Below are 916827 nucleotides of genomic sequence, written 5' to 3'. Positions count from 1 at the left end.
TCACACGCCAGCCCGCCTCGCCTTTTGAACAACAGCAAAGCACAAGTTTCGACCCCGCCTTGGTCAGCCGCGGTGAATACGTCGCCCGCGTAAGTGACTGCGTGGCCTGCCACAGCCTGCCAGGCAAGACGCCCTTCGCCGGCGGCCTGGAAATGGCCACGCCGCTGGGAGCGATCCACGCCACCAACATCACCCCCGACCGCGAGCATGGCATCGGCACCTATAGCCTGGCCGACTTCGACCGCGCGGTACGCCACGGCGTGGCGCCGGGTGGGCGACGGCTCTACCCGGCCATGCCCTACCCGTCTTACGTCAAACTCAGCGATGACGACATCCAGGCGCTGTACGCATTTTTCATGAAAGGCGTGCAACCGGCCAATGAGCCCAACCTGCCCAGCGGCATTCCCTGGCCGCTCAACCTGCGTTGGCCCATCGCCCTGTGGAACGGTGTGTTTGCACCCACCGCGACCTACGCCGCCAAGCCCGGCCAGGACGCGCTGTGGAACCGTGGCGCGTATATCGTGCAAGGCCCTGGCCACTGCGGCAGTTGCCACACGCCACGCGGGCTAGCGTTCAACGAGAAAGCCCTGGACGAATCCGGCGCGCCATTCCTGGCCGGTGCCCTGCTCGACGGCTGGTACGCCCCCAGCCTGCGCCAGGACCACAACACCGGCCTGGGCCGCTGGAGTGAGGAACAGATCGTGCAGTTCCTCAAGACCGGTCGCAACCAGCATGCCGTGGTCTATGGCTCCATGACCGAGGCCTTCAACAACTCCACGCAGTTCATGCAGGATGATGACCTGGCCGCGATCGCTCGCTATCTGAAGTCACTGCCCGGCGACCCACAGCGTGACGGCAGCCCCTGGCAGTATCAGGCAGTCACGGCGCGCTCGGATGTCCCTGGCGCCCACACCTACGCCACCCGCTGTGCCTCCTGCCATGGCCTCGACGGCAAAGGCCAACCCGACTGGATGCCACCCCTGGCAGGCGCCACCTCGGCCCTGGCCACGGAAAATGCTTCGGCGATCAACATCACCCTCAACGGCTCGCAACGTGTGGTCACCGCCGGGATGCCGGACGCCTACCGCATGCCAGCATTTCGTGAGCAATTGTCCGACCAGGAAATCGCCGACGTGTTGAGCTACGTGCGTGGTACCTGGGGCAACCACGGCGGCGCGGTCGATGCGAAGGCCGTTAGCAAGTTGCGCGGGCATACGGACCCTGCGAGCAGTAGCCCGATTATTTTGCATATGCGCTGAGGACCAGGCGGTGCAGCGCTTGTGGCCGTTGATAGGCCCAAGGGGTGCACTGCCTCTGAGCACAGGCAGCGAAACGACTGGTATTTCCGAAATGGAGCATATAGCCAAATAGTTTTCTGCCCCACTGGCGAGCAATCGGTACCGCGACTAACCTCCCCTCAGTATCAGAAAGGAATCACCCAGCAGCCACGGAGGCTACCCCCCGCTAAATATGATCCAACTGCCCACGTTATCGAACGTTATAAATGGATTATCCAAGCTACTCGTTGTTGTAGGTCAGTGCGCGAAAACAGGCTCACTCACTTGACAGTAATCAGTAAATAGGGAGCGAGGCGACCTATTTGATTTCTGCGTCTCCCATTGCCTCTAAGCAGTGCAATTCACGCCCTTAATAAACACGTCTTATCGCCACGCAAAAGGGCGCAGGCGTGCTCATATAAAATTATTGCTTCAGCAGGAGATAACCATGAGACAAGTTCAAAAAATCACCGTCAATAACAAAGGCGGTTACGTGTTTAACTTCAAGGTCCAATGGCTCAATAGCGACGGCAAGTGGTACACGTCCCAATGGAGTAGCGGTGACTATCCGGTGGCGCAGTCTCGGACCACACCGAATCTGGAAACCATCGGCGTGCCTTCAGACGCGCTGGCCGTCACGGTGTATGGGCATGCACTGGCCGGGTCATCAGGCCAAGGCACGCCGTTTGTAGGGTTTGCCGCAAACGGCCAGATCGCGACCTACGATGCGGTAGGAACAACCCTCATCGGCTTTGCGATTAACTTGATCGAATAAATCAAGTTCTTTACCACGGGGTACCCGGCCCCCACTTTTCGTGACTTGCCGTTGGAAGTTGGCGCCGGCTTTCTTTTTTACTCTCAACTCACCTGACGTTAAAAACCACGTAACAGGACACCAACATGAAACAAGTCGAACGCATTGGTTGCCTTAACAACGGCATTTTTGTCATGAACTTTTCGATTCAGTGGCTTGACCCGGCCGGCCAATGGCATACCTGCGATTGGAACAGTGGCAACTTCGAAAATGGTGTGTACAGGGTCAGTCCTTCACTTGCATTGCTCGGCATTCCCGCGGATGCAATTGGCGTCACGCCTTATGTGTCCGCCGTCGCAGGCATCCAAAATCAAGGAGAACCTTTAGTTCAGTCGGCCAATAACGGCAGGCTGGCCGCCTATGAAGTCACGGGAACAACCTTGAATTTCAAGGTTCAGCCGCTACCGTGGAAAAACTGGGCTCAGAACATCGTCGACACCCTGGAAATCGATGGTCAATACTACTTCTCCCCATCCCATCTGGCAGCGCTTCAAGACATCGTGCGCCAGGCCGGCGCGGCAGGCGCGACAGTACGCGTATCGGGCCAACGGCACGCGCAACCGGCCTTGGTTGCCGAAGACAATCGCATCGCCCCAGCCCCCCACCGCTGGCTCATCGACCTCGCCTGTTACGCAGACTTGGGCCCGAACGGGGATGAGTCTATTGTGCTGGGCACCGCCCCACATACCATCACCGTGAACACGGGTGTGCGCGAGGATGAGTTGGATGCCTTCCTGACCGCCCATGACCTGATGCTCAAGACCGCGACCGCCGGCGGCTTCTTCAGCCTGGGGGGCATGACCGCTGTCGATGTCCACGGCGCAACCATCCGCGCACCGATTTTTGCCGAAACCGCTTCGGCGTTCACCCTCATGGGGCCGGACGGCCAGGTGCGGACCATTGACGCACAGACGCCAGCAGTCGACGGATGGTCGCCCTTGCAATTTGCACGCGTCTCCCTCGGTGCGTTGGGCGTTGTCACTTCAGTGACTCTGGATGTATTACCCCGCCCATGGGCCACCACGTTGAATGCAGGCAAAGACACCAACGTTGTCTGTGCTGACGAGCCAACCTTCATCGCCCGGTTCAAGGCGCTGCTTACGGACCATGACCGCGTCGAATCCTTTCTCAATCCCTACACCGACAATTTCCTGATCTTGTGGTGGGATGTGGTTGCTTCCCCTGCGACCCAGGTTCCCAACCTGAAGACAAGCGTACCGAATGCCTGTGCCCTGGCGGGAGAAAATGTATTCGGAGCACCCTACCTGATACCGTTTGAGCCCATCATCGAGCCGCCCCTCATCGCCGCCCAGTATGGCAATAACACGACAACGGCGAGTGCAATCATCGACGCTGGGTTCCTTACGATCGAAACGCTTTTTGATCAAGCCGCGGCGGTCTACTCAGACTTGTGGCTAACCAAGGCCTCACGCGTTATTTTCATGTCGTACTTTATCGAGCTCCCGGCTCTGGATGACGAAGGCCTCAGTAAAGCCTGGCAAGGACTCGACGCCGTAAAGGCACGGATCAAGAGTACCAGCGACTTCCTGGTGGTTGCCCCGCTGGAGTTCCGCTTCGTCCGTGGTGGGGACACAGCGTTGGCCGGGACGTACACGCAAACCCCAGACGCTACCTTCGTGAACCTGGATCTTATCGGTTACGTACCCGCTGTGGCGGCATCTGACTACCCGGATCGCCTCCTGCACTTTTTTGCGGATATTGAACGAGACTGGGTTGCCCTGGGTGGCATGCCGCACACCGGCAAAATGTTCGGTTTTTACAACCCGGCTCAACCCTCGGGAACTTACTCTGAGCCGTTCAACCCGGAATTCCTGAAGGACCTTGCACTGCGCCGCAGCGAGAGAACTGCGGCCTTCAACGCCTTTCGCAAGGCCTGTGATCCAGCGGGTCGATTCCACAACCACTTTGTCGCGACGCTGCTGGGAGACATGCCGTAGCAGGGGTGTTGTGCGCTTGCCTGTGAATTCATCGACTCGGTTTGTCTGATGTACCGAGGTGTTTGCATCGCAGGCAAGCCAGCCCCCACATTCGGGCGATGAGTAGCCTTGAGTTAAGCGTCGGCTGTTTGGAGGCTTATTTGCTCTCGTCCGCCTTGCCTTCCTGCATCTGCACTGACGACTGGGTGCCACTGTTGTTGTCTTTGGTGGCGTTATCGGCGTTTTCAAAACAGCCGTGTAGCATGAACGCGCTGCATAGACCCAGGCACATATAGAGTTTCTTCATGAGGGTTCACCTGTTGATGAGTGAGTGATGTACGCGTGACGAAAGTACGATTCGTCCGCCCATGATCTATCTGTCTGGAATAGAGGCGCTGGCGTTCAAAAAAAAGCCCCTTGGCTGACGAATGGGGGCCGCGTGTTATTCAAACGGGATCACCGAGATCTTGCCGTTGCGCTCAAGAATCGCGAAGCGGATCTGCTTGAGCTCGACAAGCCCTTGGGTGGACCGGGCCGCCTCAAGGATGTCGCCCTCGTCCAGGCGCGCATGCTTGAGGCGTTTATGCAGCACCTGGCCTTGCTCGACCAGCACGGTCGGCCCGCCATCAAGCACCCGTGCGAACCAGGCGGAACGCTGCTTGGCCAGCGAGAAACCAATGTCGATGGCAATCAGGGTGGCGATGACCAGCACGGCGTTGGTCATCGAGAAATCCTCGCCCAGCAACGCCTGTTGGGTGGCTTCGCCGATGACCATCAACAGCACCAGGTCAAAGGTGGTGAGTTCGGCCAGCGTGCGCCGGCCGGCAACCTTGAACAGCACCAGCAGCACCAGGTAAATCGCCACAGCCCGCAGTACAGAGTCCATGGTTGACCCTCGCAACAGTGAATGGGAACGACCGATTCATACGGATTAGGTGACTACCGCGCTGCTCAGGTTCATTCTTTCGACTCGCCCCGGCCACCATCTAAAAAGATGATGGTTCCAGCGCAACTGAAGCGTTGAAGTGATCGAAATTTCGGCGGAAACCCAATTGATATAGGGGCGCTTGAAGCGGGTCACACGTCTATATCGACCACGTTGAAGAAGGAAACCCCTGTCATGAACGACTCACAACGCGCCTGGGAATTGGCCATGGTGCTGATTGCCAATGGCCGGATCCCCTTTGACCCCGCCAACCCGAGCGGGTCGGTGAAGATCCTGTCCAAGCATTTGCAAGCACTGGAAGAAGCACTGCATGAACAGGCCACAGCCGTCGCCACGCATGAGCGCCTGGGCAAGAACAGCAGCCGCAGGCCCTCATTGGTGTGTGCCGACTAGGCGTCAGGCTTTGGTGCGGTTACAGCCGATCCGACTCGGCAACTGCCCCTGCCTGGTTTTCAGCGTGGCCTGCAGCGCTTGCGGCAAGGTGCTCCAGAACGTCAGCCCGGAGCGCTCTTCGATGTGATCCACGGTGACTTGGTAATCACAGAAGTCTGCGCCCTTGGGAGTTTCCTGGTTCATCACGAACGAGGCGTACAGGCCCGTTTCCGGCGAACTGCCGACCACGATGATTTTCCAGTAGCCGCTGGGGATGGTGTGCACTTTATTCGTGCCCGGCAACGAGCCGACAAAATGCTCATACAACGGGCCGGTAGCCACATACACCTGATCGACGCCTGGCTCCTTGCTGAGGTTGCGCTCCTGGTCTTCCAGGCGCGCCCACGGCCCCTGGTTGAGCTCGGCCTTTTGCGGGGTGATGTTCGACAAGTAGTTGAGCGTTTGCCAATCGGCCACCCCGGCCATCGAAGCCAGGTTGGCCTGATGCCCCCGGTCGATTTTGAGCGCGACGTTGGCGCCGTTGTAATCCACCGGGTCCAGGGTTTCCCCGGCTGGAATATCCGGGTCGGTGCGCCAGTCACGGGAGCGCCCGCTGGCCGCCGTGGCTTTGGTGATTTTGTAGGAGACCCAATTGGCAAACTTGGTCGAGCCGTTGTTGTTCAACGTGTAGGCCTGGCGGTTCAACGTCACTGGGCTGCCACCGGTGGGGCAACCAACCGCGCAGTTATCGAACGGCAAGGCTGGCGCAGGGAGGACGGCGGACTGGCGCGAGGGTGTGGTACAGGCGGCCATCAACGGGATCAACGAAAACGCCAGGTACTTGAACGATGTGCTTCCTTGCATGGTGTTACTCCTTGGAATGAATCTCTTGAAAGATCAAAATGGCCTCGGCCGGTGCGCTTCCTGCGCAAGCCGAGATGACCATTGAATCACATAAACATTTCTAAACAACGACCGCAACCAGGCCGACAAACGTACCCCCTTCGCGCCTAGCCTGCGGTGCGCTGCTGGGCATTCTGACCACTCCTCTCTGCCGCACCGCGCAACAGTGGGGTGCGAAGCAGGCAGATCAGTACATCGATATTTAAACCGGTGAGTGAACGGAGATTAAAATGCCTGACACAAAGCTGCCCCCTGCGGCCCCACACTGGCTGATCCGCCAAGCCACCCCCGACGATGTGCATGCATTGGTCGCACTGGATGCGTACGCAACCGAGCATGCCAGCCGTCGTGTGTTTATCTATGACGCCGTGGTTCGCCAGCAATGCCTGGTAGCCGCCGACGCTAACGTGTGCGCCGGCTACCTGGTGCTCACCCACGATTTTTTCAACCATGGGTTTATTGCGCTGGTGGTGGTTTCACCGCTGTACCAGCGCCAGGGCGTCGGCCTTCGTCTGCTGGCAGCGGCCGAAGCGGCCTGCAAAACGCCCAAGCTGTTCGCGTCGACCAATGCCTCCAACGGCGCGTCCCAGGCCCTGCTGACGAAAGCCGGCTTCATCCCCAGCGGGCAGATCGAAAATCTGGACGATAACGACCCTGAACGTGTGTACATCAAGTTCATTCGCTGACCTTCAGGCAATGCCTTTTGTAGGAGCGAGCTTGCTCGCGAAAAACGCCCAGGCGCCGCACTTCTTCAGGGAGCACGCGTTATCGTTGAGGTTCTTCGCGAGCAAGCTCGCTCCTACAGGAAGCAGAAAGCAGAAAGCCTTCTGCGCGGGCAGGAACCTTTTCTTGAATGGGCAATCTGTGGTTCACCCTTTTGAACCGATCGAGACCCTGCGCATGCTTGTGAAAAAAGCCGTCCTCTGCCTTGCACTGCTAAGTGCGGGCTTTATCGCAGGCTATGCGGCAAAACCCACGCCGCAGTTGCAAGTCACCGCTGGCCAATTAATGGAGTGCGGGGAACTTATGATCCCGACGCTGGGGATGTGAGTCGGTCCGCGGGATGCACGTTGAACCCATTGCGCCCCGCCGCCTTCGCGCCGTAAAGCGCTGTATCCGCAGCCTCCACCAGACCCAACACCGGCTCCAGCCGAGAGCCCATGCCCGTCGCGATACCGATACTCACACTCACGTGCCCGAAGGGGCTGCCTGGGTGTGTGATGTTCTCCTGCTGCAGACGCGAAAGAATGCGTTGCGCGACCACCGCAGCCCCTGCGCTGTCAGTCGCGGGCAGGATGATCGCCATTTCTTCTCCGCCATAGCGCGCCACTAGGTCCGACGGGCGCCGCACGCACGTTTCCAATAACGTGCTGACCGCCTGCAAGCACGCATCTCCCGCGACGTGACCAAAGGCGTCGTTAAAGCGTTTGAAATGGTCGATATCGATCATCAGCAATGCCAGCGACGTCCCTTCGCGCTGCGCCCGGCGCGCTTCCACGGCCAGCGTTTCATCAAAACAGCGGCGGTTGGCCAGGCCGGTCAGCGCGTCCTTCTTCGCCAAGAGTGCCAACTGTCGATTGGAGTCGAGCAACTGTTGCTGGGCGACACGCAACGCCTCTTCCGCCGCCGTACGCCTGCGGATATCCAGGATCAGAAACCAGCCGATCAGCCCCGTCAGCCCCAACAGCCCCGCCACCACGACCGCTGACAGCGCCGCCTCGATGCGCCACGCCGCGAGGGCTTCGTGCTTGCCCAACGCGACGGTGGTGATCAGCGGCAGGGTTTCGCTTTTGCGAAAGGCATAGAGCCGCTCTACCCCGTCCAGGCTGGAGGTATAGGCCGCAGTGCCCACCGGTTGGTCGACCAGGTACTTGGAATAAATAGGCGAGGAGGAAAAGTTGCGGCCCATGTCCTGCTCGCGAAAGGGGTAGCGCACCAGCAACGTGCCGTCGGCGTAGGACAGGCCGATGGCGCCCTCCTGGCCTACATCGAGTTTGCCGAATACCCGCAGAAAGTTTTCCACCCCCAGGGTCACAGCGACCACGCCGGCGAAGTTGCCCGCCGCGTCGTTGAAACGGCGGCTGATGGTCACCACCCATTCATGGTTGGCACGGCTCTGAATCGGCGGGCCAATAAAAGGTTCAGCGCTCGGATCGTCGCGATGGTGGATGAAATAGGCCCGATCACTGCTATTGGCGCCCTCCGGGATCGCGCGATTGGAAGACAGCAACCACCGGCCCTGATGATCATAAATGGTGATGCCGCTGAGCTGCGGCATCAGCGGCTGCTGGCGGTTGATCAGCGTACTGATTCGCTGGATTTGCACCGGGCCACTGCCTTCGGTTTCCAGGCGCTCAACCAGCCCCAGCAACAGCAACGAGCTTTGCCGCACGATGCCTTCGGTATAGGTGTTAAGGGCCTGGGTCAGGTTCAAGCCATGCACGTCCACTTCCGCCAGCGCGCGGTCACGGGAAGACAGGACTTTCCAAATCGTCAACGAAGTCAGGGAACAGCCGATCACCAACAGCAACAGCATCACAAGACGGGTATCACGCTTCACGTCAGCACCTTAAGGAAGTCCGGTTTCCATTCCAGCCATCATTCGAACGTCGGTACTCACAGGGGCAACCGGTTCCAGAGTGCCAGCATACAAGCAGTCCGTGCAGGCTGCAGCAACAGAGTGTGCGGCTGAGCGCCGGCCAGAGGAGCAAGCGGCTTTAATGACCACTATCAAGCAGCGTATTGAATGCTAAACGAACCGTTAAGAACGCCACTAATTCAATATCAATCGAGGCAGCAAAACTTATACGAAGCGGCACTATGGGGGCCTACTTGTACAAGTTTCGCCTGCCCCTATACCGTTCATCGCCCTTTTAAAAAAATTTCAAAACATCTGCGCACCTGCCCTTATCAGAAAAGATGTCCGTTGCATAAATGGGCAACTAGCGAAACGACATTTCAAAACTGGGAGTATTGTTATGACGACGAGCAATAAAAACCCTGGAGACTTTGCCAATGATCGCGAAAAAGCATCGCAGGCGGGTAAGAAAGGTGGGCAGGCCTCTGGCGGCAACTTCGCCAACGACCGCGAAAAAGCCTCGGAAGCCGGGCGTAAAGGCGGCCAGAACAGCCATGGTGGTGGACGTAAGTCCTGACGAAGCGGCCAGTACCGCTGTTCCGTTTATTAACAAAGGGCATTCATCATGCGTGCGTCAATTGATAATCAGCGCGGCGAGTTATCTCGCAGGCCGATTGTAGAAGTGCAAACTAAAGCAAGGACCGGCCTACGTTCTAATACGTCCGCGTGTTACGAACATCAGCAACTTTCTGAACAAGCCGAAGCGACGATAAGTGCATCTAAAACGCCACCCTTGTGTGAGAGGCACTTGTAACCGTGCAGCTTAACGCACGCCCTGAGTGCAAGTTTCCAGCACAATCGAAGTGAACGTTACATTCCCGACATAACGACGAGGTAACTGAACATGACTACTCAAGACAAGCAAGGCCAAATGAGCGTCAGCGAAGCCGGTAAAAAAGGCGGCGAAGCCACTTCTGCGTCCCATGACAAAGAGTTCTACCAGGAGATCGGCAGCAAAGGTGGCCAAAACAGTGGCGGGAACTTCAAGAACGATCCCGAACGCGCCGCTGAAGCCGGCAGCAAAGGCGGCCAGAACAGCGGCGGCAATTTCAAGAATGACCCCGAACGCGCCGCCGAAGCGGGCAGCAAAGGTGGCCAGAACAGTGGCGGCAATTTCGCCAACGACCGCGAAAAAGCTTCCGAAGCCGGGCGTAAAGGTGGCGAACACAGCCACGGCGGCGGGCGCAAAAGCTGATGTGCTTGATGCAGGGGAGCAATGCTCCCCTGCTTTCATTGATGAGGGACACCATGCCTTTACACATTATCAACTTCACCGCACCGGTCACCGCCTCCACGTGCAGCCAACTGATCGAAAAAGCCTCATTGGCCGTACAGCAAGGTGCCCAAGGCCTGGTACTGAATATCGCCACCATGGGCGGCGAATGCAGCTACGGCTTTACGATGTACAACTTTTTATTGTCCCTGCCGATTCCGGTGCATACCCATAACCTCGGCACCGTGGAATCCATGGGCAATATCATCTTCCTGGCCGGTGAGCGCAGGACCGCCTGCAAACACAGCAAATTCCTGTTCCACCCCTTTCATTGGCATGTGCAAGGCGCGGTTGACCACTCGCGCATGTCTGAATACGCGATGAGCCTCGACTATGACTTGCAGTTGTACGCACGCATCGTGGCCGAGCGCACAGCCGATGCCGTCGAAAAACTGGAGACCGAAAAATACCTGATCGCCGCGCCACGCATTCTCGACCCACAACAAGCGCTGACCGCCGGCTTGATCCATGGGATCGAACTTCCCGTGGTCAAGGCGGAATTCGTGAGCAGCTTCATTCATTCCTAGGGCGTATCAGGCAAAAACTGCACAAAAAGTACGCAGCAGAACGGCGAAAACCTCAACCCACGAACCGAGCGGGCGCACGCGCCCGCAACTACCCAGCTATCACCACAAGATAATGGCGATAAAACATCAACTAAGCGCTTGTTTGAATTCTTCCTTTTTAGCAGTTGAAAACGCCCACTTCTTAATTGAGAGTGGCCGTTTCATTCAGGGAGGAATCGATGTGACGCATCTACAAGCGAACCGACGTTGCCTGCATTGCAAACAACCTTACGAATCAACCTTGGATGACCCGGACTACCTGATGTCGCCAGCGTCAGACATGCTGTGCCCGGCGTGCAAGCAACAGTATGCAGCCGACATCATGAAAGAGGCGCTGCAACGCAGCGTGCAAAAATTGTGCATGTTGCAGGAGCGACGCAAAAACCAGTAGGTACTTGCCTCGCCCCCACACCCACCCGAATAAACACCCTCTAGTAAAACGTAAATTCATTCGGGTGGTGGCGGTACATAGGGTTTTGCAATAAAGGGGACACTGCCAGACGGACGCCACCTTACATTCTCAAGACCGTAGCGTTCAGCCAGCGGCTTACTGATACGCTTGATCTTTTCATTACGCGATCTAGGAATAATGCCTATACCTGCATCGCAACAGGCCCAATGCCAGGCCTCTGCATTATTCATTACCTCCGCTCTTATAATGAAAGACTTAGGCTCGTGGTGGTATTCGTATTCGATGACATATAAAGAATTTTTCATAACCTCTCCTTCTGATTTTTTGTTATTTGCTCAGAACGAAGGTTCAGAATTTTTAATGTTTGAGTGACGACAAACATGCACTTGCTGTTGCACTACCGTTCGTCGGCCTCGCATTAAAAAAATAAAACGGTTCATGCTTCTTTTGTTTCTTAATAGTGAGTCTGCTCACTCCAGGCTCTTGGTAAAAACTCCTGTCTTGCCCGCACTCCGTGCGGGCTTTTTTTGCCGCGGCGCTACACCCTGTGGCGAGGGAGCTTGCTCCCGCGAAGTAGCGACCGACAGTAACCACGATGCGAAGCGAGCCGCTCTTGATCTTGATCTGCTTTTGATCTGAAGCGCCCCGTTAAACCACGCTGGCCGAACGCAGGCTTGAATTCGTGGGTAACCCGGCAGGACGCCGGGTTAGCCGCCCCGCGCCAGGGATGGCGCGTGGCGGCGGCCCACGGATTCAAGCCTGTGTTCGGGCACACCGAGCCCAAGCGAGGTGCCGAGTGGTGGGGCAAGAGCCCTTTGGTTACTTTGGGGCTCTTTTCCAAAGTGACCCGCCGTCAGGCGGAACCCTAAGTAGCCGTAACCGCAGCAATGGATATGTACACAATCCAACTGTGTTGACTGTTAGGCCGTCATCGCAAGCAAGCCAGCTCCCACCTATGGATTGCGGGCGCCAGGTAGATAGGCGTCGGCTGTAAGGCCGCCTTCGCGAGCAAGCCCGCTCCCACATTAGAATCGCGGGGCGCCAGGTGCAGAGGCGTCGGCTGGCCGGCCGTCATCGCAGGCAAGCCAGCTCCCACCTATAGATTGCGGGCGTCAGGTAGATAGGCGTCGGCTGTAAGGCCGCCTTCGCGAGCAAGCCCGCTCCCACATTAGAATCGCGGGGCGCCAGGTGCAGGGGCGTCGGCTGGCCGGCCGTCATCGCAGGCAAGCCAGCTCCCACCTTTATATTGCGGGCGGCAAGTAGATAGGCGTCGGCTGTTAGGCCGCCTTCGCGAGCAAGCCCGCTCCCACATTTGGATCGCGGGGCGCCAGGTGCAAAGGCGTCGGCTGGCAAGCCAGCTCCCACATTTGCAGCGCGGGGCCTCAGGTAGGTCTCGACCGTCGACCGCACCCTTCAATCGTCGTCGTGCAAGTGCGCATCAGCACAGGGCAGTCGACCGGACTCCCCCCCGGCAATCCGTTCCGCCTGATCAATGCCGCGTTTGAGCGCGTCGCGCACCGTCCATTCGGAACCCGGCAATTGCTTGGTACGTTCAACCACGCATTGCCCCGTCGCGGTGTAGACGCACAGCAGCACTTCAATATCGCCATCTTCCCGCTCCCGGGCCCTGACTTCGATATGGCAGCCGTTTTCAACCTCCTGGGTAAAACATTCTTCGCCCAGTGCCTTTTCAGTCCAGGCTTCATAGGTTTTGCCACGCATGAACATAGCTCTTCTCCAAAACCGTTAGTGGGGTTGGCCATCAACTAACGACTGAACTTGTTCACCAGAATTCAGACTTTTTCCAAGGCCACCTCCATCATGCACCGATAAAAACCCTTTACCGCTTCGCCTGTTAAACCGTTCGTCAGGCGAGGAAACAAATTGTTAAACCAACCCACGGGGCTCTATTCAAAATGTTCGGGAGCGCGGCGAAATGCGCCCTGCAGAGCGGCAGCAAAGCCAATAGAACCGGACAGTAGAAGCACTTTATCTACTGACGGCAGCTTATTGCCGAATGTTTATTACCTGACGGCCCTTGGTGTTAATAAGCGCTTCGCTTAGTTAACACTTGAGCACTGATTCGGCACAGCAAAACGCAAGTTTCCAACACAGGAGCAAGGCATGAAACGAGCGATGGGTTATTGCCTAGTCACTATCACCAGCCTCTTCTTACTCACCAGTTGCAACCTGGTGGTCTTCAACCCCAAGGGGCAAGTAGCAACCGATGAGCGCGACCTGATTATTCTCGCTACGGGCCTGATGCTGCTGGTGGTCGTTCCGGTGATTGTGATGATGTTTGTCTTCGCCTACCGCTACCGCGCCACCAATAAAAAAGCCCGCTACTCCCCCCGCTGGGCCAGTTCACACAAAATCGAAGCGGTGGTATGGGGCGTTCCCCTGCTGATCATCATCGTCCTGGGGTGGGTGACCTGGGAGACCACCCACGCACTCGATCCCTATCGCCCGCTGGAATCAGACACCCCGCCGATCAATGTGCAGGTGGTCGCCACCGACTGGAAATGGCTGTTTATCTACCCTGACCTGGGCATCGCCAGCGTCAACGAGCTGGCCTTGCCGGTGCACACACCGGTGAGTTTCACCGTCACCTCCGACGCGGCCATGACCTCGTTCTTTATTCCGGCACTCGGCGGGCAGATCTACGCCATGGCCGGCATGCAGACCAAGTTGCACCTGATCGCCAACGAAACCGGTGAGTTCAGAGGGATTGCCGCCAACTACAACGGCCCCGGTTTTTCCGACATGCATTTCACCACGCTGTCCCTGAGCACTGCCGACTTTCAGACCTGGGTGACAAAGGTCAAGGGCGCGGCCACGCCTCTGGACCACAGCACTTACGCGCAATTGGCCAAGCCCACCCTCAAGCACCCCGTGACCTATTACTCGGCGGTACAGGAGCGCCTGTTCCTGGACATCGTCGACAAATACGAAGGCATGAACAAGGCCAATAAACCCCAGCGCTCGCCATTGAGCGACGCTGCACAACGCACCGATCAACACCCAAGTCTGCTGGCTGAGGAGCGGTAACCATGTTCGGAAAACTGTCGTGGGACGCGATCCCAACCACTGAACCCATTGTGATGTACACCCTGGCCGTCGTCGGCCTGATCGGGGTGGCGCTGGTGGGCGCGATCACCTGGAAACGCAAGTGGGGCTATTTGTGGCGCGAGTGGTTCACCTCGGTAGACCACAAGAAGATCGGTTGCATGTACATCATCGTCGCGCTGGTGATGCTGCTGCGCGGGTTCTCCGATGCGATCATGATGCGCACCCAGCAAGCCATGGCCGCCAGCGGCGGGCCGGGTTACCTGCCGCCGGAACATTACGACCAGATCTTCACCGCCCACGGTGTGATCATGATCTTCTTCATGGCCATGCCCTTCGTGGTCGGCTTGATGAACATCGTCGTGCCGTTGCAGATCGGCGCTCGCGATGTGGCCTATCCGTTTCTCAACGCCCTGAGTTTCTGGCTGTTCGTGGTGGGTGCGGCGCTGGTGAACATTTCGCTGGGGGTGGGTGAGTTCGCGCGCACCGGTTGGGTGGCTTATCCGCCGTTATCCGAGCTGGGGTACAGCCCCGGCGTCGGCGTGGATTACTACATCTGGTCATTGCAGATATCCGGCATCGGCACGCTGCTCACGGGGGTGAATTTCTTCGTCACCATCCTGAAGATGCGCACCGAAGGCATGACGCTGTTCAAGATGCCGGTGTTCACCTGGAACGCGCTGTGCACCTCGGTGCTGATTCTGGCGGCCTTCCCGATCCTCACCGCCACCCTGCTGATGCTGACCCTGGACCGTTACCTGGGCATGCATTTCTTCACCAACGAGGCCGGCGGCAACCCAATGATGTATGTGAACCTCATCTGGGCCTGGGGGCATCCGGAGGTGTACATCTTGATCCTGCCGGCGTTCGGGGTGTTTTCCGAGATTGCCGCCACGTTCAGCAGCAAACGGTTGTTCGGCTACGTGTCGCTGGTGTGGGCGACGATCGCGATCACCGTGTTGTCGTTCATCGTGTGGCTGCATCACTTTTTCACCATGGGCGCGGGGGGCAACGTCAACGCGTTTTTCGGCATCATGACCATGATCATCGCGGTGCCGACCGGGGTGAAAATCTTCACCTGGCTGTTCACCATGTACCGCGGCCGAGTGCGTTTTGAAACGCCCATGCTGTGGACCCTGGGCTTTATCGTGACCTTCAGCATCGGCGGCATGACCGGGGTGCTGCTGGCGGTGCCGGGGGCCGACTTCCTTTTGCACAACAGCCTGTTCCTGATCGCGCACTTTCACAACGTGATCATCGGCGGCGCGGTGTTCGGCTATATGGCCGGCCTGACGTATTGGTTCCCCAAGGCGTTCGGTTTCCGCTTGAACGACAAGCTGGGGCGCATCGCCTTCTGGTGCTGGCTGGTGGGCTTTTACTTCGCGTTCATGCCCTCCTACGTGCTGGGTTTCATGGGCATGACGCGCCGCCTCAATCATTTCGACAACCCGGAGTGGCGGCCCTGGCTGCTGCTGGAGTTGGTGGGGGTGGCAATCATCCTCTGCGGCGTGGCGGCGCAGGCGCTGCAACTGTTGGTGAGCATCCGCAACCGTCATCAATACCGCGACCTTACCGGCGACCCGTGGGACGGGCGCACCCTGGAGTGGGCCACCGCGTCTCCACCGCCGCTGTACAACTTCGCCGAGCAGCCCAAGGTCAATGACCTGGACGCGTACTGGGGCATGAAGGAGCGCGGCGTCAGCACCCTCAGCCACACCGACTATCGCAGCATCCACATGCCGCGCAATACCGCGTCGGGCCTGGTGATCAGCCTGTTTGCGCTGGTCTGCAGCTTTGCGTTGGTGTGGCACATCTGGTGGATGGCGGCGTTCGGCCTGGTGGCCTCGGTGGTGGCGTTCGTGGTGCGCAGCTACGACGAAGACACCGATTACTTCGTGCCCGCGCAGGAAGTCGCGCGCATCGAAACGGCACGTCTCAAAGACCTGGCAGAGGCTTGACCCATGTCCAATATCGTTATGGAAAAAGACATCGCTCACACCCACGAACAAGGGCATGAAGACGCCGGTTCCCTGAGCCTGTTCGGGTTCTGGATCTACCTGATGACCGACTGCATCCTGTTCGCGACCTTGTTTGCCGGCTACGCCGTGTTGCGCGACAGCGTGGCGGGCGGGCCGTCGAGCATGGATATTTTCGAACTGCCCTATGTGCTGGCCGAAACCATGCTGCTGCTGTTGAGCAGTATCACCTACGGCTACGCCATGCTCGCCATGAACCACGGCAAGCAACGCGATGTGTTGCGCTGGCTGGGGCTCACGTTCGTACTGGGCGCGGGCTTCATCGCCATGGAGATCAACGAATTTCACCACTTGATCGCAGAAGGCTACGGGCCGGACCGCAGTGCCTTCCTGACCGCCTTCTTCACCCTTGTCGGCACCCACGGCGCGCACGTGTTGACTGGGCTGATCTGGATGGCGGTGCTGATGGTCCAGGTCAAGCAACGCGGCCTGACCAGCACCAACGCCACTCGGCTCAGTTGCCTGAGCCTGTTCTGGCACTTTTTGGACGTGGTGTGGATCTGCGTCTTTACCGTGGTCTATCTGTTGGGGGTGGTGTGACATGTACAAGCAAAGCTCGCTTCACAGCAGTGCCGGTACCAGCCATGGCAGCAGTCGCTCCTACCTGGTGGGGTTCCTGGTGTCGGTCCTGCTCACCCTGGTCCCGTTCGGCCTGGTGATGTTCCCCTCACTGCCGCGCACCTTCACCGCCTGGCTGGTGGTGGCGCTGGGCGCGATACAAATCGTGGTCCACCTCAAGTTCTTCCTGCACCTGGACACGGCTGAAGAACAACGCTGGAACCTGATTGCGCTGATTTTCTCGGCGGTCATCATTCTTCTGTTGGTGGGGCTTTCGTTATGGATCATGGACAGTATTCATCACAACATGCTGGCGCACTGAAGCACACTGTGTGGGAGGGCGCTCGGGGAATGTACGATTATGATCGGGGGCAAGCCCTAATGCCACTCGGCTAAGCGAACGCAATGCTCAAAGCGACGAAGATCCAATGTGGGAGCTGGCTTGCCTGCGAAAGCGGTCGTGCTGTAACAGATGCATTGACTGACACACCGCCTTCGCGGGCAAGCCCGCTCCCACACTTGGGGCGCATTGGCCTGCTCGATCAGGCATCGAGCACTGCACGGATTTTTCGGGGCAGGTCAGCGGGTTGATACGGCTTGGGAATCAACTCGAACTCCTGTACCTGTATATCCGCGCGGGCCAGCGCGTCTTTCGCATAGCCGGTGGTCAGCAAGATCCTGATGTGCGGATACAAGCGCGACACCTCCCGCGCCAGTGCCGCGCCATTCATCACGCCGGGCATGATCAAGTCACTGAACACCAAGTCATACGTCGCCTGCTTGAGCATGCCCAATGCCTCGGCGGCATTGTGGGCGATGGCCGTGTGGTAACCGTAGTCAGACAAAATCACCTGCGCCAACTCGGCCACCTCGGGCCGATCTTCCACGATCAGGATGCGCTCGCTACCTTGCGGTGAGGTGGCCGTGGGTGTCTGCTCAACCCACAGCTGGCTGTCATCGGCCGGAAAGTACAAGCGTATCGTCGTACCGATACCCGGGTCGGAATGAATCCGCGCCGTGCCGCCCGATTGCTTGACGAAGCCATACACCATCGACAACCCCAGGCCCGAGCCCTGGCCTTCTTCCTTGGTGGTGAAGAACGGCTGCATGACTTTGTCCTGAATACCTGCGTCGATACCGTTGCCGTTATCCGAGACCGAAATGCTCACGTAACAGCCCTCGGCCAACCCCTCACGCTCGGCATCGACATCGCCCGGCACCTGGACGTTGCAGGTCTTGACGGTGACAGTCGGATCAGCACGCCCGAGCAAAGCGTCCTGGGCATTCGACAATAAATGCTGCACCGCCAGCTCCGCCTGGACCGGGTCGATGCGGCAATTCCACAGCTCGTCGGCAAGCTCCACGTGCAACTCGACGCCTTGCAGCGCACGCGCCATAAAATCCGGACGACCGAGCAAACTGTTCAGGTTGATCACCCGGCTGTCGAGCCGTTGCTTGCGCGAAAACGCCAGCAACTGCTGAGTCAGGGTTTGCGCTTTTTCCGCCGCCGCCCGCGCACGGCTGGCACTGTTGACGATGCGCTGCGGATCGCTGCCGGGGCGCTTGGCGCTCTGCTGGATCAAGTCGAGATAACCCATCATCACTTGCAGCAGGTTATTGAAGTCATGAGCGATGCCACCGGTCAGTTGCCCCAGCGCTTCCAAGTCTTGTGCGCGACGCACGCGCTGCTCAGCGTCGTGGCGCCGGCTCACGTCCAGCTGCGAGGCGAAAAAATACACCAGTTGCCCACGTTCGTTGAACAACGGCGAAATGAACAGCTCGTTCCAGAAGGTCGAGCCGTCCTTGCGGTAATTGAGCACCTCGACACAGGCCTCATGATGCCGCTCAACTGCGCGTTGCACCTGGTGCAGCGCGTTTTTGTCGGTTTGGGGCCCCTGCAGGAACCGGCAATTGCGTCCGATCACTTCGTCCAGTTCAAAGCCTGTCAGGGTCAGGAACGCCTGGTTGGCAAAGATGATCGGGTTATCCGGCTCGGCGGGGTCGGTCACGATCATTGCGCTGTGGCTGGCTTGCATGGCCGCAAAGAACAGGTCTTTGCGGCTGGCAGACAGCATCGCCAATTCCATACCCTCGACCACAGGCTTCTTCTTTGTCGCCAAGGTTCACCTCCAGATACGTGGTATGTGTTCCATGGACCGTGAAAATGCTGCGCAGTGCCATCAAAGGGCGCGGCGCCCGTGATTGGGCGCCGCGCGACCGTACAGCCTGGGTCATGGCTCAGGTTTTGGCTGCAACCCCCTGCCCAGGTCAGCGCCGGTGGTGGGGTCGCTGGTGGGGTCCGAGAGCGTGCGGATTTTCATCGCGCTCAGCACCGCTTCCTCGTCGGCGTCCAACTGCACGCTGGCGGTGCCGTCACCGCCATCGACCGCCGGTTGTGGGTTTTCCACGAACTCCCAACCATCACCCTGGTTCCAGGGCCCGCGCAGGTTTTCCGCACCTTGGGACATGTTGAAGTACACCTGCGTGAACTCCGGCTTGCCCGGCAACTTGCCTTGGGGGAAATTCGGTTGAATGGCATGCAGGGCTTTTTCGAAGGATATCTGGTGAGCAATTTCCCGCGTCATCAAAAACCCCAGCGCATCTTTTACTCCCGGGTCATCGGTGACGTTCATCAGCCGCTCATAGACGATTTTGGCCCGGGCTTCAGCGGCGATGTTCGAGCGCATGTCTGCGGTGGGTTCACCAATGGTGTCGATGTAGGCGGCAGTCCACGGCACGCCGGCAGAGTTGGTCAGCGGCGAGCCCGCCCCGTACAGCAGGCTGGTGATATGCGAGTCATTACCGGCGCCATTGAGCGCCCGGTACAACTCGCCCTCCTCTTCCACGCCTTCGGCCATTCGCCCCTTGGCGCCCTTGTTGAGCATCACGATGATGGAGCCGACGATCTCTAGATGGCTAAGTTCTTCGGTGGCGATGTCCATCAGCAAGTCTTTGCGCCCCGGGTCGTCTTCCGCCAAGGCTTGGGTGAAGTAACGGGACGCGGCGGCCAACTCACCTTGGGCACCGCCAAACTGCTCGAGCAAAAGGTTGGCCAGGCCCGGATTGGGCTCGGCGACGCGGACGGTGTATTGAAGTCGCTTGTTATGTAGAAACATGAACAAATCTCCTCAGGCTTACGGAAAAAGGCGCCCTGCTGGAATGCGCGCCTACCTTGCATGGGAAGTGGCCTGCGCTTTGAAAATTTCAAAATAAACCGGCGCCTCACGACCAGCGGTAATACGCTGCAGGCCAAGCGAAACGGCGTTTGCCGCGCAGTTTTCTCAGTCGGCACCGTGGTTTTCCGACTCGGGCACGACGTCGATGCCGGGCGTACCGCTGGCGGGTTTGATGCTGGCGTCAGCGGGTGTCGCGGCGCTGTCGGGATGGTCCCAATCGGTGGTCGCGTTGGGGTCTTCGTCGCGCCCGGCAGTGCCAATCACGCAACCGTCTTCATTGGGTGCGTCTGGTTGCTCAAGCGGCCGGTACTGTGGGTTGGATGGGTTGGGCTTCATGGCTGAAATGCTCCCGTTCACAGGTTAGGAACTCGTTGGAACGACGCCTTTTTTTGGAGTGCGACGAAAAAGACGAATGGCAGGACCCTAAACTAAGCCGGCAGTTTCGATCTTATTAATACCGAAGCGCTGACCGGCAATAAAAGTTATACGAAGCGGCGTATCAACCAAGTTCCTGTATAACTTTTTCAGCGAAATTACCGTTCGTCGCCGGTTAGAAAAATCGGTAAAACATTTCCCAAACAGCCAATATCGGAATAAGTGTCCGTTGCGAAACGGCCAACTAACGAAACGCTAACTTAGCGATTGGAGAACTATCATGACTACAGGTAATAAAAACCCGGGCAACTTTGCCAATGATCGCGAAAAAGCCTCCGAAGCGGGTAAAAAAGGCGGCCAAGCGTCAGGCGGCAACTTCGCCAACGACCGTGAAAAAGCCTCGGAAGCCGGCCGTAAAGGTGGGCAGCACAGCCATGGCGGCGGTCGGAAGTCGGGTTCTTGAGTAACGGTGGGAGGGGCAGCCTGGCTGCCCCTTCAAACCAAACGCACAGAACATAAGTGACATATTCATCACTGATAAATAATCGTAAACGTCGCCGACGCATTGGCCGGGCCTGGCGTGACTCGGTTGGCGGTTTGCAGATAACGGGCACGCAAGCGGATGTTGTAGCTGGACTCGAAGGACAGTGGGTTAATACCGCTGGCCCGATTCATCCCCAGGGGTACCGGGGTACTGTCTAGTGTCGCTACTTGGATGCCGACTCCGCTTGCGGCAGGCGAATTACCTGTGCCTGTGGGATCAATGCTCAGCACGCCCGTACTGGCATTGATCGCCGGGCGCGAGGAGTCGATGCGAAATTGCAGGGTGTTACCCGCTAGGGTTCCGCCGGAGCCAACGCCGGTGGGTGAATTACCACTTTGCGAAAGCCAGCCAGGTCCGGTGGTGGAATAGGTGCCATGGAACGCCGGGCAATCATTCAAGTTGATGGAAAAATCTGTCCACCCTGTGGCGCTGTTAAGCCCGGTGAACTTATTGGTCAAGTGCGTCCCCATCGGCACTGAAACATCCGGCGTACTGCAGGTGCGCGAGACAATCTGGATACTGCCGGAGATGCCCATCCTGAAACCCTGCATCCTGGCATCGCCGAAGTTGCCAAACAGGCTCACGACCGGCAATGAGCTGCCCGCCAATACACCTGGCGTTACTTCCCCTAGTTTGATCAGTATCAATTCGAAGTTCGAAGGTCCATCAAACGGAATCAGGCAGCGAGAGCCCGATGTGCAGGCAGTCCAGGATTTGTTGGTTTGCCTGGGCAGCACGCCGCCGAGACTATTGATAACCACCCCCAGCCCTGGAATTCGGGTTCTGTAGACCTTGTTGGCATAGGGGCCGCTGGACCAATTGGCTAAGCCAGAAGTCGCCTCGACCGTCAACTCGGTCCACTGTTGAAACGGAGCAAACCGGCAGTCCAGCTCGGGTGCCTGGCCCAAGGCCATGCTGAAGCGCTGTCGATAGACTTCGGCGCCCACCGGCACATCACGTCCGACGGTAATCGCCGAGACCTGCAATGGCATGTTGCCCACTGCGGCCTGGATACCGTTGTTATATGTACAGGTCACTGCCATGGCCGTATCGGCCATCGCCCAAAGTGCCGCCAGCGCTAGGCTGGGTTTGATCAAAGCGCCCATGTTCATAACGGTACCTTTTGCATGTTGTTGGGCGGCGTGCTGCCCGCGACCTGTTTGCCGGCGGCGCAAATAGCGTCCACCTGCTGCAATTGCTGGCCCTCGCCGGGGCCGGGAGGAATCATCAGGGCACACTGTTGATGGGTCTTGCTGCCCCAGTTGATCAACAACTGGCGAGTTTCTGGCTTGATCCGGGCATAGAGCAGACCGCCCTGCCCGACCATCCCCACCGAGGCGCCTTCGCCGTCGGTCACGCCTGCGCCAAATGGCAAGCTGCTGCCATCGTCCAGGCGCACATTGAGCAGCACCGCACGGCCCTGATTAGTGGTGTATTTAAGATGCACCACGGCACCGGCGCGTGGGGCGACTTGTTGGCTGGTCTCGTTGAGTTCGACATCCAGCGAACTGCCAATCGGGTCGATGGCCACCTCGTTCAGCTCATAAGGCCGTAGGTACGGCACCACGGCATTGCCGCGACTGTCGAGCGTGAGGCCGGGGTATCCCGAAACCTTGGCGCCCGCGGCACCCGGCGCACTGACCACCGCCATGGTTTCGCCGCGGTACGGCGTCATGGTCACACCCTCGGCGTGGGCCACCACGGTGCCGCTGGCGCCCATCGAGGCGCTGGTATAGCCATCGCCACGCCCCAGTGCCGCACTGAGCATGGCTCGCCCACCCGTGTACTGACCGTTAAGCGCGGCGCTCTTGCTGTGGTTGGCGCCGTCATGGCCGAAATTGGCGCTATAGCCATATTGACGGTCTTGGCCGGCGGTGCCGCTGATACCGGCCTGCTCACTGTAATTGCCTTGGGTATCGCGGCCCACCTGCGCGGTTATTTGCGGAGTGTTACCCGACGCACCGAAATCCAGGGGCATGCTCATGGTCAGCAAAAAGCTGTTCTCCATATCGCCCAGCCCCATGCGGCTGCGGTTGGCATTCACACTGAAGCTGACGCGGTTGAACTGCTTGCTGTAGCTGAACTGGTACTGCACATCACTGCCCGGCTGATTCCAGTAGTTTTGCGCGTAACCGCTGATAGAGACTTGCCCCCAAGCCCCAAGGTTCTGGTCGGCGGTCACCGAAAAACGACTGCGCGGGCGACCGAACATGCTCGAATCCCAGCCATTTTTCTCGGCATCCAGCAGTTGGATGGCGTTGCTGAAATCCAGGTAGTCCTGAGTGGAAAACCGATAGGCCGCCAGCGAGAAGTTACTGCCGGTACTGAGCACATTCTTGCTGTACGACACCCGCATGCTCTGGCCCTTGGCAGCGCCGCCGGCCAGGTCGGTCTGGGCGTGCGTGATGTCCACGGCCATCGCACCGATGGGTGTGCCGAACGCCAGGCCGGTGAGCACCGCCGTGTAGTCATCGCTCGATTGCAGGCCGGCAAAACCGGTGAAGGTATTGTTCAAGCCGTACTGCACAGTCCCTTGCAGCAGGCGCGCCTGATCGTCGACGAAGTTGTTGCGGGTTTCACCCGCGGTGAGGCTGAACCGCGAGGTGCCGGGGCGCAGCAACTGGCTGACCGAGGCGTAGGGCACGATAAAGTTCTGCTCAGTGCCGTCGGCTTCGGCCACGCTCACGCTGAGGTCGCCACCATAGCCGGTGGAGTACAGGTCATCGATCACAAACGCGCCGGGCGCCACGGTGGTTTCCAGCAAGATATTGCCGGCCTGGCGAATGGTTACCCTCGCATTGGTGCGGGCAATACCCCGGATGACCGGCGCATACCCGCGCATCGAATCGGGCAGCATGCGGTCGTCAGTGGACAGTTGCACACCACGGTAGGACAAGGTGTCGAAGATCTCACCGGTGGTGTTGGACTCGCCCACTGTCAGCTGGCTTTTCAGCGCGGTGATATCACGCTGGGCGTACGTGTCCAGAGCCTGATACCGGCTGCCCAAACGTGACTGCCAGCTCATGGACGCGTTGTGGCGCAGGCGCCAGTCCCCCAGATTCAGGCCCGCGTTGAGGCCCATGAACGCCGAATCGGAGTTGCCACTGCGGGTGCGGTTACGATTGGCGTTGAAGTTGTAGCTGAGCATGGCGGCCGTCACGCCACGGTCCCACAACTGCGGGCTGACGTAACCCCGCGCATTACGCTTGAGCGCCACCTGGGGAATGCTCAGGTCCAGCGCCTGGTTCTCTGGGGAGAAGTTCGCGGTAGCGCCAGGGATTACCTGCCACACTGCCGGGCACGCCTGACTGTCGAGCATCGTGCTGGCCTCGGGCGTAAGGCTGGCCATTTGCACACCCTGGCGCTCAAGCAAGCCACGGTTCATACACACCACCGGCTTGCTGCCGTCGGCCTGGGCGTCAATGCGAATATCCTGCCGGTTGTTCAGTTGCCCGTTGAGGATGATGTCGGCTCGGTATTGACCGGGCATCACCGGGTTGCCGGCCTGGTAGGCACTCAGGTCAAGATTGCGCGAGTCTTCGGGCAGGAAGGCGTCATTGAACTGCACTTCTTGCGCCAACGCGCCTTGCATGCTCCACACGCCTGGAGCAATGGTCAATGCCTTGAGGATCAGGGCAGTGAGCGGATTCAAGGCGAAGCGAGGCCGCGCCCGCAGAAAAAGCCTGGAGCAAGAAAAGGTCGACATAGATGACTCGCGGGTAAAAACGTCAGGAATGGATCAGGGCTGCAGCGTGTTGCGGGTCGGGACCAGCGCGCCGTAATCGTTGATGGCGCTGAATTCCACATGGGCCTGGCTCGACGGCCTGGCCTTGAGCGTGGGCAGCGCGAACTGCCGGGTTTCTCCAGGGCCGACCATGCCGTCCTCACTGCGATAGCGTTGGTTACCCGCCACCAGGTCCAACTCGATCAGCGAGACGTGGAACGCCGACGGGTTGTACGCCTTCAGCGCCAGGCCTTGGCCATCGCGTGCCGTAACCAATTGCCACTGCACCTGCTCAACCGCCTCATTGGGATTTCCAGGCAAGCCGACCGGGCGATAGAACAGCTTGATGCGCGAACGGAAAGCCATTTGCAGCGTATTAAGGTCTGCACCCGCCTCGGGTTTGGGCGGGATTTCGAGAACGTTGAGCCAGAACACCGACTCTTTGTCCTGCGCCAAAGGCGCGCCGGTAAAGAGCACTCGCAAGCTTTGGCCCTTGGTCGGGTCAATGCGCGCCACCGGGGGCGACAATAGGAACGGCGCCTTGGAGCTGGTGGGTGTCGATTCGACGCTGCCGGTGTCGATCCATGATTGGACCAGTGCGGGCAACGTGCCGTTATTGTTCAGTTTTACGGTGATTTCTTTCTGGTCCGCCGGATAGACCAGGCGCGTACCGGTAATCACCACTGCAGCGAATGCATGGGAACACATCAGTGTGGCCAGGCCGATCAGCAGCAGTGGTTTGAATGCACGTGTGCACGACATAGAGCAATCCCTTTACCGTCTGGATGCACGCCCTTCAATACCGAGCAGGGCGTGTGTCCAAAGCCTGCGACTTACTGATAATTGATGGAGTAAGTCACGGAGCCCACAACGGTGCCCGGCGTGGTAGCCGACTGGGCGTAGTACTGAACGGCGTACGGCAGCACAGCGGTCAGGGCAGTTGGGTCAACAGTTACGCGGCTGGTGGAGGTAACCTGAGACGTGTTGCCGGCCTTGATCGCGTTGCCATTGGTGGCATCCACCAACTGCAGTTGGACCTTGGTGGCTGAACCGCTGATGTTCTTCACATTACCGCTGGCCGGATCCACGCCACCGCCCGACTCAAAGAACGCCGCCGCGGTTTTGATCGCAGCAGAGCACTTGCTCAGTTCGATGTTGAAACCGGTCTGGCCAGCTACTTGCCCGGCGGAAGCCAAGGAAGCGGTGGAGATGGTTGGCAAGGTGACGGTGGTCGCGCCGGAAGCTGCTGCACCATTGACGGCCACTTGGCAGGTTTCGGCTTTCAGCTCACCGTTGAAATCAATTTTGCCGTCCGAAGCCATGGCAGCAGAAGAGACGGTGGCAGCGACCAGTACAGCGAGGGCGCGAGCTTTGTAATTCATGAGTAACTCCGAGAGCACGATAGACTTGATTAAGTTGTGAAGTTCCCTGGACGGGAAATACTTCTGCGTTGTTGCGAAATGAAGTGTAAGCAGCGCACTTAATTTTCAAAATAGGAGTGCTCTGAAAAACAAATAACCCGGGCAAATCACCTTATAAACAGGCGATTAAAATCAACAAACAAAGTCCCCCACCATAGTGGGCTGGCTTTAATAAGCCAACAGACAAAGCGTCTATAGGAGTGGTCCTAAAAGCGCGCCTGAACGGTATATTTAAATCCAGCTTATATAATGGGTCATCGTTATTCTGATCATCAGATGTTGACTGACCCACCGTTATCGCAGCCTAAGCATCTACACAACTTCGAGGTTAGGCTGGACCCGTGGCGGCCTGACAGCCGACGCTTATTTACCTGGCGCCCCGCGATCCAACTGTGGGAGCGGGCTTGCTCGCGAAGGCGACCTGACAGTCAACACAGTTGGATTGGGTACATATCCGTTCCTGCGGTAACGGCCACCTAGGGTTCCGCCCTGACGGCGGCTCACTTTTGAAAAGCGCAAAAGTAAGCAAAACGCTCTTGCCCCACCACTCGGCACCTCGCTTAGGCTCGGTGTGCCCGTAATCCGCCAGTGATTTGGGGGGCGCTTGAGATCAAGATCAAGGGCAGATCAAGAGCAAGAGCTACTCGCTTCGCATCGTGGTTACCGTCGATCGCTACAGAGTTGTGTAGATAGCTATGGCTATCGCAGGCAAGCCCCACCTGTGAAGCGGTGTTCAAACTGAACGACCGGGTACAACAGCGAGGCTATGCTAGCGCAGGCCTTTGCCCAGCAGCACGCTAAGGCGTTCGGCAATCTGCTGCGCGGGCCAGTCACGCTCATCGCGCAATAACCGTTCCAGGCTGTCGACAGTGCCCACCAAGTCGTCGCGCTCCAGCCCCAGCACCGCCCCGTGCAGACGCTGAACTGCCTGCAACGCTTGGCTTCGCTCGCGCAAGGCCAGTGCCTCGATCAAGTCGTTGAAGGCCGTGCGCAGGATATGCGACTCCTCCTCTGGCTCTTCCTTGGGCATTGCCGGCAGCGGACCTTGCGGCATGTCACACCAAAGCTCGATCATCTGCTGCAACTTGGCTGGTGTAACCGGCTTGACCAGCACCCCGTCGAGCCCCGCATCAAAACAACGCTCAAGGTGCTCGTTATCGCTGAAGCCCGCGACAGCTACAAGCGGACAATGGGCACGCTGCAACACCTGCTCCAACTCACGAAAGGCGCCCGCCAGCGGCTCGATTTCACTGTTTGGCAAGTCGCAATCGATCAATACCATATCGACCCGTCGCACATTGAATAGCGTCAACCCTTGGGCGCCATCAACCGCCAGCAACACCCTACAACCCAGCGCTTGCAGGTGTGCAGGCAGTGTCTGTTGGCCGGTCACAGGCGCCTGCACCACCAACACGTGTACACCGTTACCCTCCACTTGGGCCTGCGCCGCTTCAGCCTGGGGTATATCCAGGGTCTTGGCCCACTCGACAGACAGTTTGACTTCAACCTCAGTACCCACGCCTTGGGTGCTGTTGAGGGTCAGCTCACCCGACATCAGCCTCACGAGGCGACGGCAAATCACCAGGCCAAGCCCGCTACCACCGGTACGTTTGTAAGAGTGCTTGGCCCGTGCATAGGGCCGAAACAGGCTGGCCTGCGCCTGCTGTGACAAGCCAATGCCGCTGTCGATGATGCGGATCAGCACGTGCGGCACAGGAACCTCTGGCCATTCAACCACCTTGAGCTGCACCTCCACCCCGCCTACCTCAGTGAACTTGACCGCATTGGAGATCAGGTTGCGCAGCACCTGACTCAAGCGCATGCCCTCCAGCATCAAGGGGCCGCTGGGGCGTTCACCACTCAATGTCAGCAACAGGCCTTTTTCTTCGGCGCCGGCGCGATACTCCTCCACCACCTGCTGGACTAAGGCCCAGAGGTCCACAGGCTCCAGGGTCAGGGTCAGTTGCCCGGCCTCCATCCTGGAAATGTCCAGCACGTCATCCACCAGCCGCAGCAAGGTATTGGCGCCGCTGTTGGCCAATTGAGTGAAGTGGCGCTGCTGTTCGTCCAGCGGTGTGTGCTCCAACAACTCGATAGCCGCCAGCACCGCGTTCATCGGCGAACGCACTTCATGGCTGACCACCGCCAAAAACATCGCCTTTTCCCGCTCGCTCTGCACGGCCTGGCGGCGCTGACGACGGCTTTGCCAGGCGAACGCGATCAACAGCAGCACCACCGACAGCAACAGCCACAACTCACCCTGGAAATGCTCGGCGATGTCCTTGATCGTCGGAATGTCCAGGTTCATGTCATCGAACCAGGCGTCATAGATCGCTTTGCGCTCATCGTTGCTGATGGACCCCAGCACTTTTTCCAGGATCGACAACAGGATCGCGTCGCTGTCACGCACCGCCATGCTCACGCCGGTGTGCAATTGCGGCACCACCCCGGATACTTGCAACACCCCCTGATACTGCCGGGAAAGATAGGGGATCAGTAACCATTCAGAGGCGATGGCGGCATCCGCCCGACCGTCCTTGACCATCGCCATGATGTCGACAGCGTTCTGGCCGGAGATCACCGTTATGCCGGGGACTTTCTGCTGCAAAAACGCCTGATACCCCTCGCGCCCCAACATCACCAGGCGTTTGCCGGCAAGTTGTTCCAGGTCCACGAATGGCTGTTGGCCAAAGCGGCTGACGAGGATGGTGGAACTGGTGTTGTAGGGCGTCGTATAGCGCATGCCCAGGTCCTTGACCGGATCGTCGTCGCGGCGCCGGGTTGGCAAGATATCCACCTCGCCGCTGATCAGCATGTCCTTGCGGGCGCTACGATTGCCGGTGACCACCGACTGAAAATGCAGGCCGGTACGCGCCGCAATCAAACCCAGGTACTTGGCCGATAGCCCACGCAACTGGCCGTCGCTGATGTACTCGAAGGGCAGCAGGTTGTCGAACACACCGACACGCAGCACGGGGTTGGCGGCGATCCAGTCACGCTCTTGCTGGGTCAAGGTCATCGACGGCGGGTCGGCCTGCGCATCGGCCAGGCCCGCGCTTGCCAGCAGCAACCACCCCAGCAGCAGGCGCAACCGTGCAACCCTCATGGTTGCGTCATCGGCGGCGGCGCGACCATGGCCAGCATGTCCAGCGGGGTCTCCTCGCTCACGGCACGCCAGTGCTGAACCAACGCCTGAAGCGTGTGCACGTAAACCGGGTTGCGCCAGCCCTCCTCTGCCCGCAACAGGTTCTCCAGGTGCGCGGCCGCCTGGGCCAGGGCCGGCCATTCGATGATCAGTGCCGCGCCGTGTAACCGATGGGCAACATGGATGGCCGAAGGGCGATCACAGAGCGCCATCGCCCTGAGCAGGCTGCCCAGGTCGGCCGCCATCTCACGGTTGATCGCGGCCTGATCAAGTCTCGGGGCCATTAAGCTGGCGCGCGGTGCCGCCAACGTGACGCCGCACCACTGCTCAATCACGTCACTCAACTGCCCCAAGCGTATGGGCTTGCTCAACGCCCCATCCATGCCCGCCGCCAGGCAGCGTTGAAGGTGCTGCTCACCGGTCAAGGCGGAAATGGCAATGATCGGGCAGCGCGCTCGCCCCCATTGCTGTTCGAGCGCCCGCAGTTCGCAGACCAGGCTGTAGCCGTCCTGATCCGGCAAGTCGCAGTCCATCAATACCAACGCGTAAGCGCGCTCAGCGAACCGCACGCGGGCCTGGGCCGCATCGGCGGCAATCACTGGCACACAACCAAACCCGCTGATTTGCGCCCGCAGCACTTCCTGGTTGGCCAGGGTGTCTTCCACCACCAGCAGCTGCAAACCACCGGTGACATGCAAAGGCATTGGGGCTGGGGCTCGCGTCGGTTCAGCGGCCTCAGGGGCAAGGGTTGCGGGCAAGTACAGGTTGATACACGTTCCCACTCCCGGCTCGCTGCGCAGGGTCAGCGAGCCTTGCATCAAATCGACCAATTGCCGACATATCATCAGCCCCAGGCCGCTGCCTCCCGCACGCTTATAGGACTGACTCGCCTGGGCATAAGGCCGGAACAAAGAGGCCTGCACCGCTTCGCCCATACCGATGCCGGTGTCGCGGACTTCAACCTGCAACTGATGCTTACCGTCCAGCAAGTCTTCCAGGCGCAGGGTGATGTCCACAGCGCCGGTATCGGTGAACTTGATGGCGTTGGACAACAGGTTATGAAACACCTGCGTCAGCCGCGAACGATCAAGCCACAACGACGGCAGGGCTGTCTGCACGCTCACATTCAGACTCAAGTGTTTTTCCCCCGCACGCAGGCGATGCAAGCCCACTACGCCATGCACCAGCGCGATGACATCCGTCGCCTCAAGTGTCAGGCGTAACGCCTTGGCCCCTGAATCCGGCCGGTGCAGCACATCATCGAGCAAGCGCACCAGCATATTGGCGCCGCTGTTGGCCAAGTGCGCGAAGTGGCGCTGCTGGTCATTGAGCCGGGTGTGCCACAGCAGCTCCATGGCCGCCAGCACGGCGTTCATTGGCGAGCGTATTTCGTGACCCATCACCGCCAGGAACATGGTTTTTTCCTGCTCGTTCCGCTCGGCCTGCCGCTGCTGGCGGTAACCGCGATAGACCAGCACACACAAGCCAATCAACGCCAACATGCCCAGGATCAAAAGATGCAAGTAATGGCTGGCGATGTCCCACAGGGTCGGCGCATCTACCTCCAGGTCCCGGTACCAATGCTCGTACATCGCATTCTGTTGTGAGGGGCTGATCGAGCCTAGGGCTTTGCCAATGATCGAGGCCAGCATGGCGTTATCGGTGCGCACCGCCATGTTCACATCCAACATGCTGCTGCCCACCACGCCAGAAATTTCCAGCACGCCCTGAAACTGTCGATACAAATAGGGCATCAAGAAGGCTTCGGAGGCCACGACTGCATCGGCACCACCGTCCCGGAGGGTGTTCAGCATGGCCAAGGCCTGGGGGCTTTTGATCAGAGTGGCTCGGGGTGCCCTTTTTCTGAGCAACTGCTCGTAATACTCCACATCGGGGATCACGACCGTTTTATCTTGTAGCTGGTCAAGGTCAAAAATATCGGCGTCGTCGACACGGGTCACGATGATCGGCACGGTAGTGTCGTAGACCAGCGCGGTAAGATCCTCGATAGGCGGCTCGTCACGAAAGCGAAAGTGCGAAGACAGCAGGTCTACCTGGCCATCCAACAGCATGCGCTCACGTGCAGCCCGGGTCTTGACCGGCACATAGGTGAATTCAAGCCCCGTGGCATCGCGCACATATTGCAGGTACTGCACCGGCCGCCCCTGCAGCACGCCATTACTCATGTACTCGAAGGGGACCAGGTTTTCCATCACCCCCACTCGAAGGACCGGATGCTGCGCTATCCACAGCCGCTCCTGCTCCGTCAGCTCAACCGGCGCCGCACAGGCAAGCGCGGCATCCAGCATCAGCAACATGAATAAGAGGGCACCCGGTCGCCATCGCCTCATGGTGAGCCGATGATTTTATTGAGCTTGAACAGTTCATTGTTCGAGGTGACCCCCAATTTGCGAAACGCTGAGGTTTTCTGGGTGCTGATGGTCTTGATGCTGCGATTGAATTTTTCTGCGATTTCACTCACGGTCATGCCCGCCAGATAGCAGCGGATCACCTCCTGCTCACGGCTGGTCAGCTCGGCCTGGACCAGGGCATCCGAGGCTTCGCTGGGGTCTTTGCGCGTCTCGCTGGTGACGGTTTCCGCCAGGCGATACGTCATGTCTGTGCTCAGGTACACCGCGCCGGAGACCACCTTGCGAATGGCCTTGACCACTTGCGTCATGTCCTCGCCCTTGCCAACAAAGCCACGGGCACCGACCCGCATGGCCAGGGCCACGGTAGCCGGGTCATGATGGGCGGACAACACCAAGATCTGGCAACTGGGAAACTTGACCCGCAAGGCGCGGATCAGCGATACGCCATCCATCTCGTCGGGGCTCAGGGAGAAATCCAGCAGCAGCAGGTCAGCCGGAGCGCTGACCAGGCCGGCGAGCAAGTCGCGGCTTTTTTCATAAATGCCAACCACGTCAAAGTTGGCCTCGGCCGCCAAGGTGTTGGCGAGCCCATGCCGAACAACAGCGTGGTCGTCCAATAGAGCAATGCGTACAGGTTTCATCGTATTCGAACCCACTTGGCCCCGCTTAGGTGGCGCGGTCAAACAACAGGGACAGCTATTACGGCACTTCAAGGAGTATATGCAACAACCGCCAAAGGGCACGCCCGCCTACCGCTGTTTTTGCGCGCGTCGGCGTGGCCTGGGTTTAGCGCTAAACACTCTCGATGATGTGCTTGATCCGAAACAGCTCGTTGTTGGACATCACGCCCAACTTGCGAAAAGCCGAGGCCTTTTGCGAACTGATGGTCTTGATACTGCGGCTGAATTTTTCAGCAATTTCGGTGATGGTCATGCCCGACAGGTAACAGCGGATCACCTCTTGCTCCCGCGCAGACAAGCTGACAAAACGCATCGCGTCATCGCGTGATTGCTCCTCACCGTCATAGTTGACCGCCGTGGCTTCGGCCACCCGATAGGCCATGTCAGCACTCAGGTAGACAGCGCCCGAGGCCACCAGCCGCACTGCGCTGATCAATTGGCTCATGTCTTCACCCTTGCCGATAAACCCACGGGCACCGACGCGCAGGGCAAGAATCACCGTGGCCGCGTCATGGTGAGTGGAAAACACCAGGATTCGGCAGCCCGGGTACTTTACCCGCAGAGCACGGATCAGCAGGATGCCATCCAGCTCATGAGGGCCGAGCACAAAATCGAGCAACAACACCTCGGCCGGGTGTGTCAGCAGGCCGGCCATCAACTCACGACTGCGAGCGTAGACCCCCACCACTTCAAAATCAGGTTCCTGTACCAACCGATTGACCAAACCATGCCGCACGATTGCATGATCATCCAGCAAAGCAATTTGTAGGCGTTTCATAAATGACGGAACACTCTGTATAGCGTGCAAAAAAATGGACAACAGCGCTGCCTCACTCTGAATAAGTTAAGGTCCTCTCAGACTCATCCATTTCATCAATTACATCCGTGCAACTGAACATCACACGCCACACGCTCACTCCCTATAACTTAACGCGCACAGGCTCACCATCGCAGTTAAAAAATGCGCCAATTCTTCACAATAACAACAGTATAAAACTTAATAGATCTGCGAAAAACTTAATATAAGAAAACTCCTAAAAACCAAGAGCTGACCTACACACATCAAGTTCCAATACTTACTTGCCCGCCAAACTTTACAGCCTCAGCCGTTCTTTTCCCGCTCAATCACAAAGTTCAAGAAGGCGTCTATTTCCATCGGGCGCGCCAGCGCATAGCCCTGCCCTACCCGGCAACCCAGGCGGTGCAGCAGGGGGATCGTGGACTCGTCCTCGATCCCCTCCGCCACCAGGCTCAGGTTGAGCAGGCCCGCCCAGTTGACGATGCCGGCGATCACCTTGCGTGACGAGGCGTGTTGCTCGACACCGCGCACAAACGAGCCGTCGATTTTCATTTCATCAAACGACAGGTTCGCCAACAGCTTGAAAGTGGCTGCGCCGCTGCCGAAGTCATCCAGCGAAACCTGAAAACCCTTGGCGCGAATAGTCGTCAATGACGCCGAAAGATGCAGCTCATCCGGCTCCTGCACATCTTCGGTCAGTTCGACTTTCAGCAAGCGGCTCGGCAGATCTGCCTGGCGCATGCGCAAGGCCAGGCGCTCGGCAAAATTGGGGGTGCACAGGGTCTTGGCCGACGCATTCACCGCGATAGGGATCGTAATGTTTTCGCGCTTTAACGCCAGCATCACGCGCAGAGTCCACATCTCCACCAGGCTGAACAGCAACAGGTCCAGGCCGAGACGGTTGACCAGCGGCATCAACACCGCAGGCGGAATTTCACCAAAGCGCGGATGCTTCCAGCGCACCAACGCCTCAGCGCCGACAATGCGCCGGCTCAGCAACTCGAACTGTGGCTGAAAGACAAAGCGCAATCCCTCGCCGGTGGTCAGGGCGTTGATGACTTCATCCTCAGCCAGCGACTCAAACGTCATGGCCTGCAGCTTGGGGTCCGGTTGAGCGAGGGTCAGCAGCACCGTGCGCAAGGCATCGCCCAGCTCCAGCGGGCCACCGTCACGCAAGATCTGCACGCTGATTCCCGCCGACTGCGCCAGGCGCGAATGGGATTCCAGTGCGCTGACGGCTACGCCGCCCATGTGCTTGACCCACAATTGCTTAGCGGGCGCTTCGCACGCCGGTGTAACTGTTGCTTCGATCAAATTTTCCTGCACATTCAGGGTGGTTTCGCCGGTCCAGAAAATACTCGGAAACTGCATTAACGTACCCGCGTCATGCAGTGCTTTGAGCACACTTGGCAACATCAGGCCATCGCCACACTCGGAGCGGATTTCGCACACGATGATGTCCACGCGGTGCGCGCTTAACCACGCCTGCAGCGCCTCCAGCGAGGCGACCGTGGCCAGCGGCGTGACCCCCATGCCACCCAACGCAGAGGCGAGGCGCAAGACACACGCAGGGTCGGTTGCCAACGTGATCACGCGCAGGGCGCTGAACTCGTTAGGCACGGCGGCATTTAAGATCATGACAAAGAATTTCCCGAGATTGTTTCAGCGAAAAAGCTTATCAGTGCCTAAAAGGAAGCAAATAGGAATGGGACTAAAAGCATAAAACTGAGGCGGTGGCGGGTCCCGCGAAAAGCGTGCAATAGCTCATATCAGGATTAATTGGATTCCAGCAACGGTCTGCCCGAGCGCTGTTTTATTTGCACATCCACCCGGTTCATGACGCGCGCCAGAATCGATCGGTCCGGAACACCGGAGGCAATAAAGCCGCAGCGTTGCGCCGTGACTGGATTATCGGGAAACGCTTGCAGGGTCACGCCCTGATAAATCAATGAATGCCTGACACACGCGTACTCCTCAAGCATTTGCTTAAACTGTGCGCCCGCCGCGTGCACGGTTTCTTCATTGATCACCAACAGATCGAATACATCTCTTGCGTTATCCAATAGCGTAATCAACACCTTCAGGGAATCGACAGGCACAACGCGGTGGTATCCCAAATGTCCAAGGTCCTTTTCAATACTCATTCGCCGGGTGGCATCGCTATCTACCAACGCGATCCGCAAACGTGGATTGGACATAAAAGCCCTCCTGATTGACATCAAATATTGCTGCGCGAGTTCAACTGGGTCGCCAGCCAGGCCAACGCGCGCGCAGCGTTCATGGGACGAGCACAGAGATAGCCCTGGGCCTCGTTGCATCCCAGCTTCAGTAATCCCTGGCGCTGGTTTTCGTTCTCGACGCCCTCCACCACCACTCGCATGCCCAGTGCCTCGCCCAGTGCCAATGTGCTACTGACCACGGCACGGTTGCGCGCACTGCTTTGAAGGTCGCGGGTAAATGCGGCGTCCAGTTTGATTTCGGTAAACGGCAACTGGCACAGGCGCTCCAGCGAGGAATAGCCGGTGCCGAAGTCATCAATCGACAGGCCGGCACCCATCATGCGCAGTCGTATCAGGGTGTCGAGCACGGCGGGAGAAACTTCCAGCAGGCCGCATTCAGTGATTTCAAACGTCAGACGACACGCAGCAATGGCGTGGGATTGGAGTGAGTCGCAAAGACGCGGCAGTAATAAGCCATGACCGAGCTGGTCGGACTCCAGGTTAAACGCCAGCGATAGGAACTGCTCCTGCTCTGCCGACTGCTGCAAGAACTCAAGGCCTTGTTGCAACAGCGCGAAGAACAGTTCATCCAGCGCGCCCACTTGAGCGAGCAGCGGCAAAAAATCTGCCGGATACAACAGGCCGTACTGTGGATGTTGCCAACGCGCCAGCACTTCAAAACCGCGCACCTGCCCCGTGCTCAAATTGAACTTGGGCTGGAAAAACGCCTTGAACTCATGCCTTGAAAAACCCCCAGCCACGCAAGCCTTGCTCAAGAACCCAGACCGGCTGCTTCGGCGCGCCTGCTTTGTCGGCGCGCCAATCCTTTCCAGGTAGCGGCTGAGCATAGGCGCAATGGCGCTTGCTGGCACCGGGAAGTCCACATAACCCAATACACTGATGCCCAACAGGCCTGCCATGCGATCAATTGCATCGTGCAGGTCCGTGCCATGGGCGCTGAACATAATGAGCGCTTTAGCCAAGTGGCCACGGCCGAGCACTTCGATGGCCCTCAAGCCGTGTGCACCCTCGTCCTTCAAGTTGCACAAGGCGATATCGACAGGCCCGGTACGCTCGAGCAACTCAACGGCCGCCGCGACATCGGCAACGGCGGCCACCTCTTCACACCCGACCTCTCGGAACACCTGGGTGGCAACAAGCCGCTTGAACGGGTGCTCTTCGATGACCAGAACACGAATAGGTAGGAAGGACATGGCAGAGCACACATAAATGGGGATGTGCGAATTATCGGCAGACCTTCAGCCGGCGTATTTAGGAACGCTCCTAGAAAGGGCCAGAAATCTGTACGGCATTATCGAAAGCTAAAGCAATGCGAGCTCATCGGGACAAGGTAAAACACCGGCCTCCAAGCAGCCATTACCTTGCCAGTATTTACGCCAACTGATTCTGAGCTAGCCTTAACGCGCTGAGTCCTTTATGCGGTGAACTCATGGATACGTTAACGAAAGCCGAAATCGAAATGGCCCTGTCCGCTCGTCTTCCCAAGTGCGCGGTCAAGTGCGCGCTCAACCCGGACGGCAGCCTTTCAGTCACTGTAACGGCGCACGGTATGGACCAATTCACCATCGCCAACATCAACCGCGCCCACTACCACGGTGTTTCGGGGATCAACCGGCTTGTGCGGGAAATACGTGAAGAAATGGTCATCGCCAGGCAGTCTTTCTGGCTGTCATCGGTGGGGTAACAGATATGCCAGACGCTACTGACGCAACGCTGCAACCGGTCAACATTGAATACCTGCAAGACACGCTGTTCGGTGTGAACACGCTCGCCAGCGAGTGCATGGCGCAGCTTGTGCGCGCTGCGCCCGGTGTGCAATTGCAACTTGCGCCACCATGGCCCGCGCAATTGCTGAAGGCCCACAGGATTAGCTTTGAATGGAACGGTCAGGCCTATCGTGGCGTGGTGCAGGCGGCTGAATCCTTGACCAACGGCGACTTGCTGCTGGACATCGAACCGCAGCCGTAAACGCGCGCACTTGGCAGCATTAGGCGCGTTCACCCGCCAACGCCCGCTGGTGAAAATGCGGCAGCCATTTCAACGCGTGAAGAGACGCGGCCAACTGCACCTGCTCACGAGAGCCCATAAAGCGTTCCTTGCGACTGAACACACTCAGAGCCCCGCCGTTTCGATAAGCCCAGGCAAAACAGACAGTGCCTGGGGGAATGCCGTCCATCCCATCCGGCCCCAGCAGGCCAGTGGTGGCGACCGCCACATCGGCGGGGCTGTCGCGCAGCGCGCCGTGAGCCATTTCCTGGGCGACCTCACAACTGGTGAGGTTGAACGTTTCGATGGTGTAAGGGCGTACGTTTAACAGCCGCTGTTTCGCTTCTGGCGAATACACCACGTACCCGCTTTCGATCCACGAACCGCTGCCGTCGACCTGCGAAAGCAAGGTGACGATCTTACCTGCGGTACACGACTCCGCCGTCGTGATGACCAACTGATGGTGCTTGAGGTATTCAACGATAGAAGCAGCGACCGACATGCTGAACGCTCCTGTGCAGAGGGGTGTTGCTGATTGATTTTTGTCAAAAAAAATCGATTTGTAAAAAAGAATTTCGAAAATCTGCTGGGGTCTACAGAGGAACATCCCCCAGGAGACAGCACCATGAAGTTCGCGAAATTCTGCCAAAAACTCTCCAACCAGGCGGGCAGCTCAAAAACCTTTCTGACGGCCGTCAGCTTGATTGCTGTTTGGGCGCTCACCGGGCCTTATTTTCAATACAACGACACCTGGCAGTTAATCATCAACACCTCCACCACCATCATCACCTTCCTGATGGTGTTCCTGATCCAGAATACCCAGAATCGCGACAACGATATTCTTCATCTGAAACTGGACGAGCTGATTCGTGCCACCAAAGAAGCCCACAATGCGGCGTTAAGCTTGGATAAGCTCGGGTCGCGAGAGCTGCAGAAATTGCGCGAACAATACAGCAAGTTGGGGCAGCCTAACGCGGTTGATGACAACGAGCGGGAGGCAGATTCTTCCGGTTCTTCTAGCGGCCCAATCTGAGCTCTACGCGGGGCTGCGTGCCTTGCCCCCTGGCACAACGCTGTAGCGATCAACGGTAACCACGATGCGAAGCGAGCCGCTCTTGATCTTGATCTGCTTGTGATCTTGATCTCAGGCGCCCCGTTAAACCACGCTGGCCGAACGCAGGCTTGAATTCGTGGGTAACCCGGCAGGACGCCGGGTTAGCCGCCCCGCGCCATGGATGGCGCGTGGCGGCGGCCCACGGATTCAAGCCTGTGTTCGGGCACACCGAGCCTAGGCGAGGTGCCGAGTGGTGGGGCAAGAGCGTTTTGCTTACTTTTGCGCTTCTCAAAAGTGAGCCGCCGTCAGGGCGGAACCCTAAGTGGCCGTTGCCGCAGAAACGGATATGTACCCAATCCAACTGTGTGGCCTGCCAGGCCGCCTTCGCGAGCAAGCCCGCTCCCACAATTTGATCGTGGGGCATCAGGTAGATAGGGGCCGGCTGGGAGGCCGTCATCGCAGGCAAGCCAGCTCCCACAGTTTGATCGCGGGGCATCAGATAGATAGGGGCCGGCTGGGAGGCCGTCATCGCAGGCAAGCCAGCTCCCACAGTTTGATCGTGGGGCATCAGGTAGATAGGGGCCGGCTGGGAGGCCGTCATCGCAGGCAAGCCAGCTCCCACAGTTTGATCGCGGGGCATCAGATAGATAGGGGCCGGCTGGGAGGCCGTCATCGCAGGCAAGCCAGCACACAGTTTGATCGCGGGGCATCAGGTAGATAGGGGCCGGCTGGGAGGCCGTCATCGCAGGCAAGCCAGCACACAGTTTGATCGCGGGGCATCAGGTAGATAGGGGCCGGCTGGGAGGCCGTCATCGCAGGCAAGCCAGCTCCCACAGATTGATCGCGGGGCGTCAGATAGATAGGGGCCGGCTGTGAGGCCGTCATCGCAGGCAAGCCAGCTCCCACATGCGTGAGTGTTCAACTCAAAGCATTTTGAACGCCCCGTACGCTCATCTTTCCAACGAGAACAGGATCAACCCTGACGCAGATCCTCGAACGTGACCACACCGGCAACAGGAGGCAGCCGACCATGACTGACACCCCAACCCACCGAGTGACAAAATCCCTATCCGCCGCAGTGACACTGGCCCTGCTCAGCGCCTGCGCTGGCAACAACTCACCCTCGAATGTCGAGGCCCCCGGAAAACCCACAACACCCTCGACCCGAACACTGGAAGCCGGCGCCGCCCTGCTTCAATCTCGCCCACCGATTGACGCACTGAACGCTTACCTGGACGGCTTTCACTTCTACAACGGCCATCCCGATGTACAAATGGAAGCCCATCACTACTGTGCAATCCTCAACGAGGAGGTCATCCAGTGCGTGATCTACGACGGCAACCGCAAGGATGCCAAGTTGATGGGCGTGGAGTACATCATCAGCGAGGCGCAATTCAACACGCTGCCCGCGCCTGAACAGGCGCTGTGGCATAGCCATGTGCATGAAGTGAAGTCAGGGCAACTGGTGGCTCCGGGAATCCCCGAGGTGGCGGAGCATGCACTGATGGAGAAGCTGGTGCACACCTACGGCAAGACCTGGCACACCTGGCATACCGATCTGGATAAACGCCTGCCCTTGGGCGTCCCGCAATTGATGATGGGGTTCACCGCTGACGGCCAGGCCGACCCGCGTATGGTCGCCGAGCGAGATAAACGCCTGGGCATCGACAGTACCGAAAAGAAAAAGTCTCGCGCCGATATCCCCGCGCCGCCCATCGCACCCGGTGCAGACGCGTGGCGCCAGGGCACGGTTATCCAGATCGCCGACCCAACCCAAAAGGCCCACCGGCACTGACGCCGCCATTCAGTCATTTGGATTGAACGATCATTTGCGGGCCCTTCTCTACCCAAGACCAGCCAAAGGAGGATGTCATGATGATTGATACCGCAACCGGAATGAGGCCTGGCGAGCGATACGCCGTGGAAAACCTGGAGCGCACCCCGAACTTCAGCGGGTTTTTCCTAGACGGAAAGTACTACCTGGGCCCTGAACTGATGACGGCAGTCGGATGGCTTGAGGGCCAGACGTTTATCTATGATGAGCTCGACGCCACAGGCGAACCGGTGTTTCCCGACCGTGTCGCCGGCACTATCGAAAACCTGACCCTGATACTGACTGACGGTACCCATCTGCAACTGCACCCGGTGCCCGTCCACGTGCCCGAGGATTCGCCTGGCGTCGTGCAGGCCAAAGGGAAACTGCACGGCAAAACCGTGGTGATCACCGGCGCCTCCAGTGGCATTGGCCGCGCGGCGGCTCACGCCTTTGCCGAGCAAAGTACCCGCTTGGTATTGGCGGCCCGGGATGAAAAAGCCCTGGAAGAGGTGGTCGAGGAATGCGCTGCGCGCGGCGCCGAGGCCGTCGCCGTTAAAACCGATGTGACCCAGGGCGACCAGATGCGCGCATTGGCCGAACAGGCAGCGGCCTTCGGCAATGGCCGCATCGATATCTGGATCAATAACGCTGGTGTTGGCGCGGTCGGCAGTTTCGAGAACACGCCCCTGGAAGCCCACGAACAAGTGCTGCAAACCGACCTGCTCGGGTACCTGCGCGGCGCCCACGTGGTGTGGCCCTATTTCAAAGCCCAGCACCGCGGCATTCTGATCAACACCTTGTCGCTGGGCAGTTGGGTAGCCCAGCCCTATGCCGTCGCCTACTCGGCCAGTAAATACGGCCTGCGCGGCCTGACTGAAGCCCTGCGTGGCGAGCTGACTGATTACCCGGATATTCATGTGTGCGACATCTACCCCGCCGTGATGGACACACCGGGCTTTCGCGATGGCGGCAATTTTACCGGCCACGAGTTGACGCCACCGCCACCGGTGTATGACCCACATAAAGTCGCGCAAGCGATGGTGGCCTGTGCCCTGCAACCCAGGGACAGCACCACGGTAGGCAGCGCTGCCACCGTGGCCCGCGTCGCGCATTTTTTGCTGCCTGGCTTTGCCCGGTTATCCGGCTGGCTCACCCGCCTCGGCCTCGAGCGCAGCCAGCGCACCGCGACGTCGGCAGGCAATCTCTACACCCCGGCAAGTGGCGAACGTCGTGTCGAAGGCGGCTGGCGGCAAACCCGCCGTACGCCTTATGGGATGGTTGCAATAGGCGCAGCGCTGCTAGTGGGCGGTGTTGTCGTTGCGCGCAAATATTCGGCTCGTCACAAATGAACACGGGGGCGACTGCCCCCTTTACATGAGGTAACCCAGCATGTCTTACGATTACAAAGGTACTGCTAGTGTCATCACTGCCTCGCGCCATCTTGGAACACCCTCAGATGAACGCCTTAACGAATCAAAAAGCATCCAAATGACCAGCAGCGGTAAACCGACCATCGCGCGCTTGGACTTTGACACGCCATTGGATTGGCCCGGCAATCCCAACTTTATTACCGTGAATTTGCCTGACGGTTCCTCTGTCAGCGGGGTTATCGCCGAGCTCAAACGCCCGGCAGATGGGCCTGGATGGGTCACCTTTACGGTAGATGACTAGGCCTCATCCACGCCCTGCCCCCAGTCATCGAATTGTCGGACAACTTATTTGAATTATTTTTGACGTCAAATATCTGTACTTCATGAGTATCAAGGAGGCCTCATGAAACACAACGACCTATTCACTATCGAGTACCAACTGCACGGCGAGCCCAAGTCTTTCATCGTGCGCGCGCCGCGCATGGACAATGCCGAGGCTTGGCATTGGGCCAGTTGTGACGCTGGTGTGGCGGTGATCCCCAAATTTGGGCAACACACCTTCAAGCGTGTGTCCAAACCGATGGCGGAGAAATACGGCATTACCCAGGTGCGCTGGAGTGGCGCGGCACAGATTCAATGGGCGGAGGGCCTCAGAGGATGAACAGCCAGACTCTTGGTTACACAACGACAAACAGGCGGGACGATGAGGTCGCGCGAAACGCCGAGATGTTTTTTGAAGCGGATCGATTGGATGCCTTGGCATACGAGATTATCGAGTCCTACAGCGGCGATGCGCAGACGTGGGCGCGCTTTACCGAGGCGAAGAAACGTGCGGATGCGCAGCGTACGGTGGCTTATCGGGAGTGGATGCGGATTCATCGTTCCAAGCGAAAATAACGTCAGTGGGCACGCATGACCTGACACTCCACGATCCAAATGTGGGAGCTGGCTTGCCTGCGATGGCGGCCTAACAGTCAACACAGTTGGATTGTGTGCTTATCCATTGCTGCGGTAACGGCTACTTAGGGTTCCGCCCTGACGGCGGGTCACTTTCGAAAAGCGCGAAAGTAACCAAAGCGCTCTTGCCCCACCACTCGGCACCTCGCTTAGGCTCGGTGTGCCCGTAATCCGCCAGTGATTTGGGGGGCCGCCGCCACGCGCCATCCATGGCGCGGGGCGGCTAAACCGGCATCCCTGCCGGTTTACCCCCCAAATCCCTGTCGAATTCCGGCCAGCGTGGTTTGATGGGGCGCCTAAGATCAAGAGCAGATCAAGAGCAAGAGCGGCTCGCTTCGCATCGTGGTTACCGTTGGGTGCTGCTACAAGCTAAAAAATTGTGTCGATACCTATGCTGCGATAGCGGCCTGACAGCCGCTCAGGATGTCAGGCCCGGCGAATACCCCTCGCGTTCACGCCCCTGACTCGGGATCTTTCGATGGCCCTCCAGGGGCGACACCGCCTTGCTCATTCCCGTGTTGTCCGCCTGCGGGAGCCTGGGATTTATCGTTTCGCTTCGCTGCCGGCGGGCGCACCTTGCGCTCAGAATGGTTCGGTTCGTGGTGCTTCGAGGCTTCGCTCATATCCCCCTCCTTCCTCACTGATCAAAGTATCGGCTTACCACCCGTCACACCGTAGCGTTCGCCGGAGATATAGCTGCCTTCATCCGACGCCAGCAGCACATAGATCGGCGCCACTTCCACCGGCTGGCCGGGGCGTCCCAGTGGGGTGTTGCCGCCAAAGTTTTTCACCATGTCCGGCGTCATCGTCGAGACGATCAACGGTGTCCAGATGGGCCCCGGTGCCACGCTGTTGACGCGAATCCCGCGCTCGCCGAGCATCTGCGCCAGGCCGGCGGTGAAGTTGGCAATCGCGCCTTTGGTGGCCGCATAGGGCAACAGGCTAGGGTTGGGCATGTCGGAGTTGACCGAGCTGGTATTGATGATCGAACTGCCCTCGCCCATGTGCGGCAGCGCGGCCTTGCAGATGCGGAACATCGCGGTGATGTTGACGTTAAAGGTTTTCACCCAGTCCTCGTCGGGGATGTCTTCCAGCGATTGATAGGTCATCTGGAACGCTGCGTTGTTGACCAGCACATCGATGCGGCCGAACTTCTCCACGGTGTCGTTGACGATTGCCGTGCAGTGATCCGCATTGCCCAGGTCGCCGGGCAGTAACAGGCATTGACGGCCCGCCGCCTCGACCCAGCGTGCGGTTTCCTTGGCGTCTTCATGTTCATCCAGATACGACACCGCCACGTCTGCGCCTTCACGTGCGAAGGCAATGGCCACGGCCCGCCCGATGCCGCTGTCGGCGCCGGTGATCAAGGCGATTTTATTCGCGAGCCGGCCCGAGCCTTGGTACGACTGCTCACCGCAATCGGGCATCGGGTCCATCTTGCGCTGCTCACCGGGTACGGACTGTTGCTGGGGTTGAAACGGTGGTTTTGGGTAGCTGTTCATCCGAACGTCTCCTGGGTTGGTTTCTCTTTGCGAGGGTTCGCCAGGAAGCGAAGTTCAGACGGTTTTTCAGAAAATCGGATAACCGTGCACCGACGTTGGCCATTCGTCAGTTTAATTAAACCTTCCGACGGTTACGCGTCTCAACCGGGTCGTAGTGGTCCGTCGAATGACCGGGTGGCCTCAAGGCATTTTTGTTGGCAGCAGGTTTTCAGCTATATTTCATCGTCGGTTCAGCCCTCGCCCTCGTTGTTCAAGTTCTTCCCTCTACACCCCGTCTTCCTGTGCGCCGTTAACCAAGGTTGGTATTTATGAAGTCTGCCCCCCCGCGGTCCCCCAACGTACCGCAACGCAAAGATCTGACCCCCAGTAACCTGAGTTTCCCGGTGGTGGGTATCGGTGCGTCAGCGGGCGGGTTGCAAGCCGTGAAAGCGTTTTTTGAGCACATGCCCAAAGACTGCGGCATGGCCTTCGTGGTGATCCTGCATCTTTCGCCCGACCATCAAAGTGTGGCGGGCAAGATCATTCAGGAAACGAACCGCATGCCGGTGTCGCAGGTCAATGACGCCACGCCCATCGAAAAGAACCACGTGTACGTCATCTCACCGGCGCAGTTGTTGAAGATGAACGATGGCTACCTCGCGGTCTCGCCTGCCGTGCGCGATGGTGGATCGCACATTGCTATCGACCTGTTTTTTCGCGACCTGGCAGACACCCATAAAGAACGCGCGTTTTGCCTGATCCTGTCCGGTACCGGCTCAGATGGTGCGGTGGGGCTGTCACGGATCAAAGAGCAAGGCGGCATCACGCTGGTGCAAGCGCCGGAAGACGCCGAGTACGACGGCATGCCGCTGGCGGCCATCGAAACGCAGATGGTCGACCTGGTGTTGCCTGTGGTGGAAATGCCGCAGAAGCTGCTGGAACTGTGGCGCAATGCCCAGTCGATTGTCCTGCCCACCGCCAACGACCCGGAGATCAAGACCACCCCACCCAGCTCCGAACGCGATGCCGCCGTGGCCGAGCAGCTGTTGCTGGATATTTTGATCCAGCTGCGCGCCAGTACCGGGCATGACTTCAAGCATTACAAACGCGCCACGGTGTTACGGCGTATCGAGCGGCGCTTGCAAGTCACCGCTCAACCCGACCTGGCCACCTATTACAACTTCCTCCAGGCCAACCCAGACGAAACCAAAGCGTTGCTGGGCGATATGCTGATTGGCGTGACCAACTTCTTCCGCGACCGCGAGGCCTTCGAAGCGCTTGAGCGGGATGTGATCCCCAACCTGGTGAAGTCACTGGAAGACAGCGTGCCGCACCGTGAGGAGGTGCGTATCTGGTCGGCGGGTTGCTCAACCGGCGAGGAGGCCTACAGCCTGGCGATGCTGGTGGCCGAGCAACTGGCGCTGGATGCCAGCGGCGCAAAGATGCAGGTGTTTGCCACCGATATTGATGAGCGGGCCATTACCCATGGCCGCAATGGTGTGTACCCCGAAGCGATCATCACCGACGTACCGCCTCAACGGTTGCGCCAGTACTTTGCCAAGGAGAAGAATCAGCACTACCGGGTGCGCAAGGAAATTCGCGAGAAGGTGCTGTTCGCCAAACACAGCCTGTTGGCCGACCCACCGTTCTCGCAGATCGACCTGATCGTGTGCCGCAACCTGTTGATCTACCTGGACCGCGAAGTGCAGCGCGACATCCTGCAAATGTTCCACTTCGCGTTGCGCCCCGGTGGCTACTTGTTCCTCGGTTCCTCGGAGTCGGCCGACGGCTGCCTGGACCTGTTCGTACCGGTGGACAAGCGCAACCGCATTTTCAGGGTGCGTGCCGGCTCATCCGCCGTACGCCGCGCCCCGACCATGCCACGTGGCGGCTACCTGCGCCCCAGCACCACGACGCTGACGATTGAAACCAAGGCGCCCAACAAGGTCTCGTTCGCGGATATCCACCTGCGCGCCCTGGAAAAAGCCGCGCCGCCCAGCGTCATCGTGAATATGCAGGCCGATATCCTGCACATGAGCGAAGGCGCCGGGCGATTCCTGCGCTACGTGGCCGGCGAGGTGACGCACAACCTGCTGACGCTGGTGCACCCCGATTTGCGCCTGGATATTCGCACCACGCTGTTCCAGGTCCAGCAATCGAATAACCCGGTGTCTTCGCGCAAGATCCGCATCCAACGCGAGCAAGGCCCCTTCCTGGTGGACATCAGCGCCCGCCCCTACCGCGATGAAGCGACCGAAAACGACTACGTGCTGGTGATCTTCCAGGAAACCGCCGTCGACCCGTTGCTGCCCGACATCGACGCCGTCAGCCAGGCCGAAAACGCGATCATGAGCAACCTGGAGCGCGAGCTGCAACGCACCAAGTTGCACCTGCAGGACACCATCGAACAGGCGGAAGTCTCCAGCGAGGAACTCAAGGCCTCCAACGAAGAAATGCAGGCCGTCAACGAAGAACTGCGCTCTGCCACCGAGGAGCTGGAAACCAGCAAGGAAGAGTTGCAGTCGATCAACGAAGAATTGCTGACCGTCAATTTCGAGCTCAAGACCAAGGTGGAAGAGACGGACAAGGTCAACGACTACCTGACCAACCTGATCGCGTCCACCGACATCGCCACGGTCTTCGTCGACCGCAACATGCGCATCCGTTGGTTCACGCCACGGGCCACGGATATTTTCAGTATGTTGCCGGTAGACACCGGCCGCTCGTTGCTGGACATCACCCACCGCCTCAATTACCCGCAAATGAGCGAAGACGCCGCCACCGTGTTTGAGTCCCTGAGCATGATCGAGCGGGAAATCAGCAGCAACGACGACCGCTGGTACATTGCGCGGTTGCTGCCTTACCGCTCCAGCGAAGATCACATTGACGGCACCGTGCTGACCTTCATTGATATCACCAAGCGGCGCCAGGCCGAAGAGGAACTGCGCCTGGGTGAAGAGCGCATGCGCCTGGTCGCCGAGAGCACCCATGACTTTGCCATCATCATCCTCGATGACCACGGCGCCATCACCGACTGGAACACCGGTGCCGAACTGATCTTCGGCTACACCAAGGACGAGGTGCTGGGCGCTTACTACGACCTGATTTTCTCCCCGGAAGACCGCTCCGCTGGCGTGCCGGAGAGCGAACTGCGCACCGCCCGCGAACATGGGCGGGGCGAAGATGAACGCTGGCATGTGCGCAAGGACGGCAGCCGTTTCTATTGCAGTGGCGAGGTGACGCAGCTCAAGAGCGACAGCTTGCGCGGCTACGTCAAGATTGCCCGCGACCTTACCGGCCACAAACGCACCCAGGACGAACAGAATCAGCGTTTGAAGGAAACCCAGACCAACAGCCATCTCAAGGATGAGTTCTTCGCGGTGATGTCCCACGAACTCAAGCATCCGTTGAACCTGATCCAGCTGAACGCCGAACTGTTGCGGCGCCTGCCCGCCACCAAGGTTGCGGGCCCGGCCATCAAGGCGGTCAATACCATCTGCGAAGCAGTGTCCAGCCAGGCGCGGATTATTGACGACCTACTGGATGTCGCCCGGGTTCGCACGGGCAAGCTGAAGCTGAAAAAGCAACCGATCGACCTGATTCGTACCCTCAAGGACATTCACAGCGTGGTGCTTGCCGACGGTCATCGTCGCCAGGTCAGCCTTCAAACCCCTTCGGTGCCGGGCCCTTTGATCGTTGACGTAGACCCCACGCGCATCGAGCAAGTGATCTGGAACCTGGTCAACAACGCCCTGAAATTCACCCCCGAGGACGGCCAGGTGCAGTTGGTGGTCAGCCGCTCGGACGGGCGCGCGCAACTGGACGTCATCGACAGCGGCGCAGGCCTGGCCGCAGACAGCCTGGAAAAAATCTTCGACCTGTTCGGGCAAGCGGAAAACCAGCACCAGACCCACCAGCGCGAAGGCCTGGGGATTGGCTTGTCGTTGGTGCGGCAGTTGGTGGAGGCCCACGGCGGTTCGGTGAGCGTGCATTCGCGAGGGTTGGGCTTCGGTTGCACCTTTTCGATCTGGTTGCCGCTGTGCGAACAGCAGGATCATCTGCTGGATAGCGGCGCTACCCAGCACGAAGATCAGCGCCTCAATGGCCTCAAGGTGTTACTGGTCGACGATTCAGCCGAAGTGCTTGAAGTACTGAATATGCTGCTGGAAATGGAAGGCGCCCAAGTGAGCGCCTTCAGCGACCCGTTAAGCGCACTTGAAACAGCCCGGGATGCCCAGTACGACGTGATTATTTCGGACATCGGGATGCCTAAAATGAATGGCCATGAGCTGATGCAGAAGCTGCGCAAAATAAGCCACCTTCGACAGGCTTCCGCCATCGCCTTAACCGGCTACGGCGCTGGCAATGACCAGAAAAAGGCGACTGAATCGGGCTTTAATGCGCATGTCAGCAAACCCGTGGGCCATGACTCGTTGATCTCCTTGATCGAAAAGCTGTGCCGCTCACGCCGCTAGGGGGCGGGCAGACGTTCAAGGGTAAATGAACTGAGAAAAGCGTACGGACGCCCCCGTTGGTCGCGACACCTGGGTAGCCACGCTGCCCACCGTGTCGCTGCGCAAGGTCAGGTACAACACGGCCTGGCCGGCGCTGTCACTCAGCATCCAGACGCTCACGCCCTCCCCGGCCGCCCTGGCCTTGAGCGGCTGAGGCTGCAGCATCTCGATATTGAAACCGCGCAGCAGCTCACCGCTCAACTCGACCTCCAGGGGTTCTTGCGCCTTACCTTGCACATGAATCACCAGCCCATCAGAGGCTCCATTGCGTAAAAAACGCTGGTACTCCACGCGCAACTGCCCATCGGCACTGCGCACCTCGCGGCTGCTCAGCGGCCCGCTGGAAAACAAGCCTGCCAAGCTCAAGCTGATCAGCGCCAGCAGCGCGTACCAACCCACCCGCTCAAAGCGCCAGACCTTGCGCTGCAAGGCCATGTTCTCCTGCACCGGATAATTGCGGCTGTGTAAGTCGTCAGGGTCGGGGTTGTTCATAGCGGGACCCGGACTCAACCCTTGCTGTGCTCGGGAGAAGACGGCCCCTTGGTGACACCCCGTGGGCCGGCAATCGCCCATATCGCAGCGCCCAGAAACGGCAGCACCACGACTACCGCGCTCCAGCCTGCCTTGCTGGCCGAGGCATTATCGCTGCGCCAGATGCTGTTGATGATCCACGCGTCGAGCAGTACGAGGATCACTGCCAGGCCTATCCAGAAGTAAGTGGTTTGCATGATGCACCTCCAGGTTATGTAACTTTTGGTGCGCGGGTGTGGGCAGGGTTCATTATTTTTAGGTTCTCTGCCTGGAACCTGCTTTGTCGCCATCATGCAGGCAATTTCGCTGATCTGTTAATGAACAAACATCTGTGAATAAGACAAGCTGAAACGTCTCAGCTCAAAGAAAAAGCTAAATAATGCATAAATGCATTTTTTGTCTTGACCTCGGGAATCGAGTCTTCTAAAGTCAAATAACTGTATATAAATACAGTATTTTGATTCCCTTCATGGACGAGGCTTACTATGAAAAGCACCACTGGAAAATTTGGCAAAACACCCCATCAACCCAGCCTGTGGACCCGCGCCGATGCGCTCAAAGTGCACGCAGACGACCCCACCACCACCCAGCCACTGGTCAGTGCGAACTTCCCGGTATTGAGTGACGAGGTGTTTATCTGGGACACCATGCCGCTGCGTGATATCGACGGCAACATCACCTCCGTCGACGGCTGGTCGGTGATCTTCACCCTCACCGCGGATCGCCACCCGAACGACCCGCAATACCTCGATCAGAATGGCAACTACGACGTCATCCGCGACTGGAACGATCGCCATGGCCGGGCAAAGATGTACTACTGGTTCTCCCGCACCGGCAAAGACTGGAAGCTCGGCGGCCGAGTGATGGCTGAAGGGGTTTCGCCCACCGTGCGCGAATGGGCCGGCACGCCGATCCTGTTGAACGAGCAAGGCGAAGTAGACCTGTACTACACCGCCGTCACGCCCGGCGCGACCATCGTCAAGGTGCGTGGCCGCGTGGTGACCACCGAGCATGGCGTCAGCCTGGTGGGCTTTGAGAAGGTCAAGCCGCTGTTCGAGGCGGACGGCAAGATGTACCAGACCGAAGCGCAAAACGCCTTCTGGGGCTTTCGCGATCCATGGCCATTCCGCGACCCGAAAGACGGCAAGCTGTACATGCTGTTCGAAGGCAACGTGGCCGGCGAACGCGGCTCGCACAGGGTCGGTAAAGCCGAAATCGGCGACGTGCCGCCAGGCTATGAAGACGTCGGCAACTCACGCTTCCAGACCGCCTGCGTCGGGATCGCCGTGGCCCGTGACGAAGACGGCGACGACTGGGAAATGCTGCCACCGCTGCTGACCGCGGTCGGTGTCAACGACCAGACCGAACGCCCGCACTTCGTGTTCCAGGACGGCAAGTACTACCTGTTCACCATCAGCCACACCTTCACCTACGCCGACGGCGTGACCGGCCCGGACGGCGTGTACGGCTTCGTCGCCGACTCGCTGTTCGGCCCGTATGTACCCTTGAACGGCTCCGGCCTGGTACTGGGCAACCCGTCCTCCCAACCATTCCAGACCTACTCGCACTGCGTCATGCCCAACGGCCTGGTGACCTCCTTCATCGACAGCGTACCGACCGACGACACCGGTACGCAGATCCGTATCGGTGGCACCGAAGCACCGACGGTGGGCATCAAGATCAAAGGGCAGCAAACGTTCGTGGTCGCCGAGTATGACTACGGCTACATCCCGCCGATGCTCGACGTCACGCTCAAGTAAACGGAGGCTATGAGGCAGCGGGTTTGAATACATGGCAAACCCGCACCTGTGGCGGCCTGACAGTCGAGCGAATGCACATAGGCACTCACCCCACTGTGCAGTTCCCCACAACCACCGGTAACCACGATGCGAAGCGAGTCGCTCTTGATCTTGATCTGCTTGTGATCTTGATCTCAGGCGCCCCGTTAAACCACGCTGGCCGAACGCAGGCTTGAATTCGTGGGTAACCCGGCAGGACGCCGGGTTAGCCGCCCCGCGCCATGGATGGCGCGTGGCGGCGGCCCACGGATTCAAGCCTGCGTTCGGGCACACCGAGCCCAAGCGAGGTGCCGAGTGGTGGGGCAAGAGCGCTTTGCTTACTTTCGCGCTTTTCGAAAGTGAGCCGCCGTCAGGCGGAACCCTAAGTGGCCGTTACCGCAGGAATGGATATTTACTCGGTATAACAGTGTCGCCTGTCAGGCCGCCTTCGCGAGCAAGCCCGCTCCCACAGTTGGACCGTGGGGCGTCAGGTGGATAGCTGTCGGCTGGTAGGCCGTCATCGCAGGCAAGCCAGCTCCCACATTTTGGACCGTGGACCGTCAGATAAGTAGTTATCCTGCGCATCACCGTCGGCTGAGGGCACGTAATGCATCAAAGCTGTACCGGCCAGGTACTCAGTCCCCCACCAACAACCCCAGAAACAGCTTTTGATCCAATGGCGGTGTCACGTCGGCATAGATCACCTTCAACACTGCCCTGTCGTTGGCGCCGGCGTCTCGCACCAGATCCTTCTGCCGCAGGAAGCGCTGCTGGGCCAACTTGAGATGGGCAACACGGTAGGCACTGTCCGCCACCTCAGTGTCGGCATAATGAAAGTGGGCATACCAGAGCACCGTGGAGGCATTTTTTTCACGCACCGCGAACTCCGCCACATAGTCACCGCTGGCGGTGAGTTGGCGCCCATGCACCAAGTTGATATCGACCTGGCGATGGGTCCACAGGTAATCGACGTTTTCCTGGGAGGGGCGTTGCGCCTTGTAGCCGGTGCTGCGGTAGTCGCGCCCCTCTACGAGCAGGCTGGCAACCTCGGCCCGGTAGTGATCGAGCAACGTCGGCACACCGGGCTTGTCCGCATGGTCCGCCTCAATTTCCCGGATGATGTCGCTGAGCTTATTGGCGTGCTGCGTGAGCATGACCTCCCAATCCCTTGGGTCGACCTGTTCGCGGCGCGTCTGGTCCTGCAGCTTTTTCATCTGGAACTGGATAGAGCGCCGGATACCCTGCTTTTGCGCCGTCAGTTGATCGGCAGCGCGTTTCAACGTTGCCAAAGAGCGTTGAGGGGGCACAGGCGTCGGCTTTTCAGGGCGGGCGATCACCAAGTCCTTCCATACCCCTTCGCTGGGATGCTCGACAAAACGGCCAACCGCTTGTTGATTGAACGGGTCGCGAATTTCCATGATCGCCACCTGCTCGGCCGATTGCGCCGCCCGCACATCGCCGATCAACGTGCCGCGTCGCTGGGTTTTAAAGGCTCGATGGTTGGAACGCCTGGGGGCTCGAAGTGCAGGTGCGCGGCTTGGCATGGCAATGCCCTCCTCCTCTCGTACCAGCGCCGCCAGCTCGGCCTCGGCGCTCTGGCGCGCTTGATCCAGCCGCTCCAGGAAGCGGGCTTGATACAGCGGGCGGCTCAACGCTGGGTCAAGCTCGTGCAGCGCTTCGGATGCACTCGCCAGGCGCGCGTACTGGTTGATCAAGGTCGCCAGCACCGCCTTGCGCTCGCTCACCGAAAAATGTGCATAGGTCCTCAGGGCGATGTGGGAGGACGTCGCCAGTCGCAGGCCCTGCTCGTTGAGCAAATGGTAAAAATGCTGGACCGCGGGTGCGTCGGTCAGCGCGAGGTTGTCGATGCTCAAGGTTCTGAGCAAGTTGAGATTGTTCAGCGCCACGTTGAAGGGGTCGGCCATCTCCTGGGTAGGCAGCGACTGGATGAATGCCCGACTCTCCCCCAGCCCTCGGGTGGAGTCCTGCGCGTGCTCATTCAGGGTGGCCTCCAGGGCGTAGGTGTCTTCCAGCAATTGCTGCTCGTGGTCGTTCATCGCCACCATACGCGCGATGAGGTCTTGATAAGCCTCAGGTGTTCGCGCCGGTGTATTCACGTCGATACGCTGGGCGATCGCCCCTACCGACTCGCCTCGTGGTGAAAAACTGCTGTCCATGGCCAGCGCCAAGTGCAGGTTATGGATGAGCAATTGCGTGGCGCTGATGGCGCCATACTCAGTGGAACGAGCCTTCTCGAAGTCGCTGGTTTCCAACGCCGCTGTTGCGGGTTTGATCGCCTTGATCAGCGTGCGGCGTGCCTCGATCAAACGTCCCGCCTGCACGACGAACGCTTCCAGGGCCTGGTTGAAGGATTGCAGCAGTGCCTGACAGTTGGCCTGTTCGTCTTCGTGCTGTTTTTTCAGGAAGGCAACTTTTCGCTCATCGGTATTTTGCTCAAGCAGTGCCCACCAGTTCCTGAGTTTGTTTCTGGCTGAGAGGTACAAATCGCGCTGCGCTTTCACGCTGTCGAAACGGGTGGTCATTACATCCGCCTCACGCTCCGTTTGCAGATCAAGCCGGGCTTGTTCGGCTTTCATGTGCTTTTTCGCAGCGCGATTTTTTTGTTGTTGCGCCTTGATCTGGTCACCCGGCGCACCCGCCCGCAGCTTCGGCGCGAGGTCCAGGCTCCATCGGCCGTTACCATCGTTTTTCAACCACGGGCCGCTGCGTGAGGTGTCGAGCGCATCCACGATAAATACGCGATTCGACTCGCGGCTGACGCGGTACACGTCATTGCCGATCAAGGCGTGCAGCCCGTTGTCCAGGCGGTAAAGACCCTGCAGACGCCCGGTCATCACCGGCATCGGCAGTTTTGCGGGACGCGGCACTTTAAAACGCTGGATATAGGCACGCTGGCTGGTGCTCAGGCCGTTCAGCGCATTGGAGAACGAGAAGTCAAAGGCGGTGCGACCTTCAGCAATCGGCACGGCAGGCAACATAACCGGGCCGGCCAGCTGTTTGGCTGCGCTGGACAGCATTCCAGCGGGACGCCGCAAGTGCGCCAGGGCCACGGCCGTACTGCTCAGGTCTGCGGCGATCAAGGGTTGTTCAGGGATGGCGCGCGCAGAGATGTGCAACAGCGCCAGGCTGAGGCTACTCAGCAGGTCTACCCAGGCCAGCTCGCGAGTGGTCGGATCATTACTCTGCAGGGCGGGAATGTCCTGATGCAGGCTTTGAGTCAGCAGCAGCAACCATGCGATCGACATCGTCGAGCCTTGCAACAAGGGCAACAACAAGGTGTTGAGCAACAGCCCGCCACCTTCAAGCAACAGCGCCCAGCGACTTTCGGCATTGGACACCGACTCGCGCTCAGCCAAGTCCACCAGTGCGCGCACATGCTCGCCAAACAGGTACGGCAATAACTGGTCATTGCGTTGGTGTTGCAGCAATTGTTCACTGCCCTCATCGGCGGCCAAGGTCGCGGGGCTGGGCGTTTCCAGCCGGTCAAACTCAGCCCCCAGGCCGAAACGCAGGATATGCGGCTCAGTGAACCCACCGTTGGCATACACCGGCCGCGCGGGTTCGCCAAGCCACATCAGCACGCTGTCCTGCAGGGCTCCAGGCTGAGCAATCGCCGCCAGCAACGCCTCGCGGCTGGCGTACTGCGTCAACGCTTGAGCATACAGCGGGCGATAAAGAATCACCGGGCCCGACTCAAGGTCCTGGGCTTGGATCACAAACAGGTTGTCGACCTTGTCCGGTTCGGCCCCCGGTTTGCGCAGCAGGGCCAGCGCACGGATGACGACCTTGCGCCCCTCGACCGCCCGCTCAGCATCACTGCGTTGCATCAGCGCAGCGACATAGCGATAGCCCAGCACCGTAAACCCCTGTTGCCCCTGGATCGCCAGCGTCAACGCCTGCAACGGTAACTGCGCCCGCAGTTGCTCGCCAAATAGCCGCTGGCGTTGCAAGGTGTCGTCGCTATCGGCCAGCAGCAGGCGCTTGAGGTAGTCAGGGTAGGCCTTGCCGATGTCCACGCGCTGGACCAGATCCGTGAGGTAATCGGGGGTGGTCCAGTCCTGGATCAATTGACCGCCCGTATGCCGAATGGTCATCGGGCCTTTGGGCTTGCCCACCAGGTTGCACAGGGCGAGGTCGGTCAATGACAGGGTTTGGCGCTGGATAATCCCCGCGCCGCCTGGGTACCCGGCCGCCACGGCAAAGGTCAGCTCCAATTCGTCAGGGTTGTAGCCGGGGGCTATCGGTTGATCGACCAGCATCTGCGCATGCAGGGCCTTCGCTGCAAACGTACGCAGGTCGCTCACGCCGTCGAGAAAGGACTGCCCGCCAGCTCGGGCCTTGGCACTGGCGAGTTCCAGCACATGGGTGCGATAAGCCAGGCGTTGAGTCTGCGCAGCGTCCTTCAGCCAGTCGGGCAGCCGGTCTTCCATCAGGCCGGTCGGCCCCGCTGAGTGCGGCGCCGGGTTCACAAACAAGGGGGATGGATCGCTCACGGCGTCATACTGCTGCTCCAGCGCATGCAGCCCCCGCCCAGAAGGTAACGCGATGGCCGCCAGGTCCTGCAGCTGCTGATTGAGCACCGCCGCGGCCTGAACCTGAAACACATTGCCGTTGGGCTCAAAACGCTTCCACGTCATCGCATCCGCGACAAAAGCAGCGTCGAGTTTCGCTGCCCAATACTGATCGAACGCATCATGGGAAGTGAATGACTCAACCGCCCCCGAAAGCGGGCACAGCAGGATCAGCGAGGCGTTGACCACCAGCAGGTCTGGCGATAACAGGGTAAACGAGGCCCCCGCTCGGGTCAGCGTGGTTTCCATGACATAGACGTGCACGGCCTTGGTTTTCATCGCAGCCACACGGTCGAGCCGATCCGGGTAGTCGGTGACCTGCTGAATGACGGCACGGGCGGGCTCGGCAAATGCCGTCGTGATGGCCGTATGGATCAAGTTACTGCGCAGCAGCTCGCTGAGCCCGTGCCAACGGTTTGGCTCATCCCCTGCCCCTTGGTCCCAATAGGCAATCAACGCCTGCTGAAACGCCGTCGGGACCACGTCAGCAAGCTCGCGAATGACCTGCTCGATCACGCGCATATCCACGGCCGGCGCCGCCTCGTCCGCCAGGGCCAGCGGTGTGGGCGCCTGGTTGGTCAGGAAGTGATCCCGGTTGTAGCGCGTCGAGAAATCCAGCGAAGTACCGTTGCCCAGGTAGTCGAGCGCGACATTGAGCAAAACCCGCAGGTCCCACCCGCCCAATGCATTGGGGGTGGCCAGTTTGGTGGTCACCAGGTTGAAGTCCAGGTTGGGATAGGCCTCCTTGATGCCCTTTTCCAACCATTGGCCGGTGACGGAGATCAAGGTGGGGTGATGCATGAACTGCGTGCCGACGGCTCTGGCGATCAGTGTGTCGGGGGGTGGCAGCGGTAGGTTGCGAGGCATGGAAAACGTCCTTTTTGTCCGTTGGGGCTCCAAAACCCGAGGTGGGGGAGCCTGGCAAAAAGAAGTACCACGCAGGCGTATTCGAACGCGGTAACGGTGTAGTGCACCGTGATACTTCGGTATGACGCCGAACCTGTGGCGAGGGAGCTTGCTCCCGCGACGGCCTGACAGCCGATGCTTATCTACCTGACACCCCACAATCCAAATGTGGAAGCTGGCTTGCCTGCGATGGCGGCCAGTCAGGCGACGCCTATCTACCTGACACCTCACGCTCCAATTGTGGGAGCTGGCTTGCCTGCGAAGACGGCCTCACAGTCGACACAGCTGGATTGTGTACATATCCATTCCTGCGGTAACGGCCACTTAGGGTTCCGCCCTGACGGCGGCTCACTTTGCAAAAGCGGCAAAGTAAGCAAAACGCTCTTGCCCCACCACTCGGCACCTCGCCTAGGCTCGGTGTGCCCGTAATCCGCCAGTGATTTGGGGGGCCGCCGCCACGCGCCATCCATGGCGCGGGGCGGCTAAACCGGCATCCCTGCCGGTTTACCCCCCAAATCCCTGTCGAATTCCGGCCAGCGTGGTTTAACGGGGCGCTTAAGATCAAAAGCAAAAGCAAAAGCAGATCAACGGCGTTTTTCAAGGTAGTTGTCGCGTCCACCGTCGCGCTACGCGATTTTTATTACCACGGTCAGTTCCCTTTCAGGGTTCAGATACACCGTTCCGATAGGGTTCCAGTTGCGTGTCTCTCCTGACCATCGTTCCGGTCTTTTCTCTCTGGCCTGCCGGTATATCGCATCTCGACGAGCCAAGATTTCTCGGTCTTTTCCTTCATGACGTTGAGCCGGTGTTACGAAGCGGATCCGGCTATGACGGTGCACGGTGTTGTACCAGGTCATAAAATTCCTCACCCAGATACGCGCATCATCCAGGCTGGTAAACCCCGCCTGTGGCCACTGCGGGCAGTATTTCAGTGTCCTGAACAGTGATTCCGAGTACGGGTTGTCGTTGCTAACCCGTGGTCGACCGCGAGACGGCGTGATGCCCAGGTCATACATCTTGGTCAGTAACGTCACCGATTTCATCGGTGCACCGTTGTCCGAGTGAAGCACCAGCGGCTGGCGCCAACACTTCTCCTGAGTCACGCTTCGTTGCAGCAACGCTGCCGCCTTTTCCCCGCTCTCGGCTTCATAAACTTCCCAGCCCACGGCTTTTCGGCTGTAGATGTCTTCGATCAGATAGAGGTAGTAAAATTTCCCGCGAACCGGGGACGGCAAGTAGGTGATGTCCCATGACCACACCTGATTAGCTGAAGTCGCTGCGTAAGTGGTCGGTGCCTCATGGCGATGCGGTCGCTTGGCTCTAGATCGGTGATGCTGCTGACCTGCCGCATGCAGCACACGATAAAAAGTCGCCTCCGAGGCTACATATCTTCCTTCATCGGCCAATTGCGGCACGATCTGGCTTGGCGGGAGATGCGCATAGGCTTTGCTGTTGCACAGCGTCACGATGCCTTGCCGTTCAAGCTCACTGAGCGCGTTGTTCGGTATCGGCCTAAGCGTCGTCGTGCGTCCATCTGCCAAGAGTTCTTGCGGCAAGCTCCAGCGTTGCAGTGTCCTCAGTGAAATGCCTACCTCCTGACAAGCAGGCGCCCTGCGGGCGCCCGCCAGAATGGCTTCATTAAGCCAATCAACGAGTAAATACCGTTCTGGCAACAAGGTCAGGTGGCCTCGTCGTCGCTCCCCCAGTAGGCATTGAGCTTTTTTCGTAGTACCAGTAAGGCCGCTGTTTCAGCCAGGGCTGCATCTTTGCGGCGCAACTCACGTTCAAGTTCACGGATACGATTTTTATCATCCCGTGACTGTCCGGAGCTTGCAGTTTTCGCGGTTGACTGTTTCGTGCTGCCGGCGATAAAAGCGTTGCGCCAATCGGTTATTTGCTCGGGAAAAATACCTTTTCGTCGGCAGTACTCACCGATTTCCAGTTCCGATAGCGAACCTGTTTCTATGATGATCGCCAGCTTAGATTCGGCTGACCAATTTTCGGCCGGTTGCTTGGCATCGGACAATTGCGTTCCTCTGGCGGCAGCTTGTTTGCGCCAATAATGGAGAGACATATCGCTACAACCTTCGCGCCGAGCGACCTCCGCCGCCGAGAGGCTCAGGGGCGGAAGCATCATTTTCAGCAGCGCAGCTTTACGTTCTTCTGAATAGAAAGGCATGACCATACTCTTGCCGCCCCCGGAATGCTTTTCAAAAAGCGGGGGACACGACAACTACCCTGACACCGGGGGACTAATCAAGCTGGCTATGACGTCCCGCTGCGACAGCCCGCTTTTGACTTTGTGCGCATGCCACAAAGGATGACCCCGTACGACACAGTTCGTCAGATTCAAATCCAAAACTATGTGCACCCAGAAAAAATGGCATAATATGCCAAAGTATCGAAAGATACTGTTTGTCGAAAGCTGGAGCTTATTTATGGCTACGCGAAACGTTGTGCTCCCCCTCATCAGGAGCATGTTATCCATGACCTGGTGCAGTCTGGCCGCTATCAGAATGCTAGCGAAGTGATGCGGGCAGGTTTGCGGCTATTGGAACAGCGTCTCGCCGAAGACACTGCCAAAATTGAGGCCCTGCGTCAGGCGACCTCAATCGGCATCATGGATCTTGAGCACGGGCGCTTTACTCAGGTGAACGAAGGGGATCTGGAGCACTACCTCGAGGGCTTGAACCTGGAGGCAACCCTCTCCGCGCGCGAGAAACACTGAGCATGCCGCAATATCGGATTCCAACGCAGCGCGCGCCGACATAGTCGACATCCTCAGGCGCTCCCAGACGCAGTTCGGCGATCAAGCACGCCGCGCTACCAGGCGCTGATCCTCACGTCTCTTCAAGCTCTTGCCAGCACGCCTTATCGGATCGGCAGCCACGACCGCGGTGAGGTTGCACCAGGCCTTCGCAGTTATCATCTCTCCTATTCACGCCAGCAGGCCAAACATCCCCATGGGACGGTCAAAAGCCCACGCCATATCCTCTTCTATCGTATGGTAAACGACGATCTGATCGAGGTCGTCCGACTTCTTCATGACGCCATGGAAGTGCAGTTGCACTTGCCTGATGACTGATCAGCGATTCAGGACACAGACATGATTGGCCAGGAACAACGAAGGTGAGACGCTCCCTCTAGCCCCCCACTCTGCCAGCCAACTTATTTCAGGACAGGTGCTGAAAGATAGCCCGGGTAACTTCGAATAAGAATATCGACTCATCGAACCACCAAGGATTTGCCGGATTCGGATTGGTCATCCGGTATACGGGGGCGCACTGAATGCCAGCCATGGCCACCAAGGTCCGCGTCAGAAATCGCAAATCGCGATCGCTCGCACGCTCGGTGCGAATGGGGGCAAAATTGGGGGCATAAATCATTATTTCAGGCTAGAACTACTGCTCTAGAGCCCAGTCAAAATGTTCTTTGGAGAGAACGACCTTGACTGTATATACAGACTTCGGGCTTACCAGGCTTTGCGGCGCGACTCTGCATCAACAGCAACCGCTCTCAAAATCGGCAACCCTTTAACAAGCGTCTTCGCGCCTTCAGGCTCTTGCAGTGATACGACCTGCCCGGGGAAACGAGAGTCGAACGCCTCTCAAGTGGCATATCTACCGAGACCCAAGATATTGTGAGTAAATGTGGGAGTATTTTTTTAGACATGAAAAAGCCCAACCTTTTCAGATTGGGCTAAGTCATTGAAAAATATGGTCGGGACGGAGTGATTCGAACACTCGCCCCCTAGCACCCCATACGAGGGGTAGCTGAATTCCATGTTTATCCGCCAGCCGTATCTGCCGAACGCATAAAAACCCGGCACGAGACCGGGTGATTACCCGCCCCTCAAAAACACAGCCCCCAAATGAGAGGGATGGAGGGCTGACAAGAGAGTGCGGGAGCGGGATATTGCCAAATGGCGTCTTCCTGTGCAATAGAATCCTCTAGCCGACCAGCTCCGAAACGTCAGGCGACTTGCGTAGTCCACACATTCAGGAGTAGCTCTAGATGGGCCCAAGAAAGCAGCGACATTCGTTATCACCGCACGAGACAGCACTTCAGCTTGAGCCAAGGGCGCTACAAACGATTCGTACAGCCACGTCGAAATTCTCCAGAGTGAGCGCATCGATCGGCGAACGGCCCTTAAATCGCTCATGAGGCTCACAGACCGTCCGATAAAGCCTCCATGCATCGACATCCGGAAACAGCGCTAACGCAGCAAGCACCAACTTGTGCCGCAATGGATCAAGCTGCCAATCCGGAATGCGCTGACCGCGATTCCCCAGGCTAAGGGACAGCAGACGCCGAGCCTTAATGTCACGGTTGATCTGATCTCGGGATTTGCCAGCCAATTTAGCAAAAACCAATAATGGCAAATTACTTGCGCCCTCATAGATGGCAAGCATCTCGGCGCGTTCGCGCTGGATGTCAGACACATGAGATTGATGCAGTTTTTCACTCGGCACCAAAAGCGGTACGACAGGCGACTGGTGCGACGCGATAAGAGCTGGTTCGTTGCTAACTGAAGCCTTGGGCACCGAGACAATTGTCGTTGGAAAGGTGCCGCTGAACTGAACGGAATTAGCGCTCGCGTTTTCGAGCGATGGCAACGAAGCGGCGCCCTCCAATCGGATGGTAAGCGGAGAGCTTGCTGCCTTTAAATGGCCCTGCCCCCAAAGGTCCAGACGGTTCGCCCAATCCTGCATCATGGTCCGACGCTGCTCGACATATTCAGCATTATTGTAGGCCGCACTAACCTTATCCGGATCAGCATGAGAAAGCTGAGCGTCCACCCATACCTTTGGATATCCAATCTCGTTCAGCGCCGTCGAGATCGCTGCCCTCATCCCGTGACCAGTAAGTTGATCGGCATACCCCATCCGACGTAACGCGCCATTCAGCGTATTCTCGCTGATGCGTTTGCTTAGATCGCTTCGATGCGCAAATAGGTAGCGCTGTGCGGGGACAACTTTGTCCAGCATGTGGCGCACGATCTCCAGCGCCTGAACCGACAGCGGCACGATATAAGGCGGTACATTTTGGGTCTGCTTACCTGGCTTCCGCATCGCTAGCTGGAGTTGTTTCACCACTTCCGCCGGTATGACCCACAAGCGCTTCTCCAGATCGAACTGGTCGGGTGTTGCCAAGCGCAATTCGCCCGTGCGGACACCGGCCAGCAGCAACAACCGAAGGCCAAGCCGAGTTTGGTCGGCACCGCCGTAGTTTCGAAGCGCAGCCATCAACCCCGGGAGCTCGTCCATACGAAGAAATGGAATGTGCGTAACAGGCGGTTTGGGGAGCGCGACCACATCGAGGTCCGAAGCCGGGTTGCGTTCCAGCCCTCGATCTTCACCAGCGCATAGCGGAACAATTGGTTGAACCAGGTCCGGCATTTTTCGGCGGTCGTTAAGGCCTTGCGCTGTTCGATCCTGCTTAATAAATCCAGCAGATCGTGACGATTGATATCGGAGACGGACCGCCCGCCCAGAGTGGGCAGGACGTCTTTATTGAAGATTCGCAAGATTTGCGAGGGGTTGATGCCTTGGGCGACCAAGGCGCGCGCCCCATAACGTCGCGCACGGGCTTCTTTGAGGCTGATTTGCGGATAACTACCCAGAGACATGCGCTTCTGCACGCCCGCCCAGTAGTATCTGAAACGCCAGATTTTTCCGCCGCGGGCGGTCACGTTGAGCGCCAGCCCATCCGTATCGCCTATCGTATAGTCATTGCCGGTGATTCGGGCTTGCCGAACGGTCGTATCCGAGAGTGCCATAGCGAGCTCCTGAACAGAGTCAGGGCCAGATGCTCATCTCGCTATCCAAGCTGCTCCAGCAAAAAACCGATTCAGTGTACATCCAAATTCAAGATCCTCATTCGGGACTTAAATCGGGACTTAAAAGCACTGGATGGAGCTGGACTTCAGTGGTTCCCGCTGGAACGAAAAAAGGGCCTAAAGGCCCTGATTTCAATCACTTACAGAATTCAGTGGAACTCTGTAGCGCAATATTTGGAGCGGGAAACGAGACTCGAACTCGCGACCCCGACCTTGGCAAGGTCGTGCTCTACCAACTGAGCTATTCCCGCTTGGTGATGCGCATTCTATAGAATCCTCAGCACCCGTCAACCCCTTGATTCAAAAAAGTTTTATTTCTTTTCAACCGTGGTTCGCAGATGAGGCCAGGCGGCGCGCAAGTATTGCAGCATGGACCACAGGGTCAGGCCGGCGGCGATGAGCAGCAAGGCGTAGCCGGTGAGTACCCAGAATGTGAAGTCCGACGGGTTGGCCAGCAGGATGACCAGCGCGAGCATTTGCGCGGCGGTTTTCCATTTGCCCATGTTCGATACGGCGACGTGGGCGCGAGCGCCGATTTCGGCCATCCATTCGCGCAGGGCCGAGACGACGATCTCGCGGCCGATGATGACGGCGGCCGGCAGGGTCAGCCACAGGTTGCCGTGTTCTTGCACCAGCAGCACCAGGGCAACGGCGACCATGAGTTTGTCGGCCACGGGATCAAGGAACGCGCCGAAGGGCGTGCTCTGTTCCAGACGGCGTGCCAGGTAGCCGTCGAGCCAGTCGGTGGCGGCTGCGAAGGCGAATACCGAGCTGGAGGCGACGTAGCTCCATTCATACGGCAAATAGAACAACAGAATGAAAATCGGGATGAGCAGGACGCGTAGAACGGTAATCAGATTAGGGATATTCATCGGCACAACTGGCTACGAGGTGAGAAGGCATTCTATTCGCTGTGCAGGTTTGCATAAATCAGCTCAGCGAGCTTTTTACTGATACCGGGTGCTTTGGCTATCTCGTCAATGCTGGCACGGGAGAGCTCCTGCAAGCCACCAAAATGTTTAAGCAAGTCGCGACGTCGCGTCGGGCCGACCCCCGCAACCCCTTCCAGGGTTGAGGTTCGCCGGGTTTTGCCACGGCGGGCGCGGTGGCCGGTAATGGCGAAACGGTGCGCTTCGTCGCGGATCTGTTGAATCAAGTGCAGTGCGGGTGAGTCGCCCTTCAAAGTGAACTCATGGGCGGCATCATTCAAGTACAACGTTTCAAAACCGGCCTTGCGCGTGGTGCCCTTGGCGACGCCGAGCAGGATCAGGTCGGGCACCGCCAGTTCGTTGAGCACGTCACGGGCCATGGACAACTGGCCCTTGCCGCCGTCTACCAGCAGGATATCGGGCAACTTGCCCTCCCCGTCCTTCAACTTGCTGAAACGCCGCGTGAGTGCCTGGTGCATGGCGGCGTAGTCATCGCCGGCGGTAACGCCTTCGATGTTGTAGCGCCGGTAGTCGGCTTTGATCGGCCCTTCCGGCCCGAATACCACGCACGAGGCCACTGTGGCCTCGCCGCTGGAGTGGCTGATGTCGTAGCACTCCAGGCGCTGGGGCGGCTCGTCCAGGTTGAGCACCTCGGCCAGGGCGTCGAAGCGTGCAGCGACGTGCTGTCGGTTCGCCAGCCGCGCGCCCAGGGCCTGTTCGGCGTTGGTCACGGCCAGTTGCTGCCAGCGGGCACGGGTGCCGCGTACGCGGTGGCTGATGTCCAGCTCGCGGCCGCGCAGCTCGTGGATCGCTTCGATCAAGGTGGGAAAGTCTTCGTGCACCACATTGACGATCAGCTCCGACGGCAGGTCGCGCTCAGGGCTGCTGACGTAATAGTGGCCAAGGAACGCAGCCATGACTTCTGCCACGTCTTCGTCGATACCGGTCTGCGGGAAAAAGTTCTTGCTCCCCAACACTCGCCCGCCACGCACGCTGATCAGGTGCACACAAGCGCCGCCCGGGTTGACGAACGCGGCAATCACGTCGACGTCACCGGTGCCGCCTTCCATGCTTTGCTGGTCCTGGACGCGGCGCAGCAGGGAGATCTGGTCACGAAGCTCGGCAGCCTTTTCGAAATCCAGGGTGCTGGCGGCCTGCTCCATGGCTCCAGAGAGCTCATCGGTGAGCGCATTGCTGCGCCCTTCCAGGAACATCACCGAGTGCCGCACATCCTCGGCGTACTCCGCAGGTTCCACCAGGCCCACACAGGGCGCCTTGCAGCGCTTGATCTGGTATTGCAGGCACGGCCGTGTGCGGTTCTTGTAGAAGCTGTCTTCGCACTGGCGCACAAAAAAGGTTTTTTGCAGCAGGCTCAGGCTTTCACGAATCGCCCCGGCGCTGGGGTAAGGCCCGAAGTACTTGCCCTTCTGCTTTTTTGCCCCGCGGTGAATGCTCAGGCGCGGAAAGTTGCCGTCCGATAAAAATACGTAAGGGTAGGATTTATCGTCACGCAGCAGGATGTTGTAAGGCGGCCGCCATTCCTTGATCAGCGTCTGCTCAAGCAGCAGCGCCTCGGTTTCATTGGCGGTGATCGTGGTTTCGACCTGAGCGATACGCGCCACCAGGGCGGCGGTTTTCGGCGCAAGGCCGGTCTTGCGAAAGTAGCTCGCCAGACGGCTCTTCAGGTTCTTGGCTTTGCCCACGTAAAGCAGGCGCGCCTCGCTGTCGAACATGCGGTACACGCCGGGGCGGCCACTGCAGGTGGAGAGAAAGGCACTGGGATCAAACGGTGTGGTCATGTCAGGCGCTGGCGTCCACCATGCCGTGGCGCACCGCGAGCAGGGTCAATTCAACATCACTGCTGATGGCGAGCTTCTCGAAGATACGATAACGGTAGGTATTGACGGTCTTGGGCGACAGGCACAGCTTGTCAGAGATGGTCTGCACCTTCTGGCAACCGACGATCATCAGGGCGATCTGGATTTCCCGCTCCGACAGCGCATCAAACGGCGAATCGCTGGTGGGCTGGAACGATTTGATGGCCAATTGCTGGGCAATTTGCGGGCTGATGTAACGCTGGCCGGCAAAAACCAGGCGAATGGCTTGCACCATCTCGGCCAGGCCTGCGCCCTTGGTGAGGTAGCCGGCGGCACCGGCTTGCAGCAAACGGGTTGGGAACGGGTCTTCCTCACACACCGTTACGACCACGACCTTGATGTCCGGGTGGCTGCGCAATAGCTTGGTCGTGGCACCAAGACCGCCAATCCCAGGCATCTTGACGTCCATCAGCACCACATCGGGCTTCAACTCTCGGGCCTTGATCAGGGATTCCTCCCCCGACTCCGCCTGGCCGACTACTTGCAGGCCGTCGATGTCAGCCAGCATTCGTGTAATACCTGTACGAACGAGATCATGGTCATCGACTACTAGCACCCTAATCAAGCAGACACCTCGCGATATGGTCTTATAGGTTGCTGAACACCTTAGCAAAAAACCAAGGCGCAGACCTAGTTGCAAGTGTCATATATATAGAGATTCAACGCGTTGGGGCTGTTCGCCGGGTGACGAACAGCCCTGTTTCCTGGGTTAAAGGTCAGGATTCCTGGGGGTGCGGCTTGGCTTTTCCGTTCACCACGCCGGAATGCTCGGCCAAGGTGCTGGTCAAGCGACGGATTGCATCCTGGTCTTCCTTGAACATCGCTCGGTAATTGCCCAGCACTTTTTCTTCGATCTCGCTCAGGTTATCCAACTGGATCGGCGTTGGGCTGCCGGTCAACACGTACAGGATATCCACACCTTTTTCGGCGACGCGAGACAAATAGTCGGCCTTGGGTGCACGACCACCGCTTTCATATTTGCCTTGGGCGTTCGCTTCAACGCCTCCAATTTCTCCAAAAACTTTCTGCGACAGGCCAAGTCGCTCTCTTTCTTGCCTTAAGCGCGAACCGATTCCACTCATTTGGATGTATGATCCTAAATTGGCACACCCCAAGAGGTGTCACACCATCACTTCGTTAAACAAACTTGAACGGTTTTGAACTATGCCCGGAATCCGTACTGCCGCACAAGCCAAGGCCTGGCTGGAACATCAAGGAAAGTCAGTTCAAGCGTTCGCCCGGGAGCATGGCGTAGACCCGGCAACCACCTATCAAGTGCTCGCCGGGCGAAAAAAGGGGAGGCGTGGAGAAGCCCATAAAGTGGCGGTACTTCTGGGCATGAAAGAGGGCGTTATCGTGGATGAGCCTGAAGCTCAATCCCACGATGAACAAAGCACTAGCTGACAGCAGTATGCGCTTATTTGTAGGACGTGCCCGTTTTAGTCCGATGTGAGTGCGCGACACTCACGCTCCATCCGCCAGAAGCCATCCTCTTCACCGACAATACTCAACCCCAGGCGCTGATACAGCCTTCTTGCCGGGTTGGTCTTGAACACCGTCAACCGTAGAAAGCCCAGGCCCTCGACGCGTGCCTTAAGCACCATTTGCTCGAGCACCCAACTGCCCGCACCCTGCTTGCGGCAGCATTCCAGCAGGTGCAGTTCGCGGATATACAGGGCCTTGCCGTCGCGGCTCAGGCTGATAAAGCCCATCACGCCGTCATCGTTGCAGATCAGCCAGTTCTCGCGGCCCGCCCAGGCCACGTCGAAGCCGTCGTTGGACCACAACAAGCCGTTCTGACGGTAATAATGGCTCATGGCTTCATGGGTCAAGGTGCGGGCAAACGGCAGGTCTTGCTCAGTGGCCCGGCGCAAATGAAACCTCATTCAGAGAGCTACCACCTGGCCGGTCCACTGCCCGTTCTCGCGACGGGCGATCACCAGCGCGTCGCCGACACCGGGGGCGGCAACAAGCAAGTTGCCATCGGCGGTCCAAATTGCACTGCGGCCCGCACAAGCCCAGCCTCCGGACGGGCCACCATGGTTAGCCATCAGCACCAACAGGCCATGCTCGGCCGCATAGCCTTCAAGCAAAGCACTGTCTGCCGCGTAGCCACCCTCGCTGATCAGTACGCCGGCGGCATACACCGTGGCGCCCGCTGCCGCCGCTTGACGTGGATGGCTGGCCTGGGAAAAGTCCGCGCACACCGCCAATGCTATGCGGTCATCTCCGAATGCCAAGACCTCACCGCCCTGCCCCGCAGCAAATGCCAGCTCCTCACCGGGGTGCAAGTGCTGCTTGGTGTAGACGCCGACTGAGCCGTCCGCCCCCAGCACCAACGCGCCGATCAGCACGCCTGCTTGTGGCGCCAACCGCACCGGCATGCCCACCACGGCCGTCAACCGCAGCTCCCGCGCCAGCTCACGCAACGGCGCCAATACGGCGTCTTGCGGGGCGATGGCCAAGTCGGCCGCCAGGAACGGCTCGTAGCCGGTCAGTGACAGTTCTGGAAACACCAGGCATTGCACGCCCTGTTCAGCCGCGACCCGCATCAACGCCAGGTGCCGCTGGATATTGGCAGCGACATCGCCCGGGATGGAAACGGTTTGCGCCGCAGCAAGGGTCAAGGCAGTCATGGTCGCGTCCTGGCAATCATTGTTGGAGAGCCGTCAGCATATCCACACTTGCCCATAACGGCATAGGTATCTACACAACTGAGTGGACTGTAGCAGCGGACGGTAACCACGATGCGAAGCGAGTCGCTCTTGATCTGCTTTTGATCTTGATCTTAAGCGCCCCGTCAAACCACGCTGGCCGGAATTCGACAGGGATTTGGGGGCTAAACCGGCAGGGATGCCGGTTTAGCCGCCCCGCGCCATGGATGGCGCGTGGCGGCGGCCCCCCAAATCACTGGCGGATTACGGGCACACCGAGCCCAAGCGAGGTGCCGAGTGGTGGGGCAAGAGCCCTTTGGTTACTTTGGGGCTCTTTTCCAAAGTGACCCGCCGTCAGGGCGGAACCCTAAGTAGCCGTTACCGCAGCAATGGATATGCACACAATCCAACTGTGTCGACTGCCAGGCCGCCTTCGCGAGCAAGCCCGCTCCCACAGTGGAATCGTTGGGGTGTCAGGTAGATAGGCGTCGGCTGCCAGGCCGCTATCGCAGGCAAGCCAGCTCCCACATTTGGATCGCGGTGCGTCAGCTAGATCAGCGTCGGCTGTCAGTCCGTCACGGGAGCAAGCTCCCTCGCCACAGGTCCAGCGTTGCCCATAGCGGTAAGGACTGCCACACAATAGAAATTACTGATTGAATCCACCTGCACGCCTCTAGTAAGCTCCCCCCATCATTTGGAGAGCCCCATGTTGCCACTCACCCACACTCAGGTTTGCCCTGCTGCCAGCGCCTTGCGCTCGGTGTCGGCTACCCGTGTGAACGGTTCGAGCGCACTGGCCGGCTTTTATTTTGGGTATTGGTTTAGCCACTGGCGCGCCTGATACCTGAAATCGGCGCCCACTACTCAAGGGGTCGCCTACCAGAGAAATCTAAACCCCCGGTCGGCTCCCCGACCGGGGGTTTTGTTTTTTCAGCGCCTAACAACCTGTTTGCTCACGATCACTTAAAGGAATCACGCCATGAACTTCACCACCTATTACCGCTACGACACTTGCACTGCATGGCGATTTAGCCAGCTCCGTTCGGGACAGCCTGCCGCCTCCGACCGGTCACCCCGTGGTGGCAAGCCAACACACGTAGCCGATACGGCCAATTGTCGAACACCCCAGTAGGCCAAGCGTGCGGGAATCGCCCGCCGCTTGCCCAGGAAGCCTTGAATATGAACTCCTCCGTCGCCGCTTTGCCCGTCTCTCCCCTCAACAGTGCCAATGAAGCCCTGACCCAGCGTTTGCCCAGCTCCCTTGAGCTCAAGCATCAACTCCCGCTCAGCCCGTTTCTCAATGAACAAGTCCACGCCCATCGCCAAGCCGTGCGCGCCATCCTCAATGGCGAAGATTCACGCCTGCTGGTGATTGTGGGGCCGTGTTCGATCCACGACCCGGAATCGGCCATGGAATACGCGCGCAATCTGAAGAAGCTCGCGCTTGAAGTCAGCGACCAGATGCTGTTGGTGATCCGTGCCTACGTCGAGAAACCGCGCACCACGGTGGGTTGGAAAGGCCTGGCCTACGATCCGCACCTGGACGGCAGCGATGACATGGCCGCCGGCCTGACCCTGTCCCGCGAACTGATGCGTGAAATGCTGCGCCTGGGCCTGCCGGTGGCCACCGAGTTGCTGCAGCCCATGGCCGCCGGCTACTTCGATGACTTGCTCACTTGGGTCGCCATTGGCGCACGCACTACCGAATCGCAGATTCACCGCGAAATGGCCAGCGGCCTGGGCATGCCCGTGGGCTTCAAGAACGGCACCGACGGTGGCGTCGCCATTGCCTGCGATGCGATGCGCTCAGCGTCCTACCCGCATCGCCATTTCGGCGTCGACAGCCAGGGCCACCCGGCGATCATCCAGACGCCCGGCAACCCCGACACGCACCTGGTGCTGCGCGGCGGCCACCGTGGGCCGAACTACGATGCGCAAAGCGTGGCCGACGTAAAGCATGACCTGGCCAAGTCCAAGGTGGCGGCGCGGATCATGGTCGACTGCAGCCATGCCAACAGCGGCAAGAACCCGCTGCGCCAACCGGCGGTATTCAATGACGTGCTGGAGCAGCGCCTGCAAGGTGATACCTCCCTGGTGGGCATGATGCTTGAGAGTCACCTGTTCGAAGGCTGCCAGCCGCTGAGCGCGTCGATGAAATACGGCGTTTCGGTGACCGATGGTTGCCTGGGTTGGGACGGGACCGAGCAGTTGTTGCGCAGTGCCGCTGAGCGGTTGCGGGAACACGGCAAAGCCGACTGATCGGTGGGAATCAACATCTGGGAGGGAGCTTGCTCCCTCGCCACAGGCCCAGTGAGGTTATGCCCGGGCCACCGGCATGCGGGACAGCTCCCGCAACCACGGCAACACCCGCAGGCCGTGGGCAGTCTCGCAGGGGTCGACGATGTCCATGAAGTGTTCGAGGTTGACGTGGTCCGGCACGCCCGGCAGGCGCACCCGCACGGCCGGCGTTACACCGCACGGGGCGCCCAGGTCCAGATGTTCGTAGACCAGCACATGACGCACCTGGGGCTGAGGTTCATAGCCTTGGGCCATGAGCCCGGCATGGATTATCAGCACATCGAAGGGTTCGGCAGGAATGGCGGTAAGAATCCGCACCTCTTCGAACGTTTGCACCGGCACGATCCGGTAATAACCCAACCGGTTGAGCATTTTCTCGATGTACAGGCGTTGCAGATGCTGTTCATCGGCAATCAGGATGGTCAGTGCTTTGTTCGGCATGGCAAACCCCTGGCAGGCAGTGCTCGGCAGTGAGCGCTGCCCATTTTCCAGACATATGCCGACGACAAAATCAGGCATGTTCCCGGTTCGCGTAAGAGTTTTCCCAAATTTCCCGAATGGCGATCAACCGCAGTCAAGGCTGATTGCAATAAGCGCTCAAGCCATGACGCAAAACATCGATCGCTTCAGCCACGCCCTCAACCGCTGGCCCCAATGCCTGACGGTCGCGCTGTTCACACACTGCCTCCAATGCTTCACACCCACTGATCAATAGGTTTGCCTTGACCATCCGCGCGCCGCCCTTGGCACGGTGAGCCAGGTCGTGCAGCTTGGCAAAATCTGCCTGGCTGGACAGGCGCGGCAGTAAGGCACGGTCTGCCTCCAGGCTTTCGAGTAACGGCGCCAGCAATTCGACAAGCGCAGCGTGATCATCGCCGGTCAGCGCGACCAATGTGCTCAAGTCGAATGTCGCCACGGGCTGCGGGCCCGCGTCGGCCACACGCGAGGCCAGCGCCGACCGCAAGTCGTCAAGCCCGGTTGGCTTGAACAGGCAGCCATCCATGCCCGCCTGCCGGCAGCGCTCGGCTTCCTCCGGTTGTGCGTTGGCGGTGAACCCCAGCAACAGGCAGGGTTCCAGACCCTGTTCACGCTCTTGCGCGCGAATCTCCTGTGCCAGCTGATAGCCGTTCTTGAACGGCATGTTGCAATCGGTAATGACGCCGTCGAACTGCCCCGCTCGCCACTGTTCAAGCCCTTGAACACCGTCTTCGGCCGTGACGATATCGTGGCCCAGAAAGCTCAACTGTCGAGCCAGCAGCAAGCGGTTGGCCGGGTAGTCGTCCACCACCAGAATCTTCAGCGCACGGCCCTCAGGCACCGCCTCTTGTGCAGGCTCAACCGGGGCCGGCAGCGTGGCGGTCATGGCCAGGGTCAGCGTCACGTCCACCCGAGTCCCGTGCCCCAACACGCTACTCAAGTGCAATTGGCCGCCCATCATTTCACACAAGCTGCGACTGATCACCAACCCCAGCCCAGACCCGCTACGTGCCGACTGCTGGTTATTGCTGCCCTGGATAAACACACTGAACAACCGCTGCTGATCGGCGATGCTGATTCCGATGCCGGTGTCTTGCACCCATAACTGGACGGCCAAGCGATCATCCTCGACCTTAGCCCGCGCAACCAGGCTGACCTGCCCATGAGAAGTGAACTTGATGGCATTGCTCAAAAGGTTCGATACCACCTGCTTGAATCGCAGCGGGTCGACCAGCACCGCCCGGTCAATCAACGGGTCCAGCTCAACCTGCAGCGCCAGCCCCTTGGCGCGGGCCAGCCCCTCGAACACGCGCGCGACCGACGCCAACAGCTCATGCAGGTTGGCGGGTTCCAGGGTCAACGACAAGTGCCCCGACTCGATGCGCGCGATATCGAGAATATCGCCGATCAACTCCAGCATGCCCCGTGAAGCCACCGAGGCCACCTCCAGGGCATCGCGGTCGACCCGCCCCTGCTCGGCATTTTTCAACGCCAGCTCGATCATGCCGATCACGGCGTTCATGGGCGTGCGGATCTCGTGGCTCATGGTCGCCAGGAAGGTAGTCTTGGCGCGATTGGCCGCGTCGGCATCGTCCTTGGCTTCCTGTAGCTGGCCGAGCAACCGGTGCCGCTCGCTCACGTCGACCCAACCGGCAATCATGCCCACCACCTTGTCGTCGCCGTCGCGGTACGGCAGCATCCACTGGTAGATGGTCAGCACATCGCCATTGGGCACCTTGAGTATTCGATCATGAATCTGCGGCTCGCCCCCCGCCATCAAGCGCAGGTAATCCTCATGAAACGACTGGGCCTGTGGCGGGTTGTCGACGTCGGTTTCCACCACCGTCCTGCCGATCACGTCTTCAAGCTTGTAGCCAAACACGTCGAGGTAGGCGTTATTGCACGCCATCAACCGCCCTTGGCGGTCACGCACGTAAATCGGGTGCGGCGTGCCGTCGATCAATACGCTCATAAACCGCATCTGATCGCTCAGCGCCCGCTCGGCCTGCAGGCGCTTACGAATCAGGCTGCGCAGGTAAATGGCCCAGCCCAGCGTGACGGCCAACAATAACGCCGCCAACCCGAAGCCCTGAAGAATCACGTTGCGATAACGCAACCAGTAACTGTCCTCGATGATGACCTCGCTGCGCCACTGACCAATCAATTCGTCCATTTCCTGCGGGGTGATACTCAGCAGCGCCTTGTCGAGGATCGAATACAACTCCAATTGACTGCGGTTGACCCCAAAGGTCACGCGTGCAGGCTCAGTGCCGACCGTACTGGTAACACGCAAGCGGTCGCGGTAATACCGGCTGATCAAATAACGCGCGCTGATCAACGAGTTGACCGCGCCGTCGGCGTCACCATTGGCCACCAGCGCCATGGCTTGCTGAGGGTTCTCCACATCGACAAACATCACGCCTGGAAAATTCTGCGCTATCTCATCGTGCAGGCCATTGCCGACCACCATGGCCAAGCGTTTGCCTACCATCTCTTCCAACGTGAGCGGGCTGTGTGGACTGTCACGGGTTACCAGCACAAAGGGATTGGTCAAATAGGGCCGGGTAAAGCGTACTTTTTCGGCCCGCTCCACACTGGGGGTGATAACCGCCAGCATGTCAGCCGTCCCCGCACTGACGATGTTGATCTGGCGCGGCAACGAACTGCCTGGCACCACATCGAACTTCAAGCCGGTGCGCAAGCTGATGCGCGATAACACCTCGGCACTCAAGCCTTCGAATTGACCCCGACCACCAATAAAAGATAACGGTAGGAAGTCATTGAGCACCGCAACCCTGACCCGTGGATTTTTCTGCACCCAGCGTTGTTCACTGGCGCTCAAGTGCAGCCGGTCAACGCCGATTATGCCCAGGTTACCTCCGCTCCAGCGGCGCAGGATTTCCATCTGCTCGCTGGCGGGAATCGCCTCCAGCGCGGCATTGAGGATGGGCAGTAAGCGCGCATTTTCGCGGGTGACGGCAAACGCAAACGGATTGACTTCCAGGCCGGAAAAATCCGCCATGCGTACATTATTGAGGTGGTTGCGATTGATCAGGTAATTGCTGCTGATGGCATCCCCCAGGTAGACGTCGGCACGACCAAACGCCACGGCGCCAATGGCTTCGAACGTCGAGGCAAACAATTCCAGTTGAGCCTGGGGGTAAAACGCGCGTACGGCGTCGGGCTGCATGTAGTGATAGAGCATTGCCACGCGCTTGCCGGCCAGGTCGTCATTCAATACCTGGCTGTCACCGCTGCGGGTCACCAGGGTCGGTTGGTCGTTGGCATAAGAGCGAGACAGCAGCAGTTGCGGGTCGGCCGCTTCATAGCCATTGGCGGAGCCGAGGAAATCCACCGCCCCCTGCTTCAGCGCCTCGACCACCTCATCGCGGGTGTCATAACGCCGAACCTCGATGGAGATATGCAGGGCCTGGCCGACCAATGCGGCAAAATCGGCCGTGATACCTTCGAGTTCGTCGTTGTTATTGGTCAAGTCAAAAGGTGCGTAATCGGGCGCCGAAACGCCCATCAGCAATGTGCGCCGCTCACGCAGCCAACGCCAACCGGCCTCGTCCAGCGCCACTTGCGGGATCTCAATATGAGAGTGCCCCAACAGCCGCAAAGCGTGAGGCTCTTCAAGGGCCACCGCGATCAGAGGTAACAAGCTCATCCAAAGGATCGTGACGAACCTGATAAACGCGGCGGTGATCATTTCAGTTCAGATCAGATGGTTGCGCTGAGCAAACGTGGATAAGTGCACTACCGAGGACATTCGCAACTTCTCCTTGAGTCGAGTCTTATAGGTACTGATGGTCTTGTGGCTCAGCAGCATTTGCTCGGCGATTTCCTTGTTGCCCAGCCCTAGGGCGAGCATCTGCAGTACGGTAAGTTCGCGGTCAGACAAACATTCGATCATCTGCCGTTCTGTTTCTTGCAAATCGTCGCGCCGCACCGAACTGGTCGGCAAACTGGGGAAGCAGCTGTAGCCCGACATGATCGCCTTGATAGCCTTTTGCAGCTCATCCAGTTCGCCGGTCTTGGCGACGAACCCCATGGCGCCGGCGCGCATGCAGCGGGTGGAAAAAAACACCGCCAGGTAGGACGTCAGCACCAGAATCTTGCACGGCAAGCCCAACGCCTTGATCCGGCTGATGACCTCCAACCCGCCCAATTTGGGCATCGCCAGGTCGAGGATAATCAGCTCGGGACGTTGCTCCCGCGCCAACTGCATCGCATCTGCGCCATCCCCAGCCTGAAAAATCTCAACAAAACCCTCCAACTGCAGGAGGTGTTTGACCGTCGCCCGGATAAATGGATGGTCATCCACAATTAATGCTTTGTTCATACAACTTCCCTATGTGGACAAAATACCCTTACACATCACACCGGGCCTGGGTACCTGTGAGAAATGACAGTTCCGACGAACGGCGCTGCCTTATCGGTACGGTAACCAGGCCGTGTCTGGCCCCTTCAATTAACTCAGCATAACCACGGACGCCGGACCTCAACGACCCAACAGCCGCAAGTGCCCAACCTTAGCAACGCAATGATGTTTTAACTGAAGGGATAATCCGGACTAGATGTAGGATTTTTCCACAAGCAAGCTTAGCCAATCCTGGCTCGCCCATAGGGGTCAGTCGGTGGTACTTGGGCTCCAGAAAGCCTGTACCACCAGAGTTGATGTAGAGAGGCGCGCTACCAGAGCATCCAGTTCGTCGCCATCCACCGACGTGGCGGCCAGGATGGCCTCGATCTCCACTTCGTCGCTGCCGAACGGCCGCACATCGACATCACTGGCTGGGTAGTTGCAGCGTGCCAACTCGGCTTCCAGCAACACCATCACGGCCTGTTGCTGACTGCGTCGCGCAATCACGTAAAGAATGTTGGTGACCTCTGCCGACACCACGTCCAAGGGTTGGCGATTGATGTTATTGACGATCGGCCGCAGCAAGGTGTTGGCCGCCAGCACAAACAGCGTACCCAGCAAGGCCTCGAGGATCAGGTCGGCGCCAGCGCAGGCGCCCACCGCCGCTGAAGCCCAGAGGGTCGCGGCAGTGTTAAGCCCGCGTACATTGCCCTCTTCCCGCATGATCACACCCGCCCCCAAAAAGCCGATGCCCGACACCACGTAAGCGACCACGCGCACCGCGCCTTCCGCACCACCGAGCCGGTTGGCCATGTCGACAAAGATCGCCGCGCCTACCGCCACCAGCACATTGGTGCGCAGCCCCGCGGTGCGCTGGCGATATTGGCGCTCGAAACCGATCAAGCCACCGAGGATAAATGCCGCGCTGAGGCTGACGACGGTGTCGACCAGGGAGTTGAGGTTGATGTTGTTGATTGCCTGCATAAAAAATCTCCATGAATGCAGCGACAAATTGGAAAACACCGTGGGTTCCTGTGGGAGCTGGCTTGCCTGCGATAGCGGTACACCGGCCAATGAATCTGGCGACTGATACACCGCCATCGCGGGCAAGCCCGGCTCCCACAGGGTTTGCGGTGTTGCATGGCACTCACTACTGCCAGCCAAACCTGCGGATGTAGTAGCCTTTCACCGCTTGGGTCAGCGCCATGTACGCCAGCAAAATCACCGGCAGGAACACAAAGTACAGCGACGGCAGCGCCTGCAATTTGAAGTAATCCGCCAATGGCCCCATCGGCAGGAAAATCCCCACGGCCATGATCACGCCGGTCATCAGCATCAACGGCAGCGCCGCACGGCTTTGCAGAAACGGGATTTTCGGGGTGCGGATCATGTGCACGATCAGGGTCTGGGTCAGCAGCCCCACCACAAACCAGCCGGACTGGAACAGCGTCTGGTGGTCTGGCGTGTTGGCATCAAACACATACCACATGAGTGCGAACGTGGTGATGTCGAAGATCGAACTGATTGGCCCGAAAAACAGCATGAAGCGCCCCACCTCGCCTGGCTGCCAGCGTTGCGGCGTGGCAAGCATCTCGTCGTCGACGTTGTCGAACGGGATCGCGATCTGCGAGATGTCATACAGCAGGTTTTGCACCAGCAGGTGCATCGGCAGCATCGGTAAAAACGGGATAAAGGCACTGGCCACCAACACCGAGAACACGTTGCCGAAGTTGGAACTGGCGGTCATCTTGATGTACTTGAGCATGTTGGCGAAGGTGCGCCGGCCTTCCAGCACGCCCTCCTCCAGGATCATCAGGCTCTTCTCCAGCAGGATGATGTCGGCCGCTTCCTTGGCGATGTCCACCGCGCTGTCCACCGAAATACCGATATCCGCCGTGCGCAACGCCGGAGCATCGTTGATACCATCGCCCATAAAGCCCACCACATGTCCGTTGGACTTGAGCAGACGCACGATGCGTTCCTTGTGGCTGGGGGTGAGCTTGGCGAACACATTGGTAGTTTCCACGGCCACGGCCAGTTCGGCGTCGCTCATCGCCTCGATGTCGTTACCCATCAGCAAGCCTTGTTGTTCCAGGCCCACTTCGCGGCAGATCTTCGCCGTGACCAGTTCGTTGTCGCCGGTCAGTACTTTCACCGCCACGCCGTGAGCTTTCAGGGCCTTGAGGGCGGGCGCGGTGCTTTCCTTGGGCGGGTCGAGAAACGCCACGTAGCCAATCAGCGTCAGGTTGTTCTCATCGGCCAGGGTGTAGGTGTCACGCCCCGCCGGCATCGGCTGCGCCGCGACCGCCACCACCCGCAGCCCTTCTTCGTTAAAGGCTGCGGTCACCTGGCGAATGCGCGCCAGCAGCTCGTCGGTCAGTGCTTCATCGACATCGCCATGGCGCACGCGGTTGCACACCGACAAAATCTCCTCCACCGCTCCTTTGCAGATCAACAGGTGCGGTTGGTGTTGCTCGGCCACCACCACCGACATGCGGCGGCGGTTGAAGTCGAAGGGGATCTCGTCGACCTTGTGAAACGCGGTACCCACTTTCAGCTCGCGATGGATGTCCACATGCTCGAGCACGGCCACATCCAACAGGTTCTTCAAGCCGGTCTGGTAGTAGCTGTTGAGGTAGGCCATTTCCAGCACGTCGTCCGACTCCTGGCCCCACACGTCCACATGGCGCGCCAGGAAAATCTTGTCCTGGGTGAGCGTGCCGGTCTTGTCGGTGCACAGCACGTCCATGGCGCCGAAGTTCTGGATCGCGTCCAGGCGCTTGACAATCACCTTCTTGCGCGACAGAAACACCGCGCCCTTGGCCAGGGTCGAGGTGACGATCATGGGCAGCATTTCCGGGGTCAGACCCACCGCAATCGAAAGCGCGAACAGCAACGCCTCGGTCCAGTCGCCCTTGGTAAAGCCGTTGATGAACAGCACCAGCGGCGCCATCACGAACATAAAGCGAATCAGCAACCAACTGACCTTGTTGACCCCCTGCTGGAACGAGGTGGTCGCACGGTCTGTCGCCGTGACGCGTTGCGCCAAGGCACCAAAATACGTGCTGTTGCCGGTGGCCAGGACCACCGCCGTGGCGGCGCCGGACACCACGTTGGTGCCCATGAACAGAATATTCTCCAGCTCCAGCGGGTTGCGCGTGTGGGCGTCCTGCTGGTGGGCGAACTTCTCCACCGGCATGGATTCACCGGTCATCGCCGCCTGGCTGACGAACAAGTCCTTGGCGCTGAGCACGCGGCAGTCCGCAGGGATCATGTCGCCGGCCGACAACACAATCAGATCGCCTGGCACCAATTGCTTGATCGGCAGTTCAATGCGCTTGGCGGCATCGCGGCGCAGCACCGTCGCGGTATTGCTCACCATGGCTTTCAAGGCGTCGGCGGCCTTGTTCGACTTGGCCTCCTGCCAGAAGCGCAACAGGGTCGAGAGCACCACCATGGAAAAAATCACCGTGGCGGCCTTCATGTCTTCAGTCAGCCAGGAGATCACCGCCAACAGGGTCAGCAGCAGGTTGAAGGGGTTCTTGTAGCAATGCCACAGGTGCACCCACCACGGCAGCGGCTGCTCGTGCTCGACTTCATTGAGGCCGTATTGCACGCGCAGGGCATCGGCCTCCTGAGTGTTCAGGCCCTCGGTGTGGCTGCCCAGTACACCCAGCAATTGCACGGTGCTGCGGTTGGCAGCAGCCACTAGCGTCTGCGCCAGGCTAGGCGGTACTTCGCGGCTGACGCTGGCGTCGGTCACGGTCTCCAGCATTGCCAGGCGGCGAAAATGCCGGGCGATATGCCGGGTCCGCAGGAAACCGGCGAAGAACTCTTTGAGCAAAGTGAGGTTCATGGTGTAACTCCTGCGCGAGGAAAAACCGTCGTGCAGGTACTGCCCGTCCACACCGCGCCCGTCACACAGGCACAGCCGAACCTGGCCCGCCCGCCGTAACAGGCAGGCGCGTCCGTAGCATCCAGGCGTTACCCAGGTGCTGGTCAGCGTCGATGAGAGGGAATCAGGCAGGTGCCAGGATTGGCCACCGCCGGGATGCCGCTTCTCGCTTTGTGAGGCGAGACAACGGCATCTGGAAAATGCGCGTTACCTTGCCAAGAGGCCGGTTACCGAAACCGGCCGACGACTGTCACTCGAACAAGTACCCACTGAGGGTCTCCGCTATTGATGAAAACGCGCGAAGCTTACGCCCCGATGTTGGCAGAGTAAACCGTAGGAAAGTGTCAGCCTGGTGAATAAGAAGATTCTTCAGGATGGGTTCAGGAACGCCTTTCTCAACCCCACGTTGGGCGATCCCGTTCGACCAGCGCCAGGTAGTTTTCAATGCTCGCGCTAGCCACAACCTTTACTTGGATAGACACCCTATTCACCTGCCGGCCCATCGTGATGCCCTCGCGGGTGCGCACCTGTACATAGCCAAGTCTGGGCCAAAAACGCTCGGCCCTGGTATTGCCCACCACTACCGTCAGCCGCAGCCACTGGGCGCCCTTCGCCACCGCCCAGGCCTCAAGGTCGGTGTGCAAGCGCTGCGCCAGCCCGCTGCCGTGCCAGCGCGTATGCACCAGTAGCAACCCAATGTGCCACACCCCGGCGGCGAGCAAATCCGCGGCGATATTCACCACGGCGACCAAGTGGCCCTGCGCATCGCGGTAACCCAGCCAGTACAGGCGGCTGCAATGCCAGCCAGCGGGCAATTGACCGCTTAACTCTTCCCGTGCTTCGGTCGGGGTAGCCGATTCGCCATTCACCGCGATGAAGTAATCGGGTGCCTGTTCAAAAAACTGCTGCAGCTCAGCCTCATCACAGCCAAGCAGCTCAACCACCCGAATGCCTTCCAAGGAGCTGCCAGGCAACAGATGTAGATCAACGTCCATGTTCAACCTCTTCAATCATCCCGCGTCAGCACTTCCAGCAATTCAATCTCGAAGCGCAGGTTACTGTTGGGTTTGATATGCGCGCCCATCGAGCGCTCGCCATAAGCCAGGTGCGCGGGTACATACAACGTGCGCACGCCGCCAACCTGCATGCCCATCAAGCCCTGGTCCCAGCCCTTGATCACGCGGCCAGTGCCGATCACGCACTGAAACGGTTTGCCCCGTTCCCAGGAGGAATCGAACACCGTGCCATCTTCCAGGGTGCCGGTGTATTGGGTGGTGATCAGCGCGCCCTTGACCACGGCTTTGCCGTCGCCCAGGCGGATGTCGGTGACCTGCAGTTCGTCGTTGCTCATGGGGTTCTCATTGAAGGGGTGAAGGGCTGGGGTTTTCCCAGAATTGGGTGGGTTTGGCAAGTGCAGGGGAATGGCCCACATGGTGGACCGCTCGCTGGAATGCATACAGATCCAATGTGGGAGCGGGCTTGCCCGCGAAGGCGGTGTGTCTGTCACTACATCTTTGTCTGCACTACCGCTTTCGCAGGCAAGCCAGCGCCCACAATTGGATCTGCGCGTATTCAAAAGCCTTTTACAACCAATGCCAGAACCGGCTCCAGAACCCGCGCCCCAACTCATCCTTGCACCCGGCATATTGGCGCGCATACATCTGCGAACGCGCCTGCACCTTGCTCGCCACCGGCGGCAGCCAGGCTTTGCTGGCGTAGGTGCGCTGGCGGTAGCCGCCCCAGCCTTCGTGGTAGTTCAGGTACTGGCCGTAGGCGTCGTACTTGTAGACGCCGTTGATGGTGTAGGTCTTGTCCATGTACCAGCCGATAAAGTCGATGGCGTCGTCGAAGTCTTCACGATCAGCGCCGCTGCGGCCAGTGGCTTTGCGGTAGTCGTTCCATACTTCATCCTTGGCCTGGGCGTAGCCGGAAGCGGTGGAAACGCGACCCCAGGGGATGATCCACAGCAGGTATTTTCGCGGGGTCTTGGCGTCGTGGCGAAAGCCCGACTCCTGATACATGATGGCGAACGGCACCTGGATCGGTACGCCCCAACGCTTTTGCGTAACCTTGGCGGCGTCGTACCAGTCGTCTTTTTCGCGCAAAATACCGCAGAGATCGTTGGGCGTGCGTGGCGGCGAGGTGCCGCACGCCGCCAACAGGGAAGTGAGTAATAACAGTCCGACGGCTTTGCCTGCGCTCAAGGGGCACCTTTGTGGGATAAGGGTAAAATGCCAGCATTTTACCCCTTCACACAGGCGGCGTCCTTGCCGCAGACAGTTTTAAGCCAAGGGCACGCGACGGGTAGTCAGCGCGATACGACCGATAAAGAAGCTCAAGGCCGCGCCCAACAGCAGCATGGCCAAGGTGCTCCAGGCTGCGCGGGACAGTTGCTTGGCAGCGACTTCACCGGCTTCACGGGCTTTTTGTTCAGCCTGTTTTTTCAGCTCATCGACCTTTTGCATGGCTTGCTGATAAGCCTGGGCATAGTTGTCGACGATCTGGGTGGCTTCTTCTTTGCTCTTGCCAGTGCGGGCCGCGACGATGTTGACCAGCGCCTCTTTATCCGCTGCATTCAGGGCTGGCTCGCCGGACGCTTTCACACGTTCGAACCACTGCTTGAGCTCATCACCGGCCTGGGCAGGGTTGGTCGCTGCATCGGTGGCCGACTGCTTGCCATCGGCTGCTGCCTGATCGGCTTTTTGCTCAACATTGGCTGGGTCCAGCTCAGCCTTGCCGCTCTGCTTGAGCAAGGTATCCAGTTGGCCTTGCAGGCTGTTCCAGTCCAGCTCGATGCCCTGCTCGTTCAACTGCTGCTTGATGCTATTGCCAATCCCCGGCGCGGCGGCAGCAATGCCACTACCCGCAGCGGACAGGCCTTTGCCCACCACGTTGCCGGCAGTGCCGACGACGCTGGACGCCAGGCCCGCCAGCAGCCAAGTGGTGAGCAAGGTGGTCAGGGTCCAGGTCAGCACCCCGTGCAGGCCGCCACGATCCGGTGCCGTGCGGCCGGCCACGAAGGCGCCCAACGCGATGGCGACCAGTGTCGATACAAACAGCCAGATACCCGCACCCGTGCCAAAACCGCTCAACGGGTTGCCCGCTTCCATCGGGTCAACGGCACTGGCGCCAATGGCGGTGCCCAACACACTCAAGACCAGGTAGGTGACCAGTGCGATTGCACTACCGGCCAATACCGAGCTCCACGACACTCGAAACAGCGATCGATTGGTTTCATAGACAGTGGTCATACAAAGGTCCTTTTCAAATTGAGGAGCAAGGCAATGCGCCTTGATGGGTGTGAGTGTGGCGAAACGACATACGTTCAGTCCTGGCCCATATGCACCAGGCGCTCTGGTGCATTCGCACTGCCTCGCGGGCAATAACTCTGCACTATCCTGAAGCCGGGATGTCGTAACCCAATGTGCCTTGCCCTGCCCTAATCGGAGACGTTATGACCCAGGATGTTCTCGCCAAAGAAACCAACCGCCGCCAACTGCAGACCATCATCTCGGGACTGTCCGACGGTGTGATTCTGGCCGAGGTCGACCAGACCATTCTGTGGGCCAATGAAGCGGCGTTGACCATGCATGGGGTCAGCGAGGTCAAGGAACTGGGCGCCAATACCGAGGCGTACGCCAAGCGCTTTGCCCTGCGCTATCGCAACAACCATCCGTTGCCACTGGACAGCTACCCCCTCAGCCGCGTGGCTGCCGGCGAAGAGTTCAGCGATGTGGTGGTGGAAGTCACACCCGCCGATGACGAACACCGCTGCTGGGTGCACCGCCTGCGCAGCCTGGTGCTGACCGATGCCCAGGGTGAGCCGGAGTTGCTGGTGCTGATCCTCAGCGACGCCACCGAATGGGCCAGCGCCGAGCAACGCTTTGAGAAAACCTTCAACGCCAACCCGGCGCCCGCGGTGATCTGCCGCCTCAGCGACTTGCGCTATATCAAGGTCAACCAGGGTTTTCTGGAGATGACCGGCTACAACCGCGACCAGGTCATCGGCAAATCCGTGTATGAACTGGATGTGCTGGAACAGGCCGAGCGCAAGGACCTGGCGATCCAGCGCCTGGGCGAAGGCGCGACCATCCCGCAGATGCAGGCCGAACTGAGACTGCCCGAAGGTGGCAGCAAACTGGTGATCGTCGCCGGCCAACCGTTGGACATGAACGAGGAAGACTGCATGCTGTTTTCCTTCACCGACCTGGAGCCACGGCGCAAAGCCGAAATCGCCCTGCGCCAGAGCGAAGAGCGCTTCGCCAAGTCCTTCCGCCTGACGCCCGTGCCGACCCTGGTGTGCAGTGCCGACAACCGCCAGGTGGTGGACATCAACGAAGCCTTTATGAGCATCACCGGCTACATCAGCGAAGAATTGATCGGCAAATCCATCGAAGACATCAACTTCATCGACAGCCCCCAGGCCGGCGCTCAGCTGTTCGCCACCCTGGAAAAAGCCGGCAACCTTGAAGGCCAGGACCTCAAGGTGCGCAAGAAAGGCAGCGAGGTGATCGACTGCGTGGTGTCTGCCGACACCGTGATTATCCAGGACGTGCCCTGCTACCTGATGGTGCTGATGAACATCACCGAACGCAAACGCTCGGAGCTGGAGCTGGTGGCGGCCATCGAGGAAGTCATGCAGGACGCGTCCTGGTTCAGCCAGACCCTGATCGAGAAGCTGGCCAACGCCAAGAGCGTCAACAGCCCCAACCTGCCGAATGTTTCCTTCACCGACCTCACCGCCCGCGAGCGCGATGTATTGGGCCTGATCTGCGAGGGCCTGGCGGACAAAGAGATCGCCTCGCGCCTGAAACTGGCGCCCAACACCGTGCGTAACCATGTGGCCACGGTGTATTCCAAGCTGGGGGTGCACAGCCGTAGTGCAGCGATCGTCTGGGCCCGTGAACGCGGGCTGTTTGCCGGTGATTTGCGCCTGAAAAACAAACCCTGACCCTGCAAATGCACTAGTGCGTCTAGTGCGAATTCGCCTTATTGCGCGGCGGTGCAAGCAATAACCTTCAAGGGATCGTATTTATGCCTAGAAGGAACCCGCATGTTTACCCTCTCTCAACTGCGCAACTGCATCGAAGAAGGCCTGTCACCGCTGACGTGCGAATTCACCCTGTGCCGGGACGCGTCCTTGACCCTCAAGGTCTACGACGCCGAGACCGGCCGTGTCGACCTGGTGGTGACCGGCATCAGCACCAACCGCCTGCAAACCCCGCAGGAAGTGGCGAAGATGGTGGATGAGTTGCGCTACGAGCTGCAAAGCAACAACGTCGGCAAGCTCACGCTGGATGATCTGCCTTTATCGCCGCTCCCATGAAATAAAACACCCCGCCGGCGACGATAAACGCCCCCAGCATGTAGAACATGTAATGGGCCGGCAGGCTGGCCAACACCAGCCCACACAGCACCGGCCCCAGCGCGGCGCCGAGGTTGGACAGGTTTTGCGCCCCGTAATACATGCCCCGCAGGTGGTCCGGGGCAATTCGGTCGATAAACATGTACTCGGCCGGGAACACGATGATTTCCCCGACGGTGAATACCGCCATCGCCAGTACCCACCCCACCACGCTGGTGGACAGCCCGAAGCCGATCAACCCCAACATGAACATGCTCAAGCCGGCGATCAGCCATTGGCTCAGGTAACGGTGCGAGATGCGCCGGCCAATCAGGTACTGCAAGGCGATCACCAGCACCGCGTTGGTGGTCAGCACCGCGCTGATTACCGTGTAGGTGTATTCGGCGGTCGTGGTGGTCACCAAGTACTGCGACAGGTAGGCCGTGAACTGGCCGAACACCACCGCGCTGAGTAAACCACCGAGGGTGAAGCACACCAGGCGACGGTCCTGCAGCAAAACGCGGGCGACGGCGAGGAACGGCACCGGCTTTTGCGTGGCGTCCACCGTGGCCAGGTTACGGTCACCCCAGCGCCCGTACAGCAGAAAAAACCCCAGCCCCAACAGCGCCGACAGAATAAACGGCAGGCTGATATCCAGCTTGGCCACCATCGCGCCAAAGAACGGCCCCACGGCATAGCCGATATTGGTAAGGGTGTACTTGATGGAAAACACCTCGCTGCGCGCGTCTTCGGGCAGCAGGCTGGCGAAGCCGGCTTTCACTGCAATATCGATGACGGCGTAGGCCAGGTTGATCAGGATCAGGCAGCCATAGAACGCCCAGATATTCTGCGCCAGCACCGTACCGATAAACCCCAGCACAAACACCAGGCTCAAACCGAGCAACAGGCGATAGCTATTGATGCGGTCGACCAGGAAACCGCCGTAGACACTGAGTAGTGAACCGACGATCAGCGAACTGCCGATTACCAGGCCGACCTGGGTAATGTCCAAGGCGAAGTGGCTGGTGAGGTAGATCACGAGATAAGGAAAGGTGATGGCCTTGGCCAGCGTCAGCAGCAACGTGGCGCACAGCAACAGGTTCACAGTGCGGGGGTAGTTTCTTATTGTGGCAAGCATCCTGCTCTCGTTCTTCAAAGGTAATGCGACCATTGCGGTCGGTTACCTTAACGCAAGAAACATGAAACGAGCAGGTGCCCCGGCGGGATTATTTCTTGACTGGCGTAATCTCGAGGATGGTGCCGTTGGTGGTCTTGAGCAGGACGTACTTGTCACCTACACGCGTCCATTGGCTTTCTTCTTCGGGCTGTTTGAGCCCGCGTTTTTTCCAGTCTTTAATCGCTGACTCCTCGCGCATCAAGATGTCCGGGGCGCGATCACCCTCTTTCAAGTCACGGGAGTTGATGTTTGAAGGTTGCACGGTTTCCTGAGGGGTATCGCCGGCCTGCACGACAGCGCTGACGGAGGAAAAGCTGGCAGCGACCAGCAGGCAAGCGGCTAAGGTTTTCGACTTCATGGGTGCTCCTTCAATTAATGGTGCGTACCCAAGTTCCGACCGCGACGGCGCGCAATCATTCAGCCGGGTTTCCCTGTAGCCAGAGATTGCCTTCGTGAAATTTATCGTGTAATTTTTCATGAAATTATTCGATATAAATTTCATGACCCCACAAGAAGAACTCGCCACGCTCGCGGCGCTGATCCACGACCTGCGCAAGCACAAGAAACTCACCCTGGCGCAACTTGCGCAAAAAATCGAGCGGTCGGTGGGGTTTCTGTCCCAGGTCGAACGTGGCCTGTCGCGCCCGACCGTGGCCGACCTGACCGCCATCAGCCACGCCCTCGACGTGCCCACCACCTACTTCTACAGCCTTCCCAAACCCAAGGCGGTGGACTGGGTCACCCGCCCCAACGAGCGGCGCACGGTGTATTACGCCAATGGCATCACCGACATCCTGGTGTCGCCGAGCATGAACGGCGCGTTTTCGATGCTCGACAGCTTGTTGGCCCCCGGCGCCAACAGCGGCGAGCAAAGCATGAGCGACCGTGCCGAACAGGCCGGTTTTGTGCTCGAAGGCGAGCTGACCCTGTGGGTGGATAGCGAAGCCGAGCCGGTCACCCTCGGCCCCGGCGACAGTTTCCACCTCGCCAGTTTCGCCCACTGCCGTTATGCCAACCTCACCGACCTGCCCGCCCGCGTCTTGTGGGTTTACAACTAGGAGCTGCACCCGTGAAAAGCCAATCCTCCACGTTGCTGGCCGAAGTACGCAGCTTTCGCCAGAACCACCCCGACGTGCGTTATGTCGACCTGATCGCCCTGGACATTCCCGGGCATTTCTACGGCAAGCGCTACCCGGTGGAGATGCTTGAAAAGGTCGCAGCCGGCAGCCCGCTGAAGCTGCCGCAGAATGCGGTATTGCTGGGGGCTCAGGGTGGGCTGTTCAAGATTGGCGACTACTGCTTCAACGATGGCGACCCGGACGCCAACCGCCGATTGGTGCCGGGCACGCTCAAACCGGTGAACTGGGAGTCCCAGCCATTGGGGCAAATGCTCATCACCTCGGACGGCACCGAAGCGCCCATCGAATTCGAACCCCGCGAAGTCCTGGCCAAAGTGCTGGAACGCTTGCAGCACCAGGGCATTCACCCCGTGGTGGCGTTTGAGCTGGAGTTCTACCTGTTCGATAAACAGCTGGAAAACGGCCTGCCGCAATTTGCCCGCGACCCGCTCAGCGGAGATGCCGACGACCAGCCCAACCTGCATATCGAACGGCTGTCGCGCTTTAGCGACGTGCTCGAGGACATGGCGCAAACCGCCAAGGACCAAGGCATCGACATCACGGTGATCACCGCCGAAATCGGCCCCGGCCAGTTCGAGATCAACTTCGGCCACTGCGACGACGGCCTGCGCGCCGCCGACTGGGCCGCCCTGTTCTGCCGCAGCACCCGTGGCGTGGCGCTCAAGCAGGGTTACCGCGCCAGCTTCATGGCCAAGCCCTACCTGCAATTTCCCGGCAGCGGCATGCATGTGCATGTCAGCCTTTACGATGCGGCGGGCAATAACCTGCTCGCGGCCCATCAGCAGCAGCCGCTGCGCCACGCCGTGGCCGGTTGCCTGGAATTGCTTCCCCACTGCATGCCGATTTTCTCGCCCAACCACAACGCCTTCCGCCGCCTGGGCGGCACGGTCAACGCTGCGACGCGGGCGAGCTGGGGCTTTGAGGACCGCGATGCTTGTGTGCGCATCCCCGAGTCCGACCCGCGCAACCTGCGGATCGAGCACCGCCTGGCCAGCGCCGATGCCAACCCTTATCTGGTACTGGCGGCAATCCTGGTGGGCCTGGAGCACGGGCTTGAGGCCAAGCGCGACCCCATCGCGCCACTGAACGAAGACCGCAACAGCGGCACCGATTTCCCGGTGGAAATGCTCGACGCCGTACGTGCCATGCAGCAGCAACCGGTACTGCGCGACAAGCTGGGCGCGGAATTTGTCGACGTGTATTGCGAGAACAAACGCCAGGATCACTTGGCTTTCCAGCAAGAAATTCATGCGCGCGAATATCGCTGGTTTCTCTAAGCACGCGCCGCGCTGGCGGCATACAAACCTTGACCCAAATCAACGAAAGGCTCTAGCACGGGCCTTTCAGGCTTAAAAATTGTCGAACAATCCTGGCCTTTGCCGTTGAGATCCATTATCATCCGGCGCCTTCTCGCTACCCGCCGGGTAGCTGTTTCAATGTGTCACCCGAGGCGCCCATGTACCGTTTTTCGTTTCACCGCCCTTTGATTGCTATCAGTCTGGGGCTGGTTTCCCATTCCGTCAGCGCTGCACTGCAACCCCTGGCCGAAGCCCCACTGGCCAACGACACCGAATTGCACTGCCACTTCAACCGCGACGCCAGCACCGACTGCACCACCACCTACCGCTACACGATCCTCAAACCCAACGGCCGCGAAATGCTCTCGCGCATCGATTTCGATTACTCCGAAGGCGATACCTTTGAAGTGATCAGCGCCCAGTCCACCCAGCCTGGCGCCAAGCCGGTCGCCCTCGCCGACACGCAAATCGATACCCGCAGCGCGCCCAACCCAGACCAGGGTTTCAGCCGCGATAAGCAAACCTCCCTGGCCTTCCCCAACCTGCGCGTGGGCACCAAGATCCGCTACACCGTACGCCACCACTATCCGGCAAAACCGCTGATGAGCCAGTTCCATTACGTGCTCAAGTTCGGCCCCGGCGCGGCCCGCCGTGATCGTTTCAAGGCGCGCTTTACCGCCGAACGCCCGCTCCAGTGGCGTAGTGAAATGTTCGACGCCTTCAACGTGACCCCTTCGAGCAACGGCAAAACCCTGGACGTGGCGCTTAAAGCGCCGATCTACCTCAACTACATCAATGAATCCTCCGCCGCCGCGTTGCTGCGCGTTCCACGCCTGGAAGTGGGCAGCGCCGTGGACCGCCAGGCGTACTTCGGTGATTTTGCCCAGCGTTACAACCAGATCCTCGGCGCCAACCTGCCGGCGCAAGCCGCCGCCGCCGTGGCCGCCGCACGCAGCCTGGCGCCGGCTGAGCAAGTAGCCGCAATGATGCAGCACATCAATGATCACTACCGCTACCTGGGTGACTGGCGCGCAACCGAACGCGGCTACGTGCCGTTCAGCCTCGCGGAAATCGAGCAGCACGGCTACGGCGACTGCAAGGACCTGGCGACGCTGCTGACGGCCATGCTCAAGGCCAGCGGCATCAAGGCGGAGACCGCGTGGGTCAGCCGTGGCGACGTGGTCGATGCCCTGCTGATTCCGGGCACCCAGGCGCCCAACCACGCCATCGTGCGTGCCGAAGTGAATGGCCAGGTGTGGTGGCTTGACCCGACCAACCCGGTCTTCGCCCCAGGCCAGACCATGCCCGATATTCAGGACCGCTGGGTGTTGGTCAACGACGCCCAGAGCCAGGTGCGCGAAGAACACATCCCACTGGAGCGCCCCGAAGTCTCGATACGCCTGGACAAACAGGTGCAATACGGCAAAGAGGGAGATGGCGCGGTCAAGGCGACGATTACCTTCAGCCGCCTGCCGCTGATGCAACTGAGCGTCGCCGACCGCCAGCAAGGCACCACCGCCACCGACCAGAACATCTGCGCCAACTTCGGCAACGACATCAGCGACTGCCAGATCACCCGCGAACCCACCCGCTTTGTGGTGCATGACGGCTACAGCGTCAGCGCCCGCATGAACGATCAGCGCGCCCTGGAAAAACTGGCCAATGACTATGTCTACACCGACCCGTCCTTGAAAGACCGCTGGGAAGGTTACGTCAACTATCGTCGCCAGGGGCAACAGGCCGACCTCTACCTGGGCAACCCCGAGACCTATGACTACACCTACAGCCTGGCAGGCGGGAAGATGGAAAAAGCCATCCCCGGCTGCAAGGTGCGCTCGCCCTGGTACGACCTCGACCTGGACGGAAAACTGGAAGACGGCTCGCTGCGCTATCACTATCGCCTGAGCCAGAAAAAACGTTGGCTGACCCATGCCGAAGTCACCAGCGATGCGTTCGGCAAGATGATTGAAGAAGCTCGGGCCTGTGCCGAGCAGGTGCATCAGGTGGTGAAGCTCTAAGCTACCCCTGACCCACCCCGATCCAAATGTGGGGCTTGCCTGCGATGACGGCGGGTCAGCCTGCACATGAGTGGCTGATACATCGCCATCGCAGCATAGGTATCTACACAACTTCGCTACAACGCTGGACCTGTGGCGAGGGAGCTTGCTCCCGTGACGGCCTGACAGCCGACGCTGATCTAGCTGACGCACCGCGATCCAAATGTGGGAGCTGGCTTGCCTGCGAAGACGGCGGGTCAGCCTGCACATGAGTGGCTGATACATCGCCATCGCAGCATAGGTATCTACACAACTTTGCGGGCTGTAGCAGCACAAGGTAACCACGATGCGAAGCGAGCCGCTCTTGATCTTGCTCTTGATCTGCTTTTGATCTTAGGCGCCCCGTTAAACCACGCTGGCCGGAATTCGACAGGGATTTGGGGGGTAAACCGGCAGGGATGCCGGTTTAGCCGCCCCGCGCCATGGATGGCGCGTGGCGGCGGCCCCCCAAATCACTGGCGGATTACGGGCACACCGAGCCTAAGCGAGGTGCCGAGTGGTGGGGCAAGAGCGTTTTGCTTACTTTTGCGCTTTTCAAAAGTAAGACGCCGTCAGGGCGGAACCCTAAGTGGCCGTTACCTAAATAACGGATATGTACCCGGTCCAACTGTGTTGACTGTTAGGCCGCCTTCGCGAGCAAGCCCGCTCCCACAGTTGGAATGTGGGGTGTCAGATAGAGAAGTGTCGGCTGGGGGGCCGCCATCGCAGGCAAGCCAGCTCCCACAGAGAGATCGCGGGGTGTCAGGTAGATATGCATCGGCTGTCGGGCCGTCATCGCGAGCAAGCCAGCTCCCACTTTTTAATCCGTGTGTGTGTGTCAGCGGGATTCGCCGAGCAACAAGCCCTGCTCCCGCGCGCACAACTCCACCACATAATCCCACAACACCCGCAACCGCACCGACTTGTGCAGCTCCCGACGCGAGCTGATCCAATAGCTGCGCTGAATGCCCTCTGCCGGCAACAACGGCACCAACTCCCCATCCCCAGCCGCCATAAAACACGGTAACACTGCAATGCCCAACCCCGAACGCGCCGCCTGGTGCTGGGCGATCACGCTGGTGCTGTGGAACACCACCTTAGGGTTACGGCAGAAGCTGTTGAGTAACTTCAGCTCCTGGCTGAACAGCAGGTCATCGACGTAATCGATCCAGGCATGGGCAGCAAGGTCTTCACGCTTCTCGATAGGCGGGTTGCGCGCCAGATAGGCACGGCTGGCGTACAGCGCCAGGCGATAATCAGTGAGTTTGCGCGTCACCAATTGATCGGCGCTGGGGCGCTCCAGGTGAATGCTGATCTCCGCCTCGCGGTTGAGGATACTGACAAAACGCGGCACCGCGACCAGCTCCACCTCCAATCCTGGATAGCGTTCAAACAACCCGCCCATGCGCGCGGCCAAAAACATCACGCCCAGCCCTTCGGCCACGCCGAGGCGAATCTTGCCCAGGGGCGCAGCAGAATGGGTGAGCTCGTCTTCGGCCAACAGTGCCACGTTCTCCATGGCCTCCGCATGTTTGAGCAGCGCTTCGCCGGCAGGCGTCAATTCATAGCCCTGGGCATGTTGCACGAACAACGCCGTGCCGAGGCTTTTCTCGATGGCGTCGATATGCCGGGCCACGGTGGCATGCGTGGTTTTCAGGCGTTGGGCGGCGGTGAGCAGGCGGCCACTGCGCTGCAACTCGAGAAAAAACCGCAGGTCATTCCAGTCGAACATATCGCCTCCAGTGCCCGGGCCAGCCGCCGTTGTTTAAAAACGCACAGCGGGTGGGTAAAAACTAACATTTTTAAGACGAAAACTAACAACTAGGATGGGGCCAATAAGAAAAACAAGCGAGACCCCAGATGCCCAATGCAACTGCTGAATACGATTACATCGTCGTCGGCGCCGGCCCCGCCGGATGCCTGCTGGCCAATCGTCTGTCCGCCAACCCGGCTCACCGTGTGCTGCTGCTGGAAGCCGGTGGCCGCGACAACTACCCCTGGATCCATATCCCCGTCGGCTACCTGTTCTGCATCGGCAACCCACGCACCGACTGGTGCTTCAAGACCCAATCCCAAGCTGGCCTGCAAGGGCGCGCCTTGAGCTATCCGCGGGGCAAAGTGCTGGGTGGCTGCTCGTCCATCAACGGCATGATCTATATGCGCGGCCAGGCCCAGGACTACGATGGCTGGGCGGCGGCAGGCAACGCGGGCTGGGCCTGGAAAGACGTACTGCCGCTGTTCAAACAGAGCGAAAACCATTTTGCCGGCGGCTCTGAATTCCACAACGAGGGCGGCGAGTGGCGCGTCGAGCAACAGCGCCTGTCGTGGCCGATCCTCGATGCGTTTCGTGAGGCGGCTGCCCAAAGCGGCATCGCCAATATCAATGATTTCAACCAGGGCGATAACGAGGGTTGCGGTTACTTCCAGGTCAACCAGAAAGCCGGTGTGCGCTGGAATGCGGCCAAGGCGTTTCTCAAGCCGATCCGCCACCGCCCCAACCTCACCGTGCTGACTGAGGTGGAAGTTGAGCGTGTGCTGCTGGAAAACGGTCGTGCCTCGCAGGTACTGGGGCGTCAACACGGCCAGTCGATGGGCTGGAAGGCGCGCAAGGAGATCGTACTGTGCGCCGGCTCGGTGGGTTCGCCGGGGATTCTGCAACGCTCAGGGATCGGCCCTTCCCAGGTGCTCAAGCCGCTGGGTATCGACGTGGTGCACGAGCTGCCAGGCGTTGGTGGCAACCTGCAAGATCACCTGCAACTGCGCCTGATCTACAAACTGGAAAATGCCCGCACCCTGAACCAGATCGCCGGCACATTGTGGGGCAAGATGGGCATGGGCCTGCGCTACCTGTACGACCGCAGCGGCCCGCTGTCGATGGCGCCCAGCCAGCTTGGCGCGTTTGCCCGCTCCGGGCCGGAGCAGACCTCGGCCAACCTGCAATACCACGTGCAGCCACTGTCCCTGGAGCGCTTTGGCGAACCGTTGCACGGCTTCCCGGCATTTACCGCGTCGGTTTGCGACCTGCGCCCGCAAAGTCGCGGCCGGGTGGATATTCGTTCGGCCAACCCGGCGGATGCGCCGCTGATACAACCCAATTACCTCAGCCACCCCGAAGACTTGCGCATCGCCGCCGACGCCATTCGCCTGACCCGGCGCATCGTCGCCGCTCCGGCCCTGAGCCAGTTCAAACCGGTGGAATACCTGCCTGGCCAAGCCCTGCAAACTGAAGAACAACTGCACGAGGCCGCCGCTCGGATCGGCACCACGATTTTCCATCCGGTGGGCACCTGCCGCATGGGCGATGACAAGGACGCGGTGGTCGACAGCCAACTGCGCGTACACGGCATCCCCGGCCTGCGCATTGCCGATGCGTCGATCATGCCGCGCATCACCTCCGGCAATACCTGCTCACCCACGCTGATGATCGCGGAGAAAGCCGCGCAGCTCATCCTGTCACCCAACACTGTAGGCGCGAGCTTACTCGCGAAAAACCCACCAGCACCGCGCACTACAGGGCACCCCGCGTAATCGTTGACGTTGAAAAAATAGCGGCGCTGAGGTTGGCGCCGACAGTGGAACAACAATAAATAATCACTGTGAGGGACACCCGATGTCAGAACATGCTCAACCCCTGGGCTCGGCGGCCAGTGCAAGTACCGCCAACGAATCAAGAAAGGTCATCTTCGCCTCCTCCCTGGGGACGGTGTTCGAGTGGTATGACTTTTTCCTCTACGGTGCCCTGGCGGCGGTGATCAGCAAGCAGTTCTTTGCCGGGGTCAATGACACCACGGCGTTTATCTTTGCCTTGATGGCCTTTGCCGCAGGCTTTGTGGTGCGGCCATTCGGTGCGCTGGTGTTCGGCCGCCTGGGCGATATGATCGGGCGCAAGTACACCTTCCTCGTGACCATCATCCTGATGGGCGTGGCAACCTTCTGCGTCGGGTTGCTGCCGACCTACGCCAGCATCGGCATTGCCGCGCCGATCATCCTCATTGTGCTGCGCATGCTGCAGGGCCTGGCACTGGGCGGCGAGTACGGAGGCGCCGCCACCTACGTGGCCGAGCATGCGCCACCGGGCAAGCGCGGGCTGCATACCAGCTGGATTCAATCCACCGCCACCCTCGGCCTGCTGCTGTCACTGCTGGTGGTGCTGGCCTGCCGTTACTTCACCGGCGATCAGTTCGAAGTGTGGGGCTGGCGCATTCCGTTCCTGTTTTCCATCGTGCTGCTGGGCATCTCGACCTGGATCCGCATGAGCCTGCACGAGTCGCCCGCCTTCTTGAAAATGAAAGAAGAAGGCAAGGCGTGCAAGGCGCCGATTCGCGAGTCGTTCGGCAAGTGGGAAAACCTCAAGGTGGTGCTGATCGCCCTGTTCAGCATCAACGGCGGGCAGGCCGTGACCTTCTACGCGGCGCAGTTTTATGTGCTGTTCTTCCTCACCCAGTTCCTGCGCATGGACCCGGCCCTGGCCAATATGCTGTTGATCATCAGCGTGGTGATTGGCGCGCCGTTCTTTATCCTGTTTGGCTGGCTGTCGGACAAGGTCGGGCGCAAGCCGGTGCTGATGCTCGGCCTGCTGTTGGCGACCGCGCTGTACTTCCCGATCTTCAAGGGCCTGGCGCACTACACCAACCCGGCGATGGACCAGGCTAGCCAACAAGCGCCGATCACCGTACTGGCCGACCCGGCCACCTGCACCTTCCAGTTCGACCCGGTGGGCAAGGCCCGTTTTGACAGCCCGTGCGACAAGGTCAAGACCTTCCTGGTCAAACAGGGCCTGCCCTACAGCAGCGCCGCCGCCCCTGCGGGCAGCCCGGTGCAAGTGAGCGTGGGCGATGTGCGTATCGACGGTTTTGACGAAGCGGCCCTGCGTGGCGCCGTGGCCCTGGCCGGCTACCCGTCATCGGCGGATGTGGCCCAGGTCAACAAGCTGATGGTGGTGGTGCTGATCGTGGTGCTGATCTTCATCGCCGCCATGTGCTACGGGCCGTTGGCAGCGCTGATGGTGGAGCTGTTTCCGACGCGCATCCGCTACACCTCGATGTCCCTGCCCTACCACATCGGTAACGGCTGGTTTGGCGGGTTCCTGCCGACGGTGTCGTTCGCCCTGGTGGTGTACACCGGCGATATCTTCTACGGGTTGTGGTACCCGGTGGTGGTGACGGGCGTGAGCCTGATCGTCGGGCTGTTCTGCCTCAAAGAAACCCGGCATGTGGATATCGAAAACAACTGATACCTCCCCCCTGTAGGAGCGAGCTTGCTCGCGAAGAACCTGAGCGCAACGCGGGGCACCAGGCGCCCCGCGTCATCCTAACGACCTTCGCGAGCAAGCTCGCTCCTACAGCGGTGTGCGGCGCTCACACAAATTGCTGTACATCCATACAGATAATGGTTGCTCAAATCCCTTCAAATAAGCATCCTGCAAGGCATCAACCTGATCTGATGTGATGACCATGCGGCTGTACCTCTGTGAAAAACCCTCCCAGGCCAAGGATATCGCGGCCGTGCTCGGCGCCAGCCGCCGCGGCGATGGGTGCTGGCTGGGTCATGGAGTCACGGTCACCTGGTGCATCGGCCACTTGTTGGAAACCGCTCCGCCCGACGCTTACGACGCCAAGTACAAACGCTGGGTGCTGGCCGACCTGCCGATCGTTCCGGAAAAATGGAAGATGCTGGTCAAGCCCAAGACCGCCAGCCAATACAAGGCCGTCAAACGCTTGCTGGGGGAAGCCCAGGAACTGGTGATCGCCACCGACGCCGACCGTGAAGGCGAGATGATCGCCCGTGAACTGGTGGAGCATTGCCGCTACCGCGGGCCGATCCAGCGGCTGTGGCTGTCGGCACTCGACGACGCCTCCATTCGCAAGGCCCTGGCGGCGCTCAAACCCGGTGCAGAAACCTTCAGCCTGTATCACTCGGCCCTGGGGCGCTCGCGTGCCGACTGGCTGATCGGCATGAACATGAGCCGCCTGTTTACCCTGCTGGGGCGCCAATCCGGTTACCAAGGCGTGCTGCCGGTTGGCCGGGTGCAAACCCCGACCTTGCGCCTGGTGGTGGACCGTGATCGCAGCATCGCCGATTTCGTGCCGGTGGCCTATTGGGCCATCGATGTCGACCTGCGCCACGAGCACATGACCTTCACCGCCCAATGGCGCGCCCATGAGGATGCCTGTGACGACCAGGGCCGTTGCCTCAACCCGCAACTGGCGCGGGACGCCGCCGACGCCATGCTCAACGCCGCCACGGCGCGGCTGGTGAAACTGCGTACCGAACGCATGCGCGAGGTGGCGCCCCTGCCCTTCGACCTTGGCACCTTGCAGGAGATCTGTTCGAAGAAGCTTGGCCTGGGCGCCCAGGAAACCCTGGATATCGCCCAATCCCTGTACGAAACCCACAAGGCCATCACCTACCCGCGCAGCGATTGCGGTTACCTGCCGCTGAGCCAGCACAGTGAAGCGCCGAAGATCCTGGCGGCGCTGGGCCGTGCGGACACCGCGGTCAACGCGCTGATGCCGCACATCGACCCACAGCGCCGTTCGCGGGCTTGGAACGACGCGAAAGTCAGCGCCCACCACGGCATCATCCCCACCGGAGCCGGCAAGGAGGTCAGCCAACTGACCGGCAAGCACCGTGCGGTCTATACGCTGATTCGTGCGCGCTACCTGGCGCAGTTCCTGCCCAACCATGAATACGACCGCACCCAGGCCGATTTCGACTGTGCCGGCCAGGCGTTGCGCGCGGTGGGCAAAGTCATTATCGAACCGGGCTGGAAACGCGCCTTGCCCGAAGCGCTGGCCCCCGCCAAAGGTCGCGAAGCCCCCGCGCCCCAAGCATTGCCGACGCTGGTGCAGGGCCACGACTACGCCGTGGCCAAGGTCAACCTCAAGGACCTATGGACCCAGCCACCCAAGCCCTTTACCGAAGGCGACCTGATCAAGGCAATGAAAAACGTCGCCAAGCTGGTGGAGGACCCCTTGCTCAAGCAAAAACTCAAGGACACCACGGGCATCGGCACCGAGGCCACCCGCGCCGGGATTATCCAGGGCCTGCTGGACCGCGGCTACCTGGTGAAAAACGGCAAGGCCCTGTCGGCAACCCCTGCCGCGTTCAGCCTGATCGACGCGGTGCCCCGCGCCATCGCCGACCCCGGCACCACCGCCATCTGGGAACAGGCACTGGACATGGTGCAAAGCGGCGAAATGAGCCTGGAGGAATTCGTCGCCAAGCAAGCGGCGTGGATGAGCAAGCAAGTGGCGCGCTGCAACGGCATGCGCATGACCATCACTGGCCCCGCCAGCCCCGCAGGCCGAGGTGCTGCGCCGTGGAAAAAGAAACGCAAGGCCGCCCCGCGTAAGGCTGCTGCCAGCCCCAAGCGCGGGAAAAAACCGGCAAATGCCGGATAAATACCGAAAAAAACCGGCCCATGACGTTTTTCGACAGGTTTAACGCCGCATTGGCCCTTGCTCCGGCGGGTTCGGTCTAGGATTCTGTAGGGGATCTGGACTACCAACAACAACACCGGAGTGGCCGCCATGAAGACCGTTGCACAACTGCTCAAAGCCAAGGACCAGAAGAACCAGGACGTCCACACGATCAAATGGGACCACACCGTGTTTGAAGCGCTGGTGCGAATGTCCGAGAAAAACGTCGGTGCCTTGCCCGTGGTCAAGGATGGCGTAGTGGTCGGCATCATCAGTGAACGGGATTACGCGCGCAAAATCATGCTCAAGGGCCTCTCGTCGGTCACTACCAAGGTCCATGAGGTGATGAGCTCGCCGGTGATCACGGTGGATACTCACAAGAGTGTCGAGGAATGCATGAACATCATGACCGACAGTCACCTGCGCCACCTGCCCGTGGTCGAAGACGGCAAACTGCTGGGCCTGCTGTCCATCGGAGACCTGGTCAAGGAAGCCATTGCCGAACAAGCGGCCTTGATCCAGCAGCTGGAACAGTACATCCGCGGCGAATAGGGGGAACCCATGCTCGACACGCTGGACCATCAGGAAGACCACCTCGACACCCTGCACCGGGCCATGACCGGCCGGCATTTTCTGGTACTGACCGGCGCAGGGATCAGTACATCTTCGGGCATCCCGGATTACCGGGACGGTGAAGGTGTACGCCGGGGCAAGCCACCGATGATGTACCAGGAATTCCTCGCCACTCCAGAGGCGCGGCGCCGCTACTGGGCGCGGGCGATGCTGGGGTGGCCGCGGGTGCGCATTGCCCAGCCGAACAAGGCCCACCTTGCGCTCGCGACGCTGCAACACCGTGGCCATATCAGCGGGCTGATTACGCAGAACGTCGACACCCTGCATGACCAGGCCGGCAGCCGGGATGTGATCGAGCTGCATGGCAGCTTGCATCGGGTGCTGTGCCTGGATTGCCAACTGCGCAGCGAGCGCGATGTGATCCAGCGGCAGATGGAAGTCGATAACCCGCACATGGCACAGGTTCATGCGGTGCAAGCGCCGGATGGCGACACCTTGCTTGATCCCGCGTTTGAACAGCGCTTCCAGGTGCCCCGCTGCCCGCACTGCAATGGCGAACGGCTGAAACCGGATGTGGTGTTCTTTGGCGAAAACGTCGCACCGGCGACGGCGCTCAAGGCGATGACGGCGGTAGAGCATGCCGAAGGACTGTTGGTGGTGGGGTCGTCGCTGATGGCCTATTCGGCGTTTCGCCTATGCAAAGCGATGGTTGAACAGGGTAAGCCGGTGATTGCTATCAACCTGGGCAAGACGCGGGGGGATGAGCTGTTGCAGGTGAAAATCCAGGCGTCCTGTGAGCGGCTATTACCCTTACTGTCCGAGAAATTGAGATAGCGACGCATCGACCTGTGGGAGCTGGCTTGCCTGCGATAGCAGTGTGTCAGGCGAACATGTACCTACTGACGCATCGCCATCGCAGGCAAGCCAGCTCCCACAGGGGATCTGCGTAAATTCGTCACCAAAATCCCGCGACCCACCGCACAGAAAATGACGCCCAAGTCACATTTTCTCGCATTCCCCCGTCCCCACGGCAATTTATGTAGTGAGCAAAAATAATCACTACATAACCGTTGACGTAACCTTTTTGTCCTTGCATGATCTAGACGTCTCTCGGATCGAGAGCGTTGGTAACAAGCGTTTTGAACAGGCTCGTCTGACCGCCGAGCTGTTTTTCTGGATGTGCACTGCCCACAAGGCAGATTGATGAAGCTGACCGGCCCCGAGAGGGACAGGTACAAGGCGCTCAAACGCGGCTTGTCTTCGCAATCAGAGCATTGCGTAGCAGTCCATCAGCAAGACTACATGCATCAGCTTCAAGACCCTGCCCATATTCGGCAGCCCGTCGCTGACGCCCGGTTTTAGTAACCGGAGACAACTTAACTGGTATTAACGAATCAACTGATAGATCGCCAACTGGTCAAGGGGCTTACACATGAATCTGAACAACCAACCAACTATCGATGAATTGGCTGAGATGTTCGCAGCGCAGAAAGACACACTCGACGACCATATCCTGTGGATTGGCAAATCGGGCGAAGTGCAAATTGACTGCCTGGCGCCCCATACCGAAGAAGCCGAGTTTGACCGCAATAACCGTGAGCTGGCGGCGCGCCTGAAGATGTACCGCCGTGGCCAGGGTTATGTCGGCAAGAAAGCCGCGGCTGACCGCAACTTTATCGAACAGGTGTTTGACACACTTAACAATGCCTGGGCGTCTTTCAAAGACAGCTCGCAAGTTAAAGTGATCGACCGTTACTACTAAGTAGTACTTAATTAATGTGGGAGCTGGCTTGCCAGCTCCCACATTTGTATTTACTAGTTTAGAACGTTGGAAACCTGCCCTTCGCCGCTTCATCTCGAAAGATATCAAACAACACCTGCGCCGCTGCCGACAGTTCATGCCCCGGCTTGGTCAGCACCCCAATCGGCCGCTCGATCACCGGGCCGGTCAAGGTAATGCAACGGGCTCCCGCCTCCTCCATCTGCCTGGCGCATAACGCAGGCACCGCGCTAACTCCCAAACCGCTGGCAACCATCTTGCCCACCGTCGCCAATTGATGGCTCTCCAAGGCCACGGGCAATTTCATCTGCAAGGCCCCCAGGTGCTCTTCCAACATTACTCGCACGGTGGAAGGCCGTTGCAGGGTGATGAACGGCTGTTCCAATAGAGCTTTCCAGTCGATTTCAGCGCGCTGTGCCAAGGCTGAATCTCCCGGCACCACAGCCACAAAGCGGTCCAGGTACAGCGGCGTGAACGCCAATGACGAGCCATCTGATGGCTCGAACGCCACCCCCAACTCCACCTGACGGTCGCGCACCATCTCCAGCACTTGCTCATTGATCAGGTCATGCACCGTCACGTTCACCTGAGGGTAACGGGCGCGGAATATCTTCAGGATCGGCGGCAACAGGTTCCCCGCGAACGACGGCATGGCCGCCACCGTGACGCGGCCGCGTTGCAGGGTAAAACGCTGGCGCAGTTCGTCTTCGGCGTTGTCCCAATCGGCAATCAACCGGCGGGCCAGGGGCAACAGGGATTCACCTTCAGGGGTCAGCGCGACGTTACGGGTATTGCGGCTGAACAGGCGCCCGCCTAAACCTTCTTCCAGGCCCTTGATGGTCAAGCTCAACGCCGATTGGGAGAGGTGCAAACGCTCGCAGGCAGCGGCAAAACTCAGGCTTTGCGCGACAGCGAGAAAGGCACGCATCTGTTTGACGGTCATGGGCTGCTCCGGACGATGACTGGACTATGCTGTTTTCTAAATCAATCAACCTTAAAAAACAACTTAACAAATCAATCCGCTAGCGCAACACTCAACTCACTGGCTGGACCACAAACAATAAAAGAGGTGCATATGGCAGGTTTCGATAAACGCGTGGCGTCCTATGAAGAAGCACTGGCAGGCCTGGAAGACGGCATGACCGTACTCTCCGGTGGTTTTGGCCTGTGTGGTATTCCGGAAAACCTCATTGGCGAAATCAAGCGCAAAGGCACCCGCGACCTGACGGTGGTCTCCAACAACTGTGGCGTCGATGGCTTTGGCCTGGGCGTGCTGCTGGAACAGAAGCAGATCAGCAAAGTGATCGCTTCCTACGTGGGTGAAAACGCCCTGTTCGAGAAGCAGCTGCTCAGCGGCGAGATTGAGGTGGTGCTCACGCCCCAAGGCACCCTGGCAGAGAAAATGCGCGCAGGCGGCGCCGGCATTCCGGCCTTCTTCACCGCCACCGGCGTCGGCACCCCCGTGGCCGAAGGCAAGGAAACCCGCGAGTTCAACGGTCGCCCATATCTGATGGAAGAGTCCATCACCGGCGACTTTGCCATCGTCAAAGGCTGGAAAGCCGACCACTTCGGCAACGTCATCTACCGTCACACCGCCCAGAACTTCAACCCGCTGGCCGCCACCGCCGGCAAGATCACCGTGGTCGAAGTCGAGGAAATCGTCGAACCGGGCGAGCTGGACCCGGCGCAGATCCACACCCCTGGCATCTACGTCGACCGGATCATCTGCGGCACCTTCGAAAAGCGCATTGAACAGCGCACCGTCCGCAAATAATCCCCGTCCAGAACAATAAGAGGAAACAATCATGGCGCTTACCCGCGAACAAATGGCTCAACGCGTTGCCCGCGAGATGCAGGACGGTTACTACGTGAACCTCGGTATCGGCATTCCGACCCTGGTGGCTAACTACATCCCCGACGGCATGGAAGTGATGCTGCAATCGGAAAACGGCCTACTGGGCATGGGCCCGTTCCCGACCGAAGACACCATCGATGCCGACATGATCAACGCCGGCAAGCAGACCGTCACCGCACGCATCGGCGCCTCGATCTTCTCTTCCGCCGAGTCCTTCGCGATGATTCGCGGTGGGCATGTCGACCTCACCGTACTCGGCGCATTCGAAGTAGACGTACAGGGCAACATCGCTTCGTGGATGATCCCCGGCAAGCTGGTCAAGGGCATGGGCGGTGCCATGGACCTGGTGGCTGGCGCAGAAAACATCATCGTGATCATGACTCACGCCTCCAAAGACGGTGAGTCCAAGTTGCTCAGCCAGTGCAGCCTGCCGCTGACCGGTGCCAACTGCATCAAGCGTGTGCTCACGGACCTGGCGTACCTGGAAATCGAAAATGGCGCTTTTGTCCTCAAGGAACGCGCACCTGGCGTCAGCGTTGAAGAGATTGTGAGCAAGACCGCCGGTAAACTGATCGTCCCGGACCACGTTCCAGAAATGCACTTCCAGTGAGGACAGATTCCATGCAAGACGTCGTGATTGTTGCTGCCACCCGCACCGCCGTGGGCAGCTTCCAAGGTTCGCTGGCGAACATTCCGGCCCCGGAACTGGGCGCCGCCGTGATCCGTCGCCTGCTGGAGCAGACCGGCCTGGACCCGGCGCAAGTGGATGAAGTGATCCTCGGCCAGGTGCTTACCGCAGGCAGCGGCCAGAACCCGGCGCGCCAGGCTTCGATCCTCGCCGGCCTGCCCCACGCCGTGCCGAGCCTGACCCTGAACAAGGTCTGCGGTTCGGGCCTCAAGGCCCTGCACCTGGGCGCCCAGGCCATTCGTTGCGGCGACGCCGAGGTGATCATTGCCGGTGGCATGGAGAACATGAGCCTGGCGCCGTATGTATTGCCTGCCGCGCGCACCGGTTTGCGCATGGGCCATGCGAAGATGATCGACAGCATGATCACCGACGGCCTGTGGGATGCGTTCAACGACTACCACATGGGCATCACCGCCGAGAACCTGGTGGACAAATACGGCATCAGCCGCGAAGCCCAGGACGCCTTTGCCGCCGCCTCCCAGCAAAAAGCCGCTGCTGCTATCGAAGCCGGGCGCTTTGCCGATGAGATCACACCGATCCTGATTCCCCAGCGCAAAGGCGACCCGGTGGCCTTCGCGGTGGACGAACAACCCCGCGCCGGCACCACCGCCGAATCCCTGGCCAAGCTCAAGCCTGCGTTCAAGAAAGACGGCAGCGTCACCGCCGGCAACGCCTCCAGCCTCAACGACGGCGCCGCCGCGGTGCTGCTGATGAGCGCCGCCAAAGCCAAGGCCCTCGGCCTGCCCGTACTGGCGCGTATCGCCAGCTACGCCAACGCGGGCGTCGACCCGGCCATCATGGGCATCGGCCCGGTCTCGGCCACCCGCCGCTGCCTGGACAAGGCCGGCTGGCAGTTGGCGGACCTGGACCTGATCGAAGCCAACGAAGCCTTCGCCGCACAATCCCTCGCGGTGGGCAAAGAGCTGGAATGGGACGCGCAGAAGGTCAACGTCAACGGCGGCGCCATCGCCATCGGTCACCCCATCGGGGCTTCAGGCTGCCGCGTGCTAGTGACCCTGCTGCATGAAATGATCAAGCGCGACGCCAAGAAAGGCTTGGCAACGCTGTGCATCGGCGGCGGCCAAGGCGTAGCCCTGGCGCTCGAGCGCAACTGACCTGTAGGAGCGAGCTTGCTCACGAAAAACGTCAAGGATAACGCAGCGTTCCTGATAGAACCTGTTGCCTATGAGTGCTTCGCGAGCAAGCTCGCTCCTACAGGTGAGACATAACGAGCAACACAGAAAAGGCCCGGCTCCACGAAAAGCCAGGCCTTTTCTTTTTCTCGCTCCCCCTGAAACAACTCGGTCAAAAGGTGGGGCTTGCCTGCGATGGCCATAGGTATCTACACAACTTTGTGGGCTGCCGCTCAACGGTAACCACGATGCGAAGCGAGCCGCTCTTGATCTGCTCTTGATCTTGATCTCAAGCGCCCCGTTAAACCACGCTGGCCGGAATTCGACAGGGATTTGGGGGGTAAACCGGCAGGGATGCCGGTTTAGCCGCCCCGCGCCATGGATGGCGCGTGGCGGCGGCCCCCCAAATCACTGGCGGATTACGGGCACACCGAGCCCAAGCGAGGTGCCGAGTGGTGGGGCAAGAGCGTTTTGCTTACTTTTGCGCTGTTCAAAAGTGAGCCGCCGTCAGGGCGGAACCCTAGGTGGCCGTTACCTAAATAACGGATATGTACCCGGTCCAACTGTGTTGACTGTTAGGCCGCCTTCGCGAGCAAGCCCGCTCCCACAGTTGGATTGTGGGGTGTCAGGTAGAAAAGTGTCGGCTGGCAGGCCGCCATCGCAGGCAAGCCAGCTCCCACATTTGCTCTCATTGCCTGTCAGCATGCGGCACCGCGAACACCGCACTCGCCCGCAGCACCACCCTCTCCTCCACCTGCAAACTCAACGTGGCAAACGCCATCTGCCGTCCGCGCTTGTGGCTTTCCAAACGCACCACCATCCACTCCCCTACCTGCACGGCGCCCAGGTAATCCACGGTCATGCTAGCGGTAATCAACGGCAACGGCGGCTCACTGGAAAACGCCATGGCGTACCCCATGCCGATATCGGCCAGCGTCGCCAGCACCCCGCCGTGCACCGTACCGCGCCCGTTGGCGTGACGATGATCGGCGCGCAGGCCGACTTCCAATTGCAAACCTTCGCCACGGCAGTACGCCGGGCCGAGCAGTTCCAGCAACGGGCTGCTGCGCGGCAATGGGACAAAACCTTGGGGGACGGTCTGAGCGTTCATGGCGGTTGCTTCCCTGGTATGAGGCTTGAGGTCTACGCCAGCCTCGACCCGGCAGCCACCACCATCAGCGGGGTAAATCCCGGGCAATGCTTTGCGTTAATGGGCCAGACCCGCTTTAATCTCGGCCAATTTCTCCTGCACATATCAAGGAAACGCCATGCGCCACCTGGACGGCAACTCCCACCCGCTTCGCGCGCCGCTGTTGCTCTTGCTAGCCGGCCTGGCCTTGGCCGGTTGTTCCCCCAAGGACCACTCTCGCACCACCGTCATCAATGGCGAACAGGGCAAGGCCGGGGCGCAACTGGCCTATGAGCATGAATTGACCCTGGCCCTGCCCGGTGCCCTGCTTTCGCCGCGCATGCAGGCCACTCGCGAGGCGTGTGAAACGGCGCGCTTTGGCGCCTGCAATATCCTGGGTATTACTGAAGACATCCAGGGTGGCCAGATCATCCTGCGGATCGCGCCCACGGGTGTGGAGCCGATGGTCGCCCTGGCGGCCGAAGGCGGTAAGCTCGGCCAGCGCATCACCACTGCCGAAGACCTGGCCGATGCCGTGGCGGATGTGCGCCGCCGCCAGGACCGCCTGCAAGCCCAGCAGCAACGCCTCGATGAGCTGGCCAAGCGCAAGGACATCACCGTCAGCGACCTGATCGTCCTGAGCAAAGAGCAAGCCGGTATTGAAAACGAGCTGCAGGAACTGGCTCAGGTTGCCGCCGGCCAGCAACGCCGCCTCGACACCAACCGTGTGACCTTGAACTTCCGTTCCGCGGACGGCGCCAACCAGGTGTCAAGGTTCACCCGGATGTTCAGCAACCTGGGAGACAACCTGGTGAACGGCACCGCAGACGCCCTGGAACGCGCCAGCTATGTGCTGCCCTTCGTGATCCTGGCGTTCCCGGTGGTGTGGTTGTGGGTGGGCTTGTGGCGCCGGTTCGTCAAGCGCCGCGGTTGATCAGCGCTTCAGGCAGCGCTGGTAGCGCTCATCCACGCGCTTGGCAAACCAGGCCGTGGTCAAGTTGCGGGTGATCTTCGGGCTTTTGAGCACAATACCCGGCAGGATCGCCCGTGGCAGCGGCTTGCCGGCCGCCTGGTCGGCCAAGGCGAAGACGCGCTTGTACAAGGTGGTGTCCTCGAAATCCAACTGCTCGCCCTGCTCCAGTTGGCTGCGAATGCTCGGGTTGCGCATGTCCAGTTTCGCCCCCAGTGAACGCACCGCCAGCTCGGTGGTGCCGGGCAGCAAGGAGCCATAGCGGATCAAATCCCCATCCAGTGCAAGCTCTTTGCCTGAAACACGGCTGACCGCGGCCTGGAACGCGGCATTGCGGCTGGCGTACCAACCGGCATTGAAATCGGCAAAGCGGTACAGCGGCTGGTCGTAGCTCACCGGGTAGCCGAGCAAATGGGCGATGCCGAAGTACATACCGCCGCGACGGGTGAACACTTCACGGCGAATCGTACCGTCCACCGTGTAGGGATAACCCCGCGCCTGTTTCTGCGCAAAGTCGATACTGACCTGCATGGGGCCTGCGGTGTGTACCGGGTTGAACCCGCCAAACAGCGTATTGCCCAGGGGCACCATGCTGATGAAGTCATCGAAAATGCCGCTCAAATCCCTCTCCGTACGGGCGGCATTCAAACGGTCGGCGTAGGTTTTGCCGGTGGGCGAGCGCAACTGCAAGGCGCTGCGCACCACGAAGGCGGGCACATGCACCTTGCCGGCGCGGCGCAGGATCTCATCCTGGGCGATCTTGCCCATACCAGGCACCGGCGGGTCGACCTGATAGGTGGACTCTTGCTCGGTCACCGCCAGTACCGCACAGATGTTTTCGGTGCTGGGGTAGATTTTCTGGGTGTCGAAGGCGGTATAGATGTCCTGGGCCCAACCGTTGCGGTCCGCGACCTTGGCCGGCAGCAGGCGCACGATCTGCGCCTTCACCTCGGCTTCACTGCGCTCGGGCTGCTGAGGGCCACGGGAGGTGGAGCAACCGGCCAGTACCAGTAAAGGAATGAGGCAGAGCAGCAGACGCGTTGAATACATGGGGCTTCCTTGGTTAACGACAGGCCGGGCAGTGCTGATATCGACAGGTAAGTCTAACCGGGGTTCGTCGGCATGCCGAACCCCGTGCCTGGCAGTAACTGAAACATCCCACACAACTGCCGGATAAGCTCTACTCCTCGCCTGCGCAAACCTCTGCAAAGTCCCTCGCCTGATCAAACAGTGCGAGGGAGTGCAGATGGTTTTTTTCGTGACGCGTGCGGTTGACGGGGCCGGCACTTGAACCCGGCCATTGGCAGGCTGGCGCTGACGCCAATGAACGCGGAAAAGGTCGACGTTGAAGGCGTCTTCCGTGACTTTCGCGATTGCTTGAACACCTTTGACGAGTGGGCCGAAAGCTTTTGGAGCTTCTCGGCGCTGGAAGTCGAGCAGGTGTTCAAGGTTGGGGAGGACGTCGCGCTGGTCGCGCCGATCAATCGTTCCCTCTTGCCCAGCAGCACCGTCGCCACGTGCCAGGCCACAGGTACCTTGACCCTGGTGCATATGTTCCAGAGCACCAGGTTCGTGCCCATCGGCAACACGCCGGTGGTGGTGCAACGCGTTGATCCAAACGGCGGCCCGCTGGGCGAGCCCCTCCATAAGACCATCGGCCCCAGTGGCATCCTCGAAATCACCGAATGTGATCGCAACCAGCAATACCGGGTGAGTTTTTACCCCAACGTTTCCCAGGATAACGTCCAGGCGCTGTATGCGTCCTACCAGTCGGTGATCGCTGCACTGGAAACCCGGCTGCGCAAAGAGTGGACCGACACCTTCCAGGCCCAGTGGAAAAACTACACAGACGCCCGCCCGCTTGAGCGGCGGCGCCTGCTGGAGGCAGCCTTTGCCAGTGGGTTGGGCAAGGCACTTTATAGCCTGTGGGACAACATTGGCGAGCTGTCTGCGCTGCTGGCGGACCTTAAGCCCAATAGCGAAAAACTGCTGCACTACCTTTCGCAAGCTGAGCTCGATGAACTGCTGACCCTGGGTAGTGACTCGATCGCCCAGGGCTTGTTGGTGCTCAGTGATGAGCCGCTGCTGTTTATCTATCTATCGGCGCTGGTCAGCTGGATACGCATGCTCCCGCCTACGGAGATGGCTGAACTGTGGGGTGAAATCACCGGTGAGGTGCTGATCAATCTGCTGCTGATTCGCGTGTTGGGTGCGATGGGCGTGGTGGTGCGATTGGGGGCTCGTGTGCTCAGTCACGTCAAATCCGGGCGGGCGCGGGCGTTGTTGGAATTGCTGGCCAAGCAGGTGGAGGGGCCTCGGCTGGAACCCCATGTGGAGGTCGCCAAGCCGGTGTTGCTGAGCAGTGCGGCGACGCCGGTTAAGACAGTGCCGGTGGTGCCGTTGAAGGCGGGTGACACGATGGTTTCGAATCCGGTGCCGATGGTGCGCGGCAAGACCCAGCGCACAACGTTGGTCCGTCAGGAGCCTGTCGATGATGTGCCGGCTGTGGCTTCGAATCCCAAAGGAGATGCGGCGGCTTCTGCGGATAAAACGGTCACTCACGGTTGCCCGGTGTCGATGGTTACCGGCGAGGAGTTGCTGACCCTTACCGACGGCGCGCTGGATGGGATCTTGCCGTTTGAATGGACGCGGCTGTACCGCACCAGTGCGGTGGAAGTCGATTGTGGGTTGGGGTTTGGTTGGAGCCATGCGCTGGCCCATCGGCTGGTGGTGTCGGGCGATTCAGTGGTGTGGACTGACCATGAGAACCGCTCGACTGCCCTGCCCTTGCCCACCGACTCTCGGCCCGCGATCACCAATAGCCTGGCGGAAGCGGCGATCTATTTGGGTTCGGCGCCTGACGAGTTGGTGCTGGCCCAGGCGTCGCGTTTCTATCACTTTCGCGATGGCGTACTGGTCTCGATCAGCGATGCGTATGACAACCGGCTGCGCCTTTGCCGGGATCGTTCAGGGCGGATTGAGCGGCTGGATAACGGTGCGGGTCGTTCGTTGCTGTTGCGTTATGAGTTGGGTCGCATCGTCGCGGTGGACTACCAGGTGCATCGCGCCAAAGGGCGAGAGCCCTACGTGTGGGAGACCGAGCAGAACATTGTTTCCTACGCCTATGACGAACACGGACGACTGGTCTGCGCGACCAATGCTGTCGGGGAAAGCGAGCGTTATCGGTATGACGATCAGCACGTCATTCTTGAACGCCAACTGGCCGGTGGGGCGAGTTTCTTTTGGGAATGGGAACGTGCTGGCAAGGCAGCACGCTGTGTTCGGCATTGGGCGAACTTTTCGCAGATGGACACGCGTTATGCCTGGGGGGATGACGGGCGGGTCACCGTGCATAACGCCGATAGTAGCCAGGAGGTGTATGTCCATGATCCGCGGGCGCGGCTGGTGCAGCGCATTGATCCTGATGGCGCCACGCATTTCAAATCCTACGACGACCAGGGCCGGCTGACCGTCGAGCAAGACCCGATGGGCGCGGTAACGGCCTATCAGTATGACGACGCTGGACGCTTGGTGGCGCTGTTTCCGGGGGATGATGAGCCGACGTCCTACGAGCATGACAATGGCTTCGTACGGGTTGTGCGCCGTGGGGAGGCGGTCTGGAAATATGAGCGTAATGACCAGGGCGATGTCATTCGCAAGACTGACCCCGATGGCCATTCGACTGACTACAGCTACAACAAACAGGGGCAACTGACCGGGGTTTGGTACCCGGACAGCAGTTGTCATCGGCTGGTGTGGAACGAGCGTGGGCAGTTGCTGGAGGAGCAATTGCCCCATGGTGGGATCAAGCGTTATCGCTATGACGACTTGGGGCGACAGGTTGCCCGTGAGGATGAGCATGGCGCACTAATCCAGTATCAGTGGGACGCCGCAGGACGCTTGCTGAAACTGATCCAACCCAGTGGTGCTTGCAGGGAATTCAGCTACAACCCCTACGGCAAAATCATCGCCGAACGCGACGAACTCGGCCACGTCACCCGCTACGAATACGCAGACGGCCTGCACCTGATCAGCCGCCGCCTTAACGCCGATGGCACCCAGGTCAAGTACCGCTACGACAACGCCCGGCTGCTGCTCACCGAAATCGAAAACGAAGTCGGCGAAACCTACCAGCTCGACTACCACCCCAATGGCCTGATCCAACAGGAAACCGGCTTCGACGGCCAACGCACCGCCTACGTCTACGACCTCAACGGCAACCTGCTGGAGAAAACCGAATACGGCGACGATGACAGTCAGCTAATCACCCGTTACGAGCGCGACCACGCCGGACGCCTCGTAAGAAAAACCCTGCCCGATAACAGCATTATCGATTATGCCTACGACCGCCAAGGCAACCTCCTCAGCGTCGAAGACGGCCACTGGGCGTTGGCCTACGAATACGACCGCCAAAACCGCCTCACCGCCGAGCACCAAGGCTGGGGCACCCTGCGCTACGGCTACGACGCCTGCGGCCAGCTGAAAAACCTGTGCCTGCCAGACAACAACCGCGTCACCTTCAACCACGACAAAGGCGGCCACCTCGCCACCGTCGAACTCAACGGAGAAGTGCTCACCTCCCATCTATTCAAAAGCGGCCGCGAACACCAGCGCCAGCAAGGCCAACTGCTCAGCCACTACCACTACGATGACCAACACCGCCTGCACGCCCATGCGGTGACCCAGCAACAGAACCACCTCTACCAACGCCAATACGACTACGACAAAGCCGGCAACCTCACTCGCCTGCTCGACACCCGCAAAGGCGAACACCGCTACCACTACGACCCCCTCGCCCGCCTGACCCGCGCCGACCACTCCCAAGACGTACAGGAACGCTTCGGCCACAACCCCGCCGGCAACCTGCTGATGCAAGACCGCCCCGGCCCGGACATCGTCGCGGCCAACCGCCTGATAATCCAAGGCGACCGCCACTACGACTACGACGCCTTCGGCAACTTGATTCGTGAGCGGCGCGGCAAAGGCCAGCAACTCATCACCGAATACCACTACGACTGCCAGCATCGGCTGATCGGCATCACCCAACCCAACGGCCAAACCACCCGCTATCGCTACGACCCTTTTGGACGGCGCATCAGCAAAACCGTGGACGGCAAGACCACCGAGTTTTTCTGGCAAGGCGACAAGCTGATTGCCGAACACCATGCAGAACGCCATCGCAGCTACCTCTACGAACCCGAAAGCTTCCGACCACTGGCCCTGCTGGAAGGCTTCGGCCCACAGGCCACAACGCCCTACCACTACCAACTCGACCACCTCGGCACCCCGCAGGAACTCACCAGCCCCGAGGGCGAAATCGTCTGGTCCGCCCACTACCGCGCCTACGGCCAGATCGCCCGGCTCGACGCGGGAAAAATCGACAACCCGCTGCGCTTTCAGGGTCAGTATTTCGATCCGGAAAGCGGCCTACACTACAACCGCCATCGCTACTACAATCCGGATATTGGTCGCTACCTGACACCGGACCCGGTGAAGTTGGCGGGTGGGATCAATGGGTATCGGTATGTGCCCAATCCGACAGGTTGGGTAGACCCGCTGGGACTGAGCTGTAAAAAAACAAGCTGCCCTGAAGGGCCGTATAGCGTAATCGTTCCAGGAGGAGGTTTAGCCGCACATGAGGCGGCAGGAGGACATCTTATGCAAAAGCATGTCGGTAGAACTGATCAACAGCTGCTTGACCGCTTGAGACAGGAACCACATATCCCGGCAGCCTCTACGTTTCATGATCGCGCAACAGCTGAACTCGCCGTTTCAAAGGTATTGGATAACAATCAAGACAAAATCAAAGACTTCCTAGAAGGAAACAACCAGCAGATAGTCATCACTCAACTATCCCCAGAGCCAATCGGCACAAGTTTCAAAAAGAACACTACGACACCTGTACCCGGAAAAGAAATTTACTTAATTATTCGCAGAGACCAAAAAATGCATACTGGATATCGAATTCACACAGGGTTTCCAAACCCATGAATAAAGACTACCCCGAGCTGCAGCAATTTCTTGCTGGATACTTCAATCAAGATTGGGTTGATGATCACAAAAGCGCAAACGACGTAATTGATTTTTTTATTTCGGAGTCGCCTGAAGAGACGATAAAAATAGTGCTATCAGAGCTAGAAAAACTAATATCAGCCAAAAAAACAGAGCAAGATCTTCAAGACTTTTTACTCTCTGATATCGGCTGTTATTACTATTACCCTAATGAATGGAATGATGGGCAAACGTGGTTAAACCATGTTGCCTTAACATTAAAAAACGCCATTAAATAATTTCCTGGCCGAGATACGGGGCTGCTAGGCAGCCCCGCGCGAGCAAGCTAGCTCGCCACAGGTGTACTAGGTTCCTTTAGATCCCCGCCAACGCCAAATCCATCGCAAAATACGTAAATATCAAATCCGCCCCCGCCCGCTTGATCGACCCCAACGTCTCGCGCACCACCCGGTCCTCATCAATCGCCCCAGCCTGTGCGCCGAACTTGATCATCGCGTACTCACCGCTCACCTGGTACGCCGCCACCGGCAGGCGCGAGGCTTCGCGGATGTCGCGGATGATGTCGAGGTAGGCCCCGGCTGGCTTGACCATCAGCGCGTCGGCGCCTTCCTGTTCGTCCAGCAGCGATTCGCGCACGGCTTCGCGGCGGTTCATCGGGTTCATCTGGTAGCTTTTGCGGTCGCCCTTGAGCGCGCTGCCGCCGGCTTCGCGGAAGGGGCCGTAGAGGGCCGAGGCGAATTTGGTGGAGTAGGCCATGATCGGGATGTGGGTGAAGCCGGCGTCATCCAGGGCGCGGCGGATGGCCTGGACCTGGCCGTCCATCGCGGCTGACGGGGCGATCACGTCGGCGCCAGCGCGGGCGGCGGCCACGGCTTGTTTGCCGAGGTTGACCAGGGTCGCGTCGTTGTCGACATGGGCGCCGTGCATCACGCCGCAGTGGCCGTGGTCGGTGTATTCGCAGAAACAGGTGTCGGACATCACGATCATTTCCGGCACGGCGTCCTTGATGATCGAGGACATGCGCGAAACCAGGCCGCGTTCTTTCCAGGTGTCGCTGCCGCTGGCGTCAAGGTGGTGGGACACGCCGAAGGTCATCACCGACTTGATGCCGGCGCGAGCGTAACGCTCGATCTCACCGGCGAGTTTTTTCTCGGGAATGCGCAACACACCCGGCATGCTGGTGATGGGCACGAAATCGTCGATTTCTTCTTCGACAAAAATCGGCAGTACCAGGTCGTTGAGGGTGAATTCGCTTTCCTGGAACAGGCCACGCAGCTCCGGGGAGCGGCGCAGGCGACGTGGGCGGGCTTGGGGAAACTGGCTGGTCATGGCAATCCTGAAAAATGGCTGAACACTTTGGGGCGAAAGCTTATGCCCCCAAGTCCTGGCAACACAAACGCCGAGGGGCCAATAGTGTATTGCCAGGCGCGTAACAATTCATTGATCTACAGCTGTAGACGCCCCTCGATACACAACGCCACCGCGCCGCCCACCCAGATTTCATCGCCCTGGCGCTCGATATAAATACGCCCTGCTCGCCCTATCGCCGTGCCTTGGCTGACCACGTAACGGTTGGGCGCCAGGCCTTCAGCGAGGAGCCATTGGGCCACGCCGGCATTCAAGCTGCCGGTGGCCGGGTCTTCGGCGGCGCCATCGCCAGCGACAAAAGCGCGCACTTCAAATTGCGCGTCCACCGCGTCACGCGTGGGGTCGCAGGGGGCGATCACCCCTACGGCCAGACCCTGGATTTGCGAATAGTCCGGTTGCAACGCAAGCACCGCCTCACGATCAGCCAACATCACCGCCAGCCAACCCGCACCATTGTCGACCCATTGGCTGCGCAAGATAGCCTCGGGCGCCAGGCCTAATGCCAGGCGCACGCGCTCCAGCAACGGCGCCTCCACCGGGCCGGCACGCAGCAATGGCGGCGCGATAAACGCCAGTTCATCGCCCTGACGGCGAATACGCACCAAGCCGATTTCGCACTCCTGGATAATCTCCTCCCCGCGTGGCACGCCGCCAGCCTGCAACCAGGCGTGGCAACTGCCCAAGGTCGGGTGCCCAGCGAACGGCAGCTCCTTGAGGGTGGTGAAGATTCTTACCCGATAGTCAGCACGAGGGTCGCGCGGCGTCAGTAAAAACGTGGTTTCGCTGAGGTTGGTCCAATTGGCGAAGTCCGCCATCTGTTGGTCGGTGAAGCTATCGGCGCCCAACACAACGGCCAAGGGGTTGCCTTTGAGCGGTACGCTGCTGAAGACATCCAGTTGTTGAAAATCGAAAGTCGGCATGCTTCAGCTCGGAATGTTCAGGCCACGGATCACCGCCGGACGTGCGACAAAACCGTCCAACGCGCGCAGTACGTTAGGGAAATCGGTAATGCCCACCAGGTCACCGGACTCGTAGAACCCAATCAGGTTGCGAACCCACGGAAAGATCGCAATGTCGGCGATGCTGTACTCGTCGCCCATGATCCAGGTGCGGCCCAACAGGCGCTTTTCCAGCACGCTCAGCAAGCGCCGCGATTCGGCGGCGTATCGATCACGCGGACGCTTGTCTTCATACGCCTTGCCGGCGAATTTGTTGAAGAACCCCAGTTGGCCAAACATCGGGCCGATGCCGCCCATCTGGAACATCAACCATTGCAGGGTTTCATAGCGGGTGGCCGGGTCTTCGGAGAGCAACTGGCTGGTTTTTTCCGCCAGGTAAACAAGGATCGCGCCGGATTCGAACAGCGCCAACGGCTGCCCGCTCGGGCCGTTGGGGTCGATGATCGCGGGGATCTTGTTGTTGGGGTTCAGGGACAGGAACTCGGGTGACAACTGGTCCTGGGTGTCGAAGCTGACCTTGTGCGCCTCATAAGGCAGGCCCAGCTCTTCGAGCATGATCGACACCTTGACGCCGTTGGGCGTGGGCAACGAATACAGCTGCAGGCGTTCCGGGTGCTGGGCGGGCCATTTGCTGTTGATCGGGAAAGCGGCGAGTGCGTTCATCGAGAACCCCCTGGACGGAAAGTCCCCATGATAGTCATCTGCCTGCCGTCGTGCATGGGTCATCGTTGCGCAACATTTGCCGGCTAGAATCCCGCGTGGGCGAACCAAAGCGCCCGAATGCACTCTTAAAGAGCGCCCGAAGAATGAAAGGAGGCGCTTTGCTTTATCGACAGGGAACACCGCAGGACGCTGATGCGTCACTGGGGCCGGGCTTGTCCGCCTTAACCCGACGCACGAAGACTCGAACCTATCATGAAGATCAAGCCTCTGCGCCTTGTGCCACAACTCAAACGTTATTCCTATATGGTATTGCCGCTGCTGCTGGTCAGCGCCGCCATCGTCACCGCCCTGGACGCCCGTGAAAGCCGCGCGCAACCGGTCGATGGCGTGCAAACCCTGGTATTCCTGCGCCATGGCGAAAAACCGGCCGGTGGCCTGGGCCAACTCAATTGCCAGGGCCTGAACCGCGCCATGAACCTGGCGACCCTGTTGCCGGAAAAGTTTGGCAAAGCCAACTATGTGTTCGCTGCCAACCCGACGCGCAATGTCGAGGAAGGCGAACTGGATAACTCCTACAGCTACATTCGCCCCTTGATCACCATCAGCCCCAGCGCGATCAAGCTTGGCCTGCCGGTGAACATCGAATTTTCAGCCAATGACACCAGCGCCCTGGCCGAAGAACTGGTCGAGGACAAGTACCGCAACGCGACGATCTATACGGCCTGGTCCCATGGTTACTTGCCGGAACTGATCAACAAAGTCGCCAGCGAAGCAGCCGGCGAAAAACACACCATTACCGATGATTGGTCGGGCAATGACTATGACTCCCTGTACGTGCTGACACTGACCTGGCACAACGGCAAGGCTTCGCTGCTCAGCCGCAACTATAAGCAAGGGCTGAATAACGGTGGGGAAAACTGCCCGGACCCGACCCAGGTCAGCGCAGATATCTGAAGCTTGGGCCGCAGGGGCGTATGATGCCAGGCTATCGACTCACCTGCGGATCCTCTCCATGCCCAACCTCGCTTCCACCCAGCCCAGCCGCGGCTGGGCGTTCTGGTGCAAACCTGCCCTATTTCTGTTGGTGGCCTGCATCGGCCTCTATTATGTGAAGTGGTCGCCCTACTACCTCAAGGCGTTTGTAGCGGCCGATAACCACAGCATTGGCGCCTCGATTCTCAATGACCAGCAAAGCTCGCCCCTGGCGGCGGCGCTGGCTTATGCCCAGGTGTATTTCCTGGCCATCTGGAAAGCCGCCGTACTGGCGGTGATCCTCGGCTCGTTACTGCAAGTGTTGATCCCCCGCGACTGGCTGCTGCGCCTGTTTGGCCGCGCCGGGCTGGGCTCGACCCTGCGCGGTGGGCTGTTCGCCCTGCCGGGGATGATGTGCAGCTGCTGCGCGGCCCCGGTGGCGGCGGGCATGCGCCGCCAGCAGGTGTCGGTCGGCGCGGCGCTGGCATTCTGGATTGCCAACCCGGTATTGAACCCGGCCACCCTGGTGTTCATGGGCTTTGTGCTGGGCTGGGGTTTCACCGCGTTGCGGCTGGTGGCGGGGATTGTGCTGGTGGTGGGCGTGTCTTTGGTGGCACAGCGCATTGCGCGCCCGGACCAAGTGCCGGAAGCCGCACTGGAAGCCGTTGCCGACGTCAGTACGGCGGAATCGCAACCGTTCCTGAGCCGCTGGTTACGCACCCTGTGGCAGCTATTCTGGAGCACTATCCCGGTGTATATCCTGGCGGTGCTGATCCTCGGCGCGGCGCGGGTATGGCTGTTCCCCCACGTGGACGGGGCGATGGCCGACAGCCTGGTGTGGCTGGTGCCGCTGGCGATTGTGGGCACGCTGTTTGTGATTCCGACAGCGGCAGAGATTCCCATCGTACAAACCATGATGGCCCTGGGCATGGGCACCGGCCCGGCCGTGGCCTTGCTGATGACCCTGCCGAGCGTGAGCCTGCCGTCGCTGTTGATGCTGCGCAAGGATTTCGATGCGCGGGTGCTGGTGACGGTGGCCGGGTTGACCATGCTGGTGGGGGTGGTGTGTGGGTTGATTGGGGCGGTGATTCTTTAGTGATGCGCCAAGGCTGACGGCCTCTTCGCGAGCAAGCCCGCTCCACATTTTGATTTGTGAACAGGATCAAAATGTGGAGCGGGCTTGCTCGCGAAGGGGCCCTAGCAATTAACCGATCAACCCCGCCGTACACTACGCTCACGCAAATACTCCACCACCTCACCCTGCGCCCCGGCAAACTCGATACGCGCGCCCTTGCTCTCGCGCTGGAAGGCATACATCGGGTCGTAATACTCACGCAGCAAGCCTTCAATCCATACCCGGTGCAGGTCCACTGCGCCGCTGCGTGCCTGTTCGGCCAGGGCATCCTGTAACACCGCCTGCAGCCGTTGGAAACGCTCACCTCCCAGGCGCTTGTGAATATTGGTCATGCTCAGGGTCAAACGTTCAGCAAACAATGCCTGGCCAACGTCACCAAAAACGCCAATAAACTCAGCGCACAAGTCAACGACGTAATCCTTGAGGATGCGCTCTACACGGCCTTCAACACTGTCTTCCAGCCACACCATGGGAAAGGTCTGCATGCCCTTGTGCAGTGGCAATGGCAGCGCACAACTGCCGATCATGCGGCTCTCGTCCTCGACCACAAACTGCTCGATACCGCCTGCGCGCTTCTTCAGCACATCCACGGCCAGGCGGTTTTCGAAGTCGATATTGGAGGGTTGCGCCGTGGCGCGCTTGCCGAAGCTGGAGCCACGGTGGTTGGCGTGGCCTTCCAGGTCCAGAGCATTACGCAGTTGGCCGAGCACTTCGGTCTTGCCGGTGCCGGTCATGCCGCCCAGCAGTACGAAGTCACACTGGGCGGTCGCCTGCTCCAGGGTTTCCAGCAGGAAGGTGCGCATGGCCTTGTAGCCACCGCCGACGCGGGGGTACTCAATGCCCGCTTCGGTTTTCAACCATTGCTGCACGATCTGCGAACGCAGGCCGCCCCGAAAGCAGTACAGGTAACCCTCGGGATGGGCCTGGGCAAACTGCGCCCACTGTTCGATGCGCTCGGTCTTGATTGCCCCGGACACCAGTTCATGCCCCAGCACGATCGCCGCTTGCTGGCCTTGCTGCTTGTAACAGGTGCCGACCCGCTGGCGCTCATCGTCGGTCATCAGCGGCAGGTTGATCACCCCGGGGAACGCGCCCTTGGTGAATTCGACCGGCGCGCGGGTATCCATCATCGGGCGGTCATTGAGGAAAATGTCGCGGTAATCGGTGATGTCCGTCGCCATCAAATCACCTCAACCGCGTTGGTCTGTCGCTCCAGCAGTTCACCGATAGGCTCAAGGGCCAGGCCCAGCTCGGCGGCCACGGCGTGGAACTCGGCATCACCTTCGGGGGTAACGGCGATCAGCAGGCCACCGCTGGTTTGCGGGTCGCACAGCACGCGCTTGTGCAGCTCCTGCACGCGCCCCAGCTTGCTGGCGTAGCTCTCGAAGTTGCGCAAGGTGCCACCGGGCACACAGCCCTGGTCCAGGTAATACTCAACCCCCGGCAAGCGTGGGACTTTTGCATAGTCGATGCGGGCGGTCAGGCCACTGCCCTCGGCCATTTCCACCAGGTGGCCGAGCAGGCCGAAACCGGTGACATCGGTCATGGCCGTCACACCGGCCAACTTGCCGAAACGGCTGCCCGGCTTGTTGAGGGTGCACATCCAGTCACGCGCCAGGCCGATATCCGCCTCGCGCAGCTTGCCCTTCTTCTCGGCGGTGGTGAGGATGCCGATGCCCAGGGGCTTGGTCAGGTACAGGCGGCAACCGGCAGTGGCCGTGTCGTTACGCTTCATATGGCGCTTTTGCACGATGCCGGTCACGGCCAGGCCGAAGATCGGCTCCGGCGCATCGATGGAATGCCCGCCCGCAAGCGGAATGCCAGCCGCGTCGCACACCGCCCGACCGCCGCGAATTACTTCGCGGGCAATCTCCGGCGCCAGCACGTTGACCGGCCAACCGAGAATGGCGATGGCCATCAGAGGGTCGCCGCCCATGGCGTAGATGTCGCTGATGGCATTGGTGGCGGCAATGCGGCCGAAGTCGAACGGGTCGTCGACAATCGGCATGAAAAAGTCCGTGGTGGACACCACGCCGCGCTCGTCGTCGATGGCGTACACCGCCGCATCGTCGCGGGAGGCATTGCCCACCCACAGGTTGGGGTCGAGGTTCTGTGCACCGCTGCCCGCAAGGATCACTTCCAGCACCTGGGGCGAAATCTTGCAACCGCAACCCGCACCGTGGCTGTACTGGGTAAGGCGAATCGGCTCGTTCATGGGGGACCTCAAGCTATCAAGTGGGCCGATTCTAGCAGACAGCAAAAGGCCGGCTGGGCTCTTGTGAGCACAGCCGGCCTGTTTGTTCAGCGATTACTGGCGCGCAGCGAGCAAACGTGCGTGCCGGTTACGCCGGGCGATGTTCAAGCATTCGATCGCCGCCGAGAACGCCATGGCCGCATACACGTAGCCTTTTGGCACGTGGGCGCCGAAGCCTTCGGCGATCAGCGTCATGCCGATCATGATCAAGAAGCCCAGGGCCAGCATCACCACGGTCGGGTTGTCGTTGATGAACTTGGCCAACGGTTCAGCGGCCACCAACATCACGATCACCGAGACCACCACGGCAATGATCATGATCGGCAAGTGCTCGGTCATGCCCACGGCGGTGATGATGCTGTCGATGGAGAACACCAGGTCGAGCATCAGGATCTGGCCGATGGCAGCGGCAAAGCCGATGGTCACGGTGTTGCTGACGGTGGCCTTCTCTTCAGGCTCCGGGTCCATGCTGTGATGGATCTCGGTGGTTGCCTTCCACACCAGGAACAGGCCACCGGCGATCAGGATCATGTCCTTCCACGAGAACGCTTGGCCGAACACTTCGAACACCGGTGTCGTCAATTGCACGATGAACGCGATGGTGCTCAGCAAGCCCAGACGCAAGATCAACGCCATGCTGATACCAATGCGCCGCGCCTTGGCCCGGTGCTTCTCTGGCAATTTGTTGGTGAGGATCGAGATAAAGATCAGGTTATCGATGCCCAGCACGATTTCCATGACGATCAAGGTCGCCAGTGCGACCCAGGCGGTGGGGCTGGCGGCCAGTTGTAAAAGGTAATCCATAGGTCAGTCCTGACGTTTTAGTGCTGGGGAATTAGGTTTCTTTGGTGTCGGATTCAGCGTCGTTTTCGGCGTCGTTTTCCTGCTTCTCAGGGCTGATCAAGCCCTGGGTTGCTTCACTCAATGCCTGCTCGGCGGCCTTGTGGGTGTCGTCGATGGCCTGCTTGGCCGACTCGGTGGCTTTGCCCAACACCTGTTGCGCGCTTTTCTCGACTTGATCACAGCCGCTGACCACTATCAATGAAAGCGCAAGCAACGACGCCGCGCCCAGGGAATTGAGTTTCATGATGTATTCCTCGTTAGAACCATTGGGCCCAAATAGTGGCCCCTCGATAGCGAGGCATTCTATGCAGGCGAACAGTTCAGGAAAATTCGTATTTTTCTCGCGTATACTTCGATTTTTACGAAGTGTAGGTCGCGATGCTCAATTATCGACAACTGCATTACTTCTGGGTGGTGGCCAAGACCGGCAGCATCGTGCGCGCCTGCGAGCAGTTGAACCTCACGCCGCAGACCATCAGCGGGCAGATCAGCCTGTTGGAGCAGACCTACGGTGTTGCCCTGTTTCAGCGGGTCGGGCGCCAGCTTGAACTGACCGAAGCCGGGCGCCAGGCGCTGCCCTACGCCGAGCAGATGTTCCAGACCGGCAATGAACTGGAGGCGATGCTGCGCGCCCAGCCTGACGAGCAGCAGATTCCGTTCCGGGTCGGGGTGGCGGATGTGGTGCCCAAGTCCATCGTGTACCGGTTGATCGCGCCGACCATGGAGTTGAGCGAACCGATCCGCATCACCTGCCGTGAAGACAAACTCGAACGTCTACTGGCCGACCTGGCGATCCAGCGCCTGGACCTAGTGATTTCCGACAGCCCCATGCCCACGCACTTGGACATCAAGGGCTACAGCCAGAAGCTGGGAGAATGCGGCATCAGTTTTTTCGCCACCCAGGCATTGGCTGACCAGCATGGCGGTGATTTCCCACAGTGCTTGCAGGGTGCGCCGCTGTTGATTCCAGGGGCAGAGACAGTGGTACGCAGCCGTTTGCAGCGCTGGTTTGCCGAACAGCAGATTCAACCCCGCATCATTGGCGAATTCGACGACAGCGCCTTGATGCAGGCGTTTGGGCAATCCGGCAGCGGGATCTTTATCGCGCCCAGCGTGATCGCCGACGAGGTGGTGCGCCAATACGGCGTAGCGCTGATCGGCCAGACCGATGCAGTGACCGAGTCGTTTTATGCGATCTCGGTGGAGCGCAAGGTCAAGCACCCCGGCATTGTGGCGATTACCGAAGGTGCCCGGCGGGAGTTGTTTACCGCCCTGCCCTGATCATTCAGGCGTTGAGCGCCGTGGGTTTGGCGGTCATCAGCCACAGTGCCAGCAGGATCGACAGCAGGATAAACCCCGAAGCGGCAAACCCCAGGCTGCCCAGGCCCAGGGTGTCGATGACATGCCCGCCCACCATGGCGCCCAGGCCAATGCCGAGGTTGGCCCCGGCAATGTTCAGCGACGCCGCAAACGCTGGAGCATGGGGCGCAGCCTTCATCAAGCGCACATGGCTGACCAGGAACATCGCCGCCTGGGTCACGCCCCACACCGCCATCGCCGCGGCCAGGCCGATGGTCGAGTGAATCGCAGGCACCACCGCCACCATGCCCGCGATCATAAACCCGCAGAACACCATGGACGCGATCAATGGGTGACGATCCACGGCACGTCCGCCCAAGGAGTTGCCGATCAGCCCGACTGCGCCAAAGCCCATCAGACACCAGCCCACCAACGTGCCGTCGAAGCCGGCCAAACGCTCAAGGATATCTGCCAGGTAGGTATAGGCGGTGAACATGCCACTGAATACCAGGATCGACAGCAGGATATGCCCCTGCATCACCGGGCTGCGCAGGATCTTGAATTGTGAGCGCAAGCTAGCCTGCTGGTGCTTGGCCTGGGTGACCGGCAGGTAGATATACAGCAGCAACGCCTTGGCCAGGGCGATCACCGCGAGCACGGCAAACGCGGTGCGCCAGCCGAACATATCGGAAATCAGCGTGCCCACCGGAATACCAAATACGGTGGCGCAAACAATGCCAAAGCCGATTTTTTCAATCGCACGCCCGGCGAACTCAGGGCCGACAATGTCTACCGCCGTTTCGCTGGCCAGGGCCCAGAACACTGGCAAGCCCAGAGCAGGGATCAAACGGGCCACGGCCATCACCCAGATATTCGGTGCCAATGCCGCCACGGTATTGGCCGCCGCGAACATGATCAGGATACTGATAAACAGCCGCTTGCGCGGGAACCGCGCGCAGTAGGCGGTGAGGAACGGGCCGAACGCGGCCACGGTGAACGCGAACAGTGTCACCAGCAGCCCGGCCTGGGACACGCTGACGTTCAGGTCCCGAGCAATCGACGGCAACAGGCCGACGATGACGAATTCTGTGGTCAGCACGGTAAAACCGGCGGCTGACAGCAGCAGGATAGGAAACAACATGAAAACTCCAGAAACGACGACATCAACGACAGCCCTAAGGGCCCGCTGACGGAGAGGAAAGATGAGAGGGGTGAATCTTAACAGAACATGTCTGGATTTGACCAAGTCCGACTGAAACGGGTGACGGAATGCCGCAGCAAACAAGACGCTTCCCACAGCATGCTAGACTTCGCGCCTACTTCCTACAGTGCTTTCTGCCTGCAATGCTGTGCCCTACTAAAAAAACTAGAGACAACTCTTTATGACTGCTGCCCCCTCCCTGTTGCAACGTTTAATGCGCGTCAGCCTGGTCACCCAAATTGTCATCGGCCTGATCGCCGGGATCGTGCTGGCCCTGCTGTTACCCGAGGCCGCGCGCGCCACTGGCTTTATCGGCAAGGTGTTTGTTACGGCGCTGAAGGCTGTCGCGCCGATCCTGGTGTTTGTGCTGGTCATGGCTTCGATTGCCAACCATAAGCATGGCCAGGAAACCCATATCCGCCCGATCCTGTTCCTGTACCTGCTCGGCACCTTTGCCGCCGCCGTGGTTGCGGTGGTCGCCAGCATGATGTTTCCGTCGTTCCTGGTATTGGCGACCCATGACGCCACGGTGAGCGCTCCTGGAGGCATTGGCGAAGTGTTGCAAAGCCTGGCGCTCAGTGTGGTGGATAACCCCGTCAGCGCGCTGATGAACGCTAACTTTATCGGCATCCTGGCCTGGGCCATTGGCATGGGCATCGCTATCCGCCATGCCGGTCAAACCACCCGTACGGTATTGGACGACTTGTCCAACGGCGTCACCCTGATCGTGCGCGTGGTGATCCGCTTCGCCCCGCTGGGCATCTTTGGCCTGGTGGCCTCCACCCTGGCCACCTCGGGTTTCGGCGCCCTGCTCGGTTATGCCCACCTGCTGGTCGTGCTGATCGGCTGCATGTTGTTCGTGGCGCTGGTGATCAACCCGGCCATCGTGTTCTGGAAACTGCGCCGCAACCCGTATCCGCTGGTGCTGATGTGCCTGCGCGAAAGCGGCATCACCGCGTTCTTCACCCGCAGCTCGGCGGCGAACATTCCGGTCAACCTGGCGTTGAGCAAACGCCTGGGCCTGCATGAAGACACCTACTCGGTGTCGATCCCCCTCGGCGCCACCATCAACATGGCCGGCGCCGCCATCACCATTACCGTGCTGACCCTGGCTGCCGTGCACACCCTGGGCATCGCCGTGGACATGCCGACCGCCGTGCTGCTCAGCGTGGTCGCTGCGGTATGTGCCTGTGGTGCATCGGGGGTGGCGGGTGGTTCGCTGCTGCTGATTCCGCTGGCGTGCAGCCTGTTCGGCATCCCCAGTGAAATCGCCATGCAGGTAGTGGCTGTCGGTTTCATCATCGGCGTGCTGCAGGACTCGGCGGAAACCGCACTCAACTCGTCAACCGATGTGCTGTTTACGGCGGCGGCGTGTTTGGGCAAGGAAGAACAGGCCGCTTAACACAGCCCCATAAAAAAGCCCGGTGCCGTTCGCAGAGAACGGCACCGGGCTTTTTTGTATCTGCGGGTTTAGAACGCGCCCATATAGTCGCGCTTGCCCACTTCCACGCCGTTATGACGCAGCAGTGCGTAAGTGGTGGTGACGTGGAAGAAGAACTGCGGCAGGCCGTAGGTCAGCAGGTAGGACTGGCCGCTGAAGCGCTTCTCTTTCGGGGTGCCGGGGCGAGTGACGATCTCGATGCCTTCCTTGCCGTCGATCTGCTCGGGCTTGATGGTGTCGACAAAGGCCAGGACCTTGGCAATCAGCGCTTGCAGGTCGGCAAAGGTGACTTCGCTGTCTTCGTACTTGGGTACTTCGATCTCGGCCAGGCGTGCCGACACACCTTTGGCGAAGTCCACGGCGATCTGCACCTGGCGCACCAACGGGAACATGTCCGGGAACAGCCGCGCTTGCAGCAACGCATTGGGCTCGATGTTCTTGGCGCTGGCGTGGGCTTCGGCTTTGTTCAGCACATCGCTGAGGGCGTTGAGCATTTGCTTGAAGACCGGGATGGAAGCGGCGTACAGGGAAATAGTCATGACAGTCTCACGGTAATGGCGGGGTTGGAACCAGCCGCGATTATAGCCATGCCTGGCGCTTGTCTTTTATTTTTTCAAGCTTAGGCTAAGGGGCTTCACTGCATAGGGAAAGCGCGATGACCGCCGAGCACGACACCGACACCCCTGAGCCGCGCCTGAACAGCACGGAAATCCGCGTCCTGGGCTGCCTGATCGAAAAACAGGCGACCAACCCGGAAACCTACCCCCTCACCCTCAACGCCCTGGTGCTGGCCTGTAACCAGAAGACCAGCCGCGAGCCGGTGATGAACCTCAGCCAAGGCCAGGTCGGGCAGAGCCTGCGCGTGCTGGAGGGCCAAGGCTTCACGCGCCTGGTAATGGGCAGCCGCGCCGACCGCTGGGAACACCGTGTGGACAAGGCCCTGGAACTGGTGCCGGCCCAGGTGATCCTGACCGGGCTGCTGTTTTTGCGGGGGCCGCAGACCGTCAACGAGTTGCTCACCCGCAGTGGGCGCATGCATGATTTCGAGGATGCCGAACAGGTTGTGCATCAACTCGAACGCCTGATTGCACGAGGACTGGCACTGCTGGTGCCGCGTCAGGCGGGCCAGCGGGAAGACCGATATACCCATGCCCTTGGGGACCCGGCAGATATTGAAGCGATTATGTCCGCGCGGGGGAACCCAGTGGAGCGTAGCGCGGGCGCTGTTTCGGTGGAGCGGATAGAAGAGCTGGAAGCGCGGATTGCCGCACTGGAAGAGCGGCTAGCGCAACTGGAACAGGCATAACGCAGATAAAGATGTGGGAGCTGGCTTGCCTGCGATAGCCATAGGTATCGACACAATTCTGAAGTGATCAACAGTAACCACGATGCGAAGCGAGCCGCTCTTGATCTGCTTTTGATCTGCTTTTGATCTTGATCTTAGGCGCCCCGTCAAACCACGCTGGCCGAACGCAGGCTTGAATTCGTGGGTAACCCGGCAGGACGCCGGGTTAGCCGCCCCGCGCCATGGATGGCGCGTGGCGGCGGCCCACGGATTCAAGCCTGTGTTCGGGCACACCGAGCCTAGGCGAGGTGCCGAGTGGTGGGGCAAGAGCGTTTTGCTTACTTTTGCGCTGTTCAAAAGTGAGCCGCCGTCAGGGCGGAACCCTAAGTGGCCGTTACCGCAGGAATGGATATGTACTCGGTATTACGGTGTCGACTGTGAGGCCGTCTTCGCGAGCAAGCCCGCTCCCACAGTTGGATCGTGGGGTGTCAGGTAGATGGGCGTCGCCTGACTGGCCGCCATCGCAGGCAAGCCAGCTCCCACAGTTGGATCGTGGGGTGTCAGGTAGATGGGCGTCGGCTGGCAGGCCGCCATCGCAGGCAAGCCAACTCCCACATTGGATTTGGCGCAAGGCTTTAGCTGCGGGCGAAGGCCACCGCTGCCTCGAACTGCTCCTGCGTAGGCCGCACGCCGGTATAAAGCACAAACTGCTCCAACGCCTGAATAGCGATCACTTCCAGCCCGGTAATCACCCGCTTGCCCTGCGCACGCCCCCGCACGATCAACGGCGTTTGCGCCGGGATCGCCACCACATCGAAGACAGTCTCCGCCTGATCGATTGCCTCAGGCTCAAACGCCAACGCATCCGCCTCCGCCCCGCCAGTCATACCGATGGGCGTCACGTTGATCAGCATCTGTGGCCGCAGGCTACCCAGATCCCCCTGCCACTGATACCCCAGGTTCCTGGCCAATGCCTGGCCCGCCCCCTCGTTGCGCGCCACGATCACACCATTGGCGTACCCCCCGTCACGCAAGGCGCTGGCGACCGCCTTGGCCATGCCGCCGCTGCCGCGCAGGGCGAAGCTGGAGTCTTTGGGCACCGCGTGTTTTTTAAGCAATTGCTCGATGGCGATGTAGTCGGTGTTGTAAGCCTTGAGATGGCCGTTGGTGTTGACGATGGTGTTCAGGGAGTCAATGGCTTGAACCGAATCGTCGAGTTCGTCCACCAAGGCAATGGCGGCCTCCTTGAACGGCATGGACACCCCGCAACCGCGCACACCCAGGGCGCGGATACCGCCGATCGCGCCGGGCAAGTCCTGGCTGCTGAAGGCTTTATAGTAAAAATTCAGACCCAGCTGTTCATACAGGTGGTTATGAAACCGCAGGCCAAAGTTCCCAGGACGCGCCGACAGCGACATGCACAGTTGGGTGTCCTTGTTGGGGTGCATCTGCATGGATAACTCCTTGAAGTAAGCAAATCGGTACAGACCTTACACAACCTTTACTCACTGGCCGTGCTGTTTTCTCGAAATACGTTGTCTTAAAAGTATCCCCGCGACAATCCTTGAGTCTATTGATTGCAGACCACAAGCGCAGGGGCTAATTGAGGAATGACCATCATGCGTAAACTTCCCAGGATCGCCTTGCTTATCGGCGCACTCGCGATGGCCGGCCAAGCTTCCGCCCACGGTGGTGGTTGGGGTGGCCCGGCCGTGTTCGGTGCGCTTGTCGGCGCAGCGGTAGTCGGCTCTGTGGTTGCCAGCCAGCCGCGTGAGGTGTACGTGCAACAGCCGGTGTATGTTCAGCCGCAGCCGGTGTATGCCGCGCCGCCGCCGGTCTATTACGCGCCACCGCCACCGGTGTATGTGCAACAGCAGGTTTACTACCGCCCGGCGCCCGTCTATTACGGCCCACCGCGTGGTTATTATGGGCCGCCTCGGGGCTACTACGGCCCGCCCCACGGTTACTACCGCCATGGTTGGTAAGGTTTAACCCCGTTGACAGCCACAGGCCTCGCCCACACGCGGGGTCTTTTTTTGCCTGAAAAGTCCGGATTTATCCTGCCGATGTCGCTGTGAGAACAACGCACGAGCAGCAATCCCACATCATTAGCGTCGAATATCCTCTTGATCGATTGTGGGCTGCACTGTCATGTTTGCGTCACAAAACAGTCGCACTATCGACTCAGTCCAGCCAATAACAATTAAGGACGATTGACCATGCCCACACAAAACCCGCACCGCACCGCCGGCCTTTGCACCTCCAGCAAGGTCTACAGCGCCTTGACTGAACTCAAGCACCTGGAAGGCCATCGCAGCGCCAAGTTCCTGGCATTGCTGGCCGAAAACCTGGTGCGCAAGGGCCTGCTCAGTGAACACGAAGTGGTGAACATGCTCGACCAGGTGGTGGATTAACGCCTGGCGTTGATGTCGACTATCGAGCCAGGTGATTTTTCCCAGGCGCCAGCAAACCGTAAGGTGACCTCCATAACGTTTGGAGGTACTTATGCCCACTGTTCAAATCATGTCTGTCATCGGTAGCGCCGTCCCCGCCCCTCTGCGCAAACTGGGCTTGCTCGCCTGCTGGTATGTGGTGCGCGATGGCGAGCCGATCAGCGGCCCGCTCACCTCGTTATCGGATGCCGAAACACAACGCCGGATGGCAACCGACTTCAGGCTAGAAGCCTGAGCGTTACGGCAGCGGCAGCTTGACCCGCGGCTTGGTTTCGACGAACAACGCCCAGCACGACATGAACAACGCTGCCACCAGCGGCCCGATGACAAAGCCGTTAAGGCCGAACACCGACAGGCCACCCAAGGTCGAGATCAGGATCAGATAGTCCGGCATCTTGGTGTCCTTGCCTACCAGGATCGGGCGCAGCACGTTGTCCACCAGGCCGATCACGAACACGCCAAAAAGCCCCAGTACCACGCCCTGCCAGATCGAACCGCTCAACAGGAAATAAACTGCCACCGGCCCCCAGACCAGCCCGGCGCCCACCGCAGGCAGCAGGGACAGGAACGCCATCAGCACGGCCCAGAGCAAGGCACTGGGGATGTCCAGGAACCAGAAGATCAAGCCACCCAGCGCACCCTGGGTCACGGCCACCAGCACGTTGCCCTTGACCGTGGCGCGCACCACGCGGTTGAACTTGAGTTGCAGGCGACGCTTTTGCGGCTCGGCCAAGGGCACGGCTGTGCGCACTTTGCGTACCAGCTCCGGGCCGTCGCGCAGCAGGAAAAACAGCAGGTACAGCATGATGAAAAAGCTCACCAGAAAATCAAACGTCCCCTGGCCGAAGCTGAACGCCTGGGAGGCAAAGAACTGACTGCCCTGCATCGCGCCCTTGACGACCTTTTCCCGCAGCCCTTCGAGGTTACCCATGCCGAAGCGGTCGAGCAATTGCTGAAAATACGGCGGTAGGACGTTCTTGAATTGCTCGATATAACCCGCCACGTCGAGCTTGCCGCTCTCGATGTTTTTGTAGAGCGTGGCCCCCTCTTGCACCAGCAACGCACTGGTGATGATCACCGGCAGAATCGCGATCACCAGGCACACCATCAAGGTGGTCAGGGAGGTCAGGTTGCGGTTCCAGCTAAAACGCTGCTGCAGGCGGCGCTGCATCGGCGCAAAGATAATGCCCAGGATCACGGCCCAGAACACCGCGCCGTAGAACGGCAGCAATATCCAGATAAAGGCCACGGTGACCAGGGCCAGTAGCAGCAACAGAGTTTTGAATTGCAGGTTGGTTTGATTCATGTCCGGTCCATGTCAGAAAAACAGGGCCGATCGCGGCCCTGTTGCTTAGTCCGCAGCCAAACCTGGGAGTGCCCTTGTTTTTCGAACAAGCATAGATCGCCCTGTTTAGACGTGGATCAATGCACGGCGCCCGGCCCTGCACTACCCTCGCGCCTTTTGCGACCTACAGCCATGCCCTCCATGATTGCCCCCGAACTGCTCGCCCCTGCCGGCACCCTGAAAAACATGCGCTACGCCTTTGCCTACGGTGCCGATGCGGTTTATGCCGGCCAGCCGCGCTACAGCCTGCGGGTGCGCAACAACGAGTTCGACCACGCCAACCTGGCCCTCGGCATCCAGGAAGCCCATGACCAGGGCAAGCGTTTCTACGTGGTGGTGAACATTGCGCCCCACAACGCCAAGCTCAAGACCTTCCTCAAGGACCTGGCGCCCGTGATCGCCATGGGCCCGGATGCGCTGATCATGTCTGATCCGGGGTTGATCATGCTGGTGCGCGAGCACTTCCCAAAGATGCCGATCCACCTGTCGGTACAGGCCAATACGGTGAACTGGGCCAGCGTGGCGTTCTGGCAGCAACAAGGCATTTGCAGGGTGATTCTGTCGCGGGAGCTGTCTCTGGAAGAGATCGGCGAAATCCGCCAGCAGGTGCCGACGATGGAGTTGGAGGTGTTTGTGCATGGCGCCTTGTGCATGGCCTATTCCGGGCGGTGCCTGCTGTCGGGCTATATGAACAAGCGCGATGCCAACCAGGGCAGTTGCACCAATGCCTGCCGCTGGAAATACCAGGCCACGCCGGCAGTGGAGAATGCCACTGGCGATATCGTCCATGAATATCAACCCACATTGGGCATCGGCACGCCCACCGATCAGGTGTTCCTGCTACAGGAAGCCAATCGCCCCGATGAACCCATGCCCGCCTTCGAAGACGAACACGGCACCTACATCATGAACGCCAAGGACCTGCGGGCCGTGCAGCATGTGGAGCGCCTGGCACAGATGGGCGTGCATTCGTTGAAGATCGAAGGCCGCACCAAGTCCCACTTTTACTGCGCGCGCACCACCCAGGTGTACCGCCAGGCCATCGACGACGCGGTGGCTGGCCGGGCGTTTGACCGCGGCTTGATGACCAACCTCGAGTCCCTGGCCCAGCGTGGCTATACCGAAGGTTTTCTGCGCCGCCATGTGCACGACGAATACCAGAACTACCAGAACGGCAGCTCGGTTTCCGAACGCCAGCAGTTTGTCGGGGAACTGACCGGCGAGCGTCGTGGCGCGTTGGCCGAGGTGAAGGTGAAGAATCGCTTTGTGCTGGGCGATCATCTGGAGTTGATGACGCCCGCCGGCAATTTTCACTTTGACTTGCCGAGCCTGCATAACGCCAAGGGCGAAGGCATCGAGGTGGCGCCGGGGGACGGGCATACGGTGTATGTGCCGATTCCGGCGCAGATGGACCTGCGCTTTGGCCTGCTGATGCGCAACGTTTAATCCCTGCCATGGGCATCGGTATCTACACAACTTTGTGGGCTATAGCAGCGGACGGTAACCACGATGCGAAGCGAGTCGCTCTTGATCTGCTTTTGATCTTGATCTCAAGCGCCCCGTTAAACCACGCTGGCCGGAATTCGACAGGGATTTGGGGGGTAAACCGGCAGGGATGCCGGTTTAGCCGCCCCGCGCCATGGATGGCGCGTGGCGGCGGCCCCCCAAATCACTGGCGGATTACGGGCACACCGAGCCTAGGCGAGGTGCCGAGTGGTGGGCAAGAGCGTTTTGCTTACTTTTGCGCTTTTCAAAAGTGAGCCGCTGTCAGAGCGGAACCCTAGGTGGCCGTTACCTAAATAACGGATATGTACACGGTCCAACTGTGTTGACTGTCAGGCCGTCTTCGCAGGCAAGCCAGCTCCCACATTTGGATTGCGGTGCCTCAGGGAGATAGGCGCCAGCTGTCAGGCCGTCACGGGAGCAAGCTCCCTCGCCACAGGTTCAGCGTCGCACCAAAATTGTGTAGATACCTATGCTGCCATGGGTTGAAAGGATCAGATCCTGAACTGGCCCACCAACTGCCCCAGGCGCTGGCCCAGGTCGGCCAGGCTGCGAGACGTCTGAGCGCCCAACTGGGTTTCGTCCGCCACGCTGTCTACCGCTACGGCAATCTGATGCACGCTGCGGTTGATCTCTTCTGCCACGGCGGTCTGCTCTTCGGCGGCGCTGGCGATCTGGGCGTTCATTGAGTTGATGGTGCCAATCAGCTGCGCCATGGTGTCCAAGGACGCGCCGGCTTGGTTGGCCTGGGCCGAGGTGCCGTCGCCGGCATCGCTGGAGCGGCGCATTGCGTCCACGGCCGCCTCGGTGCCCTTTTGCAGGCGGTCGATCATGCCCTGGATTTCCTGGGTGCTGGTTTGGGTGCGACTGGCCAGGGCACGCACTTCGTCGGCGACCACGGCAAAGCCACGCCCGGCCTCCCCGGCCCGTGCGGCTTCGATGGCAGCGTTGAGCGCCAACAGGTTGGTTTGTTCGGCGATGGAGCGGATCACGCCGAGCACGCTGACGATAGACGACACATCCTGCTGCAGACTGTCCAAGGACACGCCGCTGCTGCGGATGTCGTTCACCAGCGCATGGATCTGCGCGATGCTGCCGTCCACTACACGCTTGGCTGCCTGGCCTTCGGCGTCGGTCTGCTGCGCAGCAACGGCGGCGCCCTGGGCACTGCGCGCCACTTCGTGGGCGGCCGAGGACATCTGGTTGATCGCGGTGGCCACCTGGTCGGTCTCGTGGCGCTGGCGTTCCATGGCCTGCTCGGAGCGCTGGGCCTGGTCGGACACCTGGCTCACCAATCCGGTGAGCTGAGCGGTCATGTCAGTGATCTGGCGCACCAGGCCGTGGATTTTATCGACAAAGCGGTTGAACGCACCGGCCAGGTCGCCGAGTTCATCCTGGCTGGTGATGGCCAGGCGGCGGGTCAGGTCGCCTTCACCCGCCGCGATGTCATCGAGGTTGGCTTTCATCAGGTGCAGCGGACGCAAGATGGTATTGGCTAGCAACATGCCCACGGCGGCGATCACCAGCAACACCACCACGGCCACACCGAGGATGCTCAGCAGCACGCCTTGCATGCGTGTCTCGACTTTAGCCTGCACCACTGCCACTTGGGCGTCGATGCCATCGAGGTTCACCGAGGTGCCGATCACCATGTCCCACTTGGGCAGGTACTCGGTATAGCCGAGCTTGGGCACCAGCTCGGTCTGGCCGGGCTGGGTCGAGCTGTATTGCAGGTAGTGGGTGCCGTCCTTGCCGACCTTGACCAGGTCGCGGTTGACGTAGACGCCGTTAGGGTCGCGGTTGTCCTTGAAGCTTTTGCCTACGCCGTCCGGGCTGTTGCCCTTGAACAGGCGGATGGTCTCGGAGTCGTAGCCGAAGAAATAGCCGTCTTTGCCGTAGCTGGTATTGGACAACAATTTGACCACCTGCGCCCGCGCCGCACTGTCGCCGGGGGCTGCCGCGTCGTAGAGCGGCTTGATGGTGGTCATGGCCACCTCGACATAACCTTGGAGGGTGGCCTTGGCGTCGTTGAGCAGGCGCTGGCGGGTTTCATCCACTTCGTTGCGGGCCTGGCCCTGCAGAATCCACACGGTGGTCAGGCTGATGACCACGGCAAACACCAACACCGGCACGACAGCAAGGGCCAGGACTTTGGCCTTCAAACTCAGACGCATGGCTTTTCTCTCTTGTTAGTGGCGACTTGAGAGGTTAACGGCTATGTGAGCGATTTCTGTAGGAGCGAGCTTGCTCGCGAAGAACCTGAGAGCACTGCGGGGTGCCAGGTTGCCCGCGTTATCGTTGACGCTTTCCGCGAGCAAGCTCGCTCCTACAGGAACCTCGTCAGAGCGTCATCGCGGCCAGCCAGCCGAACGCCAGCAGCGGCAGGTTGTAGTGCAGGAAGGTCGGCACCACGGTGTCCCAGATGTGGTGGTGCTGGCCGTCGATATTCAGGCCGGAGGTGGGCCCGAGGGTAGAGTCCGAGGCGGGCGAACCGGCGTCGCCCAAGGCACCGGCGGTACCGACGATGCACACGATGGCCAACGGGCTGAAGCCCAACTGCACACACAGCGGCACGAAAATCGCCGCGAGGATCGGCACCGTGGAAAACGACGAGCCGATGCCCATGGTCACCAACAACCCCACCAGCAGCATCAACAACGCCCCGACGCCCCGGCTATGGCCGATGAACGCTGCCGAGGCTTGCACCAGCGAGTTCACGTCACCGGTGGCCTTGAGCACTTCGGCAAAGCCTGAGGACGCGATCATGATGAAGCCGATCATCGCCATCATCTTCATGCCTTCGGTGAACAGGTCATCGGTGTCGCGCCAGCGCACGATGCCCGACACCGAGAAGATCAGGAACCCGGCCAGGGCGCCGATGATCATCGAGTCCAACCACAGCTGGATGATGAACGCCGAGGCAATTGCCAGGCCGGCCACCAGCAGGGTCAGCGGGTTGTACTGCACCGCCACTTGCTCGACACGTTCGATTTTCTTCAGGTCGTACACACGCTTTTTGCGGTAGCTGATCAGCACCGCCACCAGCAGGCCGACCACCATGCCCAGCGCCGGCAGGCCCATGGCGTGGGTGACGTTGACCCCACTGATATCCACCCCGCTCTTGGCGACGTTGGCCAGCAGGATTTGATTGAGGAATATATTGCCAAAGCCTACCGGCAGAAACATGTACGGGGTGATCAGGCCGAAGGTCATCACGCAGGCGATCAGGCGACGGTCCAGTTGTAGCTTGGTCAGTACGTACAGCAGCGGCGGTACCAGCAGCGGAATAAACGCAATGTGGATCGGCAAGATGTTCTGCGAGGCAATCGCCACCACCCACAACAGGCCGATCAGCAGCCATTTGACGTGGTTGCCACCGCTGGCGTCCTGGCGGTCCACCAGCAGCAAGGCTTTGTCCGCCAGGGCATGGGCCAGCCCGGACTTGGCAATCGCCACGGCGAAAGCCCCGAGCAATGCGTAGGACAACGCCACGGTTGCGCCGCCGCCCAGCCCGCCGTTGAAGGCCTTGAGCGTGGCCTCGATACCCAGGCCACCGGTCAAGCCGCCCACCAGGGCGCCGACGATAATGGCGATGACCACATGCACGCGGGACAGGCTGAGTACCAGCATGGTGCCGACCGCGGCGATGACTGCGTTAATCATGGTTACCTCAAGCAGAAACAAAAAAGACAGGCATGCCCGCGCGCGGCCCATGGGAACAGCTGCCGGCGTGCAGGCTTGAAAGAGGTCTTATTAGAGGGCGCGCACTTTGCAGGAGCTGGGCTGCCATGTCAAAAACTGTGGTGAGTGAACGCTCTCTCAACAGATAAAGAATTGCAGGCGCCCGCCGATAAGCTGTCTCTAACGTGCTTTCAGGTAAGGATGTCCCGATGTCGCTCAGGCAGCTCTCCATTCAATGGAAAATCACCCTGCTGGCGGGCCTGTGCCTGCTGGGGATCGTGACCCTGCTGGTGGGTCTGTCGCTGTATCGCATGGCGCAGAGCTCGCAGCAGGTCAAGGCGTCCAGCATGCAGATGCTCGACGAAGCCGCCCAGTCGCGCATCGAAGCCCAAGGCGAAGTGCAGGCGCTGGGCATTCGCCAGCAGTTCATGGATGCCTACCAATACGGCCACGGTTTTTCCCGCCAGGTGCTGTTTTTGCGCGAGCAGGCCGAAAAGCGCTTTCTCGATGCCTTCGACACCCGTGAAGACCTGACCCGCCAGGTCAAGGCCGCCCTGCAGGCCAACCCTGACCTGCTCGGCCTGTCCCTGGTGTTCGAAGCCAATGCGCTGGACGGCAAGGACGAACTGTTCGCCAACCAGGCGGAACTGGGCAGCAATGACAAAGGCCGTTTCGCCCTGTACTGGTCGCAACCGACGCCGGGGAAAATCACCTCGATGGCGCTGCCCGAGAGCGACATGGCCGACACCTCCATCGGCCCCAGCGGCGAAAAGGCCAACGCCTGGTTCACTTGCCCACGCACGACCCTCAAACCCTGCGTGATCGAACCTTACTTTTATGTGATCGACGGCCAGAACGTGCTGATGACCAGCATCGTGTTTCCGCTGATGGTCAACGGCAAAGTCATCGCCTCGCTGTCGGTGGACATCAACCTCAACAGCTTGCAGGCGGTCAGCCAGCAGGCCAGCGGGAAACTGTACGACGGCCAGACCCAGGTCAGCATCCTCAGCGCCACTGGCTTATTGGCCGGCTACAGCCCCGACGCCAGCAAACTCAGCCAACGCCTGGAGCAGGTCGACCCGGCCAACGGCGCGCAGTTGATCAGCGCCCTGGCGAGCAGTACCCAGACCCGCAGCCTGCGCACCGACCATCAACTCAAGGTACTGGCGCCTTTTGCACCGATTCCCGGCGGTAAGGCCTGGGGCGTATTGCTGGATGTACCGGAACAAGTCCTGGTCGCCCCCGCCGAAGCGCTGAAAAACCAGCTGGACGCCGACAACGCCAAAGGCACCTTGCTGGAACTGGGCCTGGGCCTGCTAGCCGCCGTGGTCGGCTTGATCCTGGTGTGGCTGATGGCGCGCAGCGTGACCCGACCAATCCTTGGCGTGGCGCACATGCTTGAAGATATCGCCAGCGGCGAAGGCGACCTGACCCGGCGCCTGGCCTATGCCAAACAGGATGAACTGGGCCAATTGGCCGGCTGGTTCAACCGTTTTCTCGACAAGCTGCAGCCGATCATTGCCGAGGTCAAACGCTCGGTGCAGGATGCCCGCGGCACCGCCGACCAGTCCGCAGCCATTGCCACGCAAACCAGCGCCGGCATGGAGCAGCAGTACCGCCAGGTGGATCAGGTGGCCACCGCGTCCCACGAAATGAGCGCCACCGCCCAGGACGTGGCCCGCAGCGCCGCCCAAGCGGCCCAAGCCGCACGGGATGCCGACCAGGCGACTCGCCAAGGCTTGACCGTTATCGACCGCACCACCGTCAACATTGGCGAGCTCGCCGCCGACATGAGCACTGCCATGGCCCAGGTAGAAGGCTTGGCCGCCAACAGCGAACAGATCGGCTCGGTGCTTGAAGTGATTCGCGGCATCGCCGAGCAGACCAACCTGTTGGCGCTCAACGCCGCCATCGAAGCCGCTCGCGCCGGTGAGGCCGGCCGCGGTTTTGCCGTGGTCGCCGACGAAGTGCGCAACCTGGCACGGCGCACCCAGGAATCGGTGGAAGAAACCCGCCTGGTGATCGAACAATTGCAAACCGGTACCAGCGACGTGGTCGGTTCCATGGGCAACAGCTATCGCCAGGCCCAGGGCAGCGTCGAGCAGGTCGGCCAGGCCGTCACCGCCTTGCGCCAGATTGGCGATGCGGTCACGGTGATCAGCGACATGAACCTGCAAATCGCCAGCGCCGCCGAAGAGCAAAGCGCGGTGGCCGAAGAGATCAACAGCAACGTGGCGACCATTCGCGATGTGACCGAGTCGTTGTCGGAGCAGGCCAATGAATCGGCGCGGGTCAGCCAGGCGTTGAACAGCCTGGCGAATCAGCAGCAGGGGTTGATGGATCAGTTCAGGGTCTGAATGTAGCAAGGCTTTTCTGTGGGAGCCGGGCTTGCCCGCGATGCAGACACCTCGGTATGTCAGGCAAACCGAGTCGATGCTATCGCAGGCAAGCCAGCTCCCACATTTTGAACTTTGGGGTGTGAATGTCAGCGGCGTGGCAACTCGATCAATACCTTGAGCCCACCCAGCTCACTCTCCTGCAGTTGCAACACCCCGCCCCACACCTCAACGATGTCGCGCACGATCCCCAAACCCAGGCCATGGCCAACCCTCTGTTCATCCAGGCGTGCGCCACGGCTGAACACTTGGTCGCGCTGGGCCTCGGGAATGCCGGGGCCGTCATCTTCCACCGCCAGTTGGTAACCGTGGGGCGTCTCGCTGACGCTCAGGCGTACCTCGGCGTCTGCCCATTTACAGGCGTTGTCCAACAGATTGCCCAGCAGTTCCAGCAGGTCTTCACGGTCCCAGGGCAATTGCAGGCCCGGCGCCACCTGGTAGCTGAGGTCCAGGTGTTCGCCGTGGATCATGCGCAGAGTGGCCAGTAAACCGGGCAGCTCTTGTTCACAGTCAAACAACGCGCCCGGCAAGGCATCGCCGGCCAGGCGTGCACGGTTGAGTTCACGGTTGAGGCGTTGCTGCACTTGCTCCAGTTGTTCGCGCAGCAACTGGCTCAACTGCGGATGATCCTTGAGGGCTTCACTGGAAGCGGCGCTCAACAACACCGCCAGCGGGGTTTTAAGCGCATGGCCCAGGTTGCCGAGGGCGTTGCGGGAGCGCTTGAGGCTGTCTTCGGTGTGCGCCAGCAGGTGGTTGATCTGCGCCACCAGGGGCTCCAGTTCAAGCGGCACCTGGGTGTCGAGTTGCGAACGCTGGCCTTGTTGCAATTGGGCGATCTGGTTACGCGCGGTCTCCAGCGGGCGCAAGGCACGGCGCACGGTGACCCGTTGCAGGATCAGCACCAAAAGCAGCGCCGCCAGCCCCATCACCAGGCCGACCTGACGCATCAGGCGAAAGCTCTCGCGCACGGGCGTGTAGTCCTGAGCCACGCTGATGGAAATCGACTGGCCAAAGCGCTTGTAGTCCGAGCGCAGCACCAACAGTTGCTGGCCTTCGGGCCCCAGTTGCAGGTTCCCTTTCAGCCCCGCCGTGGGGAGCCGGGGCAATTCCTGGTCCCACAGTGAACGGGAGCGCCAATGCACATCGGCAAAGTCGATACGAAAGTAATGCCCGGAAAATGGCCGTTGGTACGCCGGCGACAGGCGTTGCTCATCCAACTGCACGCCGTTGGGCCCACGCACCAGCGCCACCAGCAGATTTTCGCTGTCGTTGCGCAAGCCCGCTTCAAGGTAGCGTTGCAAACCCGCCTCGAACAACCACAGGCTGGTTTGCGCCAGCACCACGCCGACAATCACCATCACGCTGATCAACCCCAGGCTCAGGCGCCGCTGGATTGACCTCATGCCGGGGTGGCGCCGAAACGGTAGCCCTGGCCGCGCCGGGTCTCGATCACGCTGCGGCCCAATTTGCGCCGCAGGTGGTTGACGTGTACCTCAAGTACATTGGAGTCGCGCTCGGTCTCACCGTCATACAAGTGTTCGGCCAGGTGGCTTTTGGACAGGATTTGTTCGGGATGCAGCATGAAATAGCGCAACAAGCGAAACTCGGCAGCCGTCAGTTGGATCTCGGCGCCGTCGCGTAGCACGCACTGGCGCCCTTCATCCAAATGCAGGCCGGCGGCTTGCAGGGTGGGCTGGTTCGTCTGGCCGTGGGAGCGGCGCAGCAGCGACTGGATGCGCAGGTACAGCTCTTCGGGGTGAAAGGGTTTGCTCAGGTAATCATCGGCGCCGGCCTTGAGCCCTTCGATACGCTCGGCCCAGGAATCGCGGGCGGTGAGAATCAGCACCGGGATGGCCAACGCGGCGGCGCGCCATTGGGCCAGCACTTCAAGCCCGGGCAAACCGGGCAGGCCAAGGTCGAGGATGATCAGGTCATAGGGTTCGCTGCGCCCTTGATACACGGCGTCGCGGCCATCGGCCAGCCAGTCGACCGCATAACCCTGGCGCTGCAGGCCGGCCATCAGTTCGTCGGCCAGGGGGACGTTGTCTTCCACCAGGAGCAGGCGCATCAATCTTCCTCATCTTTGATCAGGTTACCGTTGGTGGCGTCCAGCTTGATCTCGCGCACCACGCCCTCGGTGGTCACCAGTTCCACTTCATAGGCATATTGCCCGTGTTTCTTTTCCAGTTCGGCTTCCAGCAGCCGCGAGCCGGGGTATCGCGCCATGGCCTGCTGCAACAGCTGTTCCAATGGCAGGATCACGCCTTGCTGGCGCAGGGCCAGGGCTTCGTCCTGGTTGAGGTCGCGGGCCGCCAGGCTGGAACAAAACACCATGAGCACCAGCGCCACGCGACTGCCGACGCGTAAATTTACCTTCATTACGTATCCTGATGATTCTTGAGAACCTGCCCGGTGAGCGCGTTCAATTCAACATCCCATTCAATGCCGTTGGTATCTCGTAGCTCGACTTCATAGACGTACTTGCCGTATTCCTCATCCAGGTCGGTGTCCAGCAGCGTCGAACCAGGGTGAAGGGCCAGGGCCGTGGCGTCCAATTGATCGAAAGCGACAATAGTAACAGTGGCCGGCACGATCAGTGGCTTGTCGGGGTCCACGGCGGCGGCCGGGGTCGCCGTAACGAGGATGATAGCGGCGGCGCCCAGGGCAGTGAGGCGCTTCATGATAAGTCTCCGTTACATGATGTTTTCCTACGCCGGCCACGGTACGCGCTGCAACTTAACTGAAACTGAATTGCCACCATGGCAATTCCGGTTAAGCCTTTTTCCCACGGCCTGCGAGATTTCCTATACTGCCCCGCTCGCCTCAACAGAGACCGGTATGACCGCCATCCATATCAAGTTCCCGGCCTTGACCCTCAAGGCCGGCAAACGCGCCTTCACCCGCATCCGCGAGCAGGGCCTTGCGCCTGCCGACGTCGGCATCCTTCCCGGTGCGGCGGGCGGCCCCAAGGCTCTGGGTATCCAAGGGCTCGACCTGGCGCTGTTCGGTGACTGGTTACGCCGTGCGCCGCGCGAGCGTGCGCTGATCGGCGCGTCCATCGGCTCCTGGCGGTTCGCCAGCGCCTGCCTGCCCGACCCGGTGCAAGGCTTGCTCGACCTGGGCCGCCTGTACAACGAGCAGCGCTTTGCCAAAGGCGTGACCATGGCGCAAGTCAGCCAGAGCTGCCAGCGCATGCTCGACGACCTGCTGGCCGGGCGCGATGCGCGGGTGCTGGACAACCCCGACTATCGGTTGAACATCATGGTGGTCAAGAGCCACGGCTTGCTCGCCAATGACCACCGTGGGCGGCTGGGGCTGGGCCTGTCGTCGGTGATTGCCGATAACCTGCGGGGCCGCGCACGGCTGTCGCGGCATTTTGAGCGGCTGATCATCCACGACCCGCGCCAGGCGCCCCCGGTACACCCCCTGAAGGATTTCCCCTCGCGCTTCCTCACCCTGGACGTGGGTAACCTGCGCCAGGCGTTGCTCGCGTCCGGCTCGATCCCCATGGTGATGCAAGGCGTGCGCGACCTGCCCGGGGCCGGAGCCGGCACCTACCGCGACGGCGGCCTGCTGGATTACCACCTCGACCTGCCTTACCACGGCGATGACATCGTGCTGTACCCGCACTTTACCGACCGGGTCATCCCCGGCTGGTTCGACAAGGGCCTGCCCTGGCGACGCAGCAACCAGCAAGGCTTGCAGGATGTGTTACTGCTGGCGCCGTCCAGGGATTACCTGGCCCGCCTGCCCCATGGCAAGCTGCCAGACCGCAGCGACTTCAAGCGCTTTATGGGCGATGATCCAGGCCGCAACAAATATTGGCAAACCGCCATGAGCGAGAGCCAGCGGCTGGGGGATGAGTTTTTGGCATTGGCGGACAACGGCAAGCTCGGCGACCGTTTGCTGGCCCTTTGACCGCATGGGCGGTATGCGCAGAGGTTGATCAAACTGTTAAACTCGCCGCCTGCCAGACACCTGACCGAGCTGAAAACACTGTGGAAATCTTCAAAGAGTTTACCTTCGAATCCGCCCACCGCCTGCCCCACGTACCGGAAGGCCACAAATGTGGGCGCCTGCATGGGCATTCGTTCAAGGTGGCCATCCACCTGAGCGGCGACCTGGATCCCCATACTGGCTGGATTCGCGACTTCTCGGAGATCAAAGCGATTTTCAAGCCACTGTATGAACGCCTCGACCACAACTACCTCAACGACATTCCCGGCCTGGAAAACCCTACCAGCGAAGTGCTGGCCAAGTGGATCTGGACGGAGTTGAAACCTCTGCTGCCGGAACTCAGTGCGATCCGTATCCACGAGACGTGCACCAGTGGCTGCATTTATCGCGGTGAGTAAGAACCACCTGCGGGTGGTTTTTTTCGAAACGCCGGCGGGCTGATCCATTTGGGAAACCCACACAGACGCTGTTCGACTGAGCCGGTTTGGCTCACCGCTGCACTGCTTTTGCGCTGATTGGGAGGGGGCGGCCTTATAAAGGGCTTACTCCGTCAGCGCATACCTGCCTACACCTGCGTTGGCACGCGGGATGCAAGCGACCTGGGTCACCACTCAGGGAGCAGCCCCCATGACGCAGCAAGACCCCGGCAACGACTACCCTCTCAGCGAAGTCCCCTTGCATGCGCGCAAGGGTCTGGCCTCTACGGCCATGGTGTTGCTGGGGTTCACCTTTTTTACCGCGACCATGTTTGCCGGCGGCAAGCTGGGGGTGGCGTTCAGCTTCATCGACATGCTTGGCGTCGTGGCCCTGGGTAACCTGTTGTTGGGTATCTACGCCGCAGGTTTGGGTTACATCGCGTTCAAGAGCGGCTTGAACTCGGTGCTGATGGGGCGTTTCTGCTTTGGCGAAGTGGGCAGCAAGCTCAGTGACTTGATCCTCGGTTTTACCCAGATCGGCTGGTATGCCTGGGGCACGGCCACCGCGGCCGTAGTATTGGGCAAGTATTTCCAGTTGAGCCCGGGCAGTGTGCTGGGGCTGATGCTGGTGTTTGGCTTATTGTTCTGCGCCACCGCCTACGTGGGGTATCGCGGGTTGGAAATTTTGTCCTACATCGCCGTGCCGGCCATGGGCATCCTGTTGCTGCTGTCGATGTGGGTCGCCACCGTGAAAGTCGGCGGGCTGGAGGGGCTGCTGGCAGTGGTGCCCAGCGCTGAACTGGACTTGTCCACCGCCATCACCCTGGTATTCGGGACCTTTGTCAGCGGTGCAACCCAGGCCACCAATTGGACACGGTTTTCGCGCTCGGCCAAGGTTGCGGTGCTGGCCAGCCTGATCGGCTTTTTTGTCGGCAACGGCTTGATGGTGTTGATCGGGGCCTATGGCGCAATCGTCTATCAGCAACCGGATGTGGTGGAGGTCTTGCTGCTGCAAGGTTTCGCCACGGCGGCGATGGCGATGTTGCTGCTCAATATCTGGAGCACCCAGGACAACACCATCTACAACTTCGCCGTCGCCGGTTGTAACCTGCTGCGCACCCAACGGCGCAAGAGCGTGACCCTGGCCGGCGCGGTGATCGGTACCCTGCTCGCCTTGTTCGGCATGTACGACCTGCTGGTGCCGTACCTGATCCTGCTGGGCACGGTCATCCCGCCGATTGGGGGCGTGATCATGGCGGACTTCTTCTATCGTTATCGCGGCCAATACCCACGCTTGGCGCAGGCTCGCCTACCGGCGTTCAATTGGCCCGGCCTGATTGCGTATGGAGTCGGCACCGTGCTGGCGTTCAACTCGCCGTGGGTCGCGCCGTTGGTGGGAATTTTTGCCGCGTCGCTGACCTATGTGCTGCTCAGCGCCATACTACGCGCCATGACCGCCTGGACATCGGTATCGCCCTGAGGATCTGGCGGCTGTCTGCCTGATTGTTTTTAGCCAAGAGGAACTTGAGCATGCACATCATTAATGCCCGCCTGCGCAACTGTGAAGGCCTGCATGATCTGCACCTGGAACACGGCCTGATCGCCAGCATCACTGCGCAAACCGGGGTGCCGGCGCTGATGGCCGGCGACTTGGACGCCGCCGGCAACCTGGTGATACCGCCCTTCGTCGAACCCCACATCCATCTTGACGCCACGCTCACCGCCGGCGAACCGCGCTGGAACATGAGCGGTACGCTGTTTGAAGGCATCGAATGCTGGGGCGAACGCAAGGCCACCATTACCCAGAAAGACACCAAGGCCCGGGCCAAAAAAACCATACAGGCCCTCGCCGCCCATGGCATCCAGCATGTGCGCACCCATGTCGACGTCACCGACCCAGACCTCACCGCACTCAAGGCCATGCTGGAGGTACGTGAAGAGAGCACCCACCTGATCGACCTGCAAATCGTCGCCTTCCCCCAGGAGGGCATCGAGTCATTCCGCAACGGGCGCGAGTTGATGGAAGAAGCCATTCGCCTGGGTGCCGATGTGATCGGTGGCATCCCCCACTTCGAATACACCCGCGACCAAGGCGTGAGTTCGGTGAAGTTCCTCATGGACCTGGCCGAACGCACCGGCTGCCTGGTGGACGTGCACTGTGACGAAACCGACGACCCCCACTCACGCTTTCTCGAAGTCCTCGCCGAAGAAGCCCGCAGCCGCGACATGGGTGCCCGCGTGACCGCCAGCCATACGACCGCCATGGGCTCCTACGACAATGCTTACTGCGCCAAGCTGTTTCGCCTGCTGGGGCATTCCGGTATCAGCTTTGTCTCGTGCCCCACCGAAAGCATCCACCTGCAAGGCCGCTTCGACAACTTCCCGAAACGCCGCGGCGTCACCCGCGTCAACGAACTGCTTGAGGCCGGGATGAACGTGTGTTTCGGCCAGGACTCCATCGTCGATCCTTGGTACCCGCTGGGTAACGGCAACATTTTGCGAGTGCTGGAGGCTGGCCTGCACATCTGCCATATGCTCGGTTATCGCAATTTGCAAAACGCCCTGGACCTGGTCACCGACAACAGCGCCAAGGCCATGGGCCTGGGCAACCGCTATGGGCTGCAAGCAGGCCGCCCGGCCAACCTGTTGATCCTGTCGGCCGACAGCGACTATGAAGTCATACGTAGCCAGGGCCTGCCGTTGTACTCGATCCGCAACGGCAAGGTACTGATGAAACGGCAACCGGCCCAGGTGGAGTTTTTAGACGACTGAGTCGATGTCCAGCGTTTGAGCCCGTGCCCGTTCGTCGTGGGACGGCGGCGGGATGCTGGCGAACTGGGCTGGCTCACGATTCTCGCGGTGGCTGAACCAACGTTTGAGGCTCGATTGCAGATGTGCGGAAGGGGCATGGCTGCCGTAGACATCGTGGGCTTGCAGGCGACGCCAGCGCAGGCTTGCCAAGCGCTCGCGGCTGGTGTGCAAACGGTCGATCTCTGCGTTCAAGGCATCGGTGGGTTCATGGCTACGATCATTGGCCGGGCGCCGCAGAGCCAGTTCACGCCGCTTGGCCCGCAGTTGCTCGCGCATGTCTTCAAAGGCCCGGTCGAGCAGCTCGAACTCCCGCTGGGTCACCAGCGGGCCCTCACTCTCCAGGGTGTGTTGCCAGCGGCGCAACGTCGCCCAGGCCGCGGGGATATAGCTGGTGGTCATGAAGTGCTGGTCGGCTTGGAACAGCTGCCTCAGCAGATTATCGCGGTCGGGCATATCGCCCTGCAGTTGCAATGCGCGATTGCAACCCGCCTCTTGGAGCGATTCGCAGCCCGGCTTCCATAACACCGAGGAATGGCTGCCATCGGCGAGTGTGATCGGCATGAAGTGATATTGCTCACCATGATGTCGATAGGGGTTGCCACCCACGCGCACCAACCCAGCGGCGAACAGCAGGCCACCAGGTGCGGGGTTGCTGAATAGCGTGATGGCTCCGGGAATCCAGAGTTTAGCAGTGGTGTTCATCCAGGGCGCCGGGACACTGGGGACGGGGTCGTTGTGGTTGACGATGCGGTGGTGGACCAGGGTTGAGGCACCGGCGGTGAATTCGGCGTCGGCGGCGCGGGGGGCGCCGTAGGTGTAGAGGAGTGGGTCGTAATCTCGATCTGGGGTGCGGCGTAGGGCCTCTGCCAATAAGAGTGCTATAGCCCCCCCAAGACTATGGCCACAAATGATAATTCGTTGGCCGCTGTGATATCGAAAAAGGTAACCTGATACAAAATTATGCATGGCCTGAAATGCCTGATAAAAACCTTGATGGGCTTTTCCAACGCCCTCGATGAATGGGACTTGATGGGCGTTTGCATCGCGTAGAACATCGGCACCACTAGCGGTGCCGCGTACAGCAATAAGCACCACTTCATCGTGATGACAAATGAATGCTTGAGTATCTGTTCCAAACTCCACATCGTTAAAAAAGTGTATCCGCTCCGGATACTCGAGATCATGCGAAGTGGCATTCTGCCCGTACAACTCTGGATCAAAAGGCAAAATCTCGAAACGACGGGAATAAGCTACGTCTTCATACAATGGATAAAATCGTTGCACTTGCTCTGAGTCAAACCTCCACGCCTCCCGGTAACATGACAAGCGTTCGGCAAACAAATTCCCGATACTTGGATGCCAAGGAAAGCTGACTTTATCCTTAGGTTCTGCTGAAGGATCTTGGCCAAACTCGCAATAGCTTAATGTTGCCATTAACGCCAGTTGGTACAGGTTCAATGCGCAAAATTGATCCTGTGTAGAAAGAATTGGCCGTAATGCTCTTAGAGGTCGCACCTGCAACATCGTGAATTTTTTCGGAAAGAGCACCAGCCCCTTGAAGGAAGACTCGGGAGGTCCAAAACCAAGGTCTGCCATCATCTTGAGTGCATGCCGCATTGGACGGTGAGCCTGTGACGACAGGGGCGGCAAGTGAGCGCTATGTCGAACCAGGTCACTCACTTCAACCTGATAAAAATGATCTGCATTTGGGCGTGCGGGATTTTTTTCGACAATCTGATCGTGGTTATCAAAAAAATGGGTTTGCTCGGCACGCACTTGCAACTCAGTGATAGGCAATGCATAGAATGAACGTGTCATGAGCGACTGATAGAGCGTTTCCCGACCTGAATAGCGCTCCTCCATCATCAGAATTACAGGTCCACAGAAAAAGCCCTCCACTCGGGCAAAACCCTCCCCGTTCAACCGACCGTTGTATTGCTGACCAGCAACGTCACGCAGGGTGTAAGGCAGTCCCCCATAACTTTTTCCATTTCCCGTTTCATCGACTAAGCAGAAGGTCAACCAACCCCCATTCAATGAGCAAGCAGGCATCCTGTCGTTGAAAAACTGTTGCTTCCATGCAGCTTCTTCCATGAGGTTTCTCCTGATTAATCACAGGTCGGATAAATATTGCATAGACGCCCATCTGGCATTTTGAAAGCCTTGAAGTCAGAGACATTGCCGCGACAAAACGCAAATATGTCTTCCTGGCTTTCTCCCCTGCAACGCTTCCAGCCACCGACAACCTTTACCCAGTTGTCTCGCACTGCTGGTTGTTCTTCTTCCGTTAACGCCAGCACCATTCTCAGCGTCTTCCCACGCAACCCAGCACGGGACACATAACCGCCAGCACGAGCTTTCGTAAGCTGTCCGCTGGTGTTCAGCGAATTGCATTTAAGCCCCTTAATAAGGGCATGCTGGGGGCCAACAGTACGAAACAACCATTGACATTGCCCTGGGAGCTCTCGGACATAACTTTCTGACATCAAAGACATTTCCGTCTCCCAACTATCTCGGATATAAACAGCGGCGTAATCCCGTCCGACGTCCGACCAACGCTCCCCCCACTTTGCGTTAATCGCAAACACAAGTTTACGTAACATCAGCGAGCAGCCTTCCACTCGCTCTGTCAGTGGCACCTCGAAACTCACTCTATTCGCTACGGGCTTGCTGGCAGCCTTGAATATTTTGAGATCCGGTCGCTTGCCATGTCTTCGAGGCAACTTGCACGTTTCACCCGGCGCGGGGGTGTAGGAAGCATCGCCCACAAGGCCGAAATGCGCCGGCAAATCCACCTCCAACGTAAAACGCTCCACCGCCCTTCCCGTACATCCCGAAAGCCCCGCACCCGCCACAACCAGCAACACCCACCCCATCCATCTATTCACCACTCCCTACCTCCCTGTGCCACTGTGCCACCACTCGAAAAAAATGCTCCCCAGGCGCCTCGCCTGCCCTCGGTTGCCAGTGAGTAACACTGCTACCGGTCGCCTCTGCCAAACGACGTACCACCAGAAATTCGAGCTGCTCCGGCTCACGCCATTGCCAGGTGCGCGCTTGTTCCAGTACCTGAGCCAGCCAAATCCTCGGGTCTTGGAATTCGACCAATGCCGCCAGGTCTTCGCTGTACTCCGCCAGCAGGTAGCGCAGGATATTGGCGTGCAGGATGGCGTCGGCCTGTGGGTTGGGTGTGTCGAGCCACGGCGGGTGTTCAGGCGCCGGGTAGTCGCCCGGTGCAGGGTTTTCGTGATGGCACCAACGGCCTTCATGCCAATAGCACACGCTGATCAGTGGCCCGAGGTAGACCGGCCAGTGTTCCTCGGCCAGATGGGCCAAGGCACGGGCCAGGGTGCGGTTGTCGTGAAAGCGATAAAGCGCCTGCTGGCCTTCTGGCCCCAGGAGTAATCGCTCACGCCAATGACGCGCCATACCCGCCAGGTCGCTAGCAGCCAGGCTGGCGAGCCAACCCCAGTTCGACTCGGGGTGTAGCAGCAAGTCGGCCAATGCAGGCTCATTCAGTTGCTCCAGTAGCAGTACAACCGGGCCTGAATTCGCCAACTGCGCCGCAGCGGTCTCGCTGTAGAGGCTGCAATAGTGCGATGGGGCACGATCTGCCAGCAGGGATTGGCGAGCCTCGTGATTACCCTCCAGCATCAGGCACAGTTGGCGTCCACTCTGCTGTTGTTGGGCCATCCAGCAATGGGGCAAGCTGTCCATCAGGCCGCCCTCCCCGCGATATTGCACAAGCCTTCGCGGCAGCGTTCGCACAGGGGACAAAAGTCCGCGCCCAGTTGCTTGGCCAAATCCATGATGACGCCTTGCGCTGCAGAGATTTGCGCGCCAGCAACCGATGGTGGGCTCACCGAACGGCCTGCAGACGGCGAACCGCCCAAGGTGATGGGCCGGCTGCTGGAAATACTGCCGGCTTGCATCACCAGGTGTTCGCCGCCCGCCTTCAAGCTCAATTGTGCACCAGCCTCAATCACCAGGCTGCCACCGGCCTTGAGATGAACCTGCTGCCCGGCTTCGATCACCAGGCTTTGGCCAACGCGAGTCAGGCTATCACCCTCTACCTCCAGGCGACTGTCATGCCCCACCCGTTGCTCCAGGTCACGCTGGGCGCGCAGGTAAATGAGCTCTTCGCCGCATCGGTCTTCAAGGTACAACTCATTGGCGCCCCCGCCGCCCGGCGAACTGCGGCTGCGCAGAACGCAGCGTGTCTTGTGCTGCGGCAAAGGGTACGTCGGCAGGTGCGATGCATTGGGCAGGCAACCGGTGACAAGGGGTTGGTCCGGGTCGCCCTCCAGAAAGCTCACCAGCACTTCCATGCCGACCCGTGGAATGACCATGGCGCCAAACCCATCACCCGCCCAACCGGACGCCACGCGCAGCCAACAACTGCTGGTCTCACCGCCCTTTTCCGCGCGATCCCAGTGAAAGCACACCTTTACACGACCATAGGCATCGCAGTGCACGTCCTCGCCGGCAGGCCCGGTTACCGTCGCGGTCTGGCTGCCACTGATCGTTGGCTTGGGGTGCTTGAGGGCAGGTCGATGCACCGCGCGCCAGGGAGTTGCGGTGAACCGGTTGCGATAGCCTTGGAACCCATTGGCATCAACGATCGACTCCTCCAACACCTGCGGCTGGTAACCCTCATGACGCACCGAAGTCAGCAGCCATAAGTCGTTGCAGGCTGGGTCCGGGTGATCACACAGCTCAAGAAAGTGACCACTGCACAACGCCGGTTGATCGCTCTTGCCCAGTACCCGATGGCGATCACGCTGGTGACGTTCCAGGCTACGTCGCGCCAGTTGTGCACCGCGTGCATGGCCATTAAAACCGGCAGGATAGCCATAGTCCTCCAAAAGATCCGCCGGCCCGCTACCGGCCTGGGCATGCAGGCGAAACGAAGGGTGCTCAAAGTCATAATCACGACGTACTGTGCGCCGGCTGCGCGTTATTAGGCGCCGGTCGAAACGCTGGACAACCGGGGCCCCAAGCGATGGATCAGCCGAGGAACAATAACGCTGCACCGGCAACCGGCGAAATACCGTCTGGTCATCGCCAAACACCAGCAGATGACTCTCCGCGCTGTGGCGAAAGTGGTAGTGAATACCCTCCTCTTCACACAGCCGCTGGATGAAATGCAGGTCGGACTCCCTGTACTGCACGCAAAACGTGCGCGGCGGATACACCACCGGCCCCAACTCAAACGCGTAGGCGTCGGCAAAGATACCGTTGTGTTCGAGGACCGCGGCAATGATCTGCGGTACGCTGCGCTGCTGAAAAACCCGCTGGTCGCAACGATGGGCAAGGGATGCCAGGCGTGGTGCGAGCGTCAGGTGATAAAGGGTGAGCCGCGTACCGGGATCATCCCGACCGATGGCGTAGATTTGCCCGTGCAGGCCCTGATCCGCTTCATCGAAGTCCAGATAGGCGGGTAGATGGAGCAACGCCTCCAGGTCAAGGGAAGGATCTTCGCTGACTAACTGCACCTGTATAAAGTAAGGCTGATCGAGGGCTTCGCTGCCTTTGAACGCCACTACCTGAAATTCTGTATTTATGCTTGAAAGGACTAATTTGAAACGCGACGAAACAAACCCGTTAACCATCCTTTGTTACCCGCCATCAACTTTCTCTTGAACGACTCTCTCTCGCCCTAATACCCATTCGGATTGCGAAAAAAAGCACCTGAACACGCCTAAGCTTAGCGACCCCAGGCACTTTTCGGTCCTTTTTGAATAAAACAGAAGTTTCGTACAGCGAAGATGGAAGTGTCTTTTTACAGAATATATACAGCCAAAAAAGTATTCTGACAGCATGGAGAAAATTCTGACTACAGCTTGTCTCTGTGTAACTAAACTTTAAGGAAACGGCTGACACTTATTTAATGCGGAAGTCGTTTCCGCTTTTTAGTCGCCCTGTCCCGCTACAAGTGTCGGCTCCTGACCATGGCTAACCACGATGCGAAGCGAGCCGCTCGTGATCTTGATCTGCTTTTGATCTTAGGCGCCCCGTTAAACCACGCTGGCCGGAATTCGACAGTGATTTGGGGGGTAAACCGGCAGGGATGCCGGTTTAGCCGCCCCGCGCCATGGATGGCGCGTGGCGGCGGCCCCCCAAATCACTGGCGGATTACGGGCACACCGAGCCTAGGCGAGGTGCCGAGTGGTGGGGCAAGAGCGTTTTGCTTACTTTTGCGCTGTTCAAAAGTGAGCCGCCGTCAGGGCGGAACCCCAGGTGGCCGTTACCGCAGAAATGGATATATACACAATCCAACTGTGTTGACTGCCAGGCCGCCTTCGCGAGCAAGCCCGCTCCCACAGTTTGATCGTGGGGTATCAGGTAGATATGCATCGGCTGGCAGGCCGTCTTCGCAGGCAAGCCAGCTCCCACATTTGGATCGCGGGGCGTCAGGCCTCCCCCACAGCAATGCCCCCTCTTACCCCGGGAACATGGCAATCCCCCACTGATATCGCCCCCGCGTCTCTACCTAGCGGGACTGCGGCGTATTACAACGCCAAGTCTGTGGAAAGTGAGCTGGAAGGTGGTAATCCGCCGCAAGAAACCTGGGGTTCAGCCACTCCCACAGGGATTACACACCTTCCAGCTCACCTCCTACAGGCTCGATCATTTCTACGTGGTCATCGGTGACCAAAGCGTTCCGTGTTTGTAAAAAAATTGCCTCGCCCCCCGTAACACCAAGGGAACCCGGCTCGCTCGAGAGGGCCTGATGTGCAAGGATGTCGCGCCGGACATCGTTCGTTGAACGCCAAACCAAGGATTTTTCATGACTGCCATTTCCACCCCTGCCCCCGTGGTTCCTGGGCGGCTGGAACAGATGTCGACCCGCATCGCTTTTTTTATCGCAGGTTTTGGTATCGCGGCCTGGGCGCCGTTGGTGCCGTACGCCAAGGCGCGTGCGGACCTGAATGAAGGCACCCTTGGGCTGCTGTTATTGTGCCTGGGTGTGGGGTCGATCATCGCAATGCCGGCGGCGGGCGCGCTGGCCTCGCGCTATGGCTGCCGACGGGTGCTGACCGCAGGGACGCTGATGATCTGCATGGCCCTGCCGATGCTGGCCACCGTCAGTTCGATCCCGTTGTTGATTGCTGGGTTATTCCTGTTTGGCGCGGGCTTGGGCACTGTGGACTCCACCGTCAACTTGCAAGCGGTGATCGTTGAGCGCGCCAGTGGCAAAACCATGATGTCGGGCTTCCATGGCTTGTTCAGCCTGGGGGGCATTGTCGGCGCCGCGGGCGTTGCCGGGTTGCTGGGCCTGGGGCTGTCGCCATTGCAGGCAACCCTGGTGGTAGTGGTTATCACGCTGGCAGCGCTGTTCAAGGCTGCACCGCACTTGTTGCCTTATGGCAGTGAAAGCTCAGGGCCGGCATTTGCAGTGCCCCATGGGGTGGTGTTGTTTATCGGTTGCCTGTGTTTCATCGTCTTTTTGGCTGAAGGCGCCGTACTGGATTGGAGTGCTGTGTTTTTGAGCGCCGAGCGCGGCCTGGATGAGGCTTACGCCGGCCTGGGCTACGCGGCATTTGCCTTGACCATGACCGCTGGACGCCTGACCGGCGATGCCATTGTTCGACGCCTAGGGCCCACACGGGTGATTGTGATCGGTGGCGCGCTGGCCTGTGCCGGCTTGCTCCTCGCAACCCTATTGCCAGCGTGGGAAACGGCGCTGCTCGGGTATGCGCTGGTGGGTGCCGGGTGTTCGAATATCGTGCCGGTGCTGTATAGCGCCGTGGGTAAGCAAACAGTGATGCCGGAACATATTGCGGTGCCAGCCATCACCACACTGGGTTATGCCGGCATTCTCGCCGGCCCCGCCATGATTGGCTTTATCGCCCATGGCAGCAGCTTGAGTACTGCCTTCATCCTGATCGCGGTATTGCTGGCGGCAGTGGCCATCAGTGGCAAAATCCTCAAGGTATAGCTCGCTTTTCAGCGTGCCTTGCGAGCGGCGTCCTGCTCATGCCACCGTTCAAGGCTTTTGTTGCTCAGCCACCCCTCTTTGTGAGGTGGGCCAAATAGTCGAGTGACATTTGCACGCTCCAATGAGGGCAACAAGCCTGGGCGTTCAATAATGTTCTTGGCGGTGTAGACGCAGAGTTCGCTGTATTTGGGCTGGGGCATGCCCGTGGACGTATCCAGCACGGGCGCGCCCTGTTGATCAACCTCGTACGGGTCCTGCATGACCTCCCTGAGCCTGGCGATTTCAACGTACTGATGCTGTTCAAACAGGTAGGTTCGATCCATGGCCTCGTCTCTCAACAGCGCAAACTGGCTTTGCAGTGCCTCCACCACCTGCGCATTGCCTTGCGCATGAAACGGGTCTTGACTGAACACATTCGCCGAGCTGTTCCCCGGCAAAGCCTGGGCAGCCGTATTGAGGCTATCGCGCGTGATATCGCCGTCACGGCTGAAGATCGCGTCACTCAAGCGCGGGCGCTTGAGCATTTCCCCCACGACCTGAATCACGTCATCCAGCGCCTCGCTTTCCCCCATAGGATGAGCGGCGATCCGCTGCAAAGACAGCCAGGTCAGGCGCCCATCATTCAGGAACGAGTGCAGCGAGGCGAAGGATTTTTCCAGCGCTTTAGCCAACTGGCTATCCGTTGACGTTGCACTCGGCAGGGCACCACTGGACCGCTCAATGGATAAGTTCTGCAAGTCTCGATGACGCAGAGCAGACAAGGGTGCACGAAAAAGACGCGGTTTGAGCGGGCCTTCCAGCGGGGACGTGGAAGAGCTTTCATGCCAGGTTTCAGCGGTGGCCGGTGGTGGCTTGGTTGGTTGTAAGGCCGGCCTGTCGGGGGGGAGAGGCCGGGAAGGTAGTACACCCTCGATTGTCATGGGTTTTCTCCAACTCTGTTCAGATGCATATCCGCTGGGTTGACGTTACCTTGATGGGCAAAATCAACGACTGGACTCCACTCAGGCAGGCACCTCATGTGTGGTTGGATGAACTCGACAGTTCCGAGTGGACGATAAATACCCATGACAATATGTAAACCGTGCTCAGCCACGGTTAACCCAGTTTGCGCCTGCGCCACCAACTGGTCAGGCAGTTGATCAAGCCGGTGTCGTTCAACAAATCAGTACCCTGCCCCTTAACCTGTGGGTCTGCCAGCATGCCTCGGGAAAAATCGTCCGACACAGGCGCTTGGAATTTAAGCTGGCCGGCATAAGCTTTCATGCGCCGCGCCTGTGCCTCATATTCCGTCGACGCAAAAGGGAAACTGCACGAGGGTGCGCGGTCCTGGGAGACTGGCAGACTTTCAGGTTGGGTATTACGCAGAAGTTCGATGGGCCCGGTTGGGCGAGAATTAAACGAAGTTGAAGGCATATTTTTCCCTCATTCAGAATCTGAAAAGCGACGGCGCGAGTCGCAACCGCAGGTACCACTTATGTGGCAAATGGGCGTGATTCGTTCCTTGAAACATATAGGACTGGCGCCGCCTCCGAGAGGCGACGCCTGAAGAAGGCTCAGCGGGACAACAGGTACAGGCCTGTACGGCTGATCTTCCCATCGTCATCTTTACTGGCGCGGTTATCCATCCGCTCAAGCACGTCACTGCGCTTGAGCATTTCCTGGGCCAACTGGATCAGGTGGTCCTTGGCCGCGTCGCCGGTGAGCGGCTTGCATGCCCACTTTTTCAAGTCGCAGATTTTAAGGCTTGAGCCCCCGCTACCGTCCTTCAACTCGTCAAAATGCTCAAGCAGTTCACCGGCCAGCTCTTTGTCAGTCTTGTACTTGAAGTGGTTTTCCCCTTGGATCACCGCATTCAGGCTGTGCCGGTCGACCAGGCCATCCAAAGCGCCCGTGGAACCGTGCCGATCCAGCGCGGCCATCAGTTCCGGACGTCGTAGCAACTCATTGGCCAGGCGAATGTTCTCGTTCATGACCGGGTTGGGCGACCACCCTCTTTTTGCCATCGCAAGAATGCTGTCAACGCTGATAGAGCCAGGGCTCTTCGGGTCTCTGAAGGCATTGAAGCTGTCACGCAACTGCTGCGCCAACTCTTCTCGACTCTTGAGAGAATACGGCGCGTCTGGCCTGCCGGGGGCGGGCGGATACGGCCGACATGCGGTGGGATCCGGTCGTGGTGGTGGGTTGCACTCACTAGGGTTCGGCCTGGGTGGCGGGTTGCTGCAACCTGGGTTCGGCCGTGGCGGCGGATGCCCACAACCAGGGTGCATGGGTGGCCGATGCCCAGAGAACCAGTGACTGATCCAGTGCTTGAGTTGGCTCAGGAAGTTCTGCATGTCCGGGGGGCTGTGGTGATGCCCGAGCACATCTGCCGCGGTGGTTGGCGCCTGGTGATGACTGAATACAGGCCCGGCCTTGTTGTCCCCGGTTTGAAAATTCACATGGGCAGCCTGCTGACCATTGAAGGAAGGCGTTGCGGGCGCCTGGCGGGTGTTTTTGATCTCGGCCTTGGTATTGGCCGGTGAGAGGTCAGGCGTTGATGACGCAGAGACGGGTGCATCCGACATCGATACCGACATACGTTTCTCCATGACAGTGGGCGATTTTCAGCTTGTCGCTCCAACGTAATGTCGAAGCCCATTAGCTTTCCCATGTGTGGTTTTGCGTCGGAATCAGTTCCTGAGCCAGCAATAATCTGTGCGGGGGCGACGTAGGAAACTGAGGGTGGCCTGCCGGTTATGAGTGAGCAGAGCGCCTGACCCAGGCAAAAAAAATCGCAACCCTGGGATTGCGACCTTTCCTACCGACAACAGATCAGAACCCCACGCTCGCCTGTACGAAAAACGTGCGAGGCTCACCCAGGTACAACCCGGCATTGTTGTCGCTGGAGCGCGTGTAATGCTGCTGGTCGAAGACATTTTTCACACCCACCCCCAGCTTCAGGTTCGACAGTTGCGCGCCAAAGTCATAGCCACTGCGCACGTTGACCGAGACATATCCTGGGATATCACCGTATTGGCCATCCGCAGTGCCTTGGGTGATATAGGTGGTGCCGGTGCCTGGCGCACGTTGGCCGGACTGAGCATAGACGTCCAGATTGTGGGTCCAGTGGTTGACGTCGTAACGCAGGCCCAGGGTCGCCACTTGGCGGGAATACAGTGGCAGGTCACGGCCCTTGAACGGCACATCACCTTCGGAGGTGGCCTTGGTGTAGGTAAAGCCCGCGTTGGCGGTGAGGCCGTCGAGGCGCGGGTCGAGGTTGGACAGGTCGTAATGGGCCGATGCTTCAATACCGCTGTGCTTGGTGGCGCCGAGGTTGGTCCAGCCCACGTCATTACTGACGTATTGCAGTTCATCCGAGAAGTCGATGTAGAACAGCGTCACTTCGCCGCCCCAGACGCTGTCGTTGTAGCGCGTACCGACCTCGTAGGTCTTGGCCTTTTCCGGGTTCAGGCCGTTGGCCGTCTGGTCGCCGGTACCGCCCTGGCCCAATTGGAAATACTGCAGGCTGCCGAAGGAGGTTTCGTAGTTGGCGAACAATTTCCAAGCGTCAGACACGTGGTACATCACGCTCAGCGCCGGCAGCGGTTCGTTATTGTGGACCTCGCGGCGTTTTTCCTCGGTACGCTTGCCATTCAGGGCCACGACCGGGCGGTCATGCCATTCGGTGCGGATGTCTTCGAAGCGAATGCCGGGGGTGATGGTCCATTTGCCGATATCGATTTTGTTATCGATATAGAAGGCGTTGGCTTCGGTCCCCCCCGTGCGGTCCTGGTATACGTGGCCGTCGCTCTGCCCGCCCGGCGTCGGCACGTTGTTGACCAGGTTCAGGCTGCTGGCCTCCTCGTGCATGCCTTCTTTGAGGTAGCGATAACCCACGCTGACTTCCTGGGTGCTGGGCCCCAGGTCGAACACATGGGACACACGCGGCTCGATGCCGAAGGTGTAGTAGGTGCGCGGGTAGGAGCTGAGGGTCTTGAGGTCGCGGTTGGCAATGGTGCTGCCACGGAAGCTGTCGGAATAGTAAGTCAGCACTTCGGCCTGGGTACGGTCGTCGATCTGGCGGATGTACTTGAAGGACACGTCCTTGCGGCGCCCGCTGAAGTTGTCCCAGTCACGCACCGACTGGTACGGGTTGGCGTCGAACTGCTGCTGGGTCAGGCCGCCGGGCATATCGGCGCTGGCATCGTAATAGTGGAAGTTCAGCGAGAAATCGTCTTGATCAGTCGGCGCCCAGTGGGTCTTGAAAATCACGTCATCGATGTCGTTGCCGTTGTTGCTATTGCGGTAACCATTGCCGTTGACCCCAGAGTACAGCAGCGCGGCGCCGATGCCGTTGTCGGCAGTGCCGCCGATAAAGGCGTTCTCCACATGCTTCCAGCCACCGTGGGCAGACGTTTGCAGGGTGGTGCCGACTTCCCCGGAGAAGTCTTGCGGGATCGCGCGAGTCACGAAGTTGATCACGCCGCCAACGTTCTGTGGCCCATAACGCACCGAACCCGCGCCACGGACAACGTCGATACTTTCCAGGTTACCGGCGGAAATTGGCGCCATCGACAGTTGTGGCTGGCCGTAGGGAGCGAACGCCGCCGGTACGCCGTCAATCAGCACGGTGGAGCGCGGCGACAGGCGCGACGTCAGCCCGCGTACACCGACGTTGAGGGAAATATCACTGCCGCCGGTGCCGTTGGATTCCTGCACTTGTACGCCAGGCACACGGCGCAGCACATCACCCACGTTCATCGCGCCCTGCTCTACCATGGCTTCGCGGCGAATAACCGTGCGCGCACCGGGGTGGTTCTGCACCACTTCGGCATCGGCATCGGCGAGCCAGTCGCCCACCACTTTGATGTCGGTCACACCCAACACCAGCGGCGAGCCGGCTTCACCGGTGCCGTTGCTCACCGGGCGCAAGGTCACGGAGCCGGCGTCAATCTGGTAATCCAGGCCACTGCCTTGCAGCAATTGGCGCAGGGCTTGTTCGGGCGAGAGGTTGCCATCCACCGCAGGGGCTTGCTTGCCGGCAACCATATCGGGGCTGAAGAACACTTGCAGCGAGGTCTGCTGACCCAACTGGCTCAAAGCTGCGCCCAGGGGTTGGGCACGAATGTGGATGCCCTCGGCAGCCTGTGCAGTACTGATGGCAACGGCCAGGGCCAAGGGCGCCCAGCGGGAAATTTTATTGTTGTGGGGGGCGAGTTTTTTCACGTCGAACCTAGTCCTGTGATCGCAAGCATGCGCGGCCGTTAATGCAAACCAGTTGCAGTTGCAGGAGAAGACGAAGAACTCGAAAAAAACCTGAATGTCAGCGTGAAATAATTTCCTGGCTACCGTCCGACAAGGTGCGTAAGGCGACCGGCAGGATGTGGGGCAAGGCCTTGAGCAAGGCGTCGGTGTCGTTGGATTTGAAGACGCTGGTCAGGCGCAGGTTACCCACCGCTGCCGTACTGACGCGCAGCGGTTGTTCGCGGTAGCGCGACACTTCCCGCGCCACCTCACTCAGGGTGGCGTTGTTGAACACCAGTTTACCGCTGCGCCACGCGGTCAGTTCTTCAGGGTTCACCGCGTAGGCCGCTGCCACTTCGCCTTGGGGGTCGACATGGGTGCCACGCCCGGCGGTGAGCGTGAGGATGTGATCGGACGCCTGGCCCTGCACCTTGACCGTGCCGGCTTCGACCGCCACGCGGGTCTGGTCCGCATCCAGGCGCACATCAAAGCGCGTGCCGGTAACGGTCACCTGCCCTGCCCCGGCGGCGACTACAAACGGGCGGCCGGCGTCATGCTGAACGCTGAACATCGCCTCGCCCTGCTTGAGCTCCACGCCCCGCTGGCCCTTTGCGTAGTGAACCGCGACCACGCTGCGGCTGTTGAGGTCCATCACTGAGCCGTCGGGCAAAGTCACCTGGCGATGCTCGCCCACTTGCGTACTGAATTCGGCATTGTAGGGCTTTGGCTCAAACACGCTGAATACACTCAAACCCACGGCAACGGCGACCACACTGGCGGCCACGGCATAACGCATCAGCGCACGCCGACCGGGGCGCTCGACCGGCGCGTCGCCCAGCGCCTGCAAGCGGGCCTTGGGCAGTAAATCCGTAGCGCTCCATAGCCCTTGCAGCACATCGATTTCGTACTGATGCGCGGGATGCGCCCCACGCCAGGCATCGAAACGTTGACGTTCCTGGGCGCTCAATGGGCCGTCTTGCAGGCGCACAAACCACTGCGCGGCCTCATCACGGACACGGTTATCCATCGTGGAAGATCCTGTTTCAAAGCCGGTCATGGCGCGCTCGCATCCAGACGATCACGCAGATGCCGCAGGGTGCGGATCATATACTTTTCCACCATGTTTTTAGACAGCCCCAGGCGTGTGGCGATTTCCTGCTGGGTGAGCCCTTCGATCTTCTGCCAGATGAAAATTCTGCGACAGTTGAGCGGCAACTCGGCCAGCGCCCGCTCGATGGCGTCGGCCAACTGGATCGCGTGCATGTAATGCTCCGGATCGCCGCTGTGGGGCGTGCTGTGATCAAGCGCCTGCAGCGTCAACGCCTCGCGACGGTCTTCGCGGCGGTACGCGTCCACTGCAATATTGCGCGCAGTTTGATGCAGGTAGGCGCGCGGCTGCGCAACCTCGCAGGCAGCGGACTCAAGCACCCTCACGAAGGTGTCGTGCGCCAGGTCTTCGGCCTGCTGACGGTTTCTCAGGCGACGTGTCCAGGTGCCGATCAACTCTTCGTAGTGCTCGAAAAAGCCTGTTCTGCGGGGCGGCTGAGGAGTCATCACGGGAGCACTGGGAAGGCGGAGCGTGAATAGTAATGCTTCCTATTAAGCGGGGCAATTGCTGCTCATCGCCCCCCGCTATTTGTTTGAAATGACCTCAGTCATGTATTGATGCAAATCGCGAAAGTCTTTAACGCTCCAGGCATGCGGCGCGATCTTTACGCCATTGTCCTGCAGCGTCTTGGGGATCAGGTTGCCATTGGGGCGAAGGATGACCGAGGAGACGATAACGCCCGGATAATCATGGAGTCGTTTCTTGAAGGCGGCGGTTGTCAGGTCGGGGGTTGGCGGATTACTTTTTTTAGCCAATGGCCCCGTGCCTTTGATATCGGGCCCATGGCACACAGCACAGCGCTGTAGATACAGCGTTTTACCATTGCTGTTATCGGCGAGGCATAGGGCTGTTTGAGTCAGTGATAAAACGGCCAAGACGCCGCTGACTAACAGTTTGATCAATCTGGTATCGGCCCACGCATGCATTCCATCGCTTCCTGTATTGCCCTTTTTTTTCAGCATCATACGATAAAGTCGCGCGTTTACCCGCGCTGGGCGTAAACGCCTGGGGGTGAACTTCCGCTCCCCGCCGCCAGTCAGCAAGAAGGACTCTCATAAAACGGTGGGTGGGCGATGCAGATTTCCTTGCAGCAACAAGTGGCCCTGGTCACCGGGGCCAGTTCCGGCATTGGCGCGGGTGCGGCCAAAGCCCTCGCCGCAGCAGGCGCGGCGGTGGTGCTCAACTACAACTCTCAGGCGGCACCGGCTGAGGCCCTCGCCGCGCAGATCAATGCCAACGGCGGCCAGGCGCTGGCGATTGGCGGCGATGTGTCCAAGGAGGCCGATGTCGAACGCCTGTTCGCGCAAACCCTCGACGCCTTCGGCCATCTGGATATTCTGGTGGCCAACTCCGGCCTGCAAAAAGACGCCAACCTGGTGGATATGAGCCTTGAGGATTGGAACACGGTGATTGGCGTCAACCTCACCGGGCAATTCCTGTGCGCGCGGGCGGCGGTGCGTATCTTCAATCGCCAGGGTATTCGCGAAGGTGTGTCACGGGCCGCCGGCAAAATCATCCATATGAGTTCGGTGCATCAAGTCATCCCCTGGGCCGGGCATGTGAATTACGCCGCGTCCAAGGGCGGCGTGGAAATGCTGATGCGCACCCTCGCCCAGGAAGTCAGCGAGCAACGTATTCGCATCAACGGCATCGCACCGGGGGCCATTCGTACGGCGATCAACCGTGCGGCCACCGAAGGCGCGGCAGAACAAGAGCTGCTTAAATTGATCCCCTATGGTCGTGTCGGTGACGTCGAAGACGTGGCTAATGCCGTGGTGTGGCTGGCCAGCGATGCCTCTGATTATGTGGTTGGCAGCACCTTGTTCATCGATGGCGGTATGAGCCTCTACCCGGAGTTCCGTGGCAATGGTTGATTTCAAGAACGAACCTCAAAGCGCCATTGATGCCCACGGGATCATCGGCGACATGCGCAGCGCGGCACTGGTGAATGACCGCGGCAGCATCGACTTCTTCTGCTGGCCGGAATTCGACAGCCCCTCGGTGTTCTGCGCATTGCTCGACACGCCCGAGGCCGGCACGTTCCAGCTCACCCCGGACTTGCCCAACGCCCGCCGCGAGCAGATCTACCTGCCCGACACCAACGTGCTGCAAACCCGCTGGTTGAGCGATGAAGCGGTGGTGGAGATCACCGACCTGCTGACCGTCAGCGAAAACGTCGATGAGCTGCCTTTGCTGATCAGGCGGGTACGGGTGGTCAGTGGCAAGGCGACGATCCATCTGAGCTGCGCCGTGCGCCACGACTATGCCCGGGCCGTCACCGAAGCGAAGGCAGACGCTGCCAGTGTAGTGTTCACCGCCAGCGGCCAGCCTGGCCTGCGCCTGATTGGCAGCCAGCCGCTGACCCTGCAAGACAACACCGCCCTCGCCACGTTTACCCTCGCCCAGGATGAAGGCGCTGAGTTTGTCCTCGGCGGCCAGGAGGATGCGCGCGTCACCAACGACTGTACCGACCTCTACCTGGAGCGCACCTTGAAGTTCTGGCGCGGCTGGATCAGCCAGTCCAACTACCGCGGGCGCTGGCGCGAGATGGTCAACCGCTCGGCCCTGGCGCTGAAACTGCTGACCTCGCGCAAACACGGCGCCATCATCGCCGCGGCCACGTTCGGGCTGCCGGAAACACCCGGCGGCGAACGCAACTGGGACTACCGCTACACCTGGATCCGCGATGCCTCGTTCACCGTCTATGCGTTCATGCGCCTGGGTTTCGTCGAGGAAGCCAACGCCTACATGCGCTGGCTCAGAGGCCGGGTCAGCGACTGCTGCGGCCAGCCGACCAAGATCAACATCCTGTACGGCATCGACGGCCGCCAGGAACTGCCGGAAACCACCCTCGACCACTTGAGCGGCCACGGCGGCGCCCAACCGGTTCGGGTGGGCAATGAGGCGTTCGATCAGATCCAGCTGGATATCTATGGCGAACTGATGGACGCGGTTTACTTGGTGAACAAATACGGCGAAGCCATCTCCCACCAAGGCTGGAAACACACGGTGGAAGTGGTCGACCAAGTGTGTGAGATCTGGAACCACAAAGACGTAGGCATCTGGGAAATGCGCGGTGAGCAGCATCACTTCCTGCACTCACGCCTGATGTGCTGGGTGGCCCTGGACCGCGCCATTCGCCTGGCCTCCAAACGTTCACTACCAGCGCCGTTCGCACGCTGGGACCAGACACGCCAGGCGATCTATGCCGACATCTGGACGAACTTCTGGAACGAAGAACGCGGGCATTTTGTGCAGCATATCGGCAGCACCGCTCTCGACGGTTCCATGCTGTTGATGCCACTGGTGCGCTTCGTCGCCGCCACGGACCCGCGCTGGCTGTCGACACTGGAAGCGATCCAGAAAAGCCTGGTGCGCGACGGCATGGTCTACCGCTACCGCAATGACGACAGCCAGATCGATGGGCTGCAAGGCGTCGAAGGCGCGTTTGCCGCCTGCTCGTTCTGGTACGTCGAATGCCTGGCGCGCGCCGGGCAAGTGGAAAAAGCCCATCTGGAATTCGAACAGTTGCTGCGTTACGCCAACCCGCTGGGGTTGTACGCCGAAGAGTTCGACAGCCAGGCCCGGCACCTGGGCAACACACCCCAGGCCTTGAGCCATTTGGCGTTGATCAGCGCAGCAACGTTCCTGGACCGCAAGCTCAGCGGGGAGAAGACCGTATGGCAACCGTGACCACCCCACCCGCACTGCTGTATGTGCGCACCACCCTGCTTGATGTGGCTTACGAAACCCACGGCCCCGTCGATGGCGAACCGGTGATCCTGTTGCATGGCTTCCCTTACGACCCACGGGGCTACGACGACATCGCACCGGTGCTGGCTGAACGCGGTTATCGGGTATTGGTCCCGTATTTACGCGGGTATGGCCCGACGCGGTTTATCAACACGCAGGTAATGCGCTCCGGCCAACAGGCGGCGCTGGCCAAGGACTTGCTCGACTTCATGGATGCCTTGGCCATCCCGCAAGCCACCCTCGCCGGCTTTGACTGGGGTGGGCGCGCCGCCTGTATTGTGGCGGCACTGTGGCCGCAGCGTGTACGCGGCCTGGTGACCGGCGATGGCTACAACATTCAGGCCATCAGCCAGTCGCTCAAGCCCCGGTCACCTGAGACAGAGCGCCGGCTCTGGTATCAGTATTACTTTCACACCCAGCGCGGGGTCGATGGCTTGACGGCCAACCGGCGTGAACTCTGCCAATTGCTCTGGTCGCTGTGGTCACCGTCCTGGGCCGAAGGGCCAAGCCGCTACGCGCTGACTGCGCCGTCGTTTGATAATCCGGATTTTGTCGAGGTGGTGATTCACTCCTATCGCCATCGCTTCATGTATGCGCCAGGTGATCCCGCGCTGGAATACATCGAGCAGGCGCTGGTGCCACAACCGGCGATATCGGTACCGAGTATTTCGTTGTGTGGGGCCGACGACGGTGTGGGCCCGCCGCCGCTTGTGGATGACGATGTGGAGCACTTCAGCGGTTTTTATCGCCGCCAGGTGTTGCCCGGTGTTGGCCACAATGTTTTCCAGGAAGCGCCCCAGGTCACACTTGAAGCACTGCTGGAACTACTGGAGCGGTGAAAAACGCTCCCGATACGCCTGAGGCGTCACTGACAAGGCCCGCAGAAAGCTGCGGCGCAAAGTCTCTTCACAGCCAAAACCGCATTGCATGGCGATACGTTTGATGGAGGTGGTGCTGTCTGCCAGTTGCCGGCGTGCGTTTTCGACGCGGATCAGTTCCACGGCGCGTGCCGGGGTTTGGCCGGTCTCGGTGCGGTAGTGGCGCACAAAGCTGCGCTCGCTCATGCCAGCCTGGGCCGCCAGGGTGGCGATGCTAAGATCCAGCGTCAGGTTATCGGCGATCCAGGCATGCAGCTCGGCAAAGCGGCTGTCGCTCTTTTGCAGGGATAACGTCACGCTGAATTGCGACTGACCGCCAGGGCGCTTGAGAAACACCACCAAGTGGCGCGCCACTTCCAGAGCAATCGCGCGCCCCAGGTCATCCTCTACCAGGGCCAGGCACAGGTCGATCCCGGCGGTCACGCCAGCAGACGTCCACACCGCGCCCTGCTGGATGAAAATCGGATTGGCCTCCACCGTGAGCGCAGGAAACTTGCGCGCCAGCTCTTCACAACGCGTCCAGTGCGTGGCCACGCGGCAACCATCGAGCAACCCACTGGCGGCCAGCAGAAAAGCTCCGGTGCACACTGAAGCCATGCGCCGGGTGTGCCGGGATTTATCACGCACCCATTGCACCAGCGTCGGGTCCTCGGCAACACCGTACACACCCCAGCCACCGGCGATCACCAGCGTGTCGCAGGGCTGGTCAATGGCGGGCAGCGGCTCGGCCAGCAGCGCCAGGCCGGCCGACGTCATTACCGGCCCAGCCTGAGTAGCAATGACGTTGACCGCATAGGGCAATGGCAAACCACGTTGGCGCGCCAGATCGTTAGCCGATGCGAACACTTGTAGAGGCCCGGTGACATCGAGCACCTGGACATTCTCAAACGCGAGTACATGAATAATTTTTGGCATGATTGGCGAGATTAGTGGGCTCAATGGCGTATTCGCCAAAGCCTAGGCTTCTACAGTAAGGACGTCCATCCCTTTCGGAACTTGAATCATGACCTTGCAGATCGGCTTTCTATTGTTCCCCGGCATCCAGCAACTGGACCTTACCGGCCCCTATGATGTCCTCGGTTCGCTGCCAGACGTGAAACTGCATCTGGTGTGGAAAGACCTCGCGCCGATCACCTCCAGCACTGGCCTGGTGTTCACGCCGACCATGACCTACGCCGACTGCCCGAACCTGGATGTGCTCTGCGTACCCGGCGGCGCCGGTGTGGGCCCTTTGATGGAAGACCCGCAAACCCTGGACTTCCTCAAGGCCCAGGCACAGACCGCACGCTACATGACCTCGGTGTGCACCGGCTCACTGGTACTGGGCGCGGCAGGGTTACTGCGGGGTCGCAAGGCCACCACCCACTGGGCCTACCACGACCTGCTCGCCCCACTCGGTGCCATCCCCGTGCAGGAGCGTGTAGTGCGTGACGGCAACCTGTTTACCGGCGGCGGGATCACCGCCGGCATCGACTTTGCCCTGACCCTGGCCGCAGAGCTGTACAGCGAAGCGGCAGCGCAACTGGTGCAACTGCAAATCGAATACGCGCCGGCCCCACCGTTTGACTCCGGCCGCCCGGAGACGGCGCCCCGGCATGTGCTGGAGGAAGCCAACAAGCGCACGGCGGAGTCACGCAGAGTACGCGGGGAGATTGTTGCGCGGGCAGCTGCGCGGTTGGGGTGAATGTTCCTAGCAGCAACCTTAAAGGGTCGTGGGAAAAAACCGGCTTCAGCGCCTGGACACAAGTTGAGTCCTAGGCTGCTGTACAAAACTTCTTGTGATTCTTTCGGTGCTAAACGGCCTGTCCGGTTGTAGCCGACAGTAACCACGATGCGAAGCGAGCCGCTCTTGCTCTTGATCTGCTTTTGATCTTGATCTCAGGCGCCCCGTCAAACCACGCTGGCCGGAATTCGACAGGGATTTGGGGGGTAAACCGGCAGGGATGCCGGTTTAGCCGCCCCGCGCCATGGATGGCGCGTGGCGGCGGCCCCCCAAATCACTGGCGGATTACGGGCACACCGAGCCCAAGCGAGGTGCCGAGTGGTGGGGCAAGAGCCCTTTTGGTTACTTTTGGCTGGGCCGGCATTCCGGGCTCTTTTCCAAAAGTGACCCGCTGTCAGAGCGGAACCCTAAGCGGCCGTTACCGCAGTAATGGATATGTACACAATCCAACTGTGTCGCCTGCCAGGCCGCCTTCGCGAGCAAGCCCGCTCCCACAGTTGGATCGTTGGGTGTCAGGTAGATAGGCGTCGGCTGGCAGGGCGTCATCGCAGGCAAGCCAGCTCCCACAGTTGGATCATGGGTGTCAGGTAGATAAGTGTCGGCTGGTAGGCCGTCATCGCAGGCAAGCCAGCACACAGTTGGATGGTGGGGTGTCTGGTAGATGAGCATCGGCTGTCGGGCCGTCACGGGAGCAAGCTCCCTCGCCACAAAGAAACTTGCGTGGCTTCAGGCAGGACGCGACATCACCGCCAAACGCACAGCCAACGCCATCAACACCGCCGCCAAGCCCCACTTCTGCAGCCAGGCGCTTTTTGTGCGCTTGGCGAAAAAGCGACTGAGCGCCCCGCCAAACAGGCCCAACAGCACATGAAACACGCTCGCGATCAGCGTCAGCACGCCGCCCAGCACCATCAGTTGCAAAGCGATGGGCCCCGCCTCGGGCCGCACAAACTGTGGCAGGAACACCATGAAAAACAACAACGCCTTGGGGTTGAGCAAACTGTTGAACATGGCCTGCAAAAACACCCGGCCCAACGCCACCCGGCCGACGTGAGGGGTGTCCAGGCTGGGGCGCTTCTGCAGGGTTTTGAAGACCAGCCACAGCAGGTAGATCACGCCCGCATAACGGATCAGGTCGAATGCCGGCGGCCAACTGGCGACCACCGCCGTCACCCCCATGGCGGTCAATGCCGTCAGCAACAGGTCGGCCACGCCGATCCCCAGGGCCGAAGCAACGCCGCCGCGCCAGCCATGGGTGACACCCTGGCTGATGACAAACGCCATGTTCGGCCCCGGTGACAGCAACAACAGCAACACAGCGCCGGAAAAAACACCGAGTGTGACGAGGCTGATCATGGTTGAACCGTCCGCTGGGAAAAACCCAGATTAATCGGCGCTGGCAGGCCCTACAAAAAATTGTGCTGGATACATTGCTCACGCAGCGAACCCAGTGATTGCTGAATGCCACGACCAACGTCTAGAATGCGAAACATTATCAATTAAGCCTGCTGCGCCAGGATGACCATGTCGAGCGATCACCCACTGGACCCTGCTGCCATCGGCCAGCTTTACCAAGCCCACCATTCCTGGTTGCGAGGCTGGTTGAGCCGGCGCACGGGCTGCCAGGAGCGCGCCGCTGACCTCGCGCAGGACACCTTCGTGCGCCTGCTCAACGCGCGTCAGCAACAGACCTTGCAGCAGCCGCGCGCGTATCTGAGCAGCATCGCGCGCAGCTTGATGATCGACCAATACCGGCGCCGCGAACTGGAACGCGCCTACCTGGAAAGCCTGGCACACTTCCCGCAAGTAGAGGTGCCGAGCGAAGAAACAAAGCGGCTGATCCTCGACAGCCTGGAGCGCATTGACCGTCTGCTCGACCAGCTCAAGCCGAGGGTGCGCGAGGCGTTCCTGTTGGCCCAATTGGACGGCCTGACCTGCCCGCAGATCGCCTTGCGCCTGGGCGTGTCCAAGGCAACGGTGGAGCGCGACCTGTCCAAGGCGCTGCACGCCTGTTACCGGTTGCGCTATGCCGACTCCTGACTCGCGCCTGGTCGACCAGGCCATCCAGTGGATGATCAAGCTGCGCTACAACACCGCCGACGACGCGAGCACCGCGGCCTTTGAACAGTGGCTGCACACCAGCGACGCGCATCAACAGGCCTGGCATCGGGTCGCCACCCTGAATGACGATTTCAACCACTTGCCAGCGCATGTCAGTCGCCATGCACTCGACGGCGCACGCCAGCACATCAGCCGTCGTGAAGGCTTGAAAATGCTCGGGCTGTTTGCCGGCGCCGCAGGTTTGGCCTGGCTGGGCCGCGACTACACACCCCTGCCCGCTTTGATGGCGGACTACCGCACCGCCACTGGCGAGCGGCGCTGGGTAGCATTGGAGGATGGCAGCAAAGTCCAGCTCAACAGCGCCAGCGCCGTCGACATTACCCCTGGCGCCGAACAACGGTTGGTGAACCTGCGCCAGGGTGAAATTTTGATCAATACCGGGGCCGACCACCGTCCGCTATGGGTGCATACCCGCGACGGTTACCTGCGCGCCCTCGGCACGCGCTTGCTGGTGCGCGAAGAACCCCAAGGCACCCTGCTGGCCGTGCAAAAGGGTGCGGTGGCGGTGTTTGCCAATCGCCATGACGGCGCCGCACGCCAGGTGATCAAGCCTGGGGAACAGGTGGTGTTCAACCGTAGCGGCATTCGCCCGTCCCCCAACAACGGCCTGGACCCCTGGGCCTGGAGTGACGGCGTGATCAGCGCCCACAACATGCGCCTGGACGACTTCCTGGCCGAACTGGGCCGCTATCGCAATGGGTTGCTGCGGTGCAGCGAAGCCGTGGCGGGGCTACGCGTTTCTGGCACTTACCAACTGGATGACACCGACCAGGTGCTCAAGTTAGTGGCGCAATCGCTGGCAATCGATGTGACCTACCGCAGCCGCTACTGGGTGACCGTCTCCGCTCGCGCGTGACAGGCCAAAAATAAATGAGGTGAATTCTCATTGCCATTCGACCTGTAAGGAAAGGCCGATCAACAGGCCGGTGTTGTCCACTTCCTTCAGGAGCATCCCGCGGTCATGCAAGCGTTCCCCTCCAAACGTTCACCCCTCAGACACGCCCTCAATGCCACCCTCCTTGGCGCGTGCGTGGCGGCCAGCGCCTTGCCGTATACCGCAAGTGCCCAGGAGCCCGGCAGCGAGCGCCAGGCCCGCGCCTGGAATATTGCGCCTGGGCCTCTGGCGGGCGCCCTTGATCAGTTTGCGCGGCAGGCCGGTATCAGCCTGTCGTATGACGCTGGCAGCGTGGCAGGCAAAAGCAGCCCGGGGCTGAGCGGCACCCTGGCCCCACAACAGGCCCTGAACCGGTTACTTCAAGGCCAGGGTTTGCAGGCTCAGAGCCAGGGCCAGAACGCTTGGTTACTGCTACCTCAGCAGCAAGCCGGCTCGGCGCTGAACCTGGGCGCCACCACCATCACCGGTGATCGTTTGGGCGCCACCACCGAAGGCAGCGGCTCCTACACCACCGGCGCGGTGACCATCGGCAAGGGCGAACACAGCCTGCGACGCACGCCGCAATCGGTGAGTGTGATGACACGCAAGCTGATGGATGACCAGAACATCACCACCATCGACCAATTGCTGGAGCGCACCCCAGGGATCACCAGCTACGAATCGCCCATGGGCGGCAAGTATTTTTACTCCCGGGGCTTCAAGATGCTCGGCCAGTACCAATTCGATGGCGTACCGCTGGACATCGGCAAGGACTACATACAAGCCGACAGTTTCAGCGCGAACATGGCGATTTATGACCGTGTGGAAGTGCTTAAAGGCGCTGCAGGAATGCTCAAGGGCGCCGGCACCGCCAGTGGCGCAGTAAATTTCGTGCGCAAGCGGCCCCAGGCCAAGCCCACTACCAGCCTCGGGTTGTCGGCGGGTACCTGGGATAACTACCACGCCGAACTCGACACCGGCGGCCCGCTGAACGACAGCGGCACGGTGCGTGGTCGAGCATCGGTCAGCCAACAGAATCGCGGCTCCTACATGGACCTTGCCAAGCGCCAGGACCAGGCGTTTTACGCGGCCCTGGACATGGATGTCAGCCCTGACACCACCCTGGGCTTCGGGGCCAGCTATGAGGATGTCGACTCCACGCCGTGCTGGAGCGGCCTGCCGCGTTATCGTGACGGCAAAAGCCTCGGCCTGAGCCGCTCCACCTGCCTTGGCCAGGCCTGGAACGATTGGCAAAGCCAGCGCACCACGCTGTTCGCCGATATGACCCATCACTTCAATGACAACTGGAAGCTAAAAGTCAGCGCTGTACACAGCCGCAACCTGCAAGACATCAAATACGCGGCCAGCGAGAGCACCGTGGACTATGGCAACCCGGCCCCCACGCTTACCAGCTACGCAGCCTTGCTGGACTACGATCACAAAGACTACGGCCTGGACGCCTATATCGACGGTCAATTTGAAGCCTTTGGCCTGCAACATGAGTTGATCCTCGGCGCCAATGGCAGCCGTGGCACTCAGGACGATGTCTATGCGATCCGCAACCTGCCCCAGCGCCAAAGCGTCTTCAACCCCAACCACCACTTCCCGGAACCTGCCGACGATACCTTCTGGCCCAACATGTACCGTGGCGGCACGGTCAAGGAAACCGCCACTCAATACGGTGCCTACGCCACCTTGCGCCTGCGTCTGGCCGAACCTTTGATGCTGGTTCTCGGCAGTCGCGTCAGTTGGTATGAAAACCGCCGTGAGTCCCTGAACCTGGCCTGGGGCGAGTGGACCGACCAGGATGCACGCACCAAGGAAACCGGGGTGGTCACGCCGTTCGCCGCGCTGATCTACGACCTCAATGACAACCTTTCGGTGTACGCCAGCTACGCCGATATCTTCCAGCCCCAAAGCTCCTACGCTACGGTCAGCGGTTCGGCCCTCAAGCCGAAAATGGGTGAGAACTATGAGTTTGGCATCAAGGGCGAATGGTTTGACGGGCGCCTGAACAGCTCCCTGGCGCTGTTTCGCGCCATCGAAAAAAACGCCGCCCAAACCGACTTCATCACCCGCTGCGGCAGTTCCTCGGACGGCTACTGCTATACCGACACGGGCAAAGTGCGCGCCCAAGGCGTGGAAGCCGAACTGAGCGGCGAATTGCTTGAACGCCTGCAAGTGTTTGGCGGCTACACCTACACGCAAACCAAGAACCTGAAGAACATCGACAGCGCAGCCGAAGGCGCGGTGTCCAACACCTACGTACCCCGGCATATGCTGCGTTTGTGGGGCGACTATCAGTTGGACGGTGCGCTGTCGAAATGGACCGTCGGCGCAGGCGTCAACGCCCAAAGCAGCAACTACCGATTGCAAAACATCAAACTGGAACAGGCCGGCTATGCCTTGTGGAATGCGCGCCTGGCGTATCAGGTGGACGACACCTGGACGGTGGCGCTCAACGGTAACAACCTGTTCGATAAAAACTACTACCAGACCGTGGGTACCTCAGGCTGGGGTAATCTTTATGGAGAGCCGCGCAACCTCACGCTGAGCCTCAAAGGCAAATTCTAAGCCCTGCATATCCCCCCTGTAGGAGCGAGCTTGCTCGCGAAAAACTCACAGACGCCGCGTGTACCCAGGAAGCACGCGTTATCGTTGACGTTTTTCGCGAGCAAGCTCGCTCCTACCATAAGGCCTTGCGCCATCGTCAAAAGCTTTTCGTGGCTGGCAGGCAAATCCCCAGTTTGTTCCTACACTCCAAAAAGCCATCATCGATTCTCGATTATTCTGAAATACCCACCATGCACGTCAACAAACCGTCATATCATGGAGGCCTTGAGAGGACTATCGAAGAAAACGGACAAAAAGCCAAATCATTGACACAAATCCTCAAAGGAGCCACTATTTAGCCATCACCCAGTAAATGCCTGCGTCTAGACAGCCATTACGGATTACCCAGCAACAGAGGTCGTTCGATTTGCACCACTTGTAATGCATACCTGCCTTATGGATGAGCAAACGAATAGGAACGTTCTGGTGGTGTATTGAGGATCTGATGTATGCGCGGTAAATCGTCCGTTGATAGCCTGTTTTTGACTCGCACCGGTTTCGTTGAGTTTTTTGTCGTTTTCGTAAAACTGCTTCACGGGCTGACCGCAATCTCGCCGGCGATCATCCTGTTGTTCTACCCGGACCCGGTCGCAGAACACATGCGCACTCACTACCTGGGCCTGCTGGCGTTCTTTGCGATTCTGACCATTATTTTGTTCCAGGCCCTGGGGGTTTACTCCGATGACCTGTTCAGCAATCGCCTGCGTTTTCGCGTGATGCTGGTGGCCTGGGTCTCGGCGTTTTGCATCCTGTTGTTCATGTACCAGATCCTGCTCCTGTTCCCGCAGTTGAGCCCACGCAACCTGGTGTTCTGGTTTTCCGCGAGCCTGCTGCTGTTTGGCGTGGAGCGCATACTGATGCTGCGCCTGTACCGCCATTTGATGGACAACGGCAAATTCCTCCAGCGCACCGTGATCCTGGGCTTTACCGACACGGCCGTGCATGTGGCTGAACACCTGTCGCGCAACAGTGACATCCGTTCCGGCCTGATCGGTTTTATCGACGACCGTACCGAGCGCATTCCCAAGGAGTTGAGCCGCTTGCCGTTGCTGGGCAATACCCGCGACCTGGAAAAGCTGATCCGCTCCGAACAGGTCAACCAGGTGATGATCACCCTGCCCTGGGCCGCCGAGCAGCGCATCAATGGGTTGGTCAAGCGCCTGCGGCAGATGTCGGTGAACGTCATGCTGGTGCCGGACATGGCCGCCCTGCGCTACGGCCATAACCGCATCACCGATGTGGGCGGCATCCTGATGTTCAACACCTCGCAGTTGCCGCTGCGAGGCTGGTCGCCCTTTATCAAGCGTTGCGAAGACCTGCTGCTGGCCAGCATCGGCCTGTTGCTGCTGTCGCCGGTGATGCTGGTGACGGCTATCGCGATCAAACTCGATTCCAAGGGCCCGGTGCTGTTTCGCCAGAAGCGGTATGGCTACAACGACAACCTGATCCGCGTGTTCAAGTTCCGCTCAATGTACGTCGAGCAGACCGACCTCAACGCCGAGAACCAGACCACGCGCCAGGACCCGCGCATCACTCGGGTCGGCAGGATCATCCGCAAGACCAGCATTGATGAGCTGCCCCAACTGTTCAACGTGCTGCTGGGCAATATGTCGATGGTCGGCCCGCGCCCCCACGCCACGGCCACCAAGGCTGCGGGTATTCCTTTCGAGGAAGCGGTCAGCGAATACAGCTCGCGCCATCGGGTCAAGCCCGGCATTACCGGTTGGGCGCAGATCAATGGTTACCGCGGCGAGACCGATACGCTGTTCAAGATTCAGAAACGGGTCGAATACGACCTGGAATACATCGCCAAATGGTCCGTATGGCTGGACCTCTACATCGTTTTCATGACGGTCCCGGCCGTTCTTTCCACCAAGGAAGTCTATTGATGAACCCACTTAACGGATTGATTCCCTGCATCATCTCCGGTGGTTCGGGTACGCGGCTGTGGCCGGTTTCGCGGCAGAACATGCCCAAGCCTTTCATGCGCATGCGCGACGACCAGAGCCTGTTGCAGAAAACCTTCCTGCGGGCCAGTCACTTGCCGGGCGTCGACAGCATCCTGACCGTGACCAACCGCGACCTGCTGTTTCGCACCCTGGACGACTACCGCGCGGTGAACACCCAGCGCCTGGGCCTCGACCTGCTGCTGGAGCCGTTTGGCCGCAACACCGCCGCCGCCATCGCCGTGGCTGCGTTGCATGTGCAGGAGCATTTTGGCGCGGACGCGCAGTTGCTGGTGATGCCGGCCGATCACTTGGTGCTGGATGAAAGCGCCTTTGCCCAGGCGGTGGAAAAAGCCCGCGCCTTGGCCGAAGCCGGTTACCTGGTGACCTTTGGCATCCAGCCTGACCGTGCCGAAACCGGCTTTGGCTATATCGAACAAGGGCCGGCACTGGGCGCAGGCTTCAGGGTGCAGCGCTTTGTCGAAAAGCCCGACCAGGCCACCGCCCAAGGCTACCTGGACGGCGGCAAGCACCTGTGGAATGCCGGCATGTTCTGCTTCAAGGCCGCCACCCTGCTGGAAGAATTGGCCAGCCACGCACCGGCAGTTTTAGAGGCGGCCAAGGCTGCGCTGGAGCACAGCCAGAGCCTGCAAAACAGCAGCAGTCGCCAGCGCGAGCTGAGCCCGGAAGGTTTCGGCACCGCGCCGGATATCTCCATCGATGTGGCACTGATGGAAAAATCCGCCCAGGTCGCGGTCGTGCCCTGCGACATCGGCTGGAGCGATATCGGCTCCTGGGAAGCCCTGCGCCAACTCACGCCCAGTGACGACAATGGCAACCAGATCAACGGCGAGGCGATCCTGCACGACGTGCATAACTGCTACATCGACTCGCCCAAGCGGGTACTCGGTGCGGTGGGCGTGCGTGACCTGATCATCGTCGACACCCCCGACGCCCTGCTGATCGCCGACGCCCATCGCAGCCAGGACGTGCGGCATATCGTTGCCGAACTCAAGCGCCAGAATCACCCGGCGTTCAGCCTGCATCGCACCGTCACCCGGCCGTGGGGCACCTACACGGTGCTGGAAGAAAGCACGCGGTTCAAAATCAAGCGCATCGTGGTCAAGCCCAAAGGCTCGCTGTCCCTGCAAATGCACCATCACCGAAGCGAGCATTGGGTGGTGGTCAGCGGCGCGGCGATGATCACCAATGGTGAGCGCGAGATCCTGCTCAACATGAACGAATCCACCTACATTCCCGCCGGGCACAAGCACCGCCTGACCAACCCCGGCATCATCGACCTGGTGATGATCGAGGTGCAGAGCGGTGAGTACCTGGGTGAAGACGACATCGTGCGCTATGACGACATCTACGGCCGCGCGCCGGTTGAAGTGAAGCCCTGATGCGTACGTCATTGATCATCCCCACCCGCAACGCGGCCAGCCACCTGGACCGCCTGTTGCCAGCCCTGCGCATGCAGACGTTGCAGCCAGATGAAATGCTGGTGGTCGACAGCGCATCGAGCGATGACACCGTGGCGCGCTTTCGCGAATTCGGCGCGCGCGTGGAGGTGATTGACGCCCGTGACTTCAACCACGGCGGTACCCGGCGCTGGGCCAGCGAGCAGGTGGGCGGCGACGCCTTGATCGTGATGACCCAGGACGCGATCCCCGCCACCGCCGAGACCTTCGCCAACCTGATCAGCGAGCTGCAACTGGACCCGCTCAACGGCGTGGCCTATGGACGGCAGCTGCCGCACCCCGGCGCCGGCGTGCTCGGCGCGCAGTCGCGGCACTTCAATTACCCGGCGGCCAGCCGCACCAAGCGCCTGGACGATGCAGCGCAACTGGGCATCAAGACCTGCTTCAGCTCCGACTCGTTTTCGGTGTACCGACGCAGCGCCCTGAGCGCGGTCGGCGGTTTCCCCCAGGACGTGATTGGCAGTGAAGACGCCTATGTGGCCGCGCGCATGCTGCTGGCCGGTTACCAGGTGCGCTATGCCGCGAGTGCGCAGGTTTATCACTCCCATGATTACCGCTTGCTGGAAGAGTTTCGCCGCTACTTCGATATCGGTGTGTTCTACGGCCGCGAGCCGTGGATTCGCCAGGCGTTTGGCGACGCCGGCGGCGAAGGCAAACGTTATGTGCTGGCCGAACTGCACGCATTGCGCGAGGCCAACGCGCTGTACCGCGCCCCCGAAGTGGTGGTGCGCAGTGCCTTTAAATTGCTGGGCTATCGCCTCGGCCACCTTGAACGCCACCTGCCCAACGCGCTTAAACGGCGCCTGGGCATGTTTTCCACCTACTGGACTTGAGCCGTCATGAAGACTATCAACCGACGTTTCCGTCTTACCCTGCTCGGCCTCTTGAGTGCCTCAATCTGGCTGGCTGGTTGTTCGACCCCCGCGCGGGTGCCGCTTCCTGATAACGACACGCTCAAGGCCGGCCATCAAGCGGCGCTGACCCTGGCCGACCTGCCGCCCCCGCAGGTGTTGATCCAGAGCGGCGACTCACTGCGGATCGTGCGTGATGCCCAGGAGCCGGCGGCGGCCGATGACATGACGATATTCGTGGTGCGCCCTGACGGCGTGATCTCGGTGCCCAACATTGGCCGGGTCAAGGCGGCCTTGCGCACGCCCGAAGACCTGGGCAAGGAAATCACCGAGAAGTACAAGCGCATCTACCGCGAACCGGCGGTGACGGTGAACATCGCCAGCGCACCGAGCAACAAGGTGTTTATCGGCGGTGCGGTGTCCAACCCGGCCTTTTTCGACCTGGCCGGCAACGTCAGCGTCGAGCAGGCGCTGCTCAGCTCCGGTGGTGTATTGCCCTCGGCGGATGCCTCCAACGTAGCCTTGCTGCGCACCGGTCCCGACGGCAAGTACAGGACGTACTTCATCAGCCTGGAAAGCATGCTGACCAACCCCAATCACCCGCGGGTGGCGTTGCAGCGTGGCGATTTGATCTTTGTGCCGCAGTCGGGCATCGGCGCGACGGTGGAGGCTGTGGATATGTACTTCACCAAGCTGTTTCCGATCAACAAAGGGATTGGTATTGGCTTGAATTACGACCTGAACAAGAGCGACGTGAAAAATAGCGGCAACACCATCTACAACAACCCAACCATCAACGCAGGCCAAGGATTATGAAGCGGGCTTCGTATCACTCGAACCAAGTGTTCCCGCCTTTCGTAAACCCCATATGCAATGGAGTGATCCTGTGATCGAAATCCGCTCTCTTCGCGACCTGCTGCGGCTGTTTTTCATCTACCGCCGCGAATTCAAACTGGCCGTGCTCACCACGATCGTCATCGCCGTGCTCGGTGCCTTCCTGCTGCCGGCTCGCTACGAGTCGGACGCGCGCTTGCTGGTCAAGCCGGGGCGGGACAACACCACCTTGCCGATCGAGGCCGCCAACCGCCAGACACTGATTGCCCCGAGCACCCAGCACGACCCGATTGTCGACGAAGAAAAAATGCTCACGGGCCGGCCCATCGTGCATATCGTTGCCGAACGCTATATGGCGATGACCGCCGAGCCGCCGCAAGGCTTCTGGAAGGTCACCAAGTTCTACATCAAAAAGGGCGTTGGCGAAGTCATCAATGGCATTCGTAGCGTGCTGCAGTTCGTCGGCCTTGCCGAGAAACAAAGCCCGCTGGAACGCCTGGCGACCTCACTGGAGAAGAACTTCACCGCCGGCCACGAGCCGGGTTCTTCGGTGATCGAGATTTCCTTCACCTGGGACGACCCGGCGGTGGCGCAAAAAATCGTCGAGACCTGGGTCAACGCCTACCTTGAAGAACGCGCGCGAATTCTCGGGCGCAAGAGCCTGCACACCTTCTATGAAACCGAACGCGCCAAGGTGGCGGAGAATATCCAGAGCCTGAAGGACCAGTTGCAAGGCCGCTTGAAGCAGATCGACTCGATCAGTGTCGATGCGCGCCTGAAGAACCTGACCAACCAGATCGACCGCGTCACCGACGCCAAGGTCAGCGCACAGAACCAGATCTCGGGGATTCGCAGCCTGCTGGCCAACGCCAGCCAGCAGATCAAGAGCCAGCCGGCAGACGTGGTCACGATGCGCGAAACCAGCCTCAACCCCACCCAACTCGACCTCAAGCGCCAGCTCAACGCGCTGCAAGTGGAGCGGGCTCGGCTGTTGCGCACTTACCTGCCAGGCACCCCGCAGGTCAATCAGATCGAGCAGAACATCCGCGACATGGAAGCCCTAAGCGCCCAGGAAGCTACGCGCCTGGAACGCTCGCAGAACACCGCGCCTAACAGCCTGGTGATCAACGTCAAACAGCAAATGATCGACGCCCAGTTGCAAGAGCGCAAACTGGCCGGGGAAATCGAGAACTACGACAAGACCCTTGCCGAACTGCGCACCCAGCGTGACCAGGCGATGACCGATGAACCGCAACTCAACACCCTGAGCCAACAACTGCGCACCGCCGAAAAAAGCTATGCCTTGTACTCGGACAATCTTGAACAGGCGCGAATCGACCACGAACTGGACAACAGCCAGATCAGCAACATCGCCCTGATCGAACACGCCACCCTCAACCCGGCACGCGTGTTTCCCAAGAGCCTGCTGATGCTGTTGTTCGCTATTCCCGCTGGCGTTGCCGTGGGCTTGCTGACCATCTATGTGCTGTACCTGCTGGACCAGCGCATCCACGATGGCACACGCTTGCAGGAGATGTTCCATGTGCCGCTGTGGAGCAGCATTCCCGATGTACAGGACGCAACGCCGGCAGCCGTCACCGCCAGCCTTTATCGCTTGTACAGCCTGTTGCCCCTGGATCGCATTGCCACCCAAGGTTTTGCCCTCGGCCTGACCTCGGCGCGCCATGGCGAGGGTGTCACCTTTATCGCCGAGCAACTCAAGCGCCTGCTGGAGGAGCGTGGTCACCGCGTTTCGGTCGATGGGGCGAACGCGCCAACGCCGGGTGAAGTGTTGCTGCTGGACGCCTCGGCGCTGTCCTCCAACCCGCAGGCGTTCCTGACGCTGCGCCGCGCCGACCAGATTGTGTTGGTGATCGAAGCCCGCACCAGCACCGTACCAACTATTGAAAATGCCGTGTCGTTGCTGACCACCGCGTTCGGCAAAGTCGACGGCATGATCCTCAACCGCCGTCGCTTCGAAGTGCCGGCCAAGGTGCTGGCGCGACTCAACAGCTGGCGTGGGGCGGCCTGATGCGTATCGCATTGCTGGCGCCGCTGCCACCGGAGCAGACCGGGATCGCCGATTACGCCGCGCACTTGCGCAACGCGTTGATCGAACAAGGCCTGGAGGTGGTGACCCCACTCGCCGGCTGCCTGGAGCTGCCTGAACAGTTGAAGCGCCTGCAGGCCTTTGACTGGCGCAGCGTGGACCTGGTGCATGCTGAACTGGGGGGTGGACGCTTTGGTGAGTTCCAGGCGCTGGAGTACCTGCGCCGGGCGCAACCGCACCTGCCGTTGACCGCCACGGTGCATGACCCGGAGCGCCTGATCTGGCGCCGGGCCAAGCTGTTTTTCCCTTTGACCCTGCTTGAACGCCTGCCCCATCCGCTGCCCCAAGCGGCGGCGCTGCTGGCCGACCCGTTGACCTTGCACGAAGAACGGCGCCTGGCCAAAGGCATGCGCCGCCTGATCACCCTCACTCGCCTGGGCGGCGACTGCCTGCGCCAGCGCATGGGCCTGCGCCCGCAACAGGTGGCGGTGATTGCCCATGGCAACCTGCCCATCGCGCCCCAGGCGTTGCCGCCACTGGCGCCGTTGCGCCTGCTGTATTTCGGCTTTATCTACCGCGGCAAGGGCATTGAGGACCTGCTCCAGGCCCTGGCCCAATCACTGGCCGCCCACCCGCAATGCCGAGGCCAGGTACGCCTGACCCTGGCCGGTGGCACCGCGCCGGAAATGACCTTTGACCCCGCCGGCAACTACCTCGACGGCCTACGCGAGCAGATCAGCGCTCTGCATCTTGAAGATGTGGTGGACTGGCAACTGGACCTGCCCTCGGCGCAGATCCCTTCTACGATCCAGGCGCACCATGTGATGGTGCTGCCCTATCGCGAATCGAAAAAACTCAGCTTCCTGGGGCAGATGCGTGGCACCAGTGGCGCGCTGTCGTGGGCCAATGCATGCGGGCGCGGGGTGATCACCTCCAACGCCCGCGCCTTTGCCGAAGAGGTGGCCGGCGGTAATGGCATCACCTATCAGCAGGGCGATACAGCGTCCTTGAGCAACGCCTTGAGCCGCTTGATCCTCGACCCGCAACAGGCGCAGCAATGGGCCGCCCGGGCGGGAGAAATCGGCCACCAACGCCAGTGGGCCAACACGGCCCAGCGGTTTGCTGAATTATTTCGGGATGCTTGTGAGGAGCCGTTGCGATGAACCTGCCATCCGTTCGCCCACTGTGGCGCTACCTGCCGCTGGCGCTGTCAATCGCCGTGGGTAGCGCCCTGCTGTTGAGTGAAAAAGTCGATGCACAACCGGTGAACCTGGCCCCGGAGCGCACCGTAGTCTGGAAGGACTTTCTCGGCGTAAACGCACACTTTCTGTGGTTCACACCCGAGCAGTACCACAAGCAGATCAAGCAGTATAAAAAGCTTGGATTGCAATGGGTGAGGGTCGACCTGCATTGGGATCGCCTGGAACCCAAGGAAGACGATTATCAGCTCAGCACCTTCGATGAACTGGACCGCACCCTGACCGCTGAAAAACTGCGCTCGGTGTTTTACCTGGTGGGCTCGGCGCCCTTTATCACCACCGCACCCAAGGGCGTGCCGTTCCAGGACCAGTATCAACCGCGGGACGCCAACATCTATGCCATGCGCCTGGCCGTCCTGGCCAAGCGTTACCCGAATATCGATGCCTGGCAGGTGTGGAATGAACAGAACCTACCGAACAACTGGCGCCCCAAAGTCAACGCCAAGGAATACGCGCAGTTGTTGTTGGCCAGTCACAAGGCCTTGAACATTGCAGCGCCGGACAAACTGCAGGTCATGGGTGGCATGGCGTATTACAGCCAGATGCCGCCGCGTGGCAAAACCCTGATGTTTGAAGCGCTCGGCGCGCTGGGGGTGCAAAGCCTGGGCATGGTCGCGGCTTATCACCCTTATTCGATGACTCCGGAAACCGATGAGCCGGGCAAGAACGAAGTGCTGCTGCGCGGCGATCAACTCAATTCAATGCTGCACGGTGCCGGGATCAAGCAGGTCTGGGCCACTGAATGGGGCTGGTCCAGCTATGCCGGCCCCAAGGAGATGCAAGACCTGATCGGTATCGACGGGCAAGCCGATTACACCTTGCGCCGCCTGGCGTTGATGGCGTCCCAGGACTACCAGAAGATCTTCCTGTTCGCGTTGTCCGACCTCGACCAACGCGCCTCGCCACGCGACCAGCATTACGGCCTGTTGAACCTTGATGGCGAACCCAAGCCCGTGTACACCGCCCTCGCCCGCTTCCTGGAGATCACCGGCCCCACGCTTAAACCCGGCAACACGCCGCAGTTGCAGGATGTACCGGACAGCTTCTACAGCGTGGCCTGGACCCGCCCTGACGGAAAAAACCTGCTGATGTATTGGAGCGCCAAAGGCAGCAGCATCAGCCTGCCCGGCATCAAACGCGCAGAACTGCTGGACCCGCTGACCGGCGCCCGGCAAACCCTGAGCGACGACAACGGTATTCGCCCAGCGGTGAAGCCAAGTTTGCAGATACTGGTGTGGTAGCCCCGGGCATGGAGAGCTGTACATGAGAATCCTCTGGATTGTGCCCTACCTGCCGTGGCCGACCACCAGCGGCGGCAAGACGCGGCAGTACCATTTGCTGCGCACCTTGAGTGAGCGCGGGCATCGCATCACGCTGCTGGCGCAATCGAAAACGCCGGCCGATGACGCGGTGCACGCGGCCTTGGAGCCGTTGCTTGAACGCCTGATCGTGGTACCACGTCGGCCACTGAAACACCCGCTGACCCTGCTCGGCGGCCTGTTCGCGCCCTGGCCGCTGCTGACCACGGTCAACGGCCTGTCGGCACCGTTGCAGGCCCAGTTTGCGCAACTGTTGAATGAGCGCTGGGACGTGATTCAGGTAGAACACAGCTACAGCCTGCAACCGTTTCTGCGCACCTTGCGGCAGCAACGGCGCGAGTTTGTGCTGACCGAGCACAACCTGGAATCGAGCCTTGGCGGCGCCACTTATGACCGCTTCCCCAAGTGGGCCGCACCGTTTGTGCAGTACGACCAGTGGCGCTGCCGGCAATGGGAACGCAAGGCGTTCGATGCCGCCGCTCATGTGGTCGCGGTGACCGAGGCGGACGCTCAGGCCATGCGGCCATTGTCGTCGACGCCGGTGAGCGTGGTGGTCAATGGGGTCGACAGCCGCGCCTTCGCCGAGGTCAACGCCGATGCGCAGAGCCAGCGCCTGTTGTTCGTCGGCAATTACGAGTACGCACCGAACCTGGACGCTGTGCAGTGGCTGCTTGAAGAGATCTTCCCCAGGCTCTGGTTGCAGTGCCCGAACGCACGCCTGGCGGTGGTCGGCTATGGCTTACCCGAGCACTGGCGCGAGCGTTGGCCCGATGAACGTATCGAGTGGCTGGGGTTTGTTCCCGACCTGTGCGCCTTGCAACGCCGCTGCGCCGGTTTTGTCGCCCCGTTGCGCCATGGCGGCGGCTCCAAGCTCAAGGTATTGGAAGCGATGGCCGCCGGCTTGCCGCTGGTGAGCACGACCCAGGGTGTTTCCGGGTTGGCGGTACAGCCGCAGGTGCATTACCTGGCCGGCGAAAACGCCGAGGCCCTGGCCGACGCCGTTGTGCGCCTGCTGGATGAACCGGCGCTGGCCGGGCGACTGGCCGATGCCGCACGCGACTATGCGCGGCAATACCACGACTGGGCGGTGGCGGGTAATGAACTGGAACACCTCTACCGCAGCTTGCTTACCGCCAAGGAGTCTCAGCCATGCGTGTAGCCCTGGACTATCGCCCCGCCACGGTTGCGCCGTCTTCGGGCATCGCCCGCCAGGTCGCGGCCCTGGAAGACGCGCTGCGCGCGCGGGGCAACACCGAGGTGGTGCTGTTCACTGAGGCGCCTCTGGAGCATCCGCAACGTCAGACTGCCGTTTGCCCGGCCTGGGCCAGCCCGCTGGACGGCCTGCAACGCCCACAGGTGCGCCTGCGGTTCGAGCGCGGCTTCTTGCCCAAGGCGCTGCACGAGCAGCAGATCGACCTGTACATCGCCACGGCCAATATGGGCTTGCCGCTGTGTCGCAAACCCGCCGGCACCCGCTATGTGCTGGTGCTGCATGACCTGTTTCAGCTCACCCACCGCAACTTCCATCGCTCCAAGCTCAAGGCCCTGGCCTACCGCCTGATCGACGGGGCTTCGATTGCCTGGTCAGTGTGGCAGGCTGACCGGGTGTGGTGCCCTTCGCAGTTTTCCTGCAATGAGGCCGCGCGCCTGTTCCCCTGGGCACGGGCCAAGTTCCGCGTGCTGAACAACCTGGTGTCCGAACTGAATGCAGCGCCAGAGCCGCTGCCCGCCAACCTGCCGGCGCGTTACTGGCTGGTGGTGGGCACGCGGGAGCCGCGCAAGAACATGGCGTTCTTCTTGCGCCAATGGCAGGCCTGCCGTGCGCTGAACCCTGATGTGCCGGACATGGTACTGGTGGGCCACCCCAGCGATGTACCAGCGGCACTTGGTGACCTGCCGGGCCTGCATTGGTGCAGCGGTTTATCGGACGGCCAACTGCAAGCGCTCTACCGTCATGCCGCGTGCTTGTGGCAGCCGTCCTATGCCGAGGGCTTTGGCTTGCCGGTGGTGGAAGCCTTGAGTGTCGGCACGCCGGTAGCAGTGGCACGCGGCAGCGCCCTGGATGAAATCGCGCCGCCCGACGCCCCGCGCTTCGCCCCCCATGACGCCGAGCAACTGCACAAGGTCATGCAACAACTGGCCGGCGCCGAGGCCACGCAAGACGGCGAAACACACCGCGCCTGGGCTCGGCAATTTGCCGAACCGGCTTATCGCGCGCGCCTGGACACTTTGCTCAAGGAATTGGACCGCTAATGCTGCCAGGAAAATTCGTCAGTCTGCTGCTGGGCCTGGTGTTCGGCGGGTTGCTGTTGGCCCTGTCGCCGATCAAGGTCATGCTGGTGGTGGCCGGTGTGGCCGTGGCCTTGACGCTGATCCGCTTTCCCCTGTGGGGCTTGCTGATTTTCGCGGTACTGGCCACCAGTATTCCCTACACCACCTTGCAACTGGGCATCCGCACCACCGTCAGCGAGGCGGTGCTGGGGCTGACCTGGGTCGGGGTGTTCTGGCAATCGTTCATCGGCAAGACCCGTGGTTTCATGCTGTGGCGGCCGACCGAGCGGGCGTTGATGTGGCTGATGCTGTTCAGCACCATTCCGTTTATCTGGGGCATGCTGATCATCCATGCCGAAGGCAACGGGCCGGTGAACTGGGTGCGCTGGCTGATGAACCTGTCGATGTTGTTTATCGTGCCGCTGCTGCTGCGCACCGACGCCGACCGCGACAAGGTGGTGGTCGCCTTGTTGCTGGGTAACCTGGCGATGCTGTTGCTGTCGATCTTCATGTTCCTGAAGACGCGCAATGCGATGTCGATGATCGATATTCTCACCGACCTCAAATACGCCCACCCGGAAGCGGTGAAGGATATTTTCTCTGCCAACTACACGCGCATGGCCTCGCCCTGGGTGCACCCCAACCTGACCGGTGGCGTGCTGGTGCTGTTTATTCCGCTGGCACTGTTTTATGGCTGGACCCGCAGCGGCTGGCGTCGGGCGCTGGGCCTGGCGGTGGCGGTGCTGGGGTGTGCCGGCCTGCTGCTGAGTATTTCCCGTGGCGCCATCGTGGCCCTGGCGCTGGTGTTGATCTGGCTGGCCTACAAGCGCGTGCCGAACAGCGGGCGCATCATCGGTATCGGGGCGGCGTTCGCCGTTGCGCTGGTGATGTTCTATCCGCCGTTGCAGGACCGCTTGATGACCATCTTCTCGACCACCAACGCCAGTACCGAAATCCGCTTTGACGAGTACGCCAGGTTCCCCACCGCCATGGCGACCTTCCCCCTGGGGATCGGCTTCAAGATCGACCCGCCCGTGCCCGGTTCCAATCTGTTGGGGATCTCCAACCTGTGGCTGAACTTCATCTACAAGGTGGGCCTACCCGGGATGCTGCTATTTATCACCGTCACCCTGTTGTGGTGGCGCGAAGTGCGGCCCCTGGGCCAGGTGCGCAAAGTCACCGCCGACAATGCGCTGTGGCTGGGGTGCATCTGCGGCGTGCTGGCGGCGCTGCTGACGGGGATTTTCGACCACTATTTCAGCTTCACCTTTGTACTGATCGCGCTGTTCTGGCTGTTGATGGGCATGAGCCTGCAACAGGTGCGCCTGCGCCCCTCCATTACCGCCCCTGTTGCTGCTATTGCGCCAAAGGATAACCAACCATGAAGCACCGGATGATTCACTCCACCGACTTGCGCGACCGCCTCCCCACGCTGGCCGCTGAAATGGGCGTGAGCCTGCCGGACCTGGAAGAGGCGCTGGACTGGTGCCTGGCCAACGACGTGGTATTTGAAGAAGGCGAAGGCGACAACAAGCGCTTCTGGATCAGCTCCATCGACCTGGAAACCGCGATTGAGCAACCGGTGGCGCGCCGCCTGTTCCGACGGATGAAACAGGATCTGCCGGCCCAGCTACTGCCGCGTTACGGCAAAAACTGGGCAACCGTCAAAGACCGGTGGCGCAGTGTCTGGGACATGGCCTACAACATCTTGATCAACAAGATCCCCAGCCACCATGTGCGCATCGCCTGGCTGCGCCTGGGTGGCGCGAAGATCGGCAAGGGCTCCAGCTTGTGGCGTAACACCGAAGTGCTGGGCATGCACAATCTGGTGGTCGGCGACGATTCGGTCATCGGTTGGCATTGCCAGGTAGACGCTCGCGCCGGGCTGGTGATCGGCAACCATGTGGCGATTGCTTCCCACGTTTTGCTCATCGCCGGCAGCCATGATCTGCAAGCGCCGGAGTTCTGGTCGATTTCCGGGCCGACTTACATCGACGACTACGTCTGGATCGGCAGCCGTGCGTTGATCGGCTTCGGCACGCACCTGGGCTATGGTTCGGTGATAAGCGCCAATACCGTGGTGGCCAAAGCCGTGGCGCCCTACAAAATCATTGGCGGCAGCGGCGCCAAAATCATGGGCGAACGTTGCCATGATCTGAACTACAAGGTGGGTGGCAAAGGCCTGTTCACCCTGTTCCACTGATGTTCGGCAGCACGCTCTGGCTGACCCTGGCGACGCTCGCCGGGCTGGTGGCCGGTTTTGCCCGCGAATGGCTGCTGGTGGCGGCCTGGGGTGCGGGCAGTCGCAGCGACGGGTTTCTGGTGGCGGTGTTTTTGCCCGAAGCATTGCGCATGACCCTGGCCGCCGGCTTGCTCGCAGCGGCTGCCCTGCCCCTCTATCAGCAACGCGACCCACAGCGCCAGCAAGCCTGGCTGGCCAGCCTGTCCCCCCGCATGCTGGGCGTGGGCCTGGCCCTGTTTGCCCTACTGGCGCTGGGCGCGCCGCTGTGGGTGCGCCTGATCGGCCCCGGCCTGGACGCCGCGGCCCAGGCCCAGGCCGCCGCCAACCTGCGCTGGCTGGCGGCCTGTGCGCCAGGCCTGGTGATGCATGGGCTGTTCAGTATTCCCTTGCAGGCACGCCAACGTTTTGTCCTGCCGGGCCTGGGCTCTCTGCTGTTCAATCTGCCACCGGTGCTGTACCTGTTTATCCGTGGCAGCTCCAGCGACAGTGCCGAGCTGGCCATGAGCTTTTTTGCTGGCAGTGTGTTGATGTGCCTGCCGTTGCTGGCGCCGGTCTGGTCCTTCGGCTGGCGGCCGTGGCAGGTCAGCGGCGACCCGCTGGCAGGCCGCGAATTGCTGGGGCGCATCGGCCCGTTGTTGGCCAGCAACGCGGCCAGCCAGGGCCTGGCGCTACTGGAGCGCTTGATCGCCAGTTTCCTGGGGGAAGGCGCTGTGACGTGGGTTAACCTCGCGCGCAAGCTGATCAACCTGCCACTGATTGCCTTGATGAGCCTTAACCAAGTGCTGCTGGGCATGATGAGCGGCGAGCAAGGCCAACAGCGCCTGGCCCTGCTGCGCCGCGGCCTGGATGCAGCGACCCTGCTGAGCCTGCCTGCGGCCTTCGGCCTGATTGGCGCCAGCCCCACACTGATTCATCTGCTGATGCCCGCCCAGAGCGTCGACGGCCCACTGCCGGCGCTGCTGGCCTGGTTCGCCACGCCCCTGGTGTTTGGCGCCTGGAACGCCATGCTCGCCCGCTATGCCTATGCCAGCGGTGACACGCGCCTGCCGCTCAATTGCGAACTGCTGGGCAGCCTGGTCAATGCCGCGTTACTGGTGGTGCTGCCCTATTGTTTCGGCCTGCCGGGGATCGCCTTGGCGGCGTTGGGTGGCGTGGTGGTGACCAACCTGTTGCTGATGCACCGCCAGCAACTGCTCGGCCAACTGGGCTGGCCGTTGCAGTGGGGCTTGAGCGGGGTGCTGTTGGGTGTGGCGGCGCTGGCCCTGCACCCCTTGCACAACGATGGCTGGCAGTTGGGGTTGAGCAGCCTGGCCGGCGCGCTGGTGTTGCTGGGGCTGGGGCTTTGGCTCAAGCCATGGAAGGCCTGAGGCCGGACCCCACCAGAGCGGCGGGATGGGGACCGGTTCAATCCTCCAGTGGCTTGGGGGCTTTGCTGCCGGGTTTGGCGGGTTTGCTGCCCTTGGCCGGAGCCGCTGGCGCGACTGGAACAGGCTCTGGCTCCGCAGGTGCGGCAAGCTCCTTTTCCGCCTGAGGCATCTGGTCGATGGCGCTGAAGAATTCCTTCAGGTCGAGGCTGTCCGGCGGCACGGTTTTCTCGAGTTTCTTCTCGCCGTCCTTGCCGATCAGAATCACCTTGGTACCGCTGCCGACCCCGAGCTTGAGGGCGCGGATCAGCGCGTTGGTTTCAGGCGGTGTGAGCTTTTTACTGTCCTTGGGGTCCTTGGCGAACTTCTCCCCTTCGGCGCCAATGCTGCCGAATTTGACGGTGTAGAACACCATGCTGCGCTCTTCGAAGGACTGCTTGGTGGCAGCCTCTTCCAGTTGTTTCTTCAGCGTTGCCAGTGTCGGGTTTCCAGCATCAAGCTCCACGACCACCAGAGGGCGCGTCTTGCCCAATTCCTGCTTGAGCGGATTATCATCAGCGGCCAACAACGGCCCCGTAAAAGCCATCAAGGTAGCCAGGGTCAGCGACCGGATGAGCATGCGCACCTCCTTTGAATTCCATGCAGGGTTCTTGAGTTTCATGTCTGCGACAGCCAAATTCAAGGATGATTCCTACATCACTTTGAGAAGCGTAGGTCAGGAAGCCCGCTACGCAAGGGCTTGGACAGTGGCCTGGTCATTGTTTCTTCCGGTTACGAGACTTTCCACTGCGGCCAATGCCGGGCAAAAACGGGGGCCACGACAGGGTCAGCGTCTACCCGCTCCAGGCTCTGCGCAAAGCCCGGCGCCAGGTTGCCGAGCACCGCGCGCGCGTCGTCCCAACGCGACACCGCCGCCGCCATGATGCCCAGTGCATTCGGCACGTTGCTCGGGGTCAACAGCTGGCCGGCAAACTGATCGGCAAACACGACCCAGGCCTGATGCAGGTAGCGCCGTGTGCCGCTGACCAGTTGCGCTTGCTGCGCCTCATCGGCATTGCCCAACCAGCGTTGCGGGTAGTCGATGATGCCGATCGCCGAATAACAGTTGGCGGCGATGTAGAGCAAGCCGCGCAGGATCTGCGTACGATCGCCGGCCAGCAACTGGGCCTTGGGATACTCCAGGCCCAGGTGGATCAAGATCGCGGCGCTTTCGGTCAGTACCTGGCCATTTGGAGTAACCAGCGTGGGGATCTGCTTGAGTGGATTGATACGTGCAAGGGCGTCACTGCCCTCGCCGTCCTGCCAGGAACTGGCCTCCACGCGATGCCACGGCACTGCGCAGCGTTGCAGGGCAATTTCGATCATGCAGGAGCCGGATTCGTCGGTGCCATAGAGGGTGTACATGGGCGTTTCCTCCTGAGCTATGGGCAATATGGAGAGTGTCGATTAGCTAGAATAGCCCCATCTGCCCGCCCACCAAGGTGCTGAAATCATCATTCACGAACGGCAGGATTGCGTCGGCCACGGGCTGCAATTGGCGCGTGACGTAGTGGTCGTAGTCGATGGGCGCCTGACGCACTTCCAGCGGTTCCGGGCCGTTGACGCTGATGACGTAGCTGATCCAGCCACCGCGCTGGTACTGGCGCGGGCGGCCCAGGCGGTCGTTGTACTCGTCCGCCAGGCGCGCGGCGCGTACGTGGGGCGGGACGTTGCGTTCGTAGTCGTGCAAGGGCCGGCGCAGGCGTTTGCGGTAGATCAGCAACTCATCGAATTCGCCGCTCAAGGTACGCCGCACGTAGTCGCGTATGTAGTCCTGATGGGGTTGGCGATGGAAGATGCGTTGGTAGAGTTCCTGCTGGAATTGCCGGGCCAGGGGCGACCAGTCGCTGCGCACGGTTTCCAGGCCCTTGTAGACCATGTCTTCACTGCCATCTTCGCGTACGACCAGGCCGGCATAACGCTTTTTGCTGCCCTCCTCGGCGCCACGGATAGTCGGCATCAGGAAGCGGCTGAAGTGAGTTTCGTATTGCAGCTCCAGGGCGCTTTGCAGGCCATATTCGTTGCTCAGGTGCGCCCGCCACCAGTCGTTGACGTGTTGCACCAGCGCCAGGCCGATGCGATTGGCATCCTGCACAGAATGCGCACTGCCCAGCCAGACGAAGGTGGAGTCGGTGTCACCGTAAATCACCTCGTACCCTTGGGCCTCAACCAGCGCGCGGGTCTGGCGCATGATCTGGTGTCCCCGCAGGGTGATCGAGGACGCCAGCCGAGTGTCGAAGAACCGACAGCCGCTGGAGCCGAGCACACCGTAAAAGGCGTTCATGATGATCTTCAGTGCCTGGGAGAGCGGCGCATTGCGCTCGCGCTTGGCCTCTTCGCGGCCTTCGGACACGCGGGTGACGATGGACGGCAGGCAATGCCGGGTACGGGAGAAGCGCGCCCCGCGAAAGCCTTCCACCGAGTCGCTGTCGTCGGGATGCTTGAGGCCTTCGATCAAGCCCACCGGGTCGATGAGGAAACTGCGGATGATCGACGGGTAAAGGCTTTTGTAGTCCAGCACCAGCACCGACTCATAAAGGCCCGGGCGTGAGTCCATGACAAACCCGCCGGGGCTGGCTTGGGGCGGTTTGTCGCCCAGGTTCGGCGCAACAAACCCCTGGCGGTGCATCAACGGCATGTACAGGTGGGTGAAGGCGGCCACGGAACCGCCGTTACGGTCGGCCGGCAAGCCGGTGACGCTGGCGCGTTCGAGCAGGAACTTGAGCAGCTCGGTCTTCTCGAAAATCCGCGTGACCAGTTCGCAGTCCTTGAGGTTGTAGCGCGCCAGGGCGGGCTTGTCCTCAGCGAACATGCGGTTGATTTCATCCATGCGCTGGTACGGCGTGGAGATGTCCTTGCCTTCGCCGAGCAGGGTTTGCGCGACGTTTTCCAGGCTGAAGGATTCAAAACTCCAAGTCGCCGAACGCAGGGCTTCAATACCGTCGATGATCAACCGCCCCGCCGCCGCAGCGAAGTAGTGATTGCGGCTGCCGTGCTCACGCCAGGCCATGGCTTCACCACCACGTCCCAGCAACAGCGGCACGTTCAGGCGTTGGGCGTGTTCGTGGAGGACGCGCAGGTCGAACTGCACCACGTTCCAGCCGATGATCGCGTCGGGGTCAAATGTGGCCAGCCATTGGTTGAGGCGTTCGAGCAGTTGCGCGCGGGTGTCGCAATAGTCGAGCTTGAAATCCACCGCGTCGGTTTTGTTCGGCGGGCCGAGCATGTAGACCTGGCGCTCGCCGCAGCCTTCAAGGGCGATGGAGTAGAGATCGCCCTGGGCGGTGGTCTCGATGTCCAGGGACACCAGCTTCAAGGGCGGACGGTAGTCAGCGGCGGGCTTCATCTGCGCTTCGAGCAAGGTGCCGCTCGCATCCGGAGTGCCGCCGAACCACACCGGAGCGGTGATAAAACGCTCCATCATGTAGCGCTCGGGCGGGCGCACATCACCTTCGTAGACATCGACCCCGGCAGCGCGCAGGCGCTTTTCGATGTCCATCAACTGGCGGTGCTGGCGGGCATACAGGCCCAGGACCGGGCGGTGATGAAAGTCGCACAGCTGCAACGGGCGCAACTCAAGATCACGCTCGCCCTTGAGCAACCAATCGAGCGGCTTGCGGTAAGCCTCAGGGATGAACACCACCGAGGTTTGCACGGGTAGGCGAATGCACCGTGGCCCTTGGTCGGTGGCCAGCCAGAAGCTGACCTCCGTGCCCGCCGGGGTATCACGCCAATGCCGGGTCAGGACAAAACCCTGCTGTAAATCCACCGTACCGCACCTCAAGAATCGCATTCAGGGCGTGATTCTACTCGGCATCCGGTCCAAGGCGGCGGGTAAACGCATACCTAGCGCGCAATATCATAAAAAGGATGTCATCGTTTTTTAGGATAAGAATGCGCTGGCAATATCAAATGGCTATATAGGAAGATAGCGAGATTCAAGAAAAGGATTTCGCGCATGTCGTTCGTCCCCCGCCGTCTGGCCCTGACCATTTCGTTGATTGTTTCCGGCGCCTCGCTTTCTCCTGCCAGCCTTGCTCAAGCATTCATCGATACCCCAACCAATACCCCGCTCACCGTGGGCAGTGGCTATTTTTACAACCCCAGTTTGTGGGTGACCAAGACCGGCAGCATCACCACCCATACGACCGCCGTCAGCGTTCGCCAAAACCTGCCTGATTGGCAGCGCAATGTCTTCATTCAAAATGACGGCTCGATTACTGCCGATAGATTAGACGGGATCAGCCTGGGCGCTGCGACCGATGTGCGTATCGAAAATACCGGGGTAATCTCCGGCGCCCAGCATGCAATCTCAGGCGAACAACTCAATTTGCTGAGCAACGATGGCACGCTTGCCGGACGTGACGGCGCAGGGGTTTCGATAACGGGTGATGCCACGGTTTACAACGACGGCACGATCACTGGCGCACGAGAAGGACGCCTGGAGAATATCGACGGCGATGGCCTACGCATAGGAGGCATTGCCCACATCGAAAACTCTGGCGTTATCCGGGCATTGGGCGCCAGTGGAGCGGACAAAAATGGACGAGCCAACACCAGCGATGGAGTATCGATTGGCGGTGGCTACCTGTTCAACGGCGGCCGGTTTGATCCTTCCACAGGCATTCCACGTACCGGCTCAATCACAGGTACCGACAATGGCCTCTTAGTCAGTGATGGCCATGATGGGGCGGCAACCGGCGCAACGGAGCTGAGAAATTTCGTCGACCTGCGTGGGCTTGATGGCTATGGCGCGCGTTTTATCGGTAATTTCGACGACCGGGTATTCAACGGTGCCCTGATCAGCGGGGGTAATGGTGTAGCCCTGGACATGGGGGGCGGCAACGACACCTTGACGCTGTACCCCGGCGCCCGTTTTGAGGGGTTAGTTGACGGCGGCGCAGGGCATAACACCATGATTCTGGAGGGCTACCAATATTATCCTTCAGATACGCGTGAACCCGACGGGACGGTCGAGACGACGCGCAATTTTGACGTACTACAAGTGCGTCGCGGCTACTGGGTACTCAATGGTCGCGGCGATTTCAGCGAAGGCGCACGCCTCTCTGCCAATGGTCACTTAAACAACCAGGGCAACATCGCCGGTGACGTGATCGTCGACCAAGGCGCGACTTACCGGGGCCGAGGCTCAGTCAACAATCTTACCGTCAGCGGGAGATTGATCACGGATACCGTTGTCGGCGCTCCTCAGGTCAACGGCAACCTGATCATGAAGCCAGGCTCTGCATTCGAGTTCGCTACTTATCCCGACGGCAGTGCTGCGACAACCCATGTGGTCGGCAATGCCAGCCTCAACGGTGCCTATTTGTGGCCGCAGCCGGGTTACTCGATGGACTATCCCTGGCACAGCACGTACACGGTCCTGCAAGCAGGCAGCATCACGGGGACCTTTGATGACTCCAACCTGCGCAGCTACTACGCCTTCCTGACGCCAACACTCAGCTACGACAATAACCGGGTGAACCTGAGCTACACACGCAACGATGTCGAGTTCATCGATTACGCCCGTACCCGTAACGCCGCCCGCGCAGTCAACAGCATCGAGTCCATCACGTGGCGCCACTGGAGCAACTGGGATGGCAGTTTCCCCCCGCCCTCCATGATGCGAAACCCCAACCCGCTCTACGACGCGCTGCTGGCCACCTCGGAGACCACGGCCAGCGCCGCGCTTGAGGCCCTGGCAGGCAGCAGCAACGCCAACCTCGCCAGTGCCACACTGGCGGCCAGCAGCCAAGTGGGCACGTCCATGCTGTCGGCCATGCGCCAGATGAGCAGCAGTTCAAGCTTGCTCGTCGGGCTTGAGTCGGCGCAAACACCTGAGCTTGCCGTAACTGGCATCCCCAGCAGTGCGCGCAACTTGAATGATCCAAACGCACAAGGCCGTGTGTGGCTGCAAGGTCTCGGCAGCTACGGCAAGCTTGAGGGCCAGCACGGCAACGAGTCTTCACAGCAGCGTACACAAGGCAGCCTGCTGGGTATTGACTGGTCCTTATCGCCTCTCTGGCGCCTGGGTGTACTGGGCGGCTATTCGAAGACCGATATGGACAGCCACAACGTCGATAATTCATTACGCAGCTGGCACGCGGGGGCATATGCCGTACGCCAGGATGGCCCATTGGCGTTGCGCCTGGGGGCTGCGTACAGCCAACACAGGGGTAACAACAAGCGCACCGTAGAGTTCGCAGGTTTCAGCGAGCGACCCAAGGGTGATTACGACGCCGATAGCCAGCAAGCCTTTGCCGAACTGGGTTACATGCTGGGTAACGGCCGATTGAATATCGAACCCTTCGCCAACCTCGGCTATCAGCGCTATCACCGCGACAACTACCGCGAGAAAGGCGGCGATGCTTCACTCAAGGTGGATGCACAAACCCAGGACAATGTCAGCAGTACCTTCGGTGTGCGCCTGGCTCACCTGAGCCAACTGGACAATGGCATCAGCCTGACCCCGCAAGCCAGCTTCGGCTGGCGGCATCTGTATGGCAATGTCGACAGCAAGACTCGGCAGGCTTTTTTGATTGGCGGCGACGCCTTCGATATTGAAGGCAGCGCACTGGACCGCGACAGCTTGATGGTTGAAGTGGGATTGGCGGTGGGATTGTCTGCCCAGCAGAACCTGAGTATCGGCTACAACGGTGAGTTGGGCAGTAATAGCCGCAATCATGCGGTGGTTGGACAGTGGCAGATGAGTTTCTAAAGCAATCAAATGCACGCTGGCGTGAAGACGGGCATCAGCCATGATGCCCGTTCGGGTCAGGCTAGGCTCAGGTAGTTTTCGATATTGCCCATTTGCTCGTCCCAGCCACGGGAGTTCATCTTGAAAGCTTTCTGACGGCGCGCTTCGGGGACTTGGTCAAAACCGGATTCGACGACCCGCAAGAGGATGCCAGGAGCGCGATCTTCAATCGTGAACTCCACCAGCGTCGGTGTCTCCTTGTCGTAGTCGATGCCCTCTTCCACTGCGAAAGGATGCCACCAGAAAGAAAACAGCGTTTGGGGCAGGATGCGTTCGATCCTGGCCTTCCACACGACATGTTCGTAACCTTTGTAGGTAATGGGTGCTTCGATGGTTTCTCCGGCCACAAAGGTTTTACCTTCAAGTGCGATACCGAACCACTGACCAAATTGATCGGCCTGCGTGAGTGCCTCCCAGACCTGTTTACGTGATGCGTTGAGCAGGACTTCGCGTTCGATGCGATCTAATACGTGCATAAGTCACCTCCTTCATTGAACAGTAGGCGACATCAACCAATGCGCAACCTTGCGTTGTGCGCGATGATGATGACCCCCTCCTTGCCTGGCCATAGGTTATGACTGACCCACTGAATGGAAGTTGCTTGTGCAAAGGCGTGCGCTACCAAGTGGACAGCCTGGACATGCCCATCAGCCACTGCCACTGCGAAAGCTGCCGCAAGGCACACGCGGCCGCGTTTGTTGCCACGGCCGGGGTGATGCGTGAGCATTTTCGCTGGACGCAGGGTGAGGAACTGCTGTCGTCCTTTGAATCTTCGCCGGGCAAATTCAGACATTTCTGCTCGCGCTGCGGCTCACATCTGATCGCTGAACGTGGGCATCAGCCCCACGTGATTGTGCGGGTGGCGACGCTGGATGAGGATCCGGGCGTCAGGCCCACCTCGCATATCTGGACGGCCCATGAAGTGCCCTGGCTTGCCTATGACGGCGTAGCGCGCTGGGACGAGTGGAGGGTTTGAGTCAAACCCGTGGATCACCCGGTGCCTTGGCCGGCGCCGCATATTGCGGCTTGAGGTGGCCTTCCTGGTCGAGCAGCCAGGCATCCATGATCTGTCGCACCACAGGCCCGGCTACACGGCCGCCAGCCTCACCGTTTTCGATCATGACTGAAATCACGATTTTCGGATGTTCGGCCGGGGCAAAGCCGACGAACAAAGCGTTATCGCGATGCCGCTCCAAGGTCTTGTTGCGGTTGTAGCGCTCACCCTGTTTGATCGCCACCACCTGGGCGGTACCACTCTTGCCGGCGATACGGTATTGGGCGCCTTGCGCTGCCGCTCGGGCGATACCGCGGGGATCGTGCATCACCAATTGCATGCCGTGGTTGACCTGCTCCCAGTCACGTGGGTCTTTGAGCACAACGTTGGGCATCGGGTGTTCATCTACCGGAGCCACACCGTTGATGGTCTTGGCCAGGTGCGGCCGGTTCCATACACCTTTGTTGGCGATCAATGCTGTGGCCTGGGCCAATTGCAGCGGTGTCACTTGCATATAACCTTGGCCAATGCCGAGGATCACGGTTTCGCCGGGGAACCACGGCTGGCGACGGGTCGCACGCTTCCAGGCTTGGGATGGCATCAGGCCGGCAGATTCTTCGAACATATCCAGGGACACTTTCTGGCCCAGGCCGAATTCGGCCAGATAGTCGTGCAGGCGGTCGATCCCGAGCTTATGGGCCAGGTCGTAGAAGTAAGTGTCGTTGGAACGCATGATGGCCGCGTCCATGTCCACCCAGCCGTCACCGCTGTGGTTCCAGTTGCGGTATTTGTGGTCAAAGTCTGGCAACTGATAATAACCTGGGTCGAAGACTCGGGTTTGTGGGGTAACAACCCCACTGTCGAGACCGGCGATGGCCACTTCCGGCTTGATGGTTGAGCCTGGCGCATAGAGACCGCGTAGCACGCGGTTGAACAGCGGCCGGTCAATGGAGTCGTGCAGCGCGGCGTACTCCTTGAAGCTGATGCCGGTGACGAACAGGTTCGGATCGAAACTCGGTTTGCTGACCATCGCCAGTACTTCACCGGTTTGCGGGTCCAGGGCGACTACCGAACCACGACGGTCGCCCAAGGCCTCTTCGGCGGCTTCCTGTAGCTTGACGTCGAGGCTCAGTACGATGTTTTTGCCAGGGATCGGATCGGTGTGCTTGAGCACGCGCAGCACACGACCCTGTGCGTTGGTCTCCACCTCTTCATAACCGACATGGCCATGCAGTTCTGACTCGTAAAAGCGCTCGATTCCGGTTTTGCCGATGGATTGGGTACCGCGGTACTCCACCGAATCAAGGGTCTTGGACTCTTTTTCGTTGATGCGACCGACGTAGCCGATAGAGTGGGCAAAGTGCGCGCCCAGAGGGTAATGGCGAACAAATTGTGGCTCGACGTCCACCCCAGGTAGGCGGAACTCGTTGACGGCCAAAACGGCGATCTGCTCTTCGGTCAACTCGTAGAACAACGTGACGGGAACAAACGGGTGACGGGCCTGCTTGAGCGCCTTATCAAACACCGCCCGGTCTTCGGCAGGCAGGTGCAACAGATTGACGATTTCGTCCAGTTCACCCTTGAGGTCGGCTGTGCGCTCACGGGTGATGGTCAGGTTGTAACTCGGCCGGTTGTCGGCCAGGACTACGCCATTGCGGTCATAGATCAAGCCCCGAGTCGGTGTGATGGGCAAGACGTGGACCCGGTTGTTTTCGGAAATTGTGGAGTGGTAGTCGTACTGCACCACCTGCAGGAAATACATGCGCCCTACCAGCGCGCACGTGATCCCAATCACCAACAACGCGCAGGCGAGCAAGCGCTTGTTGACCAGGCGGTTTTCTTTCTCGTGATCTTTGATAGGTATCGGTTCAGGCATTTCTACAGCATCTCGTTGGAAAAGGTCGACGCCGCATCCTGCGGATAAAGATCAATCCTTGTGAAAATGTGCTGCACCATAGCAAAAATGCAGAAACACTTTGTATCGAATTCCCTCAACGGCAGCTTATTTAATGTTGCCAGAAGCGCTGGAATTTTCGAGCGCCCAAAACAAAACCCCAACTGCTTTCGCAATTGGGGTTTCGGAATTTAATCTTGACGATGACCTACTCTCACATGGGGAAACCCCACACTACCATCGGCGATGCATCGTTTCACTGCTGAGTTCGGGATGGGATCAGGTGGTTCCAATGCTCTATGGTCGTCAAGAAATTCGGGTACTGAGTCGTGACCAGCTGGTCTCGCTTCAGCAAATTGGGTATGTGACAGCTTTCGGTGTTTTGTGAGCGTCGAACTTTCGGTTCATCTTCGTCTTCACACACCGCAATCTGATGCTCGTTAGAGTAGTCAAATTGCTTGGGTGTTATATGGTCAAGCCTCACGGGCAATTAGTATTGGTTAGCTCAACGCCTCACAGCGCTTACACACCCAACCTATCAACGTCGTAGTCTTCGACGGCCCTTCAGGGAACTCAAGGTTCCAGTGAGATCTCATCTTGAGGCTAGTTTCCCGCTTAGATGCTTTCAGCGGTTATCTATTCCGAACATAGCTACCCGGCAATGCCACTGGCGTGACAACCGGAACACCAGAGGTTCGTCCACTCCGGTCCTCTCGTACTAGGAGCAGCCCCTCTCAAATCTCAAACGTCCACGGCAGATAGGGACCGAACTGTCTCACGACGTTCTAAACCCAGCTCGCGTACCACTTTAAATGGCGAACAGCCATACCCTTGGGACCGGCTTCAGCCCCAGGATGTGATGAGCCGACATCGAGGTGCCAAACACCGCCGTCGATATGAACTCTTGGGCGGTATCAGCCTGTTATCCCCGGAGTACCTTTTATCCGTTGAGCGATGGCCCTTCCATACAGAACCACCGGATCACTAAGACCTACTTTCGTACCTGCTCGACGTGTCTGTCTCGCAGTCAAGCGCGCTTTTGCCTTTATACTCTACGACCGATTTCCGACCGGTCTGAGCGCACCTTCGTACTCCTCCGTTACTCTTTAGGAGGAGACCGCCCCAGTCAAACTACCCACCATACACTGTCCTCGATCCGGATAACGGACCTGAGTTAGAACCTCAAAGTTGCCAGGGTGGTATTTCAAGGATGGCTCCACGCAGACTGGCGTCCACGCTTCAAAGCCTCCCACCTATCCTACACAAGCAAATTCAAAGTCCAGTGCAAAGCTATAGTAAAGGTTCACGGGGTCTTTCCGTCTAGCCGCGGATACACTGCATCTTCACAGCGATTTCAATTTCACTGAGTTTCGGGTGGAGACAGCGCCGCCATCGTTACGCCATTCGTGCAGGTCGGAACTTACCCGACAAGGAATTTCGCTACCTTAGGACCGTTATAGTTACGGCCGCCGTTTACCGGGGCTTCGATCAAGAGCTTCGCGTTAGCTAACCCCATCAATTAACCTTCCGGCACCGGGCAGGCGTCACACCCTATACGTCCACTTTCGTGTTTGCAGAGTGCTGTGTTTTTAATAAACAGTCGCAGCGGCCTGGTATCTTCGACCGGCATGAGCTTACGGAGCAAGTCCTTCACCCTCACCGGCGCACCTTCTCCCGAAGTTACGGTGCCATTTTGCCTAGTTCCTTCACCCGAGTTCTCTCAAGCGCCTTGGTATTCTCTACCCAACCACCTGTGTCGGTTTGGGGTACGGTTCCTGGTTACCTGAAGCTTAGAAGCTTTTCTTGGAAGCATGGCATCAACCACTTCGTTATCTAAAAGATAACTCGTCATCAGCTCTCGGCCTTAGAATCCCGGATTTACCTAAGATTCCAGCCTACCACCTTAAACTTGGACAACCAACGCCAAGCTGGCCTAGCCTTCTCCGTCCCTCCATCGCAATAACCAGAAGTACAGGAATATTAACCTGTTTTCCATCGACTACGCTTTTCAGCCTCGCCTTAGGGACCGACTAACCCTGCGTCGATTAACGTTGCGCAGGAAACCTTGGTCTTTCGGCGTGGGTGTTTTTCACACCCATTATCGTTACTCATGTCAGCATTCGCACTTCTGATACCTCCAGCAAGCTTCTCAACTCACCTTCACAGGCTTACAGAACGCTCCTCTACCGCATCACTTACGTGATACCCGTAGCTTCGGTGTATGGTTTGAGCCCCGTTACATCTTCCGCGCAGGCCGACTCGACTAGTGAGCTATTACGCTTTCTTTAAAGGGTGGCTGCTTCTAAGCCAACCTCCTAGCTGTCTAAGCCTTCCCACATCGTTTCCCACTTAACCATAACTTTGGGACCTTAGCTGACGGTCTGGGTTGTTTCCCTTTTCACGACGGACGTTAGCACCCGCCGTGTGTCTCCCATGCTCGGCACTTGTAGGTATTCGGAGTTTGCATCGGTTTGGTAAGTCGGGATGACCCCCTAGCCGAAACAGTGCTCTACCCCCTACAGTGATACATGAGGCGCTACCTAAATAGCTTTCGAGGAGAACCAGCTATCTCCGAGCTTGATTAGCCTTTCACTCCGATCCACAGGTCATCCGCTAACTTTTCAACGGTAGTCGGTTCGGTCCTCCAGTTAGTGTTACCCAACCTTCAACCTGCCCATGGATAGATCGCCCGGTTTCGGGTCTATTCCCAGCGACTAGACGCCCTATTAAGACTCGCTTTCGCTACGCCTCCCCTATTCGGTTAAGCTCGCCACTGAAAATAAGTCGCTGACCCATTATACAAAAGGTACGCAGTCACCCAACAAAGTGGGCTCCCACTGCTTGTACGCATACGGTTTCAGGATCTATTTCACTCCCCTCTCCGGGGTTCTTTTCGCCTTTCCCTCACGGTACTAGTTCACTATCGGTCAGTCAGTAGTATTTAGCCTTGGAGGATGGTCCCCCCATATTCAGACAAAGTTTCTCGTGCTCCGTCCTACTCGATTTCATGACTAAGAGATTTTCGCGTACAGGGCTATCACCCACTATGGCCGCACTTTCCAGAGCGTTCCGCTAATCTCAAAGCCACTTAAGGGCTAGTCCCCGTTCGCTCGCCACTACTAAGGGAATCTCGGTTGATTTCTTTTCCTCAGGGTACTTAGATGTTTCAGTTCCCCTGGTTCGCCTCTTGCACCTATGTATTCAGTACAAGATAACCATCTTATGATGGCTGGGTTCCCCCATTCAGACATCTCCGGATCAAAGTCTGTTTGCCGACTCCCCGAAGCTTTTCGCAGGCTACCACGTCTTTCATCGCCTCTGACTGCCAAGGCATCCACCGTATGCGCTTCTTCACTTGACCATATAACCCCAAGCAATCTGGTTATACTGTGAAGACGACATTCGCCGAAAATTCGAATTTCTCAGTTAAGAGAACTCACAAATTTTACCTTAGCCTGATCCGTTACCAGTGAAAGTAACGTTCAGTCTATCTTTCTATCACATACCCAAATTTTTAAAGAACGAACTAGTCAAAGACTAGAAATCAACATTCACCATCACCACGATGGAATGCTCATTTCTAAGCTTTATACAAACAGAAGCAGTAGTGGTGGAGCCAAACGGGATCGAACCGTTGACCTCCTGCGTGCAAGGCAGGCGCTCTCCCAGCTGAGCTATGGCCCCGTATTTCTACAGGCGTTTCCCACACAAAATTGGTGGGTCTGGGCAGATTCGAACTGCCGACCTCACCCTTATCAGGGGTGCGCTCTAACCAACTGAGCTACAGACCCAATTTCGGGCTGCTTCTTTCGTCTTCTTCAATGAATCAAGCAATTCGTGTGGGAACTTATGGAGCAGCTGATGTCGTCGATTAAGGAGGTGATCCAGCCGCAGGTTCCCCTACGGCTACCTTGTTACGACTTCACCCCAGTCATGAATCACACCGTGGTAACCGTCCTCCCGAAGGTTAGACTAGCTACTTCTGGTGCAACCCACTCCCATGGTGTGACGGGCGGTGTGTACAAGGCCCGGGAACGTATTCACCGCGACATTCTGATTCGCGATTACTAGCGATTCCGACTTCACGCAGTCGAGTTGCAGACTGCGATCCGGACTACGATCGGTTTTATGGGATTAGCTCCACCTCGCGGCTTGGCAACCCTCTGTACCGACCATTGTAGCACGTGTGTAGCCCAGGCCGTAAGGGCCATGATGACTTGACGTCATCCCCACCTTCCTCCGGTTTGTCACCGGCAGTCTCCTTAGAGTGCCCACCATGACGTGCTGGTAACTAAGGACAAGGGTTGCGCTCGTTACGGGACTTAACCCAACATCTCACGACACGAGCTGACGACAGCCATGCAGCACCTGTCTCAATGTTCCCGAAGGCACCAATCTATCTCTAGAAAGTTCATTGGATGTCAAGGCCTGGTAAGGTTCTTCGCGTTGCTTCGAATTAAACCACATGCTCCACCGCTTGTGCGGGCCCCCGTCAATTCATTTGAGTTTTAACCTTGCGGCCGTACTCCCCAGGCGGTCAACTTAATGCGTTAGCTGCGCCACTAAAAGCTCAAGGCTTCCAACGGCTAGTTGACATCGTTTACGGCGTGGACTACCAGGGTATCTAATCCTGTTTGCTCCCCACGCTTTCGCACCTCAGTGTCAGTATTAGTCCAGGTGGTCGCCTTCGCCACTGGTGTTCCTTCCTATATCTACGCATTTCACCGCTACACAGGAAATTCCACCACCCTCTACCATACTCTAGTCAGTCAGTTTTGAATGCAGTTCCCAGGTTGAGCCCGGGGATTTCACATCCAACTTAACAAACCACCTACGCGCGCTTTACGCCCAGTAATTCCGATTAACGCTTGCACCCTCTGTATTACCGCGGCTGCTGGCACAGAGTTAGCCGGTGCTTATTCTGTCGGTAACGTCAAAATTGCAGAGTATTAATCTACAACCCTTCCTCCCAACTTAAAGTGCTTTACAATCCGAAGACCTTCTTCACACACGCGGCATGGCTGGATCAGGCTTTCGCCCATTGTCCAATATTCCCCACTGCTGCCTCCCGTAGGAGTCTGGACCGTGTCTCAGTTCCAGTGTGACTGATCATCCTCTCAGACCAGTTACGGATCGTCGCCTTGGTGAGCCATTACCTCACCAACTAGCTAATCCGACCTAGGCTCATCTGATAGCGCAAGGCCCGAAGGTCCCCTGCTTTCTCCCGTAGGACGTATGCGGTATTAGCGTCCGTTTCCGAACGTTATCCCCCACTACCAGGCAGATTCCTAGGCATTACTCACCCGTCCGCCGCTCTCAAGAGAAGCAAGCTTCTCTCTACCGCTCGACTTGCATGTGTTAGGCCTGCCGCCAGCGTTCAATCTGAGCCATGATCAAACTCTTCAGTTCAAACATCTTTGGGTTTTTAAGAAACCCTAAACTTGGCTCAGCAATCGTTGGTTACATCTTTGATTTCTCGCGGAGTAACTTGTGATGCTGATAATCTTGTTGACTATCAGTCTGACTCCACAAGCACCCACACGAATTGCTTGATTCAGTTGTTAAAGAGCGGTTGGTTAAGATCTTTCGTCTTAACCGAGGCGCGCATTCTACAGCAGCCTCATTTGCTGTCAAGTGGTTATTTTCAGAAGTTTTCGAAGAATTCTTCAACAACTTCAACCACTTGCGCTTGCGATCTCTCGTAAGCGGGAGGCGAATTCTACAGCGTTACACGCTGCTGTCAACACCTCTTTTTCAACTTCCTTTTGGCTTCGATGAACTGAAGCAACTTGCTGTCGATAACTGCGTAACTCATTGTTTACCAAGGAGTTTTCCGTTTCGACTGCGCCGGAAGTGGGGCGAATTATAGGCTTCCAGAATCTGCCGTCAACCCCATTATTCGGTTTTTCTATCAAAAACCTCAAAAAACCGATGCTTCCACTATATAGATAGCTACGAGTCAGTTTTTGCGCAATATATTGCTCATTCGCTAACAGTTAAGCATCATAGCGCCACGTATTTATCGACCATGACTTCGGAAGAACTCCCGCAATGACCCCCCCTCCTCGCAGCCTGGCATCCGCATTGTTTCCGATCGGCCTGCTATTAATCGCCATGGCGTCCATCCAATCCGGTGCGTCATTGGCCAAAAGCATGTTCCCTATTGTTGGCGCACAAGGCACCACCGCTCTGCGTTTGATTTTCGCCAGTGTGATCATGCTGGTGCTATTACGCCCATGGCGCGCCACGCTGACGGCCAAGTCCCTGCGCACGGTGATCATTTACGGGATGGCGCTGGGCGGCATGAACTTCCTCTTCTATATGTCCCTTCGCACCGTACCGCTGGGGATCGCAGTAGCACTCGAATTCACAGGCCCGCTTGCCGTCGCTATCTATGCCTCACGCCGGGCTGTCGACTTCCTGTGGATTGCCCTGGCGATCATCGGCCTACTGCTGTTGATTCCAATGGGCGAGGCCAGTAGCGGTATCGACTGGGTCGGCGCGGCTTACGCGCTGGGCGCAGGCGGATGCTGGGCCCTCTATATCTTGTTTGGCCAAAAGGCTGGGAACGACAATGGTGTTCAGACCGCCGCACTCGGCGTGATGATTGCCGCCCTGTTCGTCGCACCGATCGGCATCGTGCATGCTGGCGCCGCGCTGCTGACGCCCGCCCTGATCCCTATCGCCATCGGCGTCGCGATTCTGTCCACGGCCTTGCCGTACACGTTGGAGATGGTTGCACTCACGCGCCTTCCCGCCCGTACGTTCGGCACGTTGATGAGTATCGAACCGGCGTTCGGCGCCCTATCCGGCCTGTTCTTTCTGCATGAGCATTTATCTCTGGCCCAATGGCTGGCCATCACCTGCATTATCCTCGCGTCCGTAGGCGCTACGTTGACGATGCGCAACGAATCCAAACCGCTAGTACCCGCCGACTGATCATCTTTAAAGTCCGCTCTGGTATTTGCCGCTCATTTAGGCCATGTTTAGGCCGTAACCGAATGTCATTCATGGAGAATTTCGACACGGACAGCATGAACGCTTCGCTCGAGAGCGAGTAAAGCGGCTCTGTTCTTTTGCAGGGCGGCTATTAAGGATGGGAATGAAACGAATTTTGATACTGTTGCTGGTTGTGGGCATCGCTGGCTGTGCTGCAACCACAAAAACAGAAGTGAAACGGGGTAAGAAAGGGCTGCATATCAACTGTTCGGGCCTGTCCTCCTCCTGGGACCAGTGCTACACCAGTGCTGCCAACTCATGCGGCGCCAAGGGCTACCGGGTGATCGCCAAATCCGGCGATAACTCCGAGGAGCCTGGGGACTATCCCTTCGGTCTCAACCCTGCCGGCTATACCAGCCGCAGCATGATCGTCATCTGCAAATAGTTGCCCGAGCAGTCTGTCCTGACTGCTCATCTTAAATCCCGGCCATTTGCGGCATGAAGGCTAAACTCCTGCTCGACCATCGAGCCAATGGAGTTCCCATGCCGCACAACAAGAAAATCGTATTAGTCGTGGGTGCCGGTGACGCAACCGGCGGCGCCATAGCCAAACGCTTTGCCCGCGAAGGTTACATCGCCTGCGTCACCCGTCGCAGCGCCGACAAACTGCAGCCCCTGGTAGACAGCATTCAATCAGCCGGCGGTGAAGCCCATGGCTTTGCCTGTGATGCGCGTAAAGAAGAAGACGTGATCGCACTGGTCGAGCAAATCGAAACCGAGCTGGGGCCTATTGAAGCGTTCGTCTTCAACATCGGCGCCAATGTACCTTGCAGCATTCTGGAAGAAACCGCGCGCAAGTACTTCAAGATCTGGGAGATGGCGTGCTTTTCTGGCTTCTTGAACGCACGGGAAGTCGCCAAGCGCATGGTCACGCGTAACCGCGGCACTATCCTGTTCACCGGCGCCACCGCCGGCTTACGTGGAAGCGCCGGGTTTGCCGCCTTCGCCGGCGCCAAACACGGAATACGCGCCCTGGCACAAAGCATGGCGCGGGAGCTGGGCCCGATGAACATCCATGTCGCCCATGTGGTGGTCGACGGTGCCATCGATACCGACTTCATTCGCGAGAATTTCCCGCAAAAATACGCCCTCAAGGATCAGGACGCCCTCCTCAACCCGGACCATATTGCCGACAACTACTGGTTCCTGCACACCCAGCCACGGGACGCCTGGACGTTCGAACTGGACCTGCGCCCCTGGAACGAAACCTGGTGACTCCCTCTATAACAATAAGCAGTGAGTACAGACCATGAGTAAAACCCTGGAGTTCTTCTTTGATCTCGGCAGCCCCGCCACTTACCTGGCCTATACCCAGTTGCCAGCGCTGTGCGCCCAAACCGGCGCACAGGTGGTGTATCAACCGATGCTGTTGGGTGGTGTATTCAAGGCCACGGGCAATGCCTCACCGATCACGGTGCCTGCCAAGGGGCGATACATGCTCGATGACCTGGCGCGTTACGCCAAACGCTACAACGTGCCGCTCAGGTTCAACCCACACTTTCCCATCAATACCTTGTTGCTGATGCGCGCTGTCACCGGCATTCAAATCCACCAGCCTGAGCGCTTCCTCGACTTCATCGACTGTCTGTTCCGAGCACTCTGGGTGGAAGGCCATCACCTGGGCGACCCAGAGGTCGTGGCCACTGTGCTCACCGAACAGGGGTTCGATCCCGAGCAGGTACTGGCCCTGTCAAACGATGCAGCCGTCAAGGACGCTCTCAAGGACAAAACCGAACAAGCCATTAAGCGCGGCGTGTTCGGCGCTCCCAGTTTCTTTGTAGGAAACCAGCTGTTCTTCGGCCAGGACCGTCTGGACTTTGTGCGTGAAGCCCTCAGCTAGATGTCGATTGCAGCCGGCAATGCCCCGGCTGCAACCGATCAAATCGCCGCAGTGCGCACCTGCAACCATTCAAGCGCTGCACCATCGAGCAGCGGGCTCAAACGCTCACGCACCTGGGCGTGATACGCGTTGAACCATTCACGCTCATCCGCCGTCAGCAACGACGGCTCCAGGCACCGGGTATCAATCGGGCACAGGGTCAGGGTTTCGAACTTGAGGAATTCGCCAAACTCGGTCTTGCCCGCTTCACGGTTCAACACCAGGTTCTCAATGCGCACGCCCCAACGGCCAGGGCGATAAGTACCCGGCTCAATTGACGTAATCATCCCTGGCTGCATCGCCGTTTGTGGCGCCGCAGCGGCTTGATAGGCAATCACCTGCGGGCCCTCATGCACGTTGAGGAAATAACCTACGCCGTGGCCTGTACCGTGACCGTAGTCCACGCCTTCTGCCCAGATCGGTGCCCGGGCAATGGCATCCAGCAACGGTGAAAGAATGCCTTTGGGGAACTGCGCACGGGACAGGGCAATCACGCCCTTGAGTACCCGCGTGCAATCGCGCTTCTGTTCTTCACTCGGTGTACCGATGGGCACCATCCGCGTGATGTCCGTGGTTCCGCCCAGGTACTGGCCGCCCGAGTCGATCAACAACAAGCCATCACCTTCGATCAGCGCATGCTCTTCTTCGGTGGCGTGGTAATGCGGCATCGCGCCGTTGGCATTGAAGGCGGCAATGGTGTTGAAGCTCAGCGATACATAGCCTGGGCGGCGGGTACGCGCAGCGGTCAGGTGTTCGTCAATCGTCAGTTCGGTAATGCGCTCGCGGCCCAGGGCACTGTCGAGCCAGGCAAAGAATTCGCACAGCGCCGCACCATCCTGTTCCATGGCTTGGCGGATATGTTCCGCGTCTGCCAGGCTCTTGCGGGATTTGGCCAGTGTGGTGGGGTTGAGGCTTTCAACCAGCTTGACGCTCGCGTCGAGGTTTTCCAGCAAGCCGGCAGTGACGCGGGCGGGGTCTACTTGCAAGCTTGCGCCCGCCGGTACCGCTCGCAGCGCTTGCGCCACCTCGCTGTAATCACGCAGGGTCACGCCATCCTGCTCAAGCACCGCCCGCAGTTGCGCATTGACCTTGCCCAACGCCACAAACAAAGTCGCCTGCTGTTGATTGATCAAGGCAAAGGACACAAACACCGGATTGAACGACACATCAGCGCCGCGCAGGTTGAATAGCCAGGCGATGTCATCCAGCGTCGCGATAAAATGCCAGTCGGCGCCCTTGTCTTTCAAACTGGCGCGCAAAGCGGCCAGTTTCTCGCCACGACTGACCGTGGCCTGGGGCGGCAGATGCTGATAGATCGGCTGGTTCGGCAATGCCGGGCGGTCTTGCCAGACTTCATTGAGCACATCGATATCGGTACGCAGACGCGCGCCGCGCTCGGCCAACTTGCCACCCAGGGTACGTGCCGAGGCCACGGCCATGACCGCACCGTCCACCGCCACCACGCCACCCTCAGGGGTTTGCTCGGCCAGCCACTCCAGCGGCCCAGGCTGACCCGGTTGCAGCTTCACCAACTCGATACCGCTGCCCTTGAGTTCCTTGGTCGCCTGTTCCCAGTAACGGCTGTCCGCCCAGACCCCGGCAAACTCCGCCGTGACGATCAGGGTGCCCACCGAACCATGAAAGCCGGACAACCACTGACGCCCTTGCCAGTAACCCGGCAAATATTCGGACAGGTGCGGGTCCGCCGATGGCACCAGCAGGGCATGAATGCCTTCGCGGCGCATCAGTTCACGGGTGTGCGCCAGGCGCTGGGGAACCGTTCCATGGGTCAAAGGCTGCGTACTCATTGTGTCTCCTGCTAACCACTAATAATTGTTATGTGTTGCGAATGATAAATCAGACCGCCCAGAATGCCGGCGCGCTCGCCAACGCCGCCTTGATCAACTGCGCGGCCTGGTCGATATCCTGTTCGGTGGTGAACCGGCCCAGGCTCAAGCGAATAGTGCGAGCGGCACTGCGCGCGTCATGCCCCAAGGCCAGGAGCACATGGGACGGCGCATTGCTGGCCGAATTGCACGCTGAAGTCGCGGAAAAGGCAATGCCTGCACTCAATGCGGCTGAATTGAATTCGCCTTCGCTGAACGTAAGGCTCAAGGTGTGCGCAATACGCTGGGTCGGGCTGCCATTAAGACGCAACCCGGCTACCGACGCCAGTTGATCCAGCAGGCGCTGGCGAAGTGCGACAATCGTGGCCTTCTCATCGGCGAAAGACGCCGCCGCCAAGGCAAACGCCGCGCCCATGCCGGCAATCTGATGAGTCGCCAAGGTGCCGGAGCGCAAACCGCCTTCGTGGCCACCCCCATGAATCTGCGCCAATACCTTCTGCTGCGCCCGCGGCCCGACATATAACGCGCCGATACCCTTGGGCCCATACAGCTTGTGAGCAGAGAACGACATCAAGTCCACCGGCCACTGGGCCAGGTCGATAGCCACCTTGCCCGCCCCTTGCGCCGCGTCCACATGGAACAACGCGCCCTGCTCACGCACCCGCGCGCCAATGGCCGGGATATCGTTGAGGGTTCCCAGTTCGTTGTTGACCAGCATCAGCGAGACCAGAAAGGTGTCCTCGCGCAAGGCTTCGCTGACCGCCTCGACGCTGATCAAGCCGTCTGCATCCGGTACCAGGTAAGTCACTGCCACACCGGCTTCCTGCAATTGCCTCGCGGTGTCCAGCGTGGCCTTGTGTTCGATCTGGCTGGTGATGACATGCCCACCCGCCACACCTCGCGCCTGGGCCACGCCCTTGAGCGCAAGGTTGTTGGATTCTGTGGCACCGGAGGTCCAGACGATCTGCTCGGCCTCGGCCCCCACCAACTCAGCCACTTGGCGACGCGCCTGTTCAACCTTCTGCCTAGCCGCTTGGCCGAATGCATGGGAACTGGACGCAGGGTTGCCGAAATGGGCGTTGAAACCCAGACACTCGACCATCACCTGGATAACTCGCTCATCCACCGGCGTGGTGGCGGCGTAGTCGAAATACAACGGACGTTTATTCATGAGGTTAAAACTCGCAGAGCGTATTCCCAAGAGCAGCGTCTCGGGGGCATCGACCAGAACAGAGGTCGTCAGGTTTAACCGATCGAATGCCATTAAAGAAGGTAACTTTATTTAAATGTGCGTAGGAACGCTCCTGGAATTGAGCTTAACAGGCTGAAGTAGCCCCATGGCAAACAAAAAGCCCGAGGTTCCTTGTGGAAAGCCTCGGGCTTTTTGCTGCAAGAAGCGCGCTCAACTGGGGCGGCCATGCAGGACCACGCTGCGCTCGGCGTTCATTTCACCTTGGCGATCAAAACCGAAAGGCTTTTGTGGCTGGGCAAGCAACGCGGCGCGCTGGCGTTGATAGTCGTCAAACGACAAGCCGCGACGGCCCAGGGCCTCCAGGGCCAACTGCTTGGTTTCCTCGGCCGTATAGGGACGCAACTCCGGGGAAGGCTGGGTCGCACAACCCGCAAGGACAGAGGTGACAAGTAAAAAGGAAACAGCGAGGAAACGGTTCATGGCGTTGGCCCTGCGAAGGTGGTTTCGAGTCAATGAACACAGGCTACTCCCGGCCTCTCTCGCTGAAAAATCATCGTCCGTGATAGTCGCTATCACGCGTATTGGCGCCTAAGGCGGGAACACCTCCATATTCATTTAAGTTCTATAAATATAGAAACACCTTCATTTACGAATTAAGACGCTACCTCTATAAAGACTTTGCGTGCAGCCCGCTGCCCATCAGGCAACAGCCCTTCAACAAAGCCCGAACTCCCATGAGAGGTCACCATGCAGCTGTTCACCCTGCCGCCCTCGCCTGCCCTAGCCACCTCGATCCGCGCCACAGCCCAGGTTTTCGAAGACCCAAAGTCCCAGGCCCTGCTCGACCATATCCAGCAAGTGGCCCCCAGCGAAGCCAGCGTGCTGATCATTGGCGAAACCGGCACCGGCAAAGAACTTGTTGCGCGGCATATCCACCACCTTAGTGCGCGGCGAAACCGGCCCTTCGTGGCGGTGAACTGCGGGGCCTTTTCGCAATCCCTGGTGGAAGCCGAGTTGTTCGGCCATGAGAAAGGCGCCTTTACCGGTGCCCTCAGCGCCAAGGCCGGCTGGTTCGAAGAGGCTCACGGCGGCACCTTGTTTCTAGATGAGATCGGCGATTTGCCAATGGCCATCCAGGTCAAGCTGCTGCGGGTGCTACAGGAGCGCGAAGTGGTGCGCCTGGGTTCGCGCAAGAGCATTGCTATCAATGTGCGAGTCCTGGCCGCCACCAATGTACAACTGGAGAAAGCCATCAACGCCGGGCATTTCCGTGAAGACCTCTACTACCGCCTCAATGTAGTCAGCCTGGCATTGCGCCCGCTGCGCGAACGTACCGGCGATATCCTGCCGCTGACCCGGCACTTCATCCAAACCTACAGCCAGCGCCTGGGCTACGGCCCGATCAGCGTGAGCCACGAGGCCGAGCACAAGCTAAAGCGCTACAGCTGGCCGGGCAATATCCGTGAGCTGGAAAACGTGATTCATCACACCCTGCTGATCTGCCGCAATGCCGTGATCGAACCCGACGACCTGCGCCTGTCGAGCCTGCGCATCGAACGCCAGAACGACAGCGACACCGATCCTGGTGCAGAAGCCCTGCTGGCGCGGGCGTTTCAAAAGCTCTTCGAGGAACAGGCCGGCGCCCTGCATGAAAAGGTCGAGGACGCTTTATTGCGCGCTGCCTATCGCTTCAGCCACTCCAACCAGGTGCACACCGCCAATCTGCTGGGCCTGAGCCGCAACGTCGCACGCGCTCGCCTGATCAAGATCGGCGAACTGGCGGTAAACAAGCGCAGCCCTGGGGGAAATAGGCAGGGCGAACGGATGCTGCATCTATCCATTTAGCCGGCAGTGCAGGGCATCGTCCTGACTGCGCTCAAAACTGCGCAGTACCTGGAATGTGCCAAAGGTCACGGCCGTGGCCCGGTGAGCACGGATCAGCGTCCAGAAATCTTCGCCGCCTTGCTCAAAACATTTGAAGGCGGCTTCACCCTCCTCGCGCGATTGCCATTGCAAATAATTGAGCACCCGCCGCCCGTCATCGCTGACCTGTACGCTGGCACCCAAGAAGCCGTCATGGCGCATGGCCAGACGCTCGCTCTGGGTGGTCAAGGCGGCCACCAGGGCGGATTGCTGACGGGGTTCGATGTGAAATTCGATCAGTTGAGTGAAGCTGCGATTCTTCTCTGATACCTGCATGAAAACTCCCCTCTCTCTGTAGGCAGAATCTTGCGATTCGATGCGACGCAGGGTAAAACCTCTAGTTAAGTCGAGGTCAAGCACTGTTTGGGAGAGGTTTATGCTCACTAAGGAACTCAGCGTCGGTCAGCTCGCTGCCCGCAGCGGCGTGGCGGTGACCGCCCTGCACTTCTACGAGGCGAAAGGGTTGATCAAGAGCAATCGCAATGCCGGTAACCAGCGGCGTTACCCACGGGATGTGCTGCGCCGGGTGGTGCTGATCAAGATCGCCCAGCGCTTGGGTATTCCGCTGGCCTCCATTGGCGAGGCATTGCAGGCGTTGCCCGATGGGCGCACACCCAATGCTCAAGACTGGGAGCGCCTGTCGGCGTTGTGGCGTGAAGACCTGGATGAGCGCATCAACAAGCTGATGCTGCTGCGCGACAAGCTCAATGGTTGCATCGGGTGCGGGTGCCTGTCGATGGAAGCGTGCCCGTTGCGCAATCAGGACGATAAGCTCGCCGAGTATGGGCCAGGCGCCCAGTTGCTGGAGCCCACCACACAGCCTTGATAAAAGCACCTCGTCGGTTGCCCGCAGGCCACGCATTACCTGGCCTATAGTGAAATGCTCGTACCTCGACTCAAGGAGAACGTTATGAGCGTTAAAGCTATTCCCGAGGGTTATCACGGCATTACCCCCTATCTGGGCATCAACGAGGCCGCAAAGGCGATCGAGTTCTACAAGAAGGCCTTTGGCGCCTCAGTGTTCATGCGCCTGGACATGCCTGACGGCCGGGTCGGCCATGCGGAGCTGCGCATTGGCGAAGCGGTGATCATGCTGGGCACGCCCTGCGACGAAACGGCCCTGCGCAATCCGGACGCACATCCCAGTGTCGGCCTGCACCTGTATGTGAATGACGTGGACAAACAATTCAAACAGGCGGTTGATGCCGGCGCCAGCGTGGTGTCCAAGCCGCAGGATCAGTTCTATGGAGATCGCTCGGCGAGTGTGAAGGATCCGTTCGGGCACCTGTGGTTCCTGGCCACCCATAAAGAGGACCTGACCGAGGAGCAAATCCGCCAGCGTGCCATGGAGATGTTCAAGCAAAATTAACCCTGTGGGCGTGAGCTTGCTCGCGCCTGCAACACGCCACACCTTGCCCCAGGTTCCAACCGGCCTGCTCCGGCAAATTAAAGGCCTCTGTGGCGTTTGGAACACGTCAAGGGTTCGTCGATCTGACACCCCGGTAGGCATTGCGCCCCAGCCATATCGTCATGACCAACAAGGCGGTCAATGGCAGCCCATGGAACAACACGATCACCTGGGCCGGCGTCCACGTCACATAGAACGGCCCGACCACCAGCATGCCCACGCCAAAACCGGCCATCTGGATCAGGGTCAAGAGGCTGAACAGCGGCAAGCGCAAGCTATCGGGCTCGCTTTGCGCACGGGAGATCAACGCCACCTCGGACAATCCATCGCCCAGCCCTGCCCACACCACCAGCAACAGCGCCAGCCACAGTTCGGTCTGCTGGAATGTCAGGATAAAGCCGCTGGACATCAACGCCACACCGAGCATGAACAAGCGCTCCATGCCTTGGGTGCCACGACCTTTCAACACTGCACTGGCGATGCGCGCGCCAACAAACTTGCCACAGGCCCATACGGCCAGCAGATAGCCCATGACCGTCTTGGCCGTGTCCGGTGAAATGTACTGCGACAGCACCGGCCAGCCAACGTTATGGGCCGCACTGCCGAGGGTGTCGAGCATACTGATCAGCAACATCGCAGCCAGCACCGGCGCACCGCGCAACCCCGTAGTCAGCTCGTGCCATTCGGCGCCGAGCCCGCGATGGACGGCAACAGCAACGCTATATAACGCGCGCAAGGGCAAGACCAGGCAAGCGGCAATCATATAGGTGCCGATGTTGACGGCAAACACCGCTTCAAATCCGCCCGTGGCGATCAACAAGCCGGAGAGCAAACTGCCGAAGACCGCGCCGGTGGCGGCCGCCGAGGTGATCCATGCGTTGGTATTCACCCGCTGTTCAAGCGCGACCCAGGTGGGCAACTGACTGTTGAGGCCAATGGCAAACAGCGAATTGCACAGGCCGATGCCGAAGGCGATAAAGGGAAGAAGGGTGAGTTGATGGGCCGGTAACAACACCAACAGGGGCGTCAGCAACAGCGCCCGGGCCAGGTCCAACCCCGCCAACGTCCCACGCCCTGCAAACCGCCGGAAAAACGGGATGCCAAACAGGCTCGCGACAATCCCGCCGGTGACCCGGCACGCCAGGAAGATGCTGACAAACACTACGCTCTGGCTGAGCCAGTACACATAAGTGGACAACGCCACCATGTTGAGGAACGCGCCAAAATCCGACACACCGCGGGCAAAGATGATCAGGCGAGCGTTGCGGGTCGACAGATTCAGTTGTTGATCGTGGCTCATGCAGACTGTGCCTCCTCGACACGGCGCAGGCTTACCAAGAGCACATCGCGCCAGGCCGGTGCCGTCTCCACCCGCGGTCGCACCTCCCCGGCCCGATGGTAGAAGCCACGGTCGTTGATCACGATAGTCTCCAGAAATTTCTCCATCGGCAGTTTCAGCAGCCGGCTGTGCTCCGTTTCGTCGGCAAACACCTCCGACAGCACCGGCACCGTGTTGCATTCGCCAATAAAGTGCATAAACACCCAATCCAGGCCGTCCTGGTGAATCCCCGATGTGGTCGGGCTGCTCGATGACACATCCGCCCGCACCCGGAACTGATGAATATCGATCGTATAGGTCTGTTCGCCCAGGTGCGGGGCAATCACCGCAAGGTCCGTCGCCAGCAGCTTGTGCATGAGTGGGTGCTCGATAAAGCCTTCCTCGCTATAGCTCAGGTGGTTCACGCCCTGGCGATAGTTCACCGCGTAGGTGACCGGCGATTTGAACGCCGTATTCCTGTCGATCTGCAATTGCCGTGACGGTAACAGACGATAGCGCAAGATGCGCCGTTCGCGGTGGGTATAAGTCCTGAACGCCTCGTCGCGCACCAGGTTGTCCCAATACGCCCGAAAGCTTTGCTCCTCACCGGGTTCAACGTTGACCAGTTCGCGAAAGTCCGGGCGATGACAGAAGTGATGTTCGCGCAAAAGCGCCGAAATCTGAGGGATGTCCATATCGCTATCCTGCAACCGGTGGATCGATGAGGATGCGCAGGTGTTGCTGCAACGCATCGTGCAAGGCATGGGCGTCGGCGGCATTGCCAACCTGGGCCCAGCATTTGAGCAAATAATGCTCCTCGATATCCGCGTCAATGTAGTGGCCGGGATCCTGCGGGGCATATTCCAGCACCGAGCGGTGTTGATCCAGGAACTGCAGGCCGTCAATGCCCCTGAAAACGCCACTGTGCTGCGGATAAATCGCCAGCATCGCGTAGTGTTGCTCCGCATCGGCAACCTTATGTGCGCCGGCCTCCACCTGTGCATTGATGCCCTTTTCACCCAACAACAATCCCATGTACAACTGATAAGGATCGATACCGGCCAAGTCGCGGAACGCCGAGTTCACATACAGTCCGCCCAGGCGCGGGTTGATCTCGATGACCACCGGCCCTGCGTCCGTCATGCGAAACTCGAAATGCACCACGGCATTGGTCAGGCCCACCGCGTGCAGGCAGTCCACCGCGTACTGGCGGATCTGCTCGCACTGGGCCTGGTTGAACGACGTCGGCGGGGAAATCAGCAGGTTCTCAAGGACCGTGCCGCTGCGCTCGGTCAGCAGCAGTTTTTCATTGATCAGCAGCGGATGGACGCGCTCGCCGACAATCACACATTCCACACTGCCTTCGATGCCAGGAATATAACCTTCCAGCAGAATGCTGCGCCCTGGCAGGTATTCACGCCGCTGCCCATCCTCAAGCGGCAGGGCGTGCACACAGCCGTAGAAATCCGCATACGCGGCGACGCCATGATCACTCACGAAATGCCGATAGTGACTGCGTAGCTCCTCCCAGCTCGAGCATTTTTTGATAAACGCCGAAGCCCCTCCAAAGGGCGGTTTGGCGATCAGTGGATAACCCACGCGCTCGGCGCCTTGCTGGAGTTCCTGTTCGTTGTTGCACAGCGTGAACGGTACCGAACGCAACTCATGCTGCTTCAACACGCGGCGCATCAAGAACTTGTTATTGCACGCGGCAATCGCCTCTGGGTGGCTGTAGACCAAGCCCAACCGCTGACACGCCCGCGCAACGATGCAGCCCACCTCCCCTTGTGCGGACGGGTGCCCGGCCTGGCAGAAAATCCCCCGCACCTGATAACGCCCGTCCAACTGTCCGACCAACTCCAGGATGGAATGCTCACTGAGCGTTTCGAGCAGGAACACCTCAGCACTGTCGTCCTTGAGTCGTTGCAGGTGCTTGTGCCCGGCCACGGCGGCCGTCAAACACGCCAAGCCGTGGGCGCGGGCCACCGTGAAATGCGGCTCCCGGTAGCGGTAACGAGCGCAAGCGCTGTCATCTACATCAATAAACAGAATCGCATCCTGTTTCATACCGCATCCTGCCAGCTGCACCATTGGCCCTCCCAGTTGCGAAAACGGTAAGTCCGCTGCCCATCGCGGACTTCAAAATGCGGTAAGTCTTCAGGTTTTTCAAAGTCCAACAACGGCACGGTGAACTTGCCTTGCGCATGAGGTAGTACATATTCGGGCAGGGCAATATTCGATACGCGGCGTTTGAGCCGATCCATGATGGCGATGGCTTGGCTGATCGACGCCTTATACTCTGAAGCACCGGGTGAAAACGGCATGAAGTGATATAAGTAATATGGCTTTACGCCCAGACGATAAAGATTGATGAATAGTTTATGCAACGTCGCTTCATCATCATTCACGCCACGCAACAGCGGCATGTTAGAAAATACAATCGGTACCACGCCCTGAATCCGTTTAACCGCGACGGTAAAATAAGCACTGAGCTCAAGCGGGTGGCAGACATGCACACCAAATGCATTGACCTGGTACTTCTCCAGCATCGCCACCAACTCATCAGTCACGCGAAACGGGTTAAAACTCAAGGCCCGCGAATGAATGCGTATCAGCAGATCATCACGAATGCCGCGCAATGCGGCCAGCATCTCCTCAAGCTTGCGGTCGGCCAACATCAGTGGGTCACCGCCGCTGAGAATCACCTCTTCAATCGCCGGGTTCCCGCGGATGTATTCCACCGAATCCTTGAACGAGTCGGTGTTGGCGTTAGCTTTATCGGTGCCCACCTGCAGCGTGCGCAGCGCCTCGAAACAAAACTGGCAATAGGCATTGCAGGTGTTGGTGGTGCGCAGGATCACGCGGTTGTCGTACTTGTGCTGGCAGATGGGCGTCTTCATCTCATGATTGAGTTCCCAGTTTTCGGAACTGCCGTCGTAGTCGCCCTGCACCTGTTCGCTCCAATACGGTACTACCTGGCGCCACAGGGGGTGGTCCATCACCTCTGCGGTGGTGAGTGAACGCTTGATCAAATCAATATAGTAAGGCGTGATCTGCATCTTGCGATCTTGCAAGTTGTGCTCGATATGCGCCGTTGTGGCCTCGTCCCATCCACCGCAGGCATTGCGCAGTGCAGGTTCATCGCGGATGGCATTCTTCTGCTGCCAACGCCAGTCTTGCCATTGGACTGAACGATGCATGGCTTGATCAAAAATCGACATGAGTTTGAACTCTCTGTTAAGGCATAGGGACGCGTACTTTTCCAGCGCAGGAAAAGTATTATTCGCAGCAATGACAATCGACGGCAGGCGACAGACCACGATCAAGTAACTAACTTGATCACCGGCACCAGAGAGATATAACAGTTCACCACGTGATGGCGTGAGTAAACGACTAGCACGGTCATGCGATTAACTTCCTTTTTATAAAATTCCGACTTCCAAGTCCGCACTCACTAAAGCCGATGCCCGCCAATGTGTCAATACAATAACCTTGTAATCCCTCTGGAGTTAACCTGTACCCGCACCAACCCCCCTAATGACAAGGGGTGTTTTCATTCAAGCCAAGCTATTTGAAAAACAAATAACACTGAAAGCAACTGTAGAGAGCGTTATTTCTACTTATATAACTACGTAGCCGCACTTCAGCTGAGCCAGGGGTTGGCCGCGAGGGAGTGGCGCTCAACTGCATGGCTGCTGACGATGTCACACAGCGGCATGGAGGTCAGGCCCGGCCTAACGCAAGCCGCTGAACGCCTGCGGCTGGTGTATTGCGTGTTCGATCAGCGCTTAAATGCGGCCTGCATGTGACCCTGAAACATTTTCTTTCATATGCGCCTTAGGGATTTCTCATTCTCATTCGTCTTAATTTAGATACAGCCCGTCGCGTCAGCAAAAGCTACGACTGGCCTTTTCCGGGCCTCTATCGCCCCCTCCGATCAAGACCCCCATTCATATGTCGAAGAAGTCACGCTCCAAACTCTGGTTTCTCGTCCATAGCTGGCTGGCATTGCCCATCTGGTTCTTTGTACTGATCGTCTGCGTCACCGGCACCCTGGCCGTGGTGAGCCAGGAAATCGTGTGGCTGGCCAACCCGGATATCCGCGCCAGCAAGCCGTCGGATGATGCCCAGCCGCTGAGCTTTGACCAGGTGATCGCGGCCATAAAGCGCGATGAACCCAAGGCTATCGTCCAGTCCATCATTCGCCCGGATGAGTCACACTTCGCGCTAAGCGTCGGCCTCAGCTACCCGGATGGGCGCTCCGTGGAGGTGTACGCCAACCCTTATACCGGCGCGATCCAGGGCATCAGCCCCTCATTCAATTTCCAGCAATTCACCCGCGCCCTGCACGGTTGGTGGCTGGTGCCGTTCACCAATGGGTACAGCTGGGGCTGGTACCTGGTGTCTGCGTTGGGCTTGCCGCTGCTGGCTTCGCTGGTCACCGGGCTGGTGGTGTACAAGCGCTTCTGGAAAGGCTTCCTGCGCCCTACCCTGCGCATCCGCCACGGCGCGCGGATCTTCTGGGGCGACTTTCACCGCCTGAGCGGCATCTGGTCGATCTGGTTTATCGCAGTCATTTCAATCACCGGCACCTGGTTCCTGATCGAGGCTGTCCTGGGTGATAACCAGATATCCATTTCCAGCGAACCCATCGTGCCAGTGATTGCGCGGGAGAAGGTGCCGCTGTCGGCACCGGGCGTACCGGCACCGATGATCCCCATCGACAAGGCGATCGACATCGCCGCCGAGCGAATCCCCGGCCTGGACGCCAGCTTTGTGTTTATGCCAAGCAATGCCTACAGCCACCTGCAGATCGGCGGGCGTGGCTGGTACCCGTTAATGTTCCAGACCGCACAACTGAACCCCTATGACGGTGAAATCGCAGTCTCGAACCTGTTGTCCGACCGTACCCCACTGGAATTCGTCACCGAGTCGATGCGCCCACTGCACACCGGTGACTTTGGCGGTTTGTGGATCAAGCTGATCTGGGCGTTCTTCGGCCTGGTGCTGAGCATGATGGTATTGAGCGGCCTGCTGATCTGGACCAAGCGCACTGCCCTGGCCACCCTCAACGCCCTCAAGCGCGAGGCCAAGACGCAACGTCAAACCGCGCCCATCCCGGCCATGCACGCCGAAACCTCGGAGGCCCAGCGATGAGCAAGGTCGCGACCGTACCGCCGTCCCCGCTGCGCGCCTTTTGGCTGAAATGGCGTTTCCATATCAACATCCTGCTGTTGCTGGTGCCGTTGGGGTTCATGCCAAAGTACTTTGCCGATGCCGCACTGTTTCGTGGGGATACCGGCATCGGCGAGCGGGTAGCTGGCCAAGTGCAGGTCGGCCCCTGGAGCCTGACCCTCGCCGAGTTCCGCAACGAAGGCCCGAGCCCGAACCCGGCTGGCCCGATGAAGTTCTTCAACGCTGCCCTGTGTGACACCTGTGCCGAGCAGGTCAAGGCCACTTACCTGCGTATCGGCAAACCCCGCAGCCTGCGCGCCGCCGGAGTGATCTTCTTCGGCACGCCGTACCGCATGGGCGCCGCCCTGCCAATCCCCGAACGCACCCCGGCGGACGCCGAAATATGGGTGACCATGGAAGGCTGGGACGGCAGCATGCACCAGGGTTCCATCCCGCTGAGCCAGGCCTCGCCTGCCACCATTGCCTGGCTGAACAAGCAAGGAGTCAAACCATGACGTTCAAGCGCCTCACCCGCGCCGCGCTGTTGCTGTGCGCCGGCCTGAGTACCACCGCCTTTGCCCACAACCCGATGTGCGAATGCAAGGAAATCCCCGGCGAGCAGATCCAGTGCAAAGGGGGTTTCTCCGACGGCAGTGGCGCCCCCGGCGTAACCCTGGATGTGATCGGCTACGACGAAACCATCCTGGTGCCGGGCAAGCTCGGCGAGGATTCGACCCTGACCTTCAAGAAGCCCGCCGCCGAGTTCTACGTGCTGTTTGATGCCGGCCCCGGCCACGTGGTGGAAATCGACCAAGCGGATATCCCGTCGCAATGAGTACCACACAGGTTGTACGCCCCGCCGGCGCGGGCCACGAAACGCTTTTTGTGCTGCTGTTGTGCCTGATCATCCTCGCGGTGGCGGGCACGGTCGTGGCGCTGCACGGGGAAACCCAGGAAGTCGCGGCGGTGCCAAGCCACCAGTTGGACGCCCGCCGCGACCTGAGCGCGGCCGAGCAAGGCATCTACGCCGACCTGCGGGTGACCCTGGATGAAATCCACCTGTTGCAGCAGGAGCACAGCGCCCTGCCGACGCCTGAGCAACTGGCCGAAGAAGGCTTCGCGCCGTTTGCCCAGGACGCCAGTTCGGTCAGCCGTGGTGGCCATCGCTGGCAGTTGCTGGCACCCGCCGCCTACCTGGGTTTGAGCCAGGCGCCGGCTACCAGCGGTTCGCTGCTGATGCGCGTGCAAGGCAGCGAGCCGGATATCTGGCTCAACCGCAGCGCCAACCTTGCCGCCCCGTCCGACCTCACTGACCAGGCGCTGATCGCGGCCGGCTGGCAGCAGGTGGTCGCGCAATTCGATGCCGGCGTCACCCGCCAGCACCGTCACTGAACGAGAAGACCGATTGCCCATGTCTATGTCATCCCCCCTGTTGCGCCTGTTGCTGGTTGGCCTGTTCGGCCTGCTGCTCGCCCCCCTTGCCAATGCCGAGGCGTCCAAGCGCCTGCGTATCGGCATTACCTTGCACCCCTATTACAGCTATGTAGCCAATATCGTGGGCGACAAGGCCGAAGTGGTGCCGCTGATTCCCGCCGGTTTCAACCCCCACGCCTACGAGCCGCGCGCCGAAGACATCAAGCGCATCGGCACCCTGGATGTGATCGTGCTCAACGGCGTCGGCCATGACGACTTCGCCGACCGCATGATCGCCACCAGCGAGCGCCCGGACATCAAGGTGATCGAAGCCAACGCCAACGTGCCGCTGCTCGCCGCCACCGGTAACGCCGCGCGCGGTGCGGGCAAGGTGGTCAACCCGCACACCTTCCTGTCGATCAGCGCGTCGATTGCCCAGGTCAATAACATTGCCCGTGAGTTGGGCAAGCTTGACCCGGACAACGCCAAAACCTACACCCAGAACGCCCGCGCCTATGGCAAGCGCCTGCGCCAGATGCGTGCCGACGCCCTGGCCAAGCTGACCAGCGCGCCCAACCCGGACCTGCGCGTCGCCACCGTGCACGCGGCCTATGACTACCTATTGCGCGAGTTTGGCCTGGAAGTCACCGCCGTGGTCGAGCCGGCCCACGGTATCGAGCCAAGCCCCAGCCAGCTGAAAAAGACCATCGATGAATTGCGCGCCCTGGATGTGAAAGTGATCTTCTCGGAGATGGATTTCCCGTCCACCTACGTCGATACCATCCAGCGTGAATCTGGGGTCAAGCTGTACCCGCTGTCGCATATTTCCTACGGCGAATACAGCGCCGAGAAGTACGAAGTGGAGATGACCGGCAACCTCAACACCGTGGTACGGGCGATTCAGGAGGCGGGAGCATGACCGCGGCGCAGCAACTGAACGCCGTCAGCGTCGGCCCCACCCTGGACTTTGACCAGGTCTCGCTGACCCTGGGGCGCACCGTGATCCTCGACGGCGTGAGTTTTCAGGTACAGCCGGGCAGCATCCATGCGCTGGTTGGCCCCAATGGCGGCGGCAAAAGCTCGCTGATCAAAACCCTGCTAGGGCAAACGCCGCACCAGGGGCGTTTGAGCCTGGAATGGCCAACCACACCCGGCACCATCGGTTACGTGCCCCAGGCGCTGGAATTTGACCGGGGCCTGCCGATGACCGTGGACGATTTCATGGCTGCCATGTGCCAGCGTCGCCCGGCATTCCTGGGCCTTTCCAGGCATTACGCAGCAGCGATTGGCGATGCCCTCGAGCGCGTTGGCATGCAAGACAAGCGCAAGCGCCGCATGGGTGCGTTGTCGGGCGGTGAGCGCCAGCGCGTACTGCTCGCCCAGGGGCTGATTCCGGCGCCGCATTTGCTGGTGCTGGATGAGCCGATGTCGGCCCTCGACGAGGCGGGTATCCAAGTGTTCGAACGGCTGCTGAACGACTGGCGCCTGGCCGGGATTACGGTGCTGTGGATCGAGCACGACCTGGAGGCCGTGGGCCGCCTGGCGGATCGCGTCACCGGTCTGAACCGCCGCGTGCTGTTCGACGCCACACCCAAAGAGGCGCTGACCCCGGACCGCCTGCTCACTCTGTTCTCCACCCACCCTCGGAGCCCGGCGCCATGAGTTATGAAGCCTTTCGCTTGATGGTCCAGGGCTGGGCCTCTTCCGGTTACCTGCCCGAAGCCCTGGCCTATGGGTTTGTGGTCAACGCCCTACTCGCCGGCCTGTTGATCGGCCCGGTACTCGGCGGCCTGGGTACGCTGGTGGTGGTCAAACGCTTTGCGTTTTTCTCCGAAGCGGTCGGCCATGCCGCGCTGACCGGCGTGGCCGTGGGCATCCTGCTGGGCGAACCCTATACCGGGCCCTATGGCAGCCTGTTTGGCTACTGCCTACTGTTCGGCATCCTGCTCAATTACCTGCGTAACCGCACCGGCCTGGCCCCCGATACCTTGATCGGCGTGTTCCTGTCGGTGTCCCTGGCACTGGGGGCAAGCCTGCTGCTGATCCTGGCCGGCAAGATCAACGTGCACATTCTCGAGAACGTGCTGTTTGGCTCGGTGCTGACGGTCAACGGCAACGACCTGCTGGTGCTGGCCATTGTCGGCTCGCTGGTGATGGCCCTGGCATTGCCGCTGTACAACCGCATCATGCTGGCCAGTTTCAACCCGCAATTGGCGGCAGTGCGTGGGGTGGCGGTGAAAAGCCTGGATTACCTGTTCGTGATCCTGGTGACCCTGATCACCGTGGCCGCGGTCAAGGTCATCGGGGCAATCCTGGTCGGTGCCCTGCTGGTGATTCCTGCCGCTGCGGCGCGCCTGTTGAGCCAGTCACTCAAAGGGTTTTTCTGGATCTCGGTGCTGATCGCTACCGTCAGCACCCTGTGCGGCATCCTGCTGCCGATCATCTTCGACCTGCCCATCCCCTCCGGCGCCGCCATCATTCTGGTTGCCGGTATCGCCTTCGCCTTCGCCGCCATCGCCCGTGGCGTTGTGCCCAGCCTCAAAGGGAATCTTGGATAATGCGCCCTGTCTTTCGCCCACTGGCCCTGGCCATCGCTTGCTTGATGAGTACGTCGGCGCTGGCCGTCGACGGTTTCGACGCCAAAGACTTCAAAGTCAACCAGGGCCTCGGTCACGCAGCCCTGACCAAGACCAAGCAACCGGTCAAGGTGCTGGCCTCGCTGCCGATTACCTATGGTCTTGCCGAAGCGCTGCTCAAAGGCACCGACGTGCAGCTTGAACGCGCCGCGCCGGCCAATTTACCCGGCTCGCGGCAGGTGTCCTACTTCACCGGCCGCGGTGCTGCGACATTGAACACGTTGGCGTTGGACGCCGACGCGGCCATCGGCCTGCGCTCGCTGTGGGCCGATGACCCGCTGTACCCGGTGGCGCGGCGCAGCAATATCCGCATCGTCGAAGTCGATGCCGCACGCCCGGTGGACGGTGGCTTGCCGGGTATCGCAGTACAACCGGGGGTCACCGATGGCTTGAACAGCCAACCCTGGCAATCGAGCAACAATATGGGGCGCATGGCCGACGTAATGGCCGCCGACCTGAGCCGCCTGGCCCCGGCAGCCAAACCCAGGATCGACGCCAACCTGGCCGCGCTCAAACAGCGTTTGCTCAAGCTCACCGCCGACAGCGAAGCGCGATTGGCCAAGGCCGACAACCTGAGTGTGGTCAGCTTGAGCGATCACTTCGCGTACCTGGTCAGCAGCCTGAACCTAGAAGTGCTCAGCACCGATGCACGCGCCGATGCCGAGTGGACGCCTGAGGCGCTGCAAAAACTCAGCAGCGCGTTGAAGGACAACGATGTGGCGGTGGTGCTGCATCACCGTCAACCCAGTGATGCGGTCAAAGCTGCCGTCACTGCCGGCGGCTCCAGACTGTTGGTATTGAATGTGGACGGTGCCGACCCGGTGACGGAGTTGGAAACCAATGTGGACCAAGTGATCAAGGCACTTACGCCCTGAAGCCCATCGATCGGGCATGCCTGGCTCGGTTCCACTGTGGGAGCGGGCTTGCTCGCGAATGCAATGTACCAGCCGCTGCATTAGGTGACTGTCCCACCGCATTCGCGAGCAAGCCCGCTCCCACATAGGGCCTGCGTTGTGTCATTCAGTCCGAGGCGGCGCTACACCACATCCACCCCCACATGAATCGCATCATGCCGCCAGAACTCCAGGTCACAGTCGATCAGGCGTTGATGCTGGTCGTAATTGACCCGGGCGATGCGCAAGCCCGGGCTGCCTACCGAGACGCGCAGCGCAGCGGCCGCTTCCACCGGCAGTGAGGTCGGCACAATCTCGAAACGCACCCGCCCGTAGTGCAAGTCATATTTGCTGGCATACAACTCAGTCATCGACTGATTCAAATCACACGCCAGGATCCCCGGAAAATACTGCGGGTTCAGGTAGTGCTCCACATACAACACCAAGCGCCCGTCAATCCTGCGGCCCCGGCAAATCTGGATCACGCTCGACAACGCCGGCAATTGCAACCAAGCGCACACCGCCGCAGACGCCGGTTGCAAGCGTGCGGAAATGACCTGCGTGGAAGCCTCACGCCCCTGGTCGCTGACCATGGCGTGAAAGTGGCTGCGCTGCATCAGGTTATAGGCCAGCCGTGGCGGCGAGACGAACCAGCCCCGACGCTCTTCGCGGTAGATCTGCCCTTGGGCTTCCAGTTGTAACAAGGCTTCCCGCACCGTAATCCGAGTGGTACCAAACAACTCGCTGAGCTTGCGTTCGGCGGGCAGTTTGCTGGCAGGCGGCAACAGGCCATGGTCGATCTGCTCTTGCAGCGCCAGGCCGATGGAAGTTACCGCCTTGATTGCCTCATCACGCATCAACGTTACCTATCTGGACTAGACCAGCACCGTTCAGGTGCACAAAACGCGCTCTATCTGGGCTTTTGCTGCTGTGTGCCAGCCTAGGCACTCCAGATGACCGACAGATGACAAAGGCTGTCGACTGCCTCTACCACACCCTGCAATACATCGGCCAAGTCCAGGTGCTGCGGGCCCTTGAGCATGGTCTACGCTAAGTCGGAGCTGAGCGACATCAGCGCTTCAAAAACGACATCGACATGAAACTGTCATCCATGGGGCCTAGATTGGCTCAGGTATTGCTGACCTAGACCAAACCACCGCTAACGTTCAGATAAAACGCCGCGTTGAAAACGCCCAAAGGAGCTTCGGATGAAACAGCTTTTCCTGGCATCACTGTTAGGCTCGACCATTGCCATGTGCACCGCCGCCATGGCTGCTGATACCGATCTAAAAACCTTGGAAGCCGCCGCCAAAGCGGAAGGCGCCGTCAACAGCGTCGGCATGCCCGATGACTGGGCCAACTGGAAAGGCACCTGGGAAGACCTGGCCAAGACCTACGGCCTCAAGCACATCGACACCGACATGAGCTCGGCCCAGGAAATCGCCAAGTTCAAAGCCGAAAAAGACAACGCCAGCGCCGATATCGGTGACGTGGGCGCGGCCTTCGGCCCGATCGCGGTGAAGCAGGAAGTGACTCAGCCGTACAAGCCGTCCACCTGGGCCCAGGTGCCGGATTGGGCGAAAGACAAGGACGGTCACTGGGCCTTGGCCTACACAGGTACCATTGCCTTTATCGTCAACAAAAAGCTGCTGCACGGCTCCGAAGTGCCTACCACCTGGGCTGACCTGCAAACCGGTAAATACAAGGTATCGGTGGGTGACGTGAGCACCGCCGCCCAGGCTTCGAACGCAGTACTCGCCGCGGCCATCGCCAACAAGGGCGACGAGAAAAACATCGCGCCGGGCCTGCAATTCTTCACCAAGATTGCCCAGCAAGGTCGCCTCTCGCTGTCCAACCCGACCATCGCCACCATGGAAAAAGGCGAAGTCGAAGTGGGCCTCGTCTGGGACTTCAACGGCCTGAGCTACAAGGCCAAGATGGCCAACCCGGATGACTACGTGGTGTTGATCCCCTCGGATGGCTCGGTTAAATCCGGCTACACCACCATCATCAACAAATACGCCAAGCACCCGAACGCCGCCAAGCTCACCCGCGAATACATCTTCAGCGATGCCGGCCAGCTCAACCTGGCGCGCGGCAATGCGCGTCCGATCCGCGCTGAAACCGACTTGAAACTGCCGGCAGACGTTGCCAAGAACCTGATCCCGGGCGAGCAGTACACCAAGGCCAACCCGCAGCCGATCAAGGATGCCGATGCCTGGGAAGCGACGTCCAAGAAGCTGCCACAAATGTGGAACGAGCAGGTCATCGTAGAAATGAAGTAAGGGTTTACCCCACATTGGAGATCCAGTGGAGATCCAATGTGGGAGCGGGCTTGCTCGCGAATGCGGTGAGCCAGTGACTTATAGACTGAATGAGCTACCGCATTCGCGAGCAAGCGCGCTCCCACAGTTTTGCCCTGTTCCTCCAGTTAAATTGGTTCAACCCTCTGTTGCGGAGCCCCCATGAAGCACAATGTCATCCTTGTGGTGCTCGACGGCCTCAACTTCGAGGTCGCCCGGCACGCCATGGGGCACTTGCAGGCCTATGTCGGCGCAGGACGCGCAGACCTCTACACACTGGAATGTGAACTGCCTGCCCTGTCCCGCCCGTTGTATGAATGCATCCTCACCGGCGTGCCGCCGATTCAAAGCGGTATCGTGCACAACAACGTCTCGCGCCTGTCCAACCAGCGCAGCATTTTCCATTACGCCACCGACGCAGGCTTGAGCACCGCGGCGGCGGCTTACCACTGGGTCAGCGAGCTGTATAACCGCACGCCCTTTCTAGTTGCCCGCGATCGTCACACCGACGACAAGGCGCTGGCGATCCAGCACGGGCATTTCTACTGGAATGACCACTACCCCGATTCCCACCTGTTCGCCGATGCGGAAAGCCTGCGGCTCAAGCACGCGCCAAACTTTTTGCTGGTGCACCCGATGAACATCGATGACGCCGGCCACAAGCACGGCCTCGACACCGCGCAATACCGCAACAGCGCGCGCTCGGCGGACATCATCCTGGCCGACTACCTGCAAGGCTGGCTCGATGCCGGCTACCAGGTACTGGTCACCGCCGACCACGGCATGAACAACGACCGCTCCCACAATGGCCTGTTGCGCGAAGAACGGGAAGTGCCGCTGTTTGTCCTGGGTGACGCCTTCAGCCTGGACACTGACGCTGCGCCGAAACAGACCGACCTGTGCGGCACGGTCTGCGAACTGCTGGGCGTGCCCCACGACAAACCTGTGTGCCGGGAGTTGCTCAAGTGAATGCATTGACCCGCGGCAAATGGCTGGCCCTGCTATGCCTGCTGCCCTTCGCACTGTTCTTTATCGTGTTCGAAATCGCGCCGCTGGTGTGGGTGTTGATCAGCAGCCTGCAAACCGAAGAGGCCGGCTGGAGCCTGGAAAACTTCACCCGCATTTTCAGTTCGAAGTTCTACCGACAGGCGATCCAGTTCAGCCTGGAGATCAGTTTCTACTCCAGCATCTTCGGCATCATCATCGCCACCCTGGGCAGCTATTCACTGCGCCGAGTGGATTCGCCGCTGCGCAACTTTGTCACCGCGTTCGCCAACATGACCAGCAACTTCGCCGGCGTACCCCTGGCCTTCGCGTTCATCATCCTGCTGGGGTTCAACGGCAGCATCACCCTCATGCTCAAGCAGGCCGGGATCATAGAAGACTTCAACCTGTACTCGAAGACCGGCTTGATCATCCTGTATACCTACTTCCAGATTCCCCTCGGCGTGCTGCTGCTCTACCCGGCCTTTGACGCATTGCGCGAAGACTGGCGCGAGTCGGCCGCCCTGCTCGGTGCGAATGGCTGGCAGTTCTGGCGGCATATCGGCCTGCCGGTGCTCACCCCGGCCCTGCTCGGTACCTTTGTGATCCTGTTGGCCAACGCCCTCGGCGCCTACGCCACGGTCTATGCGCTCACCACCGGTAACTTCAACGTGCTGCCGATTCGCATTGCCGGGCTGGTCTCCGGCGATGTATCGCTGGACCCGAACATGGCCAGCGCCCTGGCCGTGGTGCTGGTGGCGCTGATGACCGTGGTCACGGTGGTGCATCAATTGCTGCTCAAGAGGAGCTACCATGTCTCGCGCTGAAGCCGGCTCGGCCTCCCTCTACCACCGGGTGGTGGTGTACCTGTTGTTCCTGATTCTGGTGCTGCCTTTGGTAGGCACCTTTGTCTACTCGATTTCCAGCAGTTGGTCGGCAACCATCCTGCCCGCCGGTTTCAGCGTGAAATGGTATGTACAGCTGTGGAGCGACCCGCGCTTTCTGATGGCCTTCGGGCAATCGTTGCTGGTGTGCGTGGGCGCACTGATCCTTTCAGTGGTGTTGATTTTGCCGCTGCTGTTCGTGGTGCACTACCACTTTCCCAAGCTCGACGCGTTGATGAACATCCTGATCCTGCTGCCCTTTGCGGTGCCGCCGGTGGTGTCCTCGGTAGGTCTGCTGCAACTCTACGGTTCCGGGCCGCTGGCAATGGTGGGTACGCCGTGGATTCTGATCGGCTGTTACTTCACCGTCGCGCTGCCGTTCATGTACCGTGCGATCACCAATAACCTGCAGGCCATCAACCTGCGCGACCTGATGGACGCCTCGCAACTGCTCGGCGCCAGTACCTGGCAGGCCGCGATCCTGGTGGTGCTGCCCAACCTGCGCAAGGGCCTGATGGTGGCGCTGCTGCTGTCGTTCTCGTTCCTGTTCGGTGAGTTCGTGTTCGCCAACATCCTCGTCGGCACCCGCTACGAAACCCTGCAGGTGTACCTCAACAACATGCGCAACAGCAGCGGCCATTTCACCAGTGCCGTGGTGATCTCCTATTTCTTCTTTGTGCTGGTGCTCACCTGGGCCGCCACGCTCTTGAACAAGGACAAAAGCCAATGAGCTTCGTCAGCGTCCAACACCTTCAAAAAGGCTACACCGGCACACCGGTGTTCAGCGATATCAATTGCGAGATCGCCAAGGGCGAGTTCGTCACCCTGCTCGGCCCGTCCGGTTGCGGCAAATCCACCCTGCTGCGCTGCATCGCCGGGCTTACCCCGGTGGACAGTGGCCAAATCCTCCTGGATGGCCAGGACATCGTGCCCCTGAGCCCGCAGAAACGCCAGATCGGCATGGTGTTCCAGAGCTACGCGCTGTTCCCCAACATGACCGTAGAGCAGAACGTCGCCTTCGGCCTGCGCATGCAGAAGGTCAACGCCGACGACAGCCACAAGCGCGTGCAAGAAGTGCTGCAACTGGTGGAGCTCAAGGACCTGGCCGGCCGCTATCCGCACCAGATGTCCGGTGGCCAGTGCCAGCGCGTCGCCCTCGCCCGCTCCCTGGTGACCCGCCCGCGCCTGCTGTTGCTGGATGAGCCGCTGTCTGCGCTGGATGCACGGATTCGCAAGCATTTGCGCGAACAGATCCGCCAGATCCAGCGCGAACTGGGGTTGACCACGATCTTCGTGACCCACGACCAGGAAGAAGCCCTGACCATGTCCGACCGCATCTTCTTGATGAACCAGGGCAAGATCGTGCAGAGCGGCGATGCCGAAACCCTCTATACCGCGCCGGTGGATGCGTTCGCTGCCGGGTTTATCGGCAACTACAACCTGCTCGATGCGGACAAGGCCACCCAACTGCTGCAACGGCCGATCAGCGGGCGCATCGCGATTCGCCCCGAGGCCATCGAGTTGAGCCGCAGCGGCGAGCTCGACGCGCTGGTGCGTAGCCACAGCCTGCTGGGTAACGTGATTCGCTACCGCATCGAAGCCCGTGGCGTCGAGCTGGTGGTGGATGTGCTCAATCGTTCGGCCGACGACCTGCACCCGGATGGCCAGCGCCTGGCACTTTCCATCGACCCCAGCGCACTGTGTGCAGTAGCCTGACAGGCAGCGACCTATTGAGAGAGAGCATCACCGATGGCATTGGTAATTTTTGATCTGGACGACACCCTCATCCACGGCGACTGCGCCACGCTGTGGAGCGAACAGATGGGCCGCCTCGGCTGGGTAGACCCTGAGTCATTCATGCGCAGGAACAACGAGCTGATGGATGCCTACAGCCAGGGCAAGCTGTTGATGGAAGATTTCATGGATTTCAGCCTGGAGCCGATGATCGGCCGCACCCCGGAAGAGATCGATCACCTGGTGGAGCCATGGGTCGAGGACGTGATCGAGCCGCTGATCTACAGCGACGCCACCAAGACCATCGCCCGCCACCGCGCGAACGGCGACCGGATCCTGGTGATTTCCGCTTCGGGCACTCACCTGGTCACGCCGATTGCGGCGCGTATCGGTATCGAGGAAGTGCTGGGGATCAACCTGGAGCTCAGCCACGGCGTGTACAGCGGTAATACCGTAGGCGTGCTGACCTATCGTGAGGGCAAGATCACGCGGTTGATGGAATGGCTGGAGCAGGAAGGTGAAACCCTTGAAGGTGCGTATTTCTACTCGGATTCGCGCAATGATTTGCCGCTGCTGCTCAAGGTGGATCACCCGCAGGTAGTGAACCCGGACCCGGTGTTGCGCGCCCATGCCGAGCAGGCCGGCTGGCCGATCCACCACTGGACCTGAATCAATAGAGATCAACCTGTGTGGCTTGCCTGCGATAGCCATCGGTATCTACACAACTCTGAAGTGAACGACGGTAACCACGATGCGAAGCGAGCCGCTCTTGATCTTGATCTGCTTGTGATCTTGATCTCAGGCGCCCCGTTAAACCACGCTGGCCGGAATTCGACAGGGATTTGGGGGGTAAACTGGCAGGGATGCCGGTTTAGCCGCCCCGCGCCATGGATGGCGCGTGGCGGCGGGCTCCCAAATCACTGGCGGATTACGGGCACACCGAGCCTAAGCGAGGTGCCGAGTGGTGGGGCAAGAGCGTTTTGCTTACTTTTGCGCTTTTCAAAAGTGAGCCGCCGTCAGGGCGGAACCCTAAGTGGCCGTTACCTAAATAACGGATATGTACCCTGTCCAACGGTGTTGACTGTTAGGCCGTCTTCGCAGGCAAGCCAGCTCCCACATTTGGATTGCGGTGCCTCAGGGAGATAGGCGCCAGCTGTCCGGTCGTCACGGGAGCAAGCTCCCTCGCCACAGGTCCAGCGTCGCACCAAAGTTGTGTAGATACCTATGCTGCGATAGCGGTGCACCAGATGAAGAATTCTTCACTGTTGCACCGCTATCGCAGACAAGCCAGCTCCCACATTGACTGCATTTCAATCTAGGATTCGGTCAGGCTATTGGCAATATGGACTACACCGAGCGTAGGACGGGGTTGTTCTGGCCCCCCACATCACCGTCAACGCCTTGCAATGCTTTCACAGTGCCTCCATAGTGAGTCTGGACTGAGCCCGGTGCTGTAGCGCCGGGCTTTTTGCATTATGCGACCGGACCATATGGAACCGGCTCCCTCAAAGACGGCCTAATATGCGTTATCAATTGCCCCCGCGTCGAATCAGCATGAAGCATCTGTTCCCCAGCACCGCCCTCGCTTTTTTCATTGGTCTCGGCTTCGCGTCGATGTCGACCAATACGTTCGCAGCCAATAGCTGGGACAACCTTCAGCCTGATCGCGATGAGGTGATTGCCAGCCTTAACGTCGTCGAGTTGCTCAAGCGCCATCACTACAGCAAGCCGCCGCTGGACGACGCTCGCTCAGTGATCATCTACGACAGCTACCTCAAGCTGCTGGACCCGTCGCGCAGCTACTTCCTGGCCAGCGATATCGCTGAGTTCGACAAGTGGAAGACGCAATTCGACGATTTCCTCAAGAGCGGCGACCTGCAGCCTGGCTTCACCATCTACAAGCGCTACCTGGACCGCGTCAAAGCGCGTCTGGACTTCGCTCTGGGTGAGCTGAACAAAGGCGTCGACAAGCTCGATTTCACCCAGAAAGAAACCCTGTTGGTGGATCGCAAGGACGCCCCTTGGCTGACCAGCACCGCAGCCCTGGACGACCTGTGGCGCAAACGCGTCAAGGACGAAGTGCTGCGCTTGAAGATCGCCGGCAAAGAGCCCAAGGCCATTCAAGAACTGTTGACCAAGCGCTACAAGAACCAGCTGGCGCGCCTGGACCAGACCCGTGCCGAAGACATCTTCCAGGCCTACATCAACACCTTTGCGATGTCCTACGACCCGCACACCAATTATCTGTCGCCAGATAACGCGGAAAATTTCGATATCAATATGAGTCTGTCCCTGGAAGGCATCGGTGCCGTCCTGCAAAGCGACAATGACCAGGTGAAAATCGTACGTCTGGTGCCGGCAGGCCCTGCTGACAAAACCAAGCAAGTGGCACCGGCCGACAAGATCATCGGCGTGGCCCAGGCCGACAAAGAGATGGTCGATGTGGTCGGCTGGCGCCTGGACGAAGTGGTCAAGCTGATCCGCGGCCCTAAAGGCAGCGTGGTGCGCCTGGAAGTGATTCCGCACACCAATGCACCGAACGACCAGACCAGCAAGATCGTGTCCATCACCCGTGAAGCGGTGAAGCTCGAAGACCAGGCCGTGCAGAAGAAAGTCCTCAACCTCAAGCAGGATGGCAAGGACTACAAGCTGGGCGTGATTGAAATCCCGGCCTTCTACCTGGACTTCAAGGCGTTCCGTGCCGGTGATCCGGACTACAAGTCCACCACCCGCGACGTGAAGAAAATCCTCACAGAACTGCAGAAAGAGAAAGTCGACGGCGTGGTCATCGACCTGCGCAACAACGGCGGCGGCTCCCTGCAGGAAGCCACCGAGCTGACCAGCCTGTTTATCGACAAGGGCCCGACCGTGTTGGTACGCAACGCTGACGGCCGTGTCGACGTGCTGGAAGACGAGAACCCGGGTGCCTTCTACAAAGGGCCGATGGCGCTGCTGGTCAACCGCCTCTCGGCCTCGGCCTCGGAGATTTTCGCCGGTGCCATGCAGGACTACCACCGTGCACTGATCATCGGCGGCCAGACCTTCGGCAAAGGCACCGTGCAGACCATCCAGCCGCTGAACCATGGCGAGCTCAAGCTGACACTGGCCAAGTTCTACCGGGTCTCCGGGCAGAGCACCCAGCATCAGGGCGTACTGCCGGATATCGATTTCCCGTCGATCATCGACACCAAGGAAATCGGCGAAAGCGCCCTGCCTGAAGCCATGCCGTGGGACACCATCCGCCCTGCGATCAAGCCGGCGTCGGATCCGTTCAAGCCGTTCCTGGCACAGCTGAAGGCTGACCACGACACCCGCTCCGCCAAGGATGCCGAGTTCGTGTTTATCCGCGACAAGCTGGCCCTGGCCAAGAAGCTGATGGAAGAGAAGACCGTCAGCCTCAACGAAGCGGATCGCCGTGCACAGCACTCCAGCATCGAGAATCAGCAACTGGTGCTGGAAAACACCCGCCGCAAGGCCAAGGGTGAAGACCCGCTCAAAGAGCTGAAGAAAGAAGATGAAGACGCGCTGCCGACCGAGGCGGATAAAACCAAGCCGGAAGACGACGCCTACTTGGCCGAGACGGGCCGGATCCTGCTGGATTACCTGAAGATCACCAAGCAGGTGGCCAAGCAGTAAATGATGGCGATTTAATGTGATCGCTCCTCGGAGTGTCATCATATAGACATCATTCTGTCGTGAAATAAAAGGACCGCAGGTTTACGCCTGCGGTCCTTTTTTTTGATCGAGACCGCCATGACCATGACCGAACAGCTGAATGCATTGGGCTCAATCCTGGCTCAAGGCAGTTTGCACAGCCTGTTCCAACCGATCATCTGCCTGTCAGAACGGCGCATCCTCGGTTACGAAGCCCTCAGTCGCGGCCCGTCCAACAGCCCGCTGCACTCCCCCGTCGCGCTGTTCTCAGTGGCCAGCCATGCCGGGCGCCTGAGCGAGCTGGACATGGCGTGTCGAGAAAGTGCATGCCGGCGCTTCAGCGAGCAGAAACTGCCCGGCAAGCTGTTCCTCAATATCTCACCGGAATCCTTGATGGAGCACGCGCATCAGCCAGGGCGCACCCTGCAACTGTTGCGCGACTTCGGTATTTCTCCCAGTCACGTGGTGATCGAACTCACCGAGCAGGCGCCCACCGACGATTTCGCGCTATTGCAAACCGCCTTGCACCACTACCGCGACATGGGTTTTGCCATCGCACTGGATGACTTGGGCGCCGGTTATTCCAGCTTGCGCTTGTGGTCGGAACTGCGCCCGGACTACGTGAAGATCGACCGGCACTTTATCGACGGCATTCACCAGGACGCCCTCAAGCGCGAGTTTGTCGGCTCCATCCTGCAGATCGCCAAGGCGTCCCGCGCCCAAGTGATTGCCGAAGGCATCGAGTTGCCGGAAGAACTGGCGGTGCTGACCGAGATGGGCGTCGACCTGGTCCAGGGCTACCTGCTCTGCCGTCCTCAGGAACAGCCGCCACAGGAAGCGCGCCTGATGCTGCCCAAGCCGGATAACGCCACGCTGGCCCTCAATGACGAAGGCAGTGACCTGAGCGCCCTGCTCAATGAGCAACCCGCCGTGGATCAAGACACCGCCACCGCCCAAGTGCTGGAATCGTTCCGCCGCCAGGCCAACCTCAACTCGTTGGCGGTGTTGGACGGCCGCGGTCGCCCGGTCGGCATTGTGCACCGGCATTCGCTATCGGATGCGTTGCTCAAGCCATTCGCCACCGACTTGTTCGCGCGCAAACCCATCAGCCGCCTGATGAGCGATGACTTTCTGGCGGTGGAACTGAGCCAGTCCTTGCAGCAGGTCAGCCGTTTACTCACCAGCCGTGCACGGCAACGCATCGAAGAGGATTTCATCATCACCCTGAACGGCGATTATCTGGGGCTGGGCCGGGTTATCGACGTGCTCAAGTTGATCACGGAGCTGAAAATCCAGCAGGCCCGCTACGCCAACCCGCTGACCTTGCTGCCTGGCAACGTGCCGATCCAGCAGTGCCTCACTAGGCTGTTGCAGCAACAGCGCGAGTCGGTGATCTGCTATGTGGATATCGACAGTTTCAAGCCGTTCAACGATATCTACGGCTACGGGCGCGGGGATGAAGTGCTGCTGTGCCTGGCGCAGTGCCTGAACGACCGGGTAGACCCCAGCCGCGACTTTGTCGGGCACATTGGCGGCGATGACTTTCTGCTGGTGTTGGGCCCGCAGGATTGGCGCAAGCGGCTCAACCAATTGCTGGACGATTTCCACACCCAATGCCGACGCTTCTACCGCGCCGAACACCTTGAGGCTGGCTGCTTCGTGGCCCTCAACCGCCAGGGCGCGCGCCAGGAGTTTGCATTGCTGTCGCTGTCCATCGGCGTGGTGCACTTGTATCCACAGGCCTGTGCACAACTCGATGCCAGCCAATTGGCAGAGCTGGCTTCACAAGCCAAGCACCATGCCAAGGATATGGCGGGCTACAGCATCCACGTGATCGACAGCATGGACACCTGCTCCCAGGCGCTTTAGGCCTCGGCGGATTCCGGGTACTCGTACTCGAACACCCGCACCACTTCGGATGCATGCCAGGACGCGGCGGCCACACCATCGGAAGGCCCGCTGAACCGCCCCAGGCGCTCCACACACTCAAAAAAACCGGTGCGCGGCAGGCGGCTGGCGCCCTGGCTGATCACCAGGGAACTGCGCAGCGGTTGCTCCGCCTTGGCATCCAGCGCCGCTAGATGCTCCAGGGCCGCAGCCAGGGTCTGCATGGCCGGCGTGGGGAATTGCAGACGCTCCAGCAGCGCACGATACGTCAGCAAATGGCGCTGGCGACGCGCTTGGTCAAGTTCATTGATTAACCCATCCCAGTGTTGACGGCTGATACGTAGGCTCAAGACTCATCCCTCCAACCTGCAACGCCCAATTCCCAGGCCAGGCTGCGGCGAATGGCGGCATCCGGCTGGCGTTCACCACTTTCTATCAATCCAAGATACGAAGGGCTGATGCCCACGGTACGCGCCAGGGCCTCGATTGCCAGGCCCTTGGCCTCACGCAAGCCGCGCAGGGCTGCAAGCGGGCGCAAGTCCTGCTCGGAGGCGGTGGGTGCAGCAGAAGGAGAAGCGCGTGGCGGTTGCAACTGACCGGCAGCTTTTAGCAGCGCCTGGTACTGGTCCCATGGCAACACCGCATACTCGGGTTCGCCATCGCGTGAAATGATCTGGATATCCATGACTGCCCCGTAGGATAAAAACACTTACTAAGTAAGTTATTTCCTTAAGAGTGTAATCCTAACAGCCACGAAGGTCGCCGGGGGATACCAGGCATCATTAGTTTTTTTGCGGGTTTTCCCGGGCCAGCAGCTCAGGCGTCGCAGGCAGGCGCTCAACCACCGCAAGTTTTTCCGGACGTTGCGCATCGCGCCAGGTACGAAAGGCGCTCAGCTCGCCGCTCAGGGTCTTCATGACCCACGCCAGCACGGCGATGTCGTCGAGCATGCCGAACATGGGAAGAAAATCCGGAATCGCATCAATCGGGCTAAGAAAATACATCAGCCCCGCCACCACCGAGATCAGCGCCTTGGGGCTGATGGCACGGTATTCGCCACGCCAGTAAGCCAGGCACAGGGCCTGCAGCAACTTGAGATCATCCTTGAGCTGGCCGAGCCGATTGCCCTGGCTTGAGCCTTTGGCAGCGACGGCAAACAGCAAGGTTGGCAAACGCCCACGACCGAGCAAGCGCGCGGCCATCGGCAGGAAACGGGTGAAATTGAACGGTGGTTTCATAGGGCACTCCAGTTCCAGGCGACATAAAAGGTTATCCACACAAATTGTGGATAACCTTGTGAACAGAGCCTGTTTTATCGGCTGAAAGCCACGGACTACAAGGCCTACAGTCAGATCGGGCGTTTTTTGCGCACATCAAAAAAACCCAAGAATTCATTGACTTGGCATGTATGTGCGGCTACCCGTGCTCGAGTCTTATATCAGACTGTGTCCGGTTGCGGACGTTCGTTTGGATTTGCAGAGGCTTGAATCAGGGGCTGCCTGGCTTGCGAGAGTCATAGATATCTGTACGACTCCGGTACGACGCTGCCCTCCGTGGCAGCCTGCCAGCCGATGCCTATCTCCCAAACACCCCGGGCTCCAAGTGTGGGAGCTGACTTGCCTGCGATGGCGGCCGTTCAATCGACAGAGATATCGAATGTGCCGCCCCAGGTAACCACGATGCGAAGCGAGCCGCTCTTGATCTTGCTCTGCTCTTGATCTTGATCTCAGGCGCCCCGTTAAACCACGCTGGCCGAACGCAGGCTTGAATCCGTGGGTAACCCGGCAGGACGCCGGGTTAGCCGTCCTGGGCCAGGGATGGCCCATGACGGCGGCCCACGGATTCAAGCCTGTGTTCGGGCACACCGAGCCTAAGCGAGGTGCCGAGTGGTGGGGCAAGAGCGTTTTGCTTACTTTTGCGCTTTTCAAAAGTGAGCCGCTGTCAGAGCGGAACCCTAGGTGGCCGTTACCGCAGGAATGGATATGTACTCGGTATAGCTGTGTCGCCTGTCAGGCCGCCTTCGGGAGCAAGCCCGCACAGTTGGATCGTTGGGGTGCCTGGGAGATAGGCGTCGGCTGGCTGGCCCTCATCGCAGGCAAGCCAGCTCCCACAGGGAATTTTGCGTCGTTTGACCAACGCCGAAAACAACAACGCCCCGTCGAGACGGGGCGTTGTGTGTTCAGGCGCCGATTACTTCTTGGCGGCTGGTGCAGCAGGCGCGTCAGCCGCTTCTGCCTTGGCTGGGTCCTTGATGGCCAGCAGCTCCAGGTCAAATACCAGCACGGAGTTGGCCGGGATCGCCGGGCTCGGGCTCTGGGCGCCGTAGGCCAGGTCGGACGGGATGTACAGCTCGACCTTCTCGCCAACGTGCATCAGTTGCAGACCTTCGACCCAACCCGGGATCACGCCGCTGACCGGCAGGTCGATCGGGCTACCGCGATCTACGGAGCTGTCAAAGGTAGTACCGTTGGTGAGCTTGCCGGTGTAGTGAACAGTCACCACGTCGGTTGGCTTAGGCTGGGCGCCGTCGGCCTTCTTCACGATCTTGTACTGCAGGCCGGAAGCGGTGGTGACGACACCGTCTTTCTTGGCGTTGTCTTCGAGGAATTTCTTGCCAGCGGCTGCCGACTCTTCGCTCATTTTGGTCATGCGTTCTTCAGCACGCTTTTGCAGTGCGGCAAACGCCTCAACCAGCTCATCGTCCTTGAGCTTCTGCTCTTTCTTGCCGACGGCATCTTCGATGCCCTGGGCAACAGCTTTGGAGTCCAGGTCGTCCATGCCTTCTTGGGCAAGGCTCTTGCCCATGTTCAGGCCGATGCCGTAGGAAGCTTTTTGCGCCGGGGTTTTCAGCTCTACGCTGGTCTGCGAATCACAACCCGCAAGTACCAGGCTAACCAGGGCCACCGCCGCCGCCAACCGATGCTGTTTCATGCTATTTCCTTGTTCATGCGCCATAAGGGCATTCGAATAAAGTCGCGAGCTTATCAGGCGGCCACGACCAATGGCTACCGGCATGTGAGCAGGAAACTTCTGATAAGTTCACGTGTTTAAAAGCATTTCCATTTATCATGGGGCCCCGCGACGGATCGCGGGACCGCCTGATAGCGGGCCAATTGCTACTTGCCGCACCTGTAGCGCAGTGGCATAACAACGCGACAATTCGACAAGGATAGTTATCTTGCGCATTTTTTCCCGTGTTTTACTCCTGATACTGATCGCACTGGGCCTGATTCTGGCCGTGGTGCTCTACTACACCCTCAATCCCAAACTGCCGGATTATGTGCCCGTAAAGCAGGTGCACTACCAGGAGCAATGGAGTGCCGACGACCGCCAGACCTACTACTTCACGCCCCAGGGCACCCAAGTAAAAGGCCTGCACTACGACTGGTTCACCGCCCTGGAGCTGCCGTTCTCCAAGCAACGCTTTGCCGCGCCGGAGTACCTGGCGCGCTTTGGCTTCCTGGTCGACCCCAAGCAGACGCCCACCGCGCAAAACCCTGGCAACCTGCCAGTAGGGTTCGCCCGGCACCAGAACGCCGACAGCAAGGCTCAGTACCTGGATATCACCTGTGCGGCATGCCACACCGGCGAATTGCACTTCAAGGGCCAGGCCCTGCGCATCGACGGCGGCTCGGCGCAGCACGTGCTGCCCTCCAGCGTTCCCACGTTGCGCGGCGGCAGTTTCGGCCAGGCCCTGGTCGCCAGCCTGGCCGCTACCTATTACAACCCATGGAAGTTCGAACGCTTTGCCCACAAGGTCCTGGGGGATCAGTACGATGCCCAGCGCGATCAACTGCGCAAAGACTTCAAGCAATCGCTGAACCAGTTCCTCAAAGTCGCCTGGAATGACACCCATCGCGGCCTTTACCCCACCGAAGAAGGCCCGGGCCGTACTGACGCCTTTGGGCGCATCGCCAACGCCAGTTTTGGCGACGCTATTTCCCCTGACAATTATCGCGTCGCCAATGCGCCGGTGGACTACCCCCAGCTGTGGGACATCTGGACCTTCGACTGGGTGCAGTGGAATGGCTCGGCCCAGCAGCCCATGGCGCGCAATATCGGCGAAGCCCTTGGCGTAGGCGCGACCCTGGCGTTCTTCGACGCAGCCGGGCAACCGCTCAAAGGCGATGCCCGCTACCCGTCCAGCGTACGGGTGCGTGAACTGCACCTGATCGAAGAGACCCTGCAACGGCTCAAGCCGCCGACCTGGCCGCAAGACTTGTTCGGTGCCATCGACAAACCCCTCGCCGCCCAGGGCCGCGCACTCTTTGCCGAGAACTGCGCCGGCTGCCACCTGCCCACCGTTACCCAAGAAAACGGCCGCCCGGTGCAGCAGTTGAAAATGCTGCCGGTGGACTACATCGGCACCGACCCCGGCACGGCCAACAACATTGCCGACCAACGCTATGACCTCAGTGCCCTGCAATGGGACCCGGCCGAACTGGCCCAACTCAATGTCGAACTGCACCCCACCCCCACCGCGCCGCTGGACTTGAAAAAAATGTCGGTAGCCCAGGGCCTGGCCTATGTCACCGCCTTCGTCGAAGAGCATGCCTACCGTGCGGCCGGCGTCACCCCGGCCGAGCGCCCAGGCCTGGACGGGTTCGGCCTGCCCATCGGCGTGCGCGAGTTGCGTGCCTACAAGGCGCGACCGCTGGCCGGCGTATGGGCCACCCCGCCGTTCCTGCACAACGGTTCGGTGCCGACGATCTACCAACTGCTATCGCCTCAGGACGAACGCAGCACCACCTTCTATAAAGGCACCTTCAACTACGACCCGCGCCACCTGGGGTTTGAGACCACCGCCTTCAAGAACGCCTTCCTGTTCGATACCAGAATCACCGGCAACCACAACAGCGGCCACGAATTCCGTGCCGGCGAGCGCGGCAATGGCGTGATTGGCCGTGGCCTGCTGCCGCAGGAGCGCTGGGCGCTGCTCGAATACCTCAAAGTGCTGGGCGGCCCGCTGGAGCAACAACTGCCATGATTATCCGATCGCAAAACAAGGACCGCTCCATGCTTGCTCGTCTCTGGCTGCGCCTTGGCGCCTTTGTGGGTAAAACCCTGTTGTGGCTGCTGGGCCTGGGCCTGCTGGGGTGGGTGTTGGCCATGGCGTGGTTCGCCTGGCAGCACAGGGGCCCGGTGTCGGTGAAGGAACAGATCCCGCCGGGTGAAGCGGCGATGACCCAAGGCATCATCCAGACCGCCGTGCGCATCGTTGACCAACATCGCGAAGGCACTCGCTACCTGCGTGATGCCCATGCCAAGGCCCATGGATGCGTGAAAGCCGAGGTCAGCGTCCTGGCGGATCTCGACCCGGCCTTGCGCCAGGGTGTGTTCGCCGAGCCGGGCAAGACCTGGCAGGCGACGATGCGCCTGTCCAACGGCAACGCCTACCCGCAATTCGACAGCATCCGCGATGCCCGCGGCATGGCGATCAAGCTGCTGGATGTGCCGGGCAAGCAACTGATGGCCGACCAGCAAGCGCGCACCGAGCAGGATTTCGTGATGTTCAGCCATCCGAACTTCTTTGTCAGCGATGTTGCGGAATACGCGCAGAACATCGGTGCGCAAGCGGATGGCAAGAAGGTCCTGGCGTTCTTTCCCAAGCTCGACCCGCGCAGCTGGCAAGTGCGTCACTTGTTTATCGCCCTGGCAACCCTGGCGCCCGCCCCGGCCAGCCCGACGCAGACGACTTACTTTTCAGTGTCGCCTTATAAGTTTGGCGCGGCCAACGCCAAGTTTCGCGTCGCGCCCGACCCGCAAAGCTGCCCGGATTATGTGCTGCCCAAACAGAACCAGGACCTGCCCAACTTCCTGCGCAGCGCGCTCAACCAGCAACTGTCCACCGACCGTGTAGATGCGTGTTTTGTGCTGCAGATCCAGCGGCAAAACCCACAGGCGTTCATGCCCATCGAAGACACCAGCATCGAATGGAAGGAAAGCGACGCGCCGTATGAAACCGTGGCCAAGGTGAGAATTCCCGCCCAGGACTTTGACACGCCGGCGCAGAACCTGGCGTGCGATAACCAGTCGTTCAACCCCTGGTTCGGGCTGGAAGCCCACCGCCCTATCGGCGGCATCAATCGGCTGCGCAAAGCGGTGTACGAAGCCGTCAGCGACTACCGCCACAGCCGCAACGCACCGTAAGGTGCGTTAAATTGCAGGCGAAAAAAAAACCCGCTCAATGAGCGGGTTTCTTGTGGCTACCTGGCGTTCAGTGTTCCAGGTAACCGAATATGGCGCAGCGGACGGGACTCGAACCCGCGACCCCCGGCGTGACAGGCCGGTATTCTAACCGACTGAACTACCGCTGCGCGTAACACTTGAAGCGAATGGTGGGTGATGACGGGATCGAACCGCCGACATTCTGCTTGTAAGGCAGACGCTCTCCCAGCTGAGCTAATCACCCTTCGTTTCGGTGTGGGCGCATCATACACCAAAAAATCGTAATGTCTTGATTTAAATGCAATTTATTTAAAAAAAGTTTAGCGCACGATTTTTTGCCATATTTCGGACAGAAAAAAGCCCGCTCGATGAGCGGGCTTTCTGTGGTTACCTGGCGTTCAGCGTTCCAGGTAACCGAATATGGCGCAGCGGACGGGACTCGAACCCGCGACCCCCGGCGTGACAGGCCGGTATTCTAACCGACTGAACTACCGCTGCGCGTAACACTTGAAGCGAATGGTGGGTGATGACGGGATCGAACCGCCGACATTCTGCTTGTAAGGCAGACGCTCTCCCAGCTGAGCTAATCACCCTTCGTTTCGGTGTGGCGCGCATTCTACGGAGCGACCTTAAGTCTGGCAAGCACTTTCTTAAATCTTTTTTTTCAGCCCTTCCAATGGCTTAGGCAGGGTTGGCCTGCGGCGTGATCAAGAGAATAATGCCCCCCTTTGTATAGAGGAGAGACTCACCCCATGTGGTTCAAGAACCTGCTTATCTATCGCCTGACCCAAGATCTGCCTGTTGATGCCGAGGCGTTGGAAGCGGCCATGGCCACCAAGCTGGCGCGCCCTTGTGCAAGCCAGGAGTTGACCACTTACGGTTTCGTCGCACCTTTCGGTAAAGGTGAAGATGCTCCCCTGGTTCACGTCAGCGGCGATTTCCTGCTGATCGCCGCCCGCAAGGAAGAACGCATCCTGCCGGGTAGCGTGGTGCGTGATGCACTTAAAGAGAAAGTCGAAGAGATCGAAGCCGAGCAGATGCGCAAGGTCTATAAGAAGGAGCGCGACCAGATCAAGGATGAAATCATCCAGGCCTTCCTGCCTCGCGCCTTTATCCGTCGCTCGTCGACCTTCGCTGCGATCGCGCCGAAACAGGGCCTGATCCTGGTCAACTCGGCCAGCCCCAAGCGCGCCGAAGACCTGCTGTCGACCCTGCGCGAAGTGATCGGCACCCTGCCCGTGCGCCCGCTGACGGTAAAAACCGCCCCGACTGCGATCATGACCGACTGGGTCACCACCCAGAAACCGGCCGACGACTTCTTCGTCCTCGACGAATGCGAACTGCGCGACACCCACGAAGACGGCGGCATCGTGCGTTGCAAGCGCCAGGACCTGACCAGCGAAGAGATCCAACTGCACCTGACCACCGGCAAGGTCGTGACCCAACTGTCCCTGGCGTGGCAGGACAAGTTGTCCTTCATGCTCGACGACAAGATGACCGTCAAGCGCCTGAAATTCGAAGACCTGCTGCAAGACCAGGCGGAACAGGACGGTGGTGATGAAGCCCTGGGCCAACTGGATGCCAGCTTTACCTTGATGATGCTGACCTTCGGCGATTTCCTGCCGGCGTTGGTTGAGGCACTGGGCGGCGAAGAAACACCGCAGGGCATCTAAGCCATGTGAAGATCAAAATGTGGGAGCGGGCTTGCTCGCGAAAGCGATGTATCAGTCAGTATATCTGGTGACTGATTCACCGCTTTCGCGAGCAGCCCGCTCCCACATTTGATTGCATTCACACCATCAGAATCTAATAACAAGGACCTCCCCATGCGCGCACTCGCCGCCTTGAGCCGCTTCGTCGGCAACACCTTCGCCTACTGGGTGTTGATCTTCGCCGTCGTCGCCTTTCTCCAACCTAGCTGGTTCATCGGCCTGAAAAGCGCCATCGTCCCACTGCTGGGCCTGGTGATGTTCGGCATGGGGTTGACCTTGAAACTGGAAGACTTCGCCGAAGTCGCTCGCCACCCGTGGCGCGTGGCCTTGGGCGTGGTCGCGCATTTCGTGATCATGCCGGGCGTGGCATGGTTGCTGTGCCAGGCGTTCCATTTGCCAGCGGAAATAGCCGTTGGCGTGATCCTGGTCGGCTGTTGCCCAAGTGGCACGTCGTCCAACGTGATGACCTGGCTGGCCCGGGGTGATCTGGCGTTATCGGTGGCGATTGCCGCGGTCACCACCCTCCTCGCGCCGCTGCTCACACCGGCGTTGATCTGGCTGCTGGCCTCGGCCTGGCTGCCAGTGTCGTTCATGGAGCTGTTCTGGTCGATCCTGCAAGTGGTGCTGCTGCCCATCGTACTGGGCGTGGTCGCGCAGCGCTTGCTCGGTGATCGGGTAAGGCACGCGGTGGACGTGCTGCCACTGGTGTCGGTGGTCAGCATTGTGATCATCGTCGCGGCCGTGGTTGCCGCAAGCCAAGGCAAGATTGCCGAGTCGGGCCTGCTGATCATGGCCGTGGTGATGCTGCACAACAGCTTCGGTTACCTGTTGGGCTACTTCACCGGGCGCCTGTTCAAGTTGCCCCTGGCGCAACGCAAGTCGCTGGCCCTGGAAGTGGGCATGCAGAACTCCGGGTTGGGTGCCGCCTTGGCCAGTGCCCACTTTTCGCCGCTGGCGGCAGTGCCCAGCGCGTTGTTCAGCGTCTGGCACAATATTTCCGGAGCGTTGCTGTCGACCTACTTCCGGCGCATGAGCGAGAAGGAAGACCGTCGCGCGCTGGAAACCACGCCATAACTTGATCGCACGGTCCAATTTCGGCACTCTACCGAACTTCGCGGGGACGACCTCGCGACGCTATCAAGCGCTTACCCGGGGACGACCCCACTTTGATAGAAGCGAGGTCATCATGTCCTGGATCATTCTGTTTTTTGCCGGGTTGTTTGAAGTGGGCTGGGCCGTCGGCCTGAAGTACACCGACGGGTTCAGCAAGCCACTGCCCACCGCCCTGACCATTGCCGCCATGGCCGTCAGCCTTGGGCTATTGGGGCTGGCCATGAAGGAACTGCCGCTGGGCACCGCCTATGCCATCTGGACCGGCGTCGGTGCCGTGGGCACGGTGATTGCCGGGATTATCCTGTTTGGAGAATCCATGGCGCTGTTTCGATTGGCCAGTGTGGCGTTGATTATTTGCGGGCTGATTGGCCTCAAGATCAGCGCCTGAGTCATTGATCGCTCCCGGCATTGGGAGCGACTTCCTTTAATCAGCGGGCAAAGTACCGCTCACGCAACGAAGTTCCCAGCTCGTCACCAAGGCCATTCTCAGTAGCCCATACCGGATTTGTATTCGTCGGTGGCGTTGAAGGATCGTTGTCGAAGTCGAACGGTGGCGCACTAGTCGGCTGGCCTACGGCCTGCCGCTCCCTGTTTGACTCAAATTGCGGCCGGTCAGGATCAGCTTGATCAGCCCCTACAAAAGTTTCACCAGGCAATGCGGTGCCATTAACACCGTTATAGGCATGCCCCATCTCGTGAAACAGCGGAATAATGGGCGGCCGCTTATGGTCTTCCACCACAAATGAAGGGTCGAATAGAATCGTTGCGTCATCTGCCGGAGCGCCCGGGATACCGTTATTGATATAACCATGAGCCCCATCATTCGGTGGCTCTTGGCGAGGGTCACCCGCGTCGACCCCTTTACGCCCATAGTTATAAAACGCGCCCTCCCCTTCGGGCTGTTGCACAACCTTGATCCGCTCAGGCGTTTTATCCAATGCATCCAACATTTTCTGACCCGTTGGCGAACTTTGCAAAAATTCAAGGTCGTCGTTAAAACGCTGCTTGAATTCCTCACTTCCCTCGACATTAAAGGCCTTACTTCCGACTTCTGTTGGAGACACTATCTTCAACTGAGAACCGAACGTTCGCTTGATACCATCGCCGTCTTTCGCATAGATAGAATCGACATCCGATACTGAGTTGATCGTGTCAAACCCCCTACCGCTGTAAAAGATGTTACGCCCCTTCCCGCCAATGAGAACATCATCATCCTTGCCACCGTGCATGACGTTATGACCGGAGCCGCCCTCTAATAGATCATTTCCGCGCCCCCCATCCATGTAACTGCCACCGCTCCCGCCGCGCAGTTTGTCGTTGCCATTGCCCCCATACATGACGCTATAACCTGTGCCTGCGGCAATGGAGTCCTCGCCATCATTACCTTCGGCATATGCAGTCCCCTTGCCCAGCGTCAGGGTGTCGTTACCTGCGCCGCCATATACATTGGTCCGCCCCCCGCCGGCTTTGAATCTGTCATTACCATCGCCCAGCTTGACGCTCACCGGCAGCTCAAGATCATCGGCAACAGACACGTCATCGTCTCCGCCATTGGTGTGGATTTCAATCTTTTGACGACTTCTTTCATCCTGATAAAGAGGAATCTCATAGGACTTGCCGTTAATTTCAGCTATTAGCCCTCCATCCGTCGACTTTCTGACGTGGACTTTATCGGCTGCGTCCCCTGTCTTGATGACTAAGGTCTCTTTTTTAGGCAGGCCGTAAAATCCCCCGCCACCTCTTACATCCAGCTCTATTTGAACGCCACCTTCACTGAATGGCATATTCGGAATGATCTTTACAGGCGCAAACGTCGCCTCAGGCTTACGTTGAGATTTATCAGTATCGGCAGAGTGACTTGGCGAGCCCATAACTAGCGTTTGGGAGGGAGAGTGGCGAACAGGCATATTCATCAAAAGTCATCCTAAGCGTTAGTTTGCTGTAATGACTACGTGGTGTGCCTGACGAAAACGTTCCGTCAGATGAATGACGTTCTACCACATGCGATAGAATGAAGAATTTTCCTACAGTAACATTCAAATTACTCAGGGCCTCTCTTTAAGAGTTAAAAAAGGCCCTGAGCCACACCTCATTCCTAACGATCACTCCCGCGCAAGCTTCCGACTATTTCATGCAAGGTTTGGGGTGTTGCAGCGTCCACACTCACCGCGCCACCCGCCACCAACACCACCCGCGACCAGATCCGATGGAAAAAGCCCTTGTTAGGATCGCGGCTGAAGAAACTCCCCCACAACCCCTGCAATGCCATCGGGATCACCGGCACCCGCGTCTCCTCCAGGATGCGCGTCACCCCACCCCGGAACTCATTCATCTCGCCATCGGCGGTCAGCTTGCCTTCCGGGAAAATGCAGACCAACTCGCCGTCCTTGAGGTACTGGGCAATCCGCGCGAACGCCTGTTCGTAGATCTGAATGTCTTCATGGCGCCCGGCAATCGGAATCGCCCCGGCGGTGCGGAAGATAAAGTTGAGCACCGGCAAGCGGTAGATCTTGTAGTACATGACAAAGCGAATCGGCCGACGTACTGCGCCGCCGATCAACAGCGCATCGACAAACGACACATGGTTGCACACCAGCAACGCCGCGCCTTCATCCGGGATGGCCTGCAGATTGCGATGCTCCACGCGGTACATGGAATGGCTGAGCAGCCAGATCATGAAGCGCATGGTGAACTCGGGGACGATTTTAAAGATGTAAGTGTTAACCGCGATGTTCAGCAGCGACACCACCAGGAACAACTCGGGGATCGACAGCTTGGCCACGCTCAACAGCAGGATGGAGACGATGGCCGAGACCACCATGAACAGTGCATTGAGAATGTTGTTGGCCGCGATCACCCGAGCTCGTTCGTTCTCGGCGGTGCGCGACTGGATCAGCGCATACAGCGGCACGATGTAAAAGCCGCCGAACACACCCAGGCCGAGGATATCGAACAGCACCCACCATGCCTGGCCGTAGCCGAGCACCGCGAGCCAATCGTTGGCTTGCACGTTCTGCGGGAAGCCGCCGGAGTGCCACCACAGCAGCAGGCCGAACACAGTCAGGCCAAACGAGCCAAACGGCACCAGGCCGATTTCCACCTTACGCCCGGAGAGTTTTTCGCACAGCATCGAGCCCAGGGCGATGCCCACCGAAAACACCGTGAGGATCAAGGTCACCACGGTTTCGTCGCCGTACAACCATTCCTTGGCATAGGCCGGGATTTGCGTGAGGTAGATCGCGCCGACAAACCAGAACCATGAGTTGCCGACAATCGAGCGCGACACAGCAGGCGTCTGCCCCAGGCCCATGCGCAACGTTGCCCAGGACTGCGTGAAGATATTCCAGTCCAGGCGCAGTTGAGGTGTCGACGCCGCCGCGCGCGGGATGCTGCGGCTGGCCAGGTAGCCCAGCACCGCCACGGCCACAATCGCCACCGCCACCACCGGCGCGTAATGGGTGGAAGACATCATGATCCCGGCGCCGATGGTGCCGGCCAGAATCGCCAGGAACGTGCCCATCTCTACCAGGCCGTTACCACCGACCAACTCATCGTCGTGCAATGCCTGAGGCATGATCGAGTACTTCACCGGGCCGAACAGTGCCGAGTGCGTGCCCATGGCAAACAGCGCCAGCAGCATCAGTTCAAGATGATTGGTCAAAAAACCCGTCGCGCCCACGGCCATGATGACGATCTCGCCGATCTTGATCGCGCGGATCAACGCGTCCTTGTTGAATTTCTCGCCAAACTGCCCGGCCAACGCCGAGAACAGGAAGAACGGCAGGATAAACAACAAGGCGCACAGGTTGACCCAGATGGAGCGGTCGCCCTCGATGGTGAGCTTGTAAAGGATGGCCAGGATCAGCGATTGCTTGAAGATGTTGTCGTTGAACGCGCCCAGCAATTGAGTGATGAAAAACGGCAAGAAGCGCCGCGTGCGCAGCAAGGTAAATTGGGAAGGATGGCTCATCGTCGTCCGTGTTCCTGCGTGGCCTTATTTATCAGGCCACGACTTTACCTAATCCTGCTTACTTATTCGCTAGCCCGGCAATACAAGGCGAAACAAAAAGCTCGCCTTTATAAGCGCCCTGCACGGTGCGCTTGGCCACGATCAGCCACATCAGCGCCAGCGCAACCACCAGCACGCTGCCAAACACACTGAAAAACTCCAGCTGCAACAGGCTCGCCAATTTCAGCGTGGCCAGGGCGTACACCCCCAATGGGAAGGTGAAGCCCCACCAGCCCAGGTTGAACGGGATACCGGCGCGCAGGTAACGCAGGGTGATCAACACCGCAATCAACATCCACCACAAGCCAAACCCCCACAGGGTGATGCCCGCAATCAGGCCAAGGCCGTGAGCCATTTCACCGACACTGGCCAGGCCATTGGCGGCGAAGATCGCAGGGGCGTCCGTACCCAGCAATAACATGCCCAGGGCACCGGTGCCGATAGGGCCCAGGGCCAACCAGCTCGACGCTGCCATATTGGCGTGAGGCAACTTATGCAAGGCCATGCGCAACATCAGGATGGTCAGGATGCTGAACGCCACCGGCAGGGAAAACGCCCACAACACGTAGCTGGTCACCAGCATCACCAGTTGCGAATGGGCGTCTAACAGGTGCGGCGCGAGCAAGCCACCGCTGGCCGCCGCCACTTCGGCCGCCACCACGGGCAACAGCCAGACGGCGGTCATCTGGTCGATGCTGTGCTCCTGGCGGGTAAACATCATGAACGGGATCAGCACACCACAGGCCAGGGACATGGCGACGTCCAACCACCACAGGGCTTCGGCCAGCGGGATGACATCACTGCCCCAGCGCGGCAGACCGAACAGCAGCAAGCCATTAAGAATGGTCGCCAGCCCCATGGGGATAGTGCCGAAAAACATCGAGACGGTGGAGTGCCCGAAGATGCGTCGCGCCTCGTGGAAAAACATCACCCAGCGGGCGGCATAGAGCACGCTGAACAGCACAAACAGGCCGATGGTGAACAGCCACAGGGCCTCGGCGATAACGTGCAAACCTGGCAAGTTGACTGGCAACTGAGCCAAGGCCAGCGCCAGCACACCGGTGCCCATGGTCGCGGCGAACCAGTTCGGGGTGAACTGGCGAATCACTTCCCGGGGACGGGTCAAGTGACTGAAGGGTTTGTAGCGGTGAGTGGTCGAGCAGGTCATGGGTTAATCCTCTTCCTCATTTGAGGTTGAAGCCATGATAGAACCTGATCGAATATCTATATAACGGGTAATATCTCTAACTGTTATCTACTTTACCTATATCAATCACAATCATGCCCTCGCCCTTGTCTGCGCCGAGTCCCGCATCAACAAACCAACAAGCGCGGCGAGAGACAGCAAGATAAGCACCGCACCGTAGCCGTCCGTGGTCGAGATCAAGCCAAACACACGGCTCAGGTTACCCGCCAATAACGCCGGTATGCAGAACGCCAAGTAGCTCAATACATAGAACGCCGACATCAGGCCCGCCCGTTCATGGGGCAACGCCAGGCCCACGATACTGCGCACACTGCCCATGAAGCCGCCGCCGAAGCCCAGGCCTGCGATCACACTGGCGACAAAGAACAGCCACAGGCTGGCAGTGTTTACGGCAACCAGCAGCAACCCCACGGCCACGGCCAGCAGTGCAGCCGATAAGCGCATCACCCTGTCAGCCGCATGATTGCGCAGGCTGTAGATCATCACCGCGCCGCTCAAGGTCACCACCGCCACCAGCCCGCCGCCGATCAAGTGCGAGGTCGACCCGGTGGCGACACGCACCAACGACGGCGCCAACGAGGAAAAGAACCCACCCAGCGCCCACACGGCCACATTCAATGGCATCGCCAGCCACAACGCGCGGCGCGCTTGCGGTGGCACATGCAGGGTTGGCGCCAGCGACTTCAAGGCGCCCGGTATGCGGCTGACCGTTTCAGGCAGGCGCCACACATACAGCGCCTGCAACACCATCAAGCCCAACAGGGTGTAATAGATCAATTGGGTTGGCCAGGGCGCGAACTCCACCAGCAGCCCACTGCCCAGGCCACCACTGGCCATGCCGAGCATCGGTGCAAGGCTGTTGAGCATCGGGCCGCGCACGCGGTCGGTGTCGAGCAGCGTCGCACCCAATACCGCGGTCGCCGTGCCGGTCGCAAAACCCTGCAAGGCGCGGGCGGCCAGCAGGCAACTGGTGCTATCCGCGTTGATGAACAGCAACATCGCCACGATATTGAGCAGCAGCGCGGCGAAGATCACTGGCTTGCGCCCCAGGTAATCCGAAAGCGAGCCCACGGTGAGCAGCGCCGCCAGCAGGCTCACGGCATACACGCCGAAGATGGCCGTGAGCATGGCCGCCGAAAAATGCAGGTGGTCTTGATACACCTGGTACAACGGCGTCGGCGCGCTGGAGGCAGCAAGAAAGGTCAGCACGGTGATCACCAGAAACGCCAGGCTGGACCGTTGAGAGATGACGCTGGGCATGGGCACGCTCCGCTAAAGCTAATATTTTGCTTTTGTGGAGTGTGCTACTCGCTGGCGCTTAAAGCAAATTCTTTGTGTTAAGGTCTTGCCCATGGCGATCAAAGAAGGCCTCCGCCCGGGGGGCCGTAGTGCCCGGGTACAAGAATCCGTCCACAGGGCGGTGCGCGAACTGCTGGAAACCCATGAGCGTTCCAGCGTCACCGTGCCGATGATTGCGGCATGTGCAGGCGTCACGCCGTCGACCATTTATCGGCGCTGGGGCGATCTGTCAGTATTGCTCGCCGACGTCGCCCTGGCCCGTATGCGCCCCGATACCGAACCGGCCAACACCGGCAGCCTGCGTGGCGACCTGCAAGCCTGGGCCGAGCAATACCTGGATGAGATGAGTTCGGACGTAGGCCGCAACATGATGCGCGACGTGCAAAGCAGCCCCACGCCTGGGTATTGCGTGAGCATCCTGAGTGGGCAGTTGCAGGTGATCGTGGATCGCTATCCGCAGGAACAGCCGCCGAGCGTTGACCATCTGATCAACCTGCTCGCTGCGCCGACAGTGTTTCGTATTCTGTTTTCGGCCCAGCCGTTGGCGGTAGAAGAACTGCACGCCCTGATCGAACTGGCACTGAAGGCTTAAAGCCCTGCACATAGCAAATGTGGGAGCGGGCTTGCTCGCGAAGGCGTCGTGTCAGTCAATGCATCAGCAACTGATCTACCGCACTCGCGAGCAAGCCCGCTCCCACATTTTTTTCGCGTGCTGTCAGCGGCTAGGTGCGCATCCCACGCCCACTCACCAGCAACCGCGCACAACCGATATACAAGACGATGGTGGCCACGATCATGAAGGTGATCGCCACGCTGATCTTGATATCCGACACGCCCAGAATGCCGTAGCGGAAGGCGTTGACCATGTGCAGCACTGGGTTGGCCAGAGACACCGTCTGCCAGAACGGCGGCAGCAAGGTGATGGAGTAAAACACCCCGCCCAGGTAGGTCAGCGGCGTCAGCACGAAGGTCGGGATGATGGAAATATCATCGAAGTTGCGGGCGAACACGGCGTTGATAAAGCCTAGCAGCGAGAAGATCGTCGCCGTCAGCACTACCACCAGAATAGTGACCCCGAGGTGATGCACCTGCAGATGGGTGAAGAACAGCGACAGCAGCGTCACGATCACCCCCACCATCAGGCCACGCAACACCCCGCCCAAGGTGTAGCCGATCAGGATGGTGTGCGGTGACACCGGCGAGACCATCAGTTCTTCGATAGAGCGCTGGAACTTGCTGCCAAAGAAACTCGATACCACGTTGCCGTAGGAGTTGGTGATCACCGACATCATGATCAGGCCCGGCACGATGTACTCCATGTAGGTGAAACCACCCATGTCGCCGATCTGCCGACCGATCAGGTTACCGAAGATCACAAAGTACAGGACCATGGTGATCGCTGGCGGCAGCAGGGTTTGCGGCCAGATCCGGGTGAAACGCTTCACTTCGCGATAGACAATGGTTTGCAGCGCGACGAGGTTGGGTTGCAGTTCGGAACTCATACCGCCACCTTCGCCAGATTTTTCTCCACCAGGGACACGAACAACTCCTCAAGGCGATTGGTTTTATTACGCAGGCTCAGCACTTCGATGTTCTGAGTCGCCAATTGGGTGAACAGCGCGGTGATGCCCATGGCCTTATCCACCTGCACCTCCAGGGTGTGGCTGTCCACCAGCCGGCTGGGGTAGCCGAGCAACTGCGGGGCCACCGACAGATTGTTCTTCAGGTCGAGCAGGAAGGTCTCCACATGCAACTGGCCCAGCAGGTTGCGCATGCTGGTGTTCTCGACAATGGTGCCGTGGTCGATGATGCCGATGTTGCGGCACAACTGCTCAGCCTCCTCCAGGTAGTGGGTGGTGAGGATGATGGTGATGCCCTTCTCGTTCAGTTCGGTGAGGAAGGTCCACATCGAGCGGCGCAGTTCGATGTCCACGCCGGCGGTGGGTTCGTCGAGGATCAACAGGCGCGGCTCGTGCACTAGGGCGCGGGCGATCATCAGGCGGCGCTTCATGCCACCGGACAGCGAGCGCGAAGGCACGTCACGCTTGTCCCAAAGGCCCAGTTGGGTCAGGTACTGCTCGGCGCGTTCCTTGGCGACTTTCGCCGGAATGCCGTAGTAGCCAGCCTGGGTCACGACAATATCGAAGGTCTTTTCGAACTGGTTGAAATTGAATTCCTGGGGCACCACGCCAATGGAGCGCTTGAGCGCCGCCGGGGATTTGTCCAGGTCATGCCCGAAGATATTCACCGTGCCGCTGGTCTTGTTGACCAGGGTGGAGAGAATGCCGATGGTGGTGGATTTGCCGGCACCGTTGGGGCCGAGCAAGGCGAAGAAGTCACCTTCGGCGACATCCAGATCGATACCACTCAGGGCCTGGAAACCGTTGCCGTAGGTTTTGGTTAGCTGCCGGATGGACAGAGCGGAACTCATATGGAAGTACGCACCAAAGAAGGGAATAGAAAGAATAGATGAGGGCACAGCGCAGGTAGTTCAACCTGCGATGCAGTGCGAGCATGGTGCGTGCCCATGCCGCACAAGTACAGTCACCCGTATTAATAGTGTGTATTAAGTCAACGCGGTCATCACCGCCTTGCGGTAGGCCGGGCGCTGCTGCAGGCGCTGGTACCAGGCCTCCAGATGGGGCATGGCAGGGCGTTCGATGGGCATCTCGAACCAGGCGTAGATGAAGCAGCCCAAAGGAATATCGCCCATGCCGAACGCCTGACCGGACAGGTAGGGCTGCTCGGCGAGGGCTTGTTCGACGGTTTTGAGCGCGTCGATACAGGCTTGGCGCCCGGCATTGATGCTGTCCCAGTTTTGCTGGTCAGCCGGGGTGCGCACGATGCCCCAGAACACCGCTTTGAACGGATCGGCGAGCGTGGAAGTGGTCCAGTCCATCCACTTTTCGGCGTTGGCCCGGGCTTGCAAGTCGCTGGGGTAAAAGTCCGATGCCTGCTTGGCGCACAGGTAACGCACGATGGTGTTGGATTCCCACAGCACAAAGTCGCCATCTTCGATCACCGGCACCCGGCCATTGGGGTTCATGGCCCGGTATTGCGGAGTATCGACCACACCAAAAGCCCCGCCCGCATTAATTGCTTCATAGTCCAGGCCGAGTTCCTCGGCGCACCACAGTGCTTTCCTGACGTTTGATGAATTTTTACGACCCCAGATCTTCAGCATGACCGCGCCTTATCGTTGATGAACATGGCTTGATGAAGGCAGCAGCATACGCCGGTTCAGCCGCGGCTTAAATCGCCCTGCATATCACCGAGCAAGGTGGGCGCATCGTCGCCAAACAAGTGCGGGTAACACTGGCGGATATGCGCGAAGAAAAATGCTTCAGGCACATCAGCAAATTGCCCGTGGTCCACCACGTACTCCATCGAACGCTGGCCCTGGCGATTGAACGCGTGAAACACGCTGTCGTGCAGCCCATCGAACTCCAGCGGCGGCACGTCGAACACCTCGCACAGTTGCTGGTTGAACGCCGGCGTGGCCTTGACCCAGCGGCCGTTCAGGTAAAGCTCGGTATAACCGTGCATGGCGAACACGTCACTCTTGAGCAGGGCGAGCAGTCGCGGGGTGGACAGGTGGTTGCGCACGTCAGCCAGGCCAATGCGTGCGGGAATGCCGCAGTGGCGCGCGCAAGCGGCGAGCAACGTGGCTTTGGGTACGCAGTAGCTTTCGCCGGCCGCCAGGGCAAAGCTGGCGCTCAAGGTGTTGGGGTCACGGCTGAAGGTATAGGGGTTGTAGCGAATGGCCTCACGCACCGCGTAGTAAAGACTGACTGCCTGGTCACTTAAATCCGGGCGGGTTCCGCGATGTTTCTCGGCGAACTCCACCACTACAGGGTGGTCACTATCGATGAAGCGGCTGGGACTCAAGTACGTATTCATGAGCTTGATCTCCGAGGGGAGCCTGGAGTTTAACCACCAGGCCTGCCCGAGAGATAACGACGATTCGGCCAAATGCCGGCGCCGGCTGATGGGTTGCCCAGTACACCTTGTTACACCCTGATCACCCGGCTTGTTCGGATGCCGACTAAGCTCCCTGGTGGTTTCGCCCCTGGTTCACGGAGGATTGAATATGCTGTTGTTGTGGATACTGGTGCTGGTGGTCGGCATTGCCTACCTGGCACACCGCCGTACTGCCCCCCTGCCCGCCCTGGGCGTGGTCGCCGTCTACCTGCTGGCGATGGGCGCCTGGAGCCACGCACCGGGTTGGCTGCTGCTGATCTTCTGGGTGCTCCTGGCCGTGGTGGCCGCGCCGTTGTTGCTGCCTGACCTGCGCCGCCAATACTTCACCAAGCCGCTGTTCAGCTGGTTCCAGAAAGTGCTGCCGCCAATGTCCGAGACCGAGCGCGATGCGATCGATGCCGGCACCGTCTGGTGGGACGGCGAGCTGTTCAGTGGCCGCCCCGACTGGGACAAATTGCTGGCCTACCCCAAGGCGCAATTGACCGAGGAAGAGCAGGCGTTTATCGACGGCCCCACCGAAGAACTCTGCGCCATGGTCAGCGACTGGGAAATCGGCCAGGCCATGGACCTGCCGCCGCAAGCCTGGGAACACATCAAGACCCACGGTTTCTTCGCCCTGATCATTCCCAAGGAGTACGGCGGCAAGGGCTTCTCCGCCTATGCCCACTCCCAGGTTGCCATGAAGCTCGCGACCCGCAGCGGTGACTTGGCCTCCACCGTGATGGTCCCCAACTCCCTGGGCCCCGCCGAACTGCTGCTGCACTACGGCACCGAGGAACAACGCAACCACTACCTGCCGCGCCTGGCCCGTGGCGACGACATCCCGTGCTTCGCCCTCACCGGCCCGCTGGCCGGCTCCGATGCGGGCGCCATGCCCGACACCGGGGTGATCTGCAAAGGCGAATGGGAAGGCAAGGAAACCCTTGGTCTGCGCCTGAACTGGGAAAAACGCTACATCACCCTCGGCCCTGTCGCGACCTTGCTTGGTCTGGCCTTCAAGGCCCATGACCCGGACCACCTGCTGGGCGAAGAAGAAGACCTGGGCATCAGCCTCGCGTTGATTCCTACCGACACCCCTGGCGTGGAAATCGGCCGTCGTCACCTGCCGCTTGGCGCCGCGTTCATGAACGGCCCCAACTCCGGCAAAGATGTGTTCATCCCCCTGGAATACCTGATCGGTGGCCAGGAAATGCTCGGCAAGGGCTGGATGATGCTGATGAACTGCCTGTCGGTCGGCCGTTCGATCTCGCTGCCCGCCGTCGGCACCGGCGCCGCCAAGTTCACCAGCCTGGTGACCGGGCAATACGCCCAGGTGCGCGAACAGTTCAACGTACCGCTGTCGGCCTTCGAAGGCATCCAGGAAGCCCTGGCGCGCATCGGTGGCAACGCCTGGCTGATGGACAGCGCGCGCATGCTCACCGCCAACGCTGTGGACCTGGGCGAGAAGCCGTCGGTGCTGTCGGCGATCCTCAAGTACCACCTGACCGAGCGCGGCCGCGAGTGCATCAGCCACGCCATGGATGTGCACGGCGGCAAGGGCATCATCATGGGGCCCAACAACTACCTGGGCCGCAACTGGCAGGGCGCACCGATCTTCATCACCGTGGAAGGCGCCAATATCCTTTCGCGTAACCTGATGATCTTCGGCCAGGGCGCGATTCGCTGCCATCCCTTCGTGCTCAAGGAAATGGCCCTGGCCGGTCGCGAAGACCATGACCAGGCGTTGAAGGAATTCGACGGCCTGCTGATGCAACACATCGGCTTTGCCGTGAGCAACGCCGCCAGCACCCTGGTGCTGAACCTGGGCTTGGGGCACTTCGAAAAAGCCCCGGGCAACCGTTTGAGCCAGGGCTACTTCCGTGCCCTGAACCGCCAGGCGGCTGCGTTTGCCCTGCTGGCGGACCTGAGCATGATGTTGCTGGGTGGCGAGCTCAAGCGCCGCGAACGCCTGTCCGCTCGCCTGGGTGATGTGCTGAGCCACATGTACCTGGCCTCGGCGGCGCTCAAGCGTTACCACGACCTGGACTCGCCGGACCACCTGGAGCCGCTGTTTGCCTGGGCCATGGAAGAAAGCCTGGGTGAATCGGAACGTGCACTGGATGAGCTGCTGAGCAACTTCCCGAACAAGGTGCTGGGCTGCCTGCTGCGGGTGATCGTGTTCCCATTCGGGCGTCGTCATACCGGGCCGTCCGACGCGCTGGATGCCGAAGTGGCAGCCGTGATCGGTCGCGCCAAGGGCGACCCGACCCTGGAAGAATTGCTGGCCGGCTGTTATCGCCCGCAATCGGCAGAAGATCCGGTGGGCGCCCTGCAACATGCCTACGACCTGCTCGGTGCCAGCCATCCCTTGCAGAAAAAGCTCCACAGCGCGCTCAAGAGCGGCCAGGTCAAACCGGTGGCCGGCGAGCATGCCATCGACGCGGCCCTGCAGGCCGGCGTGCTGCAACCGGCCGAGGCGCAAACCCTGCGCAATGCCGAGGCGGCGCGACGCAAGGTGATCGACGTGGATGATTTCAGCAAGGAAGAGCTGATGCAGGCAGAGGGTAAAGTCCGCTGAGTCGAGCGGTCATATAAAAACGGGCGCGAGAGGCTTATACTCTCGCGCCCGTTTTTGCTTTAGAGGCCTTATCTCGTGTCCAACGTCGTTGCCGATCATCTCGTCTTGCTCGACCACTTGCGCAGCATCCTGGTTGCCGTCGGCGAAGCCGAACAGGTACCCGAGGAAAGCCACTCCCTGTTCCTGGAGCGTTTCGACGAACTGCGCGCCCTGTTGCCAATCGACCCGATCGAAAGCCAGTACCTGGGCCAGGACCTGATGAGCCAGGTCATTGTGCGTTACCCGCAAATTGCCCACCTGGTGCCCCGCGACCTGCTGTGGTTCTTCGGTGGCGACTGCCTGCACTTCATGCCTGACGAAGAACTGGACCTGTACCAGGCCCTGGAAGAACGTCGCTATGAAGCCGAACAGAACGACGAACCGTTCGACTGGAACCAGGAAAAACAGCTGCTGGCGATGCCTCAGGACCAGAGCAAGCACTGACACCACTATGTGGGGCGAGCTTGCTCGCGAAAAACGTCATCGATAACGCGTGCTTTCTGAATAAACGCGGCGCCTGTGAGTTTTTCGCGAGCAAGCTCGCTCCTACAGTATTAAGGCTTGTCCCTCCCACATTTCCTAACCGCGCTCCTACCGCCGCCGCAGCGTGGGCTCCTTGGCCATGCACTCCACCAGATAATCGATAAACACCCGCAACTTCGGCGGCAGGTAACGTGTGGGCGAATGCAGCAACCACGCCTCGCCATGGTACGAGGCAATAAAATCCCACCCCGGCAACACCTGCACCAACTCCCCCGCTTCCAACGCATGCCGCGCGGTGAAATACGGCAAGCTGGCAATCCCGACATGCTGCAAGGCCGCCTCCAGCCGCACCCCGGTGTGGTTCGCCGCATACCGGCCGCGTACGCCGACCGTTACCGCCTTGCCAGCTTGGCGAAACTTCCAGCGTGAATCTCCCGGTGTCTCTCCCAGATAGATGCAACTGTGCCCGAGCAGATCATGGGGATGGCTCGGTGTACCGTGCTCGGCCAGGTACTGCGGCGTCGCGCACAGCAAATGTTCGATGGGCAACAGCTGGCGCCCGACCAAGCCTGGCGGCGGGCTATCGGTGATGCGGATGCTCAAGTCGACGTTGTCGTCGATCAAGTCCACATGCCGATCTTCCAAAATCAATTGCACATCAACCTTGGGGTAGCGCCGCAAGAATTCCGGCATGTGCGGGTGCACCACGAATCGCCCCACCGCCTTGGGCACACTGACCCGCACAAGGCCCTCGGCTTCATGGGTGAATTGCCCACTGATTTCCATCACCGAGCGCGCTGCGTTGACCATCTCCTGGCAACGCTTGAACACCTCCTCGCCGCCCTCGCTCAGGCGCAGCTTGCGTGTGGTTCGTTGCAGCAGGCGCGTGGCCAGGGCGTGCTCCAGGCGCGAGATACTGCGGCTCACCGCCGAAGGTGAAACGCTGAGTTGCCGCGCCGCTTCGGAAAAGCTGCCGGTTTCGACGACCTTGACGAAAATCGCCATTTCACCCAACAACGGCAAAGGAAGATTGATGCTCATGACGCACAGGTCCATTGATAATTGAGCGGATTATCACTCATCTGCGCACTATTTATACTGCCCACAGAACCCTGATGCGGATGTAGATGATGACCGAGCGCCTGTTTTTTACCCACGATCACCTGACGGCCGAGCTAGAAGTGCTCAGTTGCACCCCGTACGAAGAGCAATTCGCCGTGATTGTGCAATCGACGATTTTCCATCCCCAAGGCGGCGGCCAGCCATTCGACACCGGCTGGCTCGGCGACAGCCAGGTACTGCGAGTCATGCAGGAAGCCGAACGGGTGGTGCACTACGTCGACCAACCTCTGGAACCTGGACCTGTCATTGCACGCGTCGACGCAGAGCGGCGCGCCTTGCACACACGTCTGCATTCGGCAGGGCATTTGATCGGCAATGCTGGCGAACGCCTGGGCTGGATGCCGATCAAAGCCCACCATTGGCCGGGCGAAGGCAAGATCACCTTTATCCGTGGCCAGGCCGCGCAAGACATGGATGCGCAGACGCTCCAGCAGTGGGTCAACACATGGATCGCCGCCGACTATCCCCGCCATATGACGCTGGAAGACGGCACCCGTGAAGTCGGCTTCGGTGAGTTGCCGGCTTACGCCTGTGGCGGCACGCATGTTCAAGCGTTGAGCGAACTGGGCCAGGTGACGATCCTGGCGCTATCGGAGAAAAAAGGCGCGCTGTCAGTACGCTACAGCCTCGCTGACACCTTGGCCCTGTAGGAGCGAGCTTGCTCGCGAAGAACGTTAACGATAACGCGGGGTACCTGATTCCCATCGGCGCCCTTTGGTTTTTCGCGAGCAAGCTCGCTCCTACAGGGCCACGCTCGGCTGGCCCGATTCATTGACGAATGACTTCAATGTCGACACCGTCGCCGCCGGGTCACGCGGATCGCTGATCGCACGAAAATTCGTCAACATGGTGTTGGCCGCCAACTCCACCGACACATAGCCACGCTGACGGCTGTCGAAGAACTTCACATGGGGGTTGAGCGGCATGATCTTCATGAACGCGTCATAGGGCGGGCCATCGGAGGTGACCGACGAGCCGACAAACTCGGTGGCGACCACCGCCGAGTCCGGCCTGTCGGCGTCGGCATGCAGGTCGGTGGCCCAGAACGAATGAATATCCCCACCCCAGAACACCGGGTTCTTCACCCGGTTACGCACGATCGACGCCAGCATCCGCGAGCGGTTGGCCATGTAGCCATCCCAGCCATCGGTCCAGCGGCCAAGCTTGTGGTTGGTGAGGTCACGCTGCATCAGCGGCGCCACCAGCAAATCCTGGGCAATGATATTCCACTGCGCCTTGGACTGGGCAAATCCTTGGTCCAGCCAGGCCTCTTGCTGCCAGCCGAGCAACGTGCGGCCAGGGTCACGCAGGTCGCTGCAAGGGGTCGTGACAATATGCCCTTGGTGGCTGCCATTGGCCGCGATGCACGGTTGCTCGGAACGGTACTGGCGACCGTCAAGCACATGGAAACGCGCAAGCTGGCCGTAATCCAGGCGCCGGTAGATGCGCATGTCCGGCCCCTTCGGCACGCTGCTGGCACGCAGGGGCATGTGTTCGTAAAACGCCTGGTACGCGGCCGCCCGTTGCTTGAGAAACTGCGCCACCGCCACCTTCGGGTCCTGGGACCAGCGGTTGGCGTAGTCATTCTGTACCTCGTGATCATCCCAGGTCACGACGCTGGGAGCCGCGGCGTGAAGGGCCTGCAGGTCTGGATCGGTCTTGTACAGTGCGTAGCGGTTGCGGTAATCGCTCAGGCTTTGCGCATTGCCGCTGCCGTGGGAACGAAACGCCTTGCCCGACTGCGCCGCATAGGAACTGTCGTAAATATAATCACCGAGGAAAAACACCAGGTCCGGCTGCTCGGCGGCAAGGTGTCGGTAGGCGCTGAAGTAACCACGCTCCCAGTGCGAGCAGGACACAAACCCCAGCCGGGCCGTGGCCATGGCCTGCAGCGGTGGCATCGTGCGGGACTGGCCCACCGGGCTCTGCGCACCGAGCCCTTCAAACTGGTACCAATACGGCCGATCCGCCGCCAGCCCCGTCACCTCGACATGCACTGCGTGAGCAAAACGCGGCGTCGCCAGTACTTCGCCCTGCTTCACAATGCGCGTCATCGCCGCATCGCTGGCCACCCGCCAACGCACCGGCACCGAGCGACTCAAGCCACCACGGCCATCCTCAGCATTGAATAACGGCGCCAGGCGCGTCCAGATCACAAAGCCATCCGGCAGCGGGTCGCCGGAAGCCACGCCAAGGGTGAACGGATAATCCACCCCGGCACTGCGCGCAAACGGGCTGAGAATAGAAAACGCCGTAGCGACCGCCAGCCCGCCGAGGACCCGGCGCCGGCCGTGGTCGACTTCGCCGCTCACCGGCAGCGCTCCCAGTCGTCGCGCACGGTGGCAAACCCGAGCATGTCCTCATACACGCCGTTCTTTAAAAACGCCTGGCGCATGCAGCCTTCATAGCGCAGGCCGATCTTTTCCATGACCCGCGCCGATTCCTTGTTGCGCGCGAAACACTGGCTGCCCACGCGCTGCAAGCCTAGCGCGTCGAAACCGAAGTCCATCACCGCGCTCGCCGCTTCAGCCGCATACCCCTGGTTACGGCAGTGCGCTGCCACCCAGCCACCCAAGTGCCCATAGTGATGCGGAGCGTTGATACGCAGGCTGACCATGCCGACCAATTCGTCGGTGCCGCGCACGTGCATCCCCAGGTTCAGCAGCTCACCGGTGCGGTACTTGTCAGCGATCCCCGCAATAAAATCCTGGGCGGTTTCCAGGGTGTAGGGCGATGGAATGTTCGCCGTGTTGTCGGCAATTTTCGGCCCGTTGGCAAGCGTGAAAAGCACCTGCGCCTGGTGCATTTGCAGGGTGCGCAACAACAGTCGCGGGGTCGTCAATTGAGGCAGTGCAGTGGGCATGGGAGCCGGCCCTCAAGATAAATTTCTCAAGCATGGATGCCCCGAGTGTCAGTTTCATTACGCCCGAAAACTGACCGGTAAGTTTTCTAAAAAGACGCGTCCTAGAGCCTCTAAACGGTCAATTAAAGTTAACCAATCGGTCATTTTTGGCTGTTAGCGTTTTGCCCCTAATTCAATGACGGGGTAACGGAATGAGAACCTGGGACGAACCCAAGAAACGCAAGGCGCACATCGAGCTGATCCCAATGATCGACGTGATGATGTTCCTCCTGGTGTTTTTCGTACTGGTGAGCCTGAACGTGATTCCCGCGCTCGGCATGAAGACCCAATTGCCCAGCGCCAGCAGTTCGCAGCAGCTCAAGCCGCAGAACAAATTCATCCTCACCCTGGGCCTGGAAGGCCAGTTGCAACTGGACGGCAAGGACCTGACGGTGGATGCCCTGGTGCCGGCGCTGAAGGCGGCCGAAAAGCCCGATACCAAGTCGACGATCATCGTCAACAGCGACAAAGGCGTGGAGGTTTCGCGCTTGGTGGAAGTGATGGACACCCTGCGCCTGGGTGGCTTCACCTCCGTGTCCATTGCTACGCGTAAGTCCTGACCATGTACGTTCTGTTTCGTGCGCGTCAGTTGCTGGGCAGTGTCCCGGCCCTGATCGCCCTGGTGCTGATTGCACTGGGTATCCAGTCCCAGACGTTGAAAGTCGAGCCGGTGTATGACGAGTCGGCGGTCGAATTGGCCTTGGTCGAGCCGGAACCGGAAGGGGTCCCTGAACCGGTGGTGGAGCAAGAACCGCCACCGCCGGTGATCGAAGAGGAAGAGGCCGAGCCTGCTCCCCCGCCGCCACCGCCCAAGCCGCTGCCAAAACCCGAACCCAAGCCCAAGCCAAAACCTGTGCCCAAGCCTGCGCCCGTGGTCGCCAAGCCTGCGCCAACGCCGCCACCGGTGGCCGCCAAGCCAGCCCCGGCCGCCGTGGCCCAAGCGGCACCGACGCCTGCTCCACCTGCGCCACCGAAGGTCGATGGCCAGGCCCTGGAAAGCGGTTACCTCAAAGGCTTGCGCAACGAACTGGACACCTACAAGCAGTACCCCACCGGGCGCCAGGCCTCCCTCGAACGCCCGAGCGGCGAGGTGGTGGTGTGGCTGCTGGTAGACCGTCAGGGCCGCGTCCTCGACTCGGGTTTACAAACCCAGGCCTCGAGCATGCTGCTCAACCGGGCCGCCACCAACAGCCTGCGTCGCATCAAGCAAGTCAAACCGTTCCCCGAGCAAGCCTTCGGGGGGCGCAATGAGCAGCGCTTCACCGCCACCTTCAACTACAGCGTGCAATAAGCACCCGACACCAGGACGACAGTGATGAAGTTCACCCGTATTCATCTGGCACTTGTGGCCGCGACCAGCATGAGCCAGGGACTGGTCATGGCAGAGACCAGCGACAGTGATGTCGGCACCATTGGCGTACAAGGCAAGGCGACCGCCGGGGGCGGTTACATGGTGCCGGAGGAAAGCATCAAGGGCCGCTCCACGGTGACCAAGGAAGCACTGGATAAACAGGCGGCCACGGGCAATGCCATCGACAAGCTCAAGTACACCCCGGGCTTGAACATCTCCAGTGAAGACAACACCGGCCTGTCGGGCTTTCGCTTCACCATGCGCGGCATGAACTCCGACCAGGTGGGCATGTCGGTGGACGGCATGCCGATCAATGATTCGGGCAACTACGCGCTGTATTCCAACCTGCTGGGCGACCCGGAAAACATCGACCAGATCTTCGTCACCCAGGGCGCTGCGGAGTCCGACGGCCCGCACATTGGTTCCAGCGGCGGCAACATTGGCATCGTCACGATTCGCCCGACCAAGGAAACCGGCGCCTTCGTCAAACAAGTCGTCGGCAGCAATGCCACGCGCAAGACTTTTGCCCGCCTCAACACCGGCGAAATCAACGGCCTGAGCAACTGGCTGTCGGTGTCCCATACCGAAGGTGAGATGTGGCGCGGTTCGGGTGCGGTACGCGCGGACAAGGTGGAGTGGAACAGCTTTTTCGACGCCGGCAATGGCAACACCGCCAACCTGATCCTCAAGTACCACGAGCAGGACAACAACAGTTATAGCCAGTTGACCAAGGCGCAGTTCCAGCAGAACGGCCGCAAGTACGATCCCTACCCGGCTACGCCGAGCGTGGGCAGCAACGGCAAGTACAATAGCTACTACGCCCTGGCGCAGAACCCGTTCCAGACCTTCACCGCCGTGCTCAACACCCAGTTCAAACTGGCCGACAACCTGGCGCTGTCGGTGATCCCGTATTACTACTGGGGCAATGGCAGCGGCGTCGGTTCATCCAGCTATGCCCTCAACCGTGGCTCCAACCAGGGCGGTGTGTTCGATCTCGGCAACCTGCCCACTGCCGCCCAATACAACGCCGACGGCACACCCAACAGCGGCGTGTACTACCGCCCTTCACGCACGCAAACCTGGCGCCCAGGCATCACCACCAAGCTGACCTGGGACCTGGGCGACCACAGCCTGCAATTCGGCTACTGGTACGAGCGCGCACGCCAGAGCCAGACCCAGCCATTCATTCCGCTCAAGAGCAACGGCAAGCCAGTGGACACCTGGCCGGACTCCAACAGCGCCATCGTCGATGCCAACGGCAACACCGTGCAGGGTCGCGACCGTTTCACCGTGACGCCGGCGCAAAAGGTCTGGGCCCAGGACACGTGGTACATCAACCCGGACTGGACCTTCATCGCAGGCCTGGCCTACATGAACGTCGAGCGTGAAGGCACCAACCACGGCAGCCTCAACGAACGCCCTGAAAAACGTAACCAGACCTACAACAAACTGCTGCCCAACGCGGGGCTGAAATACCAGTTGGACGAGCGTGACCAGTTGTTCTACAGCCTGTCGCGCAACATGCGCGTGCCGCAGAACTACGTGCTCTACGACAAAGGCGCCGGCTCGATCGACGCCGAGCCGGAAACCAGCTGGAACCATGAACTGGGCTGGCGCTACAGCGGCGACGACATGAGCCTGGCCGCCACCCTGTTCTACATGGACTTCAAGAACCGCCAGGTGTCGTCCCGGGACATCAACGGCGACTTTGCCGACATCAACGCAGGTTCCGTGGTCAACAAAGGCCTGGAACTGGAGTGGAGCGGACAGTTGCCCCACCACTTCAATTACTACACCTCCTATACCTACACCAAGGCCGAGCAGCAGGATGACCTGACCGTCTACAACGCTGGCAAACCCATCGTGCTGCCCACCAGCGGCAAGCAGTTCGCCAACGTGCCCAAGAACATGCTGGCGGCCAACATCGGCTATGACGACGGGCGCTTCTACGGCACCTTCGGCGGCAAGTACACCAGCAAGCTCTACGGCGACCTGACCAACGACGAGGCGATTTCCGGGCGCACCGTGTTCAACCTCGGCGCCGGTATTTATCTGCCGGTGGACAAGAAGGTGGTCAAGGACGCGACCCTGCGCCTGAACGTCGACAACCTGTTCGACAAGAAATACCTGGACGGCGTGTACACCACCAAGACCAACGCGGCCAGCTACAGCGGTTTCCGCGATGGGGACCCTGCGTACATCGTCGGCCTGGACCGTACCGTCACGGTTTCGCTGGAAGCGAATTTCTAAGACTCACCCCAAGAGGAACACCATCATGGATATGAACCTGCTCCACGACGTCACCTTCTATGTGATGTACGCGGCGATGGCCATTGCGATCTTCATCGCCATCGAACGCGGTATCTACTTTGCCTACGTGCGCCGCCAGGCTCGCGCGTTGATCGATGCCCTGGGCGCCAACGTGCACAGCGAGCGTGACTTGCCGCAGAACCTGACCCGTCGCGACAGCCTGCCGCTGAACATGATCTTGCCGGTGCTGGCCCAAAAGGCGACCCACGGTTCGCGCAAGGACCTGGACGACGAAATCGACACCCAGTACCTGAAGACCCGCGCCCCACTGGCCCGCAGCCTGTGGATCATCGAGACCATCACCACCGCCGCCCCGCTGCTGGGCCTGCTGGGTACCATTCTCGGCATCATCGACACCTTCAAGGCACTGGCCACCGCGGGCGTGTCGGACCCAGGGCAGATTTCCGGTGGTATCGGGACGGCCTTGTTTGCCACGGGATTAGGTATCGCCATCGCGCTGTTCTGCGTGGTGTTTCACAACTTCTTCCAGGACAGCCTGGAGCGCATCAACGACCAGTTGAAGATCCTGTTGATTCGCGCCGCCACCGGCGCCCGCGCACAGGATGAAGTGACCCATCGCGTGCCCACCCCGCTGCACAGCCGCACAGCCTGACCTGCAGGGCGGGCGCCTTGGGCGCTCGCCTTTTCCTTTGGTGCGATGAGACGCTTATGTCCCTTTCGATGAAGTTGCGTATCGCCGGCCTGACCGGCTTGCTCCTCAGTCCGCTGGCCCAGGCGGACTTTTCCATTCCGGGTTTTGAACTGGTGCATACCGTGCCCGTGGACACCGCCCTGGGCACCGACGATTTACGCCAGCCCGGCCCGGTATGGATCGAGCTGTTCGATGGCGCCAAAAGCCGCATTGATATCGGCCAGTTCTACGCCGCGGACCACCCTGGTTCGGTGATGAACACGGTGCTGGAACACCTGGAAGCCGCCGGCAAACGCGGCGTGAAGATTCGTTTCCTGCTCGAAGAAAAAGGCATCAAGCTCTCGGACGCCGCCACCCTGGAACGCTTGCGCGCCATTCCCAACCTGACCTTGCGCGTGCTGCCCTACGGGCAACTGAGCGGCGGCATCATCCACGCCAAGTACCTGCTGGTGGATGGCAAGCAGGCGTTTGTCGGCAGTCAGAATTTCGACTGGCGCGCCCTGGAGCATATCCACGAAACCGGGCTGCGGATCACTGACGAAACGGTGGTAAGCCAGGTGCAGGCGATCTTCGAGCAAGACTGGCAAGCCCAGGCCGCGCTCGCCGATAAACAACCGGTGCCGCTGCCCGCCAGCGGCCAGGAGCCCACGCGTACCGGCAACTATCTGGTGGCCAGCCCGCAACGCTACAACCCGCCCGGCGTGGGCGACTCACAGCTGGAACTGCCGCGCCTGCTGGGCGAAGCCAAAAAAGAGGTGCGCGTGCAGTTGCTCGACTACGCGCCGTTGTCCTACGGGCCGGATCGAACCCGGCCGTACTACGCGGTGATCGACAACGCCGTGCGCGCTGCCGCTGCCCGTGGCGTGTCGATCAAACTGATGGTGTCCAACTGGAATACCGACCCACTGGAGCTGCCCTATCTCAAGAGCCTGGCGGTGCTGCCCAATGTCGAAATCAAGATCGTCACCCTGCCCGAAGCCAAGCAGGGCTTTATCCCATATGCGCGGGTGATCCATAGCAAAACCATGGAGATCGATGGCCAGGTGGCGTGGGTCGGCACCAGTAACTGGTTAGGCGGCTACCTGGATAATTCGCGCAATCTGGAGGTGGTGATGCGCAGTGAGGCGATGGCCAAGCGCGTAGGCCAATTGCATGAACAACTGTGGGATGGGCCTTACGCTAGAGCCTTGAGCGTGACGGAGGCGTATCCCGCGCCCCACCCTGGCCAGCATTGACCTTGGGCACCTGAGTAATGGTAGTGTGTGGAAATGTTTCTGACTCTTCCGTCAGAAACCTCCTACTCACTACCTGCAAAGGAATGCCTTTAACCATGCACTTTCCATTGAAAAAACTGGTGGCTGCCACCTTGTTCGCCGCGAGCCTTTCGGCAGTCGCCACGCCTGCATCCGCTAACATCACTGCAGACCAAAGCACGGCAATCCTGAAGCACTTCAGCGAGACCTCAGTCACCGATTTCCGCAGCTTCCTCGGCACCCTGGCTAAGGGCGAACTGGGTAAAACCGCTGACACTGGCCCGGCTATCAACGCGTTTCTGGGCAACAAAACCCTGAACGCCGAGCAGCAGAACGAGATCAATCGCCTGCTGGGCATTTACACCCGCCTGAAATACGGCAAAGCCGCGCTCGAAACCCTGCGTGAACTGGTGGAGATCCCTACGTTCAACGTAGACGGCCTGCCACAGTACAAAAACCCGGAATTCCTCAAGATCGCCGCGAAGATCGAGGCCTTGGCCAAGTCCTTCAACCTGAACTTCCGTAACGTCGATAACCGCGTGTACGAAATCTCCTTGGAAGGCAGCGGTGATGAAGTCGTGGGTGTGCATGCCCACGCCGATGTGGTGCCGGTGACTCCGGAAAACTGGGTGCTGCAAGACGGTACCAAACTCGACCCGTTCAAGGTCACGCTGATCGGCGACCGCATGTATGGCCGTGGTACCGAGGATGACAAGAACGGCATCGTGGTGACGATGTACGCCATGAAAGTGATCAAGGAAGAAAAGCTGCCACTGGCGCGCACGTTCAAGCTGCTGGTGGACACCACTGAAGAAACGGCCGGTGATGCCATTCCTTACTACTTCGAACGCAATCCCGTGCCGCAATACAACCTGGCGCTGGATGGCGGTTACCCGGTGGTGATCGCCGAGAAAGGCTCGGGGACGGTCATGGCCACCTTCCCGGTGCGCAAAGGCGAAGGCAAAGGCGCAGAGATCATCGCGATGACCGGCGGCAAGGCGAACAACCAGATCCCATCGGCCTCGGTGGCCACTCTGGTCAGCGATGCACCCGCCGAACTGGCCGCCAGCCTGCAACAGGCCGGTGCCGACTATGCCAAGCGCAACGGTGGCAATTTCCAGGTGACGGCCAAGGTCGATGGCAAGGACGTCAAGCTCACGGTGACCGGCGTGTCCGCGCACTCCTCCGAGCCCGAAACCGGAGTCAACCCGGTGGCGCGTATGCTGGAGCTGATCCACAGCCTCGATGGCAAGGTCGCCCTCAAGCACAACCACATCACCGATGCTGCGCGGTATGCCGCCGACAACTGGGGCCTGGATTACCTGGGTGGCAAATTGGGCGTGGGCTACGCAGATGATTTCATGGGCCCGCTGACCACCTCGCTGACGTTTGTGGGCCAGGATGACAAAGCCTTCAAACTGGCCGTGAACCTGCGCGCGCCGAAAGGTAAAACCCCGGAGGCGCTCAAGGCGCAAATCGAGCAGAAGCTGAACGCCTGGGATAAGAACGCCAAGGTCAACGTGAGCTTCACTTACTCGCTCGACACCCCGATGTACCGCAACCCGGAAGGTGAATGGGTCAAGGCCTTGTTGGCGGTGGCCACGGAAAACCTGGGGATGGCACACAAGTTCGGCACCTCGGCCGGCGCAACCTCCGTGCATGACCTGCCCAACGGCGTGCAATTTGGCCTGGCGCGCCCGGAAGAGAAGTACACCGGGCACACTGACAGTGAGTTCAAGACGGTTGAGCAGTTCTTGCTGGACCTGCAAATCGTCACCGAAATGATGGGCCGCGTCGGGCAGTTGTCGAAGCTCTGACCCAGTTGAAGCCCCAGCGAGGCTGCGAGGGCGGCGGTACAGGCAGAATCTTCAGCGCCTGAACCACCGCTATCGCAGCCTCGCTGGAGCTCGACAGCTCCCACAGGGGATTCGCTGTGCTGGGTTGATCTCGGTTCGCAGGGCCATCGCGCCAAGCACAACTCCCAACAACACCACAGCCCAAATGTGGGAGCTGTCGAGCCCCAGCGAGGCTGCGAAGGCGGCAGCACAGGCACCCTCTTCAGCGCCTGACCCACCGCTTTCGCAGCCTCGCTAAAGCTCGACAGCTCCCACAGGGGATTCGCTGTGCTGGGTTGATCTCGGTTCGCAGGGCCATCGCGCCAAGCACAACTCCCGACAACACCACAGCCCAAATGTGGGAGCTGTCGAGCCCCAGCGAGGCTGCGAAGGCGGCAGCACAGGTAACTTTTTCAGCGCCTGAAGCACCGCTATCGCAGCCTCGCTGAAGCTTGACAGCTCCCACAGGGGATTCGCTGTGCTGGGTTGATCTCGGTTCGCAGGGCCATCGCGCCAAGCACAGCTCCCAACAACACCACAGCCCAAATGTGGGAGCTGTCGAGCCCCAGCGAGGCTGCGAAGGCGGCAGCACAGGTAACTTTTTCAGCGCCTGAAGCACCGCTATCGCAGCCTCGCTGAAGCTCGACAGCTCCCACAGGGGATTCGCTGTGCTGGTTGATCTCGGTTCGCAGGGCCATCGCGCCAAACCCAACTCCCGACAACAACACCGCCCAAATGTGGGAGCTGTCGAGCCCCAGCGAGGCTGCGAAGGCGGCGGTACAGGTAACTTTTTCAGCGCCTGAAGCACCGCTATCGCAGCCTCGCTGAAGCTCGACAGCTCCCACAGGGGATTCGCTGTGCTGGGTTGATCTCGGTTCGCAGGGCCATCGCGCCAAGCACAACTCCCGACAACACCACAGCCCAAATGTGGGAGCTGTTGAGCCCCAGCGAGGCTGCGAAGGCGGCAGCACAGGCAACTTTTTCAGCGCCTGAAGCACCGCTTTCGCAGCCTCGCTAAAGCTCGACAGCTCCCACAGGGGATTCGCTGTGCTGGGTTGATCTCGGTTCGCAGGGCCATCGCGCCAAGCACAACTCCCGACAACACCACAGCCCAAATGTGGGAGCTGTCGAGCCCCAGCGAGGCTGCGAAGGCGGCAGCACAGGCACCCTCTTCAGCGCCTGACCCACCGCTTTCGCAGCCTCGCTAAAGCTCGACAGCTCCCACAGGGGATCGGCGGTGTATGCGCAATTCAGCCTTGCACCATCAGCATATCCTCAAAGAACCCACCGACCGGCTCAGTGGGATGGCACAGCTGGATCTCCAATACCCAGGCCATTTCACTGGGCGAGATCTCCAGGTCAGCCAACTCTTTGCTCTCGAACAATGCATGGGGGAAATCTGCAAGGCGGTGCCCTGCCAGGTTGCGTGCCAATCTCCAGCCTTTGGACAGGGCGCTCTGCTCGGCAAAGTCGTAGAGTTCACGTCCGGTCAGGCCACGCAGCCACGCTTGGCGCGTTTCATCGAAGACTTCATGCAAGGCCGTTGTACAGGCCTGATGCAAAGGCCCATCGCCAAACACAAACGTATCGCCATAGTCCCCTTCGTAGCCATCCCACACCGGGCCAAGATCGACCACGGCAATATCATCAGCCCGCAGCCTGCGTTGGCGATCTATGCCCTCGCGCGGTGGGCGAACAGTATCGGCGCCAAAACGAATGTAGGTCGGATGCCAGGTGTGCGAAGCGCCCATGGCCTGCAGTTGCCTCGCCGCCATCTCAAGGGCCTCACCGGTAGTCATGCCAACTTTCAACTGGCTGGCAATCGCCGCCAGGGCACGTATGGATTTTTCCCGCGCTGCCAGCATGCCGTCCAGGGAATAGCGCGGGCCGACTTTCTCCCAGACCGGGTCGAACGACAGGGAAACCATTTCCGCACTTGACCGACCACTGGCAACAAACGCCTCCGCGATAAACCGGTGGCTCGGCAACCCCGCTTCAAGGCAATGGGCCCGCACCTGGCCGAGCATTGCAGCGTTGCCGCACGCATAGACCTGGGCCTGTTCCCACTGATGCCCATGACTCATTGCAACCTCTTGCACTCTGCCCTCGGAGGACCGCACGGGATGCCAGCGAAAACGCGGATACTCAACCATCAAGTCGTCGAGGAAGGCGCTGTCATAAAAATCCGCCGATTGCGCGCCGCCCCAATACAACGTCACTTCGACATCGCGCTTGAGCGCGGTCAGCAGGATAGGCTTGATGCCCGCATAACCAGTGCCCGTGGCAAATAACACCACGGGCGCCGTCTCATCATCCTGCCAGGTACAGGCACCAAACGGCCCTTCCACGTGCAGACGCTCACCAACGGCGAGGCCACCTAGGATACCCTCGGAAAAGTAACCGCCACTCACCCTGCGAATCTGGAAGACCAACCGCCCATCGTCCTCGTCGGGCAGGTTGGCAATCGAGAAGCAGCGCGTGTCACCGTCCGCCAGGTGGAACTTGAGGTATTGGCCAGCGCGCACCGCCACTGCGGTTTCGGGCATCAATACCAACTCGATCACATCGGGGCCCAGCGCACGCTTGCTGTGAACCTGCGCCGCCACTCCCAGCGCGGGCGTATCCAGCGACCAGCCGGGAATATGCAGGCGCATGTCGCCACAGGCGTGGCTCTGGCATAACAACATTTCATTGGCGGCCAAAGGATAAGAAGGTGCCGGCGCACCCGGCGCCAGGCGCTTGGCCCGGTATTCACCTTCGGCCACCACCACCTTGCACGAACCGCAGGCACCACGCCGACAGGAGAACGGCACCGCCAGGCCACTGGCGAGCATGGCGTCGAGCAACAGTTCGTCGCCCGCCTCAAAGGTTTTCCCCGAGGGCGACAGTTCGATGACATGACGTGTATTCATAACAACCTCGGGCTAAGTGAGGCCTGATTGTTGCGCTAGACTAGGCCCATTAAAACCTCCAGATTTGGATACTTCAGATGGTCCAGATGCGCAAATGGCGCCCCTTGCTGCGGCTTGAAGAAGGCACCCACCAAGCGTCCTATCGCAAGATTGCCGAAGGCTTGGTCAGTGCCATCCTCGACGGCCGCCTGCCACCTGGGACATTGCTGCCAGGCACGCGGGAAATGGCGCAGTTGCTCGACGTCAACCGCAAGACGGTGATCCTGGCCTACGAAGAAGCCATGACCAAGGGCTGGCTGGTCAGCGAGCCGCGCCGTGGCACCTTCGTCAATGCGCAGCTGACACCCAAACAACTGCCCAGCGTTACGCAACCGTCTTTCGCGCCGCCGTTGCTGGAGCAACCACGGGTGCCGTATTTCACCCATAACGCCCAAGTGGTCGCACTCCAGCGTCGGCGCGATGCGCTGTTTTTCGACAACGGCACCAGCGACCACCGCCTGCTGCCCCAGGCCGTTTTGCACCGTTACTATCGCCACGCACTGCGCAACAGTTTCGCCTCCAATACCGTGCGCTACGGCAGCGAAGGCACCGGCTATCACCTGCGCTGCGCCCTGGCCGAGATGCTGCGCAACAACCGTGGGCTGACGGTCACTGCCGAAAATATCTGCCTGACCCAGGGCACCCAGATGTCCCTGTACCTGAGCGCCAGCCTGCTGCTCAAGCCCGGCGACGTGGTACTGGTGGAGCGCCTGAGCTACCCACCGGCATGGGAAATTTTCCGCAAGCTCGGCGCGCAGTTGGTCACGGTCGACATCGACGATGAAGGCTGCCGCACCGATCAGGTCGAGCGCTTATGCCGTGAGCACAATGTGCGCATGATCTACCTCACGCCCCATCACCAGTTCCCCACCACCGTGAGCCTGCATGCCGCACGCCGGCAGCACTTGCTGGCGCTGGCCGCGCAGCATGACTTCTGCATTATCGAAGAGGACTACGACCACGAATATCATTTCAGTGGTCGCCCTTACCTGCCGCTGGCCAGTGACCGTGCCCAACGCCATGTGCTTTACATCGGCTCGTTGTCCAAAGTGCTAGGCTCGACGTTCCGCTGCAGCTATATCGTCGCGCCCACCTCAGTGGTTGAAGCCCTGCAGCGCAATGCCGCGCTGATGCTGGGCGATGCCGATGCGGTCGCTCAAGCTATGCTGGCAGACCTGATCAATGACGGGGAGTTGAAGAAGCATTTGCGCCGCGTGTCGAAAGAATATCGGGCGCGCCGATCCGTGCTGCGAAGCTGCCTGGACCAGGCGTTTGGCGCTCGCATACAGGTGCGCGAGCCCGAGGGGGGCTTGGCGTTATGGGTACGTTTCGAGGAAGACATAGACGTCGATAAGTTGGCAAGCGCCGCATTGGACCACGGCGTCGTGGTGCGCAGCGGTCGTCAGTTTTCACCCAACGACCAGCCGGTAAACGCGCTGCGCCTGGGCTTTGCCTCCCTCGACCGGGACGAAATCCAGCAAGCCACGCAGCGCCTGGCCCAGGCGATGAACACCGGGGGCAGGCACTGAAAAACTTACCCAGCAGCCCCCAGGAAAGGCAGCGCCAGGTACAACTTGATCACCACGGCGTTAGCGATATCGATGAAGAACGCGCCCACCATCGGCACCACCAGAAACGCGATCTGCGACGGCCCGAAGCGCTGCGTCACGGCCTGCATATTCGCAATCGCCGTGGGCGTTGCGCCAAGCCCGAAGCCGCAATGGCCTGCCGCCAGCACCGCCGCATCGTAGTTGCGGCCCATCACCCGGAACGTCACGAAAATCGCGAACAGCGCCATCAGCAATGCCTGCGCGGCCAGCAGAATGACGATCGGCAAGGCCAGTGCCGCCAGGTCCCAGAGCTTGAGTGACATCAGCGCCATCGCCAGGAACAGCGACAAACTGACATTGCCCAGCACCGAGACTTCGCGCTCGAACACCTGATGCCAGCCGAGCATCGACAGCCCATTGCGCAGTACCACACCCACGAACAGTACACACACGAACGTCGGCAATTCGAAAGCGGTGCCTTGGATGGCGGCATTCAGCAAGTTGCCGCCCTGTAGGCTGATCGCGACCAATGCCAGGGTCTCGATAAACGAAAACGCCGTGATCAGGCGCTCTTCATTCGGCTGTTCAAACCCCTTGGCCAGGCTCGATTGCGGTTGCCCAATACCTGGCACCTCGACCCGCTTGATCAGAAAACGCGCCACAGGCCCGCCGATCAGGCCTCCAAGCACCAGGCCAAAGGTCGCCGAAGCAATCGCCAATTCAGACGCCGAAGCCACGCCATACTGCTCACTGAACACCGCCCCCCAGGCCGCGCCGGTGCCATGCCCACCGGACAAGGTCACCGAACCCGCCAGCAGGCCCATCAATGGGTCAAGCCCGAGCGCCGACGCCAGCGCGATCCCCATGGCGTTTTGCACCACCAGCAAGCCCGTCACCACCAGCAGAAACACTGCCAGGATACGTCCGCCTTTCTTCAGGCTGGCAAAATCGGCGTTCAAACCGATCGTGGCAAAGAACGCCAGCATCAACGGGGTTTGCAATGAAGGATCGAAGCGTACTTCGATATCGGCAAACCCGCGCAACGCCAAGAGCAGCATGGCGACCAACAGGCCACCGGCTACCGGTTCAGGAATATTGTAAGTACGCAAAAAGCCGATACGGGCCACAAGCCCGCGTCCCAGCAATAGCACCAGTGAAGCGGCAACGAGGGTTGAATAAAAATCGAGTTGAAGCATCCGGTCAGTTCTCTGAAGTGGGCAGGGAGAATGGGTGGCCAGAGTAGAGAACACAGGGCGAAAAGGCATCGACCCTACAAAAAATGCAGACTTTCCCTACAAGCCTCACAATAATAACCTACAACTGAGCTGCACCTCCCCATAGGGATAAGTATCGATACAACTCTATAAGCCGAAGTACCCGACGGTAACAACGATGCGAAGCGAGCCGCTCTTGATCTGCTTTTGATCTTAGGCGCCCCGTTAAACCACGCTGGCCGAACGCAGGCTTGAATTCGTGGGTAACCCGGCAGGACGCCGGGTTAGCCGCCCCGCGCCAGGGATGGCGCGTGGCGGCGGCCCACGGATTCAAGCCTGTGTTCGGGCACACCGAGCCCAAGCGAGGTGCCGAGTGGTGGGGCAAGAGCGTTTTGCTTACTTTTGCGCTGTTCAAAAGTGAGCCGCCGTCAGGGCGGAACCCTAAGTGGCCGTTACCTAAATAACGGATATGTACCCGGTCCAAGTGTGTTGACTGTTAGGCCGCCTTCGCGAGCAAGCCCGCTCCCACAGTTTGATCGCGGGGTGTCAGGGAGATAGGCGTCGGCTGGCAGGCCGCCTTCGCAGGCAAGCCAGCTCCCACAGTTTGATCGCGGGGTGTCAGGGAGATAGGCGTCGGCTGGCAGGCCGTCTTCGCAGGCAAGCCAGCTCCCACATTTGGATCACGGGGTGTCAGTTAGATCAGCGTCGGCTATCGGGCCGTCACGGGTTCAGCTTCGTATCGATGTTGCGTATCGCCCGTCGAGAGGTACATCCAGCAGAGTTATCGACGACGCCTGCGCAGCAAAGGCCAGTTGGAGGCGAGCGCACCCGGCTCAGCGTCACGCCCGGCAACTCGCACCAGGTCTGGAAACTCAAGCAGCAAAGCTCGATTGCCCCGGCCAATATGCTCCATCACCGCCAGGGTAATGTTTTCCCGCACCATGCCCGTCGAAACGTAATACATGGCCCAGGCCTGCTCTGGCGTACACAGGCCGATCTGCTCTTCAATCTCTTTGTAGGCCTTGTAGTCGTCTGACTCTAAATAGCGCTGATCACCGCCCTGGCGCATGCTGTCTCCCTCCCCGGCCCCATCCCCATCACGTACCGCTTTTAACCTTGGTCCAGACCCGCGTGCGAATACGCTCGGCCTTCAGCGGCAAGGGCTCAAGCGGCACCAATGTCGCCATGGTCTTTTTATCGGGATAGATCCAAGGGTTATCCCGCAATTTTTGCTCGACAAACTCAGTGGCATCTTTGTTGGCGTTGGGATAGAGCATGTAGTTGGACGTCTTGGCTATCACCTGTGGCCGCAGCATGTAGTTGATGAATTCCAGAGCGGCCTTTGGGTGGCGAGCGTCCTTGAGCAACACCCAGTTTTCAGACCAGACCAACGCCCCTTCCCGCGGCAGGCTGTAGGCAATCTTGCGGCCACTGTTGGACTTTTCATTAATCGCCTGCGCCGCCAGTGCACCATTGGCCCAGCCGACGACCGCACAGATATTGCCGTCTGCCAGGTCGGTGTCGATTCTCGACGAGTCGAAATAGAGTACATAGGGACGGATTTTCAACAACAGCGCTTGGGCCTTCTGGTAATCCTCTGGGTCAGTGCTGTTACTGGGCAGCCCCAGGTAGTGCAAGGCAATGGAAATGATCTCGCTGGGCGAGTCGAGCATGGCCACGCCACAAGACTTGAGCTTGCTGATGTTTTCTTCTTTGAAGATCAGGTCCCAGCTGTCCACCGGCGCGTCATCACCCAGTGCCGCCTTGACCTTATCCACGTCGTAGCCAATGCCGGTGGTACCCCAGACATAGGGCACGGCGTAGCGGTTACCGGGGTCATTGACCGCCAGCAGGGCCAGGATGTCAGGGTCGATGTGCGACAGATTACTCAACTGCGCACGATCCAACGGTTGCAGCACCCCGGCCTTGATCAAGCCGGGCAACACATTGGAGGTGGCCACCACCAGGTCATAACCGGTGCGCCCAGCCATGACCTTGCTCTGCATGGTTTCGGCGCTGTCGAAGGCATCCATATGCAGCTTGATGCCGCTCTCCTGCTGGAATTGCTTGGGCGTCTGCGGCTCAAGAAAGCCGAACCAGTTATACAGATACACCGAATTTTCAGCGGCGGCTGCGGGCGTGCTGATTGCAGCGCCCATAAACGAAGCTAAAAAAATAGCTCGCAAGTGTGCTCGACTCATATGACTATCCCTGTCCACACGACGCGCCTTCATGGCTATCGTAAGCTCGGGGTGAATATACCGAGCCTCGACGAATAGTAAATACCTACAAGTACTTAGCTCTGGCCTGCAAAGCCCTAACCCTAAAGGGGTAGAACATGTCGCTTGACCTTCATAGCCTGGCTTGGCACCGATCGGTTGGAAAACTGATCATGCAGCTCAATCGCCCGGAGTTCTGGAGTTCGTTGATTCGGGTACTGAATGAATATGTGCAGATAGACAATTGGGTGGTGCTGGTTTTCGGCGACCACGCAGTGCGTGTGATCAGCCTGCCCGAGGTGGCAGACAGCGAAGAAATCGACGCCTTTATTCACCGCTATGTGAAAGGCCTGTATCTGCTGGACCCGTTCTATATCGCTGATCGAGAAAACCCGCAGAGCGGGTTCTTCCATCTGCTCGATATTGCGCCGGAACACTTCCGGGAAACCGAGTACTACCAACAATATTTTGCGCAGTACATCTCGGTCGATGAGGCGCAATACAACGTACGGCTCGATGCCGACAGAACGTTGTGCATGTCATTTGGCAGCAACCTGCGCTTCACCCAGGCGCAGATAACGGTATTGGACATGATCAAGCCGTGGGTAACGGCAATGATGCATCAACGCATGGGCTTTGAAACGGACCCGGCAAAAAACGTCGCCGAGCCGACCCCATGGGCCGAGGCACTTACTCAGTTGGAAACACACGTAACGACGCGTGAAAAAGACGTGCTCAAGTTACTGCTCAGTGGGTTCTCCAACAAAGAGATCGCGGGCAAGCTGTCGCTGTCGACAGAAACCATCAAGGTTCACCGCCGTAATATCTACAGCAAGCTGAATATCAAATCTCAGTCGGAACTGTTTGCGCGGTTTTTTATGCCACGGCAGGAGATTACCTCGACGCTTTGAAGGGGGGCGGTGCGCTGGCGAGGTAAATTGCGCACAAACAAAAACGCCGATCATCACTGATCGGCGTTTTCGTTAAATATGGAGCGGGAAACGAGACTCGAACTCGCGACCCCGACCTTGGCAAGGTCGTGCTCTACCAACTGAGCTATTCCCGCAAATGGCGTCCCCTAGGGGACTCGAACCCCTGTTACCGCCGTGAAAGGGCGGTGTCCTAGGCCACTAGACGAAGGGGACACGCTACTGAAACACATGGTGTGTGTTCCAGTGCCCAGAGGCCTTGTCCGAAGACTTGGTCCTGGTTTCACTCAATGCCGCCCGAGGGCCACACTGCTTGTAAATTGGAGCGGGAAACGAGACTCGAACTCGCGACCCCGACCTTGGCAAGGTCGTGCTCTACCAACTGAGCTATTCCCGCATATGGCGTCCCCTAGGGGACTCGAACCCCTGTTACCGCCGTGAAAGGGCGGTGTCCTAGGCCACTAGACGAAGGGGACACACGTACAACATTCACTCCCTACCGCGTTTCGCTGTGTGCTTTACGCTGTAAGTGGCGCGCATTCTATGGATGGATTGAAAGGTCGTCAACCCCCAAGGATAAATTTATTTAAATCAATGACTTCGCCATGGTTTCACGGCCTTCGCGGGCATTGGTACCGTCCGAGCCTTGGCGCCTATATTCTGGCGTTCGACAAGGCGCTATAGTTCACCCAGGCAAATGATGGCAATGTGCATCCATTCAGGCAATGCCTACCTATATAGAAGAAATCACCTGGGCAGCTGGTCGATCGGTCCTATCCGCCGGATGACCCAGTCACTACACTCCACAGCAAACCCTATTAAAGAGGTCACACCGGTGACACCACTCATGATCACCCTGCTGGTAATAGCCGGGATCGTAATACTGATCGCCATTGGCTACATGAACCACGTGGTGGAAAACAACAAGCTGGAAAAGAAGCGCACCGAGATCGAGCTTAACGATCGGTTGCGTCGCTGCGGTGAAATCACCGAGACCTTCCCCGGCCAACTGATGACCCCAGCGCTCAAGCTGTTGCTGGCTCGCCTGGAGCTGAACGTCAACCAGCGCCTGTTGAACCTGAACAAGTCCAGCGCACCACTCAAGGCGCGTATCACCGAACTGAATGCGCTGATCGCCCAAGGCGAGTCGATTCCAGTGGCCAATCCGCCGGCGCCGATCCAGACCGAAGCCAAGGCCAAGGACGTGCGCTTTCTGCTCGAAGCCCTGCACGGCCAAGTCACCCGCGCCGCCCAGGATGGCTTCCTGCCGACCAACGAGGCCAAGCACTGGATCAAGGAAATCCGGCATATCCTGGTGCTGCTGCACATCGAGTTTTTCAACAACCTCGGCCAGCACGCCCTGCTGCAAGGCCAACCCGGCCAGGCACGCCTGGCGTTCGAGCGCGGCGTGCAGTACCTGCGCAAACAGCCGGAACCGGTGCTCTACAGCGCCCAGTTGCAACTGCTGGAGTCCCAACTGGCGCGCGCCAACTCCACAGTGCTGACCAACAGCCAGCCTGCCGAGGACGAAGTCAACGAGTTGACCGAGGGCTTGAAAGTTGTTGACGCTGACGCCGAGTGGAAGAAGAAAGCTATTTACGATTGATGGCAACGCGAGCGCAATGCTCATAGCAACGAAGATCAAAGGTGGGGCTTTCCGGCGGAGACGTCGGCTCAGCAAAGATTGATGTTGACTGAACCGCCGCTTTCGCGAGCAAGCCCGCCCCACAGTTCGATGGTGGGGTGTCAGGTAGGTGAGTATCGGCTGGCGGGCCTTCATCGCAGGCAAGCCAGCTCCCACAGCAGGATCGTGGGATGTCAGGCCGCTAAGGAAAATCCGATTCTGCCACATGCCATTAATATGACCCTATCCCCCCGCTCCCGACTAGCGTAAAAAAGTGCCCCTCACTCCGTGAAATTAGAGGCCTGTTATGCCTGTCGCCGTGATTGATGGACAACCGCTGCACTATATCGACCAGGGCGCCGGCCCCGTCGTGCTACTGGGTTCGAGTTACCTATGGGCCAGCGACATGTGGGCGCCGCAGATTGAAGCGCTGTCGCAGCAATACCGCGTAATCGTCCCCGAATTATGGGGCCACGGTGAGTCCGGCCCGTTGCCAGCACCCACCCATTCCCTGGATGACCTTGCCCGCCAGGCCCTGGCACTGCTGAATCACCTGGACATCGCAGAGGCCAACCTGGTGGGCCTCTCGGTCGGCGGCATGTGGGGCGCACGCCTAGCGCTGCTGGCTCCCGAGCGCATCAAAAGCGTGGTACTGATGGACACCTACCTCGGGGCCGAACCCGAAGCAACGCGCCAGTACTATTTCTCGCTGTTCAAGATGATCGAAGACGCCGGGGCGATCCCCGAACCGTTGCTGGATGTGATCGCACCGATCTTCTTCCGCCCGGGCATCGACCGCGAATCCGCGCTGTACCAGGATTTTCGCCAGTCACTGCAAAGCTTCCCCAAAGAACGCCTGCTGGACAGTATCGTGCCGCTGGGCCGCCTGATCTTCAGCCGCGAAGACATCCTGGCGCAACTACCGGCCTTGGACTCCGACACCACCCTGGTGATGTGCGGCGAGCAGGACAAACCCCGGCCACCGGCCGAGTCCGAGGAAATGGCCGAACTGATTGGTTGCAGCCTGATCCTGATCCCCGAAGCCGGGCATATCTCCAGCCGCGAGAACCCGGATTTCGTCAACGAGGCGCTGCTGACCTTCCTCGCCAACCACGCCTGATCGCCCTGCCCTCAGATCGCAGCGCCTTCGCTGCGATCAAAGGCGGAAATGCCCCACCATGCCCTTGAGTTGCGCGCCCAACTGCGCCAACTGGATGCTTGAGGCGGCATTGTCTTGCATGCTCAACGCCGAATGATCGGCACTCGCCCGAATACTGGTAACGCTGCGGTTGATCTCTTCGGCCACCGAGCTCTGCTCCTCGGCGGCGGCGGCGATCTGTTGGTTCATCTGCTGGATCAATGAAACGGCCGCCGCAATGCTGCCCAGGGCCCCTTCGGTTTCCAGCGCATCACTGACCGCCAGCTTCACCAGCTCGCCACTCTGCTGGATTTGCTGCACCGAGGACTGCGCCGCACTGCGCAAGGTGCTGACCAGCCGTTCGATTTCTTCGGTCGATTGCTGGGTGCGCTTGGCCAGTGCCCGCACCTCATCGGCCACCACCGCAAAGCCACGCCCTTGCTCACCGGCACGCGCCGCCTCAATCGCAGCGTTCAAGGCCAGCAAGTTGGTCTGTTCGGCCACACTCTGGATCACACTCAAGACGGTACCAATGTTCTGGATTTGCGCACTGAGGCTTTCGATGCTGGCGCTGGCACTGTTGCTGGATGTGGCCAGCAGCTCGATACGCTGCAGACTCATGCGCACCACCTGCTGGCCGCTATCAACCTTGGCATCCGCGGTCTGCGCGGCCTGGGCCGCCTGCTCGGCATTGCGTGCCACATCGTGCACCGTGGCGGTCATCTGGTTCATCGCCGTGGCGACCTGTTCGGTTTCGTCCTTCTGGCTGCTGACCTCGGCAGTGGTTTGCTCGGTGACGCTGGACAGCGAATGCGCGGAACTGGCGAGCTGTTCGATCCCCGTCTGCAACCCACTGACCATCTGGCTCAAGCTGTTGCCCATCTGCTGCATCGCCTGCATCAACTGGCCGATTTCATCACGCCGGCTGACCTCCATGCGCCCACTCAGGTCACCCGAGGCGATCTGCTGGGCCACGGCGATCACCGCGCGCAACGGCGCAACAATCAAGCGGGTGATCACCCACGCAGCGATCAAACCCACCAGCAGTGCCAGAGCAGATGAACCGATGATCAACAGCGTGCTGTGCTGCAACTGGGTTTGCATGGACTGGTCTTGGGCGGCATACGCCTGGTTGACCCGGCTGACCACTTGCTCGGCGCGGTCATGCAATTGCGTGTAGACCACTTTTTCCTGGGCCAGCAGCCCGGTGTATTCGCCGAGCTTGTCACTGAACGAAGCGATATGCCCGGCGACTTCATTGAGTACGGTCTGGTAGCCGGGGTCCTTGACCGTGGTTTTGAGTTTCTCGACTTCAGCCAGGGCCTGGTCGGCTTGCTCGATCTTGCCCTGCCCGGCGTCGTCTGCGTCTGCCCTGCGGCTCTGGTCCAGGCGCACCCGTGCTTCGTTCATGGCCTGCAACATCAGCCGCGACACCTGGCTGACTTGCCCTGCCTGCTCGATAAACTCCGCGCCCTCCTTGCCTTGGCTTTCCTTGAGGCCATAGGCGCCGTCGTCCGCCAGCCCGGCTTGCAGCACATCCAGGTTATTGGCCACGCTGGACACCGACCAACTGGCCATTTCCAAGGCGAGGTCTTTGGTCTGGGTCAACTCGACGAACTCATCGAATGCCTGGCGATAGGCGACCAAGGCTTGCTCAACGTCGCCCATCACCCGCTCGTTGCTGGCGGACCGAGCCTTGAGACCCGCGGCCTGGGCCAGCAGCGCATCGACACTGGCATGCAGGGCCTCAACGGCCTTGGGGTCGGCGTGCAGCGCATAGTCCTGTTCGATCAAGCGCACCTTGAGCAGGTCGCTGTTAAGCGTCGACATCGACGTGAGGCCTTCGAAGCGCTGGCCGATGGTCTGCAGGGACCACACACCGATGGCCGCGACCAGGGCCGTCAGCAGCAGTACCAGGGTAAAACCCAAGCCGAGCTTTTTTGCCATACCGAGGTTGGCGAAACGTCGTTGCACGCCCGAAATCATTGCACTTGATCCTCTTGCAATGGCAAATGCCATAGGCCAGGTTTACAAGCAGCGAGATTCGCAACCCCGAGGCACTGAGCACAAGCCGCTGGCGCCGGAATAATGGCAAAAAGCTACATGTGCGTCGTTTTCAGAATGGTCGAGGTCGATCTTGCCGCGCCCATGGCGCGAAACAGCGTCAATGCGCGTTGATCAGCGGCGTAGGCCACATTGATGCGCAGCCATTCGCTGCGCTCACCCGTGGGGCTGAACAACGCCCCCGGCGACAGCAACACACCGAGCCGCTGGGCGCAGGTTTGCAGCCGCGAAGGGTCGGCCAAGCCGGGTCGCGCCCACAGGAACATACCGCCCGCGGGCGCGGCAAATACCTGCCACTCTTCATCTTCCAGCACCTGCAACGTCGCGGCCATCTGCGCGTTCAGGCGCTTGCGCAGGCGCTGCACCCACTTACGGTAAGTGCCGTTACTCAACAACGTCGTCACCATGGCTTCGGCAAAACGTGAGGTGCCGATGCCTGTCAGGGTCTTGAGTTGGGCCAATTGCGTGATGATCGCGGCACTGGCGCACAGGTAACCCACGCGCAGGGCGCTGCTCAGGGTCTTGGAAAAGCTCGACACATAGATCACCCGATCATCATGGGCCAGCGCCGCCAAGCGTGTGCAACTGGCATGTTGCAGGTCGCCGTAGACGTCCTCTTCGATAATCAGGAAGTCGCGCTCGCGTGCCAGCTCCAACAAGCGCTCCGCCACCGGACGGCTCAAACTGGTCCCTGTGGGGTTGTGATACAGGCTGTTGATGAACAGGCACTTGGGCCGGTGGGTGTGCAGCAGCGCTTCCAATGCCGGGATATCCGGGCCACCACGGGTGCGCGGCACGTGCAGCAGCGTGACCCCCTGAAAGGCCAGTTGGCGATAGAGGTTGCCATACCCTGGGGTCTCGACCACCACCTCATCACCGGGCTTGAGCAGCGTGCGTATCAGCAGGTCCTGGGCATGGCTGGCGCCATGGGTGGTGAGGATACGGTCCAGGCTGGCGGGCACGTGTATCTGGGTCAGGCGCTTGAGCAGTTGTTCGCGCAACGCCGGCAGCCCCAGAGGCGTGCTGTAGTTGAACAGGCCGCCGGTGTCGGTACGGCTCAGTTCACGGATCGCGTAGCTGATGTCATCGCTTTCGCGCCAGGTGTCGGGTAGCCAGCCGCAGCCCAGCTTCAGCTCGCCCAGCGGGCCATCGGTAAAGGCGCCCCAGCCCTGTTCCGCACCTTCATACCAGTGGTTTTCGTGGGCCGTGGTGGGCTGCGCTACCACAAACCCCGAACCCTGCCTGGGGGCCAGCAGCCCCTGGGCCACCAACCGCTCGAATGCCTCGATCACGCTGGCCTGGCTCAGCAGGTTATCGAGGGCCAATTGGCGAATGGACGGCAAGCGTGTGCCAGGGCTCACCCCCTCCCTGCGAATCCATTCTGCCACCGCGCTGACGATCTGCTGAACAACCGGTACCTGGGCTTGTCGATCAATCCCTAAATCCATGAGCCACTCACTTAAACTGTCTGTTAACCCAAAACAGTTAAGCACAGAAGCCTGTTAAAACCGGTCGCCAACTTTTATTAAAGTATTGATTTTATTGAGTTATTTACCTACTGAAACATATTCAGGCACAGCCCACTGCCTGCCATGGAAACGCCCCACAGCGCCTGGATCTGTTTTCGAATGCCGCGCGACCTGCCGTCCTAGATCGCCGTCGCGCCACCGTCCACCGCCAGGGCCTGACCGGTGGTAAACGCTGCGCCATCACTGCACAGGTACAACACGGCGCTGGCGATTTCCTCAACCTTGCCAATGCGTCCAACGGGGTGCATGGCTGCGGCAAACTCAGCCTTGCGCGGGTCAGCCTCATAGGCGCGGCGAAACATGTCGGTATCAATCACGGCCGGGCAGACGGCATTCACGCGGATTTTCTTCTTCGCGTACTCGATGGCCGCTGATTTGGTCAGGCCGATCACCGCATGCTTAGACGCCGCATAAATGCTCATCTTCGGTGCCGCCCCCAACCCCGCCACCGACGCAGTGTTGACAATGGCCCCGCCACCCTGGGCCAACAGCAACGGCAACTGATACTTCATGCACAGCCACACGCCTTTGACGTTAACCCCCATGATGGCATCGAACTCATCCAGACTGCCGTCGGCCAGCTTGCCCTTTTCGATCTCGATCCCGGCGTTGTTGAAGGCGTAGTCCAGGCGCCCATAGGTGGCGACGGTCTGCGCCATCAATTGCTGTACGTCCGTGTCGAGCGTGACGTTGCAGCGCACAAATATCCCTTCGCCACCGGCCTGGTGGATCAGTGCCACAGTGCCCTCGCCTCCCGCCACATCAAGGTCAGCGACCACCACCTTCAAGCCTTCGGCGGCGAATGCCAGCGCAGTGGCACGGCCAATACCAGCGGCGGCGCCGGTCACCAAAGCGACCTGGCCGGAAAACGTCATGCTCATGGGAACTGTCCTGTGGAGTTAGTAGCGGTGGAGCGAGTCTAGCCAACGCCGGGAGCCGCGCGTCAGCACTATCAGAAGGCCGGTTGGCGCTGCATGAATCGCAGTGATAAAGCCGCGCGGCTGATTATCAATGAGGCCTATTGCCGGGCATTCGCCTGCGCCGCACACCCTTGCCCTTCTGCCACTGAGGGTCTATCACTCATGTTCCCTTTCTAAAGAGTCCTTGCCATGACCGCCCAGACCAACCGCCAATTTCTGCTCGCCAAACGCCCGGTCGGTGCCGCCACGCGAGAGACCTTCACCTACCAGGAAGTGTCGGTGGGCGAGCCCCAGGACGGCCAGGTGCTGGTGCGCAACGAATACCTGTCCCTCGACCCGGCCATGCGCGGTTGGATGAATGAAGGCAAGTCCTACATCCCACCGGTAGGCATCGGCGAAGTGATGCGTGCCTTGGGCGTAGGCAAGGTGATTGCCTCGAAGCATCCGAACTTCGCGGTGGGGGACTACGTGAACGGTGCACTGGGCGTGCAGGATTACTTCCTCGGCGAACCCCGTGGTTTCTACAAGGTTGACCCTAAGTTGGCGCCCCTGCCCCGCTACCTGTCCGCGCTGGGCATGACCGGCATGACGGCCTACTTTGCTCTGCTGGAGACCGGCGCACCGAAAGCCGGTGACACCGTGGTGATCTCTGGCGCCGCCGGTGCCGTGGGCAGCATCGCCGGACAGATCGCCAAGCTCAAAGGCTGTCGCGTGGTGGGGATCGCCGGCGGCGCCGAGAAGTGCAAGTTCTTGGTCGATGAGCTGGGCTTCGACGCCGCCATCGACTACAAAAGCGAAGACGTGCCCGCCGCCCTCAAGCGCGAGTGCCCCAAAGGCGTGGATGTGTATTTCGATAACGTCGGCGGCGATATTCTCGACGCGGTGCTCAGCCGCCTGGCGCTCAAAGCCCGCGTGGTGATTTGCGGTGCAATCAGCCAGTACAACAACAAGGAAGCCGTCAAAGGCCCGGCCAACTACCTGTCATTGCTGGTCAACCGTGCGCGCATGGAAGGCTTTGTGGTGATGGACCACGCGGCGAACTTCGCGGCGGCGGGTCAGGAAATGGCCGGTTGGATGGCCCAGGGCAAGCTCAAGAGCAAGGAAGATATTGTCGAAGGGCTGGAGACATTCCCGGAAACGTTGATGAAGCTATTCAACGGCGAGAACTTCGGGAAGTTGGTGCTCAAAGTCAACTGAAACAACACAAAAACAAATGTGGGAGCTGGCTTGCCTGCGAAAGCGGTGGGTCAGATTAATTAATCTGACCCACCGCCATCGCGGCATAGGTATCTACACAACTGTGCAGTTCGCCGCAGCCACTGGGTAACCACGATGCGAAGCGAGCCGCTCTTGATCTTGATCTGCTTGTGATCTTGATCTCAGGCGCCCCGTTAAACCACGCTGGCCGGAATTCGACAGGGATTTGGGGGGTAAACTGGCAGGGATGCCGGTTTAGCCGCCCCGCGCCATGAATGGCGCGTGGCGGCGCCCCCCCAAATCACTGGCGGATTACGGGCACACCGAGCCTAGGCGAGGTGCCGAGTGGTGGGGCAAGAGCGTTTTGCTTACTTTTGTCTGGGCCGGCATTCCGGCTTTTCAAAAGTGAGCCGCTGTCAGAGCGGAACCCTAGGTGGCCGTTACCTAAATAACGGATATGTACCCGGTCTAACTGCGTTGACTATCAGGCCGTCTTCGCAGCGATGCGGCGACCCGACAAGCCAGCTCCCACATTTGAATCAAGTGCGTCAAAAAGATAGGCGCCGGCTGTCAGGCCGCCACGGGAGCAAGCTCCCTCGCCACAGGTCCAGTGTCGTCCCAAAATTGTGTAGATGCCTATGGCCATCGCGGGCAAGCCCGCTCCCACAGGGGATCTGTTCCTTGCACTGATTCTGTGGGCAGCCCACATGTTTTGCTCACTCTAAAAATCAGGCGATCTCGGCGACGACCGCTGCCAACGCTTTTGCAGGATCCGCCGCCTGGCTGATCGGACGGCCGATCACCAAGTAGTCCGAGCCCGCATCCAGGGCCTGGCGCGGGGTCAGGATGCGGCGCTGGTCATCCTGGGCGCTGCCGGTGGGGCGAATACCCGGTGTCACCAGTTGCAACGACGGATGCGCGTTCTTCAGGGCCTGGGCTTCCAGGGCCGAGCACACCAGGCCGTCGAGGCCGGCTTTCTGGGCCAGGGCTGCCAGGCGCAACACTTGCACCTGCGGCTCGATATCCAGGCCAATGCCCGCCAGGTCTTCGCGCTCCATGCTGGTGAGCACGGTTACACCGATCAACAACGGTTTGGGGCCGCTGCGCTGTTCCAGCACTTCGCGGCAGGCGCTCATCATGCGCAGGCCACCGGAGCAGTGCACATTGACCATCCACACGCCCATCTCGGCCGCGGCTTTGACGGCCATCGCCGTGGTGTTGGGGATGTCATGGAATTTCAGGTCAAGGAACACTTCGAAGCCTTTGTCCCGCAGGGTGCCGACGATTTCCGCCGCGCAACTGGTGAACAGTTCCTTGCCGACCTTGACCCGGCAAAGCTTGGGGTCCAACTGGTCAGCCAGCTTCAGTGCGGCGTCACGGGTGGGGTAATCCAGGGCGACGATGATAGGAGTCTGGCAGACGGACATTGGAATGGGCTCTCAGGCAAGTCGAAATCGGCGCGGATTGTAGCGCAAGCAGCGCCGTTGCGGGATCCGATGATCGGTAAATACCGATCAAGCGCCCAATACCGGCGATTCAAGGCAATTGTTTCAACCCCGATACATTCACGACACGCCCCCAATACGCCGCCCGGCTAGCCTCGCGCACATGACCGCCCGCCCAGCACTTCCAGCCCTGGAACTGGGCGCCTATGCTGACAGCCACACTCAGGCAGATGACCTCGCTATGCATACCCCTTGCGACCCTGTAAACGAAGCGCCAAAAGACGCGGTGATCGCCGAAGACAAGCGCTGGAACACCCGTGCGCTGATTGTCGACGACGACGTGCCGATCCGCGAACTGCTGATCGACTACCTGGCACGCTTCAATATTCTCGCCTCGGGTGTCACCGACGGCACCGCCATGCGCCAGGCCATGCAAGCCGAAACCTTCGATGTGGTGGTACTCGACCTCATGCTGCCGGGCGAAGACGGGCTGACCTTATGCCGCTGGCTGCGCGCCGAGTCGGATATTCCGATTTTGATGCTCACCGCCCGCTGCGAACCCACCGACCGCATCATTGGCCTGGAACTGGGCGCTGATGACTATATGTCCAAGCCGTTCGAACCCCGAGAACTGGTCGCGCGTATCCAGACCATCCTGCGCCGGGTGCGTGATGACCGCACCGAACAGCGGGCCAATATCCGCTTCGACACTTGGCGCCTGAACAGCGTACTGCGCCAGCTGGTGGCCGATGACGGCCTGGTGGTGCCGCTGTCCAACGCCGAGTTTCGTTTGTTGTGGGTGTTTATCGAACGCCCGCGGCGTGTGCTGAGCCGCGAACAGCTGCTGGACGCGGCCCGTGGGCGCTCCATTGAGGCTTTCGACCGCAGCATCGACTTGCTGGTGTCGCGCCTGCGCCAGAAGCTGGGGGATGACCCCAAGGCTCCGCAATTGATCAAGACCGTACGCGGCGAAGGCTACCTGTTCGACGCCCGGGATATCGGTTGATGCGCGCCCCCTTCAACACGCTGTTCGGGCGACTGTTCGGCCTGTTGCTGGTGGCGATTGTGCTGGCCCATGTGCTGGCGTTCTTCTGGTTTCACCACTACGGCCCGCCGCCACCGCCCCGCGCGGCGTTCGTCGAACAACCGGACGGCAGCCTCACGCCCTTGCGCAAGGCGCCTCGCCCCTGGTTCGGCGGCCCGGTGGTGCCCCTGACGTTTCAATTTATCTCGCTGATCATCGCTGCCTGGTACGGCGCCAAACTGCTGAGCCGGCCGATCCAGCGCCTGAGCGCAGCGGCTGAGCGCCTGAGCGTCGACCTCGACAGCCCGCCCCTGGTGGAGTCCGGCCCTCGCGAGGCACGCCAGGCGGCCTCCACCTTCAACCTGATGCAAAAGCGCATCCGCGAACAGGTCAGCCAGCGCGCCCGCATGCTCGGCGCGGTCTCCCATGACCTGCGCACCCCGCTCTCGCGCCTCAAGCTGCGCCTGGAACAAATCGAAGACCCCAAGCTGCAAGGCCAGATGCGCCAGGACCTGGACGACATGATCGGCATGCTCGATGCCACCTTGAGCTACCTGCACGAACAGCGCACCAGCGAGACACGGCATTGGCTCGATGTGCAGGCATTAGTGGAATCTTTGAGTGAAAACGCCCAGGACCAAGGCCGCGACGTGCAGTTTTCGGGAACCTGTACGCCGTTGCAGGTACAGCCGATGGCCCTGCGTTCCTGCCTGAACAATTTGATCGACAACGCCCTGCGCTATGCCGGCACTGCCCGGGTGGAACTCGCCGACAGCCGCGGCGCACTGGTGATCCGGGTGATCGACCACGGCCCGGGAATCGCCGCCGATAAGCGCGAAGCGGTGTTCGAGCCGTTCTTTCGCTTGGAAGGGTCGCGCAACCGCAATTCGGGAGGGGTCGGTTTGGGGATGACCATTGCCCGGGAGGCCGTCGAGCGACTCGGCGGCCACCTGAGCTTGGAGGACACACCGGGTGGTGGTTTGACGGCGGTGATGTGGTTGCCGAGGGTTTAAGAACTCCCATCTGCCTGACGCGCCGCGATCCAAATGTGGGAGCTGGCTTGTCGGGTCGCCGCATCGCTGCGAAGGCGGCCTGGCGGTCAACACAGTTGGATTGTGTACATATCCATTGCTGCGGTAACGGCCACCTAGGGTTCCGCCCTGACGGCGGCTCACTTTTGAAAAGCGCAAAAGTAAGCAAAACGCTCTTGCCCCACCACTCGGCACCTCGCCTAGGCTCGGTGTGCCCGTAATCCGCCAGTGATTTGGGGGGCCGCCGCCACGCGCCATCCATGGCGCGGGGCGGCTAAACCGGCATCCCTGCCGGTTTACCCCCCAAATCCCTGTCGAATTCCGGCCAGCGTGGTTTAACGGGGCGCCTAAGATCAAAAGCAGATCAAGATCAAGAGCGGCTCGCTTCGCATCGTGGTTACCGTCGGCTGCTACAGGCTACAAAGCTGTGTAGATACCTATGGCTATCGCAGGCAAGCCAGCCCACAGGTGCAGCGTCGCATGACAGTTATGTAGTCACCGATCAGTTACACGGTTTGTCTTCACGGCGCACTTGCGCCTGGCTCGCGCTCCAGTCTGTCAGCAGGCTGTAAGCCACCGCCAACAACGTCGGGCCGATAAACAGGCCGATAAAGCCGAACGCTATCAACCCGCCAAACACACCCAACAACACGATCACCAACGGCAGGTTGCCGCCACGGCTGATCAGGTACGGCTTGAGCACGTTATCCACGCCGCTGATCACGAACGTGCCCCACACGCCCAGGAATACCGCGTAGGTGTAGTCGCCCTTCCACGCCAGCCACGCCGTGGCCGGGATCCACACCAGCGGCGGCCCCATGGGAATCAGGCTGAGCAAGAAGGTCACGATACCCAGCACCAACGCGCCCGGCACGCCAGCGATCAGAAAGCCGATCAGCGCCAGCAGCGCCTGGGCCGCCGCGGTGCCGATCACACCATTGACCACCCGCTGCACCGTGCCGGCCACCAGTTCGATGTAATAGCCTGCACGCTCGCCAATCAGGCGCTCCAACAGGCGGTGCACAAACATCGCCAGGCGCGGCCCGTCACGGTAGAAAAAGAACACGAAGACCAGGCTCAGGGTCAGCTCAAGAATGCCGCCGCCGATTTGCGCACTGCGCGCCAACAACCAATTGCCGACCTGGCCCAGGTACGGCTTGATGCTCACCATCAGCGCCGCGCCTTGTTGATCAATGCTGTCCCATGTCGCCACCAGGCGCTCGCCTACGAAAGGGATTGACCCCAACCAGGTCGGCGCCTCGGGCAAGCCGTCGACCTGGATGTCCTTGATCAGCGCCACCGCATCACGCACATGGTCAGCCAGGTTGAACCCCAGCCACACCAATGGCACCGCCACCAGCAACATCCAGCCCAACGTCAGGATGCCGGCCGCCAGGGATTCCCGACCGCCGAGCCAACGGGTGAGCAGACGCATCAGCGGCCAACTGGCAAAGGCCAGCACCGCGCCCCAGAACAGCGCCGACCAGAACGGCGCCATGACCCAGAAGCTGGCACCAAACAGCACCAGCAGCAGGATTTGCACCAGCAGGCGATCGTTATTGAGCATCGGGTATCTCGAAAAGAAGGCTGTAGGAAGAGAGCTTAGGCGAACGGCGCGGGTCCGTTCGCCCTGTGGTGCTTAGCGTATCAGATGCAGATGCAGCCCTTGGGTTTCACCGCTGCCGGTTTCCAGACGGGCGGTGCGCACGCCCTTCTCTACCAGTGCCTGGCGCCAGGCCTCGGCCTGCGGCCCGCTCAGGCTGACGCGCAGGGTGGTGTCGAGGTTCAAGGCTCGGGATATCAAGGTCAGCCAGGTGTCATCCGGTTCGGCGTCCAGCGCGGGAAAATCCAGCTCGCCAGTACTTTTGAGTTCACGCAGCAGGGTAGCCGAGGTGGGCAGCAGGTCGCCCAAAGGCGCACTGGCGTCGAGTTGCTCCACATGCAGGTAGGCGCGGCGGTTACCACGGGTGATGCCGTACAGCGCGACCAGGGAATTGTCCTGCGGGGCGGCCAGGCGTAGCAGCAGGTATTCCTGTTGGCCGTCGGCGCCCACCAGCTTGGCGTTGCCGAACACCTCGTTGGCCCACAGGCTGCTTTCGCCACAATCGCGGGCCTTGCACCAGAACAACAACTGCGCGCCCTTGGCCTGCAAGGCTTCGCGCGTTGCGGTAAAGGCAGCGCTGGAGCTGTGTTCAGCGGGCAGTTCATAGGTGATTGCAGTGGCGGGGCCGCGTGCGATGGCCTGTCCTTCATAACGCAACTGGCCGCTGATCTTGCGAATCGCGCCCATGGGGTAGATGCGTTCCTTGTCTTCAGCGGGGCGGTAATCGACGATTTGCGCATCAACCTGGCGGGTTACCGCCGATAAATCCTGGCTGCCGGGCAGGTCGGCGGCAAATACCAGGGGGCTGAAACAGCAAAGGCCAAGGGCACGGATACATCCTTTACCCAGGCTCATCGGATCAGTGAGCCCTGGCCAATGTTGGTCACAGCGATATTGAGTGTGTTCATGGTTGACTCCCTTTCAATCCGCCCAGCCTCGGCAGTTGACCCCGCCAAGTCAAGGCGTGGAGAAGAACCGATTGAAACAGTCTGCAACAAGAGCCGCGCCGGGCTCGTCATTCAGGTGTAAATGATGGCCGCCTGGCAGCGTGGTAACCGTGAAGGGTAGCTGAGAAAGCAATTCGGGATGTTTCGCCAGCATGCCGTCAGCCGCGACCACCAACTGCGTAGGGCACCCTACCCGTCGCACGAAAGACATGGCTTGTTCATCGGTCAGGCGCATCGGTGACGCCAGGGTCAGGCGGCTATCGCTGCGCCAGGTGTAACCGCCGGGTACCGGCATCAAACCGCGCTGGGCCAGGAGCTGCGCCGCTTCACGGCTGACCGCCACCACACCTTTCATCCGTGCTTCAACCGCTCGATCAAGGCTGTTGTAGACCGGCTTGCGCTTGTCTTGCAGGCTCAATTGCGCCTGCAACGCCATGCCCAGGCGCTCGGCCGCGCTCTCGCCGCTGGCGGTCGGCGGGATCACGCCGTCGATCAGGCCCAGGTGTGTCACCCGCTCCGGCAAGGCCCCGGCCAACACCAGGGAGACGATGGCGCCAAGAGAGTGGCCGAGTAATGCAAAACGTTTCCAACCCAGTTGCTCGGCCACCTGCAGCACGTCGTAGACGTAATCCCACAAGGCATAACCGGCGCCGACCGGGCGGTGCGCCGAATGCCCATGCCCCGCCATGTCCAATGCAACGATGCGCAGGCCGTGCAGCTTGGGCGCCAGGCGCGCAAAGCTGTTAGCGTTGTCCAGCCAGCCATGCAGGGCAATCACCGGCAGGCCGTCCTCAGGCCCGAACAGATGCGCGGCCAGTTCGATGTGCGGCAGGCTCAGGCGTACCTCTTCGACGGGCGTACTCATGCGCAACTGCGCTCACGGGCCTGCCAGCGAGCGAACAGCGTCTTGATCAAGGCAGCGGTGTCCTGAGGGCGTTCGAGCGGGAACATATGGCCCCCGGGCATGGTGAGCATTTCGCCCATTGGCAGGCGGTCGACGCCACTGGCATGGTGACGCATCACCACCCGGCTCTGGCGGCCACGCACCACGGCCAGCGGCACCTTCAACTGGCGCACCTGGCCCGGGCTGGTGTGGGGCACGCCGCGATAGATGCTGATTTCGGTGGCCGGGTCGAACCGCAGGCGCAGGCGGTCGCCCACTTGCTGCAGGCCATGTTGCAGGTACGCGTCAAAGCAATCGGGGTCGAAGCCACGGAACAGGGTCTTGCCGGCGAAGTAGCTGCGCGCGGTGTCCAGGTCGGTGAATTCTTCGCGCCGGCCAAGCGTGCGCCCGGCTGGGGTGAGGCGGTCGATAAAGCCAAAGCGCTTGGCAGCGCGGATCACCCAGCGGTCTGCGCGGGTGAGCACCGGTGAATCCAGCATCACCACGCCCCGGTACAAGTGCGGGCAACGCATGGCCGCGTGCAAATGCAGCACGCCGCCCAGGGAATGGCCCACGCCCCATACCGGCTCTGGCTGCTGCTCCAGATGGTGGATCAGCTCGTCCACCAGGTTCTGCCAGTTATCATCCACCGGGAACCTGGGGTCGTGACCGTGCTGCGGCAGATGTGCCACTGCATATTCCGGGGCCAGGGCGGCAAACAGCTTGCCGTAAGTGGCCGAAGGGAAGCCATTGGCGTGGGTAAAAAACACATGCTGCGACATACAGTTTCCATCAACCAAAACAGAGGGGGATTGTCACCATGCCCGGCGCCTACAGCAATGACTGTAACTGCCAGGAATGATGACACTCACGCCACGCCTATCGCGCAGGCGGTTGTTCACCCAGCGGCACCACGGCCATGGTCAGGCGTGAGACACAACTGGCCTTGCCCTCGTCGCTGCTCAAGCGGATGTCCCACACCTGGGTGGTGCGCCCGATATGAATGGCCTTGGCCACCGCCGTCACCCGTCCGCTGCGTACACCGCGCAGGTGGTTGGCGTTGACCTCCAGGCCCACACAATAGAATTTGCTGGCATCAATGCACAAATAGGCAGCCATGGAGCCGACACTTTCGGCCAGCACCACCGAGGCGCCGCCGTGCAGCAGGCCGTAGGGCTGATGGGTGCGGTGGTCGACCACCATACTGGCGGTGAGGGATTCGTCGTCGAAGCTTTCGAAACGAATATCCAGCATTTCACCGATGGTGTTTTTCTGGATCGCGTTGAGGTGTTCGATATTCGGTTGAGTACGCCACAGGCTCATACGGTTGTCCTTGTTGGTTTTATTACGGCCCTAATCCTGCCACAGAACGGTTTCGGCGCGCGCGCTCCACGCTTGCAAATGTGGCCCGTACGTCGACTCGATCACGTTGCGCTTGATCTTCAAGGTCGGCGTGAGAAAACCGTTTTCCACCGCCCAGTGATCTTTCACCACCACCAGTTGCCCCATGCGCTCATGCTTATCCAGGCCGGCATTCACCTGTGCCAGCCAACGCTGAAGGCCACTGCCCAGGGCGTGGCGGTCCTCGCCCGGCGCCGACAACACGCACAGCCCGATCGGTGCGCTGAGCCCCTCGCCGACCACACACACCTGTTCAATACGCGCATGTTCGGCCAGGCGGTTTTCAATCGGCGCCGGGGCCACGTATTTGCCTTTGCTGGTCTTGAAGATCTCCTTGAGGCGCCCGGTCAGGCGCAGACGACCGTCAGCGTCCTGCTCGCCCTTGTCACCCGTGCGCAGGAAGCCATCTGCGGTGAGCGTATCCGCGGTTTTCTGCGGGTCCTTGAAATAGCCCAACATGGTCGCGCCACTGTGTACCTGCACTTCGCCTGACGGGTCGATGCGCACTTGCACACCAGGGCAGGGCTGGCCGATCCAACCGAGCCTTTGCCCACCAGGGCGACACACATGGGAATAGCCGCAGTTTTCGGTCATGCCATACACCTCCAGCACATCCAGGCCCAGGCGCTGATACCAACGCAGCAACGCCTCGGGCACCGGCGCCGCGCCGGACAGAGCGATACGCAGCGCATCCAGCCCCAGACCGGCGAGGACTTTATGGCCGACGCGCTTGCCGATAAAAGGCAGGCGCAACAAGGTATCGAGGCGTTTTTCCGGGATTTTGGCGTAGACGCCCAATTGGAATTTGGTCCAGATACGCGGCACACCAAACAAGGCCGTCGGCCGCGCCCTGCGCAAATCGGTGAGGAAGGTCTCCAGGCTCTCGGCGAAAAAAACGGTTTGCCCGGTATAGATCGACGCCATTTCTACAAACATCCGCTCCGCCACATGGCACAGCGGCAGGTACGACAGCAGCCGGTCCCCCTCCCCCAGGCCGAACAACTCAGTACCGCGCGTGGCAGCAAAACCCAAGGCGCCGAAACTGTGCATCACCCCTTTAGGCAGACCGGTAGTACCGGAGGTGTAGATGATAGTGGCCAGGCTGGCGGCATCCGGCAGCGGGTTGTCCTGGATCGGAGAACAGGATTGCAGGTCCGCCCAACTGAAATCGAAAGCCCCGCCAGGACACAGCGGCAGGCTGATAGTCGCCACCCCCGCAGGAACGCCAGGCGCCATCGCCGGCCAGTCATCGAGCTTACCGATCAGCGCCAACCGCGCCTGCGAGTGGGTCAACACATGGGCGACGGACTCAGCGGTGAGGTTGGGATAAAGCGGCACCGACACATGCCCGGCCATCCAGATCGCCAAGTCGGCGATGATCCAATGGGCGCAGTTTTTTGAAATCAGCGCAATGTGCGAGCCCTGGGGCAACTCCCGCGCACGCAGCCAGTGCGCAGCGCAACGCGCCTGGTGGCCCACCTCGCCCCAGGTGAGGGTCTGCACCTCACCGCCGCCGATGGGCTGAACAAGAAAAACTTTACGCGGGTGCCGCGCTTCACGCTCAAAGAAGACCTGCAACGGCAAACGAAAAGCGACAGGCATGGGACGCGCTCCTTTGTGATCCGAGGTACAGCCAACCAAGCACTTGCTTGGTTGACTGTATAGCACAGGCAAAGGAAACGGCCTGCCGCTAACCACGATGCGAAGCGAGTCGCTCTTGATCTTGATCTGCTTGTGATCTTGATCTTAAGCGCCCCATCAAACCACGCTGGCCGGAATTCGACAGGGATTTGGGGGGCAAACCGGCAGGGATGCCGGTTTAGCCGCCCCGCGCCATGGATGGCGCGTGGCGGCGGCCCCCCAAATCACTGGCGAATTACGGGCACACCGAGCCTAGGCGAGGTGCCGAGTGGTGGGGCAAGAGCCCTTTGGTTACTTTGGGGCTCTTTTCCAAAGTGACCCGCCGTCAGGCGGAACCCTAAGTAGCCGTTACCGCAGCAATGGATATGTACACAATCCAACTGCGTTGACTGCTAGGCCGCCTTCGCGAGCAAGCCCGCTCCCACAGTTGGATTGTGGGGTGTCAGGTGGACAGGTGTCGGCTGGGAGGCCGCCATCGCAGGCAAGCCAGCTCCCACAGAGGGATCGTTGGGGTGTCAGGTAGACAGGCGTCGGCTGGCGGGCCGTCATCGCAGGCAAGCCAGCTCCCACAGAGGGATCGTTGAGGTGTCAGGTAGATAGGTGTTGGCTGGCAGGCCGTCATCGCAGGCAAGCCAGCTCCCACAGTTGGAGTGCGTTAGGGATTCTTCACATCGACCAGACTCATCAACCCCGCCAACGGAAAGTCCCCCTCAAGCTGCGCCAAGCTGGCCGTATACATCGGCTGTGGCTGACGCTGATGCCCATGCTGCAAAAAACTGATCAGGTTGCCCACCAACGGCTGGTGGCTGACCAACAGCACGTCGTCATCGCTGTCGAGTTTCTTCAGCACCTGTTGAACATCCCCATCGGGCGTCAGCCACGGCACCGTAACGATATCGGCCTGAAACCCCAGCACATCGCGCACCAACTGCGCCGTCTGCTGCGCTCGCACATAAGGGCTGGCAATGATGGCGCCCAAGGGCTGGCCAATCAGGTGCGCAGCACTGCGCAAGACTTCGGCACGCCCATGCTCGGTAAGGTTGCGCTCGGCGTCCGTGCGCGCATGCGCTTGGGCCTCACCGTGACGCAAAATCCATACCTTCATAGCTTCGGCTCTTCATCACGCACCGGGTGCGGTGCCGGCGGTACGCTGTGGGCCGCTTCACCTTCGGGCGCACGCGGGGTTGGCCAATCGGCGAACGGCCAAGGCTTTTGTTCGGTGTGGAAGCTGCCAAAGCGGCCGATCTGCGCCAGGAACTGGCTGAGGCTGTCGCCAAAATTCATCAGGCCCAGGTTCGGCGCGCCGTAGATCAGCCGGTAGATCAATTGCACCACCACCAGCGCGCCGAGCAGGAATTGCGCCACCTGCCATACCAGCGCAAACACCAGCATCCACAGGATGCGCAAGACAATCGACTCGTAAGGAGGGGCAGCTTTGGGATCGTTCATGACGCGTTCCTCAGTTGAAACCACTGGTGGAAATAAAGTCGACATCGGTTTTGGGCTCGGCCCGCATCAGCAACTCGATGACCTGGTTCAAGGTGCGCCCTTCGAACAGGATCGCGTGCAGCCCGGCGACCAGCGGCATATATACGCCCACTTCCTGGGCCTTGGCCTTCAAGACCTTGAGGGTGTTGACCCCTTCGGCCACTTCGCCCAGGCGCGTCACCGCCTCGTCCAGGCTCAGCCCTTGGCCCAGGGCAAACCCGACCTGATAATTGCGGCTTTTAGGCGATGAACAGGTGACGATCAAGTCACCCACGCCCGCCAGGCCGAGGAAGGTCATGGGGTTGGCGCCCTGGTTCACCGCAAAACGGGTCATCTCGGCCAGAGCCCGGGTAATCAGCATGCTCTTGGTGTTTTCGCCCATGCCCAGGGCCACGGCCATGCCGGCAATGATCGCGTAGACGTTTTTCAACGCCCCGCCCAATTCGACGCCGAAGCGATCGGCGCTGGCGTAGACCCGGAAGGTACGGCCATGCAGCACGGCCTGGACGCGCTCGCACAAGGCCTCGTCTTCACTGGCAACCACGGTGGCGGTCAATGCGTGCTCGGCAACTTCCCGCGCCAGGTTCGGCCCGGACAGCACGCCAATACGCGCCTGCGGGGCTATTTCGGTGAGGATTTCACTCATCAACTTGAAGGTGTGGGCCTCGATGCCCTTGGTCAGGCTGACCAGCAGCTTGCCGGCCAGGCGTTCGGCGTGGGGCGCCAATACCGAGCGCAAGGCGCTGGAAGGCAGCGCGACGAAGCACAGGTCGCAGGCCGTGAGGGTTTCCAGCAGGTCGGTCACCGGCTCGACGGCAGGATGAATCTTGATACCTTTAAGGTAACGGGGGTTTTCGCGATGCACGCGAATGGCTTCGGCCTGCTCGGGGTCGCGCATCCACTGGCGCACCGCGTGGCCGTTCTCGGCCAGCAGGTTAGCCACGGCGGTACCAAAACTTCCGCCTCCCAGGACCGCAATAGGGCGCTGTTCAGTCATATGCAATCCGTTAATCCATACCAGTGGCGATGGCGGCATTATACGGGGCGCCCGGCTTGCGGCCAGCCCCCGTATCAATTCGCGGGGTTGTCGGAAAATGCCATGGATGTGCGAAGTAATTGCAAGTCCTACGACTGGCAAATAGCCGCGCCTCGGTTAACATGGGCGGCTATCCGCAATTAACAAGGCCGTGCCGTGTATCTAGGCCCCCCTCCTCGCTCATCACTGTTATTGATGCTGGCGTGCGCTACCTGCGCGCAAGCCGACGATCTATTCCTCGACAGCCAGCCGCTGCCGCAGGTCTTGACCGCCACGCGCCTTAAGCAATCGGCCGCCGCCGTGCCCGGCAGCATGACGGTGATCGACAGTGAGCTGATCAAGGCCAGCGGCGCCCGGGACATCTCGGAACTGCTGCGGCTGGTCCCGGGGATGATGGTCGGCTACACCAGCGGTAACCAGGCCTCAGTGAATTACCACGGCACCAGCGCCAGCGATGCACGGCGCATGCAGGTGCTGATCGATGGGCGCTCGGTCTACCGCGCCGGCCTGGCCACGGTGGACTGGAGCGATATCCCGGTGGCCATGGAGGATATCGAGCGCGTCGAGGTGTTTCGCGGCCCCAACACGGTCAGCTACGGTGCCAATGCGCTGATGGCGGTGGTGAATATCCTCACCCGCTCGCCGGCCAACAGCCACGGCTCGCGGGTAAAGGTCATCCGTGGCGAGCGTGGCATCAATGACTTCTATGCCAGCCAGGGTGTGGGCTGGGAGACCGGCGATTTGCGCTTGTCCCTGTCCGGGCAACAGGACGATGGTTTTGACAGCGACGCGGCCGGCGCCGACCGCCGTGACGGGCGTCGTCTCAACCGTTTCAGCCTGGCGGTGAGCCAGACCTTGAACGCGCAACAAAGCCTCGACTGGCAACTGAACGTCAAGGAAGGCACCAACCAACGCCCATACACCTACACCCCAGTGTTTGCCGGGATTACCGAAGGCGGCAGCAATTCCGACGTCACCGCCAAAGACTACGCGGGCTCCCTGCGCTGGAACTTCGACTTCAACCCCGATCACAGCCTGTATATCCAGGGCTCGGCACAGCAATGGGACCGCAAGCAAATCTGGAAAGCCTGTGACGCCAAGGCCTCGTTCAGCCCTGAATTGACCCAGCTATGGCAGCTCAACCCCAACTATGCCGAATTGCTGGCGCGGCACATGGACACCTACAGCCAAGGCTCCGCCCCACCGGGTAACGCCGCCGAACAGGCCTTGGCCAACCAGGTGCTGGACCAGTGGCGCAACGGCGCCAACCAGAGCGTGTGTGGCGATATCGACCAGAGCACCCGTGAAAGCCGCTACGACCTGGAGATCCAGGACACGCTCAGCCTCTCCGACAGCCTGCGCCTGGTCAGCGGCATGAATTACCGCTACGACCGCGCTGATTCCGAGACCTACTTCAATGGCACCCTGGACGACACCACCTGGCGCCTGTTCGGGCACCTGGAATGGCGCGCCAGCGAGCACTGGCTGCTGCAAGGTGGCGCCATGTACGAAGACACCCACCTGAGCGGCAACTCGCTGACGCCACGGGTGGCGGTCAATTACCTGATCAACCCCCGCCACGGCTTGCGCGCGGTTTACTCCGAGGCGATACGCTCGCCGGACATGTTCGAGAACAACGTCAATTGGAGCTACCGCGTCACCAATCTCAGTTCGCCGACCTATGGGCAAAACGCCGGGCAATATTTTGTCGTGACGCGCGGCCCCGGCAACCTCGACAAAGAGTTGATGCGCTCGCGCGAGCTGGGCTACAACGGTTTCTTTGCCGAGCTGGGGCTGAATGTCGACGTGAAGCTGTTCTATGACGAAATCACCGACATGATCAGCTCCCCGCTACGTAACAACCAATACATCGCCAGCAACGCCAATAGTGCGCGCTTTAGCGGTGCCGAGTCGCAGTTCGACTGGCGCGTGAGTAACGCCGACCGCCTGCGCCTGACCTATGCTTATGTAGACGCCACCTCCAGCAACCCGCGGGACAAGGCGCAAACCGCGCGTAACAGCGGCTCGGCCGGTTGGCTGCGTGAATGGGGCCAGGGTTGGTCCAGCGCCTTGTTCTACTATGGCGACGACGCACTCAACCAATATCGCTTCCAGCGGGTCGACCTGCGGGTGGCCAAGCGCATCGCCGTAGGCAAAACCAATGTGGAGCTGGCGGGCATGTTGCAACAACGCCTGGACAACCAGCCCACCACTTGGGCCGACAACAACTACGACCATCGCCACGTTCTCTACTTCAGCGCCGAGCTGGACTTCTGACATGGCCGATCAGTCACGGATGACCCTCTTGGTTTCACGGTTTTGGCGCCGTGGCCTGCTGCTCGCGTGCCTGTTGCTGGCGGCGCCGGCGTGGAGCGCCAACATCCTGCTGACGGCCGCCGAAGACAGCGCCGGCGTGCGCGCCTTTACCCAGGCCCTTGCCCAGCAGCGCCCCGACGACCAGGTCAGCTTCATCCCCCTCAACGCGTTGCCGGCGCCCAGGAACTTGCCTGCCAGCACTCGCCTGATCCTCCTTGACCTGCCCGGCCTGGACTGGCGACTGCAGGATGAACAAGGGCCGCCCACCCTGGTATTGCGCATCAGCCGCCTGCAGGCCCGGCAACGCCTGGGCAACACCCATCCGGCGAAAATCAGCCTGCTCTGGAGCGACCCGCCCCTGGACCGTCAGTTGCGCCTGATCGCCCATATCCTGCCCCAGGCCCAGCGCGTTGGCGTGCTTTACGATGCAGGCAGTGAGTTCCTGCTGCGCGAACTGACTCAATCCGCCAAGCCCATGGGCCTGGAAATCGTGCCCCAGCTCTGGGAGAACACCAGTGACAGCCGGCCGCTGCAAAACCTGTTCAAGAACAGCGACGTGCTACTGGGCCTGGACGACCCGAACCTGTACAACCCCAAAACCGTGAAAAACCTGTTGCTGAGCAGTTATGCCCAACAACTGCCGTTGGTAGGACCCAATGCCGGGTTTGTGCGGGCCGGCAGCCTGGCCAGCACCTACAGCGATCAGGCCGACTGGCTCGCCGTGCTGAATCACCTGCTGGACCAGCCGCCGGCCAATTGGCCGCACACGCTCTACCCGCAACACTTCAAAGTCGTGGGCAACCCGCAAGTCGCACGCTCACTGGGCATCGAACAGGTCGATGAAGTCGCCGTTGCCGCCCGCCTGGCAGAAGGAGAAAAACGCCCATGACCTTGCGCCGTCGTTGGGATATCAACACCCGCACCCAGCTCATTACCCTGGGCCCCGCGCTGCTGTTGACCCTGCTGCTCATCAGCTTCTTTACCTTCGTGCGTATCCAGGATTTGCGCCAGGAACTGGACCACACCGGTCAACTGATCGCCAACCAGTTGGCCCCTGCCACTGAGTACGGCGTGATTTCCGGCAACAACGACGTGCTTGAATCCCTGCTGCGTGCAACCCTGGCCACGCCCCATGTACGCTTCCTGGAGATCCAGGACAGCGCCGAGAACATCCTGGTGTACGTGGAGCAGCCGTCCGAGCGACATGATCGCTCGCTGTCGGTGAAGGTGTTCCAGGCACCGATCCGCCTGCAACACATCCAGCTCAACAATGACTTTTTCCAGGACAACCTCAACGAACCCAAGGCCCCCCGCGCGGATTACCTGGGGCGGGTGATCGTGGGCATGTCCAATGATGCGTTCAGCCAGCGCCAGCAGGAAATCCTGTTCAAAGCCGGGATCCTGGCGCTGTTCGCCCTGCTGTTTACCTTCCTGCTGGCGCGACGCCTGTCGGCGAGCCTGTCAAAGCCAATCAGCGCCATGGGGCATGCGGTCAAGGCCATCCAGCAAGGCGACTACAAAACGCCATTGCCGATCGTCGATGACTCGGAATTGGGCGACCTTTCGCGGCATATCAACAACCTGGCCGAGGGCCTTCAACAGGCCAGTCGCGAACAGCAGCAAGCCATGGCCCAACTGATCCAGACCCGTGAAGAAGCCGAGCGGGCGAACAACGCCAAGTCGGATTTCCTGGCGATGATGAGCCATGAACTGCGCACGCCCATGAATGGCGTGCTGGGCATGCTGCAACTGTTGGAAACCACCGAGATGACCGAGGAGCAGACCGAGTATGCGGCGCTGGCATCCGAGTCCACCGAGCATTTGCTCAAGGTGATCAATGACATCCTTGATTTCTCGCGCATAGAACGCGCCGCCCTGGAACTGGAACATATTGCGTTCAACCTCGCCGACCTTATCAACAGCTGCGCCCAGGCTTTCCAGCACAGCGCCCAGCAGCGTGGGCTGAGCCTGGAACTGCCGATTCCCATGGGCATGGAGGCCCTGCGGGTGCGCGGCGATCCGACACGGATCCGCCAGATCCTGGTGAACCTGATCGGCAACGCACTGAAATTTACCGAACGTGGCAGCGTGACCGTCGAGCCCCACTGGCAAACCCTGGACCATGAGTTGGTGTGGTTCACCTGCACCGTGCGCGACAGCGGCATTGGCATTTCCGCTGAACGCCTGGAATTGATGTTCGATGCATTCCAGCAGGCCGACAGTTCGATTTCCAGGCGTTACGGTGGAACAGGCCTGGGCCTGCCGATTGCGCGCACCCTGGCCGAGCGCATGGGAGGTACCTTGCGCGCCCAGAGCGAAGAAGGTCGAGGCTCGGTGTTCACCCTGGAAATTCCGCTGGCCATCGACCAGCAGCATGTGCCGGTGGCCGCTCCTGACGCGCTCGGCAAAGCCAGCGCCGGCGACGGGCGCCACGTGCTGCTGGTGGAAGACAACCCGGTCAACCGCACCGTGGTCGAAGCGATGCTGCGCAGCCTGGGCTTTGAAGTCAGCCTGGCCACGGACGGCGCCGAGGCGATCCGCAGCGCCGAGAGCCTGATTTTCACCGCCATCCTGATGGATTGCCGCCTGCCCTTGATCGATGGCTACGAAGCCACGCGGCAGATTCGCCAACTGCCCGGCTGCGCCGATCTACCGATCATCGCCCTGACCGCCAACGCCTTGCAGGGCGACCGCGAAGCCTGCCTGGCAGCCGGAATGAACGATTACCTGGCCAAGCCGTTCAAACGCACGGATTTGCAGCAAATCCTGCAGCGCTGGGTGCAATAGCGCCGCGCCATCAGCCAACTGCGACTGGCGTGAAAGACGAAAGTGCGGCAGTCTTAGGCACCCGAACGGGCCGATAAACAGGCCCGGTTTAAAATTTCAGTGAACAAGTGTACATTCAGTGCCTTGCCGCTGTGACTTTCACTACAACGCAATAGTCTATGTGTAGGCTGCCGCTATGAGGCATGAACGCTTCATTCGGTTCGGGAAGATTTGCCCTACCCTGCCGCATGGGATTATTGAGGAGCTCGCATGACCAAACAAAACGCCTTTACTCGGGAAGACCTGCTGCGCTGCAGTCGCGGTGAGCTGTTCGGCCCAGGTAACGCGCAACTGCCCGCCCCGAACATGCTGATGGTGGATCGCATCACCCATATCAGCGAAGAGGGTGGCAAGTACGGCAAAGGTGAATTGGTCGCCGAGCTGGATATCACCCCTGACCTGTGGTTCTTCGCTTGCCACTTCGAAGGTGACCCTGTGATGCCAGGCTGCCTGGGCCTCGACGCCATGTGGCAACTGGTCGGCTTCTACCTGGGCTGGCAAGGCCTGCCGGGCCGCGGTCGCGCCCTGGGTTCGGGCGAAGTGAAGTTCTTTGGCCAGGTACTGCCGAGCGCCAAGAAAGTCACCTATAACATTCAAATCAAGCGCGTCCTCAAGGGCAAGCTGAACCTGGCCATTGCCGACGGTTCGGTAACTGTCGACGGTCGCGAGATCTATACTGCCGAAGGCCTTCGGGTCGGCGTATTCACTTCCACTGACAACTTTTAAGGGTTATCCGCATGCGCCGCGTCGTTATCACTGGTCTGGGCATCGTTTCTTGCCTGGGCAATGACAAAGAGACCGTCACCGCTAACCTGCGTGCAAGTCGCCCTGGCATCCGTTTCAACCCGGAATATGCCGAAATGGGTCTGCGTAGCCAGGTTTCCGGCTCCATTGACCTGCCCCTCGAAGAACTGATCGATCGCAAGATCTATCGCTTCGTCGGCCACGCTGCCGCCTACGCCTACCTGGCCATGAAAGACGCAATCGCCGACTCCGGCCTGAGCGAAGACCAGGTTTCGAACGTACGCACCGGCCTGATCGCCGGCTCCGGCGGCGCATCGACCCTCAACCAGATGGAAGCGCTGGACATCCTGCGCGAAAAAGGCGTGAAGCGCGTCGGCCCGTACCGTGTCACGCGGACCATGGGCAGCACTGTTTCCGCCTGCCTGGCCACACCCTTCCAGATCAAGGGCGTGAACTACTCGATCTCCTCCGCGTGCGCCACCAGCGCCCACTGCATCGGGACTGCCGTTGAGCAGATCCAACTGGGCAAACAGGACATCGTGTTCGCCGGCGGCGGTGAAGAAGAGCATTGGAGCCAGTCGTTCCTGTTCGACGCCATGGGTGCATTGTCCACCCAGTACAACGAAACCCCGGAAAAAGCCTCCCGCGCCTACGACGCCAAGCGTGACGGTTTCGTCATCGCCGGCGGTGGCGGCATGGTCGTGGTTGAAGAGCTGGAACACGCCCTGGCCCGTGGCGCCAAGATCTACGCGGAAATCGTTGGCTACGGCGCGACGTCCGACGGCTACGACATGGTTGCGCCAAGCGGTGAAGGCGCCATCCGCTGCATGCAGATGGCAATGTCCACCGTTGACACCCCAATCGACTACCTGAACACCCACGGCACCTCGACCCCGGTCGGCGATGCCAAGGAAATGGAAGGCGTGCGTGCGGTATTCGGCGACAAGGCTCCGAAGATCAGCTCCACCAAGAGCCTGTCGGGTCACTCACTGGGCGCCGCTGGCGTTCACGAAGCGATCTACTGCCTGCTGATGATGGAAGGTAACTTCATGGCCGGCTCGGCCAACATCGACGAAATTGATCCGGTTGTGGCCGATATGCCGATCCTGACCAAGACCGTTGAAAACGCCAAGATCGACACCGTGATGAGCAACAGCTTTGGCTTTGGTGGCACCAATGCCACCCTGGTACTGAAGCGCTGGCAGGGCAAGTAAGCCCCGCAGGTTGATCACATGAAAAAGCCCCGACTGGTTCGGGGCTTTTTTTGTGCTTTGATTTGAAACCGCGTCGCCTTCATCGCAGGCAAGCCAGCTCCCACATTCGACCGTGCTCACCTTGGAGAAACGCGGTCCAGTGTGGGAGCTGGCTTGCCTGCGAATGGGCCAACCCGGTTTCCCGCCCTACACCGAAAACCGCGCCACCATCGAATTCAGATCCACCGCCAACCGCGATAACTCATGGCTCGCTGCGCTGGTCTGATTAGCGCCGGTAGAGGTCTGATGCGCCAGGTCGCGGATATTCATCAGGTTGCGATCCACCTCCCGCGCCACCGCCGCCTGCTGCTCCGAGGCACTGGCGATCACCAGATTGCGTTCGTTGATCAAGGTAAACGCCGAGGCAATCTCTTCCAGGGCCATGCCCGCCGATTTGGCGATGTCCAATGTGGAGCGCGCCCGCGTGTTGCTCTGCTGCATCGAGCTGACGGCCAGGTCGGTGCCCTGCTGAATGCCGCTGATCATCTGTTCGATTTCCTGGGTCGACTGTTGGGTGCGATGGGCCAAGGCCCGCACCTCATCGGCCACCACCGCAAACCCGCGCCCGGCATCCCCGGCTCGCGCCGCTTCAATGGCCGCGTTCAGGGCCAGCAAGTTGGTTTGCTCGGCAATCGAGCGAATCACGTCCAGCACTGTGCTGATGCCATAGACCTTTTGCGCCAACTCCTCGACCTGGGTCACATTGGCGGTCACATCGGTCGCCAGGGCTTCAATCGACACCACGGTTTGCTGTACTTGCTCACGCCCCTGCTGGGCAATACGGTCGGATTCGCGAGACGCCTGGGAAGTGGCCACGGCATTGCTCGCCACCTCCTCCACCGCCACCGTCATCTGATTGACCGCCGTGGCCGCCTGTTCGATTTCCTGGTTCTGCTGGTGCAAACCGCGGGTCGAATCCTCGGTGACACAACTGAGTTCTTCGGAAGCCGACGCCAATTGGTTCGATGACTCTGATATGCGCCGGATAGTGTCGCGCAAGCTCTCCTGCATACTTTTGAGCGCCTGCTGCAAGCGCGCCGGCTCGTCGCTGCCACTGAGCCTGATCTCGCCGGTCAAGTCGCCACTGGCAACGCCCTGGGCCACTTTCAACGACTGTGCCAGTGGCAGCACGATGCTGCGCGTCAGCCACACCGCCAGGCCGATCGTGATCAACGCTGTGACGCCAATCATGACCATCACCCAGACCCGCGACTGGCTGAACACCTGCTGTGCCAGCCGGGCGGCCTCGTTGGCGCTGGACTTATTCAGATTGACCAGCTCACGCAGGGTGACAGCCATCTGGTCGGCCATCTGATTCATTTCGCCATTGACCACCGCAATGGCCTCCTCCAGCCGATTGGCCTTGGATAAGCCCACCACCTGCTCCTGGCGTTGCAAGTACTGCTGCTGCTCGACCTTGAAACGATCAAACAGCACGCGCTCCTCAGGCAAGACAATCAACGCCTCGTACACGCCTTCAGCGTGGTGCAAATCGGTTTTGATCTCGGCGATTTTCTGCTCGTTCTGCGCCACCGCCTGGGGGTCGCGGTTGACCAGCAAGCGCAACGTCAGCGCCCGAATACGCAACACATCCTGGTTCATCTCCCCTACCGCCATCACGCTGGGCAGCCAGTTGGTCTCCACCTGGTCCGACTGCTGGCGCATATTGGCCATCTGCAACAGGGCAAAGCCGCCCAAGACGAACACCATCAACGCCAGCACACCAAAGCCCAGGCCGGCGCGAGGGGCGATATTCAAACTGCGGATATTCATGCCAGGGTTCCTTCCAAAAGTACTGCATCCACCTGCAGCGGGTCTCTTGGACGTTATCGGCACCTCAGGTCATTGGCGTAAGACCAAAACGCGATATCAACGCGCATCGCCATCGCGATGCGGCTTGGGCAGGATGGCCAGGAAGTTGTCGCGCGCGACCTTGTGGGCAACGTCTTCGGGCAACGCATCGAGGAAAGGGTCGAAGCGGCGCATTTCCTTGCCCAACTTGTTGAAGCGTCCGACGACGTCTGAGCCGAGCATGAACCGGTCCGGGAAGCGCTCTACCAGCGCTACCCATTGCGGCCGTGGCTTGCCGGCGTCATCCAGCAGATACGGCGTGAGCATGCTCCAGGACAAGTCGATATACAGGTTGGGATACGCCTCAAGCAGACGATTCAAGGTGGGCAGCAAAAAATCCATTTGCACCTGATGACGGTGGATTTCCTTGCTGGTACCGGCATGGGCCCAGATAAAACGCGTGTGCGGGTGGTTGCGTAACGGCTGCTCGACTTCCGCCAGGTACAGCGGGTTGCGCTCACGCTTGGAGGTGATGTTGGAGTGCAGCATCACCGGCAGGTCGTTTTCGGCCGCCAGGTGGTAGATGCGCGTCATGGCTTCGTTATTGGCACGCGGCGTGTCGCCGGAGGTCAGGGCGGTAAGGTCATCGTGCCGGGTGAACACTTCACCGATGCCCTGCCACAGCCCTGGGTTGAGGTCGAGCATGCGCTGGATATGGGCCGCAGAGTTTTTGTCGTTGGGATTGAAACCGGCCAGGAACGGATGAAAGTGCTGGCGTTGCGCGGGGGAAAGTTTATTGACCGCCGCCGCGACGATCACATCCGTGGCGCTGTACCAATAGGCATCGGCGTCATCACCGGCGTAGTAGCGCGGGCGCTTGGGCTCGTCTTCGTGCCATTTCTTGGCCACGGGAATCCCGGAAATCATGACGTGCTCTACGCGGTTGTCCGCCATGGCCTTGAGCAGCTTGTCCATGCCGGCGGTTTCCTGGAAAAAATCCACGTAATGCAGGTGCGCGTCGCTGTAGGCATAGTCACGGGCCTGCGCGGCAAGGCTGCTGGCGGCGAGCAACAAGGCGAGACTCAGGCGGGCTCCAGACACGGTAAAACCTCAATAAGGGCGGATACGGGTAGACCTTGCGCCAGCCTTGCGGGTTCAGCATGGAAAAAACCGGAACACTGGAGTGCCAGCATGCTCTATAACTGCATGACCTTCATCCTGCGCCCTTACGAGGTTTGCCATGCCTGTTACCGTCAATACGCTCAACGCTGAAAACTTCCGTCACAGCGTGAATATCAATAATCACGAGCTGTTTACCGACCTGCCCAAGAGCCTGGGCGGTGACGATTCGGCGCCCTCCCCTCACGATTATTTCGATGCTGCGCTGGCGTCGTGCAAAGCCTTGACCGTAAGGCTCTACGCGCAGAAAAAAGATATCCCGCTGACCGGCGTGACCGTGGAGGTCACCCACGACAGCACTGAGGAGCAGAAGGGTAAATACAAGCTCAACGTCAAGCTGACCCTCAAGGGCGTGCTCACCGACGCCCAGCGCGATGAACTGCATCGGGTGGCCGATAAGTGCCCGGTACATAAGCTGATGACCACCGCCGAAGTCACTATCGAGACGAAATTGTCGGAAGGCGCCTTCAGCCAATAGCCCCAACTTCCCACCGAGCGGGTTATGCTTCATCGCATCCAACCCGCTCAGACTGGGATGCCCATGACCCCCCTCACCGTAATTCGCCCTCGCCCCGAAGATGTAGAAGGCCAGCCCATCCTGCGCCCCCTGCCCTCGCGTGAATGCCGTAGCGTCGGGCCCTTTGTGTTTTTCGACCATATGCTGCCGACCCGCTACGCGCCCGGTACCGGCATGAATATCCGCCAGCATCCCCACATTGGCCTGTCCACTCTCACCTACCTGTTTGAAGGCGCCTTGCAGCATAAGGACAGCCTTGGCTCGGACCAGGTGGTGCAAGCCGGCGATGTCAGCTGGATGACTGCCGGCAGTGCGATTGCCCACGTCGAGCGCACACCGCAAGCGGTCAAGGCCAGGGGTTTCAACCTGCATGGCCTGCAGGTGTGGCTGGCCTCGCCCAAGGACCACGAGACGGGGCCTGGACACTACAGCCATCACCCCGCGGCGAGCTTGCCGGTGAGCGATAACCTCGGTGTGCAAATCCGCTTGATCGCCGGTAATGGATTTTGCCTCAGATCCCCGGTGCCGGTGCTGTCGCCGACGCTGTATGCCGAAGTGCAGATGCAAACCGCCACGACTCTGCTGATTGCCGATGAGCATGAGGAACGTGCGGTGTATGTGCTGGAGGGTGAGGTGCAGTTGGACGGTGAAGCGCTGGAGGTGAACAGTCTGGTGGTATTGCCGACTGGGCAGGAGATGACCCTGTATGCCGAGAGTGATTGCCACCTGATGGTATTTGGCGGGGCGCCGCTGGATGGGCCGCGGCGGATCAACTGGAATTTTGTGGCGAGTGATCCGGCGGTGATCGAGCAGGCGAGGCAGCGCTGGGCGGCTGGGGATTGGCCCACTGTGCCGGGGGAGTCAGAAAGAATCGAGTTGCCTGTTAAATAGCATTCGCGAGCAAGCCCGCTCCCACATTTCGACCTGTGAACGCAGTCAAATGTGGGAGCGGGCTTGCTCGCGAATAGGCCCGAACAGGCGCCGAAGCATCAGCCCTTGAACACTTCATCCAACAAGTTATGCATCGCCTGGAACGCCCGAGCAGCGGTCTTGGCGTCGTACATCATCTTGCCTGGCACATTGGCATGGGGGTCGGTGAAGGAGTGCACTGCGCCGCCGTAGCTGAGCAACTGCCAATCCACACCCCCCGCGTTCATTTCATCTTCGAACGCCGGCAGTTGCTCTTTGGGCACCAACGGGTCCGCGGCGCCATGCAGCACCAGCACTGAACCCTTGATGTTCTTCGCATCCGCCGGGTTCGGTGTATCCAGGGTGCCATGGAACGACACAGCGGCCTTCAACGGCGCACCGGTACGGGCCAGTTCCAGGGAGCAGCAACCGCCAAAGCAGAAGCCGAAGGTGGCCAGTTTCGACGTGTCCACTGCTGCTTCAGTCTGGCCTTGCAGTTGCTCGAAGGCCGCTTGCATGCGTTTGTTCAGCAGCGGGCGATCATCCTTCAACGGCATCATCGCCGCACCGGCCTCATCGCCATTTGAAGGCCGTACGTTTTGCCCGTAGAGGTCGGCAATCAACACCACGTAGCCTTTGCCAGCAACGGCCTTGGCGATCTCTTCGGCCCCCGCACTCACGCCCATCCAGTTCGGCGCCATCAGCAAGCCCGGCAACGGAGCTTTGTGGCTGGCATCGAACGCCAGACGGCTTTCATAAGACTGGCCATCAATCTGATAGACCACAGAACGTACAGTGACTTGGCTCATCATTTTCCCCAATTTAGATGGATTGACGATGCTCCCTGTAGGAGCGAGGGGGACGCCTAGTTCCTACAGTAGAGCCAGAACGAAAAAACCCGCCGAAGCGGGTTTTTCTACATCGGTGTTAAACCGACAATTCAACCAACAGCTTGTTCAGTCGGCGCACATACGCGGCCGGGTCCTTCAAGCTGTCGCCGGCTGCCAGGGCGGCCTGGTCGAAGAGGATGTGCGACAGGTCGCCAAACCGCTCTTCGCTCTGCTCGCCATCGAGTTTCTCGATCAGCGGGTGAGACGGGTTGAATTCGAAGATCGGCTTGGAGTCCGGCACTTTCTGCCCGCTGGCCTCGAGGATCTGACGCATCTGCAAGCCCAGGTCTTGCTCGCCGATAGCCAGGATCGCCGGGGAGTCGGTCAGGCGGTGGGAAACCCGCACTTCACTGACCGCGTCGCCCAGGGAAGCCTTGATGCGCTCAACCAGGCCCTCTTTGGACTTGGCGACTTCTTCGGCTTCTTTCTTCTCTTCTTCGGAGTCCAGGTTACCCAGGTCCAGGTCACCACGGGCCACGTCGACAAAGGTTTTGCCGTCGAACTCGGTGAGGTAGCTCATCAGCCACTCATCGATACGGTCGGTCAGCAGCAGCACTTCGATGCCTTTCTTGCGGAAGACTTCCAGGTGCGGGCTGTTCTTGACCTGAGCGTAGGTTTCGCCGGTCAGGTAGTAGATCTTGTCCTGACCTTCCTTGGCGCGCGCCAGGTAGTCAGCCAAGGACACAACCTGCTCGCCGTCTTCGCCCTGAGTCGAAGCAAAACGCAGCAAGCCGGCGATTTTTTCCTTGTTGGCAAAATCTTCCGCCGGGCCTTCTTTCATGACCTGGCCGAAGTTTTTCCAGAAGCTCTTGTATTGCTCAGGCTCGTTCTTCGCCAGCTTTTCCAGCATGTCGAGTACGCGCTTGGTCAGCGCCGACTTCATGGAGTCGATGATCGGATCTTTCTGCAGGATTTCCCGCGAGACGTTCAGCGACAGGTCGTTGGAGTCGACCACACCTTTGATAAAGCGCAGGTACAGCGGCAGGAAGGATTCCGCCTGGTCCATCACGAACACACGCTGCACGTAGAGCTTCAGGCCTTTTGGCGCTTCACGCTGGTACAGGTCGAACGGAGCACGGGCCGGGACGTAGAGCAGCGAGCTGTATTCGAGCTTGCCTTCAACCTTGTTGTGGCTCCAGCTCAGCGGGTTCTCGTAATCGTGCCCGATGTGCTTGTAGAACTCCTGGTATTCCTCGTCCTTGATCTCGGTACGCGGACGGGTCCACAGGGCGCTGGCGCGGTTGACGGTTTCCCATTCCACCGCCGGAGCTTCTTCGCCTTCGGCAACGGTCTGTTCCTTGGGCAACTCGATCGGCAACGCGATGTGGTCGGAGTACTTCTTGATGATGTTGCGCAGGCGCCAGCCATCGGCGAATTCGTCTTCACCGGCTTTCAGGTGCAGCACGATGCGGGTGCCGCGGTCAGCCTTGTCGATAGTGGCGATTTCAAATTCGCCCTCGCCCTTGGAAGCCCAGTGCACGCCTTCGCTGGCGTCGAGGCCGGCGCGGCGGCTGAAAACTTCAACCTTGTCGGCGACGATGAAGGCCGAATAGAAGCCCACGCCGAACTGGCCGATCAGGTGAGAATCTTTTTTCTGGTCGCCCGACAGGTTCTTCATGAAATCTGCGGTGCCGGATTTGGCGATGGTCCCCAGGTGGGTGATCGCATCGTCACGGCTCATGCCGATACCGTTGTCTTCGAGAGTGACGGTTTTGGCGTCTTTGTCGTAGCTCACACGGATCTTCAGTTCCGCGCCGCCTTCCAGCAATTCAGGCTTGGACAGGGCTTCGAAACGTAATTTGTCGACAGCGTCAGAGGCGTTCGAGATCAATTCGCGAAGGAAAATTTCCTTGTTGGAATACAGCGAATGGATCATGAGGTGCAGCAGTTGCTTCACCTCGGTCTGGAAGCCCAGGGTTTCCTTTTGAGTTTCCACACTCATGGTCATCAAACTCCAATTGGATGGCAGTGGCCGCGCCCGAAAGGGTTGGCGGCGGGTTGTCATCAAAGTTGGGGGCTCAGGCCAGGATTTCAAGGGCGAGCCAATTCCTCAATCTTGAAATGTGCGCGGGCGGTGGCAATCGGTTCGGCCGCAGTGCTCTGCCAGGCGGTAATCGCCACGTTGGCCACGCGCCGGCCCTGGCGCCATACCTGGCACTTGGCATAGGTGTCCCGAAACTGGCCGGCGCGCAGGTAATCCAGGGAGAAGTCGATGATTTTCGGCAGGCCCGGAGCGCCCGTGAACACCAGCAGGTGCAGGGCGGCGGCCAGCTCCATGAAGCCGGCGATCACCCCGCCATGCAACGCTGGCAATATAGGGTTACCAATATTGTCCTTGTTGGCCGGCAGGCGAAACAGCAACTCATCCCCCAGACGGGTGCATTCGATGCCGATCAGCCTGGCATAGGGCACCAGGTCGAGCAGCGCATCGTAGTTGCCACGATCGAGGGCTTGCTCCAGGCGGGTCTTGAACCGATGCGTCATGCCTGCTTTCCCTTGATGACCGTGCCCAAGCCTTGGGTGCCTTTGAGGCGCTTGCCCATGCGCATGAACGTGCCCACCACATGGGCAATAGGTTGTTGCGGGTCATCCTGATAGGCAACGCCACGGGTGAAGATCACGTCGGTGGTCACCCGGTAGCATTGCGCGAAGCCATAGACCGGCTTGTGGGGTTCGGCGGGATGCATGTAGTCGATGCGCAGGTCCAGGGTCGGGCACACTTCGAATTCGGGCAATACGCACAGGGTCGCCATGCCGCACGCGGTGTCCATCAACGAGGTGAGCGCGCCGCCGTGGATCACCCCGCTCAGGGGGTCACCGACGATATGCGGCCCATACGGCAGTACGAGGGTCATGCCCTCCTCGCTGGCTTCATGAACACTCACCCCCAGCACCTGGCAATGGCGCAGGGCCGAAACAAAGCGTGTGGCACGCTCTAACAACGGGTTTTCGGTCATTGTTTTTAGACTCTTATTAGTGTGAATTCGGCGGATGGGAATGACTGGGTAAAGTTCCTGTACGAAACATGCTATATATCTGTGGGACATAAGGAACTAATGCTGGCCCCTTGGGTTCGAAAGGCCAGTAGATATCTTCAATAAGGAGAAACACCCCATGCGTAAGACATTAGCTATTTCCATGATGCTGGCCGCTGCTCTCGGTCTGGCTGCCTGCGACAAGAAATCCGAAGACAAAGCCCAAGACGCTGCTGCACATTCTGAGCAAGCTCAGCAAGATATGGCTAAAGCACAGGATAAAGTGAACGACGCTGCGAAAGAAAACGCCGAAGCTGCCAAAGCTCAGGCCGAATCGAACGAAGCTGCTGCAAAAGAAGCTGCACCTGCCGCACCAGCAGAACCTGCCAAGCAGTAATCGCACGGTTTAAAGCTGTATTGCAGCAAAAAGAAAGCCCGCTGACTAAGCGGGCTTTTCTTTGTCTGCTATTTGCTGCCAGCGCTACGATGCGCCGTCTTTTACAGCCTCGACTGCTTGCATATCGGTAGGGGTGTAGACCATCACCTGCAATACATCGGAATGGAATTCGCGGCGGTACAGCACCAACACCACCCCGCTGCTCATCAACATGAACAACCAGGGACTGACAAACCAGGCCAGCATGGTCATGCCGAAGTAATAAGCACGCAGGCCAAAGTTGAACTGGTTGGCCGCCATCGAAATCACTCGCGCCGCCCGCAAAGCAAATGCCTTGCGCTCCTGCTCCGACACATGCCGCTCACCGATCATGGGCGCCGAGCCCACCAGCACCGCCGCGAAGTTGTACTGGCGCATGCACCAGCTGAAGGTAAAAAAGGCGTAGACGAACACCAATGCCAGGCACAGCAATTTGATCTCCGACATGCCCTGGGATGCCTGCTGCACCATGGGAATGTCCGCCAGCAGTGACACTGCGCGTTCCGAAGCCCCCAGCACCGTGAGGATACCGGCGAGGATGATCAAGGTGCTGGAGGCGAAGAACGAGGCATTGCGCTCCAGGTTACCGATCACACTGGCGTCGGCGATGCGGTTATCGCGCAGCAGCATGCGGCGCATCCAGTCTTCACGGTACAGGTGCAACACACTGGCCAGGCACGCCGTGTCCCGGGCTTTCCAGGTTGCGTAACGGGTGTAGCCGCCCCAGCAGATGACAAACCAGAGCGCTGCAAGCAGATGAACTTGATTGATTTCGACAAACGACATGTAGGTCCTTGTACAGGGTAGCCATGGTGAAAACGCGGTCAAACTGTGGGAGCGGGCTTGCTCGCGAATGCGGTGTGCCAGCTGCATATTAGTTTGCTGACACACCGCATTCGCGAGCAAGCCCGCTCCCACATTACCGGTTCACAAGTTTAGAAATATGTAACCTCATACGCAAAAAAAATGCCCCGCATCGTTTGATACGGGGCATTTCAGTACAGCACGAACCGCGTGTTACGCGATGGCTTCGCTGCGCTTGCCCAGCATACGGTCAATCACCACCGCCGCCACCAGCGTCATCACCGACGGCACCAGCCACGCCAAGCCTTGTTCGCTCAACGGCAGGTTTACCAACTGCGTTGGCATCCAACCCGCCAGGCCCGCACCCTTGAGTGCGTCGATGCAGCCAAAGATGAACGACACCAGCATCACCGGGCCGACAATACGGCCCTGTTCCTGCCAGAACCCTTTGCAGAAGCTCAGGGCCACCAACACGATGCACGGCGGGTAGATAGCGGTCAGCACCGGGATCGAGAAGGCAATCAGTTTGGTCAGGCCCAGGTTGGACACAAACAACGAGAACAGCGCCAGGATCACCACCAGGGTCTTGTAGGACAGTGGCAGGATCTTGCTGAAGTACTCGGCGCAGGCGCAGGTCAGGCCCACGGCAGTCACCAGGCATGCCAAGGAAATCAGCACGGCGAGGAAACCACTGCCCAGGGAGCCGAACGTGTATTGCACGTAGGCGTGCAGTACTGCCGCGCCGTTGCTGGCACCCGCAGCCACGGCGTGGCTGCCCGAACCCAGGCGGAACAGGCTGACGTACACCAGCGCCAGGCCCACGCCGGCAATCAGCCCGGCAATGATCGCATAGCGGGTGATCAGCTTGGGCGACTCGACGCCACGGGAGCGGATCGCGTTGACGATCACGATGCCGAACACCAGGGCGCCCAGGGTATCCATGGTCAGGTAACCATTGATAAAGCCTTGGGAGAATGGCGCGGCCACGTATTCCGGCGTGGCAACCCCCACCTCACCCGCAGGCAAGGCAAACGCAGCGATACCGAGAATGGCCAGGGCGATGATTTTCAGCGGCGCCAGGAAACGGCCCACGGTGTCCAGCAGTCGACCCGGGTACAGGGAGACAAAGAACACCACCAAAAAATACACCGAGCTGTAGAGGAACAGCGCCAACGGGCTTTCACCGGTCAAGGGCGCCAGGCCTACTTCAAACGACACGGTTGCGGTGCGCGGAGTCGCGAACAGCGGGCCCACGGCCAGGTAGGCGGCTGCCGCCAGCAGGCCACCGGCGATCTTGCCAATCGGGCTGCTCAGCGCATCCATGCCACCACCGACCTTGGCCAGGGCGATCACGGTGACCACCGGCAAACCGACTGCGGTGATCAGAAAGCCCAGCGCCGCCATCCACACATGCGGCCCGGACTGCAAACCAACGATAGGCGGGAAGATGATGTTGCCGGCGCCCACGAACAGGGCAAAGGTCATAAAGCCCAGCGCCAGGATATCCTGGCTTTTCAACACTTTCATTTGAGGAAATACCACACTACTGAATCGGAATTTAGAGAGGGCTTCCCTATGGATGAGGGAAATGCTGCCGGCCCTTGTGGGGACCGACCGGTCTAGCGCGCAGCTTCCTTTTGGGACGCGGACGCATAAAGAGGCGGCTAGAGTACAGAATTAGCCTGACAAACGCACTGTTGCGGGGCGGACTGTCCGATAAGCGACATTTGAATGTCGCGTTTTCGTACTTAATTGGGCAATACACAACCCTGTGGGAGCTGGCTTGCCTGCGATGGCATCGACTCGGTTTGGCTGATGCACCGAGGTGTCTGTATCGCAGGCAAGCCAGCTCCCACATTGAACCGAGTTATACCCAGAATGCACAAAGGCCACCCGAAGGTGGCCTTTGTGTGGTGAAGCGTCAGCTAAGCGCGAGGCTTACTTGACAGCCCAACCGGTCAGCTCGGCCAGGGCCTTGCCGATGTCTGCCAGCGAACGCACGGTTTTAACGCCTGCGTCTTGCAGTGCAGCGAATTTCTCGTCTGCAGTGCCTTTGCCGCCAGAGATGATTGCGCCAGCATGGCCCATGCGCTTGCCCGCAGGGGCAGTCACACCAGCGATGTAGGAAACAACCGGCTTGGTCACGTGGGCCTTGATGTAGGCAGCCGCTTCTTCTTCAGCCGAACCGCCGATCTCACCGATCATTACGATCGCTTCGGTCTTCGGGTCTTCCTGGAACAGCTTCAGGATGTCGATGAAGTTGGAGCCTGGGATCGGGTCACCGCCGATGCCGACGCAAGTCGACTGACCGAAACCGGCGTCAGTGGTCTGCTTCACAGCTTCGTAGGTCAGGGTGCCGGAACGGGAAACGATACCGACTTTACCTGGCAAGTGAATGTGACCTGGCATGATGCCGATCTTGCATTCGCCTGGGGTGATCACGCCTGGGCAGTTAGGGCCGATCAGGACTACGCCCAGCTCGTCGCACTTAACTTTAGCGTCCAGCATGTCCAGGGTAGGAATGCCTTCGGTGATGCAGACGATCAGCTTGATGCCGCCGAATGCCGCTTCCAGGATCGAGTCCTTGCAGAAAGGAGCTGGAACGTAGATCACGCTGGCGGTGGCGCCAGTGGCTTCTACGGCTTCTTTCACGGTGTTGAACACGGGCAGGCCCAGGTGCTCGGTGCCGCCTTTGCCAGGAGTTACGCCGCCAACCATCTGGGTGCCGTACTCGATGGCTTGCTGGGTGTGGAAACTACCTTGCGAACCGGTAATACCCTGGCAGATAACTTTGGTGTCTTTATTGATCAGGACGCTCATTACTTGCCCTCCGCAGCTTTGACAACTTGTTGAGCAGCGTCGGTCAGGCTGGTAGCCGCGATGATGTTCAAACCGCTTTCTGCCAGTACTTTAGCGCCCAGTTCAGCGTTGTTACCTTCAAGGCGAACAACAACCGGGATTTTAACGCCGACTTCTTTCACTGCACCGATGATGCCTTCGGCAATCATGTCGCAACGAACGATGCCGCCGAAGATGTTGACCAGTACTGCAGCGACGTTGGAGTCGGACAGGATGATCTTGAACGCTTCGGTAACGCGTTCCTTGGTAGCGCCACCACCTACGTCGAGGAAGTTGGCTGGCTTGCCGCCATGCAGGTTGACGATGTCCATGGTACCCATGGCCAGGCCAGCACCGTTGACCATGCAGCCGATGTTACCTTCCAGGGCTACGTAGTTCAGTTCGAACTTGGCAGCGTGCGCTTCGCGCGGATCGTCTTGCGACGGATCGTGGAAAGTCTTCAGCTTAGGCTGACGGTACATGGCGTTGGCGTCGATGTTGATCTTGGCGTCGAGGCAGTGCAGATCGCCGTCAGCCTTGATCACCAGCGGGTTCACTTCCAGCAGGGCCAGATCGTGATCCTGGAACAGTTTGGCCAGACCAACGAAGATCTTGGCGAACTGGGCAACTTGCTTGCCTTCCAGACCCAGCTGGAAAGCCAGCTCGCGACCCTGGAATGGCTGCGCGCCAACCAGTGGATCGATAGTGGCCTTCAGAATTTTTTCTGGGGTTTCGTGAGCGATTTTCTCGATGTCCACGCCACCTTCGGTGGAAGCCATGAACACGATGCGACGGCTCGAACGGTCAACGACAGCGCCCAGGTACAGCTCTTTAGCGATATCAGTGCACGATTCAACCAGGATCTTGGTGACTGGTTGGCCATTGGCATCAGTCTGGTAAGTCACCAGACGCTTGCCCAGCCACTGCTGTGCGAAGGCCTTGGCGTCTTCTTTGCTGCGAACCAGCTTGACGCCGCCCGCTTTACCGCGACCACCGGCGTGGACCTGGGCTTTTACAACCCACTCGCTGCCGCCGATTTTGTCGCAAGCTTCTGCTGCTGCTTCCGGGGTGTCTACTGCGTAGCCCTTGGAAACTGGCAGGCCGTATTCAGCGAACAGCTGCTTACCCTGATACTCGTGAAGATTCATGCTTTTTACCGTCTTCGTTAGGTACTGCGCATTCGGCGCTGCGCTCATTATGAGTGCCGCGCCACCTGTGACTGCTGCTTGCGCAACTTGCGGGGCTTATGGCCCGTAAAGCTGCGCAAGGCTGCGTCCAGCGGATATTCCGCGGTGAGTCTTGCGCGCAAGGCTCACGACGGGCAACTCCGCCGTGGTTTCTTATTATCTCGCTTAGCGCTTCTTGCGGTTGGCGATGTGGATGGCGCCGCCATTCACTGCCAACGCGGCTTCGTGCAACGCTTCGGACAGGGTCGGATGGGAAAAGACCATCATGCCCAGGTCCTCGGCACTGGTGCCGAATTCCATGCCGATTGCGCCTTGCTGAACCAGTTCTGCAGCGCTTGGGCCAATCACGTGGACGCCCAATACGCGGTCAGTCTTGGCATCAGCGATGACTTTGACAAAACCACCGGTGTCGTTAGCTGCCATGGCACGGCCAGAAGCGGCAAACGGGAAGGTGCCGACGTTAACTTCAACGCCTTCAGCTTTCAACTGCTGTTCGTTCTTGCCGACCCATGCAATTTCCGGGTGGGTGTAGATAACCGATGGGATCAGGTCGTAGTTCATCTGGGTCTTGTGACCCTTGATGCGCTCAACAACCATGATGCCCTCTTCGGAAGCCTTGTGGGCCAGCATCATGCCACGAACCACGTCGCCAATGGCATAGACGCCAGGCACAGTGGTGGCGCAATGATCGTCAACGTGGATGAAACCACGCTCGTCGATGTTCACGCCGCTGTCGGAAGCCAGCAGGTCGTTGGTCACTGGGCGGCGGCCCACGGCGACGATCAGCTTGTCGAAGGTGATGGTCTGCTCGCCGTCTTTATCGGTGTAGGTCACTACGACTTCTTCGCCGTTGACCTTGGAACCGGTAACACGGGCGCCGAGCTTGATGTCCAGACCTTGTTTGGTCAGGGTTTTCAGCGCTTCCTTGGACACCGCGGTGTCGGCAGCCAGCAGGAATGTATCCAGGGCTTCCAGCACGGTGACTTCAGCGCCCAGACGCGACCATACCGAACCCAGCTCCAGACCGATCACGCCAGCGCCGATCACGCCTAGGCGCTTAGGTACGGCTTGGAATTCCAGGGCGCCGGTCGAATCAACGATCACGTTGTTATCAACAGGTGCAGGTGGAATGTCGATTGGACGCGAACCTGGGGCCAGGATCACGTTTTCGGCTTCGATGACTTCAACCGAACCGTCTGGCTTGGTGACTTCAACTTTCTTGCCGGCCAGCAGCTTGCCGTGGCCTTGAATCGAAGTCACGCCGTTGGCCTTGAACAAGGTGGCAACGCCGGAAGTCAGGCCTTTGACGATGTTGGCTTTACGGCCGACCATGGCTGGCACGTCCATGGTCACGCCAGCATGGTTGATGCCGTGGATCGCGAAGCCGTCTTGGGCTTCGTGGAATTTCCAGGAGCTGTCCAGCAGCGCCTTGGACGGAATGCAACCTACGTTCAGGCAAGTGCCGCCCAGCGCCAGTTTGCCTTCCTTGTCGGTGTATTTTTCGATGCAAGCCGTGGAGAGGCCCAGTTGCGCGGCCTTGATGGCGGCAACATAGCCGCCAGGGCCTGCACCAATCACTACAACGTCAAATTTCTGTGTCATGAAAATAGATCCTCTATTTGCGACAAGCTTCTAGCTACACGTTGCAAGCCAAGCTGCTTTTTCCTACAGCTTGTAGCTCGCAACGTGCAACTGCTTCTATCAGATGTCCAGGAGCAGGCGAGCCGGGTCTTCCAGCAGGTTCTTGATGGTCACGAGGAACGTCACGGCTTCTTTACCGTCGATCAGGCGGTGATCGTAAGACAGTGCCAGGTACATCATTGGGCGGATCACAACCTGGCCGTTGATGGCCATCGGACGCTGGATGATGTTGTGCATGCCCAGGATCGCGGCTTGCGGTGGGTTGACGATCGGCGTCGACATCATCGAACCGAAGGTACCACCGTTGGTGATGGTGAAGGTACCGCCGGTCATCTCGTCGATGGTCAGCTTGCCGTCACGGGCTTTCTTGCCGAAGCCGGCGATGCCGCCTTCGATTTCGGCCAGGCTCATCAGCTCGGCGTTACGCAGTACTGGAACCACCAGGCCACGGTCGCTGGAGACGGCAACGCCGATATCCGAGTAGCCGTGGTAAACGATGTCGCCGCCGTCGATGGAAGCGTTGACTGCCGGGAAGCGCTTCAGCGCTTCGGTGGCCGCTTTCACGAAGAACGACATGAAGCCCAGGCGCACGCCGTTGTGGGACTTCTCGAACAGGTCTTTGTACTTCGAACGCAGGGCCATGACTTCGGTCATGTCGACTTCGTTGAAAGTGGTCAGCATCGCCATGTTCGACTGTGCTTCAACCAGGCGCTTGGCCACGGTGGCACGTACGCGAGTCATCGGTACGCGCTTCTCGGTGCGGTCGCCCGCAGCAAACACAGGCGCAGCGGCAGCAGGCGCTGCAGCCTTGGCAGGTGCGGCAGCCGGAGCGTTCTTCTTGGCTTCAACGGCGGCAACCACGTCTTCCTTGGTCACGCGGCCGTCTTTGCCAGTGCCCTTGATGGAAGCCAGGTTGATGCCGTTTTCTTCAGCCAGTTGACGCGCAGCCGGTGCAGCGATTGGGTCTTCGCCACCCGCAGCCGGTGCAGCAGGGGCAGAAGCAGCCGGTGCAGCGGCGGCAGGAGCAGGAGCGGCAGCAGCGCTGCCCTCTTCGATCGAACCCAGTACCTGGTTCGACAGAACGGTAGCGCCCTCTTCAGCAACGATCGCGCCCAGCACGCCGTCAGCTTCGGCCAACACTTCCAGAACGACTTTGTCGGTCTCGATGTCGACGATCAGGTCGTCACGTTTGACGGCCTCGCCTGGTTTCTTGTGCCAGGTGGCAACGGTGCCATCGGCAACCGATTCCGGGAATGACGGGGCTTTGATTTCGATAGCCATTATCTGTAGGTCCTTAAAATTCGGTTTCAGTCAGCGCGAAGGCGTTAAACAGTGAAAGCATCTTGCAGCAGTTTTTCCTGCTGCTCGGCGTGCATCGACGCATAACCACAGGCAGGTGCAGCAGAAGCATCACGACCGGCGTACTCAAGGACCAAGGCCTTGTTGTGGTTGCCGATGCTGCGACGCAGATGATGCTGGCTGCTGTACCAAGCGCCCTGGTTCATCGGTTCTTCCTGACACCACACAACGTTAGTGAGGTTGGTGTAAGGCGCGATGATCTCCATGAGGTCATCTTCCGGGAACGGATAAAGCTGCTCGATACGCACGATGGCGATGTCTTCGCGGCCTTCGGCACGGCGTTTTTCCAGCAGATCGTAGTAGACCTTGCCGCTGCACAGGATCAGGCGAGTGACCTTGGCGGCGTCCAGCGTGTCGATCTCTGGAATCACGGTCTGGAACGAACCTTGGGCCAGATCTTCCAGGGTCGAAACGGCCAGTTTGTGACGCAACAGCGACTTCGGCGTGAGCACCACCAGCGGCTTGCGCAGCGGACGGATCACCTGGCGACGCAGCAAGTGGTAGATCTGGGCCGGGGTCGTCGGCACGCACACCTGGATGTTGTGCTCGGCGCACAGTTGCAGGTAACGCTCCAGACGGGCCGAGGAGTGCTCTGGCCCCTGACCTTCATAACCGTGTGGCAGCAGCATGGTCAGACCGCACAGACGGCCCCACTTGTGCTCGCCGCTGGTGATGAACTGGTCGATCACCACTTGGGCACCGTTGGCGAAGTCGCCGAACTGGGCTTCCCAGATCACCAGCGCATTAGGCGTGGTGGTCGAGTAACCGTATTCGAACGCCAGTACGGCTTCTTCGGACAGGAACGAATCGTACAGGTCGAAACGTGGCTGGCCTTCGTACAGGTTCTGCAACGGGATGTAGGTGCCCGCGTCTTTCTGGTTGTGCAATACAGCATGACGGTGCGAGAACGTACCGCGGCCGATGTCCTGGCCGGTCATGCGGATCGGGTGACCTTCGAACGCCAGGGTCGCGTACGCCATGGTTTCGGCGTAACCCCAGTTGATCGGCAGGCCGCCGGCTTGCATCTTCTGACGGTCTTCGTAGATCTTCGCAACCTGGCGCTGTACGACGAAGCCTTCGGGAATTTCCAGCAGCTTGGCGGACAGTTCCTGCAACGTCTTCAAATCGAACGAGGTATCGTGACGTGCAGTCCAGGTGTGACCCAGGTAGGGGCGCCAGTCAACGAACAGCTCTTTGTTCGGTTCCTTGACCAGGCTTTTCACTACATGCAGGCCGTTGTCCAGCGCGTTGCGGTATTCGTCGACTTTCGCCTGAACACGCGCATCGTCAACAACGCCGGCCTTGGTCAGGCTTTCGGCGTACAGCTCACGGGTGGTGCGCTGCTTGGTGATCTGCTGGTACATCAACGGCTGGGTGCCGCTTGGCTCGTCCGCTTCGTTGTGACCGCGACGGCGGTAGCAAACCAGGTCGATGACCACGTCACGCTTGAACTGCATGCGGTAGTCGACAGCCAGTTGGGTCACGAACAGCACGGCTTCCGGATCATCGCCATTCACATGGAGGATCGGCGCCTGGATCATCTTGGCAACGTCGGTGGCGTACTCGGTGGAGCGCGCATCCAACGGGTTGCTGATGGTGAAACCCACCTGGTTGTTGATGACGATGTGAACGGTACCGCCGGTCTTGAAGCCGCGGGTCTGCGACATCTGGAACGTTTCCAGGACCACGCCTTGACCGGCGAATGCCGCGTCACCGTGGATGGAAATCGGCAGCACTTTCTCACCGGTGGCGTCGTTACGACGATCCTGGCGAGCACGTACCGAACCCTCGACCACTGGCGAAACGATTTCCAGGTGGGAGGGGTTGAATGCCATGGCCAGGTGAACTTCACCGCCGGTGGTCATCACGTTGGACGAGAAGCCCTGGTGGTATTTAACGTCACCGGAACCCAGCTCGACCTTCTTCTTGCCTTCGAACTCGTCGAACAGCTCACGCGGGTTCTTGCCGAAGGTGTTGACCAACACGTTCAGGCGACCACGGTGAGCCATGCCGATCACGATTTCCTTGGTGCCATAGGAACCGGAACGCTGGATCAGCTCGTCGAGCATCGGAATCAGGCTTTCGCCGCCTTCCAGGCCGAAACGCTTGGTGCCTGGGTATTTGGTGCCCAGGTATTTCTCGAGGCCTTCGGCCGCGGTCACGCGCTCCAGCAGGTGGCCGCGCACATCGGCAGACAATACCGGACGGCCACGCACGCCTTCCAGGCGGTGCTGGAACCAGTGGCGCTGCTCGGAATCGGTGATGTGCGTGAATTCAGCGCCGATGGTGCGGCAATATGTCTGCTGCAACGCTTCGTGAATTTCGCGTAGGCTCGCTTCCTCTTTGCCGATGAACAGGTCGCCGGCACGGAAGGTCGTATCAAGATCGGCATTGGTCAAGCCGTAATGATTGATCGACAGGTCTGCAGGTGCAGGACGCTGCCACAGCCCCAGCGGGTCAAGCTGGGCTGCCTGGTGGCCACGCATACGGTAGGCCTGGATCAGTCGCAGTACTTCAACTTGCTTCTTCTCATGCTCACTGCTCACGCTGCCGGCGGAAACCGGTTGGGCGCGGCGCTGGTTCTTTGCCAGCAGCACGAACTGATCGCGAATTGTTGCGTGCGATACATCGGTGGCAGCGTTGCCGTCTGAAGACAACGTCTGAAATTTGGTGCGCCATTCTTCTGGCACAGCGTTAGGGTCGTGCAGGTAGAGCTCATAAAGCTCTTCCACATAGGCAGCGTTACCACCTGAAAGATAGCCGCTGTTCCACATGCGCTGCATCACGCTTTCTTGCATGCTTGGTCACCCTCGATTTGGGGACACCACCGGCGAAAACACCGAGTTTGCTTGCAAAAGGCCAAGTGCAGCGACCAAAACAAGCCACTTAGGATCACGCTGATAGTTCGGGTACCAACCCGAATGCCCCTGCTTGTCTCATTTCTTCAAAATAAGAGCCGCGGCTTTGTAAGTCGCTGCTCAAGTTAAAACTACGGCGCCGGTTGAAGCCTGCGCCGCAGCATTTACGGGCACAACGGTCCTGCTTTACTACAACGTCAGTTACACGCCGCTTTGCAGCAGCATGTTACGGATGTGACCAATGGCCTTAGTCGGGTTCAGGCCTTTAGGACATACGTTGACGCAGTTCATGATCCCGCGGCAGCGGAATACGCTGAACGGGTCATCCAGCGAAGCCAGACGCTCGGACGTCTTGGTATCACGGCTGTCTGCCAGGAAGCGGTAGGCTTGCAGCAGGGCAGCTGGACCCAGGAACTTGTCCGGGTTCCACCAGAAGGACGGGCAGGATGTCGAGCAGCAAGCGCACAGGATGCACTCGTACAGGCCATCGAGCTTTTCACGCTCTTCCGGGGACTGCAGACGCTCGATGGCCGGAGCCGGCGTGTCGTTCTGCAGGAACGGCTTAACTTTCTCGTATTGCTTGTAGAAGATGCTCATATCGACCACCAGGTCACGGATAACCGGCAAACCTGGCAGTGGACGAACGATCAGCTTGTTGCCTTTGACCACGGCGGACAGCGGCGTGATGCACGCCAGGCCGTTTTTGCCGTTGATGTTCATGCCGTCGGAACCGCACACACCTTCACGGCAAGAGCGACGATAGGAGAAACCCTCGTCCTGCTCTTTGATCAGTGCCAGCACATCCAGCACCATCAGGTCTTTACCGCCGGTATCGACCTGGAATTCCTGCATGAACGGCGCAGCGTCCTGATCAGGGTTGTAGCGATAAACACTGACTTTCAACATGGCAGCCACCCTTAGTAAGTCCGAATCTTCGGTTCAAACGTCGGCACCGTCTTCGGCGAGAAGTTCACGGCACGCTTGGTTACGCGCTTGTCACCCGGGAAGTACAGGGTGTGGCACAACCAGTTTTCGTCGTCGCGATCTTCAAAGTCTTCACGAGCGTGAGCACCACGGGATTCTTTACGAACCTCGGCGGCAATCGCCGTCGCTTCAGCCACTTCCAGCAGGTTTTGCAGTTCAAGGGCTTCGATACGAGCGGTGTTGAACGCCTGGCTCTTATCGTTGATCTTGACGTTGGCGATACGCTTGCGCAGGTCTGCCAACTGGGCAATACCCTTCTGCATGTATTCGCCGGTACGGAACACACCGAAGTAGTTCTGCATGCAGCTTTGCAGCTCGCGACGCAGGGTTGCTACGTCTTCGCCATCCGTGCGCTCGTTCAGAGCGTTCAGGCGCGCCAGGGCAGCTTCGATGTTGGCGTCGGTGGCGTCATCGTATTCGATGCCGTCGGTCAGCGCCTTCTCCAGGTGCAGGCCGGCCGCGCGACCGAATACCACGAGGTCGAGCAGCGAGTTGCCGCCCAGGCGGTTGGCACCGTGAACCGATACGCAAGCCACTTCGCCTACCGCGAACAGACCATGAATGATCTCGTCTTCGCCTTCAGCGTTCTGGGTGATTGCCTGGCCATGAATGTTGGTCGGCACGCCGCCCATCATATAGTGGCAAGTTGGAACCACCGGAACCGGAGCAACTACCGGGTCAACGTGGGCAAAGGTCTTGGACAGCTCGCAGATACCAGGCAGGCGGCTGTGCAGCACTTCTTCGCCCAGGTGATCGAGCTTGAGCAGTACGTGGTCGCCATTCGGGCCACAGCCGTTACCGGCGATGATTTCTTTAACCATCGAACGGGCCACAACGTCACGACCGGCCAAGTCTTTGGCGTTCGGAGCATAACGCTCCATGAAACGCTCGCCGTGCTTGTTGATCAGGTAACCACCTTCACCACGGCAACCTTCGGTCACCAGTACACCGGCGCCGGCGATGCCGGTCGGGTGGAACTGCCACATTTCGATGTCTTGTACCGGTACGCCAGCACGCAGAGCCATGCCAACGCCGTCACCGGTGTTGATCAGGGCGTTGGTGGTCGACGCGTAGATACGACCTGCACCACCGGTCGCCAGAACAGTTGCCTTGGCGCGGATGTAGGTGGTTTCACCGGTTTCGATGCAGATGGCGATCACACCAACGAACTCGCCTTGCGCGTTCTTGACCAGGTCAACCGCGTAGTACTCGTTCAGGAACGTGGTACCGGCTTTCAGGTTGCCTTGGTAAAGGGTGTGCAGCAGCGCGTGACCGGTACGGTCGGACGCAGCGCAGGTACGGGCAGCCTGCCCGCCTTTACCGTAATCCTTGGACTGGCCGCCGAATGGACGCTGGTAGATACGGCCTTGCTCGGTACGGGAGAACGGCAGGCCCATGTGGTCCAGCTCGAACACCGCGGCCGGGCCTTCCTGACACATGTATTCGATAGCGTCCTGGTCACCGATATAGTCGGAACCCTTGACGGTATCGTACATGTGCCAGCGCCAGTCATCGTTCGGGTCGGCGGAGGCGATGGCGCAGGTGATGCCACCCTGGGCCGATACGGTGTGGGAACGCGTCGGGAACACCTTGGTGATCACGGCAGTCTTGTGACCGCCCTGGGCCAGTTGCAGCGCAGCGCGCATGCCAGCACCGCCGCCACCAATAATGATGGCGTCGAATGAAATAGTTGGAATGTTAGCCATGAATCAGATACCCCAAAGAATCTGCACACCCCAGACGAAGTAAGCGAACATCGCAACGCCGCATACTGCCTGGAAGAGGAAACGTACTGCAGTCGCGGACTTGCCCAGCGCCATCGGCGTCAGGTAGTCAGTCGCGATGGTCCACATGCCAACCCAGGCGTGAGCGCCCAGGGCTACAAGGGCCAGCAGACTGAAGATTCGCATCGCATTATGGGAAAACAGGCCGTGCCATTGCTCATAGCCGATGCCCGGGTTTGCGACGAGGTATCCGATCAGGAAAATGAAATAAGCCGCGAGAACGACCGCAGACACACGCTGTGCCATCCAGTCATAGAGGCCCGAACGCGACAGATTCGTTACGCTGGTTACCATATCCAAACTCCTGCCAGAACGATCAGCACCACGGAAATGGCGACAATGATTTTCGAGCCCAGGCGGCCGCCTTCCAGCGTCTCACCGATGCCCATGTCCATGATCAAGTGGCGCACACCGGCTACCAGGTGATACAGAAGAGAGGACAGGAGGCCCCATGCTACGAACTTGGCCAGCGGGCTGGTCAAGCATGCCTTCACCTCGGCGTATCCTTCCTCGGAACCCAGGGATTTGCTCAATGCATAAAGCATGATGCCCAAGCCCAGGAACAGGATGATGCCGGAAACACGGTGCAGGAACGACGTAACGCCGGTGATGGGGAGTTTGATGGTCCTTAGGTCTAGGTTTACAGGTCGTTGGCTATTCACGGCTTTTTTTCACACTGAAGAGCCCCTAACAATCAGGGCAAAGTTGTTGGGGAGTGCGACTGGTCAGGTAAGCACCACCCAGGGAGTGCGACCCCCAATGAAAGCAAGCCCAAAAGCCCTTGGCGGTCGGTGGCCGAGTATAGACAGTTAGGTTACTAATGACAACGCGCACACCTCACCCTAATAGCTGATTGCGCTGGCGGGATAAAAGGCGTAAATGGCAGTCAATTTCGACGAAAAAGTACGGTTAAAGCCTTCTGGCGCAAGACTTTAGGCAAATTGACATCTGGATTTATATCAATATAGTGGTGCGGGCCCTGCGTGGGGGGTCTGTCTGATGATTTGAAGCATAAATAGGAGGCCACATGGCTGACAAAAAAGCGCAGTTGATCATCGAGGGCGCAGCCCCCGTCGAGCTGCCCATTTTAACCGGCACCGTTGGTCCCGATGTTATCGACGTACGGGGCCTGACGGCCACGGGCCGTTTTACTTTCGACCCAGGCTTCATGTCGACCGCTTCCTGCGAGTCGAAGATCACCTATATCGATGGTGATAATGGCATTCTGCTTCATCGCGGCTACCCGATCGAGCAACTGGCTGAAAAGTCGGACTACCTGGAAACCTGCTACCTGCTGCTAAATGGCGAATTGCCAACAGCCGAGCAGAAAGCCCAGTTCGTCAGCACCGTGAAGAACCACACCATGGTGCACGAGCAGTTGAAGACCTTCTTCAACGGCTTCCGTCGCGACGCCCACCCAATGGCCGTCATGTGCGGTGTAGTAGGCGCCCTGTCGGCCTTCTATCACGACTCCCTGGACATCAATAACCCGCAGCATCGCGAAATTTCCGCGATCCGCCTGGTTGCCAAGATGCCGACCCTGGCCGCAATGGTTTACAAATACTCCATGGGCCAACCCATGATGTACCCGCGCAACGACCTGACGTACGCGGAAAACTTCCTGCACATGATGTTCAACACCCCGTGCGAGATCAAACCGATCAGCCCGGTGCTCGCCAAGGCCATGGACCGGATCTTCATCCTCCACGCCGACCACGAGCAGAACGCTTCCACCTCTACCGTGCGCCTGGCGGGCTCTTCGGGTGCCAACCCGTTCGCCTGTATTGCCGCCGGCATCGCTGCACTGTGGGGCCCTGCCCACGGCGGTGCAAACGAAGCCGTATTGACCATGCTCGATGAAATCGGCGATGTGTCCAACATCGACAAATTCATCGCCAAGGCCAAGGACAAGAACGATCCGTTCAAGTTGATGGGCTTCGGTCACCGGGTGTACAAGAACCGCGACCCGCGCGCTACCGTCATGAAGCAGACCTGCGACGAAGTGCTGAAGGAACTGGGCATCAAGAACGATCCGCAACTCGAACTGGCCATGCGCCTGGAAGAGATCGCCCTGACCGACCCGTACTTCATCGAACGCTCGCTGTACCCGAACGTCGACTTCTACTCGGGGATCATCCTCAAGGCGATCGGCATTCCAACCAGCATGTTCACCGTGATCTTCGCCCTGGCGCGGACCGTGGGCTGGATCTCCCACTGGAAGGAAATGCTCTCCAGCCCGTACAAGATTGGTCGCCCGCGCCAGCTGTACACGGGCTACGAGTCGCGTGACATCACCAAGCTGGAAGATCGCAAGTAAGCACTTGACTGCTTGTTTGTACTGAGAACGGCCTCCCTTAGTGGAGGCCGTTTTTGTTTGTGTGGCCTGATCTACAGCCATCGCAGCATAGGTATCTACACAACTTTGTGGGCTATAGCAGCAGACGGTAACCACGATGCGAAGCGAGCCGCTCTTGATCTGCTTTTGATCTTAGGCGCCCCGTTAAACCACGCTGGCCGGAATTTGACAGGGATTTGGGGGGTAAACCGGCAGGGATGCCGGTTTAGCCGCCCCGCGCCATGGATGGCGCGTGGCGGCGGCCCCCCAAATCACTGGCGAATTACGGGCACACCGAGCCTAAGCGAGGTGCCGAGTGGTGGGGCAAGAGCGTTTTGCTTACTTTTGCGCTTTTCAAAAGTGAGCCGCTGTCAGAGCGGAACCCTAGGTGGCCGTTACCGCAGGAATGGATATGTAAACGGTCCAACTGTGCTGACTGTCAGGCCGCCTTCGCAGGCAAGCCAGCTCCCACATTTGAATCGCGGCGCGTTAGTTAGATCGGCGCCGGCTGTCAGGCCGTCACGGGAGCAAGCTCCCTCGCCATAGGTTCAGCGTCGCACCAAAATTGTGTGGATACCTATACCGCGATTAGGCCAGCCCAGACAACACAAAAACCCAGGCAAAAAAATACCCCAGCCTTACGACCGGGGTATCTCTTACACAACTGACAACTTAGTGATTAACCGCCCCGCTCGCCCCCAGGCCAGTCTGCGAACGCACAAACTGTGGGAAGTACAGCGCACGCTCTTTCTCTGCCGCCGCCGACTTGTCGGTGATGGAGAAGAACCAGATGCCGACGAACGCAATGATCATCGAGAACAGCGCCGGGTACTCGTACGGGAAGATCGCTTTTTCATGGTGCAGGATCGAGACCCAGATGGTCGGGCCGAGGATCATCAAGCCCACGGCGCTGATCAAGCCCAGCCAGCCGCCAATCATGGCGCCACGGGTGGTGAGGTTTTTCCAGTACATGGAAAGCAGCAGCACCGGGAAGTTACAGCTGGCAGCGATGGAGAACGCCAGGCCGACCATGAACGCAATGTTCTGGCTTTCGAACAGGATACCCAGGCCGATGGCCAATACACCCAAGGCTACGGTGGTGATCTTCGATACGCGAATCTCGTCCTTCTCGTTGGCCTTGCCTTTCTTGATCACGCTGGCATACAGGTCATGGGACACCGCCGAAGCACCCGCCAGGGTCAAGCCGGCAACCACCGCCAGGATGGTGGCAAACGCCACGGCCGAGATGAAGCCCAGGAAGATACTGCCGCCCACCGCGTTGGCCAGGTGCACCGCCGCCATGTTGTTGCCACCGAGCAAGGCGCCCGCTGCGTCCTTGAACGCCGGGTTGGTGCTGACCAACAGGATCGCGCCGAAGCCGATGATGAAGGTCAGGATATAGAAGTAGCCGATGAAGCCGGTTGCGTACAGCACGCTCTTACGCGCTTCCTTGGCGTCGCTCACCGTGAAGAAGCGCATCAGGATGTGCGGCAGGCCAGCGGTACCGAACATCAGTGCCAGGCCCAGGGAGAATGCCGAGATCGGGTCCTTCACCAGGCCGCCGGGGCTCATGATCGCTTCACCTTTGGGGTGAACCTTGATGGCCTCGGAGAACAGCATGTTGAAGTCGAAGTTGACGTGCTTCATCACCATCAGTGCCATGAACGAGGCACCGGACAGCAACAGCACCGCCTTGATGATCTGCACCCAGGTGGTCGCCAGCATGCCGCCGAACAGCACGTACATGCACATCAGGATTCCCACCAGGATCACCGCCACATGGTAATCAAGGCCGAACAGCAGTTGGATCAGCTTGCCCGCGCCGACCATCTGCGCGATCAGGTAGAACGCCACCACCACCAGCGAGCCACAGGCCGACAGGCTGCGGATCTGGGTTTGACCCAGGCGATAGGACGCCACGTCGGCAAAGGTGTATTTGCCCAGGTTACGCAAGCGCTCGGCGATCAGGAACAGAATGATCGGCCAGCCCACCAGGAAGCCGATCGAGTAGATCAAGCCGTCGTAGCCGGAGGTGAACACCAGCGCGGAAATCCCCAGGAAGGACGCCGCCGACATGTAGTCACCGGCAATTGCCAGACCGTTCTGGAAACCGGTGATCTTGCCGCCCGCCGCATAGTAGTCCGCTGCCGACTTGTTGCGCTTGGACGCCCAGTAAGTGATGCACAGGGTGGCGCCGACAAACGCGACGAACATCACAATGGCCGAGACGTTCAGCGGTTGCTTGTGCACTTCACCGGTCAATGCGTCCGCCGCCCAAACGGCCGGAGCCAACAGCGAAGCGCCGAATAGAGCCAATAGACGCCGGATCATTGCGCAGCCTCCTTGAGAATCGCATTGTTCAGGTCGTCAAATTCGCCGTTGGCCCGACGCACGTAGATGCCGGTGAGAATGAAGGCCGACACAATCAGCCCCACGCCCAGGGGAATGCCCCAGGTAATCGATGAACCGGGGCTGATCTTGGCCCCCAGTACTTGTGGCCCGTAGGCAATCAACAGGATGAAAGCGGAGTAAAGCCCTAGCATGATCGCCGAGAGAATCCAGGCGAACCTTTCCCTTTTCCTGACCAGCTCCTTGAAACGCGGGCTGTTTTGAATCGAGAGGTAAATGCTGTCGTTCATTGTTTTTATCCTCGCAGCACAGCTTTTTATTATTTTGGAACGTATCCACTGTATGCGGCTGCGCAATGGGTTCCAGACGACCTTAGTAGTAGATCGAGCTTAGCGAGGATTTGAAAAAAATGTAGGAGCGAGCTTGCTCGCGAAAAACGTCAACGATAACGCGTTCATTCTGGATGATCGCGGTGCCGGTGCGTTCTTCGCGAGCAAGCTCGCTCCTACAGTTGGGGCGGGGTTATTTAGCGGTCCATTCGGCGACGCGCTCGGGGTGCTTGGCTACCCAGTCCTTGGCCGCGGCGTCCGGCTTGGCGCCTTCTTGAATCGCCAGCATGACTTCACCGATTTCATCCTTGGAGGCCCACTGGAATTTCTTCAGGAAGGCCGCGACTTCCGGCGCTTTCTTCTCCAGGCCCTTGCTGCCGATGCTGTTGACCGTTTCAGCAGCACCATAAATCCCTTTTGGGTCGTCCAGGAAACGCAGTTTCCACTTGGCGAACATCCAGTGCGGCACCCAACCGGTGACCGCAATCGACTCTTGCTTGTCTTCGGCGCGGGTCAGTTCTGCGATCATCGCCGCACCCGAGCTGGCTTGCAGTTTGTAGTCCAGGCCATATTGCTTGATGGCTTCGTCGGTCTTGAGCATTACGCCTGAACCGGCGTCGATGCCGACGATCTTGTTCTTGAAGGTGGTATCGGTCTTGAGGTCTTCAATGGACTTGGCCTTGACGTACTCCGGCACGATCAGGCCGATCTTGGCGTCCTTGAAGTTGGGGCCGTAGTCGACCACCTTGTCCTTGTTCTTGGTCCAGTATTCACCGTGGGTTACAGGTAGCCAGGCGGAGAGCATGGCATCGAGTTTGCCAGTGGCGACGCCCTGCCACATGATCCCGGTGGCAACCGCTTGCAGTTTTACGTCGTAGCCGAGCTTTTGCTTGATCACCTCTGCCGCCACATGAGTGGTGGCCACGCTGTCGGACCAGCCGTCCACGTAGCCGATGCTCAGGGTCTTGCTGTCGGCACTGGCCAGTGTGGAGCCCATCGCAACTACCAGAGTGGCAGCTGCGCCCAAGAGTCGTCGCATCTTCATAGTACTTCCCCGAAAGTGCTGCGCCCGACGGATGCCGAGCGACGTCAAACTGTTGTTATAGGGTGCACCGCGCCCCCTTCACGCGCATCGATCCGGTTGCTGAGGTATCAGTGGAGTACTGACAGTTTTATCTTCAACCTGCGTAGGCATTTGCCCTGCTCTGTCAGCGACCTTGGTTAAGCAAGAAACGACATCACATCGCCAGTAGGACGCTTTGTAGGCGTTATCGCCAGAATCCCGCCCGAAGTTTGCATGTCAAAATTATGCAGCCGCACTGGGCTGCGGCAAATCCGGGTAAGATGCGCGCCTTTGCTCCCCCAGATAAGCCGACCATGCCCGCGACTGCCCGCTTCCCTGCCCTGCCCTATTTCTTTGCCTTGATCCTCGGCGTGCTTGCCCTTGCCGGCTACTGGTACGGCCTCGGCCGGCCCGTGGTATTGCCGGACGTCGCCAGCGCCAGCCATAAGCTGCAATGTGCGTCCTACACACCATTCGACAAGGACCAATCCCCGTTCGATCAGCCGTTCAGGTTACGCCCCGAGCGCATGGACGCCGACCTGGCGCTGCTCGCCACGCGTTTTGAATGCATTCGCACCTATTCCATGACCGGCCTGGAAGCCCTGCCGGACATGGCGCGCAAGCATGGGTTGAAGGTGATGGCCGGGGCCTGGGTCAGCAGTGACCCCGTGGCGACTCAAAAAGAGATCAACGAGTTGATCGCGGCGGCCAACGCCAGCCCGGACGTGGTGACCTCGGTGATCGTCGGCAACGAAGCCCTGCTGCGCAAGGAAGTCACTGCCAAGCAACTGGTGGCGCTGATCCATCAGGTTAAAAACCAGATCAAGCAGCCCGTCACCTATGCCGATGTCTGGGAATTTTGGTTGCAACACCCGGAAATCGAGCCGGCGGTGGACTTCCTGACCATTCACCTGCTGCCGTATTGGGAAGATGAACCGTCCGGCATCGACCAGGCGCTCAAGCACGTGGGTGATGTGCGCCAGACCTTCGGCCATAAATTCGCGCCCAAGGACATCGTGATCGGTGAAACCGGCTGGCCTAGTGAGGGCCGCCAGCGCGAAACCGCCGTGCCCAGCCGGGTCAATGAAGCCAGGTTCATGCGCGGTTTCGTGGCCATGGCCGAAGCCAATGGCTGGCGCTACAACCTGATCGAAGCCTTTGACCAGCCATGGAAGCGCGCCAGTGAAGGGGCTGTGGGCGGTTACTGGGGGCTGTTCGATGCAGACCGCCAAGACAAAGGCGTTCTCGCAGGCCCTGTGACCAACGTGCCGTACTGGCCGCTGTGGCTGGGCATCGGGGGGCTCATCCTGCTTGGCACCCTGGTGCTCGGCGGCCGTGTTCGCAGCACTCGCTCAGCGTTAATACTGCCGTTGCTCGGTGCCGTGGCGGCATGTTCCATCGGCAGTTGGGCCGAACTGACCCGCGTTACCGCGCGCTTCAGCGATGAATGGGTATGGGCAGGCTTGCTGGTGGCGTTGAACCTGCTGGTGCTGGCCCATGCCGCCCTGGCACTCAGCGCCCGCGAAGGCTGGCGTGCGCGCGGGTTCAACTGGCTGGAGCAGCGCGCCGGCTGGCTGCTGGCAATCGCCGGGTTTGCCGGTGCGGTGATGATGCTGGCGCTGGTGTTTGACCCGCGCTATCGCAGCTTCCCAAGCGCAGCGCTGGTGCTGCCGGCCCTGGTGTACCTGGTACGCCCGGTGACCGGGCCGCGTCGGGAGATTGCGTTGCTGGCCTTTATCATCGGTGCCGGCATTGCGCCGCAGTTGTACCGTGAAGGGCTGTTGAACCAGCAGGCCTGGGGTTGGGCCGTGGTCAGCGTGCTGATGGTTGCGGCTTTGTGGCGTTGCTTGCGAGTGCGCAAGGTTTAACACCGCTATCGCAGGCAAGCCAGCTCCCACAGTTGACCGTGCTCACACATAGAAATGTGTGAACCCAATCAACTGTGGGAGCTGGCTTGCCTGCGATGAGGCCACATCAGGCGCCGCGCGGCTTCCTGACCAACCGCAACCCCGCAATCACCACCGCAAACACCGCAAACGTCGTGTTGTACAACGCCAGCGCCGGCAACCCGAACACCAACCCCACTACTGCCAACGCCCATCCCGCACGCCCCGGTACAAAAAAGCCCAGCACCGAGGTGATCAACGCCGCCCACCCCAGCAGCTTGAAATGAATCATCAAACCCAAATTCGAACGCACCTGGCATTCCCAGCGGCTGGCCTCATCCGCGCAGATGCCAACCCATTGCCCATCCTCCATGAAGCCGTAACGTGCGGCATAACTGGCGGCCAGCCATAACGGCAGGGCAATAAGCAGCAGGATCAACGGCAAACGACGGGACATGAGGCACTCCGATAGGCAAAAACGGCGCCCAGCTTAATCCCACGGCGGCCGTTAGCAAGGTGTTCGCACAGATATCTGTTCAACAAAGCATGGCAAAGTGTATCGTCTCGCTACTATTACCCCGATTCCGACGTTTTTTCCGACTTTTCGTGCCGAGTGCTGGCACTTCGGTGACAAGGCGGTGGTCATAGCCTGCGAACTTCATTCAGCCCGTTCCTCTTAGGGATTAAGTCATGCTCCGTTCCTTGCGCTGTGCTGCCTTGCTGGGCAGCCTATTTTTGAGTGCGTCAGCACTGGCCGTCGATATCGACCAAGCCAGCTATGGCTACCCTTTGACCAACCCGTTCGAAGCGACCATCGCCACCACACCTCCCGATCTGCGGCCAACCCTGCCGACCGATGACGAGATCACCCAGTCCGACTACACCCTGACGATGCGCCCCGAGCGCGAGTTCAGCCTGCCGGACAATTTCTGGGCGGTGAAGAAACTCACCTACCGTATTGCCAAGCAGGACCGTGCTGCGCCGTTGATCTTCCTGATCGCCGGCACCGGTGCACGCTTTGACAGCAGCATCAACGAATACCTGAAAAAGCTGTATTACCAGGCCGGCTACCATGTGGTGCAACTGTCCTCGCCGACCAGCTTCGACTTCATCAGCGCCGCTTCGCGCTTCGCCACCCCGGGCATCACCCAGGAAGACGCCGAAGACATGTACCGCGTGATGCAAGCCGTACGCGCGCAGAACGCCTCGTTGCCCGTGACCGATTTCTACCTCACCGGCTACAGCCTGGGCGCCCTGGATGCGGCGTTTGTCAGCAGGCTGGATGAGACCCGCCGCAGCTTCAACTTCAAAAAAGTGCTGCTGCTCAACCCGCCGGTCAACCTCTACACCTCGATCACCAACCTCGACAAGCTGGTACAGACCGAGGTCAAGGGCATCAACAACAGCACCACCTTCTATGAGTTGGTGCTGAGCAAACTGACGCGTTACTTCCAGCAAAAAGGCTACATCGACCTCAACGATGCCCTGCTTTATGACTTCCAGCAGTCCAAGCAGCACCTGACCAACGAACAGATGGCCATGCTGATCGGCACCTCGTTCCGCTTCTCGGCCGCCGACATTGCCTTCACTTCGGACTTGATCAACCGACGTGGCCTGATTATTCCGCCCAAGTACCCGATCACCGAAGGCACCAGCCTCACGCCGTTCCTCAAGCGTGCCCTGCAGTGTGACTTCGACTGCTACCTCACCGAACAAGTGATCCCGATGTGGCGCGCACGTTCCGATGGCGGCAGCCTGCTGCAACTGATCGACCAGGTCAGCCTCTACGCCCTCAAGGACTACCTGCGCGACAGCCCGAAAATCGCCGTGATGCATAACGCCGACGACGTGATCCTCGGCCCTGGCGACCTGGGCTTCCTGCGTAAAACTTTCGGCGATCGCTTGACCGTCTACCCGCTGGGCGGCCACTGCGGCAACCTCAATTACCGCGTCAACGCCGACGCCATGCTGGAGTTCTTCCGTGGCTAAATATCTTCTGCTGCTCGCCGCGCTGATGTGCGCAGGCGTGGCCAATGCCGACAACAGCAAGGCCCAAGAACCCGTCAAGGTCGATGCCGACGGCTTCAAGGAGCCGCTGACCAAGCTCAAGTTCAACCCAGGCTTGGACCAGCGCGAATTCGAGCGCTCCACGCTCACCGCGCTCAACGTCTACGACCCACTGGAGTCGTGGAACCGCCGCGTGTACCACTTCAACTATCGCTTCGACCAGTGGGTGTTCCTGCCCGTGGTGAACGGTTACCGCTATGTCACGCCGAGCTTTCTGCGCACCGGCGTGAGCAACTTCTTCAACAACCTGGGCGATGTGCCCAACCTGATGAACAGCTTGTTGCAGCTCAAGGGCCACCGCTCGCTGGAAACCACCGGGCGCCTGCTGGTCAACACCACCATTGGCATCGCCGGCCTGTGGGACCCGGCCACCGCCATGGGCCTGCCGCGCCAGAGCGAAGACTTCGGCCAGACCCTGGGCTTCTACGGTGTACCGGGGGGTGCTTACCTGATGCTGCCGATCTTCGGCCCGTCGAACCTGCGTGACACCGGCGGCCTGCTGGTGGACTACAGCGCCGAATCGCAGATCAACTTCCTCAACGTGTCTGAAGTCAGCTCCAACCATCCGGAAGTCTGGGCCCTGCGCGCCGTCGACAAGCGCTACCAGACCAGCTTCCGCTACGGCCAGATGAACTCGCCGTTCGAGTATGAGAAGGTGCGGTATATCTACACCGAATCGCGCAAGTTGCAGATCGCCGAGTAAACAGCAGCGATAAAAAAAGGCCATTCGATTGAATGGCCTTTTTTATGCCTGTCATCTCACCCTCGCAGTGCTTTCCAACCTTTACCTGCCACGCTGACCACTGCCAGGACGACGGCGCCGGCAATGATCCCCGCCACCGCATTGAGCAGCGTTGGCATCAGCCACGCCAACGCGCCGGTGCTCTGGCTCACGGTTTCGATCCAGTGATGCACCACGGGCACGCCATGGGTGAGGATACCGCCACCGACCATGAACATCGCCGCCGTGCCGATCACCGACAAGCTCTTCATCATGTAGGGTGCCGCGCTCAGGATCGCGCCGCCAATACTGCGCGCCACTTGGCCCGGCTTCTGCGTCAGCCACAGCCCCAGGTCGTCGAGCTTGACGATACCGGCCACCAATCCATATACGCCGATGGTCATGACAATGGCGATACCCGACAGCACGATCACCTGCTGCGTCAGCTGCGCGTCGGCGACGATGCCGAGGGTGATGGCGATGATCTCGGCGGAGAGAATAAAGTCGGTACGGATCGCGCCCTTGATCTTGTCTTTCTCGAACGCCACCAGATCGGTTGCCGGGTCGGCCACCGCTTCAGCCAACTGTGCGTGTTCGGCTTGATCTTCAGCCTTGCTGTGCAGGAATTTTTGCGCGAGTTTTTCAAAGCCCTCGAAACACAGGTAGGCACCGCCGAGCATCAATAACGGTATCACCGCCCAGGGGGCAAAGGCGCTGATCAACAGGGCCGTCGGCACCAGGATCAGCTTGTTGATAAACGAGCCCTTGGCCACCGCCCACACCACGGGGATTTCCCGCTCGGCGCGCACGCCGGAGACCTGCTGGGCGTTCAGTGCAAGGTCATCGCCGAGCACGCCCGATGTCTTCTTGGCGGCCATTTTTGTCATCAGCGCAACGTCATCGAGTACCGCGGCGATATCGTCGATCAACACCAATAAGCTGCTTCCTGCCATGAACCGGACTTCCGTTAGAGAGAGATCGCGCGAGCATAGCGCGGCGCAAGGCCTTGTGGGCAGATTGTTGAGGCCTGCGGATGGCCGGTGCTACCATGCGCAACCGCCTGTCATGGCAAGGAAACGTCTGGTTTATGAGCAGCATTCGCGAGCGCAACAAAGAAAAAATCCTGCGGGCGGCGAGCGAGGAGTTTGCCGACAAGGGCTTCGCCGCGACCAAAACCAGCGACATCGCCGCCAAGGCCGGGCTGCCCAAGCCCAACGTCTATTACTACTTCAAGTCCAAGGACAACCTCTACCGCGAGGTGCTCGAAAGCATCATCGAGCCGATCCTGGCCGCCTCTACGCCGTTCAACCCCGACGGCGAGCCCAAGGAAGTGTTGAGCAATTACATCCGCTCAAAAATCCGCATCTCCCGCGACCTGCCGTTCGCCTCCAAGGTATTCGCCAGCGAAATCATGCACGGCGCCCCACACCTGAGCGCCGACCAGGTTGAACAGCTCAATGCCCAGGCCAAGCACAATATCGACTGCATCCAGAGCTGGGTTGACCGTGGCCTGATCGCAGCGATAGACCCCAACCACCTGATGTTCAGCATCTGGGCAGCCACCCAGACCTATGCCGATTTCGACTGGCAGATCTCGGCAGTGACCGGCAAGGCCAAGCTGGATGAAGCCGATTATGAGGCGGCGGCGCAGACGATTATTCGGTTGGTGCTCAAGGGGTGTGAGCCGGATTGATAGACCGCGGCGAGGCTATCGCAGGCAAGCCAGCTCCCACTTCGTCCAGCGTCGTACACACTATGTATGAACACCGCAAAGCCCCTGTGGGAGCGGGCTTGCCCGCGATAGCGCCCTCCCAGAAACATCCTGCCAAAAGCTCACAGAACAGCCTCAGCCACCGAGATCTAGCCTCTCAGAACCCCATCAGAAGAGAGGCCAAGGAATGCCTGATCTACCTGCTTCAAAACGCCTGCGCATCGGTCGCTATAACGAACCCAACCGCATTTACCTGCTCACCACCAACACCCTTGAACGTGAGCCCATCTTCAGCGACTTCAGACTTGGCCGTCTGGTCGTACACCAATTCAGGATCGCTCAATATAAAGGGCTCGCAACCTCATTGGCCTGGGTAGTAATGCCTGATCATTTCCATTGGCTTGTTGCTCTGGAGAAAGGTTCGCTTGCCGACTTGATGCGACAAGTGAAGTCCAAGAGCACCCGAATTGTGAATGCGGTGGCTGGCCGCCAAGGTCGCCTCTGGCAGCCGGGCTTTCATGATCATGCCGTGCGTCGAGAGGAAAGCCTTGAGGGGATTGCACGCTACATCGTAGCTAATCCACTCAGGGCCGGGCTGGTAAAGAAGTTTGGCGACTATCCGCTGTGGGATGCTATTTGGGTTTGACTGTAGACCGAGTCGACTGCATCGCAGGCAAGCCAGCTCCCACACTGATTGGATTCACACAGTTGGATTTGCGAACACCGCCAATGTGGGAGCTGGCTTGCCTGCGATAGCTTACTCACAGTCAGAACGATTCAAGCCGACACCCCCGCATCCGCCAGCAACCCCACCCCCTCTATCGCGGTGATCGCACACTGCTCGTCAATATCGGACGTGTCCCCGCTGATCCCGATTGCGCCAAGCACCACGCCGCTCTGATCCCGAATCAACACCCCACCCGGCGCCGGCACGACGCTGCCCTGCCCCAGGCTGTTCAACGCGGCGATAAACGCCGGGCGCTGTTGGGCGTCCAGTGCTAGCAAACGTGAGCCCTTGCCCAGGGCGATGGCGCCCCAGGCCTTGCCGATGGCGATCTGCGGGCGTAGCAGGCTGGCGCCGTCTTCGCGTTGCAGGGTGACCAGGTGGCCACCGCTGTCGAGCACGGCGATGGTCAGGGGCGCAGCCGAAATAGTGCGGCCTGCCGTAAGGGCCTGGGTGGCCAGTTGGGTGGCGAGTTTCAAGGTTAAAGCGCTCATAGGTGCCGTCCTTATCTTGTTATGGGTAAAGCGGTGAGGTCTGTTTGATCAGATGCTCGATCACACAAATAGAACACAATGATATTTGTTTTTGTATACAATATTTTCAAACAAAGGCTCCATACGTCGAAAAAAGCGCTTCCGACGAACGCAAAGGTCAGTTTACGAAAGGCATTGACCAACGCAGCTCGGCGTGAATACACTTTGAACAGACACCACTTGTATACAATTACAAAACGCAAGAGGCACCAAAACCATGAGCAAAATGAGAGCAATCGAAGCCGCCGTCCTGGTGATGCGCCGTGAAGGTGTGGATACCGCCTTCGGTATCCCAGGCGCCGCGATCAACCCGCTGTATTCGGCCTTGCAGAAGGTGGGTGGCATCGATCACGTCCTTGCTCGCCACGTTGAAGGCGCCTCGCACATGGCCGAGGGCTACACCCGCACCAAGGCCGGCAATATCGGCGTGTGCATCGGCACTTCCGGCCCGGCAGGTACCGACATGGTCACTGGCCTGTACAGCGCCTCGGCCGACTCGATCCCGATCCTGTGCATCACCGGCCAAGCCCCTCGCGCCCGGATGCACAAGGAAGACTTCCAGGCCGTGGACATCACCAGCATCGTCAAGCCGGTGACCAAGTGGGCAACCACGGTACTGGAACCCGGCCAAGTGCCTTACGCGTTCCAGAAAGCCTTCTATGAAATGCGCTCCGGCCGCCCTGGTCCGGTGCTGATCGACCTGCCCTTCGACGTACAGATGGCCGAGATCGAATTCGACATCGACGCCTACCAGCCGCTACCCCTGGCCAAGCCGCTGGCGACCCGTGTGCAGGTGGAAAAAGCCCTGGCCCTGCTCGATGCAGCCGAACGCCCCTTGCTGGTGAGCGGTGGCGGCGTGATCAACGCCGATGCCAGCGAGCTGCTGGTGGAGTTCGCTGAGTTGACCGGCATTCCGGTGATCCCGACCCTGATGGGCTGGGGCACGATCCCGGACGACCACCCGCTGATGGTGGGCATGGTCGGCCTGCAAACCTCGCACCGCTACGGCAACGCGACGATGCTCAAGTCGGACGTGGTGCTGGGCATCGGCAACCGCTGGGCCAACCGTCACACCGGTTCGGTCGAGGTGTATACCGAGGGCCGTAAATTCATTCATGTCGACATCGAGCCGACCCAGATCGGCCGCGTGTTCACACCGGACTTGGGCATCGTTTCCGACGCCGGCTCCGCGCTGACAATGTTCATCGAAGTGGCCCGCGAGTGGAAAGCCGCCGGCAAGCTCAAGGACCGCAGTGCCTGGTTGCATGACTGCCAACAACGCAAGGCCACCCTGCACCGCAAAACCCACTTCGACAACGTACCGGTCAAGCCGCAGCGCGTGTACGAAGAGATGAACCAGGTGTTCGGCAAAGACACCTGCTACGTCAGCACCATCGGTTTGTCGCAGATTGCCGGCGCGCAATTTTTGCATGTGTACAAGCCACGTCACTGGATCAACTGCGGCCAGGCCGGCCCATTGGGCTGGACCATTCCGGCAGCGCTGGGCGTGGTCAAGGCCGACCCGAGCCGCAAAGTGGTGGCCTTGTCGGGCGACTATGACTTCCAGTTCATGATCGAAGAACTGGCGGTGGGCGCGCAGTTCAAGCTGCCCTACATCCACGTGGTGGTGAACAACTCTTACCTGGGCCTGATCCGCCAGGCCCAGCGTGGGTTCGAGATGGACTACTGCGTGCAGCTGTCCTTCGACAACCTCAACGCCCCGGAACTCAACGGCTACGGCGTCGACCATGTGGCGGTTGCCGAGGGCCTGGGTTGCAAGGCCCTGCGTGTGTTCGAGCCGGGCCAGATCCAACCGGCCTTGCGCCGCGCCCAAGAGATGATCGAAGAATTCAAGGTGCCGGTGATCGTTGAGATTATTCTGGAACGGGTGACCAATATTTCCATGGGCACCGAGATCAACGCCGTCAATGAATTCGAAGATCTGGCCCTGGTCGGCAACGATGCGCCGACTGCCATTTCCCTGCTCGATTAAGGAGAACCCTATGCCGCGCTTTGCTGCCAACCTGTCCATGCTGTTTACCGAACAGGATTTCCTTGCCCGCTTCAAAGCGGCTGCCGATGCCGGTTTCCAGGGCGTGGAGTACCTGTTCCCGTATGAATTCAGCTCTGCCGACATCAAGGCGCAGCTGGACGCCAACGGCCTGACCCAGGTGCTGTTCAACCTGCCAGCCGGTGACTGGGCCAAGGGCGAGCGCGGCCTGGCGTGCCACCCGGACCGGGTCGAGGAGTTCCGTGCCGGGGTCAAGCTGGCCATCGCCTATGCCCAGGTATTGGGCAACACCCAGGTCAACTGCCTGGCGGGTATCCGGCCACAAGGCGTTGATGACGAGACCGTAGAAAAGACCTTCGTCGCCAACCTCAAGTACGCCGCCGAGAAGCTGCAGGCGGCGGGTATCAAGCTGGTGATGGAGATGATCAACACCCGCGACATTCCGGGCTTCTACCTCAACAACACGGCGCAGGCCCTGTCGATTCGCGAGCAAGTGGGCAGCGCCAACCTGTTCCTGCAATACGACATCTACCACATGCAAATCATGGAAGGTGACCTGGCGCGGACCATGGCGACGCACCTGGGCGAGATCAACCACATCCAGCTGGCGGACAACCCAGGACGCAACGAGCCAGGCACCGGTGAGATCAACTACCGCTTCCTGTTCGAGCATCTGGACCGCATTGGTTACGCGGGGTGGGTCGGCTGTGAGTACAAGCCGTTGACCACTACCGAGGCGGGTTTGGGTTGGCTCAAGACCCATAACGCCATCTGACCACTGACACCACACAAAACAATGTGGGATCTGGCTTGCCTGCTCCCACATTAAAAGAGGATTTTGATCATGGCTAAAATCGGATTTATCGGCACCGGCATCATGGGCCAACCCATGGCCGCCAACCTGCAGAAAGCAGGTCATCAACTGTTTCTCTCCGAACATCACGGCAAGGCACCGGCTGAACTGATCAGCGCCGGCGCCGTAGCCCTGGCCAACCCGCAACAAGTGGCCCAGGAAGCCGAGTTCATCATCGTCATGGTGCCCGACACCCCACAAGTCGATGACGTGCTGTTCCGCGCCGACGGCGTGGCTGCGGGCCTGTCACCGAACAAGGTGGTGATCGACATGAGCTCGATCTCCCCGACCGCCACCAAAGCATTCGCCGCCAAGGTCAACCAGGCCGGCGCGCAGTACCTGGACGCCCCGGTGTCCGGTGGTGAAGTCGGCGCCAAGGCCGGCACCTTGAGCATCATGGTCGGCGGCGAACCGCAGACGTTTGAACGCGCGCTGCCGCTGTTCCAGAGCATGGGCAAGAACATCACCCTGGTGGGCGGCAATGGCGATGGCCAGACCGCCAAGGTCGCCAACCAGATCATCGTCGCGCTGAACATCCAGGCGGTGGCCGAAGCGTTGCTGTTCGCCGCCAAAAACGGCGCCGACCCAGCCAAGGTGCGTGAAGCGCTGATGGGTGGCTTTGCATCGTCCAAGATCCTGGAAGTGCACGGCGAGCGCATGATCAAGGGCACCTTCGACCCGGGTTTTCGCATCAACCTGCACCAGAAGGACCTGAACCTGGCCCTGGCCGGCGCCAAGGAACTGGGGATCAACCTGCCGAACACCGCCAGCACCCAGCAAGTGTTCAGCACCTGCACCGCAATTGGCGGCGGCAACTGGGACCACTCGGCACTGATCAAGGGCCTGGAGCATATGGCCAATTTCTCGATTCGCGATAAATAACCCAGCTTGAAATGCACTCCAGTGTGGGAGCTGGCTTGCCTGCGATAGCGGTCTCTGAGTGACAGACCAGGTGCCTGCCCCACCGCTATCGCAGGCAAGCCAGCTCCCACCTTTGAATGTGCTGCACCTCTAATAACAAGAATCCCCCGGGAGCCCGCTTATGTCGGTCGATCCGCAACACCTGCTTCGCGAGCTGTTTGCCACAGCCATCGACGCCGCACACCCCCGGCAAGTCCTTGAACCCTACCTGCCTGCCGACCGCAGTGGCCGTGTGATCGTGATCGGCGCCGGCAAGGCCGCGGCCGCCATGGCGCTGGTCGTCGAAGACTGTTGGCAGGGCGAAGTTTCGGGCCTGGTAGTTACCCGTTACGGCCACGGCGCGCCGTGCAAAAAAATCGAAGTGGTCGAAGCCGCCCACCCGGTTCCGGATGCAGCCGGCCTGGCCGTGGCCCAGCGCGTGCTGGAACTGATCAGCCATCTGGGTGAAGACGACCGCGTGATCTTCCTGCTCTCCGGCGGTGGCTCGGCATTACTGGCCCTGCCCGCCGAGGGCATCACCCTGGCCGACAAGCAAACCATCAATAAAGCCCTGCTTAAATCCGGCGCCACCATTGGCGAGATGAATTGCGTGCGCAAGCACCTCTCGGCCATCAAGGGCGGGCGCTTGGCCAAGGCCGCGTGGCCGGCCACGGTGTACACCTACGCGATCTCCGACGTGCCGGGTGACCAGGCCACGGTGATTGCCTCGGGCCCGACCGTCGGCGACCCGAGTACCTCGCAACAGGCACTGGCGATCCTCAAGCGTTACCAGATCGACGCCCCTGCTTCGGTGCGCAATTGGTTGCAGAACCCGGCCTCGGAAACCGTCAAGCCCGGCGACCCGGTGCTTGCCCGCAGCCACTTCCAATTGATCGCCCGCCCGCAGCAATCCCTGGAAGCAGTGGCAGTAAAAGCGCGCCAGGCCGGTTTCAGCCCGCTGATCCTCGGTGATCTGGAAGGCGAAGCCCGCGATGTGGCCAAGGTACACGCCGGCATCGCCCGGCAGATCGTGCAGCACGGCCAGCCACTGGCGGCGCCGTGCGTGATTCTTTCGGGGGGCGAAACCACCGTCACCGTACGCGGCGACGGCCGTGGCGGGCGTAATGCGGAGTTCCTCTTGAGCCTCACCGACAGCCTCAGGGGCCTGCCCGGCGTGTACGCCCTGGCCGGCGATACCGATGGCATCGACGGTTCGGAAGACAACGCCGGCGCGATCATGACCCCCTGCAGCTACCGCCGTGCCGAAGCCCTGGGCCTGTCGGCCAGTGATGAGCTGGACAACAACAACGGCTACGGCTATTTCGCCGCCCTGGGCGACTTGATCGTCACCGAGCCGACGCGCACCAACGTCAACGACTTCCGCGCCATCCTGATCCTTGAGACTGCCAACCATGACGCCTGACAAGAAGGTCAAAATCCTCGCCACGCTGGGCCCGGCCACCGATGGTATCGACGACATCCGCGAGCTGGTGGAGGCCGGGGTGAATATCTTCCGCCTCAACTTCAGCCACGGCGACCACGCCGACCATGCCCAGCGCTACCAGTGGATTCGCCAGGTCGAGCGCCAGCTCAACTACCCGCTCGGCATCCTCATGGACCTGCAAGGGCCGAAGCTGCGGGTGGGACGCTTCGCCGAGGGCAAGGTGCAGCTCGTACGCGGCCAGGCCCTGCGCCTGGACCTGGATGAAACCCTGGGCGACCAACGCCGGGTCAACCTGCCCCACCCGGAAATCATCGCGGCCCTGGAGCCGGGCATGGACCTGCTGCTCGACGACGGCAAGCTGCGCCTGCGCGTGATTACCAAGCATGCCAACGCCATCGACACCACCGTGCTCAATGGCGGCGAACTGTCTGACCGCAAAGGTGTGAACGTCCCACAAGCGCTGTTGGAACTGAGCCCACTCACCGCCAAGGACCGTCGCGACCTCAGCTTCGGCCTGGAGCTGGGTGTGGACTGGGTAGCACTGTCGTTTGTGCAGCGCCCGGAAGACATCCGCGAAGCCCGCGAGCTGATCGGCGATAAAGCGTTTTTAATGGCCAAGATCGAAAAGCCTTCGGCGGTGCAACGGCTGCGCGAAATCGCCGAATTGAGCGACGCGATCATGGTGGCCCGGGGAGATTTGGGCGTGGAAGTGCCGGCCGAGAGCGTGCCGCAGATCCAGAAAGACATCATCAGCACCTGCCGCCAACTGGGTAAGCCGGTGGTGGTGGCCACGCAGATGCTCGAATCCATGCGCTTCTCCCCGGCACCCACCCGCGCCGAAGTCACCGATGTCGCCAATGCAGTGGCTGAAGGTGCGGACGCGGTGATGCTGTCGGCCGAAACCGCTTCGGGCGAGTACCCACTGGAAGCGGTGCAGATGATGAGCAAGATCATCCGCCAGGTGGAAAACGGCCCGGACTACCAGGCCCAGCTGGACGTCAGCCGGCCCAAGGCGGATGCCACGGTGTCGGACGCCATCAGCTGTGCGATCCGCCGTATCAGCAGCATCCTGCCGGTGGCGGTGCTGGTGAATTACAGCGAGTCCGGCAGTTCCAGCTTGCGCGCGGCGCGGGAACGGCCGGTGGCGCCGATCCTCAACCTCACACCCAACCTGTCCACGGCGCGACGCCTGAGCGTGGCGTGGGGCGTGCACTCGGTGGTCAATGATCGGCTGCGCCAGGTGGATGAGGTGTGTTCCACCGCGCTGGAAATTGCCCAGGCCCAGGGCATGGCGCAGCGTGGCGATACCTTGGTGATTACCGCGGGGGTGCCGTTCGGGCAGCCGGGGTCGACCAATTCGCTGCGTATCGAAACCCTACTGTAGGAGCGCGCTTGCTCGCGAAGAACGTCAACGATGACGCGGGTATCCTGAATGCACGCGGCGCCCTCAGGTTTTTCGCGAGCAAGCTCGCTCCTACAGGGAGCTGACATGCACAACCCAACCTGCCCCGACTGGGCCGAAGCCCTGCTCAACGGCTTCAGCCAAATCTTTCTGCAGCGCCATGCGCTGTGCGGCCTGCTGTGCCTGCTGGCCATCCTGATCGGCGCCCCGGCCTTGCTCGGCGGGGCCTTGCTGGGTGGCGTCGCGGGGTTGCTCACGGCCCAGCGCCGGGGGTATCCCAAGGCCGAGCGCCAGGCCGGGCTGTATAGTTACAACGGCGTGTTGCTGGGCCTGTTGATCAGCCAGCACTTCGCCTGGTCCGCGCTGGTGCCGCCGCTGATCCTGGCGTGCGGCGGCTTGAGTGCCATCCTTACCCGGCACTGGTTGAAACACGCAACCGGGCCCCAGGATTTGCCCGCCTACACCGTGCCCTTTGTTGGCCTGGGCTGGTTGCTGCTCGGCCAGAGTCCTGAAAACGCCCTTGCACTGATCGAGCCCGACACTGTCGCTGTAGTGGCTGCGCCCTTCACCGGCCTTGGGCAAATCATGCTGCTGGACCAGCCCCTGGCGGGTGTACTGATTGCCCTGGGCTTGCTGCTGGCCGACCGTCGCGCCGCCGTGTGGGCCTTGGGCGGCGCCGCTCTGGGCATGCTCGCCGGCTTGTGGCTGAACGACCCCACTGGCGCCCTGCTCGGCCTGCACAGCTATAACCCGGCGCTGGTGGCCCTGGCCCTGTGCTCATCACGTCGCCAGCCCTGGTTACCGCTGCTGGGCATCGGCCTGGCCATCCTGCTCACCCCGGGCTTTGCCGGCCTGCACCTGCCCGCGCTGACCGCGCCGTTTATCCTCGCCTGCTGGCTGGTGCGCGCCGGCCAGCGAATGCTGCACAAGCCTCACATGGACAGCCCGTTCGAATCGCCCTAGGCTTGCTCGATATTCGTTTCGGGCAGGGTTTATGGACAGCAACAACGACTGGCGCCAGCGCCTCTACATCATGGTGTTCCAAAGCGATACCGTCGCCGGGCGGCGCTTTGACGGCATCCTGCTGCTGATCATCCTCGCCAGCCTGGTGATCGTGATGCTCGACAGCATCGACACAATTCACCAGAACTACGCCGACGTGCTGGCCTATATCGAGTGGGGCTTCACGCTGATCTTCGCCATCGAGTACGGCCTGCGCCTGTATTGCTCGCCCAAGCCGCTGCGCTATGCCTTCAGCTTTTATGGCTTGGTGGACCTGCTCGCCATCGTCCCCGGCATCCTCGCGCTGTACTACAGCGATGCCCAGTATCTGCTGATCATCCGCATCATCCGGATGCTGCGCATCTTCCGCGTGCTCAAGCTCAGCCCGTACCTCAAGCAGGCCAACTACCTGATGGCGGCGCTGCGCGGCAGCAAGCAGAAGATCGTGGTGTTCCTGGTCAGCGTGTGCACCCTGGTGACGGTGTTCGGCACCTTGATGTACGTGATCGAAGGCCCGGAACATGGCTTCACCAGTATTCCCAAGGGCATCTACTGGGCGATCGTCACCCTGACCACCGTGGGCTTCGGCGATATCGTGCCCAAGACGCCCCTGGGCCAGGTGATTTCTTCGCTGGTGATGATCACCGGTTACTCGATCATCGCCGTGCCGACGGGTATTTTTACCGCTGAACTGGCCAGTGCCATGCGCGGCGAACAGCTGCATACCGACTGCCCAGTGTGCAAGAAGGACAGCCATGAACCCAACGCCGCGTTTTGCGCGCGCTGTGGCAGCAATCTGTTTCGCAAACTGGAATAAGCAAAGTTCGTTTTAATCTTTAAGGGTCTATGCAGGCCCGGCTATAGTCGCTGGCAAATTGCCTCCCCTCTTCTCGAACAACAAGGAATGAGCAGTGAAAAAGATCCTCAGCGCCTCCCTACTGGCCGCCGGCCTGGCCCTGGCGGGCTCCGCCCAGGCCGCGACCACCCTGCTCAACGTCTCCTACGACGTGATGCGCGACTTCTACAAGGACTACAACGCCGCCTTCCAGAAGCACTGGGCAGCCGAACACCCGGACGACAAGCTGACGTTGCAGATGTCCTTCGGCGGCTCCAGCAAACAGGCACGCTCGGTGATCGACGGCCTGCCCGCCGACGTGATCACCATGAACATGGCCACCGACATCAATGCCCTGGTCGACAACGGCAAACTGGTGCCGGACAACTGGGTAACGCGCTTGCCGAACAACAGCGCGCCGTTCACCTCAGCCACGGTGTTTATCGTGCGCAAAGGCAACCCCAAAGCCTTGAAAGACTGGCCCGACCTGCTCAAGGACGGCGTGCAGGTAATCGTTCCCAACCCGAAAACCTCCGGTAACGGCCGCTACACCTACCTGTCGGCCTGGGGCTACGTGTTGAAGAACGGCGGCGATGAGGAAAAGGCCAAGACCTTCGTTGGCAAGTTGTTCAAGCAAGCGCCAGTGCTGGACACCGGCGGTCGCGCCGCCACCACCACCTTCATGACCAACCAGATTGGCGACGTGCTGGTGACCTTTGAAAACGAAGCCGAAATGATCGCCCGTGAGTTTGGCCGTGATCAGTTCGAAGTAGTCTACCCAAGCGTCTCCGCCGAAGCCGAACCGCCAGTCTCAGTGGTGGATAAAGTGGTCGAGAAAAAAGGCACCCGTGCTGCGGCCGAGGACTACCTCAAGTATCTGTGGTCGCCCGAAGGCCAGGAAATTGCGGCCAACAACTACCTGCGCCCACGGGACCCGAAGGTGTTGGCCAAGTACACCGACCGGTTCCCCAAGGTGGATTTCCTGTCGGTGGAGAAAACCTTTGGTGACTGGCGCACGGTGCAAAAGACCCACTTCAATGATGGCGGCGTGTTCGACCAAATCTACTCTGGCCAATAACCCATCTGACTGAATCAACTCGGTCAAACCTGTGGGAGCTGGCTTGCCTGCGATGACGGCGAGTCAGCTTGCACATGAGCGGCTGACACCCCGCCATCGCAGCATAGGTATCTACACAACTTTGTAGGTTGCCCCCGGTGTCAGGGTAGTTGTCGTGTCCCCCGCTTTTTGAAAAGCATTCCGGGGGCGGCAAGAGTATGGTCATGCCTTTCTATTCAGAAGAACGTAAAGCTGCGCTGCTGAAAATGATGCTTCCGCCCCTGAGCCTCTCGGCGGCGGAGGTCGCTCGGCGCGAAGGTTGTAGCGATATGTCTCTCCATTATTGGCGCAAACAAGCTGCCGCCAGAGGAACGCAATTGTCCGATGCCAAGCAACCGGCCGAAAATTGGTCAGCCGAATCTAAGCTGGCGATCATCATAGAAACAGGTTCGCTATCGGAACTGGAAATCGGTGAGTACTGCCGACGAAAAGGTATTTTTCCCGAGCAAATAACCGATTGGCGCAACGCTTTTATCGCCGGCAGCACGAAACAGTCAACCGCGAAAACTGCAAGCTCCGGACAGTCACGGGATGATAAAAATCGTATCCGTGAACTTGAACGTGAGTTGCGCCGCAAAGATGCAGCCCTGGCTGAAACAGCGGCCTTACTGGTACTACGAAAAAAGCTCAATGCCTACTGGGGGAGCGACGACGAGGCCACCTGACCTTGTTGCCAGAACGGTATTTACTCGTTGATTGGCTTAATGAAGCCATTCTGGCGGGCGCCCGCAGGGCGCCTGCTTGTCAGGAGGTAGGCATTTCACTGAGGACACTGCAACGCTGGAGCTTGCCGCAAGAACTCTTGGCAGATGGACGCACGACGACGCTTAGGCCGATACCGAACAACGCGCTCAGTGAGCTTGAACGGCAAGGCATCGTGACGCTGTGCAACAGCAAAGCCTATGCGCATCTCCCGCCAAGCCAGATCGTGCCGCAATTGGCCGATGAAGGAAGATATGTAGCCTCGGAGGCGACTTTTTATCGTGTGCTGCATGCGGCAGGTCAGCAGCATCACCGATCTAGAGCCAAGCGACCGCATCGCCATGAGGCACCGACCACTTACGCAGCGACTTCAGCTAATCAGGTGTGGTCATGGGACATCACCTACTTGCCGTCCCCGGTTCGCGGGAAATTTTACTACCTCTATCTGATCGAAGACATCTACAGCCGAAAAGCCGTGGGCTGGGAAGTTTATGAAGCCGAGAGCGGGGAAAAGGCGGCAGCGTTGCTGCAACGAAGCGTGACTCAGGAGAAGTGTTGGCGCCAGCCGCTGGTGCTTCACTCGGACAACGGTGCACCGATGAAATCGGTGACGTTACTGACCAAGATGTATGACCTGGGCATCACGCCGTCTCGCGGTCGACCACGGGTTAGCAACGACAACCCGTACTCGGAATCACTGTTCAGGACACTGAAATACTGCCCGCAGTGGCCACAGGCGGGGTTTACCAGCCTGGATGATGCGCGTATCTGGGTGAGGAATTTTATGACCTGGTACAACACCGTGCACCGTCATAGCCGGATCCGCTTCGTAACACCGGCTCAACGTCATGAAGGAAAAGACCGAGAAATCTTGGCTCGTCGAGATGCGATATACCGGCAGGCCAGAGAGAAAAGACCGGAACGATGGTCAGGAGAGACACGCAACTGGAACCCTATCGGAACGGTGTATCTGAACCCTGAAAGGGAACTGACCGTGGTAATAAAAATCGCGTAGCGCGACGGTGGACGCGACAACTACCTTGAAAAACGCCGGTTGTAGCAGCCAACGCTAACCACGATGCGAAGCGAGCCGCTCTTGATCTTGATCTGCTTGTGATCTTGATCTGGCTTTTGATCTTAGGCGCCCCGTTAAACCACGCTGGCCGAACGCAGGCTTGAATTCGTGGGTAACCCGGCAGGACGCCGGGTTAGCCGCCCCGCGCCATGGATGGCGCGTGGCGGCGGCCCACGGATTCAAGCCTGTGTTCGGGCACACCGAGCCCAAGCGAGGTGCCGAGTGGTGGGGCAAGAGCGTTTTGCTTACTTTTGCGCTGTTCAAAAGTGAGCCGCCGTCAGGGCGGAACCCTAAGTGGCCGTTACCGCAGCAATGGATATGTACCCAATCCAACTGTGTCGCCTGTCAGGCCGCCTTCGCGAGCAAGCCCGCTCCCACAGTTGGATTGCGGAGCGTCAGGTAGATAGGCGTCGACTGGCAGGCCGTCATCGCAGGCAAGCCAGCTCCCACTTTTTTTGCGTGAAACAGATGTGTCTGAATGTATCATCAGCCGACATAAGTGATATCACCACAAGCAACCTACTCACTTGCAGGCCTTGTCTTTACTCTCCCACCCCATCGTCCTTCGCCTTTATGAGTACACCATGAACGCAACCTCTCACGCTGCTGGCACCATGACCCGGGGCATGGTCATGCTGTTCGCGTTTTGCTGCGGCGCCATCGTCGCCAACATCTACTATGCGCAACCGATCATCGAGCTGATTGCCCCAGACATTGGCCTGACGCCGGCAATGGCCAGCCTGATCGTGTCCCTCACGCAAATCGGCTATGCCCTGGGCCTGTTCTTTCTGGTGCCCCTGGGCGACCTGCTGGAAAACCGCAAGCTGATGATTGCCACCACCGTCGTGGCGATCGCCAGCCTGTTGGGCGCGGCGTTTATCGAACAGCCGAACCTGTTCCTGCTGGTGTCGTTGCTGATCGGTTTCAGTTCCGTCTCGGTGCAGATCCTGATTCCGCTGGCCGCACACCTGGCGCCCGCCGAGTCTCGTGGCCGGGTGGTCGGCAGTATCATGGGCGGCCTGCTGCTGGGCATCCTGCTGGCACGGCCGGTGTCGAGCGTGGTGGCCGACCACTTCGGCTGGCGTGCGATGTTCATGGCGGCCGCGGCGCTGATGGCGTTTATCAGCGTGGTGCTGATGCTGACCATCCCCAAGCGCCAACCCGATCACAGTGCCAGCTACGGCCAATTGCTGCATTCGCTGGGCACCCTGCTGCGTGAGCAACCGCTGTTGCGCCAGCGGGCGTTCTACCAGGGTTGCATGTTCGCCGCCTTCAGCCTGTTCTGGACTGCCGCACCACTGGAACTGGCACGTAACCACGGCCTGAGCCAAAGCGAAATCGCACTGTTTGCCCTGGTCGGTGCCCTTGGCGCCATTGCCGCGCCCATGGCCGGTCGCCTGGCCGATGCCGGCCATACCCACCGCGCCTCGCTGCTGGCGATGCTGTTTGGTGCGCTGAGCTTCCTGCCGGCGTTGGTGCACCCGCTCTACAGCGTGATCGGCCTGGCAGTCACCGGGGTGGTCCTGGATTTCTGCGTGCAGATGAACATGGTCCTCGGCCAACGCGCCATCTACGCCCTCGACGCCCACAGCCGCAGCCGTCTGAACGCGCTGTACATGACCAGCATCTTCATCGGCGGAGCATTCGGCTCGGCGATTGCCAGCAGCGTGTATGAACACGGCGGCTGGTTGGCTGTAATGCTGGTGGGCAGTGCATTTGCCCTGGTCGCCTTGTTGCGCTTCTTGAGTGCGTCACGTAAAGCCGCGTTGGGCACCGCGCAAGCGTCCTGACGGGTCATTGGCCCAACAAAAATTTTTCACAACGCACAAAGGGGCGGGACTTGATCAATCATTGATTAAGTCCCGCCCCGCCTTGCTTCAAGCAATGGCGACCGTCAAAGGTGCGCGATCACGTCGTTAGAGATAACCGCCATCTTTGATGTTGAGCCCGATGACATCTTCCGGGCTGATCATTCGGGTGCTTTTGATCAGGAAGTCGGTCTTGCCATCGCCATCCAGGTCGATCGCCAACAGGTAACGTCCCGACAGCGGATTGAACTTGATGATGGTGTCACCCGCCGCCCCGGTGTAGTTGTCGACGAAGTTCAAAGTGACCTTGCCGTCGAGCGCCATTTGCGACAGATCGATCTTGTCTTGCCCCGTTTTGAAGTCCAGTAACAAGTCGGCATTGGCACGGGTTGAATCGCTGAAGGCATTGAACTTGAAGGTGTTCCAACCCTCGCCGCCCACCAGCGTATCGGCCCCTGCACCACCGGTCAGTACGTTATCGGCGCTGTTACCAATGATGCGATCGTTACCGTGGCCCCCCACGGCATTTTCGATCACGGTCTTCTCGCCGATCCTGACGTTTTCCCTCATCCCGCCTACGCTGGACAGCGCACCACCACGCAAGTCGATGATTTGATCCTGCTTGAAGCCAGAGAAATCAAAGGTATCGTTCCCGCGCTGATCCCAGATATTGAATTTGGGTTTATCGGACGCTGACGTCAGGGTAGTTTCCAACCTGCCGGTATTCGAGTTGAACCCGTAGGTGGTGTCGTCCGTCCTGGTGTCGCCGCCTGCCTTGGGCTGTTCAACCGCTGGCTCCTTGGTGCCGCTTGCCTTGGGCTGTTCAACCACCGGCTCCTTGGTGCCGGTGCCGCTTGCCTTGGGCTGTTCAACCACTGGCTCCTTGGTGCCGCCTGCCTTGGGCTGTTCAACCACTGGCTCCTTGGTGCCGCTTGCCTTGGGCTGTTCAACCACCGGCTCCTTGGTGCCGCTTGCCTTGGGCTGTTCAACCACTGGCTCCTTGGTGCCGCTTGCCTTGGGCTGCTCAACCACTGGCTCCTTGGTGCCGCTTGCCTTGGGCTGTTCAACCACTGGCTCCTTGGTGCCGCTTGCCTTGGGCTGTTCAACCACTGGTTCCTTGGTGCCGCTTGCCTTGGGCTGTTCAGCCACTGGCTCCTTGGTGCCGCTTGCCTTGGGCTGTTCAGCCACTGGCTCCTTGGTGCCGCTTGCCTTGGGCTGTTCAACCACTGGTTCCTTGGTGCCGCTTGCCTTGGGCTGTTCAGCCACTGGCTCCTTGGTGCCGCTTGCCTTGGGCTGCTCAACCACTGGTTCCTTGGTGCCGCTTGCCTTGGGCTGTTCAACCACTGGTTCCTTGGTGCCGCCGCGTGGCTTTAGCCGATCAGTTAATGGCGTTTTGTAGCCGCTCGGCTTGGGCTTAGTCGTTACTGGCTTGGTATCGCCGTCCGAGATGGGCTGATCCGCTGCCGGTTTGGTTTCGCCGTTTGACTTGGGCTCAGCAGTGGGTTCGGTATCTGCCTGTGGCTTCGAATAGCACTGAGCCATTACCGTTTTGCCGGAATTAACGTCTCCCAGTTGAAGCAGTCCGGAGTTCAGGCTCAATCCATACATTCGCTGCTGGCCAGTGCGTTCACCTACCAGCGGAGCGGAAAGACTAAGTAACTTGGAGCTTGTCGAGACGTGGTTGTCTGCTGCGGAGTTCGCATTGCCGTGAGAAGACTTAGCGGCTTCACTGCCTCCCTGGCTTCCAGGATGTGCCAGCGATGACGGCTGAGGAGTCACGCTCGGCGTGGGCATATAGTGGTTTGCAGCGGATGGATTGACATTAATCATAATTACGTTTTCTCAGTTAGTTAAAAACAACAACACGACACTTCACAAGTAAGGCACCCATGAATTCTTAAATAGCCGGTCTCAAACATGACCACTTAAACTTTTCAGCGAGCGTCATAAAACAGCCAAGTTATTACGTGTAGTCAGCACTTACGCTTGGCCTGATGTTTCACTCATAACAGCGATGGACTTGAATAGACTCAGCGCGCGTCTGACATTGAATGGTTCCACCTTCAACCCCGCGCGGAAAACGCCGACTGATCAAAAGCCGACGCGTGCATCGCGCGGGACTGACCTGAATGGGTATTGAAGCCATAGGCCGGTCTTGAATTTCGAATGAAAGCTTTCGGCTCACACGGATCTGTACGAGGGATGGGTCTGGGCTCACACGGAACCGGGCGTGGCTTCGGCTCACACAGATCCGGACGTGGCTGTGGCTCACACGGATCTGGACGTGGCTGCGGCTCACGCGGGTATGGTCGCGGCTTCGGTTCACACGGATCCGGACGTGGTTGTGGCTCACACGGATCTGGACGTGGCTGTGGCTCACACGGATCTGGACGTGGCTGCGGCTCACGCGGATATGGACGCGGCTTCGGTTCACACGGATCCGGACGTGGCTGTGGTTCACGCGGGTCTGGACGCGGCTGCGGTTCACGTGGATCCGGACGTGGCTGTGGTTCACGCGGGTCTGGACGCGGCTGCGGTTCACGTGGATCCGGACGTGGCTGTGGTTCACGCGGATCCGGACGTGGTTGTGGTTCACGCGGGTCTGGACGCGGCTGCGGTTCACGTGGATCCGGACGTGGCTGTGGTTCACGCGGGTCTGGACGCGGCTGCGGTTCACGTGGATCCGGACGTGGTTGTGGTTCACGCGGGTCTGGACGCGGTTTCGGTTCACGTGGATCCGGACGTGGCTGTGGTTCACGCGGATCCGGACGTGGTTGCGGTTCACGTGGATCCGGACGTGGCTTCGGTTCACATGGATCCGGGCGCGGCTTTGGCTCACATGGATCCGGACGTGGCTTTGGCTCACACGGCTCCGGACGTGGCTTCGGCTCACACGGATCCGGACATGGCTTCGGCTCACACGGATCCGGGCGTGGCTTCGGCTCACACGGATCCGGGCGCGGCTTCGGTTCACACGGATCCGGACGTGGTTTCGGTTTTGACTCCTCCGGTTTTGGTTCCGGCTTGGGTTTGGGCTCCTCGGGTTTAGGACGCGGCGCAGGCTTGGGGTCTTTCGGTTCAGCGTTTACCGTTGGAGTGTCGCCCTGCGCCAGGACATCGCCTGCTTTTATCTGGCCAAGGCTTTTGATTAATAGGTCTGCCTTACCGTTACCCGTGAGATCCAGGGCCAGACTCCCCTCGTTGCTACCCTGGTTGTAACTTATCACCGCCTGACCGGGTTGACCGGTTAAGCGTTCGACGAATTTAAGCGCACTGAGATCCGCCTGTTTCAGGACGGCGCGAACATCAATCTTGTCTGAGCCACTCTGAAAATCCAGAATGACGTCGGGATTATCCGGGGTGGAGTCACTGGCGTGATCATAAACGAAGGTATCTGCACCGCCCCCCCCAGACAACCGGTCTGCTCCCCCGCCTCCTTTGAGACGATTGGCAACAGCATTACCTATCAGGGCATCATTCCCTTTACCGCCCACTGCGTTCTCCAGTATGACGCCCTTGGCAACGGAGACATTACCCTTCAACGCGCCCACATCCGAAAAGGACTCGGCGTTGAGGTTGATTTTCTGATGCTGTGAATACCCGGAGAAATCCAGAGTGTCGTTGCCTCCCCCATCCCACACACAGAAAATAGAATTGTCATTCGCCGACTTCAAACTAAGCGCTTCACGGTTCGTATTGGAATTAAACCCATAGGTCGTGTCGGTATTGCGTGTTTTAGTATTCGCCCCATAAAGTTTCTGGGCAGCCGCTATGTCATCCATCATCGGCGCAGAGGGGTACAGCAATTTAAAGTCATGCCCGGGCTGATTTTTCTCCGAAAAGTAACTCATGACAGAACGCGCTTGAGTATCCCCGGCATACGTTGCATGACGTCCATAGTTACCGTTACCGTCATAGTTTCCCGGATGCTCCAACCCAAGGGCGTGGCCTAGTTCATGAACTAAAACCATACGAAAGAAATGCCCCGGTGACGGGTTCGCCCCCACATTCTGCGTTCCAATGTTTGCGGAAGTCTGGGTCATAGAGCGATGGGGAAGTGAAGCCACCCCTCCCGAGGAGTCGGGCATGTCATTGATATCAACATGGCCGTCACGATGCGGCGCTTTTTCGGTAAATGTCACGTTAGCGACATCCTGCCAGGACTGCATTGCCTGCCTGGCTTGCTCTGCCTGCTGTGGAGTGAAGCCCTTGGCGACGCGATAGGACAACGTGGTTTTGCCGTCACCGTTATTGTCATGAACCTTGTAACCGCCGCGGGTGAGCTGTTTCCCAGCCTGTTGCGAAGTGAACACCGGCTTTTTGCTGTTTAGCGTAGATACCTCAGCAGGGCCCTCAGGGCTGAAACTGCTCCCGGGATCCAGCGCGTGGGGCACACCAACATTAGTTGTGGATGGTCCTGGCATTCTCATAAACCAAAGTCCTCATAAAAATCAGACTCGAACGATAAAATTTAAAACATTCGAGATACCGATTCCGCCCAACAAGAGCAGCAGTAGTTATCGGCACCGCTTTAAATTCGCACACTCCCTAGCCGCAGGCCAGCGACGAATTAATTCAACTCGACACACTCTAAAATTTAAAAACACTTTGACCCAACAACCGAAAAACTCTGAAACCGCAGTGGCGGAACCACCGCCCGGCAAAAACGATAAGCACCTGTTTTATATGAAAATAAAATTCCACAACCACGCTTATGGTCATTTTTATTGCAAAGCATTATTCACAATCAGACAAGACCCTTACCGTACAAAAACATATAGCCAACTTAAACTTTTTAACGCGCCCTACACAACAGTTTGATTAAAGGGCGAATAGCAGAATAGGAAGTGAAGGAAAAAATCCACAGGTTGCATAGAGGGGTTTTATGTCTGGCCCTCAACGGTAATTCAAGGCACTGCAACAGCCGATCAGGCTGATCTCGCCCAAACGCAATCATGAAAAACATACGGATGCTACGGCCAATGAATAGCTGTGCAGAACGCGCAACGCGATTGCCCCATGGAACCACGAAACAGGAAGGCATCACCGAGATAGCCTGGTGAAAAGCGCACCACATCAATATGAGCGTGTCTGGAAGGTAACGATGCTGCACGTGACAGGCAGGCTTGAACGCGATGCCGCGCACGTCCAAACCTGGAGAGAAGGAAACCTGGGTAACGGCTTTTAAAGCAGGAAGGTGTTCACTGATCGAAGCGTGGGCTCAGCTGAATATCGACCACACCCTGTTGAGGAAGCCTTTGAACGACGAAAAAATTTTCTCGAAAAACCCTCCACCGGGCCGAGGGGCCGGTTCAGGTTCGGGCTCAGGCTCAGGCTCGGGTTCAGTCGGCTCTGAAGTAGGCGCCGGGATGGGGTCCGAAACAGGCACGACAGGGGGGGGCGGCGTCGGCGTCACGGTCGGCGCTTGCCCGTTCCAGATCACGTCCGTCTGTTTGATCTGGCTTTGGCTGACCACCAGGAGGTCCGCCGAGCCATTGCCCGTCGTATCCACCGCCAATGTGAAACGACCGGTTTTCGGGTCCTGGCCGAGCACGGCGTCCCCGGCTTTGCCGCTCAATCGTTCAGAGAAATTCAACGCTTTGAGCCCCGCCTCCTGAAGAACGCCGGCCAGGTCGATCTTGTCGATCCCGCTTTGGAAGTCCTGGATGATGTCAGGTTTTTGCGCGGTTGAATCGCTGGCACGGTGGTAGACAAAGGTGTCTGCCCCAGCGCCACCGAACAACGTGTCAGCCCCCCTGCCACCCGTAAGGCGATTATTGCCCTCGTTTCCCGTCAAGGTATCGTTGCCAGCACCGCCAATGGCGTTTTCCACCATGACGCCCTTGGCAACCGACACATTCCCGCGCAAGCCACCCACATCCGAAAACGCCTCGGCCTTGAGGTTAATGGTTTGGTTCTGGGTGAACCCGGAAAAATCGAGTGTGTCGTTACCCCCGCCATCCCAAACGGTGAAAATCGGTTTGTCACTCCCCCGTTTAAGGCTGTACACCTCCCGACCAGAATTGGAATTGAAACCGTAGGTAGTGTCGGTATTGCGGGTTTTGGTATTGGCGCCGTAAAGCCGCTGTGCTGCGGCGATATCGTCCATCATCGGTGCCGCTGGGCTGAGCCGGGCAAAATTGTGCCCGGGCTGATGGGTCTCTTCCCAATAACTCATGACACTGCGTGCCTTGGTGTCCTGGGCGTATTCGGCATTGCGCCCGTAATTGAAGCCCTGGCCATTGTAGTCACCTGGATGGCTCAACCCCAAGGTATGCCCCAGTTCATGGATCAACAAACCCAGGAAGTGACTGCCCATTGTCGGGTTCTGCCCACCGTAGGTGCCTATGTTGGCTTGGAGTTTCGCATAATGAGCGTACGGCAAGTCCGCATTGCCTGCCGACCCGCCAATCCCATTGATAGTGATGTTGCCATCGGTGTTTGAGCCCTTTTCAACAAATTGGATATTGGCGACATCGGCCCAGTATTGAAGGGCTTGCCTGGCTCGCTCTTTCTGAGCTGCATTGAAGCCCCCGCTGAAGTTGAAACCCACGACAACTTTGCCATCTCTATTACTGTCCTTAAACTTGGTACCCCTGCGCGTGATATGTTTTGCCGCCTGGTCCGTGGTGAAAGATTTTTTATTATTGGCCCAGAGAATAACTTGATTCTCATCGGCGGAGAAATGCGAGTGCGACGTCTCTGGGACATGCGACTGGGTAGACTGCCTAACCGGGATATGCATGGTGCTTTATTACTCTGAACAGTGAAATGACCCGTCCATGTATAGAAGTTATCGATGCTGACTGATCCATTACCAGCCCGATAAAGCTCCCATATTGAAAACGTCTTCACCATCGCTAATTCTTTGCAAGAACCCACTATAAACACGCTCGCAAAAAATCCGCACACGTTTTATTCAGCGCAACCTACCCACCCTTATTGACTGACCGCGACACGCCCTAACACAACAGACATAAAAACCTGCCAAAAAATAACTTAATTGGCCCACTCATCAACTTTCAAATATTCAGTAAACCAAACAAACACATCAGCGAAAAATAAGCTGGGTGCCGGGGTTTTATCGGAGCTCTGACATCACCACGCACTACATGAACGTATTGCCCCACCCTACCGAGATTGGGGTCAGGTGCATACGCTATGCCCGTGGTCCAGGCAGCACAGCAAGCGTTCGACGGTATGCGCCAACGGGCCGGAATTATCCAATACGAACAAACCGGCGCCATGACCGGCAATCAATTGGGCGGTGAACCGCGCATTGCGCGCCAGGCGTTCCTCGATGTCCACCAATGACTCCCGCCCACGAGCAATCAGACGTTGGCGCAGCACGGCTTGATCCACCGTCAGCAGCAATACCAACAAGGTCGGATAACGCTCGCGGGTCTGCGCCAGGTGGGCACGGGAGCCATTGACCAGCACGTCGTCCCCGGCGGCCAACCACTCGTCGATCTCCTTGGGAATGCCGTAAGACAAGCCATTAGCCTGCCAGCTCAAGGCAAATGCGCCCTCGGCCTCCATGGCCGCAAACTGCTCGGGGCTCACCCCTTGCGCCGCTTCGCCCACCGCCTCCGCCGACCGTGTGATCACCCGTCGCACCATACGGCACCCACGCTCGACCAGGCGTGGACGTGCGGCATCCAGCAGACTGTCTTTGCCCGAACCCGATGGCCCGATGAGATAGATCAACCTGCCTGCCATTAAAAACCCTCTTCGTTCGTCTCCAGACCGGTACATCCCCGGCCCCACTGCGCAGCGCCTGGTTTACACCTGGGAGGCCGCGTCGTCGTGGTCGTAAGAAAGTATACCTAGCAATCATTCCCACGCTAGGCCAGCGATGGTCACATTACGCCAGGGCGCTGCGCATTCGGCGCATACACCGGGCTTTAATGGCTTAGCCCTGCCATGATCGACACAGTGCATTTGAAAGCCATGAAAAAGGCGACCCTCAGGTCGCCTTTCCTCATTGCGCGTACTGCTTGCTCAACCCCGGCGGCACGCCTTGCACGTTGGTTTCTTCCCATGGCCCATTGGGGCTGATGGAGCGGCTCCAGCCGTTGCTCCAGCGGTAGTAGGTGCGCTGGCGGTAGAAGGTGTCAGGCTGATCGTCCAGCACGTACACCTGCATCTTGCCGTCCCAGTGGCTGGCGGCGCCCGGCGGTGGGGCGAAGGTCGACGATTTGCTTGGCAGGGGCTTTGGCGGCGGCGTCACAGGGCCCGAAGGTTTGGTGTTCGGCTGGGTCGAGGGGCCCGACGGTGGAATAGTCGGGCCGGTCGGCGCCGCAGGTGGGCGGTGGACCGCACAGGCGCTTAGGCCGAGTACCAGGCTGAGCAGGGTGATGCGTGCATATGCGGTCATGGGCGTGTCCTCAGAATTACTGGTCCGGAGTGTCGATGGTCAATTGCTGCAGCGCAGTGGTGCTGCTGGCCAACGGTTGGCTGCGGCCGATCCATTCGCCAGTGGTCGGTTGGCCGGCCCGGGATATGCGCGCAACCAGTTGGACTTCGGGGAAGTTGGACAGTTTCAACTGCGGCATCATCGCGTCGGCATCGCCCAGTTCGACGGTAACGGGCAATGCGTCGACGGTCACACGCTTGGCCGCCAAGGGCGCCGGCGGGCCGTTAACGGCGCGGGCGAAGATGAACACGCTGTCGCCTGGCAGGGCCTTGGCTTTGACCTCGGCGGATAGGTCCACACGCACTTTCAGCAGCGCCTTGGGCGCCTGTACGACGCTGCCACCGCTCTCCTTGAGCTTCTCTGCCGCACGATCAATCCCGCCTTGCAAGGCGACGCGGGAGTTGTCCTCTGGCGGCAATTGCGCGAGCAGGCGGTTCCAGTAGTCGATGGCTTCCTGATAACGCTGGCCCTCAAAGGCGGCGATACCCAGCAGGCCGAGACTGGTGACTTCCTTGGGGTCGAGCTTCAAGGCTTCGTCGGTCAGCGCCTGAACCTTTGGCGACCATTGTTTGTTGTCGGCAAAGTACTGCGCCTGGGCCCATTGGCCGAGCAGTTCCGGTTGGCGCCCGGCCAATGCAACCGTACGTTCAAAGACTTTGGCGGCATCGGCGGCACGGTCCTGGGCCATATAGGCGCGACCGAGGAAGTACAAACCTTCTGCCGAATCCGGTTGTGCAGCGGCGGCACGTTCCAGACGGCGGGTCATGTCGGCCATGGACACCGGTGGCTGGGAAAACTCTCGGGTCAGTTCGACCTTGTCGCTCGCGCCATAATGCAGGTACAGCGCAACGCCCAGCACAGGCACCAGAAACGCCGCCAAAAACGGCAGTGGTTTGCCCAACCGCGATTCACGGGGTTTTTCCACGCCTTCGGTGTCGGCCAGCAACTCACGGGCCGCTTCGGCGCGGCCCGTGTCAAGTTGCGCGGTATTCAACACACCTTCGTCCTGCTGCGCTTGCAGCTCAGCGACGCGTTCCTGGTACAGCGCCACGTTCAACGCGGTGCGATCCTCTTCGCGCTGGGCACGACGGCCACGCAACACAGGGATCAACAGGAAACTCAGGGCAATCAGTAGCAGCAAACCGGCTGCGAGCCAGAAATCAATCATCAGTCTTGGTGTCCAGCAATTGGTCGAGGCGTTTGCGCTCTTCAGGGGACAGCGCATCGGCGCCATCAATCGGTGCGACGCGGCGACGGCGCACGATCACGGCCATCACCACCACGCCAGCCAGCAACAGCCCGGCCGGGCCGAACCACAGCAGCGCAGTCTTGCCGGTGAGCGCCGGTTTGTAGCGCACGAAGTCACCGTAGCGGTCGACCATGAAATCGATGATCTGCTGGTCGTCCTTGCCCTCCCCCAGCATGCGGAAAATCTCTCGGCGCAAGTCGGTGGCGATCGGGGCGTTGGAGTCGGCGATGTCCTGGTTCTGGCATTTGGGGCAGCGCAGTTCCTTGGTCAGGTCGCGAAAACGCTCGCGCTCGGCGTCGTTGGCAAATTCATAGGTGTCGATGGCGGCGTGGGCCACGCCAGCCAGGCTCAGGGCTAAAACAGCTGCGGTCAACCAACGCTTCATGGCTTGGCCTCATCGACCAGGGCCTGGTACTTGGCGGCCAGTTGCTCGCGCCACACGGTTTCGTCGATCACGCCGACGTACTTGTCGCGGATCACACCTTTGGCGTCGATGAAGAAGGTTTCCGGCGCGCCGTACACGCCGAGGTTCAACCCCAGGTTGCCGTCTTCGTCGCGGATATCCAACTGGTACGGGTTATGAAATTCCGCCAGCCACTTCAAGGCCGCCGCATTGTCGTCCTTGTAGTTGATGCCGTAGATCACCACGCCTTTCTCGGCCAGTTTGTTCAACACAGGGTGTTCGACGCGGCAAGAGATGCACCAGGTGGCCCACACGTTGACCAGCGCCGGCTTGCCCTGCAAGTCGGCCTGGGTGAGGGTCTTGTCACCCTGCACCGTTGGCAGGTTGAAGGCAGGGAACGGCTTGCCGATCATCGCCGAAGGCAGCTCGGCCGGGTCCAAGTACAACCCGCGATACAAAAACACCGCCACCAGCAAAAACAACGCCAGCGGCACAACCATCAACCAACGCTTCATACCGCAGCTCCCGAAAGGCCCAGCGCTTCACGCACTCGGCTCTTGACCTTGACCCGATAGCGCCGGTCCAACGCCGCGAGCAACCCACCGAACCCGGTGAGCAACCCGCCGAACCAGATCCAGCGCACGAAGGGTTTGACATGCACGCGCACGGCCCAGGCGCCGTCGCCCAGGGGTTCACCGAGGGCCACATACAGGTCACGGGTGAAACCGGCGTCGATGCCAGCCTCGGTCATCATCGAACTCTGCACGGTATACAGGCGTTTTTCCGGGTGCAGCACGGCGATTTCCTTGCCATTGCGCACCACGCGCACAGTACCTTTGTCGGAGGTGAAGTTCGGCCCTTCGAAGTGCTTGGCACCTTCGAAGATGAAGTGGTAACCGGCCAGGTCCATGGACTCGCCCGGCGCCAGGCGCAGGTCGCGCTCGGCGCTGTTCTGGCTGGACAGCACCACCCCAAGGGCGCACACCGCGATACCAATGTGGGCGATCTGCATGCCCCAGTAGCTGCGGGTCAGGGTGGGCAGGCCCTTGAGCAAACCCTTGTGGCGCGTCTTGTCGACGATATCCCGCGCCCCCGCCAGCAACACCCAGGCCGCCAGCAGGAACGTGGCGAGTACCGCCCAATTGAAGTCGCCGTAGGCAAACCCGGCGATCACCGCCAGGGCCACGCTGCCGAGCAGCACCGGCATCAGCATGCCTGCCAGCCATTTCACCGGGGTGTCTTTCCAGCGCACCAGCACGCCAACCGCCATCACCACCATCAACAGGCCCATCAGCGGGATGAACAACGCATTGAAGTACGGCGGCCCCACGGACAACTTGGCGCCGCTGAGGGCATCCAACACCAGCGGGTAGAGGGTGCCGAGCAGGATCATCGACGCGGCCACCACCAGCACCAGGTTATTGCCCAGCAACAGCGTTTCCCGCGACCACAGGTTGAAACCGACCTGGCTCTTGACCACCGGCGCGCGCAGGGCAAACAGGGTGAGCGAACCGCCGACGACAAACAGCAGGAAGATCAGGATGAACACGCCGCGCTCGGGGTCCGAGGCAAACGCATGCACCGAGGTCAGCACGCCCGAGCGCACCAGGAAGGTACCGAGCAGGCTGAGGGAAAACGCCGCGATGGCGAGCAGTACCGTCCAGCTCTTGAACACGCCACGTTTTTCGGTAACGGCCAGGGAGTGAATCAGCGCGGTGCCCACCAGCCACGGCATGAAGGAGGCGTTTTCCACCGGGTCCCAGAACCACCAGCCGCCCCAGCCGAGTTCGTAGTAGGCCCACCAAGAGCCCAGGGTGATACCGATACCGAGGAAGGCCCAGGCGACGATGGTCCATGGCCGTGACCAGCGCGCCCAGGCGGCGTCGAGACGCCCGCCGAGCAACGCGGCGATGGCGAACGCGAAGGCCACGGAAAAGCCCACATAGCCCATGTAGAGCATCGGCGGGTGCACGATCAGGCCGATATCCTGCAGCAACGGGTTGAGGTCGTGACCGTCCACCGGGATCTGCGGCAGGATGCGGGTGAACGGGTTGGAGGTCATGATCAAAAACAGCAGGAAACCGATGCTGATCATGCCCATCACCGCCAGCACCCGCGCCAGCATCACTTGCGGCAATTGGCGCGAGAACACCGAGACGGCGAAGGTCCAGCCGCCGAGGATCAAGGCCCACAGCAGCAATGAACCTTCGTGGGCGCCCCACACGGCGCTGAACTTGTAGTACCAGGGCAAGGCGCTGTTGGAGTTGTTGGCGACGTAGGCGACGGAAAAATCGTCGGTCATGAAGGCGTAGGTCAGGCAACCAAAGGCGAACAGCAAAAAGGCGAACTGGCCCCAGGCGGCCGGCTGCGCCAGGCTCATCCACAGGCGATCGCCGCGCCAGGCACCCAGCAAGGGCACCACGGCCTGGACCACCGCAAAGCACAGCGCGAGGATCATCGCCAACTGGCCCAACTCAGGAATAAACAGTGCGGACGTCATGGCTTAGCCCTCCTTGGCTGGGGCGGCGGGCGCGGTTTGGCCGCTGTCTTTCAAGGCTTTGGTGACCTCGGGCGGCATGTATTTTTCATCGTGCTTGGCCAACACTTCGTCAGCCACTACCACGCCGTCGGCGTTGAGCTTGCCCAGAGCGACAATGCCCTGGCCTTCGCGGAACAGGTCCGGGAGGATGCCGCGATAAGTGATGGTCACGGCCTTGTTGAAGTCGGTGACCACGAAGGTGACGTCCAACGAATCGCCGGAACGCTTCAACGAGCCCTGCTCCACCATGCCGCCGGCGCGGATGCGCGTATCGACCGGCGCTTCGCCATTGGCGATCTGGGTGGGCGTGTAGAACAGGTTGATGTTCTGCTGCAGGGCGCTCAGGGCCAGGGTCACGGCAATGCCGACGCCGGCCAGGATGGCAAGGATGATCAACAGACGCTTTCTACGCAGCGGATTCACTTTTCAGTCTCCCGGCGCAGACGTCGCGCCTCTTGTTGCAGGTAACGCTTGCGGGCCAGGATCGGCGCGGCGACGTTGAGGGCCAGTACCGCCAGGCAGATGCCATAGGCCGTCCAGACATACAGGCCGTGGTGGCCCATGGCGAGAAAATCACTGAAAGAAGCAAAACTCATCCGCGTGCTCCCAGGCAGTTTTGCACTTCGGCTTTGACCCAACTGGTACGGGCTTCACGCTTGAGCACTTCAAGGCGCATGCGCAGCAGCAATACGGCACCGAAGAAACAGTAGAAACCCAGCACCATCAGCAGCAACGGCGCCCACATTTCCACGGGCATCGCCGGTTTTTCGGTGAGGGTGAAGGTGGCGCCCTGGTGCAGGGTGTTCCACCACTCCACCGAGTACTTGATGATCGGGATGTTGATCACGCCGACAATCGCCAGCACCGCGCAGGCCTTGGCGGCGCTGTCGCGGTTGCTGATGGCGTTGCCCAAGGCGATCAGGCCGAAATACAGGAACAGCAGGATCAGCATCGAGGTCAGGCGCGCATCCCACACCCACCACGAACCCCAGGTCGGTTTGCCCCAGATTGCACCGGTCACCAGCGCCACGGCGGTCATCCACGCACCGATGGGCGCGGCGCATTGCAGGGCCACATCGGCCAGCTTCATCTTCCAGACCAGGCCGACGATGCCGCACACCGCCAGCATCACATAGCAGGACTGGGCCAGCATCGCGGCAGGCACGTGGATATAGATGATGCGAAAGCTGTTGCCTTGCTGATAGTCCGGCGGCGCAAAGGCCAGGCCCCAGACCAGGCCGATGCCGATCAGCAGGATGGCGGCGATACTCAACCACGGCAGCAGCTTGCCACTGATGCCATAAAACCATTTGGGCGAGCCGAGCTTGTGAAACCAGGTCCAGTTCATTGCTGTTTCCATCACGGTGCTTTTCGTCGTGGCGAAAAGCTCAGGGTCTTTACTGACTCCGCGTCGTTAACGCCGGGTCAGACCTCATTATTCACCGACGCTGATTTTCAGGCCGGCGGCTATAGCAAAAGGTGTCAGGGTTACCGCCAGGGCGGTCAGGCTGCCAAGCCACAAGAGGTAACCGGTCGCCGGCATGCCCATGAGCGCGGCTTGCAACGCGCCACTGCCCAGGATCAACACCGGGATATACAAAGGCAGAATCAACAGGGCCAGCAACAGCCCGCCACGCTTCAAGCCGACCGTCAACGCTGCGCCCACCGCCCCCAACAGGCTGAGCACCGGCGTGCCGAGTAACAAGGACAGGAGTAGCACCGGCAGGCATTCAACGGGCAACCCGAGCATCATGGCAAGCAGTGGCGAGAGCAAGACTAGCGCCAAGCCGGAAAAAGCCCAGTGTGCCAGCACCTTGGCCAGTACCAGAAGTGGTAAAGGGTGCGACGAAAGGACCCACTGTTCCAGGGAACCGTCTTCGAAATCACTGCGAAACAGCCCGTCCAGCGAGAGCAGGACCGATAAAAGCGCGGCGACCCATACCAGTCCTGGGGACAAGGTTTGCAACAGTTTAGTCTCCGGGCCGACCGCCAGCGGAAACAGCGCGATCACGATGGCAAAGAACACCAGCGGGTTGGCCAGTTCGGCGGGGCGACGGCACAACAGCCGTGCCTCGCGGGCCACCAACAAGGCGAACACACTCATAGCGACCACCGCCCCAGGTCCAGCTCACGGTAGCCGACAGGCATGCGCGCCAAGGTGTGGTGGGTGGTGAGCACCACCAGGCCGCCTTGTTCGCAGTGCTGGGCCAGGTGCGCTTCGAGTTGAGCCACGCCTTGTTTGTCGAGGGCCGTGAAAGGTTCGTCGAGAATCCACAGCGGCGGGCCGGGCAAGTACAAGCGGGCCAGGGCCACACGGCGCTGCTGGCCGGCGGACAGGGTATGGCAGGGAACGTCTTCAAAGCCCTTGAGGCCTACCGCGGCCAGGGCCTGCCAGATGGCGTCACGGGAAGCAGGATGATGCAGGGCGCTGAGCCAACTGAGGTTTTCTTCAGCGGTGAGTACGTCCTTGATGCCGGCGGCGTGGCCGATCCAGATCAGGTTGCGCGCCAGTTCGCTACGTTGTTCGTTCAACGGCTTGCCGTTGAGACGCACCACGCCGGCCGTGGGCTGCATCAGCCCGGCCAGCAGGCGCAGCAGGCTGGTCTTGCCGCTGCCATTGGGGCCACTGACTTGCACCATGTCGCCACCCGAAAGCCGCAGGTCGAGTTGCTCGAACAGCAGGCGCAGGTCGCGTTCACAGGCAAGCGCTACGGCTTCAAGAAGAGGGCTGGTCAAAAGATCGCGGGCCTTTACGGTTCAAGTCGGCGGTGCAGCGGCCGTTATAGAGAGATGCACAATAACGGCTTTGGCGACCGATTTTAGAGAGCTGGATCAAATAGTTGTGAGGTTTTTACCGCTCTCTTTGCAGACGGGCGGCATTATACATGCGATGCCCTACTCTAAAGAGGGCAATTTCCCCAGAGACCACGCGCACGATGACCGGTGAGATCAACCTTCCTCCACTGCCGCCCACCTCAGCCCCCGGACCCGCGCCGCTGCCGGCTGCCGGCGAGCTGCTCAAGCTGCTGGAACCGCAGGCCGGGTTGATCGGCCCGGGGAAAACCGTGAACGCCGAGGTCATCGCGCTTAAACAAGGCGGCGAGGCCTTTCAACTGCTGCTCAAGTTGACCCTCGAAGGCGGTCGCCAGACCCTGGTGCAGGCCAGCAGTGCCCAGCCCTTGCCCCTGGGCAGCAATGTGGCGGTGAGCCAGACGCCTGCGGGCAATCTGGCCATCACCTTGCAGCAAGCCATGAGCGCCAACGTGGCCGCCCTCACACGCCTCGACACCACGCAAATGCCGGTGGGCACGCTGCTGCAAGCCAAGGTGCTGACCACGCAGATGCTGCCCCAGGGCACGGCGCAACCGGCAATCTATCGCTCGCTGGTGAGCGTGCTCAATAACGCCCTGGCCGGTGCCACCCTGGCGTTGGAAAGCCCTCAGCCGCTGAGGGTGGGCAGCTTGCTCAGTGCCGTGGTGCAGAACGCGCAAACCCTGAACTTCGTACCGCTGAGCGGCTTGAAAGACCAACTGGCCGTGGCGCAACAACTCGCCACTCAGCAAAGTCGCCAAGGCTCGCTGGACGCGGTGTTTACCGCCTTGCAAAACCTGCCCCGTGGCGACAGCACATCGGCCGAGCTGCGGGCCGCCGCCGAGCGATTATTGGCGGCCTTGCCCGATCTGGCACAGGTCAGCAACCCCAAGGTGCTGGCCCAGGTGGTGCAGAACAGCGGCGCCTTTCTGGAAGCCAAATTGCTTGCCGGCCAGAACCCGCAAATCCCACCGTTGGACATGAAAGGCGCGCTGTTGCGCCTGGTCGCAGACCTGCTGCCTGCCCTGCCCGCCAGCACCAACCTGAATGCGATCCTCGCCGCCAATACCCTGGCCCAGGTGTTGCCACACTTTGTGCGCAGCCCGTTGAACACCCTCGGCCAGGTCGGCGCCCGGCAGATACCCGCCGGCTTCCCGCTGCCCGAGCGGCTGATGGCAAAACTGGAAGGTGAAGGCGACCTGGAAAACCTGCTGCGCCTGGCTGCCGGGGCGATCTCGCGCTTGCAGAGCCATCAACTGTCGAGCCTGGAACAGACCGGCACCACCGCCGACGGCCGCCTGCAAACGACCTGGCAGTTGGAAATCCCCCTGCGCACTCTGCAAGACATCGTGCCGTTGCAGGTCAAGTTTCAACGCGAGGAGCCCGCGCCAGACAAGGACCAAACCGAGCGCAAAGATAAAAAAGACCCTAAGCAAATGCTCTGGCGCGTCGAACTGGCCTTCGACATGGAGCCGCTGGGCCCCTTGCAGGTTCAGGCGCAGTTGTCCCAGGGCAAACTGTCCAGCCAACTGTGGGCCAGCCGCCCGTTCACCGCCAGCCTGATCGAAAGCCACTTGGGCAGCCTGCGCGAGCGCCTGGTGTCATCCGGGCTCAACGTCGGCGACCTGGATTGCCACCTGGGCACCCCGCCACGCGGGCCAAAAACCGGACTGGAGCAACGCTGGGTGGATGAAACCGCATGAAAAACGCCGCCCCACCCCGCCAAGCCATCGCCCTCAAGTACGACGGCCAACAGGCCCCCACCCTGACGGCCAAAGGCGACGACGCCCTGGCCGAAGCCATCCTCAAATTGGCACGGGAAAACGAAGTCCCCATCTATGAAAACCCCGAGCTGGTGAAACTGCTGGCGCGCATGGAACTGGGCGACAGCATTCCGCAAGAGCTGTACCGCACCATTGCCGAAATCATTGCATTTGCCTGGACATTGAAGGGCAAGTTCCCGGTGGGCTACGACCCGGATGCGGGACCGGTGGAGCGGGACGTCACTGAACAGGGTGACGATTACTGATTGCTCATGAGCTCCATACACATCCAACTGTGGGAGCTGGCTTGCCTGCGATGGTGGCCTGCCAGCCGAAGCCTATCTACCTGACACCCCGCGATCCAACTGTGGGAGCGGGCTTGCTCGCGAAGGCGGCCTGGCAGGCGACGCAGTTGGATTGGGTACATATCCATTGCTGCGGTAACGGCCACTTAGGGTTCCGCCTGACGGCGGGTCACTTTGGAAAAGAGCCCCAAAGTAACCAAAGGGCTCTTGCCCCACCACTCGGCACCTCGCTTAGGCTCGGTGTGCCCGAACACAGGCTTGAATCCGTGGGCCGCCGCCACGCGCCATCCATGGCGCGGGGCGGCTAACCCGGCGTCCTGCCGGGTTACCCACGAATTCAAGCCTGCGTTCGGCCAGCGTGGTTTAACGGGGCGCCTGAGATCAAAAGCAGATCAAGATCAAGAGCGACTCGCTTCGCATCGTAGTTACCGTTGATCGCTATGTCGTTGTATCAGGAACAACTGAACCGCCGCTATCGCAGCATAGGTATCTACACAACTGTGCAGTTCGCCGCAGCCACCGGTAACCACGATGCGAAGCGAGCCGCTCTTGATCTTGATCTTAGGCGCCCCGTTAAACCACGCTGGCCGGAATTCGACAGGGATTTGGGGGGTAAACCGGCAGGGATGCCGGTTTAGCCGCCCCGCGCCATGGATGGCGCGTGGCGGCGGCCCCCCAAATCACTGGCGGATTGCGGGCACACCGAGCCTAAGCGAGGTGCCGAGTGGTGGGGCAAGAGCCCTTTTGGTTACTTTTGGGGCTCTTTTCCAAAAGTGACCCGCTGTCAGAGCGGAACCCTAAGTGGCCGTTACCGCAGCAATGGATATGTACCCAATCCAACTGCGTCGCCTGCCAGGCCGCCTTCGCGAGCAAGCCCGCTCCCACAGTTGGATCGTTGGGGTGTCAGGTAGATATTGGTCGGCTGTGAGGGCGTCATCGCAGGCAAGCCAGCTCCCACATTTTTTAGCGCGCGGTCAGCTCAGGACTTCGCTCAAGGGAATGAAATTGACCCGGTCGCCAATGGCCAACGTGGACCCTTCCATCACCTCCACAAAACCCTCAGCCCATGCCGCACTGCGCAGCACCCCGGAGCTTTGGTTGCGGTAGATGATCGCCTTGCCCTGTTCGATCCGCCCACGCAGGTACTCGCGACGGTTGCCAGGCTTGGGCCAGACAAACCCTGCCGGCACTTCGAAGCGCAGCGGCTGCACCTCCAGCACACCTTGACGGCGCAGCAGATAAGGGCGCGCCAACAGCGCAAAGGTCACCAGGGTCGAGGCCGGGTTGCCCGGCAAACCGATCACCGGCACACCACGAAAATGCCCGAAGGTCAGCGGCTTGCCCGGCTTGATCGCCAGCTTCCACAACGCCAGCTCTCCCTCTTCGCGCAAGGCAATGCCGAGGAAGTCCGCCTCGCCCACCGACACACCGCCGGTCGAGAGGATCAGGTCAACGCTGCCCAGCCCCGCCAGGCGCGTGCGCGTCTGTTCCAGATCATCCGGCAAAATCCCGGCATCGATCACTTCACAGCCCATGCGCACCAGCCAACTGCACAGCACGCGGCGGTTGCTGTTGTAGATCTGCCCCAGGCCGAGCGGCAGCCCTGGCTCGATCAGTTCATCGCCGGTCGACAACACGGCCACGCGCACGCGCCGCACCACCTCAAGTCGATCACGCCCAAGGGACGCGGCCAAACCCAGCTCGATGGGCCCCAGGCGGGTGCCGGCACTGAGTACGGTCTCGCCGACGGTGGTTTCCTGGCCCTGGGGACGGATGTTGTCGCCCCTCTGCAACGGCTCGGTGAAACTCACGCGCTGGTCGGCATGCACCACGGCGTTTTCCTGCATCTGCACGCAGTCCGCACCCTGGGGCACCGGCGCGCCGGTAAAGATGCGTGCGCAGGTGCCAGCGGCCAACGGCTCAGGTGCAGTGCCGGCGAAAATACGCTGGCTCACCACCAAGGGTTCGCCCGTCCAGTCCGCCAGGCGCACGGCATAGCCGTCCATGGCACTGTTGGGCCACGGCGGCAGGTCGAGTGTGGAGATCAGGTCCTGGGCCAATACCCGGCCATCACACTCAGCCAGGGGCAGCACTTGCTGCTCGCGGATCGGCGCGGCGGCAGCCATGTCGAGTAAACGCTGCAAAGCTGCTTCCACCGGCATCAGGGCGCCGGTCTTGCCGGGCTTATCCACGGGATTCACAAGGTTCGGCCTGCTTCAGATGCGGGACGAAATTGCACGGGCGGTGACGGTTATCCAACTGCTCGGCGAGGATGCCGTCCCAACCGGTGCGCACGGCATTGGTGGAGCCTGGCAGGCAGCACACCAGGGTGCCATTGGCCAACCCCGCCAAGGCGCGCGATTGCACGGTGGAGGTGCCGATATCGGCCACGGATATCTGGCGGAACAGCTCGCCAAAACCATCGACCTGCTTGTCGAGCAGGCAGCTCACTGCTTCAGGCGTGCTGTCGCGGCCGGTGAAGCCGGTGCCGCCGGTAATCAGCACCACTTGAACCACGTCTTCGGCGATCCAGTGGGCCACCTGGGCGCGGATCTTGTAGAGGTCGTCCTTGAGCAGCACGCGCTCGGCCAGGTGGTGGCCGGCGGCGGTGAGGCGGTCGACAAAGACCTGGCCGGAGGTGTCAGTCTCCAGGGTGCGGGTGTCGCTGACGGTCAATACAGCAATATTGAGGGGTACGAAGGGCGCATCGGCCTTGGCTTTCATGGCACGGTCCGGTTGTCGAAGGAACAGCCCGATGTTATATCACAGGCCCCTGTTTACCTGCCGCAGCGCAACCACCATGAGCTTTGAATTTTCCTCCCTGCCGTGTTCGATCCTGTTGCTGGCCGGAGGTCGCGGCCACCGCATGGGCGGCCAGGACAAAGGCCTGCTGGAATGGCAAGGCCAGCCCTTGATCGCCCACCTGCACCAGCTGGCGCGGCCGCTCACCGATGACCTGATCATCTCGTGCAACCGCAACCATGAACGCTACGCACCCTATGCCGACCAACAGGTGAGCGATGACAGCCCGGACTTCCCCGGCCCGCTGGCCGGTATCCGCGCAGGACTCTTCGCCGCACGCCATGCGCATCTGCTGATCTTGCCTTGCGATGTGCCGCAGATCGATGCGCGGTTGCTGGCCGACCTGCGTGCGACCTCACGACGCAACCCGCAGCTACCGGTGATGGTGCGCCAGGGGGAATACTGGGAACCCTTGCTGTGCATCATCCCCACTGGCCTGAAAAACCAGGTGGAACAGGCGTGGCAAGCGGGTGAACGCAGCCCGCGCAAGCTCTGGCTGCAACTGGGCGCGGTGGCCCTGCAATGCCCGGCCAATGACCCGCGCCTGGCCAATCTTAATACGCCCGAGCTGTTGCACCCCGGGGCTGGCATGTCAGAATGAAGCCTGCACAAGGAACTTTGCCGGCGTCCCGTACGTCACAAGGTCAGCAATTTAAAAGTATTCTCTCGGAGACAAACTCATGACTCAACGGACCATCGCCGCTCTCATGCTTGCACTGGGCCTCGCTACCCTCGCCGGTTGCGCTTCGCCAACAGTGATCACCCTGAATGACGGTCGCGAAATCCAGGCCGTCGACACCCCGAAGTACGATGAAGATTCGGGCTTCTACGAATTCGAACAACTGGACGGCAAGCACACCCGTATCAACAAAGATCAGGTTCGCACCGTTAAAGACCTGTAAGCCTTAGCGCTTGCACACAAGGCCCGCCTCGCGCGGGCCTTGTTGTTCCTGGGGTTTACCAGTCCAGGGTGATCTGGCTGCGGAAGCTGCGCTCCTGGCCGCTCACCGGGTCGATAAAGCGCACGCCCTGGGCCAACAGCTTGAGTGGCTTGGCGTAATCGTCCTCGGCATCCTTGATCACTTCGGGGTAGAACGGGTCATTGCAGATGCTTGCCCCCAGCGCCGTCATATGCACGCGCAGCTGGTGCTTCTTGCCGGTCACCGGGAACAGGCCGTAGCGCCATAGATCACCATTTTTCTCGCGCACCTCTACCGCCGTCTCGGTGTTGCTGGCGCCCGGCCCTTCCTGCATGCGAAAGAAAGGTTCGCCATCCACCAGGCGGCTTTTGTGCACCAACGGGAAAGTAAGGTGCGGCAAGGCCGGGGCGATGGCTTCGTAGAATTTGTCGATACGCCGCGTGGGAAACAGTTGCTGGTAGGCCGAACGACTGTTCGGGTTGGCGGAGAACAGCACCAACCCCGCCGTATGCCGGTCGATACGGTGCAGAGGCACCAGGGCCGGATTGTCCAGGCGCCGGATCAAGCGTCGCAACAAAGTGTGCTCGACATACTCGCCAGCGGGTGTCACTGGCAGGAAATGCGGTTTGTCCGCTACCACCAGGTGCTCATCGGCGTACAGGATGTTTTCCTGCACCGGGATCACTTTTTCGTTGAGCACTTCGCGAAAGTAATAGATGCACAGGCCTTCCTTGTAGCCCAGGCCCAGGCTGATCGGGCTGCCGTTGACATCCAGCACCCGGCCTCGGGCAATGCGGTCCTGCCACTGTTCACGGCCAATGGCCGGGAAATGTGCGCACAGGCAGTCGAGCACCGTCACCCAGGAGCCCGGCGGCAAGTACAGGGTGCTGGCTTGGTGCTGGGAGGGGGAAAAACCGGAAGTGGACATGCCGACACTCGAAGCCTGGAAAACAGGCGGGCATTATCGCCCATGACGCGCGATTGCCTAGGGCCTATCTCAGGCCTTGGCCAGTTGAGCCCGCAGCACCGGCGAGGCGCTCGCCGCCTCGGTGAATTCCTTGAGCCAGCGCAGCACGTCTACCGCTTCCCAACGGCCCGGGTCATACAGCGCGTAGAGCAAGCCCTGATAACCCACCACATCCAGCTGCTTGTGATAACCGGCGCGCTGGAACAGCGCCTCGATTTCCGCAAAGCAGGTGTTGAAATGCACTTTGTTAAACGGTGTCTTGCCTTCCGTGACCAGGCCATCGAGGCGCAGCTCGTTCACCGCGTCGCGCACCACATCGGCGGACATGCGATTGACGCTGCTTTTAAGTTGTTCAACATTCACCACGGGCGTTCCCTCTATTCAATCGCTGTACGAATATACAGTAACTGAATATTTGAAAAGCCGCCATCGCATAAATCTCAGCGCAGGAAGGCAACCACCTGATCGGTGTCGAACGGCCAGTCCAGTTCCGCCCCGGTGTCCATGCGGCGAAGCACCGGAATTCGCAGGCCGTAGACGTCTGTCAGGTCCTGGGGATCGGTGATATCCACCAACTCCACCAACAGCCCGTGTTCGACGAGCGGCATGATTTCGGCTTCGGCGATCTCACACAGATGGCAACCCAGGGTGCCGAACAGCTGGCATTCAGGAAGCATGATGAAGGACTCAGGTCACAAAACGAACCTCCATTCTAAGCCCAACAATCCCCTTGTAGGAGCGAGCTTGCTCGCGAAAAACTCCGGTGCGCCGCGTTCCTTCAGGAACCCCGCGTCAGCGTTGACGTTTTTCGCGAGCAAGCTCGCTCCTACGGTGTAAAAAGCCTGATCCAGATCACCATGGCCTATAACTGATTCAGCGATTCTCGCGGCTTTTTTGCCGCTCACCCTGCAACGGAGATGCCTGTGTTCGCCAACCTGCTGATTATCCTGGCTTCATCCCTGGTGGTGATTGCGTTGTTTCGCCGGCTGCAACTGCCGCCTGTGCTGGGCTACCTGTGCGTTGGCCTGGCAGTGGGGCCCACCGCGCTGGACTGGGTCAATGACAACGAAGACCTGCCGGACCTGGCTGAGATGGGCGTGGTGTTCCTGCTGTTTTCCCTGGGGCTGGAGTTTTCCCTGTCGAAAATGTTGGCGCTGCGCAGCGTGGTATTTGGCCTGGGCAGCCTGCAAGTGCTGGGGTGTGGGGCATTGCTGGGCGTATTACTGATGGGCTTTGGCCTCGCACCCGGCATCGCGTTGCTGCTGGGCGCAGGGCTGGCGTTATCGTCCACGGCCATTGTCAGCAAGGAGTTGACCAGCCTCGGTGAGATCTTCAGCAGTCATGGCCAGAACGCGATAGGCGTGTTGCTGTTTCAGGACGTCGTGGCGGTGTTGCTGCTGACGTTGGTGCCGGTGTTTGCCGGCAGCAGTGACCAAGCCTGGTACTGGGCGCTGCCGCTGACCCTGGGCAAGACCGTGGTGCTGTTCGTGGGCCTGTTGCTCGCCAGCCGCTGGTTGCTGCCGCGCTTGTTCCGTGAAGTCGCCGCGTCCCATTCGGCGGAGCTGTTTGTGCTGCTGGCGCTGGTGATTGTCTTGCTCACCGCGTGGCTCACCCACCTGCTGGGCCTCTCCCCTGCCCTCGGTGCGTTCCTGGCCGGCATGCTGCTGGGCGAGAGTCATTACCGGCACCAGATCGAAGCGGATATCCGCCCGTTTCGCGACATCCTGCTGGGGCTGTTTTTTGTCAGCATCGGCATGCTCATCGATCTGCAGTTGTTCGTCAGCCACAGCCTGTTGATCCTCGGCCTGACGCTCACGCTGATGCTGGTCAAAGGCAGCGTCGTCGCGGCGCTGGTCAAGTGGCGTAACAGTGACACCGAAACAGCCTGGCGCAGCGGTCTGGCGCTGGCCCAGGGCGGCGAGTTCTGTTTTGCGCTGATGGCGCAGATGCAGCAGAGCCGGTTGATTCCCGATGAGTTCAACGGCCTGCTACTGGCCGCCACCTTCTGCTCGATGCTGCTGACACCGCTGCTGTTGCGTGCGGCACCGGCCGTTGCCCTGCGCCTGCACCGCAAGCCCAACCAGCAAGTGCAACTGGAGCAGATCACCGCGCTCAATGCCCAACTGCACGGGCACGTAGTGATTTGCGGCTATGGCCGCGTAGGCCAGTCCATTGGGCGCTTTATGCGCCGCGAACAACAGGCGTTTATCGCCCTGGATGATGACCCCGAACGGGTGCAGGAAGCCGCCACCGAGGACAGCAGCGTGCATTACGGCGACTGCCGCCGTGGCGCCTTGCTCAGTGCCGTCGGCCTGGAGCGAGCGCGGTTGGTGGTGATCGCGGTGGACAACAGCGATGTCGCCCTGGTGGTGCTCAAGGAGGCGCGGCAGATCAACCCCGACGTGCCGATCCTGGTGCGCACCCGCGATGACAGCCAGTTGGCTGAACTCAAGGCCGCGGGCGCCAGCGAAGTGGTGCCCGAGTTGCTGGAGTCGAGCCTGATGCTCGCCGCCCACGCCCTGATCCTGCTGGGCCTGCCGGACCAACAGGTGCAGGCGCGGGTGGATGAGGTACGGCACAACCGCTACCGCCTGCTACACGGTTTTTACCCGCCGCCACATACAGATGAAGACGCGCCGATCAATCCTGACTGACCGCGCCGATCTTGTGGATCGACAGGTCCGCGCCGTAATACTCCTGCTCCTGGGTCAAGCGCAGCCCTTGCACGCGCTTGATCACGCCGTACACCAGCAAGCCGCCGCCAAACGCTACCACCACGCCCAGCCCGGTGCCGATCAACTGGCTGATCAGGCTCACACCGCCCAGCCCACCCAGGGCGGTCTGGCCGAAGATGCCGCAGGCAATGCCGCCCCACACACCACACAAGCCATGCAACGGCCACACACCCAGCACGTCATCGATCTTCCAGCGCGACTGGGCCGCGATAAAGCACCACACGAACAAACCGCCAGCGACCACACCCGTGACCAGCGCGCCCACCGGGTGCATCAGGTCGGAACCGGCGCAGATCGCCACCAGCCCGGCCAAGGGACCGTTGTGCAGGAAACCCGGATCGTTACGACCAATCACCAAAGCAGCCACGGTGCCACCGACCATGGCCATCAACGAATTGACGGCCACCAGGCCACTGACGCCATCGAGGGTTTGCGCGCTCATCACGTTGAAGCCGAACCAGCCCACGATCAGAATCCACGAGCCCAGCGCCAGGAAAGGAATGCTCGACGGCGCAAACGCCACCAGGCGTCCTTCACGGTAACGCCCATTGCGCGGGCCCAGCAGCAACACCGCCGCCAGCGCCAGCCAGCCGCCCATGGCGTGCACCACCACGGAACCGGCAAAGTCGTGAAAGCTGGCGCCAAAGGTTGCGAGCAGCCAGGCTTGCAAGCCAAAGTTGCCGTTCCACACCAGGCCTTCGAAGAACGGGTAAATAAACGCCACGATCAGCGCGGTGGCACACAGCTGCGGCGCAAACTTCGCACGCTCGGCAATCCCGCCGGAAATGATCGCCGGAATCGCCGCGGCAAACGTCAGCAGGAAGAAAAATTTCACCAGGCCGTAACCATGATCGGCGCTGATCACGGCGGCCGGTTGCAGGAAGCTCACACCGTAGGAGATCCAATAGCCTATAAAGAAATAGGCCAGCGTTGAAATCGCAAAATCACTGAGGATTTTCGACAAGGCGTTGACCTGGTTCTTCTGGCGTACCGTGCCGACTTCAAGGAAGGCAAAGCCGGCGTGCATGGCCAGCACCATGACCGCGCCAATCAGGATGAACAGGGTGTTGGAACTGTGGACAAGGGTGTCCACTGCGCTTTGCAAGTTTTCCATGGAGGTTGGCAGGCCTGCATCAAGGCAAAAAGCACCAAAGCGGTTCAAGCCAGGGTTTCGCGCACTAAATTGGCACCGCCGGCTTCACCCTTCTTCAGAGGGCGTGAACCGCTTTAGCGCAGCGATCAACACAACAGGCCGTTGCCGACAGGGTTTTTCCGCGAAGTTGAGTGATTTAGGGTAAGGTTTTTCAAGGTTTTCACCTCGACCGCCCGGATTCAGCGCAGGCCCCAGGGCCTGCGCACCAAGGCAAAGCAAAAGCTGTACCACACAATTGCACTGAACCTTCAGCCAACGCCGCGACTCGAAACCACACGTACAGATCAGCTACCCACGGAGACAACCATGGCCGGTAAAACAGCAAAGACTGCTCAAGAGATACTGATGGAGGATTTTCAAACCCTGGTCAGCGATACCGAAAAGTTGCTGGACGACACCGCCGTGCTGGCCGGTGACCAGGCTGACGAGCTGCGCACCAAGATCCACGAGAGCCTGCTCAAGGCCCGCGAGACCCTGCAATTGACTGAAGACTCGTTGCGCGAGCGCGGCCAGGCGGCGATCACTGCCACCGAAGACTACGTGCAAGCCAACCCATGGCAGTCGGTCGGCATTGCTGCCGGCGTAGGCTTTTTGATCGGTCTGCTGGCTACAAGGCGCTAACCATGTCTATCGGCGAATCCGGCTCATCTTCGAGCGCACATTCCTCAGCAAGCGGTTCGACCTCCCGACGCCTGGGCGCAGCTGTGCTGGGCTTGCTGCACAGTCACGTCGAGTTGTTCGGCATTGAATTACAAGAGCAAAAGGCCCGCACCGTCAGCCTATTGCTGTTTGCCGGCCTGGCGTTGGTGTTTGCCCTGCTGTTGCTGGTGGGGTTGTCGACGCTGGTGATGATCCTGGTGTGGGATACGGGCTATCGCCTGACCGGCATCATCTGCCTGTGCGTGTTCTATAGCCTGGCCGCTGCGTTCTGCGGTGTGCGTTTGAAGGCGGCGGTGTTCGATGAATCCACGCCCTTCCACGCCACGCTCGAAGAATTGGCCAATGACCGGGAGCGCCTGCTGCCATGAGCATGACTGAGATCCCGCAAAACACATCACGCCGGGAAATGCGCAAAGCCTTGATCCGCCTGCGCATGGAAATGCACCGCCAGGAAATCCGGCATGAGTCACAACAACTCATGGCGCCCCTGCACAAAATGCGCAACATGCGTCACAACTGGCAGGACAGCCTGGGCATCAAGCACGCGCCGTTGTGGGGCGTGGCGGCGGTCACGCTGATGGGCTTCTTTACCGGCAAAGGCGCCAAGGGCGGCAGCATCAGCAGCATCACGCGCCTGGTGCGGCTGGGTGCCGGGTTGATCCCGCTGATCAAGTTGGCCATGCAAAGCTCTTCGCGCAAAAGCTGATACGCGTGAGCCGATGACCGCAATGACCAGACACGTGCTGGTCATTGCGGTTTTTTGCGCTGGCTGTTAATTGATATCGACTCGGCTTACCGCTGGATTCGCTTGCACCACAAAAGCGGAAGCGGGAAGCTGGAACTGTCATTCATCTTACGGAGAACCTGCGCCTTGGATTGGCCCACCCTGCTGACCCGCGAACGTCTTGGAAAACCCCTGCACAGCCCCGAAGAACTGGGCCGTAGCCCCTTCCACAAAGATCACGACCGCATTATTTTCTCCGGCGCGTTCCGGCGCCTGGGGCGCAAGACCCAAGTGCACCCGGTTTCGAGCAACGACCATATCCACACACGCTTGACCCACTCCCTGGAAGTCAGCTGCGTGGGGCGTTCACTCGGCATGCGCGTGGGCGAAACCTTGCGCAGCGCCCTGCCCGACTGGTGCGACCCGAGCGACCTGGGCATGGTGGTGCAATCGGCCTGCCTGGCCCATGACATCGGCAACCCGCCGTTCGGGCACTCGGGCGAAGACGCCATTCGCCACTGGTTCCAACAGGCCGCCGGGCGCGGCTGGCTGGATGACATGAGCAGCGCCGAACGCAATGACTTCCTGAACTTCGAAGGCAATGCGCAGGGCTTTCGGGTACTCACCCAACTTGAATACCATCAGTTCGACGGCGGCACGCGGCTGACCTACGCCACCTTGGGCACTTACCTCAAATACCCCTGGACCGCCCGCCACGCCGACTCGCTGGGCTACAAGAAACACAAGTTCGGCTGTTACCAGAGCGAACTGCCGATTCTTGAGCAGATCGCCCACAAGCTTGGCCTGCCCCAGTTGGAGGAGCAACGCTGGGCACGTCACCCGCTCGTCTACCTGATGGAGGCCGCCGACGATATCTGCTATGCGCTGATCGACCTGGAAGACGGCCTGGAAATGGAGCTTCTGCAGTACGCCGAAGTCGAGTCGCTGCTGCTGAACCTGGTCGGCGATGACCTGCCGCAAACCTATCGCCAACTGGGCCCAATGGACTCACGTCGCCGCAAGCTGGCGATCCTGCGCGGCAAAGCCATCGAGCACCTGACCAATGCGGCGGCGCAGGCGTTTGTCGAACAGCAGGACGCCCTGTTGGCCGGCACGCTGCCCGGTGACTTGGTGGAACACATGCACGGCCCGGCAAAGCGCTGCGTGCTGGATGCCAAGGACATGGCACGCAAGAAGATCTTCCAGGACAAGCGCAAGACGTTGCATGAGATCGGGGCCTATACCACCCTGGAAATCCTGCTGAATGCCTTTTGCGGCGCGGCCCTGGAACAACATGGCGGGCGCACGCCGTCGTTCAAGAACCGGCGCATTCTCGATTTGCTGGGCAATAGCGCGCCGGACCCCGCCTGGCCGCTGCACGCCTCTTTCCTGCGCATGATCGACTTCATCGCCGGCATGACCGACAGCTACGCCACCGAAATGGCACGGGAAATGACCGGGCGCTCCAGCCCTCAATAACGACTCCATCCAACTGCCTGTTCCCTGAAGCGAATTGCCCTACGATGGGAACAGAGCAGCCTGATCGAATTCGTACAGGCGCACGAAGAATAATCACGCGCGCCCCAACGGACCCGCCGAGTAATTCCTACTGCCCCCATCGACGCTTGCCTTACTGTGTGCTCTTTATGCCCAGCTATTCTCTTCGTATTCTTTTGGTGGAGGATCACCCCTTTCAACTCATGGCCACCCAGTGCCTGCTCAGAAGCTTCGGCTTCGAAAAACTGACCCCGGTGGAAAACGCCGAGCAAGCCATACGCGTGATGAGTCAGTCCGAACACCCTTTCGACCTGATGTTATGCGACCAATGCCTGCCCGACCTGCCCGGGCTTGAACTGGTGGAAATCGCCAGCCGCCGGCGCTTCATCACCAGCGCTATCTTGTTAAGCGGTTTACCCACCTCGGAATTGGTTAACCTGACGATACAAGCCGCACAACGAAGTCTCCCCCTCCTTGGCTACTTATCAAAGCCTTTGAACAAAGATGAACTTGAGCGATTAGTCCGCTCAACTTTTAACCCACTCCTGTAGGATTTTAAACATCCCCTACAACGAAAAACGATTCGGGGTCCGCCGTAAATCTCCAAGCCTCCCTTCTTGCCTGGCCCATCCTCAAAACGCTCACATGCCCTGTCACGATTACCTAACAACTTGTAGGTCTATACCTTTTTAAATGTAGGAACTTTCCTGTTCTGCATCTACTCCGTGCGAGCTTCATACTGTGCACTCACCTTCTGAGCTAATGTGCCCGCTTTATCTGCACCTGCATGGAAAGTGACTATGAACACAGTTTTTATTATCGATGACCACCCCGTTATCCGGCTTGCCATTCGAATGTTGCTGGAGCACGAAGGTTACAAAGTCGTCGGCGAAACAGATAACGGGTGCGATGCCATACAGATGGTCCGTGAATGCCTTCCAGACCTGGTGATTCTCGACATCAGCATCCCGAAACTTGATGGCCTTGAGGTGCTCTGCCGGTTCAATGCCATGAACACCTCGATGAAAACCCTCGTCCTCACGGCCCAATGCCCCACGCTGTTTGCCACGCGCTGCATGCGCTCGGGGGCCGAAGGCTACGTGTGCAAGGAGGGTGACCTGAGCGAGTTGCTGAGTGCCATTCGCGCGGTGCTGTCCGGCTACAACTACTTCCCCAGCCAGGCTTTGAATGGCCCCGGAACCGAAGGCATGGATGCTCAAGAGCTGGAACTGTTCAAGACCGTCAACGACCGGGAACTGATGGTCCTGCAACTGTTTGCACAGGGCCGCACTAACAAGGAAATCGCCAAAGGCATGTTCTTAAGTAACAAGACCGTCAGCACTTATAAAAAGAGACTCATGCAAAAACTCCAAGCCAAATCCTTGGTTGACCTCATCGAGATGGCAAAACGAAACGCGCTAGTGTGAGAAAGCGGATGCCCAGGCGTATAAAGGACTATCTAATAATATTAAGTGCCGGTTTGTACTTCAGCACGACTGTGCTCGCTGAGCACCAAACCAGCCCGGAACGCTTCACCCTCTTGAGTCGCGCGGGAGCTGTTCAACTGGACACTCATTTTGACAAGGCCCAACGCCAGTGGCTGCAGAACAAACGTGAACTAACGCTGGGTACATCCACCCCAGACTACCCGCCCTTTGACCTCACTTCCAGCGGCCATGATTATGAAGGCCTTACCGCCGATTACGCCGGCTTGCTGGCCAAGGCACTCTCCCTGCCCATCACTGTGATGCGCTACCCGTCCCGGGCGGCGGCCATTCGTGCCCTGGAAGCCGGGGAAATTGACCTGCTGGGCTCCTCCAACGGGTTTGAAGCGGCAACGCCGAACCTTATCCTCTCCGAACCCTATGCCGTGGACCAGCCGGTGCTGGTCACGCGCGAGGGAGAAACCCGCAGCCTCAGCGAAGGCCTCGACGGGCTGCGCCTGAGCCTTGTCTATCACTACCTGCCGCTCAATGAGGTGGAAAAGCTGTACCCCAAGGCGATCATCCGTGCCTACCCGTCTTATCAAAATGCCTTGAATGCAGTGGCCTTCGACCAGGCGGATGTGTTTCTCGGTGACACCATTTCCACCCATTACATGATCAACAAGGGCTATCTCAAAAACATTCGCATGGCCAACTTCGGCAAGCATGAAGCGTATGGTTTCAGTTTTGCCACGCGCCAGGACAACCGGATGCTCCTCAGCATTGTCGATTCAGCCCTGGCCTCAGTGCCCATCAACGAAAGGGACAGCATTGCCAAGCGCTGGAGCGCCGGCAGCGACATTCTGCTGACCGACCAGAAACTGCAACTGACCCAGCGCGAAGAACGCTGGCTTAAAGAGCATCCGGTGGTCACGGTGATCGTCAACGAAACCTTCGCGCCCCTGACGTTCTTCGATGCGGACGGCAACTTTCGCGGCATCACCGCTGACTTGCTGGAGTTGATTCGTCTGCGCACCGGCCTGCGCTTTTCGGTGCAGCGCGGCCGCGAGGTCGGCGCGATGATAGAACAGGTCGCGGCCCAGAAAATCGATATGATCGGCGCCATCGTGCCCAGCAACGAACGAGATTCGCAGCTTAATTTCAGTCGCCCCTACCTGGAAAACTCCTATGTATTGTTGACACGCAGAGAGCAAGGTGCCCCCTCGAACATGGAGCAGATGGCAGGAAAGCGTCTGGCAATCACCCGAGGCAGCCCACTGGCCGCGACCTTGAGCAAAGACTTCCCGCAGGTTCAACTGGTGGAAACCAGTGATACGTTCAGAGCATCGGAGCTGCTCGCACAGGGACAAGTGGATGGCGCAGTGAACACCCTGGTGATCGCCAACTACTTCCTGTCTTCCCAGGTCTTCCAGGATAAGTTGCAAATCAGCGCCAGCATCGGCACGACCCCTGCGACCTTCACCCTGGCCACCTCGCGTCAAGCCACGGAGTTGAGCTCCATCCTCGACAAGGCCCTGCTCAGCATTGCCCCGGATGAAATGGGTGTGATCAACAGCCGCTGGCGTGGCTACACCGCCGCATCCGACAGCTACTGGCGTAATTACCATCAACTGATCGCGCGCATCATCATCGGCACCGGGCTGCTGCTATTGATCTCCCTGGCCTGGAACGCCTACATGCGTCGCCAGATCAAGCATCGAAAAATGGCCGAACGCGCCCTCAACGATCAGTTCGAGTTCATGCGCGCACTGGTCAATGAGACGCCCCATCCGATCTACGTGCGCGACCGCAATGGGCTGTTGCAGACCTGTAACGACAGCTACCTGCAGGTGTTCGATGTCAAGCGCGAAGAGGTGATCGGCAAAAGCGTGACCCAGATGACCATGGCCCTGGCCTCGGAAGCCGCCCAGTATCATGCTGACTATCTGCGCGTGGTGGCCGAGGGTAACCCGCTGATCCTCGATCGCAGCCTGCATATCCACGACAGGAAACTGACCATCTACCATTGGATCCTGCCCTACCGCGACTCTACGGGCGAAGTCCAAGGCATCATCGGTGGCTGGATCGATATCAGTGACCGACGCCAGCTATTCGATGAACTACGCGCTGCCAAGGAGCGTGCCGACGAGGCCAACCGCGCCAAGAGCACGTTCCTGGCCACCATGAGCCACGAGATTCGCACCCCGATGAACGCCGTGATCGGCATGCTCGAACTGACGCTCAAGCGCGCCGACCAAGGGCATCTTGACCGCCCGGCGATCGAGGTGGCGTACAACTCGGCCAGAGACCTGCTGGAGCTGATCGGTGACATCCTCGACATCGCGCGTATCGAGTCCGGCCGCCTCAGCCTGGCGCCGGAGCGCGTCAACCTGCGGGAGGTGATTGAATCAGTGGTGCGCGTCTTCGATGGGCTGGCACGCCAGAAAACCCTCAGCCTGCTGCTGGAGTTCAAACCCGACCTGAACGATATCGAGGTGCTGATAGACCCGCTGCGCTTCAAGCAGGTGCTATCGAACCTTGTGAGCAACGCGATCAAGTTCACCGAACAGGGGCAGGTCAAGATCAAGGTTGAGCTGCAGCCAACCCAGGCACCGGAGCAGATCGAGCTGAAACTAGTAGTGGAAGACACCGGCATCGGCATCAGCCGGGAGGACCAACTGCGCCTGTTCGAACCCTTTGCCCAAGCGGACAACTCCGGGCAACTGGCCCGCAGCGGCGCGGGCCTGGGTCTGGTGATCTGCCGCAGCCTGTGCGCGATGATGGGCGGCCAATTGAGCCTGAGCAGCGTGCCCATGGTGGGCACCCAGGTGCACGTCAACCTGAGCATGCCTCGCCTGCAAGCGATCCAGGCGGAGGGTGAACACACGCCGCAAACGCCGGCCACCGCACTGGTGCTTAACGTACTGGTGGTAGATGACCACCCGGCGAACCGCCTGCTGATGTGCCAGCAACTGGGCTACCTGGGGCATAAATTCACCGCTGCCGAGCACGGTGCGGCGGGGTTCCAGGCCTGGCGTAAAGAGCATTTCGACCTGGTGATTGCCGACTGCAACATGCCCATCATGAATGGCTATGAACTGAGTCGCTCAATCCGTGAGTATGAGCAGCGCGAACAATTGGTGCCCTGCGTGGTGCTGGGCTTTACCGCCAATGCCCAGCCAGAAGAAAGGCAACGATGCGTGCAGGCCGGCATGGATGACTGTCTGTTCAAGCCCATCAGCCTCACCGTACTGGAGCGCCAACTGGCACACATTGTCCCTAAAGCCGTGCACCAACGACTGGACCTCCAATGCCTGGAAGCGTTGACCGGCGGTGACCCCCATTTGAGTCGACGCCTGCTGGAGGAACTACTGAGCAGCAGCCATCAAGACCGCCAGATCCTTAGCGAACTGCTGGATCGACACGCTCCACTCTCGGAAATCATTGAGCAAGCCCACAAGATCAAGGGCGCAGCCCGTATCGTGCAAGCCCATTCATTGGCGGGGCAATGCGAAGCCTTGGAGCAAAGCTGTTCGCGCAATGAGGAGTGGGCCGTGATCGAAAGCGGTATCAAGGCCCTGGAACAACTCATGCAGGCACTGGAAAAGATGCTGCAGGTTCAACTGGATGAGCTGCAAAGCCAATAAGCGCCAGTGCCGGTAGGGGTAGGAGTGAGCAAACGCGCCCCTACCCCAACCTGCCTCACCAGCCGCTTCAGCAGTCGGTCAACCGCAGGAAAATCTCCACCAGCCGCTCAATGCCCACCTGGTCCTGAGGGGTGAAACGGGTCAGCAATGGGCTGTCGAGGTCAAGAACGCCAATCAGGTGACCGTCCTTGACCAAGGGCACTACCAATTCACTGTTCGAAGCGCTGTCACAGGCGATATGGCCTGGGAACGCGTGCACATCCTCCACGCGCTGGGTTTGCCGCGTTGCCGCAGCCGCACCACACACGCCACGACCAAACGGAATGCGCACACAGGCGATCTGCCCCTGGAAGGGCCCCAGTACCAACTCTTCATTGCGATTGAGGTAAAAACCCGCCCAGTTCAAGTCATCCAACTGGTTGAACAGGAACGCGGAAAACTGCGCACTGTTGGCAATAAAATCGCGCTCATCAGCCAACAGCGACTCCAGTTGCGCGCACAGCATGGCATAGCCATCAAGGCCGCTGCCGGCCTGTTGTAAATCGATCATGGTTGACGTTCCAACAATTTAAGACCCACCCAGTAACGGGCGAATTGATAGGCACACCGGCCATTGCGGTTGCCCCGCCCAGTGGCCCAACGCACCGCGAGGACATCAAGCTGCTCATCGCGCTGCCACTGCAAGCCGGCCTTGCTGGCCAACTCGCCGATCCAGTGCTCCACCACATCCAGGAAATGCTCCTGGCTAAACGGGTAGAACGACAGCCACAGGCCAAAACGATCCGACAAGGCAATCTTGTCTTCAACCGCCTCGCTCGGGTGCAATTCGCCATCCACGCGCTTCCAGTTGTCATTGTCGCTCTGGTTTTCCGGCACGAGGTGGCGACGGTTGGACGTGGCATACAGCAGCACGTTTTCCGGCGCCTGTTCCAGGGAGCCATCGAGCACGCTCTTGAGCACGCGATAATCGCCTTCGCCCGCTTCAAACGACAGGTCATCGCAAAACAGAATAAAGCGTTGGGGGAGCTTGAGCAGTTGCTCGACCACCCGCGGCAGATCCGCCAGGTGGTCACGCTCGATCTCGATCAAGCGCAAGCCCGCCTTGGCGTGCTGGGCGAGCAAGGCACGAACCATGGAAGACTTGCCGGTGCCACGCGAACCCCATAACAGCGCATGGTTGGCGGGCAAACCGTCGAGAAACTGTTGGGTGTTGCGCGCCAGTTGCTCGCGTTGTTTATCGACACCGATCAGGTCCGACAGGCGCATGTCCAGGCTGACCTCCAGCGGCAACAGGAAGCCAGTGCGGCCTTCGCGCTGCCAACGGGCGGCCAGGCATTGGCTCCAGTCGATCGCTTGGCGCGGGGCGGGTAACAACGGTTCCAGGCGAGCCAGCACCGCATCGGCGCGCTCAAGAAAGGCATTCAATCGAGAATCCACAGCTATTCCTCTGGCAACTTCTTGCAAAAGATGGCGTATTGGCAACCCTGCGGCACACTGCATGGGCTGCATCAAAAAAACGATTCATGCCGGGCGAGCCAAAGCTTGTGGATGTTCAGCTATGCTTGCCGGGCGAAGGGAAACGCTAAGTGGTTCAACACTCGATGGATATCAAGTTCGCCCACCGCTTGTCTTATAAACAAGCCAGATTGACTGTGCTGGTCGGTTTCGTCTTGGGAACCCTGCTCAGCCTGATCCAAATCGGCATTGATTATGCCAGTGAAGACGCATCCATCAACCGTGAAATACGCTCACTGATTGAAATCAGCCACAACCCGGCGTCACGCATCGCCTACAACATCGATGCCGAACTCGCCCAGGAACTGACCCTGGGCCTGCTGCACTCCCCTGCCATCATCCGCGCGCAGTTGATCGACAACAATGGCGTGGTGCTGGCCGACGTCAACCGCCCGCGCAAAGAAAGCAACTATCGGCCCGTCAGCGATTTTCTGTTTGGTGCCAATCGCCAGTTCGAAGACCGGCTGTTTCTCAGCCATATGCCCAACGACTCCCTGGGTGTGCTGCGCCTGGACGTCGACACCTATGCCTTTGGCAGCCGTTTCCTGCATCGCGCAGAGATCACCCTGCTCAACGGCTTCGCCCGCAGCCTGTTGCTCACCGGGATTTTACTCGGCCTGTTCTACGTAATGCTCACCCAACCGCTGGTGCGCATTATCCGCGAGCTGAGCACACGCAAACAGGCGCGCCTGGATTGCCCACCGGGGCATGAACACGATGAAATCGGCGTGCTGGTCAGCGTCGCCAACCAGCAATTCGAAAACATGGAAACCGAGATCCAGCAACGGCGCCACGCCGAAGACCGCCTCACGGAGTACCTGGGGCAACTGGAAAATATCGTTTCGGCGCGCACCCTTGAACTCAAGACCAGTAACCAACGCTTGAGCCAGTCCAACGATGAGCTGGAGGCGGCGAAAATGACGGCGCTGGGCATGGCCCAGGCGCGGGCGGCATTCCTGGCCAATATGAGCCATGAAATCCGCACGCCACTCAACGGGCTGCTGGGCATGATTGCCCTGTCACTGGACAGCCCGCTGACCGCCGAACAGCGCCAGCAACTGTCCATTGCCCATGACTCAGGCAAAGTGCTGGTGGAGTTGCTCAACGATATTCTCGACCTGTCCAAATTCGACGCCGGCCAGTTGGAACTGGAGCATATCCCCTTTGACCTGGGCTCCCTGGTGGAGGACACCGCCAACCTGCTGTCGCAAAACGCCGCGCCGAGTGTGGAGCTGACCTGCCTGATCGACCCGCAATTTCCCGCCCAGGTGATCGGTGACCCGACCCGTGTGCGGCAAATCGTCAGCAACTTGCTCTCCAATGCCTTGAAGTTCACCCGCTTCGGCCGCGTCGATGTGCGCCTACGCGCCTTGGAAGGCCGGGTCAGCATCGAAGTGTGCGACACCGGTATTGGCATCGCTCAGGAAGCCCAGGTGAAAATTTTCCAGCCGTTCACCCAGGCCGGCGCTGGCATCACCCGTCAGTTTGGCGGCACGGGTTTAGGCCTGGCACTGACCCATAACCTGTGCGAAGCCATGCAAGGCCGCTTGAGTATCAGTTCGGAGGTGGGCTTTGGCAGCCAGTTCTGCGCCGACCTTCCACTGCCGGCGCATTTGCCTGCCACACGCTATGCACCGCTCACGGGCGAGGTGATCGCCATCACCAACGCCGGCGGCGGGCTGACGGAGCTGCTCACCACGCTATTGCCCTCTTGGGGGCTGACGCCGCGGTGCTATTCCCAGGACGATGATCTGAGCGGGCTGGCGCCCGACCTGTTGATCACTGACTGTCCTGAATGCTTGTTCCGCTTGCGCCCGGGCATCAGCGCGCCGATTCTGCTGGTCACCGCCTACGGCAACTTTTTGCCCAGCGAAGAAGTCGCGGCCCTGGCGCCGCTGCAGCAACAAGCCCGCCCGTTGAGCCGTAACGCGCTGTACCAGATCCTGCAACGCAACCTGCGCAGCGACGCGCAACTGGTGCTCGACCCGGTCCAGATAGAAACCGCACCGCTTGCGCACCGTGCGCGCATCCTGTTGGTGGAGGACAACGCGGTCAACCAACTGGTGGCCAAGGGCATGCTCAGCAAGCTCGGGTGCGAGGTGATCGTCGCAGCCCATGGCGGCGAAGCCCTCAAGCTGCTGGAGGACCAGCGCTTCGATATGGTGTTGATGGACTGCAACATGCCCGTGATGGATGGCTATGAGGCCAGCCGACAGATTCGCCGCAGCGGGCGTTGGCCGGACTTGCCCATCGTGGCCTTGACCGCCAACGCGATGGCCGAAGAACGCGAGCGTTGCCGGGCCGCGGGAATGAACGATTACCTGGCCAAGCCGTTTCGCCGGGAAGAACTCAACGCGCTGCTTGAACTGTGGGTACCGAAGACCACCAGCCTCTGACGGGTACCCGCACCGCGTAGGTCATTTGAGCAGGGCTTCGATCTCCTGGGTCAAGTCCTGGGGCTTGGTGGTTGGCGCAAAGCGCTTGACCTGCTGGCCATCACGGCCGATGAGGAACTTGGTGAAGTTCCACTTGATATTCTTGGAACCCAGTAGCCCCGGAGCCTGCTTTTTCAACTGCACGAACAGGGGGTGAGCGTCGCTGCCATTGACATCGATCTTCTTGAACAGCGGAAAACTGACGCCGAAATTCAGCTCGCAAAACTCGGATATCGCGCCTTCGTTGCCCGGCTCCTGCTTGCCGAACTGGTTGCAGGGAAAGCCGAGCACTACCAGGCCCTGGTCCTTGTATTGCTGCCAAAGTTGCTCAAGGCCCTTGTACTGAGGGGTGAAGCCGCATTTGCTGGCGGTGTTGACCACCAGAATGGCCTTGCCGGCAAAATCGGCCAAGGTCTTTTGTTCACCCTTGATGGTGGTGCAAGGGATGCTCAGCAGGGAGTCGCTCATGGCAATACCTCAAGTCAGCGAAAGAAGAACCTTATTCGTGTAGGAGCGAGCTTGCTCGCGAAAAACTCCCAGACGCCGCGCTCATTCAGGCGCCCCGCGTTATCGTTGGCGTTTTTCGCGAGCAAGCTCGCTCCGACGGGGGCTATGCAAGCCTAGCGCGGCACCAGATCCAGGCATACCGAGTTGATGCAGTAGCGCAGGCCCGTCGGCGGTGGACCGTCCGGGAACACATGCCCCAGGTGTGCGTCACACTTGGCGCAAGTGACTTCGGTGCGAATCATGCCGTGACTGACGTCGCGGATCTCGACCATTGCGCTATCGGCAATCGGCTCATAGAAGCTGGGCCAGCCGCAGCCGGAATCAAACTTGGCCTTGGAATCGAACAGCGGCTCGTTGCAGCAGATGCAGTGGTAGACGCCGTCGGTCTTGGTGGCGTTGTACTTGCCGCTGAACGGTCGCTCGGTACCTTTGAGACGGCACACGTTGTACTGCTCCGGATCGAGCATCGCCTTCCATTCGTCTACAGTTTTCTGCAACTTATCCATCGGTACACCTCGGCAACTGAAAAACCCTGATCTGTGTCTTTTCCATGGATCAGGCGGCACGTATGATTGCGCCTCTTCAAAACGCCAGTCTGGCACCCGCGCCACCGGCATTCAAACGTATTTATGGGTGCGGGCCGTGCAGGCTTCACCCTACGGTAGTGCCTACGCCGTCGGGATCGTTCATTTTCAGGATCACATCGCCATGCAGGTCAGCAAATCGAACAAGCTCGCCAACGTCTGCTACGACATTCGCGGCCCAGTGCTCAAGCACGCCAAACGCCTGGAAGAGGAAGGCCATCGCATCCTCAAGCTGAACATTGGCAACCCGGCGCCGTTTGGTTTCGAGGCGCCGGACGAAATCCTCCAGGATGTGATCCGCAACCTGCCGACCGCCCAGGGTTACAGCGACTCCAAGGGCCTGTTCAGCGCGCGCAAGGCGGTGATGCAGTACTACCAGCAAAAGCAGGTCGAAGGCGTCGGCATCGAGGACATCTACCTGGGCAACGGCGTGTCCGAGCTGATCGTGATGTCCATGCAGGCGTTGCTCAACAATGGCGATGAAGTGCTGGTGCCAGCCCCGGATTACCCACTGTGGACCGCCGCCGTGACCCTGGCGGGCGGCCACCCGGTGCATTACCTGTGTGATGAAGGCGCCGACTGGTTCCCGGACCTGGCCGACATCAAGGCCAAGATCACCCCCAACACCAAGGCCCTGGTGATCATCAACCCGAACAACCCTACAGGCGCGGTGTACTCCAGGGAAGTACTGCTGGGCATGCTGGAACTGGCACGCCAGCACAACCTGGTGGTGTTCTCCGACGAGATCTACGACAAGATCCTCTACGATGACGCCGTGCATATCTGCACCGCCTCCCTGGCGCCAGACCTGCTGTGCCTGACCTTCAATGGCCTGTCCAAGTCCTACCGCGTGGCGGGTTTCCGTTCCGGCTGGATCGCCATCTCCGGGCCCAAGCACAACGCGCAAAGCTACATCGAAGGCATCGACATGCTGGCCAACATGCGCCTGTGCGCCAACGTACCGAGCCAGCACGCGATCCAGACCGCCCTCGGCGGTTACCAGAGCATCAATGACCTGATCCTGCCCCAAGGCCGCTTGCTGGAGCAGCGTAACCGTACCTGGGAATTGCTCAACGCAATCCCCGGCGTGAGCTGTGTGAAGCCCATGGGCGCGCTCTACGCGTTTCCGCGGATCGACCCGAAAGTCTGCCCGATCCTCAACGATGAGAAGTTCGTGCTCGACCTGCTGCTGTCAGAAAAACTGCTGGTGGTGCAAGGCACCGCCTTCAACTGGCCGTGGCCGGATCACTTTCGCGTAGTGACCTTGCCACGTGTGGATGACCTGGAAATGGCCATTGGTCGCATCGGCAACTTCCTGAAGTCCTATCGCCAGTAAGGCCATTGACGCTGTACGACTCACAAAGGGTCGTACAGCGATTATCTAGCAACACTTCTGTGTCACTTACTTGCGGTTGTACTTCATTTGGCCTCTGCCGATGACGTACCCCCTATAATCACGGGGCGACGGGGCAGCATCGGGTCGATCAAGGCTGACAATACAGGTGGGAAAATCCCTTCAAGGCCCTACGCCCGAGGTGTAGGACACAGTTTGAAATAGTCCCCCGGTTGAATCACCCCATGCCGCACCTTATATACCCCGCAGTGAGCGACATATTAAGCATGAGGAGAATTCTACAACCATGATGCGCATCCTGCTGTTCTTGGCCACTAACCTGGCGGTCGTACTGATTGCCAGCGTCACCCTGAGCCTTTTTGGCTTCAACGGGTTCATGGCGGCCAATGGGGTTGATCTGAACCTCAATCAGCTGCTGATTTTCTGTGCGGTCTTTGGTTTTGCCGGTTCGCTGTTCTCGCTGTTCATCTCCAAGTGGATGGCGAAGATGAGCACCAGCACCCAGATCATCACTCAACCCCGCACTCGCCATGAACAATGGCTGATGCAAACCGTGGAGCAGTTGTCTCAGGAAGCTGGCATCAAAATGCCCGAAGTGGGGATTTTTCCAGCGTATGAGGCCAACGCCTTTGCGACCGGCTGGAACAAGAACGACGCACTGGTGGCCGTGAGCCAGGGCCTGCTGGAGCGGTTTTCGCCCGATGAAGTCAAGGCGGTGCTGGCCCACGAGATCGGCCACGTAGCCAACGGCGACATGGTCACCCTGGCCCTGGTACAAGGCGTGGTGAACACCTTCGTGATGTTCTTTGCGCGGATCATCGGCAACTTCGTCGACAAGGTCATCTTCAAGAACGAAGAAGGCCGTGGCATTGCCTACTTCGTGGCGACCATTTTCGCCGAGTTGGTCCTGGGCTTCCTGGCCAGCGCCATCGTGATGTGGTTCTCGCGCAAACGCGAGTTCCGCGCCGACGAAGCCGGCGCACGCCTGGCGGGCACCAGCGCAATGATCGGCGCGCTGCAACGCTTGCGCTCCGAACAGGGCCTGCCGGTGCATATGCCCGACAGCCTGACCGCCTTCGGCATCAACGGCGGCATCAAGCAGGGCCTGGCTCGCTTGTTCATGAGCCACCCGCCGCTGGAAGAGCGGATTGACGCACTGCGTCGCCGGGGCTGATAGCCGGATGATTCGACAAGGGGCGACCTGATCGCCCCTTTTTTATGCCTGCTGATTTTCACCGCTCTCTGTAGGAGCGAGCTTGCTCGCGAAAAACTCACAGGCGCCGCGTTCATTCAGCAAGCACGCGTTATCGTTGACGTCTTTCGCGAGCAAGAACTAGGCGTCCCCCTCGCGCCTACAAAAGCAAAAGCCCTTTCAGCGCCTGGTCAGCCGATAAGCACGCTCTTCAAGGCGGGTAACACCGTCCTGCAGGAACTTCCCGCTCTCCCCCAGGATGTCCCGCTCCTCCAGCCGCTCCAACATCCAATATGGCCCCAGCAGCACCTGCACCTCCTCGTCCGAAACAGCAAAAGGCGGACCGGCCTTCTGCGTTTGGTCGTAATCAAGAGTAATCAGCAACCCCTGGCAGCCTGAGGGCAGCAAGGCATTCAGGTGCTCGGCGTATTGCGCACGCATCAGCGGCGGTAAGGCAATTAATGCCGCGCGGTCATAAACGGCGCTGCAACCGGCCACTGCCTCAGCATCCAGACTGAAGAAATCGCCACACCACAGTTCGATCTGGCCCGCCTGGTAAACCTTGAAGGCGCCCTTCTGAGTGACGTGCGGCACAAGCCCCTGCTCGCTGAAGAACGCCTCCACCGCCTGCTCCGATAGCTCCACGCCCATTACCGGGTACCCCTGGCTCTCGAGCCATACCAAGTCCAGGCTTTTGCCACACAACGGCACCAGCACCTTTGCCCCCTCGGGCAGCCCCAGCACGGGCCAGTGCCGTTGCAAATAGGGATTGACCTCGCGCTGGTGGAAACCAATCTGATTGCTCGCCCAGCGGTCCTGCCAAAATTCAGGCTGCATGAATCACTCCGAAAATTCGATCAAAAGGCGCTAAAACTTATATTAGATTTAGATCGATGATCTGATTGAAGATGGCTCCATCTTAACCCTCAGGACCCTGCTCATGCTCCCCAGCCTGTTTATCTCCCACGGCTCGCCCATGCTCGCCTTGCAACCCGGCGCCAGCGGCCCTGCGCTGCAGCGCCTGGCCGCCGAACTGCCACGGCCCAAAGCCATTGTGGTGGTGTCGGCGCATTGGGAAAGCCCGGAATTGCTGGTCAGCGGCAGTGCTGCACCCGAAACCTGGCACGACTTCGGCGGCTTCCCGCGCGAGCTGTTTGCGGTGCAATACCCCGCGCCGGGTGACCCACAACTGGCCAGTGAGATCGTCGAACTGCTGCACGCCGACGGTCTGGCTGCCAGCATTGATGAACGTCGGCCTTTCGACCACGGCACCTGGGTCCCACTGTCGCTGATGTACCCGGCAGCAGATATTCCGGTGGTGCAAGTCTCCTTGCCCAGTCGCATGGGACCGGCCCTGCAGACCCGTGTCGGGCATGCACTCGCCAGCCTGCGTGAACAGGGTGTGCTGTTGATCGGCTCCGGTAGCATCACCCATAACCTGGGCGAACTGGATTGGCGCGCAGGCCCGGAAACGATCACCCCGTGGGCGCGGGAGTTTCGCGACTGGGTGGTCGACAAACTGGCGACCAATGACGACGCCGCCTTGCATGACTATCGCCGCCAAGCCCCCCATGCCGTTCGCAGCCATCCCAGCGATGAGCACTTGCTGCCACTGTATTTTGCGCGGGGTGCGGGCGCAGATTTCAGCGTCGCGCACCAAGGCTTCACACTGGGCGCCCTGGGCATGGATATCTATCGTTTTGGCTGACGCCGTCATACCTGTGGAAGCTGGCTTGCTGCAATAGCAGCCGACGGTAACCACGATGCGAAGCGAGTCGCTCTTGATCTGCTTTTGATCTGCTTTTGATCTTGATCTTAGGCGCCCCGTCAAACCACGCTGGCCGAACGCAGGCTTGAATTCGTGGGTAACCCGGCAGGACGCCGGGTTAGCCGCCCCGCGCCATGGATGGCGCGTGGCGGCGGCCCACGGATTCAAGCCTGCGTTCGGGCACACCGAGCCCAAGCGAGGTGCCGAGTGGTGGGGCAAGAGCGTTTTGCTTACTTTTGCGCTTTTCAAAAGTGAGCCGCTGTCAGAGCGGAACCTTAGGTGGCCGTTACCGCAGGAATGGATATGTACACGGTCCAACTGAGTTGGCTGTTAGGCCGTCTTCGCGAGCAAGCCCGCTCCCACAGTTTGATTGCGGGGTGTCAGGTAGAAAAGCGTCGGCTGTCAGACCGTCTTCGCAGGCAAGCCAGCTCCCACATTTGGATCGCGGGGCATCAGTTAGATCAGCATCTACCATCAGGTCGTCACGGGAGCCAACTCCCACAGCTGATAGCGTCGAAGACTAAAACAGGAGGCAAAAAAAATCCCCGAACCAGTCGGGGATTTTTTATGTGCGATCAATCAGCCCAAGGGCGGATCAATCTTCGCGGTAGCGACGCAGCTTGAGCTGCTTGCCAGCAACGCGAGTGTCTTTGAGCTTGGTCAGCAGTTTTTCCAGGCCGTCTTCCGGCAGCTCCACCAGGGAGAAGCTGTCACGCACCTGGATACGACCGATGGCTTCACGCGCCAGGCCACCCTCGTTGAGGATAGCGCCCAGCAGGTTCTTGGCAGCGATACCATCACGCGCACCCAGCGCGGTACGGCAACGAGCACGGCCTTCAGCCAATGGCACTGGAGCACGACGCTCACGGTCGCCACGGTCTGGACGGTCACCGGAACGCTCTGGACGATCACCGCGTGGCGCGCTGTTCGGAACCAGTGGACGTTCTTTTTCGATGGCTGCCAGGGTCAGGGCCTGACCGTTGGTGGCTTTGCGCAGCAGGGCTGCAGCCAGGGCACGCGGGGTGCAACCGATATCGGCGGTCAGGCGGTCCAGCAGGTCGCCGTGGGTCGATTCAGCGTCAGCCACCAGTGGCGCCAGGCTGTTGGTCAGTTTCTTGATGCGCGCATCGAGAACGGCCTGGGCATCCGGCAGGCGGACTTCGGCAACTTTCTGACCGGTAACACGCTCGATCACTTGCAGCATGCGGCGCTCACGTGGAGTCACCAGCAGCAATGCACGACCTTCGCGACCGGCACGGCCAGTACGGCCGATACGGTGAACGTAGGACTCTGGATCGTAAGGCATGTCAACGTTGAACACGTGGGTGATACGTGGAACGTCGAGGCCACGGGCGGCAACGTCGGTCGCCACAACGATGTCCAGACGGCCATCCTTGAGGGAGTCGATCACGCGCTCACGCTGGTTCTGGGCAATGTCGCCGTTCAGCGCAGCGGCTTTGTAGCCTTTGGCTTCCAGGGCGCTGGCCAGGTCCAGGGTCGCTTGCTTGGTGCGCACGAACATGATCAGGGCGTCGAAGTCTTCCACTTCCAGCAGGCTCAATACAGCCGAGGTCTTCTGGTCAGCGTGAACCAACAGGTGAGCCTGTTCGATCGCGGTAACGGTCTGGGTCTTGGTCTGGATCTTCACGTGCTCCGGATCGCGCAGGTGGCGTTCGGCAATGGCACGGATGGACTGCGGCAGGGTAGCCGAGAACAACACGGTCTGACGGGTCGCTGGCAGTGCCTTGAAGATGACTTCCAGGTCATCCATGAAGCCCAGCTTCAACATTTCGTCAGCTTCGTCCAGGACCAGGTGGTTCACGGTCGACAGAACTTTTTCGTCACGACGCAGGTGGTCGCACAGACGGCCCGGAGTGGCGACAACGATCTGTGCGCCATTACGGATTGCCTTGAGTTGTGGGCCCATAGGCGCGCCGCCGTAAACGGCCACAACAGTTACACCCGGCATTTGCTTGGCGTAGGTTTCAAAGGCGGTTGCTACTTGCAGCGCCAACTCACGGGTTGGCGCCAGGATCAGGGCTTGCGGCTCGCGCTTGGCAGGATCGATGCAATGCAGAATAGGCAGGGCGAACGCGGCGGTTTTACCGGTACCGGTTTGCGCCTGGCCAATCATGTCCTTACCGGCCATGATGATCGGGATCGATTGCTGCTGAATCGCCGAAGGTTCTTCGTAGCCAGTCGCTGCGACGGCTGCAAGAATATTCGGGTTAAGATTAAAAGCGGCGAAGCCGCCGGTTTCCTGGGTCATGGGTCTGCCTCTAAGTGCATCCGCAAAGACCCATGCTCCAAAGCTGCGCATGCCGTGTTGAGACTCAAGAGTCGCCCTGGCTGCTTTGTCGGCGGGGATTTGCGAAAACGAATGAATGAAAAAGATTCGTCAAGGAAGAGTCCGCTGTGCGGACGTGCAGCCGAAGCTGACTTCGGGGAATTGCGCTACCTAAACGCGGCCCGGTTAAAGGCCGGCGCGCACTATACCGGAAATAGCTGAAAAAGGGAGCTTTTTTTATCGCCAGGCACCGATAAAGCGCACTGCGTCACGCGTTTTGCAGATCCGTGCGCCAGGGTCTATTTTTCAGAGGCCCGGCCCTGTTGGTCATCATGCTTAAACGGTTCACCCAACCATTGAGACCCTTTGGTCTGAAACCTTACCCGCGCCCCGAGGGCACACCCCATGAATCAAGCCAGCAGTAGCCGTGTCAGCCGCGCACTTGAGGGCCATGTTCTATTGCTGGGCCTGGACCGTGTGGCCAAACGCAACGCCTTCGACCTGGATTTGCTCAATGAACTGAGCCTGGCCTATGGCGAATTTGATCGAAACGATGATGCACGGGTGGCCGTGGTGTTTGCCCATGGTGACCACTTCACGGCCGGGCTGGACCTGGCCAATGTCAGCAGCGTGATGGCGGGCGGCTGGCAACCGCCGCTGGGAGGGTGCGACCCGTGGGGGGTGTTTGCCGGCCCGCGCGTGAGCAAGCCGGTGATCGTCGCTGCCCAGGGTTATTGCCTGACGATCGGTATCGAATTGATGCTGGCGGCGGATATCAACCTCTGCGCCAGCAATACCCGCTTTGCCCAGATGGAAGTTCAACGTGGGATCTTTCCATTTGGCGGCGCGACATTGCGCTTTCATCAGATTGCAGGCTGGGGCAATGCGATGCGCTGGCTGCTCACTGGCGACGAATTCGACGCCCATGAAGCCCTGCGCCTGGGGTTGGTGCAGGAAGTGATGGCCAGTGAAGACCTGTTGCCTCGCGCCATTGAATTGGCCAACCGCATTGCGCGCCAGGCGCCGCTGGGTGTGCAGGCCACGCTGATGTCGGCGCGGCTGGCGCGGATGGAAGGCGAAGCTGTCGCCGCCGCCGCGCTGCCGCCCATGGTGGATAAACTGCTCAATAGCGAAGATGCCAAGGAAGGGGTGCGGGCGATGGTCGAGAAGCGGCCGGGGGTGTTCAAGGGGATTTGAACGAACTGAATTAGCGGTCGGCAGTGAGGGCCTCTTCGCGGGCAAGCCCGCTCCCACAGTTGAATTGCATTCTCTGCTGAAATGCAATCCCCTGTGGGAGCGGGCTTGCCCGCGAAAGCGTCCGAACCGGCAACTAAGTTGCTGGCCGAATCGCCTTGATCAACGGCTGCAACGAATACCCCAACCGCGGCGCCAAGGCTTCGGCGCGGGCTGACAGCGCCTCCAGGTCCAGCTCCTGATCCAGCTCCGAAGGCACCAACAGAATCACATTGCCCTCCTTCACCGGCAGCTCCCAGTAATGCCGGTGGTACAACCCACGCAGCAACGCCGCCCCCAACGGTTTGCCGTCATCGGTGGCCCACTGGTTGATCACCAGCCAGCCGCCGGGGTTGAGCTTCTTCTGGCAGTTTTCCAGGAAGGTCCAGGCCAGATGCCCCACGCCCGGGCCGACATCGGTGTAGAGGTCGACGAAAATCAGATCGGCCGATTCGGCACTGTCGAGCAATTGCAGTGCGTCACCAATGCGGATGTACAAGCGCGGGTCGTCATCCAGCCCCAGATATTCAATCGCCAGGCGCGGTACATCGGGGCGCAGTTCAATGGCTTCGACATCGTCCAGCGCCAGGAACTTGAGGCACGCCTGGGTCAGCGTGCCCGCGCCCAGGCCGAGAAACAACGCACTCTCCGGCTGCTCATGGCACAACGCACCGATCAGCATCGCGCGGGTATAGTCGTACTCCAGCCAGCTCGGGTCAGCGGTGAATACACAGCTTTGCTCGATGGCATCGCCGAATTCGAGAAAGCGGTAATCCGCCACTTCAAGCACACGGATCATGCCGAATTCATCATGGACTTCGGCCAGCAGGCGCTCGACACGCTCCTCGCTCATCACTACTCCTAAAGGGTCTACCGCACGACAAAGGCGCGATTGTCGGCCAAGCGGCAGCCACAGGTCACGCACTAATTGCTGCTAACATTGACGCCCCAACATCCACCCGCAAACGAGTTCATGATGAGCCAACCCTGGAGCCCCGATAGCTGGCGAGCCCTGCCGATCCAGCAGCAACCTCGATACCCGGACGCTGCCCACTTGCTGCAAGTGGAACAAAGCCTGGCGAGCTACCCGCCCCTGGTGTTTGCCGGGGAAGCCCGCGAGTTGCGCCGTCAGTTTGCCGAAGTGACCCAGGGCCGTGCCTTCCTGCTGCAAGGTGGCGATTGCGCCGAGAGCTTTGCTGAGTTTTCCGCCGCGAAGATCCGCGACACCTTCAAGGTGCTGCTGCAGATGGCTATTGTCATGACCTTCGCCGCCGGTTGCCCGGTGGTGAAAGTCGGGCGCATGGCCGGTCAGTTTGCCAAGCCACGCTCGGCCAACGATGAAACCATCGACGGCATCACCCTGCCCGCTTACCGTGGCGATATCGTCAACGGCATCGGCTTCGACGAAAAAAGCCGCGTGCCAGACCCGGACCGCCTGCTGCAGTCCTACCACCAGTCCACCGCCACCCTCAACCTGCTGCGCGCCTTTGCCCAGGGCGGTTTCGCTGACCTGCACCAAGTGCACAAGTGGAACCTGGATTTCATCGCCAACTCAGCCCTGGCTGAAAAGTACAGCCAACTGGCCGACCGCATCGACGAAACCCTGGCCTTCATGCGCGCCTGTGGCATGGACAGCTCGCCGCAATTGCGCGAAACCAGCTTCTTCACCGCCCACGAAGCGTTGCTGCTCAACTATGAACAAGCCTTCGTACGCCGTGACAGCCTGACCAACGACTACTACGACTGCTCGGCGCACATGCTGTGGATCGGCGACCGCACCCGTCAGTTGGACGGCGCCCATGTCGAGTTCCTGCGCGGGGTGAACAACCCGATCGGCGTGAAAGTCGGACCGAGCATGAACCCCGACGACCTGATCCGCCTGATCGACATCCTCAACCCGGATAACGACCCCGGCCGCCTCAACCTCATCGCCCGCATGGGCGCAGGCAAGGTCGGTGACCATTTGCCCAACCTGATCCGTGCCGTGCAGCGCGAAGGCAAGCAAGTGCTGTGGAGCTGCGATCCGATGCACGGCAACACCATCAAGGCCAGCAGTGGTTACAAGACCCGCGACTTTGCGCAGATCCTTGGCGAAGTGAAGGATTTCTTCCAGGTGCACCAGGCAGAAGGCAGCTATGCCGGCGGGATCCATATCGAGATGACCGGACAGAACGTCACCGAATGCATCGGCGGCGCACGGCCGATCACCGAAGATGGCCTGTCGGACCGCTATCACACCCATTGCGACCCACGGATGAATGCCGATCAGTCGCTGGAGTTGGCGTTTCTGATTGCCGAGACCTTGAAACAGGTTAAACGCTGACGTTTTATCGACCGGGATGACGCCATCTCGGGCAAGCCCGGCTCCCACATTTGAACGCGTTTCTCTGTGGGAGCCGGGCTTGCCCGCGATAGAGGTTTAAAGGTTGGTATCCCGGTTCCGCATCGCTGCCCTTAACCGGGCAGCACTGGGCCGCTGGCAATTGAGCTGAACCTGTTCCAGCCCTAGCCAGTCGGCCATCTTTCGCAGGTTCATCGCCAGCGCCAGCATGCCTTCCTCATCCAGCCCCGGCTCTTCCTCGTGCACGGCATGCACGGCCAGGCGCCCATGGGCACGCTCGGCCCGCAGGTCGACGCGCGCGGCAATGCGCTCGTTGTGCAGAAACGGCAGCACGTAATAGCCATACACGCGCTTTTCTTGCGGGGTGTAGATCTCCAGCCGATAGCGAAAGTCGAACAAGCGCTCGGTGCGGCTGCGCTCCCATATCAGCGAATCGAACGGTGACAACAATGCGCTGGCCGGTACGTTGCGCGGCAGTTTCGGCTGCGCCAGGCAATACGCGGGTTGCTTCCAACCCCGCACCTGGCACGCCAGCAGTTGCCCATCCTCGACCAGCTCGGCCAAGCGGTTGCGGCTGTCGGCGGGGTCGAGGCGAAAATAATCGCGCAGGTCTTTTTCGGTGGCGACACCCAATGCCGTCGCACTGTGCAACAGCAAGCCGCGCTGCGCTTGAGCCTCACCCATGGAGACATTAAGCACCTCGGCGGGGATAACGCGTTCGGGTAAATCATAGAGCCGCTCGAACCCTCGACGACCGGCAACCGTGACCAGGCCAGCGGCGAACAGCCATTCCAGCGCGTGCTTTTCATCACTCCAATCCCACCAAGGCCCGGCACGCTCCTCGCGGGTCGACAAGCTGCCGGCCCCCAAGGCGCCCTGCTGTTCGACGATGCGTAACACGCGCTGGATAGTCGCCTGCTGCTCACGGCCAAAGCGCGCCATCTGCGCATAGATCCCCTGCCCTTGCCGGGCGCGCTCCATGCGCCACTTCATCAGCGGGTACAGGGCCATGGGCAGCAGCGACGCCTCATGCCCCCAGTATTCGAAGAGTGAACGCCGGCGCCCCTGGCTCCAGGCGGCTTGCTCAAGAATTGACGGGGAATAATGGCCGAGGCGGGAAAACACGGGCAGGTAATGGGAACGCACCAGCGCATTGACCGAGTCGATCTGTAAAACACCCAGGCGTTCGATCAAGCGGTTGAGGTGCGCGGCCTTTATCTGTGCAGGCGCCTGGCGCCCGGAAAAACCCTGGGCTGCCAGCGCCATGCGTCGAGCTTGCTTGAGTGAAAAACACAGGTCGGCGGGCATGACAGTCTCCATAGAAGCTCGCCCCCTACCCTACTGCATCCGGGCTTATTTTCGCAGCGGGTCTTCCCAGAAATGCCGATGACTTTCCTGTTCTACATCGGCGCGATTGAGCCCGATGTCCTTGAGTGCGTCATCGCTCAGGGTCGCCAGCATCTGGCGCTCCTGATGCAACAGCTGCCAACGCGCGAATGTGTGAAACAGCCCGGAAAGCGGCCATTTACCTGTCGATATGAAACCTTTTTGACCTTTCATCTTCTCGCCCTCCCGTGGGGATGACGACAGTGTGTGCCTGGCATTATGATCAATCCAACGAATGTTTCTTATGCAATACATCTTGGAGATTGATCAATTGTCCGCCTATCCCAGCATCGACACAGACGTGCTGCGCACCTTCGTCGCCATTGCCGACCAAGGCGGTTTCACCCGCGCCGGCGAGCAGGTCAACCGTACGCAGTCGGCAGTGAGCATGCAGATGAAGCGCCTGGAAGAGGACGTGCTGCAGCGCAAACTGTTCGAGCGCGATGGCCGGCAGGTACGGCTCACGCCCGAAGGCCAGGTGCTGTTGGGTTATGCGCGGCGCATCCTGAAATTGCACAGCGAGGTGTTCAATACCTTGCGCGAGCCCCACATGGTGGGCTTGGTGCGCATCGGCACGCCGGATGACTACGTGATGCGCTTTCTGCCTGGGATCCTTAAGCAGTTTTCCAAAGCCTACCCACTGATTCAGATCGAAATGCACTGCGAAGCATCGACCGTATTGATGCAGCGGCGGGACCTGGCGTTGACCGTGATCAGCCGCGAACCCGGAAACGATCTGGGGGAGTTATTGCGTACCGAACGCATGGTGTGGGCAGCATCGCCGTGCTTTTGTGTGGAAGAGCACGATGCCCTACCCCTGGCGGTGTCCGGCGACGAGTGCCTGTACACCCATTGGGCACGTGCCGCACTGGACGCGGCGGGGCGAGATTATCGCCTGGCCTATCACAGCTCTAACGGAGCAGCGATCCTGGCGGTGGTGAGTGCGGGCCTGGCGGCGATGGTCAGCATGGAAAGCCTGGTCACCGACGACCTGCGCGTGCTCGGCAGCGACGAAGGCTTCCCGCCTTTGCCGTCGATGAACCTGCGCTTGCTGCGTAACCCGCAGATGACGTCGCCGATCACCGAATGCCTGGCAGAGTACATCATCGAAGGCTTCAAACTTTAAAGGTCAGCATCACCGCGCACACCACCAAAAAGCCACAGAACAGGCCGCGCAATAGACGCTCCGGCAAGGCATGGGCGACTTTCACCCCCCAACTGATACTCAGCAGGCCACCTATCGCCAGCGGCAGGCCGATCATCCAGTCCACCTCGTGGTGCCAGGCATAGGTGACCAGGGTCACACCGGTGCTAGGCAACGCCAAGGCCAACGACAAGCCTTGGGCGACCACTTGAGTAGTGCCGAAGACACTGGTGAGTACCGGCGTAGCGACCACCGCACCGCCGACCCCGAACAGCCCGCCCATGGAACCGGATGCCGCGCCCAAGACGCCAAGCCAAGGCCAGGAATAACGCATTTGCGCGGTGGGCGGCGCGTTGCGAGTGAACATGCGCACCAGGTTGTAGGCCGATAGCGCGACCAAAAAAGCAATGAAGCCGATACGCATGGCGCCCGCATCCAGCCCCACCGCCCAGATCGACCCCAGCCAGGCAAAGCAAAAGCCGGTCACACCCAGGGGTAAGGCGTGACGCAACTCGATGCGGTTACGCTGGTGATAGCGCCACAGGGCGAGCATCACGTTCGGCACGACCATCACCAAAGCGGTGCCTTGGGCAATCTGCTGATCCAGGCCGAACAACACGCCCAGCACCGGGATAGCAATCAGCCCGCCGCCAATGCCAAACAGCCCACCCACGGTGCCCAACGCCGCGCCCAATGCCAGGTACATCACTAAATCCCACACCGCTTGCTACTCCGCCATTTGATGCTTGGCATGCTACGCAGTCGGCCCTGGCGCGGAAACGCACAGCAACGCACAATGGCTGTGCCAATCTCGCATAAGCGTTGAGCCATGAACCCCAACACCTTGACCGACCAACTGAGCCTGTTTCTGGATGTACTGGAAACCGGCAGTTTTTCCGCCGCCGCGCGCCGCCATCCGCTGACACCTTCCGCCGTGGCGCGGCGCATCGACAGCCTGGAGAACTCAGTGGGCAGCCGCCTGTTCCAGCGCAGCACCCATGCGGTGGTGCCCACCTCAGCGGGCTTGGCCTTTGCCGAGCGGGCGCGACGGATTGTCAGCGAATTACAGTTGGCGCGGGCCGAAGCCGTCTCGCTGAGCCATGCGCCGGAAGGGTTGATCCGGGTCGATGCGCCCGCAGCGTTTGGCCGCCGGCACCTGGCGCCGGTCATTGCGGACTTTTTGAGCCTGTATCCAGGACTGGACGTGCACCTGCACCTGATCGACAGCTTTGTCGATATGCAGGGCGCGCATTTGGGCAAGGTCGACCTGGTATTGCGCGCCGGGCATATCGTTGACTCCCGGCTGATCGCTACGCCGTTGGCGAGTATCGTGCGTATCGCCTGTGCCAGCCCCGCGTATCTGAAAAGCCGTGGCACGCCGGCCCATCCTCGGGAGCTGAGCGAACATGACGGCCTGGACTGGGACGGGCTGGCGCCGATGTTCGCCTGGCGCTTCGAAATGGACGGGCGCCGCACCACCTATCGCCCGCGGCGCATCCGCATGAGCGCCAACAATGCCGAAGCCCTGCTTTCGGGTGCATTGGCCGGGCTGGGCATCGCTCACCTGCCGACCTGGTTGGCCAGTGAGTACCTGGTGCGCGGCGAACTGTTGCCGCTGTTTTGTGAAGACGGTTTGCCCAGCCCGGAAACCGCCGGCATTTATGCGCTGCGCCTGGAACAGCAGCCCAATGCCCGCAGCCGGTTGCTGCTCGAATACCTCAAATCCCGTTTCAGCCCGGTGCCGCCTTGGGATCTGGCATTGCAAAGTGGCCTGGTCTGACGCCTAGGGCAACAATTACCTGGCGCATTAAAGATTTGCCCGCTAGATTCCAGCCCATACATGCTTTTTAGAGGCACTACCATGAGCAAAAACCCTGATCCTTGCGAATCGCTATTGCTGGACAACCAGCTGTGCTTCGCCCTGCACTCCACTTCACTGATGATGACCAAGGTCTACAAGCCGCTGCTCCAAGCCATCGGCCTGACTTACCCGCAATACCTGGCCATGATGGTGCTGTGGGAAGAGGATGAGTTGACCGTCAGCGAAATCAGCAGCCGCCTGCTGACGGACCCGGGCTCCATGACGCCACTGCTCAAGCGCCTGGAAGCCGAGGGCCTGCTCAGCCGCACCCGCAGCCGCGAAGATGAACGGGTGGTGGTGGTGGAGCTGACCGACGCCGGGCGTGCCTTGCAGGAGAAGGCCAAGGATGTTCCGCAATGCATCCTGGGCGCCAGCGGGATGGCGCTGGAGCAATTGCGCAAGCTGCAAGGCGACCTGATCGCGTTGCGCGCTAATCTGCAAACCAGCCTCTGACACCCCCAGCATTACACACACTCGGAAGTGGGAGCTGGCTTGCCTGCGATGGCGCCCTCACAGCCGACACTGATCTACCTGACACACCACGATCCAACTGTGGGAGCGGGCTTGCTCGCGAAGGCGGCCTGGCAGTCAACACAGTTGGACCGGGTACATATCCGTTATTTAGGTAACGGCCACCTAGGGTTCCGCTCTGACAGCGGCTCACTTTTGAACAGCGCAAAAGTAAGCAAAACGCTCTTGCCCCACCACTCGGCACCTCGCCTAGGCTCGGTGTGCCCGTAATCCGCCAGTGATTTGGGGGGCCGCCGCCACGCGCCATCCATGGCGCGGGGCGGCTAAACCGGCATCCCTGCCGGTTTACCCCCCAAATCCCTGTCGAATTCCGGCCAGCGTGGTTTAACGGGGCGCCTGAGATCAAGATCACAAGCAGATCAAGACCAAGAGCGGCTCGCTTCGCATCGTGGTTAGCGTTGGCTGCTACAGCCTGCAAAGTTGTGGGGATACCTAGGCTGCGATGGCGGTGTATCAGCCGCTCATGTGCAAGCTGACTCGCCGTCATCGCAGGCAAGCCAGCTCCCACTTTTGCTCTGTGGTGCCCCTCAAATTTTTGTTCACCTAAAAAAGCTGAAAATTTATCTTGCGCACTAAACATTGGCGCGATACATTCATCTCACCAACTACTTAGCGCGCAAATGTTTAGCGCTAAAACACAGAGGAACGCCCCATGCAAACGCTCTACACCGCAGTAGCCACCGCCACTGGCGGCCGTGATGGTCGCGCCGTTTCCAGCGACAATATCCTCGACGTAAAACTGTCGACTCCAAAGGAGTTGGGCGGTGCCGGTGGCCAGGCCACTAACCCCGAGCAATTGTTTGCTGCCGGCTACTCTGCTTGCTTTATCGGCGCACTGAAATTTGTTGCAAGCCAGACCAAACGCAAGATCCCGGATGACGCATCGATCACCGCCCACGTGGGAATCGGCCAGATCCCTGGCGGCTTCGGCCTGGATATCGACCTGCATATCAGCCTGCCGGGCCTGGCCCAGGATGATGCGCAAAGCCTGGTCGACGCTGCACACCAAGTCTGCCCGTACTCCAACGCTACCCGTGGCAACGTGGATGTGCGCTTGCATGTAACCGTCTGATAAACAGACGCCCATGAAAAAGCCCGACTCAAGGTCGGGCTTTTTTTCGTATCGCCGGGGCCAGAATTACTTCTTGGCGCGACCTTTGTACGAACCACCTTCACGGGTGTCGATCTCGATCAGGTCGTCGATTTCGATGAAATCGGCCACTTGCAGTTCGGTACCGTTGCTCAGCTTGGCAGGCTTCATCACCTTGCCGGAAGTATCGCCGCGAGCGGAGCCTTCGGTGTAAGCAACCTTACGCACGATGGTGGTCGGCAGCTCTACGGAAACCAGGCGCTCTTCGAAGAAGATAGCTTCGCAGACGTCTTCCATGCCTTCTTCAATGAACGGCAGAACGGCTTCGATATCTTCAGCGTTCAGCTCGTACATGGTGTAGTCAGTGGTGTCCATGAACGTGTAGGTGTCGCCGCTGATGAAGGACAGGGTCGCTTCTTTGCGGTCGAGGATTACATCGTCCAGTTTGTCATCGGCGCTGTAGACGATCTCGGTCTTGTAACCGGTCAGCAGGTTCTTCAGCTTGGTCTTCATGATTGCGCTGTTACGACCAGACTTGGTGAACTCAGCTTTCTGAACCAGCCAAGGGTCGTTTTCGAGACGGATCACTGTACCGGGTTTCAGTTCTTTACCAGTTTTCATTGCGTATATCCGAAATTTGGATGGGATTGACAAAAATCAAGGTGGCGTATCATATCCAACTTTCATAAAACTGTACCAGCGCCGTCGCAAGATCGGCCTGCAAGCCTTGTTCCAGACACCAGTTCTGCGCGTGCTGGCTGACCTCGGGCCAATGTTCCAGCAGCATTTTCCAGGACTGTGCCATATCGCCATCAGCGTTCCAGGCTTGCCAGAGCGTAACGACGGCAGCCTTGGCGGCCGGCGAAAGTGCGGCGGTGTACAGCTCCAGGAAGGCGTCGAGCTTGTCCAGGTGGATGTCTTCGTCCTGGCGGTAGATGTGCCACAGCAATGGCCTGCCCGCCCACTGGGCACGCACGAATGAGTCCTCGCCACGCACGGCGTTGAATTCGCAGCACCACAGCAAATGGTCATATTGCTCCTGACGCACGAATGCAATGACCTGTACGGTCAGCGCGCCGCGCACCTGGATGTCGCCTGCGGACAAGCTGTTCACGCCTAGCCAGCGTTGCACATCCCCCAGAATGCGCCCTTCCGGCACCAGCAAGTGCGTCCCACGCCCATCGGCTGCCAATACGTCCAGCCAGCCGGCCAAGCCGTCATTCTCATAGGCAAACAGCGACATCAAACGCGCTCCGGCCGTCGGAGCAACGCCCAGGCTTTGCAGGAACTGTCGCTGCGCGACGTCATCCTGCTGAAATGCCTGGCGGCGCTCCAACAAGCCGGCTTCACGCAACAGGCCGCCGGTGCCAGGGCGAAAACCGGGGAAGAAAAAGTATTTCTGCACGCCTTTGTACTTCACCGAAGGCAAGCGATGGCAGCCCACCACCCAGTCTTCGGCGCTGAGGTAATCGAGGTTCATCCACAATGGCGCACGCTCACACTCGGCCATGCGGTCCATGTATTCAGGCGGTAGCTGGCAGGCGAACGCGGCAATCACCACATCGGCCGGGTGTGCGCCTGGCCATTCGGCCGGCCAGTGGCGCACTTGCACGCCCTCTTGCCATTGCTGGCCCACCTGCACATCAATGTCCGGGCACATGCGTTCGAAGGCGCGCAGGTCGTCGACCCACAAACGCACATCACAGCCATGCTCCACCACCAACTGCCGGGCCAGGCGCCAGGTCACGCCGATGTCGCCGAAGTTGTCGACGACACTGCAAAAAATATCCCAGCGGGCTTTCATTCCGGGCTCCATCGATCAAAGGTCTGATTGTCCGCATAAATGCGTGGATGCAGAAGGCTTGATCGCGATTATTCTGCACGGAGGCTGTGCGACAATCACCGCCATGCCGTCAAAGCCTGCCAGGAGGCCCTTATGTCTGACCGTCCGCTGTCGCTGTTCAAGCTCTGCATTGCGATTGCCGCAGGCGTGTGGCTGGGGTTTATCGCCATTGCGCTGACCACTTGGCTGGCGTCTCGCTACCTGTTCCCCCAGAGCCTGGCGCCGGTGGCCCAGGCGGTCCAGCAATTGGGCAAGCCGGCCACGTTTGATGAGTCGCAACCACCGAACCGGCTGTTCGAACAGTACCAGCAGAACCTGCAAAAACAGGAACAACAACAGGCCTTGGACCAGGCACGAAGCAACGCGCGCAATCTGTCCAACCCCAAATGCCAGTTCTGGCTGCAACAAGACCAGAACGCCCCCAATGAAAAGACGCGGGCCAATGTCCTGCAATTCTGCGATTGATGCCAAATACCGCCATGAATAAACACGCCGTGCTCCAGTTGATCCTGGAAAAACTCACCGTCGACCTCGACATCGTCCAACGCGCCGCGCAGACCGCCTACGAAACCGCGACCCACGAAGAAAACATTGCCGAAAACAAATACGACACCCTTGGCCTGGAGGCTTCCTACCTGGCCACCGGACAGGCCCGGCGAGTGGAGGAGATCAAGCAATCGCTGATGCTGTGCCAGCAACTGCAACTACGTGCGTACGATGATCAACGCGGGATAGAGATCGGCACGCTGGTAGGCCTGGAAGACGAGGACGGTCGTCAGCAATGGCTGTTCCTGGCGCCGGATGCAGCGGGTTTGAAAGTGGATGTGGTCGGGCAACCGGTGACCGTCATCACGCCGCGCTCGCCCTTGGGCAAAGGCCTGTTGGGCAAGCGTATCGATGAAGAAGTGGAGATTTTGGTGGCCGGCGCTCGGCAGTACTTTACGGTGACCGAGGCCAGATAACCTACAGCCCCTGTAGGAGCGAGCTCGCTCGCGAAGAAACGCAAGGGCGCCGCATACAACCTGGCACCCCACGATCTTCGCGAGCAAGCTCGCTCCTACAGGGTAATCGTGTCAGTGGACGGGCAATTCGACGCCGTCGAACAACTCTTCCAGCTCTTGCTTGTTGTGGCACTGGATCGCCTTGGCCATCACTTCGCGGGTCAGGTGCGGCGCGAATTTCTCGATGAAGTCGCACATGAAACCGCGCAGGAAAGTACCGCGGCGGAAACCGATCTTGGTCACGCTGGACTCGAACAATTCGCTGGCATCCAGCACCACCAGGTCTTTGTCCAGGTTGGTGTCGACCGCCATCTTGGCAACGATCCCAACGCCCAGGCCGAGGCGCACATAGGTCTTGATCACGTCGGCATCGGCAGCGGTGAATACCACCTTGGGCGTGAGGCCGCGATGGCTGAAGGCTTCGTCGAGCTTGGAACGGCCGGTAAAGCCGAACACATAAGTCACGATCGGGTATTCAGCCAAGGCTTCCAGGGTCAGCTTCGGCAGCTTGGCCAACGGGTGCCCCTGAGGCACAACCACGCAACGGTTCCAGCGGTAGCAGGGCATCATCACCAGGTCGCCGAACAATTCCAGGGCCTCGGTGGCGATGGCAAAATCGACGGTGCCGTCAGCGGCCATCTCGGCAATCTGCATCGGCGAACCCTGGTGCATGTGCAGCGCCACGTCCGGGTATTGCTTGATGAAATCGCGGATCACCGGCGGCAATGCATAGCGCGCCTGGGTGTGAGTGGTGGCGATGGACAAGGTGCCTTTTTTCTCGTTGGAGAATTCCTGGGCGATCTGCTTGATGCTTTCGACTTTACGCAGGATCTCGCCGGCGGTGGTGATGATGCGCTCGCCAGCCGGAGTGACGCGGGTCAGGTGTTTGCCACTGCGTGCGAAGACTTCGACGCCCAACTCGTCTTCGAGCAGGCGGATCTGCTTGCTGATACCAGGCTGCGAGGTGTAGAGGCTTTGAGCGGTAGCGGAAACGTTGAGGTCGTGGTGCGCCACTTCCCAGATGTAGCGCAGTTGTTGAAGCTTCATATCAATCCCTCAAAGCAGATAGACGCCACGGGTATCAGCGACGGTATATAACTATATTAAAGGTTTTGCGGATAAATCTAGAACTTTTTTATCGTTTTTACCGATCAACTGTCGTCACTGCGCCGACGCTGCAACGACGGCACCAGGTAAACCGGCACCGGGGACAACTGCAACACCCGTGCGGCGGTACGTCCAAGGGGGACGGCCACGCCGGTTGCCTGGCTATGACTGCCTACGACCAGCAAGTCGACGGACAGTTTTCGCAATTGGTCGAGAATCACCTCGCAAGGGTCCCCCTGGATCACCTTGACCGAGCGAATCCATTGCAGGTCCTGCTCCCCCTCCCCCCACTCCTCGCGAAAGCTGTCCAGCACGCGCTGTTCAATCGTCGCCATCACCGTGCTCAGCCCCTTGCTCTGCCATTCGCTCAAGGCGGCCTCATCAAGGTAGCTCTGCAACACCGATTCGGCGAACAAGCCGATGGGTTCGACCACGTGAATCACATACAGGTCAGCCTTGAACGTTCGCGCCAGCGCCAGTGCATGTTGCATCACGTAGGGCGCATACAGACCGAGGTCCGTGGCAAACAGCATCGAACGAATCATAGAACCTCCTGGACTGCCAGGATGGCGGGGATTGAATGAGCTTAGCAGCTAGCGCTCGGTCTGGATTCTCAACTCATTGGGGCTTCCAGCCAGACGGCCTGGTAGAAAGGACATCGCCAGCACCCGCTTGTCACCCAACCCCTTCGCCATAGTGGCTCCCCCCAATCAGCGGTTGTGCCGATCAATAAAACTCAAGGCCTGGTAAAGCGCCTGCATGCGTGGCAGTTCGCAACCGGCCGCTTTGGCAGCGGCCAAGGGACGGGCGTAGATGGCCGCCAGTTCCAACGGCCGCTTGTGCAGGTGGTCGTGGTACATGCTGGGCAGGTAGTCGTCCATGGTTTCGGTCATGGCGAACATCTGCCCGGCGTAGCTGGCTGCAATTTCATGCCCACAGGCATGAGCGCCCTGCACCACCTCGGCCATCAGCGCCTGGATCAACTCGCGGCTGGACTCATCGGCCATCATGGCCGTGGTGCCCGTGCCCAGCAACACCGAGAGGCCGTTGAACGGCACATTCCAGACCAGCTTATGCCAACGCGCCAGATGCACATTGGCCATGGCCTGGGACTCGATACCGGCTTGATGAAACAGCCCGGCGCCGGCTTCGACAATCGCCTGTTGCCGCGCCTCATCGTTGGCCGCCGTGCCACTGTGATAGCCCAGGTTGACCCGGCCCAACGCCTGATGCTCGACCACACCGGGGGCCGAGCGGTGCACACCGATGTAGCACAGGCCGCCCAACAGATGCAGCGACGGCGGCAGGTGTTCACGCAGGCTGTCTTCCACATCGAGGCCGTTTTGCAGGAGCACCACTTTGGCGTCCGGCGCCGCCACCTGGGCGATGGTCGGCGCCAGGTCCACATTGCCGGTGGACTTGGTGCCCACCAATAGCCAGTCGCACGGCGGCATGTCGGCGGCGCTGGCATAGGCCTGCACCGGATGCAGGCGCAGTTGCCCATGCACCGTACTGTTGACGTGCAGGCCATGCTTGCTCACCGCGGCGTACTCGCTGCGCAACAGGAAATGCACGTCGAAGCCGGCACGCGCCAGCATCAGTCCGTAGTAACCACCAATGGCACCGGTGCCGATAATGCCAATGCGTGGCGACGGGGCTGCAACTGCTTTCATCTCAAATCCTCTGGTGTTCGGGTTAGCGCCTGGTTTATGCATTCGGCGAGGTCGGACGCTGTAAGACGTGTCTGTAATTGCCCAAGGAATTGACCCTCGCACACCAGGAACAACGCCGGCAAATGAAAGATCTGGTAGCGTTGCACCGCACCGCCGTTGTGCCCGGCATCCACCCAGCACACGCGGTCCACCGGCAATTGCCAGCCGGGCAATTGCTGGCGTGCCCAGCGGCAACTGGCACAACCGACACTGGTGAACACTACCAGCGAAATACCTGGCAATCCCAGCAATTGCTGGTCAATATCCAGGTCGGTCAATTCCAGTTCCTTCACTATACTGCTGCCATTGCCGTCAACTGGACGGCGCTCGGAGTCCGTGTACATGGGTCGTTTTTTACCTCACCCTGATGATGTCGCTGTCGAGTTGATTCAACGTCCCTCTCCCGCCCTTCCCCGCCAACGCCTGCACACTATCGGCCGTGGCGGCATCGCCTGCAATTGGCCGCGTGCCTGGCGCGCCGGCACGGCGGTTGATCTGCATATCCCTTCCCTGGGGCCCAGCGCCCGTTATCCGGGCTATGTTGCCTGGTGCCGCAAGGTCGAACAGGGCTATCGCATCGTTATCTGCTTTACCGATGAACACGCCTTGTTCGGTGCGCGGATGGGCGAGCAAGTGTGCCAGATCGAGCGTTACTGCCGCCTGCACGACGATGCCGAGCCAACGCCTGCACAACTGGAAGCCATGGCCCGTGATTGGGTGTCGCGCCATGCCGGCGAGTTCTCCCATGAGGCGGTTGTGCAGCCAGCGCTGGATTAAACCGGGCTTTGCCCATTGTCGCGGGCCCGTGTTACGCGCTAAGGTTCCTCCCCCCTGCATTCAAATCATGCTGTGCCCGCCGCACGGGGATAGCTGGCGGCCGGCACCCGTGACCCTGGCGAGTAACACGATGGCTGATTTACCGATCAATGACCTTAACGTTGAATCCAACGAGACCCTGATCACCCCCGATCAGCTCAAGCGCGAAATCCCCCTGAGCGACGCTGCCTTGCAGACCGTCACCAAGGGCCGCGAAGTCATCCGTGACATTCTCGACGGCACCGACCACCGCCTCTTCGTGGTGATCGGGCCCTGCTCTATCCACGACCTCAAGGCCGCCCACGAATATGCCGAGCGCCTCAAGGTGCTGGCGGCTGAAGTGTCCGACACCTTGTACCTGGTCATGCGCGTGTATTTCGAGAAGCCGCGTACCACCGTCGGCTGGAAAGGCTTGATCAACGACCCGTACCTGGACGACTCCTTCAAGATCCAGGACGGCTTGCACATCGGTCGCAAGCTGCTGCTGGACCTGGCTGAAATGGGCCTGCCCACTGCCACCGAAGCCCTCGACCCGATCTCCCCGCAATACCTGCAGGACCTGATCAGCTGGTCGGCCATCGGCGCACGCACCACCGAATCCCAGACCCACCGCGAAATGGCGTCCGGCCTGTCCTCGGCCGTAGGCTTCAAGAACGGCACCGACGGCGGCCTGACCGTGGCGATCAATGCGCTGCAATCGGTCTCCAGCCCTCACCGTTTCCTGGGCATCAACCAGGAAGGCGGCGTGTCCATCGTGACCACCAAGGGCAACGCCTACGGTCACGTGGTGCTGCGTGGCGGCAATGGCAAGCCCAACTATGATTCGGTCAGCGTCGCCCTGTGCGAACAGGCGCTGAACAAGGCCAAGATCAAGCCAAACATCATGGTCGACTGCAGCCACGCCAACTCCAACAAAGACCCGGCGTTGCAGCCGTTGGTGATGGAGAACGTTGCCAACCAGATCCTGGAAGGTAACCAGTCGATCATCGGCTTGATGGTAGAGAGCCATTTGAACTGGGGTTGCCAGGCGATTCCAAAAGACCTGGCCGACTTGCAGTACGGCGTGTCGATCACCGACGCCTGTATCGACTGGTCCGCCACCGAAACCACCCTGCGTAGCATGCATGCCAAACTCAAGGACGTGTTGCCCCAGCGCAAACGCACCTGAGCCTGTACCTGTTTCGCGCACACAAAAACGCCGGGCTAAGCCCGGCGTTTTTATTGGCAACTGGTCAGTTACAGCTTCGCGGCATGGCGCTGGTGGCGCTCCATGTAGCGTTCGACATAGGAGCACGACGGGATCACCGTGTAGCCGGCCTCTTCGGCAAACTTCAAGGCTTCCTCGGTCAACGCAGCCGCGATGCCTCGCCCCCGCAGTGCGTTGGGCACGAAGGTGCGATAGATATCCAGGGTCTGCTTCCCGAGGTCCATGTAGGTCAGGTAGGCACGATGACCGTCCACATTGGTCTCGAACTGATGACCAGCCTGGTCATGGTGGATGGACAACGCCTCGCTCATCACTACTCCTCGCGGGTCTGAATTAACGACCCTACCTTACCGATGTTTTTCCGGCGAAGGAACATCTACGCCACCCCGTGCCGGTTTCGACAGCGAGAAAACCGTGAGCGCTCACAACCAGCACATAGGGAATAGTAGGCACCAATCCTGAAATTGCTCAAGGCGCACTCGTCATTCCCCGCCGCTGGTGGATATAGAAAGGGCCTCGATCAATCGGTGACCGATAGCCTGAACATTGCCGGCAGTTGAACCTTGAGACGAACTGGCGCTCTTAAAGTCACCTCTAGATGCGCAAAAGATGCCTGGCGCAGTAAAGCCAAGGGCAACCAAAGTGCCCCGCTTCGTTATATAAAATTTCATCTATTTACAAGGCTTAACACATGCGGGCCGGCCCTTTCAGCCTGGATCCAATGTTCGTCGAGGCGCAAAAAATTGGACGGTTTTCATACAAACCGTCAAAAGATTAGCCAAAATAGATTCGGCACAAGAATTTTTTTTGCTTCTTGCGCAACGTCAGTTTACTTACTACAAGTAATGGGTAGTATGTACGCCGGCTATTAGCTCACTCTGAGAAAGTAGCCATTAAATTGAAAGTCCTTGAAGGGGAACACGATGAACAACGTTCTGAAATTCTCTGCTCTGGCTCTGGCCGCAGTTCTGGCTACCGGTTGCAGCAGCGTCTCCAAAGAAACCGAAGCTCGTCTGACTGCAACTGAAGACGCAGCAGCTCGCTCCCAGGCCCGTGCAGACGAAGCCTACCGTAAAGCTGATGAAGCTCTGGCTGCTGCTCAAAAAGCACAACAGACTGCTGACGAAGCTAACGAGCGCGCTCTGCGCATGCTTGAAAAAGCAAGCCGCAAGTAATAATCCTTCGGGGTTGTTATCAAGCCGATCCATTTATGGGTCGGCTTTTTTTTGCCTTTGATTTGGCATGTGGGAGCGGGCTTGCTCGCGAAAGCGGTGGATCAGTCAACATCAATGTTTGCTGGGCCGACGTCTTCGCGAGCAAGCCCGCTCCCACAGGGATATTCGCTCAGGCCGATTATTGAAGATCGAGCGAGGTGCTGGATACCACAGATGCGCCGCCTGGCACACCAATTTCGGTCGGCAAGCCATCCTCGGCGGCGACCACATCACGTACCTGGTCCCAGTTGACCCGCAGGTTATTGGACAGGTCTTCGCGCTTGAGCAACGCATTGATAACTGCGGTGTGCTTGTCGACCACCGATGGCGTACCGTCATCGTTCAACGGCGTGTGGGCTTCGAGGTAGACCTTGCCACCGCTGCTGCCGAACTTGTACGCGTCGTTGATGATGCGCACTGACGTGCCCACCGGCACCATGCCCGCCATTTCCAACACGTTGTTATTGAACATGCGGAAGCAACCGTGGCTGGTACGCGTGCCAATGCCAAACTTCATGTTGGAGCCGTGGATCAGGTAACCCGGCGTGCCCAGGGTGAACTTGAACGGCCCCAGTGGGTTATCGGGGCCGGCAGGCACCACGTTGGGCAGCGGATCACCGTTGGCGGCGTGCTCGGCCTTGATCGAGGCCGGTGGCGTCCAGGTCGGGTTGGGCGTCTTGGCGATGATACTGGTATGAGCAATCGGCGAGCCCCAGCCTTCTCGGCCAATACCCAGCGGGAAGGTATAGACGACGTTTTGGCCTTTTGGATAGTAGTAAAGCCGGTATTCCGCCAGGTTGATCACAATGCCTTCCCGCGGCCCGGGCGGCAGGATAAAGCGTGTGGGCAGCACAATCTCGGTGCCCGCTCCCGGCAACCAGGCATCAACACCCGGGTTGGCCGCGACCATTTCCGAATAGCCCAGGTCGTAGGTAGTACCCAGGTCGGCAAAGGTGTCTTCGTACTTGGCCTTGATCACTTGGACCTGGCCGACAATGTCCTCACCGGGCGGTGGCAAGGGCAACTGCAAGGCCGCCGCCGAACCCGCCGCACAAAGCGCAGCAAGAGACAGGCAGCAGGTGACGACGGAAAGGCGCGACAACATCCGGAAAATCCTTCGCAAGACGACGGGTAGGGAAAAATTGATTGTATACGGCTTCGCAGCGCCAAGCTTCAAGCTGTTTATAGCTCGAAGCGCAGCTCCGGCCAGATCGGCGGCGTGCCGCGCTTTTGCGATTCGAGAATCGCCCGGCATAAAGGACAGAGTCGCTGGTCTTGGAAAATCGAGCGGTTGACCGATGACCAGCGTGGCTGTGCCGGCAATAAAGTGCCGCACAGCGTGCGATCAATGGAGCCGCCCAGTTCCAATTGACGCGCCACCAAATGCACCCGCACTTCCTGGCAGGCGAACAGGTCCAGCTGCTCGTCCGGCTCGATCAGTTGGTAGTTAAACAGGGACCAGGCAGGGCGCGACATCGAGGGCTCCAAATCGGGGGGGCGCCACCTTAGCCGAAAGCCTGCCGGTAGAAAAGCGTCATAACAGCGGTTTTAGCGTTGGCCAGACATTTTCCAGCAACTTGTCCTGAGCGGCGACTGACGGATGCAGCCCGTCAGCCTGCATCAACTCCGGATGGCCGCCGACGCCTTCGAGGAAAAACGGCACCAACGGCACCTTTTTTTCCTCTGCGACATCACCGAACACCTTGGCAAAGGCTTCGACATAGCGCTTGCCGTAATTGGGCGGAATCTGCATCCCCAGCAGCAGCACCTTGGCACCACCGGCCTTGGACTGGTCAATCATCGACGCAAGATTTTGTTTCAATTGCGCGGGCGGCTGGCCGCGCAAGCCATCGTTGCCACCCAACTCGATCACCACCACATCCGGTTTATGCGCCGCAAGCGCCGCCGGCAGCCGCGCGAGGCCCCCTGCACTGGTGTCGCCACTGATGGAAGCATTGACGACTTTATCGTCAAAACCCTCCTGCTTGAGCCGTTGCTCCAGCAACGCGACCCACCCCTTGCGGGTATCCAGGCCGAAACCGGCACTGATACTATCGCCAACGATCAGGACTGTACCCGCCGCTGCGTTCTGGGCCATGCACATCAAGGCCAGGCCAGCACTCAAAAACCACACTCGCATCGGATTCTCCATGGGCGCAAGCATTCTCACCGCGCGAAACCTTAGCAAAGTGGTTCCCAGCGCGGAAGGTGAACTGACTATCCTGCACGAACTGAGCCTGGAACTGAACAAGGGCGATAGCCTGGCTATCGTCGGCAGCTCCGGTTCCGGCAAATCCACCCTACTGGGCCTGCTGGCCGGCCTCGACCTGCCCAGCAGCGGCGAAGTCACCCTGGCCGGGCAAGCCCTGAGCACCCTCGACGAAGACCAGCGCGCACGCATCCGTGCCGAGCATGTGGGCTTCGTATTCCAATCTTTCCAGTTGCTCGACAGCTTGAACGCGCTGGAAAACGTGATGCTGCCGCTGGAGCTGGACGGTCGCCAGGACGCCCGCGAGCGTGCCAAACACCTGCTGGAGCGCGTAGGCCTGGGCCAACGCCTGACCCACTCGCCTCGCCAGTTGTCCGGTGGCGAACAACAACGGGTGGCGATCGCCCGCGCGTTTGCCGCCGAACCGGACGTGCTGTTCGCCGACGAGCCCACCGGCAACCTCGACAGCCATACTGGCGAGCGCATCAGCGACCTGCTGTTCGAGTTGAATAAAGAGAGCGGCACGACCCTGGTACTGGTCACCCATGACGAGCGCCTGGCCCATCGTTGCCGACGCCTGATCCGCCTTGAAGCCGGCCTGATGGTCGCGCCCCTGGAGCCTTGATGGCACGTTTGCCGCTGTTGCGTCTGTTCAGCCTTGCCATGCGTCAGTTACTGCGCGATGCCCGCGCCGGTGAATTGCGCGTGTTGTTCTTTGCCCTGCTGGTGGCCGTGGCCGCCAGCACCGCCATCGGCTACTTTGGTGCGCGTCTCAACGGCGCCATGCTGCTGCGTGCCACCGAGTTCCTCGGCGCCGACCTGGTGCTCGAAGGCAGCTCGCCGGCCCGTCCCGAGCAAATCAAATCAGGGACCGAACTGGGCCTGGATCACGCTCGCATCGTGGAGTTCTCCAGCGTTATCGCCACCGACAATGGCATCCAGCTTTCCAGCATAAAAGCGGTCAACGAGCAGTACCCGTTGCGTGGCGAGCTTAAAAGCAGCACCGAGCCCTTCGGCGCTGAAGTTCCGGGCGGTGGCCCAAAACCCGGCGAAGCCTGGGTGGAAGCACGATTGCTGACCGCGCTGGACCTGAAAGTCGGCGACAGCATTGATGTCGGCATGAAGACCCTGCGTTTGGCGCGCATCCTGACCTATGAGCCCGACCGCGCCGGCAACTTCTACAGCCTCACGCCCAGGGTCATGATCAACCTGGCGGACCTGGACGCCACCGGTGTCGTGCAGCCAGGCAGCCGGGTGAGCTACCGCGAACTATGGCGTGCGCCGCAAGGCAGCACTGCGCTGCAAACCTATCGCGACCTGGTCAAACCGGGCCTGGCCGCCAACCAGCGCCTGCAGGACTCCCGCGATGGCAACCAGCAGATCGGCGGCGCGCTAGGCAAGGCCGAACGCTACCTGAACATGGCCAGCCTGGTGGCCGTGCTGCTGGCTGGCGTGGCCGTGGCGCTGTCGGCCAACCGCTTCGCCAGCCGACGTTTCGATGCCAGCGCGTTGTTGCGCTGCCTGGGCCTGTCGCGCCGTGAAGCGATGTTGTTGTTCAGCCTGCAACTGAGTGTGCTGGGCTTGCTGGCGAGCCTGGCCGGCGCCCTGCTCGGTTGGCTGGCGCAGTTTGGCCTGTTCTACTTCCTGCACGACCTGCTGCCCGCCGACGTACCGCCGGGCGGGTTGCTGCCGGCTGTCGCCGGGATCGGCACCGGGCTGGTCGCCCTCGCCGGCTTCGCCCTGCCGCCGCTGGCCGCACTGGGTCGGGTACCGCCGCTGCGGGTGTTGCGCCGCGATTTGCTGCCTATCCCCTCAAGCACCTGGATGGTCTACGGCGCGGCGCTGTTTGCCTTGGGCCTGATCATGTGGCGCCTGAGCCTGGATTTGGTACTGACCTTCGCGTTACTCGGCGGCGGTGTAGTCGCTGCGCTGCTCCTGGGTGGCTTGCTGTTGCTGTTGTTGCAAAGCCTGCGACGGTTATTGGCTCGCGCCTCCCTGCCCTGGCGCCTGGGCCTGGGCCAGTTGTTGCGTCACCCGTTGGCGGCGGCAGGCCAGTCCCTGGCGTTTGGCTTGATCCTGCTCTCCATGGGGTTGATCGCGCTGTTGCGGGGCGAATTGCTCGACACTTGGCAAAACCAGTTGCCCAAGGATGCGCCCAACTACTTCGCCCTGAATATCCTGCCGGCCGACAAGGACGCCTTTGGCGCCCGCCTGCTGGACGTCCAGGCGCAAGCGGCGCCGCTTTACCCGGTGGTGCCAGGGCGCTTGATCAGCATCAATGGCGAACCGGTGCAGGAGATTGTCAGCAAGGACTCCAGCGGCGACCGTGCCACTCAACGCGACCTGAGCCTGACCTGGGCAGCCGACTTGCCAGCAGGTAACGTCCTGACGGCAGGTAGCTGGTGGTCGGCGCAACCCACTGATGGGGTTCCTGGCGTGTCGGTGGAAGCCAAAGTGGCCGAGAGCCTGAAGCTCAAGCTCAACGACCATCTGGTGTTCACCATCGGAGGGGAAAACCGTGAGGCGCGGGTCACCAGCCTGCGGACCATCAACTGGGATAACTTCCAGCCCAACTTCTTCATGATTTTCCAACCGGGCACCCTGAAAGATCTGCCCGCGACCTACCTCACCAGCTTCTATCTGGCTCCCGGCCATGACCAACAGATCGTCGACCTGTCACGGGCCTTCCCGGCGGTCACTATCCTGCAGGTCGAGGCCCTGCTGGAGCAGTTGCGCAGCATCCTTGCCCAAGTGACCTTGGCCGTCGAATACGTGCTGTTGTTTGTACTCGCGGCGGGCATGGCGGTGTTGTTCTCTGGCCTGCAGGCCACCCTGGATGAACGAATCCGCCAGGGTGCATTGCTGCGCGCCCTAGGTGCCGAGCGTAAGTTGCTGGTCAAGGCTCGACGCATTGAGTTCGGCCTGCTGGGCGCCGTCAGCGGCTTGTTGGCGGCACTGGGCACCGAACTGGTGACCTGGGTGCTGTACCGCTATGCCTTTGACCTGGCGTGGCATCCCCACCCGTGGCTGTTGCTGCTGCCCGTGATCGGTGCTTTGTTGATTGGCGCTGCCGGAGTTTTCGGCACGCGCCGTGCGCTGAATGCCAGCCCGCTGACCGTATTGCGCGAAGGCTGAAACCCGGATGGCACGTACCCAGCCAAGGTACGAGCCATCAGGCGGGCTTCACATATTCGATCTTGGTGATCCACCAGCACACCTCTCCGCCGGGGGTCTGTACGACTGCTTCGTCATCCACCTCCTTGCGCAGCAGAGCCCGTGCCATGGGTGAGTCGATGGAGATGTAATCCATACGGTCGTAGATCTCGTCATAACCGACGATGCGAAAACGCTTGGTCTCGCCCTGTTCGTTTTCGATTTCGACCCATGCGCCGAAAAATACCTTTCCCTCCTGCTCGGGCATGTACTCCACCACCCGCATGTCTTCCAGGCGTTTGCGCAGGTAACGCACGCGCCGGTCTATCTCGCGCAAGAGCTTCTTGTTGTACTGGTAATCGGCGTTTTCACTGCGATCTCCCAGGGAGGCCGCCCAGGTCACTTTGCGCGTGGTATCCGGACGCTTTTCACGCCACAGGTAATCCAGCTCTTTTTTCAGCGCTTCATGACCTTCTTTGGTAATCAGCTTGGTACTCAAACGCTTGCATCCCCAGGCAATGTCCAATGGTGCCGTTATGCCAGGGCATCATGCCCAGGCAGCGGCTGGCTGGGACTGATGATAAATGAACCCTGGAAAGTATCCAGGCCGGCGCCCCCTTACCTCACCCATGCCCCTCCAGCACTTGATCCAACTCAAGCAACGTGCCCTGCATACGCTGGCGCATACCCGACAACTGCAACATCATCATCGCCAACTTTTCGGCCTTCTGGCTGACCTCCAGCCCCTGCTCCTGCAAATAGGCATGGCGCTGCTCAAGTTCACGGCCCTTTTCTTCCAGTTGGCTCTGCTGCTGTTGCAATCGCGCCTGCCACTGTTCGAGCATCTGTTCCTTCTCCAGTACTGCGCATTTTTTTTGCGTCAGTTCCTGGGCGACCTTGGCCAGGTTGCTCAGTGCGCTGTCCATTTCGAGCAAAGAGGTATGGTCCAGCTGAGCAGGCGGGTCCCAGGGTTCGGGCTCCGGCTCGGGTGGGTCCAACCGCAGGTTGCTTGGCTCAAAGTGACTGTCATCTTGTTCAACCGGAACAGGCGACGCACTGCTCTCCACCTGCTCCTGCGGTATCGCGACCAGCGACCGCGCCGGTTCCTCAACGGTGTCTTCATCCATAGGCTGCGGCGCAGTCTTGGCTGAGCGCGGATTTCGCGGCGGCGCAACCATTTGCGACGAGAAGCGAATGGACGGCACGATCACTGCACTGCTTTCAATCGCAGGCAACGCAGGGGCTGACATGCCCAGGGTGATGACCTTCATGACCAGAGCCTTCTTGATGATCACCGAGTGGTGATCCTCTGGCCTGGCCGGCGGTAACCGGCAGCCTTTCAAATCAATGAAATGAAAGGGAACCTGGGGTTCGGCAATGGGCGTCGTCTTCGAGCCGGCTGCGGCTGCCATCGTCAAGATCTGTTTGAAGACTTGCATGGCTAATTGCAGGTCCTCTTTGGAATCAACGCCTCCCAGGAAATACCGTTCAATCTTTTTACGTAATGCGGCGACATAAACCCTGGAGTGGCCGGGCTCCGCCTCCTCATCCAGGCTGTACACCAGAAAGTTGGACGCCGTTTGCGTAACAGCAAACCCGCACAACAAGGCGCCGTTAACCGGCGTCCCCTCATCGTTGCGCTCAAGAACAAGAGTACGTAGAAGCATCATGGCAATCAGGCCTCATTACAAAAAAGAAAACTTTATATAAACATCCGATAAACATCCGAACATTAATAAGTATTCAAAACAAAACAATTGTTTCAGCGAATTATCGGAGCGAACGTAGGATTCTTCTTATTAAGCATACTTCGCGTTCCCAAGCCTTCATATTGAACGTACCCTTTTTAAAGCACTTTCCCCTACTGCCGGCCCCTCTCACACGCCCTGCAAAACTTATTCGGTAAAACCATGATCGAGATAAGCAACCTGACAAAACAGCTGGGCAAAACACGCGTAATCAGCAACGTGTCCTTCTGTGCCCAGCGCCAGGAGTGTGTGGGCCTGCTGGGAGAGAGCGGTGCAGGCAAAACCACACTATTGAGCTTGATCGCCGGGGCGATCAAGCCGACGGCCGGGCACATCACTATTCAAGGTTTCAATACCCATACCCATTCAACTCAAGCCAAAAAAATCATTGGCTATCAACTTCAAGGCGGCCTCGACCATCACACGATGTCCGTCAAACACATGCTCAATTTCATTGCTGCCATTCGCGGTTTGAGCGGGCTGGAAAAACGCAGCCAGGTGGCGCAGGTCGCCGCACGCCTGGAACTGCTGCCCGTGCTCGACTGCGCCATCAGCGTACTTCCCCTCGGTTTGAAGCGCAGAGTGGCAATGGCCCAGGCGCTCCTGTATTCACCAAGCCTGCTGCTGCTCGATGAACCCACAGAAGGGCTCTGTCCTGATCAACGGCTCAAGTTCCGGGCACTCATTGAGTCCCTGAGCGAGGAAATGACCATCATCATCGCCTCCCGCCATTACCAGGAGCTGGCGGACATCTGCACCCGTGCCTTGGTTATGGCCGGTGGCCGCCTGGTGGCCGATGCCTCACTGCCCGACTTACAGCGCAGCTCCCGGCATTTCCAGGCCGTCACCCTCGCAGCAGACACCTCGCTGGACTTGCTCGCGCTGGCCGTATTGCCCGGCGTCGCCGGCATCGAAGAAGACCGACATGCACCCGGCAAGGTGACGGTCCTTGCCATGCCTGGGCATTCCATATTTCCCGCAATCAACGCGCTTATCACCCATCGCGGCTGGAACATCACGTCAATGAATCTGGAGCCGGGTCGCCTGAACGATGTCGTTCACCACCTGAGCCAAGAGGTAACACCTTGAGACTGCTACCTGTCATTTTCAAACGACAACTCGCCAACTATGCCTGCGCGCCCAGCACCTATCTGAGCGTGGCGATTTTTCTCGCGCTATGCGCAGTGCTGGGACTGCATTCCAACCAATGGATGGAGCGCAACAGCAGCGATCTGCAGGCCTTTTTCGAGCTGCATCCCTGGCTCTATTTGGTGCTGGTCCCCCTGTTATCGACGCAGTTGTGGTCGGATGAATCCAACGCCAGCTTTTACGACACCCTGAAGGCCTTGCCTGTCACCTCAGTGGAACGAGTGATCGGAAAATTTATCGCAGCATGGACTGTCTGTGGCATTGCGCTGATGCTTAACTTCCCCTTGGTGATTGCCGTCAATTATCTGGGCACGCCTGACAATACCGTTATCGCTTCGCAGTTTCTGGCCAGTTGGTTGCTGGCGGGAAGTTATCTTTCCGTGGGTTGTTTCATCTGTGTACTTGCCAACCAACGCCTGCTGATTTTCTTTGTCACCCTCGGCTTGTTGCTGACCGCCAGTGGGCTTTCGTCAGTACTGGATGCACTTGAACAACAAGCACCCATATGGGTTATCGACAGTTTGATGTCCCTGGATCCCATTGCCCGCTTCAGCGCGATGGATAACGGCAGGCTTACACTGCATGACAGCCTGTACTTTATCAGCATGATCGTTGCTTTTCTGTTTGCAACCACCCTCACACTCAACTACAAAAGCAGTTGAGAAAAGGAAGACCACTGATGGGATCCGCTTTTCGTGCGGGTATGACACTTCTCGTCATATCACTGCTGTTTCTGGCACTCAATCTAGTCTGGGTACCCAAACTACCTACTGTCCAATGGGACTTTTCCCAAGAAAAAATCCATACGTTATCGCCAGCAACGCGGCAACTACTTGCCTCACTTGAAAGCCCACTGGATCTGTATTACTTCAATACCCTCAATGCGCCGCAAAAAAGCCAGGCATTAGAACGTTATGGCCGGCGCGTCGAAGACGTGCTCAAGGCGTTCGAAAAAGCGGCAAACGGCCTGATCAACTTACATATCATAAACCCCGCTCCCTTTTCTGAAGACGCCTACAAAGCCAGCTTGTTCGGGCTTGATGACACACAAGGATTTCTTGGTCTTATCGGCACCCGCGCTGGCCAAGGCGCCCAACGCATCGAAGCGTTCCGCCCTGAGCACGAGTCATTACTTGAATATGAGATCAGCCACCTGATCTATAAGTTGGGGCGCCCTGAGCGTGCCACTGTCGGCCTGCTGTCGGGACTGTCGCTGGATAAACCGGCCAGCGAGTTGCTGGCGTTGATGCGCGAGCAATTCAATGTGGTGGAACTGGCGGCGAACATCGCTCAGGTACCGCCATCCATCGCGACATTGATGGTCATACACCCGCACGCTTTACCTGAGCGGGCCTTATATGCCATTGAGCAATCGGTATTGAAAGGCACCCCGTTGATGATGTTCATCGACCCCGTGAGCGAGATAGGCGCTGACGCCGTGTCAGCGAACGCGAGAATGGAGGGGCTGCTGAACGCGTGGGGCATCCAGATGCCGGAGGACAAGCTGTTGATCGACAATCTTTATGCCTCATCAGCCACGCCCGGTCCGGGAATGCCCCGGGTACTGCACCCGGCCCGCCTACACCTGCCACGACAGGCCATGGCCACGACGGATATCAGCACCTGGGGACTGGACAGTGTCATCGTCTCAAGCAGCGGTGCGCTTTCGCTAGCGCCCAAGAGCCGCTCACTGCTGACCCCGCTTCTACTGGGCTCAAGGCAATCGGCCCTGTTGGACGCAAAACGCTTTGCCTCGGCGACGACATTCGACTCGCTCATCGATGAAACGGCAATTTCAGGGCAGCGCCATGTAATCGCAGCGCGCATTGAGGGGCCCGCTTACTCAGCGTTTCCCGACGGCTTTAAGGGCCAACCGCCGGGGCTGCAAAAAGCAGAACTGATTCAGATGGTAGTCGTGGCCGACACTGACCTGCTAGCGGACACTCTCAGCCAGGCACGACCCAACGGCAACGCGCAGTTTGTATTGAATGGATTGGATAACCTGGCGGCGCCCGACGCACTCAAACGCATTCGACCCCGTGTCATGCACCAACCGTTGCACAGGCTGGATCAGATGCGGGACCAAGCCGCACAGGCGTATCGGAAAAATTCGCTTGAGCTGGAGCGACGACTTGAGCAGACGGAGCAAGCGTGGCGAAGGTTGAATCCACTGCACACACGGCTTATCACCCAAGCGGTGGATACCAGTACCCAGTTGCAGGCACTCAACAAAGAGCGCCTGCAGTTGCCCATCGAGTTGCATGCACTCAAGGCGCAGGCCTACGCCCCGGTGCAGCGTTTCGAGCGACAGCTCAAAGGGCTGATAATCGTGCCCCTACCGCTGCTGTTGTGCCTGATTGCCTGGTTACTTTTCCTACACCAGCGCCGGCGTCGTACCCCCGCGATCTTTCACTAATCGCTCACCGACGGGCAATCAGCCCTTGCCGGGCAATGCGCGTCAGTTGGTGGATCACCTCATGGGCGTTGCTGGCACTCGGTGCCTGAATCACTGCCAGATCGAAACTGTCGCTGGCAAAACGGGCCAGTGAATCGCCGTCTTCAACAAACTGGATCAGGAACGCCGAGGGCCGACCGGAACGACGTGGCCAGCCGTCCAGATAGCGCAGCAGTGTCGGCTGGTGCTTACCGCCCAACAGGATTTTCGGATTGCGTTGCGTCAGGTCCGCGGTGATCGGGGCCAGGCGTATGAGGGGGCGTAGTGCATTCATCGTGTCGTGTCTCTGCCTCAAAAGTCTGCGGGCAGGTGAGAGGCAACACCGAACCAGCGCTTTAGCGGTATTTCGAGGAACGCCTAGCGTGAGCAAGCGTACTTCTGTCGGGCTGCATTGAGACCCAGTGGCGCCCCGCAATTAGCTGTTTAAATCGGCGCATGAGCAGCATCCTAGAGAAGCCGGTGGGGCAGTGTCAAGAATCCCGGGCAACGAAAAGGCCCGCATCAGCGGGCCTTTTGTGCAGCTTGCAAAACGATCAGTGAGTGATCGCGCGGTCGACAGACAATTTGCCCGCACCTTCCAGCAACACCGCCAGAGCGCCACCGAGCAACGCCAGTGCGAACTCATAACCGTTGTTGGCCATGAACAGCCCGTTGTGGATGTGTACAGAGAAAATCGCCACCAGCGTCAGGAAGGTCAGGCCCAATGAAGCAGGGCGAACCAGCAAACCGATGATCAGGGCCAGGCCGGCGAAGAACTCGGTACCGCCCGACAGCAGCGCCATCAGCGTACCCGGCGCCAGGCCGATGCTTTCCATCCATTGTGCGGTGCCCGCCAGGCCACCACCGCCAAACCAGCCGAAGAGTTTTTGCGAGCCGTGGGCAGCGAAGATGATGCCCACGAAGACGCGCAGAATAGTCAGGCCATAACCGGCGCGAGTGGACAGTACACGGGTAATCATTGGGCTCATGGGGTAAATCCTTTTCCAGGTAGGGGTTGGTTGGCCGCTATATTAATCAGTTTAAACAATGATAAAAGCCGAAATATTGCTTAATTAATATCTAACAATTCGATTATTTACGCGAGGCAATTTTGGCCGCTGTCGGCTCCAGGGACTCCCGCTCCCGATCGAACGCCAAATAATACTTGTTGACGCTATTAACATAGCTGACGCCGCCCATCCCTACCTGCTCCATGGCAATGCGTTCAACCTGGAAAAACCACTGATTGGGGTTAAGCCCACGGCGCTTGGCCTCGGTGCGCATGCCTTGCACTCGCTCCGGCCCCATGTTGTACGCTGCCAGCATAAAGGCCATGCGCTCGCGCTCATTGAGCTTGGGGCTGGCGAAAAACTTGCGACGGATCATCGCCAGGTAACGCGCCCCCGCTTGCACGTTATTGTCGAGCGTCTCGATATTGTTGACCCCCACCCGCTGGGCCGCCGACGGCGTGATCTGCATCAGGCCGGTGGGGCCGCCGCTGTTGCGCGCACCTGGGTCCAGGGAAGACTCCTTGAACGCCAACGCCGCCAGGTTCAGCCAGTCCATACCTTGCTCACGTGCATGTTTTTGCAAAACCGGGCGCAGTTTTTCCAGGCGCTGGCGGTCAGCCCGCGCCAATGGGTTACGGACCTGGTAGAGGCGTCGATAGATACGCTGGAAAGCCACATCCTGGTCGGAAGGCGTGTGATAGGTCTTGAGAAACCGATCAATGCTGGCGCGCAGCATCGACGCGTCCTGGCGTACAAACCAGAACTCGTCGCCCGGTTCGCTGATCACTACCTGTTTGTCAAAGCGCAACTTGGGCAGGATTTTCGCCCAGCGTTGGGCAATCGGTTTTTCCACAATCGTCAGGTGAAAAATCCCGGCCTGCACCATCTCCAGGACATCTTCCACCGCCAGGCTGGGGTCAACCCATTCCACTTTCACCGGTGGGCGCTTGTGCAGAGCCAGTTTTTGATTGACCTGACTGATGGCATCCGCCGCCGCACTGCCGGTGGTCAGCGTCAGTGTACGACCCGACAGTTGCTCCAACTTGGTAAAGCGTCGTTCACCCTTGACGCCCACCAGCCACAACGGCACATCGCTGACAATTGGGTCGCTGGCGCTGACCTTGCGCACGCCCTTCACGTCCAGCAACTCACCGGGCGCTACTAGGTCGCCTTCACCGCGGGCCAGCGCGCCAAGCAACTGATCCTTGGCCTTGGGGATGATCTTGAGGTTGATGGCCTGCCCATCACGGGCATGGCCGTTGAGGTACTGCTCGAAGGCGCGCAACCGATGGTATTCGACACCGATGGCCTGGCCCTGCACTTCACCGGAACTGTTGCGGCTCTGGTTGACCAAGACGCGCAGGGTGCGGCTGGAGCGAATTTGCGCGAGGTCGCGGACCTTGCCGGGTTTGGCCACTTGCAGCGGCCCATCCAGACGCGCGACCGCCGCCATGGGCAGCCATAACGTCAGGCACAACATAAGCAACGCCGAGGGTCGGATCATCCGCTCTCCGGAAAGAAAACTGGCCAGCGCCTGCGCGAATAACGCAGTGCTGGTGGTCAGAAACAGAGCGCTTTATGCGCTGGCAAGGCGTGCAACGGCGCCACGGTGGCAGGCAATCGGCCCACCACAATGTCGCTTGCGACGTTCAAAGACAGCGTTAACGCATTGTAGTTCTTGGTTTTTCTTATCAATCTACAGCTCTGATATGCTTTCCGGCCGCAGGCGGAGATAGCACCATGCAACTCATTGATATTGGCGTCAACCTGACCAACCCCAGTTTCGACGAGAGGCACACGGCCGTTCTCGAACGCGCCTACGCCGCTGGCGTGCAGCAATTGGTACTCACCGGCACCAGCGTCGAGGGCAGCGAACAGGCCCTGCAACTGTGTGTAAAACTCGACGAAAGCGGCCAGCGCCTGTTCAGCACTGCCGGCATTCACCCCCACTCTGCCAGCGACTGGAACAACGACAGCGCCCAACGTCTGCGCAGCTTGCTGGGCGACAGCCGAGTGCGCGCCGTGGGTGAATGCGGGCTGGATTTCAACCGGGACTTCTCCCCTCGCCCCCAGCAGGAAAAAGTCCTCGAAGAACACCTGGCCCTGGCGGTCGAGCTGCAACTGCCGGTATTTCTCCATGAGCGCGATGCCAACCAGCGTCTGCTGGAGATCCTCAAGGACTACCGCGACCACCTGCCTGCCGCCGTGGTGCACTGCTTCACCGGTGAACAGGCCGCACTGTTCAGTTACCTGGACCTGGATTTGCACATTGGCATCACGGGTTGGATCTGCGACGAACGCCGTGGCACTCACCTGCATCCGCTGGTAAGGGAAATTCCCCGAGGTCGTCTGATGCTGGAAAGCGATGCGCCCTACCTGCTGCCACGCACCCTGCGCCCCAAGCCGAAAAATGGTCGCAATGAGCCGGCGTACCTGCCCGAAGTACTGCGCGAAGTGGCCTTGCACCGTAACGAAACAATGGAAGACCTGGCGCTGCACAGCACCGCCTGCGCCCGGCGCTTTTTCGGTTTGCCTGCCGTGGATTAATGCGGCGCATTGACCCACGTCAAAAGCGCTTTTCTGAATAGCGGCACAATAATGGCACCTTGCCAATACTGTTTCCGCTATCAGAGAAAACCTTCCATGGGTGCCTGGCTTAGCAATATCTCGCTCAAATACAAATTCTGGGCCGTCAATGCGGTCGCCTTTATCACCACCCTGCTGCTGGTGCTGTACGCCGTACAGCTTGAACAACAGGCGCGCAGCCAGGCGTCGCAGGCATCGGCCCAGGCTCAGGGGCGCCTGCTCAGCGCCTGGCCAGCCGACAAAACCTTGCCCACGGGTGAGCACTGGCTCACCTTTGCTAAAGGCCAGATCCCCCAGGATCTGCCCGCCCTGAGCACTGCCAACGGCTGGACTGAACTCAACCCCATGCCGTTGTTCGGTGAAAACCCGCTGATCGGCGCCGAGGTGATCAGCCGGGCCGACGGCCAGCAGGTCGCAGTCCTGGCCTACGCGCCGAGCCTGAGCCAGGTGTTCCGTGAACGCTTCACTCATTACGCCGTCGCGGTGGCCGTGCTGATGCTGGCCATGCTCGGCGCCTCGCAGTTGTTGATCCGCTTCCTGCTCAGCCAACTCAACACCCTCAAGGATGTGATGCTGCACGTTGAAAAAACCGGCGACCTCTCGGCGCGGGTGCCATTGGCCTGCAAGGATGAAGTCGGCCAGATGGCCAGTGCCTTCAACGCCATGCAAGCCGGCTACCAGCGGGTGGTCAATACCGTGGCCCGCACCGCCCGGCAACTGGACGACGGCGCCGCACGCCTGGCTAGCAGCATGAACGAGGTACAACACGGCATGCTCGGCCAGCAGAGCGAAACCGACCAGGCCGCCACCGCCATCAACGAAATGACCGCCACCGTCTACCACATCGCCCAGCACGCGGGCGCCACCCGTGACTTGTCCCAGTCCGCCGACACCCTCGCCGGCAGCGGCCAGGCAGTGGTCACCCGGGTGCAGCGCTCGATCGCCGGGCTGTCCAGTGGCGTACAGCAGACCGCCGAAATGATCCAGAAACTGGCCGAAGACAGCCAGAAAATCAACGGCGTGGTCGGGGTGATCCACAGCATCGCCGAACAGACCAACCTGCTCGCCCTCAACGCCGCCATCGAAGCCGCCCGCGCCGGGGAAATGGGCCGCGGTTTCGCGGTGGTCGCCGATGAAGTGCGCAACCTGGCCAAGCGCGTGCAAAGCTCCACCGACGAAATCACCCGCATGGTCTCGGCGCTGCAAGCCGGCACCCGCGACGCCGTGGACTTCATGCAGGAAAGCTCATTTAAGGCCGATGACTGCGTGCAGCAGGCCCAGGAAGCCGGCATCGCGCTGGCTGAAATCACCGGGGCCGTGGCACAGATGCGCGAAAGCAACACCCAGATTGCCGTGGCCGCCGAGCAACAAAGCCATGTCGCCGAAGAAATGAACCGCGCCGTGGTGAGCATTCGCGATGTGACCGAAAACACCGTACATCAAACCGTGGCGTCGGCGACCACCAGCAATGAACTGGCGACGCTGGCCGGGGAGTTGAGCAAGGCGATTGGGCAGTTGAAGTTGTAAGACTGTTCCAGCTGTAATCCGACTCCTACGACCAAGCCTCGATTTACCTGAGATTAAGACGAAACTTCCTCGCTCCTCTCGCGAATAACGCCGACTTCTTTTACCTGACAACCACTGCAAAGTCCCTCGCCTGATCAAACAGCGCGAGGGAGTGCAGATGGCGGTGTTCGTTAAAGCCCTGGTGGATGGGGCTGTCTCTTGATCTCGGTGCTGGCCAACCTGGTACTGGTGCCCCTAGATCCCGAAGCGCCGAAGGTTGAGCGCGTATTCGCGGATTTCCGCACCTGCCTGAATACCTTTGATAAGTGGACCGACAGCTTTTTAAGTGGTTCGACACTTAGCGTGGAGCAGGTATTCAAGGTGGGAGAACAGGTCGCACTGGTCGCGCCGGCTTCTTCCAAAAAACCCAGTCGTACGGTCGCTCAATGCAAAGCCCAGGGCGGGCTGACCTTGGTGCATCTGTTCGAAAGCACGCAGTTCGTGCCCATCGGCAACACGCCCGTGAGGCTGCAAGCCGTTGCACAAGACAGAAGCCCCATAGGTGCGCCACTGCATCGCACCATTGGCCCCAGCGGCATTCTTGAAGTCAACGACTGTACCCGCGACCAGACGTACGAAATCACCTTTTACCCCAACGTTTCCAAGGCTCACGTCCAGGCGCTGTATGCGTCCTATGAGTCTGTGATCGCCGGGCTGGAAGCGGATTTGCGCAAGGCCTGGGCCGAGCACTTCAAGCCTCGATGGGCGGACTTTGCCAAAGCGCCCGCTTACAAGCGCAGTGCGTTACAGGGCATGGCCTTTGCTGCCGGGCTTGGCAGCGCGCTTTATAACCTGTGGGACAACATCACCGAGCTGTACGACCTACTCGCGAATCTCAAATCCAATAGCGAGAAGCTGCTGAAATACCTGTCCGAAGCCGAGCTGAACGCGCTGCTCACGCTGGGCAAAGACACGCTGGCCAAGGGTTTGCTGGTGCTCAGTGATGAGCCGCTGTTGTTTATCTACCTGTCGGCGCTGGTGGCCTGGGTACGCATGCTGCCGCCACCCGACATGTACGAACTGCTGGGTGAAATCACCGGCGAAGTCTTGATCAATCTGTTGCTGATCTGGGCCACGCGAGGCATTGGGGTCCAGCTGCGCCTGGGTGCGCAGACGCTCAGTCACGTCAAGTCCGGGCGGGCGCGGGCGTTGTTGGACATGCTGGCCAAACACGTCTCGGGGCCTCGGTTGGAGATGCATGTTGAGACCGCCAAGCCGGTGTTGCTGAGCAGTGCGGCGACGCCGGTCAAGGCAGTGCCGGTGGTGCCGTTGAAGGCGGGTGACACGATGGTTTCGAATCCGGTGCCGATGGTGCGCGGCAAGACCCAGCGCACAACGTTGGTCCGTCAGGAGCCTGTCGATGATGTGCCGGCTGTGGCTTCGAATCCTAAAGGAGATGCGGCGGCTTCTGCGGATAAAACGGTCACTCACGGTTGCCCGGTGTCGATGGTCACCGGCGAGGAGTTGCTGACCCTTACCGACGGCGCGCTGGATGGGATCTTGCCGTTTGAATGGACGCGGCTGTACCGCACCAGTGCGGTGGAAGTCGATTGTGGGTTGGGGTTTGGCTGGAGCCATGCGCTGGCCCATCGGCTGGTGGTGTCGGGCGATTCAGTGGTGTGGACTGACCATGAGAACCGCTCGACTGCCCTGCCCTTGCCCACCGACTCTCGGCCCGCGATCACCAATAGCCTGGCGGAAGCGGCGATCTACTTGGGTTCGGCGCCTGACGAGTTGGTGTTGGCCCAGGCCTCGCGTTTCTATCACTTTCGCGATGGTGTGCTGACAACCATCAGCGATGCGTATGACAACCGCCTGCGTCTTTTCCGTGATCGTTCAGGGCGGATTGAGCGGCTGGATAACGGTGCGGGCCGTTCGCTGCTTTTGCGTTATGAGCTGGATCGCATCGTCGCGGTGGATTACCAGGTGCATCGCGCCAAAGGGCGAGAGCCCTACGTGTGGGAGACCGAGCAGAACGTTGTTTCCTACGCCTATGACGAACACGGACGACTGGTCTGCGCGACCAATGCTGTCGGGGAAAGCGAGCGTTATCGGTATGACGATCAGCACGTCATTCTTGAACGCCAACTGGCCGGCGGCGCGAGCTTCTTTTGGGAATGGGAACGTGCTGGCAAGGCAGCACGCTGTGTTCGGCATTGGGCGAACTTTTCGCAGATGGACACGCGTTATGCCTGGGGCGATGACGGGCGCGTCACCGTGCATAACGCCGACGGTAGCCAGGAGGTGTATGTCCATGACCAGCGGGCGCGGTTGGTGCAGCGCATCGATCCGGACGGCGCTCAGCATTACAAATCCTACGATGACCAAGGCCGGCTGACCGTCGAGCAAGACCCGATGGGCGCGGTGACGGCCTATCAGTATGACGACGCCGGACGCCTGGTGGCGCTGTTTCCGGGGGATGATGAGCCGACGTCCTACGAGCATAACAATGGGTTCGTACGGGTTGTAAGGCGTGGTGAGGCAGTCTGGAAATATGAGCGTAATGACCAAGGCGATGTCATTCGCAAGACTGACCCCGATGGCCATTCGACTGACTACAGCTACAACAAACAGGGGCAACTGACTGGGGTTTGGTATCCCGACAGCAGTTGTCATCGGCTGGTGTGGAACGAGCGCGGGCAGTTGCTTGAGGAGCAATTGCCCCATGGCGGGATCAAGCGTTATCGCTATGACGATCTGGGTCGACAGATTGCTCGTGAGGATGAACACGGCGCGCAGACCGTTTATGAATGGGACAGCGTCGGTCGGCTGATTCGCCTCGTCTTGCCGGGCGGTGGTTGTAGGGAGTTCAGCTACAACCCCTACGGCAAAATCATCGCCGAACGCGACGAACTCGGCCACGTCACCCGCTACGAATACGCAGACGGCCTGCACCTGATCAGCCGCCGCCTCAACGCCGACGGCACCCAGGTCAAGTACCGCTACGACAACGCCCGGCTGCTGCTCACCGAGATCGAAAACGAAGCCGGCGAAACCTACCAACTCGACTACCACCCCAACGGCCTGATCCGCCAGGAAACCGGCTTCGACGGCCAACGCACCGCCTACGCCTACGACCTCAACGGCAACCTGCTGGAAAAGACCGACTACGGCGACGATGGCAGTCAGCTAATCACCCGCTACGAGCGCGACCACGCCGGGCGCCTCGTAAGAAAAACCCTGCCCGACAGCAACGTTGTCGACTACGCCTACGACCGCCAAGGCAACCTCCTCAGCGTCGAAGACGGCCACTGGGCGCTGGCCTACGAATACGACCGCCAAAACCGCCTCACCGCCGAGCACCAAGGCTGGGGCACCCTGCGCTACGGCTACGACGCCTGCGGCCAGCTGAAAAACCTGTGCCTGCCAGACAACAACCGCGTCACCTTCAACCACGACAAAGGCGGCCACCTCGCCACCGTCGAACTCAACGGAGAAGTGCTCACCTCACATCTCTTCAAAAGCGGCCGCGAACACCAGCGCCAGCAAGGCCAACTGCTCAGCCACTACCACTACGACGATCAACACCGCCTGCATGCCCATGCGGTGACCCAGCAACAGAACCACCTCTACCAACGCCAATACGACTACGACAAAGCCGGCAACCTCACCCTCCTGCTCGACATCCGCAAAGGCGAACACCTTTACCGCTACGACCCGCTAAACCGACTGACCCGCGCCGACCACTCGCAAGACATACAGGAACGCTTCGGCCACAACCCCGCCGGCAACCTGCTCATGCAAGACCGCCCCGGCCCCGACATCGTCGCAGCCAACCGCCTGATGATCCAGGGCGACCGCCATTACGACTACGACGCCTTCGGCAACCTCATCCGCGAACGGCGCGGTAAAGGCCAGCAACTCGTTACGGAGTACCACTACGACTGCCAGCATCGGCTAATCAGCATCACAAAGCCGACCGGCGAAACCGCCAGTTATCGCTATGACCCATTTGGGCGGCGCATCAGCAAGACCGTGGAGGGCAAGACCACCGAGTTTTTCTGGCAAGGCGACAAGCTAATTGCCAAACACCATGCAGAGCGCCATCGCAGCTATCTCTACGAACCCGACAGCTTCCGACCACTAGCCCTGCTGCAAGGCTTCGGCCCACAGGCCACAACGCCCTACCACTACCAACTCGACCACCTCGGCACCCCGCAGGAACTCACCAGCCCCGAGGGCGAAATCGTCTGGTCCGCCCACTACCACGCTTACGGCCAGATAGCCCGACTAGACGTAGGCAAAGTCGACAATCCGCTGCGCTTTCAGGGTCAGTATTTCGATCCGGAAAGCGGACTGCACTACAACCGCCATCGCTACTACAATCCGGATATTGGTCGTTACCTGACACCGGACCCGGTGAAGTTGGCGGGGGGGATCAATGGGTACCGGTATGTGCCCAACCCTACCGGGTGGGTTGATCCTCTAGGGTTGAGCGCAAATTGTCCTGGCTCAGGAAAGAAAAAACCGCTCTGCTCTTTGCCTGCAGAACCGGATATACCCGATGTCTCTCGTAAAGGGGCGTTCAGGCAAGCAAAAAGGGATGCCAATGTACCTATGACTCAAAACCCCGATGTGATGACACACCCGAGCTCAGGAAGAACGACACAGTACAAAATAGAAAAAATGACTGATTTGAATGATGACAATATATTGGATGAAAGCGGTAGAACCATAAATTCAAGGGTTTATCAATTCACGAGAGCAGATGGCTCTAAGGTTCTTATTCAGGACCATTCTGCCGGGCATAAATTCGGCAGACCAGACGGCATAGGTGACCAAAAAGCGCATTTCAATTTGCGACCAATAGACAAGCCTCGAAACGGAACCGTGGACGGCGGCAAGGACCATTACAACTTTAGGAGAAGTCGATGAAATACTGGAACGAACTTGATCATAATATTTTTTTTGAAAAAATTTTTAGCACGCCTGTAGAAATCGGCAAAATTGCTCTTTTTTCTTTGCAAATAGAGAATGATCGACCTTCTGTGGGATTAGGATTCGACATACCCGAATTTCCAGATAATTTGCCAAAAAAATGGGAAGGGAAAGGCTATAACACCTGCAGAATGGGCATCGATTGTCATGGCATTCGCGAATTAAAAATACACAACATCCCCATTAGAGAGGTGTTTCTTGTTGATATCTCCAAGCAAAATGATCTTTTTCATTTCCAAGCAAAGAATGAAAGCTCTCTAATTGAATTCAAGGCTAAATTCATTTCACTTTGCGATCCGAATGTATACATTAATGGTCCAGACGATTATTTTTTCTAGATAGAATAAAAATCGCGTAATTACTATGACCCCCATAGCCAGCCCCAATTCGCCACCCCGCCCACCTCAACCTAGACTCTGTTCAAGTTGTTTAAACGGACAGAGGATTCACCACCATGGGCAAACGTCACCCCAATCTCCCCGCCTGGCAATGGCGTCAGTACCCACAGAACCATCAGCACCCAACCAACCTGGCGTTGCACCTGATTGCCGTGCCGCTGTTTATCGTCGGTTTTCTGCTGATCGTTTCGGGCGTGTTCAGCCTGAGCCTGGCCAGCTTCGCGGTCGGCGTGATTGGCATTGTCGCGGGCCTGGCGTTGCAGCGTCATGGCCATAGCCTGGAGGCCCAGGCCAGTGAGCCGTTCAGCGATCGTAAAGATGCGGTGCAGCGCCTGGTGGTCGAGCAGTTCGTGACTTTCCCGCGCTTTGTGCTCAGCGGTGGCTGGTGGCGCGCCTGGCGGCAGCGGCACCACCACTGACCGGCAGGTTCAGGCGAACACCACCACAGTCTGACGGCTAAGGGCGATCAACTCGCCGGTCGGGCTCCACAAGGCAGCGGCAGCGTGGCCGTAGCCGTCGCGGGCGTGTTCGATGTTGACGTGGTACTGGCACCAGTCGAGGGTGGTCAGGTCTTGCAGCGGCTGGATGAACTCGATGGTCCAAGTCAAGGTACTGCCCGGCGCGGGCTTTTTGAGGTGTGGCAGTAGCGCCGGTGGCCAGGCGTCGACCAGGGCGAGGATATGCGCCTCGGTCAGTGGTTCTTCTTTTACATCTCCGCGCAACCGTACCCAACCGCCCATCTCGCGGGATTTATTGCCGGTAAACGGCAGGCCACCCACACTCCAGCGCATTGCCAGATGGCGCATGAATTCGGGGGTAACACCCTTGATATAGGGCAGCTCCTGGCACTCATCCCAGTGTTTGAATACCGGTGGCGGCTCACTCGCCACATCAATCTCGGAGGGGCGAGAGGCGCCAAAACTGGCCTGGACCAGGGTCGCCACTTCACCGTTCTGCACCACGCGCCCCAGCAACTGGCTGACCGCCTTGCCTTCGCGCAGCACTTCGACCTGGTAACTGGCGGGCACATCCGGCGTTACCGGGCCGACAAAGGTGACTGCCAGGCAGCGCAGCGGTCGATCCGCCGGCACCTGGGCACGCAGCGCCTCGTATTGCAAGGCAGCGACCAGGCCGCCAAAGGTGGCCCGGCCCTGGGCCCATTCGGCAGGAATGGTGACATCCAGAGGATTGCTACGGGCAGCATCGAGCAAATCACTAAAGCGCATGGCGACCTCACATCAAGTAAATCGTGGAGGAATCTTAACCATCGAATTCGGCAGGCACAGCGCCCATTCCGGCCAAAAACCGGACCGGTTTAAAAACACTCGGCGCTAAGTTTATCCAGCACGCGGTCGGCCTTGCCTTGCGCCTTGAGCATGGTGCGCTGCCATACCGCTACGCAGGGTTGCAGGTCTGGCTCATGGCCGGCCTGGGCCAGCCATTGCCAACAGTCATGCCAATCACCCAGGGCGCTCTGGGCTTTTTTCAAGTGCGACAGGGCGTTGGGGGGTAATTTGTCCAGCTCCGGATACGCCTCGGCGGCATAGCGCACACGCTTGATCAGCAACCGCAGCCGGTGGCGATCATGATCGGGATCCTTCAGGGCCTCATCGAGTCTCTGCCATTGCTTGGCCAGGCGTTTCTGGATGCGCGGGCGCAAGCCCTTGAGCAGTTTCTGGTGCTGGGACGCGCGGATAAACCGTGGGAATGCATCCAGGATCAGCAGCAAGTGCGCCAGCTCCGGGCTTTGCGCCACCTGGCGATAAGCCTCGGGCTGCAGACGCAGGCGCCGATCAGCCGCGTCGTGATAACCGTGCTGATGCAAATACGCCGCCAGCACCTCTCGGTCGCGTAGCGGCGTAGTCAGTTGGCCAACCGTGCTGGCGGCCAATTCAAGCTGTTCGACACCGGGCAGCCCGCGCAAAGGCCGCAACAGGCTGCGCAGGCGGCGTACCGTGGTGCGCAAATCATGCAGGGCTTCATCGTCAGTGACGGCGGCGAGGCGAGCCTGGCAGCTCAGTAACCCTACTTCCAGGCCAATGACCTGAGCGACTAACTGATTGACCAACGCTGACATCCTGCCCTCACTTTCCGATGAAAAATCCTACCCGCCGCTGGGTCATCGCCCGGCGCGAGACTCACGAATGTAGAACCGCGCCTTTTCGGCCTTGTTGGAGCAGCCCTCGAACGCTTCGAACTGCTGCTGAGTCTTGGCGCCAGTCAACAGCGACAAAGCCTTGGAGTAGCTGACAGTGCCGGCAAAACCTTCGGCCTTGGCCAGGTCCAGTTCTTTCCAGGCGGCGTCCAATTGCGAGCCGCAGCTGTCGCGATACGCGGTTTTCCCGGCACAGCCAGCCAAGGCCAACACGATCACAGGCACACAGATCCAGGCTTTCATTGATGACACCTCAAATATACAAATTCAGTCGTAGCCTGTAGACGTTGCCTACAGGGAAAAGTGCCTTGTCCTTAGCCTGAAATCAGTAGTACCTATTGCCAGAGCATACCCGAGCCTGATCGCCAGCCTGGAAAAATATTGCGCGCTGTCAGCAAGGATTGAAGCAGGCCCCTTGATGGGTGCATTGTGGGCCCCTGTTTTGCGAAGGATCTGGCCATGAAGAAACGTGTTGCCTTAGTGCTGGGCTCCGGTGGGGCCAGGGGCTACGCCCATATCGGGGTGATCGAAGAAATCGAACGACGCGGCTATGACATCGCCTGTATCGCCGGCTGTTCCATGGGCGCCGTGGTGGGAGGGATCTACGCCGCCGGCAAGCTCGACGAGTACCGCAACTGGATTGAAAGCCTGGACTACCTCGACGTATTGCGCCTGGTGGATGTGAGCTTTCGCCTGGGGGCGATTCGTGGTGAAAAGGTGTTCGGGCAAATCCGCAAGATTGTCGGCGATATCAATATCGAGGAGCTGCGCATCCCCTACACCGCCGTCGCCACCGACCTCACCAACCAACAGGAGATCTGGTTCCAGGAAGGCTGCCTGCACCAGGCCATGCGCGCCTCGGCGGCGATCCCTAGCCTGTTCACACCGGTGATGCAGGGCAACCGCATGCTGGTGGACGGCGGCCTGCTCAACCCGCTGCCCATCGTGCCGGTGGTGTCGAGCCATTGTGACTTGATCATCGCGGTCAACCTCAATGCCACCAACCAGAAGCACTACCAATTGCCGGTGATCCAGCGCCCGCCCGCGTTCAAGAGCCGCTTCAACAGCCTGGCCAAGTCCCTGGGCTCGCACCTGCCGTTTCGCCGCAAGCAGGCCGAGCAGTTGATGAAGCTGGAACAAGAAGCCTTGCAGGCCCAGGCCGCTGAAATCAACCCGTGGCTGGAGTCTGCCGAACCCGAAGCCCAACAACCTGCCGCGGCGCCGGAGAAAGCCGGCGCACCGAAGTCAGCCACCGGCTCGTTCATCATCGACAACGTCGGGCCTGCATCGCTGCTGGACCTGATCAACCAGAGTTTCGAGGTGATGCAAACCTCCTTGGCGCAATACAAGATCGCTGGATACCCGCCGGATGTGCTGATCAACGTGCCGAAGCGGGTGTGCCGGTTTTTCGAGTTCTATAAAGCGCCGGAGTTGATTGCTTTAGGGCGGGAGATTGCTCGGGATACGTTGGATCGGTATGAGAGTGAGCAGAGTTGAGCGTGGGGTTGTTGCTGATGGCCTCTTCGCGAGCAAGCCCGCTCCCACATTTTGACCTGTGAATACATTCAAAATGTGGGAGCGGGCTTGCTCGCGAAAGGGCCGGCCCAGACAGCGATAAACTCAAGCACTCAGCAACCGATACCCCACCCCCGCCTCAGTCACGATAAACCGCGGCTGGGTCGGATCATCCGCCAGCTTCTGGCGCAGGTGCCCCACCACGATACGCAGGTAGTGGCTGTCCTCGGTATGGGTTGGGCCCCAGATATCCTTGAGCAATTGCTGCTGGGTAATCACCCGCCCCGGATGCCGGGCCAGTTGCGCCAGCACTGCGTACTCCTTGCGGGTCAGCGCCACCTCGGCACCGTCCAGCAGTACGCGACGATAGGCCAGGTCTACGGTCAACGGGCCAAAACTCAAGGCGGCTTCCTGGGCCTCGCCCGCTGGTGCCTGGCGCAACAGCGCACGCACGCGGGCAAGAAACTCCTGGATGCCGAACGGTTTGGTCACGTAGTCATTGGCGCCACCGTCGAGGGCCTCGACCTTCTGACCTTCGCTGGCCCGCACCGACAGCACCAGCACCGGCACCGTGGACCATTCGCGAAACTCGCGCAGCACCTGTTGGCCGTCCATGTCGGGCAGGCCCAGGTCGAGCACCAGTAAATCCGGTTTGCTCAAGGCCGCTTGGGCCAGACCTTCGTTGCCGGTGCCGGCTTCGATCACCTTATAGCCTTGGGAAGCCAGGCTGATGCGCAGGAATTTGCGGATCTGGGGTTCGTCATCAATGACAAGAATCGTCGCGGTCTGGCTCATGGTGTCTCATCAAAACCCATTAAAAAATCCCCCCCTGTAGGAGCGAGCTTGCTCGCGAAAAACTTCTAGGCACCGCGTGCATTCAGGGCGCCATCATTATCGTTAACGACCTTCGCGAGCAAGCTCGCCCCTACAGGGTTATTCCAAGGCAGGTTGTGTCGGCAATGGAAGAAACAAGGTGATGCAGGTGCCCCGCCCGTCAATGCCATCGGCCACGCTGATATGCCCACCGTGCGCGCCGACCATGCCCTGGCAGATCGCCAACCCGAGGCCGGTGCCCTGCCCGCCTCGATCACCGCGGGCGGCGGTGTAGAACATGTCGAAGATCTTCGCACGCTCCTCCTCGGGAATCCCTGGCCCTTCATCCGCCACGGCAAAAAACAATTGCTCATCCTGCACGCCCGCGCGCAACTGCAAGCGGCCCTGGGGCGGCGAAAACCGTGCGGCGTTTTCCAGCACGTTGACCAAGGCCTGCTCGATCAACGCCGCATGCACATACAACAAAGGCAGTTCCGGCGGCACATCGGTGCTCACTTGCAACGGCGCCAGCACGGCGCGCAATCGCCCAAGGGCACTGCCGACGATGTCGCCGGGCGACACCCAATCGCGCGCCAGTTTCAGCGCACCGTGGCCCAGGCGTGTCATATCCAGCAGGTTCTGGATATAGCGGTCGAGGCGCTCGGCTTCATCGCGAGTGCCTTCGAGCAGTTCGCGGCGATCCTCCAACGGGATGGCTTCACCGAGGGCCAGCAGGCTGTCGATGCTGCCGCGCATGGACGTCAACGGCGTGCGCAAATCGTGGGACACCGAGGCAAGCAAGGCGCTGCGCAGTTGTTCGGTTTCGCCGTGCAGGCGCGCCGATTCCAACTCCTGCCCCAATTGTGCCCGCGCCAGCGCCTGGGCCAGCGGTTGGCTCAACGCGGTGAGCAAGCGACGACGTTGCCCGCTCAATTCCAAGCCAGGCTTGGCACTGACACCCAGTAACCCCAAGGGCCCCTCTTCACCCGACAACGGCCACCACCACCAACGCCCCAACGGCAAGGTGCCGGTGCCCATGCCGGCCGGCTGATCATGCTGCCAGGCCCAATCGGCGGCGGCGCGTTCGGCTTCGGTGAGGGTCAACGGGCCACCGGTCTCGACCTTCCAGCCGCCCTGGCCGTCGCGATTGACCAGGCACAAGTCGAGGTCGTTCCAACCTTGCAGATGGTGGGCGGCGGCGCTGATGACGGCTTGGCGGTCGGTGGCGGCGGTGAGCTTGCGCGACAGGTCGAGCAGCTCGCTGGTTTCTTCCTGGGTATCGCGCAACGCCTGCAACTGGCGGCGCTGGCGTGCGGCGAGGTTGCCGGTCAACGCCGCCATCAACAGAAAGAACAACAGGGTCAGCACGTCTTCTTCGCGCTGGATGGCGAAGGAAAAATTCGGCGGGATAAACAGAAAATCGTAAGTCAGAAACGACAGCGCCGCACACACCAGGGACGGCCCCAGGCTACTGCGCACCGCCACCAACAGCACGGCGGCGAGAAACACCAACGAGATGTTCGGCAGCGCCAGGGCACTTGATACGGCCCAGGCCACTGCGGCAGCGGCGAGGGTCGCCACCACCGCCAAGGCGTAATCGAACCACACCAAACCGCGCACATCGGGCAGACGTGGCGGTGCAGGCATGTCATCGCTGTCGAGGACGTTGATTTCCAAACCGCGGGCATTGCGTAACAGGCGTGCGGCCAAGCCGCCACCGAACAGGCGCCGCCGCCAGCGCATCCGCGACTGCCCCACCAGCACCAGGCTGGCGCGGCGTTCGGCGGCATGCTGGATCAGGGTCTTGGCCACTTCCCCAGCGCGCAGCAACACCACTTCGCCGCCCAACCGCTCTGCCAGTTGCTGGGCGTTTTGCAAGCGCAGGCGCGATTGCTCATCCCGCGCACGGCCGTTGTCGATGTGCACCAGGCTCCAGGGTAAATGCCGACGCTGGGCCACGCGGCTGGCATGACGCACCAGGCGTTCAGCTTGGGCATCGCCATCCACCCCGACCAGCAAGCGCCCGCGCACCGCCGGCGCGGCCTGGCCGAGTTGGCGGTAGCCCTGGGCCAGGTCGTCATCGACATGGGCGGCGGCGGTTTGCATAGCCAGCTCGCGCAGGGCCATGAGGTTGGTCTGGGTGAAAAACGCATCGATGGCCGCACGCGCCTGCTCGGGCACATACACCTTGCCGTCACGCAGGCGCTCGAGCAGCTCGCGAGACGGCAGGTCGATCAGCAGCAGTTCGTCGGCCTCTTGCAGCACCCAGTCCGGCAGGGTTTCGCGCACGTGCACGCCGGTGATGCCGCGCACTTGGTCGTTGAGGCTTTCCAGGTGCTGGACGTTGACCGTGGTGAACACGTTGATGCCAGCGGCGAGCAGTTCCTGGATGTCCTGCCAGCGCTTTTCATGGCGGCTGCCGGGGGCGTTGCTGTGGGCCAGCTCGTCCACCAGCACCAGTTTTGGCTTGGCGGCGAGCAGGCCGTCGAGGTCCATTTCTTCGAGCATCACGCCACGGTATTCGCTGCGCAACAGTGGTTGTTGCGGCAAGCCGCTGAGCAAGGCTTCGGTTTCGGCGCGGCCGTGGGTTTCGACCACCCCGGCGATCAGGCGCACGCCCTGGCGCAGTTGGGTATGGGCGGCCTGGAGCATGGCGTAGGTCTTGCCCACACCGGGCGCAGCGCCGAGGAAGACTTTGAGCCGGCCACGGCCGTCCCGGGGTAGATCGGCTAACAGGGCATCGGCGCGGCCGGCGTCGCTCATGCTCGGGGGTTCCTTCAGGTATTTATAGAGGGTCTTCAAGGCCGTCATCGCGGGCAAGCCCGGCTCCCACAATGGAATGCATTCCAAATGTGGGAGCCGGGCTTGCCCGCGATGGCGGTCGCAAGGCTTACAACGTTTCCAAAGCCATGTTCAGGGCCAGGACGTTTACTACGGGCGGCCCTACCAACGGGCTTTGGATGTGCTCATCCAGCAACCGCTGCAAGGTCGACACTGGCACATTTCGCGCCGCCGCTACTCGCGCCAGTTGATAGGCAATCGCCTGCGGTGGCAAGTGTGGATCAAGGCCACTGCCGGAGGTGGTCAGCGAGGCCAGTGGCACCGGGCCCTGGCCAGGCACTGACTGTTTGCCGGCATCCTCGATTATGCGGGTCGCCAAGGCCGGATTGCTGGGGCCCAGGTTACTGGCACTGCTGGACACGGTGGCAAATGCACCGGCTGAAGGGCGTGGGTGAAACCAGCTATCGCCGGTAAAGTCCTGGGCGATCAGACTGGAGCCGCGCACCTTGCCGCTGGCGTCGCGTACCAGGCTGCCGTTGGCTTGGTCGGGAAAGGCGACTTGCGCCACGCCGGTGACTACCAGCGGGTAGGCCACGCCGGTGATCAGGGTCATGAGTACCAGCAGGCTCAGGGCTGGGCGGATGATGTTTGTCATAGTCAAATCCTCAATAAATCGGCCAGGTCAAACCAGGTGCAGCGCGGTCAGCAGCATGTCGATGGCCTTGATGCCCACGAACGGCACCAACAGCCCGCCCAGCCCGTAGATCAGCAGATTGCGCCGCAGCAATGCCGCCGCACTCGCCGCCTGTACGCGCACGCCGCGCAGGGCCAGCGGAATCAGCACCACGATAATCAGCGCGTTGAACACGATGGCCGAGAGGATCGCGCTCTGCGGGCTCTGCAAGTGCATGATGTTGAGCACGCCCAGTTGCGGGTAGATCGAGGCGAACAGCGCCGGCAGGATCGCGAAGTACTTGGCCACGTCATTGGCGATGGAGAAGGTCGTCAGCGCGCCACGGGTCACCAGCAGTTCCTTGCCGATCTGCACCACGTCCAGCAGCTTGGTCGGATCGCTGTCGAGGTCGACCATGTTGGCGGCTTCGCGCGCGGCCTGGGTGCCGTCGTTCATCGCCATACCAACGTCAGCCTGGGCCAGCGCCGGGGCGTCGTTGGCGCCGTCGCCACACATGGCGACCAGGCGACCATCGTTCTGCTCATGGCGAATACGCGCAAGTTTCTTCTCTGGCGTGGCTTCGGCCAGCACGTCGTCCACCCCCGCTTCAGCGGCAATCGCGGCGGCGGTCAGCGGGTTGTCGCCGGTGACCATCACGGTGCGAATCCCCAGCTTGCGCAACTCGGCAAAACGCTCGCGAATACCGGGCTTGACCACGTCCTTGAGATGAATTGCCCCCAGCAACTTGCCATCGGCGCACACCAGCAAGGGCGTGCCGCCGCTTTGGGCGATCTTGTCGATTTCCCGCGACAGCGCAGGCAGCAGGTCGCTGCGTTGCTGGCCGATAAACGCCAGCAGCGAGTCCACCGCGCCTTTACGGAACACACGGCCCTGGTAGTCGACACCGGACAAACGGGTCTCGGCGCTGAAAGGGACAGCGGTCAACGCCTCCAGGCTCGGCTCGGCCTGGGGGTGCAAGGCGCGCAGGTATTCAACGATGGACTTGCCTTCCGCCGTGTCATCGGCCAAGGACGCCAGCAGCGCGCCTTCGGCCAATTCGCGGCCGCTGACGCCAGGCGCCGCGACCACAGCCGAGCAACGACGGTTGCCGAAGGTGATGGTGCCGGTCTTGTCCAGCAGCAACACATGCACGTCGCCCGCCGCTTCCACCGCGCGGCCGGACTTGGCAATCACGTTGAGGCGTACCAGGCGGTCCATACCGGCAATCCCGATGGCCGACAACAGGCCACCAATGGTGGTGGGGATCAGCGTCACCAGCAGTGCGACCAGGAACACCAGGGGCAAGCTGCCATTGGCAAAGTGGGCGAACGGCTGCAGGGTCACGACCACCAGCAGAAAGATCAGGGTCAGGCCGATCAGCAGAATATCCAGCGCGACTTCGTTGGGGGTTTTCTGGCGTTTGGCGCCTTCCACCAGCGCGATCATGCGGTCCAGGGTGGACTCGCCCGGGTTGGCGGTGATGCGGATGAGCAGCCAGTCCGACACCAGCCGCGTGTTGCCGGTGACGGCCGAACGGTCGCCGCCGGACTCGCGGATCACCGGGGCGGATTCGCCGGTAATCGCCGCTTCGTTGACCGCCGCAATCCCTTCGACGACCTCGCCGTCACCGGGGATCATCTCCCCGGCGGCAACACGTACCACATCGCCCTTGCGCAGGCTGGTGGCCGGTATCATTTTGAAGCTGCCGTCAGCCTCCTGGCGACGCGCGCTCAAGCCTTCGCTGCCGGCCTTGAGGCTATCGGCACGGGCCTTGCCACGCCCCTCGGCCAAGGCTTCGGCGAAGTTGGCAAACAGCACGGTGAACCACAGCCACACGGCGATTTGCACGGCGACAAACGTTGGAACGGTGGTATCGGGCACAAAGCACAGCACGGTGGTGAGGATGGCGGTCAGTTCGACCACCAGCATCACCGGCGAGCGTTGCAGTTGGCGTGGGTCCAGCTTGACGAAGGCCTGGACCAGCGCTGGGCGCCACAGCGCGGAGATTGCGGTTTTGGCGGGCTCCTGGGGTTTGACCGGGGCCGCGTTTTTTGCAGGCATATTCATTTTCATATCCCTTAACTAGAAGCCCATGCTCAGGTGTTCAGCGATGGGGCCCAACGCCAGCGTCGGCAGGAAGGTCAGGCCGCCCACCAGCAAAATGGTCACGGTCAACAGGGTCACGAACAGCGCGCCATGGGTGGGGAAACTGTTCTGGCCAATCGGTGCGGCCTTCTTCATCGCCAGGCTGCCGGCCAGGGCCAGGACCGCGAGGATGTAGCCGAAACGGCCGATCAACATGCCCAGGCCAAGCATCAGATTATGGAACGGGGTGTTGGCGCCGAGGCCGGCAAACGCCGAACCGTTGTTGGCACTGGCCGAGGTGTAGGCGTAGAGCAACTGACTGAAGCCGTGTGGGCCAGGGTTACTGATAGCAGCCGCCGGGCCGGGCAAGCTGGCGGCAATGGCACCCAACACCAGCACGCCGACCGGCATCACCAGCAGGGTCACCACCAGCAATTGCACTTCCTTGGCTTGCAGCTTCTTGCCCAGGTATTCCGGGGTGCGGCCGATCATCAAGCCGGCGAGGAACACTGCGATCAACACGTTGAGCAACATGCCGTACATGCCCGCGCCGACACCGCCGAAGATCACTTCGCCGACCATCATGTTCACCAGTGCCACCATCCCGCTCAGGGGGCTGAGGCTGTCCTGCATGCCGTTGACCGAACCGTTGGAGGCCGCGGTGGTGGTCACCGACCACAGCACGGTGCCGGTGGTGCCGAAGCGTGTTTCCTTGCCCTCCAGCGGTGCGGTTTGCTCCACCGACGGGTTGTTCAAGGTTGGGTTGGGCTGGTACTCAGACCACAGCGACGTCGCGCCACCGATCAGGAACAGCGCCAGCATGCACGCGAGGATCGCCCGGCTCTGGCGCAGGTCCTTGACGTAATGGCCGAAGGTAAACACCAGTGCCACCGGGATCAGAATGATCGAGGCCACTTCAAACAGGTTGGCCCAGGCGGTCGGGTCTTCGAACGGATGCGCCGAGTTCACGCCGAAGAAGCCACCGCCGTTGGTGCCCAATTGCTTGATCGCAATCTGGCTGGCAGCCGGCCCCAGGGGAATCACCTGGTCCACGCCCTGCAGGGTGACGGCATCCACATAGTGGGCGAAGGTTTGCGGCACGCCCTGCCATACCAAAAACAGCGCGAGCACCAGGCACAACGGCAGCAGGCCGTAGAGGGTGGCGCGGGTCATGTCGACCCAGAAGTTGCCCAGAGTCTGGGCAGATTTGCGCCCGATCCCACGGCACAAGGCGACCAGGACGGCGAGACCGGTCGCCGCACTGACGAAGTTCTGCACCGTGAGGCCGGCCATCTGGCTCAGGTAACTCAAGGACGCCTCGCCGCTGTAGTTCTGCCAGTTGGTATTGGTCATGAAACTGACGGCAGTGTTGAACGCCAGGGTCCATTCCTGGCCGGGCAATTTCTGCGGGTTCAGTGGCAGGGAGCCCTGGAATAACAGGATTGAGAACAACAACAAGAAGCCCGCCAGGTTGAACGCAAGCAAGGCCAGCATGTATTTCTGCCAGCTCTGCTCTTGCTGCGCATCCACGCCCGAGAGGCGGTAACAGGCCTTTTCAACAGGCCCCAATACGGGCGTGAGCCAAGTGCGCTGGCCTTCCATCACCTTGTAGTAGAACCGCCCCAGAAACGGCGCCGGTACCAGTACCACGGCGAAGAAGGCGATGATCAGCCAATAGTCATAACTGTGCATAGCCCGCTCCTAGTTCCGATCCGCGCGTAACAGCGCAACCAGCAGATAAATGAACAGCGCCACGGCCAATAGCAGTGACACCCCGTCCAGAACGCTCATGGAAGTCTCCCCTTCGTGCGGCGATTGCCGCGTGTGGGGGCATTGTCCGCAGGAGCGGTGTAAAGGAACGAGAGCGAGGGGCTGGGTGGGGCGTAAAGATGGCGTAAAGAGTGGGTTTATGCGGGGTTTACAGGAAGATGTGCAGTGGCTGGGAGGGCCTCATCGCGGCATAGGTATCTACACAACTTTGGTGTGACGCTGGACTGGTGGCGAGGGAGCTTGCTCCCGTGGCGGACTGACGGCCGGCGCCTATCTCCCTGACGCCCCAGGATCCAAATGTGGGAGCTGGCTTGCCTGCGAAGACGGCCTGACAGTCAACACAGTTGGATGGTGTACATATCCATTCCTGCGGTAACGGCCACCTAGGGTTCCGCTCTGACAGCGGCTCACTTTTGAAAAGAGCCCAAAAGTAAGCAAAAGGCTCTTGCCCCACCACTCGGCACCTCGCCTAGGCTCGGTGTGCCCGTAATCCGCCAGTGATTTGGGGGGGCGCTTAAGATCAAGATCACAAGCAGATCAAGAGCAAGAGCAAGAGCGGCTCCCACATTCGACTGCGTTCTTTTCAGTTAACACTCGGTCAAGTGTGGGAGCGGGCTTGCCCGCGAAAGCGCCCGCCAAGTCACCACCGCACTTATGTGGTGCAACTCATGCCACATTCAAACGCCAAACCGTCCCCCCGGCGACATAGGCACTGCTTTACGACACAGTTCTGAGGCTTGGCATAGCCACTGCAACACCTTGAATCATTCCAAACGGTTCAGGGAGCGCAGCACAATGAACACACAACTCAAACCCACCTTGGGTACCTTGCACCTATGGGGCATCGCCGTGGGGCTGGTGATCTCCGGCGAATATTTCGGCTGGAGCTATGGCTGGGGCGTCGCCGGTACCCTGGGCTTTCTGGTGACCTCGTTGATGGTCGCCGCGATGTACACCTGCTTTATCTTCAGCTTCACCGAGCTGACCACCGCGATTCCCCATGCCGGAGGCCCTTTTGCCTACAGCCGTCGCGCCTTTGGTGAAAAAGGCGGTTTGATTGCCGGCCTGGCCACCTTGATCGAGTTCGTCTTCGCCCCGCCCGCGATTGCCTTGGCCATTGGCGCCTACCTGAACGTGCAATTCCCGGCACTCGACCCCAAGCACGCCGCTGTCGGCGCCTATATCGTGTTCATGGGCCTGAATATCCTCGGGGTGAAACTCGCCGCCACCTTTGAGCTGGTGGTGTGCGTACTCGCCGTCGCCGAACTTCTGGTGTTCATGGGCGTGGTCGCCCCGGCCTTCAGCTTCAGCCACTTCGCCCTGAACGGCTGGGCCGGTTCCGACACCTTCGACGCCCCGGCGATTGCCGGCATGTTTGCCGCCATCCCCTTCGCCATCTGGTTCTTCCTCGCCATCGAAGGCGCCGCCATGGCCGCCGAAGAAGCCAAGGACCCCAAGCGCACGATTCCAAAAGCCTACATCAGCGGCATCCTCACCCTGGTGATCCTGGCCATGGGCGTGATGTTCTTCGCCGGTGGCGTAGGCGACTGGCGCACCTTATCGAACATCAACGACCCACTGCCCCAGGCGATGAAAACCGTGGTGGGCGACAGCTCCGGGTGGTTGCACATGCTGGTATGGATTGGCCTGTTTGGTCTGGTGGCGAGCTTTCACGGCATCATCCTCGGCTACTCGCGCCAGTTCTTCGCCCTGGCCCGTGCCGGTTACCTGCCGTCCTTCCTGGCCAAACTCTCACGCTTCCAGACGCCGCACCGGGCCATCCTCGCCGGCGGCGTGGTGGGCATCGCCGCCATCTACAGCGACGGCCTGATCAACCTGGGCGGCATGACCCTGACCGCCGCGATGATCACCATGGCGGTATTCGGCGCCATCGTCATGTACATCATGAGCATGCTCAGCCTGTTCAAACTGCGTAAGACCGAACCACTGCTGGAACGCACCTTCCGCGCGCCAGGCTACCCCATCGTGCCCGGTATCGCATTGGTACTGGCGCTGGTGTGCCTGGTGGCAATGGCCTGGTTCAATGCCTTGATCGGGCTGATCTTCCTGGGTTTTATGGCGGTGGGTTTCATCTACTTCCAGATGACCGCACAAGACCGCGTCGATGCACCGGCGGATGCAATGTTGACCGGACAATAGCGCCTATGAGGCAGAACGGGCCTACACTGAACTACTCAGAAAGCCCGTGACTCAAAGCAGTGATTACCGTGGGAAAGTTTCCCACGGACATCTGCCTCAAGGAGAGCCTTATGCCGTGGTATGCGTGGTTGATTATGGTAGTCGCGATCGGGTCGATCGTCGGAGGGCTGATGATGCTGCGCGACAGCGCCAACAAAGTCGAACTCACCGACGAGCAACGCAAACGCGTGGCCGAGCGTAATGCGCAGGCGGATGCCAAGGATGCACAAGACAGATAAACGCTTATTCCCCCGTGGCGAGGGAGCTTGCTCCCGCTGGGCTGCGAAGCAGCCCCCCTACTCCCATGCCGCCTTGGCAATATGCAACCCATGTTGCCCCTTATAGGCCGCACGTTCCGGTTGGCTCCAGCCATTGAGCAACTCATCCTCCAACCGGTAGATCTCCACCCCCAACGGACGACACACCGTCAGGGGATCCTGCGCATCGGGCCCCCACATCGGTAGCGACAAATCCCCGCCTGGGCACGTCGACAACGCACACAGCAGATCAATCTCGGCAAAGAACTCCAGGTAATCGCCCTTCTGCGCCGGACAGGCCTTCATAAAGTACATGTCATCGTGATTGAGCCCGGTGCACTGGAAAATATTCAACACGTCATGCACATCGAATTCCGTCAGCCCATGGGGCAATACCGCACGGGTCAGGTTCGAGTGGCAATGGTGGTGAAAGTCCTCCCCGGTCAACATACGGTTCACATAGGGGTCGCACCGCGTGCCCAACAAATCGTGCAAACGCCCACCGTGCTCATCAATGCCGTAGCTGGCCAGGCTGTCATCGGTGATCGTGACCAAGGGCCTTAGAAAAGGCAGGTTCGACCACAACCGATCATGGGTGCTGACATGGGCACCTTGAAGCTGCCGAGTGCGCGCGGCCCACAAGCGTTCGCGCGGGTCGTTGGCGTTCCACACGTTGAAATCCCCCACCTGTGGTCCCACCGGCGTGGTCACCCGAAACACATGCCCGGCCGGCACCTTCCACGCCCTCCCCGTTCGAATCGGCACCTCGAACTGTTCGATCAACGTACGCTGGCCTTTCTGATCACGAATACGCTCATAAAACGCCGTATCCACCTGCAACGCCGAACCTTTGCTGACCTGGTACGCGGCGGGATAGTCTTTGTACATGGGTCAATCCTCCATCATGGGTGATCAAACAGGGCGAGGGAAAGGTGTTCCGAGTCATCCAGGTACAGACTCATCGCCTCGCTGGCGGCCTGGGTTTGGTTGTGGGTTAGCAGTGTGTATATCTCATGGTCACGCTCCAGCCAGGGTGACTGAAACCGCTGCTCATCCGGCGCGGCGCAGAACGCCAGACGCAGCTGGGCTATTACCTGGGCGAAGAACTCGTCGAACAACGGGCTGCCCATCAACGCGACGATCTGTTGGTGAAACATAAGACTGTGGGTGGCCACGGCTCGCCAATCTTCCCGCTCCCGCGCCAGGGTGGTGGCGTCGATGGCGTTTTGCATACGTGTCGATTGAGCGTCCGTCAGCGGGCCGCTTTGGGCTATGGCCTGCAATTCCAGGGTGCGGCGGACTACGAAGAGGTCGCGTACTTCTGCTCGCTCCAGGCGCCGAACCATGACGCCCTTGTTGCGGACATAGCGAGTAAGGCCCTCCTGGCCTAGACGATGCAGCGCCTCGCGAATTGTATTGCGGGACGCGCTGTAGACCTTGACCAGGTCCACCTCGATCAGCGGCATGCCTGGTAACAAGCGGCCACCGATGATGTCGGCGCGTAGTTCCAGGGCGATCTGGTCGGCTAAAGATAGGGTGAGTGGCATCGTTACCTCGAGATTGTTGAACAATCACTGAGGAAGAGGTAACCACGTTTCGTGCCAATGCTGCGTCAGTGAGGAAATCGCAAGGTCCGTTAGTTAAAGGAAAGGCCGGTGTATGACCGGCCCTCCGCGCTGTTTTCAGATCCTCAATTAATAACCAGCCTGTCGCGATTCTTTTCCAGCAATGCCTTGCCGATGCCTTTCACCTCCAGTAACTCATCCACCGCCGTGAACGGGCCGTTGCTCTCGCGATAGGCGATGATTGCCTTCGCCTTGGAAGCACCAATGCCGAACAGATCACGGCGCAGGGTTTCGGCGTCGGCGGCGTTGAGGTTGACCTTGGTGGATTGCTCGGTCTTGGCCATTTGGGTGGAGATAGGGGTTGGGGGTTCCGGCTTGATGGACGGCGCAGCGGTGGTGGCGACGGAGAGGCTGGTGAGGAAAGCGAAGATGAGGGATGAGAGGTAGAGGTTTTGCATTGGTGACGCTCCATGACATCGGTAAGAGAAAAAGCAGCTTTTCCGAAGCTGCTTTTCAAAATTAGATGATGCTGGGAGAGAGTCAAAAGCGAGTCGGTTACAGAGTGTGTTTAACCATTCCCTCAAACACAAAGAAGCCATTTCCAATTGGATGGCGCGACGCTTTTGGCAGAAAAAGCCGTCTCCAAAGCCGCTGATCAAACCAGTAAATGAGCCGAAAAATTCACGAATGAAGCGCGTCGCATGGCTTTCGATGTGCGGTGTACCACGCCAACCGTCCGTCAAATAAAAAACACACCGAAAAAAAATGGAAAATCGTTTGCCTTTCCGAGAAACTATTAAACTTTAAGCCCAAGGCAGATAGAGCAAAAATGAGCGACTCCAAAGACTACTTCGTACACTCTCATGCATTGTGTGAATCGGCACACATTGGCAAAGGCTCGAGAATTTGGGCATTTACGCATATTTTGCCCAACGCAAAAATAGGAACAGATTGTAATGTCTGCGACCACGTCTTCATTGAAAACGACGTTACTATTGGAGATCGCGTTACGATCAAGTGCGGTGTACAAATCTGGGACGGTATAACAATTTCCGATGACGTATTTATTGGCCCGAATGTCACGTTCACCAATGATATATACCCGAGAAGCAAGGTCTATCCTGAACGCTTCGATCGCACTGTCGTAGGTAAAGGTGCGTCCTTGGGTGCCAATTGCACCATTTTGCCTGGTTTAGAGATCGGTGAAAATGCAATGGTGGGCGCTGGGGCTGTAGTGACCCGGTCGGTGCCTGCCAATGCAACCGTTGTAGGTAACCCGGCAAAAATAATAAGCGCCCACGCAAAAAAAACAGTTTAGCGCTTCACTCTTGTAACTAATAAGCCGGTCAACGACCGGCTTATTACTAGCAAAAAAGTAATCGAAGGCTCGATATACTAACTACCATGCCAGCCCCAACATGAAATATTTAATTCACGGTTCAAGACGCCGTTGTTGGTAGATCCAATCAACAATCTCACCATCCGGAGTATAGCCACTGACAGTGTCACGTAACAGTTGGCGAACACGGCTATAGTCATCCTGCTCAACTGCTGTGAGCAATTCCGTCAACTTGACCTTTAGCGTCTCCCAAGGCAAATGATCCTCGTTGGCGCTCATGATCATTGGGTGCTGCGTTGCCACCACGTTGTCACCGATCAACAACTCTTCGTACAGCTTTTCCCCAGGACGCAAACCCGAGAACTCGATAGCGATGTCACCGTGAGGGTTCTTGTCAGAACGTACACTCAACCCGGACAGATGAATCATCTTTTCGGCCAGCTCGATAATCTTCACGGGTTCGCCCATATCGAGGACGAACACATCCCCCCCAAGGCCCATGGACCCAGCCTGTATGACCAGTTGCGCCGCTTCGGGAATGGTCATGAAGTAGCGGGTTATTTTCGGGTGGGTAACCGTTAACGGACCGCCAGATTTGATCTGCTTGTGGAACAACGGGATTACAGAGCCCGAAGAGCCCAGAACATTGCCGAATCTCACCATCGTGAAGCGGGTTTTATTCACCCGGGAGACATTGGAATTGTCACCGAACAGCACGGGGGCAAGCTCACGACTCAAAGCTTGAAGGGTGAGTTCAGCCAGACGCTTGGTGCTACCCATGACATTGGTTGGTCGAACAGCCTTATCCGTCGAGATCAGGACAAAATTCGATGCGCCGGCCTGAAGTGCCGCTTGGGCGGTGTTCAGTGTGCCAATAACATTATTCAACACACCTTCTGCAATGTTGTGCTCGACAATGGGTACATGCTTATACGCCGCCGCGTGGTAAACCGTGTCGACACGCCAGGTCTTCATCACGTCAAGCAACTTTGCCTGATCACGCACGGACCCCAATATAGGGAGCAATTTGACCGGCAATGAATTGCGGGTAATACGCTGTTCCAGCTCAGAAAGAATGCTGTAGAGATTGAACTCACTGTGCTCGAACAACAGCAGGGTCATAGGCTTGAGTTCGAGAATTTGCCGGCACAGCTCAGAACCAATTGACCCGCCCGCCCCAGTTACAAGCACATTCAGCCCTTTGATGCAGTGCTCAAGCAGTTCATCTTGAGCAGGCACCGAATCACGGCCGAGTAAGTCAGCGATATCGACTTCTTGAATATCGTCAACTTTGACTCGGCCGCTGGCAAGGTCCATGAAACCGGGAACGCTGCGAACGTGGAGGGGGAAGCCCTCCAGAAAACCAAGAATCTCACGGCGCCGCCCGCGGCTTGACGATGGAATGGCCAAGAGAACTTCCTGCGCTCCCGTGACATCAATCATGCGCTGGATATGCTTGGGCTTATAGACTTGAAGCCCGGAAATGACACGATCGGAGATAGTGGTATCGTCATCGATGAACGCCACTGGCCGCATAACGCGCCCCATGCGCAATGCTGCGACCAGTTGATTGCCCGCCGCACCTGCACCATAGATCGCGACACGCGGAAGACCGTCTTCACGGTTGGTAAAAGGCACATGTTGTGCCGCCGCAAACCAATCGCCCAAAAAGTATTGGCGCATGGTCAAGCGTAAACCGCCGACCATGATCAAGCTTAACCACCAATAGTTGAAGATGATCGAGCGGGGCACGACATTTTGATGGTTGCTATACCAATAGACCACGACACCTAGAATCAGTGATGAAAGACTGACAGCCTTGATAATCGCTACCAGTGCATCATTGCCAAAATAACGCATGACAGCACGATACATACCAAAGCGAATAAAAAGCGGAATAGCCACCACCGGTGCAGCCAAGAACAGCCAAAGATGCATTTTGACCGGGTTGATCATCTCATCAATGCCGAGGCGAACAACAAACGCCATCCACAGCGCCAGAAAAACCAGGACAACGTCCGCAACTACCTGTATCAGTCGTTTCTTGTGACGAGGCAGTTTCAATAGCCAAGTGCGCAACCGGTTAATCATGATTCACCTACGGTCCTTGCGTTAGATCAAAATTCTTGTCGACCGCGCAATAAACGCAGAACAAAAAACACACTGTACGGTGCCTGCCTGAACAAGCCAGCCATATACGTCCTACAGCTTCAATGGGAAACGCCATCGCGCTTGAGCACCTTCAAAGCTGTCAAAAACAGGATTTTCAGATCGAAAAGCAAACCCATATTTTTGGCGTAATAGGCATCATAGCCAACCTTAACCGGTATCGGCAACTCGTCCCGTCCGTTCACCTGCGCCCAGCCCGTGAGACCCGGCCGGATGAGATGTACGCCTTGTTCGGTACGCAAGGCAATAAGATCTGCCTGGTTGAAAAGCGCCGGCCTAGGCCCGACAAAACTCATGTCACCCGCAATGATGCTCCACAACTGAGGCAACTCATCCAGACTGGACTTTCTTAGGAAATTTCCAATCGGCGTAAGGTACTGAGCCGGGTCCTGCAGCAAATGCGTGGCGACCGCTGGGGTTCCCGTGCGCATTGAGCGAAACTTTGGCATCTTGAAGACGGCATTATTCATCCCCACCCGATCGGACCAATACAGAGCAGGTCCTTTTGACGTCAACTTTACCGCGACGGTAACAAGTACAATCGGGATGAGGAGTATGAGCAATGCAAAAAAGCTCAGCAAAAGATCAAAAAAACGCTTCATGTTGAACACCAACCTTTAAATTCAGAGCTATCGAGTTGAGTACTGAGTAACCATTCTCGCCACGTTGGCGAGTGATTGAGACAATCGCTCGGCGATTGCCTTTTTACGCAAAATACAAGGATGCTCAATAAAGTGCCAGGAAAGTACTGCGGGAATAAGCGCTAGTGGCAAAGCCACCAGGATCATCGTCACTGGCGATATACCCTTCCAGACGTGCGCTAAAATCTCTTGCGTTGGAAAGGCGTAGATATAAAGGCCATAAGAATAGTCTCCCCACCGATTAAACTGACGAGCAAACCATTGCGTATTGAAGGCGACCCAGAATACTGAGTAACTCCAGGCCGCTACAAAAGCCTCAACAAAAACAGGCGACGCGTATAAGAAAAGCGTCACTAACCAACAGGTGCCGACTATACGATAATCTAGGCGAATATTGAACCTGTATGCATAAAGCAGCATACCTATCACGAATGCGAAACTCCACTGCACCCATGTACGCGTCTGGAAACCTGGACTGATAAATTCCGCCTGCAGCAAAAATTTAAATGTAAAATAAAATAAGAAGTACACCACAAAAAACACTGAAATACGGCGTAGCCTTTTCAAAAGACCCAAGATCCCCAGTACCAAAACCAAGGCGTACAGCAAGACTTCATAATACAGCGTCCACAACGACCCATTGATCCCCGGGTATGGATTGTCCTGGAACAAGCCAGGCAACTGGAACTGAATACTCTTCAATTTCAAGTTGGCCGTCACATAACTATAGACTTCCGATGAGGAGAAATAATCATGGGCGTTCAGAGTTGAAAAAATCGGGCCTATGACACAGGCGCTTAAAACCAGCACCACCAGCAGCGCTGGATACAGCCGTAAAAATCTCGCAACGACAAAATCAACCGCACTTTTTGATCGCTGATAACTCAGCGATATAAAAAATCCAGAAATACAAAAAAAGGTAAATACGCCTAGCCCTCCAAGCGAGATACCAAGTTGAGCTACCAGCGGCTCGACCTCGCCGGGCCCACGCGAAAGCGGATAGGCGTGAGAAACCAGAACAAAAGAGGCCGCAACCATGCGGATAAAATTGAAGTTATTATGCCTGTCGTTGAGGCTCTCTTCTAGATTAGCCATGGGAGATTCCATTATGCGCATCTTGATAATAACGAGCCGTAATAGCAAAGGCTTCATCAACGCTGACAGGCGGCACCCAGTCCAAAATTTCTTGCGTATCCGTAATATCTACTTGAAGCGACCCGCACAGGCGTTGAAAAAATTCTTTCTTGCCCACCATCGATGCGGCCAGCCCCAAGAGAGATTGCGGGAACGCAAATATGTGGGATTTTTTGTTCATCGCCACAGCAAGCTTTTCCAGGATCTGGCCTATCGATAAGTCTTCACCATCACTGACCAGAAAGACGCGATTAGCTGCCTTGGGGTGATGAATGCACACGCAAATCAAATCGATCAAATTATCGATAAACACCAGACTCCGACGATTATTAATTGTACGCAGTGGCAAAGGAAGGCCTTTGCTAACGGTAGCTAACATCTTTTCAAAGTTTGCCTTTACACCCGGGCCGTACACCAACACAGGCCTGATGATTACCACGTCCATTGAGGTTTTCCCCGCCAGCGCCATCAATGCCTGCTCGGCCTCGAGCTTGGACAAGCCATAATCGTCAAGCGGTGCGGGGGCATCCGAAGGCTTGAAAGCACGGCGGCCGTCGGTCTCCTCACCGTTGACCTTGACAGAGCTGATATAGATGAACCGCTTAATGCCAGCTTGCGCGGCCTGCCGGGCGAGATTGAGCGTGGCATCAACGTTCACCTGTCGAAAGGCCTGCAACGGATTGCTATGCGTTTCGTTCATGATGTGAGCACGACCCGCGGAGTGGATTACAACTTCCACTCCCTGCAATGCGACACTCCAGTCGTTGTCCTCTGACAGCGATGAAATAATGCAATGCTGAACACCTGGGAGCACAGTGGCCGCGTGTTTTCGCGTCACGTTGACAACCGGGTAGTTGGCATTGACCAAGGCCTCAAGCAGGGGGCGTCCTACAAAACCTGTGCCGCCGGTTAGAAGAGTCTTCGGCATTTGAGAAATTGTGGTGCCACTCAAACCATCGGACATGATCAAGCCCTATCGGATGACAGCAGTTGTTTGAATAATTTATCGTATTGAGAAGATACCCCTTCCCAACGATAACGACGAACTGCAATCTCATGCATTTTTTTACTCAGCTCTGCCCGCGCCGCTTCGTCAGCGAATAGCATGGAAGCATGATCTATAAGCGACTCACTGGAAGCGAAGAACTTGGCACCGTCCTCGGTAGATGCACGGTTGAACGACACATCGAATGCGATGATCGGCAGGCTCAACCACATTGCCTCCACCAGGGACGGGTTGGTTCCACCTGCACTGTGACCGTGAATATAAATAGTGGCATTACTGCGCAACGGGCTCAGTTCATCACCGTTGTAGATGGGGTCCAGCAGGTGGAGGTTCTCTGCGCCTGAGTATTTATCCTGGAGAGCCTTGCCATATTCACTCTGCTTCCAATTGCCGACGATGACCAGGGGAAGTCCGCTCGTGTGGAAGGCTTCGACAACAATATGGATATTATTTTCAGGTTCAATCCTGCAGACAGAAAACGCATAGGGATTTTTTAGAAACGGATAGCGTGCCCGATCTTCGTCAGTCAATGCACGAGTTTTGGCCTGATCACCACCATAGGCAATAAGGGTACTTTCTCGACCGTATTCGCTACGCACATAGTCCTGAAGAACCTGATTATCAGTGACCACGGCGTCAGAATACTTGACTGCCACAGCCTCCGAAAACTTCAAGAACTTCTTGGCCAGGGGCGACCACTTTGCCCGCTTCCATTCATAGCCATCAATATTGACGACGATCTTTTTCTTCGTCAGCATTTTGATGAATGGAAGTGCAATACAACCGGAAACCCCGAGAATTACCAACACATCATTTTTTCGATAAGCATGCAACATGCTGACTATGTCATAGGGAATGCTTTGCACACCATTGGCCTTCAACGGTACATAAATCAAATCAGCATTGCCGTACTTCTTCGGTTGAGACACGTAGGATTTCGAGCTGCAATACACCGAAATCTCGTACTCACGATCCAGGTAGGTCACTAGTTGCTCTGACAGCGTTTCCCACCCACCGTATTGTGCGGGAAGGCCAACCGTGCCAATGACTGCAAATTTAAATCTCATCAAACACCCCGAGCACACCACTTTCAAATTGTTCACTTGAGAAACTAAGTGACTTCACCCTCGCCGCTTCAGATAGGCGGTAACAAACATCCGGGTTTTCTTGGAGAAATACCAGTTTGGCAGCAATATCTTCGACTCGATCAGAAGCCATTAAGTACCCCTCAGAGTCTTCGGACACCAGTTCAATGGGCCCTCCTACTGGCGGCACTATACATGGAATCCCAAATGAAAGGGCTTCAAGGATGGTTAGTCCAAACGTCTCCACACACTCATCTGGCTTTGACAGACTGAGCAGAACACTAGCCTTTTTGTAATACGATGCAACGTCAGTACAATTAGAAACTATCGTCAAGTTTTCAGGCAGCTTAGTGTTAGAAAAAAAGTCGGAAATCTCCGTTTTAGTAGCACCCAAAATCAGCGTAAAATCAATTTTTTGGCGACCGTTGAGCAGATGAGCAATCCGTACAAATTCATTGACGCCTTTATAGCCTTTCAGAGAGCAAATCATCAGCACACTAAATTTCCCGCCTGGCAAAGACTGGTAAACATAAGCCGCTGCGATGCAACTCAAGCTGCGCGGAATGGAGTTGTAAACAACACTACCTTTAATAGCTGGAACAGCTTCTGTTTGCGCTAGAAAATTTGAAACATATATATTATGACTTGCAGTTATTTTAACCACCCAACGCAAAAAATACCTTAACGGTTTTGGACGAATAGATGCTTCGTGAATATGATAAACAACCTGAACGCCTAAAACCCTGCCGGCCAACGCAGCACCAAAAGGCAGCAAAGTGTTAATATAAAATACCGCTGAAGAATTTCTGTATTTCAGAAGTTTAAAAAACAAAACAACCTGCGAAAATGTATAGCTTAGCAATGTGAGATATTTACTTTCAAACCGCTTGTAGAAATAGCGCCTTTGAACGCAAGGAACGGACGAAAGAAAACCATCATTACGTTTGCCTCCTAAATACAACTCAGCATCAACCCCCTTACCTGATACCGTATCAATAACTTGAGAAAGGACTTTTGGGCTGCCGCTGTAATCGTTAAGCAAATGAAAGAATATAATTTTTTTCACTACAGATCCTTTTAACTACGCTCTTTTATTCGCTTTGCAGGCACACCAGCGTAAATTGAATTAGCGCCGTATCGTCCTGCTTTTAATACTGCTCCGGCCGCAACAATACAACCTTCCTCAAGGATAACACCATCCAACACGGTCACTTTAGCACCGAGCCAGCAATTGTTACCTATTTGAATCCCTACATGACTCACACCCTGAAGACGAATAGGCGTCGAAGGTTCAGCAAAATTATGATTTTCCGAATGGAAGGACACGTAGTTACCAATGATTGTGTCATTGCCTATGGAAATACCACCCGCACAGCCCAAAAAGCTACCGCTGCCGATGCCAACATTGTTTCCAATAGAAAGCCCCTTGCCCAAATTGGTCAGACTACCGGTGCACTCAATAGTAACATTTTTCTTTAAAGAAACCCCGCTACCGAACGTGATCCCTTGGACCGCCAAAGCATCGATATAGCACCCATCATCTATGACAAGCCCTTTGCCACCGAAGATCATCGACCTTGCCTTCACCGTGACACGCTTTCCCACCAGAGTGACTGATAGCCGCCTAAATTTCAGGAATCCGTTGATCGCCATGTACGCTTTAGATAAGACGAAATCAAAGAGGTAGCCGTCAGGAATGCGCCTATCAATTTTGATGCCCCGTTTCCTTACCTTTAAAGAAAGAAATTCAACCAACTCTATCAACATTATTTTTTCTCTTTAAAAGATGACATGTATGAGCGAATAAATCCGATATCTCTGTACGAAACACTTTTCTTCACTGAGGAAACAACCAAGTAAGCTTCCACCACACAGTGAAACAGGAAACTTTTTCGTTCGAACATAACTCGGAAACCTCGAATCATTTCCTGAAATCGAAAAATAGCGCGCCCAGGACTATCCGACGTATGCTCAGAAAGGTCATGCTGCAAGACAGTATCTAGCACATAAAAATGTGAATAGTAGGTCTCGTACCTCACAAAAAACTCTGTGTCAGTTGCATAGAACTTTAGCCGCTCATCAAAGAGCGGCGTCATTCTTTCGTAACAAGCCTTGGTAAAAATCAAACCACTGTTGATGCCAAGTTTATTAAGTGATGTGTTCATCCCACTTTCAACTGCCAGTAACAATCGGCCAAAAAACCAGAACCGCGCACCCGGACTCACGAGTTTGCCCTCCGAGTAAATCTTAGGCAGCATTATACCAAATGCATCCGGTGACGACTTCGCTTCAAATTCAATTGCACTGGCAATCTCGCCAACATAATTCTCCGCGGAATAATCAGTATCATCATCTGAAATCATGAAATGTGTCGCACCGGCCGCAAACGCCTGAGCGGCAACACGATTATAGATATGAGACAACCCTTCATTATTACCTTCCAGCCAAGTCAACCCATCCCTAACCAAACGGGGCGAACACTGTGGCGTGTTATTCCACACAAAAAAATCAACTTCAATGCCTTTTTCACAAAAATAGCTGGCGCTCTGCAGCAATGTTGTTATAGCAGACGAATCCTTATAATGCCGCTTATAAAGAACAATCAATATCGAAAGCTTAGATTTTACGATATTTTGAGTCATACATTACCACCACTATAACCAGCACAAATAGATACAATACGACACTATTCGTGTAGGACTGGAAGAAGAAACTGCTAAGGAAAAATGGGTAGCTGATCACTAGATAGTCAGCGACGCCAGACATAAACGCGCTTCCTCCTGCACGTAACTGCTGCGTCACCGCGACGACCTTAGCGTAAAATAGGATCAGGCCGATCATAATGGTCAGACCAAGATAGCCGGCGGAAGCCAGGAGATTCAACCACAACGAATCATACCAGTGTGCCTGACCAGGTCCTATGGCACCGAAGCCCAGGCCCAACGGCATGGAGCCCAATGATTCGAGAACCACGTACCACTGCCTTACGCGGTCCAAGGCGGATAAATCGTCGGTGTACCCCAAGGCCAGGTACAGAAATATGGAACTTGTAAACATCACGAAATAGCTGTAGCCCAACGCGCTAATAAGCCGTTTCCGCTTGAACAACTGTAATACGATCAAAAAGAATATCGCAGATACCATTCCGATAACGGCAGTTCTGACTGAGCCGTAACAAATCACCAGCATCGAAAAAACAGCGACCAGCACATACCCGATTAAACTTAAGGTGTACTTTCGTTTCCTGATTGCCTGCACGAGCAGACAGCTGGCAAATAGTGCAGTATTCAAAACAAAGGCATTGAATTCAAGGGTACCGGTAAAGAACCCGGACATCCTGGCACTCCCCTCCCTCATGGAGTTGTACGCCTCCAATTCAAATCCTTTTTCCGTTAGCAGTGGCCAATACCAGAACTGCTCAGCATCAGTGATAGTGAGAAATTGATAAACGGCATAACCACCACAAACAAAAGTCATGGCCACCAGCGTGGAAAACATCAACCTCAGTTTTACTTCAAGCTCTAAATCCCGACATATCGCATTCACCATCAGCGCAAAAATAATAGGCATGGCAAAGGAGCGAAACATGCGAAATGATCCATCGGTAAGCTCACCGCACAGCACATAAAATATGAGAAAAAAAGCAAATATCAGCAACTGTTCTTTATACTTGCGCGGTATCGAATGCTGAGTACCGGCCTGAAAAAACACGATCAGCACTGTCAGCAGAATATAGAACAGTACCGCGCCCTCGCGCCAGGCCGCAAAAACAGCAGGCGCATGGAAGGTCAAGATAAGGTAATCCGAAAACAAGAGCAATATTATAAAAAAACGCAGCGCTAACGCCCTCATACCTTAACCGACCCTACGGCTTTCCCGGCTAAACTTTTAATCTTCAAAATTAGCAACTTAAATACCATCTTAATTTTCTGCACTGCACTCAACTCACGCAACACAGCCAACAAAAATCCCTTATCGAAACTTATCAACTTTGCAATTACCACTGGGGGAATAGCTGAGGTAATTTTCCCTGCCTGTTCATAGGCAGCAACATCCCCCGACCATGCAACATAGTGCTCCATCTCGTTAGCGCATAACACATCGTCATAGAGACACGCTAGGTAGCGGGCCTTAACGGCGTCATAGCCATTCACGGCGTAAACTGACTCAATTACCGCAGGGTCATTGTCACACTGGAGAATACTCGTCATTAAATCGTCTACGTTCTTACTTTTAAGATTGTCCGCAGGCGAATAACCTTGTATCGGCGCGCGAAGACCCACGCAGCGACGACCGCTCACGAGCTGCTCCGCAAATGCGGTACCGCCGGGTGTAGGATAGCTATCCACGTAAAAGTCAGCGCCTTCCAGAAGTTTCAGATAACTTTCATACGGCACTGACGATAAAATTCTAAAGCGCCGCCAATACTTAAGCTTTAACGGCCACCACCAAATATTGGTATAGGGATTAGCTCCAACTATCCAGAAAGTGGCGCTTTTAAACTCTGACAAAACCCGGTGAATCGTCGGCCTTGAATCATAGTGTTTGACTGGTTTGAATTTGAAGGGGGACGCCGCGCTAAAAAAGTTCAATGCATCACCTTTCGCAGGCAGACGATGTGCTTTTTTGACTAAGCGAGTGTTCAACGGGATGCCCAAAAAGGACTTCGATCCTGAAATACTTTTCTTTTTATCCCGCTGCTGGCCAAACGTGCTGATTTCGAAATAGACGTCAGCAATCGAACTGCCGTAAGTGAATACATGATCCGCATGATTTACAAAAAAGACTTTTGCATTCGTCATGCCTTTTAGAATATTGCAGGCAATGACCGTAGTCATGTCGTCCGGATGGATATGCAAAACCACCCGCTTATAGGCCTTCAGGCACTCGATAATTTCAGTGATTTTTTGCAACGGCGTATGAAACTGTAAGACAGTGCACTCATTAAAAAAGACACGAGTACGCTCAATCGCAGCTTCATCACTTTGGCGGGTTATCAACAGGTCAGGCTTTTCCGAGTGCATCGTAGCAAGCTGCTCCATCAGCCGGGTATGCCCTCCGATCAAATAAGGCTCGGATATCACATGAATACAATCTTTCGAAGGTGCGTCAACGTCATCTTCATGAACGAAGCTCATGCACCTGCCGGCTAGTAAAATCTCCAGTTCTGGATCATCGTAGATGCCTTTATCAACCGCCCAAAGTATGGCGCCATAGGCCTCGGCCAACTCGATACTCTTATTGATATCTTTTTGCGTTAAAATTAAATCGCGAAGTGAGGATAGCAAGCGACTCATGGGCAAAAAGACCTCATACAGCATTATTTTGATTTAGCTTTCTATAAATAAGAAAGTACATGACTACCAAGTAAAAACCGTAGTTAACCGCATGAGCCCACGTTACGCCAATCGGCCCACCTACCTTTGTCAACACGATTGTCAGCAGATAAAACCCGAACGCAAAAATCACTTCTGTAACGATGTACATCTTAACCATCGCCTTGCCCAGCATCAGGTAGGCAAGTATCCAACTAGCGATCTTCAGCGTGTCGCCCAGCATCTGCCATGCGAAGAAGTCTCTCATGGGGCTGAATGCACTGGTAAACAGTAAGCCGATAATGAAGTCTCTCAAGAGGTAAATCACCAATCCACAGATCATCGCAACGGGCAAAATCAGCTTATAGCCTTGCACGATCTCCTTCCTGATATCCTCCGGATTGATCAGTTCTGACAACTTAGGCAGAAAATACAAGCCCAACGTTGTTGTCACCAACAGCAGATAGGCGGTACTGAGACGCCACATGGCCTCCCAATATCCAGCGGTCTCCCAACCAAACTCCGATCCGAGATAGTTCCGCACCAAAATATGGCTGACTGGCACACATGCCGCCGTAGTGAGTGCCATGGCGGTAAACTTGGTCAAATTTATGGCAATTTGCTTGTCCAACCGACCGAGCAGATTCGAAAACCGAAACCACGGTGTTCTATAGCACAGTAAACACGTCACAAAAAAGGCGATGGATTGATAGAGCACTAGGGAGATCAATGCACCATAGAGACCGTATTGTACGACCATGATGATAGTGACCAGTAAGGAAAGGAGACTCCCGCCGATATTGGCCAGGATATATCGGCTGATTTCCTTTTTGCCATTGAGAATGGCGAGCAGCAAGGTATTGAACGAGAAAAATACAACTGTAGCAGCGCACCAAATAAAGACGCTGTACAAAGACTCATCATTAAAACACCACACCGCCAGCGGCTTGCTGAAACAGACAATCAGTATGGAAGTTACAACCGAGCCGATTAACGCAATCGTTCCCGCAGTACGCCACACCCGACGCTGTGCGTCTTCATCGTCTTTATATTCAGCAGTGTATTTAGTCACCCCATTGCTGATAGCGCCAGTCGAAAACGTCGTTACCATTTGCACAGCATTTTGAAACTGGCCTAACGCAGCATACCCGGAAGGTCCCACATAAATGGCGAGCATTTTGTTAATGCCCAGCAACGTGAGCATCTTGATAATGACGGCAATACCGTTGAGGAAGCTAGTTCGAAGCAGCGTCATATCAGGCGTCTACAGAAAAGCTATTGCAGGCCTCAACGACACGCTGAGCGTCAGCGTCGGTCATCACCGGACTGATCGGCAAGCTTAATACTTCCCGGTGGATACGTTCTGTGATAGGAAATGATTTATTGAAAAAGTCCGACTTCGCATAAGCCTGTTGCTGATGAGGTGGTATTGGGTAATGAATTAATGTTTGAACACCTGACTCAGTCAAATGACTCTGCAGCGCCTCTCGCACCTCGGATCGCACTACAAAAAGATGCCACACGTGCGAGATATGATTCATCACATCAACACTGGAATCCAATGGCAGTTTGATCAACGGATTCTTTATTCCCGCCATGTAGATAGCGGCAACGCGTCGACGCGCCTCGATCTGACCCTGCAAATATTTGAGCTTCACGCTCAACATAGCAGCCTGAATCTCGTCCAGCCGGCTGTTTACGCCCTGCACCAGATTCTTGTATTTCTCATGAGAACCATAGTTTCGAAGTGCCTGAATCATATTGACCAGTTCGGCATCACTGGAGGTAATGGCCCCTGCATCTCCCAACGCCCCTAGGTTCTTGCCCGGGTAAAAACTGAATCCTGACGCATCACCCCAATTGCCCGCACTCTTGCCTGCCACTTGCGCTCCGTGAGCTTGAGCAGAATCTTCTAGTACCAGCAGGTTCTCACGCTTGGCAATTGCATCTATTGCGGGCATGTCAGCCAACTGTCCATAGAGGTGGACAGGCATGATCAATCGAGTTTTGTCAGTCAACGCTCGCTCTATATTCTTGGGGCACAAGTTATAGGTGTCTGCGTCAGGCTCAACCAAAACCGGCGTCAGCTCGTTCTCGGTGATGGCCAGTAATGTGGCAATGTAGGTATTGGCTGGCACTATCACTTCATCGTGATCTTTGAGCTTCCCCAGCTCTTTCCACGCACGGATGGTCAAAATCAATGCATCCAGACCGTTCGCAACCCCCACCGTGTGACGGGCACCGGTGTACGCCGTGAACTCTTCCTCGAAGCGCTTGAGGCATTCGCCTTGAATATACCAACCCGAATCAATGACACGTGTCGCCGCTTCAATGAGCTCTTCACGATGAGCCGCGTTCAATGCTTTTAAATCGAGAAATGGAATCATCAAAAATACCTGACGTCGGTGCTTCGTTATGGGTGCATGAAGGCGCAGCGGTTGCTGCGCCCCGCAATCTGTAGCCGCTTGATGGGCCCGCGTTATTTAAGGCTGGCTTTCCAACCCCGGATCGCATCAAGCGTCTTGCTCAATCAAGCGTATCGTTTCACCGCACGCATGAAATCATCGTAATTTCGCAAATAGTCGCCTTCATCGTAATGATTGCTTGCAAATACCAGCAAAACGCAATCTTCACTGAAGTCGTGCATCTCGCGCCAAATCAGTTTCTTGATGTGAATGGCCTTATTCGGGGCATCCAGCCATATCGATTCCTGCTTCACGCCGTCATCGATCAGAATTCTGCATTTGCCTGACAAGCAGATAATGTACTGCTCCAACCTGAAATGCGCATGCGAGCCTCTGCTGATGCCCGCCTTGGTATTGAAAATATAATAGGCTCGCCTGACGTCGAACGGGATATCACGCCCTTGCTCCAGGGCAATCAGGCTGCCACGGTCATCTCCAATTACTTGCAACTCACTCGACGTCACATTGCCCGTCAGTGCCGAAACAGAGCACACTACTTGCGAGAGCAACGGTGCCTCTTCATCCTTCTGACTGATGATCAACCCTTCAGTCACTGGCCATTGGATGCCAATGGCGGGGTCATTCCAGTTGATCGATTGCTCACAAGCCTTGGAATAGGTATCTGTGGTCTTGTAGAGAAACTCAGTATTGTCCTCCAACGCCAAAAAGCCGTGTGCAAACCCCTCTGGAATCCAAAGCATCCGGCCATTTTTTGCGGAGAGTTCAACCCCCAGCCACTGACCAAATGTTTCCGAGCCCTTTCTGATATCCACCGCCACGTCATAGGCGCTACCTGCGGTAACTCGTACCAATTTGCCCTGGGCATGAGGATCACGCTGAAAATGAAGCCCTCTTAAGACGTGCTTTTTTGAGCAGGAGTGATTGTCTTGCACAAATGGTCGCGGGATGGGGTGACCAAACTCGGCGAGTTGTTCATGAAACAACGGCTCATTGAAACTTTCCATAAACCATCCACGGTCATCCGCGAATACTTTGGGCTCAATGATAACCACACCGGCCAGCTTGGTTTCTATAAACTTCATCAGCTCTTATGCTCAGTCAGAAGGTTCCGCAGGTATTGGCCGTATCCCGTCTTGCTCAAGTGCTGCACTTGGGTCGCCAATTGTTCTGGCGAGATCCAGCCGGCATTGAAAGCGATTTCTTCAAGGCAAGCCACCTTCAAGCCCTGCCGGTGCTCAATAGTGTGCACAAACTGACTCGCTTCCAGCAGTGACTCATGTGTCCCAGTGTCCAGCCAAGCAAAGCCTCGGCCCAACATTTCAACAGTCAGACTTTTTTGCTCAAGATAAACACGGTTCACATCGGTAATTTCAAGTTCACCACGTGATGAGGGGCGAATACTTTTAGCGACCTCCACCACTTGGTTATCGTAAAAATACAACCCCGTGACCGCATAGTTCGACTTGGGTTTGGCGGGCTTCTCTTCGATGCTGAGTACACGCCCGGCTTGGTCAAACTCAACCACGCCAAAGCGTTCTGGATCTGATACGTGATAGCCAAAGACCGTGGCGCCGGATGTCTGCGACATGGCAGATCGTAGATTGTCGGAAAAATGCTGGCCGTAGAAAATATTGTCGCCAAGGATCAGGCATACGGGATCTGTGCCGATAAACTTCTCGCCGATGATGAACGCCTGTGCCAAGCCATCGGGATTGGGTTGCTCTGCATAACTTAGTTGCACACCATACTGGCTGCCATCACCCAGCAATTTCCTGAATCCTGGCAGGTCATCGGGCGTCGAGATAATCAAAATTTCACGGATGCCTGCCAGCATCAACACCGACAGCGGATAAAAAATCATCGGTTTGTCATAAATGGGGAGCATTTGCTTAGACACTCCCAGCGTCAGTGGGTACAGACGGGTACCCGCACCTCCGGCAAGAATGATCCCCTTACGCTTCAACATTGTCATATCTAAAACACATCCTTAACGTTCAGATCCCCCCCATTCGGGCAGAGGTTTACTCGATTATTACCGACAAAATACGACTCATCCCAAGCCACATCTGACACCATGTCAGAGCAAGTCCTTCCTATACCGACACAGCATTCACGAGCGCCACAAAGAACGTGATGATACAGCGCTCCCCCCCACCAACAAAACGAACAGTGAAAAGTCTTGTAGGGGGTAGAGGCCGACCGAACAAATGGCAATATGCCATCTCCTGGCGTGACACAGGTCACGCATGCCGGACCAAAAACGCCTTGGAGGACAGCAAGGGCTAAACACAGGGAGATGAGTTGTTATTGAATCGCAAATGAAGGTACCCAGTAAAAGCTAGACCGGGGTCAATAGTGAGCCATGACCTCTACGATCATGGCTTGCTAGGTGCGCGAGGGGCGCAATTACGATATCACCCTCTCGTGCAATGACTTACCTGCAGCACCAGCAAGCACAGGCGTGACCTCTTGCTGTTTGGCGCGACGACCACTGATGATAAAATGCCTGATCAGTGCGGCTAGAACACCCAGGATCCCCCCCACCAATACTCCAATGGCCAGTATCAATATTTTATTGGGGCTCACAGGCCTGAGTGGCTCAAGCGCTTTACGATCTATTGTGACCAGCTTCATATTGCTGATATCGAGATTGCCCAAATTTTTCAGGCGTACGACTTCGGCCCTCAGGGGCTCGACCCCCGAAAGAAACAGGTCTTCGTTCTGACGCTGCTTCAACACCTCAATTTCCCGATTGCTCTGCAGCAATTGCAACTCACGAGCAATTTGGGCAATTCGGCCCTCAGTAAAATCATCAGACTTGCGTTGCAATAACGCCGTGCGCTCAGCCGACAGTGCTTCGACACCCATGAAATACAGCGGTATCTGCTGGTTATTAATCTCTGTTCGCATCACGCTGCTGCTCTCGCTGGAACCACCCGTTTTTTCACCCAGCGCGGACGGTGTCGTCGGCTTCTCGATGCCGAGAGATTTGGCAATCGCGATTGCCTCGCCCAATTGCGCAATCCGGTCTTGCCGCGCAGTCTTGATCTGCTGACGCAAGGCTTTCAACTCGTCCTGCAACTGTGCTCGCTTAAGATTATCAGCCTCTTGGAGCGTCGCAATTCGCGCATCCTTATCTGTCTTGTAGCTGGACCGGGCAGCTTCGATCTTTCCTTCCAGCTCGGTCAGGCGATTTTTTACAATTACCCGCAAATCAGCGGCGATCTGTTCACGCTCGGCATCGATAGCATAATCAACGAATTTGTTAAGCACGCTGACGCCATCAATACCTTTCGGGTAGTTGAGTCCAAGCCCAATGTACGCACTTAATGAATCAGATTTTTTCGGGTCAGGCAGAACCAACTTGAGGGAGTCGCGATTAAAGGCATCAAAGCTTTGTTCAAGCGTGCGCCCTGGTCGCTCGAAAGGCTTGAACAACGCCTGGTTGGCCCTGAAGAAATTGAGTCGGGTCTCATAGGACTCTAACGACGCACCTACTTTGATGAGCGCATCACCTGGCGGCAATTGGTAGACTTCCGACCGATTCAAGGCATCCAGTTCGTTAATGGCCGCAGGACGCAACACACTACTTACTTGGTATTCAGGTTTCGCAGTGAAGGCATAGGCTGCCGCAGCCAGTGTTACCCCCACGGACACAAATAAAACAAGGAATTTCTGCTGCCAAACAGCTTGAAAAACTGCGGCAATATCAACTTCGCCAGAGGGAGGTACAGAAGGAACGCGGAAGCTACTACTCACAACAAAAACCTGCCTTCAAAGAGAAACTGCGGGCTCGTTATGCAGACAAAATTGCGTTTTTTTATTCTAATTGGTTGACCGCCAAAACCCAGCGTCTCTGCCAAATTTTGAGCGCACAAAATGCCTGTTATCGAGAACAGATTCCATTCTGCCATCTCTTTGGCATATTACAAGTCTTGACATGTCTGTCAGGCGATTCTGATTTTCTAGGAGAACTGTCGCAACCAACAGGGCTAGGTAGGTAGGCAGTTCAAAGCGCGCGACATGGCATGGTTTCTGACAAACGGTCGCCAATACCCGCCCTTCCCATCCGCCTAAAACTAAACCCTAAACCACCGCCTTACCCCGACGCCTACGCACAAAAACCCCCAACACCGGCCCAATCACCATCCCCACAATCAAAGCCACCACCACAAACACCGCCACCGGCATCTGCGCAGTACTCCACCCCAGGAACGACAGTGCCACGCCCTGCTGGTTCTCCAGCACAAACGCCAAAACCACCAACACCGCCAGCACCGCAATCAACACCGCAACAACGCGCTTAACCCCACGCATACCCTTCTCCTTCCCCAAAAACACTCAGACGCCTTCTTCCTCTTCTTCGTTCACCCGATCGCGCAATTCCTTGCCCGGTTTGAAGTGGGGAACGAATTTGCCGTCGAGGCTGACGGATTGGCCGGTTTTTGGGTTGCGGCCTACGCGGGGTGCGCGGTAGTGCAGGGAGAAGCTGCCGAAGCCGCGGATTTCGATGCGATCTCCGGTGGCCAGGCATTGGGACATTTGCTCAAGCATGGTCTTGATAGCCAGCTCCACATCCTTGGATGAGAGCAGCCCTTGATGGGTGACAATTCGTTCGATCAACTCCGACTTCGTCATATTTTTCCCTTCTTTTTCAAGCAGCTAGGAAAAGCGCTCCGAAGGTTTTAGCATGAGTTGGTGAATTTGAACAGCCCATGTGTCAACTTATCTGGGGTTGAATAAACATGCTCAGCGAGCGGTCAACCCCTTACTTACAGATCACCAACATGGTCCGCGTCACCGCGCCAGCAGGGTTCCAGCCGAACAGGTAGTCACCCTCTTCGTCCTCGGCATCACTGGAACGGGTAATGACCTTGTAGCCCTGCATCTTGCATTCACGGGCGGCGCGCTTCTCGCACTTTTCCCACTTGTTGCCCAGGCCAGAGCAGTCGATCTCAATGCCGCTGACGCCGCGCTTGGCGTGGGTCTTGGCACTGGTGGAGGAGCAGCCGGCAACCACCAGCAAAGCGAGTATTACGATAATTCTGTTCATTCAAACCCTTATTGAGTCAGCAACGCGAAATAGCCGTTTTCAAGACTATAGTCAGTTCTGACATTGGGCTGAATGCCTTGGTTCGGTGCAGTTGCTTCATCAAATTTCAGGCGCAAAAAAGGGCGACCGAAGTCGCCCTTTTTCTACAGCTTTACAGAACTTAGTTCTGCTTAGCCATTGCCTGGCGCAGCAGTGCCGCCATGGTGGTGTCAGCAGCAGCTTCCGGAGCAGCTTCTTTCAGGCTCTGGATAGCTTCTTTCTCTTCCACTTCGTCTTTCGACTTGATGGAGAGCTGAATCACGCGGCTCTTGCGGTCAACGCTGATGATCTTGGCTTCTACTTCCTGGCCTTCTTTCAGAACGTTGCGCGCGTCTTCAACGCGGTCACGGCTGATTTCGGAGGCTTTCAGAGTCGCTTCGATATCGTCGGCCAGAACGATGATGGCGCCTTTGGCGTCAACTTCTTTCACAGTGCCTTTAACGATGGCGCCTTTGTCGTTCTCTTGAACGTACTCGGAGAACGGATCGCTTTCCAGTTGCTTGATGCCCAGGGAGATGCGCTCGCGCTCTGGGTCAACCGACAGGATAACGGTGTCCAGCTCGTCGCCCTTCTTGAAACGACGAACAGCTTCTTCGCCAACTTCGTTCCAGGAGATGTCGGACAGGTGAACCAGGCCGTCGATGCCGCCGTCCAGACCAATGAAGATACCGAAATCGGTGATCGACTTGATGGTGCCGGAGATTTTATCGCCCTTGTTGAACTGGCCAGAGAAATCTTCCCATGGGTTAGATTTGCACTGCTTGATGCCCAGGGAGATACGACGACGCTCTTCGTCGATGTCCAGAACCATAACTTCCACTTCGTCGCCGACTTGTACGACTTTCGAAGGGTGGATGTTCTTGTTGGTCCAGTCCATTTCGGAAACGTGTACCAGGCCTTCCACGCCTTCTTCCAGCTCTGCGAAGCAGCCGTAGTCGGTCAGGTTGGTAACACGCGCGGTGACGCGAGTGCTTTCTGGGTAACGAGCTTTGATAGCAACCCATGGATCTTCGCCCAGCTGCTTCAAGCCCAGGGAAACGCGGTTACGCTCACGATCGTACTTCAGAACCTTGACATCGATCTCGTCGCCAACGTTGACGATTTCGGAAGGATGCTTGATACGCTTCCAAGCCATGTCGGTAATGTGCAGCAGGCCATCGACGCCACCCAGATCGACGAATGCGCCGTAATCGGTGAGGTTCTTGACGATACCTTTGACTTGTTGGCCTTCCTGCAGGGATTCCAGCAGAGCTTCACGCTCGGCGGAGTTCTCTGCTTCCAGCACGCTGCGACGGGAAACGACAACGTTGTTGCGCTTCTGGTCGAGCTTGATGACTTTGAATTCGAGTTCTTTGCCTTCCAGGTGCGTGGTGTCGCGCACTGGACGAACGTCGACCAAAGAACCTGGCAGGAACGCACGGATGCCGTTAACGTCGACAGTGAAGCCGCCTTTAACCTTACCGTTGATAACGCCCTTGACCACTTCTTCAGCTGCGAAGGCTGCTTCGAGAACAATCCAGCATTCAGCGCGCTTGGCTTTTTCACGGGACAGCTTGGTTTCACCGAAACCGTCTTCAACCGAGTCCAGAGCAACGTGAACTTCGTCACCGACATTGATAGTCAGGTCACCAGCATCGTTGTAGAACTGTTCCAGCGGGATCAGAGCTTCAGACTTCAGACCAGCGTGAACGGTTACCCAGCGAGCTTGGTAATCGATATCAACGATAACACCGGTGATGATGGAGCCTGCCTGAAGGTTCAGGGTTTTTAGGCTTTCTTCAAAGAGTTCCGCAAAGCTTTCGCTCATTTTAATTCCTGTTGATAAGGGCGAAGAATACGCCCATCTCCACACCCCAGACGGTGTGGGTCAGTTTCAGTTAAAAGAAGCCACCGCAGGACTATGACTGGTCCCCTGCGGCCTTCTTGATCACCCGGCGATATCGCGAATGGCGATTTCACTCATGATGCGTTCCAGCACCTGCTCGATGGACAGCTCCGTGGAATCCAGCTGTATAGCGTCAGCCGCCGGCTTGAGCGGGGCTACCGCACGCTGAGTATCACGCTCATCGCGTGCACGGATCTCATCTAGCAGACTCGACAGACTAACACCATCGACTTTGCCCTTCAACTGCAAGTAACGGCGGCGTGCCCGCTCCTCGGCGCTGGCGGTCAGGAAAATCTTCAGCGGCGCCTCGGGAAACACCACCGTGCCCATGTCGCGGCCATCGGCCACTAGGCCCGGCGCTTCCTGGAATGCGCGCTGGCGCTGCAGCAGCGCCTCGCGTACGGCAGGCAGCGCGGCCACTTGGGAGGCACCCGCGCCGATACTCTCGGTGCGAATCACATCGCTGACCTCATCACCTTCCAGAATGATGCGCTGCAACTGACCCTCGGTCGCCGCAATGAACTGCACATCCAGATGGGCGGCAAGTTTGGTCAGCAATTCTTCGTTGGTCAGGTCCACACCATGGTTGTGCGCGGCAAACGCCAGCAGGCGGTACAGCGCGCCAGAGTCCAGCAGGCACCAACCCAGGCGCTTGGCCAGAATGCCAGCGATTGTGCCTTTGCCCGAGCCGCTAGGCCCGTCGATGGTAATCACCGGTGCTTTGATATTCACAATTGAGCCTCTTGGGCAACACGGATGCCGACTTGGGCACACAGTGTCAAAAAGTTCGGAAAAGACGTCGCAACATTGGCGCAGTCAAGGATACGAATAGGCGCCGTCGCCCGCAGGGAAGCCACACTGAACGCCATGGCAATCCGATGATCGCCATGGGCATGCACTTCACCGCCGCCCATCGGGCCACCGTCAATGATAATCCCATCAGGCGTGGGTTCACACTTCACTCCCAAGGCCAACAGACCGTCGGCCATGACCTGGATGCGATCGGACTCCTTGAGGCGCAGCTCCTCGGCCCCGCGTAAAACAGTACGGCCCTGAGCGCAAGCTGCAGCAATAAACAGCACGGGGAACTCATCAATCGCCAACGGCACCAGGGCCGCTGGAATCTCGATGCCCTTGAGCGCGGCGGCACGCACACGTAAATCCGCAACCGGCTCGCCGCCCACCTCGCGCTGATTTTCGAGGGTGATATCAGCCCCCATCAGCCGCAAGATATCGATTACCCCGGTGCGGGTCGGATTGATACCGACATGCTCCAGCAACAGCTCCGAGCCCTCGGCAATCGAGGCCGCCACCAGGAAAAACGCCGAAGACGAAATGTCCCCCGGCACTTCAATACGCGTAGCGATCAACCCATGCCCTGACGCCAGCGACGCCGTCGCGCCCTGCACCGCCACCGGGTAGCCAAAGCCGCGCAGCATGCGCTCGGTGTGGTCGCGAGTCGGTGCAGGCTCGGTCACCGAGGTTTTGCCCTCAGCGTACAACCCCGCCAACAACAGGCAGGATTTCACCTGGGCACTGGCCATGGGCAATACATAGTTCAAGCCTTTGAGCGATTGCCCGCCACGAATGCTCAGTGGCGGACGCCCGTCCGGCCCGGTTTCGATGATTGCGCCCATTTCCCGCAGCGGCTTGGCTACGCGGTTCATCGGGCGCTTGGACAGCGAGGCATCGCCGGTCAGCACGCTGTCGAAGCGCTGCGCCGCCAATACGCCTGCCAACAGACGCATCGACGTGCCGGAATTGCCCACGTAGATCGGCCCCGGCGCAGCCTTCAGGCCCTGCAGGCCGACGCCATGAATGGTCACGCGCCCATGGTGCGGCCCCTCGATCACCACACCCATGTCGCGAAAGGCCTGCAAGGTCGCCAGGGCGTCTTCACCCTCAAGGAAGCCTTCCACCTCGGTCACACCCTCGGCCAACGAACCCAACATGATCGAACGGTGAGAGATCGACTTGTCACCCGGCACGCGGATGCGCCCGCTCAAGCGGCCACCCGGGCTGGCGATGAAGGTCAGGTCATCGGTGTTCACTGCGGTTTCCATATAGGCCCGGCGCGCAAGGATCTTGCTGAAATGTTCACGCGCCACCCGTGCCCGGGTGAACACGCCCAGCAGTTGATGGCCGTCTCCCGCATCCACCGCGTCGCGCAAGGCGTCGAGGTCACTGCGGAAGGTATCCAGGGTGCGCAACACCGCTTCGCGATTGGCGAGGAAGATGTCGTGCCACATCACCGGATCGCTGCCGGCAATCCGCGTAAAATCGCGGAAGCCGCCGGCGGCGTAGCGGAAAATCTCGAGGTTCTCGTTGCGCTTGGCCAACGAATCCACCAAGCCAAATGCCAGCAGATGCGGCAAGTGACTGGTCGCTGCCAACACTTCGTCGTGACGCTCGACCTGCATATGCTCTACATCCGCGCCCAGCTCGCGCCAGAGACGATCCACCACTGCCAACGCTGTTGGGTCGGTTTGCGCAAGCGGCGTCAGGATGACCTTATGCCGACGGAACAGCTGCGCATTGGAGGCCTCCACCCCGCTCTGCTCGGAACCCGCGATGGGATGGCCCGGCACAAAGCGCGGCGGCATGCCACCAAACGCCCGTTGTGCAGCGCGCACCACGTTGCCTTTGGCGCTGCCCACATCGGTAAGAATTGCTTGCCCCAGGTCCATACCCGCCAGTACCGCCAGCAATTTCTCCATGGCCAGGATCGGCACGGCGAGCTGGATCACATCCGCGCCCTGGCACGCAACGGCCAGGTCCGCCTCACAGCGGTCCACCACCCCCAACTCCACCGCCAACGTGCGCGATTGCGGGTCGAGGTCCACGCCCACCACTTCGCCACACAGCCCGCTTTCACGCAGGCCCTTGGCGAAGGAGCCACCGATCAACCCCAGGCCGACCACCACCAGGCGACCGATCATAGGCACAGCAGGTTGCAATGCAGTGACATCAACCACGGGCCAGAACCTTGGCCAGCGCCTCAAGGAAGCGGCTGTTCTGAGCCGGCAAACCGATGGTGATACGCAGGTGGTTCGGCATGCCGTAGTTGGCCACCGGGCGCACAATCACGCCCTCGCGCAGCAAACCCTGGAACACCGGCGCGGCCACTTGGCCGAGGTCGACGCAGATGAAGTTGCCCTTGGACGGAATCCAGCCCAGGCCCAGCTCACGAAAGCCTTCCTGCAACTGCAGCATGCCGCTTTCGTTGAGGCGACGGCCTTCTTCCAGGTATTCGGCATCCTTCACCGCCGCACAGGCGGCCGCCAGGGCCAGGCTGTTGACGTTGAACGGCTGACGCACGCGGTTCAGCACATCGGCGACCACGGGCGTGGACAAGCCATAACCGACCCGCAGCGACGCCAGGCCGTAAGCCTTGGAGAACGTACGCGACACCAGCAGGTTCGGGTAGGCCGCGAGGAAATCCAGGCCGTCGGGCAAGTCGCTGCCTTCGGCGTACTCGATGTAGGCTTCGTCCAGCACGACCAACACGTGCTCCGGCACATCCTGCAGGAATTCGTTCAGTGCCTGCTCGTCAAACCAGGTGCCGGTCGGGTTGTTCGGGTTGGCGATAAACACCACGCGGGTGTGCTCATCAATGGCCGCCAGCATCGCCGGCAGATCATGGCCCCAGTCCTTGGCAGGAATCACGCGAGCATCCGCCCCCACCGCCTGGGTCACGATCGGGTAGACCGCAAACGCGTGTTCGCTGAACACCGCGTTCAAACCTGGCGCCAGGTAGGCACGGCCGACCAGCTCAAGGATGTCGTTGGAGCCGTTACCCAAGGTCACTTGATTCAGCTCGACCCGGCACTTGTCCGCCAGCAAAGACTTGAGCGCAAAGCCGTTGCCATCGGGATAGCGGGTCAGCTCGGCCAGCTCTTCACGAATCGCTGCCAACACTTTGGGGCTCGGCCCCAGCGGGTTTTCGTTACTGGCCAGCTTGACGATCTTGGACGGGTCCAGATTCAACTCACGGGCCAACTCGTCCACAGGCTTGCCTGGAACGTAAGGCGAGAGTTGTTGCACGCCCGGCTGCGCCAGGGCGAGGAAGTTGCCACTCATGTCAAAGCCTCACAAAACCGCTTTCGGGTAAGAGCCCAGCACCTTGAGTGCCACGGCTTCCTGACTGATCTTCTCCAGCACGCCCTTGACCAGCGGGTCGCGGTGATGGCCGATGAAGTCGATAAAGAACACGTAGGTCCACTTACCGCTGCGCGAAGGACGAGTCTCGATGCGCGTCAGGTCAATCCCGTTATCGTGGAACGGCACCAGCAGCTCATGCAGCGCGCCGGGCTTGTTGCTCATGGAAACGATGATCGAGGTCTTGTCGTCGCCAGTGGGCGGCACTTCCTGGCTGCCGATCATCAAAAAGCGCGTGGAGTTGTCCGGGCGGTCTTCGATTTTCTCGGCCAGGCGCGTCAGGCCGTACAGGCCCGCGGCCATATCGCCGGCAATCGCCGCCGAATTCCACTCACCCTTGACCCGCTTGGCCGCCTCAGCATTGCTGGACACCGCCACGCGCTCGACATTTGGGTAATGGGCGTCCAGCCACTTGCGGCACTGGGCCAGGGACTGGGCGTGGGAATAGATACGGCTGATGCTGTCGGTCTTGGTGTTTTCACCCACCAGCAGGTGGTGGTGGATACGCAGTTCCACCTCACCGCAGATCACCATGTCGTGTTCGAGGAAGCTGTCCAGGGTGTGGTTGACCGCGCCTTCGGTGGAGTTTTCCACCGGCACCACGCCAAAATTCACCGCACCGGCCGCGACTTCACGGAAGACTTCGTCGATGGCCGCCATCGGCTTGCTGATCACCGCGTGGCCGAAGTGCTTCATGGCCGCCGCCTGGGTGAAGGTGCCTTCAGGGCCGAGGTAGGCCACTTTCAGCGGCTGCTCCAGCGCCAGGCACGAAGACATGATTTCACGGAACAACCGCGCCATCTCTTCGTTGCCCAACGGCCCCTTGTTACGCTCCATCACACGCTTGAGCACCTGCGCTTCACGCTCGGGGCGGTAGAACACCGGCACTTCGCCTTCCGCGAGGGAGGCCATCTTTACCCGTGCCACTTCCTGGGCGCAGCGCGCACGCTCACTGATCAGCTCCAGGACTTTCTCGTCCAGGCTGTCAATGCGCACGCGCAGGGCCTTTAGTTCTTGCTCAGACATTAGCCGTGTTCCTTCTCGAACTCTGCCATGTAGGCAACCAGCGCATTGATGGCGTGGATGTCGACGGCGTTATAAATGGAGGCGCGCATGCCGCCCACCGAGCGGTGGCCCTTGAGGTTCAGCAGGCCGCGCGCGTCGGCGCCAGCCAGGAACGGCTTGTCGAGGCGGTCGTCAGCCAGGCGGAACGGCACGTTCATCCACGAGCGGTCAGTGAGGTTGATCGGGTTGCTGTACAGGCCGCTGGCGTCGATGAAGTCGTACAGGACGCGCTTCTTCTCTTCGTTGAGCTTGCCCATGGCCGCGACACCGCCCTGCTCCTTGAGCCATTCGAACACCAGGCCCGACAGGTACCAGGCAAACGCCGGCGGGGTGTTGTACATCGAGCCGTTATCGGCCGCGACCTTGTAGTTGAGCATGGTCGGGCACAGCGAACGGGCACGGCCCAGCAGGTCTTCGCGGATGATATTGACCAGGATGCCGCTCGGGCCGATGTTCTTCTGCGCGCCGGCGTAGATCATGCCGTATTTGGACACGTCGATCGGGCGCGAGAGGATGTCCGAAGACATGTCGCACACCAGTGGCACGTCACCGACTTCAGGCACCCAATCAAATTCCAGGCCACCGATGGTTTCGTTCGCGACGTAGTGAACGTAGGCCGCGTCCTTGGACAGCTTCCACTCGTTCTGACCGGGAATGGCGAAGTAATCGTAGGGTTTGGCGGTGCCTGCCACGTTGACATGGCCGTAGCGCGAGGCTTCTTCGATAGCCTTCTGCCCCCAGATACCGGTGTCGATATAGTCGGCAGTGCCGCCTTCGGGCAGCAGGTTCAGCGGCAACTGGGCGAACTGTTGGCTCGCGCCGCCCTGCAGGAACAGCACTTTGTAATTGGATGGGATGTCCAGCAAGTCGCGCAGGTCCTGCTCGGCCTTGTTGGCGATGGACACGAACTCATCGCTGCGATGGCTCATTTCCATCACGGAGAGGCCTTTTCCATGCCAGTCGAGGAGTTCACCCTGCGCACGCTGCAGGACTGCTTCAGGAAGCGCCGCGGGACCGGCACAGAAGTTATAGGCTCTCTTGCTCACATCCAATCTCACTCTGATCTGGTGGTAGTCAGGCAAACATATCAGCCGACACCGGACCCCATGTGGGAGCGGGCTTGCTCGCGAAATCGATCTAACAGGCGCCACCTTGGGTGAATGTCAGTCCGCCTTCGCGAGCAAGCCCGCTCCCACAAGGGATCTCCATGGTTGTCGATATTTCCATCCGGACAAACAACAAGGGGGCGAATCTTCATCCGCCCCCTGTGTGTCCGCTTATTCCTGCGGTTCTTCTTCGTCTGCGGCAGCGTCGAGGGTTGGCTCGTCAACGTTGTCATCGCCGGCTGCGATCACCTCGCCTTCAAATTCCTCACCTTCGAGCTCTTCACCTTCGACTTCCGAAGGCTCCTGCACACGTTCCAGGCCGACCAGTTTTTCGTCCTTGGCCAGCTTGATCAGGGTCACGCCCTGGGTGTTACGGCCCAGGCTCGACACTTCCGCCACACGGGTACGCACCAGGGTGCCCTGGTCGGAAATCAGCATGATTTCCTCGCCATCGAGCACCTGTACCGCGCCGACCAGACGGCCGTTGCGGTCGTTGCTGACCATGGCGATCACGCCCTGGCCGCCACGCTTGTACTCCGGGAACTCACTGATGGCGGTGCGCTTGCCATAACCACGCTCGGAAGCGGTGAGGATCTGGCTGCCTTCTTCCGGGATCAGCATCGAAATCAGCTTCTGCCCTTCTGGCAGGCGCATGCCGCGTACACCGCGAGCGGTACGGCCCATGGCACGCACGTCGGATTCCTTGAAGCGTGTGACCTTGCCGCCATCGGAGAACAGCATGACTTCGCGCTCGCCATCGGTGATGGCTGCGGAAATCAGCACGTCGCCTTCATCCAGCTCCAGGGCGATCAGGCCCACGCTGCGCTGACGGCTGAAGGATTCCAGCGGGGTCTTCTTCACGGTGCCTTTGGCGGTGGCCATGAAGATGAAGTGACCTTCGGTGTATTCCTCGACCGGCAGCATGGTGGTGATGTACTCATCACTGTCCAGCGGCAGCAGGTTGACCAACGGACGACCACGGGCAGCGCGGGAGGCCTCCGGGATTTCGTAGGTCTTGAGCCAGTACACCTTGCCCTTGCTGGAGAACAGCAGCAGCGTGGTGTGACTGTTGGCGACCAGCAGGTGAGCGATGTAGTCCTCATCCTTCACGCCGGTAGCCGATTTACCTTTACCGCCACGACGCTGGGCCTGGTAAGCCGCCAGCGGTTGGGTCTTGGCATAGCCACCGTGGGAGATGGTCACCACGCGCTCTTCTTCCGGGATCATGTCACCCAGGGTCAGGTCCAGACGCGCATCGAGGATTTCGGTGCGGCGCACGTCGCCGTATTCGGCGCGGATCACTTCCAGTTCTTCGCGGATCACTTCCATCAGGCGCACGGCGCTGCTGAGGATGCGGATCAACTCGCCGATCTGGTTGAGGATCTCCTGGTACTCGGCCAGCAGCTTCTCGTGCTCAAGGCCGGTGAGGCGGTGCAGGCGCAGCTCCAGAATGGCCTGGGCCTGCTCTGGCGACAGGAAGTACTTGCCTTCACGCAGACCGTATTGCGGGTCCAGGGTCTCGGGGCGGCACGAGTCGGCGCCAGCGCGCTCAACCATCGCGACCACGGCGCTGGATTCCCACGGCGTGCTGATCAGCGCTTCCTTGGCTTCCGACGGGGTTGGCGAGGCCTTGATCAGGGCGATCACCGGGTCGATGTTCGACAACGCAACCGCCTGGCCTTCCAGGATATGGCCGCGCTCGCGGGCCTTGCGCAGTTCGAACACGGTGCGGCGGGTCACCACTTCGCGGCGGTGACGCACGAAGGCTTCCAGCAGGTCCTTGAGGTTCAGGATGCGCGGGCGGCCGTCGATCAGGGCAACCACGTTGATACCAAACACGCTTTGCAGCTGGGTCTGGGCGTAGAGGTTGTTGAGGATCACCTCTGGCACTTCACCACGGCGCAGCTCGATTACTACGCGCATACCGTCTTTGTCGGACTCGTCGCGCAGCTCGGTGATGCCTTCCAGCTTCTTCTCTTTAACCAGCTCGGCAATCTTCTCGATCAAGCGTGCCTTGTTCAGCTGGTACGGGAGTTCAGTGATAACGATCTGCTGGCGGCCACCGACCTTGTCGATGTCTTCGATCATCGAGCGGGCACGCATGTAAATGCGCCCGCGACCGGTACGGTAGGCTTCGATGATGCCGGCGCGACCGTTGATGATCGCGGCGGTCGGGAAGTCCGGGCCGGGGATGTATTGCATCAGCTCATCGACGGTCAGCTCAGGGTTGTCGATAAGGGCCAGGCAACCGTCGATGACTTCACCGAGGTTGTGCGGCGGGATGTTGGTGGCCATGCCCACGGCGATACCGCTGGAACCGTTGACCAGCAGGTTGGGGATCTTGGTGGGCATGACAGCCGGGATCATTTCGGTGCCGTCGTAGTTCGGCACCCAGTCCACGGTTTCTTTGTGCAGGTCAGCCAGCAGTTCGTGCGCCAGCTTGGTCATGCGCACTTCGGTGTATCGCATGGCCGCGGCGTTGTCGCCGTCCACCGAACCGAAGTTGCCCTGGCCGTCTACCAGCAGGTAGCGCAGGGAAAACGGCTGCGCCATCCGAACGATGGTGTCGTACACCGCAGTGTCGCCGTGAGGGTGATACTTACCGATCACGTCACCGACAACACGGGCAGATTTCTTGTACGGCTTGTTCCAGTCGTTACCCAGCTCGCTCATCGCGAACAGCACACGCCGGTGCACGGGCTTCAAGCCATCGCGCGCATCAGGCAGTGCCCGACCGACAATTACGCTCATCGCGTAGTCGAGGTAGGACTGTTTCAGCTCGTCTTCGATATTGACCGGGAGGATTTCTTTGGCCAGTTCGCCCATGAGAAGCCTGATTCCTTTTTCGGGTGAAACCTCGTCACATCCATTCGGGACGAACGAAGCTCGCCGCTGCCGGCACGATGCCTGACAACGACTTACGACAAATCAACGAGTTATGACACGGATCTGCACGTTATAGGCCACCCCTCGGGGCAGCCCTGGAAACCGCCGGATGTTATCACAATCGCCGCCACGCACCTATCCCCCTGATGCGCATGGAGGCTAGTAATTTGACGGATGACAGGCTTGAAGGGGACGAGAGGGGCTCAGAGGCGCGGTGGTGCTTTTTTTTGAGGGTGGAATGCAGGAGTTTTGTTGACTTCAAGGGCCATTCGCGAGCAAGCCCGCTCCCACCTTTGATTTGTGAACACCGTTAAATGTGGGAGCTGGCTTGCCTGCGATAGCGCCCCCACAGGCGCCCACACACTCAATGCAGGCGCTTACGGCACATCAACTTGGCCAACTTGGCCACATCCGGCCGCTCCACCACGCCCTTTTCAGTCACGATGACATCAATCAGATCCGCAGGCGTCACATCAAACACAGGGTTAAACGCCGCGACATCCAACCGCTGCCCATCAACCTCCAGCAACTCGCCACTATCGCGCTGCTCCAGCGCAACATCATCGCCAGTAGCCATCATCAAATCCAGGGTCGAACTCGACGCCACCACCATAAAGCGCACGCCATGGTGCATGGCACACACGGCCAGCTGATAAGTGCCGATCTTGCTGATCACATCGCCATTGGCCGCGATACAGTCAGCACCGACCACCACCCACGTCACGCCTTTGGTCTTGAGGATATGCGCCCCGGCGGAGTCGGCATTCACCGCCACGGGGATGCCCTGGCCCGCCAACTCCCACGCCGTCAGGCGCGAGCCTTGCAGCCACGGGCGGGTTTCATTGACATAGACCTGCTCGACCAAGCCCTCCAGATACGCTGCATGAATCACCCCGAGGGCTGTGCCAACGCCGCCGGAGGCCAACGCGCCGGCGTTGCCATGGGTGAGGATCGCCTGGGCGTTGCCCTGGTGCTTGCGAATCCGCTCCATACCCAACTGGGCCATGACCACATTGGCCTCCCGGTCGCTTTCATGGATCGCCACGGCTTCGGCTTCCAGCACCACCAGCGGGTCGGCGTGCTGCTTGAGGCGGTCGAGGCGGTCGCGCATGCGCTGCAAGGCCCAGAACAAGTTCGATGCGGTCGGTCGAGTATGGGCCAGCAAGGCGTAGTCTTCTTCCCACGCGGCCTGCCAGTCACCGCCCTCGGCGATGCGCTCGCGGGCGGCGAGCACCAAGCCATAGGCGGCGCAGATGCCGATAGCCGGTGCGCCCCGCACCACCATGGTGCGAATGGCGTCGGCCACTGCTTCAACAGTAACGCAGGCTACCCAGCGCTCACGGGACGGCAAAACACGCTGATCGAGCAGGTGCAGCGCGCCATCACGCCATTGGATGGCCTTCACTTTCTCTGCAGCCAACAGTCGGTCGCGCATCCCTTACCCCGCACTCATGAACAAAAGCCGCCGATTATAGCGATCCGCCAGCCAGGACGCTCGGGTATACTTCGCCCTTCTTTTATAGCTGCCTGGGAAGAAGCCTGCGATGACCTCCACTGCCGCCCCGCTCGACTTGTTGCTGCTGCCGACCTGGCTGGTACCCGTCGAGCCCGCTGGCGTGGTGCTCAAGGAGCATGGCCTGGGTATCCGCGATGGCTGCATTGCCTTTATCGGGCCACGGGACGCGGCGTTAAAGCTGGCGGCGCGCGAGGTGCGCGAACTGCCCGGCATGCTGCTCAGCCCCGGCCTGGTCAACGCCCACGGCCATGCCGCCATGACCCTGTTCCGCGGCCTGGCCGACGATTTGCCGCTGATGACCTGGCTGGAAAAACACATCTGGCCCGCCGAAGCCAAGTGGGTCGACGAAGCGTTCGTGCGCGACGGCACCAACCTGGCCATTGCCGAGCAGATCAAGGGCGGCATCACCTGCTTCTCGGACATGTATTTCTACCCCAAGGTCGCCAGTGACTGCGTGCACAACAGCGGTATGCGTGCGCAGATCGCGCTGCCGATCCTCGACTTCCCGATCCCCGGCGCCAGCAGTGCCGACGAGGCGATTCGCCAGGGTATCGAGCTGTTCGGCGACCTCAAGCACCACCCGCGCATCAAGATCAGCTTCGGCCCCCACGCGCCGTACACCGTATGTGATGCCAACCTGGAAAAGATCCGGGTGATCGCCGAAGAGCTGGACGCCGTGATCCATATGCACGTTCACGAAACCGCCTTCGAAGTGCAGCAAGCCGTCGAGCAGACCGGCGAGCGGCCATTGGCGCGCCTGGCTCGCCTCGGCCTGCTGGGCCCGCGCTTTCAGGCCGTGCACATGACCCAAATCAGCGAAGACGACCTGGCTTTACTGGTAGAAAGCAACACCAGCGTCATTCACTGCCCGGAATCGAACCTGAAACTGGCCAGCGGCTTTTGCCCGGTGGAGCGCTTGTGGCAGGCTGGCGTCAACGTGGCCATCGGCACCGACGGCGCTGCCAGCAACAATGATCTGGATTTGCTCGGCGAAACCCGCACGGCGGCGATGCTGGCCAAGGCCGTGGCCGGCTCGGCGACTGCGCTGGATGCCCACCGCGCCTTGCGCATGGCCACGCTCAACGGTGCCAGGGCAATGGGCCTGGACAGCCAGATTGGCTCATTGGAAGTCGGCAAGGCAGCCGACATCGTCGCCTTTGATCTTTCCGGGCTGGCGCAACAACCGATCTACGATCCGGTCTCACAGCTTATATATGCCACCGGGCGCGATTGCGTGAAACACCTTTGGGTCGCCGGCAAGCCATTGCTCGACGACCGGCAATTGACCCGCATGGATGAACAACAGTTGACCGCCACGGCCATTGCCTGGGGCCAACGCATCAGCGGGCACAGCGAATAACGCCGTTGCTGAACCCATGAGCTCAGCAACGCCAAACCGACTTATCAGATTCAGAGGATTGACCATGAGCAACGTCGACCACGCCGAAATCGCCAAGTTTGAAGCCCTGGCCCACCGCTGGTGGGACCGCGAGAGCGAATTCAAACCCCTGCACGACATCAACCCTCTGCGGGTCAACTGGATTGACGAGCGCGTCAACCTGGCCGGCAAGAAGGTGCTGGACGTCGGTTGCGGCGGCGGCATCCTCAGCGAAGCCATGGCCCAGCGTGGCGCCACCGTCATGGGCATCGACATGGGCGAAGCGCCGCTGGCCGTGGCCCAGTTGCACCAGCTCGAATCCGGCGTGAGCGTGGAGTATCGCCAGATCACCGCCGAAGCCCTGGCCGAAGAAATGCCTGAGCAGTTCGACGTGGTCACCTGCCTGGAAATGCTCGAACACGTGCCAGACCCGTCCTCGGTGATCCGCGCCTGTTTCCGTATGGTCAAGCCCGGCGGCCAGGTGTTCTTCTCCACCATCAACCGCAACCCCAAGGCTTACCTGTTCGCGATCATCGGCGCCGAATACATCATGAAGCTGCTGCCGCGCGGCACCCATGATTTCAAGAAATTCATCCGCCCTTCCGAGCTGGGTGCGTGGAGCCGCCAGGCCGGGCTGACTGTCAAGGACATCATCGGCCTGACCTACAACCCGCTGACCAAGCACTACAAGCTGGCCAACGACGTTGACGTCAACTACATGATCCAGACCCTGCGCGAGGAGTAAGCCTGTGAAGTTGCGAGCGGTTCTCTTCGACATGGACGGTACCCTGCTGGACACCGCGCCGGACTTTATCGCCATCTGCCAGGCCATGCGCGCCGACCGTGGCCTGGCGCCGATCAACCCCGAGCACATCCGTGATGAAATTTCCGGTGGTGCGCGGGCGATGGTCGCCGTGACCTTCTCGATGGACCCGGAGTCGCCGGGCTTTGAGGAACTGCGCCAGGAATTCCTGGAGCGTTACCTCAAAGATTGCGCAGTGCACAGCAAACTGTTCGACGGCATGGCCGAGCTGCTGGAAGACATCGAGAAAGCCAAGCTGATCTGGGGCGTGGTCACCAACAAGCCGGTGCGCTTTGCCGAACCGATCATGCAGCGCCTGGGCCTGGCCGAGCGTTCGGCCGTGCTGATCTGCCCAGACCACGTGAAAAACAGCAAGCCGGACCCGGAGCCGATGATCCTGGCGTGCAAGATGCTCGACCTGGACCCGGCCAGCGTGCTGTTCGTGGGCGATGACCTGCGCGACATCGAATCCGGCCGCGACGCCGGTACACGCACGGCGGCGGTCACCTATGGCTATATCCACCCGGACGATAACCCACGCCACTGGGGTGCGGACGTAGTGGTGGATCACCCGCTGGAATTGCGCAAGGTACTGGATAACGCGCTGTGCAGTTGCTGATGGTTCACCGACTTTACTGACCGATGGAGATCCAAATGTGGGAGCGGGCTTGCTCGCGAATGCGGTGTTTCAGTATCTGATTCAGTGACTGGCACACCGCATTCGCGAGCAAGCCCGCTCCCACAGGGAGATTCAGCGTTTTCAAATCTGAGGTTGTTTATGTTTGATTACTCTGCACCGCCAGAACTGCTCAAAGGCCGGACCATCCTGGTGACCGGCGCCGGTCGCGGGATTGGTGCGGCAGCGGCAAAAACCTATGCCGCCCATGGCGCCACCGTGCTGTTGCTGGGCAAGACCGAAGCCAACCTGGCCCAGGTGTATGACGAGATCGAAGCCGCCGGCCACCCGCAGCCGGTGGTGATCCCGTTCAACCTGGAGACCGCCCTGCCCCATCAATACGATGAGCTGGCAGCGATGATCGAAAAGGCATTCGGCCACCTCGACGGCCTGTTGCACAACGCCTCGATCATCGGCCCACGCACGCCCATCGAGCAGTTGTCCGGCGAGAACTTCATGCGGGTGATGCACGTGAACGTCAACGCGATGTTCATGCTGACCAGCACGTTGCTGCCGCTGCTCAAGCTGTCCCAGGATGCGTCGGTGGTGTTCACCTCCAGCAGCGTCGGGCGCAAGGGCCGTGCTTATTGGGGTGCCTATGGGGTGTCCAAGTTCGCCACCGAGGGGCTGATGCAAACCCTGGCCGATGAGCTGGAAGATGTGGCCGCAGTGCGCGCCAACAGCATCAACCCGGGCGGTACCCGCACCAGCATGCGCGCCCAGGCGTACCCCGGGGAAAACCCGATGGAAAGACCAGCACCGGAAGAGATCATGCCGGTGTACCTGTACCTGATGGGGCCGGACAGTGCCGGCATCAATGGCCAGGCCTTCGATGCGCAATAAGCCCTGACACACCGCAAAACAAAGGTGGGAGCTGGCTTGCCTGCGATAGCATCACCGCGGTGCAACTGAAGCACCGAGGTGTCTGCATCGCAGGCAAGCCAGCTCCCACATTGCCTTGTGGTGTAGTTAAAAACTCAGTTTTTGACCACTTCCTCCAGGGTGAAGCGTCCCAACGGGTTCTGCAGGAAGTTGCTCACGTTCTTGCGTGAGATGTTGATGTACGGGCTGTAGTACAGGTCAATCCAGTTCACATCCTGTTTGGCCAGCTTCTGCAACTCCACATACATTTGCTCGCGCTTGGCCGGGTCTGCCTCGATCCGCGCGGCCGCCACCAAGGCCTTGACCTGGTCGTTCTTGTAGCGGGTCATGTAGTTCTGGTTGGTGTCGTGGCCCAGCACGAAGGTGGTTTTCTGGTCGGGATCGAGGATGTCGTTGGTCCAGTACATCACCGAAATATCGTACTCACCGTCCACCAGCATCTGCCAGCTTTGGGTCGGGTCGACTTTCTGCAGGTTGGCGGTCACACCGACCTTGGCTAGCTGGTCCTTGATGATGACCGCGATCTGCTCGTCGGCCTCGTTGCCGGCGTTGACCACGTAGTTGAGCTTCAAATCCTGGGCACCTGCAGCGGCCAGCAGCTTCTTGGCTTCGGCCGGGTCGTACGGGCGTTGCAGGTTGTTGGCGTAGTGGTACAGCGAGCCCTTGGGAATGTAGGAATAAGCCACGGTGCCTTGACCGTAAGTGACCGCTTTGACCAGCGATTGCTTGTCGATGGCCATGTCCAGGGCCTGGCGCACTTGCGGCTTGGCCAACAAACCGTGCTCGTGGTTGATCAACAGGTGATCTTCACGGGTGGACGGGTCGGCGTGGATCACCACGTTCGGGTCTTTTTTCAGCTCTTGCACCCGGGAGAACGGCACAAAGATCGCCGTGTCGAGTTCGTTGTTCTGCACCATGCGCATGCGCGTGTTGTCATCGGTCACCGACACCCATTCCACGCCGTCCAGGCTCACGCTGCTGGCCTGCCAGAAATTCGGGTTTTTCTTCAGGATCACGCGGTCGCCCTTGCGCCACTCGTCCACAGTAAACGCGCCGGAGGTCACCGGGTTTTCCGAGTAGGCGTCTTCGCCCATCTTGGTCATGGCTTTTTCCGACAGGATCGACACCGTTGGCGACGCCAGTTGCGAGAGGAAGGCCACCGCCGGGGTTTTCAGGGTGACCACCAGGGTCTTGGCATCGCTGGCCGTGGCGGTATTGATCAGGCTGAACGGGTCGCTCCACAGCGAGGCCTTGTTGTCACGAATACGCAGCAGGCTGAACGCGGCGTCGGCGGCGGTGATCGGCGAGCCGTCAGAGAACTTCGCCTCGCGCAGCTTGAAGGTGTAGGTCAGGCCATCCTTGGAAATGTCCCAGCTTTCGGCCAGGCCCGGTTCCATCTTGGTGCCCAGGTTATCCACGCGCACCAGGGTGTCGTAGACGTTGGCAAACACCCAGGTGTCGCGGTTTTGCGCGCTTTTGATCGGGTCGAAAGTGGTGCTGTCTTCACGGCAGCCGATGGTGAGCACACCAGCGGCCTGGGCCAGGCCGGCGGTCAGCGACCAGGCCGTGAGGGTAGCGGCGGCGAGCAATTTCAAGTGGCGCGAGTGCATATCACAACTCCTTGTTAATGAATGGCAGAGGGTCAAAGCAAAGGGTCTTCAAGCACGCAACTGTACCGATGCTCGTGCAGGAAATGGGTGGGGGGCAATACCGTGGAACACATGGCTTGCGCATACCGGCACCGCGGGTGGAAGGCACAGCCTGTCGGCAGGTTCAGCGGGCTGGGCGGTTCGCCGGGCAAAGGCTGCGCTGGCAACGGGCGGTGCGGATCGATCTCCGGGATGGCCTGGATCAGCGCCGCCGTATACGGGTGACGGGGCGCGGTGAACACCGCTTCCACCGGCCCCTCCTCGACGATCTTGCCCAGGTACATCACCGCCACGCGGTCGCACAGGCGCCGCACGATGGCCAGGTCATGGGCGATAAACAGGATCGCCAGGTTCATGCGTTGTTGCAGTTCGAGCAGCAGGTTGATGATCTGGCCCTGGATCGACACATCCAACGCCGCCACGCATTCATCGGCAATGATCAGGCGCGGCTCCACCGCCAGCGCCCGGGCGATCCCCACGCGCTGGCACTGGCCGCCACTCAGGGAGCCGGGCTTACGCGTCGCCAGTTCGGGACGCAGGCCCACCAGTTCCAGCAGTTCGTTGACGCGCGCGGGAATCTGCGCCACCGCCACTTTGCGCTGTACCCGCAGCACTTCGGCGAGGGTTTCGCCAATGCTGTGTCGTGGATTGAGCGCGGCATAAGGGTCCTGGAAAATCATCGCGGTTTCATGCCGCAGCCGGGCAATGTCGATGGCACTGCCATGGGCCATGTCGATACCGTCGAACAGCACTTGCCCGGCGCTGATCGGGTTGAGGTGCAAAATTGCCCGGCCCAGGGTGCTCTTGCCACTGCCGGACTCGCCCACCAAACCCAGGGTTTCACCGGCGGCGAGGTTCAGCGACACCCCGTTCACCGCCCTCACCCACTGGCGGTTGAGGCCCAGCAGGCCGCTGCCGGACGCGGCAAAGCGCACCTCCAGATCCTTGATCTGCAACAGGCTCATGGGCGCCCTCCCAACGGATAGTGACAAGCCACGCGTGCGCCTTGTGGCAGCAACTCAGTGCACAAGGCGCCGGCCTGCGGGCAGCGCGGGTGGAAGCGGCAGCCGTCGGGCAATGCATCGAGCAACGGCGGCTGGCCAGCAATGGTGCGCAACAACGCATGCCCGCTGCTGTGGGCCGGCTGGCAGTCGATCAGGCCTGCGGTGTACGGATGTTGCGGTTGGGCCAGCAACTCGTATTTGCTGCCGTGCTCGCACAGGCGCCCGGCGTACATCACGGCGATGGCATCGCAGGTTTGCGCCACCACGCCCAGGTCATGGGTGATCATGATGATCGACAGGCCACGCTGGTCGCGCAGGTCGAGCAACAGCCGCAGGATTTGCGCCTGCACCGTCACATCCAGGGCGGTGGTCGGCTCGTCGGCGATCAGCACCTTCGGGTTGCAGCCCAGGGCCACGGCAATCATGGCGCGCTGGCGCATGCCGCCGGAAAACTCATGGGGGTAGTTGTCGACCCGCGCCTGCGGGTCGGGAATCCCGACCTGACGCAATACCTCGATCGCCTGCAGACGCGCGTCTTTTTTCGACGCGCCTTGATGCAGGCGGATGCCCTCGGCGATCTGCTCACCGATGCGCATCAACGGGTCGAGGTGGCTGCTGGGGTTCTGGAAGACCATGCCCAACTGCCCGCCGCGCACAGCGCGCATGCCGGCATCATCCAGGGCCAGCAGGTCCTGGCCGGCCAACCGTACGGCGCCACCCTGCACGCGCAGGTTGGGCGATGGCAGCAGGCGCATCAGGCCACGACAAGCCATGGTCTTGCCCGAACCGCTCTCGCCCACCAGGCCGAGGATTTCACCTTCGGCCAGGTCGAAGGACACCCGATCCACCAAGGTGATATCACGCCCAGCGTTGTTGGCGATCACACTGAGGTCGCGCACTTGTAGCAGGCTCATGAACGCTCCCCCAATACCTGCGCAACGCCGTCGGCCAACAGGCTGAAGCCCATGGCCAAGGTCACGATGGCCAGGCCCGGGAAGGTGCAGATCCACCAGGCGGTGGTGATAAAGGCTTGCCCTTCGGCCACCATCGTCCCCCATTCGGCGGTCGGCGGTTGCACCCCCAGGCCCAGGTAACTGACGGCGGCGCCGTTGAGCAGCACCAGTACCGCGTCGGACATGGAAAACACAATGGAGCCAAACAGCGCATTGGGCAGCAAATGCCGGAACAGAATGCGCCCATGGCCAAAGCCCAGGCTCTTGGCGGCCAGGGCGAATTCGCTTTCCTTGAGCACCAGGATCTGCGAGCGAATCAGGCGTGCGTACGACACCCAACCCACCAGCGCCATGGCGATGTAAAAACTCTGCAAGCCCGGCCCGAGGATGGCCATGATCGCCAGCATCAGCACCAGGAACGGGAACGCCAGCACCACATCGATCACGCGCATGCAGACACTGTCGAAACGCCCGCCGATATAACCCGAGACCGCACCGATAAAGGTGCCGATGATGAACGGGAAGATCACTCCGATCACCGCCAGTTGCAGGTCGATGCGCGCACCCCAGATCACCCTCGAGAGGATATCCCGGCCGTAATTGTCCGTACCCAACGGATGGGCAAGGCTGGGGGCCAGCAAACTGATGCTGGTGTCCTGCGCGATGGGGTCGTAGGGCGCGACCCACGGCGCAAACAGCGCCAGGGCCAACCACGCGAACAGGATCAACAACCCCCATGCGGCGGTCAGTCGGCCATTGCGAAAACCAAAGCGCAGGCGCAAGCGCCACGGGGCAATCATGGGGCGGCTGCTCATTGCATCTTCACCCGTGGGTCGAGGGCCACGGTTACCAGGTCGGCCAGGAAGTTGACCACCACCGTGGCACAGGCCAGCACCATCGCCACGCCCTGCACCACCATGTAGTCACGGGTGAAAATGCCGCGTACCAACAACTGGCCGATGCCTGGAATCGCGAACAGGCTTTCGATGACCACCGTGCCGCTGATCAGCCAACCGATGTTGACGGCCAGCAGGTTGACCGCCGGCACCAGGGCGTTGGGCAGTACATGACGGCGAAACACTGCGCCTTCAGGCAGCCCGCGCGCACGTGCGGCGGTGACGTGGTCCGCCTGCAACTCCATCAACATGCTCGCCCGCAGGTTGCGCACCAGCACCGCCGACAGCGCCAGGGCGATGGTCAGGCACGGCAAGAGCATATGGTGCGCCTTGTCCAGCCAGGTGCGCCCGTAACCAGACACCGGGAACAGGCCCCATTTCACGCTGAGCAGCAGGATCAGCATCAACCCCAGCCAGAACGCCGGCATGCCCAGGCCGACCGTGGTGAACACGCGGATCAGCTTGTCCGCCCAACGGCCCTGCTGGCGCGCCGCAATCGTCGCCAGTGGCAGCGCTATCAACAACGCGAGCACCACGCTGCCCAGCACCAGCACCAGGGTCGGCTCGATGCGGGTGACGATCAGTTTGAGGGCGTCGACCTTGTACAGCAGCGATTGGCCGAGGTCGCCCTTGAGCAGGTTTTTCAGGAAGTAAAAGTATTGCAGCCACAAGGGCTGGTCGAGGCCGAACTGGGCGCGGATCTTCAACAGCGCATCTGGCGTGCTGCGCGAACCCAGCAAGGCGCGCGCCGGGTCGCCGGGAATCGAGCGCACCAGCACGAAGGTGATCAGGCTGATGCCCAGCAGCACCGGCAGCAATTGCAGGGGCCGGGACAACACAAAACGGTAGCGCGCCAGGTTCATGCGTCAGCCTCGGTGGCGAGCGAGGAAGTCCAGCAGCACCGGGAAGTACGCCTGCGGCTCCTCGTAAAACGGCATATGACTGCTGTTGGGGAACACATGCAACTCGGCATGGGGAGCTGCAAGTTTCATGCGCATCGCACAGGCGGGGGTAAGTTCGTCGTGCTGGCCGGTGGTGATCAAGATCGGCATGTTGAACTCGGCCATTTCCTTGAGACGGTTCCAGTCCTTGAGGTTGCCGATATAGAGGAACTCGTTGGGGCCTTGCATGGTTTCGTAAGGCCCCATGTTCCAGTCGCCCAGGGAGCGCTTGACCGGCTCCGGCCATTCGTCGAGGCGGCACACGTGGCGGTAGTTGAGCAAGGTGATAGCGGCCTGGTACTGCGGATGGTCGAGGGTGCCCATGGCTTCGTGGCGTTGCATCATGGCCACGGTTTCGCTGCCCAGGGCGCCGCGCAGGCGTTCCAGCTCCTGGGACAGGTGGGGAATGTCGCCGACGGTGTTTTCCAGGATCAGGCTTTTGAGCGCACCGGGATAATGCACGGCATATTCGATGCCCAGCCAACCGCCCCAGGAATGCCCGAGCAAATGCACGCGGCCCAGGCCCAGCGCCTGGCGCACGGTCTCGACTTCTTCGACATAACGGCGGATTTCCCACAGTGCGGCATCGGTCGGTCTGGCTGATGCGCCTGTGCCAAGCTGGTCGAATGCAACCACTCGCAGGTTATGTGCTTTGAGCCAGCCATGGGCGTCACGCAGATAGTCACACGGCAGGCCCGGCCCGCCGTTGAGACACAGCAGCACCTCATCGCCTTCGCCAAAGCTGTAGACCACGAGGTTATGGCCGTCGACTTGCACGTTGTACTGCTGGTCGGGGGCAATTTCACGCCACATGCATACATTCCTTGTGTTGTATCGGCCTGGCGGGTAGCGGCCGTTTATCAGGTCAACACTACCGAGGATGCCGTGCGTCCATAACCTAGTATTTCTTATAGGTTTGGCCTGGCAGTCCTTCGCCGGGGCGTGGCATTCTACTTGCAGCAAGTCGAGATTCAAATGAATTCGGGAGCAGAACGGATGCTGGCCAAGCTGACCGCCTTCAATAATCGCCTCATACCGGGCAGGAGCCTGGATGAACAGATGGACAATGCGTTTATCCTTGCCCAACAACTGGGCTTCGATGCGCTGGTGTATGACTACAGCCCGGTGCCCATCGACCTCAATGGCACACTGATCACCCCCTCGCTGTTGCAACTGCGCAACACGCCGGCCGACTGGCACGCCTTATGGTGCAGCGAAGGGTTTTACCAGATCGACCCGGTGCAACACCTGGCACTGAGTTCGGTATCACCGTTTGTCTGGTCCTATGAGGCCAAGACCGAGACGGCCCTGCAAAAGATCATCGACCCCTGCCACGCCCCCGTTTCCTCCTACCTGCATGAACGCCAACTCACCTGCGGCGTCAGTGTGCCGATTCATCTGCCCAAGGGCGGTTTTGCCTCGCTCACTGGCTTACGCACCGGCAAGGCGCGCACGGTATTGAAGGACGCCCAACATACGCTGGCCGATTTCAGCCTGATTACCCATGCCCTCCAGGAAGCGGCGTACCCGCTGTTCAGCAAGGAGATGCGGGCTTATCCGCACATCCGGCTGACCAAGCGCGAGCGCGAATGCCTGAAATGGGCGGCTGAAGGCCTGACCGCCGCTGAAATCGCCACGCAATTGAGCCGCTCCCTGGCGGTGGTGACCCTGCACCTGGCCTCGGCGATGCACAAACTGGGGGCCAAAAACCGTGTCCAGGCGGTGGTTCGCGCCACCCATTACCGCTTGCTGGAAGGTTGAGCTTTGGGCAAAAACCTATCTGTTTTGCTAGTTACCTAAACTTTTTGTTCAGACTATCGTAACCCTGATCCTTTTTTTTCAGAGCAGGGTACGAAATGGAATTCATCGAAAAAGTTCGCGAAGGCTACGCGCCCTTTGGCGCCTATCAGACCTGGTATCGCGTCACGGGTGACCTGAGCACAGGCCGCACGCCCTTGGTGATCATCCATGGCGGCCCGGGTTGCACCCACGATTACGTCGACGCCTTCAAAGACGTCGCCGCCAGCGGCCACGCGGTGATTCACTACGACCAGTTGGGCAACGGCCGCTCCACGCACTTGCCAGAAAAAGACCCGTCGTTCTGGACCATCGGCCTGTTCCTCGACGAGTTGAACAACCTGCTGGACCACCTGCAAATCAGCGAGAACTACGCGATCCTCGGGCAATCCTGGGGCGGCATGCTCGGCAGCGAACACGCGATCTTGCAACCCAAGGGCCTGCGCGCGTTTATCCCTGCCAACTCGCCCACCTGCATGCGCACCTGGGTCAGCGAAGCCAACCGCCTGCGCAAGCTGTTGCCTGAAGGCGTGCACGAAACCCTGCTCAAGCACGAGCAGGCCGGCACCTACCAAGACCCGGAATACCTGGCGGCCTCACGGATTTTCTATGACCAGCACGTGTGCCGGGTCAACCCGTGGCCCGAAGAAGTGGCACGCACCTTCGCCCAGGTGGATGCCGACCCGACGGTGTACCACGCCATGAGCGGCCCGACCGAATTCCACGTGATCGGCAGCTTGAAGGACTGGAACGTGATCGGTCGCCTGTCAGCGATCAAGGTGCCAACCCTGGTGATTTCCGGCCGGCACGACGAAGCCACACCGTTGGTGGTCAAGCCGTTCTTGGATGAGATAGAGAACGTGCGCTGGGCACTGTTTGAAGACTCCAGCCACATGCCCCACGTGGAAGAACGCCAGGCGTGCATGGGGACAGTGGTGAAGTTTCTGGATGAGGCGTGTTCGTTGCCGCACAAAGCCCTCAAAGCCGGCTGAATCCCCGTGGGAGCTGGCTTGCCTGCGATAACACCGGTGAATTCACCATCGCTATCGCAGGCAAGCCAGCTCCCACAGGGTATACGGCGTCGCTCGCTAAACCTCGCTGGTCTCAGGCTTGGATGTTTTCCTCAAGGTATCCGCTACCAGAGGAATTTCCTTGCCCTCTGCATCAAACAACTTCCCGCCCCGGTAGTAATCCCCATCGCGCAACGCGGCCACGTCGCGAAAGCACAAGCTGCGCTCAGTCCCCGCCACGAACACTGACTGCTGGTCGGAGTTGCCGGCGGTGAAGTGGTTGAACGCCAGGTTCAGCAGAATCGCCATGATCGCCGACGAGCTGATGCCCGAGTGGAAGATGGTCGCGAACCAGCTTGGAAACTGATCGTAGAAGCTCGGCGCGGCGATGGGGATCATGCCGAAGCCGATAGACGTGGCAACGATGATCAGGTTCATGTTGTTGCGGTAATCCACCTTGGACAGCGTGCGAATCCCGCTGGCCGCCACCGTGCCGAACAACACAATCCCGGCGCCGCCCAACACAGAGGTGGGCACGGCCGCGATCACCCGGCCCATGAATGGCAGCAGGCCGAGCACCACCAGGAATACCCCGCCAGTGGCCACCACAAACCGACTCTTGACCCCGGTCACCGCCACCAGGCCGACGTTCTGGGCGAACGCGCTCTGGGTAAACGAACCGAAGATCGGCGCGAACATGCTCGACAGCATGTCGGCACGCAAGCCGTTGCCCAGGCGCTTGGAGTCGACCTTGGTATCGATGATCTCGCCCACCGCCAGGATGTCCGCCGAGGTTTCCACCAGCGTCACCATCACCACGATGCACATGGAAATAATCGCCGCTACATGGAAGGTGGGCATGCCGAAGTGAAACGGCGTGGGGAAACCGAACATCGGCCCCTGCATCACACCGGAGAAGTCCGCCATGCCGAGCAGCACCGCGATCACCGTGCCAATCACCATGGCCAGCAGGATCGACAAGCGAGAGATGGTTGCGCTGCCGATTTTGCTCAGCAGCAGCACCAGCACCAGGGTCAGGGCGGCCAGGCCGATGTTGGACATGCTGCCAAAATCCGCCGCCCGGCTGTTGCCGCCCATGGCCCAGCGCGCCGCCACGGGCATCAGGGTCAGGCCGATGGTGGTAATCACAATGCCCGTCACCAGCGGCGGGAAAAACTTGGTGATCCGTGAGAACACCGGAGTGATCAACAAACCGATAAAGGACGCGGCCATCACCGCGCCGAGAATCGCTGGCACGCCACCGGCGCCGTCGCTGCCGACAATCGCCACCATGGTCGCCACACCCGCGAACGACACGCCCTGCACCAGCGGCAACTGACAGCCGAAGAACGGCAGGCCCAGGGTTTGCAGCAGCGTGGCCAGGCCACCGGCAAACAGCGATGCAGCAATCAGCAGGCCGATATCCGCCGGCGACAACCCGGCTGCCTGGCCGACGATCAACGGCACGGCGACGATGCCGCCATACATGGTGAGCACATGCTGCAGGCCGTAAGCCATGTTGGCGGCGACGCCCAGATTTTCATCTTCGGGCCGCTGCGGTGACGCCTTCGGGATAGTCATGGTGAGGAGTTCTCTGTTTTTGTTGTGCGCTCACTGTATGCAATGTTCAGACTGTATGTCCATAGAGTTGTATACAATCAATCGAACAAGATACCCTCCAACGGCGTTACAAAAACAATCCGGCCGTCACGAGCCAGAACGCCAAAGGACAAAAAGAATGAAAAAGGCACTACAGGGCGCAACCGTCGCACTAACCCTTCTCGGCGGCGGGGAGGCTGTTGCGGTGGAGTGGATGAACAACAGCGTCGGGTTTCGCTACGGGCAGCACTTCACCAACCCGAACAACCCCGACGACTTCAGCAAGCGCATCTACAGCTTTACCCACGCCAGCGGCTACCGTTACGGCAGCAATTTCCTCAACCTCGATGTGTTCCTGTCCGACAGCAGCGACCCGCGCAAGGGCACCGACCACGGTGGCAGCGAGGTGTACGCCGTGTACCGGCATCAGCTGTACGCCTCACGCGTGTTCGACCTGCCGCCAGGCACCGGGCTGATCAAGGATTACGCGCTGACCCTGGGCTTCGACGCCAACCGCAACAACAACTTCGCTTCCGCCAAGAAGCGCGCCCTGGTGATTGGCCCCACGTTGAAGTGGGGCACCGTCGGCGTGCTGGACCTGAGCCTGATGTACTACAAGGAAAAGAACCACACCGGCATCCCCGGCGCGCAAGAGTCGAACCACACCTTCGACGCTACCTACATGCTCAACCTGACCTGGATGCGACCGTTCGAGGTGGGCAACCATGCGGCGAAATTCCAGGGGTTTATCAATTACGTCGGGGAGAAAGGCGAGGACTACCATGGCCGCGATACGGCAGCGGAAGCGCTGATGCGTACGGCGCTGATGGTGGCGGTGCGACCGGGTAAAAGCGTCAAGCCGAACTTGTACCTGGGGGTGGGGTATGAGTACTGGCATAACAAATTCGGCGTGGACGGTGGCCGTGGCAGCCGCACCTCGACGCCGACGTTGAACATGGAAGTCACGTTCTAACTGAAGAAACGCAAAAAACTGTGGGAGCTGGCTTGCCTGCGATAGCGGTCTGTCAGTTAGCCCAGCTGGCACTGATACACCGCTATCGCAGGCAAGCCAGCTCCCACATTTTGATCGTCTTGTCAGCTCAGGCGCTGGCCAGTTCGGAAGAATTGCCCTTCGGCCGTGCCAGCCAATACCCCAACACCGCCAGCGGCGCGGTCGCCAGCATCACAATCACCGTGATCAACAGCGGCTGTTCGATCATCGACGACACCAGCAGGCTGGCCAGGAAGCACAGGCCCAACTGCAGGGTATTTTGCAGAGCCGCCGCCTTGCCGGAGTTTTGCGCAAAGGGCATCAGCGCATTCGCCACCACAATCGGGTAGCTGGCGCCGTTGCACAGCGCCATCAGGCAGAACGGGATCAACAAGGTGGTCAGGGTCGGCACGCTCAAGGTGGCCACCAGGTACAACGCCACCATGCTCAAGCAATAGGCGACCAGCAACCACGGCAGCAGGGTTTTACCCGGCAGGCGCTGCAAGGCGCTGCGGCAACTGTAGCCGCCGACGAGAAACGCCAGGGTCGGCAGTACGTAGCTCAGGCCGATGTCGTTCGGGCTGTAGCCCATGCCACCGAGGATGAACGGCGAGGCCGTCAGCCAAGCGAAGAAGCTGGCCGAACAGGCGGCGAAGATCATCACATTGCCGGTAAACACCCGCGAGGTGAGCAATTGCCCATAGCCCAGGCGCACCGGGCTGCCCTTGTGCTCCAGACGCTTGGGCATGTTGCGCAAGAACAGGGTCGGCACCAGCAGCAACAACGACACCACCAGCAACACGCCGAAGATCGCCTGCCAGCCAAAGTGATTCAGCACCACGGCACCCAACAGCGGTGCCAGGGCTGGAGACAGCGACATCAACGGCATGATGCTGGCGAAGACGCGGTGGGCCTTGTCGGCCGGGTAGCGGTCAATCACCAGCGCCTGCCAGCTCACGGCGGCGGCACACACGCCAATCGCTTGCATAAAGCGCAGGGCCAACAGTTGCGGCGCGGTTTCGACCCAGAACATGCCCAGGCAACCGAGCACAAACAGGCTCAGGCCCGCGAGCAGGATGGGCTTGCGCCCCAGGCGGTCCGAGAGCGGCCCCCACAGCAACTGCCCCACTGCAAAGCCTGCGAGGAAAATACTCAAGCTGGCGCCCACCGCGCCAGCACCGATATTCAACTGCTCGCCCATGGCGCCAAACGCCGGCAAGTACATGTCCATGGCCAGATAACCGAGCATGCTCAGCCCCGCCAGATACCCAGTAAAACCAAAAGAATTTTTCATCGAAGCCTTGTAGATACTGCCATCAAACTATTTGCTGACTGGCGCCCATTATGAAGCTGACAATATCTGTGTGAAGCGATAATAATTGGACACTCTCATCAATAATTTTGAAGGCAGCGCCTATGTGGTCGGAATATTCCCTGGATGTGGTCGACGCCGTCGCCCGTCACGGCAGCTTCAGCGCCGCTGCCCAGGAACTGCACCGCGTCCCCTCGGCCATCAGTTACACCGTACGCCAGCTCGAAGAATGGCTGGCCGTGCCGCTGTTTGTGCGCCGGCATCGTGACGTGGAACTGACCCCCGCCGGGCGTTTATTCATCGACGAAGCCCGCGGCGTGATGAAAAAAATGCTCGGCACCCGGCGCCTGTGCCAGCAGGTGGCCAATGGCTGGAGCGGCCAGTTGAAGGTGGCCGTGGACTCCATCGTCAAACCCCAACGCTGCCGGCAGTTGGTGCTCGACTTTTATCGGCAGTTTCCCGAAGTGGAATTGCTGCTCGAATACGAGGTGTACAACGGCGTGTGGGATGCGCTGGCGGATGAACGCACCGACATCGTGATCGGCGCCACCAGCGCGGTGCCGGTGGCCAGCCACTTCAGCTTCCGCGACATGGGCCTGTTGAACTGGCTGTGCGTGGTCAGCGCCCGGCACCCGCTGGCGGCGGTGCAAGGTTTGCTCAGTGATGACCAACTGCGCCCCTTTGCCTCGCTGTGCATGACCGACACCTCCCGCAACCTGCCCAAGCGCGACACCTGGACCCTGGATAACCAGCGCCGCCTGGTGGTGCCCAACTGGGCGTCGGCCCTGGATTGCCTGCGCGATGGCCTGTGTGTAGGCATGGCGCCGGCCCATCAGGTATTGCCATGGATCGAGCGCGGTGAACTGGTGGCGCTGCAATTGAGCCGGCCATTTCCAGCCAGCCCGTCGTGTGTGGCGTGGGCACAGAACAAGCTGTCGCCGGCCATGGCGTGGTTGCTGGAATACTTGGGCGATACGGAGACCATGAACCAGGAATGGCTGAATGGTGGTGATCTCTAAAGGTATACAGGCTCCCCTGTGGGAGCGGGCTTGCTCGCGAATGCGGTGTATCAGCCAATGCATCTGCAAGCTGATACACCGCATTCGCGAGCAAGCCCGCTCCCACATTTTCTAATCGTATTTCAGTCCAGTAGGCGGGTGATGGCCCGTACGATCATCTCCACTTTCTTGCGCTCCAACGTCAGCGGCGGCAACAGCCGAATGATCTTGCCCCGCGTGACGTTGATCAACAGCCCATGCTCCTGCGCCGCCCGTTGGGCCAGGTCGCGGTAAGGGCTGGCCAGCTCAATGCCGATCATCAAGCCCCTGCCACGAATCGCCCGCACGTGGGGATGTTCCTCCAACTCCATGCGCAAGCGCGCCAGCAAGTGTTCGCCCTGGCGTGCGGCATTTTCGAGCAAGCCTTGCTCCTGGATAATCTCCAGCACCGTACACCCGACGCGACACGCCAGCGGGTTGCCGCCAAAGGTGCTGCCATGGCTGCCTGGGGTGAACAGCTGCGCGACGGCGGCGCGGGCCAGGCAGGCGCCGATGGGCACGCCATTGCCGAGGCCTTTGGCCAGAGTCATCACGTCTGGCACGATGCCTTCGTGCTGGAAGGCAAACCAGGTGCCGGTGCGCCCGATGCCGGTCTGGATTTCGTCGAGCATCATCAACCAGCCGTGGCGTGTGCAGTGCTCGCGCAGGGCTTTGAGGTAACCCGACGGCGCCACCAACACACCACTTTCGCCCTGGATCGGTTCAAGCAACACCGCCGCAATGCGCGTGCCGAACTGTGCGGTGAGCGCCGCCAGAGCCGCCATGTCGCCAAAGCCAACCTTGATGAAATCGCCAGGCAGGCGCTGGAACCCCAGGCGCACCGAAGGCCCGTCGCTGGCGGCCATGGTGCCCAGTGTGCGGCCGTGGAAGGCGTTCTCCATCACCACCACCAACGGCTGTTCGATGCCTTTTTTCCAACCGTGCAAACGCGCCAGTTTCAGCGCCGTCTCGTTGGCTTCGGCGCCGGAATTGTTGAAGAACGCGCGGTCCAGCCCGGACAGTTGGGCCAGGCGCCGGGCCAATTGTTGTTGCCAGTCGATGCTGTAGAGGTTGGAGGTGTGCAGCAGCAAGCCGGCCTGTTCGCTGATGGCGGCCACTAACCTTGGGTGGGAATGGCCGACATTGGTCACCGCCACGCCGGCCACGGCGTCCAGGTATTCGCGGCCTTGCTGGTCCCATAGGCGCGTGCCCAGGCCGCGGGTGAAGCTCAGGGCCAGGGGTTGATAAGTGCTCATCAGGCAGGCGGCGGTCATGGTGGCGGCTCCAGTGCATCGTTGGGGTGGATCCAGTATGGTTAACCACCCTCGCTGGATAAACGTAGAATCGCTGCAATAACTTTAAACCAGGGATTGATAATGGACCTGTTCCAGGCAATGTCGGTGTACGTGAAAGTCGTCGAAACCGGCAGCATGACCGCCGCCGCGCAGGAATGCGGGATCTCGACCACCATGGTGGGCAACCATCTGCGAGCGCTGGAGCAACGGCTTGGCGTCAGCCTGCTCAAACGCACCACGCGCAAACAGAACCTCACCGAATTTGGCGGGCAGTATTATCAGCGCTGCCTGGAAGTGCTGGGGCTGGTGGCCGACTCCGAGCTACTGGCCGAGCAGGTCCACAGCGAAACCCCCAAAGGCAGCCTGCGCATCACCGCGCCGCCGGTGTTCGGCACTGAACGCCTGGTGCCGGCCTTGAGTGAGTTTTCCCAGCGCTACCCCCTTATCGACCTGTACGTGGTGATGAGCAATGAACGCATGGACCTGGTCGACAGCGGTTTTGACGTGGCGATCCGTCTCGGCGAACTGGAAAGCTCCAGCCTGATCGCCCGGCCCCTGCAGGCCTACACCCTCACCCTTTGCGCCTCCCCTGCCTACCTGGCGCGACGCGGCACGCCGCAAACCCCGGCCGACCTGCAGCAGCATGACTGCCTGGCGTTTGCCTACCCCGCCAACGACAACTGGCGCGACACCGACAAACTCTGGCGCATGACAGGCGATGAAGGTGAGGTGCAGGTGCCGGTAGCTGGCTCATTGACCATCAACAGCTCCCAAGGCTTGCGCCAAGCCGCCATCAACGGCATGGGCATCACCATGCTGGCCGATGCCCTGGTGCAACCGGACCTTGCGAGCGGCAAGCTGGTGGCCTTGCTGACCCCCTATAAACTGCCCAGCCGCCCGATGCACCTGATGTATCGCCAGGACCGCTACCGCCTGCCCAAGCTGCGGGCGTTCGTCGACTTTGTGATGGAGAAATGGGCGCACTAGAACGCCACGCCCAACTCACGCAAGCGCGTGGCGGTGCGCTCGGCCGATACATGGTGAATACCCTGCCAGCCCAACGCGATGGCGGCCTCGATATTGCCGGCGACGTCGTCGATGAACACCACTTCACTGGCCTGGATGTCTGGCAAGTGTTCCCGCACTTGACTGAGGCTGGCGTGGTAGATCGCCGGGTCAGGCTTGATCAGCTTCACCTCGCCGGACACCAGAATATTGCGAAAACGCTTCAGAAACGGGTAGTTGGCCCGGGCGTAAGGGAAGGTTTCAGCCGACCAGTTGGTGAGCCCGAACAGCGGCATATCAACCTGGTGCAACGCTTCGAGAATCGCCACGCCCTCGGGTAATTCAGCCCGCAGCATTTCGGGCCAGCGCGCGTAATAAGCCTGGATCAGGGCCTTGTTTTCGGGGTATTGGGCAATCAGGGTGCGGGTGGCTTCGGCCAGGGAGCGACCGGCATCTTGCTCGGTGTTCCAGTCTTGCGTGCAGATGGTGTCGAGGAACCACTGGCGCTCGACGTCATCGGCAATCAGCTTGCGGTACAGGTGCTGCGGGCTCCAGTCGAACAGGACACCGCCGAAATCAAAAACTACTGCACGAATCGTCATCAGATCCTCCGTTAGCGTGGCTTGATAGCAGCTGGAGTCTGACAGATCTACAAGAGGGAGGCGCGCGGCGGGGCGTAAGAAGTGTCTGAAAAGACAGGTGGGAGGAGGCACGACCTAATTGAGCGAACGCAATGCTTAAAGCAACGAAGATCAAATGTGGGAGCTGGCTTGCCTGCGAAAGCGGTAGTACAGCCTCAGATGCTGCGACTGACACACCGCCTTCGCGGGCAAGCCCGCTCCCACATTTTTTACCGCGTTTTAAGCTTGGATCAGGCCGTTGATTTTGACGGTCGGGTTCACATCCGCGTCGTAATCCACGCCGTCGACTTCAAAGCCGAACAAGCGCAGGAATTCAGCCTTGTAACCAGCAAAATCGCTGATCTCGTTGACGTTGTCGTCGGTCACCTGGTTCCACAGTGCGGCCACGGCGTCCTGGACTTTCGGTTCCAGCTCGGCCAGGTCGGCACGCAGGCGGCCATCGGCGTCGAGCTTCGGCTGGCTGCCGTACAGGCTGTCTTTGAACAGGCCGTAGACCTGCTCGATGCAGCCTTCGTGGGTGCCCTGCTCTTTCATCACCTTGAACAGCAGCGACAGGTACAGCGGCATGATCGGGATCGCCGAGCTGGCCTGGGTGACCACGGCCTTGAGCACCGACACGCGGGCGTCGCCCTTGAGCGCAGCGAGGTTTTCGCGCAGGGTCAAAACTTTCTTGTCCAGGTCTTTCTTGGCTTCGCCAATGGAGCCGTTCCAATAGATGTCCTGGGTCAGCTTCTCACCCAAGTAGGTGAACGCGGTGGTCTTGGCGCCTTCGGCCAATACATCGGCGTCACGCAGGGCGTCGATCCACAGCTGCCAGTCTTCGCCGCCCATGACCTTCACGGTACCGTCGATTTCTTCCTGGGTTGCAGGCTCAAGCGTGGTGTCGACCACTACGCCCTTGTCGGTGTTGATCCCGCGCAGGGTCACGGCCTTGCCGATTGGCTTGAGAGTGGAATTATGCACCACGCCTTGCGGGTCGGTACGGCGTGGCGCGGCCAGGCTGTAGACCACCAGGTCGATCTTGCCCAGGTCTTTCTTGATGGTCTCGATGGTCAGGCGCTTGATCTCGTCGGAGAACGCGTCGCCGTTGATGCTCTTGGCGTACAGGCCTTTTTCCACAGCAAACTTCTCGAACGCCGCGCTGTTGTACCAGCCGGCGGAGCTCAGTTTGCCTTCTTCGCCTTCTTTCTCAAAAAACACGCCCAGGGTGTCGGCGCCGCAGCCAAACGCAGCACTGATGCGCGCGGCCAGGCCGTAGCCGGTGGAGGCACCGAGGACCAGTACCTTTTTAGGGCCGCCTTCGATGACGCCGTTTTTGGTTACGTAGTCGATCTGCTCTTTGACGTTCGCTTCACAGCCAACAGGGTGAGCGGTCACACAGATAAAGCCACGAACCCGCGGTTTGATGATCATAAAAATTTCTGCCTCTTCCAAGGTGCCGAAGGCCAATAGTGGCCATTCAACTTCAATCGTACCGGTCTATGACGCCTGAAAAACCGAAGCGTCACGATAGTCGCAAATCTTCTGTTCTCAAAATTCAATCCACAAAACGTCGGAGCCTGCACGGCAACGGTTACAAATTGTGCAGCGGCTTCACAATTTCATCCTATTTAAAAACGCCTGCGAGCCTCATAACCCCCTATGATGACGATATTGTTTCAATATATTTCGGCTTTGGAGCCTCGTTTCATGAGCAAAAATGCTGTCGGCAAAAAGCTGGTGTCCCTGGCCTGGGTGCTCGGCGTTCTGCTGTTGATCTACTGTTTCCCGCGCAGTTGCCTGGTGTTTCTGCTGTTGGTGGTGTGCTGCGGCGTTTATGACTTCCTGCGTAACGGCCTGTACGACCGCGACACCATCAAGAAGTATTTTATCGGCAACGGCCGTAATACCTGGGTGCTGGCACCGTTCAACACCCTGCTCGACCTGCTCAGCAGCCGCAACCGACATGTCTACACCATGAACGACCTGCCACCGGCCTGGCGCGAAGACCTGCAACAGGTGATCGACGACGCCATGGCTCGCAAGGATGAAATCATCAGCTACCTGGACGAGCGCATGGCCGAGAAGAAACGCGGCATGTTGTTCTTCCAGTGGTACGGTCGCCCGATCGAAACCACGCTGGATATCCCGCAGCTGCGCAAAAAACTGCCATTTGTGAAGACCATCGGTGTCTCGGTGTTCAACGAGAACCGCTCGACGTCGTTCCACTTCGGCCCCCTGCGCATGATGTTCCGTGTGCTCTACAACATGGCGCCGGCACCGCACCATGAGGGCGTGTATATCCAGGTGGGCAAGCACAAGCACTACTGGCACGACGACCCGCTGTTTATCTTCGATGACACGCTGATGCACGCGTCCTTCAACAAAAACGACGCCAAACGCTACTGCCTGTTCATTGATATTGTGCGCCCGACCCTGCTGCCCTCGGTGCTCAACGCCGTGATCGCAGGGTTTGCCGGCCTGGTCTTTACCCTGCGTCGGGTTTTCTACAAAAACTGGAAGCTGATTCAGTAAGTTCTGCGGCATGATGGTGTTGGACGGCATTTGCGCTGGGCCTTGCGCCTGAGGTAAATAACCGTCTCGTGCGACCTTAATTGGCGCTCACCATTCTCAAGCCATCGCCCCATAGCGGGCGCGGTGGCTATGCTTTCAAGGAATCAGAATGCCCCAACGTCAAGTCATCAACGCCTCCGTCAGCCCCAAGGGCAGCCTCGAAACCCTGTCCCAACGTGAAGTGCAGCAACTGAGCGAAGCCGGTACCGGCAGCATCTACACCCTGTTCCGCCAATGCGCCCTGGCGATTCTCAACACCGGCGCGCATATCGACAACGCCAAGACCATCCTCGACGCCTACAAAGACTTTGAAGTGCGTATTCACCAGCAGGACCGCGGCGTACGTCTGGAACTGCTCAACGCCCCCGCCGATGCCTTCGTCGATGGCGAAATGATTGCCAGCACCCGCGAAATGCTGTTCAGCGCCCTGCGCGACATCGTCTACACCGAGAACGAGCTGGACAGCCAGCGTATCGACCTGAGCAACTCCCAAGGCATCACCGACTACGTGTTCCACCTGCTGCGCAACGCCCGTACGCTGCGCCCGGGTGTGGAGCCCAAGATAGTGGTGTGCTGGGGCGGCCATTCGATCAACACCGAAGAATACAAATACACCAAGAAAGTCGGGCACGAACTGGGCCTGCGCAGCCTCGATGTGTGCACCGGCTGCGGCCCCGGCGTGATGAAAGGCCCGATGAAGGGCGCGACCATTTCCCATGCCAAGCAGCGCATCACCAATGGCCGTTACCTGGGCTTGACCGAGCCAGGCATCATCGCCGCCGAAGCGCCGAACCCCATCGTCAACGAGCTGGTGATTTTGCCGGACATCGAAAAACGCCTGGAAGCCTTCGTGCGTGTCGGTCACGGTATCATCATCTTCCCCGGCGGCGCTGGCACGGCCGAGGAGTTCCTGTACCTGCTGGGCATCCTCATGCATCCGGACAACCGCGACCTGCCGTTCCCGGTGGTGCTCACCGGGCCCAAACATGCCGCGCCTTATCTGGAACAATTGCACGCGTTCGTCGGCGCCACCCTGGGCGAAGCGGCGCAGAAGCATTACCAGATCATCATCGACGACCCGGCTGAAGTGGCCCGCCAGATGACCACCGGCCTCAAGGCGGTAAAGCAGTTCCGCCGCGAGCGTAACGACGCGTTCCACTTCAACTGGCTGCTGAAGATCGACGAAGGCTTCCAGCGCCCATTCGACCCCACCCACGAAAACATGGCCAGCCTGCAACTCAACCACGCGTTGCCGGCCCATGAACTGGCGGCCAACCTGCGCCGGGCGTTCTCCGGGATTGTGGCGGGTAACGTCAAGGACAAGGGCATTCGCCTGATCGAAGAAAACGGCCCGTATGAGATTCACGGTGACCCGGCCATCATGAAACCGCTGGATGAGCTGCTGAAGGCCTTCGTGGCCCAGCACCGCATGAAGTTGCCAGGCGGCGCGGCGTATGTACCGTGCTATCGCGTGGTGCAATGAGCTAGCGGCGGTCGGTCATAGTTTGTATCCGTTTGGGGCATGGCTCGGCGTGTGAGGTTCAAGAGTTCGGACTAGGGTTTTACTATTCCTTCCAACTCACCCACCTCAGCGAGCGACCTATGGACCAACGGATATTGTCCTCTGTCATTCCTTACCCTAAGGTAAGGAGTATCACGATGGAGATCTTCACTATGGCCACCGCCACACTCACTTCAAAAGGGCAAATCACCATCCCTGTCCAGGTCAGGACGGCCCTGGGCCTGGAAACAGGCGACCGGGTGGAATTCGTCGAAATGGAAGACGGCAAGTTTTCCATGATTGCCGCAAGCAAAACCGTCAAGGACCTCAAGGGTCTGATCCGCAAGCCTGCCCATGCCGTGTCTATCGAAGACATGAACCGCGCCATCGCGGCCCAGGGAGCAACAGCTGGATGATTGGCCTGGATACCAACGTACTGGTGCGTTACGTGACCCAGGACGACCCGGTTCAATCCGCTAAAGCATCCCAACTGATCGAATCGCTCACCGCCGCCTCGCCAGGCTTTGTCAGCCTGGTGACGCTTACGGAGTTGGTGTGGGTGTTGCAATCCTGTTACCAGTCGGCCAAAGGCGACGTGGTAATGGTGCTGGAAACCTTGTTGCACACGCGGGAGCTGACCGTCGAGCACGCCGATATCATCTGGCAGGCACTGCGCAAGTTCACCGCAGGCAAAGCCGACTTTGCCGACTGCCTGGTTGAACGCTGTGGTCATGCGGCGGGCTGCGAGTACACCGCCACCTTTGATCTGAACGCGGCCAAGGCAGCGGGGATGAAACGGCTCGGCTAGCCCGCTTTGTTTGTGTAGGAGCGAGCTTGCTCGCGAAAAACGGCAACGATTACGCGAGCAGTCAGGTTGCACGCGGTGCCTGTGAGTTTTTCGCGAGCAAGCTCGCTCCTACAATTGGAGATAGCGTTAGGTCAGCGTATCCAGCCACCGACCTGCCAATGGTAGCCATCGTTACGCTGCACCCAGTGCGGGTGTACATAACGATAGCCCTGGCGCACCGGCTCCCAATGGCCGTGCACCGCCACATATCGCCCGCCTTCCCAACGCCAATAACCGCGTGACCAGATATAACCCTCGCGTACCGCCGGTTCGACTTCGATCACTTGCACCGGTGGCGGCTGCGGCGCCACCACCTCAACATATTCACGTTGCACCGGCCTGCGCTCATGCACCACACGCTCTTGTACACACCCAGACGCTGCCACCACCATGGCGGCCAATGCTGCATAACGTAGCAACATACAAAACCCTCGGGCGCGAACGCCCAACACCTGCACTGGTAAAAATCCCCCCTTGTTACAGCCGCGCTCCTGCTTGGCCCTGGGTACTTTTTAACAGGCGGTGTCTGTCAGATTGCTGAACCTGCAAGCCTCAGGAAGTACAGGCGACAGTCGGTCGCTTCAGGCGCACCAGTACCAGCCCCGCCACGACTACGGCAACGCCCGCGTAAGTGGATGCATGAATCACATCGCCAAACATCAACGCCGCCCACACCAGAGTCACCGGCGGCTCCAGGTACACCAGCGCCGCCACATGCGTTGCAGTCATCACCCGCAGCAGCATCCACAGGCTCAAGTAGGCGAGGAAAGTGGAGAATACGGTCAGCCACACAATCGAGATCAGTACGTTGGTGTCATGGGGAATACTCAGGGTGTCGGTGTAGATCACGGCCGCGGTAAAACCTATCAAGGTCAACAGCGACTGGATAAACAGCGGCAACACCAACCCGCTGTCCTGGCTCTGCACCGAGCGACGCTCGTACAAGGTCGCCAGCGTTAACCCAAGTGCCGACACCAGAGGCAGCAGATACATGACCAGCCCGACACGCTGCCCGCCACCGCCATACTGCCCAGCAATTACAATCGACACACCGACAAAGCCGATCATCAAGCCCAACCACTGCCAGCCTCCACTGCGCTCGGACGCCATGCCCGTCGACAATGCCGCGGTCATCAACGGCTGCAACGCCGCAATGATCGCCGCGATGCCAGGCGGCAGACCGTTCTGGATCGCCACGTAGAGGCAACTCAAATACAGGAACTGCGACAGGAACCCGACAACCGCGTGATGACGGATCTGCTGCCAGGAAACCCTCAGCAACCGTCTGTTCAAAAACAGCGCCAGGCATAACGAAACCAACAAAAAACGCCAGAACAAAAGGTTGAAGGCTCCAGCACTCTGCGCGCCTAACTTGGCACCTATAAAGCCGGAACTCCAAGACAGGACAAAGACAACCTGAAGCAGTAACAACCGCGTGTAGCCGATACGAGCCGTCATCGTGCCCCCTGCAACTGCAACGGCACGAGTTCGCCAAACGTGATGGGGTCAATCCCCAAACGCCGATATTGCTCGCTGGCGGGTCGCACCAGGTCACGCTTGAGCTGGAACCACGGCTTGATGGTACGCAGCACGCCATCGTCGGATGCCAAGTGCCAGAACTTATTGACATCCGCCTGACTGTAAGGACAGTGAAACGACAACACCAACGACATGCGCCGGCCTTGAGTGAGTGGGCGCACGCCATGAAACACTCGACTGCCGTAGATATACACCGCATCGCCACTGGCTTTCACACCACAGCTTCGCACGTTGTCATTGAGGCTTGCGACATCAAAGCGCTCCACAGGGCCCTCAAAATAAACGAACTCTCCACCTTCATATTCGCTGGGCTCAGACAGCACTATGTTCAGCACAAAGCTGGTTCCATCGGTATGCCACATCCCGATCTGTGCCCTATCGTGCTGAGCCTGGGGCGGGTAGAAGTAATTGACCTGGGAACGGGCGCGCAAGAAAGGGTGCGGAACCAGCGGCACGCCTGCAATTTTTGACACCGCCAGCAGGAACGCCCGACTGTCCATCATCTCCCGGATAAGTGTCGATGACCGCGTTGCCGCACGGGTACGGTTAGAGATAATCCAGTCGCTGGTGCTGGACCCCGCCTCCAGCTGATAACACGCTCGCCTCAACGCGGCGATGCCCTGCTCACTGAACAGCCCCGAGACCTGGGCCACGGCCGTCAATTGCTCGGGCTGGGCCATCGCCAGTGGCGATCTCATGTACCCCAGGTTCGCTAAGCTGCGATGACCTGTGAGGCATGGGCCATCACTGCGCAAAAAACTGTCACTCCAGTGTTGCAACGTGTCGAGCAGGGCCCCGGGATGCTTACATCGGGATGCGGGAACCAGTGATGCTTGCAGGGCTGACTTCAGGCGTGCAGCCCCTTGTGCGAATACGGGTAGCTCACTTTGCTGTTTCATCGTGACTTCCTCCCTCAATTGGCTATACCGTGATCCATTCGGTACTCCGATAACTGGTAGAGAACGCTGCCGTCGCCGCTGCAAAACTCACCTATGACGCGACATCCGCCGTAGTCTTGACGCACACGGCTAAATTGCTGGCGGGTATACTTCAAGCACACATTGGTCAACAAATAACCTTCATCTTGACCACTGAGAACAGGAAGCAAGGTCGCCGCTACGCGATACCAGTCATCATCGACTTCAATGTCTGAAACGATCACCTCATGCTCGCTGCCCACCTGGTCAAAACCGAGCTTCAACCCCACCAGTTCAGAAAAGCGAGTCATGCAGTGATGCCGATAAAAGCGATGGATATGCTCATCATCATTGGGGATGGACAGCTGCATTTCTGACAAGACGTAGGTCCGAGCCCCACCGATCCGGCGAATGATTTGACCGATCGTTTCAGGTAGTTCGTTGCCTTCCTGAAACCCCAGCATTGTGACTAATGTCACATCCTGGCCACACTCAATATCGCCCCGGCACAACGCGCGAAAATCGGTGGCCAGGTAACGAAACTTCTCAGGGGTCACCAGCAGTGGTTCCACCGCCCGACGCATTACGTCATGTGAGGCTCGGTTGATATCGACCGCCGTGTAATGGACCGCTTGTACCCCGTTCTCAAGCAGATGATGAAGCAGCGCGGACGTCTTGATCGGCTCTGGTCCCAATTCGACGTAATGCAAACGGTCCTGACCTACCAGATCGACCAAATCATTGGCTACGGCGCGTAAAATCTCACTTAATGCACCATTGCCACAGGGTGCCGCACAGAGGTCAACTCGGTTCACACCCTCCAGATTCAACGAGGTCATCAAGCCCAGGATTTCTTCACTGACCTGTCGATCTCGGTCCTTGATATCGGTGGATGTCGATGCGTACTTTTCGGCATTTTCAATCGTCCAGATCGGGACGTCATATCCATGGTTGTCTTTTAGCGAAGACGCTACCAGCTCATTGATATCCATACATGGGCTCCTTTTCTTATTGTCAGGCGCCAACGCACATACGCACCTGTTTGAGCCAAAGCCTAGTCAGGGCGCATGATTTTGTATATTTGAATAATCTGCACAACTAATCCCAAAAAGAAGAATCATGAGCAAGCAACTCAATATCGATCTGCTGCGAACCTTTCATGCGGTCGCCCGCTTCCGTCGCTTCAATGAAGCAGCGAGCCATGTGCATCGGAGCGCTTCGACCGTTACGACGCAGATTCAAAAGCTGGAAGACTTAGTCGGCCAACGCCTGTTCAGCCGGAGTAACCAAGGTGTTGAGCTGACGATGTATGGCAAGAAACTACTCAGCGAAACCACCGACTTTCTCAAGAGCCACGACCGCTTACTGGCCTCCTTAACCCCCCAGCGCATGCAAGGAAGGATTCGCCTGGGGCTTCCCGATTCTTATGCGCCGGCTTTCATGCGCGACTTCCTGCCGCAGCTTATCGCTGACAATCCCTTGCTTGAGTTGGAAATAGAAGCCAGATCCAGTGGCGAACTGTTCACCATGTTCAGCCGGGAACAGATTGATTTGGCATTGATCGTCAGTGCTCAGCCGTTGGAGCAAGGAGAACAGTTGGGTTCGATACAGCCTGTATGGGTTGTTTCCGACCAATTCAAAACACCCGAACAGGCGCCGCTACCCATCGCAGTGCAATTGACCGGTTGCCCCTATCGAGCCTCAGCGATACGAGCGCTGAAAGAGCATGGAGCCTACTATCGAGTCCTGCTGGAAAGTGCCAGTTCTACTGCGGTAGAAGCCGCAGTGTTCTGCGGATTGGCCGTTGGCCTGATTGAAGAAAGTCGAATAACCGTTGGGTTGACTCAAAATATCCCCGGCGTTCGCCTACCTGAATTGCCGCGCCACCACATCTACTTGTTGTCCGATAGCGCAAACCATTTGGCGCTTCATCTGCATGAACAACTCAAAAAGGGGTTCACCCTCTGAATACACACAAAAAAGCCCGCTGACCGTCACCGGTTCAGCGGGCTTTTTCGTGGGTGTGGCTTACAGCGCCAGGTCAGAAACCGGCTTGCTTGGCTCAGCCGCAGGCTTGGCAGCCTCGGTGGCCTGTGGAGCAGCCAGCTGCGGGATCGCAGGTGGCGGGGTCAGTTGCAGGATACCGGCGGTGTAGGCCCATTCCTTGGCAACCGCTTCAGGGCTGTCGTTCAGCTTGGTGCCGTAGCTTGGCACGATCTGGTGCAGTTTTTCCTGCCAGGCCGGGCTGGCTACTTTGTCCTTGAACACCTTTTGCAGCACGGTCAGCATGATCGGAGCCGCGGTGGACGCACCTGGCGATGCACCCAACAGGCCGGCGATGGTGTTGTCGGCAGAGCTGACCACTTCGGTACCCAGCTTCAGCACGCCGCCTTGCTCTTCGTCACGCTTGATGATCTGCACACGCTGACCGGCTTGCCACAGGCGCCAGTCGGACTGCTTGGCGTTCGGGAAGTACTCTTGCAGCGCCTTGAAGCGGTCGTCATCGGACAGCATCAGTTGGCCGGCGAGGTACTCGACCAGTGGGTATTCACGAATACCCACTTTGGTCATAGGCCAGATGTTGTGGGTGGTGGTGCTGGTCAGCAGGTCCAGGTACGAGCCTTCCTTCAGGAACTTGGTCGAGAAGGTCGCGAATGGGCCAAACAGAATCACGCGCTTGCCATCCAGCACACGGGTGTCCAGGTGCGGAACCGACATCGGAGGCGAACCTACCGAGGCCTTACCGTAGGCCTTGGCCAGGTGCTGCTCGGCGATGGTCGGGTTCTCGGTCACCAGGAACGAACCACCGACTGGGAAGCCTGCGTATTCCTTGCCTTCAGGAATGCCCGACTTCTGCAGCAAGTGCAGGGCACCGCCGCCGGCGCCGATGAACACGAACTTGGCGTCGGTTTCAGTCTTGGTGCCGTCTTTGAGGTTTTTGTAGCTCACACGCCACGAACCGTCGGCGTTCTTGGTGATGTCCTGCACTTCGCTCGACAGTTTCAAGTCAAACTTCGGCGTGGTTTGCAGGTGAGCGACGAACTGGCGGGTGATCTCGCCGAAGTTTACGTCGGTACCGATTGGGCTCCAGGTGGCCGCGATTTTCTGGCTCGGGTCACGCCCTTCCATCATCAACGGAACCCATTTGGCGATCTGCGCCGGGTCTTCGGAGTACTGCATACCGGCGAACAGCGGGCTGGCCTTCAGGGCTTCGTAGCGTTTTTTCAGGAACTTGATGTTGTCATCGCCCCACACAAAGCTCATGTGCGGAGTGGAGTTGATGAACGAACGAGGGTTCTTCAACACGCCCTGCTGAACCTGCCAGGACCAGAACTGACGGGAGATCTGGAACGCTTCGTTGATCTCGACCGCTTTCGGGATCTCAACGTTGCCGTTCTTGTCTTCCGGGGTGTAGTTCAGCTCAGCCAGGGCCGAGTGACCGGTACCGGCGTTGTTCCAGCCGTTGGAGCTTTCTTCGGCCACGCCATCGAGGCGCTCGACCATTTCCATGGACCAGTCCGGTTCCAGCTCATTGAGCCAGACACCCAGGGTTGCACTCATGATGCCGCCGCCGATCAGCAGCACATCGACTTTCTTTGCCTCTTCCGCGTGAACGGACGTGATCCCCATCGACAAAGCCAGCCCCAGCAGGGCAGTGTTTACTTTTTTAAACATCAGTAGCACCTATGATAAAACGCCATCCGCCCTACCGCCCCTGATCATGAGTAACCCTCGTTCACGCTACGTCAGGCAACGTACCGCGGGGTCTGCACAGTCACATAAAGGCTGCAGGGTGGGCACACAAGGCCGATGGATCGACCTCACTGTTATGTCCCTTCTGCGCTGACTTCTTATCATTATTGGCTTCAGCTACCTGGGCGACAGCCAACCGCTGGGACGTATACGGGTGTACGCACCAGGGAAAGACTAGCCCAAGACGGCGCGCAGAATATCACGCTAAACAGCGTTTATGCGCCGTTTGGCCAATTGACAGGCCTAAATCGCGGGTTTTAATGCGCCCCTGTCAAGCCTGGCAGCCGCGACCTGCGGTCACAGGCGTGGAACTCTGCCGAAAATGACGGTTCTAGACACCTTCGTCGCGGCTTGCGTAGCATCGACGACGTCCTTCGTGCACACCCTCCACACAGAGTTACCCATGACAATCCAGCAAACACCCGGGCAGGTACTGCCCGCGCGCAGCGCCGCCAAAATGGAAGCGGCCATGGCCGTGGGCGCCTTCGCGATCGGCACCGGCGAATTCGCCATCATGGGCCTGATGCCCGACATCGCCCAGAACCTGGGCCTGAGCGAACCCCAGGTGGGCCACGCCATCAGCGCCTACGCCCTGGGCGTGATGGTCGGCGCCCCGCTGCTGGCCATCCTCGGCGCCAAGCTGCTGCGCAAACACATGCTGCTGTTGCTGATGGGCCTGTACGCCCTGGGCAACTTCGCCACCGCCTTCACCCCCACCTTCGGCTCGCTGGTGGCCTTCCGCTTTATCAGCGGCCTGCCCCACGGCGCCTACTTCGGCATCGCCGCCGTAGTCGCCTCCAGCATGGTACCCACCGACAAACGCGCCGGCGCCGTGGCCCGCGTGATGATGGGCCTCACCCTGGCCATGCTGCTGGGCAACCCCATCGCCACCTTCCTCGGCCAACACCTGGGCTGGCGCTCGGCCTTCGCTCTGGTCAGCGTGATCGCCCTGCTCACCATCGCCCTGGTCTGGCAATTCGTGCCCCACCGCCACGACGAACAACGTAGCGACCCACGCAAAGAACTGCGCGCCTTCACCAAACCCCAGGTGTGGATGGCCCTGTCCATCGGCGCGATTGGCTTTGCCGGGATGTTCTGCGTATTCAGCTACCTGGCGCCGACCATGCTGGAAGTGACCAAAGTCTCGCCACAATGGATCCCCTTCGGCCTCGCCGCGTTTGGCGTCGGCGGCATCATCGGCAACATTGCCGGCGGCAAACTGTTTGATCGCATGCAGTTTCGGGCGGTGGGTTTGATATTAGTGTGGTCGATGGCGGTGTTGTTGTTCTTCCCCTTCGCCGCGGCGTCGCTGTGGGGCGTGCTGCTGAGCATGGGGTTGGTGGGCACCATGGTCGCGTTGGCGGCGCCGTTGCAGATTCGGTTGATGGACATTGCCCATGAAGCGCCGAGCTTGGCGGCAGCGTCCAACCATGCGGCGTTTAACCTGGCGAATGCGCTGGGACCGTGGTTTGGGGGGATGGCGATTACGGCAGGGTTGGGTTGGACCAGTACCGGCTACATCGGTGCTGCTACAGCGCTGGTGGGGCTGGGCCTCTACATGATTGCCCGGCGCATGAAAGGCGGCCACTAACGCCCTACTGGATCAAACTGTGGGAGGGCTTCCTGTAGGAGCGAGCTTGCTCGCGAAAAACCCACAGACGCCGCGTTTCTTCAGGAAGCCCGCGTTATCGTTGACATTTTTCGCGAGCAAGCTCGCTCCTACAGAAAGCGATGACACTTAACTGGCAGGCATTAGTGCTTGCCCCACCACCCATCAATCATCATGCAACAACCCCGAACCATACTCCCCATAACTACTCCCCAGTCCACTACCGCCAAAATTCATCTTCGCGGCTTTGTTGGGGCTATGGTCGCCAAATGCCTGGCACCCGCCTGAAAAGCACGGGTCACTGCTCACGGCTGGTGAAGATGAACAAGCGCTTAACAGCAACGTGCCGGTGATCATCACGACTTTAACAAGGTTCGAGATCATGGTTTCAGTTCCCTATGGGCTGGAGGCGCTGGGGTCCTCTCTTGCAGGGAATCCTAGACCTCAACGGCGCAGGGGATTATGAAACTTTGCTGGGTGACAGCATGAGTTCAGGTTGCCGCCTTGGGTAAGGCGGCAGGGTTGGTTGTCAGGCTTTGACTGGGGCCGTTACAGGCGCAACCTGCTCCTGGGCCCGGTCAACGAGCAGCGAGCTCAACTCGATTAACTGCTGGATGCCCAGGGCGATGGCGCGTTGGGAGTCGTCGAGGTCGAATGCCAAGGTGGCGGCCATTTCGTTGGCGGATGCGAGGTTTTCGGCGGCGTTGGCCAGGAGGGTTTCGGGATCGATGGTTGGGTTTACGAGGAAGAGGTTGTTGCTTGGGAGTTCAACGGGCGCAGCGTCGTCGGATGGGGGCAAGTGATGATTGATTGCGCGCTGGGCTGCGGCTTTAAGCTTGGGATCGACGGGCGATGCGTTTTGATCAAGTGAAGAACTGCGTGTGTTGTTGTGCATGGGCGAAGCTCCAAATATTTTCGGGAGTTAAAAACGCCTTAGCAATACGGACTTCCACCTCCGGCCGCTGGGTTTGCAGCGGCCTCAGAAGGTTAGCGGCGGGTGGTCCGACGGGCAAGCTCTGAGAAACGTAGGAAAACTCCCAAGAAGTGTTGTGGTTTTGCGCCGCAATATCTTTACTTCCGTTGTACGGGCCAGTGAAAACTCCATTTCTTACGCCGCTCATTTCGGCTTTTTTTAAAACCGGATGTCCAGGGCTCATAAGCTTCAGCATCCGGCATCCAACCTCCTTCGTGGGCACCCGATAAATCGATGCCATTTACTTCCGGAGTCTTTCCTCCTAGTCTTTTTTTGTCGAACCGTTCTACAAGCAATTTTGCATGCTCGATGAGGTCCTCGCATAACACGTAACCGAAAAAAATGACGTCGTCGGTATACAAGCCAATGCCTTTAACTGAATCCCCATACTCTTCATTCGTTTGCCCATTACCGTACCGCAGACCGAAACAGAAATGCTCCTTACTAGCCCCAGGTGGGAAGTCATTATTTTTGAACCGGGTGATGAGCTCATTTCTACGCGCCAGCATAGTATTTAAATTAACTACCGCATCAGTGAGCGCAGTCGCAGCAGACAGTGCTCTACCAACTGTAGACAGTCGACTTAAAACTATATCTTGCAGATGAACAACAGGCGGAGCTATCTCTTGCAACTCCAGAAGATTTATTTGTGGAATCTCAGTCTGTGGGTGACCAGCAGCCATTTTGACGATTATCTCTCGGCATTTACCTCTCTGAGCGTCATAATCCTCTTGAAGCTCCTTAACATGCTGTTTCTTTAAAGCTATACCACAATTCATAATGCCTAGAGAAAGTACTATCGCAGCATTAGTATCGCGAATTTCCTTGGTCAGTTGCTCTCGAACTTTGTTCCTCTCAGAAATGTAGCCTGCCGTCCATGCACCAATACCAGCACCTGCTAACGCTCCAACAACAGAAGTGAACAATGCTCCATAATCGACTGACCAGCCAATGTCTGGTACCAGCGGTGCAGAGCGCCAAAAAATTCCGGACACAGGCTCCCAAAGGTCTGTCATCGCGCCCCCTCTTGTTCGTTGGACAGATTCATTCTTAGCACAGATATCGGGGTCAAACCACGATACCAAGCTTTGATTTGGCTGAGGGACGTAACGATTTACCCCCAAACACATCTCTCGACGAGCTGCCGATTCAGCTCAATGGCCCAACGTGTAAGATGCCCCACAACCATCCATCATTGGGGCTGCCATGACTGGGATATCCCTAAACCTGCCGGAAGACCTGTCCAACTCTCTCGCCGACCTAGCCAAAAGCCACGGCCAGACAGCGAGCTGCCTGGCGATGGACGTTCTTCGCGACTGCATCGAGCACGAAAAAACGCTGACCGCCCAAATCGAGCTGGCAGTAAAGGAAGCCGACGAAGGCAAATTCGCCACCGATGACCAAGTGGCAGCCATGCGCGCTAGGCGTTGGAGCAAGAATACGGGTTGAGTGGCTTGAAAAAGCACTCAAGAATCTGGAAGACGAAGCAAACTATATCGCTCTCGAAAACCCAAAAGCCGCTGACGACTTCTCGGATGCCATTTTTACCAGCGTCGACAGGCTGGCTCAGTTTCCTTCCATGGGGCGCGAAGGTCGGGTGAAACATACCCTCGAATGGGCAGTTCCCAACTGGTCTTATCTGATCCCGTATAGAGTGCGGGGCGATCGACTGCAGATTTTTGGCGTATTCCACACGCGGCAACGTCCTCGTTCGAAGTGGTAATGCGCGCAATACCTGCCTCTCCGGCACCCGAGATCCGTTCCTGATAAACTGCGCCCCATTCGTCTCGCCAACTCAGATCCCCCATGCCCCTACAAACCGCCCCACTCTCCCGCCGCTTCTCCGTCGCCCCCATGATGGACTGGACTGACCGCCACTGCCGGTTCTTCCTGCGCCTGCTCTCCAAACACGCCCTGCTCTACACCGAGATGGTCACTACCGGCGCGATCCTCCATGGCGACCACGACCGCTTCCTGCGCCACAACGAAGCCGAGCACCCGCTGGCGCTGCAATTGGGCGGCAGTGTCCCAGTTGATCTGGCCGCCTGCGCCCGTATGGCCGAGGCCGCCGGTTACGACGAAGTGAACCTGAACGTCGGCTGCCCCAGCGACCGCGTGCAGAACAATATGATCGGCGCGATCCTGATGGCGCACCCTGCCCTGGTGGCGGACTGTGTGAAGGCCATGCGCGATGCGGTGTCGATTCCGGTGACGGTGAAGCACCGTATCGGTATCAATGGGCGGGACAGTTATGCCCAGTTGTGTGATTTCGTCGGCACGGTGAAGGATGCCGGTTGCACCAGTTTTACCGTGCATGCGCGGATTGCGATTCTGGAGGGGTTGTCGCCCAAGGAGAACCGGGACATTCCGCCGTTGCGTTATGACGTGGCGGCGCAGTTGAAGCGGGACTTTCCGGAGTTGGAGATTAATCTCAACGGTGGGATCAAGACGTTGGAGCAGTGCCAGGAGCATTTGCAGACGTTTGATGGGGTGATGCTGGGGCGGGAGGCTTATCACAATCCGTATCTGTTGGCGGAGGTGGATCAGCGGTTGTTTGGTAGTGAGGCGCCGGTGATTAGCCGGGCGGAGGCGTTGGCGCAGTTGCGGCCTTATATTGCTGAGCATTTGGCCAGTGGTGGGACGATGCATCACATCACGCGGCATGTGTTGGGGTTGGGCACGGGGTTTCCAGGGGCACGCAAGTTCAGGCAGTTGTTGTCGGTGGATATTCATAAGGCGGCGGATCCGTTGGCGTTGTTGGATCAGGCGGGGGCGTTGTTGGAGGGGCGGTGATTGGTCGAGTGTCAGTTGGTTTAGATGGAGGCTGACACTCCGCTTTCGCGAGCAAGCCCGCTCCCACATTTTTGCCTGGTGAGTGCCAGGTAGATGCTCATTGGATGTACCGGCGCTATCGCAGGCCAGCTCCCACATTTTTAGCGGTGATTGCAAGGGCGCGGCAGTTGCTGCCGGCCCTTGCTGCACTGTTGCTTAGTTTTCCGGCACTGTTCCTTTGGGCACAGTTACCCATTGGTCAGTGTCGCGGTTATACCTTTTCCAATCTTTATCGGTCCTGACTTTTCGGTAAAGCGTGTTGAATGTAGTGCCGCCGAGTATTTGAAATTGAACTTCACCGCCTGGCGTTTTGCAGTTAACCAACCCCAGAATGGGTGAGTTCGGGTTTACTTGCAGTGCATACACGGCGTCTCCAAAGGTTCCGGTGGTGGCGTAGTCCAGTGCAAAACTCACGAACTGACTTTTCGGGGTGTCGCTGGACTGTAAGGCGAGCAGTCGCATTGTCGTATAGGTGGCACCGTTAAAACCCAGCGCGTGTAGGTCAGGCCCATCGATGGCCCAGTACTCTTGGGGTGTGCCGCCTCCTTTGACGTATTTGTCCAGGTCGTTCTGCGCCTTAGAGTAGATCACCCCGGCCTTGAGCTTCTGGACGTGCCAATTGTTGGTGTCTGCGCTCTCATACGCGCGGTACACCCAGGTGGCAGGCGCAGTCACTCGGGTGTCGGTGATCTTGCCGCCGTAGGATGAGGTCAGTTCGTTTTCCTTTTCAAGGGTGCGGCTCCCCATGGGTTTACCTGCCTTGGCAGTGTCAATGATGCCACGCATTTCCTGGGTATCGTAACAACCGGCGCTGAGGGCCTGCTGTACCGTCACATCGGCAAATACCGTTGTTGAACAAATAAAACCGAGGGCGGCGAATAGTGTTGATATACTCCGTTTCATTACATCTCTCCTTTGCTTTCAAACTAACGAACCAGCAGATTTTAATGCACAGACGCACACACTTCGCCGCGGACAGTTATGTCATCAGAGTTTTTATCGGCCCAAGTTAGCGCTTGTCAGTCAGGTATAGCACAAGTAAAAACAGCAACAACTAAAGAGCTGGAAAATAAACTTTTCACAACTTCAAAACATTGATATTGCCTCTATCAATTGGCTTGAAACCGGTGGCGCAGGACGGGTGGAATCCGGTTGAACCTAGCCGCGATTTTGCCCTCCAACTGAGCACCACTGCCGGTAATTCAAACGGCTGTTTTCAGGTTATTGCCCTCGCAAACGACCTAACGCATTTGCGCCCTTGAGCGCCTGCCAGCGCTCGGGTAATGTCACTAGACCCACAGGACAGAGCACGCCCATGACTTCCAAGCTGGAACAACTCAAGCAATTCACCACCGTCGTAGCCGATACCGGCGATTTCTCCACGCTCGCCAAGCTCAAGCCACAAGACGCCACCACCAACCCTTCCCTGCTGCTCAAGGCTGCGTCGATTCCGGGCTATGCCAAGCTGCTGGATGAGTGCGTGCAGGACTGCAACGGCGATGTGGGCCTGGCCAGTGACCGCTTTGCGGTGGCGGTGGGTCAAGAGATTCTCAAAGTAGTGCCGGGCCGTATTTCCACTGAGGTGGATGCGCGTCTGTCGTTCGACGAGGCCGCGATTCTCAAGCGTGCGCACCGTCTGATCGACCTGTACGACAAAGCCGGCGTTGGTCGTGACCGCGTGCTGATCAAGATCGCTTCGACCTGGGAAGGCATCCGCGCCGCCGAGAAGCTGGAAAAAGAAGGCATCCAGACCAACCTGACGCTGTTGTTCTCCTTCGCTCAGGCCGTGGCCTGTGCCGAAGCGGGTGTGTTTCTGATTTCGCCGTTCGTGGGCCGTATCTACGATTGGTACAAGAAGGCCAACGGCACCGACTACACCGGCTCCGAAGACCCGGGCGTGCAGTCGGTGACGCGCATCTACAACTACTACAAGGCTAACGGCTACAAGACCGTGGTGATGGGTGCGAGCTTCCGTAACCTCAGCCAGATCGAAGAGCTGGCCGGGTGTGACCGCCTGACCATCAGCCCGGACCTGCTGGAGAAGCTGGCAGCCGATGAAGGCAAGCTGGAGCGCAAGTTGGCGCCAGGCCACGCCGGTGAGGCGCGGGTGCATATGACTGAAGCGCAGTTCCGTTGGGAGTCCAACGAGGACGCGATGGCGACTGAGAAGCTGGCGGAGGGGATTCGTCAGTTTGCTCGGGACCAGGAGAAGCTGGAGGCGTTGTTGTCGGCCAAGCTGTAAAGGCAGCTAGCGGCAAAAAGGGCGGCACCTGTGAGGGTGTCGCCCTTTTTTGTGCGTCGGTGTCACCGCCGTCCAGTGTGGGAGCTGGCTTGCCTGCGATAGCGGTGGGCCAGCCAACACTTCATCGACTGACAGTGCGCAATCGCAGGCAAGCCAGCTCCCACATTGGACTGTGTGTGTTTGAGCAGGGAGGCCGTCAGTGCCGCTCGAGGGCGTTGACGAGGTCGTGGAAGGCTTCGCGGTTGGACTCATTCAAGCCCATCAGGATCTTGTGCGCTTCCAGCACCTTGACCCGCACCACTTCCTCGGACTGGTCCTGGGACGGCAGGTCGGTGAGGCATTCCGGGCAGGGGATTGGGCGGTCAACGATGTTGAACACCTGATCAAAGCCCATGGACTGCAACAGACGGGTGATGTCTTCGTGGGTGGTGACCACGGTCGGCAACAGGCCGACCTTCTGCCGCGACAGAATGGACAACTTGGCCAACAGGCCCAGGGTGGTGCTATCGATGCTGCGCGTTTCGGTCAGGTCGATCACAATCGCCGAGAAGTTCAGCGCTGTGAAGATCCGCTCGATCGTCGCATCCAGGGCCGAACACAAGGTCAGGCGCACTTCACCGACAAATTTCAGGACGAAGGTCCCGTCTTGCTCGGCGAATTGGATTCTTCCGGTACTCATCAAAGATTCCTGCTCAACACCAATAGGGCGATATCATCCGGCATCTCCCCTAGCGTGGCCAATCCAAAAACCTGCCGCAGGCCATCCAGGCTGCCGCCCGCCGACTTGACCTTTTGGGGCAAGGCGGCTTCTTTCTCTTTGAGTGTAGGCTCTGGAAGAAGGTCCAGAATACCGTCAGACATCAGCGTCAGGCTGAAGGTCGGCGGCAGTTCCAGGATGTGGTCTTCGTAGGTGGCTTCGTTAAACAAGCCTACGGGCAGGCCACGCCCTTCCAGGTAGCGCACACTGTCAGGAGTGTACAAAACAGGCATCGGCAGGTGACCGCCAATACTGTAGGTCAAAAGACCGGTTTCTTCGTCGATCACGCCGCCGACCATCGTCACGTGCTTACCCAGCTTGCAGCTGATCAGGCCTCGGTTGATGTGGCCCAGCACCTCGGAGGGGGTGAACTCCGGCAAGGTGCCATTGCGCTTGGACTCGAACAACAGCCGTGTGGTCATGAACTTCAACAACACGGTGACAAACGCCGAAGACGCGCCGTGGCCGGATACGTCGGCCAGGTAGAACGCCACGCGGCGCTCATCGACGCGGAAATAGTCGACAAAATCACCCGAGAGGTACAACGACGGGATGATCTGGTGGGCAAACTTGAATTCGTCAATCGTCCAGGGGCTTACCGGCAGCATGTTCATCTGCACCTGGCGACCGGCGTTCTGGTCTTCCTGTAACAGGTTCAGGCTGGCTTCGAGTTCGCGGTTGGCGGTCTCGAGCTTTTCGCGGTAGCGCTGGTTTTCCAGGAGCAGGCGTGCACGGTCCAGGGCGCGGCGCACCGAGTGCTCCAGCACGGCCAGGTCTTCCAGGGGCTTGATCAGGTAATCGGCGGCGCCCAGGCGCAAGGCTTCAACGGCATCGTTCATGACACCGGCACCGGACACGACAATCACTGGCGTTTGCGGGGCAAGGTCGGTCACCTGGCGAATCAGCTCCAGGCCGCCCATCTGGGGCATGCGCAGGTCGCAGATCACAAGGTCGGGCTTGTCGCGCTCGAATACCTGGAGACCCTGTTGGCCATTACTGGCCTGCAGGACGCTGAAGCCACTGTCTTCCAAGTAGGCCGCGAGGCTCGCGCGCACTACTTCGTCGTCATCGATTATCAGCAGCGTGGCACTGGTTTTTTGCATGTGGGCAAACGGCGCCAGAATTAGGTTGGCGTAGGCGGCTCGGCAATGGCCGGGCTCACGTACTGGATTCGCTTTCTAGCCTCTCTGTCCTACAAAGCATTGGGATTTGGCCCATGCACAACGGTAAAGCAGAGGTGCCCTTCTAAGGCGCAGACGGTACTCCCATCCGTGAGGGGTTTCAAGCTCATGCCGATGGTCGCCGGGCGTCTTTACACCGCAAATCACCGGGAGTTATAAGAACCCTCACAACCACAACGCAAAGTAAGGATGGATGCTGTGAGCGAACACGAGCGCGACTACGCCGAAAAACGCGACTTCATCCGCATGCGAATAGATGCCGATGTGTCTTTGATCCACGCCGGGCAGGAGATTGCCGGTACCTGTGTGGACCTCTCCAGTTCCGGCATGCAGGTGCAGGCACCTCGCCAGTTCACTGTGGGCGACCTGCTGACAGTACGCATCGACTCAGAACACGCTGCCCTCAAAGGCCTTGAGGCCGATACGGAGGTGGTGTGGGCCAAGGCGGCCGGGGACGAGCAACAACTAGGCTTGAAGATTTTAAAAATGCGCTGAAAAGCGCGCACAAAAAAGGCGACCTTACAAAGGTCGCCTTTTTCATTTCAAAACGTCACAGCTTAAAAGTCGTCAACGACCTTGCCGTCCTTGACCTTGAACTCGCGGTTCTGCAGGTAAGCGTTACGAATGAAGGTGTACTTGTCGCCGCTGATCAGCTTCTCGCTGTCGAGCAGGCTGGCGCGCACGTCGACGACGTTGAGGCCGAAGGTGCTGTTACGCCAGCCGATGTCGTTCATGTAGCGGTACGGTTGGGTGTAGCTGTCGACGTATTTGGACGGCGCATCACGCAAGGTGCTTGGGCCCAGCAACGGGATCATCACGTACGGGCCGCTGCCCACGCCCCAGTAGCCGAGGGTTTGGCCGAAGTCTTCATCGCTGCGCTGCAGCCCCATTTTGGTGCCGACATCGATAAAGCCGAGTACGCCAAACGTGGTGTTGACCAACAGGCGGGCGGTGTCGACGCCTGCATTGTGCGGCTTGAGTTGCAGCACGTTGTTGGCCAGGTTGCCGACATCACCGATGTTGCGGAAGAAGTTGTGAACGCCGTCCTGCACAAATTGCGGGGTGACGAACTGATAGCCCTGGGCAAGAGGCTTGAGGGCGTAGGTGTCAACGGTGTCGTTGAAGGTGAAGATGGGGCGGTTGACGCTTTCCCATGGGTCATCTTCCGAGGCCGCTTGGGCTGCGAACGGTGCCAACAGGATGGTGGCACACACCGATAGCTGAGCGAAGTACTGGCTCCAGCGCATAGCTTTTGCTCCTTGAATGGTCTGTCATGGGCGCTATGCCCTGAATAAGGCTGTCAGTATATGACGGAAGTGTCGATTTAGGCAGCTACCTGGAATCGTCTTACGGAAAATGCACAAAATTCCTACAAATATCGACAGTGTCATCCCCTTGTCATGCCGCCCCGATAGCGTTTCAGCTATTTCAGGGACGTTCAGATGCCACACGCCGAGATTGCCGTCGCCGCCGCCCCCTCGTTGACCGCCGTGTTATTTGGCCTGAGTGGCTGCCTGGTGGATTTTGGTTCCCTGGCGCGCACCGACTCACCTTGCGCCGACGCCGAGGCCACGCCAGGCGCGTTGAAAAGCCTGCGCAACCTCAAAGAACAAGGCGTGCCCTGCGCCTGGCTGGACGAACTGCCTCCCGCCGTGACCACGCCACTGTGCGCCGGCCTGCCTGGCTGGCTCAAGGCCGCCTCGCCCTCCTCCATTCGCTGGCCCGCGCCCCACGCCTGCTGGCAAGCCTTGATGGAGTTAAACATCGAACGCCTGGAAGGCTGCGTACTGGTCAGCGGCGAGCCGCGCCTGCTGCAATCGGGCCTGAACGCCGGCTTGTGGACCATCGGCCTGGCCTCCTGCGGTTCGCTCTGCGGCCTGTCGCCCCAGCAATGGCAGGCGCTCACCGAGCAGCAACGCGAACACAAGCGTGGCAAGGCCACGGTGGCACTCTATGGCCTGGGCGTGCACTCGGTGATCGACCACCTCGGCGAACTCGGCACCTGCCTGGCCGACATCCGCCTGCGCCAGCTCAAGGGCGAGAAGCCCTGATCGAGATCATGCACAGTTGGCCCCAGTGGATTAATCTACAGGTCAGCCCGTAGACCTTTCACGGCGCGCCGCGGTCTATGCCAGTGCCTATCGATAAAAGGAAAGAACGTCATGCCTGATCGCAAAAAACTGGAAGAACAGGTCGAGATCCTGCGCGGGCAGTTGGAACAGGACCCGCCGCTGCCAGTGGAGAAACGCAAAGCACTGGAGGCGCTGATTGCCAAGTTCGAAATGCAACTTGAATTGGAACCGGCGACTCAGACACCCAGTATTTCCGACGATGTGAATCAAGCGGCCATAGAGTTTGATGCTGAACATCCAGTCATCTCTGGGACCTTGCGCAATATCATGACCACCCTGGCCAATATCGGCATCTAACCCAAACCCAAGCCAAACACAAAACCAAATGTGGGAGCGGGCTTGCTCGCGAATGCGGTGTATCAGTCAGTTCATGTGTAACTGACCCACCGCATTCGCGAGCAAGCCCGCTCCCACACAAGCCCCCGTCCACATTGGGATCTGGGTAAGGCTTACTGACGCGCCAGGCGCACGTTCAGGAACTGGGTATTTTCAGTGCTGCGATACGGATTGATATCCAACCCACCCCGGCGCACATACCGCGCATACACGGTCAACTTCTCCGGCTTGAGCAAGCGCTGCAAGTCCAGGAAGATCCGCTCCACACACTGCTCATGAAAGTCCGAGTGCTGGCGAAAGCTGACGATATATTCCAGCAGGCTGGCATGATCCAGCGCCGCACCGCGATATTCCACCACCACACTGCCCCAGTCAGGCTGGCTGGTCACCGGGCAGTTGGATTTGAGCAGGTGGCTGTGCACGCTCTCCTCCACCACGCGCGAGTCATCGCAACGCAACAGTTCCGGGCGCGGGTGTTCGTAGCTGCTGACGTTGATATCCAGGTCGTCAATGCACACCCCCGGCAATGCCATCACGCCTTCGGCCTCGATATCGGCCAGGCTGCGAATGCGCACGTTCACGGGCTTGCCGGCCGCAAAGCTGAGGTCGGTGCGCAGGGTGGCTTCAAGGCTTTGCGTGTCGGCAAACGCGGTCTGGTTCAGCGAGTTGAGGTACAACTTGAACGACTTGGACTCGATGATGTTCGGCGAGTCGGCGGGAATGCTGAACTCACCGATGGCCACCACCGGCTTGCCGGAAGGCAACAACCAGGACAGTTCGAAGCAGTTCCAGAAATCCACGCCCTTGTACGGCAGGGTCTCGGCGCTCAGGCCCAGCTCGGCCCACTTGGCGGCGCGTGGAATCGGAAACAGCAACGAAGGCGTGTAGGTGGAGATGTATTCACTGGACTTGCCCAGCGGCGAATGTTCGGCTGCGGGATGCATGGCGGAAACCTGGCTAAATAAACCGCGCCAGTCTACCAGCCTTTGCCCCCGCCCTTAACAAACGCCTCACTCAACGGTCAGTTTGCCGACCATGCCCGCCTGATAATGCCCTGGCAGGTTGCAGGCGAACTCAAGGCCTGTGGCCTGCTTGAACGTCCAGGTCAGCTCGGCCGTCTTGCCCGGCTCCACCAGCACGCTGTTGGGATCGTCGTGCTTCATACCGCCCATGTCGCCATGGCCCATGGCGCTGTGGTCCATCTTGCCCATGCCAGTGGCAGTCAGCATGCCGCTGGCCTGCATCTGCATCATCTCTTTCTGGTGGGCGGCATGCATGGCCGCGTCGCCCAGGTTGAACTCATGCAGCAACTGGCCTTTGTTGACCAGCACGAAGCGCACGGTTTCACCGGCTTTGACGTCCAGGGACTTGGGCTCAAAGGCAATGTCCCGCAGCGTGACTTCAACGGTGCGCGTGGCTTTATCCGCCGGGGCCGGCTGGCCGAACGCGTAGGTGTGAGTCGCATCCGCCAGTGCATTGAAACTCAACGCCAGCAGGCAGCCCGCCAATAACAGGGGTGTACGCAACGCCATCTTTCACTCTCCACAATAGGTATCCAGCTTGGGCAACACTTTAAGATGGCCTCGCTGCCAGCCAGCTGACTGCTAGATTACAACTTTGTCAGCTTGCGCCCATACCCTGACGAGCACGGTATAAAGCCCAATGTTTTTTTGTAGGAGCGAGCTTGCTCGCGAAGGACTTAAGCACAACGCGTCAAGCCTGACAGCCCGCGTTACCGTTGGCGTTTTTCGCGAGCAAGCTCGCTCCTACATAGCCCCTATCAAGAGCCCGATATGAAACTGCTGATCGTCGAAGACCAACCCAAAACCGGTCATTACCTGCGCCAGGGCCTGTCCGAAGCGGGTTTTACCACCGAGCTGGTGGCCGACGGCACCAGTGGCCAGCACCTGGCGCTGACGGGCGACTATGACTTGTTGATCCTCGATGTGATGCTGCCCGGCCGCGACGGCTGGCAAATCCTGCAGGCGGTGCGCAGTGCCGGCCTGGACATCCCGGTGCTGTTCCTCACCGCCCGCGATGCCGTCGAAGACCGGGTACACGGCCTGGAGTTGGGCGCCGACGATTATCTGGTCAAACCCTTCGCCTTTTCCGAACTGCTGGCGCGGGTGCGCACCTTGTTGCGCCGGGGCAGCAGCACGCCGCAGGACACCCTGTTGCAACTGGCCGACCTGAGCCTGGACTTGATCCGCCGCCGCGTCGAGCGCAGCGGCCAGCGCATCGACCTCACCGCCAAGGAGTTCGCCCTGCTGGAGCTGCTGCTGCGTCGCCAGGGCGAAGTACTGCCCAAGACGCTGATCGCCTCCCAGGTGTGGGACATGAATTTCGACAGCGACACCAATATCATCGAAGTCGCCATTCGCCGCCTGCGCCTGAAGGTCGACGACAATTTCCCCAACAAACTGATCCACACCGTACGCGGCATGGGTTACGTGCTGGAGGAGCGGTTCACGTGATCAAGCGCCTGTCCCTGACCAGCCGCCTGGCGCTGCTGTTTGCCGCCTGCACGGCGGTGGTCTCGTTGATCGCCGGGGTGTTGTTCAACCGGGCCAGCGAGGCGCACTTCATGGAGCTGGACCAGCAACAGCTCGAAAGCAAACTGGTGGCCCTGCGCAGCACCTTGCAGGGTGTCGCCTCACCGGAAGACCTCGCCCAGCGCACCCCTCAACTGAGTGCCGAACTCGATCACCAGCCCGACCTCACCTTGCGCATCACCGGGGCGGGTCAACGTTGGCTGGACGGCGCGCCCAACCTTAGCTTGCCCCAGGCGCCCGGCCTGCATAGCCTGCAGCAGGCGGGCACCGACTACCGCGTCTTCATCGCGCCCTTGACGCCAAGCCAACTGGATTCGCCCCAGTTGACCCTGATCCTCGACATCACCCACCACCAGCACTTTCTGCAACGCATGCAACGCTTGATCTGGCTGACCGTCGGCCTCTCGGCGCTGGCCACTGCCCTGCTCGGCGCCTGGGCTGCGCGCAGTGGCTTGCGACCGCTGCGGCGCATGGGCGAAGTGGCCGCCAGCGTCTCCGCCCAATCCCTCACGCAACGCTTACCCCAAGAGCAAATGCCGGTGGAACTCGCGGAACTGGCCCAGGCCGTCAACGCTATGCTGGCGCGCCTGGACGACGCCTTTCAGCGCCTGTCCGCCTTCAGCGCGGATATCGCCCACGAACTGCGCACACCGCTGTCCAACCTGCTGACCCAGACCCAAGTCATCCTCACCCAACCGCGCCCGCTGGAGGATTACCGCGAGGCGCTGCACAGCAACCTCGAAGAGCTGCAATGGATGGCGCAACTGGTCAACGACATGCTTTACCTGGCCAAAGCTGACCACGGCTTGCTGATGCCCAGCCGAGAAGCGCTGGATTTGGGCGATGAGGTCGACGCACTGTTGGAATTTTTTACCCTGCTGGCGGAGGACGCGCAGGTGACGCTGGTGCGCGAAGGCACCGCCCAGACGATGGGCGATCGCGGCATGTTGCGCCGGGCCCTGTCGAACTTGTTGGATAACGCGCTGCGCTTTACCCCACCGGGCGGTGAAGTGCGGGTGCGGATCGAGAGTGGCGTGACACTGACGGTGGAGAACAGCGGGGAAGGCATTTCTGCGCCGTTATTGCCGCGGCTGTTTGACCGTTTCTACCGAGCCGATCCGTCTAGGCGTGCCGGCAGCAGTGAACATGCGGGGCTGGGGTTGGCGATTACCCAGTCGATTGTGCGGGCGCATGGCGGGAGAATTTATTGTGAGTCGCAGGCGGGCTGGACAAGGTTTGTGATTGAGTTGCCCAAGGGGGATTGATGCAAGCTGGGCCGGCCCTATCGCAGGCAAGCCAGCTCCCACAATTTGAGCTGTGAATACAGTCACAATGTGGGAGCTGGCTTGCCTGCGAAAGCGGTTTTAAAGGTTACGAATACCTGAGCGCATGCGCCGGCTCAATCTTAGCCGCCCGATACGCCGGGTAAATCGTCGCCAAGAAACTCAACACAAACCCCGCCGAGCAAATCAGCAACACATCCCCACCTTGCAGCTCCGACGGCAGGTTGCTGACAAAGTACACATCCGAACTGAAGATATGCTGCCCGCTCACCCGCTCCAGCCAGCCCACCAGCTCACTCACGTTCAGCGCCGCAATCACCCCCAGCACGCCGCCGATCAAGGTGCCGACCACGCCAATCACGGTGCCCTGCACCATGAAGATCGCCATGATCTGCCGAGGTGTAGCGCCGATGGTACGCAGGATAGCGATGTCCGCGCCCTTGTCGTTCACCACCATGATCAAGGTGGCGATGATGTTGAACGCGGCCACGGCGACGATCATCAGCAACAGCAGGCCGATCATGGTCTTTTCCATTTTCATCGCGCTGAACAGGCTGCCCTGGGTGTGGGTCCAGTCATCCGGCTTGTAAGCCGCGCCCAGGCTGGCGGCGATGTCCGCCGAGACTTTGGGCGCTGCATACAGGTCCTTCACCGCCAGGCGCACGCTTTGCACCTGATTGGGCTGCCAATGCTGGATTTCAGCGGCGTCGGCCATGTGGATCAGGGCCATGGAGCCATCCAGCTCGGCGCCAACCTTGAAAATGCCCACCACGTTCAGGCGCTGCATGCGCGGGGTAATACCGCCCGGGGCGCTGCTGAGTTCCGGCACGATCAGGGTCAGCTTGTCGCCCACGCTCAGGCGAAAGCGGCGTGCAGTGATATCACCGACCACCACGCCGAACTCACCAGGTTTGAGGTCGTCGAGTTTGCCGCGCACGATGTGCTGGGCCACGATCGACACCTTGCCTTCCTGGGCCGGGTCGACGCCGCTGATTTCGATCGGCTGCATCGCGCCCTTATAGGAAAACATGCCATCCATCTGGGTGAAGGGCACAGCGGCGGTGACTTGCGGATTCTTCATCGCAGCGGCGGCCACCGGCTGCCAATCGTCAATCGGCTTTACGCCGACGATAGTGGCGTGGGGCACCATGCCGAGGATGCGCGAGCTCATTTCGCGCTGAAAGCCGTTCATCACCGAAAGCACCACGATCATCGCCAATACGCCCAGGGCGAGGCCGATCATCGAGGTCATCGAGATAAACGAGACAAAACGGTTGCGGCGCTTGGCGCGGGTATAGCGCGTGCCGATAAAAATCGATAACGGTCTGAACATTCGCGGGCACCGTTGGAAAAATGAAAAAGCCCGGCCTCAAAAAACCGGGCGTGCAACAGGTCAGATAGCGACCAGATGACCTTCCTGCAAATGCAGTACGCGGTCCATCTGCCGGGCCATGCTCATGTCATGGGTCACCACCAGGAACGCGGTGCGCATCTGGGTGCTCAACTCCAGCATCAAGTCCTTGATGCCCTGGGCGGTGTGGGAGTCGAGGTTACCGGTCGGCTCGTCGAGCATCACCAGGCCGGGGTTGTTCACCAGGGCACGGGCAATCGCCACACGCTGGCGCTCACCGCCGGACAACTCCGCTGGCTTGTGCTCCAGGCGGTGGCCCAGGCCGACGCGTTCGAGCAAGGCCGTGGCACGCTGGCGCGCTTCGGGAATTGCGGTTTTGCCGATCAACAGCGGCATGCACACGTTTTCCAGGGCGGTGAATTCCGGCAGCAAGTGGTGGAACTGGTACACAAAGCCCAACGAGCGGTTGCGCAGTTGGCCACGAGCCTTTTCATTCAAGGCCGACAGTTCTTCACCGGCCAGCCATACGCTGCCCTGGGACGGCGTATCGAGGCCGCCCAACAGGTTGAGCAAGGTACTTTTGCCGGAACCGGAACTGCCGACGATCGCCACGCGCTCGCCAGGGTGCAGTTCAAGCTGCAGGTTGGACAGCACCACCACCGACTCCGGGCCCTCCTCGTAGGATTTGCCCAGGTTGCGGCAGCTCAGGATTGCTTTTTCACTCATGCCCGATTCACTCATAACGTAATGCCTGTGCTGGCTGGGTACGTGCCGCGCGCCAGGCTGGATACAGGGTGGCAAGGAAGCTCAGGACCAACGCGGCGCCGCCCACCATCAGCACGTCCTGGGTTTGCACCTGGGACGGCAAGTAATCGATGAAGTAGACGTCGGCGTTGAGAAACTTGTGGCCGATCACTTTTTCAAGCAGGGCAATGGCGGCGCTGACGTTCAGCGCGGCCAGAATGCCCACCGCCGTGCCGATCAAGGTGCCGACCACGCCGATCACGGTGCCCTGCACCATGAAGATCGCCATGATCTGCCCCGGCGTGGCGCCCAACGTACGCAGGATGGCGATGTCGCCCTTCTTGTCGTTCACCACCATCACCAGCGTGGAGATGATGTTGAAGGCCGCCACGGCGACGATCAGCAACAACAACAGGCCGATCATGGCTTTTTCCATGCGGATGGCCTGGTACAGGTTGCCGTGGGTGCGGGTCCAGTCGCGGGCGTAATACTCGGTCTCCCCCAGGTGCTGGGCAATTTCCCAGGCGCCGCGCGGGGCGTCGAACAGGTCGTTGAATTTCAGGCGCAGGCCCTGCACCTGGTCGGGCTGCCAGCGATGCAGGCGGGCCAGGTCGGTGAGGTTGGTCAGGCCGATGTAGCCGTCGATCTCGCCAGCGCCGACGTGGAAGGTGCCCACCACGGTAAAGCGCTTCATGCGCGGGAACATGCCGGCCGGGGTCACGGTGACTTCCGGGGCGACGAAGGTCAGCTTGTCGCCAACCCCCACGCCCAGCTTGGCCGCGGCCTTGTCACCGATGACGATGCCGAAGCTGCCCGGCGCCAGCGCGTCGAGCTTACCTTGCAGCATGAACTTATCGATGATCGAGACGTTACGCTCCTGGGCCGGATCGATGCCATTGAGCAGGATCTTCTGCACCTTGCCGTCGTTGGTCAGCAAACCCTGCATCTGGGTAAACGGCGCGACCGCCACCACCTTGGGGTTCTGCTGGACCTTGGCGGCCATGCTTTGCCAGTCATTGATCGGCGCATCGCCTTCAATGGTCGCGTGGGGCACCATGCCCAGCACGCGGGTGCGCATCTCATGATCGAAGCCATTCATCACCGACAGCACCACGATCATCACGACCACGCCCAGGGCGAGACCGATCATCGAGGTCAAGGAAATGAACGACACAAAATGATTGCGACGCTTTGCACGGGTATAACGCGTGCCGATAAATACGAAGAGAGGTCTGAACATGTCGGGGCTTGTTCGGAGGAAAAGAAGACGTCCCGGTGGCGGGGTCTGGTCAGCAGCTTTACACTCAGACCATTACCGTTACCTGGGGTTCGCCATGTCGACATTAGATGAAGAAGAGCGCCGCGAATACTACCGTATCGATGACATGATCGCACTTCAAATCAAACCCCTGTCTGGCCCCGACGCGGCGAGCAAGGAAGTGTTGCTGGATGATTCGCCGCTGTTCAATCTGCTCAGCGAACTGCACCTGAGCGAATTCGAAGCCCAGCACCTGCTGCGCCAGATCAACGAGAAAGACCGCAGCCTGGCGGCGTTCCTCAAAGTGCAGAACAAACGCCTGGACCTGCTCAGCCAGGTTATGGCCCGCGGTTTGCTGAACGAGGTAGGTGCGCCGCAACCGGTGATCCTCTCCGAAGGCGGCATCGACTTCCAGCACCCCACGCCGCTGGCCGCCGACACTCACCTGGCAGTCAAGCTGGTGCTGATGCCCCAGGCGCTCGGCCTGTTGCTACGCGCGCGGGTGACCCATTGCGACCCCAAGGGCGACGGCTTTGATGTGGGCACGGAATTCGAGTCCATGACCGATGCCCAACGCCAACTGCTGGCGCGCTATATCCTGCAGAAACAGGCCCAGGAACGCCGCCTGGCGCGAGAACAAAGCGAAGACCTCTGAATGCGTATTCACGACGCCAGCCATCCTGGCGCAAAGGAGCAACTGTGACCCTGATTTACGGCCACCGCGGTGCCAAAGGCGAAGCACCGGAAAACACCCTGACCAGCTTTCAGGAGTGCCTCAAGCACGGCGTACGCCGCTGCGAGCTGGACTTGCACCTGTCCATGGACGGCGAGTTGATGGTCATCCACGACCCGACGCTCAAGCGCACCACCGACCGGCGCGGCAAAGTCGTCGAGTATTCGGCGGCTGACCTGGTGAAAATGGACGCCCGCAAAGGCGGCCCAGGCTGGGTAAGCCCCTGCCCGATCCCACGCCTGGAGGCGTTGTTCGAACAGTGCGACTTCGATCACTGGCAACTGGAAGTCAAAAGTGCCTCGCGTACCCGAGCCGCCACCACCGTGCTGGCGATTCGCGAAATGGCTGTGCGCTTTGGCTTGATGGACAAGGTTACGGTGACGTCAAGCTCGCGGGAAGTGCTCAAGGCCGCCGTGGAACTCACCCCAGACCTGTCACGCGGCCTGGTCGCTGAATACGCTTGGCTCGACCCGCTGAAGGTCGCGCAGAACTACGGCTGTGAGTACTTGGCATTGAACTGGACGCTGTGCACCCCCGAGCGGCTGGAAAAAGCCCAGCGCCAGGGTTTGCATGTGTCCGTGTGGACAGTCAACGAACCTGCGCTGATGCGCAGGCTCGCCGACTTCGGCGTAGATAGCCTGATTACAGACTTTCCCGGTTTGGCCACTGCCACCCTCGAGAATTACTGAAATCGGTCTCCCCGGCCGGCTCAGGCCACCGGCCGGAGCCGCTCAAAAAAGCCGGTTGAGGCCGTCGTAGGCCGCTACCCGATAGGCTTCGGCCATGGTCGGGTAGTTGAAGGTGGTGTTGACGAAATACTTGAGGGTATTTTGCTCACCCGGCTGGTTCATGATCGCCTGGCCAATGTGCACGATCTCCGAGGCCTGGTAGCCGAAGCAATGCACGCCGAGCACTTCCAGGGTTTCGCGGTGGAACAGGATTTTCAGCATGCCTTGCGGCTCGCCGGCGATCTGCGCACGCGCCATGCTCTTGAAGAACGCCTTGCCCACTTCGTAAGGCACCTTGGCCTTGGTCAGTTCGTGCTCGTTCTTGCCGATGGAGCTGATCTCGGGAATCGTGTAGATCCCGGTCGGCACGTCGTTCACGTAGCGCCAGCTGCCATTGTCGACAATGCTGCCAGCGGCCGAGCGGCCCTGGTCATGGGCGGCACTGGCCAGGCTTGGCCAGCCGATCACGTCACCGGCGCCGTAGATGTTCGGCACGCAGGTGCGGTAGTTCTCATCCACTTCGATCTGGCCACGGCTGTTGACCTTGACCCCGATGTTTTCCATGCCCAGCTTGTCGGTGTTGCCGGTACGGCCGTTGCACCACAACAAGGCGTCGGCCTTGATCTTCTTGCCGGACTTGAGGTGCAGGATCACCCCGTTGTCCAGGCCTTCAACCCGCTCGTACTCTTCGTTATGGCGCACGGTGATGTTGTTGTTGCTGAAGTGGTAGCTCAACGCCTGGGAAATTTCCGAGTCGAGGAAGCTGAGCAACTGGTCACGGTTGTCCACCAGCTCCACCAGTACACCCAGGCCGCTGAAGATCGAGGCGTATTCACAGCCGATCACGCCGGCGCCGTAGATGATCAGTTTGCGCGGGGTGTGGCCCAGGCTCAGGATGGTGTCGCTATCGTAGATACGCGGGTGGTGAAAATCGATGTCCGCCGGGCGATACGGGCGCGAACCGGTGGCGATGATGATGTGCTTGGCCACCAGCTTCTCGACCACACCATTGGCGCAGACCACTTCCACGGTTTGCTCGTCGGCGAAACTGCCGGTGCCGAAGAACAGGTCGACGCGGTTACGGGCGTAGTAGCCGGTGCGCGAGGCGACTTGCTTGGAGATGACTTTTTCAGCGCTTTTCAATACGTCCGGGAACGAGAACCAGCGCGGCTCACCAATGGCCCGGAACATCGGGTTGGTGTTGAACTGCATGATCTGCCGTACCGAGTGACGCAACGCCTTGGACGGGATGGTACCCAGGTGGGTGCAGTTACCGCCGACCTGGCGACGGCTATCGACCATCGCCACCTTGCGCCCTGCTTTGGCAGCGTTCATCGCCGCACCTTCTCCAGCTGGGCCGGAACCCAGTACCACCACGTCGTAGTTGTAGACAGCCATGCGTACTCCTCAGAACAGGCCAGGCGTACGGTTGGACGCCGGGCTAAATCATGCCGCGGCCAGCGTGCATGAAGGACAATTTGGCTCAAGTGTGTGAACCGGGGCACAGTCTATAGAAGGCCGAGCGCCGCGAACATTAACCCTTGGTCGCGTCGTAGGCCAGTGTTGCCATACTACAGGACGCAAACCAGCGCCGAATTCAGGATGAGCCATTATGCGACAACTATTTTTTTGTTTGATGCTGATGGTGTCGCTCACGGCGCACGCCAACGATGCGCAGCGGCTCAAGCAGGCGAGCTTCCCGGCACAGGTCGAGGGGCTGGCCTTGAAAAACCAGGCGGTGTTCAACTATCTCTGGGCGGATGTGTATGCGGCGGCGCTGTATGCACCGGCTGACCTGCCGGCAAAGCAGGCCTGGGACCAGCAGAAGGCTGTGCGCCTGGCGCTGTATTACTTTCGCGACATCGACCGCAATGATGTGATCAAGGCGGCCACCGTCACCCTGGAACGCCAGCAGGCCAATGCCGGGTTGAACTCGGAGATAGCCAAGCTGCACGCGCGCTTTCGGGATATTCGCAGCGGCGATCGCTATGCCCTGGATTTTCGTCCGGGGCGCGGGTTGAATCTGGAGATTAATGGGCAGGTGGTGTTCAGCAGCCCGGACGCTGAATTAGCGAAGGCCTACCTGGGTATCTGGCTGGGGCCCAAGGGGCTGTCGGACAGTTTGCGCAACACGCTACTCAAGTGATGGCGGTGTTGACCTTTCCATCGTCATCGCGGGCAAGCCCGCTCCCACAGGTAAATGCAGTTCAACTGTGGGAGCTGGCTTGCCTGCGATAAGGCCCGCCCAGACACCACAAAACCCACAGCCATGAAAAAGCCCCGAACCAGTCGGGGCTTCTTCATTCAGCGCAAAGGCTTAGCGCGGAAACGCAGGCGGGTTGACCCCAGCCATGTCTTCCATCACGCGAACCACCTGGCAGCTGTAGCCGAACTCGTTGTCGTACCACACGTACAGCACAACACGGTTGTCCTGGGTGATGGTCGCTTCGGCGTCCACCACACCGGCGTGGCGCGAGCCAACGAAGTCGGTGGAGACCACTTCCTGGGAATTGACGAAGTCGATCTGCTTGTGCAGGTCGGAGTGCAGCGCCATGTAGCGCAGGTACTCGTTCATCTCTTCACGGGTGGCGGCTTTCTCAAGGTTGAGGTTGAGAATGGCCATCGACACGTTCGGCGTCGGTACACGGATGGCGTTACCGGTCAGCTTGCCAGCCAGCTCAGGCAGGGCCTTGGCAGCAGCGGTGGCGGCACCGGTCTCGGTGATCACCATGTTCAACGCGGCGCTACGGCCACGGCGATCGCCCTTGTGGAAGTTGTCGATCAGGTTCTGGTCGTTGGTGTACGAGTGAACGGTTTCAACGTGGCCGTTGACGATGCCGAACTTGTCGTTCACAGCTTTGAGCACCGGCACGATGGCGTTGGTGGTGCAGGAAGCGGCGGACACGATCTTGTCGTCAGCGGTGATTTCAGCGTGGTTGATGCCGTGCACGATGTTCTTGAGCTTGCCCTTGCCAGGCGCGGTCAGCACAACGCGGTCAACACCCGGGCACGCCAGGTGCTGGCCCAGGCCCTCGGCATCACGCCATACGCCGGTATTGTCCACCAGCAGGGCGTTCTGGATGCCGTACTGGGTGTAATCCACCTCAGTCGGGTTCTTCGCGTAGATCACCTGGATCAGGTTACCGTTGGCGGTGATGGTGTTGTTTTCTTCGTCAATGGTGATGGTGCCATTGAACGAGCCATGTACCGAGTCGCGACGCAGCAGGCTGGCGCGCTTGGTCAGGTCGTTCTCGGCGCCTTTGCGCACCACGATGGCACGCAGGCGCAGGCCGTCGCCGCCACCGGTTTTTTCGATCAGGATGCGCGCCAGCAGGCGGCCAATACGACCGAAGCCGTACAACACCACGTCGGTGCCTTTACGGGCGGCAGCGTTTTGCTGGCCAACCACATCGGCCATTTCTTCACGCACGAACTGCTCGGCGGTGCGGCCAGCGCCTTCTTTGCGGAATTTGTACGCCAACTTGCCCAGGTCTACCGAAGCCGCGCCGAGCTTGAGCTCGCTCATGGCTTTGAGCAGTGGGAATGTTTCGTGGACGGAGAGTTCGCTGTCGTCGGCGGAGCGATGGCGCGCAAAGCGGTGGGCTTTGAGAATCGCGATGACAGACTGGTTGATCAGGCTGCGGCCATAGATCGAGCTCACCACATTGTTATTGCGGTACAGCTGACCGATAAGCGGAATCATCGCTTCAGCGAGTGCTTCACGGTCGATCCATTCACCAAGACACTGGTCGGGCTTCTGAGTCACGGGAACCTTCCACATGTAGGGGCAGAAAAAAGGGGCTACATTATGTCGCCCGACTGAGCGTTGAGCAATGCGCGAAGGGCAACAAAAAGCCCTTGCAAAAAAATACCACCGCGCTACAGCCCAGGAAACACGCGGGTTCCAGAAGGCCACTAGTTTGGCGAGCAGGCCGACTTGTCCGTAACCCTCCTAAACATTCGCGCATTTTGGCACTACATATTGAGTCAAAACCCGCCATTGTTTGTCTTAGCCACTACATTTCCTACAAACCGTAATAGGCACAGTCAGCAACTGACAGGCGGCACCTGGGGCCGTTACAATTACCGACTTTGTCGCAACGCTTGGAGCTCAACCTTCCGTGCCCGTTCTGCGTCTACCGCTACTCCCTGCCGCGGCAGGTAAACAGCACTGGGGCAACCTGCCCGGTGCCGCCCTGAGCCTGGCCATTGCCGAGGCTGCCAGCGCAGCCAAGCGCTTTACCCTGCTGCTCACCGCCGACAGCCAAAGTGCCGAACGGTTGGAGCAGGAGCTGAGCTTCTTCGCCCCGGATTTGCCGGTGCTGCATTTTCCCGACTGGGAAACCCTGCCTTACGATCTGTTCTCGCCGCACCAGGACATCATCTCCCAGCGCATCGCCAGCCTGTACCGCCTGCCGGAACTGGCACATGGCGTGCTGGTGGTGCCGATCACCACTGCCCTGCATCGCCTGGCGCCAACCAAGTTCCTGCTCGGCAGCAGCCTGGTGCTGGACGTCGGCCAGAAGCTCGATGTGGAGCAGATGCGCACGCGCCTGGAAGCCAGCGGCTACCGCTGCGTCGACACGGTGTACGAGCACGGTGAGTTCGCGGTGCGCGGCGCCTTGATCGACCTGTTCCCGATGGGCAGCAAGTTGCCGTACCGCATCGACCTGTTCGATGACGAGATCGAGACGCTGCGCACCTTCGATCCGGAGAACCAGCGTTCCATCGACAAGGTCGATTCGATCAAGCTGCTGCCGGCACGGGAATTCCCGCTGCAAAAAGACGCGGTGACACGCTTCAAGGCGCGCTTTCGTGAGCGCTTCGATGTCGACTTCCGTCGTTGCCCGATCTTCCAGGACTTGAGCAGCGGGATTACACCTGCCGGTATCGAGTACTACCTGCCGTTGTTCTTCGACGAGACCTCCACCCTCTTCGACTACCTGCCCCAGGACACCCAGGTGTTCTCGCTGCCGGGTATCGAACAGGCGGCGGAAAACTTCTGGAACGATGTGCGCAACCGCTACGAAGAACGCCGCGTCGATCCATCCAGGCCTTTATTGCCGCCCGCTGAATTATTCCTGCCGGTAGAAGACTGCTTCGCCCGCCTGAAAAACTGGCCGCGTGTGGTCGCCAGCCAGCAGGACGTGGACGCTGGCAGTGGCCGTGAGCGTTTCCCGGCGAGCGCGCTGCCCGATTTGGCAATCCAGGCCAAAGCCACACAACCGCTGGAGGCGCTGTCGAACTTCCTCGGTGACTTCCCCGGCCGCGTGCTGTTCACCGCCGAATCCGCCGGGCGCCGCGAAGTGCTGCTGGAGCTGTTGGAACGCCTGAAGCTGCGGCCGAAAACCGTCGACAGCTGGCCGGATTTTGTCGCCAGCAAAGAGCGCCTGGCGATCACCATCGCGCCGCTGGACGAAGGGCTGCGGCTGGATGACCCGGCGCTGGCCTTGATCGCCGAAAGCCCGCTGTTCGGCCAGCGCGTGATGCAGCGCAGGCGCCGGGAAAAACGCGCCGACGCCAACAACGACGCGGTGATCAAGAACCTCACCGAGCTGCGCGAAGGCGCGCCGGTGGTGCATATCGACCATGGCGTGGGCCGCTACCTGGGCCTGCAGACCCTGGAGATCGACAACCAGGCCGCCGAATTCCTCACCATGGAATACGCCGAGGGCGCCAAGCTTTACGTGCCGGTGGCCAACCTGCACCTGATCGCCCGCTACACCGGCAGCGACGACGCCTTGGCGCCGTTGCACCGCCTGGGCTCCGAGACCTGGCAGAAAGCCAAGCGCAAGGCCGCCGAACAGGTGCGCGACGTGGCCGCCGAACTGCTCGATATCTATGCCCGTCGCGCCGCCCGCGAAGGTTATGCGTTCGCCGACCCGAAAGCCGACTACGCCACTTTCAGCGCCGGCTTTGCCTTCGAAGAAACCCCCGACCAGCAAACCACCATCGAAGCGGTGCGCGCCGACATGCTCGCGCCCAAGCCGATGGACCGCCTGGTGTGTGGCGACGTGGGCTTTGGCAAGACCGAAGTGGCCATGCGCGCTGCCTTTATTGCGGTACACGGCGGTCGCCAGGTGGCGATCCTGGTGCCCACCACCCTGCTCGCCCAGCAGCACTACAACAGTTTCCGCGACCGCTTTGCCGACTGGCCGGTGACCGTGGAGGTGATGAGCCGCTTCAAGTCCGCCAAGGAAGTGAATGCCGCCGTAGCCGATCTGGCCGAAGGCAAGATCGACATCGTGATCGGCACCCACAAGTTGCTGTCGGACGATGTGAAGATCAAGAACCTGGGCCTGGTGATCATCGACGAAGAACACCGCTTTGGCGTGCGCCAGAAAGAACAGCTCAAGGCCCTGCGCAGCGAAGTCGACATCCTCACCCTCACCGCCACGCCGATTCCGCGCACGCTGAACATGGCGGTGTCGGGCATGCGCGACCTGTCGATCATCGCCACGCCACCGGCGCGTCGTTTGTCGGTGCGCACCTTTGTGATGGAGCAGAACAAGAGCACGGTCAAGGAAGCCCTGCTGCGCGAACTGCTGCGTGGCGGCCAGGTGTACTACCTGCACAACGACGTAAAGACCATCGAGAAATGCGCCGCCGACCTCGCCGAACTGGTGCCGGAGGCCCGCATCGCCATCGGCCATGGGCAAATGCGCGAGCGCGAACTCGAACAGGTGATGAGCGACTTCTATCACAAGCGCTTCAACGTGCTGATCGCCTCGACCATCATCGAGACCGGCATCGACGTGCCGAGCGCCAACACCATCATCATCGAGCGCGCCGACAAGTTCGGCCTGGCGCAGTTGCACCAATTGCGCGGCCGCGTCGGGCGCAGTCACCACCAGGCTTATGCGTACCTGCTGACACCACCGCGCCAGCAGATCACTTCCGATGCGGAAAAACGCCTGGAAGCGATCGCCAATACCCAGGACCTCGGCGCTGGCTTTGTATTGGCCACCAATGACCTGGAAATCCGGGGTGCCGGCGAGTTGCTCGGCGATGGCCAGAGTGGGCAGATCCAGGCGGTGGGTTTCACGCTGTATATGGAGATGCTCGAACGCGCGGTGAAAGCCATCCGCAAAGGCGAGCAACCGAACCTCGACCAACCCTTGGGCGGCGGCCCGGAGATCAACCTGCGCTTGCCGGCGTTGATTCCCGAAGACTACCTGCCGGATGTGCATGCACGGTTGATCCTGTACAAGCGCATTGCCTCGGCGGCCGATGAAGAAGGCCTCAAGGACTTGCAGGTAGAGATGATCGACCGCTTCGGCCTGCTGCCGGAGCCGACCAAGAACCTGGTGCGCCTCACCCTGCTCAAGTTGCATGCCGAGCAGTTGGGCATCAAGAAAGTCGACGCCGGGCCGCAAGGCGGGCGTATCGAATTCGAAGCGCAGACGCCGGTCGACCCGCTGGTGCTGATCAAGCTGATCCAGGGCCAGCCCAACCGCTACAAGTTCGAAGGGGCTACGCTGTTCAAGTTCATGGTGCCGATGGAACGTGCCGAAGAACGCTTCAACATCTTGGAGGCGCTGTTTGAACGCCTCATTCCGAAATCCGTTTAAGGACGCCCCCATGCGCGTGTTCCGCATTTTGAGCCTGTTGTTGGTGGTACTCGCACCTTCGGCCTTTGCCGACAGCCTGTATCAGGTGGAAATGATCCTGGTGCGCCAGAATGCGGAACCGGTGATCAACAGCCGCGCCGCCCCGGAAAACTGGGATGCAGGCGCGCCGCGCCTGGGCGAGCGGATGAGCCCGCCGCGCCTGGGTAATATCGTCGACAAGCTGCGCGCCGACGCCAACTACACGGTGCTCGCCCACAAAGCCTGGGAACAGAACCTGGGCGAGCAACCGGTGAAGGTGGCGATCACCGACGGCCAGGAGCAATTCGGCCAGTTCCCTATCGAAGGCGTGTTGAGCCTGCAACTGGGGCGCTTTACCGATATCGACGCGGATTTCTGGATCAACCAGTTCGACGGCAACGGCAGCGTGATCGCCAGCGAACACTTGAGCCAGAAAGACGTGCGCACCAAGAACAACCAGCTCAACTACCTGGACGGCGGCCACCTGGCGCTGCTGATCAAGATCACCTCGCTGACCGCCAAGCCACCCAGCGCTCCACCGCCCGACCTTCAGGACTGATTGCGCGCCATGCCCCTGACGTCGTCGTTGACCAAACCCCTGGCCCCTTCGTGGGCCAACCGCTTCAAAGAGCAAAGCCTTGAGCGCGGGCGGCGCTACGCCCTGGAAAACCGCGTGCGCATCGTCGAGTGCGGCGACAGCACCATCACCGCCAGTTGCGAAGGCTCGGGCGGCAACGTTTACCGCCAGACCATCTCACTGCGCGAATCGGCCAAGGGCCTGCTGATCCTGGTAGACAGCCGCTGCACGTGCCCGGTACACACCAACTGCAAACACATTGCGGCGGTGCTGCTCAAGGTTCAGGAAACCCTGGCCTACCCGGCAGCGGCCCAGGATGCGCAACTGCTGGAAAAGCTCCAGGCAGTGCTGGATAACCGCGTGGTCCTGCCCCAGGTGGTGATGGACGACGTGCCACCGGTGCCGCGCCTGTGGCTGGCCAGCGTGGAGTTCAGCGCGTTCGAGCCGCGCAACGGCAAGATGCAGCGCTATATCCAGCACCGTGCGGCGCTGTCGTTCAACTACCTGGGCAACTATGTCAGCGGGCAAAAAAATGCCGACATCATCGTGCGCCAGGAGACCCAGAGCCTGCGGATCAAGCGCCAACCCGAGCAGGAACAGGCCTATCGCGAACACCTGCGCCTGCTTGGCTTCAAGATCGCCACGCGCCAGAGCAAGGCCCTGCCGGAAAGTGCCGGCGAGCTGTTCGAGATGGTCAATGACAGCGCCTGGCTGAACTTCACCCTCAATGTGTCGCCGACCTTGCGTACCGAGGGCTGGGAACTGCAGATCGATGAAGACTTCGGCTTCGACCTCAGCCCCGTCGATGACTGGTATGCCACAGTCGATGAAGGGCCGGAACGTGACTGGTTCGACCTGGAGCTGGGCATCATCGTCAACGGCGAACGTTTGAGCCTGCTGCCGATCCTGCTGAACCTGATGCGCTCCCATACCGAGATTCTCAACCCGGAGAAGCTCGCGCGGCGCCGCGATGAAGAGCTGATCCTGGTGAACATCCCCGGCCTGCCCAACGGCCACGGCCCGCTGCAAGTGGCGCTGCCCTACGGCCGCTTGAAGCCGGTGCTGGCGACCCTCGGCGAGTTTTACCTGCAGGAAGCCGGCACCACCGCGCTGCGCCTGGCCAAGGCCGACGCGATTCGCCTCAACCCGCTGGAAGACCTGCCACTGCAATGGGAAGGCGGCGAGAAGATCCGTAACTTCGCCCAGCGCCTGCGCGATATCAAGGACTTCACCTGCGCGGCGCCTGAAGGCTTGAATGCGACCTTGCGCCCCTATCAACTGGAAGGCTTGAGCTGGATGCAGTCACTGCGCCAACTGGAGGTGGGTGGGATACTCGCGGATGACATGGGCCTGGGTAAAACCCTGCAAACCCTGGCGCATATTCTTACCGAGAAAATCGCTGGGCGCCTTGATCGGCCGTGCATGGTCGTGATGCCTACCAGTCTGATTCCGAACTGGCTGGATGAAGCCGCGCACTTCACCCCGCAACTGAGAGTGCAGGCACTTTATGGCGCCGGGCGTAAGAAACACTTCGCCAACCTGCAGGACTACGACCTGCTGCTGACCACCTACGCCCTGCTGCCCAAGGACATCGAACAGCTCGCCGCCCTGCCCTTGCACGTCTTGATCCTTGATGAAGCACAGTACATCAAGAACCCGTCCAGCAAGGCGGCCCAGGCCGCGCGCGAGCTGAATGCCCGCCAGCGCCTGTGCCTGAGCGGCACGCCCTTGGAAAACCACTTGGGCGAACTGTGGTCGCTGTTCCACTTCTTGCTGCCGGGTTGGCTGGGCGATGTGAAGAGTTTCAACCGTGATTACCGCGTGCCGATTGAAAAACGCGCCAGCGAGGTGCGATTGCAACACCTTAACGGTCGGATCAAACCCTTCCTGCTGCGTCGTACCAAGGAGCAAGTGGCGACCGAACTGCCGCCCAAGACCGAGATTATCCACTGGGTCGACCTCAACGAGGCTCAGCGCGACGTGTACGAAACCATGCGCCTGGCCATGGATAAAAAGGTCCGCGACGAAATCACCCGCAAGGGCGTGGCCCGCAGCCAGATCATCATCCTTGAAGCCCTGCTGAAACTGCGCCAGGTGTGCTGCGACCTGCGCCTGGTCAACGACGCTACCCTGCCCGCCCGTGGCAGCAGCTCGGGCAAGCTCGACAGCCTGATGGACATGCTCGACGAGCTGTTTGCCGAGGGCCGCCGGATCCTGCTGTTCTCACAGTTCACCTCGATGCTGAGCCTGATCGAGGCCGAACTGAAAAAACGCGGGGTTGCCTACGCCTTGCTGACCGGCCAGACCCGGGATCGACGCACCCCGGTGAAGGATTTCCAGAGCGGCAAGCTGCAGATCTTTTTGATCAGCCTGAAGGCTGGCGGCGTAGGCTTGAACCTGACCGAAGCCGACACGGTTATCCACTATGACCCCTGGTGGAACCCGGCCACGGAAAACCAGGCCACCGACCGTGCGTACCGCATCGGGCAGGAAAAGCCGGTGTTCGTGTACAAGATGATTGCCCGAGGCACGGTGGAGGAGAAAATTCAGCACTTGCAGAAGGAGAAGTCCGATCTGGCGGCGGGCGTGCTGGATGGGCGAACCACGGGGGATTGGCAGTTGGGCAATGATGAGATTGAGGCGTTGTTTGCGCCGTTGCCCAACAAGCAAGAGAAGCGCTGACTGTTAGGCCGCCTTCGCGAGCAAGCCCGCTCCCACACTTGAATGTATTCACAAATCAAAATGTGGGAGCGGGCTTGCTCGCGAAGGCCGCACCGCGGTCTTCAGCCTGGCAAAGGCGCAAACAGCGCCTCAATATCCCGCTGCTCCAGCTTCCAACCCGCACTGGCGCCACCTTCCAGCACCCCATCAGCCAACGCAGCCTTCTCCAATTGCAAGGCCTGGATCTTTTCCTCCACCGTGCCCCGGGCAATCATCTTGTACACAAACACCGGCTTGTCCTGCCCGATGCGGTAGGCACGGTCGGTGGCCTGATTTTCCACCGCCGGGTTCCACCAAGGGTCGTAATGAATCACCGTATCCGCCGCTGTCAGGTTCAAGCCCGTCCCGCCCGCCTTCAGGCTGATCAGGAATAGCGGTGTCTTGCCGTCCTGGAAGTTCTCAACGGGCGTACGTCGGTCAACGGTCTCTCCCGTCAGGATCGAATACTCAACCCCACGCAGCTTGAGCTCTTCTTCAATCAACGCCAGCATCGAGGTGAATTGCGAGAACAGCAAAATCCGCCGCCCCTCGCTGAGCAACTCTTCCAACATGTCCATCAAGCTGCCCAGCTTGCCAGTGTCGGCCTTGGCCGCTTTAGTCATCGGCACAGACTTGACCAGGCGCAAGTCACAGCACACCTGGCGCAGTTTGAGCAGGGCTTCGAGGATGATGATCTGGCTGCGGGCCACGCCATGACGACTGATCTCATCGCGCACCTTTTTATCCATGGCCACACGCACTGTTTCGTAGACATCCCGCTGTGCATCGCTGAGCTCTACCCAGTGCACGATTTCCGACTTGGGCGGTAACTCCGTAGCAACCTGTTCCTTTTTGCGCCGCAACAGGAACGGCTTGATACGTGCCGTGAGGTGCTGCATACGTTGCGCATTACCGTGCTTTTCGATGGGCGTGCGGTAATCGCGATTAAAGCTCTTGCTATCGCCCAACCAGCCCGGCAACAAGAAATGGAACAGTGACCACAGCTCGCCCAAGTGGTTTTCCAATGGCGTACCGCTCAAGCACAAACGCTGGCCGGCCTCCAACTCACGAGCCGCCTGGGCTGCCTTGCTATTGGGATTCTTGATGTTTTGCGCTTCGTCGAGGATCAGCACACTCCAACATTGAGGCTGCAGCACTTCAAGGTCTCGCGACAGCAGCGCGTAAGTGGTGAGTACCAGGTCGTAATCGGCCAGGCGCGCGAAGTCAGCCTGGCGCTGCGAGCCGTGCAGCGCCAGGACCTTGAGTTGAGGGGTAAAGCGTGCGGCTTCATCCATCCAGTTGGGGACCAGGCTGGTGGGCATCACCGCCAGAGCAGGCGCCCGCAAGCGGCCGGCCTGTTTCTCACAGAGCAAATGGGCAAGGGCCTGCAGGGTTTTCCCCAGGCCCATGTCATCCCCAAGAATCCCGCCGACGTCCAGCTCGCGCAGGGCTTGCATCCAGTTAAGACCTTCGAGCTGGTAGCCACGTAGTTCGGCGTTCAGGCCCTGGGGAGCAGGTACATTGACGTGCGTGGCCTCCTTGAGACGCTTGGCGAAATCACGCAGCCGCTCGCCGCCCTGCCAGACCAAGGGTATTGCATCCAGGGTGCTGAGCCGTGCCGCGTCGGGCGCACTCAACCGCAGTGCATCGCCTTCAGGTGCACGCAGGTAGAGTTCGCCGAGGGTCGCCATCAGGGGTTTGATACGGCCGTAAGGCAGCGCGACTTTGGTGTGAGTGCCGGCGCCCAAACTGACCAGTACCCGCTCATCATCGTCACGTTCAGCCATGTAAGTGGCATCAAGCAGCTTGGGTTGACGACGCATCAAGTCGAGCATGATTGGCAACAGGCTGTGCCGCTCGCCATTGACCTCGACGCCCAGCTCAAGGTTGAACCATTCATGACCCGGCGTCTCTTCGATGTCCGCGTACCAGTGATCCACAGCCTCCACGTCGTAATAAAAGCCCGGATGGATGACCACCTCCCACCCGGCCTCGCGCAAAACCGCCAGGTCGCGTTCAACAAAGCGCAGCCAGGCTTCATCAGTGGGTAGATCGAACATATCTCCGGCACTGGCAGGCAGCGCACGGGTTTTGCGAGTGACCGCTTTAAGGCCGATCTTCGTGAGGGTCTTGCGCAGGGCTTTTTCAGCCAACGGCTTGCGTTGGATACGCTGGGTTTCGGTGCCGTTGAGAAACAGGATGTCCTCAGTGCCTTTGCCGCTGACCAGGCAGGCGTCGTATCGGTAAGCCAAGGCGGCGCGGTGTTCAAAAGTGAGCATTTGCCGATGGTGCGCCTGGCTGTAGACGTAGGACTCATCGCTTCCCAGAGTGAGACATCCTTGAGGCTCTAACGTATCCACCACACGCTCGGTCAGCTCCCGCGGCGGAGGAATCACCTTGGATATCGAACTGATGCGATGGCTGAATAACGCGACCTGATCAGCTGGAATCGTCGGCAAGGCGCAAAGATGCATGGCCAGATTATCGTCCAGCCCGTGCTCGACCACCCCGATAGCCAGGTTATCGCGGTCAAGATAATGAAGCGGTTTAAGCGGCAATACCTCGCCCAACTCGCGCCCGTTGCTGATCCACTTGGGAATGTGATTGCCATCGGACAACATGGCCCAATCAAAACGCGCGGGCCGGGCCGGGCCGGGCTTAAGCGCCAGGCCAGAGCCCTGCTCAATAAACAGACGTTGGGTTTTCAGCGCCAACTGAAGAATTTCGGCCCCTGGTTCGCCGGCCAGCTGATAACGGGTGTTATAGGAACTATAAGACCGGCTCAACAACAGCAATCGACAAATGCGTGTATCCAGCTCATGCATATAGGCGGGAGCACGTCGCAATGTCTCATCGATCGAGTACAGCGGCTTGATATCGCTGTACTCACCTTTTTTCGTCACACGCGCTCGATATAGCTCTAATGACCACCTCGTCGAATAGGGATCGGGGGAGAGCTGGTACAGCAAAGAGGTGCCCGTATTCCTGGGGTGTTCCTCATCCACAGGCGTGGGTTCAGGGATGCTTTCAAGCCACTTTTCGAGCTGGGGGCTGAGGCGCTCAACCGGTGTCTTTTGCTGTTTTACAGGCGGGTTCAGGTCTTCGTGCAGGACAGTCAACATAAACAGCGCCGCGGCCGCGTGCTTGCAATTGATCGCTACCGGACAAGAACACACACACTCGACAGTCGCCCAATTTGATGTGACAACATGGGTGATCACCTGGTTGTAGACGTTGCGGCCGGAGCCCTTGCAACGCGCGATCAACCGGTGTTTTCCCACTTCGACAATTTCGAGACGACTTTCGCCAGCGTACTCGAAACCACGCTCCAGTGAACGAGGGTCAAAGCGCTCTTGCCAATCCAACTCGACGATACGTGCGATCAGGTCATTCATGGGGCAGCACTCTACAACGGTCGGCAACGCGATTTAAAGCAGGCCGACTCCCACAAAGCGGTAAGAGATAGCTATAGCAACAGCCAGACGCTTCCTACACCAAGCCTCTTTCTTTAACAGCGCAGGCGACGTTTATTCAATCAGTTGAGCGTCTCGCAACGCTGTGAGCGCCGCCAACCAGCGTGGATCCTGTTTGTAATCCGTCGACGCAACCGCCTGCCCACGCATACGCGCAATCCGCGCCGAGGGCGTGACCTTCATCCGCTGCGCCGCACTGAGCGCCAACTCGGCCGCCGCACGGTCATTGCACACCAAGCCCATGTCACAGCCGGCGGTCAGGGCCGCTTCGATCCGACTGGCCGCATCGCCGACCACATGGGCGCCGGCCATGGACAGGTCATCGCTGAAGATCACCCCGTCGAACTGCAACTCACCGCGCAGGATGTCCTGCAGCCAGCGGCGTGAGAAGCCGGCAGGCTGGGCATCGACCTGCGGGTAGATGACGTGCGCCGGCATCACGGCGGCCAATTGCTTGCTCAGGCGTGCGAAAGGCACCAGGTCATTGGCGCGAAGCTGTTCCAGGCTGCGCTCGTCGTTGGGAATGGCGACGTGGGAATCGGCCTCGGCCCAACCGTGGCCAGGGAAGTGCTTGCCGGTGGCGGCCATGCCGGCGCTGTTCATGCCGCGGATAAAGGCACCGGCGAGCACGGCAGCGCGTTCGGGGTCGCCTTCAAAGGAGCGGGTGCCGACCACGGCGCTGCGTTGGTAATCCAGGTCCAGCACCGGGGCAAAACTCAGGTCCAGGCCCACCGCCAGCACTTCGGTGGCCATGATCCAACCGCATTGTTCGGCCAGGTATTCGGCGTTGGGGTTATCCGCCAGCGCACGCATGGCCGGCAGGCGTACAAAGCCTTGGCGCAGACGCTGCACGCGGCCGCCTTCCTGGTCCACGGCCAGCAGCAAATCCGGGCGCACTGCGCGAATGGCTGCGCTCAACTCACGAACCTGGCGCGGGTGCTCGATATTGCGCGCAAAAATGATCAGGCCGCCCACTTCCGGTTGGCGCAACAGATGACGATCCTCGGCCGTGAGCCAGGTACCGGCGACGTCGACCATCAAAGAACCTTGCAGGGCAGCAGTCATAAACCTTCCTTAAATAACGCACACAACCCGTCGTCCTTGCCAGGCACGGCAAGGACGACGGGTTGTGAATAAATAGCTGAAATCGGCATGGCGGCTAGCTTAGCGGATGCAAGCGGCCGCGCCCACCCGCAGCGATCAAACCTTGGCGGCGACCGGTACGGTTTTGCTGCGTGGGCGTAACTGGGCGGCGGCCATGGCCGGATCGCTGACGCCGGTTTCGGCGCGCATGCCAGCGGCGAGGAACGGCACCATCAGGCGCATGACTTGCTCGATGGAAGTGTTCACGCCGAAATCGGTCTCGGCAATTGCCCGCAACGCCTTGATACCGGACATGCTGAAAGCGGCGGCACCGAGCATGAAATGCACACGCCAGAACAGTTCGATAGGCGGAATACGCGGGGCCGCTTCGTTGACCAGCAGCATATAGCGGCGGAACACCTTGCCGTACATGTCTTCCAGGTAACGGCGCAAGTGGCCCTGGCTCTGGCTGAACGCCAGGCCCAGCAGGCGCATGAAGATCGACAGATCGTTGCCGCTGCGAGGCTGCACGACCAACGCTTGCTCCACGAGGATTTCCAGCAGCTCTTCCAGGCTAGGCTTGTGATCGGCCTTGGCCTGGCGGCGTTCCAGCTCACGGTCGAGGCTTGCGCAGAACGGGCCCAGAAAGCGTGAGAACACTGCCTGGATCAGGGCCTTTTTCGAGCCGAAATGATAGTTCACCGCGGCGAGGTTGACCCCTGCCTTGCTGGTGATCAGCCGCAATGAAGTTTCAGCAAATCCTTTTTCCGCGAACAATTGCTCGGCAGCATCGAGAATGCGTTCAACGGTTTCCGACTGGGCCATGGCTACTCCGCCTGACAAACACTTGTTTGAAACATACGTTTCAGAGTGTGTCTTGTCAAGCCTGGGGGTCCGCTTTGCGGCTGGTCGGTCATCTGATTCATCGCTATTTAATCACATCCTCGCAGCTCTGTAGGCAGCGCCGCTTCTGCTCTGTAGGACGGCTGACGGATGACCGTCCAGCGGAGCCGCTAAAAAGGATGATTGCCAAGCGCAGTTCACTGTATATAATCCCAGCCACTGTATAAAAAGACAGAGCGATCAACATGCTAAAACTGACGCCACGCCAAGCTGAGATTCTGGCTTTTATCAAGCGCTGCCTTGATGACAACGGGTACCCGCCTACCCGTGCGGAGATTGCCCTGGAACTGGGGTTCAAGTCCCCCAATGCTGCCGAGGAACACCTCAAGGCCCTCGCTCGCAAAGGCGCGATCGAGATGACCCCGGGTGCTTCGCGGGGTATTCGTATCCCTGGCTTCGAAGCCAAGGCCGACGAGTCGACATTGCCGATCATCGGTCGCGTCGCCGCAGGTGCGCCGATCCTGGCGCAGCAGCACGTCGAGGAATCCTGCAACATCAACCCGACCTTCTTCCATCCTCGCGCCGACTACCTGTTGCGTGTGCACGGCATGAGCATGAAGGACGTGGGGATCTTTGACGGCGACCTGCTGGCCGTCCATACCACCCGCGAAGCCCGCAATGGCCAGATCGTCGTGGCCCGTATCGGTGACGAGGTCACGGTCAAACGCTTCAAGCGCGAAGGCAGCAAGGTCTGGCTCCTGGCCGAAAACCCTGAGTTTGCCCCGATCGAAGTTAACCTGAAAGACCAGGACCTGGTGATCGAAGGCTTGAGTGTCGGCGTCATTCGCCGCTAAAGGAGGCATCATGCAGCTCGTGCACACCCCACAACACACACAACTGTCGCTGTTCGAGGCCTTCATGGCCCAACCCCTTGCGCCAATCCTCAAGGACACGGTCGAAGCCCCCTGGGGCGGCGAACCTGAGGCGTTCAGTGAACTGTCGTTGCGCGGTGCGGCTGAGAGCTGCCTGAACCTGTTGGCACCTATCCTGCGCGAATTAAGCGAAGATCAGGACGCCCGCTGGCTGACACTGATCGCCCCGCCCGCCAGCCTTACTCAGGCCTGGCTGCGGGACGCCGGGCTCAACCGTGAGCGCATCCTGTTGCTGCAACCACGCGGCGCGCAAAGTGCCCAGCAGCTAACCTGCGAAGCCTTGCGCCTGGGCCGCAGCCATACAGTGGTGAGCTGGTTGAACCCGCTGAATGCCAGCGCCAGGCAGCAACTGATCAGCGCTGCGCGCACGGGTGATGCGCAGAGTTTGAATATTCGATTGGGGTAATGACGGGCGCGCCACAGAAACAGCCTTCACCAAGGACTCAGTGAAGAACGCGCGGCCCTTCTTCTTTCTCCGGCTCACCTTCGGCAAGGCGACCTGCCATCTGCACGCCCACGCTCAACATGGCTTTAGCCACTTCGACGTGCTGGCCTTGCAGGAAGACCTTGGCGTCTTCGGAGAAATCCAGAATAACCAGAGAACCCTCGTCCTCCGCCCGGCGCAGTTCGATTCGGCCGTCAGGCAGTTCAACAATTTCCAGAAAGGACGTTGGCATAAAAGTCTGTTCTCCACGAAAGGCCTGGGATTATATCAGTCATCCACCCAGCCTCGCAGGGGATATGGGCAGGTTTGTTGACGGCGTGATGAATGGTGCCCAGAGCAACACGCCAATCAATGTGGGAGCTGGCTTGCCTTCGATGGCGGAGTATCAGCGAATAATCAGCAAACTGAGCCACCGCTATCGCAGCATAAGTGTCTATACAACTTTGTAAGCTCTAGCAGCCAACGGTTACCAAGATGCGAAGCGAGTAGCTCTTGCTCTTGATCTGCTTGTGATCTTGATCTGGCTTTTGATCTTAGGCGCCCCGTTAAACCACGCTGGCCGAACGCAGGCTTGAATTCGTGGGTAACCCGGCAGGACGCCGGGTTAGCCGCCCCGCGCCATGGATGGCGCGTGGCGGCGGCCCACGGATTCAAGCCTGCGTTCGGGCACACCGAGCCCAAGCGAGGTGCCGAGTGGTGGGGCAAGAGCCTTTTGCTTACTTTTGGGCTCTTTTCAAAAGTGAGCCGCTGTCAGAGCGGAACCCTAGGTGGCAGTTACCTAAATAACGGATATGTACCCGGTCCAACTGTGTTGACTGTCAGGTCGCATTCGCGAGCAAGCTCGCTCCCACAGTTTGATTGCGGGGCCTCAGGTAGATAGGTGTCGGCTGTCAGGCCGCCATCGCAGGCAAGCCAGCTCCCACAGTTTGATCGCGGGGCGTCAGGTAGATAGGTGTCGGCTGGCAGGCCGTCATCGCAGGCAAGCCAGCCCCCACATTTGCTTAATGCAACCCCTTCAGCACTCGTTCAGCCCTTCACGAAAACGCAACGCCATCTTTTTCAACTCCTGGCGCCAGCCTTCCAACGCCTCACGGCTCAAAGGCTTGGGCTCATCCTGCTCCAACGCCACAGCGACGATCAGCGGCTGGGTGACATCCCTCTTGGGCACATGGGGAATACGCGGCGGCTGGAACATATCCGCATGGGCCTTGAGCAGCCGCGCCACCCAACTGTCAGGGCTTTGGGCCATTTCCACCAACTCGGCCAACTCGGGGATGGCCATGGAATCCAGCACTTCACGATTCATGATCAATTCCGCCCGCGGTGCGCCCGCCTGAGGCAAGCGGTAGAACCCGGCGACTTCATGGCACAGCCCCAGCAAGGCACCGTACAGGTGGAACAACGCCGCTTCGCGCCCCGCCTGTACCAGCGCGATGGCATTCATCTCTTTCCCTTCCTCGGCACGACCAAGGGCCTCCAGGGATAAACCCGCGAAGTAAATTTTCTGATTGGTACGGGTATAGAGTTCGTTGGCCATGACGGCAATCTCCACAACGAATAGGCGTGATGCTGGCTGTGTAGGAGCGAGCTCGCTCGCGAAAAACTTCCAGGCACCGCTGGGTGCCAGGCTTCCCGCGTTTTCGTTAACGATCTTCGCGAGCAAGCTCGCTCCTACAGTAAGCAAAAGCCGTCTATACAGACGGCTTTTGGCGTTAACAGACTAGCGGATCAAGCGCCTTGGCGCTTGTCCTCGACCTTCCACTTGCCGCCGTCGTAGAACGCTTTCCAGCCAGTCGGCTTGCCGTCCACTTCGGTCTGCACGTACTGCTCCTTGGTCTTGCGGCTGTAGCGGATCACGGCTGGGCGACCATCCGGGTCCTTCTTCGGCGCTTCACACAGGAAGTGGTACTTCGGATCGATCTCGTCCTTGTGCGGCACGATCTCCATCACCAATGGCGCACGGGTCTCGCGGTTTTTCGGGAACTGGCTGGCGGCCAGGAACAGCCCCGAAGCGCCGTCACGCAGGATATAGGTGTCGTTGACCTTCTCGCACTTGAGCTCAGGCATCTTCACCGGGTCCATCTTCGGCGGCGCCGCATCCCCGCTTTTCAGCAGTTTGCGGGTGTTCTTGCAGGTGGGGTTGGTGCACCCGAAGAACTTGCCGAAACGGCCGGTCTTGAGCTGCATCTCACTGCCGCACTTGTCGCACTCCAGGCTCGGGCCTTCATAGCCCTTGATGCGGTAGGTGCCCTCTTCAATCTCGTAGCCATTGCAATCGGGGTTGTTACCGCAGATGTGCAGCTTGTGCTTCTCGTCCAGCAGGTAGGCGTCCATCGCCGTGCTGCAGATCGGGCAGCGGTGTTTGCCGCGCAGCACCAGCGACTCGGATTCACCCTCATCGTCAGCCGCAATTTCGTCGCCCGGCACCAGGTTGACGGTCGCCTTGCAGCGCTCTTTGGGCGGCAGGCTGTAGCCCGAGCAACCGAGGAACACGCCGGTGGAGGCAGTACGAATCTGCATCGGCCGACCGCAGGTGGTGCACGGAATATCCGTCATCACCGGCTGATTGGCGCGCATCCCGTTCTCAGGGTTCTCGGCCACTTCGAGCTTTTTCTTGAAGTCGCCATAGAACTCGTCGAGCACGTTTTTCCAGTCGCGCTCGCCCTGAGCCACGTCATCGAGGTTCTCTTCCATGCCGGCAGTGAAGCCGTAGTCCATCAGGTTGGAGAAGCTCTCCGACAGACGCTCGGTCACGATGTCACCCATCTTTTCCGAATAGAAACGACGGTTGTGCAACGCAACGTAGCCACGGTCCTGGATGGTGGAGATGATCGCCGCGTAGGTCGAAGGACGACCGATACCGCGCTTCTCCATCTCTTTGACCAGGCTGGCTTCGGAATAACGCGCCGGCGGCTTGGTGAAGTGCTGGGACGGGTCGAGCTTGATCAGCTTCAGCGTGTCGCCCTGGGCCATGTCCGGTAGCACGTCATCATCGCCAGGCTTGGCAATCTGCGGCATCACACGGGTATAGCCGTCGAACTTGAGGATACGGCCCTTGGCACGCAGCTCGAAATCGCCCGCGCCCACGCTGACGGTAGTAGACAGGTATTGCGCCGGCAGCATCTGGCACGCCAGGAATTGGCGCCAGATCAGCTCGTAGAGGCGCTCAGCGTCGCGCTCCATGCCGCTCAGCTTGGCAGGCGTGGTGTTGGCGTCAGACGGACGAATCGCTTCGTGAGCCTCTTGTGCGCCTTCCTTGCTGCTGTAGACGTTCGGCTTCTCCGGCAGGTAGGTCTTGCCGAATTCGCTTTCAATATAGGTACGCGCCATCGCCACCGCGTCTTGCGACAGGTTGGTGGAGTCCGTACGCATATACGTGATGTAGCCCGCTTCATACAGACGCTGGGCCATCATCATGGTCTTCTTCACCCCGAAGCCCAGGCGGTTGCTCGCGGCCTGTTGCAGGGTGGAGGTGATGAACGGTGCCGACGGCTTGCTGCTGGTCGGTTTGTCTTCACGCTTGACGATGCTGTAGCTGGAGGCCTTGAGCTTCTCCAGCGCGGCCATGGCCTGGGCTTCGTTCAGCGGCTTGAAGGCCTCGCCTTTCTCACGGGCCACTTCAAAGCGCACGTTGGCGCCCTTGGCAGTGCCGAGGTCGGCGTGGACTTCCCAGTATTCTTCGGGGATGAACGCACGGATCTCGCGCTCACGCTCCACCACCAGCTTGACCGCTACCGATTGCACACGGCCGGCGGACAGGCCACGGGCGATCTTCGCCCACAGCAGTGGCGAGACCATGTAGCCCACGACGCGGTCGAGGAAGCGACGGGCCTGCTGGGCGTTGACACGATCAATGTCCAGCTCGCCCGGCTTGGAGAACGCTTCCTGAATGGCTTTCTTGGTGATTTCGTTGAACACCACGCGCTTATAGCGGCTGTCATCACCGCCGATGGCTTCGCGCAGGTGCCAGGCAATGGCTTCCCCTTCGCGGTCCAAGTCCGTCGCGAGATAGATGGTGTCAGCATCTTTGGCGAGCCGGCGCAGCTCTTCGATGACCTTTTCCTTGCCCGGAAGGATTTCATACTTGGCCTTCCAGCCATGGTCCGGGTCCACACCCATGCGCGAAACCAGTTGCTTGCGCGCTTTTTCTTTAGGCGTGAGTACCGGACCTTCGCCCGCGGCGGCCTTGCCGCGCTTGGCGGCAGGCTCCTTGCTGGCGCTAGCCGAACCGCTGGTGGGCAGGTCTCGGATATGGCCGATACTCGACTTCACCACGTACTCGTTGCCCAAGTACTTGTTGATGGTCTTGGCCTTAGCCGGGGATTCCACAATGACCAGCGATTTGCCCATGGATCGGAAAATTCCTGAATTCGAGAAGTGAAAGGCAGTTGGCGCCTGACGCGGCAACGCTATATATAGTGGCAACCGGATGAGGTCAAGCGCAGCATTCTGCGCGACCTGCCGTTATTGCCCTGTAAAAAGACTGGGTTCGGCCGTGACCAAAGCAAAGCGCGGGACCTGCTCGCCGTCAACTTCGACGGTCTCCAGGAACATGCTCAAAGGGCGCACCCAAAAGCCGTATTCACCATACAGCGCTTGGTAAAACACCACTTCTTCTTCAGTTTCAGAGTGGCGCGCCACGCTGAAAACACGGTACTGCGGCCCCTTGTAATGCTGGTAGAGCCCGGGTTCGACTTTCATGCTCTGGCCCTCATGCAAAATTTGTTGAAAAAAAATATTTAAAAGTTCCAAAAAACAAAAACCGGGGCACTGGGCCCCGGCTTCCGTCAACCGAACGTTTAGACGCGTTCGAAGACGGTGGAGATGCCTTGGCCGAGACCAATGCACATGGTAGCAACCCCAAGGTTGCCGCCATTTTGCTTCATCACGTTAAGCAAAGTGCCGGAGATACGCGCACCGGAGCAACCGAATGGGTGGCCCAGGGCAATCGCACCGCCGTGCAGGTTAACCTTCTCGTTCATCTTGTCGAGTACTTTCAAATCTTTCAGCACGGGCAGGGCCTGTGCGGCGAAAGCTTCGTTGAGCTCGAAGAAGTCGATATCGGAGATGGAAAGGCCCGCGCGCTTCAAGGCTTTTTGTGTGGCCGGTACTGGACCATAGCCCATGATCGCCGGATCCACACCCGCCACTGCCATCGAACGAATCACGGCCAGCGGCTGGATACCCAGGTCCTGGGCACGTTGCGCCGACATCACGATCATGCACGAAGCACCGTCGGTGATCTGCGAGGAAGTACCGGCTGTCACGGTGCCGCCCTTTGGATTGAAGGCTGGCTTGAGGGCCGCCAGGCTTTCCAGGGTGGTGTCCGGACGAATGGTTTCGTCGTAGTCGAACAGTTTCAGGAAACCGTTTTCGTCGTAGCCGTTCATCGGGATGATTTCATCCTTGAACTTGCCTTCCACAGTCGCCTTGTGAGCGAGCTGGTGGGAGCGCAGGCCGAACGCGTCCTGGGCTTCACGGGTGATGCCGTGCATTTTGCCGAGCATTTCCGCGGTAAGACCCATCATGCCCGAGGCTTTCGCCGCGTAGAGGGACATGTGCGGGTTAGGATCGACGCCGTGCATCATGCTGACGTGGCCCATGTGCTCCACGCCGCCGACTACGAACACATCGCCGTTGCCGGTCATGATCGCTTGGGCAGCGGTGTGCAGCGCGCTCATCGACGAGCCACACAGGCGGCTGACGGTCTGGCCAGCGGCAGTGTGCGGGATCTGGGTCATCAGCGACGCCATGCGCGCGATGTTCCAGCCCTGCTCCAGGGTCTGGTTGACGCAGCCCCAGATCACGTCCTCGACTTCGTTCGGGTCGACCTTGGTGTTGCGCTCCAGCACTTTGCTGATCAGGTGCGCCGACATGTCTTCGGCGCGGGTGTTGCGGTGCATGCCGCCCTTGGAGCGGCCCATCGGCGTACGACCGAAGTCGACGATCACGACGTCTCTTGGATTCAAGCTCATAAATATTCTCGCTCTAGTCGTCTGGGCACTTAACCGAAGAAGCTCTGGCCGTTCTTGGCCATTTCACGCAGCTTCGCGGTCGGGTGGTACAGCGGGCCCAGATCAGCGTACTGATCAGCCAGGGCAACGAACTGGGCCACACCGATCGAGTCGATGTAACGCAGCGCACCACCACGGAATGGAGGGAAACCAATACCGTACACCAGGCCCATATCGGCTTCGGCGGCGGTTTCAACGATGCCGTCTTCCAGGCAACGCACGGTTTCCAGGCACAGGGCGATCATCATCCAGTTGATGATGTCCTCGTCAGACACCTCACGCTGTTCGTAGATGACCGGAGCGAGTACTTCGTGCACCGATGGGTCGGCCACTTTCTTCTGCTTGCCCTTCTTGTCGGTCTCGTAGGCGTAGAAGCCCTTGCCGTTCTTCTGGCCCAGGCGCTTGGCTTCGTAGAGTGCGTCCACAGCCGAACGACGGTCGTCTTTCATGCGGTCCGGGAAGCCTTCAGCCATGACGTCGCGACCGTGGTGGCCGGTGTCGATACCGACCACGTCCATCAGGTACGCCGGGCCCATTGGCCAGCCGAATTTTTCCATGACCTTGTCGATGCGCACAAAATCCACACCGGCGCTGACCAACTTGGCGAAACCGCCGAAGTACGGGAACAGCACGCGATTGACCAAGAAGCCCGGGCAGTCATTGACCACGATCGGGTTCTTGCCCATTTTCTTGGCGTAGGCGACGGTGGTGGCCACGGCCAGCTCGCTGGACTTCTCGCCACGGATCACTTCTACCAGCGGCATCATGTGCACCGGGTTGAAGAAGTGCATGCCGACGAAGTTTTCCGGACGCTTGAGGGCCTTGGCCAGCAGCGAGATGGAAATGGTCGAAGTGTTGGAGGCCAGGATGGTGTCATCTTTGACCTGGGCTTCCACTTCAGCCAGCACGGCTTGCTTGACCTTCGGGTTTTCGACAACCGCTTCGACCACCAGGTCGACGTGGCCGAAATCGCCGTAGGACAGCGTAGGACGAATGCCGTTAAGCACTTCAGCCATTTTTGCAGCGGTCATGCGGCCTTTATCAACGCGGCCCACCAGCAGCTTGGCGGCTTCGGCCAGGCCCTGCTCGATCCCGTGTTCGTTGATGTCTTTCATCAGGATCGGCGTGCCTTTGGAGGCCGACTGATAGGCGATACCGCCACCCATGATACCGGCGCCGAGTACGGCAGCCTGTTTCACGTCCTTGGCAATTTCGTCGTAGGCCTTGGCCTTTTTCTTCAATTCCTGATCGTTCAGGAACAGGCCGATCAGGCTTTGCGCAGCCGAGGTTTTCGCCAGTTTGACGAAGCCTGCCGCTTCCACTTCCAGGGCCTTGTCGCGACCGAAGCTCGCGGCCTTCTGGATGGTCTTGATCGCTTCAACCGGCGCCGGGTAGTTCGGGCCGGCCTGGCCTGCCACGAAACCTTTGGCGGTTTCGAACGACATCATCTGTTCGATGGCGTTGAGCTTGAGTTTTTCCAGCTTCGGCTGACGCTTGGCCTTGTAGTCAAATTCGCCGCTGATGGCGCCCTTGATCAGGTTCAGCGCGGCTTCGGCCAGTTTGTCCGGAGCCACTACCGCGTCGACGGCACCGACTTTCAGTGCGTCTTCAGCCTTGTTTTCCTTACCCGCGGCGATCCATTCGATCGCGTTGTCAGCACCGATCAGGCGCGGCAGGCGCACGGTACCGCCAAAGCCTGGGTAGATGCCCAGCTTGACTTCCGGCAGGCCGATCTTGGCCGTCGCGGACATGACGCGGAAATCTGCCGCCAGGCACATTTCCAGGCCGCCGCCCAACGCGATGCCATTGATGGCAGCAACGGTCGGCACGTTGAGGTCTTCGAAATCGCTGAAGATCTTGTTGGCTTCGAGGTTGCCAGCCACCAGCTCGGCATCGGGCAGCTTGAAGTTGTCGACGAATTCGGTGATGTCAGCGCCGACAATAAACACGTCCTTGCCGCTGGAGACGATCACGCCCTTGACCGAAGCATCTGCTTTGATGGTGTCTACGGCCTGACGCAGTTCGTTCAGGGTTAGACGGTTGAACTTGTTGACGGACTCACCCTTGAGGTCGAATTTGAGTTCGACGATGCCACTTTCAAGAGCCTTAACCGTGATGGCTTTACCTTCGTAAATCATCAACTGATCTCCACGATATGGAAGCTGAACAGTACACACTGGACGCTGGTCTCTGGTTTGACATTGACAGTTGAGTCAATGCTCACGCCAATCCGCCAGGCACACCCGCCAGTGCGATAGTCGGGTTTTGTATGAGTCGTCTGACAGGCAAACGCTCAATTCATACGCCCGTTTGATTTGGGTACGCCACCTTCATCCAATTCCGAGCAATTGTCAATCGCTCCAAAGGCTAGTAAAAACGCGACTTTCCAGTCATTTCAGAACCCGGCCCACAGGCGGGCCACCCGTCAATATTCAAATATTCACAGGATCAATAATAGAAAAGATGTGGGAAAAGGCTGTACAGAAAGCAATACACAGCTAGGCTAGCGGCAACCTACAGATTTACCGGCCTGCCTGGCCACCTCCAGCCCGATGATGATGTCGGGCTTTTTATTGCCCGGCTTTCCTGGCTTTTTATTTGCTCGGCTTTTCTGTAGGAGCGAGCTTGCTCGCGAAAACCTGGAGAGCGCCGCGTATAGCCTGATTATCCGCGTTAGCGTTGGCGATTTTCGCGAGCAAGCTCGCGCCTACAAGGTTTGGGTCAGGCCAGGGCCTTGAGCAGCGTATCGATGTCTTTGAGTACGCTTGCGTCGCCCTTCTCACCCCAATACAAAGCAATCATCTGTTTGTCAGCCTCGACCTTGTAGACGTTCGCCGGCAGCGTTGCAAAATGCGGCAACAACTTCTCATCCACACAAGGTTCACGCCACTGATTGACCCATAGCCCAGGCTCCAGTTGCCAGTAACTCCAGGTTGCGGGCGTGCTACCGCGCCGTGGTCGGCAGTACTGCGCACAGGGGCTCGGCGGCTCCTGCTTGAGCCAGTGCGGCCACTCCTGAGGCGCCAACTGCATGGCCAACCCGATGCGGCGTGCCTCCATGCGCAGGGCCATGCGCCCGCTCTGCTGGCGCGAAGGACGCAGCCATACCAGGGGGCTTAAAACCACCGCAAGGATTGACACCACTATCCAGACCGTCATATGTGTACTCCCGAATTTCTAGATGAGCGGATTTGATCTGCGGCAACCCCATCCGCTTGAAAGCAGCCATACTGAACTTATTGCAGTCCCCTGGAGGAACGCCTCATGCCCTACGAACATATTCTGGTCGCTGTCGACCTGACCGAAGAGTGCGACCCAGTGATCAAGCGCGCACAGGAATCCGCGATTGCCAATGGCGCCAAACTGTCGTTGGTACACATCGTCGAGCCCATGGCCATGGCCTTTGGTGGTGACGTGCCGATGGACCTTTCCCAGCTGCAGCAACAACAATTTGACCAGGCCAAGGAGCGCCTGGACCGTTTGATTCTCAAATACCCGCACCTGAAAAAGGAAGACTGCCACCTGACATACGGCCAACCGCGCCAGGAAATCCACCAATTGGCCAAGGAACAGGGTTGTGACCTGATCGTAGTGGGTAGCCATGGGCGCCACGGCTTGGCCTTGCTGCTGGGCTCGACCGCCAATGATGTATTGCACGGCGCGCCGTGCGATGTGCTGGCCGTCAAACTGGTAAAGAGTTCGTAAGACCGATGAAGGTCTAATGTGGGAGCTGGCTTGCCTGCGATAGCAGCCTGTCAGTTGATGCATCAAGTGGCTGATACACCGCTATCGCAGGCAAGCCAGCTCCCACAGTTGAATCGCATTTCATATTAAAAAGCCCGGCGCTCATAGAAGAGCGCCGGGCTTTTTTATTGCGGGTCGATCACTCAGGCATCCAGCTCGGCCCAACGCTCCACCAACGCTTCCAGCTCCTGGTTCAACGTCTCCAGGGAAGCGATGACTTTGGCGGTTTCTGCCGCAGGGCGCAGGTAGAAACTGGCGTCAGCCATTTCCGCTTCGACCGCAGCAATCTGCTGTTCCTTGGCGTCGATCTCACCCGGCAAGGCTTCCAGCTCGCGCTGCAACTTATAGCTCAGCTTTTTCTTGGCCGGCGCAGCGTCAGCCGCCGGTGCAGGCGCTTCGGCAGCGACCGGAGCCACCACCGCCGTGTTCAAGTCTGCTTTGCCCGACTTGCTCTCGGTCACGCCCAGCAGGCGCGGTGAGCCGCCCTGGCGCAGCCAGTCCTGATAACCGCCCACGTATTCACGCACCTTGCCTTCACCTTCGAAGACCAGGGTGCTGGTGACCACGTTGTCGAGGAATTCCCGGTCGTGGCTGACCATCAGCACGGTGCCGTTGAAGGTCAGCAGGACCTCTTCCAGCAGTTCCAGGGTTTCCACGTCGAGGTCGTTGGTCGGTTCGTCGAGTACCAGCAGGTTGGCCGGCTTGCTGAACAGCTTGGCCAGCAGCAGGCGCGCACGCTCACCACCCGACAGCGCCTTGACCGGCGTGCGCGCACGTTGCGGGCTGAACAGGAAGTCACCCAGGTAGCTGAGTACGTGGCGGCTCTGGCCGTCGATGTCGATAAAGTCGCGACCTTCGGCGACGTTGTCGATCACGGTCTTTTCCAGGTCCAACTGGTGGCGCAACTGGTCAAAGTAGGCCACGTCGATGCGAGTGCCCTCTTCGACCTTGCCGCTGGTCGGTTGCAGGCCGCTGAGCATCAGCTTGAGCAACGTAGTCTTGCCGGTACCGTTGGCGCCCAGCAGGCCGATACGGTCGCCACGCTGCAGGACCATGGAGAAGTCCTTGATCAGGAACGGGCCGTCCGGGTGATGGAAGCTGACGTTCTCCAGCACCATCACTTGCTTGCCCGACTTGTCGGCAGTATCGAGCTGGATATTGGCCTTGCCGGTGCGCTCGCGGCGCTCACTGCGCTCGACGCGCAAGGCTTTCAAGGCACGTACGCGGCCTTCGTTACGGGTGCGACGGGCCTTGATGCCCTGGCGGATCCAGACTTCTTCCTGGGCCAGCTTCTTGTCGAACAGCGCGTTGGCGGTTTCTTCGGCCGCCAGGGCGGCTTCCTTGTGCACGAGGAAGCTAGCGTAGTCGCCGTTCCAGTCGATCAGGCCGCCACGGTCCAGTTCGAGGATGCGCGTGGCCAGGCTCTGCAGGAATGCACGGTCGTGCGTGATAAACAGCACGGCGCCCTGGAAGTCCTTGATGGCTTCTTCAAGCCAGGCAATGGCGCCGATGTCCAGGTGGTTGGTCGGTTCGTCGAGCAGCAGCAGGTCCGGCTCGGACACCAGGGCCTGGGCCAGCAGCACGCGACGACGCCAGCCGCCGGACAATTCGGCGAGGGTCTTGTCGGCCGGCAGTTGCAGGCGGCTCAGGGTGCTGTCCACCAGTTGCTGCAAGCGCCAGCCGTCACGGGCTTCGAGGTCTTGCTGGACGTGCATCAGCTTGTCGAGGTCTTCCTCGGTGACGCAGTTCTGCGCCAGGTGATGGTATTGCGCGAGCAACTCGCCAACGCCGTCCAGGCCTTCGGCAACCACGTCGAACACTGTCCGTCCGTCGGCCACCGGCAATTCTTGCGGCAATTCGCCGATCTTGAGGCCCGGGGCACGCCACACAGAGCCGTCATCGGGCTTCTGGTCGCCTTTTACCAGCTTCATCATGCTGGACTTGCCGGTGCCGTTGCGGCCGATGATGCACACCCGCTCACCACGGGCGATCTGCCAGGACACCTTGTCCAACAACGGCATGGCGCCGAAAGCAAGGGACACATCGCTGAATTTGAGCAGGGTCATACGCTTCTCCAAAAACTGGGCGCGCATTCTACCTGATGTGAGGGTGGGATGCGGTCGGCATTTTCTCTATTGACACGTTCTGTAGGACATTTCCGGCGAACTTGAACGAACCAGCCGGCAAAGCTTTCGCGGGCCGCTGGCAAAAGGCTAAGCTAGGGGCAATCAGTGTCGGCAGTGCCGGTGCTAGTCGTGATTTCTCTGCACGGACGTCTCATGCGCAGTCGCCTTTTCAACTTTTTATCTTGTCTGCTTCTTTCCGCCACTGCCGTTCAATCCGCCCAGGCGGTGGACCTCACCACTCAACGCCAGTATTACGATCAAGCCAAACGTGCCCTGGCCAAGGGTGACAGCGGCCCCTACATGCAATACAGCCAGGCCCTGGCCGATTACCCGCTCACGCCCTACCTGGCCTATGACGAGTTGACCGCGCGCCTGAAAACCGCGAGCAACGAGGAAATCGAACAATTTCTCGCCAAACACGGCGACCTGCCCCAGGCCAACTGGATGAAACTGCGTTGGCTGCGCTGGCTGGCCGAACGCGGCGATTGGCAGACCTTTGAAAAGTACTACGACACCAAGCTCAATTTCGTCGAACTTGACTGCCTGCATGGCCAATATCAGCTCAGCCACAACCTGAAGGCCGAAGGCTACAAGACCGCCGAAAAGCTGTGGATGACCGGCAAATCCCAACCAGCCGCCTGTGACGCCACGTTTGGCCAATGGGCCGCTGCCGGCCAACTCACCGAGCAGAAGATCTGGGAGCGCACCAAGCTCGCCGCCGAAGCGCGTAACTACGCGCTGGCCAATAGCCTGGTGAAAACCCTGCCCACCCTCGGTGTCCAAGGCCGCTTGATGGTGGATGTGGCGCAAAAGCCCGACATGCTCAGTGACCCGTCACGCTTCCAGCCGGCCACCGAGGCCATGGCTGACGCCGTGGGCCTGGGCCTGCGCCGCCTGGCACGCCAGGATCCGGACAAGGCCATGGCCCTGCTCGACGGTTACGCCAGCAGCATGCACTTCTCCCGTGACGAAAAAGTGTCGATTGCCCGCGAGATCGGCTTGACCCTGGCCAAGCGCTTCGACCCGCGCGCGCTGGAGGTCATGACCAAGTACGACCCCGAGCTGCGCGACAATACGGTCTCCGAGTGGCGCCTGCGCCTGCTGCTGCGCCTGGCGCGCTGGGAAGACGCCTACCAGTTGACCCGCAAGCTCCCACAAGACCTGGCCACCACCAACCGCTGGCGCTACTGGCAGGCGCGCAGCCTGGAACTGGCCGAGCCGAAAAACCCGCAAGCCTTGGTGCTGTATAAAAACGTCGCCAAGGAGCGCGATTTCTACGGTTTCCTCGCCGCTGACCGCTCCAAATCGCCTTACCAGTTGAACAACAAGCCGCTGGTGATGAGCCAGGCCCTGGTCAACAAGGTCCGCAACACCCCAGGCGTGCGCCGGGCCCTGGAGTTCTACGCCCGTGGCCAGATCGTCGACGGTCGCCGTGAGTGGTACCACGTCAGCCGTCATTTCAACCGTGACGAGATGGTCGCCCAGGCCAAACTGGCCTACGACATGAAGTGGTACTTCCCGGCGATCCGCACCATCAGCCAGGCCCAGTACTGGGACGACCTGGACATCCGCTTCCCGATGGCCCACCGCGACACCCTGGTGCGCGAAGCCAAGGTACGTGGCCTGCACTCCAGCTGGATCTTTGCCATCACCCGCCAGGAAAGCGCGTTTATGGATGACGCCCGCTCCGGCGTTGGCGCCAGCGGCCTGATGCAACTGATGCCCGGCACTGCCAAGGAAACCGCGCGCAAGTTCAGTATCCCCCTGGCCTCCCCGGCCCAGGTGCTGGACCCGGATAAAAACATCCAGCTCGGCGCTGCTTACCTGAGCCAGGTGCACAGCCAGTTCAACGGCAACCGCGTGCTCGCCTCCGCTGCTTACAACGCCGGCCCAGGCCGCGTGCGCCAATGGCTGCGCGGCGCAGACCACTTGAGTTTCGACGTATGGGTGGAAAGCATCCCCTTCGACGAAACCCGCCAGTATGTGCAGAACGTGCTGTCTTATTCGGTGATCTACGGGCAGAAGCTCAATTCACCGCAGCCGTTGGTGGATTGGCATGAGCGCTACTTCGACGACCAGTAGGAGCGAGCTTGCTCGCGAAGAACGTCAACGCTAACGCGTGCTTTCTGGATAAACACGGCGCCTGTGAGGTTTTCGCGAGCAAGCTCGCTCCTACAGAGGGTCCAGTGCCCGCATCGAGAGATGCGGGCATTTTTTATTTCACCTGTTCAGCTCCATCACTGAACTGCAACGCCGCCAACCGCGCATACAGCGGGTTGCTCGCAATCAACTGCTGATGCGTGCCCACCGCCACCAGCTTGCCCTGGTCCATCACCGCAATGCGGTCGGCATTCTTCACCGTGGCCAAACGGTGTGCGATCACCAGCGTGGTGCGCCCCTGCATGAGTTGCGGCAGCGCTTGCTGGATCAGGTGTTCGCTCTGAGCGTCGAGGGCGCTGGTGGCTTCGTCCAGCAGCAGGATCGGTGCGTCGACCAACAGGGCGCGGGCGATGGCCAGGCGTTGACGTTGGCCGCCGGAGAGGCCCTGGCCACTTTCGCCGAGGTGGGTTTGGTAGCCGTCGGGCATTTGCAGGATGAAGTCGTGGGCGTGGGCAATACGCGCGGCGGCTTCCACCTGGGCGGTGGTGGCGGACGGGTTGCCGTAGCGGATGTTGTCTTCGACGCTGCCAAAGAACAACGCCGGGCTCTGGGACACCAGGGCGAAATGGCGCCGCAGGTCTAACGGGTCAAGCTCGGTCAGCGGCTGGCCTTCAAGCAGGATGCGGCCTTGCTGGGGGTCGTAGAAGCGCAGCAGCAGGTCGAAGATCGTCGACTTGCCCGCACCGGACGGCCCTACTAACGCCAGGGTTTCGCCCGGGTTGATGGTGAGGTTCAAGCCGTCGATGGCGTAGCTGTCTGGTCGCGAGGGGTAGGAAAAACTCAGGTCTTGCAGTTCCATGCGGCCGCTGACCCGTTCTGGCAAACGTACCCCGCCTGTGGCCGGCGCCTGGATGTCGTTGCCTGACTGCAACAGTTCACCGATCCGCTCGGCCGCCCCGGCGGCACGCTGCAACTCGCCGAGCACTTCGCTCAGGGTGCCGACAGCGCTGCCGACAATCAGGCTGTAGAACACGAACGCCGCCAGCTCACCGCCGGAAATGCGCCCGCTGATCACGTCCATGCCGCCCACCCACAGCATCACGCCCACCGCGCCGAGCACCAGCATGATCACCAGGGTAATCAGCCAGGAGCGCTGCAAGATGCGCTTACGTGCGGTGATGAAGGCGTCCTCGACGGTGACGGCAAAGCGCTGTTCGTCCTGCACCTGATGGTTATAGGCCTGCACGGTCTTGATCTGGCCCAAGGTCTCGGCGACATAGCTGCCAACGTCCGCGATACGGTCCTGGCTCAAACGCGACAGGCTGCGCACTCGGCGCCCGAAGATCAGGATCGGCGCCAGCACCAGCGGCAACGCCACCACCACGATGCTGGTGAGCTTGGGGTTCGTGATAAACAGCAACACGATGCCGCCGATCACCATCAGCGCATTGCGCAAAAACAGCGACAGCGATGAGCCGATCACCGATTGCAGCAAGGTGGTGTCGGTGGTCAGCCGCGACTGGATTTCCGAGCTGCGGTTGTTCTCGTAGAAGCCTGGGTGCAGGTAGATCAGGTGGTTGAACACTTGCCGGCGAATATCGGCCACTACCCGCTCGCCAATCCACGACACCAGGTAAAACCGCGTGAAGGTGCCCACGGCCAGGCCGAGCACCAACAGCATGAACAGGCCGATGGACTGGTTGAGCAGGTGCGGCGACTGGGTCATGAAGCCCTGGTCCACCAGCAGGCGTATGCCCTGCCCCATGGACAAGGTGATGCCAGCGGTGACGATCAGCGCCAGCAGTGCGCCAAGCGCCTGCCAGCGGTAGGGTGCGATAAAGCGGCTGGCCAGGCGAATCGCACGGCGTTGACGGATGGAGAACATGGGAGGTATCACCAATGAGGAATCTGTACCCTCCAACATTGGGGGAACTTGCGCGAATAACAATGAGTCAGGTTAATTATGCCCACCGATGCAGGCCGCTAGAGGCTATCGGTCTAAGCCTCATCTGGAAATATGTACCGGTTTCTGGTGGACTGGGTGTTCAAACCGATGAGCGTGTAAGGAGTTGTAACGGCGCGTTCATGCGGGGGAATTAAAGTAGGTACACAACCTGATGAGGAGACAGGCCATGACCTTGCAAAATAGCAGCGACGCCAAGATTGAAGTGATCCGCCAGCCGCAACAGTTGCCTTGCTCGTATATCGATGCCAAAGGCCAGGAAGTGCAGATTACCGAAGAAATGATCCAGCAAGCCTGCAGCGAACTGGAACAGCGACTGGTCAAGCCTGCCCAGCAAGGCTGAAGCGCCCACGCTCTTTCAAACCCGGCCCCGTTGGCCGGGTTTTTTATGCCCCCTGTAGGAGCGAGCTTGCTCGCGAAAAACCTGAGGGCGCCGCGTTAAATCAGAAACGCTGCGTTATCGTTGACGTTTTTCGCGAGCAAGCTCGCTCCTACAGTTATAGGTGTTCGGCACCCAGAGCAGTGACGATCTGTGACAGCACCGCCGACTCCCCCTTGATGCGCACCTTCAAGCCATCGATCTCGCGACGCTCCGGATAGTGCTTGCGCAGCAGGTCAAAGGCCTGGCGCTGTTCCTGCACGGTACCTACCAGGCTGCGACGGAAATCCGCATCGTCACGGCGTGGGTCGTACACACTGCGGCACAAGGTCGCCAGCGCCCAGGCCGAGTCAGTCGTAGCGTTAAGGTGCATCTCGGCGAGCCAGGGGGCCGGCAGCAAATCACTCAGCTGGATACTCGGCTCCTGGCCCAGGTGCGCACACAGCGCCTGGTAAATCTGCGCGGTGCCGCGCTGTTTGCCATCGAGGCTGTAGCCGGCGATATGGGGCGTGGCCAGCACGCACAGGTCTGCCAGCTCGACATCCACCTCGGGCTCGCCTTCCCACACGTCCAGCACCGCTTGCAGGTCTTCGCGCGCCAGCAACACCTCGCGCAGGGCGGCGTTATCCACCACCGCGCCCCGGCTGGCATTGATCAGCCAGGTGCCCGGCTTGAGCTGTTCCAGGCGCTGGCGATCAAACAGGTGCCAGGTCGAACCATTGCCGGACTTGATCAGCGGCGTATGCAAGCTGATCACGTCACAGTGCTCGATGATCTGCTGCAGGCTGACGTAATCACCGTCTTCGGTGACCTGGCGCGGTGGGTCGCACACCAACACATTCCAGCCCAGGCCCTTGAGCACCTTGACCAAGCGCCCGCCGACTTCACCGGCGCCGACGATGCCGTAGGTACGCTGCTTGAGGTCGGCGCCTTCGATTTCAGCCAGGGTCTGCAAGCTGCCGAGCACGTAGTCCACCACCCCACGCGCATTGCAGCCGGGCGCGCTGGACCACTGGATACCCGCTTGCTTGAAGTAGTCGAGGTCCAGGTGGTCGGTGCCGATGGTGCACGTGCCGACAAAGCGCACGTTACTGCCCTCGAGCAGGGCGCGGTTGACGTTGGTCACCGAGCGCACCAGCAGTACATCGGCCTGCTCGACCGTGGCGCGGTCGATGGAACGGCCAGGCACACGGCGAATCTCGCCAAACCCTTCGAAGAATGCATCGAGCAGCGGGATATTTTCGTCGGCAACAATCAGCATGGCAGGCTCCTTTGGCGGAATGGCAGTGTACAGGCATGGGATCTATGTTCCAGCGTAGATCGAGTGTGGGCGCGGGCTTGCTCGCGAATGCGGGGTATCAGTGAGTACATCTCTGGCTGACCCACCGCATTCGCGAGCAAGCCCGCTCCCACAGGAGTTATGGGGTGCCTGCGAGGTGCATTACAAATCAGCAACACAGGTTTTTTCCTGACCACTGCGTCAACGCGTAGAATCCGCCGTCCTTGCGACTGCCTTTTTATTGGACACCTGTACGTGAACACTGCCACCGCTACCCTCTCCCGCCCCGCCCGCATCAGCCGGGAAGTGCGCGGCCTGCTGACGCTGGCCTTGCCGATCATGATTGGCCAACTGGCAACCACCGCGATGAGCTTCGTCGATGCGGTGATGGCCGGGCGCGTGAGCCCGCAGGACTTGGCGGCGGTGGGCCTGGGTAATTCGATCTGGATCCCGGTGTACCTGTTGATGACCGGTACTCTGCTGGCCACCACGCCGAAAGTTGCCGAGCGTTATGGCGCGGGCAAACTCACCGAGATCGGGCCTCTAGTGCGCCAATCGTTGTGGTTGGCCGTGGTGGTCGGCCTCTGCGGCGCGCTGCTGTTGCTGTGCGCCGAGCCGATCCTGCATGCCATGAAGGTCGAGCCCGACCTGATCGAGCCGTCCATGGGCTACCTGCACGGCATCGCCGCCGGTATGCCGGCGGTTGCGTTGTACTACGTGTTTCGCTGTTTCAGTGACGGCCTGGGCCGCACACGGCCGAGCATGGTCATGGGCTTGTGCGGGTTGGCGCTGAATATTCCGCTGAACTACATCTTCATCTACGGCCACTTTGGCGTACCGGCCATGGGCGGCGTGGGCTGTGGCTGGGCTACCGCCATTGCGATGTGGGTGATGATGATCGGCCTGGCCATCTGGACGCGCTGGGGCGCGGCCTATCAAAGCAGCGAATTGTTCAAGCGCTTCGACTGGCCGCAATGGACGGTGATCAAGCGCATATTGGGCATAGGCCTGCCGATTGGTGTGGCGATCTTCGCCGAGTCGAGCATTTTCGCGGTGATTGCCCTGTTGCTTGGCAGCCTGGGCGCTACCGTGGTGTCCGGCCATCAGATCGCCCTGAACGTCAGCTCCCTGGTGTTCATGATCCCCTATTCCCTGAGCATGGCCGTCACCGTGCGCGTCGGCCAGGCGTTGGGGCGCGGCGAACCCCGGGAAGCTCGCTTCGCCGCCGGCGTCGGCATGGGCACCGCCCTGGCGTACGCGTGCTTTTCCTGCAGCTTGATGCTGCTGTTTCGCGAGCAGATTGCAGCGATCTACACCCCCGACCCGGTGGTGATCCACTTGGCGTCGATGCTGATTGTGTTCTCGGCGTTGTTCCAGTTCTCTGACTCGATCCAGGTCACCGCCGCGGGCGCACTGCGCGGCTATCAGGACACCCGGGTGACCATGGTACTGACCCTGTTCGCCTATTGGGGCGTGGGCCTGCCGGTGGGCTACGCCCTGGGCCTGACCAACTGGCTCGGTGAGCCCAGCGGCCCGAGCGGTTTATGGCAAGGGCTGATCGTGGGCTTGAGCTGTGCGGCGGGGATGTTGGTGGTGCGCCTGGCGCGCAGTGCACGCCGACGCATTCGGGCCGAAAAGGCGCAGGCTTAGTCGGCTTTCTTGCGGATCCAGTACAGGTAGGTGCCAGCATCTTCCTGCTGACCCACCAGTTCGTGGTCGAGAAACACGCAGAACTTGGGGATATCGCGACGGGTCGACGGGTCGGTGGCGATCACCTTGAGCAGGCCGCCCGCCGGCAGGTCGCGGATGTGCTGGTGCAACATCATCACCGGCTCTGGGCAATTGAGGCCGGTGGCGTCGAGGGTGCCGTCAACCGGCAGTTCAAGACTCATACTTCACTCCTAAAACTAACCCGGACTCCTGTGGGAGCGAGCTTGCTCGCGAAGACGCGGGCACATTCAACATAAATTTTGACTGTTATACCGCTTTCGCGAGCAAGCCCGCTCCCACATTTTTGATCTCAGCGGCTTTTGGTTTTCTTTACGTCTACCAGGCGGCGCAGGTGACATGTCACTTCTTCGCGGTCGTGGTAGAGCTGCTTGCAGCCGATCTCCACACGGATTCCACGCGCCTTGAAGCCCTCTTCGATGCGTTCCAGCAAACGCTTCACTTCGGCGTAACGCTGTTTCATCGGTAACTTCAGGTTCACCACCGCCTCGCGGCAATGCCCTTCGCCAATCCAGGTTTCCAACAGTGCCGCGTTGCGCGCAGGTTTCTCGACGATGTCGCAGACCATCCAGTCTACCGGCTGCTTGGGCACGAAGGTGAAGCCGTCGGCCATCAGGTGCTGCACCAGGCCAGTGTCCATCAGGCTTTCGGCCATGGGGCCGTTGTCGATGGCGGTCACCAGCATGCCACGGTTGACCAATTGCCAGGTCCAGCCGCCTGGCGCTGCGCCAAGGTCGACGCCGGTCATGTCGCCGTGCAGGCGTTCGTCCCACTGGTCACGGGGGATAAAGTGGTGCCAGGCCTCCTCCAGCTTGAGGGTCGAGCGGCTAGGCGCGTCACGCGGGAACTTGAGGCGCGGAATGCCCATGGGCCACATCGCCGAGTTGTTCGACTCGGCCAGGCCCATGAACACTTCGCGACCGCTCTTGAAGGTCAGCAGCAGGCGCGGCTTGCTCGGGTCGTCCACCAGCTTGCCGGCGTTAAGCAGGGCTTTGCGCAGGTGCACTTCGAATTTCTTGCAGAAGTTGGACAGTTCCTTGCCGTCGTTGGTGTCGACCATCTCCAGCCACAGGCTGCCGCACACAGGGAATTCGCGCAGGTGGGCGAGGATCACGCTGATGCGGTCGGTTTCCGGCAGGTCGATAAACACCCCGCGCGCCCACTGCCTCGGGAAGATCAGCTCGGCAAAGCGCTGGCCGTGCATCAGGCGCTGGGCGCCGTCTTCTTCGGTGCAGACAAATTCGGCGCAGGCGCTGCCGGTCTTGGCCTTGGCGTAGCCGGACACGTTCAGGCGCGCGGCGTGCTCCGCGATCTCGGAACAGACTTCGCCTTCAAAACCCGGGCGGCAGTGCATAAAAAGGGTGTTCATTGAATCTCCTGGTGAATCAACCGGCGTTGCGCTATCGCAATACCTGTCATGAAAACGCGCGCATGATAGCCGAGTTCGGAACCTTGGACTCAGCGATAGAGTCCAGTTATTAGCCTGCTAATGAAAACAGCGCTAACGTGATAGCTCTGTTCGTCCCGTCAGGTCCGTAGCCGTGCGGACCATAAGGAGTCATGTAATGTCATCCCTTGATAGCCTGAGAACCCTTAAGACACTGCACATAGACAGCAAAACCTACCACTACTTCAGCCTGCCCGAAGCCGCCAAGAGCCTGGGTGATCTGGACAAGCTGCCGATGTCCCTCAAGGTGCTGCTGGAAAACCTGCTGCGCTGGGAAGACGCCAAGACCGTCACCGGCACCGACCTCAAGGCCATCGCCGCCTGGCTCAAGGCACGCCAGTCTGACCGCGAGATCCAGTATCGCCCCGCCCGCGTGCTGATGCAGGACTTTACCGGCGTACCCGCCGTGGTCGACCTGGCCGCCATGCGCGCTGCTGTGGCCAAGGCCGGTGGTGACCCGCAGCGCATCAACCCGCTGTCCCCGGTGGACCTGGTGATTGACCACTCGGTGATGGTCGACAAGTTTGGCAGCACCAGCGCCTTCGAGCAGAACGTCGATATCGAAATGCAGCGCAACGGCGAACGCTACGCCTTCCTGCGCTGGGGCCAGAGCGCCTTCGACAACTTCAGCGTGGTACCGCCGGGCACCGGCATCTGCCACCAGGTCAACCTCGAATACCTGGGCCGCACCGTGTGGACCAAAGAGGAAGACGGCCGCACCTACGCCTTCCCCGACACCCTGGTCGGCACCGACTCCCACACCACCATGATCAACGGCCTCGGCGTACTCGGCTGGGGCGTGGGCGGCATCGAAGCCGAAGCGGCCATGCTCGGCCAGCCGGTGTCGATGCTGATCCCGGAAGTGATCGGCTTCAAACTCACCGGCAAGCTCAAGGAAGGCATCACCGCCACCGACCTGGTGCTGACCGTGACACAAATGCTGCGCAAGAAAGGCGTGGTGGGCAAGTTCGTCGAGTTCTACGGCGACGGCCTGGCCGATTTGCCCCTGGCCGACCGCGCGACCATCGCCAACATGGCCCCGGAATATGGCGCGACCTGTGGCTTTTTCCCGGTGGATGAGGTGACGCTGGATTACCTGCGCCTGTCCGGCCGCCCGGCTGAGACGGTCAAGCTGGTGGAGGCCTATACCAAGGCCCAGGGCCTGTGGCGCAACGCCGGCCAAGAGCCGATCTTCACCGACACCCTGGCCCTGGACATGGGCACTGTCGAGGCCAGCCTTGCCGGGCCCAAACGCCCACAGGATCGCGTTGCCCTGCCGAATGTAGGCCAAGCATTCAGCGATTTTCTCGACCTGCAATTCAAGCCCACCAGCAAAGAAGAAGGCCGCCTGGAAAGCGAAGGCGGGGGCGGCGTTGCCGTGGGCAATGCCGACCTGGTCGGCGAGGCGGATTATGAATACGAAGGCAACACCTATCGCCTGAAAAACGGCGCGGTGGTGATTGCCGCGATTACCTCCTGCACTAACACCTCCAACCCCAGCGTGATGATGGCCGCCGGGCTGGTGGCAAAGAAAGCCGTGGAAAAAGGCCTGACCCGCAAGCCCTGGGTGAAAAGCTCCCTGGCGCCGGGCTCCAAAGTGGTCACCGACTACTACAAGGCGGCGGGCCTCACCCAATACCTGGACAAGCTTGGCTTCGACCTGGTGGGCTACGGCTGCACCACCTGTATCGGCAACTCCGGGCCCCTGCCCGAGCCGATCGAAAAAGCCATCCAGAAGGCCGACCTCACCGTGGCCTCCGTGCTGTCCGGTAACCGTAACTTCGAAGGCCGCGTGCACCCACTGGTGAAAACCAACTGGCTGGCCTCTCCGCCTCTGGTCGTCGCTTACGCGTTGGCCGGTACCGTGCGCATCGACATCAGCAGCGAGCCGCTGGGCAATGACCAGCAGGGCAACCCGGTGTACCTGAAGGACATCTGGCCCAGCAGCCAGGAAATCGCCGAGGCAGTGGCCCAGGTCAGCACCAGCATGTTCCACAAGGAATATGCCGAAGTGTTTGCCGGCGACGAACAGTGGCAGGCCATTGAAGTGCCGCAGGCAGCTACCTACGTGTGGCAGCCGGATTCCACCTATATCCAGCACCCGCCGTTCTTCGACGACATTGCCGGCCCGCTGCCGGTGATCGAGGACGTCAAGGGCGCCAACGTGCTGGCTCTGCTGGGGGATTCGGTGACCACCGACCACATCTCCCCTGCCGGCAATATCAAGGCCGACAGCCCGGCCGGGCGCTACCTGCGCGAACAGGGCGTGGAGCCGCGTGACTTCAACTCCTACGGCTCACGCCGGGGCAACCATGAAGTGATGATGCGCGGCACCTTCGCCAATATCCGTATCCGCAATGAAATGCTCGGCGGCGAAGAAGGCGGTAACACGCTGTACATCCCCACTGGCGAAAAAATGGCGATCTACGATGCCGCCATGCAGTACCAGGCCTCGGGCACACCGCTGGTGGTGATCGCCGGCCAGGAATACGGCACCGGCTCCAGCCGCGACTGGGCGGCCAAGGGCACTAACCTGCTGGGCGTCAAGGCGGTGATCGCCGAGAGCTTCGAGCGTATCCACCGCTCCAACTTGGTGGGCATGGGCGTGTTGCCGTTGCAGTTCAAGCTGGATCAGAACCGCAAGACACTCACGCTCACCGGCAAGGAGAAGATCGATATCCTCGGGCTGACCGATGCCGAGATCGAGCCGCGGATGAACCTGACGCTGGTGATCACGCGGGAGGATGGCAGCAGCGAGAAAGTTGAGGTGCTGTGCCGGATTGATACCTTGAATGAGGTGGAGTACTTCAAGGCCGGTGGGATTCTGCACTACGTGCTGCGCCAGTTGATCGCGTCCTGACCAACGCCGCAAAACTAATGTGGGAGCGGGCTTGCTCGCGAAGGCGGTGAGTCAGTCAAGAATGTATCGACTGACACTCAATATTCGCGAGCAAGCCCGCTCCCACAGTTTTGACCGTATTTCAGATCAGCCGAACAGCCACTTCCACAACAGCACCAGCACCACTACCGCCAGCACCGGCCGCGCAATGCGGTAGGCCTTGGGATGCTTGCGTTTCCACTGCTTGACCTGGCCGCTGAACTTGTCGCTGAAGGTCTTGCTCCAGGCGTACGCCTGGTTGATGCCGCCCACGCGCTCGTCATCGAGGTTCTGCGGCGCCGTGGCACGGCCAAGCTGCTTGCTGACCCAGCGGTTGATGCGGGTCATCACGCGGTTGCTCAAGGGGCGCTCAATGTCGCAGAACAGGATCACACGGGTCTGTTCGGTTTCGTTTTTCACCCAGTGCACGTAGGTTTCGTCGAACATCACGTCTTCACCGTCGCGCCAGGCGTAGACCTGGCCGTCGACGAAGATACGGCAGTCGTCGGAGTTCGGCGTGGACAGCCCCAGGTGATAACGCAGGGAACCGGCGAACGGGTCGCGGTGCGGGTTGAGGTGGCTGCCGCCCGGCAACAGCGCGAACATCGCGCCCTTGACGTTAGGGATGCTGCTCACCAACGCCACGGTCTTGGGGCACAGTGCCTCGGCCGATGGCAGCGGTTTGTCGTACCACTTGAGGTAAAAACGCTTCCAGCCCTTCTTGAAGAACGAACCGAAACCGGCGTCGTTGTTCTTTTCGGCGGCGCGGATGTAGCCCTCGTCGAACAGGTGCATGGCCTCTTCGCGAATCACTTCCCAGTTGTCCTTGAGCACATCCAGTTCCGGGAACTTGCTGCGGTCCAGGTACGGTTTGGACGGCACCGCGGAAAACAGGTACATCAGGGCGTTATACGGGGCGAACAGCGCCGAATGGTTGACGAACTGACGCAACATCGGCAAACGGGCCTTGCCACGCAGGTGCACATACAGCGTGCTGCCGATGAACAGCAGCAACACCGACAGTTTGGCGGCCAAAGAAAAGGTCATGCAGCAACTCCTGGAAATAAGCGCCTGGCCAGCCAATTTCCATCAATGGGAAACCAGACGTAACAGCCGGCCATGATAAACACTTGAGCCATTATGCAGAAGACCCAGGAAAACAGACTGACCTGTATCAACCCCCCGCAACCCTTGTAGGAGCGAGCTTGCTCGCGAAGAACGTCAACGATAACGCGGGCTTACTGGTTCAATGTGGTGCTCTCAGGTTTTTCGCGAGCAAGAACTAGGCGTCCCCCTCGCTCCTACAGTATTCAGGCCTGGTTTTCCTGCTCGGTAAACAAATCACTGAACAACATACTCGACAGGTAGCGCTCACCGGAGTCCGGCAAGATCACCACGATCGTCTTGCCCTGCATTTCCGGCTTCTCGGCCAGGCGCACGGCCACGGCCATGGCGGCACCACACGAGATCCCGCACAGAATGCCCTCTTCCAGCATCAAGCGCCGGGCCATGGCCTTGGACTCTTCGTCAGTCGCCAGTTCCACGCGGTCGACCATCGACAGGTCGAGGTTTTTCGGCACAAAACCGGCGCCGATGCCCTGGATCTTGTGCGGGCTGGGCTTGATCTCTTCACCCGCCAATGCCTGGGTGATCACCGGGGAAACCATGGGCTCCACGGCCACCGACAGAATCGGCTTGCCCGCCGTGTTTTTTATATAGCGTGATACCCCGGTGATGGTGCCGCCGGTCCCCACGCCTGCCACCAGCACATCCACGGCGCCATCGGTGTCGTTCCAGATTTCCGGGCCGGTGGTTTTCTCGTGAATGGCAGGGTTTGCCGGGTTGTCGAACTGGGCCGGCATAAAGTAGGTGGCCGGGTCGCTGGCGACGATCTCGGCGGCCTTGTCGATAGCACCCTTCATGCCCTTGGCCGGCTCGGTCAGCACCAGTTCGGCGCCCAGAGCCTTGAGCACTTTACGGCGCTCAAGGCTCATGGACGACGGCATGGTCAGCAGCAGTTTGTAGCCACGGGCAGCGGCGACAAAGGCCAGGCCGATACCGGTGTTGCCTGAAGTCGGCTCGACAATGGTCATGCCCGGCTTGAGCTTACCGCTACTTTCCGCATCCCAGACCATGCTGGCGCCAATGCGGCACTTCACCGAATAGCCCGGGTTACGTCCTTCGATCTTGGCCAGGATCGTCACGCCCCGCGGCGCGATGCGGTTGATCTGAATCAGGGGCGTGTTACCGATGGAGTGCGCGTTGTCTGCAAAGATGCGGCTCATGGCGGTTCCTATTATCGAGGCGTTGGGAAAGGCCCCAAGGGTATGCCTCGTGCTCCCAAGCGTCCAGACGGAGGAACGTTGCGCCAATCAGAACAGTCAATCTCCTACAAGCAAGGAGAACTGCCCTATGAAACGTCGCTACAGTTGGCCGTTAGGGACCATCGCCGCTCTGGTGCTGGTGTTGATTGCCATCCACCTTGCGCTGCCCTACCTGGTGCGCAACTACCTGAACGACAAACTCGCCAACATGGGCGATTACCGTGGCGAGATTGCCGATGTGGACCTGGCGCTATGGCGCGGCGCCTACCGGATCAATGGCCTGCAAATCGTCAAGGTGGACGGCAAGGTCCCGGTGCCGTTCGTCAAGGCACCGCTGATCGAGTTCGCGGTGAGCTGGCATTCGCTGTGGTACGACCATGCCGTCGTGGCCGAGGGGCATTTTGTGCGCCCGCAGATCAACTTTGTCGATGGCGGTGCCAACAAGCAGGCGTCCCAGACCGGTAAAGGCACCGACTGGCAGGAGCAACTGCGCAAACTGTTGCCGATCACCCTCAACGAAGTGCGCATCGAAGACGGTGAGATCGCCTTCCATAACTTCAGCTCCAAGCCCCAGGTGAATATCAACGCCACCGGGGTCAACGCCAGCTTCTATAACCTGACCAATGTGGTGGATGTCAAAGGCAAGCGCGACGCCCGCTTCGAAGGCAAGGCACTGCTGCAAGGCCAGGCGCCTCTGGAGGCCAACGCCACTTTTGATCCGCTGAGCGATTTCGAAGAGTTCGAGTTCCGCTTCCGCGCCCGCGACCTGCAACTCAAGCGCATGAATGACTTCGCATCGGCCTATGGCAAGTTTGACTTCAAGGCCGGCACGGGTGACGTGGTGATCGAAGCCCAGGCTGAAAATGGCCGGCTCACCGGCTACATCAAGCCGCTATTGCGGGATGTAGAGGTGTTTGACTGGCAACAAGACGTTGAAAACCAGGACAAGAATATCTTCCGCTCGATCTGGGAAGCCGTGGTGGGCGCCAGCGAAACCGTGCTGAAAAACCAGCGTAAAAACCAGTTCGCCACCCGTGTAGAGCTGAGCGGTAGCGTGCATCAGCAAAATGTCAGTGCGTTTTCGGCGGTGATCGCGATTCTGCGCAATGGGTTTATCCAGGCGTTCAATGCTCGTTACGAACAGCCCAAGCCCAGCGCTGATTAACCCTGTGGGAGCTGGCTTGCCTGCGATGGCGGTGGGTCAGTTAACTAATCTGTCGCTGATACACCGCTATCGCAGGCAAGCCAGCTCCCACACGTCCTGCATGGGCCAGGGCTGATGTGACCCGCCATTCAGAGACTGAATGCCCCGTCTGCGTTCACAGTCGCCGGGGCTGCGCGGTATAGTCAGGCCATTGATGAATTCGAGGAATGACCGATGAAGTTCGAAGGCACCCAGGCCTATGTGGCTACCGATGACCTGAAACTGGCCGTCAACGCCGCCATCACCCTGGAGCGGCCGCTGCTGGTCAAGGGCGAACCGGGCACCGGCAAGACCATGCTTGCCGAGCAACTGGCCGAATCCTTCGGTGCCAAGTTGATCACCTGGCACATCAAGTCCACCACCAAGGCCCATCAAGGCCTGTACGAGTACGACGCGGTCAGCCGCCTGCGTGACTCGCAACTGGGCGTGGACAAGGTGCACGACGTGCGCAATTACCTGAAGAAGGGCAAGCTGTGGGAAGCCTTCGAGTCCGAAGAGCGGGTGATCCTGCTGATCGATGAAATCGACAAGGCCGACATCGAGTTCCCCAACGACCTGCTGCAAGAGCTCGACAAGATGGAGTTCTACGTCTACGAAATCGACGAGACCATCAAGGCCAAGAAGCGCCCGATCATCATCATTACCTCCAACAACGAAAAAGAGCTGCCGGACGCGTTCCTGCGCCGCTGCTTCTTCCACTACATCGCCTTCCCCGACCGCACCACCTTGCAAAAGATCGTGGATGTGCACTACCCGGACATCAAGAAAGACCTGGTCAGCGAAGCGCTGGACGTGTTCTTCGATGTGCGCAAGGTGCCGGGCCTGAAGAAAAAACCTTCCACCTCCGAGCTGGTCGACTGGCTCAAGCTGCTGATGGCCGACAATATTGGCGAAGCGGTGCTGCGCGAGCGCGACCCGACCAAGGCCATCCCGCCCCTGGCCGGCGCTTTGGTTAAGAACGAGCAAGACGTGCAGTTGCTGGAGCGTCTGGCGTTCATGAGCCGTCGCGGTAATCGCTGATGCTGCTCAACCTGTTCAACGAAATGCGTGCCGCCAAGGTACCGGTGTCGGTGCGCGAGCTGCTCGACTTGATCAACGCGCTCAAACAGCGCGTGACCTTCGCCGACATGGACGAATTCTACTACTTGGCCCGGGCGATCCTGGTCAAGGATGAGCGGCATTTCGACAAGTTCGACCGGGCCTTCGGCGCCTATTTCAACGGCCTGGAAAAGCTCGACGACCACCTGCAGGCGCTGATCCCCGAGGAGTGGCTGCGCAAGGAGTTCGAACGCTCGTTGAGCGATGAGGAACGTGCGCAGATCCAGTCCCTCGGTGGCCTCGACAAGCTCATCGAAGAATTCAAGAAACGCCTGGAAGAACAGAAAGAACGCCATGCCGGTGGCAACAAGTGGATCGGCACCGGCGGCACCAGCCCGTTTGGTTCCGGCGGCTACAACCCCGAAGGCATTCGCGTGGGTGACGCCGGCAAGCGCCAGGGCAAGGCGGTGAAAGTCTGGGACCAGCGCGAGTACAAGAACCTCGACGACCAGGTGGAACTGGGCACGCGCAACATCAAGATCGCCCTGCGCCGCCTGCGCAAATTTGCGCGCCAGGGCGCAGCCGAAGAGCTGGACATCGATGGCACCATCGACCACACCGCCCGCGATGCCGGCTTGCTGAACATCCAGATGCGCCCCGAGCGGCGTAACACCATCAAGCTGTTGCTGCTGTTCGACATCGGCGGCTCGATGGATGCCCACGTGAAGATCTGCGAAGAGCTGTTCTCCGCGTGCAAGACCGAGTTCAAGCACCTGGAGTACTTCTACTTCCATAACTTCGTGTACGAGTCGGTGTGGAAGAACAACCAGCGCCGCACTTCCGAACGCACCTCCACCCAGGACCTGCTGCACAAATACGGCGCCGATTACAAAGTGATCTTTATCGGTGATGCGGCCATGGCACCTTATGAAATCACCCAGGCCGGCGGCAGTGTCGAGCATTGGAACGAGGAGCCGGGGTATGTGTGGATGCAGCGCTTCATGGCCAAGTACAAGAAGCTGATCTGGATTAACCCCTACCCGAAAGATACCTGGGGCTATACGGCATCGACGGGCATTGTGCGGGAGTTGGTGGAGGATCAGATGTATCCGCTGACGCTGCGCGGGCTGGAAGAAGGTATGCGCTTTCTCTCAAAATAAACGCAGATCCACATGTGGGAGCGGGCTTGCTCGCGAATGCGGTGAGCCAGTCGCCGAAGTTGCTGACTGATACACCGCATTCGCGAGCAAACCCGCTCCCACATTTGGTTTGTGGTGTTATTTGAAGCGCTGCAAAAACTTGATGTGCTGCCGATGCGCCGCCTCCTGCACCACCGGTGCCAGCCGCACCTTCTGCCCCGGCAAACACTGCGCCAGCCGCGCCAAGGATAAAGGCGTCAACGCGCCCAACCGCGGATAACCGCCGATGGTCTGCCGGTCATTGAGCAACACAATCGGCTGCCCATCCGGTGGCACTTGGATTGCGCCCAATGGAATCCCTTCGGAAATCAACGACGGCCCCTGGTACTGCAACGGCGTGCCCAGCAAACGCATGCCCATGCGGTCGGCGCGGCTGTCCAGGGCCCATTCGCTGTTGAAGGCGTCGAACAGACTCTGCCCGCTGAACTGACCGATCTGCGCGCCGATGATCAGGTCCAGTGATGCACTGGATTGCACATCCGGGTTGGCCAGCACCTTCATTGCGCCGCCCGTACCGGAATAAGCCAACCGCCCACCTTCGGCCAACGCCTTGCCGAAACCGTCCACCCCGCCCAACGCTTCGCGCACGACCGTGGCACAACTGCCCAGTACAACCTGCGCATCAAAGCCACCGGGCGCGGCCAGATAAGCGCGTGCCCCGTTGAACGGCTGGGTGAAACGCAGGCGTTGGCCCTTTTGCAGGATAAAACTGCGACCGGGGCTTATCGCACGCTCATCGACATAGGCGCCCAGATCCGCACCGGCCAAGGCCAGCAGGCAATAGTCCTCGGCCTGCAGGGTAAAGCCGCCCAGGGTAATTTCCACCACCGGCGCATCCAGGGCATTGTCCAGCAGCCAGTTGGCCCAGGACATCGACACCCAATCCAGCGCGCCGCCCTGGGTCACGCCCAGATGACGCACGCCAAACCGCCCGACGTCCTGCAACAGGCACAGCGGGGTACTGGCCTCGATGATCAAGCGGCTCATGCCTGCGCCTCCAGCGGCGTGTCATCGCCACCCAGATTGACGAATTCGGCGTGGCTGACCGGGGCGAAGCGCACCGTGTCACCGGGCTGCATCAGGCTGTAGCCGTCGCGCTCACGGTCGAACAGTTTGGCCGGGGTGCGGCCGATCAGGTTCCAGCCGCCTGGGGACACCACCGGGTACGCGGCGGTTTGCCGTTCGGCGATGCCGACGCTGCCAGCGGCCACGCGTTTGCGCGGCGTGTTGAGGCGCGGCGTGGCAAGTATTTCATCCACCAGCCCCATAAAGGCAAACCCAGGGGCAAAACCGAGGGCGAACACCTGGTACTCGTGGGCGCTGTGGCGGCGGATCACCTCCTCGACAGTCAGCCCGCTACGCTGGGACAGCAAAGTCAGTTCCGGGCCGACACTCAGGTCGTACCACACCGGCAGCACATGGCACTGGCCACTGCCCTGAGGCTGGGGTTGCAGATCGGTGAGGGCCTGGTCGATCAGCGCCCGGGCCTGGGCCGGGGTGAGCGCCGTGAGATCGTAATGCACCATCAAGGTGGTGTAGGACGGCACCAGGTCCACCAAGGCCGGGCCAAAGCCATTGCGCAGGCGCTCGGTAGCCGCGAGCATCCACGGCATGTTGGCTTCGGCGATCACGTCAAACAGGCGCACCATCAGGCAGTCGATCGCCACCACTTCAATGCGTGGGTTCATGCTGTTTTCAACGCTTCGCGGATACGCTGCACGGCGGCGACCGAACTGGCATTGTCGCCATGCACACACAGGGTATTGGCCTGGAGTACCAATGGGCTGCCGTCGCTGGCAATCAGCGCTTCGCCACGGGAAAAGGTCAGAGCCTGCTGCACAATGGTCTCGGCATCGTGATGCACCGCGCCCGGTAACTGCCGGGATACCAAGTGGCCCTTACTGTCATAGGCACGGTCGGCAAAGGCTTCGAACCACAGGGTCACGCCGTATTCGTCGCCCAAAGCTTGGGCTGCGCGGTTGTCACGGGTGGCCAGCAGCATCAGCGGCAGGTCGCCGTAGGCCGCCACGGCCTGGATCACCGCACGCAACTGCGCGGGGTTGGCCATCATGTCGTTGTACATCGCACCATGGGGTTTCACATAGCTGACGCGCCCGCCCTGGGCCCGGCAGATGCCGTCCAGCGCGCCGATCTGGTAGTGCAACAGGTCCTGGATTTCCTGCGGCGTGTAGTTCATGGAGCGCCGGCCGAAGCCTTGCAGGTCCTGGTAGGCCGGGTGGGCGCCCACTTGCACGCCATGCTTGAACGCCAGGCTGACGGTCTTGCGCATGATGCTCGGGTCGCCGGCATGGAAACCGCACGCCACGTTGGCGCAATCAATGAGCGGCATGACCTCGGCGTCCAGACCCATGGTCCAGTTGCCAAAGCTTTCGCCGATGTCGCAGTTCAGTAGCAGGCGGCTCACGGGGGTCGCTCCTGTAGGCTTTGTTTTCTTGTAGTGTGGGATTTTTTACGCAGAACTCGCAACTTGTCCTGACACCCCGACGACGCTTATCGTGGAATAGCTCGATTTTTGGCGTTTGCCCGGTGCGACGTCCAACTAATAAAAACCGATCCATGCATAAGAAAAAGTTGATCCCATGAATTTGAAGTTCCTCGAAACCTTCGTCTGGGTGGCCAAGCTCAAGAGCTTCCGGCTCACGGCCGAGAAGCTGTTCACCACCCAGGCCTCGATCTCCAGCCGCATCGCCGTGCTGGAAAGCGAGTTGGGGGTGAAGCTGTTCCTGCGTGACTCGCGTGGCGTGAGCCTGACCCCGGAAGGCTTGAAAGTGCTCGACTATGCCGAGCAGATGATGGTGACCATGCAGGGCCTGAAACAGTCCCTGGAGACCACCAGCAGCAAGGTCGGGCGCATTCGGATCGGCGCGATGGACACGGTGATCCACACCTGGCTGAGCCCGCTGGTTGCCGAGCTGATGAAGCTGTACCCGTTGGTAGAGATCGAGTTGATCGCCGATACCGCGCTGAACCTCAGCGATCAGCTGCAAAAAGGTTTCCTCGACCTGATCCTGCAAACCGACCTGCTGCGCCTGGAAACCGTGCGCAGCCTGGAGCTGGCCAGCCACCCCATGGCCTGGATCGTGGCCAGCCAGTCGATCTACAACCGCGACTACGCGTCCCTCGCCGAACTGGCCCAGGAACGCATCATCACCTACTCGAAAAACTCACACCCGCATCAGGACGTGTTGAGTTTGATGCAGGCCAATGGCGTGGCCGCACCGCGCATGAACTGCGTGAACTCGGTGTCGGCGATCACCCGGTTGCTGCGCGATGGCTTCGGCATTGGCGCGCTGCCACCGGTGCTGGTCAGCGAAGAGCTGGAGCGAGGGGAATTGGTGATGCTGCCCATGGCCCAGCGCCTGCCGAACTTGCAGGTGGTGGTGTCGTGGCGCGTGGGGGTGGAATTGGTGGAGGAGATTGTGGGGTTGTGCCAGAAGGTCGTGGCGCGCTATGCCGAGGAAGTCGGTGCAGAACGCATGCAACTGAATAAACCCGATTAACACTGTGGGAGCTGGCTTGCGATAGCGCTGGGTCATCCTGAACATCTGTGACTGGACCACCGCTATCGCAGCATAGGTATCTACACAACTTTGGTGCGACGCTGGACCTGTGGCGAGGGAGCTTGCTCCCGTGACGACCGGACAGCTGGCGCCTATCTCCCTGAGGCACCGCGATCCAAATGTGGGAGCTGGCTTGCCTGCGAAGACGGCCTAACAGTCAACACAGTTGGACAGGGTACATATCCGTTATTTAGGTAACGGCCACTTAGGGTTCCGCCCTGACGGCGGCTCACTTTTGAACAGCGCAAAAGTAAGCAAAACGCTCTTGCCCCACCACTCGGCACCTCGCCTGGGCTCGGTGTGCCCGTAATCCGCCAGTGATTTGGGGGGCCGCCGCCACGCGCCATCCATGGCGCTGGGCGGCTAAACCGGCATCCCTGCCGGTTTACCCCCCCAAATCCCTGTCGAATTCCGGCCAGCGTGGTTTAACGGGGCGCCTAAGATCAAAATCAAGATCAAGAGCGACTCGCTGCGCATCGTGGTTAGCGTTTGCTGCGATGGCGGTATACCAGCGCCCGATGGGTAGACTGACCCGACGCCTTCGCAGGCAAGCCAGCTCCCACATTGGACCGAGTCGGCCCTGACTTAGAGGCCCTTGAGGTCGCGCTCTTCGATGGGCCGGCTCTGGCGCAGGCGCCGGCCACCCAGCACCACCCAATCGATCAAGCGATACAGGCATTCAATGCCGAATGACAAAAGCATCGCCCCGCCCAGGCCCCAGCCCATGGCTTCGGGCGTCAGCAGAATCTGGTAGCTGTAGCCATTCCAGGTCTCCAGACGGATATCCGGGTCGGCGGCCACCGCCACCTGCAGGGCGCGGATGTACCACGGGCCTTGCATGGCCTGGAATTGCTTGTCCAACTCGAGTTGGCGATCGAGCATGGCGCCCAGGCTGCTGGCGTCGCTCTGGAATACCGGGTCATCGCTGGCGCGGTAATGCGCCACCAAGGCTTGCATATCACCGTTGAAGAACTGCTGCGCCGTGGACTCGAAACCGCGCAAGCCGGTCTGGGCCTCGATCAGGTGGGCCTCGACGCGCTTGGCGTAGTCATTGATAAACCCCGGCACCTGCACGCCGATCAACAAGCCAACGGCAAACAATACCAACCGCAGATAGCTCAGCAACATGCTTGATTCCTTACTCGGTAACGCCCTGGCTGACACATTCACCGCGTCGCCACAGGCTCCATTGGCCCGGTTCGTAGCGGGTCCAGTTTTCGTTGTCGGTCAAGGGCTCGGTGGCGATCACCGTTACCACGTCATTGGGGGTGGTTTCGGCCTGAAAATCGACGATCACGTCGACATCTTTCAAGCGCGCCGGACCAAAAGGCGCACGCCGGGTGATCTGTGCCAGCTTGGTCGAGCAATAGCAGAACAGCCAGTCGCCGTCGCTGAGCAGGCAGTTGAACACGCCCTTGCTGCGGTACTCGGCGCAGGCGGCGATCAGGTCGGGCAGCACCTGTTCGATGTCCACCGGCTCGGGGAAGGCCTCGCGCACGCGGTTAAGCAAGTCGCAGAACGCCGCTTCGCTGTCGGTATCGCCCACCGGGCGGTAGAAGGTGGCGCGGGGGTTGAAGTCCGCCAGTTGGCCGTTATGGGCAAAGCACCAGTTACGCCCCCACAGCTCACGCACGAACGGATGGGTATTGGCCAGGCTGACCTTGCCCACGTTGGCCTGGCGGATATGGCCGATCACCACTTCGCTCTTGATGGGGTAACGCTGCACCAGCAACGCGACTTCTGACTCGCTGCTGGCGGCCGGGTCCTGGAACAGGCGCAGGCCACGGCCCTCATAGAAGGCAATGCCCCAACCGTCGCGGTGCGGGCCGGTACGCCCACCGCGCTGCATCAGCCCGGTAAAGCTGAACACGATATCGGTGGGGACGTTGGCACTCATGCCCAATAATTCACACATGCCAGGGCTCTCGCTGCAGGGCAAACAACGTTAAAGGCGCGGCTCGACCCGCATACCACCGGCAGGCGCCGGGCGACGGAACGGTTCGTCGTCTTCCGGCTCGGCGGCCAAAGCGGCATCCGCAGCAGCCTTGCGCTCACGACGAGCGTTGGCGGCGCGTTCGATGGGCCAGCGGATCAGCACAAACACGATGTACAGGGCAAACACGATCATCGTGTACATGAACAGGTCGGAAATGGCGCGCCAGGCGTTGTTGCCGACTTTTAGCACCAGGTCCAGGGCGGTAATGGCCACGGCCGGCGCAAACTGGGTCTTGACCGGGTCGACGATGGTCGGGCTGAGCAGCAGCACCGCCATCAGCAATTGCAGGGGCTCGCGCAGCCAGCGCCAGATCCAGCGGGTCATGCGCCACCACACCAACAGGCAGCCCAAAGCGGCGAAGGCGTAGAGGCCCCAAGCGGTCAGATAGTCGTTCTCGGTCATGGTGTCCATGGCAAGGTTGGCAAACAGGCGGCTATGATAACGGCTTTTGCGTGTCGCGGCTGCAATGCCTGCCACCGTCTGCCAGATAGGGAATTATCCATGCCTATTTCCACCGCACCGATTGCCCGCAAGGCCCCAGGGCCAGACCCGTACGCCTGGCTGCAAGAACGCGACAACCCTGAGGTGCTCGACTACCTCAAGGCCGAAAACGCCTGGCAGGAAGCGCAACTGGCCGATCAGCAGGCGTTGCGCGAGACCCTGTTCGACGAGATCAAGGGCCGCATTCTGGAAACCGACCTGTCCCTGCCCTCCCCTTGGGGCCCGTATTTGTATTACACACGCACCACCGCCGGTGACGAGTACGCCCGCCACTACCGCTGCCGCCGCCCGGCCGATGACAGCAACCAGGTGGACGCCAGCAGCGAAGAACTATTGCTGGACCCGAACGTGCTGGCCAATGGCGGTTTTTTCTCCCTGGGCGCATTCAGCATCAGCCCCGACCAACAACGCCTGGCCTACAGCCTCGACACCAGTGGCGAAGAGATTTACACCCTGTTCGTGAAGGAATTGGCGACCGACAAGGTCAGCGAACTGGCGTTCGACAACTGCGACGGCAGCATGACCTGGGCCAATGACAGCCTGACCCTGTTTTTCGGCGAACTGGACGACACCCACCGTCCGCACAAACTGTATCGCTATCGCCTGGACGGTACCGCAGCGCAGGAAGTGTTCCACGAGCCCGACGGCCGTTTCTTCCTGCATTGCTACCGCTCAAGCTCCGAGCGCCAACTGTTGCTGGCACTGGGCAGCAAGACCACCAGCGAAGTCTGGGCGCTGGACGCCGAGCAACCGCACCTGGCCTTCATCTGCCTGGCGCCGCGGGTCGAAGACCACGAATACGATGTTGACCACGGCAAGCGCAATGGCCAGTGGACCTGGTTTATCCGCAGCAACCGCGACGGCATCAACCATGCGCTGTACGTGGCCGCCGACACCGGCACGCCGCCCACCGAAGCCGACTGGCAGAACCTGATCCCCCACAGCGATGAGGTCATGCTCGACGGCGTGAGCCTGAACGCCAACGCCATGACCTTGAGCCTGCGCATTGGTGGCCTGCCGGTTATCGAAGTGCACCCTGAGAACGTGCCGGCCTATCGGGTGCAATTGCCTGACGCCGCCTACAGCCTTTACGTGCAGAACAGCCTGGAGTTTCCCAGCGACAAGATCCGCCTGCGCTATGAGGCCTTGAACCGTCCGGCCCAAGTGCGCCAACTCGACCTGGCGACAGGCGCGCAGGTCGTGCTCAAGGAAACCCCGGTGCTGGGCGTCTTCAACGCCGACGATTACGTCAGCCAACGCCTGTGGGCCACGTCCGCCGACGGCACCCAGGTGCCCATCAGCCTGGTGGTCAAGCGTGACCAGCTCGGCAAGCCGACGCCGCTTTACCTGTATGGCTACGGTGCCTACGGCTCAAGCCTGGACCCGTGGTTCTCCCATGCGCGCCTGAGCTTGCTCGACCGTGGCGTGGCGTTTGCCATCGCCCATGTGCGCGGCGGCGGTGAGCTGGGTGAGGCCTGGTATCGCAACGGCAAGCAGGAACACAAGCAGAACACCTTCAGCGACTTTATCGCCTGCGCCGAGCATTTGATCGCCCAGGGCCTGACCACCTCCCGGCAACTGGCGATCAGCGGCGGCAGTGCCGGCGGCCTGTTGATCGGCGCGGTGCTCAACCAGCGCCCGGAGTTATTCCAGGCGGCGATTGCCGAAGTGCCGTTCGTCGATGTGCTCAATACCATGCTCGACCCGGAACTGCCGCTGACCATCACCGAGTACGACGAATGGGGCAACCCCGAGGACCCCGAGGTGTATGCGCGCATCAAGGCCTACGCGCCGTACGAGAACGTGCGCGCCCAGGCTTACCCGGCCACGCTGGTGATCGCCGGCTATAACGACAGCCGCGTGCAGTACTGGGAAGCCGCCAAGTGGGTGGCCAAGCTGCGCGATACCAAGACGGACGACAACCTGCTGCTGCTCAAGACCGAGCTGGGTGCCGGCCATGGCGGCATGAGCGGGCGCTATCAGGGGCTACGTGACGTCGCCCTCGAATATGCCTTTTTGTTCAAGGCCCTCGGCCTGGTCTAACCGCCTGGCGTCTTTGGCTTGCTGTCGTTCTGCTGCAGGCCAGGGACCGTCTGGTCCTTGGGCGGCGCCGGCAGCACGATGGGCGCCAGCGGTGGCGCGCCATTATGAGTCTTGGGCGCTACGGGCGGCGTGACTTGCGGGTACAACGTGGGCGTTGGCGTGCCCGGCGCGCCTGGGGTTGGCGTGGGCGCGACCGGTACGGTTTGTAACTCCTGAGCCTGCGCGTTACCCAATGCGAGCGCGCTCAACACAATGACCGTTAGAATGCTGCACTTCATCGATGGCTCCATGGCCTGACCGGAATGCCTTAAGGCTACTCCCAACCGCGCAAGAATGCCCTTCCCAATGAGATTTCCATGAAACGTTTCGTTCTGCTGGACACCACCCCAATCCCCGACAACGGCGGCGCCTTGTGCCTGTTCGAATACGGCGAAGACTTTGTCATCAAGATCCAGGGCGGTGACGGTGGCCAGTTGATGAACACGCGCATGCACGGCTCCGAAGATGCCCTGGCGGAGATTCCCTGCCGCAAAGTGGCCGGGCGCCCGGGTTCACGGGTGCTGATCGGCGGCCTGGGCATGGGCTTTACCTTGGCCGCGGCGCTCAAGCATTTGGGCAAGAGTGCCGAAGTGGTGGTGGCCGAACTGGTGCCCGGCGTCGTGGAATGGAACCGTGGGCCGCTGGGGGAAAAGTCCGGACGCCCGCTGCTGGACCCGCGCACCGTGGTCCGCCAGGAAGACGTAGCCAAGGTACTGCAGGCCGAACCCCAAGGTTTTGACGCGATCATGCTCGACGTCGACAACGGCCCCGAGGGGCTCACGCAAAAGGCCAACAGTTGGCTGTACTCGGCCAGTGGCCTGGCCGCTTGTGCCAAGGCCCTGCGGCCCAAGGGTGTACTGGCGGTGTGGTCGGCCAGCGCCGACAAGCTGTTCAGTGACAAACTGCGCAAGGCCGGCTTCAAGGCCGAGGAAGTGCAAGTATTTGCCCATGGCAACAAGGGCACCCGGCATACCATCTGGATTGCAGAGAAGCTCAAGGGCTGATCGCGGTTGATTCAATCGCGCCAATCCCCTGTGGGAGCGGCTAGAATCAACCTTGTCCGTGAACCACCCAATAATAGCCAGGAGCCATGATGAGCTCGAACAACCCGCCCTCCCACACCGCCAAGCTGGACCGCATCCTCGCCGATGCCCAGCGCGACCGCGAAATGGGCTACCGCGATAAAGCCTTGAAGATGTACCCCCACGTGTGTGGCCGCTGCGCCCGTGAGTTTTCCGGCAAGCGCTTGAGTGAACTGACCGTCCACCACCGTAACCACAACCATGATGACAACCCCCAGGACGGTTCCAACTGGGAGTTGCTGTGCCTGTACTGCCACGATAACGAACACTCGCGCTACACCGACCAGCAGTACTTCGGCGAAGGCTCCACCAGCAGCCCGAGCATTGCCAAGGCAACGCACAACCCGTTTGCGGCGTTGGCGGGGTTGATGAAGAAGGACGACTGAAGCCCTGGCTGACTGTCCTGGCCCTTTCGCGAGCAAGCCCGCTCCCACATTTTGATTTGTGAACACATTCAAATGTGGGAGGGGGCTTGCTCGCGAAGGCGGCAGCTGCCACAACACACAACTTGTTCCCGACCGCAGTCCCACATTCCCCGTATAATCGCCGTTTTTCTCAAGGCACCCTTCCCCGTGGGCAATAAACGCTACAGCTGCATCGGTCTGTATAACCCCAAATCCCCCGAAAATGTCGGCTCGGTGATGCGTGCCGCCGGCTGCTACGGCGTGGCCTCGGTGTTCTACACCGGCGTGCGTTACGAGCGCGCCCGGGATTTCATTACCGACACCAAGAAGGTGCACCACGACATCCCGCTGATCGGCATCGACGACCTGAAAAAGATCCTTCCCCTTGGCTGCATCCCGGTCGCCGTGGAACTGGTCGAAGGCGCCCGCCCGTTGCCTGAATACACCCACCCCGACCGCGCGCTGTATATCTTCGGCCCCGAAGACGGCTCCCTGGACAAAGAGATCCGCGACTGGTGCGAGGACGTGGTGTACATCCCCACCACCGGCTGCATGAACCTGGCGGCCACCGTCAACGTAGTGCTCTATGACCGCCTGGCCAAGGGCAACAACACCCGTTCGGGCCCCAAGTACTGAGATTGCGGGAACATCCGGCACGTGCGCGCAGTCAGCTAGTAACACTTGCCCTTATTGGAGACTGATCATGAGCGACAGCAAAACCTTGCGACCTGTCATCGAAGCCACACCGTTGAAGCCTCAACCTACCCAGAACGTGCATGGCTGGGAGCGCATCGGCTCGGTGGCCGGCGGTGCGATGATGGTGGGTAAAGGCCTGCGCCGCGGCGGGATTTTCGGCTTGATCCAGGTGGCGATTGGTGGCGTGGCACTGGCCCGTGGGTTTACCGGGCACAGTTCGCTCAAGGACAAACTGGAACAGGGCCGTCAGGAAATGAACAGCGTGCGCACGAAAATCGAGCGCGCTGGGGAAGAGTTGAAGAACCTGAAGACCAAGGCCGAAGTGGCGGCGGAAAAGGCTGTGAAACCTAAAGCCTGATCCCTGCCTTCAAGACTGTGAAGATCTAAATTGTGGGAGCGGGCTTGCTCGCGAAGGCGGTGTGTCAGTCACGGATAGGCCTACTGAACCACCGCCTTCGCGAGCAAGCCCGCTCCCACAGTTTTGTTGCTCAGCGCAGTAATTTGGAATCCAGCACCACCGACGACTCACCGATCACGCTCTCGGCCAACTGCACGAACTCAGGGGTGTTGATGCTGTTCACCCGCATCACCGCCTGGGCCAGATCGTCCAGGGAGCGCTTATTGTGGGTCTTCACGCGAATCTCACGGTCCAGCTCCTGCAACACCACCACCGAACGCGCCAGCGTCGCGCCGTTGACGTGCTCGCCTTTGAGGGTGGTGACGTCTTTGCCTTCCTTGGTCAGCCGCGCCTGGATTGCCGCATAGCGTTCATCGGTGATGCCGCCGGCACGTCGCATCAGTTCAATCGCGTAGTACTCGCCCAAACCCTCGCTGATCCAGTCACTGCTGTCGTGGTCATTAAAGCGCCCGATGGCCTGCACCACTTCGCGCAGCAACGGGCTGCTGCCATTTTCGCCAACGAGCGGCGTGCGGCTGTTGAGGTAGATCGAATCGCGTAACGAATAAGCCCCTCGCCGCATCGGGTCACTGGCACCGACGATCAACAGTTTGCCGGGATGGCGCGGGAAGGCGGCTTCCACCTGGGGCCAGACAAACGTCAGCAACGTCAGCACGTCCATGCGGCGCATGCCCTGACCCTTGGGCGAGGCCACGGTGACATCGGTTTCACCCAGGCGCAGGCGGCGGCTGCCGAGGTTGCCCGCCAGCATCCAGCCGGTGGGGCGGTCGAACAAGCGGGAGACGTTGTCGATGCGAAATTTGTTTTGGCCAATGCGCGGCCAGGCGGTTTCGACGCTTTTCCACCCCGTCGGCAGTTCGAACAGCAGGCGTGAGACCAACTCGATGCCGTCTTGCTGGTCGAGACGTGCGGCCGGCACCAGGTCTTCGCCGCGCAGTAACGCCCAGGCGGGCGTGATCCGCGTGTCATAGACGCCAGGCTTGCGCGCATGGGCCAGGCGCACCCGGTAGGTCAGGCTGGCCTTATCGGCGCTGGGTTGCCACAGGCCACGGTTACCGGTGACTTGCCACTGGCCATCGGCCTTGAAGTCGCTGTAGTCACCGTCGCGGCCCAGGTCGAAGTTCAGGCTGCGCACCGCCGCGCCCCGGGACAGGCTGACGCGCACCTCGGCCTGCTGGCTTTGGGGCAACAGCTTGATGTGGTAATCCAGGTCGACTTTCTTCGCGCACCAGCCCGGCCCGCTCAGCGCCAGCACGACCAGGCCCGCTGCCCACTTGGCGGCCACCTTCATACACACTCCTCGTTCAGCCTGCGCGGAAAATCAGGTAATCCTCCCAGTCATCCTCGGGCACGCTGCCTTCGCTGAGCATGCGCCCGGACTGGGAAATGCGTTCGTGGTGCACCGCGTCACGGTCGCCGCAGACCAGGTGATGCCACAGCGGCAAGTCCTTGCGCTCGCTGACCAGGCGGTAACCGCAGGTCGGCGGCAACCATTTGAATTGGTCGGCCTGGCCCGGCGTGAGCTGGATGCAGTCGGGCACCGAGGCGCGGCGGTTGGGGTAATCGGTGCACTGGCAGGTTTTCAGGTCGAGCAGTTTGCAGGCAATACGCGTGTAATAGACGCTGTTGTCGTCTTCATCCTCAAGCTTTTGCAGGCAGCACAGGCCACAGCCGTCGCACAATGACTCCCACTCCTCTTGGTCGAGGTGCTCAAGGGTTTTGCGTATCCAGAAAGGTTCGACTTTGGCGGCCATGGCTCTGCATCAGTATCGGAAGGTGAAAAGGCCGCCAGTCTAGTGCCCAAGCCCGTTGGGGCCAAGCGCTTACGACTGACGGTGTTGCAAGGCTTGTCAGGCCTGGGTGGGCGCAGTAGCTTTGAATCCCGGTTTTTTCATCAGGATCTGTCCATGAGCAATAACCCCCGCGTTGCCGATTATCCGATCCACACCCAGTTCACCGAACGCTGGTCGCCCCGCGCCTTTACCGGCGAGAGCATCCCGCAGGAAACGCTGCTGAGTTTCTTCGAAGCCGCACGCTGGGCGCCTTCGGCCTACAACTCGCAGCCGTGGCGGTTTCTGTACGCGCGCCGTGACACGCCGGATTGGGAGCGTTTTCTGGGCTTGCTGAATGAATTCAACCGCAATTGGGCGCAGCATGCGTCGGCCCTGGTGATCATCGCGTCGAAAACCGACTTCATCGCCCCGGGTGCTACCGAAGAAACCCCGGCGCTGTGGCACACCTTCGACACCGGCTCGGCCTGGGGCCACCTGGCGCTACAAGCCAGCCTCAGTGGCTGGCACACCCACGGTATGGCCGGTTTCGACCAGGAACTGACCCGCAAGGAGCTGAAGATTCCCCAGGGTTATGCGCTGCATGCAGCCGTGGCGGTGGGCAAGTTGGGAGACAAGTCGAGTTTGCCGGAGTACCTGCAAGGGCGCGAAATGCCGAGCCCGCGCAAGCCGTTGAGCGAGCTGGTGTCCGAGGGGGACTTCAGCCTCTAAGCCTTGCATACACTCAATGTGGGAGCGGGCTTGCTCGCGAATGCGGTGGATCAGTCAACACATTTGGTGGCTGCCACACCGCATTCGCGAGCAAGCCCGCTCCCACATTTTTTCCGCGTTTTGTCAGTAGCCGCGCTCGAAATCCACTTCCCCGCGCAGCGCTTGCTTGGCCTGATACGCCCGCAGGTTCTGCACAAACAACTCCACCATCATCGGCGGCGAAGTCGGGGCCGAGCTGTGCCCGGTCAACAGCAAACCCCACGCCGTCCAGAACGGGTGGCGTTGCGGCAAAGGCTCCTGGCGGCACACGTCAATCACCGCGCCGGCCAGGTGCCCTTCTTTGAGCGCCTCGACCAGGTCGGCGTCCACCACCGCCACGCCGCGCCCAACGTTGATAAACAACCCGGTGGGCTTGAATTGCTTGAACAGCGCCGCGTCGTACAAATCATGGGTATCAGGCGTGTTGGGTAGCAGGTTGATCACGTAATCCACCTCCCCCACCAGCCGGCCCAATTGGTCCAGCCCGGCCACTTCGAGAAACGGTGCCTGCTCGCGGGCCTGGCTGGCGATGCCATACAGTTGCACGCCAAACGGCAGCAAAAACTCGGCCACGCTCTGGCCAATGTCACCGGTGCCAACGATCAGCGCCTTGCGCCCCGCCAGGCTCTGGCCCATGCGGTTATCCCACTTGCGCTCCACCTGGCTGACCAACCGCGCCAGCACTTCGCGCTCGTGGCCCAGCATGTAGGTGAGGACAAACTCGGCCATGACCTGGCCAAAAATGCCTACCGCGCGGGTCAGACGATAGTCGCGGGGCAAGCCATCGGCCAACAGTGGCGTGATGCCCGCCCAGGTCGATTGCAGCCATTGCGGGTGATGGCCCTGGCGCAGCAGGGTCGCCAACAGATCGGGCTGGCCCAGCCACACCGGGCAATCGGCGGCCAGGCGCGAAAGTTCGGCCGAGTCGCCGCTGGTCAGCACTTCAAGGTCTGGGGCGGCATCCCTGAGCAATTGGGCGTAGAGCGGATGATCCTGTTCAGCAATCAGAACACGCATGGTTCAAACCTTTGAAAAAACAGTGCAGACGGCCGCCCGCATCCTTACGGCCACCGTCCTCTAATACGATTCCATTGAAGCTGTGCCCTGAGGCGGGCACTGGTCGATCACATCGGGTCGTTGCGGCGCAGCAGCTCTTCGGGCAAGTGCTCGATGTACTCGTCCTCGGCCGGTGGCATCTGCAGGTGGTAGCCCTGCTTGTCGAGGTTTTCCAGCACCACGGTGATGTCTTCGCGCGACAGCTTGCGCTCCGGCGTCAGCACCATGTCAAAGGCGTGATGCGCCTTGCCGAAGGCTTCCATCAACGGCTCGGGCACGCGCTCCAGGGCATCGCTTTTGAGCACGTAGAGGTACATGCCGTCTTTTTTCTTGCTGCGGTAGATGGAGCAAATACGTTTCAAGGCTGTTCTCCGGCATTGGCCAGGCTGTCGAGCAACGCCTGGCCCATCAACTCGCGGCGCCAGCCACGCAGCGAGTCTGGCAATTGGTAAGGCCCATCGGGGTAGCCGCTTTTAACCAGGGCTTCGAGGGTTTTCTTGCGCAGCATCAGTTCCGGCGCCATGTCCAGGCGCTCGGCGAAGGTTTGGCCCAGGGCCCGCAGTTGCTTGATCAGCGCGGCGGCGTCCACGGGCAAAGGCTCAGCCACGGCAGGCGGCCATTGGTCCATGGGCACGCTACCGGCGCGCTTGATCAGGTCCAGCAGGAACTGGCCGTCCTGGCGCACGGTGCGCGGGTGCATGTCTTCGATCTTGCCCAGAGCGGCGAGGTTATCCGGCTGGGATTTGGCCAAGGGCCACAACGAGTGTTCGCGAACGATGCGGTTGCGCGGCAAGTCGCGGGCACGGGCCTGCTGCTCGCGCCAGGCGCACAGTTCACGCAGCACCGCCAGTTGGGCACGGGACAATTTCCACGCCAGCTTGGCGTCGCGGTACAGCTCGTAGGGGTCGATCTCGCGGCGCAGGTTGGCCACCAGTTCGGCGCCATCGTCCAATACCCAGGCGTATTTGTCGTCCGACAGTTGCGGGCGCAGGCGGGTGTAAACCTCGGCCAGGTGCACCGCGTCTTCGGCGGCGTAGCTGACCTGCGTCTCCGACAACGGCCGCTGCAGCCAGTCGGAGCGGGTTTCACCCTTGGGCAGCTCGATATCCAACACCGCCTGCACCAGGCGCGAGTAGCCCATGGAGAAACCGAGGTTGAGGTACGCCGCCGCCAATTGGGTGTCGAACAACGGCACCGGCAAGCTGCCGGTCAGGCGCAACAGCACTTCCAGGTCTTCGCTGCAGGCGTGCACCACCTTGATCACCGCTGGGTTTTCCAGCAAGGCGGCCAAAGGTTGCCAATTGTCGATGGTCAGGGGGTCGATCAGGTAAGCGCGCACGCCATCACCGATCTGGATCAGCCCGGCAATAGGGTAAAAGGTGTCGACCCGCATGAATTCGGTGTCGAGGGCGACGAATGGCAACTGCTGCCATTGGGCGCAATGCTGGCCGAGGCTATCGTTGTCGCAGATCCAGTGAATATCGATGGCCACACGGCTCTCCCTTGAAGAATGGCGCGCAGTATATATCGCGAAAGGGGCTTGCGAGCATCCGCAGTGCACACGCCATCATGAAAACTCCGACAGGAGATGAAGAATAGTCCGACAAAGGGACGTTATCCTCTCTTACGCAAAACGTAGACGCACCATAGTCGCGAGCCCGGCAGGAACTCTTGGTAGTTGAGGATTTTGAAGCCGGCTTGGCGAAACTCGCTCTCTACCGGCGTGCCCACGTTCACGGCCACAATCACGGTGTCGCGGCTGACGCGGTGAAACTCATGCAACAACATGAGTCGCGCATCGCTGTCGGGCACATGGCGAAACAAATCCAGGCAGAAAATGCAGTCCACCGCATTTGCCGAAAGGCCAATGGAAAACGCCGAGCCCTGGAATGTTTTGACACGCTTGAGCAACGCGCCCGGGTGATGGGTGCGCGCGTGATCGAGCATCGCCTGGGAGTTGTCCGAGGCCAGGATCACGCGGTTGACGTGTTCGGCCAGCACCGGCCAGAAGCGCCCGGAACCGCACGCCAGGTCGAGGATAAGCCCAGGCTCGCCCGCCACCTTCAGGGCTTGGCGCACCAGCCGCGCATCGCGCCACGCCGACAGGCGCTGCAAGAGCCTGGGCGGACGCGGGTCGCCACAGCCCCTGGCATGCTCACGGTCATAGCGCTCGGTGAATTCGGTCTCGATGGAGGATGGAGGTTGTGGCGACATCGCGGGCTCATGTGAATGAAACGGTAGTAAACGACCTTGATTCGCAGCTTAACCGCCGCAACGTGAAAAAAAGGTCGAAAGCCCCACCCCGCTAAAATCGATCATGCCTGGTGCAAATACCAGCGCCAATCCTGCTCCCCCACCTCGCCCATGAACTGGCGGTATTCGGCACGTTTGACCGCCAGGTAAACGCCGAGGAATTCACGCCCGAACGCGTCCGGTGCCCAGTGGGACGTTTCCAGCGCGCGCAAGGTGGTCAGCCAGTCGGTGGGCAGCAGTTCGTTGGCCTGGGCATAACCGTTGCCTTCCACCGGGGCACCGGGGTCGAGCTGTTCGCGGATGCCTCGATGAATGCCGGCCAGGATCGCGGCGGCCGCCAGGTAGGGGTTGGCGTCGGCGCCGCAGATACGGTGTTCGATATGCCGGGATTGAGCTGGGCCACCGGGCACGCGCAGGCTGACGGTGCGGTTGTCCACACCCCAGGTGGCGGCGAGCGGCGCATAGCTGTTGGTTTGGAAGCGCCGATAAGAGTTGGCGTTGGGGCAGAACATCAACAGTGAATCGAGCAAGGTACTGAGCATGCCGCCCACGGCCTGGCGCAGCAGCGGCGTACCGTCGGCCGCTTCACTGGCAAACAGGTTATTGCCCTGGGCATCGGCCAGGCTGACGTGCATGTGCATGCCGGTGCCGGCCAGGTCGTCGAACGGCTTGGCCATGAAACAGGCGGTCATTCCATGCTTGTGCGCCACGCCCTTGACCAGGCGCTTGTAGCGCACGGCTTCGTCCATCGCCTGCAGCGCATCGGTGCGGTGTTCGAGGGTGATTTCCACTTGGCCCGGCGCGTACTCGGAGATGGCCGTGCGCGCCGGAATCCCTTGCAGCTTGCAGGCGCTGTAGAGGTCAGCAAGAAACGGCTCGATCTGCTCCAGCTCGCGCAGGCCGTAGACTTGCGTCGAGCGCGGGCGATTGCCATCCACATCCCGCGCCGGTTGCGGGCGGCCGTTGCTGTCGGGCTTCTGGTCGAGCAGGTAGAACTCCAGCTCGGCCGCCATTACCGGGTAATAACCGTCGGCCTTGAGCGCCTCGATAACATTGGCCAGCAGGTGCCTGGGGTCGGCCACGGTGGCGGGCAGACCTTCGGTGGGGTGCATGCTGACTTGCACCGCCGCGGTGGGGATCAAGCGCCACGGCATGCGTTGCAAGCTGCCGCTGATCGGGTAGGCGCGGCAGTCGATATCCCCCACCTCCCAGACCAGCCCGGAGTTTTCTACGTCATCGCCATTGATGGTCAGGCCGAGGATGGTGCTGGGCAATGGCCGGCCACTTTCGTACACCGCCAGCAGTTCGTCGCGGTGCAGCAGCTTGCCGCGCGGTACGCCGTTGTTATCAAGGATAAACAGCTCGAACATCTCAATGTCGGGGTTCTGTTCAAGAAACGCCTGGGCTTCGTGCAGGCTGGCAAAAACACTCATGGGAATTCTCATACGTTTGTATCAGGCAAGCGCGCAGGCGCCGCCAGGCAGATGCGCACAGGTGCGCGTCATCCATGTGGGTAGATCAACGTAGGAGAGAGGTATCTGGCGGGCGCGCGTGTCGGCAATGGAACAAGGCCCAGAACGCAAGCGCAGACGGCAATGTCGCGGTGTGGTTGTCGGGGCGAACGTGCATGCGCAAGTCACAGTGATAGAGATACCGGAGCGTCACACGGTGGGATACGCGGGTCAATTCAGGCTTGACGGAGTTTGGTTGCAGTTTGGCTAAACATTCTGCCTGTAGGAGCGAGCTTGCTCGCGAAGATCGTCAACGATAACGCGGGGTGCCTGATTCACAGCGGCGCACTCAGGTTTTTCGCGAGCAAGCTCGCTCCTACAAAAAACGGGCATTATGGCGGCTTCGACCGTGCCCTAAGGATTCGACTCCATGAAAGCGCCTCTGGCCCTCTGTGTACTGGCAAGCCTGGCCAATGTCGCCCAGGCCGACACCGCCGCGTCACGCCTTGACGAAGTGATTGCACGCGGCACCCTCACCGTGTGCACCACCGGCGACTACAAGCCTTACACCTCACTGCGCAGCGACGGCAGCTATGAAGGCATCGACATTGCCATGGCCGAGTCCCTGGCCAAGAGCCTCAACGCCAAAATCAACTGGGTGCCCACCACCTGGAAAACCCTGATGCCAGACTTTCTGGCCCAACGCTGCGACATCGACGTGGGCGGTATTTCCGTGTCGTTGGAACGTCAGAAAAAAGCCTTCTTCAGCCAGTCGCTTGGGGTCGATGGCAAGATCCCACTGGTACGCTGCGCCGACGTGCAGCGCTACCAGACAGTGGAACAGATCAACCAGCCCCAGGTGCGAGTAATCGAACCGGCGGGCGGCACCAACGAAGTGTTTGCCCGTGCACACCTGGGCCAAACGCAAATTCGCCTGCATGACAACGTAACGATTTTTGATGAACTGCTGACGGGCAAGGCCGATGTGATGATTACCGACGCCAGCGAGGCGCGCTATCAACAGAAGCTCAAGCCTGGGTTGTGTGCGGTCAACCCGGAGCAACCCATGCAGTACAGTGAAAAAGCCTTTCTGCTGCCGCGCGATGATGTGGCCTGGAAGAGTTATGTGGATCAGTGGTTGCATTTGAATGTGGCGACGGGGGCGTATGCGGGGATTGTGGGGCAGTGGTTGGCTGCGCCATAAATGTGGCCCCACGATCCAAATGTGGGAGCTGGCTTGCCTGCGATTTGGCCATAAGTACCTACACAAAAAGCTGCTGCAGCCCAAGGTAACCACGATGCGAAGCGAGCCGCTCTTGATCTTGATCTGCTTTTGATCTTAGGCGCCCCGTTAAACCACGCTGGCCGGAATTCGCCAGGGATTTGGGGGGTAAACCGGCAGGGATGCCGGTTTAGCCGCCCCGCGCCATGGATGGCGCGTGGCGGCGGCCCCCCAAATCACTGGCGGATTACGGGCACACCGAGCCTAAGCGAGGTGCCGAGTGGTGGGGCAAGAGCGCTTTGCTTACTTTCGCGCTTTTCGAAAGTGAGCCGCCGTCAGGGCGGAACCCTAAGTGGCCGTTACCTAAATAACGGATATGTACCCGGTCCAACTGTGTTGACTGTTAGGCCGTCTTCGCGAGCAAGCCCCCCACACAGTTGGATTGTGGGGTGTCAGGTGGATAGATGTCGGCTGGGAGGCCGTCATCGCAGGCAAGCCAGCTCCCACATTTGGATCGCGGGGTGTCAGATAGAGATGCGTTGGCTGGCGGGCCCTACTCCTTGATCAACGCCACAAACGCCGCACACGCAGCACTGCGATACCCCCCCTTGCGGCTCAACAAGGCCGCAGTGCGCTGCGGCAACGCAAGCTCGATCGCCACGGCACGCAGGCCCGCCTGAGCCTCGGCCAATGCCCGGGGCAGGACAGTTGCCAGGGGCGTGCTGCGTACGATCTCGATAATCGCACTGATGGAATTGGCCTCCATGGCAATCTGCGGTTTAACCCCTTGCCGGTGGCAGTAATCGTCGATATAGCGGCGGGTGGCAAAGCCAGTGTTCAGCAGCACCAGAGGCTGTTCGAGCCAGGCCGGTTGTGTGCGTTCGGGATGACTGGCACTGACGACCAGGCTCAGCTCTTCGACAAACAGCGCCTCACAGTCGATCTCCACCCCATGCTCGCCAGTAAACCCGATGCCGATATCCAGCAGGTCCTCCCCCAGCGCGGCTTCGATACGGTCTTGGGTCAGTTCCTCGATGCTCAGGGTGATGCCGGGGTACAACGCATAGAACCGTGCCAGCAGAGGACCGATCAGGTAGGCGGTAAAGGTTGGCGTCATGGCCAGGCGCAAGTGCCCTCGGCGCAGGTCCTGCACGTCGTGTATCGCACGGGTGCCGGCCTGCAGATCCTGCAAGGCCAAGCGCGCATAGCGTACGTACGCCTGCCCCGCGTCGGTCAGGCTGATGCGGCGCCCGGTGCGGTCCAGCAGTGGCGCGCCCAGGTTTTCTTCCAGTTGCTTGATCTGCTGCGACAAGGTCGGTTGCGACACGTGCAGCGCCTCGGCAGCCCGCGTGAAGTTGCGATGCTCGGCAACGGCCAGCAAGTAACGGATATGACGCAACAGCATGGGCAGCGCTCCAACTATAGGCATAGCTTATAGACAGCATCATAAACCGGTCTTGGACGCTATAGCCGAAAACTTCCATCCTTGCCCCATCAGCGACGCAAGGAGAACCACCATGCAGCATCTCATCGACGGCTTTCGCAAATTCCAACGTGAAGCCTTTACCCCTCGCAGTGACTTGTTCAAACACCTGGCGACCACGCAAAACCCCGGCACCTTGTTCGTGTCCTGCTCTGACAGCCGCGTAGTCCCCGAGCTGTTGACCCAGCAGGAACCCGGTGACCTGTTCGTCATCCGTAACGCCGGCAACATAGTGCCGTCCTACGGCCCGGAGCCAGGCGGTGTGTCGGCCACGGTCGAATATGCCGTGGCGGTGCTGGGCGTCAGCGACATTGTGATTTGCGGGCACTCGGACTGCGGCGCGATGACTGCGATTTCCACCTGCAAATGCCTGGACCACCTGCCCGCCGTGGCCAACTGGCTGCGCCATGCCGAGTCGGCCAAGGTGATCAATGCAGCCCGCACGCATGCCTCAGACGCTGCCCGCCTGGATGCCTTGGTGCGTGAAAACGTGGTCGCCCAACTGGCTAATCTCAAAACCCACCCTTCGGTCGCCCTGGCGCTGGAACAAGGCCGGATGAACCTGCATGGCTGGGTGTACGACATCGAAACCGGCGCCATTGACGCTTTGGACGGGCACACCGGGCGCTTCGTCTCCCTGCTCGACCACCCCAGCACCCGCGCCCACGCCGCCTGATCCTTATTCAACCCAAGAGGAGTTCACCATGTTGCAATCCCAATTCGCCCAAACCCCACGCCTGGCCCTGGCCGACACCGTTATCGACCTCAAGGCACGCAAAAACCTGTCGTGGCAGGACCTCACCGACGGCACCGGGCTGAGCCTGGCGTTCGTCACCGCCGCGCTGCTCGGCCAGCACCCGCTGCCCAAGGAGGCGGCCGATATCGTGTGCGGTAAGCTCGGCCTCGACGAGGACGCCAGCCGCCTGCTGCAAAGCGTGCCCCTGCGCGGCAGTTTCCCAAGCGGTGTGCCGACCGACCCGACCATGTACCGTTTCTACGAAATGCTGCAGGTCTATGGCTCCACCCTCAAGGCCCTGGTGCATGAGCAGTTTGGCGACGGCATCATCAGCGCCATCAACTTCAAGCTCGATCTCAAGAAAGTCGAAGACCCGGACGGCGGCTCCCGTGCGGTCATCACCCTGGACGGTAAATACCTGCCAACTAAACCCTTCTGATTTGCCGCCAACCGTCTACGCTCTTGGCACACCAACAAGAACGAGGGACGGGTCAATGAAGAGACTGCTCCGATTCACCTGGCTGCTGCTGTTGTGTTGCAGCCAGGTGCATGCCGCAACGGCACAGGAAGCGGATGCCCAAGCCGCCAAGGCTCTGCTGGAAAAGGCCTTGGCGTACTACCACAAGCAAGGTGACAAGGCCTTCGCCGCCTTCAGCCGTCAGGGCGAGTTCATCGACCAGGACCGCTATGTGTTTGTGGTCGATACAAAAGGCGTGCTGCTGGCCAGTGGCGGGCCCTCCTCCGCGCTGATCGGTCGCGACGTGTCCGAGGTGCTCGGGCCCGACCTGCAAGCCTCGTTCAAACAAGCCCTTAGCGTGCCCGAAGGCCAGGGTATCCAGCAGGCTGACTATCGCTGGCAGAACTGGAATGACGGCAAGGTCGAACACAAGCATGTGTTTTATCAGCGGGTGGGCGAACGCATCCTGGCGGTCGGTTATTACTTGCCGCGCGCCACGCCGGAACAGGCACGGGCGCTGCGCAACAAGGCGGTGGAGGCGTTGGTAAAGGATGAAACCGGCACGCTCAAGGCGATCAACTCTTTGCAGGGCGGCTTCCTGCAAGATGATCTCTACGTATTCGTGGTGGACCTGAACACCCGGCGCTACGTCGCCCACGGCACCAACCTGCGCCTGATCAACACCGATTTCGCCAAGATCAATGACCCGGATGGCAAACCGGTGGGTGTGCCGATCCTCAAGATGATGGCCGAACAGGACCAGGGCGAATACAAATACCGCTGGAAAAACCCGGTGACGGGCAAGGTCGAGAACAAGCATGCGTATGTGCGCAAGAGCGGGCATTTCATGGTAGCGGTGGGGTATTACAGCCCCTGATCCTGATCGTTCCCACGCTCTGCGTGGGAACGCCGCGTGGGACGCTCCGCGTCCGCTTATCTAACTTTGTCTTCACGGCCACGCAGTACTCGGTTGGGCATCGCGATCGCAGCCGCCAACCCCAGCAGCGACACTGCCGCACTCACCATCAACAAATGCCGGAACGTCACCGCCAACTCGCCGCGCAACGCATCCTGCGCCGGGCCAGGTGCGGCGTTGAGGCCGTCGAGCAGTACGTTGCCGGAACTGCCTTCGGCCATCAGTGCGCCGTTTGCCAGATGGGCGAAGCTGGAATCGTGCAACAGCGCCAGCAGCAACGCCGACATGCAGGCCACCCCCACTGCCCCGCCCAGGGAGCGGAACAGGTTGGTGGTGCTGGTAGCGACGCCGATGTCCCGCTGTTCCACCGAGTTCTGCGTACCCACCAACGAGGTCGGGAACTGCATGCCGGCGGCGATACCGCACAACAACATGAATACGCTGGTGAGCACCACCGCCTGGGGCGCGCTGTAGGCCATGCCGAGAATCGCCAGTGGGCTCAACAACGCGCCGCTGAGGATCATCGGTTTGTAGCGGCCGGTCACCGAGGTCATGCGCCCGGCGAAATACGCGCCCATCGGCAAGCCCATCGCCAAGGGCAGCAAGTGCAAGGCCGCGCTGTCGGCACCGGCGCCGGTCACGCTCTGGTAACGCAGGGGCATCAGCACGGTCAGGGAAATCGCCTGGAAACTGGTGACAAAAATCGTGCACCAGCACAACACCGCGCTGCGGTTGGCAAACAAGTGCATGGGCAGCAGCGGCTCTTGCGCCCGGCGTTCGTGCCACACAAACGCGCTCAAGGCCAACAGGGCGCAGGCCAGCAACCCCAGCACTTGATCGTCATGCCACGAATGGCCCTGGCCGATTTCGGTGATGCCCAGCAACAAGGCAGTCAGGCCGATGATCATCAGCACCGTGCCGAGGTAATCGATGATGGGCTTGCGCTGCGGTACCGGCAGCCCCACCAGGGTGCGATGGGCGACGTACCAGGCGCCGGCGCCCAGTGGCAGGTTGATCAAAAACACCCAGCGCCACGACAGGTACTCGGTCATATAGCCGCCCAACACCGGCCCGGCCACGCTGGCTACCGCGTACATGCTGCTGAAATAGCCCTGATAACGCCCACGCTCGCGGGGAGCAATGATGTCGCCAATGATCGCCTGGCTCACCGAGACCATCCCACCCGCGCCGATGCCCTGCAGCACCCGCGCCAGCACCAGTTGCTCCATGCTTTGCGCCAGGCCACAGAACAGCGACGCCAGGGTGAACACGCCCATGCCGATCAGCATCATGGGCCGGCGCCCATACAAATCACCCAGTTTGCCGTAGATCGGTACCGCCACGGTCATCGCCACCATGTAGCCGGAGATCACCCAGGCCAGCAGGTTGACGTCATGGAACCGCGCGGAAATGGCCGGCATGGACACGGCAACAATGGTCTGGTCCAAGGCACCCAGGAAGATCGCCATCATCAGCGCAACCAGGATACTGCGCACGGCGGGGACGGTTGGAGCGGGCTGATTGAGGTGTGTCACGGCAGAACCTTCGAGCAGGGCCCACAGGCAACGGTCACCGGTGGGAATGCTCGATACGATAGCAGGCTATTCGATAGGCTCGTAAGGAAGGCCGACGTAATTTTCTGCGATGGTTTTGCGCCCGGCCTGGGAGTGAATGAAATAGTCCAGCTCGCTTTCAGCAATGCGTTGGCTGAAGGCGTCCGCCTGGGGAAACTGATGCAGCATCGAGGTCATCCACCAGGAAAACCGCTCGGCTTTCCACACCCGGCGCAGGCAGATTGCCGAGTACTTTTCCAGCAGGTCCAGGCGCCCTTCGCGGTACACCTTGAGCAAGATGCGGAACAAGGTGCTCACATCACTGGCCGCCAGGTTCAAGCCCTTGGCGCCGGTGGGCGGCACAATGTGCGCGGCATCGCCGAGCAGGAACAGTCGCCCGTACTGCATGGGTTCCACGACAAAGCTGCGCAGCGGCGCGATGCTTTTTTCGATCGAGGGGCCGGTCACCAATTGTTCGGCCAATGAGTTGGGCAGGCGGCTTTTGAGTTCATCCCAGAAACGTTCATCCGCCCAGTCTTCCAGCCTCTCTTCGACCGGCACTTGCAGGTAGTAACGGCTGCGGGTCGGCGACCGCATGCTGCACAGCGCAAAACCCCGCGTATGTTTGGCGTACACCAATTCGGCGTGTACCGGCGGCGTGTCAGCCAACACGCCCAGCCAGCCGAAGGGATAGACCCGCTCGAACACCTTCAGCGCTTGCGCCGGTATCGACTGGCGGGCCACACCATGGAAGCCATCGCAGCCGGCAATGTAGTCGCACTCCAGGCGATAGGCTTGGCCTTCATGCTCGAAGGTCAGCCACGGCTGTTCACTCTTCAGGTCATGGGGCTGAACATTGGAGGCTTCGTACAGGATGATAGCACCGGCGGCTGCGCGGGCGGCCATCAGGTCGCGGGTGACCTCGGTCTGACCGTAGATCATCACCGACTGACCGCCGGTCAAGGCCTTGAGGTCAATGGAGGTAAGTTGGCCATTGAGGGCAATGTCAAACCCGTCGTGCACCAAACCTTCGGCGTCCATGCGTTGGCTGACCCCGGCTTCGCGCAGCAGGTCGACCATGCCCTGCTCCAACACACCGGCGCGGATACGGCCTTGTACGTACTCGGCGCTCTGGCGCTCTAGAACAAGGGTTTGGATGCCAGCGTTGTGCAACAACTGGCCGAGCAGCAATCCGGAAGGACCGGCGCCAATAATGGCGACTTGAGTTTTAAGGGTTTTCATTATTTTTATGGCCTTCAAGCTTCACGCGAACGTATGGAGTGAAAGAGTTGTCATTGCTCTTATGGCTGACATTTTTCACTTGAGCGAGCCGCATAAGAAGGTGAAAACTGCGTCAAAACCTGTGCTTTTCGCCAATCGGGGCGATTACCGAACCATTATCCTGAGTATCGGATTGAAACCATGACCAAAACCGCGATTCCGGTCTTCAAGCTTTACGGGGAAAGCCAGCAGTGGCCGACTCCCGATTTGTTGCACTGCGAAACCATTTCCCGGCGCAGTCGGGAATACCAGTGGGAAATCCAGCCCCACCGGCACGCGGACCTGTGCCAGTTGCTGTATGTGCACAAAGGCCAGGCACAACTGGAAATCGAAGGCCAGCGCACCACGCTCAATGAGTCGAGCCTGCAAGTGCTGCCACCGCTGTGCGTGCATGGCTTTCGTTTTTCCGAGGATGTGCAAGGGTTCGTGGTGACGCTTTCGGCGCCGCTGGTCAGCCACTTGCAGGCGCAACTGGGCTCTACCGTCGATGGCCTGCACACCCTGGGCAGTTACCCGGCGGGCAAGGACAGCGATTACTTGAACAGCCTGTTCATGCGTTTGCAGGACGAATACGCCGATGACCAACCGGCACGGGACATGATGCTGCACGCCCTGGTCAGCGTGTTGCTGGTGTGGGTCAGCCGCCAGGCGATCCAACGCCGCCATCCACGCGCACCGCGGGGGCGTGAGTACTTTCGGCGGTTTACGCAACTGGTCGAACAGCATTACCGCGAACACCCCAAGATTGAAGACCTGGCCCACAAGCTGGGTATCTCGGTCTCACACTTGAACGGGACGTGTCGGGAGTTGGGTGGGCAGCCGGCGTTGCAGATCATGCATGACCGCCAGTTGCTGGAAGCCAAGCGCCTACTGACCTACACCAGCATGACCATCAACGAGATGTCCGAGGTGCTGGGGTTTTCCGACCCGACCAACTTCTCACGGCTGTTTCGCCGCAGGGTCGGTTTTTCACCCAAGGCGTTTCGGGAACAACTGAAGGCCGAGCAGCCTACCTGAGTGCACTGAAACTGCCGGTGCGCGGAACGCATTGGTCCTGATGACAACTGATGGCGAACGCCGCCGGCTGCATGCGTGTTTGCTCGACGCGATAGGCGGCAGTCCCATACAGCGCTGTCGCCAATGCGCAGAGGGTGAAAATTGTCAGGTACTTTCTGGTTTTGATGCTCATGGCACAGACCTCTGAACGGATCTACAGGGTGCTGTTTAAAGCATAGGTCAACTTGCCATGATGCGATGCCATTCAGCGCGCTTATTTCAGCTCACAGCCCGACGTCCCAGACAGGCTCCTCGGGGAAGCGCAGCACCAGGAAATCCAGGAGGCTGCGCAGCGCCGAGGGCATGTGTTTGCGTGAGGCGTACACTGCATAGATATTCATCTGGCGTGGCTCGGCGTGCGGCAGCAAGCGTACCAATTCTCCACTGCGAATCAGTTCACCGGCCTGATAACTGGGCAGCATCGCCACCCCTGCCCCGGCCAGCGTCACGCGCATTAACGTGCTGGCCTCGTTGGCGGTGATATTGCCGTGGACCGGCACCGACACGTGTTCGCCATTTTCTTCGAAATGCCACAGGCTCTTGCCGAAGTAAGAGTGGGTCAGGCAGTTGTGCCGGGCCAGGTCTTCGACTTTCTGCGGCGCCGGATGCTCGCGCAGATAAGCCGGTGTGGCGCACACCACCGAGCGGCATACGGTCAGGCGCCGGGCGATCAGGTTGGGGTCCAGGTCGTTGCTGGTGCGGATCGCCAGGTCAATGCGCTCGTCCACCAGGTTCACCGTGCGATCGAGCATCTGCAAATCCACCGTCACCAACGGGTAGCGCTTGACGTACTCGGCAATCGCCGCGCCCAGTTGCGCCTGGCCGAACGAGGTGCTGACGCTCAGGCGCAACAGGCCTCGGGGCGCGTCATCGGGCTCGCTGACGGCGGCCTGCATATCCCCGCACAAATCCAACAATTGCCGGCAACGCGGTAGCGTTTCCCCCCCGGCTGCGGTGAGGCTGAGCTTGCGCGTGGTGCGGTGCAGCAGGCGTGCGCCCACCCAGTCTTCCAGCTCGGCCAGGTAGCGCGAGACCACCGGGCGCGACAGGTCCAGGTGGTCGGCAGCGGCGGATTGGCTGCCCAGGTCCACCACGGTGACAAACACGCGCATTGCTTGAAGACGATCCATGATTTGCCCGCTTTTAGAAACAAACTATGTCCCAGCATCGCATTTTTTGTCGTGTTTTATGCAACTAAGCTCTGTGCACCCCTTACCGATGGCAGGAGCTGCCCCGATGTTCTCGACCTTCAAACGTTTGACCCTGGCCACCGCCGCCCTCGCCTTCGCTGCCCACGCAGCGGCGGCAGAGCTGAAACTGGACGTGTACAACCCAGGCGAAGCCGCGATCTTCCCGGTCAGCTCGGTGCTGGTGAGCGGCGAGAAAGACGCGATCCTGGTGGATGCGCAATTCGGCAAAGGCCAAGCCGAGCAGCTGGTACAGAAGATCCGTGCCAGCGGCAAGCACCTGACCACCATCTACATCAGCCATGGCGACCCGGACTACTATTTCGGCCTCGACACCCTGACCGCCGCTTTCCCCGATGCCAAGGTGCTGGCGCCACAGCCAGTGGTGGACCATATCAACGCCACCGTCGCCGACAAGCTGGCCTTCTGGGGCCCGAAAATGGGCGCCGACAAACCGGCCAAGACCCTTGTGCCGCAAGTGCTTAAAGGCCACAGCCTGACCCTGGAAGGGCAACAGCTTGAAGTGGTGGGCCTTGACGGCCCGCAACCGGATCGCAGCTTTGTGTGGATCCCGTCGATCAAGGCCGTGGTCGGTGGTGTGGTCGTCGCTGAAAATATCCACGTGTGGATGGCCGATACCCAGAGCGCGCAATCCCATAAAGACTGGTTGGCTACGCTCAAGCGCATTGAAGACCTGAAGCCGAACACCGTGGTGCCGGGCCATTACCTGGGCAAGCCGTCGCTGGCCTCGGTCACCTTCACCGCCGATTACATCAAGGCCTTCGACCTCGAAACCGCCAAGGCCAAGGATTCCGCCGCCCTGATTGCGGCCATGAAAAAACGTTACCCCACCCTCGCCGACGAAAGCTCGCTGGAACTGAGCGCCAAAGTCGCCAAGGGCGAAATGAAGTGGTGATTGGTTTTAAACCCTAACCCTGTTGGAGAACATCATGAGCAAGATCGCAATCATCGGTGCCACCGGCCGCGCCGGTAGCCAACTGCTGGAAGAAGCGCTGCGTCGCGGGCATACCGTGACCGCCATCGCCCGCAATACCGACAAGCTGGCTGTGCGCCCTGGCGTTACGGTCAAACAGGCCGATGCCCTGGATGCCGAGGCCTTGCAACAGGCCATCAGCGGCAGCGACGTGGTGATCAGCGCCGCGCACTTCTCCACCCTCCCCGCCAGCGCCGTGATCGGCCCGGTGAAAAAGGCTGGTGTGAAACGTTTGTTGGTGGTCGGCGGCGCAGGTTCGCTGCTGTTACCCGGTGGCGGGCGCGTGATCGACAGCGAAGGCTTCCCGGCTGAATATAAAGCTGAAGCCAGTGCCGGGGCTGACTTCCTGGAAACGCTGCGCCACGAAAAAGAATTGGACTGGACCTTCCTGTCGCCCTCGGCCCTGTTCGACGGCACCCAGCGCACCGGCAAATTCCGCCTGGGCAAGGACGATCTGCTGGTGAGCAGTGACGGCACTAGCTCGATCAGTTTTGCCGACTTTGCCATCGCCATGCTGGATGAAGTGGAAAACCCGAAGCACTCGCGCCAGCGCTTCACCGTCGGCTACTGACCCAACGCTAACCACGATGCGAAGCGAGCCGCTCTTGATCTGCTTTTGATCTTGATCTTAAGCGCCCCGTCAAACCACGCTGGCCGGAATTCGACAGGGATTTGGGGGGTAAACCGGCAGGGATGCCGGTTTAGCCGCCCCGCGCCATGGATGGCGCGTGGCGGCGGCCCCCCAAATCACTGGCGAATTCCGGGCACACCGAGCCTAAGCGAGGTGCCGAGTGGTGGGGCAAGAGCGCTTTGCTTACTTTCGCGCTTTTCGAAAGTGAGCCGCCGTCAGGGCGGAACCCTAAGTGGCCGTTACCTAAATAACGGATATGTACCCCGTCCAACTGTGTTGACTGCCAGGCCGCCTTCGCGAGCAAGCCCGCTCCCACAGTTGGATCGTGGGGCGCCAGGTGGATAGATGTTGGCTTTCAGGCCGTCATCGCAGGCAAGCCAGCCCCCACATGTGGATCGCGGCGAGTCAGGTAGATAGGCGCTGGCTGTCATCCCACACTGGCCTCACTGACCAACCAATCCATCAGCTCGACCAACCCAACCGACGGTTCCTTCCCCGGCGGATACACCAGGTAATAGCCCATCCCCGTCGACACCCGAAGCTCAAACGGCATAGCCAACCGCCCCGCCTTCAGATCCTCGCCAATCAGCGCACTGTCGCCCATCGCCACCCCAGTGCCCTGGGACGCCACAGTCATTGCCAAGTCCAACGTTTCGAAGTGATGCCGTTGGATGGGATCGCTCAAGCAGGCATTGGCAGCCTTGAGCCACAACGTCCAATCGCGCTCGTCTCGGGTCGGGTGCAACAACACCTGATGCTGCAAATCCTGCGGCGTACGCAAAGTGCCCAGCAACCCAGGCACGCAGACCGGCGTAAGGCGCTCGTCGAACAGATGCCGCGCCTCGGCCGGCTGCTCGGCGATGGGCCCGTAGATCACCGCCGCGTCAAAAGGCTCACGACGAAAGTCGACGTTATAGGCCACCGTCGTGGTGAGCTCCACCGGCACATCCGGGCGCTCTTTTTGCCAGTGCAGCAAGCGCGGCAACAGCCAGCGCATCACGCAGGTTGACGCTTTGAGCTGCAAGGTTCGGCGCCGGTCACCGATGTGCTCCACCGCGTCAGCGAGCAAGCCGAACACCTGTTGCGCGCATGCCAGCCATTCGCGCCCCTCCTGCGTCAGGCTCAAGCCCCGCGCCTGGCGCTGGAACAACGCGTAGCCCAACTGGCTTTCCAGCCCAGCCACCTGCCGGCTCACCGCGCCCTGGGTGATGTGCAGGTGTTCCGCGGCATGGGTGAAGTTGCAGCACTGAGCCGTGACCCAGAAGGTGTGCAACGCAGGTAACGGTGGAAGGCGTTTCATCGGGGCACAGCCATGACGGGAGGACATGGCGAGTATGACTTTTTATCGATTGTTGCCGCCACCGGCCAACCGCTCCAATAGCGCTTTAAATCCATCACAAGAGCGACCTGTATGGCGACCTGCGGCGAAGTATTGGTGCACCTTTTAGAAAGCTACGGCGTGGACCACGTATTCGGCATCCCCGGCGTGCACACCGTGGAGCTGTACCGGGGCTTGGAGCGCTCCAGCATCCGGCATGTCACCCCGCGCCACGAACAGGGCGCCGGCTTCATGGCCGACGGCTATGCGCGCACCCGTGGCAAGCCCGGCGTGTGCTTTATCATCACCGGCCCCGGCATGACCAATATCACCACAGCCATGGGTCAGGCCTATGCCGACTCGATCCCGATGCTGGTGATTTCCAGCGTGCAGTCACGCAGCCAACTGGGCGGCGGGCGCGGCAAGTTGCATGAACTGCCAAACCAGAGCGCGCTGGTGGCCGGGGTGGCGGCGTTCTCCCACACCTTGATGTCGGCGGCGGAGCTGCCAAGTGTGCTGGCGCGGGCGTTTGCGGTGTTCCAGGCCGGTCGGCCGCGCCCGGTGCATATCGAGATTCCCCTGGATGTGTTGGTGGAAAATGCCGACGCATTGCTGGGCAGCACGCCTGTCAGCGTCGCCCGCGCTGGCGCATCACCGGCGGCCGTGCAGCAGATAAGCCAGAGGCTGGCTGCGGCCAAGCGCCCGCTGATCCTGGCCGGTGGCGGCGCCATTGACGCAGCCGCCGAACTGACCCGTCTCGCAGAAGCCCTCGGCGCGCCCGTGGCCTTGACCATTAACGCCAAGGGCCTGTTGCCCGCCGCGCATCCGCTGCTGATCGGCTCCACGCAAACACTGCCCGCCACCCGTGCCTTGGTGGCTGAAGCTGACGTGGTGCTGGCGATCGGTACGGAGTTGGCAGAGACCGACTACGACGTCACCTTCGCCGGTGGTTTCGACATTCCCGGTACGCTGCTGCGCATCGATATCGACCCGGACCAGACCGTACGCAACTACCCGCCCCAAGTGGCACTGGTGGCCGACGCACGCATCGCCGCCCAGGCCCTGCTCACCGAAATCAACCGCCAGCCGCTGGCGCCACGCGCTGCCGACTGGGGTGCAGCACGCGTCGCCCGTTTGTGGGCCGAGCTGGAACCTGCGTGGGACGCTGCGACGCGCACGCAAACCCGGTTTCTCAACGCCGTTCTGGAGGAACTGCCCAGCGCGGTGTTCGTGGGCGACTCCACTCAACCGGTGTACAGCGGCAACCTGACCCTGAACCTCGACCACCCACGCCGCTGGTTCAACGCCTCCACCGGGTACGGCACCCTGGGTTATGCCCTGCCCGCCGCCATTGGCGCCTGGCTCGGGCGCGGCGATGGCCAACCGGTGGTGTGCCTGATCGGCGACGGCGGGCTGCAATTTACCCTGCCGGAACTGGCCAGCGCGGTGGAGGCGCGTACACCGGTGATCGTGCTGTTGTGGAATAACCAGGGTTATGAAGAGATCAAGAAGTACATGGTCAACCGTGATATCGAGCCGGTGGGTGTGGACATCTACACACCGGACTTTATCGGTGTTGCCAAGGCCCTGGGCTGCGCGGCGCAAAGCGTCCATGGCATTGAAGCGTTGCGCACTGCTTTACGTGCCGCCGCTGATCGCCAGGGGCCGACGCTGCTTGAAATCGACCAGGGGCGGTGGGAGTTACCGAGCCTGTAATCCCGGCCTGACAGCCAACCCATATCTCCCCGACGCTCCGCGATCAAATTGTGTGCGGGCTTGCTCGCGAAGGCGGCCCGCCAACCAACGCCCAATGCGCGCTTACCTACCCACTCGGCATCCGCATTTTTTCAATAGCCCCTGCGACTTTCTGATTTGCCCCGCTACACGCTGCATGGCCTGATTCGCCCTTGTTCATTCAAGGCAAGCCCATGGAAAACGTTCAGGCAAAATCCACCACCGCCGTATGGCTGATGGTCAGCGTGGTGCTCGTCGCCCTCAACTTGCGCCCCTCGATGGCAGCCGTGGGGCCGCTGCTGGCGTCAATTCGCGCGGATGTGCCGCTAAGTTTCAGCAGCGCCGCCTTACTGACCATGTTGCCAGTCATGGCCATGGGCCTGGCGATGTTCTTTGGCATGGGCCTGGCCAAGCGCGTGGGCGAGCATCGCAGCATTGTGTTGTCGCTGCTGGTGATTGGGCTGGCGACTGTGTCGCGGCTGTTCCTGGATTCGGCGCTGGAGCTGATCGTGAGTGCCATTGCCGCGGGTGTCGGCATTGCGCTGATCCAGGCGTTGATGCCGGCGCTGATCAAGTCGCGCTTCAGCGCCAACGTCTCGTTGTTCATGGGCCTGTATGTCACCGCGATCATGGGCGGCGCGGCCCTGGCAGCTTCGTTCTCACCGTGGGTGCAAGCCCACACCGGCAGTTGGCGTATCGGCCTGGCAATCTGGGCAGTGCTGGCGTTGCTGGCCCTGGTGTTCTGGTATGCCCAGCGTTCGGTCCTGCCGCCCTTGCCTCAAGCCGGTTCAGGCCCCCAGGAGGCATTTTTCAGCAACCGCCGCGCCTGGTTGCTGGCGATCTTTTTTGGCCTCGGCACCGCGTCCTACACCTGTGTGCTGGCGTGGCTGGCGCCGTACTACGTCGAGCAGGGCTGGAGTGAACAGAATGCCGGCTTGCTGCTGGGCTTCTTGACCGCCATGGAAGTGATCTCCGGCCTGGTCACCCCGGCCATCGCCAACCGCCGCCAGGATAAGCGCGGCGTGGTGGCGGTGTTGCTGGTGCTGATCCTCCTGGGCTTCTGCGGCCTCATCCTCAGCCCGCAACACTGGAGCCTGTTGTGGCCCTGCCTGCTCGGCCTGGGCATTGGCGGCCTGTTCCCGATGTGCCTGATCCTGTCCCTGGACCACCTCGACAACCCACGCCGCGCCGGTGGCCTTACCGCGTTCGTGCAGGGCGTCGGTTATCTGATTGCCGGCCTGTCGCCGCTGATCGCCGGCATGATCCGCGACCGGTTGGGCAGCTTCGAATGGGCCTGGTGGTCATTGATGGCTGTGAGCGGGCTGATGCTGCTGATCGTGATGCGGTTCAACCCGGCGCATTACGCACGCCATATCCGCTGACGTCGTATTGCAAACACTTTTTGTCCCACACAAAACATTGAAGCGTCCTACAGAGCTTTCTATTGGTACGAGCGTTCCGTTAACATTTTGCTCAGTCTTGTACTGAGTTCGGTACAAAGGGTTTACGGACGAAACCGATGCTAAACAGTAACTTGCTCAGAAAGCTCGATATGCAGGATTTGATGGTGTTTATCGCCGTCTACGACCAGAGCAGCGTTACCGAGGTGTCCGAAACGCTGTTCGTCAGCCAGTCCACTGTGAGCTACAGCCTGAAGAAGCTGCGCACCAGCTTTGAAGATGAGCTGTTTATCAACACCCGCGCGGGCATGCGCCCTACGTACAAGGCCACCACCATGTACGAGCATGTGCAGAAGATTCTGGAAAGCATCAACCTGTGCCACGCCGGTGGCCAGGCGTTCGACCCGACCCAACAGGCGGTGACCTTCAATGTGTGCGCGCCGGAATATTTCGAACAGTTGATCCTGCCGCGCCTGCTCAAGCGCTTCGACCATGCCGACCTGCCGGTGATCGTCAATGTGCAGAAGCTGGAAACCGACATCCCCGCCGACGACCTGCGTGAAGGTCGCTTGGACTTGGTGATCTGCTTCGGCCCGCACTTTCACCGCGCCCATAAAGACTTCAAGACCCAGATGCTGTTGGAGGACGACTTGGTCTGCGTGTGCGACCAACGCTCTGCACCCAGGGAATCGGCGTTCAGCCTGCAATCCTTCGTTGAGCGGCGCCACGTATTCCCAACGCCTTGGACCTCCGACACCAACATGATCGACGGCTGGCTCGCCCGCCAGGCCCGTAAGCGCCAAGTGATCGCGCGGGCCAACAGCTACAGCGCGGCATTGAAGATGATTACCGGCACCGATTTCATCGTCACCCTGCCCCGCCGCGTGCAAAAGTTGCTGGCGCCAGCGCCGGCATTCGGTGTTTGCGAAGCCCCCAATGGGTTGCCGGGCTTCACCCTGGATATGCAGTGGAACGAAACCAGTGGGCAGGACAGCGCCAATACCTGGTTTCGTGAACAAGTGGTGAAGGTGTGCGCGGACCAAGGCCTGTTGTAGGAGCGAGCTTGCTCGCGAAGAACCAGAGTGCGCCGCTGTGAATCAGGCACCCCGCGTTATCGTTAGCGATCTTCGCGAGCAAGCTCGCTCCTACAGGGGGGTGGGAGTCAGCCGATGGCGATTTTGCTGTAGGAATCGCGATCAATATCCAGCAGCTCGACACTCAGTTGTACCTGCACACCTTCGGGCCATGGGCCCAGGTCCTGGAGCACCGCCAGCAGGCTTTCTGACAGTTGTTTCTTGACCTGCGGCGAACGTCCGCTCAATAACGCCAAACGCACGGCAACGAAACCGCGCTCCCCCAGGCCAGTGCCGACCCGAAAACGCTCGACCGTCACCGCACGGCTCTTGATGTCGAACTCGGCGCCGAACTGACCGGAGGCCACCAACGCATGATTAAGGCGCAACAGGGCCTTGTCGGTGTCCAGTTGCGTCAGGTTGGCGGTGTGTTCCAAGTGCAGGTGCGGCATGCTTTTCTCCGAGTTTTTTGTAGGAAGATGCCTAGCTATATACCACGGAAAAACACCTCAAGCCTTGGCCACCAGCCCTCTATCACTCATGAATGCCTCCAACCGAGAGCGCATCCAGCGTTCCGCCGGGTCGGTGTCAACGTGGCTGAGCCACACCATGGACAAATCCAGGGTCGGGGTTTCGAACGGGAACGGCTCGCAGAACAGGTTCCCGCTGGCAGCCATGGCCTGGGCGGTGTAATCCGGCAGGCTGGCGATCATGTCGGTGCCGGCAAGCAAGGCCGGCAACGAACTGTATTGCGGCACCGAGAGCACCACATGGCGTTTGCGGCCCACCTCTGCCAGCCACTCATCGGCAAACCCGGCCACGTTGGCGGTGTGGGACACCAACACGTGGGGCCGTGCGCAATATTCGTCGAGGGTCAGCGGTGTATCCGAGGCATCGGCACGCAGCAGGCACGGGCGGATGTGCCGCAACAGCTTGCGCTTGGCATTGGCCGGCAGCCCGCGGGTCTGGGTGATGCCGACGGTAATGTCGCCGGAAGCCAGCAGGTCTGGAATGCGCCAGTAGTCCACATGCTGCACCACAAACACCACCTGCGGCGCTTCCTGGCGCAAGGCGCGCAGCAAAGGTGGCAGCAGGCCAAACTCCACGTCATCGGACAGGCCGATGCGGAAAGTCATGGTACTGATGGACGGGTCGAAATCATGGGTCAGGCTCAAGGCCGAAGACAGCGAGTCCAAAGCCGGCGACAGGTGCTGGATGATCTCCTCGGCACGCGCCGTAGGCTCCATGCGATGGCCGACACGAATAAACAGGGGGTCGTTGAACAGGGTACGCAGGCGGTTGAGGGCCGAGCTGATGGTCGGTTGGCCGAGAAACAGCTTCTCCGCCACCCGCGTCACATTGCGCTCGAGCATCAGTGCTTCGAAGACCACCATCAGGTTGATGTCGGCCTTGCGTAATTCATTGCGATTCATCGGCGCCTGCCCCTTTCCCCAAGACAAGCGGCAGTTTAGGAAGGCTGGGGAGCTGCGTCTATGTGCACGGTAAAACATGTGGGAGCGGGCTTGCTCGCGAATGCAATGGTTCAGCCGACGACTCCGTTGACTGACACACCGCCTTCGCGAGCAAGCCCGCTCCCACAATTAGACCGCGTTTTACCTGATGCTCAGGGTTTTAGCGGACGTTCCTGGTCACGTTCGGAAAGCTCGGTGCCGTCGTCCGGATGCTTCCAGGTTTGCGGTTTTTCGTCTTCGCGCGGCTGCCGGGGTTCTTCACGCTCCGGCTTGTTGTGCTGCTGTTCGTTCCCCATAGCGACCTCCGCCGATAAGAATTGGACCCAGGCTCAAGCATAGAACACGGCAGGCCGTTTTGAAGCTGGCTCAGATTGATAGCCAACGCACATCAATCAATCCAAATTTGTCACTTATCATTTCTAAATGTGTCAGCCACTATCCCAAGTCTTAAGCGAAACAAGCACTTTAAAAAGAACGCTGGAGACACAAAACCATGACGACCCCTTCCCGGCCTGCGGCTGCCCCCTCGAAAGTAGGCGCGGTATTGCGCGTGACTTCGGGCAATTTCCTCGAACAGTTCGACTTCTTTCTGTTCGGTTTCTACGCCACCTATATCGCTGCCGCGTTCTTCCCGGCCGCTAATGAGTTTGCGTCATTAATGATGACCTTCGCCGTGTTCGGCGCGGGCTTCCTGATGCGGCCATTGGGCGCGATTATTCTGGGTGCCTACATCGATGACGTGGGCCGTCGCAAAGGCTTGATCGTGACCTTGTCGATCATGGCCAGCGGTACGCTGCTGATCGTGCTGGTACCGAGTTATCAGACCATCGGCCTATGGGCGCCATTGCTGGTGCTGTTGGGGCGCCTACTGCAAGGCTTCTCGGCCGGCGCGGAACTGGGTGGCGTGTCGGTGTACCTGTCCGAAATGGCCACGCCAGGCCGTAAAGGCTTCTACACCAGCTGGCAGTCGGGTAGCCAACAGATCTCCATCGTCGTCGCCGCAGCCCTGGGTTATGGCCTGAACGTGTGGATGGAACCTGCGGTGGTGGCCGATTGGGGCTGGCGGATTCCGTTTGCCGTCGGTTGCGTGATCATTCCGTTTATCTTTGTGCTGCGTCGCAACCTGCAGGAAACCGAAGAGTTCGCCAACCGCAAGCATCGCCCGACCATGCGTGAAGTGATGGCGACACTGGTGAAGAACTGGACCGTCGTCATCGGCGGCATGCTGATGGTGGCCATGACCACCACCGCGTTCTACCTGATCACCGTGTACGCACCGACCTTCGGCAAAACCGTGTTGCGCCTGAGCACCTCGGACGCCTTGCTGGTGACCTTGCTGGTCGCGATTTCGAACTTTTTCTGGCTGCCGATCGGCGGCACGTTAAGCGACCGCTTCGGCCGTAAACCGGTGCTGATCGCCATGACGGTGCTGACTGTCCTTACGGCTTATCCAGCGCTGTCCTACGTGGTCAACGCCCCCAGCTTTGCACACATGCTGGAAACCCTGCTGTGGTTCTCGTTCCTGTATGGCATGTACAACGGCGCGATGATCCCGGCGCTCACCGAAATCATGCCGGTGGAAGTGCGCGTGGCGGGTTTCTCCCTGGCTTACAGCCTGGCGACGGCAGTGTTCGGTGGCTTTACCCCGGCGATTTCGACCTGGTTCATTCACATCACCGAAGACAAGGCTTCACCTGCGTACTGGATGATCTTCGCCGCGCTGTGTGCCTTGTGTTCGACCCTGGCGTTGTATCGCCGCGCCAACACCCGTGGCCAAGTCATGCAGGAGGCCGCGCAATGAAGCCGCTGTTCAAGACCCTCACCGCTGTCGTCCTCGGCACCCTGGCGCTGACCGCCCAGGCCGAGCAACTCAAGGTCATGACCTCGGGCGGCTTCACCGCCGCGTATAAATTGCTCGGTCCGCAATACGCCGAGCAAAGCGGGGATACCCTCGACACCATCCTTGGCCCGTCCATGGGCAAGGCGCCGGAAGCGATTCCCAACCGTCTGGCCCGTGGCGAACACGCCGACGTGGTGATCATGGTCGGCTATGCCCTGGATGAGTTGATCAAACAAGGCAAGGTCGACCCCGCCTCCCGCGTGGAATTGGCGGACTCGCGGATCGGCCTGGTGGTGAAGGAAGGTGCAGCCAAACCTGCGATCAATACCGATGCCGAGCTCAAGGCTGTGCTGAGCAAAGCCAAGTCGGTGGCCTATTCCGATAGCGCCAGCGGCGTGTACGTCGAGAAGCAATTGTTCAAGAAACTCGGCATGCCGGCCAAAGGCACCATGATCGAACGCGTGCCGGTGGGCGAGCAGGTAGCCAAGGGCGATTACGAAGTCGGCTTGCAGCAAGTAGCGGAGTTGTTGCCGGTCAAGGGTGTAACGTTTGTAGGCAAGATCCCGGAAGACGTGCAGTCCGTTACCCGTTTTGCCGCCGGTATTCCGGTGAACGCCGAACACCCGGAGCGGGCCAAGGCGCTGTTGCAGTTCATGGCATCGCCCGAGGCCCAACCGGAGGTGCAATCCACCGGCCTGGACTCGGTGTCACGCTGACCGGAACGGCATCTCCCGCACCAAACGCTCCAACTCCAGCGCCGCCGGTGGCAACGTCCGCCCGCGGCGCTTGATCAAGCCCACATTGCGCAGCACATGGGGCTCCACCAGCGGCACACTGACCAGAATCGGGTGAGTGTGCGCCGGCATCGCAATCGACGGCACCATCGCTACGCCCAACCCCGCCTCCACCAGCCCGATCATGGTGGTCACGTGGTGCGTCTCGCAGATACTCGGCTTTTTCACCCGCACCCCACGCAGGGCCTGGTCGAGCAGGAAGCGGTTGCCCGACGTCTTGTCCACCTCGATGTAGTCATGCTCATAGGCCTCGGTCCAGCTCACGCTGTCACGCTCAGCCAGAGGGTGATCACGCCGACAGGCCAGCACGTAGCGCTCCTGCAACAGCAACTCGAACTCCACCTCATCGGCCAGGCTGCCGCTGAAACTCACACCAAAGTCCGCCTCGCCGCTGGCCACCGCATTGCTCACCTCGCCGGCACTGGCATCCAACACCCGCAGGCGAATCTTCGGATACAGCTTGTGGAATTCGGAGATCACGTGGGGCATGAAGTAGTACGCGGTAGACGGCACGCAGGCGATGGTGACATTCCCCATGCGCGTCGAGGCAACGTTGCTGATACCCATCAGCGCGATGTCGAGATCATCCAGCATGCGCTCGACCTGGGGCAAAAACGCACGCCCGACCATGGTCAGGCTGACCCGCCGCGTAGTGCGTTCGAACAACTTTACATCCAGCGCCGATTCGAGCTTTTCGATACGCCGGCTGAGGGCCGGTTGCGAGATACGGATGGCCTCGGCAGCGCCACGAAAACTGCCCTTGTCCACCACGGCGCGGAAGGCTTGGAGGTCGTTGAGGTCGAAGTTGATGATCACGGGAGGCAGGCCAAAGTGGTCGAGGTGGCGAGCATTATCGTATGGGAACCGGTGGGGCGCCATGTGTGCCGAGAGGGTCTGCCGAGATAATCCTGTTACACATATGGAGTCATACATATCAGCGGGTTATCGGCCGCCGAACGAGCGCCCATCAATGTATGAAAAGCCTGCTGAAAACTGATCAACAGGCTTTTAGCACTTAGTCGCCTGATCGCTTCTCCCAAGCCGCTGGCGTACTGAAAAACGCCTGAGCGTTACTGTCCAGCGTCTCCAGGTGATAACCACCCTCCTGCACGATCAGGCACGGCAGCCCCAGCCCTCGAATGCGCTGCCCCAACCGCGCAAAGCCTTCGCGCGTCACCGCGACTTTGCTTTGGGGGTCCAGCTCGTAGATATCAAAGCCCAATGACAACACCAGCACATCCGCCGAGAAGCTCTTTACCGCTGCCAGGGCCTGCTCCAGCTTTTCGAAGAACACCGCTTCGCTGGCACCATGGGGCATAGGCAGGTTGAGGTTGTACCCTTCGCCGACGCCGTTGCCTTTTTCCTCGGCAAAGCCTGCCACGCCCGGATAGAAGTTGGTTGGGTCGCCGTGGATCGACACATACAGCACGTCATCGCGGTCGTAGAAAATTTCCTGGATGCCCTGCCCGTGATGCATATCGGTATCGAGCACGGCGACACGCTGGAAACCTTGGCGCAGCGCTTGCGCAGCCACGGCCGCATTGTTGATGTAACAGAAGCCACCGGCCGCGTCGAAGCGAGCGTGATGGCCCGGGGGCCGGCACAAGGCATAGGCGGCGGGTGCGCCATCGAGGATGTCACCCGCTGCGGCAACGGCGCTCTGGGCTGACCAATAAGCCGAGCGCCAGGTCAGCTCACCGATCGGGCAACTGCCATCGGCCAGATAGCGCGCAGCCTGGGCCAGGATGCCGCGCAGGGCATTGGGTTCACGTACGAAGATGTTGGACATGACTTCGTCGCCCCAGTCTTCGGGGATCTCTTTCCAGCGCTGGTGAGCTTCTTGAAGAAAAGCCAGGTAGGCGCCGCCGTGTACAGCGAGCAATGGATCCATACCGTAATCGGTCGGTTGCTGGATATCGAAACCCAGGGTTTGCGCAGCCAGCAGCAGGTTGCGCGCACGCTCGGGAACCTCCTGGGGCGTGCGCATCTGGCCGCGAGAGTAGTAGCTGCGTGGATGATGCAGGAGTTGTTCGGGGTGGAAAAACGTCTTCATAGGATGCTCCTGAGTAAACACGGCACCTGTGGGAGCTGGCTTGCCTGCTCCCACAGGGGTACGGCGTCGGCCTTTAGAAATGAACGCGCCCGGCGCGTTTCAACACGGCGTTGAGCAAGACATCGGTGCCTTGGCGTACATCGTCGGGCAAGACATCTTCGGCTTCGTTGTGGCTGAGGCCGCCGACGCAGGGGATGAAGATCATCGCGGTGGGGCAATAGCGCGCCAGGTGAATCGCATCATGGCCGGCGCCGCTGACGATGGTCTGCTGGCTGTAGCCCAAGGCGTCAACCGCAGCCTGCACGCAGGCCACGCACTCGGCGTCAAACGGCGTGGCCGGGCTGATCCAGTGCGGCGTGATGGTGACGCTCAGGCCACGGTTGTCCGCGATTGCCTGCAGGCGTGCACGCACTTGCTGCTCCATGGCGTCGATATCGGCGTCGTGGTGATGGCGCAGGTCGACGGTAAAATTGAGCAAGCCGGGAATGGTGTTGCGCGACGACTTAGCGATGCTCAGTTCACCCACAGTGGTGAGCCCCTGCGGGGCAAAATCGGCAGCGAGGTTTTCCAGGGCCTGGATCATTTTCGCCGCGCCGTACAGCGCATCTTTACGCAACGGCATCGGCGTGGTGCCGGCGTGCGCGGCCATACCTTCGACCCGCACATCGAGCCAACGAATCGCTTGACCACCGGTGACTACGCCGATGCTGTTGGCGTTGTCCTCCAGGATCGGGCCTTGCTCGATATGCGCCTCGAAATACGCATCCACTGCGCCACCCAACGGGCGCTGACCGTTGTAGCCGGTGGTGCGCAACGCCTCGGCCACGCTGATACCGTCGACATCGGCGGTGGCCAGTGCCTTGTCCAGGGCGAGCGTGCCGGTGAATACCGCGGAGCCCAGCATGGCCGGGGTGAAACGGGCGCCCTCCTCGTTGGTCCACACCGCAATTTCCAATGGCTTGCGTGTCTGGATACCATGGTCGTCAAGGCTGCGGATCACCTCCAGGCCAGCCAACACGCCGTACACGCCATCAAAGCGCCCGCCTTCGGGCTGGGTATCCAGATGGCTGCCCATCATCACCGGGGCGGCGTCATTGTCGGTACCCGCGCGGCGAGCGAACAGGTTGCCGATAGCGTCCACGCTCAACGTCAGGCCAGCGGCTTTACACCAGTGACTGAACAGCTCCCGACCGGCCTTGTCTTCGGCGCTCAATGCCAGACGGCAGCTGCCACCGCGTGCCGTCGCGCCGATCTCGGCCATGGCCATCAGGCTATGCCACAGGCGCTCGCCATTAATCTTCAACATTGCTGACTCCCTTAACTGTGTGCCATTTCCAGGCGATGAGCCGTGGCGTGGCGGCCTGACAAAGCGAGTACACACACCAACGACACCCCTGCGATCACGCTGTAGAACACCGCCATCGGCCACCATTGACCCAGGTACTGATGGGCCAGCCAGGTGCCGATCAGCGGCGTCAAGCCACCGGCCAACGCGCCGCATACCTGGTAAGCCAGGGAGATCGCGGTGTAGCGCACACGGGTTTCAAACAGGCCACTGACATAACCCGCGATCACGGCGTAGAACGACGCCATGCACACCACCGCCAAGGCGATGCCGAGGATGATCAAGGGCGCCTGGCCGCTGCTGACCAAGACGAACATCGGATACGGCGAAGCCATTGCCAGTACGCACATGGCGCACAGGAACCGCGTAGCGCCGACCTTCTCTGCCACCCAGGCGGCCAATGGCTGAACGCAGAACTGGATAATGGCCACGAAGAACAGGCATTCCAGGATCAGCGATCGCGGTAGGTCCAATTGCTGAGTGCTGTAGGCAATCATGAAGGTGTTGGTGAAATACACGCCGGCAATGCCCAACGTGTTGGCGCCAATGCACAGCAACAGTGGGCGCCAAGCGGTCTTCAGCACTTCCAGTACGGGGGCTTGGTCCTGCTTGATGGCGCGGGCTTTTTCCGCCTGGGCTTTTTCTTCGAGGAACTCCGGCGACTCGTTCACACCCAGGCGAATCGCCAGTCCGACCACCAGCAGCAAGGCACTGGCCAGGAACGGCAGGCGCCAGCCCCAACTGAGCAGGTCTTCTTCCGGCAGACGGGTGACAGCGCTGAACGCCAGCAAGGAAAGGATCAAACCCGCCGGGCTGCCCAGCTGCGCGAAGGATGCAAAGAAGTTACGACGCCCCTTTGGCGCATGTTCCCCGGCCATCAACACCGCCCCGCCCCATTCACCGCCCACCGCAATACCCTGTACTACCCGCAACAGGATCAGCAGCACCGGTGCGGCAGCGCCGATCTGGGCATAGGTCGGCAACAAGCCGATGCACACCGTGACCACGCCCATCATCACGAGAGTAATCACCAGGGATTTCTTGCGGCCGATGCGGTCGCCGATATGGCCGAACACGATGCCGCCCAACGGCCGCGCAAAAAAGCCCACGGCGAAGGTGCCGAATGCGGCCATGGTGCTGAACAATTTGTCGTCGGAGGGGAAGAACAGCTGACCGAACACCAGCGCCGCAGCGGTGGCATAGATGTAAAAGTCGTACCACTCGATCATGGTGCCGATAAAGGCGGCGGCCGCGGCACGGCGAGGCTGCGGCGAAGCGGAAGGCTTCATGGGGCTGGCTCCTTTGGTTATTTTTTTGGCAGGAGAAGGTCAAACCGGTGCGCTCTGGTGGCGCTTGTTAAGCCCGATTTTTCGGCCTGGGGCTATGATTAGTCAATTTTCTATTTATTATCTTGATTATAAGAACTGCTTATTATCGAGCGACCCCATGCCCGAATCTCGCCGCGATATTCACCCCCTGCTCAATGACCGCCTGGACTGGAACTTGCTGCGCACCTTCCGCGTGATCGGCCAGGAACTGAGCATCAGCCGCGCCGCCGCCCGCCTGCACCTCACGCAGCCGGCGATCAGCCAGGCGCTCAAGCGCCTGGAAGAACAGCTCGATTGCCAGCTCATCCTGCGCCGTGGCCCGCGCTTCGTGCTTACCGAGGCCGGTGAGCAGATCTTCGCCATTGCCGGTGAGATGTACGGCCAGGTCTCGCAGATGAGCAACGCCCTGCAAAAGCCGGGTGATGAAGTGATCGGCAAGGTGCGCTTGCTGATGATCAGCCGGATTAATTCCGACACGTTCGATGACTTTCTCGCGGGTTTTCATCGCGAGCATCCACGGGTCGAGCTGGAAGTCGAAGTGATGCGCAGCTCCGACATCGTCGCCGCCCTGCTGGAAAAAACCGCAACCCTGGGGCTCAGCCTCAATCGCCGGCCACAGCCGCGCCTGGAACAGCACCTGTTTCTGCGTCAGCGCTATGCGTTTTTTTGTGGGAAACACCACCCATTGTTCGGACGCACAGGCTTGGTCGAAGGGGACTTGCAGTCGGAAAACTTCGTGAGTTTTACCAGCGACCAGATCGGCGGGATGCTCTCGCCGCTGACGATTTTTCGCGATCAGCAAGGGTTCGGCGGGCGGATCGTGGCGTCATCATCCAGCCTGGAAGAAGTGCGGCGCCTGGTGATTGCCGGGTATGGCCTGGGATGCCTGCCGGTGCATGTGGTGGCCGAAGATGTGCAGAACGGGCTGCTCTGGCGGCTGCCGCCGGATGAGGGCATTGCGGATGTGGATATTCACGTGCTGTGGAATCGGGAGCAGAAGATGAGTCGGGCGGAGGGGGTGTTTATTGAGTGTCTTTTGGGGCGGTTGGCCAGAACATAATTGGCCGTATTCTAGTGCAACAAAAATTGTTACCACTTCGTCTCGGCATCACAGATTATTTACTGATGATCTATCCCAAAAATGAACAGCAGGACTTGAGCGCCGACGAGCGCAAGTCACTGAAGGCTGCGATTGAGCACTGGAGATAGCTATGAGCAGATTTTTTGATGAATTGATGGAAAGCGTTCAAGAGATGAACGAGATCCTGCACGGAGAACGGGAGCCCTCGCGTGAATTCCATGTTGACTCAATGCGAGTCAAAGAGATCCGGAAGGCGACAGGGCTGACCCAGGCTAAATTCGCAGCGTTGATTGACGTTCAGCTCGGCACGTTGCGCAACTGGGAGCAGGGTCGTCGAGAACCTACTGGGCCGGCGAAGGCGTTGTTGAAAGCTATCCATAATGACCCAGTACATGTACTGAATGCGCTGGCTAGCTAAAATAGATTCCACGGCGGCAGCTAAAACATCGTCATAACCAGAAAGCTCGAAGCTGAATCAACTTCGGGCTTTTTCATTTTTTATGCAGAGTGAGGACTCGTCAAAAACCTCACATCGATAGCACTGATGATTACTATCGAAACGAGCGCCTGCTCGATTGCCAGCACTGATTCCTATAATCGCCCCCAGCTTCCCTCTCCTGCGTCTGACTTCAGGCGACTTTCACCTTGGAATCCCACACCATGCCAAGCGCGAGCCAGGCCTCTAACGGCCTTCCCGAACATAATCAACAAAGCGTCAAACAGCAGTGGCTGGCGATTCTTTCGGTCGCCGTGGGTGCCTTTGCCCTGGTGACCAGCGAGTTTCTGCCGGTGGGCGTGCTCAACGACGTCGCCAGCGACTTGGGCATCAGTGCCGGCCACGCCGGCCTGATGGTCACCCTGCCCGGCATCATGGCGGCCCTTGCCGCGCCGTTGCTGTCGGTTGGCATTGGCGCCATGGACCGCCGCTATCTGCTGATCGGCCTGACGCTGGTCATGATCCTCGCCAACGGGGTGGTGGCCTTTGCCACCGATTTCAGCCTGCTGCTGTTCGGGCGTGTATTGCTCGGCATCAGCATCGGCGGCTTCTGGGCCACGGCCATCGCCCTCAGCGGCAGGCTGGCGCCCAAGGGCGTCGGCGTCGCAAAAGCCACGTCGATCATCATGATGGGCGTGACCCTAGCCACCGTACTCGGCGTGCCCGTAGGCACCTGGCTCAGCGGCCTGATGGGCTGGCGCATGACCTTTCTGGTCACCGCGCTGGTGGGAGTGCCAGTGCTGCTGGCGCAAGTCTTCCTACTGCCGCGCCTCAAACCGGAAAAGGCCATTGAGGTTCGTGACCTGCCAGCCCTGTTTATCAACCCACAAGCGCGGGTCGGGTTGATTGCCGTACTGCTGATCGGCCTGGCGCACTTTGCTGCGTACACTTATGTCGCGCCGTTCTTCAAACACAGCTCAGGCTTCGACGGGCCGACGATTGGCTCATTGTTGCTGCTGTATGGCGTGGCAGGCGTACTGGGCAATGTGTTCGCCGGCTTCGCCGCCAACCGCAGCGTGCGTAACACCTTGCTGCTGGTCGCGCTGATGATCGGGACCAGCACCGCCCTGTTCCCCTACTTCGCCACCGGTATGACAGGCGCCGTGGTACTGATCGCACTCTGGGGCTTTGCCTTTGGCGCCTTCCCGGCCTGCGCCAGTATCTGGATGTTCGTGGTGGCGCCCAAGGATGTGGAACGAGGCATGCCGCTGTTCGTGGCGCTGTTTCAGGTGATCATTGCCCTGGGCTCGTTCTTTGGTGGACGGATCGTCGACCAAATGGGCAGCGCGGTGTTGTTGAGCCTGGCCACTGTGTTGGTGGGGTTGGGGTTTGCGACCGTGCTGGTGTTGGGCCGCAAGGTGAGCAACAGCTTGGTGGCGCAGCCTGCCTGACCGAGTTGCAGCCACAAAAAAGCCTGCTGAGCGTTGAGTTCAGCAGGCTTTTTTCGTTTCAGAAGCAGGTATTTATTTGGCCGTGGGGAAATCACGCTCCAGGACAGCGTCCACCAAGGCTTGCGCGTTCTCAATCAATTGAGCCAGGGCCATGATCACGGGCGACTGTGTGCTGACTGGATCTTCGGCGCATTGGTAAGCGGTTTGCAGGGCAGATGACAGGATTTCGGTGGCGTTTGTGAGGGCTTCTTCGGTGCCGACGTCGGCGCCTACATGGAATATTTTACGCGGGGAAAATTCGGAATCAGAATCGAGATTGCTCATTGTGTAGCTCCTGTATGCAATGGGAACTGCCACATCCCGCTGTCAAACAGGATCAGGTGGCAGCTGTGCGCGGGTTGACAGACCGGTATACAGGACCCGGCGCACCCGAAGATGCCCCACGCACAGCCGCCATAAAACGACGTCACAGCAGAAACGCTGTAATCGCATGGAGGTCGTACACCTGTAAATCAGTCTGTCAAAACCGGTCGCCATGAGGGCGACGGCGGAAGGTTAGCGCCCTACCCCAGCCAGCGCAACCCTGCTCGAAAACCGCCGAACCCGCATAACGTAAGCACCTGTTTCGGAAAAGCTTGGTAATCAAAATGGCAGGCATAAAAAATCCGGAGCTCTTATCAGGAGTCCGGATTTTTTATGCGGGTCAGACCCATTCGGTGCTACAGCGCTTTTACCGGCTTAATCAAACTCTCTGCCGGAATCCCAAACATCTCATGTAGTTTCCAAATCATCGGCAGCGTAAGAGCTCGCTTCCCGTTCAGCACCTCATACACCCGATTCTTGCGCCCAATGGCAGGCACAAGGTCTGTCGCTGACAAACCGGACTGTTCCATCCTGAAACGTATGGCGTCCACCGGATTGGGCAGATCAACCGGAAAGTGTTTCGCTTCATAAGCTTCGATCAGCGTAATCATTACCTCAAGGTAATCCCCTTCAGGCGTCCCGGGCTCTGGTTCATTATCGAACAGCGGCGAGACAGCCTTCAGCGCTTCTTGGTAATCCTGTTCGGTATGAATGGGTCGAATGTTCATGGGTTACTCCATTTCCACAGTATCAGCGTCGACGGCGTCGTACTGCTTATGTGTGCCGACAAATTTGATATAGAGCGCGCCGTAGCGATAGGCCACAGCAACCACTAGCCGGTAGTCATTGCCTTTGATGTTGAACACGACCCGGCGGCTTTTGAGAACGCTCGCATGGCGAAATTGGCCCTTGATGTCTGCGGGCGTTTGCCAGTTCGCTTTCTTGACCTCGTCAATCCAGGCAAGGAGGGACTGCTCTGAATCCGGGTATTTCTGCCAGAAAGTCTTGAGCTGACTGATTGCGATGATTCTCATGAAATGATCCTAGTCCCGTGTTGGGACTCACACAAGTGCGTTTCATCTGTTTGTCGTGCTCTGATACCCCACCACGCTCAAAACGCCAAACTGAAATCATGAAGAAATTTTACAGTCAGACACCCAGCATGATCGGGTTGGTGAGGAAGCCGTCGTGGTCACTCACCTCGGCCAGCTGCAGTTCAGATGCACCGATGCTCATGGCCACTGCCACCACGCCGTCGATGCGACCAGGGATTTTGCGCTGGGCGAAGATGCGGCTGTCCTTCTGATCGGCGTCTAATACGGCGCTGGCTGCGTCCAAAGTAATACCGGGTTGGCTTTGATCTGGATGCGTTATTTGAATCGGCTTACTGGCCCAATTCCTTAGTCAAGACATGTGCACTGAATGCCAGGAAATCGCCCAGATGTTTGGTGATAATCGCAACGGTAATAGGCAACTGAAGCGTCTGATACTCATGCACAGCGATATTGCGGAAACCGACCATGTTTTTCAGGTTGGTGAGCAAGGAAGGATTCACCCATCCGCCCCGCGCCAGCAGCTCAAACACGTCACGAGCACGTTGGGGGACACCGAGGCGCTCACGACGAATCAGATGTTGCCCCATGTCCAGGGCAGCCTCACAGGTACGCAGAATATTGAGAATGGCCGCATCGTGACGGGTTAAGTCAGTGGCGAAACTGGCTGGATCCTTTTCGTACTCCTCCCGAGCACGAGCAACGCAGCGCTCAATGCTGGCAGCCTTGTTGATGAGTACATCATCGGCCATATACCGTTCCGTCCTTTTGAATGTCGACTAGCAGCTCTGCCCTGGCGCAATCCAACGCAGTTTTCTCGCTGAGTATGTAGCTCTCAAAGATACCCGCCTGACTGTCCTTGCTCCACAGGCGACGCCCTGTCGTTATGACTTGGTATTGCATGACCGTCGAGGCTGCGCGTAAGTCCAACAAATCAACGGGCACCTTGACGATATCCGCTAATTCCCCGGATAGACGCCACAGTTGCAGTGGGTCAATGCTTCCTTCAATCAGCACAGCCAAGTCAAGATCGCTGGCGGCATTTGCCTCCCCCGTCACCTGGCTGCCAAAGACGTACACTGCCAAAAGACCTGGAAGGTTAGCCTGCACATGCGTGAGCACTTTTTCGAAGTTCATGATCGACCCGCACTGTCATCAGGTAATGACGAACGTAGCAGAATTTACTTGCGCATTTCTGCTACAAAAACAAAAACCCCCAACAACCGTTAAGTTATTGGGGGTTTCTGTTTATAAATAATGGCGGAGAGATAGGGACTCGCCACACACCACGAAAAAACCCAGCAACCATTGTACCACAAGGCTTTCCATGTGAATCTACGTAGAATCTTTACGTAGAATTGGCCGCTGGTAGATGATCATGGCAAAGGCAAACAACCTAGAACTCCAAGGCGGCACGTACCACGTAAGGCTGGACGTCCCCAAGGACGTGCGGGAAGCATTTGGCGGTCGCAAGGTGCTATCCCAATCGTTGAAAACGGGATCGAGAGAAGAAGCCCTATACCGTCGCCTACCTATCCTTCACGCTTGGAAAAGTCAGATAAAAATCGCACGGCAAGGCAAACAGTTGCAGGATGGCTGGCAAGACAACGTAGCCATGATGGTTGAGCAACTTGACCAAATGGCGACTAGCGCCAAACGGGAAAGAATCGGCGAGAAAATCCCACCTCTGCCAGAGCCTGATCCCGAAGCGGTGAAGCAGGCGATGGAAAACCCGGAGGTAGTAGCAGCCCTTAAAGCGATGATTGAGCGCCGCAGGGGTGAGCCAATGGGGATGATCAAACTTGAGGATGACCTAGCCGACCTGTTCAAGGGGTTTGTGGGAAGACGATTGACCGAAAGTCACAACCTAACCCCTGATCAGAAGGACGAACTGGCAGTCCTGATCAAAGACCCTACCAGTTACAAAGCTCGCTCCCCTATCACCAAGACACGTCTGGCAGCATTCCGCACATACCGCCTTGAACATCACGTGGCACTCAAGACGGTAAACCAGCAGGAAGCGAAGCTGTTGAGCTTATCGGACCATCTTCAACAATCCGGTAGTCCTCTCGACTTCGATGCAGTTAGCACTTGGTTGCAAGGTATGACGCTAAGCAGCAAAACCAAGCAGCAATACCTGCTCGCTGGCAGCCAGTTCTGGCAATGGGCTTGCACGCATGAACCGCAGTGGCGACAGACCTTTAAAGGCCAAGTTAACCCGTTCGAAAAGCACACCCTGCCCACCGTCAAGGGCAAGGCAAAGAAGGAAGCAGCACGGAAAGCTTTCACCATCGAAGAAATTGGCGCCCTTCATACGGCGGCAAAGGAGCAGGGCCTAAACACACTTGCAGACTTGATCCTATTGGGAGCGCTCAGCGGCGGCAGAATCGAGGAGTTATGCCAGCTTCGCACGGAGAACTTGATCACTATCGAAAGCGTGCCAATGTTCGATATCACGGACTCAAAGACTGTCGCGGGAATCAGACAGGTCCCTATTCATCCGCAGCTAAAGAGGCTCGTTGCTCGCCTTGCCGACACCTCTACCGATGGATTCTTAATACCGTCCGAAAGCAAAAACAAATACGGCATTCGGTCAGACGCTCTTAGCAAGGCATTTGGCAGATTGAAAACGGCCAATGGGTTTGGGCGTACGCACGTATTCCACTCGATTCGTGCGACGGTGATCACCCAGTTAGTGCGAGCAGATGTGCCAGACAGATTGATCAGAGAGCTAGCCGGTCATGAATCGGGAACGGTGACGTTTGACGTTTACAGCAAGGGCTCATCACCCAAACAGAAGCTTGCCGCGATCAAGAAGCTCCCCACGATCCCAAGCAGTTAGCTGCCCTTGACTGAATCCTACAGCTCACAACCACCCGCCGACACAATCCTTGAAGGCATAAAAACGTCCAGCATCTGAAGGCTTGCAGAGAACAACTAAGTCCGTCTTAAATTATCCGGATGCAGCGCATACCTTCGCCCTGCTGGGGTGAGGCCAATATAAACCGCGTTACCAGCCAGCTCATCACCGACAAGGCCGCGTGTGGTCAGGACATCTAGAGCAGCTTGTACTGGTAACGGTGTTGTACCGACGCGCTCCTGAAGATCCCTTCTACTAGCGTGCATGTTGTTCTCCAGAAAGCCTGCAATCGTCATCAATACCATATGCTCAAGGTCGTTCAGGGGCGTGTCTACTGGATGCCTCAGCCGGTGAATTTCGCACTCTGATCGCCGTAGCTCCATCAGTGCGTACGCAAGCGCGGCAATGACGCTCAGACCAGAGATGGTCGTACACACCAAAAGCCAAAGGGGCATCGGAACCTCCTGAAAAAGCCACTCACTACGCTGGACAAGCCAGCCCCACAAGTTTGCCAGAATCGTTATGTCGAGATAGGCATCAAGAATCTTAGTCAGAAGCCAAGTAGCGACGATGCCGCCGATGGGGAGGAGTACAGATTTCTTTAAACTGAAGGTCCATATAGACATTTGTCCGCGCGCCATCCCTGATTTAGTGGCGAGAGGATAGCATTTACGAAAGTCGCGGGTGCACAGCGTGTCAGGTGTGCATACTCAGACTGAAACCGTATCGAGCACGAGGCGAAGATGGGCACCAATATGAAAAGGACCTTGGACGAATTTGTTGCCGGGTATCAGACACCCACAGAGAGCGCATGGATCAACGATCTAGCTATCAGAAGCTTCAGGGATATAGGGGATGGCGATTATATAGCTGCACGACTCGCACTCAGGGCCAGTCTGCCGACTCAAGCTATTTGGTCCGGTTTGCAGGCGGTCGAGAAGTATTTGAAGTGCATGCTCCTGCTGGGCAGGGTTAGTTCCAAGAATGTAGGACATGACCTCAACAAGGGCTTGCGGCTCGTAAATGAACGGTTGCGATTCGATATTTCGCTTCCCGACCGGGAGCGAAAAGTCTTCGAGCATCTAGCTGACTCGGAGGGCGATAGGTATTTAGTATCCTCAGTCTTCTTGCTTCACGACGAACTGCCGGGGCTCGACGCGCTCATTTGGCGACTCCGACAGTATTGCGTCCCGCTGGGTATAAAGCACTACAACGACACGCCAAACGAGTCTGTACTCCTAGCCAACCTCGCGGAGCTTAGAGAAAGACTTGAAGGTGCTCCAACTGACGGCTACATCCCTAATGGATTGCTGGAGAAAGTTTTAGCAGAAGAAGGCAAACCCGCCCATGAGGGCCTTGTCTGGCGTAATGCAATGTTCGGCAATGATGAACCTATTTCCCCTGGTGCAGGGCTGAACCCTTTTGTCGCTATAAATTCGCCCCTGTATCTTCATCCTGAAATCGCACGCCCTGTGAGCGAGTTAATCAGATTGCCTGCCGGGGCACTGGAAGCCTTTGAAACGTTAGCTGCTACCAAGAAGAGGTGATTTTCAGCCATATCTATTGCCCGCCGCTGAACTAGGATCGCAACTCAATGGGCGATTGGCTTGTGGCGGGGGGAAATAACCAAGCCCCCCCCAGAAATTTGCTGGAACGGCTCAACGGTGGACGCTGACGGTCATCGAAAGCTGTTGCTTCCTGAAAATAAGTCGTGTGTTGGGTGCCGCTGGGCTCGCTTCTGGCAGGCGTTGAGCCGAGTGCTGTCACTTGTATCTGGTGCAACGAAGCCCGCTCCTGGCGGGCTCTGTAGGCGTTACGGTCAGGCTTTCATTGCCCGCTGAACGGTGCTCAAGCTGACACCAAGGGCCTTTGCCACCTTGCGGAAGCTCGCCCCATCCTCTGCCATTGCCTTGCGGATAGCGTCATCGTCCACAGACTTAACACGTCCCTTGTAGACACCCTTCTCCTTTGCCTTGGCGATGCCCTCTGCCTGACGCTCACGAATCAACGCACGCTCGAACTGAGCAACACTGCCCAGCAGACCCAGCATTAGCTCCTGCATGGGGTTGGCTTCGCCGGTGAAGTGAAGTTGTTCCTTGTGAAACGAGACTGCCACGCCCTTACCAATGAGCCCCTTTACAAGGGCTAGCAGGTCTTCCAATGAGCGGGCTAGCCGGTCGATGCTGTGGACGTGGAGAACGTCGCCCTTGCGAACATGGCGAAGCATTGCCTGTAGTTCGGGGCGGTCAGTGTTGGCCGCTGACACCTTGTCTGTGAACACTTCGTCCAGGGCAACACCTTCCAACTGGCGAGCGGTGTTTTGGTCGGTGGATGAAACTCGAATGTAGCCGATGCTCGCCATTACTCTCCCCTCTGTATTCATTTAACTCTAGAGGTTTGAGTATGTCCGTGTTCATTAATAAAAACAAACCCTATTGAATACTATCCTTGTATTCACCGACGAGCGGTCTCAAGGGTATACCCAAATGAATACAATCTAAAAATTGATCCATTGACCCTCATCAAGCTATGGTGGCGATTTAACATACGCAGCAGGAATGATTTAGATGAATCTCTTGTTACAAGATCCAGGCAATGACCTAGTTTACATTGAGCACAACGGAAAACGTCGCGGACCGTACGCATGTGCTTTCAGCACCACCCCCCTTAGGCTTTTCCAGGTCGAGCTGGAAATCACCGAAGGCGACAAGATCGTTCGCAAGGTGCACGGACAGGAATTCGTCTACACAATTAACGAGTTCGAATACTACAGCGGTGGACACTCCCACTCTCGTTTTGACCCCCATTACGAGCTGACAATTACAAAGGATTCCGCCCTCCCCAAGCCGCAGCCTTCCGTCACCACCAATAACATCAACATCCACGGATCGACCGGCATCCAGATTGGCGACCACAACGTCCAGAATCTTGAAGTAGCCCTGAAAGAGGTGCTTACCTCAATAGACAACGCGGACGCCCCTAAGGAAGAGCGAGAGGAAGCGAAGAACAAGCTCAATGCCTTCCTTGCACACCCACTAGTTTCTGCCGCTGTTGGTGCAACACTTCCCGTGGCTCTCGGCCTACTGAGCTGATTACTTCTCCCTTTCGGCCCTTCGGGGCCGGAGGCTATCGCCGCCTTGGCCTTGCAGGAAAACGGTGGTTCCGGCTCAGAACGGGCGTTTTAGTGTGAAAACCTCGATTTGGGCGTCAGCATGGACCCGAGCTAAGCAAATTAACGTTGCCCCCTACGGAAACAGAGGGCTTCAGACGTGCCACAAAGTCAATCTTAGAAACAACGCCCACATCGCGCACTGGTTTCGAGTGGGTTTTGTCCAGGTTATCAAGAGGTTTCCAAAACGGTATGACGTTACGGTGCCAGCATGGATAATCATGCCTATGACCAAGGAGCACTGGCGAATGGAACGATTGAACGGGTGGCAAAGGCTGTGGGTTGCGGTTGCAGTAATCCTGCTTGCCGCGATTACCCTAGGCGGGGTGGATTCCTACCCTAGCCAATCCGAGGTCAAAGACAGGTATCAGGCACGACTAAAGTTTTGGGGCGACTGCAACCTCTACTATCAAGGCCACAAGCTAGCACCAGAAACGCCACCATCACTCTGCCTCGACTTGAAAAAAGATGATGCGGTGATGACCTACAGGAAGACGGCAATCGAATACAGCGATGAAGTAGAGCGATTGCCTGTTAGGCGCCTAGGTTGGGCTGGGACCATTCTAGGTATATGGGCAATCACTAACCTCGTCATTTTCAGCGTATTTACCACCACAAGGTGGATATACCGGGGCTTTCGCCCCAAGGCTGCATAACCGTCTACATCTCACGCTGTATGGCCTACGAGACTTGGATCAGCGGACTATCACCAATCTGCACCACGTAAGCGATGGTAGCCAATTTGGCGTGGTGAGCAGCCTGCCTCAAGGCTTGGTCTACTTTCTTGGCAATGGGTGCCCGGTTCAATTCATCTTGGTAGGAGGTAGTCCAGACTGAGTAACCAGTTACTCGCTGCCAGCCTTGTTTGCGGAGTGACATTTCAAACCTCAAGCGCTGGAGGGCCGTAGCTTCCTTTAGCTGGGATATCGCCGTGCAATGCACCATTGAAATCTTCTCTGTGATGGACGCTTGCCCTAAGGGTATAGGACTACCCACAGCGCCGCTGTAAAAGCATCACCGGGACGATGGTTTACTGTCCACGAAAGTCATGCTGTAGGCCCCGGCCTAGGACGTTTCCCTAGATACCTTAGCTACCGCTCCCAAGGTGGCGACTCCACTTCATATGTCACCGTATGGCCCCACCAAGCACAAGGGTGGTAACAGCGCGAGCTGTAAAGTTGATTCACCTCCATTGCCTCCACCTTCCGGTGGACATATCGCCACCGGACTTCCAGTCCAACCGAAGTCATACATAAAGAAATCACCACAGAACAGCTCTTGCCTTTGATCTTGCTCTTAGATTTTTCGTGCATAAACGAATGCGTTCGCATTCAGTAGTTTTCCGTCAGCGCTCGCTGACAACTGTTGCCCATCACCTTCGGTGTATCAAGATCCAGATCAAAAGCTTTTTGGGTTGTGGTGATGCTGGATGTATTTACTGATGGGCTGATCCGGAATCGGGACGATACGACTAACGGCAATCCACGCGTGAGTCCACCGTAGTGCTCCGCACTGTGCGAATAGCTCCCTTATATATCTGTCGTTAATTCAAGTTACTGCCCCCCCTTGATACTCTTCCCATCAAGGGTGAGTAATCAGGTTCATTCAGCCATAAGTTCTTCTTTCCATTTTCGGACAGTATTCCTTGATACACCTGTCTGTCGGGCAATCGCTTTTATGCCTTCACCTTGCCCCAGCATGCGCATTACGTCTTGGCGCTTCGAATGTTCCCTTTGACCTAGCGGCTTCACTTCCGCCGAAGCACTAGGCCAGAGCGTGTTGAAATCAAACGTCAAGTCTAACCTAGCAAGTATTTCTGGGTGGCGTTCCAAGTACAGTGCGACTCCTCTCAAGGAAATTCTTGCCGCCTCGACAACACGTTGAATCTGCCGAATGCTCATCGGCTCGTGATCATGGTTCAGTAGGCAGCCTGAGGCGCTTTCCACTGAAATCTCTGGCTGACGGAGTAGTATAGCGACGTCAGCAGGAGAGACGCTGTATTTGCCGTTGATTACTCCTGGGCCGACATTGATTGCCCCATGAATGTAATCGTCCAGCCAAGGAGTACATACTTCTTCGATTTTCACTGCACGCATGATTGCATACAGTGGGTTCTGTACTATCGATGAATTACGACCTTTCCTGACCGCTCTCTCTGCATTCAAAGGGAGACAAGTAGTGGGCAGTGTAACGATTCTTGGGGTATATCTGTTGTCGTTTTTGTTCGCTATAGCAATGCCGACAGGGCTTCCGTCTTCGTCCATTACGAACACAGTAGCCTCTTCGTACGATGGGGTTGAACAATCGAACGGTTCGGGAGCGTACTCCGAGAGGTTATACCGCCCTAGCACTTCTCCCGTAACTCTGTCGAAGACTATCCCGTCAACAACTGTCGTGGAATGATTGGCAAGCGTTAAACGAATATCGGGACTTGGGGCAATAGCGTCTTGGTTGGCAGCGATTGTGCCGGGGGTCAAACGAAGGGTAAACGTAAGCATACTGTTCGGCTCCTGTGTAGTAGTTCAATTCATAGGCGAGTGCCTCGGTTGGTTGGTTTGGTCAAATTCCAGACGGCAGGAAATCGACGTCTCACGTTGCACTGGGGCTAGTCGAGATCGTTCGGTTCTGGTTTTCTGGAAAGCGGTTAATATGCATTTTAAGACCATATCTGTCAAGCAACTTTACACTTTCAAGCTCCTGTAGTGCGATATGAGAGCCTTACTCTTACCAGGCAGCCCAAACTTCGTTTTACAGCATACGCGACGACTAAGAGGCCAGCAGAGGCTTACAAATCCAACTCCCCCCCCTTTCTTAGCCAACGCCACTCAGTGACGAGAGTTTAGATAGACAATGAAAACGATCACGATAATGATGATCAACAACGCTTTGTTCTTGTATTGATCCTCGTTGCGAATAGCCTGGTACGCTTCCACGTCGGACTTCCCAGATTCTTTGTGCTCCAGTATTCGAGCGATCTTCTTATCAATTCTTTTGTTATGCCTACTATTCTGCATGGCGACAAGAAACCAAAACACTAGCCACAACCCGGCTGTAGGTATGCAAAGGAGGAGATGCAGAATGTGATTGGTGGTCTTCTTCTGGCCGTTCAGCACGTAGATTCGTTCGTTCATGACTGTGCTCACCTAATAAACACTGGATTGTCGAGCGGACAAAATATCTGAAATTCAGATATCTGAAAAGCAGATATAGGTTGAGCAGCTAATCTCCATAGCTGACGACCATGCCTAAAACGATCTACAGACGTGAGCACGCTGCACTCCTGTCACTGCTGAAGAAATACCGAGACGAGGCAGGTCTGACCCAGGTCCAGTGCTCAAAAGCGCTGGGGCGCCCGCAATCTTTCATGAGCGACGTTGAAAGCGGGACACGCCGCCTGGATGTAGTACAGGTCCGCGACTTGTGCAACGTCCTTGGAGTTAAGCTTACGAAGCTGGCAATTGAGCTTGAAGAATTACTGGCAGAGGAAGGATAAGGCTACACATACGACCAAACGTACCCACTCGATGGCGGAAACCGCATTCATAGCTCGGCTTACGCGGCCGACCTTTCCTTAGCGATTGCCTAGGTATACGAGCAGTACCGAATTTTCTCCCGCCCACCCACAGGTCTAATCTGGGTACGTACAAGGATGGATTGGAACTACTAATCCAGTAGTCCACGTATTCCTTGCCCTATAGAGCCGACCTGAAAGCCGCGTACCACTTTTGTACCAACACAACTTCCAGACGTTGACGCCCAGCCCCTCACGAGAGGCTGCAATCGGCCAATAGCAGGCATAGCCTCTGGTCTGAAAGCGATCATTCAATCTTCACATACGACCTAAGCACCATCGACTTGACCATCTAGTGGTTGCCACAGGGTGTTAGCAGCCGTCGTTCCTGATTCGCTGAGCCTTCGAGCTCGTGCGTTCCTCGTGCAGGTCGCGACGTCGAAGAGTATGAGCATATCTATTCGGTCGGATGGCCACTTTAGGGTCGGACATCTGGTCACTCGAAAGACGCAACTGTAGGATGCTGCCAAAGGGAATGGAGGAAGCTGCATTGATAACTACTACGCCACCGGCTGGAGGCAGGGCAACCCAAGCAGGAATGGACTTCGGTGCTGCAGTTGGTGTGTGGTTCGCCAGTCATCTTGTGACGGCCACTCCTGTTGGACGTCGCTTCGGCCTAGGAGTGGGAGCTTTTCCTATCAAACTCCAATTTGAAACCGGCACTGGACTCGACGACATTGAGGTAACTCTCTCGGATGGCAGCGTGATCCTTGTCCAATGCAAGACACGACCTAGACTATCCAACTCTTCCGAATCTGGCCTAGCATCGACGATCTCCCAGTTAGTTCGCTTTGTTGTTTCCCAGACGACACTCACGTCCTATGTCGATCCCGCACGAACGTCAGCCGTCTTAGCGGTTGCGAATGACGCGCCGGCCTCCTTGAACAATTTAGAATCCGCATGTCGGATGTTCGACACAGGCGGCACTTGGTCGGAGGTCTACGCCCGTGTAAGTAATTGCCAGCGTTCCGCACTCGACATTCTGCGTGATCGCGCAAATGCAGAGTGGTCGGTACAGTGCAGCGGTGTCGTGCCGGACGAAGAGTTGGCTCGCTTTGCAATGCTGTTGCACATAGTGCGCTTCGACGCCTTCGAGACTGGTAGCGATCTCCGCGAATGCGCTCGTACTTTAGGAGTGCGCTTGTTTGGCGGAGAAGAGGCGGGTAATGCGCCTTTAGAAACCCTGAACGGAATTGTCCGCCGACTTGTACGAAGTGGCGCGCCAACAGACAAAGGGGGGCTTCTGCATCTGCTACGCACTGCTGGACATGAGGACCTGTGTGCGCCGATGTTCGACGCAGATATTGCGCGCCTGACAAAGCGAACGCAGACGGAGGTGGCTCGACTGGAGCGGCACTCCCGCTTGACAATCGATGGAGGCGTTGCGATTCCGCGAGGATGCATGCCGATACTCAAGGCGGCTGCAGAGGAAGGAAGCCTTTTGGTCATCGGAGAGCCCGGCGCGGGGAAAACGGGAGTTTTAGTAGCACTGGCGCAGGAGCGACTGCGTAGCGAGCTTCCGACCGTATTCCTATCGGTAGATGACCTGTATGGCGTGACTACACTCGATACTTTGCGAACAACTTTTGACCTAGAAGCACCTATTCTCGATGTCCTGCATAACTGGCCGGGTAGCAGCCCCGGACTCCTAATTATTGATGCACTGGATGCTTCGCGGGGCGGCCCATCAGAAAGCCTCTTCGCCAGGTTCATTGAGGATGTATTACGCACGCTGGGCGAAAGATGGTCAGTGCTCGCGTCAATCCGCACTTTCGATTTGCGAAACGGCAGGCGTTTCCGTGAGGCAATGGTTGGGGCACCACCATCAACAGACTATGCGGAGCCAGGCCTGGAGAGTGTGAGACACTTCAAGATCCCACGTCTTAACGATGACGAGCTTGCTGGACTGACGGAGCGGAGTACGCAACTTGGTGAGCTGTTAGGTCATGCTCCGCCGTCTTTGCGTGAACTACTCAAGAACGTCTTCAACCTATCAATTGCGAGTGAGTTGATCGACGGAGGGACGGCTGCCGCAAGCATCCGCAGCATTGCGACGCAGTCGGAGTTACTAGAGGAGTACGAGGATCAACGGTTGTCGTCGAGCCGACTTCAAACCGCAGTTGCCGCTTCCGTCAAGGCAATGATTGACCGTCGGCGCCTCACCGTCAGAAAGATCGACATCGGGCACGAGGCGCTCGACGACGTTCTGCGGAGTGGGGTACTTGTGGCATCGGGCGACCGTGTCCATTTTGCCCATCACGTTCTTTTCGATCATGTCGCGGGTCGCTTCTACTTGGACTGGACCGACACACACAGACTGCAGGCGCAGGTCACTGAAGACCCGGCAATCGGGCTTCTGCTGGGGCCTTCGCTCAAATTCGCGATGGAGCGCGTTTGGCGCGATGACGCTCCAGGCCGTTATAGCACCTGGGCATTGACTATAGCGATCACCAGCGCTAACGGCATAGACCCAGTTGTTGCAAGCGTTGCGCTTAGAACCGTGGCGGAACACGTTGAGTCTCCGGCCGATGCTCAAGGTCTGTGCGATCTTCTTCGTGACAAGATTGAGGCAGATATTATGGGCCCCGCCCTGTCGAGGCTCTCGCGATTTGTCGGCATGAGCCTTGCAGACAAAGGCGCACCGTCCTCCTCGGCAATGTTGTCTTGGGCCGAAGTGGCAGTTCAGGCTGCACTCTCGGCGCACCGACTCTATGCCGACGCCGCAAGGTTTTTGTTATTCACACTCAGTGAGCGCGGTGACTTCGCTGATCGAGCGTTCGCACTTAAGTTTGGAGAAGCGGCGCGCGCATTGCTTTCGCTTGCCTGGCAATTCGAGCCCCCACTCCCGAATCTTGCTTCGAGCGCTATTCGTATGGTGACCAAATCTTTCAATTCCGACATAACAGCGTCGAGAAAGCTCTTGTCTCGCATTCTTCAGGAACCTCGTTTCACAAAGCACGCTCATGAAGAGGCGCCATGGTTGGCAGAAGGCGTTCTAACCATCCTCAAGAGCGACCCAGGGTTCGCGGTGGAAATCTATGAAGTGTTGTTTGACCGTGCGGCGCCTGCAGAAGGTGACAGTTGGATGGGTGGCAGTGTCAGTCGAATAATGCCATTGCGATCAAACAAACGGCAGGACTACGAACACGCGCGATGGCACCTACAACAGGCTCTCCCGTCATTTCTCGCACATCAGCCCGGCAGCGGCACCCTTGCCGTCAACCGGGCAACGCTAGGGTTGGCAGCAGATCGTCGCTCGTACTTGCGATCTATGGAACCGCGGAAAGTGGCAATCGGTGGTGACCATGCACTGCTCATCTTGGAGGACAGCCTATCCCTACAGCAATGGCGAGAAAGCAGTGAGCGTAATGGTGGACAGCCAGGGAGTGAGATACTTGACAGCTATGTGAAGTTTTTACTGGAATGTTCAGATGCAGACTTTGTAGCCTCAATCCATACAATTATGTCAGAGACAGCCGCAGCTTCGGTTTGGGCGCGGATCATTGGTATAGCAGCTGAACGCCCAGGAGTGGCAGACGACCTGCTATGGCCAATTGCCACCTCAAATGACATGCTTGAACTGATTGATGTAGTCAGGGATGCGGTTACCTTTCTCGCTGCGGTATTTCCAAGGCGGTCGGTTTCCGAAAGGAGCAATTTCGAAGCTGTGCTTCTGGAAAACGTAAGAAGCGCTGACGAGAATGAACGTCGAATCTGGCAATCCCGTGCAGCGCGTTTTCTTTCCATCCTTACGGACGAGTCCCTCGCCGAGAGTCCTCTCAGGGAGTTGCGTACTGAGCTGGAGCAACAAGGACTACTAACTGGCAATCGACCCCACATGACGATGAAGCTGGGCTGGGGCAGATCGGAAGACTTCACTGACAGCTTGCTCAAGGGGGATGGAGTCGATTTAGATGAAGGCTCCGACGCTGAGCTGAGGCGAACTGTGCGTCCTTTAGACGCGCTGATTCGCAACGCCGACGGGTTGGACACGCCGGAGTCAATCGCCGAACTCTGGTTGCTGACCGCTACTGTCATAACCACAATCGACCAGTTGACCGCGCCACCGCCCCATGAGCGGGTACTTCAAGCCAGTTGGGGCTCAGTCAGCAATGCAGTAGAGAAGATCGTCCAGTCGGAGCACTACAGCGAGATCCGACTGGGTCATCCGTCCTTAACCGCTCTCATCGCAATCTTGGATCGGATGGCAGTCAACCCCTTTCCCGAGGCACGAAATTCCAACGACTCCGGCCTCATGTCTTGGGGGAACTGGGATGTGCGCGTTTACGTCGCATCAAGCTATATGAGCTTGGCCGCCTTCAGTAGCTCAAACGCGGAGAGCTTACGAGACCAGCTTATCCGCGCTCTTGATGACCCCGCACCAGCCGTTCGCCTTCAAGTTGTGCAGTCATTGAACACTCTGTGGGAAGTGGATCGCGATCACATGTGGAGGATGGCGGCGAAGGTTGCAGCGGAAGAGATTGATATCGGAGTGATAGGTTTCTTTATCGGTGGCCCTCTTTTCAGCCTTGCCGAAGTAGCACCTGAACGTTGTGAAGAATTCATAAGCGGGATTCTCGCTAGGCTGCCCCACCGGCAGGAAGAGGAAAGCCGGCAGGGTGATTTCTATGAGGCGATCGCCAGCATGGCATCCCGTTTGTGGATAGTAGGTGGAAGAAACATTGCTCATGGATGGATACTGAATTGGGTTCGGACGCTCGAAGACTCCGACGCTTTTTTGTGGCCATTGGTTTCGTGGCTTCGCGGCCCACTCTTTACCAGTTATCAAAACGACGCTACTGACCGCGATAGCGAAATTCAGAGTCGGGCCCGAGAAGTATTGCGCGCCATCGTTGACTCGGCTGGCGATGCTTTGGGAGCAGCCAAGCTGGATCTGATGGATGATTGTAGTACCGAGCCGCAACGCATCGCTGCTGAGCGACAATACAAGGCCGGTCTTCGCTTGATGGAGCATAGTTGCAATCAGCTTTATTTCGGTTCTGGTGCATTCAAGAACGGAAAGACCGGCGGAAACGGTGCGGGTCTTGGCGATGAAGGAGTGATGCGCAACTTCCTGGCCGAATATGAAGGCATTCTTGATCGAATAGCCCTATCCGGCAACTCAGCTGTCGCTTATCACCTTGTCGAGCTATATGACCATCTTGCAGGTGCTTCGCCCGATCTGGTGTTCGACAAGGTCGCCGCGCTGGTGGTCGGGCCCGCCGCCAGTGACGGCTATCACTATGAAAGCCTGGCGCTCGATTCCGTCGTCCGCTTGGTACGTCGCTACCTCGCTGACTACCGGGCCGCATTTGATGATGTGAGTCGCCGCGCTCGTCTCGTGAGCGTCCTTGAACTGTTTTCCAGCGCGGGGTGGCCAGAAGCACTCAAGTTGCTCTACGAGCTACCGGATTTGCTACGGTGAAGTTGCTCGCAGAAACCGGCGCGTTCGCCGAGAAGCTACGTACGGGAATGCAGCAGTTTCGGCGAGAAGAGGCGTATCTCCGGAATCAGTACGCAACTGCCGAGAGCGTAGCGCCGGAGTCGATGCCTGCCTCCATGCTGGAGCGTCCGACGCGACGCTTCCTCATAGATCACTTCTTGCGGGCGCTTGACTGGAATCCGGATAACCCGGGACAAGTCATTGAAGAGGCAAGAGCATATAGCGCAAACAACGATCGTCTGTATTTTGACTATTTAGGTGTATCGCCGACCGATAGAGCTCCGGTTTTAATCGTCGAGGCTAAAGGTTTTGATATCCCAAAACCTCGACGTGCGAGAGGTTCTGAGCTTGACGCGAAAAATATGGCGACACTCATCTGCGAAGCTCTGTTCGCACTCAAGGATAAGTCTCAAAGGGGATCAGGCATTATTGCGGAATGGGCGGAATACCTCAAAGACTTGCATAGCTATGTCTCTGCTCTGAACGAATTCGGTAGGAGAACACTTCGTAGGGTTGTGATTACCGCTGGAAATTGGGTCATCGTTTTTGAGGAGCCCATTGCTTGCTTCGTCACGCCTGGCCAACCGATCACAGAACGCGTGCATTGCTTTCCCAATGGTGACGAAATCCTACTGCGTCATGTAGAACTATTTGAGATGCTGCACCGGAGCCGGCTGGTTGATACGCTCCCACTCGCATTAGATGTGCCGGAGGCACTCGAATTTCTGCCTCCAGACAAGATTGGAGACTGCTACCGAGCGGTCATGGTGGCAACATCGGCGACAACAGGCGCAGAGCGCAAGAAGTATCCAACACGCTCCGTCTATCCGGCTATGCTAGTCAAGAGCAGCAATAGGTGGTTCGCGATCCTGGACTTGGACCGCTGGGCAGAAGAACCCAAAGGAAGTGAGCGAATTGAGGATTTCCTTACAACTCTTGAGCAGGCAGGGAACGATCTTGAGAAGCGCCTCAGAGCCAGGCTGGGCCTTCCCCTTATACCGAGGTCTTTAGATCAGTTTCCCGGCTTCCCACAAGCACAAGTCCGCCAACACAGTAGCGCTGAGATCCCCCCACTTCCCGGCTCAACTGCTGCCCGAATAGTCATCGGAGGGAGAAGAACATTCGTAATACACTCCGGTGAACCTGGAGCACCTTCGGAGTACGTCGTAGTTACAGGTACCTCTTGGTTTTACAAGAGTGATCGGGCAACCACGCCTAGCATGTGCAATTTCCACTATTGGAAGGCGGCGCGGAACGCAGGTGTCGCGAAGGGAGATTTGCAATCGACCTGCTTGATCGCTTCCTTCACGGAGGACGGGCAGGACAGGCACTGCTCGCACGGTGACTTGCGGAGCATTCGTGCTCAGCGCTGTCATGTACTGCCGCTGGAGACCCACATGTGCTGCCATTCGTGCTCCTTCATCCGAATTTGTTGGGATTCCGACCGTGACCTACTCCCATGCCCTATCGCTTAAAAACGTTTGTCTTCTCTAGATCTTAGCGGCCACTTCTGTGGCAGCATCGGCAAAAGTGTTGCAGTTGCCAATCGACGCAAGAAGAAGCCACAAAGGGCGTTGCAGGTGATGTATTTTACGTAGAATCATTACGTAGAATTCTGAAATGCAAAAAGCCCCGAGACCTTGATCTACGGGGCTTTTCTAAGTATGGCGGAGAGATAGGGATTCGAACCCTAGGTACCGGTGAAGGTACAACGGATTTCGAATCCGTCCCATTCGGCCACTCTGGCATCTCTCCAACGGCGCGCATCATAACAGCATGATTGATGGATGCAAAGCGCCGAAGCGATTTTTTTCCGTGCTATCAGATGCTTGCGTCGATTACAGCGGTACGCCGAGGCGCTTGGCGACTTCTTCGTAGGCTTCGATCACGTCACCGAGGCCTTGGCGGAAGCGGTCTTTGTCCATCTTCTTCTTGGTGTCCTTGTCCCACAGGCGGCAGCCGTCCGGGCTGAATTCGTCGCCAAGGACGATGGAGCCGTCGTGGAATACGCCGAATTCGAGTTTGAAGTCCACCAGCAACAGGCCTGCATCGTCGAACAGCTTGCTCAGCACGTCGTTGACCTTGAGGGACAACTCCTTCATGCGCGCCAGTTGCTCAGCGGTGCCCCAACCGAACGCCACGACGTGGGATTCGTTGATGAACGGGTCGCCCTTGGCGTCGTCCTTCAGGAACAGTTCGAAGGTGTAAGGGTTGAGCTTGAGGCCCTCTTCCACGCCCAAACGCTTGACCAGGCTGCCGGCGGCGTAGTTACGCACGACGCACTCGACCGGGATCATGTCGAGCTTCTTGACCAGGCATTCGTTGTCGCCCAGCAGTTTGTCGAATTGGGTCGGGATACCGGCCGCTTCGAGTTTCTGCATGATGAAGGCGTTGAACTTGTTGTTCACCATGCCTTTGCGGTCAAGCTGTTCGATGCGCTTGCCGTCGAACGCCGAGGTGTCGTTGCGAAACAGCAGGATCAGGCGGTTGGCGTCGTCGGTCTTGTACACCGACTTGGCTTTGCCGCGGTAGAGTTCTTCACGTTTTTCCATGATGGGCTCCGCTTTGAGTAAGGTGGGCTAGGCGATGTGTCGCCAGTCGAGCCCTGAATCTTGATCGGCCAGTTGCAGCCAGTCCGGGTCGCACCCTAGGGTGTCGACAAAACATTGCCGGGCAAGCGTCGGCAGGTTGTTCTTGCTGCTGAGGTGAGCCAGGACCAGGTGTTGCAGGTCTTGCCAGCCCAACTCATACACCAGGTATGCGGCCTGGTGGTTGTTCAAATGTCCCAGCTCGCCGCCCACCCGCTGCTTGAGAAAGTAAGGGTAATGACCGCGTGCCAGCAGGTCTCGGCAGTGGTTGGACTCGATCATCAAGGCATCGAGATCCCGGTAACCCTCCAGCACCTTGGCGCAATAAGAACCCAGATCGGTGAGCACACCGAAGCGCCGCTCACCGTCACTGAATACATATTGCGTCGGCTCCTGGGCATCATGAGCAACCGCAACAACATTGATGCTCAGGGCGCCAATTTGCAGTTGCTCACCACCGGCCAGGAAGCCAGCAGGCTCAATGGGTTTGCGCATCCCGCGCAACGTGCCGCGACTCAAGTACACCGGTAAATTGTAGCGCCGAGACAGCAAACCCACGCCATGCACATGGTCGGCATGTTCGTGGGTTACCAGAATCGCGCTCAGTTGCGTGGGGTGAACCCCCAGGCGCAACAGGCGCCGCTCGGTTTCGCGCAGGGAGAAACCACAATCGACCAGCACGTACGTGTCATCATGGGCGACCAGTGTACCGTTCCCTTGGCTACCGCTGCCGAGAACGGCAAAACGCATCGGATCAGCCCAGGTTGTCTTGAATCACGCCCAACACTTTGCGCGCTGTTTCAGCTGGCGCGACAGTGTTGATGTTCTTCTCGACGGTGACTTGCACGCTTTCGCCCACCTTGCTCAAACGAACCTGGTAACGCTCGGCACGGGTTTCGATCTCTTCCTTGGTCGGCGCGCTGCCGAACAATTTGCCGAAGAAACCTGGCTCGTCGTCTTTCTTCTCGGCCTTTTCAGCCACGTTGATGTAGTACAGGCCCAGGCTGCGGTTGATGTCTTCAACGCGCCAAGGGCCCTGCTCCAACGCGCGGCCAACACTGGCCCAGGCGCGGTCGAGGTCTTCACCCAGGTTCAGCACGACGTTGCCGCTGCCGTCTTCGGTGAGGCTGACGCGGCTAGGGGTGTCGTAATCACGGGCGGCGAGCAGGGAAACGGAACCGCCCTTCTCGGAGATACGGCTCATGCTGGCCAGCATCTCGTCGACCAGCGCGGCGTCCACGCCGGTGTTGACCGAGCGCGGGGTGAAATCGACGTTGGCCGTGCTGCCGGCAGGCCGTTCGGCACTGACTACATAGACTTCGCTGGTGTTGCGCTGCACGCCAGGCTCGATGCGCACACGCACACGGGCTTCGCTGTCGGCGGCTACACCGCTCGCCAGCAGGCGCTGGGCCATGTTGGCAGACAGCTCACGACCTTGCTGCCACGCGGTGGTGAACTCACCGGTTTGCGGGCGCTGCTGGTCAAGGCGGAAACCGTTGTCCTGGAAGAACTGCACCGCCACCGGCCAGACTTCGGCAGGTGGACGCTGAGCCACGATCCAGCGGTTGTCGCCGCTTTTTTGCAGGCTGTAGTCGCTGGCATCGGCCACGGCCATGATCGGCTGTGGGCGCGGCACTACGTACTCACCCTTGACCGTGTCGTCGGCGACGTTGCGTGGGATCGGCAGCAACGGGTCAAGGCGCTTGGCGACATTGACATCAGGCGGCAGTTGCATCGGTTTGGTTGCTTGCGCTTCCAGGTAATCGCTGCCGCGGTCACGGAAGTAGCCTTCCGGGCCCCATACCCAACCGCAGCCACTGGTGCTGGAGATAATCAAGGCAAGTGCGGAAAGTCCGGCCAATCGCTTCATGCGTAGTGCTTCCTCAATTAAACCAGGACGCCGGACTGGCGCAGGGCCTGTCGCAGCGGTTCGTGACAGGCTTCGCTGAGGCGGGTGAGCGGCAGACGGATACCGTCCGGCATCAGGCCCATCTCAAACAGCGCCCACTTCACGGGAATAGGATTGGATTCGATAAACAGTGTCTTGTTGAGCGGCATCAGCTTCTCGTGGATTGCACGAGCAGTGGCTGCATCGCCGGCAATGGCGGCGGCACACATATCGCTCATGGCGCGCGGGGCCACGTTGGCAGTCACGGAGATGTTGCCCTTGCCACCCAGCAGGATCAGCTCGACAGCGGTGGCGTCGTCACCGGAATACACCAGGAAGTCGTTGCTCACGCCGGCCAGGATGTCCTTGGCGCGCTGCAGGTCGCCGGTGGCTTCCTTGATGCCGATGATGTTCGGCACGGTGGACAGGCGGATCACGGTCTCGGCCTTCATGTCGCACGCGGTGCGGCCCGGCACATTGTAGAGGATCTGCGGGATCTGCACGGCTTCGGCAATGGCTTTGAAGTGCTGGTACAAGCCTTCCTGGGTCGGCTTGTTGTAGTACGGGGTTACCAGCAGGCAAGCGTCGGCGCCGGCCTTCTTGGCGTTCTTGGTCAGCTCGATCGCTTCACGCGTCGAGTTGGCGCCCGTACCGGCGATCACGGCAATGCGGCCCGCCACGCGCTTGACCACGAACTCGATCACCTGGATGTGTTCTTCCACATCGAGGGTGGCCGATTCACCTGTGGTGCCGACCGCCACAATGGCGTTGGTGCCCTCTTGCAGGTGGAAGTCCACCAGTTTGCCCAGGCTGTCCCAGTCGAGACGACCTTGTGCATCCATGGGTGTGACCAGTGCCACCATACTGCCCGCAATCATGCAACCGCTCCTGCCGGAAAAAGAGAGCCGTAATGGTACTGGCGCCAAGATGCTTGTACAAGCGAAGTACCGCGTGAGGATGCGTTCTGGCGCAACTAAACGTCGGGCAATGCCATCATTGGGCCAAAGCACCGCCCGAAGCCGGCTGATCACGCAATGAAAACGCCACCTCCTAGCCCTTGGCGACGCTTTTCGCTACCCTTGATCCTTTGATCGATACCGCCCACACGGCATCGACCGCTCATCGCTTTAGGAAGGCTGCATGTCCACCCCCACAGTTCGCGAACAATTCCTTGTTATCAGTGCCCTCGGCGCCAACCCCATGGAGCTGACCAACGTGCTGTGCCGCGCCAGCCATGAGAACCGCTGCGCCGTCGTGACCTCCCGCCTCACCCGCCATGGCGAGTGCAGTGCGCTGGTCCTGCAGATTTCTGGCTCCTGGGATGCCTTGGCGCGCCTGGAAACCGGCCTGCCGGGCCTGGCCAAGAAGCATGACTTCACCGTCAACGTGGTACGCAGCGCCGCCCTGGAAAACCGCCCCCAGGCGCTGCCGTACGTAGCGTATGTCAGCTCGGCCTACCGCTCGGACATCGTCAACGAGCTGTGCCAGTTCTTTATCGACCATAACGTCGAACTGGAAAACCTGACCTGTGACACCTACCAGGCGCCACAAACCGGCGGCACCATGCTCAATGCCACCTTTACCGTGACTTTGCCGGCCGGCGTACAGATCAGTTGGCTGCGCGACCAGTTCCTGGATTTCGCCGATGCCCTGAACCTCGACGCCTTGATTGAGCCATGGCGCCCACAGAACCCAATGTAAGGAAGTACTTCTCTATGCCGGTAGCCATCGACACACCCGTGGCCGATTTCGAGGCCCAGGCCACCAGCGGCCAGACCTTCAGCCTCGCAGCCCTAAAGGGCAAGCAAGTGGTGATCTACTTTTACCCGAAAGACAGCACCCCTGGCTGCACCACCGAAGGCCAGGGTTTTCGTGACCAGTACGCCGCGTTCAAGGCCGCCAATACCGAAGTGTTCGGCGTGTCGCGTGACAGCGTGAAGTCCCACGAGAACTTCAAGGGCAAACAAGCATTTCCTTTCGAGCTGATCAGCGATAAGGACGAAGCGGTCTGCCAGCTGTTTGATGTGATCAAGTTGAAGAAGCTGTACGGCAAGGAATACCTGGGCGTGGATCGCAGCACCTTCCTGATCGATAGCCAAGGCGTGCTCCGTCAAGAATGGCGCGGCGTGAAAGTGCCGGGGCATGTTGATGCCGTGCTGGCGGCAGCGCAGGCGCTGAACAAGGCTTGATCTTGCCTCGATAAGCCTAGGTATCTACACAACTTTGTGGGCTGTAGCACACACGGTAACCACGATGCGAAGCGAGCCGCTCTTGATCTTGATCTGCTCTTGATCTTAGGCGCCCCGTCAAACCACGCTGGCCGGAATTCGACAGGGATTTGGGGGGTAAACCGGCAGGGATGCCGGTTTAGCCGCCCCGCGCCATGGATGGCGCGTGGCGGCGGCCCCCCAAATCACTGGCGGATTACGGGCACACCGAGCCCAAGCGAGGTGCCGAGTGGTGGGGCAAGAGCCCTTTTGGTTACTTTTGGGGCTCTTTTCCAAAAGTGACCCGCTGTCAGAGCGGAACCCTAAGTGGCCGTTACCGCAGCAATGGATATGTACACTATCCAACTGTGTTGACTGCCAGGCCGCCTTCGCGAGCAAGCCCGCTCCCACAGTTTGATCGTGGGGTGTCAGGTAGATAGGGGGCGGCTGGCAGGCTGTCATCGCAGGCAAGCCAGCTCCCACAGTTTGATCGCAGGGTGCCAGGTAGATAGGTGTCGCCTGTCAGGCCGTCTTCGCAGGCAAGCCAGCTCCCACATTTGGATCGTGGTGGGTCAGGTAGACAAGCATCGGCCGTCAGGTCGTCACGGGAGCAAGCTCCCTCACCACAGGGTCAGCTTGGTACCGAAGTTGTGTAAATACCTTGCCTCGTAAGGCCTTCAGGCCTTGCGCAACCAATAGCAGTACACGCCAGCAGCCTCTTCTTCCCGAACCAGCGTATGGCCCGCCAACCTGGCAAAAGTGCGGAAGTCACGCTGGGAGCCTGCATCGGTGGCGGTCACTTTAAGCACGGCGCCGCTGGCCAATCGATTGAGCTCCAGCTTGGCCTTGAGCAAGGGCAACGGGCAGTTCAGACCGCTGGCGTCGAGTTCGGCGTCACAGGCTACAACGTCGGTCATGGTGTTACTCCAGGCAAACATTCGGGCTGCTTAGAATATCTGGTCCCAAGCTCAGTGTCCGGCTACAGTAAGCTCTTTGTCGAAAGGCTTTGTGCATGACTTTTTTGCGCCCTACCCTGCTGACGCTGGCCTGCCTGCTGGCCTCCCCGGCCTTCGCTGACGACCTGCCGTCACTCGGCGACGCCAGTTCTGCCATTGTCTCGCCGCAACAGGAATACCAATTGGGCCGCGCTTGGCTGGCTTACCTGCGCGGCCAGGTCTCGCAACTCAATGACCCGCAACTCAAGGATTACGTCGAAACCAGCGTGTACAAGCTGGTGGAGACCAGCCAGGTCAATGACCGGCGCCTGGAATTTATCCTGATCAACAGCCCACAGCTCAACGCCTTCGCGGCTCCGGGTGGGATCGTCGGGGTCAACGGCGGTTTGTTCCTCAATGCACAGACCGAAGGCGAATACGCGTCGGTACTGGCCCACGAACTGGCGCACTTGTCTCAACGCCACTTCGCCCGAGGCGTGGAAGCGCAATCACGCATGCAACTGCCGATGATGGCTGCCCTGCTTGGCGGCATTATCGCCGCCGCTGCGGGTGCCGGCGATGCCGGTATCGCCGCGATTGCCGGCTCACAAGCCGCCGCGATCCAGGAACAGCGCCGCTTCTCCCGCCAGAACGAGCAGGAGGCCGACCGTATCGGCATCCTCAACCTGGAGAAAGCCGGCTACGACCCGCGCTCCATGCCCACCATGTTCGAACGGTTGATGCGCCAATACCGCTTCGACGCCAAGCCGCCGGAGTTCCTGCTGACTCACCCGGTCACCGAATCGCGTATCGCCGACACCCGCAACCGCGCCGAACAAGCCAAACCCGGCGGCAAGGAAGACAGCCTGCGCTATCAATTGATTCGCGCGCGGGTACAACTCAAGTACGAAGACACACCAGGCCTGGCTGCCAAGCGCTTCCAGGCGCAGCTGGACGAAAACCCTAAAAATGACGTGGCACGCTATGGCCTGGCCATCGCCCAGATCAAGGGCACTCAACTCAAGGAAGCACGGGAAAGCCTGGCGCCGCTGCTGGCCAAGGCGCCCAACGACATCACGTACAACCTGGCCCAAATCGAACTGGACATCACCAGCAACCGCATGCCGGATGCGCAGCAACGTACCGACCGCATGCTCACCCAGTACCCCAGCAACTATCCGCTGAACCAGGTACGGGTAGACCTGCTGCTTAAACAGAACCGTACCGCCGATGCAGAAAAGGCACTGGACGGGCTGCTCAAGTCGCGCCCGGACGATCCGGACGTGTGGTATCAGGTCGCCGAAACTCGCGGCTTGTCCGGCAACATCATTGGCCTGCATCAGGCCCGCGCCGAATATTTCGCACTGGTGGGGGATTTCCAGCAAGCGATCCAGCAGTTGGACTTTGCCAAGCGGCGCGCGGGCAGTAACTTCCCGCTGTCCTCACGCATCGACGCCCGTCAGCGTGAACTGATCGAACAAGAGCGCCTGGTAAAAGGCATGATGAGCTGAACCCGCCGCCCACAAAAAAGCCCCGCTGCCGTTAACCGGCAGCGGGGCTTTTTTTATGGGGCTAGCGGATTACTCGGCCAGCTTGAAGGTGATGAAGCTGGCACGGCCTTGACGCAGGACGCGCATCGACACCGAGCGATTCTTCGGCAACGCCTTGGCGATGTCGGCGAATTCCTTGGTGGTGTCAATTGCCTGGTTGTTCAAGTGAGTGATCACGTCACCCGGTTGCAGGCCGATCAAGGCAGCTGGGCCGTCCTGAACTTCCTTGATCACCACACCGCTTTGCAGGTCGAAGGTTTTCTTCTGCTCGGCGGTCAGTTCAACCACGGCGATACCCAGGCGGTTACTGCTGCGCTCGGCACCGGGCTTGGCGTTGCCCAGGGCATCCAGGGTGGCGCCTTCTTCCGGGATTGCCCCTACGGTCAGTTCGACGTTCTGGCGCTTGCCATCACGAATCACTTCCAGCTTGGCTTTGCCGCCAGCCTTGAGCGCGCCGACCAGATGAGGCAGGTCCGCCGACATGATGATCGGCTGGCCGTTCATGCTCAGGATGACGTCACCGACTTTCAGGCCGCCTTTGGCCGCGGGGCCATTGTCCTGAATCTGCGCAACCAGGGCACCGGCCGGCTTGTCGAGACCGAAGGACTCAGCCAGGTCCTTGTTCACTTCCTGGATGACCACGCCCAACCAGCCGCGGCTGACCTTGCCGCCGCTTTTGAGCTGATTGGAGACGTCCATGGCCACATCGATCGGGATCGCGAAGGACACACCCATGAAGCCACCGGAGCGGGTATAGATCTGCGAATTGATCCCCACCACTTCGCCGGCCAGGTTGAACAGCGGGCCACCGGAGTTACCCGGGTTGATCGGCACGTCGGTCTGGATGAACGGCACGTAGTTTTCGTTTGGCAGGCTGCGACCGATGGCGCTGACGATGCCTTGGGTAACGGTGTGGTCAAAGCCGAACGGCGAACCGATCGCGACCACCCACTGACCGGCCTTCAGGTCCTGGGACTTGCCCAGTTTAAGCACCGGTAAATCCTTGCCATCGATTTTAAGCAAGGCCACGTCGGAACGTGGATCGGTGCCAATCAGCTTGGCCTTGAGTTCACTGCGATCGGCCAGGCGCACGAGAATTTCATCGGCATCGGCAATCACGTGGTTGTTGGTGAGGATGTAGCCATCAGGCGAAATGATGAAGCCGGAGCCCAGGGATTGGGCTTCGCGCTGGCCACCACCGCCACGGGGGGAGCGCGGTTGCGGCATCCCTCGCTCGAAGAACTCGCGCAGCATGGGCGGCAAGCCTTCCAGGTCGGGCATCTGCTGGTTCGAGACCTTGCGATCCGGCAGCTTCTGCGTGGTACTGATGTTCACCACGGCAGGCGAGGCCTGCTCCACCAGTTGGGTGAAGTCAGGCAACTCGACCGCTTGCGCAGGTAAGGCCTGACCCAGCACCAGCACTGTGGCGACTATGGATAAGTAAGACTTCAAACGTGGTATCGACATACAGCTCCCGTTACGACGAGCAGGGTTAAGCGACAGGGTTCAATAAACGCCGGATACGGCGACCGGCATTTTTGTTCCGCGAACAAACAAGGCCAGAGCCATCAAACCCTGACCTATAAAAAACATGGGAAGTTTTTGCAAGTGAAAATGCTGATCCAGAAATTTCATACGCCCAGCGTCCAACCAAATTCGGGCTCAGATTGAAAGAACAGGATGAACATAAGATTAACAATCTCAGGGCTTGGCGGCGGCCTTTTCACCACGCACCGACAACGCGATGCGCTCAGCAGTGCCGATGGGAATTTCGCCCACCACCGTGACCATCATTTCGCCATCGACCGTATTCAAACGCCGCGAGACTGCCACGGTTGGCCCAAGCTGAGCGCGGGTTTCATTCACGTCAGCGCCACTGGCCGACTCGAGAAACACCGAAAAACGCGCGAGCCCATCGTCATACATCAGGCTGTCGACGGTAGATTTCGTTTGGGGATCTTTGCGCGTAGCGCTGCTGATCTGTTGGAAACCAGGCGGTAGCCAGTCCAGATGCCACCTTTGCGTGGCAGACAGGTCAGGTGTTTTAGCGGCAGACATTGTTACCGGTGAACAGTCGCTGCTGGGCTGCAAGTCCTGGTCAGAAGGAGTAGCCGAAGTATCCAGGCGCGTGAACTGAAAACGCTCCAACAACTGCCCTTGATCGTTGAGCAGCAAGGACTTGAGCGGCAGCGCAGTCTCACGATCCAGGTGTAATTCAAACCCATAACGGTAAGGGTCACGCGCACTGATCGACACAATCACCGCATTACGACCAGCCACGCGGGATTTGCCAACGACGGCCAGTTCATAGAATGGATTGAGTTTTTTGGGATCAAGAATACGCGAGGGTGCATCAGAAGAATGACCGAGGCTGACAACCAACGCGCCACTGACGCATTGCGCCCGGCCGTCTACCCGAACCGCTTCCTGGGCGGAGCCGTCAAGCTGCAACAAGCGTTCACGGACATGACCATCCTGGACGCGGTGCCAGATATCATGGGTGGAAAAACTGCCGTTACGTTCGTAGACAAACGTACCTTCAAAGCTTTGCTGCTGCTCTGCACGCCCAAGTCGAGTCAGCCAGTCTTGGGCTTCATCGGCATGGGCGGATAGTGCAAACCAACTACTGAGCAAAAGCGCAAGGAGCGGTATGGCGCGCATAGGGCTCCTTAGCGAATCAGCGGTTTTCCTGGCTTGCTGCACGGGCGTATGGCAGAGCGCTTTCAGTGCCTTTGGCGGCCGATTCCTGCGCATGTTGACGCAGGTAGCCTGGAAGGCGCTGATCCTGCCAGCCGGATTGCCCCTGAAGTACACCATTGGCCATAGGGCCGGTGGTATCGGTGCTTTCCTTGTAGCCAGCCAGCACGGCAGGGCCTTTGACTTGCGGACCGGCCATGACCGGCTGCTGAGTCTGTTGGGCCAGCTCGTTGCCTGCGATCTCGTCCTGGTTGTACAGGCGAACACCTGCCAACACAGCAACGGTCACCGAGGCGGCCACTGCCAGACGACCCAGGCTGCGCCATGGACCACGCGAGGCTTTTGCCGGAACGGCTTCATCAGCCAGTGCAGCAGAAACGGCCGCAGCAATATCCAGACGAGGGATTAGGAGATCCTTGTGCATCACCGCCCGAGCGACTTGGTAACGAGACCAGGTATCACGGGTTTCGGCGTCATCAAATGCATTGAGCACTCGACGAAGTTCCAGTTCATCCGCTTCGTTATCCATCACTGCGGACAGCGATTCCTGCAGGGCATCACGACTCATGGCGGTTCCTCTCTTGGCTGTCGCCGCTGTCTTTAGTTTTCCTGCAACAACGGTTGCAAGGCTTTGTCGATGGCTTCCCGGGCCCGGAAAATCCGCGACCTCACAGTCCCCACCGGACATTGCATGACGCTCGCAATGTCTTCGTAACTCAGACCATCGAATTCACGTAAAGTTAACGCCGTACGCAAATCTTCTGGCAGTTGCTGAATAGTGCGATGGACGGTGCCTTCGATCTCGTCGCGCAGCAATGCACGCTCCGGCGACTCGAGATCTTTGAGGCCGTGATCACCATCGTAAAATTCTGCATCTTCTGAACTGACATCACTGTCTGGTGGGCGACGACCGCGTGACACCAGATAGTTTTTCGCCGTGTTAATGGCGATGCGGTACAGCCACGTGTAAAACGCACTGTCACCGCGGAAATTTCCAAGTGCACGGTAAGCCTTGATAAAGGCTTCCTGTGCAACGTCCTGCGCTTCATGGGTGTCGTGCACAAACCGCACGATCAACCCGAGAATTTTGTGCTGGTATTTCAGCACTAGCAGATCAAATGCTCGCTTATCACCGCGCTGTACGCGCTCGACCAGCTGCTGATCCTCTTCCTGGGTTAGCATGAACACTCCTCGTTGTACTTGAAGGAGGCTTGCATAACTAAACGATCAGGCTTGCAAACATAGACTCGGGCTTTTCGCAAAAGTTCTCCCCCTTCAAGCAAGTTTCCGGCATGCACTGATTTGGCACACACGAAAAACGCAGCACGGTCGGTGCCGGCTGCGCGAATAATCTTGTCGCCGGTTTCGTGACGCGTCCAATGCTCCCGACGGGCCAATAAACTCAACGTTTTCCCAGCTTTCGGGCAACCTGCTATTGAGTCGGGGCTCATGCAAAAAGTTCCCGTCCCGCCAACCGGCCGTTTCCCAAAGCTGCGCAGCATAATCTCACAATGCCACGAAGGCGTGGCTATTGTGCCGCTCCACCCCTCTATATACTAGTGGCCCGTGTGACCCTTTGATTCGCCGATCCAGGCGTCCTGTTTGCGCCCCCTCTGGATCGCTTTTTGCGGAATCCGTCAAATGAGCCAACAGTTTCAACACGATGTCCTGGTTATCGGTAGCGGCGCCGCCGGCTTGAGCCTGGCCCTGACGCTGCCCAGCCATTTGCGTATAGCGGTTTTGAGCAAAGGCGACCTGGCCAACGGCTCGACCTTCTGGGCCCAGGGCGGTGTCGCCGCAGTGCTGGACGACACCGACACCGTGCAATCCCACGTCGAAGACACCCTCAACGCCGGCGGCGGCCTGTGCAATGAAGACGCCGTGCGCTTCACCGTCGAGCACAGCCGGGAAGCCATCCAATGGTTGATCGACCAAGGTGTACCCTTCACCCGTGATGAACATGCCGGCAGCGACGACGGCGGCTTTGAGTTCCACCTGACCCGTGAAGGCGGCCACAGCCATCGCCGAATCATTCACGCCGCCGATGCCACCGGGGCTGCGATTTTCAAGACCCTGCTCGACCAGGCCCGCCAACGCCCCAACATCCAATTGCTGGAGCAGCGCGTCGCCGTCGACCTGATCACCGAAAAACGCCTGGGCCTGGCGGGCGAGCGCTGCCTGGGCGCCTACGTACTCAACCGCGCCAGCGGTGAAGTTGATACCTATGGCGCACGCTTCACCATTCTCGCCTCGGGCGGCGCCGCCAAGGTCTACCTCTATACCAGCAACCCCGACGGTGCCTGCGGCGACGGCATTGCGATGGCCTGGCGCTCGGGCTGCCGGGTCGCCAACCTGGAGTTCAACCAGTTCCACCCCACGTGCCTGTATCACCCGCAGGCCAAGAGCTTCCTGATCACCGAAGCCCTGCGCGGTGAAGGTGCGCATTTGAAGCTGCCCAATGGCGAGCGCTTCATGCAGCGCTTCGACCCACGCGCCGAGCTGGCGCCACGGGATATCGTCGCCCGCGCCATCGACCACGAAATGAAGCGCCTGGGTATCGACTGCGTGTACCTGGACATCAGCCACAAGCCCGAAGCCTTTATCAAGACCCACTTCCCGACGGTCTACGAACGCTGCCTGACTTTCAATATCGACATCACCAAGGGCCCGATCCCCGTGGTACCGGCCGCGCACTACACCTGCGGGGGCGTAATGGTCGACCAGCATGGCCGCACCGACGTGCCGGGCCTGTATGCCATCGGCGAAACCAGTTTCACCGGCCTGCACGGCGCCAACCGCATGGCCAGCAATTCACTGCTCGAATGCTTCGTGTATGCGCGCTCGGCGGCAGCGGACATTCTTGAGCAACTACCGCGCATCCCGGTACCGGCCGCCCTGCCCCGCTGGGACGCGAGCCAGGTTACCGATTCGGACGAAGACGTGATCATCGCCCACAACTGGGACGAGCTGCGGCGCTTCATGTGGGACTATGTGGGTATCGTGCGCACCAACAAGCGCCTGCAACGGGCGCAACATCGGGTGCGCTTGCTGCTGGATGAGATCGACGAGTTCTACAGCAACTATAAGGTCAGCCGCGACCTGATCGAATTGCGCAACCTGGCCCAAGTGGCCGAGCTGATGATTCGTTCAGCCATGGAACGCAAGGAAAGCCGCGGCCTGCATTACACCCTCGACTACCCTCAGATGCTGCCCGAAGCCCGGGACACTATCCTGGTGCCAACCACCTACGGCGGCTGAACTTCAGGCGTACCCGCAGGCGCCGATGCACATCGGCGGCCTGCGCATCCTTGGGCACGCAGATGGACCGCACTCGCCGTTCACCCTGCACCCGGTAACGCAACACCACGATCAGCGGCAACGCCAGGCTGTCGGGCCGCAGTTGCACAGAGTGCCACCCGCGTGCGGCGCTCCATAATTGCCAGCCATCGTCGTCACGGCGCAGGCCACGAATCGACGAACGGTGAGTGAGCAGGATTTGCCGCGGTAATATCCAGGCACAATGAGCCAGGCATAACAGGGTGCCAAGGCTTGAGTAAGGCAGGTTTAGAACCAGCAGGCTGCCCAACGCGATCAGTTGGGCAAGCACATAGGCCGCCAGCAACAGCCGCGAGGCCTGCCAGCGGCATTCGAAACGATTACTTGGGCTGGACACGATCCAGGATCATCCGAACCATGCGCTGCAGCTCCGGGTCTTCGGATTCGGCGCGCTCCATGAACCAGCCAAACATGTCCAGGTCTTCGCACGTGAGCAACCTGACGTAGAGGTCGCGGTCCACCTGATTGAGCGTCGCGTACACCTCTTTGGTGAAAGGCACCAGCAGCACATCCAGCTCCAGCATGCCGCGACGGCTGTGCCAGTAGAGGCGATTGATTTCTACATCTTCGACCATGGAGCCCTCCTAAATTAGAGCGCAAGTATACAGCCCCGACGACACCGGAACAGTCGGCTTTGGTCGACCGCGACGAAACTATGCATTTGCCGGACGCCCCTCTATGATGCACCCATGACTTTTTGACCTGCGATGACCCATGGCTGACTCCGCTTTTTTCTGCTCCCTGTCCCACGAAGGCGTTCTCGCCGTCCGCGGCTCCGATGCTGCCAAGTTCCTGCAGGGCCAACTGACCTGCAACCTCAATTACCTGACTGATACCCAGGCCAGCCTGGGCGCGCGCTGCACGCAAAAAGGCCGGATGCAGTCGAGCTTCCGCATCCTGCTACAGGGTGATGGCGTACTCCTGGCCATGGCCACCGAGTTGCTAGAGCCGCAGTTGGCGGATTTGAAAAAGTACGCGGTGTTCTCCAAGTCCAAGCTCACCGACGAAAGCGCTGCCTGGGCGCGCTTCGGCCTGGCTAACGCAGACGCGGCCTTGACCGCTCTGGGCCTGGAACTGCCGGTCGAGACCGACAGCGTGGCACGCAACGAGGCATTGATCGCCGTCCGCGTTTCCCCGGGCCGTGCCGAACTCTGGGTACCTGCCGAACACGCCGACACCGTGCGCAGCCAATTGGCCGCACAATTGCAGCAGGCTGACTTGAATGCGTGGCTGCTTGGCCAGATCCGTGCCGGTATCGGCCAGGTGATGCCCCAGACGCGCGAGCTGTTCATCCCGCAGATGCTCAACCTGCAAGCGGTGGGCGGCGTGAGTTTCAAGAAAGGCTGCTACACCGGCCAGGAAATCGTCGCGCGCATGCAGTACCTGGGCAAACTCAAGCGGCGCCTGTATCGCCTGAGCCTGGAAACAGCCGAACTCCCCGAGCCAGGTACTCCACTGTTTTCCCCCAGCCATAACAGCGCAATCGGCGAAGTGGTCATCGCCGCAAAAGCTGACCAGTCGATTGAACTTCTCGCGGTGCTGCAAGCCGAAGCTGCCGACAGTGGCGACGTGCGCTTGGGCACCTTGGAAGGCCCGGGCTTGCACCTGCTTGACCTGCCCTACCAACTGGACCGAGATCGCGAGATCCAGCGTTAATCGCCGTACTTTTTTGCAGCACCCTAGAGAGCATGAATGAACAAGCTGGCGGAAAAAGTCCAACAAGCGTTGGTAACGGCCATCGATAACGATGACCTGGTTCTGCCGACATTGCCGGAGGTGGCCCTGAAAATTCGCCAGGCCGCCGAAGACCCGGAGATCAGCATCAGCCACCTGAGCAAAGTGATCAGTCGTGACACGGCCCTGTCGGCGCGCCTGATCAAAGTGGTCAACAGCCCGTTGCTGCGGGCCAGCCAGGAAGTCACCGACCTACACACCGCCATCACCCGGCTCGGTACCAACTACAGCAGCAACCTGGCTATCGGCCTGGTGATGGAGCAGATCTTTCACGCCCGCTCCGAGGTGGTCGAACAGAAAATGCGCGACGTGTGGCGCCGCAGCCTGGAGGTGGCGGGCGTGAGCTACGCCTTGTGCCGTCGCCACAGCCAGCTCAAGCCAGACCAGGCGGCGCTGGGTGGCCTGGTGCATCAGATCGGCGTGCTGCCTATCCTCACGTATGCCGAGGACCATTATGAGCTGCTGGCCGACCCCGTCAGCCTCAACCACGTCATCGACAGCATCCACCCGGTGCTGGGGGACAAGCTGCTACGGGTGTGGGACTTCCCCGAGATGCTGGTGAACGTGCCAGGCCAATACCTGGACCTGACACGCGACGCTGCCAGCCTGGACTACGTCGACCTGGTGCAGGTCGCCGCGCTGTACTGCCACCGCGGCACCGACCATCCCCTGGGGAGCGCGCCGATTGCCACATTGCCGGCCCTCATGAAGTTACGCATAGACCTGCACAGCGACGCCCTGCGCAGCGAACTGGACGAAGCGCGCTCGATGTTTTACTGATCAACCCGCGATAAAACTCACGCGAACCTTAAGCCCCGCCAGCTCGCCATCATGCAGGCTGATCTGCGCCAGGTGCGCACGGCAAATCTCCCCGACAATCGCCAACCCCAAGCCCGAGCCCATGCCCTGCTGGCTGCGTCGATAAAAACGCTCGAACACCCGGTCCCGCTCATCCAGCGGGATACCGGGGCCGTCATCTTCCACCTCCAGCACCGCCGGGGCCGTCACCCGCAGAATCACATTGCCGCCGGGTGGCGTATGGGCCAAGGCGTTGTCCACCAAGTTGCTCAGCAACTCGTTGAGCAGCGTCGGTTCGCCACGCAGCCATACCGGCTCATCGGCCTCCAGCGCCAGCGCCACGCCCCGCGCGTGAGCCAGCGGCGCCATGGCCATACCGAGCTCACGGGCCAACTGGCTTAAATCGAGCAACTGCGCACCGCCTTCGGCAATGGCGCGGGCACCGTTTTCGATGCGGGCCAGGGACAACAACTGATTGGCCAGGTGCGTCAGGCGGTCGGTGCCCTGAGCGGCCGTTTCCAGGGTGCTGCGCCAGGTGGCCGGTTCTTCGGCGCGCAGGCCCAGCTCCAGCCTGGCTTTGAGCGCCGCCAACGGTGTGCGCAGCTCGTGGGCAGCGTCGGCAATAAACTGCGCCTGGCGCTCGAACTGCCCGCGCAGGCGTTCGGTGAAATGGTTGAGCGAGCGCACCAGTGGGCCGAACTCATCCTGAACTTCCACCAATGGCAGGGGCCGCAGGTCATCGGGCTGGCGCTCTTCTACCGCCGTGCGCAGGCGTTCCAGCGGGCGCAGGGCGGCGCTTACCGCGAACCACACCAGCAACAATGCGCCGATGGCGAGCATGCCCAGGCGCAGCAGGGTGTCAGCCATCAGGCTGCGGGCCATGGCCACCCGCGCTTCGTCGGTCTCCGCGACACGAATTTCGGCCATGCCATTCATGTTCGGTTCCGAGACGGCCTTGAGCAGGCTCACCACCCGTACATGCTGGCCCAGGTACATGGCGTTGTAGAACCGCGCCAAGGCTGGGTAATCGTCGGTGCGGGGCGTGCCGGGCGGCGGGCCGGGCAGGTTTTCGTAACCGGAAATCAGCTTCTGATCAATGTCATTGACCTGGTAATAAATGCGCCCGGCACTGTCGTAGGCAAAGGTGTCCAGGGCGACATAAGGCACATTGGCGCTGAGGGTGCCGTCCACCTGGGTCAAGCCGGCGGCAATGGTGCGCGCCGAGGCCAGCAGCGTACGGTCATAGGCGGTGTCGGCGGCTTCGCGGCCGTTCCAATAAGCGCTCATGCCGCTGGCGAGCATCAACAGCACCAGCAACAGCGCCAGGTTGCACAGCAAGCGCCAGCGCAGGCTGCTGGGCTTATGCATCACGGGCTTCCAGCAAATAGCCAAGGCCGCGGAAAGTGACGATGGCGATGGGCTGGCCATCGAGCTTTTTGCGCAGGCGATGCACGTAGATCTCGATGGCGTCGGGGCTGGCCTCCTCGTCCAGGCCAAATACCTGGGAAGCCAATTGTTCCTTGCTCATCACGCGACCCGGCCGGGCGATCAAGGCTTCGAGCACTGCTTGTTCTCGGGAGGTCAAGGTCATCAGTTCGCCCGCCACTGTGAAGCGCCGGGTATCGAGGTCGTACACCAACACACCGCAGGTCTGCTGGCGCTCGCCGCCCAACACGCTGCGCCGCAACAGTGCCTTGACCCGCGCTTCAAGTTCCGTAAGTTCAAACGGCTTGGCCAGGTAGTCATCGGCGCCCAGGTTCAGGCCGTGCACGCGGTCTTTTACATCACTACGAGCGGTCAGCATCAGCACCGGCAGGTTTTTTCCACGCGCCCGCAAACGCGCGAGCACCTCGAAGCCATCCAGGCGCGGCAACCCTACGTCCAGGATCGCCGCAGCGTATTCCTCGCTGCTCAAGGCCAGGTCCGCCGCCACGCCGTCATGCAACACATCAACGGTCAAGCCCATGCTCTTGAGCGCTTGGGCGACACTTTCGGCGAGCTGCAGATGGTCTTCAACCAGGAGGACACGCATGGATTTCTACCTCATTCAGGGGTGGTCGGCGCCACGCTTTGCCCGGCAGTTTACAGCCGCAACCTGGCCTGTGAAGCCCGAAAACATTGAAAGGCGATTGAAAGGTTAGTGAAAGCTTCGCCCTTTAGGATCTAACCACGGTGGTCTATGCCCGCCGAGTTGCCTGACCCGTAGCGCCCGAAAAACGCCTCGAAGCGTTTTCGCCAAAATAAGAACAATAACGGAGTACACCACGATGCTGTCGACCCAGCCACAGGCTTGCGCGCCTGTTCGCTCTTCCCGCCTGACCCATACCGCCCTCGCCAGTGCCGCCGCCCTTGCCGGCTTTGCGCCGCTCAGCCAGGCTGCCTTCTTCGAAGACAGTAGCGCAACCCTGGAAACCCGCAACATGTACTTCAACCGCGACTTTCGCGACGGTACCAGTGCGCAGCAATCCAAGCGCGACGAGTGGGCACAAGGCTTCATGCTCAATGTGCAATCGGGCTACACCGACGGCACCGTCGGCTTTGGCGTGGATGCGCTGGGCATGCTCGGCGTCAAGCTCGACTCCAGCCCCGACCGCACCGGCACCGGCCTGCTGCCGACCCACGATGACGGCCGCGCCGCCAACGAGTACGCCAAGCTGGGCCTGACCGGCAAAGTGAAAATCTCCGCCACTGAGCTTAAGATCGGCTCGCTGATCCCCGAACTGCCGATCCTCAAGCCCAACGACGGGCGCATCCTGCCGCAGACCTTCAACGGTGGCTTGATCACCTCCAAGGAATTCAAGAACCTGGTGTTCACCGGTGGCCGCCTGGACAAAGCCAAGGACCGCGACGACACCAACTACGAAGACATCGCGCTCAATAACAAGAACAGCCGCTTTCTCAGCGGTGCCACCGGCAAGCACTTCAACTTTGGTGGCGTCGACTACAAGTTCGCCGACAAGATCACCGGCAGCTACCACTTTGCCCAACTCGACGACGTTTACCGCCAGCACTTCCTCGGCATGGTCGCATCCCGCCCGATGGGCCCTGGCACCTTCGGCGCCGACCTGCGCCTGGCGATCAGTGATGACACCGGCTCGGCCCGCGGCGGCAATATCGACAACACGTCCCTCAACGGCCTGTTCAGCTACGCTCTCAATGGTCATAAGCTCAGCGCCGGCTACCAGCACATGTCCGGCGACAGCGCCTTCCCGTATGTGGATGGCAGTGACCCGTACCTGGTCAACTTCGTGCAGATCAACGATTTTGCCGGCGCCGAGGAACGCTCCTGGCAAGCACGCTACGACTACGATTTCGCCAAGCTGGGCATTCCGGGCTTGAGCTTCATGAGCCGTTACCTCTCGGGTGACAACATCAAGCTCAAGAACGGCGAGACCGGCAAGGAGTGGGAACGTAACAGCGAGATCAAGTACGTGGTGCAAAGCGGCACGTTCAAAGATGTAGCCGTGCGCCTGCGTAACGCCACCTATCGCTCCAACTATTCGGCCCGTGACGCAGATGAAATGCGCTTGCTGGTCAGCTACAGCGTCGCACTTTGGTAGTACCCCCCTCATAACAAAAACGATGGAGATCACCATGACCCTTTCACTGCGTAAATTTGCCCTCGCCGCCGGCTGCATGCTGTTCGCCGGCCAACTGCTGGCCGCCGACGAACCCAAGCGTCCGGAATGCATCGCCCCGGCCTCCCCTGGCGGTGGTTTTGACCTGACCTGCAAGCTGGCGCAAAGCGCGCTGGTGAACCAAAAGCTGCTGACCAAGCCGATGCGTGTGACCTACATGCCAGGCGGCGTGGGCGCGGTGGCCTACAACGCGGTCGTGGCCCAGCGCCCTGCGGACGCCGGCACCCTGGTCGCCTGGTCGAGCGGTTCGCTGTTGAACCTGGCCCAGGGCAAGTTCGGCCGTTTTGATGAAAGCGCCGTGCGCTGGTTGGCGGCAGTGGGCACTAGCTATGGCGCCATCGCGGTGAAAAGCGACTCGCCCTACAAGACCCTCGATGACTTGGTCAAAGCCTTGAAGAAAGACCCAGGCAGCGTAGTGATCGGCTCCGGCGGCACCGTCGGCAGCCAGGACTGGATGCAAACCGCGCTGATCGCCAAGGCCGCCGGGATCAACCCACGCGAGCTGCGTTACGTCGCCCTTGAGGGTGGCGGTGAAATCGCTACGGCCTTGCTGGGTGGCCACATCCAAGTGGGCAGTACCGACATCTCCGACTCCATGCCGCATATCCAGAGCGGCGACATGCGCCTGCTGGCGGTGTTCTCCGAGAAGCGCCTGGATGAGCCAGAGATGAAGGACATCCCGACCGCCAAAGAGCAAGGCTATGACATCGTCTGGCCGGTGGTGCGTGGCTTCTACCTCGGGCCAAAGGTCAGCGATGCCGACTACGCCTGGTGGAAAGACGCCTTCGACAAACTGCTGGCCTCCGAGGAGTTCGCCAAGCTGCGTGACCAGCGCGAGCTGTTCCCGTTCGCCATGACCGGCCAGGAGCTGGACACCTACGTGAAAAAGCAGGTGGCAGACTACAAAGTGCTGGCCAAAGAGTTCGGCCTGATCCAGTAAACGCCCCTCTCTTGTGTAATGCCCCTGTAGGAGCGAGCTTGCTCGCGAAGAACCCAAGGACATCCACGTGCGTCCAGACAGCACGCGTTATCGTTGACGTTTTTCGCGAGCAAGCTCGCTCCTACAAGAGGGGCCTTGGAGTTTTCTATGCTCTTACAACGCATTTTTGCCGCGGTGCTGTTACTGGCCTGTATCGGCCTGGCACTGATGGCCTGGCCGTATCAGGCGGCCTTTTCCTACGAGCCCGTGGGGCCCAGGGCCTTCCCACTGCTGCTGCTCGGGCTGATGGGCCTGGCGCTCATCTACATGATGATCCGCCCGCAGGCGACCAAACACACCGACGATGAACCCGCACTGGATCAACCCACGTTGATCAAGATCGGCATCTGTGTGGCCCTGTTGCTGGTGTTTGCCGGCACGTTCGAATCCTTGGGTTTCATTCTCAGCAGCATGCTGATCGGTATTCCGATGGCACGGCTGTACGGCGGCCGCTGGTGGCCCAGCGTGGTGATCATCACCTTGATGAGCGTCGGTCTTTATCTGCTGTTCGATAAAACCATGGACGTACCGTTGCCCCTCGGCCTGCTCGACGTTCTGGAGAACTGATATGGATACTTTTGGCTATTTGGGCCAGGGTTTCGGCATTGCGCTGAGCCCCTATAACCTGGTGACCGCGTTGTGCGGCACCCTGATCGGCACAGTGGTCGGCTTGCTGCCGGGCCTGGGCCCGATCAACGGCGTGGCGCTGTTGATCCCCATCGCCTTTGCCCTGGGCTTGCCGCCCGAGTCGGCGCTGATCCTGCTGGCAGCCGTGTACCTGGGCTGCGAATACGGTGGCCGCATCAGTTCGATTCTGCTGAACATCCCGGGCGAAGCGTCCACCGTGATGACCACCCTCGACGGCTACCCGATGGCCCGCAAAGGCCTGGCTGGCGTGGCACTGTCGTTGTCGGCCTGGAGTTCGTTCATCGGCGCGTTTATCGCCACCTGCGGCATGGTGCTGTTCGCCCCGCTGCTGGCCAAGTGGGCGATTGCTTTTGGCCCTGCGGAATATTTCGTGTTGATGGTGTTTGCGATTGTCTGCCTGGGCGGCATGGCCGGTGACAAACCGCTGAAAACTTTTGTGGCGGCGCTGATCGGCTTGTTCCTTTCCTGCGTGGGCATCGACGCCAACAGCGGTGTATACCGCTTTACCGGCGACAATATTCACCTGACCGACGGCATTCAGTTCGTGGTGCTGGTACTCGGGCTGTTCTCCATCAGCGAGATTCTGCTGCTGCTGGAAAAAACCCACCGTGGCCAGGAAGCAGTGAAAGCCACCGGGCGCATGATGTTCAACGTCAAGGAAGCCTTGTCGGTGCTCACCGTGAACCTGCGTTGCGGCGTGTCGGGCTTTATCATCGGCGTGTTGCCGGGTGCCGGTGCGACCATGGCGTCGGCCGTTGCCTACATGACCGAGAAACGCATCGCAGGCGCGAGCGGCAAGTTCGGCCAAGGCGACATGCGCGGCCTGGCCGCCCCTGAAACCGCGATTGGCGCATCGGTTTGCGGCGCCATGGTACCGATGCTGACCCTCGGCGTTCCGGGCTCGGGCACCACAGCGGTGATGATCGGCGCCCTGTCGCTCTACAACATCACTCCTGGCCCGCTGCTGTTCCAACAGCAACCGGACATTGTCTGGGGCCTGATCGCGTCGTTGTTCATTGCCAACATCATGCTGGTGGTGCTCAACATCCCGATGATCCGCATCTTCACCCGTATCCTCGCCGTGCCGAACTGGGCGCTGGTGCCGGTGATCGCCATCATCACCGCGATTGGCGTGTACGCCGTGCATGCCACCACCTTCGATCTGTTCCTGATGATCGCCATCGGCATCTTCGGCTACATCCTGCGCAAGCTGGACTTCCCGCTGTCGCCGCTGCTGCTGGGCTTTATCCTCGGCGGCCTGATGGAGCAGAACCTGCGCCGTGCGCTGTCGATCTCCAACGGTGCGCTGGAAATCCTGTGGTCGAGCCCGATCACCTTTGGCGTCTGGGTACTCACCGCAATCATGCTGCTTGTACCGCTGCTGCGTATCTGGCGTAAACGCGTGCAACAGCGTCGTGCCCTGGCCGATGTCTGAGGTCACCTTTAAACATTGGTGGGGAACACCGCTGGTCGGCCTGGCCGGCGGTTACCTGGCCAGCCTGGTGGGCTGGCCTTTGCCGTACATGGTCGGCTCGTTGCTGGCGATCATCCTGGTGCGGTGCCTCACGCCCTGGCAGTTGGCAGAGATTCCCGGCGGGCGCAAATGCGGCCAATGGGTGGTGGGCATCGGCATCGGCCTGCACTTCACCCCAGTGGTGATCGAGCAGGTGATGAGCCACTTCGGCTTGATCTTCTTCGGCGCACTGGTCACCAGCATGTCGAGCGTGGTGGGCGTGTGGTTGATGCGCCGCAGCGGTGAAGACCGCGCCACGGCGTTTTTTTCCAGCATGCCGGGCGGCTCCGGCGAGATGGTCAACCTCGGCGCACGCAATGGCGCGGTGCTCAGCCGGGTGGCGGCCGGGCAAAGCCTGCGGGTGCTGGTGGTGGTGCTGTGTGTGCCGGCGATCTTCAAGTATTTGCTCGGGGGCGGCGCGCCGCAGTTTCATCCGGCGCCCGTAGACTGGGCCTGGCTGGCCCTGCTGTTTCCGGTGGGTGCGCTGGTCGCCTGGGGCTGGCAACGCTTGCGCCAACCCAACCCCTGGTTGTTCGGACCACTGCTGGTGAGTGCGGTGGCGAGCGTGACCTGGGATTTGCACATCGGCCTGCCAGACGGCGGCAGCCAGATCGGCCAATGGTTGATCGGCAGCGGTTTGGGTTGCCACTTCAATCGGCAGTTCTTTCGTCGCGCGCCATCGTTCATGGGCCGCACCTTGATTGGCACGGCGTTGACCATGTTGCTGGCGACATTGGCGGCGGTGGGCTTGAGCGCCCTCACTCACCTCGACCTGCGATCACTGACCCTGGGCATGATGCCAGGCGGTATCGCTGAGATGAGCCTGACGGCTGAAACCCTGCAGCTGTCGGTGCCCTTGGTGACGGCGATGCAGGTGATGCGCCTGTTGTTCGTGCTGTTTTTGGCCGAGCCTTTGTTTCGGCACTGGAACCGTCAGCCAGACCCTCTCTAAACCCTCCCACATTCTGAATGTGCCAGGCCTCAGACCGGTGGCAAACGCCACTCGATGGGGGCCTCGCCATTCTGCTCAAGGAACTTGTTGGTCCGGCTGAAATGCCCGCAGCCCAGAAACCCACGATACGCCGACAACGGTGACGGATGCACCGACGTCAGCACCAGATGTTTGGTGGCATCGATGAGCTTCTGCTTGCTTTGAGCATGGGCGCCCCACAGCAGGAACACCAAGTGCGGCTGATGCTCGCTGACCACTTCGATAATTCGATCGGTAAAAAACTGCCAGCCCTTACCCGCATGGGCGTTGGCGTTGGCGCGCTCCACGGTCATGGTGGTGTTGAGCATCAGCACGCCCTGGTCGGCCCAGCTTTGCAGGTAGCCGTGGTTGGGGATGTCGATGTTCAGGTCGCGCTTGAGCTCTTTATAGATATTGACCAGCGACGGCGGCGCCGGCACGCCCGGTTGTACCGAGAAGCACAGGCCGTGGGCCTGGCCAGGGCCGTGGTAAGGGTCCTGGCCGAGGATCACCACCTTGACCTTGTCCAGGGGCGTGGAATTAAGGGCATTGAAAATCAACGGGCCGGGCGGGTAGATCTCTTTGCCAGCGGCATGTTCCTGGCGCAAAAACTCGCGCAATTGCGCCATGTAGGGCTTCTCGAACTCATCGCGCAGAGCGTGTTTCCAGCTGGGTTCGAGTTTGATACGGTCGCCATCGGTCATAGTTGAATTGTCTTGTAAAAAAGAATGAGGCGAACCCTAGGAAAGCCGACCCCGCTTGTCAATTGATCTGACACAGCACCGGCACTTTCCCACGAAGGGATCATACTCATCCTTCACCTTCTCGATTGAGGTCACGATGAACCTGCATTTCGAAGAACTGACCGGCAGTGGCGGCGCTCGCATCGGCATCGCCAGCCTGGATGCGCCAAAGTCCCTCAATGCCCTCTCCCTGCCGATGATCCTGGCCCTGGATGAGCGCATGGAGGCTTGGGCCAAAGACCCGCAGATCGTCTGCGTGCTGCTGCGCGGCAACGGCCCCAAAGCCTTTTGCGCCGGTGGCGAAGTGCGCAGCCTGGCCCAGGCATGCCGTGAGCAGCCCGGCGAAGTTCCGGCTCTGGCCGCGCAGTTTTTTGCCGCTGAATATCGCCTTGACTACCGCCTGCATACCTACCCAAAGCCGTTGATCTGCTGGGGCCACGGTTATGTGTTGGGCGGTGGCATGGGCCTGTTGCAAAGCGCCGCCGTGCGTATCGTCACACCGAGCAGTCGTTTGGCCATGCCCGAGATCAGCATTGGCTTGTACCCGGATGTGGGTGCCAGTTGGTTCCTGTCGCGCTTGCCAGGCAAGCTCGGCCTGTTCCTAGGCCTGACCGGCGCCCATATCAACGGTCGCGACGCGCTGGACTTGGGCCTGGCCGATCGCTTCCTGCGCGATGACCAGCAAGACGATCTGCTTGATGGCCTGCTGCAGCTGAACTGGCAGGAACAGAGCGCGATGCAACTCAACAGCTTGCTCAAGGCCCTGGCGCAGGAGGCAATCGGCGATCAACCCGAAGCGCAATGGCTACCGCGCCGCGCACAGATCGACGAATGGCTGGATGTAGGAGATGTGCACTGTGCCTGGCGTGCCTTGAGCCTGCTGCGCGACCACAGCGACCCGCTATTGAGCCGGGCCGGCAAAACCCTCAGTGAGGGCTGCCCGCTGACGGCGCACCTGGTGTGGGAACAGCTCCAGCGTGCCCGTCACCTCTCATTGGCCCAGGTGTTCGAGATGGAATACACCCTGAGCCTCAATTGCTGCCGTCATCCGGAGTTCGCCGAAGGGGTTCGGGCGCGCCTGATCGACAAAGACCAGACGCCTCATTGGCATTGGCCGGATATCAACACACTGCCGGAAGCGGTGGTGCAGGCGCACTTTGACAAGGCCTGGGAAGGTAGGAATCCTCTGGCAGATTTATCTGACTACTGACAGGTCTGTACGCTTGTCGTTGACCTTGAAAGCGCAATTGTCCGGCTGGCTGTCCACGCACGTATACACCGGCAACTCGAACGCATCGGGCTGCAGCTCCCAATACAAGGTGCTGGTCAACGACATGTTGATAACTTCATTGCCCTTGCGTGGCCTCAACGCTACCACCCCGTTCCGACTGGTGCGGTAGATACACTTGTCCATGTAGCCGTTTCCTCTCTCCTCGCCCTCGCCCGGCATGAACACTGCGCCAATGAATCCGTCGATAACACCACGAAACGCAACCCTCGGGCTTTGCCAGCGCAGGCCATGGTCCTTGGCGCGATAATGGCCGTCGGCGTATGCGATCTGCGTCGTATAAGGACAGCCCTGCTCTGCTCTTGCCGGTGCAATGACGTAGCTCATCAGCAGTAGCACGCAAATCAATTGTTTGAACATAGGGGTTCCATCTGCTCAGTCTCACCACGCCAAAGCACTCGGCTCTGCGCTAGTGAAGTACAGCTAGCACCTCAAAGATAGCTGTTAAATCTGACAGTACGGACGTACGGTACCCATAAAAAGCGGCGCATGATGCGCCGCTTGTTTTTCAAGATATTTAACGGTGCCCGCCGCGGCCACCTCCGTGGTCGGAACCACGTCCACGCCCGCCATTGCCCCAGCGGTCGCCCCACCCCTGGTTTGGGTAGGGCCGGTAGCCGGCACGCGGGTAATAGCGCGGGGCTGGTTGGTAGTAGCGCGGCGCCGAATAGTAGCGAGGCTGTGGCGCATAGTAACGGGGCGCTGGCGCGTAATAGCTGCGCCCGGAAGGGTAATAACGCGGGCCGCCGTAGTAGTAGGCTGGCGCCGGTGCGGTGTAGACCTCGGAGCGATAGTAGGTAGCGCCTCCATCGTAGTAGGGCACGCAGGCTGAAAGGGTCAGGCCGAGCAAAGCGATGAGCAGCAGTCGTCGATACATGGCGGCCTCCTGGACCGCGGAAGAGCTCCTCCAGCGACGCTGGCGAGCGGCATTCAGCTTTCACTGAATGACGAAACATCTGACATCAAAAACGGAATCTGGTGCGTTCACGACACAAGTGGAAACATCTGTTTCAGACGAAGTGAAGCCCCGCCAAAGAGCCATCATGATGGAATGCCGCGCAGCCGCGCTGTATCGTGCAACAACTAACGCGCCCTACCCGATTCCCTTCTGAACCGACCCATGACCACACCGACCCTCTGCCCCGCCTGCGGTGCCCGCAACGACTGCTCCCTGGCCGATCCGCGCACGGCCGATCAGGCCTGCTGGTGCTACGGCGTCACCATCGACCCGGCGGTGCTTGAAGCCCTGCCGGATGAACTGCGCAATAAAGCCTGCCTGTGCCCGCGCTGCGCCCAAGTGGACGAACAGTTGCGTACACGCCATGCGCGTTGATCGCTTCCTCAGCAACCTGCCACAGTTCAATCGCAAGCAAGTGCGCCTGTTGCTGGTGGAGCGTCGGGTGACCGTCGAGGGCGTTGCGGTCAGCGATCCGCACCATGACGTACGGGAATTCAGCCAGGTCTGCGTGGACGGTGAAATCCTGCAAGCGGGCAAGCCGGCGCGTTATTTCATGCTGCACAAACCTCAGGGTTGCGTCAGCGCCACATCAGACCCGCAACACCCCACGGTCCTGGACCTGCTGGACGAACCGGACAAAGCCGACCTGCATATCGCCGGGCGCCTGGATTTCAACACCACAGGCCTCATGCTGATCACCAACGACGGCCAATGGTCACGGCGCCTCACCCAACCGCAGACCAAGTTGCCCAAGGTGTACCACGTGCACACCGAACAAGACATCGGCCCGCAGTACGCGCAGACGTTCGCGGCAGGGGTGTATTTCGCTTTTGAAGATCTCACTACCCAACCTGCCGAACTTGAACTGCTAAGCCCTAGAACGGCCCGGTTGAGCATCATCGAAGGCCGCTATCATCAGGTGAAGCGCATGTTCGGGCATTTTGATAACAAGGTGACCGGCCTGCACCGCGAGCGAATGGGCCCCTTGGTGCTGGATACGTCGCTTGCACCGGGCCAGTATCGGGCACTGACTGACGACGAAATCCGACAAGTCTGACGACCGTTCAGCCGGTGATGGCAAAAAACCAGCCGCTTGCCTTGCGACCTGCCTTCGGTGCTGCTTGAATCAAGGCGTCAGCCAGATGATGACTGACGAGTCGCCCTATAACCTCCAAGAAACACCTTGCCTCGCCCGCGCCTGATCTTCGGGCCCTCCCGGCAAACCGCCCGCCATAACAACACCCGCCGGCCAGCCGTCATCGGACCGACATGGGCTCTCGTTTTCCAGGCGTATGCCTACCTGTCATAAAGCTCGTGCAGAGTGATTTGCGCGCACTACCCGCTTGCCAGGAGTCTTACGACATGAGGCCAGAAATCGCTGTGCTGGATATACAGGGTCAGTATCGGGTGTACACGGAGTTCTATCGCGCGGACGCAGCGGCAAAGACCATTGTCTTGGTCAACGGCTCCATGGCGACCACGGCGTCCTTCGCTCAAACCGTGAAAAGCCTGTACCCACAATTCAATGTGGTGTTGTACGACCAGCCCTATGCTGGCCGTTCCAAAATCCACAACCGTCATGAGCACATGCTGACCAAGGAAGTCGAGGGCCAGATCCTCCTGGAACTGCTCGACCACTTCGCCGCCGAACACGTGTTGTCCTTCTCCTGGGGCGGCGCCGCCACGTTGGTCGCCCTTGCACACCGACCCCGTCGCGTGGAAAAAGCCGTGATCAGCTCATTCTCGCCAGTGATCAATGCGCCCATGCGTGACTACCTGGAACGGGGCGTCGACTACCTGGGCAACCTCGACCGCGACCGTGTCGGCCACCTGGTCAACAGCACCATCGGCAAGCACCTGCCGTCGCTGTTCAAACGCTTCAACTACCGCCATGTCAGCAGCCTGGCCGCACACGAATATGGGCAGATGCATTTTCACATCAGCCACGTGCTCAACAGCGACCGGCAGTGCTACCTCAAGGCCGCCAGACAGATCGACATTCCGGTGCTGTTCTTGAACGGCGAATGGGACGAATACACCAGTGCAGACGACGCCAAGCTGTTTGGCCAGCATGTGGCCAAGAGCAGCTTCAGCACCATTCAGGCGACAGGACACTTCCTGGACATGGAACATAAAGCCGCGTGCCGCGATAGCCGTGAGGCCGTGGTGGGCTTCTTGAAAGGGCAGCGGCCCGCCAGCCCGTTGCGATATAGCCAGGGCCAGGCGCAGCATGCATGGGCGCTTTGAAATCAAGCCTGACACTGTGGCGAGCAAGCTTGCTCGCCACACGCAACTCTCACATTTTTCAAAGAAAAACTTCAAATCCAGCCGAACATCTGGTACAAAGTCAGCCGCTCTGAGCGGGTATAGTTTAGTGGCAAAACGAAAGCTTCCCAAGCTTTAGTTGAGGGTTCGATTCCCTCTACCCGCTCCACTCAGATTTGCACTTGCGTCAGGAGGGTTCTGGCGCAAGATGCACAAAAAACCGGTCCTTGGTGACCGGTTTTTTTATGCCTTGGATTCGGTCTTCAGCGTTCCTAGCCTGATGGCGTGAAGTACCTTGCAATACCTCCAAGCGGCATCATTTCCGCGTGCCCATACACTTCAACACCTATCGAAATCTCGAACATCACCCGTTGGTAGGTAGAGTGTTGATAATTTTATAGCTGTGGGTATAGTCACCACCAAAACCCACCAGAAGGAGGGCAAGAACATGCTTTACCCCATTGCAATATCAACCGGCGACGCGGACCACGCCTGGGGCGTGGAAGTCCCGGATATTCCTGGCTGTTATTCGGCCGGCGAGGACCTGGATGACGCCATGGCCATGGCCCGCGAAGCCATCGAAGGGCACTTCGAGATCCTCGCAGAAGATGGCGCGCCGATCCCCAGCGCGCAGAAAGTCACCGTGCATGCCGCCAACCCTCAGTATGCCGGTTGCACGTGGGCTGTGGTGGACATCGACGTGACCAAATACCTGGGCAAAGCTCAAAAGCTCAACATCACCCTGCCCGGCTATCTGTTGAATCGCATCGATGAGTACGTGTTGAATCATCCACAGGAAAAAAGCCGCTCGGGATTCCTGGCGTCCGCAGCGCTCAAGGTATTGCAACAGGAGCGGTAGTTACGCCTAAGCAAAATCTTACGGCAAGGACGGCAACACCTCGCGATGATGTAGGCTCATCGGCCAAGAGTTCGGACACATGGCAATGCTGGACACCCAAAAAAACACACCCAAGATCATCCTGCGCCAAGTCGTCGGCTGGGTGTTGGTGTTGCCACTGCTGGCCTCGTTTGCAAGGCTGCCCTTTCCTCTCGGATTACTCTTGGAAATAGGCGTGATTGTCGCGTCGGCTTACGGGGTGAAACTGGCCTGGCGTCACGCGACCCGACGCGTGGCAGTATTGGCTTTGATTATCACCCTGCTCAATATCATTTCTGCGTTCATGCTAAGCACAGCATCTGTGCTCAAGGCGCTCTACATAATCTCGTGGCTTTACTGGTCCCCCTACTACGCCGATTGGGTTTACTGGAATTTCTAGACGAGCGCAAAATTTGACCGCAAGAAACGTAGTTTCCAGGCACTCTGATGGAACTACAGTGACGTCGTCCCCCTTCACGCCCCTTCAAGGAGCCTGCCGATGACTTACCACTACAAGCTCATGCCTTCCCCTGTCGGTGAACTCACCCTGGTGGCGCGCGATGGCAAACTCAGCGCAATTCTCTGGGAAGTAGAACGCGCCAACCGCGTACGCCTGGGTGAATTGATCGAGGCCCACGACAGCCCGGTGCTTTTGGAAACCGAACGCCAACTGCAGGAATACTTTGCCGGAACGCGTAACCAGTTCGAACTGGCACTGGACTTCACCGGCACCGACTTTCAGAAACAGGTCTGGCAGGCACTGCTGACCATCCCCTTCGGCGAAACCCGCAGCTATAGCCAGATCGCCCAGCAGATCGGCAACCCCAAAGCCGTGCGCGCTGTCGGCGCCGCAAATGGGCGTAACCCGATCTCAATCATTGCGCCCTGCCACCGGGTGATTGGTGCTTCTGGCGGCTTGACCGGCTTCGCGGGCGGGCTGGCGGCCAAGCAGTATTTACTGGCGCTGGAGGGCACCGGTCAAGGTGAACTGGCGTTATAGGCCGCGTCCAGAACGGGCCTGAACTCGGCATAAAAAACGGCGGCTGGATCCTCTCCAACCGCCGTTTTTCATATAAGGCAGGTCTCAGCCGTCGCCTTGATGGCCCTTGCCATAGGTCGAGGCCAGGGCGCGGGCTTTTTGCAGGCGCTCTTCAAGCTTGGGCAGCGTCTCATCCACCAGTGCCTTTATCTCCGGCACATCCGACGCGGCGCCCTCTTTCTGGAACAAGGCGATGGCGTCTTCGTTCTCCTTGACCTGCTGCGCGGTATAGGCAGCGTCAAAGGAATCGCCGTCCTTGAGTTCTGGCATCAGGGTTTCGGCTTTATCGACGATCTTCTCTCGCGGGGCCACTGGCAAATCCAGCTTCTTGGCGATCGCCGCCAAGTGCTGGTTGGCCAGGGTGCGCTCGTTGATGACCTCGATGGTGTAGTCCTTGATTTCCTGGGATGAGGTCTTGGCGTGGGCCATGCGACTGGTTTCGATATCGGCCATGCCTTTGGCCGAAGCCTGCTCGATGAATTCTGCAGGCGACTGGGCGAAAGCATTGCTGGCGCCGAGGCCCAGCAGCATCGCGAAACTGGCGGTGCGTAACCGGATAGCCATGCGGCTCATGATGGGTTCCTCCAGGGCAAAAATAGGTGCGGGGGCATACACCCCGCCCTGAATTCGAATTTTCAGGGCGGCAAAGGTTTAGAAAAAACTTCCCCGTGCGACGAACGGTCGTCGCCGCCTCAGGCAGCCTTGCTGCCGAACAGGCCCGGTAATGCGTGCGCCAGGGCATTGAGGGCGAAGCCGATAAACATCACGCCGCAGAGCTTGGTAATCAGAATTTCATGGCGTTGATACAGCGTGCGCACCCGCTGGGCACCCACCACGCCGATCAGGATTGCGTAGGCCAGCAAGCCACCGATAAAGCTCAGCAGAATCAAGGTCGGCAGCATCGACCAGGTCAACAGCTCGGCCCGGCTGGACAGCAACGCAGTGAAGGTCGCTACGGCCACCGGATAGGCCTTGGGGTTGGTCAAGCCAAACAGAATACCGTGCCAGAACGGGTGCCGCGCGGCGCCCTGAGGGGCATCGCTGCTGCGGCGTTGGGTACGGATCGCACGCCAGCCCAGCCAGAACAGATACGCCCCGCTGATTACGCCGAGCACCTCAAAGGCACTGCTGCCGACTTCCCGCGCACCGACGATGGCAATCAGCGCCGTGCTGCACCACACCACATCCCCGAGCAAATGCCCGCACAAAAAACCCGCCCCTGCACGCCGGCCACGGGCCGCACCAATGCCGAATACAGCCAGGACACCGGGGCCAGGGGTAATGCCGTAGATAAAACCCGAAGCCAGCACGGCAAGCAGCAAGGATGGGGTCATGGATAGACGCTCCGACAGACGCTAAAAGGTGATTGATTCTGCATGCTTCACCGCGACGGGTACAACTTCATTCCAGCATAGGGCTTGGCACGACAGGCTTGCAGGCGCGAGGCCAAATCGCCGACATGGGCCTCCAGCTTGTGGCCGTCGGGATCGAGGAAATAAAACGATGCGCCTTCGCTGCGGTTGTCTCGCCACTCCTGTACGCCCGCGGCGCGCAGGCGCTCGACCAAGGCGGTGAAATCAGCAGCATCGACAGTGAAGGCATAGTGGGTGTAATCCACTGCCGCAGCGGTCGAACGCAACGGGTCCAGCGACAGGCACAGCCAAAGCCCAGGCAGTGAGAGGTAGGCACCGTTGTCCCAGGTTGCGTCCAACTGCAGGCGCAGCAGGTCGTGATAGAAACTGACGCTGCACGGTACATCGGTGACGGCCAGGGTCAGGTGGTTGAAACCGCTGAGCATGTAGGTTTTCTCGCGTTATCGTTGGTCTGCGGACAATACACCCACCACCCGGCCAATCAACCACTGCAACCCCGCATCCCCACCCCGCCGCGTATGCCAGGCCAGCTCAAAGGCAAACGAAGGGATATGAAACGGCGGTGGCACGGCCAGCAATTGCCGAGCGTCGATATTCAGTAAACCCCGAGACGACACCGTCAGAATCAAATCCGTGCCCTGGATCAACTGCGGCGCCACACCCCAATGCGGCAGGCTGATCGCCACATGGCGGCGTTCACGAATGGCCGTCAGTGCCCGTTCGATTTCCGGCGTGCCGCTGCCGCGCATCTCCAGCAGTACATGGGGGCGCGACAGGTAGGCCGGCAGGTCCAGCACCCCACTGGGCGCAAGACTGTCGCGGTCGACCAGGCAGGTGTAATGCTCTTCGAACAGCGGCGTAGTGCGCAGTTCGGCGGGCATGTCGGGGAATACACCCGCCGCCAGGTCGAGGTCGCCGTTGAGCACACCGTCGACCATGCCTTCGCGGCTGGCCTGGATGATCTGCAAGTCGATAGCGGGCGCTTCCTGGCGTAGGACGCGAACCAGGCGGGGCAGGAATATCGCTGCGCTGTAGTCAGACATCGCCACGCGAAAGCGGCGCTTGGCAGAAGTGGGATCAAAACGATTCGGTGCCAATAAGGCCTGCACCTGCGCCAGGGTTTCGGCTAAGGGCACCGCCAACTCCAGGGCGCGCGCGGTTGGCACCAGTGTGCCGCCCTGACGCATCAGCAGCGGGTCGCCCAGCATATCGCGCAGCCGCGCCAACGCATGGCTGACCGCCGGTTGGCTCAGGTGCAGGCGCTCGGCGGCGCGGGTGACGTGTTGCTCGCTGAGCAAGGCGTCGAGGATCACCAGCAGGTTAAGGTCGATGCGACGCAGATCATTCATAAGCTGCATGCCCGGCATAAGAATTTGGAATTTAAATTTGCGCGACGAATAACCTAGAGTCCAGCAAAACTTCTGGGAGCGTCGAAATGACTGTGTTGCATTGGGTAGGTTTGTTGGCGCTGGCGGTGTTCGCCGGTGCAGTGGTGCCGTTTCAAAGTGCGATCAACGCCAACCTCGGGCGCGGGCTCGGCCATCCTTTGTGGGCCACCTTGGCGTCGTTGCTGGTAAGCATCATCGTGCTGCTGCCGGTGATTGTGGCGCTGCGTTTGCCTCTGCCGAGCCTGGCCTTTATCAGCAAGGCACCGTTGTGGATGTGGGCCGGCGGTGCCTTTGGGGTGTGTTTCATTTCATTGGCGTTGATGCTGCTGCCCAAGCTCGGCGCATCAGGCTTCATTGCGCTGGCCATGGCCGGGCAGATTCTCGCCTCGTTGCTACTGGACCATTTCGGCCTGTTCGGCCTGGTGGAACGCCAACTGACAACCTCGCGGGTACTGGGCGCATTGCTGCTGATCGGCGGCGTGGCATTGATTCAGTTCAGCGGCGCTCAGCCGCCAGGCGATTGATCTGCGCCTGCTCCACCACCGGCTGCGGCGCGCCCTGACTGGCCGCCTGCAACATCGCACGGCCGACCGTCTCGGTGCTCACCACCCAGTCCGGCTTTAGTCGCCGCACAAACGAAAGCACCGGCCCGAGCACGCTGTAGAAAGATTGATACAACGGCGTCTTCGAACGTACGCCGTGCAACGGCTGGATGATCCCCGGACGGAACAGATACACCGCCTTGAACGGCAAGCGCAGCAAGGCATTTTCGGTCTTGCCCTTGACCCGCGCCCACATCGACTTGCCGGCTTCAGAACTGTCCGTACCGGCGCCGGACACATAAATAAAGGTCATCTGCGGATTGAGCCGCGCCAGAGTGCTGGCCGCCACGAGGGTCAGATCATAGGTGAGGTGGGTATAGCGCGCTTCCTTCATGCCCGCCGACGAAACACCCAGGCAGAAGAAGCACGCATCAAAACCTTGCAGCAGGTTTTCCAGGGGTTGGAAATCCAGCATGTCGCTGTGCAACACCTGATGCAGCTTGCCGTGCTCCTGGGTCAAGGGCGTGCGGCCCACGGCCACCACTTCCTGCACATCGGCCGCCAGCAGGCACTCGCGCAGCACACCCTGGCCCACCATGCCGGTGGCGCCGAATAACAGAACTCTCATGAAAGGACCTCAGCGGCACGCCGCACGCTTGATGCTCGAATGCATTAGGCGTGTAGCTTAACCCGTGCCGCTGAAGGCTGCCCTTATCAAAACATAGGTATCTACACAACTTTGTAAGCTGTCGCAGCCGACGGTAACCACGATGCGAAGCGAGTCGCTCTTGATCTTGATCTGCTTTTGATCTTAGGCGCCCCGTCAAACCACGCTGGCCGGAATTCGACAGGGATTTGGGGGGTAAACCGGCAGGGATGCCGGTTTAGCCGCCCCGCGCCATGGATGGCGCGTGGCGGCGGCCCCCCAAATCACTGGCGGATTACGGGCACACCGAGCCTAAGCGAGGTGCCGAGTGGTGGGGCAAGAGCCCTTTTGGTTACTTTTGGGGCTCTTTTCCAAAAGTGACCCGCTGTCAGAGCGGAACCCTAAGTGGCCGTTACCGAAGCAATGGATATGTACCCAATCCAACTGTGTTGACTGCCAGGCCGCCTTCGCGAGCAAGCCCGCTCCCACAGTCGGATTGCGGGGTGTCAGGTAGATTGGTGTTGACTGTCAGGCCGCCATCGCAGGCAAGCCAGCTCCCACAGTTTGATCGCGGGGCGGCAGGTAGATAAGCGTCGGCTGTCAGGGCGTCACGGGAGCAAGCCCAGCATCGCGCCAACATTGTGTAGGTACCTATGCCTATCAAAAAGCGCTCCGAAAGATCTCCTCAATCTGACGCTGATCCGCCCGCCGAGGGTTGGTAAGCCCGCAGGCATCCTTCAGCGCATTGCTGGCCAGCAACGGAATGTCCTGCAACTTAGCGCCAAGCTCACGCAAACCAGCAGGAATTTCCACGTCCTGGGACAACCTACGAATCGCCGCAATCGCGGCCTGGGCGCCCTCTTCTACGGTGATGCCCTTGATATCCGCACCAAGGGCCCGGCCCACGTCGCTCAGGCGTTTGGCGCAGACGCTGGCGTTGAAGCTTTGTACATGGGGCAATAGCACCGCGTTGCACACACCGTGGGGCAGGTCGTACAAGCCGCCCAATTGGTGGGCCATGGCATGCACAAACCCCAGCGACGCATTGTTGAAGGCCATGCCGGCGAGGAATTGTGCGTAAGCCATGTTCTCCCGTGCAGCCTTGTCAGTGCCGTCGCGGACCGCCAGGCGCAGGTTGGCGCTGATCAATTCGATGGCCTTGATCGCGCAGGCGTCGGTGATCGGTGTCGCAGCGGTGGACACGTAGGCTTCGATGGCGTGGGTCAGCGCATCCATGCCCGTGGCGGCGGTGAGGCCCTTGGGCATGCCGACCATCAGGGCCGGGTCGTTGACCGACAGCAACGGCGTGACGTTGCGATCGACGATGGCCATTTTTACGTGGCGACTTTCGTCGGTGATGATGCAAAAACGCGTCATCTCGCTGGCCGTGCCAGCGGTGGTATTGATGGCCACCAGCGGCAATTGTGGCTTGCTCGATTGGTCGACGCCTTCATAGTCGCCGATGCGCCCGCCGTTGGTAGCGCACAGGGCGATGCCCTTGGCGCAGTCATGGGGCGAACCGCCGCCCAGGGACACGACGAAATCGCAGGCGCTCTGTTGCAGCAGCGCCAGGCCTTTTTCGACGTTTTCCACGCTGGGGTTGGGCTTGGCGCCGTCGTAGATCACCGAGTCGATATCCTGCATCGCCAGCTTCTCGGCGATCATGCCAGCCACACCAGCTTTGGCCAGGCCAACGTCGGTGACGATCAACGCCTTGCCGAAGCCGTAGTTGCGAATGGCGGTCATCGCTTCGTCGAGGCAATCGATGCCCATGATGTTGACGGCGGGGATGAAAAACGTGCTGCTCATGGTCAATCCTCAAAGGCTTTATGCCGACAGAATCAACCTGTACCGCGTGGCGCATCTTGATCAGGATCAATGCCGGCTCGTGATAAAGTCACCCCCCAGCCGATTTCGAGTAGACCCGCCGCAATGAAGGATTTCCAGGATATTGACGCCCACCTTGAAGACTGGAGTGCCCTGCGCGCTGCCGTCGACTTCAGCGGGATTCTGATCGGTAACGGCGCCAGCCGCACGATTTGGGAAGACTTCGCCTACGACTCGCTGTTCGAAAACGCCCGTACCGTCGAAGAAAAGCCCCTGAGCCCCTCCGAACTCAGCGTGTTCGACGCGTTGCAAACCCGCAGTTTCGAGCAAGCCCTGGGCGCCTTGAAAACCACCAGCCGGGTCAACAAGGCCCTGGCGGTCAGTTCGGCGGCGCCGCGTAACCGCTACTACGCGATCAAGGAAGCGTTGATTAACACCATCCATACCGTGCACATTCCCTGGCGCCTGGTGCAGCCGTCGACGCTGGCGACGATCCACGCAGAATTGGCCACCTACGCCACCGTCTTCACCAGTAACTACGACTTGCTCAACTACTGGGCGACCCTGCACGCACCGGGCATCGACGACCTGTTTCGCAGCGCCGACTCAAGCTTCGACCTGCGCAATACGCACACCGACGCCACCCGCATCCTGTACCTGCACGGCGGCTTGCACCTGGTGCGCAACCTTGACGGCACAGCGCGTAAATTGCCGTCCACTGACAGCACCCTGCTCAGCAGTTTTGCCATCAATAACACGATCAAAACCCTCGACGATGTGCCGCTGTTTGTCAGTGAAGGCAAGGTGCAGGAGAAGCTCAAAAGCATCCGCAGTTCGGATTATCTGTCGTTCTGTTATGAACAGCTGTTGAGCCATGAAGGCGCACTGTGCATCTTCGGCCATGACTTGGGGCTGCAGGATAAACACCTGGTGGATGCTATTGGCCAGGCCAGCATCAGCACCCTGGCGATCTCGGTGTCGGGGCGCAGTGATGGGTTTATTCGCCAGCAGAAGCGGCGGTATTCGGAGTTGTTCGAGGGCAGTGGTGTAACGCTGAAATTCTTTGCGGCGCGTACGCATCCGCTGGGCAATCCGGCACTATCAGTCCCTGTGGAACGCTGATTAAAATGTGGGAGCTGGCTTGCCTGCGATAGCGGCCTGTCTGTTGGCCCATCTGGCACTGATACACCGCTATCGCAGGCAAGCCAGCTCCCACATTGACTGCATTTCAATGAGTAAGAAGGCTCACTCCTCAGCGCTGTGCACCACCACCAGCAACTGCGCCTGCACCTCTCCCACCGAGCGAATCCGGTGGGGTTTCTGCGCGTTGAAATGCAGCGCATCGCCGCGCTCCAGCAGCACGCGCTCGTTCATGAAATCCACTTCCACCTGGCCTTCATGCACGAATAAAAACTCCTCCCCCAGGTGCTCCTTGAAGGTCTTGTCGGTGAACTCCGCCGGCGGGTAGATGATGAACGGCAACAGGCTGCGTTCGCTGACTTGATGGGCCAGCACCGCATAACCCGGCGAGGTGTCGGGCCGCTCATGGCTGCGCACCAGGCTGTAGTTGTCGAGGCTGACGTTGTCTTCGCTGAACAGCTCTTCGACCTTCACGTTCAGTGCCTTGGCCAGTTTCAACGCCGCAGCGATGGACGGCGTATTGAGCCCGCGCTCGACTTTCGACAGGTAACTCTTGGTCATCCCGGATTTTTCGGCCAGGGCCTCCAGGGTTACGCCAAGTTTTTTTCTTAATATTTTCAAGCGGATAGACATTTGCTGCGGTTAATCCATGCAGAAAGCGATGAGACAGGCTTGCCAATGACACAAAGTGTCATATAGCATCTTTAGTGTCATTTGCATTCACCCAACGACCTTGCGAGCAGCGGGCGACCAGCAAATCCGACGTCCATTGAACCACCCAAAGGACACCGATATGGCCAAGACATTAGCACTCCCAAAAGACCAACTGGTCAAGCAAGCACTGAGCCAGATGCAAAACAGCCTGGCAGATAATACGTGGACCGACCGGCAAAAGCTGGCGCTGACCTGCCGAATCCTGTTCGAGTACGGCCACGACTCCGGCCTGGCCGGGCAGATCACCGCACGGGGGCCAACGCCTGGCACCTACTACACCCAGCAACTGGGCCTGGGTTTTGACGAAATCACCGCCAGCAACCTGCTGCTGGTCAACGAAGACTTGGAGGTGCTGGAAGGCCACGGCATTCCCAACCCCGCCAACCGTTTTCACACCTGGGTGTACCGCGGCCGACCGGATGTAAACTGCATCATCCACACCCACCCCACGCACATCGCCGCGCTGTCGATGCTGGAAGTACCGCTGCAGGTGTCGCACATGGACCTTTGCCCGCTGTACGAAGACTGCGCTTTCCTGCAAGCCTGGCCCGGCGTGCCGGTGGGCAATGAAGAAGGGGAAATCATCACCACGGCCCTGGGCGACAAGCGCGCCATCCTGCTCTCGCACCACGGGCAGTTGTCCACGGGGGCCAACATCGAAGAAGCCTGCGTGATTGCGCAGTTGATCGAACGGGCTGCCAAGTTGCAGTTGCTGGCGATGTCTGCGGGCAGCGTCAAACCGATCCTTCCGGAGCTGGGGCGCGAGGCCCATGACTGGATTTCCAAGCCCAAGCGCCACGGCGCCGCGTTCAACTATTACGCCCGGCAAAACCTGCGCAAGCACGCCGATTGCCTGAACTGATTGCCCCCTTTTTCGACCGGAGTTTTCCCCATGTCCAGCCCAACCATTCACGGCATCATCGGCTACACCATCACCCCCTTCAGTGCCGACGGCCAGCGCGTTGACCTCGACGCCCTCGGGCACTCCATCGACCGCTTGATCAACAGCGGCGTCCACGCCATCGCGCCCTTGGGCAGCACGGGCGAAGGCGCTTACCTGAGCGATGCCGAGTGGGATGAAGTCAGCGCCTACAGCATCAAGAAGGTCGCCAAGCGCGTGCCGACCATTGTCAGCGTGTCCGACCTCACCACCGCCAAGGCCGTGCGCCGCGCCCGCTACGCCGAAGAGCACGGCGCCGATGTGGTCATGGTGCTGCCGGCCTCGTACTGGAAACTCAGTGAAGCGGAAATCCTCGCCCACTACGCCGCGATCGGCGACAGCATCGGCGTACCGATCATGCTCTACAACAACCCGGCCACCAGCGGCACCGACATGTCGGTGGAGCTGATCCTGAGGATTCTCAAGCAGGTCGAGAACGTGACCATGGTCAAGGAGAGCACTGGCGACATCCAGCGCATGCACCAGTTGAAACTGCAAAGTGACGTGCCGTTCTACAACGGCTGCAACCCGCTGGCACTGGAAGCCTTCGCGGCTGGTGCCAAAGGCTGGTGCACCGCCGCGCCGAACCTGATCCCGCAACTGAACCTGAGCCTATATCAGGCCGTACTGGCCGATGACTTGAACAAGGCACGCGAGCTGTTCTACCGACAGTTGCCATTGCTGCAATTCATCCTCAAAGGCGGGCTGCCGGCGACGATCAAGGCCGGGTTGCGCTTGACCGGCTTGGAAGTGGGTAACCCACGCCTCCCGGTATTCCCTCTGGGCGAAGCAGGGATCGAGCAACTGAAAACACTTCTGACGTAAACACCCGCCCCCTGTAGGAGCGAGCTTGCTCGCGAAGAACGCCAACGATAACGCAGCCCATCTGGGTGCTCGTGTCGCCTGTTGGTTTTTCGCGAGCGAGCTCGCTCCTACCTCCTACAGTAGATGGCACTTACATAGAGACAAATGACAATAGTTCTCGATATCATTCACGACTTTTCCAAGCCGTGCTTCGTCAAGAAGGATATCCATGTCTCGTCCCCAGCCCGACCCGCCATCGGCCGATGCCTGTCGCGGGTTTTATGCAGACATTCTGTATTTCCTGCGTAAACGCACGGACAACGCCAGCGACGCGGCGGACATGGCCCAGGATGTGTTTACCCAATGGCTGGGCTACCGCGACCGTGCCAAGGTCGAGCAGCCACGGGCGTTTCTGTTCCAGATGGCGCGCAATCTGCTGCGCGATCATTGGCGCAAACAGAAAGTACGGCAAACCGTCCACCCTGATCATGCCGAAATGGCTGCCGAGCCGGTCACTGACGAGCACAACGACCCCATGGCTGCCGCCCTGCGCCTGCAACGCCTGGAGCAGTTGAAAGAAGTCCTCGCCGAACTCTCGCCCCGCCGCCGAGAAGCCCTTATGCTGCACCGCTTCGAAGGCTTGAGCCAGGCGCAGATCGCAGCGCGCATGGGCATCTCCACCAGCATGGTGGAAAAGCACATCGCCTTTGCCTTGTTGCACTGCAAGCGACGCCTTCAACCCGACACCGGCACGGAGCAGCCAGAATGAACCGCCCGAGCGACACAAACGCGCTGGACAGCCAAGCGAGCGATTGCATCGACGCCCAAGCCGCCAGTTGGTTTGCACGCAACCGCAACCAAGTCAGCCGCGCCGACCGTAAAGCCTTTGCCGCCTGGCAAGCGGTGCCCGCGCACGCGCGCGCCTATGCCGAGTTCGAACAGCTGTGGGCCGACCTCGCCCAATTGCAACAACTGAACAAACCGCTGGCACTGCCCCAGCGCAAGCCCAACCTCTGGCGCCCTGCCCTGGCGGTGGCCGCTGCCTTGGTGTGCGCCGTGCTGGCGACCTCGCTCGGCGCGCCGCGCGAGCTGTATCACAGCCAGGTGGCCACCCATGCCAAAGGCATGCGCACGTTGAATCTGCCGGATGGCAGCACCTTGTACGTAAATGCCAATACCCATATCCGCGTGGACTTCAGCGCCCATCAACGGGTGCTGCACCTGGACAAAGGCCAGCTGTACATCGAAGTGGCCGCCGACAAGGAGCGCCCCCTTTACGTGCAAGCCGGCGAGTCGAGCGTACGGGTGGTGGGCACTGCTTTGGATGTGCGCCGCGGGCAGCAGCAATTGGTGGTCAGCGTTGCCCATGGCCAGGTCGCTTTCGCGCCAAATGGCAAAAGCTCCGCCACCCTGCTCGGCGCCCAGCAGCGGGCCTCCTACAACTACGCCAAAGGCACCGTGCAACCGCAAACCCTCAGCGCCGAAGAGGTCGCCGATTGGCGCAGCGGGCACTTGTCATTTCGCAATCGCGAACTGGCCAGCCTGATCGACGAGCTGAGCCTGTACCGCCCGCAGACGTCGTTGCAGGTGAGCAAGGCCGTCGCGCAACTCAAGGTATCGGGCAACCTTGACGTGAATGACCCAGACGCCCTGCTCAACGCCTTGCCCGCGCTGTTGCCGGTGAAAACCGTACTCTCGGCCGATGGCACGATCAGAATCGAGCCGAGCAAATAGACGGCAACCTCACACATGAGAATATTTTGCATTCGCATGTGTGGTTTTTTTTGCCTGCCCCGTCTTCCTCCTGTCTGTGTTTGATACGCACACCTTTTTGGCTATTTAGCCGCTCCGGGGGATTTCATGTTTCGCGCGCCTTGCCACGCTTCGCACCTGTTTCTTCGACCGACACTCATGGCTACGTGCCTGGCCTTGAGCCTCAGCGCCGAGGCCGAGTCGTTCAAGCTGCACCTGCCGGCTCAGCCGTTGGCCACGTCCCTGAGCCAGGTGGCCCAGCAGGCGAAAATCCAGCTGCTGTTCGATGAAACCCTGCTCAAGAACGTGCAGGCGCCGGCGCTTAACGGTGACTACACCCCGGAAGTGGCCATTCGCTCCCTGCTCAAGAACGGTGAACTCATCCTGCTCAAGGTCGGCAGTACCTACGTGGTGCGCCCCGATGCGGGCAAAACCACCAGCGGTGGCGCGATCCAGTTGGACACCCTGAGCGTGATCGGCACCGGCAATGAGGTGAACGCCAGCACCGTCAACCGCTCCACCCTCACCCAGGCCGACATCGACCGCTACCAGTCCAATAACATCCCCAGCCTGTTGCAGACCTTGCCCGGTGTCAGCCAGGGCGGCTCGCTGAAACCCGGTGGCCAGACCATCAACATCCGTGGTTTCGGCGATGCCGAAGACGTACCGCTGACCGTTGACGGTGCCACCAAGACGGGCTTTGAGCGTTACCAGCAAGGCACGGTCTTCATCGAGCCCGAGCTGATCAAGCGCATCGAAGTGGAAAAAGGCCCCAACTCGCCGTTCACCGGCAATGGCGGCTTCGGTGGCACGGTCAACATGGTCACCAAGGACGCCCCGGACCTGCTCCAGGACGGCCGCAACAGCGGTGCGATGCTCAAATATGGTTACTCCAGCAACGACCATGAGCAGGTCTACAGCAGTGCCGTGTACGGCCGTACCGACGATGGCCGTTTCGATGCGCTGGCCTACCTGACCCAACGCGACGGCGGCGATATGAAAGTGGCCGCCAAGTTGCCCAACGACAACAATGAGTACCCGATCAACCCCCAGCGCCTGCCCAACAGCGCCCAGGATGTGGACGGCAAGCTGTTCAAGGTCAACGCGCATTTTACCGATGAGCACAGTGTCGGGCTGTCGTACTCACGCTCCCACAGCAACCGCTGGACGCCGTTTTCCGCCGCCAGCTACCCCACGCCGCCCACCCAGTTCAACATTGACCGCTACGGCTATGAAGGCGCGTTGAAGCGTTTTCTCGCCCACCGCGACACGGTCGACACCACCTGGTCGGGCAAGTATGAATACCAGCCGCTGGACAACCCGCTGGTGGACCTGACCATCAAGTACTCCCAGTCCAACACCGAGCAGACCGATGAGCGTGACGCCACGGCGTTTTTCCAGTTGGCCACCGGCGGGCGCAAGATGGACACCGCCTACACCGACAAGCTCCTGGATATCCGTAACGTCAGCCTGTTCGACACCGGCCCTTTGCAGCATGCCGTGACGGTCGGCGGGCAAGTGCGCAAGCACACCCGCGAAACCGAAATGTGGATGCCCGGCGGCGCCTACAACACACCGCGCTACAACTACGGGCACTTCCAGCCGGGTTTCATGCCCCACGGCAAAGTCGATACCAACAGCTTCTTTATCCAGGATGCGGTGACGTTGGGCGACGTGACGATCACACCGTCGCTGCGCTATGACCATGTGCGCAACCGCGGCGAAGGCAACGATGCGCCCTACTACAACAACCCCAACCCAGCAGTGGGTCACGACTACAGCGACCGCACCTACACCGGCTGGTCGCCACGCCTGGCGCTGTTCTGGACCGTGACGCCGAATGTCGGGCTGTTCGCCAACTGGAGCCAGACCTGGCGCGCCCCGGTAATCGACGAACAATACGAAGTGCAGGGCGTGGGCAGCCGCACCGCCACCAGCGTCGACCTGGACCCGGAGCGCATCACCTCGATCACCCTGGGCAACATCACCAGCTTCGACAACCTGATAGCCCAGGACGACAACCTGCAACTGCGCACCACCCTGTTCCACAACAAGGTCGAAGACGAGATCTTCAAGGCCACCGGCGTAGGCTGCCAGAACCAGGCCATCAACGGCGGCAGCATAGCTTCAGCGTGCCCGCCTGGGCCGATGTCCAACTACCGCAATATCGGCAGCCTGACCATCAAGGGTGTCGAGCTTGAGTCGATCTACAACTCCACCTACCTGTTTGGCTCGGTGTCGTTCGCCTATGCCAAGGGCCAGCACCAAGGCGCCTACACCAACCCTTGGGGCCCGGACGTGGCAGCGCGGGACATCCCGCCGACCAAATGGGTGCTGGTACTGGGCACCCACATCCCGGCCTGGGATGCCCAAGTGGGCTGGATGGGCCAATTCATCGGCGCCACCGACCGCCTGCCCAGCGACAAATACTCCGGCGGCCCAGGCTCCAGCATCGGCGATCTGTTCTACGACCAGTACGGCAACAAGCGCTACAACACCCAGGGCCTGTTCGCCAAATGGACACCGCAGCAGGCGTACCTCAAAGGCACCGAGGTGAACTTCACCGTGGACAACCTCTTCAACAAAAACTTCCGCCCAGCCTTGAGCGGCGACCGGGCGTACACCAAAGGGCGTGATGCGAAGATCAGCGTGACGCGGTTCTTCTAACCACGCACGTATTCCAACTGTGGGAGCGGGCTTGCCTGCGATAGCCATGAGTATCTACACAACTGTGCAGTTCGCCGCAGCCACCGGTAACCACGATGCGAAGCGAGTCGCTCTTGATCTTGATCTGCTTTTGATCTCAAGCGCCCCGTCAAACCACGCTGGCCGGAATTCGACAGGGATTTGGGGGGTAAACCGGCAGGGATGCCGGTTTAGCCGCCCCGCGCCAAGGATGGCGCGTGGCGGCGGCCCCCCAAATCACTGGCGGATTACGGGCACACCGAGCCTAAGCGAGGTGCCGAGTGGTGGGGCAAGAGCGTTTTGCTTACTTTTGCGCTTTTCAAAAGTGAGCCGCTGTCAGAGCGGAACCCTAAGTGGCCGTTACCGCAGCAATGGATATGTACACAATCCAACTGTGTCGCCTGTCAGGCCGCCTTCGCGAGCAAGCCCGCTCCCACAATTTGATCGCGGGGCGTCAGATAGATATGGGGCGGTTGGCAGGCCGTCATCGCAGGCAAGCCAGCTCCCACATTTGGATCGCGGGGCGTCAGGTAGATATGCGCTGGCCGCCGGGCCGTCACGGGAGCAAGCTCCCACACGGGACCGCGCCCATTTCAGGCCAGGTAGCCATCCCCGCGCAACAGGGTTTCCAGGCAGTGCTCAGTGATGTGGTAGAACGCCTTGAGCTCCTGGATTTTCACCAATAACTGCGCCTTGTCCACAGGCTCGGCACGTTTGACCGCCAGGATCATCTTGTTCTTGTTGGTGTGTTCCAACGAGATGAACTCGAACACCTTGGTCTCATAGCCACAGGCTTCAAGGAACAACGCACGCAGGCTGTCGGTGACCATTTCCGCCTGCTGGCCCAGGTGCAGGCCGTATTGCAGCATCGGCTTGAGCAGCGCCGGGCTCTGGATCTGCAGGCGAATCTGTTTGTGGCAGCACGGCGAGCACATGATGATCGACGCGCCGGAACGGATGCCGGTGTGGATCGCGTAGTCGGTGGCGATGTCGCAGGCGTGCAAGGCAATCATCACATCCAGCTCACTGGGCGCCACGCTGCGCACGTCGCCACATTTGAACACCAGCCCCGGGTGCTCCAGGCGTGCGGCGGCGCTGTTGCAGAGGGTGACCATGTCTTCACGCAACTCGACACCGGTGACCTCGCCCTCGGCCTTGAGGGTATTGCGCAGGTAATCGTGAATGGCGAAGGTCAGGTAGCCCTTGCCCGAGCCGAAATCGGCGACACGCACCGGGCGGTCGAGCTGCAACGGCGACGACGTCAGCGCATGGCTGAACACTTCGATGAACTTGTTGATCTGCTTCCACTTGCGCGACATCGAAGGGATCAGCGCCTGCTTGGCGTCGGTCACACCCAGGTCGGCGAGGAACGGCCGGCTCAGGTCGAGGAAGCGATTTTTCTCGCGGTTATGCTCAGCCGACGGCGCCTCGCGCAGTTGCTGCGGTTTGCTTTTGAACAGCGAGCTTTTGTTCTTCTTGCTGTATTCCAACTGGGCTTCGTCGGTCAGTGCCAGCAAGTGCGCGTTCTTGAACGAGCTGGGCAACAGCTCGGCAATCGCCGCCACGCCATCGGCCAAGGGAAAGTTCTTGGTGATATCGCGGGTCTTGTAGCGATAGACGAACGACAGGCAAGGCTGCTCCTTGACCACCACCGGCTTGATGATCAGCCGCTGCAGCTCGGCTTCCTCACCGACGTACTTGGCCAGCACCAGCTTGATAAACGCGTTCTGCGCCAGGCTTGCGCTCAACAGTTCGATGAACTGGGCATGATGATCCGGCGCAGGGCGGGCAGGTTGAGCGGTGACGGACATGAACAAAAACGCCTCGGGTAAAGAATGCCGGGCATTTTAGGCGGGATGGGGGTTGAGGGCACGGGGTTATTTGATCAACGGTCATTGGATTGGACAACGCCGAACACTAATGTGGGAGCGGGCTTGCTCGCGAATGCGGTGTGTCAGTCAATATAATAGAGACTGAAGCACCGCATTCGCGAGCAAGCCCGCTCCCACACTTTTCGATCGATGGTGTTCCAGTTATTCGAGTACGACCAGGCGATTGGGCAGTTCGTTGCGGGTTTGGGTAACGGGCACATGCACCTTGAGCAACTCGCCACAGGCTTCAACGCAGGCGATGAACCCGGCCAGCGTCTGCCCCTGTTTAACTTGCTGGGTAAACGCCTGGACAATGGCGTCCCAATTGCTGTCATCCAGGCGCTTGGAAATCCCCTCATCCACCAGGATCTCCACATAACGCTCGGCCTCGCTGACAAAAATCAGCACCCCGGTGCTACCCACCGTGTGGTGCAGGTTCTGCTCCATAAACTGCCGCCGCGCCAGGTTGGATGCACGCCAGTGGCGTACCGAACGCGGGATCAGCCGGGTGGTGACCTTGGGCAAACGAAACACCAGGCACAGCACAATGAACGTCGCCCACTGCGCGACCAGCAAGGTGTACATGGTTAAGTAGCCCGACAGGTAATGCACCACACCCGGCACCACCAACGCGATCAAGCTCGCCCACAGCAACGGAATGTAGGCGTAGTCGTCGGCGCGCGCCGCCAGCACGGTGACCAACTCCGCGTCGGTGGTTTTCTCGACCCGGGCGATCGCTTCGGCGACTTGGCGCTGCTCGTGTTCAGTCAGTAATGCCATGGTTGTAGATGCTCTATTTTCGTTATTGTCATTACCAGCCGCCCGAAGCCCCGCCGCCGCCAAAGCCACCGCCGCCGCCACGGAAACCACCGCCACCGCCGCCCCCACCGCCGCCGCGTCCACTGCTGTTGAGAATCGCCAGCAGGATGGCGCCCACCGGCAAGCCCATGCGGTTGCACAACCACAACACGCCGATCAGCAGAATAAACAGGCCGATGGAAAAGCCGGGATTATCCATGGCGAAGTTGGCATCCGCCACATGAGCCGGCACCGCCAAGGGCTCCCCGCCCACCACCTGGATCATCGCAGCCACGCCATCGCTGATGCCCTGGCTGAAATTGCCGGCCTTGAACTTGGGCAGGATCACCTGGTTGATGATCACCCAGGATTGCGCATCGGTCAGCACGCCTTCCAGGCCATAGCCGACTTCGATGCGCAACTGGCGGTCATCACGGGAGACGATCAACAGCGCGCCGTTGTCCTTGCCCTTCTGGCCAATGCCCCACTGGCGGCCCAATTGATAACCGTAGTCCTCAATGGGCACGCCTTGCAGGTCGGGCACGGTGACCACCACCAGTTGGTCGCCCGAGGTCTGCTCCAGCGCCTGCAATTGCTGGGTCAGTTGCTCGCGCACCGCTGGGTCGATCATCTGCGCGCTGTCCACCACCCGCCCGGTCAGCGCCGGGAAGGTCAGCGCCGCCTGGGCCACGCCCACGCAGGCCAACAGCCACAGCGCCAGGCCTATCCGTAATAAACGCATCGACACCTCAGTGCAGCCTTATTTGAACTTCACTTGCGGCGCTTTATCGGCATCGGCGCTGGTGGCTTCAAACGTGGCGCGGATCGGCAAGTCGCTGTACATCACGCTGTGCCACAGGCGGCCCGGGAAGGTGCGGATCTCGGTGTTGTAAGCCTGTACGGCCTGGATAAAGTCACGGCGAGACACAGCGATACGGTTCTCGGTGCCCTCAAGTTGCGATTGCAAGGCCAGGAAGTTCTGGTTGGCCTTCAGGTCCGGGTAACGCTCGGACACCACCATCAAACGGCTGAGTGCGCCGCTCAGGCCATCCTGGGCTTGCTGGAACTGCTTGAGTTTCTCGGGGTTGTCCAGGGTGCTGGCATCCACCTGGATCGAGGTGGCCTTGGCCCGCGCTTCAATCACCGCGGTGAGGGTTTCCTGTTCGTGGGCGGCATACGCCTTCACCGTTTCCACCAGGTTGGGGATCAGGTCGGCACGGCGCTGGTACTGGTTCTGCACCTGGCCCCAGGCGGCCTTGGCCTGTTCGTCCAGGGTCGGGATGTTGTTGATGCCGCAACCGCTCAGCACGCTGCTGATCAGTAACAGCGCCGCAGCCTTGAAGCCCCAGCGATAAGTGTGTGCTGCTTGCATGGTGTTTCTCCTGCCCGATCTGATGGAATGTGACGACTAACCCTATAAACCACGCGCTTGGGGCATAATCCGCCACCACTGGAATGCTTCGAGCCAATCAGCTACAAAGATGCCCAGCGCGAAAAAGAGTTCAGAGTGTGCTGCATTTATCTGAACAACACCCGAACAACAATAGACGTTCCCCACATTTTGGCCGACAGCATCGCTTTGAATGCTGCGCAGTAGCCGAAAAAGGATATTCATGAAAAAGCTGTGTTTGCTCGGCCTTGTTGCAACGCTGGCCACCCACCCCGTCTGGGCAGAAACAAAGCCTGCTGCGCTTAACGACAAGGACGCCTTTGTCAGCGACCTGCTCAAGCAAATGACCCTGGATGAGAAGATCGGCCAATTGCGCCTGATCAGCATCGGCCCGGAAATGCCCCGCGAGCTGATCCGCAAGGAAATCGCCGCCGGCCGCATCGGTGGCACGTTCAACTCCATCACCCGCCCGGAAAACCGTCCGATGCAGGACGCGGCCATGCGCAGCCGCTTGAAGATCCCCATGTTCTTCGCCTATGACGTGATCCACGGCCACCGCACCATTTTCCCGATCAGCCTGGCCCTGGCCTCCAGCTGGGACATGGACGCCATTGGCCGCTCCGGGCGCATCGCCGCCCAGGAAGCCGCCGCCGACAGCCTCGACATCACCTTTGCGCCCATGGTCGATATCTCCCGCGACCCACGCTGGGGCCGCACCTCCGAAGGTTTCGGTGAAGATACCTACCTGGTGTCACGCATTGCCGAAGTGATGGTCAAGGCGTTCCAGGGCACCAGCCCCGCGAATGCCGACAGCCTCATGGCCAGCGTCAAGCACTTTGCCCTCTATGGCGCGGTGGAAGGCGGGCGCGACTACAACGTGGTCGACATGAGCCCGGTCAAGATGTACCAGGACTACCTGCCGCCCTACCACGCAGCGATCAAGGCTGGCTCCGGCGGCGTGATGGTGGCACTCAACTCGATCAACGGCGTGCCTGCCACGGCCAACACCTGGCTGATGAACGACCTGCTGCGCAAGGACTGGGGCTTCAAGGGCCTGACCGTGAGCGATCACGGCGCGATCTTCGAGCTGATCAAGCACGGCGTGGCCAAGGACGGGCGTGAAGCCGCCAAGCTCGCGATCAAGGCCGGCATCGACATGAGCATGAACGACTCGCTGTACGGCAAGGAACTGCCTGGGTTGCTCAAGTCCGGCGAAATCCAGCAGAGCGACATCGATAACGCCGTGCGCGAAGTGCTTGGCGCCAAGTACGACATGGGCCTGTTCAAGGACCCGTACCTGCGCATCGGCAAGGCCGAGGATGACCCGGTCGACACCTACGCCGACAGCCGCCTGCACCGGGCCGAGGCCCGCGACATTGCGCGCCGCAGCCTGGTGTTGCTGAAAAACCACAACGACACCCTGCCGCTGAAAAAATCCGCGACCATTGCCCTGGTCGGCCCGCTGGCCAAGGCGCCTATCGACATGATGGGCAGTTGGGCTGCTGCCGGCCGGCCTGCGCAATCGGTGACCCTGCTCGACGGCATGAACGCCGTGATCGGCGAAAAAGGCAAAGTGCTCTATGCCCGTGGCGCCAACATCACCGGCGACAAAGCGGTGCTCGACTACCTCAACTTCCTCAACTTCGACGCCCCGGAAGTGGTGGATGACCCGCGCCCTGCCCAAGTGCTGATTGACGAAGCGGTGAAGGCGGCGAACAACGCCGACGTTATCGTCGCGGCGGTGGGCGAGTCCCGTGGCATGTCCCACGAATCATCGAGCCGCACCGACCTGAACATCCCGCAAAGCCAGCGCGACTTGATCAAGGCCCTCAAAGCCACCGGCAAACCGCTGGTGCTGGTGCTGATGAATGGCCGTCCGCTGTCGATTCTGGAAGAAAACCAACAGGCCGATGCGATCCTGGAAACCTGGTTCGCAGGTACCGAAGGTGGCAACGCCATTGCCGACGTGCTGTTCGGCGACTACAACCCATCGGGCAAGCTGCCGATCACCGTCCCTCGCTCCGTTGGGCAGATTCCAACCTATTACAACCACCTGACCATCGGCCGGCCATTCACCCCAGGCAAGCCGGGCAACTACACCTCGCAGTACTTCGATGACACCACAGGCCCCCTGTTTCCGTTTGGCTATGGCCTGAGCTACACCACGTTCAGCCTGTCGGACATGGCACTGTCGTCCACCACCCTGAACAAGACCGGCAAGCTCGACGCCAGCGTCACCGTGAAGAACACCGGCAAGGTAGACGGCGAAACGGTTGTGCAGTTGTATATCCAGGACGTGGCCGGCTCGATGATCCGCCCGATCAAGGAGCTGAAGAACTTCCAGAAGGTCATGCTCAAGGCCGGCGAAGCGCGCACGCTGCACTTCACCATTACCGAGGACGACCTGAAGTTCTACAACAGCCAGCTCAAGTACGCGGCCGAACCGGGTGAGTTCAATGTGCAGATCGGGTTGGATTCCCAGGACGTGCAGCAACAAACCTTCGAACTGCTCTGATCTGAAGCTGTAAACACGGCCTGGGTGGGAGCTGGCTTTTGTGGGAGCTGGCTTGCCTGTATCGCAGGCAAGCCAGCTCCCACATTTGATTGAGTGATGCGACTAGCCGCGCCGGTCGAGCAGATTGACCACCAGCCGGTCAATCCAGCCCCACACCCGCTGCTTCACCCGCCGCCACAACGGCCGCGCCTTCCATGCCTCCAGGCTCACCGCCTGGCTCTGGGCAAAGTCCGCTTCGAAACTGCCCACCACCGCTGCCGTCAATTGCGGGTCCAGTGCTTCCAGGTTGGCTTCCAGGTTGAAGCGCAGATTCCAGTGGTCGAAATTGCACGAGCCAATGCTCACCCAATCGTCCACCAGCACCATCTTCAGGTGCAAAAAGCACGGCTGGTATTCAAAGATCTGCACGCCTGAACGCAGCAGGCGCGGGTAATAACGGTGCCCGGCGTAACGCACCGACGGGTGATCGGTGCGCGGCCCGGTGAGCAACAGACGCACGTCCACGCCGCGCCCAGCCGCCCGGCGCAAGGCACGGCGCACGCTCCAGGTGGGCAGGAAGTACGGGGTGGCCAGCCAGATACGCGATTTGCTGCTGTTCAAGGCGCGAATCAACGATTGCAGGATGTCACGGTGCTGACGGGCGTCGGCATACGCAACGCGGCCTAGCCCCGGCCCGGTGGCGGGCACCTTGGGCAAGCGGGGCAAACCAAAATGGGTCGCCGGTTTCCATTCACGGCGCGCAGCGTTAGCGTGCCATTGCCGGTCGAACAGGGCCTGCCAGTCCAGCACCAATGGGCCGCTGATCTGCACCATCACTTCATGCCAGTCGGCGGTGTCTTGGCCCGGCGTCCAGAATTCGTCGGTGACGCCCGTACCACCGACCACGGCGACACGCTGATCAATCAGCAGCAACTTGCGGTGGTCGCGATACAGGTTGCGCATCCAGCGCCGCCAGTTCAGGCGGTTGTAAAAGCGCAACTCCACACCGGCATCGGTCAAGCGCTTGCGCAGCCCCAGGGTAAACGCCAGGCTGCCGTAATCATCGAACAGGCAACGCACCTGCACGCCGCGTTCGGCGGCCAGCACCAGTGCCTGCACCATGGCTTCGGCGCAGGCACCCGCTTCGACCAGGTACAACTCAAGGTCAACCTGCTGCTCGGCCCGGGCGATGCCCACCAGCATCTGCGGGAAGAAGTTCGGCCCGTCGATCAGCAATTCGAACTGATTGGCGCTGCGCCACGGGAACACTGCGCCGCTCATGTCAGCGCGCCGTGAAGATCAGCACCGCACCCACCGGCACTGACAAACTGATCGACTTGAGCCCCGCTGCCTTGCGCAAGGCAGCTACACCCGGCGCCAGGTCAAAATCCTCGGCATGCAATACCACAGGCTCCAGGGTCACCACTTGGAAACGTCGATCATCCAGGCGCGTGGCCAGCAGCTCGGCGCTGTAGGTCTGGGTCTTGCCGTGCAGCGTGACGCTCAGGGGCAGGCGCAATTCCAACTGCGCGCCGGACGCCAGGTCGTTGATGGGCTGCAGGTTGATCTGCGCACTGATCTGCGCTTCGGGGAAGGTCTTGATCTCGAACAGCTCTCTACGCATGCGCTCGTCGCGCAGCGGGATGCCGCTGTTGATCGACTCCAGTTCCACTTCCAACTGAGCCGCGCCTTTGGCGTCGACCTTGCCGTGCAGCACCAGGAAGCGCTGCACTTCGGCAATCTCGGTGTTTTTGGTGGTGACGAAGGACAGGCGTGAGGATTCATTATCCAGGTACCAGTCGGCGTGGGCGGGCACTGCTGCAGCGGCCAAAAGGGCGAAGGCCAAGGGTTTGATTGACATTGAAGACTCGCGGGGGAAAACCTGAGCGAACCATAAGCGCAATCTCATGAACGGCGCAAATTCATTGTGGGAGCGGGCTTGCTCGCGAAAGCGCAGTGCCAGTCAATACATGTGTAGCTGATACACCGCCTTCGCGAGCAAGCCCGCTCCCACATTTATTCGGCGGTGACTATCAAACCAGCGCTCGCTGCACTTCGCAGATCGTTTCTTCAAGGCTGCCCATATGCAAATTCAACACACGCTCCACTGGCGCCTGATGCATCGGCCAATGCAACGCCATGCTCCCCACCAGGCGACCATTGGCGCGCACCGGCAGCGCCACCGCCCGGATCAGGAACGGCAAACGCACAGGATATTCCCAATAGCCCTCGGTACGCTGGCCAAAGCCCTGGTGCTGGGTTTGCTCGCATGCGCGATAGTGCTCGTCTGCCGCCACATGATTACGGCCTGCCAGGCGCTGTACTTCTTCGGCCGGCAATTGCGTCAGGCAGGCCTTGCCCATCGCCGAGTGGAACAGGCTGGCGTACTGGCCGACGATCTGACAGTTGTTCGGGTACAGCTTGCGCAACACGCTGGGAATCGCACTCTCCATGACTTCCAGGCGTTCGCCATCAAAGCACGACAAATCCACCACCAGCCCGGTGCGCTCGCTCAGTTCCAGCAACCAGGGCGCGGCGCTCTCCACCACCTGGCGCTTGAAGCGTTGCTGGGTATCGCCGAACAAGCGCCGGGCACGCAGGCGGTAACGTCGATCACTTAGGCCCCGATAGACCCAACCCTGCTCCTGCAAGGTCAGCAACATGCGCGACACCGTGGCCTTGGGCAGACGCGTGAGGTAGTGCAGCTCTTCCAGCCCCAGGGCCTGGTGCTCGCCCAGCAACTCGACGATTGCCAGTGCGCGCTCAACCGAGCGTACGGTGCCTGTCTCCATGTTCGATCTCCCTGTAGCCGGTGGATGATCTTTTTTTCACAGCAAGATACAGGCCCGTTCAGCGCTCAGCGGGTCGTTGCAAGGCACGCCGGCGGCCGGCGTTGTACCCATTGGGTCAGTTGTTCATGGGCGTAGGCCAATTGCAGCACGGCCCTGTCGGCCTGGGCCGGGCCAATGATTTGCAGGCCCATGGGCAGGCCCTGGGGGTTGAAGCCCACGGGGATGCTCATGCTCGGCAAACCGGCGAGGGTCGGGCCGATCACCACTTCCATCCAGCGGTGATAAGTGTCCATTTCACGCCCGCCAACGACGCGTGGCCAAGGCTGTTGTGCATCGAAAGGGAACACCTGAGCGGTGGGCAACAGCAGGAAATCGTAACGTTCAAACAACTTGCCCAAAGCACGGTACCACTCACTGCGGTCTACCGACGCCTGGTACACCTGCTGGGCGCTCAAACCCTGGCCGCCCTCCACTTCCCATTGGGCTTCGGGTTTGAGCAGTGCGCGTTTTTGCGGGTTGGCGTAGGCCGCGCCGAGGTTGCCGTGCACCAGCCAATGGCGGTGTACCAACCAGCAGCGCCACAGGCGCGCCATGGAAAAATCGGGTTGGCAACTGTGCACTTCACAGCCCAGGCTGGCGAAATCTTCCAGCGCCGCTTCGCACAGGCTCATCACGCCATCATCCATCGGCAGATAACCGTTGTAGTCCCCCAGCCAACCCAGGCGCGCGCCCGTGAAGTCACGCTGCAACGGCTGGCCCAGCACCGCCGGATCAGCCTGGGAGGACAGCGGCGTGCGGGGGTCGTAACCGGCCTGGATGCTCAGCAACCGCGCCACATCCGTGACGCTGCGCCCCATCGGGCCTTCGGTGCCCAGTTGCTGCACGAACAGCTCCGGCATCGGCCCGTGGGGCACCCGCCCTTGGGAGGGGCGCAAGCCGAACACGTTATTGAACGCCGCCGGGTTGCGCAGCGAGCCCATCATGTCGCTGCCGTCGGCCACCGGCAGCATACGCAGCGCCAAGGCCACCGCCGCCCCGCCACTGCTGCCACCCGCCGCCAGGCTTGGGTCATAGGCATTGCCGGTGGTGCCGAACAGCGTGTTGTAGGTGTGGGAGCCCAGGCCGAACTCCGGCACGTTGGTCTTGCCGATGATGATCGCGCCACTGGCCCGCACCCGCGCCACGCTGATGGCGTCTTCTCCCGGCACATGCTCGGCGAACAGCGGCGAGCCCAAGGTGGTGCGCAAGCCCTGGGTGGCCGCCAGGTCCTTGATGGCCTGGGGCATCCCATGCATCCAGCCACGGGAGTGGCCCTGGTCCAACTCACGATCGCAGGCCCTCGCCTCGGCCAGCACGGCCTCGCTGTCGCGCAACGACACCAGCGCATTCACGCCGGGGTTAAAGCGCTGGATCTGCGCCAGGTACGCCTGCATCACTTCCTCGCACGACACCTGCCGCCCATGAATGGCCCGCGACAGCTCAGTGGCATCCCAATCAACAATACTCAAGGCTTCACCTCTCTGGAAAACGGCAACGGCTTGCTCGCCCGGGGGGCCTCGCGCATGCAGTAAGTGCCCAGCAGCGTCAGCACGCACGCAAACAATACATAAAACGAGGGCGCCACCGGTGTGCCCAGCACTTTGCTCAGCCAGGTCACGATCAACGGCGCGAAACCACCGAACACCATCACCGCCACGTTATAGGCCACCGACACGCCGGTGGAGCGCACCTCAATGGGGAACTGCTCGGCCAATGCCGTCGGCGCTGGCCCGAAGAACCCGCCAATCGCGGTGCACAACATCACCTGCATCACCAGCAAGCGCTCAATGGACGGCGCGGCGGCCACCCACACATACAAGGGGTAGACCATCACGAAGAACGCCAGGGTGAAGGCCATCAACACCGGTCGCCGCCCCAACCGATCCGAGAGCAGGCCGGACAAGGGGATCACCACGGTCATCAGCGCCACCGCAAACATCTGCACCATCAACACCTGGTCCAGCGGCAGGCCGAGGTTCTTGTGGGCGAAGGTCGGCATGTTCACCAGCACCACGTAGAACGACACCGTCGCGCCGCACGCCAGCCCCATCGACACCAAAATACTGCGCCGATGCTCACGCAGCACTTGCATCAGGCTCGGCGCCGGGCCGGTGGCTTGCTTGCGCGCTTCGATGAATTCTTCCGGGTCTTCCATGTGCCGACGAATCCACAACCCCACCGGGCCGATCAACAAACCCAGCACAAACGGCAGGCGCCAGCCCCACAGGTCGAGGGTCTCAGGCGAAAAGAAATGCGTGACCAGCGCCACCATCGCGGCCCCGCCGAACACCGCCAGGCACTGCCCTACCAATTGCCAGGAGCCATACAAGCCCTTGCGATGGGCTGGCGCGCTCTCTACCAGAAATGCCGTGGCGCTCGCGTACTCACCGCCAGTGGCAAAGCCCTGGAGCATGCGCGCCACCACGATCAGCAACGGCGCGCCCATGCCGATGGCGGCATAGTTCGGCGCGAAGGCGATCAGCGCGATGGACACGGTCATCAGCCGGATAATCAACTGCATCGCCGCCTTGCGGCCTTTGCGATCAGAGTAGATGCCCAACAGGATGCCGCCCACCGGGCGCATGAAAAAGCCCACGCCGAAGGTGGCCAGCGCCATCAGCAGCGAGGCGTACTCGTCCTCCGAGGGAAAGAACTGCCGGGCGATGATGCTGGCCAGAAAGCCGTAGACGATAAAGTCATACCACTCCAACGCGTTGCCGATCACGGCCGCCACCACTTGGCGAGTGCGCGAGACACCAGGTTTTGCAGTCTGCATGAGGAGCACTCCATTCAACCGATAAGGGAAAGGGTCCAGCGGCAGAAAAGACGTTGCTGTAGGAGCGAGCTTGCTCGCGAAGGTCGTCAACGATGACGCAGCGCTATCAGGGAGCACGTGTCGCCTGTGGGTTTTTCGCGAGCAAGCTCGCTCCTACAAGGGTTTGGGTTAGCCGGCTGGCTTGAGCCAGCTCTCGGCCAGCGCGCCCCAATAGGCGGCGCCGGTCAGCAGGATGTCGTCGTTGAAGTCATAGGCGGGGTTGTGCACCATCGGCCGCGACACGCCGTTGCCGATAAACAGGTAACTGCCGGGGCAGCGTTGCAGCATCCAGGCGAAGTCTTCGCTGCCCATCAGCGTGCGGGTGTTGCCATCCACGGCGTCGGCACCGAGCAAGGCCACGCCGACCTGGCGGGCGAATTTGGTTTCTTCGGCGTGGTTGACCAGTACCGGGTAGGCCGGGCGGTGTTCGATCTGCACCGTGCAGCCGAAGCTGGCGGCCTGGGTCTGGATGATTGCGTTGACCCGCTCCAGCATCTGTTCGCGTACCTTGGAGTTAAGTGCGCGCAGGCTCAGGCGCAGCAGGGCTTGCTGGGGAATCACATTGGCGGCTTGCCCCGCTTGCAAGGCGCCGACCGTGACCACGGCGGCTTCCTGGGTGTCGATATTGCGCGCCACCACCGTCTGCAAGGCCATGACCATGCTCGCCGCCGCCACCAGCGGGTCCACGGTCAAATGCGGCATCGAGCCGTGGCCACCTACGCCTTCAAGCGTCACGGTAAGCAGATCCTGAGAGGCCATCATCGGCCCCACTCTCAAGCCCAGATGCCCCGCCGGCAAGCCCGGCATATTGTGCATGCCGAACAGCCCATCACAGGGAAAACGTTCCAGCAAACCGTCCGCCAACATCGCCTCGGCGCCGCCCTGGCCTTCTTCGGCGGGTTGAAAAATCAGGTTCAAGGTACCGTCGAATTGCCGCGTCGCCGCCAAGTAACGCGCGGCGCCGAGCAACATGGTGGTGTGGCCGTCATGGCCGCAGGCATGCATGCAGCCGGCGTGCTGGCTGGTATAGGCCGCGCCGGTATTTTCGATGATGGGCAAGGCGTCCATATCGGCACGAATCCCCAACGTGCGCGAGCTGTTGCCATTGCGCAGCACACCGACCACACCGGTCTTGCCGATGCCGGTGTGCACCTCGTAACCCCACTCTTTAAGTGACTGTGCGACCAACGCTGAAGTGCGGTTCTCTTCAAAGCCGAGTTCGGGATGGGCATGGATATCGTGACGTACAGCGTGCAAGTCGCTGGCAACGTCGCTGAGCCAATCCAGGATGTGCTGGTGCGGGCGCATGGTGATTCTCCTCACAGGCGGGTGGTCCCGTTCTTGTTGGCGACACATCGACAGCTAAGCGCGATGTGGGCGTGAGGACAATCAAAGGTGGTTCCACTCTGTGGAACCTCAGGGCTGGCTCTTTTTCCGAAAGCCCATGCAGAGGATGCAAATGTGGGAGCGGGCTTGCTCGCGAATGCGCAATACCAGCCAATCCATGTGTTGATTGACCCACCGCATTCGCGAGCAAGCCCGCTCCCACAGGGGTGATGGGGGTGTCAGGGAGTCAGGCGGCAGCCTTGGCGGTTGCCCATCCATCGCGCTGTATGCGTACGCCCCAACCCACTCGCCGTCACTTCACTGCGTTCCGGCTTATCGATAAACGCACTGATGGGCACGTACTGCTTCACATACCCGAGGCAATACTGCGCCGGGTTGTTGGCCACATACCGGCACGAGCAGTACTCCTTGGCGGTGTACGCCGCGATGATGTCGGGGAAGGCTTGCAGGTTGACGCGTTCATGCCAAACCCAGCCCAAGAGTGCGATAAACAACACCAGTAAAACGCTGATAAATGGATGACGACGGATCATGAGCGCACCGCCGCCAGCACGCGTTTGAGCAGTTCGTTATGCCGGTAACTGCCATCGCGATCATCGCCGTAGCGCACGATCACCAGGTGTTCGTCAGGCAACACAAACAGCGCCTGGCCCCAGTGTCCCAGCGCGGCGAAGGTGGTGGCCGGTGCGTCGGGCCAGGGTTGAGGGGCGCCGGTGTTGAGCCACCAATGGCCGCCTGGCACGGCTTCATCCTGGCCGGCTTTGTCGTGGTCGAAGGGCCGGCGGTTGAAGGCAACCCAGTCCTTGGGCAGCAGTTGCCGCTCGCCCCAGCGCCCATCCCGCGCCATCAGTAGCCCAACTCGTGCCAGATCGCGGGCCGTGAGGTAGGCATAGGATGATGCGACAAACGTCTCATCGGCATCGGTTTCCCAGGTTGCGTCGCGAATGCCCAGGGGCTGGAACAGCGCGTCCCACGGGTAGGTCATGTAGGCCTTGTGGCCGAGCATGCCCTTGAGTGCGGCGGACAGGATAGTGCTGTCGCCACTGGAATAACGGAAAGCCTGGCCAGGGGCGGCGGTGGCCTCGGTATCCGCTGCGAATTGCGCCATGTCGGTGTGGCCACGGGTGTAGAGCATCGCCACCACCGAGGATTTCAACGGGGCGTATTCGTAGTCTTCCTGCCAATCCAACCCCGAGGCCCAGTGCAGCAGGTCGGCCATGCTCACCTTGGGATGCTGTTTCATCGGCGGGTAGAAACGTGCAGCGGGGTCGCTGAGTTTGAAGCGGCCTTGCCCATAGGCCACGCCCAGCACGGTAGCCATCAGGCTTTTGCTGACGGACCAGGTGAGGTGCGGCGTGCTGGCAGTGGTGGGCGCGGCGTAGCGTTCATAGATGATTTGGCCGTCACGAATGACCAGCAACGCATCGGTGCGAATACCGTTGCGGGTGGCATCGTCACGGGGTGGGAAAGCGTAGGCGTCCAGGGCATCGACAGCGGGACCGGCGAGAAGCGTGCCCATGGCCCATTCCTCTTCAGGCCAGACTTCAGCGCGGGCATTAAGGGTGACAAACAGCAGGGCAACGCACAACAGGCCTCGGACCATGGACACGAACTCAAGGGGGGCATTCAAGCCCGCGAGCCTAGCCCACGCCAGTGACAGATTTGCGACAAGGGGCCTGTCATCCAACCGTCACCGTAACTTCATGGAGCTGACACCGAGGCTACATAGCCTGACTTTGGACAACAAAGTCGACTGGCCGCAACCTGGCCGGCACCCGGAGACTCGCTATGACTCAGATCGCCCGCATCAGCGACAAAGGCAATGAACGCCGTCTGCAAGCCGAACGCCTGGTAGGCGCGAAGGCATTGCAGGAAGCCCAGGCCCTGCGGTTCAACGTGTTCAGCGGCGAATTCAACGCCAAGCTGAAAGGCGCGGAACTGGGTCTGGACATGGATGACTATGATGTTCACTGCAGCCATATCGGCGTGCGGGATTTGAACAGCGGTCGACTTGTCGCCACCACCCGTCTGCTCGACCACCAGGCCGCCAGCACACTGGGCCGGTTCTACAGCGAAGAAGAATTCAGCCTGCATGGCCTGCTGCACTTGCAGGGCCCGATCCTGGAAATCGGCCGTACCTGCGTCGACCCGGCCTACCGCAACGGCGGCACCATTGCGGTGCTCTGGGGCGAGTTGGCCGAAGTGCTCAACCAAGGTGGCTACAGCTACCTGATGGGCTGCGCGAGCATCCCGATGCACGACGGCGGCATCCAGGCCCACGCGATCATGCAGCGCTTGCGCGAGCGCTACCTGTGCAACGAACACCTGCGCGCCGAACCAAAAAAACCGCTGCCGGCCCTGGACTTGCCGTCCAACGTCATCGCCGAAATGCCGCCGCTGCTCAAGGCCTACATGCGCCTGGGCGCGAAGATCTGCGGTGAGCCGTGCTGGGATGAAGACTTCCAAGTGGCCGACGTGTTTATCCTGCTCAAGCGCGACGAGTTGTGCCCGCGCTACGCGCGCCACTTCAAGGCGGCCATGTGATGAACCGCCTGCGCATTTACGGGCGCATCGCCCGCGTGTTGTTGGTGGTGGCGCTGGGGTTGAGCATGGCCAGTGTATTTGGCCTGTTCGAGCGCCTGGGGGTGGCTAACTCGATGGTGCGGCGCCAGCGTTGGTCGCGCTTCTTTATGGCGCGACTGACCAACGCCCTGCCCTTTCGCGTGACGGTGCATGGCGAGTTGCCGCAAACGCCGATGCTGTGGGTGAGCAATCACGTGTCCTGGACGGACATCCCGTTGCTGGGCATGGTGGCGCCGATGTCGTTTTTGTCCAAGGCCGAGGTGCGTACCTGGCCGGTGGCGGGCTGGCTGGCGGCCAAGGCGGGCAGCCTGTTTATTCGTCGCGGTTCAGGTGACAGCCAGTTGATCCGCAAGCAGATGACCCGTCATCTGGAGCAACAGCACCCCTTGCTGATGTTCCCCGAAGGCACCACCACCGACGGGCGCGGCCTGCGCACGTTTCACGGGCGCTTGCTGGCCAGCGCGATCGATGCGGATGTGTCACTGCAGCCAGTGGCGATTCGGTATCTGCGCGAAGGCCAAGTCGACCCGCTGGCGCCCTTTATTGGCGATGATGATTTGCTCTCGCACCTGATGCGCTTGTTTTCCAATGACCGCGGCGATGTAGAGATTCATGTGCTCAAGCCGATTGCCTGCGCTGGACAGGAACGTGCGGCGTTGGCGTATCAGGCGCAGCAGGCGGTGCAGAAGGCGTTGTTCGGGCCGGTGCCGGAGACTGAGCAAGTGGCTGCTCGGCCAGCATTCGCCGCCTGAAGCAATGTGAACACCCTCTAAAATGTGGGAGCTGGCTTGCCTGCGATGGCGGTGGGTCAGCCACAGCATTCTCAACAGGTAGGCCGCTATCGCAGGCAAGCCAGCTCCCACATTCAGATCTCATGTAGTCAGTTGAGATTGTGCAAACTTCTGCAACTCTGGGTAGAACAGTCGAAAGTCCTCACTCAGCGGCTCATACAAAACCCGCAACTCCTGCATCGCATACCCCAATTCCTCGGGCTGTGTCAGCCGCCGCGAAATCCCGCGCAGCACCTGGTCCATCACCGCAAACTCGCGGTACGAGCCCAACCAATCATCCGCTGCCATATACGGCGCAATCTGCGCCAGCCGCCCCGGCAACGCGGGTTCGGCCGCCAACACCCGATACACCTGCGACGTGAAACGCTCCAGGGGTTGGTCGGCATACAGCGCCCAGTCGCGCGCCAGGCAATGGTCAAAAAACACATCGAGGACGATGCCGGCATAGCGCCTGCGGGTCTGGCTGAAACGCGACAACGCCTCCCCCACCAAGGGGTGGCTGTCGGTGAACCGGTCGATGGAGCGATGCAGCTGGATCGCCGCTTCGATTTGCGGGCTGAACTGGCCCTGCAGGCGGCCTTTGACGAAGTCGCCATAGAGGCTGCCCAGCAGTTGTGCAGGAAGTTGGCCGCCCAGATGCAGATGTGCGAGATAATTCATGCCGCGCAGTCTACCACTGCCACCTACATATCGTTATAACCCGATATACCGATTCGCTCTGGCCTCAGATCAAAATTATATTGGTATATCGGGATATGACGATTTAAAGTTCGCCTCATCGCGATATAACGCTTTACGACACCGAGCACCCTGCCATGTCCATCGACCTCGACGAAATAATAAAAGCCCTGGCGCACCCAGTACGACGAGACATCCTCACCTGGCTCAAAGACCCGAAAGTGCAGTTCCCCGAGCAATTGCACAACCACGAATACGGCATCTGCGCCGGGCAGATCGACCAGCGCTGCGGCTTGTCCCAGTCGACCGTGTCGGCCCACCTGGCCACCTTGCAACGGGCGGGGTTGATCAGCAGCCAGAAGGCCGGGCAGTGGCACTTTTTCAAGCGCAACGAGGAGGTGATCCAAGCCTTTCTCACGGCGCTCATCACCGAACTCAGCGCACCGTAATCACCAAGGACACACCCCATGCCCCTCTCGCTACTCATACTGGCCCTGAGCGCCTTCGCCATCGGCACCACCGAGTTCGTCATCATGGGCTTGCTGCCCGATGTGGCGGCGGACCTGGGTGTGTCGATTCCCGGCGCCGGCTGGCTGGTGACCGGCTACGCCCTGGGCGTGGCCATCGGCGCACCGTTCATGGCACTGGCCACCGCCAAGCTGCCACGCAAGGCGGCGCTGGTAGCGTTGATGGGTATTTTCATTATCGGCAACCTGCTCTGTGCCCTGGCAAGCGACTACAACGTGCTGATGTTTGCCCGTGTGGTCACGGCGTTGTGCCACGGTGCCTTCTTCGGGATTGGTTCAGTGGTGGCGGCCAACCTGGTGCCGGCCAACAAGCGTGCATCGGCGGTGGCGTTGATGTTCACCGGGTTGACCCTGGCCAACGTGCTGGGCGTACCCCTGGGTACGGCGCTGGGCCAGGAAGCCGGCTGGCGCTCGACCTTCTGGGCCGTGACCGTGATTGGCGTGATCGCCTTGATCGGCCTGATTCGCTTTTTGCCCGCCAAGCGTGACGAAGAAAAACTCGACATGCGCGCCGAACTGGCCGCCCTCAGGGGTGCCGGTATCTGGTTGTCGCTGAGCATGACTGCGCTGTTTGCCGCGTCCATGTTCACCCTCTTTACCTACGTCGCACCGCTGCTGGGCGATGTCACTGGCGTGTCGCCCAAAGGCGTGACCTGGACCCTGCTGCTGATCGGCCTGGGCCTCACCGTGGGCAACATCATCGGCGGCAAACTGGCAGACAAGCGCCTGGCGGCTACCTTGATCGGCGTGTTCATCAGCATGGCGGTGGTGTCCACGCTGCTGAGCTGGACCAGCGTTGCGGTGATCCCAACCGAGATCACCCTGTTCCTGTGGGCCACCGCCTCGTTCGCCGCCGTGCCGGCGCTGCAAATCAACGTGGTGACCTTCGGCAAGGCCGCGCCGAACCTGGTGTCCACCTTGAACATCGGCGCCTTCAACATTGGCAACGCCCTCGGCGCCTGGGTCGGCGGCAGCGTGATTGCCCACGGCTTCGGCCTGACCAGCGTGCCGCTGGCGGCCGCCGCACTGGCGATTCTCGCGCTGCTGGTGACCCTGATCACTTTCCGTCAGGGCGGCAATGCCGACCTGGCCCCCGCGACCCACTGATCAACTTAAAAGAGAAGGTGTTTTTTCCATGACGACTATTTTCGATCCGATCACACTGGGCGACGTGCAGCTGTCGAACCGCATCATCATGGCGCCGCTGACCCGCTGCCGCGCGGATGCCGGGCGCGTGCCCAATGCGCTGATGGCCGAGTACTACGTGCAACGCGCCTCCGCCGGGCTGATCCTCAGCGAAGCCACTTCCGTGACACCGATGGGCGTGGGCTACCCGGACACCCCCGGCATCTGGTCCAACGACCAGGTGCGCGGCTGGGCCAACATCACCAAGGCCGTGCATGGCGCGGGCGGCAAGATCTTCTTGCAGTTGTGGCATGTGGGCCGCATCTCCCACGCGTCCTACCTGAACGGCGAAACCCCGGTGGCCCCGAGTGCAGTCCAGGCTAAAGGCCACGTCAGCCTGGTTCGCCCGCTGGCCGACTACCCTACCCCGCGCGCCCTGGAAACCGCTGAAATCGCCGACATCGTCGACGCTTACCGCACCGGCGCCGAGAACGCCAAGGCTGCCGGTTTCGACGGCGTGGAAATCCACGGCGCCAACGGCTACCTGCTCGACCAGTTCCTGCAAAGCAGCACCAACCAACGCACCGACCAGTACGGTGGCTCCCTGGAAAACCGTGCGCGCCTGTTGCTGGAAGTCACCGACGCCGCCATCGAAGTCTGGGGCGCCGGCCGCGTGGGCGTGCACCTGGCACCGCGTGCTGATGCGCATGACATGGGCGACGACAACCTCGCCGAGACCTTCACCTACGTCGCCAGCGAACTGGGCAAGCGCGGCATCGCCTTTATCTGCTCGCGCGAAAAAGAAGGCGCGGACAGCCTTGGCCCACAGCTGAAAAAAGCCTTCGGCGGTGCGTACATCGCCAACGAGCGCTTCACCAAAGACAGCGCCAATGCCTGGCTGGCGGCGGGCAAGGCGGACGCAGTGGCCTTCGGTATTCCCTTCATCGCCAACCCGGACCTGCCGGCGCGACTGAAGGCCGATGCGCCGTTGAACGAGCCGCACCCGGAGAGCTTCTACGGTAAAGGCCCAGTGGGTTATATCGACTACCCGACGCTGCCGATCTAACGCAACCCGCAAAACCCAATACTGTAGGAGCGAGCTTGCTCGCGAAAAACGTCAACGATAACGCGCGCTTCCTGAATGAACGCGGCGTCTGTTAGTTTTTCGCGAGCAAGCTCGCTCCTACAGTGTCAGGAGCAAGTTCTCTCCCACATTTGTGCTTGTTGGAAACATCGCTTCACAGAACCGCAACAATATCGCTACAAAATACTTAGCCGGCTACCTATCAACCGCCCGCCATGCCGTATATAAAGTCACCCCACAAATCAGGCAGAAGGACGATTGACCGTCTTTAGGCTTTACTGTTGACACAACGGGTTGCAATTACGCATTTTGTTTCAATTGCGCAGGCTGGGGCTCAGGCGCAGCATGTCCAGCCCTATATCAGCCCAGCGCTCGGCGTCCTGATGCAGTTCAAAGCTATCGGGGACCAGCAGCCACTGGCCGATCAAACCGTGGATAAAGGCATGTATGCAGACAGCCCCACGGGTGGTGTCGAGATTTTCAGGCAGTTGCCCGCGATTGACCGCGTTACGCAACGTCAGGCTGATACGCAGGTTGCATTCCAGGCTATGGGTCTGGCGTTGGCGGCGCATGTCGCACATTTCATCGGTGAACTCGCACTTATGAAACAGAATCTCGTTGATGCGCCGGGTTTTCGGGTCCAGGGCCACTTCATGGTAGAGATGAATCATCAGCTTGCGCATACAGCCCAGCGGGTCGACTTCATCCTCGCTTTCACTCGCCCGGGCCAATTCGTCCAGGGGTTCGTGCAGCGTGTCGAGCAAGGCCTGGAGCAAATCGGACTTATTGCTGAAATGCCAATAGATAGCCCCACGCGTGACGCCCGCCAACGCGGCGATGTCCGCCAGGGTGGTGCGCGCCACACCACGCTCATAAAAGGCTTGCTCGGCGGCTTGGAGAATCTGGCTGCGCGTTTCCTGAGCTTCCTCTTTGGTGCGACGAACCATGGCAGTAAAACCTCAATCGGGACACTGTGGACGGTACTTGACCGTCATCTGAATAATTGTGGGACGACGCCGTCATGGGCGCCGAACGTACTAGAATCGAGGCTTGCGGCGGTGCTTTGTCAGCATTGCGCGAAGCCTGTCAAGAGTTTACAAACAACCATGAACGTAAGTATATTGCGTAGCAAGCTACTTATCCACTCACGGCTTGTTTTTTACCCTTCCACACTTCTTGTGCGCACTCTGCGCGCCTGACCCGAGGATCTTCATGCAACTTAAGCCAGCTGTTACCGCTCTGGTCACTGCCGTCGCCCTGGCATCGCTGCTCAGCGGATGTAAAAAGGAAGAAGCGGCACCGCCCGCTCAAACCCCTCAGGTCGGCGTGGTCACCATTCAACCGCAAGCCTATACCCTGACCACCGAGCTGCCTGGCCGCACCACGGCCTTCCGCATTGCGGAAGTTCGGCCGCAGGTCAACGGCATCATTCTCAAGCGCCTGTTCAAGGAAGGCGCCGACGTAAAGGAAGGGCAACAGCTCTACCAGATCGACCCGTCGGTGTATGAGGCCACCCTGAAAAGCGCACAAGCCAGCCTGTCCCAGACCAAGTCCATCAGCGACCGCTACAAGCAGTTGGTTGATGAACAGGCCGTCAGCCGTCAGGAATACGACACTGCCGTCGCTAACCGCATGACCGCCGAAGCAAACGTTCAAACCGCCCAGATCAACGTGCGCTACACCAAAGTGTTTGCACCGATCTCCGGGCGCATTGGTCGTTCTTCGGTGACCGAAGGCGCACTGGTCAGCAATGGCCAGGCCGATGCCATGGCCGTGATTCAGCAACTGGACCCGATCTACGTCGACGTCACGCAGTCCTCGGCTGAAATGCTGAAACTGCGCCGCGACCTGGAAAGCGGCCAGCTGGAGAAGGCCGGCGAAAACGCCGCCAAGGTCAAGCTGACCCTGGAAGATGGCACGGCCTACGCCCAGGACGGCAAGCTCGAGTTCTCCGAAGTGTCGGTCGACCAGACCACCGGTTCCGTGACCCTGCGTGCCGTGTTCCCCAACCCTGACCACGTGCTGCTGCCGGGCATGTTCGTGCACGCCCAGCTGCTGGCCGGTGTGAACAGCAAGGCCATCCTGGCGCCGCAGCAAGGCGTGACCCGCGACCTGCGCGGCATTCCAACGGCGCTGATCGTGAACAAGGACAACAAGGTCGAGCAACGCGAACTGGTTGCCAACCGTACCGCCGGTGCCTACTGGCTGGTGGAAAAAGGCCTCAATGCCGGTGATCGCGTCATCACCGAAGGCTTGCAGTACGTCAAGCCAGGCGCCGAGGTTAAGGTCACGGAAGCCTCCAACGCCAAACCCGCCGGTACCGCTGCAGCGCCTGCTGCCGCTGCTGGTCAAGGGGAGTAATCCATGTCGAAATTTTTTATCGACCGTCCCATTTTCGCCTGGGTAATTGCCCTGGTGATCATGCTGGTCGGGGCACTCTCGATCCTGAAGTTGCCCATCAACCAATACCCGGCCATTGCGCCAACGGCCATTGATATCCAGGTGACCTACCCAGGCGCGTCCGCACAAACCGTGCAGGACACCGTGGTGCAGGTCATCGAGCAACAGCTCAACGGTATCGACAACCTGCGTTATGTCTCCTCGGACAGTAACTCCGACGGCAGCATGACCATCACCGTGACGTTCAACCAGGGTACCAACCCGGATATCGCCCAGGTTCAGGTACAGAACAAGCTGAACCTGGCCACCCCACTGCTGCCCCAAGAAGTGCAGCAACAGGGTATCCGTGTGACCAAGTCGGTGAAGAACTTCCTGATGGTGATCGGTCTGGTGTCGGAAGACGGCAGCATGACCAAGGACGACCTCTCCAACTACATCGTGTCCAACATCCAGGACCCGATCTCCCGTACCGCGGGGGTGGGTGACTTCCAGGTGTTCGGTTCGCAGTACGCCATGCGTATCTGGCTCGACCCGGCCAAGCTGAACAACTACCAGCTCACGCCAGTGGACGTCAGCAATGCCATCAAGGCTCAGAACGTGCAGGTGGCCACCGGCCAATTGGGCGGCCTGCCTGCCCTGCCTGGCACCCAGCTGAACGCCACGATCATCGGCAAGACGCGTCTGCAAAGCACCGAAGAATTCGCCAAGATCCTGATGAAGGTGAACACCGACGGCTCCCAGGTTCGCCTGGGTGATGTCGCGCGTATCGAACTGGGCGGCCAGAACTACAGCATCAGTGCACAGTTCAACGGCAAGCCGGCTTCGGGTATGGCGATCAAGCTGGCGGCCGGTGCCAACGCACTGGACACCGGCAAGGCCATCCGCGAAACAGTCAAGTCCCTGGAGCCGTTCTTCCCGCCTGGCATGAAGGCGGTGGTGCCCTATGACACCACCCCGGTCGTGACCGAATCGATCTCCGGTGTGGTTCACACCCTGGTCGAAGCGATCGTGCTGGTGTTCCTGGTGATGTTCCTGTTCCTGCAGAACTTCCGTGCCACCATCATCACCACCATGACCGTACCGGTGGTATTGCTGGGTACCTTCGGGATCCTGGCGGCGTGCGGCTTCACCATCAACACCCTGACCATGTTCGGCATGATCCTGGCCATCGGCTTGCTGGTGGACGATGCCATCGTTGTGGTGGAAAACGTCGAACGGGTAATGGCAGAGGAACACCTGTCGCCCAAGGAAGCAACGATCAAGTCCATGGGCCAGATCCAGGGCGCCCTGGTGGGTATTGCCCTGGTGCTCTCGGCGGTACTGCTGCCGATGGCGTTCTTCGGTGGTTCCACCGGTGTGATCTACCGGCAGTTCTCCATCACCATTGTTTCGGCGATGGCGTTGTCGGTACTGGTTGCCCTGATCTTCACCCCGGCGTTGTGCGCCACCATGCTCAAGCCGATTGATCCGGAAAAACACGGCCAACCCAAGCGCGGCTTCTTCGGCTGGTTCAACCGCACCTTCGACCGTGGCGTACTCAAGTACGAGCGCGGCGTGGGCGGCATGATCAAGCACAAGATCCCTGCGTTCCTGGTGTATGCGCTGATCCTGGTCGGCATGATCTGGATGTTCACCCGTATTCCAAGCGCGTTCCTGCCTGAGGAAGACCAGGGTGTGATCTTCGCCCAGGTGCAGACACCGGTTGGTGCTTCGGCTGAGCGCACGCAAAAAGTCGTCGACGACATGCGCGCCTTCCTGCTGAACGACAAGGAAGGCGAGCCAGGCGAAGGCAAGGCGGTGAAGTCGGTGTTTACCGTGAACGGCTTCAACTTTGCTGGCCGTGGCCAGAGCTCGGGTCTCGCGTTCGTGATGCTCAAACCGTGGGATGAGCGTGACTCGACCCAATCGGTGTTCGAAGTGGCCAAGCGTGCCCAGGGTTACTTCTTCGGGGCCTTCAAGGACGCCATGGTATTTGCCATCGTGCCACCTTCGGTACTGGAGCTGGGTAACGCCACCGGTTTTGACGTGTTCCTGCAAGACCAGGGTGGCGTCGGCCACGACAAGCTGATGGCTGCACGTAACCAGTTCCTGGGCGCGGCAGCACAGAGCAAGGTGTTGGCCGGCGTACGTCCTAACGGCGTGAACGACGAGCCGCAGTACGAGCTGACCGTTGACGACGAGAAGGCCAGTGCCCAGGGCATCAGCCTCGCGGATATCCAGCAGACCCTGGCCATTGCCTTGGGTGGTAGCTACATCAACGACTTCATCGACCGTGGTCGCGTGAAGAAGGTGTATGTACAAGGTGACGCCGCCAGCCGCATGTCGCCCGAAGACCTGGACAAATGGTACGTGCGCAGCAACGACGGGAAAATGGTGCCGCTGTCGGCCATCTCGTCGGGCCAGTGGATCTACGGTTCGCCCAAGCTTTCGCGATACAACGGTGTAGCGGCGATGGAAATCCTCGGTACCCCGGCACCGGGCTACAGTACCGGTGATGCGATGGCCGAAGTCGAACGCATCGCCAAAGAACTGCCGGCCGGTGTCGGTTACGCCTGGACAGGCCTGTCGTACGAAGAACGCCTTTCCGGTTCCCAGGCGCCAGCACTGTACGCACTGTCGCTGCTGGTCGTGTTCTTGTGCCTGGCGGCACTGTACGAAAGCTGGTCGATCCCGATCGCGGTGATTCTGGTTGTACCTCTGGGTGTGATCGGTGCACTGATTGCCACCAGCATGCGCGGCTTGTCCAACGACGTGTTCTTCCAGGTGGGCCTGTTGGTGACGGTGGGCCTGGCGGCGAAAAACGCCATCCTCATCGTGGAATTCGCCAAGGAACTGCATGAGCAAGGCAAAGGCATCGTCGAGGCGGCTATCGAAGCATCCCGCATGCGTCTGCGCCCGATCATCATGACCTCGTTGGCGTTCATGCTCGGCGTATTGCCGCTGGCAATCTCCACCGGCGCCGGTTCAGGCAGCCAGCACGCAATCGGTACCGGCGTTATCGGCGGTATGATCACGGCCACTGTGCTGGCGATCTTCTGGGTGCCACTGTTCTACGCAACCGTGTCCGCCGCTGGCGAACGCAAAAAGAAAGACACTACTGAAACTCCTAAAGAGGCTGGCCAATGAGCAAGTCGCTACTTTCCCTAGCCGTCACCGCATTCGTGCTCAGTGGCTGCTCGCTGATACCTGACTATCAGCGTCCCGAAGCGCCGGTGGCCGCGCAGTTCCCGCAGGGGCCGGCGTATTCGTCGGCCCAGGCGCCGAGCCAGGCCGCTGCCGAGCAAGGTTGGAAGCAGTTTTTCCATGACCCTGCCCTGCAGCAATTGATCCAGACTGCGTTGGTGAACAACCGTGACCTGCGTGTCGCGGCGCTGAACATCGACGCCTATGCAGCGCAATACCAGATCCAGCGTGCCGACCTGTTCCCGGCGGTATCGGCCACCGGTAACGGCAGCCGTTCGCGTACCCCGGCCAAGCTGTCGCAGACCGGCGAATCGACCATCGCCAGCCAGTACTCGGCGGGCCTTGGCATCAGTTCGTATGAGCTGGACCTGTTCGGCCGCGTTCGCAGCCTCAGTGAAGAAGCGCTGCAAAAGTACTTCGCCACTGAAGAAGCGCGCCGCAGCACCCAAATCAGCCTGGTGGCCAGCGTGGCGAATGCCTACCTGACCTGGCAGGCCGACAAGGAGCTGCTCAAGCTGACCCAGGACACCCTGGCCGCGTTCGAGCAAAGCTACAAGCTCACCTCGCGCAGCAATGAAGTCGGCGTGGCCTCAGCCCTCGACCTCAGCCAGGCACGCACCTCGGTGGAAAACGCCCGTGTGCAACTGGCGCGTTACACCCGCCAGGTGGCCCAGGACGAAAACAGCCTGACCCTGCTGCTGGGCACCGGCCTGCCGGCCAATATCGCCAGTAAGCCGTTGTCCGATGACTTGCTCAGCGAAGTGCCGGCCGGGTTGCCATCGGACCTGCTGCAACGTCGTCCCGACATCGTGCAGGCCGAGTACAACCTCAAGGCGGCCAACGCCAATATCGGCGCGGCCCGTGCGGCGTTCTTCCCGAGCATCAGCCTGACCGCCAGCGCCGGTACCGCCAGCCCTACCCTGGGCGGCCTGTTCAAAGGTGGTTCGGGGACCTGGGCGTTTGCCCCGCAGATCAACATCCCGATCTTCAACGCCGGTAGCCTGCGCGCAAGCCTGGACTACTCGAAGATCCAGAAAGAGATCAACGTGGCCAACTACGAGAAGGCCATCCAGACCGGCTTCCAGGAAGTCTCCGACGGCCTCGCCGCGCGTGCGACCTACAAGCAGCAACTGGATGCCCAGCGCGGCTTCGTCGAGGCTAACCAGGATTACTACCGCCTGGCCGAGCGTCGCTACCGCATTGGTGTCGACAGCAACCTGACCTTCCTCGATGCCCAGCGCCAACTGTTCAGTGCCCAGCAATCGCTGATCACCGACCGCCTGGCGCAGCTCACCAGCGAGGTCAACCTGTACAAGGCCCTCGGCGGTGGCTGGAACGAGCAGACCGCGAAGAACGAGCCGTTGAAAGAACAAGCACCGCCGTTGAAGTTGTTCTGATAGCGCAGGTGTGAAAAAACCGCTTCCCTTACCGGAAGCGGTTTTTTTATGTCATGCCGTTTTAATCATTATCAAAATAAGTTCATGTATGGATCTCAAGCTTAGAGCATCTGACCTCCATGTCCTTGCCATCATCCGTCGTCCAACCGAATGAAAAACTGGCATGGATCGAGGTCTCGCCAGACCCATCGCTGGAAATGCTTTTGACGCTCAAATTGCCCCAATACTCTTGCGGGGAATACTCGACATCGCTTTCAAGCCCAAATGTGGCACGGATAAGGCCTTCTCCAGGCCCGATAATGTAAGTCATATTCTCCTTCAGCTTGAACGCACGCTCTTTTCCATCACCGTCTGCCTCAAGGGTCAGTTCGTTTTTCGAGCCAGGGTTGCCTTCGACTCCCAACCGAATTCGCAAATGGTGACCCTCGATGTAGCTCAACTCAAAACTATCGAATTGAATTGGCACCGTCCTGATCAATTCCGCCCTGAACGTATTTGAGGACGTTAAAAACTCACCCCTATCTGATCCAAAGCTCATGAAATTCACTCCCTGATCACGTAAAAAAGATACTGTCAGCCTTTTCGAAAATAGGCGTATGAAATCAGAAGATCTACTGTTAACCCTGACAGTAGACAGCTAACCCTGCGCGCCGGAAGCTGACGAGTCGGGCGCCTCACAATTACGTTCGATCATCGCCCACAACCCGCCCTCCCCCACTTTCATCGCCCCCGCACCGCCGCGCACCATGGCCGCCACCTGCATAAACCCAATAACAACAGGTCCACACCATGAGCACTTTCCAACCGCGCCAGCTGTTGCTGGCGGCTGCTGTCGCCAGTTCTGCCCTGCCCGTTTTCGCCCAGGAGCACGGCTTTCTCGAAGACGCCAGCGCCAACCTCAACCTGCGTAACTTCTTCTTCAACCGCAACTTCACCAACCCGACCAAAGCCCAGGGTGGCGCGCAGGAGTGGACACAAAGTTTCATCCTCGACGCCAAGTCCGGTTTCACCCAGGGCACAGTTGGTTTTGGTGTGGACGTGCTGGGCTTGTACTCGCTCAAGCTCGATGGCGGCCGTGGCACGGGCGGCACGCAGTTGCTGCCGCTGGACCATGACGGCCGGCCAGCCGATGAGTTTGGCCGGCTGGGCGTGGCATTCAAGGCGCGCTTTTCCAAGACCGAGCTGAAGGTGGGCGAATGGATGCCGGTGCTGCCGATCCTGCGCTCCGACGATGGTCGCTCCCTGCCGCAGACCCTGCGTGGCGGGCAGATAACCTCCAAGGAAATCGACGGCCTGACCCTCTATGGCGGCCAATTCCGCGCCAACAGCCCGCGGGACGACGGCAGCATGAGCGACATGTCGATGGTCGGCAAAACCGCCTTCACCTCCGACCGCTTCAATTTCCAGGGCGCCGAATACGCATTCAACGACAAACGCACCCAAGTCGGCGTGTGGAATGCCCAGCTCAAGGACATCTACAGCCAGCAGTTCGTCAACCTGATCCACAGCCAGCCCGTAGGCGACTGGACCCTGGGCGCCAACCTGGGCTTCTTTTACGGCAAGGAAGACGGCAGCGCTCGCGCCGGAGACCTGGACAACAAAACCTGGTCCGGTTTGTTCTCAGCCAGGTACGGCGGCAACACCTTCTACGTCGGCCTGCAAAAACTCACCGGCGACAGTGCCTGGATGCGCGTCAACGGCACCAGCGGCGGCACCCTGGCCAACGACAGCTACAACTCCAGCTACGACAACGCGCAGGAAAAATCCTGGCAGGTTCGCCACGACTACAACTTCGCCGCCCTCGGCGTACCGGGCCTGACGTTGATGAACCGCTATATCAGCGGCAGCAACGTGCATACCGGCACCATCACCGACGGCAAGGAGTGGGGCCGCGAGACCGAACTGGGCTATACGGTGCAGAGCGGCACCCTGAAAAACCTCAACGTGCGCTGGCGCAATTCCAGCATGCGCAGGGATTACAGCAACAACGAGTTCGATGAGAACCGGTTGATCGTCAGCTATCCGATCAGTCTGCTGTAACCCGGTATAGCACTTACTGTATGGTGCGCGCCTGCCGCTGCTGATCCCCCCAGCAGCGGCCTTTACTCGGGCCCTGCACGGCATGAAATCCTTCGCTACAGCAATCGCACTGTTTGCCCTGGCCTTGAGCCTGGGGGGCTGTATCAGCGCGCCCATCGCCCTGACGCCTCAAACCGAACAGCGCCTGCAAACCCAGGCGCCAATCCGCTTTCTGCTGACCTTCGATGACGGCCCTAGCGCCTCCGGCTACAACAACCCGAGCCGCTCGGTAGTGGCCGACCTGGCCAATAATCCGGTGCTGCCGGGGATCAAGGCGGTGTTTTTCCTGCAGACCGAGGCCGCTCGCTCAGGCGGCAGTTCCCGGGGGCGCAAGACCATGGAGCGTGAACACGCCGCCGGTCACGTCCTGGCCTTCCACACCGCCACCGCGTTTCACACCAATCATCGTTGGTTGAATGACGCCACGCTGGAACACACCCTTACCGAAGGCGCCGCAGACATTGCCGCCATCACGGGCGCCCCACCCGTGCTGGTACGCCCGCCCTTCTGGAACTACGACAAGCGCACCTTCGCCGCCTATCAACGCCACGGCATGCAGGTACTGCTGACGGATTTGAGTGCCAATGACGGCAAGATCTGGGGTTTCAACGCCAGCCCGCGTCGGCGGGCCAACCTGTATCGGCAACTGTCGGTGGTGCGCGAGCGCATCGCCTTGGGTGAGCTACCGACGGTGGAGGGCGTGATCCCGGTGGTGGTGACCTTCCATGACATCAACCGCTACACCGCGCGGCATATGCAGGAGTACTTGCAGATCCTGATGGACAGCGCGCGGGTCAACGGTTTGAAGACAGCGGCAGAGCCGTTCTATACCGACCACGCCGCGCTGGAACGTGCAGCGCTGGCCCGTACGGTCAAGGATGTGAACGCGCCGGTGCATCTGCCGGGGGTGTGGAATTGGGTGTGGGATGGTGATTCCCACTGATACCTGAGTCAGGTGGAGACCCCCTGTGGGAGCGGGCTTGCTCGCGAATGCGGTGGGCCAGTCCACAGATGTGTGGCTGGCCCACCGCATTCGCGAGCAAGCCCGCTCCCACATTTAGATCGTATTCCAACTCAGGTCTCGCGAGACTCCACACCCAACTCATCCCACACTGACTCAGCCAAGTGAAACGTCGCATTCGCTGCCGGGATCCCGCAATAGATCGCACTCTGCATCAGCACTTCCTTGATCTCGGCGCGGGTCACGCCGTTGCTGGCGGCAGCGCGCAGGTGCAGTTTCAGTTCTTCACTGCGGTTCATGCCGATCAGCATCGCGATGGTGATCAGGCTGCGGGTATGCCGAGGCAGGCCTGGGCGGGTCCAGATGTCACCCCAGGCGTGGCGGGTGATCATTTCCTGGAACTCGCTGTTGAACTCGGTCAGGGCATTGAGGCTGCGGTCGACGTGGGCATCGCCCAGTACTTCGCGGCGCACCTGCAGGCCCTCGGCGTAACGTTGTTTCTCGTCCACAAATAGCTCCTCAGCGGGCCAGCAGAAATTCGATCACCCGGTCGCTGAACGCAGCACCGGCCTGAACGTTGGACAGGTGCGCCGCATAGAACTCGGCATACTCGGCACCCTGCACATGGCTCTGGATAAAGTGGCCACCGGCTGGCGGCGTCACCGCATCTTCGGTACCGGCAATCACCAGGGTCGGCACCTTGATCGAGGACAATTGCTCACGGAAATCCGCATCGCGCACGGCGCCGCAGTTGGCGGCATATCCCTCGGGCGACGTGGCCGCGAGCATGTCAGTGATCTGCTTGGCCTGATGCGGGTGGGCGGCGGCGAAATCTGCGGTGAACCAGCGCGCAATCGACGCATCGCGCAGCGCTACCATCGCGGCTGCGCCATCACGCAGGACCATTTCGATACGCGGGTTCCATACCTCGGGCGTACCGATCTTGGCCGCGGTGTTACACACCACCAGGCGTTGCAGACGCTCGCCGGCATGGATGCCCAGCCATTGGCCGATCAAGCCGCCCATGGACAATCCGCAAAAATGCGCCTTCTGGATCTCCAGCGCATCCAGCAGTGCGATCACGTCTTGGCCCAGTTGCTCAATGCTGTAAGGCCCCTCGGTCACCAGGGATTGGCCGTGGCCGCGGGTGTCGAAGCGCAGTACGCGAAAATGCTCGGTGAAGGCCGGAATCTGGATATCCCACATATGCAGGTCGGTACCCAGGGAATTGGACAGCACCAATACCGGTGCGTCGGCGGGCCCCTCGAGTTGGTAATGCAGTTCGCCCTCGGCGAGTTGTACAAAAGCCACAGCGTTCTCCTCAGGCAGTCAAAGCAAAATGTTCGGTCACTGCACGCGTAACCCAGGTGGACGCCTGGCCCAGGTAGTGGGCCGGGTCGAGCAGGCGGTCCAGTTCAGCCGCTGACAACTCGGCGGTGACGTGCGGCTCATCCGCCAGCACCGCGCGCAAATGGCGCTGCTCGGCGACCGCACGTTTGCAGCACTGTTCCAGCAGATGGTGCGCGGTGTCGCGGCCCAAGCGTTGGGCGAGCACGATACTCACCGCTTCGGCTAGCACCAGGCCCTGGGTCAGGTCGAGGTTCTGTGCCATGCGTTCGGCATTCACTTCCAACCCCTCACTGACCAGAATTGCCTGGTGCAAGGCACCGGACACCAGGCGGCAAATCTCCGGCAAGGTCTCCCATTCGGCGTGCCACAAGCCCAGGCTGCGTTCGTGCTCTTGGGGCATGGCGCTGAACATCGTCGCCACCAGGCCCGGTACACGGGTGGCTGCGCTGATCAGCACCGCGGCGCCCACTGGATTGCGCTTGTGCGGCATCGTGGACGAACCGCCCTTGCCCGGCGCCGAAGGCTCGAACACCTCCGCCGCTTCGGTCTGCATCAACAGGCTGATATCGCGGCCCAATTTGCCGAGGCTGCCGGCGATCAGGCCTAGCAGGCTGGCAAACTCCACCAGGCGGTCACGCTGGGTGTGCCAGGGTTGTTCCGGCAAACCCAGTTGCAACTCGGCGGCCAAGGCTTCGGCCACCGGCATGGCGTGTTCGCCGAGCGCCGCCAACGTGCCTGATGCGCCGCCAAATTGCAGCACCAGCAGGCGCGGCTTCAATTCGGCCAGGCGCTGGCGACTGCGCGTCACCGCGCCCAGCCAACCGGCGATTTTCATCCCCAGGGTGACCGGCGTCGCGTGCTGCAACCAGGTGCGCCCGGCTAAAGGCACGGTGGCATAACGCTGGGCCTGGGCGGCCAACACATCCCCCAGGCGAGCCAGGTCGGCCTCGATCAGCGCCACCCCACGGCGCAGTTGCAGCACCAGGCCGGTGTCCATCACGTCTTGGCTGGTTGCGCCCAGGTGCACATAACGCTCGGCGTCGGCGTCCTCACTGGCGATCAGCTTGCCCAACGCCTTCACCAATGGAATCGCTGAGTTGCCCGCCGTGGCAATCGCGCTGCCAAGGGCATCCACGTCATACAACGACGCCAGGCACGCCTGGGCAATCGGTGCGACGGCGGCCTGGGGAATCAACCCGACGCGGGCCTGCGCCCGGGCCAGTGCGGCTTCGAAATCCAGCATGCCCTGCAAGCGTCCCTGGTCACAGAACACGTCGGCCATGCTGTCAGCGGTGAAATAAGCGTCGAACAGTTGATTGCTCGTGCGCAACGTCATAACTCATCCCTTACAGATCGTGATGCAGGTACGCCGCCTGTTTCGGCAGGCGCAAGCTGAACAGGAAGGCCACCGCCATCATCGCGGTGACGTACCAATAAAAGGTGTTTTCCATGCCGATGGATTTGAGGCTCAGCGCAACCACTTCTGCCGAACCGCCAAACACCGCGTTAGCCACTGCATACGCCAGGCCTACGCCCAATGCACGCACCTGCGGCGGGAACATCTCCGCTTTGACCAGGCCGCTGATGGAGGTGTAGAAGCTGACAATCGCCAAGGCCAGGGTGATCAGCACAAAGGCCAGAAACGGGCTGGTCACGGTTTTCAAGGTCAGCAGGATCGGCACGGTAAACAGCGTGCCAAGGCCGGCGAACCAGAGCATCGAATTACGCCGGCCGATCTTGTCGGCCAACATGCCGAACAACGGCTGCATGCACATGTACAGGAACAGCGCGCCGGTCATGATGTAGCTCGACGTCTTGGCGTGCATGCCGACGGTGTTCACCAGGTACTTCTGCATGTAGGTGGTGAAGGTATAGAAAATCAGCGAGCCGCCGGCGGTGTAGCCCAGCACCGTGATGAAGGCTTTGCCGTGGTCGCGAAACAGCGCGACGATACTGCCGGCGTCCTTGTCTTCGCGCATTTCCTTGCTGGTGGTTTCTTTCAGGGTGCGACGCAGCAGCAGGGAGATCACGGCGGCAATGGCGCCGATCACAAACGGGATGCGCCAGCCCCAGGCGCGCAGTTCTTCTTCGGTGAGGATCTGTTGCAGGATCACCACCACCAGCACCGCCAGCAACTGGCCGCCGATCAGGGTCACGTACTGGAACGAGGCGAAGAAGCCACGCTGGCCCTTGAGCGCGACTTCACTCATGTAGGTGGCCGTGGTGCCGTACTCGCCGCCCACCGACAAGCCCTGGAACAGCCGCGCCACCAACAGCAACGCCGGGGCCCAGGCACCGATGTCGTTATAGGTGGGCAGGAAGGCGATGACCAGGGAGCCGCCGCACATCATCAGCACCGAAATCATCATCGAATTCTTGCGCCCGTGCTTGTCGGCCACCCGGCCAAACAACCAGCCGCCAATCGGGCGCATCAGGAACCCGGCGGCAAACACACCGGCGGTGTTGAGCAACTGCACCGTAGGGTCATCCGAGGGGAAAAACGCCGGGGCGAAATAAATCGCGCAGAAGGCATAGACGTAGAAGTCGAACCATTCGACCAGGTTGCCGGAGGAAGCACCGACAATCGCAAAGATCCGTTTGCTGCGTTCTTCTCCGGTGTAGTGGCTGGTTTTTGTTGTCATGTTTTTTTACTCAGTGGGAACGGTTATAGCCTAGACATACTTTGCAACAACCCTGTTCCGCAAGCAGACTTTTGGATAGGTGGAGCCTGAACCTCATCCCTGTAGGAGCGAGCTTGCTCGCGAAAAACCTGAGAGCCCCGCGTTCATTCAAGCTGACCGCGTTATCGTTGGCGATTTTCGCGAGCAAGCTCGCTCCTACAAGAGCGGTCAATAGTCGAAGAACACCGTTTCCTTATCTGTGCCCTGCAAAATCACATTCCACTGATAAACCCCTGCCGCATCAGCCTTGGCAATCAGGGTGCTACGACGTTCCGCCGGTACACACGCCAGCAACGGGTCATCGCCATTGAGCGCTTCACCGTCAAAATAAATCCGCGTCAGCAAGTGCTTCACCAACCCACGGGCAAACACCAGCACCACCAAATGCGGCGCCTGGGTGGTGCCCTTGAGCCCCGGCACACTGCCCGGCTTGATGGTGGTAAAGCGAAAACGCCCTTCGGCATCCACCGGCACGCGGCCGAAACCTTCGAAGTTCGGGTCCAGCGCTTTGTCCTGCTCATCTTCGGGGTGGGCATATTTGCCGGCGGCATTGGCCTGCCAGACTTCCAGCATGGCGTCGTTGACGACATCACCGTTGCCGTCCACCACTTGCCCGCTGATTGCCACGCGTTCGCCGAGGGTGGCAGTGACGGTCAGGTCTTCACGGTTCAGCCAGGTCAGGCCAATGTGGTAATACGGCCCGACGGTGTGGGACGTGGTCGCGTTGAGTGTCATCTCATTTCTCCATCGGCGTGGCGTCGCGGCCGCGCAGGACGATGTCCCAACGGTAACCGAGGGCATAGGAAGGAATGGTTTTTTCCAGGTCGAAACTGGCGATCAAGCGTTGCTTGGCGCTGGTATCCGGCACACAGTTGTAGATCGGGTCGTACTCCAGCAACGGGTCGCCCGGGAAATACATTTGCGTCACCAGGCGCGTCAGCACGCTGGGGCCGAACAGCGAAAAGTGGATATGCGCCGGGCGCCACGCGTTGTGGTGGTTGCCCCACGGGTAGGCGCCAGGCTTGATGGTCTGGAACTGGTACCAGCCGTCGGCGTCGGTGACGGTGCGCCCGGTGCCGGTGAAATTCGGGTCCAGCGGCGCATCGTGCAGGTCGCGCTTGTGGTTGTAGCGGCCGGCGGCATTGGCCTGCCAGATCTCCACGAGGATGCCCGGCACTGGCAGGCCGTTTTCGTCCAGCACACGGCCATGAATAATGATGCGCTCGCCTTGCGGCTCGCCCTCATGCTGGGCCGTCAGATCGTTGTCCTTGTCATTGATACGTTCGGCGCCGATGGTCGGGCCGGTGATTTCCGACAAGGAATGGGGCAGGAACACCAACGGCTGGGACGGCGAACGCAGGTTCGTCGACTGGTAGGCCGGGTGCAGGTAATCAGGTTGAGTGCCCGCTTGCGGGCGCCGGTAACCGGGCTTGTCACTCATGGAGCAATCCTCTTTTAGTTATCAGACGCGTTCAATCGCCAGGGCCAGGCCTTGGCCAACGCCAACGCACATGGTCGCCAGGCCTTTGCGGCCGCCGGTTTTTTCCAATTGGTGCAGGGCCGTCAGTACCAACCGCGCACCACTCATCCCCAGGGGATGGCCGAGGGCAATGGCGCCGCCGTTGGGGTTGACCTGGGGCGCATCGTCGGCAATACCCAGTTCGCGCAGCACCGCCAGGCCTTGGCTGGCGAAGGCTTCGTTGAGTTCGATCACGTCAAAGTCGGTGACCGCCAACCCCAGGCGCTCCACCAGTTTGCGCACCGCCGGCACCGGGCCGATGCCCATCACCCGCGGGGCGACACCGGCACTGGCCATGCCCAGCACACGGGCGCGAGCGGTGAGGCCGTGTTGCTTGACGGCCTCGGCGCTGGCGAGGATCAGCGCGGCGGCGCCGTCGTTGACGCCCGAGGCATTGCCAGCAGTGACGGTCTTGTCCGCGCCGTTGACCGGCTTGAGCTTGGCCAGGGCTTCCAACGTGGTGTCCCGTGGGTGCTCATCGTGTTCCACCAGGGTCTCGCCTTTTTTATGGGCGACCCGCACCGGAACGATTTCCTCGGCAAAGAACCCGGCGGCCTGGGCGGCGGCGGTGCGTTGCTGGCTGCGCAGGGCGAAAGCATCCTGGTCGGCGCGGGAAACCTGATAGTCATCGGCCACGTTATCGGCCGTCTGCGGCATGGCATCCACGCCGTACTGGGCCTTCATCAGCGGGTTGATAAAGCGCCAGCCAATAGTGGTGTCTTCCAACTTCATGTTGCGCGAGAACGCTGCATCGGCCTTGCCCATCACAAACGGAGCGCGGGACATCGACTCGACGCCACCGGCAATCGCCAGCTCCATTTCACCGCTGGCAATCGCACGAAAGGCGGTGCCGATGGCATCCATGCCCGAGGCGCACAAGCGGTTGAGGGTCACACCAGGAATACTTTCCGGCAGCCCCGCCAGCAGCAACGCCATGCGTGCCACGTTGCGGTTGTCTTCACCGGCCTGGTTGGCGCAGCCGAGGAAGACTTCGTCTACGGCGCTCCAGTCCACCGATGGGTTGCGCTCGATCAACGCCTTGATCGGCAGCGCCGCCAGGTCGTCGGCTCGCACCGTGGACAGGCCACCGCCGAAACGGCCGATAGGCGTGCGAATGGCATCACAGATATAAACCTCGCGCATCAGGCTTCTCCCGGTGCTTGGCCGTGGGCAGCGGCCGTGCGCGCTTCGAGGTCACGCAGGGCGGTCAGTTCGATCTCGGTGGGTTCAGCAGTGGTGCTCACCTGGTCGGCAAAGCGAATCGCCCAGCCGGTGGCGGCGACCACTTGCTCACGGGTCACGCCGGGGTGTAGCGCAGTGACCACGAACTCATGGCTGCCCTCCTCCGGTTCCATGATGCACAGGTCGGTAATGATGCCCACGGGGCCGGCGCCGGGCAGGCCCAGACGCTTGCGTGAGTCGCCACCTTCGCCGTGACCGACGGAGGTGATGAAGTCCAGTTTGTCTACAAACGAACGCGACGACTGTTTAAGGATGATCAGCACGCTCTTGGCGGAACCGGCGATTTCCGGCGCGCCACCGGCACCCGGTAAACGCACTTTGGGCTGGTGATAATCACCGACCACGGTGGTGTTGATATTGCCGAAACGGTCGACCTGGGCCGCGCCGAGAAAGCCGACATCAATACGCCCGCCCTGCAGCCAGTAGCGAAAGATCTCACCGGTGGGCACCACAGTGTCAGCGGTCTCCGCCAGCTCGCCATCACCGATGGACAGCGGCAATACGCTGGGCTTGGCCCCAATCGGGCCCGACTCGTAGATCAGCACCACATCCGGCGACGATGTCAGGCGCGCCAGGTTGGCGGCCTTCGATGGCAGGCCGATGCCGACGAAGCACACCGAGCCGTTCTTGAGGCGGCGTGCGGCAGCGACGGTCATCATTTCATTGGTGGAGTAAGCCATTACTTAGCCTCCTGCGCGGTGGCCAGCTTGGCCTGGAATTCACTGAAGTCGGCAGTGCCATGGATATATTCGTCGATCCAGGCGGTAAAGGTCCCACGGTCGCGGGCAATCGGGTCCCACGCCTGGTAGAAGCGGTTATCCCGTTCGTTGTAGCCGTGCGCGTAGGACGGATGGGCACCACCGGGTACGTGACACACCGCCGTCAGCGCCCAGGTCGGCAGCACGCAGCTGTTCATCGGCGCGTTCAGGTCGTCGACGATTTCCTCGACGGTGACGATGCAGCGCTTGGCCGCCAGGGCCGCTTCCTTTTGCACCCCGAGAATGCCCCAGAGCAGCACGTTGCCTTTGCGGTCGGCTTTCTGCGCGTGAATCACAGTGATGTCCGGACGCACCGATGGCACTGCCGCCAGCACTTCACCGGTGAAGGGGCAAGTGACGGTCTTGATCAGCGGGTTGACCTTGGGCAAGTCGGAACCGGCGTAGGCACGCAACACGGCGAACGGCAGGCCGGAGGCACCGGCGACGTAGGCATTGGCCAGGTCAGCGTGGCTGTGCTCTTCGATCTCCAGCGCTTGCGGCCATTGTTTCTCTACCGCGTCACGCAGGCGATGCAGGGAACCCACGCCCGGGTTGCCGCCCCAGGAGAAAATCAACTTGCGCGCACAGCCGGCACCGATCAACTGGTCGTAGATCAGGTCAGGCGTCATGCGCACCAGTGTCAGGTCTTTCTTGCCCTGACGAATGATTTCATGGCCTGCGGCCGTAGGGATCAGGTGGGTGAAGCCTTCGAGGGCGACGGTATCGCCGTCGTTCACGAAGCGCTTGACCGCATCACGCAGGGTGAGGATTTCAGCCATGGGGTTGGGCTCCCGGTGTTGATCGAAAAAGGCGCTGAGGTGGCGCCGAAGTGCTTGAAGATTAAGCCGGGGAAATGGGCCAAACAATCCGATAATCGACTGAGTGTTCGATTATCGAACCGATTGTTACTTAACTAATCATCTGCAAGAACAGGGGCAATGTGGGAGCTGGCTTGCCTGCGATGGCGCCTGTGGATTCAACACCGCTATCGCAGGCAAGCCAGCTCCCACAGGGGTAGTGATCGGTTTCAGGTGGCATCGGCATGGCTGACCATGCCCTTGATCACCACCGCTGCCGTGGCCAATGCCGCCGGAATCACAAGTGCCGTGAGCACCTGCTCGAAGTTCCAGCCCAGGCCCAGCAAGGTAGCGCCCATCCACGCCCCCAGGATCGCGCCGAAGCGGCCGATGCCGAGCATCCACGACACCCCGGTGGCACGGCCCTGAGTAGGATAGAAACGTGCCGCCAGGGATGGCATTGCCGATTGCGCACCGTTGACGCACATCCCGGCGACCAGCACCAGGGTGGCCAACAGCGTGATGTTGCCCAGGCTCTGCCCTACCGCGTAGGCAAACACCCCGGCCAGCAGATAGAACGTGCCGATCACTTTGTGCGGGTTGAACCGGTCCATCGCCCAGCCCACGCCCACCGCGCTCAATACCCCACCAAACTGGAACAGCGCGCCGATAAACGCGGCCTGTTCCATGCTCGCGCCGCTGTCACGCATCAAAGTGGGGAGCCAACTGGTCAGCAGGTAAACGATCACCAGGCCCATGAAATACGTGAGCCACAACAGCAAGGTGCCAGCGCTGTAGGTGCCCGAGAAGATCACCGCGAACACATTGCGGGCCTTGACGGTTTTTTGCTCCGGCACGCTGAAGTGGGTGGCCTGGGCAACGATGCTTGGCTCGATAGGGGCCAGGGTCTTGCGCACCTTGTCGGTGCCGCGATTGCGCACTACCAGATAACGCGCCGACTCCGGCAGCCAAACCAACAGCACCACCGCGAGGATCAACGGAAGGATGCCGCCGATCAGTAACAGGCTGTGCCAGCCGAACGCGGGGATCAGCTTGGCCGAAATAAACCCACCGCCGGCCATGCCCAGGTTGAAGCCACAGAACATGCTGGTCACCAACAAGGATTTATGCCGCTCCGGGGTGTATTCAGAGAGCAAGGTGGTGGCATTCGGCATGCCGGCGCCCAGGCCCAGGCCGGTGAGAAAGCGCAGTACCAGCAACTGGTCGACATTGGTGCTGTAGGCCGACGCCAGGCTGAACGCACCAAACACCAACACCGCGCCGACCAGCACGACTTTGCGGCCAAAGCGGTCGGCCAGCGGGCCGGAACCGAGTGCGCCGAACACCATGCCGATCAACGCGGCGCTCATCACCGGGCCGAGGCTGGCGCGGTCGATGCCCCAGTCCTGGGACAGCGCGGGCGCGATAAAGCCCATGGCGGCCGTGTCGAGGCCGTCGAGGAAAACAATCAGGAAACACAGGATCACCACGCGCCACTGATAACGCGAAAGTGGCTGGGTGTTGATGAAGGACTGTACGTCCAGGGTGGTACCAACAGAAGGCTGATTCATTATTTTTATTCCACACCGATGGCGGGCTGACGGCCTGGGGCCGTCGTTCTTATAGGGCAGCTCCTCAGAGCGCTGCCGCACATTAATAAGCCAAGGGAAACACCGTCAATCGAGCGAGCCGGGATCTGTGCGGTCACCGAACAGCTTAGGCAAACAGTTGCGCACTCAGCTCACGACTGGCGCTGAGCATGCTCGGCAAAAAGCGCTGCTCCAACTCGCTGCGGCTGACCCGCCCGGCATGGGTGCTGACATTCAGCGCGGCCAACACCTGGCCGGACGCGTCATACACCGGCACCGCGATGGAACGCAGGCCCTGCTCCAGTTCCTGGTCGACAATGCACCAGCCCTGCTGACGCACCTGTTGCAGGCATTCGAACAACGCTTGCGGCGTGGTCAGGGTGCGGCTGGTCTTGGTTTGCAGGTCGGCATGGTCGAGGTAATCCTGCAGCGAGGCATCGTCGAGGGCGGCCAGCAGAATGCGGCCCATGGACGTGCAATACGCAGGCAAGCGCCCGCCTACCGAAAGGTCAACCGAGATCAGGCGCTGGGTAGTGGCAGAACGGGCGATATAAAGGATGTCATCGCCCTCCAGAGTCGCCATGTTGCAGGCTTCATGCAGTTGCTCGCTCATGCGGTCCAGATAAGGCTGGGCCGAGACAGCCAGCGGTGTGGACGAAAGATAGGCGTGACCGAGGGTCAGCACCTTGGGCAACAACGAATAGGTGCGCCCGTCCGTGGTGGCGTAGCCGAGCTTGATCAAGGTATGCAGGCAACGGCGCACCGCAGCGCGGGGAATTTCCGTGCGATGGCTGATCTGGGCGATGGTCAGGTGACGCTTGCGCTCCTGGAACGCCTGCACCACGGCCAGGCCACGGGCCAGGGACGTCATGAAATCCGGATCACCGGTGAATGCCTGGATACGCTTGGCCGGTGAAGCCACGATCGGCGGCGCCACTGATGCAAAGGAGTTGCGCAATTGATCGTTCATTTCAAAGGGCCTTCTCTTGTTATCACCACGGGAGGGTTGGCGGCTATTACAAGCCGTCCCGGTCGCACCGCACAAGCCAGCGGCGGCAACATTGGGCGATTATCGGACGATCATGCGATTATCGCAATTTGGCGCAGCCCCACCCGCTAACGTTTCAGATTTGCCTGATGCCTCTGTAAAGCGTAGACATTTACCCTAATGCCGATCAATCAAGCGAAATCAACGCAGAACTCATGTGGGAGCGGGCTTGCTCGCTCCCACATGAGTTCTGCGTGTAACTCAAATGTAGACATGAAGATGACGGCGTTCACAATAATGCGGCGGTATGTAACAAACTCCAGACACGTCGTTGACGCTTTTTAACTTCATGATGATAGTGTTATTCAAATGCGCCGCTATAATGCAACCTGTGCAGAGGTCAGCCCGGTATCACCATCGGGAGTGGAGCTCACCAGGCATTGCAGGCTGCTGGCGACGCCGGTCACAAGTACTCGCTTAAAAGAACGGCCCTCAGGCCCATGTACCAACTTGAACGGTTCGACTGTTTTATTTGGTATCGCCCGAGGACGACTTTCAGGCATGACGCTGCGCAATCAATAAACTCAACTCATTAGGTAATACTGTGACGAAAGATGAACTGCGCGCGGAACTTGAGCGCCAGGAGCAACGTTACAAGGATGTCTACGGCGGGGAAGTCACCACCTACGCCGCGCAACCCGAGCCGGAACGCAAGCCATGGCGTAAACGTGCCAGCCTGCTGGACCAGGCATTTGCCCAGGAAATCCAAAAGATCGAGCAGGAACTCAAGACTGAGGAGCCATAAGCGCTTCGGTTCGAGCTTCAAGGGTCGTGCTGTCTCTGCCGGTGCAGTACTGGCAGAGGGCACCTGCTTTAGCGTCCGCTGGTCAGCAACCTACATCCACCTACGAAATTTCATACAAATGTTTCAGGCATGGCGTTTTCATGAAGAAAGCCCGTCTTCTGGGGCCTGCGCTTTATAAATCAAAGACTTGCCAAAGCCCCGAAAACCCTGGGATGCGTGCGTCTTGCCGCATTTTTTTCCAGGAAGATTGTTACCGATGAGCAGCTAATGCATCGATTACTGATGTTTTCTGGCATAATCGCGCCCCCTTACGACCGGGTCAGAAAACCTTCATGATCGATTTATTCAGCGGACTGGATGCTTGGGTTCTCGTGAGCCTGTTGCTCGCCCTGGCCTTTGTCCTCGCCTTCGAGTTCATCAATGGCTTTCATGACACCGCTAACGCGGTGGCCACAGTCATCTATACCAAAGCCATGCCGCCACACTTGGCCGTGTTCTTCTCCGGGGTGTTCAATTTCCTCGGCGTATTGCTCGGTGGTGTCGGTGTCGCCTACGCCATCGTGCACTTGCTGCCGGTGGAGTTGCTGATCAATGTGAACACCGGCCATGGCCTGGCAATGGTCTTCTCGTTGTTGGCGGCGGCAATCACCTGGAACCTGGGTACCTGGTACTTCGGTATCCCCGCCTCCAGTTCCCACACCCTGATCGGCTCGATCCTCGGTGTCGGCCTGGCCAACGCGTTGATCAACGACATCCCCCTGGCTGACGGTGTGAACTGGCAGAAGGCCGTGGATATCGGCGCGTCGCTGGTGTTCTCGCCGATGGCGGGTTTTCTGGTCGCCGCCCTGGTGCTGATCGGCCTGAAGTGGTGGCGCCCGCTGTCGAAGATGCACAAGACCCCGGACCAGCGCCGCAAGCTTGACGACAAAAAGCACCCGCCGTTCTGGAACCGCCTGGTGCTGGTGATTTCGGCCATGGCTGTGAGCTTCGTGCACGGCTCCAACGATGGCCAGAAAGGCATCGGCCTGATCATGCTGGTGCTCATCGGCATCGTGCCGGCGCAGTTCGTATTGGACCTGGGCAGCACCACCTACCAGATCGAACGTACCCGCGACGCCACCCTGCACCTGAACCAGTTCTACCAGCGCAACCACGAGACCCTCGGTGAGTTCCTGGCCCTGGGCAAAAGCGTGAAGGATGATCTGCCGGGCAAGTTCCGCTGCAACCCGCAGCAGACCGAACCGACGATCAACGCGCTGCTGGGCACCCTCAAGGGCGTCTCGGACTACCACTCGCTGACGGCCGACCACCGCATCGAAGTGCGTCGTTACCTGCTTTGCCTGGATGACACCGCGAAGAAAGTCGGCAAGCTGCCAGGCCTGGACTCCCGTGAGAAGTCCGACCTCGACAAGCTGCGCAAAGACCTGACCGCCACCACCGAGTACGCCCCGTTCTGGGTGATCCTCGCGGTCGCACTGGCCCTGGGCCTGGGCACCATGGTGGGCTGGAAGCGCGTGGTGCTCACCATCGGTGAGAAGATCGGCAAGCAAGGCATGACCTATGCCCAGGGCATGTCGGCGCAAATCACCACGGCCACGATGATCGGCTTTGCCAATATCTTCGCCCTGCCAGTGTCCACCACTCACGTCCTGTCTTCTGGCGTGGCGGGCACGATGGTTGCCAACAAGAGCGGCCTGCAAGGTGGCACGGTCAAGACCATCCTGATGGCTTGGGTATTGACCTTGCCAGCGACCGTAGGCCTCTCGGCCGGGTTGTTCTGGTTGGCGTCCAAGGCATTGGGCAACTGATAGCCAGCCGGCAATAAAAAAGGTGCGATCCGCGAGGGTCGCACCTTTTTTTATGCTCCAAGCGCACAGTAGTCCACCTGTGGCAAGGCATCTTGCCCCCGTGGCGACCGGACAGCCTACACCTATCTAACTGACACCCCCGCGATCCAACTGTGGGAGCTGGCTTGCCTGCGATGACGGCCTCACAGTCGACACTGTTATACCGAGTACATATCCATTGCTGCGGTAACGGCCACTTAGGGTTCCGCCCTGACGGCGGCTCACTTTTGAAAAGAGCCCAAAAGTAAGCAAAAGGCTCTTGCCCCACCACTCGGCACCTCGCTTAGGCTCGGTGTGCCCGTAATCCGCCAGTGATTTGGGGGGCCGCCGCCACGCGCCATCCATGGCGCGGGGCGGCTAAACCGGCATCCCTGCCGGTTTACCCCCCAAATCCCTGTCGAATTCCGGCCAGCGTGGTTTAACGGGGCGCCTGAGATCAAAAGCAAGATCAAGAGCGGCTCGCTTCGCATCGTGGTTACCGTCGGTGGCTATAACCTTGAAAGTTGCAAGGATCTATAAGCATCGCAGGCAAGCCCGCTCACACCACTGATGTGCAACCGAATTAAAACGCGATCAGCCGCCGATGATCTTCATGACCGTGGCACCGCCGGAAAACGCCACTTCCTGCTTGTCAGCCAAGGCTTTCATCAACAAGCCCTGCAACGCCGGCAACGCCTGGTGACGCGGTTGATCAAGCAAGTCACCAACATAATGGCGATTGCTGGACGACAGGCACCCATGCAGCCAACCGGTGGAGGACAATCGCAACCGCGAACAGGTGCGGCAGAACGGTACGCTCTCGTTGGCGATCACGCCGAAGAAGCCCTTGCCCGGCACTTCGTAGCGTACCGCAGTCGCATCGACGGGCGCGTTGGCTTGCAGGTATTCATGTTGTTCGCCGATCAAGCTGAGCAGCTGTTGCAAGCTGACGAACTGTTGCAGGAATGCGTTAGAGTCTTTGGCCAGGTGGCCCATGCGCATCAGTTCGATAAAGCGCAGCTCGTAACCACGCTCCAGGCAGTAATCGAGCAGCGGCATCACCTGGTCCAGGTTCTGGCCGCGCAACGGTACCATGTTGACCTTGATCTTGATCCCGGCAGCACTGGCCTGGTCCATGCCATCGAGCACGGTGGCCAGGTCGCCGCCACGGGCGATGCTGCGAAAAGCATCGGCATCCAGCGTGTCGAGGGAGACATTGATGCGCCGAATGCCGGCAGCCACCAGCAACGGCAGTTTGCGCGCCAGCAGTTGGCCGTTGGTGGTCAGGCTGATGTCGCTCAGGCCCATCTGCCCTACCGCGCCCATGAAGGCTTCCAGCTTGGGACTGACCAGCGGCTCACCGCCAGTAATGCGCAAGCGCTCGATACCCGCCGCTTCGATCAGGTAAGCCACGCCCCGGGCCATGGCTTCGGCCGACAGCTCATCCTGGGCAGCCACCAACCGCTTGCCGTCTGGCACGCAATAGGTACACGCATAGTTGCAGGCTGAAGTCAGGCTGATCCGCAAATTGCGAAAACGCCTGCCTTGACGATCAACGATCATGGATCACTCCGGCAGAGGATAATTCGGGCGCGCTAAAAGCTGACTCATAACTCAGCTTTTAGCAAGGTCCTTGCCTGAGTATATTCCTGGGTTACTGCGCCTGGCAGTAAATCATTGCGCCATCACTGTGGCGAATAACTTACGTGGCAGGGGTTTCGCCGCTCTTCTCGGCGCCCGGCAGTTCCGGGCTGTGCTTGCGCTTGTTACCCATGCGCACGCCGATGTCCATCAGGAATTGGAAGAAACCTTCCTGGTCTTCCAGCACATTGCTCCAGAACGGCGAGTGGTACAGCGCCACAGCGCCATGCACCAGCGCCCAGGCGGCGCAGTAGTGGAAATACGGAGGCACGTCTTCAAGCTTGCCTTCGCTGATACGGCCCTTGATCAGCAGGGTCAGGCGTTCGAAGTTCGAGGCGCGGATCTTGTGCAGTTCCTCGACCATCTCCGGCACTTGGTGACCTTTGACCACCTTTTCTTCGAGGCGGTCGAACAGGCGATAGCGCTGCGGGTCACGCATGCGGAACTCGAAGTAAGCGCGGGACAGGGCTTCCTTGTCTTTGTCGACATCGGCCGAGTGCAGCAACTCGTTCAAATCGCGCTCGTAGTCGAGCATCAGGCGCAGGTAGATTTCGGCCTTGGACTTGAAGTGTTTGTAGATCGTGCCTTTGCCGATACCCACGGCATCCGCAATCATCTCGACGGTGACGCTGTCTTCACCTTGTTCGAGGAACAGCTTGAGCGCGGTGTCGAGAATTTCCTGCTCACGGCGGCGAAACTCACGGACCTTACGGGGTTCTTTGTGCATGAGGAAGAGTCTGCAAAGGTCGGAAATAGGGAGGGTTGCGCAGGGCCATGGATACGTGGCGATACGATTTACCCGATGCGAGGGATTATCCCGACTGAACGGTCGTTGGGCAATGTCTATGTGAACCCGTCAGGCACATAACTTTCAATGCGCCAACGATTTCGTGGTTATCAGTCAGAAATAATACGCAACACCTGAACCTGCCCATCAGCGCAATGAGAACTCAAGCGAAGGCGGCGTATTCCAAATCTGTTTAAAAAACGATCAATCACGACTGGACTGAATGGGATAGTGGTCAATACTTCAACTGTCGGCGCGACATCTCCCCCAAGTGACGCGTCGACCTGGGTACCGACGGACTGCGTGCCCTTGTTTTACTCCTAATGGTCTTAGCCCGGATTCACCCCCCAGAACCCGGGTTTTTTTTGCCTGCAATTCAGCCGCTCTAACCGGCTACGTGGGCCAGCGGGAACAGGCGCTTGAAGTTTTCAGTGGTCTGCTCGGCAAAACGCTCGTAAGACTCACCGCGCAGCATCGCCAGGTAATCAGCCACGTCACGCACATATTCGGGCAGGTTCGGCTTGCCGCGATGGGGGATGGGCGCCAGGTACGGCGAGTCGGTTTCCACCAACAGGCGGTCGGCAGGCACCTGGCGGGCCACATCGCGCAGCGCGTCGGCATTGCGGAAGGTGACGATGCCCGACAGGGAAATATAGAACCCCAGGTCCAGGGCAGCCTTGGCCATGTCCCAGTCTTCGGTAAAGCAATGCAGCACGCCGGCCTGTGGCAACGCGGCTTCCCGCAGCAAGGCCAGGGTATCGGCGCGGGCGCCTCGGGTGTGGACGATCACCGGCTTGCGCGTCTGCTGGGCGGCTTGCAGGTGCAGGCGGAACGAGGCCTGCTGCAACTCGGCAGCTTCAGGCTCGTAGTGGTAGTCCAGGCCGGTTTCGCCAATGGCCACGACCCGCGTGTGGTTGAGTTCACCCAGTAACCAATCGAGCGCCGGGGCTTCGCCAGGCTTGAGGTCCAGCGGGTGGATGCCCACCGAGCAATCGACGTCGGCGTAGCGATCAGCCAGGGCTTTGACGTCGGCGGCATTGTCGGCGCTGACGCCAATGCACAGGAAGTGCCCTACACCACGCTGGCGGGCCGCTTCAAGGGCGGCGTCGAGGGAGCCGCCGTGCTGGGCAAGGTCGAGGCGATCAAGGTGGCAATGGGAATCTACGAGCATAGGAATCAGGGCTTAAGTCACAAAAGAGGTAGGGCCAACGATACACCCGTCGGCCACGGAATTTAACGGCGCCCGAGCAGGCCTACCCACTGCACCAGCAATGCCTCGAGCAACAGCACGCGGTTGAGGTTGGCCTTGCCGAGGACTTTCTGGCGCTGGGCGAGGATCCAGTCCTGGATGTTCAGCACTTTGTCCTGGGCACTTTTTTGCGCCAGGTATTGCACGACCTTGCGCATATCCGCCAGGCCCAGGCCGCTCTCATCCTGGGTAAGCTGATAGCGCAGGATCAGGCTGGACCAGTCGCAGAACCAGTCGAACAGCAGCAACAGCGGAATGTCCTTCCAGGCGCTTTCGGCCAGTTGCGTGGCGGACAGTTCCTGCTTGAGCAGTTTCTTCACGCCATCCACGACCAGTGCACGCTGTTCGCGCACGCCCTGGGCCTGCAGCTTCACTGCCGCCAAAGGCGAACCGGCCGCCAGGGTCAGCAACTCGCCGCGTTCTTCTGCGCTGCATTCGGGCAACGCCTGCGCCAGCCATTGCAGGCTCATGGCCTCGCTGGGCAACGGGCAAGCCTGCTGCACGCAACGGCTGCGAATGGTCGGCAACAAGCGGCTGGACTGGTGGCTCACCAGCAACAGCACGGTATCGCCGGACGGCTCTTCAAGGCTTTTGAGCAAGGCGTTGGCCGCGTTGATATTCATCGCCTCGACCGGCTCGATCAGCACCACTTTGCGCCCGCCCATCTGCGCGGTCTGCACCACGAAGCTGACCAGGTCGCGCACCTGGTCGACCTTGATGGCCTTGTCCGCTTCCTCGGGTTCCAGCACATAGTTGTCCGGGTGACTACCGGCCTTGAGCAACAGGCAGGACTTGCACTCGCCACACGCCTCCAGATTGACCGGGCGTTGGCACAATAGGCTGCCCATCAGGCGTTCGGCGAGATGGCGCTTACCGATGCCCACCGGCCCATGCAGCAGATAGGCGTGGGCGTGCTGTGCGCGCCCCGCCAGTTGCTGCCAGAGGCCGTCCTGCCACGGGTAGGACTCAGCCACGGCTACGCTCCAACAGCGCGGGCAACAGCGCGTCGATAGCCTGTTGCACCTGGCTCAGCGGCTGGGCGGCGTCCAACAGGTAATAACGTGCGGGCTCAGCCTTGGCGCGCTGCAGGAAAGCGCTGCGCACTGCATCAAAAAAGGCCTGGCCTTCCAGCTCGAAACGGTCCAGGCGGCCCCGCGCACTGGCGCGGGCCATGCCCACTTCCACCGGCAGGTCGAACAACAGGGTCAGGTTGGGGCGCAGATCGCCTTGCACGAAAGTTTCCAGGGTGGCGATACGCTCCAGGGACAAACCCCGGCCCCCGCCCTGATAGGCGTAGGTGGAATCGGTAAACCGGTCGCAGATCACCACGGCACCCCGCGCCAGGGCCGGGCGAATCACTTCGGCCAGGTGCTGGGCCCGGGCGGCAAACACCAGGAGCAACTCGGTGTCCGGGTTCATCGGCTCGTCACCCGGGGCCAACAGCACTTCACGGATGCGCTCGGCCAACGGCGTACCGCCCGGCTCACGGGTCAGCACCACCTCGATGCCCTGCGCACGCAGGCGCTCGGCCAGGTAGTCACGGTTAGTGCTTTTGCCGGCGCCTTCCGGGCCTTCCAGGGTAATAAACAAGCCAGTCACAGGCAGTCCTTAGTCAGAGTCATTGCGGGCTTTGCGGCGCGGTAGTGTCCGGCGCGGGCTCGATCGGTGCGTCAGGGGTGGGTGCGTCGCTGGAAGGTGCTGAATCTTCCACCGGTTTCACCACCGGCGCCGGGCTGGAACGGTAATCGGCACGGCGCTTTAGCTGGAACTCACGCACGGCGGCATTATGCGCATCCAGGTTATCCGAGAATATATGGCTGCCATCGCCACGGGCGACGAAATACAGGCTGCTGCCCGGCACCGGGTTCAGCGCGGCATGGATCGCCTCGCGGCCGACCATCGCGATGGGCGTAGGCGGCAGGCCGGCGATCATGTAGGTGTTGTAGGGGTTGGCTTCCTTGAGGTGGGCACGGGTCAATTTACCGTTGTAGCGCTCACCCAGGCCGTAGATCACGGTGGGGTCGGTCTGCAGCAGCATACCGATCTTCAGGCGACGCACAAACACACCGGCAATCTGCCCGCGCTCCTGGGGCACACCGGTCTCCTTTTCCACCAGCGACGCCATGATCAGCGCTTGGTAAGGGTCGGTGTAGGGCGCGTCGGCAGCCCGCCTGCTCCACTCCTGGGCGAGTACATCGTCCAGGCGGTTGTAGGCTTTTTTCAGGAATTCGACATCGGTCATGCCGCGGACAAAACGGTAGGTGTCGGGGAAGAACCGCCCTTCAGGAAACACACCTGGGTGGCCGAGCTTATCCATCACTTCGCTGTCCGTCAGGCCCGCCAGGGTCTGCACGATCTTTTCATGCTTGGCCAGGGCGGTGCGCACCTGACGGAAATTCCAGCCCTCCACCAAGGTCAGGCTGTACTGCACCACTTCGCCGCGCTGCCACAGGCCTATCAAACCCTCGGCGGTAAGGCCCGGGCTCATGCGGTACTCACCGCTGTGCAGCGGCTGGCCTTCGAGGTTGAAGCGCCAGTACAGACGCAGCCAAAAGGCATCGTCGAGCACGCCGTCGGCTTCCAGACGATTGAAGGTGCCCGTCGGCGTAGCGCCAGCGGGTACGTCGAGCAACTGCTCCTGAGGCAGCTTCAGGGGCTGCTTGAGAGCAGAGTCGAGTTTCCAGGCCGAAAAGCCCACGAGCAACGCCGCCGAGACCAGGCTGATCTGCAGCAGTAACACCAGTTTTCGTATCAACTCAAATATCCAATAGCGCGCGAACAATGCCCTGCAGTTTACGGGTGAGTGGCCCAACCGGCCAGCTCATCGCAGCGCAGCCACGCACCGGCCAAATGCCATATACGCTGTTGCAGACGAAGACTTCATCGGCCTGTTGCAACTGCTCCACACTGATGTCGGCCACGGCCACCGGGACGCCCAGCGCTTGTGCCTGGGCCAGCACTTCGGCGCGCATTACGCCGGCAACGCCACAACGGCTCAGATCAGCGGTTAGTAACAAGCCGTTGCGCACCAGGAAAAGGTTGCTGAATATGCCTTCGATCACCCGACCAGACATGTCCAGCATCAGGCCTTCGGCATGTTCGGTATCTTGCCATTCGGCACGCGCGATCACCTGCTCCAAACGATTGAGGTGCTTGATACCGGCCAGCAGCGGCTGCTGCGCCAAACGCGTGGCACACGCAAACAGGCGCACGCCTTCGACTTCATGAGTGGGTGGGTAAACAGCGGGCGCACTACCCTGCAAGATGCGGCGCACCGGCGCGCCAGGGTTGATGCCATAACCGCGCAAGCTGTCGCCACGGGTAAGGATCAATTTGAGAATACCGTCGCCAAGGCCGGCAGCGAAGCTCAGCACTTCGTGGCGAATCAACCCGTGATCCACCACCAATGCCAAACGCCTGCAACCCTCTTCCAGGCGTTGCAGGTGGCGGTCGAGCAACAACGGCTGCCCGGCCTTGACGGCGATGGTCTCGAACACCCCATCGCCATACGCCAGGCCTCGATCTTTCAGGGGCACGTTGTCCGCTGGCTGACCGTCGACCCAGCTGTGCATCACTCGGAGAACCGGCGGAACACCAGGGAACCGTTGGTGCCACCGAAACCGAACGAGTTGGAAATCGCCACGTCGATCGGCATGGGTTGCGCTTCGTGGGGCACGAAGTTCAGGTCGCAGCCTTCGTCCGGCTCATCAAGGTTGATGGTCGGCGGAGCGACCTGATCCCTGATTGCCATCACACTGAAGATCGCCTCGACCGCGCCCGCCGCACCCAACAGGTGGCCGGTCATGGACTTGGTGGAGCTGACCGCCAGCTTGTAGGCATGCTCACCGAACACCGACTTGATGGCCTCGGCTTCCGCCAAGTCGCCAGTCGGGGTCGAAGTGCCATGGGCGTTGATGTACTGCACCTGGTCGGGGTTGACCTTCGCATCGCGCAGGGCATTGGTGATGCAACGCGCAGCACCCGCTCCGTCGGACGGCGGTGAAGTCATGTGGTACGCGTCACCGCTCATGCCGAACCCGATCAGTTCGGCGTAGATGGTGGCACCACGCGCCTTGGCGTGCTCCAACTCTTCGAGCACCAGCGCACCGGCACCGTCGGACAGCACGAAGCCGTCACGGCCTTTGTCCCACGGACGGCTGGCACGGGTCGGCTCGTCATTGCGGGTCGACAGCGCACGGGACGCGCCGAAGCCGCCCATGCCCAGGCCGCACGCGGCCATTTCGGCGCCGCCGGCGATCATCACATCGGCTTCGTCGTAGGCAATGTTGCGCGCCGCCATACCGATGCAGTGGGTGCCTGTGGTGCACGCCGTTGAAATCGCGTAGTTAGGCCCCTGTGCCCCCAGATGGATGGACAGGAAGCCGGAAATCATATTGATGATCGAGCCCGGTACGAAGAACGGTGAAATTCGACGTGGGCCAGTCTCATGCAGCGTGCGGCTGGTTTCTTCGATATTGGTCAGACCGCCAATACCCGAACCCATGGCCACACCGATGCGGTCACGGTTGGCGTCGGTGACTTCCAGGCCGGCGTTACGCACTGCCTGAAAACCGGCAGCCAGGCCGTACTGAATGAACAGGTCGAGCTTGCGGGACTCTTTGATCGAGAGATATTCCTCGACATTGAAGCCCTTTACCGAGCCGCCAAAACGGGTGGAATAGGCAGAAAGGTCCGTATGTTCGATCAGACCAATACCACTGCGGCCAGCCAGAATGCCCTGCCAACTGCTCGGCACATCCGTACCCAGTGGCGACAACATACCCATACCGGTGACTACGACGCGTCTACGCGACACAGCACTCTCCTTTTTCTAATGACGACACTTTTTCATCGCCGCTAAAGAAAAAACCGCACGCCGTTACAGCAGTGCGGTTTTTCCCTGACAGCAAGCGACGACTACAAACTATTACGCCTGGTGGCTAGTAACGTAGTCGATGGCAGCTTGAACAGTAGTGATTTTTTCAGCTTCTTCGTCCGGGATTTCGGTCTCGAATTCCTCTTCCAGAGCCATCACCAGCTCAACGGTGTCAAGGGAATCGGCACCCAGGTCTTCTACGAAGGAAGCAGTGTTGACCACTTCTTCTTCCTTAACGCCCAGTTGCTCGGCGACGATTTTCTTGACGCGCTCTTCGATGGTGCTCATACCTTGTTTAACTCCTAATGGACAAATTCAGGCAGCTGGCCAGTGGGTAAGTGTATAGAAAGCCATTTCAGCTTTTCAACTGAAAGCTTCACCCTGTACCCGGTCGACCACCTGCCTATAAATTAAGTTGCAGCTTTATAACGGATTTTAGACAGCTCGTATGACATTTTTTTGAAGCGATCCGTCACAATTTAACTCATGTACATCCCGCCGTTCACCGGGATTGTAGCCCCAGTCACGTATGCCGCACCGTCAGATGCCAGGAAAGTGACCACATTCGCGATCTCTTGAGCCTGGCCCAGACGGCCCAGCGGAATCTGCGTCAGCAAGGCTTCGCGCTGTGCTTCCGGCAGTTCGCGGGTCATATCGGTGTCGATGAACCCAGGGGCCACCGAGTTGACCGTAATCGACCGCGAGCCGACTTCACGCGCCAGTGCGCGGCTGAAACCTTCCAGGCCGGCCTTGGCAGAGGCATAGTTTACTTGGCCTGCGTTGCCCATGGCACCCACTACGGAGCCAATATTGATAATTCGGCCCCAACGCGCCTTGGTCATGCCGCGCAAAACGCCCTTGGACAGGCGAAACAGACTGTTCAGGTTGGTATCGACCACGTCGTACCACTCGTCGTCTTTCATGCGCATCATCAGGTTGTCACGGGTGATCCCGGCGTTGTTCACCAGAATAGCCGGCGCACCGAACTGAGCAGTGATCTGTGCCAGTACAGCAGCCACGGACTCATCGCTGGTCACATTCAGCTCAAGACCGGTGCCTTGTACGCCGTTTTCCTTCAAGGTCGCGGCGATACGTTCGGCGCCCGAGGCGGAGGTGGCGGTGCCGATCACAACGGCGCCCTGACGGCCCAGTTCCAGGGCGATGGCCTGGCCAATGCCACGGCTTGCGCCGGTAACCAGTGCAACTTTACCTTGCAGACTCATGCAGGCTTCTCCTAAGTACGGGATTCAGGCCAGTGCCGCGCGAGCGGCAGCGAAGGCTTCAGGGGTATTGAGGTTGGCGGTCGACACACCGTCGGCGCAGCGCTTGTTCAAGCCGGCCAGGACTTTGCCCGGACCGCACTCGACCAGTTCGGTGGCACCGTTGGCGGCCAGGGTCTGGACCGATTCAACCCAGCGCACTGGCTTGTACAGTTGCTCCAGCAGGTCGCGCTTGAGGGTGTCGAGGTCGGCGGCCACGGCCGCGCTGACGTTCTGCACCAGCGGAATCTGCGGCGCTTGCCAGTTGATGGCCGCGATAGACTCGGCAAAACGCTCGGCAGCCGGGCGCATCAGTTCGCAGTGGGACGGCACGCTCACCGGCAATGGCAGGGCACGCTTGGCGCCACGGGCCTTGCAACCTTCGATGGCACGCTCGACAGCCGCCTTGGCGCCGGCGATCACCACCTGGCCTGGGGAGTTGAAGTTCACCGCGCTGACCACTTCGCCTTGCGCCGCTTCGGCGCAGGCCTCGATCACCACCGCGTCGTCCAGGCCCAGGATAGCGGCCATGCCGCCCTGCCCGGCCGGAACGGCTTCTTGCATCAGTTGACCACGACGCTCCACCAGCTTGACCGCTTCAGCCAAGGTCAGGCTGCCCGCAGCCACCAGGGCACTGTACTCGCCCAGGCTGTGACCCGCGACAAAGGCAGGGCGTGCGCCGCCTTCTGCCAGCCACAAGCGCCATAGGGCGATCGAAGCGGTGAGGATGGCCGGCTGGGTTTTATCGGTTTGGTTGAGCAGCGCTTCCGGCCCTTGCTGGGTCAGTGCCCACAGGTCATAACCCAGGGCGTCGGAAGCTTCCTTGAAGGTGTCCAGGATCAGCGGGTATTGCGCGCCCAGCTCGGCCAACATGCCGAGGGACTGCGAACCCTGCCCTGGAAAGACGAATGCGAGGGATGTAGACATGTAACAAGCCCCTAATGATCTGGTCGTCAAAAATGCTCGGGCCTACGGTGGGCGCGAACGAAACTGACAGATTGGATGGTCAATTGAACTGGCCGGTCACATTTAAGCACTCCCGGGCCAATTCGCCTAAGGCAACAGATCCTCAAGACGGCCGTGCAAGCGTTGCGGCAGGTTCTCTTGAATCTCGATCAGGGCCCGCGCAATTGCACTTTGAAAGCCCAGCACACCGGCCGAACCGTGGCTTTTCACCACAATACCCTGCAGGCCAAGAAAGCTTGCACCGTTGTGCCGTGCTGGCGCCAGGTCGGCCTGCAAGCGTCGCATCAAGGGCAGCGCCAAGGCACCCACCATGCGTGACGCCAGGTTGCGCTTGAACAAAGCTTCGATACGCGTGGCAATCATAGTTGCCAGGCCTTCGCTGGACTTGAGCAGGATATTACCGACAAAGCCATCGCACACCACCACGTCAGCTTCGCCACGGTACAAACCATCGCCCTCGACAAAGCCGATGTAGTTCAAACCCCGCGCGCCTTGCAACAAGGTGGCGGCAAGCTTGACCTGCTGGTTGCCCTTGATGTCCTCGGTGCCGATATTGAGCAGAGCCACCCTGGGTCGGGCTACGCCGAGAGCCTCGGCGGCCACCGAACCCATTACGGCGAACTGCAACAGGTGCTCGGCGCTGCAATCGACATTGGCGCCCAGGTCCAGCAGTTGGCAATAGCCCTTCTGCGTCGGGATCGCCGCCACCATGGCCGGCCGATCAATACCCGGCAAGGTCTTGAGCACATGCCGCGACAACGCCATCAACGCGCCCGTGTTGCCGGCACTGACACAGGCTTGCACCTTGCCATCACGCAACAACTCAAGGGCCACCCGCATTGAAGAATCGGGCTTGCCACGCAGGGCAACCGCCGGCTTTTCGTCCATGCCGATGGTTTCGCTGGCTGGCGTAATCGTCAGGCGCGCGCGATCCACCGCCGGATGGCTGGCAATCAGTTCTTCAAGTAGGGAGGGTTGACCGACGAGGGTCAGGTGCAGCGAGGGCGTGGCAGACAGGCTGGCAATGCAGGCCTGAACAATGCTGCGGGGACCGAAGTCCCCGCCCATTGCGTCAATCGCGATGACTTGAGCAGACAAGTGATTACTCGTCAGCGCCCTTGTCGATCACTTTACGGCCACGGTATACGCCTTCTGGCGATACGTGGTGACGCAGGTGAACTTCACCAGTGGTCTTTTCCACAGACAGGGTGCTAGCCTCGAGAGCGTCGTGCGAACGGCGCATGTCACGGGCGGAGCGGGATTTTTTGTTCTGCTGAACAGCCATAATTGATTAACTCCTAAACGTTTGGGTCACGCTTTAACTGCGCCAATACACTGAACGGGTTGGACCGCGTTACCTCGTCCTCGCTCGGCTCGGCCTCGTCATCGAGACCCTCCGGCTGCTGGCATTCTTCCGGATGATGAGCAGGCACAATGGGCAAGGCGAGCAGAAGCTCCTCCTCGATCAGTGCATGCAGATCCAATGGATCTTCGCCCAGTTCCAGCACGTCATAACCTTTCGGCAACGACTGGGTATTCGCACCCTCTTTCACCACAGCATAACTGCATTCGCTGTGGATCGGCAGGGTGACCAGCTCAAGACAACGCTGGCAAACCATTTTGACTTCGGTGTCGATAACGCTGTGGATTACCACAGATTTACGTTCATCTCGTTCAAAAACGAATTGTGCCTGCACCGTACCGACAGTGTCGGAAAGCGGGTCGCAGAGTCTCTCCAAATCGGCCAGCAGCACTTCACCTTGAAGGGTGGTGCCACGATCAGCCAATTTGCGCGGGTCAACGTGAGGTGGAATCGGGTCATTCAACATAGGCGCAGCATTATAGGGATGCACCCGGCCATGTCAAAGGAAATTCAGCCCTGTGCGTCAGCCGGTCACGTCGCTAGAATCGGCGACTGCCTTGAGGAGACGTATATGCTGCCTTTATTACTCGCGTCCAGCTCGGTTTATCGCCGGGAATTACTGAGCCGCCTGCACCTGCCGTTCACCTGCAGCTCGCCGGATATCGACGAAAGCCACCGCCCGGATGAGTCCGCCATCGAACTGGTCAAGCGCCTGGCCGAGCAAAAGGCCCGTGCCCTTGCCGCAAGCCATCCTGGCCATTTAATCATTGGCTCGGATCAGGTCGCTGCACTGGAAGGCCGGATCATCGGCAAGCCCCACACCTACGAAAACGCTCGCGAGCAACTGCTGGCGGCCAGCGGCAAGCGCGTGAGCTTCCTCACGGGCCTGGCGCTGCTCAACAGCGAGACTGGGCACTGCCAGGTGGACTGCGTGCCGTTTACCGTGCAGATGCGTGAACTGGATGCAGAACGTATTGAGCGCTACCTGCGGATCGAGCAGCCTTATGACTGTGCGGGCAGCTTCAAGGCAGAGGGACTGGGTGTGAGCTTATTCCAGAGCACGGACGGGCCGGATGCGACCAGCCTTGTAGGGCTGCCACTGATTCGGCTGGTGGACATGCTGCTGACCGAAGGCGTGAAAATTCCTTAAGAACACTGCAAAACCAAATGTGGGAGCGGGCTTGCTCGCGAAAGCGGAGTGTCAGCCAATACAAGTGCGACTGATCCACCGCCTTCGCGAGCAAGCCCGCTCCCACATTTTGAGCTATGTCAGCCTTCAGATTTCAGCGCAGGGACGGCCCCTGGAAGCCCATATACAGAGCTAGCTTCTCCGCCACACTGGCACCGAGCTTCTTGGAGAAGCGATCAAACGGCGATTCCTCAACCGTAAAATCCACCAACTCCTTCTCGCCAATCACATCCCGCGCCACCGAACTGGCACTGCCCAGGCCATCGATCAGGCCCAGCGGCAACGCCTGTTCACCCGACCAGACCAGGCCGGAAAACAGCTCTGGATGGTCTTTATCCTTCAGACGATCCCCACGGCCCTGCTTGACGCTGGCAATGAACTGACGATGAGTAGTGTCGAGAACGCCCTGCCAGAACGCGGTTTCATCCGCCTTCTGCGGCTGGAAAGGATCGAGGAACGACTTGTGCTCACCCGAGGTGTAGGTGCGACGCTCTACCCCCAGCTTCTCCATGGCACCGACAAAACCGTAACCGGCCGCGGTCACACCAATAGAACCCACCAGGCTGGCCTTGTCGGCATAGATCTGGTCTGCGGCACTGGCAATGTAATAGGCGCCCGAGGCACCCAGGTCGGAGATCACGGCATAGAGCTTGGTATCCGGATGCAAGGCGCGCAGACGACGAATCTCGTCATACACATAGCCCGACTGCACCGGGCTGCCGCCTGGGCTATTGATGCGCAGGACCACGCCTTTGACCTTGGGGTCCTCAAAGGCCGCGCGCAGGCTGGTGACAATATTGTCGGCACTGGCAGGCTCCTTGTCGGCAATCACGCCGCGCACCTCGATCAAGGCGGTGTAATGACTGCCACGGGTGGCACTCTTTTCCATGTCCATCAGCGGGCTGAACAGCGCCAGCATCCCAAGCAGGTACACAAAGGTCAGCAGCTTGAAGAAAATCCCCCAGCGCCGCGAGCGCCGCTGTTCCTGGACGCTCGCCAGTAGGGTCTTCTCCAGCAGCTTCCAGCTTTTATCATCACCGCTCTCGGCCTTTTCAGGCGCTTTCCACTCGTCACTCATGCCATCAACCCCAGCAAAGACTTATCGGGCCCGGCTGAGCCAGGCCTGCAGTTCGGAAAAATGATCAATCGTCAGTCTCGGTTCGTATTGCTGCAATGCCTCGGCCGACTGGGCGCCGTAGCTGACCGCGACGCTGTCCATGCCCGCATTGCGCGCCATCATCAGGTCGAAAGACGCATCGCCCACCATCAATGCCTCGCGTGGCGTTACGCCACAGTGCGCAAGGATCTGCTCCAGCATCAACGGGTGGGGCTTGCTGGCGGTTTCATCCGCAGCGCGGGTGATATCAAAGTAATCTTCCCAGCCGTGAGCCTTGAGCACACGGTCCAGGCCGCGACGAGCCTTGCCGGTGGCGACCGCCAGGTGATAACCCTCGGCACGAAACGTTTCCAGCGATTGCACCACACCTTCAAACAGCGGCGAAGGCGTAGCTTCCAGCGCGATGTAGTGGTCGGCGTAGTGCTCGCGAAACGCTACCAGCTCGGCGTCGCTGATGTCGGGGTACAGGGTGCGAATGGCTTCAGGCAAGCCCAGGCCGATAATGCCCTTGACTGCCAGGTCCGTGCACAAGTCAAAGCCCGAGCGGGTCGAGGCCATGTGCATGGACTCGACGATGCGGCCAATGGAATTGGCCAGCGTCCCGTCCCAATCGAAGATCAGCAGCTTGTAGTCAAGGTGCGACACTCAAACGCTCCACGGTCTTGGCCCACATTTCATCGACCGGCGCCTGCAGTTTCAGCTCGCCGCCATCGGGCAGCGGCACGGTGAGCATGTAGGCGTGCAGGAACAGCCGCTTGCCGCCCAGGTCGCGAATTTCCTTGGAGAAATCCTCGTCGCCGTACTTGGTGTCACCGGCGATGCAGTGACCTGCATGCAGGGTGTGCACCCGAATCTGGTGGGTGCGCCCGGTCACCGGCTTGGCCTCGACCATGGTGGCAAAGTCCCCGAAGCGACGCAGCACCTTGAACAGGGTCAGGGCCTCTTTGCCCTCCTCGTCCACTTCGACCATGCGCTCGCCGGAGCGCAGGTTGCTCTTTTGCAACGGCGCACGCACGCTCTTGATCGAGCTGGCCCAGTTGCCGCGCACCAGCGCCATGTAGCGTTTGTCCACGCCATCGCCACGCAGGGCGGTGTGCAGATGGCGCAACATGCTGCGCTTCTTGGCGATCATCAGCAGGCCAGACGTGTCGCGGTCCAGGCGATGAACCAACTCCAGCTCCTTGCAATCGGGGCGCAACTGACGAAAGGCTTCGATCACGCCGAAGTTCAAGCCACTGCCGCCGTGAACCGCAATGCCACAGGGCTTGTTGATCACGATCAGCTTGTTGTCTTCGAACACAATCGACGCTTCCAGGCGCTGCAACAGGCCTTGGGCCAGCGGCACCGGCTCGTCGCGCTCAGGCACGCGCACGGGCGGCACACGGACGATATCGCCCGCCTGCAGCTTGTACTCAGGCTTGATGCGCCCCTTGTTCACGCGCACTTCGCCTTTGCGCAAGATGCGGTAAATCAAGGTCTTGGGCACGCCTTTGAGCCTGGCCAGGAGAAAATTGTCGATGCGTTGGCCGGCATATTCCGGCGAGACCTCAAGCAGCTGGACGCTGGGGGTCGGGGGGGCGGTAGTCGTCATGGCGGCGATGATAACAATTTTTTATGGAATTGAAGCACTTAATCATTACTGCTATAGTCGCGAACGCCGCCAAAAGCGGCCTGGACAGAGGACTTGCGGCAAACTGCCGGCCCTGACCATCGCAATTCATCAGGACGCGAGGCCGTCCTACGGGGCTTTCGCCACCCAGGAAGGCTCAAGATTGTAACAAGCGCAGGTGACATGAGGCCTGAAGCGAGTGCAGAAAGCAGAGTGAATACTCGCCTTTTGCGCCGATATTTACGGCCAGTTCACAAAGTGCAGTCAGTTTTGAGCCAGACCATGGCGAATGCTTCGGAAACAACGCCTGTTAAGAGCTGAGTGAGAGCGCAACCGCCCACACCTAGTCTTGTTTAGCCATGAGCGTGGACTCCCCATTGGAGTACACGGTAAATGCCAACCCGCTGCGGATTCTGCGCGCGGCAGCACCCGAATTATCAGGGATACGTGTAGGGTGGAGATGCACAACCGTCGGACTGTGTAGCACTAGGCTTGTTTTAGACGCTTCATCTCGTCCACAGTCGCCGGTTGATTCCTCCTCCTGACCTTAGCTTTTGTTGAAGTGGTGCCTTTGTCACCACCGCTAACGAGCAGGACGCGTCCGTCGCGATACCGGCCCAATTGGCCGATTTTGCTGGACACTGGAGTGGCCAACCACTCTTGACGCACCTGACACCGACCGTGAGAAGTCGTGTGTGCCGAACGCCGTTTCCGGCAGCCCGGAAACCGACGGTACAACATGAAAAGAATGCTGATTAACGCAACTCAACCCGAAGAGTTGCGTGTTGCACTGGTAGATGGCCAACGCCTCTACGACCTGGACATCGAATCCGGTGCACGCGAGCAGAAGAAGGCCAACATCTATAAAGGCCGTATCACTCGCATCGAACCAAGCCTTGAGGCTGCCTTTGTCGATTTCGGCTCCGAGCGCCACGGCTTCCTGCCCCTTAAAGAAATCTCCCGCGAATACTTCAAGAAAGCCCCCGAAGGCCGCGTGAACATCAAGGACGTCCTGAGCGAAGGCCAGGAAGTCATCGTCCAGGTCGAAAAAGAAGAACGTGGCAACAAGGGCGCAGCCCTGACCACCTTCATCAGCCTCGCCGGTCGTTACCTCGTACTGATGCCGAACAACCCACGTGCCGGCGGTATTTCCCGTCGCATCGAAGGCGAAGAGCGCAACGAACTGCGTGAAGCGCTGAACGGCCTGATCGCACCGGCCGACATGGGCCTGATCGTGCGCACTGCCGGCCTTGGCCGCAGCAGCGAAGAAATGCAGTGGGACCTCGATTACCTGCTGCAACTGTGGACCGCTATCAAAGAAGCGTCCCTGGATCGCTCCGCGCCATTCCTGATCTACCAGGAAAGCAACGTGATCATCCGCGCCATCCGCGACTACCTGCGCCAGGACATCGGCGAAGTGCTGATCGACAGCGTTGAAGCCCAGGACGAAGCCCTGACCTTCATCCGCCAGGTGATGCCGCAGTACGCCAGCAAGATCAAGCTGTACGAAGACAGCGTGCCGCTGTTCAACCGTTTCCAGATCGAAAGCCAGATCGAGACCGCCTTCCAGCGCGTGGTCGAACTGCCTTCCGGCGGCTCCATCGTGATCGACCCGACCGAAGCCCTGGTGTCCATCGACATCAACTCGGCGCGTGCGACCAAAGGCAGCGACATCGAAGAAACCGCCCTGCAGACCAACCTGGAAGCGGCTGAAGAAATCGCCCGCCAGCTGCGCCTGCGTGACATCGGCGGCCTGATCGTCATCGACTTCATTGACATGACTCCTGCCAAGAACCAGCGCGCCGTGGAAGAGAAAGTCCGCGAATGCCTGGAAGCTGACCGCGCTCGCGTGCAAGTCGGCCGCATCTCGCGCTTCGGCCTGCTGGAAATGTCCCGTCAGCGCCTGCGTCCATCCCTGGGCGAGAGCAGCGGCATCGTTTGCCCACGTTGCAACGGCACCGGCATCATCCGTGACGTTGAATCGCTGTCCCTGGCGATCCTGCGCCTGATCGAAGAAGAAGCCCTGAAAGACCGCACCGCCGAAGTTCGCGCACAAGTGCCGATTCCGGTTGCGGCCTTCCTGCTCAACGAAAAACGTAACTCGATCACCAAGATCGAACTGCGCACCCGTGCCCGTATCGTCATCCTGCCGAACGATCACCTCGAAACGCCGCACTTTGAAGTCCAGCGCCTGCGTGATGACAGCCCGGAAGCCCACAGCGGCCAGTCCAGCTATGAAATCGCCGCGGCTGCCGCCGAAGTAGAAGAAGTCCAGCCAGCCGCTGCGACCCGCACCCTGGTTCGCCAGGAAGCGGCCGTGAAGACTGCACCGGCCCGCGCCAACGCACCGGTACCGACCGAAGCCGCCGCCCCGGTTGCCGCGCCAGCCGCCCTGCCTGAGCCAAGCCTGTTCAAGGGCCTGGTGAAGTCGCTGGTCAGCCTGTTCGCCACCAAGGAAGAGCCTGCCGCCCCGGTTGTGGTTGAAAAACCTGCCACCGAGCGCCCGGCGCGCAACGAAGAACGTCGCAACGGTCGCCAGCAGAGCCGTAACCGCAATGGCCGCCGTGACGAAGAGCGCAAGCCTCGCGAAGAACGTGCCCCGCGTGAAGAACGCGCACCACGCGAAGAGCGTGCGCCTCGCGAAGCCCGCGAAGAAACCCCGACCGTCGCCCGTGAAGAACGTGCACCGCGTGAAGAGCGCGCCCCACGTACCCCACGCGCTCCACGCGAAGACCGCAAGCCACGTGGCGAGCGTGAAGAACGTGTGCGTGAACTGCGCGAGCCTCTGGACGCGGCACCTGCCGTTGCCGCTGCCGCAGCCGTTACCACCGAAGAACGCCCGGCCCGCCAGCCGCGTGAAGAGCGCGCACCCCGTGAAGAGCGCCAACCGCGCCCGCCACGTGAAGAGCGTCAACCACGCGCCGAGCAAGCCGCTGCCGCCAGCGAAGAAGAAGTACTGACCGGCGAAGAGCAACTGCAGGAAGACGGCCAGGACAACGCCGAAGGCGATCGTCCACGCCGCCGCTCCCGTGGCCAGCGTCGTCGCAGCAACCGTCGTGAGCGTCAGCGTGATGCCAACGGCAACGTGATCGAAGGTTCGGAAGAAGCCGGCGAAAACCCAGAAGCTGCCAACAACGAACCAACAGGCGCCGAACTGGCTGCCGGCTTGGCCGTTACCGCTGCCGTTGCCAGCTCGGTCATCAGCGCCCCCGCTGAAGCCCAGGCTCACGAGCAAGCCGAACGCGCTACCGCTGCCGTCGAAGACACTGTTGCCGTAGAAGCGCCAGCCGCCGAAACCCCAGCGGTCGAAGCGCCGGTTGTTGAAGCGCCAGTCGTTGAAGCCACAACCCCTGTCGAAGCCCCAGTGGTTCCGGAAGTGGAAGTTGCCCCGGTTCGCGATGCACAGCCAGAAACCGAAGCGGTTGCCGTTGAACCGGCTCCAGTGGTTGAGCCTCAGCCAGTAATCGAAGCGGCTGTAGAAGCTCCGGTAGTCGAAGAAGCAGCCCCGGCCGTGCGTGAAGTTCGCGAAGAACAGACCGCCTTCCAGTGGACCGCCGAACCGGCTGCCCCGGTTGAAGCGCCAGCACCTGCCCCAGTGGTAGAAGAAGCGTCGGCACCGGTTGCCGAAGTCGTCGCCGAGCCAGCCCCAGTGGTTGAGCCGACGCCGGTTGCGGAGCCTGCGCCTGTGGTTGAAGTTGAAGCCCCGGTGGTTGCCGAAGTGGCCGCCCCTGTGGTTGAAGCCGCACCTGCAAGCGCCCTCACCGAAAACGGCCGTGCGCCGAACGACCCACGTGAAGTGCGTCGTCGCCGCAAGGAAGCCGAAGCTGCTGCAGCCGCAGCCCAGGCGGTAGAGCACAAGGCCCCGGAAGCAGAGCACGAGCCTAAACCCCTCGTCTGATTCCAACCGCCACTAAAAAGCCCCGCCTGAGTGATCAGGCGGGGCTTTTTTATGACGATCAACTTGAGCCTTGTGGCGCCCCAAATGTGGGAGCGGGCTTGCTCGCGAATACGGAGTGTCAGTCAGTGAATAGGGCGACTGATGTATTGCATTCGCGAGCAAGCCCGCTCCCACATTCAGCCTGCGTTGAAACTTAATAGCCGGGGTGTATCTACATCCCACAAGACTCCAGGATCAAGTACAGGCACCTCCCTCAAGGCGGCATCCGCAAACAACGATCTGGCCCCACGGTCGCCGACCAAAGCCAGCAAACCGGGGCCAAACGCACGGTCAAACGCCACAGGATGTCCATATTCCCCCGCCTGTACGGGGACGCTGATGGCACCCTCCTCCAGCGCATCAATCACCCGCTCGATACTCGATGACTGAATAAACGGCATATCCCCCAACACCACCAGCCACCCATCCGCTGCACCGCTGGCCTTGACCGCCGCCGCAATGCTGTCGCCCATCCCGCTCGAGTCCAGCAGTACAACCTGACAGCCATAAGCCTCTGCCAAACGGATAACCTCCCCGCGCTCCGGCGAAGTCACCAACCAGCGCTCAACAAGTGTCGCCGGCAGATTCACCAGCACCTGCTCGATGACCGGACGGGTAACGCCGTCCAGCCCCACACAAGCGGCAAGCAACTTATCTTGATCCGCTCCGGCTTCGGCACGAAAACGACTGCCCTGCCCCGCCGCCAGCACGATTGCGGTCGCCGTCACTCGGCCACCACTGCCAACGGCTTTTTCTGCATCGGTGCCACCCCGTTCTTGATCGCAACAATTTCCGCCATCAGCGACAGCGCAATTTCCGCCGGCGTATGGCTGCCGATGTGCAGGCCGATCGGCCCGTGCAAACGCGCAATGGCCTCCGCCGACAGGCCCAGCGCGGCCAGGTTCTCCCGACGCTTCTGGGTATTGACCCGCGAACCCAGGGCGCCGATATAGAACGCCCTGGAGTTCAGTGCCGTCAGCAACGCCATGTCATCCAGACGTGGATCGTGGGTGAGGCAGACAATGGCCGTGCGTTCATCGGTATGAATATTCAACACCGCCTCGTCGGGCATGCCCGGCACAAAGCGGCCATGCTGGTCTTCCCAGCCGTAGACGAACTCTTCGCGGGGGTCGCAGATCAGCACTTCGAAATCCAGCAGGCGCGCCATTTGCGCTACGTAGCGCGACAGCTGCCCGGCGCCAATCAGCAGCAGGCGCCAGCGCGGGCCGTAGATGGCGCGCAAGCGTTCGCCGTCGAAGCTCACCACATCGGTCTTGCTGGCGGCGCTCAAGGTCACCTCGCCCGTGGCCAGATTCAGCTCGCGAGCGACAATCTGATGATCTTCACAACGCGCCAGCAGCGCTTGGACCCAACCCCACTCTTCCACGCGCTCCTCGGTGAGCCGCAGGGTGCCGCCGCAGGGCAGGCCAAAACGTGCCGCTTCATCGCGAGTGACGCCGTAGGTCACCAACTGCACAGGCGGGCCGTCAGCAGGCAAGCGGCCATCTTGCAGGCGCGCAATCAAGTCATCCTCGATGCAACCGCCCGACACCGAGCCAATCACCACGCCATCACCGCGCAGGGCCAGCATCGCCCCCGGCGGGCGCGGCGCGCTGCCCCAGGTTTGCACCACGCTGTACAACATCACGCGCTGCCCGGCACGGCGCCATTGCAGCACGCTGCGCAGGACGTTCAGATCCACACTGTCCATCAGGCCTCCGGTAAGTACTGTCGCGTTCACTGTAAACCAAAAATATCCGTTGTATCCCGCCAGAAACGCAAACGCCCCGAACCAGTCGGGGCGTTTGCGGATAGCGTTGGCGTCAGTTCACGCCAGCAGCCACTTACTTGACGACAGGCGCCGGGCCTTCAGCCACGCCCAGGTCATCGAGCTCGCGGGTTTCGGAGATACCGGTACCGCCAGACGCCAGTTCGCTTTGCAGCTTGTCGGTGTCCAGTTCCTTGACCCACTTGGCCACAACGATGGTGGCAACTGCGTTACCCACCAGGTTGGTCAGGGCACGGGCTTCGGACATGAAGCGGTCGATACCCAGGATCAGCGCCAGGCCGGCAACCGGCAGGTGGCCAACGGCCGACAGGGTAGCGGCCAGTACAATGAAGCCCGAACCGGTTACGCCAGCAGCGCCTTTGGACGACAGCAGCAGCACCAGCAGCAGGGTGATCTGGTGAGTGATGTCCATGTGGGTGTCGGTCGCCTGGGCGATGAACACAGCCGCCATGGTCAGGTAGATCGACGTACCGTCGAGGTTGAAGGAGTAACCGGTTGGAATCACCAGGCCGACCACGGACTTCTTCGCGCCCAGGCGCTCCATCTTGATCAGCATGCGTGGCAGTGCGGATTCGGAAGAAGAGGTGCCCAGTACGATCAGCAGTTCCTCACGGATGTAGCGGATCAGCTTCAACACGCTGAAACCGTGAGCGCGGCAGATAGCGCCCAGCACCAGTACCACGAACAGGATGCAGGTGATGTAGAAGCAGATCATCAACTGGCCCAGTTGCACCAGCGAACCGACACCGTAGGCGCCGATGGTGAACGCCATGGCGCCCAGGGCACCGATTGGCGCGAGCTTCATGATCATGTTGATGATGTTGAACATCACGTGGGCGAAGCGATCGATGAAGTCCAGCACCGGCTTGCCGTAGGCACCCAGGCGGTGCAGGGCGAAACCGAAGATCACCGAGAACATCAGCACTTGCAGGATGTCGCCATTGGCGAACGCGCCGACGATGGTGTTCGGGATGACGTTGAGGATAAAGCCGACGATGCTCTGGTCTTTACCCGCGGTGACGTAGGCCGCCACTTTGGAAGCATCCAGGGTCGCGACGTCGATGTGCATGCCGGCGCCCGGCTGCACCACGTTGACCACGACCAGGCCAATCAGCAGGGCGATGGTGGAAACGATTTCGAAGTACAGCAGCGCGTAGCCGCCGGTCTTGCCGACCGACTTCATGCTTTGCATGCCAGCGATGCCGCTGACCACGGTACAGAAGATGATCGGGGCGATGACCATTTTGATCAGCTTGATAAAGCCGTCACCCAGTGGCTTGAGGGCCACGCCGGTCTGCGGGTAGAAGTGGCCGAGCAAGATACCGATAACGATTGCGACGATCACCTGGAAATACAGGGATTTGTAGATTGGCTGACGAGTCGTCATTGCAAAGTTCCTCAATCGTCCCGTGTGGCAAATATCCGCCATTGCCCACGGCACTTGAATTGCGAACCCTCCTGCACTGGAGGGATTTGTTGTTTGCCAAGCCTGTAGGAACAAGCCTGCGCTGTAATCCCTATCGCAAACAGCGTGCCACTTTGCTTAAACGCGCTGAAGGCCTTTAGACATCAGGGCTTGGGGTTCACAGGCGACTCTGGTGTGTGCAACAAGGTGGCGGATTTCCGCCCAGCCATCCTGTCTCGTCCTACAATTTGGCGGATATCCGCCTTGTCGCCCCGCCGGGTGATGGCTACCATCCGCCACTCCATGGATGAGGCCCTTGCATGCGTGAACGTACCATCGCCAGTCATTACGCCCGAGCAGCCCTCGGCGGTGCGCGCCGGGCCGGTTTTGACTACTCGGGGGTGTTGCAGCAGGTGGGCATTACCCCGGAACTGCTGACCGAGCCCCGCGCCCGCATCGCTCCAGAGCAATTTACCCGCTTGTTGCAAATGCTCTGGCTGGGGCTGGATGACGAATACCTGGGGTTTGCCGAAGGGCCGAGCAAACGTGGCACTTTTGCCATGATGTGCCACGCGCTGATTCATTGCCGCACGCTGGAGAAGGCCCTGGAGCGCGGCTTATTGTTTTACAGCCTGTTCCCCCAAGGCCCGCGCTGGCAGCTGACCAAAGAAGGCGACATGGCGCGCCTGAGCCTGGACGACTCGCAGCTATGGGACCCGGATCACTTCCTCAGTGAATGCCTGCTGGTGATCTGGCATCGGCTGGGCAGTTGGCTGATCGGCCAGCGTATCCGGTTGCAGCAGGCCACCTTCAGTTACCCGATGCCGGCCCATGCCGGTGAATATGACCTGCTGTTCCCCTGCCCCCAGGTGTTCGGTGCGCCGACCAGCAGCCTGGTGTTTCCCAGCCGCTACCTGAGCCTGCCGCTGTTGCAGGATGAACGCACCCTCAAGCACTTCTTGCAGCGCTCGCCTGCCGACTTGCTGTCGCGCCCGGATGAAGGCGACAGCCTGAGCAGCCAGTTGCGCCGCCTGCTGAGCCGCGACCGCACGCCCTGGCCAGACCTGGAAGCCGTCGCCCAGCACCTGCACATCAGCCCACAGACCCTGCGCCGGCATCTGCGCGAAGAAGGCACGAGTTTTCAGGCATTGAAGGATGAGTTACGCCGGGATATCGCCATTTACCACTTGGGGCGGGCGGATTTGTCTTTACAGGAGATCGCCGAACAGTTGGGGTTTTCCGAACCGTCGGCGTTTCATCGGGCGTTCAAGAAGTGGACGGGGTTGACGCCGGGGGCCTACAGAGCGCAGGAGAGTTAGAGATGTATCGACTGGGAGGGCCTGTCCGCAGGCAAGCCAGCTCCCACAGTTGAACGGGTTTACATTCAAAGGTGGGAGCTGGCTCCCACACTGTTTCGCAGGGTGTCAGATATTGGCCCGCAGGATGCTATCGGGTAGCGCTTCACCGCGTTCGACACTTGCTGCTACAGCCGCGATCAAACCCTCCAGCTCATAGCCCTGCCCCGCCAGCCACGCCTGATCATAATAGGTCGTGGCATAACGCTCTCCGCCATCGCACAAGATCGCGACAATCGACCCCGACGCCCCCGCTGCTTTCATCTGTTGCGCCGCCATCAGCGCACCGATCAGGTTGGTCCCGCTGGAACCACCCACTCGTCGCCCCAAACGCTCAGCCAGGTAATGCATGGCCGCCAGGGACAATGCATCTGGCACCTTGACCATGGCATCAATCACCGCCGGCAGGAATGATGCCTCCACCCGTGGGCGGCCAATCCCTTCAATCCGCGAGCCGCAGTCCAGGCGCAGGCTAGCGTCACCGCTTTGGTAGAAGTCGAAAAACACCGAGCGTTCGGCATCGGCACACAACACGCGGGTGCAATGCTGGCGATAACGCACGTAGCGGCCCAGGGTCGCGGTGGTGCCGCCGGTGCCAGGGCTGGAAATCAGCCAACTCGGCTCCGGGTGCTGTTCAAAGCGCATCTGCTGGAAGATCGACTCGGCAATGTTGTTGTTCGCTCGCCAGTCGGTGGCACGTTCGGCGTAGGTGAACTGGTCCATGAAGTGGCCGCCGCTTTCCTGGGCCAGGCGTTCGGATTCGGCGTAGATCTGCGTCGGGTCTTGGACCAGATGGCTTTTGCCGCCGTAGAAGGCGATTTGGGCGATCTTTTCTTGAGAGGTTGTAGCGGGCATGACGGCAATAAACGGCAAGCCGAGCAGACGCGCGAAGTAGGCTTCCGAGATCGCGGTGGAGCCACTGGACGCTTCGATGACGGGGGCGCCCGGCTTGAGCCAGCCATTGCATAGCGCATACAGAAACAGCGAGCGCGCCAGCCGGTGTTTCAGGCTGCCGGTGGGGTGGCTGGACTCATCTTTGAAGTACAACTCGATGCCTGGCAAACCCGGTAATGGCAGCGGGATCAGGTGGGTATCGGCGCTGCGCTGGAAGTCCGCTTCAATGATGCGAATGGCTTCGCGGGCCCAGTTACGGTGGTCGCTCATGGTGGCTTCTCTAAAGGTTTTCAGCGGTGATCTTAAGATGTTTCCTACACTCCACACAGATACAGTGATGACGCAATCGGACACACAATTGCTAGTCTTTGGCTCACCGATGCCCCGGGCCATCTCTTATAACAAATAAGAATATAACTTTTGTTTTAACAACTAACGGTACGGGTTAGGGTACCCACCTATTGAACCTGGATTGGAGAGCATCCCTTGCCTCTGCGTAGCACTTTCACCCGTTTCTTCCAGCTGGAAGCCGCCAGTGGCCTGTTGTTGATCGCCGCTGCCGCCTTGGCGCTGATTATCAACAACTCCCCGTTGTCGCACCTGTACAACGCCTTTCTCGACACGCCAGTGGTTGCACAGGTTGGCGCGCTGAAAATCGCCAAGCCGGCGCTGCTATGGATCAACGATGGCCTGATGGCCCTGTTCTTCCTGCTGATCGGCCTGGAGGTCAAGCGCGAGCTTCTGGATGGCCACCTGTCCAAGCCTTCCCAAGTGGTGCTGCCTGGCGCAGCGGCCATCGGCGGCATGGTGGTGCCGGCGCTGATCTACTGGGCGCTGAACAAGGACAACCCCGCCGCCCTGGCCGGCTGGGCGATCCCTATGGCCACCGACATTGCCTTTGCGCTGGGCGTTCTGGCCCTGCTGGGCAAGCGCGTACCGGTGTCGCTGAAGCTGTTCCTGATGACCCTGGCGATTATTGATGACCTTGGGGCCATCATCGTCATTGCCCTGTTCTATTCCGCTGACTTGTCCACCGCATCCCTGGCGGGCGCGGGAGCGTGCTTGATTGCGCTGATTGCGATGAACCGCCTGGGCGTGGTCAAGCTGGGGCCGTATATGATCATCGGCCTGATCCTGTGGGTGTGCGTACTCAAAAGCGGTGTGCATGCGACGCTGGCTGGCGTAACCCTGGCGTTCTGCATTCCACTGCGCACCAAGAATGCCGAAACCTCGCCGCTGCTGAGCCTGGAACACGCCCTGCACCCATGGGTGGCCTACGCCATCCTGCCGCTGTTCGCGTTCGCCAACGCCGGGGTCTCTTTGACGGGCGTCAGCCTGGAAAGCTTCACCCACTCCGTGCCCATGGGCATCGCCGCCGGCCTGTTGATCGGTAAGACCGTCGGTGTGTTCGGCCTCACCTGGCTGGCGATCAAGACCGGCATCGCCTCACTGCCCAGCGGCGCCAATTGGGGCCAGGTATTGGGCGTAGCGATCCTGTGCGGGATCGGCTTCACCATGAGCCTGTTCGTCGGCTCCCTGGCGTTTGTGCCAGGCGCCAGTGAGTTTGCCGGGGAAGATCGCATGGGCATTCTGACCGGGTCGATCCTGGCGGCCTTTATCGGGTATGCGGTGACGGCGATGGCGAGTCGCAAGAAAGCCGTCGTTGCATGATTGAAGTAGGAGCGAGGGGGACGCCTAGTTCTTGCTCGCGAAAAACTTACAGGCGCCGCATTCATTGAGCACGCGTTATCGTTAACGTTTTTCGCGAGCAAGCTCGCTCCTACAAAAAACCCCCAACCGGTCACCCGGTTGGGGGTTTTTCTTCGCCTGTAGTTTAAGGCTTAGCGAGTCACGCGGCTGGTACCGTCGACGGTCATGATGCGTACGCGGTCGCCAATGCGGAAGATTTCATTTTCCTGCACGGCTTGTACGTAGGCGCGCATGCTGCCGTCGTCTTCGCGCACGGTGATTTCCACGCCCTGGGTACGGGTCAGGCCTTCTTCAGTGGCCGAGCCCAGCAGGCCGCCCGCAACGGCGCCGATCACCGCGGTAACGATGCTGCCACGGCCGCCACCGATGGCGCTGCCGCCAACGCCGCCGATGACTGCGCCCGCAGCGCCGCCGATTGGGGTTTTGGTGCCTTCGATTTTCACTGGACGCAGGGATTCGATGGTGCCCATGCGAACGGTCTGTACACGACGCGCCTCATCACGAGAGTACGAGTCGCCGGTCAGACTCGAGGCGCAGCCACCCAACAACAACGACAGGGTGGTAAAGCAGGCAACTAGTAAAACGGACTTACGCATAGCATCAACTCCAAAGGACAGGTATTCATTAAACGCTGTGGCTTGGCGCGTGTCACGGCGCGCCAGGCAGAAACTTGCTTTCATTCAGCCTGAGTACAGACTGCCAGCACCAGAGAACTCGACGAACGGTAACCAAGCCAGGGTACAGAACGATGCCATAACCGGCTCGATCAGTGTAGCGCACAGCCGAAAGCGCCCGGAGCCTCTTGAACAGAGACTTCGGCGCAACGGTGTTGATTCAGGTGGGATGACGAAAGGTGACGCTCAAGGCGCCAGACGCTCGCGGGACCATTGGCCGTCTTGCAAACGGTAGTTGAGACGATCATGCAGGCGGCTGGCGCGGCCTTGCCAGAACTCGATGCGCTCGGGCAGTAAACGGTACCCTCCCCAATGCTCTGGGCAATCGGGCTGGGTATCGCTGAAACGCTCTTCAGTGGCCTTCAGCAGCGCCTGCAGCTCTTCGCGATCACGAATCACCCTGCTCTGCGGAGAAGCCCAAGCGCCCAGGCGACTGCCCAACGGGCGCACCTGGTAATAAGCATCCGACTCTTCAGGCGTGACCTTGACCACGCGCCCTTCAATGCGTACTTGGCGCTCCAGGGTTGGCCAGAAGAAGGTCATGGCCGCAAACGGCCGCGCCGCGAGTTGTTCACCCTTGGCGCTCTGATAGTTGGTGAAGAAGGTAAAGCCCTGTGCATCCAGGCCCTTGAGCAGCAGGATGCGGCAGTGCGGGCGACCGTCCTGGTCGACCGTCGCCAGCGTCATGGCATTGGCCTCCACTGGCGGCTGTTCGGTTTTAACCGCATCGCCAAACCATTGGTGGAACAACGCAAACGGCTCGCCCGGGGCCTGGGCCTCGCTCAAACCGTCCCGTGTGTAGTCACGGCGCATATCGGCCAGTGCCTGGGTCATGCGGCTTTATCCTTGTGGTTCAACAGCTCAGTTTTTCGCCTGGTCGTTCGAAGCAGGTGCCGCCTTGGCTTTGGCAGTCGCCGGCTTCTTGGCAGCCGGCTTGGCCGCAGCCTTTTTAGCCGCTGGCTTGGCCGCCGCTTTCTTGGCCGTGGCCTTTTTGGCAGGTGCTTTTGCCGCCGGCGCTGGCGCAGGCACATTTTGCACCGCGACCATTTCAGCTACGGGCGGGGTCTTGCCCGAGTTGTACTTGCTCAGCAGTGCCAACATCGTTGTACGCTGAGTGAACATGATTTCCATGCGACGGTTCAGCGCACGCCCCTGATTGCTGTCGTTGGCGGCACGCGGCATAAGGTCGCCCATGCCACGCAGCATCAAGCGATCCTGTTTCAGACCACTCAGGCTGAAAATCGAGGCAATGGACTGCGCACGTTCCTTGCTCAACGCCTGGCTGGCAGGAGCGCTGCCAGTGGCATCAACATGGCCCAGCACCAGTACGGCGGTCTTGGGGTCAGCTTCAACGGCCTTGGCCACCCGTGTGAACGGGCCGAGGGTCACCGGCAGCAACATGGCCGGGCGCTTCGGGTTGTAGGAACCGTCTACCGGAGCAATCACCACCAGTGTGTTGTCACGGCGCTCAAGTTGCAGGTTGCTGTCCTTGATGGCCGCACGCAAGCGTGGTTCGTATTCGTCCAGCCAGGCTTGGGTGATCTTCGGGTCAGGCATTTGTACGTTGGTCACGTCGACCTTGGCCAACGGCTTTGGCTTGCTTTCGAACGGCCACCACCAACGCGGCTCGCTGTCGGTCTTGGCGACGACTGGCGCCGCGTCCGAGGCCGGGGTTGCGGCCTTCAGGTCGGCCTTCAAGTCAGCCTTGGCGTCGGCAGCTTTTTCTTCGGCACTCTTGGTGGAAAACGGCCACCAGCTGTAACCGGTGTCAGCCTTGGCAGGCGCTGCTGCAGCGGCGACAGGTTCAACAGGCTTGGCACCCGCGGCCGGCTTGGCGTCGGGCTTGGTATCCGGCTTGGCGTCGGTCTGGGCCACTGGATCCTTGGTTGCCGCTTTGTCAGATCCAAATGACCACCAATGCCCACCTTCGGCATCATTTTGTGGAGTTTGTGCACAACCCGTAATAGTGAGACACAGCGCCAGTGCCAAAGACTTGTTCGATAACATGAGATATCCACAAAATGAGAAAAAACAGGGGGTCGCGGGACCCGTTAAACAGACGCTAAAAGAACATTCAAGTTACAACATGTCGTTCAGCATCTTTTTTATACTTGCCTTTGTAACAAAAAATTGTGAAACAGCAAGGGGTTTATAGACAACCGGCCAATATTCCGACCAACTTCTGGGCACGCGGGTCCATAAGTACGTAAGGCCCCAGGGTATTAGTCACAAAACCGAAGGCTACATCATGTTCAGGGTCGGCAAAGCCGACTGAGCCCCCTGCCCCTGGATGCCCGAATGCACGGGGCCCAAGGCCGAACGTGGCATTGGGCAACTGCGGTTGATCCAACATGCAGCCCAGGCCGAAGCGGGTTTGGGTCAATAAGGTTTTATCCAGCCCGATACTGTGCTCACGGGTCAATTGTTCGAGCATGTCGCTTTCCAGCAAACTACCGTCCAACAAACCACTATAAAACCCGGCCAGGCTGCGCGCATTACCGTGGCCATTCGCCGCAGGCTGCTGCATGCGTCGCCATTCGGGCTTATTAGTGCTGGTCAGAATAGACGGTGGGTTGGCAAATGCACGGGTAGTCATCGCCGCAGGCTCGCGCATCATTACTTGAAGTAACCGTTGCGCGGCTTCATCACCCATAGTGCCTTTGCTGCGCGCGATATGGGCGACGCGATAAAACTCTTCATCCGCCAGGCCCACATGAAAGTCCAGCCCCAATGGGCGTGCCACCCGCGCCACGATCGACTCCCCCGGCCCGCGCCCATCGGCGCGGCGCAACAGTTCGCCAACCAGCCAGCCATAGGTGATCGCCTCATAGCCATGGCCCTGGCCCGGGGTCCACCACGGGGCCTCGGCCGCCAGAGTATCGACCATCAATTGCCAGTCATACAGGGCTTCGGTGGGCAGCATTTCGCGGATGGCGGGCAGCCCGGCCTGGTGGCAGAGCAACTGGCGCAGCGTGATCGTTTCCTTGCCAGCCGCGGCAAACTCCGGCCAGTAATCGGCCACCGGCGCATCGAGCTTGAGCTTGCCTTCGGCCACCAGTTGCAGGGCAGTCACTGCCGTGAAGGTCTTGGTGCAGGAGAACAGGTTGACGATGGTATCGCTGTGCCAGGCCTCGGCACCGTCCTTGTCGGCAGTACCGGCCCACAGGTCGACGACCGTTTGCCCGCCGATCTGGATGCATAGCCCGGCACCACGCTCCTGAGGATCATCGAACAGGGCGGCGAAGGCTTCGCGCACCGCTTCGAACTGCAGCTCGTAATGACCCTGAATCTGCACCTAAGTCCCCTCGGAAAACACCATGAAAAGTGGTCGCCATTCTTTCAGCCATTGTGGGTTTTGTGAACCCGTCAACGATGAATCAATGCCCATTCCCAGCATGCCCGCCAGGGTGCCCGGCGCCCTGCCCCGCGCCTTTGCCCTCACGCCCAGGTTTGGCGGCGTCACTTTCACGCGTCGCTTGGGTGGCCTTGGCTTTTTGCGCCTCACGGCCCAGTTGGTCGAGCGCGGCCAGGTTGCTCTTGCGCACCGTCTCGACAAAGCCCTGGAAAGGAACATCGGTGATGCCGACCAGGCCGAAATGGCCGTTTTCACCATCCAGCAGACGCCCGGTGACCGGCTGGTCCAGGTACTGGAACCAGTGCACCCCGACAATCGACGGCTCGGCCACCGCCTGTTTGAGGAAGGTGGAGTACGCCGTGCCGCGGTCTTCTTCGCGGGCCAGTTGCGTCACGCCGCCCCAGAACGGGCCACGGTCGGCAGAGCCAAAGTTGAATTCGGTGATCAGTACCGGTTTGTCCAGCGCACGCAGCGCGGCGAAGTCATAACCATCCTGAGGCTTCAAGGTATACATATTGAAGCTCAGCACATCGCAATACTGCGCGCACGATGCGACCGCTTCCGGCGTACTCACCGCAAAGCGACCGCCCAGCAACAGCTGGTTGGGCGCATGCCACTTCAGCGAGTCAGAGATGGTCTTGAAGTAAGCATCGGCGAAGGTCTTCTGGAAATACTTGAAGTCGGCTTCGATCTCCGGGTGTTCAGGGCTGGGCATCGGCGGCTCAAAGCCTGGGTCTTCCATCAGCTCCCAACCGGCCAGTTGAATGCCCCAGGCTTTGGAAAGGCCCTCTTCATTGCGGTACTTGTCGCGCAGTTGCTTGAGGAAGGCGCGCTTGGCCGGCACGTCGGTGGTCATGCGCAGGGTGCCGTAGGCCAGGGCGTAACGGGATTTTGCATCCTCGCCGGGGCCGGCCCAGGCCAATTCGTTGTCGGCAAAGAAGCCGATCAACCACGGGTCGTCGCGGTGGTCACGGGCCGCGATGGCCACGGCGCGTTCGGTGGCCATGGCAAAGCGTGGGTCGAACGGGTCGGGCATGCCGCCCCACCAGTCGGTGCCGGTGCTGATGCTGGCATAATCACCGACAATCGACAGCGGCAAGGTGTACGGCACGCGGTCGGCAGTGGCCAGGTCCGGATCGCTCCAGTTGCCGACGGTGTTGAAGCCCCAGGCTTGCAGGCGATCGAGCGTATGCGTCACCCAGCGTGGCTGGTCCAACGCGTCACCGCCGTAAGTGCGTTGCAGGTTGGCGCCATAGAAATCGTACCAACGCCCCGAACCGAAGCCGCGACCTTCGCCGGCGCCGTTGCCGGTGCGGCTGTCGTCGCTGCCGTAGTACTTATCAAAAGGTTCGCCGGCCTTGGGCAGCGCCGCGAACATCCACTCGCGCCCCGCCACGTAGGTCTGGCTGTTGTCCGGCGCCACGGTGTTCACCCCCAGGGAGTAGAACGGATGCCCGTCCGGCGTCACCAGGTACCAGCGGCCGTCGCGCTTCTGAGTGCGGAAAAAACCGCTGGCGTCGAAGGCCGGGCCCTTTTTCCAGCCGCCGTATTGATCCAAGGAGGACTTGTCCCGCTCGGCCAGCCAGGCCTTGAGCTGCTGTTGTTCCTTGGCGGCAGATGCCTTGAGTTGCTCGTCGCTGCTGACCTTTTCCGGCCAGCGTGCACGGGTGGACTGACCATAGGCGTCCACCAGTTCAGTGTAGGCGGCCTTCACTACCGGCTCGCTGTCCTGCACGCCGAAGCGCTCCAGCAGGATACTTTGGGCGGCATTGGGCTTGAGCATCGACAGGGTCACCGAGACGACCTGGCTGCGGTCGACTTCCCCGGCGCTGGCGGCCAGCAACACCCGCTGGCCATCCACGGTCATTGGCATCGGCGGGCCAGCCTTCATGCCCTGGCTCAGGGGTGAATTGGCTTGCAGCGGGACGAGCAGCGTCTGGGCCGGGCCGGCCGGCAGGTCGATGCGGCTGACGAGCGTCTTGCCGTCGGCGCTCTGCACCTTGACGTAAAGGGTCAGCGCCCAGTTCATCGCGCTCTGGATACGCAGGCTCATGGCGCTCGATTGCGACCAGTCCCACGTACCGGTCTGCGGGCTGAGCACCAGGCTCGGCTCGGCAGCCGGGTTGAAGGTGATACGGCGCAGCACCTCGCCTTCGGGCGTTTGTTCGGCGTTGTATTGCGGCAGGCTGGCGTCCTGGGTCGCCACCTTGACCACATCGGCAGGCCTGACGAAGTTGAACAGCGTTTGTTGCCCCTCGGGCGCCGCCATCAACGGCGCAGCGAACAGCAGGGCAAAAAGAGCGGGCAGCGTGCGGATCATACGAACAAAGTTCTCCCAAACGGCCGATGACTGGCCTGACGATAGTGATGAGATAGACCACGCAGTGGGCGAATCCGCCCACAGTGGCTTAAGAAATTTCGCGCCTGAACGGCGGCAAGGCATTGAGGATCGCCTTGCCATAGCGCTGGGTAACCAGGCGCCGATCGAGCAAAGTGATGGTGCCGCGGTCTTCTTCGGTACGCAGCAGCCGCCCGCAGGCCTGTACCAGCTTCAGTGAAGCATCTGGCACCGAAATTTCCATGAACGGGTTACCACCTCGGGCTTCGATCCACTCGGCCAGTGCGGCCTCGACCGGGTCATCCGGCACCGAGAACGGGATCTTGGCGATCACCACGTGTTCGCAGTAAGCGCCGGGCAAGTCCACGCCTTCGGCAAAGCTGGCCAGGCCGAACAACACGCTGGAATCCCCACCGTCGACCCGCGCCTTGTGCTTGTTCAGGGTTTCCTGTTTGGACAGGTTGCCCTGGATAAACACCTGCTTGCGCCAGTCGCGGTCAAGGCCGTCGAACACGTCCTGCATCTGCTTGCGCGACGAGAACAGCACCAGGGTGCCGCGGGAGCCTTCCACCAGCGACGGCAGATCGCGAATGATCGCCGCCGTGTGCGCGGCCGCGTCCCGTGGGTCGGCCTTGAGGTCTGGCACCCGCAGCACGCCGGCGTCAGCGTGATGAAACGGGCTGGGTACCACGGCGGTAACGGCCTTTTTCGGCAGGCCGGCGCGCATGCGGAAGCGGTCAAAAGTGCCCAGGGCTGTCAGCGTGGCCGAGGTCACCAGGCAGCCGTAGGCGACGTTCCACAGGTTGCGGCGCAGCATTTCGGCGGCGAGGATCGGACTGGCGTTGACCTCGATATCGAACAGCGCACCGCTTTCCGACAGCGTCAGCCAACGGGCCATGGGCGGGTTGTCTTCCGGGTCTTCGACGGTAAAGGCGGTCCACAGCTCCCAATTGCCTTGGGAACGAGACAGCAGGCTGCCGAACAAGGGGTACCACTCTTCGGCCTGGTTGCTGGCGATGCCGATATTGACCTCGCCATCCATGCCTTCCTTGAGCAAGTCCGTCAGGCGCGTGAACAGGTCGGTGAGGCGTGAAAAGCCTTTCTTCAGCTCGATGCCCATTTCGCGCATGTGCTCGGGGATCATCCCGCCGACAAAACGATGGCGCGGGCGCTCACGGCCCTCGACGTCTTCACCGGGCTTGAAGTCCGCAACCTGCTCGCAGGCGCTGAACATGAACTGCTGCTGGGTCTTGATCTCGCGCGCCAGCTCCGGCACTTGCTCGATCAGCTTGCCCAGGTCGCCGGGCAACGGGTGCTGGGCGAGCAACTTGGTGAGGTTCTTGGCGGTGGTTTCCAGCCAGTCGGCCGTGGAACGCAGGCGCGTGTAATGGGCGAAATGGCCAATGGCCTTGTCTGGCAGGTGGTGGCCTTCGTCGAACACATAGAGGGTGTCGCGTGGGTCGGGCAGTACCGCGCCGCCGCCCAGGGCCAGGTCAGCCAATACCATGTCGTGGTTGGTGACGATGACGTCCACCTTGCCCATGCCTTCGCGCGCCTTGTAGAAGGCGCACTGGCCGAAGTTGGGGCAGTGGCGGTTGGTGCATTGGCTGTGGTCGGTGGTCAGGCGCGCCCAGTCGGAGTCTTCCAGGGCAGTGGGCCAACTGTCGCGGTCGCCGTCCCATTTATTGCCGGCCAGCTTCTCGATCATGCTGGTAAACAGCTTTTGGCTGACCTCATCCACCTCGATCTTGAAGCCTTCTTCTTCGAACAAGGAGGCGGTGGCGGTTTGGGCGTGGCCTTCCTGCAGCAATACGTCGAGCTTGGACAGGCACATGTAGCGGCCACGGCCCTTGGCCAAGGCGAAGGTAAAGTTCAAGCCACTGTTGCGCATCAGGTCGGGCAGGTCTTTGTAGACAATCTGCTCTTGCAGCGCGACGGTGGCGGTGGCGATCACCAGGCGCTTGCCAGCGGCCTTGGCCGTGGGGATCGCGGCCAGGCTGTAGGCCACGGTCTTGCCGGTACCGGTACCGGCTTCAACGGCCACTACCGCAGGCTCACCCTCGCGACGGCCTTCGTCGTCGGTGTCGATATCCCCGAGGACTTTTGCCACTTCGGCGATCATCAGGCGTTGGCCGTAGCGCGGTTTCAAGCTTTTGGCTTCGAGAAAACGCGAATAGGCGCCCTGGATCGTGGTTTTGAGTTCAGTGCTGATCATGGATAGTCGGGCGCAAAAAACGCTGGATAAATTTTCAGTGGTTCGGATCGGCCGCTATCATACCCCGCTAATTAATCCCGCGCAGAACGGAGTACCACAATGACCGCGTTTAGCCTCGCTTATACCCTGCATGTACTGGCCGCCTTGATCTGGGTCGGCGGCATGTTTTTCGCCTGGATGATCCTGCGCCCCGCCGCCATGGCGGCACTTGAGGGCCCTGCCCGGCTCAAGCTATGGGCAAATGTGTTTCAACGTTTTTTTGTGTGGGTATGGGTGGCGGTGGTGCTTTTGCCGATCAGCGGCATGGGTTTGCTTCACCTGCGCTTCAGTGGTTTTGAAACCGCGCCGCGTTATGTGCAGATGATGATGGGCTTGTACCTGGTGATGACGGCGCTGTTTATCCGCATCCAGGCGTTGAAATTCCCGGAGCTGAAGGCGGCGGTGGCGACTGAAGATTGGCCGGCGGGCGCGGCTGCGCTGGGGCAGATTCGCAGGTTGGTGGGGATTAACTTGATTGTCGGGTTCGTGGTGGTGGCAGTGGCTTCGGCTCGGCCGATGTTCTGAGCTGTTCTTTCTGACACTATCGTGGCGGTATCTACACAACTCTGTAGCGCTCAACGGCAACCACGATGCGAAGCGAGCCGCTCTTGATCTTGCTCTTGATCTGCTTGTGATCTTGATCTCAGGCGCCCCGTTAAACCACGCTGGCCGAACGCAGGCTTGAATTCGTGGGTAACCCGGCAGGACGCCGGGTTAGCCGCCCCGCGCCATGGATGGCGCGTGGCGGCGGCCCACGGATTCAAGCCTGCGTTCGGGCACACCGAGCCCAAGCGAGGTGCCGAGTGGTGGGGCAAGAGCCCTTTGGTTACTTTGGGGCTTTTCCAAAGTGACCCGCCGTCAGGGCGGCCCCCTAGGTGGCCGTTACCTAAATAACGGATATGTACCCGGTCCAACTGTGTTGACTGTCAGGCCGTCTTCGCAGCGATGCGGCGACCCGACAAGCCAGCTCCCACAATTTGATCGCGGGGCGTCAGGTAGATAAGCGTCGACTGTCAGGCCGTCGCGGGAGCAAGCTCCCTCGCCACAGGTCCAGCATCGCGCCGAAAATGTGTAGATACCTATGGCTTGCCCGCGATGGCGTAAGGCCAGGCGAATCAGAGCCGCTGGATAGTCACAGACCCCGCAGGCCCAGCCGGCCCCGGTTGCCCTTCCAACCCTGGACGGCCCTTTTCGCCGCCGTCCGCGCGGTACACCAGGCAGCCCTTGGATTGCCCACCCTTGCCGGGTTTACCTGCAACACCTGCCAGGCCTCCGGCCCCGCCATCGACCCAGACCTTGATCTGTTCAGCCGGGAACGCCTGCGGCAACTCCAGGCGCACCTGGGCACCCGCCGCCCCTGGCCGGCCATCGCCGCCGTTATCGCCATTAAAACCGCGCCCGGCTGAACCCCAGGTGCAACCTGGGTCCACACCGTTGGCACCGTCCAGGCCCGCATACCCTTGGGCGCCGGCGCCGCCACGGGCATCCACCGACAGCGCTTCGGCGGTCAGCGAGTTAATGCGCAAGGTCAGGTCACGCCCAGCCTTGGCGGGTTTTTCGTGGGTGCCGGGAGCGCCCCGTGAGGTGATCTGGCTACCGTGCTCCAACTGCGCCTCGCGCACTTGCATTTGCAGTGCGGTATTGCCGGGAACAATGGTGATGCGTGCGTCGCGCCCCAAGTGCAGCTCATCCACCGTGACTTGGCTGATGGTGGCCGGAATCAGCAAGGTGCCGTAGTCCGCCACGTCCAGGCGCTCGAGTTGCAACACGCTGGTGCTGCTGGGCAAACGCATCAACGAATTGGTTTCAACACTGACGCTCTGGGCCAGGGCAACGGGGCTGACCAACAGGGCCAACAGAAAAACCTTACGCATCATGGGGCTCCTGAGTGTTTTCAAATTTTTCTTTGAGCGCACAGTAACGACTTCTACAGGCGATTTGCCAGTGAAGGATCAAAAAACTTCAGTTCTCCCCCGGCGGCTATCGACCGCCGCGCTCTAGGCCCACGCGCCCAGCCGCGCTAGTCTCTACGGTCTTGATGCGAGGATCTGCAATGACCGCTGGAATTTCTGCCCGTACGCCCCAACAAGCCTTGGCGGCCCTGCTGGACCTTCACAGGCCAAAACGCCTGTTATTAGTGGGCGCCAGCCATTTTCCGGCGCTGGATGCTTTCAAAGCTGCGCACCCGGATACCGAGGTGTTCTATGCCCCGCCAGGGCCATTGCCGGAAAACCTCGCGGTGCAGCGCTTTGACCTCGCGCTGGTGGTCGACTGCCTGGAGCACCTGACCAAGCCCCAAGGCCTGACCCTGCTCGGTGGCATTCGTAACCTCAACGCCAGCCGCATCGCCGTGCTGGCCGACCTGGGCGCCTGCGACTGGAAGGACACCGACTTTTTCTCCCTGGCCCTGCAAGCCGGCGAACGCTTCCAACGCGATGATCAGGTACTGACGCTGTTTACCTATGATCTGCTTGACTATAAACAGGTGCCGGACTGGCTCAACGCCCGCTTCTGGGCCAACCCGGAAAACTTCGGAAAGTATTGGTGGTAACCCGATGAGTACATCCATTTGCCCGTGCGGCAGTGGCAATCTGCTGGATGCCTGCTGCGGCCATTATCACGCCGGTCACCCGGCCCCCTGCGCCAGCGCGTTGATGCGCTCGCGCTACAGCGCCTATGTGCTGGGCCTGGTCGATTACCTGGTCGCCACTACGCTGCCTGCGCAACAGGCCGGCCTGGACCGCGACGCCATTGCCGCCTGGAGTGCCCAAAGCACCTGGCTGGGCCTTGAGGTGGAAAGCTCCGAGGTGTTCGGCGGCCAGCCGGAACACGCCTTTGTCACCTTTACCGCGCGCTGGCATGACGCTACTGGTGAACATAGTCACCGCGAGCAGTCTTCTTTCGTACAGAATGAGGGGCGCTGGTACTTCATCGACCCTACGGTAGAAGTGAAGGCCGGACGTAACGACGCCTGTTTGTGTGGCAGTGGGCAGAAATTCAAGAAGTGCTGTTCCAGCTACTTCTAATCACTTGACGGGGGAAACGCCATGCTTCGGATGTATAGCTTGATGCTGGCGTTGACCCTGGGCCTGACCGGCTGCGCGTCCTGGTTCGAAGACGACACGCCGCCGCCCCACGTTTCCCTGGTCAAGGTCGAAGTGGTGCGGGCCAAGCTGTTGGAGCAGAAATTCAAGCTGTACTTTCGCGTGGACAACCGCGACGACGCCGACCTGACCGTGCGTGGCCTGGTCTACAAGGTCAGCCTGGGCAACCTGGTATTGACCGAAGGCGAGTCCAACGAGTGGCTGACCGTACCGCCACGCGGGCATAAATTCTTCAAGGTCTCGGTGCGCACCAACCTCTGGCCACAGGTGCGTGAGGTGGTGCAGATGCTGAAAAATCCCGACCGGCCCGTGCCTTATCGTTTAGAGGGCGAACTGAAAACCGGATTATTCATCGGTAATGACGTGCAGGTGGCACACAATGGCGAGATAATCCCCGGCGATTTTATTCCGGAGCAACATCGATGACACAGCAACCCCATGTCCATGGTCCTGACTGCAACCACGATCATGACCACCATGATCACGACCACGGCCATGTCCACGGCCCGAACTGCGGCCACGCTCACCAAGAGCCGGTGCGCAATGCGTTGAAGGACGTCGGTCGCAACGACCCCTGCCCGTGCGGCAGCGAGAAGAAATTCAAGAAGTGCCACGGTGCTTAAGTACTGAAGATCAAAATGCCGGCGGCCCCCCGCCCCAGCCTTGATCCAAGGTTACATGCGATCAAATGTGGGAGCGGGCTTGCTCGCGAATGCGTTCCGTCAGTTGATACAGACACTGACTGATACACTGCTTTCGCGAGCAAGCCCGCTCCCACACAGGTCTGCGCCTGACTCAAGTTCTAATGCTTAACCCAAAACTCCCGCTTGCGTCGTTTCGCCGCGCTCACTAACGTAGCGCCTTTACTGACGCTACCCCCCGCAGGAGCTTTGCCATGGCCTCGCCAGCCCTCTTACATTTTCTTCCCCGGTTCGGCGTTGCCGCGGCAGTGGTCAGTGCCTTGGGCCTGGCCGGTTGCCAGCTCCAGAACACCCAGGACACCCTGCCGCCCGTTGCTGGCGTGCAGCCGATCAAGGGCCTGGCACAGAATGTGTCGGTGCGCCGCAATGCCCAAGGCATGCCGCTGATCGAAAGCAACACCTTCCACGACGCACTGTTCAGCCTCGGTTACGTGCACGCCAGCGACCGCATCACCCAGATGGTCACCCTGCGCCTGCTGGCTCAGGGCCGTCTGGCGGAAATGTCGGGGCCGCAAGTGCTGGACGTCGACCGCTTCATGCGGGCGGTCAACCTCAAGAAAAGCGCTGGCGAGTTGTACAACGCCTCATCGCCACGCCTCAAACGCTTCTTTGAAGTGTATGCCCGAGGCGTCAACGCCTACCTGTTCCGCTACCGCGACAAGCTGCCGGCGGACCTGGCCCAGAGCGGCTACAAGCCCGAGTACTGGAAGCCGGAAGATTCGGCGCTGCTGTTCTGCCTGCTCAATTTCAGCCAGTCGAGCAACCTGCAGGGGGAGCTCTCGTCCCTGGTGCTGGCGCAAAAGGTCGGCGTCGACAAACTCGCCTGGCTCACCCCAAGCGCACCGGACGAACCCGTCCCGCTGGCAGAAGCCGACAAGCTCAAAGGCGTCAACCTGAGCCAGATCACCGGCCTCGCCGGGCTGGAAACGGTAGGCCAGCAATTGCGCAGCCTCAACGCCCTGGGCGTCACCACCTCAAGCAACTGGGCCATTGGCCCGCAACGCAGCCGCAGCGCCAAGAGCCTGTTGGCCAACGACATCGCCGCGCAGCCACAAGCACCGTCGCCGTGGAACTACGTGCAGATTCGTGCGCCCAAATACCAGGCCGCCGGTGCTTCGATTGCCGGCCTGCCGACCCTGCTCTCCGGTTTCAACGGCAAAGTGGCGTGGAGCATGAGCGCGGTCAAGGGCGACACCCAGGACCTGTTCCTGGAGAAGGTCAAACGCCAGGGCAACGCGCTGTACTACGAGAACAACGGCAAATGGCTGCCGGCCGGCGTGCGCAACGAAACCTTCTTCATCAAGGGCCAGCGCTCAATTCGCGAAGTGGTGTACGAAACCCGCCACGGCGCCCTGCTCAACAGCAGCCAGGCGCTCACCAGCGGCCTTGGCCTGGCCTTGCAAACCGCCGACTTCAAGGACGACAAGAGCCTGGATGCATTCTTCGACCTGTCCCGTGCCCAAAACGCTGGCAAAGCCTCGGATGCCACCCGCGAGATTCGCGCCATCGCCTTGAACATGATCTTCGCCGACGCCAGCAACATCGGCTGGCAAGTCACCGGCCGCTTCCCCAACCGCCGCGAAGGCGAAGGCCTGTTGCCATCGCCGGGCTGGGACACGCGCTTTGACTGGGACGGCTACGCCGACGCAATGTTGCACCCGTACGACCAAGACCCGGCCCAGGGCTGGATCGGCACCGCCAACCAGCGCACCGCACCGCGTGGCTACGGCATGCAACTGTCCAACGCCTGGGATGCACCGGAACGCAGCGAACGCCTGGCGCAACTGGCCAACGCCGGCAAGCATGACAGCCGCAGCCTGATTGCCATGCAATACGACCAGACCACCCTCTTCGCCGCCAAGCTCAAGAATATGTTCCAGGCGCCGGGCATGGCCCAGCCCCTCAAGCAGGCCATCGATGCATTGCCGGCAGCGGAACGCGCCAAGGCCCGCGAAGCACTCGAGCGCCTGATGGCCTTCGATGGTCGACTGGCGACCACCTCGGCTGACGCGGCGATCTATGAACTGTTCCTGCAAGAAAGCGCCCGGCAAATCTTCCTCGACAAACTAGGCCCGGAAAACAGCGCCAGCTGGAAAGCCTTCGTCAGCAACGCCAGCCTGTCCTACTCGGCCATCGCCGACCACCTGCTGGGCCGTGAAGACAGCCCGTTCTGGGATGACACGCGTACCGCGCAAAAAGAAGACAAACCCGCGATCCTGGCCCGCACCCTGGCCGCCGCCATCACTACTGGCGACAGCCAATTGGGCGCCGATCACAAGGCCTGGCAGTGGGGCAAGCTGCACAGCACCACGTGGAAAAACACCAGCGGCCAGGTCATCCGCGGCCCCTTCGCCAGCGGTGGCGATCACAACACCCTGAACCCGGCACCGTACACCTGGGGCCAGGATTTCAACGCGACCCAAGTGTCGGCGCTGCGCATGATCATCGACTTCGGCCAGACGGAGCCAATGATGGGCCAGGGCGGCATCGGCCAATCCGGCAACCCAGCCAGCCCGAACTATGCCAGCGGCATCGACCCGTCGCTGAAGGCGCAATACCTGAGCTTTCCGATGCAGCCGCAGAATTTTGAGAAAGTGTACGGCAAGACAAGGTTGACCCTGACGCCCGGTAAGTAACCGGGCTTCCTTGACGAAACCGGATAACGCTGTGTGGCTTGCTGCGATAGCAGCCGACGGTAACCACGATGCGAAGCGAGCCGCTCTTGATCTGCTTTTGATCTGCTTTTGATCTTAGGCGCCCCGTTAAACCACGCTGGCCGAACGCAGGCTTGAATTCGTGGGTAACCCGGCAGGACGCCGGGTTAGCCGCCCCGCGCCATGGATGGCGCGTGGCGGCGGCCCACGGATTCAAGCCTGCGTTCGGGCACACCGAGCCCAAGCGAGGTGCCGAGTGGTGGGGCAAGAGCGTTTTGCTTACTTTTGCGCTGTTCAAAAGTGAGCCGCCGTCAGGGCGGAACCCTAAGCGGCCGTTACCGCAGCAATGGATATGTACACAATCCAACTGTGTTGACTGCCAGGCCGCCTTCGCGAGCAAGCCCGCTCCCACAGTTGGATTGTGGGGTATCAGGTAGATAGGTGTCGGCTGGGAGGCCGTCATCGCAGGCAACCCCCCCAGTTGGATCGCGGGGCATCAGGCCAACATCGAAGGCAAACCCACCTTTGCACTGCCCGCATTCAAATAGAACTTCTAGACCCAGCCCCGCCTCATAAGTAACAAGCCCACCGCCCCGGCCACCCCATGGACCTCGTCATCGCCCGCCCCGAAGGCCTCTACTGCCCTGCCGGTGATTTTTACATCGACCCCTGGCGCCCAGTGGAACGCGCAGTCATCACCCACGCCCACGGCGACCACGCCCGCACCGGCAATCAACACTACCTGGCCGCCGCCCCCGGCGAAGGCATCCTGCGCTGGCGCCTGGGCCAAGACATCAATCTGCAAACCCTGGCCTACGGCGAACGGTTGGTGCATCACGGCGTGACCTTGAGTTTTCATCCGGCCGGGCATGTCCTGGGGTCGGCCCAGGTACGCCTGGAATACCAGGGCGAAGTCTGGGTGGCGTCTGGCGACTACAAGATCGAACCCGATGGCACCTGCGCGCCCTTCGAACCGGTGCGCTGCCACACCTTTATCACCGAATCCACCTTCGGCCTGCCGATTTACCGCTGGCAGCCCCAGGCGCAGATTTTTGCCGGGATCAATGACTGGTGGCAGGCCAATATCGCCAACGGCAAAGCCAGCGTGCTGTTCTGTTACTCATTCGGCAAGGCTCAACGCATCCTCCATGGGCTGGACGCCAGCATCGGCCCGATCCTCAGCCACGGCGCGGTCGAGCCGTTGAACCGGGTGTATCGCGAAGCGGGCATCTACATCCCCGAGACCCTGTATGCCGGCGACTTCAAAAAAACCGACCCACTGCTGCGCCAAGCCCTGATCATCGCCCCGCCCTCTGCCGGAGGCAGTACCTGGATGCGTCGTTTTGGCGACTACAGCGACGCCTTCGCCAGCGGCTGGATGCGCCTGCGCGGTACACGGCGGCGGCGCGGCGTGGACCGTGGCTTCGTGCTCTCGGACCACGCCGACTGGCCGGGCCTGTTATGGGCCATCGAACAAACCGGCGCACACCGGGTGATGGTCACCCATGGTTCGGTGGGCGTGTTGGTGCGTCACCTGCGGGAAAAGGGCTTGGATGCCCAAGGCTTCAGCACCGAATACGGCGATGACGAAGAAGAGACCACTGCATGAAAGCCTTCGCCGAGCTGTACGCCAACCTCGACGCCACCACCTCCAGCAATGCCAAGCTCGCGGCCCTGCAAGCCTACTTCCTGCAGGCGCCACCGGCCGATGCGGCCTGGGCCGTGTACTTTCTCAGCGGTGGGCGGCCACGGCAATTGGTGCCGACACGTCTGCTACGGGACATGGCCACCGAAGCGGCCGGTATCGAACCCTGGCTGTTCGAAGAGAGCTACCAGTCGGTGGGTGACCTGGCCGAGACCATCTCCCTGCTCCTGCCAGAATCCACCTACACCTCCGAAGACGGCTTGGCCGTATGGCTGGAAGAAAAACTGCTGCCCCTGCGCGGCCTACCGCCCATGGACCTGGCAGAACGGCTGCCCGCGCTCTGGGCGCAATTGGACCAACCGAGCCTGATGGTGTGCATCAAGTTGATCACCGGCAGCTTCCGGGTCGGGGTGTCCAAACTGCTGGTGACCCGCGCCCTCGCTGCCATGGCCGACCTCGACAGCAAGCGCGTGGCGCAGCGGCTGGTGGGCTACACCGACCTGTCGAACCGTCCGACAGGCGAAGGCTACCTCAAGCTGATCGCCGCCGAATCATCCGACGAGCACGCGCAACGTGGCGGGCAGCCCTATCCGTTTTTTCTGGCTCACGGGCTGGCGCAACCGGTTGAGCAATTCGACAGCATCCTCGGTCCGCCCGCCGACTGGCAGGTGGAATGGAAGTTTGATGGCATTCGCGCACAACTGGTCAAGCGCGAGGGGCGCCTGTGGGTCTGGTCTCGCGGTGAAGAGTTGCTGACTGAACGTTTCCCTGAACTCCATAGCCTGGTCAGTGGCCTGCCCGACGGTACGGTGATTGATGGCGAAATCGTGGTGTGGAAAGACTCGGTGCAACCCTTCGCGCTGCTGCAACAGCGCATTGGCCGCAAGACCTTGAGTAAAAAAGTGCTAGAGGATGCGCCAGTGGCGGTGCTCGCTTACGACCTGCTGGAGTATCAGGGCGACGACTGGCGCAACCACACCCAGGCCGAACGTCGTACCCAATTGGAACAGGTGATCGCGGCGTGCAACCAACCGGTGTTATTGCCCTCGCCCTTGCTGGAAGGCAAGACCTGGGCAGCCTTGGCCGCGCAGCGCGAAGCCTCTCGCAGCCTGGGGGTGGAAGGCATGATGCTCAAGGATCGAAAGGGCCTCTACGGCGTGGGCCGCACCAAGGACATGGGCCTGTGGTGGAAGTGGAAGGTCGACCCCTTCAGCGTCGACGCCGTGTTGATCTACGCCCAGCGCGGCCATGGTCGGCGCGCCAGCCTCTACAGTGACTACACCTTCGCCGTATGGGACGGCCCGCCGGGCAGCGAGCGCACCCTGGTGCCGTTCGCCAAGGCGTATTCCGGGCTGACCGACGAGGAAATGCGCAAGGTCGACGCCATTGTGCGCAAAACCACGGTGGAGAAATTCGGCCCGGTCAGCAGCGTGACGCCGAGCATGGTGTTTGAGCTGGGTTTCGAGGGGATTGCCCTGTCCAAGCGGCACAAGAGCGGGATTGCCGTGCGGTTTCCGCGGATGCTGCGCTGGCGCCAGGACAAGGCGGTGGAAGAAGCGGACAACCTGGCCACGCTACAAGACCTGCTGACCTGATATAGCCAGCTCCCACCTTTTGATCAGCGACCGATCCAGAATGGTGCACTGGAAATTCCATGCCCACTTTCGGGCACCGCCTACACTTGAAACTGCCTTATCCCACCTTTTAAAAAGCCCATCCGGAACTATGGTGCAGAAATTGCTACTTGTGATGGGTCTGACACCGTTCAGTAACAGTCCTAATCGCGCCACAAGCGCTTATCTTGGTTTCCAGGGATTACCTAATGAAAAAAGCATTGCTGACCCTTTCTGCACTGGCTCTGTGCATGGCTGCTGGTGTTGCTACAGCCAAGGAATACAAGGAATTGCGTTTTGGTGTCGACCCTTCCTACGCACCGTTCGAATCCAAGGCCGCCGACGGCAGCCTGGTGGGCTTCGATATCGACCTGGGCAATGCGATCTGCGCGGAGCTGAAGGTCAAGTGCAAGTGGGTCGAAAGTGACTTCGACGGCATGATCCCGGGCCTGAAAGCCAATAAATTCGATGGCGTGATTTCGTCGATGACCGTGACCCCAGTGCGCGAGAAGGCCATCGACTTCTCCTCCGAGCTGTTCTCCGGCCCGACTTCACTGGTGTTCAAGAAAGGCGCTGGCTATTCGACGCCAGAATCTCTCAAGGGCAAATCCGTCGGCTACGAGCAAGGCACCATCCAGGAAGCCTACGCCAAGGCTGTGCTGGATAAAGCCGGGGTGACCACCAAGGCTTACGCCAACCAGGACCAGGTGTACGCCGACCTGACCTCCGGGCGCCTCGACGCTTCTGTGCAGGACATGCTGCAAGCCGAACTGGGCTTTCTCAAGTCGCCAGCCGGTGCCGGCTATGAAGTGAGCGCCGCGATCGACGACCCGCTGCTGCCGTCGAAAACCGCGGTCGGTATCAAAAAAGGTAACACTGAACTCAAGGCGCTTTTGGATAAAGGTATCAAAGCGTTACACGATGATGGCACCTACGCCACTATCCAGAAGAAACACTTTGGCGATCTGAACCTGTACAGCGGCAAATAATGCCTGGGGCGCCCTGCTTCGGGCGGGGCGCTTTTTTATCGCCATAGGTCCTGATTTATGTTCGAAGATCTGTTGCAAACCCTCGGGCTGAGCGCATTCAGCCTGAAGGGTTTCGGCCCGCTGTTGCTGCAAGGTACCTGGATGACCATCAAGTTGTCGGTGCTGTCCCTGGCCGTCAGCGTCTTGCTGGGCCTGCTCGGCGCCAGCGCCAAACTGTCCAGCCTGGCCATTGTGCGTATCCCCGCCCAGCTCTACACCACCCTGATTCGCGGGGTGCCGGACTTGGTGCTGATGCTGCTGATTTTCTACAGCCTGCAAACCTGGCTCAGCGGCTTTACCGACTTTATGGAATGGGAATACATCGAGATCGACCCGTTCAGCGCCGGGGTGATCACCCTGGGCTTTATCTATGGGGCGTATTTCACCGAAACCTTTCGCGGCGCGATCCTCGCCGTGCCCCGTGGCCAACTCGAAGCCGCCACTGCCTACGGGCTCAAGCGCGGGCAGCGGTTTCGCTACGTGACCTTCCCGCAGATGATGCGCTTTGCGCTGCCGGGCATCGGCAATAACTGGATGGTGATGCTCAAGGCCACCGCGCTGGTGTCGATCATCGGCCTGGCAGACCTGGTGAAAGCCGCCCAGGATGCCGGCAAGAGCACCTATCAACTGTTTTATTTTCTGGTGCTGGCGGCGCTGATCTACCTGTTGATCACCAGCGCCTCCAACTTTGTCTTGCGCCGACTTGAACGTCGCTACTCCGCAGGCGCCCGGGAGGCAGTGCGATGATCGAGCTATTGCAGGAATACTGGCGCCCGTTTCTTTATAGCGACGGCCAGCACATCACCGGCCTGGCCATGACCTTGTGGTTGCTCAGTGGCGCACTGGTTATCGGCTTTCTGGTGTCGATCCCGCTGTCCATCGCCCGCGTCTCGCGCAAGCGCCTGGTGCGTTGGCCCGTGCAGTTCTACACCTACCTGTTTCGCGGTACGCCGCTCTATATCCAATTGCTGATCTGCTACACCGGCATCTACAGCCTTGCCGCCGTGCGGGCACAACCGGTGCTGGATGCGTTCTTTCGCGATGCGATGAACTGCACCCTGCTGGCCTTCGCCCTCAACACCTGCGCCTACACCACGGAGATTTTCGCCGGGGCGATCCGCAGCATGGCCCACGGCGAAGTCGAGGCGGCCAAGGCTTACGGCCTCAGCGGCTGGAAGCTGTACGCCTATGTGATCATGCCTTCGGCGTTGCGACGCTCGTTGCCCTACTACAGCAACGAAGTGATCCTGATGCTGCACTCAACCACCGTGGCCTTTACCGCAACGATCCCGGACATCCTCAAGGTTGCGCGGGATGCCAACTCCGCCACCTTCATGACCTTCCAGTCATTTGGCATTGCCGCACTGATCTATCTGACGGTGACCTTTGCCCTGGTCGGCCTGTTTCGCCTGGCGGAACGTCGTTGGCTGGCCTTCCTCGGGCCGAGCCACTAAGGAGTTTGCATGCGCCACCAGCTACATGACCTGATCGCGCCCGTGCCCGGCACGGCGCGGCAGATCCACAGTTTTCACTTCGGCCCGCAGCAGCCAGAGGGCAAGGTGTACATCCAGTCCTCTCTGCATGCCGATGAGTTGCCCGGCATGCTGGTGGCGTGGCATTTGAAGGCGCGCCTGGCAGAGCTTGAAGCGAACGGGCGCTTGCGCAGCGAAATCGTGCTGGTGCCGGTCGCCAACCCGGTGGGCCTCGAACAGGTGTTGATGGACATCCCCTTGGGCCGCTACGAACTGGAAAGCGGGCAGAACTTCAATCGCCTGTTCGTCGACCTCAGCGAAGACGTCGGCAACCAGGTCGAAGGCATGCTGGGCGATGATCCTCAGCGCAATGCCCAATTGATCCGCAGCGCACTGTCCCACGCCCTGGCCGCGCACACCGCCCAGACCCAGTTGCACTCCCAACGCCTGGTGCTGCAACGCCTGGCCTGTGATGCCGACGTGGTGCTGGACCTGCATTGCGACTTCGAAGCCGTGGCGCACCTGTACACCACGCCCGACGCCTGGTCGCAGGTAGAACCCTTGGCGCGCTACCTGGGTTCGGAGGCCAACCTGCTGGCTACCGATTCCGGCGGGCAGTCTTTTGACGAATGTTTCACCTTGGTGTGGTGGCAGTTGCAGCAACGCTTCGGCGAACGCTACCCGATCCCCATGGGCAGCTTGTCAGTCACCGTCGAATTGCGCGGCCAGGGCGATGTCAACCACGGCCTCGCCGCGCTGGACTGCCAGGCCATCATTGATTATTTGATCCACTTCGGCGCCATTCACGGCGATGCAGCCCCCTTGCCTGCCCTGGCCTACCCGGCTACGCCGCTGGCGGCGGTGGAGCCGGTGACCACCCCGGTGGGGGGCTTGCTGGTGTTCAACGCTCTGCCAGGCGAATACCTGGAAGCCGGGCAATGGGTCGCCGACATCATCGACCCCATTACAGACCGCGTAACGCCTGTGCACTGCCAGCACGCCGGGCTGCTTTACGCCCGCTCGCTACGTCGCATGGCCACGGCCGGCATGGTGATCTGCCATGTCGCCGGCACACAGGCCTACCGCAGCGGTTATCTACTTTCGCCTTGAGGATGCACGCCCCATGTACAAACTGACCGTTGAAGGCCTGCACAAAAGCTATGGCGACAATCAAGTGCTCAAAGGTGTGTCGCTCAAGGCCAAGACCGGTGATGTGATCAGCCTGATCGGCGCCAGTGGCTCAGGCAAGAGTACCTTCCTGCGCTGTATCAACTTTTTGGAAACCCCCAACGATGGCGCCATGACCCTGGACGGCCAAGCGATCCGCATGGTCAGCGATCGCCATGGCATGCGCGTGGCCGACGACGCCGAGCTGCAACGCCTGCGCACACGGCTGGCGATGGTGTTCCAGCACTTCAACTTGTGGAGCCACATGAGCGTGCTGGAAAACATCACCATGGCCCCGCGCCGCGTGCTGGGTTGCAGCAAGAAGGACGCCGAAGACCGCGCCCGCCGCTACCTGGACAAAGTCGGGCTGCCGGCGCGCGTGGCTGATCAATACCCGGCGTTCCTCTCAGGTGGCCAGCAGCAGCGCGTCGCCATCGCCCGCGCCCTGGCGATGGAGCCGGAGGTGATGCTGTTCGATGAACCCACATCAGCCCTGGACCCGGAGCTGGTGGGCGAAGTGTTGAAGGTGATCCAAGGCCTGGCCGAGGAAGGCCGCACCATGATCATGGTGACCCACGAGATGAGCTTTGCACGCAAGGTCTCAAGCCAAGTGCTGTTCCTGCACCAAGGCCTGGTGGAGGAGCAAGGCCTGCCAGAGGATGTGCTGGGCAATCCAAAGAGCGAACGCCTGCAACAATTTTTGAGCGGCAACTTGAAGTAGGAGCGAGCTTGCTCGCGAAAATCGTCAACGATAACGCGGGCATCCTGGATAAACGCGGTGCCTGAACCTTTTTCGCGGGCAAGCCCGCTCCTACAGTGGAACGTCGGCGCTGCCTCAGGGGTCTTTGAACTAACCCCTCCAGAGCGTCCGCTGCCGCATGGCAAAAAACCACGACTTCGCCAAGCAATGGTTTGCCACCCAAGGCTGGAAGCCATTCGCCTTTCAGAAAGAGGTATGGGCCGCGGTCAAGGCCGGCCAGTCGGGGTTGCTGCATGCCAGCACCGGGGCGGGTAAAACCTATGCCCTGTGGTTTGCCGCCCTCAACCGTTTCGCCATCACCCGCCCGCCCGCCACAGGCAAACGCAAGCCGCCTGCCGAGCCGCTGAGCGTGCTGTGGATCACGCCGATGCGCGCCTTGGCCGCCGACTCCGCTCGCGCCCTGCAAGCCCCACTGGAGGCGTTGCAGATTCCCTGGAGCGTGGGCCTGCGCACCGGTGACACCAGCAGCAGTGAACGCGCGCGCCAGACCCGTCGCCAACCCACCGCCCTGATCACCACCCCGGAAAGCCTGACGTTGATGCTGGCCCGTGCCGACAGTGAAACCAGCCTGGCGCACCTGCGCATGGTCATCGTGGATGAATGGCATGAACTGATCGGCAATAAGCGCGGCGTGCAGTTGCAACTGGCGCTGGCACGCTTGCGACGCTGGCATCCGCAATTGATGGTGTGGGGCATTTCAGCGACCTTGGGTAATCAGGCTCACGCGTTGGAGGTTTTGGTCCCACAGGGTGGCGGGGTCAATGTGCAGGGGCAAACGGCAAAGGCGCTGAAGGTCGACACCCTGTTGCCGGCGGTCACCGAGCGTTTCCCTTGGGCCGGGCATATCGGTTTGAAGATGTTGCCGCAGGTGGTCAATGAGGTGGAGGCCAGCAGCAGTTGCCTGGTGTTTACCAATACCCGGGCGCAGTCGGAGATCTGGTACCAGGCGATTCTGGACGCGCGTCCGGACTGGGCCGGCTTGATTGCCCTGCACCACGGTTCGTTATCGCGCGAGACCCGCGACTGGGTGGAGCGGGCGTTGAAAGACGGGCAGCTCAAGGCGGTGGTGTGCACCTCCAGCCTCGACCTGGGCGTGGACTTCCTGCCGGTGGAACGGGTGCTGCAAATCGGCTCCGCCAAGGGCGTAGCGCGGTTGATGCAACGCGCCGGGCGCTCCGGCCACGCGCCTGGGCGGCCCTCACGGGTAACCCTGGTGCCAACCCACAGCCTCGAGTTGGTGGAGGCGGCGGCCGCCCAGGATGCAATCGCCCAACGGCGCATCGAAGCGCGGGAATCACCTTACAAGCCGTTGGATGTGCTGGTACAACACCTGGTCAGCATGGCCTTGGGCGGCGGCTTTACCCCGGCGGCACTGTTGGACGAAGTGCGCGGCGCCTGGGCCTATCGCGACCTCACCGAAGCGGATTGGGCCTGGGCCCTGGGGTTCGTGCGCCATGGTGGCCTGTCACTCACCGCTTATCCGGATTACCGCCGCGTGGAGCCCGATGAACAGGGCATCTGGCGTGTCCCGGATGCACGCCTCGCACGCCGCCATCGCATGAGTGTCGGCACCATCGTCAGTGATGCCAGTATCCAGCTCAAGTTCTGGAGCAAAGGCGGCGGCGGCAAGAACCTGGGCAGTGTCGAGGAAGGCTTTATTGCAAGGCTCAAGCCGGGGGATGGGTTTCTGTTTGCCGGACGCTTGCTGGAGCTGGTGCGCGTGGAAAACATGACCGCCTATGTGCGACGCAGCACCGCGAAAAAAGCCGCCGTGCCACGCTGGAACGGCGGGCGCATGCCGCTTTCCAACGAACTGGCCCAGGCGGTGGTCGAGCGTTTTGATGCCGCCGCGCATGGGCACTTCGACGGCCCGGAAATGCAGGCGGTGCAACCGCTGCTGCACACCCAATTGCGCTGGTCCGGCCTGCCGACCCGTGAGCATTTGCTGGCTGAAACCCTGCGGTCGCGGGAAGGCTGGCACCTGTTTCTGTACCCCTTCGCTGGCCGCCAGGTACACCTGGGCTTGGCCAGTTTGCTGGCCTGGCGGGTCAGCCAACAGCAGCCGCTGACCTTCTCGATTGCGGTGAATGATTATGGCCTGGAGCTGTTGAGCGCCACCGAGGTGCAGTGGCCACGACTGTTGAATACCCAGTTGTTGAGCCCCCAAGACCTGCTGGCTGACGTGATCGCCAGCCTCAATGCCGGCGAACTGGCCCTGCGCCGCTTTCGCGAGATTGCGCGAATCGCAGGGCTGGTATTTGCCGGGTATCCCGGCGCGCCCAAAAGCACGCGACAAGTGCAGGCCTCCAGCGGTTTGTTCTTTGAGGTGTTCAAGCAATATGACCCACAGAACCTGCTGCTGGCCCAGGCCGGTGAAGAAGTTCTGCGTGATGAATTGGATATTCGTCGGCTGGAACAGACGCTGAATCATCTGTCGACGTTGAAGTTGGACCTGCACACGATCCAGCGGCCCACGCCCTTGGCCTTTCCGCTGCTGGTAGAACGGATGCGCGAAAGCATGAGCTCGGAAAAACTCTCGGAGCGCATCGCGCGGATGGTCAAGGACCTGGAAAAAGTCGCCGACAAAGGGCAAGGCTGATGCATTACCCACTGATGCTGGAAGGCGAAGAGCTATGGCTATTGCCGGACAAGGCCGTTTATTGGCCCGCACGTCGATGCCTGTTGATTGCCGATGCGCATTTTGGCAAGGCGTCGGCCTATCGCAGCCTGGGGCAACCGGTGCCACAGGGCACGACTACGGCCAACCTGGAATGCCTGGACAGGCTGTTAACGGCCCTGCCCTGCGCGCAGTTGATCTTTCTCGGCGATTTCCTGCACGGCCCTGGCTCTCACGCCAGCGGCACCCTGAACGCAATCCGGGCCTGGCGTGAGCGCAATCGCCCACTGGCCCTGACCTTGATTCGCGGCAATCACGACAAACGCGCCGGCGACCCACCGCTGGATTTGGGCATCGAGGTGGTCGCGGAGCCTCTGCTGATGGGCCCGTTCGCCTTGCAACATGAGCCAGACGCACACGCCAGCCACCATGTACTGGCGGGGCATGTGCATCCGGTGTACCACCTGCGAGGCAAAGGGCGCCAACGGCTGCGCTTGCCGTGCTTCCAGATCGGCGCTCAGGTTAGCCTGCTGCCAGCCTTTGGCGCGTTTACAGGGGGTTATGCCGTGGAGCAGGCCCAGGACGACCGAATCTTTGTGATCGGCGATCACCAAGTCTGGCCGATTCAATGAATCGATAAAGGCCCGCTCAGGTATCAGGCAACAGGCGCGGGTGGTGGCTCGTCCGGTAAGGTCGGCTCACCCGGCTCGGTAGGCTGCGGGTAATCAGGTTCGGGTTGACCGGGGATGCCACCCGCGTGCGCGGGGTTGGCCATCAAGGACCAGGCCAGAACACCAATCTGGTTGGGTTCAAGCCGGGCGAGTTCTGCGCTGATTCGCGGGTCGATCTTCATAGGGTACTCCTCAAGTATGGCCCGGCGCGTTTCACACGCGCCGAAGCAGTACACCTAGATAGAGTCACTTTCTGCAGACAAATTCCCTTTGCCCGTAGGAGCTTTAGATCAAGCGCGTGGGAGAGTGACGCCGCGTTGGCCCTGATACTTGCCCGCACGGTCTTTGTAGGACACTTCACAGGCCTCGTCGGACTGCAAGAACAGCATTTGTGCCACGCCTTCGTTGGCGTAGATTTTCGCCGGCAAGGTGGTGGTGTTGGAGAATTCCAGGGTCACGTGGCCTTCCCACTCAGGCTCAAGCGGCGTGACGTTGACGATAATGCCGCAGCGGGCGTAGGTGCTTTTACCCAGGCAGATGGTCAGCACGTCGCGAGGAATACGGAAGAACTCCACGGTGCGCGCCAGGGCGAAAGAGTTGGGCGGGATGATGCACACGTCGCTCTTGACGTCGACGAAGCTCTTTTCGTCGAAGTTTTTCGGATCGACGATCGCCGAATTGATGTTGGTGAACACCTTGAATTCATCGGCGCAACGCACGTCGTAGCCATAGCTGGAAACGCCGTACGAAATCACGCGCTCGTCGCCTTCACCACGAATCTGGCGTTCGACGAACGGCTCGATCATGCCGTGTTCCTGCGCCATGCGGCGAATCCACTTGTCCGATTTGATGCTCATGGCGGTGTCCTGAATAGCGAGGCGAAAAAAATCTGTGGGCCATCTTACCGGGGCCGGCGTTGGGGTTCAAAGGCCGCACGGGTTTTCTTGATGAATGCACCGCCAGCTATAAGCCGCAGCCAGCGTGGCCGGGGCCCGGATGGCCGGCGGCAATGACTGTAAATACCACCGCCAGTCACGAAAATAGAGAAACCTTCGGAAATACCATTGGCACGTTCCGGAAAAAGGGTTAAGGTGGCGCCACTGTGCTGCTTGTGTCACTGAGAATCTCTACACGATATGTTGAATTTCGATCCAACCATCTCCAAGAATTTTTCCTGCTCTTTGCACTCAGTCTCGGCCAGGGCTTTTCCTGAGTCGCAGTTAACTTTGTCCAAGGAGATACACCATGTCTAATCGCCAAACTGGTACCGTTAAGTGGTTCAACGATGAAAAAGGCTTCGGCTTCATCACTCCACAATCCGGTGACGACCTGTTCGTTCACTTCAAAGCTATCCAATCCGACGGCTTCAAAAGCCTGAAAGAAGGCCAACAGGTTTCTTTCATCGCTACCCGCGGTCAGAAAGGCATGCAAGCTGAAGAAGTTCAAGTTATCTAACTTGTACTGACTTAGTCGAAAAAACCCCGCCCTTAAAAGCGGGGTTTTTTTATGCCTGGAATTTGGTGCGCCACACCGATGTAATGTCGGACACAAAAAAATGTGGGAGGGGGCTTGCTCCCGAATGCGGTGCATCAGTCAACACATCAGCGACTGTCACACTGCTTTCGGGAGCAAGCCCCCTCCCACATTCAAACCTTCAAGCTGCGTTGTTACTGGAACAACGACTCACTCGACAAGCCATTCTTCTCCAGGATCTCGCGCAAGCGCTTGAGGCCCTCTACCTGGATCTGCCGCACCCGCTCACGGGTCAGGCCAATCTCCAGGCCTACATCCTCCAGGGTGCTGCTCTCATGGCCGCGCAGGCCGAAGCGGCGAATCACCACTTCACGCTGCTTGTCCGTGAGCTCTGACAGCCACTGGTCAATACTTTGGGAAAGATCATCGTCCTGCAACAGCTCGCAAGGGTCTGTTGGACGATCATCGGTCAGGGTGTCCAGCAGGGTCTTATCCGAATCCGGCCCCAGCGAAACATCCACCGAAGACACACGCTCGTTAAGGCCCAGCATGCGCTTGACCTCCCCTACCGGTTTTTCCAGCAGGTTGGCGATTTCTTCAGGCGAGGGTTCATGATCGAGTTTTTGCGTCAGCTCACGCGCCGCCCGCAGGTAGACGTTGAGCTCCTTGACCACATGGATCGGCAACCGGATCGTGCGGGTCTGATTCATGATCGCCCGTTCGATGGTCTGGCGAATCCACCAGGTGGCGTAGGTGGAGAAACGGAAGCCCCGCTCAGGGTCGAATTTCTCCACAGCCCGGATCAAGCCCAGGTTGCCCTCCTCGATCAGGTCCAGCAGGGACAACCCACGATTGACGTAGCGTCGGGCGATTTTCACCACCAGGCGCAGGTTGCTTTCAATCATGCGCTTACGCCCAGCCGGATCACCCTTCTGCGACAAACGCGCAAAATGGACTTCTTCTTCGGGGGTCAACAGAGGGGAAAAGCCGATTTCATTGAGGTACAGCTGGGTCGCGTCGAGCGCCCGCGTGTAGTCAACGTACTTGTGCTGCTTCAACGCGGCAGCATTTTTGGATTTGGTGCGAACTGAAGGTGGTGATACCCCTTCATTATCTGACATCGTTTCCAAATCGATACCGGCCTCCATAAGGAGAACCTCATCGTCGATGTCAAACTCCGGCACTTCTTTACTGAGAGCCATTGTTATAGTCCTTTGGTGAGTTCGACCTCAAGCTCAAGCGACGCCTCTATCCTTGGCAACGCTGGAGCCTGTTCCTTCTACGTGAGGGAACAGGCTGTGCAACACATCAACGACGGGGCAGGAATTGCAGCGGATCTACAGGCTTCCCTTGGCGGCGAATCTCAAAGTGCAGTTTCACCCGGTCTGTGCCCGTTGACCCCATTTCGGCAATCGTCTGTCCGACCTTGACCTGCTGCCCCTCCCGAACCAACAACCTGCGGTTATGACCGTAGGCACTGACGTAGGTATCGCTGTGTTTGATGATGACCAGCTCGCCGTAGCCCCGCAAACCACTCCCGGCGTACACCACTGTCCCATCAGACGCAGCTAAAACAGGCTGTCCCAAATCCCCGGCGATATCAATGCCTTTATTCAAACTACCGTTTGAAGAGAATTTTCCAATCAACACTCCGTTTGAAGGCCATCCCCAACCGGTCGGCGCAGGCCCGGCGGGTGGCAACGGCGCGGGTGCCGGCTTGCTCGCAACCGCAGGCGCGGCGCTGCCTGCAGGCCGGGTAATGATGGTGGTCTTGCTGGAGGACGATGGCGAAGATCCCGACTTTGTCACAACTGCCGTAGGTGCAGAACCTGAGCGGCCATCGAAACGAATGGTCTGCCCTGGATGGATCGTATACGGCACAGGAATGTTGTTACGGGCGGCCAGCGCTTTGTAATCCCAGCCATAACGGAAGGCAATCGAGAACAGGGTGTCGCCTTTGCGCACCACGTATTGGCCAGTGGTCACCGTGGGTCTTTGTGGGGTTGCGTTGGTACGGTCAACGACCCGCGCACCACCGGATGGCGTGCTCGAGCAGGCTGCCAATAAGGAACTCAAGACAAGGCCAAGCACCAGTCGCTGAAAGCTTGTTTTACTCATTCGCTGCGCAGGACCTGTGAGACTCACCCGCCGCTCCCTTTGTGGTGGCTGAACGTTAACGCCTGGATCAGGCTTGAAATATGACGCAAGTATAACTGGGCATTGGCTTTTTACTGGCACATGACTGAAAGGAAAAATTCATCATGTTTAATCGTGGCCGCCAGGCATGTTGATTCAATAGACCCCGCCGTAAGACACATCCCCGCTTACAGAATTCACTGCGCACGAATAAATGATCAGGCCAGCGGGCCGTTGAGCAAAGGTACGAAACGCACGGCACCGAGTACATGCCGGGAAAAACCTTCGTCCTCACGGATAATAAGCATCAACTGTTGCACTTCGCCGGAGCCCACCGGGATGACCAACCGCCCGCCAGGTGCCAATTGATCCAGCAAGGCTTGCGGCACATCGGTGGCCACGGCGGTGACAATGATACCGTTGTAGGGCGCCAGCGCCGGCCAGCCCTCCCAGCCATCGCCCCAGCGGAATACCACGTTGCGCAGGTTCAGCTCCACCAGACGCTCTTTGGCCCGGTCCTGCAGCACCTTGATGCGCTCGACCGAAAACACCCGCTCTACCAATTGCGACAGCACGGCCGTCTGGTAGCCGGAGCCGGTGCCAATCTCCAGCACCTTGTCCAAAGGCCCCGCCGCCAGCAGCAGCTCGCTCATGCGCGCGACCATGTAAGGCTGGGAGATGGTCTGGTTGTGGCCGATGGGCAACGCCGTGTCTTCATAGGCGCGATGCGCCAGGGCCTCATCGACAAACAGGTGCCGCGGCGTGCGCCGAATCACTTCCAGCACCTGCGCGTTGGACAAGCCTTCTTCATACAGACGCTGGATCAATCGTTCCCGGGTACGCTGGGAGGTCATCCCGATGCCACGGCGCAACAAGTCGTCTTGTTCACGAGCCATCAACGCAGTCCCTCCAGCCAGCCATCAAGGCCACTGAAGGCATCACTGAAGGTGCGATCAAACAGCAACGGGGTAACGGAGACATAGCCTTGCATCACCGCATGAAAGTCCGTGCCCTCGCCGCCATCTTCGGCGTCGCCGGCCGCGGCGATCCAATAGCCTTCCTTGCCGCGTGGGTCGACCACCTTCAAGGGCGCCGCCGCACGGGCGCGATGGCCCAGGCGCGTGAGCTGGATACCGCGAATGTGGTCAAGGGGCAAGTTGGGGATATTGACGTTGAGCACTGTACGCGGCGGCAGGTCCAGGGAAGCATGGGCCTCCACCAACTTGCGCGCGTAGTAGGCCGCCGTCGCCAGGTTATCCAATTGCCGCGAGGCAAAGGAAAAGGCAAAGCCGGTGCGGCCCAGGAAGCGCCCTTCAAGGGCCGCCGCCACGGTGCCGGAATACAGCACGTCGTCACCCAGGTTGGCGCCCAGGTTGATTCCCGAAACCACCAGGTCTGGCTGGTGCTCCAGCAAACTGTTGATTGCCAGGTGCACGCAGTCGGTGGGGGTTCCGTTAACGCTGATAAAGCCATTGGCCAGGACCCGCGGGTGCAGCGGACGGTCGAGCGTCAGCGAACTGCTGGCGCCGCTCTTGTCCTGGTCGGGGGCAACCACCACGCACTCGGCGTAATCCTGCAGCGCAGCATGGAGCGCGGCAAGACCGGGTGCGGTGGCACCGTCATCGTTTGATATCAGAATACGCATGGGCTGTCCGTCTGCCCCACCGGCACCAGATCAACAAGCTCGCGCACCAAGACAGTGGCGAAGCATCCGGCCGGCAGGACGAATTCCAATTGCAGAATGTCAGGCCCGGGATAATGCCACGTCAACCCGCCAATGGGCAGTCGCAGAATGCGACGTTCCTGGCTCATTCCCGCCTTCACCAGCCAATCACGTAGGTCAGCTTCGCCAGCAGCGACAGATTGTTCCAGCTCATATGTAAGACCTTTCGCCGGCGAATCGCCTTCGCCCCACTGCGGGCCGGTGGGATGCAGGTCCAGGATCGCCAGGCGCGGGTCACTGCATTCAGCTTCCCCGGCCGGAAAAAAACTGCGACTGTCGGTAAATGCCAGCAGATCGCCGACTTGCGCTCGCTGCCATGAACCATCGGCGACGCGGGCCGCCAATACTTTGTTGAACAGGTAACTGCGAGCCGTGGACAGCAAGCGCGAGCGCACGTTGCGCTGCTCGGGCAGGGCCTTGCGAGCAGCCCACTCGCGAGCGTCTACTACGTTGCCGCCGTTGTGGCCAAAACGCTGGGTGCCGAAGTAATTGGGGATGCCGTGCCGGGCAATCAACTGCAGACGTGCGTCGATGGCAGCGGTGTCGCCGGCCAGTTGGGTCAGGCGCAGGGTGAAGCCGTTGGCCGAATGGGCACCACGCTGCAGCTTGCGCTTGTGACGGGCGGTTTTCAGGATCTTGAGGGTGTCGTTTTCTGCGCCGCTCATGTCCGGGTCGGCCTTGCCGGGCAATTGCACGCTGAACCACTGACGGGTCAGGGCCTGACGGTCCTTGAGCCCGGCATAGCTGACGGTGCGCAACGGTACGCCAGCAGCCTTGGCGATACGCCGTGCGGCCTCCTCGGTGTTCAAGCCGCGCTTTTCCACCCACAACCACAGGTGCTCGCCATCGCCGGTCAGCGGGATGTCCAGCACCTCATCAACCTGGAAGTCTTCGGCCGTGGCCTTGAGTACCGCGCTGCCCAGGGCCTCGCCATAGGCCCGCGGGCCCAGCAGTTGCAGGTCGTTCATGCGCGCAGCAACAAGGCGACGGAGTGCACTGCGATGCCCTCTTCACGACCGGTAAACCCGAGCTTTTCGGTGGTGGTGGCTTTCACGTTGACTTGATCCAATTCAATTTGCAGGTCTGCGGCGATCGCTGCGCGCATCGCTTCGATATGGGGGGCCATTTTTGGCGCCTGGGCGACGATGGTGTTATCGACGTTGCCGACCTTCCAGCCCTTGGCGTGGATCAGACCGACCACATGGCGCAGCAACACACGGCTGTCCGCGCCCTTGAAGGTGGGATCAGTGTCCGGAAAGTGCTTGCCGATATCGCCCAATGCCGCCGCGCCGAGCAAGGCATCGCTCAAGGCGTGCAAGACCACGTCGCCGTCGGAATGAGCCAGCAACCCATGGTGGTGTGCAATGCGCACGCCGCCCAGGGTGATGAAATCGCCTTCAGCGAAACGGTGCACATCGTAGCCGTGGCCAATACGCATAAAAAAAACGCCCCGATTTAATTCAGGGCGTGATTCTACCTACTTTTGCCTCGGATTAACCGAGCAAAGCACGACCATGATGCCGCAAATGGTCTTCGATGAAGCTGGCGATGAAGAAGTAGCTGTGGTCGTAGCCAGGCTGCAGGCGCAGTTCCAGCGGATGGTTGGCCGCCTTGGCCGCTTGCTGCAAGGCTTCGGGCTTGAGTTGGACCTCAAGGAAATCGTCGCGATCGCCCTGGTCCACCAAGAGGGGCAACTTTTCCGAGGCTTCGCTGATCAGCACGCAGGCATCCCATTCGCGCCATTTCGAACGCTCTTCCCCCAAATAACGGGAAAAGGCTTTCTGGCCCCACGGACAGTCCATCGGGTTGTTGATCGGCGAAAACGCCGACACCGACAGGTAACGTCCAGGATTGCGCAATGCACAGACCAGCGCACCGTGCCCCCCCATGGAGTGGCCGCTGATACCGCGCTTATCGGAGGCAGGGAAATGCGCCTCTACCAATGCCGGCAATTCCCGCACCACGTAGTCATGCATCCGATAGTGCTTGGCCCAGGGTTCCTGGGTGGCATTGAGGTAGAAGCCCGCGCCGAGGCCGAAGTCCCAGGCATTGTCCGGGTCGCCCGGCACGCCAGGGCCACGGGGGCTGGTATCTGGCGCGACGATGATCAAGCCCAGTTCGGCAGCCATGCGCTGGGCGCCGGCCTTGTGCATGAAGTTCTCGTCAGTACAGGTCAACCCGGACAGCCAATACAACACCGGCAGCTTGCCGCCCTGCTCCGCTTGCGGCGGCAGGTAGACGGCAAAGGTCATGTCGCAACCCAGCACATCGGAATGATGCTTGTAACGTTTATGCCAGCCGCCGAAGCTCTTCTGGCATGACAGGTTTTCCAGACTCATGGCCGACCTCAGAAGTGAATGACGGTACGAATGCTCTTGCCTTCATGCATCAGGTCAAACGCTTTGTTGATATCTTCCAGGCCCATGGTGTGGGTGATGAAGGTATCCAGCGGGATTTCACCGGTCTGGGCCATTTCCACGTAGCTTGGCAATTCGGTACGACCGCGCACGCCACCAAACGCCGAACCACGCCAGACGCGCCCGGTGACCAGTTGGAACGGACGTGTAGCGATTTCCTGGCCAGCACCGGCCACACCGATGATCACCGATTCGCCCCAGCCTTTGTGGCAGCACTCAAGGGCCGCACGCATCAGTTGCACATTGCCAATGCATTCAAAGGAAAAGTCCACGCCGCCATCAGTCAGGTCGACAATCACGTCCTGGATCGGGCGGTCGTAGTCTTTCGGGTTGATGCAATCAGTGGCGCCCAGTTGCTTGGCGATTTCGAACTTGGCCGGGTTGATATCAATGGCGATGATGCGACCGGCGTTGGCCTTGACCGCGCCGATAATCGCCGACAGACCAATGCCGCCCAGGCCGAAGACGGCCACGGTATCGCCCGGCTTGACCTTGGCGGTGTTGATCACCGCACCGATGCCGGTGGTGACACCGCAACCGAGCAGGCAGACTTTTTCCAGCGGCGCTTCTTTAGGAATCTTGGCCACGGAGATTTCCGGCAGCACGGTGTACTCGGAGAACGTCGAGGTGCCCATGTAGTGGAAAATCGGCTGGCCCTTGTAGGAGAACCGCGTGGTGCCATCCGGCATCAAGCCCTTGCCCTGCGTGGCGCGAATGGCCTGGCACAGGTTGGTCTTGCCACTCAGGCAGAACTTGCACTTGCCGCATTCCGGGGTGTACAGCGGGATCACATGATCGCCCACAGCGACCGAGGTCACGCCCTCGCCGATGGCTTCGACCACTGCGCCGCCTTCATGGCCCAGGATCGACGGAAAGATGCCTTCCGGATCAGCGCCCGACAAGGTGTAGGCGTCGGTGTGACACACGCCGGACGCGACCACCCGCAGCAACACCTCGCCAGCCTTGGGCATGGCGACATCCACTTCAACAATCTCAAGGGGCTTCTTGGCTTCGAAGGCTACGGCGGCGCGGGACTTGATCATCCGGGTTTCTCCATCGGGTTAAAAACTAAGGCTGTGAGTGTAAAACATCGCCCTTTGATGAATAATCCAGGCAAAAGCAAAACATTATTGCCGTACAGGGACAATCAACATGCTCGAGAACCGCTGGGAAGGCATTGACGAGTTTGTCGCGGTGGCCGAATGCAGCCAGTTCACGGCGGCGGCGGAGCGACTGGGGGTATCCTCCTCCCACGTCAGCCGGCAAGTGGCGCGCCTGGAAGAACGCCTGCAAACCCGATTGCTGTACCGCAGCACACGCAAGGTGACGCTGACCGAAGCCGGCCAGACCTTCCTGCAACACTGCCAACGCCTGCAGGACGGTCGCGAGGAGGCCTTGCGCGCGGTGGGCGACTTGACCAGCGAACCCAAGGGCATGTTGCGTATGACCTGCGCTGTGGCCTATGGCGAGCGTTTTATCGTGCCGCTGGTGACACGCTTTATGGCGCACTATCCGCAACTGCGCGTGGACATCGAGTTGACCAATCGCTCGCTGGACCTGGTCCACGAAGGCCTCGACCTGGCCATCCGCCTGGGACGTTTGCAAGACTCGCGCATGGTTGCCAGCCGCCTGGCGCCTCGGCGCATGTACCTGTGTGCCTCGCCCTCCTACCTCGAACGGTACGGTCGGCCACACAGCTTGTCGGAGTTGAGCCGGCACAACTGCCTGATTGGCAGCTCGGATATCTGGCAAATGGCCCAGGACGGGCGGGAATTTTCCCAGCGCGTGCAAGGCAATTGGCGCTGCAACAGTGGGCAAGCAGTGCTGGATGCGGCATTGCAAGGCATGGGCTTGTGCCAGTTACCGGACTACTACGTGCTGGAGCATCTGCACAGCGGGGCGTTGGTGTCGTTGCTGGAGGCTCATCAACCGCCGAATACTGCGGTGTGGGCGTTGTATCCGCAGCAGCGGCATTTGTCGCCGAAGGTGAGGAAGTTGGTGGATTTCTTGAAGGTGGGATTGGCTGAAAGGCCGGAGTACAAGCATTGAATTGAGGTGGCCTGCACCGGCCTCATCGCGGCATAGGTATCGACACAACTACGGCACAACGCTAAATCTGTGGCGAGGGAGCTTGCTCCCGTGACGGACTGACAGACGACGCTGATCTGGCTGAGGCACCGCGATCTAAATGTGGGAGCTGGCTTGCCTGCGAAGACGGCCTGCCAGCCGACACTTCTCTACCTGACACCCCACAATTCAACTGTGGGAGCGGGCTTGCTCGCGAAGGCGGCCTCACAGTCGACACTGTTATATCGAGTACATATCCATTGCTGCGGTAACGGCTACTTAGGGTTCCGCTCTGACAGCGGGTCACTTTTGGAAGGACCCAAAAGTAACCAAAAGGTCCTCGCCCCACCACTCGGCACCTCGCTTGGGCTCGGTGTGCCCGTAATCCGCCAGTGATTTGGGGGGCCGCCGCCACGCGCCATCCATGGCGCGGGGCGGCTAAACCGGCATCCCTGCCGGTTTACCCCCCAAATCCCTGTCGAATTCCGGCCAACGTGGTTTAACGGGGCGCCTAAGATCAAGAGCAGATCAAGAGCGGCTCGCTTCGCATCGTGGTTACCGCCTGCTGCTACAGCCCACAAAGTTATGTAGATACCTATGCTCATCGCGGGCAAGCCCGGCTCACAGTTGGCTGAGTTGTTTGTTATGGCAGCGACCAAATGTGGGAGGTGGCTTGCCTGATAGCCATAGGTATCTACACAACTCTGTAGCGACCGTAACCACGATGCGAAGCGAGCCGCTCTTGATCTTGATCTGCTTGTGATCTTGATCTCAGGCGCCCCGTTAAACCACGCTGGCCGAACGCAGGCTTGAATTCGTGGGTAACCCGGCAGGACGCCGGGTTAGCCGCCCCGCGCCAGGGATGGCGCGTGGCGGCGGCCCACGGATTCAAGCCTGCGTTCGGGCACACCGAGCCCAAGCGAGGTGCCGAGTGGTGGGGCAAGAGCGTTTTGCTTACTTTTGCGCTGTTCAAAAGTGAGCCGCTGTCAGAGCGGAACCCTAAGTGGCCGTTACCGCAGGAATGGATATGTACACGGATAACAGTGTCGCCTGCCAGGCCGCCTTCGCGAGCAAGCCCGCTCCCACAGTGGGATCATTGGGGTGTCAGGTAGATGGGTGTCGCGCAGGCAAGCCACGGTTGGATCGTGGGGTGTCAGGTAGATAAGCGTCGGCAGTCAGGTCGTCACCAGAGCAAGCTCCCTCGCCACAGGTCCAGCGTCGGCTCTAAGTTGTGTCGATATCTATACTGCGATGAGGCCAACTCGGTCTGACAAGTTACCGCCGGTTAGCCCAGCGCAACTTCAACCACTCCAGATCTTCCGGCCGAGTCACCTTGATATTGTCCGACCGCCCTTCAACCAGGCGCGGCGCTTGCCCGGACCACTCCATGGCCGAGGCTTCATCGGTGATCAGCGCATCGGCCACCAGGCTGTCCGCCAAGGCGCGATGCAAGGCGCCCAGGCGGAACATCTGTGGTGTGTAGGCCTGCCAGATCAAGCTGCGATCGATGGTGTCCACCACACGGCCATGCTTGTCGACACGCTTGAGGGTGTCGCGCGCTGGCACTGCCAGCAGGCCGCCTACCGGATCATCGGCCAGTTCCGCCAAGAGCTTGTCGAGATCATCACGGCTCAGGTTAGGCCGCGCAGCATCATGCACCAAGACCCAGTCTTCATCACTGGCGCCCAGGGCATTGAGTTGCAGCAGCGCATTGAGAACCGAGCCGGAACGTTCCGAGCCGCCGTCGGCACGCTGGATACGCGGGTCGTTGGCGCACGCCAAGCTGGGCCAATAAGGATCATCAACTGCAAGACTGACCACCAGGCCCTTGAGGGAGGGATGGTCGAGAAAACAGCCGAGGCTGTGTTCGAGAATAGTGCGCCCGCCCAGTTGCAGGTACTGCTTGGGACGGTCCGCGGCCATACGGGCACCGACGCCCGCGGCAGGAATCACGGCCCAGAAGGCCGGTAAATCGTGGCTCATTGGGCCAACTGGTAGAGGGTTTCGCCCTCCTTGACCATGCCCAACTCATGACGAGCCCGCTCTTCAACGGTCTCCGTGCCTTTTTTCAGCTCAAGCACTTCAGCGTCGAGGACGCGGTTGCGCTCCAGCAGGCGTTCGTTTTCGGCACGCTGGTCGGCAATTTGCTGGGTCAACTCTTCTACCTGCGCAAAGCTGCCATTACCGACCCATAGGCGGTACTGCAGGCCAGCCAGCAACAAGAGCAAGACGAGGAACAACCAATTGGGACTGCGCATCGAAATCCGGGTATCCAGTGAAAAAAGACAGTCATGCAAACCTTTTGCAGCAACTGATAGCACAAAGCCTGGTAAAACCAGGCTTGCGCTTGTCAGTCAGCAGATTAGCGCCGAAATTCACACTTTCGTGAGATTTCTGACGTAATCCGCCGACTTTTTACCATTTACTGCTTAGCCGCGAAACTCGCCGCGACCGTTGTACTTAGCTTTACCTGCCAATTGCTCTTCGATGCGCAACAATTGGTTGTACTTGGACACGCGATCGGAACGGCACAGGGAACCGGTCTTGATCTGGCCCGCCGAAGTACCCACGGCCAGGTCGGCAATGGTGGAATCTTCGGTTTCGCCGGAGCGATGGGAGATCACGGCAGTGTAGCCCGCAGCCTTGGCCATCTGGATGGCTTCCAGGGTTTCGGTCAGGGTGCCGATCTGGTTGAACTTGATCAGGATAGAGTTGGCGATCTTCTTGTCGATGCCTTCTTTCAGGATCTTGGTGTTGGTCACGAACAAGTCGTCGCCCACCAGCTGGATTTTCTCGCCGATCTTGTCGGTGAGGATTTTCCAGCCATCCCAGTCGGACTCGTCCAGGCCGTCTTCGATCGAGATGATCGGGTAGCGCTGGGTCAGGCCCTTGAGGTATTCAGCAAAACCTTCGGAGTTGAACACCTGGCCTTCGCCGGACAGGTTGTACTTGCCGTCTTCATAGAATTCGCTGGCAGCGCAGTCCAGGGCCAGGGTCACGTCGGTGCCCAGCTTGTAGCCAGCGTTGGCGACGGCTTCGGAGATGACTTTGAGTGCATCTTCGTTGGAGGCCAGGTTCGGCGCGAAACCACCTTCGTCACCCACGGCAGTGCTCAGGCCACGGGCCTTCAGTACAGCCTTGAGGTGATGGAAAATCTCGGTGCCCATGCGCAGGCCTTCGGAGAAGGACTTGGCGCCAACCGGCTGCACCATGAATTCCTGGATGTCGACGTTGTTATCCGCGTGCTCGCCACCGTTGATGATGTTCATCATCGGCACCGGCATCGAGTAGACGCCAGGGGTGCCGTTCAGGTTGGCAATGTGTGCGTACAACGGCAGGTCCTGGTCCTGCGCGGCCGCCTTGGCAGCTGCCAGGGACACCGCGAGGATGGCGTTGGCGCCGAGGCTGCCTTTGTTTTCAGTGCCGTCGAGCTTGATCATCGCGTGGTCCAGGGCTTTCTGGTCCAGCGGGTCCTTGCCCAGCAACAGGTCACGAATCGGACCGTTGATGTTGGCTACAGCCTTGAGTACACCCTTGCCCAGGTAACGGCTCTTGTCGCCATCACGCAGTTCCAGCGCTTCGCGCGAACCGGTGGAAGCACCGGACGGCGCGCAGGCGCTGCCGATGATGCCGTTATCGAGAAGCACGTCGGCTTCGACGGTGGGGTTGCCACGGGAGTCGAGAACTTCACGACCTTTGATGTCGACGATTTTTGCCATTGTTGTAAACACTCCAAAGTTGACGAAAACGACGCAGCTGAAGGAAATCTTTTGACCGACCGCAAGGGTGGAACAACGGGGCAGACTTGCAGACGACAAGGCTCAGGCCCGGGGGCCTGAGCGTAAAGCGTGGGAAATTCTACCGGAGAAATGCCAGTTACGCGGTCTCTACCGTCGGAAAACTCTTGACCAGCTCGTCCAACTGCTTGAGCTGGGCCAGGAATGGCTCCAGCTTGTCCAGGCGCAGGGCGCATGGGCCATCACATTTGGCGTTGTCCGGGTCTGGGTGAGCTTCAAGGAACAGGCCCGCCAGCGACTGGCTCATGCCCGCCTTGGCCAGGTCCGTCACCTGGGCACGTCGCCCGCCAGCGGAGTCCGAACGACCACCGGGCATTTGCAGCGCGTGGGTCACGTCGAAGAACACTGGGTATTCGAACTGTTTCATGATGCCGAAACCGAGCATGTCCACCACGAGGTTGTTGTAGCCGAAGCTTGAACCCCGCTCGCAGAGGATCAACTGGTCGTTACCCGCTTCCACGCACTTGCTCAGGATGTGTTTCATCTCCTGGGGGGCGAGGAACTGGGCTTTCTTGATATTGATCACAGCGCCGGTCTTGGCCATGGCGACCACGAGGTCGGTCTGGCGCGACAGAAAGGCCGGCAACTGGATGATGTCGCACACCTCGGCGACCACGGCAGCCTGCTCAGGCTCGTGGACGTCGGTGATGATCGGCACGCCGAAGGCTTGCTTGATGTCCTGGAAGATCCGCATGCCTTCTTCAAGGCCCGGGCCGCGATAGGAGGTCACGGACGAACGGTTGGCCTTGTCGAAGCTGGCCTTGAAGACATAAGGGATACCCAGTTTCTGGGTGACCCGCACGTACTCCTCACACACCTGCATCGCCATGTCGCGGCTTTCCAGCACGTTCATGCCGCCAAACAGCACCATGGGCTTGTCGTTGGCAATCTCGATGTCGCCTACGCGAATGATCTTCTGGGCCATCAGGTTTACGCCTTCTTCTGATGTTGCGTCAGTGCTGCTTTGACGAAACCACTGAACAACGGGTGACCGTCGCGCGGCGTCGAGGTGAACTCAGGGTGGAACTGGCAGGCCACGAACCATGGATGATCCGGTGCTTCGACCACTTCAACCAGCTTGCCATCATCGGAGCGACCGGAAATCTTCAGGCCGGCTTCCTTGATCTGCGGCAGCAGGTTGTTGTTCACTTCATAACGGTGGCGGTGGCGCTCGACGATCACGTCTTTGCCGTAGCAGTCATGAACCAGCGAACCCGGCTCCAGCAAGCAGTTTTGTGCGCCAAGGCGCATAGTGCCACCCAGGTCGGAGCTTTCGGTACGGGTTTCAACGGCGCCAGTGGCGTCTTCCCACTCGGTGATCAGGCCCACGACTGGATGGCCGCTGCTGTGATCGAACTCGGTAGAGTTGGCGTCTTTCCAGCCCAGCACGTTACGGGCGAACTCGATAACGGCCACTTGCATGCCCAGACAGATACCCAGGTACGGCACCTTGTTTTCACGGGCGTACTGCACGGCAGTGATCTTGCCTTCCACGCCACGCAGGCCGAAACCGCCGGGAACGAGGATCGCGTCAACACCTTCGAGCAGCGCGGTGCCCTGGTTCTCGATGTCTTCGGAGTCGATGTAGCGCAGGTTGACCTTGGTACGGTTGCTGATACCGGCGTGGCTCATGGCTTCGATCAGCGACTTGTACGCGTCCAGCAGCTCCATGTACTTACCGACCATGGCGATGGTGACTTCATGCTCAGGGTTGAGCTTGGCGTCGACAACCGCGTCCCACTCGGACAGGTCGGCGCCGCCGCACTGCAGGCCGAAACGCTCGACCACAAAATCATCCAGCCCTTGCGAATGCAGAATGCCTGGGATCTTGTAAATGGTGTCGGCGTCTTCCAGGGCAATTACCGCACGTTCTTCAACGTTGGTGAACTGCGCGATCTTGCGGCGCGAGGAAATGTCGATCGGGTGATCGGAGCGGCATACCAGCACGTCCGGCTGCAGGCCGATGGAGCGCAGTTCCTTGACCGAGTGCTGGGTAGGCTTGGTTTTGGTTTCGCCGGCAGTGGCGATGTAGGGCACCAGTGTCAGGTGCATCAGCATCGCGCGCTTGGCGCCAACTTCGAAACGCAACTGGCGGATGGCTTCGAGGAACGGTTGGGACTCGATGTCACCCACGGTGCCACCGATCTCGACCATCGCCACGTCGGCATCGCCTGCACCCTTGATGATGCGGCGCTTGATTTCGTCGGTGATGTGCGGGATCACCTGGATGGTTGCACCCAGGTAGTCACCACGGCGCTCTTTGCGCAGCACGTGCTCGTAGACACGGCCGGTGGTGAAGTTGTTGTTCTGGGTCATGGTCGTGCGGATGAACCGCTCGTAGTGGCCCAGGTCCAGGTCGGTCTCGGCGCCGTCGTGGGTGACGAACACTTCACCGTGCTGGAACGGGCTCATGGTGCCCGGGTCAACGTTGATGTACGGGTCCAGCTTGAGCATGGTGACCTTAAGTCCCCGCGCCTCCAGGATGGCCGCCAATGAAGCGGAGGCAATGCCTTTCCCCAATGAAGAAACAACACCGCCCGTGACGAATATGTAGCGCGTCATGAAAAACCCTAGAAGTCTGCGTTAAAGCGGTCCGAGCCGCCGGGGAAAGCGAAGGAAGGCCGAAGCCCCCGATCACCTGCATTAATCACAGTGCACCTTTCAAAAAAACCGCCGCGTTGTGACAGACCAGCAATGAAACACCGGTACGTTGATCGCTACACATTTTTTGGAATCGCCCAGCAAAGACTGCTTGGTAATCGGCAACGACTGCGATTCAGGCGAATCCACAGAAGTTGTATCAAGAAGGGAGCGTAGTCTACCGGAAAGGCGCTATCAGCTCAAACCTTGATCGCAGGTCTGTGGCAACCAATCCAATTGCACCTCACCCACCGGCCGGGCCCATGCCCCCGCAACGCTTGGCACAGCCAGCAATTGCTCGCCCCGATAGACCAGCGGCAATCTGCCACGGACGAAGCCCGGCATGCCGCTTTCATTCAGCAGACGCTTGAGATCACGCCGGCCTCGGCCCGGTACGTCGATGATTTCGCCACCTTGGCGATAACGAACCTGCAGCGGGCCTTCGGGCGCCTTGCCGATAAACTTCAGTTGACCATTGCCCGTTAACTCTAGTGGATTTTGCGCATCGGGCCAGCTCACCGATGCGTCGGAAAACTCCGACCACGTTGAGGGCAACCACCAGATGCGTTCACCGCTACGCTGCATTTGACCGTCGGCCAGCCGCCACTGGGGCTGTGCGTCACCCTTGGCATCGCGCAGCGCACGCCAACCGGCCCAGTGGTCGCTGTCGGGTAAACGGGTCAGTGGCATCAGCCAATGCCGCAGGGCGTTGCGCTGGCGGGCATCGGATAGTTCGCGCAATGGTTCAAGCGCCAGAGACGGCAGAGGCAACCAGGGAAACGTAGAAGGCTGATCGGCGCGCTGCAGGTCCATCAGCGCCAACTCGTCGAGCAGCCCTTGCGCCTCAGCCATATGCTCAGCCGTGCGAGCCAGGTGGGTGAACGCGTGGGGCCAGCGTTCCGTCAGGGTTGGGAATACGCGGTGACGCAGGTAATTGCGGGAAAACCGTGGATCAGCATTGGAGGGATCTTCGATCCACTGCAACTGATGCTGATGGGCGTAGGCTTCCAGTTCACGACGGGAGAACGCCAGCAACGGCCGCACCAAGTGGCCCTGCGCTAAGGGGCGATGCTCAGGCATAGCTGCCAACCCTCGCACGCCGGCACCACGCAGCAGGCGAAACAGCAGGGTTTCGGCTTGATCGTCGCGGTGTTGGCCGGTGAAAAGCACCTCCCCTGCCCCCATGATCTGCATGAATGCTTGGTAGCGCGCATCGCGGGCCGCACGTTCAAGACTGGCGCCAGGCTGCACCTGCACGCGCATGGTCCGCAGGGGCACGCCCAGGCTGTCGCAGACCGCTTGGCAATGAGCAGGCCATACCTCTGCGGCAGTCTGCAGGCCATGGTGAATATGGACAGCGCTGAGGGGAGGTAATGTTTCGGACTTTGCCAGAGTGACCAGAAGATGCAGCAGCACAGTGGAATCGAGGCCACCCGAGAACGCGACGTGCCAGGCCGGGGCGTTACGCCAAGGGGCTAGGGTTTGCAGGAGGTTGGCGGATAAGCTGGGCGTCATGACAAAGTACCGCCATTCATCTGGAATGAAATAAACCAGCTTACACAAAACAAATGTGGGAGCGGGCTTGCTCGCGAATACGGATTGTCAGCCACTGTATATGTGTCTGATACACCGCTTTCGCGAGCAAGCCCGCTCCCACATTTGGGTACTACGTCGCTCTTAGAGACCGTAGCTCATCAGGCGCTCATAACGACGAGCCAGCAGCGCTTCGTTATCCAGCTTCTTGAGCATCGCCAGTTGCGAACCCAACTCGGCACGGATGGTCGCAGCAGCCGCAGCCGGGTCACGGTGGGCACCGCCCAGTGGCTCGGCGATGACTTTGTCGACGATACCCAGGCCTTTAAGGCGATCGGCGGTGATGCCCATGGCTTCGGCAGCGTCCGGCGCCTTTTCGGCGGTTTTCCACAGGATCGAGGCACAACCTTCCGGCGAGATCACTGCGTAGGTCGAGTACTGCAACATGTTCAGTTGGTCGCAGACACCAATGGCCAACGCACCGCCAGAACCACCTTCACCAATCACGGTGGCGATGATCGGGGTTTTCAGGCGGGCCATGACGCGCAGGTTCCAGGCAATCGCTTCGCTCTGGTTGCGCTCTTCGGCGTCGATACCTGGGTAGGCACCCGGCGTGTCGATGAAGGTCAGGATCGGCATCTTGAAACGCTCGGCCATTTCCATCAGGCGGCACGCCTTGCGGTAGCCTTCCGGGCGCGGCATGCCGAAGTTGCGGCGTACTTTCTCGCGCACTTCGCGGCCTTTCTGGTGACCGATCACCATCACCGGCTGGTCGTCCAGGCGAGCGATGCCGCCCACGATGGCCGCGTCGTCGGAGAAGTGACGGTCGCCATGCAACTCGTCGAACTCGGTGAAGATGTGCTCGATGTAGTCCAGGGTGTAAGGACGGCGCGGGTGGCGAGCCAGGCGTGCGATCTGCCAGCTGGTCAGCTTGCCGAAGATGTCTTCGGTGAGCGTGCTGCTCTTGTCTTGCAGGCGAGCGATCTCATCGCCGATATTCAGCGAATTGTCATTGCCGACCAGGCGCAGCTCTTCGATCTTGGCTTGCAGGTCAGCGATCGGCTGTTCGAAATCAAGAAAATTCGGGTTCATAAGCGTCCGTCTTGGGTCGACGGCCAAGGGGTGCCTGGCCAGCCGGTTGTCTATTCGCGCCCTACCTTAAGGGAGAGGCGCGTTTAGGTCGAGATTAAATGTTTAGTCGAGATCAGACTCATCTGACCGTCAACGGTATTGGAGGAAGACGTTGTCTCGCCCGAACTGGTCACGCAAAGCTTGAATCAAGCCATCAGCGGGATCAATTCGCCACGTCTCACCAAACTGCAACATGGCCTTGGCATCGCTACCGGTGTACTCCATGGTCACCGGGCATGCGCCACGGTGGCGTTTGAGCAAGTCCCCCAACCAGCGTAGCTGATCGCCTTTAAGCGCTTCGGTCTTGACCTTCAGGCGCAGGCTCTCGGCCAGGTTGGTGCGGGCATCTTCCATGCTCATCACCCGCTTGATACGCAGGCGCAGACCACCGGAGAAGTCATCATTGCTGACCTCCCCTTCCACCACCACCATGGCGTCGGTTTGCAGCAGCGACTGGGCGGAGTGGAACGCGTCGGCAAACAATGACGCTTCGATGCGGCCCGAGCGGTCATCGAGGGTGATGAAGCCCATCTTGTCGCCCTTCTTATTTTTCATCACCCGCAGGGCGATGATCATGCCGGCGACGGTCTGGGTATCCCGCGCCGGTTTCAGGTCGATGATGCGCTGACGGGCGAAACGGCGGATTTCGCCTTCGTACTCGTCAATCGGGTGGCCGGTGAGGTAGAGGCCCAAGGTATCTTTCTCACCTTTCAGACGTTCCTTGAGGGTCAGTTCCTTGGCCTTGCGGTGGTTGGCATAGACATCCGCATCCTCTTCGACGAATAGCCCGCCAAACAGGTCGGCGTGGCCGCTGTCATGGGTACGGGCAGTCTGTTCGGCAGCCTTGATCGCCTCTTCCATGGCGGTCAGCAGCACCGCGCGGTTGCGGTCGATATTGGCCTGGTAAGCCTTCGGCTCATCATGGAAGTACGGGCCAAGACGGTCGAGTGCGCCGCTGCGGATCAGGCCATCGAGGGTACGCTTGTTGATGCGCTTGAGGTCCACCCGCGCGCAGAAATCGAACAGGTCTTTGAACGGCCCGTCCTGACGCGCTTCGGTAATGGCCTCCACCGGGCCTTCGCCCACGCCCTTGATCGCGCCGAGGCCATAGATGATGCGGCCTTCGTCGTTCACCGTGAACTTGAACTCCGAAGCGTTCACGTCCGGCGCGTCGAGACGCAGCTTCATGGTGCGCACTTCCTCGATCAAGGTCACAACCTTGTCGGTGTTGTGCATATCCGCCGAGAGTACCGCCGCCATGAACGGCGCCGGGTAGTGGGCTTTCAGCCAGGCGGTCTGGTACGACACCAGGCCGTAGGCGGCGGAGTGGGATTTGTTGAAGCCATAACCGGCGAATTTTTCTACCAGGTCGAAGATGTTACCGGCCAGGTCGGCATCGATGTTGTTAGTCGCGCAGCCTTCAATGAAACCGCCGCGTTGCTTGGCCATTTCCTCGGGCTTTTTCTTACCCATGGCGCGACGCAGCATGTCCGCACCGCCGAGGGTGTAGCCGGCCATCACCTGGGCGATCTGCATCACCTGTTCCTGGTACAGGATGATGCCGTAGGTCGGCGCCAGTACGGGCTTGAGGCCCTCATACTGGTAGTCGGAGTGCGGATAAGCCAGCTCGGCACGCCCGTGTTTACGGTTGATGAAGTCATCCACCATGCCCGATTGCAGCGGGCCCGGACGGAACAGGGCCACCAGTGCGATCAAGTCTTCCAGGCAGTCGGGCTTGAGCTTTTTGATCAGCTCTTTCATGCCCCGGGATTCAAGCTGGAACACCGCGGTGGTTTCGGCTTTTTGCAGCAGGCTGTAGGTCGGTTTATCGTCCAGCGGGATAAACGCGATATCCAGCGGTTCTTCGCCGACCTTGGCACGGTCGCGGTTGATGGTCTTGAGCGCCCAGTCGATGATCGTCAGGGTCCGCAGGCCGAGGAAGTCGAACTTCACCAGGCCGGCCGCCTCCACGTCGTCCTTGTCGAACTGGGTGACCAGGCCGTCGCCTTCTTCATCGCAATAGATCGGCGAAAAGTCGGTGAGCTTGGTCGGCGCGATAACCACACCGCCGGCGTGTTTACCGACGTTACGCACCACACCTTCGAGCTTGCGCGCCATGTCCCAGATTTCGGCGGCTTCTTCATCGACCTTGATAAAGTCGCGCAGGATTTCTTCCTGCTCGTAGGCTTTTTCCAGGGTCATGCCGACTTCGAACGGGATCATCTTCGACAGGCGGTCCGCCAAACCGTAGGACTTGCCCTGCACCCGCGCCACGTCGCGGATTACCGCTTTGGCGGCCATGGAACCGAAGGTGATGATCTGGCTTACCGCGTTGCGGCCATATTTCTCGGCCACGTATTCAATCACGCGGTCTCGGCCATCCATGCAGAAGTCAACGTCGAAGTCGGGCATGGAAACCCGTTCCGGGTTCAGGAACCGTTCGAACAGCAGGTCATATTCCAGCGGGTCAAGGTCGGTGATCTTCTGTACATAGGCCACCAGCGAGCCAGCACCTGACCCCCGGCCCGGACCTACCGGTACGCCGTTGTTTTTGGCCCACTGGATAAAGTCCATTACGATCAGGAAGTAACCGGGGAATCCCATCTGGATGATGATATCCAGCTCGAAATTCAACCGATCGACATACACCTGGCGCTTGGCTTCGTAGTCCTCGGTGGTGTCCTTGGGCAGCAGGACGCTCAGGCGTTCTTCCAGGCCATCGAACGACACTTTGCGAAAATATTCGTCGATGGTCATGCCATCGGGAATCGGGAAGTTGGGCAGGAAGTGCTTGCCCAGCTTTACTTCAATGTTGCAGCGCTTGGCGATCTCGACGGAGTTCTCAAGGGCCTCGGGCAAATCGCTGAACAGCTCCGCCATTTCATCGGCGCTTTTGAGGTACTGCTCTTCGCTGTAGTTCTTCGAACGGCGCGGGTCGTCCAGGGCCCGGCCTTCGCCGATGCACACGCGGGTTTCGTGGGCTTCGAAATCTTCTTTCTTGATAAAGCGCACATCGTTGGTCGCCACCAGCGGCGCACCCAGCTTGTCGGCCAGGGCTACGGCAGCGTGCAGATGCTCTTCATCATTGGGGCGATTGGTACGCTGCACTTCCAGGTAGAAACGGCCCGGGAATACCTGCATCCACTCGCGCGCCAGCACCTCGGCTTCCTGGGGGTTGCCGCCCAGCAGCGCGATACCGATTTCACCCTCTTTGGCCGCCGAGAGCATGATCAGGCCCTCGCTGGCTTCGGCCACCCACTCGCGTTCGATGATGATCGAGCCGTTGCGCTGGCCGTCGATAAAGCCACGGGAGATCAGTTCGGTGAGGTTGCGATAACCCACACCGTTCATCGCCAGCAGGCTGATGCGGCTCAGGGGGTTATCCGGGTCTTTGTTGGACAGCCACAGGTCGGCGCCGCAGATCGGCTTGATGCCGGCGCCCATGGCGTTCTTGTAGAACTTGACCAGGGAACACATGTTGTTCTGGTCGGTAACCGCGACCGCAGGCATGTTCATGCCCACCAGGGTTTTGACCAGCGGTTTGATCCGTACCAGGCCGTCGACCAGGGAGTACTCAGTGTGCAGGCGTAGATGAACGAATGAAGCCGGCATAGTGATCCTGTCTTGATACATGAAAACAACAAGGCCCGGATTGTACCGGGCCTGGGTAAAAACATCAGCCTTACTGCTAAACCTCGATCAGGCTTTCACGGGCCTCATAAGCCTGGCGTACCGGGGCAAACGAGCGGCGATGGATCGGGGTGGGGCCGAGCCGAGCCAGGGCTTCCAGATGAACGGGCGTCGGGTAGCCCTTATGCCCGCCAATCCCGTAGCCGGGATAGATCAATTCGAACGCGGCCATTTCACGGTCGCGGCTGACCTTGGCCAGGATCGAGGCGGCGGCAATGGCGGGAACCTTGCTATCGCCCTTGACCACCGCTTCGGACGGCATCGTCAGCTTGGGGCAACGGTTGCCGTCGATCATCGCCATTTTCGGGGTGATGTGCAGCCCTTCCACTGCGCGCTGCATCGCCAGCATGGTGGCGTGCAGGATATTCAGCGCGTCGATTTCTTCGACTTCAGCCCGGGCGATATGCCAGCTCAGGGCCTTTTCACAGATCTCGTCATAGAGTTTTTCGCGACGGGCTTCGGTGAGTTTCTTCGAATCGTTGAGCCCCAGGATCGGGCGGTTCGGATCAAGGATCACCGCCGCCGTGACCACAGCGCCACACAGCGGGCCGCGCCCGACTTCGTCAACACCCGCCACCAGTTCGTGGGCTTGGGCAACGAGGCTGAAATCCAGGCCCATTTGCATGGTCATAAGGCGTCCTGTTTATGGCCGATCAAGGTCAGTACGGCATCGGCCGCCTGGTTCGAGGCATCACGGCGCAACGTGCGGTGAATGTCGTCGAAACCACGGGTCTGCTCTTCGCCGCCCTCGATCAAGGGTAGTAGAGTTTGCGCAAGCGCTTCGGGCGTTGCATCGTCCTGCAACAACTCCGGCACCAGCAGGCGCTGTGCCAGCAGGTTGGGCAAGGAAATGTAAGGGCTCTTGACCATGCGCTTGAGAATCCAGAAGGTCAGTGGCGCCAGGCGATAGGCCACGACCATCGGCCGCTTGTACAGCAGGGCCTCCAGCGTGGCAGTGCCCGAGGCGATCAACACCGCATCGCAGGCTGCCAGCGCCAGGTGGGACTGGCCATCGAGCAGGGTCAGTGGCAGGTTACGACCTTCCAACAGGTTTTCGATCTGGGCACGGCGTTGCGGGCTGGCACAGGGCAGCACAAAGCGGATCCCCGGCTTTTGCGCTTGCAGAAGCTCGGCGGCATCAAAAAACAACGCGCCCAAGCGCCCCACCTCGCCGCCACGACTCCCTGGCATCAACGCAACCAAGGGGCCATCGGGCAAACCCAGCTCGGCGCGCGCGGCAGCACGGTCAGCCTGCAAGGGAATGGCGTCAGCCAAGGTGTGGCCGACAAACCGCACCGGCACGCCCTTCTCTTCGTAGAACCGGGCTTCGAACGGCAGCAACGTCAACATCAGGTCGCAGCCTTCGCGGATTTTCAACACGCGCTTCTGGCGCCACGCCCATACGGATGGGCTGACGTAGTGCACGGTCTTGATCCCGGCCTGACGCAACTTGAGTTCGATATTGAGCGTGAAATCCGGCGCATCGATGCCGATAAAGACGTCAGGCTTTTCTTCGATCAGCGTCTTGATCAGCAGCTTGCGGCGAGCCAGCAGCTCACGCAGGCGTCCCAAGACTTCTACCAGCCCCATGACCGACAGGCGCTCCATGGGGAAGTAGGAGGTCAGGCCTTCGGCCTGCATCAACGGGCCGCCGACCCCGATAAAGTCCACCGCCGGATGCTGGGCCTTGAGCGCCCGCATCAAGCCGGCACCCAGGATATCGCCGGAAGCTTCACCGGCCACGAGCGCAATACGCAGAGTGGCCATGATCAGCGGGTGATGCCGCGAGTCGAGGTCTGGATAGAGTCACGGAACACCGCGACTTCCGGAAACTGCGTGGCAGGCTCTGCCAGCTCGGCCAGGGCCTGCTCCACGGTCAACCCTTGGCGGTAAACCGTCTTGTAGGCACGGCGCAGGGCGTGGATGGCTTCTTCACTGAAACCGCGACGACGCATGCCTTCAAAATTCATGCTACGGGCTTCGGCAGGGTTGCCAAATACCGTCACGAACGCCGGGACATCCTTGCCAATGGCGGTGCCCATACCGGAAAAGCTGTGGGCGCCGATATGGCAGTACTGATGCACCAGGGTAAAACCGGAGAGGATCGCCCAATCGTCAACGTGCACATGGCCTGCCAACGCGGTGTTGTTGACCAGGATGCAATGGTTGCCGATCACGCTGTCATGGCCGATATGCGCATAGGCCATCACCAGGTTGTGATCGCCCAACGTGGTTTCAGCGCGATCCTGCACGGTGCCGCGGTGAATGGTGACGCCTTCACGAATGATGTTGTGGTCACCGATGACCAGGCGTGTTTCTTCACCCTTGTACTTCATGTCCGGGGTGTCTTCGCCTACCGAGGAGAACTGGTAGATACGATTGTGTTTGCCAATACGGGTCGGACCTTTAAGGATCACGTGTGGCCCGATGACAGTCCCCTCGCCGATTTCCACACCTGCGCCGACGATCGACCAAGGGCCGACCTCAACGTCGGCGGCCAGTACGGCCGACGGATCGATGATTGCGCGAGGGTCAATCAAACTCATAGTTTGCGTTCCGCACAGATGATCTCGGCAGAGCACACCGGCTTGCCATCTACCGAGGCCTGGCATTCGAACTTCCAGATCTGGCGCTTGCAACTGATGAACTTGGCTTCCAGGATCAACTGGTCACCCGGGGTGACCGGGTTGCGAAAACGCAGCTTGTCGGAACCCACGAAATAGTAAAGCGTGCCGTCGGCAGGCTTGAGGTCGAGCATTTTGAAACCAAGGATACCGGCAGCCTGGGCCATGGCTTCGATGATCAACACACCCGGCATGATTGGATGCGCAGGAAAGTGACCGTTGAAGAATGGTTCGTTGATGCTGACATTCTTGTAGGCACGAATGCGCTTTTCCTCGACGTTGAGGTCCACTACGCGGTCCACCAGCAGGAACGGGTAACGGTGAGGCAGGTATTCGCGAATCTCGTTGATGTCCATCATTTCGGGGGGAAGCCTGTAATAAAGATTGGGGGCGGGCGCACCAGGCGCACGCCCCGCTAGCAAATCAAGGAGGCCGTCTAGCGGCTGCGCACACTTGATATGGAAATGGTATCAGCCTTCTGATGAAGCATTACCGCCGGGGGTCACGTCCCCGACACGCTTTTCAAGCTGTTTGATACGTCGTGCCATGTCGTCGATCTTCCTCAAACGCGCGGCACTCTTGCGCCATTCGGCCGCAGGTTGCATCGCGGTACCGGACGAATAGGCCCCTGGCTCTGTGATCGAGTGGGTCACCATGGTCATGCCGGTGATGAAGACGTTGTCGCAAATGTCGATATGCCCCACCAGCCCTACGCCACCGGCGAGCATGCAATGCTTGCCGATCTTGGTGCTGCCGGAAATCCCCACGCAGGCGGCCATGGCGGTGTGATCGCCAATCTGCACGTTGTGGGCGATCTGGATCTGGTTATCGAGCTTCACACCGTTACCGATCACGGTATCGGCCAGGGCCCCGCGATCCACAGCAGTGTTCACGCCGATCTCCACATCATCGCCGATCAATACGCCACCGACTTGGGCGATCTTGTGCCAGATGCCCTTGGCATTGGCAAAGCCGAAGCCCTCACCGCCGATCACGGCGCCCGACTGGATGACCACACGCTGACCGATACGCACATCGTGGTACAGGGTTACGCGAGGAGCCAGCCAGCCATCGGCACCAATTTCGCAGCGCGCGCCGATGAAACAGTGGGCACCCACGGTGACGCCTGCACCAATACGCGCTCCACTCTCGATCACGGCAAACGCGCCGATGCTGGCCGTCGGGTCAACCTGGGCATCCTCGGCGATCACGGCAGACGGGTGAATACCGCCAGCCGCCTTCGGCTTGGGATCGAACAGGTGCGACGCCTTGGCGTACGACAGGTACGGATCGGCCACCACCAGCGCATCCCCGATAAACCCTTCGGCGTCGGCGGCCTTCAGCAACACGGCTGCGGCCTGGCAGTCGACCAGGTATTTACGGTATTGAGGATTTGCGAGGAAGCTCAACTGAGCTGGGCCAGCCTCCTGCAAGGTGGCTAGCCCAGTGATTTCTTTCTCCTTGGAGCCACGCAAGGTGGCCCCCAGGAACTCGGCCAACTCGCCGAGCTTGATAGTCGCTGTCATGGTTTACTTCAGCTGGTTCATGCGCTCGATCACCTGGCGGGTGATGTCGTATTGAGGCTTGACGTCGATCACGGCGCCACGCTCGAACACCAGGTCAAAGGCACCCTTCTTGATGACTTCTTCCACAGCGCTGTCCAATTTCGGCTTGAGCTGCTTGAGCATTTCGCGGTCGGCCACAGCCTTGGCTTCGTTCAGCTCCTTGGATTGGAACTGGTAGTCACGGGCCTTTTGCTTGAATTCAAGCTCCAGACGCTCGCGCTCGCCTTGCTGCATCTTGTCGCCACCGGCTACCAGGCGGTCCTGGATACCCTTGGCGCTGCTTTCCAGCGTCTTGAGCTTGGTCAGCTGCGGACCGAATTTCTTCTCGGCATCCACGGCGTATCGCTTGGCCGCATCGGACTCCAGCAGGGCCATCTGATAGTTCAGGACCGCGATTTTCATTTCGGCGAAGGCCGGGGTGGTGACCAGCACAGTGGCCAGCAAGACCAATTGAGTCAACTTACGCACGATGTACTCCTACAGAATCCGTTGTCGTTATCTTAGGTCAGACGCTTAGAACGTCTGGCCGAGGGAGAATTGGAAAATCTGGGTTTCAGCGTTATCCGGTTTCTTGATCGGCATGGCCAGAGCAAAGCTCAACGGGCCCAGCGCAGTCACCCAGGTCACACCCACGCCGACGGAGCTTGCCAGGTTGCTGAGGCTCACGTCGTTGCATTGGGTGTTGGACTTCACGCCACTCGGGTTGGTGATCTGATCGCACTTGGAGTCGAACACGTTACCCACGTCCCAGAAGACCGAAGTACGCAGGGAACGCTGGTCCTTGACGAACGGCAGCGGGAACAGAATCTCCGCACCACCCTGGATCAGCACGTTACCACCGAATGGCAGCGGGTCGTTGTCCGAATCAGCAGTTGTGCCTCGGTTACCCGTCACGCCAACACCACGGCTTGGGGTACCACGCGGGCCCAGGGTACTGTCCTTGAAGCCACGTACCGAGTTGAAGCCACCAGCATAGTAGTTTTCATAGAACGGCAAGCCATTGGTCGAACCATAACCGTCGCCATAGCCCAGCTCTGTGTGCAGGCGCATGGTGTAGTTATCGCTCAACGGTTGGAACAACTGGCCGCGGTAGTCGAGCTTGAAGAACGACAGGTCGCTGCCCGGCGTGGTGACTTCCGCAGTCAGGCTCTGGGAGTGGCCGCGGGTTGCCAGTACGCCTTTGTTCAGGGTCGACTCGGACCAGCCGGCAGACGCCTTGAAGTTCAGGAACTTGTCGCCTTCACGACGGGTGAAGTCAAAGATTTCGTCCACGGTGTACACACCGGTCTTGATCTCATCCTGCTGTGCGGTGAGGCCGAAGGTCAGGCGCGACGTCTCGCTGATCGGGTAACCCACGTTGACACCAGCACCCAGGCTGTCGATCGCATAGCTTGCGACGTCAACATCGAGGTCTTTGTAGTCGGTGGTGCGGTAGAAGGCGTTGTAGCCCAGGCTCACACCGTCTGCAGTCCAGTAGGGGTCGGTGTAGCCGAAGTTGTATCGGCTCTGGTATTCGCTGCGGGTCAGGCCGATGGACACACGGTTACCGGTACCCAGGAAGTTGTTCTGCGTGATGGAACCACCCAGGATCAAACCGGCGCTCTGAGCGAAACCGACGCTGGCGGTGATCGAACCCGAGGCTTGTTCTTCAACGGCGTAGTTCACGTCAACCTGGTCATCCACACCCGGTACAGCCGGGGTTTCGACGTTGACTTCCTTGAAGAAGCCCAGGCGCTCAAGACGGGTCTTGGACTGGTCGATCAGGTAGGTCGAAGCCCAGCCACCTTCCATCTGACGCATTTCACGACGCAGCACTTCGTCCGCAGACTTGGTGTTGCCACGGAAGTTGATGCGGTTGACGTAGGCACGCTTGCCTGGATCGACGACGAAGGTGATGTCCACCGTGTGGTCTTCATCATTCGGGGTCGGCACGCCGTTGACGTTGGCGAAGGTATAGCCTTCGTTACCCAGGCGACGGGTGATCAGTTCAGAGGTGGTGGTCATCAGCTTGCGCGAGAACACCTGGTCCTTCTGCACCAGCAGCAGGGACTTGACCTGGTCTTCAGGCACTTTCAGGTCGCCGCTGAGCTTGACGTCACGAACCTTGTACTTCTCGCCTTCGTTGACGTTGACGGTGATGTAGACGTGCTTCTTGTCCGGGGTGATGGACACCTGGGTCGAAGCGATGTCCATGTTGATGTAGCCACGGTCCAGGTAGTAGGAGCGCAGGCGTTCCAGGTCACCGGAGAGTTTTTCACGGGCGTACTTGTCATCGTTCTTGAAGAACGACAACCAGTTGGTGGTCTTGAGTTCGAACAGGTCAACCAGGTCTTCATCAGGGAACTTGGTGTTACCCACGACGTTGATGTGCTGGATGGCGGCCACGGTACCTTCGTTGATGTTGACCTTCAGGCCCACACGGTTACGAGGCTGGGGGATCACTTCGGTTTCCACCGTCGCGGAGTAGCGGCCCTGGGCAACGTACTGGCGTTGCAGCTCGTTACGCACACCCTCAAGGGTCGCGCGCTGGAAGATCTCGCCCTCGGCCAGGCCCGATTGCTTCAGGCCCTTCATCAGGTCTTCAGTGGAGATGGCCTTGTTACCTTCGATCGCGATACTCGCGACGGAAGGTCGCTCGACGACCGTGATGACCAGGACGTTGCCTTCGCGACCCAGTTGGATATCTTGAAAGAACCCGGTTTTGAACAGCGCACGAGTGGATTCCACCAGGCGACGATCATCCGCCTGTTCCCCGACGTTCAACGGCAAGGCACCAAAGACGCTACCCGCGGAAACCCGCTGGAGGCCGTTGACGCGAATATCGGAGATGGTGAAGGACTCGGCGTGAACTTCGGCGATCATCAATACGGTGAGAACCGCAGTTAGCAGCAGACGTTTCATGAAGTCCTTTCTTATTCCAACTGGCAATAAACAAACTGCCGCAAAATGCGGCAGATTCGCAATTCAGCGAAGCGTTACAGACGTCCCAGATCGTTGACCAGGGCTAACAACATCACCCCGACCACCAAACTGATACCGATCTGTATCCCCCAACCCTGCACCCGATCCGACAAGGGGCGACCACGCACCCACTCGACCAGATAAAACAGCAGATGCCCCCCATCCAATACTGGAATGGGCAGCAAATTCAGAACCCCAAGGCTAATACTCAGATAAGCCAGGAAATTCAGGAAATCCGCGACACCCGACTGGGCAGAAGCGCCCGCCACTTTAGCAATGGTTATCGGTCCACTCAAGTTTTTTACCGAGAGCTCACCGAACAACATTTTCTTGAGGGATTCGAGGGTCAGCACGCTCATGGTCCAGGTGCGTTTCGCACCCTCGCCAATCGCGGCCAAAGGCCCGTAGCTGACCTCTCGCACCATCGATGGCGGCCATTCGACACCCTTGACCCCGGCACCCAGGTAACCCCCGGCTGCCTTGGCTTCGCTTCGCACCGACAAGGTCACAGGGACGTCGATTTGAGCACCGTCGCGCTCAACTTTCAGCACAATTTTTGTATCAGGGCGCACACGCACCAGGTCGACCACCTGCTGCCAGTCACCCAGCGCCTGGCCATCAAGGGCCAGCAAGCGATCACCGGTTTTCAGGCCAGCAGCCTGGGCCGGGCCTTTCGGGTCGAGCTCGGCCAGCACCGGCGGCAAGGTCGGACGCCAAGGGCGGATCCCCAGGGACTTGATCGGATCGGGCTCATCAGCGCCCTTGAGCCAATGGTCCAGCGCCAATGCCCGCGGGGTTTCGGCGCTGGAATCCTGGTCGCGCACCACCACATTGACGGTGCCGCTCTCGCCCAGGCGGCGTACCAACTGCAAGTTGACCGCGCCCCAGCCCGTGGTGGGTTCGCCATCAATGGATACAATTTCCTGCCCAGCCGTCAGGCCAGCCTTGGCCGCGATGCTGTCCGCTTCGACCGCACCAATGACCGGGCGCACCTGCTGGCTGCCCAGCATGGCCAAGACCCAGAAGAACACCATCGCCAACAGGAAGTTGGCAATCGGCCCCGCCGCAACAATCGCAATACGCTGACGAACGGTCTTGCGATTGAAGGATTGGTCCAACTGGTCGGCAGGCACTTCGCCTTCGCGCTCATCGAGCATCTTGACGTAGCCGCCCAACGGGATAGCAGCAATGACAAACTCAGTGCCGCGGCGGTCATGCCAGCGCAACAACGGCATGCCGAAACCGACGGAAAAGCGCAATACCTTGACGCCGCAACGACGCGCCACCCAGAAGTGGCCGAATTCGTGGAAGGTCACCAACACACCCAGAGCAACCAGGGTGCCGACAATCATGTAGAGCGCACTCATCTAATTTCTCCGCACTTCAATCCAATGCCTGAAGACTCAAACCTGCCCGCAGCCTAACCCGCGTTGCGATCCAACCATTGCCCGGCCAGGGCGCGGGCCTTGGTGTCAGCCTCGAACACCGCCTCCAGATCGTTCACCGCCACCACAGGCTCAAGCGCCAGGACGTCCTCGATGATACTCGCGATCTGTGGAAAGCGGATGCGCCGTTCAAGAAACGCCGCCACCGCCACTTCATTGGCCGCGTTAAGCATCGCCGGGGCACTGTTACCCGCCTCGGCCGCTTGCCGCGCCAGGCGCAAACACGGGAAACGCTGCTCGTCCGGAGCTTCGAAGTCCAGACGCGCAATCGCAAACAGGTCCAATGGCGCCACACCGGAATCAATGCGCTCAGGCCACGCCAGAGCGTTGGCAATCGGTGTACGCATGTCCGGGTTACCCAACTGCGCCAACACCGAACCATCCACGTAATCGACCAGGGAATGGATCACACTTTGTGGGTGAATCACCACCTCAACCTGGTCAGGCCGCGCATCGAACAACCAGCAGGCCTCGATCAACTCCAGGCCCTTGTTCATCATGCTCGCCGAATCCACCGAGATTTTGCGCCCCATGGACCAGTTCGGGTGTGCGCACGCCTGATCGGGCGACACATGCTCCAGCTCGGCCGACGGAGTCTGGCGGAAGGGTCCGCCAGATGCCGTCAGTAGAATCCGGCGCACGCCGACCTGGCTCAAGCCGCGGGCAAAATCACCGGGCATGCACTGGAAGATGGCGTTGTGCTCGCTGTCCAGAGGCAGCAACACCGCGCCGCTCTTGCGCACCGCTTGCATAAAGAGTGCGCCGGACATGACCAAGGCTTCTTTATTGGCCAGCAGGATTTTCTTGCCAGCATCAACCGCCGCCAAGGTCGGGCGCAAACCTGCTGCGCCCACAATCGCCGCCACCACGGTATCCACGTCCGCATCGGCCGAGACCTGGCACAACCCTGCCTCGCCGACCAGCACCTGAGTGGCCAGCCCGGCAGCCCGCAGATCGTCCTGCAGACCGCGAGCCGCAGCCGCCTCTGGCACCACGGCAAAGCGCGGCGAGTGACGCACGCACAAGGCCAGCAACTCGCGCAAACGCGTGAAGCCAGTCAGGGCGAAAACCTGATAGCGATCGGGGTGACGCGCAATGACGTCCAGGGTACTGAGCCCGACCGAACCGGTTGCGCCCAGCACCGTAACCTGCTGCAGGCGGCTCACGAAGCGATCATCCACAACAGCACGGCAAAGATCGGTAGCGCAGCGGTAAGGCTGTCGATACGATCAAGCACACCGCCATGACCTGGCAGCAGGTTACTGCTGTCCTTGATACCTGCCTGGCGCTTGAACATGCTTTCGGTCAGGTCGCCCACCACCGAGATGAACACGACGATAGCCGTACCCAGCAAGGCCAGGAGCACTTCCTTTACCGACCAGTCGCGCACCACACCGACCACCAGCGTGATCAGCAGCGTCAAGGCCAGGCCGCCGTATACGCCCTCCCAGCTCTTGCCTGGGCTGACGGCCGGGGCCAGCTTGCGCTTGCCGAAGGCTCGACCCGAGAAGTAGGCGCCAATATCAGCCCCCCACACCAACACCATCACCGCCAGGATCAATTCGTTGCCCAGCGGGTAACGCTTGATCTCCACCAGCCCTTGCCAGGCCGGCAACAGGATTGCCAGGCCAATCACCAGCTTGCAGGCCACGCTGGACCATTGGCCACTGGTGCGCGGATAGGTGAGCACCAGGAAAGTCGCCAACGCCCACCACAACACTGCCGCACCCAGTACCCAAGGCGCGATATCCGGCAGGATGTACATGAAGAACAACAACAGCGCGACCACGGCGGCGTAGGCCACGCGCGGCAACTGGTTGACGAAGCCCGCCAGGCGCGCCCATTCCCAGGCACCAAGAGTCACGACCAGGCCGATGAACAGCGCAAAGCCGGAACCGTCGAGCAGGAAAAAACCGCACAAGGCAATCGGCAGCAGGATCAGCGCCGTGATGATTCGTTGTTTAAGCATTTAAACCCGGGCTCCAGCTTCGATCTGCTCGCTCGTTTTACCGAAGCGACGCTGACGGGAAGCGAAATCGGCCAGCGCATTACGCATGGCATCGTGTTTGAAGTCCGGCCAGAACAGGTCGGAGAAGTACAGCTCGGTGTAAGCCAGCTGCCACAGCAGGAAGTTGCTGATGCGATGCTCGCCACCGGTACGAATGCACAAGTCCGGCAACGGCAGGTCGCCGGTCACCAGGCAGGTTTGCAACAGTTCGGGCGTGATGTCATCCGGGCGCAGATGGCCGGCCTGCACTTCGCGGGCCAGCCGCTGTGCAGCCTGGGCGATATCCCACTGGCCGCCGTAGTTGGCTGCGATCTGCAACACAAAACGGTTACTGCCGGCAGTGATGGCCTCGGCTTCGCGCATGGCCGTTTGCAGTTCCGGATGGAACCGCGAGCGATCACCAATGATGCGCAGACTGATGTTGTTGTCGTTGAGGCGCTTGGCCTCACGACGCAGAGCCTTGAAGAACAGGTCCATCAAGGCACTGACCTCATCGGCGGGCCGCTGCCAGTTCTCACTGGAGAACGCGAACAAGGTCAGCACTTCGACCTTGGCCTCGGCGCACACCTCAATCACCGCCCTTACCGCGTCAACACCCGCTTTATGCCCGGCAACACCCGGCATAAAGCGTTTTTTCGCCCAGCGATTATTCCCATCCATGATGATCGCGACATGGCGCGGCACCACGGAGGGCACAGTCTGCTTGGTCTTTTCCATGAAGGCGTCCTGACCCTTATACGGCCATCAGGTCCGCTTCTTTTTGCTTAGTGGCAGTGTCGATTTCAGCCTCAAACTTGTCGGTCAGTTTCTGGATGTCGGCCGCAGCACGACGCTCCTCGTCTTCACTGATTTCCTTGTCCTTGACCAGCTTTTTCAGCTCGCTCAAAGCATCACGACGGATGTTACGCACGGCAACACGGGCATCTTCAGCGGCACTGCGCGCCTGCTTGGTGAAGCCCTTGCGGGTTTCTTCGGTCAGGGCAGGCATGGAGATCAGCAGCAACTCGCCCAGGTTGGTCGGGTTGAGGTTCAGGCCAGCGCTCTGGATCGCCTTGTCGACGGCAGCGAGCATGTTGCGCTCGAAGGCCACGACTTGCAGAGTGCGAGAGTCTTTTACGGTGATGTTAGCCACTTGGGTGATGGAGGTATCTGTGCCGTAATACGGGACCATCACGCTACCCAGGATGCTGGGGTGCGCCTTGCCTGTGCGAATCTGGCCAAATGCATGGGCCAGGGATTCCAGGGATTTCTGCATACGCTCTTGAGCGTCTTTCTTGATTTCGTTGATCATTGTTGGCCTTCCTCGATCAGAGTCCCTTCTGCGCCGCCGTGTACGATATTCAGCAGGGCGCCGGGCTTGTTCATGTTAAATACGCGCAGCGGCATCTTGTGGTCGCGGCACAGGCAGATAGCGGTCAGGTCCATGACACCCAGCTTGCGATCCAGTACTTCATCGTAGGTCAGATGATCGAACTTCTCGGCATGCGGGTCTTTGAATGGGTCTGCAGTGTATACGCCATCCACCTTGGTCGCCTTCAACACCACGTCGGCATCGATTTCGATAGCACGCAGGCATGCGGCCGAGTCGGTGGTGAAGAACGGGTTACCGGTGCCAGCGGCAAAGATCACCACTTCCTTGGAGTTGAGGTGGCGCATGGCTTTGCGGCGATCATAGTGATCGGTCACGCCAACCATGGAAATAGCCGACATCACGATGGCCGAGATGTTGGCGCGCTCCAGGGCGTCGCGCATGGCCAGGGCGTTCATCACAGTGGCCAGCATGCCCATGTGGTCGCCGGTAACCCGGTCCATACCGGCAGCACTCAGTGCCGCACCGCGGAACAGGTTGCCACCACCAATCACCAGGCCGACCTGCACGCCGATACCGACCAATTGGCCGACTTCCAGCGCCATGCGGTCAAGCACCTTGGGGTCGATCCCGAACTCTTCCGAGCCCATCAGGGCCTCGCCGCTGAGCTTGAGTAGAATGCGTTTATAGCGAGCCTGATAACCACTGCCCTGCTGAGCCATTGCGAATCTCTCCTGCGGCGTATTTTTTAAAAAATTCTTGGCGAGCCGTTTACGGCTTGCGTTCACTCTAGCTGGACGCTGTCACAGCGCCATCGGAACACGGCTTTGTAAGCCAGTTCCGAGAGGAAACCAAATAAAATTGGCCTTCCCATTTGAAAAGAGGCTGCGCGCGTGAGCGGGCAGCCTCTTTCGGCGACAGTTTGGAACTGTCTTATTGCTTGGCGGCAGCCAGCTGGGCAGCAACTTCTTCAGCGAAGTTGTCGACCGGCTTCTCGATGCCTTCGCCTACTTTGAAGTAAGTGAAGGAAACGATTTCAGCACCGGCTTTCTTGGCCAGTTCGCCAACCTTGATTTCAGGGTTCTTGACGAACGCCTGCTCAACCAGGCTTGCTTCAGCCAGGAACTTGCTGATGCGGCCTTTGATCATGTTTTCAACGATGTTCTCTGGCTTGCCGGCGATCTTGTCGGCGTTGAGGCTCAGGAACACAGCTTTTTCACGTTCGATTGCGTCGGCAGACACTTCCGAAGGCAGCAGGAACTCAGGGTTGCTTGCAGCAACGTGCATTGCGATGTCTTTAGCCAGCTCAACGTCGCCGCCTTTGAGAACAACTGCAACACCGATCTTGTTGCCGTGCAGGTAACCACCAACCACATCACCTTCAACGCGAACCAGGCGACGGATGTTGACGTTTTCGCCAACCTTGCCGACCAGTACCAGGCGATCAGCTTCTTGAGCTTCGATCAGCGGAGCGGCGTCAGTCATTTTCTCGGCGAACGCTTTTTCAACGCTGGCAGCTACGAATGCCTTGAAGTCGTCCTGCAGAGCCAGGAAGTCGGTCTGGGAGTTCACTTCCAGCAGAACGGCGGATTTGCCGTCTTCTTTCAGAGCGATAGCGCCTTCAGCAGCCACGTTGCCTGCTTTCTTGGCAGCCTTGATGGCGCCGGAAGCACGCATGTCATCAATGGCTTTTTCGATGTCGCCGCCGGCCTTGGTCAAGGCCTTTTTGCAATCCATCATGCCTTCGCCGGTACGCTCACGCAGTTCTTTAACCAACGCTGCAGTAATCTCTGCCATTTCAAAATCCTCTTGGATAGGTTTTCAACCATTCCACCCGATCAAACGGGCGATCAATTCTTCCCGAATCTCCGTTGTAGGCCGCTGCACGTTACAAATGATGTAGCTGCGCTGCCGACAAATGGTTTTCGAGGTGGCAAAAAGGGGGCCAAGCCCCCTTTTTGCTTACTGAGTCAACGCCAGGGCGTCAATTACTCAGCGGCAGCTACCGGAGCTTCTTCAACGAACTGCTCGGTACCACCAGCAACGTGGTTGCGTCCACGGATTACAGCGTCAGCCATCGAACCCATGTACAGCTGGATAGCGCGGATTGCGTCATCGTTGCCTGGGATGATGTAGTCAACGCCTTCCGGGCTGCTGTTGGTATCGACTACGCCGATAACCGGGATGCCCAGCTTGTTGGCTTCGGTGATCGCGATGCGCTCGTGATCAACGTCGATAACGAACAGTGCGTCAGGCAGACCGCCCATGTCCTTGATACCACCCAGGGAACGATCGAGCTTTTCCAGGTCACGGGAGCGCATCAGCGCTTCTTTCTTGGTCAGCTTGGCGAAAGTACCGTCTTCGGCTTGTACTTCAAGGTCACGCAGACGCTTGATGGAAGCACGGATGGTTTTGAAGTTGGTCAGCATGCCGCCCAACCAGCGGTGGTCGACGTACGGCGAACCGCAACGTGCTGCTTCTTCAGCAACGATCTTGCCAGCGGAACGCTTGGTGCCGACGAACAGGATCTTGTTTTTGCCCTGGGCCAGACGCTCTACGAAAGTCAGCGCTTCGTTGAACATTGGCAGGGTTTTTTCAAGGTTGATAATGTGAATCTTGTTACGCGCGCCGAAAATGTACTTACCCATTTTCGGGTTCCAGTAACGGGTCTGGTGACCGAAGTGCACACCGGCCTTCAGCATATCGCGCATGTTGACTTGGGACATGATAGTTCCTTAATAAGTCGGGTTTGGCCTCCACGTATCCCAATGACCAACCAGCGGCATCAAGGCCTCCGGCACCCAGGTCATCGTGTCGACACGTGTGTGGATTTAAGCTTTGCGGGGTATCCCCGGAAAGCGGCGCATTTTATACCACAGCGTCGGCAAAAACGAAACCCGCAATCACACTTGCCGGTCGTCGTCTTTGCGTAAGCCCTTGAATACAGCCAACATGCCTCTACCTCATAGAGAGAAGCGATCAGCAGATGCGCATGATTTGCCAGCATCGTCTGTTAGAATCGCGTTTTTTGGGACTTGCGCGAATGCTGTAACCCTTTGTCGCGCCCCCCGTGAACCGTATTGATTTCAGCGCGTCGCGCTAGAGAGAGCCTGTATGACCGTTACCTTGAAAACCGCCGAAGACATCGCAGGCATGCGCGTTGCCGGCAAACTGGCTGCCGACGTGCTGGAAATGATCGCCGAACACGTCAAGCCCGGCGTCACCACCGAAGCGCTGGACCGCATTTGCCACGACTATATAGTCGACGTGCAAAAAGCCATCCCTGCCCCGCTGAATTACAAAGGCTTCCCCAAGTCGATCTGCACCTCGATCAACCATGTGGTGTGCCACGGCATTCCCGGTGACAAGCCATTGAAGGACGGCGACACCCTGAACATCGACGTCACGGTGATCAAGGATGGCTACCACGGCGACACCAGCCGCATGTTCCACGTCGGCAATGTACCGGTCTGGGCCGAGCGCCTGTCCCAGGTCACCCAGGAATGCATGTACAAGGCCATCGAGATCGTCAAGCCTGGCTGCCGCCTGGGTGACATCGGTGAAGTGATCCAGAAGCACGCGGAAAAGAACGGTTTCTCGGTGGTGCGCGAATTCTGCGGCCACGGTATCGGCAAGGTGTTCCACGAAGAGCCGCAGATTCTGCACTACGGCCGCGCCGGCACCGGCATGGAACTCAAGGCCGGCATGACCTTCACCATCGAACCGATGATCAATCAGGGCAAGGCCGACACCAAGGTGCTGGGAGACGGCTGGACTGCGATCACCAAGGACCGCAAGCTCTCGGCCCAGTGGGAACACACCCTGCTGGTCACCGACACCGGCTACGAGATCTTCACCCTGCGCGCCGACGACACCATCCCACGCGTTTCGGCCTGAAGGTTGCCCAGGTTTTCCCACCGCGTGTTGTGACTGACTGATAGATAGAAAGGAAAGCCGATCGATGCCCCAGGTGGATCCCGAACTCTTCGACCGTGGCCAGTTCCAGGCCGAGCTGGCATTGAAGGCAAGCCCTATCGCGGCCTTCAAGAAGGCTATCCGCCAAGCCCGCGAGGTGCTGGATGCGCGCTTTCGCAGCGGCCGGGATATTCGCCGCCTGATCGAAGACCGCGCCTGGTTCGTCGATAACATCCTGCAAAAGGCCTGGGAGCAGTTCAACTGGAGTTTCGACGCCGATATCGCCCTGGTGGCGGTCGGCGGCTACGGTCGCGGCGAACTGCACCCCTACTCCGACATCGACCTGCTGATCCTGCTGGACCAGGCCGATCATGAGACCTTTCGCGATTCCATCGAGCGCTTTCTGACGTTGCTGTGGGACATCGGCCTGGAAGTCGGCCAGAGCGTACGCTCGGTGGACGAATGCGCCGAAGAGGCCCGTGCCGACCTCACGGTGGTCACCAACCTGATGGAAAGCCGCACCATTTGTGGCCCCGAGCGCCTGCGCCAGCGCATGCTCGAAGTCACCAGCACCGCACACATGTGGCCGAGCAAGGAGTTCTTCCTGGCCAAGCGCGCCGAGCAGAAAGCGCGGCACCACAAGTACAACGACACCGAATACAACCTGGAACCCAACGTCAAAGGCTCACCGGGCGGGCTGCGGGATATCCAGACGATTTTGTGGGTGGCGCGCCGTCAATACGGCACGCTGAACCTGCGTGCCCTGGCCGGCGAAGGTTTTCTGGTGGAGAGCGAAAACACCCTGCTGGCCTCGTCCCAGGAATTTTTGTGGAAGGTGCGCTACGCCCTGCACATGCTGGCCGGGCGTTCAGAAGACCGCCTGCTGTTCGATCACCAGCGCTCAATCGCCACCCTGCTGGGCTTTGAGGGCGAAGATGCGAAGACCAGCATCGAAAGCTTCATGCAGCAGTACTACCGGGTGGTCATGAGCATTGCCCAGCTCAGCGACCTGATCATCCAGCACTTCGAAGAAGTGATCCTGGCCCCTGAAGACGAAGCGCCGCCGCAGCCGATCAATGCGCGCTTCCAACTGCACGACGGCTATATCGAAGCGCGCAACGACAACGTGTTCCGCCGCACGCCGTTCGCCATGCTGGAAATCTTCGTGTTGATGGCCCAGCAGCCGGAAATCAAAGGCGTGCGCGCCGACACCATCCGCCTGCTGCGGGAAAACCGTCACCTGATCGATGACGACTTTCGCAACGATATCCGCAATACCAGCCTGTTTATCGAACTGTTCAAGTGCCGCATCGGCATCCACCGCAACCTGCGGCGCATGAACCGTTACGGCATTCTCGGGCGCTACCTGCCGGAGTTCGGTTTTATCGTCGGGCAGATGCAGCACGACCTGTTCCACATCTACACCGTCGATGCCCACACCCTGAACCTGATCAAGCATCTGCGTAAGTTGCAGTACACCCAGGTATCAGAGAAATTCCCGCTGGCCAGTAAGCTGATGGCCAAGCTGCCCAAGCCCGAGCTGATTTACCTGGCTGGCCTGTACCACGACATCGGCAAGGGCCGGCATGGCGACCACTCTGAGATCGGCGCGGTCGATGCCGAAGCCTTCTGCCAGCGCCACCAGTTGCCGTTGTGGGACAGCCGCCTGATTGTCTGGCTGGTGCAGAACCACCTGGTGATGTCGACAACGGCCCAGCGCAAAGACTTGTCCGACCCGCAGGTGATCCACGACTTTGCCGGCATCGTTGGCGATGAGACCCGTCTGGATTACCTGTATGTGCTGACTGTTTCCGACATCAACGCTACCAACCCAACGCTGTGGAATTCCTGGCGCGCCAGCCTGTTGCGCCAGCTGTACACCGAGACCAAGCGCGCCCTGCGCCGTGGCCTGGAGAACCCAGTGGACCGCGAAGAGCAGATCCGCCGCACCCAAAGCGCAGCCCTGGATATCCTGGTGCGCGGCGGTAATGACCCGGACGACGTCGAGCAACTCTGGTCGCAACTGGGTGACGATTATTTCCTGCGCCACACCGCCGGCGACGTGGCCTGGCACAGTGACGCGATCCTGCAGCAGCCCGCCGATGGCGGCCCACTGGTCTTGATCAAGGAAACCACCCAGCGCGAATTCGAAGGCGGCACGCAGATCTTCATCTACGCGCCCGACCAGCACGACTTCTTCGCCGTGACCGTGGCGGCCATGGACCAGCTCAACCTGAACATCCATGACGCCCGGGTCATCACCTCCAGCAGCCAGTTCACCCTCGACACCTACATCGTGCTCGACACCGACGGCGACTCGATTGGCGACAACCCGGCGCGGGTGAAAAAGATCCGCGAGGGCCTCACCGAAGCCCTGCGCAACCCCGACGACTACCCCACCATCATCCAGCGCCGGGTACCGCGCCAGCTCAAGCATTTTGCCTTTGCGCCCCAGGTGACCATTTCCAACGACGCCCAGCGACCGGTAACGGTGCTGGAGCTCAGCGCACCGGATCGCCCGGGCCTGCTGGCACGCATCGGCGGGATTTTCCTGGAGTTCGACCTGTCGTTGCAGAACGCCAAAATTGCGACCCTGGGCGAGCGCGTGGAAGACGTGTTCTTTATCACCGACGCCGACAACCAGCCACTGTCCGACCCGGAGCTGTGCCTGCGTTTACAAGCGGCGATCGTGGAGCAATTGAGCGTGAGCCAGGAACCCGGCGTCGAGCTGACGCGGCTAACAATCTGAAAATACCGATTACCTGTGGGAGCGGGCTTGCTCGCGAAAGCGGTGTACCTGCTGCAGCTGCATCGACTGACACGCCGCTTTCGCGAGCAAGCCCGCTCCCACACTTGGCTCTGCTTTGCCCGGCAGGCCGCATACCCACATACGAATTGAACGAGATTTGCAATGAACAACGCCCTTAACCAGTTGCAGCCCTACCCCTTCGAGAAACTGCGCGCCCTGCTCGGCAGCGTGACGCCGAACCCGGACAAACGCCCGATCGCCCTGTCCATCGGCGAGCCCAAGCACAAATCACCGGCCTTCGTTGCCGAGGCCTTGAGCAATAACCTCGATCAAATGGCGGTGTACCCCACCACCTTGGGTATTGCGGCACTGCGCGAAGCCATCGGCGCCTGGTGCGAACGCCGCTTCAATGTGCCCAAGGGCTGGCTGGACCCGGCGCGCAACATCCTGCCGGTCAACGGAACGCGCGAGGCGCTGTTTGCCTTCACCCAGACTGTGGTCAACCGTGGCGACGACGCGCTGGTGGTGAGCCCCAACCCGTTCTACCAGATCTACGAAGGCGCCGCGTTCCTGGCCGGGGCCAAGCCGCACTACCTGCCATGCCTGGACAGCAATGGCTTCAACCCGGACTTCGACGCCGTCTCCCCAGATATCTGGAAACGTTGCCAGATCCTGTTCCTGTGCTCCCCCGGCAACCCGACTGGCGCGCTGATCCCGGTTCACACCCTGAAAAAACTCATCGCCCTGGCCGACCAATATGATTTCGTCATCGCCGCCGACGAGTGCTACAGCGAGTTGTACTTCGACGAGCAAACCCCGCCACCAGGCCTGCTCAGCGCCTGCGTCGAGCTGGGCCGCCAGGACTTCAAGCGTTGCGTGGTATTCCACAGCCTGTCCAAGCGCTCCAACCTGCCAGGGCTGCGCTCAGGCTTTGTGGCCGGCGACGCCGAGATCCTCAAGGCCTTTTTGCTGTATCGCACCTACCACGGCTGCGCGATGCCCGTGCAAACCCAGCTGGCCAGCATCGCCGCCTGGCAGGACGAGGCCCACGTACTGGCCAACCGTGACCTGTACCGCGAGAAATTCGACGCCGTGCTGGCGATCCTCAAGCCGGTGCTGGACGTGCAAAGCCCCGACGGCGGCTTTTACCTGTGGCCGAATGTGCAAGGCGACGACGCTGCTTTCTGCCGGGATTTGTTCGTGCAAGAGCATGTGACGGTGGTGCCGGGCTCTTACCTGTCGCGGGAAGTGGACGGCTTCAACCCTGGCGCGGGGCGTGTGCGCCTGGCGTTGGTGGCGCCGTTGGCGGAATGTGTGGAAGCGGCTGAGCGGATTCGCGACTTCATCCAGCGTCGTCGTTAAGGGCTTATGGGTCACTTCATGTGACCCAAATTCGCCTCGCTCATATCCAGCTCCGCCAACACCTCCCTCAACACGTCGTCACCAATCTGGTGATGACGGCTCAAGCTGTACAACTCCAACCGCTGCGCACGCAGGGCCTTGAGCCGCAATTTGCGCTCCAATTGATCCATTTGCAGCGCCAGCGCCTGGGCTTCGGCCGAATCATTGAATACGTCCAACTGGTGACGATACTCCGCCATCAGCCGCGCCTTGAGCTCGGTGGCCAGTGCCGCTTGAGCGGCGTCCGGGGTTTCGGCTTCGACGGGCTCCTGGGCCTCCAACGCATGGATCGCCGCTACGGCGGTCTTTTTCCAGGCCTCACGCACTTCGTTGTGGCGTTTTTCATCCGGGCCTTTTTCAACGCCACGCAGCAGTAACGGCAGCGCGATGCAGGCCGCGACCAGCGACAGCAGGATCACCCCGGCAGCGATAAAGATCAGCAGGTCACGCTCGGGAAAATCCTGGCCCGGCGCCAGCAGCAAGGGCACCGACATGACGCCCGCCAACGTCACCGCACCGCGTACACCGCCGACGGTCAACAACCAGCAGGAGCGGGCCGTCGGCACCAGAGTCAATGCGCTTTTGCCTCGCAGACGGCGCAGCAACCCCGACAGCCGCCAGATGCTTTGCACCCAGATAAAGCGCAATACCACCAGCACCAGGAAGATCGCCACCACATCCAGGCAGCGATACATCAAGGTGGGCCACAACGTGGTTTCATGGCTGACCACGGCCTTGATGATGTCTGGCAGTTGCAGGCCGAGCAGCAGGAAGATCAAGCCGTTGAAGGCAAACTCCAGTAACGACCATACGCTGCGGTTGAGCAAGCGCGTGCTGGTCTGGCGCGGCAGCAAGTCGAGCCAGCTTTGCATCATGCCCGCTGCCACCGCCGAGAGGATGCCGGACGCGCCCAGGCGCTCAGCCAGTACGTACGCAGCAAAAGGCAGCAACAACATGAACACCACATGGGTCGCCGGATCATCCCAGCCGCGCGCGATCATCCAGGCGCGCAGGCGGCCGACCAGCCAGCTCAACGCCACGCCGATCGCCAGCCCGCCCACCGCCACCAGTACAAACGTCAGGCCGGCATCTGCCAGGGAAAAGACCCCGGTCAACGCTGCGGCCAGGGCAAATTTGAACGTCACCAGGCCCGACGCGTCATTCATCAAGGCTTCGCCTTGGAGCATGTGCATCAGCGGCTTGGGCAAGCGGTTCTGGGAAATGGCCGACACCGCCACGGCGTCCGTCGGGGATAAAACCGCCGCCAGGGCGAAGGCCACCGGCAACGGGATGGTTGGCAATAACCAATGAATGAAATAGCCGGCGCCCACCACGGTAAACAACACCAGCCCCACCGCCAACGTCAGGATCGGGCCACGCAGGCGCCACAACTCGCGCTTAGGCATGCGCCAACCATCGGAAAACAGCAGGGGCGGCAGGAACAGAAACAGGAACAGCTCCGGGTCCAGCGCCACATGCAGCCCCAACGTGGGCCACGCCAGCAAGGCGCCGGCGGCGATCTGCACCAGGGGCAACGGCAGTGGGATGATGCGCCCGACCAGGCGCGAAAAGCTGACCAGCATCAGCAGGATAAGAACGGTGTAGGCGGTTTGCATAACGCGGGTTTCCCGGACAATCGACTCGCAACGACACATCAGGCAACAACTGGCCGTTGAAGTGCCATATTACCTGGCTATGTTACTCGCCTAGGCCGCGCACCGGCTTTTGCACAAAAGTCGCACGCTGTTGACGAGCGGCGCCGAAACCCGCCGGTCGTGGCATAATCCGCGATCTTTCATTTTTCATGCGTCCAAAGGGGGGCAATTCCTTGACTGCTTCAAGCAAAACCTTGCACCTTTTCGGCATTAAAGCCTGCGACACCATGAAAAAGGCGCGCACCTGGCTCGATGAGCACGGGGTGAGCTATGAGTTCCATGACTACAAAACGGCCGGTATCGACCGCGAACACTTGACCCAATGGTGCAATGAGCACGGTTGGCAGGTGGTTTTGAACCGTGCGGGCACCACCTTTCGCAAACTCGAAGACGAACGCAAAGCCGATCTCGATCAGTCGAAAGCCATTGAATTGATGCTCGCACAACCCTCGATGATCAAGCGCCCGGTGCTCGATCTCGGTGACAGAACCCTGATTGGCTTCAAGCCAGATAGTTATTCGGCGGCCCTCAAGTAGGCCAGCCTTCCATTTTTGTAGAGGTAACAGCATGTCCAATTCCCTGTTCAGCCTGGGCTTCGGCGTCGGCACTCAGAACCGCCAAGGTGCTTGGCTGGAAGTGTTTTACGCACAACCCTTGCTCAACCCATCGGCTGAAATCGTTGCCGCCATCGCACCGATCCTCGGTTACACCGAAGGCAACCAGGCGATCACCTTCACCGTGAGCCAGGCCCTGCAACTGGCCGACGCACTCAAAGGCGTCGATGCCGCCCAGGCCGCCCTGCTCAGCCGCCTGGCAGAAAGCCACACGCCGCTGGTCGCGACCCTACTGGCCGAAGACGCCGCACTGACGTCCACGCCTGAGGCCTACCTCAAGCTGCACCTGCTGTCCCATCGCCTGGTCAAGCCTCACGGCCTGAGCCTGGCCGGTGTGTTCCCGCAGTTGCCAAACGTGGCCTGGACCAGCCAGGGCGCCATCGACATCAACGAGCTGGCCGAGCGCCAACTGGAAGCGCGCCTGCGTGGCGACCTGCTGGAAGTGTTCTCGGTGGACAAGTTCCCGAAAATGACCGACTACGTCGTACCGGCCGGCGTGCGTATCGCTGACGCGGCACGTATCCGCCTGGGCGCGTACGTGGGCGAAGGCACCACCGTGATGCACGAAGGTTTCGTCAACTTCAACGCCGGCACCGAAGGCCCGGGCATGATCGAAGGCCGCGTATCGGCGGGCGTATTCGTCGGCAAGGGCTCGGACCTGGGCGGCGGCTGCTCCACCATGGGCACCCTGTCGGGCGGCGGCAATATCGTGATCAAGGTGGGTGAAGACTGCCTGATCGGCGCCAACGCCGGTACCGGTATCCCATTGGGCGACCGCAACACCGTGGAGTCGGGCCTGTACATTACCGCCGGCACCAAGGTGGCCCTGCTGGACGAGCAGAACCAAGTGGTCAAGGTGGTCAAGGCGCGCGAGTTGGCTGGCCAGCCAGACCTGCTGTTCCGTCGTAACTCCGAGACCGGTGCCGTGGAGTGCAAAACCCACAAATCGGCCATCGAACTGAACGAAGCGCTGCACGCTCACAACTAAGCAGCCACTCGATGCCACTAGCGGGCCGCACCTTCGGGGCGGCTCGCTTATACGAGTCTTGATCACCATGCTTGTGCCCTCCCCCTGGCGCGCCGACTTCCCGGCCATCGCCACCCTGCAACGGCAAGACCAGACCTATCTGGACAGCGCCGCCACCACGCAAAAACCCCAAGCCCTGCTGAATGCCATCAGTCATTACTACGCCAATGGCGCAGCGAATGTGCACCGTGCCCAGCATTTGCCCGGGGCCCATGCGACCCAGGCCTTTGAAGACAGCCGCAGCAAGGTCGCGCAGTGGTTGAACGCAGGTGACAGTGGGCAGGTTGTGTTCACCCACGGCGCAACCTCTGCGCTGAACCTCCTGGCCTATGGCCTGGAGCACTTATTCAATGCGGGCGATGAGATTGCCATCAGCGCCCTGGAACACCACGCCAACCTGCTGCCCTGGCAGCAATTGGCCAAACGTCGCGCACTCACGCTGGTGGTCTTGCCTCTGGACGCTGACGGCGTGATCGACCTGGACGCCGCCGCCAGCCTGATTGGCCCACGCACGCGCCTGCTGGCGGTGAGCCAGTTGTCCAACGTGCTCGGCGCCTGGCAGCCGCTGCAAGCCTTGCTGAAGCTGGCCCAGGCACACGGCGCCCTCACGGTGGTGGACGGCGCCCAAGGCATCGTCCATGGCCGCCATGACGTGCAGGCCCTGGGATGCGACTTCTACGTGTTTTCCAGCCACAAACTCTACGGCCCGGACGGCGTCGGTGTGCTGTATGGCCGTAATGAGGCCCTGCATCATCTGCGTCACTGGCAGTTCGGCGGTGAGATGGTGCAACAGGCCGACTACCACAGCGCCAGCTTTCGCCCCGCGCCGCTGGGTTTCGAGGCTGGCACTCCACCGATTGCCAGCGTGATAGGCCTGGGCGCGAGCCTGGATTACCTGAGTTCGCTGGATGCTTCGGCGGTGCTCGCCCACGAAGCCGCCCTGCATGACTACCTGCTGCGTGGGCTCAAAGCACGCAATGGCGTGCGCGTGCTGGGCTCGCCACAAGTGGCGCTGGTGAGTTTTGTGGTGGAGGGCGTGCACAACGCCGACCTCGCCCACCTGCTGACCGAGCAAGGCATTGCCGTGCGTGCCGGTCATCACTGCGCAATGCCGCTGTTGAAGGCGATGAATCTGTCAGGCGCAATCCGGGTGTCCCTGGCGCTCTACAACGATTCCGACGACCTGGAGCGCTTTTTTGAAGCGCTGGACCAGGCGCTGGACATGCTGCGATGAGCTTGCCGCTGGAGGCACACGCCGCACTGGAAGCTTTCCAGGCCGTAGGCAGTTGGGAACAGCGCGCGCGGATGCTGATGCAATGGGGTGAACGCTTGCCCGCCCTGGCTGATGACGAAAAGGTCGACGCCAACCTGGTGCACGGTTGCGAAAGCCTAGTGTGGCTGGTGGGGCGTTTGCAGGACGGCCATTGGCAGTTTGCTGCGAGCAGTGAGGCGCGGATGATTCGGGGGTTGGTGGCGTTGCTGCTGGCGCGGGTCAATGGGTTGTCGGCTGATGAATTGCAAGCAGTTGACCTGCCTGACTGGTTCAATCAACTGGGCTTGTCGCGCCAGCTATCGCCGTCGCGCAGTAATGGTTTGAATGCCGTACTGCAACGCATGCGAGACCTGACGCGTACATAGAAATTAATGTGGAAGCCTGGCTTACCTGCGATGGCCATAGGTAACCGACGGTAACCACGATGCGAAGCGAGCCGCTCTTGATCTTGATCTGCTTGTGATCTCAAGCGCCCCGTCAAACCACGCTGGCCGGAATTCGACAGGGATTTGGGGGGTAAACCGGCAGGGATGCCGGTTTAGCCGCCCCGCGCCATGGATGGCGCGTGGCGGCGGCCCCCCAAATCACTGGCGGATTACGGGCACACCGAGCCTAAGCGAGGTGCCGAGTGGTGGGGCAAGAGCCCTTTTGGTTACTTTTGGGGCTCTTTTCCAAAAGTGACCCGCTGTCAGAGCGGAACCCTAGGTCGCCGTCACCTAAATAACGGATATGTACCCGGTCCAACTGTGTTGACTGTCAGGCCGCCTTCGCGAGCAAGCCCGCTCCCACATTGAGATCGTGGGGTGTCAGGTAGATTGCCGTCGGCTGGCAGGGCTTCATCGCAGGCAAGCCAGCTCCCACATTTGGATCGAGGTGCGTCAGTGAGATCAGCGTCGGCTGTCAGGCCGTCACGGGAGCAAGCTCCCACAGTTTGGATCTCTGTCGGGTGGTGAGATCTAGGTGGGTTTGATGCGCTCAGAGGGACGGCGCACTCCCGCCACAATCTTGTCCACAGCCTTGGTCGCCGCCACCATGCCGAACGTGGCCGTGACCATCATCACCGCGCCAAACCCTCCCGCGCAGTCCAGCTTCACACCATCGCCGACAAAGCTCTTCTGCAAACAGATGCTGCCATCAGGCTTGGGATAGCGCAGCTGCTCGGTGGAAAACACGCACGGCACGCTGTAATGACGGGTCACAGTACGCGAGAAGCCATAATCGCGGCGCAAGGTAGAGCGCACTTTCGAGGCCAGCGGGTCATTGAAGGTGCGGTTCAGGTCGCACACCTGGATCAGCGTGGGATCAATCTGCCCGCCGGCGCCGCCGGTGGTGATGATCTGGATCTTGCGGCGCTTGCACCAGGCAATCAGCGCCGCCTTGGCGTTGACCGCGTCGATGCAGTCGATCACGCAGTCGATAGTTGGGGTGATGTACTCGGCCATGGTGTCGCGGGTGACGAAGTCTGCCACCGCATGCACGGTGCACTCAGGGTTGATACCGCGCAGGCGCTCGGCCATCACTTCGACCTTGGGCTTGCCCACGGTGCTGTCCAGGGCATGCAACTGGCGGTTGCTGTTGCTGACGCAGACATCGTCCAAGTCAAACAGCGAAATCTCGCCCACCCCACAACGGGCAATCGCTTCCGCCGCCCAGGAACCTACGCCGCCGACGCCGACAATCGCCACATGGGCCGCTTTCAAGCGCTCCAGGCCCTCAAGGCCGTACAAGCGGGCGACGCCTGCAAACCGCGGATCTTCTGTACTCATCATCATTACCCCAAAAACCGGCGCGCATTATAGGGCTACGCCGCGACAAGTTCGACGCTTGCAGCTACAAGTAAAGAACTTAAGCGGACTTTCGCAGACTAACGTCCGGCTTTTCTCTGTCTGCTGTACGCTCAGGGAAGGGCCGGTGTAGGATGCGCGCCGTTCGGCGTAGGCCGACACCTCTTTCGTTCCGCACCCTTTGGAACCCGACATAACCATGGCATCGCGTAAATTTGGACTCAACCTGGTGGTGGTGCTGGCAATTGCCGCGCTGTTCACCGGTTTCTGGGCGCTGATCAACCGCCCGGTCACCGCTCCCAACTGGCCCGATCAGATCTCCGGTTTTTCCTACTCGCCGTTCCAGCAGGGCCAGTATCCGCAGAAAGACCAGTACCCTACCGACGAACAGATGCGTCAGGACCTTGCGATCATGAGCAAGCTGACGGACAACATCCGTACCTACTCGGTGGACGGCCCCCTGGGGGATATTCCCAAGCTGGCCGAAGAGTTCGGCCTGCGCGTGACCCTGGGGATCTGGATCAGCCCGGACCAGGAACGTAACGAGCGGGAGATCCAGCGCGCTATCGAGATCGCCAACACCTCGCGCAGTGTCGTACGCGTAGTGGTGGGTAACGAAGCGTTGTTTCGGGAAGAAATCACCCCTGAAGCCCTGATCGTGCTGCTCGACCGTGTGCGCGCCGCCGTGAAAGTGCCGGTGACGACCTCCGAGCAATGGCACATCTGGGAAAAGAACCCGCAACTGGCCAAGCACGTCGACCTGATCGCCGCGCACATCCTGCCGTTCTGGGAATACATCCCGATGGACAAGGCCGGCCAGTACGTCCTCGACCGCGCCAAGGATTTGAAGAAAGCCTTCCCGAAAAAGCCCCTGCTGCTGTCGGAAGTGGGCTGGCCGAGCAACGGCCGTATGCGCGGTGGCAATGAATCGTCGCCGGCAGACCAGGCCATTTACCTGCGTACGCTGGTGAACAAGCTCAACCGCCAGGGTTACAACTACTTTGTGATCGAGGCATTTGACCAGCCGTGGAAGGTCAGCGACGAAGGGTCGGCAGGTGCGTATTGGGGCGTGTTCAACGCCGCGCGCCAGCAGAAATTCAACTTTGACGGCCCAGTGGTGGCGATTCCGCAATGGCGGGTACTGGCCATCGGTTCGGTGGTGCTTGCACTGCTATCGCTGACCCTGTTGATGATCGATGGCTCGGCCCTGCGCCAGCGCGGCCGCACCTTCCTGACCTTTATTGCGTTCCTGTGCGGGTCGGTGCTGGTGTGGATCGGCTATGACTACAGCCAGCAATACAGCACCTGGTTCAGCGTGACCGTTGGCGTGTTGCTCGCGCTCGGCGCCCTGGGTGTGTTTATCGTGTTGCTGACCGAAGCCCACGAACTGGCAGAAGCGGTGTGGACCCACAAGCGCCGACGTGAATTTCTGCCCGTGGAAGGCGACTCGGACTACCGTCCAAAAGTGTCGATCCATGTGCCGTGCTACAACGAGCCACCGGAAATGGTCAAACAGACCCTCGACGCCCTGGCCGCCCTCGATTATCCGGACTACGAAGTCCTGATCATCGACAACAACACCAAGGACCCGGCGGTGTGGGAGCCGGTGCGCGACTACTGCGAAACCCTGGGCCCGCGCTTCAAGTTCTTCCACGTTGCGCCCCTGGCCGGTTTCAAGGGCGGCGCGCTGAACTACCTGATCCCGCACACCGCCAAGGATGCCGAAGTGATCGCGGTGATCGACTCGGACTACTGCGTGTCGCCCAACTGGCTCAAGCACATGGTGCCGCACTTCGCCGACCCGAAAATCGCCGTGGTGCAGTCGCCCCAGGATTACCGCGACCAGAACGAAAGCACCTTCAAGAAGCTCTGCTACGCCGAATACAAAGGCTTCTTCCATATCGGCATGGTCACCCGTAACGACCGCGACGCGATCATCCAGCACGGCACCATGACCATGACCCGCCGCTCGGTGCTCGAAGAGCTGGGCTGGGCCGACTGGTGCATCTGTGAAGACGCCGAGCTGGGCCTGCGCGTGTTCGAAAAAGGCTTGTCGGCGGCGTACTACCACGACAGCTACGGCAAGGGTTTGATGCCGGATACCTTTATCGACTTCAAGAAACAGCGTTTCCGTTGGGCCTATGGCGCGATCCAGATCATCAAGCGCCACACCGCCAGCCTGATACGTGGCAAAGACACCGAGTTGACCCGTGGCCAGCGCTACCACTTCCTCGCCGGCTGGTTGCCGTGGGTGGCCGATGGCATGAACATCTTCTTCACCGTCGGCGCCCTGCTGTGGTCCGCAGCGATGATTATCGTGCCGACCCGAGTCGACCCACCGTTGCTGATTTTCGCGATCCCGCCGTTGGCGTTGTTTGTGTTCAAAGTCGGCAAAATCATCTTCCTCTACCGTCGTGCGGTAGGCGTGAACTTGAAAGATGCGTTCTGCGCGGCGCTGGCCGGGTTGGCGTTGTCCCACACCATCGCCAAGGCGGTGTTATACGGCTTCTTCACCAGCAGTATTCCGTTCTTTCGTACACCGAAAAACGCGGATAACCACGGCTTCTGGGTGGCGATTTCCGAAGCCCGCGAAGAGATGTTCATCATGCTGCTGCTGTGGGGCGCGGCGCTGGGGATTTACCTGGTGCAAGGCCTGCCGAGCAATGACATTCGCTTCTGGGTGGTGATGTTGCTGGTGCAGTCGCTGCCGTATGTGGCGGCGCTGATCATGGCGTTCTTGTCGTCGCTGCCCAAACCTTCGGCGGCGCCCGAGGCGGCACCGGCGGCGTAAAAAGTCACGCAATGCACTAAACGGCGGCCCTTGGCCGCCGTTTTGCTATAAGATAACGGCCGTTTGTGAGATCCAGGCAGGCACTGATTACACCTTGTGGGAGCGGGCTTGCTCGCGAATGCGGTGGGCCAGTCAAAGGTACTGTGACTGGCCCACCGCATTCGCGAGCAAGCCCGCTCCCACATTGGATCTGTGACGTTTCAAGTTCTGTGTTCAACATTCGCCCTGCGCCCACCACACGCTTTCCGGAGTTCCCCCATGACGGCCCATGCCGACCTTTCGCCGACCCTTCAACTGGCCATCGACCTGATCCGTCGCCCGTCGGTCACGCCGATCGATGCCGATTGCCAGAAGCTGATGATGCAGCGCCTGGGCGATGCCGGTTTTGCGCTTGAACCGATGCGCATTGAAGACGTGGATAACTTCTGGGCCACCCACGGCAAGCACGAAGGCCCGGTGCTGTGCTTTGCCGGTCATACCGACGTGGTGCCGACCGGTCCGGTACAGGCCTGGCAGAACGACCCGTTCGACGCGTTGATCGATGACAACGGCATGCTCTGTGGCCGTGGCGCGGCGGACATGAAAGGCAGCCTGGCGGCGATGCTGGTGGCGGCGGAACGTTTCGTCAGCGACTACCCGGACCACAAGGGTTCGGTCGCCTTCCTGATCACCAGCGACGAAGAAGGCCCGGCGCACCATGGCACCAAGGCCGTGATCGAACGCCTGGCCGCACGCAAGGAGCGCCTGGACTGGTGCATCGTCGGCGAACCGTCGAGCACCAGCCTGGTGGGCGACGTGGTCAAGAACGGCCGCCGTGGCTCCCTCGGCGCCACCTTGACCGTGCGCGGTGTACAGGGCCACGTGGCTTACCCGCACCTGGCGAAGAACCCGATCCACCTGGCCGCACCGGCCCTGGCCGAACTTGCCGCCGAACATTGGGATGACGGCAACACCTTCTTCCCGCCGACCAGCTTTCAGATTTCCAACCTCAACTCCGGTACCGGCGCCACCAACGTGATCCCCGGCGACCTGACGGCGGTGTTCAACTTCCGTTTTTCCACCGAGTCCACCGTCGAGGGCCTGCAACAACGGGTCGCGGCCATTCTCGACAAGCATGGCCTGGACTGGCATGTGGAATGGGCGCTGTCGGGCCTGCCGTTCCTCACCGAGCCAGGCGCTCTGCTGGATGCGGTGTCGGCCAGCATTCTGGCGATCACCGGGCGCGAGACCAAGGCATCCACCAGCGGCGGCACCTCCGATGGCCGCTTCATTGCGACGCTGGGCACCCAGGTGGTCGAACTGGGCCCGGTCAACGCGACGATCCACCAGGTCAACGAACGCATCCTGGCCAGCGACCTCGATGTGCTGACCGAAATCTACTACCAGACCCTGATCAAGTTGCTCGCCTGATGCTTGCCTGCCCCATTTGCAGCGCGCCGCTCAATACCGTGGACAATGGCGTGGCGTGCCCGACCGGGCACCGCTTCGACCGCGCACGCCAGGGTTACCTGAACCTGTTGCCGGTGCAGCACAAGAACAGCCGCGACCCGGGCGACAACCTGGCTATGGTCGAGGCGCGTCGCGACTTCCTCAACGCCGGGCACTATGCGCCAGTGGCCAAGCGCCTGGCCGAACTGGCCGCCGAGCGCGCACCACAGCGCTGGGTGGACATTGGCTGTGGCGAGGGTTACTACACCGCGCAAATCGCCCAGGCCCTGCCCGATGCCGATGGCTATGCGCTGGATATCTCCAAGGAAGCGGTCAAGCGCGCATGCAAACGCAACCCGGCGCTGACCTGGTTGATCGCCAGCATGGCCCGGGTGCCATTGGCCGACGCCAGCTGCCAGTTCCTCGCCAGTGTGTTCAGCCCGCTGGACTGGCAGGAAGCCAAGCGCCTGCTCAGCCCCGGCGGCGGCTTGATGAAAGTCGGCCCCACCAGCGGCCACTTGATGGAACTGCGCGAGCGCCTGTACGACGAAGTGCGCGAGTACACCGACGACAAACACCTGGCCCTGGTGCCGGATGGCATGAGCCTGGCGCACACTGAGACCCTGGCATTCACCCTGAGCCTGGCCGAAGCCAAGGACCGCGCCAACCTGCTGGCGATGACGCCCCACGGCTGGCGGGCCAGTGCCGAGCGCCGCCACGAGGTGATTGAGGCGGCTGAGCCGCTGCAGGTCACGGTGTCGATGCGCTACGATTATTTCGTGCTTCAATGACCGACTTTCACCCATCCGCGAATGGATTTTCGAATCCCGCAACGAGGAACATCCATGCGCCAACCTGATATTGAAATTTACCTGAAGGACGCCGACGTCGATCACAAGGCCATCGCCGCCTGGCTGGGCGCCGCCCTGGGCCCGTGCACCGACTGGGTCCAGAAAGGCCAGACCTACAAGTGCAAGGCCGGCAACGTGCCGGTTACCTGGCTGCCCAAGGCGGTGGGCAAATGGAACAGCCTGTTCCTGGAAAGCGACCAGACCCCGTGGGACGACGACATCGCCTGCGCCCGCGCCGCGTTTGCCGCGCTGTATGTCGAAGTGCGCTGCGCACCGGGCACCTGGGTTGAGGAAGAGGGTGAAGAAAGCGCTGATCGCTGGATCCGCATCAGCGCAGATGGTGAAGAAGAGATCACTTGGAAAACTGCATAACCTCCAAAGTGTGAACACAATCAAAATGTGGGAGCGGGCTTGCTCGCGAAAGCGGTGGATCAGTCGACATCTCTAGTGACTGACACAGCGCTTTCGCGAGCAAGCCCGCTCCCACATGGGTTCAGCGTCGTTGCTTAGGGCTGGCTCAAAGGCCCACCACATCCTCCGCCTGCAAGCCCTTCTCGCCGGTCACCACGGCGTATTCCACCTGCTGGCCTTCGGCCAACGAGCGGTGGCCTTCACCGCGAATGGCGCGGTAGTGCACAAACACATCCTTGCCATCTTCACGCTGGATAAAGCCGTAGCCCTTTGCATCGTTGAACCATTTCACATTGCCGGTTTCACGCGTTGTCATCTGTTCACTCCCACTGGTTTTTTTATTGTTGAGTCGCTCGCATTGAACTGCCGAGTATAAGACAGGCTCAAAAACCATCAACTCAACTTTACATCGCTGCTTTTTTGCCGATTTTCGGCGAATACGGCACACTACCCGCCCGAGCGCCTGCTCGGTTTTTTCCACTTGAAGCAGTTCGCCTATGACCCGCTCCCCGTTCCGCCGTCTGGTGTTTGGCACCTTGCGCCGACTGTTGTACCTCTGGGTTCGCTCGGAGACGATCAACCAGTCGTCCCTCACCCTTAACCTGGACCGCAGCCGGCCGGTTTTCTACGTCCTGCAATCACCTTCCCTCACCGAGTTGGCGGTGGTCGATGCCGAGTGCACCAAGGCCGGCCTGCCGCGCCCGGTGCTGCCGGTGTCGGTAGGGCCGTTGATGGAGCCCGCGGCGTTCTTCTATCTCACGCCGGATCCGGATTGGCTCGGGCGCCAAGACAAGCGTGGCGCGCCGCCCACCTTGACGCGCCTGGTCAACACCCTCACCGAACACGCCGAAGAGAATGCACAAATCATTCCGGTCAGCGTGTTCTGGGGCCAATCCCCCGAAAGCGAGTCCAGCCCGTGGAAGCTGTTATTCGCCGACAGCTGGGCAGTCACCGGGCGTCTACGCCGGTTGTTGAGCATCCTGATCCTGGGGCGCAAGACCCGCGTGCAATTCTCCGCGCCTATCAACCTGCGTGAATTGATCGAGCACAATAAAGGCCACGAACGCACCGTACGCATGGCCCAACGCATCCTGCGTGTGCACTTTCGTAACCTGAAGACGGCCGTGATCGGCCCCGACCTGTCCCACCGGCGTAATCTGGTCAAGGGCCTGGTCAATATGCCGCTGGTACGCCAGGCCATTGCGGATGAAGCCGAACGCGAAAAGATCGCCCCGGAAAAAGCCAAGGCCCTGGCTCTGCGCTATGGCAACGAGATTGCCTCGGACTACACCTACACCGCGATCCGCTTCCTGGAAGTGGTATTGAGCTGGTTCTGGAACAAGATCTACGACGGCATCAAGGTCAATAACATCGAAGGCGTGCAAAAGGTGGCCCAGGGCTACGAGGTGATCTACGTGCCTTGCCACCGCAGCCATATCGACTACCTGCTGTTGTCCTACCTGCTGTTCAAGAACGGCCTGACCCCGCCGCACATCGCCGCCGGCATCAACCTCAACATGCCTGTGATCGGCAGCCTGCTGCGCCGTGGTGGTGCGTTTTTCATGCGCCGTACCTTCAAGGGCAACCCGTTGTACACCTCGGTGTTCAACGAATACCTGCACACCCTGTTTACCAAGGGTTTCCCGGTGGAGTACTTCGTCGAAGGCGGCCGCTCGCGCACCGGGCGCATGCTGCAACCGAAAACCGGCATGCTGGCGATCACCTTGCGCAGCTTCCTGCGTTCCTCGCGGATGCCCATCGTGTTCGTGCCGGTGTATATCGGCTATGAGCGCGTGCTCGAAGGCCGCACTTACCTGGGCGAACTGCGTGGCGCGAGCAAGAAGAAAGAGTCGATCTTCGATATTTTCAAAGTGGTCGGCGCGCTCAAGCAGCGCTTCGGCCAAGTGGCAGTCAACTTCGGCGAGCCGATCAAGCTGGCAGAATTCCTCGACGCCGAACAACCGGACTGGCGCGCCCAGGAACTGGGGCCGAACTACAAACCGGCTTGGCTCAACGAAACCACCAATCGCCTCGGCGAACAGGTGGCGCGTCATTTGAACGAAGCCGCTGCGGTGAACCCGGTGAACCTGGTGGCGCTGGCACTGCTGTCCACCACCCGCCTGGCCCTGGATGAACAGGCCATGGCCCGCCAGCTGGACCTGTACCTGGCGCTGTTGCGTCGTGTGCCCTACTCGCCCCATACCACTTTGCCGGAGGGCGATGGCCTGGCGCTGATCAAGCACGTCAAGGACATGAACCTGTTGTCGGAGCAGAGCGACGCCCTGGGCAAAATCGTTTATCTGGATGAGCAGAATGCCGTCCTGATGACCTACTACCGCAACAACGTGCTGCACATCTTCGCCCTGCCGGCCTTGCTGGCGAGCTTCTTCCAGAGCAGTTCGCGCATGACCCGCGAACAGATCCTGCGCTACACCCACGCGCTCTACCCATACCTGCAATCGGAGCTGTTTATCCGTTGGTCGCTGGAAGACCTGGACAGCGTGGTCGACCAGTGGCTGGACGCCTTCGTCGAACAAGGCCTGCTGCGCTTCGAAAACGCCGTGTACCTGCGCCCGGCGCCGAGTTCGCGGCACTTTGTGCTGCTGACGTTGCTGTCCAAGAGCATCGCCCAGACCCTGCAACGCTTCTACATGGCGATCTCGTTGCTGCTCAACAGCGGCCAGAACAGCATCAGCGCCGAGGAGCTGGAAGACCTGTGCACGATCATGGCCCAGCGCCTGTCGATCCTGCACGGCCTCAACGCTCCGGAGTTCTTCGACAAGAGTCTTTTCCGACATTTTATTCAGACGTTGCTGGAGCAAGATGTGCTGCGCCGCGATGAAGCCGGCAAGCTGGGTTATCACGACCTGCTCGGCGAACTGGCCGAAGGCGCGGCCAAACGTGTGCTGCCGGCGGATATTCGCCTGTCGATCCGCCAGGTCGCCTTGCACCGTGTGGACGGTGCAGCCGAGGCCGCCGCCGAACCGGTTGCCGTCACCCCTGAAGAAAACCGCTAGATTGAATGAGGCGCCGGGCGGATTCCGGCGCCGTTGAAAAGGAGTTGCACCGTGAAAAAACTCATCCTCCTGGGCCTGACCGCCCTGCTCGGAGCCTGCCACTCGATGGCTCCAACCCCGAAGGCTAGCCTGGACGGCGAAGTGTTCTACCTGCAACGCATCGCCCTGCCGCCAGCCGCCACCTTGAGTGTCAGCCTGCAGGACGTGTCCCTGATGGACGCACCGGCCGTGACCCTCGCCGAGCAGAAAGGCCCGGTCAAAGGCCAGGTGCCGCTGCCGTTTCACCTGAGCTATGACCCGGCCCAGGTCAAACCGGGCCACACCTATTCGGTCAGCGCTCGCATCGAGCTGGACGGCAAGCTACTGTTTATCACCACCGAGCGGCACACCGTGCAGCTCAATGGCCAGGACCCACAACCGCTGCGCCTGCGCGTAGATGCGGCTGCCCACTGATCATTCCCACTTCATAAGGAAGCGCCCATGCTCCGCAAATCTCTTCGCCTCACCGCCCTGTGTGCTGGCTTGCTGTTCGGCGCCAATGCCATGGCCCTGGACCTTGGCAGCCTGTCCCAGGGCGACGCCAGCGGCGGCCTCAAGGATGCCTTGACCCAAGGTGCACAGATTGCTGTGAAACAACTCGGAACGCCCGGTGGTTTCAGCAATAACCCGGACGTGAAGATCGGCCTGCCAGGCAAGCTCGGTAAGGTCGCCGACAAGCTGAAAATGTTCGGCATGGGTGACCAGGTCACGCAGTTGGAAACCAGCATGAACAAGGCAGCAGAAACCGCCGTGACCCAGGCCCAGCCGATCCTGGTCAACGCCGTGAAGAACATGAGCGTGACCGATGCCAAGGGCATTCTCAGCGGTGGTCAGGACTCCGCCACCCAGTACCTGAACAAAAGCAGCCGTGAAGAAATTCGCGCCAAGTTCCTGCCTATCGTCAAGGCTGCCACCGACAAAGTCGGCGTGGCCCAGCAGTACAATGCCCTGGCCGGCAAGGCCGCGGCCTTTGGCGCTGTGGATGCCAAGAGCGCCAACGTCGAGAACTACGTGACCGAGCAAGCGCTGGATGGCTTGTTCAAGATGATCGCGCAGCAGGAAGAAACCATCCGCAAGAACCCGGCGGCAGCTGCCACCAGCTTGGCCAAGAAGGTGTTTGGGGCGCTGTAAGCCCACGCCAGCAACTGAACCTGACGCGGCAAACACTCTGCGGATACAGAGTGTTTGCAATGGCTCAAAAGCGGCAATCAGCGCATTCAACGGCCGATTTGAGTATTGGTGTTCGCGTTGTTGTTCGCGTTGGCAACACTGTTGTTAATCGTGATATGACTGCTCGGCTGGGGAAGATCGTATTTGAACGATTTGAGCGCGTCGGAAAGCTCACGCCGACCGACGGAGTCATTATGGGAATGTTTGGCGCAAGCGCCGCCCATCTGACCGCCGCCCAGCATCATGCCGATCCCCGAGTAAAAGTTACCCAATGCTTGTAGGAGCATATCTATTTCGCCTCTATGAACGTTCTGGAAACGTTATCCCGGTGATAAAAACCACCGGATAACGTACCTGCGAACAGGTAACCCTCTGTGGCAAGCCTTGAAAAATGGTTCCCACCGGGCCTGCCAAAAACGCTCACTGATCTACTCCTCCTTCCTGATTCTGAACCACGCCGCGTACAACGCTGGCAGGAACAACAGCGTCAACGCCGTTGCCACAATCAACCCGCCCATGATCGCCACGGCCATGGGCCCGAAGAACACACTGCGTGACAACGGAATCATCGCCAACACCGCTGCCAAGGCCGTCAGCACAATCGGGCGAAAGCGTCGGACCGTGGCTTCGATGATTGCCTGCCAAGGTGCCAGGCCAGCCTTGATGTCTTGTTCGATCTGGTCCACCAGAATCACCGAGTTACGCATGATCATCCCCGACAGCGCGATGGTGCCGAGCATGGCGACGAAACCGAAGGGTTGGCGGAACACCAGCAGGAACAAGGTCACGCCGATCAGCCCCAAAGGCGCGGTGAGAAAGACCATCGCCGTACGCGAGAAGCTGCGCAGTTGCAGCATCAGCAAGGTCAGCACTACCACGATAAACAGCGGCACGCCGGCCTTCACCGAGTTTTGCCCACGGGCAGAATCTTCCACCGTACCGCCCACTTCCAAGAGGTAGCCGTCCGGCAGTTCGGCACGCACATCGGCGAGCGTCGGCAGGATCTGCTGCACGAGGGTCGCCGGCTGTTCCTTGCCATAGATGTCGGCCCGCACAGTCACCGTGGGCAAGCGATTGCGATGCCAGATGATGCCCTCTTCGAATCCATATTCGAGGGTGGCAATTTGCGACAGCGCCACGCTTTTACCATTGTCGGTGGGCACGGCAAGGCTCGGCAGGCGCGACAGTTCGCTACGCTCATGCACGGTGCCGCGCAGGAGGATCTCGATCAATTCGTTGTCCTCCCGGTACTGGCTGACGCTGGAACCGGTCAGGGAGCTCTGCAGGAATTTCGACAGGTTGGCGGTGCTCACACCCAGGGCGCGTGCACGGTCCTGGTCGATATTCAGGTACACGATTTTGCTCGGTTCTTCCCAGTCCAGATGCACGTTGACCACATGGGTATTTTCGCGAACCTTGGCCGCCACTTTGCGCGCCAGCGCACGGACTTCTTCGATGTGCTCGCCCGTCACGCGAAACTGCACCGGGTAGCCTACGGGCGGGCCGTTCTCCAGGCGCGTCACGCGCGAACGCAAGTCGGGGAATTGCTCGTTGAGGGTTTCGATCAGCCAGGTGCGCAGGCTTTCACGCTCCTCGATGGTATGAGCCAGCACCACAAACTGGGCGAAGCTGGCAGCGGGCAATTGCTGGTCCAATGGCAGGTAAAACCGCGGCGAGCCGGTGCCCGCGTAGGCGACATAGTTGTTGATGCCGGCATGCTCCTTGAGCAACGCTTCCAGGCGCTTGACCTGCTCGGCGGTGTTGCTCAGGGAAGCGCCTTCGGCCAGTTTCAGGTCGACCATCAACTCCAGGCGACCGGAAGCCGGGAAGAACTGTTGCGGCACGAAGCGGAACAGCGCAACCGAGCCGATAAACAGCAGCAAAGTCAGCACGATCACGGTTTTACGCCGCCGCACGCACCACTCCACCAAACGTCTTACCCGCTGATAGAAAGGTGTGCCGTAAGGATCTGGACCGTCGGTGCCGTGCTTGGCGGCGTGAATCTTCGCCAGGTCGGGCAGGAGTTTTTCTCCCAAGTACGGCACAAACACCACGGCCGCCACCCAGGAGGCCAGCAGTGCGATGGTCACGACCTGGAAGATCGAGCGGGTGTATTCGCCGGTGCTCGATTGCGCGGTGGCAATCGGCAAGAAGCCCGCCGCCGTGATCAGGGTGCCGGTGAGCATGGGGAATGCGGTGCTGGTCCAGGCGAAACTCGCGGCTTTGAGGCGGTCGTAGCCCTGCTCCATTTTGATCGCCATCATTTCCACGGCGATGATCGCGTCGTCTACCAGCAAGCCCAAGGCCAGGACCAAGGCGCCAAGGGAAATCTTGTGCAGGCCGATGCCCAGGTAATACATGGTGGCAAAGGTCATCGCCAGTACCAGCGGGATCGCCAGGGCGACGACCATGCCGGTGCGCACGCCGAGGGAGAAAAAGCTCACCAGCAAAACAATCGCCAACGCTTCAGCCAGCACCTGAACGAATTCGCCGACGCTGGTCTTCACGGCTGCCGGTTGGTCCGACACTTTGCGCAGCTCCATTCCTGCCGGAAGGTTCTTTTGCAGGCGTGCGAATTGCGCTTCAAGGGCCTTGCCCAGTACGAGGATGTCGCCACCGTCGCGCATGGCCACGGCCAAGCCGATGGCATCTGCGCCCATGTAGCGCATACGCGGTGCTGGTGGGTCGTTGAAGCCTCGATGGATGTCAGCTACATCACCGATGCGCAAGGTGCGATCACCCACGCGGATCGGAAAGTTGCGGATCTCCTCCACCGTCTTGAAGTTGCCTGAAACGCGCAGTTGCACGCGCTCGGTGGGGGTTTCAAAGAAGCCGGCGGTGGACACCGCATTTTGTTCCTGCAAGGCCTGCTGTACGGCAGCCAGAGGCAAGCCGAGGGTGGCGAGCTTGAGGTTGGACAGCTCGATCCAGATCTTCTCATCCTGCAAGCCGAGCAGCTCGACCTTGCCCACATCCGGCACCCGTTGCAGCTGGATCTGGATGCGGTCGGCGTAGTCCTTGAGCACGGCATAGTCAAAGCCGTCGCCGGTCAGGGCGTAGATATTGCCGAAGGTGGTGCCGAACTCGTCGTTGAAAAACGGCCCCTGGATATCCGGCGGCAAGGTGTGGCGGATGTCGCTGATTTTCTTGCGCACCTGGTACCACAGTTCGGGAATCTGCGCCGAACGCATCGAATCACGGGCAATAAAGGTGACCTGGGATTCACCCGGCCGCGAGAACGACACGATGCGCTCGTACTCACCGGTCTCCATGAGTTTTTTCTCGATACGCTCGGTGACCTGGCGCGAAACCTCCTGGGCCGTGGCCCCGGGCCAGTTGGTCTTGATTACCATGGCCTTGAAGGTAAACGGCGGGTCTTCGCTTTGCCCCAGCTTGGTGTAGGACAAGGTGCCAACCACGGCCAGCAGGATCATCAGGAACAGTACGATCTGGCGATTACGCAACGCCCATTCGGAAAGATTGAAACCCATGGGGACTACTCCTTGGCCGCCAGATTCACTACACGGTTAGAGCGATCCACCGGGCGCACTGACTGGCCCTCATGGAGCACATGCACGCCTGCGGCCACCACCCAATCGGTGGCGGCCAAGCCTTCGAGCACCGGGACGGTTTTTTCGCCAAACGCACCAATGCGTACAGGGGTGCGTTCAAGGGTGTTGTCCGGTTTTACACGCCAAACGTAGGACGCACCGTTCTCGGCACTCAGGGCAGACAGCGGTACCGATAGGGGAATGACACCCTCGGCCTGGATGAAAACCCGTGCGCTTTGGCCCAGTTCGGCGGGCACTTTGCCGCCGGTGAAGGCTACGCGCGCGGCGAAGGTGCGAGACTTGGGGTCGGCGGCAGGAGACAGTTCACGAATGCGCCCGGCGAAGCGTTGCTCTGGCTGGCTCCACAACTCCACCGACACCGGCTGGCCGATCTTGAAGCGGCCAAAGCCCTGCTCGGGCAGGCTGATCAAGACTTCACGCTCGCCATCGGTGGCCAGGGTGAACACCGTCTGGCCAGCGGAAACCACCTGCCCCACCTCGACGGCACGCTTGGCGACTACCCCATCCTGAGGCGCACGCAGCACGGCGTAGCCGGCCTGATTGCTGGACACATCGAACTCGGCCTTGATCTGCTTCAGGCGTGCTTCACCGGCTCGGTAGAGGTTTTCGGAATTGTCGTACTGCGACCGACTGACCATCTGACGATCCATCAAGGTCTTGTAGCGATCCCGCTCCGCACGTACCAGGCTCAGATTGGCCTCGGCGGCGGCCACTTGGGCACGGGTGGCTTCCAACTGCAGGCGCACGTCCTGAGGGTCGAGTTCGGCCAGCGGCTGGTTGGCCTTGACCCGCTCGCCCTCCTCCACCAGGCGCTTGCTGACTTTACCGCCGATGCGAAAGGCCAGGTCCGGCTCATAACGCGCACGCACCTCACCCGGGTAGCTGTCCATCGCCTGCGCCGAAGGCTGCGGTTGCACCACCATGGCCGGGCGCACGGTGGTCTGGGCCGCTTCTTCATGGCCGCAAGCGGCCAACAGGAAGATCAGGCTGACAGGCAAAGCAAGGGGCAGGAAAGCGCTGCGCATGCTGAAGGACCTTTCGCAAATAGAGCTTGGAATAATTATACTGGCCGGTATGTTATTAATACCAAACTCACCAGTCCAGTATTAAAGGTGAAAATGTCCGACAATCCTCTGAACACCGTAAGCCCCGGGCGTCCCAAGGACATGGCAAAACGCCAGGCAATCCTCGAATCGGCAAAATCGCTGTTCTTGGGCAAGGGCTATGCAAACACCAGCATGGACGCCGTTGCCCTGGCGGCCGGCGTATCGAAACTCACGGTCTACAGCCACTTCACCGACAAGGAGACGCTGTTCACCGCGGCGGTGGTGGCCAAATGCGAAGAGCAATTGCCGGTGATGTACTTCGAGCTCCCCGAAGGCATGCCCGTCGAGACGGTGCTGCTTAACATCGCCCGCGGCTTTCATCGACTGATCAACAGCGAAGAGTCGGTAAACCTGCATCGCCTGATGATGACCACCGGTAATCAGGACGTGAAACTCTCCCAAATCTTCTTCAACGCCGGCCCCATGCGCATGCTGCAAGGCATGGAGCGCCTGCTCGGCAAGATTCACCAGAGCGGCGCCTTGAGTATCGACACACCGTTGAAGGCCGCCGAACACTTCTTTTGCCTGCTCAAAGGCACGGCGAACTTTCGTTTGTTGTATGGCTGCGGCGGACAATTGAGTGCGCAAGAGGCCGAGGAGCATGTGCAGGACGTGGTGAGGTTGTTTATGCGGGCCTATCGCAGCCAGGGTTCAGAAACACCTAAGTAAGTTGCACCAACCGACAGTAACCACGATGCGAAGCGAGTCGCTCTTGATCTTGCTCTTGACCCCCGGTGTCAGGGTAGTTGTCGTGTCCCCCGCTTTTTGAAAAGCATTCCGGGGGCGGCAAGAGTATGGTCATGCCTTTCTATTCAGAAGAACGTAAAGCTGCGCTGCTGAAAATGATGCTTCCGCCCCTGAGCCTCTCGGCGGCGGAGGTCGCTCGGCGCGAAGGTTGCAGCGATATGTCTCTCCATTATTGGCGCAAACAAGCTGCCGCCAGAGGAACGCAATTGTCCGATGCCAAGCAACCGGCCGAAAATTGGTCAGCCGAATCCAAGCTGGCGATCATCATAGAAACAGGTTCGCTATCGGAGCTGGAAATCGGTGAGTACTGCCGACGAAAAGGTATTTTTCCCGAGCAAATAACCGATTGGCGCAACGCTTTTATCGCCGGCAGCACGAAACAGTCAACCGCGAAAACTGCAAGCTCCGGACAGTCACGGGATGATAAAAATCGTATCCGTGAACTTGAACGTGAGTTGCGCCGCAAAGATGCAGCCCTGGCTGAAACAGCGGCCTTACTGGTACTACGAAAAAAGCTCAATGCCTACTGGGGGAGCGACGACGAGGCCACCTGACCTTGTTGCCAGAACGGTATTTACTCGTTGATTGGCTTAATGAAGCCATTCTGGCGGGCGCCCGCAGGGCGCCTGCTTGTCAGGAGGTAGGCATTTCACTGAGGACACTGCAACGCTGGAGCTTGCCGCAAGAACTCTTGGCAGATGGACGCACGACGACGCTTAGGCCGATACCGAACAACGCGCTCAGTGAGCTTGAACGGCAAGGCATCGTGACGCTGTGCAACAGCAAAGCCTATGCGCACCTCCCGCCAAGCCAGATCGTGCCGCAATTGGCCGATGAAGGAAGATATGTAGCCTCGGAGGCGACTTTTTATCGTGTGCTGCATGCGGCAGGTCAGCAGCATCACCGATCCAGAGCCAAGCGACCGCATCGCCATGAGGCACCGACCACTTACGCAGCGACTTCAGCTAATCAGGTGTGGTCATGGGACATCACCTACTTGCCGTCCCCGGCTCGCGGGAAATTTTACTACCTCTATCTGATCGAAGACATCTACAGCCGAAAAGCCGTGGGCTGGGAAGTTTATGAAGCCGAGAGCGGGGAAAAGGCGGCAGCGTTGCTGCAACGAAGCGTGACTCAGGAGAAGTGTTGGCGCCAGCCGCTGGTGCTTCACTCGGACAACGGTGCACCGATGAAATCGGTGACGTTACTGACCAAGATGTATGACCTGGGCATCACGCCGTCTCGCGGTCGACCACGGGTTAGCAACGACAACCCGTACTCGGAATCACTGTTCAGGACACTGAAATACTGCCCGCAGTGGCCACAGGCGGGGTTTACCAGCCTGGATGATGCGCGTATCTGGGTGAGGAATTTTATGACCTGGTACAACACCGTGCACCGTCATAGCCGGATCCGCTTCGTAACACCGGCTCAACGTCATGAAGGAAAAGACCGAGAAATCTTGGCTCGTCGAGATGCGATATACCGGCAGGCCAGAGAGAAAAGACCGGAACGATGGTCAGGAGAGACACGCAACTGGAACCCTATCGGGACGGTGTATCTGAACCCTGAAAGGGAACTGACCGTGGTAATAAAAATCGCGTAGCGCGACGGTGGACGCGACAACTACCTTGAAAAACGCCGTTGATCTGCTTGTGATCTTGATCTCAGGCGCCCCGTTAAACCACGCTGGCCGAACGCAGGCTTGAATTCGTGGGTAACCCGGCAGGACGCCGGGTTAGCCGCCCCGCGCCATGGATGGAGCGTGGCGGCGGCCCACGGATTCAAGCCTGCGTTCGGGCACACCGAGCCCAAGCGAGGTGCCGAGTGGTGGGGCATGAGCGTTTTGCTTACTTTTGCGCTCTTTTCAAAAGTGAGCCGCCGTCAGGGCGGAACCCTAAGTGGCCGTTACCGCAGGAATGGATATGTACACGATCCAACGGTGTTGACTGCCAGGCCGCCTTCGCGAGCAAGCCCGCTCCCACAGTTGGATTGTGGGGTATCAGGTAGATATGGGTCGGCTGGCTGGCCGTCATCGCAGGCAAGCCAGCTCCCACAGTTTGGATTGCGGGGAGTCAGGTAGATAGGTGTCGGCTTTCAGGCCGTCATCGCAGGCAAGCCCACATTTCGATTGCGGGGTGTCAGGGAGATAGTTGTCGGCTGTCAGGCAGACATCGGGGGCAAGCCCCCTTCCACATTTGGAGCTCGCCGCATCAGCAAGATGAGCGCTGTTGCTTGCCGCTTATGCCTTAAGCGCCTTCTTGGGATAAATATCGTAGCGGCTGGACTTGCCATCCAACGCATGGCTCGGCTTCGGCCCCTCAATACAGGGCGCCTTGCGCGGCCGTTTGACCACCACACGATGGCTGGCCAGCGCCAGAGCCGCCGCGAGCAACGCCGGTGCATCCGGATCATCACCCACCAACGGCCGAAACAGGCGCATTTCCTTCTTCACCAGCGCAGTTTTCTCACGGTGCGGAAACATCGGGTCCAGGTAGATCACCTGAGGCGGCTCCCCCTGCCAATTGAGCATCACGTCGATGGAGTTGCCCTTGAGCAGCTTCATACGCGCCACAATCGGCGCCACCTCAAAATCTTCGGCAGCGCGGGCCAGGCCATCTTCGAGCAAGGCGCCGATCAACGGCTGGCGCTCGATCAGGCTCATCTCACACCCCAGGCTAGCCAGCACGAACGCGTCCTTGCCTAAGCCCGCCGTAGCGTCCAGCACCCGCGGGCGCACGCCCTGGGCGATGCCCACCGCCTTGGCGATCATCTGCCCGCTGCCGCCGCCATACAACCGCCGGTGCGCCGCGCCGCCTTCGACAAAGTCGACCCGCACCGGCCCTGGCGCATCAGGCCCAAGCTGTTGCAACTGCAAACCGTGCTCCCCCACTTGCAGGGAAAAATCCGCATCGGCCACCTGCAGAGGCAACCCCAGCAGCGAAGCCCAGTGTTCGGCGCGGGCCTGGAAACTGTCAGCCAAGGCTTGGACCTGGATGCGGCTGGCCGCTGGTTGTTCGTTCATCAATCGCCACGCTCAAAAATATTAAGGATCGGCAAACAACGGCCGATAAAAATCACAGTCAGGTATTTTGCCAGAGCTGAGCGTCGACCGAGAAAAATGTCAGACATTCTTCCCCTTTCCATCGGTGTACTGCCGACCCACAACCATTACGGCCTGCGCAATACCCAAGCGCTGGCCGGGGTGAGTCATGTGTGGCAGGACTTCTTCGCCCGTGCGTTGGCCGAACAGCTGGGTGAAACGCCAGACGCGCTCGCCGCCAACGCGCCTGCCCCGGCAGACCCGACGGTTGAACCCCGCGAAGGCGCCGACCTGCTGGCGCAAATCCTCACCCAGCGTGAGTGCGATGTGAAAGACACCGAGATCGTGCCGCCTGCGCCGCTGTTCCTGCCGATTGCCGAGTTCGAAACCGAGCTGCTGCCACCGGCCGCGACGCCGTTCCCGGAAGAAGAAGTCATCGCCCAGCAACGCCAACAGGATTTTGAGAGCGGGTGGGTGCGCCCCATCGTGCTGAACGCCGGCCAACCGCTACCCGAGCCAGGCCCTGCGCCACAACCACGCCCGCTGCACCTGCCGATTGCCGAATTCGAGCTGGACCTACTGCCGCCGGCCGCCACGCCGTACCCTGAAGAAGAATTGCTGGCGCAGCAAAAAGCCCTGGATTTCGATTACTACTGGGCGCGCCCACTGGTGACCCACAACCTGCGCCTGGCCGCCTGAACCTTAGCGACACACCCACCAACGCCCCATGTCCAGATGGAAATGGTTGCGATGGGCGGCGTTGTAGTCCGGGCTCAACACCACGTTGAAATCATCACAGGCGCCATCGCGTACCAAACGCAGGAAACGCGCGCTGTCGCCCTGCCCTGGCCAATCCTTGAGCACGCTGATGCTGCGCCCATCCGCCAGGCGAAACCCGGCGATATCCAGGGCATTGGCCGAGGCGTGCTGGCTGAGCCTTGCGTCGGCGCGATTGTAGATATTACGGCAGGCAAAACTGCCCAAATGCTCGACGCGGCTCACCGCTTGGCCAAACACGGCCTGGGCCGCCGGTTGCAGGCTGTGGCGCTCGAACAACGCAAACGCCACCGCCAGCGGGCAACTGGCGAGAAAGCTGCTGCTCAAGGCCACATCAGCGCCCTGTACGCGCAGGACATTGCGCAAGGGGCACGCCGCATCCGGCGCTGTATCAGCCTGGCGACTCACGCGCAGACCGGAGGCGTTCAATACCTGGTCACACAGCGCCGGATCGTCCTGCAAACGACTGAGCTTGTAGCGCGTCAACAGGTTGGGGCTGGCCCGCACATCCAAGGGCGCCCAGGGGTTCCACTCAGCCGGCATCGGCACCCAACCGCGCCAGACAGCCAGCGCAAAGGCGCCCACCAGCACCAGCAACACACTCAATGTCTTGACCACACCCACGGCTCAACCCTCAAAGTAGCCCGAGCTGCTCCGCCACGGGTTCTCGATGCAAGACAGGCAGCGGCGGTAACCCTGGCAGACGCACCATCAGCTTGGCGTGGAAGCGCAGCGCCAGCTGCGCCGCGAGACGGTTGTCCGACGTGTGCAGGAACATATAGGGCGTGCGGCCTTCTTCGATCCAACTGGCGATCTTTTCCACCCATGGAATCAGGAACGGGTCATTGGCCTCAAGGTCCGGATGCCCGATGAAGCGCACCTGGGGAAACTGCGTCAGTGCCGCTGGGCGCGGTGGCACCCGGGGCTTTTTGGACTGGGCATGCAGCACCGCTTCGGAGGTAGAGGTACAGCTGAACAGGGCACGAGGGTCGAGGCAGATGCGCTCGACACCGCGATCGCGCAACAGACGGTTGAGCCTGCGCTCAGCATCCCCCTTGGCGAAGAACTGTTCATGACGCACTTCCACGGCCAGCGGCCGATCGATGCCATCGAGAAATCCAGCCAGCTCCGTCAGGCGCTGCGGCGTAAAGCCTTTTGAGAGCTGCAACCACAGCGGTGAAACGCGCTCACCCAAAGGGCTCATCAAGCCGACAAAGCTTTCTGCCGCCGGCAACTGTTCACGCAAATCGCCAGCATGGCTGATATCGCCGGGAAATTTGGCGGTGAAGCGAAAGTCATCGGGCATGATTTCGGCCCAGCGCTGCACAGTGGCGGCCGAGGGGCGAGCGTAAAAAGTGGTATTGCCTTCAACGGCGTTGAAGACCTGGGAATAGAGCCCGAGGTAATCGTTGGAACGTGCATCAACCGGATACAGGTACTCGCGCCAGGCGTTTTCACTCCAGGACGGGCAGCCGATGTAATAAGGCAAACGCATCAGATATGGATATCGAGACCCAGCACTTCCATATCCCATTCGACAAAGCCGGCAGTGGTCAGGTAGCTGGCCAGGGCGGTGGCAACGCTTTTGCTCATGGAACGGGGAAAGACCATGTCTTGCTGACGGGAAGGAACGCCGCTGATGCGTGCGCTCGAGGCGCCTTGCGCTTTGGAAGGCGTATCGGTGTGTACTTCGATGAAGTCCGGTGAATCCTCGACGGATTCGTCTACCGTCACGCTCGCCTTGCGCGGCTTACGCTTGAGGGGGTAGGACTGTGAGGAAAAACCGTCTATACGCATACATGCAGACTCGGTATCAATGATGGCAATTTAGCGGCACTTTCCATGGCGCGCAAATGCTCTGGTGATAACTAGAACACATAATTTGTAAAAGGTTTAAAAACCCAGGCAAATTCTGACGATTGGCGAAATTTGCCACCGAACGCCCACATTTTTGGCGTCAAATAATCCCGCGTTCGGCCTTGGTCTGCGCGACTTTATCGCGCAGGTACACCGGTGCTGCCTGGTCCGCTGCAACTGCCTCGCCGCGCTCGAACGCGAAACGCGCCAACGCCAGCAGGTCTTCGGCGTGGGGCAACATCGCCGCATCTTGCTCGGCACACGTTACCTTGATGCGTTCGCCATAACCCCAGCCCGTGCCGGCACCGAACCAATCGCCGCTGGCGTCAGCGGGCAACTGCGCCGCTTCGGGGGCCAGCACCGCTTCCGTACCGACCAGGCGCATTTCGCCTGCGGTCTCACGGTAGCACCCCCAGTAGACCTCATCCATGCGCGCATCAATTGCCGCTGCCACTTGCGACGCACCGTGCTCACGCAACGCACGCTGGGCCAGCACCGCCAGGTTGGACACCGGCAATACCGGGCGCTCCAGGGCAAAGGCCAGGCCCTGCACCACGCCAATGGCGATGCGCACCCCGGTGAATGCACCGGGGCCACGGCCGAACGCGATGGCGTCCACGGCCGCCAGGGTGGTACCGGCGTCTTCAAGCAGTTGCTTGATCATCGGCAACAATTTCTGCGCGTGCAGGCGCGGGATCACCTCGTAGTGGCTCGTAACCTTGCCATCGTGCAGCAAGGCAACGGAGCAAGCTTCAGTCGCGGTGTCCAGGGCCAGCAGGGTGCTCATCGGTGTGGGTGTCCAAGTCGGAAAAAAGTGCGCCAGTATAAACAACAACGGCCCGCAAGCGGGCCGTTGTCTGTGCCGCCGATCACAGGATCAGCTCAGTGCTTGCAGCACCTTGGCGGTGATGGCCTCTACCGAGCCCACACCTGGGATGTGGCTGTATTTCGGCTTGCCTTGAGCTGCGGACAGCTTCTGGTAGAAGTCCACCAGGGGCTTGGTCTGGGAATGGTAGACCGACAGGCGATGACGCACGGTTTCTTCGGTGTCGTCTTTACGCTGCACCAGGTCTTCACCGGTGACGTCGTCCTTGCCTTCGACTTTCGGCGGGTTGTAGACGATGTGGTACACGCGGCCCGAGCCTTCGTGAACGCGACGGCCAGCGATACGCTGAACGATCTCTTCGTCTTCAACTGCGATCTCGACCACGGCGTCCAACTCCACGCCCGCCTTCACCAGGGCTTCAGCCTGGGGAATAGTGCGTGGGAAACCGTCGAACAGGAAACCGTTCTTGCAGTCTTCCTGGCTGATGCGTTCCTTGACCAGGTTGATGATCAGGTCATCGGAGACCAGGCCGCCGCTGTCCATCACGCTCTTGGCGATCAGGCCCAGCTCGGTGCCAGCCTTGACGGCCGCACGCAGCATGTCGCCGGTGGAGATTTGTGGAATGCCGAATTTTTCAGTGATGAACTTTGCCTGAGTACCTTTACCGGCCCCGGGAGCTCCCAGCAGAATGACGCGCATCGATGTGCTCCTCAATTTTTTATAGAGATGACGCTCGGATTCGCCGCGTGGGGCCAATCTCGTAAAAATGTGGTTCTAGGCCGATCAAACGGCCAAAGGCTGATCAAGATACACAGCGGGCCCTCACCATACAAGCCGCCAAAAGTAGGAGAAACCCGCGCCGCACATGCGTCAGCGCCGGGGTGTGCCTGAGCGCAACCCGCCCCCTCAAACGACGACCGCCCGTTTCCGGGCGGTCGTCGCGGTTTATCCGCAAGCCATTGAGTACACGCAAAAAACCTCAACCGGTGTTGCGCAAACCGGCCGCAATACCGGCCACGGACACCAGCAGCGCCTGTTCCAGAGGGCTGTCTTGCGCAGCCTCCTGCTGGCGCGAACGTGCCAGCAACTCGGCCTGCAACAGGTGCAGAGGGTCGAGGTAGGTGTTGCGCAGGCGGATGAACTCCAGGGTGTCGGGGCTATGGGCCAGCAGCTGCGACTGGCCGGTCAGGCCAAGCACCACGTCACACGCCTGCGACAATAGGTCGCGTAAGTGCGCACCCAATGCCAGCAGGTCCGGCTGCACCAGGCGCTCATCATAAAGACGGGCGATATCGGCATCGGCCTTGGCCAGCACCATTTCCAGCATGTCGATGCGCGTGCGAAAGAACGGCCACTGCTCGCGCATCTGCCCCAGCAATTGACCTTCACCGCGCTCCAGCGCCTTGCTCAGTGCCGCTTCCCAGCCGAGCCAGGCGGGCAGCATCAGGCGTGTCTGGGTCCAGCCAAAGATCCACGGGATGGCGCGCAAGCTCTCAATCCCGCCCGCACGACGCTTGGCCGGGCGGCTGCCCAAAGGCAAACGGCCCAACTCCTGCTCCGGCGTGGACTGACGGAAATATTCGACGAACTGCGGATTTTCCCGCACCACGGCGCGGTAAGCGCTGACACCGTCTGCCGCCAATTCGTCCATCAGGTGACGCCAGGCAGGCTCGGGAGGCGGCGGCGGCAACAAGGTCGCTTCCAGTACCGCAGCCAGGTAGAGATTGAGGTTCTGCTCGGCGATATCCGGCAGACCGAATTTGAAGCGAATCATCTCTCCCTGCTCAGTGGTACGGAAACGCCCCGCCACCGAGCCCGGCGGCTGCGACAGGATGGCCGCGTGCGCCGGGCCGCCGCCACGACCAACGGTGCCGCCGCGACCGTGAAACAACAACAGCTCCACCTGTTGCTCGCGGCAGATATCCACCAGGCGTTCCTGGGCGCGGTACTGCGCCCAGGCGGCGGCCGTGGTGCCGGCGTCCTTGGCCGAATCCGAGTAGCCAATCATCACTTCCTGCGGGCCCTGCAAGCGCGCGCGGTAACCCGGCAGTTGCAGCAGGCGCTCCATCACTGGCCCTGCGTTATCCAGGTCGGCCAGGGTCTCGAACAGCGGCACGACGCGCATCGGCCGTTGTACGCCCGACTCTTTCAACAGCAGTTGCACCGCCAGCACATCCGAGGCGGCGCCGGCCATGGAGATGACATACGACCCTAGTGATGCGGCCGGTGCGGCGGCGATTTCCTTGCAGGTATTGAGCACCTCGGCAGTGTCCGCCGACGGCTTGAAGTAACCCGGCAGCAACGGCCGACGATTGGTCAGTTCCTGGGTCAGGAAGCTGATACGCGCCTCTTCATCCCAGTCCTCATAACGCCCCAGGCCCAGGTAATCGGTGATTTCGGTCATGGCCGCCGAGTGACGGCTGGAGTCCTGGCGCACATCCAGGCGCACCAGGAACAGGCCGAACGTCACGGCACGGCGCAGGCAGTCGAGCAGCGGGCCATCGGCGATCACGCCCATGCCGCATTCGTGCAGGGACTGGTAGCACAGCTGCAGCGGGTCGAGCAGGTCGCGGTTGTTTTGCAACACGTCGGCCGGCGCCGGGGTGGTGCTGGTCAACGAGGTGTGGGCCCACTGGCGCGTGGCGCGCAGGCGTTCACGCAGTTGCTTGAGCAAGGCACGATAGGGTTCGACGCTGTCGCCGACTTTGGCGTGCAACGCCGGGCTGGCCTGTTGCATCGACAGCTCGGAAGCCAGCTGATCAATGTCGCGCAGATACAAATCCGCCGCCATCCAGCGCGCCAGCAACAGCACTTCGCGGGTGACCGGCGCGGTGACGTTCGGGTTGCCGTCACGGTCGCCGCCCATCCACGAAGCAAAGCGAATCGGCGCAGCCTCCAGGGGCAGGCGCAGGCCGGTGGCGGCGTGCAGGGCCTGGTCGGCCTTGCGCAGGTAATTGGGGATGGCTTGCCACAGCGAATGCTCGATCACCGCAAAGCCCCATTTGGCTTCATCCACCGGCGTGGGGCGCACGCGCCGGATTTCTTCGGTGTGCCAGGCTTCGGCGATCAAGCGTTGCAAGCGCTCGCGAATCTGCTCGCGCTCGGCGGTGGTGAGGTCACGGTGATCCTGCAAGGCCAGTTGCGCGGCAATGGCGTCGTACTTTTGGATCAGCGTGCGGCGGGCCACTTCGGTGGGGTGGGCGGTGAGCACCAGTTCGATGTCCAGCCGCGCCAATTGCCGGGCCAGGGACTCATTGCTGTGCCCTTCGTTTTGCAGGCGTGCCAGCAATTCTGGCAAGACCCGGGATTCGAACGGCGCAGGTTGCGATTCATCGCGCCGATGAATCAACTGATATTGCTCGGCAATGTTGGCCAGGTTGAGGAATTGGTTGAAGGCCCGGGCCACGGGCAGCAACTCCTGCTCCTGCAACTGGTTGAGGCTGGCGCTCAACTCATCGCCAGCGGTTTTCTCTGAAACGGCTCCACGACGGTCGGCCTTGGCGCCTTTGCGGATCTGCTCGATCTTTTCGAGGAAAGCCTCGCCGTACTGCTCTCGAATGGTGTTGCCCAACAGCTCACCCAGCAGGTGAACATCCTCACGCAAGCGTGCATCGATATCACTCATCAGCCAATCTCCAGCCAGAAATCCGGGACGCGCAGGGGGTTCAGAGTGCCGCCGACGTCGGTTTCTGACAAGGCCGAACGCAAACGACTTTAAACCTTGGCGCTTGCAGCTAGTCTCAACGATGAGTCGCCGCGTTATTCACGCAGGCGGCTGGTCACTCATCACCGCCTGCGATTGCGGGCTTTATTGAGGTCGCCATGAAAATTCGAGAACTGGCCCAGCATTGGGAAGAAACCGCCAAGGGCCGCCTGACGAAAACTGAATACGCGATTCATCTGGATGTGGAAGCCGCCGCCCGGCTGGCGGCCATTGCCGAGATGTACCCCAAGCGCCACGTCGAAGAACTGCTCGGCGAGCTGATCGGCGCCGCGCTTGAAGAGCTGGAAGCCAGCTTTCCTTACATCCAGGGCCAGCAGGTGATTGCCACCGATGAAGAGGGTGACCCCCTGTATGAAGACGTCGGCCCCACGCCACGTTTTCTCACGTTATCCCGTCGCCACTTGCACGATTTGTCGGCCGTTACTGACGAACAAAAGCACTGATAAACATTTATTGACGTCAATTAAACCCCCGTATTCCGGGCCTTTTACGGGCCCGGAAGTACCGCCGTGCGCCGCGAAAGTTCCATTTTTTAAACACTGACCAGTCAGTCAGATATTTTTTTAGGCAAATCGCCATATCCGCTGAACTTTTGAAAAAAGCCTCCGGTCACAGCCAGTAGCCATCACGTGTGGAACGGTCGTTTGAACGGACGCCATGTGCTTTATCGACGGGCCCGAAATCGATACGCCCCGATGGATTTTGATGTTTTTCAGGAGTTATCCAATGGAGTTGAAGACGATGAACACCAGCACTGCCAAATCCTCGTTTAACCATCTGCGCGGGCTCAAATTGGCCGCGCTGGCAATCGGCACCAGCTTCGTTCTGGCTGGCTGCGCCGGCAACCCTCCAACCGAGCAGTACGCCGTGACCCAATCGGCCGTCAACAGCGCAGTCAGCGCCGGCGGCACCGAGTACGCGGCGGTGGAAATGAAGTCGGCCCAGGACAAGCTCAAAGAAGCTGAGATTGCCATGCACGACAAGAACTACGACAAGGCTCGCCAACTGGCTGAACAAGCCGAGTGGGATGCCCGCGTCGCTGAGCGTAAAGCCCAGGCTGCCAAGGCTCAACAGGCTGTGAAGGACTCCCAGAAGGCTGTTGACGAACTGCGTAAAGAAGGCATGCGCCCAGCTGCAATCATGCAGAAGTAAGCCGCAGCCTCTTGACTGCATCGCACCTGATATCGAATTGAAAGGACGACACGACTATGCGTAAACAATTGATGATCCCTGCCCTGCTGGCGATGAGCGTTGCCTTGGCGGCCTGCTCCACCCCGCCGAACGCGAACCTGGAAAATGCGCGGACCAATTTCTCGTCCCTGCAGACCAACCCGCAAGCCACCAAGCTGGCCGCGCTGGAAACCAAAGACGCCAGCGACTGGCTGGACAAGGCTGACAAGGCCTACCGCGACAAGGAAGACGAGAAGAAAGTCGACCAACTGGCCTACCTGACCAACCAGCGCGTTGAAGTGGCCAAGGACACTATCGTCCTGCGCGAATCCGAAGCGAAGCTGAAAAACGCCGGTGACGAACGTGCCCGCGCCCTGCTGGACGCCCGTGACGCGCAAATCAAGCAACTGCAAAACAGCTTGAACGCCAAGCAAACCGATCGCGGTACCCTGGTGACTTTCGGTGACGTGCTGTTCGCCACCAACAAGTCCGACCTGAAATCCAGCGGCCTGGTGAACATCACCAAGCTGGCCCAGTTCCTGCGCGATAACCCAGACCGTAAAGTGATCGTCGAAGGCTACACCGACAGCACCGGTTCCGACTCGTACAACCAGAGCCTGTCGGAGCGTCGTGCCGCTTCCGTTCAACGTGCACTGGCTCAGCAAGGCGTGGATATCTCGCGCATCGTGACCCAGGGTTATGGCAAGGAATACCCGGTTGCCGATAACGGCAGCGTTTCCGGCCGCGCCATGAACCGTCGCGTTGAAGTGACCATCTCCAACGACAACCAGCCGGTCAAGCCACGGTCTTCCGTCGCTAACTGATCAATAGCCTGGTAAAAAGCCCCGCCTTTAGGCGGGGCTTTTTCGTTGCCGCTCATGAAAGCGCATTCAAGCTTTAGTCATTGAAGTATCCGACGCTGCTGCGGTTGCCGTTCTGGCCAGAGTTGATGTAACGGCTGGAATCGCCCGAGTTGCCGTTATTTCCGTAGTTACCATAGTTACCGTAACTGCCGTGATTACTATAGCCTTCAAAGTGACGGTAGTTACCCGGCGCCCCCATCATGTCATTGCCGTTATGCCCATGATTTTCATAGTGACTGCACCGGCCGCCATTACCGTTATTGCCATAGTTACCATAATTGCCGTTATTGCCATGACTGCCGCCACTGCCCCACACTCGCTGACCTGGTGTGGCATGGCGAGGGTGCTCTTCAGCATAACGTGGATGCCAAGCAACATACTGTGCAGGTCGCGAACCAAATAGATGAGTCATTTTATCTTCCCTGTCAAACTGAAATAAGAGTGTGTGGATGTACGACACCTAAGCTGCGTGCTGCTTGGTGTGTCGCCCCTTTAAGTGGGGAATCGCTGCGAGCAGTTCCACTACGAAGACTCTAAAAACCACGTCAAAATATGCGCGGCGACGCAGTCGCATTGCTTGTTTCAACCTTGAAGGCGCCGAGCATGGCGAATGCCGTTACTGCCGTGATTGGAATAACCACTGTGGCTTCCGCTATTGCCGTTATTGCCGTAATTTCCGAAGTTACCGTCATTCATGCTGTGATGACCGTTATTGATATGCACACCCACTTGCGCCGACTTGACGCCACCGACCGTCACATAATTAGTATTGAATACATAGGTCACGTAGTTGATCGTAGGCGGCTGCGAAGTCGACGCCTGAGTACGGGGTGGCGGCCCCATGTAGCGAACGGTTCCACGATTCAAAGGTTGAGTACCGGCATAGTTTGGACGCCGACTCGATTGATAGCTATTGTAGTTATAGGTTTTACCCACTTGAGGGTATCGCCAACCCATACGCTGCCCCGTGACAGCGTTCCATGTATTGGACATGACCCCCATGGTATTCACGAGCGCTGTATTGACAAATGAATCTAACCTCATTCCTTGACTCCAAATGATTTCCCACACGTCCAGGTTTAAACTCCTGGCAGCTATAGAGTGGTCGCCTACGTCTATCAGTTCCCAACGGTATAATCCTGATAACAAGTAGGGGCTCGCCTGTTGGTATCCCAAGCAGGTCGCCTATCGTTGATGGATAAAATTGAAACGAAAAAAAACCACCGGAAACGGTGGTTTTTTTGACTAGGGAAACTTGATCTTGCGATCAGTATCTTCATCCGGCGGCGTTATCTTTTTGTTATGACGGGAGGAATCAGTTGAGCAACCTGCCAATTGATTACGCGCCTGTTCTTGCGCATCCGCCCGCTCCAACGCCTGATGCGCCCTGACCATTGCCAGCATATTGCATATCGCATCAATTCTTATCACTGCCTTCCCGCCCCCACTTCGCGTAATTACATCGCTCTTTGTGGCATCAGACGCAATTGGGTTCCAAACAATTTCGTTACGAGATCCTGGCACGTCGATGATGTGTGTAGGGCCGCTGATATGAAAAAACGCCGCTAAAAGGCGGGCTCTGGGAGGGATGCCGATCAGTAGTTGATCGAGCCTTGGCCCGATGCGCCACCTTCACCGCCTTGTGCACCTTGGGCCGCCTGTTTTTCTGCCAGCAGCTTCTGCAGTTTTTCGAGACGTTCATCCCCGCCAGCGCCTTGGGAGACACCGGAGCCTTGAGCGCCTCCAGCCCCCTGGGAACCACCGGAGCCACCCGAACCTGGAAACTCAACGGTGTGACAGGCTCACTGTTGCAACTGCGGGGTTTCCTGGCCCATGCAACGCACGGCCTGCTTCTTATTGTTCACCAGCACGCCGCTCAAGCCTTTCTGTTCGGTATCAAACATCACCAACACGCCGTCAACGCACTGCGCCACTTGCGCCGCCGGGGTCAGGGAGACCTTGTAATCCTCACCCGGCACGGTCTTGAGCATGGTGAAGTCGCTGAGCAGCAACGCATCTTCCGGCTTGGCGAAGTGCAGGTAGCCGTAGTACCACAGGCAGCCAACGGTACCGATGATGGTGCCGATACCGGTGAGAATCAGCGGGATCATGTTGCGTTCTTCACTCATTGCGGGCTCTCTGATGACTCAACTTTAGGAATAGGGTAATTCGGAATTTCGCCCAGGCGGCGCAAGCCGTTGAAGTGCCGCGGGTCGTCCAGGTAACGCAGCATCACGGTCTGCCAGGTTTTGTCGGCAAAGGTCTGCACATGGCCGCCACGGGTCAGTTGCAACACCCTGGGCGGCGGTGCGGCCTGATACAGGCGGATGCCATTGGCCACCGGCACGATGGGATCATCCAGGCTGTGGAACAGCAGCTTGGGCACGCCGGTCACGCGGGGCATGGCATTGATCGCACTGTCGGCGTCGGGCACCAGCCACGACAGCGGCACCTGCAACGGCCAGGTTAACCAGGAAGTGCTCAAGGCGAATTGTCCTACGTCACGATAACTGGCTGGCACGCCGTCCAGTACCAGCGCTTTGAGTTGGGTTTGACGCTCCGGGTGGGCGGCCAGGTAATGCACCGCCAGTGCACCGCCCAGGCTTTGCCCGAGAATAATCAGCGGTTGACCCTGGGCTTCAGGCGCCTTGTCGATCCAGCCGAAGGCGGCGTCGATATCCTGGTAGATCGCCGGCAGCGATGGCTTGCCTTCCGACAGCCCATAACCACGATAGTCCAGCAACAGTACTTGATAGCCCTGTTCCGGCAACCACCAACTTCCTCCCAGGTGCCAGGCGAGGTTACCGCCGTTGCCGTGCAAATGCAGGACGGTGCCCTTGAGCGGTACACCGGCTTTGGCCGGCAGCCACCAGGCGTGCAGCTTCACCCCGTCTGCGGTGGTGAGCGTGACGTCGCGGTATTGCAGGTGGGCTTTTTCCGGGGTGAACGGCAGGCCGGGCTCGGGGTAGAACAGCAAGGCGCTGCAACCGTTCAATGTGAGTAGCAGGCATAAAATGCCGAGGATTCTCATCCGTTGAAGCCTCGCGAAAGTTCTGAAGACCCATGGAGATCAAATGTGGGAGCTGGCTTGCCTGCGATAGCGGTCTATCAGTTGAATGAGTGCTGGCTGACTCACCGCTATCGCAGGCAAGCCAGCTCCCACATTTTGATTCGGTTTCGTCAGTTAAAGGATATTGGAGTAATCCGCCTCGATCCGGTCCAGGCTCAAGTGGTTGAGGAAGTTGGAGAAGCACATCCAGGCCGCCAGCGCGTTCATGTCGCGAAACTGCTCCGGCAAATACTTGGGCGGCACCACCAGGCCTTCGTCGACCAATTGGCGCAGGGTACGCATGTCTTCAAGGGTGGTCTTGCCGCAGAACAGCAGCGGCACCTGTTCCAGCTTGCCTTTGCGTACGGCGAGCTGAATGTAGTTGTAGACCATGATAAAGCCCTTGAGGTAGGACAAATCCTTGGTAAATGGCAGACCGGTGGGCACCGAACCACGGAAAACCCGGCTGGCATTCCCATAGCTTTCGGCCATTTCAAAGCCTTGCTCGCGGAAGAACTCGAACACCTGCAGGAAGTCGGCCCCCTCCTCCACCATATGGATGGCGCGTGTCCGGTTGGTGAGTTTGCGCAAGCGGCTGGGGTAGGAGGCAAACGTGATGATTTCCATCAGGATCGCCAGGCCTTCCTGGGTAACGGTGGACGACGGCGGGCCCTTGGACAGGAACGTGCAGATCGGCTGGTTCTGGCCGTTGAGGGTGGTGCCCACATGCACCAGGCCTTCATGCACTTCGAGGGCGCGCACGTCGCGGTCGTTGAACATCGCGTCGGCGCGGATCTTGATATAGTCGGCGCCCGCCGCCGCATCGGCGACGATGCCGTCGGACTCGAATACCCGGATGGTTTCTTCCGCCTCGCCAAACACCTTGTTCAGGCGGGTTTGCAGCAGGCTGACCGCATCTTTGGCGGTGAGGGTCTTGGCTTCGTCCTTGAGGTCACCCCGACCGTCGATGTTGTTCAGGTAGTCGGAGAGCATCAGGCCAAGGTCGGCCAGGGTCGGGTCGCCGGCGTGGAACGCATCGGAGGCGGCGCCGTACAGCTCCTGGGAAATCAGGCCGAAGTCCTCGGTGCCGCGCGCTTCAAGCATGCGCACCACCATCCGGTATTCGCGGCACATGCGCCGCATGATCTGCCCCACCGGACTGAATTGCCCAAGGCGACGGGTGATGTCGCGCTCGATGTTCTGGAACTCCAGCTTCACCGCACTGGAATCGAACGACAGCGGCCGGTTCAGGTAGTAATCACGGTCTACGGCAGGCATCGCCTTGCCTTTGGCCTTGAGGAATCCCTGGCGAATGTTCTCGTCCCATTTCACCGCATCGAGAACGCGGATCGGTGTTTGCGCCAGCACAATGCGATCGGACAAGGTGCGTATCGTCTGCTGGTAATCGTCCACCCGGTGCTTCCTCTTTAAACGTTGAACGTTATCAGGCTTTCATCGAACGCTGTCAGACCGAGGCCAATACCAGGTGCATGTAGCGCTTGAGGATTTCAAGCATCTCTTCCCCGGTCAGAGGCTCTGCGCCGCCCAACAGGCCCTGATATTCCATCCGACTGATGATAGCCGTCAACACCTTGGCATCCTGCTGCGGCTCACGGGAACCCAATACCTGGAAAAACTGCCCGGTGCCTTGCAACAGGATCTGTTGATGGGAGCGTACCAGTTCGGCCAGCCGTGGGTTGAGCAGGGCTTCCTGGCGAAAGGCCTGTTCGGCCATCAGGTATTCGCGCCGGTTGGTCAGTTGGCGCAGCACATAGTCGGCGGTCAGGCGTGCGATGTCATCGGCCAGTTGCGAGCGCGACTCCGGGCTGCCGTCGCCATAGGCGACCATTTCGCGTAACAGGCCCTCGTTACGTACCCACAGCTTGCCCATGAATGCGGCGCTGCGTTCCACGTACTGGGCGAAGGTGTCGGTGAGCAGGTCGTCGATGTCTTTGAAGTAATAGGTGGTGGCCGACAGCGGCACCCCCGCCTCTGCCGCCACAGCCCGGTGACGCACGGCCCGCACGCCATCGCGCACGACGATACGCATGGCCGCATCGAGAATGTCTTGCCGGCGTTGCTCGCTGCCCCGCCGACTGGCCTTGCGGCCCTGGTACTGAACGCTTTCAGCCACGGCAGCAGCAATGCCGGCGGCACCTTCTTGAGCCATTACGCGGTTCACCACACACATCCTTGGAATAGATCAAAACCTGGCGCTGTTTGCTTGACACTCGTACAGGCCACATAAAAAAGCCGCCTTATAAAAGGCGGCTTCGGATTTCGCTACGGTTACGCTTGTGGCCGCATGTGCGGGAACAGGATCACATCGCGGATCGACGGCGAGTTGGTCAACAACATCACCAGACGGTCGATGCCGATGCCTTCACCGGCAGTGGGCGGCATGCCGTATTCCAGGGCCCGTACGAAGTCGGCATCGTAGTGCATGGCTTCGTCGTCACCGGCGTCCTTGTCGGCCACCTGGGCCATGAAACGCTCGGCCTGGTCTTCCGCGTCGTTAAGCTCGGAATAGGCGTTGGCGATTTCGCGGCCACCGATGAACAGCTCGAAACGGTCGGTGACGTTCGGGTTGTCGTCGTTGCGACGGGCCAGCGGCGACACTTCGAACGGGTACTGGGTGATGAAGTGCGGCTGTTCCAGCTTGTGCTCCACCAGCTCTTCGAAAATCATCACCTGCAGCTTGCCCAGGCCTTCGAAGCCCAGCACCTTGGCGCCGGCTTTCTTGGCAATGGCACGGGCCTTGTCGATGTCGTTGAGGTCGTCAGCGGTCAGCTCGGGGTTGTACTTGAGGATCGAGTCGAACACCGACAGGCGCACGAATGGCTCGCCGAAGTGGAACACCTTGTCGCCGTACGGCACGTCGGTGCTGCCCAGCACCAGCTGTGCCAGCTCGCGGAACAGCTCTTCGGTCAGGTCCATGTTGTCTTCGTAGTCGGCGTAGGCCTGGTAGAACTCCAACATGGTGAATTCTGGGTTGTGACGGGTCGAGACGCCTTCGTTGCGGAAGTTGCGGTTGATCTCGAACACTTTCTCGAAGCCGCCAACCACCAGGCGCTTGAGGTACAGCTCCGGCGCGATACGCAGGAACATTTCCATGTCCAGCGCGTTGTGGTGGGTTTCGAACGGCTTGGCTGCGGCACCACCCGGGATGGTCTGCAGCATCGGGGTTTCGACTTCCAGAAAGTCACGCTGCATCAGGAAGCTGCGGATGTGGGCAATGACTTGCGAGCGCACGCGGAAGGTCTGGCGCACGTCTTCGTTGACGATCAGGTCAACGTAGCGCTGGCGATAGCGCTGCTCGGTGTCGGTCAGGCCGTGGTGCTTGTCCGGCAGCGGGCGCAGGGACTTGGTCAGCAGGCGCACGTTGGTCATCTCGACGTACAGGTCGCCCTTGCCGGAACGGGCCAGGGTGCCTTCGGCGGCGATGATGTCGCCCATGTCCCAGGTCTTCACCGAGGCCAGGGTTTCTTCGGACAGGGTCTTGCGGTTGACGTAGACCTGGATGCGACCGGTCATGTCCTGGATCACCATGAACGAGCCACGGTTGAGCATGATGCGACCTGCCACCTTGACCGGGATCGCAGCCTCTGCCAGTTCTTCCTTGGTCTTGTCCGCGTATTGCTTCTGCAAGGCATCGCAGTAGTTGTCGCGGCGGAAGTCGTTGGGGAAGGCGTTACCCTTGGCGCGCTCGGCAGCAAGCTTTTCCTTGCGCAGGGCGATCAGGGAGTTTTCTTCCTGTTGCAGGGCTTGCGGGTCGAGTTGTTGGTCGCTCATGTCTTTAAATATTCCATCAGGTTCGTTGTCCCCAGCCTTCGGCGGGGGATCGCGGGCAAGCCCGCTCCCACAGAGGGTGTTAGAGGCCGGATTTCAGGCTGGCTTCCAGGTATTCGTCGATATCGCCGTCGAGTACCTTGTCGCAATCGCTGCGTTCGATGTTAGTGCGCAGATCCTTGATCCGCGAGGCATCGAGCACGTACGAACGGATCTGGTGACCCCAGCCGATATCCGACTTGGTGTCTTCCAGCGCCTGGGAAGCGGCGTTGCGCTTCTGCATTTCCTGCTCGTACAACTTGGCCCGCAGCATTTTCATGGCGGTGTCCTTGTTGGCGTGCTGGGAACGTTCGTTCTGGCAGCTGACCACGGTGTTGGTCGGTACGTGGGTAATACGTACGGCCGAGTCAGTGGTGTTTACGTGCTGGCCACCGGCACCGGAGGAACGGTAGGTGTCGATTCGCAGGTCGGCCGGGTTGATCTCGATTTCCACCTTGTCGTCGATCTCTGGCGAGACGAACACCGCAGAGAATGAGGTGTGGCGACGGTTGCCGGAGTCGAACGGGCTCTTGCGCACCAGGCGGTGCACGCCGATCTCGGTGCGCAGCCAGCCAAAGGCGTATTCGCCCTTGATGTGCACGGTCGCGCCCTTGATACCGGCCACTTCACCGGCGGACAGTTCCATGATGGTCGCGTCGAAACCGCGTTTGTCGGCCCAGCGCAGGTACATGCGCAGCAGGATGTTGGCCCAGTCCTGGGCCTCGGTGCCGCCGGAACCGGCCTGGATATCCAGGTAGGCGTTGTTCGGGTCCATTTCATGGCTGAACATGCGGCGGAATTCAAGCTTGGCGAGGTTTTCCTCGAGACGGGCCAGCTCGGCGACGACATCGCCCACTGCGCCTTCGTCGTTTTCTTCGACGGCCATGTCCAGCAGGTCGCGGCAATCACCCAGGCCGGTGTTCAGTTCGTCGAGGGTATCGACGATCTGTGCCAGCGCAGCGCGCTCGCGCCCCAGTTCCTGGGCGTATTCAGGTTTGTTCCAGACACTCGGATCTTCAAGCTCGCGATTGACCTCGGTCAGACGCTCATGCTTTTGATCGTAGTCAAAGATACCCCCGAATAGTTTCGGAGCGCTCGGACAGGTCCTTGATGGTGTTAAGGATCGGGTTGATTTCCATGGCGGGCAGCACTCGTTGGCGAACTTTTGAAAGCCGGCGAGTATAACGGCAAACGGCTGGAAACGGCAGCCCGCTTGGCCGAAAAGGCGGGGGTTTGTACACGATCCCAAGACCGATGAAGATTGAAATGTGGGAGCGGGCTTGCTCGCGAAAGCGCGATACCAGTCACTAAATGCGTTGACTGACCCACCGCATTCGCGAGCAAGCCCGCTCCCACAGGGGATCTGCGCTTAACTGACGGGCATTAAGGCTTGCCCCTTCCACATTGGGAGTTGGGCGGCGCTGGGGATTACTCGATGCCCACCTGATTACGCCCATTGTTCTTGGCCGTGTACAACCCCTTGTCCGCCGCCATGATCAACTGCCGACAGTCCGTGCCCTGAGCCGGCGTCAACGTCGACAGCCCAATACTGATGGTCAGGCTGGCACCTTCCGCCGGGGCGATGTGCGGGATTTTCAACGCCGCCACCGCCATGCGTAGTTTTTCCGCGACCAGGCGTGCGCCGCCCGGCGAGGTGCTGGGCAGGACCAGCGCGAACTCTTCGCCGCCGTAGCGCGCCGGCAAATCCGAAGGGCGGCTGCTGGCTTCACGGATGGTGTTGGCGACTTTGCGCAAGGCTTCGTCGCCCTCGACGTGGCCGAAGCTGTCGTTGAAGGTCTTGAAGAAGTCCACGTCGATCATCAGCAGCGACAGTTGGGTCTGGTCGCGCATGGCGCGGCGCCATTCCAGCTCCAGGTATTCGTCGAAGTGGCGGCGGTTGGAGAGCCCGGTCAGGCCGTCGGAGTTCATCAGACGTTGCAGCACCAGGTTGGTGTCCAACAACTGTTGCTGGCTGACGCGCAACGCGCGGTAGGCCGCGTCGCGCTGCAACAGGGTCATGTAGGAGCGCGAGTGATAGCGGATGCGCGCCACCAGCTCGATGTTGTCCGGCAGTTTGACCAGGTAATCGTTGGCCCCCGCCGCAAAGGCCGCGCTCTTGATCAGCGGGTCTTCCTTGGTGGACAGCACGATGATGGGGATATTCGCGGTGGCCGGGTGATTGCGGTATTCACGCACCAGGGTCAGGCCGTCCAGGCCCGGCATCACCAGGTCTTGCAGGATCACCGTGGGCTTGATGCGGATCGCCTGGGCAATGGCCTGGTGCGGGTCGGCACAAAAGTGGAAGTCGATGTTCTCTTCATGGGCCAGGCCACGCCGCACGGCTTCACCGATCATGGCCTGGTCGTCGACCAGCAACACCATGGCGGCGTTTTCGTCGGTCTTGAAGTCGTCGAGCTGTAAATCATTCATGTGCAGTCACCTGAATTACTACCTGCAAGCCAGCACGGCGGGAGATTTTTGTTCATTTTGCAAAGACCTCCAGCAATCGGGGCGCAATTCTATCCAGTGGGCGAATTTCAACAGCAGCGTCAATCGCCGCCGCCGCTTTGGGCATGCCATACACCGCCGAGCTCTGTTGGTCCTGGGCGATGGTCAAATATCCTTGTTCGCGCATCAGCTTGAGGCCTTGGGCGCCGTCGCGCCCCATGCCGGTGAGCAAGACGCCGACGGCGTCACCGTTCCAGTGGCTGGCGACGCTTTCGAAAAACACGTCGATCGACGGCCGGTAAATCTCGTTCACCGGCTCTGCGGTATAGGCTAGCGTGCCATTTTTCAACAAGCGAATATGATGGTTGGTGCCGGCCAGCAATACCACGCCGGGTTGAGGCGGCTCGCCTTCACAGGCCAGGCGCACCGGCAGACCTGAAGCGCTGCTCAACCACTCGGCCATGCCGGCGGCAAACACCTGGTCCACGTGCTGCACCAGCACGATGGCGGCGGGAAAATCCCGGGGCAAGCCCTTGAGCAGGGCTTCCAGGGCCGCCGGCCCACCGGCCGAAGATCCAATGGCGACCAGCCGTTGACGCTTGCCGGTGACCCGCTGCGGCGGGGTTTCGGCACGCACTCGGGTACCACGCTGGCCGATCAGCCAGCCAATATTAAGGATCTTGCGCAACAGCGGCGCCGCCGCATCCTTGGGGTTGCCCACGCCCAGTGCCGGGGTGTCCACCACATCCAGGGCGCCGTGGCCCATGGCTTCGAACACACGGCTGACGTTGGCCTGGCGGTCGACGGTGACGATCACGATCGCGCATGGCGTGTCGGCCATGATCTGCCGGGTAGCTTCCACGCCGTCCATCACCGGCATGATCAAATCCATCAGGATCAGGTCCGGGGTCAGCTCGGCACAACGTTGCACCGCTTCCAGGCCATTGCTGGCCACCCACACCACTTCATGGGCGGGCTCGTAACTCAAGGCACGACGCAAGGCTTCCACCGCCAGAGGCATGTCATTGACGATCGCAATCCTCATGCCCGGGCGCCTCCAATCAGTTCAACCACGGCGTCGAGCAAGGCGTCGTCATGGAAACTGGCTTTGGCTAAATAATAGTCGGCCCCGGCGTCGAGGCCACGGCGGCGGTCTTCTTCACGATCCTTGTAAGAAACCACCATCACCGGCAACGATTGCAGGCGACTGTCACGGCGCAAAAGTGTGACCAATTCAATACCGTCCATGCGAGGCATATCAATATCCGTGATAAGCAAGTCGAAGTCCTCGGAGCGCAATGCGTTCCAGCCATCCATGCCATCGACCGCAACGGCAACTTCATAACCACGGTTGAGTAACAATTTGCGTTGCAGCTCACGTACCGTCAGTGAGTCGTCCACCACCAGCACGCGTTTGCGCGGCGCTTCGGTGGCCTGCTGGCTGCGCCGGGCGATGCGCTCCAGGCGGCCGGTGTTGAGCAATTTATCCACCGAGCGCAGCATGTCTTCGACGTCGACGATCAACACCACCGAGCCGTCATCGAGCAAGGCCCCGGCGGAAATGTCCTGGACCTTGCCCAGGCGATCATCCAGCGGCAACACCACCAGGGTGCGCTCGCCAATAAAACGCTCCACGGCAATCCCGTACACGGCATCGCGTTCGCGGATCACCACCACTTTCAAGGTATCTGACGGGGTCTGCCCCGGCGGGCGCTGCAGCAACTGGCTGGCGGCAACCAGGCCGACGTGCCGGCCCTCATGCCAGAAGTGCTGGCGGCCTTCCAACTGCACGATGTCGTCGGGGGCCAGGTCGCACATGCGTTCGATATGCGCCAGGGGGAAGGCATAGGCTTCTTCGCCGACTTCCACCACCAGGCTGCGCACCACCGACAAGGTCAACGGCACCTCCAGATGGAAGCGGCTGCCCTGCCCTGCTGTCTGTTCCAGCACCACCGCGCCGCGCAGCTGGCGAACCATATGTTGCACCGCGTCCAGGCCGACCCCGCGCCCGGACACTTCGGTGACCTTGTCGCGCAGGCTGAACCCCGGCAGGAACAGGAACGTGAGCAGCTCTTCTTCGCTCAGGCGCAACGCCGTTTCCACCGGCGACAGGTGCCGGTCGACGATAGTGCCGCGCAGGCGCTCGAGGTCGACACCGTTGCCGTCATCGCTCAGCTCCAGCACCAGCAGCCCGGCCTGATGGGACGCGCGCAGGCGAATCAAGCCTTCCGCCGGCTTGCCCGCCAGCACGCGCTGCTCAGGGGTTTCGATGCCGTGGTCGACCGCATTGCGCAATAAATGGGTGAGCGGCGCTTCGAGCTTTTCCAGTACGTCACGGTCGACCTGGGTCTTTTCGCCCTCAATCTCCAGGCGCACCTGCTTGCCCAGGCTACGACCGAGGTCACGCACCATGCGCACCTGCCCGGCCAGCACGTCGGCAAACGGCCGCATGCGGCAGGCCAAGGCGGTGTCGTAGAGCACCTGGGCACGCTGGCCGGCCTGCCAACCGAACTCATCCAGCTCGGCGTTTTTTTCCGCCAGCAGGGCCTGGGCTTCACTCAGCAGGCGACGGGTATCGGCCAGGGCTTCCTGGGCTTCCAGATTCAGATCCAGGGATTTGAGCTGGCCATCCAGGGCGTCGAGGGCACGCAAGCTGTTGCTCTGAATGCGCTTGAGCCGCTGCAGGCTGGCCAGGTACGGCTTGAGCCGCTGGGTTTCCACCAGGGATTTGCTGGACAAGTCCAACAGGCTGTTCAAGCGCTCGGCTGTGACCCGCAGCACCCGCTCGCCGCCTTCGGTCATGCGCTTGTTCTGGCGCGGGGCTTCGCTACTGACCGCTGGCGCGGGCTCCAGCTCAGGCTCCAGCAGCAACGCGTCAACCCGCGGCGCGCTGATGGGCTCGGGTTTTGGCACCGGCGTGGCAATCGGCTGCGAGGGGTCGAGCAAGCGCTCCATCAGCGCTACGTACGCTTCGATATCCGCCGGCCCCACATCGTTGCCCGGGGTGGCGATACGCATCAGCAGGTCGGTGCCTTGCAGCAACGCATCGATATGCTCAGGTTGCAGGTACAGGCGGCCCTCCTGGGCGCTGACCAGGCAATCTTCCATGACATGGGCCACGCTGACCCCGGCATCCACGCCGACAATCCGCGCCGCCCCTTTAAGTGAATGCGCGGCGCGCATGCAGGCTTCGAGCTGGTCGGCCTGGGTCGGGTTGCGCTCCAGCGCCAGCAGGCCCGCGCTCAACACCTGGGTCTGCGCGTCCGCTTCCAGGCTGAACAGTTCCAACAGCGAGGCATCGCGCATCTGGTCGGGGGTCATGCGAGGCTCCGGGTCACGGCGGACAACAATTGCGCTTCGTCCAGCCAACGCAGGCTGCGCCCTTTCCACTGCAACACGCCTTGGGTGTAGCGGGCGCTGGCCTGGGTGCCGGACACCGACGCGGCCTGCAGGGTGCGCTCATCGATGGCGTGGATGCCGTCTACTTCATCCACCGGCACCACGACCGGGCCGTCCTGGGCAGCGATGATCAGCATGCGCGGCATGATCCGCCCGCCACTGGCGCCGGTACTGGTGCTGTCCAGGCCCAACAGTTCCACCAGTGACAGGCATGCCACCAGCGCCCCGCGTACATTGGCCACGCCCAGCAGCGCCCGGGAGCGCTGGTGCGGCAGCGAGTGGATCGGCTGCAACGGCGCCACTTCCACCAGGCAGCGGGTGGCGATCCCGAGCCATTCTTCGCCGAGGCGGAACATCAACAGCGAACGGGTGACCACCTCGTTATCCGCTTCGGCAGTTGCCTGCGCGTGATGGTCGTCCTGTTGCAGCGCGTAGCGGTCAAGCAGGCGCGTGGCAGCGGCGGAATACACCGAGCAATTGCGGCAGTGGATGTGCTCAGCCAACAACGGGCAGGACTTGTCGCCATGGATACCGATGCGGTTCCAACAGTCATCAATGGCTTGGGTGTCAGTCAGCGTCAGGTCCAGGCCTGCGGTGTCGAGCACGTCAGGGCTACTCATCGTTTGGACTCACTGTCAGCTCGCTCGCTACGGGCGGCGCGTGCCTGAAGACGACGCGCGCCGGCACTGTCGCCCTGGGACTCGAGCAACGCGGCCAGGTGCATCAGGGCCTGGGGATGCTGCGGTTCCAGATACAGGGCTTTTCGGTAATACCCCTGGGCCTCCAGGGCACTGCCAGCCACATCGCTGAGCAGCCCCAGCCAATAAAACACCTGGGCGGCCGGTGGGTGGCTGCTCAAATACCGCTCGCAGGCCGCACGGGCCTCGGCACTTTTGCCCTCGTTGGCCAGGGTTGCGATCTGGCTGAGCAAATCCCCGGCATCGGTAGGCACCCCTTTGACCGGTGGCACGCTGGGGCTGACCGTACTGAACGGCCGCGGCTTGAGCGGTATGGGCGCCGCCCTGCGCTGCGGTAGCGGCGCGGGCGTCGGTTTGACCACAGGTGCTGGCGGCGGGGTCGGTTCTACATGCCGACTGAAAGCGAAGGACTGCGGCACGCCGATGGAGCGCATACCGTGGCGCCCCAGCAGGCTGCCCTCGGCTGGGCCGATAAACAGCACACCGTCCACGTGAGTCAACGCCTTGAGCACATCAAACACTTGTTTCTGGGTCGGCTGGTCGAAGTAGATCAGCAGGTTGCGGCAGAACACAAAGTCGTAGGTTGGCTCGTTCGCCAGCAGTGCCGGGTCCAGCAAGTTGCCGACTTGCAGGCGCACTTGTTCGCGCACTCGGTCGGCGATGTGGTAACTGCCTGCGTCTTCAGTGAAGTGGCGGTCGCGAAACTCAAGGTCGGCGCCGCGAAACGAGTTCTTGCCGTACACGCCCCGCCGCGCGCGCTCCACCGACAGTGGGCTGACATCCATGCCCTGCACTTTGAACTGGTGGGGCGCCAAACCCGCATCGAGCAAGGCCATGGCAATCGAATAGGGCTCTTCGCCGGTCGAACACGGCAGGCTGAGAATGCGCAGGGCGCGCATCTGGTTGATCTCGGCCAGGCGCACCTGGGCCAGTCGGGCCAGGGTGGCAAAGGATTCGGGATAGCGGAAAAACCAGGTCTCGGGGACGATCACCGCTTCGATCAGCGCTTGCTGCTCGTCATGGGAGGTTTGCAGGTGCTGCCAGTAAGCCTGCGCCGACGGCGACTGGGACGACTGGCAGCGCTGGCGCACCGCGCGTTCGATGATCGCCTCGCCCACCGAAGCGACGTCCAGGCCGATGCGTTCTTTCAAGAACGCGAAAAACCGCGGGTCATTGCTCATAGGCTCAACTCGGCACAGAACAACAAGGCGCGCACTGGCGCGGTCAACAGATCCGCGACGCCAATCCACTGCATCAAGCCTTGGGCATCCTCGCGCACCGGCCCCAGGTACGGCGCCTGCTGGTTGTCCAGGCCATAGGGCTGGAACTCGGCGGGGTCGCAACGCAGGGTGTCGGTGGCCTGTTCCAGGATCAGCCCCAGCCAACGCGCCTCACTCCAGGGCTGCGGTTGGTAATTGACCAGCACCAGGCGCGTACTGGTGCGCGCCTGGGCCGAAGTGCCGAACGTCAGCGCGCTCAAGTCGATGACCGGCACCAGCACCCCACGATGGGCGAAGATACCCGCCACCCATAAGGGCGCTTGGGCGATGGGTTTAAGCGCCAGGCGCGGCAGCACCTCGGCCACTTCGGTGGCCTTGAGGGCAAAACGTTCGTTGCCGATGCGAAACACCAGGAACAACGCCTTTTTCGCTGCCGGGACGGCACCGCGTTTAGCCGCGAGCTCGCTCATCAGACTTTGAAACGCGAGACGCCGCTGCGCAGACCGACCGCAACCTGGCTCAGTTCATCAATGGCAAAGCTGGCCTGGCGCAGGGATTCGACGGTCTGGCTGCTGGCATCGCCCAATTGCACCAGCGCGTGGTTGATCTGCTCGGCGCCGGTGGCCTGGGCCTGCATGCCTTCGTTGACCATCAACACCCGCGGCGCCAGGGCCTGTACCTGATGGATGATCTGCGACAGTTGCTCGCCCACTTGTTGCACCTCAGACATGCCCCGGCGCACCTCCTCGGAAAACTTGTCCATGCCCATCACCCCCGCCGACACCGCCGACTGGATCTCGCGCACCATCTGTTCGATGTCGTAGGTCGCCACGGCGGTCTGATCGGCCAGGCGACGCACTTCGGTGGCAACCACGGCAAAGCCGCGCCCGTATTCACCGGCTTTCTCTGCCTCGATGGCCGCGTTGAGGGACAACAGGTTGGTCTGGTCGGCCACCTTGACGATGGTCACTACCACCTGGTTGATGTTGCCGGCCTTCTCATTGAGGATCGCCAGCTTGGCGTTGACCAGGTCGGCGGCGCCCATCACCGAGTGCATGGTTTCTTCCATGCGGGCCAGGCCCTGCTGGCCGGAACCTGCTGCCACCGAGGCCTGGTCGGCGGCGGTGGACACTTCGGTCATGGTGCGGACCAAGTCTTTGGACGTGGCGGCGATTTCGCGGGATGTGGCGCCGATTTCGGTGGTTGTCGCCGCGGTTTCTGTCGCGGTGGCCTGTTGCTGCTTGGAGGTCGCGGCAATCTCGGTGACCGAGGTAGTGACCTGTACCGATGAGCGCTGCGCCTGGGACACCAGTGCAGTCAGCTCGGTCATCATGTCGTTGAAGCCGGTTTCGACTGCGTTGAATTCGTCCTTGCGCTCCAGGTTCAGGCGCTTGCTCAGGTCGCCGGTGCGCATGACTTCAAGGATTTGAACGATGCGCTGCATCGGCGCCATGATCGCGCGCATCAGCAACAGGCCACACAGCGCGGCGGCGAGAATTGCCAGCAGCAGCGAGACGCCCATGCTGATCTTCGCGGCCGCTACCGCATCATCGATGGCGGCGGTAGCGTTGTCGGCGACCTGTTTGTTCTCGTTGATAATGTCATTGAGCTTCATGCGGCCTGCGGTCCAGGCGGGGGTCAGTTGCTCGTTGAACAACCTCAGCGCTTCGGCTGAATTGTTGCTCTGATGTGCTTCCAGGACCTGAGCGAGAATCCGATTGTAGTTCTGATGCAGTTTTTCGAAGGCATCGAACTCGGTGCGATCCTGATCGATATTGATCGTCGCCGCATAGCTACCCATGTGCTGTTCGAGCCGTGCTTCGAAAGACTTGTAGTCCTGCTTGTCAACCTCGGAAATGCCCTGGTTCTTGTGGATACCGACCAGTTCCTGGGTTTGCAGGTAGCTGTCGACCCAGGCGCTGCGAATCATCGAGCTGAAAAACACCCCCGGCACTGCATCGTCTCGGACTGAGTTTTCGCTGACTTCGATTTTCAGCAGGCGTGAATACGAGACTACGACCATCAGCAGCATGATCGCGATAATTACCGCAAAGCTCGCCAAAATCCTTTGGCGCAGGGTCCAGTTCTTCACAGTAATTCCTCGAGGGCCGTTCAAATGGAGGGGAGTATAGCTGAGCGGCTGCGCGCTTTTATCAAGGCTTTTGATGTGCAGTGCACAGAATGCAGATGTGCTCGCGTTGGCCACAGCTATCTACACAATTTTGGTACGGCGCTGGACCTGTGGCGAGGGAGCTTGCTCCCGTGACGGCCTGATAGCCGACACCTATTCACCTGCCCCCCCACAATCTGAATGTGGCTGGCTTGCCTGAGAAGGCGGCAACGCTTATCTACCAGACACCCCGCGATCCAACTGTGGGAGCGGGCTTGCTCGCGAAGGAGGCCTCCCAGCCTACGGTTATCTACCTGACGCTCCGCGGCCCAATTGTGGGAGCGGGCTTGCCTGCGAAGGCGGCCTAACAGCCTACGGCTATCTACCTGACTCCCCGCGACCCAACTGTGGGAGCTGGCTTGCCTGCGAAGGCGGCCTAACAGCCTACGGCTATCTACCTGACGCCCCGCGACCCAACTGTGGGAGCTGGCTTGCCTGCGAAGGCGGCCTAACAGCCTACGGCTATCTACCTGACTCCCCGCGACCCAACTGTGGGAGCTGGCTTGCCTGCGAAGGCGGCCTAACAGCCTACGGCTATCTACCTGACTCCCCGCGACCCAACTGTGGGAGCTGGCTTGCCTGCGAAGGCGGCCTAACAGTCAACACAGCTGGATTGTGTACATATCCATTCCTGCGGTAACGGCTACTTAGGGTTCCGCTCTGACAGCGGCTCACTTTTGAACAGCGCAAAAGTAAGCAAAACGCTCTTGCCCCACCACTCGGCACCTCGCTTGGGCTCGGTGTGCCCGTAATCCGCCAGTGATTTGGGGGGCCGCCGCCACGCGCCATCCATGGCGCGGGGCGGCTAAACCGGCATCCCTGCCGGTTTACCCCCCAAATCCCTGTCGAATTCCGGCCAGCGTGGTTTAACGGGGCGCCTAAGATCAAAAGCAGATCAAGAGCAAGATCAAGGGCGGCTCGCTTCGCATCGTAGTTACGGTGTTGGTATCTATGCCGAGATGGCGTCAGTCAGTCAGAAATAGTAGTGACTGGCCCACCGCATTCGCGGGCAAGCCCGCTCCCACAGGTTTGACTGGCGTGTGGCCCTATTTACGCGTTTAGCCGTACTTGTTTTTCCAGCTCAAGCTTCAAGCCTGGTTCAAGTTTCAGCTGGCGGGCCAGTTCGTCCAGGTAGGCTTTTTCCATGAAGTTTTCTTCGTCCACCAGCATCACGCTGGCGATGTACATTTCGGCGGCCATTTCCGGGGTGCTGGCGGCGCGAGCGACGTCGGTGGGGTCCAGGGGTTTGTTGAGTTCGGCGTGTAGCCAGTGTTGCAACTCCTGATCGTTGTCCAGCTTGGTAAATTCGCCTTCGATCAAGGCGCGCTCGCGCTCATCCACATGCCCGTCAGCCTTGGCCGCGGCTACCAGTGCCTTGAGAATGCCTTGGCTGTGTTGCTCCACTTGGGCCGGTGGCAGGCGGTCGATGGTTTGCGGCTCGCCTTGGGGCGCGCTGGCCTGCTGGGCTTGCCAGTTGCCGTAAGCCTTGTAGGCAATCACACCGAGTGCGGCCAAGCCGCCGTAGGTGAGTGCCTTGCCGCCGAATTTGCGGGCTTTTTTGTTGCCCAGCAGCAAGCCCATGGCTCCCGCTGCCAGGGCGCCGCCGCCGGCACCGCCGAGCATGCTGCCGAGCCCGCCACCGTTGAGCAAGCCGCCGAGGGCGCCCTTGTCATTGGACTTGCGTTGGCCGCCGGCCTTGTTTTGCAACATGTCCTGGCCAGACTTGAGCAGTTGATCGAGCAATCCACGGGTATTCATTCGTAGCCTCCAGACACTTGGGTTCGTAGGACCAATAGGCCTCCAGCGTAAAACTAAGTGCCAAAAAGCCGTGATCTAGAGTGCTTCCAGATGTAACGCTCTGCCGCGATGCTGGAAATGTCTTGTTGCACATGCAACGCCATCATCCCGCCATCAATCAATTTGCCTCGCTCATCGAACCGCTTAAGCTATCCGGCGTCTGTTTATTGTCCGTTGCGTTTGGCCGAAGGCATGTCCGAACCTTTATTTCTGATCCGTTACGTGCCAGGAACGGCGCGGGATTTGCTCACGACAGGTTGTCTCTATGCACCGCAGGAATTTGCTCAAAGCATCCATGGCCATTGCGGCTTACACCGGTTTGTCGGCCAGTGGCCTGCTGGCCGCGCAGGCCTGGGCCGCAAACCAGGCTGCCGATGGCAAGGCCGTGGCGTTCGATTTCGAATCGCTCAAGGCCCAGGCCAAGCAATTGGCCACCCGTGGCTACCAGGACACTAAGCAGGTGCTGCCGCCGACCCTGGCCACCATGACCCCGCAGAATTTCAACGCCATCGGCTACGACCGCAACCATTCGCTGTGGAAGGAGTTGAACGGCCAACTGGACGTGCAGTTCTTCCACGTCGGCATGGGTTTCAAGACGCCGGTGCGCATGCACAGCGTCGACCCCAAGACCCGTGAAGCCCGCGAAGTGCACTTTCGCCCTTCGCTGTTCAACTATGAAAAAACCACGATGGACACCCAGCAACTGACCGGCGACCTGGGTTTCTCCGGCTTCAAGCTGTTCAAGGCGCCGGAACTGGACCGCCATGACGTGCTCTCGTTTCTGGGCGCCAGCTACTTCCGTGCGGTGGATTCCACCGGCCAGTACGGCCTCTCGGCGCGCGGCCTGGCGATTGATACCTACGCGAAAAAACGCGAGGAATTCCCTGATTTCACGCAGTTCTGGTTCGAAACCCCGGACAAGAACGCCACGCGTTTTGTGGTCTACGCCCTGCTCGACTCGCCCAGCGCCACTGGCGCCTATCGCTTCGATATCGACTGCCAGGCCAACCAAGTGGTGATGGCGATCGACGCGCACATCAATGCGCGCACCGCCATCGAACAACTGGGCATCGCGCCCATGACCAGTATGTTCAGCTGCGGCACCCATGAGCGCCGCATGTGCGACACCATTCACCCGCAAATCCACGACTCGGACCGCCTGGCCATGTGGCGCGGCAACGGCGAATGGGTCTGCCGGCCCCTGAACAACCCGGCCAAGCTGCAATTCAACGCGTTCGCCGACACTAACCCCAAAGGCTTCGGCCTGGTGCAGACCGACCATGAGTTCGCCAGCTACCAGGACACCGTCGACTGGTACAGCAAACGCCCAAGCCTGTGGGTTGAACCGACCACGGCCTGGGGCGAAGGCTCGATCGACCTGCTGGAAATCCCTACCACTGGCGAAACCCTGGACAATATCGTGGCCTTCTGGACCCCGAAAAAGCCCGTGGCCGCCGGTGATTCGCTCAACTACGGCTACAAGCTGTACTGGAGCGCACTGCCGCCGGTGAGCACGCCGCTGGCACAGGTCGACGCGACCCGTTCGGGCATGGGCGGTTTTACCGAAGGCTGGGCCCCCGGCGAGCATTATCCGAAAGTATGGGCGCGGCGTTTTGCCGTGGACTTCAAGGGCGGCGGCCTGGATCGCCTGCCGGCGGGCACTGGCATCGAGCCTGTGGTGACCTGTTCCCACGGTGAGGTGAAGGACTTCAGCGTGCTGGTGCTGGACAACATCAAGGGTTACCGCATCCTGTTCGACTGGTACCCCACCAGCGACAGCGTGGAGCCGGTCGAGCTACGCCTGTTTATTCGCACCCAGGACCGCACCCTCAGTGAAACCTGGCTGTATCAGTACTTCCCGCCTGCGCCAGAGCAACGCAAGTACACCTGATGCCACACTGCACGATCATTCCCACGCAATAACGTGGGAATGATCGGATTTGGCTCAGAACCGCGACACGCTTTTCATCGCGCCAATCAGATAGCGCATCGCCACCTGATCACTCTCGGTCAGCGCCCGATATTGCGCCAGCAACTCCATTTCATCTGAACTCAATCTTCGACCCCGCAAGGACATCCGGCGGCTCAGAAAAGACGCCACCGCACCCGCTACGCCATAGGACTTGGCCATGGACAGCTACTCCTGATATCAGTCAAATACTCCTGGTGCCCATTTCCCAACTCCCGAGAAGCGCAACGGCTTCGCGGACCAACCGCCTGTCTCCCTGGGCCAGAAGTCGGGCTTACCCTTAGCGTAGAAACTATCTCATCATTCGTGGGATTTTTTTAGAGTATTAACTTAAAAAATAACGTCGGTAATAAAAGCCTACAGCGATTGCTCACGCAGTGGCCGATATCGGCTGCGCAACGCCTACAACGCGCGCAAGAAAAAACCCACCGTATCAGGGTGGGTTTGGCACAGAGGTGAGCAGGATCAATCCCGCAGGTCCGACTCATGAATCGGCTGGTCCCGATGAGTCGCCCGCTGGTATTGCGCAGGCCAGGTTGCCTTGCGCCCACCCAGGTCATCGTCGGCGTGCAGTGGCCAATAAGGGTCACGCAGCAGTTCGCGGGCCAGGAAAATAATGTCGGCTTGGCAGGTACGCAGGATGTGCTCGGCTTGGGCGGGTTCGGTAATCATGCCAACGGTGCCGGTGGCCATGCCCGATTCCTTGCGCACGCGCTCAGCGAAGCGCGTCTGGTAGCCGGGGCCGGTGGGAATCTCGGCATTGGCGGCAGTGCCCCCGGACGATACGTCAATCAGATCCACCCCCAGGTCTTTCAGGCGGCGCGCCAATTCCACGGTTTCATCCGGGTTCCAGCCGTCTTCCACCCAATCGGTGGCCGACACGCGCACAAACAGCGGCAACTCCTCAGGCCACACGGTGCGCACGGCCTTGGTCACTTCCAGCACCAGGCGAATGCGGTTTTCGAAAGAGCCGCCATAGTGGTCTTGACGCTGGTTGCTGATCGGCGAGAGGAACTGGTGCAACAGATACCCGTGGGCGGCATGGATTTCCACCACTTCAAAGCCTGCGGTCAAGGCGCGCTTGGCGGCGGCGACAAAGTCGGCGATCACCTGCTGGATCTGTGCTTCGTCCAGTGGCTTGGGCTGGGTGTGATTGGGGTCGAAGGCAATCGGCGAGGGCCCCACCGGCACCCAGCCGCCCTCCTCCGGTTTGACGCTGCCGTGTTTGCCGATCCATGGCCGATGAGTGCTGGCCTTGCGCCCGGCATGGGCCAGCTGAATTCCGGCCACTGCGCCCTGGGCCGCGATAAACCGCGTAATACGCCGCAACGGTTCGATCTGGGCGTCGTTCCACAGGCCCAGGTCCTGGGCGGTGATGCGGCCGTCGGCGGCCACCGCCGTGGCCTCGGTAAAAATCAGCCCGGCGCCGCCCACGGCTCGGCTGCCGAGGTGCACCAGGTGCCAGTCATTGGCCAGGCCATCGTCGCTGGAGTATTGGCACATGGGTGAAACCGCGATGCGGTTGAGCAGGGTCAATTGGCGCAGGGTGTAAGGTTCGAGCAGCTGACTCATGGCGCACCTCTTCTGGGCTTCATAGGCATTTTTGTAGGAGCGAGCTCGCTCGCGAAGGCCTCACAGGGGTCGCGTTTATCCAGGATTAACGCGTGATCGTTGACGTTTTTCGCGAGCAAGCTCGCTCCTACCAGCCTAGTCGACAACCATCGTTTGCACAGGGTTCAGAAAGGAAAGCGGGAGCCGATTGCCGGCTCCCGGTAGGCAGCGCCTTACATCTCGACCTGGGTGCCCAGCTCGATCACACGGTTGACCGGCAGTTTGAAGAACCGCAGGTTGCCGTTGGCGTTTTTCAACATGAAGGCAAACAACACTTCGCGCCAACGGGCCATGCCTTTGATACGCGAGGCAATCACCGTTTCACGGCTAAGGAAATAGGTGGTGCGCATCGGGCTGAAGTCCAGATCATCCAGATGGCACAGCTTCAACGCTTCGGGTACGTCCGGTTCATCGGTAAACCCGAAGTGCAGGATCACCCGGAAGAAGCCTTCGCCATAGGCATCCACCTCGAAGCGCCGCGCCGCTGGCACCCGTGGAATGTCTTCATAGACCACGGTCAACAGCACCACCTGCTCATGCAGCACCTGGTTATGCAGCAGGTTGTGCAACAGCGCATGGGGCACGGCGTCGGGCCGCGCGGTGAGGAACACCGCCGTGCCCTGCACGCGATGGGGCGGCTGTACGCGGATACTACTGATAAAGATCGGCAATGGCAGGCCACCCTCGTCGAGACGGCCGACCAGCAATTGCTTGCCGCGCTTCCAGGTGGTCATCAGCACAAACAGCACGATCCCCGCCAGTACCGGGAAGGCCCCGCCCTGGAGAATCTTCGGCGCGTTGGCCGCGAAGAACAGGCCGTCTACCAACAGGCAGCAGAGCAACAGCGGCACGGCCAGCACCGGCGGCCATTTCCACAGCAGCAGCATGACCGCCGATACCAGAATGGTGGTCATCAGCATGGTGCCTGTTACAGCTACGCCGTAGGCCGAGGCCAGGGCACCGGAAGATTCGAAACCCAGCACCAGCAGGATCACGCCGACCATCAACGACCAGTTCACTGCACCGATGTAGATCTGGCCCTGTTCGGCACTGGAGGTGTGCTGGATATGCATGCGCGGGATATAACCCAGCTGGATCGCCTGGCGGGTCAACGAGAACGCGCCGGAAATCACCGCCTGGGAAGCGATTACCGTGGCCATAGTGGACAAGCCCACCAACGGGACCAGCGCCCAGCTCGGCGCCAGCAGGTAGAACGGGTTGCGCGCAGCCTCCGGATCGCCCAGCAGCATCGCGCCCTGGCCGAAATAGTTGAGCACCAGCGCCGGCAGCACCAGCAGGAACCAGGCGCGGGCGATGGGTTTGCGGCCAAAGTGGCCCATGTCGGCGTAGAGCGCTTCTGCGCCGGTCAAGGCCAGCACCACCGCGCCGAGGATCGCCACGCCAATACCCGGGTGAACCATAAAGAAGCGCACGCCCCACGCCGGGTTCAGCGCATTGAGCACTTCGGGTTGCTGCAAAATGCCGTACACCCCCAGGCCGCCCAACACCAGGAACCAGGTGACCATCACCGGGCCGAACAGCTTGCCGATGCGGTCGGTGCCGTGTTTCTGGATCAGGAACAGCGCCACCAGTACCACCAAGGCAATAGGCACCACCCATTTTTCCAGGCCGTCGAACGCCAGTTCCAAGCCTTCGATGGCCGACAACACTGAAATCGCCGGGGTGATCATACTGTCGCCGTAGAACAGCGCCGCGCCACACAGGCCACACACCACCAGAAAACCGTGCAATTTGGCCCGCGTGCCGGCAGCTCGCCGCGCCAGCGCGGTGAGCGCCATGATCCCGCCCTCGCCCTGGTTATCGGCACGCAGCACGAACAGCACGTACTTGATCGACACCACCCAGATCAGCGACCAGAAGATCAGCGCGAGGATCCCCAAGACACCGTCATGGTTGACCTGCACGCCATAACCACCGTTGAACACCTCTTTAAGGGTGTAGAGCGGGCTGGTCCCGATATCGCCATAAACCACCCCGACCGCCGCCACCAGCATGCCAATCGGCTTGGCTTTTGAATGCTCGGCACCGGCTGCCTGACTACTTGCCTGACCCATCAACCACTCCTGCCCTTTTGACCTGAGGTCTTTTATAAACAGCGCTTCTAAGCTGACCCTAGCATGCGCTGTTTTACTTCTCGTAACAGACGTTTTATTGACCCAAGGGCTTTACCCGTGCGCAACGGCGCGAAGCATAGCGCAGCACTCGTCGTATTTCCCCGTTCAAGTGAACGGGGTGTCGTTTTAGGCAATCAGTCATAGAGGCCACAGCAGCACTTTGGCGCCTTTTTGCCTGCATTGATCACATTTACGGCCAACCGTATATTCCTGGCCCGGCTCAGTCGTGCTGCTTGGGTGGTGTGAGCAGGAGCGCCTTGCCGGATTACCTGATCGGTCAATCGTGCATTCGCATGGCGCGCAGTCGATATAAAAACTCAATTATCGAGCTGTCTCTTTTAAGGTACATTCCTCATATACGAAGTGAAACACGTACTGTCAATCAACGGCGTGGATATCTACCAGGCTTGGCTGGATACAGTGCAGGACACGCGTTCGAAAGCAAGAATCACCACCAGAGTGGATCGGGCGTCCCTTAGTCACTTTGGCATTACCGAGCCAGTGGGTGATGGGGTCTTTGAGATGAAGCTCGATTTCGGCCCGGGGTTTCGCGTGTATTACGCAGTCCAGGATCGAAAAATCATTTTCCTATTGGGCGGTGGTTCGAAGGCCAGACAGCAGAACGATATCGATCAGGCCAAGGCTCTCTGGAAATCTTACAAGGTGCAGCAAAAATGACCATTCGTACCCGCCCGCACGAAGATAGCGTTCTGGAAATGCTTCGCAACGACGAGGCATTTGCCCTCGAATATTTGTCTGTCGCGCTTGAAGAAATAGATGAAGCCGGTGGCGAGGACGCTTTCCTTGTTGCTATCCGTCGAGTGGCGGAAGCCCGTGGTGGGATGCTCAGCTTGTCGCAGAACACCGGACTCAATCGAGCAAACCTCTACAGGTCCATCGGCGTCGGCGGCGATCCTAAGCTCTCTACTTTGCTTAAAGTCCTCCAGGCGTTAGGTGTGGGCATGTCTAAAGTGGTATCGCACCGAACCGAACAAGACATCCAGGCTTAAGCGCGCGCCAGTGGCTATGGGGATTACCCGGCGCAGCACTCGTCGTATTTCCCTGCATAAAGCTGGTCAAGTGCGTTGCCCACCGATAGAATTGCGCACTTTTTGATCAGAGGCGCGCCAAGCGCCCGTCCGTTGCCTTGTCGTGCACGACCGGCAGCGTCATTCAATACCGAGGTTAGACATGTCCACCACCATCGCAAAAGCCAACCCCAAGGTTGGCTTTGTTTCCCTGGGTTGCCCGAAGGCGCTTGTCGACTCCGAGCGCATCCTCACGCAATTGCGTATGGAAGGCTATGACGTCGTGTCCACGTACCAGGACGCCGATGTGGTGGTGGTCAACACCTGCGGCTTCATCGACTCGGCCAAGGCCGAATCCCTGGAAGTGATCGGCGAAGCCATCAAGGAAAACGGCAAGGTCATCGTGACCGGCTGCATGGGCGTGGAAGAAGGCAATATCCGCAACGTGCACCCGAGCGTGCTGGCCGTGACCGGCCCGCAGCAGTACGAGCAGGTGGTTAACGCCGTGCACGAGGTGGTGCCGCCACGCCAGGATCACAACCCGCTGATCGACCTGGTGCCGCCTCAAGGCATCAAGCTGACCCCGCGCCACTATGCGTACCTGAAGATTTCCGAAGGCTGCAACCACAGCTGCAGCTTCTGCATCATCCCGTCGATGCGCGGCAAACTGGTGAGCCGCCCGGTGGGTGACGTGCTCGACGAGGCCCAGCGCCTGGTCAAGTCTGGCGTCAAGGAGCTGCTGGTGATCTCCCAGGACACCAGCGCCTACGGCGTGGATGTAAAATACCGCACCGGTTTCTGGAACGGCGCGCCGGTGAAAACCCGCATGACCGAACTGTGCGAAGCCCTCAGCAGCCTGGGCGTGTGGGTGCGTCTGCATTATGTTTACCCGTACCCGCACGTGGACGAGCTGATCCCGTTGATGGCCGCCGGCAAGATCCTGCCGTACCTGGACATCCCGTTCCAGCACGCCAGCCCGAAAGTGCTCAAGGCGATGAAACGCCCGGCGTTCGAAGACAAGACCCTGGCACGCATCAAGAACTGGCGCGAGATCTGCCCGGAGCTGATCATCCGTTCCACCTTCATCGTCGGTTTCCCCGGCGAGACCGAAGAAGACTTCCAGTACCTGCTGGACTGGCTGACCGAAGCGCAGCTGGACCGCGTCGGTTGCTTCCAGTACTCGCCGGTGGAAGGTGCTCCGGCCAACCTGCTGGACCTGGCCGTGGTGCCGGACGACGTCAAGCAAGACCGTTGGGAGCGCTTCATGGCGCACCAACAGGCCATCAGCTCGGCGCGCCTGCAACTGCGCATCGGCAAGGAAATCGAAGTGCTCATCGACGAAGTCGACGAGCAAGGCGCGGTGGGTCGTTGCTTCTTCGACGCCCCTGAAATCGACGGTAACGTGTTTATCGACGATGCCAGCGGCCTGAAGCCGGGTGACAAAGTGTGGTGCACTGTGACCGACGCCGACGAGTACGACCTGTGGGCTGAAAAGCGCGACTGATCGCCCGATGATAAAAAAGCCTCGCCTCTGAGAAGATGCGGGGCTTTTTTAGGTCTATCGTATTGCCCATCAACCCCGAATACAGCAAGGGACAGCGGGTATGCGTCAGCATTCGGTGATTCACACACCTAAAACCAGCGACTACGCGCGCCTGGTGCAGATCTGGGAGGACTCGGTACGCGCCACCCACCACTTCCTCCCGGACAGCTATATCGAGTTGCTGAAAAACTTGGTGCTGACCCGCTACCTCGATGCGGTGATGCTGATCTGCACCAAGGACTCGCGCCAACGCATCAACGGATTCGCCGGCGTGTCGGCGGGCAAGGTGGAGATGCTGTTTATCGACCCGCACTACCGTGGGCAGGGACTGGGCCGGCAATTGCTGGGTTACGCGATCGAACACATGAATGCCGATGAACTGGACGTCAACGAACAGAACCCCCAGGCCTTGGGGTTTTACCTCAAGCAAGGCTTCGAGGTGATCGGGCGCACGGAGCATGATGGGCTTGGGCAGCCTTATCCGTTGCTGCGCCTGCGTTTGCAGCAACAGCAACAAGCCCGTAATGCCTGAAGTCACCCCGTACAACGGTGGGAGCTGGCTTGCCTGTGATGGCCATAGGTATCTACACAACTGCGCAGTTCGCCGCAGCCCCCGGTAACCACGATGCGAAGCGAGCCGCTCTTGATCTTGATCTGCTCTTGATCTTATGCGCCCCGTCAAACCACGCTGGCCGGAATTCGACAGGGATTTGGGGGGTAAACCGGCAGGGATGCCGGTTTAGCCGCCCCGCGCCATGGATGGCGCGTGGCGGCGGCCCCCCAAATCACTGGCGGATTACGGGCACACCGAGCCTAAGCGAGGTGCCGAGTGGTGGGGCAAGAGCGTTTTGCTTACTTTTGCGCTTTTCAAAAGTGAGCCGCCGTCAGGGCGGAACCCTAAGTGGCCGTTACCTAAATAACGGATATCTACCCGGTCCAACGGTGTTGACTGTTAGGCCGCCTTCGCAGGCAAGCCAGCTCCCACAGTTTGATCGCGGGGTGCCAGGTAGATGGGTGTGGGCTGTGAGGTCGTCACGGGAGCAAGCTCCCTCGCCACAGGTTTAGCGTTGTGCCGAAGTTGTGTAGATACCTCTGCTGCGATTGCCATATACCAGCGCCCGATGGGTAGACTGCCAGGCCGCCTTCGCAGCCAAGCCAGCTCCCACATTTGACCCGTGGCATGTCAGTTAATAATTGTTAAGGCACATGCGCTGAAATGGAGCCGGGATTAACCGGCGCCAGGCAGGTACAATAGTGGCCCCCTTTTGTTACGGCCCTTGTCATGACTGACCCCATACGCCTCTCCAAACGCCTTATCGAACTGGTCGGTTGCTCCCGTCGGGAGGCTGAGCTGTTTATCGAAGGCGGCTGGGTCTCGGTGGACGGCGAAGTGATCGACGAGCCGCAGTTCAAGGTCACTGACGAGAAAGTCGAGCTGGACCCGGAGGCTAAAGCCACCGCGCCAGAGCCGGTGACCATCCTGCTGCACGCCCCCGCAGGCGTGGATGCTGAAACCGCCATGGCCTCGATCAGCGCCGAAACGCTTTCTGAAGAACACCGCTTCGGCAAGCGCCCGCTCAAGGGCCATTTCCTGCGCCTGAGCGCCAGCGCCGACCTGCAAGCCAAGGCCAGTGGCCTGCTGGTGTTCACCCAGGACTGGAAGATTCTGCGCAAGTTGACCGCCGATGCCGCCAAGATCGAGCAGGAATACGTGGTGGAAGTCGAAGGCGACATGGTTGCCCACGGCCTCAACCGCCTGAACCACGGCCTGACCTACAAAGGCAAAGAGCTGCCTGCCGTCAAAGCCAGCTGGCAGAACGAAAACCGCCTGCGCTTTGCGATGAAAAACCCGCAACCCGGCGTGATCGCGCTGTTCTGCGAAGCCGTTGGCCTGAAAGTCATCGCCATCCGCCGCATCCGCATCGGCGGCGTGTCCATCGGCAAGGTGCCGGTGGGTCAATGGCGTTACCTGTCCGGCAAAGAGAAGTTTTAAGCCGTTCCCCTTTTCCCGACACCGCCTGATTCCGGCGGTGTCATCCGTTGAATACCAGGATTGCCCACCATGATTCACAACGACGTACTGCGCAGCGTGCGCTACATGCTCGACATCAGCGACAACAAGATGGTCGAGATCATCAAGCTCGGCGGCATGGACGTGACCAAGGACGATCTGCTGACCTACCTCAAGAAAGACGAGGAAGAAGGCTTCGTGTTCTGCCCGGATGACGTCATGGCCCACTTCCTTGATGGCCTGGTGATTTTCAAGCGCGGCAAGGACGAAAGCCGTCCACCACAGCCGATCGAAACCCCGGTGACCAACAACATCATCCTGAAAAAGCTGCGCGTGGCCTTCGAACTGAAGGAAGACGACATGCATGCCATCCTCAAGGCAGCGGAGTTCCCGGTGTCCAAGCCAGAGCTGAGCGCGCTGTTTCGCAAGTTTGGTCATACCAACTACCGCACCTGTGGCGATCAGTTGCTGCGTAACTTCCTCAAGGGCCTGACCTTGCGGGTCCGTGCCTAAGCCATGAGTTACCAGGTCTCGCCCATCGGCTTCGTACGCTCCTGCTTCAAGGAGAAGTTCGCCATCCCGCGCCAACCGCAACTGGCACCGGCTGCCCGTGGCGTGCTGGAGTTGGTGGCGCCGTTCGACCAGGGCGAGGCGGTGCAGGGGCTGGAACAGGTCAGCCATGTGTGGCTGCTGTTTCTGTTTCATCAGGCCCTGGAAGACAAACCACGCCTGAAAGTGCGCCCACCACGCCTGGGCGGCAATACGTCCATGGGTGTGTTTGCTACCCGTGCGACCCATCGTCCCAATGGCATCGGCCAGTCGGTGGTGAAACTGGACAAGGTGGAGCCGGGGCGGCTGTGGATTTCCGGCATAGATTTGCTCGATGGCACGCCGGTGCTGGATATCAAACCGTATGTGCCGTATGCCGATAGCGTTGATGCGGCCACCAACCACATCGCCAGCGATGCGCCCGCGCTGATCGGCGTGCAATGGCTCAAGGCTGCACTGCAACAGGCGCAAGGTCACGCCCAACGCCTTGGTGAACCGTTGGTAGAGTTGATTGATCAGTGCCTGGCGCAAGATCCGCGACCGGCCTACCAAACGCCCGGCCCTGAGCGTGAATACGGTGTGCGCTTCTGGGACGTGGATGTGCGCTGGCACTACCCGGAGCCGGGGATGATTTGTGTGCTGGAAGTGGTTCCGGCGCAGTAAATCGCAGAAACGCAAAAGCCCGCGCTGCCTTCACAGGCAACGCGGGCTTTTCTTTGCAACGCATTCGACTGCAGGAGCGAGCTTGCTCGCGAAAAACGAGCAGGCACCGCGTTCAGTCAAGATGCCAGCGTTATCGTTGGCGCCCTTCGCGAGCAAGAACTAGGCGTCCCCCTCGCTCCTACAAGTGATCCGAGGTCACTTTTCGACGAACGCGCGCTCGATCAGGTAGTCACCCGGCTCACGCATCCGTGGCGAAACCTTCAGGCCGAAGCTGTTCAACACCTCGCTGGTCTCGTCCAACATGCTTGGGCTGCCGCACAGCATGGCGCGGTCGTCCTCGGGGTTGATCGGCGGCAGGCCGATGTCGCTGAACAGCTTGCCGCTGCGCATCAGGTCGGTCAGGCGGCCTTCGTTTTCGAACGGCTCGCGGGTCACGGTCGGGTAGTAGATCAACTTGTCACGCAGGGCCTCACCGAAGAACTCGTTCTGCGGCAGGTGCTCGGTGATGAATTCGCGGTAGGCGACTTCGTTGACGTAGCGCACGCCGTGGCACAGGATGACTTTTTCGAAACGCTCGTAGGTCTCTGGGTCCTGGATCACGCTCATGAACGGGGCGAGGCCAGTACCGGTGCTGAGCAGGTACAAATGCTTGCCCGGCTTCAAATCGTCAAGCACCAGGGTGCCTGTCGGTTTTTTGCTGATGATGATCTCGTCGCCTTCCTTCAGATGCTGCAACTGGGAAGTCAGCGGGCCATCGGGCACCTTGATGCTGAAGAACTCCAGATGCTCTTCCCAGTTCGGGCTGGCAATGGAGTAAGCGCGCATGAGCGGGCGGCCGTTGGGCTGTTGCAGGCCGATCATCACGAACTGACCGTTCTCGAAGCGCAGGCCCGGATCGCGGGTGCACTTGAAGCTGAACAGAGTGTCGTTCCAGTGATGAACACTGAGGACACGCTCGTGGTTCATGTTGCTCATGTACGGGGGACTCCTGGAAATGGGTCTGCGCCAAAGGTAAGGATGCGCAATTGCACAGCATTCTAATGGCGGCGACAATATCTGTTAACTGGATTATTAAGATAAGGGTTATCGGTTATATCGATATGCGATTTACTCTCCGTCAACTGCAAGTTTTCGTCGCCGTCGCCCAGCAGGAAAGCGTCTCGCGCGCTGCTGGCCTTCTGGCCTTATCTCAATCCGCCGCCAGCACCTCGATTACCGAGCTGGAGCGTCAATCCAGCTGCCAATTATTCGACCGCGCCGGCAAACGCCTGAGCCTCAACGCCCTTGGTCATCAGCTATTGCCCCAGGCGGTGGCATTGCTGGACCAGGCCAAGGAGATCGAAGACCTGCTCAACGGCAAGTCCGGCTTCGGCTCCCTGGCGGTCGGCGCCACGCTGACCATCGGCAATTACCTGGCGACACTGTTGATTGGCAGCTTCATGCAGCAACACCCCGAGAGCCAGGTAAAGCTGCATGTGCAGAACACTGCGCATATCGTGCACCAGGTGGCGCACTACGAAATTGACCTGGGTCTAATTGAAGGCGACTGCAGCCACCCCGATATCGAGGTGCAAACCTGGGTAGAAGATGAGCTGGTGGTGTTCTGCGCCCCCCAGCATCATTTGGCCAAGCGCGGCGTGGCCACCATGGACGAATTGACCCACGAAGCGTGGATCCTGCGGGAACAAGGCTCGGGCACGCGCCTGACCTTCGACCAGGCCATGCGTCATCACCGCAGCGCACTCAATATCCGCCTGGAGTTGGAGCACACTGAGGCGATCAAGCGGGCTGTGGAGTCGGGCTTGGGCATTGGCTGCATTTCGCGGCTGGCGCTGCGCGATGCGTTCCGCCGTGGCAGCCTGGTGCCGGTAGAAACCCCGGACCTGGACCTGGCCCGGCAGTTCTACTTCATCTGGCACAAGCAGAAGTACCAGACCTCGGCCATGCGCGAGTTTCTCGAACTGTGCCGCGCCTTCACCGCTGGGGTGCAGCGCAGCGACGAGATTGTGCTGCCGAGTATCGCGTGATCGTCAGATCAGGATCACGGCCCATACCAGGGTGATCATGGTCAGTGCCACGAATTGCGCGGCGCTGCCCATGTCCTTGGCGTTCTTGGACAGCGGGTGACGGTCCAGGGAAATACGATCAATGGCCGCCTCTACCGCTGAGTTGAGCAATTCGACGATCAGCGCCAACAGGCACACTGCAATCAGCAACGCCCGTTCAACCCGGCTGACCTGCAGGAAAAAGCTCAGGGGGATCAGGATGACGTTCAGCAACACCAACTGGCGGAATGCCGCCTCGCCAGTGAAAGCTGCACGCAGGCCATCCAGGGAATAGCCCCCTGCGTTGAAGATACGTTTGATACCGGTTTGACCCTTGAAAGGCGACATAGATGTAGGCAACTGAACCAAAGAAGTGGGGAAGCTAGATCACGCAAAGTCAAAAAAGCGTGAAGCGGCTGTAACTTAATGTTGCGAGATCGACTCAAGTTGCTGCAACAGCAACGCCGCCTGGGTGCGCGTACGCACGCCCAGCTTACGGAAAATCGCCGTAACGTGGGCCTTGATGGTCGCTTCGGACACACTCAACTCGTAGGCAATCTGCTTGTTCAACAACCCTTCGCAAACCATGGTCAATACCCGGAACTGCTGGGGCGTCAAGCTGGCCAGGCCATCGCGGGCGGCCTTGGCTTCATCGGACACATTGATTTCTTCAAACGCCTGGGGTGGCCAGGACACATCGCCGTCCAACACCGTACGCACGGCTTTCTGGATATCTTCCATCGCGCTGGACTTGGGAATGAAACCGCTGGCGCCAAACTCTTTGGAGCGCACCACCACATCGGCTTCTTCCTGGGCCGAGACCATCACCACCGGTATTTGCGGGTATTGCCCACGCAGCAGCACCAACCCGGAGAAACCGTAGGCGCCCGGCATGTTCAGGTCGAGCAACACCAGGTCCCAGTCGGATTTTTCGGTGAGGCGGGCTTCCAGTTCGGCAATGCTGGCCACTTCGACCAGACGTACATCGGGGCCAAGGCCCAAGGTTACGGCCTGATGCAGTGCGCTGCGAAACAGCGGGTGGTCATCGGCAATCAGGATTTCGTATGTGGCCATTGGTTAAATGATCCTGTTTTTTATGGGAGCCCTGATGGGTTCAGGGTTCACCAATACACGAGGCGACGGCCAGGCAGCGATCGCCACAGGGCCCGTTCAACGTCAAAAACACCTGAAACGACGTCGATAATTCACGGTTGCACCCAATCGGCGCACAGCATGCCCAGCGTAGCCTGGAGGGTCAAGCACTACGCCCGTGGGGATTTTAGCGGGTTGCGGGCTTACAGTGCCATCATGCAAACGTCGTCTGGTTATACCGCCGGGATGTAGGGTGCAAGGCGCGTATGCACGGTGTCCGCTGCATCCAGTGGCAGTTGAAACTTGGCAGCCAGGTAATGGGTGCTGAACACATCAAGGTAGGCATCCAGCACTTCGCTGGCGGCCAAATCATCGGCCAGCTCCAGGCACAGCGCCGCCACCTCGGCGGTGCAGAAATGGTCATCGCGCTTGGAGCGCCGTAGCTTGTAACGCGACAGCTGCTCGGGCGCCAGGCTCAGCACGGGTAAATGTTCCAGGTAGGGGCTTTTGCGAAACATCTTGCGCGCTTCGCTCCAGGTACCGTCCAGTAGAATAAACAGCGGGCGCTTGCCCACCTCCACGCACACTTCACTGATCACCCGTTGCGGCGCCACAAATTCACCGGGGAATACGATGTACGGCTGCCACTGCGGGTCGGCCAGCAACCTGAGCAGCTCGGGGTCGACTTCGGTGCGCGACCAGGCGAACGCGGTGGTGTCGTGTATGACATCGGCGATCAGCCAGCCCGTGTTGCTGGGTTTCATCGGCTCTACGTCATGCATCAACAGGCACATGGCGGACTTGGCTTCTACCTGCGGCCGCCAGGCACATAGGCAGTATTCGGGAATGACCCGACAGCCGGGACAGCGCTCAGCACGCGAACCCCGATTGAGAAACGGCCTGACGGCACGCGCCAGACGCTGGGTACGCAAACGGGAGACGGCGTGGCTCATCGGGCACGCGGCGAAGAAAAGGAAATCGACACGGAACAAACTCGTGAAAAACAGAAGTCCCGCAGTTTACCAGCGATACGCCTGGCTGTAGTGGCAAGGGCTCACCTATAATTGCGCGCCACTGAACGCACAGCCCAGTGGCTGGTCTATGCACCAGTAACCGAATCAGGAGAGTTTCATGCTGCGTTCCATGCTGCGCCTTGTTGCCCCATCCGTCGCCCTTGCGCTGGCCTTGCCTATGGGCGCCCATGCGGCCTCGCTGCTGGAGGCTCAAATGAACAAGAAGCTGCAAAGCGTCGCGGCTGAAAGCAACAAGGACCTGCCCCGGGAAATCGATGAAAAAACCCTGGAAGTCGCCTACACCGTTGAAGGCATGCAGTTGATCGATCACCTCAGCGTGCTGCCCGAGCGTGCCGAACAGATGCGCGCCAACCCCAAGGCTGTGTATTTCCAGCTGGGGCGCAGTGTGTGCACCAACCCAGGCTATCGCGAGCTGATGGCCAAGGGCGCAGTGATGCGCTATGAAATCACCGAGAACAAGACCAATCGCCCGGTGGCTTCGGTCAAGTTCGCAGAGTCCGATTGCCCGGCGCCAGCGAAGAAGAAAAAGTAACCTCTGCTTGACCCTCCCGCGCTGCTTCCCAGCGGCGCGCACCCTTGCTCTGCGTTTGCCACCAACGACTAAACTGCGTAATGAGCCACCAATAAGCGGTTGCCAGCCAAGGGTTTTTCGGCCCATGATCAGTTCATCCCAGATGCCCGCCCACCACAGCTTTTAATGCTGTTCTGTCATATTTTCAGGGCAAAAAAGGCCTGCCCTCCTGCGGCATGCCGCGACACAAGCAGTGTCGTGGCCCAGGCGGCGTTTTCGTCGACTACCCAGGCCCTGTAAAGAAGGAGAAATTGAATGCCTTATGAATCAGATGATTTGCTGCTTCGTCATTTTGAAGAAAACGGGACCGACCTCACTCAGCAGGTCGACGCACAAATTCAGTTGATCGCCCCCAACAGCCCGAATATCCCTCTTTATCGAGACATGATCCTCACCGTCCTGCGCATGGCCCAGGACGACCGTGATCGCTGGAACGCCAAGATCACCCTGCGCGCCATCCGTGAACTGGACCATGCCTTTCGCGTTCTCGAACAATTCAAGGGCCGGCGCAAAGTCACGGTATTCGGCTCGGCGCGTACGCCAGTGGAAAGCCCCCTGTATGCGCTGGCCCGAGAAGTGGGTGCCGCGCTCGCACGTTCCGACCTGATGGTCATCACCGGTGGCGGTGGCGGCATCATGGCTGCTGCCCACGAAGGCGCGGGCCTGGAGCACAGCCTGGGGTTCAATATCACCCTGCCCTTTGAACAGCACGCCAACCCGACCATTGATGGCACCGACAACCTGCTGTCATTCCACTTTTTCTTCACCCGTAAGCTGTTCTTCGTCAAAGAAGCCGACGCGCTGGTGTTGTGCCCTGGCGGTTTCGGCACCCTCGACGAGGCATTGGAAGTGCTGACCCTGATCCAGACCGGCAAAAGCCCGCTGGTGCCGGTAGTGCTACTGGATGCGCCGGGCGGTGGGTTCTGGCAAGGCGCCCTGGACTTCATCCGCAGCCAGTTGGAAGCCAATCGCTATATCCTGCCCACCGACCTCAAACTGGTCCGCCTGGTCTACAGCGCCGAAGAGGCCGTGGACGAAATCAACCAGTTCTACGCCAACTTCCACTCCACCCGCTGGCTTAAGCGTGAGTTTGTGGTGCGCATGAATCATCCCCTGAGTGAGCGCGCCCTGGCCCATATGCAGCAAGCGTTTGCCAGCCTGCGGCTTAGTGGCGAATTCCAGCAACTCGCCTATACGGGCGAAGACCATGACGAACCGAGGTTCAGCCATTTGACGCGCCTGGTGTTCAATTTCAACGGTCGCGATCAGGGGCGGCTGCGGGAGTTGGTGGATTACATCAACCTGCCGGAGAACTGGGCGCAGGCTCAGGGCAAGGCGCAGCAACGGATGACGCCAGAGACAGCGTGATTTTTTACAGGCGAAAAAAAAGGCCCACTACTTTCATAGTGGGCCTTTTGTTTTTTGGTGTTCAGTCGTCCATACCCCGACCGCTCAATAAGCGGCTGATCATGTCCATCGAAAACCCGCGATAACTCAAGAAACGACCTTGCTTGGCACGCTCCCTGGCATCAATTGGAAGGTGGCCCGCAAACTTGCGGCGCCAGGTTTCCTCCAACTGCGACTGCCAACTGATACCGCACTCACGTAGCGCGAGGTCGATATCGGCACGTTGCAGGCCACGTTGACTCAGCTCTTCACGAATCCGCGCAGGGCCGTAACCGGAGCGCGCGCGGTAAGACACAAAGCTTTCAAGGTAACGGGCTTCCGACAACAGCCCTTCTTCCGTCAACCGGTCGAGGGCTGTTTCGATCATCTCAGGCTCTGCACCGCGCTGACGCAGCTTACGTGTCAGCTCGACTCGACCATGCTCGCGGCGAGCGAGCAGGTCCATCGCAGTGCGCCGAACGGCGACGAGTGTATCCAGTACAACAGTCATCGTTTGCTTCAGATGTCAGTGTCGGCTTCTTCCACTTCTTCAACCGGCTCACGGTTGGCAGCCGCTTTTACATCTGGCGCGGCAGTCAGCAGCTTGTCGCGGATCTGCTTCTCAAGCGTGGCAGCGATATCCGGGTTGTCCGCCAGGAACTTGGCCGAGTTGGCCTTACCCTGACCGATCTTGCTGCCGTTGTAGGCATACCAGGCACCGGACTTCTCGACGAAACCGTGCAGCACGCCCAGGTCGATCATCTCGCCGTTCAGGTAAATACCCTTACCGTAGAGAATCTGGAATTCAGCCTGACGGAATGGCGGCGCCACCTTGTTCTTCACAACCTTGACGCGGGTTTCGCTACCCACAACCTCATCGCCTTCCTTCACCGCGCCGGTACGGCGGATATCCAGACGGACCGAAGCGTAGAACTTCAGCGCGTTACCACCGGTGGTGGTTTCCGGGCTGCCGAACATTACGCCGATCTTCATACGGATCTGGTTGATGAAGATCACCAGGCAGTTGGCGTTCTTGATGTTACCGGTGATTTTACGCAGCGCCTGGGACATCAGGCGGGCTTGCAGGCCCACGTGCATGTCGCCCATTTCGCCTTCGATTTCAGCCTTGGGCACCAGGGCAGCCACGGAGTCGACCACGATCACGTCGATGGCGTTGGAGCGCACCAGCATGTCGGTGATTTCAAGGGCTTGCTCGCCGGTGTCCGGCTGGGAAACCAGCAGGTCATCAACGTTGACGCCAAGCTTGCCAGCGTACTCAGGATCCAGGGCATGTTCGGCGTCGACGAACGCACAGGTGGCGCCCATTTTCTGCGCCTGGGCAATCACCGACAGGGTCAGGGTGGTTTTACCGGAAGATTCAGGACCGTAGATTTCAACGATACGGCCTTTTGGCAGGCCGCCAATGCCGAGCGCGATGTCCAGACCCAGAGAGCCAGTGGAAATAGCCGGGATCGCCTGACGGTCGTGATCGCCCATACGCATTACGGCACCCTTGCCGAATTGACGTTCGATCTGACCCAGGGCCGCAGCCAAGGCTTTCTTCTTGTTGTCGTCCATTAAAGTCCTCACGTAATCAATAAGGCCTGACGGCCAACACCTGTATAAGTAGACAGTATTGTTCCACAAAGATCGGTGATCGCCTACCCCTGATTGTCTATTTCTGCTGCAGCTCGTCGCAACAAGCCTTCCAGCGCGGCTTTTACCGTTTGTCGGCGGACCTCGTCGCGGTTGCCGGGGAAGTGCGCAAGCTCGGCGGTCACCTCGTCGCCCACCGCAAAGGCCAGCCAAACGGTGCCCACCGGCTTGTCCGGCGAGCCGCCATCGGGGCCGGCCACACCGCTGACCGCCACGGCAAATCGCGCCAGGCTTTTTTCCTGCGCACCGCGGGCCATCGCCTCCACCACTTCCTGGCTGACGGCCCCGACCTTGACGAACAGTTTTTCCGGCACATTCAACTGTCGGGTCTTCTGCCGGTTGGAATAGGTGACATAGCCCGCCTCGAACCAGGCCGAGCTGCCCGGAATTCGCGTGATGGCTTCGGCAATGCCGCCGCCGGTACAGGATTCGGCAGTGGTGACGTGGGCGCTGAGCACCTGCAAACGGCGCCCCAGTTCGGCAGCCAGTTGAGTGATTTCCTTCACGGTCGTCTCCAGGAATGGGCGGGGGTTTGCCTACCCTACAGGAGCCTATCGGCCATGCAAGATACAGAGTGCATCAAGAGGCTAATGCGCGACGGCCTGCACCTGCCACACATGCACCATGCGCCGGCACACACCGACCGAGCGAAACGCACCTAGGAAACGCATAGCACTGCCTTCGCCCGCGCCCACAACTGCAAACGGTCGTCCAGGCCATTGAGGCCGCCATTGATGCGGCGGGTGATGGTGGTGAACTGGTCTTTGTCGGCGAGCTCGTTGAGACCGTTGCTTTGCCAGAACCAGGCGGCGGATTCGCAGGCCCATTGTGGCTGCTCCAGCAACTGCGGTTGTCCAAGCAAGCGATCGTCACCGAACAGCGCTTGGCTGCATGCCATGTAATTACGGCGCCCGGTGATCTGGATCAGCCCCCTGCCCCGATACATTTGCCCATCTCCGTCCGCTTCGGGGGTGTTGCCCAACCGCGCGGCCAAGCTGCCAGTGTCGTACTTGCTCAGGTATTGATCACTGCCCAATTCGCGCACGTACTGCAACTGGGCAGACTCGTGGCCAACTTGGGCGAGGAAGGCGGCAACGCGACGGGCCGTATTGATCTGGTGTGCAGCGAAGGCCGCATTTAGAAAGGTTAAAAAAAAGCCCGCGCGAAGGCGGGCTCCAGGCATGACACCCAGAAGCTGAGCATGTGTGATGACCATGGGTTTTACTCTAAGGAAGCCTCTACACCGACAAACCGCTGGCCTGGACCGTACTCCGATAGCCACCTTTGCGTTCGCCCCTGGATTTCACCGTTTTAATCGACCAGCGCCCTTGCATGAACCCCGGCCACGACTCATCCAGCAGCAACAGGCCTTCAGCAGCCAACGAAGGATTGCCAGGGCAGACCACATCAATCTGCAACCCTTCACGCCCCACGCGGCGCATCTCTCCCTGCGCCGCTGAGCGCGCTTCGTCCTCGCTCTGGTATCGCTGTGTCACCACTTTGAAGGGAGCGACGCCCACCTGGACGACATGCTGTTTGCCGCCTGCGGCATCCCACCATGAGGTTTGCGCGCCGTTGTATTTGGCACGGCTGGTGTCGGTGAAACTGGCGCTGATGAACGCACGCTCGCCTGGACGATTGTCATGAGTAATCGACAACCGCACATCCGGCATTGCCTTGCCCGACAGTGTCTTGATCTGGCCTTTACGCCCCAGTACATACAGCTCATCGACAGGCTTGGCCACCGCATCGAAGCGCTTGGCCAAGCGCGTGAGAAAAGCCATGTCGCTTTCATTGGTCTGATCGATGTGTGCGATGGGCTCACCGTCGAGTTCAGGCGCCACACGCGGTGAAAAACCGTACCGAGTGGTCAGTTGACGAAACAGCGCACCCAGGGTTATCGGCCCATGGCTGGCGGTGCGGCGCTGTTTGAATTCGTGCTCGTCGAACGGTGCCGCCGTGGCCACCAGCACCAGTCGCAATGGGAACATAGAGGGCGTGCGCTGGGTGATCTTGAACACGCCCTTATCCACCAGGCCCGATTCCAGGTAGCCGATACGCAGGCCAATTTTGCCGCCCAGATCGGGCAGCCCTTCAAGCCCCTCGATATCGAGGGTCAACTTCAGTTGATCAGATACAAACCCCGCTGCGTCGGTGTGTTCCCATTCCAATAGCCGCTCGTTAAATAGCGCGGCATTGGTTCCGTAAAGCTCCACTACAGGTGTAAAACCGAGTGCCATAATGGCTCCTTAATCCCAGGCGGAAACCGGTCGACTTGCGGCCGGTTGCGCATCCAATTCGGGCACCAGCACACTGACGCCCGCAGGCAGTACTGCGCCCTGTTCGGCCAACTCCGGATTCAAGCGCCACAACGCCTCTTCTGCGGCATCATCACTGCGCCCCAGTTGGCGGTAGAGCAACAGGTTCACCGAGTCGCCGGCAATACTTCGAACCCTACGCATTGACGAACTCCTCCAGTACCAACGACCAATTGATCACCATGGCCGTACCGTCGTCGATCACGCTGGTTTGTTTTTCACTGATCGACTTGATGGTCCATAGCCCCCAGTTACGCCCTAATCCGTCCACCAAAGGCAACGGCGTCCGCAGGGCCTGCAGGGCGCGCAATTCATCCAGGCGCGCCATGCCCTTGGCGCGCGCAGCCTTGCCGCCCAATGCCAGCGTTTCGAGCCCCTGGCCGACCTGGCTGGATTTAGGTTTGCCGGCAATGATGTCGAGACTGACCCAGCCCCCGCTGCTACCACGATCAAGCGTGTCGTAGGCGAATCCACGGGACAGCCCGAAAATAAAAGTACCCAAGACCATCTGTTGTCGCATCACACAGCTCCATCGGTGAGTGCTGCGCCGCGTCGGGTCGCCAGCAGGTTGTCCATCGACAGCGGGGTAAATTGCGCTTCGATCTGTTGCACCACGAGCGCCGCCAGTTGTTGATGGCTGGCTTGCTCAGGCGCGGTGATGGTGATTTGCGGGGCGAAGTTGATTTGGCGGTTGTCGGCTTGAGGGGCGTTGAGGTTTTTGCTGACCTCTGTGGGGGATGGCAGGCGATCGCCCGTCCCCATCACTTTTTCAGCAAGCCACGCACCGACGTCACTGCCCACGAAAGTGCCCACGGCACCACCGACTACCTTACCGATTGCGCCCCCGGCGACGCCGCCCATCACCCCGCCCAACACTGTGCCGGCACCCGGAACGACCGAACCGATAACAGCTCCCGCCAGCGTGCCGACCGCACGACCAATCGCCATCCCCGCCACATCACCAACGACACCGCCGGCAACACCGCCGCCGATAGAGCCCACGCTGGTGCCAACCGCTTGCCCCAGGTTTCCGGTCATCGCGCCTCGCGTCATCTCGACACCGGCCTGGGCCACCACCAAACCCAGGGCCCCCCCTTTGGCCAGCGTGCTCACCTTCGCCGCTTTGCCAGAAATGTCAGGGCCGGAAGCAGACGGGCGATTACCGCTGTGCTCGTCATTGCTCGGGGCTTTGCGCTGGCTGTCCGGCGGTGTGGTTTTATTCCCTGCTGCCGGCCCCTCTCCGAGCACTTTCCCTGCGACCTTTTCGAAAATCTTGTCCTTCACGGCACCGAAAACACCGGAAACCACCGGGATCAGCACCGCCCCCGCCAGGGTGACGGCTGCGGCAGCCTTGGGCAGGCCTTCCGCGAGCCAAGCCACGCCACTGACCAGGCCGTTCATTGCGGTCAGCGAGGTATCCACAACGGGGGCCAACGCTGTATCAGAGGCGGTGCTCAAGCGTGTGGTACTGGCTTCGTAGGCTTGCCGACGTGCGTAAGTAGAGTCCGCACGAACCGCGGCCGAACGCAGCACCGAACCTTGGTCGCCCAGCGTCGAAGTGGCGTAGGTGGATTTTTCTGCGACCAGCGAAAAGGCCTGTTTCACGCTGTCGATCACCGGTACCAGGCTCAGAATCGTCTGGTTGCCGTCGAACAACTGCGTCGCCAGCACCGCCTGCCTTTCAGCGGGTTGCGACTTGAGCGCCTCCAGCACCGTAAGCACGGCCTGTGGGGCGTCCTGTTTCATGCCCGCTGCGAGTACTTTTGGATCAAGCTTGAGCTCTGCCCAGGCACTGCGTTGCCCTGCAGAGGCGTTGTCGCCTTTAGCCAGGACGGCACTGATTTTTTCCAACCCGGCACCAGCAACAGCCTTGCTGTTACCTGCGCTCAACAATGCCGCCGAAAGCGCTGCTGCCTGTTCGGGGCTCATGCCCGCAGCCTTCGCGGCAGCGCCCTGGAGTTGCACAATAGCGCCGATATCCGCCGATTCGGCCTTGAGCGATACCTGAGTGCCCAGCACGTTTGTTGCGTCGGCAAGGTCCAAGGCTTGTGCGCGATCAAGGTGCATGGACTCGCGCCAGCCGCCCATGAGTTCGCCGGCATTTTTGACGTCGATCTTGAACGCGGTCGCCATGATTGCGGCGTCGCGGGTGAACTGCTGCAGGTCTGCCTGGCGCCCAACGGGGTCAATATTGCCTGAAGCGTCCTTACGATCGCTGCCAATACCTGTGCGGGCGGCGGCATACTCGACCTTAGCGAGGTCGACGGCGCTGGCACCACTGGCGGCCACCACCGGCTCAGATGCCATGGCAAGGTTGGCTTCGCGCAATGCCTTGCGCTCATTGCGAGTAAACCTCAACAGTTGATCAAGGTCGGTCATCGCGGCGTCCAGCGCCTGCGAGGGTGTACGCTTGTCGGTAGCCGCGGTGGTCTTCGTACCCTCTGCGTTCCCGGCAGCTTCGGCTTGCCGGGCGTCCATCACCTTGAGCAACGAGACGTTGAACAGCTCCAGCGTATCGACCAACCGTACCTGCCCGTCCGCCAGATGCTTGATCTGCAAGCTGGCATCGGCCAATGCCAATGCCAAATTCGCCGCACTCCCCGGTGCCTCCAGCGGGCTAGCCAGGGTTTGCGCCATAGGCTTGAGGCTGGCTTGTGCCCCTGCCATTGCAAGTGAGCCCTGAGTCATCACGCCTTCCTTGGCAATGGCTGACCCCGCTCCATGGTTACTGTCTGCCATTGCGCTCTACTCCTGTTTAACGCCAAGACGACTGATTGCGATGTCGTAGCGGCGCATTGCTTTGCCGGCTTCCCAGTCGAGGATTTCCGCTTCGCTTACCGAGTAAACCAGCGGCACTACATCGAGGATCACTTCGATGTCGCGGTCCGAAAGAAGTCCGCCGGTTTGTTTAAAAAATCGTCAATGCGCTCCTGCAGTTCGGACCAGTCGGGCACGGTCAGGCCGGCAAGATCGGGAATCATCAGGCCGGTGCAGTGAGCGGTGATGAACTCGGCCCGGTCTTTGTTAGTGGCGAGTTTTTTCATCACCTTGGTAGCGCGCAAGGCGGGCATTTCCAGGGTGACGCTGGTGAGAGTGCGACCGCTCGCGTCCAGCGGCAGCAGCAGGGCAACCTGTTCGCACGTCAACGACTCGCGCGGGCTATCGGTTTGCGCGAGAAAAAACGATGCAGGTCGGGTCGACATTTCGTGTACGTACTGCGCAATGCTCACGTAGTCCGGGCGCTTGAGTTGGTCGAGCTCTTTTTCCGACAGGCCGGTGGCGAGTTTCGCCAGTTCAAAGAACTGGTCGTCCTCGTCATCACCGGCCCGGGCCAGCGCGTCTTTTTGCGCGGCGTAGAACAACGGTTTGAGTTGAACCTGCTCGATCGTCGCGCCGGTGTCGGCGGTGATCGGGGACAGCAGGACGTGCAACGGAGGCATCCAGGCCATGGGGCAATTCCTTGTTGAGCGGTATGGAAAAGTGCGAAAAATCTAAACCTGAGCACGGCCCCTGTGGGAGCTGGCTTGCCTGCGATGGCATCCACTCGATGCTCCAGGGATACCGAGTCGCCTGTATCGCAGGCAACCCACCACCTTGACCGTGCTCGCTTCAGATTGCGCCGGCCCTTAAGGCATCAGCACAGCGCGGCGGGCATCGCCAAGAATGTCGACGCCGTTGAGCACGAACTTCTGGGTGCGCACGTCGATGTCGATCACTGGAATGCCATTTTCCAGACGGTTGTAGGTACGGCAGGACAATTCCAGAGTGGTGACCGGCTTGGCGTTCATCGTCAGCGCCGTCTCGGCCAGGGACTTCAGCTTGCCGCCCACGGTGTGGTACGTGAAGTAGGTCTTGCCGTCCTGATCCTGACCGGCTTCACGCACGTTCAGGAGGATGTCGTCACCCTGGGTGACGCCAAGCGCCAGCAGGACTTGGGCGCCAACACCTTGCAGTACCAGGGTTGCATTCAGCACCTTGGCGCTTTTGGCGACCTCCTCGGCGATGAAGCGTCCGCCAGTCATCGGGTCCATCTCGAACTCGATTTTCGGCGGCGTAAAGGAATCGACGGTTGCCGACAACGGCAGGCCTTGAAGGGTGGCCGCAATGGCCTGTCTGACTCGGTTGGTAAACATTAGAGAACGTCCTCCAGGAACTGCTCGATGATTTCATCGCGGGCGTTGAGTTGATAAACCATGTGTTCGTTCGGCGCGTAGCGGCCGTAGTCGATGACGATGAACCAGGTGCCATTCTTGTACTTCTCGACGCTGTTCAGCTCCGGGTGCAGGTACACGCTGCCGCCGGGAATGGTTTCGTCGGCCACCAGGGTTTGCAGCCAGTCGTTGATGCGCTTGACCTCCTGGTCCATGAAGGACTTGGTGAGGTTCTTGGCCATGGCTTTCTGGCCGGCCTTGACCAGCTTGCGGCTGATGGCATCTTCCAGGCCGACGTAGCTGATGAACTTGCCGGTGATGGAGCGGTTACCCAGCAGCGAGAAGCCGCCGAGGATGGTGCGGGCGTAGTAGCTCACGCCATAGCGGTTGAGCAGGTCGCCTTCGGTGGAGGTGTCGAGGATGTTGTACTCGACCACGCGGGAAACGTCCTCGGCGAAGGTCACCTGATTACCCGGGCTTTCCCACTGCTTGACCTTGGCCAGTGCGGCGATGGCCAGCGAGGATGGCGACAGGAACACGTTTTTCTTCGCGGCTTTGGAGTACACCGACGGCATGTTGTGCACCAGCAGGCAACGGTCGAAGCCCAGGTCAGCCCCGCCCAGTTCGCCGCTGTAGGTCACTTGGTCGGCAACGGACGCGTCCTTACCATCCAGTACCACACGGGCCTTGATGCGCTTGCCGAAGGAGGCGAACTCACCAGCCACGGCCTTAGTGCCGGTAAAGCCTGGAGCGCCGATAATGGTCAGGTCTTCAGGCACGCTGCTCAGGGCCGCCAGGCCCAGCTTGCGACCGGTGACCGGGTCGTTGCCGCCGATCACATTGTTGATCGTGTCGGCCGGGGTGGCGCCCTCTTCGACGATGACTACATAGACCGGCACCTTGACCACTTTGAGGATCTGGTACACCGCCTGGAACAAGGTGCCCGACTCAGTGCCGGTGGGGTCCAGCAGCGCCTGGGTGGTGAAGCTGTTGATGCGAAACGGGGCATTTTTGGGGATCGACGCATGGGCATTCGGCGCAGTGCCGACCAGGCCAATGACGTTATCGCCAAGGCCACCCATGGCCTCGGGGGATTCAGTGGCATTCACAGTGATGCCGTTGTGCTCGAAGTTCAGGACTTCTGCCATGGTTATTCAGCCTTCTTGGGGGTGGAGTTGAGGACGCTGGTCAGTTCCAGACGGCCAGCGGTGCGCAGGGCGGATGCTTCGACGTCGAGCAGTTCCAGCTCCTCGCCGGCGGTGGACCAATGGCCGTTGCCGATGGGGAATGGGATGAGGACGGTGTAGGTTTGGCGGGTGGGCATGGGTGGAAATCTCCGGATGGGAAATGCAAAAGCCCCTGCGGGGAGGGGCTTTGGGGAGGCGAAAAAAAAACCGCTTTCGCGGTGGTTTATTACTTATCTTCAGGTAATGGGAAACGCGCTTTGATTTCGGCTACTTTGGCTCGCCACTCTTTTTCCTTTTCAGCTGTACCGTCGAATTGCCATTCAAGGTACATCGGGTCAGCTTCGCTGACATAGGCAGAGCGGCGGGCAGCAATAGTGCTAGCGAGCGCGGCTGCGGACGTGGCGTTCTCGATCAGCGTCTGAGCGGCCTCATCGCTAAAGCCCAGACCTTTGAGGGTCTGCGGGCTGGCGGGTACGTTGATCAACGAGTCGCCCGCAGGGGTTACCAACTTTTCGATAAACAAAGTCATTTGATCACTCCTTAAACCTTGGCGGTATAGCGAACGTCGTTATCGTGGGAATAAGCCAAACGCTTCTCTTCGAGGGTTTTACCGAGCGCAACCTCTGCCTGAGCCAAGGAATAAGGTTTCACCGCCCAACGAACTTCCCAATCGGCGTTAACGTCATCCTTCATAATCACTTCAGTGTCTAACTTGCTGTAATTAACAGGATAATCAAATGTTTTGGTGATGGTATAGCTCAGCCCACCCCTCAGGTACATCCCAGAAAACTGCGGAGCATTCGTTAGTTGTCCAGCGACCAAACCCAAGTACATGGGCTTGAGCCCAGTAACGGCACGTGCTGTACAAACCATGCCAAACGAAACACCTCTCACCGTTTCACGGTAAGTCTGGGAGATGCGCTTGATAGCTAGGAAGTTAGCATCACCGTTCCATATATACCCGACGCCCTCGAGTTGCAAGTTCAAGCCAGCGATGTGATAAACTCCCTCACCGAAGGGTGCTTTGTCACTGTCTCGATAAAATACCCGCGAGACGGTAATTTCTGTTTCACCCGCCTCGTTACCAGGCATAGTCCACCAAACGGGATAAAACACCTCGGTGGACAATCCAGTGAGGTCAATATCCTGTTTATAAAGCGCACGGCCATTAATATCCTTAGCCTGCACACTGTTACGCCAAGCAGTAAACTGACTCGAAGCAGCCTCTACCCGCGCATCAATCTTCCCAATTTGGTTGGTAACCGTCTCCGTAAGCTTGTTACATGCATCCACAACCTTCGTGATAGTCGTTTCAAGTCCCATCATCAACTCCCTGTCAGTTAATCTTTCCAGCACTTTTGTCAGTGCTACTACTTCGCTTCAAGATGCATAACCCGAAACATCAAATCAACGTGGCGGGACATATTGCCAACCGAAGCCGCGGCCATAATCGCGATCTCCTCCGCCAACAACAGGTTCAAGTTCTCACTCCCCACCACAATCGTCACGCTATCCGCCGGCAACGGCGAAACATCCAGCGTAAACTTCTGCAGCACCCGCGCCGCCGCCGCTTTATACGTGAGTAACTTCCCCGCCACGGAATACACCGCCAGCAAGGTCCCACTGGCGAGGTAAAAACCGAACTCGCCAATCTCATACTCGCCGTCGCCATCAAACAGCGCGGCCATCCTGAGTTGGCGCTCGCCCAGGTCTTCGTAATCAACGATGGCCACCCGTTGGCGCTCGTCACGCAAGGCCACTTCCGTGCCGTCGGGGTTGTAGCGGCCGGTGCCGGCGCCGATGTGGGTGATTTCGCCTTTGAGGCCCTGGTTCTTTGCCTGCAGCACTTCATCCAAACCTTTGGAGGTGAAGCGCACCAGGCGCGTGATTTCATCTGTCATGGCTGCGCCCTGAGGTCGTAATCGTTAATGGTGTAGTGCTGGGTAACCCCGGCACTGTTGAGCCGAGCCACCAGCGCCAATTCCGGCAACGCGCCGTTCAGATAGAACTCGCCGTCGCTTAAAGGCGCGTCGAGCACTTGCGTGAGCGCGAGCTGGCCTTCGGTCTCATGCACGATGGTGATCGTCGCCTGATCGCGCTCACTTTTTGCCGCGTTGATGCGGCGGATCAGCCGGTTGTGATCGCCGCTGGACCAACTGCGCCCGATGATCGCCTGCACGTCGAAGGTGTAAGGCACGCCGAGCGGACGTTGCTGGTACCAGGCGCTGATATTGGGCGTGAAGCCCAATGACTCCACCGCATGGCTCAGTGCCTTGGGTGTGCCGGCCTGGCGCTGGATCTGCCAGGACAAGGCCACGGTCAGGCGTTTTTCCGCTTCGCTGGCCTCGGCATCCCATTCGCTGACGCCGCGGTCGGCGGCCAGGTAAGGCAGGAATTCGCTGGGCGTGTACAGCGGGTTCATCAGCGCCGGAAACGGCGGGGTGACGCGCTCAAGCAATCTGCCGAAGCCCAGGTCCAACGCCTTTTCCAGCGGTGAGCTGTTGGC

825 protein-coding genes, 13 tRNA genes, 3 rRNA genes and 11 pseudogenes (2 of these 852 running past the window's edge) are annotated in these 916827 nt (G+C 59.9%); 356 read left to right on the top strand and 496 right to left on the bottom strand.

Going from position 1 to position 916827, the window contains the following annotated elements; translation table 11 throughout:
- From N2A98_RS10360 to N2A98_RS10350, 3 genes are all read left to right on the top strand, one after another.
- A protein-coding gene (locus N2A98_RS10360) for a cytochrome c (protein ID WP_078802905.1) crosses the window boundary here: on the top strand, positions 1–1259 show its 3' portion. 82 nt of this gene lie to the left of the window's left edge; the window shows 1259 of its 1341 coding nt (coding positions 83–1341); the start codon falls outside the window, past its left edge; the stop codon is at positions 1257–1259.
- A 466-nt stretch (positions 1260–1725) separates the two neighbouring features.
- Positions 1726–2052 carry a hypothetical protein gene (locus tag N2A98_RS10355; RefSeq protein ID WP_044272568.1) on the top strand — a complete coding sequence of 109 codons (327 nt, stop codon included), beginning with the start codon at positions 1726–1728 and terminating at the stop codon, positions 2050–2052.
- A gap of 125 nt (positions 2053–2177) precedes the next feature.
- Entirely contained in the window at positions 2178–4049 is a 1872-nt protein-coding gene (locus tag N2A98_RS10350; protein ID WP_275623362.1) for a D-arabinono-1,4-lactone oxidase, read from the top strand.
- 136 nt (positions 4050–4185) lie between these two features.
- On the opposite strand, the gene N2A98_RS10345 is transcribed toward N2A98_RS10350, so the two are convergent.
- Positions 4186–4335, bottom strand: a complete 150-nt coding sequence (locus tag N2A98_RS10345) for a hypothetical protein (protein WP_275623361.1) — start codon at positions 4333–4335, stop codon at positions 4186–4188.
- Between the two features lie 135 nt (positions 4336–4470).
- Positions 4471–4914, bottom strand: coding sequence for a YetF domain-containing protein (locus N2A98_RS10340; RefSeq protein WP_014718042.1), 444 nt, complete (start codon positions 4912–4914; stop codon positions 4471–4473).
- Positions 4915–5148: 234 nt separating this feature from the next.
- On the opposite strand from N2A98_RS10340, the gene N2A98_RS10335 reads away from it, so the two are divergent.
- On the top strand, positions 5149–5367 hold the full coding sequence (locus N2A98_RS10335) for a hypothetical protein (RefSeq protein ID WP_153475234.1): 219 nt from the start codon (positions 5149–5151) through the stop codon (positions 5365–5367).
- 3 nt (positions 5368–5370) lie between these two features.
- Here N2A98_RS10335 and N2A98_RS10330 read toward each other — a convergent pair whose 3' ends face one another.
- Positions 5371–6210 (bottom strand): DNA/RNA non-specific endonuclease, encoded by an 840-nt coding sequence (locus tag N2A98_RS10330; protein WP_153475235.1) that lies wholly within the window; start codon positions 6208–6210, stop codon positions 5371–5373.
- 269 nt (positions 6211–6479) lie between these two features.
- Between N2A98_RS10330 and N2A98_RS10325 the strand changes: the two genes are divergently transcribed.
- Together N2A98_RS10325 and N2A98_RS10320 are read left to right on the top strand one after the other, a co-directional pair.
- The gene (locus N2A98_RS10325) at positions 6480–6935 is read left to right on the top strand and encodes a GNAT family N-acetyltransferase (RefSeq protein ID WP_275623360.1); all 456 of its coding nucleotides are present in this window, start codon (positions 6480–6482) and stop codon (positions 6933–6935) included.
- Between the two features lie 31 nt (positions 6936–6966).
- Positions 6967–7299 carry a hypothetical protein gene (locus tag N2A98_RS10320; protein ID WP_044272584.1) on the top strand — a complete coding sequence of 111 codons (333 nt, stop codon included), beginning with the start codon at positions 6967–6969 and terminating at the stop codon, positions 7297–7299.
- Here the strand turns inward: N2A98_RS10320 and N2A98_RS10315 are convergent.
- Positions 7274–8809, bottom strand: a complete 1536-nt coding sequence (locus N2A98_RS10315) for a sensor domain-containing diguanylate cyclase (RefSeq protein WP_078467754.1) — start codon at positions 8807–8809, stop codon at positions 7274–7276. The two genes, N2A98_RS10320 and N2A98_RS10315, sit on opposite strands and share 26 nt — an antisense overlap.
- A 433-nt stretch (positions 8810–9242) precedes the next feature.
- Between N2A98_RS10315 and N2A98_RS10310 the strand changes: the two are divergent.
- The 4 genes and pseudogenes from N2A98_RS10310 to N2A98_RS10295 form a co-directional block, all read left to right on the top strand.
- A pseudogene (locus tag N2A98_RS10310) lies at positions 9243–9404 on the top strand (general stress protein); the annotation flags it as partial.
- Between the two features lie 327 nt (positions 9405–9731).
- Positions 9732–10082, top strand: a complete 351-nt coding sequence (locus N2A98_RS10305) for a general stress protein (protein ID WP_014718036.1) — start codon at positions 9732–9734, stop codon at positions 10080–10082.
- Positions 10083–10135: 53 nt separating this feature from the next.
- Positions 10136–10687, top strand: a complete 552-nt coding sequence (locus N2A98_RS10300) for an ATP-dependent Clp protease proteolytic subunit (protein ID WP_034134978.1) — start codon at positions 10136–10138, stop codon at positions 10685–10687.
- Between the two features lie 220 nt (positions 10688–10907).
- Entirely contained in the window at positions 10908–11117 is a 210-nt protein-coding gene (locus tag N2A98_RS10295; protein WP_275623359.1) for a hypothetical protein, read from the top strand.
- Between the two features lie 56 nt (positions 11118–11173).
- Here N2A98_RS10295 and N2A98_RS10290 read toward each other — a convergent pair whose 3' ends face one another.
- Both N2A98_RS10290 and N2A98_RS10285 read right to left on the bottom strand, forming a co-directional pair.
- The gene (locus N2A98_RS10290; RefSeq protein WP_082430483.1) at positions 11174–11443 is read right to left on the bottom strand and encodes a DUF6555 family protein; all 270 of its coding nucleotides are present in this window, start codon (positions 11441–11443) and stop codon (positions 11174–11176) included.
- Positions 11444–12551: 1108 nt separating this feature from the next.
- Positions 12552–12866, bottom strand: a complete 315-nt coding sequence (locus N2A98_RS10285) for a hypothetical protein (RefSeq protein ID WP_345774697.1) — start codon at positions 12864–12866, stop codon at positions 12552–12554.
- 408 nt (positions 12867–13274) lie between these two features.
- Here N2A98_RS10285 and cyoA point away from each other — a divergent pair, with 408 nt between their 5' ends.
- The 4 genes from cyoA to cyoD are packed head-to-tail and all read left to right on the top strand — an operon-like array spanning position 13275 to position 17120.
- A complete protein-coding gene (cyoA, locus tag N2A98_RS10280; protein ID WP_275623602.1) occupies positions 13275–14186 on the top strand; it encodes a ubiquinol oxidase subunit II in 912 nt (303 codons plus the stop codon).
- 2 nt (positions 14187–14188) lie between these two features.
- Positions 14189–16162, top strand: a complete 1974-nt coding sequence (cyoB, locus tag N2A98_RS10275; protein ID WP_275623357.1) for a cytochrome o ubiquinol oxidase subunit I — start codon at positions 14189–14191, stop codon at positions 16160–16162.
- Between the two features lie 3 nt (positions 16163–16165).
- Positions 16166–16780: a cytochrome o ubiquinol oxidase subunit III gene (cyoC, locus tag N2A98_RS10270; protein ID WP_020303216.1), complete on the top strand. Its 615-nt coding sequence runs from the start codon at positions 16166–16168 to the stop codon at positions 16778–16780.
- A 1-nt stretch (position 16781) separates the two neighbouring features.
- The gene (gene cyoD / locus N2A98_RS10265) at positions 16782–17120 is read left to right on the top strand and encodes a cytochrome o ubiquinol oxidase subunit IV (protein ID WP_044273275.1); all 339 of its coding nucleotides are present in this window, start codon (positions 16782–16784) and stop codon (positions 17118–17120) included.
- 220 nt (positions 17121–17340) lie between these two features.
- On the opposite strand, the gene N2A98_RS10260 is transcribed toward cyoD, so the two are convergent.
- The 3 genes from N2A98_RS10260 to N2A98_RS10250 all read right to left on the bottom strand — a co-directional run bounded on the left by N2A98_RS10260 (position 17341) and on the right by N2A98_RS10250 (position 20310).
- A complete protein-coding gene (locus N2A98_RS10260; RefSeq protein WP_275623601.1) occupies positions 17341–18873 on the bottom strand; it encodes a histidine kinase famiy protein in 1533 nt (510 codons plus the stop codon).
- Between the two features lie 156 nt (positions 18874–19029).
- Positions 19030–19914 (bottom strand): manganese catalase family protein, encoded by an 885-nt coding sequence (locus tag N2A98_RS10255; protein ID WP_044273273.1) that lies wholly within the window; start codon positions 19912–19914, stop codon positions 19030–19032.
- A gap of 165 nt (positions 19915–20079) precedes the next feature.
- Positions 20080–20310 (bottom strand): hypothetical protein, encoded by a 231-nt coding sequence (locus tag N2A98_RS10250; protein ID WP_032892347.1) that lies wholly within the window; start codon positions 20308–20310, stop codon positions 20080–20082.
- 319 nt (positions 20311–20629) lie between these two features.
- Here N2A98_RS10250 and N2A98_RS10245 point away from each other — a divergent pair, with 319 nt between their 5' ends.
- On the top strand, positions 20630–20812 hold the full coding sequence (locus tag N2A98_RS10245) for a general stress protein (protein ID WP_003190457.1): 183 nt from the start codon (positions 20630–20632) through the stop codon (positions 20810–20812).
- Positions 20813–20880: 68 nt separating this feature from the next.
- On the opposite strand, the gene N2A98_RS10240 is transcribed toward N2A98_RS10245, so the two are convergent.
- The 11 genes from N2A98_RS10240 to N2A98_RS10190 all read right to left on the bottom strand — a co-directional run bounded on the left by N2A98_RS10240 (position 20881) and on the right by N2A98_RS10190 (position 36467).
- On the bottom strand, positions 20881–21999 hold the full coding sequence (locus tag N2A98_RS10240; protein WP_229999502.1) for a fimbrial protein: 1119 nt from the start codon (positions 21997–21999) through the stop codon (positions 20881–20883).
- Between the two features lie 2 nt (positions 22000–22001).
- Complete coding sequence (locus tag N2A98_RS10235; protein WP_275623356.1) at positions 22002–24599, bottom strand: fimbria/pilus outer membrane usher protein; 2598 nt, start codon at positions 24597–24599, stop codon at positions 22002–22004.
- 33 nt (positions 24600–24632) lie between these two features.
- Positions 24633–25379: a fimbria/pilus periplasmic chaperone gene (locus N2A98_RS10230; RefSeq protein WP_069558802.1), complete on the bottom strand. Its 747-nt coding sequence runs from the start codon at positions 25377–25379 to the stop codon at positions 24633–24635.
- A 71-nt stretch (positions 25380–25450) separates the two neighbouring features.
- Positions 25451–25999 carry a fimbrial protein gene (locus N2A98_RS10225; RefSeq protein WP_003190448.1) on the bottom strand — a complete coding sequence of 183 codons (549 nt, stop codon included), beginning with the start codon at positions 25997–25999 and terminating at the stop codon, positions 25451–25453.
- 808 nt (positions 26000–26807) lie between these two features.
- A complete protein-coding gene (locus tag N2A98_RS10220; RefSeq protein WP_275623355.1) occupies positions 26808–29144 on the bottom strand; it encodes a transporter substrate-binding domain-containing protein in 2337 nt (778 codons plus the stop codon).
- Positions 29141–31501 carry an ATP-binding protein gene (locus tag N2A98_RS10215; RefSeq protein ID WP_275623354.1) on the bottom strand — a complete coding sequence of 787 codons (2361 nt, stop codon included), beginning with the start codon at positions 31499–31501 and terminating at the stop codon, positions 29141–29143. Before N2A98_RS10215 ends, N2A98_RS10220 begins: the two co-directional genes overlap by 4 nt.
- A gap of 29 nt (positions 31502–31530) precedes the next feature.
- Positions 31531–32196, bottom strand: coding sequence for a response regulator transcription factor (locus N2A98_RS10210; RefSeq protein WP_003190442.1), 666 nt, complete (start codon positions 32194–32196; stop codon positions 31531–31533).
- 151 nt (positions 32197–32347) lie between these two features.
- Positions 32348–33013, bottom strand: coding sequence for a response regulator transcription factor (locus N2A98_RS10205; RefSeq protein ID WP_032892352.1), 666 nt, complete (start codon positions 33011–33013; stop codon positions 32348–32350).
- 324 nt (positions 33014–33337) lie between these two features.
- Positions 33338–34672 (bottom strand): EAL domain-containing protein, encoded by a 1335-nt coding sequence (locus N2A98_RS10200; protein WP_044273266.1) that lies wholly within the window; start codon positions 34670–34672, stop codon positions 33338–33340.
- 137 nt (positions 34673–34809) lie between these two features.
- Positions 34810–35232: a hypothetical protein gene (locus tag N2A98_RS10195; protein WP_044273265.1), complete on the bottom strand. Its 423-nt coding sequence runs from the start codon at positions 35230–35232 to the stop codon at positions 34810–34812.
- A 20-nt stretch (positions 35233–35252) separates the two neighbouring features.
- The gene (locus N2A98_RS10190; protein WP_275623353.1) at positions 35253–36467 is read right to left on the bottom strand and encodes an EAL domain-containing response regulator; all 1215 of its coding nucleotides are present in this window, start codon (positions 36465–36467) and stop codon (positions 35253–35255) included.
- Positions 36468–36703: 236 nt separating this feature from the next.
- Between N2A98_RS10190 and N2A98_RS10185 the strand changes: the two genes are divergently transcribed.
- Positions 36704–36958: a hypothetical protein gene (locus N2A98_RS10185; RefSeq protein WP_275623352.1), complete on the top strand. Its 255-nt coding sequence runs from the start codon at positions 36704–36706 to the stop codon at positions 36956–36958.
- A gap of 5 nt (positions 36959–36963) precedes the next feature.
- Positions 36964–37242 carry a hypothetical protein gene (locus tag N2A98_RS10180; protein WP_275623351.1) on the top strand — a complete coding sequence of 93 codons (279 nt, stop codon included), beginning with the start codon at positions 36964–36966 and terminating at the stop codon, positions 37240–37242.
- A gap of 19 nt (positions 37243–37261) precedes the next feature.
- Here N2A98_RS10180 and N2A98_RS10175 read toward each other — a convergent pair whose 3' ends face one another.
- On the bottom strand, positions 37262–37762 hold the full coding sequence (locus tag N2A98_RS10175) for a CinA family protein (protein WP_275623350.1): 501 nt from the start codon (positions 37760–37762) through the stop codon (positions 37262–37264).
- 123 nt (positions 37763–37885) lie between these two features.
- Here N2A98_RS10175 and N2A98_RS10170 point away from each other — a divergent pair, with 123 nt between their 5' ends.
- From N2A98_RS10170 to N2A98_RS10145, 6 genes are all read left to right on the top strand, one after another.
- On the top strand, positions 37886–38293 hold the full coding sequence (locus N2A98_RS10170) for a low affinity iron permease family protein (RefSeq protein WP_275623349.1): 408 nt from the start codon (positions 37886–37888) through the stop codon (positions 38291–38293).
- A gap of 1051 nt (positions 38294–39344) precedes the next feature.
- The gene (locus N2A98_RS10165) at positions 39345–40109 is read left to right on the top strand and encodes an OBAP family protein (RefSeq protein ID WP_078802889.1); all 765 of its coding nucleotides are present in this window, start codon (positions 39345–39347) and stop codon (positions 40107–40109) included.
- 80 nt (positions 40110–40189) lie between these two features.
- The gene (locus tag N2A98_RS10160) at positions 40190–41479 is read left to right on the top strand and encodes an SDR family oxidoreductase (protein WP_275623600.1); all 1290 of its coding nucleotides are present in this window, start codon (positions 40190–40192) and stop codon (positions 41477–41479) included.
- A gap of 40 nt (positions 41480–41519) precedes the next feature.
- Positions 41520–41801: a hypothetical protein gene (locus N2A98_RS10155; protein WP_078802888.1), complete on the top strand. Its 282-nt coding sequence runs from the start codon at positions 41520–41522 to the stop codon at positions 41799–41801.
- Between the two features lie 102 nt (positions 41802–41903).
- Complete coding sequence (locus N2A98_RS10150; protein WP_003190423.1) at positions 41904–42161, top strand: DUF6555 family protein; 258 nt, start codon at positions 41904–41906, stop codon at positions 42159–42161.
- Entirely contained in the window at positions 42158–42397 is a 240-nt protein-coding gene (locus N2A98_RS10145) for a hypothetical protein (RefSeq protein ID WP_032892362.1), read from the top strand. The genes N2A98_RS10150 and N2A98_RS10145 overlap by 4 nt, the downstream gene beginning before the upstream one ends.
- A 704-nt stretch (positions 42398–43101) precedes the next feature.
- On the opposite strand, the gene N2A98_RS10140 is transcribed toward N2A98_RS10145, so the two are convergent.
- Positions 43102–43959, bottom strand: a complete 858-nt coding sequence (locus N2A98_RS10140; protein WP_275623348.1) for an SDR family oxidoreductase — start codon at positions 43957–43959, stop codon at positions 43102–43104.
- 308 nt (positions 43960–44267) lie between these two features.
- On the opposite strand from N2A98_RS10140, the gene N2A98_RS10135 reads away from it, so the two are divergent.
- A complete protein-coding gene (locus N2A98_RS10135; protein ID WP_275623347.1) occupies positions 44268–48413 on the top strand; it encodes a CheR family methyltransferase in 4146 nt (1381 codons plus the stop codon).
- A gap of 15 nt (positions 48414–48428) precedes the next feature.
- Here N2A98_RS10135 and N2A98_RS10130 read toward each other — a convergent pair whose 3' ends face one another.
- The gene (locus tag N2A98_RS10130) at positions 48429–48944 is read right to left on the bottom strand and encodes a hypothetical protein (RefSeq protein ID WP_275623346.1); all 516 of its coding nucleotides are present in this window, start codon (positions 48942–48944) and stop codon (positions 48429–48431) included.
- Between the two features lie 14 nt (positions 48945–48958).
- Positions 48959–49180, bottom strand: a complete 222-nt coding sequence (locus N2A98_RS10125) for a PLD nuclease N-terminal domain-containing protein (protein WP_003190416.1) — start codon at positions 49178–49180, stop codon at positions 48959–48961.
- 288 nt (positions 49181–49468) lie between these two features.
- Here N2A98_RS10125 and N2A98_RS10120 point away from each other — a divergent pair, with 288 nt between their 5' ends.
- Entirely contained in the window at positions 49469–50743 is a 1275-nt protein-coding gene (locus N2A98_RS10120) for a glycoside hydrolase family 68 protein (RefSeq protein ID WP_069558959.1), read from the top strand.
- Between the two features lie 653 nt (positions 50744–51396).
- Here the strand turns inward: N2A98_RS10120 and N2A98_RS10115 are convergent.
- Both N2A98_RS10115 and N2A98_RS10110 read right to left on the bottom strand, forming a co-directional pair.
- Positions 51397–56220 carry a DUF6543 domain-containing protein gene (locus N2A98_RS10115; protein WP_275623345.1) on the bottom strand — a complete coding sequence of 1608 codons (4824 nt, stop codon included), beginning with the start codon at positions 56218–56220 and terminating at the stop codon, positions 51397–51399.
- Between the two features lie 665 nt (positions 56221–56885).
- Positions 56886–58438 (bottom strand): IS3 family transposase gene (locus N2A98_RS10110; RefSeq protein ID WP_193791350.1). Its coding sequence is split into 2 segments (ribosomal slippage): positions 56886–57976 and positions 57976–58438, totalling 1554 coding nucleotides; the frame shifts between segments, so codons are not numbered across the junction.
- A gap of 259 nt (positions 58439–58697) precedes the next feature.
- On the opposite strand from N2A98_RS10110, the pseudogene N2A98_RS10105 reads away from it, so the two are divergent.
- Positions 58698–58987 (top strand): annotated as a pseudogene (locus N2A98_RS10105) (type II toxin-antitoxin system ParD family antitoxin).
- A 2-nt stretch (positions 58988–58989) separates the two neighbouring features.
- Positions 58990–59344, top strand: a pseudogene (locus N2A98_RS10100) (type II toxin-antitoxin system RelE/ParE family toxin).
- A gap of 979 nt (positions 59345–60323) precedes the next feature.
- Here the strand turns inward: N2A98_RS10100 and N2A98_RS10095 are convergent.
- The 6 genes and pseudogenes from N2A98_RS10095 to N2A98_RS10070 all read right to left on the bottom strand — a co-directional run bounded on the left by N2A98_RS10095 (position 60324) and on the right by N2A98_RS10070 (position 65986).
- Positions 60324–62038: pseudogene (locus tag N2A98_RS10095) on the bottom strand (integrase arm-type DNA-binding domain-containing protein).
- A gap of 235 nt (positions 62039–62273) precedes the next feature.
- A tRNA-Gly gene (locus N2A98_RS10090) sits at positions 62274–62349 on the bottom strand.
- Positions 62350–62409: 60 nt separating this feature from the next.
- The gene (gene pgsA / locus N2A98_RS10085) at positions 62410–62970 is read right to left on the bottom strand and encodes a CDP-diacylglycerol--glycerol-3-phosphate 3-phosphatidyltransferase (protein WP_044273195.1); all 561 of its coding nucleotides are present in this window, start codon (positions 62968–62970) and stop codon (positions 62410–62412) included.
- A gap of 32 nt (positions 62971–63002) precedes the next feature.
- Positions 63003–64826: an excinuclease ABC subunit UvrC gene (gene uvrC, locus N2A98_RS10080; protein WP_044273194.1), complete on the bottom strand. Its 1824-nt coding sequence runs from the start codon at positions 64824–64826 to the stop codon at positions 63003–63005.
- Position 64827: 1 nt separating this feature from the next.
- Entirely contained in the window at positions 64828–65469 is a 642-nt protein-coding gene (uvrY, locus tag N2A98_RS10075) for a UvrY/SirA/GacA family response regulator transcription factor (RefSeq protein ID WP_003190387.1), read from the bottom strand.
- A 151-nt stretch (positions 65470–65620) separates the two neighbouring features.
- On the bottom strand, positions 65621–65986 hold the full coding sequence (locus N2A98_RS10070) for a helix-turn-helix transcriptional regulator (protein ID WP_044273193.1): 366 nt from the start codon (positions 65984–65986) through the stop codon (positions 65621–65623).
- Between the two features lie 82 nt (positions 65987–66068).
- Between N2A98_RS10070 and N2A98_RS10065 the strand changes: the two genes are divergently transcribed.
- The gene (locus N2A98_RS10065; RefSeq protein WP_044273192.1) at positions 66069–66308 is read left to right on the top strand and encodes a DNA-binding protein; all 240 of its coding nucleotides are present in this window, start codon (positions 66069–66071) and stop codon (positions 66306–66308) included.
- 35 nt (positions 66309–66343) lie between these two features.
- Here the strand turns inward: N2A98_RS10065 and N2A98_RS10060 are convergent, their stop codons facing one another.
- Positions 66344–66790: a GNAT family N-acetyltransferase gene (locus N2A98_RS10060; protein WP_047710536.1), complete on the bottom strand. Its 447-nt coding sequence runs from the start codon at positions 66788–66790 to the stop codon at positions 66344–66346.
- Positions 66791–67540 carry a carbon-nitrogen hydrolase family protein gene (locus N2A98_RS10055; RefSeq protein WP_047710535.1) on the bottom strand — a complete coding sequence of 250 codons (750 nt, stop codon included), beginning with the start codon at positions 67538–67540 and terminating at the stop codon, positions 66791–66793.
- Between the two features lie 1197 nt (positions 67541–68737).
- Here N2A98_RS10055 and N2A98_RS10050 point away from each other — a divergent pair.
- The gene (locus tag N2A98_RS10050; RefSeq protein WP_275623344.1) at positions 68738–69817 is read left to right on the top strand and encodes a 3-deoxy-7-phosphoheptulonate synthase; all 1080 of its coding nucleotides are present in this window, start codon (positions 68738–68740) and stop codon (positions 69815–69817) included.
- Between the two features lie 57 nt (positions 69818–69874).
- Here the strand turns inward: N2A98_RS10050 and N2A98_RS10045 are convergent, their stop codons facing one another.
- The 9 genes from N2A98_RS10045 to N2A98_RS10005 form a co-directional block, all read right to left on the bottom strand.
- Complete coding sequence (locus N2A98_RS10045; protein WP_069558386.1) at positions 69875–70297, bottom strand: chemotaxis protein CheY; 423 nt, start codon at positions 70295–70297, stop codon at positions 69875–69877.
- Between the two features lie 133 nt (positions 70298–70430).
- Positions 70431–74045, bottom strand: a complete 3615-nt coding sequence (locus tag N2A98_RS10040; protein WP_275623343.1) for a transporter substrate-binding domain-containing protein — start codon at positions 74043–74045, stop codon at positions 70431–70433.
- 6 nt (positions 74046–74051) lie between these two features.
- Complete coding sequence (locus N2A98_RS10035; protein WP_032892431.1) at positions 74052–74678, bottom strand: response regulator transcription factor; 627 nt, start codon at positions 74676–74678, stop codon at positions 74052–74054.
- Between the two features lie 288 nt (positions 74679–74966).
- Positions 74967–75683 (bottom strand): MgtC/SapB family protein, encoded by a 717-nt coding sequence (locus N2A98_RS10030; RefSeq protein ID WP_003190369.1) that lies wholly within the window; start codon positions 75681–75683, stop codon positions 74967–74969.
- 166 nt (positions 75684–75849) lie between these two features.
- Positions 75850–78555 carry a magnesium-translocating P-type ATPase gene (mgtA, locus tag N2A98_RS10025; protein ID WP_275623342.1) on the bottom strand — a complete coding sequence of 902 codons (2706 nt, stop codon included), beginning with the start codon at positions 78553–78555 and terminating at the stop codon, positions 75850–75852.
- A 434-nt stretch (positions 78556–78989) separates the two neighbouring features.
- On the bottom strand, positions 78990–79589 hold the full coding sequence (locus tag N2A98_RS10020; RefSeq protein WP_275623341.1) for a GNAT family N-acetyltransferase: 600 nt from the start codon (positions 79587–79589) through the stop codon (positions 78990–78992).
- 11 nt (positions 79590–79600) lie between these two features.
- A complete protein-coding gene (locus N2A98_RS10015; protein ID WP_003190363.1) occupies positions 79601–79945 on the bottom strand; it encodes an FKBP-type peptidyl-prolyl cis-trans isomerase in 345 nt (114 codons plus the stop codon).
- A gap of 232 nt (positions 79946–80177) precedes the next feature.
- Positions 80178–80798: a hypothetical protein gene (locus tag N2A98_RS10010; RefSeq protein ID WP_003190361.1), complete on the bottom strand. Its 621-nt coding sequence runs from the start codon at positions 80796–80798 to the stop codon at positions 80178–80180.
- 78 nt (positions 80799–80876) lie between these two features.
- Positions 80877–81845: a hypothetical protein gene (locus tag N2A98_RS10005; protein WP_019821429.1), complete on the bottom strand. Its 969-nt coding sequence runs from the start codon at positions 81843–81845 to the stop codon at positions 80877–80879.
- A 203-nt stretch (positions 81846–82048) separates the two neighbouring features.
- Here N2A98_RS10005 and N2A98_RS10000 point away from each other — a divergent pair, with 203 nt between their 5' ends.
- The gene (locus N2A98_RS10000; RefSeq protein WP_275623340.1) at positions 82049–83545 is read left to right on the top strand and encodes a helix-turn-helix transcriptional regulator; all 1497 of its coding nucleotides are present in this window, start codon (positions 82049–82051) and stop codon (positions 83543–83545) included.
- A gap of 102 nt (positions 83546–83647) precedes the next feature.
- Complete coding sequence (locus N2A98_RS09995) at positions 83648–83920, top strand: DUF1652 domain-containing protein (RefSeq protein WP_003190355.1); 273 nt, start codon at positions 83648–83650, stop codon at positions 83918–83920.
- Here the strand turns inward: N2A98_RS09995 and N2A98_RS09990 are convergent.
- Entirely contained in the window at positions 83883–85076 is a 1194-nt protein-coding gene (locus N2A98_RS09990; protein ID WP_044273149.1) for an MFS transporter, read from the bottom strand. The genes N2A98_RS09995 and N2A98_RS09990 overlap by 38 nt on opposite strands.
- A gap of 88 nt (positions 85077–85164) precedes the next feature.
- A complete protein-coding gene (locus tag N2A98_RS09985) occupies positions 85165–85473 on the bottom strand; it encodes an RcnB family protein (protein ID WP_044273148.1) in 309 nt (102 codons plus the stop codon).
- Between the two features lie 142 nt (positions 85474–85615).
- Between N2A98_RS09985 and N2A98_RS09980 the strand changes: the two genes are divergently transcribed.
- From N2A98_RS09980 to N2A98_RS09970, 3 genes are all read left to right on the top strand, one after another.
- Positions 85616–86173: an XRE family transcriptional regulator gene (locus N2A98_RS09980; RefSeq protein ID WP_044273146.1), complete on the top strand. Its 558-nt coding sequence runs from the start codon at positions 85616–85618 to the stop codon at positions 86171–86173.
- An 11-nt stretch (positions 86174–86184) separates the two neighbouring features.
- Positions 86185–87531 (top strand): glutamine synthetase family protein, encoded by a 1347-nt coding sequence (locus tag N2A98_RS09975; protein ID WP_044273144.1) that lies wholly within the window; start codon positions 86185–86187, stop codon positions 87529–87531.
- Between the two features lie 179 nt (positions 87532–87710).
- Positions 87711–89570 carry a DUF3857 domain-containing transglutaminase family protein gene (locus tag N2A98_RS09970; RefSeq protein ID WP_275623339.1) on the top strand — a complete coding sequence of 620 codons (1860 nt, stop codon included), beginning with the start codon at positions 87711–87713 and terminating at the stop codon, positions 89568–89570.
- An 856-nt stretch (positions 89571–90426) separates the two neighbouring features.
- Here the strand turns inward: N2A98_RS09970 and N2A98_RS09965 are convergent.
- On the bottom strand, positions 90427–91320 hold the full coding sequence (locus N2A98_RS09965; protein ID WP_044273140.1) for a LysR family transcriptional regulator: 894 nt from the start codon (positions 91318–91320) through the stop codon (positions 90427–90429).
- A gap of 128 nt (positions 91321–91448) precedes the next feature.
- Here N2A98_RS09965 and N2A98_RS09960 point away from each other — a divergent pair, with 128 nt between their 5' ends.
- From N2A98_RS09960 to N2A98_RS09935, 6 genes are all read left to right on the top strand, one after another.
- The gene (locus tag N2A98_RS09960; RefSeq protein WP_078468058.1) at positions 91449–93116 is read left to right on the top strand and encodes a GMC family oxidoreductase N-terminal domain-containing protein; all 1668 of its coding nucleotides are present in this window, start codon (positions 91449–91451) and stop codon (positions 93114–93116) included.
- A gap of 82 nt (positions 93117–93198) precedes the next feature.
- Entirely contained in the window at positions 93199–94821 is a 1623-nt protein-coding gene (locus tag N2A98_RS09955) for an MFS transporter (protein WP_032892452.1), read from the top strand.
- Between the two features lie 220 nt (positions 94822–95041).
- Positions 95042–96991: a DNA topoisomerase III gene (locus N2A98_RS09950; RefSeq protein ID WP_275623598.1), complete on the top strand. Its 1950-nt coding sequence runs from the start codon at positions 95042–95044 to the stop codon at positions 96989–96991.
- Between the two features lie 129 nt (positions 96992–97120).
- A complete protein-coding gene (locus N2A98_RS09945) occupies positions 97121–97561 on the top strand; it encodes a CBS domain-containing protein (protein WP_047710523.1) in 441 nt (146 codons plus the stop codon).
- A 9-nt stretch (positions 97562–97570) separates the two neighbouring features.
- A complete protein-coding gene (locus tag N2A98_RS09940; protein WP_275623338.1) occupies positions 97571–98416 on the top strand; it encodes an NAD-dependent protein deacetylase in 846 nt (281 codons plus the stop codon).
- Positions 98417–99014: 598 nt separating this feature from the next.
- Positions 99015–99344 (top strand): hypothetical protein, encoded by a 330-nt coding sequence (locus N2A98_RS09935; protein WP_003190335.1) that lies wholly within the window; start codon positions 99015–99017, stop codon positions 99342–99344.
- A gap of 58 nt (positions 99345–99402) precedes the next feature.
- Here the strand turns inward: N2A98_RS09935 and N2A98_RS09930 are convergent, their stop codons facing one another.
- Positions 99403–100305, bottom strand: coding sequence for a LysR family transcriptional regulator (locus N2A98_RS09930; protein ID WP_044273135.1), 903 nt, complete (start codon positions 100303–100305; stop codon positions 99403–99405).
- Between the two features lie 132 nt (positions 100306–100437).
- Between N2A98_RS09930 and N2A98_RS09925 the strand changes: the two genes are divergently transcribed.
- From N2A98_RS09925 to N2A98_RS09915, 3 genes are read left to right on the top strand one after another with little or no spacing between them, the layout of a single operon-like run.
- On the top strand, positions 100438–101136 hold the full coding sequence (locus tag N2A98_RS09925) for a CoA transferase subunit A (protein WP_044273134.1): 699 nt from the start codon (positions 100438–100440) through the stop codon (positions 101134–101136).
- Between the two features lie 31 nt (positions 101137–101167).
- Positions 101168–101827 carry a CoA transferase subunit B gene (locus tag N2A98_RS09920; protein WP_003190327.1) on the top strand — a complete coding sequence of 220 codons (660 nt, stop codon included), beginning with the start codon at positions 101168–101170 and terminating at the stop codon, positions 101825–101827.
- Between the two features lie 11 nt (positions 101828–101838).
- Positions 101839–103020: an acetyl-CoA C-acetyltransferase gene (locus tag N2A98_RS09915; RefSeq protein WP_044273133.1), complete on the top strand. Its 1182-nt coding sequence runs from the start codon at positions 101839–101841 to the stop codon at positions 103018–103020.
- Positions 103021–103726: 706 nt separating this feature from the next.
- Here the strand turns inward: N2A98_RS09915 and N2A98_RS09910 are convergent.
- Positions 103727–104149 carry a PaaI family thioesterase gene (locus N2A98_RS09910; protein WP_044273557.1) on the bottom strand — a complete coding sequence of 141 codons (423 nt, stop codon included), beginning with the start codon at positions 104147–104149 and terminating at the stop codon, positions 103727–103729.
- Positions 104150–104306: 157 nt separating this feature from the next.
- Between N2A98_RS09910 and N2A98_RS09905 the strand changes: the two genes are divergently transcribed.
- Complete coding sequence (locus N2A98_RS09905) at positions 104307–105101, top strand: DUF4349 domain-containing protein (protein WP_275623337.1); 795 nt, start codon at positions 104307–104309, stop codon at positions 105099–105101.
- On the opposite strand, the gene N2A98_RS09900 is transcribed toward N2A98_RS09905, so the two are convergent.
- Positions 105102–106187 carry a DUF1615 domain-containing protein gene (locus N2A98_RS09900; RefSeq protein ID WP_032892469.1) on the bottom strand — a complete coding sequence of 362 codons (1086 nt, stop codon included), beginning with the start codon at positions 106185–106187 and terminating at the stop codon, positions 105102–105104. It abuts the gene before it with no gap.
- A 273-nt stretch (positions 106188–106460) separates the two neighbouring features.
- Between N2A98_RS09900 and N2A98_RS09895 the strand changes: the two genes are divergently transcribed.
- The gene (locus tag N2A98_RS09895; RefSeq protein ID WP_275623597.1) at positions 106461–111128 is read left to right on the top strand and encodes an RNase A-like domain-containing protein; all 4668 of its coding nucleotides are present in this window, start codon (positions 106461–106463) and stop codon (positions 111126–111128) included.
- Positions 111125–111427 carry a contact-dependent growth inhibition system immunity protein gene (locus N2A98_RS09890; protein ID WP_125969801.1) on the top strand — a complete coding sequence of 101 codons (303 nt, stop codon included), beginning with the start codon at positions 111125–111127 and terminating at the stop codon, positions 111425–111427. Before N2A98_RS09895 ends, N2A98_RS09890 begins: the two co-directional genes overlap by 4 nt.
- A gap of 76 nt (positions 111428–111503) precedes the next feature.
- On the opposite strand, the gene hemB is transcribed toward N2A98_RS09890, so the two are convergent.
- From hemB to N2A98_RS09875, 3 genes are all read right to left on the bottom strand, one after another.
- Positions 111504–112478, bottom strand: a complete 975-nt coding sequence (gene hemB / locus N2A98_RS09885) for a porphobilinogen synthase (RefSeq protein WP_016977356.1) — start codon at positions 112476–112478, stop codon at positions 111504–111506.
- A 116-nt stretch (positions 112479–112594) separates the two neighbouring features.
- Entirely contained in the window at positions 112595–113437 is an 843-nt protein-coding gene (locus tag N2A98_RS09880) for a PhzF family phenazine biosynthesis protein (protein ID WP_078468163.1), read from the bottom strand.
- Between the two features lie 3 nt (positions 113438–113440).
- A complete protein-coding gene (locus tag N2A98_RS09875) occupies positions 113441–114139 on the bottom strand; it encodes a glutathione S-transferase N-terminal domain-containing protein (protein WP_047710515.1) in 699 nt (232 codons plus the stop codon).
- A gap of 252 nt (positions 114140–114391) precedes the next feature.
- Here N2A98_RS09875 and N2A98_RS09870 point away from each other — a divergent pair, with 252 nt between their 5' ends.
- Positions 114392–115093, top strand: a complete 702-nt coding sequence (locus N2A98_RS09870; RefSeq protein WP_034125794.1) for a hypothetical protein — start codon at positions 114392–114394, stop codon at positions 115091–115093.
- Between the two features lie 58 nt (positions 115094–115151).
- Positions 115152–116207 (top strand): permease, encoded by a 1056-nt coding sequence (locus N2A98_RS09865; protein ID WP_044273121.1) that lies wholly within the window; start codon positions 115152–115154, stop codon positions 116205–116207.
- A 116-nt stretch (positions 116208–116323) separates the two neighbouring features.
- Here the strand turns inward: N2A98_RS09865 and mnmH are convergent, their stop codons facing one another.
- The 4 genes from mnmH to N2A98_RS09845 all read right to left on the bottom strand — a co-directional run bounded on the left by mnmH (position 116324) and on the right by N2A98_RS09845 (position 119587).
- Positions 116324–117427 (bottom strand): tRNA 2-selenouridine(34) synthase MnmH, encoded by a 1104-nt coding sequence (gene mnmH, locus N2A98_RS09860; protein WP_275623336.1) that lies wholly within the window; start codon positions 117425–117427, stop codon positions 116324–116326.
- Positions 117427–118461: a selenide, water dikinase SelD gene (gene selD / locus N2A98_RS09855; protein WP_275623335.1), complete on the bottom strand. Its 1035-nt coding sequence runs from the start codon at positions 118459–118461 to the stop codon at positions 117427–117429. The genes mnmH and selD overlap by 1 nt, the downstream gene beginning before the upstream one ends.
- Positions 118462–118554: 93 nt before the next feature.
- Positions 118555–119304 carry a TerC family protein gene (locus tag N2A98_RS09850; protein ID WP_014717958.1) on the bottom strand — a complete coding sequence of 250 codons (750 nt, stop codon included), beginning with the start codon at positions 119302–119304 and terminating at the stop codon, positions 118555–118557.
- A 31-nt stretch (positions 119305–119335) separates the two neighbouring features.
- Entirely contained in the window at positions 119336–119587 is a 252-nt protein-coding gene (locus N2A98_RS09845) for a hypothetical protein (protein ID WP_275623334.1), read from the bottom strand.
- A gap of 134 nt (positions 119588–119721) precedes the next feature.
- Between N2A98_RS09845 and nhaR the strand changes: the two genes are divergently transcribed.
- A complete protein-coding gene (gene nhaR, locus N2A98_RS09840; protein ID WP_057710155.1) occupies positions 119722–120624 on the top strand; it encodes a transcriptional activator NhaR in 903 nt (300 codons plus the stop codon).
- Positions 120625–120628: 4 nt separating this feature from the next.
- Here nhaR and N2A98_RS09835 read toward each other — a convergent pair whose 3' ends face one another.
- Positions 120629–121783, bottom strand: a complete 1155-nt coding sequence (locus N2A98_RS09835; protein WP_056788350.1) for an MFS transporter — start codon at positions 121781–121783, stop codon at positions 120629–120631.
- Positions 121784–122024: 241 nt separating this feature from the next.
- Here N2A98_RS09835 and sstT point away from each other — a divergent pair, with 241 nt between their 5' ends.
- Positions 122025–123245 carry a serine/threonine transporter SstT gene (sstT, locus tag N2A98_RS09830; protein ID WP_047710512.1) on the top strand — a complete coding sequence of 407 codons (1221 nt, stop codon included), beginning with the start codon at positions 122025–122027 and terminating at the stop codon, positions 123243–123245.
- 68 nt (positions 123246–123313) lie between these two features.
- On the opposite strand, the gene N2A98_RS09825 is transcribed toward sstT, so the two are convergent.
- Positions 123314–123823: a DUF1993 domain-containing protein gene (locus N2A98_RS09825; protein WP_044273114.1), complete on the bottom strand. Its 510-nt coding sequence runs from the start codon at positions 123821–123823 to the stop codon at positions 123314–123316.
- Positions 123824–123939: 116 nt separating this feature from the next.
- On the opposite strand from N2A98_RS09825, the gene N2A98_RS09820 reads away from it, so the two are divergent.
- Positions 123940–124590: a DUF480 domain-containing protein gene (locus tag N2A98_RS09820; RefSeq protein ID WP_044273112.1), complete on the top strand. Its 651-nt coding sequence runs from the start codon at positions 123940–123942 to the stop codon at positions 124588–124590.
- Positions 124591–125204: 614 nt separating this feature from the next.
- Here N2A98_RS09820 and N2A98_RS09815 read toward each other — a convergent pair.
- A complete protein-coding gene (locus N2A98_RS09815) occupies positions 125205–126023 on the bottom strand; it encodes a shikimate 5-dehydrogenase (protein ID WP_044273095.1) in 819 nt (272 codons plus the stop codon).
- 156 nt (positions 126024–126179) lie between these two features.
- On the opposite strand from N2A98_RS09815, the gene N2A98_RS09810 reads away from it, so the two are divergent.
- From N2A98_RS09810 to N2A98_RS09800, 3 genes are all read left to right on the top strand, one after another.
- Positions 126180–126554, top strand: a complete 375-nt coding sequence (locus N2A98_RS09810; RefSeq protein WP_019818659.1) for a hypothetical protein — start codon at positions 126180–126182, stop codon at positions 126552–126554.
- A 234-nt stretch (positions 126555–126788) separates the two neighbouring features.
- Positions 126789–126983 (top strand): hypothetical protein, encoded by a 195-nt coding sequence (locus N2A98_RS09805; protein WP_003190284.1) that lies wholly within the window; start codon positions 126789–126791, stop codon positions 126981–126983.
- A gap of 91 nt (positions 126984–127074) precedes the next feature.
- The gene (locus tag N2A98_RS09800) at positions 127075–127257 is read left to right on the top strand and encodes a hypothetical protein (RefSeq protein WP_003190283.1); all 183 of its coding nucleotides are present in this window, start codon (positions 127075–127077) and stop codon (positions 127255–127257) included.
- 3 nt (positions 127258–127260) lie between these two features.
- Here N2A98_RS09800 and N2A98_RS09795 read toward each other — a convergent pair whose 3' ends face one another.
- Positions 127261–128328, bottom strand: coding sequence for an AI-2E family transporter (locus N2A98_RS09795; RefSeq protein ID WP_019818663.1), 1068 nt, complete (start codon positions 128326–128328; stop codon positions 127261–127263).
- A 171-nt stretch (positions 128329–128499) separates the two neighbouring features.
- On the opposite strand from N2A98_RS09795, the gene yegQ reads away from it, so the two are divergent.
- A complete protein-coding gene (yegQ, locus tag N2A98_RS09790) occupies positions 128500–129813 on the top strand; it encodes a tRNA 5-hydroxyuridine modification protein YegQ (RefSeq protein WP_275623333.1) in 1314 nt (437 codons plus the stop codon).
- 551 nt (positions 129814–130364) lie between these two features.
- Here the strand turns inward: yegQ and N2A98_RS09785 are convergent.
- The 3 genes and pseudogenes from N2A98_RS09785 to N2A98_RS09775 all read right to left on the bottom strand — a co-directional run bounded on the left by N2A98_RS09785 (position 130365) and on the right by N2A98_RS09775 (position 133530).
- Positions 130365–132044 carry a methyl-accepting chemotaxis protein gene (locus N2A98_RS09785; RefSeq protein ID WP_047710507.1) on the bottom strand — a complete coding sequence of 560 codons (1680 nt, stop codon included), beginning with the start codon at positions 132042–132044 and terminating at the stop codon, positions 130365–130367.
- Positions 132045–132101: 57 nt separating this feature from the next.
- Positions 132102–132188: pseudogene (locus tag N2A98_RS09780) on the bottom strand (outer membrane lipoprotein carrier protein LolA); the annotation flags it as partial.
- Positions 132189–132210: 22 nt separating this feature from the next.
- Positions 132211–133530 carry a Na+/H+ antiporter NhaC family protein gene (locus tag N2A98_RS09775; protein ID WP_161794324.1) on the bottom strand — a complete coding sequence of 440 codons (1320 nt, stop codon included), beginning with the start codon at positions 133528–133530 and terminating at the stop codon, positions 132211–132213.
- A 230-nt stretch (positions 133531–133760) separates the two neighbouring features.
- Here N2A98_RS09775 and N2A98_RS09770 point away from each other — a divergent pair, with 230 nt between their 5' ends.
- Positions 133761–135908, top strand: coding sequence for a methyl-accepting chemotaxis protein (locus N2A98_RS09770; RefSeq protein WP_069558208.1), 2148 nt, complete (start codon positions 133761–133763; stop codon positions 135906–135908).
- Positions 135909–136036: 128 nt separating this feature from the next.
- Here the strand turns inward: N2A98_RS09770 and N2A98_RS09765 are convergent, their stop codons facing one another.
- The 4 genes from N2A98_RS09765 to N2A98_RS09750 are packed head-to-tail and all read right to left on the bottom strand — an operon-like array spanning position 136037 to position 138628.
- Positions 136037–137350 (bottom strand): sensor histidine kinase, encoded by a 1314-nt coding sequence (locus N2A98_RS09765; protein WP_047710505.1) that lies wholly within the window; start codon positions 137348–137350, stop codon positions 136037–136039.
- Positions 137347–138015 (bottom strand): response regulator transcription factor, encoded by a 669-nt coding sequence (locus N2A98_RS09760; protein ID WP_034135263.1) that lies wholly within the window; start codon positions 138013–138015, stop codon positions 137347–137349. The genes N2A98_RS09765 and N2A98_RS09760 overlap by 4 nt, the downstream gene beginning before the upstream one ends.
- The gene (locus N2A98_RS09755; RefSeq protein ID WP_044273608.1) at positions 138015–138326 is read right to left on the bottom strand and encodes a PepSY domain-containing protein; all 312 of its coding nucleotides are present in this window, start codon (positions 138324–138326) and stop codon (positions 138015–138017) included. The genes N2A98_RS09760 and N2A98_RS09755 overlap by 1 nt, the downstream gene beginning before the upstream one ends.
- A complete protein-coding gene (locus N2A98_RS09750) occupies positions 138326–138628 on the bottom strand; it encodes a PepSY domain-containing protein (protein WP_032892493.1) in 303 nt (100 codons plus the stop codon). The genes N2A98_RS09755 and N2A98_RS09750 overlap by 1 nt, the downstream gene beginning before the upstream one ends.
- Positions 138629–138785: 157 nt before the next feature.
- Here N2A98_RS09750 and N2A98_RS09745 point away from each other — a divergent pair, with 157 nt between their 5' ends.
- The 4 genes from N2A98_RS09745 to codA all read left to right on the top strand — a co-directional run bounded on the left by N2A98_RS09745 (position 138786) and on the right by codA (position 143092).
- Positions 138786–139865 carry a patatin-like phospholipase family protein gene (locus N2A98_RS09745; protein WP_275623332.1) on the top strand — a complete coding sequence of 360 codons (1080 nt, stop codon included), beginning with the start codon at positions 138786–138788 and terminating at the stop codon, positions 139863–139865.
- An 80-nt stretch (positions 139866–139945) separates the two neighbouring features.
- Positions 139946–140302, top strand: coding sequence for a 6-carboxytetrahydropterin synthase QueD (gene queD / locus N2A98_RS09740; RefSeq protein WP_003237990.1), 357 nt, complete (start codon positions 139946–139948; stop codon positions 140300–140302).
- A 229-nt stretch (positions 140303–140531) separates the two neighbouring features.
- Positions 140532–141800 carry a cytosine permease gene (gene codB / locus N2A98_RS09735; protein WP_047710502.1) on the top strand — a complete coding sequence of 423 codons (1269 nt, stop codon included), beginning with the start codon at positions 140532–140534 and terminating at the stop codon, positions 141798–141800.
- A 50-nt stretch (positions 141801–141850) separates the two neighbouring features.
- Positions 141851–143092: a cytosine deaminase gene (gene codA / locus N2A98_RS09730; RefSeq protein WP_275623331.1), complete on the top strand. Its 1242-nt coding sequence runs from the start codon at positions 141851–141853 to the stop codon at positions 143090–143092.
- On the opposite strand, the gene N2A98_RS09725 is transcribed toward codA, so the two are convergent.
- Genes N2A98_RS09725 through tssI form a run of 4 tightly spaced genes read right to left on the bottom strand, consistent with a single transcriptional unit; the run spans position 143081 to position 148743 of the window.
- Positions 143081–145225, bottom strand: a complete 2145-nt coding sequence (locus N2A98_RS09725; protein WP_153475769.1) for a lipase family protein — start codon at positions 145223–145225, stop codon at positions 143081–143083. The genes codA and N2A98_RS09725 overlap by 12 nt on opposite strands.
- 14 nt (positions 145226–145239) lie before the next feature.
- A complete protein-coding gene (locus N2A98_RS09720; RefSeq protein WP_275623330.1) occupies positions 145240–146019 on the bottom strand; it encodes a hypothetical protein in 780 nt (259 codons plus the stop codon).
- A complete protein-coding gene (locus N2A98_RS09715; RefSeq protein WP_044273600.1) occupies positions 146012–146848 on the bottom strand; it encodes a DUF4123 domain-containing protein in 837 nt (278 codons plus the stop codon). Before N2A98_RS09715 ends, N2A98_RS09720 begins: the two co-directional genes overlap by 8 nt.
- Entirely contained in the window at positions 146848–148743 is a 1896-nt protein-coding gene (tssI, locus tag N2A98_RS09710) for a type VI secretion system tip protein TssI/VgrG (protein ID WP_275623329.1), read from the bottom strand. Before tssI ends, N2A98_RS09715 begins: the two co-directional genes overlap by 1 nt.
- A 1178-nt stretch (positions 148744–149921) precedes the next feature.
- On the opposite strand from tssI, the gene N2A98_RS09705 reads away from it, so the two are divergent.
- On the top strand, positions 149922–151073 hold the full coding sequence (locus N2A98_RS09705; protein WP_044273597.1) for an MFS transporter: 1152 nt from the start codon (positions 149922–149924) through the stop codon (positions 151071–151073).
- Between the two features lie 8 nt (positions 151074–151081).
- Here N2A98_RS09705 and N2A98_RS09700 read toward each other — a convergent pair whose 3' ends face one another.
- The 7 genes from N2A98_RS09700 to N2A98_RS09670 all read right to left on the bottom strand — a co-directional run bounded on the left by N2A98_RS09700 (position 151082) and on the right by N2A98_RS09670 (position 158330).
- Positions 151082–151744, bottom strand: coding sequence for a type III secretion effector protein (locus tag N2A98_RS09700; RefSeq protein ID WP_275623328.1), 663 nt, complete (start codon positions 151742–151744; stop codon positions 151082–151084).
- A 424-nt stretch (positions 151745–152168) separates the two neighbouring features.
- Positions 152169–152336, bottom strand: coding sequence for a type III secretion effector protein (locus N2A98_RS09695; RefSeq protein WP_275623327.1), 168 nt, complete (start codon positions 152334–152336; stop codon positions 152169–152171).
- Between the two features lie 290 nt (positions 152337–152626).
- Positions 152627–153649, bottom strand: a complete 1023-nt coding sequence (locus N2A98_RS09690; RefSeq protein WP_275623326.1) for a type III secretion effector protein — start codon at positions 153647–153649, stop codon at positions 152627–152629.
- 235 nt (positions 153650–153884) lie between these two features.
- The gene (locus N2A98_RS09685; protein WP_275623325.1) at positions 153885–156278 is read right to left on the bottom strand and encodes a TonB-dependent receptor; all 2394 of its coding nucleotides are present in this window, start codon (positions 156276–156278) and stop codon (positions 153885–153887) included.
- 97 nt (positions 156279–156375) lie between these two features.
- Positions 156376–157323 carry a FecR family protein gene (locus N2A98_RS09680; protein WP_275623324.1) on the bottom strand — a complete coding sequence of 316 codons (948 nt, stop codon included), beginning with the start codon at positions 157321–157323 and terminating at the stop codon, positions 156376–156378.
- A gap of 26 nt (positions 157324–157349) precedes the next feature.
- Positions 157350–157850: a sigma-70 family RNA polymerase sigma factor gene (locus N2A98_RS09675; protein ID WP_044273589.1), complete on the bottom strand. Its 501-nt coding sequence runs from the start codon at positions 157848–157850 to the stop codon at positions 157350–157352.
- Between the two features lie 78 nt (positions 157851–157928).
- Complete coding sequence (locus tag N2A98_RS09670) at positions 157929–158330, bottom strand: cytochrome c (protein WP_044273588.1); 402 nt, start codon at positions 158328–158330, stop codon at positions 157929–157931.
- Between the two features lie 147 nt (positions 158331–158477).
- Between N2A98_RS09670 and N2A98_RS09665 the strand changes: the two genes are divergently transcribed.
- The 3 genes from N2A98_RS09665 to N2A98_RS09655 are packed head-to-tail and all read left to right on the top strand — an operon-like array spanning position 158478 to position 161996.
- A complete protein-coding gene (locus tag N2A98_RS09665; protein WP_044273587.1) occupies positions 158478–159278 on the top strand; it encodes a glucose 1-dehydrogenase in 801 nt (266 codons plus the stop codon).
- Positions 159271–161097, top strand: a complete 1827-nt coding sequence (locus tag N2A98_RS09660; protein ID WP_044273586.1) for a glycoside hydrolase family 15 protein — start codon at positions 159271–159273, stop codon at positions 161095–161097. Before N2A98_RS09665 ends, N2A98_RS09660 begins: the two co-directional genes overlap by 8 nt.
- A complete protein-coding gene (locus N2A98_RS09655) occupies positions 161085–161996 on the top strand; it encodes an alpha/beta hydrolase (RefSeq protein WP_275623323.1) in 912 nt (303 codons plus the stop codon). Before N2A98_RS09660 ends, N2A98_RS09655 begins: the two co-directional genes overlap by 13 nt.
- Here the strand turns inward: N2A98_RS09655 and N2A98_RS09650 are convergent.
- The gene (locus N2A98_RS09650; RefSeq protein WP_275623322.1) at positions 161982–162950 is read right to left on the bottom strand and encodes a GlxA family transcriptional regulator; all 969 of its coding nucleotides are present in this window, start codon (positions 162948–162950) and stop codon (positions 161982–161984) included. The two genes, N2A98_RS09655 and N2A98_RS09650, sit on opposite strands and share 15 nt — an antisense overlap.
- A gap of 88 nt (positions 162951–163038) precedes the next feature.
- Here N2A98_RS09650 and inhA point away from each other — a divergent pair, with 88 nt between their 5' ends.
- Positions 163039–163719, top strand: coding sequence for an isonitrile hydratase (inhA, locus tag N2A98_RS09645; protein ID WP_275623321.1), 681 nt, complete (start codon positions 163039–163041; stop codon positions 163717–163719).
- 765 nt (positions 163720–164484) lie between these two features.
- On the opposite strand, the gene N2A98_RS09640 is transcribed toward inhA, so the two are convergent.
- Positions 164485–165114, bottom strand: coding sequence for a LysE family translocator (locus N2A98_RS09640; RefSeq protein WP_153475949.1), 630 nt, complete (start codon positions 165112–165114; stop codon positions 164485–164487).
- A gap of 168 nt (positions 165115–165282) precedes the next feature.
- On the opposite strand from N2A98_RS09640, the gene N2A98_RS09635 reads away from it, so the two are divergent.
- From N2A98_RS09635 to N2A98_RS09565, 15 genes are all read left to right on the top strand, one after another.
- Positions 165283–165798 (top strand): sigma-70 family RNA polymerase sigma factor, encoded by a 516-nt coding sequence (locus N2A98_RS09635; protein ID WP_044273581.1) that lies wholly within the window; start codon positions 165283–165285, stop codon positions 165796–165798.
- Positions 165785–166735, top strand: coding sequence for a FecR domain-containing protein (locus N2A98_RS09630; protein ID WP_044273580.1), 951 nt, complete (start codon positions 165785–165787; stop codon positions 166733–166735). The genes N2A98_RS09635 and N2A98_RS09630 overlap by 14 nt, the downstream gene beginning before the upstream one ends.
- 105 nt (positions 166736–166840) lie before the next feature.
- A complete protein-coding gene (locus N2A98_RS09625) occupies positions 166841–169327 on the top strand; it encodes a TonB-dependent siderophore receptor (RefSeq protein WP_275623320.1) in 2487 nt (828 codons plus the stop codon).
- A 488-nt stretch (positions 169328–169815) separates the two neighbouring features.
- Positions 169816–171255 carry an undecaprenyl-phosphate glucose phosphotransferase gene (locus tag N2A98_RS09620; RefSeq protein WP_069558330.1) on the top strand — a complete coding sequence of 480 codons (1440 nt, stop codon included), beginning with the start codon at positions 169816–169818 and terminating at the stop codon, positions 171253–171255.
- A complete protein-coding gene (locus N2A98_RS09615) occupies positions 171255–172715 on the top strand; it encodes a mannose-1-phosphate guanylyltransferase/mannose-6-phosphate isomerase (protein WP_044273578.1) in 1461 nt (486 codons plus the stop codon). The genes N2A98_RS09620 and N2A98_RS09615 overlap by 1 nt, the downstream gene beginning before the upstream one ends.
- Positions 172715–173626 (top strand): glycosyltransferase, encoded by a 912-nt coding sequence (locus N2A98_RS09610; protein ID WP_047710484.1) that lies wholly within the window; start codon positions 172715–172717, stop codon positions 173624–173626. The genes N2A98_RS09615 and N2A98_RS09610 overlap by 1 nt, the downstream gene beginning before the upstream one ends.
- A 6-nt stretch (positions 173627–173632) precedes the next feature.
- Positions 173633–174460 (top strand): polysaccharide biosynthesis/export family protein, encoded by an 828-nt coding sequence (locus N2A98_RS09605; protein ID WP_044273576.1) that lies wholly within the window; start codon positions 173633–173635, stop codon positions 174458–174460.
- 70 nt (positions 174461–174530) lie between these two features.
- On the top strand, positions 174531–176510 hold the full coding sequence (locus N2A98_RS09600) for an exopolysaccharide transport family protein (protein WP_003190210.1): 1980 nt from the start codon (positions 174531–174533) through the stop codon (positions 176508–176510).
- On the top strand, positions 176510–177691 hold the full coding sequence (locus N2A98_RS09595; RefSeq protein WP_032892525.1) for a glycosyltransferase: 1182 nt from the start codon (positions 176510–176512) through the stop codon (positions 177689–177691). The genes N2A98_RS09600 and N2A98_RS09595 overlap by 1 nt, the downstream gene beginning before the upstream one ends.
- The gene (locus tag N2A98_RS09590; RefSeq protein ID WP_275623319.1) at positions 177688–179028 is read left to right on the top strand and encodes a beta-galactosidase; all 1341 of its coding nucleotides are present in this window, start codon (positions 177688–177690) and stop codon (positions 179026–179028) included. The genes N2A98_RS09595 and N2A98_RS09590 overlap by 4 nt, the downstream gene beginning before the upstream one ends.
- Positions 179029–179050: 22 nt before the next feature.
- A complete protein-coding gene (locus tag N2A98_RS09585) occupies positions 179051–180265 on the top strand; it encodes a glycosyltransferase family 4 protein (protein ID WP_275623318.1) in 1215 nt (404 codons plus the stop codon).
- Positions 180256–181359: a glycosyltransferase family 1 protein gene (locus N2A98_RS09580; protein ID WP_275623317.1), complete on the top strand. Its 1104-nt coding sequence runs from the start codon at positions 180256–180258 to the stop codon at positions 181357–181359. The genes N2A98_RS09585 and N2A98_RS09580 overlap by 10 nt, the downstream gene beginning before the upstream one ends.
- Entirely contained in the window at positions 181359–182762 is a 1404-nt protein-coding gene (locus N2A98_RS09575) for an O-antigen ligase family protein (protein ID WP_047710478.1), read from the top strand. Before N2A98_RS09580 ends, N2A98_RS09575 begins: the two co-directional genes overlap by 1 nt.
- On the top strand, positions 182759–183580 hold the full coding sequence (locus tag N2A98_RS09570; RefSeq protein WP_003190200.1) for an acyltransferase: 822 nt from the start codon (positions 182759–182761) through the stop codon (positions 183578–183580). The genes N2A98_RS09575 and N2A98_RS09570 overlap by 4 nt, the downstream gene beginning before the upstream one ends.
- Positions 183580–184986, top strand: coding sequence for a lipid II flippase MurJ (locus N2A98_RS09565; RefSeq protein WP_275623316.1), 1407 nt, complete (start codon positions 183580–183582; stop codon positions 184984–184986). The genes N2A98_RS09570 and N2A98_RS09565 overlap by 1 nt, the downstream gene beginning before the upstream one ends.
- A 37-nt stretch (positions 184987–185023) precedes the next feature.
- Here N2A98_RS09565 and N2A98_RS09560 read toward each other — a convergent pair whose 3' ends face one another.
- The 3 genes from N2A98_RS09560 to N2A98_RS09550 all read right to left on the bottom strand — a co-directional run bounded on the left by N2A98_RS09560 (position 185024) and on the right by N2A98_RS09550 (position 188791).
- Positions 185024–185602 (bottom strand): DUF4174 domain-containing protein, encoded by a 579-nt coding sequence (locus N2A98_RS09560; protein ID WP_069558322.1) that lies wholly within the window; start codon positions 185600–185602, stop codon positions 185024–185026.
- Positions 185603–185754: 152 nt separating this feature from the next.
- Positions 185755–186387, bottom strand: coding sequence for a glutathione S-transferase (locus tag N2A98_RS09555; RefSeq protein ID WP_078468200.1), 633 nt, complete (start codon positions 186385–186387; stop codon positions 185755–185757).
- A gap of 46 nt (positions 186388–186433) precedes the next feature.
- Complete coding sequence (locus N2A98_RS09550; RefSeq protein ID WP_275623315.1) at positions 186434–188791, bottom strand: DNA polymerase II; 2358 nt, start codon at positions 188789–188791, stop codon at positions 186434–186436.
- 189 nt (positions 188792–188980) lie between these two features.
- Between N2A98_RS09550 and N2A98_RS09545 the strand changes: the two genes are divergently transcribed.
- Complete coding sequence (locus tag N2A98_RS09545) at positions 188981–191740, top strand: autotransporter domain-containing protein (protein ID WP_275623314.1); 2760 nt, start codon at positions 188981–188983, stop codon at positions 191738–191740.
- Between the two features lie 56 nt (positions 191741–191796).
- Here the strand turns inward: N2A98_RS09545 and N2A98_RS09540 are convergent, their stop codons facing one another.
- Positions 191797–192255 (bottom strand): SRPBCC family protein, encoded by a 459-nt coding sequence (locus N2A98_RS09540; RefSeq protein ID WP_275623313.1) that lies wholly within the window; start codon positions 192253–192255, stop codon positions 191797–191799.
- A gap of 98 nt (positions 192256–192353) precedes the next feature.
- Between N2A98_RS09540 and N2A98_RS09535 the strand changes: the two genes are divergently transcribed.
- A complete protein-coding gene (locus tag N2A98_RS09535; RefSeq protein ID WP_044273564.1) occupies positions 192354–192755 on the top strand; it encodes a GFA family protein in 402 nt (133 codons plus the stop codon).
- A 1-nt stretch (position 192756) separates the two neighbouring features.
- On the opposite strand, the gene mrdA is transcribed toward N2A98_RS09535, so the two are convergent.
- The 6 genes from mrdA to N2A98_RS09505 form a co-directional block, all read right to left on the bottom strand.
- Positions 192757–194649 carry a penicillin-binding protein 2 gene (gene mrdA, locus N2A98_RS09530; RefSeq protein ID WP_032892540.1) on the bottom strand — a complete coding sequence of 631 codons (1893 nt, stop codon included), beginning with the start codon at positions 194647–194649 and terminating at the stop codon, positions 192757–192759.
- Positions 194650–194862: 213 nt separating this feature from the next.
- Positions 194863–194978 (bottom strand): 5S ribosomal RNA (gene rrf, locus N2A98_RS09525).
- Positions 194979–195136: 158 nt separating this feature from the next.
- Positions 195137–198028 (bottom strand): 23S ribosomal RNA (locus tag N2A98_RS09520).
- A gap of 247 nt (positions 198029–198275) precedes the next feature.
- Positions 198276–198351, bottom strand: a tRNA-Ala gene (locus N2A98_RS09515).
- Between the two features lie 30 nt (positions 198352–198381).
- Positions 198382–198458: transfer RNA gene (locus N2A98_RS09510), tRNA-Ile, on the bottom strand.
- Between the two features lie 81 nt (positions 198459–198539).
- A 16S ribosomal RNA gene (locus tag N2A98_RS09505) occupies positions 198540–200076 on the bottom strand.
- Together the 16S, 23S and 5S rRNA genes with 2 tRNA genes alongside form the textbook arrangement of a ribosomal RNA operon.
- 642 nt (positions 200077–200718) lie before the next feature.
- On the opposite strand from N2A98_RS09505, the gene rhtA reads away from it, so the two are divergent.
- From rhtA to N2A98_RS09485, 4 genes are all read left to right on the top strand, one after another.
- Positions 200719–201606 carry a threonine/homoserine exporter RhtA gene (rhtA, locus tag N2A98_RS09500; protein WP_044267961.1) on the top strand — a complete coding sequence of 296 codons (888 nt, stop codon included), beginning with the start codon at positions 200719–200721 and terminating at the stop codon, positions 201604–201606.
- Between the two features lie 163 nt (positions 201607–201769).
- Positions 201770–202051 carry a hypothetical protein gene (locus tag N2A98_RS09495; protein WP_003190182.1) on the top strand — a complete coding sequence of 94 codons (282 nt, stop codon included), beginning with the start codon at positions 201770–201772 and terminating at the stop codon, positions 202049–202051.
- A 98-nt stretch (positions 202052–202149) separates the two neighbouring features.
- Positions 202150–202881: an SDR family oxidoreductase gene (locus N2A98_RS09490; RefSeq protein WP_044267957.1), complete on the top strand. Its 732-nt coding sequence runs from the start codon at positions 202150–202152 to the stop codon at positions 202879–202881.
- A 34-nt stretch (positions 202882–202915) separates the two neighbouring features.
- Positions 202916–203506, top strand: coding sequence for a 2-hydroxychromene-2-carboxylate isomerase (locus N2A98_RS09485; RefSeq protein ID WP_044267955.1), 591 nt, complete (start codon positions 202916–202918; stop codon positions 203504–203506).
- Positions 203507–203544: 38 nt separating this feature from the next.
- Here N2A98_RS09485 and N2A98_RS09480 read toward each other — a convergent pair whose 3' ends face one another.
- The 3 genes from N2A98_RS09480 to N2A98_RS09470 all read right to left on the bottom strand — a co-directional run bounded on the left by N2A98_RS09480 (position 203545) and on the right by N2A98_RS09470 (position 207064).
- Positions 203545–205353 (bottom strand): aminopeptidase P family protein, encoded by a 1809-nt coding sequence (locus N2A98_RS09480; protein WP_078802835.1) that lies wholly within the window; start codon positions 205351–205353, stop codon positions 203545–203547.
- A gap of 49 nt (positions 205354–205402) precedes the next feature.
- The gene (locus tag N2A98_RS09475; RefSeq protein WP_275623312.1) at positions 205403–206563 is read right to left on the bottom strand and encodes an aminotransferase class V-fold PLP-dependent enzyme; all 1161 of its coding nucleotides are present in this window, start codon (positions 206561–206563) and stop codon (positions 205403–205405) included.
- Positions 206564–206794: 231 nt separating this feature from the next.
- The gene (locus N2A98_RS09470) at positions 206795–207064 is read right to left on the bottom strand and encodes a hypothetical protein (protein WP_044267944.1); all 270 of its coding nucleotides are present in this window, start codon (positions 207062–207064) and stop codon (positions 206795–206797) included.
- Positions 207065–207331: 267 nt separating this feature from the next.
- On the opposite strand from N2A98_RS09470, the gene N2A98_RS09465 reads away from it, so the two are divergent.
- On the top strand, positions 207332–208429 hold the full coding sequence (locus N2A98_RS09465) for a sigma-54 dependent transcriptional regulator (RefSeq protein WP_078802833.1): 1098 nt from the start codon (positions 207332–207334) through the stop codon (positions 208427–208429).
- Here the strand turns inward: N2A98_RS09465 and N2A98_RS09460 are convergent.
- Positions 208418–208783 (bottom strand): antibiotic biosynthesis monooxygenase, encoded by a 366-nt coding sequence (locus tag N2A98_RS09460; protein ID WP_044267939.1) that lies wholly within the window; start codon positions 208781–208783, stop codon positions 208418–208420. The genes N2A98_RS09465 and N2A98_RS09460 overlap by 12 nt on opposite strands.
- Before the next feature lie 100 nt (positions 208784–208883).
- Here N2A98_RS09460 and soxR point away from each other — a divergent pair, with 100 nt between their 5' ends.
- Positions 208884–209333: a redox-sensitive transcriptional activator SoxR gene (soxR, locus tag N2A98_RS09455; protein ID WP_044267936.1), complete on the top strand. Its 450-nt coding sequence runs from the start codon at positions 208884–208886 to the stop codon at positions 209331–209333.
- Positions 209334–209417: 84 nt separating this feature from the next.
- The gene (locus N2A98_RS09450; protein WP_044267934.1) at positions 209418–209876 is read left to right on the top strand and encodes a VOC family protein; all 459 of its coding nucleotides are present in this window, start codon (positions 209418–209420) and stop codon (positions 209874–209876) included.
- Positions 209877–209982: 106 nt separating this feature from the next.
- On the opposite strand, the gene N2A98_RS09445 is transcribed toward N2A98_RS09450, so the two are convergent.
- From N2A98_RS09445 to N2A98_RS09430, 4 genes are read right to left on the bottom strand one after another with little or no spacing between them, the layout of a single operon-like run.
- Positions 209983–211215 (bottom strand): MFS transporter, encoded by a 1233-nt coding sequence (locus N2A98_RS09445; RefSeq protein ID WP_044267932.1) that lies wholly within the window; start codon positions 211213–211215, stop codon positions 209983–209985.
- Positions 211212–211928, bottom strand: coding sequence for a 2OG-Fe dioxygenase family protein (locus tag N2A98_RS09440; protein ID WP_044267930.1), 717 nt, complete (start codon positions 211926–211928; stop codon positions 211212–211214). The genes N2A98_RS09445 and N2A98_RS09440 overlap by 4 nt, the downstream gene beginning before the upstream one ends.
- Before the next feature lie 4 nt (positions 211929–211932).
- Positions 211933–213300, bottom strand: a complete 1368-nt coding sequence (locus N2A98_RS09435; RefSeq protein WP_275623311.1) for an ATP-grasp domain-containing protein — start codon at positions 213298–213300, stop codon at positions 211933–211935.
- Positions 213297–214454, bottom strand: coding sequence for a radical SAM protein (locus N2A98_RS09430; protein ID WP_275623310.1), 1158 nt, complete (start codon positions 214452–214454; stop codon positions 213297–213299). Before N2A98_RS09430 ends, N2A98_RS09435 begins: the two co-directional genes overlap by 4 nt.
- 733 nt (positions 214455–215187) lie before the next feature.
- Between N2A98_RS09430 and N2A98_RS09425 the strand changes: the two genes are divergently transcribed.
- Genes N2A98_RS09425 through N2A98_RS09390 form a run of 8 tightly spaced genes read left to right on the top strand, consistent with a single transcriptional unit; the run spans position 215188 to position 221332 of the window.
- Positions 215188–216390: a PepSY domain-containing protein gene (locus N2A98_RS09425; protein WP_044267925.1), complete on the top strand. Its 1203-nt coding sequence runs from the start codon at positions 215188–215190 to the stop codon at positions 216388–216390.
- Positions 216387–216923, top strand: a complete 537-nt coding sequence (locus N2A98_RS09420; protein ID WP_019817260.1) for a hypothetical protein — start codon at positions 216387–216389, stop codon at positions 216921–216923. Before N2A98_RS09425 ends, N2A98_RS09420 begins: the two co-directional genes overlap by 4 nt.
- A complete protein-coding gene (locus N2A98_RS09415) occupies positions 216920–217243 on the top strand; it encodes a hypothetical protein (protein WP_014717808.1) in 324 nt (107 codons plus the stop codon). Before N2A98_RS09420 ends, N2A98_RS09415 begins: the two co-directional genes overlap by 4 nt.
- Positions 217240–217800 (top strand): DUF6162 family protein, encoded by a 561-nt coding sequence (locus N2A98_RS09410; protein ID WP_044267921.1) that lies wholly within the window; start codon positions 217240–217242, stop codon positions 217798–217800. Before N2A98_RS09415 ends, N2A98_RS09410 begins: the two co-directional genes overlap by 4 nt.
- Positions 217801–217819: 19 nt before the next feature.
- On the top strand, positions 217820–218740 hold the full coding sequence (locus N2A98_RS09405; protein ID WP_275623309.1) for a metal ABC transporter substrate-binding protein: 921 nt from the start codon (positions 217820–217822) through the stop codon (positions 218738–218740).
- Positions 218737–219483, top strand: coding sequence for a metal ABC transporter ATP-binding protein (locus N2A98_RS09400; protein ID WP_044267917.1), 747 nt, complete (start codon positions 218737–218739; stop codon positions 219481–219483). Before N2A98_RS09405 ends, N2A98_RS09400 begins: the two co-directional genes overlap by 4 nt.
- Entirely contained in the window at positions 219480–220379 is a 900-nt protein-coding gene (locus N2A98_RS09395; RefSeq protein WP_003190154.1) for a metal ABC transporter permease, read from the top strand. The genes N2A98_RS09400 and N2A98_RS09395 overlap by 4 nt, the downstream gene beginning before the upstream one ends.
- Positions 220379–221332 carry a zinc ABC transporter substrate-binding protein gene (locus N2A98_RS09390; RefSeq protein ID WP_275623308.1) on the top strand — a complete coding sequence of 318 codons (954 nt, stop codon included), beginning with the start codon at positions 220379–220381 and terminating at the stop codon, positions 221330–221332. The genes N2A98_RS09395 and N2A98_RS09390 overlap by 1 nt, the downstream gene beginning before the upstream one ends.
- Before the next feature lie 161 nt (positions 221333–221493).
- On the opposite strand, the gene N2A98_RS09385 is transcribed toward N2A98_RS09390, so the two are convergent.
- A complete protein-coding gene (locus tag N2A98_RS09385) occupies positions 221494–222207 on the bottom strand; it encodes a UTRA domain-containing protein (RefSeq protein WP_003190151.1) in 714 nt (237 codons plus the stop codon).
- Positions 222208–222558: 351 nt separating this feature from the next.
- Between N2A98_RS09385 and N2A98_RS09380 the strand changes: the two genes are divergently transcribed.
- The 8 genes from N2A98_RS09380 (at position 222559) to N2A98_RS09345 (ending at position 232778) form a co-directional block, all read left to right on the top strand.
- On the top strand, positions 222559–223635 hold the full coding sequence (locus tag N2A98_RS09380; protein ID WP_003190150.1) for an ABC transporter substrate-binding protein: 1077 nt from the start codon (positions 222559–222561) through the stop codon (positions 223633–223635).
- Positions 223636–223815: 180 nt separating this feature from the next.
- Entirely contained in the window at positions 223816–224622 is an 807-nt protein-coding gene (locus N2A98_RS09375; RefSeq protein ID WP_275623307.1) for an alkaline phosphatase family protein, read from the top strand.
- Entirely contained in the window at positions 224619–225464 is an 846-nt protein-coding gene (locus N2A98_RS09370; protein ID WP_032892563.1) for an ABC transporter permease subunit, read from the top strand. Before N2A98_RS09375 ends, N2A98_RS09370 begins: the two co-directional genes overlap by 4 nt.
- On the top strand, positions 225451–226251 hold the full coding sequence (locus tag N2A98_RS09365; RefSeq protein WP_020301071.1) for an ABC transporter permease: 801 nt from the start codon (positions 225451–225453) through the stop codon (positions 226249–226251). The genes N2A98_RS09370 and N2A98_RS09365 overlap by 14 nt, the downstream gene beginning before the upstream one ends.
- On the top strand, positions 226248–227237 hold the full coding sequence (locus N2A98_RS09360) for an ABC transporter ATP-binding protein (RefSeq protein WP_044267908.1): 990 nt from the start codon (positions 226248–226250) through the stop codon (positions 227235–227237). Before N2A98_RS09365 ends, N2A98_RS09360 begins: the two co-directional genes overlap by 4 nt.
- A 33-nt stretch (positions 227238–227270) precedes the next feature.
- The gene (locus N2A98_RS09355; protein WP_078802827.1) at positions 227271–227924 is read left to right on the top strand and encodes an HAD family hydrolase; all 654 of its coding nucleotides are present in this window, start codon (positions 227271–227273) and stop codon (positions 227922–227924) included.
- Between the two features lie 885 nt (positions 227925–228809).
- Entirely contained in the window at positions 228810–230891 is a 2082-nt protein-coding gene (locus N2A98_RS09350) for a carboxy terminal-processing peptidase (RefSeq protein ID WP_223816873.1), read from the top strand.
- Positions 230892–231008: 117 nt separating this feature from the next.
- Positions 231009–232778, top strand: coding sequence for a bifunctional diguanylate cyclase/phosphodiesterase (locus N2A98_RS09345; RefSeq protein WP_047710460.1), 1770 nt, complete (start codon positions 231009–231011; stop codon positions 232776–232778).
- Here the strand turns inward: N2A98_RS09345 and N2A98_RS09340 are convergent.
- The 4 genes from N2A98_RS09340 to N2A98_RS09325 all read right to left on the bottom strand — a co-directional run bounded on the left by N2A98_RS09340 (position 232775) and on the right by N2A98_RS09325 (position 235727).
- Complete coding sequence (locus tag N2A98_RS09340; RefSeq protein ID WP_003190138.1) at positions 232775–233146, bottom strand: hypothetical protein; 372 nt, start codon at positions 233144–233146, stop codon at positions 232775–232777. The genes N2A98_RS09345 and N2A98_RS09340 overlap by 4 nt on opposite strands.
- Positions 233143–233481 (bottom strand): helix-turn-helix transcriptional regulator, encoded by a 339-nt coding sequence (locus tag N2A98_RS09335; RefSeq protein ID WP_044273065.1) that lies wholly within the window; start codon positions 233479–233481, stop codon positions 233143–233145. The genes N2A98_RS09340 and N2A98_RS09335 overlap by 4 nt, the downstream gene beginning before the upstream one ends.
- Before the next feature lie 97 nt (positions 233482–233578).
- Positions 233579–234034: a YkvA family protein gene (locus tag N2A98_RS09330; RefSeq protein ID WP_003190134.1), complete on the bottom strand. Its 456-nt coding sequence runs from the start codon at positions 234032–234034 to the stop codon at positions 233579–233581.
- Positions 234035–234986: 952 nt separating this feature from the next.
- Positions 234987–235727 (bottom strand): FKBP-type peptidyl-prolyl cis-trans isomerase, encoded by a 741-nt coding sequence (locus N2A98_RS09325; protein WP_003190133.1) that lies wholly within the window; start codon positions 235725–235727, stop codon positions 234987–234989.
- Positions 235728–235974: 247 nt separating this feature from the next.
- Here N2A98_RS09325 and N2A98_RS09320 point away from each other — a divergent pair, with 247 nt between their 5' ends.
- Both N2A98_RS09320 and N2A98_RS09315 read left to right on the top strand, forming a co-directional pair.
- Positions 235975–237783 carry a di-heme-cytochrome C peroxidase gene (locus N2A98_RS09320; protein ID WP_275623306.1) on the top strand — a complete coding sequence of 603 codons (1809 nt, stop codon included), beginning with the start codon at positions 235975–235977 and terminating at the stop codon, positions 237781–237783.
- Between the two features lie 29 nt (positions 237784–237812).
- Positions 237813–238946, top strand: a complete 1134-nt coding sequence (locus N2A98_RS09315; RefSeq protein ID WP_044273086.1) for a catalase family protein — start codon at positions 237813–237815, stop codon at positions 238944–238946.
- A gap of 90 nt (positions 238947–239036) precedes the next feature.
- Here the strand turns inward: N2A98_RS09315 and N2A98_RS09310 are convergent.
- The 4 genes from N2A98_RS09310 to N2A98_RS09295 form a co-directional block, all read right to left on the bottom strand.
- Positions 239037–239113, bottom strand: a tRNA-Asp gene (locus N2A98_RS09310).
- Between the two features lie 19 nt (positions 239114–239132).
- Positions 239133–239208, bottom strand: a tRNA-Val gene (locus tag N2A98_RS09305).
- 177 nt (positions 239209–239385) lie between these two features.
- Positions 239386–239462 (bottom strand) — tRNA-Asp (locus N2A98_RS09300).
- Between the two features lie 19 nt (positions 239463–239481).
- Positions 239482–239557: transfer RNA gene (locus tag N2A98_RS09295), tRNA-Val, on the bottom strand.
- 159 nt (positions 239558–239716) lie between these two features.
- Here N2A98_RS09295 and rdgC point away from each other — a divergent pair.
- From rdgC to sugE, 3 genes are all read left to right on the top strand, one after another.
- A complete protein-coding gene (gene rdgC / locus N2A98_RS09290; protein WP_020301078.1) occupies positions 239717–240637 on the top strand; it encodes a recombination-associated protein RdgC in 921 nt (306 codons plus the stop codon).
- A 153-nt stretch (positions 240638–240790) separates the two neighbouring features.
- Positions 240791–241750, top strand: coding sequence for a bile acid:sodium symporter family protein (locus N2A98_RS09285; RefSeq protein WP_003190129.1), 960 nt, complete (start codon positions 240791–240793; stop codon positions 241748–241750).
- A gap of 112 nt (positions 241751–241862) precedes the next feature.
- Complete coding sequence (sugE, locus tag N2A98_RS09280) at positions 241863–242177, top strand: quaternary ammonium compound efflux SMR transporter SugE (protein WP_003190128.1); 315 nt, start codon at positions 241863–241865, stop codon at positions 242175–242177.
- Positions 242178–242217: 40 nt separating this feature from the next.
- On the opposite strand, the gene N2A98_RS09275 is transcribed toward sugE, so the two are convergent.
- The 4 genes from N2A98_RS09275 to N2A98_RS09260 all read right to left on the bottom strand — a co-directional run bounded on the left by N2A98_RS09275 (position 242218) and on the right by N2A98_RS09260 (position 248265).
- On the bottom strand, positions 242218–243702 hold the full coding sequence (locus tag N2A98_RS09275; RefSeq protein ID WP_275623305.1) for a M91 family zinc metallopeptidase: 1485 nt from the start codon (positions 243700–243702) through the stop codon (positions 242218–242220).
- Between the two features lie 182 nt (positions 243703–243884).
- The gene (locus N2A98_RS09270; RefSeq protein WP_275623304.1) at positions 243885–245759 is read right to left on the bottom strand and encodes an MFS transporter; all 1875 of its coding nucleotides are present in this window, start codon (positions 245757–245759) and stop codon (positions 243885–243887) included.
- A gap of 58 nt (positions 245760–245817) precedes the next feature.
- Positions 245818–246966 (bottom strand): TDT family transporter, encoded by a 1149-nt coding sequence (locus tag N2A98_RS09265; protein ID WP_047710456.1) that lies wholly within the window; start codon positions 246964–246966, stop codon positions 245818–245820.
- Between the two features lie 111 nt (positions 246967–247077).
- Positions 247078–248265 (bottom strand): MFS transporter, encoded by a 1188-nt coding sequence (locus N2A98_RS09260; RefSeq protein WP_275623303.1) that lies wholly within the window; start codon positions 248263–248265, stop codon positions 247078–247080.
- A 91-nt stretch (positions 248266–248356) separates the two neighbouring features.
- Between N2A98_RS09260 and N2A98_RS09255 the strand changes: the two genes are divergently transcribed.
- On the top strand, positions 248357–248896 hold the full coding sequence (locus tag N2A98_RS09255; RefSeq protein ID WP_044273058.1) for a TetR/AcrR family transcriptional regulator: 540 nt from the start codon (positions 248357–248359) through the stop codon (positions 248894–248896).
- Between the two features lie 130 nt (positions 248897–249026).
- On the opposite strand, the gene N2A98_RS09250 is transcribed toward N2A98_RS09255, so the two are convergent.
- The 4 genes from N2A98_RS09250 to N2A98_RS09235 all read right to left on the bottom strand — a co-directional run bounded on the left by N2A98_RS09250 (position 249027) and on the right by N2A98_RS09235 (position 252204).
- Entirely contained in the window at positions 249027–249806 is a 780-nt protein-coding gene (locus N2A98_RS09250) for an ABC transporter permease (protein ID WP_003190115.1), read from the bottom strand.
- Positions 249803–250735, bottom strand: coding sequence for an ABC transporter ATP-binding protein (locus N2A98_RS09245; RefSeq protein ID WP_014717781.1), 933 nt, complete (start codon positions 250733–250735; stop codon positions 249803–249805). The genes N2A98_RS09250 and N2A98_RS09245 overlap by 4 nt, the downstream gene beginning before the upstream one ends.
- A gap of 135 nt (positions 250736–250870) precedes the next feature.
- Positions 250871–251488 carry a glutathione S-transferase gene (locus N2A98_RS09240; protein WP_275623302.1) on the bottom strand — a complete coding sequence of 206 codons (618 nt, stop codon included), beginning with the start codon at positions 251486–251488 and terminating at the stop codon, positions 250871–250873.
- A 56-nt stretch (positions 251489–251544) separates the two neighbouring features.
- Positions 251545–252204 (bottom strand): transglutaminase family protein, encoded by a 660-nt coding sequence (locus N2A98_RS09235; RefSeq protein ID WP_032892576.1) that lies wholly within the window; start codon positions 252202–252204, stop codon positions 251545–251547.
- 190 nt (positions 252205–252394) lie between these two features.
- Here N2A98_RS09235 and N2A98_RS09230 point away from each other — a divergent pair, with 190 nt between their 5' ends.
- The gene (locus tag N2A98_RS09230; protein ID WP_275623301.1) at positions 252395–254842 is read left to right on the top strand and encodes an acyl-CoA dehydrogenase; all 2448 of its coding nucleotides are present in this window, start codon (positions 252395–252397) and stop codon (positions 254840–254842) included.
- Between the two features lie 75 nt (positions 254843–254917).
- The gene (locus tag N2A98_RS09225; protein WP_044273053.1) at positions 254918–255325 is read left to right on the top strand and encodes a PA2817 family protein; all 408 of its coding nucleotides are present in this window, start codon (positions 254918–254920) and stop codon (positions 255323–255325) included.
- 147 nt (positions 255326–255472) lie between these two features.
- On the opposite strand, the gene N2A98_RS09220 is transcribed toward N2A98_RS09225, so the two are convergent.
- Positions 255473–256405, bottom strand: coding sequence for a LysR family transcriptional regulator (locus tag N2A98_RS09220; RefSeq protein ID WP_044273052.1), 933 nt, complete (start codon positions 256403–256405; stop codon positions 255473–255475).
- Positions 256406–256494: 89 nt separating this feature from the next.
- On the opposite strand from N2A98_RS09220, the gene N2A98_RS09215 reads away from it, so the two are divergent.
- Positions 256495–257136 (top strand): serine-tRNA(Ala) deacylase AlaX, encoded by a 642-nt coding sequence (locus tag N2A98_RS09215; protein WP_047712126.1) that lies wholly within the window; start codon positions 256495–256497, stop codon positions 257134–257136.
- A 90-nt stretch (positions 257137–257226) separates the two neighbouring features.
- Here N2A98_RS09215 and N2A98_RS09210 read toward each other — a convergent pair whose 3' ends face one another.
- Entirely contained in the window at positions 257227–258798 is a 1572-nt protein-coding gene (locus tag N2A98_RS09210) for an alkaline phosphatase D family protein (RefSeq protein WP_275623300.1), read from the bottom strand.
- Positions 258795–259349 (bottom strand): GNAT family protein, encoded by a 555-nt coding sequence (locus N2A98_RS09205; protein ID WP_275623299.1) that lies wholly within the window; start codon positions 259347–259349, stop codon positions 258795–258797. The genes N2A98_RS09210 and N2A98_RS09205 overlap by 4 nt, the downstream gene beginning before the upstream one ends.
- 191 nt (positions 259350–259540) lie before the next feature.
- Between N2A98_RS09205 and N2A98_RS09200 the strand changes: the two genes are divergently transcribed.
- The 6 genes from N2A98_RS09200 to N2A98_RS09175 all read left to right on the top strand — a co-directional run bounded on the left by N2A98_RS09200 (position 259541) and on the right by N2A98_RS09175 (position 266771).
- The gene (locus N2A98_RS09200) at positions 259541–259948 is read left to right on the top strand and encodes a biopolymer transporter ExbD (protein WP_005786670.1); all 408 of its coding nucleotides are present in this window, start codon (positions 259541–259543) and stop codon (positions 259946–259948) included.
- 2 nt (positions 259949–259950) lie between these two features.
- On the top strand, positions 259951–260679 hold the full coding sequence (locus N2A98_RS09195; RefSeq protein WP_044273049.1) for an energy transducer TonB: 729 nt from the start codon (positions 259951–259953) through the stop codon (positions 260677–260679).
- A 24-nt stretch (positions 260680–260703) separates the two neighbouring features.
- Positions 260704–262989: a TonB-dependent receptor gene (locus tag N2A98_RS09190; protein ID WP_078802819.1), complete on the top strand. Its 2286-nt coding sequence runs from the start codon at positions 260704–260706 to the stop codon at positions 262987–262989.
- Positions 262990–263014: 25 nt separating this feature from the next.
- The gene (locus N2A98_RS09185) at positions 263015–263662 is read left to right on the top strand and encodes a MotA/TolQ/ExbB proton channel family protein (RefSeq protein ID WP_078466994.1); all 648 of its coding nucleotides are present in this window, start codon (positions 263015–263017) and stop codon (positions 263660–263662) included.
- Between the two features lie 56 nt (positions 263663–263718).
- Entirely contained in the window at positions 263719–264936 is a 1218-nt protein-coding gene (locus tag N2A98_RS09180) for a phospholipase D-like domain-containing protein (protein WP_275623298.1), read from the top strand.
- A gap of 95 nt (positions 264937–265031) precedes the next feature.
- A complete protein-coding gene (locus N2A98_RS09175) occupies positions 265032–266771 on the top strand; it encodes a dipeptidase (RefSeq protein WP_275623297.1) in 1740 nt (579 codons plus the stop codon).
- A 1268-nt stretch (positions 266772–268039) separates the two neighbouring features.
- Here the strand turns inward: N2A98_RS09175 and N2A98_RS09170 are convergent.
- Positions 268040–269701: a M24 family metallopeptidase gene (locus N2A98_RS09170; RefSeq protein ID WP_275623296.1), complete on the bottom strand. Its 1662-nt coding sequence runs from the start codon at positions 269699–269701 to the stop codon at positions 268040–268042.
- A 77-nt stretch (positions 269702–269778) separates the two neighbouring features.
- On the opposite strand from N2A98_RS09170, the gene N2A98_RS09165 reads away from it, so the two are divergent.
- Positions 269779–271269: a PLP-dependent aminotransferase family protein gene (locus N2A98_RS09165; protein WP_275623295.1), complete on the top strand. Its 1491-nt coding sequence runs from the start codon at positions 269779–269781 to the stop codon at positions 271267–271269.
- A 5-nt stretch (positions 271270–271274) separates the two neighbouring features.
- On the opposite strand, the gene gltS is transcribed toward N2A98_RS09165, so the two are convergent.
- The 3 genes from gltS to N2A98_RS09150 form a co-directional block, all read right to left on the bottom strand.
- A complete protein-coding gene (gene gltS, locus N2A98_RS09160) occupies positions 271275–272486 on the bottom strand; it encodes a sodium/glutamate symporter (RefSeq protein ID WP_014717766.1) in 1212 nt (403 codons plus the stop codon).
- Positions 272487–273285: 799 nt separating this feature from the next.
- Entirely contained in the window at positions 273286–273573 is a 288-nt protein-coding gene (locus tag N2A98_RS09155) for a hypothetical protein (protein WP_032892595.1), read from the bottom strand.
- Positions 273574–273601: 28 nt separating this feature from the next.
- Entirely contained in the window at positions 273602–274705 is a 1104-nt protein-coding gene (locus N2A98_RS09150; protein WP_044273039.1) for a polyamine ABC transporter substrate-binding protein, read from the bottom strand.
- Positions 274706–274842: 137 nt separating this feature from the next.
- Between N2A98_RS09150 and N2A98_RS09145 the strand changes: the two genes are divergently transcribed.
- Complete coding sequence (locus N2A98_RS09145; RefSeq protein WP_275623294.1) at positions 274843–275634, top strand: LuxR C-terminal-related transcriptional regulator; 792 nt, start codon at positions 274843–274845, stop codon at positions 275632–275634.
- Positions 275635–275713: 79 nt separating this feature from the next.
- Here the strand turns inward: N2A98_RS09145 and N2A98_RS09140 are convergent.
- The 4 genes from N2A98_RS09140 to N2A98_RS09125 all read right to left on the bottom strand — a co-directional run bounded on the left by N2A98_RS09140 (position 275714) and on the right by N2A98_RS09125 (position 276128).
- Positions 275714–275789: transfer RNA gene (locus tag N2A98_RS09140), tRNA-Gly, on the bottom strand.
- Between the two features lie 3 nt (positions 275790–275792).
- Positions 275793–275868, bottom strand: a tRNA-Glu gene (locus tag N2A98_RS09135).
- A 105-nt stretch (positions 275869–275973) separates the two neighbouring features.
- Positions 275974–276049 (bottom strand) — tRNA-Gly (locus N2A98_RS09130).
- Between the two features lie 3 nt (positions 276050–276052).
- Positions 276053–276128, bottom strand: a tRNA-Glu gene (locus N2A98_RS09125).
- Between the two features lie 359 nt (positions 276129–276487).
- On the opposite strand from N2A98_RS09125, the gene N2A98_RS09120 reads away from it, so the two are divergent.
- Together N2A98_RS09120 and N2A98_RS09115 are read left to right on the top strand one after the other, a co-directional pair.
- The gene (locus N2A98_RS09120) at positions 276488–277258 is read left to right on the top strand and encodes a hypothetical protein (RefSeq protein ID WP_032900506.1); all 771 of its coding nucleotides are present in this window, start codon (positions 276488–276490) and stop codon (positions 277256–277258) included.
- Between the two features lie 325 nt (positions 277259–277583).
- On the top strand, positions 277584–278396 hold the full coding sequence (locus tag N2A98_RS09115) for an alpha/beta fold hydrolase (RefSeq protein ID WP_275623293.1): 813 nt from the start codon (positions 277584–277586) through the stop codon (positions 278394–278396).
- Between the two features lie 36 nt (positions 278397–278432).
- Here the strand turns inward: N2A98_RS09115 and N2A98_RS09110 are convergent, their stop codons facing one another.
- From N2A98_RS09110 to N2A98_RS09100, 3 genes are all read right to left on the bottom strand, one after another.
- Positions 278433–280400, bottom strand: a complete 1968-nt coding sequence (locus N2A98_RS09110) for a methyl-accepting chemotaxis protein (RefSeq protein WP_275623292.1) — start codon at positions 280398–280400, stop codon at positions 278433–278435.
- Positions 280401–280513: 113 nt separating this feature from the next.
- Positions 280514–281926 (bottom strand): PLP-dependent aminotransferase family protein, encoded by a 1413-nt coding sequence (locus tag N2A98_RS09105; RefSeq protein WP_275623291.1) that lies wholly within the window; start codon positions 281924–281926, stop codon positions 280514–280516.
- 200 nt (positions 281927–282126) lie between these two features.
- Positions 282127–282888, bottom strand: coding sequence for an SDR family oxidoreductase (locus N2A98_RS09100; RefSeq protein WP_003190072.1), 762 nt, complete (start codon positions 282886–282888; stop codon positions 282127–282129).
- A gap of 228 nt (positions 282889–283116) precedes the next feature.
- Between N2A98_RS09100 and N2A98_RS09095 the strand changes: the two genes are divergently transcribed.
- A complete protein-coding gene (locus N2A98_RS09095) occupies positions 283117–284124 on the top strand; it encodes an NADP-dependent oxidoreductase (protein ID WP_275623290.1) in 1008 nt (335 codons plus the stop codon).
- A gap of 728 nt (positions 284125–284852) precedes the next feature.
- Here the strand turns inward: N2A98_RS09095 and pyrF are convergent.
- On the bottom strand, positions 284853–285551 hold the full coding sequence (gene pyrF / locus N2A98_RS09090) for an orotidine-5'-phosphate decarboxylase (RefSeq protein ID WP_003190068.1): 699 nt from the start codon (positions 285549–285551) through the stop codon (positions 284853–284855).
- Between the two features lie 259 nt (positions 285552–285810).
- Between pyrF and N2A98_RS09085 the strand changes: the two genes are divergently transcribed.
- Complete coding sequence (locus N2A98_RS09085) at positions 285811–286575, top strand: response regulator (RefSeq protein WP_014717756.1); 765 nt, start codon at positions 285811–285813, stop codon at positions 286573–286575.
- Positions 286575–287606, top strand: a complete 1032-nt coding sequence (locus tag N2A98_RS09080; protein WP_044273032.1) for an ATP-binding protein — start codon at positions 286575–286577, stop codon at positions 287604–287606. The genes N2A98_RS09085 and N2A98_RS09080 overlap by 1 nt, the downstream gene beginning before the upstream one ends.
- Before the next feature lie 520 nt (positions 287607–288126).
- On the opposite strand, the gene N2A98_RS09075 is transcribed toward N2A98_RS09080, so the two are convergent.
- The 9 genes from N2A98_RS09075 to N2A98_RS09035 form a co-directional block, all read right to left on the bottom strand.
- Positions 288127–289191 carry an AI-2E family transporter gene (locus N2A98_RS09075; RefSeq protein WP_003190063.1) on the bottom strand — a complete coding sequence of 355 codons (1065 nt, stop codon included), beginning with the start codon at positions 289189–289191 and terminating at the stop codon, positions 288127–288129.
- 72 nt (positions 289192–289263) lie between these two features.
- Positions 289264–290082, bottom strand: a complete 819-nt coding sequence (locus N2A98_RS09070) for a DUF4892 domain-containing protein (protein ID WP_275623289.1) — start codon at positions 290080–290082, stop codon at positions 289264–289266.
- Between the two features lie 102 nt (positions 290083–290184).
- Entirely contained in the window at positions 290185–291039 is an 855-nt protein-coding gene (locus N2A98_RS09065) for an alpha/beta hydrolase (RefSeq protein ID WP_275623288.1), read from the bottom strand.
- Positions 291036–291839, bottom strand: coding sequence for an alpha/beta hydrolase (locus tag N2A98_RS09060; RefSeq protein ID WP_044273029.1), 804 nt, complete (start codon positions 291837–291839; stop codon positions 291036–291038). Before N2A98_RS09060 ends, N2A98_RS09065 begins: the two co-directional genes overlap by 4 nt.
- Positions 291840–291936: 97 nt before the next feature.
- A complete protein-coding gene (locus tag N2A98_RS09055; protein ID WP_014717751.1) occupies positions 291937–292380 on the bottom strand; it encodes a hotdog fold thioesterase in 444 nt (147 codons plus the stop codon).
- A 30-nt stretch (positions 292381–292410) separates the two neighbouring features.
- Entirely contained in the window at positions 292411–294060 is a 1650-nt protein-coding gene (locus tag N2A98_RS09050) for an AMP-binding protein (protein WP_275623287.1), read from the bottom strand.
- A gap of 694 nt (positions 294061–294754) precedes the next feature.
- Complete coding sequence (gene sixA, locus N2A98_RS09045) at positions 294755–295204, bottom strand: phosphohistidine phosphatase SixA (RefSeq protein WP_047710433.1); 450 nt, start codon at positions 295202–295204, stop codon at positions 294755–294757.
- Positions 295201–295548, bottom strand: a complete 348-nt coding sequence (locus N2A98_RS09040; RefSeq protein ID WP_003190047.1) for a DUF4389 domain-containing protein — start codon at positions 295546–295548, stop codon at positions 295201–295203. Before N2A98_RS09040 ends, sixA begins: the two co-directional genes overlap by 4 nt.
- Positions 295549–295558: 10 nt before the next feature.
- Positions 295559–296584 (bottom strand): NAD(P)H-dependent glycerol-3-phosphate dehydrogenase, encoded by a 1026-nt coding sequence (locus N2A98_RS09035; RefSeq protein ID WP_044273025.1) that lies wholly within the window; start codon positions 296582–296584, stop codon positions 295559–295561.
- A 195-nt stretch (positions 296585–296779) separates the two neighbouring features.
- Between N2A98_RS09035 and N2A98_RS09030 the strand changes: the two genes are divergently transcribed.
- From N2A98_RS09030 to fabB, 5 genes are all read left to right on the top strand, one after another.
- The gene (locus N2A98_RS09030) at positions 296780–298900 is read left to right on the top strand and encodes a TonB-dependent receptor (protein ID WP_345774696.1); all 2121 of its coding nucleotides are present in this window, start codon (positions 296780–296782) and stop codon (positions 298898–298900) included.
- A gap of 1 nt (position 298901) precedes the next feature.
- Positions 298902–299828, top strand: coding sequence for an ABC transporter substrate binding protein (locus N2A98_RS09025; RefSeq protein WP_275623286.1), 927 nt, complete (start codon positions 298902–298904; stop codon positions 299826–299828).
- Complete coding sequence (locus tag N2A98_RS09020) at positions 299825–301726, top strand: ATP-binding protein (RefSeq protein ID WP_044273022.1); 1902 nt, start codon at positions 299825–299827, stop codon at positions 301724–301726. The genes N2A98_RS09025 and N2A98_RS09020 overlap by 4 nt, the downstream gene beginning before the upstream one ends.
- A 249-nt stretch (positions 301727–301975) precedes the next feature.
- A complete protein-coding gene (fabA, locus tag N2A98_RS09015) occupies positions 301976–302491 on the top strand; it encodes a 3-hydroxyacyl-[acyl-carrier-protein] dehydratase FabA (protein WP_003190035.1) in 516 nt (171 codons plus the stop codon).
- Positions 302492–302502: 11 nt separating this feature from the next.
- Complete coding sequence (fabB, locus tag N2A98_RS09010; RefSeq protein WP_003190033.1) at positions 302503–303723, top strand: beta-ketoacyl-ACP synthase I; 1221 nt, start codon at positions 302503–302505, stop codon at positions 303721–303723.
- A 186-nt stretch (positions 303724–303909) separates the two neighbouring features.
- On the opposite strand, the gene N2A98_RS09005 is transcribed toward fabB, so the two are convergent.
- On the bottom strand, positions 303910–305535 hold the full coding sequence (locus tag N2A98_RS09005; RefSeq protein ID WP_275623285.1) for a methyl-accepting chemotaxis protein: 1626 nt from the start codon (positions 305533–305535) through the stop codon (positions 303910–303912).
- 96 nt (positions 305536–305631) lie between these two features.
- Complete coding sequence (locus N2A98_RS09000; protein ID WP_275623284.1) at positions 305632–306654, bottom strand: amidohydrolase family protein; 1023 nt, start codon at positions 306652–306654, stop codon at positions 305632–305634.
- Between the two features lie 139 nt (positions 306655–306793).
- On the opposite strand from N2A98_RS09000, the gene N2A98_RS08995 reads away from it, so the two are divergent.
- Entirely contained in the window at positions 306794–307210 is a 417-nt protein-coding gene (locus tag N2A98_RS08995; RefSeq protein ID WP_003190027.1) for an OsmC family protein, read from the top strand.
- Positions 307211–307273: 63 nt separating this feature from the next.
- The gene (locus N2A98_RS08990; protein ID WP_069558172.1) at positions 307274–308140 is read left to right on the top strand and encodes a pirin family protein; all 867 of its coding nucleotides are present in this window, start codon (positions 307274–307276) and stop codon (positions 308138–308140) included.
- A 98-nt stretch (positions 308141–308238) separates the two neighbouring features.
- Here N2A98_RS08990 and N2A98_RS08985 read toward each other — a convergent pair whose 3' ends face one another.
- The 4 genes from N2A98_RS08985 to N2A98_RS08970 all read right to left on the bottom strand — a co-directional run bounded on the left by N2A98_RS08985 (position 308239) and on the right by N2A98_RS08970 (position 312005).
- Positions 308239–308967: a dienelactone hydrolase family protein gene (locus tag N2A98_RS08985; protein WP_275623283.1), complete on the bottom strand. Its 729-nt coding sequence runs from the start codon at positions 308965–308967 to the stop codon at positions 308239–308241.
- A gap of 118 nt (positions 308968–309085) precedes the next feature.
- A complete protein-coding gene (htpG, locus tag N2A98_RS08980) occupies positions 309086–310990 on the bottom strand; it encodes a molecular chaperone HtpG (RefSeq protein WP_044273084.1) in 1905 nt (634 codons plus the stop codon).
- Positions 310991–311079: 89 nt separating this feature from the next.
- Positions 311080–311532, bottom strand: coding sequence for a PaaI family thioesterase (locus tag N2A98_RS08975; RefSeq protein ID WP_044273016.1), 453 nt, complete (start codon positions 311530–311532; stop codon positions 311080–311082).
- Positions 311529–312005, bottom strand: coding sequence for a PaaI family thioesterase (locus tag N2A98_RS08970; RefSeq protein ID WP_275623282.1), 477 nt, complete (start codon positions 312003–312005; stop codon positions 311529–311531). Before N2A98_RS08970 ends, N2A98_RS08975 begins: the two co-directional genes overlap by 4 nt.
- Before the next feature lie 157 nt (positions 312006–312162).
- Here N2A98_RS08970 and N2A98_RS08965 point away from each other — a divergent pair, with 157 nt between their 5' ends.
- Positions 312163–312420 carry a hypothetical protein gene (locus N2A98_RS08965; protein ID WP_003190018.1) on the top strand — a complete coding sequence of 86 codons (258 nt, stop codon included), beginning with the start codon at positions 312163–312165 and terminating at the stop codon, positions 312418–312420.
- An 84-nt stretch (positions 312421–312504) separates the two neighbouring features.
- Here N2A98_RS08965 and N2A98_RS08960 read toward each other — a convergent pair whose 3' ends face one another.
- The 11 genes from N2A98_RS08960 to sdhC all read right to left on the bottom strand — a co-directional run bounded on the left by N2A98_RS08960 (position 312505) and on the right by sdhC (position 326576).
- On the bottom strand, positions 312505–313245 hold the full coding sequence (locus tag N2A98_RS08960) for a DUF599 family protein (RefSeq protein WP_044273014.1): 741 nt from the start codon (positions 313243–313245) through the stop codon (positions 312505–312507).
- Positions 313246–313476: 231 nt separating this feature from the next.
- Positions 313477–314790 carry a branched-chain amino acid transport system II carrier protein gene (gene brnQ / locus N2A98_RS08955; protein WP_047710425.1) on the bottom strand — a complete coding sequence of 438 codons (1314 nt, stop codon included), beginning with the start codon at positions 314788–314790 and terminating at the stop codon, positions 313477–313479.
- Between the two features lie 411 nt (positions 314791–315201).
- Positions 315202–316083, bottom strand: coding sequence for a succinate--CoA ligase subunit alpha (sucD, locus tag N2A98_RS08950; protein ID WP_003190013.1), 882 nt, complete (start codon positions 316081–316083; stop codon positions 315202–315204).
- Positions 316083–317249: an ADP-forming succinate--CoA ligase subunit beta gene (gene sucC / locus N2A98_RS08945; protein ID WP_003190011.1), complete on the bottom strand. Its 1167-nt coding sequence runs from the start codon at positions 317247–317249 to the stop codon at positions 316083–316085. Before sucC ends, sucD begins: the two co-directional genes overlap by 1 nt.
- A 204-nt stretch (positions 317250–317453) precedes the next feature.
- Complete coding sequence (gene lpdA / locus N2A98_RS08940; RefSeq protein WP_003190010.1) at positions 317454–318890, bottom strand: dihydrolipoyl dehydrogenase; 1437 nt, start codon at positions 318888–318890, stop codon at positions 317454–317456.
- A 99-nt stretch (positions 318891–318989) separates the two neighbouring features.
- A complete protein-coding gene (gene odhB / locus N2A98_RS08935; RefSeq protein ID WP_003190009.1) occupies positions 318990–320210 on the bottom strand; it encodes a 2-oxoglutarate dehydrogenase complex dihydrolipoyllysine-residue succinyltransferase in 1221 nt (406 codons plus the stop codon).
- Positions 320211–320254: 44 nt separating this feature from the next.
- Entirely contained in the window at positions 320255–323086 is a 2832-nt protein-coding gene (locus tag N2A98_RS08930) for a 2-oxoglutarate dehydrogenase E1 component (protein WP_032892637.1), read from the bottom strand.
- A 261-nt stretch (positions 323087–323347) separates the two neighbouring features.
- Entirely contained in the window at positions 323348–324052 is a 705-nt protein-coding gene (locus N2A98_RS08925; protein WP_003172807.1) for a succinate dehydrogenase iron-sulfur subunit, read from the bottom strand.
- Between the two features lie 11 nt (positions 324053–324063).
- Entirely contained in the window at positions 324064–325836 is a 1773-nt protein-coding gene (sdhA, locus tag N2A98_RS08920; RefSeq protein WP_010211741.1) for a succinate dehydrogenase flavoprotein subunit, read from the bottom strand.
- A gap of 3 nt (positions 325837–325839) precedes the next feature.
- Positions 325840–326208, bottom strand: a complete 369-nt coding sequence (gene sdhD, locus N2A98_RS08915) for a succinate dehydrogenase, hydrophobic membrane anchor protein (RefSeq protein WP_003172805.1) — start codon at positions 326206–326208, stop codon at positions 325840–325842.
- Positions 326202–326576 carry a succinate dehydrogenase, cytochrome b556 subunit gene (sdhC, locus tag N2A98_RS08910; RefSeq protein WP_014717729.1) on the bottom strand — a complete coding sequence of 125 codons (375 nt, stop codon included), beginning with the start codon at positions 326574–326576 and terminating at the stop codon, positions 326202–326204. The genes sdhD and sdhC overlap by 7 nt, the downstream gene beginning before the upstream one ends.
- Before the next feature lie 365 nt (positions 326577–326941).
- Between sdhC and gltA the strand changes: the two genes are divergently transcribed.
- Positions 326942–328231: a citrate synthase gene (gltA, locus tag N2A98_RS08905; RefSeq protein WP_003172803.1), complete on the top strand. Its 1290-nt coding sequence runs from the start codon at positions 326942–326944 to the stop codon at positions 328229–328231.
- Between the two features lie 690 nt (positions 328232–328921).
- Here gltA and N2A98_RS08900 read toward each other — a convergent pair.
- The 3 genes from N2A98_RS08900 to N2A98_RS08890 all read right to left on the bottom strand — a co-directional run bounded on the left by N2A98_RS08900 (position 328922) and on the right by N2A98_RS08890 (position 331972).
- A complete protein-coding gene (locus N2A98_RS08900) occupies positions 328922–330580 on the bottom strand; it encodes a cation acetate symporter (RefSeq protein ID WP_044273012.1) in 1659 nt (552 codons plus the stop codon).
- Positions 330577–330888, bottom strand: a complete 312-nt coding sequence (locus N2A98_RS08895; protein WP_003190001.1) for a DUF485 domain-containing protein — start codon at positions 330886–330888, stop codon at positions 330577–330579. The genes N2A98_RS08900 and N2A98_RS08895 overlap by 4 nt, the downstream gene beginning before the upstream one ends.
- Before the next feature lie 232 nt (positions 330889–331120).
- The gene (locus tag N2A98_RS08890; RefSeq protein WP_003233255.1) at positions 331121–331972 is read right to left on the bottom strand and encodes a glycine betaine ABC transporter substrate-binding protein; all 852 of its coding nucleotides are present in this window, start codon (positions 331970–331972) and stop codon (positions 331121–331123) included.
- A gap of 332 nt (positions 331973–332304) precedes the next feature.
- Here N2A98_RS08890 and N2A98_RS08885 point away from each other — a divergent pair, with 332 nt between their 5' ends.
- Positions 332305–333858, top strand: a complete 1554-nt coding sequence (locus tag N2A98_RS08885) for a glycosyl hydrolase family 17 protein (protein WP_275623281.1) — start codon at positions 332305–332307, stop codon at positions 333856–333858.
- 106 nt (positions 333859–333964) lie between these two features.
- Here the strand turns inward: N2A98_RS08885 and N2A98_RS08880 are convergent, their stop codons facing one another.
- Positions 333965–334333 (bottom strand): hypothetical protein, encoded by a 369-nt coding sequence (locus tag N2A98_RS08880; RefSeq protein ID WP_014717724.1) that lies wholly within the window; start codon positions 334331–334333, stop codon positions 333965–333967.
- Positions 334334–334566: 233 nt separating this feature from the next.
- On the opposite strand from N2A98_RS08880, the gene N2A98_RS08875 reads away from it, so the two are divergent.
- Entirely contained in the window at positions 334567–335865 is a 1299-nt protein-coding gene (locus tag N2A98_RS08875) for a serine/threonine protein kinase (RefSeq protein ID WP_044273009.1), read from the top strand.
- Complete coding sequence (locus N2A98_RS08870; protein WP_003189993.1) at positions 335858–336646, top strand: VacJ family lipoprotein; 789 nt, start codon at positions 335858–335860, stop codon at positions 336644–336646. The genes N2A98_RS08875 and N2A98_RS08870 overlap by 8 nt, the downstream gene beginning before the upstream one ends.
- A 56-nt stretch (positions 336647–336702) precedes the next feature.
- Here the strand turns inward: N2A98_RS08870 and N2A98_RS08865 are convergent, their stop codons facing one another.
- Positions 336703–337617 (bottom strand): DUF808 domain-containing protein, encoded by a 915-nt coding sequence (locus tag N2A98_RS08865; RefSeq protein ID WP_275623280.1) that lies wholly within the window; start codon positions 337615–337617, stop codon positions 336703–336705.
- Positions 337618–337751: 134 nt separating this feature from the next.
- Between N2A98_RS08865 and N2A98_RS08860 the strand changes: the two genes are divergently transcribed.
- Both N2A98_RS08860 and N2A98_RS08855 read left to right on the top strand, forming a co-directional pair.
- The gene (locus tag N2A98_RS08860) at positions 337752–338357 is read left to right on the top strand and encodes a TetR/AcrR family transcriptional regulator (protein ID WP_003189991.1); all 606 of its coding nucleotides are present in this window, start codon (positions 337752–337754) and stop codon (positions 338355–338357) included.
- Positions 338358–338562: 205 nt separating this feature from the next.
- Positions 338563–339021 (top strand): transposase, encoded by a 459-nt coding sequence (locus tag N2A98_RS08855; protein WP_153475479.1) that lies wholly within the window; start codon positions 338563–338565, stop codon positions 339019–339021.
- 131 nt (positions 339022–339152) lie between these two features.
- On the opposite strand, the gene N2A98_RS08850 is transcribed toward N2A98_RS08855, so the two are convergent.
- Positions 339153–339593: a heme-binding protein gene (locus N2A98_RS08850; protein WP_044273006.1), complete on the bottom strand. Its 441-nt coding sequence runs from the start codon at positions 339591–339593 to the stop codon at positions 339153–339155.
- 256 nt (positions 339594–339849) lie between these two features.
- Between N2A98_RS08850 and gcl the strand changes: the two genes are divergently transcribed.
- The 11 genes and pseudogenes from gcl to N2A98_RS08795 all read left to right on the top strand — a co-directional run bounded on the left by gcl (position 339850) and on the right by N2A98_RS08795 (position 352763).
- Positions 339850–341625 carry a glyoxylate carboligase gene (gene gcl, locus N2A98_RS08845; protein ID WP_003189987.1) on the top strand — a complete coding sequence of 592 codons (1776 nt, stop codon included), beginning with the start codon at positions 339850–339852 and terminating at the stop codon, positions 341623–341625.
- 10 nt (positions 341626–341635) lie between these two features.
- Positions 341636–342418 (top strand): hydroxypyruvate isomerase, encoded by a 783-nt coding sequence (gene hyi / locus N2A98_RS08840; protein ID WP_003189985.1) that lies wholly within the window; start codon positions 341636–341638, stop codon positions 342416–342418.
- A gap of 69 nt (positions 342419–342487) precedes the next feature.
- Positions 342488–343378, top strand: coding sequence for a 2-hydroxy-3-oxopropionate reductase (locus tag N2A98_RS08835; RefSeq protein ID WP_275623279.1), 891 nt, complete (start codon positions 342488–342490; stop codon positions 343376–343378).
- Positions 343379–343538: 160 nt separating this feature from the next.
- A complete protein-coding gene (locus N2A98_RS08830; protein ID WP_275623278.1) occupies positions 343539–344819 on the top strand; it encodes a glycerate kinase in 1281 nt (426 codons plus the stop codon).
- A complete protein-coding gene (gene pyk / locus N2A98_RS08825) occupies positions 344809–346224 on the top strand; it encodes a pyruvate kinase (RefSeq protein WP_047710419.1) in 1416 nt (471 codons plus the stop codon). The genes N2A98_RS08830 and pyk overlap by 11 nt, the downstream gene beginning before the upstream one ends.
- Before the next feature lie 8 nt (positions 346225–346232).
- A pseudogene (locus N2A98_RS08820) lies at positions 346233–346319 on the top strand (outer membrane lipoprotein carrier protein LolA); the annotation flags it as partial.
- A gap of 10 nt (positions 346320–346329) precedes the next feature.
- Positions 346330–347205: an urea transporter gene (locus N2A98_RS08815; RefSeq protein ID WP_275623277.1), complete on the top strand. Its 876-nt coding sequence runs from the start codon at positions 346330–346332 to the stop codon at positions 347203–347205.
- 31 nt (positions 347206–347236) lie between these two features.
- Complete coding sequence (locus tag N2A98_RS08810) at positions 347237–348061, top strand: ion transporter (RefSeq protein ID WP_014717713.1); 825 nt, start codon at positions 347237–347239, stop codon at positions 348059–348061.
- 94 nt (positions 348062–348155) lie between these two features.
- On the top strand, positions 348156–349157 hold the full coding sequence (locus N2A98_RS08805) for a sulfate ABC transporter substrate-binding protein (protein ID WP_003189977.1): 1002 nt from the start codon (positions 348156–348158) through the stop codon (positions 349155–349157).
- A gap of 203 nt (positions 349158–349360) precedes the next feature.
- Positions 349361–350913 (top strand): IS3 family transposase gene (locus tag N2A98_RS08800; RefSeq protein ID WP_193791350.1). Its coding sequence is split into 2 segments (ribosomal slippage): positions 349361–349823 and positions 349823–350913, totalling 1554 coding nucleotides; the frame shifts between segments, so codons are not numbered across the junction.
- A 644-nt stretch (positions 350914–351557) separates the two neighbouring features.
- Positions 351558–352763: an MFS transporter gene (locus tag N2A98_RS08795; RefSeq protein ID WP_275623276.1), complete on the top strand. Its 1206-nt coding sequence runs from the start codon at positions 351558–351560 to the stop codon at positions 352761–352763.
- Between the two features lie 126 nt (positions 352764–352889).
- Here the strand turns inward: N2A98_RS08795 and N2A98_RS08790 are convergent, their stop codons facing one another.
- Positions 352890–354611: a M10 family metallopeptidase C-terminal domain-containing protein gene (locus N2A98_RS08790; RefSeq protein WP_275623275.1), complete on the bottom strand. Its 1722-nt coding sequence runs from the start codon at positions 354609–354611 to the stop codon at positions 352890–352892.
- Between the two features lie 400 nt (positions 354612–355011).
- On the opposite strand from N2A98_RS08790, the gene N2A98_RS08785 reads away from it, so the two are divergent.
- Positions 355012–355830, top strand: a complete 819-nt coding sequence (locus tag N2A98_RS08785; protein WP_275623635.1) for a hypothetical protein — start codon at positions 355012–355014, stop codon at positions 355828–355830.
- Positions 355831–355963: 133 nt separating this feature from the next.
- Here the strand turns inward: N2A98_RS08785 and N2A98_RS08780 are convergent.
- Positions 355964–356563, bottom strand: a pseudogene (locus tag N2A98_RS08780) (M10 family metallopeptidase C-terminal domain-containing protein); the annotation flags it as partial.
- A 321-nt stretch (positions 356564–356884) separates the two neighbouring features.
- On the opposite strand from N2A98_RS08780, the gene N2A98_RS08775 reads away from it, so the two are divergent.
- Positions 356885–357112 (top strand): hypothetical protein, encoded by a 228-nt coding sequence (locus N2A98_RS08775; protein ID WP_044273107.1) that lies wholly within the window; start codon positions 356885–356887, stop codon positions 357110–357112.
- Positions 357113–358002: 890 nt separating this feature from the next.
- Here the strand turns inward: N2A98_RS08775 and N2A98_RS08770 are convergent.
- The 12 genes from N2A98_RS08770 to ccmA all read right to left on the bottom strand — a co-directional run bounded on the left by N2A98_RS08770 (position 358003) and on the right by ccmA (position 368124).
- Positions 358003–359526 (bottom strand): M10 family metallopeptidase C-terminal domain-containing protein, encoded by a 1524-nt coding sequence (locus tag N2A98_RS08770; RefSeq protein WP_275623274.1) that lies wholly within the window; start codon positions 359524–359526, stop codon positions 358003–358005.
- A 401-nt stretch (positions 359527–359927) separates the two neighbouring features.
- Positions 359928–360500, bottom strand: coding sequence for a phosphonate metabolism protein/1,5-bisphosphokinase (PRPP-forming) PhnN (gene phnN / locus N2A98_RS08765; RefSeq protein WP_078802787.1), 573 nt, complete (start codon positions 360498–360500; stop codon positions 359928–359930).
- A gap of 262 nt (positions 360501–360762) precedes the next feature.
- A complete protein-coding gene (locus N2A98_RS08760; RefSeq protein WP_275623273.1) occupies positions 360763–361158 on the bottom strand; it encodes a hypothetical protein in 396 nt (131 codons plus the stop codon).
- 16 nt (positions 361159–361174) lie between these two features.
- Positions 361175–362365: a c-type cytochrome biogenesis protein CcmI gene (ccmI, locus tag N2A98_RS08755; protein WP_032892671.1), complete on the bottom strand. Its 1191-nt coding sequence runs from the start codon at positions 362363–362365 to the stop codon at positions 361175–361177.
- Positions 362358–362831 carry a cytochrome c-type biogenesis protein gene (locus N2A98_RS08750; RefSeq protein WP_044267505.1) on the bottom strand — a complete coding sequence of 158 codons (474 nt, stop codon included), beginning with the start codon at positions 362829–362831 and terminating at the stop codon, positions 362358–362360. The genes ccmI and N2A98_RS08750 overlap by 8 nt, the downstream gene beginning before the upstream one ends.
- Positions 362828–363364, bottom strand: coding sequence for a DsbE family thiol:disulfide interchange protein (locus N2A98_RS08745; protein WP_032892673.1), 537 nt, complete (start codon positions 363362–363364; stop codon positions 362828–362830). Before N2A98_RS08745 ends, N2A98_RS08750 begins: the two co-directional genes overlap by 4 nt.
- Complete coding sequence (locus tag N2A98_RS08740) at positions 363361–365349, bottom strand: heme lyase CcmF/NrfE family subunit (RefSeq protein ID WP_032892675.1); 1989 nt, start codon at positions 365347–365349, stop codon at positions 363361–363363. Before N2A98_RS08740 ends, N2A98_RS08745 begins: the two co-directional genes overlap by 4 nt.
- 3 nt (positions 365350–365352) lie before the next feature.
- Positions 365353–365811 carry a cytochrome c maturation protein CcmE gene (gene ccmE, locus N2A98_RS08735; protein WP_032892677.1) on the bottom strand — a complete coding sequence of 153 codons (459 nt, stop codon included), beginning with the start codon at positions 365809–365811 and terminating at the stop codon, positions 365353–365355.
- Entirely contained in the window at positions 365808–365984 is a 177-nt protein-coding gene (gene ccmD / locus N2A98_RS08730; protein WP_003172771.1) for a heme exporter protein CcmD, read from the bottom strand. Before ccmD ends, ccmE begins: the two co-directional genes overlap by 4 nt.
- Entirely contained in the window at positions 365981–366736 is a 756-nt protein-coding gene (locus N2A98_RS08725) for a heme ABC transporter permease (RefSeq protein ID WP_003189953.1), read from the bottom strand. Before N2A98_RS08725 ends, ccmD begins: the two co-directional genes overlap by 4 nt.
- An 87-nt stretch (positions 366737–366823) precedes the next feature.
- A complete protein-coding gene (ccmB, locus tag N2A98_RS08720; RefSeq protein WP_003189951.1) occupies positions 366824–367492 on the bottom strand; it encodes a heme exporter protein CcmB in 669 nt (222 codons plus the stop codon).
- Entirely contained in the window at positions 367489–368124 is a 636-nt protein-coding gene (gene ccmA, locus N2A98_RS08715; protein WP_044267495.1) for a cytochrome c biogenesis heme-transporting ATPase CcmA, read from the bottom strand. Before ccmA ends, ccmB begins: the two co-directional genes overlap by 4 nt.
- Before the next feature lie 200 nt (positions 368125–368324).
- Here ccmA and N2A98_RS08710 point away from each other — a divergent pair, with 200 nt between their 5' ends.
- Positions 368325–369902 carry a flagellar hook-length control protein FliK gene (locus N2A98_RS08710; protein ID WP_047710409.1) on the top strand — a complete coding sequence of 526 codons (1578 nt, stop codon included), beginning with the start codon at positions 368325–368327 and terminating at the stop codon, positions 369900–369902.
- Positions 369899–370228, top strand: coding sequence for an EscU/YscU/HrcU family type III secretion system export apparatus switch protein (locus N2A98_RS08705; protein WP_044267490.1), 330 nt, complete (start codon positions 369899–369901; stop codon positions 370226–370228). The genes N2A98_RS08710 and N2A98_RS08705 overlap by 4 nt, the downstream gene beginning before the upstream one ends.
- Before the next feature lie 1013 nt (positions 370229–371241).
- On the opposite strand, the gene glp is transcribed toward N2A98_RS08705, so the two are convergent.
- Complete coding sequence (gene glp, locus N2A98_RS08700; RefSeq protein WP_275623272.1) at positions 371242–372468, bottom strand: gephyrin-like molybdotransferase Glp; 1227 nt, start codon at positions 372466–372468, stop codon at positions 371242–371244.
- On the bottom strand, positions 372452–372991 hold the full coding sequence (gene moaB / locus N2A98_RS08695) for a molybdenum cofactor biosynthesis protein B (protein ID WP_032892684.1): 540 nt from the start codon (positions 372989–372991) through the stop codon (positions 372452–372454). Before moaB ends, glp begins: the two co-directional genes overlap by 17 nt.
- 76 nt (positions 372992–373067) lie before the next feature.
- On the opposite strand from moaB, the gene mobA reads away from it, so the two are divergent.
- Together mobA and N2A98_RS08685 are read left to right on the top strand one after the other, a co-directional pair.
- A complete protein-coding gene (gene mobA / locus N2A98_RS08690) occupies positions 373068–373670 on the top strand; it encodes a molybdenum cofactor guanylyltransferase MobA (RefSeq protein ID WP_275623271.1) in 603 nt (200 codons plus the stop codon).
- A 79-nt stretch (positions 373671–373749) separates the two neighbouring features.
- Positions 373750–373971, top strand: coding sequence for a YgdI/YgdR family lipoprotein (locus N2A98_RS08685; protein ID WP_003189935.1), 222 nt, complete (start codon positions 373750–373752; stop codon positions 373969–373971).
- Between the two features lie 55 nt (positions 373972–374026).
- Here N2A98_RS08685 and N2A98_RS08680 read toward each other — a convergent pair whose 3' ends face one another.
- From N2A98_RS08680 to N2A98_RS08670, 3 genes are all read right to left on the bottom strand, one after another.
- Positions 374027–374917: a pseudouridine synthase gene (locus N2A98_RS08680; RefSeq protein ID WP_275623270.1), complete on the bottom strand. Its 891-nt coding sequence runs from the start codon at positions 374915–374917 to the stop codon at positions 374027–374029.
- A 69-nt stretch (positions 374918–374986) separates the two neighbouring features.
- The gene (locus N2A98_RS08675; protein ID WP_003189932.1) at positions 374987–375322 is read right to left on the bottom strand and encodes a hypothetical protein; all 336 of its coding nucleotides are present in this window, start codon (positions 375320–375322) and stop codon (positions 374987–374989) included.
- Positions 375323–375396: 74 nt separating this feature from the next.
- Positions 375397–375633, bottom strand: a complete 237-nt coding sequence (locus tag N2A98_RS08670) for a glutaredoxin family protein (protein ID WP_003189931.1) — start codon at positions 375631–375633, stop codon at positions 375397–375399.
- Positions 375634–375879: 246 nt separating this feature from the next.
- On the opposite strand from N2A98_RS08670, the gene N2A98_RS08665 reads away from it, so the two are divergent.
- A complete protein-coding gene (locus N2A98_RS08665; protein ID WP_275623269.1) occupies positions 375880–377610 on the top strand; it encodes a monovalent cation:proton antiporter-2 (CPA2) family protein in 1731 nt (576 codons plus the stop codon).
- On the opposite strand, the gene N2A98_RS08660 is transcribed toward N2A98_RS08665, so the two are convergent.
- Entirely contained in the window at positions 377597–378805 is a 1209-nt protein-coding gene (locus tag N2A98_RS08660; RefSeq protein WP_275623268.1) for an ammonium transporter, read from the bottom strand. The genes N2A98_RS08665 and N2A98_RS08660 overlap by 14 nt on opposite strands.
- A 345-nt stretch (positions 378806–379150) precedes the next feature.
- Between N2A98_RS08660 and N2A98_RS08655 the strand changes: the two genes are divergently transcribed.
- The 7 genes from N2A98_RS08655 (at position 379151) to N2A98_RS08625 (ending at position 386796) form a co-directional block, all read left to right on the top strand.
- A complete protein-coding gene (locus tag N2A98_RS08655) occupies positions 379151–379465 on the top strand; it encodes a YqjD family protein (protein WP_003189926.1) in 315 nt (104 codons plus the stop codon).
- Positions 379466–379467: 2 nt separating this feature from the next.
- The gene (locus N2A98_RS08650; RefSeq protein ID WP_125969718.1) at positions 379468–379872 is read left to right on the top strand and encodes a phage holin family protein; all 405 of its coding nucleotides are present in this window, start codon (positions 379468–379470) and stop codon (positions 379870–379872) included.
- Positions 379869–380210 (top strand): hypothetical protein, encoded by a 342-nt coding sequence (locus N2A98_RS08645; RefSeq protein WP_032892697.1) that lies wholly within the window; start codon positions 379869–379871, stop codon positions 380208–380210. The genes N2A98_RS08650 and N2A98_RS08645 overlap by 4 nt, the downstream gene beginning before the upstream one ends.
- A gap of 165 nt (positions 380211–380375) precedes the next feature.
- The gene (locus N2A98_RS08640) at positions 380376–381707 is read left to right on the top strand and encodes a deoxyguanosinetriphosphate triphosphohydrolase (protein ID WP_032892699.1); all 1332 of its coding nucleotides are present in this window, start codon (positions 380376–380378) and stop codon (positions 381705–381707) included.
- 167 nt (positions 381708–381874) lie between these two features.
- A complete protein-coding gene (locus tag N2A98_RS08635; RefSeq protein ID WP_032892702.1) occupies positions 381875–382276 on the top strand; it encodes a response regulator in 402 nt (133 codons plus the stop codon).
- A gap of 249 nt (positions 382277–382525) precedes the next feature.
- Positions 382526–383152, top strand: coding sequence for a response regulator transcription factor (locus N2A98_RS08630; RefSeq protein WP_003189917.1), 627 nt, complete (start codon positions 382526–382528; stop codon positions 383150–383152).
- Positions 383153–383160: 8 nt separating this feature from the next.
- Positions 383161–386796, top strand: a complete 3636-nt coding sequence (locus N2A98_RS08625; RefSeq protein ID WP_044273994.1) for a transporter substrate-binding domain-containing protein — start codon at positions 383161–383163, stop codon at positions 386794–386796.
- Between the two features lie 67 nt (positions 386797–386863).
- Here N2A98_RS08625 and N2A98_RS08620 read toward each other — a convergent pair whose 3' ends face one another.
- Both N2A98_RS08620 and N2A98_RS08615 read right to left on the bottom strand, forming a co-directional pair.
- Positions 386864–387346 (bottom strand): GAF domain-containing protein, encoded by a 483-nt coding sequence (locus N2A98_RS08620; RefSeq protein WP_275623267.1) that lies wholly within the window; start codon positions 387344–387346, stop codon positions 386864–386866.
- On the bottom strand, positions 387343–388233 hold the full coding sequence (locus N2A98_RS08615) for an ATP-binding protein (RefSeq protein WP_044273993.1): 891 nt from the start codon (positions 388231–388233) through the stop codon (positions 387343–387345). Before N2A98_RS08615 ends, N2A98_RS08620 begins: the two co-directional genes overlap by 4 nt.
- Before the next feature lie 164 nt (positions 388234–388397).
- Here N2A98_RS08615 and N2A98_RS08610 point away from each other — a divergent pair, with 164 nt between their 5' ends.
- Positions 388398–390707, top strand: coding sequence for a response regulator (locus tag N2A98_RS08610; RefSeq protein WP_044273991.1), 2310 nt, complete (start codon positions 388398–388400; stop codon positions 390705–390707).
- 21 nt (positions 390708–390728) lie between these two features.
- On the opposite strand, the gene N2A98_RS08605 is transcribed toward N2A98_RS08610, so the two are convergent.
- Complete coding sequence (locus tag N2A98_RS08605) at positions 390729–391214, bottom strand: glutathione peroxidase (RefSeq protein ID WP_014717681.1); 486 nt, start codon at positions 391212–391214, stop codon at positions 390729–390731.
- A 152-nt stretch (positions 391215–391366) separates the two neighbouring features.
- Positions 391367–391759 carry a peptide-methionine (R)-S-oxide reductase MsrB gene (msrB, locus tag N2A98_RS08600; RefSeq protein ID WP_003189907.1) on the bottom strand — a complete coding sequence of 131 codons (393 nt, stop codon included), beginning with the start codon at positions 391757–391759 and terminating at the stop codon, positions 391367–391369.
- A gap of 202 nt (positions 391760–391961) precedes the next feature.
- On the opposite strand from msrB, the gene N2A98_RS08595 reads away from it, so the two are divergent.
- Positions 391962–393173, top strand: coding sequence for a pyridoxal phosphate-dependent aminotransferase (locus N2A98_RS08595; RefSeq protein WP_044273990.1), 1212 nt, complete (start codon positions 391962–391964; stop codon positions 393171–393173).
- Between the two features lie 304 nt (positions 393174–393477).
- Positions 393478–394365: a protease HtpX gene (htpX, locus tag N2A98_RS08590; protein WP_003189904.1), complete on the top strand. Its 888-nt coding sequence runs from the start codon at positions 393478–393480 to the stop codon at positions 394363–394365.
- 198 nt (positions 394366–394563) lie between these two features.
- On the opposite strand, the gene N2A98_RS08585 is transcribed toward htpX, so the two are convergent.
- Entirely contained in the window at positions 394564–395220 is a 657-nt protein-coding gene (locus N2A98_RS08585) for a thiopurine S-methyltransferase (RefSeq protein WP_047710401.1), read from the bottom strand.
- 103 nt (positions 395221–395323) lie between these two features.
- On the opposite strand from N2A98_RS08585, the gene N2A98_RS08580 reads away from it, so the two are divergent.
- Complete coding sequence (locus tag N2A98_RS08580) at positions 395324–396091, top strand: class III extradiol ring-cleavage dioxygenase (RefSeq protein WP_044273988.1); 768 nt, start codon at positions 395324–395326, stop codon at positions 396089–396091.
- A gap of 655 nt (positions 396092–396746) precedes the next feature.
- On the opposite strand, the gene N2A98_RS08575 is transcribed toward N2A98_RS08580, so the two are convergent.
- Complete coding sequence (locus N2A98_RS08575; protein WP_003189900.1) at positions 396747–398420, bottom strand: DEAD/DEAH box helicase; 1674 nt, start codon at positions 398418–398420, stop codon at positions 396747–396749.
- A 423-nt stretch (positions 398421–398843) separates the two neighbouring features.
- On the opposite strand from N2A98_RS08575, the gene N2A98_RS08570 reads away from it, so the two are divergent.
- A complete protein-coding gene (locus N2A98_RS08570; RefSeq protein WP_044274549.1) occupies positions 398844–399635 on the top strand; it encodes a crotonase/enoyl-CoA hydratase family protein in 792 nt (263 codons plus the stop codon).
- 133 nt (positions 399636–399768) lie between these two features.
- On the opposite strand, the gene N2A98_RS08565 is transcribed toward N2A98_RS08570, so the two are convergent.
- Positions 399769–400524 carry a spermidine synthase gene (locus N2A98_RS08565; RefSeq protein ID WP_003189897.1) on the bottom strand — a complete coding sequence of 252 codons (756 nt, stop codon included), beginning with the start codon at positions 400522–400524 and terminating at the stop codon, positions 399769–399771.
- A 123-nt stretch (positions 400525–400647) separates the two neighbouring features.
- Between N2A98_RS08565 and N2A98_RS08560 the strand changes: the two genes are divergently transcribed.
- The gene (locus N2A98_RS08560; protein WP_044274551.1) at positions 400648–401994 is read left to right on the top strand and encodes a 3-deoxy-7-phosphoheptulonate synthase class II; all 1347 of its coding nucleotides are present in this window, start codon (positions 400648–400650) and stop codon (positions 401992–401994) included.
- 96 nt (positions 401995–402090) lie between these two features.
- Here the strand turns inward: N2A98_RS08560 and N2A98_RS08555 are convergent, their stop codons facing one another.
- Complete coding sequence (locus N2A98_RS08555; protein ID WP_275623266.1) at positions 402091–403320, bottom strand: winged helix-turn-helix domain-containing protein; 1230 nt, start codon at positions 403318–403320, stop codon at positions 402091–402093.
- Positions 403321–403365: 45 nt separating this feature from the next.
- On the bottom strand, positions 403366–403572 hold the full coding sequence (locus N2A98_RS27170; protein ID WP_044274555.1) for a DUF1127 domain-containing protein: 207 nt from the start codon (positions 403570–403572) through the stop codon (positions 403366–403368).
- Positions 403573–403642: 70 nt separating this feature from the next.
- Here N2A98_RS27170 and N2A98_RS08545 point away from each other — a divergent pair, with 70 nt between their 5' ends.
- The gene (locus tag N2A98_RS08545; protein ID WP_044274557.1) at positions 403643–404524 is read left to right on the top strand and encodes a LysR family transcriptional regulator; all 882 of its coding nucleotides are present in this window, start codon (positions 403643–403645) and stop codon (positions 404522–404524) included.
- On the opposite strand, the gene N2A98_RS08540 is transcribed toward N2A98_RS08545, so the two are convergent.
- Positions 404514–405263, bottom strand: a complete 750-nt coding sequence (locus N2A98_RS08540; protein ID WP_044274558.1) for a sulfite exporter TauE/SafE family protein — start codon at positions 405261–405263, stop codon at positions 404514–404516. The two genes, N2A98_RS08545 and N2A98_RS08540, sit on opposite strands and share 11 nt — an antisense overlap.
- 108 nt (positions 405264–405371) lie before the next feature.
- Between N2A98_RS08540 and N2A98_RS08535 the strand changes: the two genes are divergently transcribed.
- From N2A98_RS08535 to N2A98_RS08525, 3 genes are all read left to right on the top strand, one after another.
- A complete protein-coding gene (locus N2A98_RS08535; protein WP_275623265.1) occupies positions 405372–406322 on the top strand; it encodes a LysR family transcriptional regulator in 951 nt (316 codons plus the stop codon).
- Positions 406323–406403: 81 nt separating this feature from the next.
- On the top strand, positions 406404–406856 hold the full coding sequence (locus tag N2A98_RS08530) for a MarR family transcriptional regulator (protein ID WP_032892735.1): 453 nt from the start codon (positions 406404–406406) through the stop codon (positions 406854–406856).
- A gap of 730 nt (positions 406857–407586) precedes the next feature.
- Positions 407587–408006, top strand: a complete 420-nt coding sequence (locus tag N2A98_RS08525) for an organic hydroperoxide resistance protein (protein ID WP_010176159.1) — start codon at positions 407587–407589, stop codon at positions 408004–408006.
- A 66-nt stretch (positions 408007–408072) separates the two neighbouring features.
- On the opposite strand, the gene N2A98_RS08520 is transcribed toward N2A98_RS08525, so the two are convergent.
- Together N2A98_RS08520 and earP are read right to left on the bottom strand one after the other, a co-directional pair.
- Positions 408073–408645 (bottom strand): elongation factor P, encoded by a 573-nt coding sequence (locus N2A98_RS08520; protein ID WP_003172723.1) that lies wholly within the window; start codon positions 408643–408645, stop codon positions 408073–408075.
- A gap of 49 nt (positions 408646–408694) precedes the next feature.
- Positions 408695–409828: an elongation factor P maturation arginine rhamnosyltransferase EarP gene (gene earP / locus N2A98_RS08515; RefSeq protein WP_275623264.1), complete on the bottom strand. Its 1134-nt coding sequence runs from the start codon at positions 409826–409828 to the stop codon at positions 408695–408697.
- A gap of 132 nt (positions 409829–409960) precedes the next feature.
- Here earP and N2A98_RS08510 point away from each other — a divergent pair, with 132 nt between their 5' ends.
- Together N2A98_RS08510 and N2A98_RS08505 are read left to right on the top strand one after the other, a co-directional pair.
- Positions 409961–410332 carry a hypothetical protein gene (locus N2A98_RS08510; RefSeq protein ID WP_047710392.1) on the top strand — a complete coding sequence of 124 codons (372 nt, stop codon included), beginning with the start codon at positions 409961–409963 and terminating at the stop codon, positions 410330–410332.
- 14 nt (positions 410333–410346) lie between these two features.
- Positions 410347–410829, top strand: coding sequence for a GreA/GreB family elongation factor (locus N2A98_RS08505; protein WP_069558442.1), 483 nt, complete (start codon positions 410347–410349; stop codon positions 410827–410829).
- Between the two features lie 111 nt (positions 410830–410940).
- Here N2A98_RS08505 and cysB read toward each other — a convergent pair whose 3' ends face one another.
- From cysB to N2A98_RS08485, 4 genes are all read right to left on the bottom strand, one after another.
- Positions 410941–411915 (bottom strand): HTH-type transcriptional regulator CysB, encoded by a 975-nt coding sequence (cysB, locus tag N2A98_RS08500; RefSeq protein ID WP_003189876.1) that lies wholly within the window; start codon positions 411913–411915, stop codon positions 410941–410943.
- A gap of 104 nt (positions 411916–412019) precedes the next feature.
- Positions 412020–412520, bottom strand: coding sequence for a universal stress protein (locus tag N2A98_RS08495; RefSeq protein WP_003189875.1), 501 nt, complete (start codon positions 412518–412520; stop codon positions 412020–412022).
- A 165-nt stretch (positions 412521–412685) separates the two neighbouring features.
- Complete coding sequence (locus N2A98_RS08490; RefSeq protein ID WP_275623263.1) at positions 412686–413648, bottom strand: putative 2-dehydropantoate 2-reductase; 963 nt, start codon at positions 413646–413648, stop codon at positions 412686–412688.
- Positions 413645–414031 carry a thioredoxin gene (locus tag N2A98_RS08485; protein WP_275623262.1) on the bottom strand — a complete coding sequence of 129 codons (387 nt, stop codon included), beginning with the start codon at positions 414029–414031 and terminating at the stop codon, positions 413645–413647. The genes N2A98_RS08490 and N2A98_RS08485 overlap by 4 nt, the downstream gene beginning before the upstream one ends.
- Between N2A98_RS08485 and N2A98_RS08480 the strand changes: the two genes are divergently transcribed.
- Positions 414030–414464, top strand: a complete 435-nt coding sequence (locus N2A98_RS08480) for a PilZ domain-containing protein (RefSeq protein ID WP_275623261.1) — start codon at positions 414030–414032, stop codon at positions 414462–414464. The two genes, N2A98_RS08485 and N2A98_RS08480, sit on opposite strands and share 2 nt — an antisense overlap.
- Before the next feature lie 130 nt (positions 414465–414594).
- The gene (locus N2A98_RS08475; protein WP_003189871.1) at positions 414595–415671 is read left to right on the top strand and encodes a 3-deoxy-7-phosphoheptulonate synthase; all 1077 of its coding nucleotides are present in this window, start codon (positions 414595–414597) and stop codon (positions 415669–415671) included.
- A 68-nt stretch (positions 415672–415739) separates the two neighbouring features.
- Here N2A98_RS08475 and N2A98_RS08470 read toward each other — a convergent pair whose 3' ends face one another.
- Positions 415740–416021 carry a GNAT family N-acetyltransferase gene (locus tag N2A98_RS08470; protein WP_003189869.1) on the bottom strand — a complete coding sequence of 94 codons (282 nt, stop codon included), beginning with the start codon at positions 416019–416021 and terminating at the stop codon, positions 415740–415742.
- 612 nt (positions 416022–416633) lie between these two features.
- Here N2A98_RS08470 and oprI point away from each other — a divergent pair.
- Complete coding sequence (gene oprI, locus N2A98_RS08465; protein WP_003172710.1) at positions 416634–416885, top strand: outer membrane lipoprotei OprI; 252 nt, start codon at positions 416634–416636, stop codon at positions 416883–416885.
- Between the two features lie 178 nt (positions 416886–417063).
- On the opposite strand, the gene N2A98_RS08460 is transcribed toward oprI, so the two are convergent.
- From N2A98_RS08460 to N2A98_RS08450, 3 genes are all read right to left on the bottom strand, one after another.
- A complete protein-coding gene (locus N2A98_RS08460; protein ID WP_044274566.1) occupies positions 417064–418029 on the bottom strand; it encodes a L,D-transpeptidase family protein in 966 nt (321 codons plus the stop codon).
- 77 nt (positions 418030–418106) lie between these two features.
- Positions 418107–418400, bottom strand: a complete 294-nt coding sequence (locus N2A98_RS08455; protein WP_003189866.1) for a hypothetical protein — start codon at positions 418398–418400, stop codon at positions 418107–418109.
- Between the two features lie 58 nt (positions 418401–418458).
- The gene (locus N2A98_RS08450; protein WP_044274567.1) at positions 418459–419064 is read right to left on the bottom strand and encodes an arylesterase; all 606 of its coding nucleotides are present in this window, start codon (positions 419062–419064) and stop codon (positions 418459–418461) included.
- Positions 419065–419074: 10 nt separating this feature from the next.
- Here N2A98_RS08450 and N2A98_RS08445 point away from each other — a divergent pair, with 10 nt between their 5' ends.
- The gene (locus N2A98_RS08445; protein ID WP_003189864.1) at positions 419075–419758 is read left to right on the top strand and encodes an ABC transporter ATP-binding protein; all 684 of its coding nucleotides are present in this window, start codon (positions 419075–419077) and stop codon (positions 419756–419758) included.
- A complete protein-coding gene (locus N2A98_RS08440) occupies positions 419758–422268 on the top strand; it encodes an ABC transporter permease (RefSeq protein WP_275623260.1) in 2511 nt (836 codons plus the stop codon). Before N2A98_RS08445 ends, N2A98_RS08440 begins: the two co-directional genes overlap by 1 nt.
- Positions 422269–422305: 37 nt before the next feature.
- On the opposite strand, the gene greB is transcribed toward N2A98_RS08440, so the two are convergent.
- Positions 422306–422785: a transcription elongation factor GreB gene (gene greB / locus N2A98_RS08435; protein ID WP_034126726.1), complete on the bottom strand. Its 480-nt coding sequence runs from the start codon at positions 422783–422785 to the stop codon at positions 422306–422308.
- Positions 422786–422909: 124 nt separating this feature from the next.
- Positions 422910–423956, bottom strand: a complete 1047-nt coding sequence (locus N2A98_RS08430) for a hypothetical protein (protein WP_275623259.1) — start codon at positions 423954–423956, stop codon at positions 422910–422912.
- Positions 423957–424196: 240 nt separating this feature from the next.
- Here N2A98_RS08430 and N2A98_RS08425 point away from each other — a divergent pair, with 240 nt between their 5' ends.
- The 3 genes from N2A98_RS08425 to N2A98_RS08415 are packed head-to-tail and all read left to right on the top strand — an operon-like array spanning position 424197 to position 427599.
- Positions 424197–425123, top strand: a complete 927-nt coding sequence (locus N2A98_RS08425) for an ABC transporter ATP-binding protein (RefSeq protein ID WP_275623258.1) — start codon at positions 424197–424199, stop codon at positions 425121–425123.
- On the top strand, positions 425120–425845 hold the full coding sequence (locus N2A98_RS08420; protein WP_044274571.1) for an ABC transporter permease: 726 nt from the start codon (positions 425120–425122) through the stop codon (positions 425843–425845). The genes N2A98_RS08425 and N2A98_RS08420 overlap by 4 nt, the downstream gene beginning before the upstream one ends.
- 17 nt (positions 425846–425862) lie before the next feature.
- Positions 425863–427599 (top strand): Gldg family protein, encoded by a 1737-nt coding sequence (locus N2A98_RS08415; RefSeq protein ID WP_275623257.1) that lies wholly within the window; start codon positions 425863–425865, stop codon positions 427597–427599.
- A 4-nt stretch (positions 427600–427603) separates the two neighbouring features.
- Here N2A98_RS08415 and N2A98_RS08410 read toward each other — a convergent pair whose 3' ends face one another.
- The 3 genes from N2A98_RS08410 to N2A98_RS08400 form a co-directional block, all read right to left on the bottom strand.
- Complete coding sequence (locus N2A98_RS08410) at positions 427604–427912, bottom strand: hypothetical protein (protein WP_003189853.1); 309 nt, start codon at positions 427910–427912, stop codon at positions 427604–427606.
- Positions 427913–428171: 259 nt separating this feature from the next.
- The gene (locus N2A98_RS08405) at positions 428172–428606 is read right to left on the bottom strand and encodes a DoxX family protein (RefSeq protein ID WP_275623256.1); all 435 of its coding nucleotides are present in this window, start codon (positions 428604–428606) and stop codon (positions 428172–428174) included.
- A gap of 103 nt (positions 428607–428709) precedes the next feature.
- On the bottom strand, positions 428710–430131 hold the full coding sequence (locus N2A98_RS08400; protein ID WP_044274574.1) for a transglycosylase SLT domain-containing protein: 1422 nt from the start codon (positions 430129–430131) through the stop codon (positions 428710–428712).
- Positions 430132–430367: 236 nt separating this feature from the next.
- Here N2A98_RS08400 and N2A98_RS08395 point away from each other — a divergent pair, with 236 nt between their 5' ends.
- The 5 genes from N2A98_RS08395 (at position 430368) to N2A98_RS08375 (ending at position 438534) form a co-directional block, all read left to right on the top strand.
- Positions 430368–431174, top strand: a complete 807-nt coding sequence (locus N2A98_RS08395) for a TatD family hydrolase (RefSeq protein ID WP_275623255.1) — start codon at positions 430368–430370, stop codon at positions 431172–431174.
- A gap of 96 nt (positions 431175–431270) precedes the next feature.
- Positions 431271–432740, top strand: coding sequence for a methyl-accepting chemotaxis protein (locus N2A98_RS08390; RefSeq protein ID WP_003189847.1), 1470 nt, complete (start codon positions 431271–431273; stop codon positions 432738–432740).
- A 198-nt stretch (positions 432741–432938) separates the two neighbouring features.
- A complete protein-coding gene (locus N2A98_RS08385) occupies positions 432939–437654 on the top strand; it encodes an RHS repeat-associated core domain-containing protein (RefSeq protein WP_275623254.1) in 4716 nt (1571 codons plus the stop codon).
- Complete coding sequence (locus N2A98_RS08380; RefSeq protein WP_044274224.1) at positions 437651–438055, top strand: Imm50 family immunity protein; 405 nt, start codon at positions 437651–437653, stop codon at positions 438053–438055. The genes N2A98_RS08385 and N2A98_RS08380 overlap by 4 nt, the downstream gene beginning before the upstream one ends.
- 116 nt (positions 438056–438171) lie before the next feature.
- On the top strand, positions 438172–438534 hold the full coding sequence (locus tag N2A98_RS08375) for an Mpo1-like protein (RefSeq protein ID WP_003189844.1): 363 nt from the start codon (positions 438172–438174) through the stop codon (positions 438532–438534).
- 9 nt (positions 438535–438543) lie between these two features.
- On the opposite strand, the gene N2A98_RS08370 is transcribed toward N2A98_RS08375, so the two are convergent.
- The 3 genes from N2A98_RS08370 to N2A98_RS08360 all read right to left on the bottom strand — a co-directional run bounded on the left by N2A98_RS08370 (position 438544) and on the right by N2A98_RS08360 (position 440513).
- Entirely contained in the window at positions 438544–439341 is a 798-nt protein-coding gene (locus tag N2A98_RS08370; RefSeq protein ID WP_275623253.1) for a thioesterase family protein, read from the bottom strand.
- Between the two features lie 89 nt (positions 439342–439430).
- The gene (locus N2A98_RS08365) at positions 439431–440192 is read right to left on the bottom strand and encodes a CHAD domain-containing protein (RefSeq protein ID WP_275623252.1); all 762 of its coding nucleotides are present in this window, start codon (positions 440190–440192) and stop codon (positions 439431–439433) included.
- Between the two features lie 42 nt (positions 440193–440234).
- A complete protein-coding gene (locus tag N2A98_RS08360; protein WP_003189839.1) occupies positions 440235–440513 on the bottom strand; it encodes a hypothetical protein in 279 nt (92 codons plus the stop codon).
- A gap of 216 nt (positions 440514–440729) precedes the next feature.
- Here N2A98_RS08360 and N2A98_RS08355 point away from each other — a divergent pair, with 216 nt between their 5' ends.
- On the top strand, positions 440730–441767 hold the full coding sequence (locus tag N2A98_RS08355; RefSeq protein WP_078802764.1) for a patatin-like phospholipase family protein: 1038 nt from the start codon (positions 440730–440732) through the stop codon (positions 441765–441767).
- Between the two features lie 123 nt (positions 441768–441890).
- On the opposite strand, the gene N2A98_RS08350 is transcribed toward N2A98_RS08355, so the two are convergent.
- The 6 genes from N2A98_RS08350 to kdpF all read right to left on the bottom strand — a co-directional run bounded on the left by N2A98_RS08350 (position 441891) and on the right by kdpF (position 449928).
- Entirely contained in the window at positions 441891–442580 is a 690-nt protein-coding gene (locus N2A98_RS08350) for a response regulator (protein ID WP_044274219.1), read from the bottom strand.
- A gap of 138 nt (positions 442581–442718) precedes the next feature.
- Positions 442719–445361, bottom strand: a complete 2643-nt coding sequence (locus N2A98_RS08345) for a sensor histidine kinase KdpD (RefSeq protein WP_047710379.1) — start codon at positions 445359–445361, stop codon at positions 442719–442721.
- Positions 445362–445488: 127 nt separating this feature from the next.
- Positions 445489–446034 (bottom strand): potassium-transporting ATPase subunit KdpC, encoded by a 546-nt coding sequence (gene kdpC / locus N2A98_RS08340; protein ID WP_044274217.1) that lies wholly within the window; start codon positions 446032–446034, stop codon positions 445489–445491.
- A gap of 27 nt (positions 446035–446061) precedes the next feature.
- Entirely contained in the window at positions 446062–448119 is a 2058-nt protein-coding gene (gene kdpB / locus N2A98_RS08335) for a potassium-transporting ATPase subunit KdpB (protein ID WP_179119735.1), read from the bottom strand.
- Between the two features lie 15 nt (positions 448120–448134).
- On the bottom strand, positions 448135–449829 hold the full coding sequence (gene kdpA, locus N2A98_RS08330; protein WP_275623251.1) for a potassium-transporting ATPase subunit KdpA: 1695 nt from the start codon (positions 449827–449829) through the stop codon (positions 448135–448137).
- Positions 449830–449838: 9 nt separating this feature from the next.
- On the bottom strand, positions 449839–449928 hold the full coding sequence (gene kdpF, locus N2A98_RS08325; protein ID WP_003218754.1) for a K(+)-transporting ATPase subunit F: 90 nt from the start codon (positions 449926–449928) through the stop codon (positions 449839–449841).
- A gap of 774 nt (positions 449929–450702) precedes the next feature.
- Here kdpF and eat point away from each other — a divergent pair.
- Positions 450703–452067, top strand: a complete 1365-nt coding sequence (gene eat, locus N2A98_RS08320; protein WP_275623250.1) for an ethanolamine permease — start codon at positions 450703–450705, stop codon at positions 452065–452067.
- 110 nt (positions 452068–452177) lie between these two features.
- Complete coding sequence (locus N2A98_RS08315; RefSeq protein WP_003172675.1) at positions 452178–452345, top strand: DUF2897 family protein; 168 nt, start codon at positions 452178–452180, stop codon at positions 452343–452345.
- Positions 452346–452402: 57 nt separating this feature from the next.
- On the opposite strand, the gene N2A98_RS08310 is transcribed toward N2A98_RS08315, so the two are convergent.
- The 3 genes from N2A98_RS08310 to N2A98_RS08300 form a co-directional block, all read right to left on the bottom strand.
- Complete coding sequence (locus N2A98_RS08310) at positions 452403–453251, bottom strand: DUF1989 domain-containing protein (protein ID WP_078802759.1); 849 nt, start codon at positions 453249–453251, stop codon at positions 452403–452405.
- Between the two features lie 14 nt (positions 453252–453265).
- Positions 453266–453910, bottom strand: coding sequence for a GntR family transcriptional regulator (locus tag N2A98_RS08305; RefSeq protein ID WP_044272984.1), 645 nt, complete (start codon positions 453908–453910; stop codon positions 453266–453268).
- Between the two features lie 143 nt (positions 453911–454053).
- The gene (locus N2A98_RS08300; RefSeq protein ID WP_275623249.1) at positions 454054–454386 is read right to left on the bottom strand and encodes a ComEA family DNA-binding protein; all 333 of its coding nucleotides are present in this window, start codon (positions 454384–454386) and stop codon (positions 454054–454056) included.
- Positions 454387–454757: 371 nt separating this feature from the next.
- On the opposite strand from N2A98_RS08300, the gene N2A98_RS08295 reads away from it, so the two are divergent.
- Complete coding sequence (locus N2A98_RS08295) at positions 454758–455246, top strand: acyltransferase (protein WP_275623248.1); 489 nt, start codon at positions 454758–454760, stop codon at positions 455244–455246.
- Positions 455247–455360: 114 nt separating this feature from the next.
- Here N2A98_RS08295 and N2A98_RS08290 read toward each other — a convergent pair whose 3' ends face one another.
- The 27 genes and pseudogenes from N2A98_RS08290 to mtnA form a co-directional block, all read right to left on the bottom strand.
- The gene (locus tag N2A98_RS08290) at positions 455361–457358 is read right to left on the bottom strand and encodes a nucleoside-diphosphate sugar epimerase/dehydratase (protein WP_275623247.1); all 1998 of its coding nucleotides are present in this window, start codon (positions 457356–457358) and stop codon (positions 455361–455363) included.
- A 119-nt stretch (positions 457359–457477) separates the two neighbouring features.
- On the bottom strand, positions 457478–458038 hold the full coding sequence (locus tag N2A98_RS08285) for a sugar transferase (RefSeq protein ID WP_069557178.1): 561 nt from the start codon (positions 458036–458038) through the stop codon (positions 457478–457480).
- Between the two features lie 27 nt (positions 458039–458065).
- Positions 458066–459172 carry an acyltransferase gene (locus tag N2A98_RS08280; RefSeq protein WP_069557177.1) on the bottom strand — a complete coding sequence of 369 codons (1107 nt, stop codon included), beginning with the start codon at positions 459170–459172 and terminating at the stop codon, positions 458066–458068.
- Complete coding sequence (locus N2A98_RS08275) at positions 459165–460175, bottom strand: NAD-dependent epimerase/dehydratase family protein (protein ID WP_256557710.1); 1011 nt, start codon at positions 460173–460175, stop codon at positions 459165–459167. The genes N2A98_RS08280 and N2A98_RS08275 overlap by 8 nt, the downstream gene beginning before the upstream one ends.
- Positions 460176–460177: 2 nt before the next feature.
- Positions 460178–461284, bottom strand: a complete 1107-nt coding sequence (locus tag N2A98_RS08270) for a DUF1972 domain-containing protein (protein WP_078802753.1) — start codon at positions 461282–461284, stop codon at positions 460178–460180.
- Complete coding sequence (locus N2A98_RS08265) at positions 461274–462368, bottom strand: glycosyltransferase family 4 protein (protein WP_069557175.1); 1095 nt, start codon at positions 462366–462368, stop codon at positions 461274–461276. Before N2A98_RS08265 ends, N2A98_RS08270 begins: the two co-directional genes overlap by 11 nt.
- 11 nt (positions 462369–462379) lie before the next feature.
- Entirely contained in the window at positions 462380–463069 is a 690-nt protein-coding gene (locus tag N2A98_RS08260; protein WP_069557174.1) for a DapH/DapD/GlmU-related protein, read from the bottom strand.
- Positions 463069–463944, bottom strand: coding sequence for a hypothetical protein (locus N2A98_RS08255; RefSeq protein WP_069557173.1), 876 nt, complete (start codon positions 463942–463944; stop codon positions 463069–463071). Before N2A98_RS08255 ends, N2A98_RS08260 begins: the two co-directional genes overlap by 1 nt.
- Positions 463919–465094 (bottom strand): hypothetical protein, encoded by a 1176-nt coding sequence (locus tag N2A98_RS08250; protein ID WP_138762132.1) that lies wholly within the window; start codon positions 465092–465094, stop codon positions 463919–463921. Before N2A98_RS08250 ends, N2A98_RS08255 begins: the two co-directional genes overlap by 26 nt.
- A 56-nt stretch (positions 465095–465150) precedes the next feature.
- Positions 465151–466599 (bottom strand): hypothetical protein, encoded by a 1449-nt coding sequence (locus tag N2A98_RS08245; RefSeq protein ID WP_275623246.1) that lies wholly within the window; start codon positions 466597–466599, stop codon positions 465151–465153.
- A 13-nt stretch (positions 466600–466612) separates the two neighbouring features.
- Complete coding sequence (locus N2A98_RS08240; RefSeq protein WP_069557171.1) at positions 466613–467872, bottom strand: O-antigen translocase; 1260 nt, start codon at positions 467870–467872, stop codon at positions 466613–466615.
- A 1-nt stretch (position 467873) separates the two neighbouring features.
- Positions 467874–469004 (bottom strand): DegT/DnrJ/EryC1/StrS family aminotransferase, encoded by a 1131-nt coding sequence (locus N2A98_RS08235; protein WP_069557170.1) that lies wholly within the window; start codon positions 469002–469004, stop codon positions 467874–467876.
- A 143-nt stretch (positions 469005–469147) separates the two neighbouring features.
- On the bottom strand, positions 469148–469546 hold the full coding sequence (locus tag N2A98_RS08230; RefSeq protein WP_256557711.1) for an FdtA/QdtA family cupin domain-containing protein: 399 nt from the start codon (positions 469544–469546) through the stop codon (positions 469148–469150).
- A 33-nt stretch (positions 469547–469579) separates the two neighbouring features.
- Positions 469580–470125: pseudogene (rfbC, locus tag N2A98_RS08225) on the bottom strand (dTDP-4-dehydrorhamnose 3,5-epimerase); the annotation flags it as partial.
- The gene (gene rfbA / locus N2A98_RS08220; protein ID WP_069557168.1) at positions 470125–471015 is read right to left on the bottom strand and encodes a glucose-1-phosphate thymidylyltransferase RfbA; all 891 of its coding nucleotides are present in this window, start codon (positions 471013–471015) and stop codon (positions 470125–470127) included. The gene rfbA and the pseudogene rfbC, both read right to left, overlap by 1 nt.
- A 434-nt stretch (positions 471016–471449) precedes the next feature.
- A complete protein-coding gene (locus tag N2A98_RS08215; protein ID WP_069557167.1) occupies positions 471450–472802 on the bottom strand; it encodes a Wzz/FepE/Etk N-terminal domain-containing protein in 1353 nt (450 codons plus the stop codon).
- Between the two features lie 327 nt (positions 472803–473129).
- Positions 473130–473360: a LapA family protein gene (locus tag N2A98_RS08210; RefSeq protein ID WP_275623245.1), complete on the bottom strand. Its 231-nt coding sequence runs from the start codon at positions 473358–473360 to the stop codon at positions 473130–473132.
- A 24-nt stretch (positions 473361–473384) separates the two neighbouring features.
- Positions 473385–473681: an integration host factor subunit beta gene (ihfB, locus tag N2A98_RS08205; protein ID WP_003189779.1), complete on the bottom strand. Its 297-nt coding sequence runs from the start codon at positions 473679–473681 to the stop codon at positions 473385–473387.
- A 130-nt stretch (positions 473682–473811) separates the two neighbouring features.
- Positions 473812–474096: a hypothetical protein gene (locus N2A98_RS08200; RefSeq protein WP_275623244.1), complete on the bottom strand. Its 285-nt coding sequence runs from the start codon at positions 474094–474096 to the stop codon at positions 473812–473814.
- Positions 474097–474256: 160 nt separating this feature from the next.
- Positions 474257–475942 (bottom strand): 30S ribosomal protein S1, encoded by a 1686-nt coding sequence (gene rpsA, locus N2A98_RS08195; RefSeq protein ID WP_003189774.1) that lies wholly within the window; start codon positions 475940–475942, stop codon positions 474257–474259.
- A 120-nt stretch (positions 475943–476062) separates the two neighbouring features.
- Positions 476063–476752: a (d)CMP kinase gene (gene cmk, locus N2A98_RS08190; RefSeq protein ID WP_003189772.1), complete on the bottom strand. Its 690-nt coding sequence runs from the start codon at positions 476750–476752 to the stop codon at positions 476063–476065.
- Complete coding sequence (locus N2A98_RS08185; RefSeq protein ID WP_275623595.1) at positions 476749–478959, bottom strand: bifunctional prephenate dehydrogenase/3-phosphoshikimate 1-carboxyvinyltransferase; 2211 nt, start codon at positions 478957–478959, stop codon at positions 476749–476751. Before N2A98_RS08185 ends, cmk begins: the two co-directional genes overlap by 4 nt.
- Before the next feature lie 28 nt (positions 478960–478987).
- The gene (gene hisC / locus N2A98_RS08180) at positions 478988–480100 is read right to left on the bottom strand and encodes a histidinol-phosphate transaminase (protein ID WP_275623243.1); all 1113 of its coding nucleotides are present in this window, start codon (positions 480098–480100) and stop codon (positions 478988–478990) included.
- 9 nt (positions 480101–480109) lie between these two features.
- The gene (gene pheA, locus N2A98_RS08175) at positions 480110–481204 is read right to left on the bottom strand and encodes a prephenate dehydratase (protein WP_003172650.1); all 1095 of its coding nucleotides are present in this window, start codon (positions 481202–481204) and stop codon (positions 480110–480112) included.
- Entirely contained in the window at positions 481204–482289 is a 1086-nt protein-coding gene (gene serC, locus N2A98_RS08170) for a 3-phosphoserine/phosphohydroxythreonine transaminase (RefSeq protein WP_044272959.1), read from the bottom strand. Before serC ends, pheA begins: the two co-directional genes overlap by 1 nt.
- A 231-nt stretch (positions 482290–482520) precedes the next feature.
- Positions 482521–485175 (bottom strand): DNA gyrase subunit A, encoded by a 2655-nt coding sequence (gene gyrA / locus N2A98_RS08165; protein WP_032892792.1) that lies wholly within the window; start codon positions 485173–485175, stop codon positions 482521–482523.
- Between the two features lie 424 nt (positions 485176–485599).
- Entirely contained in the window at positions 485600–486670 is a 1071-nt protein-coding gene (gene mtnA / locus N2A98_RS08160; protein ID WP_069557163.1) for an S-methyl-5-thioribose-1-phosphate isomerase, read from the bottom strand.
- Positions 486671–486779: 109 nt separating this feature from the next.
- On the opposite strand from mtnA, the gene N2A98_RS08155 reads away from it, so the two are divergent.
- The 4 genes from N2A98_RS08155 (at position 486780) to N2A98_RS08140 (ending at position 490450) form a co-directional block, all read left to right on the top strand.
- Positions 486780–488111 (top strand): TRZ/ATZ family hydrolase, encoded by a 1332-nt coding sequence (locus N2A98_RS08155; protein ID WP_044272957.1) that lies wholly within the window; start codon positions 486780–486782, stop codon positions 488109–488111.
- 64 nt (positions 488112–488175) lie between these two features.
- Complete coding sequence (gene ubiG, locus N2A98_RS08150; RefSeq protein WP_003189760.1) at positions 488176–488874, top strand: bifunctional 2-polyprenyl-6-hydroxyphenol methylase/3-demethylubiquinol 3-O-methyltransferase UbiG; 699 nt, start codon at positions 488176–488178, stop codon at positions 488872–488874.
- Positions 488875–488878: 4 nt separating this feature from the next.
- Positions 488879–489550, top strand: a complete 672-nt coding sequence (gene mupP, locus N2A98_RS08145) for an N-acetylmuramic acid 6-phosphate phosphatase MupP (protein WP_047710358.1) — start codon at positions 488879–488881, stop codon at positions 489548–489550.
- 159 nt (positions 489551–489709) lie between these two features.
- Positions 489710–490450: a YciK family oxidoreductase gene (locus N2A98_RS08140; protein ID WP_003189758.1), complete on the top strand. Its 741-nt coding sequence runs from the start codon at positions 489710–489712 to the stop codon at positions 490448–490450.
- A gap of 134 nt (positions 490451–490584) precedes the next feature.
- Here N2A98_RS08140 and N2A98_RS08135 read toward each other — a convergent pair whose 3' ends face one another.
- From N2A98_RS08135 to N2A98_RS08110, 6 genes are read right to left on the bottom strand one after another with little or no spacing between them, the layout of a single operon-like run.
- The gene (locus N2A98_RS08135; protein WP_069557161.1) at positions 490585–492099 is read right to left on the bottom strand and encodes an ABC transporter substrate-binding protein; all 1515 of its coding nucleotides are present in this window, start codon (positions 492097–492099) and stop codon (positions 490585–490587) included.
- A 32-nt stretch (positions 492100–492131) separates the two neighbouring features.
- On the bottom strand, positions 492132–493103 hold the full coding sequence (locus tag N2A98_RS08130; protein WP_078466602.1) for an ABC transporter ATP-binding protein: 972 nt from the start codon (positions 493101–493103) through the stop codon (positions 492132–492134).
- A complete protein-coding gene (locus N2A98_RS08125; RefSeq protein WP_078802743.1) occupies positions 493100–494056 on the bottom strand; it encodes an ABC transporter ATP-binding protein in 957 nt (318 codons plus the stop codon). The genes N2A98_RS08130 and N2A98_RS08125 overlap by 4 nt, the downstream gene beginning before the upstream one ends.
- Positions 494053–494910 (bottom strand): ABC transporter permease, encoded by an 858-nt coding sequence (locus tag N2A98_RS08120; RefSeq protein WP_138762145.1) that lies wholly within the window; start codon positions 494908–494910, stop codon positions 494053–494055. Before N2A98_RS08120 ends, N2A98_RS08125 begins: the two co-directional genes overlap by 4 nt.
- Complete coding sequence (locus tag N2A98_RS08115) at positions 494907–495854, bottom strand: ABC transporter permease (protein ID WP_034135121.1); 948 nt, start codon at positions 495852–495854, stop codon at positions 494907–494909. The genes N2A98_RS08120 and N2A98_RS08115 overlap by 4 nt, the downstream gene beginning before the upstream one ends.
- Before the next feature lie 3 nt (positions 495855–495857).
- Positions 495858–496745, bottom strand: coding sequence for a proline iminopeptidase-family hydrolase (locus N2A98_RS08110; protein ID WP_014717608.1), 888 nt, complete (start codon positions 496743–496745; stop codon positions 495858–495860).
- A gap of 183 nt (positions 496746–496928) precedes the next feature.
- Between N2A98_RS08110 and N2A98_RS08105 the strand changes: the two genes are divergently transcribed.
- Complete coding sequence (locus N2A98_RS08105) at positions 496929–497693, top strand: LuxR family transcriptional regulator (RefSeq protein ID WP_044272951.1); 765 nt, start codon at positions 496929–496931, stop codon at positions 497691–497693.
- Between the two features lie 95 nt (positions 497694–497788).
- A complete protein-coding gene (locus N2A98_RS08100; RefSeq protein WP_032892802.1) occupies positions 497789–498721 on the top strand; it encodes a proline iminopeptidase-family hydrolase in 933 nt (310 codons plus the stop codon).
- A 96-nt stretch (positions 498722–498817) separates the two neighbouring features.
- On the opposite strand, the gene N2A98_RS08095 is transcribed toward N2A98_RS08100, so the two are convergent.
- On the bottom strand, positions 498818–500320 hold the full coding sequence (locus N2A98_RS08095) for a nucleobase:cation symporter-2 family protein (RefSeq protein WP_044272949.1): 1503 nt from the start codon (positions 500318–500320) through the stop codon (positions 498818–498820).
- 157 nt (positions 500321–500477) lie between these two features.
- Between N2A98_RS08095 and N2A98_RS08090 the strand changes: the two genes are divergently transcribed.
- Positions 500478–501311 carry a hypothetical protein gene (locus tag N2A98_RS08090; protein ID WP_044272947.1) on the top strand — a complete coding sequence of 278 codons (834 nt, stop codon included), beginning with the start codon at positions 500478–500480 and terminating at the stop codon, positions 501309–501311.
- A 127-nt stretch (positions 501312–501438) separates the two neighbouring features.
- Here N2A98_RS08090 and punC read toward each other — a convergent pair whose 3' ends face one another.
- Positions 501439–502623: a purine nucleoside transporter PunC gene (gene punC / locus N2A98_RS08085; protein WP_153475134.1), complete on the bottom strand. Its 1185-nt coding sequence runs from the start codon at positions 502621–502623 to the stop codon at positions 501439–501441.
- A 122-nt stretch (positions 502624–502745) separates the two neighbouring features.
- On the opposite strand from punC, the gene punR reads away from it, so the two are divergent.
- Complete coding sequence (gene punR, locus N2A98_RS08080; protein WP_032892806.1) at positions 502746–503660, top strand: DNA-binding transcriptional activator PunR; 915 nt, start codon at positions 502746–502748, stop codon at positions 503658–503660.
- A 122-nt stretch (positions 503661–503782) separates the two neighbouring features.
- Here the strand turns inward: punR and N2A98_RS08075 are convergent, their stop codons facing one another.
- The gene (locus N2A98_RS08075) at positions 503783–504952 is read right to left on the bottom strand and encodes an aspartate aminotransferase family protein (protein ID WP_275623242.1); all 1170 of its coding nucleotides are present in this window, start codon (positions 504950–504952) and stop codon (positions 503783–503785) included.
- 102 nt (positions 504953–505054) lie between these two features.
- Here N2A98_RS08075 and N2A98_RS08070 point away from each other — a divergent pair, with 102 nt between their 5' ends.
- Positions 505055–505960, top strand: a complete 906-nt coding sequence (locus N2A98_RS08070; protein WP_044272943.1) for a LysR family transcriptional regulator — start codon at positions 505055–505057, stop codon at positions 505958–505960.
- Here N2A98_RS08070 and N2A98_RS08065 read toward each other — a convergent pair.
- Complete coding sequence (locus tag N2A98_RS08065) at positions 505957–506580, bottom strand: HAD family phosphatase (protein WP_275623241.1); 624 nt, start codon at positions 506578–506580, stop codon at positions 505957–505959. The genes N2A98_RS08070 and N2A98_RS08065 overlap by 4 nt on opposite strands.
- 258 nt (positions 506581–506838) lie before the next feature.
- On the bottom strand, positions 506839–508032 hold the full coding sequence (gene fabV, locus N2A98_RS08060) for an enoyl-ACP reductase FabV (protein WP_003189732.1): 1194 nt from the start codon (positions 508030–508032) through the stop codon (positions 506839–506841).
- Between the two features lie 276 nt (positions 508033–508308).
- Here fabV and N2A98_RS08055 point away from each other — a divergent pair, with 276 nt between their 5' ends.
- The 4 genes from N2A98_RS08055 to N2A98_RS08040 all read left to right on the top strand — a co-directional run bounded on the left by N2A98_RS08055 (position 508309) and on the right by N2A98_RS08040 (position 511481).
- Positions 508309–509133, top strand: a complete 825-nt coding sequence (locus N2A98_RS08055; protein ID WP_032900476.1) for an aspartyl/asparaginyl beta-hydroxylase domain-containing protein — start codon at positions 508309–508311, stop codon at positions 509131–509133.
- Positions 509134–509281: 148 nt separating this feature from the next.
- Positions 509282–510655 (top strand): nucleotide 5'-monophosphate nucleosidase PpnN, encoded by a 1374-nt coding sequence (ppnN, locus tag N2A98_RS08050; RefSeq protein WP_032892811.1) that lies wholly within the window; start codon positions 509282–509284, stop codon positions 510653–510655.
- A gap of 176 nt (positions 510656–510831) precedes the next feature.
- Entirely contained in the window at positions 510832–511089 is a 258-nt protein-coding gene (locus N2A98_RS08045; protein WP_032892812.1) for an AbrB/MazE/SpoVT family DNA-binding domain-containing protein, read from the top strand.
- A complete protein-coding gene (locus N2A98_RS08040) occupies positions 511086–511481 on the top strand; it encodes a type II toxin-antitoxin system VapC family toxin (protein ID WP_153475128.1) in 396 nt (131 codons plus the stop codon). The genes N2A98_RS08045 and N2A98_RS08040 overlap by 4 nt, the downstream gene beginning before the upstream one ends.
- Before the next feature lie 131 nt (positions 511482–511612).
- Here the strand turns inward: N2A98_RS08040 and N2A98_RS08035 are convergent, their stop codons facing one another.
- The 4 genes from N2A98_RS08035 to N2A98_RS08020 form a co-directional block, all read right to left on the bottom strand.
- A complete protein-coding gene (locus tag N2A98_RS08035; protein ID WP_047710347.1) occupies positions 511613–511942 on the bottom strand; it encodes a YXWGXW repeat-containing protein in 330 nt (109 codons plus the stop codon).
- Positions 511943–512072: 130 nt separating this feature from the next.
- Positions 512073–512978 (bottom strand): DMT family transporter, encoded by a 906-nt coding sequence (locus N2A98_RS08030; RefSeq protein WP_044272936.1) that lies wholly within the window; start codon positions 512976–512978, stop codon positions 512073–512075.
- Positions 512975–513958 carry a 2OG-Fe(II) oxygenase family protein gene (locus N2A98_RS08025; protein WP_275623240.1) on the bottom strand — a complete coding sequence of 328 codons (984 nt, stop codon included), beginning with the start codon at positions 513956–513958 and terminating at the stop codon, positions 512975–512977. The genes N2A98_RS08030 and N2A98_RS08025 overlap by 4 nt, the downstream gene beginning before the upstream one ends.
- Before the next feature lie 14 nt (positions 513959–513972).
- Positions 513973–514968: a hypothetical protein gene (locus tag N2A98_RS08020; protein ID WP_275623239.1), complete on the bottom strand. Its 996-nt coding sequence runs from the start codon at positions 514966–514968 to the stop codon at positions 513973–513975.
- A gap of 127 nt (positions 514969–515095) precedes the next feature.
- On the opposite strand from N2A98_RS08020, the gene N2A98_RS08015 reads away from it, so the two are divergent.
- Positions 515096–515944, top strand: coding sequence for a LysR substrate-binding domain-containing protein (locus N2A98_RS08015; RefSeq protein WP_044272932.1), 849 nt, complete (start codon positions 515096–515098; stop codon positions 515942–515944).
- Between the two features lie 60 nt (positions 515945–516004).
- On the opposite strand, the gene mqo is transcribed toward N2A98_RS08015, so the two are convergent.
- Complete coding sequence (gene mqo, locus N2A98_RS08010) at positions 516005–517651, bottom strand: malate dehydrogenase (quinone) (protein WP_275623238.1); 1647 nt, start codon at positions 517649–517651, stop codon at positions 516005–516007.
- A gap of 481 nt (positions 517652–518132) precedes the next feature.
- Here mqo and N2A98_RS08005 point away from each other — a divergent pair, with 481 nt between their 5' ends.
- Complete coding sequence (locus N2A98_RS08005) at positions 518133–519320, top strand: MFS transporter (protein ID WP_275623237.1); 1188 nt, start codon at positions 518133–518135, stop codon at positions 519318–519320.
- 183 nt (positions 519321–519503) lie between these two features.
- On the opposite strand, the gene N2A98_RS08000 is transcribed toward N2A98_RS08005, so the two are convergent.
- From N2A98_RS08000 to N2A98_RS07990, 3 genes are all read right to left on the bottom strand, one after another.
- On the bottom strand, positions 519504–519722 hold the full coding sequence (locus N2A98_RS08000; protein ID WP_081339059.1) for a hypothetical protein: 219 nt from the start codon (positions 519720–519722) through the stop codon (positions 519504–519506).
- A gap of 145 nt (positions 519723–519867) precedes the next feature.
- Positions 519868–520233, bottom strand: a complete 366-nt coding sequence (locus N2A98_RS07995; RefSeq protein WP_275623236.1) for a DUF6124 family protein — start codon at positions 520231–520233, stop codon at positions 519868–519870.
- Between the two features lie 176 nt (positions 520234–520409).
- Entirely contained in the window at positions 520410–521327 is a 918-nt protein-coding gene (locus N2A98_RS07990; protein ID WP_275623235.1) for a hypothetical protein, read from the bottom strand.
- A gap of 190 nt (positions 521328–521517) precedes the next feature.
- Here N2A98_RS07990 and N2A98_RS07985 point away from each other — a divergent pair, with 190 nt between their 5' ends.
- The 3 genes from N2A98_RS07985 to dusA all read left to right on the top strand — a co-directional run bounded on the left by N2A98_RS07985 (position 521518) and on the right by dusA (position 523104).
- Positions 521518–521760 (top strand): CopG family transcriptional regulator, encoded by a 243-nt coding sequence (locus tag N2A98_RS07985; RefSeq protein ID WP_275623234.1) that lies wholly within the window; start codon positions 521518–521520, stop codon positions 521758–521760.
- Entirely contained in the window at positions 521750–522034 is a 285-nt protein-coding gene (locus N2A98_RS07980) for a type II toxin-antitoxin system RelE/ParE family toxin (protein WP_275623594.1), read from the top strand. The genes N2A98_RS07985 and N2A98_RS07980 overlap by 11 nt, the downstream gene beginning before the upstream one ends.
- An 83-nt stretch (positions 522035–522117) precedes the next feature.
- On the top strand, positions 522118–523104 hold the full coding sequence (gene dusA / locus N2A98_RS07975) for a tRNA dihydrouridine(20/20a) synthase DusA (RefSeq protein ID WP_275623233.1): 987 nt from the start codon (positions 522118–522120) through the stop codon (positions 523102–523104).
- 195 nt (positions 523105–523299) lie between these two features.
- On the opposite strand, the gene N2A98_RS07970 is transcribed toward dusA, so the two are convergent.
- Positions 523300–524046: a hypothetical protein gene (locus N2A98_RS07970; protein ID WP_275623232.1), complete on the bottom strand. Its 747-nt coding sequence runs from the start codon at positions 524044–524046 to the stop codon at positions 523300–523302.
- A gap of 412 nt (positions 524047–524458) precedes the next feature.
- Between N2A98_RS07970 and tal the strand changes: the two genes are divergently transcribed.
- Positions 524459–525385, top strand: a complete 927-nt coding sequence (gene tal / locus N2A98_RS07965; protein ID WP_044272927.1) for a transaldolase — start codon at positions 524459–524461, stop codon at positions 525383–525385.
- A gap of 196 nt (positions 525386–525581) precedes the next feature.
- On the opposite strand, the gene rssC is transcribed toward tal, so the two are convergent.
- The gene (gene rssC, locus N2A98_RS07960) at positions 525582–526064 is read right to left on the bottom strand and encodes an anti-sigma factor antagonist RssC (RefSeq protein ID WP_003172602.1); all 483 of its coding nucleotides are present in this window, start codon (positions 526062–526064) and stop codon (positions 525582–525584) included.
- On the bottom strand, positions 526064–527245 hold the full coding sequence (rssB, locus tag N2A98_RS07955) for a two-component system response regulator RssB (protein WP_014717527.1): 1182 nt from the start codon (positions 527243–527245) through the stop codon (positions 526064–526066). Before rssB ends, rssC begins: the two co-directional genes overlap by 1 nt.
- Before the next feature lie 276 nt (positions 527246–527521).
- Here rssB and N2A98_RS07950 point away from each other — a divergent pair, with 276 nt between their 5' ends.
- Positions 527522–527818, top strand: a complete 297-nt coding sequence (locus tag N2A98_RS07950; protein WP_047710340.1) for a PilZ domain-containing protein — start codon at positions 527522–527524, stop codon at positions 527816–527818.
- A 62-nt stretch (positions 527819–527880) separates the two neighbouring features.
- Here the strand turns inward: N2A98_RS07950 and N2A98_RS07945 are convergent, their stop codons facing one another.
- Positions 527881–528570, bottom strand: a complete 690-nt coding sequence (locus N2A98_RS07945) for a VacJ family lipoprotein (protein WP_032892828.1) — start codon at positions 528568–528570, stop codon at positions 527881–527883.
- 195 nt (positions 528571–528765) lie between these two features.
- On the opposite strand from N2A98_RS07945, the gene N2A98_RS07940 reads away from it, so the two are divergent.
- Positions 528766–529374, top strand: a complete 609-nt coding sequence (locus tag N2A98_RS07940; protein ID WP_275623231.1) for an HAD family phosphatase — start codon at positions 528766–528768, stop codon at positions 529372–529374.
- 111 nt (positions 529375–529485) lie between these two features.
- Positions 529486–529752: a DUF4404 family protein gene (locus N2A98_RS07935; RefSeq protein ID WP_047710338.1), complete on the top strand. Its 267-nt coding sequence runs from the start codon at positions 529486–529488 to the stop codon at positions 529750–529752.
- Between the two features lie 152 nt (positions 529753–529904).
- On the opposite strand, the gene queF is transcribed toward N2A98_RS07935, so the two are convergent.
- Entirely contained in the window at positions 529905–530735 is an 831-nt protein-coding gene (gene queF / locus N2A98_RS07930; protein WP_044272922.1) for an NADPH-dependent 7-cyano-7-deazaguanine reductase QueF, read from the bottom strand.
- Positions 530736–530801: 66 nt separating this feature from the next.
- Positions 530802–531323 (bottom strand): cupredoxin family protein, encoded by a 522-nt coding sequence (locus tag N2A98_RS07925; RefSeq protein ID WP_044272920.1) that lies wholly within the window; start codon positions 531321–531323, stop codon positions 530802–530804.
- Between the two features lie 261 nt (positions 531324–531584).
- Here N2A98_RS07925 and N2A98_RS07920 point away from each other — a divergent pair, with 261 nt between their 5' ends.
- Both N2A98_RS07920 and N2A98_RS07915 read left to right on the top strand, forming a co-directional pair.
- The gene (locus N2A98_RS07920) at positions 531585–532265 is read left to right on the top strand and encodes a heavy metal response regulator transcription factor (protein WP_044272918.1); all 681 of its coding nucleotides are present in this window, start codon (positions 531585–531587) and stop codon (positions 532263–532265) included.
- On the top strand, positions 532262–533608 hold the full coding sequence (locus tag N2A98_RS07915) for a heavy metal sensor histidine kinase (protein WP_275623230.1): 1347 nt from the start codon (positions 532262–532264) through the stop codon (positions 533606–533608). Before N2A98_RS07920 ends, N2A98_RS07915 begins: the two co-directional genes overlap by 4 nt.
- A gap of 106 nt (positions 533609–533714) precedes the next feature.
- Here the strand turns inward: N2A98_RS07915 and N2A98_RS07910 are convergent, their stop codons facing one another.
- The 3 genes from N2A98_RS07910 to N2A98_RS07900 are packed head-to-tail and all read right to left on the bottom strand — an operon-like array spanning position 533715 to position 536961.
- Positions 533715–534959 (bottom strand): lipoprotein-releasing ABC transporter permease subunit, encoded by a 1245-nt coding sequence (locus N2A98_RS07910; protein ID WP_032892838.1) that lies wholly within the window; start codon positions 534957–534959, stop codon positions 533715–533717.
- 60 nt (positions 534960–535019) lie between these two features.
- A complete protein-coding gene (gene lolD, locus N2A98_RS07905) occupies positions 535020–535703 on the bottom strand; it encodes a lipoprotein-releasing ABC transporter ATP-binding protein LolD (RefSeq protein ID WP_019818240.1) in 684 nt (227 codons plus the stop codon).
- Positions 535704–535710: 7 nt separating this feature from the next.
- The gene (locus N2A98_RS07900; RefSeq protein WP_275623229.1) at positions 535711–536961 is read right to left on the bottom strand and encodes a lipoprotein-releasing ABC transporter permease subunit; all 1251 of its coding nucleotides are present in this window, start codon (positions 536959–536961) and stop codon (positions 535711–535713) included.
- Between the two features lie 94 nt (positions 536962–537055).
- Between N2A98_RS07900 and N2A98_RS07895 the strand changes: the two genes are divergently transcribed.
- Together N2A98_RS07895 and N2A98_RS07890 are read left to right on the top strand one after the other, a co-directional pair.
- Positions 537056–537634 carry a PilZ domain-containing protein gene (locus tag N2A98_RS07895; RefSeq protein WP_003189673.1) on the top strand — a complete coding sequence of 193 codons (579 nt, stop codon included), beginning with the start codon at positions 537056–537058 and terminating at the stop codon, positions 537632–537634.
- Positions 537635–537678: 44 nt separating this feature from the next.
- Positions 537679–538401 carry a glycerophosphodiester phosphodiesterase family protein gene (locus tag N2A98_RS07890; RefSeq protein WP_003189671.1) on the top strand — a complete coding sequence of 241 codons (723 nt, stop codon included), beginning with the start codon at positions 537679–537681 and terminating at the stop codon, positions 538399–538401.
- 42 nt (positions 538402–538443) lie between these two features.
- Here the strand turns inward: N2A98_RS07890 and sthA are convergent, their stop codons facing one another.
- On the bottom strand, positions 538444–539838 hold the full coding sequence (gene sthA / locus N2A98_RS07885) for a Si-specific NAD(P)(+) transhydrogenase (protein ID WP_003189670.1): 1395 nt from the start codon (positions 539836–539838) through the stop codon (positions 538444–538446).
- Positions 539839–540052: 214 nt separating this feature from the next.
- Here sthA and N2A98_RS07880 point away from each other — a divergent pair, with 214 nt between their 5' ends.
- Positions 540053–540586, top strand: a complete 534-nt coding sequence (locus tag N2A98_RS07880) for a chalcone isomerase family protein (RefSeq protein WP_069557144.1) — start codon at positions 540053–540055, stop codon at positions 540584–540586.
- 171 nt (positions 540587–540757) lie between these two features.
- On the opposite strand, the gene N2A98_RS07875 is transcribed toward N2A98_RS07880, so the two are convergent.
- Positions 540758–542221 carry a glyceraldehyde-3-phosphate dehydrogenase gene (locus tag N2A98_RS07875; protein ID WP_032873405.1) on the bottom strand — a complete coding sequence of 488 codons (1464 nt, stop codon included), beginning with the start codon at positions 542219–542221 and terminating at the stop codon, positions 540758–540760.
- A 340-nt stretch (positions 542222–542561) separates the two neighbouring features.
- Here N2A98_RS07875 and mfd point away from each other — a divergent pair, with 340 nt between their 5' ends.
- Genes mfd through N2A98_RS07860 form a run of 3 tightly spaced genes read left to right on the top strand, consistent with a single transcriptional unit; the run spans position 542562 to position 549288 of the window.
- Entirely contained in the window at positions 542562–546011 is a 3450-nt protein-coding gene (mfd, locus tag N2A98_RS07870; RefSeq protein ID WP_078802726.1) for a transcription-repair coupling factor, read from the top strand.
- Between the two features lie 10 nt (positions 546012–546021).
- A complete protein-coding gene (locus tag N2A98_RS07865) occupies positions 546022–546588 on the top strand; it encodes a CsiV family protein (RefSeq protein ID WP_078802725.1) in 567 nt (188 codons plus the stop codon).
- A gap of 9 nt (positions 546589–546597) precedes the next feature.
- Complete coding sequence (locus tag N2A98_RS07860; protein WP_275623228.1) at positions 546598–549288, top strand: DEAD/DEAH box helicase; 2691 nt, start codon at positions 546598–546600, stop codon at positions 549286–549288.
- A 101-nt stretch (positions 549289–549389) separates the two neighbouring features.
- On the opposite strand, the gene N2A98_RS07855 is transcribed toward N2A98_RS07860, so the two are convergent.
- The 3 genes from N2A98_RS07855 to N2A98_RS07845 form a co-directional block, all read right to left on the bottom strand.
- Positions 549390–552701, bottom strand: a complete 3312-nt coding sequence (locus tag N2A98_RS07855; RefSeq protein ID WP_275623227.1) for an SNF2-related protein — start codon at positions 552699–552701, stop codon at positions 549390–549392.
- A gap of 132 nt (positions 552702–552833) precedes the next feature.
- Entirely contained in the window at positions 552834–553844 is a 1011-nt protein-coding gene (gene nagZ / locus N2A98_RS07850) for a beta-N-acetylhexosaminidase (RefSeq protein WP_275623226.1), read from the bottom strand.
- Between the two features lie 135 nt (positions 553845–553979).
- A complete protein-coding gene (locus N2A98_RS07845; RefSeq protein WP_003189661.1) occupies positions 553980–554687 on the bottom strand; it encodes a TetR/AcrR family transcriptional regulator in 708 nt (235 codons plus the stop codon).
- Between the two features lie 263 nt (positions 554688–554950).
- On the opposite strand from N2A98_RS07845, the gene lexA reads away from it, so the two are divergent.
- Both lexA and sulA read left to right on the top strand, forming a co-directional pair.
- Positions 554951–555559 carry a transcriptional repressor LexA gene (gene lexA / locus N2A98_RS07840; RefSeq protein WP_003172575.1) on the top strand — a complete coding sequence of 203 codons (609 nt, stop codon included), beginning with the start codon at positions 554951–554953 and terminating at the stop codon, positions 555557–555559.
- Between the two features lie 10 nt (positions 555560–555569).
- Complete coding sequence (sulA, locus tag N2A98_RS07835) at positions 555570–556043, top strand: SOS-induced cell division inhibitor SulA (RefSeq protein ID WP_044272906.1); 474 nt, start codon at positions 555570–555572, stop codon at positions 556041–556043.
- A 37-nt stretch (positions 556044–556080) separates the two neighbouring features.
- Here the strand turns inward: sulA and N2A98_RS07830 are convergent, their stop codons facing one another.
- The 8 genes and pseudogenes from N2A98_RS07830 to N2A98_RS07800 form a co-directional block, all read right to left on the bottom strand.
- Entirely contained in the window at positions 556081–556314 is a 234-nt protein-coding gene (locus tag N2A98_RS07830) for a hypothetical protein (protein ID WP_003189656.1), read from the bottom strand.
- A gap of 783 nt (positions 556315–557097) precedes the next feature.
- Positions 557098–557619 carry a DUF6586 family protein gene (locus N2A98_RS07825; RefSeq protein ID WP_345774701.1) on the bottom strand — a complete coding sequence of 174 codons (522 nt, stop codon included), beginning with the start codon at positions 557617–557619 and terminating at the stop codon, positions 557098–557100.
- Between the two features lie 39 nt (positions 557620–557658).
- Positions 557659–557745, bottom strand: a pseudogene (locus tag N2A98_RS27165) (outer membrane lipoprotein carrier protein LolA); the annotation flags it as partial.
- Between the two features lie 65 nt (positions 557746–557810).
- Positions 557811–560432, bottom strand: coding sequence for a type I DNA topoisomerase (gene topA / locus N2A98_RS07820; protein WP_003189652.1), 2622 nt, complete (start codon positions 560430–560432; stop codon positions 557811–557813).
- A 114-nt stretch (positions 560433–560546) separates the two neighbouring features.
- The gene (locus N2A98_RS07815; protein ID WP_003189651.1) at positions 560547–560783 is read right to left on the bottom strand and encodes a DUF1653 domain-containing protein; all 237 of its coding nucleotides are present in this window, start codon (positions 560781–560783) and stop codon (positions 560547–560549) included.
- A gap of 98 nt (positions 560784–560881) precedes the next feature.
- Positions 560882–562057 carry an acetyl-CoA C-acyltransferase FadA gene (fadA, locus tag N2A98_RS07810; protein ID WP_003189650.1) on the bottom strand — a complete coding sequence of 392 codons (1176 nt, stop codon included), beginning with the start codon at positions 562055–562057 and terminating at the stop codon, positions 560882–560884.
- 29 nt (positions 562058–562086) lie between these two features.
- Positions 562087–564234, bottom strand: a complete 2148-nt coding sequence (fadB, locus tag N2A98_RS07805; protein ID WP_044272905.1) for a fatty acid oxidation complex subunit alpha FadB — start codon at positions 564232–564234, stop codon at positions 562087–562089.
- Positions 564235–564817: 583 nt separating this feature from the next.
- Entirely contained in the window at positions 564818–565255 is a 438-nt protein-coding gene (locus N2A98_RS07800) for a hypothetical protein (RefSeq protein ID WP_047710330.1), read from the bottom strand.
- Between the two features lie 105 nt (positions 565256–565360).
- Here N2A98_RS07800 and N2A98_RS07795 point away from each other — a divergent pair, with 105 nt between their 5' ends.
- A complete protein-coding gene (locus N2A98_RS07795; protein WP_275623224.1) occupies positions 565361–565801 on the top strand; it encodes a universal stress protein in 441 nt (146 codons plus the stop codon).
- A 182-nt stretch (positions 565802–565983) separates the two neighbouring features.
- On the opposite strand, the gene N2A98_RS07790 is transcribed toward N2A98_RS07795, so the two are convergent.
- The gene (locus N2A98_RS07790) at positions 565984–567906 is read right to left on the bottom strand and encodes an ATP-binding cassette domain-containing protein (RefSeq protein WP_275623223.1); all 1923 of its coding nucleotides are present in this window, start codon (positions 567904–567906) and stop codon (positions 565984–565986) included.
- 213 nt (positions 567907–568119) lie between these two features.
- Here N2A98_RS07790 and N2A98_RS07785 point away from each other — a divergent pair, with 213 nt between their 5' ends.
- Entirely contained in the window at positions 568120–570048 is a 1929-nt protein-coding gene (locus tag N2A98_RS07785) for a transglycosylase SLT domain-containing protein (protein ID WP_044272901.1), read from the top strand.
- 133 nt (positions 570049–570181) lie between these two features.
- Here the strand turns inward: N2A98_RS07785 and N2A98_RS07780 are convergent, their stop codons facing one another.
- Complete coding sequence (locus N2A98_RS07780; protein ID WP_275623593.1) at positions 570182–571960, bottom strand: ABC transporter ATP-binding protein/permease; 1779 nt, start codon at positions 571958–571960, stop codon at positions 570182–570184.
- 238 nt (positions 571961–572198) lie between these two features.
- Here N2A98_RS07780 and N2A98_RS07775 point away from each other — a divergent pair, with 238 nt between their 5' ends.
- Entirely contained in the window at positions 572199–572372 is a 174-nt protein-coding gene (locus N2A98_RS07775) for a PA1571 family protein (RefSeq protein ID WP_003189642.1), read from the top strand.
- A gap of 154 nt (positions 572373–572526) precedes the next feature.
- Here the strand turns inward: N2A98_RS07775 and pdxB are convergent, their stop codons facing one another.
- Positions 572527–573669, bottom strand: coding sequence for a 4-phosphoerythronate dehydrogenase PdxB (gene pdxB / locus N2A98_RS07770; protein ID WP_044272898.1), 1143 nt, complete (start codon positions 573667–573669; stop codon positions 572527–572529).
- A 273-nt stretch (positions 573670–573942) separates the two neighbouring features.
- Between pdxB and N2A98_RS07765 the strand changes: the two genes are divergently transcribed.
- A complete protein-coding gene (locus tag N2A98_RS07765; protein ID WP_003189639.1) occupies positions 573943–575337 on the top strand; it encodes an MATE family efflux transporter in 1395 nt (464 codons plus the stop codon).
- Here the strand turns inward: N2A98_RS07765 and tusA are convergent.
- Together tusA and rlmM are read right to left on the bottom strand one after the other, a co-directional pair.
- Complete coding sequence (gene tusA, locus N2A98_RS07760) at positions 575334–575579, bottom strand: sulfurtransferase TusA (protein WP_044272896.1); 246 nt, start codon at positions 575577–575579, stop codon at positions 575334–575336. The two genes, N2A98_RS07765 and tusA, sit on opposite strands and share 4 nt — an antisense overlap.
- A 128-nt stretch (positions 575580–575707) precedes the next feature.
- The gene (rlmM, locus tag N2A98_RS07755; RefSeq protein ID WP_069558100.1) at positions 575708–576784 is read right to left on the bottom strand and encodes a 23S rRNA (cytidine(2498)-2'-O)-methyltransferase RlmM; all 1077 of its coding nucleotides are present in this window, start codon (positions 576782–576784) and stop codon (positions 575708–575710) included.
- Between the two features lie 196 nt (positions 576785–576980).
- Between rlmM and acnA the strand changes: the two genes are divergently transcribed.
- Positions 576981–579722: an aconitate hydratase AcnA gene (gene acnA, locus N2A98_RS07750; protein WP_125969684.1), complete on the top strand. Its 2742-nt coding sequence runs from the start codon at positions 576981–576983 to the stop codon at positions 579720–579722.
- A gap of 126 nt (positions 579723–579848) precedes the next feature.
- Here acnA and N2A98_RS07745 read toward each other — a convergent pair whose 3' ends face one another.
- Together N2A98_RS07745 and cysK are read right to left on the bottom strand one after the other, a co-directional pair.
- On the bottom strand, positions 579849–580787 hold the full coding sequence (locus N2A98_RS07745; RefSeq protein ID WP_005786126.1) for an aspartyl/asparaginyl beta-hydroxylase domain-containing protein: 939 nt from the start codon (positions 580785–580787) through the stop codon (positions 579849–579851).
- Between the two features lie 263 nt (positions 580788–581050).
- The gene (gene cysK / locus N2A98_RS07740) at positions 581051–582025 is read right to left on the bottom strand and encodes a cysteine synthase A (RefSeq protein ID WP_032892862.1); all 975 of its coding nucleotides are present in this window, start codon (positions 582023–582025) and stop codon (positions 581051–581053) included.
- A gap of 127 nt (positions 582026–582152) precedes the next feature.
- On the opposite strand from cysK, the gene N2A98_RS07735 reads away from it, so the two are divergent.
- The 3 genes from N2A98_RS07735 (at position 582153) to N2A98_RS07725 (ending at position 585466) form a co-directional block, all read left to right on the top strand.
- Positions 582153–583229 (top strand): DUF748 domain-containing protein, encoded by a 1077-nt coding sequence (locus N2A98_RS07735; protein ID WP_003189629.1) that lies wholly within the window; start codon positions 582153–582155, stop codon positions 583227–583229.
- Between the two features lie 213 nt (positions 583230–583442).
- On the top strand, positions 583443–584288 hold the full coding sequence (locus N2A98_RS07730; RefSeq protein ID WP_003210690.1) for a MoxR family ATPase: 846 nt from the start codon (positions 583443–583445) through the stop codon (positions 584286–584288).
- Positions 584288–585466, top strand: coding sequence for a VWA domain-containing protein (locus N2A98_RS07725; RefSeq protein ID WP_003189625.1), 1179 nt, complete (start codon positions 584288–584290; stop codon positions 585464–585466). Before N2A98_RS07730 ends, N2A98_RS07725 begins: the two co-directional genes overlap by 1 nt.
- Before the next feature lie 117 nt (positions 585467–585583).
- On the opposite strand, the gene N2A98_RS07720 is transcribed toward N2A98_RS07725, so the two are convergent.
- From N2A98_RS07720 to N2A98_RS07710, 3 genes are read right to left on the bottom strand one after another with little or no spacing between them, the layout of a single operon-like run.
- Positions 585584–586492: a biotin-dependent carboxyltransferase family protein gene (locus tag N2A98_RS07720; RefSeq protein WP_275623222.1), complete on the bottom strand. Its 909-nt coding sequence runs from the start codon at positions 586490–586492 to the stop codon at positions 585584–585586.
- Positions 586489–587193, bottom strand: coding sequence for a 5-oxoprolinase subunit PxpB (pxpB, locus tag N2A98_RS07715; protein ID WP_069558097.1), 705 nt, complete (start codon positions 587191–587193; stop codon positions 586489–586491). Before pxpB ends, N2A98_RS07720 begins: the two co-directional genes overlap by 4 nt.
- Positions 587190–587930 carry a 5-oxoprolinase subunit PxpA gene (locus N2A98_RS07710; RefSeq protein ID WP_275623221.1) on the bottom strand — a complete coding sequence of 247 codons (741 nt, stop codon included), beginning with the start codon at positions 587928–587930 and terminating at the stop codon, positions 587190–587192. The genes pxpB and N2A98_RS07710 overlap by 4 nt, the downstream gene beginning before the upstream one ends.
- A gap of 175 nt (positions 587931–588105) precedes the next feature.
- On the opposite strand from N2A98_RS07710, the gene N2A98_RS07705 reads away from it, so the two are divergent.
- The gene (locus tag N2A98_RS07705; protein WP_044272889.1) at positions 588106–589026 is read left to right on the top strand and encodes a LysR family transcriptional regulator; all 921 of its coding nucleotides are present in this window, start codon (positions 588106–588108) and stop codon (positions 589024–589026) included.
- 645 nt (positions 589027–589671) lie between these two features.
- Here the strand turns inward: N2A98_RS07705 and N2A98_RS07700 are convergent.
- From N2A98_RS07700 to N2A98_RS07690, 3 genes are read right to left on the bottom strand one after another with little or no spacing between them, the layout of a single operon-like run.
- Complete coding sequence (locus N2A98_RS07700) at positions 589672–590214, bottom strand: DUF2937 family protein (RefSeq protein ID WP_047710321.1); 543 nt, start codon at positions 590212–590214, stop codon at positions 589672–589674.
- A gap of 10 nt (positions 590215–590224) precedes the next feature.
- The gene (locus tag N2A98_RS07695; protein ID WP_003189615.1) at positions 590225–591001 is read right to left on the bottom strand and encodes a class II glutamine amidotransferase; all 777 of its coding nucleotides are present in this window, start codon (positions 590999–591001) and stop codon (positions 590225–590227) included.
- Positions 591002–591031: 30 nt separating this feature from the next.
- Positions 591032–591559, bottom strand: a complete 528-nt coding sequence (locus N2A98_RS07690; protein WP_019818257.1) for a hypothetical protein — start codon at positions 591557–591559, stop codon at positions 591032–591034.
- A gap of 24 nt (positions 591560–591583) precedes the next feature.
- Between N2A98_RS07690 and N2A98_RS07685 the strand changes: the two genes are divergently transcribed.
- Positions 591584–593626, top strand: coding sequence for a S9 family peptidase (locus N2A98_RS07685; protein ID WP_275623220.1), 2043 nt, complete (start codon positions 591584–591586; stop codon positions 593624–593626).
- Here N2A98_RS07685 and N2A98_RS07680 read toward each other — a convergent pair.
- The gene (locus tag N2A98_RS07680) at positions 593623–593904 is read right to left on the bottom strand and encodes a hypothetical protein (protein ID WP_032892870.1); all 282 of its coding nucleotides are present in this window, start codon (positions 593902–593904) and stop codon (positions 593623–593625) included. The two genes, N2A98_RS07685 and N2A98_RS07680, sit on opposite strands and share 4 nt — an antisense overlap.
- 78 nt (positions 593905–593982) lie before the next feature.
- On the opposite strand from N2A98_RS07680, the gene N2A98_RS07675 reads away from it, so the two are divergent.
- The 4 genes from N2A98_RS07675 (at position 593983) to N2A98_RS07660 (ending at position 596205) form a co-directional block, all read left to right on the top strand.
- Positions 593983–594669, top strand: a complete 687-nt coding sequence (locus N2A98_RS07675; protein WP_003189610.1) for a hypothetical protein — start codon at positions 593983–593985, stop codon at positions 594667–594669.
- An 89-nt stretch (positions 594670–594758) separates the two neighbouring features.
- Positions 594759–595133, top strand: a complete 375-nt coding sequence (locus tag N2A98_RS07670) for a YajD family HNH nuclease (RefSeq protein ID WP_003189609.1) — start codon at positions 594759–594761, stop codon at positions 595131–595133.
- Positions 595134–595319: 186 nt separating this feature from the next.
- Positions 595320–595787 carry an RNA methyltransferase gene (locus N2A98_RS07665; RefSeq protein ID WP_003189607.1) on the top strand — a complete coding sequence of 156 codons (468 nt, stop codon included), beginning with the start codon at positions 595320–595322 and terminating at the stop codon, positions 595785–595787.
- 67 nt (positions 595788–595854) lie between these two features.
- On the top strand, positions 595855–596205 hold the full coding sequence (locus N2A98_RS07660) for a DUF2892 domain-containing protein (RefSeq protein ID WP_032892871.1): 351 nt from the start codon (positions 595855–595857) through the stop codon (positions 596203–596205).
- 130 nt (positions 596206–596335) lie between these two features.
- Here the strand turns inward: N2A98_RS07660 and N2A98_RS07655 are convergent, their stop codons facing one another.
- Positions 596336–597556: a hypothetical protein gene (locus tag N2A98_RS07655; protein ID WP_275623219.1), complete on the bottom strand. Its 1221-nt coding sequence runs from the start codon at positions 597554–597556 to the stop codon at positions 596336–596338.
- A 13-nt stretch (positions 597557–597569) separates the two neighbouring features.
- Positions 597570–598019 (bottom strand): YcgN family cysteine cluster protein, encoded by a 450-nt coding sequence (locus tag N2A98_RS07650; protein ID WP_003172524.1) that lies wholly within the window; start codon positions 598017–598019, stop codon positions 597570–597572.
- 153 nt (positions 598020–598172) lie between these two features.
- Between N2A98_RS07650 and N2A98_RS07645 the strand changes: the two genes are divergently transcribed.
- Positions 598173–598766, top strand: coding sequence for a nitroreductase family protein (locus tag N2A98_RS07645; RefSeq protein ID WP_003189601.1), 594 nt, complete (start codon positions 598173–598175; stop codon positions 598764–598766).
- 123 nt (positions 598767–598889) lie between these two features.
- Here N2A98_RS07645 and N2A98_RS07640 read toward each other — a convergent pair whose 3' ends face one another.
- The 5 genes from N2A98_RS07640 to N2A98_RS07620 all read right to left on the bottom strand — a co-directional run bounded on the left by N2A98_RS07640 (position 598890) and on the right by N2A98_RS07620 (position 603547).
- Positions 598890–599822, bottom strand: coding sequence for a D-2-hydroxyacid dehydrogenase (locus N2A98_RS07640; RefSeq protein WP_078802714.1), 933 nt, complete (start codon positions 599820–599822; stop codon positions 598890–598892).
- Positions 599823–599929: 107 nt separating this feature from the next.
- Positions 599930–600223: a YcgL domain-containing protein gene (locus tag N2A98_RS07635; protein WP_014717482.1), complete on the bottom strand. Its 294-nt coding sequence runs from the start codon at positions 600221–600223 to the stop codon at positions 599930–599932.
- Entirely contained in the window at positions 600220–601353 is a 1134-nt protein-coding gene (rnd, locus tag N2A98_RS07630) for a ribonuclease D (RefSeq protein ID WP_078466639.1), read from the bottom strand. Before rnd ends, N2A98_RS07635 begins: the two co-directional genes overlap by 4 nt.
- A gap of 122 nt (positions 601354–601475) precedes the next feature.
- Positions 601476–602075 (bottom strand): class I SAM-dependent methyltransferase, encoded by a 600-nt coding sequence (locus N2A98_RS07625; protein WP_003189592.1) that lies wholly within the window; start codon positions 602073–602075, stop codon positions 601476–601478.
- Between the two features lie 101 nt (positions 602076–602176).
- Positions 602177–603547 (bottom strand): glutamine synthetase family protein, encoded by a 1371-nt coding sequence (locus tag N2A98_RS07620; RefSeq protein ID WP_047710317.1) that lies wholly within the window; start codon positions 603545–603547, stop codon positions 602177–602179.
- 448 nt (positions 603548–603995) lie between these two features.
- On the opposite strand from N2A98_RS07620, the gene N2A98_RS07610 reads away from it, so the two are divergent.
- Positions 603996–604769 carry a transporter substrate-binding domain-containing protein gene (locus N2A98_RS07610; protein WP_275623218.1) on the top strand — a complete coding sequence of 258 codons (774 nt, stop codon included), beginning with the start codon at positions 603996–603998 and terminating at the stop codon, positions 604767–604769.
- A gap of 571 nt (positions 604770–605340) precedes the next feature.
- On the opposite strand, the gene cynR is transcribed toward N2A98_RS07610, so the two are convergent.
- On the bottom strand, positions 605341–606192 hold the full coding sequence (gene cynR, locus N2A98_RS07605; RefSeq protein ID WP_275623217.1) for a transcriptional regulator CynR: 852 nt from the start codon (positions 606190–606192) through the stop codon (positions 605341–605343).
- Between the two features lie 112 nt (positions 606193–606304).
- Here cynR and N2A98_RS07600 point away from each other — a divergent pair, with 112 nt between their 5' ends.
- The 3 genes from N2A98_RS07600 to N2A98_RS07590 are packed head-to-tail and all read left to right on the top strand — an operon-like array spanning position 606305 to position 608340.
- Positions 606305–606946 carry a carbonic anhydrase gene (locus N2A98_RS07600; RefSeq protein ID WP_275623216.1) on the top strand — a complete coding sequence of 214 codons (642 nt, stop codon included), beginning with the start codon at positions 606305–606307 and terminating at the stop codon, positions 606944–606946.
- 28 nt (positions 606947–606974) lie between these two features.
- Positions 606975–607445, top strand: a complete 471-nt coding sequence (gene cynS, locus N2A98_RS07595) for a cyanase (protein ID WP_044273493.1) — start codon at positions 606975–606977, stop codon at positions 607443–607445.
- 55 nt (positions 607446–607500) lie between these two features.
- Positions 607501–608340 carry a cache domain-containing protein gene (locus N2A98_RS07590; RefSeq protein WP_275623215.1) on the top strand — a complete coding sequence of 280 codons (840 nt, stop codon included), beginning with the start codon at positions 607501–607503 and terminating at the stop codon, positions 608338–608340.
- A 56-nt stretch (positions 608341–608396) separates the two neighbouring features.
- Here N2A98_RS07590 and N2A98_RS07585 read toward each other — a convergent pair whose 3' ends face one another.
- Both N2A98_RS07585 and pobA read right to left on the bottom strand, forming a co-directional pair.
- Complete coding sequence (locus N2A98_RS07585; protein ID WP_275623214.1) at positions 608397–609914, bottom strand: MDR family MFS transporter; 1518 nt, start codon at positions 609912–609914, stop codon at positions 608397–608399.
- 66 nt (positions 609915–609980) lie between these two features.
- Positions 609981–611174, bottom strand: coding sequence for a 4-hydroxybenzoate 3-monooxygenase (pobA, locus tag N2A98_RS07580; RefSeq protein WP_275623213.1), 1194 nt, complete (start codon positions 611172–611174; stop codon positions 609981–609983).
- 180 nt (positions 611175–611354) lie between these two features.
- Between pobA and N2A98_RS07575 the strand changes: the two genes are divergently transcribed.
- Entirely contained in the window at positions 611355–612230 is an 876-nt protein-coding gene (locus tag N2A98_RS07575) for a helix-turn-helix domain-containing protein (RefSeq protein ID WP_044273489.1), read from the top strand.
- Here N2A98_RS07575 and N2A98_RS07570 read toward each other — a convergent pair.
- Together N2A98_RS07570 and N2A98_RS07565 are read right to left on the bottom strand one after the other, a co-directional pair.
- The gene (locus N2A98_RS07570) at positions 612223–612402 is read right to left on the bottom strand and encodes a hypothetical protein (RefSeq protein WP_003189580.1); all 180 of its coding nucleotides are present in this window, start codon (positions 612400–612402) and stop codon (positions 612223–612225) included. The genes N2A98_RS07575 and N2A98_RS07570 overlap by 8 nt on opposite strands.
- Before the next feature lie 91 nt (positions 612403–612493).
- Complete coding sequence (locus N2A98_RS07565; RefSeq protein WP_044273488.1) at positions 612494–613399, bottom strand: LysR family transcriptional regulator; 906 nt, start codon at positions 613397–613399, stop codon at positions 612494–612496.
- 106 nt (positions 613400–613505) lie between these two features.
- Between N2A98_RS07565 and N2A98_RS07560 the strand changes: the two genes are divergently transcribed.
- A complete protein-coding gene (locus N2A98_RS07560) occupies positions 613506–614372 on the top strand; it encodes an MBL fold metallo-hydrolase (RefSeq protein WP_044273487.1) in 867 nt (288 codons plus the stop codon).
- 34 nt (positions 614373–614406) lie between these two features.
- On the top strand, positions 614407–615021 hold the full coding sequence (locus N2A98_RS07555; RefSeq protein ID WP_275623212.1) for an NAD(P)-dependent oxidoreductase: 615 nt from the start codon (positions 614407–614409) through the stop codon (positions 615019–615021).
- 487 nt (positions 615022–615508) lie between these two features.
- Here the strand turns inward: N2A98_RS07555 and N2A98_RS07550 are convergent, their stop codons facing one another.
- Entirely contained in the window at positions 615509–616381 is an 873-nt protein-coding gene (locus tag N2A98_RS07550) for a LysR substrate-binding domain-containing protein (RefSeq protein WP_078802707.1), read from the bottom strand.
- A gap of 111 nt (positions 616382–616492) precedes the next feature.
- Between N2A98_RS07550 and N2A98_RS07545 the strand changes: the two genes are divergently transcribed.
- From N2A98_RS07545 to N2A98_RS07535, 3 genes are all read left to right on the top strand, one after another.
- Complete coding sequence (locus tag N2A98_RS07545) at positions 616493–618115, top strand: 5-guanidino-2-oxopentanoate decarboxylase (protein ID WP_275623211.1); 1623 nt, start codon at positions 616493–616495, stop codon at positions 618113–618115.
- A gap of 212 nt (positions 618116–618327) precedes the next feature.
- Positions 618328–619515: a cyanate transporter gene (locus N2A98_RS07540; RefSeq protein WP_275623210.1), complete on the top strand. Its 1188-nt coding sequence runs from the start codon at positions 618328–618330 to the stop codon at positions 619513–619515.
- A 137-nt stretch (positions 619516–619652) separates the two neighbouring features.
- Positions 619653–620588, top strand: a complete 936-nt coding sequence (locus tag N2A98_RS07535; RefSeq protein ID WP_275623209.1) for a LysR family transcriptional regulator — start codon at positions 619653–619655, stop codon at positions 620586–620588.
- Between the two features lie 107 nt (positions 620589–620695).
- Here N2A98_RS07535 and N2A98_RS07530 read toward each other — a convergent pair whose 3' ends face one another.
- The 3 genes from N2A98_RS07530 to N2A98_RS07520 all read right to left on the bottom strand — a co-directional run bounded on the left by N2A98_RS07530 (position 620696) and on the right by N2A98_RS07520 (position 622374).
- Positions 620696–621058: a 5-carboxymethyl-2-hydroxymuconate Delta-isomerase gene (locus tag N2A98_RS07530; RefSeq protein ID WP_069558512.1), complete on the bottom strand. Its 363-nt coding sequence runs from the start codon at positions 621056–621058 to the stop codon at positions 620696–620698.
- Between the two features lie 57 nt (positions 621059–621115).
- A complete protein-coding gene (locus N2A98_RS07525) occupies positions 621116–622039 on the bottom strand; it encodes a LysR substrate-binding domain-containing protein (RefSeq protein ID WP_014717462.1) in 924 nt (307 codons plus the stop codon).
- A gap of 191 nt (positions 622040–622230) precedes the next feature.
- Complete coding sequence (locus N2A98_RS07520; protein WP_003189552.1) at positions 622231–622374, bottom strand: hypothetical protein; 144 nt, start codon at positions 622372–622374, stop codon at positions 622231–622233.
- A 197-nt stretch (positions 622375–622571) separates the two neighbouring features.
- Between N2A98_RS07520 and N2A98_RS07515 the strand changes: the two genes are divergently transcribed.
- Together N2A98_RS07515 and N2A98_RS07510 are read left to right on the top strand one after the other, a co-directional pair.
- Positions 622572–623879 (top strand): MFS transporter, encoded by a 1308-nt coding sequence (locus N2A98_RS07515; protein WP_275623208.1) that lies wholly within the window; start codon positions 622572–622574, stop codon positions 623877–623879.
- Positions 623876–624634 carry a substrate-binding domain-containing protein gene (locus N2A98_RS07510; protein WP_044272858.1) on the top strand — a complete coding sequence of 253 codons (759 nt, stop codon included), beginning with the start codon at positions 623876–623878 and terminating at the stop codon, positions 624632–624634. Before N2A98_RS07515 ends, N2A98_RS07510 begins: the two co-directional genes overlap by 4 nt.
- On the opposite strand, the gene N2A98_RS07505 is transcribed toward N2A98_RS07510, so the two are convergent.
- From N2A98_RS07505 to N2A98_RS07490, 4 genes are all read right to left on the bottom strand, one after another.
- Positions 624626–625528 (bottom strand): LysR family transcriptional regulator, encoded by a 903-nt coding sequence (locus N2A98_RS07505; protein WP_069558517.1) that lies wholly within the window; start codon positions 625526–625528, stop codon positions 624626–624628. The genes N2A98_RS07510 and N2A98_RS07505 overlap by 9 nt on opposite strands.
- A gap of 199 nt (positions 625529–625727) precedes the next feature.
- Complete coding sequence (locus tag N2A98_RS07500) at positions 625728–626765, bottom strand: histone deacetylase family protein (RefSeq protein WP_044272857.1); 1038 nt, start codon at positions 626763–626765, stop codon at positions 625728–625730.
- A gap of 73 nt (positions 626766–626838) precedes the next feature.
- Positions 626839–628071, bottom strand: coding sequence for a Zn-dependent hydrolase (locus N2A98_RS07495; protein WP_044272856.1), 1233 nt, complete (start codon positions 628069–628071; stop codon positions 626839–626841).
- An 11-nt stretch (positions 628072–628082) separates the two neighbouring features.
- Positions 628083–629399, bottom strand: a complete 1317-nt coding sequence (locus N2A98_RS07490) for an MFS transporter (RefSeq protein ID WP_275623207.1) — start codon at positions 629397–629399, stop codon at positions 628083–628085.
- 157 nt (positions 629400–629556) lie between these two features.
- Between N2A98_RS07490 and N2A98_RS07485 the strand changes: the two genes are divergently transcribed.
- The 4 genes and pseudogenes from N2A98_RS07485 (at position 629557) to N2A98_RS07470 (ending at position 632406) form a co-directional block, all read left to right on the top strand.
- A complete protein-coding gene (locus N2A98_RS07485; protein ID WP_275623206.1) occupies positions 629557–630498 on the top strand; it encodes a LysR family transcriptional regulator in 942 nt (313 codons plus the stop codon).
- A gap of 30 nt (positions 630499–630528) precedes the next feature.
- Positions 630529–630647 (top strand): annotated as a pseudogene (locus N2A98_RS07480) (type II toxin-antitoxin system RelE/ParE family toxin); the annotation flags it as partial.
- 2 nt (positions 630648–630649) lie between these two features.
- Complete coding sequence (gene nadS / locus N2A98_RS07475) at positions 630650–630937, top strand: NadS family protein (protein ID WP_032892906.1); 288 nt, start codon at positions 630650–630652, stop codon at positions 630935–630937.
- A 242-nt stretch (positions 630938–631179) separates the two neighbouring features.
- On the top strand, positions 631180–632406 hold the full coding sequence (locus N2A98_RS07470) for an MFS transporter (protein ID WP_003189535.1): 1227 nt from the start codon (positions 631180–631182) through the stop codon (positions 632404–632406).
- Positions 632407–632478: 72 nt separating this feature from the next.
- Here the strand turns inward: N2A98_RS07470 and N2A98_RS07465 are convergent, their stop codons facing one another.
- From N2A98_RS07465 to N2A98_RS07440, 6 genes are all read right to left on the bottom strand, one after another.
- Entirely contained in the window at positions 632479–632730 is a 252-nt protein-coding gene (locus N2A98_RS07465) for a DUF3077 domain-containing protein (protein WP_047710305.1), read from the bottom strand.
- 395 nt (positions 632731–633125) lie between these two features.
- Entirely contained in the window at positions 633126–633497 is a 372-nt protein-coding gene (locus N2A98_RS07460) for a transcriptional regulator (protein WP_017848700.1), read from the bottom strand.
- Between the two features lie 3 nt (positions 633498–633500).
- Complete coding sequence (locus N2A98_RS07455; protein WP_057701155.1) at positions 633501–633803, bottom strand: type II toxin-antitoxin system HigB family toxin; 303 nt, start codon at positions 633801–633803, stop codon at positions 633501–633503.
- A 115-nt stretch (positions 633804–633918) separates the two neighbouring features.
- On the bottom strand, positions 633919–634107 hold the full coding sequence (locus N2A98_RS07450; RefSeq protein ID WP_078802701.1) for a hypothetical protein: 189 nt from the start codon (positions 634105–634107) through the stop codon (positions 633919–633921).
- Positions 634108–634153: 46 nt separating this feature from the next.
- Positions 634154–634573, bottom strand: coding sequence for a DUF86 domain-containing protein (locus N2A98_RS07445; RefSeq protein WP_078802700.1), 420 nt, complete (start codon positions 634571–634573; stop codon positions 634154–634156).
- Positions 634563–634958 (bottom strand): nucleotidyltransferase domain-containing protein, encoded by a 396-nt coding sequence (locus tag N2A98_RS07440; protein ID WP_275623205.1) that lies wholly within the window; start codon positions 634956–634958, stop codon positions 634563–634565. The genes N2A98_RS07445 and N2A98_RS07440 overlap by 11 nt, the downstream gene beginning before the upstream one ends.
- Before the next feature lie 241 nt (positions 634959–635199).
- Between N2A98_RS07440 and N2A98_RS07435 the strand changes: the two genes are divergently transcribed.
- Positions 635200–636663, top strand: a complete 1464-nt coding sequence (locus N2A98_RS07435; protein WP_069788559.1) for a site-specific integrase — start codon at positions 635200–635202, stop codon at positions 636661–636663.
- A gap of 95 nt (positions 636664–636758) precedes the next feature.
- Here the strand turns inward: N2A98_RS07435 and N2A98_RS07430 are convergent, their stop codons facing one another.
- The gene (locus N2A98_RS07430; protein ID WP_069788558.1) at positions 636759–637307 is read right to left on the bottom strand and encodes a hypothetical protein; all 549 of its coding nucleotides are present in this window, start codon (positions 637305–637307) and stop codon (positions 636759–636761) included.
- 117 nt (positions 637308–637424) lie between these two features.
- On the opposite strand from N2A98_RS07430, the gene N2A98_RS07425 reads away from it, so the two are divergent.
- Positions 637425–638228 carry a hypothetical protein gene (locus N2A98_RS07425; protein WP_069788557.1) on the top strand — a complete coding sequence of 268 codons (804 nt, stop codon included), beginning with the start codon at positions 637425–637427 and terminating at the stop codon, positions 638226–638228.
- A 272-nt stretch (positions 638229–638500) separates the two neighbouring features.
- Here N2A98_RS07425 and N2A98_RS07420 read toward each other — a convergent pair whose 3' ends face one another.
- Complete coding sequence (locus N2A98_RS07420) at positions 638501–639043, bottom strand: recombinase family protein (protein WP_069788556.1); 543 nt, start codon at positions 639041–639043, stop codon at positions 638501–638503.
- 205 nt (positions 639044–639248) lie between these two features.
- Between N2A98_RS07420 and N2A98_RS07415 the strand changes: the two genes are divergently transcribed.
- Together N2A98_RS07415 and N2A98_RS07410 are read left to right on the top strand one after the other, a co-directional pair.
- Positions 639249–639773 (top strand): RIP homotypic interaction motif-containing protein, encoded by a 525-nt coding sequence (locus tag N2A98_RS07415; protein ID WP_069788555.1) that lies wholly within the window; start codon positions 639249–639251, stop codon positions 639771–639773.
- A gap of 325 nt (positions 639774–640098) precedes the next feature.
- Positions 640099–640506, top strand: coding sequence for a hypothetical protein (locus N2A98_RS07410; protein WP_069788554.1), 408 nt, complete (start codon positions 640099–640101; stop codon positions 640504–640506).
- A 945-nt stretch (positions 640507–641451) separates the two neighbouring features.
- On the opposite strand, the gene N2A98_RS07405 is transcribed toward N2A98_RS07410, so the two are convergent.
- Together N2A98_RS07405 and N2A98_RS07400 are read right to left on the bottom strand one after the other, a co-directional pair.
- Positions 641452–642348, bottom strand: coding sequence for a helix-turn-helix domain-containing protein (locus N2A98_RS07405; RefSeq protein WP_069788552.1), 897 nt, complete (start codon positions 642346–642348; stop codon positions 641452–641454).
- A 327-nt stretch (positions 642349–642675) separates the two neighbouring features.
- Positions 642676–642981: a hypothetical protein gene (locus N2A98_RS07400; RefSeq protein ID WP_069788551.1), complete on the bottom strand. Its 306-nt coding sequence runs from the start codon at positions 642979–642981 to the stop codon at positions 642676–642678.
- Positions 642982–643091: 110 nt separating this feature from the next.
- Here N2A98_RS07400 and N2A98_RS07395 point away from each other — a divergent pair, with 110 nt between their 5' ends.
- The 3 genes from N2A98_RS07395 to N2A98_RS07385 all read left to right on the top strand — a co-directional run bounded on the left by N2A98_RS07395 (position 643092) and on the right by N2A98_RS07385 (position 650339).
- A complete protein-coding gene (locus tag N2A98_RS07395; RefSeq protein ID WP_069788550.1) occupies positions 643092–643343 on the top strand; it encodes a helix-turn-helix transcriptional regulator in 252 nt (83 codons plus the stop codon).
- Between the two features lie 1480 nt (positions 643344–644823).
- A complete protein-coding gene (locus tag N2A98_RS07390) occupies positions 644824–648846 on the top strand; it encodes an ATP-binding protein (RefSeq protein WP_141722777.1) in 4023 nt (1340 codons plus the stop codon).
- A complete protein-coding gene (locus N2A98_RS07385) occupies positions 648843–650339 on the top strand; it encodes a hypothetical protein (protein WP_069788549.1) in 1497 nt (498 codons plus the stop codon). Before N2A98_RS07390 ends, N2A98_RS07385 begins: the two co-directional genes overlap by 4 nt.
- A gap of 190 nt (positions 650340–650529) precedes the next feature.
- Here N2A98_RS07385 and N2A98_RS07380 read toward each other — a convergent pair.
- The 5 genes from N2A98_RS07380 to dapA form a co-directional block, all read right to left on the bottom strand.
- Positions 650530–650619, bottom strand: a tRNA-Ser gene (locus tag N2A98_RS07380).
- An 83-nt stretch (positions 650620–650702) separates the two neighbouring features.
- Positions 650703–651416: a phosphoribosylaminoimidazolesuccinocarboxamide synthase gene (purC, locus tag N2A98_RS07375; RefSeq protein ID WP_027604309.1), complete on the bottom strand. Its 714-nt coding sequence runs from the start codon at positions 651414–651416 to the stop codon at positions 650703–650705.
- Between the two features lie 27 nt (positions 651417–651443).
- Positions 651444–652202: an MBL fold metallo-hydrolase gene (locus N2A98_RS07370; protein ID WP_003189469.1), complete on the bottom strand. Its 759-nt coding sequence runs from the start codon at positions 652200–652202 to the stop codon at positions 651444–651446.
- A gap of 4 nt (positions 652203–652206) precedes the next feature.
- Positions 652207–653322, bottom strand: a complete 1116-nt coding sequence (gene bamC / locus N2A98_RS07365; RefSeq protein WP_275623204.1) for an outer membrane protein assembly factor BamC — start codon at positions 653320–653322, stop codon at positions 652207–652209.
- Positions 653323–653339: 17 nt separating this feature from the next.
- Positions 653340–654218 carry a 4-hydroxy-tetrahydrodipicolinate synthase gene (dapA, locus tag N2A98_RS07360; RefSeq protein WP_047710303.1) on the bottom strand — a complete coding sequence of 293 codons (879 nt, stop codon included), beginning with the start codon at positions 654216–654218 and terminating at the stop codon, positions 653340–653342.
- Between the two features lie 262 nt (positions 654219–654480).
- Between dapA and N2A98_RS07355 the strand changes: the two genes are divergently transcribed.
- Positions 654481–655041 carry a glycine cleavage system protein R gene (locus tag N2A98_RS07355; RefSeq protein ID WP_003189463.1) on the top strand — a complete coding sequence of 187 codons (561 nt, stop codon included), beginning with the start codon at positions 654481–654483 and terminating at the stop codon, positions 655039–655041.
- A 14-nt stretch (positions 655042–655055) separates the two neighbouring features.
- Positions 655056–655529, top strand: coding sequence for a peroxiredoxin (locus tag N2A98_RS07350; RefSeq protein WP_057701165.1), 474 nt, complete (start codon positions 655056–655058; stop codon positions 655527–655529).
- 695 nt (positions 655530–656224) lie between these two features.
- On the opposite strand, the gene N2A98_RS07345 is transcribed toward N2A98_RS07350, so the two are convergent.
- Complete coding sequence (locus N2A98_RS07345; RefSeq protein WP_032892981.1) at positions 656225–656464, bottom strand: sulfurtransferase TusA family protein; 240 nt, start codon at positions 656462–656464, stop codon at positions 656225–656227.
- Between the two features lie 95 nt (positions 656465–656559).
- Here N2A98_RS07345 and N2A98_RS07340 point away from each other — a divergent pair, with 95 nt between their 5' ends.
- A complete protein-coding gene (locus N2A98_RS07340; protein ID WP_032892982.1) occupies positions 656560–657993 on the top strand; it encodes a M48 family metalloprotease in 1434 nt (477 codons plus the stop codon).
- Between the two features lie 69 nt (positions 657994–658062).
- On the opposite strand, the gene N2A98_RS07335 is transcribed toward N2A98_RS07340, so the two are convergent.
- The 5 genes from N2A98_RS07335 to rpoE all read right to left on the bottom strand — a co-directional run bounded on the left by N2A98_RS07335 (position 658063) and on the right by rpoE (position 661911).
- Positions 658063–659499: a DegQ family serine endoprotease gene (locus N2A98_RS07335; protein ID WP_014717365.1), complete on the bottom strand. Its 1437-nt coding sequence runs from the start codon at positions 659497–659499 to the stop codon at positions 658063–658065.
- 39 nt (positions 659500–659538) lie between these two features.
- Entirely contained in the window at positions 659539–659667 is a 129-nt protein-coding gene (locus N2A98_RS07330; protein WP_256557875.1) for a hypothetical protein, read from the bottom strand.
- Positions 659668–659733: 66 nt separating this feature from the next.
- Complete coding sequence (locus N2A98_RS07325) at positions 659734–660693, bottom strand: MucB/RseB C-terminal domain-containing protein (protein WP_275623203.1); 960 nt, start codon at positions 660691–660693, stop codon at positions 659734–659736.
- Positions 660694–660709: 16 nt separating this feature from the next.
- Positions 660710–661297, bottom strand: coding sequence for an RseA family anti-sigma factor (locus tag N2A98_RS07320; RefSeq protein WP_003189451.1), 588 nt, complete (start codon positions 661295–661297; stop codon positions 660710–660712).
- A 32-nt stretch (positions 661298–661329) separates the two neighbouring features.
- On the bottom strand, positions 661330–661911 hold the full coding sequence (rpoE, locus tag N2A98_RS07315) for an RNA polymerase sigma factor RpoE (RefSeq protein WP_003172477.1): 582 nt from the start codon (positions 661909–661911) through the stop codon (positions 661330–661332).
- Positions 661912–662370: 459 nt separating this feature from the next.
- On the opposite strand from rpoE, the gene nadB reads away from it, so the two are divergent.
- The gene (gene nadB / locus N2A98_RS07310) at positions 662371–663987 is read left to right on the top strand and encodes an L-aspartate oxidase (protein WP_047710299.1); all 1617 of its coding nucleotides are present in this window, start codon (positions 662371–662373) and stop codon (positions 663985–663987) included.
- Here nadB and N2A98_RS07305 read toward each other — a convergent pair.
- Positions 663956–664402 carry a protein YgfX gene (locus tag N2A98_RS07305; protein WP_044272797.1) on the bottom strand — a complete coding sequence of 149 codons (447 nt, stop codon included), beginning with the start codon at positions 664400–664402 and terminating at the stop codon, positions 663956–663958. The two genes, nadB and N2A98_RS07305, sit on opposite strands and share 32 nt — an antisense overlap.
- Positions 664386–664640 (bottom strand): succinate dehydrogenase assembly factor 2, encoded by a 255-nt coding sequence (locus tag N2A98_RS07300; protein ID WP_044272796.1) that lies wholly within the window; start codon positions 664638–664640, stop codon positions 664386–664388. Before N2A98_RS07300 ends, N2A98_RS07305 begins: the two co-directional genes overlap by 17 nt.
- Before the next feature lie 139 nt (positions 664641–664779).
- Between N2A98_RS07300 and N2A98_RS07295 the strand changes: the two genes are divergently transcribed.
- Both N2A98_RS07295 and N2A98_RS07290 read left to right on the top strand, forming a co-directional pair.
- Complete coding sequence (locus N2A98_RS07295) at positions 664780–665721, top strand: folate-binding protein YgfZ (protein ID WP_275623202.1); 942 nt, start codon at positions 664780–664782, stop codon at positions 665719–665721.
- Between the two features lie 36 nt (positions 665722–665757).
- Positions 665758–666579: an HDOD domain-containing protein gene (locus tag N2A98_RS07290; protein ID WP_275623201.1), complete on the top strand. Its 822-nt coding sequence runs from the start codon at positions 665758–665760 to the stop codon at positions 666577–666579.
- Here N2A98_RS07290 and N2A98_RS07285 read toward each other — a convergent pair whose 3' ends face one another.
- Together N2A98_RS07285 and N2A98_RS07280 are read right to left on the bottom strand one after the other, a co-directional pair.
- Positions 666580–667965, bottom strand: a complete 1386-nt coding sequence (locus tag N2A98_RS07285) for a sensor histidine kinase (RefSeq protein WP_003189439.1) — start codon at positions 667963–667965, stop codon at positions 666580–666582.
- Positions 667958–668629: a response regulator gene (locus N2A98_RS07280; protein ID WP_044272794.1), complete on the bottom strand. Its 672-nt coding sequence runs from the start codon at positions 668627–668629 to the stop codon at positions 667958–667960. Before N2A98_RS07280 ends, N2A98_RS07285 begins: the two co-directional genes overlap by 8 nt.
- A 235-nt stretch (positions 668630–668864) precedes the next feature.
- Between N2A98_RS07280 and N2A98_RS07275 the strand changes: the two genes are divergently transcribed.
- The 5 genes from N2A98_RS07275 to N2A98_RS07255 all read left to right on the top strand — a co-directional run bounded on the left by N2A98_RS07275 (position 668865) and on the right by N2A98_RS07255 (position 674327).
- A complete protein-coding gene (locus tag N2A98_RS07275) occupies positions 668865–670157 on the top strand; it encodes an OprD family porin (RefSeq protein ID WP_044272793.1) in 1293 nt (430 codons plus the stop codon).
- 28 nt (positions 670158–670185) lie between these two features.
- A complete protein-coding gene (locus N2A98_RS07270) occupies positions 670186–671175 on the top strand; it encodes a tripartite tricarboxylate transporter substrate binding protein (protein WP_169918518.1) in 990 nt (329 codons plus the stop codon).
- A gap of 147 nt (positions 671176–671322) precedes the next feature.
- Positions 671323–671781, top strand: coding sequence for a tripartite tricarboxylate transporter TctB family protein (locus tag N2A98_RS07265; protein ID WP_056790511.1), 459 nt, complete (start codon positions 671323–671325; stop codon positions 671779–671781).
- A gap of 1 nt (position 671782) precedes the next feature.
- Positions 671783–673297, top strand: coding sequence for a tripartite tricarboxylate transporter permease (locus N2A98_RS07260; RefSeq protein WP_047710295.1), 1515 nt, complete (start codon positions 671783–671785; stop codon positions 673295–673297).
- Positions 673290–674327: an AbrB family transcriptional regulator gene (locus N2A98_RS07255; protein ID WP_044272790.1), complete on the top strand. Its 1038-nt coding sequence runs from the start codon at positions 673290–673292 to the stop codon at positions 674325–674327. Before N2A98_RS07260 ends, N2A98_RS07255 begins: the two co-directional genes overlap by 8 nt.
- A gap of 29 nt (positions 674328–674356) precedes the next feature.
- Here N2A98_RS07255 and ung read toward each other — a convergent pair whose 3' ends face one another.
- Positions 674357–675049, bottom strand: coding sequence for a uracil-DNA glycosylase (ung, locus tag N2A98_RS07250; protein ID WP_003189424.1), 693 nt, complete (start codon positions 675047–675049; stop codon positions 674357–674359).
- 136 nt (positions 675050–675185) lie between these two features.
- Here ung and N2A98_RS07245 point away from each other — a divergent pair, with 136 nt between their 5' ends.
- Positions 675186–676298 carry an enoyl-CoA hydratase/isomerase family protein gene (locus N2A98_RS07245; RefSeq protein WP_275623200.1) on the top strand — a complete coding sequence of 371 codons (1113 nt, stop codon included), beginning with the start codon at positions 675186–675188 and terminating at the stop codon, positions 676296–676298.
- Here N2A98_RS07245 and N2A98_RS07240 read toward each other — a convergent pair.
- A complete protein-coding gene (locus N2A98_RS07240; RefSeq protein WP_044272787.1) occupies positions 676284–676736 on the bottom strand; it encodes a DUF3757 domain-containing protein in 453 nt (150 codons plus the stop codon). The genes N2A98_RS07245 and N2A98_RS07240 overlap by 15 nt on opposite strands.
- Positions 676737–676893: 157 nt before the next feature.
- Positions 676894–677253 (bottom strand): hypothetical protein, encoded by a 360-nt coding sequence (locus N2A98_RS07235; RefSeq protein ID WP_019818497.1) that lies wholly within the window; start codon positions 677251–677253, stop codon positions 676894–676896.
- Positions 677254–677496: 243 nt separating this feature from the next.
- Between N2A98_RS07235 and N2A98_RS07230 the strand changes: the two genes are divergently transcribed.
- From N2A98_RS07230 to N2A98_RS07200, 7 genes are all read left to right on the top strand, one after another.
- Positions 677497–677709 (top strand): cysteine-rich CWC family protein, encoded by a 213-nt coding sequence (locus N2A98_RS07230; protein WP_275623199.1) that lies wholly within the window; start codon positions 677497–677499, stop codon positions 677707–677709.
- Positions 677699–678391 carry a pseudouridine synthase gene (locus N2A98_RS07225; RefSeq protein ID WP_275623198.1) on the top strand — a complete coding sequence of 231 codons (693 nt, stop codon included), beginning with the start codon at positions 677699–677701 and terminating at the stop codon, positions 678389–678391. The genes N2A98_RS07230 and N2A98_RS07225 overlap by 11 nt, the downstream gene beginning before the upstream one ends.
- A 305-nt stretch (positions 678392–678696) precedes the next feature.
- Positions 678697–679581, top strand: a complete 885-nt coding sequence (locus tag N2A98_RS07220; RefSeq protein WP_032893003.1) for an alpha/beta hydrolase — start codon at positions 678697–678699, stop codon at positions 679579–679581.
- A gap of 113 nt (positions 679582–679694) precedes the next feature.
- Positions 679695–679768 (top strand) — tRNA-Gly (locus N2A98_RS07215).
- A gap of 279 nt (positions 679769–680047) precedes the next feature.
- The gene (locus tag N2A98_RS07210) at positions 680048–680458 is read left to right on the top strand and encodes a type II toxin-antitoxin system HicB family antitoxin (RefSeq protein ID WP_069557924.1); all 411 of its coding nucleotides are present in this window, start codon (positions 680048–680050) and stop codon (positions 680456–680458) included.
- A gap of 85 nt (positions 680459–680543) precedes the next feature.
- Positions 680544–680876 (top strand): hypothetical protein, encoded by a 333-nt coding sequence (locus N2A98_RS07205; RefSeq protein WP_044272865.1) that lies wholly within the window; start codon positions 680544–680546, stop codon positions 680874–680876.
- A 99-nt stretch (positions 680877–680975) separates the two neighbouring features.
- A complete protein-coding gene (locus N2A98_RS07200) occupies positions 680976–681476 on the top strand; it encodes a methylated-DNA--[protein]-cysteine S-methyltransferase (protein ID WP_044272744.1) in 501 nt (166 codons plus the stop codon).
- Positions 681477–681560: 84 nt separating this feature from the next.
- Here N2A98_RS07200 and N2A98_RS07195 read toward each other — a convergent pair whose 3' ends face one another.
- The 4 genes from N2A98_RS07195 to N2A98_RS07180 all read right to left on the bottom strand — a co-directional run bounded on the left by N2A98_RS07195 (position 681561) and on the right by N2A98_RS07180 (position 684255).
- Positions 681561–682088, bottom strand: a complete 528-nt coding sequence (locus tag N2A98_RS07195; protein WP_003189402.1) for a DUF4142 domain-containing protein — start codon at positions 682086–682088, stop codon at positions 681561–681563.
- Positions 682089–682207: 119 nt separating this feature from the next.
- A complete protein-coding gene (locus tag N2A98_RS07190; RefSeq protein WP_044272743.1) occupies positions 682208–682849 on the bottom strand; it encodes a LysE family translocator in 642 nt (213 codons plus the stop codon).
- Positions 682850–682896: 47 nt separating this feature from the next.
- A complete protein-coding gene (gene fos / locus N2A98_RS07185; RefSeq protein WP_078802691.1) occupies positions 682897–683313 on the bottom strand; it encodes a fosfomycin resistance glutathione transferase in 417 nt (138 codons plus the stop codon).
- 15 nt (positions 683314–683328) lie between these two features.
- The gene (locus N2A98_RS07180; protein ID WP_275623197.1) at positions 683329–684255 is read right to left on the bottom strand and encodes a LysR family transcriptional regulator; all 927 of its coding nucleotides are present in this window, start codon (positions 684253–684255) and stop codon (positions 683329–683331) included.
- Between the two features lie 68 nt (positions 684256–684323).
- On the opposite strand from N2A98_RS07180, the gene N2A98_RS07175 reads away from it, so the two are divergent.
- Complete coding sequence (locus N2A98_RS07175; protein ID WP_069557927.1) at positions 684324–684800, top strand: DMT family transporter; 477 nt, start codon at positions 684324–684326, stop codon at positions 684798–684800.
- On the opposite strand, the gene N2A98_RS07170 is transcribed toward N2A98_RS07175, so the two are convergent.
- Positions 684772–685446, bottom strand: a complete 675-nt coding sequence (locus tag N2A98_RS07170; protein ID WP_034135066.1) for an NAD(P)H-binding protein — start codon at positions 685444–685446, stop codon at positions 684772–684774. The two genes, N2A98_RS07175 and N2A98_RS07170, sit on opposite strands and share 29 nt — an antisense overlap.
- Before the next feature lie 678 nt (positions 685447–686124).
- A complete protein-coding gene (gene yiaY, locus N2A98_RS07165) occupies positions 686125–687273 on the bottom strand; it encodes an L-threonine dehydrogenase (RefSeq protein WP_032893080.1) in 1149 nt (382 codons plus the stop codon).
- Between the two features lie 123 nt (positions 687274–687396).
- On the opposite strand from yiaY, the gene N2A98_RS07160 reads away from it, so the two are divergent.
- Positions 687397–688413 carry a DUF4917 family protein gene (locus tag N2A98_RS07160; RefSeq protein ID WP_275623196.1) on the top strand — a complete coding sequence of 339 codons (1017 nt, stop codon included), beginning with the start codon at positions 687397–687399 and terminating at the stop codon, positions 688411–688413.
- A 123-nt stretch (positions 688414–688536) separates the two neighbouring features.
- Here N2A98_RS07160 and N2A98_RS07155 read toward each other — a convergent pair whose 3' ends face one another.
- Complete coding sequence (locus N2A98_RS07155) at positions 688537–689064, bottom strand: XRE family transcriptional regulator (RefSeq protein ID WP_275623195.1); 528 nt, start codon at positions 689062–689064, stop codon at positions 688537–688539.
- A 160-nt stretch (positions 689065–689224) separates the two neighbouring features.
- On the opposite strand from N2A98_RS07155, the gene N2A98_RS07150 reads away from it, so the two are divergent.
- The 5 genes from N2A98_RS07150 (at position 689225) to N2A98_RS07130 (ending at position 695308) form a co-directional block, all read left to right on the top strand.
- The gene (locus N2A98_RS07150; RefSeq protein WP_044272738.1) at positions 689225–690007 is read left to right on the top strand and encodes an aldolase; all 783 of its coding nucleotides are present in this window, start codon (positions 689225–689227) and stop codon (positions 690005–690007) included.
- 30 nt (positions 690008–690037) lie between these two features.
- A complete protein-coding gene (locus N2A98_RS07145; protein WP_044272736.1) occupies positions 690038–690910 on the top strand; it encodes a dihydrodipicolinate synthase family protein in 873 nt (290 codons plus the stop codon).
- A 208-nt stretch (positions 690911–691118) separates the two neighbouring features.
- Positions 691119–691658, top strand: coding sequence for an RNA polymerase sigma factor (locus tag N2A98_RS07140; protein WP_044272734.1), 540 nt, complete (start codon positions 691119–691121; stop codon positions 691656–691658).
- Positions 691655–692623, top strand: a complete 969-nt coding sequence (locus tag N2A98_RS07135) for a FecR domain-containing protein (RefSeq protein ID WP_044272732.1) — start codon at positions 691655–691657, stop codon at positions 692621–692623. The genes N2A98_RS07140 and N2A98_RS07135 overlap by 4 nt, the downstream gene beginning before the upstream one ends.
- 126 nt (positions 692624–692749) lie before the next feature.
- Complete coding sequence (locus N2A98_RS07130; protein ID WP_275623194.1) at positions 692750–695308, top strand: TonB-dependent receptor; 2559 nt, start codon at positions 692750–692752, stop codon at positions 695306–695308.
- Positions 695309–695919: 611 nt separating this feature from the next.
- Here N2A98_RS07130 and N2A98_RS07125 read toward each other — a convergent pair.
- From N2A98_RS07125 to N2A98_RS07110, 4 genes are all read right to left on the bottom strand, one after another.
- On the bottom strand, positions 695920–697137 hold the full coding sequence (locus N2A98_RS07125) for an SAM-dependent methyltransferase (protein WP_275623193.1): 1218 nt from the start codon (positions 697135–697137) through the stop codon (positions 695920–695922).
- 222 nt (positions 697138–697359) lie between these two features.
- Positions 697360–697977, bottom strand: coding sequence for a TPM domain-containing protein (locus tag N2A98_RS07120; protein ID WP_032893090.1), 618 nt, complete (start codon positions 697975–697977; stop codon positions 697360–697362).
- A gap of 31 nt (positions 697978–698008) precedes the next feature.
- Entirely contained in the window at positions 698009–698737 is a 729-nt protein-coding gene (locus N2A98_RS07115; RefSeq protein WP_032893092.1) for a TPM domain-containing protein, read from the bottom strand.
- 18 nt (positions 698738–698755) lie between these two features.
- On the bottom strand, positions 698756–699367 hold the full coding sequence (locus tag N2A98_RS07110; RefSeq protein ID WP_014717327.1) for a LemA family protein: 612 nt from the start codon (positions 699365–699367) through the stop codon (positions 698756–698758).
- A 241-nt stretch (positions 699368–699608) separates the two neighbouring features.
- On the opposite strand from N2A98_RS07110, the gene bglX reads away from it, so the two are divergent.
- On the top strand, positions 699609–701900 hold the full coding sequence (gene bglX, locus N2A98_RS07105; protein ID WP_069557999.1) for a beta-glucosidase BglX: 2292 nt from the start codon (positions 699609–699611) through the stop codon (positions 701898–701900).
- Between the two features lie 102 nt (positions 701901–702002).
- Here the strand turns inward: bglX and N2A98_RS07100 are convergent, their stop codons facing one another.
- The 8 genes from N2A98_RS07100 to N2A98_RS07065 form a co-directional block, all read right to left on the bottom strand.
- The gene (locus N2A98_RS07100) at positions 702003–703160 is read right to left on the bottom strand and encodes a phosphatidylserine/phosphatidylglycerophosphate/cardiolipin synthase family protein (protein ID WP_044272722.1); all 1158 of its coding nucleotides are present in this window, start codon (positions 703158–703160) and stop codon (positions 702003–702005) included.
- 1 nt (position 703161) lies between these two features.
- Positions 703162–703740, bottom strand: coding sequence for a YceI family protein (locus N2A98_RS07095; protein ID WP_044272720.1), 579 nt, complete (start codon positions 703738–703740; stop codon positions 703162–703164).
- Between the two features lie 172 nt (positions 703741–703912).
- Positions 703913–704671, bottom strand: a complete 759-nt coding sequence (locus N2A98_RS07090; protein WP_034134951.1) for a helix-turn-helix domain-containing protein — start codon at positions 704669–704671, stop codon at positions 703913–703915.
- Between the two features lie 65 nt (positions 704672–704736).
- Positions 704737–706179 carry an amidase gene (locus tag N2A98_RS07085; protein WP_275623192.1) on the bottom strand — a complete coding sequence of 481 codons (1443 nt, stop codon included), beginning with the start codon at positions 706177–706179 and terminating at the stop codon, positions 704737–704739.
- On the bottom strand, positions 706176–707486 hold the full coding sequence (locus N2A98_RS07080) for a citrate-proton symporter (protein ID WP_032893098.1): 1311 nt from the start codon (positions 707484–707486) through the stop codon (positions 706176–706178). The genes N2A98_RS07085 and N2A98_RS07080 overlap by 4 nt, the downstream gene beginning before the upstream one ends.
- Positions 707487–707654: 168 nt before the next feature.
- Complete coding sequence (locus N2A98_RS07075; protein ID WP_275623191.1) at positions 707655–708833, bottom strand: M20 aminoacylase family protein; 1179 nt, start codon at positions 708831–708833, stop codon at positions 707655–707657.
- Between the two features lie 257 nt (positions 708834–709090).
- Positions 709091–709405 (bottom strand): amidase, encoded by a 315-nt coding sequence (locus N2A98_RS07070; RefSeq protein ID WP_275623190.1) that lies wholly within the window; start codon positions 709403–709405, stop codon positions 709091–709093.
- Positions 709402–710475, bottom strand: a complete 1074-nt coding sequence (locus N2A98_RS07065; protein ID WP_275623592.1) for a serine hydrolase — start codon at positions 710473–710475, stop codon at positions 709402–709404. Before N2A98_RS07065 ends, N2A98_RS07070 begins: the two co-directional genes overlap by 4 nt.
- Before the next feature lie 185 nt (positions 710476–710660).
- On the opposite strand from N2A98_RS07065, the gene olsB reads away from it, so the two are divergent.
- The gene (gene olsB, locus N2A98_RS07060) at positions 710661–711416 is read left to right on the top strand and encodes an L-ornithine N(alpha)-acyltransferase (protein WP_044272710.1); all 756 of its coding nucleotides are present in this window, start codon (positions 710661–710663) and stop codon (positions 711414–711416) included.
- On the top strand, positions 711416–712207 hold the full coding sequence (locus tag N2A98_RS07055; protein ID WP_078802679.1) for a lysophospholipid acyltransferase family protein: 792 nt from the start codon (positions 711416–711418) through the stop codon (positions 712205–712207). Before olsB ends, N2A98_RS07055 begins: the two co-directional genes overlap by 1 nt.
- A 120-nt stretch (positions 712208–712327) precedes the next feature.
- Here N2A98_RS07055 and N2A98_RS07050 read toward each other — a convergent pair whose 3' ends face one another.
- Positions 712328–712906 carry an ACP phosphodiesterase gene (locus tag N2A98_RS07050; protein WP_003189350.1) on the bottom strand — a complete coding sequence of 193 codons (579 nt, stop codon included), beginning with the start codon at positions 712904–712906 and terminating at the stop codon, positions 712328–712330.
- A 155-nt stretch (positions 712907–713061) separates the two neighbouring features.
- Here N2A98_RS07050 and N2A98_RS07045 point away from each other — a divergent pair, with 155 nt between their 5' ends.
- Genes N2A98_RS07045 through N2A98_RS07035 form a run of 3 tightly spaced genes read left to right on the top strand, consistent with a single transcriptional unit; the run spans position 713062 to position 715642 of the window.
- Entirely contained in the window at positions 713062–713373 is a 312-nt protein-coding gene (locus N2A98_RS07045) for a helix-turn-helix transcriptional regulator (RefSeq protein ID WP_003189349.1), read from the top strand.
- An 18-nt stretch (positions 713374–713391) separates the two neighbouring features.
- Positions 713392–714558 (top strand): MFS transporter, encoded by a 1167-nt coding sequence (locus N2A98_RS07040; RefSeq protein WP_275623189.1) that lies wholly within the window; start codon positions 713392–713394, stop codon positions 714556–714558.
- 28 nt (positions 714559–714586) lie between these two features.
- Positions 714587–715642, top strand: coding sequence for an alkene reductase (locus N2A98_RS07035; RefSeq protein ID WP_275623188.1), 1056 nt, complete (start codon positions 714587–714589; stop codon positions 715640–715642).
- A gap of 332 nt (positions 715643–715974) precedes the next feature.
- On the opposite strand, the gene N2A98_RS07030 is transcribed toward N2A98_RS07035, so the two are convergent.
- The gene (locus tag N2A98_RS07030) at positions 715975–716607 is read right to left on the bottom strand and encodes a TetR family transcriptional regulator (protein ID WP_044272702.1); all 633 of its coding nucleotides are present in this window, start codon (positions 716605–716607) and stop codon (positions 715975–715977) included.
- Between the two features lie 265 nt (positions 716608–716872).
- Between N2A98_RS07030 and N2A98_RS07025 the strand changes: the two genes are divergently transcribed.
- Genes N2A98_RS07025 through adeC form a run of 3 tightly spaced genes read left to right on the top strand, consistent with a single transcriptional unit; the run spans position 716873 to position 722640 of the window.
- Complete coding sequence (locus N2A98_RS07025; RefSeq protein WP_034134944.1) at positions 716873–718021, top strand: efflux RND transporter periplasmic adaptor subunit; 1149 nt, start codon at positions 716873–716875, stop codon at positions 718019–718021.
- 3 nt (positions 718022–718024) lie between these two features.
- Positions 718025–721186, top strand: a complete 3162-nt coding sequence (locus tag N2A98_RS07020; protein ID WP_003189340.1) for an efflux RND transporter permease subunit — start codon at positions 718025–718027, stop codon at positions 721184–721186.
- Entirely contained in the window at positions 721183–722640 is a 1458-nt protein-coding gene (gene adeC, locus N2A98_RS07015; protein ID WP_003189337.1) for an AdeC/AdeK/OprM family multidrug efflux complex outer membrane factor, read from the top strand. The genes N2A98_RS07020 and adeC overlap by 4 nt, the downstream gene beginning before the upstream one ends.
- Before the next feature lie 82 nt (positions 722641–722722).
- Here the strand turns inward: adeC and N2A98_RS07010 are convergent, their stop codons facing one another.
- Positions 722723–723178, bottom strand: coding sequence for a hypothetical protein (locus tag N2A98_RS07010; RefSeq protein ID WP_275623187.1), 456 nt, complete (start codon positions 723176–723178; stop codon positions 722723–722725).
- Between the two features lie 251 nt (positions 723179–723429).
- Here N2A98_RS07010 and N2A98_RS07005 point away from each other — a divergent pair, with 251 nt between their 5' ends.
- Both N2A98_RS07005 and N2A98_RS07000 read left to right on the top strand, forming a co-directional pair.
- On the top strand, positions 723430–724680 hold the full coding sequence (locus N2A98_RS07005) for an OprD family porin (protein WP_125969649.1): 1251 nt from the start codon (positions 723430–723432) through the stop codon (positions 724678–724680).
- An 82-nt stretch (positions 724681–724762) separates the two neighbouring features.
- Complete coding sequence (locus N2A98_RS07000) at positions 724763–725662, top strand: polysaccharide deacetylase family protein (protein ID WP_275623186.1); 900 nt, start codon at positions 724763–724765, stop codon at positions 725660–725662.
- Positions 725663–725793: 131 nt separating this feature from the next.
- On the opposite strand, the gene pcaC is transcribed toward N2A98_RS07000, so the two are convergent.
- The 11 genes from pcaC to pcaR all read right to left on the bottom strand — a co-directional run bounded on the left by pcaC (position 725794) and on the right by pcaR (position 736586).
- The gene (pcaC, locus tag N2A98_RS06995) at positions 725794–726189 is read right to left on the bottom strand and encodes a 4-carboxymuconolactone decarboxylase (protein WP_044272695.1); all 396 of its coding nucleotides are present in this window, start codon (positions 726187–726189) and stop codon (positions 725794–725796) included.
- A gap of 10 nt (positions 726190–726199) precedes the next feature.
- The gene (pcaD, locus tag N2A98_RS06990; RefSeq protein ID WP_044272693.1) at positions 726200–726991 is read right to left on the bottom strand and encodes a 3-oxoadipate enol-lactonase; all 792 of its coding nucleotides are present in this window, start codon (positions 726989–726991) and stop codon (positions 726200–726202) included.
- A gap of 10 nt (positions 726992–727001) precedes the next feature.
- Entirely contained in the window at positions 727002–728366 is a 1365-nt protein-coding gene (locus N2A98_RS06985; RefSeq protein ID WP_275623185.1) for a 3-carboxy-cis,cis-muconate cycloisomerase, read from the bottom strand.
- Between the two features lie 10 nt (positions 728367–728376).
- A complete protein-coding gene (locus N2A98_RS06980) occupies positions 728377–729672 on the bottom strand; it encodes an MFS family transporter (protein WP_032893116.1) in 1296 nt (431 codons plus the stop codon).
- Positions 729673–729879: 207 nt separating this feature from the next.
- Positions 729880–730446 carry a protocatechuate 3,4-dioxygenase subunit alpha gene (gene pcaG, locus N2A98_RS06970; RefSeq protein WP_044272689.1) on the bottom strand — a complete coding sequence of 189 codons (567 nt, stop codon included), beginning with the start codon at positions 730444–730446 and terminating at the stop codon, positions 729880–729882.
- A 1-nt stretch (position 730447) separates the two neighbouring features.
- The gene (gene pcaH, locus N2A98_RS06965) at positions 730448–731152 is read right to left on the bottom strand and encodes a protocatechuate 3,4-dioxygenase subunit beta (RefSeq protein ID WP_044272687.1); all 705 of its coding nucleotides are present in this window, start codon (positions 731150–731152) and stop codon (positions 730448–730450) included.
- Positions 731153–731173: 21 nt separating this feature from the next.
- On the bottom strand, positions 731174–732376 hold the full coding sequence (gene pcaF, locus N2A98_RS06960; protein WP_169855585.1) for a 3-oxoadipyl-CoA thiolase: 1203 nt from the start codon (positions 732374–732376) through the stop codon (positions 731174–731176).
- Complete coding sequence (locus N2A98_RS06955) at positions 732373–733152, bottom strand: CoA-transferase subunit beta (RefSeq protein WP_044272685.1); 780 nt, start codon at positions 733150–733152, stop codon at positions 732373–732375. Before N2A98_RS06955 ends, pcaF begins: the two co-directional genes overlap by 4 nt.
- Complete coding sequence (locus tag N2A98_RS06950; RefSeq protein ID WP_003189300.1) at positions 733152–734009, bottom strand: CoA transferase subunit A; 858 nt, start codon at positions 734007–734009, stop codon at positions 733152–733154. The genes N2A98_RS06955 and N2A98_RS06950 overlap by 1 nt, the downstream gene beginning before the upstream one ends.
- Positions 734010–734257: 248 nt before the next feature.
- The gene (locus N2A98_RS06945; RefSeq protein WP_032893120.1) at positions 734258–735598 is read right to left on the bottom strand and encodes an MFS transporter; all 1341 of its coding nucleotides are present in this window, start codon (positions 735596–735598) and stop codon (positions 734258–734260) included.
- Positions 735599–735743: 145 nt separating this feature from the next.
- Positions 735744–736586 carry a pca regulon transcriptional regulator PcaR gene (gene pcaR / locus N2A98_RS06940; protein ID WP_003189296.1) on the bottom strand — a complete coding sequence of 281 codons (843 nt, stop codon included), beginning with the start codon at positions 736584–736586 and terminating at the stop codon, positions 735744–735746.
- 622 nt (positions 736587–737208) lie between these two features.
- Here pcaR and N2A98_RS06935 point away from each other — a divergent pair.
- Both N2A98_RS06935 and N2A98_RS06930 read left to right on the top strand, forming a co-directional pair.
- Entirely contained in the window at positions 737209–737409 is a 201-nt protein-coding gene (locus N2A98_RS06935) for a hypothetical protein (RefSeq protein ID WP_003189295.1), read from the top strand.
- Positions 737410–737741: 332 nt separating this feature from the next.
- Positions 737742–739217, top strand: coding sequence for an inorganic phosphate transporter (locus N2A98_RS06930; RefSeq protein ID WP_003189291.1), 1476 nt, complete (start codon positions 737742–737744; stop codon positions 739215–739217).
- 612 nt (positions 739218–739829) lie between these two features.
- Here the strand turns inward: N2A98_RS06930 and N2A98_RS06925 are convergent.
- From N2A98_RS06925 to N2A98_RS06860, 14 genes are all read right to left on the bottom strand, one after another.
- Positions 739830–740798: a radical SAM protein gene (locus tag N2A98_RS06925; RefSeq protein WP_078802670.1), complete on the bottom strand. Its 969-nt coding sequence runs from the start codon at positions 740796–740798 to the stop codon at positions 739830–739832.
- Positions 740799–740937: 139 nt separating this feature from the next.
- Positions 740938–741603 carry a TetR/AcrR family transcriptional regulator gene (locus N2A98_RS06920; protein ID WP_003189287.1) on the bottom strand — a complete coding sequence of 222 codons (666 nt, stop codon included), beginning with the start codon at positions 741601–741603 and terminating at the stop codon, positions 740938–740940.
- Positions 741604–742048: 445 nt separating this feature from the next.
- Positions 742049–742834, bottom strand: a complete 786-nt coding sequence (locus N2A98_RS06915; protein WP_275623184.1) for a TatD family hydrolase — start codon at positions 742832–742834, stop codon at positions 742049–742051.
- A gap of 62 nt (positions 742835–742896) precedes the next feature.
- Complete coding sequence (locus N2A98_RS06910) at positions 742897–743886, bottom strand: DNA polymerase III subunit delta' (RefSeq protein ID WP_032893125.1); 990 nt, start codon at positions 743884–743886, stop codon at positions 742897–742899.
- Complete coding sequence (tmk, locus tag N2A98_RS06905) at positions 743879–744511, bottom strand: dTMP kinase (RefSeq protein ID WP_275623183.1); 633 nt, start codon at positions 744509–744511, stop codon at positions 743879–743881. Before tmk ends, N2A98_RS06910 begins: the two co-directional genes overlap by 8 nt.
- A gap of 19 nt (positions 744512–744530) precedes the next feature.
- On the bottom strand, positions 744531–745667 hold the full coding sequence (mltG, locus tag N2A98_RS06900; protein WP_275623182.1) for an endolytic transglycosylase MltG: 1137 nt from the start codon (positions 745665–745667) through the stop codon (positions 744531–744533).
- A gap of 1 nt (position 745668) precedes the next feature.
- A complete protein-coding gene (gene pabC, locus N2A98_RS06895) occupies positions 745669–746484 on the bottom strand; it encodes an aminodeoxychorismate lyase (protein ID WP_044272672.1) in 816 nt (271 codons plus the stop codon).
- Complete coding sequence (fabF, locus tag N2A98_RS06890) at positions 746484–747728, bottom strand: beta-ketoacyl-ACP synthase II (protein WP_275623181.1); 1245 nt, start codon at positions 747726–747728, stop codon at positions 746484–746486. Before fabF ends, pabC begins: the two co-directional genes overlap by 1 nt.
- Positions 747729–747839: 111 nt before the next feature.
- Positions 747840–748076: an acyl carrier protein gene (gene acpP / locus N2A98_RS06885; RefSeq protein ID WP_003175607.1), complete on the bottom strand. Its 237-nt coding sequence runs from the start codon at positions 748074–748076 to the stop codon at positions 747840–747842.
- A gap of 191 nt (positions 748077–748267) precedes the next feature.
- Entirely contained in the window at positions 748268–749011 is a 744-nt protein-coding gene (fabG, locus tag N2A98_RS06880; RefSeq protein WP_003189275.1) for a 3-oxoacyl-ACP reductase FabG, read from the bottom strand.
- A 24-nt stretch (positions 749012–749035) separates the two neighbouring features.
- The gene (fabD, locus tag N2A98_RS06875) at positions 749036–749974 is read right to left on the bottom strand and encodes an ACP S-malonyltransferase (protein ID WP_014719563.1); all 939 of its coding nucleotides are present in this window, start codon (positions 749972–749974) and stop codon (positions 749036–749038) included.
- Between the two features lie 126 nt (positions 749975–750100).
- Positions 750101–751111: a phosphate acyltransferase PlsX gene (gene plsX / locus N2A98_RS06870; RefSeq protein WP_082239708.1), complete on the bottom strand. Its 1011-nt coding sequence runs from the start codon at positions 751109–751111 to the stop codon at positions 750101–750103.
- 4 nt (positions 751112–751115) lie between these two features.
- On the bottom strand, positions 751116–751298 hold the full coding sequence (gene rpmF, locus N2A98_RS06865; RefSeq protein WP_003179396.1) for a 50S ribosomal protein L32: 183 nt from the start codon (positions 751296–751298) through the stop codon (positions 751116–751118).
- Positions 751299–751311: 13 nt separating this feature from the next.
- Complete coding sequence (locus N2A98_RS06860) at positions 751312–751842, bottom strand: YceD family protein (RefSeq protein ID WP_032893131.1); 531 nt, start codon at positions 751840–751842, stop codon at positions 751312–751314.
- Positions 751843–751947: 105 nt separating this feature from the next.
- Here N2A98_RS06860 and N2A98_RS06855 point away from each other — a divergent pair, with 105 nt between their 5' ends.
- Positions 751948–752526 (top strand): nucleoside triphosphate pyrophosphatase, encoded by a 579-nt coding sequence (locus tag N2A98_RS06855; protein WP_047710250.1) that lies wholly within the window; start codon positions 751948–751950, stop codon positions 752524–752526.
- Positions 752527–752659: 133 nt separating this feature from the next.
- Here N2A98_RS06855 and N2A98_RS06850 read toward each other — a convergent pair whose 3' ends face one another.
- From N2A98_RS06850 to rluC, 3 genes are read right to left on the bottom strand one after another with little or no spacing between them, the layout of a single operon-like run.
- Positions 752660–753643: a S49 family peptidase gene (locus N2A98_RS06850; RefSeq protein WP_069558638.1), complete on the bottom strand. Its 984-nt coding sequence runs from the start codon at positions 753641–753643 to the stop codon at positions 752660–752662.
- A gap of 21 nt (positions 753644–753664) precedes the next feature.
- Positions 753665–754327 carry an HAD-IA family hydrolase gene (locus N2A98_RS06845; RefSeq protein ID WP_044272659.1) on the bottom strand — a complete coding sequence of 221 codons (663 nt, stop codon included), beginning with the start codon at positions 754325–754327 and terminating at the stop codon, positions 753665–753667.
- Positions 754314–755273 carry a 23S rRNA pseudouridine(955/2504/2580) synthase RluC gene (gene rluC, locus N2A98_RS06840; RefSeq protein ID WP_003189264.1) on the bottom strand — a complete coding sequence of 320 codons (960 nt, stop codon included), beginning with the start codon at positions 755271–755273 and terminating at the stop codon, positions 754314–754316. The genes N2A98_RS06845 and rluC overlap by 14 nt, the downstream gene beginning before the upstream one ends.
- A 766-nt stretch (positions 755274–756039) precedes the next feature.
- On the opposite strand from rluC, the gene rne reads away from it, so the two are divergent.
- Positions 756040–759189 (top strand): ribonuclease E, encoded by a 3150-nt coding sequence (gene rne, locus N2A98_RS06835; protein ID WP_192904171.1) that lies wholly within the window; start codon positions 756040–756042, stop codon positions 759187–759189.
- Between the two features lie 176 nt (positions 759190–759365).
- Here the strand turns inward: rne and N2A98_RS06830 are convergent, their stop codons facing one another.
- The 3 genes from N2A98_RS06830 to N2A98_RS06820 form a co-directional block, all read right to left on the bottom strand.
- Entirely contained in the window at positions 759366–759956 is a 591-nt protein-coding gene (locus N2A98_RS06830; RefSeq protein ID WP_275623180.1) for a nucleotidyltransferase family protein, read from the bottom strand.
- The gene (locus N2A98_RS06825; RefSeq protein WP_044272651.1) at positions 759953–760939 is read right to left on the bottom strand and encodes an XdhC family protein; all 987 of its coding nucleotides are present in this window, start codon (positions 760937–760939) and stop codon (positions 759953–759955) included. The genes N2A98_RS06830 and N2A98_RS06825 overlap by 4 nt, the downstream gene beginning before the upstream one ends.
- A gap of 133 nt (positions 760940–761072) precedes the next feature.
- Positions 761073–762404: a dicarboxylate/amino acid:cation symporter gene (locus tag N2A98_RS06820; protein ID WP_003189258.1), complete on the bottom strand. Its 1332-nt coding sequence runs from the start codon at positions 762402–762404 to the stop codon at positions 761073–761075.
- 338 nt (positions 762405–762742) lie between these two features.
- On the opposite strand from N2A98_RS06820, the gene N2A98_RS06815 reads away from it, so the two are divergent.
- Entirely contained in the window at positions 762743–763741 is a 999-nt protein-coding gene (locus tag N2A98_RS06815) for an AraC family transcriptional regulator (RefSeq protein WP_014719572.1), read from the top strand.
- Between the two features lie 105 nt (positions 763742–763846).
- On the opposite strand, the gene N2A98_RS06810 is transcribed toward N2A98_RS06815, so the two are convergent.
- Complete coding sequence (locus tag N2A98_RS06810) at positions 763847–764941, bottom strand: PLP-dependent cysteine synthase family protein (protein ID WP_044272646.1); 1095 nt, start codon at positions 764939–764941, stop codon at positions 763847–763849.
- Between the two features lie 216 nt (positions 764942–765157).
- On the opposite strand from N2A98_RS06810, the gene nhaA reads away from it, so the two are divergent.
- Positions 765158–766342, top strand: coding sequence for a Na+/H+ antiporter NhaA (nhaA, locus tag N2A98_RS06805; protein ID WP_044272643.1), 1185 nt, complete (start codon positions 765158–765160; stop codon positions 766340–766342).
- 170 nt (positions 766343–766512) lie between these two features.
- Here nhaA and N2A98_RS06800 read toward each other — a convergent pair whose 3' ends face one another.
- The 6 genes from N2A98_RS06800 to dinG form a co-directional block, all read right to left on the bottom strand.
- Positions 766513–766977 (bottom strand): glycine zipper 2TM domain-containing protein, encoded by a 465-nt coding sequence (locus tag N2A98_RS06800; protein WP_003189251.1) that lies wholly within the window; start codon positions 766975–766977, stop codon positions 766513–766515.
- A 264-nt stretch (positions 766978–767241) separates the two neighbouring features.
- Positions 767242–767889, bottom strand: a complete 648-nt coding sequence (pdxH, locus tag N2A98_RS06795; RefSeq protein ID WP_044272641.1) for a pyridoxamine 5'-phosphate oxidase — start codon at positions 767887–767889, stop codon at positions 767242–767244.
- A gap of 27 nt (positions 767890–767916) precedes the next feature.
- The gene (locus tag N2A98_RS06790; protein WP_003189249.1) at positions 767917–769062 is read right to left on the bottom strand and encodes an OmpA family protein; all 1146 of its coding nucleotides are present in this window, start codon (positions 769060–769062) and stop codon (positions 767917–767919) included.
- A 142-nt stretch (positions 769063–769204) separates the two neighbouring features.
- Complete coding sequence (locus N2A98_RS06785) at positions 769205–770350, bottom strand: EstA family serine hydrolase (RefSeq protein ID WP_003189247.1); 1146 nt, start codon at positions 770348–770350, stop codon at positions 769205–769207.
- Positions 770351–770432: 82 nt separating this feature from the next.
- Positions 770433–772730 (bottom strand): beta-galactosidase, encoded by a 2298-nt coding sequence (locus tag N2A98_RS06780; protein WP_275623179.1) that lies wholly within the window; start codon positions 772728–772730, stop codon positions 770433–770435.
- Positions 772731–772818: 88 nt separating this feature from the next.
- The gene (gene dinG / locus N2A98_RS06775; RefSeq protein ID WP_032893148.1) at positions 772819–774963 is read right to left on the bottom strand and encodes an ATP-dependent DNA helicase DinG; all 2145 of its coding nucleotides are present in this window, start codon (positions 774961–774963) and stop codon (positions 772819–772821) included.
- 99 nt (positions 774964–775062) lie between these two features.
- Here dinG and N2A98_RS06770 point away from each other — a divergent pair, with 99 nt between their 5' ends.
- Positions 775063–775527, top strand: coding sequence for a CopD family protein (locus tag N2A98_RS06770; RefSeq protein ID WP_275623178.1), 465 nt, complete (start codon positions 775063–775065; stop codon positions 775525–775527).
- A gap of 590 nt (positions 775528–776117) precedes the next feature.
- Here N2A98_RS06770 and N2A98_RS06765 read toward each other — a convergent pair.
- Positions 776118–776876, bottom strand: a complete 759-nt coding sequence (locus N2A98_RS06765; protein ID WP_044272632.1) for a hypothetical protein — start codon at positions 776874–776876, stop codon at positions 776118–776120.
- A 179-nt stretch (positions 776877–777055) separates the two neighbouring features.
- Here N2A98_RS06765 and N2A98_RS06760 point away from each other — a divergent pair, with 179 nt between their 5' ends.
- The 14 genes from N2A98_RS06760 to pdeM all read left to right on the top strand — a co-directional run bounded on the left by N2A98_RS06760 (position 777056) and on the right by pdeM (position 792395).
- A complete protein-coding gene (locus tag N2A98_RS06760) occupies positions 777056–777553 on the top strand; it encodes a DUF6231 family protein (protein WP_034134824.1) in 498 nt (165 codons plus the stop codon).
- Positions 777554–777557: 4 nt separating this feature from the next.
- On the top strand, positions 777558–778028 hold the full coding sequence (locus N2A98_RS06755) for a YchJ family protein (protein WP_003189238.1): 471 nt from the start codon (positions 777558–777560) through the stop codon (positions 778026–778028).
- 21 nt (positions 778029–778049) lie between these two features.
- Positions 778050–778532 carry an LEA type 2 family protein gene (locus tag N2A98_RS06750; protein WP_032893153.1) on the top strand — a complete coding sequence of 161 codons (483 nt, stop codon included), beginning with the start codon at positions 778050–778052 and terminating at the stop codon, positions 778530–778532.
- A complete protein-coding gene (locus N2A98_RS06745; protein WP_003189235.1) occupies positions 778529–778729 on the top strand; it encodes an SEC-C metal-binding domain-containing protein in 201 nt (66 codons plus the stop codon). Before N2A98_RS06750 ends, N2A98_RS06745 begins: the two co-directional genes overlap by 4 nt.
- Positions 778730–779001: 272 nt before the next feature.
- Positions 779002–781443, top strand: coding sequence for a penicillin acylase family protein (locus N2A98_RS06740; RefSeq protein WP_275623177.1), 2442 nt, complete (start codon positions 779002–779004; stop codon positions 781441–781443).
- 622 nt (positions 781444–782065) lie between these two features.
- A complete protein-coding gene (locus N2A98_RS06735; RefSeq protein WP_275623176.1) occupies positions 782066–783070 on the top strand; it encodes a ligase-associated DNA damage response exonuclease in 1005 nt (334 codons plus the stop codon).
- Entirely contained in the window at positions 783067–784701 is a 1635-nt protein-coding gene (locus N2A98_RS06730) for an ATP-dependent DNA ligase (protein ID WP_044272625.1), read from the top strand. The genes N2A98_RS06735 and N2A98_RS06730 overlap by 4 nt, the downstream gene beginning before the upstream one ends.
- A gap of 227 nt (positions 784702–784928) precedes the next feature.
- On the top strand, positions 784929–785708 hold the full coding sequence (locus N2A98_RS06725) for a transporter substrate-binding domain-containing protein (RefSeq protein WP_033902768.1): 780 nt from the start codon (positions 784929–784931) through the stop codon (positions 785706–785708).
- Between the two features lie 57 nt (positions 785709–785765).
- The gene (locus N2A98_RS06720) at positions 785766–786494 is read left to right on the top strand and encodes an ABC transporter permease (protein ID WP_003189227.1); all 729 of its coding nucleotides are present in this window, start codon (positions 785766–785768) and stop codon (positions 786492–786494) included.
- Positions 786491–787201 carry an ABC transporter permease gene (locus N2A98_RS06715; protein WP_275623175.1) on the top strand — a complete coding sequence of 237 codons (711 nt, stop codon included), beginning with the start codon at positions 786491–786493 and terminating at the stop codon, positions 787199–787201. Before N2A98_RS06720 ends, N2A98_RS06715 begins: the two co-directional genes overlap by 4 nt.
- 9 nt (positions 787202–787210) lie before the next feature.
- Positions 787211–788329: a succinylglutamate desuccinylase/aspartoacylase family protein gene (locus N2A98_RS06710; protein WP_275623174.1), complete on the top strand. Its 1119-nt coding sequence runs from the start codon at positions 787211–787213 to the stop codon at positions 788327–788329.
- A 13-nt stretch (positions 788330–788342) separates the two neighbouring features.
- Positions 788343–789107 carry an ATP-binding cassette domain-containing protein gene (locus N2A98_RS06705; protein WP_034126849.1) on the top strand — a complete coding sequence of 255 codons (765 nt, stop codon included), beginning with the start codon at positions 788343–788345 and terminating at the stop codon, positions 789105–789107.
- Positions 789108–789264: 157 nt separating this feature from the next.
- The gene (locus N2A98_RS06700; RefSeq protein ID WP_275623173.1) at positions 789265–791745 is read left to right on the top strand and encodes a ligase-associated DNA damage response DEXH box helicase; all 2481 of its coding nucleotides are present in this window, start codon (positions 789265–789267) and stop codon (positions 791743–791745) included.
- A complete protein-coding gene (gene pdeM, locus N2A98_RS06695) occupies positions 791745–792395 on the top strand; it encodes a ligase-associated DNA damage response endonuclease PdeM (RefSeq protein WP_275623172.1) in 651 nt (216 codons plus the stop codon). The genes N2A98_RS06700 and pdeM overlap by 1 nt, the downstream gene beginning before the upstream one ends.
- A 23-nt stretch (positions 792396–792418) precedes the next feature.
- On the opposite strand, the gene N2A98_RS06690 is transcribed toward pdeM, so the two are convergent.
- Positions 792419–792616 (bottom strand): hypothetical protein, encoded by a 198-nt coding sequence (locus N2A98_RS06690; RefSeq protein WP_005785769.1) that lies wholly within the window; start codon positions 792614–792616, stop codon positions 792419–792421.
- A 108-nt stretch (positions 792617–792724) separates the two neighbouring features.
- On the bottom strand, positions 792725–793291 hold the full coding sequence (gene dcd, locus N2A98_RS06685; protein ID WP_003189215.1) for a dCTP deaminase: 567 nt from the start codon (positions 793289–793291) through the stop codon (positions 792725–792727).
- A gap of 388 nt (positions 793292–793679) precedes the next feature.
- On the opposite strand from dcd, the gene N2A98_RS06680 reads away from it, so the two are divergent.
- Positions 793680–793889, top strand: coding sequence for a cold-shock protein (locus N2A98_RS06680; RefSeq protein WP_002554837.1), 210 nt, complete (start codon positions 793680–793682; stop codon positions 793887–793889).
- A 212-nt stretch (positions 793890–794101) separates the two neighbouring features.
- Here the strand turns inward: N2A98_RS06680 and rpoS are convergent, their stop codons facing one another.
- From rpoS to N2A98_RS06640, 8 genes are all read right to left on the bottom strand, one after another.
- A complete protein-coding gene (rpoS, locus tag N2A98_RS06675) occupies positions 794102–795109 on the bottom strand; it encodes an RNA polymerase sigma factor RpoS (RefSeq protein ID WP_003189214.1) in 1008 nt (335 codons plus the stop codon).
- Positions 795110–795215: 106 nt separating this feature from the next.
- Positions 795216–796052, bottom strand: coding sequence for a peptidoglycan DD-metalloendopeptidase family protein (locus N2A98_RS06670; protein ID WP_044272608.1), 837 nt, complete (start codon positions 796050–796052; stop codon positions 795216–795218).
- A gap of 209 nt (positions 796053–796261) precedes the next feature.
- Positions 796262–796897, bottom strand: a complete 636-nt coding sequence (locus N2A98_RS06665; protein WP_169850588.1) for a protein-L-isoaspartate(D-aspartate) O-methyltransferase — start codon at positions 796895–796897, stop codon at positions 796262–796264.
- 41 nt (positions 796898–796938) lie between these two features.
- Entirely contained in the window at positions 796939–797688 is a 750-nt protein-coding gene (surE, locus tag N2A98_RS06660) for a 5'/3'-nucleotidase SurE (protein ID WP_003189210.1), read from the bottom strand.
- Positions 797676–798734 (bottom strand): tRNA pseudouridine(13) synthase TruD, encoded by a 1059-nt coding sequence (gene truD, locus N2A98_RS06655; RefSeq protein WP_032893171.1) that lies wholly within the window; start codon positions 798732–798734, stop codon positions 797676–797678. Before truD ends, surE begins: the two co-directional genes overlap by 13 nt.
- Positions 798731–799204 (bottom strand): 2-C-methyl-D-erythritol 2,4-cyclodiphosphate synthase, encoded by a 474-nt coding sequence (ispF, locus tag N2A98_RS06650; RefSeq protein ID WP_032893173.1) that lies wholly within the window; start codon positions 799202–799204, stop codon positions 798731–798733. Before ispF ends, truD begins: the two co-directional genes overlap by 4 nt.
- Before the next feature lie 55 nt (positions 799205–799259).
- The gene (gene fghA / locus N2A98_RS06645) at positions 799260–800105 is read right to left on the bottom strand and encodes an S-formylglutathione hydrolase (protein ID WP_044272599.1); all 846 of its coding nucleotides are present in this window, start codon (positions 800103–800105) and stop codon (positions 799260–799262) included.
- Positions 800106–800113: 8 nt separating this feature from the next.
- Positions 800114–801226 carry an S-(hydroxymethyl)glutathione dehydrogenase/class III alcohol dehydrogenase gene (locus N2A98_RS06640; RefSeq protein WP_044272596.1) on the bottom strand — a complete coding sequence of 371 codons (1113 nt, stop codon included), beginning with the start codon at positions 801224–801226 and terminating at the stop codon, positions 800114–800116.
- 109 nt (positions 801227–801335) lie between these two features.
- Between N2A98_RS06640 and N2A98_RS06635 the strand changes: the two genes are divergently transcribed.
- Positions 801336–802232: a LysR substrate-binding domain-containing protein gene (locus N2A98_RS06635; RefSeq protein ID WP_044272593.1), complete on the top strand. Its 897-nt coding sequence runs from the start codon at positions 801336–801338 to the stop codon at positions 802230–802232.
- 1293 nt (positions 802233–803525) lie between these two features.
- On the opposite strand, the gene ispD is transcribed toward N2A98_RS06635, so the two are convergent.
- The 23 genes from ispD to rpsB all read right to left on the bottom strand — a co-directional run bounded on the left by ispD (position 803526) and on the right by rpsB (position 829679).
- A complete protein-coding gene (gene ispD / locus N2A98_RS06630) occupies positions 803526–804233 on the bottom strand; it encodes a 2-C-methyl-D-erythritol 4-phosphate cytidylyltransferase (protein WP_044272541.1) in 708 nt (235 codons plus the stop codon).
- Positions 804230–804508 carry a cell division protein FtsB gene (ftsB, locus tag N2A98_RS06625; RefSeq protein WP_003189195.1) on the bottom strand — a complete coding sequence of 93 codons (279 nt, stop codon included), beginning with the start codon at positions 804506–804508 and terminating at the stop codon, positions 804230–804232. Before ftsB ends, ispD begins: the two co-directional genes overlap by 4 nt.
- 171 nt (positions 804509–804679) lie before the next feature.
- Positions 804680–805969 (bottom strand): phosphopyruvate hydratase, encoded by a 1290-nt coding sequence (eno, locus tag N2A98_RS06620; protein WP_003189193.1) that lies wholly within the window; start codon positions 805967–805969, stop codon positions 804680–804682.
- 157 nt (positions 805970–806126) lie between these two features.
- Positions 806127–806972: a 3-deoxy-8-phosphooctulonate synthase gene (gene kdsA / locus N2A98_RS06615; RefSeq protein ID WP_003189190.1), complete on the bottom strand. Its 846-nt coding sequence runs from the start codon at positions 806970–806972 to the stop codon at positions 806127–806129.
- Positions 806973–806977: 5 nt separating this feature from the next.
- Positions 806978–808609 (bottom strand): CTP synthase, encoded by a 1632-nt coding sequence (locus tag N2A98_RS06610; protein WP_047712743.1) that lies wholly within the window; start codon positions 808607–808609, stop codon positions 806978–806980.
- 273 nt (positions 808610–808882) lie between these two features.
- Positions 808883–810202 carry a tRNA lysidine(34) synthetase TilS gene (gene tilS, locus N2A98_RS06605; protein WP_275623171.1) on the bottom strand — a complete coding sequence of 440 codons (1320 nt, stop codon included), beginning with the start codon at positions 810200–810202 and terminating at the stop codon, positions 808883–808885.
- A 162-nt stretch (positions 810203–810364) separates the two neighbouring features.
- Positions 810365–811312 (bottom strand): acetyl-CoA carboxylase carboxyltransferase subunit alpha, encoded by a 948-nt coding sequence (locus tag N2A98_RS06600; RefSeq protein WP_003189182.1) that lies wholly within the window; start codon positions 811310–811312, stop codon positions 810365–810367.
- 129 nt (positions 811313–811441) lie between these two features.
- On the bottom strand, positions 811442–814963 hold the full coding sequence (gene dnaE, locus N2A98_RS06595) for a DNA polymerase III subunit alpha (RefSeq protein WP_032893179.1): 3522 nt from the start codon (positions 814961–814963) through the stop codon (positions 811442–811444).
- 76 nt (positions 814964–815039) lie between these two features.
- Positions 815040–815666 (bottom strand): ribonuclease HII, encoded by a 627-nt coding sequence (rnhB, locus tag N2A98_RS06590; protein WP_161794314.1) that lies wholly within the window; start codon positions 815664–815666, stop codon positions 815040–815042.
- Between the two features lie 2 nt (positions 815667–815668).
- Entirely contained in the window at positions 815669–816808 is a 1140-nt protein-coding gene (gene lpxB, locus N2A98_RS06585; RefSeq protein WP_275623170.1) for a lipid-A-disaccharide synthase, read from the bottom strand.
- A 2-nt stretch (positions 816809–816810) separates the two neighbouring features.
- Entirely contained in the window at positions 816811–817587 is a 777-nt protein-coding gene (gene lpxA, locus N2A98_RS06580) for an acyl-ACP--UDP-N-acetylglucosamine O-acyltransferase (protein ID WP_032893181.1), read from the bottom strand.
- On the bottom strand, positions 817584–818024 hold the full coding sequence (gene fabZ / locus N2A98_RS06575) for a 3-hydroxyacyl-ACP dehydratase FabZ (RefSeq protein WP_003172281.1): 441 nt from the start codon (positions 818022–818024) through the stop codon (positions 817584–817586). The genes lpxA and fabZ overlap by 4 nt, the downstream gene beginning before the upstream one ends.
- Positions 818025–818135: 111 nt before the next feature.
- Entirely contained in the window at positions 818136–819191 is a 1056-nt protein-coding gene (lpxD, locus tag N2A98_RS06570; RefSeq protein WP_047712739.1) for a UDP-3-O-(3-hydroxymyristoyl)glucosamine N-acyltransferase, read from the bottom strand.
- A gap of 3 nt (positions 819192–819194) precedes the next feature.
- Positions 819195–819698 (bottom strand): OmpH family outer membrane protein, encoded by a 504-nt coding sequence (locus N2A98_RS06565; RefSeq protein ID WP_003189173.1) that lies wholly within the window; start codon positions 819696–819698, stop codon positions 819195–819197.
- 45 nt (positions 819699–819743) lie between these two features.
- On the bottom strand, positions 819744–822131 hold the full coding sequence (gene bamA, locus N2A98_RS06560) for an outer membrane protein assembly factor BamA (RefSeq protein ID WP_044272528.1): 2388 nt from the start codon (positions 822129–822131) through the stop codon (positions 819744–819746).
- Positions 822132–822205: 74 nt separating this feature from the next.
- The gene (rseP, locus tag N2A98_RS06555; RefSeq protein WP_275623169.1) at positions 822206–823558 is read right to left on the bottom strand and encodes a sigma E protease regulator RseP; all 1353 of its coding nucleotides are present in this window, start codon (positions 823556–823558) and stop codon (positions 822206–822208) included.
- A gap of 53 nt (positions 823559–823611) precedes the next feature.
- Positions 823612–824802, bottom strand: coding sequence for a 1-deoxy-D-xylulose-5-phosphate reductoisomerase (gene ispC, locus N2A98_RS06550; protein WP_047712738.1), 1191 nt, complete (start codon positions 824800–824802; stop codon positions 823612–823614).
- Positions 824799–825605 (bottom strand): phosphatidate cytidylyltransferase, encoded by an 807-nt coding sequence (locus N2A98_RS06545; protein ID WP_032903249.1) that lies wholly within the window; start codon positions 825603–825605, stop codon positions 824799–824801. The genes ispC and N2A98_RS06545 overlap by 4 nt, the downstream gene beginning before the upstream one ends.
- Entirely contained in the window at positions 825606–826361 is a 756-nt protein-coding gene (gene uppS / locus N2A98_RS06540; RefSeq protein ID WP_003189167.1) for a polyprenyl diphosphate synthase, read from the bottom strand.
- A gap of 16 nt (positions 826362–826377) precedes the next feature.
- Positions 826378–826935, bottom strand: a complete 558-nt coding sequence (frr, locus tag N2A98_RS06535; RefSeq protein WP_044272521.1) for a ribosome recycling factor — start codon at positions 826933–826935, stop codon at positions 826378–826380.
- A complete protein-coding gene (gene pyrH, locus N2A98_RS06530; RefSeq protein WP_003189161.1) occupies positions 826932–827675 on the bottom strand; it encodes a UMP kinase in 744 nt (247 codons plus the stop codon). Before pyrH ends, frr begins: the two co-directional genes overlap by 4 nt.
- Before the next feature lie 211 nt (positions 827676–827886).
- Positions 827887–828750, bottom strand: coding sequence for a translation elongation factor Ts (gene tsf / locus N2A98_RS06525; RefSeq protein WP_003189160.1), 864 nt, complete (start codon positions 828748–828750; stop codon positions 827887–827889).
- Positions 828751–828941: 191 nt separating this feature from the next.
- A complete protein-coding gene (gene rpsB, locus N2A98_RS06520; RefSeq protein WP_003189158.1) occupies positions 828942–829679 on the bottom strand; it encodes a 30S ribosomal protein S2 in 738 nt (245 codons plus the stop codon).
- 388 nt (positions 829680–830067) lie between these two features.
- On the opposite strand from rpsB, the gene map reads away from it, so the two are divergent.
- The 3 genes from map (at position 830068) to dapC (ending at position 834979) form a co-directional block, all read left to right on the top strand.
- Positions 830068–830850 (top strand): type I methionyl aminopeptidase, encoded by a 783-nt coding sequence (map, locus tag N2A98_RS06515; protein ID WP_003189156.1) that lies wholly within the window; start codon positions 830068–830070, stop codon positions 830848–830850.
- Between the two features lie 64 nt (positions 830851–830914).
- Positions 830915–833617: a [protein-PII] uridylyltransferase gene (locus N2A98_RS06510; RefSeq protein ID WP_034134914.1), complete on the top strand. Its 2703-nt coding sequence runs from the start codon at positions 830915–830917 to the stop codon at positions 833615–833617.
- A 162-nt stretch (positions 833618–833779) separates the two neighbouring features.
- On the top strand, positions 833780–834979 hold the full coding sequence (gene dapC / locus N2A98_RS06505; protein ID WP_275623168.1) for a succinyldiaminopimelate transaminase: 1200 nt from the start codon (positions 833780–833782) through the stop codon (positions 834977–834979).
- Between the two features lie 11 nt (positions 834980–834990).
- On the opposite strand, the gene N2A98_RS06500 is transcribed toward dapC, so the two are convergent.
- A complete protein-coding gene (locus tag N2A98_RS06500) occupies positions 834991–836634 on the bottom strand; it encodes a Na+/H+ antiporter (RefSeq protein ID WP_275623167.1) in 1644 nt (547 codons plus the stop codon).
- 188 nt (positions 836635–836822) lie between these two features.
- Between N2A98_RS06500 and N2A98_RS06495 the strand changes: the two genes are divergently transcribed.
- The 4 genes from N2A98_RS06495 to N2A98_RS06480 all read left to right on the top strand — a co-directional run bounded on the left by N2A98_RS06495 (position 836823) and on the right by N2A98_RS06480 (position 839952).
- On the top strand, positions 836823–837209 hold the full coding sequence (locus tag N2A98_RS06495) for an ArsC family reductase (RefSeq protein ID WP_171905475.1): 387 nt from the start codon (positions 836823–836825) through the stop codon (positions 837207–837209).
- A 31-nt stretch (positions 837210–837240) separates the two neighbouring features.
- On the top strand, positions 837241–838275 hold the full coding sequence (gene dapD, locus N2A98_RS06490) for a 2,3,4,5-tetrahydropyridine-2,6-dicarboxylate N-succinyltransferase (RefSeq protein ID WP_044272510.1): 1035 nt from the start codon (positions 837241–837243) through the stop codon (positions 838273–838275).
- Positions 838276–838342: 67 nt separating this feature from the next.
- On the top strand, positions 838343–839548 hold the full coding sequence (locus tag N2A98_RS06485; protein WP_275623166.1) for a cysteine desulfurase: 1206 nt from the start codon (positions 838343–838345) through the stop codon (positions 839546–839548).
- Complete coding sequence (locus N2A98_RS06480) at positions 839545–839952, top strand: SufE family protein (protein ID WP_044272505.1); 408 nt, start codon at positions 839545–839547, stop codon at positions 839950–839952. The genes N2A98_RS06485 and N2A98_RS06480 overlap by 4 nt, the downstream gene beginning before the upstream one ends.
- Before the next feature lie 591 nt (positions 839953–840543).
- Here N2A98_RS06480 and tcdA read toward each other — a convergent pair.
- Positions 840544–841359 carry a tRNA cyclic N6-threonylcarbamoyladenosine(37) synthase TcdA gene (tcdA, locus tag N2A98_RS06475; protein ID WP_032893205.1) on the bottom strand — a complete coding sequence of 272 codons (816 nt, stop codon included), beginning with the start codon at positions 841357–841359 and terminating at the stop codon, positions 840544–840546.
- A gap of 211 nt (positions 841360–841570) precedes the next feature.
- Between tcdA and N2A98_RS06470 the strand changes: the two genes are divergently transcribed.
- The 4 genes from N2A98_RS06470 to N2A98_RS06455 all read left to right on the top strand — a co-directional run bounded on the left by N2A98_RS06470 (position 841571) and on the right by N2A98_RS06455 (position 846813).
- On the top strand, positions 841571–844162 hold the full coding sequence (locus N2A98_RS06470; protein ID WP_044272281.1) for a glycosyltransferase: 2592 nt from the start codon (positions 841571–841573) through the stop codon (positions 844160–844162).
- Positions 844163–844420: 258 nt separating this feature from the next.
- Entirely contained in the window at positions 844421–845572 is a 1152-nt protein-coding gene (dapE, locus tag N2A98_RS06465; RefSeq protein WP_032893206.1) for a succinyl-diaminopimelate desuccinylase, read from the top strand.
- Positions 845572–846381, top strand: a complete 810-nt coding sequence (locus tag N2A98_RS06460; RefSeq protein WP_044272279.1) for a putative RNA methyltransferase — start codon at positions 845572–845574, stop codon at positions 846379–846381. Before dapE ends, N2A98_RS06460 begins: the two co-directional genes overlap by 1 nt.
- A 54-nt stretch (positions 846382–846435) precedes the next feature.
- Positions 846436–846813 (top strand): hypothetical protein, encoded by a 378-nt coding sequence (locus tag N2A98_RS06455; protein ID WP_275623165.1) that lies wholly within the window; start codon positions 846436–846438, stop codon positions 846811–846813.
- Between the two features lie 145 nt (positions 846814–846958).
- Here N2A98_RS06455 and N2A98_RS06450 read toward each other — a convergent pair whose 3' ends face one another.
- The gene (locus N2A98_RS06450; protein ID WP_003189131.1) at positions 846959–847168 is read right to left on the bottom strand and encodes a cold-shock protein; all 210 of its coding nucleotides are present in this window, start codon (positions 847166–847168) and stop codon (positions 846959–846961) included.
- 181 nt (positions 847169–847349) lie between these two features.
- On the opposite strand from N2A98_RS06450, the gene plsB reads away from it, so the two are divergent.
- Genes plsB through N2A98_RS06435 form a run of 3 tightly spaced genes read left to right on the top strand, consistent with a single transcriptional unit; the run spans position 847350 to position 851039 of the window.
- A complete protein-coding gene (gene plsB, locus N2A98_RS06445) occupies positions 847350–849869 on the top strand; it encodes a glycerol-3-phosphate 1-O-acyltransferase PlsB (RefSeq protein ID WP_044272275.1) in 2520 nt (839 codons plus the stop codon).
- A gap of 51 nt (positions 849870–849920) precedes the next feature.
- Complete coding sequence (locus tag N2A98_RS06440; RefSeq protein ID WP_003189126.1) at positions 849921–850322, top strand: YbaY family lipoprotein; 402 nt, start codon at positions 849921–849923, stop codon at positions 850320–850322.
- Between the two features lie 27 nt (positions 850323–850349).
- A complete protein-coding gene (locus tag N2A98_RS06435) occupies positions 850350–851039 on the top strand; it encodes a DUF4197 domain-containing protein (protein ID WP_003189124.1) in 690 nt (229 codons plus the stop codon).
- A gap of 86 nt (positions 851040–851125) precedes the next feature.
- Here N2A98_RS06435 and N2A98_RS06430 read toward each other — a convergent pair whose 3' ends face one another.
- From N2A98_RS06430 to N2A98_RS06420, 3 genes are all read right to left on the bottom strand, one after another.
- Positions 851126–851365, bottom strand: coding sequence for a type III secretion protein (locus N2A98_RS06430; protein ID WP_275623164.1), 240 nt, complete (start codon positions 851363–851365; stop codon positions 851126–851128).
- A 141-nt stretch (positions 851366–851506) separates the two neighbouring features.
- On the bottom strand, positions 851507–854569 hold the full coding sequence (locus N2A98_RS06425; protein ID WP_069558741.1) for an efflux RND transporter permease subunit: 3063 nt from the start codon (positions 854567–854569) through the stop codon (positions 851507–851509).
- Positions 854570–854574: 5 nt separating this feature from the next.
- A complete protein-coding gene (locus tag N2A98_RS06420; protein WP_044272269.1) occupies positions 854575–855675 on the bottom strand; it encodes an efflux RND transporter periplasmic adaptor subunit in 1101 nt (366 codons plus the stop codon).
- Positions 855676–855768: 93 nt separating this feature from the next.
- Between N2A98_RS06420 and N2A98_RS06415 the strand changes: the two genes are divergently transcribed.
- Together N2A98_RS06415 and N2A98_RS06410 are read left to right on the top strand one after the other, a co-directional pair.
- A complete protein-coding gene (locus N2A98_RS06415) occupies positions 855769–856425 on the top strand; it encodes a TetR/AcrR family transcriptional regulator (RefSeq protein WP_044272267.1) in 657 nt (218 codons plus the stop codon).
- A gap of 131 nt (positions 856426–856556) precedes the next feature.
- Positions 856557–858109 (top strand): IS3 family transposase gene (locus N2A98_RS06410; RefSeq protein ID WP_275623163.1). Its coding sequence is split into 2 segments (ribosomal slippage): positions 856557–857019 and positions 857019–858109, totalling 1554 coding nucleotides; the frame shifts between segments, so codons are not numbered across the junction.
- Positions 858110–858745: 636 nt separating this feature from the next.
- On the opposite strand, the gene N2A98_RS06405 is transcribed toward N2A98_RS06410, so the two are convergent.
- Positions 858746–859528 carry a class I SAM-dependent methyltransferase gene (locus N2A98_RS06405; protein ID WP_044272264.1) on the bottom strand — a complete coding sequence of 261 codons (783 nt, stop codon included), beginning with the start codon at positions 859526–859528 and terminating at the stop codon, positions 858746–858748.
- Between the two features lie 96 nt (positions 859529–859624).
- On the opposite strand from N2A98_RS06405, the gene N2A98_RS06400 reads away from it, so the two are divergent.
- Positions 859625–860245 (top strand): energy transducer TonB, encoded by a 621-nt coding sequence (locus N2A98_RS06400; protein WP_275623162.1) that lies wholly within the window; start codon positions 859625–859627, stop codon positions 860243–860245.
- Positions 860246–860248: 3 nt separating this feature from the next.
- On the opposite strand, the gene N2A98_RS06395 is transcribed toward N2A98_RS06400, so the two are convergent.
- The 6 genes from N2A98_RS06395 to ppc all read right to left on the bottom strand — a co-directional run bounded on the left by N2A98_RS06395 (position 860249) and on the right by ppc (position 866631).
- Positions 860249–860947: an extensin family protein gene (locus N2A98_RS06395; RefSeq protein WP_044272259.1), complete on the bottom strand. Its 699-nt coding sequence runs from the start codon at positions 860945–860947 to the stop codon at positions 860249–860251.
- Positions 860948–860957: 10 nt separating this feature from the next.
- A complete protein-coding gene (locus N2A98_RS06390) occupies positions 860958–861818 on the bottom strand; it encodes a DUF72 domain-containing protein (RefSeq protein WP_069558397.1) in 861 nt (286 codons plus the stop codon).
- Positions 861818–862120 carry a hypothetical protein gene (locus tag N2A98_RS06385; RefSeq protein ID WP_275623161.1) on the bottom strand — a complete coding sequence of 101 codons (303 nt, stop codon included), beginning with the start codon at positions 862118–862120 and terminating at the stop codon, positions 861818–861820. The genes N2A98_RS06390 and N2A98_RS06385 overlap by 1 nt, the downstream gene beginning before the upstream one ends.
- 160 nt (positions 862121–862280) lie before the next feature.
- A complete protein-coding gene (tsaB, locus tag N2A98_RS06380; protein ID WP_032893224.1) occupies positions 862281–862967 on the bottom strand; it encodes a tRNA (adenosine(37)-N6)-threonylcarbamoyltransferase complex dimerization subunit type 1 TsaB in 687 nt (228 codons plus the stop codon).
- A 90-nt stretch (positions 862968–863057) separates the two neighbouring features.
- On the bottom strand, positions 863058–863705 hold the full coding sequence (gene adk, locus N2A98_RS06375; RefSeq protein ID WP_003189104.1) for an adenylate kinase: 648 nt from the start codon (positions 863703–863705) through the stop codon (positions 863058–863060).
- 280 nt (positions 863706–863985) lie between these two features.
- Positions 863986–866631, bottom strand: a complete 2646-nt coding sequence (ppc, locus tag N2A98_RS06370) for a phosphoenolpyruvate carboxylase (protein WP_069558396.1) — start codon at positions 866629–866631, stop codon at positions 863986–863988.
- Positions 866632–866828: 197 nt separating this feature from the next.
- On the opposite strand from ppc, the gene N2A98_RS06365 reads away from it, so the two are divergent.
- From N2A98_RS06365 to N2A98_RS06355, 3 genes are all read left to right on the top strand, one after another.
- On the top strand, positions 866829–867173 hold the full coding sequence (locus N2A98_RS06365) for a hypothetical protein (protein ID WP_044272252.1): 345 nt from the start codon (positions 866829–866831) through the stop codon (positions 867171–867173).
- A gap of 283 nt (positions 867174–867456) precedes the next feature.
- A complete protein-coding gene (locus N2A98_RS06360; protein ID WP_003189094.1) occupies positions 867457–867882 on the top strand; it encodes a DUF4398 domain-containing protein in 426 nt (141 codons plus the stop codon).
- A 56-nt stretch (positions 867883–867938) separates the two neighbouring features.
- On the top strand, positions 867939–868724 hold the full coding sequence (locus N2A98_RS06355) for an OmpA family protein (protein ID WP_003189093.1): 786 nt from the start codon (positions 867939–867941) through the stop codon (positions 868722–868724).
- 73 nt (positions 868725–868797) lie between these two features.
- Here the strand turns inward: N2A98_RS06355 and N2A98_RS06350 are convergent, their stop codons facing one another.
- The 16 genes from N2A98_RS06350 to N2A98_RS06275 all read right to left on the bottom strand — a co-directional run bounded on the left by N2A98_RS06350 (position 868798) and on the right by N2A98_RS06275 (position 887333).
- Entirely contained in the window at positions 868798–869175 is a 378-nt protein-coding gene (locus tag N2A98_RS06350; RefSeq protein WP_275623160.1) for a hypothetical protein, read from the bottom strand.
- A 170-nt stretch (positions 869176–869345) separates the two neighbouring features.
- Positions 869346–869807: a hypothetical protein gene (locus N2A98_RS06345; RefSeq protein ID WP_139129539.1), complete on the bottom strand. Its 462-nt coding sequence runs from the start codon at positions 869805–869807 to the stop codon at positions 869346–869348.
- A gap of 758 nt (positions 869808–870565) precedes the next feature.
- Complete coding sequence (locus N2A98_RS06340) at positions 870566–870892, bottom strand: hypothetical protein (protein ID WP_003189087.1); 327 nt, start codon at positions 870890–870892, stop codon at positions 870566–870568.
- The gene (locus N2A98_RS06335; RefSeq protein WP_275623159.1) at positions 870889–871794 is read right to left on the bottom strand and encodes an alpha/beta hydrolase; all 906 of its coding nucleotides are present in this window, start codon (positions 871792–871794) and stop codon (positions 870889–870891) included. Before N2A98_RS06335 ends, N2A98_RS06340 begins: the two co-directional genes overlap by 4 nt.
- 153 nt (positions 871795–871947) lie before the next feature.
- Complete coding sequence (locus N2A98_RS06330) at positions 871948–873225, bottom strand: flavohemoglobin expression-modulating QEGLA motif protein (protein WP_014717201.1); 1278 nt, start codon at positions 873223–873225, stop codon at positions 871948–871950.
- A 52-nt stretch (positions 873226–873277) separates the two neighbouring features.
- Complete coding sequence (locus tag N2A98_RS06325) at positions 873278–873994, bottom strand: TetR family transcriptional regulator (RefSeq protein WP_078467916.1); 717 nt, start codon at positions 873992–873994, stop codon at positions 873278–873280.
- A gap of 107 nt (positions 873995–874101) precedes the next feature.
- Positions 874102–875604 (bottom strand): lysine--tRNA ligase, encoded by a 1503-nt coding sequence (gene lysS, locus N2A98_RS06320; protein WP_003189082.1) that lies wholly within the window; start codon positions 875602–875604, stop codon positions 874102–874104.
- 79 nt (positions 875605–875683) lie between these two features.
- A protein-coding gene (gene prfB, locus N2A98_RS06315; RefSeq protein WP_096001736.1) for a peptide chain release factor 2 occupies positions 875684–876779 on the bottom strand; the annotation gives its coding sequence in 2 pieces (ribosomal slippage) (positions 875684–876706 and positions 876708–876779; 1095 coding nt in all).
- A gap of 289 nt (positions 876780–877068) precedes the next feature.
- Positions 877069–878070 (bottom strand): PleD family two-component system response regulator, encoded by a 1002-nt coding sequence (locus tag N2A98_RS06310; protein WP_044272245.1) that lies wholly within the window; start codon positions 878068–878070, stop codon positions 877069–877071.
- A gap of 52 nt (positions 878071–878122) precedes the next feature.
- Positions 878123–879133: a chemotaxis response regulator protein-glutamate methylesterase gene (locus tag N2A98_RS06305; RefSeq protein WP_044272244.1), complete on the bottom strand. Its 1011-nt coding sequence runs from the start codon at positions 879131–879133 to the stop codon at positions 878123–878125.
- Complete coding sequence (locus N2A98_RS06300; protein ID WP_275623158.1) at positions 879130–881409, bottom strand: hybrid sensor histidine kinase/response regulator; 2280 nt, start codon at positions 881407–881409, stop codon at positions 879130–879132. Before N2A98_RS06300 ends, N2A98_RS06305 begins: the two co-directional genes overlap by 4 nt.
- Positions 881406–882107 (bottom strand): chemotaxis protein CheW, encoded by a 702-nt coding sequence (locus tag N2A98_RS06295; protein ID WP_044272240.1) that lies wholly within the window; start codon positions 882105–882107, stop codon positions 881406–881408. Before N2A98_RS06295 ends, N2A98_RS06300 begins: the two co-directional genes overlap by 4 nt.
- The gene (locus tag N2A98_RS06290; RefSeq protein WP_044272239.1) at positions 882104–883366 is read right to left on the bottom strand and encodes a protein-glutamate O-methyltransferase CheR; all 1263 of its coding nucleotides are present in this window, start codon (positions 883364–883366) and stop codon (positions 882104–882106) included. Before N2A98_RS06290 ends, N2A98_RS06295 begins: the two co-directional genes overlap by 4 nt.
- Entirely contained in the window at positions 883363–883875 is a 513-nt protein-coding gene (locus N2A98_RS06285; RefSeq protein WP_003189072.1) for a chemotaxis protein CheW, read from the bottom strand. Before N2A98_RS06285 ends, N2A98_RS06290 begins: the two co-directional genes overlap by 4 nt.
- The gene (locus tag N2A98_RS06280; protein ID WP_044272237.1) at positions 883875–885497 is read right to left on the bottom strand and encodes a methyl-accepting chemotaxis protein; all 1623 of its coding nucleotides are present in this window, start codon (positions 885495–885497) and stop codon (positions 883875–883877) included. The genes N2A98_RS06285 and N2A98_RS06280 overlap by 1 nt, the downstream gene beginning before the upstream one ends.
- Positions 885498–886625: 1128 nt before the next feature.
- Positions 886626–887333 carry a tellurite resistance TerB family protein gene (locus tag N2A98_RS06275; RefSeq protein WP_044272228.1) on the bottom strand — a complete coding sequence of 236 codons (708 nt, stop codon included), beginning with the start codon at positions 887331–887333 and terminating at the stop codon, positions 886626–886628.
- A 304-nt stretch (positions 887334–887637) separates the two neighbouring features.
- Between N2A98_RS06275 and N2A98_RS06270 the strand changes: the two genes are divergently transcribed.
- Positions 887638–889263 carry a glucan biosynthesis protein D gene (locus N2A98_RS06270; RefSeq protein ID WP_275623157.1) on the top strand — a complete coding sequence of 542 codons (1626 nt, stop codon included), beginning with the start codon at positions 887638–887640 and terminating at the stop codon, positions 889261–889263.
- Between the two features lie 54 nt (positions 889264–889317).
- Here N2A98_RS06270 and N2A98_RS06265 read toward each other — a convergent pair whose 3' ends face one another.
- From N2A98_RS06265 to N2A98_RS06255, 3 genes are all read right to left on the bottom strand, one after another.
- Positions 889318–889503 (bottom strand): hypothetical protein, encoded by a 186-nt coding sequence (locus N2A98_RS06265; protein WP_003189066.1) that lies wholly within the window; start codon positions 889501–889503, stop codon positions 889318–889320.
- 303 nt (positions 889504–889806) lie between these two features.
- Positions 889807–890913: an NADH:flavin oxidoreductase/NADH oxidase gene (locus N2A98_RS06260; RefSeq protein WP_275623156.1), complete on the bottom strand. Its 1107-nt coding sequence runs from the start codon at positions 890911–890913 to the stop codon at positions 889807–889809.
- Between the two features lie 212 nt (positions 890914–891125).
- Positions 891126–893027, bottom strand: a complete 1902-nt coding sequence (locus N2A98_RS06255) for a potassium transporter Kup (protein WP_275623155.1) — start codon at positions 893025–893027, stop codon at positions 891126–891128.
- Positions 893028–893441: 414 nt separating this feature from the next.
- Here N2A98_RS06255 and N2A98_RS06250 point away from each other — a divergent pair, with 414 nt between their 5' ends.
- From N2A98_RS06250 to tsaA, 7 genes are all read left to right on the top strand, one after another.
- The gene (locus N2A98_RS06250; protein WP_345774700.1) at positions 893442–893765 is read left to right on the top strand and encodes a type II toxin-antitoxin system RelE/ParE family toxin; all 324 of its coding nucleotides are present in this window, start codon (positions 893442–893444) and stop codon (positions 893763–893765) included.
- Positions 893762–894097: an addiction module antidote protein gene (locus tag N2A98_RS06245; protein ID WP_032893244.1), complete on the top strand. Its 336-nt coding sequence runs from the start codon at positions 893762–893764 to the stop codon at positions 894095–894097. Before N2A98_RS06250 ends, N2A98_RS06245 begins: the two co-directional genes overlap by 4 nt.
- A gap of 193 nt (positions 894098–894290) precedes the next feature.
- The gene (gene rimO, locus N2A98_RS06240) at positions 894291–895619 is read left to right on the top strand and encodes a 30S ribosomal protein S12 methylthiotransferase RimO (protein WP_169855583.1); all 1329 of its coding nucleotides are present in this window, start codon (positions 894291–894293) and stop codon (positions 895617–895619) included.
- A 100-nt stretch (positions 895620–895719) separates the two neighbouring features.
- A complete protein-coding gene (locus N2A98_RS06235; RefSeq protein ID WP_044272220.1) occupies positions 895720–896190 on the top strand; it encodes a GNAT family N-acetyltransferase in 471 nt (156 codons plus the stop codon).
- Between the two features lie 750 nt (positions 896191–896940).
- A complete protein-coding gene (locus N2A98_RS06230) occupies positions 896941–897651 on the top strand; it encodes an rRNA pseudouridine synthase (RefSeq protein ID WP_034126494.1) in 711 nt (236 codons plus the stop codon).
- A 69-nt stretch (positions 897652–897720) separates the two neighbouring features.
- Entirely contained in the window at positions 897721–898182 is a 462-nt protein-coding gene (locus N2A98_RS06225; protein WP_017529765.1) for a DUF1456 family protein, read from the top strand.
- 3 nt (positions 898183–898185) lie between these two features.
- A complete protein-coding gene (gene tsaA / locus N2A98_RS06220; RefSeq protein ID WP_047712715.1) occupies positions 898186–898881 on the top strand; it encodes a tRNA (N6-threonylcarbamoyladenosine(37)-N6)-methyltransferase TrmO in 696 nt (231 codons plus the stop codon).
- A gap of 66 nt (positions 898882–898947) precedes the next feature.
- Here the strand turns inward: tsaA and N2A98_RS06215 are convergent.
- Both N2A98_RS06215 and fpr read right to left on the bottom strand, forming a co-directional pair.
- Positions 898948–899037, bottom strand: a pseudogene (locus N2A98_RS06215) (outer membrane lipoprotein carrier protein LolA); the annotation flags it as partial.
- Positions 899038–899076: 39 nt separating this feature from the next.
- A complete protein-coding gene (fpr, locus tag N2A98_RS06210) occupies positions 899077–899856 on the bottom strand; it encodes a ferredoxin-NADP reductase (RefSeq protein ID WP_003189055.1) in 780 nt (259 codons plus the stop codon).
- A gap of 125 nt (positions 899857–899981) precedes the next feature.
- Between fpr and N2A98_RS06205 the strand changes: the two genes are divergently transcribed.
- Complete coding sequence (locus N2A98_RS06205; protein ID WP_003189054.1) at positions 899982–900908, top strand: LysR family transcriptional regulator; 927 nt, start codon at positions 899982–899984, stop codon at positions 900906–900908.
- Positions 900909–900911: 3 nt separating this feature from the next.
- On the opposite strand, the gene N2A98_RS06200 is transcribed toward N2A98_RS06205, so the two are convergent.
- The 3 genes from N2A98_RS06200 to N2A98_RS06190 all read right to left on the bottom strand — a co-directional run bounded on the left by N2A98_RS06200 (position 900912) and on the right by N2A98_RS06190 (position 902971).
- Positions 900912–901274, bottom strand: coding sequence for a diacylglycerol kinase (locus tag N2A98_RS06200; RefSeq protein WP_003189051.1), 363 nt, complete (start codon positions 901272–901274; stop codon positions 900912–900914).
- A 75-nt stretch (positions 901275–901349) separates the two neighbouring features.
- Positions 901350–902000 carry a response regulator transcription factor ErdR gene (erdR, locus tag N2A98_RS06195; RefSeq protein WP_003189050.1) on the bottom strand — a complete coding sequence of 217 codons (651 nt, stop codon included), beginning with the start codon at positions 901998–902000 and terminating at the stop codon, positions 901350–901352.
- 251 nt (positions 902001–902251) lie between these two features.
- A complete protein-coding gene (locus N2A98_RS06190) occupies positions 902252–902971 on the bottom strand; it encodes a tRNA-uridine aminocarboxypropyltransferase (protein ID WP_044272212.1) in 720 nt (239 codons plus the stop codon).
- Positions 902972–903149: 178 nt separating this feature from the next.
- On the opposite strand from N2A98_RS06190, the gene N2A98_RS06185 reads away from it, so the two are divergent.
- Positions 903150–903584: a PA3611 family quorum-sensing-regulated virulence factor gene (locus N2A98_RS06185; protein WP_275623153.1), complete on the top strand. Its 435-nt coding sequence runs from the start codon at positions 903150–903152 to the stop codon at positions 903582–903584.
- A gap of 294 nt (positions 903585–903878) precedes the next feature.
- A complete protein-coding gene (locus tag N2A98_RS06180; protein ID WP_047712713.1) occupies positions 903879–904991 on the top strand; it encodes a TIGR00730 family Rossman fold protein in 1113 nt (370 codons plus the stop codon).
- Between the two features lie 61 nt (positions 904992–905052).
- On the opposite strand, the gene recX is transcribed toward N2A98_RS06180, so the two are convergent.
- The 16 genes from recX to N2A98_RS06100 all read right to left on the bottom strand — a co-directional run.
- A complete protein-coding gene (gene recX, locus N2A98_RS06175; protein WP_044272206.1) occupies positions 905053–905520 on the bottom strand; it encodes a recombination regulator RecX in 468 nt (155 codons plus the stop codon).
- 8 nt (positions 905521–905528) lie between these two features.
- Complete coding sequence (gene recA / locus N2A98_RS06170) at positions 905529–906587, bottom strand: recombinase RecA (protein ID WP_003189042.1); 1059 nt, start codon at positions 906585–906587, stop codon at positions 905529–905531.
- 83 nt (positions 906588–906670) lie between these two features.
- Positions 906671–907171, bottom strand: coding sequence for a CinA family protein (locus tag N2A98_RS06165; RefSeq protein ID WP_014717175.1), 501 nt, complete (start codon positions 907169–907171; stop codon positions 906671–906673).
- 152 nt (positions 907172–907323) lie between these two features.
- Positions 907324–907881 (bottom strand): glycoside hydrolase family 19 protein, encoded by a 558-nt coding sequence (locus N2A98_RS06160; RefSeq protein ID WP_044272204.1) that lies wholly within the window; start codon positions 907879–907881, stop codon positions 907324–907326.
- A 22-nt stretch (positions 907882–907903) separates the two neighbouring features.
- On the bottom strand, positions 907904–908905 hold the full coding sequence (locus tag N2A98_RS06155) for a contractile injection system protein, VgrG/Pvc8 family (RefSeq protein WP_044272202.1): 1002 nt from the start codon (positions 908903–908905) through the stop codon (positions 907904–907906).
- Positions 908906–908914: 9 nt separating this feature from the next.
- A complete protein-coding gene (locus N2A98_RS06150) occupies positions 908915–909127 on the bottom strand; it encodes a tail protein X (protein ID WP_047712712.1) in 213 nt (70 codons plus the stop codon).
- Positions 909120–909503 carry a phage tail protein gene (locus tag N2A98_RS06145; RefSeq protein ID WP_044272198.1) on the bottom strand — a complete coding sequence of 128 codons (384 nt, stop codon included), beginning with the start codon at positions 909501–909503 and terminating at the stop codon, positions 909120–909122. The genes N2A98_RS06150 and N2A98_RS06145 overlap by 8 nt, the downstream gene beginning before the upstream one ends.
- The gene (locus tag N2A98_RS06140) at positions 909503–911722 is read right to left on the bottom strand and encodes a phage tail tape measure protein (RefSeq protein WP_275623152.1); all 2220 of its coding nucleotides are present in this window, start codon (positions 911720–911722) and stop codon (positions 909503–909505) included. Before N2A98_RS06140 ends, N2A98_RS06145 begins: the two co-directional genes overlap by 1 nt.
- 128 nt (positions 911723–911850) lie before the next feature.
- Complete coding sequence (locus N2A98_RS06135; protein ID WP_044272194.1) at positions 911851–912432, bottom strand: phage tail assembly protein; 582 nt, start codon at positions 912430–912432, stop codon at positions 911851–911853.
- A gap of 177 nt (positions 912433–912609) precedes the next feature.
- Positions 912610–913116 carry a phage major tail tube protein gene (locus N2A98_RS06130; RefSeq protein WP_044272192.1) on the bottom strand — a complete coding sequence of 169 codons (507 nt, stop codon included), beginning with the start codon at positions 913114–913116 and terminating at the stop codon, positions 912610–912612.
- On the bottom strand, positions 913116–914282 hold the full coding sequence (locus tag N2A98_RS06125) for a tail protein (protein ID WP_032877508.1): 1167 nt from the start codon (positions 914280–914282) through the stop codon (positions 913116–913118). Before N2A98_RS06125 ends, N2A98_RS06130 begins: the two co-directional genes overlap by 1 nt.
- A gap of 2 nt (positions 914283–914284) precedes the next feature.
- Complete coding sequence (locus tag N2A98_RS06120) at positions 914285–914458, bottom strand: hypothetical protein (RefSeq protein ID WP_003189022.1); 174 nt, start codon at positions 914456–914458, stop codon at positions 914285–914287.
- An 89-nt stretch (positions 914459–914547) separates the two neighbouring features.
- Positions 914548–914850 (bottom strand): hypothetical protein, encoded by a 303-nt coding sequence (locus N2A98_RS06115; protein ID WP_082239702.1) that lies wholly within the window; start codon positions 914848–914850, stop codon positions 914548–914550.
- 11 nt (positions 914851–914861) lie between these two features.
- Positions 914862–915644 carry a hypothetical protein gene (locus N2A98_RS06110; RefSeq protein WP_044272190.1) on the bottom strand — a complete coding sequence of 261 codons (783 nt, stop codon included), beginning with the start codon at positions 915642–915644 and terminating at the stop codon, positions 914862–914864.
- A gap of 47 nt (positions 915645–915691) precedes the next feature.
- Positions 915692–916222 (bottom strand): tail fiber protein, encoded by a 531-nt coding sequence (locus N2A98_RS06105; protein WP_044272189.1) that lies wholly within the window; start codon positions 916220–916222, stop codon positions 915692–915694.
- Positions 916219–916827, bottom strand: the 3' portion of a protein-coding gene (locus N2A98_RS06100) for a phage tail protein I (RefSeq protein WP_069557384.1). It continues 30 nt past the right edge of the window; only the last 609 of its 639 coding nucleotides appear in the window; its start codon lies beyond the right edge, outside the window; it ends in the stop codon at positions 916219–916221. The genes N2A98_RS06105 and N2A98_RS06100 overlap by 4 nt, the downstream gene beginning before the upstream one ends.

This window comes from Pseudomonas sp. FJ2-5-13 (assembly GCF_029201605.1).
GTDB lineage: Bacteria > Pseudomonadota > Gammaproteobacteria > Pseudomonadales > Pseudomonadaceae > Aquipseudomonas > Aquipseudomonas lactis.
This window is presented reverse-complemented; position numbering and strand designations above follow the sequence as displayed.

Excerpts from the sequence above, each read along its gene's own strand:
- N2A98_RS10355 (WP_044272568.1), top strand. The coding sequence starts at position 1,726 with ATGAGACAAGTTCAAAAAATCACCGTCAATAACAAAGGCGGTTACGTG.
- N2A98_RS10350 (WP_275623362.1), top strand. The coding sequence starts at position 2,178 with ATGAAACAAGTCGAACGCATTGGTTGCCTTAACAACGGCATTTTTGTC.
- N2A98_RS10345 (WP_275623361.1), bottom strand. The coding sequence starts at position 4,335 with ATGAAGAAACTCTATATGTGCCTGGGTCTATGCAGCGCGTTCATGCTA.
- N2A98_RS10340 (WP_014718042.1), bottom strand. The coding sequence starts at position 4,914 with ATGGACTCTGTACTGCGGGCTGTGGCGATTTACCTGGTGCTGCTGGTG.
- N2A98_RS10335 (WP_153475234.1), top strand. The coding sequence starts at position 5,149 with ATGAACGACTCACAACGCGCCTGGGAATTGGCCATGGTGCTGATTGCC.
- N2A98_RS10330 (WP_153475235.1), bottom strand. The coding sequence starts at position 6,210 with ATGCAAGGAAGCACATCGTTCAAGTACCTGGCGTTTTCGTTGATCCCG.
- N2A98_RS10325 (WP_275623360.1), top strand. The coding sequence starts at position 6,480 with ATGCCTGACACAAAGCTGCCCCCTGCGGCCCCACACTGGCTGATCCGC.
- N2A98_RS10305 (WP_014718036.1), top strand. The coding sequence starts at position 9,732 with ATGACTACTCAAGACAAGCAAGGCCAAATGAGCGTCAGCGAAGCCGGT.
- N2A98_RS10300 (WP_034134978.1), top strand. The coding sequence starts at position 10,136 with ATGCCTTTACACATTATCAACTTCACCGCACCGGTCACCGCCTCCACG.
- N2A98_RS10290 (WP_082430483.1), bottom strand. The coding sequence starts at position 11,443 with ATGAAAAATTCTTTATATGTCATCGAATACGAATACCACCACGAGCCT.
- N2A98_RS10285 (WP_345774697.1), bottom strand. The coding sequence starts at position 12,866 with ATGTTCATGCGTGGCAAAACCTATGAAGCCTGGACTGAAAAGGCACTG.
- cyoA (WP_275623602.1), top strand. The coding sequence starts at position 13,275 with ATGGGTTATTGCCTAGTCACTATCACCAGCCTCTTCTTACTCACCAGT.
- cyoB (WP_275623357.1), top strand. The coding sequence starts at position 14,189 with ATGTTCGGAAAACTGTCGTGGGACGCGATCCCAACCACTGAACCCATT.
- cyoC (WP_020303216.1), top strand. The coding sequence starts at position 16,166 with ATGTCCAATATCGTTATGGAAAAAGACATCGCTCACACCCACGAACAA.
- cyoD (WP_044273275.1), top strand. The coding sequence starts at position 16,782 with ATGTACAAGCAAAGCTCGCTTCACAGCAGTGCCGGTACCAGCCATGGC.
- N2A98_RS10260 (WP_275623601.1), bottom strand. The coding sequence starts at position 18,873 with ATGCTGTCTGCCAGCCGCAAAGACCTGTTCTTTGCGGCCATGCAAGCC.
- N2A98_RS10255 (WP_044273273.1), bottom strand. The coding sequence starts at position 19,914 with ATGTTTCTACATAACAAGCGACTTCAATACACCGTCCGCGTCGCCGAG.
- N2A98_RS10250 (WP_032892347.1), bottom strand. The coding sequence starts at position 20,310 with ATGAAGCCCAACCCATCCAACCCACAGTACCGGCCGCTTGAGCAACCA.
- N2A98_RS10245 (WP_003190457.1), top strand. The coding sequence starts at position 20,630 with ATGACTACAGGTAATAAAAACCCGGGCAACTTTGCCAATGATCGCGAA.
- N2A98_RS10240 (WP_229999502.1), bottom strand. The coding sequence starts at position 21,999 with ATGGGCGCTTTGATCAAACCCAGCCTAGCGCTGGCGGCACTTTGGGCG.
- N2A98_RS10235 (WP_275623356.1), bottom strand. The coding sequence starts at position 24,599 with ATGTCGACCTTTTCTTGCTCCAGGCTTTTTCTGCGGGCGCGGCCTCGC.
- N2A98_RS10230 (WP_069558802.1), bottom strand. The coding sequence starts at position 25,379 with ATGTCGTGCACACGTGCATTCAAACCACTGCTGCTGATCGGCCTGGCC.
- N2A98_RS10225 (WP_003190448.1), bottom strand. The coding sequence starts at position 25,999 with ATGAATTACAAAGCTCGCGCCCTCGCTGTACTGGTCGCTGCCACCGTC.
- N2A98_RS10220 (WP_275623355.1), bottom strand. The coding sequence starts at position 29,144 with ATGAGGGTTGCACGGTTGCGCCTGCTGCTGGGGTGGTTGCTGCTGGCA.
- N2A98_RS10215 (WP_275623354.1), bottom strand. The coding sequence starts at position 31,501 with ATGTTGCTGATGCTGGATGCCGCGCTTGCCTGTGCGGCGCCGGTTGAG.
- N2A98_RS10210 (WP_003190442.1), bottom strand. The coding sequence starts at position 32,196 with ATGAAACCTGTACGCATTGCTCTATTGGACGACCACGCTGTTGTTCGG.
- N2A98_RS10205 (WP_032892352.1), bottom strand. The coding sequence starts at position 33,013 with ATGAAACGCCTACAAATTGCTTTGCTGGATGATCATGCAATCGTGCGG.
- N2A98_RS10200 (WP_044273266.1), bottom strand. The coding sequence starts at position 34,672 with ATGATCTTAAATGCCGCCGTGCCTAACGAGTTCAGCGCCCTGCGCGTG.
- N2A98_RS10195 (WP_044273265.1), bottom strand. The coding sequence starts at position 35,232 with ATGTCCAATCCACGTTTGCGGATCGCGTTGGTAGATAGCGATGCCACC.
- N2A98_RS10190 (WP_275623353.1), bottom strand. The coding sequence starts at position 36,467 with ATGTCCTTCCTACCTATTCGTGTTCTGGTCATCGAAGAGCACCCGTTC.
- N2A98_RS10185 (WP_275623352.1), top strand. The coding sequence starts at position 36,704 with ATGGATACGTTAACGAAAGCCGAAATCGAAATGGCCCTGTCCGCTCGT.
- N2A98_RS10180 (WP_275623351.1), top strand. The coding sequence starts at position 36,964 with ATGCCAGACGCTACTGACGCAACGCTGCAACCGGTCAACATTGAATAC.
- N2A98_RS10175 (WP_275623350.1), bottom strand. The coding sequence starts at position 37,762 with ATGTCGGTCGCTGCTTCTATCGTTGAATACCTCAAGCACCATCAGTTG.
- N2A98_RS10170 (WP_275623349.1), top strand. The coding sequence starts at position 37,886 with ATGAAGTTCGCGAAATTCTGCCAAAAACTCTCCAACCAGGCGGGCAGC.
- N2A98_RS10165 (WP_078802889.1), top strand. The coding sequence starts at position 39,345 with ATGACTGACACCCCAACCCACCGAGTGACAAAATCCCTATCCGCCGCA.
- N2A98_RS10160 (WP_275623600.1), top strand. The coding sequence starts at position 40,190 with ATGATTGATACCGCAACCGGAATGAGGCCTGGCGAGCGATACGCCGTG.
- N2A98_RS10155 (WP_078802888.1), top strand. The coding sequence starts at position 41,520 with ATGTCTTACGATTACAAAGGTACTGCTAGTGTCATCACTGCCTCGCGC.
- N2A98_RS10150 (WP_003190423.1), top strand. The coding sequence starts at position 41,904 with ATGAAACACAACGACCTATTCACTATCGAGTACCAACTGCACGGCGAG.
- N2A98_RS10145 (WP_032892362.1), top strand. The coding sequence starts at position 42,158 with ATGAACAGCCAGACTCTTGGTTACACAACGACAAACAGGCGGGACGAT.
- N2A98_RS10140 (WP_275623348.1), bottom strand. The coding sequence starts at position 43,959 with ATGAACAGCTACCCAAAACCACCGTTTCAACCCCAGCAACAGTCCGTA.
- N2A98_RS10135 (WP_275623347.1), top strand. The coding sequence starts at position 44,268 with ATGAAGTCTGCCCCCCCGCGGTCCCCCAACGTACCGCAACGCAAAGAT.
- N2A98_RS10130 (WP_275623346.1), bottom strand. The coding sequence starts at position 48,944 with ATGAACAACCCCGACCCTGACGACTTACACAGCCGCAATTATCCGGTG.
- N2A98_RS10125 (WP_003190416.1), bottom strand. The coding sequence starts at position 49,180 with ATGCAAACCACTTACTTCTGGATAGGCCTGGCAGTGATCCTCGTACTG.
- N2A98_RS10120 (WP_069558959.1), top strand. The coding sequence starts at position 49,469 with ATGAAAAGCACCACTGGAAAATTTGGCAAAACACCCCATCAACCCAGC.
- N2A98_RS10115 (WP_275623345.1), bottom strand. The coding sequence starts at position 56,220 with ATGCCTCGCAACCTACCGCTGCCACCCCCCGACACACTGATCGCCAGA.
- pgsA (WP_044273195.1), bottom strand. The coding sequence starts at position 62,970 with ATGAATATCCCTAATCTGATTACCGTTCTACGCGTCCTGCTCATCCCG.
- uvrC (WP_044273194.1), bottom strand. The coding sequence starts at position 64,826 with ATGACCACACCGTTTGATCCCAGTGCCTTTCTCTCCACCTGCAGTGGC.
- N2A98_RS10070 (WP_044273193.1), bottom strand. The coding sequence starts at position 65,986 with ATGAGTGGAATCGGTTCGCGCTTAAGGCAAGAAAGAGAGCGACTTGGC.
- N2A98_RS10065 (WP_044273192.1), top strand. The coding sequence starts at position 66,069 with ATGCCCGGAATCCGTACTGCCGCACAAGCCAAGGCCTGGCTGGAACAT.
- N2A98_RS10060 (WP_047710536.1), bottom strand. The coding sequence starts at position 66,790 with ATGAGGTTTCATTTGCGCCGGGCCACTGAGCAAGACCTGCCGTTTGCC.
- N2A98_RS10055 (WP_047710535.1), bottom strand. The coding sequence starts at position 67,540 with ATGACTGCCTTGACCCTTGCTGCGGCGCAAACCGTTTCCATCCCGGGC.
- N2A98_RS10050 (WP_275623344.1), top strand. The coding sequence starts at position 68,738 with ATGAACTCCTCCGTCGCCGCTTTGCCCGTCTCTCCCCTCAACAGTGCC.
- N2A98_RS10045 (WP_069558386.1), bottom strand. The coding sequence starts at position 70,297 with ATGCCGAACAAAGCACTGACCATCCTGATTGCCGATGAACAGCATCTG.
- N2A98_RS10040 (WP_275623343.1), bottom strand. The coding sequence starts at position 74,045 with ATGATCACCGCCGCGTTTATCAGGTTCGTCACGATCCTTTGGATGAGC.
- N2A98_RS10035 (WP_032892431.1), bottom strand. The coding sequence starts at position 74,678 with ATGAACAAAGCATTAATTGTGGATGACCATCCATTTATCCGGGCGACG.
- N2A98_RS10030 (WP_003190369.1), bottom strand. The coding sequence starts at position 75,683 with ATGCAGGCAATCAACAACATCAACCTCAACTCCCTGGTCGACACCGTC.
- mgtA (WP_275623342.1), bottom strand. The coding sequence starts at position 78,555 with ATGAACCTCACTTTGCTCAAAGAGTTCTTCGCCGGTTTCCTGCGGACC.
- N2A98_RS10020 (WP_275623341.1), bottom strand. The coding sequence starts at position 79,589 with ATGGACGTTGATCTACATCTGTTGCCTGGCAGCTCCTTGGAAGGCATT.
- N2A98_RS10015 (WP_003190363.1), bottom strand. The coding sequence starts at position 79,945 with ATGAGCAACGACGAACTGCAGGTCACCGACATCCGCCTGGGCGACGGC.
- N2A98_RS10005 (WP_019821429.1), bottom strand. The coding sequence starts at position 81,845 with ATGACCACTGTCTATGAAACCAATCGATCGCTGTTTCGAGTGTCGTGG.
- N2A98_RS10000 (WP_275623340.1), top strand. The coding sequence starts at position 82,049 with ATGACCCAGGATGTTCTCGCCAAAGAAACCAACCGCCGCCAACTGCAG.
- N2A98_RS09995 (WP_003190355.1), top strand. The coding sequence starts at position 83,648 with ATGTTTACCCTCTCTCAACTGCGCAACTGCATCGAAGAAGGCCTGTCA.
- N2A98_RS09990 (WP_044273149.1), bottom strand. The coding sequence starts at position 85,076 with ATGCTTGCCACAATAAGAAACTACCCCCGCACTGTGAACCTGTTGCTG.
- N2A98_RS09985 (WP_044273148.1), bottom strand. The coding sequence starts at position 85,473 with ATGAAGTCGAAAACCTTAGCCGCTTGCCTGCTGGTCGCTGCCAGCTTT.
- N2A98_RS09980 (WP_044273146.1), top strand. The coding sequence starts at position 85,616 with ATGACCCCACAAGAAGAACTCGCCACGCTCGCGGCGCTGATCCACGAC.
- N2A98_RS09970 (WP_275623339.1), top strand. The coding sequence starts at position 87,711 with ATGTACCGTTTTTCGTTTCACCGCCCTTTGATTGCTATCAGTCTGGGG.
- N2A98_RS09965 (WP_044273140.1), bottom strand. The coding sequence starts at position 91,320 with ATGTTCGACTGGAATGACCTGCGGTTTTTTCTCGAGTTGCAGCGCAGT.
- N2A98_RS09960 (WP_078468058.1), top strand. The coding sequence starts at position 91,449 with ATGCCCAATGCAACTGCTGAATACGATTACATCGTCGTCGGCGCCGGC.
- N2A98_RS09955 (WP_032892452.1), top strand. The coding sequence starts at position 93,199 with ATGTCAGAACATGCTCAACCCCTGGGCTCGGCGGCCAGTGCAAGTACC.
- N2A98_RS09950 (WP_275623598.1), top strand. The coding sequence starts at position 95,042 with ATGCGGCTGTACCTCTGTGAAAAACCCTCCCAGGCCAAGGATATCGCG.
- N2A98_RS09945 (WP_047710523.1), top strand. The coding sequence starts at position 97,121 with ATGAAGACCGTTGCACAACTGCTCAAAGCCAAGGACCAGAAGAACCAG.
- N2A98_RS09940 (WP_275623338.1), top strand. The coding sequence starts at position 97,571 with ATGCTCGACACGCTGGACCATCAGGAAGACCACCTCGACACCCTGCAC.
- N2A98_RS09935 (WP_003190335.1), top strand. The coding sequence starts at position 99,015 with ATGAATCTGAACAACCAACCAACTATCGATGAATTGGCTGAGATGTTC.
- N2A98_RS09930 (WP_044273135.1), bottom strand. The coding sequence starts at position 100,305 with ATGACCGTCAAACAGATGCGTGCCTTTCTCGCTGTCGCGCAAAGCCTG.
- N2A98_RS09925 (WP_044273134.1), top strand. The coding sequence starts at position 100,438 with ATGGCAGGTTTCGATAAACGCGTGGCGTCCTATGAAGAAGCACTGGCA.
- N2A98_RS09920 (WP_003190327.1), top strand. The coding sequence starts at position 101,168 with ATGGCGCTTACCCGCGAACAAATGGCTCAACGCGTTGCCCGCGAGATG.
- N2A98_RS09915 (WP_044273133.1), top strand. The coding sequence starts at position 101,839 with ATGCAAGACGTCGTGATTGTTGCTGCCACCCGCACCGCCGTGGGCAGC.
- N2A98_RS09910 (WP_044273557.1), bottom strand. The coding sequence starts at position 104,149 with ATGAACGCTCAGACCGTCCCCCAAGGTTTTGTCCCATTGCCGCGCAGC.
- N2A98_RS09905 (WP_275623337.1), top strand. The coding sequence starts at position 104,307 with ATGCGCCACCTGGACGGCAACTCCCACCCGCTTCGCGCGCCGCTGTTG.
- N2A98_RS09900 (WP_032892469.1), bottom strand. The coding sequence starts at position 106,187 with ATGTATTCAACGCGTCTGCTGCTCTGCCTCATTCCTTTACTGGTACTG.
- N2A98_RS09895 (WP_275623597.1), top strand. The coding sequence starts at position 106,461 with ATGAACGCGGAAAAGGTCGACGTTGAAGGCGTCTTCCGTGACTTTCGC.
- N2A98_RS09890 (WP_125969801.1), top strand. The coding sequence starts at position 111,125 with ATGAATAAAGACTACCCCGAGCTGCAGCAATTTCTTGCTGGATACTTC.
- hemB (WP_016977356.1), bottom strand. The coding sequence starts at position 112,478 with ATGACCAGCCAGTTTCCCCAAGCCCGCCCACGTCGCCTGCGCCGCTCC.
- N2A98_RS09880 (WP_078468163.1), bottom strand. The coding sequence starts at position 113,437 with ATGCCGACTTTCGATTTTCAACAACTGGATGTCTTCAGCAGCGTACCG.
- N2A98_RS09875 (WP_047710515.1), bottom strand. The coding sequence starts at position 114,139 with ATGAACGCACTCGCCGCTTTCCCGATCAACAGCAAATGGCCCGCCCAG.
- N2A98_RS09870 (WP_034125794.1), top strand. The coding sequence starts at position 114,392 with ATGAAGATCAAGCCTCTGCGCCTTGTGCCACAACTCAAACGTTATTCC.
- N2A98_RS09865 (WP_044273121.1), top strand. The coding sequence starts at position 115,152 with ATGCCCAACCTCGCTTCCACCCAGCCCAGCCGCGGCTGGGCGTTCTGG.
- mnmH (WP_275623336.1), bottom strand. The coding sequence starts at position 117,427 with ATGGCGACGGACATCACCGATTACCGCGACATTTTCCTCAATGACCGC.
- selD (WP_275623335.1), bottom strand. The coding sequence starts at position 118,461 with ATGAACGAGCCGATTCGCCTTACCCAGTACAGCCACGGTGCGGGTTGC.
- N2A98_RS09850 (WP_014717958.1), bottom strand. The coding sequence starts at position 119,304 with ATGGATTACCTTTTACAACTGGCCGCCAGCCCCACCGCCTGGGTCGCA.
- N2A98_RS09845 (WP_275623334.1), bottom strand. The coding sequence starts at position 119,587 with ATGAAACTCAATTCCCTGGGCGCGGCGTCGTTGCTTGCGCTTTCATTG.
- nhaR (WP_057710155.1), top strand. The coding sequence starts at position 119,722 with ATGCTCAATTATCGACAACTGCATTACTTCTGGGTGGTGGCCAAGACC.
- N2A98_RS09835 (WP_056788350.1), bottom strand. The coding sequence starts at position 121,783 with ATGTTGTTTCCTATCCTGCTGCTGTCAGCCGCCGGTTTTACCGTGCTG.
- sstT (WP_047710512.1), top strand. The coding sequence starts at position 122,025 with ATGACTGCTGCCCCCTCCCTGTTGCAACGTTTAATGCGCGTCAGCCTG.
- N2A98_RS09825 (WP_044273114.1), bottom strand. The coding sequence starts at position 123,823 with ATGACTATTTCCCTGTACGCCGCTTCCATCCCGGTCTTCAAGCAAATG.
- N2A98_RS09820 (WP_044273112.1), top strand. The coding sequence starts at position 123,940 with ATGACCGCCGAGCACGACACCGACACCCCTGAGCCGCGCCTGAACAGC.
- N2A98_RS09815 (WP_044273095.1), bottom strand. The coding sequence starts at position 126,023 with ATGCAGATGCACCCCAACAAGGACACCCAACTGTGCATGTCGCTGTCG.
- N2A98_RS09810 (WP_019818659.1), top strand. The coding sequence starts at position 126,180 with ATGACCATCATGCGTAAACTTCCCAGGATCGCCTTGCTTATCGGCGCA.
- N2A98_RS09805 (WP_003190284.1), top strand. The coding sequence starts at position 126,789 with ATGCCCACACAAAACCCGCACCGCACCGCCGGCCTTTGCACCTCCAGC.
- N2A98_RS09800 (WP_003190283.1), top strand. The coding sequence starts at position 127,075 with ATGCCCACTGTTCAAATCATGTCTGTCATCGGTAGCGCCGTCCCCGCC.
- N2A98_RS09795 (WP_019818663.1), bottom strand. The coding sequence starts at position 128,328 with ATGAATCAAACCAACCTGCAATTCAAAACTCTGTTGCTGCTACTGGCC.
- yegQ (WP_275623333.1), top strand. The coding sequence starts at position 128,500 with ATGCCCTCCATGATTGCCCCCGAACTGCTCGCCCCTGCCGGCACCCTG.
- N2A98_RS09785 (WP_047710507.1), bottom strand. The coding sequence starts at position 132,044 with ATGCGTCTGAGTTTGAAGGCCAAAGTCCTGGCCCTTGCTGTCGTGCCG.
- N2A98_RS09770 (WP_069558208.1), top strand. The coding sequence starts at position 133,761 with ATGTCGCTCAGGCAGCTCTCCATTCAATGGAAAATCACCCTGCTGGCG.
- N2A98_RS09765 (WP_047710505.1), bottom strand. The coding sequence starts at position 137,350 with ATGAGGTCAATCCAGCGGCGCCTGAGCCTGGGGTTGATCAGCGTGATG.
- N2A98_RS09760 (WP_034135263.1), bottom strand. The coding sequence starts at position 138,015 with ATGCGCCTGCTCCTGGTGGAAGACAACGTCCCCCTGGCCGACGAACTG.
- N2A98_RS09755 (WP_044273608.1), bottom strand. The coding sequence starts at position 138,326 with ATGAAGGTAAATTTACGCGTCGGCAGTCGCGTGGCGCTGGTGCTCATG.
- N2A98_RS09750 (WP_032892493.1), bottom strand. The coding sequence starts at position 138,628 with ATGAAGCGCCTCACTGCCCTGGGCGCCGCCGCTATCATCCTCGTTACG.
- N2A98_RS09745 (WP_275623332.1), top strand. The coding sequence starts at position 138,786 with ATGACCGCCATCCATATCAAGTTCCCGGCCTTGACCCTCAAGGCCGGC.
- codB (WP_047710502.1), top strand. The coding sequence starts at position 140,532 with ATGACGCAGCAAGACCCCGGCAACGACTACCCTCTCAGCGAAGTCCCC.
- codA (WP_275623331.1), top strand. The coding sequence starts at position 141,851 with ATGCACATCATTAATGCCCGCCTGCGCAACTGTGAAGGCCTGCATGAT.
- N2A98_RS09725 (WP_153475769.1), bottom strand. The coding sequence starts at position 145,225 with ATGGAAGAAGCTGCATGGAAGCAACAGTTTTTCAACGACAGGATGCCT.
- N2A98_RS09715 (WP_044273600.1), bottom strand. The coding sequence starts at position 146,848 with ATGGACAGCTTGCCCCATTGCTGGATGGCCCAACAACAGCAGAGTGGA.
- tssI (WP_275623329.1), bottom strand. The coding sequence starts at position 148,743 with ATGGTTAACGGGTTTGTTTCGTCGCGTTTCAAATTAGTCCTTTCAAGC.
- N2A98_RS09705 (WP_044273597.1), top strand. The coding sequence starts at position 149,922 with ATGACTGCCATTTCCACCCCTGCCCCCGTGGTTCCTGGGCGGCTGGAA.
- N2A98_RS09695 (WP_275623327.1), bottom strand. The coding sequence starts at position 152,336 with ATGAAAGCTTATGCCGGCCAGCTTAAATTCCAAGCGCCTGTGTCGGAC.
- N2A98_RS09690 (WP_275623326.1), bottom strand. The coding sequence starts at position 153,649 with ATGTCGGTATCGATGTCGGATGCACCCGTCTCTGCGTCATCAACGCCT.
- N2A98_RS09680 (WP_275623324.1), bottom strand. The coding sequence starts at position 157,323 with ATGGATAACCGTGTCCGTGATGAGGCCGCGCAGTGGTTTGTGCGCCTG.
- N2A98_RS09675 (WP_044273589.1), bottom strand. The coding sequence starts at position 157,850 with ATGACTCCTCAGCCGCCCCGCAGAACAGGCTTTTTCGAGCACTACGAA.
- N2A98_RS09670 (WP_044273588.1), bottom strand. The coding sequence starts at position 158,330 with ATGCATGCGTGGGCCGATACCAGATTGATCAAACTGTTAGTCAGCGGC.
- N2A98_RS09665 (WP_044273587.1), top strand. The coding sequence starts at position 158,478 with ATGCAGATTTCCTTGCAGCAACAAGTGGCCCTGGTCACCGGGGCCAGT.
- N2A98_RS09660 (WP_044273586.1), top strand. The coding sequence starts at position 159,271 with ATGGTTGATTTCAAGAACGAACCTCAAAGCGCCATTGATGCCCACGGG.
- N2A98_RS09655 (WP_275623323.1), top strand. The coding sequence starts at position 161,085 with ATGGCAACCGTGACCACCCCACCCGCACTGCTGTATGTGCGCACCACC.
- N2A98_RS09650 (WP_275623322.1), bottom strand. The coding sequence starts at position 162,950 with ATGCCAAAAATTATTCATGTACTCGCGTTTGAGAATGTCCAGGTGCTC.
- inhA (WP_275623321.1), top strand. The coding sequence starts at position 163,039 with ATGACCTTGCAGATCGGCTTTCTATTGTTCCCCGGCATCCAGCAACTG.
- N2A98_RS09640 (WP_153475949.1), bottom strand. The coding sequence starts at position 165,114 with ATGATCAGCCTCGTCACACTCGGTGTTTTTTCCGGCGCTGTGTTGCTG.
- N2A98_RS09635 (WP_044273581.1), top strand. The coding sequence starts at position 165,283 with ATGTCGAGCGATCACCCACTGGACCCTGCTGCCATCGGCCAGCTTTAC.
- N2A98_RS09630 (WP_044273580.1), top strand. The coding sequence starts at position 165,785 with ATGCCGACTCCTGACTCGCGCCTGGTCGACCAGGCCATCCAGTGGATG.
- N2A98_RS09625 (WP_275623320.1), top strand. The coding sequence starts at position 166,841 with ATGCAAGCGTTCCCCTCCAAACGTTCACCCCTCAGACACGCCCTCAAT.
- N2A98_RS09620 (WP_069558330.1), top strand. The coding sequence starts at position 169,816 with ATGCGCGGTAAATCGTCCGTTGATAGCCTGTTTTTGACTCGCACCGGT.
- N2A98_RS09615 (WP_044273578.1), top strand. The coding sequence starts at position 171,255 with ATGAACCCACTTAACGGATTGATTCCCTGCATCATCTCCGGTGGTTCG.
- N2A98_RS09610 (WP_047710484.1), top strand. The coding sequence starts at position 172,715 with ATGCGTACGTCATTGATCATCCCCACCCGCAACGCGGCCAGCCACCTG.
- N2A98_RS09605 (WP_044273576.1), top strand. The coding sequence starts at position 173,633 with ATGAAGACTATCAACCGACGTTTCCGTCTTACCCTGCTCGGCCTCTTG.
- N2A98_RS09595 (WP_032892525.1), top strand. The coding sequence starts at position 176,510 with ATGCGTATCGCATTGCTGGCGCCGCTGCCACCGGAGCAGACCGGGATC.
- N2A98_RS09590 (WP_275623319.1), top strand. The coding sequence starts at position 177,688 with ATGAACCTGCCATCCGTTCGCCCACTGTGGCGCTACCTGCCGCTGGCG.
- N2A98_RS09585 (WP_275623318.1), top strand. The coding sequence starts at position 179,051 with ATGAGAATCCTCTGGATTGTGCCCTACCTGCCGTGGCCGACCACCAGC.
- N2A98_RS09580 (WP_275623317.1), top strand. The coding sequence starts at position 180,256 with ATGCGTGTAGCCCTGGACTATCGCCCCGCCACGGTTGCGCCGTCTTCG.
- N2A98_RS09575 (WP_047710478.1), top strand. The coding sequence starts at position 181,359 with ATGCTGCCAGGAAAATTCGTCAGTCTGCTGCTGGGCCTGGTGTTCGGC.
- N2A98_RS09570 (WP_003190200.1), top strand. The coding sequence starts at position 182,759 with ATGAAGCACCGGATGATTCACTCCACCGACTTGCGCGACCGCCTCCCC.
- N2A98_RS09565 (WP_275623316.1), top strand. The coding sequence starts at position 183,580 with ATGTTCGGCAGCACGCTCTGGCTGACCCTGGCGACGCTCGCCGGGCTG.
- N2A98_RS09560 (WP_069558322.1), bottom strand. The coding sequence starts at position 185,602 with ATGCTCATCCGGTCGCTGACCCTGGCTACCTTGATGGCTTTTACGGGG.
- N2A98_RS09555 (WP_078468200.1), bottom strand. The coding sequence starts at position 186,387 with ATGTACACCCTCTATGGCACCGACGAATCCGGCTCCTGCATGATCGAA.
- N2A98_RS09545 (WP_275623314.1), top strand. The coding sequence starts at position 188,981 with ATGTCGTTCGTCCCCCGCCGTCTGGCCCTGACCATTTCGTTGATTGTT.
- N2A98_RS09540 (WP_275623313.1), bottom strand. The coding sequence starts at position 192,255 with ATGCACGTATTAGATCGCATCGAACGCGAAGTCCTGCTCAACGCATCA.
- N2A98_RS09535 (WP_044273564.1), top strand. The coding sequence starts at position 192,354 with ATGACTGACCCACTGAATGGAAGTTGCTTGTGCAAAGGCGTGCGCTAC.
- mrdA (WP_032892540.1), bottom strand. The coding sequence starts at position 194,649 with ATGCCTGAACCGATACCTATCAAAGATCACGAGAAAGAAAACCGCCTG.
- rhtA (WP_044267961.1), top strand. The coding sequence starts at position 200,719 with ATGACCCCCCCTCCTCGCAGCCTGGCATCCGCATTGTTTCCGATCGGC.
- N2A98_RS09495 (WP_003190182.1), top strand. The coding sequence starts at position 201,770 with ATGAAACGAATTTTGATACTGTTGCTGGTTGTGGGCATCGCTGGCTGT.
- N2A98_RS09490 (WP_044267957.1), top strand. The coding sequence starts at position 202,150 with ATGCCGCACAACAAGAAAATCGTATTAGTCGTGGGTGCCGGTGACGCA.
- N2A98_RS09485 (WP_044267955.1), top strand. The coding sequence starts at position 202,916 with ATGAGTAAAACCCTGGAGTTCTTCTTTGATCTCGGCAGCCCCGCCACT.
- N2A98_RS09480 (WP_078802835.1), bottom strand. The coding sequence starts at position 205,353 with ATGAGTACGCAGCCTTTGACCCATGGAACGGTTCCCCAGCGCCTGGCG.
- N2A98_RS09475 (WP_275623312.1), bottom strand. The coding sequence starts at position 206,563 with ATGAATAAACGTCCGTTGTATTTCGACTACGCCGCCACCACGCCGGTG.
- N2A98_RS09470 (WP_044267944.1), bottom strand. The coding sequence starts at position 207,064 with ATGAACCGTTTCCTCGCTGTTTCCTTTTTACTTGTCACCTCTGTCCTT.
- N2A98_RS09465 (WP_078802833.1), top strand. The coding sequence starts at position 207,332 with ATGCAGCTGTTCACCCTGCCGCCCTCGCCTGCCCTAGCCACCTCGATC.
- N2A98_RS09460 (WP_044267939.1), bottom strand. The coding sequence starts at position 208,783 with ATGCAGGTATCAGAGAAGAATCGCAGCTTCACTCAACTGATCGAATTT.
- soxR (WP_044267936.1), top strand. The coding sequence starts at position 208,884 with ATGCTCACTAAGGAACTCAGCGTCGGTCAGCTCGCTGCCCGCAGCGGC.
- N2A98_RS09450 (WP_044267934.1), top strand. The coding sequence starts at position 209,418 with ATGAGCGTTAAAGCTATTCCCGAGGGTTATCACGGCATTACCCCCTAT.
- N2A98_RS09445 (WP_044267932.1), bottom strand. The coding sequence starts at position 211,215 with ATGAGCCACGATCAACAACTGAATCTGTCGACCCGCAACGCTCGCCTG.
- N2A98_RS09440 (WP_044267930.1), bottom strand. The coding sequence starts at position 211,928 with ATGGACATCCCTCAGATTTCGGCGCTTTTGCGCGAACATCACTTCTGT.
- N2A98_RS09435 (WP_275623311.1), bottom strand. The coding sequence starts at position 213,300 with ATGAAACAGGATGCGATTCTGTTTATTGATGTAGATGACAGCGCTTGC.
- N2A98_RS09430 (WP_275623310.1), bottom strand. The coding sequence starts at position 214,454 with ATGTCGATTTTTGATCAAGCCATGCATCGTTCAGTCCAATGGCAAGAC.
- N2A98_RS09425 (WP_044267925.1), top strand. The coding sequence starts at position 215,188 with ATGTCGAAGAAGTCACGCTCCAAACTCTGGTTTCTCGTCCATAGCTGG.
- N2A98_RS09420 (WP_019817260.1), top strand. The coding sequence starts at position 216,387 with ATGAGCAAGGTCGCGACCGTACCGCCGTCCCCGCTGCGCGCCTTTTGG.
- N2A98_RS09415 (WP_014717808.1), top strand. The coding sequence starts at position 216,920 with ATGACGTTCAAGCGCCTCACCCGCGCCGCGCTGTTGCTGTGCGCCGGC.
- N2A98_RS09410 (WP_044267921.1), top strand. The coding sequence starts at position 217,240 with ATGAGTACCACACAGGTTGTACGCCCCGCCGGCGCGGGCCACGAAACG.
- N2A98_RS09405 (WP_275623309.1), top strand. The coding sequence starts at position 217,820 with ATGTCTATGTCATCCCCCCTGTTGCGCCTGTTGCTGGTTGGCCTGTTC.
- N2A98_RS09400 (WP_044267917.1), top strand. The coding sequence starts at position 218,737 with ATGACCGCGGCGCAGCAACTGAACGCCGTCAGCGTCGGCCCCACCCTG.
- N2A98_RS09395 (WP_003190154.1), top strand. The coding sequence starts at position 219,480 with ATGAGTTATGAAGCCTTTCGCTTGATGGTCCAGGGCTGGGCCTCTTCC.
- N2A98_RS09390 (WP_275623308.1), top strand. The coding sequence starts at position 220,379 with ATGCGCCCTGTCTTTCGCCCACTGGCCCTGGCCATCGCTTGCTTGATG.
- N2A98_RS09385 (WP_003190151.1), bottom strand. The coding sequence starts at position 222,207 with ATGCGTGATGAGGCAATCAAGGCGGTAACTTCCATCGGCCTGGCGCTG.
- N2A98_RS09380 (WP_003190150.1), top strand. The coding sequence starts at position 222,559 with ATGAAACAGCTTTTCCTGGCATCACTGTTAGGCTCGACCATTGCCATG.
- N2A98_RS09375 (WP_275623307.1), top strand. The coding sequence starts at position 223,816 with ATGAAGCACAATGTCATCCTTGTGGTGCTCGACGGCCTCAACTTCGAG.
- N2A98_RS09365 (WP_020301071.1), top strand. The coding sequence starts at position 225,451 with ATGTCTCGCGCTGAAGCCGGCTCGGCCTCCCTCTACCACCGGGTGGTG.
- N2A98_RS09360 (WP_044267908.1), top strand. The coding sequence starts at position 226,248 with ATGAGCTTCGTCAGCGTCCAACACCTTCAAAAAGGCTACACCGGCACA.
- N2A98_RS09355 (WP_078802827.1), top strand. The coding sequence starts at position 227,271 with ATGGCATTGGTAATTTTTGATCTGGACGACACCCTCATCCACGGCGAC.
- N2A98_RS09350 (WP_223816873.1), top strand. The coding sequence starts at position 228,810 with ATGAAGCATCTGTTCCCCAGCACCGCCCTCGCTTTTTTCATTGGTCTC.
- N2A98_RS09345 (WP_047710460.1), top strand. The coding sequence starts at position 231,009 with ATGACCATGACCGAACAGCTGAATGCATTGGGCTCAATCCTGGCTCAA.
- N2A98_RS09335 (WP_044273065.1), bottom strand. The coding sequence starts at position 233,481 with ATGGATATCCAGATCATTTCACGCGATGGCGAACCCGAGTATGCGGTG.
- N2A98_RS09330 (WP_003190134.1), bottom strand. The coding sequence starts at position 234,034 with ATGAAACCACCGTTCAATTTCACCCGTTTCCTGCCGATGGCCGCGCGC.
- N2A98_RS09325 (WP_003190133.1), bottom strand. The coding sequence starts at position 235,727 with ATGAAACAGCATCGGTTGGCGGCGGCGGTGGCCCTGGTTAGCCTGGTA.
- N2A98_RS09315 (WP_044273086.1), top strand. The coding sequence starts at position 237,813 with ATGCTTGCTCGTCTCTGGCTGCGCCTTGGCGCCTTTGTGGGTAAAACC.
- rdgC (WP_020301078.1), top strand. The coding sequence starts at position 239,717 with ATGTGGTTCAAGAACCTGCTTATCTATCGCCTGACCCAAGATCTGCCT.
- N2A98_RS09285 (WP_003190129.1), top strand. The coding sequence starts at position 240,791 with ATGCGCGCACTCGCCGCCTTGAGCCGCTTCGTCGGCAACACCTTCGCC.
- sugE (WP_003190128.1), top strand. The coding sequence starts at position 241,863 with ATGTCCTGGATCATTCTGTTTTTTGCCGGGTTGTTTGAAGTGGGCTGG.
- N2A98_RS09275 (WP_275623305.1), bottom strand. The coding sequence starts at position 243,702 with ATGAATATGCCTGTTCGCCACTCTCCCTCCCAAACGCTAGTTATGGGC.
- N2A98_RS09270 (WP_275623304.1), bottom strand. The coding sequence starts at position 245,759 with ATGAGCCATCCTTCCCAATTTACCTTGCTGCGCACGCGGCGCTTCTTG.
- N2A98_RS09265 (WP_047710456.1), bottom strand. The coding sequence starts at position 246,966 with ATGACCTGCTCGACCACTCACCGCTACAAACCCTTCAGTCACTTGACC.
- N2A98_RS09260 (WP_275623303.1), bottom strand. The coding sequence starts at position 248,265 with ATGCCCAGCGTCATCTCTCAACGGTCCAGCCTGGCGTTTCTGGTGATC.
- N2A98_RS09255 (WP_044273058.1), top strand. The coding sequence starts at position 248,357 with ATGGCGATCAAAGAAGGCCTCCGCCCGGGGGGCCGTAGTGCCCGGGTA.
- N2A98_RS09250 (WP_003190115.1), bottom strand. The coding sequence starts at position 249,806 with ATGAGTTCCGAACTGCAACCCAACCTCGTCGCGCTGCAAACCATTGTC.
- N2A98_RS09245 (WP_014717781.1), bottom strand. The coding sequence starts at position 250,735 with ATGAGTTCCGCTCTGTCCATCCGGCAGCTAACCAAAACCTACGGCAAC.
- N2A98_RS09240 (WP_275623302.1), bottom strand. The coding sequence starts at position 251,488 with ATGCTGAAGATCTGGGGTCGTAAAAATTCATCAAACGTCAGGAAAGCA.
- N2A98_RS09235 (WP_032892576.1), bottom strand. The coding sequence starts at position 252,204 with ATGAATACGTACTTGAGTCCCAGCCGCTTCATCGATAGTGACCACCCT.
- N2A98_RS09230 (WP_275623301.1), top strand. The coding sequence starts at position 252,395 with ATGCTGTTGTTGTGGATACTGGTGCTGGTGGTCGGCATTGCCTACCTG.
- N2A98_RS09220 (WP_044273052.1), bottom strand. The coding sequence starts at position 256,405 with ATGAGCATCAATCTTCCTTTGCCGTTGTTGGGTGAAATGGCGATTTTC.
- N2A98_RS09215 (WP_047712126.1), top strand. The coding sequence starts at position 256,495 with ATGACCGAGCGCCTGTTTTTTACCCACGATCACCTGACGGCCGAGCTA.
- N2A98_RS09205 (WP_275623299.1), bottom strand. The coding sequence starts at position 259,349 with ATGCCCACTGCACTGCCTCAATTGACGACCCCGCGACTGTTGTTGCGC.
- N2A98_RS09200 (WP_005786670.1), top strand. The coding sequence starts at position 259,541 with ATGAGAACCTGGGACGAACCCAAGAAACGCAAGGCGCACATCGAGCTG.
- N2A98_RS09195 (WP_044273049.1), top strand. The coding sequence starts at position 259,951 with ATGTACGTTCTGTTTCGTGCGCGTCAGTTGCTGGGCAGTGTCCCGGCC.
- N2A98_RS09190 (WP_078802819.1), top strand. The coding sequence starts at position 260,704 with ATGAAGTTCACCCGTATTCATCTGGCACTTGTGGCCGCGACCAGCATG.
- N2A98_RS09185 (WP_078466994.1), top strand. The coding sequence starts at position 263,015 with ATGGATATGAACCTGCTCCACGACGTCACCTTCTATGTGATGTACGCG.
- N2A98_RS09180 (WP_275623298.1), top strand. The coding sequence starts at position 263,719 with ATGTCCCTTTCGATGAAGTTGCGTATCGCCGGCCTGACCGGCTTGCTC.
- N2A98_RS09175 (WP_275623297.1), top strand. The coding sequence starts at position 265,032 with ATGCACTTTCCATTGAAAAAACTGGTGGCTGCCACCTTGTTCGCCGCG.
- N2A98_RS09170 (WP_275623296.1), bottom strand. The coding sequence starts at position 269,701 with ATGAATACACGTCATGTCATCGAACTGTCGCCCTCGGGGAAAACCTTT.
- N2A98_RS09165 (WP_275623295.1), top strand. The coding sequence starts at position 269,779 with ATGGTCCAGATGCGCAAATGGCGCCCCTTGCTGCGGCTTGAAGAAGGC.
- gltS (WP_014717766.1), bottom strand. The coding sequence starts at position 272,486 with ATGCTTCAACTCGATTTTTATTCAACCCTCGTTGCCGCTTCACTGGTG.
- N2A98_RS09155 (WP_032892595.1), bottom strand. The coding sequence starts at position 273,573 with ATGCGCCAGGGCGGTGATCAGCGCTATTTAGAGTCAGACGACTACAAG.
- N2A98_RS09150 (WP_044273039.1), bottom strand. The coding sequence starts at position 274,705 with ATGAGTCGAGCACACTTGCGAGCTATTTTTTTAGCTTCGTTTATGGGC.
- N2A98_RS09145 (WP_275623294.1), top strand. The coding sequence starts at position 274,843 with ATGTCGCTTGACCTTCATAGCCTGGCTTGGCACCGATCGGTTGGAAAA.
- N2A98_RS09115 (WP_275623293.1), top strand. The coding sequence starts at position 277,584 with ATGCCTGTCGCCGTGATTGATGGACAACCGCTGCACTATATCGACCAG.
- N2A98_RS09110 (WP_275623292.1), bottom strand. The coding sequence starts at position 280,400 with ATGATTTCGGGCGTGCAACGACGTTTCGCCAACCTCGGTATGGCAAAA.
- N2A98_RS09105 (WP_275623291.1), bottom strand. The coding sequence starts at position 281,926 with ATGGATTTAGGGATTGATCGACAAGCCCAGGTACCGGTTGTTCAGCAG.
- N2A98_RS09100 (WP_003190072.1), bottom strand. The coding sequence starts at position 282,888 with ATGAGCATGACGTTTTCCGGCCAGGTCGCTTTGGTGACCGGCGCCGCC.
- N2A98_RS09095 (WP_275623290.1), top strand. The coding sequence starts at position 283,117 with ATGACCGCCCAGACCAACCGCCAATTTCTGCTCGCCAAACGCCCGGTC.
- pyrF (WP_003190068.1), bottom strand. The coding sequence starts at position 285,551 with ATGTCCGTCTGCCAGACTCCTATCATCGTCGCCCTGGATTACCCCACC.
- N2A98_RS09085 (WP_014717756.1), top strand. The coding sequence starts at position 285,811 with ATGCATACCCCTTGCGACCCTGTAAACGAAGCGCCAAAAGACGCGGTG.
- N2A98_RS09080 (WP_044273032.1), top strand. The coding sequence starts at position 286,575 with ATGCGCGCCCCCTTCAACACGCTGTTCGGGCGACTGTTCGGCCTGTTG.
- N2A98_RS09075 (WP_003190063.1), bottom strand. The coding sequence starts at position 289,191 with ATGCTCAATAACGATCGCCTGCTGGTGCAAATCCTGCTGCTGGTGCTG.
- N2A98_RS09070 (WP_275623289.1), bottom strand. The coding sequence starts at position 290,082 with ATGAGCCTGGGTAAAGGATGTATCCGTGCCCTTGGCCTTTGCTGTTTC.
- N2A98_RS09065 (WP_275623288.1), bottom strand. The coding sequence starts at position 291,039 with ATGAGTACGCCCGTCGAAGAGGTACGCCTGAGCCTGCCGCACATCGAA.
- N2A98_RS09060 (WP_044273029.1), bottom strand. The coding sequence starts at position 291,839 with ATGTCGCAGCATGTGTTTTTTACCCACGCCAATGGCTTCCCTTCGGCC.
- N2A98_RS09055 (WP_014717751.1), bottom strand. The coding sequence starts at position 292,380 with ATGAGCCTGTGGCGTACTCAACCGAATATCGAACACCTCAACGCGATC.
- N2A98_RS09050 (WP_275623287.1), bottom strand. The coding sequence starts at position 294,060 with ATGCCTGTCGCTTTTCGTTTGCCGTTGCAGGTCTTCTTTGAGCGTGAA.
- sixA (WP_047710433.1), bottom strand. The coding sequence starts at position 295,204 with ATGAAGGTATGGATTTTGCGTCACGGTGAGGCCCAAGCGCATGCGCGC.
- N2A98_RS09040 (WP_003190047.1), bottom strand. The coding sequence starts at position 295,548 with ATGAACGATCCCAAAGCTGCCCCTCCTTACGAGTCGATTGTCTTGCGC.
- N2A98_RS09035 (WP_044273025.1), bottom strand. The coding sequence starts at position 296,584 with ATGACTGAACAGCGCCCTATTGCGGTCCTGGGAGGCGGAAGTTTTGGT.
- N2A98_RS09025 (WP_275623286.1), top strand. The coding sequence starts at position 298,902 with ATGGCCGATCAGTCACGGATGACCCTCTTGGTTTCACGGTTTTGGCGC.
- N2A98_RS09020 (WP_044273022.1), top strand. The coding sequence starts at position 299,825 with ATGACCTTGCGCCGTCGTTGGGATATCAACACCCGCACCCAGCTCATT.
- fabA (WP_003190035.1), top strand. The coding sequence starts at position 301,976 with ATGACCAAACAAAACGCCTTTACTCGGGAAGACCTGCTGCGCTGCAGT.
- fabB (WP_003190033.1), top strand. The coding sequence starts at position 302,503 with ATGCGCCGCGTCGTTATCACTGGTCTGGGCATCGTTTCTTGCCTGGGC.
- N2A98_RS09005 (WP_275623285.1), bottom strand. The coding sequence starts at position 305,535 with ATGAATATCCGCAGTTTGAATATCGCCCCTCGCGCCGGCCTGGGCTTT.
- N2A98_RS08995 (WP_003190027.1), top strand. The coding sequence starts at position 306,794 with ATGCCTGTTACCGTCAATACGCTCAACGCTGAAAACTTCCGTCACAGC.
- N2A98_RS08990 (WP_069558172.1), top strand. The coding sequence starts at position 307,274 with ATGACCCCCCTCACCGTAATTCGCCCTCGCCCCGAAGATGTAGAAGGC.
- N2A98_RS08985 (WP_275623283.1), bottom strand. The coding sequence starts at position 308,967 with ATGAGCCAAGTCACTGTACGTTCTGTGGTCTATCAGATTGATGGCCAG.
- htpG (WP_044273084.1), bottom strand. The coding sequence starts at position 310,990 with ATGAGTGTGGAAACTCAAAAGGAAACCCTGGGCTTCCAGACCGAGGTG.
- N2A98_RS08975 (WP_044273016.1), bottom strand. The coding sequence starts at position 311,532 with ATGACGCATCGGTTCAAGACCCGCCTGGAGCAAGCCCTCGATCGTGGC.
- N2A98_RS08970 (WP_275623282.1), bottom strand. The coding sequence starts at position 312,005 with ATGACCGAAAACCCGTTGTTAGAGCGTGCCACACGCTTTGTTTCGGCC.
- N2A98_RS08965 (WP_003190018.1), top strand. The coding sequence starts at position 312,163 with ATGCGTAAGACATTAGCTATTTCCATGATGCTGGCCGCTGCTCTCGGT.
- N2A98_RS08960 (WP_044273014.1), bottom strand. The coding sequence starts at position 313,245 with ATGTCGTTTGTCGAAATCAATCAAGTTCATCTGCTTGCAGCGCTCTGG.
- brnQ (WP_047710425.1), bottom strand. The coding sequence starts at position 314,790 with ATGAAAGTGTTGAAAAGCCAGGATATCCTGGCGCTGGGCTTTATGACC.
- sucD (WP_003190013.1), bottom strand. The coding sequence starts at position 316,083 with ATGAGCGTCCTGATCAATAAAGACACCAAAGTTATCTGCCAGGGTATT.
- sucC (WP_003190011.1), bottom strand. The coding sequence starts at position 317,249 with ATGAATCTTCACGAGTATCAGGGTAAGCAGCTGTTCGCTGAATACGGC.
- lpdA (WP_003190010.1), bottom strand. The coding sequence starts at position 318,890 with ATGACACAGAAATTTGACGTTGTAGTGATTGGTGCAGGCCCTGGCGGC.
- odhB (WP_003190009.1), bottom strand. The coding sequence starts at position 320,210 with ATGGCTATCGAAATCAAAGCCCCGTCATTCCCGGAATCGGTTGCCGAT.
- N2A98_RS08930 (WP_032892637.1), bottom strand. The coding sequence starts at position 323,086 with ATGCAAGAAAGCGTGATGCAGCGCATGTGGAACAGCGGCTATCTTTCA.
- N2A98_RS08925 (WP_003172807.1), bottom strand. The coding sequence starts at position 324,052 with ATGTTGAAAGTCAGTGTTTATCGCTACAACCCTGATCAGGACGCTGCG.
- sdhA (WP_010211741.1), bottom strand. The coding sequence starts at position 325,836 with ATGGCTAACATTCCAACTATTTCATTCGACGCCATCATTATTGGTGGC.
- sdhD (WP_003172805.1), bottom strand. The coding sequence starts at position 326,208 with ATGGTAACCAGCGTAACGAATCTGTCGCGTTCGGGCCTCTATGACTGG.
- gltA (WP_003172803.1), top strand. The coding sequence starts at position 326,942 with ATGGCTGACAAAAAAGCGCAGTTGATCATCGAGGGCGCAGCCCCCGTC.
- N2A98_RS08900 (WP_044273012.1), bottom strand. The coding sequence starts at position 330,580 with ATGATCCGGCGTCTATTGGCTCTATTCGGCGCTTCGCTGTTGGCTCCG.
- N2A98_RS08895 (WP_003190001.1), bottom strand. The coding sequence starts at position 330,888 with ATGAACGACAGCATTTACCTCTCGATTCAAAACAGCCCGCGTTTCAAG.
- N2A98_RS08890 (WP_003233255.1), bottom strand. The coding sequence starts at position 331,972 with ATGAAGATGCGACGACTCTTGGGCGCAGCTGCCACTCTGGTAGTTGCG.
- N2A98_RS08885 (WP_275623281.1), top strand. The coding sequence starts at position 332,305 with ATGCCCGCGACTGCCCGCTTCCCTGCCCTGCCCTATTTCTTTGCCTTG.
- N2A98_RS08880 (WP_014717724.1), bottom strand. The coding sequence starts at position 334,333 with ATGTCCCGTCGTTTGCCGTTGATCCTGCTGCTTATTGCCCTGCCGTTA.
- N2A98_RS08875 (WP_044273009.1), top strand. The coding sequence starts at position 334,567 with ATGCTCCGTTCCTTGCGCTGTGCTGCCTTGCTGGGCAGCCTATTTTTG.
- N2A98_RS08865 (WP_275623280.1), bottom strand. The coding sequence starts at position 337,617 with ATGGCAGGAAGCAGCTTATTGGTGTTGATCGACGATATCGCCGCGGTA.
- N2A98_RS08860 (WP_003189991.1), top strand. The coding sequence starts at position 337,752 with ATGAGCAGCATTCGCGAGCGCAACAAAGAAAAAATCCTGCGGGCGGCG.
- N2A98_RS08855 (WP_153475479.1), top strand. The coding sequence starts at position 338,563 with ATGCCTGATCTACCTGCTTCAAAACGCCTGCGCATCGGTCGCTATAAC.
- N2A98_RS08850 (WP_044273006.1), bottom strand. The coding sequence starts at position 339,593 with ATGAGCGCTTTAACCTTGAAACTCGCCACCCAACTGGCCACCCAGGCC.
- gcl (WP_003189987.1), top strand. The coding sequence starts at position 339,850 with ATGAGCAAAATGAGAGCAATCGAAGCCGCCGTCCTGGTGATGCGCCGT.
- hyi (WP_003189985.1), top strand. The coding sequence starts at position 341,636 with ATGCCGCGCTTTGCTGCCAACCTGTCCATGCTGTTTACCGAACAGGAT.
- N2A98_RS08835 (WP_275623279.1), top strand. The coding sequence starts at position 342,488 with ATGGCTAAAATCGGATTTATCGGCACCGGCATCATGGGCCAACCCATG.
- N2A98_RS08830 (WP_275623278.1), top strand. The coding sequence starts at position 343,539 with ATGTCGGTCGATCCGCAACACCTGCTTCGCGAGCTGTTTGCCACAGCC.
- pyk (WP_047710419.1), top strand. The coding sequence starts at position 344,809 with ATGACGCCTGACAAGAAGGTCAAAATCCTCGCCACGCTGGGCCCGGCC.
- N2A98_RS08815 (WP_275623277.1), top strand. The coding sequence starts at position 346,330 with ATGCACAACCCAACCTGCCCCGACTGGGCCGAAGCCCTGCTCAACGGC.
- N2A98_RS08810 (WP_014717713.1), top strand. The coding sequence starts at position 347,237 with ATGGACAGCAACAACGACTGGCGCCAGCGCCTCTACATCATGGTGTTC.
- N2A98_RS08795 (WP_275623276.1), top strand. The coding sequence starts at position 351,558 with ATGAACGCAACCTCTCACGCTGCTGGCACCATGACCCGGGGCATGGTC.
- N2A98_RS08790 (WP_275623275.1), bottom strand. The coding sequence starts at position 354,611 with ATGATTAATGTCAATCCATCCGCTGCAAACCACTATATGCCCACGCCG.
- N2A98_RS08775 (WP_044273107.1), top strand. The coding sequence starts at position 356,885 with ATGGCCGTCACGATGCGGCGCTTTTTCGGTAAATGTCACGTTAGCGAC.
- N2A98_RS08770 (WP_275623274.1), bottom strand. The coding sequence starts at position 359,526 with ATGCATATCCCGGTTAGGCAGTCTACCCAGTCGCATGTCCCAGAGACG.
- phnN (WP_078802787.1), bottom strand. The coding sequence starts at position 360,500 with ATGGCAGGCAGGTTGATCTATCTCATCGGGCCATCGGGTTCGGGCAAA.
- N2A98_RS08760 (WP_275623273.1), bottom strand. The coding sequence starts at position 361,158 with ATGACCGCATATGCACGCATCACCCTGCTCAGCCTGGTACTCGGCCTA.
- ccmI (WP_032892671.1), bottom strand. The coding sequence starts at position 362,365 with ATGATTGATTTCTGGCTCGCAGCCGGTTTGCTGCTACTGATTGCCCTG.
- N2A98_RS08750 (WP_044267505.1), bottom strand. The coding sequence starts at position 362,831 with ATGAAGCGTTGGTTGACCGCAGCTGTTTTAGCCCTGAGCCTGGCTGGC.
- N2A98_RS08745 (WP_032892673.1), bottom strand. The coding sequence starts at position 363,364 with ATGAAGCGTTGGTTGATGGTTGTGCCGCTGGCGTTGTTTTTGCTGGTG.
- N2A98_RS08740 (WP_032892675.1), bottom strand. The coding sequence starts at position 365,349 with ATGACGTCCGCACTGTTTATTCCTGAGTTGGGCCAGTTGGCGATGATC.
- ccmD (WP_003172771.1), bottom strand. The coding sequence starts at position 365,984 with ATGAGTTTTGCTTCTTTCAGTGATTTTCTCGCCATGGGCCACCACGGC.
- N2A98_RS08725 (WP_003189953.1), bottom strand. The coding sequence starts at position 366,736 with ATGAACTGGACCTGGTTTCACAAGCTCGGCTCGCCCAAATGGTTTTAT.
- ccmB (WP_003189951.1), bottom strand. The coding sequence starts at position 367,492 with ATGAGTGTGTTCGCCTTGTTGGTGGCCCGCGAGGCACGGCTGTTGTGC.
- N2A98_RS08710 (WP_047710409.1), top strand. The coding sequence starts at position 368,325 with ATGACCGGTGAGATCAACCTTCCTCCACTGCCGCCCACCTCAGCCCCC.
- N2A98_RS08705 (WP_044267490.1), top strand. The coding sequence starts at position 369,899 with ATGAAAAACGCCGCCCCACCCCGCCAAGCCATCGCCCTCAAGTACGAC.
- moaB (WP_032892684.1), bottom strand. The coding sequence starts at position 372,991 with ATGAAAGCCAAGGCCGATGCGCCCTTCGTACCCCTCAATATTGCTGTA.
- mobA (WP_275623271.1), top strand. The coding sequence starts at position 373,068 with ATGAGCTTTGAATTTTCCTCCCTGCCGTGTTCGATCCTGTTGCTGGCC.
- N2A98_RS08685 (WP_003189935.1), top strand. The coding sequence starts at position 373,750 with ATGACTCAACGGACCATCGCCGCTCTCATGCTTGCACTGGGCCTCGCT.
- N2A98_RS08680 (WP_275623270.1), bottom strand. The coding sequence starts at position 374,917 with ATGTCCACTTCCGGTTTTTCCCCCTCCCAGCACCAAGCCAGCACCCTG.
- N2A98_RS08670 (WP_003189931.1), bottom strand. The coding sequence starts at position 375,633 with ATGCTTCCTGAATGCCAGCTGTTCGGCACCCTGGGTTGCCATCTGTGT.
- N2A98_RS08660 (WP_275623268.1), bottom strand. The coding sequence starts at position 378,805 with ATGGAAAACTTGCAAAGCGCAGTGGACACCCTTGTCCACAGTTCCAAC.
- N2A98_RS08655 (WP_003189926.1), top strand. The coding sequence starts at position 379,151 with ATGGCCGGTAAAACAGCAAAGACTGCTCAAGAGATACTGATGGAGGAT.
- N2A98_RS08650 (WP_125969718.1), top strand. The coding sequence starts at position 379,468 with ATGTCTATCGGCGAATCCGGCTCATCTTCGAGCGCACATTCCTCAGCA.
- N2A98_RS08645 (WP_032892697.1), top strand. The coding sequence starts at position 379,869 with ATGAGCATGACTGAGATCCCGCAAAACACATCACGCCGGGAAATGCGC.
- N2A98_RS08635 (WP_032892702.1), top strand. The coding sequence starts at position 381,875 with ATGCCCAGCTATTCTCTTCGTATTCTTTTGGTGGAGGATCACCCCTTT.
- N2A98_RS08630 (WP_003189917.1), top strand. The coding sequence starts at position 382,526 with ATGAACACAGTTTTTATTATCGATGACCACCCCGTTATCCGGCTTGCC.
- N2A98_RS08625 (WP_044273994.1), top strand. The coding sequence starts at position 383,161 with ATGCCCAGGCGTATAAAGGACTATCTAATAATATTAAGTGCCGGTTTG.
- N2A98_RS08620 (WP_275623267.1), bottom strand. The coding sequence starts at position 387,346 with ATGATCGATTTACAACAGGCCGGCAGCGGCCTTGATGGCTATGCCATG.
- N2A98_RS08610 (WP_044273991.1), top strand. The coding sequence starts at position 388,398 with ATGGATATCAAGTTCGCCCACCGCTTGTCTTATAAACAAGCCAGATTG.
- N2A98_RS08605 (WP_014717681.1), bottom strand. The coding sequence starts at position 391,214 with ATGAGCGACTCCCTGCTGAGCATCCCTTGCACCACCATCAAGGGTGAA.
- msrB (WP_003189907.1), bottom strand. The coding sequence starts at position 391,759 with ATGGATAAGTTGCAGAAAACTGTAGACGAATGGAAGGCGATGCTCGAT.
- N2A98_RS08595 (WP_044273990.1), top strand. The coding sequence starts at position 391,962 with ATGCAGGTCAGCAAATCGAACAAGCTCGCCAACGTCTGCTACGACATT.
- htpX (WP_003189904.1), top strand. The coding sequence starts at position 393,478 with ATGATGCGCATCCTGCTGTTCTTGGCCACTAACCTGGCGGTCGTACTG.
- N2A98_RS08585 (WP_047710401.1), bottom strand. The coding sequence starts at position 395,220 with ATGCAGCCTGAATTTTGGCAGGACCGCTGGGCGAGCAATCAGATTGGT.
- N2A98_RS08580 (WP_044273988.1), top strand. The coding sequence starts at position 395,324 with ATGCTCCCCAGCCTGTTTATCTCCCACGGCTCGCCCATGCTCGCCTTG.
- N2A98_RS08575 (WP_003189900.1), bottom strand. The coding sequence starts at position 398,420 with ATGACCCAGGAAACCGGCGGCTTCGCCGCTTTTAATCTTAACCCGAAT.
- N2A98_RS08570 (WP_044274549.1), top strand. The coding sequence starts at position 398,844 with ATGAATCAAGCCAGCAGTAGCCGTGTCAGCCGCGCACTTGAGGGCCAT.
- N2A98_RS08565 (WP_003189897.1), bottom strand. The coding sequence starts at position 400,524 with ATGAGCGAGGAGCGTGTCGAGCGCCTGCTGGCCGAAGTCCATGATGAA.
- N2A98_RS08560 (WP_044274551.1), top strand. The coding sequence starts at position 400,648 with ATGAGCCAACCCTGGAGCCCCGATAGCTGGCGAGCCCTGCCGATCCAG.
- N2A98_RS08555 (WP_275623266.1), bottom strand. The coding sequence starts at position 403,320 with ATGCCCGCCGACCTGTGTTTTTCACTCAAGCAAGCTCGACGCATGGCG.
- N2A98_RS27170 (WP_044274555.1), bottom strand. The coding sequence starts at position 403,572 with ATGAAAGGTCAAAAAGGTTTCATATCGACAGGTAAATGGCCGCTTTCC.
- N2A98_RS08545 (WP_044274557.1), top strand. The coding sequence starts at position 403,643 with ATGCAATACATCTTGGAGATTGATCAATTGTCCGCCTATCCCAGCATC.
- N2A98_RS08535 (WP_275623265.1), top strand. The coding sequence starts at position 405,372 with ATGAACCCCAACACCTTGACCGACCAACTGAGCCTGTTTCTGGATGTA.
- N2A98_RS08530 (WP_032892735.1), top strand. The coding sequence starts at position 406,404 with ATGAGCAAAAACCCTGATCCTTGCGAATCGCTATTGCTGGACAACCAG.
- N2A98_RS08525 (WP_010176159.1), top strand. The coding sequence starts at position 407,587 with ATGCAAACGCTCTACACCGCAGTAGCCACCGCCACTGGCGGCCGTGAT.
- N2A98_RS08520 (WP_003172723.1), bottom strand. The coding sequence starts at position 408,645 with ATGAAAACTGGTAAAGAACTGAAACCCGGTACAGTGATCCGTCTCGAA.
- earP (WP_275623264.1), bottom strand. The coding sequence starts at position 409,828 with ATGAAAGCCCGCTGGGATATTTTTTGCAGTGTCGTCGACAACTTCGGC.
- N2A98_RS08510 (WP_047710392.1), top strand. The coding sequence starts at position 409,961 with ATGTCTGACCGTCCGCTGTCGCTGTTCAAGCTCTGCATTGCGATTGCC.
- N2A98_RS08505 (WP_069558442.1), top strand. The coding sequence starts at position 410,347 with ATGAATAAACACGCCGTGCTCCAGTTGATCCTGGAAAAACTCACCGTC.
- cysB (WP_003189876.1), bottom strand. The coding sequence starts at position 411,915 with ATGAAGCTTCAACAACTGCGCTACATCTGGGAAGTGGCGCACCACGAC.
- N2A98_RS08495 (WP_003189875.1), bottom strand. The coding sequence starts at position 412,520 with ATGATTCGTTCGATGCTGTTTGCCACGGACCTCGGTCTGTATGCGCCC.
- N2A98_RS08490 (WP_275623263.1), bottom strand. The coding sequence starts at position 413,648 with ATGAAAGCAGTTGCAGCCCCGTCGCCACGCATTGGCATTATCGGCACC.
- N2A98_RS08480 (WP_275623261.1), top strand. The coding sequence starts at position 414,030 with ATGGGTCGTTTTTTACCTCACCCTGATGATGTCGCTGTCGAGTTGATT.
- N2A98_RS08485 (WP_275623262.1), bottom strand. The coding sequence starts at position 414,031 with ATGTACACGGACTCCGAGCGCCGTCCAGTTGACGGCAATGGCAGCAGT.
- N2A98_RS08475 (WP_003189871.1), top strand. The coding sequence starts at position 414,595 with ATGGCTGATTTACCGATCAATGACCTTAACGTTGAATCCAACGAGACC.
- N2A98_RS08470 (WP_003189869.1), bottom strand. The coding sequence starts at position 416,021 with ATGAGCGAGGCGTTGTCCATCCACCATGACCAGGCTGGTCATCAGTTC.
- oprI (WP_003172710.1), top strand. The coding sequence starts at position 416,634 with ATGAACAACGTTCTGAAATTCTCTGCTCTGGCTCTGGCCGCAGTTCTG.
- N2A98_RS08460 (WP_044274566.1), bottom strand. The coding sequence starts at position 418,029 with ATGTTGTCGCGCCTTTCCGTCGTCACCTGCTGCCTGTCTCTTGCTGCG.
- N2A98_RS08455 (WP_003189866.1), bottom strand. The coding sequence starts at position 418,400 with ATGTCGCGCCCTGCCTGGTCCCTGTTTAACTACCAACTGATCGAGCCG.
- N2A98_RS08450 (WP_044274567.1), bottom strand. The coding sequence starts at position 419,064 with ATGCGAGTGTGGTTTTTGAGTGCTGGCCTGGCCTTGATGTGCATGGCC.
- N2A98_RS08445 (WP_003189864.1), top strand. The coding sequence starts at position 419,075 with ATGGGCGCAAGCATTCTCACCGCGCGAAACCTTAGCAAAGTGGTTCCC.
- N2A98_RS08440 (WP_275623260.1), top strand. The coding sequence starts at position 419,758 with ATGGCACGTTTGCCGCTGTTGCGTCTGTTCAGCCTTGCCATGCGTCAG.
- N2A98_RS08430 (WP_275623259.1), bottom strand. The coding sequence starts at position 423,956 with ATGATGCTTCTACGTACTCTTGTTCTTGAGCGCAACGATGAGGGGACG.
- N2A98_RS08425 (WP_275623258.1), top strand. The coding sequence starts at position 424,197 with ATGATCGAGATAAGCAACCTGACAAAACAGCTGGGCAAAACACGCGTA.
- N2A98_RS08415 (WP_275623257.1), top strand. The coding sequence starts at position 425,863 with ATGGGATCCGCTTTTCGTGCGGGTATGACACTTCTCGTCATATCACTG.
- N2A98_RS08410 (WP_003189853.1), bottom strand. The coding sequence starts at position 427,912 with ATGAATGCACTACGCCCCCTCATACGCCTGGCCCCGATCACCGCGGAC.
- N2A98_RS08405 (WP_275623256.1), bottom strand. The coding sequence starts at position 428,606 with ATGAGCCCAATGATTACCCGTGTACTGTCCACTCGCGCCGGTTATGGC.
- N2A98_RS08400 (WP_044274574.1), bottom strand. The coding sequence starts at position 430,131 with ATGATCCGACCCTCGGCGTTGCTTATGTTGTGCCTGACGTTATGGCTG.
- N2A98_RS08395 (WP_275623255.1), top strand. The coding sequence starts at position 430,368 with ATGCAACTCATTGATATTGGCGTCAACCTGACCAACCCCAGTTTCGAC.
- N2A98_RS08390 (WP_003189847.1), top strand. The coding sequence starts at position 431,271 with ATGGGTGCCTGGCTTAGCAATATCTCGCTCAAATACAAATTCTGGGCC.
- N2A98_RS08380 (WP_044274224.1), top strand. The coding sequence starts at position 437,651 with ATGAAATACTGGAACGAACTTGATCATAATATTTTTTTTGAAAAAATT.
- N2A98_RS08375 (WP_003189844.1), top strand. The coding sequence starts at position 438,172 with ATGGGCAAACGTCACCCCAATCTCCCCGCCTGGCAATGGCGTCAGTAC.
- N2A98_RS08370 (WP_275623253.1), bottom strand. The coding sequence starts at position 439,341 with ATGCGCTTTAGTGATTTGCTCGATGCTGCCCGTAGCAATCCTCTGGAT.
- N2A98_RS08365 (WP_275623252.1), bottom strand. The coding sequence starts at position 440,192 with ATGTCAGCGTTGGTCAATCAGTTAGTCGCTCAGGTCATTGGCCTGGAA.
- N2A98_RS08360 (WP_003189839.1), bottom strand. The coding sequence starts at position 440,513 with ATGAAAGCCTGGATCTGTGTGCCTGTGATCGTGTTGGCCTTGGCTGGC.
- N2A98_RS08355 (WP_078802764.1), top strand. The coding sequence starts at position 440,730 with ATGAAGAAACGTGTTGCCTTAGTGCTGGGCTCCGGTGGGGCCAGGGGC.
- N2A98_RS08350 (WP_044274219.1), bottom strand. The coding sequence starts at position 442,580 with ATGAGCCAGACCGCGACGATTCTTGTCATTGATGACGAACCCCAGATC.
- N2A98_RS08345 (WP_047710379.1), bottom strand. The coding sequence starts at position 445,361 with ATGAGCGACGCCGGCCGCGCCGATGCCCTGTTAGCCGATCTACCCCGG.
- kdpC (WP_044274217.1), bottom strand. The coding sequence starts at position 446,034 with ATGACAAACATCATCCGCCCAGCCCTGAGCCTGCTGGTACTCATGACC.
- kdpB (WP_179119735.1), bottom strand. The coding sequence starts at position 448,119 with ATGAATATGCCTGCAAAAAACGCGGCCCCGGTCAAACCCCAGGAGCCC.
- kdpA (WP_275623251.1), bottom strand. The coding sequence starts at position 449,829 with ATGCACAGTTATGACTATTGGCTGATCATCGCCTTCTTCGCCGTGGTA.
- kdpF (WP_003218754.1), bottom strand. The coding sequence starts at position 449,928 with ATGAGCGTTCTGGACGGGGTGTCACTGCTATTGGCCGTGGCGCTGTTC.
- eat (WP_275623250.1), top strand. The coding sequence starts at position 450,703 with ATGAACACACAACTCAAACCCACCTTGGGTACCTTGCACCTATGGGGC.
- N2A98_RS08315 (WP_003172675.1), top strand. The coding sequence starts at position 452,178 with ATGCCGTGGTATGCGTGGTTGATTATGGTAGTCGCGATCGGGTCGATC.
- N2A98_RS08310 (WP_078802759.1), bottom strand. The coding sequence starts at position 453,251 with ATGTACAAAGACTATCCCGCCGCGTACCAGGTCAGCAAAGGTTCGGCG.
- N2A98_RS08305 (WP_044272984.1), bottom strand. The coding sequence starts at position 453,910 with ATGCCACTCACCCTATCTTTAGCCGACCAGATCGCCCTGGAACTACGC.
- N2A98_RS08300 (WP_275623249.1), bottom strand. The coding sequence starts at position 454,386 with ATGCAAAACCTCTACCTCTCATCCCTCATCTTCGCTTTCCTCACCAGC.
- N2A98_RS08295 (WP_275623248.1), top strand. The coding sequence starts at position 454,758 with ATGAGCGACTCCAAAGACTACTTCGTACACTCTCATGCATTGTGTGAA.
- N2A98_RS08290 (WP_275623247.1), bottom strand. The coding sequence starts at position 457,358 with ATGATTAACCGGTTGCGCACTTGGCTATTGAAACTGCCTCGTCACAAG.
- N2A98_RS08285 (WP_069557178.1), bottom strand. The coding sequence starts at position 458,038 with ATGAAGCGTTTTTTTGATCTTTTGCTGAGCTTTTTTGCATTGCTCATA.
- N2A98_RS08280 (WP_069557177.1), bottom strand. The coding sequence starts at position 459,172 with ATGGCTAATCTAGAAGAGAGCCTCAACGACAGGCATAATAACTTCAAT.
- N2A98_RS08275 (WP_256557710.1), bottom strand. The coding sequence starts at position 460,175 with ATGTCCGATGGTTTGAGTGGCACCACAATTTCTCAAATGCCGAAGACT.
- N2A98_RS08270 (WP_078802753.1), bottom strand. The coding sequence starts at position 461,284 with ATGAGATTTAAATTTGCAGTCATTGGCACGGTTGGCCTTCCCGCACAA.
- N2A98_RS08260 (WP_069557174.1), bottom strand. The coding sequence starts at position 463,069 with ATGTTGATAGAGTTGGTTGAATTTCTTTCTTTAAAGGTAAGGAAACGG.
- N2A98_RS08255 (WP_069557173.1), bottom strand. The coding sequence starts at position 463,944 with ATGACTCAAAATATCGTAAAATCTAAGCTTTCGATATTGATTGTTCTT.
- N2A98_RS08245 (WP_275623246.1), bottom strand. The coding sequence starts at position 466,599 with ATGAGTCGCTTGCTATCCTCACTTCGCGATTTAATTTTAACGCAAAAA.
- N2A98_RS08240 (WP_069557171.1), bottom strand. The coding sequence starts at position 467,872 with ATGACGCTGCTTCGAACTAGCTTCCTCAACGGTATTGCCGTCATTATC.
- N2A98_RS08235 (WP_069557170.1), bottom strand. The coding sequence starts at position 469,004 with ATGATTCCATTTCTCGATTTAAAAGCATTGAACGCGGCTCATCGTGAA.
- rfbA (WP_069557168.1), bottom strand. The coding sequence starts at position 471,015 with ATGACAATGTTGAAGCGTAAGGGGATCATTCTTGCCGGAGGTGCGGGT.
- N2A98_RS08210 (WP_275623245.1), bottom strand. The coding sequence starts at position 473,360 with ATGCGTGGGGTTAAGCGCGTTGTTGCGGTGTTGATTGCGGTGCTGGCG.
- ihfB (WP_003189779.1), bottom strand. The coding sequence starts at position 473,681 with ATGACGAAGTCGGAGTTGATCGAACGAATTGTCACCCATCAAGGGCTG.
- N2A98_RS08200 (WP_275623244.1), bottom strand. The coding sequence starts at position 474,096 with ATGAACAGAATTATCGTAATACTCGCTTTGCTGGTGGTTGCCGGCTGC.
- rpsA (WP_003189774.1), bottom strand. The coding sequence starts at position 475,942 with ATGAGCGAAAGCTTTGCGGAACTCTTTGAAGAAAGCCTAAAAACCCTG.
- N2A98_RS08185 (WP_275623595.1), bottom strand. The coding sequence starts at position 478,959 with ATGATCGGTCGCCTGGTGGTGGTCGGCCTGGGGTTGATCGGTGGCTCC.
- hisC (WP_275623243.1), bottom strand. The coding sequence starts at position 480,100 with ATGAGTGGCAACTTCCTCGCCCTGGCGCAGCCGGGCGTGCAACAACTC.
- pheA (WP_003172650.1), bottom strand. The coding sequence starts at position 481,204 with ATGTCTGAGCAAGAACTAAAGGCCCTGCGCGTGCGCATTGACAGCCTG.
- gyrA (WP_032892792.1), bottom strand. The coding sequence starts at position 485,175 with ATGGGCGAACTGGCCAAAGAAATCCTCCCGGTCAATATCGAAGACGAG.
- mtnA (WP_069557163.1), bottom strand. The coding sequence starts at position 486,670 with ATGCGCGACCGACTGTTGGCTGCAGAGAAAGTGAAGGCCATCCAATGG.
- N2A98_RS08155 (WP_044272957.1), top strand. The coding sequence starts at position 486,780 with ATGACCTCCACTGCCGCCCCGCTCGACTTGTTGCTGCTGCCGACCTGG.
- ubiG (WP_003189760.1), top strand. The coding sequence starts at position 488,176 with ATGAGCAACGTCGACCACGCCGAAATCGCCAAGTTTGAAGCCCTGGCC.
- N2A98_RS08140 (WP_003189758.1), top strand. The coding sequence starts at position 489,710 with ATGTTTGATTACTCTGCACCGCCAGAACTGCTCAAAGGCCGGACCATC.
- N2A98_RS08135 (WP_069557161.1), bottom strand. The coding sequence starts at position 492,099 with ATGCACTCGCGCCACTTGAAATTGCTCGCCGCCGCTACCCTCACGGCC.
- N2A98_RS08130 (WP_078466602.1), bottom strand. The coding sequence starts at position 493,103 with ATGAGCCTGTTGCAGATCAAGGATCTGGAGGTGCGCTTTGCCGCGTCC.
- N2A98_RS08125 (WP_078802743.1), bottom strand. The coding sequence starts at position 494,056 with ATGAGCCTGCTACAAGTGCGCGACCTCAGTGTGATCGCCAACAACGCT.
- N2A98_RS08120 (WP_138762145.1), bottom strand. The coding sequence starts at position 494,910 with ATGAGCAGCCGCCCCATGATTGCCCCGTGGCGCTTGCGCCTGCGCTTT.
- N2A98_RS08115 (WP_034135121.1), bottom strand. The coding sequence starts at position 495,854 with ATGAACCTGGCGCGCTACCGTTTTGTGTTGTCCCGGCCCCTGCAATTG.
- N2A98_RS08110 (WP_014717608.1), bottom strand. The coding sequence starts at position 496,745 with ATGTGGCGTGAAATTGCCCCCGACCAGCAGTACAACGTGCAAGTCGAC.
- N2A98_RS08105 (WP_044272951.1), top strand. The coding sequence starts at position 496,929 with ATGCTGGCCAAGCTGACCGCCTTCAATAATCGCCTCATACCGGGCAGG.
- N2A98_RS08100 (WP_032892802.1), top strand. The coding sequence starts at position 497,789 with ATGGAATTCATCGAAAAAGTTCGCGAAGGCTACGCGCCCTTTGGCGCC.
- N2A98_RS08095 (WP_044272949.1), bottom strand. The coding sequence starts at position 500,320 with ATGACTATCCCGAAGGCGTCACCGCAGCGGCCCGAAGATGAAAATCTG.
- N2A98_RS08090 (WP_044272947.1), top strand. The coding sequence starts at position 500,478 with ATGAAAAAGGCACTACAGGGCGCAACCGTCGCACTAACCCTTCTCGGC.
- punC (WP_153475134.1), bottom strand. The coding sequence starts at position 502,623 with ATGAAAAATTCTTTTGGTTTTACTGGGTATCTGGCGGGGCTGAGCATG.
- punR (WP_032892806.1), top strand. The coding sequence starts at position 502,746 with ATGTGGTCGGAATATTCCCTGGATGTGGTCGACGCCGTCGCCCGTCAC.
- N2A98_RS08075 (WP_275623242.1), bottom strand. The coding sequence starts at position 504,952 with ATGACCGCCGCCTGCCTGATGAGCACTTATCAACCCCTGGCCCTGAGC.
- N2A98_RS08070 (WP_044272943.1), top strand. The coding sequence starts at position 505,055 with ATGGACCTGTTCCAGGCAATGTCGGTGTACGTGAAAGTCGTCGAAACC.
- N2A98_RS08065 (WP_275623241.1), bottom strand. The coding sequence starts at position 506,580 with ATGACGATTCGTGCAGTAGTTTTTGATTTCGGCGGTGTCCTGTTCGAC.
- fabV (WP_003189732.1), bottom strand. The coding sequence starts at position 508,032 with ATGATCATCAAACCGCGGGTTCGTGGCTTTATCTGTGTGACCGCTCAC.
- N2A98_RS08055 (WP_032900476.1), top strand. The coding sequence starts at position 508,309 with ATGAGCAAAAATGCTGTCGGCAAAAAGCTGGTGTCCCTGGCCTGGGTG.
- ppnN (WP_032892811.1), top strand. The coding sequence starts at position 509,282 with ATGCCCCAACGTCAAGTCATCAACGCCTCCGTCAGCCCCAAGGGCAGC.
- N2A98_RS08045 (WP_032892812.1), top strand. The coding sequence starts at position 510,832 with ATGGAGATCTTCACTATGGCCACCGCCACACTCACTTCAAAAGGGCAA.
- N2A98_RS08040 (WP_153475128.1), top strand. The coding sequence starts at position 511,086 with ATGATTGGCCTGGATACCAACGTACTGGTGCGTTACGTGACCCAGGAC.
- N2A98_RS08035 (WP_047710347.1), bottom strand. The coding sequence starts at position 511,942 with ATGTTGCTACGTTATGCAGCATTGGCCGCCATGGTGGTGGCAGCGTCT.
- N2A98_RS08030 (WP_044272936.1), bottom strand. The coding sequence starts at position 512,978 with ATGACGGCTCGTATCGGCTACACGCGGTTGTTACTGCTTCAGGTTGTC.
- N2A98_RS08025 (WP_275623240.1), bottom strand. The coding sequence starts at position 513,958 with ATGAAACAGCAAAGTGAGCTACCCGTATTCGCACAAGGGGCTGCACGC.
- N2A98_RS08020 (WP_275623239.1), bottom strand. The coding sequence starts at position 514,968 with ATGGATATCAATGAGCTGGTAGCGTCTTCGCTAAAAGACAACCATGGA.
- N2A98_RS08015 (WP_044272932.1), top strand. The coding sequence starts at position 515,096 with ATGAGCAAGCAACTCAATATCGATCTGCTGCGAACCTTTCATGCGGTC.
- mqo (WP_275623238.1), bottom strand. The coding sequence starts at position 517,651 with ATGTTTAAAAAAGTAAACACTGCCCTGCTGGGGCTGGCTTTGTCGATG.
- N2A98_RS08005 (WP_275623237.1), top strand. The coding sequence starts at position 518,133 with ATGACAATCCAGCAAACACCCGGGCAGGTACTGCCCGCGCGCAGCGCC.
- N2A98_RS08000 (WP_081339059.1), bottom strand. The coding sequence starts at position 519,722 with ATGATCTCGAACCTTGTTAAAGTCGTGATGATCACCGGCACGTTGCTG.
- N2A98_RS07995 (WP_275623236.1), bottom strand. The coding sequence starts at position 520,233 with ATGCACAACAACACACGCAGTTCTTCACTTGATCAAAACGCATCGCCC.
- N2A98_RS07990 (WP_275623235.1), bottom strand. The coding sequence starts at position 521,327 with ATGACAGACCTTTGGGAGCCTGTGTCCGGAATTTTTTGGCGCTCTGCA.
- N2A98_RS07985 (WP_275623234.1), top strand. The coding sequence starts at position 521,518 with ATGACTGGGATATCCCTAAACCTGCCGGAAGACCTGTCCAACTCTCTC.
- dusA (WP_275623233.1), top strand. The coding sequence starts at position 522,118 with ATGCCCCTACAAACCGCCCCACTCTCCCGCCGCTTCTCCGTCGCCCCC.
- N2A98_RS07970 (WP_275623232.1), bottom strand. The coding sequence starts at position 524,046 with ATGAAACGGAGTATATCAACACTATTCGCCGCCCTCGGTTTTATTTGT.
- tal (WP_044272927.1), top strand. The coding sequence starts at position 524,459 with ATGACTTCCAAGCTGGAACAACTCAAGCAATTCACCACCGTCGTAGCC.
- rssC (WP_003172602.1), bottom strand. The coding sequence starts at position 526,064 with ATGAGTACCGGAAGAATCCAATTCGCCGAGCAAGACGGGACCTTCGTC.
- rssB (WP_014717527.1), bottom strand. The coding sequence starts at position 527,245 with ATGCAAAAAACCAGTGCCACGCTGCTGATAATCGATGACGACGAAGTA.
- N2A98_RS07945 (WP_032892828.1), bottom strand. The coding sequence starts at position 528,570 with ATGCGCTGGAGCCAGTACTTCGCTCAGCTATCGGTGTGTGCCACCATC.
- N2A98_RS07940 (WP_275623231.1), top strand. The coding sequence starts at position 528,766 with ATGCCACACGCCGAGATTGCCGTCGCCGCCGCCCCCTCGTTGACCGCC.
- N2A98_RS07935 (WP_047710338.1), top strand. The coding sequence starts at position 529,486 with ATGCCTGATCGCAAAAAACTGGAAGAACAGGTCGAGATCCTGCGCGGG.
- queF (WP_044272922.1), bottom strand. The coding sequence starts at position 530,735 with ATGCATCCCGCAGCCGAACATTCGCCGCTGGGCAAGTCCAGTGAATAC.
- N2A98_RS07925 (WP_044272920.1), bottom strand. The coding sequence starts at position 531,323 with ATGGCGTTGCGTACACCCCTGTTATTGGCGGGCTGCCTGCTGGCGTTG.
- N2A98_RS07920 (WP_044272918.1), top strand. The coding sequence starts at position 531,585 with ATGAAACTGCTGATCGTCGAAGACCAACCCAAAACCGGTCATTACCTG.
- N2A98_RS07910 (WP_032892838.1), bottom strand. The coding sequence starts at position 534,959 with ATGTTCAGACCGTTATCGATTTTTATCGGCACGCGCTATACCCGCGCC.
- lolD (WP_019818240.1), bottom strand. The coding sequence starts at position 535,703 with ATGAGTGAAAAAGCAATCCTGAGCTGCCGCAACCTGGGCAAATCCTAC.
- N2A98_RS07900 (WP_275623229.1), bottom strand. The coding sequence starts at position 536,961 with ATGTTCAGACCTCTCTTCGTATTTATCGGCACGCGTTATACCCGTGCA.
- N2A98_RS07895 (WP_003189673.1), top strand. The coding sequence starts at position 537,056 with ATGTCGACATTAGATGAAGAAGAGCGCCGCGAATACTACCGTATCGAT.
- sthA (WP_003189670.1), bottom strand. The coding sequence starts at position 539,838 with ATGGCTGTCTACAACTACGACGTGGTGGTACTGGGTTCCGGCCCAGCT.
- N2A98_RS07880 (WP_069557144.1), top strand. The coding sequence starts at position 540,053 with ATGCGACAACTATTTTTTTGTTTGATGCTGATGGTGTCGCTCACGGCG.
- N2A98_RS07875 (WP_032873405.1), bottom strand. The coding sequence starts at position 542,221 with ATGTGGAAGGTTCCCGTGACTCAGAAGCCCGACCAGTGTCTTGGTGAA.
- N2A98_RS07865 (WP_078802725.1), top strand. The coding sequence starts at position 546,022 with ATGCGCGTGTTCCGCATTTTGAGCCTGTTGTTGGTGGTACTCGCACCT.
- N2A98_RS07860 (WP_275623228.1), top strand. The coding sequence starts at position 546,598 with ATGCCCCTGACGTCGTCGTTGACCAAACCCCTGGCCCCTTCGTGGGCC.
- N2A98_RS07855 (WP_275623227.1), bottom strand. The coding sequence starts at position 552,701 with ATGAATGACCTGATCGCACGTATCGTCGAGTTGGATTGGCAAGAGCGC.
- nagZ (WP_275623226.1), bottom strand. The coding sequence starts at position 553,844 with ATGACTGCTGCCCTGCAAGGTTCTTTGATGGTCGACGTCGCCGGTACC.
- N2A98_RS07845 (WP_003189661.1), bottom strand. The coding sequence starts at position 554,687 with ATGGCCCAGTCGGAAACCGTTGAACGCATTCTCGATGCTGCCGAGCAA.
- lexA (WP_003172575.1), top strand. The coding sequence starts at position 554,951 with ATGCTAAAACTGACGCCACGCCAAGCTGAGATTCTGGCTTTTATCAAG.
- sulA (WP_044272906.1), top strand. The coding sequence starts at position 555,570 with ATGCAGCTCGTGCACACCCCACAACACACACAACTGTCGCTGTTCGAG.
- N2A98_RS07830 (WP_003189656.1), bottom strand. The coding sequence starts at position 556,314 with ATGCCAACGTCCTTTCTGGAAATTGTTGAACTGCCTGACGGCCGAATC.
- N2A98_RS07825 (WP_345774701.1), bottom strand. The coding sequence starts at position 557,619 with ATGGCCAACGAACTCTATACCCGTACCAATCAGAAAATTTACTTCGCG.
- topA (WP_003189652.1), bottom strand. The coding sequence starts at position 560,432 with ATGGGCAAATCGCTGGTCATTGTGGAATCCCCGGCTAAGGCCAAGACC.
- N2A98_RS07815 (WP_003189651.1), bottom strand. The coding sequence starts at position 560,783 with ATGAAAGTCGAACCCGGGCTCTACCAGCATTACAAGGGGCCGCAGTAC.
- fadA (WP_003189650.1), bottom strand. The coding sequence starts at position 562,057 with ATGAGCTTGAATCCAAGAGACGTCGTGATCGTCGACTTCGGTCGTACG.
- fadB (WP_044272905.1), bottom strand. The coding sequence starts at position 564,234 with ATGATTTACGAAGGTAAAGCCATCACGGTTAAGGCTCTTGAAAGTGGC.
- N2A98_RS07800 (WP_047710330.1), bottom strand. The coding sequence starts at position 565,255 with ATGACGGTCTGGATAGTGGTGTCAATCCTTGCGGTGGTTTTAAGCCCC.
- N2A98_RS07795 (WP_275623224.1), top strand. The coding sequence starts at position 565,361 with ATGCCCTACGAACATATTCTGGTCGCTGTCGACCTGACCGAAGAGTGC.
- N2A98_RS07790 (WP_275623223.1), bottom strand. The coding sequence starts at position 567,906 with ATGACCCTGCTCAAATTCAGCGATGTGTCCCTTGCTTTCGGCGCCATG.
- N2A98_RS07785 (WP_044272901.1), top strand. The coding sequence starts at position 568,120 with ATGCGCAGTCGCCTTTTCAACTTTTTATCTTGTCTGCTTCTTTCCGCC.
- N2A98_RS07775 (WP_003189642.1), top strand. The coding sequence starts at position 572,199 with ATGACCTTGCAAAATAGCAGCGACGCCAAGATTGAAGTGATCCGCCAG.
- pdxB (WP_044272898.1), bottom strand. The coding sequence starts at position 573,669 with ATGCTGATTGTTGCCGACGAAAATATCCCGCTGCTCGATGCATTCTTC.
- tusA (WP_044272896.1), bottom strand. The coding sequence starts at position 575,579 with ATGAGTCTTGAACTGCCGGTTGACGGCACCCTCGACGCCACCGGCCTC.
- rlmM (WP_069558100.1), bottom strand. The coding sequence starts at position 576,784 with ATGAACACCCTTTTTATGCACTGCCGCCCGGGTTTTGAAGGCGAAGTC.
- acnA (WP_125969684.1), top strand. The coding sequence starts at position 576,981 with ATGTCATCCCTTGATAGCCTGAGAACCCTTAAGACACTGCACATAGAC.
- N2A98_RS07745 (WP_005786126.1), bottom strand. The coding sequence starts at position 580,787 with ATGACCTTTTCTTTGGCCGCCAAACTGTCGGTGTTGCTGCTGTTCATC.
- cysK (WP_032892862.1), bottom strand. The coding sequence starts at position 582,025 with ATGAGCCGCATCTTTGCAGACAACGCGCACTCCATCGGTAACACGCCC.
- N2A98_RS07735 (WP_003189629.1), top strand. The coding sequence starts at position 582,153 with ATGAAACGTCGCTACAGTTGGCCGTTAGGGACCATCGCCGCTCTGGTG.
- N2A98_RS07730 (WP_003210690.1), top strand. The coding sequence starts at position 583,443 with ATGAAGTTCGAAGGCACCCAGGCCTATGTGGCTACCGATGACCTGAAA.
- N2A98_RS07725 (WP_003189625.1), top strand. The coding sequence starts at position 584,288 with ATGCTGCTCAACCTGTTCAACGAAATGCGTGCCGCCAAGGTACCGGTG.
- N2A98_RS07720 (WP_275623222.1), bottom strand. The coding sequence starts at position 586,492 with ATGAGCCGCTTGATCATCGAGGCCAGTACCCCGCTGTGCCTGTTGCAG.
- pxpB (WP_069558097.1), bottom strand. The coding sequence starts at position 587,193 with ATGAACCCACGCATTGAAGTGGTGGCGATCGACTGCCTGATGGTGCGC.
- N2A98_RS07705 (WP_044272889.1), top strand. The coding sequence starts at position 588,106 with ATGAATTTGAAGTTCCTCGAAACCTTCGTCTGGGTGGCCAAGCTCAAG.
- N2A98_RS07700 (WP_047710321.1), bottom strand. The coding sequence starts at position 590,214 with ATGTTGCTGAGCTATCTGCGGTTGGTATTGTTTGCCGTTGGCTTGTTG.
- N2A98_RS07695 (WP_003189615.1), bottom strand. The coding sequence starts at position 591,001 with ATGTGTGAATTATTGGGCATGAGTGCCAACGTCCCCACCGATATCGTG.
- N2A98_RS07685 (WP_275623220.1), top strand. The coding sequence starts at position 591,584 with ATGCCTATTTCCACCGCACCGATTGCCCGCAAGGCCCCAGGGCCAGAC.
- N2A98_RS07680 (WP_032892870.1), bottom strand. The coding sequence starts at position 593,904 with ATGAAGTGCAGCATTCTAACGGTCATTGTGTTGAGCGCGCTCGCATTG.
- N2A98_RS07675 (WP_003189610.1), top strand. The coding sequence starts at position 593,983 with ATGAAACGTTTCGTTCTGCTGGACACCACCCCAATCCCCGACAACGGC.
- N2A98_RS07670 (WP_003189609.1), top strand. The coding sequence starts at position 594,759 with ATGAGCTCGAACAACCCGCCCTCCCACACCGCCAAGCTGGACCGCATC.
- N2A98_RS07660 (WP_032892871.1), top strand. The coding sequence starts at position 595,855 with ATGAGCGACAGCAAAACCTTGCGACCTGTCATCGAAGCCACACCGTTG.
- N2A98_RS07655 (WP_275623219.1), bottom strand. The coding sequence starts at position 597,556 with ATGAAGGTGGCCGCCAAGTGGGCAGCGGGCCTGGTCGTGCTGGCGCTG.
- N2A98_RS07650 (WP_003172524.1), bottom strand. The coding sequence starts at position 598,019 with ATGGCCGCCAAAGTCGAACCTTTCTGGATACGCAAAACCCTTGAGCAC.
- N2A98_RS07645 (WP_003189601.1), top strand. The coding sequence starts at position 598,173 with ATGAGCAATAACCCCCGCGTTGCCGATTATCCGATCCACACCCAGTTC.
- N2A98_RS07640 (WP_078802714.1), bottom strand. The coding sequence starts at position 599,822 with ATGCGTGTTCTGATTGCTGAACAGGATCATCCGCTCTACGCCCAATTG.
- N2A98_RS07625 (WP_003189592.1), bottom strand. The coding sequence starts at position 602,075 with ATGTCGCCACAACCTCCATCCTCCATCGAGACCGAATTCACCGAGCGC.
- N2A98_RS07620 (WP_047710317.1), bottom strand. The coding sequence starts at position 603,547 with ATGAGTGTTTTTGCCAGCCTGCACGAAGCCCAGGCGTTTCTTGAACAG.
- N2A98_RS07610 (WP_275623218.1), top strand. The coding sequence starts at position 603,996 with ATGAAAGCGCCTCTGGCCCTCTGTGTACTGGCAAGCCTGGCCAATGTC.
- cynR (WP_275623217.1), bottom strand. The coding sequence starts at position 606,192 with ATGCTGTTGCGTCATATCCGTTACTTGCTGGCCGTTGCCGAGCATCGC.
- N2A98_RS07600 (WP_275623216.1), top strand. The coding sequence starts at position 606,305 with ATGCAGCATCTCATCGACGGCTTTCGCAAATTCCAACGTGAAGCCTTT.
- cynS (WP_044273493.1), top strand. The coding sequence starts at position 606,975 with ATGTTGCAATCCCAATTCGCCCAAACCCCACGCCTGGCCCTGGCCGAC.
- N2A98_RS07590 (WP_275623215.1), top strand. The coding sequence starts at position 607,501 with ATGAAGAGACTGCTCCGATTCACCTGGCTGCTGCTGTTGTGTTGCAGC.
- pobA (WP_275623213.1), bottom strand. The coding sequence starts at position 611,174 with ATGAAAACCCTTAAAACTCAAGTCGCCATTATTGGCGCCGGTCCTTCC.
- N2A98_RS07575 (WP_044273489.1), top strand. The coding sequence starts at position 611,355 with ATGACCAAAACCGCGATTCCGGTCTTCAAGCTTTACGGGGAAAGCCAG.
- N2A98_RS07570 (WP_003189580.1), bottom strand. The coding sequence starts at position 612,402 with ATGAGCATCAAAACCAGAAAGTACCTGACAATTTTCACCCTCTGCGCA.
- N2A98_RS07565 (WP_044273488.1), bottom strand. The coding sequence starts at position 613,399 with ATGGATCGTCTTCAAGCAATGCGCGTGTTTGTCACCGTGGTGGACCTG.
- N2A98_RS07560 (WP_044273487.1), top strand. The coding sequence starts at position 613,506 with ATGTTCTCGACCTTCAAACGTTTGACCCTGGCCACCGCCGCCCTCGCC.
- N2A98_RS07555 (WP_275623212.1), top strand. The coding sequence starts at position 614,407 with ATGAGCAAGATCGCAATCATCGGTGCCACCGGCCGCGCCGGTAGCCAA.
- N2A98_RS07550 (WP_078802707.1), bottom strand. The coding sequence starts at position 616,381 with ATGAAACGCCTTCCACCGTTACCTGCGTTGCACACCTTCTGGGTCACG.
- N2A98_RS07545 (WP_275623211.1), top strand. The coding sequence starts at position 616,493 with ATGGCGACCTGCGGCGAAGTATTGGTGCACCTTTTAGAAAGCTACGGC.
- N2A98_RS07540 (WP_275623210.1), top strand. The coding sequence starts at position 618,328 with ATGGAAAACGTTCAGGCAAAATCCACCACCGCCGTATGGCTGATGGTC.
- N2A98_RS07535 (WP_275623209.1), top strand. The coding sequence starts at position 619,653 with ATGCTAAACAGTAACTTGCTCAGAAAGCTCGATATGCAGGATTTGATG.
- N2A98_RS07530 (WP_069558512.1), bottom strand. The coding sequence starts at position 621,058 with ATGCCGCACCTGCACTTGGAACACACCGCCAACCTGACGCAACTGGAC.
- N2A98_RS07525 (WP_014717462.1), bottom strand. The coding sequence starts at position 622,039 with ATGAATCGCAATGAATTACGCAAGGCCGACATCAACCTGATGGTGGTC.
- N2A98_RS07520 (WP_003189552.1), bottom strand. The coding sequence starts at position 622,374 with ATGGGGAACGAACAGCAGCACAACAAGCCGGAGCGTGAAGAACCCCGG.
- N2A98_RS07515 (WP_275623208.1), top strand. The coding sequence starts at position 622,572 with ATGACGACCCCTTCCCGGCCTGCGGCTGCCCCCTCGAAAGTAGGCGCG.
- N2A98_RS07510 (WP_044272858.1), top strand. The coding sequence starts at position 623,876 with ATGAAGCCGCTGTTCAAGACCCTCACCGCTGTCGTCCTCGGCACCCTG.
- N2A98_RS07500 (WP_044272857.1), bottom strand. The coding sequence starts at position 626,765 with ATGAAGACGTTTTTCCACCCCGAACAACTCCTGCATCATCCACGCAGC.
- N2A98_RS07495 (WP_044272856.1), bottom strand. The coding sequence starts at position 628,071 with ATGTTGAAGATTAATGGCGAGCGCCTGTGGCATAGCCTGATGGCCATG.
- N2A98_RS07490 (WP_275623207.1), bottom strand. The coding sequence starts at position 629,399 with ATGAAGCCTTCCGCTTCGCCGCAGCCTCGCCGTGCCGCGGCCGCCGCC.
- N2A98_RS07485 (WP_275623206.1), top strand. The coding sequence starts at position 629,557 with ATGCCCGAATCTCGCCGCGATATTCACCCCCTGCTCAATGACCGCCTG.
- nadS (WP_032892906.1), top strand. The coding sequence starts at position 630,650 with ATGAGCAGATTTTTTGATGAATTGATGGAAAGCGTTCAAGAGATGAAC.
- N2A98_RS07470 (WP_003189535.1), top strand. The coding sequence starts at position 631,180 with ATGCCAAGCGCGAGCCAGGCCTCTAACGGCCTTCCCGAACATAATCAA.
- N2A98_RS07465 (WP_047710305.1), bottom strand. The coding sequence starts at position 632,730 with ATGAGCAATCTCGATTCTGATTCCGAATTTTCCCCGCGTAAAATATTC.
- N2A98_RS07460 (WP_017848700.1), bottom strand. The coding sequence starts at position 633,497 with ATGAACATTCGACCCATTCATACCGAACAGGATTACCAAGAAGCGCTG.
- N2A98_RS07455 (WP_057701155.1), bottom strand. The coding sequence starts at position 633,803 with ATGAGAATCATCGCAATCAGTCAGCTCAAGACTTTCTGGCAGAAATAC.
- N2A98_RS07445 (WP_078802700.1), bottom strand. The coding sequence starts at position 634,573 with ATGGCCGATGATGTACTCATCAACAAGGCTGCCAGCATTGAGCGCTGC.
- N2A98_RS07440 (WP_275623205.1), bottom strand. The coding sequence starts at position 634,958 with ATGAACTTCGAAAAAGTGCTCACGCATGTGCAGGCTAACCTTCCAGGT.
- N2A98_RS07435 (WP_069788559.1), top strand. The coding sequence starts at position 635,200 with ATGGCAAAGGCAAACAACCTAGAACTCCAAGGCGGCACGTACCACGTA.
- N2A98_RS07430 (WP_069788558.1), bottom strand. The coding sequence starts at position 637,307 with ATGTCTATATGGACCTTCAGTTTAAAGAAATCTGTACTCCTCCCCATC.
- N2A98_RS07425 (WP_069788557.1), top strand. The coding sequence starts at position 637,425 with ATGGGCACCAATATGAAAAGGACCTTGGACGAATTTGTTGCCGGGTAT.
- N2A98_RS07420 (WP_069788556.1), bottom strand. The coding sequence starts at position 639,043 with ATGGCGAGCATCGGCTACATTCGAGTTTCATCCACCGACCAAAACACC.
- N2A98_RS07415 (WP_069788555.1), top strand. The coding sequence starts at position 639,249 with ATGAATCTCTTGTTACAAGATCCAGGCAATGACCTAGTTTACATTGAG.
- N2A98_RS07410 (WP_069788554.1), top strand. The coding sequence starts at position 640,099 with ATGGAACGATTGAACGGGTGGCAAAGGCTGTGGGTTGCGGTTGCAGTA.
- N2A98_RS07405 (WP_069788552.1), bottom strand. The coding sequence starts at position 642,348 with ATGCTTACGTTTACCCTTCGTTTGACCCCCGGCACAATCGCTGCCAAC.
- N2A98_RS07400 (WP_069788551.1), bottom strand. The coding sequence starts at position 642,981 with ATGAACGAACGAATCTACGTGCTGAACGGCCAGAAGAAGACCACCAAT.
- N2A98_RS07395 (WP_069788550.1), top strand. The coding sequence starts at position 643,092 with ATGCCTAAAACGATCTACAGACGTGAGCACGCTGCACTCCTGTCACTG.
- N2A98_RS07390 (WP_141722777.1), top strand. The coding sequence starts at position 644,824 with ATGCCGATACTCAAGGCGGCTGCAGAGGAAGGAAGCCTTTTGGTCATC.
- purC (WP_027604309.1), bottom strand. The coding sequence starts at position 651,416 with ATGGAAAAACGTGAAGAACTCTACCGCGGCAAAGCCAAGTCGGTGTAC.
- N2A98_RS07370 (WP_003189469.1), bottom strand. The coding sequence starts at position 652,202 with ATGCGTTTTGCCGTTCTCGGCAGCGGTAGCCAAGGGAACGGTACACTG.
- bamC (WP_275623204.1), bottom strand. The coding sequence starts at position 653,322 with ATGAAGCGATTGGCCGGACTTTCCGCACTTGCCTTGATTATCTCCAGC.
- dapA (WP_047710303.1), bottom strand. The coding sequence starts at position 654,218 with ATGATTGCGGGCAGTATGGTGGCACTGGTCACACCCATGGATGCACAA.
- N2A98_RS07355 (WP_003189463.1), top strand. The coding sequence starts at position 654,481 with ATGTCCACCCCCACAGTTCGCGAACAATTCCTTGTTATCAGTGCCCTC.
- N2A98_RS07350 (WP_057701165.1), top strand. The coding sequence starts at position 655,056 with ATGCCGGTAGCCATCGACACACCCGTGGCCGATTTCGAGGCCCAGGCC.
- N2A98_RS07345 (WP_032892981.1), bottom strand. The coding sequence starts at position 656,464 with ATGACCGACGTTGTAGCCTGTGACGCCGAACTCGACGCCAGCGGTCTG.
- N2A98_RS07340 (WP_032892982.1), top strand. The coding sequence starts at position 656,560 with ATGACTTTTTTGCGCCCTACCCTGCTGACGCTGGCCTGCCTGCTGGCC.
- N2A98_RS07335 (WP_014717365.1), bottom strand. The coding sequence starts at position 659,499 with ATGTCGATACCACGTTTGAAGTCTTACTTATCCATAGTCGCCACAGTG.
- N2A98_RS07330 (WP_256557875.1), bottom strand. The coding sequence starts at position 659,667 with ATGAAATTTCTGGATCAGCATTTTCACTTGCAAAAACTTCCCATGTTT.
- N2A98_RS07325 (WP_275623203.1), bottom strand. The coding sequence starts at position 660,693 with ATGCGCGCCATACCGCTCCTTGCGCTTTTGCTCAGTAGTTGGTTTGCA.
- N2A98_RS07320 (WP_003189451.1), bottom strand. The coding sequence starts at position 661,297 with ATGAGTCGTGATGCCCTGCAGGAATCGCTGTCCGCAGTGATGGATAAC.
- rpoE (WP_003172477.1), bottom strand. The coding sequence starts at position 661,911 with ATGCTAACCCAGGAAGAGGATCAGCAGCTGGTCGAGCGCGTACAGCGC.
- nadB (WP_047710299.1), top strand. The coding sequence starts at position 662,371 with ATGAGCCAACAGTTTCAACACGATGTCCTGGTTATCGGTAGCGGCGCC.
- N2A98_RS07300 (WP_044272796.1), bottom strand. The coding sequence starts at position 664,640 with ATGGTCGAAGATGTAGAAATCAATCGCCTCTACTGGCACAGCCGTCGC.
- N2A98_RS07295 (WP_275623202.1), top strand. The coding sequence starts at position 664,780 with ATGGCTGACTCCGCTTTTTTCTGCTCCCTGTCCCACGAAGGCGTTCTC.
- N2A98_RS07290 (WP_275623201.1), top strand. The coding sequence starts at position 665,758 with ATGAACAAGCTGGCGGAAAAAGTCCAACAAGCGTTGGTAACGGCCATC.
- N2A98_RS07285 (WP_003189439.1), bottom strand. The coding sequence starts at position 667,965 with ATGCATAAGCCCAGCAGCCTGCGCTGGCGCTTGCTGTGCAACCTGGCG.
- N2A98_RS07280 (WP_044272794.1), bottom strand. The coding sequence starts at position 668,629 with ATGCGTGTCCTCCTGGTTGAAGACCATCTGCAGCTCGCCGAAAGTGTC.
- N2A98_RS07275 (WP_044272793.1), top strand. The coding sequence starts at position 668,865 with ATGCTGTCGACCCAGCCACAGGCTTGCGCGCCTGTTCGCTCTTCCCGC.
- N2A98_RS07265 (WP_056790511.1), top strand. The coding sequence starts at position 671,323 with ATGCTCTTACAACGCATTTTTGCCGCGGTGCTGTTACTGGCCTGTATC.
- N2A98_RS07260 (WP_047710295.1), top strand. The coding sequence starts at position 671,783 with ATGGATACTTTTGGCTATTTGGGCCAGGGTTTCGGCATTGCGCTGAGC.
- N2A98_RS07255 (WP_044272790.1), top strand. The coding sequence starts at position 673,290 with ATGTCTGAGGTCACCTTTAAACATTGGTGGGGAACACCGCTGGTCGGC.
- ung (WP_003189424.1), bottom strand. The coding sequence starts at position 675,049 with ATGACCGATGGCGACCGTATCAAACTCGAACCCAGCTGGAAACACGCT.
- N2A98_RS07245 (WP_275623200.1), top strand. The coding sequence starts at position 675,186 with ATGAACCTGCATTTCGAAGAACTGACCGGCAGTGGCGGCGCTCGCATC.
- N2A98_RS07240 (WP_044272787.1), bottom strand. The coding sequence starts at position 676,736 with ATGTTCAAACAATTGATTTGCGTGCTACTGCTGATGAGCTACGTCATT.
- N2A98_RS07235 (WP_019818497.1), bottom strand. The coding sequence starts at position 677,253 with ATGTATCGACGACTGCTGCTCATCGCTTTGCTCGGCCTGACCCTTTCA.
- N2A98_RS07230 (WP_275623199.1), top strand. The coding sequence starts at position 677,497 with ATGACCACACCGACCCTCTGCCCCGCCTGCGGTGCCCGCAACGACTGC.
- N2A98_RS07225 (WP_275623198.1), top strand. The coding sequence starts at position 677,699 with ATGCGCGTTGATCGCTTCCTCAGCAACCTGCCACAGTTCAATCGCAAG.
- N2A98_RS07220 (WP_032893003.1), top strand. The coding sequence starts at position 678,697 with ATGAGGCCAGAAATCGCTGTGCTGGATATACAGGGTCAGTATCGGGTG.
- N2A98_RS07210 (WP_069557924.1), top strand. The coding sequence starts at position 680,048 with ATGCTTTACCCCATTGCAATATCAACCGGCGACGCGGACCACGCCTGG.
- N2A98_RS07205 (WP_044272865.1), top strand. The coding sequence starts at position 680,544 with ATGCTGGACACCCAAAAAAACACACCCAAGATCATCCTGCGCCAAGTC.
- N2A98_RS07200 (WP_044272744.1), top strand. The coding sequence starts at position 680,976 with ATGACTTACCACTACAAGCTCATGCCTTCCCCTGTCGGTGAACTCACC.
- N2A98_RS07195 (WP_003189402.1), bottom strand. The coding sequence starts at position 682,088 with ATGAGCCGCATGGCTATCCGGTTACGCACCGCCAGTTTCGCGATGCTG.
- N2A98_RS07190 (WP_044272743.1), bottom strand. The coding sequence starts at position 682,849 with ATGACCCCATCCTTGCTGCTTGCCGTGCTGGCTTCGGGTTTTATCTAC.
- fos (WP_078802691.1), bottom strand. The coding sequence starts at position 683,313 with ATGCTCAGCGGTTTCAACCACCTGACCCTGGCCGTCACCGATGTACCG.
- N2A98_RS07180 (WP_275623197.1), bottom strand. The coding sequence starts at position 684,255 with ATGCCGGGCATGCAGCTTATGAATGATCTGCGTCGCATCGACCTTAAC.
- N2A98_RS07175 (WP_069557927.1), top strand. The coding sequence starts at position 684,324 with ATGACTGTGTTGCATTGGGTAGGTTTGTTGGCGCTGGCGGTGTTCGCC.
- N2A98_RS07170 (WP_034135066.1), bottom strand. The coding sequence starts at position 685,446 with ATGAGAGTTCTGTTATTCGGCGCCACCGGCATGGTGGGCCAGGGTGTG.
- yiaY (WP_032893080.1), bottom strand. The coding sequence starts at position 687,273 with ATGAGCAGCACGTTTTTCATCCCCGCCGTCAACATCATGGGCATCGAT.
- N2A98_RS07160 (WP_275623196.1), top strand. The coding sequence starts at position 687,397 with ATGAAGGATTTCCAGGATATTGACGCCCACCTTGAAGACTGGAGTGCC.
- N2A98_RS07155 (WP_275623195.1), bottom strand. The coding sequence starts at position 689,064 with ATGTCTATCCGCTTGAAAATATTAAGAAAAAAACTTGGCGTAACCCTG.
- N2A98_RS07150 (WP_044272738.1), top strand. The coding sequence starts at position 689,225 with ATGGCCAAGACATTAGCACTCCCAAAAGACCAACTGGTCAAGCAAGCA.
- N2A98_RS07145 (WP_044272736.1), top strand. The coding sequence starts at position 690,038 with ATGTCCAGCCCAACCATTCACGGCATCATCGGCTACACCATCACCCCC.
- N2A98_RS07140 (WP_044272734.1), top strand. The coding sequence starts at position 691,119 with ATGTCTCGTCCCCAGCCCGACCCGCCATCGGCCGATGCCTGTCGCGGG.
- N2A98_RS07135 (WP_044272732.1), top strand. The coding sequence starts at position 691,655 with ATGAACCGCCCGAGCGACACAAACGCGCTGGACAGCCAAGCGAGCGAT.
- N2A98_RS07130 (WP_275623194.1), top strand. The coding sequence starts at position 692,750 with ATGTTTCGCGCGCCTTGCCACGCTTCGCACCTGTTTCTTCGACCGACA.
- N2A98_RS07125 (WP_275623193.1), bottom strand. The coding sequence starts at position 697,137 with ATGTCCGTCACCGCTCAACCTGCCCGCCCTGCGCCGGATCATCATGCC.
- N2A98_RS07120 (WP_032893090.1), bottom strand. The coding sequence starts at position 697,977 with ATGGCATTACTGACTGAACACGAGCAGCGCCAAGTCGCCGAAGCGATC.
- N2A98_RS07115 (WP_032893092.1), bottom strand. The coding sequence starts at position 698,737 with ATGCGTTTATTACGGATAGGCCTGGCGCTGTGGCTGTTGGCCTGCGTG.
- N2A98_RS07110 (WP_014717327.1), bottom strand. The coding sequence starts at position 699,367 with ATGCAAGCAGCACACACTTATCGCTGGGGCTTCAAGGCTGCGGCGCTG.
- bglX (WP_069557999.1), top strand. The coding sequence starts at position 699,609 with ATGAAAAAGCTGTGTTTGCTCGGCCTTGTTGCAACGCTGGCCACCCAC.
- N2A98_RS07100 (WP_044272722.1), bottom strand. The coding sequence starts at position 703,160 with ATGAGCGGCGCAGTGTTCCCGTGGCGCAGCGCCAATCAGTTCGAATTG.
- N2A98_RS07095 (WP_044272720.1), bottom strand. The coding sequence starts at position 703,740 with ATGTCAATCAAACCCTTGGCCTTCGCCCTTTTGGCCGCTGCAGCAGTG.
- N2A98_RS07090 (WP_034134951.1), bottom strand. The coding sequence starts at position 704,671 with ATGGAGACAGGCACCGTACGCTCGGTTGAGCGCGCACTGGCAATCGTC.
- N2A98_RS07080 (WP_032893098.1), bottom strand. The coding sequence starts at position 707,486 with ATGCAGACTGCAAAACCTGGTGTCTCGCGCACTCGCCAAGTGGTGGCG.
- N2A98_RS07075 (WP_275623191.1), bottom strand. The coding sequence starts at position 708,833 with ATGCGCCCGCACCAGCACATCCTGGATTGGCTCAGCGACGTTGCCAGC.
- N2A98_RS07070 (WP_275623190.1), bottom strand. The coding sequence starts at position 709,405 with ATGATCCGTCGTCATCCATTTATCAGCGTTTTACTGGTGTTGTTTATC.
- N2A98_RS07065 (WP_275623592.1), bottom strand. The coding sequence starts at position 710,475 with ATGGTCCGAGGCCTGTTGTGCGTTGCCCTGCTGTTTGTCACCCTTAAT.
- olsB (WP_044272710.1), top strand. The coding sequence starts at position 710,661 with ATGACTCAGATCGCCCGCATCAGCGACAAAGGCAATGAACGCCGTCTG.
- N2A98_RS07055 (WP_078802679.1), top strand. The coding sequence starts at position 711,416 with ATGAACCGCCTGCGCATTTACGGGCGCATCGCCCGCGTGTTGTTGGTG.
- N2A98_RS07050 (WP_003189350.1), bottom strand. The coding sequence starts at position 712,906 with ATGAATTATCTCGCACATCTGCATCTGGGCGGCCAACTTCCTGCACAA.
- N2A98_RS07045 (WP_003189349.1), top strand. The coding sequence starts at position 713,062 with ATGTCCATCGACCTCGACGAAATAATAAAAGCCCTGGCGCACCCAGTA.
- N2A98_RS07040 (WP_275623189.1), top strand. The coding sequence starts at position 713,392 with ATGCCCCTCTCGCTACTCATACTGGCCCTGAGCGCCTTCGCCATCGGC.
- N2A98_RS07035 (WP_275623188.1), top strand. The coding sequence starts at position 714,587 with ATGACGACTATTTTCGATCCGATCACACTGGGCGACGTGCAGCTGTCG.
- N2A98_RS07030 (WP_044272702.1), bottom strand. The coding sequence starts at position 716,607 with ATGGTTCGTCGCACCAAAGAGGAAGCTCAGGAAACGCGCAGCCAGATT.
- N2A98_RS07025 (WP_034134944.1), top strand. The coding sequence starts at position 716,873 with ATGCAACTTAAGCCAGCTGTTACCGCTCTGGTCACTGCCGTCGCCCTG.
- N2A98_RS07020 (WP_003189340.1), top strand. The coding sequence starts at position 718,025 with ATGTCGAAATTTTTTATCGACCGTCCCATTTTCGCCTGGGTAATTGCC.
- adeC (WP_003189337.1), top strand. The coding sequence starts at position 721,183 with ATGAGCAAGTCGCTACTTTCCCTAGCCGTCACCGCATTCGTGCTCAGT.
- N2A98_RS07010 (WP_275623187.1), bottom strand. The coding sequence starts at position 723,178 with ATGAGCTTTGGATCAGATAGGGGTGAGTTTTTAACGTCCTCAAATACG.
- N2A98_RS07005 (WP_125969649.1), top strand. The coding sequence starts at position 723,430 with ATGAGCACTTTCCAACCGCGCCAGCTGTTGCTGGCGGCTGCTGTCGCC.
- N2A98_RS07000 (WP_275623186.1), top strand. The coding sequence starts at position 724,763 with ATGAAATCCTTCGCTACAGCAATCGCACTGTTTGCCCTGGCCTTGAGC.
- N2A98_RS06985 (WP_275623185.1), bottom strand. The coding sequence starts at position 728,366 with ATGACGTTGCGCACGAGCAATCAACTGTTCGACGCTTATTTCACCGCT.
- N2A98_RS06980 (WP_032893116.1), bottom strand. The coding sequence starts at position 729,672 with ATGACAACAAAAACCAGCCACTACACCGGAGAAGAACGCAGCAAACGG.
- pcaG (WP_044272689.1), bottom strand. The coding sequence starts at position 730,446 with ATGACACTCAACGCGACCACGTCCCACACCGTCGGGCCGTATTACCAC.
- pcaH (WP_044272687.1), bottom strand. The coding sequence starts at position 731,152 with ATGAGTGACAAGCCCGGTTACCGGCGCCCGCAAGCGGGCACTCAACCT.
- N2A98_RS06955 (WP_044272685.1), bottom strand. The coding sequence starts at position 733,152 with ATGGCTTACTCCACCAATGAAATGATGACCGTCGCTGCCGCACGCCGC.
- N2A98_RS06950 (WP_003189300.1), bottom strand. The coding sequence starts at position 734,009 with ATGGCTGAAATCCTCACCCTGCGTGATGCGGTCAAGCGCTTCGTGAAC.
- N2A98_RS06945 (WP_032893120.1), bottom strand. The coding sequence starts at position 735,598 with ATGAATCAGCCTTCTGTTGGTACCACCCTGGACGTACAGTCCTTCATC.
- pcaR (WP_003189296.1), bottom strand. The coding sequence starts at position 736,586 with ATGAACGATCAATTGCGCAACTCCTTTGCATCAGTGGCGCCGCCGATC.
- N2A98_RS06930 (WP_003189291.1), top strand. The coding sequence starts at position 737,742 with ATGATCGATTTATTCAGCGGACTGGATGCTTGGGTTCTCGTGAGCCTG.
- N2A98_RS06925 (WP_078802670.1), bottom strand. The coding sequence starts at position 740,798 with ATGATCGTTGATCGTCAAGGCAGGCGTTTTCGCAATTTGCGGATCAGC.
- N2A98_RS06920 (WP_003189287.1), bottom strand. The coding sequence starts at position 741,603 with ATGCACAAAGAACCCCGTAAGGTCCGTGAGTTTCGCCGCCGTGAGCAG.
- N2A98_RS06915 (WP_275623184.1), bottom strand. The coding sequence starts at position 742,834 with ATGCTCGTAGATTCCCATTGCCACCTTGATCGCCTCGACCTTGCCCAG.
- pabC (WP_044272672.1), bottom strand. The coding sequence starts at position 746,484 with ATGCACAGCTGGGTCGACGGTCAGCCAGCGGACAACGTGCCCCTGAAA.
- acpP (WP_003175607.1), bottom strand. The coding sequence starts at position 748,076 with ATGAGCACCATCGAAGAGCGCGTCAAGAAAATCGTCGCCGAGCAACTG.
- fabG (WP_003189275.1), bottom strand. The coding sequence starts at position 749,011 with ATGAGTCTGCAAGGTAAAGTTGCACTGGTTACCGGCGCAAGCCGTGGC.
- fabD (WP_014719563.1), bottom strand. The coding sequence starts at position 749,974 with ATGTCTACATCCCTCGCATTCGTCTTTCCAGGGCAGGGTTCGCAGTCC.
- rpmF (WP_003179396.1), bottom strand. The coding sequence starts at position 751,298 with ATGGCTGTTCAGCAGAACAAAAAATCCCGCTCCGCCCGTGACATGCGC.
- N2A98_RS06860 (WP_032893131.1), bottom strand. The coding sequence starts at position 751,842 with ATGTTGAATGACCCGATTCCACCTCACGTTGACCCGCGCAAATTGGCT.
- N2A98_RS06855 (WP_047710250.1), top strand. The coding sequence starts at position 751,948 with ATGCTGCCTTTATTACTCGCGTCCAGCTCGGTTTATCGCCGGGAATTA.
- N2A98_RS06850 (WP_069558638.1), bottom strand. The coding sequence starts at position 753,643 with ATGAGTGACGAGTGGAAAGCGCCTGAAAAGGCCGAGAGCGGTGATGAT.
- rluC (WP_003189264.1), bottom strand. The coding sequence starts at position 755,273 with ATGACGACTACCGCCCCCCCGACCCCCAGCGTCCAGCTGCTTGAGGTC.
- rne (WP_192904171.1), top strand. The coding sequence starts at position 756,040 with ATGCTGATTAACGCAACTCAACCCGAAGAGTTGCGTGTTGCACTGGTA.
- N2A98_RS06825 (WP_044272651.1), bottom strand. The coding sequence starts at position 760,939 with ATGGACAGTGTGGATCTGAACGTCCTGCGCAGCGTGCTGCAATGGCGC.
- N2A98_RS06820 (WP_003189258.1), bottom strand. The coding sequence starts at position 762,404 with ATGACGACTCGTCAGCCAATCTACAAATCCCTGTATTTCCAGGTGATC.
- N2A98_RS06815 (WP_014719572.1), top strand. The coding sequence starts at position 762,743 with ATGCGTGAACGTACCATCGCCAGTCATTACGCCCGAGCAGCCCTCGGC.
- N2A98_RS06810 (WP_044272646.1), bottom strand. The coding sequence starts at position 764,941 with ATGAGCGACCACCGTAACTGGGCCCGCGAAGCCATTCGCATCATTGAA.
- N2A98_RS06800 (WP_003189251.1), bottom strand. The coding sequence starts at position 766,977 with ATGCGTAAGTCCGTTTTACTAGTTGCCTGCTTTACCACCCTGTCGTTG.
- pdxH (WP_044272641.1), bottom strand. The coding sequence starts at position 767,889 with ATGACCCAGGCACTGGCCGATATGCGCCGTGACTACACACGGGACGGT.
- N2A98_RS06790 (WP_003189249.1), bottom strand. The coding sequence starts at position 769,062 with ATGTTATCGAACAAGTCTTTGGCACTGGCGCTGTGTCTCACTATTACG.
- N2A98_RS06780 (WP_275623179.1), bottom strand. The coding sequence starts at position 772,730 with ATGATCCGCACGCTGCCCGCTCTTTTTGCCCTGCTGTTCGCTGCGCCG.
- dinG (WP_032893148.1), bottom strand. The coding sequence starts at position 774,963 with ATGATCAGCACTGAACTCAAAACCACGATCCAGGGCGCCTATTCGCGT.
- N2A98_RS06770 (WP_275623178.1), top strand. The coding sequence starts at position 775,063 with ATGACCGCGTTTAGCCTCGCTTATACCCTGCATGTACTGGCCGCCTTG.
- N2A98_RS06765 (WP_044272632.1), bottom strand. The coding sequence starts at position 776,876 with ATGCGTAAGGTTTTTCTGTTGGCCCTGTTGGTCAGCCCCGTTGCCCTG.
- N2A98_RS06760 (WP_034134824.1), top strand. The coding sequence starts at position 777,056 with ATGACCGCTGGAATTTCTGCCCGTACGCCCCAACAAGCCTTGGCGGCC.
- N2A98_RS06755 (WP_003189238.1), top strand. The coding sequence starts at position 777,558 with ATGAGTACATCCATTTGCCCGTGCGGCAGTGGCAATCTGCTGGATGCC.
- N2A98_RS06750 (WP_032893153.1), top strand. The coding sequence starts at position 778,050 with ATGCTTCGGATGTATAGCTTGATGCTGGCGTTGACCCTGGGCCTGACC.
- N2A98_RS06745 (WP_003189235.1), top strand. The coding sequence starts at position 778,529 with ATGACACAGCAACCCCATGTCCATGGTCCTGACTGCAACCACGATCAT.
- N2A98_RS06740 (WP_275623177.1), top strand. The coding sequence starts at position 779,002 with ATGGCCTCGCCAGCCCTCTTACATTTTCTTCCCCGGTTCGGCGTTGCC.
- N2A98_RS06735 (WP_275623176.1), top strand. The coding sequence starts at position 782,066 with ATGGACCTCGTCATCGCCCGCCCCGAAGGCCTCTACTGCCCTGCCGGT.
- N2A98_RS06730 (WP_044272625.1), top strand. The coding sequence starts at position 783,067 with ATGAAAGCCTTCGCCGAGCTGTACGCCAACCTCGACGCCACCACCTCC.
- N2A98_RS06725 (WP_033902768.1), top strand. The coding sequence starts at position 784,929 with ATGAAAAAAGCATTGCTGACCCTTTCTGCACTGGCTCTGTGCATGGCT.
- N2A98_RS06720 (WP_003189227.1), top strand. The coding sequence starts at position 785,766 with ATGTTCGAAGATCTGTTGCAAACCCTCGGGCTGAGCGCATTCAGCCTG.
- N2A98_RS06715 (WP_275623175.1), top strand. The coding sequence starts at position 786,491 with ATGATCGAGCTATTGCAGGAATACTGGCGCCCGTTTCTTTATAGCGAC.
- N2A98_RS06710 (WP_275623174.1), top strand. The coding sequence starts at position 787,211 with ATGCGCCACCAGCTACATGACCTGATCGCGCCCGTGCCCGGCACGGCG.
- N2A98_RS06705 (WP_034126849.1), top strand. The coding sequence starts at position 788,343 with ATGTACAAACTGACCGTTGAAGGCCTGCACAAAAGCTATGGCGACAAT.
- N2A98_RS06700 (WP_275623173.1), top strand. The coding sequence starts at position 789,265 with ATGGCAAAAAACCACGACTTCGCCAAGCAATGGTTTGCCACCCAAGGC.
- pdeM (WP_275623172.1), top strand. The coding sequence starts at position 791,745 with ATGCATTACCCACTGATGCTGGAAGGCGAAGAGCTATGGCTATTGCCG.
- N2A98_RS06690 (WP_005785769.1), bottom strand. The coding sequence starts at position 792,616 with ATGAAGATCGACCCGCGAATCAGCGCAGAACTCGCCCGGCTTGAACCC.
- dcd (WP_003189215.1), bottom strand. The coding sequence starts at position 793,291 with ATGAGCATCAAATCGGACAAGTGGATTCGCCGCATGGCGCAGGAACAC.
- N2A98_RS06680 (WP_002554837.1), top strand. The coding sequence starts at position 793,680 with ATGTCTAATCGCCAAACTGGTACCGTTAAGTGGTTCAACGATGAAAAA.
- rpoS (WP_003189214.1), bottom strand. The coding sequence starts at position 795,109 with ATGGCTCTCAGTAAAGAAGTGCCGGAGTTTGACATCGACGATGAGGTT.
- N2A98_RS06665 (WP_169850588.1), bottom strand. The coding sequence starts at position 796,897 with ATGACCTCCCAGCGTACCCGGGAACGATTGATCCAGCGTCTGTATGAA.
- surE (WP_003189210.1), bottom strand. The coding sequence starts at position 797,688 with ATGCGTATTCTGATATCAAACGATGACGGTGCCACCGCACCCGGTCTT.
- truD (WP_032893171.1), bottom strand. The coding sequence starts at position 798,734 with ATGAACGACCTGCAACTGCTGGGCCCGCGGGCCTATGGCGAGGCCCTG.
- ispF (WP_032893173.1), bottom strand. The coding sequence starts at position 799,204 with ATGCGTATTGGCCACGGCTACGATGTGCACCGTTTCGCTGAAGGCGAT.
- fghA (WP_044272599.1), bottom strand. The coding sequence starts at position 800,105 with ATGAGTCTGGAAAACCTGTCATGCCAGAAGAGCTTCGGCGGCTGGCAT.
- N2A98_RS06640 (WP_044272596.1), bottom strand. The coding sequence starts at position 801,226 with ATGATCAAGTCCCGCGCCGCCGTAGCCTTCGAAGCCAAGAAGCCCCTT.
- N2A98_RS06635 (WP_044272593.1), top strand. The coding sequence starts at position 801,336 with ATGCTCGAGAACCGCTGGGAAGGCATTGACGAGTTTGTCGCGGTGGCC.
- ispD (WP_044272541.1), bottom strand. The coding sequence starts at position 804,233 with ATGAGCCACGATTTACCGGCCTTCTGGGCCGTGATTCCTGCCGCGGGC.
- ftsB (WP_003189195.1), bottom strand. The coding sequence starts at position 804,508 with ATGCGCAGTCCCAATTGGTTGTTCCTCGTCTTGCTCTTGTTGCTGGCT.
- eno (WP_003189193.1), bottom strand. The coding sequence starts at position 805,969 with ATGGCAAAAATCGTCGACATCAAAGGTCGTGAAGTTCTCGACTCCCGT.
- kdsA (WP_003189190.1), bottom strand. The coding sequence starts at position 806,972 with ATGGCCCAGAAGATCATTCGCGTAGGCGACATCGAGATTGCCAACGAC.
- N2A98_RS06610 (WP_047712743.1), bottom strand. The coding sequence starts at position 808,609 with ATGACGCGCTACATATTCGTCACGGGCGGTGTTGTTTCTTCATTGGGG.
- tilS (WP_275623171.1), bottom strand. The coding sequence starts at position 810,202 with ATGACGCCCAGCTTATCCGCCAACCTCCTGCAAACCCTAGCCCCTTGG.
- N2A98_RS06600 (WP_003189182.1), bottom strand. The coding sequence starts at position 811,312 with ATGAACCCGAATTTTCTTGATTTCGAACAGCCGATCGCTGACCTGCAA.
- dnaE (WP_032893179.1), bottom strand. The coding sequence starts at position 814,963 with ATGCCGGCTTCATTCGTTCATCTACGCCTGCACACTGAGTACTCCCTG.
- rnhB (WP_161794314.1), bottom strand. The coding sequence starts at position 815,666 with ATGCAAATGGGCCTGGATTTCAGCCTCGTTGCCCAAGCCCACGAACTG.
- lpxB (WP_275623170.1), bottom strand. The coding sequence starts at position 816,808 with ATGGCCACTCTGCGTATTGCGCTCGTGGCCGGTGAAGCTTCCGGCGAT.
- lpxA (WP_032893181.1), bottom strand. The coding sequence starts at position 817,587 with ATGAGTTTGATTGACCCTCGCGCAATCATCGATCCGTCGGCCGTACTG.
- fabZ (WP_003172281.1), bottom strand. The coding sequence starts at position 818,024 with ATGATGGACATCAACGAGATTCGCGAATACCTGCCTCACCGTTACCCG.
- lpxD (WP_047712739.1), bottom strand. The coding sequence starts at position 819,191 with ATGACAGCGACTATCAAGCTCGGCGAGTTGGCCGAGTTCCTGGGGGCC.
- bamA (WP_044272528.1), bottom strand. The coding sequence starts at position 822,131 with ATGAAACGTCTGCTGCTAACTGCGGTTCTCACCGTATTGATGATCGCC.
- rseP (WP_275623169.1), bottom strand. The coding sequence starts at position 823,558 with ATGAGTGCGCTCTACATGATTGTCGGCACCCTGGTTGCTCTGGGTGTG.
- N2A98_RS06545 (WP_032903249.1), bottom strand. The coding sequence starts at position 825,605 with ATGCTTAAACAACGAATCATCACGGCGCTGATCCTGCTGCCGATTGCC.
- uppS (WP_003189167.1), bottom strand. The coding sequence starts at position 826,361 with ATGGAAAAGACCAAGCAGACTGTGCCCTCCGTGGTGCCGCGCCATGTC.
- frr (WP_044272521.1), bottom strand. The coding sequence starts at position 826,935 with ATGATCAACGAAATCAAGAAAGACGCTCAAGAGCGTATGCAGAAATCC.
- pyrH (WP_003189161.1), bottom strand. The coding sequence starts at position 827,675 with ATGGCTCAGCAGGGCAGTGGTTATCAGGCTCGCTATAAACGCATTCTA.
- tsf (WP_003189160.1), bottom strand. The coding sequence starts at position 828,750 with ATGGCAGAGATTACTGCAGCGTTGGTTAAAGAACTGCGTGAGCGTACC.
- rpsB (WP_003189158.1), bottom strand. The coding sequence starts at position 829,679 with ATGTCCCAAGTCAACATGCGCGATATGCTGAAGGCCGGTGTGCACTTC.
- map (WP_003189156.1), top strand. The coding sequence starts at position 830,068 with ATGACCGTTACCTTGAAAACCGCCGAAGACATCGCAGGCATGCGCGTT.
- N2A98_RS06510 (WP_034134914.1), top strand. The coding sequence starts at position 830,915 with ATGCCCCAGGTGGATCCCGAACTCTTCGACCGTGGCCAGTTCCAGGCC.
- dapC (WP_275623168.1), top strand. The coding sequence starts at position 833,780 with ATGAACAACGCCCTTAACCAGTTGCAGCCCTACCCCTTCGAGAAACTG.
- N2A98_RS06500 (WP_275623167.1), bottom strand. The coding sequence starts at position 836,634 with ATGCAAACCGCCTACACCGTTCTTATCCTGCTGATGCTGGTCAGCTTT.
- N2A98_RS06495 (WP_171905475.1), top strand. The coding sequence starts at position 836,823 with ATGCGTCCAAAGGGGGGCAATTCCTTGACTGCTTCAAGCAAAACCTTG.
- dapD (WP_044272510.1), top strand. The coding sequence starts at position 837,241 with ATGTCCAATTCCCTGTTCAGCCTGGGCTTCGGCGTCGGCACTCAGAAC.
- N2A98_RS06485 (WP_275623166.1), top strand. The coding sequence starts at position 838,343 with ATGCTTGTGCCCTCCCCCTGGCGCGCCGACTTCCCGGCCATCGCCACC.
- N2A98_RS06480 (WP_044272505.1), top strand. The coding sequence starts at position 839,545 with ATGAGCTTGCCGCTGGAGGCACACGCCGCACTGGAAGCTTTCCAGGCC.
- tcdA (WP_032893205.1), bottom strand. The coding sequence starts at position 841,359 with ATGATGATGAGTACAGAAGATCCGCGGTTTGCAGGCGTCGCCCGCTTG.
- N2A98_RS06470 (WP_044272281.1), top strand. The coding sequence starts at position 841,571 with ATGGCATCGCGTAAATTTGGACTCAACCTGGTGGTGGTGCTGGCAATT.
- dapE (WP_032893206.1), top strand. The coding sequence starts at position 844,421 with ATGACGGCCCATGCCGACCTTTCGCCGACCCTTCAACTGGCCATCGAC.
- N2A98_RS06460 (WP_044272279.1), top strand. The coding sequence starts at position 845,572 with ATGCTTGCCTGCCCCATTTGCAGCGCGCCGCTCAATACCGTGGACAAT.
- N2A98_RS06455 (WP_275623165.1), top strand. The coding sequence starts at position 846,436 with ATGCGCCAACCTGATATTGAAATTTACCTGAAGGACGCCGACGTCGAT.
- N2A98_RS06450 (WP_003189131.1), bottom strand. The coding sequence starts at position 847,168 with ATGACAACGCGTGAAACCGGCAATGTGAAATGGTTCAACGATGCAAAG.
- plsB (WP_044272275.1), top strand. The coding sequence starts at position 847,350 with ATGACCCGCTCCCCGTTCCGCCGTCTGGTGTTTGGCACCTTGCGCCGA.
- N2A98_RS06435 (WP_003189124.1), top strand. The coding sequence starts at position 850,350 with ATGCTCCGCAAATCTCTTCGCCTCACCGCCCTGTGTGCTGGCTTGCTG.
- N2A98_RS06430 (WP_275623164.1), bottom strand. The coding sequence starts at position 851,365 with ATGCTCCTACAAGCATTGGGTAACTTTTACTCGGGGATCGGCATGATG.
- N2A98_RS06425 (WP_069558741.1), bottom strand. The coding sequence starts at position 854,569 with ATGGGTTTCAATCTTTCCGAATGGGCGTTGCGTAATCGCCAGATCGTA.
- N2A98_RS06420 (WP_044272269.1), bottom strand. The coding sequence starts at position 855,675 with ATGCGCAGCGCTTTCCTGCCCCTTGCTTTGCCTGTCAGCCTGATCTTC.
- N2A98_RS06415 (WP_044272267.1), top strand. The coding sequence starts at position 855,769 with ATGTCCGACAATCCTCTGAACACCGTAAGCCCCGGGCGTCCCAAGGAC.
- N2A98_RS06405 (WP_044272264.1), bottom strand. The coding sequence starts at position 859,528 with ATGAACGAACAACCAGCGGCCAGCCGCATCCAGGTCCAAGCCTTGGCT.
- N2A98_RS06400 (WP_275623162.1), top strand. The coding sequence starts at position 859,625 with ATGTCAGACATTCTTCCCCTTTCCATCGGTGTACTGCCGACCCACAAC.
- N2A98_RS06390 (WP_069558397.1), bottom strand. The coding sequence starts at position 861,818 with ATGCGTTTGCCTTATTACATCGGCTGCCCGTCCTGGAGTGAAAACGCC.
- N2A98_RS06385 (WP_275623161.1), bottom strand. The coding sequence starts at position 862,120 with ATGCGTATAGACGGTTTTTCCTCACAGTCCTACCCCCTCAAGCGTAAG.
- tsaB (WP_032893224.1), bottom strand. The coding sequence starts at position 862,967 with ATGAGCACCCTGCTGGCCCTGGACACCGCGACTGAAGCTTGCTCCGTT.
- adk (WP_003189104.1), bottom strand. The coding sequence starts at position 863,705 with ATGCGCGTCATTCTGCTGGGAGCTCCCGGGGCCGGTAAAGGTACTCAG.
- ppc (WP_069558396.1), bottom strand. The coding sequence starts at position 866,631 with ATGAGTGATATCGATGCACGCTTGCGTGAGGATGTTCACCTGCTGGGT.
- N2A98_RS06365 (WP_044272252.1), top strand. The coding sequence starts at position 866,829 with ATGAAAATTCGAGAACTGGCCCAGCATTGGGAAGAAACCGCCAAGGGC.
- N2A98_RS06360 (WP_003189094.1), top strand. The coding sequence starts at position 867,457 with ATGGAGTTGAAGACGATGAACACCAGCACTGCCAAATCCTCGTTTAAC.
- N2A98_RS06355 (WP_003189093.1), top strand. The coding sequence starts at position 867,939 with ATGCGTAAACAATTGATGATCCCTGCCCTGCTGGCGATGAGCGTTGCC.
- N2A98_RS06350 (WP_275623160.1), bottom strand. The coding sequence starts at position 869,175 with ATGACTCATCTATTTGGTTCGCGACCTGCACAGTATGTTGCTTGGCAT.
- N2A98_RS06345 (WP_139129539.1), bottom strand. The coding sequence starts at position 869,807 with ATGAGGTTAGATTCATTTGTCAATACAGCGCTCGTGAATACCATGGGG.
- N2A98_RS06340 (WP_003189087.1), bottom strand. The coding sequence starts at position 870,892 with ATGAGTGAAGAACGCAACATGATCCCGCTGATTCTCACCGGTATCGGC.
- N2A98_RS06335 (WP_275623159.1), bottom strand. The coding sequence starts at position 871,794 with ATGAGAATCCTCGGCATTTTATGCCTGCTACTCACATTGAACGGTTGC.
- lysS (WP_003189082.1), bottom strand. The coding sequence starts at position 875,604 with ATGAGCGACCAACAACTCGACCCGCAAGCCCTGCAACAGGAAGAAAAC.
- N2A98_RS06310 (WP_044272245.1), bottom strand. The coding sequence starts at position 878,070 with ATGAATGATTTACAGCTCGACGACTTCAAGACCGACGAAAACGCCGCC.
- N2A98_RS06305 (WP_044272244.1), bottom strand. The coding sequence starts at position 879,133 with ATGAGGATTGCGATCGTCAATGACATGCCTCTGGCGGTGGAAGCCTTG.
- N2A98_RS06300 (WP_275623158.1), bottom strand. The coding sequence starts at position 881,409 with ATGACCCCCGACCAGATGCGCGATGCCTCGCTGTTGGAACTGTTCAGC.
- N2A98_RS06295 (WP_044272240.1), bottom strand. The coding sequence starts at position 882,107 with ATGAGTAGCCCTGACGTGCTCGACACCGCAGGCCTGGACCTGACGCTG.
- N2A98_RS06290 (WP_044272239.1), bottom strand. The coding sequence starts at position 883,366 with ATGAGCAATGACCCGCGGTTTTTCGCGTTCTTGAAAGAACGCATCGGC.
- N2A98_RS06285 (WP_003189072.1), bottom strand. The coding sequence starts at position 883,875 with ATGAGCGAGCTCGCGGCTAAACGCGGTGCCGTCCCGGCAGCGAAAAAG.
- N2A98_RS06275 (WP_044272228.1), bottom strand. The coding sequence starts at position 887,333 with ATGAATACCCGTGGATTGCTCGATCAACTGCTCAAGTCTGGCCAGGAC.
- N2A98_RS06270 (WP_275623157.1), top strand. The coding sequence starts at position 887,638 with ATGCACCGCAGGAATTTGCTCAAAGCATCCATGGCCATTGCGGCTTAC.
- N2A98_RS06265 (WP_003189066.1), bottom strand. The coding sequence starts at position 889,503 with ATGGCCAAGTCCTATGGCGTAGCGGGTGCGGTGGCGTCTTTTCTGAGC.
- N2A98_RS06260 (WP_275623156.1), bottom strand. The coding sequence starts at position 890,913 with ATGAGTCAGCTGCTCGAACCTTACACCCTGCGCCAATTGACCCTGCTC.
- N2A98_RS06255 (WP_275623155.1), bottom strand. The coding sequence starts at position 893,027 with ATGGGTCAGGCAAGTAGTCAGGCAGCCGGTGCCGAGCATTCAAAAGCC.
- N2A98_RS06245 (WP_032893244.1), top strand. The coding sequence starts at position 893,762 with ATGACCATTCGTACCCGCCCGCACGAAGATAGCGTTCTGGAAATGCTT.
- N2A98_RS06235 (WP_044272220.1), top strand. The coding sequence starts at position 895,720 with ATGCGTCAGCATTCGGTGATTCACACACCTAAAACCAGCGACTACGCG.
- N2A98_RS06230 (WP_034126494.1), top strand. The coding sequence starts at position 896,941 with ATGACTGACCCCATACGCCTCTCCAAACGCCTTATCGAACTGGTCGGT.
- N2A98_RS06225 (WP_017529765.1), top strand. The coding sequence starts at position 897,721 with ATGATTCACAACGACGTACTGCGCAGCGTGCGCTACATGCTCGACATC.
- tsaA (WP_047712715.1), top strand. The coding sequence starts at position 898,186 with ATGAGTTACCAGGTCTCGCCCATCGGCTTCGTACGCTCCTGCTTCAAG.
- fpr (WP_003189055.1), bottom strand. The coding sequence starts at position 899,856 with ATGAGCAACATGAACCACGAGCGTGTCCTCAGTGTTCATCACTGGAAC.
- N2A98_RS06205 (WP_003189054.1), top strand. The coding sequence starts at position 899,982 with ATGCGATTTACTCTCCGTCAACTGCAAGTTTTCGTCGCCGTCGCCCAG.
- N2A98_RS06200 (WP_003189051.1), bottom strand. The coding sequence starts at position 901,274 with ATGTCGCCTTTCAAGGGTCAAACCGGTATCAAACGTATCTTCAACGCA.
- erdR (WP_003189050.1), bottom strand. The coding sequence starts at position 902,000 with ATGGCCACATACGAAATCCTGATTGCCGATGACCACCCGCTGTTTCGC.
- N2A98_RS06190 (WP_044272212.1), bottom strand. The coding sequence starts at position 902,971 with ATGAGCCACGCCGTCTCCCGTTTGCGTACCCAGCGTCTGGCGCGTGCC.
- N2A98_RS06185 (WP_275623153.1), top strand. The coding sequence starts at position 903,150 with ATGCTGCGTTCCATGCTGCGCCTTGTTGCCCCATCCGTCGCCCTTGCG.
- N2A98_RS06180 (WP_047712713.1), top strand. The coding sequence starts at position 903,879 with ATGCCTTATGAATCAGATGATTTGCTGCTTCGTCATTTTGAAGAAAAC.
- recX (WP_044272206.1), bottom strand. The coding sequence starts at position 905,520 with ATGACTGTTGTACTGGATACACTCGTCGCCGTTCGGCGCACTGCGATG.
- recA (WP_003189042.1), bottom strand. The coding sequence starts at position 906,587 with ATGGACGACAACAAGAAGAAAGCCTTGGCTGCGGCCCTGGGTCAGATC.
- N2A98_RS06160 (WP_044272204.1), bottom strand. The coding sequence starts at position 907,881 with ATGGTCATCACACATGCTCAGCTTCTGGGTGTCATGCCTGGAGCCCGC.
- N2A98_RS06155 (WP_044272202.1), bottom strand. The coding sequence starts at position 908,905 with ATGGCACTCGGTTTTACACCTGTAGTGGAGCTTTACGGAACCAATGCC.
- N2A98_RS06150 (WP_047712712.1), bottom strand. The coding sequence starts at position 909,127 with ATGCGTAGGGTTCGAAGTATTGCCGGCGACTCGGTGAACCTGTTGCTC.
- N2A98_RS06145 (WP_044272198.1), bottom strand. The coding sequence starts at position 909,503 with ATGCGACAACAGATGGTCTTGGGTACTTTTATTTTCGGGCTGTCCCGT.
- N2A98_RS06140 (WP_275623152.1), bottom strand. The coding sequence starts at position 911,722 with ATGGCAGACAGTAACCATGGAGCGGGGTCAGCCATTGCCAAGGAAGGC.
- N2A98_RS06135 (WP_044272194.1), bottom strand. The coding sequence starts at position 912,432 with ATGGCCTGGATGCCTCCGTTGCACGTCCTGCTGTCCCCGATCACCGCC.
- N2A98_RS06130 (WP_044272192.1), bottom strand. The coding sequence starts at position 913,116 with ATGTTTACCAACCGAGTCAGACAGGCCATTGCGGCCACCCTTCAAGGC.
- N2A98_RS06125 (WP_032877508.1), bottom strand. The coding sequence starts at position 914,282 with ATGGCAGAAGTCCTGAACTTCGAGCACAACGGCATCACTGTGAATGCC.
- N2A98_RS06120 (WP_003189022.1), bottom strand. The coding sequence starts at position 914,458 with ATGCCCACCCGCCAAACCTACACCGTCCTCATCCCATTCCCCATCGGC.
- N2A98_RS06115 (WP_082239702.1), bottom strand. The coding sequence starts at position 914,850 with ATGACTTTGTTTATCGAAAAGTTGGTAACCCCTGCGGGCGACTCGTTG.
- N2A98_RS06110 (WP_044272190.1), bottom strand. The coding sequence starts at position 915,644 with ATGGGACTTGAAACGACTATCACGAAGGTTGTGGATGCATGTAACAAG.
- N2A98_RS06105 (WP_044272189.1), bottom strand. The coding sequence starts at position 916,222 with ATGACAGATGAAATCACGCGCCTGGTGCGCTTCACCTCCAAAGGTTTG.